848 protein-coding genes, 12 tRNA genes, 1 other RNA gene, 14 pseudogenes, 8 riboswitches and 4 other annotated features are annotated in these 922,746 nt (G+C 51.2%); of the genes and pseudogenes, 245 read left to right on the forward strand and 630 right to left on the reverse strand.

Translation table 11 applies throughout. The features are described 5' to 3' along the window. Positions 1-711: 711 nt before the first annotated feature. From ACSFXJ_RS16935 to ACSFXJ_RS16945, 3 genes and pseudogenes are all read right to left on the reverse strand, one after another. Positions 712-1,131, reverse strand: coding sequence for a DUF6557 family protein (locus tag ACSFXJ_RS16935; protein ID WP_435921536.1), 420 nt, complete (start codon positions 1,129-1,131; stop codon positions 712-714). 196 nt (positions 1,132-1,327) lie between these two features. Continuing rightward, a pseudogene (locus tag ACSFXJ_RS16940) lies at positions 1,328-1,399 on the reverse strand (hypothetical protein); the annotation flags it as partial. 59 nt (positions 1,400-1,458) lie between these two features. After that, positions 1,459-1,548: pseudogene (locus tag ACSFXJ_RS16945) on the reverse strand (GNAT family N-acetyltransferase); the annotation flags it as partial. A gap of 131 nt (positions 1,549-1,679) precedes the next feature. Between ACSFXJ_RS16945 and istA the strand changes: the two are divergent. Together istA and istB are read left to right on the forward strand one after the other, a co-directional pair. After that, positions 1,680-2,891 (forward strand): IS21 family transposase, encoded by a 1,212-nt coding sequence (istA, locus tag ACSFXJ_RS16950; RefSeq protein WP_435921274.1) that lies wholly within the window; start codon positions 1,680-1,682, stop codon positions 2,889-2,891. Then, positions 2,888-3,673 (forward strand): IS21-like element helper ATPase IstB, encoded by a 786-nt coding sequence (istB, locus tag ACSFXJ_RS16955; RefSeq protein ID WP_435921273.1) that lies wholly within the window; start codon positions 2,888-2,890, stop codon positions 3,671-3,673. The genes istA and istB overlap by 4 nt, the downstream gene beginning before the upstream one ends. Before the next feature lie 155 nt (positions 3,674-3,828). Here the strand turns inward: istB and ACSFXJ_RS16960 are convergent, their stop codons facing one another. From ACSFXJ_RS16960 to ACSFXJ_RS17005, 10 genes are all read right to left on the reverse strand, one after another. Then, positions 3,829-4,281, reverse strand: coding sequence for a hypothetical protein (locus ACSFXJ_RS16960; RefSeq protein WP_435921537.1), 453 nt, complete (start codon positions 4,279-4,281; stop codon positions 3,829-3,831). A gap of 149 nt (positions 4,282-4,430) precedes the next feature. Next, the gene (locus ACSFXJ_RS16965; protein ID WP_435921539.1) at positions 4,431-4,598 is read right to left on the reverse strand and encodes a hypothetical protein; all 168 of its coding nucleotides are present in this window, start codon (positions 4,596-4,598) and stop codon (positions 4,431-4,433) included. A gap of 85 nt (positions 4,599-4,683) precedes the next feature. Beyond that, the gene (locus ACSFXJ_RS16970; protein WP_435921540.1) at positions 4,684-5,463 is read right to left on the reverse strand and encodes an ABC transporter ATP-binding protein; all 780 of its coding nucleotides are present in this window, start codon (positions 5,461-5,463) and stop codon (positions 4,684-4,686) included. Between the two features lie 12 nt (positions 5,464-5,475). Further along, positions 5,476-6,705 carry an MFS transporter gene (locus ACSFXJ_RS16975; protein ID WP_435921541.1) on the reverse strand — a complete coding sequence of 410 codons (1,230 nt, stop codon included), beginning with the start codon at positions 6,703-6,705 and terminating at the stop codon, positions 5,476-5,478. 59 nt (positions 6,706-6,764) lie between these two features. Beyond that, the gene (locus tag ACSFXJ_RS16980; protein ID WP_435921543.1) at positions 6,765-7,451 is read right to left on the reverse strand and encodes a FadR/GntR family transcriptional regulator; all 687 of its coding nucleotides are present in this window, start codon (positions 7,449-7,451) and stop codon (positions 6,765-6,767) included. A 125-nt stretch (positions 7,452-7,576) separates the two neighbouring features. Further along, on the reverse strand, positions 7,577-8,617 hold the full coding sequence (locus tag ACSFXJ_RS16985) for a glycoside hydrolase family 88/105 protein (protein WP_435921545.1): 1,041 nt from the start codon (positions 8,615-8,617) through the stop codon (positions 7,577-7,579). Between the two features lie 69 nt (positions 8,618-8,686). Then, a complete protein-coding gene (locus tag ACSFXJ_RS16990; RefSeq protein WP_435921547.1) occupies positions 8,687-10,333 on the reverse strand; it encodes an ABC transporter substrate-binding protein in 1,647 nt (548 codons plus the stop codon). A 36-nt stretch (positions 10,334-10,369) separates the two neighbouring features. Then, on the reverse strand, positions 10,370-11,272 hold the full coding sequence (locus ACSFXJ_RS16995; RefSeq protein ID WP_435921548.1) for a carbohydrate ABC transporter permease: 903 nt from the start codon (positions 11,270-11,272) through the stop codon (positions 10,370-10,372). Between the two features lie 53 nt (positions 11,273-11,325). Further along, positions 11,326-12,288: an ABC transporter permease gene (locus ACSFXJ_RS17000; protein WP_435921550.1), complete on the reverse strand. Its 963-nt coding sequence runs from the start codon at positions 12,286-12,288 to the stop codon at positions 11,326-11,328. Between the two features lie 2,333 nt (positions 12,289-14,621). Beyond that, positions 14,622-16,892 (reverse strand): helix-turn-helix domain-containing protein, encoded by a 2,271-nt coding sequence (locus ACSFXJ_RS17005; RefSeq protein ID WP_435921551.1) that lies wholly within the window; start codon positions 16,890-16,892, stop codon positions 14,622-14,624. A gap of 239 nt (positions 16,893-17,131) precedes the next feature. Here ACSFXJ_RS17005 and ACSFXJ_RS17010 point away from each other — a divergent pair, with 239 nt between their 5' ends. After that, complete coding sequence (locus tag ACSFXJ_RS17010) at positions 17,132-17,500, forward strand: hypothetical protein (protein WP_435921553.1); 369 nt, start codon at positions 17,132-17,134, stop codon at positions 17,498-17,500. 80 nt (positions 17,501-17,580) lie between these two features. Here the strand turns inward: ACSFXJ_RS17010 and ACSFXJ_RS17015 are convergent, their stop codons facing one another. The 8 genes and pseudogenes from ACSFXJ_RS17015 to ACSFXJ_RS17050 form a co-directional block, all read right to left on the reverse strand. Beyond that, positions 17,581-18,129 carry a GNAT family N-acetyltransferase gene (locus tag ACSFXJ_RS17015; protein WP_435921554.1) on the reverse strand — a complete coding sequence of 183 codons (549 nt, stop codon included), beginning with the start codon at positions 18,127-18,129 and terminating at the stop codon, positions 17,581-17,583. 26 nt (positions 18,130-18,155) lie between these two features. Continuing rightward, positions 18,156-18,662: a GNAT family N-acetyltransferase gene (locus ACSFXJ_RS17020; protein ID WP_435921556.1), complete on the reverse strand. Its 507-nt coding sequence runs from the start codon at positions 18,660-18,662 to the stop codon at positions 18,156-18,158. 21 nt (positions 18,663-18,683) lie between these two features. Continuing rightward, a complete protein-coding gene (locus ACSFXJ_RS17025; RefSeq protein ID WP_435921557.1) occupies positions 18,684-19,076 on the reverse strand; it encodes a hypothetical protein in 393 nt (130 codons plus the stop codon). After that, on the reverse strand, positions 19,073-19,507 hold the full coding sequence (locus ACSFXJ_RS17030; RefSeq protein ID WP_435921559.1) for a hypothetical protein: 435 nt from the start codon (positions 19,505-19,507) through the stop codon (positions 19,073-19,075). Before ACSFXJ_RS17030 ends, ACSFXJ_RS17025 begins: the two co-directional genes overlap by 4 nt. A gap of 145 nt (positions 19,508-19,652) precedes the next feature. Further along, positions 19,653-21,098 (reverse strand): hypothetical protein, encoded by a 1,446-nt coding sequence (locus ACSFXJ_RS17035; protein ID WP_435921561.1) that lies wholly within the window; start codon positions 21,096-21,098, stop codon positions 19,653-19,655. Then, positions 21,095-21,424, reverse strand: a pseudogene (locus tag ACSFXJ_RS17040) (imm11 family protein); the annotation flags it as partial. The pseudogene ACSFXJ_RS17040 and the gene ACSFXJ_RS17035, both read right to left, overlap by 4 nt. 51 nt (positions 21,425-21,475) lie before the next feature. After that, the gene (locus tag ACSFXJ_RS17045) at positions 21,476-21,817 is read right to left on the reverse strand and encodes a hypothetical protein (RefSeq protein WP_435921563.1); all 342 of its coding nucleotides are present in this window, start codon (positions 21,815-21,817) and stop codon (positions 21,476-21,478) included. After that, a complete protein-coding gene (locus ACSFXJ_RS17050; protein ID WP_435921564.1) occupies positions 21,789-23,063 on the reverse strand; it encodes an MFS transporter in 1,275 nt (424 codons plus the stop codon). Before ACSFXJ_RS17050 ends, ACSFXJ_RS17045 begins: the two co-directional genes overlap by 29 nt. Before the next feature lie 480 nt (positions 23,064-23,543). Here ACSFXJ_RS17050 and ACSFXJ_RS17055 point away from each other — a divergent pair, with 480 nt between their 5' ends. Continuing rightward, positions 23,544-24,464 carry a hypothetical protein gene (locus ACSFXJ_RS17055; RefSeq protein ID WP_435921565.1) on the forward strand — a complete coding sequence of 307 codons (921 nt, stop codon included), beginning with the start codon at positions 23,544-23,546 and terminating at the stop codon, positions 24,462-24,464. 176 nt (positions 24,465-24,640) lie between these two features. Here ACSFXJ_RS17055 and ACSFXJ_RS17060 read toward each other — a convergent pair whose 3' ends face one another. From ACSFXJ_RS17060 to ACSFXJ_RS17080, 5 genes are all read right to left on the reverse strand, one after another. After that, positions 24,641-25,873, reverse strand: a complete 1,233-nt coding sequence (locus tag ACSFXJ_RS17060) for an MFS transporter (RefSeq protein ID WP_435921567.1) — start codon at positions 25,871-25,873, stop codon at positions 24,641-24,643. Between the two features lie 62 nt (positions 25,874-25,935). Continuing rightward, positions 25,936-26,463, reverse strand: coding sequence for a TetR/AcrR family transcriptional regulator (locus ACSFXJ_RS17065; protein WP_435921569.1), 528 nt, complete (start codon positions 26,461-26,463; stop codon positions 25,936-25,938). A 214-nt stretch (positions 26,464-26,677) separates the two neighbouring features. Continuing rightward, positions 26,678-27,862 (reverse strand): aminotransferase class I/II-fold pyridoxal phosphate-dependent enzyme, encoded by a 1,185-nt coding sequence (locus ACSFXJ_RS17070; protein ID WP_435921570.1) that lies wholly within the window; start codon positions 27,860-27,862, stop codon positions 26,678-26,680. Beyond that, positions 27,852-28,793: a D-alanine--D-alanine ligase gene (locus ACSFXJ_RS17075; protein ID WP_435925787.1), complete on the reverse strand. Its 942-nt coding sequence runs from the start codon at positions 28,791-28,793 to the stop codon at positions 27,852-27,854. Before ACSFXJ_RS17075 ends, ACSFXJ_RS17070 begins: the two co-directional genes overlap by 11 nt. A gap of 36 nt (positions 28,794-28,829) precedes the next feature. Next, positions 28,830-30,320, reverse strand: a complete 1,491-nt coding sequence (locus tag ACSFXJ_RS17080; protein WP_435921571.1) for a PLP-dependent aminotransferase family protein — start codon at positions 30,318-30,320, stop codon at positions 28,830-28,832. A gap of 265 nt (positions 30,321-30,585) precedes the next feature. On the opposite strand from ACSFXJ_RS17080, the gene guaD reads away from it, so the two are divergent. Then, complete coding sequence (guaD, locus tag ACSFXJ_RS17085) at positions 30,586-31,950, forward strand: guanine deaminase (RefSeq protein ID WP_435921573.1); 1,365 nt, start codon at positions 30,586-30,588, stop codon at positions 31,948-31,950. Positions 31,951-32,010: 60 nt separating this feature from the next. Next, positions 32,011-33,336 (forward strand): uracil-xanthine permease family protein, encoded by a 1,326-nt coding sequence (locus ACSFXJ_RS17090; RefSeq protein ID WP_435925788.1) that lies wholly within the window; start codon positions 32,011-32,013, stop codon positions 33,334-33,336. Positions 33,337-33,409: 73 nt separating this feature from the next. Here ACSFXJ_RS17090 and ACSFXJ_RS17095 read toward each other — a convergent pair whose 3' ends face one another. Further along, on the reverse strand, positions 33,410-34,168 hold the full coding sequence (locus tag ACSFXJ_RS17095) for a (S)-benzoin forming benzil reductase (RefSeq protein WP_435921575.1): 759 nt from the start codon (positions 34,166-34,168) through the stop codon (positions 33,410-33,412). A 25-nt stretch (positions 34,169-34,193) separates the two neighbouring features. Beyond that, positions 34,194-34,697 (reverse strand): TetR/AcrR family transcriptional regulator, encoded by a 504-nt coding sequence (locus tag ACSFXJ_RS17100; protein WP_435921577.1) that lies wholly within the window; start codon positions 34,695-34,697, stop codon positions 34,194-34,196. 270 nt (positions 34,698-34,967) lie between these two features. Here ACSFXJ_RS17100 and ACSFXJ_RS17105 point away from each other — a divergent pair, with 270 nt between their 5' ends. Both ACSFXJ_RS17105 and ACSFXJ_RS17110 read left to right on the forward strand, forming a co-directional pair. Then, positions 34,968-35,717 (forward strand): alpha/beta hydrolase family protein, encoded by a 750-nt coding sequence (locus ACSFXJ_RS17105; protein ID WP_435921579.1) that lies wholly within the window; start codon positions 34,968-34,970, stop codon positions 35,715-35,717. Between the two features lie 59 nt (positions 35,718-35,776). Continuing rightward, positions 35,777-36,232, forward strand: a complete 456-nt coding sequence (locus tag ACSFXJ_RS17110) for a PH domain-containing protein (RefSeq protein ID WP_435921580.1) — start codon at positions 35,777-35,779, stop codon at positions 36,230-36,232. Between the two features lie 108 nt (positions 36,233-36,340). Here ACSFXJ_RS17110 and ACSFXJ_RS17115 read toward each other — a convergent pair whose 3' ends face one another. Continuing rightward, a complete protein-coding gene (locus ACSFXJ_RS17115) occupies positions 36,341-37,792 on the reverse strand; it encodes a DHA2 family efflux MFS transporter permease subunit (protein ID WP_435925789.1) in 1,452 nt (483 codons plus the stop codon). 40 nt (positions 37,793-37,832) lie between these two features. Next, positions 37,833-38,405, reverse strand: a complete 573-nt coding sequence (locus ACSFXJ_RS17120; RefSeq protein WP_435921581.1) for a TetR/AcrR family transcriptional regulator — start codon at positions 38,403-38,405, stop codon at positions 37,833-37,835. Positions 38,406-38,644: 239 nt separating this feature from the next. Between ACSFXJ_RS17120 and ACSFXJ_RS17125 the strand changes: the two genes are divergently transcribed. The 3 genes from ACSFXJ_RS17125 to ACSFXJ_RS17135 are packed head-to-tail and all read left to right on the forward strand — an operon-like array spanning position 38,645 to position 41,030. After that, on the forward strand, positions 38,645-39,208 hold the full coding sequence (locus tag ACSFXJ_RS17125) for a class I SAM-dependent methyltransferase (protein WP_435921582.1): 564 nt from the start codon (positions 38,645-38,647) through the stop codon (positions 39,206-39,208). Positions 39,209-39,253: 45 nt separating this feature from the next. After that, positions 39,254-39,934 carry a response regulator gene (locus ACSFXJ_RS17130; RefSeq protein WP_435921583.1) on the forward strand — a complete coding sequence of 227 codons (681 nt, stop codon included), beginning with the start codon at positions 39,254-39,256 and terminating at the stop codon, positions 39,932-39,934. Next, entirely contained in the window at positions 39,927-41,030 is a 1,104-nt protein-coding gene (locus tag ACSFXJ_RS17135) for a sensor histidine kinase (protein WP_435921585.1), read from the forward strand. The genes ACSFXJ_RS17130 and ACSFXJ_RS17135 overlap by 8 nt, the downstream gene beginning before the upstream one ends. A gap of 143 nt (positions 41,031-41,173) precedes the next feature. On the opposite strand, the gene ACSFXJ_RS17140 is transcribed toward ACSFXJ_RS17135, so the two are convergent. After that, positions 41,174-41,836, reverse strand: a complete 663-nt coding sequence (locus ACSFXJ_RS17140; RefSeq protein WP_435921586.1) for a GntR family transcriptional regulator — start codon at positions 41,834-41,836, stop codon at positions 41,174-41,176. Between the two features lie 174 nt (positions 41,837-42,010). On the opposite strand from ACSFXJ_RS17140, the gene ACSFXJ_RS17145 reads away from it, so the two are divergent. After that, on the forward strand, positions 42,011-42,544 hold the full coding sequence (locus tag ACSFXJ_RS17145) for a YbhB/YbcL family Raf kinase inhibitor-like protein (protein ID WP_435921587.1): 534 nt from the start codon (positions 42,011-42,013) through the stop codon (positions 42,542-42,544). A gap of 265 nt (positions 42,545-42,809) precedes the next feature. Further along, positions 42,810-43,016: an IS3 family transposase gene (locus tag ACSFXJ_RS17150; protein ID WP_435925790.1), complete on the forward strand. Its 207-nt coding sequence runs from the start codon at positions 42,810-42,812 to the stop codon at positions 43,014-43,016. Positions 43,017-43,237: 221 nt separating this feature from the next. On the opposite strand, the gene ACSFXJ_RS17155 is transcribed toward ACSFXJ_RS17150, so the two are convergent. Next, positions 43,238-44,050, reverse strand: coding sequence for a MerR family DNA-binding transcriptional regulator (locus ACSFXJ_RS17155; protein ID WP_435921588.1), 813 nt, complete (start codon positions 44,048-44,050; stop codon positions 43,238-43,240). A gap of 66 nt (positions 44,051-44,116) precedes the next feature. Between ACSFXJ_RS17155 and ACSFXJ_RS17160 the strand changes: the two genes are divergently transcribed. Both ACSFXJ_RS17160 and ACSFXJ_RS17165 read left to right on the forward strand, forming a co-directional pair. Beyond that, positions 44,117-44,740 (forward strand): hypothetical protein, encoded by a 624-nt coding sequence (locus tag ACSFXJ_RS17160; RefSeq protein ID WP_435921589.1) that lies wholly within the window; start codon positions 44,117-44,119, stop codon positions 44,738-44,740. A 1-nt stretch (position 44,741) separates the two neighbouring features. Further along, positions 44,742-45,353, forward strand: a complete 612-nt coding sequence (locus tag ACSFXJ_RS17165; RefSeq protein ID WP_435921590.1) for a GNAT family N-acetyltransferase — start codon at positions 44,742-44,744, stop codon at positions 45,351-45,353. Between the two features lie 639 nt (positions 45,354-45,992). Here ACSFXJ_RS17165 and ACSFXJ_RS17170 read toward each other — a convergent pair. Continuing rightward, complete coding sequence (locus tag ACSFXJ_RS17170; RefSeq protein ID WP_435921591.1) at positions 45,993-48,632, reverse strand: adenosylcobalamin-dependent ribonucleoside-diphosphate reductase; 2,640 nt, start codon at positions 48,630-48,632, stop codon at positions 45,993-45,995. 512 nt (positions 48,633-49,144) lie between these two features. On the opposite strand from ACSFXJ_RS17170, the gene ACSFXJ_RS17175 reads away from it, so the two are divergent. The 3 genes from ACSFXJ_RS17175 to ACSFXJ_RS17185 all read left to right on the forward strand — a co-directional run bounded on the left by ACSFXJ_RS17175 (position 49,145) and on the right by ACSFXJ_RS17185 (position 53,084). After that, the gene (locus tag ACSFXJ_RS17175) at positions 49,145-50,926 is read left to right on the forward strand and encodes a DEAD/DEAH box helicase (protein WP_435921592.1); all 1,782 of its coding nucleotides are present in this window, start codon (positions 49,145-49,147) and stop codon (positions 50,924-50,926) included. A gap of 5 nt (positions 50,927-50,931) precedes the next feature. Further along, on the forward strand, positions 50,932-51,876 hold the full coding sequence (locus ACSFXJ_RS17180; RefSeq protein ID WP_435921594.1) for a YqhG family protein: 945 nt from the start codon (positions 50,932-50,934) through the stop codon (positions 51,874-51,876). Positions 51,877-52,070: 194 nt separating this feature from the next. Further along, entirely contained in the window at positions 52,071-53,084 is a 1,014-nt protein-coding gene (locus ACSFXJ_RS17185) for a hypothetical protein (RefSeq protein ID WP_435921596.1), read from the forward strand. Between the two features lie 160 nt (positions 53,085-53,244). Here ACSFXJ_RS17185 and ACSFXJ_RS17190 read toward each other — a convergent pair whose 3' ends face one another. Beyond that, the gene (locus ACSFXJ_RS17190) at positions 53,245-53,457 is read right to left on the reverse strand and encodes a YqzE family protein (protein WP_435921597.1); all 213 of its coding nucleotides are present in this window, start codon (positions 53,455-53,457) and stop codon (positions 53,245-53,247) included. A 179-nt stretch (positions 53,458-53,636) separates the two neighbouring features. Between ACSFXJ_RS17190 and ACSFXJ_RS17195 the strand changes: the two genes are divergently transcribed. Continuing rightward, the gene (locus ACSFXJ_RS17195; RefSeq protein ID WP_435921598.1) at positions 53,637-54,347 is read left to right on the forward strand and encodes an N-acetylmuramoyl-L-alanine amidase family protein; all 711 of its coding nucleotides are present in this window, start codon (positions 53,637-53,639) and stop codon (positions 54,345-54,347) included. Positions 54,348-54,580: 233 nt separating this feature from the next. On the opposite strand, the gene ACSFXJ_RS17200 is transcribed toward ACSFXJ_RS17195, so the two are convergent. The 4 genes from ACSFXJ_RS17200 to ACSFXJ_RS17215 all read right to left on the reverse strand — a co-directional run bounded on the left by ACSFXJ_RS17200 (position 54,581) and on the right by ACSFXJ_RS17215 (position 57,315). Beyond that, positions 54,581-55,147 (reverse strand): putative ABC transporter permease, encoded by a 567-nt coding sequence (locus tag ACSFXJ_RS17200; RefSeq protein ID WP_435921599.1) that lies wholly within the window; start codon positions 55,145-55,147, stop codon positions 54,581-54,583. Positions 55,148-55,246: 99 nt separating this feature from the next. Beyond that, positions 55,247-56,017: a hypothetical protein gene (locus tag ACSFXJ_RS17205; protein ID WP_435921601.1), complete on the reverse strand. Its 771-nt coding sequence runs from the start codon at positions 56,015-56,017 to the stop codon at positions 55,247-55,249. 195 nt (positions 56,018-56,212) lie between these two features. Next, positions 56,213-56,300, reverse strand: a tRNA-Leu gene (locus ACSFXJ_RS17210). A 67-nt stretch (positions 56,301-56,367) separates the two neighbouring features. Beyond that, complete coding sequence (locus tag ACSFXJ_RS17215; RefSeq protein ID WP_435921603.1) at positions 56,368-57,315, reverse strand: ketopantoate reductase family protein; 948 nt, start codon at positions 57,313-57,315, stop codon at positions 56,368-56,370. A gap of 171 nt (positions 57,316-57,486) precedes the next feature. Between ACSFXJ_RS17215 and ACSFXJ_RS17220 the strand changes: the two genes are divergently transcribed. After that, positions 57,487-58,059: a TetR/AcrR family transcriptional regulator gene (locus ACSFXJ_RS17220; RefSeq protein ID WP_435921605.1), complete on the forward strand. Its 573-nt coding sequence runs from the start codon at positions 57,487-57,489 to the stop codon at positions 58,057-58,059. Between the two features lie 111 nt (positions 58,060-58,170). Here the strand turns inward: ACSFXJ_RS17220 and ACSFXJ_RS17225 are convergent, their stop codons facing one another. After that, positions 58,171-59,091 carry an NAD(P)/FAD-dependent oxidoreductase gene (locus ACSFXJ_RS17225; protein ID WP_435921607.1) on the reverse strand — a complete coding sequence of 307 codons (921 nt, stop codon included), beginning with the start codon at positions 59,089-59,091 and terminating at the stop codon, positions 58,171-58,173. Positions 59,092-59,270: 179 nt separating this feature from the next. Here ACSFXJ_RS17225 and ACSFXJ_RS17230 point away from each other — a divergent pair. Continuing rightward, positions 59,271-60,170, forward strand: a pseudogene (locus tag ACSFXJ_RS17230) (dihydrodipicolinate synthase family protein). Positions 60,171-60,261: 91 nt separating this feature from the next. Here the strand turns inward: ACSFXJ_RS17230 and ACSFXJ_RS17235 are convergent. The 10 genes from ACSFXJ_RS17235 to ACSFXJ_RS17280 form a co-directional block, all read right to left on the reverse strand. Further along, positions 60,262-61,416, reverse strand: coding sequence for a glycosyltransferase family 2 protein (locus ACSFXJ_RS17235; protein WP_435921608.1), 1,155 nt, complete (start codon positions 61,414-61,416; stop codon positions 60,262-60,264). Then, positions 61,413-62,663 (reverse strand): sugar efflux transporter, encoded by a 1,251-nt coding sequence (locus ACSFXJ_RS17240; RefSeq protein ID WP_435921610.1) that lies wholly within the window; start codon positions 62,661-62,663, stop codon positions 61,413-61,415. The genes ACSFXJ_RS17235 and ACSFXJ_RS17240 overlap by 4 nt, the downstream gene beginning before the upstream one ends. 33 nt (positions 62,664-62,696) lie before the next feature. Then, positions 62,697-63,761, reverse strand: a complete 1,065-nt coding sequence (locus ACSFXJ_RS17245; RefSeq protein WP_435921612.1) for a hypothetical protein — start codon at positions 63,759-63,761, stop codon at positions 62,697-62,699. Continuing rightward, complete coding sequence (locus tag ACSFXJ_RS17250; protein WP_435921614.1) at positions 63,736-64,623, reverse strand: HAD-IIB family hydrolase; 888 nt, start codon at positions 64,621-64,623, stop codon at positions 63,736-63,738. The genes ACSFXJ_RS17245 and ACSFXJ_RS17250 overlap by 26 nt, the downstream gene beginning before the upstream one ends. Positions 64,624-64,636: 13 nt before the next feature. Beyond that, positions 64,637-65,785: a cytochrome P450 gene (locus tag ACSFXJ_RS17255; protein ID WP_435921616.1), complete on the reverse strand. Its 1,149-nt coding sequence runs from the start codon at positions 65,783-65,785 to the stop codon at positions 64,637-64,639. Between the two features lie 3 nt (positions 65,786-65,788). Then, the gene (locus tag ACSFXJ_RS17260; RefSeq protein WP_435921618.1) at positions 65,789-66,463 is read right to left on the reverse strand and encodes an RraA family protein; all 675 of its coding nucleotides are present in this window, start codon (positions 66,461-66,463) and stop codon (positions 65,789-65,791) included. Then, complete coding sequence (locus ACSFXJ_RS17265; protein WP_435921619.1) at positions 66,460-66,735, reverse strand: acyl carrier protein; 276 nt, start codon at positions 66,733-66,735, stop codon at positions 66,460-66,462. The genes ACSFXJ_RS17260 and ACSFXJ_RS17265 overlap by 4 nt, the downstream gene beginning before the upstream one ends. Before the next feature lie 45 nt (positions 66,736-66,780). Beyond that, positions 66,781-67,941: an aminotransferase class III-fold pyridoxal phosphate-dependent enzyme gene (locus ACSFXJ_RS17270; protein ID WP_435921621.1), complete on the reverse strand. Its 1,161-nt coding sequence runs from the start codon at positions 67,939-67,941 to the stop codon at positions 66,781-66,783. A gap of 22 nt (positions 67,942-67,963) precedes the next feature. Then, positions 67,964-69,526 (reverse strand): amino acid adenylation domain-containing protein, encoded by a 1,563-nt coding sequence (locus ACSFXJ_RS17275; protein WP_435921623.1) that lies wholly within the window; start codon positions 69,524-69,526, stop codon positions 67,964-67,966. A gap of 361 nt (positions 69,527-69,887) precedes the next feature. Further along, positions 69,888-70,724 (reverse strand): AraC family transcriptional regulator, encoded by an 837-nt coding sequence (locus ACSFXJ_RS17280; protein ID WP_435921625.1) that lies wholly within the window; start codon positions 70,722-70,724, stop codon positions 69,888-69,890. Positions 70,725-70,868: 144 nt separating this feature from the next. Between ACSFXJ_RS17280 and ACSFXJ_RS17285 the strand changes: the two genes are divergently transcribed. Beyond that, a complete protein-coding gene (locus ACSFXJ_RS17285) occupies positions 70,869-72,611 on the forward strand; it encodes a glycoside hydrolase family 2 protein (RefSeq protein WP_435921627.1) in 1,743 nt (580 codons plus the stop codon). An 81-nt stretch (positions 72,612-72,692) separates the two neighbouring features. Here the strand turns inward: ACSFXJ_RS17285 and ACSFXJ_RS17290 are convergent. The 9 genes from ACSFXJ_RS17290 to ACSFXJ_RS17330 form a co-directional block, all read right to left on the reverse strand. Then, positions 72,693-72,777: transfer RNA gene (locus tag ACSFXJ_RS17290), tRNA-Leu, on the reverse strand. A 228-nt stretch (positions 72,778-73,005) separates the two neighbouring features. Then, positions 73,006-73,995, reverse strand: a complete 990-nt coding sequence (locus ACSFXJ_RS17295) for a sugar kinase (RefSeq protein ID WP_435921629.1) — start codon at positions 73,993-73,995, stop codon at positions 73,006-73,008. A 6-nt stretch (positions 73,996-74,001) separates the two neighbouring features. Further along, the gene (locus ACSFXJ_RS17300; protein ID WP_435921630.1) at positions 74,002-74,985 is read right to left on the reverse strand and encodes a pectinesterase family protein; all 984 of its coding nucleotides are present in this window, start codon (positions 74,983-74,985) and stop codon (positions 74,002-74,004) included. Then, positions 74,982-76,313, reverse strand: a complete 1,332-nt coding sequence (locus tag ACSFXJ_RS17305; protein ID WP_435921632.1) for a glycoside hydrolase family 28 protein — start codon at positions 76,311-76,313, stop codon at positions 74,982-74,984. Before ACSFXJ_RS17305 ends, ACSFXJ_RS17300 begins: the two co-directional genes overlap by 4 nt. After that, positions 76,300-77,364 carry a glycoside hydrolase family 88/105 protein gene (locus ACSFXJ_RS17310; protein WP_435925791.1) on the reverse strand — a complete coding sequence of 355 codons (1,065 nt, stop codon included), beginning with the start codon at positions 77,362-77,364 and terminating at the stop codon, positions 76,300-76,302. The genes ACSFXJ_RS17305 and ACSFXJ_RS17310 overlap by 14 nt, the downstream gene beginning before the upstream one ends. Before the next feature lie 115 nt (positions 77,365-77,479). Further along, positions 77,480-78,355: a carbohydrate ABC transporter permease gene (locus ACSFXJ_RS17315; protein WP_435921633.1), complete on the reverse strand. Its 876-nt coding sequence runs from the start codon at positions 78,353-78,355 to the stop codon at positions 77,480-77,482. A 22-nt stretch (positions 78,356-78,377) separates the two neighbouring features. Further along, a complete protein-coding gene (locus ACSFXJ_RS17320; RefSeq protein WP_435921635.1) occupies positions 78,378-79,346 on the reverse strand; it encodes an ABC transporter permease in 969 nt (322 codons plus the stop codon). Positions 79,347-79,432: 86 nt separating this feature from the next. After that, the gene (locus ACSFXJ_RS17325) at positions 79,433-80,977 is read right to left on the reverse strand and encodes an extracellular solute-binding protein (RefSeq protein ID WP_435921637.1); all 1,545 of its coding nucleotides are present in this window, start codon (positions 80,975-80,977) and stop codon (positions 79,433-79,435) included. Between the two features lie 150 nt (positions 80,978-81,127). Then, positions 81,128-82,639, reverse strand: coding sequence for an extracellular solute-binding protein (locus ACSFXJ_RS17330; RefSeq protein ID WP_435921639.1), 1,512 nt, complete (start codon positions 82,637-82,639; stop codon positions 81,128-81,130). Positions 82,640-82,777: 138 nt separating this feature from the next. Here ACSFXJ_RS17330 and ACSFXJ_RS17335 point away from each other — a divergent pair, with 138 nt between their 5' ends. Continuing rightward, on the forward strand, positions 82,778-85,117 hold the full coding sequence (locus tag ACSFXJ_RS17335; protein ID WP_435921640.1) for a helix-turn-helix domain-containing protein: 2,340 nt from the start codon (positions 82,778-82,780) through the stop codon (positions 85,115-85,117). 112 nt (positions 85,118-85,229) lie between these two features. Next, positions 85,230-86,207, forward strand: a complete 978-nt coding sequence (locus ACSFXJ_RS17340; RefSeq protein WP_435921641.1) for a hypothetical protein — start codon at positions 85,230-85,232, stop codon at positions 86,205-86,207. An 84-nt stretch (positions 86,208-86,291) separates the two neighbouring features. On the opposite strand, the gene ACSFXJ_RS17345 is transcribed toward ACSFXJ_RS17340, so the two are convergent. Further along, on the reverse strand, positions 86,292-87,173 hold the full coding sequence (locus tag ACSFXJ_RS17345; protein WP_435921643.1) for a LysR family transcriptional regulator: 882 nt from the start codon (positions 87,171-87,173) through the stop codon (positions 86,292-86,294). A 133-nt stretch (positions 87,174-87,306) separates the two neighbouring features. On the opposite strand from ACSFXJ_RS17345, the gene ACSFXJ_RS17350 reads away from it, so the two are divergent. Beyond that, positions 87,307-88,323: a YeiH family protein gene (locus tag ACSFXJ_RS17350; protein WP_435921645.1), complete on the forward strand. Its 1,017-nt coding sequence runs from the start codon at positions 87,307-87,309 to the stop codon at positions 88,321-88,323. A 141-nt stretch (positions 88,324-88,464) separates the two neighbouring features. Here ACSFXJ_RS17350 and ACSFXJ_RS17355 read toward each other — a convergent pair. The 5 genes from ACSFXJ_RS17355 to ACSFXJ_RS17375 form a co-directional block, all read right to left on the reverse strand. Next, a tRNA-Leu gene (locus ACSFXJ_RS17355) sits at positions 88,465-88,549 on the reverse strand. Between the two features lie 135 nt (positions 88,550-88,684). Further along, complete coding sequence (locus ACSFXJ_RS17360; RefSeq protein WP_435921646.1) at positions 88,685-89,026, reverse strand: carboxymuconolactone decarboxylase family protein; 342 nt, start codon at positions 89,024-89,026, stop codon at positions 88,685-88,687. Between the two features lie 73 nt (positions 89,027-89,099). Then, on the reverse strand, positions 89,100-89,315 hold the full coding sequence (locus tag ACSFXJ_RS17365; RefSeq protein WP_435921648.1) for a hypothetical protein: 216 nt from the start codon (positions 89,313-89,315) through the stop codon (positions 89,100-89,102). A gap of 94 nt (positions 89,316-89,409) precedes the next feature. After that, the gene (locus ACSFXJ_RS17370; RefSeq protein WP_435921649.1) at positions 89,410-89,742 is read right to left on the reverse strand and encodes a hypothetical protein; all 333 of its coding nucleotides are present in this window, start codon (positions 89,740-89,742) and stop codon (positions 89,410-89,412) included. A gap of 94 nt (positions 89,743-89,836) precedes the next feature. Next, positions 89,837-90,415, reverse strand: coding sequence for a xanthine phosphoribosyltransferase (locus ACSFXJ_RS17375; protein ID WP_435921651.1), 579 nt, complete (start codon positions 90,413-90,415; stop codon positions 89,837-89,839). Positions 90,416-90,525: 110 nt separating this feature from the next. Here ACSFXJ_RS17375 and ACSFXJ_RS17380 point away from each other — a divergent pair, with 110 nt between their 5' ends. After that, positions 90,526-91,566, forward strand: a complete 1,041-nt coding sequence (locus ACSFXJ_RS17380) for a YkvI family membrane protein (RefSeq protein WP_435921653.1) — start codon at positions 90,526-90,528, stop codon at positions 91,564-91,566. Positions 91,567-91,569: 3 nt separating this feature from the next. On the opposite strand, the gene ACSFXJ_RS17385 is transcribed toward ACSFXJ_RS17380, so the two are convergent. Genes ACSFXJ_RS17385 through ACSFXJ_RS17395 form a run of 3 tightly spaced genes read right to left on the reverse strand, consistent with a single transcriptional unit; the run spans position 91,570 to position 97,272 of the window. Next, the gene (locus tag ACSFXJ_RS17385) at positions 91,570-94,818 is read right to left on the reverse strand and encodes an AAA family ATPase (protein ID WP_435921654.1); all 3,249 of its coding nucleotides are present in this window, start codon (positions 94,816-94,818) and stop codon (positions 91,570-91,572) included. Beyond that, positions 94,815-96,134, reverse strand: coding sequence for a metallophosphoesterase family protein (locus tag ACSFXJ_RS17390; RefSeq protein WP_435921656.1), 1,320 nt, complete (start codon positions 96,132-96,134; stop codon positions 94,815-94,817). The genes ACSFXJ_RS17385 and ACSFXJ_RS17390 overlap by 4 nt, the downstream gene beginning before the upstream one ends. Positions 96,135-96,147: 13 nt before the next feature. After that, positions 96,148-97,272: a glycosyltransferase family 4 protein gene (locus ACSFXJ_RS17395; RefSeq protein WP_435921657.1), complete on the reverse strand. Its 1,125-nt coding sequence runs from the start codon at positions 97,270-97,272 to the stop codon at positions 96,148-96,150. Between the two features lie 197 nt (positions 97,273-97,469). Between ACSFXJ_RS17395 and ACSFXJ_RS17400 the strand changes: the two genes are divergently transcribed. Then, positions 97,470-98,894 carry an RsmB/NOP family class I SAM-dependent RNA methyltransferase gene (locus ACSFXJ_RS17400; RefSeq protein WP_435921659.1) on the forward strand — a complete coding sequence of 475 codons (1,425 nt, stop codon included), beginning with the start codon at positions 97,470-97,472 and terminating at the stop codon, positions 98,892-98,894. On the opposite strand, the gene ACSFXJ_RS17405 is transcribed toward ACSFXJ_RS17400, so the two are convergent. Continuing rightward, complete coding sequence (locus tag ACSFXJ_RS17405) at positions 98,891-100,090, reverse strand: copper amine oxidase N-terminal domain-containing protein (protein ID WP_435921661.1); 1,200 nt, start codon at positions 100,088-100,090, stop codon at positions 98,891-98,893. The two genes, ACSFXJ_RS17400 and ACSFXJ_RS17405, sit on opposite strands and share 4 nt — an antisense overlap. Before the next feature lie 203 nt (positions 100,091-100,293). Between ACSFXJ_RS17405 and ACSFXJ_RS17410 the strand changes: the two genes are divergently transcribed. Next, positions 100,294-100,389 (forward strand): YjcZ family sporulation protein, encoded by a 96-nt coding sequence (locus ACSFXJ_RS17410; RefSeq protein WP_435921662.1) that lies wholly within the window; start codon positions 100,294-100,296, stop codon positions 100,387-100,389. 281 nt (positions 100,390-100,670) lie between these two features. Here ACSFXJ_RS17410 and ACSFXJ_RS17415 read toward each other — a convergent pair whose 3' ends face one another. The 6 genes from ACSFXJ_RS17415 to ACSFXJ_RS17440 all read right to left on the reverse strand — a co-directional run bounded on the left by ACSFXJ_RS17415 (position 100,671) and on the right by ACSFXJ_RS17440 (position 106,448). Continuing rightward, positions 100,671-101,477, reverse strand: coding sequence for a Cof-type HAD-IIB family hydrolase (locus ACSFXJ_RS17415; protein WP_435921664.1), 807 nt, complete (start codon positions 101,475-101,477; stop codon positions 100,671-100,673). 143 nt (positions 101,478-101,620) lie between these two features. After that, entirely contained in the window at positions 101,621-102,376 is a 756-nt protein-coding gene (locus ACSFXJ_RS17420) for a pseudouridine synthase (protein WP_435921665.1), read from the reverse strand. A 4-nt stretch (positions 102,377-102,380) separates the two neighbouring features. Continuing rightward, complete coding sequence (locus tag ACSFXJ_RS17425; protein WP_435921668.1) at positions 102,381-103,925, reverse strand: RsmB/NOP family class I SAM-dependent RNA methyltransferase; 1,545 nt, start codon at positions 103,923-103,925, stop codon at positions 102,381-102,383. Between the two features lie 110 nt (positions 103,926-104,035). After that, on the reverse strand, positions 104,036-104,518 hold the full coding sequence (locus tag ACSFXJ_RS17430; RefSeq protein WP_435921669.1) for a DUF309 domain-containing protein: 483 nt from the start codon (positions 104,516-104,518) through the stop codon (positions 104,036-104,038). Beyond that, entirely contained in the window at positions 104,508-105,323 is an 816-nt protein-coding gene (locus tag ACSFXJ_RS17435; protein ID WP_435921671.1) for a GTP pyrophosphokinase, read from the reverse strand. The genes ACSFXJ_RS17430 and ACSFXJ_RS17435 overlap by 11 nt, the downstream gene beginning before the upstream one ends. A 30-nt stretch (positions 105,324-105,353) precedes the next feature. Then, positions 105,354-106,448 carry a quinone-dependent dihydroorotate dehydrogenase gene (locus ACSFXJ_RS17440; RefSeq protein WP_435921673.1) on the reverse strand — a complete coding sequence of 365 codons (1,095 nt, stop codon included), beginning with the start codon at positions 106,446-106,448 and terminating at the stop codon, positions 105,354-105,356. A 180-nt stretch (positions 106,449-106,628) separates the two neighbouring features. Between ACSFXJ_RS17440 and ACSFXJ_RS17445 the strand changes: the two genes are divergently transcribed. Next, positions 106,629-106,766, forward strand: coding sequence for a hypothetical protein (locus tag ACSFXJ_RS17445; protein WP_435921674.1), 138 nt, complete (start codon positions 106,629-106,631; stop codon positions 106,764-106,766). Between the two features lie 5 nt (positions 106,767-106,771). Here ACSFXJ_RS17445 and ACSFXJ_RS17450 read toward each other — a convergent pair whose 3' ends face one another. The 3 genes from ACSFXJ_RS17450 to ACSFXJ_RS17460 form a co-directional block, all read right to left on the reverse strand. Continuing rightward, positions 106,772-108,205, reverse strand: coding sequence for a L,D-transpeptidase (locus ACSFXJ_RS17450; RefSeq protein WP_435921675.1), 1,434 nt, complete (start codon positions 108,203-108,205; stop codon positions 106,772-106,774). A 189-nt stretch (positions 108,206-108,394) separates the two neighbouring features. Further along, the gene (locus ACSFXJ_RS17455) at positions 108,395-108,637 is read right to left on the reverse strand and encodes a ferredoxin (protein WP_435921677.1); all 243 of its coding nucleotides are present in this window, start codon (positions 108,635-108,637) and stop codon (positions 108,395-108,397) included. 119 nt (positions 108,638-108,756) lie between these two features. After that, positions 108,757-110,049, reverse strand: coding sequence for a DNA polymerase IV (locus tag ACSFXJ_RS17460; protein WP_435921678.1), 1,293 nt, complete (start codon positions 110,047-110,049; stop codon positions 108,757-108,759). Positions 110,050-110,237: 188 nt separating this feature from the next. On the opposite strand from ACSFXJ_RS17460, the gene cimA reads away from it, so the two are divergent. Then, on the forward strand, positions 110,238-111,854 hold the full coding sequence (cimA, locus tag ACSFXJ_RS17465; protein WP_435921680.1) for a citramalate synthase: 1,617 nt from the start codon (positions 110,238-110,240) through the stop codon (positions 111,852-111,854). 73 nt (positions 111,855-111,927) lie between these two features. On the opposite strand, the gene ACSFXJ_RS17470 is transcribed toward cimA, so the two are convergent. The 4 genes from ACSFXJ_RS17470 to ACSFXJ_RS17485 all read right to left on the reverse strand — a co-directional run bounded on the left by ACSFXJ_RS17470 (position 111,928) and on the right by ACSFXJ_RS17485 (position 115,801). Continuing rightward, complete coding sequence (locus ACSFXJ_RS17470; RefSeq protein WP_435921682.1) at positions 111,928-112,521, reverse strand: TlpA family protein disulfide reductase; 594 nt, start codon at positions 112,519-112,521, stop codon at positions 111,928-111,930. Positions 112,522-112,626: 105 nt separating this feature from the next. Then, on the reverse strand, positions 112,627-113,361 hold the full coding sequence (locus ACSFXJ_RS17475; protein WP_435925792.1) for an exonuclease domain-containing protein: 735 nt from the start codon (positions 113,359-113,361) through the stop codon (positions 112,627-112,629). Continuing rightward, positions 113,358-114,419, reverse strand: a complete 1,062-nt coding sequence (locus ACSFXJ_RS17480) for a DUF294 nucleotidyltransferase-like domain-containing protein (protein ID WP_435921684.1) — start codon at positions 114,417-114,419, stop codon at positions 113,358-113,360. Before ACSFXJ_RS17480 ends, ACSFXJ_RS17475 begins: the two co-directional genes overlap by 4 nt. Beyond that, positions 114,416-115,801 carry an ammonium transporter gene (locus ACSFXJ_RS17485; RefSeq protein WP_435921686.1) on the reverse strand — a complete coding sequence of 462 codons (1,386 nt, stop codon included), beginning with the start codon at positions 115,799-115,801 and terminating at the stop codon, positions 114,416-114,418. Before ACSFXJ_RS17485 ends, ACSFXJ_RS17480 begins: the two co-directional genes overlap by 4 nt. Positions 115,802-116,044: 243 nt before the next feature. Between ACSFXJ_RS17485 and ACSFXJ_RS17490 the strand changes: the two genes are divergently transcribed. Both ACSFXJ_RS17490 and ACSFXJ_RS17495 read left to right on the forward strand, forming a co-directional pair. After that, on the forward strand, positions 116,045-116,485 hold the full coding sequence (locus ACSFXJ_RS17490) for a MerR family transcriptional regulator (protein WP_435925793.1): 441 nt from the start codon (positions 116,045-116,047) through the stop codon (positions 116,483-116,485). 57 nt (positions 116,486-116,542) lie between these two features. Beyond that, positions 116,543-117,223 (forward strand): zinc metallopeptidase, encoded by a 681-nt coding sequence (locus ACSFXJ_RS17495; protein ID WP_435921687.1) that lies wholly within the window; start codon positions 116,543-116,545, stop codon positions 117,221-117,223. A 77-nt stretch (positions 117,224-117,300) separates the two neighbouring features. On the opposite strand, the gene ACSFXJ_RS17500 is transcribed toward ACSFXJ_RS17495, so the two are convergent. Together ACSFXJ_RS17500 and ACSFXJ_RS17505 are read right to left on the reverse strand one after the other, a co-directional pair. Further along, positions 117,301-118,212, reverse strand: coding sequence for a LysR family transcriptional regulator (locus ACSFXJ_RS17500; RefSeq protein ID WP_435921689.1), 912 nt, complete (start codon positions 118,210-118,212; stop codon positions 117,301-117,303). Positions 118,213-118,314: 102 nt separating this feature from the next. After that, positions 118,315-118,929: a rhomboid family intramembrane serine protease gene (locus ACSFXJ_RS17505; RefSeq protein ID WP_435921691.1), complete on the reverse strand. Its 615-nt coding sequence runs from the start codon at positions 118,927-118,929 to the stop codon at positions 118,315-118,317. A gap of 107 nt (positions 118,930-119,036) precedes the next feature. Here ACSFXJ_RS17505 and tpx point away from each other — a divergent pair, with 107 nt between their 5' ends. Next, positions 119,037-119,558 (forward strand): thiol peroxidase, encoded by a 522-nt coding sequence (gene tpx, locus ACSFXJ_RS17510; RefSeq protein WP_435921693.1) that lies wholly within the window; start codon positions 119,037-119,039, stop codon positions 119,556-119,558. Between the two features lie 70 nt (positions 119,559-119,628). Here tpx and ACSFXJ_RS17515 read toward each other — a convergent pair whose 3' ends face one another. The 3 genes from ACSFXJ_RS17515 to ACSFXJ_RS17525 all read right to left on the reverse strand — a co-directional run bounded on the left by ACSFXJ_RS17515 (position 119,629) and on the right by ACSFXJ_RS17525 (position 121,285). Then, positions 119,629-120,021 carry a DUF1499 domain-containing protein gene (locus tag ACSFXJ_RS17515; protein ID WP_435921695.1) on the reverse strand — a complete coding sequence of 131 codons (393 nt, stop codon included), beginning with the start codon at positions 120,019-120,021 and terminating at the stop codon, positions 119,629-119,631. 156 nt (positions 120,022-120,177) lie between these two features. Further along, positions 120,178-120,369: non-coding RNA, 6S RNA (ssrS, locus tag ACSFXJ_RS17520), on the reverse strand. A 139-nt stretch (positions 120,370-120,508) separates the two neighbouring features. Then, positions 120,509-121,285 (reverse strand): YesL family protein, encoded by a 777-nt coding sequence (locus tag ACSFXJ_RS17525; RefSeq protein WP_435921696.1) that lies wholly within the window; start codon positions 121,283-121,285, stop codon positions 120,509-120,511. A 179-nt stretch (positions 121,286-121,464) separates the two neighbouring features. Here ACSFXJ_RS17525 and ACSFXJ_RS17530 point away from each other — a divergent pair, with 179 nt between their 5' ends. Beyond that, entirely contained in the window at positions 121,465-121,566 is a 102-nt protein-coding gene (locus ACSFXJ_RS17530; protein WP_435921698.1) for a sporulation protein YjcZ, read from the forward strand. Positions 121,567-121,621: 55 nt separating this feature from the next. On the opposite strand, the gene ACSFXJ_RS17535 is transcribed toward ACSFXJ_RS17530, so the two are convergent. Continuing rightward, positions 121,622-123,205 (reverse strand): DEAD/DEAH box helicase, encoded by a 1,584-nt coding sequence (locus ACSFXJ_RS17535; protein ID WP_435921700.1) that lies wholly within the window; start codon positions 123,203-123,205, stop codon positions 121,622-121,624. 263 nt (positions 123,206-123,468) lie between these two features. Between ACSFXJ_RS17535 and ACSFXJ_RS17540 the strand changes: the two genes are divergently transcribed. From ACSFXJ_RS17540 to ACSFXJ_RS17555, 4 genes are all read left to right on the forward strand, one after another. After that, positions 123,469-124,290 carry a YitT family protein gene (locus ACSFXJ_RS17540; RefSeq protein ID WP_435921702.1) on the forward strand — a complete coding sequence of 274 codons (822 nt, stop codon included), beginning with the start codon at positions 123,469-123,471 and terminating at the stop codon, positions 124,288-124,290. Positions 124,291-124,449: 159 nt separating this feature from the next. Next, on the forward strand, positions 124,450-124,653 hold the full coding sequence (locus ACSFXJ_RS17545) for a hypothetical protein (RefSeq protein ID WP_435921704.1): 204 nt from the start codon (positions 124,450-124,452) through the stop codon (positions 124,651-124,653). A gap of 171 nt (positions 124,654-124,824) precedes the next feature. Then, the gene (locus ACSFXJ_RS17550; protein ID WP_435925794.1) at positions 124,825-125,991 is read left to right on the forward strand and encodes a putative glycoside hydrolase; all 1,167 of its coding nucleotides are present in this window, start codon (positions 124,825-124,827) and stop codon (positions 125,989-125,991) included. A gap of 106 nt (positions 125,992-126,097) precedes the next feature. Beyond that, positions 126,098-127,459, forward strand: a complete 1,362-nt coding sequence (locus tag ACSFXJ_RS17555; RefSeq protein WP_435921706.1) for an MATE family efflux transporter — start codon at positions 126,098-126,100, stop codon at positions 127,457-127,459. 89 nt (positions 127,460-127,548) lie between these two features. Here ACSFXJ_RS17555 and pfkA read toward each other — a convergent pair whose 3' ends face one another. The 3 genes from pfkA to ACSFXJ_RS17570 form a co-directional block, all read right to left on the reverse strand. Next, entirely contained in the window at positions 127,549-128,520 is a 972-nt protein-coding gene (gene pfkA / locus ACSFXJ_RS17560; protein ID WP_435921708.1) for a 6-phosphofructokinase, read from the reverse strand. Between the two features lie 21 nt (positions 128,521-128,541). Beyond that, complete coding sequence (locus tag ACSFXJ_RS17565; RefSeq protein WP_435921709.1) at positions 128,542-129,624, reverse strand: tetraprenyl-beta-curcumene synthase family protein; 1,083 nt, start codon at positions 129,622-129,624, stop codon at positions 128,542-128,544. A 111-nt stretch (positions 129,625-129,735) separates the two neighbouring features. Continuing rightward, positions 129,736-130,062 carry a hypothetical protein gene (locus tag ACSFXJ_RS17570; RefSeq protein ID WP_435921711.1) on the reverse strand — a complete coding sequence of 109 codons (327 nt, stop codon included), beginning with the start codon at positions 130,060-130,062 and terminating at the stop codon, positions 129,736-129,738. A 191-nt stretch (positions 130,063-130,253) separates the two neighbouring features. Here ACSFXJ_RS17570 and ACSFXJ_RS17575 point away from each other — a divergent pair, with 191 nt between their 5' ends. Next, entirely contained in the window at positions 130,254-131,480 is a 1,227-nt protein-coding gene (locus ACSFXJ_RS17575; protein WP_435921713.1) for an MFS transporter, read from the forward strand. Between the two features lie 91 nt (positions 131,481-131,571). On the opposite strand, the gene ACSFXJ_RS17580 is transcribed toward ACSFXJ_RS17575, so the two are convergent. Beyond that, positions 131,572-132,693: an HTH domain-containing protein gene (locus tag ACSFXJ_RS17580; protein ID WP_435921715.1), complete on the reverse strand. Its 1,122-nt coding sequence runs from the start codon at positions 132,691-132,693 to the stop codon at positions 131,572-131,574. 429 nt (positions 132,694-133,122) lie between these two features. After that, complete coding sequence (locus tag ACSFXJ_RS17585; protein ID WP_009222768.1) at positions 133,123-133,320, reverse strand: cold shock domain-containing protein; 198 nt, start codon at positions 133,318-133,320, stop codon at positions 133,123-133,125. A 307-nt stretch (positions 133,321-133,627) separates the two neighbouring features. Here ACSFXJ_RS17585 and ACSFXJ_RS17590 point away from each other — a divergent pair, with 307 nt between their 5' ends. The 6 genes from ACSFXJ_RS17590 to ACSFXJ_RS17615 all read left to right on the forward strand — a co-directional run bounded on the left by ACSFXJ_RS17590 (position 133,628) and on the right by ACSFXJ_RS17615 (position 138,370). Continuing rightward, the gene (locus tag ACSFXJ_RS17590) at positions 133,628-133,861 is read left to right on the forward strand and encodes a hypothetical protein (RefSeq protein ID WP_435921717.1); all 234 of its coding nucleotides are present in this window, start codon (positions 133,628-133,630) and stop codon (positions 133,859-133,861) included. 55 nt (positions 133,862-133,916) lie between these two features. Then, on the forward strand, positions 133,917-134,096 hold the full coding sequence (locus tag ACSFXJ_RS17595; protein WP_435921718.1) for a hypothetical protein: 180 nt from the start codon (positions 133,917-133,919) through the stop codon (positions 134,094-134,096). A gap of 198 nt (positions 134,097-134,294) precedes the next feature. Further along, positions 134,295-136,085 (forward strand): oligoendopeptidase F, encoded by a 1,791-nt coding sequence (pepF, locus tag ACSFXJ_RS17600; protein WP_435921719.1) that lies wholly within the window; start codon positions 134,295-134,297, stop codon positions 136,083-136,085. A gap of 80 nt (positions 136,086-136,165) precedes the next feature. Beyond that, entirely contained in the window at positions 136,166-136,513 is a 348-nt protein-coding gene (locus ACSFXJ_RS17605; RefSeq protein WP_435921720.1) for a LapA family protein, read from the forward strand. A 23-nt stretch (positions 136,514-136,536) separates the two neighbouring features. Next, positions 136,537-137,574, forward strand: a complete 1,038-nt coding sequence (locus ACSFXJ_RS17610; protein ID WP_435921721.1) for a M42 family metallopeptidase — start codon at positions 136,537-136,539, stop codon at positions 137,572-137,574. After that, positions 137,561-138,370 carry a hypothetical protein gene (locus ACSFXJ_RS17615; protein ID WP_435921722.1) on the forward strand — a complete coding sequence of 270 codons (810 nt, stop codon included), beginning with the start codon at positions 137,561-137,563 and terminating at the stop codon, positions 138,368-138,370. The genes ACSFXJ_RS17610 and ACSFXJ_RS17615 overlap by 14 nt, the downstream gene beginning before the upstream one ends. Before the next feature lie 79 nt (positions 138,371-138,449). On the opposite strand, the gene ACSFXJ_RS17620 is transcribed toward ACSFXJ_RS17615, so the two are convergent. The 7 genes from ACSFXJ_RS17620 to hemE form a co-directional block, all read right to left on the reverse strand. Continuing rightward, positions 138,450-140,417: an ABC-F family ATP-binding cassette domain-containing protein gene (locus tag ACSFXJ_RS17620; protein WP_435921723.1), complete on the reverse strand. Its 1,968-nt coding sequence runs from the start codon at positions 140,415-140,417 to the stop codon at positions 138,450-138,452. A gap of 15 nt (positions 140,418-140,432) precedes the next feature. Then, positions 140,433-141,275, reverse strand: coding sequence for a DUF92 domain-containing protein (locus ACSFXJ_RS17625; RefSeq protein WP_435921724.1), 843 nt, complete (start codon positions 141,273-141,275; stop codon positions 140,433-140,435). Continuing rightward, the gene (locus ACSFXJ_RS17630; RefSeq protein WP_435921725.1) at positions 141,272-141,916 is read right to left on the reverse strand and encodes a fumarylacetoacetate hydrolase family protein; all 645 of its coding nucleotides are present in this window, start codon (positions 141,914-141,916) and stop codon (positions 141,272-141,274) included. Before ACSFXJ_RS17630 ends, ACSFXJ_RS17625 begins: the two co-directional genes overlap by 4 nt. A gap of 17 nt (positions 141,917-141,933) precedes the next feature. After that, a complete protein-coding gene (locus ACSFXJ_RS17635) occupies positions 141,934-142,662 on the reverse strand; it encodes a glycerophosphodiester phosphodiesterase (protein ID WP_435925795.1) in 729 nt (242 codons plus the stop codon). A 38-nt stretch (positions 142,663-142,700) separates the two neighbouring features. Then, positions 142,701-144,077 (reverse strand): CapA family protein, encoded by a 1,377-nt coding sequence (locus ACSFXJ_RS17640; protein ID WP_435921726.1) that lies wholly within the window; start codon positions 144,075-144,077, stop codon positions 142,701-142,703. Positions 144,078-144,199: 122 nt separating this feature from the next. Then, positions 144,200-145,141, reverse strand: a complete 942-nt coding sequence (hemH, locus tag ACSFXJ_RS17645; RefSeq protein ID WP_435925796.1) for a ferrochelatase — start codon at positions 145,139-145,141, stop codon at positions 144,200-144,202. A 27-nt stretch (positions 145,142-145,168) separates the two neighbouring features. Continuing rightward, positions 145,169-146,236 (reverse strand): uroporphyrinogen decarboxylase, encoded by a 1,068-nt coding sequence (hemE, locus tag ACSFXJ_RS17650; protein ID WP_435921727.1) that lies wholly within the window; start codon positions 146,234-146,236, stop codon positions 145,169-145,171. 213 nt (positions 146,237-146,449) lie between these two features. Here hemE and ACSFXJ_RS17655 point away from each other — a divergent pair, with 213 nt between their 5' ends. After that, complete coding sequence (locus ACSFXJ_RS17655) at positions 146,450-147,655, forward strand: MFS transporter (RefSeq protein WP_435921728.1); 1,206 nt, start codon at positions 146,450-146,452, stop codon at positions 147,653-147,655. A gap of 44 nt (positions 147,656-147,699) precedes the next feature. Here the strand turns inward: ACSFXJ_RS17655 and ACSFXJ_RS17660 are convergent, their stop codons facing one another. Beyond that, positions 147,700-148,497, reverse strand: coding sequence for a glucose 1-dehydrogenase (locus ACSFXJ_RS17660; protein ID WP_435921729.1), 798 nt, complete (start codon positions 148,495-148,497; stop codon positions 147,700-147,702). Between the two features lie 266 nt (positions 148,498-148,763). Continuing rightward, on the reverse strand, positions 148,764-149,423 hold the full coding sequence (locus ACSFXJ_RS17665) for an O-methyltransferase (protein ID WP_435921730.1): 660 nt from the start codon (positions 149,421-149,423) through the stop codon (positions 148,764-148,766). A 103-nt stretch (positions 149,424-149,526) separates the two neighbouring features. Between ACSFXJ_RS17665 and ACSFXJ_RS17670 the strand changes: the two genes are divergently transcribed. From ACSFXJ_RS17670 to ACSFXJ_RS17695, 6 genes are all read left to right on the forward strand, one after another. Further along, complete coding sequence (locus ACSFXJ_RS17670; protein WP_435921731.1) at positions 149,527-150,678, forward strand: THUMP domain-containing class I SAM-dependent RNA methyltransferase; 1,152 nt, start codon at positions 149,527-149,529, stop codon at positions 150,676-150,678. Positions 150,679-150,732: 54 nt separating this feature from the next. Next, positions 150,733-152,721 carry an LTA synthase family protein gene (locus ACSFXJ_RS17675; RefSeq protein WP_435921732.1) on the forward strand — a complete coding sequence of 663 codons (1,989 nt, stop codon included), beginning with the start codon at positions 150,733-150,735 and terminating at the stop codon, positions 152,719-152,721. Positions 152,722-152,827: 106 nt separating this feature from the next. Then, positions 152,828-153,130: a putative quinol monooxygenase gene (locus tag ACSFXJ_RS17680; RefSeq protein ID WP_435921733.1), complete on the forward strand. Its 303-nt coding sequence runs from the start codon at positions 152,828-152,830 to the stop codon at positions 153,128-153,130. 4 nt (positions 153,131-153,134) lie between these two features. Beyond that, complete coding sequence (locus ACSFXJ_RS17685; RefSeq protein WP_435921734.1) at positions 153,135-153,806, forward strand: YdeI/OmpD-associated family protein; 672 nt, start codon at positions 153,135-153,137, stop codon at positions 153,804-153,806. Between the two features lie 385 nt (positions 153,807-154,191). Then, a complete protein-coding gene (locus tag ACSFXJ_RS17690) occupies positions 154,192-154,524 on the forward strand; it encodes a PadR family transcriptional regulator (RefSeq protein ID WP_435921735.1) in 333 nt (110 codons plus the stop codon). Next, positions 154,521-155,816 (forward strand): FtsW/RodA/SpoVE family cell cycle protein, encoded by a 1,296-nt coding sequence (locus ACSFXJ_RS17695; protein WP_435921736.1) that lies wholly within the window; start codon positions 154,521-154,523, stop codon positions 155,814-155,816. The genes ACSFXJ_RS17690 and ACSFXJ_RS17695 overlap by 4 nt, the downstream gene beginning before the upstream one ends. A gap of 122 nt (positions 155,817-155,938) precedes the next feature. Here ACSFXJ_RS17695 and ACSFXJ_RS17700 read toward each other — a convergent pair whose 3' ends face one another. From ACSFXJ_RS17700 to ACSFXJ_RS17720, 5 genes are all read right to left on the reverse strand, one after another. After that, positions 155,939-156,169, reverse strand: a complete 231-nt coding sequence (locus ACSFXJ_RS17700) for a DUF1450 domain-containing protein (RefSeq protein ID WP_435921737.1) — start codon at positions 156,167-156,169, stop codon at positions 155,939-155,941. Between the two features lie 19 nt (positions 156,170-156,188). Further along, the gene (locus ACSFXJ_RS17705) at positions 156,189-156,491 is read right to left on the reverse strand and encodes a HesB/IscA family protein (RefSeq protein WP_435921738.1); all 303 of its coding nucleotides are present in this window, start codon (positions 156,489-156,491) and stop codon (positions 156,189-156,191) included. Positions 156,492-156,601: 110 nt separating this feature from the next. Then, positions 156,602-156,874 carry a hypothetical protein gene (locus tag ACSFXJ_RS17710; protein ID WP_435921739.1) on the reverse strand — a complete coding sequence of 91 codons (273 nt, stop codon included), beginning with the start codon at positions 156,872-156,874 and terminating at the stop codon, positions 156,602-156,604. A gap of 207 nt (positions 156,875-157,081) precedes the next feature. Beyond that, positions 157,082-157,984, reverse strand: coding sequence for a M14 family metallopeptidase (locus ACSFXJ_RS17715; protein ID WP_435921740.1), 903 nt, complete (start codon positions 157,982-157,984; stop codon positions 157,082-157,084). 36 nt (positions 157,985-158,020) lie between these two features. Beyond that, positions 158,021-158,665, reverse strand: a complete 645-nt coding sequence (locus ACSFXJ_RS17720; RefSeq protein WP_435921741.1) for a TraX family protein — start codon at positions 158,663-158,665, stop codon at positions 158,021-158,023. A 109-nt stretch (positions 158,666-158,774) separates the two neighbouring features. Here ACSFXJ_RS17720 and ACSFXJ_RS17725 point away from each other — a divergent pair, with 109 nt between their 5' ends. Next, positions 158,775-159,686: a diacylglycerol/lipid kinase family protein gene (locus ACSFXJ_RS17725; protein ID WP_435921742.1), complete on the forward strand. Its 912-nt coding sequence runs from the start codon at positions 158,775-158,777 to the stop codon at positions 159,684-159,686. Between the two features lie 65 nt (positions 159,687-159,751). Here the strand turns inward: ACSFXJ_RS17725 and racE are convergent, their stop codons facing one another. From racE to ACSFXJ_RS17765, 8 genes are all read right to left on the reverse strand, one after another. Next, positions 159,752-160,567 (reverse strand): glutamate racemase, encoded by an 816-nt coding sequence (gene racE / locus ACSFXJ_RS17730; RefSeq protein WP_435921743.1) that lies wholly within the window; start codon positions 160,565-160,567, stop codon positions 159,752-159,754. 154 nt (positions 160,568-160,721) lie between these two features. Beyond that, on the reverse strand, positions 160,722-161,087 hold the full coding sequence (locus ACSFXJ_RS17735) for a YtxH domain-containing protein (RefSeq protein WP_435921744.1): 366 nt from the start codon (positions 161,085-161,087) through the stop codon (positions 160,722-160,724). Positions 161,088-161,202: 115 nt separating this feature from the next. Then, on the reverse strand, positions 161,203-161,637 hold the full coding sequence (locus ACSFXJ_RS17740; RefSeq protein ID WP_435921745.1) for a DUF86 domain-containing protein: 435 nt from the start codon (positions 161,635-161,637) through the stop codon (positions 161,203-161,205). A gap of 81 nt (positions 161,638-161,718) precedes the next feature. Then, positions 161,719-162,006 (reverse strand): Dabb family protein, encoded by a 288-nt coding sequence (locus tag ACSFXJ_RS17745; RefSeq protein WP_435921746.1) that lies wholly within the window; start codon positions 162,004-162,006, stop codon positions 161,719-161,721. 94 nt (positions 162,007-162,100) lie between these two features. Then, on the reverse strand, positions 162,101-162,553 hold the full coding sequence (locus ACSFXJ_RS17750; protein WP_435921747.1) for an AraC family transcriptional regulator: 453 nt from the start codon (positions 162,551-162,553) through the stop codon (positions 162,101-162,103). 702 nt (positions 162,554-163,255) lie between these two features. Continuing rightward, the gene (locus ACSFXJ_RS17755) at positions 163,256-164,563 is read right to left on the reverse strand and encodes a 6-phospho-beta-glucosidase (protein WP_435921748.1); all 1,308 of its coding nucleotides are present in this window, start codon (positions 164,561-164,563) and stop codon (positions 163,256-163,258) included. Continuing rightward, complete coding sequence (locus ACSFXJ_RS17760) at positions 164,563-165,552, reverse strand: N-acetylglucosamine kinase (RefSeq protein WP_435921749.1); 990 nt, start codon at positions 165,550-165,552, stop codon at positions 164,563-164,565. The genes ACSFXJ_RS17755 and ACSFXJ_RS17760 overlap by 1 nt, the downstream gene beginning before the upstream one ends. A gap of 89 nt (positions 165,553-165,641) precedes the next feature. Then, positions 165,642-166,544, reverse strand: a complete 903-nt coding sequence (locus tag ACSFXJ_RS17765; protein WP_435921750.1) for a helix-turn-helix domain-containing protein — start codon at positions 166,542-166,544, stop codon at positions 165,642-165,644. Between the two features lie 139 nt (positions 166,545-166,683). On the opposite strand from ACSFXJ_RS17765, the gene ACSFXJ_RS17770 reads away from it, so the two are divergent. Continuing rightward, positions 166,684-166,759 (forward strand) — tRNA-Ala (locus ACSFXJ_RS17770). A gap of 5 nt (positions 166,760-166,764) precedes the next feature. Beyond that, a tRNA-Lys gene (locus ACSFXJ_RS17775) sits at positions 166,765-166,837 on the forward strand. A gap of 623 nt (positions 166,838-167,460) precedes the next feature. On the opposite strand, the gene ACSFXJ_RS17780 is transcribed toward ACSFXJ_RS17775, so the two are convergent. The 6 genes and pseudogenes from ACSFXJ_RS17780 to ACSFXJ_RS17805 form a co-directional block, all read right to left on the reverse strand. Continuing rightward, positions 167,461-168,114: a transcriptional regulator gene (locus ACSFXJ_RS17780; protein ID WP_435921751.1), complete on the reverse strand. Its 654-nt coding sequence runs from the start codon at positions 168,112-168,114 to the stop codon at positions 167,461-167,463. Positions 168,115-168,692: 578 nt separating this feature from the next. Next, a pseudogene (locus ACSFXJ_RS17785) lies at positions 168,693-168,866 on the reverse strand (virginiamycin B lyase family protein); the annotation flags it as partial. A 65-nt stretch (positions 168,867-168,931) separates the two neighbouring features. Continuing rightward, the gene (locus tag ACSFXJ_RS17790; RefSeq protein ID WP_435921752.1) at positions 168,932-169,912 is read right to left on the reverse strand and encodes a glycoside hydrolase family 43 protein; all 981 of its coding nucleotides are present in this window, start codon (positions 169,910-169,912) and stop codon (positions 168,932-168,934) included. 126 nt (positions 169,913-170,038) lie between these two features. Continuing rightward, positions 170,039-172,006, reverse strand: a complete 1,968-nt coding sequence (locus ACSFXJ_RS17795) for a PTS fructose transporter subunit IIABC (RefSeq protein ID WP_435921753.1) — start codon at positions 172,004-172,006, stop codon at positions 170,039-170,041. 61 nt (positions 172,007-172,067) lie between these two features. Next, positions 172,068-172,982 carry a 1-phosphofructokinase gene (gene pfkB, locus ACSFXJ_RS17800; protein ID WP_435921754.1) on the reverse strand — a complete coding sequence of 305 codons (915 nt, stop codon included), beginning with the start codon at positions 172,980-172,982 and terminating at the stop codon, positions 172,068-172,070. A 2-nt stretch (positions 172,983-172,984) separates the two neighbouring features. Further along, the gene (locus ACSFXJ_RS17805; RefSeq protein ID WP_435921755.1) at positions 172,985-173,731 is read right to left on the reverse strand and encodes a DeoR/GlpR family DNA-binding transcription regulator; all 747 of its coding nucleotides are present in this window, start codon (positions 173,729-173,731) and stop codon (positions 172,985-172,987) included. Between the two features lie 209 nt (positions 173,732-173,940). On the opposite strand from ACSFXJ_RS17805, the gene fabV reads away from it, so the two are divergent. After that, a complete protein-coding gene (fabV, locus tag ACSFXJ_RS17810; protein ID WP_435921756.1) occupies positions 173,941-175,131 on the forward strand; it encodes an enoyl-ACP reductase FabV in 1,191 nt (396 codons plus the stop codon). A 70-nt stretch (positions 175,132-175,201) separates the two neighbouring features. On the opposite strand, the gene ACSFXJ_RS17815 is transcribed toward fabV, so the two are convergent. From ACSFXJ_RS17815 to ACSFXJ_RS17845, 7 genes are all read right to left on the reverse strand, one after another. Next, positions 175,202-176,194 (reverse strand): helix-turn-helix transcriptional regulator, encoded by a 993-nt coding sequence (locus ACSFXJ_RS17815; protein ID WP_435921757.1) that lies wholly within the window; start codon positions 176,192-176,194, stop codon positions 175,202-175,204. A 105-nt stretch (positions 176,195-176,299) separates the two neighbouring features. Next, complete coding sequence (locus ACSFXJ_RS17820; protein ID WP_435921758.1) at positions 176,300-176,797, reverse strand: DinB family protein; 498 nt, start codon at positions 176,795-176,797, stop codon at positions 176,300-176,302. A 167-nt stretch (positions 176,798-176,964) separates the two neighbouring features. Continuing rightward, complete coding sequence (locus ACSFXJ_RS17825; protein WP_435921759.1) at positions 176,965-178,317, reverse strand: lytic polysaccharide monooxygenase; 1,353 nt, start codon at positions 178,315-178,317, stop codon at positions 176,965-176,967. A 497-nt stretch (positions 178,318-178,814) separates the two neighbouring features. After that, the gene (locus tag ACSFXJ_RS17830) at positions 178,815-179,651 is read right to left on the reverse strand and encodes a patatin-like phospholipase family protein (protein WP_435921760.1); all 837 of its coding nucleotides are present in this window, start codon (positions 179,649-179,651) and stop codon (positions 178,815-178,817) included. 126 nt (positions 179,652-179,777) lie between these two features. Further along, on the reverse strand, positions 179,778-179,894 hold the full coding sequence (locus ACSFXJ_RS17835) for a YjcZ family sporulation protein (protein ID WP_435921761.1): 117 nt from the start codon (positions 179,892-179,894) through the stop codon (positions 179,778-179,780). Between the two features lie 114 nt (positions 179,895-180,008). After that, positions 180,009-180,650, reverse strand: a complete 642-nt coding sequence (locus ACSFXJ_RS17840; protein WP_435921762.1) for a DedA family protein — start codon at positions 180,648-180,650, stop codon at positions 180,009-180,011. Between the two features lie 92 nt (positions 180,651-180,742). Beyond that, on the reverse strand, positions 180,743-181,315 hold the full coding sequence (locus tag ACSFXJ_RS17845; RefSeq protein WP_435921763.1) for a PadR family transcriptional regulator: 573 nt from the start codon (positions 181,313-181,315) through the stop codon (positions 180,743-180,745). A gap of 189 nt (positions 181,316-181,504) precedes the next feature. Here ACSFXJ_RS17845 and baiCD point away from each other — a divergent pair, with 189 nt between their 5' ends. Continuing rightward, positions 181,505-183,433: a bile acid Fe-S flavoenzyme BaiCD gene (baiCD, locus tag ACSFXJ_RS17850; RefSeq protein WP_435921764.1), complete on the forward strand. Its 1,929-nt coding sequence runs from the start codon at positions 181,505-181,507 to the stop codon at positions 183,431-183,433. A gap of 60 nt (positions 183,434-183,493) precedes the next feature. Here the strand turns inward: baiCD and pstB (ACSFXJ_RS17855) are convergent, their stop codons facing one another. From pstB (ACSFXJ_RS17855) to nrdR, 7 genes are all read right to left on the reverse strand, one after another. Next, positions 183,494-184,252, reverse strand: coding sequence for a phosphate ABC transporter ATP-binding protein PstB (gene pstB / locus ACSFXJ_RS17855; RefSeq protein WP_435921765.1), 759 nt, complete (start codon positions 184,250-184,252; stop codon positions 183,494-183,496). A 9-nt stretch (positions 184,253-184,261) separates the two neighbouring features. Beyond that, positions 184,262-185,149 (reverse strand): phosphate ABC transporter permease PstA, encoded by an 888-nt coding sequence (pstA, locus tag ACSFXJ_RS17860; RefSeq protein ID WP_435921766.1) that lies wholly within the window; start codon positions 185,147-185,149, stop codon positions 184,262-184,264. Beyond that, the gene (pstC, locus tag ACSFXJ_RS17865; protein WP_435921767.1) at positions 185,146-186,048 is read right to left on the reverse strand and encodes a phosphate ABC transporter permease subunit PstC; all 903 of its coding nucleotides are present in this window, start codon (positions 186,046-186,048) and stop codon (positions 185,146-185,148) included. The genes pstA and pstC overlap by 4 nt, the downstream gene beginning before the upstream one ends. Positions 186,049-186,127: 79 nt before the next feature. Beyond that, positions 186,128-187,087 carry a phosphate ABC transporter substrate-binding protein gene (locus tag ACSFXJ_RS17870; RefSeq protein ID WP_435921768.1) on the reverse strand — a complete coding sequence of 320 codons (960 nt, stop codon included), beginning with the start codon at positions 187,085-187,087 and terminating at the stop codon, positions 186,128-186,130. 240 nt (positions 187,088-187,327) lie between these two features. Beyond that, positions 187,328-188,041: a class I SAM-dependent methyltransferase gene (locus ACSFXJ_RS17875; RefSeq protein WP_435925797.1), complete on the reverse strand. Its 714-nt coding sequence runs from the start codon at positions 188,039-188,041 to the stop codon at positions 187,328-187,330. 101 nt (positions 188,042-188,142) lie between these two features. Further along, positions 188,143-188,544 carry an RrF2 family transcriptional regulator gene (locus ACSFXJ_RS17880; RefSeq protein WP_435921769.1) on the reverse strand — a complete coding sequence of 134 codons (402 nt, stop codon included), beginning with the start codon at positions 188,542-188,544 and terminating at the stop codon, positions 188,143-188,145. A gap of 124 nt (positions 188,545-188,668) precedes the next feature. After that, positions 188,669-189,139, reverse strand: coding sequence for a transcriptional regulator NrdR (gene nrdR, locus ACSFXJ_RS17885; protein ID WP_435921770.1), 471 nt, complete (start codon positions 189,137-189,139; stop codon positions 188,669-188,671). A gap of 136 nt (positions 189,140-189,275) precedes the next feature. Between nrdR and ACSFXJ_RS17890 the strand changes: the two genes are divergently transcribed. Then, on the forward strand, positions 189,276-189,497 hold the full coding sequence (locus ACSFXJ_RS17890; protein WP_435921771.1) for a small, acid-soluble spore protein, alpha/beta type: 222 nt from the start codon (positions 189,276-189,278) through the stop codon (positions 189,495-189,497). Between the two features lie 75 nt (positions 189,498-189,572). On the opposite strand, the gene ACSFXJ_RS17895 is transcribed toward ACSFXJ_RS17890, so the two are convergent. The 10 genes from ACSFXJ_RS17895 to ACSFXJ_RS17940 all read right to left on the reverse strand — a co-directional run bounded on the left by ACSFXJ_RS17895 (position 189,573) and on the right by ACSFXJ_RS17940 (position 201,897). Continuing rightward, entirely contained in the window at positions 189,573-190,136 is a 564-nt protein-coding gene (locus ACSFXJ_RS17895; RefSeq protein WP_435921772.1) for a lytic transglycosylase domain-containing protein, read from the reverse strand. Continuing rightward, positions 190,133-190,729: a dephospho-CoA kinase gene (gene coaE / locus ACSFXJ_RS17900; protein ID WP_435921773.1), complete on the reverse strand. Its 597-nt coding sequence runs from the start codon at positions 190,727-190,729 to the stop codon at positions 190,133-190,135. Before coaE ends, ACSFXJ_RS17895 begins: the two co-directional genes overlap by 4 nt. Beyond that, on the reverse strand, positions 190,726-191,601 hold the full coding sequence (gene mutM, locus ACSFXJ_RS17905; RefSeq protein WP_435921774.1) for a DNA-formamidopyrimidine glycosylase: 876 nt from the start codon (positions 191,599-191,601) through the stop codon (positions 190,726-190,728). Before mutM ends, coaE begins: the two co-directional genes overlap by 4 nt. Before the next feature lie 602 nt (positions 191,602-192,203). Next, on the reverse strand, positions 192,204-194,861 hold the full coding sequence (polA, locus tag ACSFXJ_RS17910) for a DNA polymerase I (protein WP_435921775.1): 2,658 nt from the start codon (positions 194,859-194,861) through the stop codon (positions 192,204-192,206). 115 nt (positions 194,862-194,976) lie between these two features. Beyond that, a complete protein-coding gene (gene phoU / locus ACSFXJ_RS17915) occupies positions 194,977-195,636 on the reverse strand; it encodes a phosphate signaling complex protein PhoU (RefSeq protein ID WP_435921776.1) in 660 nt (219 codons plus the stop codon). A 19-nt stretch (positions 195,637-195,655) separates the two neighbouring features. Then, complete coding sequence (gene pstB / locus ACSFXJ_RS17920; protein WP_435921777.1) at positions 195,656-196,411, reverse strand: phosphate ABC transporter ATP-binding protein PstB; 756 nt, start codon at positions 196,409-196,411, stop codon at positions 195,656-195,658. 117 nt (positions 196,412-196,528) lie between these two features. Beyond that, on the reverse strand, positions 196,529-197,626 hold the full coding sequence (locus ACSFXJ_RS17925; protein WP_435921778.1) for a methyl-accepting chemotaxis protein: 1,098 nt from the start codon (positions 197,624-197,626) through the stop codon (positions 196,529-196,531). 114 nt (positions 197,627-197,740) lie between these two features. After that, positions 197,741-198,466, reverse strand: coding sequence for a response regulator transcription factor (locus ACSFXJ_RS17930; protein WP_435921779.1), 726 nt, complete (start codon positions 198,464-198,466; stop codon positions 197,741-197,743). Positions 198,467-198,560: 94 nt separating this feature from the next. Then, the gene (gene pnpS, locus ACSFXJ_RS17935) at positions 198,561-200,351 is read right to left on the reverse strand and encodes a two-component system histidine kinase PnpS (RefSeq protein ID WP_435921780.1); all 1,791 of its coding nucleotides are present in this window, start codon (positions 200,349-200,351) and stop codon (positions 198,561-198,563) included. 1 nt (position 200,352) lies between these two features. Next, positions 200,353-201,897 (reverse strand): fumarate hydratase, encoded by a 1,545-nt coding sequence (locus tag ACSFXJ_RS17940; RefSeq protein WP_435921781.1) that lies wholly within the window; start codon positions 201,895-201,897, stop codon positions 200,353-200,355. 167 nt (positions 201,898-202,064) lie between these two features. On the opposite strand from ACSFXJ_RS17940, the gene yfbR reads away from it, so the two are divergent. Beyond that, a complete protein-coding gene (yfbR, locus tag ACSFXJ_RS17945; protein ID WP_435921782.1) occupies positions 202,065-202,667 on the forward strand; it encodes a 5'-deoxynucleotidase in 603 nt (200 codons plus the stop codon). 84 nt (positions 202,668-202,751) lie between these two features. Here yfbR and ACSFXJ_RS17950 read toward each other — a convergent pair whose 3' ends face one another. Continuing rightward, a complete protein-coding gene (locus ACSFXJ_RS17950; RefSeq protein WP_435921783.1) occupies positions 202,752-203,618 on the reverse strand; it encodes an SDR family oxidoreductase in 867 nt (288 codons plus the stop codon). Positions 203,619-203,747: 129 nt separating this feature from the next. Further along, positions 203,748-204,587 (reverse strand): glycosyltransferase family 2 protein, encoded by an 840-nt coding sequence (locus tag ACSFXJ_RS17955; protein ID WP_435921784.1) that lies wholly within the window; start codon positions 204,585-204,587, stop codon positions 203,748-203,750. A gap of 180 nt (positions 204,588-204,767) precedes the next feature. On the opposite strand from ACSFXJ_RS17955, the gene ACSFXJ_RS17960 reads away from it, so the two are divergent. Further along, positions 204,768-205,118: a helix-turn-helix domain-containing protein gene (locus tag ACSFXJ_RS17960; protein WP_435921785.1), complete on the forward strand. Its 351-nt coding sequence runs from the start codon at positions 204,768-204,770 to the stop codon at positions 205,116-205,118. Positions 205,119-205,181: 63 nt separating this feature from the next. On the opposite strand, the gene ACSFXJ_RS17965 is transcribed toward ACSFXJ_RS17960, so the two are convergent. From ACSFXJ_RS17965 to ACSFXJ_RS17980, 4 genes are all read right to left on the reverse strand, one after another. Continuing rightward, positions 205,182-205,607 (reverse strand): hypothetical protein, encoded by a 426-nt coding sequence (locus ACSFXJ_RS17965; RefSeq protein WP_435921786.1) that lies wholly within the window; start codon positions 205,605-205,607, stop codon positions 205,182-205,184. Between the two features lie 132 nt (positions 205,608-205,739). After that, positions 205,740-206,681 carry a malate dehydrogenase gene (gene mdh / locus ACSFXJ_RS17970; protein WP_435921787.1) on the reverse strand — a complete coding sequence of 314 codons (942 nt, stop codon included), beginning with the start codon at positions 206,679-206,681 and terminating at the stop codon, positions 205,740-205,742. Positions 206,682-206,695: 14 nt separating this feature from the next. Further along, positions 206,696-207,991, reverse strand: a complete 1,296-nt coding sequence (gene icd / locus ACSFXJ_RS17975) for an NADP-dependent isocitrate dehydrogenase (protein ID WP_435921788.1) — start codon at positions 207,989-207,991, stop codon at positions 206,696-206,698. A 118-nt stretch (positions 207,992-208,109) separates the two neighbouring features. After that, positions 208,110-209,222 (reverse strand): citrate/2-methylcitrate synthase, encoded by a 1,113-nt coding sequence (locus ACSFXJ_RS17980; RefSeq protein WP_435921789.1) that lies wholly within the window; start codon positions 209,220-209,222, stop codon positions 208,110-208,112. Between the two features lie 294 nt (positions 209,223-209,516). On the opposite strand from ACSFXJ_RS17980, the gene ytvI reads away from it, so the two are divergent. After that, complete coding sequence (gene ytvI / locus ACSFXJ_RS17985) at positions 209,517-210,635, forward strand: sporulation integral membrane protein YtvI (RefSeq protein WP_435921790.1); 1,119 nt, start codon at positions 209,517-209,519, stop codon at positions 210,633-210,635. A 19-nt stretch (positions 210,636-210,654) separates the two neighbouring features. Here ytvI and argS read toward each other — a convergent pair whose 3' ends face one another. From argS to ACSFXJ_RS18030, 9 genes are all read right to left on the reverse strand, one after another. Then, on the reverse strand, positions 210,655-212,400 hold the full coding sequence (argS, locus tag ACSFXJ_RS17990) for an arginine--tRNA ligase (RefSeq protein WP_435921791.1): 1,746 nt from the start codon (positions 212,398-212,400) through the stop codon (positions 210,655-210,657). A 53-nt stretch (positions 212,401-212,453) separates the two neighbouring features. Further along, positions 212,454-212,683, reverse strand: a binding site (T-box leader). A 241-nt stretch (positions 212,684-212,924) separates the two neighbouring features. Further along, positions 212,925-213,317: an FxsA family protein gene (locus ACSFXJ_RS17995; RefSeq protein WP_435921792.1), complete on the reverse strand. Its 393-nt coding sequence runs from the start codon at positions 213,315-213,317 to the stop codon at positions 212,925-212,927. Positions 213,318-213,376: 59 nt separating this feature from the next. Continuing rightward, entirely contained in the window at positions 213,377-213,796 is a 420-nt protein-coding gene (locus ACSFXJ_RS18000) for an acyl-CoA thioesterase (protein WP_435921793.1), read from the reverse strand. An 89-nt stretch (positions 213,797-213,885) separates the two neighbouring features. Beyond that, positions 213,886-215,307: a pyruvate kinase gene (gene pyk, locus ACSFXJ_RS18005; protein ID WP_435921794.1), complete on the reverse strand. Its 1,422-nt coding sequence runs from the start codon at positions 215,305-215,307 to the stop codon at positions 213,886-213,888. Between the two features lie 111 nt (positions 215,308-215,418). Beyond that, positions 215,419-216,441: an acetyl-CoA carboxylase carboxyltransferase subunit alpha gene (locus ACSFXJ_RS18010; RefSeq protein ID WP_435921795.1), complete on the reverse strand. Its 1,023-nt coding sequence runs from the start codon at positions 216,439-216,441 to the stop codon at positions 215,419-215,421. A 1-nt stretch (position 216,442) separates the two neighbouring features. Continuing rightward, positions 216,443-217,336 (reverse strand): acetyl-CoA carboxylase, carboxyltransferase subunit beta, encoded by an 894-nt coding sequence (accD, locus tag ACSFXJ_RS18015; protein WP_435921797.1) that lies wholly within the window; start codon positions 217,334-217,336, stop codon positions 216,443-216,445. Between the two features lie 86 nt (positions 217,337-217,422). Continuing rightward, on the reverse strand, positions 217,423-217,611 hold the full coding sequence (locus tag ACSFXJ_RS18020; RefSeq protein WP_435921798.1) for a glutamate decarboxylase: 189 nt from the start codon (positions 217,609-217,611) through the stop codon (positions 217,423-217,425). A gap of 279 nt (positions 217,612-217,890) precedes the next feature. After that, complete coding sequence (locus tag ACSFXJ_RS18025) at positions 217,891-218,379, reverse strand: phosphatidylglycerophosphatase A family protein (protein WP_435921799.1); 489 nt, start codon at positions 218,377-218,379, stop codon at positions 217,891-217,893. 155 nt (positions 218,380-218,534) lie between these two features. Further along, entirely contained in the window at positions 218,535-222,179 is a 3,645-nt protein-coding gene (locus tag ACSFXJ_RS18030; protein ID WP_435925798.1) for a DNA polymerase III subunit alpha, read from the reverse strand. A 145-nt stretch (positions 222,180-222,324) separates the two neighbouring features. Here ACSFXJ_RS18030 and ACSFXJ_RS18035 point away from each other — a divergent pair, with 145 nt between their 5' ends. The 3 genes from ACSFXJ_RS18035 to ACSFXJ_RS18045 all read left to right on the forward strand — a co-directional run bounded on the left by ACSFXJ_RS18035 (position 222,325) and on the right by ACSFXJ_RS18045 (position 223,544). After that, the gene (locus tag ACSFXJ_RS18035; RefSeq protein ID WP_435921800.1) at positions 222,325-222,654 is read left to right on the forward strand and encodes a YtrH family sporulation protein; all 330 of its coding nucleotides are present in this window, start codon (positions 222,325-222,327) and stop codon (positions 222,652-222,654) included. Next, positions 222,651-223,157, forward strand: coding sequence for a hypothetical protein (locus ACSFXJ_RS18040; protein WP_435921801.1), 507 nt, complete (start codon positions 222,651-222,653; stop codon positions 223,155-223,157). The genes ACSFXJ_RS18035 and ACSFXJ_RS18040 overlap by 4 nt, the downstream gene beginning before the upstream one ends. Before the next feature lie 72 nt (positions 223,158-223,229). Further along, a complete protein-coding gene (locus ACSFXJ_RS18045; protein WP_435921802.1) occupies positions 223,230-223,544 on the forward strand; it encodes a YtpI family protein in 315 nt (104 codons plus the stop codon). 2 nt (positions 223,545-223,546) lie between these two features. Here the strand turns inward: ACSFXJ_RS18045 and ACSFXJ_RS18050 are convergent, their stop codons facing one another. Next, positions 223,547-224,881 (reverse strand): DRTGG domain-containing protein, encoded by a 1,335-nt coding sequence (locus ACSFXJ_RS18050; RefSeq protein ID WP_435921803.1) that lies wholly within the window; start codon positions 224,879-224,881, stop codon positions 223,547-223,549. Positions 224,882-225,414: 533 nt separating this feature from the next. Between ACSFXJ_RS18050 and ACSFXJ_RS18055 the strand changes: the two genes are divergently transcribed. From ACSFXJ_RS18055 to ACSFXJ_RS18065, 3 genes are all read left to right on the forward strand, one after another. After that, positions 225,415-225,651: a DUF2249 domain-containing protein gene (locus ACSFXJ_RS18055; protein WP_435921804.1), complete on the forward strand. Its 237-nt coding sequence runs from the start codon at positions 225,415-225,417 to the stop codon at positions 225,649-225,651. Between the two features lie 19 nt (positions 225,652-225,670). Beyond that, positions 225,671-226,246 carry a DUF2249 domain-containing protein gene (locus tag ACSFXJ_RS18060; protein ID WP_435921805.1) on the forward strand — a complete coding sequence of 192 codons (576 nt, stop codon included), beginning with the start codon at positions 225,671-225,673 and terminating at the stop codon, positions 226,244-226,246. Between the two features lie 136 nt (positions 226,247-226,382). After that, a complete protein-coding gene (locus tag ACSFXJ_RS18065; RefSeq protein WP_435921806.1) occupies positions 226,383-226,991 on the forward strand; it encodes a YhcN/YlaJ family sporulation lipoprotein in 609 nt (202 codons plus the stop codon). 64 nt (positions 226,992-227,055) lie between these two features. On the opposite strand, the gene ACSFXJ_RS18070 is transcribed toward ACSFXJ_RS18065, so the two are convergent. From ACSFXJ_RS18070 to ACSFXJ_RS18090, 5 genes are all read right to left on the reverse strand, one after another. Next, entirely contained in the window at positions 227,056-228,147 is a 1,092-nt protein-coding gene (locus tag ACSFXJ_RS18070; RefSeq protein ID WP_435921807.1) for a TIGR04053 family radical SAM/SPASM domain-containing protein, read from the reverse strand. After that, the gene (hemG, locus tag ACSFXJ_RS18075; RefSeq protein ID WP_435921808.1) at positions 228,144-229,589 is read right to left on the reverse strand and encodes a protoporphyrinogen oxidase; all 1,446 of its coding nucleotides are present in this window, start codon (positions 229,587-229,589) and stop codon (positions 228,144-228,146) included. Before hemG ends, ACSFXJ_RS18070 begins: the two co-directional genes overlap by 4 nt. Positions 229,590-229,795: 206 nt before the next feature. Next, a complete protein-coding gene (locus tag ACSFXJ_RS18080; protein WP_435921809.1) occupies positions 229,796-230,089 on the reverse strand; it encodes a hypothetical protein in 294 nt (97 codons plus the stop codon). 373 nt (positions 230,090-230,462) lie between these two features. Further along, on the reverse strand, positions 230,463-230,807 hold the full coding sequence (locus ACSFXJ_RS18085) for a YlbF family regulator (RefSeq protein ID WP_435921810.1): 345 nt from the start codon (positions 230,805-230,807) through the stop codon (positions 230,463-230,465). A 26-nt stretch (positions 230,808-230,833) separates the two neighbouring features. Beyond that, positions 230,834-231,997, reverse strand: coding sequence for a DUF445 family protein (locus ACSFXJ_RS18090; RefSeq protein WP_435921811.1), 1,164 nt, complete (start codon positions 231,995-231,997; stop codon positions 230,834-230,836). A 206-nt stretch (positions 231,998-232,203) separates the two neighbouring features. Here ACSFXJ_RS18090 and ACSFXJ_RS18095 point away from each other — a divergent pair, with 206 nt between their 5' ends. The 6 genes from ACSFXJ_RS18095 to ACSFXJ_RS18120 are packed head-to-tail and all read left to right on the forward strand — an operon-like array spanning position 232,204 to position 238,854. After that, positions 232,204-233,571 (forward strand): YheC/YheD family protein, encoded by a 1,368-nt coding sequence (locus ACSFXJ_RS18095; RefSeq protein WP_435921812.1) that lies wholly within the window; start codon positions 232,204-232,206, stop codon positions 233,569-233,571. Positions 233,572-233,581: 10 nt separating this feature from the next. After that, complete coding sequence (locus tag ACSFXJ_RS18100) at positions 233,582-234,700, forward strand: YheC/YheD family protein (RefSeq protein ID WP_435921813.1); 1,119 nt, start codon at positions 233,582-233,584, stop codon at positions 234,698-234,700. A 36-nt stretch (positions 234,701-234,736) separates the two neighbouring features. Next, positions 234,737-236,110 carry a YheC/YheD family protein gene (locus ACSFXJ_RS18105; protein WP_435921814.1) on the forward strand — a complete coding sequence of 458 codons (1,374 nt, stop codon included), beginning with the start codon at positions 234,737-234,739 and terminating at the stop codon, positions 236,108-236,110. Continuing rightward, positions 236,110-237,225, forward strand: coding sequence for a YheC/YheD family protein (locus ACSFXJ_RS18110; RefSeq protein ID WP_435921815.1), 1,116 nt, complete (start codon positions 236,110-236,112; stop codon positions 237,223-237,225). Before ACSFXJ_RS18105 ends, ACSFXJ_RS18110 begins: the two co-directional genes overlap by 1 nt. Positions 237,226-237,249: 24 nt before the next feature. Next, entirely contained in the window at positions 237,250-237,729 is a 480-nt protein-coding gene (locus ACSFXJ_RS18115) for a GNAT family N-acetyltransferase (RefSeq protein ID WP_435921816.1), read from the forward strand. A gap of 18 nt (positions 237,730-237,747) precedes the next feature. Next, a complete protein-coding gene (locus ACSFXJ_RS18120) occupies positions 237,748-238,854 on the forward strand; it encodes a YheC/YheD family protein (RefSeq protein WP_435921817.1) in 1,107 nt (368 codons plus the stop codon). 42 nt (positions 238,855-238,896) lie between these two features. Here ACSFXJ_RS18120 and ACSFXJ_RS18125 read toward each other — a convergent pair whose 3' ends face one another. The 11 genes and pseudogenes from ACSFXJ_RS18125 to ACSFXJ_RS18175 form a co-directional block, all read right to left on the reverse strand. Further along, complete coding sequence (locus ACSFXJ_RS18125; protein WP_435921818.1) at positions 238,897-239,607, reverse strand: HAD family hydrolase; 711 nt, start codon at positions 239,605-239,607, stop codon at positions 238,897-238,899. A gap of 103 nt (positions 239,608-239,710) precedes the next feature. Further along, positions 239,711-241,537: pseudogene (locus ACSFXJ_RS18130) on the reverse strand (APC family permease). A 345-nt stretch (positions 241,538-241,882) separates the two neighbouring features. Beyond that, entirely contained in the window at positions 241,883-242,701 is an 819-nt protein-coding gene (gene thiD, locus ACSFXJ_RS18135) for a bifunctional hydroxymethylpyrimidine kinase/phosphomethylpyrimidine kinase (RefSeq protein WP_435921819.1), read from the reverse strand. A 164-nt stretch (positions 242,702-242,865) separates the two neighbouring features. Further along, positions 242,866-243,063, reverse strand: coding sequence for a hypothetical protein (locus ACSFXJ_RS18140; protein ID WP_435921820.1), 198 nt, complete (start codon positions 243,061-243,063; stop codon positions 242,866-242,868). 64 nt (positions 243,064-243,127) lie between these two features. Further along, entirely contained in the window at positions 243,128-243,697 is a 570-nt protein-coding gene (locus tag ACSFXJ_RS18145) for a manganese catalase family protein (RefSeq protein WP_435921821.1), read from the reverse strand. 86 nt (positions 243,698-243,783) lie between these two features. Next, complete coding sequence (locus tag ACSFXJ_RS18150) at positions 243,784-244,059, reverse strand: spore coat protein CotJB (protein ID WP_435921822.1); 276 nt, start codon at positions 244,057-244,059, stop codon at positions 243,784-243,786. A gap of 4 nt (positions 244,060-244,063) precedes the next feature. After that, a complete protein-coding gene (locus ACSFXJ_RS18155; protein ID WP_435921823.1) occupies positions 244,064-244,282 on the reverse strand; it encodes a spore coat associated protein CotJA in 219 nt (72 codons plus the stop codon). A gap of 507 nt (positions 244,283-244,789) precedes the next feature. Continuing rightward, positions 244,790-246,163: a hemolysin family protein gene (locus ACSFXJ_RS18160; protein WP_435921824.1), complete on the reverse strand. Its 1,374-nt coding sequence runs from the start codon at positions 246,161-246,163 to the stop codon at positions 244,790-244,792. Between the two features lie 16 nt (positions 246,164-246,179). Then, positions 246,180-247,331, reverse strand: coding sequence for a radical SAM/CxCxxxxC motif protein YfkAB (yfkAB, locus tag ACSFXJ_RS18165; RefSeq protein ID WP_435921825.1), 1,152 nt, complete (start codon positions 247,329-247,331; stop codon positions 246,180-246,182). A gap of 87 nt (positions 247,332-247,418) precedes the next feature. After that, complete coding sequence (locus ACSFXJ_RS18170; RefSeq protein ID WP_435921826.1) at positions 247,419-248,528, reverse strand: HD-GYP domain-containing protein; 1,110 nt, start codon at positions 248,526-248,528, stop codon at positions 247,419-247,421. A 58-nt stretch (positions 248,529-248,586) separates the two neighbouring features. Next, complete coding sequence (locus ACSFXJ_RS18175) at positions 248,587-250,035, reverse strand: bifunctional metallophosphatase/5'-nucleotidase (RefSeq protein WP_435921827.1); 1,449 nt, start codon at positions 250,033-250,035, stop codon at positions 248,587-248,589. A gap of 191 nt (positions 250,036-250,226) precedes the next feature. Between ACSFXJ_RS18175 and ACSFXJ_RS18180 the strand changes: the two genes are divergently transcribed. Together ACSFXJ_RS18180 and ACSFXJ_RS18185 are read left to right on the forward strand one after the other, a co-directional pair. After that, positions 250,227-251,273: an HD-GYP domain-containing protein gene (locus ACSFXJ_RS18180; RefSeq protein WP_435921828.1), complete on the forward strand. Its 1,047-nt coding sequence runs from the start codon at positions 250,227-250,229 to the stop codon at positions 251,271-251,273. A 154-nt stretch (positions 251,274-251,427) separates the two neighbouring features. Further along, entirely contained in the window at positions 251,428-251,628 is a 201-nt protein-coding gene (locus ACSFXJ_RS18185) for a hypothetical protein (RefSeq protein ID WP_435921829.1), read from the forward strand. Positions 251,629-251,708: 80 nt separating this feature from the next. On the opposite strand, the gene sufB is transcribed toward ACSFXJ_RS18185, so the two are convergent. From sufB to ACSFXJ_RS18215, 6 genes are all read right to left on the reverse strand, one after another. After that, positions 251,709-253,106, reverse strand: coding sequence for a Fe-S cluster assembly protein SufB (sufB, locus tag ACSFXJ_RS18190; RefSeq protein WP_435921830.1), 1,398 nt, complete (start codon positions 253,104-253,106; stop codon positions 251,709-251,711). Between the two features lie 33 nt (positions 253,107-253,139). After that, positions 253,140-253,559, reverse strand: a complete 420-nt coding sequence (sufU, locus tag ACSFXJ_RS18195; protein ID WP_435921831.1) for a Fe-S cluster assembly sulfur transfer protein SufU — start codon at positions 253,557-253,559, stop codon at positions 253,140-253,142. Further along, a complete protein-coding gene (locus ACSFXJ_RS18200; protein WP_435921832.1) occupies positions 253,559-254,773 on the reverse strand; it encodes a cysteine desulfurase in 1,215 nt (404 codons plus the stop codon). Before ACSFXJ_RS18200 ends, sufU begins: the two co-directional genes overlap by 1 nt. Beyond that, positions 254,770-256,071: a Fe-S cluster assembly protein SufD gene (sufD, locus tag ACSFXJ_RS18205; protein WP_435921833.1), complete on the reverse strand. Its 1,302-nt coding sequence runs from the start codon at positions 256,069-256,071 to the stop codon at positions 254,770-254,772. Before sufD ends, ACSFXJ_RS18200 begins: the two co-directional genes overlap by 4 nt. 21 nt (positions 256,072-256,092) lie before the next feature. Then, positions 256,093-256,875 (reverse strand): Fe-S cluster assembly ATPase SufC, encoded by a 783-nt coding sequence (sufC, locus tag ACSFXJ_RS18210; protein WP_435921834.1) that lies wholly within the window; start codon positions 256,873-256,875, stop codon positions 256,093-256,095. A gap of 269 nt (positions 256,876-257,144) precedes the next feature. Beyond that, complete coding sequence (locus ACSFXJ_RS18215) at positions 257,145-257,618, reverse strand: Dps family protein (RefSeq protein ID WP_435925799.1); 474 nt, start codon at positions 257,616-257,618, stop codon at positions 257,145-257,147. A 220-nt stretch (positions 257,619-257,838) separates the two neighbouring features. On the opposite strand from ACSFXJ_RS18215, the gene ACSFXJ_RS18220 reads away from it, so the two are divergent. After that, the gene (locus ACSFXJ_RS18220) at positions 257,839-258,393 is read left to right on the forward strand and encodes a hypothetical protein (protein ID WP_435921835.1); all 555 of its coding nucleotides are present in this window, start codon (positions 257,839-257,841) and stop codon (positions 258,391-258,393) included. 77 nt (positions 258,394-258,470) lie between these two features. On the opposite strand, the gene ACSFXJ_RS18225 is transcribed toward ACSFXJ_RS18220, so the two are convergent. Further along, on the reverse strand, positions 258,471-258,848 hold the full coding sequence (locus tag ACSFXJ_RS18225; protein ID WP_435921836.1) for a DUF423 domain-containing protein: 378 nt from the start codon (positions 258,846-258,848) through the stop codon (positions 258,471-258,473). Between the two features lie 186 nt (positions 258,849-259,034). Here ACSFXJ_RS18225 and ACSFXJ_RS18230 point away from each other — a divergent pair, with 186 nt between their 5' ends. Further along, positions 259,035-259,892, forward strand: coding sequence for a DegV family protein (locus tag ACSFXJ_RS18230; protein WP_435921837.1), 858 nt, complete (start codon positions 259,035-259,037; stop codon positions 259,890-259,892). Positions 259,893-259,919: 27 nt separating this feature from the next. After that, on the forward strand, positions 259,920-260,774 hold the full coding sequence (locus ACSFXJ_RS18235; RefSeq protein WP_435921838.1) for a DegV family protein: 855 nt from the start codon (positions 259,920-259,922) through the stop codon (positions 260,772-260,774). 62 nt (positions 260,775-260,836) lie between these two features. On the opposite strand, the gene ACSFXJ_RS18240 is transcribed toward ACSFXJ_RS18235, so the two are convergent. The 9 genes from ACSFXJ_RS18240 to ACSFXJ_RS18280 all read right to left on the reverse strand — a co-directional run bounded on the left by ACSFXJ_RS18240 (position 260,837) and on the right by ACSFXJ_RS18280 (position 272,991). Next, a complete protein-coding gene (locus tag ACSFXJ_RS18240) occupies positions 260,837-263,635 on the reverse strand; it encodes a PAS domain S-box protein (RefSeq protein WP_435921839.1) in 2,799 nt (932 codons plus the stop codon). Positions 263,636-263,810: 175 nt separating this feature from the next. Next, positions 263,811-264,509, reverse strand: coding sequence for a respiratory nitrate reductase subunit gamma (narI, locus tag ACSFXJ_RS18245; RefSeq protein ID WP_435921840.1), 699 nt, complete (start codon positions 264,507-264,509; stop codon positions 263,811-263,813). Between the two features lie 19 nt (positions 264,510-264,528). Beyond that, entirely contained in the window at positions 264,529-265,182 is a 654-nt protein-coding gene (narJ, locus tag ACSFXJ_RS18250) for a nitrate reductase molybdenum cofactor assembly chaperone (protein WP_435921841.1), read from the reverse strand. A gap of 2 nt (positions 265,183-265,184) precedes the next feature. Then, the gene (gene narH / locus ACSFXJ_RS18255; protein WP_435921842.1) at positions 265,185-266,684 is read right to left on the reverse strand and encodes a nitrate reductase subunit beta; all 1,500 of its coding nucleotides are present in this window, start codon (positions 266,682-266,684) and stop codon (positions 265,185-265,187) included. Beyond that, positions 266,674-270,357, reverse strand: a complete 3,684-nt coding sequence (locus tag ACSFXJ_RS18260; protein WP_435921843.1) for a nitrate reductase subunit alpha — start codon at positions 270,355-270,357, stop codon at positions 266,674-266,676. The genes narH and ACSFXJ_RS18260 overlap by 11 nt, the downstream gene beginning before the upstream one ends. Further along, entirely contained in the window at positions 270,354-270,641 is a 288-nt protein-coding gene (locus tag ACSFXJ_RS18265; RefSeq protein WP_435921844.1) for a hypothetical protein, read from the reverse strand. The genes ACSFXJ_RS18260 and ACSFXJ_RS18265 overlap by 4 nt, the downstream gene beginning before the upstream one ends. A gap of 19 nt (positions 270,642-270,660) precedes the next feature. Then, positions 270,661-270,993, reverse strand: coding sequence for a hypothetical protein (locus tag ACSFXJ_RS18270; RefSeq protein ID WP_435921845.1), 333 nt, complete (start codon positions 270,991-270,993; stop codon positions 270,661-270,663). Beyond that, positions 270,983-271,432, reverse strand: coding sequence for a hypothetical protein (locus ACSFXJ_RS18275; RefSeq protein WP_435921846.1), 450 nt, complete (start codon positions 271,430-271,432; stop codon positions 270,983-270,985). The genes ACSFXJ_RS18270 and ACSFXJ_RS18275 overlap by 11 nt, the downstream gene beginning before the upstream one ends. A gap of 23 nt (positions 271,433-271,455) precedes the next feature. Further along, entirely contained in the window at positions 271,456-272,991 is a 1,536-nt protein-coding gene (locus tag ACSFXJ_RS18280; protein ID WP_435921847.1) for a nitrate/nitrite transporter, read from the reverse strand. Between the two features lie 193 nt (positions 272,992-273,184). Here ACSFXJ_RS18280 and yhbH point away from each other — a divergent pair, with 193 nt between their 5' ends. The 3 genes from yhbH (at position 273,185) to ACSFXJ_RS18295 (ending at position 277,546) form a co-directional block, all read left to right on the forward strand. Beyond that, entirely contained in the window at positions 273,185-274,357 is a 1,173-nt protein-coding gene (yhbH, locus tag ACSFXJ_RS18285) for a sporulation protein YhbH (protein WP_435921848.1), read from the forward strand. Next, a complete protein-coding gene (locus ACSFXJ_RS18290; RefSeq protein WP_435921849.1) occupies positions 274,354-275,799 on the forward strand; it encodes a SpoVR family protein in 1,446 nt (481 codons plus the stop codon). The genes yhbH and ACSFXJ_RS18290 overlap by 4 nt, the downstream gene beginning before the upstream one ends. A 409-nt stretch (positions 275,800-276,208) precedes the next feature. Further along, positions 276,209-277,546 (forward strand): arabinan endo-1,5-alpha-L-arabinosidase, encoded by a 1,338-nt coding sequence (locus tag ACSFXJ_RS18295; protein ID WP_435921850.1) that lies wholly within the window; start codon positions 276,209-276,211, stop codon positions 277,544-277,546. Positions 277,547-278,117: 571 nt separating this feature from the next. On the opposite strand, the gene wrbA is transcribed toward ACSFXJ_RS18295, so the two are convergent. Beyond that, complete coding sequence (gene wrbA / locus ACSFXJ_RS18300) at positions 278,118-278,732, reverse strand: NAD(P)H:quinone oxidoreductase (protein ID WP_435925800.1); 615 nt, start codon at positions 278,730-278,732, stop codon at positions 278,118-278,120. Positions 278,733-278,861: 129 nt separating this feature from the next. After that, the gene (locus ACSFXJ_RS18305; protein ID WP_435921851.1) at positions 278,862-280,757 is read right to left on the reverse strand and encodes a PrkA family serine protein kinase; all 1,896 of its coding nucleotides are present in this window, start codon (positions 280,755-280,757) and stop codon (positions 278,862-278,864) included. A 195-nt stretch (positions 280,758-280,952) separates the two neighbouring features. Between ACSFXJ_RS18305 and ACSFXJ_RS18310 the strand changes: the two genes are divergently transcribed. Further along, positions 280,953-281,696 (forward strand): DUF2161 family putative PD-(D/E)XK-type phosphodiesterase, encoded by a 744-nt coding sequence (locus ACSFXJ_RS18310; protein WP_435921852.1) that lies wholly within the window; start codon positions 280,953-280,955, stop codon positions 281,694-281,696. Between the two features lie 3 nt (positions 281,697-281,699). Here ACSFXJ_RS18310 and ACSFXJ_RS18315 read toward each other — a convergent pair whose 3' ends face one another. After that, positions 281,700-282,158, reverse strand: a complete 459-nt coding sequence (locus tag ACSFXJ_RS18315; RefSeq protein ID WP_435921853.1) for a hypothetical protein — start codon at positions 282,156-282,158, stop codon at positions 281,700-281,702. A 178-nt stretch (positions 282,159-282,336) separates the two neighbouring features. Between ACSFXJ_RS18315 and ACSFXJ_RS18320 the strand changes: the two genes are divergently transcribed. Together ACSFXJ_RS18320 and ACSFXJ_RS18325 are read left to right on the forward strand one after the other, a co-directional pair. Next, positions 282,337-282,741, forward strand: coding sequence for a hypothetical protein (locus ACSFXJ_RS18320; RefSeq protein ID WP_435921854.1), 405 nt, complete (start codon positions 282,337-282,339; stop codon positions 282,739-282,741). Continuing rightward, positions 282,738-283,805 carry a phosphodiester glycosidase family protein gene (locus tag ACSFXJ_RS18325; RefSeq protein WP_435921855.1) on the forward strand — a complete coding sequence of 356 codons (1,068 nt, stop codon included), beginning with the start codon at positions 282,738-282,740 and terminating at the stop codon, positions 283,803-283,805. The genes ACSFXJ_RS18320 and ACSFXJ_RS18325 overlap by 4 nt, the downstream gene beginning before the upstream one ends. A gap of 294 nt (positions 283,806-284,099) precedes the next feature. On the opposite strand, the gene ACSFXJ_RS18330 is transcribed toward ACSFXJ_RS18325, so the two are convergent. The 9 genes from ACSFXJ_RS18330 to ACSFXJ_RS18370 all read right to left on the reverse strand — a co-directional run bounded on the left by ACSFXJ_RS18330 (position 284,100) and on the right by ACSFXJ_RS18370 (position 293,828). Further along, positions 284,100-284,345: an AbrB/MazE/SpoVT family DNA-binding domain-containing protein gene (locus ACSFXJ_RS18330; RefSeq protein WP_435921856.1), complete on the reverse strand. Its 246-nt coding sequence runs from the start codon at positions 284,343-284,345 to the stop codon at positions 284,100-284,102. 98 nt (positions 284,346-284,443) lie between these two features. Beyond that, positions 284,444-285,013: a maltose acetyltransferase domain-containing protein gene (locus ACSFXJ_RS18335; protein ID WP_435921857.1), complete on the reverse strand. Its 570-nt coding sequence runs from the start codon at positions 285,011-285,013 to the stop codon at positions 284,444-284,446. Positions 285,014-285,045: 32 nt separating this feature from the next. Further along, positions 285,046-285,510 (reverse strand): tRNA (uridine(34)/cytosine(34)/5-carboxymethylaminomethyluridine(34)-2'-O)-methyltransferase TrmL, encoded by a 465-nt coding sequence (gene trmL, locus ACSFXJ_RS18340; RefSeq protein ID WP_435921858.1) that lies wholly within the window; start codon positions 285,508-285,510, stop codon positions 285,046-285,048. Positions 285,511-285,633: 123 nt separating this feature from the next. Then, positions 285,634-286,722, reverse strand: a complete 1,089-nt coding sequence (serC, locus tag ACSFXJ_RS18345) for a 3-phosphoserine/phosphohydroxythreonine transaminase (protein ID WP_435921859.1) — start codon at positions 286,720-286,722, stop codon at positions 285,634-285,636. 144 nt (positions 286,723-286,866) lie between these two features. Beyond that, entirely contained in the window at positions 286,867-287,772 is a 906-nt protein-coding gene (locus ACSFXJ_RS18350) for a hypothetical protein (protein ID WP_435921860.1), read from the reverse strand. Between the two features lie 15 nt (positions 287,773-287,787). After that, positions 287,788-290,514 (reverse strand): GH36-type glycosyl hydrolase domain-containing protein, encoded by a 2,727-nt coding sequence (locus ACSFXJ_RS18355; protein ID WP_435921861.1) that lies wholly within the window; start codon positions 290,512-290,514, stop codon positions 287,788-287,790. A 120-nt stretch (positions 290,515-290,634) separates the two neighbouring features. Next, complete coding sequence (locus ACSFXJ_RS18360) at positions 290,635-291,471, reverse strand: carbohydrate ABC transporter permease (RefSeq protein ID WP_435921862.1); 837 nt, start codon at positions 291,469-291,471, stop codon at positions 290,635-290,637. A 2-nt stretch (positions 291,472-291,473) separates the two neighbouring features. Further along, the gene (locus tag ACSFXJ_RS18365; protein ID WP_435921863.1) at positions 291,474-292,367 is read right to left on the reverse strand and encodes a carbohydrate ABC transporter permease; all 894 of its coding nucleotides are present in this window, start codon (positions 292,365-292,367) and stop codon (positions 291,474-291,476) included. Positions 292,368-292,466: 99 nt separating this feature from the next. Then, positions 292,467-293,828, reverse strand: a complete 1,362-nt coding sequence (locus ACSFXJ_RS18370) for an ABC transporter substrate-binding protein (protein WP_435921864.1) — start codon at positions 293,826-293,828, stop codon at positions 292,467-292,469. Positions 293,829-294,277: 449 nt separating this feature from the next. On the opposite strand from ACSFXJ_RS18370, the gene ACSFXJ_RS18375 reads away from it, so the two are divergent. After that, complete coding sequence (locus ACSFXJ_RS18375) at positions 294,278-295,273, forward strand: LacI family DNA-binding transcriptional regulator (RefSeq protein WP_435925801.1); 996 nt, start codon at positions 294,278-294,280, stop codon at positions 295,271-295,273. 340 nt (positions 295,274-295,613) lie between these two features. On the opposite strand, the gene glnA is transcribed toward ACSFXJ_RS18375, so the two are convergent. The 18 genes from glnA to metA form a co-directional block, all read right to left on the reverse strand. Further along, the gene (gene glnA / locus ACSFXJ_RS18380) at positions 295,614-297,038 is read right to left on the reverse strand and encodes a type I glutamate--ammonia ligase (RefSeq protein WP_435921865.1); all 1,425 of its coding nucleotides are present in this window, start codon (positions 297,036-297,038) and stop codon (positions 295,614-295,616) included. 239 nt (positions 297,039-297,277) lie between these two features. After that, on the reverse strand, positions 297,278-298,321 hold the full coding sequence (aroF, locus tag ACSFXJ_RS18385) for a 3-deoxy-7-phosphoheptulonate synthase (RefSeq protein ID WP_435925802.1): 1,044 nt from the start codon (positions 298,319-298,321) through the stop codon (positions 297,278-297,280). A 198-nt stretch (positions 298,322-298,519) separates the two neighbouring features. Further along, complete coding sequence (locus ACSFXJ_RS18390) at positions 298,520-299,233, reverse strand: CAP domain-containing protein (RefSeq protein ID WP_435921866.1); 714 nt, start codon at positions 299,231-299,233, stop codon at positions 298,520-298,522. A gap of 222 nt (positions 299,234-299,455) precedes the next feature. Further along, a complete protein-coding gene (locus ACSFXJ_RS18395; protein WP_435921867.1) occupies positions 299,456-300,430 on the reverse strand; it encodes a 4-hydroxy-3-methylbut-2-enyl diphosphate reductase in 975 nt (324 codons plus the stop codon). Between the two features lie 44 nt (positions 300,431-300,474). Continuing rightward, positions 300,475-301,953: a sensor histidine kinase gene (locus tag ACSFXJ_RS18400; protein WP_435921868.1), complete on the reverse strand. Its 1,479-nt coding sequence runs from the start codon at positions 301,951-301,953 to the stop codon at positions 300,475-300,477. A 1-nt stretch (position 301,954) separates the two neighbouring features. Continuing rightward, positions 301,955-302,644: a response regulator transcription factor gene (locus ACSFXJ_RS18405; RefSeq protein WP_435921869.1), complete on the reverse strand. Its 690-nt coding sequence runs from the start codon at positions 302,642-302,644 to the stop codon at positions 301,955-301,957. 135 nt (positions 302,645-302,779) lie between these two features. Next, positions 302,780-304,438 (reverse strand): S1C family serine protease, encoded by a 1,659-nt coding sequence (locus ACSFXJ_RS18410; RefSeq protein ID WP_435921870.1) that lies wholly within the window; start codon positions 304,436-304,438, stop codon positions 302,780-302,782. A gap of 132 nt (positions 304,439-304,570) precedes the next feature. Then, the gene (locus ACSFXJ_RS18415; protein WP_435921871.1) at positions 304,571-305,230 is read right to left on the reverse strand and encodes a response regulator; all 660 of its coding nucleotides are present in this window, start codon (positions 305,228-305,230) and stop codon (positions 304,571-304,573) included. Then, complete coding sequence (locus tag ACSFXJ_RS18420) at positions 305,227-306,270, reverse strand: histidine kinase (RefSeq protein WP_435921872.1); 1,044 nt, start codon at positions 306,268-306,270, stop codon at positions 305,227-305,229. The genes ACSFXJ_RS18415 and ACSFXJ_RS18420 overlap by 4 nt, the downstream gene beginning before the upstream one ends. Positions 306,271-306,274: 4 nt before the next feature. After that, positions 306,275-307,234 (reverse strand): cell wall-active antibiotics response protein LiaF, encoded by a 960-nt coding sequence (liaF, locus tag ACSFXJ_RS18425; protein WP_435921873.1) that lies wholly within the window; start codon positions 307,232-307,234, stop codon positions 306,275-306,277. Positions 307,235-307,418: 184 nt separating this feature from the next. Beyond that, the gene (locus tag ACSFXJ_RS18430) at positions 307,419-307,574 is read right to left on the reverse strand and encodes a hypothetical protein (protein WP_435921874.1); all 156 of its coding nucleotides are present in this window, start codon (positions 307,572-307,574) and stop codon (positions 307,419-307,421) included. A gap of 107 nt (positions 307,575-307,681) precedes the next feature. Next, on the reverse strand, positions 307,682-308,374 hold the full coding sequence (locus tag ACSFXJ_RS18435) for a 3D domain-containing protein (RefSeq protein WP_435921875.1): 693 nt from the start codon (positions 308,372-308,374) through the stop codon (positions 307,682-307,684). 287 nt (positions 308,375-308,661) lie between these two features. Further along, on the reverse strand, positions 308,662-310,602 hold the full coding sequence (gene thrS / locus ACSFXJ_RS18440) for a threonine--tRNA ligase (RefSeq protein ID WP_435921876.1): 1,941 nt from the start codon (positions 310,600-310,602) through the stop codon (positions 308,662-308,664). A 408-nt stretch (positions 310,603-311,010) separates the two neighbouring features. Then, positions 311,011-311,922, reverse strand: coding sequence for a putative sporulation protein YtxC (locus tag ACSFXJ_RS18445; RefSeq protein WP_435921877.1), 912 nt, complete (start codon positions 311,920-311,922; stop codon positions 311,011-311,013). A gap of 120 nt (positions 311,923-312,042) precedes the next feature. After that, positions 312,043-313,179, reverse strand: coding sequence for a cyclic dehypoxanthinyl futalosine synthase (gene mqnC / locus ACSFXJ_RS18450; RefSeq protein WP_435921878.1), 1,137 nt, complete (start codon positions 313,177-313,179; stop codon positions 312,043-312,045). Positions 313,180-313,585: 406 nt separating this feature from the next. Beyond that, the gene (locus ACSFXJ_RS18455; protein WP_435921879.1) at positions 313,586-314,752 is read right to left on the reverse strand and encodes a trans-sulfuration enzyme family protein; all 1,167 of its coding nucleotides are present in this window, start codon (positions 314,750-314,752) and stop codon (positions 313,586-313,588) included. After that, on the reverse strand, positions 314,749-315,933 hold the full coding sequence (locus tag ACSFXJ_RS18460) for an aminotransferase class I/II-fold pyridoxal phosphate-dependent enzyme (protein ID WP_435921880.1): 1,185 nt from the start codon (positions 315,931-315,933) through the stop codon (positions 314,749-314,751). Before ACSFXJ_RS18460 ends, ACSFXJ_RS18455 begins: the two co-directional genes overlap by 4 nt. A 17-nt stretch (positions 315,934-315,950) precedes the next feature. Then, positions 315,951-316,886 (reverse strand): homoserine O-acetyltransferase MetA, encoded by a 936-nt coding sequence (gene metA / locus ACSFXJ_RS18465; protein WP_435921881.1) that lies wholly within the window; start codon positions 316,884-316,886, stop codon positions 315,951-315,953. Between the two features lie 85 nt (positions 316,887-316,971). After that, a riboswitch (SAM riboswitch) is annotated at positions 316,972-317,092 on the reverse strand. Between the two features lie 412 nt (positions 317,093-317,504). On the opposite strand from metA, the gene corA reads away from it, so the two are divergent. Beyond that, positions 317,505-318,440: a magnesium/cobalt transporter CorA gene (corA, locus tag ACSFXJ_RS18470; RefSeq protein WP_435921882.1), complete on the forward strand. Its 936-nt coding sequence runs from the start codon at positions 317,505-317,507 to the stop codon at positions 318,438-318,440. Positions 318,441-318,566: 126 nt separating this feature from the next. On the opposite strand, the gene ACSFXJ_RS18475 is transcribed toward corA, so the two are convergent. Then, positions 318,567-319,577: an HRDC domain-containing protein gene (locus ACSFXJ_RS18475; protein ID WP_435921883.1), complete on the reverse strand. Its 1,011-nt coding sequence runs from the start codon at positions 319,575-319,577 to the stop codon at positions 318,567-318,569. A 203-nt stretch (positions 319,578-319,780) separates the two neighbouring features. Between ACSFXJ_RS18475 and ACSFXJ_RS18480 the strand changes: the two genes are divergently transcribed. Beyond that, entirely contained in the window at positions 319,781-320,083 is a 303-nt protein-coding gene (locus ACSFXJ_RS18480; protein WP_435925803.1) for a DUF3055 domain-containing protein, read from the forward strand. 407 nt (positions 320,084-320,490) lie between these two features. Here the strand turns inward: ACSFXJ_RS18480 and modB are convergent, their stop codons facing one another. Beyond that, entirely contained in the window at positions 320,491-321,159 is a 669-nt protein-coding gene (gene modB, locus ACSFXJ_RS18485) for a molybdate ABC transporter permease subunit (RefSeq protein ID WP_435921884.1), read from the reverse strand. A 2-nt stretch (positions 321,160-321,161) separates the two neighbouring features. Then, positions 321,162-322,010 carry a molybdate ABC transporter substrate-binding protein gene (gene modA, locus ACSFXJ_RS18490; protein WP_435921885.1) on the reverse strand — a complete coding sequence of 283 codons (849 nt, stop codon included), beginning with the start codon at positions 322,008-322,010 and terminating at the stop codon, positions 321,162-321,164. Positions 322,011-322,128: 118 nt separating this feature from the next. Between modA and ACSFXJ_RS18495 the strand changes: the two genes are divergently transcribed. Beyond that, positions 322,129-323,151, forward strand: coding sequence for a substrate-binding domain-containing protein (locus tag ACSFXJ_RS18495; RefSeq protein WP_435921886.1), 1,023 nt, complete (start codon positions 322,129-322,131; stop codon positions 323,149-323,151). 71 nt (positions 323,152-323,222) lie between these two features. Here ACSFXJ_RS18495 and ACSFXJ_RS18500 read toward each other — a convergent pair whose 3' ends face one another. The 9 genes from ACSFXJ_RS18500 to ACSFXJ_RS18540 form a co-directional block, all read right to left on the reverse strand. Continuing rightward, a complete protein-coding gene (locus tag ACSFXJ_RS18500; RefSeq protein ID WP_435921887.1) occupies positions 323,223-324,119 on the reverse strand; it encodes a 5'-3' exonuclease in 897 nt (298 codons plus the stop codon). A 10-nt stretch (positions 324,120-324,129) separates the two neighbouring features. Further along, entirely contained in the window at positions 324,130-324,498 is a 369-nt protein-coding gene (locus tag ACSFXJ_RS18505) for an arsenate reductase family protein (RefSeq protein ID WP_435921888.1), read from the reverse strand. Positions 324,499-324,522: 24 nt separating this feature from the next. Continuing rightward, complete coding sequence (locus tag ACSFXJ_RS18510; RefSeq protein WP_435921889.1) at positions 324,523-325,485, reverse strand: RluA family pseudouridine synthase; 963 nt, start codon at positions 325,483-325,485, stop codon at positions 324,523-324,525. Continuing rightward, positions 325,482-326,051: a cob(I)yrinic acid a,c-diamide adenosyltransferase gene (locus ACSFXJ_RS18515; protein WP_435921890.1), complete on the reverse strand. Its 570-nt coding sequence runs from the start codon at positions 326,049-326,051 to the stop codon at positions 325,482-325,484. The genes ACSFXJ_RS18510 and ACSFXJ_RS18515 overlap by 4 nt, the downstream gene beginning before the upstream one ends. A gap of 177 nt (positions 326,052-326,228) precedes the next feature. After that, the gene (locus ACSFXJ_RS18520) at positions 326,229-326,507 is read right to left on the reverse strand and encodes an aspartyl-phosphate phosphatase Spo0E family protein (RefSeq protein WP_435921891.1); all 279 of its coding nucleotides are present in this window, start codon (positions 326,505-326,507) and stop codon (positions 326,229-326,231) included. A gap of 132 nt (positions 326,508-326,639) precedes the next feature. Further along, positions 326,640-327,851, reverse strand: a complete 1,212-nt coding sequence (locus tag ACSFXJ_RS18525) for an aminotransferase class I/II-fold pyridoxal phosphate-dependent enzyme (RefSeq protein WP_435921892.1) — start codon at positions 327,849-327,851, stop codon at positions 326,640-326,642. Positions 327,852-327,864: 13 nt separating this feature from the next. Continuing rightward, positions 327,865-328,365 carry an Lrp/AsnC family transcriptional regulator gene (locus ACSFXJ_RS18530; protein WP_435921893.1) on the reverse strand — a complete coding sequence of 167 codons (501 nt, stop codon included), beginning with the start codon at positions 328,363-328,365 and terminating at the stop codon, positions 327,865-327,867. A gap of 144 nt (positions 328,366-328,509) precedes the next feature. Further along, positions 328,510-328,914 (reverse strand): spore coat protein, encoded by a 405-nt coding sequence (locus ACSFXJ_RS18535; protein WP_435925804.1) that lies wholly within the window; start codon positions 328,912-328,914, stop codon positions 328,510-328,512. Positions 328,915-328,962: 48 nt separating this feature from the next. Then, on the reverse strand, positions 328,963-329,199 hold the full coding sequence (locus ACSFXJ_RS18540; protein WP_435921894.1) for a hypothetical protein: 237 nt from the start codon (positions 329,197-329,199) through the stop codon (positions 328,963-328,965). Between the two features lie 141 nt (positions 329,200-329,340). Here ACSFXJ_RS18540 and ACSFXJ_RS18545 point away from each other — a divergent pair, with 141 nt between their 5' ends. Then, on the forward strand, positions 329,341-330,573 hold the full coding sequence (locus ACSFXJ_RS18545) for an NAD(P)/FAD-dependent oxidoreductase (RefSeq protein WP_435921895.1): 1,233 nt from the start codon (positions 329,341-329,343) through the stop codon (positions 330,571-330,573). Positions 330,574-330,631: 58 nt separating this feature from the next. On the opposite strand, the gene ACSFXJ_RS18550 is transcribed toward ACSFXJ_RS18545, so the two are convergent. From ACSFXJ_RS18550 to ACSFXJ_RS18565, 4 genes are all read right to left on the reverse strand, one after another. Further along, the gene (locus ACSFXJ_RS18550) at positions 330,632-331,834 is read right to left on the reverse strand and encodes an MFS transporter (protein ID WP_435921896.1); all 1,203 of its coding nucleotides are present in this window, start codon (positions 331,832-331,834) and stop codon (positions 330,632-330,634) included. A 136-nt stretch (positions 331,835-331,970) separates the two neighbouring features. After that, positions 331,971-332,498 carry a hypothetical protein gene (locus ACSFXJ_RS18555; protein WP_435921897.1) on the reverse strand — a complete coding sequence of 176 codons (528 nt, stop codon included), beginning with the start codon at positions 332,496-332,498 and terminating at the stop codon, positions 331,971-331,973. Between the two features lie 160 nt (positions 332,499-332,658). Then, the gene (locus ACSFXJ_RS18560) at positions 332,659-333,075 is read right to left on the reverse strand and encodes a DUF350 domain-containing protein (protein ID WP_435921898.1); all 417 of its coding nucleotides are present in this window, start codon (positions 333,073-333,075) and stop codon (positions 332,659-332,661) included. 16 nt (positions 333,076-333,091) lie between these two features. Continuing rightward, positions 333,092-335,455: an endonuclease MutS2 gene (locus ACSFXJ_RS18565; RefSeq protein ID WP_435921899.1), complete on the reverse strand. Its 2,364-nt coding sequence runs from the start codon at positions 335,453-335,455 to the stop codon at positions 333,092-333,094. 152 nt (positions 335,456-335,607) lie between these two features. Here ACSFXJ_RS18565 and ACSFXJ_RS18570 point away from each other — a divergent pair, with 152 nt between their 5' ends. Next, a complete protein-coding gene (locus tag ACSFXJ_RS18570) occupies positions 335,608-335,958 on the forward strand; it encodes a phage holin family protein (protein WP_435921900.1) in 351 nt (116 codons plus the stop codon). Between the two features lie 185 nt (positions 335,959-336,143). Next, entirely contained in the window at positions 336,144-336,515 is a 372-nt protein-coding gene (locus ACSFXJ_RS18575) for a cytochrome C oxidase subunit II (RefSeq protein WP_435921901.1), read from the forward strand. A gap of 50 nt (positions 336,516-336,565) precedes the next feature. Here ACSFXJ_RS18575 and zapA read toward each other — a convergent pair whose 3' ends face one another. From zapA to ACSFXJ_RS18610, 7 genes are all read right to left on the reverse strand, one after another. Continuing rightward, the gene (gene zapA, locus ACSFXJ_RS18580) at positions 336,566-337,924 is read right to left on the reverse strand and encodes a cell division protein ZapA (protein ID WP_435921902.1); all 1,359 of its coding nucleotides are present in this window, start codon (positions 337,922-337,924) and stop codon (positions 336,566-336,568) included. Positions 337,925-338,041: 117 nt separating this feature from the next. After that, a complete protein-coding gene (gene pheT / locus ACSFXJ_RS18585) occupies positions 338,042-340,492 on the reverse strand; it encodes a phenylalanine--tRNA ligase subunit beta (protein WP_435921903.1) in 2,451 nt (816 codons plus the stop codon). Between the two features lie 33 nt (positions 340,493-340,525). After that, a complete protein-coding gene (gene pheS, locus ACSFXJ_RS18590; protein WP_435921904.1) occupies positions 340,526-341,560 on the reverse strand; it encodes a phenylalanine--tRNA ligase subunit alpha in 1,035 nt (344 codons plus the stop codon). A 74-nt stretch (positions 341,561-341,634) separates the two neighbouring features. Further along, positions 341,635-341,897: a binding site (T-box leader), on the reverse strand. Positions 341,898-341,979: 82 nt separating this feature from the next. After that, complete coding sequence (locus tag ACSFXJ_RS18595; RefSeq protein WP_435921905.1) at positions 341,980-343,011, reverse strand: YsnF/AvaK domain-containing protein; 1,032 nt, start codon at positions 343,009-343,011, stop codon at positions 341,980-341,982. 130 nt (positions 343,012-343,141) lie between these two features. After that, positions 343,142-343,212 (reverse strand) — tRNA-Gly (locus ACSFXJ_RS18600). Between the two features lie 40 nt (positions 343,213-343,252). Beyond that, positions 343,253-343,329 (reverse strand) — tRNA-Pro (locus ACSFXJ_RS18605). Positions 343,330-343,453: 124 nt separating this feature from the next. Continuing rightward, on the reverse strand, positions 343,454-344,413 hold the full coding sequence (locus ACSFXJ_RS18610; RefSeq protein ID WP_435921906.1) for an aldolase catalytic domain-containing protein: 960 nt from the start codon (positions 344,411-344,413) through the stop codon (positions 343,454-343,456). A gap of 204 nt (positions 344,414-344,617) precedes the next feature. Between ACSFXJ_RS18610 and ACSFXJ_RS18615 the strand changes: the two genes are divergently transcribed. The 3 genes from ACSFXJ_RS18615 to ACSFXJ_RS18625 are packed head-to-tail and all read left to right on the forward strand — an operon-like array spanning position 344,618 to position 347,092. Beyond that, positions 344,618-344,860, forward strand: a complete 243-nt coding sequence (locus ACSFXJ_RS18615) for a FeoA family protein (protein WP_435921907.1) — start codon at positions 344,618-344,620, stop codon at positions 344,858-344,860. Continuing rightward, positions 344,857-346,887: a ferrous iron transport protein B gene (gene feoB, locus ACSFXJ_RS18620; protein WP_435921908.1), complete on the forward strand. Its 2,031-nt coding sequence runs from the start codon at positions 344,857-344,859 to the stop codon at positions 346,885-346,887. Before ACSFXJ_RS18615 ends, feoB begins: the two co-directional genes overlap by 4 nt. Positions 346,888-346,927: 40 nt before the next feature. Continuing rightward, positions 346,928-347,092, forward strand: coding sequence for a FeoB-associated Cys-rich membrane protein (locus ACSFXJ_RS18625; protein WP_435921909.1), 165 nt, complete (start codon positions 346,928-346,930; stop codon positions 347,090-347,092). Positions 347,093-347,177: 85 nt separating this feature from the next. Here ACSFXJ_RS18625 and ACSFXJ_RS18630 read toward each other — a convergent pair whose 3' ends face one another. The 6 genes from ACSFXJ_RS18630 to ilvB form a co-directional block, all read right to left on the reverse strand. Next, positions 347,178-348,287 carry an ATP-binding protein gene (locus ACSFXJ_RS18630; protein WP_435921910.1) on the reverse strand — a complete coding sequence of 370 codons (1,110 nt, stop codon included), beginning with the start codon at positions 348,285-348,287 and terminating at the stop codon, positions 347,178-347,180. A 257-nt stretch (positions 348,288-348,544) separates the two neighbouring features. Next, complete coding sequence (locus ACSFXJ_RS18635) at positions 348,545-348,952, reverse strand: hypothetical protein (protein ID WP_435921911.1); 408 nt, start codon at positions 348,950-348,952, stop codon at positions 348,545-348,547. Positions 348,953-349,195: 243 nt separating this feature from the next. Further along, complete coding sequence (gene leuB, locus ACSFXJ_RS18640) at positions 349,196-350,278, reverse strand: 3-isopropylmalate dehydrogenase (RefSeq protein ID WP_435925805.1); 1,083 nt, start codon at positions 350,276-350,278, stop codon at positions 349,196-349,198. 271 nt (positions 350,279-350,549) lie between these two features. Continuing rightward, complete coding sequence (ilvC, locus tag ACSFXJ_RS18645; RefSeq protein WP_435921912.1) at positions 350,550-351,542, reverse strand: ketol-acid reductoisomerase; 993 nt, start codon at positions 351,540-351,542, stop codon at positions 350,550-350,552. Between the two features lie 180 nt (positions 351,543-351,722). Next, positions 351,723-352,205, reverse strand: coding sequence for an acetolactate synthase small subunit (gene ilvN / locus ACSFXJ_RS18650; protein ID WP_435921913.1), 483 nt, complete (start codon positions 352,203-352,205; stop codon positions 351,723-351,725). Beyond that, a complete protein-coding gene (ilvB, locus tag ACSFXJ_RS18655) occupies positions 352,205-353,950 on the reverse strand; it encodes a biosynthetic-type acetolactate synthase large subunit (RefSeq protein WP_435921914.1) in 1,746 nt (581 codons plus the stop codon). The genes ilvN and ilvB overlap by 1 nt, the downstream gene beginning before the upstream one ends. Before the next feature lie 591 nt (positions 353,951-354,541). On the opposite strand from ilvB, the gene ACSFXJ_RS18660 reads away from it, so the two are divergent. Continuing rightward, positions 354,542-354,997, forward strand: a complete 456-nt coding sequence (locus ACSFXJ_RS18660) for a GNAT family N-acetyltransferase (RefSeq protein WP_435921915.1) — start codon at positions 354,542-354,544, stop codon at positions 354,995-354,997. A 3-nt stretch (positions 354,998-355,000) separates the two neighbouring features. On the opposite strand, the gene ACSFXJ_RS18665 is transcribed toward ACSFXJ_RS18660, so the two are convergent. From ACSFXJ_RS18665 to ACSFXJ_RS18705, 9 genes are all read right to left on the reverse strand, one after another. Then, complete coding sequence (locus tag ACSFXJ_RS18665; protein WP_435921916.1) at positions 355,001-355,309, reverse strand: hypothetical protein; 309 nt, start codon at positions 355,307-355,309, stop codon at positions 355,001-355,003. A 193-nt stretch (positions 355,310-355,502) separates the two neighbouring features. Beyond that, the gene (locus ACSFXJ_RS18670; RefSeq protein WP_435921917.1) at positions 355,503-356,462 is read right to left on the reverse strand and encodes an ABC transporter permease; all 960 of its coding nucleotides are present in this window, start codon (positions 356,460-356,462) and stop codon (positions 355,503-355,505) included. A gap of 1 nt (position 356,463) precedes the next feature. Beyond that, on the reverse strand, positions 356,464-357,537 hold the full coding sequence (locus ACSFXJ_RS18675; RefSeq protein ID WP_435921918.1) for an ABC transporter permease: 1,074 nt from the start codon (positions 357,535-357,537) through the stop codon (positions 356,464-356,466). Further along, a complete protein-coding gene (locus ACSFXJ_RS18680) occupies positions 357,530-359,068 on the reverse strand; it encodes an ABC transporter ATP-binding protein (RefSeq protein ID WP_435921919.1) in 1,539 nt (512 codons plus the stop codon). The genes ACSFXJ_RS18675 and ACSFXJ_RS18680 overlap by 8 nt, the downstream gene beginning before the upstream one ends. Positions 359,069-359,193: 125 nt before the next feature. Further along, the gene (locus tag ACSFXJ_RS18685) at positions 359,194-360,264 is read right to left on the reverse strand and encodes a BMP family lipoprotein (protein WP_435921920.1); all 1,071 of its coding nucleotides are present in this window, start codon (positions 360,262-360,264) and stop codon (positions 359,194-359,196) included. A gap of 280 nt (positions 360,265-360,544) precedes the next feature. Continuing rightward, the gene (gene rplT / locus ACSFXJ_RS18690) at positions 360,545-360,904 is read right to left on the reverse strand and encodes a 50S ribosomal protein L20 (RefSeq protein WP_435921921.1); all 360 of its coding nucleotides are present in this window, start codon (positions 360,902-360,904) and stop codon (positions 360,545-360,547) included. A 33-nt stretch (positions 360,905-360,937) separates the two neighbouring features. Beyond that, on the reverse strand, positions 360,938-361,138 hold the full coding sequence (rpmI, locus tag ACSFXJ_RS18695; protein ID WP_435921922.1) for a 50S ribosomal protein L35: 201 nt from the start codon (positions 361,136-361,138) through the stop codon (positions 360,938-360,940). Positions 361,139-361,175: 37 nt separating this feature from the next. Further along, entirely contained in the window at positions 361,176-361,673 is a 498-nt protein-coding gene (gene infC, locus ACSFXJ_RS18700) for a translation initiation factor IF-3 (RefSeq protein WP_435921923.1), read from the reverse strand. 638 nt (positions 361,674-362,311) lie between these two features. Then, positions 362,312-363,544, reverse strand: coding sequence for a glycosyltransferase family 2 protein (locus ACSFXJ_RS18705; protein WP_435921924.1), 1,233 nt, complete (start codon positions 363,542-363,544; stop codon positions 362,312-362,314). A 559-nt stretch (positions 363,545-364,103) separates the two neighbouring features. Between ACSFXJ_RS18705 and ACSFXJ_RS18710 the strand changes: the two genes are divergently transcribed. Both ACSFXJ_RS18710 and ACSFXJ_RS18715 read left to right on the forward strand, forming a co-directional pair. Beyond that, positions 364,104-364,631: a phosphatase PAP2 family protein gene (locus ACSFXJ_RS18710; protein ID WP_435921925.1), complete on the forward strand. Its 528-nt coding sequence runs from the start codon at positions 364,104-364,106 to the stop codon at positions 364,629-364,631. A 50-nt stretch (positions 364,632-364,681) separates the two neighbouring features. Further along, complete coding sequence (locus ACSFXJ_RS18715; protein WP_435921926.1) at positions 364,682-365,830, forward strand: MGDG synthase family glycosyltransferase; 1,149 nt, start codon at positions 364,682-364,684, stop codon at positions 365,828-365,830. A 54-nt stretch (positions 365,831-365,884) separates the two neighbouring features. On the opposite strand, the gene trmB is transcribed toward ACSFXJ_RS18715, so the two are convergent. Continuing rightward, positions 365,885-366,592 carry a tRNA (guanosine(46)-N7)-methyltransferase TrmB gene (gene trmB, locus ACSFXJ_RS18720; RefSeq protein WP_435921927.1) on the reverse strand — a complete coding sequence of 236 codons (708 nt, stop codon included), beginning with the start codon at positions 366,590-366,592 and terminating at the stop codon, positions 365,885-365,887. A gap of 315 nt (positions 366,593-366,907) precedes the next feature. Here trmB and ACSFXJ_RS18725 point away from each other — a divergent pair, with 315 nt between their 5' ends. From ACSFXJ_RS18725 to ACSFXJ_RS18735, 3 genes are read left to right on the forward strand one after another with little or no spacing between them, the layout of a single operon-like run. Further along, positions 366,908-367,846, forward strand: a complete 939-nt coding sequence (locus ACSFXJ_RS18725) for a TIGR01212 family radical SAM protein (protein WP_435925806.1) — start codon at positions 366,908-366,910, stop codon at positions 367,844-367,846. A 1-nt stretch (position 367,847) separates the two neighbouring features. Continuing rightward, on the forward strand, positions 367,848-368,438 hold the full coding sequence (locus ACSFXJ_RS18730) for a tRNA (mnm(5)s(2)U34)-methyltransferase (protein ID WP_435921928.1): 591 nt from the start codon (positions 367,848-367,850) through the stop codon (positions 368,436-368,438). Positions 368,439-368,482: 44 nt separating this feature from the next. Further along, positions 368,483-369,421, forward strand: coding sequence for a lysophospholipase (locus ACSFXJ_RS18735; protein WP_435921929.1), 939 nt, complete (start codon positions 368,483-368,485; stop codon positions 369,419-369,421). Between the two features lie 73 nt (positions 369,422-369,494). Here ACSFXJ_RS18735 and ACSFXJ_RS18740 read toward each other — a convergent pair whose 3' ends face one another. From ACSFXJ_RS18740 to recQ, 5 genes are all read right to left on the reverse strand, one after another. Then, positions 369,495-370,238, reverse strand: a complete 744-nt coding sequence (locus ACSFXJ_RS18740; RefSeq protein ID WP_435921930.1) for an SDR family NAD(P)-dependent oxidoreductase — start codon at positions 370,236-370,238, stop codon at positions 369,495-369,497. Between the two features lie 182 nt (positions 370,239-370,420). Continuing rightward, positions 370,421-375,943, reverse strand: coding sequence for a HAMP domain-containing protein (locus ACSFXJ_RS18745; RefSeq protein ID WP_435925808.1), 5,523 nt, complete (start codon positions 375,941-375,943; stop codon positions 370,421-370,423). 167 nt (positions 375,944-376,110) lie between these two features. Next, entirely contained in the window at positions 376,111-376,242 is a 132-nt protein-coding gene (locus tag ACSFXJ_RS18750; protein ID WP_435921931.1) for a YjcZ family sporulation protein, read from the reverse strand. A 102-nt stretch (positions 376,243-376,344) separates the two neighbouring features. Then, entirely contained in the window at positions 376,345-378,102 is a 1,758-nt protein-coding gene (locus tag ACSFXJ_RS18755) for a B12-binding domain-containing radical SAM protein (protein ID WP_435921932.1), read from the reverse strand. A gap of 14 nt (positions 378,103-378,116) precedes the next feature. Then, on the reverse strand, positions 378,117-379,967 hold the full coding sequence (gene recQ / locus ACSFXJ_RS18760) for a DNA helicase RecQ (protein WP_435921933.1): 1,851 nt from the start codon (positions 379,965-379,967) through the stop codon (positions 378,117-378,119). A gap of 387 nt (positions 379,968-380,354) precedes the next feature. Between recQ and rlmD (ACSFXJ_RS18765) the strand changes: the two genes are divergently transcribed. Both rlmD (ACSFXJ_RS18765) and ACSFXJ_RS18770 read left to right on the forward strand, forming a co-directional pair. Beyond that, a complete protein-coding gene (gene rlmD, locus ACSFXJ_RS18765; RefSeq protein WP_435925809.1) occupies positions 380,355-381,887 on the forward strand; it encodes a 23S rRNA (uracil(1939)-C(5))-methyltransferase RlmD in 1,533 nt (510 codons plus the stop codon). 93 nt (positions 381,888-381,980) lie between these two features. Next, entirely contained in the window at positions 381,981-382,550 is a 570-nt protein-coding gene (locus ACSFXJ_RS18770; RefSeq protein WP_435921934.1) for a DUF4256 domain-containing protein, read from the forward strand. A gap of 63 nt (positions 382,551-382,613) precedes the next feature. Here the strand turns inward: ACSFXJ_RS18770 and ACSFXJ_RS18775 are convergent, their stop codons facing one another. Continuing rightward, complete coding sequence (locus ACSFXJ_RS18775; RefSeq protein ID WP_435921935.1) at positions 382,614-383,210, reverse strand: TetR/AcrR family transcriptional regulator; 597 nt, start codon at positions 383,208-383,210, stop codon at positions 382,614-382,616. A 321-nt stretch (positions 383,211-383,531) separates the two neighbouring features. Between ACSFXJ_RS18775 and ACSFXJ_RS18780 the strand changes: the two genes are divergently transcribed. From ACSFXJ_RS18780 to ahpF, 8 genes are all read left to right on the forward strand, one after another. Next, complete coding sequence (locus ACSFXJ_RS18780; RefSeq protein ID WP_435921936.1) at positions 383,532-384,413, forward strand: ABC transporter ATP-binding protein; 882 nt, start codon at positions 383,532-383,534, stop codon at positions 384,411-384,413. Between the two features lie 22 nt (positions 384,414-384,435). Then, a complete protein-coding gene (locus ACSFXJ_RS18785; protein WP_435921937.1) occupies positions 384,436-386,049 on the forward strand; it encodes an ABC transporter permease in 1,614 nt (537 codons plus the stop codon). Positions 386,050-386,395: 346 nt separating this feature from the next. Beyond that, on the forward strand, positions 386,396-387,286 hold the full coding sequence (locus ACSFXJ_RS18790; protein ID WP_435921938.1) for a putative RNA methyltransferase: 891 nt from the start codon (positions 386,396-386,398) through the stop codon (positions 387,284-387,286). A gap of 300 nt (positions 387,287-387,586) precedes the next feature. Further along, complete coding sequence (locus tag ACSFXJ_RS18795) at positions 387,587-388,315, forward strand: ABC transporter ATP-binding protein (RefSeq protein ID WP_435921939.1); 729 nt, start codon at positions 387,587-387,589, stop codon at positions 388,313-388,315. Further along, a complete protein-coding gene (locus ACSFXJ_RS18800; RefSeq protein WP_435921940.1) occupies positions 388,312-389,097 on the forward strand; it encodes an ABC transporter permease in 786 nt (261 codons plus the stop codon). The genes ACSFXJ_RS18795 and ACSFXJ_RS18800 overlap by 4 nt, the downstream gene beginning before the upstream one ends. A gap of 13 nt (positions 389,098-389,110) precedes the next feature. Then, positions 389,111-389,881, forward strand: a complete 771-nt coding sequence (locus tag ACSFXJ_RS18805; RefSeq protein WP_435921941.1) for an ABC transporter permease — start codon at positions 389,111-389,113, stop codon at positions 389,879-389,881. Between the two features lie 295 nt (positions 389,882-390,176). Further along, on the forward strand, positions 390,177-390,740 hold the full coding sequence (gene ahpC, locus ACSFXJ_RS18810) for an alkyl hydroperoxide reductase subunit C (RefSeq protein WP_435921942.1): 564 nt from the start codon (positions 390,177-390,179) through the stop codon (positions 390,738-390,740). Positions 390,741-390,754: 14 nt separating this feature from the next. Continuing rightward, a complete protein-coding gene (ahpF, locus tag ACSFXJ_RS18815) occupies positions 390,755-392,287 on the forward strand; it encodes an alkyl hydroperoxide reductase subunit F (protein ID WP_435921943.1) in 1,533 nt (510 codons plus the stop codon). A 41-nt stretch (positions 392,288-392,328) separates the two neighbouring features. Here the strand turns inward: ahpF and ACSFXJ_RS18820 are convergent, their stop codons facing one another. Next, positions 392,329-393,249 carry a GNAT family N-acetyltransferase gene (locus ACSFXJ_RS18820; RefSeq protein ID WP_435921944.1) on the reverse strand — a complete coding sequence of 307 codons (921 nt, stop codon included), beginning with the start codon at positions 393,247-393,249 and terminating at the stop codon, positions 392,329-392,331. Between the two features lie 196 nt (positions 393,250-393,445). Between ACSFXJ_RS18820 and ACSFXJ_RS18825 the strand changes: the two genes are divergently transcribed. Then, positions 393,446-394,411: an alpha/beta hydrolase gene (locus tag ACSFXJ_RS18825; RefSeq protein ID WP_435921945.1), complete on the forward strand. Its 966-nt coding sequence runs from the start codon at positions 393,446-393,448 to the stop codon at positions 394,409-394,411. 60 nt (positions 394,412-394,471) lie between these two features. Here the strand turns inward: ACSFXJ_RS18825 and ACSFXJ_RS18830 are convergent, their stop codons facing one another. Continuing rightward, entirely contained in the window at positions 394,472-394,642 is a 171-nt protein-coding gene (locus tag ACSFXJ_RS18830) for a hypothetical protein (protein ID WP_435921946.1), read from the reverse strand. A gap of 122 nt (positions 394,643-394,764) precedes the next feature. Beyond that, positions 394,765-395,523 carry a stalk domain-containing protein gene (locus ACSFXJ_RS18835; protein WP_435921947.1) on the reverse strand — a complete coding sequence of 253 codons (759 nt, stop codon included), beginning with the start codon at positions 395,521-395,523 and terminating at the stop codon, positions 394,765-394,767. Positions 395,524-395,701: 178 nt separating this feature from the next. On the opposite strand from ACSFXJ_RS18835, the gene ACSFXJ_RS18840 reads away from it, so the two are divergent. After that, entirely contained in the window at positions 395,702-396,286 is a 585-nt protein-coding gene (locus ACSFXJ_RS18840) for a TIGR00730 family Rossman fold protein (RefSeq protein ID WP_435921948.1), read from the forward strand. Here ACSFXJ_RS18840 and sdaAA read toward each other — a convergent pair. From sdaAA to ACSFXJ_RS18855, 3 genes are all read right to left on the reverse strand, one after another. After that, entirely contained in the window at positions 396,283-397,173 is an 891-nt protein-coding gene (gene sdaAA, locus ACSFXJ_RS18845; RefSeq protein ID WP_435921949.1) for an L-serine ammonia-lyase, iron-sulfur-dependent, subunit alpha, read from the reverse strand. The two genes, ACSFXJ_RS18840 and sdaAA, sit on opposite strands and share 4 nt — an antisense overlap. 21 nt (positions 397,174-397,194) lie before the next feature. Further along, positions 397,195-397,860, reverse strand: a complete 666-nt coding sequence (sdaAB, locus tag ACSFXJ_RS18850; protein ID WP_435921950.1) for an L-serine ammonia-lyase, iron-sulfur-dependent subunit beta — start codon at positions 397,858-397,860, stop codon at positions 397,195-397,197. 150 nt (positions 397,861-398,010) lie between these two features. Further along, positions 398,011-398,125, reverse strand: a riboswitch (glycine riboswitch). Positions 398,126-398,289: 164 nt separating this feature from the next. After that, complete coding sequence (locus ACSFXJ_RS18855; RefSeq protein WP_435921951.1) at positions 398,290-400,020, reverse strand: cellulase family glycosylhydrolase; 1,731 nt, start codon at positions 400,018-400,020, stop codon at positions 398,290-398,292. Between the two features lie 266 nt (positions 400,021-400,286). Here ACSFXJ_RS18855 and ACSFXJ_RS18860 point away from each other — a divergent pair, with 266 nt between their 5' ends. From ACSFXJ_RS18860 to speD, 4 genes are all read left to right on the forward strand, one after another. Beyond that, the gene (locus ACSFXJ_RS18860; protein ID WP_435921952.1) at positions 400,287-400,631 is read left to right on the forward strand and encodes a DUF805 domain-containing protein; all 345 of its coding nucleotides are present in this window, start codon (positions 400,287-400,289) and stop codon (positions 400,629-400,631) included. Between the two features lie 277 nt (positions 400,632-400,908). Further along, complete coding sequence (locus ACSFXJ_RS18865; RefSeq protein ID WP_435921953.1) at positions 400,909-403,641, forward strand: glycoside hydrolase family 9 protein; 2,733 nt, start codon at positions 400,909-400,911, stop codon at positions 403,639-403,641. A 74-nt stretch (positions 403,642-403,715) separates the two neighbouring features. Beyond that, the gene (locus tag ACSFXJ_RS18870) at positions 403,716-406,712 is read left to right on the forward strand and encodes a glycoside hydrolase family 48 protein (RefSeq protein ID WP_435921954.1); all 2,997 of its coding nucleotides are present in this window, start codon (positions 403,716-403,718) and stop codon (positions 406,710-406,712) included. 380 nt (positions 406,713-407,092) lie between these two features. Beyond that, positions 407,093-407,899: an adenosylmethionine decarboxylase gene (gene speD / locus ACSFXJ_RS18875; protein ID WP_435921955.1), complete on the forward strand. Its 807-nt coding sequence runs from the start codon at positions 407,093-407,095 to the stop codon at positions 407,897-407,899. A gap of 46 nt (positions 407,900-407,945) precedes the next feature. Here the strand turns inward: speD and ACSFXJ_RS18880 are convergent, their stop codons facing one another. The 3 genes from ACSFXJ_RS18880 to ACSFXJ_RS18890 form a co-directional block, all read right to left on the reverse strand. Further along, the gene (locus ACSFXJ_RS18880) at positions 407,946-409,151 is read right to left on the reverse strand and encodes a GTP-binding protein (RefSeq protein ID WP_435925810.1); all 1,206 of its coding nucleotides are present in this window, start codon (positions 409,149-409,151) and stop codon (positions 407,946-407,948) included. Positions 409,152-409,368: 217 nt separating this feature from the next. Continuing rightward, positions 409,369-410,394 (reverse strand): ABC transporter substrate-binding protein, encoded by a 1,026-nt coding sequence (locus tag ACSFXJ_RS18885; RefSeq protein ID WP_435921956.1) that lies wholly within the window; start codon positions 410,392-410,394, stop codon positions 409,369-409,371. Between the two features lie 131 nt (positions 410,395-410,525). Further along, positions 410,526-412,022, reverse strand: a complete 1,497-nt coding sequence (locus ACSFXJ_RS18890) for a copper amine oxidase N-terminal domain-containing protein (protein ID WP_435921957.1) — start codon at positions 412,020-412,022, stop codon at positions 410,526-410,528. Between the two features lie 142 nt (positions 412,023-412,164). Then, positions 412,165-412,208: riboswitch (PreQ1 riboswitch) on the forward strand. Between the two features lie 96 nt (positions 412,209-412,304). Here ACSFXJ_RS18890 and queC point away from each other — a divergent pair. The 4 genes from queC to queF are packed head-to-tail and all read left to right on the forward strand — an operon-like array spanning position 412,305 to position 414,725. Continuing rightward, positions 412,305-412,976: a 7-cyano-7-deazaguanine synthase QueC gene (gene queC, locus ACSFXJ_RS18895; RefSeq protein ID WP_435921958.1), complete on the forward strand. Its 672-nt coding sequence runs from the start codon at positions 412,305-412,307 to the stop codon at positions 412,974-412,976. Then, positions 412,973-413,473: a 6-carboxytetrahydropterin synthase QueD gene (gene queD / locus ACSFXJ_RS18900; protein WP_435921959.1), complete on the forward strand. Its 501-nt coding sequence runs from the start codon at positions 412,973-412,975 to the stop codon at positions 413,471-413,473. Before queC ends, queD begins: the two co-directional genes overlap by 4 nt. Next, the gene (gene queE / locus ACSFXJ_RS18905) at positions 413,470-414,213 is read left to right on the forward strand and encodes a 7-carboxy-7-deazaguanine synthase QueE (protein ID WP_435921960.1); all 744 of its coding nucleotides are present in this window, start codon (positions 413,470-413,472) and stop codon (positions 414,211-414,213) included. Before queD ends, queE begins: the two co-directional genes overlap by 4 nt. A gap of 14 nt (positions 414,214-414,227) precedes the next feature. Continuing rightward, complete coding sequence (gene queF / locus ACSFXJ_RS18910) at positions 414,228-414,725, forward strand: preQ(1) synthase (RefSeq protein WP_435921961.1); 498 nt, start codon at positions 414,228-414,230, stop codon at positions 414,723-414,725. Here the strand turns inward: queF and ACSFXJ_RS18915 are convergent. Beyond that, positions 414,701-414,949, reverse strand: a complete 249-nt coding sequence (locus ACSFXJ_RS18915) for a hypothetical protein (protein ID WP_435921962.1) — start codon at positions 414,947-414,949, stop codon at positions 414,701-414,703. The two genes, queF and ACSFXJ_RS18915, sit on opposite strands and share 25 nt — an antisense overlap. Positions 414,950-415,050: 101 nt before the next feature. Then, on the reverse strand, positions 415,051-416,574 hold the full coding sequence (locus ACSFXJ_RS18920; RefSeq protein WP_435921963.1) for an MDR family MFS transporter: 1,524 nt from the start codon (positions 416,572-416,574) through the stop codon (positions 415,051-415,053). A 139-nt stretch (positions 416,575-416,713) separates the two neighbouring features. On the opposite strand from ACSFXJ_RS18920, the gene ACSFXJ_RS18925 reads away from it, so the two are divergent. After that, on the forward strand, positions 416,714-417,799 hold the full coding sequence (locus tag ACSFXJ_RS18925; protein ID WP_435921964.1) for a M24 family metallopeptidase: 1,086 nt from the start codon (positions 416,714-416,716) through the stop codon (positions 417,797-417,799). Positions 417,800-418,069: 270 nt separating this feature from the next. Here ACSFXJ_RS18925 and ACSFXJ_RS18930 read toward each other — a convergent pair whose 3' ends face one another. Beyond that, positions 418,070-418,768: a queuosine precursor transporter gene (locus ACSFXJ_RS18930; RefSeq protein ID WP_435921965.1), complete on the reverse strand. Its 699-nt coding sequence runs from the start codon at positions 418,766-418,768 to the stop codon at positions 418,070-418,072. A gap of 274 nt (positions 418,769-419,042) precedes the next feature. Here ACSFXJ_RS18930 and ACSFXJ_RS18935 point away from each other — a divergent pair, with 274 nt between their 5' ends. Next, positions 419,043-420,734 (forward strand): methyl-accepting chemotaxis protein, encoded by a 1,692-nt coding sequence (locus ACSFXJ_RS18935; RefSeq protein WP_435921966.1) that lies wholly within the window; start codon positions 419,043-419,045, stop codon positions 420,732-420,734. A gap of 67 nt (positions 420,735-420,801) precedes the next feature. On the opposite strand, the gene ACSFXJ_RS18940 is transcribed toward ACSFXJ_RS18935, so the two are convergent. From ACSFXJ_RS18940 to ACSFXJ_RS18980, 9 genes are all read right to left on the reverse strand, one after another. Beyond that, positions 420,802-421,932 carry a KamA family radical SAM protein gene (locus ACSFXJ_RS18940; protein ID WP_435921967.1) on the reverse strand — a complete coding sequence of 377 codons (1,131 nt, stop codon included), beginning with the start codon at positions 421,930-421,932 and terminating at the stop codon, positions 420,802-420,804. A gap of 152 nt (positions 421,933-422,084) precedes the next feature. Then, positions 422,085-422,224, reverse strand: a riboswitch (cyclic di-AMP (ydaO/yuaA leader). A gap of 30 nt (positions 422,225-422,254) precedes the next feature. Next, the gene (locus ACSFXJ_RS18945) at positions 422,255-423,835 is read right to left on the reverse strand and encodes a cobyric acid synthase (protein WP_435921968.1); all 1,581 of its coding nucleotides are present in this window, start codon (positions 423,833-423,835) and stop codon (positions 422,255-422,257) included. A 31-nt stretch (positions 423,836-423,866) separates the two neighbouring features. After that, the gene (cobS, locus tag ACSFXJ_RS18950; RefSeq protein WP_435921969.1) at positions 423,867-424,700 is read right to left on the reverse strand and encodes an adenosylcobinamide-GDP ribazoletransferase; all 834 of its coding nucleotides are present in this window, start codon (positions 424,698-424,700) and stop codon (positions 423,867-423,869) included. Continuing rightward, positions 424,697-425,317 (reverse strand): bifunctional adenosylcobinamide kinase/adenosylcobinamide-phosphate guanylyltransferase, encoded by a 621-nt coding sequence (locus tag ACSFXJ_RS18955; RefSeq protein WP_435921970.1) that lies wholly within the window; start codon positions 425,315-425,317, stop codon positions 424,697-424,699. The genes cobS and ACSFXJ_RS18955 overlap by 4 nt, the downstream gene beginning before the upstream one ends. Continuing rightward, positions 425,314-426,408 carry a nicotinate-nucleotide--dimethylbenzimidazole phosphoribosyltransferase gene (gene cobT, locus ACSFXJ_RS18960; protein ID WP_435921971.1) on the reverse strand — a complete coding sequence of 365 codons (1,095 nt, stop codon included), beginning with the start codon at positions 426,406-426,408 and terminating at the stop codon, positions 425,314-425,316. Before cobT ends, ACSFXJ_RS18955 begins: the two co-directional genes overlap by 4 nt. Further along, complete coding sequence (locus tag ACSFXJ_RS18965; RefSeq protein ID WP_435921972.1) at positions 426,408-427,202, reverse strand: ABC transporter ATP-binding protein; 795 nt, start codon at positions 427,200-427,202, stop codon at positions 426,408-426,410. The genes cobT and ACSFXJ_RS18965 overlap by 1 nt, the downstream gene beginning before the upstream one ends. Beyond that, on the reverse strand, positions 427,199-428,245 hold the full coding sequence (locus ACSFXJ_RS18970) for a FecCD family ABC transporter permease (RefSeq protein ID WP_435921973.1): 1,047 nt from the start codon (positions 428,243-428,245) through the stop codon (positions 427,199-427,201). The genes ACSFXJ_RS18965 and ACSFXJ_RS18970 overlap by 4 nt, the downstream gene beginning before the upstream one ends. Continuing rightward, positions 428,242-429,258 carry an ABC transporter substrate-binding protein gene (locus tag ACSFXJ_RS18975; protein ID WP_435921974.1) on the reverse strand — a complete coding sequence of 339 codons (1,017 nt, stop codon included), beginning with the start codon at positions 429,256-429,258 and terminating at the stop codon, positions 428,242-428,244. The genes ACSFXJ_RS18970 and ACSFXJ_RS18975 overlap by 4 nt, the downstream gene beginning before the upstream one ends. A gap of 200 nt (positions 429,259-429,458) precedes the next feature. Next, positions 429,459-429,664, reverse strand: a riboswitch (cobalamin riboswitch). 148 nt (positions 429,665-429,812) lie between these two features. Next, positions 429,813-430,073 carry a hypothetical protein gene (locus ACSFXJ_RS18980; RefSeq protein ID WP_435921975.1) on the reverse strand — a complete coding sequence of 87 codons (261 nt, stop codon included), beginning with the start codon at positions 430,071-430,073 and terminating at the stop codon, positions 429,813-429,815. Positions 430,074-430,300: 227 nt separating this feature from the next. On the opposite strand from ACSFXJ_RS18980, the gene katA reads away from it, so the two are divergent. After that, positions 430,301-431,758 carry a catalase KatA gene (gene katA, locus ACSFXJ_RS18985; RefSeq protein WP_435921976.1) on the forward strand — a complete coding sequence of 486 codons (1,458 nt, stop codon included), beginning with the start codon at positions 430,301-430,303 and terminating at the stop codon, positions 431,756-431,758. Between the two features lie 70 nt (positions 431,759-431,828). Here the strand turns inward: katA and ACSFXJ_RS18990 are convergent, their stop codons facing one another. From ACSFXJ_RS18990 to ACSFXJ_RS19040, 11 genes are all read right to left on the reverse strand, one after another. Next, the gene (locus ACSFXJ_RS18990; protein WP_435921977.1) at positions 431,829-432,770 is read right to left on the reverse strand and encodes a methyltransferase domain-containing protein; all 942 of its coding nucleotides are present in this window, start codon (positions 432,768-432,770) and stop codon (positions 431,829-431,831) included. Positions 432,771-432,890: 120 nt separating this feature from the next. After that, positions 432,891-434,384: a methyl-accepting chemotaxis protein gene (locus ACSFXJ_RS18995; RefSeq protein WP_435921978.1), complete on the reverse strand. Its 1,494-nt coding sequence runs from the start codon at positions 434,382-434,384 to the stop codon at positions 432,891-432,893. 245 nt (positions 434,385-434,629) lie between these two features. Then, positions 434,630-435,412 (reverse strand): ABC transporter permease, encoded by a 783-nt coding sequence (locus ACSFXJ_RS19000; protein ID WP_435921979.1) that lies wholly within the window; start codon positions 435,410-435,412, stop codon positions 434,630-434,632. 12 nt (positions 435,413-435,424) lie between these two features. Further along, the gene (locus tag ACSFXJ_RS19005; protein WP_435921980.1) at positions 435,425-436,234 is read right to left on the reverse strand and encodes an ABC transporter ATP-binding protein; all 810 of its coding nucleotides are present in this window, start codon (positions 436,232-436,234) and stop codon (positions 435,425-435,427) included. A 16-nt stretch (positions 436,235-436,250) separates the two neighbouring features. Beyond that, positions 436,251-437,369, reverse strand: coding sequence for an ABC transporter substrate-binding protein (locus tag ACSFXJ_RS19010; protein ID WP_435921981.1), 1,119 nt, complete (start codon positions 437,367-437,369; stop codon positions 436,251-436,253). A gap of 28 nt (positions 437,370-437,397) precedes the next feature. Continuing rightward, on the reverse strand, positions 437,398-438,846 hold the full coding sequence (locus tag ACSFXJ_RS19015) for an aryl-sulfate sulfotransferase (RefSeq protein ID WP_435921982.1): 1,449 nt from the start codon (positions 438,844-438,846) through the stop codon (positions 437,398-437,400). A gap of 18 nt (positions 438,847-438,864) precedes the next feature. Further along, complete coding sequence (locus ACSFXJ_RS19020) at positions 438,865-439,335, reverse strand: MarR family winged helix-turn-helix transcriptional regulator (RefSeq protein WP_435925811.1); 471 nt, start codon at positions 439,333-439,335, stop codon at positions 438,865-438,867. A 1,141-nt stretch (positions 439,336-440,476) separates the two neighbouring features. Continuing rightward, complete coding sequence (locus tag ACSFXJ_RS19025; RefSeq protein ID WP_435921983.1) at positions 440,477-441,046, reverse strand: histidine phosphatase family protein; 570 nt, start codon at positions 441,044-441,046, stop codon at positions 440,477-440,479. A gap of 17 nt (positions 441,047-441,063) precedes the next feature. Next, positions 441,064-442,035, reverse strand: a complete 972-nt coding sequence (gene cbiB / locus ACSFXJ_RS19030) for an adenosylcobinamide-phosphate synthase CbiB (protein ID WP_435921984.1) — start codon at positions 442,033-442,035, stop codon at positions 441,064-441,066. Next, on the reverse strand, positions 442,032-442,763 hold the full coding sequence (locus ACSFXJ_RS19035) for an adenosylcobinamide amidohydrolase (RefSeq protein ID WP_435921985.1): 732 nt from the start codon (positions 442,761-442,763) through the stop codon (positions 442,032-442,034). The genes cbiB and ACSFXJ_RS19035 overlap by 4 nt, the downstream gene beginning before the upstream one ends. An 827-nt stretch (positions 442,764-443,590) precedes the next feature. Continuing rightward, positions 443,591-444,679, reverse strand: a complete 1,089-nt coding sequence (locus ACSFXJ_RS19040; RefSeq protein ID WP_435921986.1) for a pyridoxal phosphate-dependent aminotransferase — start codon at positions 444,677-444,679, stop codon at positions 443,591-443,593. 189 nt (positions 444,680-444,868) lie between these two features. Here ACSFXJ_RS19040 and ACSFXJ_RS19045 point away from each other — a divergent pair, with 189 nt between their 5' ends. Continuing rightward, on the forward strand, positions 444,869-445,873 hold the full coding sequence (locus tag ACSFXJ_RS19045; RefSeq protein ID WP_435921987.1) for a lipoate--protein ligase: 1,005 nt from the start codon (positions 444,869-444,871) through the stop codon (positions 445,871-445,873). A gap of 80 nt (positions 445,874-445,953) precedes the next feature. Here ACSFXJ_RS19045 and ACSFXJ_RS19050 read toward each other — a convergent pair whose 3' ends face one another. Then, positions 445,954-446,130 carry a hypothetical protein gene (locus tag ACSFXJ_RS19050; protein WP_435921988.1) on the reverse strand — a complete coding sequence of 59 codons (177 nt, stop codon included), beginning with the start codon at positions 446,128-446,130 and terminating at the stop codon, positions 445,954-445,956. A gap of 450 nt (positions 446,131-446,580) precedes the next feature. On the opposite strand from ACSFXJ_RS19050, the gene ACSFXJ_RS19055 reads away from it, so the two are divergent. After that, positions 446,581-447,978 carry a TraB/GumN family protein gene (locus tag ACSFXJ_RS19055; protein WP_435921989.1) on the forward strand — a complete coding sequence of 466 codons (1,398 nt, stop codon included), beginning with the start codon at positions 446,581-446,583 and terminating at the stop codon, positions 447,976-447,978. Between the two features lie 40 nt (positions 447,979-448,018). Here the strand turns inward: ACSFXJ_RS19055 and ACSFXJ_RS19060 are convergent, their stop codons facing one another. Then, entirely contained in the window at positions 448,019-448,390 is a 372-nt protein-coding gene (locus ACSFXJ_RS19060; RefSeq protein ID WP_435921990.1) for a DUF488 domain-containing protein, read from the reverse strand. Between the two features lie 133 nt (positions 448,391-448,523). Here ACSFXJ_RS19060 and ACSFXJ_RS19065 point away from each other — a divergent pair, with 133 nt between their 5' ends. Next, on the forward strand, positions 448,524-448,733 hold the full coding sequence (locus ACSFXJ_RS19065; RefSeq protein ID WP_435921991.1) for an acetyl-CoA acetyltransferase: 210 nt from the start codon (positions 448,524-448,526) through the stop codon (positions 448,731-448,733). Positions 448,734-448,816: 83 nt separating this feature from the next. On the opposite strand, the gene ACSFXJ_RS19070 is transcribed toward ACSFXJ_RS19065, so the two are convergent. Both ACSFXJ_RS19070 and ACSFXJ_RS19075 read right to left on the reverse strand, forming a co-directional pair. After that, positions 448,817-449,794 (reverse strand): ABC transporter ATP-binding protein, encoded by a 978-nt coding sequence (locus tag ACSFXJ_RS19070; protein ID WP_435921992.1) that lies wholly within the window; start codon positions 449,792-449,794, stop codon positions 448,817-448,819. 3 nt (positions 449,795-449,797) lie between these two features. Continuing rightward, positions 449,798-450,106, reverse strand: a complete 309-nt coding sequence (locus tag ACSFXJ_RS19075; RefSeq protein ID WP_435921993.1) for an ABC-2 family transporter protein — start codon at positions 450,104-450,106, stop codon at positions 449,798-449,800. Between the two features lie 223 nt (positions 450,107-450,329). Between ACSFXJ_RS19075 and ACSFXJ_RS19080 the strand changes: the two genes are divergently transcribed. Both ACSFXJ_RS19080 and ACSFXJ_RS19085 read left to right on the forward strand, forming a co-directional pair. Continuing rightward, positions 450,330-451,133, forward strand: a complete 804-nt coding sequence (locus ACSFXJ_RS19080) for a Cof-type HAD-IIB family hydrolase (RefSeq protein ID WP_435921994.1) — start codon at positions 450,330-450,332, stop codon at positions 451,131-451,133. Between the two features lie 154 nt (positions 451,134-451,287). After that, positions 451,288-452,076: an IclR family transcriptional regulator gene (locus tag ACSFXJ_RS19085; RefSeq protein WP_435921995.1), complete on the forward strand. Its 789-nt coding sequence runs from the start codon at positions 451,288-451,290 to the stop codon at positions 452,074-452,076. A gap of 35 nt (positions 452,077-452,111) precedes the next feature. On the opposite strand, the gene ACSFXJ_RS19090 is transcribed toward ACSFXJ_RS19085, so the two are convergent. The 10 genes from ACSFXJ_RS19090 to ACSFXJ_RS19135 form a co-directional block, all read right to left on the reverse strand. Next, on the reverse strand, positions 452,112-453,344 hold the full coding sequence (locus ACSFXJ_RS19090; protein ID WP_435921996.1) for a Zn-dependent hydrolase: 1,233 nt from the start codon (positions 453,342-453,344) through the stop codon (positions 452,112-452,114). Beyond that, positions 453,331-453,867 carry an L-2-amino-thiazoline-4-carboxylic acid hydrolase gene (locus tag ACSFXJ_RS19095; RefSeq protein WP_435921997.1) on the reverse strand — a complete coding sequence of 179 codons (537 nt, stop codon included), beginning with the start codon at positions 453,865-453,867 and terminating at the stop codon, positions 453,331-453,333. Before ACSFXJ_RS19095 ends, ACSFXJ_RS19090 begins: the two co-directional genes overlap by 14 nt. Before the next feature lie 23 nt (positions 453,868-453,890). Next, entirely contained in the window at positions 453,891-454,598 is a 708-nt protein-coding gene (locus ACSFXJ_RS19100) for an ABC transporter ATP-binding protein (RefSeq protein WP_435925812.1), read from the reverse strand. Between the two features lie 10 nt (positions 454,599-454,608). Further along, positions 454,609-455,391, reverse strand: a complete 783-nt coding sequence (locus ACSFXJ_RS19105) for an ABC transporter ATP-binding protein (protein WP_435921998.1) — start codon at positions 455,389-455,391, stop codon at positions 454,609-454,611. Next, complete coding sequence (locus ACSFXJ_RS19110) at positions 455,391-456,359, reverse strand: branched-chain amino acid ABC transporter permease (protein WP_435921999.1); 969 nt, start codon at positions 456,357-456,359, stop codon at positions 455,391-455,393. The genes ACSFXJ_RS19105 and ACSFXJ_RS19110 overlap by 1 nt, the downstream gene beginning before the upstream one ends. 12 nt (positions 456,360-456,371) lie before the next feature. After that, positions 456,372-457,244, reverse strand: coding sequence for a branched-chain amino acid ABC transporter permease (locus ACSFXJ_RS19115; RefSeq protein WP_435922000.1), 873 nt, complete (start codon positions 457,242-457,244; stop codon positions 456,372-456,374). A 27-nt stretch (positions 457,245-457,271) separates the two neighbouring features. After that, positions 457,272-458,399 (reverse strand): ABC transporter substrate-binding protein, encoded by a 1,128-nt coding sequence (locus ACSFXJ_RS19120; protein ID WP_435922001.1) that lies wholly within the window; start codon positions 458,397-458,399, stop codon positions 457,272-457,274. Positions 458,400-458,591: 192 nt separating this feature from the next. Further along, positions 458,592-459,362 carry an MBL fold metallo-hydrolase gene (locus ACSFXJ_RS19125; RefSeq protein WP_435922002.1) on the reverse strand — a complete coding sequence of 257 codons (771 nt, stop codon included), beginning with the start codon at positions 459,360-459,362 and terminating at the stop codon, positions 458,592-458,594. Between the two features lie 36 nt (positions 459,363-459,398). Next, entirely contained in the window at positions 459,399-460,262 is an 864-nt protein-coding gene (locus ACSFXJ_RS19130; RefSeq protein WP_435922003.1) for an anti-sigma factor domain-containing protein, read from the reverse strand. Then, positions 460,243-460,836, reverse strand: coding sequence for an RNA polymerase sigma factor (locus ACSFXJ_RS19135; protein WP_435922004.1), 594 nt, complete (start codon positions 460,834-460,836; stop codon positions 460,243-460,245). The genes ACSFXJ_RS19130 and ACSFXJ_RS19135 overlap by 20 nt, the downstream gene beginning before the upstream one ends. 196 nt (positions 460,837-461,032) lie before the next feature. Here ACSFXJ_RS19135 and ACSFXJ_RS19140 point away from each other — a divergent pair, with 196 nt between their 5' ends. The 3 genes from ACSFXJ_RS19140 (at position 461,033) to ACSFXJ_RS19150 (ending at position 464,214) form a co-directional block, all read left to right on the forward strand. Then, entirely contained in the window at positions 461,033-462,193 is a 1,161-nt protein-coding gene (locus ACSFXJ_RS19140; RefSeq protein WP_435922005.1) for a COG1470 family protein, read from the forward strand. Positions 462,194-462,196: 3 nt separating this feature from the next. Next, the gene (locus tag ACSFXJ_RS19145) at positions 462,197-463,162 is read left to right on the forward strand and encodes an ABC transporter ATP-binding protein (RefSeq protein ID WP_435922006.1); all 966 of its coding nucleotides are present in this window, start codon (positions 462,197-462,199) and stop codon (positions 463,160-463,162) included. Positions 463,163-463,272: 110 nt separating this feature from the next. Continuing rightward, complete coding sequence (locus ACSFXJ_RS19150) at positions 463,273-464,214, forward strand: ABC transporter permease (protein ID WP_435925813.1); 942 nt, start codon at positions 463,273-463,275, stop codon at positions 464,212-464,214. Between the two features lie 54 nt (positions 464,215-464,268). Here the strand turns inward: ACSFXJ_RS19150 and ACSFXJ_RS19155 are convergent, their stop codons facing one another. The 5 genes from ACSFXJ_RS19155 to ACSFXJ_RS19175 form a co-directional block, all read right to left on the reverse strand. Then, a complete protein-coding gene (locus ACSFXJ_RS19155) occupies positions 464,269-465,285 on the reverse strand; it encodes a S66 family peptidase (RefSeq protein WP_435922007.1) in 1,017 nt (338 codons plus the stop codon). 428 nt (positions 465,286-465,713) lie between these two features. Continuing rightward, a complete protein-coding gene (locus ACSFXJ_RS19160; protein WP_435922008.1) occupies positions 465,714-466,781 on the reverse strand; it encodes a sulfate/molybdate ABC transporter ATP-binding protein in 1,068 nt (355 codons plus the stop codon). Positions 466,782-467,051: 270 nt separating this feature from the next. Next, on the reverse strand, positions 467,052-467,648 hold the full coding sequence (locus ACSFXJ_RS19165) for a TetR/AcrR family transcriptional regulator (RefSeq protein ID WP_435922009.1): 597 nt from the start codon (positions 467,646-467,648) through the stop codon (positions 467,052-467,054). 5 nt (positions 467,649-467,653) lie between these two features. Continuing rightward, on the reverse strand, positions 467,654-468,286 hold the full coding sequence (locus tag ACSFXJ_RS19170) for a YigZ family protein (RefSeq protein WP_435922010.1): 633 nt from the start codon (positions 468,284-468,286) through the stop codon (positions 467,654-467,656). A gap of 99 nt (positions 468,287-468,385) precedes the next feature. Continuing rightward, complete coding sequence (locus tag ACSFXJ_RS19175; RefSeq protein ID WP_435922011.1) at positions 468,386-469,741, reverse strand: glucose-6-phosphate isomerase; 1,356 nt, start codon at positions 469,739-469,741, stop codon at positions 468,386-468,388. A gap of 181 nt (positions 469,742-469,922) precedes the next feature. Between ACSFXJ_RS19175 and ACSFXJ_RS19180 the strand changes: the two genes are divergently transcribed. Then, positions 469,923-470,810 carry an NAD(P)-dependent oxidoreductase gene (locus tag ACSFXJ_RS19180; protein WP_435922012.1) on the forward strand — a complete coding sequence of 296 codons (888 nt, stop codon included), beginning with the start codon at positions 469,923-469,925 and terminating at the stop codon, positions 470,808-470,810. 1,357 nt (positions 470,811-472,167) lie between these two features. Here the strand turns inward: ACSFXJ_RS19180 and ACSFXJ_RS19185 are convergent. The 4 genes from ACSFXJ_RS19185 to ACSFXJ_RS19200 all read right to left on the reverse strand — a co-directional run bounded on the left by ACSFXJ_RS19185 (position 472,168) and on the right by ACSFXJ_RS19200 (position 476,163). Further along, complete coding sequence (locus tag ACSFXJ_RS19185; protein ID WP_435922013.1) at positions 472,168-473,205, reverse strand: sensor histidine kinase; 1,038 nt, start codon at positions 473,203-473,205, stop codon at positions 472,168-472,170. After that, positions 473,202-473,876 (reverse strand): response regulator transcription factor, encoded by a 675-nt coding sequence (locus tag ACSFXJ_RS19190; protein WP_435922014.1) that lies wholly within the window; start codon positions 473,874-473,876, stop codon positions 473,202-473,204. The genes ACSFXJ_RS19185 and ACSFXJ_RS19190 overlap by 4 nt, the downstream gene beginning before the upstream one ends. Positions 473,877-474,346: 470 nt before the next feature. Beyond that, positions 474,347-475,705, reverse strand: a complete 1,359-nt coding sequence (locus tag ACSFXJ_RS19195; protein WP_435922015.1) for an IS4 family transposase — start codon at positions 475,703-475,705, stop codon at positions 474,347-474,349. A gap of 152 nt (positions 475,706-475,857) precedes the next feature. Then, positions 475,858-476,163 carry a hypothetical protein gene (locus ACSFXJ_RS19200; protein WP_435922016.1) on the reverse strand — a complete coding sequence of 102 codons (306 nt, stop codon included), beginning with the start codon at positions 476,161-476,163 and terminating at the stop codon, positions 475,858-475,860. Positions 476,164-476,468: 305 nt separating this feature from the next. Here ACSFXJ_RS19200 and ACSFXJ_RS19205 point away from each other — a divergent pair, with 305 nt between their 5' ends. Both ACSFXJ_RS19205 and ACSFXJ_RS19210 read left to right on the forward strand, forming a co-directional pair. Next, positions 476,469-478,235 carry an ABC transporter ATP-binding protein gene (locus ACSFXJ_RS19205; protein WP_435922017.1) on the forward strand — a complete coding sequence of 589 codons (1,767 nt, stop codon included), beginning with the start codon at positions 476,469-476,471 and terminating at the stop codon, positions 478,233-478,235. Continuing rightward, complete coding sequence (locus ACSFXJ_RS19210; RefSeq protein ID WP_435922018.1) at positions 478,228-480,078, forward strand: ABC transporter ATP-binding protein; 1,851 nt, start codon at positions 478,228-478,230, stop codon at positions 480,076-480,078. The genes ACSFXJ_RS19205 and ACSFXJ_RS19210 overlap by 8 nt, the downstream gene beginning before the upstream one ends. 95 nt (positions 480,079-480,173) lie before the next feature. On the opposite strand, the gene ACSFXJ_RS19215 is transcribed toward ACSFXJ_RS19210, so the two are convergent. From ACSFXJ_RS19215 to ACSFXJ_RS19280, 14 genes are all read right to left on the reverse strand, one after another. Further along, complete coding sequence (locus ACSFXJ_RS19215; RefSeq protein ID WP_435922019.1) at positions 480,174-482,594, reverse strand: stalk domain-containing protein; 2,421 nt, start codon at positions 482,592-482,594, stop codon at positions 480,174-480,176. A 369-nt stretch (positions 482,595-482,963) separates the two neighbouring features. Continuing rightward, positions 482,964-484,342, reverse strand: a protein-coding gene (locus tag ACSFXJ_RS19220) for an IS1182 family transposase (protein WP_435922020.1) whose coding sequence is annotated in 2 segments (ribosomal slippage) — positions 482,964-483,772 and positions 483,772-484,342 — 1,380 coding nt in all. Because the reading frame shifts where the segments join, the coding sequence is not laid out codon by codon here. Positions 484,343-484,479: 137 nt separating this feature from the next. Continuing rightward, positions 484,480-484,803 carry a pyrimidine/purine nucleoside phosphorylase gene (locus ACSFXJ_RS19225; protein ID WP_435922021.1) on the reverse strand — a complete coding sequence of 108 codons (324 nt, stop codon included), beginning with the start codon at positions 484,801-484,803 and terminating at the stop codon, positions 484,480-484,482. A 37-nt stretch (positions 484,804-484,840) separates the two neighbouring features. Beyond that, positions 484,841-486,865: a transketolase gene (gene tkt, locus ACSFXJ_RS19230; RefSeq protein WP_435922022.1), complete on the reverse strand. Its 2,025-nt coding sequence runs from the start codon at positions 486,863-486,865 to the stop codon at positions 484,841-484,843. Between the two features lie 260 nt (positions 486,866-487,125). Further along, positions 487,126-490,065 (reverse strand): VWA domain-containing protein, encoded by a 2,940-nt coding sequence (locus ACSFXJ_RS19235; RefSeq protein WP_435922023.1) that lies wholly within the window; start codon positions 490,063-490,065, stop codon positions 487,126-487,128. Then, positions 490,049-492,064, reverse strand: coding sequence for a vWA domain-containing protein (locus tag ACSFXJ_RS19240; RefSeq protein WP_435922024.1), 2,016 nt, complete (start codon positions 492,062-492,064; stop codon positions 490,049-490,051). The genes ACSFXJ_RS19235 and ACSFXJ_RS19240 overlap by 17 nt, the downstream gene beginning before the upstream one ends. A gap of 36 nt (positions 492,065-492,100) precedes the next feature. Continuing rightward, positions 492,101-493,045, reverse strand: a complete 945-nt coding sequence (locus ACSFXJ_RS19245; protein WP_435922025.1) for a DUF58 domain-containing protein — start codon at positions 493,043-493,045, stop codon at positions 492,101-492,103. After that, positions 493,042-494,031, reverse strand: a complete 990-nt coding sequence (locus ACSFXJ_RS19250) for an AAA family ATPase (RefSeq protein WP_435922026.1) — start codon at positions 494,029-494,031, stop codon at positions 493,042-493,044. Before ACSFXJ_RS19250 ends, ACSFXJ_RS19245 begins: the two co-directional genes overlap by 4 nt. Before the next feature lie 293 nt (positions 494,032-494,324). Then, positions 494,325-496,058: a phage tail tape measure protein gene (locus ACSFXJ_RS19255; RefSeq protein ID WP_435922027.1), complete on the reverse strand. Its 1,734-nt coding sequence runs from the start codon at positions 496,056-496,058 to the stop codon at positions 494,325-494,327. A gap of 28 nt (positions 496,059-496,086) precedes the next feature. Next, positions 496,087-497,031 (reverse strand): ABC transporter permease, encoded by a 945-nt coding sequence (locus tag ACSFXJ_RS19260; RefSeq protein ID WP_435922028.1) that lies wholly within the window; start codon positions 497,029-497,031, stop codon positions 496,087-496,089. Then, positions 497,006-497,956: an ATP-binding cassette domain-containing protein gene (locus ACSFXJ_RS19265; protein ID WP_435922029.1), complete on the reverse strand. Its 951-nt coding sequence runs from the start codon at positions 497,954-497,956 to the stop codon at positions 497,006-497,008. The genes ACSFXJ_RS19260 and ACSFXJ_RS19265 overlap by 26 nt, the downstream gene beginning before the upstream one ends. After that, entirely contained in the window at positions 497,953-500,331 is a 2,379-nt protein-coding gene (locus ACSFXJ_RS19270; protein ID WP_435922030.1) for a DUF7408 domain-containing protein, read from the reverse strand. Before ACSFXJ_RS19270 ends, ACSFXJ_RS19265 begins: the two co-directional genes overlap by 4 nt. A 137-nt stretch (positions 500,332-500,468) precedes the next feature. Beyond that, complete coding sequence (gene purU, locus ACSFXJ_RS19275; protein WP_435922031.1) at positions 500,469-501,368, reverse strand: formyltetrahydrofolate deformylase; 900 nt, start codon at positions 501,366-501,368, stop codon at positions 500,469-500,471. 49 nt (positions 501,369-501,417) lie between these two features. Next, positions 501,418-502,530 carry a deoxyribonuclease IV gene (locus ACSFXJ_RS19280; RefSeq protein WP_435922032.1) on the reverse strand — a complete coding sequence of 371 codons (1,113 nt, stop codon included), beginning with the start codon at positions 502,528-502,530 and terminating at the stop codon, positions 501,418-501,420. 183 nt (positions 502,531-502,713) lie between these two features. Here ACSFXJ_RS19280 and ACSFXJ_RS19285 point away from each other — a divergent pair, with 183 nt between their 5' ends. Continuing rightward, positions 502,714-503,184, forward strand: coding sequence for a DUF2621 domain-containing protein (locus ACSFXJ_RS19285; protein ID WP_435922033.1), 471 nt, complete (start codon positions 502,714-502,716; stop codon positions 503,182-503,184). 82 nt (positions 503,185-503,266) lie between these two features. Continuing rightward, a complete protein-coding gene (locus ACSFXJ_RS19290) occupies positions 503,267-504,196 on the forward strand; it encodes a TIGR01777 family oxidoreductase (protein ID WP_435922034.1) in 930 nt (309 codons plus the stop codon). Positions 504,197-504,303: 107 nt separating this feature from the next. Here ACSFXJ_RS19290 and ACSFXJ_RS19295 read toward each other — a convergent pair whose 3' ends face one another. The 11 genes and pseudogenes from ACSFXJ_RS19295 to ACSFXJ_RS19345 all read right to left on the reverse strand — a co-directional run. After that, positions 504,304-505,332 (reverse strand): FecCD family ABC transporter permease, encoded by a 1,029-nt coding sequence (locus ACSFXJ_RS19295; protein ID WP_435922035.1) that lies wholly within the window; start codon positions 505,330-505,332, stop codon positions 504,304-504,306. Continuing rightward, the gene (locus tag ACSFXJ_RS19300; RefSeq protein ID WP_435922036.1) at positions 505,329-506,366 is read right to left on the reverse strand and encodes a FecCD family ABC transporter permease; all 1,038 of its coding nucleotides are present in this window, start codon (positions 506,364-506,366) and stop codon (positions 505,329-505,331) included. The genes ACSFXJ_RS19295 and ACSFXJ_RS19300 overlap by 4 nt, the downstream gene beginning before the upstream one ends. 85 nt (positions 506,367-506,451) lie before the next feature. Next, a complete protein-coding gene (locus ACSFXJ_RS19305) occupies positions 506,452-508,047 on the reverse strand; it encodes a DUF6382 domain-containing protein (RefSeq protein ID WP_435922037.1) in 1,596 nt (531 codons plus the stop codon). Between the two features lie 16 nt (positions 508,048-508,063). Then, positions 508,064-508,573, reverse strand: coding sequence for an A24 family peptidase (locus ACSFXJ_RS19310; protein WP_435925814.1), 510 nt, complete (start codon positions 508,571-508,573; stop codon positions 508,064-508,066). A 34-nt stretch (positions 508,574-508,607) separates the two neighbouring features. Further along, complete coding sequence (locus tag ACSFXJ_RS19315; RefSeq protein ID WP_435922038.1) at positions 508,608-509,612, reverse strand: TadE family protein; 1,005 nt, start codon at positions 509,610-509,612, stop codon at positions 508,608-508,610. Then, positions 509,578-511,782 carry a hypothetical protein gene (locus ACSFXJ_RS19320; protein WP_435922039.1) on the reverse strand — a complete coding sequence of 735 codons (2,205 nt, stop codon included), beginning with the start codon at positions 511,780-511,782 and terminating at the stop codon, positions 509,578-509,580. Before ACSFXJ_RS19320 ends, ACSFXJ_RS19315 begins: the two co-directional genes overlap by 35 nt. 37 nt (positions 511,783-511,819) lie before the next feature. Further along, positions 511,820-512,476, reverse strand: a complete 657-nt coding sequence (locus ACSFXJ_RS19325) for a TadE/TadG family type IV pilus assembly protein (RefSeq protein ID WP_435922040.1) — start codon at positions 512,474-512,476, stop codon at positions 511,820-511,822. Then, the gene (locus ACSFXJ_RS19330; RefSeq protein ID WP_435922041.1) at positions 512,473-512,667 is read right to left on the reverse strand and encodes a Flp1 family type IVb pilin; all 195 of its coding nucleotides are present in this window, start codon (positions 512,665-512,667) and stop codon (positions 512,473-512,475) included. The genes ACSFXJ_RS19325 and ACSFXJ_RS19330 overlap by 4 nt, the downstream gene beginning before the upstream one ends. 43 nt (positions 512,668-512,710) lie before the next feature. Further along, entirely contained in the window at positions 512,711-513,583 is an 873-nt protein-coding gene (locus tag ACSFXJ_RS19335) for a type II secretion system F family protein (RefSeq protein ID WP_435925815.1), read from the reverse strand. 19 nt (positions 513,584-513,602) lie between these two features. After that, a complete protein-coding gene (locus ACSFXJ_RS19340; RefSeq protein WP_435922042.1) occupies positions 513,603-514,403 on the reverse strand; it encodes a type II secretion system F family protein in 801 nt (266 codons plus the stop codon). Continuing rightward, positions 514,396-514,788, reverse strand: a pseudogene (locus ACSFXJ_RS19345) (CpaF family protein); the annotation flags it as partial. The pseudogene ACSFXJ_RS19345 and the gene ACSFXJ_RS19340, both read right to left, overlap by 8 nt. A gap of 311 nt (positions 514,789-515,099) precedes the next feature. Between ACSFXJ_RS19345 and ACSFXJ_RS19350 the strand changes: the two are divergent. After that, positions 515,100-516,401 carry an IS1380 family transposase gene (locus ACSFXJ_RS19350; RefSeq protein WP_435921432.1) on the forward strand — a complete coding sequence of 434 codons (1,302 nt, stop codon included), beginning with the start codon at positions 515,100-515,102 and terminating at the stop codon, positions 516,399-516,401. Between the two features lie 153 nt (positions 516,402-516,554). Here the strand turns inward: ACSFXJ_RS19350 and ACSFXJ_RS19355 are convergent, their stop codons facing one another. From ACSFXJ_RS19355 to ACSFXJ_RS19395, 9 genes are all read right to left on the reverse strand, one after another. Next, entirely contained in the window at positions 516,555-517,085 is a 531-nt protein-coding gene (locus ACSFXJ_RS19355; RefSeq protein WP_435922043.1) for a hypothetical protein, read from the reverse strand. Between the two features lie 470 nt (positions 517,086-517,555). Beyond that, entirely contained in the window at positions 517,556-518,521 is a 966-nt protein-coding gene (locus ACSFXJ_RS19360; RefSeq protein WP_435922044.1) for a DUF262 domain-containing protein, read from the reverse strand. Positions 518,522-518,577: 56 nt separating this feature from the next. Continuing rightward, positions 518,578-519,945, reverse strand: coding sequence for a vWA domain-containing protein (locus tag ACSFXJ_RS19365; RefSeq protein WP_435922045.1), 1,368 nt, complete (start codon positions 519,943-519,945; stop codon positions 518,578-518,580). Positions 519,946-519,948: 3 nt separating this feature from the next. Then, positions 519,949-521,043 (reverse strand): AAA family ATPase, encoded by a 1,095-nt coding sequence (locus tag ACSFXJ_RS19370; protein ID WP_435922046.1) that lies wholly within the window; start codon positions 521,041-521,043, stop codon positions 519,949-519,951. A 198-nt stretch (positions 521,044-521,241) separates the two neighbouring features. After that, a complete protein-coding gene (locus ACSFXJ_RS19375; RefSeq protein WP_036715715.1) occupies positions 521,242-521,601 on the reverse strand; it encodes a hypothetical protein in 360 nt (119 codons plus the stop codon). A gap of 145 nt (positions 521,602-521,746) precedes the next feature. Continuing rightward, positions 521,747-522,088 carry a DUF4258 domain-containing protein gene (locus ACSFXJ_RS19380; RefSeq protein WP_009225706.1) on the reverse strand — a complete coding sequence of 114 codons (342 nt, stop codon included), beginning with the start codon at positions 522,086-522,088 and terminating at the stop codon, positions 521,747-521,749. A gap of 25 nt (positions 522,089-522,113) precedes the next feature. Next, positions 522,114-523,010 (reverse strand): DUF6744 family protein, encoded by an 897-nt coding sequence (locus tag ACSFXJ_RS19385; protein ID WP_435922047.1) that lies wholly within the window; start codon positions 523,008-523,010, stop codon positions 522,114-522,116. Between the two features lie 615 nt (positions 523,011-523,625). Continuing rightward, positions 523,626-524,570 carry a hypothetical protein gene (locus tag ACSFXJ_RS19390; protein ID WP_435922048.1) on the reverse strand — a complete coding sequence of 315 codons (945 nt, stop codon included), beginning with the start codon at positions 524,568-524,570 and terminating at the stop codon, positions 523,626-523,628. 1 nt (position 524,571) lies between these two features. Then, positions 524,572-525,927: an S-layer homology domain-containing protein gene (locus ACSFXJ_RS19395; RefSeq protein WP_435922049.1), complete on the reverse strand. Its 1,356-nt coding sequence runs from the start codon at positions 525,925-525,927 to the stop codon at positions 524,572-524,574. A 405-nt stretch (positions 525,928-526,332) separates the two neighbouring features. On the opposite strand from ACSFXJ_RS19395, the pseudogene ACSFXJ_RS19400 reads away from it, so the two are divergent. Beyond that, positions 526,333-527,163: pseudogene (locus ACSFXJ_RS19400) on the forward strand (IS110 family transposase); the annotation flags it as partial. Between the two features lie 191 nt (positions 527,164-527,354). Here ACSFXJ_RS19400 and ACSFXJ_RS19405 read toward each other — a convergent pair. The 9 genes and pseudogenes from ACSFXJ_RS19405 to ACSFXJ_RS19445 all read right to left on the reverse strand — a co-directional run bounded on the left by ACSFXJ_RS19405 (position 527,355) and on the right by ACSFXJ_RS19445 (position 539,409). Next, the gene (locus ACSFXJ_RS19405; protein ID WP_435922050.1) at positions 527,355-529,646 is read right to left on the reverse strand and encodes an AAA family ATPase; all 2,292 of its coding nucleotides are present in this window, start codon (positions 529,644-529,646) and stop codon (positions 527,355-527,357) included. 76 nt (positions 529,647-529,722) lie between these two features. Further along, positions 529,723-532,860 carry a type I restriction endonuclease subunit R gene (locus ACSFXJ_RS19410; protein ID WP_435922051.1) on the reverse strand — a complete coding sequence of 1,046 codons (3,138 nt, stop codon included), beginning with the start codon at positions 532,858-532,860 and terminating at the stop codon, positions 529,723-529,725. 17 nt (positions 532,861-532,877) lie between these two features. Further along, positions 532,878-534,200, reverse strand: a complete 1,323-nt coding sequence (locus tag ACSFXJ_RS19415) for a restriction endonuclease subunit S (RefSeq protein ID WP_435922052.1) — start codon at positions 534,198-534,200, stop codon at positions 532,878-532,880. Then, positions 534,190-535,140 (reverse strand): annotated as a pseudogene (locus ACSFXJ_RS19420) (N-6 DNA methylase); the annotation flags it as partial. The gene ACSFXJ_RS19415 and the pseudogene ACSFXJ_RS19420, both read right to left, overlap by 11 nt. 287 nt (positions 535,141-535,427) lie before the next feature. Further along, positions 535,428-536,363, reverse strand: coding sequence for a hypothetical protein (locus ACSFXJ_RS19425; protein WP_435922053.1), 936 nt, complete (start codon positions 536,361-536,363; stop codon positions 535,428-535,430). Then, a complete protein-coding gene (locus ACSFXJ_RS19430; protein WP_435922054.1) occupies positions 536,317-537,165 on the reverse strand; it encodes a hypothetical protein in 849 nt (282 codons plus the stop codon). Before ACSFXJ_RS19430 ends, ACSFXJ_RS19425 begins: the two co-directional genes overlap by 47 nt. After that, the gene (locus ACSFXJ_RS19435) at positions 537,165-537,866 is read right to left on the reverse strand and encodes a peptidoglycan recognition protein family protein (RefSeq protein WP_435922055.1); all 702 of its coding nucleotides are present in this window, start codon (positions 537,864-537,866) and stop codon (positions 537,165-537,167) included. The genes ACSFXJ_RS19430 and ACSFXJ_RS19435 overlap by 1 nt, the downstream gene beginning before the upstream one ends. Positions 537,867-537,868: 2 nt before the next feature. After that, a complete protein-coding gene (locus ACSFXJ_RS19440; protein WP_435922056.1) occupies positions 537,869-538,393 on the reverse strand; it encodes a phage holin family protein in 525 nt (174 codons plus the stop codon). Beyond that, the gene (locus tag ACSFXJ_RS19445; protein WP_435922057.1) at positions 538,366-539,409 is read right to left on the reverse strand and encodes a hypothetical protein; all 1,044 of its coding nucleotides are present in this window, start codon (positions 539,407-539,409) and stop codon (positions 538,366-538,368) included. Before ACSFXJ_RS19445 ends, ACSFXJ_RS19440 begins: the two co-directional genes overlap by 28 nt. A gap of 211 nt (positions 539,410-539,620) precedes the next feature. On the opposite strand from ACSFXJ_RS19445, the gene ACSFXJ_RS19450 reads away from it, so the two are divergent. Together ACSFXJ_RS19450 and ACSFXJ_RS19455 are read left to right on the forward strand one after the other, a co-directional pair. Beyond that, positions 539,621-539,932 carry a hypothetical protein gene (locus tag ACSFXJ_RS19450; protein WP_435922058.1) on the forward strand — a complete coding sequence of 104 codons (312 nt, stop codon included), beginning with the start codon at positions 539,621-539,623 and terminating at the stop codon, positions 539,930-539,932. A gap of 91 nt (positions 539,933-540,023) precedes the next feature. Continuing rightward, positions 540,024-540,650: a TetR/AcrR family transcriptional regulator gene (locus tag ACSFXJ_RS19455; protein WP_170820864.1), complete on the forward strand. Its 627-nt coding sequence runs from the start codon at positions 540,024-540,026 to the stop codon at positions 540,648-540,650. A 34-nt stretch (positions 540,651-540,684) separates the two neighbouring features. Here the strand turns inward: ACSFXJ_RS19455 and ACSFXJ_RS19460 are convergent, their stop codons facing one another. Both ACSFXJ_RS19460 and ACSFXJ_RS19465 read right to left on the reverse strand, forming a co-directional pair. Beyond that, positions 540,685-542,823: a glycoside hydrolase family 88/105 protein gene (locus ACSFXJ_RS19460; RefSeq protein ID WP_170820865.1), complete on the reverse strand. Its 2,139-nt coding sequence runs from the start codon at positions 542,821-542,823 to the stop codon at positions 540,685-540,687. 373 nt (positions 542,824-543,196) lie between these two features. Next, positions 543,197-544,180 (reverse strand): annotated as a pseudogene (locus tag ACSFXJ_RS19465) (IS1380 family transposase); the annotation flags it as partial. Position 544,181: 1 nt separating this feature from the next. On the opposite strand from ACSFXJ_RS19465, the gene ACSFXJ_RS19470 reads away from it, so the two are divergent. Both ACSFXJ_RS19470 and ACSFXJ_RS19475 read left to right on the forward strand, forming a co-directional pair. Next, the gene (locus ACSFXJ_RS19470) at positions 544,182-544,472 is read left to right on the forward strand and encodes a transposase (RefSeq protein ID WP_435922059.1); all 291 of its coding nucleotides are present in this window, start codon (positions 544,182-544,184) and stop codon (positions 544,470-544,472) included. A gap of 14 nt (positions 544,473-544,486) precedes the next feature. Continuing rightward, positions 544,487-545,356, forward strand: a pseudogene (locus ACSFXJ_RS19475) (IS3 family transposase); the annotation flags it as partial. 54 nt (positions 545,357-545,410) lie between these two features. Here the strand turns inward: ACSFXJ_RS19475 and ACSFXJ_RS19480 are convergent. Then, a pseudogene (locus ACSFXJ_RS19480) lies at positions 545,411-545,770 on the reverse strand (IS1380 family transposase); the annotation flags it as partial. A gap of 418 nt (positions 545,771-546,188) precedes the next feature. Here ACSFXJ_RS19480 and ACSFXJ_RS19485 point away from each other — a divergent pair. Genes ACSFXJ_RS19485 through ACSFXJ_RS19500 form a run of 4 tightly spaced genes read left to right on the forward strand, consistent with a single transcriptional unit; the run spans position 546,189 to position 550,100 of the window. Next, positions 546,189-546,611 carry an RNA polymerase subunit sigma-70 gene (locus ACSFXJ_RS19485; protein WP_435922060.1) on the forward strand — a complete coding sequence of 141 codons (423 nt, stop codon included), beginning with the start codon at positions 546,189-546,191 and terminating at the stop codon, positions 546,609-546,611. Then, positions 546,604-546,780, forward strand: a complete 177-nt coding sequence (locus ACSFXJ_RS19490) for an SHOCT domain-containing protein (protein ID WP_002349498.1) — start codon at positions 546,604-546,606, stop codon at positions 546,778-546,780. Before ACSFXJ_RS19485 ends, ACSFXJ_RS19490 begins: the two co-directional genes overlap by 8 nt. A 43-nt stretch (positions 546,781-546,823) precedes the next feature. Continuing rightward, entirely contained in the window at positions 546,824-548,590 is a 1,767-nt protein-coding gene (locus ACSFXJ_RS19495) for a recombinase family protein (RefSeq protein WP_435922061.1), read from the forward strand. Further along, the gene (locus ACSFXJ_RS19500; RefSeq protein WP_435922062.1) at positions 548,529-550,100 is read left to right on the forward strand and encodes a recombinase family protein; all 1,572 of its coding nucleotides are present in this window, start codon (positions 548,529-548,531) and stop codon (positions 550,098-550,100) included. Before ACSFXJ_RS19495 ends, ACSFXJ_RS19500 begins: the two co-directional genes overlap by 62 nt. Before the next feature lie 69 nt (positions 550,101-550,169). Here the strand turns inward: ACSFXJ_RS19500 and ACSFXJ_RS19505 are convergent, their stop codons facing one another. From ACSFXJ_RS19505 to ACSFXJ_RS19515, 3 genes and pseudogenes are all read right to left on the reverse strand, one after another. After that, a complete protein-coding gene (locus ACSFXJ_RS19505; protein ID WP_435922063.1) occupies positions 550,170-551,126 on the reverse strand; it encodes a bacteriophage abortive infection AbiH family protein in 957 nt (318 codons plus the stop codon). 140 nt (positions 551,127-551,266) lie between these two features. After that, a pseudogene (locus ACSFXJ_RS19510) lies at positions 551,267-551,851 on the reverse strand (type I restriction-modification system subunit M N-terminal domain-containing protein); the annotation flags it as partial. A 15-nt stretch (positions 551,852-551,866) separates the two neighbouring features. After that, positions 551,867-553,375: a restriction endonuclease subunit S gene (locus ACSFXJ_RS19515; protein WP_435922064.1), complete on the reverse strand. Its 1,509-nt coding sequence runs from the start codon at positions 553,373-553,375 to the stop codon at positions 551,867-551,869. Between the two features lie 602 nt (positions 553,376-553,977). Here ACSFXJ_RS19515 and ACSFXJ_RS19520 point away from each other — a divergent pair. Then, complete coding sequence (locus ACSFXJ_RS19520) at positions 553,978-555,279, forward strand: IS1380 family transposase (protein WP_435921432.1); 1,302 nt, start codon at positions 553,978-553,980, stop codon at positions 555,277-555,279. A gap of 441 nt (positions 555,280-555,720) precedes the next feature. Here the strand turns inward: ACSFXJ_RS19520 and ACSFXJ_RS19525 are convergent, their stop codons facing one another. The 18 genes from ACSFXJ_RS19525 to ACSFXJ_RS19610 form a co-directional block, all read right to left on the reverse strand. Continuing rightward, positions 555,721-555,933, reverse strand: coding sequence for a hypothetical protein (locus ACSFXJ_RS19525; RefSeq protein ID WP_198136235.1), 213 nt, complete (start codon positions 555,931-555,933; stop codon positions 555,721-555,723). Positions 555,934-556,001: 68 nt separating this feature from the next. After that, the gene (locus tag ACSFXJ_RS19530; protein WP_157273514.1) at positions 556,002-556,262 is read right to left on the reverse strand and encodes a stage V sporulation protein S; all 261 of its coding nucleotides are present in this window, start codon (positions 556,260-556,262) and stop codon (positions 556,002-556,004) included. A gap of 29 nt (positions 556,263-556,291) precedes the next feature. Further along, positions 556,292-556,456 carry a hypothetical protein gene (locus tag ACSFXJ_RS19535; RefSeq protein WP_179231838.1) on the reverse strand — a complete coding sequence of 55 codons (165 nt, stop codon included), beginning with the start codon at positions 556,454-556,456 and terminating at the stop codon, positions 556,292-556,294. Next, complete coding sequence (locus ACSFXJ_RS19540) at positions 556,453-556,941, reverse strand: JAB domain-containing protein (protein ID WP_009226417.1); 489 nt, start codon at positions 556,939-556,941, stop codon at positions 556,453-556,455. The genes ACSFXJ_RS19535 and ACSFXJ_RS19540 overlap by 4 nt, the downstream gene beginning before the upstream one ends. 136 nt (positions 556,942-557,077) lie before the next feature. Next, positions 557,078-557,437, reverse strand: coding sequence for a hypothetical protein (locus tag ACSFXJ_RS19545; protein ID WP_435922065.1), 360 nt, complete (start codon positions 557,435-557,437; stop codon positions 557,078-557,080). Positions 557,438-557,537: 100 nt separating this feature from the next. Next, positions 557,538-557,927 (reverse strand): type II toxin-antitoxin system PemK/MazF family toxin, encoded by a 390-nt coding sequence (locus ACSFXJ_RS19550; protein ID WP_110945314.1) that lies wholly within the window; start codon positions 557,925-557,927, stop codon positions 557,538-557,540. Beyond that, positions 557,869-558,021: a hypothetical protein gene (locus ACSFXJ_RS19555; protein ID WP_009225497.1), complete on the reverse strand. Its 153-nt coding sequence runs from the start codon at positions 558,019-558,021 to the stop codon at positions 557,869-557,871. Before ACSFXJ_RS19555 ends, ACSFXJ_RS19550 begins: the two co-directional genes overlap by 59 nt. Before the next feature lie 74 nt (positions 558,022-558,095). Then, positions 558,096-558,977: a hypothetical protein gene (locus tag ACSFXJ_RS19560; protein WP_435922066.1), complete on the reverse strand. Its 882-nt coding sequence runs from the start codon at positions 558,975-558,977 to the stop codon at positions 558,096-558,098. Between the two features lie 18 nt (positions 558,978-558,995). Continuing rightward, complete coding sequence (locus ACSFXJ_RS19565; RefSeq protein ID WP_435922067.1) at positions 558,996-559,676, reverse strand: RecB family exonuclease; 681 nt, start codon at positions 559,674-559,676, stop codon at positions 558,996-558,998. After that, the gene (gene ssb / locus ACSFXJ_RS19570) at positions 559,676-560,104 is read right to left on the reverse strand and encodes a single-stranded DNA-binding protein (RefSeq protein WP_435922068.1); all 429 of its coding nucleotides are present in this window, start codon (positions 560,102-560,104) and stop codon (positions 559,676-559,678) included. The genes ACSFXJ_RS19565 and ssb overlap by 1 nt, the downstream gene beginning before the upstream one ends. After that, positions 560,101-560,583, reverse strand: coding sequence for a hypothetical protein (locus ACSFXJ_RS19575; protein WP_435922069.1), 483 nt, complete (start codon positions 560,581-560,583; stop codon positions 560,101-560,103). The genes ssb and ACSFXJ_RS19575 overlap by 4 nt, the downstream gene beginning before the upstream one ends. Positions 560,584-560,770: 187 nt before the next feature. Continuing rightward, entirely contained in the window at positions 560,771-561,097 is a 327-nt protein-coding gene (locus ACSFXJ_RS19580) for a hypothetical protein (protein WP_020816499.1), read from the reverse strand. After that, positions 561,094-562,005 carry a hypothetical protein gene (locus ACSFXJ_RS19585; protein ID WP_068779957.1) on the reverse strand — a complete coding sequence of 304 codons (912 nt, stop codon included), beginning with the start codon at positions 562,003-562,005 and terminating at the stop codon, positions 561,094-561,096. Before ACSFXJ_RS19585 ends, ACSFXJ_RS19580 begins: the two co-directional genes overlap by 4 nt. Positions 562,006-562,117: 112 nt before the next feature. Beyond that, the gene (locus ACSFXJ_RS19590; protein WP_036715201.1) at positions 562,118-562,432 is read right to left on the reverse strand and encodes a hypothetical protein; all 315 of its coding nucleotides are present in this window, start codon (positions 562,430-562,432) and stop codon (positions 562,118-562,120) included. Between the two features lie 358 nt (positions 562,433-562,790). Further along, a complete protein-coding gene (gene recA, locus ACSFXJ_RS19595) occupies positions 562,791-563,831 on the reverse strand; it encodes a recombinase RecA (RefSeq protein ID WP_435922070.1) in 1,041 nt (346 codons plus the stop codon). Positions 563,832-563,938: 107 nt separating this feature from the next. Further along, positions 563,939-564,610 carry a hypothetical protein gene (locus tag ACSFXJ_RS19600; RefSeq protein ID WP_435922071.1) on the reverse strand — a complete coding sequence of 224 codons (672 nt, stop codon included), beginning with the start codon at positions 564,608-564,610 and terminating at the stop codon, positions 563,939-563,941. 52 nt (positions 564,611-564,662) lie between these two features. Beyond that, positions 564,663-565,481, reverse strand: coding sequence for a S1 RNA-binding domain-containing protein (locus ACSFXJ_RS19605; protein WP_435922072.1), 819 nt, complete (start codon positions 565,479-565,481; stop codon positions 564,663-564,665). 68 nt (positions 565,482-565,549) lie between these two features. After that, on the reverse strand, positions 565,550-567,049 hold the full coding sequence (locus ACSFXJ_RS19610) for a type IV secretory system conjugative DNA transfer family protein (RefSeq protein WP_435922073.1): 1,500 nt from the start codon (positions 567,047-567,049) through the stop codon (positions 565,550-565,552). Between the two features lie 66 nt (positions 567,050-567,115). Here ACSFXJ_RS19610 and ACSFXJ_RS19615 point away from each other — a divergent pair, with 66 nt between their 5' ends. Further along, a complete protein-coding gene (locus tag ACSFXJ_RS19615; protein ID WP_249413056.1) occupies positions 567,116-568,189 on the forward strand; it encodes an RNA-guided endonuclease InsQ/TnpB family protein in 1,074 nt (357 codons plus the stop codon). A gap of 61 nt (positions 568,190-568,250) precedes the next feature. Here the strand turns inward: ACSFXJ_RS19615 and ACSFXJ_RS19620 are convergent, their stop codons facing one another. The 7 genes from ACSFXJ_RS19620 to ACSFXJ_RS19650 all read right to left on the reverse strand — a co-directional run bounded on the left by ACSFXJ_RS19620 (position 568,251) and on the right by ACSFXJ_RS19650 (position 574,080). Beyond that, positions 568,251-568,691, reverse strand: a complete 441-nt coding sequence (locus ACSFXJ_RS19620) for a hypothetical protein (RefSeq protein ID WP_435922074.1) — start codon at positions 568,689-568,691, stop codon at positions 568,251-568,253. Positions 568,692-568,735: 44 nt separating this feature from the next. Further along, positions 568,736-569,773 (reverse strand): Rha family transcriptional regulator, encoded by a 1,038-nt coding sequence (locus tag ACSFXJ_RS19625; RefSeq protein ID WP_435922075.1) that lies wholly within the window; start codon positions 569,771-569,773, stop codon positions 568,736-568,738. Between the two features lie 76 nt (positions 569,774-569,849). After that, entirely contained in the window at positions 569,850-570,863 is a 1,014-nt protein-coding gene (locus tag ACSFXJ_RS19630) for a hypothetical protein (RefSeq protein WP_435922076.1), read from the reverse strand. Positions 570,864-571,104: 241 nt separating this feature from the next. After that, entirely contained in the window at positions 571,105-571,734 is a 630-nt protein-coding gene (locus ACSFXJ_RS19635) for a hypothetical protein (RefSeq protein WP_435922077.1), read from the reverse strand. A 95-nt stretch (positions 571,735-571,829) separates the two neighbouring features. Beyond that, positions 571,830-573,089, reverse strand: a complete 1,260-nt coding sequence (locus ACSFXJ_RS19640) for a plasmid replication protein (RefSeq protein ID WP_435922078.1) — start codon at positions 573,087-573,089, stop codon at positions 571,830-571,832. Continuing rightward, positions 573,086-573,451 carry a hypothetical protein gene (locus tag ACSFXJ_RS19645; RefSeq protein WP_009225510.1) on the reverse strand — a complete coding sequence of 122 codons (366 nt, stop codon included), beginning with the start codon at positions 573,449-573,451 and terminating at the stop codon, positions 573,086-573,088. Before ACSFXJ_RS19645 ends, ACSFXJ_RS19640 begins: the two co-directional genes overlap by 4 nt. A gap of 203 nt (positions 573,452-573,654) precedes the next feature. Next, positions 573,655-574,080 (reverse strand): prepilin peptidase, encoded by a 426-nt coding sequence (locus ACSFXJ_RS19650; protein ID WP_435922079.1) that lies wholly within the window; start codon positions 574,078-574,080, stop codon positions 573,655-573,657. A 152-nt stretch (positions 574,081-574,232) separates the two neighbouring features. Here ACSFXJ_RS19650 and ACSFXJ_RS19655 point away from each other — a divergent pair, with 152 nt between their 5' ends. Next, the gene (locus ACSFXJ_RS19655; protein WP_197070091.1) at positions 574,233-574,343 is read left to right on the forward strand and encodes a putative holin-like toxin; all 111 of its coding nucleotides are present in this window, start codon (positions 574,233-574,235) and stop codon (positions 574,341-574,343) included. Positions 574,344-574,501: 158 nt separating this feature from the next. Here the strand turns inward: ACSFXJ_RS19655 and ACSFXJ_RS19660 are convergent, their stop codons facing one another. Further along, positions 574,502-576,907, reverse strand: coding sequence for a CARDB domain-containing protein (locus ACSFXJ_RS19660; RefSeq protein ID WP_435922080.1), 2,406 nt, complete (start codon positions 576,905-576,907; stop codon positions 574,502-574,504). Between the two features lie 86 nt (positions 576,908-576,993). Beyond that, the gene (locus ACSFXJ_RS19665; RefSeq protein ID WP_435925816.1) at positions 576,994-577,869 is read right to left on the reverse strand and encodes a copper amine oxidase N-terminal domain-containing protein; all 876 of its coding nucleotides are present in this window, start codon (positions 577,867-577,869) and stop codon (positions 576,994-576,996) included. 1,184 nt (positions 577,870-579,053) lie between these two features. Here ACSFXJ_RS19665 and ACSFXJ_RS19670 point away from each other — a divergent pair. Together ACSFXJ_RS19670 and ACSFXJ_RS19675 are read left to right on the forward strand one after the other, a co-directional pair. Next, on the forward strand, positions 579,054-580,412 hold the full coding sequence (locus ACSFXJ_RS19670; protein ID WP_435922015.1) for an IS4 family transposase: 1,359 nt from the start codon (positions 579,054-579,056) through the stop codon (positions 580,410-580,412). A gap of 100 nt (positions 580,413-580,512) precedes the next feature. Next, positions 580,513-580,947 carry a hypothetical protein gene (locus ACSFXJ_RS19675; protein WP_435922081.1) on the forward strand — a complete coding sequence of 145 codons (435 nt, stop codon included), beginning with the start codon at positions 580,513-580,515 and terminating at the stop codon, positions 580,945-580,947. A 103-nt stretch (positions 580,948-581,050) separates the two neighbouring features. On the opposite strand, the gene ACSFXJ_RS19680 is transcribed toward ACSFXJ_RS19675, so the two are convergent. The 9 genes from ACSFXJ_RS19680 to ACSFXJ_RS19720 all read right to left on the reverse strand — a co-directional run bounded on the left by ACSFXJ_RS19680 (position 581,051) and on the right by ACSFXJ_RS19720 (position 590,080). Next, a complete protein-coding gene (locus ACSFXJ_RS19680; protein ID WP_435922082.1) occupies positions 581,051-581,530 on the reverse strand; it encodes a helix-turn-helix domain-containing protein in 480 nt (159 codons plus the stop codon). Between the two features lie 210 nt (positions 581,531-581,740). Further along, complete coding sequence (locus ACSFXJ_RS19685; RefSeq protein WP_435922083.1) at positions 581,741-582,952, reverse strand: dihydrolipoyl dehydrogenase family protein; 1,212 nt, start codon at positions 582,950-582,952, stop codon at positions 581,741-581,743. A gap of 261 nt (positions 582,953-583,213) precedes the next feature. Then, positions 583,214-584,494, reverse strand: coding sequence for a serine hydrolase domain-containing protein (locus ACSFXJ_RS19690; protein WP_435922084.1), 1,281 nt, complete (start codon positions 584,492-584,494; stop codon positions 583,214-583,216). 13 nt (positions 584,495-584,507) lie between these two features. Further along, positions 584,508-584,975: a helix-turn-helix transcriptional regulator gene (locus ACSFXJ_RS19695; protein ID WP_435922085.1), complete on the reverse strand. Its 468-nt coding sequence runs from the start codon at positions 584,973-584,975 to the stop codon at positions 584,508-584,510. Between the two features lie 506 nt (positions 584,976-585,481). Further along, positions 585,482-587,014, reverse strand: coding sequence for a recombinase family protein (locus tag ACSFXJ_RS19700; protein ID WP_435922086.1), 1,533 nt, complete (start codon positions 587,012-587,014; stop codon positions 585,482-585,484). Beyond that, the gene (locus tag ACSFXJ_RS19705; protein WP_435922087.1) at positions 587,011-587,235 is read right to left on the reverse strand and encodes a hypothetical protein; all 225 of its coding nucleotides are present in this window, start codon (positions 587,233-587,235) and stop codon (positions 587,011-587,013) included. Before ACSFXJ_RS19705 ends, ACSFXJ_RS19700 begins: the two co-directional genes overlap by 4 nt. A 1-nt stretch (position 587,236) precedes the next feature. Beyond that, entirely contained in the window at positions 587,237-587,851 is a 615-nt protein-coding gene (locus ACSFXJ_RS19710) for a recombinase family protein (RefSeq protein WP_435922088.1), read from the reverse strand. A 582-nt stretch (positions 587,852-588,433) separates the two neighbouring features. After that, the gene (locus tag ACSFXJ_RS19715; RefSeq protein WP_435922089.1) at positions 588,434-589,264 is read right to left on the reverse strand and encodes a hypothetical protein; all 831 of its coding nucleotides are present in this window, start codon (positions 589,262-589,264) and stop codon (positions 588,434-588,436) included. Positions 589,265-589,408: 144 nt separating this feature from the next. Continuing rightward, positions 589,409-590,080 (reverse strand): hypothetical protein, encoded by a 672-nt coding sequence (locus ACSFXJ_RS19720; protein ID WP_435922090.1) that lies wholly within the window; start codon positions 590,078-590,080, stop codon positions 589,409-589,411. Positions 590,081-590,922: 842 nt separating this feature from the next. Here ACSFXJ_RS19720 and ACSFXJ_RS19725 point away from each other — a divergent pair. Together ACSFXJ_RS19725 and ACSFXJ_RS19730 are read left to right on the forward strand one after the other, a co-directional pair. Continuing rightward, entirely contained in the window at positions 590,923-591,645 is a 723-nt protein-coding gene (locus tag ACSFXJ_RS19725; protein WP_435922091.1) for a hypothetical protein, read from the forward strand. Further along, on the forward strand, positions 591,642-592,547 hold the full coding sequence (locus ACSFXJ_RS19730; RefSeq protein WP_435922092.1) for a DNA adenine methylase: 906 nt from the start codon (positions 591,642-591,644) through the stop codon (positions 592,545-592,547). The genes ACSFXJ_RS19725 and ACSFXJ_RS19730 overlap by 4 nt, the downstream gene beginning before the upstream one ends. 36 nt (positions 592,548-592,583) lie before the next feature. On the opposite strand, the gene ACSFXJ_RS19735 is transcribed toward ACSFXJ_RS19730, so the two are convergent. The 5 genes from ACSFXJ_RS19735 to ACSFXJ_RS19755 form a co-directional block, all read right to left on the reverse strand. Beyond that, positions 592,584-593,729, reverse strand: a complete 1,146-nt coding sequence (locus ACSFXJ_RS19735; RefSeq protein ID WP_435922093.1) for a DnaB-like helicase C-terminal domain-containing protein — start codon at positions 593,727-593,729, stop codon at positions 592,584-592,586. A 77-nt stretch (positions 593,730-593,806) separates the two neighbouring features. After that, the gene (locus ACSFXJ_RS19740) at positions 593,807-594,880 is read right to left on the reverse strand and encodes a toprim domain-containing protein (protein ID WP_435922094.1); all 1,074 of its coding nucleotides are present in this window, start codon (positions 594,878-594,880) and stop codon (positions 593,807-593,809) included. Continuing rightward, the gene (locus ACSFXJ_RS19745) at positions 594,877-595,800 is read right to left on the reverse strand and encodes a hypothetical protein (RefSeq protein WP_435922095.1); all 924 of its coding nucleotides are present in this window, start codon (positions 595,798-595,800) and stop codon (positions 594,877-594,879) included. Before ACSFXJ_RS19745 ends, ACSFXJ_RS19740 begins: the two co-directional genes overlap by 4 nt. A 1,229-nt stretch (positions 595,801-597,029) precedes the next feature. Next, positions 597,030-597,671: a hypothetical protein gene (locus ACSFXJ_RS19750; protein ID WP_435922096.1), complete on the reverse strand. Its 642-nt coding sequence runs from the start codon at positions 597,669-597,671 to the stop codon at positions 597,030-597,032. 275 nt (positions 597,672-597,946) lie between these two features. After that, a complete protein-coding gene (locus tag ACSFXJ_RS19755) occupies positions 597,947-599,143 on the reverse strand; it encodes a copper amine oxidase N-terminal domain-containing protein (protein WP_435922097.1) in 1,197 nt (398 codons plus the stop codon). A 200-nt stretch (positions 599,144-599,343) separates the two neighbouring features. On the opposite strand from ACSFXJ_RS19755, the gene ACSFXJ_RS19760 reads away from it, so the two are divergent. After that, positions 599,344-599,688 (forward strand): helix-turn-helix domain-containing protein, encoded by a 345-nt coding sequence (locus ACSFXJ_RS19760; protein ID WP_144940700.1) that lies wholly within the window; start codon positions 599,344-599,346, stop codon positions 599,686-599,688. Positions 599,689-599,722: 34 nt separating this feature from the next. Here the strand turns inward: ACSFXJ_RS19760 and ACSFXJ_RS19765 are convergent, their stop codons facing one another. From ACSFXJ_RS19765 to ACSFXJ_RS19795, 7 genes are all read right to left on the reverse strand, one after another. Then, positions 599,723-600,052, reverse strand: a complete 330-nt coding sequence (locus ACSFXJ_RS19765; RefSeq protein ID WP_435922098.1) for a hypothetical protein — start codon at positions 600,050-600,052, stop codon at positions 599,723-599,725. After that, on the reverse strand, positions 600,049-600,276 hold the full coding sequence (locus ACSFXJ_RS19770) for a hypothetical protein (RefSeq protein ID WP_435922099.1): 228 nt from the start codon (positions 600,274-600,276) through the stop codon (positions 600,049-600,051). Before ACSFXJ_RS19770 ends, ACSFXJ_RS19765 begins: the two co-directional genes overlap by 4 nt. Positions 600,277-600,389: 113 nt before the next feature. Beyond that, a complete protein-coding gene (locus ACSFXJ_RS19775) occupies positions 600,390-601,829 on the reverse strand; it encodes a stalk domain-containing protein (protein WP_435922100.1) in 1,440 nt (479 codons plus the stop codon). Between the two features lie 424 nt (positions 601,830-602,253). Beyond that, a complete protein-coding gene (rlmD, locus tag ACSFXJ_RS19780) occupies positions 602,254-603,735 on the reverse strand; it encodes a 23S rRNA (uracil(1939)-C(5))-methyltransferase RlmD (RefSeq protein ID WP_435922101.1) in 1,482 nt (493 codons plus the stop codon). Positions 603,736-604,629: 894 nt separating this feature from the next. After that, the gene (locus ACSFXJ_RS19785) at positions 604,630-605,511 is read right to left on the reverse strand and encodes a diacylglycerol kinase (RefSeq protein WP_435922102.1); all 882 of its coding nucleotides are present in this window, start codon (positions 605,509-605,511) and stop codon (positions 604,630-604,632) included. Between the two features lie 28 nt (positions 605,512-605,539). Next, on the reverse strand, positions 605,540-606,328 hold the full coding sequence (locus ACSFXJ_RS19790) for a sirohydrochlorin chelatase (protein WP_435922103.1): 789 nt from the start codon (positions 606,326-606,328) through the stop codon (positions 605,540-605,542). A 67-nt stretch (positions 606,329-606,395) separates the two neighbouring features. Continuing rightward, complete coding sequence (locus ACSFXJ_RS19795) at positions 606,396-606,677, reverse strand: YerC/YecD family TrpR-related protein (RefSeq protein WP_435925817.1); 282 nt, start codon at positions 606,675-606,677, stop codon at positions 606,396-606,398. A gap of 101 nt (positions 606,678-606,778) precedes the next feature. On the opposite strand from ACSFXJ_RS19795, the gene ACSFXJ_RS19800 reads away from it, so the two are divergent. Next, positions 606,779-608,137: an IS4 family transposase gene (locus ACSFXJ_RS19800; protein WP_435922015.1), complete on the forward strand. Its 1,359-nt coding sequence runs from the start codon at positions 606,779-606,781 to the stop codon at positions 608,135-608,137. On the opposite strand, the gene ACSFXJ_RS19805 is transcribed toward ACSFXJ_RS19800, so the two are convergent. Next, positions 608,120-609,061 (reverse strand): metallophosphoesterase family protein, encoded by a 942-nt coding sequence (locus ACSFXJ_RS19805; protein ID WP_435922104.1) that lies wholly within the window; start codon positions 609,059-609,061, stop codon positions 608,120-608,122. The genes ACSFXJ_RS19800 and ACSFXJ_RS19805 overlap by 18 nt on opposite strands. 179 nt (positions 609,062-609,240) lie before the next feature. Further along, positions 609,241-609,822, reverse strand: a complete 582-nt coding sequence (locus ACSFXJ_RS19810; protein WP_435922105.1) for an exodeoxyribonuclease VII large subunit — start codon at positions 609,820-609,822, stop codon at positions 609,241-609,243. Positions 609,823-610,048: 226 nt separating this feature from the next. Between ACSFXJ_RS19810 and ACSFXJ_RS19815 the strand changes: the two genes are divergently transcribed. Next, entirely contained in the window at positions 610,049-610,252 is a 204-nt protein-coding gene (locus ACSFXJ_RS19815) for a hypothetical protein (RefSeq protein ID WP_435922106.1), read from the forward strand. Positions 610,253-610,314: 62 nt separating this feature from the next. On the opposite strand, the gene ACSFXJ_RS19820 is transcribed toward ACSFXJ_RS19815, so the two are convergent. From ACSFXJ_RS19820 to ACSFXJ_RS19860, 9 genes are read right to left on the reverse strand one after another with little or no spacing between them, the layout of a single operon-like run. After that, the gene (locus tag ACSFXJ_RS19820) at positions 610,315-615,273 is read right to left on the reverse strand and encodes a fibronectin type III domain-containing protein (protein ID WP_435922107.1); all 4,959 of its coding nucleotides are present in this window, start codon (positions 615,271-615,273) and stop codon (positions 610,315-610,317) included. Positions 615,274-615,307: 34 nt separating this feature from the next. Beyond that, a complete protein-coding gene (gene cpaB, locus ACSFXJ_RS19825; RefSeq protein WP_036645517.1) occupies positions 615,308-616,093 on the reverse strand; it encodes a Flp pilus assembly protein CpaB in 786 nt (261 codons plus the stop codon). A gap of 18 nt (positions 616,094-616,111) precedes the next feature. Continuing rightward, positions 616,112-616,537, reverse strand: a complete 426-nt coding sequence (locus ACSFXJ_RS19830) for a hypothetical protein (RefSeq protein ID WP_435922108.1) — start codon at positions 616,535-616,537, stop codon at positions 616,112-616,114. A gap of 15 nt (positions 616,538-616,552) precedes the next feature. Further along, positions 616,553-616,972, reverse strand: coding sequence for a DUF4320 family protein (locus ACSFXJ_RS19835; protein WP_435922109.1), 420 nt, complete (start codon positions 616,970-616,972; stop codon positions 616,553-616,555). A gap of 42 nt (positions 616,973-617,014) precedes the next feature. Then, a complete protein-coding gene (locus ACSFXJ_RS19840) occupies positions 617,015-617,263 on the reverse strand; it encodes a hypothetical protein (RefSeq protein ID WP_036714855.1) in 249 nt (82 codons plus the stop codon). 19 nt (positions 617,264-617,282) lie between these two features. Beyond that, positions 617,283-618,176 carry a hypothetical protein gene (locus ACSFXJ_RS19845; protein WP_435922110.1) on the reverse strand — a complete coding sequence of 298 codons (894 nt, stop codon included), beginning with the start codon at positions 618,174-618,176 and terminating at the stop codon, positions 617,283-617,285. Between the two features lie 16 nt (positions 618,177-618,192). Continuing rightward, the gene (locus tag ACSFXJ_RS19850) at positions 618,193-619,059 is read right to left on the reverse strand and encodes a type II secretion system F family protein (RefSeq protein WP_009225526.1); all 867 of its coding nucleotides are present in this window, start codon (positions 619,057-619,059) and stop codon (positions 618,193-618,195) included. Between the two features lie 3 nt (positions 619,060-619,062). After that, positions 619,063-620,409: an ATPase, T2SS/T4P/T4SS family gene (locus ACSFXJ_RS19855; RefSeq protein WP_435922111.1), complete on the reverse strand. Its 1,347-nt coding sequence runs from the start codon at positions 620,407-620,409 to the stop codon at positions 619,063-619,065. Further along, on the reverse strand, positions 620,357-621,088 hold the full coding sequence (locus tag ACSFXJ_RS19860; protein ID WP_009225528.1) for a hypothetical protein: 732 nt from the start codon (positions 621,086-621,088) through the stop codon (positions 620,357-620,359). Before ACSFXJ_RS19860 ends, ACSFXJ_RS19855 begins: the two co-directional genes overlap by 53 nt. A gap of 274 nt (positions 621,089-621,362) precedes the next feature. On the opposite strand from ACSFXJ_RS19860, the gene tnpB reads away from it, so the two are divergent. Further along, positions 621,363-622,484: an IS200/IS605 family element RNA-guided endonuclease TnpB gene (gene tnpB / locus ACSFXJ_RS19865; RefSeq protein ID WP_144870681.1), complete on the forward strand. Its 1,122-nt coding sequence runs from the start codon at positions 621,363-621,365 to the stop codon at positions 622,482-622,484. Positions 622,485-622,560: 76 nt separating this feature from the next. Here the strand turns inward: tnpB and ACSFXJ_RS19870 are convergent, their stop codons facing one another. The 13 genes from ACSFXJ_RS19870 to ACSFXJ_RS19930 form a co-directional block, all read right to left on the reverse strand. Further along, positions 622,561-623,844 (reverse strand): hypothetical protein, encoded by a 1,284-nt coding sequence (locus ACSFXJ_RS19870; RefSeq protein ID WP_435922112.1) that lies wholly within the window; start codon positions 623,842-623,844, stop codon positions 622,561-622,563. Next, a complete protein-coding gene (locus ACSFXJ_RS19875) occupies positions 623,822-624,259 on the reverse strand; it encodes a hypothetical protein (protein WP_036714847.1) in 438 nt (145 codons plus the stop codon). The genes ACSFXJ_RS19870 and ACSFXJ_RS19875 overlap by 23 nt, the downstream gene beginning before the upstream one ends. Before the next feature lie 134 nt (positions 624,260-624,393). Next, complete coding sequence (locus ACSFXJ_RS19880; RefSeq protein WP_120464974.1) at positions 624,394-626,109, reverse strand: M23 family metallopeptidase; 1,716 nt, start codon at positions 626,107-626,109, stop codon at positions 624,394-624,396. A gap of 9 nt (positions 626,110-626,118) precedes the next feature. After that, positions 626,119-628,140 (reverse strand): hypothetical protein, encoded by a 2,022-nt coding sequence (locus ACSFXJ_RS19885; RefSeq protein WP_435922113.1) that lies wholly within the window; start codon positions 628,138-628,140, stop codon positions 626,119-626,121. A gap of 17 nt (positions 628,141-628,157) precedes the next feature. Then, positions 628,158-630,155 carry a helicase HerA domain-containing protein gene (locus ACSFXJ_RS19890; RefSeq protein ID WP_068779925.1) on the reverse strand — a complete coding sequence of 666 codons (1,998 nt, stop codon included), beginning with the start codon at positions 630,153-630,155 and terminating at the stop codon, positions 628,158-628,160. A gap of 175 nt (positions 630,156-630,330) precedes the next feature. Then, entirely contained in the window at positions 630,331-631,116 is a 786-nt protein-coding gene (locus ACSFXJ_RS19895) for a hypothetical protein (RefSeq protein WP_068779924.1), read from the reverse strand. A 338-nt stretch (positions 631,117-631,454) separates the two neighbouring features. Beyond that, complete coding sequence (locus ACSFXJ_RS19900) at positions 631,455-631,847, reverse strand: hypothetical protein (protein ID WP_068779923.1); 393 nt, start codon at positions 631,845-631,847, stop codon at positions 631,455-631,457. Positions 631,848-632,045: 198 nt separating this feature from the next. After that, positions 632,046-632,477 carry a metal-dependent hydrolase gene (locus tag ACSFXJ_RS19905; RefSeq protein ID WP_435922114.1) on the reverse strand — a complete coding sequence of 144 codons (432 nt, stop codon included), beginning with the start codon at positions 632,475-632,477 and terminating at the stop codon, positions 632,046-632,048. Continuing rightward, positions 632,474-633,016 carry an HD-GYP domain-containing protein gene (locus tag ACSFXJ_RS19910; RefSeq protein WP_068779921.1) on the reverse strand — a complete coding sequence of 181 codons (543 nt, stop codon included), beginning with the start codon at positions 633,014-633,016 and terminating at the stop codon, positions 632,474-632,476. The genes ACSFXJ_RS19905 and ACSFXJ_RS19910 overlap by 4 nt, the downstream gene beginning before the upstream one ends. Beyond that, positions 633,013-633,852: an HNH endonuclease gene (locus tag ACSFXJ_RS19915; protein WP_148466555.1), complete on the reverse strand. Its 840-nt coding sequence runs from the start codon at positions 633,850-633,852 to the stop codon at positions 633,013-633,015. Before ACSFXJ_RS19915 ends, ACSFXJ_RS19910 begins: the two co-directional genes overlap by 4 nt. 22 nt (positions 633,853-633,874) lie before the next feature. Further along, on the reverse strand, positions 633,875-634,288 hold the full coding sequence (locus ACSFXJ_RS19920; protein ID WP_068779919.1) for a hypothetical protein: 414 nt from the start codon (positions 634,286-634,288) through the stop codon (positions 633,875-633,877). A 41-nt stretch (positions 634,289-634,329) separates the two neighbouring features. Then, the gene (locus ACSFXJ_RS19925; protein WP_068779918.1) at positions 634,330-634,605 is read right to left on the reverse strand and encodes a stage V sporulation protein S; all 276 of its coding nucleotides are present in this window, start codon (positions 634,603-634,605) and stop codon (positions 634,330-634,332) included. 700 nt (positions 634,606-635,305) lie between these two features. Further along, positions 635,306-635,446 (reverse strand): hypothetical protein, encoded by a 141-nt coding sequence (locus tag ACSFXJ_RS19930; RefSeq protein ID WP_157259343.1) that lies wholly within the window; start codon positions 635,444-635,446, stop codon positions 635,306-635,308. Positions 635,447-635,540: 94 nt separating this feature from the next. Here ACSFXJ_RS19930 and ACSFXJ_RS19935 point away from each other — a divergent pair, with 94 nt between their 5' ends. Further along, a complete protein-coding gene (locus tag ACSFXJ_RS19935) occupies positions 635,541-635,759 on the forward strand; it encodes a DUF2188 domain-containing protein (RefSeq protein WP_036645538.1) in 219 nt (72 codons plus the stop codon). Positions 635,760-635,841: 82 nt separating this feature from the next. On the opposite strand, the gene ACSFXJ_RS19940 is transcribed toward ACSFXJ_RS19935, so the two are convergent. The 7 genes from ACSFXJ_RS19940 to ACSFXJ_RS19970 all read right to left on the reverse strand — a co-directional run bounded on the left by ACSFXJ_RS19940 (position 635,842) and on the right by ACSFXJ_RS19970 (position 641,592). Further along, positions 635,842-636,585, reverse strand: a complete 744-nt coding sequence (locus ACSFXJ_RS19940) for a stalk domain-containing protein (protein WP_229520980.1) — start codon at positions 636,583-636,585, stop codon at positions 635,842-635,844. 438 nt (positions 636,586-637,023) lie between these two features. After that, positions 637,024-637,233, reverse strand: coding sequence for a hypothetical protein (locus ACSFXJ_RS19945; RefSeq protein WP_009226492.1), 210 nt, complete (start codon positions 637,231-637,233; stop codon positions 637,024-637,026). A 209-nt stretch (positions 637,234-637,442) separates the two neighbouring features. After that, on the reverse strand, positions 637,443-638,105 hold the full coding sequence (locus tag ACSFXJ_RS19950; protein ID WP_068779917.1) for a hypothetical protein: 663 nt from the start codon (positions 638,103-638,105) through the stop codon (positions 637,443-637,445). Next, a complete protein-coding gene (gene recD2, locus ACSFXJ_RS19955; protein ID WP_068779916.1) occupies positions 638,098-640,329 on the reverse strand; it encodes an SF1B family DNA helicase RecD2 in 2,232 nt (743 codons plus the stop codon). The genes ACSFXJ_RS19950 and recD2 overlap by 8 nt, the downstream gene beginning before the upstream one ends. Next, the gene (locus tag ACSFXJ_RS19960; protein WP_009226490.1) at positions 640,329-641,162 is read right to left on the reverse strand and encodes a transcription termination/antitermination NusG family protein; all 834 of its coding nucleotides are present in this window, start codon (positions 641,160-641,162) and stop codon (positions 640,329-640,331) included. Before ACSFXJ_RS19960 ends, recD2 begins: the two co-directional genes overlap by 1 nt. A 28-nt stretch (positions 641,163-641,190) precedes the next feature. Continuing rightward, the gene (locus ACSFXJ_RS19965; protein ID WP_156124767.1) at positions 641,191-641,331 is read right to left on the reverse strand and encodes a hypothetical protein; all 141 of its coding nucleotides are present in this window, start codon (positions 641,329-641,331) and stop codon (positions 641,191-641,193) included. A 66-nt stretch (positions 641,332-641,397) separates the two neighbouring features. Then, the gene (locus ACSFXJ_RS19970) at positions 641,398-641,592 is read right to left on the reverse strand and encodes a helix-turn-helix transcriptional regulator (protein ID WP_009226489.1); all 195 of its coding nucleotides are present in this window, start codon (positions 641,590-641,592) and stop codon (positions 641,398-641,400) included. Between the two features lie 161 nt (positions 641,593-641,753). On the opposite strand from ACSFXJ_RS19970, the gene ACSFXJ_RS19975 reads away from it, so the two are divergent. From ACSFXJ_RS19975 to ACSFXJ_RS19985, 3 genes are all read left to right on the forward strand, one after another. Next, positions 641,754-642,185: a helix-turn-helix domain-containing protein gene (locus tag ACSFXJ_RS19975; RefSeq protein ID WP_009226488.1), complete on the forward strand. Its 432-nt coding sequence runs from the start codon at positions 641,754-641,756 to the stop codon at positions 642,183-642,185. A 113-nt stretch (positions 642,186-642,298) separates the two neighbouring features. Continuing rightward, on the forward strand, positions 642,299-642,778 hold the full coding sequence (locus ACSFXJ_RS19980) for an ImmA/IrrE family metallo-endopeptidase (RefSeq protein ID WP_009226487.1): 480 nt from the start codon (positions 642,299-642,301) through the stop codon (positions 642,776-642,778). Positions 642,779-642,793: 15 nt separating this feature from the next. Further along, complete coding sequence (locus ACSFXJ_RS19985) at positions 642,794-644,275, forward strand: recombinase family protein (protein WP_009226486.1); 1,482 nt, start codon at positions 642,794-642,796, stop codon at positions 644,273-644,275. Positions 644,276-644,375: 100 nt separating this feature from the next. On the opposite strand, the pseudogene ACSFXJ_RS19990 reads toward ACSFXJ_RS19985, so the two are convergent. From ACSFXJ_RS19990 to ACSFXJ_RS20005, 4 genes and pseudogenes are all read right to left on the reverse strand, one after another. Then, positions 644,376-645,263, reverse strand: a pseudogene (locus ACSFXJ_RS19990) (CpaF family protein); the annotation flags it as partial. Further along, a complete protein-coding gene (locus tag ACSFXJ_RS19995) occupies positions 645,253-646,377 on the reverse strand; it encodes a hypothetical protein (RefSeq protein WP_435922115.1) in 1,125 nt (374 codons plus the stop codon). The gene ACSFXJ_RS19995 and the pseudogene ACSFXJ_RS19990, both read right to left, overlap by 11 nt. Positions 646,378-646,522: 145 nt before the next feature. Then, complete coding sequence (locus ACSFXJ_RS20000) at positions 646,523-646,945, reverse strand: thiol-disulfide oxidoreductase DCC family protein (RefSeq protein WP_435922116.1); 423 nt, start codon at positions 646,943-646,945, stop codon at positions 646,523-646,525. Positions 646,946-647,034: 89 nt separating this feature from the next. Continuing rightward, entirely contained in the window at positions 647,035-647,313 is a 279-nt protein-coding gene (locus ACSFXJ_RS20005; protein WP_435922117.1) for a hypothetical protein, read from the reverse strand. A 215-nt stretch (positions 647,314-647,528) separates the two neighbouring features. Here ACSFXJ_RS20005 and ACSFXJ_RS20010 point away from each other — a divergent pair, with 215 nt between their 5' ends. Then, complete coding sequence (locus ACSFXJ_RS20010) at positions 647,529-648,881, forward strand: Nramp family divalent metal transporter (protein ID WP_435922118.1); 1,353 nt, start codon at positions 647,529-647,531, stop codon at positions 648,879-648,881. Between the two features lie 48 nt (positions 648,882-648,929). On the opposite strand, the gene ACSFXJ_RS20015 is transcribed toward ACSFXJ_RS20010, so the two are convergent. From ACSFXJ_RS20015 to ACSFXJ_RS20040, 6 genes are all read right to left on the reverse strand, one after another. Then, entirely contained in the window at positions 648,930-649,868 is a 939-nt protein-coding gene (locus ACSFXJ_RS20015) for a hypothetical protein (protein ID WP_435922119.1), read from the reverse strand. Positions 649,869-649,881: 13 nt separating this feature from the next. Next, positions 649,882-651,084 (reverse strand): ABC transporter permease, encoded by a 1,203-nt coding sequence (locus ACSFXJ_RS20020; RefSeq protein WP_435922120.1) that lies wholly within the window; start codon positions 651,082-651,084, stop codon positions 649,882-649,884. Continuing rightward, positions 651,081-651,773 carry an ABC transporter ATP-binding protein gene (locus ACSFXJ_RS20025; RefSeq protein ID WP_435922121.1) on the reverse strand — a complete coding sequence of 231 codons (693 nt, stop codon included), beginning with the start codon at positions 651,771-651,773 and terminating at the stop codon, positions 651,081-651,083. The genes ACSFXJ_RS20020 and ACSFXJ_RS20025 overlap by 4 nt, the downstream gene beginning before the upstream one ends. 74 nt (positions 651,774-651,847) lie before the next feature. Beyond that, the gene (locus ACSFXJ_RS20030; protein WP_435922122.1) at positions 651,848-653,560 is read right to left on the reverse strand and encodes an alkaline phosphatase; all 1,713 of its coding nucleotides are present in this window, start codon (positions 653,558-653,560) and stop codon (positions 651,848-651,850) included. Between the two features lie 298 nt (positions 653,561-653,858). After that, a tRNA-Leu gene (locus ACSFXJ_RS20035) sits at positions 653,859-653,941 on the reverse strand. Positions 653,942-654,004: 63 nt separating this feature from the next. Then, positions 654,005-654,367, reverse strand: a complete 363-nt coding sequence (locus ACSFXJ_RS20040) for a helix-turn-helix domain-containing protein (protein ID WP_435922123.1) — start codon at positions 654,365-654,367, stop codon at positions 654,005-654,007. Positions 654,368-654,601: 234 nt separating this feature from the next. Between ACSFXJ_RS20040 and ACSFXJ_RS20045 the strand changes: the two genes are divergently transcribed. Together ACSFXJ_RS20045 and ACSFXJ_RS20050 are read left to right on the forward strand one after the other, a co-directional pair. Beyond that, a complete protein-coding gene (locus ACSFXJ_RS20045; protein ID WP_435922124.1) occupies positions 654,602-655,240 on the forward strand; it encodes a PAS domain-containing protein in 639 nt (212 codons plus the stop codon). A 99-nt stretch (positions 655,241-655,339) separates the two neighbouring features. After that, a complete protein-coding gene (locus tag ACSFXJ_RS20050) occupies positions 655,340-656,200 on the forward strand; it encodes a Cof-type HAD-IIB family hydrolase (RefSeq protein WP_435922125.1) in 861 nt (286 codons plus the stop codon). A 10-nt stretch (positions 656,201-656,210) separates the two neighbouring features. Here the strand turns inward: ACSFXJ_RS20050 and ACSFXJ_RS20055 are convergent, their stop codons facing one another. The 13 genes from ACSFXJ_RS20055 to ACSFXJ_RS20115 all read right to left on the reverse strand — a co-directional run bounded on the left by ACSFXJ_RS20055 (position 656,211) and on the right by ACSFXJ_RS20115 (position 672,818). After that, entirely contained in the window at positions 656,211-657,764 is a 1,554-nt protein-coding gene (locus ACSFXJ_RS20055; protein WP_435922126.1) for an alpha/beta hydrolase, read from the reverse strand. Positions 657,765-657,790: 26 nt separating this feature from the next. Further along, entirely contained in the window at positions 657,791-658,813 is a 1,023-nt protein-coding gene (locus tag ACSFXJ_RS20060) for a FecCD family ABC transporter permease (RefSeq protein ID WP_435922127.1), read from the reverse strand. After that, the gene (locus ACSFXJ_RS20065; RefSeq protein ID WP_435922128.1) at positions 658,806-659,813 is read right to left on the reverse strand and encodes a FecCD family ABC transporter permease; all 1,008 of its coding nucleotides are present in this window, start codon (positions 659,811-659,813) and stop codon (positions 658,806-658,808) included. The genes ACSFXJ_RS20060 and ACSFXJ_RS20065 overlap by 8 nt, the downstream gene beginning before the upstream one ends. Before the next feature lie 24 nt (positions 659,814-659,837). Continuing rightward, a complete protein-coding gene (locus tag ACSFXJ_RS20070; RefSeq protein WP_435922129.1) occupies positions 659,838-660,860 on the reverse strand; it encodes an iron-hydroxamate ABC transporter substrate-binding protein in 1,023 nt (340 codons plus the stop codon). 112 nt (positions 660,861-660,972) lie between these two features. Then, positions 660,973-662,547 (reverse strand): AraC family transcriptional regulator, encoded by a 1,575-nt coding sequence (locus ACSFXJ_RS20075; RefSeq protein ID WP_435922130.1) that lies wholly within the window; start codon positions 662,545-662,547, stop codon positions 660,973-660,975. Between the two features lie 211 nt (positions 662,548-662,758). Next, positions 662,759-662,841, reverse strand: a tRNA-Leu gene (locus tag ACSFXJ_RS20080). A 6-nt stretch (positions 662,842-662,847) separates the two neighbouring features. Further along, positions 662,848-662,922: transfer RNA gene (locus ACSFXJ_RS20085), tRNA-Glu, on the reverse strand. Positions 662,923-663,060: 138 nt separating this feature from the next. Then, positions 663,061-667,941: an S-layer homology domain-containing protein gene (locus ACSFXJ_RS20090; protein WP_435922131.1), complete on the reverse strand. Its 4,881-nt coding sequence runs from the start codon at positions 667,939-667,941 to the stop codon at positions 663,061-663,063. Positions 667,942-667,974: 33 nt separating this feature from the next. Beyond that, a complete protein-coding gene (locus ACSFXJ_RS20095; RefSeq protein WP_435922132.1) occupies positions 667,975-668,787 on the reverse strand; it encodes a carbohydrate ABC transporter permease in 813 nt (270 codons plus the stop codon). A gap of 15 nt (positions 668,788-668,802) precedes the next feature. Then, positions 668,803-669,699, reverse strand: coding sequence for a carbohydrate ABC transporter permease (locus tag ACSFXJ_RS20100; protein WP_435922133.1), 897 nt, complete (start codon positions 669,697-669,699; stop codon positions 668,803-668,805). A 61-nt stretch (positions 669,700-669,760) separates the two neighbouring features. Next, positions 669,761-671,137, reverse strand: coding sequence for an ABC transporter substrate-binding protein (locus ACSFXJ_RS20105; protein ID WP_435922134.1), 1,377 nt, complete (start codon positions 671,135-671,137; stop codon positions 669,761-669,763). 101 nt (positions 671,138-671,238) lie between these two features. Further along, entirely contained in the window at positions 671,239-672,048 is an 810-nt protein-coding gene (locus ACSFXJ_RS20110; protein WP_435925818.1) for an HAD-IIA family hydrolase, read from the reverse strand. A 191-nt stretch (positions 672,049-672,239) separates the two neighbouring features. Beyond that, entirely contained in the window at positions 672,240-672,818 is a 579-nt protein-coding gene (locus ACSFXJ_RS20115; protein WP_435922135.1) for a glycerol-3-phosphate responsive antiterminator, read from the reverse strand. A 23-nt stretch (positions 672,819-672,841) separates the two neighbouring features. On the opposite strand from ACSFXJ_RS20115, the gene ACSFXJ_RS20120 reads away from it, so the two are divergent. After that, a complete protein-coding gene (locus ACSFXJ_RS20120; RefSeq protein ID WP_435922136.1) occupies positions 672,842-673,066 on the forward strand; it encodes a hypothetical protein in 225 nt (74 codons plus the stop codon). 423 nt (positions 673,067-673,489) lie between these two features. Here the strand turns inward: ACSFXJ_RS20120 and ACSFXJ_RS20125 are convergent. Together ACSFXJ_RS20125 and ACSFXJ_RS20130 are read right to left on the reverse strand one after the other, a co-directional pair. Beyond that, positions 673,490-673,578: transfer RNA gene (locus tag ACSFXJ_RS20125), tRNA-Ser, on the reverse strand. A gap of 7 nt (positions 673,579-673,585) precedes the next feature. Beyond that, positions 673,586-673,661, reverse strand: a tRNA-Asn gene (locus tag ACSFXJ_RS20130). Positions 673,662-673,858: 197 nt separating this feature from the next. Here ACSFXJ_RS20130 and ACSFXJ_RS20135 point away from each other — a divergent pair. Continuing rightward, the gene (locus tag ACSFXJ_RS20135; protein WP_435922137.1) at positions 673,859-675,115 is read left to right on the forward strand and encodes an MFS transporter; all 1,257 of its coding nucleotides are present in this window, start codon (positions 673,859-673,861) and stop codon (positions 675,113-675,115) included. A 97-nt stretch (positions 675,116-675,212) separates the two neighbouring features. Continuing rightward, positions 675,213-675,800 carry an ArsR/SmtB family transcription factor gene (locus ACSFXJ_RS20140; protein ID WP_435922138.1) on the forward strand — a complete coding sequence of 196 codons (588 nt, stop codon included), beginning with the start codon at positions 675,213-675,215 and terminating at the stop codon, positions 675,798-675,800. Here the strand turns inward: ACSFXJ_RS20140 and ACSFXJ_RS20145 are convergent. Next, positions 675,761-675,967, reverse strand: a complete 207-nt coding sequence (locus ACSFXJ_RS20145) for a hypothetical protein (protein ID WP_435922139.1) — start codon at positions 675,965-675,967, stop codon at positions 675,761-675,763. The two genes, ACSFXJ_RS20140 and ACSFXJ_RS20145, sit on opposite strands and share 40 nt — an antisense overlap. Before the next feature lie 45 nt (positions 675,968-676,012). Continuing rightward, entirely contained in the window at positions 676,013-676,474 is a 462-nt protein-coding gene (locus ACSFXJ_RS20150; protein ID WP_435922140.1) for a SprT family protein, read from the reverse strand. 95 nt (positions 676,475-676,569) lie between these two features. On the opposite strand from ACSFXJ_RS20150, the gene ACSFXJ_RS20155 reads away from it, so the two are divergent. The 3 genes from ACSFXJ_RS20155 (at position 676,570) to ACSFXJ_RS20165 (ending at position 677,572) form a co-directional block, all read left to right on the forward strand. Continuing rightward, complete coding sequence (locus ACSFXJ_RS20155) at positions 676,570-676,923, forward strand: hydrolase/acyltransferase (RefSeq protein ID WP_435922141.1); 354 nt, start codon at positions 676,570-676,572, stop codon at positions 676,921-676,923. A 98-nt stretch (positions 676,924-677,021) separates the two neighbouring features. Continuing rightward, positions 677,022-677,159: a cortex morphogenetic protein CmpA gene (gene cmpA, locus ACSFXJ_RS20160; RefSeq protein WP_435922142.1), complete on the forward strand. Its 138-nt coding sequence runs from the start codon at positions 677,022-677,024 to the stop codon at positions 677,157-677,159. 176 nt (positions 677,160-677,335) lie between these two features. Next, positions 677,336-677,572, forward strand: a complete 237-nt coding sequence (locus ACSFXJ_RS20165; RefSeq protein WP_435922143.1) for a hypothetical protein — start codon at positions 677,336-677,338, stop codon at positions 677,570-677,572. A gap of 97 nt (positions 677,573-677,669) precedes the next feature. Here the strand turns inward: ACSFXJ_RS20165 and ACSFXJ_RS20170 are convergent, their stop codons facing one another. Together ACSFXJ_RS20170 and ACSFXJ_RS20175 are read right to left on the reverse strand one after the other, a co-directional pair. Further along, on the reverse strand, positions 677,670-679,886 hold the full coding sequence (locus ACSFXJ_RS20170) for a Tex family protein (protein WP_435922144.1): 2,217 nt from the start codon (positions 679,884-679,886) through the stop codon (positions 677,670-677,672). Between the two features lie 170 nt (positions 679,887-680,056). Next, positions 680,057-680,437 carry a DUF4190 domain-containing protein gene (locus tag ACSFXJ_RS20175; protein WP_435922145.1) on the reverse strand — a complete coding sequence of 127 codons (381 nt, stop codon included), beginning with the start codon at positions 680,435-680,437 and terminating at the stop codon, positions 680,057-680,059. 214 nt (positions 680,438-680,651) lie between these two features. On the opposite strand from ACSFXJ_RS20175, the gene ACSFXJ_RS20180 reads away from it, so the two are divergent. The 3 genes from ACSFXJ_RS20180 to ACSFXJ_RS20190 are packed head-to-tail and all read left to right on the forward strand — an operon-like array spanning position 680,652 to position 683,883. Next, the gene (locus ACSFXJ_RS20180; RefSeq protein WP_435922146.1) at positions 680,652-682,007 is read left to right on the forward strand and encodes an efflux RND transporter periplasmic adaptor subunit; all 1,356 of its coding nucleotides are present in this window, start codon (positions 680,652-680,654) and stop codon (positions 682,005-682,007) included. A gap of 17 nt (positions 682,008-682,024) precedes the next feature. Next, a complete protein-coding gene (locus ACSFXJ_RS20185) occupies positions 682,025-682,714 on the forward strand; it encodes an ABC transporter ATP-binding protein (protein ID WP_435925819.1) in 690 nt (229 codons plus the stop codon). Next, a complete protein-coding gene (locus tag ACSFXJ_RS20190; RefSeq protein WP_435922147.1) occupies positions 682,711-683,883 on the forward strand; it encodes an ABC transporter permease in 1,173 nt (390 codons plus the stop codon). The genes ACSFXJ_RS20185 and ACSFXJ_RS20190 overlap by 4 nt, the downstream gene beginning before the upstream one ends. A gap of 327 nt (positions 683,884-684,210) precedes the next feature. Here the strand turns inward: ACSFXJ_RS20190 and ACSFXJ_RS20195 are convergent, their stop codons facing one another. The 4 genes from ACSFXJ_RS20195 to ACSFXJ_RS20210 all read right to left on the reverse strand — a co-directional run bounded on the left by ACSFXJ_RS20195 (position 684,211) and on the right by ACSFXJ_RS20210 (position 687,605). After that, a complete protein-coding gene (locus tag ACSFXJ_RS20195) occupies positions 684,211-684,561 on the reverse strand; it encodes a type II toxin-antitoxin system PemK/MazF family toxin (protein WP_435922148.1) in 351 nt (116 codons plus the stop codon). Positions 684,562-684,564: 3 nt separating this feature from the next. After that, positions 684,565-684,846, reverse strand: coding sequence for a CopG family ribbon-helix-helix protein (locus ACSFXJ_RS20200; RefSeq protein WP_435922149.1), 282 nt, complete (start codon positions 684,844-684,846; stop codon positions 684,565-684,567). Positions 684,847-685,100: 254 nt separating this feature from the next. Then, the gene (alr, locus tag ACSFXJ_RS20205; protein ID WP_435922150.1) at positions 685,101-686,285 is read right to left on the reverse strand and encodes an alanine racemase; all 1,185 of its coding nucleotides are present in this window, start codon (positions 686,283-686,285) and stop codon (positions 685,101-685,103) included. Positions 686,286-686,480: 195 nt separating this feature from the next. Next, positions 686,481-687,605, reverse strand: coding sequence for a LolA family protein (locus ACSFXJ_RS20210; RefSeq protein WP_435922151.1), 1,125 nt, complete (start codon positions 687,603-687,605; stop codon positions 686,481-686,483). Positions 687,606-687,851: 246 nt separating this feature from the next. After that, positions 687,852-688,142, forward strand: a binding site (T-box leader). 126 nt (positions 688,143-688,268) lie between these two features. On the opposite strand from ACSFXJ_RS20210, the gene trpS (ACSFXJ_RS20215) reads away from it, so the two are divergent. Beyond that, the gene (trpS, locus tag ACSFXJ_RS20215) at positions 688,269-689,276 is read left to right on the forward strand and encodes a tryptophan--tRNA ligase (protein WP_435922152.1); all 1,008 of its coding nucleotides are present in this window, start codon (positions 688,269-688,271) and stop codon (positions 689,274-689,276) included. 49 nt (positions 689,277-689,325) lie between these two features. Here trpS (ACSFXJ_RS20215) and ACSFXJ_RS20220 read toward each other — a convergent pair whose 3' ends face one another. The 9 genes from ACSFXJ_RS20220 to ACSFXJ_RS20260 form a co-directional block, all read right to left on the reverse strand. After that, positions 689,326-689,577, reverse strand: a complete 252-nt coding sequence (locus ACSFXJ_RS20220; RefSeq protein WP_435925820.1) for a hypothetical protein — start codon at positions 689,575-689,577, stop codon at positions 689,326-689,328. Positions 689,578-689,672: 95 nt separating this feature from the next. Beyond that, complete coding sequence (locus tag ACSFXJ_RS20225) at positions 689,673-689,951, reverse strand: CD3324 family protein (RefSeq protein WP_435922153.1); 279 nt, start codon at positions 689,949-689,951, stop codon at positions 689,673-689,675. A gap of 311 nt (positions 689,952-690,262) precedes the next feature. Continuing rightward, positions 690,263-691,471: an MDR family MFS transporter gene (locus ACSFXJ_RS20230; protein ID WP_435922154.1), complete on the reverse strand. Its 1,209-nt coding sequence runs from the start codon at positions 691,469-691,471 to the stop codon at positions 690,263-690,265. Between the two features lie 146 nt (positions 691,472-691,617). Next, a complete protein-coding gene (locus ACSFXJ_RS20235; RefSeq protein ID WP_435922155.1) occupies positions 691,618-691,833 on the reverse strand; it encodes a hypothetical protein in 216 nt (71 codons plus the stop codon). A gap of 180 nt (positions 691,834-692,013) precedes the next feature. Then, the gene (locus ACSFXJ_RS20240; protein WP_435922156.1) at positions 692,014-693,738 is read right to left on the reverse strand and encodes a sensor histidine kinase; all 1,725 of its coding nucleotides are present in this window, start codon (positions 693,736-693,738) and stop codon (positions 692,014-692,016) included. Next, a complete protein-coding gene (locus ACSFXJ_RS20245; protein ID WP_435922157.1) occupies positions 693,729-694,502 on the reverse strand; it encodes a response regulator transcription factor in 774 nt (257 codons plus the stop codon). The genes ACSFXJ_RS20240 and ACSFXJ_RS20245 overlap by 10 nt, the downstream gene beginning before the upstream one ends. Before the next feature lie 159 nt (positions 694,503-694,661). Beyond that, positions 694,662-696,347, reverse strand: coding sequence for an extracellular solute-binding protein (locus ACSFXJ_RS20250; RefSeq protein ID WP_435922158.1), 1,686 nt, complete (start codon positions 696,345-696,347; stop codon positions 694,662-694,664). 93 nt (positions 696,348-696,440) lie between these two features. Then, complete coding sequence (locus tag ACSFXJ_RS20255; protein ID WP_435922159.1) at positions 696,441-697,334, reverse strand: carbohydrate ABC transporter permease; 894 nt, start codon at positions 697,332-697,334, stop codon at positions 696,441-696,443. Between the two features lie 47 nt (positions 697,335-697,381). Then, positions 697,382-698,338 carry an ABC transporter permease gene (locus ACSFXJ_RS20260; protein ID WP_435922160.1) on the reverse strand — a complete coding sequence of 319 codons (957 nt, stop codon included), beginning with the start codon at positions 698,336-698,338 and terminating at the stop codon, positions 697,382-697,384. Between the two features lie 190 nt (positions 698,339-698,528). On the opposite strand from ACSFXJ_RS20260, the gene ACSFXJ_RS20265 reads away from it, so the two are divergent. Both ACSFXJ_RS20265 and ACSFXJ_RS20270 read left to right on the forward strand, forming a co-directional pair. Further along, positions 698,529-699,878 (forward strand): amino acid permease, encoded by a 1,350-nt coding sequence (locus ACSFXJ_RS20265; RefSeq protein ID WP_435922161.1) that lies wholly within the window; start codon positions 698,529-698,531, stop codon positions 699,876-699,878. Between the two features lie 97 nt (positions 699,879-699,975). Continuing rightward, the gene (locus ACSFXJ_RS20270; protein WP_435922162.1) at positions 699,976-702,264 is read left to right on the forward strand and encodes an alpha/beta hydrolase; all 2,289 of its coding nucleotides are present in this window, start codon (positions 699,976-699,978) and stop codon (positions 702,262-702,264) included. Between the two features lie 37 nt (positions 702,265-702,301). Here the strand turns inward: ACSFXJ_RS20270 and ACSFXJ_RS20275 are convergent, their stop codons facing one another. Beyond that, a complete protein-coding gene (locus tag ACSFXJ_RS20275; protein WP_435922163.1) occupies positions 702,302-702,856 on the reverse strand; it encodes a GbsR/MarR family transcriptional regulator in 555 nt (184 codons plus the stop codon). Between the two features lie 318 nt (positions 702,857-703,174). Between ACSFXJ_RS20275 and ACSFXJ_RS20280 the strand changes: the two genes are divergently transcribed. From ACSFXJ_RS20280 to ACSFXJ_RS20290, 3 genes are read left to right on the forward strand one after another with little or no spacing between them, the layout of a single operon-like run. Further along, complete coding sequence (locus tag ACSFXJ_RS20280; protein ID WP_435922164.1) at positions 703,175-704,395, forward strand: quaternary amine ABC transporter ATP-binding protein; 1,221 nt, start codon at positions 703,175-703,177, stop codon at positions 704,393-704,395. Then, on the forward strand, positions 704,379-705,221 hold the full coding sequence (locus ACSFXJ_RS20285; protein ID WP_435922165.1) for an ABC transporter permease: 843 nt from the start codon (positions 704,379-704,381) through the stop codon (positions 705,219-705,221). Before ACSFXJ_RS20280 ends, ACSFXJ_RS20285 begins: the two co-directional genes overlap by 17 nt. A gap of 4 nt (positions 705,222-705,225) precedes the next feature. Further along, positions 705,226-706,134, forward strand: coding sequence for a glycine betaine ABC transporter substrate-binding protein (locus ACSFXJ_RS20290; RefSeq protein ID WP_435922166.1), 909 nt, complete (start codon positions 705,226-705,228; stop codon positions 706,132-706,134). Between the two features lie 161 nt (positions 706,135-706,295). On the opposite strand, the gene ACSFXJ_RS20295 is transcribed toward ACSFXJ_RS20290, so the two are convergent. From ACSFXJ_RS20295 to ACSFXJ_RS20310, 4 genes are all read right to left on the reverse strand, one after another. Then, on the reverse strand, positions 706,296-707,036 hold the full coding sequence (locus tag ACSFXJ_RS20295) for a FlxA-like family protein (protein ID WP_435922167.1): 741 nt from the start codon (positions 707,034-707,036) through the stop codon (positions 706,296-706,298). Positions 707,037-707,225: 189 nt separating this feature from the next. Next, positions 707,226-708,737: a DDE transposase gene (locus ACSFXJ_RS20300; RefSeq protein WP_435922168.1), complete on the reverse strand. Its 1,512-nt coding sequence runs from the start codon at positions 708,735-708,737 to the stop codon at positions 707,226-707,228. A 207-nt stretch (positions 708,738-708,944) separates the two neighbouring features. After that, a complete protein-coding gene (locus tag ACSFXJ_RS20305) occupies positions 708,945-709,412 on the reverse strand; it encodes a hypothetical protein (RefSeq protein WP_435922169.1) in 468 nt (155 codons plus the stop codon). Positions 709,413-709,455: 43 nt separating this feature from the next. Then, a complete protein-coding gene (locus ACSFXJ_RS20310; protein ID WP_435922170.1) occupies positions 709,456-710,781 on the reverse strand; it encodes a glycosyltransferase family 2 protein in 1,326 nt (441 codons plus the stop codon). Between the two features lie 162 nt (positions 710,782-710,943). Here ACSFXJ_RS20310 and ACSFXJ_RS20315 point away from each other — a divergent pair, with 162 nt between their 5' ends. Beyond that, positions 710,944-711,198, forward strand: a complete 255-nt coding sequence (locus tag ACSFXJ_RS20315; protein ID WP_435922171.1) for a hypothetical protein — start codon at positions 710,944-710,946, stop codon at positions 711,196-711,198. Positions 711,199-711,254: 56 nt separating this feature from the next. Here ACSFXJ_RS20315 and ACSFXJ_RS20320 read toward each other — a convergent pair whose 3' ends face one another. Then, positions 711,255-711,962, reverse strand: a complete 708-nt coding sequence (locus ACSFXJ_RS20320; protein WP_435922172.1) for a helix-turn-helix transcriptional regulator — start codon at positions 711,960-711,962, stop codon at positions 711,255-711,257. 133 nt (positions 711,963-712,095) lie between these two features. Between ACSFXJ_RS20320 and ACSFXJ_RS20325 the strand changes: the two genes are divergently transcribed. Continuing rightward, a complete protein-coding gene (locus tag ACSFXJ_RS20325) occupies positions 712,096-713,220 on the forward strand; it encodes an acyltransferase (protein ID WP_435922173.1) in 1,125 nt (374 codons plus the stop codon). Positions 713,221-713,282: 62 nt separating this feature from the next. Here ACSFXJ_RS20325 and ACSFXJ_RS20330 read toward each other — a convergent pair whose 3' ends face one another. From ACSFXJ_RS20330 to ACSFXJ_RS20375, 10 genes are all read right to left on the reverse strand, one after another. Beyond that, entirely contained in the window at positions 713,283-714,767 is a 1,485-nt protein-coding gene (locus tag ACSFXJ_RS20330; RefSeq protein WP_435922174.1) for an oligosaccharide flippase family protein, read from the reverse strand. Between the two features lie 72 nt (positions 714,768-714,839). Then, entirely contained in the window at positions 714,840-715,805 is a 966-nt protein-coding gene (locus ACSFXJ_RS20335; RefSeq protein ID WP_435922175.1) for an amidase domain-containing protein, read from the reverse strand. Positions 715,806-715,945: 140 nt separating this feature from the next. Next, positions 715,946-716,287, reverse strand: a complete 342-nt coding sequence (locus ACSFXJ_RS20340; RefSeq protein ID WP_435922176.1) for a class F sortase — start codon at positions 716,285-716,287, stop codon at positions 715,946-715,948. A gap of 256 nt (positions 716,288-716,543) precedes the next feature. Further along, positions 716,544-718,163 (reverse strand): chaperonin GroEL, encoded by a 1,620-nt coding sequence (gene groL, locus ACSFXJ_RS20345; protein WP_435922177.1) that lies wholly within the window; start codon positions 718,161-718,163, stop codon positions 716,544-716,546. 67 nt (positions 718,164-718,230) lie between these two features. After that, complete coding sequence (gene groES / locus ACSFXJ_RS20350) at positions 718,231-718,512, reverse strand: co-chaperone GroES (protein WP_435922178.1); 282 nt, start codon at positions 718,510-718,512, stop codon at positions 718,231-718,233. 311 nt (positions 718,513-718,823) lie between these two features. Beyond that, positions 718,824-719,582, reverse strand: a complete 759-nt coding sequence (gene tatC / locus ACSFXJ_RS20355; protein ID WP_435922179.1) for a twin-arginine translocase subunit TatC — start codon at positions 719,580-719,582, stop codon at positions 718,824-718,826. A gap of 78 nt (positions 719,583-719,660) precedes the next feature. Further along, positions 719,661-719,897, reverse strand: a complete 237-nt coding sequence (locus tag ACSFXJ_RS20360; protein WP_435922180.1) for a twin-arginine translocase TatA/TatE family subunit — start codon at positions 719,895-719,897, stop codon at positions 719,661-719,663. A gap of 89 nt (positions 719,898-719,986) precedes the next feature. After that, positions 719,987-720,472, reverse strand: a complete 486-nt coding sequence (locus tag ACSFXJ_RS20365) for a MogA/MoaB family molybdenum cofactor biosynthesis protein (protein ID WP_435922181.1) — start codon at positions 720,470-720,472, stop codon at positions 719,987-719,989. A 52-nt stretch (positions 720,473-720,524) separates the two neighbouring features. Further along, the gene (gene moaC, locus ACSFXJ_RS20370; protein WP_435922182.1) at positions 720,525-721,034 is read right to left on the reverse strand and encodes a cyclic pyranopterin monophosphate synthase MoaC; all 510 of its coding nucleotides are present in this window, start codon (positions 721,032-721,034) and stop codon (positions 720,525-720,527) included. 20 nt (positions 721,035-721,054) lie between these two features. Then, positions 721,055-721,684, reverse strand: a complete 630-nt coding sequence (locus ACSFXJ_RS20375) for a 5-formyltetrahydrofolate cyclo-ligase (RefSeq protein ID WP_435922183.1) — start codon at positions 721,682-721,684, stop codon at positions 721,055-721,057. 246 nt (positions 721,685-721,930) lie between these two features. Between ACSFXJ_RS20375 and ACSFXJ_RS20380 the strand changes: the two genes are divergently transcribed. Continuing rightward, a complete protein-coding gene (locus tag ACSFXJ_RS20380) occupies positions 721,931-723,898 on the forward strand; it encodes an ABC-F family ATP-binding cassette domain-containing protein (RefSeq protein WP_435922184.1) in 1,968 nt (655 codons plus the stop codon). Positions 723,899-724,199: 301 nt separating this feature from the next. Here ACSFXJ_RS20380 and ACSFXJ_RS20385 read toward each other — a convergent pair whose 3' ends face one another. Then, positions 724,200-724,517: a YciI family protein gene (locus tag ACSFXJ_RS20385; protein ID WP_435922185.1), complete on the reverse strand. Its 318-nt coding sequence runs from the start codon at positions 724,515-724,517 to the stop codon at positions 724,200-724,202. 264 nt (positions 724,518-724,781) lie between these two features. Between ACSFXJ_RS20385 and ACSFXJ_RS20390 the strand changes: the two genes are divergently transcribed. Then, positions 724,782-725,669, forward strand: a complete 888-nt coding sequence (locus ACSFXJ_RS20390; RefSeq protein WP_435922186.1) for a hypothetical protein — start codon at positions 724,782-724,784, stop codon at positions 725,667-725,669. Here ACSFXJ_RS20390 and ACSFXJ_RS20395 read toward each other — a convergent pair. Then, the gene (locus tag ACSFXJ_RS20395; protein ID WP_435922187.1) at positions 725,656-726,162 is read right to left on the reverse strand and encodes a hypothetical protein; all 507 of its coding nucleotides are present in this window, start codon (positions 726,160-726,162) and stop codon (positions 725,656-725,658) included. The genes ACSFXJ_RS20390 and ACSFXJ_RS20395 overlap by 14 nt on opposite strands. A gap of 212 nt (positions 726,163-726,374) precedes the next feature. Here ACSFXJ_RS20395 and cysK point away from each other — a divergent pair, with 212 nt between their 5' ends. Beyond that, positions 726,375-727,307 (forward strand): cysteine synthase A, encoded by a 933-nt coding sequence (cysK, locus tag ACSFXJ_RS20400; protein WP_435922188.1) that lies wholly within the window; start codon positions 726,375-726,377, stop codon positions 727,305-727,307. Between the two features lie 23 nt (positions 727,308-727,330). Here cysK and ACSFXJ_RS20405 read toward each other — a convergent pair whose 3' ends face one another. The 3 genes from ACSFXJ_RS20405 to ACSFXJ_RS20415 form a co-directional block, all read right to left on the reverse strand. Beyond that, positions 727,331-728,134, reverse strand: coding sequence for an aminoglycoside N(3)-acetyltransferase (locus tag ACSFXJ_RS20405; RefSeq protein ID WP_435922189.1), 804 nt, complete (start codon positions 728,132-728,134; stop codon positions 727,331-727,333). Positions 728,135-728,172: 38 nt separating this feature from the next. Then, positions 728,173-728,592 carry a DUF6157 family protein gene (locus ACSFXJ_RS20410; RefSeq protein WP_435922190.1) on the reverse strand — a complete coding sequence of 140 codons (420 nt, stop codon included), beginning with the start codon at positions 728,590-728,592 and terminating at the stop codon, positions 728,173-728,175. Between the two features lie 156 nt (positions 728,593-728,748). Continuing rightward, positions 728,749-729,849, reverse strand: a complete 1,101-nt coding sequence (locus tag ACSFXJ_RS20415) for a ParM/StbA family protein (protein WP_435922191.1) — start codon at positions 729,847-729,849, stop codon at positions 728,749-728,751. Positions 729,850-730,023: 174 nt separating this feature from the next. Here ACSFXJ_RS20415 and ACSFXJ_RS20420 point away from each other — a divergent pair, with 174 nt between their 5' ends. Then, positions 730,024-731,064, forward strand: a complete 1,041-nt coding sequence (locus ACSFXJ_RS20420; protein ID WP_435922192.1) for a peptidoglycan DD-metalloendopeptidase family protein — start codon at positions 730,024-730,026, stop codon at positions 731,062-731,064. A 5-nt stretch (positions 731,065-731,069) separates the two neighbouring features. Further along, positions 731,070-731,579 (forward strand): bactofilin family protein, encoded by a 510-nt coding sequence (locus ACSFXJ_RS20425; protein WP_435922193.1) that lies wholly within the window; start codon positions 731,070-731,072, stop codon positions 731,577-731,579. Between the two features lie 80 nt (positions 731,580-731,659). On the opposite strand, the gene ACSFXJ_RS20430 is transcribed toward ACSFXJ_RS20425, so the two are convergent. The 7 genes from ACSFXJ_RS20430 to tsaE form a co-directional block, all read right to left on the reverse strand. After that, positions 731,660-734,476 (reverse strand): alpha-amylase family glycosyl hydrolase, encoded by a 2,817-nt coding sequence (locus ACSFXJ_RS20430; protein ID WP_435922194.1) that lies wholly within the window; start codon positions 734,474-734,476, stop codon positions 731,660-731,662. Between the two features lie 415 nt (positions 734,477-734,891). Continuing rightward, positions 734,892-735,929 carry a LacI family DNA-binding transcriptional regulator gene (locus ACSFXJ_RS20435; RefSeq protein ID WP_435922195.1) on the reverse strand — a complete coding sequence of 346 codons (1,038 nt, stop codon included), beginning with the start codon at positions 735,927-735,929 and terminating at the stop codon, positions 734,892-734,894. Between the two features lie 91 nt (positions 735,930-736,020). Beyond that, positions 736,021-736,236 (reverse strand): hypothetical protein, encoded by a 216-nt coding sequence (locus ACSFXJ_RS20440; protein WP_435922196.1) that lies wholly within the window; start codon positions 736,234-736,236, stop codon positions 736,021-736,023. A 181-nt stretch (positions 736,237-736,417) separates the two neighbouring features. Further along, positions 736,418-737,458: a tRNA (adenosine(37)-N6)-threonylcarbamoyltransferase complex transferase subunit TsaD gene (gene tsaD / locus ACSFXJ_RS20445; protein ID WP_435922197.1), complete on the reverse strand. Its 1,041-nt coding sequence runs from the start codon at positions 737,456-737,458 to the stop codon at positions 736,418-736,420. Between the two features lie 2 nt (positions 737,459-737,460). Next, positions 737,461-737,979 carry a ribosomal protein S18-alanine N-acetyltransferase gene (gene rimI, locus ACSFXJ_RS20450; RefSeq protein ID WP_435922198.1) on the reverse strand — a complete coding sequence of 173 codons (519 nt, stop codon included), beginning with the start codon at positions 737,977-737,979 and terminating at the stop codon, positions 737,461-737,463. Positions 737,980-737,993: 14 nt separating this feature from the next. After that, complete coding sequence (tsaB, locus tag ACSFXJ_RS20455) at positions 737,994-738,851, reverse strand: tRNA (adenosine(37)-N6)-threonylcarbamoyltransferase complex dimerization subunit type 1 TsaB (RefSeq protein WP_435922199.1); 858 nt, start codon at positions 738,849-738,851, stop codon at positions 737,994-737,996. Then, positions 738,841-739,311, reverse strand: a complete 471-nt coding sequence (gene tsaE / locus ACSFXJ_RS20460) for a tRNA (adenosine(37)-N6)-threonylcarbamoyltransferase complex ATPase subunit type 1 TsaE (RefSeq protein ID WP_435925821.1) — start codon at positions 739,309-739,311, stop codon at positions 738,841-738,843. The genes tsaB and tsaE overlap by 11 nt, the downstream gene beginning before the upstream one ends. A 250-nt stretch (positions 739,312-739,561) precedes the next feature. Here tsaE and ACSFXJ_RS20465 point away from each other — a divergent pair, with 250 nt between their 5' ends. Beyond that, positions 739,562-740,587: a Ku protein gene (locus ACSFXJ_RS20465; RefSeq protein ID WP_435922200.1), complete on the forward strand. Its 1,026-nt coding sequence runs from the start codon at positions 739,562-739,564 to the stop codon at positions 740,585-740,587. Positions 740,588-740,605: 18 nt separating this feature from the next. Here ACSFXJ_RS20465 and ACSFXJ_RS20470 read toward each other — a convergent pair whose 3' ends face one another. Beyond that, positions 740,606-741,553 carry an ATP-dependent DNA ligase gene (locus tag ACSFXJ_RS20470; RefSeq protein WP_435922201.1) on the reverse strand — a complete coding sequence of 316 codons (948 nt, stop codon included), beginning with the start codon at positions 741,551-741,553 and terminating at the stop codon, positions 740,606-740,608. 110 nt (positions 741,554-741,663) lie between these two features. Between ACSFXJ_RS20470 and ligD the strand changes: the two genes are divergently transcribed. Then, positions 741,664-742,554: a non-homologous end-joining DNA ligase gene (gene ligD / locus ACSFXJ_RS20475; protein WP_435922202.1), complete on the forward strand. Its 891-nt coding sequence runs from the start codon at positions 741,664-741,666 to the stop codon at positions 742,552-742,554. Here ligD and cls read toward each other — a convergent pair. After that, positions 742,540-743,970, reverse strand: a complete 1,431-nt coding sequence (gene cls / locus ACSFXJ_RS20480) for a cardiolipin synthase (protein ID WP_435922204.1) — start codon at positions 743,968-743,970, stop codon at positions 742,540-742,542. The genes ligD and cls overlap by 15 nt on opposite strands. 153 nt (positions 743,971-744,123) lie before the next feature. Between cls and ACSFXJ_RS20485 the strand changes: the two genes are divergently transcribed. Both ACSFXJ_RS20485 and ACSFXJ_RS20490 read left to right on the forward strand, forming a co-directional pair. After that, positions 744,124-745,122, forward strand: coding sequence for a M23 family metallopeptidase (locus ACSFXJ_RS20485; RefSeq protein ID WP_435922205.1), 999 nt, complete (start codon positions 744,124-744,126; stop codon positions 745,120-745,122). A 35-nt stretch (positions 745,123-745,157) separates the two neighbouring features. Beyond that, entirely contained in the window at positions 745,158-745,577 is a 420-nt protein-coding gene (locus ACSFXJ_RS20490; RefSeq protein WP_435922206.1) for a bactofilin family protein, read from the forward strand. Positions 745,578-745,662: 85 nt separating this feature from the next. Here the strand turns inward: ACSFXJ_RS20490 and ACSFXJ_RS20495 are convergent, their stop codons facing one another. From ACSFXJ_RS20495 to ACSFXJ_RS20515, 5 genes are all read right to left on the reverse strand, one after another. Then, positions 745,663-746,439 (reverse strand): ABC transporter permease, encoded by a 777-nt coding sequence (locus ACSFXJ_RS20495; protein ID WP_435922207.1) that lies wholly within the window; start codon positions 746,437-746,439, stop codon positions 745,663-745,665. Further along, a complete protein-coding gene (locus ACSFXJ_RS20500) occupies positions 746,432-747,343 on the reverse strand; it encodes an ABC transporter ATP-binding protein (RefSeq protein ID WP_435922208.1) in 912 nt (303 codons plus the stop codon). Before ACSFXJ_RS20500 ends, ACSFXJ_RS20495 begins: the two co-directional genes overlap by 8 nt. A gap of 413 nt (positions 747,344-747,756) precedes the next feature. After that, complete coding sequence (gene gltB / locus ACSFXJ_RS20505) at positions 747,757-752,355, reverse strand: glutamate synthase large subunit (protein WP_435922209.1); 4,599 nt, start codon at positions 752,353-752,355, stop codon at positions 747,757-747,759. Positions 752,356-752,549: 194 nt separating this feature from the next. After that, entirely contained in the window at positions 752,550-754,730 is a 2,181-nt protein-coding gene (locus tag ACSFXJ_RS20510) for a YhgE/Pip family protein (protein WP_435922210.1), read from the reverse strand. 78 nt (positions 754,731-754,808) lie between these two features. Continuing rightward, positions 754,809-755,387, reverse strand: a complete 579-nt coding sequence (locus ACSFXJ_RS20515) for a TetR/AcrR family transcriptional regulator (protein ID WP_435922211.1) — start codon at positions 755,385-755,387, stop codon at positions 754,809-754,811. Between the two features lie 281 nt (positions 755,388-755,668). On the opposite strand from ACSFXJ_RS20515, the gene ACSFXJ_RS20520 reads away from it, so the two are divergent. Next, positions 755,669-756,826: an MGDG synthase family glycosyltransferase gene (locus ACSFXJ_RS20520; protein ID WP_435925822.1), complete on the forward strand. Its 1,158-nt coding sequence runs from the start codon at positions 755,669-755,671 to the stop codon at positions 756,824-756,826. 7 nt (positions 756,827-756,833) lie between these two features. On the opposite strand, the gene ACSFXJ_RS20525 is transcribed toward ACSFXJ_RS20520, so the two are convergent. Beyond that, the gene (locus tag ACSFXJ_RS20525; protein ID WP_435922212.1) at positions 756,834-757,661 is read right to left on the reverse strand and encodes a cell wall hydrolase; all 828 of its coding nucleotides are present in this window, start codon (positions 757,659-757,661) and stop codon (positions 756,834-756,836) included. Positions 757,662-757,840: 179 nt separating this feature from the next. Then, a complete protein-coding gene (thpR, locus tag ACSFXJ_RS20530) occupies positions 757,841-758,416 on the reverse strand; it encodes an RNA 2',3'-cyclic phosphodiesterase (RefSeq protein ID WP_435922213.1) in 576 nt (191 codons plus the stop codon). 147 nt (positions 758,417-758,563) lie between these two features. Here thpR and ACSFXJ_RS20535 point away from each other — a divergent pair, with 147 nt between their 5' ends. Then, a complete protein-coding gene (locus ACSFXJ_RS20535; protein WP_435922214.1) occupies positions 758,564-760,258 on the forward strand; it encodes a methyl-accepting chemotaxis protein in 1,695 nt (564 codons plus the stop codon). A gap of 254 nt (positions 760,259-760,512) precedes the next feature. Here the strand turns inward: ACSFXJ_RS20535 and ACSFXJ_RS20540 are convergent, their stop codons facing one another. The 3 genes from ACSFXJ_RS20540 to ACSFXJ_RS20550 form a co-directional block, all read right to left on the reverse strand. Beyond that, the gene (locus ACSFXJ_RS20540) at positions 760,513-760,848 is read right to left on the reverse strand and encodes a KGG domain-containing protein (protein WP_435922215.1); all 336 of its coding nucleotides are present in this window, start codon (positions 760,846-760,848) and stop codon (positions 760,513-760,515) included. 149 nt (positions 760,849-760,997) lie between these two features. Continuing rightward, the gene (locus tag ACSFXJ_RS20545) at positions 760,998-761,456 is read right to left on the reverse strand and encodes a Dps family protein (protein WP_435922216.1); all 459 of its coding nucleotides are present in this window, start codon (positions 761,454-761,456) and stop codon (positions 760,998-761,000) included. 233 nt (positions 761,457-761,689) lie between these two features. Beyond that, on the reverse strand, positions 761,690-762,067 hold the full coding sequence (locus ACSFXJ_RS20550; RefSeq protein WP_435922217.1) for a DivIVA domain-containing protein: 378 nt from the start codon (positions 762,065-762,067) through the stop codon (positions 761,690-761,692). Positions 762,068-762,244: 177 nt separating this feature from the next. Between ACSFXJ_RS20550 and ACSFXJ_RS20555 the strand changes: the two genes are divergently transcribed. Together ACSFXJ_RS20555 and ACSFXJ_RS20560 are read left to right on the forward strand one after the other, a co-directional pair. Beyond that, positions 762,245-763,690 carry an MFS transporter gene (locus tag ACSFXJ_RS20555; protein ID WP_435922218.1) on the forward strand — a complete coding sequence of 482 codons (1,446 nt, stop codon included), beginning with the start codon at positions 762,245-762,247 and terminating at the stop codon, positions 763,688-763,690. Between the two features lie 99 nt (positions 763,691-763,789). Further along, the gene (locus ACSFXJ_RS20560; protein WP_435922219.1) at positions 763,790-764,767 is read left to right on the forward strand and encodes an MraY family glycosyltransferase; all 978 of its coding nucleotides are present in this window, start codon (positions 763,790-763,792) and stop codon (positions 764,765-764,767) included. Positions 764,768-764,806: 39 nt separating this feature from the next. Here the strand turns inward: ACSFXJ_RS20560 and ACSFXJ_RS20565 are convergent, their stop codons facing one another. Then, positions 764,807-765,013, reverse strand: coding sequence for a twin-arginine translocase TatA/TatE family subunit (locus ACSFXJ_RS20565; protein WP_435922220.1), 207 nt, complete (start codon positions 765,011-765,013; stop codon positions 764,807-764,809). Positions 765,014-765,149: 136 nt separating this feature from the next. On the opposite strand from ACSFXJ_RS20565, the gene ytaF reads away from it, so the two are divergent. From ytaF to ACSFXJ_RS20580, 3 genes are all read left to right on the forward strand, one after another. Beyond that, a complete protein-coding gene (ytaF, locus tag ACSFXJ_RS20570; RefSeq protein WP_435922221.1) occupies positions 765,150-765,764 on the forward strand; it encodes a sporulation membrane protein YtaF in 615 nt (204 codons plus the stop codon). 101 nt (positions 765,765-765,865) lie between these two features. Beyond that, positions 765,866-766,798 carry a hypothetical protein gene (locus ACSFXJ_RS20575; protein ID WP_435922222.1) on the forward strand — a complete coding sequence of 311 codons (933 nt, stop codon included), beginning with the start codon at positions 765,866-765,868 and terminating at the stop codon, positions 766,796-766,798. A 78-nt stretch (positions 766,799-766,876) separates the two neighbouring features. After that, positions 766,877-767,122, forward strand: coding sequence for an NHLP leader peptide family RiPP precursor (locus ACSFXJ_RS20580; RefSeq protein WP_435922223.1), 246 nt, complete (start codon positions 766,877-766,879; stop codon positions 767,120-767,122). A 45-nt stretch (positions 767,123-767,167) separates the two neighbouring features. Here the strand turns inward: ACSFXJ_RS20580 and ACSFXJ_RS20585 are convergent, their stop codons facing one another. Further along, positions 767,168-769,057: an ATP-binding protein gene (locus ACSFXJ_RS20585; protein ID WP_435922224.1), complete on the reverse strand. Its 1,890-nt coding sequence runs from the start codon at positions 769,055-769,057 to the stop codon at positions 767,168-767,170. A gap of 300 nt (positions 769,058-769,357) precedes the next feature. Between ACSFXJ_RS20585 and ACSFXJ_RS20590 the strand changes: the two genes are divergently transcribed. After that, complete coding sequence (locus ACSFXJ_RS20590) at positions 769,358-769,534, forward strand: hypothetical protein (protein ID WP_435922225.1); 177 nt, start codon at positions 769,358-769,360, stop codon at positions 769,532-769,534. Between the two features lie 21 nt (positions 769,535-769,555). Next, positions 769,556-769,870 (forward strand): hypothetical protein, encoded by a 315-nt coding sequence (locus tag ACSFXJ_RS20595; protein ID WP_435922226.1) that lies wholly within the window; start codon positions 769,556-769,558, stop codon positions 769,868-769,870. Between the two features lie 43 nt (positions 769,871-769,913). Here ACSFXJ_RS20595 and ACSFXJ_RS20600 read toward each other — a convergent pair whose 3' ends face one another. From ACSFXJ_RS20600 to ACSFXJ_RS20620, 5 genes are all read right to left on the reverse strand, one after another. Then, positions 769,914-771,884 carry a methyl-accepting chemotaxis protein gene (locus tag ACSFXJ_RS20600; protein ID WP_435922227.1) on the reverse strand — a complete coding sequence of 657 codons (1,971 nt, stop codon included), beginning with the start codon at positions 771,882-771,884 and terminating at the stop codon, positions 769,914-769,916. Between the two features lie 117 nt (positions 771,885-772,001). After that, positions 772,002-773,111 carry a Ger(x)C family spore germination protein gene (locus ACSFXJ_RS20605; protein WP_435922228.1) on the reverse strand — a complete coding sequence of 370 codons (1,110 nt, stop codon included), beginning with the start codon at positions 773,109-773,111 and terminating at the stop codon, positions 772,002-772,004. Further along, positions 773,108-774,202, reverse strand: coding sequence for a GerAB/ArcD/ProY family transporter (locus ACSFXJ_RS20610; RefSeq protein ID WP_435922229.1), 1,095 nt, complete (start codon positions 774,200-774,202; stop codon positions 773,108-773,110). The genes ACSFXJ_RS20605 and ACSFXJ_RS20610 overlap by 4 nt, the downstream gene beginning before the upstream one ends. After that, on the reverse strand, positions 774,202-775,548 hold the full coding sequence (locus tag ACSFXJ_RS20615; RefSeq protein WP_435922230.1) for a spore germination protein: 1,347 nt from the start codon (positions 775,546-775,548) through the stop codon (positions 774,202-774,204). Before ACSFXJ_RS20615 ends, ACSFXJ_RS20610 begins: the two co-directional genes overlap by 1 nt. Before the next feature lie 139 nt (positions 775,549-775,687). Continuing rightward, a complete protein-coding gene (locus ACSFXJ_RS20620) occupies positions 775,688-776,767 on the reverse strand; it encodes a GGDEF domain-containing protein (RefSeq protein ID WP_435922231.1) in 1,080 nt (359 codons plus the stop codon). A 192-nt stretch (positions 776,768-776,959) separates the two neighbouring features. On the opposite strand from ACSFXJ_RS20620, the gene ACSFXJ_RS20625 reads away from it, so the two are divergent. After that, positions 776,960-777,724, forward strand: coding sequence for a threonine/serine exporter family protein (locus ACSFXJ_RS20625; protein ID WP_435922232.1), 765 nt, complete (start codon positions 776,960-776,962; stop codon positions 777,722-777,724). A 26-nt stretch (positions 777,725-777,750) separates the two neighbouring features. Then, on the forward strand, positions 777,751-778,182 hold the full coding sequence (locus ACSFXJ_RS20630) for a threonine/serine exporter family protein (protein WP_435922233.1): 432 nt from the start codon (positions 777,751-777,753) through the stop codon (positions 778,180-778,182). On the opposite strand, the gene ACSFXJ_RS20635 is transcribed toward ACSFXJ_RS20630, so the two are convergent. Then, positions 778,157-779,002 carry a GNAT family N-acetyltransferase gene (locus ACSFXJ_RS20635; protein WP_435922234.1) on the reverse strand — a complete coding sequence of 282 codons (846 nt, stop codon included), beginning with the start codon at positions 779,000-779,002 and terminating at the stop codon, positions 778,157-778,159. The genes ACSFXJ_RS20630 and ACSFXJ_RS20635 overlap by 26 nt on opposite strands. 100 nt (positions 779,003-779,102) lie before the next feature. On the opposite strand from ACSFXJ_RS20635, the gene ACSFXJ_RS20640 reads away from it, so the two are divergent. Continuing rightward, positions 779,103-780,023: an AEC family transporter gene (locus ACSFXJ_RS20640; protein ID WP_435922235.1), complete on the forward strand. Its 921-nt coding sequence runs from the start codon at positions 779,103-779,105 to the stop codon at positions 780,021-780,023. A 77-nt stretch (positions 780,024-780,100) separates the two neighbouring features. On the opposite strand, the gene ACSFXJ_RS20645 is transcribed toward ACSFXJ_RS20640, so the two are convergent. From ACSFXJ_RS20645 to ACSFXJ_RS20660, 4 genes are all read right to left on the reverse strand, one after another. Further along, positions 780,101-780,277, reverse strand: coding sequence for a hypothetical protein (locus ACSFXJ_RS20645; RefSeq protein WP_435922236.1), 177 nt, complete (start codon positions 780,275-780,277; stop codon positions 780,101-780,103). A gap of 218 nt (positions 780,278-780,495) precedes the next feature. Further along, positions 780,496-781,326, reverse strand: a complete 831-nt coding sequence (locus tag ACSFXJ_RS20650) for a carbohydrate ABC transporter permease (protein WP_435922237.1) — start codon at positions 781,324-781,326, stop codon at positions 780,496-780,498. Continuing rightward, entirely contained in the window at positions 781,326-782,198 is an 873-nt protein-coding gene (locus ACSFXJ_RS20655) for a carbohydrate ABC transporter permease (RefSeq protein WP_435922238.1), read from the reverse strand. Before ACSFXJ_RS20655 ends, ACSFXJ_RS20650 begins: the two co-directional genes overlap by 1 nt. Before the next feature lie 72 nt (positions 782,199-782,270). Further along, positions 782,271-783,596, reverse strand: a complete 1,326-nt coding sequence (locus ACSFXJ_RS20660; RefSeq protein WP_435922239.1) for an ABC transporter substrate-binding protein — start codon at positions 783,594-783,596, stop codon at positions 782,271-782,273. Between the two features lie 197 nt (positions 783,597-783,793). Here ACSFXJ_RS20660 and ACSFXJ_RS20665 point away from each other — a divergent pair, with 197 nt between their 5' ends. The 7 genes from ACSFXJ_RS20665 (at position 783,794) to ACSFXJ_RS20695 (ending at position 792,495) form a co-directional block, all read left to right on the forward strand. Next, the gene (locus ACSFXJ_RS20665) at positions 783,794-785,557 is read left to right on the forward strand and encodes a cache domain-containing sensor histidine kinase (RefSeq protein ID WP_435922240.1); all 1,764 of its coding nucleotides are present in this window, start codon (positions 783,794-783,796) and stop codon (positions 785,555-785,557) included. Positions 785,558-785,576: 19 nt separating this feature from the next. Then, positions 785,577-787,085, forward strand: a complete 1,509-nt coding sequence (locus tag ACSFXJ_RS20670) for a response regulator transcription factor (protein WP_435922241.1) — start codon at positions 785,577-785,579, stop codon at positions 787,083-787,085. A gap of 2 nt (positions 787,086-787,087) precedes the next feature. Beyond that, on the forward strand, positions 787,088-787,822 hold the full coding sequence (locus tag ACSFXJ_RS20675; protein ID WP_435922242.1) for an HAD family hydrolase: 735 nt from the start codon (positions 787,088-787,090) through the stop codon (positions 787,820-787,822). Between the two features lie 70 nt (positions 787,823-787,892). Continuing rightward, positions 787,893-788,684: an SDR family oxidoreductase gene (locus ACSFXJ_RS20680; protein ID WP_435922243.1), complete on the forward strand. Its 792-nt coding sequence runs from the start codon at positions 787,893-787,895 to the stop codon at positions 788,682-788,684. A 123-nt stretch (positions 788,685-788,807) separates the two neighbouring features. Then, on the forward strand, positions 788,808-790,295 hold the full coding sequence (locus ACSFXJ_RS20685) for a spore germination protein (protein ID WP_435922244.1): 1,488 nt from the start codon (positions 788,808-788,810) through the stop codon (positions 790,293-790,295). Between the two features lie 9 nt (positions 790,296-790,304). Further along, complete coding sequence (locus ACSFXJ_RS20690; RefSeq protein ID WP_435922245.1) at positions 790,305-791,387, forward strand: GerAB/ArcD/ProY family transporter; 1,083 nt, start codon at positions 790,305-790,307, stop codon at positions 791,385-791,387. Then, on the forward strand, positions 791,380-792,495 hold the full coding sequence (locus ACSFXJ_RS20695) for a Ger(x)C family spore germination protein (RefSeq protein WP_435922246.1): 1,116 nt from the start codon (positions 791,380-791,382) through the stop codon (positions 792,493-792,495). Before ACSFXJ_RS20690 ends, ACSFXJ_RS20695 begins: the two co-directional genes overlap by 8 nt. Positions 792,496-792,571: 76 nt before the next feature. Here the strand turns inward: ACSFXJ_RS20695 and ACSFXJ_RS20700 are convergent, their stop codons facing one another. From ACSFXJ_RS20700 to ACSFXJ_RS20710, 3 genes are read right to left on the reverse strand one after another with little or no spacing between them, the layout of a single operon-like run. After that, entirely contained in the window at positions 792,572-793,870 is a 1,299-nt protein-coding gene (locus ACSFXJ_RS20700) for an ABC transporter substrate-binding protein (RefSeq protein ID WP_435922247.1), read from the reverse strand. A gap of 56 nt (positions 793,871-793,926) precedes the next feature. Continuing rightward, positions 793,927-794,757 (reverse strand): carbohydrate ABC transporter permease, encoded by an 831-nt coding sequence (locus ACSFXJ_RS20705; protein ID WP_435922248.1) that lies wholly within the window; start codon positions 794,755-794,757, stop codon positions 793,927-793,929. Next, positions 794,757-795,638, reverse strand: coding sequence for a carbohydrate ABC transporter permease (locus ACSFXJ_RS20710; RefSeq protein ID WP_435922249.1), 882 nt, complete (start codon positions 795,636-795,638; stop codon positions 794,757-794,759). Before ACSFXJ_RS20710 ends, ACSFXJ_RS20705 begins: the two co-directional genes overlap by 1 nt. Before the next feature lie 166 nt (positions 795,639-795,804). Between ACSFXJ_RS20710 and ACSFXJ_RS20715 the strand changes: the two genes are divergently transcribed. Both ACSFXJ_RS20715 and ACSFXJ_RS20720 read left to right on the forward strand, forming a co-directional pair. Then, positions 795,805-797,613: a cache domain-containing sensor histidine kinase gene (locus tag ACSFXJ_RS20715; RefSeq protein WP_435922250.1), complete on the forward strand. Its 1,809-nt coding sequence runs from the start codon at positions 795,805-795,807 to the stop codon at positions 797,611-797,613. An 8-nt stretch (positions 797,614-797,621) separates the two neighbouring features. Next, entirely contained in the window at positions 797,622-799,283 is a 1,662-nt protein-coding gene (locus ACSFXJ_RS20720; protein ID WP_435922251.1) for a response regulator transcription factor, read from the forward strand. A gap of 508 nt (positions 799,284-799,791) precedes the next feature. On the opposite strand, the gene ACSFXJ_RS20725 is transcribed toward ACSFXJ_RS20720, so the two are convergent. From ACSFXJ_RS20725 to ACSFXJ_RS20750, 6 genes are all read right to left on the reverse strand, one after another. Further along, positions 799,792-800,922, reverse strand: a complete 1,131-nt coding sequence (locus ACSFXJ_RS20725; RefSeq protein ID WP_435922252.1) for an SGNH/GDSL hydrolase family protein — start codon at positions 800,920-800,922, stop codon at positions 799,792-799,794. 168 nt (positions 800,923-801,090) lie between these two features. After that, positions 801,091-801,849 carry an amino acid ABC transporter ATP-binding protein gene (locus ACSFXJ_RS20730; RefSeq protein WP_435922253.1) on the reverse strand — a complete coding sequence of 253 codons (759 nt, stop codon included), beginning with the start codon at positions 801,847-801,849 and terminating at the stop codon, positions 801,091-801,093. A gap of 11 nt (positions 801,850-801,860) precedes the next feature. After that, on the reverse strand, positions 801,861-802,520 hold the full coding sequence (locus ACSFXJ_RS20735; RefSeq protein ID WP_435922254.1) for an amino acid ABC transporter permease: 660 nt from the start codon (positions 802,518-802,520) through the stop codon (positions 801,861-801,863). A 22-nt stretch (positions 802,521-802,542) separates the two neighbouring features. Then, positions 802,543-803,313 carry an amino acid ABC transporter substrate-binding protein gene (locus ACSFXJ_RS20740; RefSeq protein ID WP_435922255.1) on the reverse strand — a complete coding sequence of 257 codons (771 nt, stop codon included), beginning with the start codon at positions 803,311-803,313 and terminating at the stop codon, positions 802,543-802,545. 157 nt (positions 803,314-803,470) lie between these two features. After that, complete coding sequence (locus ACSFXJ_RS20745; RefSeq protein ID WP_435922256.1) at positions 803,471-803,980, reverse strand: mismatch-specific DNA-glycosylase; 510 nt, start codon at positions 803,978-803,980, stop codon at positions 803,471-803,473. Then, a complete protein-coding gene (locus ACSFXJ_RS20750; RefSeq protein WP_435922257.1) occupies positions 803,964-804,725 on the reverse strand; it encodes a YwaF family protein in 762 nt (253 codons plus the stop codon). The genes ACSFXJ_RS20745 and ACSFXJ_RS20750 overlap by 17 nt, the downstream gene beginning before the upstream one ends. A gap of 137 nt (positions 804,726-804,862) precedes the next feature. On the opposite strand from ACSFXJ_RS20750, the gene ACSFXJ_RS20755 reads away from it, so the two are divergent. Next, on the forward strand, positions 804,863-806,485 hold the full coding sequence (locus ACSFXJ_RS20755; protein WP_435922258.1) for a glycoside hydrolase family 9 protein: 1,623 nt from the start codon (positions 804,863-804,865) through the stop codon (positions 806,483-806,485). A gap of 41 nt (positions 806,486-806,526) precedes the next feature. Here ACSFXJ_RS20755 and ACSFXJ_RS20760 read toward each other — a convergent pair whose 3' ends face one another. The 8 genes from ACSFXJ_RS20760 to ACSFXJ_RS20795 form a co-directional block, all read right to left on the reverse strand. After that, positions 806,527-808,509, reverse strand: a complete 1,983-nt coding sequence (locus tag ACSFXJ_RS20760) for an SH3 domain-containing protein (protein ID WP_435922259.1) — start codon at positions 808,507-808,509, stop codon at positions 806,527-806,529. After that, on the reverse strand, positions 808,509-809,093 hold the full coding sequence (locus ACSFXJ_RS20765) for a hypothetical protein (RefSeq protein WP_435922260.1): 585 nt from the start codon (positions 809,091-809,093) through the stop codon (positions 808,509-808,511). Before ACSFXJ_RS20765 ends, ACSFXJ_RS20760 begins: the two co-directional genes overlap by 1 nt. Positions 809,094-809,116: 23 nt before the next feature. Continuing rightward, entirely contained in the window at positions 809,117-810,802 is a 1,686-nt protein-coding gene (locus ACSFXJ_RS20770; protein WP_435922261.1) for a GDSL-type esterase/lipase family protein, read from the reverse strand. A gap of 48 nt (positions 810,803-810,850) precedes the next feature. Next, positions 810,851-812,032 carry a GGDEF domain-containing protein gene (locus ACSFXJ_RS20775; RefSeq protein ID WP_435922262.1) on the reverse strand — a complete coding sequence of 394 codons (1,182 nt, stop codon included), beginning with the start codon at positions 812,030-812,032 and terminating at the stop codon, positions 810,851-810,853. Between the two features lie 112 nt (positions 812,033-812,144). Then, positions 812,145-813,110, reverse strand: a complete 966-nt coding sequence (locus ACSFXJ_RS20780) for a DMT family transporter (protein WP_435922263.1) — start codon at positions 813,108-813,110, stop codon at positions 812,145-812,147. A 125-nt stretch (positions 813,111-813,235) separates the two neighbouring features. Beyond that, a riboswitch (FMN riboswitch) is annotated at positions 813,236-813,391 on the reverse strand. Between the two features lie 183 nt (positions 813,392-813,574). After that, positions 813,575-814,456 carry a MetQ/NlpA family ABC transporter substrate-binding protein gene (locus tag ACSFXJ_RS20785; protein ID WP_435922264.1) on the reverse strand — a complete coding sequence of 294 codons (882 nt, stop codon included), beginning with the start codon at positions 814,454-814,456 and terminating at the stop codon, positions 813,575-813,577. A 68-nt stretch (positions 814,457-814,524) separates the two neighbouring features. Then, positions 814,525-815,205, reverse strand: a complete 681-nt coding sequence (locus ACSFXJ_RS20790) for a methionine ABC transporter permease (protein ID WP_435922265.1) — start codon at positions 815,203-815,205, stop codon at positions 814,525-814,527. Next, complete coding sequence (locus ACSFXJ_RS20795) at positions 815,198-815,959, reverse strand: methionine ABC transporter ATP-binding protein (protein ID WP_435922266.1); 762 nt, start codon at positions 815,957-815,959, stop codon at positions 815,198-815,200. The genes ACSFXJ_RS20790 and ACSFXJ_RS20795 overlap by 8 nt, the downstream gene beginning before the upstream one ends. A gap of 208 nt (positions 815,960-816,167) precedes the next feature. Here ACSFXJ_RS20795 and ACSFXJ_RS20800 point away from each other — a divergent pair, with 208 nt between their 5' ends. Then, positions 816,168-817,145: a hypothetical protein gene (locus ACSFXJ_RS20800; protein WP_435922267.1), complete on the forward strand. Its 978-nt coding sequence runs from the start codon at positions 816,168-816,170 to the stop codon at positions 817,143-817,145. Between the two features lie 64 nt (positions 817,146-817,209). On the opposite strand, the gene ACSFXJ_RS20805 is transcribed toward ACSFXJ_RS20800, so the two are convergent. The 5 genes from ACSFXJ_RS20805 to selD all read right to left on the reverse strand — a co-directional run bounded on the left by ACSFXJ_RS20805 (position 817,210) and on the right by selD (position 823,791). Further along, positions 817,210-817,971 carry an SDR family NAD(P)-dependent oxidoreductase gene (locus ACSFXJ_RS20805; protein WP_435925823.1) on the reverse strand — a complete coding sequence of 254 codons (762 nt, stop codon included), beginning with the start codon at positions 817,969-817,971 and terminating at the stop codon, positions 817,210-817,212. A 216-nt stretch (positions 817,972-818,187) separates the two neighbouring features. Further along, positions 818,188-818,568: a hypothetical protein gene (locus ACSFXJ_RS20810; RefSeq protein ID WP_435922268.1), complete on the reverse strand. Its 381-nt coding sequence runs from the start codon at positions 818,566-818,568 to the stop codon at positions 818,188-818,190. A gap of 636 nt (positions 818,569-819,204) precedes the next feature. Further along, the gene (locus tag ACSFXJ_RS20815; RefSeq protein ID WP_435922270.1) at positions 819,205-821,580 is read right to left on the reverse strand and encodes a YcdB/YcdC domain-containing protein; all 2,376 of its coding nucleotides are present in this window, start codon (positions 821,578-821,580) and stop codon (positions 819,205-819,207) included. A gap of 121 nt (positions 821,581-821,701) precedes the next feature. Then, entirely contained in the window at positions 821,702-822,727 is a 1,026-nt protein-coding gene (mnmH, locus tag ACSFXJ_RS20820; protein WP_435922271.1) for a tRNA 2-selenouridine(34) synthase MnmH, read from the reverse strand. A gap of 14 nt (positions 822,728-822,741) precedes the next feature. Next, entirely contained in the window at positions 822,742-823,791 is a 1,050-nt protein-coding gene (gene selD / locus ACSFXJ_RS20825) for a selenide, water dikinase SelD (protein WP_435922272.1), read from the reverse strand. A 166-nt stretch (positions 823,792-823,957) separates the two neighbouring features. Here selD and ACSFXJ_RS20830 point away from each other — a divergent pair, with 166 nt between their 5' ends. After that, entirely contained in the window at positions 823,958-825,022 is a 1,065-nt protein-coding gene (locus ACSFXJ_RS20830) for a permease (RefSeq protein ID WP_435922274.1), read from the forward strand. Between the two features lie 50 nt (positions 825,023-825,072). On the opposite strand, the gene ACSFXJ_RS20835 is transcribed toward ACSFXJ_RS20830, so the two are convergent. The 7 genes from ACSFXJ_RS20835 to ACSFXJ_RS20865 form a co-directional block, all read right to left on the reverse strand. Beyond that, positions 825,073-826,101: a LacI family DNA-binding transcriptional regulator gene (locus ACSFXJ_RS20835; protein ID WP_435922275.1), complete on the reverse strand. Its 1,029-nt coding sequence runs from the start codon at positions 826,099-826,101 to the stop codon at positions 825,073-825,075. A gap of 121 nt (positions 826,102-826,222) precedes the next feature. After that, a complete protein-coding gene (locus tag ACSFXJ_RS20840; RefSeq protein ID WP_435922276.1) occupies positions 826,223-827,056 on the reverse strand; it encodes a carbohydrate ABC transporter permease in 834 nt (277 codons plus the stop codon). Continuing rightward, positions 827,056-827,898, reverse strand: a complete 843-nt coding sequence (locus ACSFXJ_RS20845) for a carbohydrate ABC transporter permease (protein WP_435922277.1) — start codon at positions 827,896-827,898, stop codon at positions 827,056-827,058. The genes ACSFXJ_RS20840 and ACSFXJ_RS20845 overlap by 1 nt, the downstream gene beginning before the upstream one ends. Positions 827,899-828,028: 130 nt before the next feature. Further along, positions 828,029-829,402, reverse strand: a complete 1,374-nt coding sequence (locus ACSFXJ_RS20850) for an ABC transporter substrate-binding protein (RefSeq protein ID WP_435922278.1) — start codon at positions 829,400-829,402, stop codon at positions 828,029-828,031. Positions 829,403-829,646: 244 nt separating this feature from the next. Beyond that, positions 829,647-830,417, reverse strand: a complete 771-nt coding sequence (gene sdhB / locus ACSFXJ_RS20855) for a succinate dehydrogenase iron-sulfur subunit (RefSeq protein ID WP_435922279.1) — start codon at positions 830,415-830,417, stop codon at positions 829,647-829,649. A gap of 14 nt (positions 830,418-830,431) precedes the next feature. Beyond that, positions 830,432-832,177, reverse strand: a complete 1,746-nt coding sequence (gene sdhA, locus ACSFXJ_RS20860) for a succinate dehydrogenase flavoprotein subunit (protein WP_435922280.1) — start codon at positions 832,175-832,177, stop codon at positions 830,432-830,434. Positions 832,178-832,297: 120 nt separating this feature from the next. Further along, entirely contained in the window at positions 832,298-832,969 is a 672-nt protein-coding gene (locus ACSFXJ_RS20865; RefSeq protein ID WP_435922281.1) for a succinate dehydrogenase cytochrome b558 subunit, read from the reverse strand. A gap of 239 nt (positions 832,970-833,208) precedes the next feature. Between ACSFXJ_RS20865 and ACSFXJ_RS20870 the strand changes: the two genes are divergently transcribed. Beyond that, positions 833,209-834,111 (forward strand): LysR family transcriptional regulator, encoded by a 903-nt coding sequence (locus ACSFXJ_RS20870; protein ID WP_435922282.1) that lies wholly within the window; start codon positions 833,209-833,211, stop codon positions 834,109-834,111. 1,114 nt (positions 834,112-835,225) lie between these two features. Here the strand turns inward: ACSFXJ_RS20870 and ACSFXJ_RS20875 are convergent. The 4 genes from ACSFXJ_RS20875 to ACSFXJ_RS20890 form a co-directional block, all read right to left on the reverse strand. Then, the gene (locus ACSFXJ_RS20875; RefSeq protein ID WP_435922283.1) at positions 835,226-835,894 is read right to left on the reverse strand and encodes a transcriptional regulator; all 669 of its coding nucleotides are present in this window, start codon (positions 835,892-835,894) and stop codon (positions 835,226-835,228) included. Between the two features lie 618 nt (positions 835,895-836,512). Beyond that, positions 836,513-837,754: a cation:proton antiporter gene (locus tag ACSFXJ_RS20880; RefSeq protein WP_435922284.1), complete on the reverse strand. Its 1,242-nt coding sequence runs from the start codon at positions 837,752-837,754 to the stop codon at positions 836,513-836,515. Between the two features lie 71 nt (positions 837,755-837,825). Then, positions 837,826-838,488 carry a potassium channel family protein gene (locus tag ACSFXJ_RS20885; protein WP_435922285.1) on the reverse strand — a complete coding sequence of 221 codons (663 nt, stop codon included), beginning with the start codon at positions 838,486-838,488 and terminating at the stop codon, positions 837,826-837,828. Positions 838,489-838,500: 12 nt separating this feature from the next. Further along, positions 838,501-839,835, reverse strand: coding sequence for a TrkH family potassium uptake protein (locus ACSFXJ_RS20890; RefSeq protein WP_435922286.1), 1,335 nt, complete (start codon positions 839,833-839,835; stop codon positions 838,501-838,503). Positions 839,836-839,909: 74 nt separating this feature from the next. Beyond that, a riboswitch (cyclic di-AMP (ydaO/yuaA leader) is annotated at positions 839,910-840,070 on the reverse strand. A 286-nt stretch (positions 840,071-840,356) separates the two neighbouring features. Here ACSFXJ_RS20890 and ACSFXJ_RS20895 point away from each other — a divergent pair. Further along, complete coding sequence (locus ACSFXJ_RS20895) at positions 840,357-842,078, forward strand: CPBP family intramembrane glutamic endopeptidase (protein ID WP_435922287.1); 1,722 nt, start codon at positions 840,357-840,359, stop codon at positions 842,076-842,078. On the opposite strand, the gene uvrC is transcribed toward ACSFXJ_RS20895, so the two are convergent. Together uvrC and trxA are read right to left on the reverse strand one after the other, a co-directional pair. Further along, complete coding sequence (uvrC, locus tag ACSFXJ_RS20900; protein WP_435922288.1) at positions 842,047-843,960, reverse strand: excinuclease ABC subunit UvrC; 1,914 nt, start codon at positions 843,958-843,960, stop codon at positions 842,047-842,049. The genes ACSFXJ_RS20895 and uvrC overlap by 32 nt on opposite strands. Positions 843,961-844,065: 105 nt before the next feature. Beyond that, positions 844,066-844,383 carry a thioredoxin gene (trxA, locus tag ACSFXJ_RS20905; protein WP_435922289.1) on the reverse strand — a complete coding sequence of 106 codons (318 nt, stop codon included), beginning with the start codon at positions 844,381-844,383 and terminating at the stop codon, positions 844,066-844,068. A 191-nt stretch (positions 844,384-844,574) separates the two neighbouring features. Here trxA and ACSFXJ_RS20910 point away from each other — a divergent pair, with 191 nt between their 5' ends. Next, complete coding sequence (locus tag ACSFXJ_RS20910; RefSeq protein WP_114496945.1) at positions 844,575-844,730, forward strand: YqzM family protein; 156 nt, start codon at positions 844,575-844,577, stop codon at positions 844,728-844,730. 133 nt (positions 844,731-844,863) lie between these two features. Here the strand turns inward: ACSFXJ_RS20910 and dnaI are convergent, their stop codons facing one another. The 3 genes from dnaI to ACSFXJ_RS20925 all read right to left on the reverse strand — a co-directional run bounded on the left by dnaI (position 844,864) and on the right by ACSFXJ_RS20925 (position 847,733). Beyond that, positions 844,864-845,817 carry a primosomal protein DnaI gene (gene dnaI, locus ACSFXJ_RS20915; protein ID WP_435922290.1) on the reverse strand — a complete coding sequence of 318 codons (954 nt, stop codon included), beginning with the start codon at positions 845,815-845,817 and terminating at the stop codon, positions 844,864-844,866. 11 nt (positions 845,818-845,828) lie between these two features. Then, positions 845,829-847,352, reverse strand: coding sequence for a DnaD domain protein (locus ACSFXJ_RS20920; protein ID WP_435922291.1), 1,524 nt, complete (start codon positions 847,350-847,352; stop codon positions 845,829-845,831). 216 nt (positions 847,353-847,568) lie between these two features. Continuing rightward, the gene (locus ACSFXJ_RS20925; protein WP_435922292.1) at positions 847,569-847,733 is read right to left on the reverse strand and encodes an anti-repressor SinI family protein; all 165 of its coding nucleotides are present in this window, start codon (positions 847,731-847,733) and stop codon (positions 847,569-847,571) included. A gap of 542 nt (positions 847,734-848,275) precedes the next feature. On the opposite strand from ACSFXJ_RS20925, the gene ACSFXJ_RS20930 reads away from it, so the two are divergent. The 4 genes from ACSFXJ_RS20930 (at position 848,276) to ACSFXJ_RS20945 (ending at position 850,855) form a co-directional block, all read left to right on the forward strand. Further along, entirely contained in the window at positions 848,276-849,097 is an 822-nt protein-coding gene (locus ACSFXJ_RS20930) for a hypothetical protein (RefSeq protein WP_435922293.1), read from the forward strand. Between the two features lie 26 nt (positions 849,098-849,123). Then, complete coding sequence (sipW, locus tag ACSFXJ_RS20935; protein ID WP_435922294.1) at positions 849,124-849,702, forward strand: signal peptidase I SipW; 579 nt, start codon at positions 849,124-849,126, stop codon at positions 849,700-849,702. A gap of 90 nt (positions 849,703-849,792) precedes the next feature. Continuing rightward, a complete protein-coding gene (locus ACSFXJ_RS20940; RefSeq protein WP_435922295.1) occupies positions 849,793-850,386 on the forward strand; it encodes a TasA family protein in 594 nt (197 codons plus the stop codon). Positions 850,387-850,519: 133 nt separating this feature from the next. After that, positions 850,520-850,855: a helix-turn-helix domain-containing protein gene (locus ACSFXJ_RS20945; protein ID WP_435922296.1), complete on the forward strand. Its 336-nt coding sequence runs from the start codon at positions 850,520-850,522 to the stop codon at positions 850,853-850,855. Between the two features lie 68 nt (positions 850,856-850,923). Here ACSFXJ_RS20945 and ACSFXJ_RS20950 read toward each other — a convergent pair whose 3' ends face one another. Continuing rightward, positions 850,924-851,217, reverse strand: coding sequence for a YuiB family protein (locus tag ACSFXJ_RS20950; protein ID WP_435922297.1), 294 nt, complete (start codon positions 851,215-851,217; stop codon positions 850,924-850,926). Between the two features lie 198 nt (positions 851,218-851,415). Between ACSFXJ_RS20950 and hemQ the strand changes: the two genes are divergently transcribed. Then, positions 851,416-852,162 (forward strand): hydrogen peroxide-dependent heme synthase, encoded by a 747-nt coding sequence (gene hemQ / locus ACSFXJ_RS20955; RefSeq protein WP_435922298.1) that lies wholly within the window; start codon positions 851,416-851,418, stop codon positions 852,160-852,162. A gap of 63 nt (positions 852,163-852,225) precedes the next feature. On the opposite strand, the gene ACSFXJ_RS20960 is transcribed toward hemQ, so the two are convergent. The 3 genes from ACSFXJ_RS20960 to ACSFXJ_RS20970 all read right to left on the reverse strand — a co-directional run bounded on the left by ACSFXJ_RS20960 (position 852,226) and on the right by ACSFXJ_RS20970 (position 855,216). Continuing rightward, positions 852,226-852,480 carry a hypothetical protein gene (locus ACSFXJ_RS20960; protein WP_435922299.1) on the reverse strand — a complete coding sequence of 85 codons (255 nt, stop codon included), beginning with the start codon at positions 852,478-852,480 and terminating at the stop codon, positions 852,226-852,228. Between the two features lies 1 nt (position 852,481). Next, positions 852,482-853,675, reverse strand: coding sequence for an NAD(P)/FAD-dependent oxidoreductase (locus ACSFXJ_RS20965; RefSeq protein ID WP_435922300.1), 1,194 nt, complete (start codon positions 853,673-853,675; stop codon positions 852,482-852,484). Positions 853,676-853,857: 182 nt separating this feature from the next. Then, positions 853,858-855,216, reverse strand: a complete 1,359-nt coding sequence (locus tag ACSFXJ_RS20970; protein ID WP_435922015.1) for an IS4 family transposase — start codon at positions 855,214-855,216, stop codon at positions 853,858-853,860. Between the two features lie 418 nt (positions 855,217-855,634). Here ACSFXJ_RS20970 and ACSFXJ_RS20975 point away from each other — a divergent pair, with 418 nt between their 5' ends. Continuing rightward, entirely contained in the window at positions 855,635-856,636 is a 1,002-nt protein-coding gene (locus tag ACSFXJ_RS20975) for an NAD(P)/FAD-dependent oxidoreductase (protein WP_435922301.1), read from the forward strand. 362 nt (positions 856,637-856,998) lie between these two features. Here ACSFXJ_RS20975 and sda read toward each other — a convergent pair whose 3' ends face one another. Then, on the reverse strand, positions 856,999-857,139 hold the full coding sequence (sda, locus tag ACSFXJ_RS20980; protein WP_435925824.1) for a sporulation histidine kinase inhibitor Sda: 141 nt from the start codon (positions 857,137-857,139) through the stop codon (positions 856,999-857,001). Positions 857,140-857,410: 271 nt separating this feature from the next. After that, positions 857,411-858,076 (reverse strand): YheC/YheD family protein, encoded by a 666-nt coding sequence (locus ACSFXJ_RS20985; protein WP_435922302.1) that lies wholly within the window; start codon positions 858,074-858,076, stop codon positions 857,411-857,413. A 270-nt stretch (positions 858,077-858,346) separates the two neighbouring features. On the opposite strand from ACSFXJ_RS20985, the gene ACSFXJ_RS20990 reads away from it, so the two are divergent. Both ACSFXJ_RS20990 and ACSFXJ_RS20995 read left to right on the forward strand, forming a co-directional pair. Next, entirely contained in the window at positions 858,347-858,556 is a 210-nt protein-coding gene (locus ACSFXJ_RS20990; RefSeq protein ID WP_435922303.1) for a hypothetical protein, read from the forward strand. A 165-nt stretch (positions 858,557-858,721) separates the two neighbouring features. Further along, complete coding sequence (locus ACSFXJ_RS20995) at positions 858,722-859,924, forward strand: AI-2E family transporter (protein WP_435922304.1); 1,203 nt, start codon at positions 858,722-858,724, stop codon at positions 859,922-859,924. A gap of 57 nt (positions 859,925-859,981) precedes the next feature. On the opposite strand, the gene ACSFXJ_RS21000 is transcribed toward ACSFXJ_RS20995, so the two are convergent. Continuing rightward, complete coding sequence (locus tag ACSFXJ_RS21000) at positions 859,982-861,475, reverse strand: alpha/beta hydrolase family protein (RefSeq protein WP_435922305.1); 1,494 nt, start codon at positions 861,473-861,475, stop codon at positions 859,982-859,984. A 195-nt stretch (positions 861,476-861,670) separates the two neighbouring features. Here ACSFXJ_RS21000 and ACSFXJ_RS21005 point away from each other — a divergent pair, with 195 nt between their 5' ends. Both ACSFXJ_RS21005 and ACSFXJ_RS21010 read left to right on the forward strand, forming a co-directional pair. Next, positions 861,671-862,255 (forward strand): bifunctional transcriptional activator/DNA repair enzyme AdaA, encoded by a 585-nt coding sequence (locus ACSFXJ_RS21005; protein WP_435922306.1) that lies wholly within the window; start codon positions 861,671-861,673, stop codon positions 862,253-862,255. Continuing rightward, the gene (locus ACSFXJ_RS21010; RefSeq protein WP_435922307.1) at positions 862,239-862,718 is read left to right on the forward strand and encodes a methylated-DNA--[protein]-cysteine S-methyltransferase; all 480 of its coding nucleotides are present in this window, start codon (positions 862,239-862,241) and stop codon (positions 862,716-862,718) included. The genes ACSFXJ_RS21005 and ACSFXJ_RS21010 overlap by 17 nt, the downstream gene beginning before the upstream one ends. Before the next feature lie 61 nt (positions 862,719-862,779). Here ACSFXJ_RS21010 and ACSFXJ_RS21015 read toward each other — a convergent pair whose 3' ends face one another. Next, positions 862,780-863,136, reverse strand: a complete 357-nt coding sequence (locus ACSFXJ_RS21015) for a HesB/IscA family protein (protein ID WP_435922308.1) — start codon at positions 863,134-863,136, stop codon at positions 862,780-862,782. 260 nt (positions 863,137-863,396) lie between these two features. Between ACSFXJ_RS21015 and mqnE the strand changes: the two genes are divergently transcribed. Continuing rightward, a complete protein-coding gene (mqnE, locus tag ACSFXJ_RS21020; protein WP_435922309.1) occupies positions 863,397-864,503 on the forward strand; it encodes an aminofutalosine synthase MqnE in 1,107 nt (368 codons plus the stop codon). A gap of 48 nt (positions 864,504-864,551) precedes the next feature. Next, on the forward strand, positions 864,552-865,619 hold the full coding sequence (locus ACSFXJ_RS21025) for an NAD(P)/FAD-dependent oxidoreductase (RefSeq protein ID WP_435922310.1): 1,068 nt from the start codon (positions 864,552-864,554) through the stop codon (positions 865,617-865,619). A 6-nt stretch (positions 865,620-865,625) separates the two neighbouring features. Here ACSFXJ_RS21025 and ACSFXJ_RS21030 read toward each other — a convergent pair whose 3' ends face one another. Continuing rightward, positions 865,626-865,868 (reverse strand): YuzB family protein, encoded by a 243-nt coding sequence (locus ACSFXJ_RS21030; protein WP_435922311.1) that lies wholly within the window; start codon positions 865,866-865,868, stop codon positions 865,626-865,628. A gap of 82 nt (positions 865,869-865,950) precedes the next feature. Between ACSFXJ_RS21030 and ACSFXJ_RS21035 the strand changes: the two genes are divergently transcribed. Then, positions 865,951-866,196 carry a NifU family protein gene (locus tag ACSFXJ_RS21035; RefSeq protein WP_114496928.1) on the forward strand — a complete coding sequence of 82 codons (246 nt, stop codon included), beginning with the start codon at positions 865,951-865,953 and terminating at the stop codon, positions 866,194-866,196. Between the two features lie 73 nt (positions 866,197-866,269). Here the strand turns inward: ACSFXJ_RS21035 and ACSFXJ_RS21040 are convergent, their stop codons facing one another. The 7 genes from ACSFXJ_RS21040 to ACSFXJ_RS21070 all read right to left on the reverse strand — a co-directional run bounded on the left by ACSFXJ_RS21040 (position 866,270) and on the right by ACSFXJ_RS21070 (position 872,544). After that, positions 866,270-867,046, reverse strand: coding sequence for an SDR family oxidoreductase (locus tag ACSFXJ_RS21040; protein ID WP_435922312.1), 777 nt, complete (start codon positions 867,044-867,046; stop codon positions 866,270-866,272). Between the two features lie 133 nt (positions 867,047-867,179). Beyond that, positions 867,180-868,046 carry a MetQ/NlpA family ABC transporter substrate-binding protein gene (locus tag ACSFXJ_RS21045; RefSeq protein WP_435922313.1) on the reverse strand — a complete coding sequence of 289 codons (867 nt, stop codon included), beginning with the start codon at positions 868,044-868,046 and terminating at the stop codon, positions 867,180-867,182. Positions 868,047-868,121: 75 nt separating this feature from the next. Further along, positions 868,122-868,790: a methionine ABC transporter permease gene (locus tag ACSFXJ_RS21050; protein WP_435922314.1), complete on the reverse strand. Its 669-nt coding sequence runs from the start codon at positions 868,788-868,790 to the stop codon at positions 868,122-868,124. After that, the gene (locus ACSFXJ_RS21055) at positions 868,790-869,815 is read right to left on the reverse strand and encodes a methionine ABC transporter ATP-binding protein (protein WP_435922315.1); all 1,026 of its coding nucleotides are present in this window, start codon (positions 869,813-869,815) and stop codon (positions 868,790-868,792) included. Before ACSFXJ_RS21055 ends, ACSFXJ_RS21050 begins: the two co-directional genes overlap by 1 nt. 99 nt (positions 869,816-869,914) lie before the next feature. Continuing rightward, positions 869,915-870,080, reverse strand: a riboswitch (SAM riboswitch). 133 nt (positions 870,081-870,213) lie between these two features. Further along, positions 870,214-870,924 (reverse strand): Cthe_2314 family HEPN domain-containing protein, encoded by a 711-nt coding sequence (locus ACSFXJ_RS21060; RefSeq protein WP_435922316.1) that lies wholly within the window; start codon positions 870,922-870,924, stop codon positions 870,214-870,216. Between the two features lie 63 nt (positions 870,925-870,987). Continuing rightward, positions 870,988-871,959: a COX15/CtaA family protein gene (locus ACSFXJ_RS21065; protein WP_435922317.1), complete on the reverse strand. Its 972-nt coding sequence runs from the start codon at positions 871,957-871,959 to the stop codon at positions 870,988-870,990. Between the two features lie 222 nt (positions 871,960-872,181). After that, positions 872,182-872,544 (reverse strand): thioredoxin family protein, encoded by a 363-nt coding sequence (locus ACSFXJ_RS21070; protein WP_435922318.1) that lies wholly within the window; start codon positions 872,542-872,544, stop codon positions 872,182-872,184. A 141-nt stretch (positions 872,545-872,685) separates the two neighbouring features. Between ACSFXJ_RS21070 and ACSFXJ_RS21075 the strand changes: the two genes are divergently transcribed. Further along, on the forward strand, positions 872,686-873,990 hold the full coding sequence (locus tag ACSFXJ_RS21075; protein ID WP_435922319.1) for a DUF2515 family protein: 1,305 nt from the start codon (positions 872,686-872,688) through the stop codon (positions 873,988-873,990). 40 nt (positions 873,991-874,030) lie between these two features. Here ACSFXJ_RS21075 and ACSFXJ_RS21080 read toward each other — a convergent pair whose 3' ends face one another. From ACSFXJ_RS21080 to ACSFXJ_RS21125, 10 genes are all read right to left on the reverse strand, one after another. Further along, positions 874,031-875,659: a putative polysaccharide biosynthesis protein gene (locus ACSFXJ_RS21080; RefSeq protein WP_435922320.1), complete on the reverse strand. Its 1,629-nt coding sequence runs from the start codon at positions 875,657-875,659 to the stop codon at positions 874,031-874,033. 16 nt (positions 875,660-875,675) lie between these two features. Then, on the reverse strand, positions 875,676-876,158 hold the full coding sequence (locus ACSFXJ_RS21085) for a DUF456 domain-containing protein (RefSeq protein ID WP_435925825.1): 483 nt from the start codon (positions 876,156-876,158) through the stop codon (positions 875,676-875,678). A 133-nt stretch (positions 876,159-876,291) separates the two neighbouring features. Beyond that, positions 876,292-877,074, reverse strand: a complete 783-nt coding sequence (locus ACSFXJ_RS21090) for a Cof-type HAD-IIB family hydrolase (protein ID WP_435922321.1) — start codon at positions 877,072-877,074, stop codon at positions 876,292-876,294. A gap of 497 nt (positions 877,075-877,571) precedes the next feature. Continuing rightward, positions 877,572-878,453: a metal ABC transporter permease gene (locus ACSFXJ_RS21095; RefSeq protein WP_435922322.1), complete on the reverse strand. Its 882-nt coding sequence runs from the start codon at positions 878,451-878,453 to the stop codon at positions 877,572-877,574. After that, positions 878,453-879,418, reverse strand: coding sequence for a metal ABC transporter permease (locus tag ACSFXJ_RS21100; protein ID WP_435922323.1), 966 nt, complete (start codon positions 879,416-879,418; stop codon positions 878,453-878,455). The genes ACSFXJ_RS21095 and ACSFXJ_RS21100 overlap by 1 nt, the downstream gene beginning before the upstream one ends. Positions 879,419-879,422: 4 nt before the next feature. Continuing rightward, positions 879,423-880,184, reverse strand: coding sequence for a metal ABC transporter ATP-binding protein (locus ACSFXJ_RS21105; RefSeq protein WP_435922324.1), 762 nt, complete (start codon positions 880,182-880,184; stop codon positions 879,423-879,425). Between the two features lie 43 nt (positions 880,185-880,227). Then, on the reverse strand, positions 880,228-881,202 hold the full coding sequence (locus tag ACSFXJ_RS21110) for a metal ABC transporter solute-binding protein, Zn/Mn family (RefSeq protein ID WP_435922325.1): 975 nt from the start codon (positions 881,200-881,202) through the stop codon (positions 880,228-880,230). Between the two features lie 178 nt (positions 881,203-881,380). Beyond that, a complete protein-coding gene (locus tag ACSFXJ_RS21115; RefSeq protein WP_435922326.1) occupies positions 881,381-883,492 on the reverse strand; it encodes a peptidoglycan D,D-transpeptidase FtsI family protein in 2,112 nt (703 codons plus the stop codon). A 615-nt stretch (positions 883,493-884,107) separates the two neighbouring features. Then, on the reverse strand, positions 884,108-885,244 hold the full coding sequence (locus tag ACSFXJ_RS21120) for a transglutaminase domain-containing protein (protein WP_435922327.1): 1,137 nt from the start codon (positions 885,242-885,244) through the stop codon (positions 884,108-884,110). Next, a complete protein-coding gene (locus tag ACSFXJ_RS21125; RefSeq protein WP_435922328.1) occupies positions 885,244-885,702 on the reverse strand; it encodes a hypothetical protein in 459 nt (152 codons plus the stop codon). Before ACSFXJ_RS21125 ends, ACSFXJ_RS21120 begins: the two co-directional genes overlap by 1 nt. A gap of 148 nt (positions 885,703-885,850) precedes the next feature. Here ACSFXJ_RS21125 and ACSFXJ_RS21130 point away from each other — a divergent pair, with 148 nt between their 5' ends. Further along, complete coding sequence (locus ACSFXJ_RS21130; protein ID WP_435922329.1) at positions 885,851-887,011, forward strand: MFS transporter; 1,161 nt, start codon at positions 885,851-885,853, stop codon at positions 887,009-887,011. Between the two features lie 348 nt (positions 887,012-887,359). Next, positions 887,360-887,707, forward strand: coding sequence for a toprim domain-containing protein (locus tag ACSFXJ_RS21135; RefSeq protein WP_435922330.1), 348 nt, complete (start codon positions 887,360-887,362; stop codon positions 887,705-887,707). A gap of 7 nt (positions 887,708-887,714) precedes the next feature. On the opposite strand, the gene ACSFXJ_RS21140 is transcribed toward ACSFXJ_RS21135, so the two are convergent. The 3 genes from ACSFXJ_RS21140 to trpS (ACSFXJ_RS21150) all read right to left on the reverse strand — a co-directional run bounded on the left by ACSFXJ_RS21140 (position 887,715) and on the right by trpS (ACSFXJ_RS21150) (position 890,475). Then, positions 887,715-888,317, reverse strand: coding sequence for an SCO family protein (locus tag ACSFXJ_RS21140; protein ID WP_435922331.1), 603 nt, complete (start codon positions 888,315-888,317; stop codon positions 887,715-887,717). A 13-nt stretch (positions 888,318-888,330) separates the two neighbouring features. Next, positions 888,331-889,269, reverse strand: coding sequence for a heme o synthase (cyoE, locus tag ACSFXJ_RS21145; RefSeq protein ID WP_435922332.1), 939 nt, complete (start codon positions 889,267-889,269; stop codon positions 888,331-888,333). Between the two features lie 222 nt (positions 889,270-889,491). Next, positions 889,492-890,475, reverse strand: a complete 984-nt coding sequence (trpS, locus tag ACSFXJ_RS21150) for a tryptophan--tRNA ligase (protein WP_435922333.1) — start codon at positions 890,473-890,475, stop codon at positions 889,492-889,494. A gap of 56 nt (positions 890,476-890,531) precedes the next feature. Beyond that, positions 890,532-890,781, reverse strand: a binding site (T-box leader). A gap of 127 nt (positions 890,782-890,908) precedes the next feature. Between trpS (ACSFXJ_RS21150) and ACSFXJ_RS21155 the strand changes: the two genes are divergently transcribed. Both ACSFXJ_RS21155 and ACSFXJ_RS21160 read left to right on the forward strand, forming a co-directional pair. Next, entirely contained in the window at positions 890,909-891,886 is a 978-nt protein-coding gene (locus tag ACSFXJ_RS21155; RefSeq protein WP_435922334.1) for an aldose 1-epimerase, read from the forward strand. A gap of 207 nt (positions 891,887-892,093) precedes the next feature. Continuing rightward, the gene (locus ACSFXJ_RS21160; RefSeq protein WP_435922335.1) at positions 892,094-892,330 is read left to right on the forward strand and encodes a small, acid-soluble spore protein, alpha/beta type; all 237 of its coding nucleotides are present in this window, start codon (positions 892,094-892,096) and stop codon (positions 892,328-892,330) included. Between the two features lie 83 nt (positions 892,331-892,413). On the opposite strand, the gene ACSFXJ_RS21165 is transcribed toward ACSFXJ_RS21160, so the two are convergent. From ACSFXJ_RS21165 to ACSFXJ_RS21175, 3 genes are all read right to left on the reverse strand, one after another. After that, positions 892,414-892,827, reverse strand: a complete 414-nt coding sequence (locus tag ACSFXJ_RS21165; RefSeq protein WP_435922336.1) for an O-methyltransferase — start codon at positions 892,825-892,827, stop codon at positions 892,414-892,416. A gap of 197 nt (positions 892,828-893,024) precedes the next feature. Next, complete coding sequence (locus ACSFXJ_RS21170) at positions 893,025-894,020, reverse strand: copper amine oxidase N-terminal domain-containing protein (protein ID WP_435922337.1); 996 nt, start codon at positions 894,018-894,020, stop codon at positions 893,025-893,027. A gap of 84 nt (positions 894,021-894,104) precedes the next feature. Further along, entirely contained in the window at positions 894,105-895,907 is a 1,803-nt protein-coding gene (locus ACSFXJ_RS21175) for a M3 family oligoendopeptidase (RefSeq protein ID WP_435922338.1), read from the reverse strand. Positions 895,908-895,990: 83 nt separating this feature from the next. On the opposite strand from ACSFXJ_RS21175, the gene ACSFXJ_RS21180 reads away from it, so the two are divergent. Continuing rightward, the gene (locus ACSFXJ_RS21180) at positions 895,991-896,164 is read left to right on the forward strand and encodes a YycC family protein (protein WP_435922339.1); all 174 of its coding nucleotides are present in this window, start codon (positions 895,991-895,993) and stop codon (positions 896,162-896,164) included. Beyond that, positions 896,161-896,394: a hypothetical protein gene (locus ACSFXJ_RS21185; protein ID WP_435922340.1), complete on the forward strand. Its 234-nt coding sequence runs from the start codon at positions 896,161-896,163 to the stop codon at positions 896,392-896,394. The genes ACSFXJ_RS21180 and ACSFXJ_RS21185 overlap by 4 nt, the downstream gene beginning before the upstream one ends. 23 nt (positions 896,395-896,417) lie before the next feature. On the opposite strand, the gene ACSFXJ_RS21190 is transcribed toward ACSFXJ_RS21185, so the two are convergent. Together ACSFXJ_RS21190 and ACSFXJ_RS21195 are read right to left on the reverse strand one after the other, a co-directional pair. Continuing rightward, the gene (locus ACSFXJ_RS21190; protein ID WP_435922341.1) at positions 896,418-897,119 is read right to left on the reverse strand and encodes a DUF2225 domain-containing protein; all 702 of its coding nucleotides are present in this window, start codon (positions 897,117-897,119) and stop codon (positions 896,418-896,420) included. Between the two features lie 36 nt (positions 897,120-897,155). Further along, on the reverse strand, positions 897,156-897,539 hold the full coding sequence (locus ACSFXJ_RS21195) for a globin (protein WP_435922342.1): 384 nt from the start codon (positions 897,537-897,539) through the stop codon (positions 897,156-897,158). A 384-nt stretch (positions 897,540-897,923) separates the two neighbouring features. Here ACSFXJ_RS21195 and ylbJ point away from each other — a divergent pair, with 384 nt between their 5' ends. From ylbJ to ACSFXJ_RS21210, 3 genes are all read left to right on the forward strand, one after another. Beyond that, complete coding sequence (ylbJ, locus tag ACSFXJ_RS21200) at positions 897,924-899,174, forward strand: sporulation integral membrane protein YlbJ (RefSeq protein WP_435922343.1); 1,251 nt, start codon at positions 897,924-897,926, stop codon at positions 899,172-899,174. Positions 899,175-899,241: 67 nt separating this feature from the next. Then, positions 899,242-900,045: an NAD kinase gene (locus tag ACSFXJ_RS21205; protein ID WP_435922344.1), complete on the forward strand. Its 804-nt coding sequence runs from the start codon at positions 899,242-899,244 to the stop codon at positions 900,043-900,045. 29 nt (positions 900,046-900,074) lie between these two features. Further along, positions 900,075-901,565, forward strand: coding sequence for a S41 family peptidase (locus ACSFXJ_RS21210; RefSeq protein WP_435922345.1), 1,491 nt, complete (start codon positions 900,075-900,077; stop codon positions 901,563-901,565). 104 nt (positions 901,566-901,669) lie between these two features. Here ACSFXJ_RS21210 and ACSFXJ_RS21215 read toward each other — a convergent pair whose 3' ends face one another. Together ACSFXJ_RS21215 and lipA are read right to left on the reverse strand one after the other, a co-directional pair. After that, positions 901,670-902,008: a YutD family protein gene (locus ACSFXJ_RS21215; RefSeq protein WP_435922346.1), complete on the reverse strand. Its 339-nt coding sequence runs from the start codon at positions 902,006-902,008 to the stop codon at positions 901,670-901,672. Between the two features lie 22 nt (positions 902,009-902,030). Then, the gene (gene lipA, locus ACSFXJ_RS21220) at positions 902,031-902,930 is read right to left on the reverse strand and encodes a lipoyl synthase (RefSeq protein ID WP_435922347.1); all 900 of its coding nucleotides are present in this window, start codon (positions 902,928-902,930) and stop codon (positions 902,031-902,033) included. Between the two features lie 211 nt (positions 902,931-903,141). On the opposite strand from lipA, the gene ACSFXJ_RS21225 reads away from it, so the two are divergent. Next, positions 903,142-904,131, forward strand: a complete 990-nt coding sequence (locus tag ACSFXJ_RS21225; RefSeq protein WP_435925826.1) for a M23 family metallopeptidase — start codon at positions 903,142-903,144, stop codon at positions 904,129-904,131. Positions 904,132-904,330: 199 nt separating this feature from the next. Here the strand turns inward: ACSFXJ_RS21225 and yunB are convergent, their stop codons facing one another. Then, positions 904,331-905,194, reverse strand: a complete 864-nt coding sequence (gene yunB / locus ACSFXJ_RS21230; protein ID WP_435922348.1) for a sporulation protein YunB — start codon at positions 905,192-905,194, stop codon at positions 904,331-904,333. A gap of 186 nt (positions 905,195-905,380) precedes the next feature. Here yunB and ACSFXJ_RS21235 point away from each other — a divergent pair, with 186 nt between their 5' ends. Beyond that, complete coding sequence (locus ACSFXJ_RS21235; RefSeq protein ID WP_435922349.1) at positions 905,381-905,722, forward strand: hypothetical protein; 342 nt, start codon at positions 905,381-905,383, stop codon at positions 905,720-905,722. A 75-nt stretch (positions 905,723-905,797) separates the two neighbouring features. Here the strand turns inward: ACSFXJ_RS21235 and ACSFXJ_RS21240 are convergent, their stop codons facing one another. After that, entirely contained in the window at positions 905,798-907,957 is a 2,160-nt protein-coding gene (locus ACSFXJ_RS21240) for an alpha-galactosidase (RefSeq protein ID WP_435922350.1), read from the reverse strand. A gap of 183 nt (positions 907,958-908,140) precedes the next feature. Between ACSFXJ_RS21240 and ACSFXJ_RS21245 the strand changes: the two genes are divergently transcribed. Further along, the gene (locus ACSFXJ_RS21245; protein ID WP_435922351.1) at positions 908,141-908,974 is read left to right on the forward strand and encodes an AraC family ligand binding domain-containing protein; all 834 of its coding nucleotides are present in this window, start codon (positions 908,141-908,143) and stop codon (positions 908,972-908,974) included. Positions 908,975-909,011: 37 nt separating this feature from the next. Here ACSFXJ_RS21245 and nadE read toward each other — a convergent pair whose 3' ends face one another. The 7 genes from nadE to ACSFXJ_RS21280 all read right to left on the reverse strand — a co-directional run bounded on the left by nadE (position 909,012) and on the right by ACSFXJ_RS21280 (position 915,401). After that, complete coding sequence (nadE, locus tag ACSFXJ_RS21250) at positions 909,012-909,836, reverse strand: ammonia-dependent NAD(+) synthetase (RefSeq protein ID WP_435922352.1); 825 nt, start codon at positions 909,834-909,836, stop codon at positions 909,012-909,014. A 15-nt stretch (positions 909,837-909,851) separates the two neighbouring features. After that, positions 909,852-910,466, reverse strand: coding sequence for a nicotinate (nicotinamide) nucleotide adenylyltransferase (gene nadD / locus ACSFXJ_RS21255; RefSeq protein ID WP_435922353.1), 615 nt, complete (start codon positions 910,464-910,466; stop codon positions 909,852-909,854). Between the two features lie 13 nt (positions 910,467-910,479). Then, positions 910,480-911,955: a nicotinate phosphoribosyltransferase gene (locus tag ACSFXJ_RS21260; RefSeq protein WP_435922354.1), complete on the reverse strand. Its 1,476-nt coding sequence runs from the start codon at positions 911,953-911,955 to the stop codon at positions 910,480-910,482. Between the two features lie 18 nt (positions 911,956-911,973). Then, positions 911,974-912,534, reverse strand: coding sequence for a cysteine hydrolase family protein (locus ACSFXJ_RS21265; protein WP_435922355.1), 561 nt, complete (start codon positions 912,532-912,534; stop codon positions 911,974-911,976). Between the two features lie 32 nt (positions 912,535-912,566). Further along, positions 912,567-913,343 carry an NUDIX hydrolase gene (locus tag ACSFXJ_RS21270; RefSeq protein ID WP_435922356.1) on the reverse strand — a complete coding sequence of 259 codons (777 nt, stop codon included), beginning with the start codon at positions 913,341-913,343 and terminating at the stop codon, positions 912,567-912,569. Between the two features lie 379 nt (positions 913,344-913,722). After that, positions 913,723-914,511, reverse strand: a complete 789-nt coding sequence (locus ACSFXJ_RS21275; RefSeq protein WP_435922357.1) for an ABC transporter permease — start codon at positions 914,509-914,511, stop codon at positions 913,723-913,725. Further along, positions 914,508-915,401, reverse strand: a complete 894-nt coding sequence (locus tag ACSFXJ_RS21280) for an ATP-binding cassette domain-containing protein (protein ID WP_435922358.1) — start codon at positions 915,399-915,401, stop codon at positions 914,508-914,510. Before ACSFXJ_RS21280 ends, ACSFXJ_RS21275 begins: the two co-directional genes overlap by 4 nt. A gap of 163 nt (positions 915,402-915,564) precedes the next feature. Between ACSFXJ_RS21280 and ACSFXJ_RS21285 the strand changes: the two genes are divergently transcribed. Next, positions 915,565-916,344, forward strand: a complete 780-nt coding sequence (locus ACSFXJ_RS21285; protein ID WP_435922359.1) for a TetR/AcrR family transcriptional regulator — start codon at positions 915,565-915,567, stop codon at positions 916,342-916,344. Between the two features lie 44 nt (positions 916,345-916,388). On the opposite strand, the gene ACSFXJ_RS21290 is transcribed toward ACSFXJ_RS21285, so the two are convergent. From ACSFXJ_RS21290 to ACSFXJ_RS21300, 3 genes are all read right to left on the reverse strand, one after another. After that, the gene (locus ACSFXJ_RS21290; protein ID WP_435922360.1) at positions 916,389-918,026 is read right to left on the reverse strand and encodes a PAS domain S-box protein; all 1,638 of its coding nucleotides are present in this window, start codon (positions 918,024-918,026) and stop codon (positions 916,389-916,391) included. A 144-nt stretch (positions 918,027-918,170) separates the two neighbouring features. Beyond that, complete coding sequence (locus ACSFXJ_RS21295; RefSeq protein ID WP_435922361.1) at positions 918,171-919,103, reverse strand: macrolide 2'-phosphotransferase; 933 nt, start codon at positions 919,101-919,103, stop codon at positions 918,171-918,173. A gap of 311 nt (positions 919,104-919,414) precedes the next feature. Then, complete coding sequence (locus ACSFXJ_RS21300; RefSeq protein ID WP_435922362.1) at positions 919,415-921,364, reverse strand: glycoside hydrolase family 127 protein; 1,950 nt, start codon at positions 921,362-921,364, stop codon at positions 919,415-919,417. 134 nt (positions 921,365-921,498) lie between these two features. Between ACSFXJ_RS21300 and ACSFXJ_RS21305 the strand changes: the two genes are divergently transcribed. Next, complete coding sequence (locus ACSFXJ_RS21305) at positions 921,499-922,353, forward strand: AraC family transcriptional regulator (protein ID WP_435922363.1); 855 nt, start codon at positions 921,499-921,501, stop codon at positions 922,351-922,353. Positions 922,354-922,746: the final 393 nt, after the last annotated feature.

The following is a 922,746-nucleotide window of genomic DNA, read 5'->3' on the forward strand; positions in this document are numbered from 1 at the left end:
TTCTTCTGTAGATCATTTGACTGGTCACCTCTGTTTCTAAAATGTTCGGTAATTTCCGATTCCTAAATCCATTTCATGAATGTCTTATGAATCACTTCAATATTGTTATTCTTCGCCCAATCTAATAATGTGTTTATCTCGTTATTGGTGTTAATAATTTTAAAACATAATGCAATGGGGACTATTCTATTCTTCTTTGGTTTAATACCGATAATGCAGTTACCGTCAATAAATATCTTGGAGATTTCTTTGGCTTCTAATTGATTGTTATTAATTATTAGAACTTTATTATCGAGTTGTAATAACCTTGGCTTAAGAAATCTCCTTATTACAACAGCAATAATAATCAATAAATAGATACTACTGAAAATTAAATAAAGCACTTTTTGCGATTTATCACTTGTTACAAGGGTATTGAAAATACATAATATAGTAAGGAGCGACATGCTGATAATTAACTTAATGTTTAAAGGATATCTTACATAAGTTTTCATATAATCTCCTTTCGTGGTTTCAGGTAAGTCCTTGTATTCACGAAACGCCCCAACCTCAGATAACTCTTATCTTAGGCTGGGGCGTTTGTTGTCTGAGCTTCTTTCCATGATTATACATCTGACAACCAAAGGGCGATAGTCCTGAAGTTTGAATCGGGTGGACCGAGGGGCGTAAGCATCGATAACTGATCAAGTTTATTCATCATCTTCAGGATTTTCAAATCTGCTTAATATTTTTTTCTTCGGAGAAACCAAACCAAGTCATTTCATACAGACAAAGTGCCACTATTTGTTCCTTCGAAAATCTCTCAAGTACAGTATTATTTATATAAAAACTCAGCCATTCTGACCAATTACTTGAAGAGATATCCCAATATCCGGTCCACTCAAGTGAGTTATTCTTTCCGTGCACCCGATATTCAGTAATACCATCATCAGATTTATTAATTTCATAATCAACATCATCTATGTGAATTATCATTTCTTCTACATTCTTCTCTGGAGTTTTTGAAAGTAATAATTCAAAAACAGTTTTATATTTTACTTTGGTTTGTGACATATCAGGGTAGTATGAAAGTAGCCTAACCCAAACATCCTCAAAATCAACTTTCTTCAAGATCCCCTCAAATGTAATCATATAATCCAGACTCCCGTAATTATTAATTTAGTCTTGCTATGGTTTCCTATATTCACGAATCCCGGAGGAGAACCTCCTTATGTGCTTATTCCTTTAATGTTTTGCGTTTGACCCGCTGCGTGAATACTATGTTATCTGATGCCAACTTCTTCGAACTACATAAGATATACTGTTTTAATATTTCTCCAGCCATACGCTAGTTCAATATGTTTATCGCTGGATTTCCCTGCAGCACCCATACCATCATTGATTCGTACCCACTATTCTGTAAAGATTCAACTACTGATTTAAATAATCTCGTGCCATATCCATATCCTTGAGATTCCCTACAATGTTTTTATAAGTTGCTTTCCAACTGTCTACATGCACTTTAGCTATTCCTTCAGCATCAGTTATTTCTGCTTTACGGATCTTCATATAGATCAGCTCCTGTGTGAAAATCGGTTGTAATATACCCAATATCATCGGTTGAAAATTCCCCACCTATTGCCGACATACTCTCCGAAGGGAGAGAGTCGAGATTGGTCAAGAACGGGGAGTGTTTCAAGATGAAGGATATGAAGGCAAGGGGCATGAGCGTCACCCAGATCGCAGATGAGCTGGGACGTGACCGTAAGACGGTTAGAAAGTATTTGCAGGTAGAGGAGCACATCCGTTACGTGAGACGAAATCCGGCAGCCGGCAAGCTGGACGCTTACAAGGAATACATACGGAACCGTATGGAAGAAGGCTGTCTCAATGCGAGCGTCATCTTAGACGAGATCCGAGAGAAGGGCTATACGGGCAGCAGTACCATTCTTCGCGTCTTCATGCAACCGCTTCGACCAGCGGTTCAGTCTAAGGCGACCGAGCGGTTTGAGACGAAGCCTGGCGAGCAGTCGCAGGTAGATTGGGGTCACTTCAGAGTAGACCACGACGGCCGATTGAAGCGTCTCTACGCATTTGTCATGGTGCTTGGCTACTCCCGAGCAATGTATCTAGAGTTCACCGAGGACGAGCGTCTGGACACGCTCATGGGCTGTCATACGAGAGCTTTCGAGTACTTCGGCGGAATTACCCAAAGCTGTCTCTACGACAATATGAAAACAGTCGTAACCGGACAGGACGAAAGCGGCGAGGCGATCTGGAATGAGCAGTTTGCCCGGTTTGCAAAGCACTATGGCTTCACGCTTCGCCGTTGCAAACCCTATAGGCCAAGAACCAAAGGTAAAGTAGAAAACGGTGTCGGCTACGTGCGAAAGAACTTTTGGCCGCGCATACGCACCTTCACGGGATTGCAAGATCTCAACGCGCAGGCCAAGCAATGGCTCGATACGGTCGCGAATAATCGTCTGCACGGCACGACGTTCAGGGTGCCACGCGAGCTATGGAAAGAAGAGTGTCTCAGTCCTGTAAATGACGTCGCCTTTGCTTACGCCGAGCGGCATCAGAGAAGAGTATCCAGCGACTGCTACGTTTCGTATGAGGCGAACCGATATACTGTCCCGTTTGCTTACGTGGGCTCTATCGTGGAGGTGCAGGATGAGAGGAACGGCACGCTGCGCTTCTACTGCGGCAGACAGCTCATCGCCGAGCATACCAAATCCATGGGACGACACCAAATTATAAGCAATAAAAAACACTTCGAGGGCATTCGCAGCACATCGAGTCGTCCGGTTGGAGAGCCCACGCCTCGTTATGTCAGCCAAATCGCACCAGAAGTGTCAGAGCGCTCGCTATCGGTCTATGACTCGCTCATGGAAGAGGCGGTGCTCCAATGATTCTGCAAGAGAGACTGGAGGCGGCGATCCGCCACTTTGGGTGGGTTCGCATACCGGAAATCATCCATCAGCACGCCGAAGAAGCGTCTAAAGCGAATATACCGTATCTGGAGTTCCTGGACAAGCTATTGGCTGAAGAAATGATTGCCAAGCACGACCGGTACATCCAAACAAGGACGCGCCTCGCTCATCTACCGTTCCATAAAACGCTGGACCAGTTCGATTTTGCCTTCCAGCCATCGGTCGATGAGCGCAGGATCCGCGACCTCTCAACGCTTCGCTTCGTGGCGCATCAAGAGAATCTCATTTTCCTCGGACCGCCTGGTGTAGGTAAGACGCACCTCGCTGTAGCGTTGGGCCTTGAGGCCATAAAGAAGCGACATTCCGTCTACTTCATCACAGCACATGACCTAGTGCAGACACTACAGACGGCTCACTTGACCAACACGATCAAACAGAAAATGAGGATGTTCACCAAGCCCGACCTGCTCATCATCGATGAGATCGGGTACCGAAAGATGGACGAGACCGCTGCCCACTTCTTCTTCCAGATCGTCTCTGAGCGTTATGAGCGCGGTTCTATCCTGCTTACGTCTAACAAGACGTTTGGCGCTTGGGGTGATATATTCGGCGATACGGTGCTGGCGACGGCCATCCTCGACCGCCTCCTCCATCACTCCAGTACCGTTAACATCAAGGGAGAGAGCTACCGTATTAAGGAGAAGAAAAAGGCCGGCTTCTTCCGCCCTGAACCTACAGAGGACGATGAAGCCGACCGATGAAACTGGGGAATTTTAGACCGATACTTTTGGGGAATTTTAAACCGATGTTGACACCTGAAAAGATTTATATCTAATATGGGTGGTTTTTTTATCTGCCGGACCGAGGGCTTATGCCCGAAACGTGAATATAAGGTTATCCGAAGTCTGTGTGGTTCCTAGACACTTCTCTTTAAGATAAATCTCTTAGGCGGTCCTAATTCTTGTTCGGATTCAAAATATCCAAGTCTTTCGCCACAAATAATAATCGATGGAAGTCCATATCCTACTGCAACTTGTAATGCTTCAATTAAAGGTAAAGACTTACCATCAATTTCAGGGTTAAATGATATACAGTAAACTTCATCAGTAGCGTTATGTTCCTTCATTAACTTAAAGATTTCATGCACGTCTGAATTAGGCTGTGTTATTTCAATCATGTATTCATTTATTAGTACGTTATTGTAATTATGTGAGAATCTGCTCAATGCATTTCTTCTTTTTGACTTTGAACCTAATTCAAATAATAATCTATCACGTACTTTACTTGAACAAAACAAATGAACAAATTCTTCTTCGATTTTCGTATTCATTATTTCACCGCTCTCAATAATGATTTGCATCCCTTTCATATAACTCCCGTATCTCCTCACCTCACAAATAGCAGAGCTTCCTACATATCCCAGATCGTTTTTCCAACTTACCGACTCATACAAAAAAGCCCTTGTACCGACAAGGGCATAACCATCTTTTCACTTAGAACTCCAAAATCCACAGCCGACTAATAAAGCCGCTCCTCCCCGGTCACCGGGTTTTTAAAAGCGGAGTCGATATCGCTGGTGGTGAACTCGTCCGCGAATTCGGTCTCATTTTTTCCGGGGCCGGGAAGGTTGGCCGGTTTCTTTGGCTTGGCTTCTTTTTCGCTTGATGTCTTTTGCTGTTTTTCCATGGGTGAAATGACATCTCCTTTTGTATTTGTACAATAGGATTTGAATTAGCCCCGGGTTTTATACTTCACGGCCAAATCCGTTCCCTCACGAAAGCGAAAGCCAGGCCCGATCATTTTTCCAGGACACTTGAACCGGGGTTTCGAACAGGGCGGACAGCTTTTCGCCTGTAAGCACATCGGCGGTTTTTCCCCCGGCAAACAGGCCTCCCCTTCGGATCAGTAACGTATGCGTGAATTCGGGCAAAATTTCTTCCACATGATGCGTGACATAAAGTAGCGTTGGCGCATTTTCCGCTTTTACCAGATTGGCGATGCTTTGCAGCAGGCATTCCCTGGACAAAAAGTCCAGCCCGTTACAGGCTTCATCCAAAATGAGCAGATCAGGGGAAGCCATGAGCGCTCTGGCAATCAAAAGCTTCTGCTTTTCCCCTTGCGAGCAAGTCTGGTACGAACGGTCGACCAGGTGGGCGCAGCCGAGCGTTTCCATCAGCCGAACGGCTTTTTCCGTATGTTCTTCCGTAGCTTTGTCGTAGAGTCCGATGGAAGCATGCAGCCCGCTAATGACAAGATGCTGCGCTTTCTCGTTCGGGTGAATCCGTTCCTGAAACGACGAACTGACCCATCCGATTCGTTTGCGCATTTCCCGCAAATCCACCGTGCCGTATCGCTGGCCCAGTACGGATATTTCACCGTTCGACGGCCAAAGATAACCGGTGATCATATTCAGCAAAGTTGTCTTGCCCGACCCGTTCAGACCCAGGATCGCCCAATGCTCTCCTTTGCGGACCGTCCAGTTCATGTCATTCAAAATCAACTTTTGCTCGCGTCTCCATGAGACATTTTTGACTTCAATCACGTTCGACATTCGATATTCCTCCTAGGCACTCGGGTTCATCGCGGCATCTAAAGCGTCGGGCTTCAGTTTCAATGCGGCATCCGTCGGAAGAAAAGCGGCGAGAAGGCCGATGAGCGGCAAATAGGCACAAATTTGGATGACAAACGCGATGTTGGTTTGATCAGCCAACGTACCGAGCACCACCGATCCCAATCCGCCCAGCCCAAAAGCCAGCCCGAAAAACAATCCGGAGACGGTTCCGACTTTACCCGGCAGTAATTCCTGCGCATAAACGACAATGACGGAAAAGCCCGACAACAAAATAAATCCGATAAAAAAGCAAAGTACCCCGGACCAGAACAAATTCGCATACGGGAGCAGCAGGGAAAAAGGCGCCGTACCTAAAATCGAAAACCAGATCATGTTACGGCGTCCGAAGCGGTCAGCCATCGGTCCGCCGGCGAAGGTCCCGAGCGCTCCGGCTACCAGCAGCACGAACAGGAAGACTTGCGCCTGCTGCGTCGATACGCCATGTTTGTCGATGAGATAAAATGCGTAAAATCCGGTCATACTCGCCATATAAACGAATTTTGAAAACAATAACATAATTAAAATCCCGATGGCATAAGCAACTTTCCCCGCCGGAAGCGGATTGGCCTTTGGGGCAAGCTTTGTTTTTCGGGCTGCCCGTCTGTTTATATCATCCCGGTACCACCTGGCCACATAAACCTGCACTACAATAGCGGCCAGGGCAGCCAGCGTAAACCAAAGAATTCCGAATTGTCCGAGAGGCACGAAGATCAGGGCCGTAAATACAGGAGCCAAAGCCTGGCCGATATTCCCGCCGGTTTGAAAGATGGATTGAGCCAGACCTTTCCGAGGCCCGGCCGCCAAATGGGCAACCCGGGAAGCTTCCGGATGAAGCACGGAGGAACCGACGCCAATAAGTATGACCGAGAGTATGACCTGCCAAAAATCGGTGGCGAACGCCAAAACCACCATGCCGAACAAGGAAAAGACCACGCCGACGGGCAGCAAGAGCGGTTTTGGTTTCTTATCCGTATAAAGCCCGATCAACGGTTGAAACATCGAAGCGGTGATATTCAGCGTAAACGCGATCCAGCCGATCTGCGTAAAACTTAACTTCAAGGATCCCTGCAAAATCGGGAAAATAGCGGGGATGACGGATTGGATCGAATCGTTCAACAGGTGAACCAGACTGACCGACATCAGGATCGAATAAACGGTGGCTTGCGTCGTTAATGACTTCATTGTTCCTCTCCTTCCATCAGACAAACATCATATCATCTGACGTTTAATCTTAAAAAAAATTACAGTTCGGCCATGGTACCTTCCAAAATGAGCAGCGTCGACTTTACGGCAAGTTCCGGATCTTGATGCTTTATCGCTTCAAACAGCTGTTCATGATAGTCGGATTGCGGGTCATGAGAGCCGTATTCTTTGTTTAACTTGTTCATCGCTTCGGACAGCACTTGAGAGAACGTGCGGAACAAATCGATGATGACCCCGTTTTTGCTGGCAACCGCGATAGCCATATGAAACTCGATATCCGACTTGGCATACCGATCCCGGTCATTTTGCCGAAGCGCCAAGCTGCGATCGTCCAGGTGCCCGCGCATGTTTTGCAGGTCCTCGTCGTCGCGGCGAAGAGCGGCCAACCGGGATATTTCCAGCTCCAACATCTTTCTTGCCTCGAAAACCTCCATCAGCTCCGAACGATACAGACGTTCGACCAACGGCTCCCGGATGACGGGGGTTGCTTTCAAATACGTGCCGAACCCTTGCTTTTTCTCGAGCAGTCCCGCGTGCACCAATACCCGGATCGCTTCCCGGATCGTCGATCTTCCTACTCCAAACCGCTCCATCAGCTCCGGCTCCGTCGGAATTTTATCCCCCGGCAGAATTTCGCCCGTCGAGATTTTGTGCTGTAACTGATTGACCACATCGTCCACGAGCTTATGATGATTTAATGTTTTAAATGAAAGCTTATCATTCATCTGATCATCTCCTGTTTCAGAAGTTTAGCATATACCAAACCATCCCACAAGAAAAAAATGTAAACGGTACTGGCGTACCGAAAACAAAAAAGCTTGAGGAACCCTATCCCCAAGCTTTCGAAAACTCACTCCGCATTGTCCTTGTCGTTCTCAATCGCGGCCGCCAGCAAGGCCAACGCCAGTCCCTGGCCCCAACCCTGGGCCCACTTTTTGTCCACCGCCAAATAGCCTTCGATATCGTTCATGACGGCGGTTCCGCCGGACACGTTAAGAACTCGCCCGGTCTCCGAAATGTTCGCCAAAACGCCGTCCAACGCCTTCTGCACATATTTCGCATGCAACGGATTACCTTGCATTACCATCGCTGCGGCGATTCCCGCGGTGGCCGACACTTCCCCGTAGGCTTCGGGATGATCCAGCACGGTACCCCAGAGGCCGTCATTTTTCTGCAGCACTTTTATAGCCGCGAGCTGGTCGCGCAACGAACTGACGATATGCATGAAAGGCGGATACAAATAAGCTTCGGGAAGCACTCTTCCCACCCGGGACATCGTGTAGGCCGCCCAAGCGTTCGCCCGCCCCCAGTAAATGCCGGACATATGATCCTTTTGAATGTGGTTGTAGCCGTGATACCAAAGGCCGGTCTTTTCGTCCTGCAAGTAATTGATATGCCAATAAAATTGGTGCAGCGCATCCTCAATGAGCGGCTTCTCCCCTAACGTCACACCGACGCGCAGCATAAAATACGCCGCCATAAACAGCGTATCCGCCCAGCACTGTTCCGGAAAATCGTTGTTCGCCGACACCGTATGCTGAAGTACCCGGTCTCCGAAACGCAATGCCTTATTCTGAAGGTAATCCACCTTGCTTAAAATGAGATCGAGGTATTTCTGCTCCTTCGTTTCCCCGTAAAGGGTTAGCAGCATATGCCCCATCGCGCAGGTATTCACGGTCCACACCGGCAGGCCCGCCTCCAAATACTCGTCGCACCATGCGGCCATCCGGTCCAGATAGGCCTGTTCTCCCGTAGCTTCGAACGCCCGGCTGACCCCGTAATAGGCCACGCCTCCCGGCCAATCCCAGGTAAGGTCCATCCCGAAAGTGTAATCCACCACGCGCCCGAGGGTTTGCTGCAACTCGGACCGGGCCGATGTAAGTTTCAACATATCCATCCTCCATATCCCGCAAGCCCCCGCAAAAAGCAGGGGCCTCGTATTATTCCAGAAGTTCAACGATTAATTGTACTGTCCTGCATCAATCGCTTTTTGCTTCTCGTCCAGAATCTCTTGATAACCCGCGTCGAGATACGTTTTCTTGGCGGCTTCGTAAGTGGCGTCGAACTCGCTTTCCGGCGCGAGTACACACTTGACGTACAGCTCTTGGAACAAGGAGTTCAGATCCGCCTTGTATTCGTTAACCTTTTCGAGGACGACGCTAAACAAGGCGTCAGGCGTACGGTATTCCGTCGTTTCGTCATAGTACTTGAGCATATCTTCAGCCAAATATTCGTACCCTGGAGGCGCCCAGTTGCGGATATACGATTTGCGGGTCACTTCCGGGCTGGAGTATTCCGCCATCTCCGTGACCAATGCCCAGTAATCCTTGTTGTTATTGTTGGACAGCTTGGATTCGCCCGCATAATCGGCTACCTTCACGGCAATTCCTTCTTCATCCAGCGTATAGTTTTGGCCTTCGACTCCGTTTTGCAGGAAGAATAGATTATCAGGCTGGCTCAGCCACTCCAGGTACATCCAGACGGCAGCGCGTTCCTCGGCGGAAGATTCGTAGTTGATGCCCATGATGAACCCGAACGGCCAGTATGCGCGTCCTTGCGGCACATTGCCTTCCGGAACCCCGGCTCCTGGTGGCAGCACGGCGAACTCCGCATCCTTGTTGTTGGCAAGCGTAGCGGTAAGAACATCCGTATTGCTGGCCAGGTAGAAAGCGAACGTACCGGTCTTGCCCGCCACGAATTCGGCCTTGGCTTTATTTTCATCGTTACGCAAATAAAATTCCTTGTCGATCAAGCCGTTGTTGTATTGATAGTTCAGGTTGCGCAAATAGCGTTCGGTAGCCGGAGACGTCAGGTCCGCCACGCTAAGGTCGGAGTATAGCGCCCGTTCCTTCGCGTCGATCGGCCAATCGCGGAACCCATAGTTGAAATTGTAAAAGTTTTGCAGCAAGGTTCCGCCGGCCACGCCGAGTCCCGCATCCTTCCATTTCGCCAGCATCTCATTGAATTTCTCCAGGGAGGTCAGATCCTCCACCTTCATGCCGACTTTCTCCACCCAGTCTTTGCGGATCAAGGTCGTAAAGTTGTCCGCAGCAGGACGGGCCGCGAAGAAAAATACCTTTTTACCGCCCACACTCCCGTATTTTTCAATAGTTTCGCCCATGTTCTTCCAATAGGTAGGAGCGTAGTTCGCGATTTCGTCGTAGTCCAACTCCTGCATGACATCCTCGCCATAGTAGGCCAACGCTTGCGGCATGTCATAATGGAAAATGATATCCGGGGCCTTGCGGGATGCGAGCAGTTGTTCATAGTCCGTGACTTCGCTCGAGCGCGTGATTGGAACGAACTTGACGTTGACATTGTACTTGTCGCCGAATTCTTTTTGAATCCAGCGGGTGTAGTAGTTGTCGGTTACGTTCCATCCCTCGAAAGCGCGCTCATAAACCGGGATTTCCAACATCACCTTCTCCGGAAATCCTTTCGAGTAATCGGCATAGCTGCCGGAAGCGTTAGCGGAATTACCGGCCGGCGGCGAGGAACTGTCCGGGTTTTTGTTGGCCTTGGAATTTCCGTTGCCCGAGCATGCGGACAAAAGGCTTAATACGACGGTTAAAGCCAAAAACAACGAAACGATTCTTTTTTTGTTCATCGTTTTTCCCCCATTTCACGATTTTCGGTCCTAAAGTTATTCCTTGACTGCGCCTAGCAAAACGCCTTGCACGAAATACTTCTGGATAAACGGATAAATGCACAGGATCGGAAGGGTCGCAAACACGACGCACGATGCCTTGAGAACCTCGGGATTGCTGAGCTGCACCTGAGTCGTTTCCAGCTGGAAGCTCTCGCTGGCCTGAATGACCAAATAGTACAATTTCAGCTGCAAAGGCCGCAGATCCACCGCTTGCTTAATGTAAAATAAAGCGTCTTGATATGCGTTCCAGCGCCCGACGGCGTAAAAGAGCGACAGTGTCGCGATGATCGGTTTGGAGAGAGGCAGAACGATGCTCCACAGGATACGGAAATGCCCCGCTCCGTCGATCCTCGCCGATTCTTCCAGACTTACCGGAATGCTGCTCGATATCGCGGTCTTCATGATCAGGAAATTGAAGGCGCTGAATGCCTGCGGAAGAATGAGTGCCCACAGGGTGTCCAGCATGCCGAGGTTGCTCATCAACATGTATTCGGGAATGATGCCGCCGCCGAAATACAAGGTGAACAAAAAGATGAAAGTCAGCACCGTACGGCCCTTCAACTGCTTTCGGGATAGAGGATAGGCCGCGCAAACCGTGATGATCATCCCCAGAATCGTGAACAATACCGTCACAATCACCGAGATATACAGGGACCGCAGAATGCTGGCGTCGGCAAAAATTTTACGGTACGCCTCGATGGTAAAGCCTTTCGGCCAGAGAATGATCTTGTTCGCGATAACAAAAGCGTCGGCGCTAAACGATTTGGCAGCGACGTGGAGAAACGGCAGCAGGCAGACCAGTGAGGCGATAACGATCGCGATATGGATCAGTACATCCCAGACGTCAAAGCGTCTTTTGCGATGCACGGCGGCAAGCGCGTTGCCCGATGCTTCCATGAATTCGCCTCCTTTCTTTTAACGGTGGAGTCATCTATTGACTTGAAGCCTTCTTACAGCAATCCGTCTTCGCCGAGCTTCTTGGCAACGCGGTCGGCCAGCAGCACCAGCAGCAGCCCGATGAGGGACTGGAACAACCCGAGCGCCGTCGCCCGGCTGAAGTTACCGCTTTCGATCCCCCACCTGTAGACCAACACAGGAATTGTCGTTGTGAACTCCGTGGTGGCTTTGTTTTGCAAGGCAAAAATGCGCTCGAACGAGCCCTCCATGACCCTGCCCAGGTTCATGATCAGCAAGGTCACGATCGTTGTGCGGATCGACGGGAGCGTCACGTTCCACACCTTCCGCCAGCGCCCGGCGCCGTCAACGGTGGCGGCTTCATATAACTCCGGGTTGATGCCGCTGATGGAGGCCAGGTAAATAATCGTCCCCCATCCCATGCTCTGCCAGACACCGATCGCCAAATAACTGATCAGCCAGTTGAAATCTTCTTGCAGAAACGGGACGCGCGTGCCGCCCATCATGGCGATCACGTTGTTGACCACGCCGTTGCTTTCGCTTAGCAGCTGATATGCGATCGCACCGATAATAATCCAGGAAAGAAAATGCGGCAGGTACAATAGTGTCTGATTGATGCGCTTGAATCGGATATTTCTGACCTCATTGAGTAATAACGCAAGCACAATAGGCATGGTGAAACTGAAAAGAAGGTCTAGGCTGTTAAGCAGCAGTGTATTGCGGACAGCGCGGCCGAAATCATGCTTGGCGAAAATCTCGGCAAACACTTCGAATCCGACCCATTCGCTGCCCCAGATCCCCTTGGCAATTTTGTAATCCTTAAAAGCAAGCACGAGACCGGACATCGGCGCGTATTTGAATACGAGCACGAATGCCAGCGGAATCAGAAGCAGCAAGTAAAGCTGGTAATCCCGCCGCAGATGATGCGCGAATCCCCGAGCCGCCGTCCTTTCCGTCTTTAGAGAGGTCTCCTTTTTTGAAGCGCTTTCAACTTTCAAAGTCTCACCTCCTCCGCACTCCGGATATAGAATCCCGGCATCGCCATGGATTACACGAAACCACGACGAGGCTGTGTCTCATCATACCCTCCCGATTTCCGATCGGTAAATATTGAGTTTTGATTATGCCCGTCATTTTTGATTTTTGTTTGATTTTATGGGAATTTTAGATATTAAAATAATCAAATTTGAATGGTATGAGCAAAAATGGAGGTAGGTTTTGGTATGATCCGCTCGCCGTTACATTTTAACGGTTACCACAGAGGTTAATACGCCGAAAGCACAGGTTTTGAATTTCTAACGGTTGCCATGGACGTTATTTGCTTATTTTTGATCTGTTTTCCGCTAATCCTGCTATTTAAGCGCTATAGCAACCGTTATAGCGGCAAGTCACCGATTTTAAGCCAAATAACGCCGGTGGCAACCGTTACGCTCGGGACACCTTTTATGATCCGCTCGCCGTTACATTGTAACGGTTGCCACAGAGCTTAATACGCCAAAAGCACAGGTTTTGAATTTCTAACGGTTGCCATGGACGTTATTTGCTTATTTTAGTCTTGTTTTCCGCTAATCCTGCTAATTAAGCGCTATAGCAACCGTTATAGCGGCAAGTCACCGATTTTAAGCCAAATAACGCCGGTGACAACCGTTACGCTCGGGACGCCTTTTATGATCCGCTCGCCGGAGCATTTTAACGGTTGCCACAGAGCTTAATACGCCAAAAGCACAGGTTTTGATTTTCTAACGGTTGCCATGGACGTTATTTGCTTATTTTAGTCTTGTTTTCAGCTAATCCTGCTAATTAAGCGCTATAGCAACCGTTACGCGACAAATCACCGATTTTAAGCCAAATAACGCCGGTGGCAACCGTTACGCTCTGGGCGCCATTTATGATTCGCTCGCCGTTACATTTTAACGGTTGCCACAGAGGTTAATACGCCGAAAATACAGGTTTTGAATTTCTAACGGTTGCCATGGCTGTTATTTGCTTATTTTAGTCTTGTTTTTCGCTAATCCTGCTAATTAAGCGCTATAGCAACCGTTACAGCGACAAATCACCGATTTTAAGCCAAATAACGCCGGTGGCAACCGTTACGCTCTGGGCGCCTTTTATAATCCGCTCGCCGGTGCATTTTAACGGTTGCCACAGAGCTTAATACGCCAAAAGCACAGGTTTTGATTTTCTAACGGTTGCCATGGCCGTTAATTGATTATTTTAGTCTTGTTTTCTGCTAATCCTGCTAATTAAGCGCTATAGCAACCGTTACAGCTGCAAGTCACCGATTTTAAGCCAAATAACGCCGGTGGCAGCCGTTACGCTCTGGGCGCCTTTTATAATCCGCTCGCTGGTGCATTTTAACGGTTGCCACAGAGCTTAATACGCCGAAAGCACAGGTTATGAATTTCTAACGGTTGCCATGGACGTTATTTGCTTATTTTAGTCTTGTTTTCCGCTAATCCTGCTAATTAAGCGCTATAGCAACCGTTACAGCTGCAAGTCACCGATTTTAAGCCAAATAACGCCGGTGGCAACCGTTACGCTCGGGACGCCTTTTATGATCCGCTCGCCATTACATTTTAACGGTTGCCACAGAGCTTAATACGCCAAAAGCGCAGGTTTTGATTTTCTAACGGTTGCCATGGCCGTTAATTGATTATTTTAGTCTTGTTTTCTGCTAATCCTACTAATTAAGCGCAATAGCAACCGTTACAGCTACAAGTCACCCATTTCAAGCCAAATAACGCATGGGGCAACCGTTACGCACTGTGACGGCTGATGCACTAATGGATTCGACGCACTTACGCACTTACGCACTTACGCACTTACGCACTTACGCACTTACGCACTTACGCAATCATGCACTTACTCACTCATGCACTTTCGCACTTGACGCACTTATGCACTTATGCACTTATGCACTTACGCACTCACGCACTCATGCACCTACGCACTTACTCACTCATGCACTTCCGCACTTCCGCACTTACTCACTCATGCACTTCCGCACTTCCGCACTTACTTACTCACTTACTCACTTACTCACATACTCACTCACGCTCTCATGCACTTTACTCACTCGTCACACTCACGCACTCGGCCACTTACTCACCTACTCACTCGTCACACTCACGCACTCGGCCACTTACTCACATACTCACTCACGCTCTCATGCACTTTACTCACTCGTCACACTCACGCACTCGGCGCACTCACGCACTTACTCACTCAGCACTTTCGCACTTTCGCACTTACTCACTCACGCACTCACGCACTCGGCGTACCGCAAACAACTCACTCGTCACACTAAACACTCTCGTTGCACCCGGGTCACTTACGACGAGATCCGGGACTTGGAAGATTTATAACTGCTCGGCGGCATCCCCTCGTACTTGCGGAAAAACCGGTTGAAGCTTTGCACATTGTAGTAACCGACCTCCGAGGCGATCTGCGCGATCGTCAGCGGGGTTACCAGGAGCAGCTGCTTCGCTTTTTCGATTCGCAACAGGTTGGTGTAATCGATCAAACTCTTTCCCGTCAGCTCGTAGACGATCTTGCGCATATAGGAATAGCTGATGCCGATCTCCTTGGCCATCTCTTCGAACACGATTTCCTCGCAATAATGCTTTTCCAAGTAGCTAATGATCCGATCCCCGTATCCGGCTTCCCCCGGGTTGCGGGCAAGGTACCCCACGATCTCGCCAAAAAAACCGCGCAAATATTCTTCCAGCTCGTCAAGCGTATCCATCGAGGCGATCGCCGAATAAATGTTGCCCCGCCCCGCGAAAATTCGCGCCGTATTGGTGTTGTTCTCCCTGAGGTGCTTGATCGTAACGCCCACCAGTTGGTTGTAGATGAACATGATATTATCGTGGGAAATATAATCGGCCGCTTGAATTTCGTTTCGGATGTTCGTCAGCTCTTTGATGATGCTGTCATGATCTCCCGTATCCAAAAAATTGAGGATCCGCCTTTCGCTGTTGGAGGGGTACATGTACTTTTTGCTGCTCTCCGCTTCCTCCCTCCAAAAAATAATTCCCCCGTTTCCTTCGATCATCCGGTGTTTAATGACCTCCATCGCCTCCGCCGCGCGATCCGGGATCGTCGTGCCCGAGCTCCCTTCGCCGCTTACGCCGATCGTCACGGTATGGCCGAAAACCTCCTCCGCCATATCCCTGACCGCAGACAGGGCGTGATGGATTCTTTCGACCCCTCCCCCCTGTTCCTCCTGTCCGTAATTGATCGTCATCGCAAAATAACCCTCGCCCTGGTAAACGCTATAGGCATGAACTTCTTCAGGAAACAAGTCCACGCAGCGGGTGTTGAAAAGATACCGATGGTAGCTTCTGGTCTCCGGATTGGCCTGGCGCACATAATGCCTATACCGGTCAATCGAAACCACGGCCACGACGTAATACGGATTCGGCAGCAGCCCCGCTGCCTGATCCGTCATCTCTCCCCGCAGCAATTGATGCATGGCAAGACTGCGCGTGTCCTGCTCGCGCTGCCGCAAAAGCTGCTGGAGACCTTCCTCTTCCTCCTGCATCCGCCTGAACGCCTCGCCAAGGAATGCAAGCTCATTTTTGCCCGGCACGCCCATATGACCGCGGTCGCGAATCGTCCGCACCAGCTCCCGTACCGGCTTGGACAGCCAGGTTGCAAGGAATACGGCCAACACGGTTCCGATAAAAATAATGATGACGGTCAGCAAAATGATGCTGCGCTGCAGAGAGTGCGTTGTCGTCATCAACTCGTCCATCGAATTTATGTTTACGTTCCACCATCCGAACCGCTCGGACCGGGACCAAGTGTACAACAAGCGCTCCCCGTTCACCTCATGGAACGCATACCCCTGCTTCACTCCTTGATCCAGGATTTCCCGGATAAACGGCTGTTCGCCGCCTTTTGTGAGCAGCTGAGCCTTATCGTTGTGGGATATAATCGTGCCGTCCGAATTCATGAGCAGATAGCCGTAATCGCCACGCTGCGAGGAGCGCAAATAATTCCCGATTTGGCTTTCGCGCAAATTGACGACGATCGTTCCGCGTGTCGTCGTCGACAGCCGGTTCAGCGGAAGCACATAGGACACCACATTCATCCCCGAGCTCATCTTGCGCGGAACCCATACGCCGCTGATCCCTTGACGTCCTTCTAGGGCAAGGTCTATCCAGTCGACCGGTTCATACCTGTCCAGCGTCGTGATCCCTTTATCGGTTGAAATGACATAGTTGGCCCCCGTCAGGTAAAAATAGGTCGAATACACGCCGTCTACCCGATGGTTCAAGTTCACCAGTTCATTGAGCACGGATTGCGCGCCGCTCACATTGCCGTAATTTTCTTTCAGCTCGGCGTAGGTTTCGAAATTGCGGATCCGGTCGAAAATATGGGTCGCGGAAAGACGCACCGCATCCTGAGCCAGGTTGTTCAGCGCGTTTTCGTTCAATTTGCGGTTCGCGTTTAATCCCGCGAGCGAGGATTCCGCGATAGCCCGCTCCGAATTATGCAGTATTTGCGTGCCGCTGTACCAGGTCAGGATCGACAAAGGAATAGCCATGACGCAGAACAGAATCATTGCCAATTGAAGCATCATCGGAATTCGTTTCATGTTCAACCCTCTTTCCTTTAAAAACTTGCCGTAAAGCGATGCCTTTTCTCCGTTTGTATACGCTTTCATTAAAAGAAACGTAAAAGAGTTCTTATTTATTATAAATATATTTCCTTCAACTCCCGATATCAACCATCTTTTTACTTTTTCGCCAAACGCGCGTGTAAAAAATTCAATCATCTATGATACACTTACATCCGAGTGAAATCATTCTACGGCGAGGAGAGAACGGCAAAAACATGGAAAATGTACCCGTTTCAATTCAATTGGAATCCATAAAGTCCTTCCAATCGACCATCCGCAAATCCGAAAATGCCCTGGCTCAGATGAATCGGAAAGGCGCAAATACCACATTAATAGAAAAGCGGCTCAAATCTCTTCACATCGGCTTGGCCATGCTGGAAAACGTTTGGAATCAAAAAGCCCATCATTATACCCGGGAAGAGATCGCGGAAGCTCGACATATTCTGATCGGCTTATTCCCTTCCATTGAGAGCATTTATGACAAGTCCAAGGCAGACAGTCCTCAAAAAACGCTTCTGGAACGAAGAATCAAATCATTGGAACTGGCTGTTCAGGCGATGGACGACCTTACGGCGAATAACTAGGCCATAAAAAAACAAGTGTCCGCTCCCCGAGAAGGTTTCCCTTCCTTAACGCAGATCGCTTGCTATAATGATCATCCCGACTACTCCAGTTCTTCATTTAAAAGCACCATGTGAATATGATCTTCCCAAACTCCGTTGATTTTCAAATATTTTCTGGCCAGACCCTCATGTTGAAATCCGAGTTTTTCGGCTAAACGCATCGACCGCCGGTTTCTCGGCATAATGTTGGCTTCAATCCGGTGCAGCCGTAATTCCTGAAATGCATAGTCGATGACCCACTTCAAAGCTTCCGCCATGATTCCTTTGCCTTGCTCGTGTTCATCAAGCCGGTACCCCAAGTGGCACGATTGGAAAGCTCCCCTCACAATATTGCTGAGAGCAATCGATCCGATCAGGGTATCGTCTTTAAAGATCCACACTTTAAAAAGGCTGCCTTCCCGGATTAAGGCGAATTCATCCCGCAAGATGGATTTCTGAAATTCCGCGCTGTAATACTCGTCATTTCGCTTGGCTTCCCACGGTTCCAGGAAATCCTTGTTCCGGGCGAAAAAATCCGATACTTCATTGGAAAAAGACTCATCAATCACTCGTAACGAGACGCCGTTCGTTAATAATATAGAATTCGTCATTGTTCAACCTCATCATTCCCGTTTTATCAAACATTTTTGGCATATAGAAACGTGGGTAAATTCCGATTCCGCACGTTCATAAATCGCTTCTCCAAAACCATCCCCAATTTTTCCGCCACTTTCCTCGAGCTCGTGTGTTCAACCGGCATGTTGGCGCAAATTCTTTTCATTTGCAAATCCTGCAAGCCATACGCCATCACGGCCTCCGCCGCTTCAAAACCGAATCCGCGGTTCCAATACGCCGAATGGATGATATAACCCAGGTCATTTTCCAAGGCTCCGTCCGTCTCGTACATCTGTAACCCCACATCACCGACCAATGCGCCGCTTTCTTGAAGAATGACAGCCATCCTTCCGAAACCTTTGTCGTAACTTTCCATATTCCTTCGGATCCAGCGTTCGCTATCCTCAAGCGTAAAGGGAGCCGGCCAAAAGCTCATCGTCCGGGGATCGGATAAAATGTTATGGAGATCGGGAAGGTCTTCCAGGGTGTATCCCCTCAGGTACAATCTTTCGGTTTTCATGCTTTTCATGGTATTCCTCCAAATAAAAATTTAGCCTTCTACCAACTGATAAAACCGGACGTCCCCTTCCTCCGTCTCCGCAATCAAGATGTCTCCTCTTTCTTTGACGCGATAGATCTTCGTTCCTGCTTTGAGATGATTGGCCGTCCCGTTCTCGAACTCATGAACATCGTTGGTTTGCTTCACAATTTCGGTGACCGCGCGATCCTTTGTAAGCTCCAGCTCATTCACCCATTCGACATCCGCCATATAAATCGTATCCGAATACATAAAAATGTTTGCTTCCGGGTTAAGGCTCAGCACCTCCCCGGCGGTAGGGTTTCCGATCGTAACGACTTCTTGTTGAGATGTATTTAAGGAACCGCATCCAGAGAGCACAAAAAGAACGACTACGCATAGAAAACAAATGGCTGCTTTTTTCACGCTACTGTTCTCTCCTTTAGCTTTTTTTCAAGAAAGAACTCCGCCAGCGCATACATGATCCCTGCCAAACCGAAAAGCAGAATTGCCGTAACGCTACTCAAACCGTACTCCTCCACAAACCTGTCCTGGTAAGACCTGTGGAATATCGCGTACCCGCCGACTCCCCACAGCAGGATGAGTATAAGAACTCCTATCACCCTGGGCGCAATCTTTTGTGTAATCCAGGAGATCGGACCTAAAATTATAGGATACAGAATGACGGAAAACAAGAACTGAACCGCCACGTAGGCAAAACCGATATTTTGCAAGCCGTAATATTCTGTCGTCGTGATTTTGTATCCTTCGATAAGCTCCAGCGCAATTGACGCCGATACAAATAAGGCCACCGACAACATCCAAAGAATCATATGCTTCACCACGCGCAAGATCATCCTACCGCTTCCGGGTTATTTATTATTTACAGAAGTAGACGAGGATTACTGGGCATATGTTACAAGTGACTTTTTGAAAAATTGAAATCATAAAGCACCAAATAACGAAGGAATTCTCCCTTTTGGTGCTTCGATCTGTCATGTATTAATTTATAGGCATCGAATTAACCGCATGCCATTTCAGGTCAAGCAGAATCGGCGGATAATTTACCGGCTGAACCCATCTATAAGTACCGTCAGCCTGGAGTGTACCCAGCCTCACCAACCCATCTGGTGCCTTCTGCAATCTATACTTCCCGGTTCCAACGCACTCTCCAGCCTCTATCCTTTTTAACGCCTTTGAAAAAGAAAATTCTTTCCCCTTATTTCGTTCAACTGCCGTTAAGGCCTCCTGATATTCGGGCTCGAGCTCCGTTTCTAGAGCCTGTACAATCTTGTTCAACTCATGCTTATATTTATTTAATAATTCAATGTACTCTATTTGATTTTTATAGGTTCGACTTGTATGATTTCCGGCGTCATCACGTATACGAATAGTCTCACCAATCTCCCCTTTTTTATAAAACGCACTGAGCCCTAAATAAAATTGTCCGTGGCTAAATTCTATTTCATGATCCTTATCGATTCTACGATAAATTATCTCCCCCCCTGTTAATTTACCAAGACTCGATTTAACCACTTGATATCCTTTTGACAGCATATATTCATCCATATGATCCTTAAATACTTTTTCGTGATCAAAAACCTCGAAGTCCAGCTTATCCTTGTTTTTATTCATTTTTCTATCAAATTGCTCTATAGTCTCTTTCAGAAGTTGCTCAAGCTCCTCTTCGTTCTTGAAATATCGGGGAGAATCAAATAGTAAAACATCTCCAAATATTGTTTTAAGTTTCGGTGTAATATAATCTTTACTTCCGTCTATCATTAGACCAATAAAATATCCATTCACCTTTTTAAAGTAACAGTATTCATAAGGCAACCTATAAGAAGTATCCAACTTAAACCCTCTTTGTGCCATATACGGCTCGATATATTTTTCCAATAGCTTCTTAAATGAAGACTTTTTTTGGGAAACAACCTCTATGCCATTGTCTTTGAGGAGTCCTTCCGGAAATGCATCCAGAGAGTCATAATGATAGTCATCGTAAATATCGATCCCTAAAGCTGTTTCGAACAGGCGCCAGCTGTTCTGATAAATCAATTCTTCCTGCCCGGATGTCAAACACTTCGACAACTCCTCAATAAATTCTGGATTTGCCGCAAAATCAAATAACGGATCTTCAACCCAATGATGATCGGTGGGAGTATCATAGTTCAGAAAAAATGATCCGCTTTCCTTGCCGTTCAAGTAAGCATCGAATCCCCACCCGTAATCCTCGCTATGAACCAGCAGCACCGTTCGCGTTTCGAGCTCGGCGGATGTTCTGAGACTCATGTCCTTCCCGTTTTCCGTAATTTCCTTGGAAGCGACCGCAATTATATTTTCGGATGCAGATTTTATATAGCACGTATTCTTTTGCTTTTTTAAATATGCCTTTAGTGTCGTCTTGTTGACATCCCACACAAGCATGGTGAATATTGTACTGCTCATGACTGCACCACCTTTCTACTTTGCAATCTCCATTTTCCGCTGGCAACGTTCTCCCCAGCTTCCATCCGTTTCAAGGCTTCTTTAAAAGAAAATTCCTCGCCTTTATTCCGCTCTATTGCCGCTAACGCCTCTTGGTATTGCCGCTCCAGTTTTGCTTCCGCATCTCCATTATCTTCAGAATCCCACAATAACTCGAATGTAAAACCTTTAAGTCCGTTGGCTTCCACCGCTTCTTTAAATGTGTCGGTTACAAAAACGCGGAGGCTTTTATATTCCGGAATTTTAAAAATGGGGTAGTCTTGGATAACGTTCAGTTTAAATGCAAACTTTTTTACTTCTCTTACAAAGTTAGGGTGTCCTTCGACGTACTCAACCTCTTAATTTTCGTAATCCAATCCATCGATGATCCTTATCACGTTTATGGCAAAGAAGCTCTGAGTCGGATGCTTCAAAGGAAGTAGCTCTGCATTCGAGTCTAGATACGGAGCAAGTGCTTGGATTGCCCGTTCATTAAAGATCGGGATATTACTGCCAATTCCCGTACAATCACAAGGTTTCCTCGAACGATAGGTTTTGAACTCTATATCTCCCCAATGATCACCGATTAAAGTTCCATTAAAATAACGATCAAAATATTCATCCATTACTTCGATTGGATTAGGAAAAGTAAAAGAATCATATTTATCGGATTCATAACCCCAACGGTAGACTTTCAGCACTGGTCGTATCCTCCCGGCTCTCAATAGTGCTAACTCTCTCCAATCGCCTCACAAAATACATAGAGCCCGCCCCGACTAGCATAATAGCAGCCACAATAAGCCAGGCTTCGGAGAAGCTCGCAAACTTCAATAGATAACCCATTATGGCCGGCCCTATGGCGAAGCCTAATCCATTGACAAGAAATAAAAGGGAAGTGGCCCTGCCCAAATATTTTTGAGGCGTAAGTTTGGCGATATAATTATTCGAATTAATGGAGATGAGAATTTCTCCAATGGTCATGATGATGATTGCCGAAATAAAAGTGATCAAATATCCATGAGTCGCGAACAAAAGATAGGAGCCGAAATAGAAGATTCCGCCGACGAAAATACTTTTTAATGGACCTACGTTTTGCGTGATCGAAGTTAATATCGGAGTAAGAATAATGACGATCAGCGCATTCGTACTTAACAAAATGCTGAATACGCCGGGGCCGCTCTCTTCAAAAAGCTCCACGGTCTGCAGCGGAAGCAGAAAGTCCCACTGGATATAACAAAAATTATAGATAAGCATGATGATGGAAAAAACCAACAGGACCGAGTTGCGGCGCAAAAAAGAAAAGATGGAGTCGGTTTCGGGATGGTTGTCCGGTTCCGCCGCGGATGTGGATCTCGATTCATTCATCGAGTCGGTTCCGCGAATAAGAAATAATATGAATCCTGTCGAAAGAATCGTCGCAAGCGCGCTCAAAAAAAAGAGCAGATTCAAATGTTCGTTGAACAAAACCCCTCCTATCGTCGGGCCCATTGCTAATCCCAGATTCATGCCCAGATATATCAACGAATACGCATTCTTCACTAACGGGGCCGGGGTGATCGTCGGGACCATCGCATTCATGGCAGGGGATACAAGCGCATACATACTGGAAGTAACCACAAGCAAAATCGCGAAGATGAGGCTGGGTTGCATAAACCCGCAAACGATATAAATCAGTGCGCCGATCGACTGAAAAATGACGATGATTCTTTTGCTCCCGAATTTATCCGCCAGGATGCCGCCCAACATAATGAAAGGAGCCTGCGTCACCATGGATAAGGTGGAGAACAATCCCGCTTCCGCTGCGGAAAAGCCGACTTTTACGGTCATAATCAATGTCATCAATGGAGCTATAAAGCTGCCGATTTTATTGATCACGACCGCGATAAAAAGAAGATAGATATCTTTGGGAAGGCCTTTATATACGAAGAAATGCCGTTTGATGTTCAAATGAATCCCCCTATGTAGCAAACAGTATCAAGTCATTATATACTCATATCCATTTTTTAACTATAAAATATTGCGGTTGACGTCTACGATACCATAATTAACTAAAATAAGAGCAATTTTGGGCCTTATTTCACCGATTCCGCCCGCTTATCTGAAAATAACGGATAAAAAAGGCCTTATTCTTCTAATAAAGCTGCAAAAACGATCATTCCCCACGATTTTCGCTCAAATAGAGACCAAAAATGCCCTTATATTTTCCGAAAGCCAGCTTTTTTCAAAAATAGAGCCCAATATAGTCCTTATTTCTAAGCCTGCCGTCTCCAAAGAACGCTCCCGCCTGCATCCAACGCCCCATCTCACCATCCGGACACAAATATGACAAATTTAAACATTATCCTCCACAATAGTCCCATCAGATCATTCGAACAACCGCGCTTTGTGATAATCTCTGTCCTGATCAAGAGAATGGAGGAAAGTCAGATGAAAAACAGTGTCACGAAGTTCTTATTAGCGATATGTTTGACGTTGCTCAGCTTATCTCCGGCCCCGGCTCAGGCAAACAACGAGCTTACAAGAGCATTATGGGTTTGGGATTTTTATGAAGCCGCTTCCGATTCCGACAAAATCACGCAGTTGCTGGAGTTCTTAAATAAAAATAATATCAATTTGCTGTTCATTGGGACAAGAAACACACTATCCGATCAACCCGCAACCTATGAGGAACTGATCCGGAGAGCCCACGAGAACGGAATCCGCGTGTTCGCCCTGGTCGGCAGAGCCAATTGGGCGCTGGAAGCCCGTCACCGGGAAGCGTTGGAGCAGCTTCGTCAAGTGCTGACATTTAATGAGAGCCGCCAATCCAGCAAATTTGACGGAATTCAATTTGATATTGAACCCCATACGCTGGCTGAATATAAAACCAAACGAGGTTCCGTAGCCTTTCAATATATACAGGTTTTAAAGAAAATAGCGAACGAGATTTCCGCAAGGGATAAGGATCTGGAGTTCAACGCGGCCATCCCTTGGTGGTATGGAGGCGGGGAAAATCAAGTCATGGTGGAAACCGGCGGAGAGCGAAAACCGTTAAGTCACTTCGTTTTGGATATCGTGGACACCGTCTCCATCATGGCCTACCGCGATACGGCCGAACGACAAATTCGCGGATCACTGACGGATGCGGATTATGCGGCGAAAATCGGCAAAACGATTTATATCGGCACGGAGACCAATCCTCCGAACGGCAGTACCGTCACGAACGAGATCACCTATTACAATAGGGGGATGGATTATTTGAACGATCAATTAAATACGGTGATCGACCATTATTCGGGCCATGACGGTTTCGGCGGTATTGCCATACACAGCTATCCTTCGCTGAAAGAAATGATAGAGAAGGAGTAACAAGTAACATATTCCCGTTGCCATCGGGTCATCATTTCCCAGGGAATTTCATTCGCTACAGGCTCTTTAGTTGGAACGCAAAAAAAGGCCCGCGCCTCAAGAGGCGCGAGCCTTTTTGCATCCATTCCTTATGAGAACTTCCTCTTAGGCGCGATTCTCTGCCTGGCGGATCCTCCTCAGCCATTCACGCTCCCGTGACTCAGGAATGAATAGAGCCCTTTCTTTTCCGTCGCATAATAAACGAAAGCAAGTACGGGAAGGGCCATACCGAGCATAAATACCGCTTCCCAGCCCCACATGGCGTATGCCCATCCTCCTGCCGCCGAACCGACCGCGCCTCCGCCAAAAAAGATCGCCATATATAGTCCGTTAAGCCGGCTCCGAACATCGTCCCCCAGCGAAAAAATCGCGCGCTGTCCCAGCACCATATTCGCCGAAACTCCCATGTCCAATAAAATTGCCGATAGTCCCAAGGCGATCACGGCCATGGTTGTGCCGGCCGGAACGACAAGAGGAATGATCATCGAAACAATAACCAGGATCAACGCTATTCCGGTTGCGGGTTTGATCCATCCTTTATCGGCCAAACGCCCCGCCACAGGCGATGCGATCGCCCCGGACACGCCGACCAATGCGAACAGGGCGACTTCTTTTTGCGAGAAATGATACATCGGGCCGGTCAATAACATAGGAACCGTCGTCCAAAACAGGCTGAACGTACCGAAAACGAATGCATGATAAATCGCTCTGCGCTGCAGGATCGGCGTCGTTTTAAGCAGCTGCCACATCGATCCGAGAAGTGCCGGATATCGTATCGGGTTCTTAGGCTTTCTTGAGGGGAGCAGCGATGCCAGCACAAGAGCCAATGCAAAAATCAATCCTGCGGATAAGTAGTAAACCGCACGCCAGCCCAAAAACTCCGTAACGATGCTTGAAACGGGACGAGCGAGCATGATCCCTAGCAGCAAACCGCTCATCACGTTCCCTACCTGACGGCCGCGCGTGGCTTCCGGCGATAGGTGGGCCGCATAGGGTACGAGAATTTGAGCACCCACGGATCCCAATCCGATCAAAAGCGATACCACGAGGAACAGCACGGCGCCCTTGGCTAATCCCGCAAACACCAAAACCGAGGCGGTGAGGAGCAATGATACCGTGACCAGCTTCCGATTTTCCAGAATGTCCCCCAGGGGTACGATAAACAGCAATCCCAACCCGTATCCGATTTGCGTCAGCGTGACGATGAATCCGGTTGCCTCTGAGGATAAATCCAGCGCGGAGCTTATCGGCCCCAAAATAGGCTGGGCGTAATAAAGGTTGGCTGCGATCAGTCCGCAGGCCACGGCAAGAATAAGGATGATCCATGACGAATAGGGCTTTTCATTTGTTTGATTTTCGATTGATCTCATCGGTTTCACTCCGCTTCTTTTTCTTTTCGGAACGTTCATTCCGGAATTATTAAAAAAAATATTTACAGCATTTCAATCACGGTGTCCATCATGTCATACACTTTAGTCGGGTCGGTCTGCACCTTGGAAACGACATTGATGCTATGGTGAAGGTTAAGGAGAAGCTGCGCAAGGGAACGCAGATCTTTATCGGCCCCGATTTCTCCCGCCTGCCGGCCCTTCATGAGAAGGCCGTAAAAAATGTCTTCGAGCTCCTCGAATCCTTGGCCGATCAGCGTATTCAGTTGTTCATCCGGCGAATCCAGTCCAAGCGTCGCATTCGTAATCAGACACCCTTTGGGCACCTCGTCATCAAACGCTAAGGAAATATGCCGTTTGAAATATTGCCGGATTCCCTCTTTCGCGGAGGTCGCATGGAGAAGCAGGTCTCTCTTTTTCTGCCTGTACCGTTTGTAATATTGAATGGCTTCAACATAAAGCTTCTCTTTGTCACCAAAAGTTTCGTACAAACTGGATCTGCTTAAATCCATCGCCTTTAATAAATCCGGGATGCTTGTCGCGTCGTACCCTTTTTCCCAAAAGACCAACATGGCCTGGTGGAGCACATGCTCTTTGTCAAACTCTTTTGAACGTGCGATGGTAATCCCTCCCTCTCGATAATCGAAGTATAGCATTTCGGGAATGATCGGTCCAGTATTATTTTTCGCGGGGGAATCTTATCTCCAAAAGCAATTTAGCAAAAAAGAGCTCCAACCCACCGCAGTGAAGTTGAGGCTCTAACCCGTTTCTTCTCATTCATCTCATTCAAACCGGTTGCATCACTTGCATAAACCGCGCCATCCGCTCCAGCGCCTTCTCCAAATGGTCAAGCGAGGTGGCATAGGAGCAGCGGATGAAGCCCTCTCCGCCGGTTCCGAAAACATGCCCCGGCACGACTCCCACCTTCGCTTCCGTAAGCAGCCGTAGCGCGAACTGCTCGGACGACATCCCCGTCGAAGCGATCGAAGGGAAGGCATAGAATGCTCCCTCAGGCTCGTGACAGGACAACCCGATGGCGTTCAGGCCGGAGACGAACAGCTTGCGGCGCTCATTGTAACTCGCCATCATCTCGTCTTTGGCGGCCAAGCCGTGGCGCAAGGATTCGAGCGCGGCAACCTGTGCCAAGGTAGGGGCGCACATCGCCGTGTATTGGTGGATTTTCAACATGCCGGCGATCAACTCGCGCGGGCCGCAGGCATAGCCTACCCGCCACCCTGTCATCGCGAACGCTTTGGAAAAACCGCTGATGACGATCGTGCGTTCCTTCATGCCCGGCAAGGAAGCGATACTGACATGCTTTCTCCCGTAAGTCAGTTCGGCGTAAACCTCATCCGAAATAACCACCAGATTATGTTTGATGATCAGCTCCGTAATCGGCTGCCAATCCTGCTCCGTCATCACCGTTCCGGTCGGATTGCACGGATAATTGATCATCAACACCTTGGAGCGAGGCGTAATGGCCGCTTGCAGAGCTTGCGGCGTCAGCTTGAACCGCTCCTCTGCCGCAGCCGCCACCTCCACGATTTTGCCGCCGTGCAGGTGGGTAATCGGTTCATAGGCGATATAGCTTGGCGCCGGAATCAGCACCTCGTCGCCCGGGTCAATGACGGCCCGCAGCGCAAGATCGACCGCTTCGCTGCTCCCCACCGTCACGAGGATTTCCTGCCCCGGGTCGTACGAAAGGGCGAAGCTGTCCGCAAAATAAACCGAAAGCGCCTCCCTCAACTCCATCAAGCCCGCATTGGAGGTATATTTCGTCCGCCCTTCGCGCAATGCCTGAACGCAAGCTTCGCGCACCCTTTCCGGCGTCACGAAATCCGGCTCTCCGACCCCGAGGGCAATCATATCTCCGCCCGCCTCGTTCAAATCAAAAAACGCGCGAATGCCCGATGGCCGAATCTCACGTACCCGCGAGGACAAAAACCGCCCTGATCCCTCTTCATGAAACATGTTCCGCCACCCCCCATTCTTGGTTCCGAACCCGGAGCGATCCGGCGATGATGCGGTCCAGCAGCTGAGTAAAGGTGATGCCCGCCGCGGCCGCGCTCTTCGGAAGCAGGCTTCCCGACGTCATTCCCGGTAAGGTGTTGACCTCCAGCACGTAAGGCACGCCATCGGACAAAATCATGTCGACCCTTGCATAGACCTTGCACTGCAGCAGCCCGTAGCTGGCCAGCGCCGCCTCGCGCACGCGCCGCTCTATATCCGGAGGAAGCTGGATCACCTTTTCCTCGGCCCCGCCTTCCTCGTATTTGGCATGGAAGTCAAACCATTCCGAATGGGCGGCGCGAATACCGATGATCGGCAATACTTCGCCTTCCAAAATCGAGCAGGTGATCTCCGTCCCTTGAATATAGGGCTCGATCAAAACCGCCTCTCCCAACCGGAAAGCCTCCCGCACCGCCGGCAGCAGCTGATTCTCCTGACGCACAAGCTGGATGCCGATGCTCGAGCCGCCCGTATTCGGCTTCACGATCACCGGGTAGCCCAACTTCTCCACCTCCTGGGGAGCAATGTCCTCCATTCCGTCCCAGCAAAGCCCCGCTGGCGTATGCACGCCTGCCGCCTTCAACAGCATCTTGGACAGCCGCTTATTCATGCAAAGGCTGCTTGCCAGAACCCCGCTGCCCGTGTACGGAATGCCCAGCGTCTCCAGCGCTCCCTGCACCGTGCCGTCCTCGCCGTATTGGCCGTGCAGCGCCAACAGCGCGAGATCGATGCCTGATTCCCGAACCTGGGCGATAAGATCCGCCCGCCGATCGATCACCATGGGAACGACCTCATAACGGCCCCGATCCAAATGACGGATCATTTCTTGTCCTGTCTGCAGCGAAACCTCACGCTCGGTGGAAATCCCGCCCATCATCACGCCGATTTTCATCACGACACCTCATTCTCCCTTATCCTCGTTGTACGGTTATTTCTTTAGAAAGCGGCGAGCTTGTTCGCCGATGATCCGTAGGCCCTGCTCGATATTTTCATCCGTCACCCGTGAAAAACCAAGCCGCAACGTATTCGTGCCTTCGCCTTCCCGGACAAAAAACTTGTCTCCGGGCGTAAAAATCACGCCCTCCTCCGTGCAAGCCTCCAGCAACCGGCGCGTATTTACGCTCTGCGGGAAAGTAAGAAACAAATGCAAGCCCCCGTCGCCGGACAACGCGGCATCAGGAAGATACGCTTCGCAGCATGCTTTCGTTAGCTCGTATTTGCGCTTATATTCCAAACGTGCTTTTTTGACGTATTTATCGAAATTCCCATTGAGCAAATATTGATACAGGATCGATTGATCGATAGTTGATGTATGAATGGTTCTTGCCCGCTTGACGCTTTCCAGATTGTCGATGAGCGCCCGGTCGCCAAGCACCCATCCCACCCGCAGGCCCGGAAACAGCACCTTGGAAAGACTGCCGATATAGACGACTCCGTTCCCTTGCCCTACTTTGGCAATCAGCGGTGCAACATGTGCTCCCGAATAGCGCAGCTCCTCATTGAACCCGTCCTCGATCACCGGAATTTGATGGCTCATCAATAAATTCATAACTGCGCTGCGCTTCGCCGGCGACATGACGATCCCCGTAGGATTGTGATAGGACGGCGTCAAATAGGCCAGATCAAAGCGGTTTGTCTGTTTCCGCAATACCGACTCCAGCCGGTCCACGTCGATCCCGTCACGCTCCATCGGAATGCCGGTAATGTCAAAGCCTTGCAGCTTCAAATTTTTGATCGCCGTATGATGGGTCGGATTTTCGCAGATGGCCGCTCCCCGGCGCGCGGACGGACGCAGTGCCGATAGCACGATGTCAAATCCTTCCGTAAATCCGCTTGTAATCAGTATATCTTTGCCGCGAAGATCGACGCCCTTATTCTCCATATAACGCATCAGGTAGTCGATGAGCGGTTTGTAGCCCTTCGCATAGCCGTAGTTGAGCAGCACCTGTCCTTCGATGGCCATCCGGTCCATAAAGGCCCGACGTACATCTCCCAAATCAAACAGCCGTTCATCCGGAGCGATACTTGTGAACGAGATGGTTCCTTTTTTGGCGCGAATGCCCTGTTTCATCAGATCCAGCTCGACAGCCGAAACGGCATACTCGTTCATTCTCGACTTCCAGTCGATCTGCCAGGCGGCGGCGCCTTCCGTTCCTCCGTGTTCTGCGGCCAAGTGGTCCTCCAAGGCTGCCACATAGCTGCCTTTGCCGGGAATCGCGTAGGTAAATCCGTCGTCCTCCAAACCTTCATAGGCGGCAATGACCGTATTGCGGCTCACTTTTAAAAGACCGCTCATTTCTCTCGTGGAGGGCAGCTTTTGATCCGCAAGAAGCGCCCCTTTTATAATTAAACGTTTGACGTATTCCTTCACTTGGATCGCGACCGGACGGTCGCAGGCCAGCTTGAAATCCTGGAACATGTTTCATCGCCCCCTACCTGTAATGATGGCATAGGAATTGAGAGAAAAAAAGAACCACCCTGCTGGATTTTTCATCCTCCGATGGTTCCTCCAAGGGCAGACCCTATACCTTCGATCCTCCGGCAGCCAGCCCCTAGTTCATCCAAAATGTGTGTAACGCTCCAAGCTTCGGAATGATAATATTCGTCTTTTGGTCTGGACTTATCATTTTTCTGCGTCTATAATAACAAACATACTTTAAAAAGCGAACATTAAGGCGGTAATTATGAATAAATATATGCAATTATTTCAAGGCACTGCTTTTTCCGGCATCTCCCCCAAAGAAATTCGAATCTTAAAAGACTATCTGTTTTGCGTGAATACGGACGGCATGATCGAAAAAATCGTGGCTCCGGTAGATTCCGAATATCAACCTTTGCTGGAAGCATATCAAGGTAAAAGCAACTTTCATAGATTGGCCGAGGGCCAGTACTTCCTGCCGGGCTTTATCGATCTGCATGTTCACGCGCCGCAATGGGCCCAATCCGGAACCGCCTTGGACATCCCGCTCTATGACTGGTTAAACACGTATACCTTCCCGCTGGAGTCCAAATTCTCGGATATGGATTTTGCCAGGGGAGTTTACGAGGACGTGGTCGACACCCTGCTCGCCAACGGAACGACGACCGCGCTTTATTTTGCCACGGTGCATAAGGAAGCGAGTTTATTACTGGCTGAAATCTGCGTGAAAAAAGGCCAGCGCGGACTGGTCGGAAAAGTGGTCATGGACGATCCGGAGCAAAATCCGGATATCTACCGCGATCCGGACACCGGTACGGCTCTTGCGGATACGGAAGAATTTATTCTGGCCGTCAAAGACTTGGCCAAATCCGCGAAACAGGGCGTTTATCCGGTCGTGACGCCGAGATTCATTCCAAGCTGCACGGACGAAGCTCTGCAAGGTTTGGGGGAATTGGCGGCCAAATACGATACGCATATCCAATCGCACTGTAGCGAAAGCGACTGGGCGCACGGGTACGTTCGGGACAGATTCCAAAAGAACGATGCTTTTGCCCTGCATGATTTTGGCCTCCTGCGCGACAAATCCGTCATGGCCCATTGCAACTTCCTGAGCGAAGACGACGCGCAGTTATTTGCCGATACCGGTACGGCGATTGCGCATTGTCCGATATCGAACGCGTATTTTGCCAACAGCGTCATCCCCGTCGCCCATTTCCATGAGAAAGGGGTCGAGATCGGGTTGGGATCGGATATTTCCGGAGGTTTTTCGCCTAGCCTTTTCGATAACGTCAGACAGGCCGTCATCTCTTCGAGAATGCTGGAAGACGGCGTAAATGCCGCCCTTCCGGCCCAGGACCGCGGCGTACCGAATTCGCGGCTTACGATTTATGAAGCATTTTATCTCGCAACCGCCGGAGGCGGCGAAAGCTTAAGCTTGCCGATCGGCCGAATTCAGGAAAACTATGCATGGGACGTGCAGGTGATCGATACGAAGCTGCCGTCCGCCAAATTGCCGATCTTTAACGAGAGTGAAGCTCTGGATGACGTTTTCCAAAAAATCATGTATCTGGCCAGACCCGAGCATATCCGTGAAGTATGGGTACAGGGCGAAAAAGTCCATTCCCGTTAAAATAAAAAAACTACGATATTCGAGGTGTACATCCGAGTGAAAACACAAACAGAGCAAGCAATGGCAGCAGCGAAGCCGGAACATTTGACGGTTTTACCCGATGAAAAGGTTTCGTTCGGCAAGTCCGCCATCCTGGGTTTACAGCATGTATTAGCCATGGACGTTTACGTCGTGCCCTTCCTGATCGCGATGCTGATCGGTTTGCAAGCCGGCCAGTCCAGCGCATTGATTCAAGCCACTTTTATCGCGGCAGGCATCGGGACGATCGTGCAAACTTACTTCTGCATGAAGCTTCCTGTCGCCCAAGGCGCATCCTATGTCCCGCTCGGCGCGATCGTCAGTATCTACGCCGCCAGCGGAGGGGGTCAACTGGGCTGGAATTCCGTGCTGGGCGCCAGCTTAATCGGTGCGATTCTGGTCATTGTTTTAGGCTTTACCGGCATTTTCAACAAAATCGTCAAGTCCTTGATCCCGCCGATTGTCGGCGGAACGATTATCTTCATCATCGGGCTTTCTTTATTGCCTGTGGCGATTACGGACAATATTTACGGTGCAGCGGACGCTTCGGTCAACCAAAACGTGCTGTTGGCCTTGATTTCGGCGGGCGTACTCCTGTTATTCGTCATTCTTGGTTCTTTTTTGGGCAGCAAAGGGTCGATATTCCGCATCGTTTCGGTCATGGCCGCGCTTGTCGTTGGATGTGTCGCCGCCAACGGGATGGGCGTCCTGGATTTCTCGGCGGTCTCCAGCGCCAAATGGTTTAGCATGCCGCAGATGCCGTTCGCCGATTTCGGCTTCTCGTTCAATTTCTCCGCGATTATCACCATGGTCATCATCTATTTCGTGCTCTTGGCCGAAACGACAGGTACATGGTTTGCCGTCAGCAATGCGATTGATAAACCGCTGACGGAAAAAAATATTAACCGCGGCGTGATCGGTGAAGGGATCAGCTGCCTGATTGCCTCTTTGCTCGGCACGACTCCGGTTACGGGCTATTCCACCAACGCCGGCCTGATTTCCATCACCGGGATCGCAAGCCGCCGCGTCTTCCTTGCCGTAGGCGGATGGTTCGTCATCTTCGGCTGTTCCGGCAAATTGGCCGCATTGATCTCTTCGATTCCGACGGCCGTCATCGGCGGCGTGTTCGCCATCGTCTGCGGCATCATCGCGATTAACGGCGTGCAGGTCATGAAAAACGAAAAGATCGGCGAGAAGGAAATGTACGTCATCGCGATTCCGATGATCCTTACCTTGGCGTTAGTGCTTATCCCCGACGATTTCTTGTATTCGCTGCCTACGTTCGTGCAGTACTTGTTGGGCTCGCCGATCCTGGCCGCTTCGGTGGCGGCGATCGTGCTGAATAAATTAATGCTAAGAACGAAATAAGTTAAACAAGGGCAGCTCCGATAGACCATGCACGCTAAGGTCTTGGAGCTGCCCTTCTTGTTCCCTCTCCCTGCTAGGCGATATCCAGGGTTTCCAGAACAACCGCCTTTCCGAATTCTTCGCTGAATAGAATCTCGATCAGTTTGTTTGCCGTGTATTCAGGCGTTTGCAGTTTCCCTTCCTCGGAGATTTGAATAAATTCATTGACGTAAGGGAAAAGGTCCGTGCTTACCGACCGTATCTCCGATTGTAAATCTGTATCGATCATGCCCGGATACACGGCGGCAACTTTCGCAGGATATTTCGCAAGTTTTTGTTCCAGGTCCATACTTCTGGTAAACGAGTCCAGGCCGGCTTTTGCGGTACTGTAACAGCTTTGCGAAGGTAATAGGTATTTTGCCGATGCCGACGAAATATTTAAAATTCGTTTGTCCGCATTCGTATTCTTCGTCCATTTCAAATAATTAGAGGTAATGATCATCGGAGCCAAAAGATTTAAATGGATGTTTTCGATGATTTTCCCGGTTTCTATGCGTTCAATCGGACTCACGGGCGTCAACATGGCGGCATTATTGATCAAATAGACGGCATCATCGCCGGAATGTACCTCGATTTTACCGAAAATATCTTCAACAAGCCGATCAAGGCCCCTGAGATTTGTTAAATCATAATTGAAATAATCCAGTCTGCAGTTCATTTCCTTGGCTTGATCGATAATTCGTTGGTTCGCAGTTCTGGATATGCAGATAAGATGATGGTTCTCATGGATCAATTGCTTGGCCAAAGACTCGCCGATTCCCCGGGATGTGCCCGTAATAATAATATGTTTCAAAAAAACTCACTCCTTATCAATCTGCCTATGTATCTTCTCGATTACGGATGATGCTGTGAACAGCCTCTTTCCAAATTTCATCATATTCCATATCCATTTTCATCATCTTACATCTGGACAAATTGTCGATCAGCAAGGCAAGGATTTTGGATTTCACCTCGACACTTGATGGTGCGACAAGGCCGTACTCAGAACCCTTCGATAAGAGATGCAAGAAACCGTCTAGAAAATCCTGCTGAACCTTCAGCAAGGGAGCTTTGAATTGATCCTCGCGCTCGGCCAGCATCGTAAATTCACTCAGTACTCTTAATGTTGAACGATATTCCCCGTCACCGCTCGGCAACATGTTCAACCCGCCATTGATTAAAGTCTCCGTAAAATTATCTTTATTGACGGATTCGAGATCAAAGTAAGCCGCAAAATAATGATCTCTAAAAATATGGTCAAATGTTCGGCCGATCAATTCTTCTTTTGTTTCAAAATGATAGTAAATCGAGGATTTTGTAATCCCCACTTTCTTTGCAATCATGCCCAGACTCGTATTATCTACTCCGTATTCCGCGAAAAGCTCGTATGCCGCTTGGATGATATGACTTGATGTAATCTCTCTTTTTTTTATAACCCTCCTGCTCCCTTCTCTTGATTTAAGGATTATTATAAGGATCGTCTTTCGATATTGTCAACAATTTAACGACCGGTCGTTCAAAAATAATAAAACGTCCTTGGAATTGATGGTTTGCTATTTTAAATGTATGATGTTGGAAGAAACGGTGCATAGTTCAGGATCGGAGGTTTCAAAATGAACGAGATCATTAAAAAGTTGATAACGATTGAACATCACGGCAGGGAAATTTACGGGGTTTCCTATATGCCGAAAAATGCGGAGAAATGCCCTGTCGTCATTTTCAGCCATGGTTATAACGGAACGAATGCCGATTTTATCATGAACGGCGAACATCTGGCGTCCCACGGGGTGGGGGCATTTTGCTTTGATTTCTGCGGCGGATCCGTGAATTCCAAGAGCGGCCTGAAGACGACGGAAATGACTTTGTTTACGGAAAAAGAAGATTTACACGCCGTCATCGACCATGTTCAAAAGTGGGACAACGCGGATACCGGCAACCTTTTCTTGTTTGGCGCCAGCCAGGGAGGCTTGGTCTCGGCACTGACTGCGGAAGAACGTAGAGAGGATATCAAAGGAATGCTGCTATTATTTCCGGCATTCTGCATCGCTGATGATTGGAATAAAAGATATCCGACACTCGAGGATATACCCGACTCGCACGAGCTGTGGGGGATGACGCTCGGGCGTCCTTTTTTTGAGAGTATTCATAGCTATGATGTATTCGAACATATCGGCAAATTCGACAAGAATGTTCTGATCTTTCATGGAGATCAGGATCCTGTGGTATCGCTGGATTGGAGCAAGCAAGCTTTAAAGCTGTATCCGCAAATCAACCTGGAAGTATTCCCGGGCGAGGGTCACGGTTTCTCGGAGGCCGGAAACAAGCGCGTTGCGGAGATGACATTGAGGGCTGTGTCCCTTTAATCGATTACCGACTATGAATAATACGGATGGACATTAAATAATGGAGGTGTGTCTATCAGGTGGTTTTTCGTTCAAAAGTAGATGCATTTTTTGTTAATTTCATGTTGATCGTGGTAATCATCATTGCTTTAGCCACATTTTTTCCATTATTCATTGAAGAAGTTCGAAATGATTCGGAAACTCTCATACCGGCGTTTATAATATTGGCATCCATATTTTTTATTGTGACAAGTTTTCTTTTATGGACTAGTTTTTCAGTGAAGTATATCTTCGATCCAGACCATTTATTAATAAAAGGTGGACCCTTTAGAAGTCGAATTCCATACGAAAATATAACAAAGGTATCGCCTACGACGGCAATTTTTACGGGACATCGAATATTATCATCGAGAGATGCGATTGAAATATCCAACAAAACAACATGGATGGGGAGTATCAAAATTTCACCAAGAACTAAAAAAGAGTTTATCAACGAACTTAAAAAACGTTGTCCTAACCTTCAAATTCAAGAATAAAAACTCGAAATGCCCTTGTTCGGAGGGCATTTTTTATGACTTCTTAGCCGCCCTGCACGGCGCAAAAAAGCAGCCTTACTATTTTGGATAGTAAGGCTGCTTTTCGAATTACATTTGATGATCGACTTTGACGCGTTTCACGAACAACGAAATCACGAAGCCGATAATCGCCATGATAATCGCGAACCAAAATGCGTTCTGAACTCCCTCCGTGAATGCAAGGAGCGGATTCAATGGATTTGAAATATCTTCAACAGTATTCATGAATCTTTCCGCACCGGAGGACATAATGGAAATCGCCACTGCCGTTCCGATAGCCCCGGCCACTTGCTGCAAGGTGTTCATAATGGCTGTTCCGTCAGGATACAATTCGCGCGGCAGCTGATTCAGACCGTTGGTTTGCGCCGGCATCATCACCATCGAGATTCCCACCATCGTAACGATGTGAAGTCCAATGATAAATGCCGAGCTCGTTTCCAGCGTAATGGTCGAGAACCCGATCATCGCAGCGACGACAATCACGATACCGCTCAACACCAGCCATTTCGGACCGAACTTATCGAACAGTCTTCCCATGACCGGCGAAAGAATTCCGTTGATGACGCCGCCAGGCAACAGAAGAAGACCAGCAGCAAATGTCGTCAAAGCAAGCGATGTTTGCATGTAGAGCGGCAAAAGAATCATCGTCGAAAGCAATACCATCATGCATACCAGAATCAACAGCAGACCCAGGGTGAACATCGGATACTTAAACGCGCGCAAATTCAGCATTGGCTGCTGCATCATGACTTGCCGGATGGAAAAGAGGACCAACGCAACGGCACCGATGATAATGGAAGTAATCACGATCGGGCTTCCCCAGCCGCCTCCTTCACCCGCGCTGCTGAATCCGAAAACAATGCCGCCGAATCCGATCGTGGACAATGTAATGGAAAGCACGTCGATTTTAGGCTTGGTCGGCGTCGTTACGTTTTGCATAAAGAACCAGCCGAAAATCAGAGCCCCGATCAGCAACGGGAGCGAAATCCAGAAAATCCAGTGCCAGGTCAAATTGTTCAGAATCAATCCCGAAATCGTCGGACCGACGGCCGGCGCAAACATGATGACCAGACCGATGATCCCCATAATGCTTCCGCGTTTATGCGGCGGAATGATTAACAAAATCGTGTTAAACATCAACGGAAGCAATAGCGCTGTCCCTACTGCCTGAACGACGCGAGCGATCATTAATACCGCAAAGCCTGGAGCGACCGCCGCGATGAGCGTCCCGATGATGGAAGCCACAATCGCCGTAATGAATAATTGCCTTGTCGTAAACCACTGCATAATCAATCCCGAAACCGGAACCAATATGCCGAGCGTAAGTAAATATCCGGTGGTCAGCCACTGTGCCGTCGTTTCATGAATACCGAAATTTTCGATCAAATTGTTTAATGCCATATTCAAAGCCGTTTCACTAAACAAGCCGATAAATCCCGCAACGACGAAGGAAATGATAATCGGAACGACACGTAAATTGCCGATCGACACTTCTCCCGTCTTCACTTGCGTACTGCTCATATCCATTCTGGTTCCTCCCACATTCTCTCTGTTTATTTTTCTATTTTTCTAATAAAAACACCAGCTGCTTTGCGATCATTCGCAACGGATCTCCATTTTGGTAGGTGATCGACAAAAGGCATGCCCCTTCGATCATGGCCGTGATGGTAATCCCTAGCTCCTCGGCTCTCTCTTTAGAAAATCCCCAATGCTCTAGCATATGAGCGTATAAGGATTGACAATCTTTAAAAACCACTTCGCAAGCATTGCGAAGCTTCTCGTGCGTTGTCGCAGTCTCGAATGCGATTAAACCGACGGACAGTCCTTCCGCACAATCCCCGCGATTATCAAAATCGGAGGCGATATTCTGAATATAAAACTGGAATGCTTCAATCGCAGATTTTTTTCCCGTTAAATCCTTCTTGGCTCCCTCCATCAAAAGCTTCCTCATCATCGAGATGGACTCGATGGCGATTTCTTCCTTCCCGTTTGGAAAGTGATAATAGATGGAACCTTTTGGAGCGCCGCTTTCCTCAATAATTTGATTCAGCCCTGTTCCGTTATAGCCTTGCCGTTGGAACAAACGGGTTGCACACTGCAGGATAACATCCTTGGTGTCCTGTTTTTTCTTCATAAAGCGATGATCACCTCTAAAATTATAACGACCGGTCTAGAGTATAATAATCGAATTTTTTTTAGGCGTCAATGTGAATATTTTGTGAAAATAGGCACTTAATTCTCCTTAAGTTTATCTTCAGATTTTCTTTAGAATTACTCTCACTAATTCCTTAGTTTTGCTCGTTATGATACCTCTGTCGACACGAGTGAAAGTTACGGATCAGATCATAATAAATAGAGCTGGGGGAATATATCGTGAAATCCAATAATAATCTGTTATTTCTGAAGAGTTTTATGAGGGATCCTAGAAATGTAGGGAGTGTTATCCCGAGCTCCCGATTTTTGGCCAATGCGATGGTTAAACAAGCAGCCTGGCAAGAAAATACGGCAGTAGCAGAGCTGGGTTCAGGCACTGGAGCCGTTACCCGGCATATTCATGCACATACAAATGAAACCACAAAGGTGCTCTTATTTGAAATGGATCCGGCCATGAGACGTAATTTAAATAATGAATTTCCCAACTTCGCTTGTTACCCGAACGCCGCAGCCTTAACGGATGCTATGAAGAACGAAGGCGTGGATCAATTGGATTATATTTTTAGCGGTTTGCCTTTTTTCAATTTTGAGCGTAGATTAAGGGATACTTTAATAGAACAGATTCATCAAGCCCTAAAACCTGGAGGACGGTTTATTGCTTTTCAATATTCGCTTCAAATGAAGAAGCAGCTTTCCGAAAATTTTATTATTGAGAAGATTGAATTCGTATCTTTCAATTTTCCTCCGGCTTTCGTTTATGTTTGTCGTAAAGAAGGCAAATAATACAAAAACTCAACATTCCGATCTTAGAAAGGATGTCAATGAAGAATGAATACCGTCTTAGTTGTGGACGACGACGCAGATATCCGGGATGTGATCCATGTATATTTGCGTAATGAAGGGTACCGTGTTGTTGAGGCGGCCGACGGCGAGGAAGCACTGACTCTGATGAAATCCACTTCCGTTCAGCTCGTTATTTTGGATGTCATGATGCAACGGATGGACGGTATCACTGCATGCATGAAAATTAGAGAGATTTCAGATACCCCTATTATCATGCTTTCGGCGAAAGAAGAGGATATCGATAAAATTATCGGCTTAACTACCGGAGCGGATGATTACATGGTCAAACCGTTCAATCCGTTGGAGTTGATCGCTCGCGTAAAAGCTCAATTCCGGCGACAATCATTACTTAATAAAGAAGAATATAAATCGCTGATCCTGATCAAAGACTTGGTTATCGATAAAAATAAACATTCCGTAAAACTAAAAGGCAAAGAGATCTCCTTAACCCCTTTGGAATTCGCGATCTTGATGCTGTTAGCAAGCCGTCCCGGTCAAGTTTTCAGTTCGGAGCAGATCTACGAAAGCGTGTGGAAAGAGCCTTATGGCTATTCCGATAATACCGTCATGGTTCATATACGGAATCTGCGAGAGAAATTAGAAGAAACTCCAAGGGAACCTCAATACATTAAGACCGTATGGGGGGTTGGCTATAAAATTGACTGAGCATGTTGAAAAGCCAAAGCGCAAAAAGCGTATCCAACTGAATATCCTTCTTAGAATGATCATAAGCCTGGTTATTTCCATAAGTATAAGCGATGTTTACATTTTCTTTTCTGTTCGCATCGGCAACGCTTTGGGTTCCGATTGGTATCTTCAATTCTTCCCCTATCTGAATTTTCCTTTGTTTATAGTTGCTTTTATCGTGATATTTTTGTTATTGACCCGCGGCATCGTCAAGGATTTGATTCAACTTGAACAGGGCCTTGAAATTATCGCCGAAGGAAATTTGAGCTATCGCGTCACTGTAAACCGTCGGGACGAGCTAGGAAATGTAGCCATGAATATCAACAAGATGGCGGAACGTTTAGAGGAACAAATCGCGAAGGAACGTAAACTCGAACAATCCAAAATGGAAATGATTACAGGCTTGTCGCATGATCTTCGCACTCCTCTAACAAGTATCATCGGTTACATCCAGTTGCTCCAAACGGAATCTTTTCGCGATCAAGATGAATATGCACGTTTTGTCCAGAACACTTACAACAAGGCTGTGCATTTGAGGAAGCTGCTGGACGACTTGTTCGAATGCACCCGGCTTTCGTCCGTTGACGTTTCCCAATTGAACCGAACGAAAATCGATCTGCACCAGCTTTTGGAGCAATTATTGTTTGAATTTGATCCGCTTGCCCATGAGAACAGCATTCAAATCGAAAAGGAACTAGGAACCTTACCAATTATCGTTGATGTGGACAGCGAAAAAATCGCGAGAGCGATCGACAACCTTTTGATGAATGCCCTGAAATATTCGTTCAAACCCGGAATCATTCACGTTCGTCTGAAAAAGCTAAGTACACATATCACGATCGAGGTTGAAAATAAAAGCACGCCGCTTACGGATGATCAAGTAAACAAGCTGTTTGATCGATTTTATAAGGTCGACTTTTCAAGGAGCAGCGAAGGCATTCAGTCCGGCTCAGGGCTCGGTCTTTCTATTGCGAGAAATATTGCGGAGCTGCACCAGGGCAATCTAACGCTTCATCATGCCGATGATGTTTTTTTGTTTCGGATGACATTGCCGCTGGGTACTTTCAGCCGATGACTTCGCAAGATGTGCGGGCAAATAAAAAAGCAAAGCATCCTCAAAAACCCACTACGCTATACAGCATAGTGGGTTTTTGGGGATGCCTTTTTTTAACCACGTAAAACATGATCTAATTCTGAAACGTAGCCGTTTAGCTCCTATCAATTGTCAAACAGAATATCCGCGGTGAGTTGAATGTGTGCTTTAAAGAGTAAGATGGCACGATCGCTGTCGCGGCTAAGAACGGCATCCGCTAATGCCTTATGTTCCGCTCGGCCATCGCGAATTTGCTGCTGCGGGGTCGAACAATGCCGATAAAATTCGCTCAAATCCCAAAGACGCTTGCAGATATCTAGGAGAACCGGATTGGGACATGCAGCGATAAGTTCGTAATGAAATTGACGGTGCATGTCGGACCATTCTTCGCTGACGGTAAGCTTTTGATTCACTTCCTTGTACTCGGCCGTTTGCGATAATTTGTGGTGAACGGCGATTACATTAGATTCCCATGTGAGATCACCATGGGCGATAGACAGGCGTAATGCTGCGGATTCATTGATCAACCGCGCCTCAATGATACTATTCAACTCTTCTTCCGACACCGTCTTGACTGAGAATCCGTGATTCGGGTTTTGCAGGACTAGACCTTGGGTCGCCAATCGGGTCAATGCTTCCCGTACAACTGCAACCGAAACATCGAAGCTTTTGGCTAATTCCGAAACGGTTAATGGAGAACCCGGATCATACTGTCCGGCCAGAATATCGGACCGCAGTTTTTTCGTAACATTTTCGGTTAAAGTGGACGAACCGCTCCTTTTGGCCATGAAGCCGACACCATCCTTTATACAAATCGAGTTAATACAAGCTTTAAATAGTTTACACCTATATCTTTAAAAAACAAGTAAAATTCGATAATTTATTATATAAACGATTTATATTTACAAAATCGATTCTTAGATATATAATCGACTTATTCTTAAAAAAGGAGGTAATTCTCAGTGAGTAACAACCCATTTTTCAATTTACCGGAGGTCGCAGCCTTTAAGGTGACTAGTAACGATATTGCTAATGGCCATCCATTACCGCCGCACCAATATTCGGAAATGTCAGGAGTGGAGGGCGGCCAGGATCTTTCGCCCCATTTGGAATGGTCGAATGCACCGGAAGGGACGAAGAGTTTTGCCATAACCGTGTATGACCCGGATGCCCCGACCGGATCGGGCCTCTGGCACTGGGCCATCATCAACATCCCCTCCAGCGTCACCGAGCTGCCGACAGGCGCAGGCGATGAGCATGGCAAAGGCTTGCCGCAAGGCGCTTTGCAACTGCCGAACGATTTGCGTCTCAAACGGTATATTGGTGCGGCGCCTCCAGCGGGACATGGGCCTCACCGGTATTATTTTGTCGTTCATGCGTTGGATATCGAGAATATCGGCGTGGACCCTAACGCCACGCCTGCTCTCTTAGGATTCACTATGCTCGGCCATACGTTGGGGAGAGCCGTTCTTATGGCAACAGGGGAAATCGAATAACCCAAGCCGTTTGGGGTCATAGGAGACGATAGTATGAAAAAAAACTGGTTTTTGCATGCGCACCTGCGTTAATGTCCTCATGCTACAGGAAGGAAGAATGTCCAATGCTCCATATGGAGCAGCTTCAAGTACGGAGGAAGCGAAGCTGAACGATCCGCTTCACCAAAGTGTATGCCCAATGTGCCATGAACCCATTAAAACTTTGAAGCATACAATCATCTGCGGCTGTGGGAGCAAAATCAAAAATAAAATCAAACTTTAAAAAATACTTTTATTTCACGAATGCTTTTGCTATGTCCACTATTACAACCATCACAGATATAAATGGGAACAAAAAAATGATTCCTGTACACAGTACAGGAATCATTTTCTATCTTTATCCAATAGGACATTCCGAGTCACCAAATTAGGCAGCATGCTCAAACCATTATTATTTTCCATTTGGGCATTTTGTGTACGTTTTGTCGTTTAATACCAGTCCTTTGGGGGTATTAGACTCAGTCCACATCTTACATTCTTATTCGTCTAGTGTTAACTCCTCTTTTTAGAATTCAGTATCTTCTAATAGCAGTATGGTACACAAAATAAATAAAATAATGTTTGTGTCCCTGAGAGAACAACGCACTGATAGGTTAAGGGTCCAATTTATTGGGCAAAAACACTATTGAGGAAAGTTATAATATAATAATTCAGTTATGATACGCCAGCCTGCAACACCTGCATTTCTAGGGAAGGATTTATAATATCATCGTACAGTTCGCGAACAACTATTAATTCAAGGCTCCCTATATTCCGTTGTTTGAGATGTTGCTGCAGCTGTTTTATTTTGTTCTCTTTATTTTGTTCGTTGTATGTAATACAAATAAACCTACCTTTGGGAATACTGCTGACACTATATCCAGAATTTAAGAGTTGCTGTTCTGTTCCGTTATCTTCAATAATTGCTACGTATGCTGATGTGTATGTCTCCTCACCGTTATGAAGGAATGAGGGAATGTCAACGAAATATCCACTTTCAAAAGCAGACTCCAACCCGGGCTGGTTCTCAACCAACCGTCCGCTAACCTCAAAGTTTATTACCTTTTGCTGATTTTTCAAATTCACTATTCTCCGCTCTTCAATCTCTTTCACGTATGGAACTTGATTTTGGACGGCGGATAAACCGTAATCTATCGCTTCCACAACCCTCGAGAATCTTTCCTTGGCTCTAATAAGCACTTGAATTTGTTGATCAAGAGCTTGTTGATACTCTCTAACCTTTTCAGCTATTTCCTGCATATTGCTCCGTGATAACGTATTTTTCAATTCATGAAGCGGTATTCCGAAGTTTTTGGCGTGTTTAATGATGTCGATATAAATAAACTGGTCGATACTGTAGTACCGGTAGCCATTATCCTTATTAATATAGGATGGTTTTAACAAACCCATTCGATCATAAAGACGCAAAGCCTGAATCGATACATTGTTGATTTTTGCAGTTTCACCTATAGAAAATAGGTTCTTCATAGAAGCACCCCTTTACTCTATACCTGGTATAGACCTTATACTCGAATTGTAAACATGAGTTGCGGCATGATGATGCTATGTGGAGCTGTACTACTTCAAGCGGCAGGAACAGTTTTTATCGGTTACTTTGATCATGCCCCGAAAATTGTTGAATATTTACTCGGACTATTATATTATACAAACGGATTCATTGCATTTCCAACCACTTTGTGGCTGATCTATCCGGTACTCGGCATCTGCTTTGCAGGCATTTTGCGTCGGGTGACTGATAAACAAAGATTTTACAAACATGTACTGGTAATTAGCACTGTTTGCCTTATAGGAGTTTCTATTGGCACTGCCGCTATAGGTTATAACATCATAGATTATTTCGTTGCTTACTACCAACAAAGTCTGTTCAGTACGCTATCGATCTCATGTATTTTAGGTGTCTCGATCTCTACGTATTATTTTATTTCCACATTTATAAAAGGCAGTATGCAGAATATTGTCAAATCTATTTCGTCTAATCTAAATACAGTATACATTGTTGAGTGGTTACTAATTACCTATACAATTGCGGTGAAAGAAATTATTGGTTTGGGTAGCTTAAACATTTATCTGATCATTCCTGTGGGAATCGTGGTTGCTTTGTGCAGTATAGGAATTGCCTGGCTGTGGAATAGAGTCAAAGGAAAGAGGAGGGTTTGAAGTGGACATTAGAATCAAGCCATTAAGAAAAGAGGATTTTAATTCTGCAAGAAAATTTGCGATTGAGGGAATGCACCTTACTTGGTACACCAGTAACAAAGTCGAATTATATCTATACAGTATATATTTTTGGTATTTGGAAATATCCAGAGCCACCATTGCATTGGGTGCATATAGGAATAACAAGCTTGCGGGCGTTTTACTGGCTGATATGAATAAGGAGCCAAAGGTTTTTCAGTCCATCTGGTACAGGGCTTTTGTTAAGTTAGGCGATTTTTTAATCAACATCGGTTATAAGGATGCTTCAAGTGTCTATCATAAAGCGAATAACGAATTATTAAAACAATATTTGAAGAACCATGAACCGGACGGGGAGCTTAATTTTTTTGCAGTTGATCCTGCCCTCAATGGACAAGGAATTGGTACGATGCTATTAAAAGAATTAGAGAACCAAGAAAAGGGAAAACAAATTTATTTATATACGGATACAGGCTCTACGTACCAATTCTATGCTCATCGAGGGTTTGAAGAAATTGAGAAAAAAGAAATCTCTCTGACCATCAATAAGGAGGAAGTGCCCCTCACGTGTTTCCTATTTGGAAAAAAATTATAGGCTAACTTAAAGGTTAAAGTGCGGGGCAAAAGATATGAGTTTTTATCATTTAATCATAACCACCCGTTGGGCGGGTGGTTTGCTCTTGGGGCATAACCCTTTTGTTGCAATGAAAAAGCCGCTAAAATAGCGATGTCAAACTTTTAGGTCACATTTGAATGATTTGCTTGTCAAAATGAAAAAAGAAGTCCGAAGTAGTTTGTACTTGCTTCGGACTTCTTTATAATTTGCAAAATCATTTCTCCAACTCTTCATGCATATCCATGCATTTTTATGCATTTCCCGTTAAATCTGAAAATTTTCTCTCATCAATTTCAGAAAAAGTTCTCAACACGACAACATACAAGAGCATGCTTCCATGTTTAACTGTTGGATTAAAACTATACGGCGCCCATGCTAACGGATCTGAGAGACCTTATTTGCCTGAAATTTCGCCATTTCATTTTCTAACGGATCGTATTGCCGTTATTTTCTCAAAAATGGCTCAATATAAGGATTTTATGCTAAATAAGGTCTTTAGATTCCGTTACATATTAAGAACAGCCGATTTTTTCAAAATAACGGCACTGAATTCCGTTAGAGGATGAGCGGTGATCAGATCATCGTCAAAAAAATGGTTTCAACCTTTAACTACTCCCCTTACGAGCACTTACTATACCCGCAATTACTGCACGTTTTGCATCCTTCGATATTGATCAGCGAAGCCGATCCGCACGAAGGGCAAAGGTCACGGGATGTCGCGACGGCGCCGTGGTGATGGTCATGCGCACCAGCCCCTGCACCAGCAATAGCTTCAACATGCTCTTCATGATGCGCCACGGTGGCTGCAACCGGAGCGGGATCGTGGTCGTCGTACGGACCGTTTTGCACGTGAGTTTCCAGTGCTTTGGCGACCGCGTCGGCGATCGAGTCTACCCGGTTCGGACCGAAGCCGACCGCGCCGGAGCCGCCGATGCCTTTCAGGTGCTTGATCAGCAGTTCCACCTTGTGGCCGTGATCCCCGTAACGCAGGAACAAGGAGCAGACGCGGCCCAAGGCTTCCGCCATCGCGAACACGTCGGAGCCCGCTTTCCCTACGTTCAGGAAGATTTCGCTCGGAATGCCGTTCAGATCGTTGATCGTGATATACGCCATGCCGAACGGCGTGTTGATTTTATAAGTCGCCCCGTGAAGCACTTGAGGGCGTTTTTTGTATTGTTTGTCGACTACCGGCTGTTTGCCTGGTTCCGGAGAAACCGCCAATGTTGAGCTGATTCCGTTCAACGCTTCCTTCTCGGCGTCCGAAGCCGGAGCAGCCTCAGCGGTGCCTGCGCCGGACACGGCCGCTTTATCTTCCGCCTTGTCTTCCTTCTTCTCGGTTTGAAGCACTTGAACATCGCGGCTGCCGTCACGGTAGATCGTTACGCCTTTGCAGCCAAGGTCGAACGCCAGCTCATACAGACGCTTCGTCTCTTCGACCGTGAAATCGGCCGGGCAGTTGGCGGTTTTCGAAATCGAGCTGTCCACCCAGCGCTGAATGGCGGCTTGCACGCGAATATGATCCTCAGCCGACAAACTCATCGCCGTTACAAAGTAATCCGGCAGTTCTTCACCCGGATGGGCGTCCATCCATTCCTGCGCGATCGGCACGAATTGCTCGTCGAAGCCGAGCCGGCTTTGACGGTAATATTTGAAGGCAAAGTACGGCTCGATCCCCGTGGACGTTCCCACCATGGTTCCCGTGCTGCCCGTCGGCGCCTGGGTAATGATCGTGACGTTACGGACGCCCTTTTCGCGGATCGCTTCGCCGACCTCCGGATACACCTCGGTCATTACCTTCATAAATCCGCTTTGCAAATATTTGTCCGCTTCGAATGCCGGGAATGACCCCTTCTCGGCGGCGATATCGGCGGATGCCAGATAAGCTTCCTTCGCGATAAAGCCGTACAGCTTGTCGAGGAATTCCAGCGATTCCGGGCTGCCGTAACGGATGTTCAGCTTGATCATCAGCTCGGCGAGGCCCATCGTTCCGAGACCTACGCGGCGCTCTTTCTTCTGGTTTTTCTCGTTTTCTTCAAAATGGTACGGCGTTTTATTAATAACATTGTCCAGGAACCGTACCGAGTAACGGGTCGTCGTCGCCAGTTCGTCCCAGGCCACATCGTGTTTCTCTTCATCGTAGAACTTGGACAAGTTCATTGCGGACAGGTTACATACGCCCCAGCCCGGAAGCCCCTGCTCGCCGCACGGATTCGTGCAGATAATCGGGTTGAAATACCAGCTGTTGGACATTTGATTGTAGTATTCCATGAATACGACGCCCGGTTCGGCCGATTTCCATGCCGACTCGATGATCGTATGCCATACGTCACGGGCTTTCACGGTCCGGAAATGGACCACTTTGCGTCCGGCCGCTTTCCATTTCTCCAGATCTCCGTCCCAGATCTCATTGTAGTTTTCTTCCGTCGTGTCCGGGAATACGAGATCCCAATCCAGATCCTCCTTCACGGCCTTCATGAAGGCATTGCTGACGCATACCGACAGGTTGGCGTTCGTGACTTGGCCCATCGTTTGTTTGACGGTAATAAAATCAAGCAAATCCGGATGCCAGTCGTTGATCATCAGCATCAGCGCGCCGCGGCGGCTGCCGCCTTGCTCGATCAAACCGGTCGTGTAGCTGAACAAACCGCCCCAGCTTACCGCACCGCTCGAAGATCCGTTCACGCCTTTGACCACGGCCCGGCGCGGACGCAGCGAGCTCAGGTTGATGCCCACGCCGCCGCCTCTGGCCATAATTTCCGTCATTTCCGACAAGGTTTCCATAATGCCGCCGCGGCTATCCTTCGGCGAAGGAATCACGTAGCAGTTGAACAGCGTCAGTTCGTCGCTCGCTCCCGCACCGGCCGCGATCCGTCCCCCGGGCACCAGTTTCCAATCGTCGAGAATATAACGGAATTTTTCCTGCCATTCCGCCTGCTTTTCAGGCGTTTCTTCCACCGAAGCCATCGCTCCGGCAAGCCGGTCCCACATTTCTTCCGGGGTTTTCTCGATATTCAGCGTCAGCTTTTCCACATCGGTTTCGACCAGTTCGCCTTTGCGGGTTTTAACCGTTACCGTACGCCCTTTCCGGGAAACGACTTCACCGACCTCCTTGGTCGGGAACTTCGGATCGTCTTTGGTCAGAACAAGAACGACGTCACCCACCTTGGCATGACTCGGATCGGCATCCTTCCACGCGTAACGATCCAGAAAGATTTTCTCGCTTAGCCCTTCCAGGCGCTGTTTTGGCTTGGTTTTCAAAGAAAACGACCTCCTCAAAAATTTTAAGCATATGCTTTCGGAACAGGTCCGGTTTCGGATCTCTTTCGGAAACATACGCGAACAAAAAAATACCGGCCGCCGGCTGACTGCAAACCGCTTTCGAATCCGGACCAAATTCCGCCGTTTTCAAGCCGTTTTATATCAACCTTTAACCGTCATGCACACAATAGAAACGGTATATAATATGTACAAATCACAATATATTGTGTGCGAATACCATTATACTATACAATATCTCGTTGTACAGTCATCGACTTTGAAATTTAGGCGATAAAAAGCGGACAAGCCGATTCGATCGTCATTTTCCTTCGAAATCCTCTCTTTTTTGATCATCCCGCTTTGAAACCGGACATGAAATTTCCAATCCCGCACCCTCCAAGACTTCATTACTTCCCGACATGGAATTCAAGATTCGATAGCCAAAGTTATGAAGTTTCCCGTTTTCGTCCATACTACACCTAACTCTGCAAGCAAAAGGGAGGTTTTACATCTTGAAACCGCATCCCCCGGGCAATTCCGCCGATTCCGCAACCTTTTCCCCCGTCGCCGTTCAATTCGATCCTAGCTGGTACGACGATCTGGAAGCCCGCTTGAACAAAGGCGGCCCATGGGACGATTGGAAGCTGTTCAACCTCGCCGGCCAGGCCGAAGCCGCTTCGCTCGTGACGAGTTTTGAAGAAATGCTCTGCTTGAAGCACCTGCCCGAAGAGCAGGTCACGCCGTTGCCTCACCAGACCGAGACGGCCCGCAAAGTGCTCTTTGAGATGCGCGGGCGCGCGATTTTGGCCGATGAAGTAGGTTTGGGCAAAACGATCGAAGCCGGCCTGATTCTGAAAGAATATATTGTCCGCGGCCTTGTCCGCAAAGTGCTCATTCTCGTTCCCGCCTCCCTCGTTCTCCAATGGGTCCGCGAGCTGAATCAAAAATTCAACATTCCCGCGGTCGCGCAAAAAAAAGAGTACTCCTGGCAAAACGACGTCGTCGTTGCCTCCATGGATACCGCCAAACGCGATCCGCACAAGGAGATTTTGCTGGGGAATGAATACGATATGGTCATCGTGGACGAGGCGCACAAGCTCAAGAACAAGAAAACGACCAACTATCAATTCATGCTGAAGCTCCGCAAAAAATACTGCTTGCTGCTCACCGCCACTCCGGTTCAAAACGACCTTAGCGAACTTTTCAACCTGATTACCCTGCTTAAGCCGGGTCAACTCGGCGGGCAGAACGATTTTTCCGCCAACTTCGTGATCGACAAGCGCGTGCCGAAGAACGAAGGCCAGCTCAAGGACGAGCTCGCCAAAATCATGATCCGAAACCGCCGCGGAGACGGAGAGCTGCAGTTTACGAAACGCAACGTAAAAAATATACATGTCGAGCTTTCGCCCGAAGAAAAGCAATTGTATGACGGCGTCACTTCCTTTGTCAAAGACCAATATCAGGCATCCGGCGGGGATTTTAGCAGCATGCTGTCGCTCGTCACCCTGCAGCGGGAGGTATGCAGCAGCCGGGACGCGGTGTTCGTCACGCTGGTCAACCTGTCGAAGAAGCTGGCTCCCGATTCGCCCCTGCGCGATAAAATCTGGGATCTCGTCGGCATTATCAAGACGATTACGGCAAACAGCAAGGCCGAGAAGGCCATGGAGCTGATCCAGGGCATGGATGACAAAGTGATTATTTTTACCGAATACCGGGCAACCCAGGAGTACCTCCTGAATTATTTCCGCGCCAGAAACATGACGGCCGTCCCTTACCGCGGAGGCATGAACCGGGGCAAAAAAGACTGGATGATGGACCTCTTCCGCGGCCGGGCCCAGGTCATGATCGCCACCGAAGCCGGGGGCGAAGGCATCAATCTGCAATTTTGCCATCAGATGATCAATTTTGACCTGCCCTGGAATCCCATGCGCGTCGAGCAGCGGATCGGCCGGGTACACCGGCTGGGCCAAAAGAACGACGTTCACATCTATAACTTGTCCACCAAGGGAACGATCGAGGAGCATATCCTGAATCTGCTGCACGAGAAAATCAACATGTTCGAGATGGTTATCGGCCAGCTGGACGTCATTCTGGAACGGTTTGAGAAGAAGGATTCCCTGGAAAAAAGCATTTACAAAATTTTGCTGGAATCCGCAAACGACGAGGAAATCGCCAGCCGGGTCGATTCGCTCGGACGCTCCCTGGATTCGATACGTGCGGAAATAGACGCCGAAGCGGGGAGTCCCGATTCCGGCGGCGGCGATACCGGATTACAAAAGCTGTTGGGAGGCTGACGGACATGACCATGACCCGCGAACAGATCCGCGATTTCGTCATGACCTATCTGGAAACGACGGAGTGCAAGTTTTTGGAGAAGTCTCCGCATCATGTGACGGTGAAACTGTCCCCGCGCGCGGACCGGGACCTGACCAACCGTCCGTATTATTGGGGCTTTATCGAGCGAACGGGCGCGGAGCCGGAGACGATGACGTTTTCGTTCATTTTTGACCCGGAGCGGCATAAAGAAATGCAGGAGAAGGCCGAGGCTTTGAAACCCAAGAACGAGACTGCTGCGGAGGATCCGCTGCTTGCCCGCCATTTTGGGGCGGTCCGGCCTCTCCCCATCCTCGGACCCGGGCGGATTCAACAAGAGGAACTCCATTTCGGGAGCCCGCGTCTCAAGCAGATTTTTGCGGCCGCCCGGCAAGGGGGCCGCAGCGTTTACTTGTTCGAGGACCCCGGCCCCCTTCAACGCTCTACCTTGATCCCGGCCGCCTACGAGCCTTGGCTCGGCGTTCGCTTCAAAATCGAGTTCTGCTGCGACATGAAACGCGATGAGCTGCATTTTATGGGCGTGTCGCTGCAGAACGGCCAAATCGACGAGAACTTCGCCGCCAGGCTGACCGGCAAAAACCTGGTGCCTCTGATGCCGGAAAATATGCACATCTTGCCGGCCCGCCTTTCCCTTGCCGACGGTCGAACCGCGCTCGAGAACAACATCTCCGGAAAAGTGCAAGGTTACGACAGCTCCTGGGCCGACGAAGCCCGGGACCGCCTGAACGAAGAACTGGCGCTGATCGACGCCTACTATAAAGACCTGCTTCTTGATCCGGATGAAGAACGCAAGCAGGCCGTCCAAGAACAGTACGAGGCGCGCAAAGAGGAAATCCGCTGGCAGTATGAGCCGAGAATTGTCGTATCGGCGCTCGGCAGCGGCATCTTTCACCTGCGTTCGCCGGGTTAAGCAAAACAGGGCATAAGCTGACGCGTCTCGATATGAGACCGCAAAAATAGAACGTCCGAATCCCGAGGACGCCCGACAGATTGCAGCAACCTTTTCGATTAGGCGCGGATACAATGGACAAGCAGGCAGACGACTGCCGCCGGAGGACAAGGAAATGCCTCCGATTCCCATCAGAATGACAGGTGATCCATGCGATGAAAATCAGGAAACGATATAGAAGGAATACGGATACCCGCAAAAGGCTGGTATTTATGACGAAAATGCTGCTTTGTGCCGCGATCGTCGTTCCCCCGCTTTCTTGGAGTGCGGGGGAACCTCTCGCAAGAGCGGCGGCAACCGGTACTGTCGCAGCGGCAGCGAACTTGAGCCCGGCCCCGCAGGAGCTAAGAAGCTTTGCCGAGGAGACCGTGCGGCGGCTTGCGGGTACCGCCCCGTTTACCGCCTGGTCCGACGCGAAGACGATCATCGAACCGCTCGGACCGGGCACTCATAGCTGGCTTGTCTCCGTCCAGCCGAGCGGCGCCGCTCCGGGTTCCGCCACATCCGGATACCTGATCATTTCGGCAACGGATAGCGGAGAGTACATGCTCGTAGAGTATGGAATCGGTCCGGAATCGTTGTATAATTTGTCCGCATTGTTAACAACGAAACCGTCGGTCCAGACCAAGACGCAATCGGCAAACAAGATGAAAATCGAAAAGCTGTATGCCGGTCCGACTCTTGCTCTATGGAAACTGAGCAGCTTGGATTCAAAGCTAGAGCCGGTGCAATTCTTTGATGCCGCAACTGGCGAACTGCTGCCGGAAACCTCCGACAGCTTGAAAAGCCAGGCCGCCGATTACTCGCCTCCGTTCCTGGCGGCGGGAAGCCGGAGGCAAGGCTTGTCCCCGGCAAATCCCGTTTATACCGGTTCGGGCTTCGATCCGTACGACAACATTTTGTGGATGACCAAAAAAGCGATGACCATCAAAAAGCAGTCCTTCGACAACCTGTTGCAAGCAGCCGAACGTCTGCTGTTCGTGTCCGCCGGACCTAAACGCACCTATTCCGTTCCTTTGCCTGTTTTCGGTTATCAAACATGGACTGCCGACCGCGACTCAATCACCTATGCGCTCACCGGTACCGAATCCTCCCCGCGTTGGATTGCGCTTGACGCCTTGATGGGCGCCGGATACTTTGTGCAATACGACGGAAACGCAGATCTTTAACCTTTCCTCCAGCCATCATAATCTTCCCCCTGTTCCGGCGTCAGCACCTCGCTGACGCTGGAGCAGAAATATATTCAGTTCTTCATTTTCAGCCACGCAAAAAAGACCGCCCTCCATGTCACGTAAAGACAAAAAGCAGCGATCTCATGAGTTGACTATTTCAAATTTGCCGTGAAGAATTCCGGCTCTCCCTCCGCCGTTTTCGCGGAAGTTGTCCGAACCAGAGCGATATCGAGAACGGAATCATCCCGAACCAGCGGCTTGACCACGATTCCTTAAGTCTGGCCTTTTCCTTTCGGATGTCACGCGGCGTCTCCACATAATCGACAACCCGTTCCGTAATGTACTTGACGAGCTCGTCCCCTTTTGCCATATGCGCAGCCCCCCTTAAGTAGCCTTGAAGTATTCTTATTTTGCACAGATTACGCGATTTATAAACAACACCCGGGAGGATGGAGAATCGTGTGCATGTTTTTCGGACAATGGATAAACCTATAAAAAAGAGCTCAAGTTAACCTCGATAAATTCGACTTGAAGGGTGATACCATGCGCATGACACATATAACGATCCTATTTGCCGCAGTGCTTTTCGTGACGAGCCTCAGTAATTATACTCCCTTCGCCTCCGCCATGGGCTTTAGCGACGACAATCAAAACGATTTCCGCCATGCCTTCCCCGAGCCGGTCATTCTCATCGATGTTGGGCACGGGGGTATCGACGGCGGCACTTCCTACAAACAATTTCTCGAAAAAGACATTAATCTCGCCATCGGGAAACGCCTTTATTTGGTGCTGAAAAGCCACGGATATCAAGCGATATTGAACCGCACGGGGGACTACGCGCTTAGCGACGACAACCGCTGGCATAACAGCCGCTCCAGGCATATGAGGGACCTGGCTCAACGCAAGGAACTGAGCAAGCAAGTGCCATCGGAGATCGTCGTCAGCCTGCACGTGAATTGGGGCCGGAACAAAATAAAACGGGGACCTCTGGTTCTGCATCAAAACGAAGGCAGAAGCGCCATGCTTGCCGACTTTATCCAGCACTCCCTTGGGGACATGTACGAGATCCGCGGAAACAGGCTCCCGGAACTGGGCAAGCCCTTCTACTTACTCAAGCACGCGGCCTGCCCGGCAGTCATCGTCGAAACCGGGTTTATCAGCAATGCCGAGGATCGCAGCATGCTCGTCAGTCCCATCGGCCAGCAAAAAATCGCGGACTCCATCTATGAAGGAATCGCCGCTTACTTTGCGGCTATCTAACTTGTCCGTCTCCCGCTAACGGAAACCACCGCCGTTATTTTCCATATCATCGCCCTTTTTCGGTTTTTACGGAAACCAGCGCCCTTATTTCCCCTTGAACTTGCTATTGGTCTGCAAAACCAGGCAAATAAGGGCTTACAGTTCCGTTAAAACTCCAAAACAACATATTTTCGTCCAATAACGGCTCTGAGTTCCGTTAAGGCCTGGGCCGTCCGTCCGGAGCCCACCGGTTTTTAAGCCGCATCCCGACCCTGAACCCAGGACCATCGTCTGGTGAAGGCCGTCCAGGCCAAATCGGCAAAGAACAGCAAAAACAACAACGGCCCGGCGATTTCCCACGCGGGTCTCAGGTGCTCGTAAGCCTTCTGCATCAACGGGTGCAGATAATAAAGGAACACAAGTGACAATACTCCCCAATAGAGCGAAAAGCGCACACAAATATGGCCTGAAATCTGCCCCTTTTTCCCCGAATAATCCCACCATTTTTTGCCGAACAGCCCGAAAAGCATAACTCCGCTCACATACTCGACCGCTGTAGGAATGGCGATGCAGAGCAGCATCCGCGGTACCGGGTGATGAACCCATCCGGCCGCCAGCAGAAGCAGCAAAGGCGCAACGCCGTACATCGGTTTATACGGCCCTTTCATGAAACCGTCCTTCCAGAACACGCCCGACGTAAAGAGACTATATACATTTTCCAGAACCCAGCCGAAAAACGAATAGGCCAGAAAATAAAAAAGCAACTCCGGGAGCATCATCGCCTCAACCGTCCTTCCGTATCCATATTTTCCTAAATCCATCCCCTCCTAGTATGACGGTCTCCGCCCACATTATGCGCACACTAAAAAGCCCCTTCCGCTAGTAACGGCCAGGGGCATGAATTCAATCTGGTTCGTCCATCAACTATTCGCCAGTTTTCGTATTTCCCCGGCAAGCCTTCCATTTACGGGATACACGCTTTCCAAGTAGTTCAAAATCGCCAGCGCCGATTCGGGCACGCGGCTGTATCCGAGCATCATTCCATCCAGAAGTCCGGCGAACAACGGAAATCTTTTTTCTAATCGACGTTCATTACCGAAGGGATCCGGAAAATAATTGGTCTCCCGCTCAAGCAGATGCAGCACGGACAGAATGGAGTCGATCGCGTGCCCCTGTACGAATCGGAGCGCCGACAGCTTTTCTCCCCTTGCGAAACGCAAAAGCCCGACATACAAATTGGTTAACGCTTCATTAAGCGCAAAATCCAACCCGCTTTTTCGGATACTCGGAATTTTTCCCGGATTCTCATTAGGAATGCTCTTCTCATTCGCCGCCGGACTTTTCCATACGATTCTTCCGCCTTTGTACGGGATATCTTTCAATTCCCACTCCTCGAAAATGGCATACTCTCCGTAAATTCCGTCTTCGAACAAAATTTTATAGCCGTCATCCGTATTCTTGAAAGAATAAGCTAATGGATGCACATCCTCCAGCCAATCCAACGAGTTCAAAAAACGTTCCTTCCGACCCGGCTCCGCGATCACGAAAAAATCAAGATCCGAGTACTCATCCATCCGTTCCAGCTCCGTCCCGACCGAACCCACTCCCAAAAGCAGCAGTGCTTCGCCCTTCCGTTCCAGCGATTTTCCGATCGCATCCAACCGGTCCAGCAGCATTTCTTTTCTTGTCATCATAATCCTCCTTATCGATGTCCAAATAAAAAAGGCCCAACCCCAAACGCATCGCGAGGTTGAACCCTTCGGTTACATTGCCTTCATTTTTTTACCAAAGTATCATGACTGATTGCATGATGTCAAGCGTAAGCAATTTTGCGCAAAAAAAGTCCCCGACGATACGATACCGTTCGGAGACCTGACGTTTATGTATGGTGCGGTCGAGAGGACTCGAACCTCCACGGGGGGTTAGCCCACACGGACCTGAACCGTGCGCGTCTGCCAATTCCGCCACGACCGCATAACCATCCGCGAAAAGATTATTTTCGCAGCGACAAGATATAACATACCACGCCTAGCCAAAAGAGTCAATCTTTTTTTTCGAATAAGGACAGCACGGCTTGAAACCGCTCATCCAACGCATCCCAGTTGGGGGTAGCGACACCCGACCGCTTTTTCCACTCCCGAAATCGGTCTCCTAAAGCTTCGATTTCGTAAGCCGAACCGTCGACCAGCCGGCTGACCGGCAGGAAATGATATATTTTAAGACCCAGTCGAAGCAACGCAGGGTGCTTACGGATGAAAGAAGCTTGTTCTGCGGGCACCAAAGGATAACCTTCCGCTTCCAGAACCCGGAAGCCTTCGTCCATGGCCGCCACGATTTGCCGCAGCAGCTTGTCGTTCCGGGCGATTTTTTTCATCTGGCGCTCATGGCTCACTGTCGCAAAACTCAACGCCAAAATAGGGATGATATGATTTTTCAGCCAAGCATCGATATGGTCATGATAAACAAGCTTGTACTTGGTTTTCGCGAATGCTTGATCAATTAAGGACTTAAAGGGAATCGGACCATCCAATGCGCCGAGCACCATTTGCCCGCCTCCCCCGCGAATCGAAATCGTCACCCCGTCCTTTCTTGTTCCCGCGCTGACCTGAAACCCGAATGCGATATTTTTTGGCGTGCGGCTGTGCTCCATTAGATAATTTTGCATGCTTTGAGCATCCGTATTATTCCCTACCAGCACGATGTTACGGCTCCGATTGCCGGCCAGAACGGGAAGCACTGCGGGAAAATCCGTATATTTCATGGCGACGAAAATGAGATCGTACATCTCGTCCTCTTCCAGCGCCCGGATGACGCGCACCCGATCCACCGTCGTTTTCCGCTGAAAATAATGACGGATAACAAGCCCCTTTTTCTCCAGTTCGTCCGCCCTTTCCCCCCTGGCTAATACGGTAACTTCATTGCCTCCGGCTGCAAGTACGTGGGCCAAATAACCGCCTATGACTCCCGCTCCATAAACCAACACTCTCATGTATTCATTCTCGCCTCCCTATGAATTTAACAAATGTTGAATAAATAACGGTTGTTGAATACAATGACAATAGCATCCGGCGGAATGAGGATTCAATCGGTAATCTATTTGATTTTGTTGAGAAATCAACAAAGACGCCCGGATTGTCTAATAAGGAACAAGGAGAACGAGATGGACAGACGAATTTTAAAAACGAGGCAGGCCATAATGGAAGCTTTTGTCGGGCTGATGGGAGAGAACGGCTTTGAGAAAATTACGATTCATGCCATTGCGGAACGCGCGAATGTAAACCGGGGCACCGTCTATTTGCATTTTACGGATAAGTTTGACTTGCTGGACCAATGCATCGATACTTACTTGCAATACTTGTACGAAAGCTGTATGCCCGACGGAGACGCAAGCATAGAGTCCGCCAAAGCTTTACTGCTCCGTACCTTCGAGTTTTTGGAAAGAAACGCCCCTGTTTACTCCACGCTCCTGACAGGCAAGGGGGCTCCCGCTTTCCGTAAGCGCATGAAGGCGTTGATGGAAACGGGAATTAAGGAGCATCTTGCAAGCTGCGATCTCAATCCGGGCGTACGCCAAGAAATTCTCGTCCAATTTCTGTCCGTTGCGGTTGCCGGTCTGGTGGAATGGTGGATTGAACACGCGATGCCGTACCCGCCTTCGGAAATGGTGGACCAATTGGTTCTCATGCTGGAGCGGAATTTGATTTGGCAGGGCCATCCTTTGCCGAAGCAATGATCGGCCCTGACTATTTCTAAGTGTAAACATTACGATTAACTCTCGTTAAAAAAAGCAGTTCTCTTCGAGAATGCAAGTTTTTCATTCGTCACTATTGGCGTCGTATTCCTTTTAAAGCTGCTCCTTCCATTTTTCCATATTGAGTTCGTGATTTATAAACGCAGCGGCGGAGGCCCCCATGGATGCGGCGTGGACCACCTGATATTTTTGCGAAGCCGCATCACCCGCACCATATACGCCTGCGATGTTCGTCTTTCCGAATTCGTCGACGATCAACATGCCGGATTCCGTAACGTTGCAGCCGATGGTTTGCGGTAAATCCGAACCCGCTGTCAGATCAGGTTTAAAGAAAATCCCGGTACATGGAACGATGGTGCCGTCTTCAAGCGAAATGCGGCTAACCTTTCCGTCAGTGGAATGAATTTGCGATATAGGGGATTCAAACAAAGGAACTTCATTGCGGCGAAGCTCTTCACGTTGTTCTTCCGTGAGTTCAGCCGGGCCGTTGGTACAAACCGTAATTCGTTTCGTCCAACCCGAAATCAACGGGGCAAGATGCATGACATCGGCTCCCTTGCAAATAATGGCCAGTAGTTCATTTCTTAATTCCCAACCATCGCAATATGGACAGACAAACGCACTTTTTCCGTAAACTTCAGCCAACCCGGGAATCGGAACCGGGCGATCCTTCATGCCGACGGCAAACAACAATTTTTTGGATGTAAAAATCCCCCCGTTCCCGGTCTCCATCCGAAAATGTCCGTCTTCCCCGCCAACCGTTACGACGGTATCTTCTACAATCAAGACTGTCGGGTAAACGAGAATCTGATCTCTTGCAATCCGCCGAAATTCTCCAGGCTTGATGCCATCACGGGTAAGAAATCCGTGAGATTCGCCTGTCACGGCGTTGCGAGGACTTCCCTCGTCCAGGACCAGAACATCTTTTCTCGCTCGGCCAAGCGTGAGAGCCGCGCTCAATCCCGCCGGTCCTCCTCCAATAATCGCTACATCGAAATGCCGGTTTTGTAACATTCGGAACCTCCAATGATTATTTTAAAGTTATTACAGATACATTATATCCGTAATTAAATATAAAATAAAGTCCATTAAAGTGAACTCTTTCAATCCAGAGCTATTGGCTCTGTTACTATGTCCAATTTATTTTTATAATCCGGTTAGAGTCTGCAACATTTTATAAAGGAGTGTAATTCATGTTCCGCGGATTATCTGCTTTTCCATTGACCCCTATGAATGAGACGGAAATTAGAGAAAAAGAATTCGTGAATCTGATTGAACGATTGGTTGCCGCAGGAGTCGATTCCATCGGTGCGCTAGGTTCCACTGGAAACTACGCCTATTTGACCCGGGCCGAACGTTTTCGTGTTTTACAACTTGCCGTCGGTTCCGCCAAAGGCATTCCCGTGATGACAAGCATAAGCGCGATTCGCACGGCTGATGTGCTTCGATTGGCGGAAGACGCACAAAGAGCAGGAGCAAGCGGAGTGTTATTGGCTCCTGTTTCTTAACAACCATTAACGTTTGAAGAGGTGTACTCCTTATATAAACAGGTGACAAGTTCGCTCTCTATTCCGCTTTGCGTGTATGATAATCCGGCGACTTCCCATTTTCATTTCAGCGATGAACTGCATGGCCAAATTGCCGGGCTCCCCCATGTACATTCCATCAAAATCCCTGGAGCGCCTTCTGATCCTGAAGCTACTAAAGCACGAATCAGCAAACTCCGTGAACATATACCTGCCCACGTAACGATCGGAATAAGCGGGGATCCGTCGGCTTCCACCGGCTTGAACGCAGGCTGTGAAACGTGGTACTCCGTCCTTGGCGGCTTATTTCCAAAGACATGCCTGAGAATGACACGTTTAGCTCTCGAGGGTCGTGTTGACGATGCGGATCAGCTCTCAGCCCAGCTTGAACCGATTTGGTCGTTATTTCGCCAATACGGAAGCCTTCGCGTTATTTCTGCTGCAGCAGAAATCGGTGGCCAGATTTCAAGTCCCAGTCTCCCTCTCCCCTTACTACCACTGCAACAGTCGGTCAAGGAGCATCTGAAGTCCGTACTTTTAGACATTGAATCTATTGAAGGTGCTTGAATGATTTGAAAAAACGGCAGTTTTTCAGGTCAATTCCCTACAACTGCCGTTAAAAAGAATAGTTATCCATGATACGACGGCTTTAACCGGTTCAGGACCGGACTTCCGTTAGCGTATCCGCCAACTCCCCTAATTTTGCGAGGATCGCCCGCTTCCGCTCTTCGCTTGGCTTCCGGTAATACAGCAGATCCCGTTTGGCCGCGATGCCCGCCAGTTCCACGTCCCAACCGCGACCGTCCGCCTCATCGAACACGACCGCATGACAGCTCTCCAGGCATGTTTCGATGGCGGCCATCATTTCCCTGCCCGTATCGTTGGATATCGTAAAGAAACGGTATTTGACCGGGTACCCCCATCGTCCCTTCAACGCTCTGACCGCATGTTCGAAATTCAAATAATGGTCCAGCCAGCTCTGCTCCCTCCGGCCGGGATCGAAAAATTCGGCCAGATGCTCCTGCAATCGGACTTCCAGCGCCGGGTGCAGCTGAATGAATTTTTTCAAATTCATGTTCCATCCTTCGAACCGTTGCACATCGAATTCGGCATCATGATAGAGATGGTAGACCGGCGCTTCCTTCGTGAAAACAAAGCGGGCCCCCGCCTTCGCCAACCGGTAACCGAACTCGCAGTCTTCAAGCCCCCAGCCTTGAAAGGCCTCTTCAAAGCCTCCGGTTTCAGCAAGCAGCGATCTCGAAAACGAAAGATTGCAGCTATAGCACAAATGCCACGCCGTCTCGATGCCGCCGAAGTTCTCGGAGAGCCGGTCCGCGACGTCGAGACGTCCGTCCCGCCTGTTCTCCAAATAGTCACCGGCATGAAGCTCAAACTCGGGGTCCGGCTTTAACAGCTCCGAAGCTTCCCGGTTCAAAAAATAACGGGTGCCGATAACGACGGCCTCCCGGCACCATTTATGAATGCGCAAATGCTCGGAGACGAAAAGCCGGGACGCCAGCTGGTCGCCGTCCATCAGCACGATGACGTCGCCGCTCGCTTCCGCCATTCCCGCATTCCTCGCTTGAGCGCGGGAAGAGTGCTCCGAACGTTCGATATACTGATAATTCAACGAATAATTCAGTTGAGGTTGAAGCGCTTGAAGCGCTTCTCCCGTCCCGTCGCTCGAACCGTCGTCGATGACGACCACCTCGAACGAGTCGCCCGGTTTCATTATCTGATGGTTCAAAGACTCTAAACACCGCGTGATTCGCGTCGAATCGTTATACGTCGGAATAATGATGCTGGCGATCATATCTGTTCCTCCCGGAATTCGGCATGCGAGGCCGGACGAGACCGGCCGCTGCCTGCCGTTGCATATTGTACGATCAAAAGTCCCGCCGCGCAGACCGCGAATGCGGCGCAAACGATGAAGACGGCGGGAAAGCCGAAGGCTCCCCCAAGGGTTCCCGCGATCGCCCCGCCCATGATCGATCCGACCTTGGACGTATTCGTGTACAGCGTTGTCGCCGTACCCGGCGCGTCCGGGAGCAAATCCTGAAAATACGACATGCCGATGCCCATGATGATCGATACGCCGAGCGCGCTTAGCAACTGGAGCAGTATAAGCTGCCAGATGCTGTCAGCAAAATACAAGCCGGCATAATAAAGAACGTTGACGGCAGCTCCGACGATCAACAGCGGCAGCTTCGCAAACCGCATCGACAAGTATCCGCATACCGCCAGGAGCACGATTTCGGCTGCAGCCGCGACGCTGAACAGCATCCCGGCCTGACCGTTCGTTCCATGCAAATGCCGAACGACGAGCAGCGGCAGCGCAATGAAGCTCGCCTGGCTGGCCAAGCCAAGCAGCACGAAGGAAACGGTCGATACCGCCACCTTCCTGTACGGCGGCTTCTCCTGAAGCTCCAGGCTGTTCCGTTCAATATGGTGCGCAGTGCGTTTGAATGAGAATAATACGATTCCAATCGCCGCCACATTCATCGCAGCCGCGGCCAGAAATAGCAGATGAAAACCCTGTAAGGAGATGAACAGCGTGCCTAAGGGCGGCCCGATCACCCATGCGATGGAAAAGCACATACGCAGCAGATTCATCCGGAAGGTTAACTTCTCCCGGCTGTCTTGTTCCAGCTGTTCCTTGGCGTAAGCGAACAACTGCGGGAACGAAGCGGACGATATGCCGAAAAAGACGACGGATATCCCTACCAGCAGCGCGTAGTAGCGGATGAAAACAAATAAAAAGTAACCGAGCGCGCCTGCCGCCAAGGAGCCTATAATGACGCCCTTTCGGCTCCATTTATTGTCGGAAAGTTTCCCGATGATCGTGCCGACGGCCACATTGGCGATTCCGAGAATCGTCATGAACCATCCCAGACGCTCGGCCGACATTCCCGCCTCCTGCATCGCGAATAGCGGCAGCAGCGGGAAGATGAACGAATGGGCGATCCCCATCATGACAATCGCGGCGGTCAACGGCCCCATCGCCCGAATGACAGGCCACTTCAGGCGCAGTCGCAGTACCGGCGCTACCGGTATTTTCATATCGCATCCCTCTGCATTCTTATGGTCTCAACCTCAACGTACGGCGGCCAAATCGGCCGCGAGCGGAACCAGCGCCTCCTTTTCGTGACGCCGCATGTCTTCCAGCAGCTGCTTCATCGCCTGAATCGCGACGCCGCTCTTCTTCTCGCGGTACACCATCATCATGAGCCTAAGCCGGCTGGACATCTCGGCGACCGGCTCATACGGCGCTTGAAAGGAGCGGTCGATATAGCCGTTCCGCTCCATATACTGAAGACGCTGCATCATGAGGACCTTGTGCTCCCATAGAATGTGAAACGGCCGTATATCATGCGCCGCATCGCCCCGGCCCAACCGGTCCAGGTACCGGAGCAGACAATCGTACACGTCCATGCCATACTTGAGATCCGCAGGCCTCTGGAAGCTTCTCCACCGTTCGGCCGTGCAGCCTCCATTCAAATACTCCGCCAGTCCGCTGCGGACATGATCCATATCGAAAGCATATTCCGCATCGGCATTGAAGCGGACCAAATATATATATTCGCGATGCTTTCCTTTTAAATCCACATCGTAAAAAGCCTCTTCAACGGCTTCCATCGGAACGCGGAACGTCTGGTATTTTTTCCCGCCCCGTTCCTGTTTGAATTCCGCCAGCTCGAACGTACCCTCATCCAGATCATATCCGATCACCAGCATTTGATGGGCGAACCGATTCGTCCGGTACAAGTGAAATCCCGGAATATGATATCCGTTCAAATAGAGCAGCACGTAATACCCCGAACGGAGCCATTCCGTCAGTTTATCCCGCAAACCGGCCTTAAAGCCGAGAAACACGTGCCGGGACAGCCGCTCGTTCTCCAGCCAGGGAATCGAATTCAAATAAGCGGAAAAGCCGACCGTACTGGCCCGGCCTTCACCTTGATTTAAAATCGTGTCGTTCACGTAAAAATTGAAAGGGACCGTGCTGTCCCGAAAATCGGGATAACAGTACAATTGGACGTAATTGCTGTACAGCCAGGGCAACGTCCTGTCATCCTGTCCCAAAATGCCGAGCAGATGCGCGTGATGCACATAGCCGGTGATGGCGGGGACTTCAAAAGGCAATCCGACTTTTCTCATTGGTTCCGTCCCCTTCTAATATGTGATGAATAAACTTCGCTACGCCGTCCTCGTCGTTCGTGCCGATCACCTGATCCGCCAATCGCGCGATCGCCGGATGGGCATTGCCGACCGCGACCCGGCGGGAAGCCGCCTCGAACAAACACCGGTCGTTCAGCTGATCGCCAAAAACGACGACCTCGGCCGCTGCTTCGCCCATCCCTTCGAGCATCGTCCGAAGCATGCGGCCCTTGGTCGCATGGATATGTGACACCTGCAGCGTCGAATAACCAGGGTTCAGTAAATCCTCGAACAGATGAAGCGCGAACGGGCCCGCCTCATCCTGTTCCAGACGTTCCCGGAACCGGCGTAATAGTTCGGTCTTCTCCACGAAAAACACGGTCGATGCCGACTGCAGCCGGTCAAAACGGGCGGCAATCCGCCATTTCTGCCCGCGCTTGTCCCGCTGCTCCAACACGCTCTGCTGCGCCCGGTTGACGGGCTGCTCGCAAACGAGAATGTCGGTGCGGCTGTCGTCTTCCCCTTCGCACACCGCGAAAAGGGGAAGCCCGTTGTCCCTCGCCATTTTCGCGATCGCCCCGATCTGGTCTTCCCGCAGCAAATTCGAGACGACATAATTTCCCGTCTTCATATCGACGAGATGTACGCCGTTGCCCACGATCGCGGGCATATTGAAATGAACCGAGCGAAGCAACGCGCTCGCGGACGAATAGGTACGGGCCGTAGCAAATGTAATCCGTCTGCCATCGGCAATCGCGGCGTTCAGCACATCCGCCGTATAAGCGGATACCGTCAGATCTGAGCGAAGCAAGGTCCCGTCCAGGTCGGTGACGAATAGTGTATCGCGATTCAGAAACCCCAATTGTTCCACCCTTTCAGGAATAAGCCCTTATTTTCAACCGCAGCTGCGGAAGTCCGTGGAAAGCTCTACCGCGAATCGCCGGGAGCGTCGATTCAACCGGAGTCACCTCCGCCCGCTGAAGCAGACAGCGGAAGACGACCTCCAGCTCCTTCAGGGCCAGATTCGTGCCCAGGCAGCTGTGAGAGCCAGCTCCGAACGTAATCAACGCTTTTTCCTCGCGGAACGGATTCCAGGAATCCGGTTCGGAATAAAAACGCGGGTCCCTTGAAGCGCTGCCCAGGCAGAGCTGGACGGGTGCTCCCGCAGGAATGGCCACGCCGTCGATTTCCAGCTCTTTCTTTGCGAATCGGAGCGTCGTGTGCAGAGGCGGCTGCCAACGGAGGGATTCCCTCACGATCGCCGGAACGATCGAAATATCGCTTCGTGCGCGCTCCATCATATCCGGATGCATAAGCAGCGAGTACATCACATTGCCGATGGACGCGACGGTCGTCTCCGTCCCTGCCGCCAGGAGCAGGAGCGTATGCCGGACCGACTCATCGTCGTTCAAGGTTCCTTTTTCCGAGGAAAAAGGACAGCCGCCGCCCGATATCGCCGCATGCGCATGGCCTATTCTCTCCACCAGCCGTTCGCTGGCCTGAAAAGCCAGTTCGAGGCTGGATTTCGGCGAATCCAAATAGTCGATAATCGGACGCAGCATATTATAGTACTCCCGGTCATGTTCGGCAGACAGCTTCAATATCGGCAGTACGATCCGCATCGGCACCAACCGGGCAAAGTCCGCGACAAAATCGACCTCTTCCTTCGCCAGCATTTCGTCAATGAGCGCTTCGACCACCGGCTCCATCAGTTCGGTTTCGTAGGCCCGGACCTTCTCTCCCCGGAACGGTTGTCCGATGATCGTTTTCAGTCGGCTGTGCTCCGGGCCATCCAGATCGACAATGGAAGGCCCGAACAAATGGCGGGTCGCCCTGAACGGATATTCCACCGTAAACAGCTCCTCCTTCATCCCTTGCCGCACGGCGTCGTAGGACATCAGGAAGTAGCTTTTATTTTTGGGGGACCAATGGACGCCGCCTTGATCCAGCCATTTCCGGTAGTGCGGCCAAGGATCGGCCTGCAGTTGCTCCGATCCGAAATCAAGATCGATCAGCTCCATCATAGGCTACACTTCGAACCGCAGAGGGCCGCGTCCCGCCACGAAATCGGACAGGCCGCAGACATCCCCCAGCCGTTCCCCTCTCGCCAGCGCGCTTTTCAGCTCTTCCTCGCGTTTTTGCAATATGAAAGCCGCCTTGAATACGACCGAAACATGCTCTTCCTTCATCAGCAGCATGCCGTCGGAATCGCCGAAGATCCAGTTGCCGGGTGCAATGACGGCATCTCCGATCGAGACGGTCGCCGGCACTTGCGCCGCCGGCACCTTAGCCGTTTTGGCCGACACGTACGTCACGGTCTTCGAGTAAACCGGGAGCCCCATCCTTGCTAGTGTGTCGATATCGCGAACCGCGCCGTTGATGACGAGTCCGCCCAGCTTTTGCTGCAAAGCCGCCGTGACATAAATGTCGCCGGCCAGCGCTTCGGATTCCGGCGATTCGTTATGGATAAAAATGACCGATCCCTCCGGTGCCTGGTCCAGCGCTTGCAGGCAGGGCAGCATATCGTTTTGGGTAATGACCGGGAAGACGGGCCCGCATACTTTCAACCCCGGCACCCGGGACACGAGGCCCAGCCCGTTCAACACCATCGTATATTGCGGCGCGGCATCCTGAAGCTGGGCGCAGCCGATAATCTCGAACTGCTCCTTTATATATGATATATCCATCGTTTTCGTCGTCATTTTTGCACCTGACCCCTTTCTTCAAGAACGGGTAGACATACTTTTTCGTACACGTTCTTCAGCGTATAGAAATCCCGGAGCGAATACTTCTCGATCCGGATATCCTCGCCAAGGATTTCCTCCAGGAACAAAATCATTTGCACCATGTTCAAAGAGTCCACCAGTCCCAACTCTTGCAGGTTGGCATTCTCATCAATTTCCTTGATCCCCGCCTCGGGGTTCAAACGGATCAGACAGTTCGTCAGCTCTCCATAAAAATATTGGCGTTCCATTTAAAACCAGCCTCCATCCGAATCAAAATTTTTATATGATCGCTTCTATTTCAAAAGAAGATCTTCAATCACTTGCAAGCCCTGTTTCAGCTGTTCCGCAGGCATCGTAATCGGCGGGGCCACTCTGACCCGTTGGCCGGTTATTCCCCCGGTGAAAATCAAGATCCCTTCTTTCAAGCATTGCTGCACCAGCTTTCTCGCCCCGTCATCAGGCAGGCCGAACGACAAGGACGGACCCATGCTGTACACGTCCGTTGCGGCTTGAGCTATTTCCAGCTTGCGAGCGAGCTCGGACAATTGTAAGCTCATTTGCCCGATTTGCTCCTCCAGATCGCAGGCCTCGAGATATTGCGCCGTCCGGTAAGCCGCCAAACAACCCAGCGCCGAATTTTGAAACGTGTGCGCCAAAGCGACAGGCATTTCGAATTCCCGATCGAATGCTTCCGGATAAACGACGGCGGAGAACGGATACAGGCCGTTCGTCATCGATTTGCTGTAAAGCAGCATATCCGGATTCAACCCCCGGCTTCTGGCGGGACTTAACTCACCGTGACGGTAGTAGCCGCATTGAATCTCGTCGGCAATCGTCAGAACGCCGTGCGCCTTCGCTTCCTGCTCCAACCGGGCGAGCCATTCCGGATCCAGCGGAACGTAGCCGTTCGCCCCTTGGACGGGCTCATAGATGACGCAGGATAGCTCGTCCCACCGTTCGGGCATTTCGCCCGGCTCCAAAAATACCACCCGCTGCTGCATGCCGTGAAGAAGCGGCGTATTTTGAATAGCGAGGTCCTTCTGCACGGAAGTGATGCTCAGACTGTCCAGGCCCAGACCGTGGAACGAGCCTTTCATCGCCGCGATTTTGCCCGGACGAATCCGCTGCGCCATCGATAACGCCGTCGATACGGCCAGACTGCCGCCTACCTGGAACAAAACTTTATGTTCCGGAAGCACCAGCTTGCCGCATAGCCAGTCCGAGAACAGTTCGGCTTCCTCGGGGTAAAAACAGGCGACAATGTCGCTGGCGTAGTCGTCGAACGGCTTGATCTCCGGATTGCAATGGCCGAAGTTGACCGACCCGTACGCACTCATGAAATCGGAATACGACTTCACCTTTCCGTCCGGTAATTGCAGATAAATGGTCGCATTGTCCGCTCTCGTTACCGTCATTCGCTCGCCGTACACGCCCGACTCGTTCAAATAGCTCAATCTTGAGCTTTTAAGCGTCGCTTTAATAGGACAACACTCCTTTGCTCGTATTCATCGCTTGTAGCGCTTTTCTATCCAGTTTCCCGTTCGGATTAAGGGGAATTTTATCTGCAAATCGGACCTCGGAAGGATACATATACTGCGGAAGCGTCTCGGCGCAAAAGGACAAAATGTCCTCCCGCGTCAGCGTTTTGCCAGCGACCGGCGTCAAATAACAGATCAGCTGGGTCAAACCGTCCGCCTTCACCGGGACAACGGCAGCCTGGTGAACATCGGGATGCGTCTCGATTCGGCGCTCCACTTCCTCGATCTCTACGCGGTTCCCCAGGATTTTTACCTGAAGATCGGCTCGTCCGACAAAATAATAGTTGCCCTGCTCATCGAAATACGCGACATCGCCGCTCTTGAACACCTTTTCCCCGGAGAGCGGCCTCAGCGGGTTTGGTATGAGCGCTTTGGCGGTCGCCTCCTCGTTATTCCAATAACCCGAAAAAAGCGTCGGCCCCCGCACCGCGATCTCGCCATGCACGTTAGGCTCGCGAATAACGCAGCCCTGCTCGTCCAGCAGCAGGATTTCCGCAAGCGAATGCGGTTTGCCGATCGACACGGCGTTTTCTTCCCGGCCGATCTCCGTTAACAGATGAAACGTGCAGGCGATCGATTCCGATTGTCCAAAGCAATTGATAAACGTCAAATTCGGAATGGCAGCGGCGATCGTCCGCAAATCCGCCATCGGAAAAGGCTCTCCCGCATACAGGATGGAGTCCAGGTGGTGCAAATCGCGAAGCTTTTCATGGGAGTGGCGAAGGACCAGAGACCAAATCGAGGGAACGCCATTCATTCGATTGACGCGCTTTTGGGCCAGATACTCAATAAACCGGATAGGGTGATGAACAAGAATGCGGGGAACTTGAACCAACGTATGGCCGCTGCCGAACGCCATCCCCATGTCCAGCAAGGAGAGATCGAACTGCAACGGGGAAATGGTTCCGACACGGTAGTCGGGTGAGGAAGAGCCCGCCGTTTCGTTCATTCCTTTGAAAAAGGATACGGCCGCCCCATGGCTCATCATAATCCCCTTCGGACGCCCCGTGGTGCCGGACGTAAAAATAATGTAAGACAAGTCCGTTTCCAACAAACGCATGTCACCTGCGGCTTCCGTCCGGACCGGAGCATCGAGCCGCAGCTCGCCATCCTCCAACAGGCCGTGACGCAGCTCCGGATGAAAGTCCCCGTGCACGCTGTTCGAATGCTGAACGTGCAGAACCGCGCCCGAGTCCTCGGCGATTTGACGCACTCTTTGACGAGGGGTGTCTGGCCCCACCGGAATAAAAACGAGTCCGGTCATCGAGCAGGCCAAGATAACAGCAATGGCATCCGGCGTAGGATCCAATTCCAACAGGACGCGATCGCCGATGCAGAGATTCGCTTTGCCGAGCGCTTCGGCATAATGCTCCGAGCGCTGCCGCAACTCGTCGTACGTCCACTCCGTTTCCCCATGAATAACGGCAAGCTTGTCCTTTTTTTCTTCGAACCGATCGAAGAAATACGCGTGAAGCAAATTCGGCGACACCGTATTCGACATCCCTACACCTCCTTTTACGAAATCCGTGCTGTGATACTCTTGATGAAAAAATAATAGTAAACGCGTGTTTATACAAGAAGAAAATGTTAAAATTACTATTATTTAAATTTATATTAAAATACTAACATAGGATATAAGAAGCTTGTCAACCATTATTTTCCATAAAATTTCGACCGGATTCGACTCTTTCCTTTCGTCTCGCATAATAAGCACATCCTCCAAAATCCAGGAATGCAAAAAGCTCCTTCATCGTCTCAAGGACAGATAAGGAGCTCATTCATACTGATGACGCGAATTTTAAACATTTTTATAACGATGCAAAAACAGGTTGGCACTTCCGGAACCTCATTTCGGGAGAGCATCAATCTCTTTGCATTCTGCGGTATTCGGTCGGGGAAAAACCGTTGCGCTTCTTGAAAGTTTTGCTGAACTGGTAGACGTCGGAATAACCGCATGCTCTCGCTATATCCGTGACGGAATCACCTGTGAAGCGGAGCTGGCGAAGGGCATGCTCATTGCGAAGTCGATCCAGGTACTCCTTGGGACTGCACCCGTACCGGGCTGCGAAGGTTCTACGTATATAAACGGGCGAGAAACCCGTCTCCTCCGCCAATTCGGTGATGCGAAACTCGGTGGCAAATCCCGTGTCCAGTTTCTCTTTGAATCTTCGAAGAGCCGCTGTTATTCCTTCCTCACCGCTGTTTCTTCCCCTTTCTTCCGCCGCCTCGTGTACCTCTTGCACCAAACGATACCAGACAGATTTCACGCGTGCCTCTCGTGCGAAATCTCCAGGTACCCATTCTCTCTCCGCTTCACGGAAAAGTTCTCCGATCTTACCCGTACGCTCACTCTGTAAAGGCAAAAGTAACGGCAGCCGCAGCCGTTCAATAGGCTCAGGGGCTTCCCATCCATTCTCGCTCTTTCTTAACGAAGCGCAATCAAAGAGCAGCATCGTCATACGGAGCGGATGATTCTCGGAGGACTTCATATGAAGAGGCAACCTGGGCCAAAGGTACACCAATGTACCTCCTCCTACTTCCACGTCCCCTTCCTCGAAACTGAAAATTCCCTTGCCGCTGTGGATGTAGTAAAAGGTTTGCCCGGACAATGTCTGCCGAATATCCTCCCAACCTGGCAGCGCCGGCTTGGCGAGTACCCAGTGTATATGCACGACCATATTTCCTAAAGCATATTCCATTGGTCTCCCCCTATCGATAATTGTATCATTTATGATAAATGATCAGGATTGGTTTTACCATTGTTCCTGCATTGCTGCAGATGCTACACTCCGAACATACAGACCAACAAATCTAAATACGACAAAAATAAATCATTGGAGATGATGAATGTGATCCGAACATTTCAGCAGCATCGGCTTAGGGAATGCCATTTTCTTGACGGATTATGGGATTTCGTTTTTGACAAGGATGATATTGGATTATCTGAAGAGTGGCACACAAATTTTCCTTCCGAGTATGATCGCATGCCGGTACCGGCCTGTTGGAATAACGAGCTCGGCAAGTTCGACTACGAAGGCGTGGCATGGTACCGCACTTCGGTAACACTAGACGAGAGCAGCCATTTGCGTCTATTGTTCCACGCCGTGATGGGACATGCGGATGTGTACTGGGATGGGCGGCATCTCGGATACCACTATGGTGGATTTACTCCATTTGACTTCACCATCCCTAATGCCACGGCCGGGGTTCACCAGCTTGTCGTCCGCACAGACAGCACGCTGGGGTATAACACTTTGCCGTACCACATTGTGGACTGGTTTCATTACGGCGGAATCATTCGGCCCGTAGAGGTACAGCGATTGCCTGATGTCTGGATCGAGGGGATGCGTATTACCTACGAAATGAGGGGAGATTCCATTGCTGATGTCCGAATCCTGCTCAAACTCCGCTCCATATCGGACACTCCAGTCGAAGTGCCCCTATCCCTCTATCGGAACAATGAGATATTCTTTGCTGACAGCGCTTCCCTTCCTGCCAACGGCAGTATGGAACTCGTCGTGGAACAAGCCTGGTCGGACCTCCAGCGATGGGAACCTGAGGATCCTGTTCTCTACATGATCAGAGCCGTAGCCGGGCATGACGATCGGACAGACCGCATCGGGTTCCGCACCGTGGAGACCCGGAATAAGAAGATTCTGCTAAACGGCAAGGAGCTTTATCTCCAGGGAGTTAACCGTCACGAGGAACACCCGGAATGGGGCTTCGCTTTCCCCAACAAATTGATGACCAAGGAGCTTGATATCATCCTGCAGATGGGCTGCAATACTGTACGCGGGTCACATTACCCCCAGAGTGAATACTGGCTCGATCTGCTGGATGAGCGAGGCGTACTCTTCTGGAGCGAGATTCCGATTTGGGGCGCAGCGTTCCCGGCGGAGCACACGGACGACCCGCTCTTCGTCAAACGTGCGATAACCATGATGGATGAGATGATCGAGCGAGATCTTCATCATCCCTCGATCCTGTTCTGGTCTGTTCATAATGAGATTGATACGCGCTCCAGGCAGGCCTATGAGTTGTCCGTCAAAATGACTGAACTCGTCAGGAGCAAGGATTCGTCAAGGCTGGTGGCTTACGCCACTATGCACCCTATGAATGACATCTGCCTCGGACTATTTGACGTTATCGGAATTAATTATTATGGCGGATGGTATTTCGGTCATGTCGAGTTCGAAGAGATGCTTGAAATCTTTCATGAACGCTGCAAGGAATATGGAGCAGAGGACACTCCGGTGCTTATGACCGAATTTGGCGGAGCAGGCGTATTCGGAGATTCCGGCTGGGAATCCCGTCTATTTAGCGAGGATTACCAGGCTGATATACTCAGCAAGTCCCTGAAGCTCTTCCGGGCCGATCCAAAGATTAGCGGCACCTATGTATGGCAGTTTGCAGATACACGAGCCCAACTGCAGAGTCATCTTCCCCACTTCAGGGACCGGGCACGTTCCTTCAATAACAAGGGGCTGGTCAACGAATATCGCAAACCTAAGCTTGCCTATCGTGTGGTCAAGGGCATTTATACCGGCCAAAACGATCCATACGACTGGGGTTCCACACTGAGATGATCTGTAAGGGCAACGGCGTTATGAAAAAAGCTCTTGAATCTCCATAAAAGGAAACTCAAGAGCTTATTCATTGTCAGTTAATGCGGTCGAGAGGACTCGAACCTCCACGGGGGGTTAGCCCACACGGACCTGAACCGTGCGCGTCTGCCAATTCCGCCACGACCGCATATGTTGATGTCGATGCAATGTTTTGCAGCAACGAAATAAATATTATCACGTATTTCATAGAGAGTCAACAAGCAAATGTTTATACTATTTTCTCGAAAGAATCATGATGATGGGGAGCTGCTTCATGAAAAAGCAATTTATTGACGCCATCCACGATCGTTCCCTGACCGACCTGATGCAAACAGAAAAAGCGTCCGTCAACGGCCGCTTTTTCTCGCACTTCACGCTATCTTTCCACGTGTCCACGCCCTGCCATGACGGCTTCCACTTCCTCTGCCGTCGGAAGTCCTTCCCAGTCTCCATGAGCTTGTACGACCAATGACCCGATCAAATTCCCGAGAAGCACGGCATCTTTAGGCGAGGATCCTTCGAGTAGTCCCGCCAGGAAACCCGCACAAAATCCGTCCCCGGCTCCGACGGGATCCACCGCACGCTCCTTCTCGACCGGAAAGAACGGCACTTCGGTCAGCACTCCGCCTTCAAGCAAATAAGTGATCCCCGGCCCGCCTTTGATTACGGTCACGGCAGAAAGGGCATTCAACTCGGGAATGATCTCGTCCAGCGTTTCTTTGCGGTAGAGGAGCTTCAATTCGTCTAAACCGGGCAGGAAATAATCCGCCTGCTCCGCCAGCGCGAGGAGAACGGGCCTTGCTTCTTCCCCGCTCCACAGCTTCAACCGCAGATTCGGGTCGAAAGACACCTTCGTCCCGTGCTTTTTGGCAAGCTCGACGGCTTTGAACACCGTGGCCCTGCTGGATTCCCCGATCGCGGCCGTGATCCCCGTGACATGAAGAATTTCGGCGCTCGCGATATATTCCTCGCTCAAATGCTCCGGACTCATGAATCTGGCGGCGGAATATCTCCGGTAATAATAAACCGAGCTTTTGCCCCCGATCTTTTCCCGGATCATGAGTCCGGTGGAAGCATCGTCCGCAAAACCGGCACGGGAAACATCGACGCCTTCTCCCCGAATCGTCTTGAGAATCCTGCGACCGACCGGATCGTTTCCAAGCCTTCCGAACCACCCCGCCCGGATCCCGAGCCTCGCGAGCCCGATGGCAACGTTGCTTTCGGCTCCGCCGAAGGACATTTCAAGCTCGCTGCCGTATTCCAAACCTTTTAAGCCGGACGGCATGAACAGTCCCATCGATTCTCCGAATGTGACAATCCGAGGCCCGCCGCCTGTTGACCGGAAAACTACCGTACCTTCTGCCATGCTTCGTTATCTCCCTTGTTTCCAAAATTCCGTTTCCGGAAATACAGATTCAACACGGTATTCCCATTCCCCGTCGGGGTGTTCCGAGCACTCCGCCCACGGTGCGCGTTGCGGTCTCAGCCGACCGGCAGCCGCCGTCCCCAATTCCGCATACCGGACCGTGGCCTCGTTTGCGGGATCATTCCAGTTATCCCAACCTAGCGGGTGGATATGTCCGCCCATTTTGCATTGCACAAACACCGTTTGCGCAAATTCCCGCCAAGGCCGTCCCAGATATACCGACTCGTCGGGAACACCGGAAGCCGCGGTCAGGAAGCAATCGCGAAACACATAACCGTGCTTCCGCCCATTAGGTGTAGAAGCTGCCGTGATAAAGCCGGCGCCGGCTTCAGCATGAACGAGACTGCGGATCTCGCAAGCCTCGAACACGGCCGTTGCGCCGCCGAAAATAAAATCGACCGTTCCCTCGATATAGCAGTTTTGGTAATACTGGCGGTACTCGGCATGATGCTCCTTCAAAGTTATCCCGCCAAATACCGCCCTTTCCCGGGGGGCCGGGGGCAAAGGACCCGTGAATAGCGTATCCTGATGCCCCTTGAACGCGCAGTTTCGAAACACGGTCCTGTCGCAATGCGCGTACACGGCGACGGCCTGGCCGATATCCCGGCCTTGTCCGGCCGTATTGGATACCGTGAGATTTTCGACTACGAGATCGCTGCCGCCTAGAAATAACGTCGGCGTCGCAAACGTGCCGATTTCCTCCCCGTTTTCGTCCAACTCCTTGGCATAACGATTCATGGTTATCTCGACCTTGCCTACGCCTACGATCCGAAGATGCGAGCGGTAAATCTTTACCGTTTCTTCATACACCCCCGATAGAATGTACAACGTTGCCGGCTTCACCGAAGAATCCCGTTCCAGTGCGTCAACCGCATCCTGGATCCTGCCGTAATCGCAAAAGGGGGCTTTGCCTACAACAACGTCATTCATGGCATCCGCTCCACCAGTTCCTCCGGCTTGGAGGTGTTTTTCGATCTGCAGTCCGTGATTTCCACATCTTCCCCGTTCTCGATGTAAAACGCCGGACCCTCGTGATTTTCAATCGTAACTTGTCTGAACCGCACATCGCGCACATTCCCCAGATAAAATCCGCGCCTTGCCATGTCCTCGATCCCCGCCATCATCGCCGGGCGGCCCGGGATGGCGTTTACCGCCATCGAGATATCGATTTGGTCGAACGTAATCTCCGAAATGTACTGTTCCGCAAGGCCGTACAGAAAACCGGCGGAAGCGTGGACATTGCGAGCGGTGATGCCGGAAAAATGAATGCGGCGGAAATTCGGCGTTTCCTCGGTGACCGGGTACGGATTTTTGTCCCAAACGTACTTATCCTTGCCGCGCGGTCCGCAAAAATAATAGAGATTCATAATGAACGGGCAAATCACGTCTTCCATCACAATGTTGCTGATCCGGATATCTTCGACAATGCCCCCGCGCCCGCGGCGGGATTTCAACCGGATGCCGCGATCCGTTTGCTTGAAGATGCAGTTGGATATCGTCACATTTCGGATATTCCCGCTCATTTCGCTGCCGAGAACGACCCCGCCGTGCCCGTGAACCATCGTGCAGTTCGTGATCGTAATATTTTCGCACGGAATCCGGTCGATCGTATCCTCGGTCCCGGCTTTAATAGCGATACAATCGTCGCCCACATCGATATTGCAGTTGCTGATCCGGACATTGGTGCAGGATTCCGGATTGATTCCGTCCGTATTCGGCGAATCCGCGGGATTATAAATCGATAAATTGTCGATCGTGACGTCATAACAGCTAATCGGATTGACGGTCCAACTCGGGGAATTCGTGAGCGACAGATCCTTGAGCGTCACCCGTTTGCACCGGTCAAAGCTGATCAGCTTCGGGCGGGGATAAGAAAGCTCCTCCGGACGATTTCGGTGCATATCCCACCAAGGCTCCCCGTTTCCGTCAAGTTTGCCGCTACCCGTTACGGACACGTTCACGAGATCCTCGCCGTAAACGCAAGAAGCATAGACTTGCCTCTTTACCCCTTCCCACCTGGATTCAACCACCGGATAATCATCCGGATTCGTACTGAAGGACAACACGGCGCCGGGGTCGAGACGAAGCTCGACATTGCTTTTCATCAATATGGCGCCCGTGAGGAAGGTACCGGCAGGGATCAGCACCGTGCCGCCGCCGGCCTCGCTTGCCGCCGAAATGGCGGCCGCGATCGCTTCGGTCGCCTTCACTCCGCTGTCCCGAAGCGCTCCATAATCGACGATGTTATACATGCACATTTTGTTTATTCTCCGATCTGTTCCAAAGGGATTCCAACTCGACGCAGGCCATGACGAAGGCGCCGACCCCGTGCAAATCATTTTTTACTTTCGGGCGGGTCACGTAATTGTCGTAATCGCCTGCGGAGGTGCCGATACAGATGTCAGGCATGACGAACCGGTCCTTTTCGTCCCATTCGACGACACGGATCAACCCTTCATATCCTTTCTTTGCGGCATTCAGCGCATCTTCCCCGACAATTCCAAGCTGTACCGCTTTGACGATCGAATATACGAACAGACAAGAGCCCGATGTTTCCAGCCAATTGTCCGGCCGATCGCCCTTATCGACGACCTGGTACCAGAGCCCGCTCTCCGGATCCTGATACCGGATAAGCGCGTTCACAAAGTCATGCAAGGCGCTTGCAAGTTCCTCTCTTCCCGGTTCGTCCGCAGGCAGTTCATCCAAAAATTGCGATAAAGCCAGGCCATACCACCCGAGCGACCTGCTCCAAAATTCCGGAGAGCATCCGGTCTTCGGGTCCGCCCACGGCATCCGGCGGCTTTCGTCCCAGGCATGATACAATAACCCGGTTCGTTCATCCTTCATATGTTTTCGCATCAGCCGCTCCTGATGAAGCACCGTCTGCCGCAACTCCGGCTCCCCGAACGCTGTCGCATATTTAAGCGAGAACACGCCCGCCATATAAAGTCCGTCAAGCCACATTTGATACGGGTATTTATCCTTATGCCAATACCCGCCTTCGGACGTTTTATTCAATGTCAGCAGCAGGTTTCTCAGCTTCTCTGCGGCAATCCTGTATTTTGCCTCTCCCGTACGCTCAAGCAGCTTGAATAGAAGCAGCCCCGCCTGTACGGCATCCAACTCATCTCTGGCAAAATAGAAATTCCCCTGCTGATCCACCAGATCATCCACATATTCCCGGATATATTCAATATAACGATCTTCCTGAACCGCTTCCCAAAGCAGCTCCATCCCGCACAGGAAAACCCCTTGGTGGTAATGCCAGCGGTGAGCGGGGGGCAGGCTGCCGGCCGCGTAAGTGTCCATTAGCGAATCGCATGCCTTTCTCGCCCATTCTATAGGTGTATCCGGACGAAGAACTGTCATTTCCAAGCTCCTTCCAATGTTTTTTAGCGTTAGTTCAAAAAGTCATCTTTTCTAACTACCCTTTCATCGATCCCAGCATGGCTCCTTTGGCAAAGTGCTTCTGCAAAAACGGATAAACCATCAAAATCGGCAGTGTGGCGACAACGATAACGGCCATCTTGATCGTCTGATCCGGCGGCGGAACCGTTCCGTCCAACGTCGCGCTGTGATCAAGGCCGCTGGCAAGTACGACGATCTGCCGCAGCAGCACCTGGATCGGCCATTTCACGCTGTCATTCAGGTACAAAATCGCCGACATATACGTATTCCAATACGTAACCGCATAAAACAACGAGATCGTGGCGATCGCGGGCATGGATAACGGCAGCACGATTTTGAACAAAATGCCGAAGTCGCTGCACCCGTCGATTTTCGCGGATTCCTCCAGTCCCTCCGGAATATTTTGAAAAAAGTTTTTCAGAATGATCATGTTAAACGCGCTGATCGCCGACGGAATAATAAGCGAGGCAAAAGTATCGATCATGCCGAGCTCCTTGACGACCAGAAATGTCGGGATCAGTCCGCCGTTAAACAGCATCGTGAATACGACCAGGAAATTGATCGTTTTGCGTCCGTCCAGATCTTTGCGGGCCAACCCGTAGGCCATCAACGCCGTCAGCAGCATGCTGAACAGCGTTCCGATAAACGTAACGCCGATGGAAACGCCCATGGCTCTAAAGATCGTATTCGTCGAAAAAATAAATTTATAGGCCTCCAGGCTCCACACCTTCGGAATCAACACGAATTTATTGGCAGCCAGCTCCGCGCTCGTTGTGAAAGAAGCGGCTACGACATGAATAAAGGGAAGCACCGTAATCAGTGCGACGATAGCCAGCAGCGTAAAATTGATGGCGGCGTAAATTCGGCCACTTATGGATCTGTCTTCTACCATTTGGATTCCTCCCGCGGCATCCTTAATAGACGCCTTCCTCCCCGAATTTCTTCGAAATTTTGTTGACGAGCATGACCATAATCAACCCGATCACGGATTTAAAGAAACCGATCGCCGTACTGTAGCTGTACTGCCCTTGCCGCAAACCGGCGGTGTACACATACGTATCGATGATTTCCGCAACCTCCCGGTTCATCGAATTCAGCAGCAAATAGACGTGCTCGAATCCCAGGTCAAGAACATGCCCGATCTTCAAAATAAACAAGGTGATAATAACGCCCCGGATCGCCGGAAGCGTAATATGCCAAACTTGGCGCAGCCTTCCGGCTCCATCCATCCGTGCGGCTTCATACAAACCGGGATCGACGGCGGCAATGGAGGCCAGGTAAATGATCGTTCCCCAGCCGGCTTCCCTCCAAATGACCTGAAGAATATACATCGGCTGGAACCACTCGGGACTGAGCAAAAAGTTGATTTTATTAAAACCGAGATAGACGAGCAGTTCGTTAATAATACCGCCGTCCATCGTCACCATGACATAGGTAATCGAAACGATGATGACCCAGGACATGAAGTGCGGCAAATAGACGAGCGTCTGAAACAGCCGTTTGAAAAAGTTGCCCCGCAGCTCGTTCAGCATGAGCGCCAGGATGATCGGCACCGGAAAGTAAATAAACAGATTGAGCGCAAACAACATGATCGTGTTCCATAAAATATTCATGAAATCCGGCTCGGTAAACAGCCGTTTGAAATGCTCCATACCGACCCATTCGCTGCCCATGATTCCTTGATAAGGCTTGTAGTCCTGAAACGAAATAATCAACCCGTACATCGGCAAATACTTGAAAATGATGAAATACAGCACTCCCGGCAGCAGCATGACATAGAGCCATTTGTTTCTCCACAGCCGTTTTTTAAGCTCACTGTTCTTCTTGCGGCTTTGCGGCTGGATCTTCGGAGTGACAGTGGACGGAGCGGTCGCTTCCTGCATGTTTCTCTTCCTCTCTGCTTCATAATTCATCCGAACGGGCTATTGAAGTCCGTTTCATCGTCGCAATAGCCCGTTCGGCTTACGTTCTACTTGGCAGCGTTATACTCCTCGATAATCTTCGATCCGCCCCGGCTCTTCCATTCTTCCACCGCTTTTTCAAAGCCGGCCTTGTCGATTTGTCCATAGATATACTTGTAAGTCGCATCCGTAATGATCTGCTGCAGTTCAACGCCTTTTTCCGTGTACGTTTGCGAGTCAAGAGCCGCAGTCGGATCCGGTACGCCGTACTTCACGTTTTCCTTCACCAATTCTTCGGCATGAATTCTGCCCGGCAGCGTATTGTAGCTTTCATACATCCCGTTCGTTTCGGCCTCGCCGATGACGCTATCCTTAAACGGCTTCACTTCGCGCTCGGTCAGTTCCTTGTCGTCTCCGGCTTTCGCTTTGCCCTCCACAACCGTATAGTGCGTACCTTCGATACCCCAGAACATCAGATTGGCGACTTCCGGCGTCATCATTTTGTCAAAGAAAGCGAGGATTTTCTTGAGCTCCTCTTCACTCTTCACCGCGGATTTCGGGAACAACACGACGTTGTTATAGCCCGGGATCATCCATTGGGCGAATTTCCCGTCAGGACCGGCAACCATACTGTGCGTGTCCACGACCGCATCCGGGAAGTTCTTGATCAAGTCCTTATTAAGCGAATCGATATCCTGCATCGATCCTCCGATGTACAGTCCCGCTTTGCCGCTTGTGAACATGTTGACGGCATCCGTTTTGCTCGTCGCCGCAAAGTCTTGGTTCATGTAACCGTTGTCGCGCAGCTTTTTGAAAAAGTCCATCGTATCGACATATTGAGGGAACATAAATTCAGGTTGAAGCTGGCCGTCCTTTTCGCCCCAATTGTTCGGGGTTCCGAACCAGGAGGAAACCGTTTTGAACGCGCCGTAAACCAGCTCATTCCGGTCGGCGACCCCTGTCGTATCCTTTTGGCCGTTGCCGTCCGGATCCTGCTCCGTGAACGCTTTGGCCATATTGAACAGCTCATCCAGGTTGGCCGGTGCGGAAAGCCCCAATTTATCCGCCCAGTCTTTGCGGTAAATGATGCCTTGCCGCGCAAGCGGTCTTCCGATGTAAAGCGAGTACAGCTTGCCGTCCACCTTGGTGTTGTTCAAAATTTCGGGCTTCAATTTGCTCAGGTTCGGGAATTCGCTTAATAAGGGACCGATTTCCCAGAACTGACCGTCCTTGATCGCTTCTTTCATTTGAATAAACGTCGTTTGGTTTTTCAAATAAGTCACCTGCGGCAAGGAGCCCGTCGCAAATGCGGTGTTCAGCTTCTCCTCATAAGAATCCGCAGGGAAAAATTGATACGTCAATTTCGTGTTCGTTAATTTTTCGAGTTCTTTCTTGATCGTATCCGGCGGCGTCTCGGACGTATTTAACGGAAGCATAATCGTAATTTCCGTAGGCTTATCCGAGTCCGCGGATTTGTTCTCCCCGCCCGCCGAGGCGGATTGTGTCGGTTCCGTCGCTGACGAACCGTTCTTGTTACCGCTTCCACAACCGGATAGCATGACGCTGAGCGATAACAGTGCGGTCAACAAGATGGTGAAAGACTTTTTCTTCATACCGTTTTGACCTCCAAATTGAATGTATTGGTTACAAGTCCACAGTACATTCCATTGGGGCATTACGAAAACAATCATTTGCTCATAACGGCCGCGGGAGCGGGCCGATGTGAACAAATGATTATCGGGGTGATGATTCATCTTATATCGTTACTTTTTAGCAGCAAGGGAGGCTTCGAATTCGGCTATGATTTGCTCGCCGCCGGCGCGTTTCCAGCGTTCGACTTCTTGTCCGAACCCTTCGGCGTCGATATTGCCTAGAATATAATTGTACGTGGCATCCACGATAATCGCGGTAAGCTCGGCGTTTTTCTCGTCAAAGGTCGGGGAGCTCAGCTGAACGGTCGGATCGTCCACGAGAAAAGATTCATTGTCTTGGCTCAACTGATCCGCGACATAGGTCAATTGCTCCTTTTTGGCGACCTCCATAATATTTTTGTTGCCGATATCGGCGATCGTCAAAGAATAAAGCGGATTGACCTCATTCACCCGCAATTGCGACGTTTCCTCCGGAAGAATCACTTTCCCGTTTTCCGTATAATAGTGCCGTCCCTCAAACCCGTACATCATTAAGTTGGCGACATCCTTGTCCATCGTCCGGTCGAAAAAACCGAGAACTTCCTTGAGCTCTTTCTCCGTGGGAATGGCTTTTTTGGAGAACAGATAGAGACCATTGTAATTCGGAATCGACCAAACCCGGTATCCGTAGGGGCCTTTGATCCGGTTGACCAGCGTGAACTCGGCTTCCGGATTGATCGCCCGGGCTTCTATGGAGAGCCTCTGCACATCGGTCATGCTTCCGATAAATACCCCCGCCTCTCCGCGGATGAACCTGTTTCGTTGAATTTCTTTGCTGGTAAGCGCAAAATCCTGATTAATCAGCTTTTCATCGTACAGCTTTTTCATGAAATTCATCGTATCCATGTATTGATCCGTCATAAATTCCGGAATAATTCGTCCTTCATCAACCTTCCAGTTGTTGGGCGTACCGAAATAAGAGCTGAGCGTTTTGAAAATGCCGTATACAAGATCGTTCCGGTCTACGACGCCGAGCGTATCCTGCTCCCCGTTTCCGTCGGGATCGTTATATGTAAATTGCCTGAGAACCTCATACAATTCTTCAATCGTTTGGGGTTCCTTTAAATGAAGACGGTTGAGCCAATCCTTGCGCAGAATTACCCCCTGCCGGGACGACGGTCTTTCGGTATACAACCCGTATATTTTTCCGTCCACCGCCGCCTGGTTCAAAATCTCGCCGTCCAGATTTTTCAAATTCGGAAACTCCTCCAGATACGGGCCGATTTCCCAAAACACGTTCGAACGGATCGCATTTTTGACCAAATTGTAATCGGAAAATTTCACGAAGCTGACTTTGGCCAAAGAATTGGTCGTTAACCCCGTAATCATTTTATCGGTATAGACGCCTTCCGGAACCCACCTGAGGTCAAGCTGAACGCCGGTCAGTCTTTCCATTTCCGCTACGACTTTTTCGGACGGAGGCTGGGGAAAATGAAGCGGAGCCAATATCGAAATATATGGGCTGTCTCCACCGGCAGCTTGCTTGTCCCCCTCCCCCATGCAGCCCCCGAGTAAAGAGGCGATCAGCAGGAAAACGGTAATCCGGAAAATCAAGCTTTTTCTCCCGCGCAATTTCTTGAACATACGATAAGTCCCCCCATAAAATCTCAATATGAAACGAAATGATTATTGCCGCGCAAGATGATTATTGTTATTATCTGACAGACGGCATACACTTGAAGAAAGCGACAATTCATCACATAAGGTCAGGTGCTGATTTTGGTGAAACCCTTAAGCTTCTTGAGCAAACTGATGATTTTTACGATCGTCGTTAGCACGCTCCCCGTTCTGTTCATCGGAACTTTTTCTTATTTGACATCGTCCAGGGAGATCCAAAAAAATGTCAATCAGAGCAAAATCGAACTGATTTCACAAATTAACTCAAATGTAGAACGTAAATTAACGACTGTCAATCAGACTTTAAATCAGGTGGTCAACTCCACGGTGTTGAAAAGGGCTCTTAACAACCCGTTGAGTGAAAGCGATTTCAAATTATACAACGACCTGCGCAACGAAATCCGCAACATGCAATCGTTCGATACCAAGCTGGAAGACGTCATATTGATCAACGAGCAGCAAAATTGGATGATCAAAAATTCGGGGCTATACCGGCTGGACCAATACAAGGATCATGCGCAAATTCAGCAGTTGCTGGATACGCCCGACGATACATCCTGGATTTTAACGCCTTCTTCCTGGTTTTACAGTGAGGAAAGCATGAATTCCGCGCCCTGCAGTTTCAGCATCAGCTTGATTAAGAAGCTTCCGACGTCCAAGCTGCACAAATACGGGCTTGCCATGGCGAATATTCCCGCATGCAGCCTGCAGGATGTCATTACGACGGATGTACAGCCGCTGGACAGCATTATCGTCGTTAACGAACAAAACCGGATTCTGCTTCATCCCGATCCTTCCCTGATCGGCGAACCGATCGAGAAGGTCGGATTCGCGGACATCTCGCTGATTTCGGACGAGGCCAAGCCCTCCGGGCAATTTCAAACGTTGATCGGTAAAAAGGATTATTCCGTCGCGTATTTGCGGTCCCAGTTAAACGGCTGGGTGTACTTGTCGGTCACTTCCATCGGTAGCTTGACCAAAGAGTCCGATAAGATCGGACAATATACGTTTTACGTATGCCTATTGATGTTAAGTCTGTCCGTCTTCCTGGCCTGGTTCGGCTCCCGCCGCATGTACTCGCCGATCGAGCGTCTGCTGAACCAAATGGGACGGCGCAAAACCGACATCCGTCAGAGACATACCGACGAATTCCAAATGATCGGCGAAGAGGTTCACCATTTATTTCAATCGAAATCTCAGCTTGAGAAGGAAATCGGCCAGCATATCCGGCAGGTCCGCACCTTTTCGCTAATCCAGGCCTATCAGGGAAAATACAAAAAGCGGGAGCTTCTGGAACGGCTTGAGCAATTCGGATACAGCGAGCAGATCGGCGAATGGCAAACGATGTCCGTTATTACGCTGGCGATCGATTTTTCGGATGACTCGGCGTACGAGAAGAAGGATGCGAACCTGCTGCTCTTCGCCGCGCAAAATATGATCGAGGAACTAGTGGAGTCCCAAAGCCGGTTTGCTCCCGTCATTATGGACCAGACCATCGTCACGTTGATCGGAAGCCCGGACGGCAATGCGGAATCCTTCCATCGGACCGTTTATGCCTTGACCGAAAAGCTGCAGCGGGAAATCCATCTTTGCCTGAAGCTGCAGGTAAGCATCGGTCTAAGCCTGCCTTTTCAATCCGTTCACAAAATATCGACCGCCTACAGGGAGGGCCTTGAAGCCCTCAAGTACCGGATCAAATTGGGGACCGGCGTCATTATCCAGTATGAGAACATCAACTCCGGCAAGCATGTCCTGAATTTGAACTACCCGACGCACAAGGAAAACGACCTTATGGACGCGATCAAACTGGCCGAGTCGGACAAGGCGAAGGAGCTTACACGCATGCTGTTCGAATCCGTGTTTGCCCAGGAGCTGTCACCGCAGGAATACCAAATTCCGTTGACCCGACTTTTGAACAATTTGCTGATCATGATGCAGGAATCCGGAATCTCACTGAATCAGATCCATCATGCGAACAGCTCGTTGTTTGAGGAAATGCTTGACCTTCATACCAAGGCCGAAATCGAGGACTGGTTCTGGACCGCGGTCATTCAGCCGATGATCAAAATATTCAACAGCAGACAAAACGCGCAGTACCATAACATCTCTGAAAAAATCATAGATTTGATCCAGCATCACTACGATACGGATCTGACCCTGGAGGAATGCGCCTCCCGGCTGCATTACAATGCGAACTATATCAGCAGCATTTTCCGCAAGGAAACGCAGTATTCTTTCAGCGAGTATCTTACGATGTACCGGTTCAAGATGGCCAAAAAATGGCTGAAAGAGACCGATATGCCGGTGAAAGACATCGCGGCAAGGCTCAGATACAACAATTCGCAAAATTTCATCCGTTCGTTCCGTAAAGTCGAAGGAATGACACCGGGGCAATACCGTGATTTGTCTTCGCACCACTCCAACAATGCCCGGGAATCGCTGTAAGCGGCCGGGCTTTTCCGTTTGGCAATATTATCCTGTACATTTCGGATGTTTAAAGTAAAATGATTCCATATTATAGGTTTGCATTTCCAGGGATTAAATGGAGTGATAGGAAATGGCTTATTTTACGAATGAACGAGCCCGGCAAATTTTGGCTAATGAAATCAGCGTCGAGACCCTGCTCACCCAATATCCGGAGTTTCAAGCGGAATTACTAAAGGAGCTTGAGACGCTAAAAGGCGCAACCGACTCAAAGCTAACCCATGCCATACTGCGCAAATATTCGGCAAACGCCCAAATGGCCAACAAAAAAATAAGGCGAAGCGGTTATAACGAAACGACGGTCAATGCGTTTTTGCCGGTTATTATCAAGGCAAGGTTTGCGATGCATCTTTTAGAACACCTTGCCGTCGCCGCTTCCTCATCGGGGAACTCAAAAAAGGCCAGGCTAAACTTGTGGGACGGTGCAATCCTGCAGAAACTGTTATTCAAAAAGGACTTTGAGAGAAAACCGGTTTCCATGGGGCTGTTCAAGTTTTTCTGGAGGCTTGTCGGAGATAAGAAGCTATTGATGCCCCTCGTCAATAAAAAAGGCATCTACTGTTTTTATTCCAAGGCGTTAATCAAGGAATTGAGCCGTCTCATCGGAAGCAGGAAGTGCATCGAAATCGCCGCGGGGGACGGCACGTTAACCCGGTTTCTGAACAAATACATAAATTGCAAAGCTACGGACGACTATAGCTGGGCTCACTATATCACCTATCCTTCGTCCGTCGAAAAAGCGGATGCCAAAACGGCGCTTCAGAAATATAGCCCTGAAGTCGTGATATGCTCTTGGCCCGTTCCCGATAATACATATGAAAAACATGTTTTTAAGACAGGCTCCGTCGATTTATATATCGTGATAGGCACGAAAGATCCGGCGCTGACCGGAGATTTCGATGCCTACAATACCATCGGTAATACCGGTTCGTTTTCGATGGAAATGGACGAGCGCCTCTCCTCTCTCATCCTTCCGCCGTCGGATCAAAACGCCGTCTTTATTTTCAGGCGGATCAAACCGAATTCCGAGGCGGTGCAAGGGGTTTCTTGAAAACAGGGTGAAGATGGAACGCACAAAAAGCTCTTGGTTCTCTCTAAAGGGATCCAAGAGCTTTTCTCCATTACCAGGGGATACCTACTTTACATATTCCTTAAGGGTTTCAATGAATGTAGTTAGCGCTTTGGTCCGGTATACCGACTTGCTGACGATGCTAAATTCCCGCTTGAAAGGTAACCCCTCTACTTTGATCATTCCAAGGTATCCATTCGTTATTTCTTTGACAATGGCCCATCCCGACAACAGACTGATCCCCAATCCGGCCTCTACCGACTCCTTGATCACTTGTGTACTTCCGAATTCCATAATCGTTTTTGGAGCAAAATCATGCATGTCAAAAAACTTGTCCGCCGCCTGCCTCGTACCTGAACCTTCTTCACGAAGAATCCACGTTTCCTCCGTCAAGTCCGAAAGGCGCAATTCGCCGTTCTTGTTTACTAAAGGATGCGACGGCGATGCAACGATGACCATCTGATCCTCCGAAACGATTTCCGAATGCAATGGAAGATCGCCCCCTAAGCCCTCGATAATCCCAATATCCAATTGGTAGGAATTCACCAGGTCGATGATTTCTTTCGTGTTGTGGATGACGATTGATGGTTCGATCAGCGGGTACTCTTTTTTCAGCCTTGCGATAACGTGCGGCAAAATATATTCACCGAATGTATAGCTCGCGCCAATCGCGATCGGACCGCTGGCATTGTTGGACAAATCATCCACTAAACAACGCATTCTTGTATGGAGTGCAAGGATCTCTTTTGCATGATGGTAGACAATCTCCCCGGCTTTAGTCATTCGAACGTGTTTATTGTTTCGCTCCAATACCCTTGTCCCCAACAATCTCTCCAATGTTCTAATGTATTGACTGACGGCCGGTTGGGTCATATGCAGTTCCTCGGCGGCTTTCGTGAAATTTTCTTTTTCAACGACCTTCATGAATACTTCTAAATATTGATCCACATCGGACACTTCCGCTCATTTTGATATTCTTGATTTATACGGTTTTACTTATCATCCCCATTATATATCATTATTTTTCTTATAGATAACGCGGAGGTACATTGGATTTGCGAAATTAACTTGGGGTGATGATATGGAAATCCAGCGTGCAAATAAAAAGATAGCTTCCGTGGGGTTGTTGTTCTCAGGCATTGCCTTCACCGTCGTAATGGCTGCTATGGGGGTTGCCTTATCGAAGGTTCCGGGGTTCGATCATGTCGGCCCAATGGCCTGTGCGATCGTGATCGCAGTCATTTATCGGCAGCTATTCGGTTACCCGGAGGCGTTAAGGTCAGGGATTCAATGTTCGGCCAAACGTTTTTTACGTATTGCAATTATCTTATATGGCCTGAAATTAAATATAAATACAGTCTATCACCAGGGTCTTCCCCTGCTTGCCCGGGATGCGGCCGTCGTCGGATTTGCGATCCTGGCAACCGTTTGGCTTGGAAAAATGCTAAAAGCAGATTCGTCATTATCATTGCTTCTCGGGATAGGCACAGGCGTCTGCGGTGCCGCAGCCATTGCCTCCGTATCCCCCATATTGAAAGCTGATGACGAGGATACCGCCATTGGAGTCGGTATAATAGCACTTGTAGGAACCGCTTTTTCGGTTGTGTATACCCTTCTTCGACCCTTATTGCCGATTTCGGATATCCATTACGGAATTTGGAGCGGAATCAGTCTTCATGAAATTGCGCACGTCGCCTTGGCAGGGACTCCAGCCGGACAGGATGCACTCGCAATCGCTTTGCTGGCCAAATTAGGCAGAGTACTGCTATTAATTCCTTTATGCTTTATTTTGATCTTTTGGATGAAACGAAAAAATCCCGGAACCGCCGGCGGCTCAAAAATTGAATTTCCTTGGTTCCTTATCGGTTTTATTCTCATGAGTTTATTGGGAAGTTTCGGACTAAGCCATTCGACTATTATTTCCCGGGCTATGATGAATGATATATCCAATTTAACGACCTTTATGCTCACAACGGCCATGGTCGGGCTTGGATTGAACGTAAATCTGCGCGAGCTTCGGGCAAAAGCGTTTAAACCGCTCATTGCGATGTTAATCACCTCTTTTGCGCTATCCGTTGTTACGTTTTTTATGGCTTAAAAGCTGTCTTTAAGAGAGACTCGTGGATGATAACAGGCCATCTTAGCGCAAGCGATCCGCAAACCCATGAAAATTCCAAGCATGCAAAAAAAACTCCCGAATTACCGGTAAGGTAATTCGGGAGCTTGGTTGTTAAGAGAATGCGGTCGAGAGGACTCGAACCTCCACGGGGGGTTAGCCCACACGGACCTGAACCGTGCGCGTCTGCCAATTCCGCCACGACCGCTCATTTGCTGTTGCCGGAAAACGTTCTTTCGCAGCGACAAGATTTATAATATCACGCGATAAATGCTGAGTCAATAGAAAAATCAGGAAGCTGCCCCTGCAAGCAGAACGTCTGCTGCAGGAGCATAGCCATCTTTTATTGGACGGGGGTTCCTAATGCATCCTGAACCCGAATCACGCCTTGCGATAAGGCGTTTCCGGCCAGCGCGGCCGAGGCGACGGCCACCGTCTCCAGCAGCTCCGCTTCGGTAGCCCCCTTGGATCTGGCCTCCGTCGCATGATAATAGGTGCACACCTCGTTGTTCGTCGACAGCGCGATACCGAGCGCGATCAGCTGCTTCGTTTTGGCATCCAATACGCCCTCTCCGAAGCTTTCTCCGGTAAATGCATGGTACGCTTCCGTAGCTCCCGGTACCGCTTCCGCATAACTGTTGATTTGGTCCTTATAGGCTTTGATTTTATCGTTGACAAGGGACATCGGAATGAGCTTCCTTTCTGCAAGGGATTGGCTTCTTACCTTACTACGTTGTCCCGCTTCGTCAAAAATATGCCTATTCTTCCGGGAATACCCGCGGTTCCTTTGCCCGACGATAACTGTAGCGCCGGTCCAGCTTGACCACATTCCGGTTGGGTTTTCGGATGATGACATGGGTCTCGTCCCAAGCGACGACAATCCCCCTGACATCATTCTCGGGTATCGCATCCCGGACCACGCGAACCTTTTCTCCGGATAATCGAAATTCATTTAATTCTTCATCCGAAATCATACCAAGACACCGTCCCTCTTCATTTTATATTAACAAAAAAAGACCCCGCAGCAAGCTGCCGGAGTCTCTTTATTTCGACCCTGTCCATGACCGCTTACCGCGGCGCGTGTTCCTTGCTGTCGTTCTTTTCAAACCAGAAATCGAGCACTTTGGCGGACATGACCCGTTGTTGTAAATAAGCAACCTGCTGAGGAGTGAACTCCTCTTTCCAATCAATACCAAGCTCCTCGCAGAGTCCGGCTATCGTAAGCAGCTGAGACCAAGCTACATAACGCTTATACCAAAAAAATTGAGGATGCTCCAGCATATAGGGATAAAGATCGTCAAACTCCGTATGTTTGCAATCCAGGGCACGTTCAAAGGTAACCTTGGCTTCGGACAATTTGGAAATGAAAAACTCCGGATTCACTACAGATTCGTTCCCCATCTTATTTGCCTCCTCTCTCTAGTAATCCCCATTATAACGAAAAAACGGAGGCCTGCAAAGAACTGACTGAAAATTGGAATAAATATTTCATTATTTACGCTTCATCCGCGAAAATAATCCGTCCGTCCTCGAGCGAAGCAATCCGTGCAAGCGATTCAAGCCGGATGCCCTGGTTCCGCAGCGCGTCGGCTCCGGGCTGGAAGCATTTTTCCACGACAATGCCCGCACCCACCAATTGGGCCCCGGACCGTTCGATAATTTTCACGATGCCTTTGGCCGCGTCCCCATTGGCGATAATGTCGTCGATGAACAGAATCCGGTCGTCCGGCGAAATGAATTCGCGGGAAATGAGCAGGTCCGTCACGATTCCTTTCGTAAAGGACGGCACGCGCTCGCACAGCATATCGGGCTCGGCAAGCAGCGTTTTTTTGCGGCGGGCAAAAACAAGCGGCACCCCAAGCTCATAAGCGGTGGCAAACGCGACGGCAATTCCCGACGACTCGACGGTAACCACGCGGGTGACCCCGGCTTCCCGGAACCGCTGGGCAAATTGCTTGCCCATTTCCATGGTCAATGCGGGATCGACCTGATGGTTCAGAAGCGCATCCAGCTTCAGCACCTGATCCGATACGACCACGCCATGTTCCACAATTTGTTGTTTCAATTTTTCCATACTTATCATTTCCTCCCGAAGCGATAATCACATTTTGGGTTTTGAGTCATGTCCCGTTCCCGGACAACATACCTTGTACTATATATAGCACATCGGCCGGGGGGAAAACCATGAAAAATGCCGCCAAAGTGTTGCAAATCGCTTTCACTTATATCGGAACCGTCGTCGGCGCAGGATTTGCGACCGGGCAAGAGATACTTCAGTTTTTCACCAAGTACGGAAAATGGGGCGGCCCGGCCATCCTCCTGGCCACCGTCCTGTTTATTTGGCTCGGAACCAAAATGATGCTGCTTGCCCAAAAGATTAAAGCCGAATCGTTTGAAGACCTGAATCGCAAGCTGTTTGGCGACCGGATCGGACAAGTCTTAAGCTTGTTTACCATGGTCGTCCTGATCGGCGTAAACAGCGTCATGCTGGCCGGAGCCGGATCGGTGTTTATGGAGCACTTCGGCCTGCATTACCAAATCGGGCTATGGGTGACCCTGATCTTCACGTTTTTCCTGATCGGCAGAGGCATTAACGGCGTAATGAAGCTCAACTCCATCGTCGTCCCGATGATGATTACGCTGTCGCTGACGATTATTTTCAGTACGGCGGGGTCGCCCGGGGCGTCCAGTTTTCTCACGCTGACGACGGATCGCCCTCTCTTCGCGGCATGGGCCTCGCCGCTCATGTATGCCGCCTTCAACCTATCCATGGCCCAAGCCGTTCTCGTCCCGATCGGCAGCCATACGAACGACCGGCGGGCCATCGTGTGGGGCGGTATGATCGGAGGGCTGGGCGTCGGATTTTTGCTGATGGCCGGCCATTTCGCGTTGTCGGCCCATATGCCGGGGATCGTTCAATTCGAGATCCCGATGGGAAATATCGCCCGTCAGCTCGGCGGCACGATACAGTTTATCTATATCGGGCTTATATTTATGGAAATATTCAGCACGTTCGTTGCCGATATTTACGGAGTTACCCTGCAGATTAAACAGCGGCTGAAGCTGCCGCCCAAGCTGATCGTTTTCGGCGTTTTAATGATCTGTTATGTCACGAGTCAGTTCGGTTTCAGCTCGCTTCTCTCCGTGCTTTATCCCGCCTTCGGCCTCTTTAGCCTATTTTGGGCCGTTATGCTTGCCGTATACCGGCATGGCGACCGGCGGTAAACTTTATGAAGTTTTTAACCGGTCCATCCGAATGATCTGCGCATCCGGAAACTGAAGTTTGACCGCCTCCAGCACATGTGCGTGGCAAGTCATCATGATCAGCTGATGCCGGGCGGAGACCTCTTTCAACACCGATAGGGCGCCCGAAAGCCGCTTGGCATCAAAATTGACGAACAAATCGTCAAAAAGCAGGGGCATTTTTTCCTTTCCGGACACCGCCTCCGAAAGGGCCAGGCGCATCGACAAATACAGCTGCTCCGCCGTCCCGCGGCTCAAGCTCCCGCTGCCGACCGGACCCAGTTCGGCTTGTTCGGCCATCAGCTCCTGAGAGCCCATCTTCATCAGAATTTTCCGGTAAATCCCTCCGGTCATTTCCTCCAGGTACCCCGAAGCTTTTTTCAAAACTTGAGGCTGCCGCTCCTCCTCATATATTTTACGGACCCGGTGGACCAGTTGAAGGCCGACGGCCATCACTGCATACCGGTCCAACGTGTCGGCAAGAAGGGACTGCTGCTCCGCCAACTGCTGCTGCCAATTTTCCCGAAGTCCGCGGGATTCCAGGCTTTCTTTCTCTTGCAGCAATCTCCCCCTCAGCTCCTGCAACTGCCTGTGGCGCTTCCTCGCCTCCTCGAGCCGGATTCGGGCGGCTTCGGCCATACTTGCCAACTCTTCTTCTTCATGGCTTTGCAGCAGACGTTCCAATTCCGGCCGCTGCCGATCATCCAGAGAAGCGAACAGAACGAGCTCGGCCTGCCTCAATTCGGAAAGAAGGCGTTCCTTACGTGCCGCTTCCGCACCTATGCGCAAGTATTCTTCCTCGTTATCAGCTCCGCTTTCCGCGAGCAAATGACGCTCGGAGGAAGCGACAACCTCCATCCGGTCCTGCACCCGATCCAGCGTTTCCTTTAGCGGAGTCCGCTGATCGGCGATTCGCTCCAGGCGCTTCTGCATTTCAAGCTGATGGTCCAGGTCCGAAAGCGCCTTGCGAAGCTCTGCGGTTGCCGCCTGAGTAGCGGCGTACCCCGCTCCGTTAGCCGCATCGTCCCCAAGTGGGCGCACCAGCTCCATGCAAACCGCTTCAAACGCACCGGCCTCTTTTCGGGCGGCCGCCGCTTTAGCGATCAAGGCATCCAGCTGTCCCAGCCAATCCTTGCCTTGTTCGGCAAGACGAAACACATCCATCGCGGCTTCCGGTGAAAGATCATCCGGCAAATGACGTTCGTGCAGCCAATGTTCCCATTCCAGGGCCAGGTCGCCGAAGGCTCCCTCTTTTCGGGCCATTTCCCTTTCCAGGCCGTCCAGTTCCGTGGATTTTCCTTCGGCCTTGAACCTGGCTTCCCCGGTTTGCGTCTCCAGCGCTTCATGGCGCTGATCCCACAGCATCCAGCCCTCCATTCGTCTTCGCAGCGATCGTTCCTCTTCGTCCCACTGCTCCGGATCCAGCGGGGGCCAAATGGCGGACTCCCGTCCGGATGCCGTTAACGGATGGCGAATCAGCCTCGGCATGAGCTCCCGCAACTTCGATTCTTCGGGCGAAACATCGGTGCCGATGAAGCCGTCGCCGAAGGAACGGCGCCGGGATTTTGACCGGCTCCGCGTCATGTCTCCGCCCTTTCCGAGGCTAAGCTGCGAAAACAGATAAACGTCGAGTCCAAGCAGGACAAGCCCTCCGAGCGATGCGCTGATCCAGGACTTCGTCGTCAGCCACAACACGAGCGGAAGAAGCACAGTCAAAACCGACGTGCCGATGAGAAGCTGCTTGTATATTTGCCGCACCTTGGCCGCGGCTGCGGCTTGCGCTTCCTCGGCCATTCTGTTCCCGCTGCGCGAAGACGCGGAGGCCCGCCAAAGGTCGAGCAAAGCGCTGATTTCATTCCACAGCATCCGGATTTCGCCGCGCTCCGTCGGTACCAGCTCCGTAAACTGCCGGTATCCCGCCGCTTGGCTCTCCTCCAACCTTCTGGCAATTTGGGTATACGAGGCCTTGAGCGCCTCCGCTTCCCGTTCCAGTTTGAACCGTTCATGCTGCAACCGATCCATCTCTTTCTCATAGGTCTGGAAGCGGGCAGCAAACTGCCGGACGGCCTCGCGCTCGCCGACCGTTCCGGCAAAGCCCCGCAATTGTTCAAACGTCCAGTCCGGATGAATGCTTCCCACGCATTGGGCCAGCTTATCTTCAAGCCGTGCCGCTTCTACATCCAGCTCGGCGATCTCCCGGAGCCGGCTCTCGTATCCTCCAAGTCGTCCTGCCAGGGAACGAAGCTCCGCCTCCTTCTCCAGCAAGCTCCGGTTAAGATGAATCGCGTCCAAATCGTCTTCCAGAGCGGAGATTTTTCGTCTTATCTCCCCGGCCTCAAGCTGCAATCGCGATTTCTCCTCCCGGAGCGCTTCCCAGCGGGCCAATCCCTGCTCCGGAAAAGGCTTCCGCTCCGGGATCCCCGCAAGCTCCGCGCGAATCGCTTCCCGCCGGAGCCATTCGCCTCGGGACGCCGCGGCTTTTTGCAGCCGGGCCGCGTCTTTGGCCAGCGCCTCAAGCTCCTGCTCCTCCGCTTCCATCAGGGATTCGGCCTCCGCAAGCTCCTTCATGACCTCATGATAGCGCGGCAGCAGCGATTTGGCCTCTCCGGCCTGGCGTTCGAGCCGTTCCGCCGCCTGTAAAATTTGCGCCACCTCCTGGTTGCGCCCGCGCGGCCGGTACAGCTTGTCCATCTCCTGCACAAGCTTCTTCTCGCCGCGCAGCACGGCGGCGCCCCCGCCGATCCCGGCGTGGAACAGAAATCGGCTCATCTCTTCCGATTGAAGCGCCGATACTTCCTGCAGCTCCGTGAGCGTCACGGCGAACAGCTGGCGGAACATTCCCTTGGACATGCCGCCAAGCAGTTCACGCTGCAGTTCTTCCTGAGTAGAATCGCGGAGCTGTCCGTCGGGACCGGTGCGCGTAATCCGCAGCCGCTCGCCCCTTCCTCCCGGAGGCGCGCCGCCCTCCTGGGCATGGCGTTCGATGAGCCACCGTACGCCGTCGTCGCCGGCGATCGCCAGCGCTCCGCCATGCGCGCCGCCCCGGGCCGGCTCGTACCGTTCCGCTGCATACGTCCGGGAGGGGATGCCGAACAGCATCGCCCGGACAAAACCGAGCAGGGTGCTTTTTCCGGCCTCATTCGGCCCGTAAAGAACCGTAACCGGTCCTTCCAGATCGACTTGCAGGCCATGCAACCGGCCGAAGCCGTTCACTTGCAGCTTCTCCAGCCTCATTCGCCGCTCCCCCCTTTAAACTCTTCTTCCATCAGCAAAGAAGCGGCCAGCTCCTGAGCCCGCTGCAGCAGCTCAAGACGTTCCCCGGGGCCGAGCGACTTGACGTGCGCGCGCAAAATCCGATGCTCCAGCAACGGAGCAAGCGCGGTCTCGACAAGATCGTCCACCTGTCCGGGGACAAGCGCCGTGCGATCCCCCAGCCTCAGCAGTTCCCCCAGGAAGCTGTCTTCCCCGGCCAGACGGCTACGGTCGATATCCATCCCCGTCTTCACTTTGAACCCTGCGGGCCATACGACGGATTTCAGCGCCGGCGAGGAATCCCCTTCGATCCGTAATGTCTCCCGTCGCTGCAGCTCCGTAAGCAGATCGGCGCATTCGCGCCCGTTTTGCAGCATCGGATGAAGCGGTCCCCGGCCGACAAAGGTCATCCGGGCAATTCCGGTTTTCCCTTCCAGACCTTCCCTGATTTCCTCCAGCTTTTCTTCCACCCGTTCCTTCCAGGCTTCCTCCGTCGTCAAATCCTCAATCATCACGTCGAGCTCGATCCATCTGACGTGATCCAGTTCACGAAAAGCAAGAAGGGCCTCACCCTGATCGGACACGTCGACGACATAGCATCCTTTGGGACCGGTCTCTTTCGGGTTTCGCCCCTGTATATTGCCGGGATAAACAACCCAAGGAGACTCGCTTAACACTTGCCTTTTGTGAATATGGCCAAGCGCCCAGTAGTCGAACCCCGAATCCTTCAAATCCTTCAGCGAACAGGGCGAATAGGCGTCATGGCCCTCCTGGCCGTCCACATTGGCATGCAGCAGGGCAATATGATAAAGCGCCGAGTCCGCTTCCCGGCGGAACATCAAGGCCGTATTGTCCGTCACCGAAGCGGTCGGATACGAAATACCGCTGACCACCGCCACCGGCTGTCCGTCGCGCCTGCGGAGCGCCGTCACGCTCTCCGGCCGGCTCCCGCCGAACACCGTCACATTCGGCGGATATGCAAGCCGAAGCCGGCTGCTGCTGAGCGGATCATGATTACCATGAATGATATACACCGGGATCCCGTGGTGCGCAAGCTTATCCCAGGCTTCCTTCAGCCGCAGCTGCGCCCGAAGCGACGAATCAGAGGCGTCATAAACGTCTCCGCTGATCACCACGAAATCCGCGTCCTCGGACACGGCGAGTTCCACCATGTCGCCGAGGGCGGCGAAGGTGGATTCCTGTAGATGACGGCGCAGCCGATCCGGCAGCCCGGACATCCCCGTAAAGGGAGTATCCAAGTGCAGATCGGCCGCATGAATAAAACGAAATGAAGGCATTGAACTCACTCTCTCATCGGTCAAATTGCAAATACAGCTTTTTCAGTTCGTGAACGACCCGGTTCAAGGAATAATGTTTCTTCGCATGATCCGATCCCGCTTGAGCCAGCTCGCTCCGGTAGGCCGGGTCCACGATGACCTTTTCCAGCGCATCGGCCAGCCGGACGGGGTCCTCCTGCGGAACAAGCAGGCCGTTCGTACCGTCGACGATCTGCTCGGCGATTCCTCCCACTTCGGTCCCTACCAATGCCAGGCTGCAAAGCGCCGCTTCGGCAAAAACGGATCCGAACGCTTCCGCCCGGGAGGGGAGCACGAAGATATCGAAGAAAGGCATAAATTCTTCGGGGTGCAGCGTATAACCGTAAAATATCGTTTCATCGTAAATGCCGAGCCGCTGCGCCAGTTCCTCCAGTTCCTTGCGGATCGGTCCGTCGCCGATAATGTGAAGAACATAGGAAAGGCCGCGGTCTTTCAGTTCAGCACAAGCTTTGAGCAATATATCCAGACCCTTGGCAGGCACAAGCCGGCAAACCGTTACGAGCTGAGCCACCTCATTGTGATGCGGCACCGGTTTGAACCGTTTTTCGTCATAACCGTTCGGGATCACACCGATCGCTTCCGGCCGATCCACATAATCGCTTAAATAGTCGCGGAACGCCCGGGATACCGTAAACATTTTATCGGTTCTGTGCTCGAGCTCCCTATAAAGCGACGTAAGAAACTTGTGTTCCGGACCGTTTTCCTTAATGCGCCCGTTAAGAATCAGCTCCCGCTCATAGCTGGAATGCACGCTTTGGATCACCGGCGTTTCGGGGAATACTTCCTTCATCGCCAGTCCGGCGATCGGGTGATGCGCATGAATCAGATCAAAGTTCCGCTGAAGCCGAAGCTTCGTCCACCATAGATAATCCCGGTAAGTCTGAACGTATTTTTGCACGGTCGGGCTGTCCTCGAATTCATGCCAGTCAAACGTCCGGAATTCGACCGGTCCGCTGCCTTTGCTGCGAATCCGCTTGGGCAAAGAGAACAATTCCATCTCCCAATGGGGAGGGTTGAAGCGATCCTGCAAAAAGGGAATCATCGATGACACGCCCCCGGGCTGTTCCGGAGGGAAAAACAGGGCTTGCAGCAGTTTCATAAGGGTTCTCCTTTACTCTTCTCTGTCTGTTTACGCGGATGAACCGCTTGCTATCTCCATTATGCCATAGGCCGGACGGAACATCCATTCCCCTTTTGTGAATAAAAATGAATATGATAAACTGCAAAAGTACTATTTAATGTAAAAAACGCGACCTATCATTTATATATATTCGATAAAAAAAGGAGCAACTCCCGATGACCAAGCCAACTTTACCCGAATCCTACCGCAGCCAAATCATCGCCATGCTTGGCGAAGCCGAAGCGAACCGGTTTCTGGGCACCTATGAAAAAGAGCGGGCCTATGGACTCCGCATCAATACGCTGAAGGTGCTGCCGGATTCAACGCCGGCCAAAACGCTTGAGGAGCTGTTCCATCTCCGGCCCGTTCCCTGGTGCGGGACAGGCTTCTATTACGAAGAACAAACGCGTCCGGGCAAACATCCGTACCATGCGGCCGGACTTTTCTATATTCAGGAGCCGTCGGCCATGTCCGCCGTGGAGCTATTGGATCCGCAACCCGGCGAGACCGTGCTGGACCTCGCGGCCGCTCCCGGCGGAAAAACGACGCAAATCGCCGCCAAAATGAAAGGCAAAGGCGTGCTGATCAGCAATGAAATCCACCCGGCGCGCGCCAGGATTTTGGCCGAAAACGTGGAACGGATGGGCATCCAAAATGCCGTGGTAACCCAGGCATCTCCGCCCGAGCTGTCTGCCCGGTTCCCGATGACCTTCGACCGGATCATGCTCGACGCCCCTTGCTCCGGGGAAGGCATGTTCCGCAAGGATCCGGACGCGGTCCTGGAATGGTCGCCGGAGGCGGTCGAAGCATGCGCCGCACGCCAATGGGACATCCTTCAGGACGCGGTGGCCATGCTTAAACCGGGCGGCAGGCTTGCCTACTCGACCTGCACGTTCAACCGGAGAGAGAACGAGGATACGATCCAAAAATTGCTCGCGGAGTATGAGGAGTTGAGACTTATCGAGGAAAAGCGGGTCTGGCCGCACTTGCAGGAAGGCGAGGGGCATTATGTCGCTTTGCTGGAACGGGAGAAATCGGGAGGAAGCCATACGGAAGGCGTTGCCGAAGGAAAAAACGGAAAGGAAGAAAAACGTTCCGGACGCAAACAACCCCGCCAGGGTAAGGGCGGCGGTTCCGGAGTCCGGGATACCGCCCTGGCCTGGGAGGCGTTTCGTTCTTTCGCGGCGGAGGAACTTCCCGGCTTGCGGGTGGACGGCGAGCCGCTTCTGTTCGGCGAAGCGCTCTACCTGCTTCCGCGCAGCGAAGGGCTTTCCCTGACGGCGGAACGCCTGTCCGGGCTCAAAATCCCGCGGGCGGCCCTCCAGCTCGGCGAGGTTCGCAAAGGCCGGTTCCAGCCCGCTCACGCGCTGGCCATGGCCGCGAACCCTGCCGCCTCCGCCCGCGTCTGGCCGCTGGCCGCCGATTCGCCGGGCGTCGCGGCCTTTCTGCACGGGGAGACGCTCCCCGTGCCGGACGAGCTGCGCGGCTGGTGCCTCGTCACCGTCGCCTGCGGCGGGGAAAGCTTCCCGCTCGGCTGGGGCAAAGCGAGCGCGGGCCAGCTTAAAAACCACCTGCCCAAAGGGCTCCGCCTGCCCGGTTAATCCGCAATGCCGGTTTCACCGGTCAGGCGGTTGTAGGTGTACACCTTGGCGGGACCCGAATCGAACGGGCTGTCATACCCGAATTGCAGGAGTCCCGTTGACGTGTCTTCCCCGAGATAAGTAAGAAGATCGCCGTGGTACGGAACATCGTTAAGTTTGGCATATTCCAGATCTTCGCCGGTCAGCAGCTTCTCGTAAAGCTGAACCGACGTATTCTTTTCCAAATCGATCAGGGTCGCAAATCCGGTCTGATTCGGGCGAACGACCAAATAGCCTTTGCCTGCGCCAAGAACCGAATGGCTTTCGTCCTTGCCCGTGAGCTTCGGCAGATCGTGTTCGGCAACGACCTTCCCTACCGAATCGAAAACGGTCAGCGACCGGCCGTCCGTCAACATCGTAAACTCCTCGTACGCCTTTTTATCCTCATTGTAGGATTGATAATAAATTGCATTTTCTTCATACCGCTGGAAATATTTCGCCTTTTTCTGGCTGACGATTTTATTGTCGCGGATCAAAACTCCGTAAGCGTCGTAATGAACGTGCGGTTCCCCGTAATTGTCCATCAAGGTTACGACCATGTTCCCTTTGCTTGTCTCAACGGCGTTCACGGATACGTACTCTTTGAAATCCGCGTTGATTTTTCCGGTATGGACCGGAACTTGTTCGAATGGTTGAGCGATGTACAAATCCCCGGTTTCGCGGTTTACCCAGACCGAAGTATTGACTCCGAGCCCTTGAATGTATTTTTGGGAATGGGTAAGGCTCACCGTTCGGGTCGAAGACTTCCAATCCACCTTCGCGCCGGTCGCTTCCGACAAAAACCGCATCGGAACGTAAATCCGGCCTTTGATCATTTGCGGGGATGCGGACAACTTTACCTCTTTCCCGTTCACCGTCGCCTTTTTGGTGTTGTAATCCAGTTTTACCGTGAGGCCCGGGTATGTCATCGTGACCGTTTTGGATGTGGAATTCCAGAAAACGACGGTCCCGAGCAGTTCCCCCATATCCCGAACCGGCAAAAATACGGTTCCGTCCTTCACGTAAGGGGCGGACTCGGTTTCATACACGCCCCCGTTCAAATTCACCTTAATTTCGCTTGAAGCCGCTTGTGCGCCGCCGGAAAACGGCACGCTCAGGGCGATGGCGGCCGCCATGGCCGCTGCCGTTACATAGCGCCATCTTGATTGGTTTGACATCAGCAATAACTACCTCCTGTTCATTTGCGAAAACACATCATCATTTACACATTATTTCGACGCATAAAACATCCCGAAAGTTACACTAAACCCAAATAAGTTGTCCTGCAGGCCAGCCGTCCATACGTATCTTGCGGTTAAGCATACAATACGGTATCCCGTTAACCGCGGGATCAAGATCCGCACACAAGGGAGGAATAACTATGGGTGAAATTTTCGGCGGCGGCTTCACCTCCACGGGAGCCATTCTGGTGCTCTTTATTCTGCTGGTTATCGTATCCCGGGCTTGGGTCCTGTAATGACTCGAAAGACCTGAGGAGGAATCCTCAGGTCTTTTCGATGCATCGATTCAATTCGAATTCGTCAACTGCACAATAACCGGAATTTCTCCCGCTATTTTGCGATATTCAGTCCTTTTCCACGAAATAACGGGAATTCCTCCTGCTAATTTGAGCGTTTTGCGGGTTTGAAGCACTTGTTCGCCGTAATAGCGGGAGGTTTTCCTGTTAAAAAACGAACTCGGCGGTTTCTGCCTAGAATAACGGGAGGTTTTCCCGATAATTATCGCACTTTCGATGTATTATTCCCCCAGACAATATTTTTCCAGCGCCAGCTTCACGCCTTCTTCGTTGTTGGACGCCGTCACCGCATTTGCGGCCGCCTTGACCTCCACCGGGGAGTTGTCCATCGCCACGCCGAGGCCTGCGAACGTCAGCATCGTCAGGTCATTGTAATAATTGCCGATGGCCATGACTTCATCCGCGCGGAACCCCCGTTTTTCGGCCAGCTTCTGCAACGCCGCGCCCTTGGAAGCGTCCTTGTGCATAATATCGATAAAGAAATCGCCGCTCCGCAAAATGTTAAACTCCTCCGATGCCCACAAATTCCAGTCCGCATGGATTTTATCGAGCTCCTTCATCTCGGCGGTGATGGTCATTTTGACGATCGGTTCGCTGAAATCCGCCCAAGCCGGCAGATCCTTCGGTTCCATCATATAAAGGTGATACATATCCAGCGCTTCCTGGCTGAGTCCGGCCGCCCCGGGAACGTACAAGGCGAACGTCGTATTGATATCGTAATGTACTCCATGCTCGCGGCAATAATCGATATACCGGTTCAATCCCTTCGGATTCATCGCGAATTCATGCACGATTTCCTCGGTTTCCACATCCACCGTAGCCGCGCCGTTATGCGTAATGACATACCCTTTTAAACCGATCTCCCGCATATAAGGAATCGAATTGACCGGAGCGCGCCCTGTGCACAATACGAACTCCGTCCCCTCATCCGCGATTTTTTTGATCGTTTCCGCGGTTCCCGCGGTAAGCACATGCTCATCGTTCAACAAAGTCCCGTCGACATCCAAAGCAATCAGTTTGTATCTCATCTCCACATCTCCTTAAATAGGTTGTTTAAAAAATAGTCTTTCACGCAGGTTCTGCCTACGCTCCGCTCCTCGCTCCCGTCTTCATACAACCTTCTCGGTGCTGAAAAGCCTATTTTTTAAACTTTCTCTAAATATTCTTATATCTATTTTTTTGCGGACCGCAAGGCCTCTACCTCCTCGGAGGTCAGTTCGCGCCAGTCTCCGAGCGGCAAATGTTCGTCCAGCGTCAGCGGACCCATCGAGATCCGTTTTAAATAAGTAACTTTCGATCCGACGGATTCAAGCATCCGCTTGACCTGATGATACTTCCCTTCCGAAATCGTCAAGGCGATGACCGTCTTGGGGCTGCCGTCCTCATACCGTCCATGCTCAAGCACTTCCATCTTGGCGGGCAGGGTTACGTACCCGTCGTCCAGTTCGACGCCCCGGGCGAACGCTTCCGCTTCCCGTTCCCCCAATTCTCCCGCGCAATCGGCAAGGTACGTTTTCGGGACATGCTTGCGGGGAGACAAAAGGTCATGCGCAAGCTGCCCGTCATTGGTCAGCAGCAGCAGCCCTTCCGTATCCTTGTCCAGTCTGCCGACGGGAAACGGGGAAAATATCCGAAATTCGTCCGGCAACAAATCCAGTACGGTTTTTTCGCGCAAATCCTCGGTTGCGGAAATGACGCCCGGAGGCTTATGAAGCATGATATACACGAATTCCCTGTAAAGAATCTCTTCCCCGTCCACCTCGATCCGGTCCGAGTTCGGGTTGCTCTGCGCTCCGCTATCTTTGACGACCGCACCGTTCAAAGTGATGCGTCCCTGCTTTACCATCTTTTTGATATCCGTACGCGAGCCGTAGCCGAGATTGCCGAGTATTTTATCGATGCGCTGCGTTTTTTTGCCTTCACTCATGGGTTTAAGTCCACCTCCAGCCGGCAGGATATTCATTCTTGAGAAAGCCGTCCAGCCATTTGCCCCATCCGAGCGAATAGCCGTTAACCGTGACAAGGACATAGCCCTTCGGCTTCGTCCCCGGGGCGCACTGAATCCGGGATTCCGGAAGCTCGAGCGTTTCCCCTTTCAAATACCGTACCGCTTCTCCATCAGTTAGCGATAAATCCGCCGTGCGCAGGGCCTCCGATGGCCGAAGCGCGGCGGCCAGCGGATGGCCGGGCTGGAACCTGCCGTTTTTCGCGGTTCCGACGTACCAGCCGGGACGGACCGTTTTCAGGCCGCGTAGCTGTTCATGCGTCAAAGGAGACACATAAACGTTGCCTCCGAACAATAGCAAATTGCCCTCGGGGTACTCCGTCAGATGGCCGGCTGCGAATTCGCGCCAGCTTTCCAGCATGGTCCGCTCGTCGCCCGGGTCGTTTTTGCCTGCATGGCGGGGGCGCTCGCCTTTCCCTTTCCGCCGGGACGGCTCCGCCTTGACCGAATGCCGATCATCCTTCTCCTTGATGACCGTTTCCTCTCCGCCGGCCCCGGTGTGCCGCAGCACCGCAAGAAAATGTCCTTCGCCCTCCACCAAATGCGGCCACAATCTTCCGCAGCCTGCGGTCTGCTTGGCGACTTCTTCCGGTGTATCAACCAACATCTTTTCGCCCGTACGGGATAGTAAGCCCTCTTCATCAGCCGTCTTCAGCCATTCCGGCCTTCCCGGCGCAATTCCGTACTCCCCGGATAGAGGGATCACTGCAAAGTCGGGGTGTCCATTCAGGAAATCCGCGATGCGCGCTTCATTCTCCTCGGGAGAAAAGGTGCAGGTCGAGTAAACGATCGTGCCTCCCGGCGCAAGCATTAAGGCAGCCGTTTCGAGAATTTCCTGCTGCATGCGGCTGTATTTCTCAATCCAACCGGGCTCCCACAGCCGGGCCATGTCTTCGTCCTTGCGGAACATCCCTTCGCCGGAGCAAGGGGCATCGATCAAGATTTTGTCGAAAAAGCGGGGGAAAGCGCCGGCAATCCGTTCCGGCGTTTCATTCAGTACGACCGCGTTGCGGACCCCGTAAAGCTCCATATTTTTGGCCAGGGCTTTCGTCCGGTCCGAACTGATGTCGTTCGTGACGAGCAGCCCTTTCCCTTGCAGCTTGGCCGCGATTTGCGTCGATTTGCCCCCGGGAGCGGCGCACAGGTCAAGCACCTTATCGCCCGGCTTCACTCCGAGCGCTTCCGCCGGAGCCATGGCGCTCGGCTCCTGAATATAATAAAGACCGGCATGGTAAAAAGCATGCTTGCCGGGCTTCAGACTTTCATCGACATAAAAGCCGGTACCGCACCACGGAATCGGCTTCAGTTCGAAGGGCGCGACCGCCTTGAACTCTTCCGTTCCGATTTTGAGCGTATTTACCCGGATCCCGGCAAATCTCGGGTCGTTGTAGGAGGACAGAAACTCGTTATATTCATCGCCCAGCAGGGCTTTCATCCGGTTCAAAAAAGCTTCGGGTAATTGTACCGCCATCTCTACCTTCCGTTTCATTATAAGGTTATACAGCAAATCTATTGTAACACAAACCGACAAAAAGCAGCCCCTCCCCTAAAGGAGCGAGCAGCCACTCACGCCATGTATCCTCAAAGATTCGACCGCTTTCTGACGATGGCCTCGCGCTCGGCATGCTTCTCTCCGCGCTGCGGCTTCCGCCGTTGCGGCACATTCGGGGCGATCCCCGGCAAGGCTTCCTCTATCGCCTGGATAAGCGCGGGATCAAGGATCCGGATGTCCAGGTCGTAATACTCAAACGGCTGCTCCGCGTAGCGGTCCAGCCGTTCCGCGTACTCCAGGACCTCCGCGCGAAGCCGGCCCAGATCGATCCCAAGGCTATCCGCGGGATAGCCCATAAGGCGCTCGGCCGCGGAATGAAGCATCTTCCTGCCTCCGACGACATTGTCGTTGCGGAAATGAAAGAGTCCCACCGCGATCTGCAAAAGTCCCTTGTAAAGCGGATCCCGGTCCAGATGGAGCCATAACTCCTCCAGCACCTCGTGACATTCGAAGTAATCCCGGTCCCGGTTAAAGTAAACCAGGTATTTTACGAAGAGCGGGTCATAGCTCATCCCCGGGCTCCTCGACCTTTTTCTTCGCTTTGATCAATCCCTTGACCCCGGCCAGGAGATCTTTCATGCCGTCCAAATCGCGGGCCTCCCACAAGCGGTTGAACCTTTCCTGCGCATCGATCGCCTCCGTGACGAGATGGTAGAAATACAACTGGTGGATTGCCGTAAGCAGTTGAGATACGATATTGGAGTCGTCCTCAAAGCTTTTTTGCGCGATCAGGATTTCCTGCCGGATGCTGGACATTTCATTATCGAGCACAAACGCGGCTTCGGCCGCCTTCTTCAGCCGCTTCCGCATTTCGTCGGGGAGGCTCTCCTTGTACTTATAGTTCAACGAGTGTTCGATCGTGGCCCAAAAATTCATCGCCAGCGTACGAATTTGAATTTCGGCCAGCACGATCTTTTGACCGAGCGCCGTTTGGACCGGATACTCCACGATCATATGGAAGCTGCGGTACCCGCTTTCCTTATAATTCGTAATGTAATCCTTCTCATACAATACCTTCAAATCTCTGCGTAACCGAATATATTGCGCCACCCGCCGAATATCCTCCACAAACTGGCACATAATGCGGATGCCGGCGATATCTTCGATTCCCGTCTCCAGATCATCCATCGAAACGTTCAGCCGTTTCGCTTTGTCGAGGATACTGGATATTTTTTTGACCCGGCCGGTCACGAACTCAATCGGTGAATATTCCTCGCGTTTTTTCAGTTCCGACCGCATCGTTTTGAACTTCACTTTCAGTTCCTCAACCGTTTGTTCATATGGAAGCAAAAAAGTTCCCCAATCTCTACTGTCCATACTTATGCCTCCTGTCTTCTCTGACCGCTGCTACCTGTGGTCCGCCCCGACCGCTTCGGAAATGTGGGCGTAGCCGTCCCGCTTCAACAGCTCGCGCAGACCGCGATGCAGCTTGCGGTTAATTTCGGGGCCTTCGTAGATTAATGCCGTGTAAATTTCAACCAGGCTGGCACCGGCGCGAATTTTCTCGTAAGCGTCCTCGGCCGTGAAAATGCCTCCCGATCCGATGATCGGCAGCTTTCCCCCGGTTTGGCGGTACACTTTGGAGATGATCTCCGTCGATCTTGCGCGCAGCGGTTTTCCGCTGAGTCCGCCGGTTTCCTTTGCGTTGGGATGAGCCAGTCCTTCCCGGGATAACGTCGTATTGGTGGCAATCAGTCCGGATACGCCGCTCTTTTGAATCGTGTCGACCATAAACTCCAGTTCCTCAAAGCTTACGTCCGGGGCGATTTTAACAAGCACCGCTTTCTCCGAGCCGTGACTTTTCGCTTGGACCGCCATTTCCTCCTTCACTGCGTCAAGCAGTGTCGAAAGCTCGCTCCCATGCTGCAAATTACGCAGATCCGGAGTGTTAGGTGAACTGATGTTGACAACGAAAAAGTCCGCATATGGATACAACTCCGAAATGCATCGTTTGTAATCGAGATGCGCCTCCTCGTTCGGAGTCGTCTTGTTTTTGCCGATATTCACCGCAACCGGGATCGGCCTTGATTTTAATGCCGCCAGCTGTCTGGCCATCTGCTCCGCTCCGCGGTTGTTGAACCCCATCCGGTTGATCAAGGCTTCGTCCGGCGGAAGCCGAAACAAACGCGGCAGGTCGTTGCCCGGCTGAGCTTTGGGCGTTACGGTGCCGACCTCCATAAAGCCGAAACCGATGGCGGAGAAGCCCTCCACCGCATCGGCATTTTTGTCCAACCCCGCGGCAAGCCCTACCGGGGAAGGAAAATTGATACCGAAAAGCCGGGTGGCCAATTCCGGCGATTGCGGGACTCCGTACATACCGCGCATCAACGGTACCATTCCCGGGACTTTCGCCGCTTTATGTAGTCCGCCGATCACAAGATGATGGGCCTTTTCCGGATCCAGTTTGAAAAATACAGGTTTCCCCAAATTGCGATACAGCACTGGTTAACTTCACTCCGATCATTCTTTTGCTCAAAAAAACTCCATATCCAGTTTAGCGGTTTCCGGCACAAAAGAAAAGTAAGCCGATGCCTGGAATCTGCAATCCGGGATATGGAAAAACGCTGTGAAAGCAGTTACAATGAATTTGTACACTCCCGTTTAAAGGAAGGGGAATCGCCGATGTCAACGAAACGCAAGCCGCCGACGCTTCAGCAAAAGAAAGATGAAGTCAACAAAAGGGCTCTCGTCTGGGCAGGCTCGATCGTCGCCGTCCTGATCGTCGCCGTTGCGGCCGTGATCATTCTGACCAATATTTAGGAAGTTTATAGCCAATGGTATGTACGATGGGGATTAGTCTGATCCTGACGATGTTCCAGCGCGAATCGCTTATCGGGAACGTTGTCCAGCTTCGGAAGAATCCCTTTTCCAATTGTGACTTTGGTCCCTTTCGGGATGAAGTCGAACAATTCCTCCACATCCGCCTTCGTCATCCGCACGCACCCCAACGATTCGTCCTTCCCGATGCTATCCGGTTCGTTCGTTCCATGGATCGCATAATTCGTATCCGACAGCTGCATGCCCCGGCTTCCGAATTCGCCGTCATCCCGCCCGTTCGGATTGATGACCTTATCGGTAATCCGGAACGTGCCTTCGGGCGTTTCCTCTCCCCCCAAACCGACTTTGTAACTCCGCAAAATAACATTCCCGCTAACGACCGCCAGCCGGTAATTTTCTTTATCCACGATCACCTCGAGCGGCTTCGTAAAAAAGGGCTCGCCCGTAGAAAGCGCTCCACTCTGTTTTGCATCCGCCGACGCTCCACCATCCGGTTTGCCGTTTGCCCCGCTTCCGCCGCCGGCGCCCGTTTGGAGATAATCCAGCATCGGTTGAAAAGCTTCCTTCATGACCGGATCGGTCCCCGCCAGCCAGTTGGCCGGAAACGTGTCCGTCAACGCGCCGAGACCGGACGGCCACTTGCCTTTCTGGTTCTTGTATTGCTGCATGGCGGAAGACAGCACGGCCAGCGATTCCTGGCGCGCGATCCAGCCGTCCGCATCTTCGCGGAACCGGGACGAATCCGGCGGCGTACAGTCGCACGCCTTGCCGTCATAGGTTTGAACCGTCGTTGTTCCGGTTCCGGAATCCTGTGAGACTCCGTATACGACAGGCATATCCTCCGACCACAGAGACCATTTGCCCGACCGCTTCATCCCAAGTACGGCCGTTTCCAGCGGAGCCCCTTCCTTCCCGCTTTCCATCACTGCCGAAGCGAGCGCCTTTTCCCTGTCGCCGGGGCTTCCGGAGTATGCTTTGGCCGTAAAGCCCAAGGAAGGACGTTTTTCTTCCGCCCGGGAAGCTCCTGGCTCCGGGTCTTCTTGCGCCGCTGCCCCCTGAACGGGAGAACCGTTCCCATCTCCGGAGTCTGCTTTGGACGGATCCCAAAGCACGGGCCCATAGGCGGACGGGATCCAGATCAGCAGCAGAAGAATGATGGCGACTCCGGTTCTGCGCATCGTCCTCATCCGCTTGGCCTTTCTTCTCTGCTCCTGAAGCAAATTCTCCTGGTATTCTTGCCATAGCTCGGCCGGAACCTTGCTCGCCTCGAAGGCCTCGTACACTTTGCCGGCCTGATTGTAGCAATATTGCGCCTTGCCCTCCTGGCCGGTCGATTCGTATTCTTTTCCGAGCAAGTACCATGCCATTTTATTTTCCGGATGGTTCTGCACATATTTTTTGAGGTAAGCCGAATTGCTCATCTTAATCCTCCAACTGGACAAAATTAAAACTTTCTATTAACTATATCGGCAGGCATGGCGATGTTGCAAAGAATTCGAAGCCCGGTCGGGCAAATTTCCGACTTACGGCCCACACCGCCGAAAACAAAAAAAGACATCCCCCGCCTTTCCGGACGGAGGATGTCAAAGGATTTATGATTTAAGAATCGATTACCCTTCCTTGTTGAAAGGGGTGTCCGCAATTTTGATGGAGTCGGTCGGGCATCCGTCGCAAGCATCTTGAAGATCGTCGAACAAATCGTCAGGAATTTCAGTCACGCCACGGTTGCCGTCACTGTTATAGATAACTTCGGCCAGACCTTCGTCATCGTAATCGTAAATATCCGGTGCCGTCGCGCCGCAAGCGCCGCATGCGATACAAGTATCTTTCTCAACCCAAGTATATTTAGCCATGTTTTCTGCCTCCTGAATATAAACGGTAAAAGTAGTCCGTGCTTAGTTTGTCACCAAGTTCAATATAATATAAATTGAAAGCAATTTCAATTCAATTTCCGTATAATACCAATCGAAAATCAGGATTCATCCCCGGTTTCGCGCAGAAAATCGGTCTGCAGCGACGTACCGCGGATTTTATGGTTCCGGATCAAGGCCGACGGATCGTCCGTCAGCATCCCGGCCGTCAGCACGGCATTCTCCCCGAATTTGTCCCTAAGCTGATCGACCGTTTTAGTCAAAGAGTCTTTTTTCGGCTGCAGCTCGTAGTCGAACAAATCCAGCTGCAAAGCGGATTCCTCTTTGGCGGCCAGGTTTTGCAGCGTAATGCCGAGAAGGCGTACCGGCTTCTCCTCGCTCCAATGCTTCCGGTAGAGTTCGCAAGCTATCCGGTATACGTCCTCCGCCCGTTCGACGACCGTCTCCAGACTTTGGGATCGCGTGATCGTCTTCATATCGGGAGTGCGGATCGTGATCTGTACCGTCTGGGCGACCAGTTTTTGCCGGCGCAGCCGCCTTGTTACCTGATCGGCCAGATTCAGCATCACGCGGGAAACATCCTCCATCCGGCGGATATCCGCCGGCAGCGTCGTCGTATGCCCGATCGATTTGTTCTGCTCGCGTTCCTCGACCACGGGTGAATCGTCCAAGCCGTTTGCCGCCCGTTTCATCCAGTGCCCGGCGATGCCGAACTTCTCCGTCAGAACCCGCTCGTCGGCAGCGGCCAGCTGTCCGATCGTGTAGATATGCAACCGTTTGAGCTTTTCCGCCGTCTTGTTTCCGATGCCGAACAGCTCCTTGCACGGTTTGTCCCACAGCACAGCCGGCACGTCCCGGATGCGCAGCACGGTAATTCCGTTCGGCTTTTTCATGTCGGAAGCCATTTTCGCGAGCAGCTTGTTCGGCGCGATCCCGATCGAGCACGGAAGTCCAAGCTCGTCCGCTATTCGGGACTGGATTTCCCGGGCGATTTCAAGCGGTGTTCCAAACTGCTTCGACCCCGTGATATCCAGATAGCATTCGTCGATGGACACGGCTTGCAGGCTTGGCGTATACCCGTAGGCGATATCCATAAATGCTCGGGAATATTTGCGGTATAAATGGAAGTTAGGCTGGATCACGATGAGCTCGGGACACTTTTTCAAGCCTTGGCTGACGGTCATCCCCGTAGAAATACCCCTTTTGCGAGCCGCATAAGAACAAGTCACGATGACGCCTTTGCGCAGTTCGACGCTTCCGGCAACCGCTGTCGGCTTGTTTCTGTATTTCTCCGGCTCCTCCGTCTCGTGCACGGAGCAGTAAAAAGCGTTCATATCGACATGCAGCACGACCCGGCCGCGGGCAGGAAAGTATTTTTCGATATTGCCTGACACTTTTCATGACCGTCCCCTCAATCCTCATTTTCTAAATCCAGCATACCCCCAGCCTAAATCGAGGTCAATACAGCCCGTGCGCAAAATCCCAAAAAGCGTGTTCCATTTAAAAAACTAATGCTATAATATGAAAAATACCAAAATGAATGCATATAAATTAATGACATCCAAAGGGGGAGACATCCATCATGTCAAAAGCTTTATCCATCTTCGACACTACTTTGCGCGACGGAACGCAAGGTGAGGGAATCAGCCTGTCCGCGGACGATAAGTTGAAGATCGCCAAGAAGCTGGATCAGTTGGGTGTCCATTATATCGAAGGCGGCAACCCTGGCAGTAACAGCAAGGATATCGAATTTTTTGACCGGGTCAAAAACCTTGGTCTGTCAGCCAAAATCACGGCCTTCGGAAGCACCCGGCGCAAAGACAGCCAAGCCGAACGGGACGCCAACCTGAACCGGATCATCGAATCCGGCGTGCAAGCGTCGACGCTCGTCGGAAAATCTTGGGACTTCCACGTTTTCACAGCCCTTCAGACCACGCTGGAAGAAAATCTTGCGATGATCTATGATTCCATCGCATACCTTAAACGCAGCGGACTTGAGGTCATGTTTGACGCCGAGCATTTCTTTGACGGCTACAAAAACAACCCGGAATACGCGCTCGCGGTCATGCGCAAAGCCGAAGAAGCAGGCGCCGATTGGCTCGTCATGTGCGATACGAACGGCGGCACGATGCCGCATGAAGTTCACGATATCGTCAGCGTGCTTAAGGGCAGCGTGACTTCAGCCCGGCTTGGCATCCACACCCATAACGATTGCGAACTGGCCGTGGCCAACGCCCTTAGCGCCGTGCAGGCCGGGGCTGAACAAATCCAGGGCACGATGAACGGGTACGGCGAACGCTGCGGCAACGCCAACCTCTGCTCCATCATCCCGAATTTGCAGCTCAAGCTCGGATATGAAGTGCTGGAGCCCAACCAGCTCAAACAGCTGACCAATACCGCTCGTTACATTAGCGAAATCGCCAATGTATACATGCCGGTCAACCAGCCGTATGTCGGAACCGCCGCATTCGCCCATAAGGGCGGCATTCATGTTTCGGCGATTCTGCGCGATTCCCGCACGTACGAGCATATCTCGCCGGAGACGGTCGGCAATCGGCAGCGCGTGCTCGTTTCGGAACTTGCCGGACAAAGCAATATTTTGTCCAAAGCCAAAGAGCTCGGCATTCCTTTCGATCCGGAGAATGAAGATACCCGGGCCGTCATTTCCAAAATCAAGGATTTGGAACATCAGGGATATCAGTTCGAGGGTGCGGACGCCTCGCTGGAGCTGCTTCTTCGTGAAGCCAACGGCGAGATGAAAGAACTGTTCGTCTTCGAATCCTTCAAGATGCTGGTCGAGAAATCCGCCGGCAAGCCGGTTATTTCCGAAGCTTTCGTCAAGCTCAAGATCGACGGCGCAAGCATCTATACGGCGGCTGAAGGGAACGGTCCGGTCAACGCGCTGGACAATGCGCTCCGCAAAGCGCTTATCACTTATTACCCTAGCCTGCAGGAAATCCACTTATCCGACTATAAAGTACGGGTACTCGACGATAAAGATGCCACCGCCTCCAAGGTTCGCGTTCTGATCGAATCCCGGAATTACGAAAACTCGTGGAGCACGGTCGGCGTGTCCGGTAACGTCATCGAAGCCAGCTGGGAAGCGCTTGTTGACAGCCTTCGTTATGCGCTGCTCGGACAAACGAAGCAGGAATATACGGAAATTCCGTCTTCCGCTCGCGGGCTTGTCAATCATTAATGTCAAACAAAAGCCGCCATGGGATCCCGTTTTGTTCCCTGGCGGCTTTTGTTGTCTGCATGATTTTCTTTCTTTATGTCTCAAGCAGTTTTTCGATTTTCGCCTCAAGCTCTTCCGGAGAAAGAGTCCCGACAATGACATCCACTACGTTCCCGTCCTTGTCGATCAGCACATTGGTCGGAAAGGCGATTCCGTTATATTTCCCGTAAATTTCTCCCTTTTTATCAAGAAGGACCGGAAACTTATACCCGTATTTCTCCACAAACTCCTTCGCCTCGTCGAGTTTATCGTAAAACGTGACGTTTACGGCGTAAATATCGAAGCGGCCCGCATATTTTTCGCCCAGCTTCACCAAATCGGGAGCCTCTTCTTGACAAGGACCACACCAGGACGCCCAAAAATTGAGCATCAGGGGAACCTCCCGCTTACCTCCAACTTTATAGGAATTGCCGTCCATCCCGGTCAACGTAAACGTTGGAGCCTTCGTACCCGGCTTCAACGATTTTTCCGCGACAAGCGCGCTTACCGATTGGCTTTGCCCGCTTTGTTCCGCAGCTTCCTCCCGTACGAATCCAAGTCCGGACAATAGCCCGGTTCCGTAATTGTCATACAAAGCCGCTGCCAGAAGCACGAGCAGCCCGGCCATAATCCATAAATTTCGTCTCATTATGCAACTTCCTTTGCCAGAAAGGTTTCTCCAAACTATTGTACCCTGTTTCTCTAAATAGTTACAGCACGGAGAAATCCTGACGCAAGGAAATTCCGAAACTCCCTAAGTCCTGCTCATAAAACTGTACAAATCCCCGAGCGTGATGACGCCCCGTTCCTTGAGGCTGGAGATCATCCTCCTCCATAATCCGGCCGTCATCCTGGCGTCCTCGAGGGCATGATGGCGCTGGAGGATGGGGAGCTTATACGATTTCAGCCAATCGTCAAGCGATGACAGCTTTTTGGCGGGCTCCAGCTTTTGGGCAATCATCATCGTATCCAGCACCCGGTGGCTTAAGTGAACTTTTGACGTTTTCCAAAGAGCGACATCCAAAAACGCTTTATCATGCGCGCTGCCATGCGCGATCAATACTCTGTCGTCCACGAACGCCATAAATTCGCGCAGCGCTTGCAGCAAGGAAGGAGCATCCCGGACCATCTCTTCCGTTATCCCCGTCAATTCCGTAATGCGCTCAGGGACGGTACAGGACGGTTTGGACAACGAATAGTATACGTCATCCGTGATTTCTTCGCCGTCGACCTTCACCGCGCCGAAGGATAAAATCTCATCCCCGTAGTGATAATGAAACCCCGTCGTCTCCAGGTCAAACACGGCGGTTTGCAGTTGGCTGAGCGGAATATGAAGAGTTTCCGGGCGGCGTTTCCCCTTGGTCAACGAACGTACGAAAGCGATTTGCTGAGCGCTTGGCGCTCCGATCATGGAGGAGAACTTCGGGGACAATCCCCCTCCCTTAATGGCATCCCAAAATCCGCCGTTTCCCTTCATCGGTTCCTTCATAGCCATTTCCTTTCCGCGTATCTTTGTTTGCGCTGCAGCGTGCGATAGACCAGTTTAACCGTACCGAGCGCTTCCCTTAATTCCCGAATAACCTCCTTATCCTTCAATTTGGTCTTCGGCAAGTATCCGGTAGGTGCCATCGTTCTGAATCGTAAAGCGGTGTCCAGCACGCTTCGGCAATTTTCCAACCATGGATACGGGATTTCCCCCATTCTTGCGAGCTGGTTCAGCCTCTCTCTCGTCGAAGGCGCGCTGACGCCGTATTCGAGCGCCATATAACGCACCGCGTTGACGATCGGAAGATACAGCCCGTACTTCACATCGAATTCTCCCGCGTACTCTCCCGTTTGTTCCGTGATCACCTGACCCAGCACGTTCAGGGCGGCTTTATGTCGCACCGTGTTGCGCAGCACCGCGGCGGCAAGCTCATTCTCTCCGTCGGAACCCGAAGTCTGCTCGAATATTCTGTACATCGACTCCCGCAGCTTGCAAGATAAGTCGTGATCTCCTGACAGATGGCGCATGTCCGCCGCAATCATCAGATATCTTACTTGCTCGAAGCCAAGCTGCTCTCTCCAGCCCGCAAGCTGGCTTTCCCAATCTTCCAGCCGTTGGCACCACATCGGATTCGAGACCATCACTTTACCCGGACAAGGCTTGTATCCCGACAACTCGAGGATCTCGGACAACCGCCGGCCGAATTCATAGAAATAGCCCTTTACCGCTTCTTCATCCATACCTTTGCTTGTTCCGAAAATCAATCCGTTGTCCTGGTCGCTCCACAGCGTCTGTTCTTCCCTGCCCGCGCTGCCGAACAAGACAAAAGCATACGGGGCCGGAGGAGGGACGAAGCCCTCCCTTTCCATTTGTTGCTCGCATAATTCGGCTGCCCGCGTCATCACGATATCTTGAAGCCGGCTCACATCGCGGTTCCAAGCTTCGATATCCGTAACGGAAAACTTGTCGTAAATTCGTGCCTGCGCACTTAATCTGGCGTGCCTCAGCTGCTCCGGAGCGGACGCAGACCGGACCTCTTCAAAGCAGACTTCCGTATTCATTGCCGTAAGCCTTGATTCAGCGCGTTCATTTGCTCAGGGTAGCCGTAGGTGCCATGCTCGCTCATATCCAGGCCCATCATTTCCTCTTCTTCCGTAACCCGGAGACCCATCAGCCACTTCATGCCGCCAAGAATGATAAAGGACAGCACAAGCACGAATGCGAATGTACCGATGACCCCGAGAAGCTGAACTCCGAGCTGTCCGAAACCGCCGCCGTAGAACAGCCCTTCAGCACCGACTCCGGTTTTGGCAACCAATTCGGGCGTTGCGAACAGCCCCGTGGAAATCGCGCCCCAAACTCCGGCAATCCCGTGAACGGAAAAGGCGTAGATCGGATCGTCCAAACCGATGCGTTCAAACCATCTCGGCATGAAAAAGGCCAAGACTCCGGCGACCGCGCCGATCACGATCGATGCCCATGTATCCACGAAAGCGCAGGAACCGGTAATTGCAACGAGCGCAGCGAGCACGCCGTTCAACATGCTTGGAATATCGGATTTGCCCATAACCGCCCACGAAATCAACAATGCGGCAACGGCTCCGGCTGCGGCCGCCAAATTCGTCGTCGTCAGGACGTAACCGAAAAACCCGTCTCCGAGCGGAGTCAATGCACTGCCCGGATTAAAACCGAACCAGCCGATCCAGAGAATAATGACGCCCAGTACCGTAAGCACTTGGTTATGGCCGGGAATCGAATTCGGCTTGCCGTCCTTGTTGTATTTCCCGAGGCGGGGCTTCAACAGAATCGTTGCGACCAATGCCGCTGTTGCCCCCGTGAGGTGAACGACCGTGGATCCTGCGTAATCCTGCATGCCGAGCGAACCGAGCCAGCCGCCGCCCCATACCCAGTGGGCAACGATAGGATAAATGATCGCCAGGAACAAAGCTCCGAAAATGATATATACGCTAAGCTTGGCGCGCTCCGCCATCCCTCCGCAAGCGATGGCCAGAGAGACCGCCGCGAAAGCCATTTGAAACAGGAACATCAAATCGAGCGGAACCCCGATTTCCGAAAATACGCTGAAGGATCCGATCGTATCGGCTCCGCCGTAGAAAAACCCTGTCGTACCGAAAAAGCTGTTGCCGTCCCCGAAGCCGAAACCGAAGCCGAAGGCCCACCAGACGATGACGGAAATGCCGAGCGTCAATACCGTTTTTCCTGCGACATGACCCGCGTTTTTCATCCGGACCGTACCGGCTTCAAGCAGCGCAAATCCGGCCTGCATGAAGAAGACCAGCATTGCGGCCACAAATACGAACAAGGAATTCAAACCGACTTCCAGAACCGTATTCGTAACTTCTCCTTCGGCGGCAAGAGCCGCGCCCGGAAAGATCAATACAGCAGGAACCCCAATTAATCCGAACAGCCATCTCTTTCTCATTTTACCCTCTCCCCAATGTCATATTTCCTAACATAATTTCTAATGTTAAAGCGATTATAAGACCATATATCGGTTTTCCACAATAACTTTTTTGTAAAAATACGAAATAATGCAAATAACCTAACATATAGTGTAAAACTATTGTTTGTTTTCACCTATAGTTACTGACAAATATAAAGTATGACGTTTGACTGTATACTTCTTGTTCGGGTATCATACTATTATTAGAGGAGAGGTGATCCTATTGGAGCTATAAAGCTATATCGGATCGGAGAATTGGCGAAAGCCGCGGCTGTCAGCGAACGCACCATCGACTATTACACCAAGCTCGGACTGATCTCACCGGAGAAAAGGACTAGAACAAATTACCGGTTGTACAGTTCTGAAACCTTATCCAGGCTTGAACGTATTAATCAAATGAAGCAGGAGAAGTATTCGCTTGAAGAAATCCGCGAAAAGCTGAAGCAATGGGACAAAATAACCCACGATGAACAAGTGAGCGAGAAATTGAACTCTCTTGAAATTCATATGCAGCAGTTGGAACGCGAAGTGAAGGAGCTGCAACCGCTGATTTCGAACATGAAACCCGGTCAAGCAAGGCACGCTTTTGCGAGCCTGATGCCGCAAAGTCTGGCTTGTATCGAGGCGCTTCGTATCATACTGAACAACAGCCCCTTCAATTAATGCGAATCCGTTTCCTGTTACTGCTAACTTTATACGACCTATGGAGGAATGATCATCATGTATTCTAACGTAATGCTTATCCCGATTCTTCTAGCATTCGGGTTGTCTCTGTGGGCCCAGTTCAAAGTATCCGGCACGTTCAAGAAATGGGCAAAAGTACCGAACATGTACGGGCTGACCGGCCATGACGCCGCTAGACGCATGCTGGACGCCAACGGACTTTACGACGTGCCGATCGAACCTGTCCGCGGCACGCTTTCCGACCACTATGATCCGATCCATCGCGTGGTCCGCTTATCGGAACCGGTTTATTATGAACGTTCCATCTCGGCCGTCGCCGTAGCCTGCCACGAAGTCGGGCACGCCATCCAGCATAAGGAATCTTATCCGATGCTCGTGCTTCGGCACAAAATGTTTCCCGTCGTAAATATCGCATCCGGCATCGCGCCGTTCCTGCTGTTGGCCGGGTTTCTGTTCGGCGCCCTCAACCTGGTCGGACTCGGCATCATTTTCTTCTCCGCCGCCGTCCTGTTCCAGCTTGTTACACTGCCGGTCGAATTCAATGCCAGCAACCGGGCGCGCAAGATCATGGTTCAGCAAGGTTTTGTAAGCCACAACGAAGAACGCGGCGTCGCCAAAGTTCTGAACTCCGCGGCACTAACCTATGTCGCCGCAGCCCTGTTGTCCTTGCTCGAGCTGTTGCGTTACATCCTTATGTTCGTAGGCAACCGGGACTAACTACAACCATATAAACGCATTTAAGGCTGCCGAGGTATACTCGGCAGCCTTTTTTATCAAAACGAATAAACCGCCGGTCATTGACTCGGCGGCGTATCGATTTGCAACCCGAAATATTCGAGCAAAAATATGCGGAACGACTGAGCCACCAAAGGCAGTTTCTCATCCGCCCGATGGATCAGCCCGATCGTTCTCGTTACCTTCGGATGCGATACCCGGACTCGGCTCGGCTGCAGGGTGAAGCTTTGGAACAGCGCCATTTCCGGCAGCAAGCTTACCCCCATTCCAGCTGCCACGAGACCGCGGATCGTATCGGTTTCCTCCCCTTCAAAGGCGATCTTCGGCGTAAATCCCGCTTCCAGACAGGCTTGCCAAACGATCGGTCTCAGCGAGTAACCCTTGCTGAACAGAATGAATTTATCATCCTTCAATTGACTTAATTGAATGCTCTGCTCTCCAGCCAGCGGATGACTTGGAGGCAGGATCGCCACGAGGTCTTCCGTCAGAACGACGTTTCCCACAACCTGATCATGATTTTCCGGAAAAGGTGATATAAATGCCAAATCGACTTCCCCCGAGACGACGTCCCGGATCAGTGTCGGATATGTTCCCTGCCTGAACCGAAATTTAACGTTCGGATACAATTTTCGAAATTCAGCCACTACGCTGGGGATGATATGTATTCCGAGACTATTCGGAAACCCCAGCCGGATTTCGCCTTGTTCGGGATCCAAAAATTCATGGACCTCATTCACCGCCCGCTCCAGATCTTTCAAAATCGTCTCCACCCGGCTGCAAAACAATTGCCCCACGGCGGTAAGCTGCAAGTTTCGTCCTTTCTGCATAAATAGGTTGACGCCCAGCTCCTGTTCCAATTGATGAATCTGCCGGCTTACCGCGGACTGGGCTACGTGCAGCTCCTCTGCCGCCTGGGTGACGTGTTCTTTTTTTGCCACTTTCACAAAGTACTGCAGTTGTCTTAATTCCACGAATCTGATCGCTCCATTTCGCATCTGTTCATAAATCCGAATTAGGGCTGATTAAAAATTAAAGGGCTTTCATCACTAATGTACCATGGACGTTCCCCGGCATCAACGGCGTTTTAAAACACGGATCAGCAAACCGTAAAGGAAAAAGCCGCCAAGCAGTCCCCCGAAGTGAGCCATCCAGTTCACTTGCGGGACAAGAAGGGAGAATACGACCCCGATGATTAACAGGGAGTACAGCGTCTTGCGCGAGCTTTCATCCATCAGGTGGCGCTGCAGCAAGGCGATGTACAAATAAGCGCCGTAGACCCCGTAAATCGCTCCTGAAGCGCCGGCAGAAATGAAGATGTCCGAGGAGCGGCTGTAGATTTCCATGCTGAGCACATTGCCGACGATGCCGCTGCCCAAATAAAGCAACGCGTATTTCCAGTGACCGATCAACCGCTCCAACGGGGGAGCAAACACGAGAATGGAAAAACAGTTAAAAAATAAATGATTGAAGTCGTGATGAAGGAACATCGAAGCAAAAAGTCTCCACCACTCGCTTGCATACGGCTCCGCGTTAAGCATTGCTCCGAGCTCAACCTTCGCCAAATTACTGTCCGTACCGCCTTTAAGCAATAACAACACGAACATGACCAGGTTCGCCGCCAAAATCAGGCAGGTTACGGGATAATAGCGCACATAACTTTTCCAATTTTCATAACGGATAAAAATCATGACATACCTTCCTTTAACTTTTAAAATTCCTATTATTGGACAAGCTCTTTTTAAAACGATTATAATGTAGTTTGAATCCATTATCTCATGTTTAGGAGGAGAATGAAATGACACAAGAACGTGCTAACGTGGCAACATTCAAAGGTAATCCCATCACCCTGATCGGACCGGAATTAAAAGTTGGCGATAACGCCCCAGATTTCCGCTTGAATAAAAACCTGCTTGAAGAAGCTACGCTGCAGGACTTTGCAGGCAAAATCAAACTCATCAGTGTCGTGCCTTCCCTCGACACGGGCGTCTGCGACGCGCAAACCCGCCGCTTCAACGAAGAAGCAGCCGGCCTTGGCGACGATGTCGTCATCCTGACAGTCAGCGCGGACCTGCCTTTCGCGCAAGCCCGCTGGTGCGGAGCCGCCGGCGTGGATCGCGTGGTAACGCTGTCCGACTATAAGGATAATTCCTTCGGTAAAGCATACGGCGTCCTGATCAAAGAATTCGCGCTCGACCATCGCGCCGTGTTTGTCGTCGATAAAGACAACAAAATCCGCTACATCGAAGTGTTGAAAGAAATGTCCGAGCATCCGGATTATGAAAAACCGGTGGCCGCGGTAAAAGAACTGCTTGCTTAAAAAGCGAAAAGCGAGTAAGGAGATGTCTCTCCTTGCTCGCTTTTTTTAAAAGATGATGTTTATTTCTTAATCAGGAACTGACTTTATAGGCCGCAAGCTTCTTATCAAGAACTGCGAAAATGTTCATGATGTTGCGATAGTTTGCGCCGAGGTCACCGAACGACCCGCGTGTCGCCGAATAAATATCAACCGCGCTACGCATCGGTCCGGTAGAAACGATCGAAACGGTGATATCCATCGTCCGCCCAAATCCGCTCCGTTTCTCCAGCGTGATTTCTCCGACGGAAGGCACTTCATGCAAAACCTTATAACCGGGAATCTTTTTCAAAGTAGACGAAACTTCCTCCCAGATTCTGTCTTTCGATAATTGATAATATCTCGTCTTCAATTCGGGTACTTTCGCACGGTCGCTGGTTCCTTCCTGACTGCGAAAAATACCGGTAAGCGTTCTCTTTAATGACAACCCGTTCTTCCTCCTTTATCCTCCAACCAAATTCGCTATCTATAGTTTATCATTGTTGATTCACAAACAAAAGCGAATACGTTTTCAAGCCGAAAAAAAAAGCGCCCTGAAGCTTGGAAGGTTTCCAAATTTCAGAGCGCCGATCATTTCTTAAAGAAAAGACCCGCCTATGCCGTCCGGTTACGCTGTCTCGAACCTGCTATAGCAGGTGGGTGACCGCAGCGACATTTTTGAAGTCCCCTCATCAACAGCGGATAGGGCCTTTCAGCCATGACGCAATGTAAGTCTCCCGAGACTTTGTCATTGGTTCAAAACAACATGGAACCGAAACGCACATCGCAGGACGTAAACCTATTATAGAACTTCATTAACCAAATGTAAACTTAGCGAACAAGGAAAATGTTTCCATTTCATTACGGACTCTGCCGTTTCTTCGGAATCATCCTATTCCTTGCCTGATCACATTTTTTAGTTCTTCGTTTTTTGATTACTTTTTCTCTTTTTCCGAAATTTCCGTATCTTCCGAATCCTCTTCCTCGTTCGACTCTTGTTCAGCCGCCCGCATCTTCTCCACTTTTTCCTGTACTTTATTGTATGCGCCATAGAAATTGAAGAAGGCCACGAGTGCCGTCAAGCTTGCGAAACCGAACAGAATCAGCCACGGGAAACGAAGCGTTAGGAACACGAGCACCCCCACGCAAATAACCGTGGATAGCACCCGGAACGGCTTAAGAATCGTCAGTAAAATTGCATTTTTAATAATTTGGGTGGTCTTCATGTAATAATGCGCAACCATGGAGAAAAAGTTGAACAAGGAAATCAGCAAAATCACCAGGAACACCAGCATCACGATCCCGATAAACTGGAGATTGTTGAATTCCTTCATATACACTTGATAGTCGACAACCATGACGACCGTCAGCAGTGTATAGAAAACTCCTCCGATCAAGCTCTGCTTGTAATTTTCCTTGTAACCCTTGATGTAGGTTTTAATAATCCCTACGTCCGCTTCGCCCATTACCCATTTACGCGTCACCGAAAACAGCGCCGCTGTTGCGGGAAACAGTGTAAACGGTGCCACAATCGCCATCAACCATAAATTCGTGATCAGGAAATCCTGGTTCAACTCTGGGGAAAGCAGCATCGTAAATGCAAAGAACAAAAATGGCGAGGAACAAAGGAGCCACAGCAGATTGCTGCCCGAGATCCTCATAATCCATTCCGTAATTTTATAAAAACCGCCCATTAATCCTTTTGATTCCAAGAAAAAATCTCCCTCCGCAATTGATAAGTTGTCTATGTTTAATACTATAGCATGTTTCCTGAACCACTATCCAGCGCCTATTTTACTCTTCCTCGGGTTAGCGTCTAGTCTGGGGCAACCTCCCCGCCATACTATATAACGTAAATTCATTCCATTCACTATTCAAAGGAGGTTATCTCATGTCCAACGTAGGCGGATATGGAGGTTTCTGGACTTCAACGGGAACGATTCTGGTATTGTTTATTTTACTTGTTATCGTCAGCCGTACGATCCTTTACTAAAGTTTCAATAAACAAAGAAGACGAGGAGATTCCTCGTCTTCTTTGTTGTTGACCATTAATTGTCGAACGAATTGTCTTCGCGTTTCGAAGGCCGGCGATCGCCGCCGCTATAGTTCGAAGAGCGCGGCTTACGGTCGGACGAACGGTAAGAATCACGTCCGCCGTCCTTGCTGTATCCGCCTTTGTTGCTGCCGTAACCGCCACGGCTTCCGCCATCGCGGTTATTGTCCCGACGATAGCCGCCGCCGCCGCCGCGATTGCCGTAACCCGACGGCTTGCGCCCGCTGGAGCGGATGTCCGGATTCCGGCGTTTAACGCGGATCGGTTCTTCCGGCGTCAGCTCGATGTTCGCTTTGTCGTTCTTTTCGCCGGTAATCAGCTTAAAGGCAGCTGCCAGCAGGTTTACCGAATCGTATTGTTCCAACAGTTGGATCGCGATGCCCTTGTATTCGCTCAGTTCGCCGGCTTCCACCAGCTCCAGGATGCGTTCCGCCGCGATGCGCTGTTTGCCTTCGATCGCCTCGGCGATGCTTGGCAGCGGTTTGCGGGCGATTTTATGGCGGGTAATCCGCTCAATGAAATGCAAGTGATCGATTTCCCGCGGCGTTACGAAGGAGTAAGCCGCCCCTTCCTTGCCCGCCCGGCCGGTACGGCCGATCCGGTGCACGTAGCTTTCAGGGTCTTGCGGCAGGTCGAAGTTTACGACATGAGTCACGCCGGAAACGTCCAGACCGCGCGCCGCCACGTCGGTAGCGACCAGCACATCGATGCTGCCGTCGCGGAATTTGCGCATGACGTTGTCACGCTGGTTCTGGGATAAATCCCCGTGCAATCCGTCGGCCGAATAGCCGCGTTTTTGCAAGGCTTCGGACAATTCATCCACGCGACGCTTCGTGCGTCCGAAAACGATGGCCAATTCCGGCGATTCCATGTCCAGCAAACGGGTCAAAGCATCGAATTTTTGGCGTTCATGAACTTCAATGTAAGCTTGATCGATCAATGGAGCGCTGACTTGTTTCGGAATCACGGACACGTGCTCCGGATTTTTCAGAAACTGTTGAGCCAGCTTTTGGATATTCGCAGGCATTGTAGCGGAAAATAACATTGTTTGGCGCTCTTCCGGAACGAGCTTCAGAATGGACTGAATGTCTTCCATGAAGCCCATGTCGAGCATTTCATCCGCTTCGTCAAGAACGACGGTTTGCACATCGTCAAGTTTGATCGTTTTCCGGTTGATGTGGTCAAGCAAACGGCCCGGAGTACCGATAATGATTTGAGGCTTCTTCTTCAAAGCGCGAATCTGGCGGACGATATCCTGGCCGCCGTAAATTGGAAGGGAACGCGTTCCTTTAAAACGGGCGAGTTTGCCGATCTCTTCGGCAACCTGGATAGCGAGCTCGCGTGTCGGGGTCATTATGAGCGCTACGATGCGGTCTTCTTCTTTCGGGATTTTGTTGATCAGCGGGAGACCGAATGCCGCCGTTTTGCCCGTACCTGTTTGGGCCTGTCCGATCAAGTCGCGCCCGGTGAGGGCGATCGGAATGGATTTGGATTGAATAGGTGTCGCTTCTTCAAAGCCGAGTTCGGTAATGGCTTGCAACACTTTAGGCTCTAGGCCGAAATCTGCAAATGTGTTCAAATTGTTCATACTCCTTCTATATAGTGGACATTCCACAATCTTGGCTGTATTCTTAAGTAGCATTCAAACGTTTATAGGCTTTCCAATCCGCCATAAAAATACATATCCGGATGGTACTTGGGAAATCTTGTGACGGCAAATACCGTTTAAAAATGGAAATGGATCCCTACTCAAGAATATCTCAAACATTATAGCACAATTCAATCCAAGAATACCAGCAAGCAGGTTGGGATACTCCCATTTTAGCGTGAGGTGAAAAAGTTTTGTTAAAGGAAATCAGGAACTGTATCGTCATCTTGATCGGAGCGGCCGCGATCGCCTCCGGATTCAACTTGTTCCTCGTTCCGCATCATCTGCTCAGCGGAGGCGTTTCAGGACTGGCCATGATTACCGGCTACTTCACGCCGCTCAGCATCAATATCATGTATCTGGCCTATAATGTGCCGATACTTATTGCAGGGTGGTTTTTGCTCGGAAAACGTTTCATCGGTTTAAGCATCCTGTCCGTTGCCGCGGTGACCTGGTTTATGGCGATCATCCCCGAGCAACCGATCGCTTCGGATACGCTTCTGTCAGCAGCCTTCGGCGGCGTGCTCGTAGGTCTGGGCAGCGGAATTTCATTCCGAACCGGGGGTTCGTCCGGGGGCTTTGATATTATAGGCTCGATCGTGACGCGTTACAGGGACTTTCCGATCGGAAACGTTATCGTCGGAATGAACGGTTTGGTCATTCTCGCGATGGGTTATTTGGAACGGGATTGGAATTTGGCGCTGGCTTCCATGGTCTCGATCTATATTGCCGGCAAGGTCGTTGACTATATCCATATCAGCCACCTTAAAGTGACGTTATTCATCGTAACCGACCGAACGGATGAACTGCTGGAGAAGCTCCTGTGCCGGCCCCGCGGGGTTACGAAGATGAAGACGCAGGGCGCTTTTTCCCATAAGGAAAGAGACATGCTCATGACCGTGACTACGCGGTATGAACTGGTCGAGGTCAGAGAAATCATTAAAGCGACGGATCCCGCTGCATTTGTGAACATTGTGGAAACCGTCGGCGTGATGGGTTCGTTCCGCAGGCGTTGACAGGTTCCGTTGCCGTTCCATTTCAGTTTGTTTATGGTATAATAACAGCAAGCGGTTCCGTTTTAAACTCCATAGATACAGCTTTACCTTTGTTTCACAGCACTTTAGCTTTTCCGATTTGGGAATGATTTCGGTAACGAATAATTCTTGGTGGAAAGGATGATGAATGTGGAAGCAGAAACGGTAAAACTGGAACAAATCGTCATGAAGTGGTTCCCTGACATGCTGCCTTTTTTCGATCAGAAGGAACTGGACTCCATGATCATCCTTCGCGATGGTCTGACCATCCTGGAACCGGAAGATGCGATGGAAATTATCCAATTCAGCATCTGCGAGCACCAAAACTCAGCATTTCTTCATTAAATGTGGCATACCGAAGGCCGTTACTCCGAAATGGAGATAACGGCCTTTTCGTTTCAACGTTTCGATTCCTGTTGATAAATATCTATGAATTGTGACAATGATGTTTATTTTGTAAATCGTCCATCAGATATAATCAAAGCGAACGCATACAAGGGAGAGGTTTTTAACATGATGAACATCTTATGGACAATGCTTGTTTTAGCTCTGGGAACGGCAGGCGGAGGGGCCTCGGGGAACGTTCCCGACAGCGGCGCATTACCTGCAGCCATGCAATCGGCCTACTACACTTATGCAACAGGGCAGCCCGTACTGCTCGACACCATGCTTGTAAACCCCGTAAAACAGGCGGAAGCCCCCAAGGTGAAAGGAATTTACGTCACCGCTTATAGCGCCGGAGGATCAAGGCTCGATTCATTGATCGACCTGGTGGATAAAACCGAGCTGAACTCCATGGTGATCGACATTAAAGACGATGCCGGATACATCACATACAAAACCGACAATCCCACCCTGCAGCAAATGGGCAAACCCCAAAATTTCATTGGCGATATCGACAAGCTGATGGCCCGGCTGGAGAAGCACGAAATTTACCCGATCGCCCGCATCGTTGTTTTTAAAGATACGGTGCTTGCAAAGAAAAATCCGGAATTGTCATTCCGGAAAGGCGACGGAAGCGTTTGGAGCAACAGTAAGGGCGACAGCTTCGTCAACCCGTACAGCAAGGAAGTATGGGATTATAATATCGAGGTTGCCAAGGAAGCCGCCAAGCAGGGATTCAAAGAAATTCAATTCGACTATGTCCGTTTCCCCGAAGGGTTCGAAAAGCGGGCCGACTCCTTAAAATATACGAAAAATGAATTAAGCCGGATCGAAACGGTAGCCGCCTTTGTGAAATACGCTCGCGAACAGCTGGAACCGCTCGGCATCCGCGTTTCGGTGGATATATTCGGCTATGCGGCTTCCGTACCCGCAGCCGAAGGCATCGGACAGGATTTCGTCAAAATTTCCGATCAGGTCGACATTATTTGTCCGATGATTTATCCGAGCCATTACACGACGGGCTGGTTCAACGCCAAGGATCCGGACAAGGCGCCTTACCAGACGATCAAGGGGGCGGTTAAGGATACGCTGGAGAAGCTGGAGCCGCTCGGCGACAAAAAGCCGATTATCCGACCATGGATCCAGGACTTTACGGCAAGCTGGCTCGGCAAAGGACATTATACGAAATACGGAAAACATGAGGTCGAAGAGCAAATTCGCGCACTTAACGAAATGAATATCGACGAGTACCTGCTGTGGAACGCAAACAACCGTTATACCGACGGGGTTGACTATTAAAAACAAGACGGGTATCATACTTTTTTATACAAATCCTAATAATGAATGATGACGAGACCCGGGCATTCGCCCGGGTCTCGGTACGATGAAACGGAGTTTGACGAAGATGAAAGAGACACAGACGTTAAAACAGAAGTACAAGCAATTTTTGATCATCCTGGTCCCGATTTTGATTACCCAGGTGACGATGTCCCTCATGACTTTTTTCGATACGATGATGTCGGGCCACGCGAGTCCCGCCGACTTGGCCGGAGCCGCGATCGGCTCCAGCATTTGGGTTCCGGTGCAAACCGGGCTTAGCGGAATTTTGATGGGCATTACCCCCATCGTTTCGCAATTGATCGGCGGTAATCAGCCCCAAAAAGTAGGATACCATGTGATGCAGGCGCTCTGGCTTGCTTTTGCCGTCGGCCTGGTCGTCCTGATTATTGGCGGAATCATCCTTTCCCCGCTTCTCGGCAGCATGGACCTTGAGCCTAAGGTACACCATGTGGCCTTCTACTTTTTGACGGCGTTGTCTACCGGCATTATTCCGCTGTTCGGATATATTGTCATCCGCTCGTTCATCGACGCGCTAGGCCAGACCAGAGTCTCCATGCTGATCACGCTGGTCTCTCTGCCGTTGAACGTCGGTGCCGGATATATCCTGATCTTCGGGAAGCTCGGCTTCCCCCGGCTCGGAGGCATCGGTTCGGGGATTGCGACCGCCTTCACCTATTGGTGCATTTTTCTGCTGGCCCTCTTGATTATTAACAAAATGGAGCCGTTTAGGGGATATGGCGTTTTCCGCAAATTACACCGGGTTTCACTCGCCAAGTGGAAAGAACTGATGAAAATCGGGGTACCGATCGGATTTGCGATTTTTTTCGAAACCGCGGTATTCGCTGCCGTCACGCTTTTGATGAGCCGGTTCGATACGCTCACGATCGCCGCGCATCAGGCCGCGAACAACTTTGCTTCGACGCTGTACATGATACCGCTCAGCATTTGCTTGGCCATGACCATCCTTGTCGGCTTCGAAGTCGGCGCCGGCCGGATGAAGGATGCCCGACAGTACGGGAAAATCGGCGTCGGTACGGCCGTGGCTCTCTCCCTGTTTACCGCCGTCATTCTGATGCTGTTCCGCCGGGGTGTTGCCGGTCTTTATTCCGGCGAGGAAGACGTGATTGCGCTGACCGCACACTTCCTGATTTATGCGATCTTTTTTCAGATTTCAGACGCCATCGCCACACCGGTGCAAGGCGTGCTGCGGGGTTACAAGGACGTCAATCCGGGATTTTGGATTTCCCTGCTCGCTTATTGGATCATCGGGCTTCCGCTCGGTTACTTCCTGGCCAACTTTACCGGTCAGGGACCGTACGGTTATTGGGTCGGTTTAATTACCGGGCTGGGTGTGGCTGCCGTGCTGCTTCTGCGGAGGTTGTTCGTCATTCAAAGGCGAATGGAAAAAAATCAGCAGCCATCTTGACCTTATTAAAAAAGCCGCTCCCCTTATCGTCATTCGTTAGAGATTGACGGCAAGGGAACGGCTCTTTTTGTATTTATTTTGATTTATTATTATTGCGACAAGCGCGATGCCAGTTCATACAATTCCATATCGAACTGTTTCTTGGTCGCTACGACCTTCTCGATATCGGTCAGTACCATTTCTCCGCCGATCATGCCGCAGGCTTTGTTCGACTCGCCGGCAATCAGGCTGCGAACGGCAAAATCGCCCAAACGGCTGGCCAGGTTGCGGTCGAACGGCGTTGGCGACCCGCCGCGTTGAATATGTCCAAGCACGGTTGCGCGAGGCTCCAGGGACGGCTGGCGCTTTTTGATCGCCTCAACCACTTCTTCGCCCTTTCCTACGCCTTCGGCAACGATAACGATACTGTGTCTCTTACCGTTGTCGAAGTTTTGTCTCATCCGGTCGGCGACTTCATTCAAATCGAACGGCACTTCCGGTACCAGAATCGTTTCCGCTCCGGCGGCAAGACCCGCATGCAAGGCGATATCCCCGGCATGACGCCCCATGACTTCCACGACAGACGCGCGTTCATGGGAAGACATCGTGTCACGCAATTTGTTGACCGCATCCACTACGATGCCCACGGCTGTATCGAAACCGATCGTGTAGTCCGTAAACGAAATATCGTTATCGATCGTTCCCGGCAGGCCCATCGTTTTGATGCCCAGTTTGCTGAGCTTCTCGGCACCTTGGTAAGATCCGTCCCCGCCGATAACGACCAGGCCGTCGATCCCGCGATCGCGCAAAATTTGCGCTCCCTTGGCTTGCCCTTCCGGGGTCTTAAACTCCAGGCAGCGGGCCGATTGGAGAATCGTTCCCCCGCGTTGGATAATATCGCCGACGCTGCGGATATCCATCGAAAAGATATCGTTGTTGAGCAATCCCTGGTACCCGCGCTGGATGCCGTATACCTCAAGACCGTAAAACAGACCGCTCCGGACAACGGCGCGTACAGCCGCGTTCATGCCTTGAGAATCTCCACCACTGGTAAGAATTGCGATTTTTTTCACTGCTGACATGATGATTCCTCCTAAAGGTTATTAAAGATGTTGTTTCCGGATCCAAAGGCTGTTGGCGAAGAAGAAGATCCTCATCAAAGGACTCCTTCTCATGAGCTGCTTGGACACATCGCGGATTTCCCGCTGCTCGCTGACTTTCGGATCCGATAAGTATAGCGCAAGCAACCCCTCGATGATCATCCGGTGAAACGAAGAAGCGGGAAGCCGCTTGATGTCCTCGCGTGCTCCTTCCACGATAAAAGCGATCCGTCCAAGCATCGTTTCCTTGTTCTCATAGTAACTGCAAAAATTCAAATCTCCGCCGGCCTCATCCTCCGCTTGATCGATCAAATAATCAAGCATGATATGTAGTCCGCAAACATGCGGAAAATAGGCGTCCCGGATGATTTCCGCGCTCCGGCTGTCCAAATCCGGGTGGCTTGCCGCCAAAAAAAGCATGAATACGCCCAGCGTAGATCCGGTAGCCGCGGCGAATTCATTCCATCGCAGCTGCGGGGTCCGATGCTTATGGCGCTCCCACCAGCCAAGCAATGCCTCTTCCCGGAGTTTCGGGTCAATATGCTTGTACACCTGCAAATCGGCATACAATCCTACGAGATCCGAAATGAAAGGCCTCGCTGCAGAATAACCCGGAAGCTTGGCGATATTGTCCCGGCACGTCTGCACCAGATGATGAAGATAGCCTCCATCGTCGTTCTCTTCGCGCAGCGCGTAATAGTCGGCCAGCTCGGCGTCCGGATTGACCGCATCCAGCATGCTTTGATGAAGCAAGCGGAAATCGTTTGCGTCCAACGAAGTACTGCGATCACACAAGTTATCCAAATAGTCGCTGATCGTCTGAAATGCGACGATCAGCGGAATGAGTACGTCCCGCCGGCCCAGATTGGCCGCGGCGTAAACCGATCCGCCCTGACAATGGAATTCTTTGGCCTGTATGCTGGCAAGCGCTTGTCTTCTAAGCTCAGGATCGGGAATGTTCCCCGCCTCCTGCCTCCAGCCATCCAGTTCCCTTCGGACCTCGGGCAAAATGAACTTATAGACACGGCTCATCAACCGTATCGGTTCCTTCGGAAACTGGTTTCGGCTCTGCTCAAGTTCAATCAATGGCCTGCCTCCACCTATTGCTAAAAATCGCATTATTAAAAAATCATTCTATATTATAATATGATCCAACTTTTTGCACAAATAAACAAAATCACAGACGACTAAAGTCCCTTACAGATGTCTTTTTTCGCTGGCGGAAGGTTCATCCTGAACGGTACGGTACCAGATGTGAAGATCATTGATCCGGCTCGCCAGCTCCGCGATATCCCCGTTTATGGCACAGCTCTTTTCAAAATCGGATTCTTCGTTCATCCGGTGCAGCTTCGTTTCGATCTCCCGTTCCAATTGCTTCACCTTTGTCGGGATCCGGCCCCGGATATCCTCCCAGATTCGGATCATCTCCAGACGCTCGCCAAGCTGATAATCATCGAAAGGGCGATCGAGCGACGGAACTTGAATATCGAGCCTTTCATCGTATACAAAGCAAGGGTGGTTCATATGGCTTCGTCCTCCAAAAATAAAGGCTTGGCGCCCTTCTAGGCTTCCCGGCCTTTTCTGCGTCATAATACACAGAAGCGCCGCAGATTCTGAATTCTTTTTCCTGATATTATGCTATACTTATGTCTATTCATCGGTCAAAAGACAATTGAGACCCTAACTACATTTCGGAACGGAGTTTGCGATATCTTATGAAGTCCAATTCGGCGGCCCAGTCGGAATTACCTTGGCTGCGAGCCTTTACCTTTACCATATTCGGCACGAGTGTGCTGGTATCCTCTTACTTTCCTCTTTTTTATGCCCAGCTCGGATTTTCAAGCAGCCAGATCGGACTTTTGTACGCCCTCGGGCCGATGATTTCCCTGGTGGCGAACCTGATGTGGAGCATTGCGAGCGACAAGTACCGGACGATAAAAAAAATTATGCTATTGCTGCTGATCGGGCAAATCGTCATGAGCAGCATCCTGTCCGTGTCCACCCAATTTTCGGCCATTATCCTGGTCATTACGATCTTCTACTTTTTTTATTACCCGGTGTTTCCGCTGTCCGACACGATTGCGATCAACGCCGCCAAGAGATATAACAAAAATTTTATCACCGTGCGGATTTTCGGATCGATCGGTTATGCGTTTTTCGCCCTGACGATCGGGTATGTCCTGTCTATGCTCGGTTCTTCGCGGACGATGTGGGTCACGATTGCGATCGCCGCCTTTGCGCTGCTTATCACCTTGTTCATCAAGGACCAGGCCAGCCCGGTCGCCAAAATGGATATGTCGGGGATTTGGGGCATCTTGAAGCAGAAGGAGCTGCTCTGGTTTTTCGGCTGCGTCTTCTCCCTGGCCATCGCGGTTCGGATGAACGACGCTTTCCTGACCGTTACGCTCAACGATCTCGGCGCCAGCGAAAACATCATCGGCTGGGCCCAGTTGGCCTCCTCGGTATCGGAAATTCCGATCTTCCTATTGCTAAGCCTTTATGGGGAAAAAATCAAGGAGCTGCCGCTGCTCGTTTTCGCCAGTTTGGTGTTCGGCGTCCGCTTCCTCCTGGTGGGCATCGCCGACTCGGCCGCTTCGATCATCGCGATCCAGCTGTTGCACAGCTTATCCTTCGGCATCTTCTATGTGACCGCGATCCGCATGCTTACCCGGCTAATCCCGGACCAGTACCGCGCGACGGGCATGGCCCTGTTTACTATCGTCTGGTCCAGCGTTGCGGGCATGCTCAGCGGTACGTTGGGCGGCGTCGTATTTGAGCGGTTCGGCAGAACCAACTTTTATTTCGTCGCAATGGCGTTCGCGTTTCTTGCCTGCATCGGCTTTGCCAGCCGTTATCTATACCAAGGCCCGCGCGTGCAACCGCAACCGGTGGTCGCGGGCCATGGAGAAAATACAACCGTCACCGAGGAATCGGTTAGCTAATCAAACAAAGCGGGTGCTGGGAACAGCGCCCTTTTTTTTATAAACGCGATGCATTATTTAACTCCCAGTTTAGTTATTCGAATTCCTCTTCTCATAAACCACCGGCGTATTTCACAAGCTCGGCGATCCCTTGAAACTGCTTTTTCAGACGCTCGTCCAGCTTCTCCAAGGCCAATTGAAAGGACCTCTCTATCTTTGCATAGTCTTGTGATTCAAGCTCCTTCAGAAGCTGCTTCATATTATCGATATAGTACACGGTTTTCCGCAAACTGCTGATCAGGATGATCTTTTTTAATTCCGCCCGGGTAAACACCCGATAGCCGTTAACTTGGTTTCTCCCCGAAACGATTAATCCCTCCTGCTCCCAATGCCATTCCGAGCCCGGGCACTCAAAATCGACCATCCATTCCTCATCCGCCGTTTGCCGCACCAAATGACCCATATCCGGATCCTGCTCCGCCAATAGCGCTCCTTTATAGGTAAGTTTAGCGACGATTCTTAGAGGACCTTGATGCAGTTTTGGTTCCGGTTTCGGATTCGGGTTTGCCAGCCGAATTTTTCGCTCCCCTTTTCCATCATATCCGAAGGCGGGAGCCGGAATTTTTCGCGGCTCTTCAAACCGGTCCACGCGAAACGTCCTCGTCTCCCCGTGCTGCACCGAATAAGCCTCGCAGTACCAAAACCCGTGCGCCGCGTAGACCCTGGACGGCCGTAGATCCAACTCGCGCCGGTATTTTTGCGAGCGGTAGGCGGCCCTTACCCAAGCGCCCTCCGCCGCATAATTCATCAGCGCTTGCAGATGCGGAGTTTCCGCACGGCGGTCGGGCACCTCGAGCCCGATATGCGCCAGAAGCGGCTCCACTTGCTCCATGGTCTGCCTCGGCAATACGGACCGGATCTTGTCCGTGGCCGTCCACCTTGCTTCCCGAAACGGGCCGTCGCTATATTTGGCCATTCCGTCGAGCGCCATGAGCAAGGTCAGCGCCTCCTCGGCGGTAAGCTGCAACGGTGGAAGATGGTAACCTTCCATGAGCCGGTATCCTCCGCCCGGGCCGGAAACGGCAACCAGCGGAACGCCCAGCTCCGACAATGCCTGCACGTCACGCAGCACGGTCCGTTTCGATACCTCCAGTTTGTCCGCCAAGGACTGCGCCGTTTCAGCCCGCTGCTGAAGCGCCATAACGATCGCCATCATCCGGTCCATTCGCTTCATACGACTAATCCTCCCGGTCAATTTCACCTTATCATGTCATTGGTGACAACAGCTTGTCACCGATTTTTACTTTTTCTCCGCTTCATCCCCGTTTACCTTTATTGCTACCTTCCCCTTTGCTGCTGCCTTGATTGGAAAATATCCAATGATGAGTTCCGGAGTCGGATGAAATCCGCACCTTGATTGGATATTTTCCAATAAAAAATCCCCGAAACCATCCTTTCACGGGGTTCAGGGGCATTTTGGTTGGATATTTCCCAATGAAGCTTTAGTCCATAAGCCATTTTGCCAACTTTGGGTGGATTTTCTCCAATCACGCGAAGCAAGCCTAAAAAGCATACAAAAAAACACAGCCCATAAAGAGCTGTGTTCTTCATTATCGTGCTTGGAACCAAACTTTATAAGTGATCCGGTCGCCCGGAAGTGATCTTATAATTTGATTACGTTAGCAGCTTGAGGACCACGGTTGCCGTCAGTGATTTCGAACTCAACAGCTTGGCCTTCTTCTAGAGTTTTGAAACCTTCGCCTTGAATCGCGGAGAAATGTACGAATACGTCCTCGCCGCCTTCAACTTGGATAAAGCCATAGCCTTTTTCTGCGTTAAACCATTTAACTGTACCTTTCAAATGAACAACCTCCTAAAAATAATCGTCATCATTGACGAATAACCATATTATACTCTATGCCCCAGCACAATGCAACGTGTCATTTTGCCCTTAAATAATTTGCTTTCGGGCAGGGGCTGAGTTATCATTTTACATACAAATATTTCATTAAAAATGTAGTTCAAAAAGCCATCGGGCCCTCCGGTGCTCACGTAGGTGCTGCCTACGCTCCGCCCTTTGCGTCCCGTCTTCATCCGACCTCTTCGGTGCTGAAAACCTGACTTTTTGAACACTCATCTAAAATGTATCCAAGATCGGAGCCGTTCCTATGATCAAAAAACACGAAATATACAAAAAAGACAAATGGAATATGATGACTGTCGAAGTTCAAGGCAAATACATCATTCTCCGGGAAATTTCCGACCAGTGGGGCGAAGAATCGCACACATTCCTCAGCCGGCCGGCCTTGATGCAGTGGGTGCAGAACCGTTTTCCGAAAGAGGATTTCGCCGGCAAGGAAGAAGAATGGCACGACATCATGAACGCCTTCAAACAGGTCTGAAACCGACGGATTTACCGTCATCGCATCATAATATGTAAGAAATGGAGTCAAGTTCATGGATAGTTCAAGCCTGCTCATTTTTATCATTTGCGCGTTTGCGCTGGGGGTCGTCCTAATTTTAAGCAAAAACAACATTCCCTCGAAGCTCAGACGCGGCTTTGCCATCACCGCCCTTGTTATGGTAGCGGTTGCTTTTCTTTTGCTGGTTTATTATCTTTTCAATTTGGGAAGGTGAAGTAAATAACGCCGGAGGCGGCGGGCATACTGGAAAGATGTCTCTGCATTTCAAACGGGAGGTTGAAGATCCAGTATGTTGAAGACCCGCCTGATTCCCATGTTGCTTGCATCCTGCATATTGATTACCGCCGTACCGGGCTCAGGGCCCGCCGCTATGGCATCCGATTCGACCAAACCCAATCAAAGGAGGATTCCGATGAGCACATTACCTAAGCGCTCCGAAGTGAAAACCGAAAACACATGGAAACTGGAGGACATCTTCCCCGATCAGCAAGCCTGGGACAAATCGTTCGGCGAGCTGAAGGAGCTCAAGAGCAAGGTATCCGAATACGAAGGCAAGCTCGACAGCCCGGAGAACGTGAAGTCGATTTTCGAACTGGAGGACGAGATATCGCAGAAGCTGGAGCAGCTTTATGTGTACGCCCATCTCAACCATGACCAGGACACCACGAACCCTACATATCAGGCCCTCACTCAAAAAGCCAAAAAGCTGAATGTAGAAATCGGCGAGGCGCTGTCTTTTATTACCCCGGAAATTTTATCCCTGCCGGAAACCGAGCTTGACGCGTTGATCGACAATCCGTCCCTGGCGGACTATAAGTTCACGCTTCAGGAAATCAAGCGGGAGAAAGCGCATGTACTCAGCAAAACTGAGGAAGCCCTGCTCGCTCAAGTCGGCAACTTGTCCCAAGCGCCGCAGCATATTTTTGGCATGATCAATAACGCGGATCTTAAATTTCCGAAGATCGAGGACGAGAACGGCAAAGAAGTGGAACTGACCCATGGCAGCTACATTCAATTCCTTGAAAGTCCGAACCGCGATGTTCGCCGCCGGGCATTCAAAGCGGTATACGAAACATACGGAAAACAGAAAAATACGATCGCGGCCACCCTCAGTGCCAACGTGAACAAGAACATGTTCTATTCCAAAGTTCGCAAATACCCTTCCGTTCTGGAAATGTCCCTCTACGGCGACAACATTCCGAAAGAAGTGTACACGAATTTGATCGACACGGTCCACGAAAGCCTGCCGCTCCTTCATCGTTACATGAAGCTGCGCAAAAAGCTGCTCGGCGTGGATGAACTGCATATGTACGATCTGTTCGCCCCGCTGGTGGAAGAATACAAGTGGGACATCACCTATGATGAAGCGAAAAAAATGGTCGAGGACGGCCTCAAGCCGCTCGGGGAAAATTATCTGAACGTGCTGCGCGAAGGCTTCAATAACCGCTGGATCGACGTGTACGAGAACGAAGGTAAGCGGACCGGCGCTTACAGCTGGGGTGCCTACGGTACGCATCCGTACGTGCTGCTGAACCATAAAGACAATTTGAACAGCATGTTCACCCTGGCTCATGAAATGGGCCATGCGCTGCATTCCTATTTCTCGGACGAAGCCTTGAAATACCGCGATGCGCAGTACACCATCTTCCTGGCCGAGGTTGCTTCCACGACGAATGAGGCGCTGCTCATGGATTATTTGCTTAAGCATTCGACCGATCCGAAGCAAAAAATGTACCTGCTTACCTATTATGCCGATCAATTCCGGACGACGCTGTTCCGTCAGACGATGTTCGCCGAGTTCGAGAAAATCATTCACGAGCGTGCCGAGTCGGGCGAATCGCTGACTCCGCAGGAGCTGTCCTCCATCTATTACGACCTCAACGTGAAATATCACGGCAAGGAGATGAAGGTGGATCAGGATATCGAAATGGAATGGGCGCGCATTCCCCATTTCTATACGAGCTTTTACGTTTACAAATACGCCACCGGGTTTTCGGCGGCCACCAGCTTCTCGAAGCAGATTTTGGAAGAAGGCCAGCCGGCGGTCGACCGTTATCTCGGCTTCCTGAGAAGCGGCGGAAGCGACTATTCCATCAACATTTTAAGCAAGGCCGGCGTAGACATGTCCACGCCTCAGCCGATCCGCGAAGCGATGAGCGTATTCGAGAATATCATTGAACAAATGGAGAATTTGACGAAATAAAACCGGTGTTTGTCCTTGAATCCCTTGCTCCTTGCGGGCAGGGGATTTTATACTGTCATAAGAAGGAGGTGTCACCTCAGTTGAAAATACAATGGTCTTTAATCCTTGCGCTGATCTTTGCGCTCATTACCGCTATCTTTGCCGTCATCAACGTTGACCCGGTTCAGGTCAACCTGCTGTTCGGTTCGGTCAGCCTTCCGCTGATCCTGCTGATCCTAGGCTGTACCTTGCTCGGCGGCATCATCGTCGGCTCGTTCGGCATCTATCGCGGATATCGACTTCAAAAAGAAGTGAAGGCGCTGAATGCCAAGCTTGTACATATCCAGGAAGCGACCGGATACGTATTTCCGGAGCCCGAGATCGAATCGGACAAAGAAGACGCTGCGATTCCGGAACAGGATAGCGATCCTGCCGAGTCGCGCCAATAATTTTGAAATGTGGAGGGAAACCCTTGAACATTCAACCGAATGAATCTTATATTTTGGATCTGTTGAAAAAATTGCTGGATACCCCGAGCCCGAGCGGGTTTACCCGGGAAATCATGAGCCTGGTCCGCAGCGAGGCCGAGGCGCTGGGCATTCCTTTTTCGCAAAACGAAAAGGGCGGCGCCCTGCTTGAATTGAAAGGCCTCGATTCCTCGCGGAAAATTGCGGTCAGTGCCCATGTCGACACGCTTGGCGCCATGGTCCGCGCCGTAAACGAAAACGGAACGCTTGCGATTACATCCGTCGGCGGCTTTATGATGAACAGCATCGAGAACGAATACTGCCAAATCCATACCCGCAGCGGCAAAATATACACGGGCACGATTCTGTCGTCCCAACCTTCCGTACACGTGTATAGCGATGCCCGCGACTTTAAGCGGGAGGAAGCGAATATGGAGGTTCGCATCGATGAACTCGTCCAGAGCAAGGATGACGTGCTGAAGCTCGGCATCTCGGTCGGGGACTTCATTTCGTTCGACGCCCGGGCGGTCATCACGCCTAGCGGATATATCAAGTCCCGCCATCTGGACGACAAGGCCAGCGTCGCCGCGCTGTTCGGCTTGCTGGAATCCAGCAAGCGCGAGGGCTGGACGCCGAAGCACGATCTCGTATTCCTCATCTCCAACTATGAGGAAGTCGGCCACGGCGCGTCCTGGATTCCGGACGGCGTGAACGAAATGATCGCCGTCGACATGGGCGCGATCGGCGACAACCTGAGCTGCAAGGAGACCGACGTGTCCATTTGCGCCAAAGACTCCACCGGTCCGTATGATTACGACATGACCGGGAAACTGATCGAGCTCGCAAAGGAGCTCGGAATCGACTATGCGGTAGACATTTACCCGCATTACGGTTCTGACGCTTCCGCCGCGCTGCATGGTGGCCACAACATTCGCGCCGCCCTGATCGGCCCGGGCGTGCATGCCTCGCATGCCATGGAGCGGACGCACAAGCAAGCGATTTTCAATACGACAAGGCTTCTTGCCGCTTATGTCATCGGCTGAAACATCGGCGGAGGTTCGGAATCAGGCGACCGGGAACCGTTGGCCGTTCGCGGCGTTATCCGCAGCGCTGCTGGCGGTTTGCATTTTCGGCATGCTGGCCTGGGGCAAAGCCTTTCTGCTGCCCCATAATTACACTTACGTGAAAATTGTGGCGGATGGCGGCATTTCCCTTCATGCCCTGGCGGTGGATCCGGAGCTCATCGAGCTGCGGGCGGCTGACCGGCCGCTTGGGGAGTATCGCGTGTACGGCATGAACGGCGGCTTTTTCTATGAAAGCAGCGTGCTGTCGATCGCCGTCAACGACGATGTCCCCGTCAAAGGGCAGGCCGGAGAATTCGGGTCCGGCTGGTTTAACGTAAAGTACCCGCGCGGGACGCTCGTATGGGACGAGGCCGCGAACCAATTCTCGGTCCAGGTCGTCTCCTCGGCCGACGAACTGCGCATCCGGGATCGGGGCCGCTACTTCGCCCAAGGCGGGGTCAGCATGAACCTGCAGAACGAATCGGGCTGGGAGGAAGCCGTCACCCGGGAGCATTTGCCGAACCCCGACGAGCGGCGGCTCCGCTCGGGCCTCGTATACGACGACACCGGCCTCCTATGGCTGATCGTCACCGACGTTCGTTGCACGGCGGCCGAATTCCGCGAGGCGATCCGGGATAACGTCGCCCCGAAAGCCGCCAAAGAAGGCATATTTCTTGACGGTGACGGCTCGTCGCAACTAAAGGCGGAAGAAATATCCCTTCACGGCGATTCCCGCGACCTGCAGCAAATTATTGCGATCAAACCGCAGAGGTAACCGATAAAAACGCAAAAAACCGTCCGAACGGATATATATCCGCGTTTGGACGGTTTTTTGTTTCATTCTTGAGTAACTCCTACTTGCGTTGGCTCTCTATTTTCTCCGCCAACTCGTTCAAATACGTCCAGCGTTCCATCAGCTGCTCCAGCTCGGATTCGGCTTCCTCCTGCTCGCGCATCAGCTCCTGGAGCTTGCCGGAATCGCTGGCCGCATCGGTCATAGCCTCGGAAATACGGGTCAAACGCTGCTCCGCTTCCTCTACCCGCTCATCGATCGTCTCGTATTCGCGCTGTTCCTTATAGCTGAATTTGAGCTTTTCGCCGCGGCTTGGGTCTTTGCTGCTGCCGGATCCGGTAACCGGAGCGCTAGCGGCCTGCCCCGAAGGTTCGCCCGTAGAGCGGGTACGATTCGATGATCCGGGATGATCTCCGCCTCCGCTGCGGCCATGAAGCTGCAGTCTTTCTTCATATTCGCTGTAATCGCCGACATGGACGGCCACCACGCCGCCGCCTTCGAACGCCATAATCTTGTCCACCGTCCGGTCGAGAAAATACCGGTCATGGGATACGACGAATACGGCGCCGGGAAACTCGTCAAGATACGACTCCAGTACGGTAAGCGTCTGAATATCCAGATCGTTCGTCGGTTCGTCCAGCAGCAGCACATTCGGCGCTCCCATCAGGACGCGGAGCAAATATAGCCGCCGCTTCTCCCCTCCCGACAGCTTGGAGATCGGCGTCCACTGCATGGCAGGCGGGAACAAGAACCGCTCCAGCATCTGCGCGGCCGTAATCCGGGAACCGTCCGCCGTTTCGACGACCTCGGCCGCTTCCTTGATATACTCGATGACGCGCTGCTTACCGTCCATCTCCTGATGTTCCTGGGTAAAGTAACCCAGCTTGACCGTTTGCCCGAGCTCAATCGTTCCCCCATCCGGCGGAATGCGTCCCGCGATCATATTCAGGAGCGTCGATTTTCCGCTTCCGTTCGGGCCGACGATGCCGACCCGGTCACCCGGAACCGCGGTATAAGTCAAACCGCCGATCAGTAGACGGTCTCCGGCCGATTTGCGCAAGCCCTCGATCTCCAGAATTTTGCGGCCGAGCCGGGTCGATGCAACCGAGATGTCCAGCGCATCGTTTTTGTACTCGGTATGCATATTCTGCAGCTTCTCAAACCGCTCAATCCGCGCTTTCTGCTTGGTCGAGCGTGCTTGGGCGCCGCGACGGATCCAGGCCAGCTCATTCCGCAGCAAATTTTGGCGTTTTTGTTCCGAAGCCGCTTCCCGCTCCTCACGTTCGCTCTTGAGCTCCAGAAACCGGCTGTAGTTCGCCTCGTAACGGAACAGACGTCCATGGTCCAGCTCCAGCATGACGTTGCACACCCGGTCAAGGAAGTAGCGATCATGCGTGATGAGCAGCAAGGCGCCGCGCCGTTTTTGCAAATAGGCTTCCAGCCAGGCCACGGACTCGTTGTCGATATGGTTCGTAGGCTCGTCCATAATTAACAGCTCCGAGGGAATGATCAATGCGGAAGCCAGGGCAACCCGTTTGCGCTGCCCTCCGGACAGTTCGCCCATTCTCCGGCCGAAGTCGGAAATGCCGAGCTTCGACAACACGCTTTTCGCATCGCTTTCCAAGCTCCAGGCCTGAAGACGGTCCATCTCCTGGCTCAGTTTCAAAACCTTGGCCTGCAGCCCTTCATCGCCCGGCGTAAGCTCCAGCGCATCCATTGCCTCCATATAGGAAGAGACAACCTCCAGCTCGGGGCCGCCGTTTTGGAACACGCCCCGAAGCACAGTGATATTGGGATCGTACTCGGGATTTTGGGCCAGCAAGGTGACCCGCACGTCCCGATTCAACGAAACCCGCCCTTCATCCGCCTGGTCCAGGCCGGCGATGACGCGAAGAAACGTCGACTTGCCCGTGCCGTTGACTCCGATAATCCCGATTTTGTCATTTTCATCCATGCCGAACGAAGCATCCTTGAACAGGATTTTTTCGCCGTAGCTTTTCGTCAGGTTCTCGACTGTCATAATATTCATAGGTTTACCTACTTTCTAACCAAGCATTGTCGCGATCGCGGCAAGTCCCCAGGCGATGCATCCCCCTGCCATCGAACTGATCAAGTTGACCGCGTCATTGTTCATCCAGCTTAATCCCCGCTCGGGAATCGTCTTGGCGCCGCAGTGGGTCAAAACCTCCACGCTTTTGCCGCATACCGTGCAGCGGTACATCCGCTGGGCGGTGGCCCCAAGCAGCGAGTCGACGAACGAACCGGCAAAGCCCGCCAATCCGCCGACGATCAGCCACTGCCATAAGGATAAAGAAGTACTGACGGTGGCATGTCCCGTCAAAGCGCCGCTCAATTCGGGCAGCAGCCAGGCGGCCCCGCCGATCATGACGGCTCCGGCAAGCGCGGCCGTGCTGCCGATGAGCGATACCCCGCCGGAAGTACCGGCCGGTACCCTTCGGAAGGTCAGCACGGAACGCGGCTCGCTTCGGCTCAATCCGCCCCATTCGGTCGCCCATGTGTCCGCGGTCACCGACGCCATCACGCCCGCAAACAGGTACACCCATACCGGATCGGGCCAAATGGCATTCGATATGCACAACAGCATGCCGATCCCGCCGTTAGCGAACACTTGCCCGGCATCCCTGCGCCCGGATTTGGCATAGGATTTCTCAAGCTCCCGCTTTCGCGCCTCGCGGAATTTGGAGAATACCGACGACGTAATAAAAAACAACAGCAGGATGCCGAACCAGAACAGGCTGCCGGCACCGTAATAGACGGTTCCCATTACGAAGGCGGCAATCATGCCGGACATGGACAGGGAGCCTTTCCTATAGGCCGCCGCAGAGACCAAAAGGGCGCAGAGCGCCCCGATCAACCAATCCGTCATTGTTTTGCTTCCGGCCCCGCCGAAATTACGCAGCTGCCCAGAACGTTAGAACCAAAAGCAATTTCCAGCCGGTCGCCCTTATAAACAGGCCCAACCCCTTCCGGAGTTCCCGTGAAGATCAAGTCCCCCTCGTCAAGACCGTAACGGTCGGCGATATAATCCACGATTTGCTGCAATGAAAAGATCATGTTGCGGATGTTCCCGCGTTGCACGATTTCTCCGTTTTTCCGCAAAACGAAATCTTCCCCGGCCGTTTCGGCCGTTCCCGGAAATGCGATATACGGCGTCACCGGCGCCGAGTTTTTAAAACCTTTGGCCGCCGTCCAAGGGTGGCCCTTTTTCTTCAGTTCGCTTTGCACGTCGCGCAGCGTGAAATCAATGCCGAACGCCATCACGTCGACGAGCTCGTCCACCGTCATGCCGGATTCGTACCGGCGGCCGATCCGCAGCACCAGCTCGGCTTCATAATGGATTTCGCCCCGGGCCGCAGGCAGCGCGATCTCCGTTTCATTCATCGGTACAACCGCATGGGACGGTTTCAGGAAAATCATCGGTTCCCCAGGCACCTCATTGCCGAGCTCCTCGGCGTGCAGCCGGTAATTTCGGCCAACGCAATATACGTTTGATATCATTTTATTCATCTTTTTAGTGCCTCCGTTCATTCTTTGATCGCTTTGCGCCATTTATCCGGCCGGTTCGTACAGAGCAGGATACCGCTATGCATGGCCGCCACCCTTTTCAGCCGCCATACTTCATCCATGGTCCAGGCCATCACGTCGATCCCTTTGCGGATCGCATTGCCAGCCAGTTCCGGCGTCAGGTACCGGTAATTGATCGATAGGAAGCTGCAGCCGAGCAGCTGCAGACGCAGCAGGAGATCTTTCGGCTTTCCGTCGACGATCAATCCTGTCCGGAATTCCCGGCCGAGCTCCCTGACCTTGGCTAAAATCCGCGGCTCAAACGAGGTCAGCACGACATCCTGCTCCATCCGCCGCTTTTTGACGGCCGCGAAGATCTTCTCTTCAATGCCCGGATACAGATTCCCTTGGGTTTTAATTTCGATATTGGCTTTCAGTCTTCCTTGAATTTTATCCAAAAACTCGTCCAGACTGATTAGCCGTTCTCCCGCAAAAGCCTTCGACTTCCATCGCCCGGCATCCAGCGCCCTGAGCTCCGCCCAGGTTTTATCCTTGACCGGTCCCTTTCCGTTGGTGGTCCGGTTTAAAGTATAATCGTGGATCAGCAGAGGGACGCCGTCTTTGGACAACTGCACATCCACTTCGATCCAATGCACGAACGGCTGCTCGATGGCGAGCGAAACCGCGGCCATGGTGTTTTCCGGCGCGATGCCGGAGAAGCCCCGATGGGCGACGCACGGATTAGCCACCTTCATACGCTCCCTCCTGATGTTCCCCGAATGGGGGCTTAATCCGATGCTGACGCGGAAGCTGCGGTTTCAACGGATTCCGGAGCATCCCCGCGTACCGCGGCACCTTTCACTTCCCCGGAGGCGGAAATCGAAACCCCCGGCGAAAAGCTTTGCACCTCTTTCAACAGCTTTGCCCCTTCCTCTTCGTTCATCGGAACGGGCTGGCCTAGCTCGGTTTTAAAAGGGATGAGCTTCAGGCTGCATTCGCCGGACTTGGAGCATTCCGCGGCGAACACGGCGGTCTCCCATGTTTTTGCATCCTTCGATTTTGTAAAAATAAAATTCCCCGTGCTGTACGCAATCCATTTTCCCTTGTACTGCTCAAGGCCTTGCAGCACATGCGCATGACCGCCTACGACCAAATCGGCCCCGGCGTCGATAAACGCATGGGCAAGCTCGGTTTGATGCTCCTCGAGCTTCGTGGAGCGCTCCTTGCCCCAATGGGCCACGACCAGTACCAGATCGGCGTTTTTGCGCGCGGTTTTAATTGACTTGAGGGCCAGGGTCGAATCATATGCCGCGGCGACACCCGGATTTTTACCCGCGGCCCAATGGGATTCGGGAATGACCCTCGTAAATCCGCATATGGCAATTTTAATCCCGTTCCGGTCGATATAAACCGGCGCATAGGCATCCTTACTGTTCTTCCCGGCGCCAAAATAATGAACGCCATTTTGCTTCAGATGCTCTATCGTATCCAGCAAGCCTTCCGTCCCTTGGTCCAAGGAGTGATTGTTGGCGAGATTTACCGCGTCAATGCCCGCCTTCGCCATTTCCGGCAAAGCCTTGGGCGACGATTTAAATACAAACGTCTTGTTCTCGGCGGCTGTACCCCCGTCCGTAACCGGGGTTTCCAAATTGACGATGCTCAGATCGTCGTTCTGAAACAGTTCCTTTACATAGCGGTAAGGATAGTCGTAACCTTCCTTTTCAAGCTTGTCGGCCACCTTGCTGGAGAAGATCGTATCCCCGGCAAAATGAATAAGCACCCGTTCCCCGGGCTCGGTCTTCTTCGGCTCATCCTCGACCGCTTCGCCATCAAGATCCTTTGCCGCCTCAGCCTCAGGTTCTTGTTCCGGCGTATCCGTGTCATCAAGGTCCGAATTTACGGCAGGATGGGCCTCGGAAGTATTATCCGTTTCGGATGAGTCGTATTCCGGCAAGGCATTCGGCTGCTGCTCATAATCAGACGTATAATTGCTGTCCTCCGTCCCGGGACTACCCTCAAGCGTTTTCTCCGACAGTATAAAATAAGTCCCCAAAACAACGATAATCAGGATGAGTATCAGGTTCAGTCCCAGCCAAAACCGGTTTTGGCTTTTCTGCTTTTCCTGCTTCTTCTTCCTGTATTTTTCCGAACGCGGTGGATACATGCTAGACTCCTTTGCTTCATTACTCTGAGATCTTAAGCGAACATCATTGATTTTATTATATCAGGGAACCCGAAATAAATAGAACCCCTCGCCTATTTTACGCGAAGGGTCCTTCTAAGGCCTTATTTTTCAGTCGCTGTTTGAAAAATGACATCGGCCAGCGTTTCCATGTAAAGCGGCTCGGTGTTCAGCATATCGATCCGTTCCAGCCGCATGTCGAGCTCTTTGGCGATCGCCTTGGCTTCGATATCAAGGTCGTAGAGCACTTCCAGATGGTCGGAAACAAAACCGAGCGGCGCAACCAGCACATCTTCAACCTGCTCGTGAGCCAGTTCGCGGAGCGTATCCAGAATATCGGGGCCGAGCCACGGTTCTGCCGTCCGTCCGGCGCTTTGCCAAGTGAACTGCCAGGAAGTCACCCCCGCCCGTTCCGCAACGGCCTTGGAGGTTTCCAGAAGCTGATCCTGGTAAGGGTCTCCCATCTCCAGAATTTTCTCCGGCAGACTGTGGGCGCTGAACAGCACTCTGACTTGATCCCGTTCCGCTCCGGCTTCCTTGAAAAGATCGAGCTTGCTCGAGACGCGGTTTGCGAACGCCTCGACCAGCTTCGGATGCAAATGATAACTGCGGACGAATTTCATCGAGATTCCGGCTTCGGCCGCCTTTGCTTCCGCGCGCTTGATGTAGCCTCCGATGCTCATAATCGAATAATGCGGAGCCAACACGATGCCGACCGCTTCCTTAATCCCTTCCCGAGCCATCGTTTCGACACCGTCTTCAATAAACGGGCGGGCATGCTTCAGCCCTTGGTAACAAACAAATTCCGCATCGGAGTATGGATTCAGCCGGTTTAAGGTGTCCTGAAGCGCTGCCACTTGATTGTCGGTATTGGCCCGCAGCGGGAAAACGCCGCCGACGATCGCCTCATACCGATCCTTCAGTTCCTTTAATTGTTCGGCAGTCGGAGGATTTCCCCGGCGAATATGGGTGTAATATGCTTCGACCTGGTCCATACTCTCCGGCGTTCCGTAGGACATCACCAATACGCCTATTTTTTTCGTCATCATCGTCACCTCTACAAATAGTTCATATCATGAGTTCATTTGGACCCGGCCGCGTTGCCGGATCGCTTGCTCCGAGTATTCATGCACATAATCCGTCAGTTCGGCCAGCTTCTCCAGCGAAGCCTCGGGGAACAGCCCGTGGCCAAGATTGAATATGTACCCCGGGGATTCGATTCCTTGATCGACCAGATCTTTCGCCGCCTGCTTAATGGTTTCCATGGGAGCGGTCAAAATATACGGGTCCAGATTTCCCTGAACGGCAAAATTCCCGCCCGTGCGACGCCGGCCTTCGGCAATGGACACCCGCCAGTCCAGACCGATGACGTCGGCTTTCAGATGCTGCAGCGTCGGCAGCAGCTCTCCGGAGCTGACGCCGGGGAAATATATTTTCGGTACATCCAAATCGGAAAGTTCGGCAAAAATACGGGTAATCGTCGGCAGGACATAGCGTTCAAAATCTTTGGGCGCGAGCGCGCCGACCCAGCTGTCGAACAATTGGAACGCCTTACCGCCGCTTCTTACGTGGGCGCGCAAATAAGCGATAACCATATCGCCGAGCTTACCCATCAGCTTGTCCCACAATTCGGGCTCGCCGTACATCAGGCTTTTCGTCCGGATATAGCTTTTGGATGGACGCCCTTCGATCAGGTAGCTGGCGATCGTAAACGGAGCGCCAGCAAAGGTGATCAGCGGCACATCCAGCTCTTTGTCCAAAATCGCGATCGTTTCAAGAATATGCGAAAGGTCCTTCTCGACATCGATCGGCTTCAACCGGTCGATATCCTCCTTGCTTCGGATCGGATTGTCGATGACGGGCCCGATATTCTTGACGATGTCAAAATCGATCCCGATCGAAGCGACGGGGTTCATGATGTCGGAATATAAAATGGCCGCATCCACGCCCAGCTTCCGTACCGGCATCATCGTCACTTCCGCCGCCAGCTCCGGCTGCCGGCAAATCTCGAGCAAGCTGTATTTTTCTTTGATCTTGCGGTATGCGGGATCGTACCTGCCCGCCTGACGCATGTACCAGACTGGAAGTCGGTCCACATCCTGCCGGCGGCAGGCCCGGATAAACCTATCGTTATAAGCCACTTTGACAAGGCCTCCTATTCATAAATCTCTAATATATATTATGCCTCTTTTAAAAGTAAGTAACAACCGTCACATTGGCAAAACGGATGACGATCGGATGACATTCGCATGAAAATCTTATGAAGTCGGCCGAAGCGGCGTTTTACCCCTTGTGATATACTGATTAGACTTTGTTTAGCACCAGAGTTTCTACTGAAAGGAAGTGAAAGCACATTGCAGTCATGGAAAATCAATGTCATTGTGCTTTGGTTCGGACAGTTTTTCGTCAATGCGGGGATGACGATGATCACCCCGTTTCTTTCGCTTTATTTGTCCAGAAATCTCGGGGTCGTTGGCGAGCATGCGATCGGAATATGGGCGGGGCTGATCTTCGCCGCGAACTTTGCAACTTCGTTCATCTTTCAACCGCTGTGGGGCAAGCTTGCCGATAAATACGGCCGAAAAATCATGCTGCTCCGGTCCGGGTTCGGCATGGCCATCGTCATCACGTTGATGGGTTTTGCCACGCAGCCGTGGCATTTGCTGGCGCTCCGGCTGCTGAACGGCACGATTTCCGGCTTCAACCCGGCCGCCGTGGCGCTCGTTTCCGGCACCGCCCCCAAGGAACGGATGGGATTCGCGATGGGCACGATCCAGTCCGGCAATGTGGCCGGTACGATTCTGGGCCCGCTCATCGGCGGCCTGATGGCGGAATACTTCGGTTTCCGCCCGATCTTTTATATTACCGGAGCCTTGCTGTTTCTGGCTTCCGTGCTCGCGATGCTTTTCGTCCGGGAAAAATTCGATCGCGAAGAGGCATCGCACACGCCGCAAATTTCCGTCATGCAGGGCTTTGTCGAGCTGAACAAAACCCCGCAGCTTACCGCGCTTTTTGCCGTGACGTTTTTGCTGCAGTTTGCCATGCTTAGCCCGATGTCCCTGCTCCCGCTGTATGTCGAGAAACTGCACGGGGGACCGGAGGATGTGACCTTCTGGGCCGGGCTTGTCACGGCCGTTACCGGGATTTCCAATATGGTAACCTCCCCCGTGCTCGGGCGGGTCAGCGACAAGCTCGGCGCTCACCGGATACTGACCTTTTCCCTGGTCGGGGCGGCGGCCACGCTGATCCCCCAGGCATTCGTCCACAGCGTATGGCAGCTCATTGTAATCCGCTTTTTGATGGGAATCTTCATGGGAGGGCTGCTCCCGAGCGTGAATGCGCTCATTCGCTTTTACACGCCCGACGGGATGGAAAGCCGGGCTTTCGGCTTCAACAGCAGCACGCTGGCGCTCGGCAATATGCTCGGCTCCCTGATCGGCGGCTTCATGTCCGGGTTCTTCGGCATCGAAGGGATTTTCGTCGTCTCCGGCGTCCTGCTCCTGTTCAACACCGGCTGGGTCAGATGGAAGCTGTATGCGAAACCGAAGACCGCCTCGTAAAAAGTCAAAACCCTCGACCCGGGAAGGTCGAGGGTTTCTTTTTATTATACGAAACCGTACGCATTCGATTGGCCGCCGTCGATGGCGATCGTTTGGCCGTTCACATAGCTGCAATCTTCGCTGAGGAGAAACACGACCACTCTGGCGACTTCTTCGGGCTGTCCCAATCTTTTGGTCGGATTGCCTTGCGCGAATTCCGCCTCCGCCTTTTTCGGATCCTCGGGATTCACCTGTTTGAAGGACCCTGCAACCATCGGCGTCAAAATCGCGCCCGGTGCGATCGCATTCGTAACGATGCCGTTCCGCGCAAACTCCAGCGCGGCGTTCTTCGTCATCCCGGAAACGGCGTGCTTGCTGGCCACGTAAGGAACCTGGTTCAGAACCCCCCGGATGCCGCCCACCGAAGCGGTGTTGACGATTCTGCCGTAGTTGTTTTTTTGCATGACCGGAATCACGTAACGTAATCCGTAATATACCCCCAGAAGGTTAATATCGATGACCTTTTTAAACATGTCCACGTCATAATCGGGAATAAGCGCTTGTTTGCCTTCGATCCCGGCGTTGTTGTAGAACCCGTCGATCCGGCCGAACGTTTTTACGGTTTCGTCGACGTAACGTTTTACCGCAGCTTCATCCGAAACGTCTGCGGTTACGGTGAGAACGTCCGTCCCCGGATATTTGGCCGATAGCTCCTGTTTGGCTTGCTGCAAGGCATCTTCCTTCAAATCGACCAAAACCAGTTTCGCGCCTTCCTTGGCGGCTTCCATCGCGGTAGCCTGACCCAGTCCCATCGCTGCCCCGGTAATGACGATAACCTTGCCTTCCAATCTTTTGCTCAACATTTTCACTTCCCTTTGAAAAAGTATTGGAGATGGTTTGTAGTTACTTTACCCTTTCATTGGGAAGGCGATTCGCAAATGATTGATCAGCAGGAAAAACTCCCGTTAATTTTATTGATCAGCCATATTTTTACGAAATAATAGGAAAACCTCCCGTTATTTCGCCGACATTGCCTCCAAGGAGGTTCTATCGCCAAAATTAGCAGGAGGTTTTCCCGTTCGTTTTACTACGGTCTTGCTTTTCAGAAAAATAGCGGGAGATATTCCCGTTACTTCACCATCGCCAACGCCAGGCCGTCATAAGCCGGCAGCATCGTACTGATCAACCGGTCGTCGGTGGCGATCATCTCGTTGAACTTGCGCATGGCGAGAACCGACGGGCCGTTCTTGTCCGGGTTCAGGGTCCGGCCACGCAGTAATGTGTTGTCTCCCGCAATAATGGCGCGGGGATGGGCCAGCCTGATAGCGTACTCCAGGTAAACGGGATAGTTTTCCTTATCGGCATCGATCAGGAAGAAATCAAAGCGCTCGCCTCGGCTTTCCAGCTCCGTCAAGCTATCCAAGGCAGGGCCGATCATGTAATCGGCAACCCCGCCGAAACCCGCCCGTTCCACGTTCCTCCGGGCCAAGTCGGCGTTCTCTTCTTTGAGCTCCAGCGACAACAGCCGCCCGCCGGGCTTCAGCCCCCGGGCAAGGCAAATGCCGCTATATCCCCCCAAGGCACCGATTTCGAGGATCGAGGCTGCGCCCGAAACGGCCGCCAGCATCGTCAGCAGCCGGCCGTAACCCGGAGCGATCGAGACGTCCCTGATCCCGCTCCCCGTGATCGAAGCGGTCACGCTTTGAAGCACTTCATCTTCTATGTATAAATCCTCACTATATTGTTCGGGAGTCAGCACGATCCCTTCACGCTCCTTTTTTCTCGTCATGCGAATTCAAAAGTTGTTTGTATCTTAATTGACATTGTCCTATACTGAATTGTATGGTTTTTGCAACGCAACCACAAGTATTTCACGGAGTTGATCAAATCGTATGCCCGACAAAAGACAATTGGAATTGATCGCTACCGCGCCGATGGGGCTTGAAGCCGTCGTCGCCCGGGAGCTTAAAGATCTCGGATATGAGGACACCGTGGTCGAGAACGGCCGGGTTACCTTCAAAGGAGACTTTATCGATATTTGCCGCTGCAATTTGTGGCTGCGCACATCCGACCGGATTCTTATTAAAATGGGCGAGTTCAAAGCCCTCACGTTCGATGAATTGTTCGAAGGCACCAAAGCGCTGCCTTGGCAGGACTGGATTCCCGTCCACGGCGAATTTCCCGTCGAAGGCCGGTCCCACAAATCCCAGCTCAGCAGCGTGCCTGCTTGCCAGGGGATCGTCAAAAAGGCGGTCGTCGAGAAGCTGAAGGAATCGTATCGCAAGGAATGGTTCGACGAAAACGGACCGCGCTACGTGATCGAAGTCAACCTGCTCAACGACAAAGCGCTGCTGACGCTCGATACGACCGGACCCGCGCTGCACAAACGCGGCTACCGCAAGGTGGCGACCGAGGCGCCGCTGAAGGAAACGCTGGCCGCGGCGATGATTTTGCTCAGCCGCTGGAACCAGAACCCGTCGCGGCCGTTCTACGACCCGTGCTGCGGTTCGGGAACGCTGCCGATCGAGGCCGCGATGATCGCGTGGAACATCGCTCCGGGACTGCGGCGCACGTTCAACTCGGAAGCCTGGCCCGTGCTGCCGGAAGCGCTCTGGCAGCAGGCCCGCGATGAAGCGATCGATGCCGTGAAGGACGATATTCCGCTGAATATCGCCGGTAGCGACATCGATCCGAAGGCGATCGAAATCGCCCAGGCGGCGGCGAAAAGCGCCGGCCTGGCCAAGGAGATCGCCTTCCGGGAGCTTCCGGCCGTCAAGATCCGGCCGGAAGGCGATTACGGCTGCATGATCACCAACCCGCCGTACGGCGAACGGATCGGCGAGGAAAAAGAGGTGCGCCGCCTCATTACCCAGCTCGGCCGGGTTACCGCCGAGCTCCCGACATGGTCGTTTTTCGCGCTGACGCCGACGAAGCAATTCGAACATGACTTTCAACGTAAAGCGGACAAGCGCCGCAAGCTGTTCAACGGCCGGATCGAGTGCCAATACTTGCAATTTCTCGGACCCCTTCCCCCGCGGCATTAATGCCCGGGTGGAGGGTTTTGATCGTTTATGGAAGGAAAGGAGGTCGCCTGCTTCATGACTTCATTATCGCAAGGCGGGCCCAATCGATGGATTAAGAGGCTGCTCGTCTTCCGCAATTTCGGATACGTTGTATTCGTGTTGTTTATGTTTATCAAACTGCGCATTCTCCACGACAATCTGCATGCCAGATACATCGATATGAACCTGCTGGATGATCTGATCGCGATCGGCTCCATCATGCTGGTCTCGTTCTGGACGCTTTGGCTGCCCCGCAGGGGCCGGGGACTCGCGATCGCCATTTTGAACGTGCTGCTGACCGGACTCATCTTCGCGGACCTTGTATATTACCGCTATTTCGGCGACTTTCTCACCGTGCCTGTGCTTTTGCAAGCCGGGCAAGTCGGGGAGCTTCAGGACAGCATCCTCTCGCTCATTCGGCCGGCCGATCTCCGGCTCATCGGGGATTGGATCCTTTGGCTGGCGTTGATAATTGGAACGGGAATCTTTCGCCGAAAGGGCAAGCATGCTTCGAAATCCGGCTTTACCGGTTTTACCGGCATCGGACGCTCACGCAGGCTGCTTTCAAGATTTACTGCGGGTCTTGCGGTCTTTGCGCTCGGCTTTGTCCTCACGATGGGACCGATCCGCTTCTATGCCAAAACTTGGGCGGTCGGCCTGTTCGAAGGCGGTTGGTGGAACATCTCGCTGTACAATGTTACGGGGCTGCTCGGTTTCCATTATTACGACGCTTACCGCTACGCCAAAGAACATCTGGGCGGTAAGTCCGAGTTGACCGCACAGGAAAAGGAAGAAATGACGACTTGGTTCAACCAAGCCGCGCAGCGCCGCAACCAGGGCAGTAACATAGCGTTCGGGGCCTACAAAGGGAACAATGTTCTCGTCGTTCAAGTGGAAGCGTTCATGAACTTCATGATCGGCAAGGAAATCGGCGGCCGCGAAATTACTCCGAACTTCAACAAGCTGATGAAGGAAAGTCTCTATTATTCGGACTATTATCATCAAACCGGCCAAGGCCGTACGTCGGACGCGGATTTTTCTTCCCAAAGCTCCCTGCATCCGCTTCCTACGGGCTCCGTGTTCGTCCGTTATCCGGACCACACGTTTGATTCCCTGCCGCAAATTTTAGGCGAAAACGGCTATGAAACCGGCGCCTTCCACGCTTACGAGGGGAGCTTCTGGAACCGGACGAATATGTACAAGGCGATGGGATACGATCATTTTTACAGTAAAAAAGATTACAAGATGGATGAATCGATCGGCTGGTCGCTGGGAGACAAGTCGTTTTTCCGCCAGTCGCTCGAGCTGATGCCGAAGGAAACGCAGCCGTTTTATTCTTTTCTGATCACGTTGTCCAGCCATCATCCATACTCGCTTCCCGCTTCCGTCCGCGAATTGGACACGGGGGAATTCAAGGATACGATCTTCGGCAATTATTTGGAATCGATTCATTATGCGGACGCCGCGCTGGGCGAATTGATGGAAGGCATGAAACGGGACGGTTTGTGGGATAACACCATCCTTTATGTATATGGAGACCATGACAACTCGCTCCCGGAAAAAGAGGACTACGAGAAATTTCTCGGCAAGCCGCTGACCGACCTCGACATGCACCAAATCATGAACCAGGTGCCGCTGCTGATCCATTTGCCGGACGGCAAAGCCTCGGGGGTTTACGATCAGCCTGCCGGACAGCTTGATATGGCTCCGTCACTATTGCATTTGCTGGGCATTCCGACGGAAAGCTACTACATGATGGGCAACAACTTGTTCGCCTCCGGAGACAAATTCGTCGTTTTGCGGTCCGGCGCGTTTACGGACGGAAAGCTGTATTACATCCCTTCCGCGGACAATTTGTTTGACAACGGTGCGTGCTACGATCTTTCAACCCGGGAAAAAACGGATATCGAAGCATGCCGGATACCCCATGAGGAAGCGCAAAAACGGCTCAAACTCTCCGACGACCTGATCGCTGGGGATCGGATCCCGGAGTTGAGGGACGGCGCGGACCCGGTTCAACCCTAAATTCATTTGAACAAACGGCCGGCCTTTCGTTATACTGGACTAGAAAAGCCTGGTATTCCACGAATTGCGGTTTTCGATCCTATACTTCCCTTGGGGGCGATTTTAAATGGGCAAATTCGGAATGAACGTGAAGTTTACGGCAAAAACCGGGCAGCGGGATGCTTTGCTGCAAATTTTGCTGAGCGCGGCAGCCGCGATGGAAGGTATCGCGGACTGCGAAAAATATATCGTTAACGTTTCGGAAAGCGAACCGGACGCAATCTGGGTCAACGAAATCTGGAGCAACAATGAGGCGCATCAGGCTTCGCTCGACCAGGAATCGAGCAAAGCCGCGATTCAGCAGGCCATGCCGCTGATCGCTGGCGTCGAATCTTATCAAATCCGCCCCGTAGGTGGCAAAGGACTGTGACAACATGGCAAAAACCATCGTAGAAAAGCTGAATCTGCAAAAATACAAAAAAGCCGCAGTGTTAAACCTGCCTTCGGATAGCGAATACTTGAATGAATTGACCTTTGACAAGGAACTGATCGATAGCAAGTACGATCTCATTTTCGGCTTCGTTCTGGACTTGGAGGCATTGAAGGCACTCGTCAACCGGGTCATCGAAGAAGACCGTCTTGAACGGGATGGTTATCTGTATTTGGCTTATCCGAAAAAAGGGAATAAAAAATATGCTACCTTCATTCACCGCGATGAGCTGCTGAGCGGCCTCGGCGCGGACGAAGAAGGATATGTGGGAACCAGCGGCATCAAGTTTGCCCGAATGGTGGGCATGGATGACGTCTTCACCGTCGTCGGCCTCAAAGAGGATGCCAAAAACCGGGACAAAGCTCCGCGTTCCTCGAAGCCCAGCCAGCGGGTCGATGATTACGAAGCGATGATCCCGCAAGTGGAAAAGGATTTGCAGGATTCCCCGGACCAGCTCGCTTTCTACCGCTCCATGACGCCGGGTTACCGGAAAGATTGGGCCAGATACGTATACAGCGCCAAACAGGAAAGCACGAGAGCCAAGCGCCGGGAGGAAATGAAAATGATCCTTGGCGCGGGATTCAAAAGCAGGGAGCTGTATCGGGCGGAGTCGTAAGGAACACCCTTCAAAAAAAGCTGTCCTGGCTTGAACGTTGCACCGTTCAAGCCAGGACAGCTTTTTGTTTGTAGCCATTGACAAAAAATAAGAGACATTTAGGTTCTTATTTAGGGCGTTGAAACGAAATTCCGTATAATAAGGGATATTTTGGTTCTTATTTTGGATCAAAACGGCCGAAATGGTGAGTTCCAGAGGAATTGGAGGCAAATAAGAACCTTTTTATCCTCTATTCTTTATTCCCACCATGAAAAAAGCAAAATAAGGACTAAAAATACCCTTATTCTCATAGAATTACCGCCGTCATCCCGCTCTAATACCTAGGATTGCTATGCATACTAAATCTATGTATAATGATTTTATGAATATGGAAGGTGGTGTCTATTTGAAAGTTAATAAAGAACTGCTCAAAGGCAGCACGGGCATGCTGATTCTGACACTGCTGGACAACCGGGATTTATACGGTTACCAGTTGATCAAAGAGCTTGAACAGATGTCGGATGGCACATTTGCTTTAAAAGAAGGCACGCTGTACCCGATTCTTCATGGCATGGAAACGGAACGCTGGCTGGAGTCCTATTGGGAGGAAGCCAAGGGGCGAAAACGCAAATATTACCGGATCACGGATAGCGGCAGACGCCAGCTTCAGGAGAAGAAGCGTGAATGGCATCTGTTCCGAGGGGCCGTGGACCGGGTACTCGGGGAGGGACCTGCATGAAAAATTTGCATCCGCTCTTACAGGAATATGTCAGCCAGGTTTGCAAGCAAGTCAAAGCGCGTGAACTGCGCCAAGAAATAAGTGAGGAAATTTCCGCCCACTTGTACGAGCTGTGGGAAGCCAAGCGGGTCGAGGGTTTGGATGACGAGGCTGCCGCGCGGCAGGCCATTACCCAAATGGGCGACACAGATTCGGTTGCAAATGGATTGAACCGGGTGCATCGGCCGAGGGTACCGTGGATGATGCTGTTCTCCCTGGCTCTTTTGTTGACGATCGCTTTGCTGGCCATGTATGCCGTACAGCTCAGTTATCAAGCCGGAGAAGGTCTTTCGTACGATACTAATTTTTTCGGCAAACAAGCGGTCTTTATGGGGATCGGACTTGCGATTTTGTTCGTTCTTAGCCGTATTCACTACCAGAATCTGAACAATTATTCGTGGATTCTTTACGGGCTAACGGTTGTTCTTATATTGATCGCCAACCATGTAGGCCCGCAGGTTAACGGCGCGCGCGTTTTTATCATCGGCTGGCTGAGCCCCACCGCGATCTGTCCTTATTTGTTTATCGTCGCTGCGGCGGGTTTTCTGTCCCGGGGGTACGCGAGCCGCCGGACCGCATTATGGCAGCTCATTGTACTTGGAATTGTCCCGTTACTGCTATTTGCGGCGATTCCGTCGTTCCCGAGCCTGGTGCTTTATTCCGTCACCTTCGCTTTGATGCTGTGCTTTTCCCGATACGGCTGGCGCTGGGTTTCCGCTTACCTTTCTATGGTCGCATCGATCTTTGTATTGCCGGTACTGATCAGCGGGCTCGGCCAGAACCGATTGATCGCTTTTTTACGGCCCCAAGAGGATGCGGAGGGTTCGGGTTACATATATCTCCGAATTGAAGAAGCTGTTCGCTCGGCCGGATGGCGTGGACACGGCTTTGGCTCATCCCTGCAAGAACTGCCCTTCATTCATTCGGACAGCGTATTCACTTATCTGATTTACAGTCTGGGTTGGGTATTCGGCATCATCGTTTTGATCAGCATCCTGCTGTTTCTTTTCCAACTGGTCAAGGCGGCCATGTCCGTCAGAGATGCTTACGGAAAAATGCTCATATCCGGTCTCGGAGCTTTACTCGCCGTTCAATTCGCTTGGAGCATCGGTATGTCGCTGGGTATTCTGCCGATCTCCGCGGTGTCTTTTCCCTTACTCAGCTACGGAGGAAGCGGGCTGTTGGCGCAATTGGCGGCCATTGGACTCATTTATAGCGTATACCGGCTGAAAGATATGATTCGCACAACCTAGCCGACATCTTCTTGGCTATCCTCTACGTACGCACAGCAAAAAACCGCAGGAGCCAAATACTCCTGCGGTTTTATTGTTCCGTTACCGATGGCGGCAAGGAACGCGGGCGATGCTGCCCGTTCCTATTTCGGTTTCTTCACAAACGGCGCGGCCTTCGTGAGCACTTCTTCCTCGGTCGGACCGCTGACATAGCGGCCGTTAATGTATACGAACGGTCTTTTGCCGCAGGGTCCGCAATACGATTTGCAGCCGACTTTGATCTCAGCGTCCGGTGCCAGCTTTTGCAGCTTCGGCACGAACGTCTTCATACGGATATGATTGCATTTATCGCAGATGCGTATATCGTTAGCCATGCTAATCCCTTCTTTGAACTTAGTGATCCCCGTGATTTCCCATCGATGGATTTGTAATAACGAAACCCTCCTGCGGAAAATACAGGTAATCGATTTTCACGCCATTCAGGAACGGTTCGTTCGTGTCGACGATGACATCGATTTCTTTATCGGTAGAAACGACATTGTCCTTCTCTTGCGGCTTGACCAGATCAAGGCCGTAATGAGCATGGTCACCATGGGCATGCGTGACGAATACTTTCAGTACCAGACCTTTGTTTTCTTCCTTGTCCAACTCTTTCTTTATCACTTTTGCCGCATTGCGGGTAATTTTAACGCTCATCCTAACCTCTCCTATCGACATGACATTCAACAATTCCTAAAACTTCAACATTCCTATTGTAAAGAATCATCGCCGCTCTTGCAAGACTGCCTGCGAAATTCCCGGATTTCTCACCGGTCATCGCGGTTCACTTCGATCCGCTTGTAGCCCGCCTGCTCTTTCTTTTCCGCCCGGGACACGAACCAGTTCATCAGAGCCATCGTGACCGCGATATCATCAATCGGGATGAACGGAAGCACATCGGGCATCACCCAGTACACGAGCGCGGGCACCAAAAGCAACAATTTATCCGCCAAAGGAACCCGGGGAGACCGGAGCAGGACGGGAATACGGCGAAAAACATGCCCCCAATGACGTAGCGACCAGATTTTCGACCATTTCATCTGACATCCCCCCTATACATCATAACATACCCCGTAAACACCCAAGCAAACAATACTGGGAGAGGAATGGCAACAACCGAAAGCCCGGAAAACACAATCACGTTCTGGGAAGTGCCTTCATCCTACTGATACAGGGAAAAACCCGGACGATCAGGTATCCGATCGCCCGGGTGTCGCATGAGGTAAAAACGATATGAGGAGCTGCCTTCAAACGCGAATAAAATCCGCCAAAATCGGCTTCAGTTCTTTGTATATTTCCTCGAACTGCTCCGGCGGCAGCGGGTTTACGCCTTCCCCCGCTTCTACGGTAAAGCCGGGCCGGCCAAATTCGTCGATGAACCAGTCCTTGTAGCCTGCATCGCTCCCCTCAAGCTTGACGGCCCGGTACCCGCCGCCGGCCGCCGCCAGCCGTGCGGCCAGCGTTTCGGCCTCCCGCGGCTCCCGCCCGCGGTAGTTCCAGTAAATCTCCTTGCCCTGCGTGTGCAAGGAGAGCACCCGGCTGAACCCGGCCTCCCGGGTCAGCCGGGCCAGGGCGGCCGCCTCCGGCTCGCAGAGCGGATGGGGGCCGCCGTAGTCCTGCGGCGCCGGGCCGCTCACGCCCCGGCGCTCCCGCTCCAGTTCCCAGCCGGCCGGGAACTGGTCGTTCAAATCAACGCCGCGGATATTGGCCTTCCAGCGGCGAAAATCCCGATGCTCGCCGCCGTTCCACGCGGCGAGCTCCTCCGCCCGGGCGAAGCCGGGCGGGATGCCGTCCTGCACCAGGTCGGCGCCGTCCGGGTTGACGAGCGGCACGGCCCATAGCGTGACCGCTTCCAGGCCGCAGGCTTCCCCCGCGGCGTAAACCTCGGCCAGTTCCTCCACAAAGCGCAGCAGCAGCGGCGCCGTGATCCACTCATTCGCGTGCACCGCCGCATTGATGTGAACCGTCTCCGCCCCATCTCCCAAGACCAGCGCATGCAGCGGTTTGCCAAGCACGCTCGTCCCGATAACCCGGGCAGACAGGACATTGTATTTTTGCAACAGCTCGCCCATTTGCTTTTCAAAATCCGCAAACCTGTATCCGCCGTGCTCCAAACCGGATATCCGCCGCCCGGATTGATCTTGATCCAATACCAGTTTTCCCGCCCCCTCTTGTTCCGTTACGCGTCAGGATCCCCCCGTTCCGAGATGCATGGCGTACACTACCACAGCTAAAACGATCAGATGTGCCGGATAAAAAGACCGCCATATCCAAGCAGGCACCCTGCTGGATTCCAGGCGCTTCCAAACCTTCGGTCCCAAAACGATGACCAGCGTCGGAACCAGACTGACCATCTGAACGATCCATCCGTAAGAAAACATATAGATGAGATTGAGCAACAAATGCATCATCAGCAGGCTCGTTGAACGCGCATAATTGAATATAAGCACCAGAAGCAGTCCATATGCCCCGTAATCGAACGGCAGCACTTCCATCACCACGGCCACACCGGCGATCACCAACACCGAAAGCGGCCCGGGCTTGATATGATCCAGCACCCTGAGCACAAGCAGCGCCGCCAGCAAGGTCGCCACCACGTTTAAACCGTCGCGGTTCAGCACCAATTGATAAGGGATTTGGGAAATCACCGCAATCAGCAGCAGACGGAGGGCATATTTCCGAAAGTCGGAGGTGTGCGCGTAACCCTGGACAAGCGCGTATGCATAAATGGGAAAAGCGATTCTGCCGACAATCCGCCACATTAAGTCTCCCGGAAAAAACAGCAGTCCGATATGGTCGATCAGCATCGTAATCATGGCGATGATCTGCATGGGCATGCTCCTTTTGTCATTCTTTTTTTCAAAAAATCATTCCAATTTATCGGTCTTTTGTTACACTTGAGTTGCATGATATGCTTGCCGACTTGATGGGGGTATGACTTTGTACTTATTTATTGTAAATAAAAACTCGGGGAATGGCGAAGGGCATCGAGTTTGGGAAAAGATCGCCGAAACCTTGGACCGGCGCGGAACCCTATATGAATATATATTTACCCGCAGCGCCGGGGAAGCGCATACATTTTTACTGGAGCGGCTGGCCTCGCCGAACGCCTGGGACGCCGTCGGCGTCGTCGGCGGTGACGGGACCATCCATAGCCTGCTTCCCGCGATGCGCGGCTCCGGCATTCCGCTGGCCGTATTTCCCGCCGGCTCCGGAAATGACACCGCCCGCGGTTTCCGGATTCCGAAAAAAACGGAGGACGCGATAAACGTTTTGCTTGAAGGCACGCCGCGCGAAGCGGATCTTATTGCGACGGAGGGCGACAACACGCTTACCGCGCTCGCCGTCGGATTTGACGCGGAGGTTGCCCATAACGTCAACCACAGCCGCTACAAAAAAATATGCAACCGGCTAGGTCTGGGTCGGATCGCTTACATTATCGGCGTTTTTCACACGCTCTTTACCTTCCGCCCCGCCCCATTAACCGTAGCCATCGACGGAACCGAGCACCGGTTCGAATCGGCCTGGCTCGCGGCGATAAATAATGTAACCAGCTATGGGGGAGGCTTAAAAATCTGCCCTGACGCCAAAACCGATGACGGCCAATTGGACATCTGCGTCGTTCATAGCTGCTCACGCCTTAAGCTGCTGCTCTTATTCCCGACGCTGCTGTTCGGCCGCCATACCCGCCTGCCGTTCGTGACGATGCTTCGCGGGCGAAATGTGACCGTTCAAAGCAGCCTGCCGCGCATGGCCCTCGGAGATGGAGAGCATGTCGCCTCAACGCCGGTTATCGCTTCCGCGGATCCGGGTTCCCTTCGGGTCATGTGCCCGAATCACCTGGCAGGGTAACCGGCGCGTACCGGTCGCAAAAAAACCTTTGGCGGAATCGCTCCCGTCCAAAGGTTTTTTCGCGGTTAACAAGGATCGGATACCTGCCAAACGATCGGCGTCAGTTCGATTTGTTTTCCCAGCCATTGCAGGGCGATTTTGCGGAACATTTCCGGGTCCCCGCTGCAAAAAAATTGATGAACCGGTATTTCGCTGCCCCGTGCGAGCTTCCCTTTTTGATGCAGGACCGTGCTGATTTCGCGGGCGGTCTCATCCGCGGAGCTGATGAGCTTCACCGATGGCCCCATCACCTGTCTCATCGTTTTTTTGAGGAAGGGATAATGCGTACATCCGAGAATCATGCAGTCGATGGGATGCTGTTTCATTTCCTGGAGCTCATCTTCAACGACTCCTAACGCTTCCGGCGTTTCGTAACGTCCCTGCTCCACAAGCGGAACAAGGGTAGGACATGCTTTGCTGTATATTTCGATCGCCGGATTCAGCTCTTTCAGCGCGTCGGTATATGCCCCGCTTCCGATCGTTCCGATCGTTCCGATCACGCCGACTTTTCCGGTTTTCGTGGCGCTGATGGCGGCGCGCGAACCCGGATGAATCACGCCGATGACGGGAACGGCCACCTTTTCCTTGATATAATCCAAAGCTGCCGCCGTTGCGGTATTGCATGCGATGACGATCATTTTGGGGTTGAATTGAATCAAAAAATCTACAATCTGCTCGGTAAACAGGCGCACCTCTTCGGCCGAACGAGGCCCATAAGGTGTGCGGGCGGTATCTCCGAAATACATAATTTTCTCTCTCGGAAGCTGTCTCATGACTTCCTTTGCGACAGTGAGACCTCCTACGCCCGAGTCTAGTATGGCAATAGCTTGCTGCACGAACATACCGCTTCCTTTTGCTTGAATTTAAAATGCCGTTTTCTTTATCCACTTTATGTTTTCACCGCGAAAAGCGTACCTAAATCTTAACCCAATTCGGATACCGGTACAACAGCAAAAAGACCCTTTTCGGGTCTCCTCGCAGGATCATGCCGTATGTTTATTTGGTTTCTTCTTCGGCGGCCGCGGCGATTTCCTTCACTTCTTCTTCCTCTTCCTCAAACGAAGAAACGATTGCCGTGTCGTCGCCTTCTTCTTCTTCCGTATTCTTGCCGGACGCGCGCCAGGCTTTGTACTCGTCGGCAATGCCGCCTGCCGTTTCCTTGACTTTCGAGGTTAACTGCACGGCTTGCTCGCTCACTTTTTCAGCAATTTCCTGCGTTTTCTCGCCGACTTGACGCGCACCCTCCGCGATGTCCTTACGAAGCTCGCGTCCCGGTTTCGGAGCAAACAGCAATGCCGTTACCGCCCCAGCAACCGTTCCGATCGCCGCTCCCCAAATCCAACCTTTCGATACTTTGCCCACGATTCATCTCTCCTTTTCAGGCGAATGCCCATTTTCGATACTGTATTATAGTCACGAGCAGATTGTCCCGTCACACATGGGCGTGAAAAAAATAGGCTGATGTCCCTTGCCCTCGTCAGGAAGGAATGCCTTCCTTGTCCAAATAAGCCCTCACGTTTCCGGAAAATTCGTTCAGAACCTGCGGAAGTTTCCCCGCCAAAGCATGCGCCCCGTTGCGATCCCAATCGAAATATTCCTGCACGAGCGGCTTGCGAAGCCGGACAAGCTCGGTAAGCACGCCGAATAACGCCTTGTCGACGACCTTCTCGTCATACATGATATCAACGATATCTTCATAACTGCTCGCATCCCGCATAATAAAGCCGTCGATCAGAAAGCTGCCCACATCCGTGACGATCTCGATCGCCAAATGCAGCGCCCGTTCCTCGGCATACCTTGCCAGGAGCGTCGTTTCATCGTCTGAACCCGCACCCGTTGCCTCAAGTACTTGTATCAATTCCGGAACCATGTTCAATCTGCGCTCAATCTGCTCCCGGTTCACATAGTACATGACCATCCCTCATTTTCCACAAAGTAATGTCCTGTTCTTTGGCGAATCGAAGCGCGAACAGGGCGTTGCTATTTTCAAATCTTAAAATTCAAAATCGACCGCGACCGAGCTTTCCCGTACCTGATTCATGTACTCGATGACTTTTTGATGCTCGGGGTGCACTTGATAAGCATCCAGATCCGCCAGGGATTCGAAGGTGGCTACCAGGGCGATATCATAGGAACGAGCCGATCTGATCACATCGATGCCGACCTCCAGCTCGCGCAGCTGCTCCACTTTTCCCTTCAGGCCCCGCAGCACGCCGGCGGTTTTTTCCAAGTTTTCAGGGGACGTATCTTTCAATTTGAAGAACACGATATGCTTGATCATACCTCTATCTCTCCTTCGTCTTTAACTCTACTTTCGACTATATCATAACGCTTGGACAAAATGTATTTTTGAATCTCGGAATTCAAAAATGAAACTAGTTCCAAATAGGCACGCATATTTCGCAGTAATCCTCGGATAACAGCTCGCCGGTGTATCTTTCTAAAATCGGTTTATCCGCCATTTGATATCCTGCGTTATGCAAAGCAGGGAAAATGAGAGACCACGCTTTTTGGATATCTTCCGCGGTATGTTTGACCTTAAAAACGGCATACGTTCCGCCCGAAAGCTCCCCTTCGCTAACGGATTCATCCAAACGGTAATCCGATGAAATGACGATGCAGGCATCGTATCGGCAGTTTTCGGGTGGCGTCATGCGGGGATGATCCTGCGCGATTCCGAACAGAGTTGCCGCTTTGTTCAACAATTGCCGCTCGCCGGCCCATTTTTTCAGCGCCTCCATGGCCTGAATGTTGCCCGGGCCATAAGGGCCGACTTGGCGCACGTAAGCAATGCGGACTTTGGGCAGAGTTTCGAGTGTGATATCCATACTTTTACTTCCTTTCCGGGGGAATTTGGAATACACCACGAATGCTAACATGTTATAAAAAAATATTCATTTGATTATAAAAAAATATTTGTCGGAGCTGATCAGGGCAGCGAGGCGGGCTAGATTGGATTTTATCCAACGAGATGGGCTGTTTGGGCGACTTTGAACGTCAATATTCCCGATTTGATTGGATATTTTCCGATGAAGAGCTTGATATCGGCCGATTCGGGAGGACATGATTGGATATTTTCCAATAAAGACAGTCGCGCGCGGAAAATAAGCCCTCATGTATCGCAGTTGATGCTTCAGCATTCGGCTTAAAACGCCAACCAGGACCGTGCCGGAATCCTCCTCTACCTCTGGTTCGCGGATTCGGCTGTATATGTGAAGCCGAGCGAGGAATAGAGGGATTAAGCGCATGGATAGGTAGGTAGTTAGGGGGAGGTAGGTTAAATGTGTATGAAAAATCGACCTTATAGGTCTTCAATGCCAGCAAAATCCCTAATTCAAGACGAAATTTCATACAGAATTACTCATAATTCGCTCAAAAGTTAGATTTGTGGTTGAAAATTCATACAGATTCGACCAAATCACGGTCAAAAGCAAATTTGTGTTCGAAATTTCATACAGATTCAAGCCTGAAAAAAAACACACTTAAAAAACCCCGGCCTTAAGGCCAGGGCTATTGCTATTCATCATTGCTTATGCGAAAAATTGCGGCAAATACGGGCGGTGAGCCTCCAGCATCTCCTCCAGCAACGCTTTGGCTACCGATACTGTAGGTACGAGCGGATGATGAACGAGCGCCTGAAGCGCAAGCCCCCGATCGCCGCTTACCGCCGCGTCGATGGCCAGGCTTTCGTAGGTTTTCACCGCATGCAGCAAGCCCTGGATATGCCGGGGGACATGTTTAGGGGCGAGCGGGATCGGGCCGGCCGAACTGACGACGCAATTGATTTCAATGCTGGCATCTTCGGGGAGAAAACTATAGATTCCTCCGTTTTTTACGTTCAGCGTCTGGATGTCATTGCGGCCGAGATAAAGCGACTGCATGAGATGCACTGCCGCCTCGGAGTAAAACGCACCGCCACGCTGCTCCAACTGCTTCGGTTTCTCCTCGAGGGATTTGTCGGCATAGAGCTCGAACAGTTCTTTTTCCACCCGGCTGACGACATCGGCCCGCGTTCCGTCTTTCGCAAGCGATGCCTGCTCCTCCTCCAGCATCTCCCGGGTCATGTAGTAATACTTCAAATAATAAGTCGGAATGGATTCCAGCGACTGCAAAAATTCCGGGTCCCAACCGAGCGTCGGTACGTTTTTCGCCGTATATCCGTCACTTCCCCGCAGCAGTTCGGGCATCTTCTCCTTGCCGTCCACAAGCGCGGACGTTACCCAGTGAAGATGGTTGATGCCTACGAATTCGGGTAGCACCTTATCCTCGGGAACCCGGTAGGCTTCCGCCAGAAATTTCTTGAAGTTGATCGGCGAGTTGCAGAGCCCGACGGTTTTGACGCGGGTATACTTCATGACCGCCTCCGTAACCATTCCGGCCGGGTTGGTAAAATTGAGCATCCAGGCGTCCGGCGCCAGCTCCTCGATATCCCGGCAAATCTCCAAAATGACCGGGATCGTCCGGAGCGCTTTAAACATGCCTCCGGGGCCGGTCGTTTCCTGCCCGATCACGCCATGGCGCAGCGGAATATGCTCATCCAGCTTCCGTGCCGCCAAAAGCCCCACGCGCATTTGCGTGGTCACAAAATCCGCCCCCTGAATCGCCGCGCGCCGGTCCAGCGTCAGATGAACCTGGATGGGCAGACCGGATTTTTTCACCATCCGTTTTGCCAGGTTGCCCACGATTTCCAGCTTATGCTTGCCTTCTTCAATGTCGACCAGCCAAAGCTCGGACACCGGCATCTCCCGATATCCTTGAATCAACCCTTCCACCAGCTCCGGCGTATACGACGATCCCCCGCCGATGACCGCAATCTTGATTCCGCGACCTTGCTCCATTATTTGTCATCCCCCTTTAAATCATCGAATGAAACTTTCCGCAGGTTGTCGGCGGTTTCCGGTCCGCTTTCAAGGCCGGCCTGATCCATCGCGCTCAGCACCGCTCCCGCAACCGGCTCCATCGTAATCCGGGTTACCCTGGCATGAGGAGCGGTTTGAAGGACCCTTTTTTCCAGTGCGGCCTGCATAATGCCCGGTTCGCTTTTCGCGAGGACGCTTCCGCCCAAAACGACGTCAAAGCGTTCCTCTTCCATGCCTAACCGTTGGATCAAAGCGGCGGCGGCATTGCCGAGCTCGCTCCCTTGCTCCGTTAGAATGGCTATCGCCACCTCGTCTTTGAGAGCGGCAGCCTTGAACACCAGCTCGGCCAAATGAAGCGGAGGCGAATACCCTTCATCCAGCATCGCATCCAGCATGGACTGAATGTTCGCAAATCCGGTCCGTTCCAGTACCAGATCATGCAACCGCGTCGGCTTTCCCCGGCCATCCCAGGCCCGGACCGCGGAACGCAAAGCCAGGTTGGCCAAATCTCTGCCGGAGCCTTGCCCGTCCCCGAACAAGTAACCGAAACCGCCGTATTGCAGCTCCTCCCCCATCCGGTTCCTTGCCGCCGCATTAAAACCGGTTCCGCTGATGACGACGGCACCGAAGGAACGGTCCGTCCCGGCCCTCATGGCGATCATCGTGTCGCAGGCAATGGAATGCCTGGGAAATCCGAGCCTTGCAATCATAGGCCTCAGAATCCGGAAATCCGGTTCCCTGTCCGCTCCGGCGAGCCCGAAGTAAGCGAAGGCGATCTCATCGGCATGCAAATCGGCCTCATGCAACGCCTGATGACATGCTGATGCAATGTTCCTTTCCGCATCATTTGGGCTGGTCTGGTGATTTCCGTTGCCGGACGCCCCCCTGCCCAAGATATTCCCTTTTTCGTCCGCGATAAGGCAATATGTTTTACTCCCGCCCGCATCTACGCCTAAGTAGTAATCCATCACGCTCCCCCTTTCTACCTTCAGCATACGAAAAAGACTACTGCAATTCCTCTGCAATAGTCTTCAAATATGATACTATCTTACTGATATTACTCCTCTTTCAACTTTTCTCCCCGCAGTTTTTTTCGCAGCACGCTCGGCGACGTTCCGATATGGTGAAGGAACAACCGGTTAAAATTGGATAAATTGCGAAAGCCGCTCGCTTCGGCGATTTCGAGCACGCTGAGCTCCTCTTGCTCCAGCAGCCTGACCGCCTGCTCCAGCCTGAGCTGTACCAGGTAATTCATCGGCGACGTCCCGACGATCCGGTTAAACAGGGCACTAAACCGGGATGGGCTTAAATGCGCTAAATCCGCGAGTTCTTTTAACGTCCAAGCCTGCTGCAAACCGGAATCCATCGCCTGAATGACCGCACGGATTTGCTCCAGATGCCTGGAGCTGGTTTCGGCATTCCGGTGTTTGTCCGGCTCCACTCTGCATTTCCGGTTCACCTCCGCAAGAAAAAGCAGCAGAAGCCCGCGGATCGCGGAAATATAAGAAGCATCCTCATGTTCATACTCCCTGAGCATATCCTCCATGTATCCTGCCAATCTTTCACCGGAGGGGTGATCATGAGGAATGTGGTTGGAAAATTGTGCCCCCGTTTGGCGAAAAGGCAAAAGCAGCTCCGGATCATATCTTTGCTCTCCGCCGAGCAGGGACGGTTCGAACATCACGATCATCATCTCCAGGTTTTTGCCTTCATAAGCCCGGTGCAAATCATGGGAATCGATCAAAAACAAGTCCCCCCGCTCAAACGGGTACTCTCGGCCGTTAATTGCATAAATTCCGCTGCCCTTCGTGATCCAGTTGATTTCGAGCGCCCGATGCCAGTGCAGCCGTTGAAAAGAAGGCGTGACCCCTTTCGACCTGGATACGGACAACGGAAATCGTGCCGGCAGGCTAATTTTATCCGGTTGTACATGAAGCGGCGACGGTATCGAGGGCTTCACCTGAACTTCCTCCCGTTATAGACCTTTTGCCCTAATTAGAACACAACGGCTGAGAAAATCACAATGATAATTTTTTTAGAAAAATATCTTGACATCTAGCAACCATTTTTATAAAATAAAATAGTCGCTTATGAGACACGGGGCCTTAGCTCAGCTGGGAGAGCGCATCGCTGGCAGCGATGAGGTCAGGGGTTCGATCCCCCTAGGCTCCACCATATACGGATCGTTAGCTCAGTTGGTAGAGCATTCGACTCTTAATCGACAGGTCCAGGGTTCGAGCCCCTGACGATCCATAATATTAGCAAAACCGGCAGAAATGCCGGTTTTTTGTTGTTCTATTTTCCTCATATGGCAGAACGAGCGATGGACGCATTTCAAGACGCATTGTGTTGTTCATAATTGCGTTCATCCGGTTCATGTCAAAGCTTCCTAACGCATCAGTTAGCCGCCTATGCCTAACGCTTGCCTCGGAGCTTAAATCCCCCGAAATCAATCATTTGTAACTTTAACGCTTACCACGAAGCTTATAGCACTATGTTAATGCCATAATACATGTATTTTGCGAAAATAACGTGTCTCAGCGTCGTTAGAATTGTTTTTGTGGCGAAATTGACGGAATAGCGGCGCTCACAAGCGTTAGATGCGGCGATGCGAACTGCGTTACGAACTGCGATGCGAACTGCGTACGAACTGCGATGCGAACTGACCTACTCTAACGCTTACCACGAAGCCTAAATCCCCCGAAATCAATCATTTGTAACTTTTACGCTTACTACGAAGCTTATAGCACTATGTTGACGCCAGAATACTACCTTTTGCGAAAATAACTTGTCTCAGCGTCGTTAGAATTGTTTTTGTACCGAATTTGCTGGAATAGCGACGTTCACAAGCGTTAAAACCAGCGATTCAAACTAACCTAACTTGATTTGGGAAGTCGGAACGTACGATACCGTTGTTTGCCGTCAACAACCTCCAGCAATTTCCGGTCAAGCATGGCATGCAGGATCGCTCGTGTATGTTGCTTGGACAAAACAAAATGATTCGCGAGCTCAGCAGGGGTAAAGGGACGCATCAGCCGACGGGCAAACCGCAGCGTCTCGGCTTCTGCCCAATGAAGGCCGGAAGGCGCGGCATTGGACAGAAACTTGCCGACGAAGGATAAAACCAACTGCTTGCAGACACCCGGGTCGTCCCGAATGGATAAATAGGCGATCGGGAGAAAAAGCCAATCGTCAAGAGCTAGCAGAGATTGTTTCATACATAAATCTTTGAATCGCCCCGCTTCAATGTCCCGGGCATGACTTCGATAATCCTGAATCTCGATACATCCTTTGACGTTCCCCGGCCTATAAGCCAAATCGAGGTAGCGGTACCCATTGTTAAAATCGCGAACCTCGTATTCCGGGTAAAGGTCATCGAGATTTCCGATAGCTGGATACCAAATTAATCGCAAAAAATCCGTCGTCCCACGGCTCAATCCCTTTTTTAGAAATTCCCGCCTTCTCGGGTTTATCTCCTCCACGATCTGTCGATCCAACCATTCCCGATAAACGTCATCAAACCTGCTCACTTTGAACACATCCTTTCCGAATCCATAAAAAAACCGCCCCAATACGCTTTTGCTCCCAAGTGCAAATCGTATCAAAGCGGTATGTGCTTCATACCCCAATATATTCGATTGAATTGATTTTCCAATCAGACCGGTTATCGAAAAATGCTTCGGCAGACGGACATCGTCCACTTCTTGTACAATCAATGAAATTGAGCATTTGAAAGTTCAGCCGCGGTTTTCAGGATGGAGTTGATGCCTACCTTTACTTCCCCTCTTATGCCCGAATAAGCGAATTAATGTTTGTCGGCATCTTCGGCTTGATCTTCGAACCACAGGGTGGGAGCGGTTTTCCGGATCCTTTTTAATCAAGATTCCATTCACTCGAGCAGTATATTATGGAAAATATAACATATATTCTCCCAAATTGCGAATTTTCGATTTTCATTACTGAAGGGCCGTTCGGAAAAACAGTTTAAGTACCGGAGCGTCCTCCGACCGAAAGTTTTTTTCTGGACCAGACATATGAAAAAGTAAAACGGAATCACCCTTCGTCTCCCCCTTCATAATCACCTGGAATGATTACAAGCTAACCGATTCCCGATCGTGATGTTTCGATTCTGGGTAAACCATAATGCCCCATCAGAATCTGTAGTGATAAAAAAAGGCAACGTTTCGCGGGTAGACAGATCATATTCCGTAATCTCCCCTCCAGCGTTTATCCTCCCGATCTTCCCGCTATTCATTTCGGTAAACCAGATCCCGCCGTCGGGCAAAACAAAAAAAGAGGTCAATCCGTTGAGGATCGCCTCTTTTTCAAGCCGATTTCACCGTTCAGTTATTTATACGGCTGAATCATCTGAATCGTACCGTCTTCGTTGTACTTCAGTTCGGTAAACTTGACGCTACGCTTATTGTCGGCGCCGCCGGACAAGGAGCTGTCATGGTAAAACAGGTACCATTTGTCCTTGAACTGGACGATCGAATGATGGGTGGTCCAACCTATCACAGGCTCGAGAATTTTCCCTTTGAAGACGAAAGGTCCTTGCGGATGTTCTCCGACGGCATAGACAATGCTGTGCGTCGTTCCCGTTGAGTAAGAGAGGTAATAAAGTCCGTTGTACTTATGCATCCATGGACCTTCAAAATATCTTCTTTCTTCATCGCCGGCCAAAATCGGGTTGCCGTTCTCGTCGACGATCGAAATTTCCTTGGGCGACTCTTTAAAGCTCAGCATGTCATCGCTTAATTCGGCGACTCTCGGCCCTAAGGCCGGCGCATTCTCGGCAGGTCCTTCCGCATCCGGAACAAAGCTGCCCGTTTGCCATTTCTCCAGTTGTCCGCCCCAGAGTCCGCCAAAATACATGTAAGCCTTTCCGTCATCATCCACGAAAACCGCCGGATCGATACTGAAGCTCCCCGGAATATAGTCCGGCTCCGCCTTAAACGGTCCCGCAGGCGAAGAACCTGTGGCCACGCCGATTCTGAAGATATCGTCCTTATCCCGGGCAGGGAAGAACAAATAATATTTGCCGTCCTTATATGCGGCGTCCGGTGCCCACATTTGCTTCGTGGCCCACGGAACATCCTTTACATGAAGCACTTCGCCGTGATCGATGCAAGGAGCATTTTCATCCTCCAAAGAAAGAACGTGATAGTCCTCCATATCGTATTGGTCGCCGTTATCGTTCGACTCCATCACATGATCCAAATCGTGGGACGGATAAATGTAAATTTTCCCTTCAAATACGTGTGCGGACGGATCAGCCGTATAAATATGAGTTACCAACGGCTCGTTTTGTTGAGCGGGTTTCGTCACGTCGTCTCCTCCTAAAGTCTTGGTCTGCATACATACCTATCGTATCAGACAAACCGTAGCCGGTTAAGCCGCCAAAGTATAGTTTTAATCCAGAAAAGTTTACATCTTCTCCGCCCGTTTCCGATTTCAAGCTTTCGTTTCCAGCGTCTTCTTCCAAATGCCGAGGACGAGTCCGGATACGACCGCGCCGATCAGCACAGCCAGCATAAACAATAGAGCATGATTGGCCAGAGCCGCTACGAAAATACCGCCGTGCGGCGCGGGAACGTTGATGTTCCACAGCTGGGTCAAGCCCCCGGCAATCGCCGAGCCGAGAATACAGGAGGTCAGGACGCGCAGCGGGTCGGACGCGGCAAACGGGATCGCGCCTTCCGTAATGAAGGAAAGACCGAGCACATAGTTCGTGACGCCGGATTTGCGCTCCTGCTCCGTGAATTTTCTTTTGAAGAACGTGGTCGCCAACGCAATCGCCAGCGGCGGAACCATACCTCCGGCCATAACGGCCGCCATCATCGCTCCGTTGGTGTTTCCGCTGGAGGTGAAAACGCCGATGGCAAATGCATAGGCCGCTTTGTTGAACGGTCCGCCCATATCGATCGACATCATCCCCCCGAGAATCAAGCCGAGAAGCACCCGGTTCCCCGTGCCCAAATTGTTAAGCACATCGATAAGCCCTTCATTGATCCAGCTGAATATCGGGTCAAACACATAAAACATGACCGTGCCCGCGATCAAGAGACCAAAGATCGGATACAGCAAGATCGGCTTTAAGCCGTCCAGCGTTTTCGGCAAGCCGGCGAATACCTTTCGCAGCAGGATCACGACATAACCTGCCAGGAAACCGGCCGCCAGACCTCCGAGGAAACCGGCGTTCGAGTTAACGGCCATCAATCCGCCGACCATACCGGGCATTAAGGCAGGACGGTCTCCAATGCTCATGGCGATGAAACCCGCCAATACCGGAATGAGGAAGTGGAACGCTCCGTCACCGCCGCCAAGCGCCTGCAGAAGCTGGAATAATGGATGATTTTCTCCGGCCACCTGCTCGATCAGAAATGAAATCGCAAGCAGGATCCCTCCGCCGACGACGAACGGCAGCATATGGGAAATCCCGTTCATCAGATTTTTGTATATGCCGCTTCCGATGCCGGCCTTCTCCCCCGAACCGGAGTTCGCCTGGGCCGATCCCTGATGGCGGTAAACCGGCGCATCCCCGTTCAACGCCTTACGGATCAGCTCCTCCGGCTTACGTATCCCGTCGCTGACCGGTCTTTGTAGAACGGGCTTGCCTTCAAAACGGGCCATTTCCACGTTTTTGTCCGCCGCGATGATGACGCCTTTGGCACGCCGGATTTCGTCATCGGTCAGTACGTTGTTCGCACCCTCGGAACCGTTCGTTTCGACGCGAATGGCAACTCCCATTTCCTTTGCCTTTTTCTTCAACGCATCTTCCGCCATAAAGGTATGGGCGATGCCCGTAGGACATGCCGTAACGGCGATAACGAAATCCTCCGGAGAGCCGCTTTGCTCCGCTGTGTTTTTACCGCCTTCGATAGCGGCGGAGCTCGCCGAATCCGCTTCCTGCTTCCGTTCACGTTCTCGCTTGCCTAGTTTCTCCGCCTCTTTCGCGGCTTCCTGTTTGGCTTGCTCTTCATCGAACAAAGCAGCGACGGCATCCGGCGTTTGGGCAGCCATCAGCCGGCTGATGAAATCGCTGTCAATGAGCAGCCTCGAAAGAGCCGCCAGTGTCCGCAGATGCGTGTTGGCAGCTCCCTCCGGTGCGGCGATCATGAAAAACAAGTGAGCCGGTTCGCCGTCCAGGGCTTCGAAATCGACTCCTTTTTCGCTTTTGGCGAACACGACCGTCGGCTCGTTGACGGCTTTGGTTTTGGCATGGGGCATGGCAATACCTCCGCCGATGCCGGTGCTCGATTCCTCCTCACGGCGCAGGATCGCATCCTTAAACGCCGCCGGATCGTTGATCCGGCCGTGCGCCGTCAGGCTCGCGATCAGCTCGTCGATCGCCGCTTCTTTATTTTCGGCCCGTAAATTCATGATCATCGTTTGTTTTATCATCAGGTCCGTAATTCTCATTTATGCTCACTCCCTGTTGTATGGTTGGTCTTGTTCTTCCGTTTCATGAACGAATAGCACGTTATGCCCAGCGGATAATGGTTACCTTCGGCAACAAGTCCTCGATCAGCGATTTTTCCGCCAGATCGTCGGAAAAGGCCGTCGCGCTGCCGCAAGCCACGCCGGTGCGGAACGCCTCCAGCAGATCCCCGCTACGCGCCATGCCTCCCAGGAATCCGGCAATCATCGAATCGCCGGCTCCCACCGAATTGCGCACTTTGCCCGAAGGTACGTTTGCATGAAAGATTCCTTCCTTGGCGATCAGAAAGGCCCCTTCCCCGGCCATGGAAACCAGGACGTGCTGTGCCCCTAATTCAAGCAGCTTTTGGCCATGAATAACGATCTCCTCCTTGGATTCCAAGGTGGTGCCGAACAATTCGCCAAGCTCATGGTGGTTAGGCTTCACGAGTAAGGGACGATGGGGAAGCGCCTCAAGGAGCGCTTTACCGGTTGTATCGATGACAAATTCGGCATCCCTTTGCTTGCATGCAGCGATTAAGCGACCGTAAAAATCATCGCCAAGCGAAGGTGGCACGCTGCCCGACAAAACCACGATATCCCCGCTTTCCAGGCTTGAAAGCTTTCCAAACAACGCTTCCTTTTCCGCCTCGCCGATGTCGGGACCTTGTCCGTTAATTTCCGTCTCTTCCCCATGTTTCAGCTTGATATTGATTCGGGTATCTCCCGCAATATGGACAAAATCGGTGCGAAGCGATTCCTCCCGAAGACAATCCTCAATGAAGCGGCCGGTGAATCCGCCGGCGAAGCCGAGAACGGTCGTGTCGGTACCAAGCCTGTTCAGAATGCGGGATACGTTGATCCCTTTGCCACCGGGAAGCTTCAAGTCCCGGTTCATCCGGTTAAGACCACCGATCTGTAATTGCTGGACATGCACGATATAATCTATGGATGGGTTTAACGTCACTGTATAAATCATTTTTATCCCTCGATTACTTTTGTTTTTTTCAGGATCGGTTCCCGCCAGTGTTCCGGCAGCGTTTCGATAATCAACGCCGCTTCCTCGAGATCGAGCAATTTTGCGAAAGTGATATCTCCTAATTTGCTCGAATCCGCCAGAACGTAAGTCTTTCCGGACAACTGATGGGCCCGCCTTTTAATCAGCGCCTCCTCCGGGTCGGGGGTAGTATAGCCCATTTCCGGATCTACTCCGTTGGTTCCGAGGAAACATTTATCGAACCTGAAATTTTCCATATTTTGAAGAGCAATGCTGCCGATGACCGCTTTGGTACGCATCTTCATCATTCCGCCGAGCAGATAGCTTTGAATGTTCTTCTTTACAAGCGCTTCCACATGGGACAGTCCGTTGGTAACGACCGTTATATCTTTAGCTTCTATATATGAAATCATGGCCAGCGTCGTCGTCCCGGCGTCCAGATAGATGCAATCGCCGTTCTCCAGCTGCGAGGCCGCAACTTGGGCTATCGCATTTTTTTGTTGAACGTTTTTGAAGGTTTTCTCCTCCATACCGGGCTCTGCGGATTTCTGTCCGAGCAAAGCGGCGCCGCCGTGAATCCGTTTGAGCAGCTTCCGTTCCTCCAGATCGACGAGGTCGCGCCGTACCGTTGATTCGGAAGCGCCCAGCAGCTCCGTCAGTTCTTGAAGCTTGACGATTCCACGCTCCTGTAAGCGCTCTAAAATAATTCTATATCTCTCTTCAGTAAGCATTTTCATTCCCCCATCTGTTCTTATCGTACCATAAATTCGTTCAAAATCAATCATAACATTTCATTTTCATCCAAGATCACTCAACCGCTCAATAACCTCCCCTCAATTATCCGCCTCTTTTTCAAAATCAAAAATACAGGTACAATAAATAGGATTAGTAAAAAATTTAAGCATGTAGGCTCAACATCGGAAAGGATAGACTCAAAAATATGATTATTAAACCACGGACACGCGGCTTTATTTGTACGACGGCACACCCTGCAGGATGCGCACGCCAGGTAGAGCAGCAAATTGATTACGTTAAAAACCGGCCCGCCGTTCAGGGTCCGAAAAATGTGCTTGTTATCGGTGCCTCCACCGGGTACGGACTGGCATCCCGCATCGTCGCAGCATTCGGCGCGCAAGCCAACACCGTAGGGGTTTATCGCCCTAGCGCAGCCAGCGCGACCCGGACGGCTTCTGCGGGCTGGTACAATTCCGCCGCATTCGAAAAGGCGGCGCAGGCAGCCGGACTGAAGTCTTTCAGTGTGACGGGAGATGCCTTCTCCGGGGAAACCAAGACTAAAACGGCCGAACTGATCCGGGAGGAACTGGGGCAGGTTGATCTGGTTATTTACAGTGTGGCTACGGCACGGCGAACCGATCCCGCCACCGGACAAAACCGGAACTCCGTTTTGAAACCGATCGGAGAATCGTTTACGAACAATACCGTAAATTTCCATACCGGGGAAATCAGCAGCATTACGCTGGAGCCCGCAACGGAGCAAGAAATTGCCGATACCGTATACGTGATGGGCGGCGATGATTGGCAGCAGTGGATCGATGTGCTGGAGCAAGCCGGAGCCTTGGCGCCCAACGCTACGACGGTCGCCTTCTCCTACATCGGATCGCAAATTACGATGCCGATCTATCGCGAAGGCACGATCGGACAGGCGAAGGATCATTTGGAGGAAACCGCCCGGAATCTCGACAAGCGGCTCTCCGAGGGTGGCGGACACGCATTCGTTGTCGTAAGCAAGGCGCTGGTGACCCAGTCGAGCTCGGCGATCCCCATCGTCCCGCTCTATATGTCTTTGCTCTACAAAACGATGAAGGAAAAGGGAATTCACGAAGGCACCATCGAGCAGATGTACCGCTTATTCTCGGACCGGCTTTACACCGGTCAGCCTGCACCCGTCGACGAAGCGGGACGCATCCGGCTCGACGATTGGGAAATGCGCGAAGATGTTCAGGCTGAAGTCACGGAGCTTTGGGACAAGCTGACGACGGAAAATATTTTTGAGCTGTCCGATTTGGAAGGTTTCCGGCGCGAATTTTTCCAGCTTTTCGGCTTTGAATTCGACGGCGTGGATTATGAAGCGGATATCGATCCTGTCGTTGAAGTACCTAACGTGAAGTAAGCGAAACAAAAAAAGGAACCGGCAAGGTTCCTTTTTTTGTTTTCCCCATCGAAAATGGGTTCTCTTGTGGTTACCGCGACCCTTCTTCATTCAACCTCTTCATTTCCGCATAATATTCGGCGATCCCGGCGCTGACCTCGGCCATTTTTCCCACCAGGGACAAGGGTTCGAGTATGTTGAGTGATTTGCCGTAAGGCAAAAGAAAATACGGCGCGTAGGAATTAAGGGAAGCCTGCTCAAGCCGGAAATGCGCTTCCATCGGCTCCCGGGTAACGAGCGCATGGCCGAACAGCCAATGCCTGCACAATTCATTTAATGCTTGCTCCGGCCCGGCAATCCGCACGGAGACCAAGACCCCGCCGTCGACCGATCCCGGAAGCAGACTTTTTAACAGATAATCTTTCGCTGAAAATGAGGCGGGCCTTTCAAAGCGCTCCTCCGTCGGATGAAGCTCTATGATCCGGTCTGTTCGAAAGCTTCGTACCGATTGCCTCAGTCTGCAGTAACCGACCGTATACCAACAACCTTTCCAATGAACGATGCCATACGGATCAAAGCTGCGGGAAACCGGGGGTTCATTCCGCCCTTTATCGTAAAGCATTTTGACGGTTATTCCGTAAGCTGCCGCATCCTCCAATATTTGAAGAAAGGCCCGTTCCCGCTCTTCCAAAGGAGGATAAATGACAGACATCCCCTGATCATGCAGCTCCATTCGATGAAGCTGTTCTTCATTCGAGTACATTTTCAGTTTGGCGACCGCGCTTTCCAAAGCTTCCGTATGCGGATATCCGGCTTCCCTGGCAAAGGTCGAAGCGTGGACGAGCGCTTTTTGCTCTTCCTGATCGAACAGCAGCGGGGATTCCTTGAATCGGCCCAAAATCCGGTATCCGCCGCCCGGGCCGGAATCGGCGATAATGGGCGCGCCGCTCACGCACAATGCATCGATGCAGCGATAGACCGTTCTGATATGAATTTCCAGCTTGTCCGCAAGCTCCCGGGCCGTCATTTTCTTTCCGGACCGGAGGAGCCACAGGATGGACAGCATGTGATCGGCTTTGGACATGTCGCTTTCCTCTCGTCGTTACCGGGAACAACGTTCATTCCCTCTCATTTCTTCCCATTATATATGAACACGCTAATGAAATGGATGTCATCTTTTTATGTTTGTTTACTTCAACGGTTCCATCCCTGCATCCACCCAAGACTCATAGGTTTGTCCATACACTTCCGGAATTCTCAAACCGGCTTGTCTCATAAGCACGGTCATTTGGCCCCGATGGTGCGCTTGATGCATGACCGTAAATCGCAATGTCGCCCCGTTCTTCCAAGACTCCCCCATCATCTCCACGGTTTCCAGCAGACTTTCGTCATTCCACTGCGTTCTCACCGCTTCCAGTAACGCCCGGCTGATCTTTCCATATTCCGCCGCAATCGTCGCCGCGGAGGATGGAACTTCATTTCCGCCCGCCGGTCCTTCGAAAACCAGACCGCAACCGGTCATGTAGTGCGGAGAAAGGACCAAGTGCCAAGCTATGTCCCCCAACGTCCTTCTTCCGGGAATAATTTCCCGGGAAAGCGAGTCATCCGTGAGCGCCTCCATGACTTTTTCCGTCAGTTTCAGTTCTTCTTCCCATTCTCTTGCAAAATCGCTGATTTTAGTGAACATCTTCATACCTCCATCGGTTTCGGTATTGATTCAATGGAAGTATATAAAAAAATCACTGACAGAATCGGTCAGTGATTTTTAAAAAAAGGGCTGCCCTCCACTATTTCTACCTAAGGAGGACAACCCGGCATGATTCGGTTCTAATAAACGTACTTAGTTCATATCTATCATTTCAACAGCCAAAGCGCAGGAACATTGGCAGGTTCCCAACCGACCAGTGAAGTATGGCTTTGGCGGCATTCATACGTGTTTCCGTTGTAGCTGACCAGGGTGCCGACCGTGTAAGCTACATTCGGAGCCCAAGGCTGTGCTTCGGACGGTGCAGCCGTGGTAGCGCTTACGGAATTGCTCGCCGCGGATTCATTACCGGCCGCGTCTAAGGCTCGAACCGTAAAGGTATACGCCGTACTCGCGCTTAGCCCGGAAACGGTAAACTCGGTGGTCGTTCCGGAAACCGTTCCGGCAAGCACCGTCCCGCGGTAAATTTTATAGCCGGTGACTCCCACATTGTCCGTGGAAGGACTCCACATCAGATGTACGCTGGAGGAGGTCGGCGTTCCCATGACATGCAGATTACCCGGGGCCGTCGGAGCTTGAGTATCATTGGCAGGCGGGCTTGTCGTCACCGTGACGGAATTGCTTCCGGCGGACAGGTTGCCTGCGGAATCGACAGCCTTGACTTGGAACGTGTAGGCCGTGTTCGCGTTCAAACCGGTGACGGTGTAGTTCAAGGTCGATCCGGACACGGACGCGATTTGGGCGGATCCATTGTAAATCCGGTAGCCGGTTACTCCTACATTATCCGAGGAAGCTCCCCAGGACAAATTGACGGTGCTTGAGGTTACGCCCGAGTAAGCAAGAGCGGTCGGTGCCGTCGGAGCCTGCGTATCCCCTCCCGGATTGCCTCCCCCGAAATTCACGTCGATTACGTTATAAAAAGCATTGGCCGTGTCGGCGATTTCCCAAACCGCCAAAATAACATGGTAGCCTGTTCTTTGCGGAACGTTGCATGTATCGGAATACGTGTACGGCGGCTGAACGCCTCCGTAATTTACGGTACAAAACGGAGTCAGATCGAACGAATTCCGTGAAAGAGGCGCGTTCGGATCCCAATCCGGTTTGGTGATATAGTACTTAAAGCTGGCCGTGGCGTGAGGGGCGCTCATCTTCCAGGTAAACGTATTGGTTCCGGGAGAAATATTCACCTTTGTCCAACGGGTCGCGGACTGCTCGTCCAGCTTCGGAAAAATTCCGCCCGCGCTGGCGATTTTTCCGTCAGCAGGACCGGCTGCGGGAAATCCTTTTGGGGCCTCAAGACTTTGCGGCTCGTATACGATGGCTCCGCAGTCCGTGTTCTGGCCGTTTTTGCACAAAATGGCCCGGCTGCCCGGAGAATCCACATAACCGTGCGCCGAGGCTTTTTCGGATAACAGGACCGTACAAATAACAGCGAGCAACATGATTCCAAAAGAAGCAAGCACCTTCATAATCGGTAATTTCATAAATTGAGAAGCTGCCATCTTAATTCCTCCTTAAATGTTGGATTGGTCATTTCCATTGCCATGCTGTTTTCTCCTGTTCATTCCATCGAATTCGATCCCGTCCTCCTTCCGTGCTAAATTAGCCGGGCATGACTGCAGTCTGCCTGAAAACCCGTATCAATACGACGAGCCTCCCCCCTTCTCTGCGCAAATTTATATAAACCTCGAAAGGTTTATATACGGATCACATAAAAACGTTAAGATCATTGCCGAAATTAGGATGTAATTATTGGGAAGATGTGTAGGACAGCAAAACTGCGGATGAAAAAGAGGATTTAAAAAAAGGAAATATTGGAATCTTGTCCAATTATAACTCCATCTGTGAATGAAATGTGAATAATTCAGGAAGTTCATTGATTTTTGACATAAATTGTAGTTTTTTATAAATTCCATAGTTTGCGTTTTTCTTGAACAAAAAAGAGCCCTTCAAGCCGGCCGTTCATCGCTGCCGACCCGAGGGGTCCCTTTGAATCGTTTTATGAAAATAGGCTGCGTATCTCATCCATCCGGCTCATGGCCAACTCATATCCATGCTTACAGCTTTCACGCAGCTTGGAGATATCCTTTTCAAAGCTGTCCAGCGGCATTTCAGGCCGAAGTATGACCGCTTGTCCATCCCTCTCCAGCTGTTCGCAAAAAGCGACGGTTTCATTGTAACGCTCATGCCTGGTCAACAGCACCTGTTCAAGATTCGGATATTTGCGGCGCAGCAGCCGGGCTACATGGGCATTTCGTTTGCTGAACGTTTTGCGGTAGCCCTCCGGCTGGGTCAATACGATCAGATGCTTGCCGTTGCCGTCGGCAATCGCCTTCCGGACAGGTATCGGATCAACCAGCCCGCCGTCATAGTATTTCTGCCCGTTCAATTCGATCGCGGGAAAAACGAGCGGAATCGCGCATGTGGCACGCAGCATCGTCCAGTGCTCATCCGCCTCCATGCCATCCATATATTCGGGGAGCCCGGTATGGGCGTTAGTTACTCCGACCAGGAGCTTGCCCGTATATTGACGGTAGGTTCCCGTATCAAAAGGAATCAGCTTTGCGGGAATTTCCCCGAATACAAAATCAAGTCCGAACAGGCTCCGATTTCTTAAAAAATTCCGGTAGCCTATGTATCTGGAGTCGTGACGGTATTTTTCCATAATTTCCAAATTTCTGCGTTTCTGCTGCGATATATAGGATATTCCGTTGCTGATTCCGGCCGAAACGCCGATACAGTAAGGAAACATCAGTCCCTGATCCAACAGCGCGTCCATCACGCCGCTGCTAAAGATCGGACGAAGCGTTCCCCCTTCCAAAACAAGGCTTGGCACTGTACATCCTCCTTTGTGTTTAAACCGCCTCATATTCAAATCATAGATCAAGGTGCAAAAAAAGAAAAGGAGCCCCAGCGGGCATAATAATGCCCTTTGGAACAGCTCCCCCATACGTAATATCGATTAAATGAACGTTCTGGACACAATGACCAACAGGATGAACAATACCAGGATAACGCCGGTCGAAGTAAAGATTCCGCCACCGTATCCGCCCACATTGTTTTCGCAGTAACCCGACATCACATTCCCTCCCTTATTCAGTATACGGTATCATATTATTTCAAAAGCGCCGTTGGCACGGCTACCGCATAGAGCAATAAAGAGGCCTTTACCTGAATTCGGAATCCTTGTCCGCTATCCCAACTCTTTGTTCGGTTTGGGCTGCTTCAAACGCCATTTTCTCCACTTGCGCCATCTTACGTAAAGAATGGCAAACACGATGACTCCGAGGAGACTGAAGATATAGACCAGGTAGTTTTCCACGATCCCGATGACAGCCTGCCATTGATCGCCGAAAATATAGCCTATTCCGACAAAGGCGACGACCCAGATCAACGCCCCCGGATAAGCGTATAGCGCAAATGTTCGGAACGGAATCCGAATAATGCCGACGAAATAGCCGAAAAACTGTCTTACTCCGGGAACAAAAAAGCTGATCAACAGCATCCGGTTTCCGTATTTGTCGTAGATTCGCCTCGTCTTTTCAATATAGGAAGGCTTCAAAAACAGCCACTTGCCGAACCGCTGAATCAATGGCGCTCCGACATGATGCCCGATCAAATACGTGATCGTGATTCCGATGCATGAGCCCGCAAAAGCGGCCAATATGACCGGCAGCAGATCTAGAATACCTTTGAATGCCAAGTATCCGGAATACGTTAAAGTCGTTTGTCCCGGAGGAAGCGGCAATGCGATAAAGTCTACGGGGAGTCCGAGAAGCAACACGAAATAACCGTATTCCCGAAACATCCCTTCAATCCATTCCAACAAGTTCATATATGCATGGTCTCTCCTCTAATGACACTTCCGAAATTTGCCAGATCGGACTGGTTCGTATGTATTATCATTATGAACGGCAAACCTGCGATTCAAAATAGCCCGTGGTCGCGGATTTCTCCCCGACTTCGGACGGAGCCGGCCGGCTTGTCCAACATCTGCGTCAGTCCAAGGATCAATTCCCGCTCTTTCTCAAGCATATTTTGCGTGTAATAATAAAGTTCGGAAGAGTACATCAAGTACTTGCTGTCCCCGCTCGACAGCGAGAGCTTCTCCAGCCGTTCCTTTTTATCCTCAAGAATCTGCAGCCGGTCATCAAGCAGCCTCTTGCGGGTCTCGTTATTAAGCAGGTTATAAAAAGCGAGCCGGATGCTCCACTCCTCATCGTTCTCGATAATGTCCGGCGTAAAATGGTTAATCGCGTCGTGGAAAACCTGACGGCCCTTTCCGGTAATCGCATATACGTGCCTGTTCGGCCTGCCTTCCTGTTCCTCCATCGTCTTGCTGACCCAACCGCGCTCTTCGAACTGCCTCAGTTTAGGATAAAGCGAGTTGTTGTTGATGATTTTTTTATTGTTCATGACAAAAACGATATTTTTCTTGATATCATAGCCGTGCTTGGGTCCCTGCATCAGTTGGGCCAGAATCAGTATTTCAATGTCCATGCAAATCCTCCGAACTTTCCATTCCCTATTCATCCGTCTCGTATCCCTATATTTTACTCTATCCTAAATAACGTGCCAATGTTTAGTTGTTAAACTTGTGATTATATTCACATATTATGATTCAACATGCGCTTATACTTAGGTTAAATTAACCTATGTTATTTTAAACTTATAACGAAAGGAAGAGGCATGATGGCATATCCTTACTTGTTCAGCCCCCAAAAAATTCGCGGCATGGAATTAAAGAACCGGATCATTCTCCCGGCCATGGGAACAAAGATGAACGAACCCGGAGGGTTCGTCAGCCAGCGGCTGATCGACTACCATGTGGCCCGTGCCAAAGGCGGATGCGGCTTAAACACCGTGGAAGTCACGACCGTGCATCCTACGGCATATACGGCGGATTCTCCGGCCATCTTTGACGATAAATTCATTCCGGGGATGAAAAAACTGGCGGACGCCATCCGCGAGGCCGGTGGCAAGAGCTGCCTGCAGCTTTGGCATGGCGGAAAAGTGGCGAATAACCCAGATCAGGTGTCGTCTTCACCCGTTCCGTTCGAAGGCGTCGCCATGATCCCGAGAGAACTCTCGACTCCGGAAGTTTCCGAGATGGTCCACGCCTATGCGGATGCAGCTGCACGAGCCAAGCGCGCCGGTTTTGACAGCGTCGAGTTCCATGCCGGACACGGGTACCTGCCGCAGCAATTTTTAAGCCCGGCGATGAATTTTCGCCAGGATGAATACGGCGGCTCCTGGGAGAACCGGACCCGTTTCCCGCTCGAATGCATCCGGGCGATCCGGCAAACTGTCGGGCCGGATTTCCCGATTCTCATGCGCATTTCAGCAATCGAGGATTTGCCTGGCGGACTTACGCTGGAGGATATGAAGGCGTTCTGCGTGCTGGCCGAGCAGGCCGGCATCGATGCCGTCAATGTGTCGCGGGGCGTACCCGCCGGGGCCGCCATCAAATATGAGGTGCCGCCGATCGATCTACCGGTGGGATTTAACGTCGACAATGCGGCGCAAATCAAAGCCGTTGTCGGCATTCCCGTGATCGCGGTCGGCCGTATCAACGACCCTGCCGTAGCCGACAGGATTATTGCCGAAGGCTTGGCCGACTTGGTGGCGATCGGCCGGTCCCAGCTCGCGGATCCGGAGTTTTGCGTCAAGGCGGAAAGCGGCCGCGAAGCCGAAATCATCAAATGCGTCGGCTGCGACCAAGGGTGTTTCGATGCCTTCGTGAACCCGGATGTGCCGTTTATCAGCTGTATGTTTAATCCCTCCACCGGCAGGGAACGGGAATATGAACTGATACCGGCCGAGCGTTCAAAACGCGTCCTGATCGCCGGCGGCGGGCCGGCCGGTCTGGAGGCGGCCGTTACGCTTAAGCGCCGCGGCCACGTCCCGATCCTGTGCGAGAAAAGCTCGACGCTCGGCGGGCAGCTCTATATCGCCGGTGCGGCGCCACGCAAGGGAGAAATGATGCAGGCTGCCGTCTCCATGGGCGAAGCGGCCAAGCGCGCAGGCGTTGACATCCGGCTTGATACCGAGGTTACGCCGGATTTGATCCGCGAGATCGCGCCTGACGAAGTCATACTCGCCACCGGTTCGGCACCGGTAACCCTTCCCGTCGAAGGGACCGAGCTACCGCATGTCGTGAATTCGCATGACGTGCTGTGGGGAACGGTTCGTCCTACCGGTAATATCGTCATTATCGGCGGCGGGCTGGTCGGCCTTGAAGTGGCCGAATTGCTCGTCGAGCGCGGGCAAAAAGTAACCGTAGTCGAGATGCAGGCGGAGGTTGCCGCGGATTTGGGTCTCCTTCGCAAAATATGCGTTATGGAAAGCCTTTATGGACATGGCGTAGAGCTGATCACAAACAGCAAATGCCTCGCCATCGGGCCGGACCGCGTCACGGTCGATCAATCCGGGGATAAAATAACTCTGCCTGCCGATTTTGTCGTCCTGGCTGTCGGATCACGCTCGCGGGACAAACAAAGTCTGATCGAGTGCATGGAGCGGCTAAGCATTCCTTACCATATCGTCGGCGACGCCAGACAGGCCCGCCGGGCGTTGAACGCCATCTGGGAAGCGGCAAGAACAGCTAGAGCGATCTAATACCTGCGAACAACAGCAATAAACCCGGTCGGCATGATGCCGACCGGGTTTTTCGTCCGTTTAGCCAAATCTTCCGGAAATATAATCATCCGTTCGTTTGTCCGTAGGATTCGTAAACATTTTGCTTGTGTCATCGTACTCCACCAATTCCCCCATCAGGAAGAAAGCCGTTTTTTCAGATACCCGGGCTGCCTGATGCATGTTGTGCGTCACGATGATAATGCAGTAATCCTGCTTCAAATCGTAAATCAATTCCTCGATTTTCGCGCTCGACACCGGATCCAGCGCGGATGCGGGCTCATCCATCAGGATGATGCTCGGATTGACCGCGATCGATCTTGCGATGCAAAGCCGCTGCTGCTGCCCGCCGGACAACGACAACGCCGAGCGGTGCAGCCGGTCCTTGGTCTCTTCCCATAGGGCCGCCTTGGTCAGCGACTCTTCCACGATTTGATCGAGCTTCTTTTTGTCTTTGATGCCGTGATAACGCGGGCCAAACGCGATATTTTCATAGATCGATTTATGGAACGGATTCGGGCGCTGCCAAACCATGCCGATTTTTTGCCGAAGCAGGACGACGTCCGTCGACGGATCATTGATGTTTTCATCCCCGATCCATATTTCACCGGTAATCCGCGCGCCGCCGATCAAGTCGTTCATCCGGTTCAAACTGCGAAGAAACGTCGATTTACCGCATCCCGAAGGACCGATCAAAGCCGTCACCTGCTTGGATGAGAAATCGAGAGAAATGTTCTTGACCGCTTGCTTTTCCCCATAGAATACGCTCAAATCCTTGGTGGACAATTCGATTGTTTGCATAGAGTCCTCCTATTTCGTAGCCGTGAATTTCTTGTGCAGCAGGCGGCCTACCCATCTTGCCAACAAGTTGAAGAGCAGCACGGTAATAATCAGGACGGCCGAAGCGCCGGCCGCAATTTCCGGAGCATCCGGTGCGAGCCCCTCCGAGTTGATTTTCCAGATATGGACGGCCAACGTTTCCGCAGGGCGGAACGGATTCAGCGGCGATGTCGGGCTTAGCGGGTTCCAGTTCCCGAAGTCCAGTCTCGGGCTGCTCATGCCCGCGGTAAACAGCAGGGCTGCCGCCTCACCGAACACCCGGCCTGCCGCCAATATCGTACCGGTCAAAATGACGGGCAAAGCGATCGGCAGCATCACGGATTTGATCGTTTTCCATTTGGATAAGCCCAAAGCCAAGCTTGCTTCTTTCTGCGACTGCGGCACACTGGCCATCCCTTGCTCCGTGATCCGGACCATCAGCGGCAGGTTGAACACCGTTAACGCGAGCGCGCCCGAGAACAGCGAGAAGCCGAATCCGAACACGTTCACGAAAACAAGCAAACCGAACAAGCCGACCACGATCGACGGAAACGAAGACAATACCTCCACGATCAAACGGATAAAGTTGGTGACTTTTCCCGGCTTGGCGTATTCGCTCATATAGATGCCCGCACCCAGACCGAGCGGAATCGTAATGATCATCGTCAGCACGAGCAGGAACAGGGAGTTGAACAGCTGCGGTCCGATCCCTCCGCCCGCCTTGATCGTCTGCGGCGCCGAAGTCAGGAAATCGAAGCTGATATGACCGAGGCCGCGAACGAGAATAAAGCCGAGTAAACCGGCCATAATCAGCATGATAATGCCTGCAAAACCGATAATGACGGCGGTGGCGATTTTATCTGCGGTTTTGGCGCTCATCGATTTGCCCTCCTCTCAAGCCAGCGGACAATGAAGACAAACACGAAGGTCATCATCATCAAAATTAATGCCAGCGTCCAAAGCACATTGTTTTGTACGGAGCCCATGACGGTGTTCCCCATACTAAGCGTAATGACGCTTGTCAACGTCGAAGTCGATTCGAACAAGGACTTCGGTATATGCGGCGCATTCCCGATCACCATCTGCACGGCAAGCGCTTCGCCGAATGCCCGGGCCATGCCAAGTACAACCCCGGTCATCAGCGCCGGAAGCGTGGTCGGGATGACCGTACGCGCCAACGTTTGCCATCTTGTGGCCCCGAGCGCATAGGATCCTTCCTTCAGTCCGGACGGAAGCGCCGCGAGCGCATCGGTCGCGATCGAGGTCATCGTCGGCAGGATCATAATGGAAAGCACGCTTGCCCCGGCAGCGATCCCGAGACCTTGCCCCGGAAAAATATCCCGGTAAAAGGGCACGATCACGCTTAATCCGACAAAGCCGTACACCACGGACGGAATCCCGGCCAACAGTTCAATCGCAGGCTGCAAATATTTTCTGCCGACTTTCGGCATAATTTCGACCATGAACAACGCCGCGCAAATGCTGAGCGGTGCGGCGATGATCGCCGCGAGAATCGACGTACTGAAAGAACCGACAATAAAGGGCAAGGCACCAAAGAAAGGCGGCTCTCCGTCCGGCTTCCATTTCGTGCTGCCAAAAATCTCCCCAAAGGAAATTCCGTTTTTAAAAAACGAACTTAAACCCTTGGTAGCGACAAAATAGACGAGGGAAAAAATCGTCACAACCAAAAGCACAATACATAAGGAGGTAAAAACCTTACCAGTCCACTCTTCGATAATGTGCTGTTTAATTTTCTGCTTTTCTCTGGACTGAGCCATGAGACCTCTCCTTTTTTACAGCACAGAAAGAGGCAGAAGAATCCGCCTCTTGTCTTGCCGAATGATGATATCCGAATTATTATTTCGTGATATTGCCGTCAACGTCGCGTGTCACTTGCATTTTCTTGATCGGAATATAGCCAAGTTCTACAACATCGCCTTCATCGCCTTGCACTTCATCCGATACGATATAATCAAGGAACGCTTTTACGATTTCATTCGGTTCGCCTTTTGTATACATATGTTCATATGCCCATACAGGATAAGTTCCGTTCGCCACGTTGTCTACAGTAGCTTCAACGCCTTCGTACTTCACGGTTTTCACTTTGTCGTCCAGGTAGGAAAGCGCCAGGTAACCGATCGCTCCAGGGGTTTCGGCAACAAGCTTTTTAACCGTACCCGAGGAGTCCTCTTGGATTGCTCCTTCGAGGTCATCCGTTTTGGTTCCGAGGGCATATTTTTCAAAAGTAGCACGTGTACCCGAGCTGGACGGTCTGTTGACGATTTGGATTTTTTGATCCGGGCCGCCTACGTCTTTCCAGTTCGTGATTTTACCGGTGAAGATTTGAACCAATTGATCTTTCGTCAGGTTGTCGATCGTTACATCCGGGTTCACGACAGCCGCCATAGCTACAACCGCAACTTGATGGTCTACCAATTCGCTTGCTTGAGCCGCTTCCAGCTTCTCTTCGGCAAATACGTCGGAGTTACCGATATCCGCTTGCCCGCCGGAAACTTGCGTCAAACCAGTACCGCTGCCGCCGCCTTGAACTTGAATCGATACCTTTGCGTTTTGGTCCATGAACTTCTTGGAAACTTGGTCCACCAATGGTTGCAATGCGGAAGAACCAACCGCCAAAATCGAACCTTCCAGCTCGGAAGCCGCGTTGCCGCCGTTCGCCGCCGATGCGGAATTCGTGGTGTTACCCGAAGCGCTGTCGTTACCTGCGCCGTTATTTGTTTTGTTGTTATTTTGACCGCATGCCGCCAAAGCCAACGTCAAAATCAAAGACATTACCAATACCAAACTTTTTTTCATTGTTCAGGTTTCCCCCTTGATTTGTTTGTACAAAACCGATTATAGAACCCAAGTATCAATCCTATGTTTTTGTTTTGTAAACGCAGTGTAAAATAATAGATTTACTCAAAAAAAGGTGAAAACCATAGAAATTTAAGCGCTTCTTGCTTGTAATTTGCCCAACACGACGAAAAAGCACTCCATTCCCCGCATCTCTGCGGTTAACGGGTGCTTCTCGCTGAAACTTCAATCGTTTGAAATTTATATCTTGATGGCTATGATACGGATCCTGCTGGTATCCAACAACCACTGGCCTTCTTTATAAAGATGGGGCTTTACCTGATCCTCAATCGCTTGGTAAACCGACGCCAGATCTGCCGGGGAGACATCCGCAAAAAAGTAATGGGCGAACTTATCCAGCCAAAACCGGACTCCCGAAGCTGCCTTTAAAGGCGTTGGCCTGTCGAAATGCTGCGCCGACATGATGCGAAAGCCTGTCTGTTCCAGCAGGCTAGCGTATTCCCCGATGGTGGGGTGATACCATGGATTGCGTCCCTCCCACACATAACCATGCGATTCCAACGCTTGTTTTATGGCGGAGGTTAGCGCGGCGATATTACCGCTTCCGGCGAATTCGGCCACGAACCTGCCGCCCGGCCTCAAGGCGTGCCAAATCGAAAGGGCGACGGCCGGCGCATTCTTCATCCAGTGCAAAGCCGCATTGGAAAAGACGGCGTCAAACCGGACATCAGTCCGGTAAGTATGTGCATCTTCCACTTGAAAATCGAGATCGGGATATTTCCGTCTGGCCTGATTCACCATCTCCTCCGAAAAATCGATCCCTGTGGGAATTGCTCCAGCCGCTGCAATCTCTGCGGAATATCCTCCCAACCCGCAGCCGAGGTCCAAGATTCGCTCCCCGGGCAAAGGCTTGAGCAAAGACATAATCCCTTCCTCCGGCCCGCCGCCGGACATTGAATAATCATTGTTCACGAGATTCGATCCCTTCTTTTTTATTGTAGATTTAAAAGTTATATAATATCCGTAATTAAGCAATAAATTTATTGTCCTTGAACTTACAAGGACAATTTTGACCGATCCACCAAATCGATGATTTTGGTATTCTTCAGATGCTGCTCCATGGCTCCTTCAGCCTCCATCATCACTCGATGGATAACGCAATCGGAATTCCCGCTGCCGCAACATTCAAACAGCGAAGTTGAACCTTCGATCGCATAAATGACGTCCAGAAAGGAAATGTCCTCTTTCCCTTTTTTCGTCCGGTATCCCCCTCCCGCTCCCGAAGCCGACTCGATCAATCCCGCTTTGACCAGCTTCGTAAGTATTTTTGAAAGGTAGGTGGGGGATACATTTTGCTTGTCGGCCAACTGCTGAACGCCTACCGGTTTGTCCGGCGAGAAGGCGATCAAATAGAGCATGGTATGAAGGGCATAATTCGTCGCTTTTGAATATTTCATTTCAATCCTGATCTCCTCGTAATTAAAGACTTCACGTATCTATAATACCCTTTGTTAATTCTACTTGTCAAAATAAAACGACCGAACCCATGGAATCCGGATCCGATCGTTTCGTCAAAGCCTCTTAGTCATTGTCAGTGCTGTTTTTGGACAGCAATCCCTTCAGCTCTTTCATAAACATATTGATATCTTTAAACTGGCGATAAACGGAAGCAAAGCGGACATAAGCAACTTCATCTACCGGGTACAACTGCTCCATGACCAATTCTCCGATTTGTTGGCTTTCCACTTCGGCATTGGCGGATTGGCGGAGAGAACGCTCCACCTCGGAAACGATCGATTCCAGCTGTTCAACCGACACCGGACGTTTCTCGCAGGCACGAATCAAGCCTCTAAGCATTTTTTCGCGGCTAAATTCCTCGCGGCTACCACCCTTTTTGATCACGATCAGAGGCATCTCCTCAACCATCTCAAACGTGGTAAATCGGCGATTGCATTTTTCGCATTCCCGGCGGCGCCGGATAGAACGGTTTTCATTGGCCGGCCTCGAATCCAGAACCTTGGTCCCTAAATAATCGCAGTACGGGCATCTCAAAAGAAAGGCCCTCCTTTCCGGAAGCTCTTTAATCTTATCATCATTCCAAAATTCCAAAAATTCTCTTTAAAAAGAGGTAATGAACTTTCACTTCATCGAGCATAATACTGTTACCAACCGCAAGGAGGTGAACATCATGGCCCAAAACAACAACTCTTCGAATAACCTGGTGGTTAGACAAGCCTCTGGTGCTCTGGAACAAATGAAATTCGAAGTAGCCCAAGAGCTTGGTATTAATTTCCCTCAAGACGGATATGCAGGTAACCTGACTTCTTACGAAAACGGTTCGATCGGTGGTTTCATTACCAAACGTTTGGTGACTCTGGCCGAGCAACAGCTCGCAGGTCAATTCCAATAATCAAACCGGCGGACACGGGGAAGCATAGACAGCGCTGCTGTTTATGCTTCCCCTTTTGTTGGCCGCCAACTCCCGCTAGAAATCCTCATAAATATTGGAGTACTGCTTATAATAATGGGACACCCGCTGTACATAATGCCTTGTTTCAACGAAGGGAATATCTTCGGCGGTCTCAAGCCGGCCGTCCCAACGTCCGCTATTGATCCAATTTTTCACATTGGTCGGTCCTGCGTTATAAGCGGCGATTACTTTAATCATATTTCCGTCGAATTGCTCGGAAAGCCACTTTAAATACCATGTTCCGATCTGAATATTCACAGCGGGTTCCACTTTTAAACGATCTAGGGGCACATCTTCCATTTTAGCCTTTTCAACAATCCACTTTGCCGTATCGGGCATGATCTGCATAATGCCTAGAGCACCTTTTCTTGATTCGGCCTCCGAATTATATTTAGACTCCACCTTGATAATCGCCGCTACCATAAACGGGTCCAAATCATTATTCCGGGCATGCAGCCGGATTTCTTCTTTATAATAAATCGGATAAATCAGTGTGAGCCATGCGGAATTAAAAAATAGGAAAACGATAAATCCGAGGAGCAGCAGAAGCAGCACCCTTTTTTTCCTGAGCCACCTCATGCTAAACCTTTACTGCGCCAGAAGTCGTCTATTTGAAGTTCTGTTTCTTCCCTTCCCAGACTGTTATCAATCAAAATATCCGCCTTCTCTCTTTTCATTTCGATGTCCATTTGCGCCCGAAGCCTTGCTTCAGCTTCTTCGAGGGACAGGTCGTCCCTTTCCATCAATCGCTTAAGCTGCAAGTTTCGCGGAACATAAACCACCATAATCTCGTCATAAAGCACTTCCAGCCCCGACTCATATAACAATGGAATATCCGCAACGACGAGCCGGTGGGGGTTTGCCGCTTCCAGTTCGGACATCCGCCGTTTCATCTCCTGGCGAATCGCCGGATGCGTGATCGCTTCCAGCGCTTTTCGTTCGCCCGGATCGGAGAACACGATGGCGCCCAATTTTTTGCGGTTAAGCTGTCCGTCCGGGAGCAGTACGGTCTGTCCAAAATGCTCGGCTACCTTGGCAAGTACGGGATGACCGGGCTCCATGATTTCCCTGGCAATAACGTCTGCGTCGATCAAAGCGGCCCCCCGCTTCACCAACATTTGTGATACCGTGCTTTTACCGGTTGCAATTCCTCCGGTTAACCCGATATTCATCGTCTCACTCCATTTCCGGATTTGCGGTTCGCTGATTTGGACGGAGCCGAAGGCTGGCAGCCCGAACAAAAATGCGTTCCCCGCCCCCCAACCACCGTCTTCACCAAAGGTTGTCCGCAATTGAGGCAGGGCTCTCCCTCACGTCCGTAAACTTTGAGCGAATGCTGAAACATTCCCATTTCTCCCTGACCGTTAACGTAGGACTTTATGGATGAGCCCCCGGCTTCCACCGCTTCGCGGAGAGTAGCCAGAATCGCATCATAGAGCCTGTCCAGCTCCTCGGAAGAGAGCGTGTTCGCCGTCCGCTCGGGATGAATCCCCGCGCGGAACAGCGCTTCATCCACATAAATATTCCCTAGTCCAACAACATATTCCTGGTTGAGCAGCGCGGGTTTGATTTTCGTCGTCCGCTTGGCGATCGCTTTCCGGAATGCCTCCGGCGTAAATGATTCGTCCAACGGCTCCAGTCCCAGTTTGACCAGCGGTTTATAAATAAATTCTTCCCCGGGAAGAAATAAATGCATCGTTCCGAACTGGCGAACGTCCTTATACCGCAGTTCCGTCCCGTCCGTAAAATGAAAAATGACATGCGTGTGCTTTTCAACGGGATCGCCGCTTTGGTACAGTCCGTATCGCCCTTCCATCCGCAGATGGGAGACCAATACAATTCCGTCCATAATAATCCGCAGAAACTTGCCCCTGCGGCCGACTTCTAAAATGCGGTGACCCGCAAGTTCCATTTCGAACCGTCTGATATCGTCAGGCCGTTGAATAATCCGCGCCAGCGATACCGTTACCGATTGAATCGTTTTGCCGACAATTAACCCGGTCAATGTTCGTCTGACCGTCTCTACCTCCGGTAATTCCGGCATGGGTGTTTCACCTCGATTTTATCTTAATTACACTGATTAACCGGAAAACTTCCCTCTAATTTCGCAGGAAATCGTCGAAATCCAATATTAAAGGGAAATCCTCCCGTTAATTCCGCTGAAAACACGCTTAACTCCTCAAAACTCGCCTTTTAACAGGAACTTTTCCCTCTATTTCGAATGATCATGCTAAATCTTCAAAAATAGCGGGAGAATTTCCAGCTAACTTTTCCATGTCATCGGTATCTTGCCGTTCGTAGCGCCTTGCCTATTCAGTCTTATATCTTCAAAATATGTTTTGAAATTATAAGCTTCAATCAAGATTTAAAAATCGGATTTTCAGCACCGAGAAGGTTGGATGAAGACGGGACTGAGGAGCGGAGCGTAGGCAAACCTACGTGAGCACCGGAAGGCCCGTCTGAATTCAAGATTCGACGCCGAATATGCTTCGTGAGTTACTTCGTGATAAGAAAAACAATTGTCGATGTAAATTCTAAGCAGACAGACCGCGTTCAGCGGTAGTTTTTCTTGCGATATAAGGAAGCCCCACACGGATGCCTATTCAGTCTTATATCTTCAAAATTCGATTTTTAAATTTCCTCTACCTACTTGGCTTCGTACCAGTTGGAGCCGCTGCTTACTTCCGCCTTCAACGGTACCGAAAGCGAGAGCGCCTTTTCCATGGTCTCCGGCACCAGCTTGGACATGATCTCAAGCTCCTCCGGCGGCACTTCGAAAACAAGTTCGTCATGCACCTGCAAAAGCATGCGGCTCTTCAAGCCATGGCTCCGAAGCGCCTCGTCCATCCGCACCATCGCGAGCTTGATAATATCCGCCGCGGTGCCCTGGATCGGCGTATTCATCGCCGTTCTCTCCGCAAAAGAGCGGAGATTAAAGTTGGAGGCGTTGATTTCCGGCAAATACCGTCTGCGCTCCAGCAGCGTCTTCACGTAACCGTCACGCTTGGCGTCGCGCACGATATCGTCCATGTATTTGCGAACCCCTTCGAAAGCGTCGAAATACTGGTCGATAAACCGTGCCGCTTCTTTTCGGGTAATGTTCAGGTTTTGGGACAAGCCGTAATCGCTGATCCCGTAAACGATGCCGAAATTGACCGCCTTGGCGGAACGGCGCATGTTGGCATCCACTTGATCCGCCGGAACGCCGAACACGTCCATCGCCGTCTTCGTATGAATGTCCATATCGTGCAAAAATGCTTCCTGCAGGCCGTGATCCCCCGAAATATGCGCAAGCACGCGAAGCTCGATCTGGGAATAGTCGGCACCTAAAATAAACCAGCCTTCCTCGGAAGGTACGAAAACTTTCCGGATCTTCCGGCCTTCCTCCATACGGATCGGGATGTTCTGCAGGTTCGGGAACTGGCTGCTGAGTCTGCCGGTGGCCGCGATCGTCTGGCGGAAATACGTATGAACCTTGCCGGTATCTCCGTTGATTTCCTTCAGCAATCCTTCCACATACGTCGATTGAAGCTTGGCCAACTGGCGGTACTCCAGGATATGCTGGACGATTTCATTGTAAGGCGCGAGCTTTTCCAGCACCTCGGCGTCCGTCGAGTAACCGGTCTTCGTCTTTTTGATGACGGGGAGGCCCAGTTTGTCGAACAAAATTTCCCCGAGCTGCTTCGGCGAATTCAGATTGAATTCCTGCCCGGCGATTTCGTAAATATGCGACACAAGCTTGTTGATCTGCGTTTCGAATTCCTTGCCCAGTTCGACCAGGTCATCACGGTTGACCGCAATCCCTTGCTTCTCCATGTCGGCCAGTATCCGGGACAACGGCATCTCCAAATCATAGAAAAGAGATTTCATCTCGTTCTTTTCCAGCTCCGCCTGTTGAATCGGAATCAGCTTCATCATCGCCTCGCTCTTACGGGCAAGATGATGACTCAACGTGGCTTCATCGGGAACTTTGAACTTTGCGCCTTTCCCGTAAACATCCTCATCGGATGCCAGGCGGGGCAAGCCGTATTTGGCGACGAGCGCGCTCACGGTCTGATCGCTTTCCGTCGGATCCAGCAAGTACGCGGCAAGATGAACGTCAAAGTCCGCGCCGGCGAATGCGATTCCGTGCCAATGAAGAACGAGATCGGTCCGGTGCAAATCATACCCCCGTTTGGCTACCTTATCGTTGCCGAGCCACTCGGTAATCGGTTCGGCCTCCGCACTCTTCAAAAACTCGGGGGATATATAAAAGTGACGCTCTTTTGTCGATAATACCAAGCCCATGAGGTTAGCATGATGCGGATTTTCTCCGGCCGACTCCACGTACAATACTTCCATTTGGGGTAAAAGCCCGATAAGCTCCGGCATGGCGGCGGCATCCACGACGGTGACTTCCACCTCCGCGGCCGGTTCTTCCGAAACTTCCTCTCCCCCGGCTTCGCCCGTGAAGGACAAACGCTCAAGCAGGGATTTGAATTCCAGCTTGCGAAGCATCGGCACCGCCGTTGCTTCACGGATGCCGCTGAAGTTCATATCCTCCCAGGAACGCTCGACAGGGACCTCGCGGAAGATCGTCGCAAGCCGTTTGCTCATCCGGGCATCCTCGGCATGATTCACCAGATTTTCTTTCATCTTCCCTTTCAGCTCGTCCGTATGAGCCAGCACTTCCTCCACGGAACCGAACTGGTGAAGAAGCTTCAGGGCCGTCTTTTCGCCGACACCGGGCACCCCCGGAATGTTATCGGAGGCGTCGCCCATCAACCCCTTCAAATCGATGATTTGCAGAGGGGTAAGCCCGTATTTCTCCTTGATTTCATCCGGACCGTAGGGCTCGACTTCACTGATCCCTTTCCGTGTCAGGGCGACGGTAACCTTATCGCTGACGACCTGAAGCATGTCCTTGTCTCCTGTTACGACAAGCACTTCGCGTCCGGATTCTTCTCCTTGTCTGCTGATCGTACCGATGATGTCATCCGCCTCGTAACCGGGCAGTTCAAACCAGGCAATGCCGAAGCTTTCGAGCAGCTCGCGCATCAGCGGAAATTGCTCGGTCAACTCCTGCGGAGTCTTCTCCCGGCCGCCCTTGTATTCCTGATAACCTTCATGGCGAAACGTTTCCTTCCCTGCGTCGAAAGCGACCAAAATATGGGTCGGCTTCTCCTCCTGGATCAGACGCAGCAGCATATTCGTAAATCCGTAGACGGCGTTCGTGTGCAGACCGCTGGAATTCGTCAGCGGCGGCATCGCAAAAAAAGCGCGGTAAATCACGCTATTGCCATCAATAAGAATCAATTTTTCCATATGACACCTCGTCCTTCAGCATACTCCTTCCCCTATTCTAACACATGGGGGCCTATTATAAAAAAATAAAAACGCCGGATATTCCGGCGTCTTCGAGTGTTCTTCACTATAACTCCTACTGGTTCAAATCCGGACGATGTCCGGTAACGAGATAAACGGCGCTTTCCCCGATATTCGTCGCATGGTCGGCGATCCGTTCGATGTACCGGCCGACCAAAGTCAAGAGCATGGCCTGCTGCAGCGATTCGGGATGACCCGCCATATGCGCATACAAATCGCGAATGATCTGGCTGTACAAATGGTCGACTTCATCATCGTCCTTGGCCATTTTGTAAGCCAAATCCGTATTTTCATCAAGATAGGACTGGAGCGACTCCTGCACCATCGTAACGACGAGTTCCGCCATTTTCGGAATATCGACAAGGGGCTTGATCAAGGTTTGGCCTTCGAGGCGCATCGTCACCTTGGCAATATCGATCGCCAAGTCGCCCATTCGTTCCAAGTCGCTCGAGATTTTGAAGGCAACGATGATGCGGCGCAAATCTTTGGCAACCGGCTGCTGGGTCACAATCAGTCTCGAGCCGATCTCCATGACCTGCTCCTCCATCTGGTTCAGGAGGATGTCTCTCGCCACGATTTCCTTGGCTTTTTGGACATCCAAAGCCTGAAGCACGGCGATCGATTCCTTCAGCGCATTCTCCACATGCTCACCCATTTGCCGGAGCAATTGACGCAAATCCTCAAGGTTCTGGTCAAACTCTTTTCTTTGAATCATCTTAAGCTGCCTCCTCCTATTAACCGAAACGGCCGGAAATATAGTCTTCGGTGCGGGAATCCCGCGGTGTAGAGAACAATGTTCTCGTATCGTCCGCTTCCACGATTTCCCCGTTCAAAAAAAAGACGGTCCGATCCGAAATTCGCGCCGCCTGATGCATGTTATGCGTAACCATAACGAGCGTATACTTCTTTTTCAATTCCTGAACGAGTTCTTCAATTTTTAAAGTGGAGATGGGATCCAAAGCGGACGTGGCTTCATCCATCAACAAAATTTGCGGCTGAACCGCGATGGCGCGGGCGATGCACAACCGCTGCTGCTGTCCTCCCGACAAGCTCAGGGCGGAACGCTTCAGGAAATCCTTGACCTCGTCCCAAAGCACCGCCTGCCGAAGGCTCATCTCCACGATTTCGTCCAGTTCGGCTTTATTTTTCGTCCCATGCAATCTCGGACCGTAGGCTACATTGTCATAGATCGATTTCGGAAAAGGATTGGGCTGCTGGAATACCATACCGACCTGCTTGCGCAGCGTTTCAACCTGAACGTCCCCGCCATAGATTTCCGTCCCGGAAATTTTTACCGAACCTTCGATGCGAGTGGCTGGAATCATATCGTTCATCCGGTTCAGCGTTCTGAGCAGCGTCGATTTTCCGCACCCGGACGGGCCGATAAACGCAGTGATCGCTTTTTCCGGAATGTCGAGCGATACACTCTTTAGAGCATGAAACTGGTCGTAGTACAAATTCAATTTCTCAATATGAATAATAGATGTCATGTCATATCTCCCACCAGCAAGACTTAATGTTAGGCAAATAGGTACATGACGATTTTACCCTTTCTATGTAAAAAAGAATGAGCTTAATTGTTAACGCAATGTAAAAATTACCCCGTATTAGTTGGCGGAAAGCCTGCTTAATTCCTCCCTGACCAGGCCGGTGGTCTTGGCCGCGGCTTCCGCGGAGATCACGACTTCCCTTCCCCGCATTTCCGTCTGATACGCGGATTCCACCAATAATTCGAAGGTTTCCCCGGCTTTGTTCACCCTTTTCTGGCTGTCCTCCATTTCCCGGACCGTGGAAACCGCGGTGTCCGCCGTTTGGTTTACCAGCCCGGCAATGAGCTTAACGGATTGATCGATCTCGTCGGACATCCGCTTCGTCTGCATCGCCAGCTTCCGCACTTCTGCGGCCACGACCGCAAATCCCCGGCCATGCTCCCCGGCGTGCGCCGCCTCGATGGAAGCGTTCATCGCCAGCATCCCGCTTTGATCCGCAAGCATCCGGATCCGGGCGGCAACCCTGGAAATATCCTCCGCACGTTCGGTAAGCTCGGTAACCTGCTTGGCTTGCGACCCGGTCATGGCAACCACTCTGTCGAATGAAGCCTTGACCGTTTCCAATTCCTCCCTGCCCGCGGAAGCGAGACCGGTCATCCTTCCGGATTCCGTCAGGCTGCGCTTGGACGCCTCCGAAGCCGCTTCGACCGATGTTTCGATTTCCATCACCCGGCTTCGGCTTTCCGCGACCGCCGCTCTGCGGGCTTCTTCCGCTTTCCGCTGCAATGCTCTGGACAACGCCATCAGATCCTGAACGGTCAAAACCCCTTGAACCATGCCATGCTGCGTAATAATCAGACAATCGTAAAATTGAATGCCCTCCCGGTTCAAGGCCGCATCCAGCAAATCCGCCGCCGGAACGGACAACTCGAATACGAGGGGGGCCCGCTCGGCAAATTCCAGTGCCGGACGTTCATAGAACAAATCCGCCGCAAACCGGCCCGCCAAATGGCGATAGAACGTATCGCGCATGATCAGGCCGACCGGCCGGCCCGCTTCGCCGATGACGATGCAGGGAAATTCCGGATCCGCTTGAAACATGCGCAGGACCTCAAGACATGATTGCCTTGTCCCGATGACCGGGACGCTGCGGCAATACTCGGCCGCCTCCGCCCTGCTTTCGACACTCCGTTCAAGAACTGCCTGATGACTCATCTCGACCACTCCCATATCATAAGACGATTTTGTCAAAATGATATCCTAAAAGTGTAATGGGAGTGTTTTCAGGACTAAAGTCCTATGTAAATTAAAAACAGCCCATCATTCGAATTAATGATGGACTGTTTTTTTCTTGTTGACAACGAGCTTGTATCCTACGCCGCGAATCGAATCGATATAAACAGAGCCCGGATCGAGCTCCAGCTTTTTGCGGAGGGAGCTGACATGAACGTCGACCGTTCGCTGGCCGCCGATATAATCGAATCCCCAAACCGCGTTCATCAAATCGTCCCGGGTCATGACGACCCCGGGCTTACGCGCCAAATAAAGCAGCACTTCAAATTCCTTAGGTCTTAAGGTAATCTGTTCTCCGTTCAGCGTAACTTCGTATTTTTCCGGGTAAACCGTCAATGGTCCAAGCGTAATCTGGGCTTCCGTATGCGCCGGAACCGTCTCCCGATCCTCTTGTCCGTTGGAGCGCCGGAGTACGGCCGCTACCCGGGCAAGCAGCTCGGCAACGCCAAAAGGTTTGGTAATATAATCGTCCGCTCCGGATTTCAGTCCTTCGACAACCTCTTCTTCCGCATTTTTGGCCGTCAAGATGATAATCGGAGTTTTCACGCCTTCCCCACGCAGCTTGGACATGATTTCAAATCCGTTCATGCCTGGAAGCATCAGGTCCAGCAAAATCAAATCGAATTCCTGCTGCATCGCCGTATCGAATCCGGTTTGACCGTGCTCGGCTACGACCACCTGGTACCCCTCGCTCGTCAGATTGTAAGACAACAGCCTTGAAAGCGTCGGTTCATCTTCAATTACCAATAGTCGCTGCGTCATAATAACCCCCATTTTTTCAAATGTTGCCTGTCAGTAAACTTTCTCATCAAACAAGCCAAGCATAACACGGAAATGTTAACGGGGTGTAAAAATATTAAAAGTGCTGCATGACCGGCAATTCCACGATAAAGGAGGAACCTTCCCCGACTTTACTCTCGACGCGGATCGTGCCGTGATGAACCTCAACGAGATGCTTGACGATGGACAATCCTAACCCGGTTCCGCCGGAGCTGCGGGATCTCGCCTTGTCGACGCGATAAAACCGTTCGAAAATCCGCGGCAAATCCTTTTTCGGAATTCCGATTCCCGTGTCGTTGACCGTAACGCGAACTTTTTCCCCTTCGACATCGTCGCCGATGACCTCTAGGTCAATCTTGACCCTTCCGCCCTCCAACGTATAACTGATCGCATTCGAAAGCAGGTTCATGAAAATTTGGGTCAGCCGGTCTTCATCGCCTTCAATAAACAGATGTTCCGGAATGTCCTGAACCAGCGTTATCGACTTTTTGGCCGCGGAAGGCCGAAGCATTTCAAAAATGCCGTCAAAAAGCTCCTTCAGGTGAACGGGGGCATATTCCAGCGGAACGCGCTTCGATTCGATCTTGGACAGTTCCAAAATATCGCCGATAAGCCGGTTTAACCGTTCCCCTTCATCATGGATAATTTGCAAAAACGACCGCTCCGTCTCCCGGTCCTCGACACCCCCGGACAAGAGCGTTTCGGCAAACCCTTTTACCGCGGCAATCGGGGTTTTCAGCTCGTGGGAAACATTGGCAACAAATTCGCTTCGCATTTTTTCGAGCCGCCGGATGTCCGTCACGTCCTGAAGGAGAAACAGCATCCCCCGATAGCTTCCGTCATCTTCGAACATCGGAACCCCGTCGAATTGCAGAATCCGTTCCTCCGGGTCGTACACCGTCCGTTCTTCGCGAAGGAGTTCCTTGCTATCGATACCTTGCTCCATAAACTTCATGAACTCATAGTTACGCTTCAGATCCTGGTATGATCTGCCTAAAATCTGATCGCCGCGGATATGCAGAATCCGTTCGGCTTCACGGTTGATCAAGGCCACGTTGCCATAGCAATCCACCATCAAAATGCCGCCGGTCATATTCGCAAGCACGCTCTGCATCAAATCCTCATTGTCATGGATCACTTTAAGCTGCTGCTGCAGGCTGTCGGCCATCCCGTTGATCGCCTGGCCCAATTGCCCGATCTCGTCGCGCCGGTCCAGATTGACCCGGGCATCGTAATCCAGCCCAGAGATCCGGTTTGCCACCCTGGTGATGTGCTCCAGCGGTCTGGTCAGCCCCCCGGCAACCCGGTAGCTGACCAGCGCCGCGGCCATAAACAGAATCAGCAGGCTGCCCGCCATCAGGTACCAGCCTTTATTCAACTCTTTACCGACGGCCTCGAGGCTCATCGACAGCCGGATAAATCCGTCGAATCCGTCATCCGATGTGACATGGCGGGCCACATAAAGCATATCCTGGCCGATCGTATCGCTATAACGGATGGCGCTGCCGACGGCATCTTCGCCCGCCGACCGGATTTCCTCGCGGCCTTTATGATTATCCATCTCGGTCGGCAGCATTTCCGAATCGCCGATGACCGTGCCGTCCAGATCGATAAACGTGATCCTGGAGTCCGTCAGCTTCTCGAGCTCCCTGGCTTTTGCCGTATAATAATCTGCCGCTTCGGCACTGTCCGTGGGAATAAAAGCAAACGTACTCTCCAGCAAATCTATTTCCCGGGACATATTTTCTTCCAGGGCGCGGATGTGGGAATCCTTGAACACTTGCGCCATGGTCAGGCCGGCCGCGAGCATGGAGACCCCGATCAGGCACATCAGGATCAGGATCAAACGGGTGCGGAACGTTTTCATCCTATTTGAACACCGCTTCTTTAAAAGCCGACAGCTTTTCCAGGGACGCTTTTTCAACGCCTGCATGCAAACTTTCACCATGGGAATCCATCGTTACGATTGCCGCAAATCCCTCAACCTCAAGATGCCACATCGCCTCAGGAATGCCGAATTCCATGAAATCGACCCCGTTTACCTTTTGGATGCATTCCGCGTAGTATTGGGCAGCTCCCCCGATGGCGTTCAAATACACGCCGCCATGTTCCTTCAAAGCGGCAAGCGTCTTCGGTCCCATGCCGCCCTTGCCGATGACCGCGCGAATGCCGAATTTCTTGATGATGTCCCCCTGATAAGGTTCCTCACGGATACTCGTCGTCGGCCCGGCCGCTTTCACGTGCCAGCCGTCCTCGTCCTTCAGCATCACGGGCCCGCAATGGTAAATGACCGCGCCGTTCAAGTCGACCGGAGCGTCATGATCCATCAGGTATTTGTGCAGCGCATCGCGTCCGGTGTGCATCTCGCCTTGAATGATGACCACGTCGCCAACGCGCAGGCTGCGGATCTGCTCTTCCGAAATCGGCGTTTGCAGCACGATTTCGCGTCCCTTGGACGGTGTTCCGGCTGCCGCGGTTTCCGCATCGTCCGCAAGCTCATCCATCGCCACTTCGCTGCCGGAAGGATACAGCCAGCCCAGATTCTCCCCGGTCACGGCGTCGAGCTTGACGCCTTGACGACGGAATGCCCAACAGTTGTACGCCACCGACACGAAAAAGCTTGCCGGCAAACGGTTCGCCGTGCCGATTTTGCATCCGAGCAGCGTAACTTCGCCGCCGAAGCCCATCGTACCGATGCCGAGCTGGTTGGCCGTCTCCAGAATATAGCGTTCCAGCTTGTCGAGATCCGGGTTCGGATTCACGTCGTCCACCGGGCGGAACAACTGCTGCTTGGCCAGCTCATAACCGGTGGTACGGTCCCCGCCGATGCCGACGCCGATGAAGCCGGCGCTGCAGCCTTGCCCCTGTGCCTGATACACCGCATGCAAGATGCATTTGCGGATGCCGTCCAAATCCCGTCCTGCGCGTCCCAGTCCTTCCAGTTCGGCCGGAAGGCTGTACTGGATATTTTTATTTTCACACCCGCCGCCCTTTAGGATCAGCCTCATATCGATGTAATCTTCTTCCCACTGTTCAAAATGGATCACCGGGGTTCCCGCGCCGAGATTATCGCCGCTGTTCTCGCCGGTCAGCGAGTCGACCGAATTGGGCCGCAGCTTGCCTTCCTTCGTCGCGCGTTGGATCGCCGCTTTAATCGCTTTCTTGAGCTCAATCTGGTTAACGCCGACTGGAGTATGCACGATAAACGTCGGCATGCCGGTATCCTGACAGATCGGCGAGACTTGTTCCTCGGCCATGTTGATGTTCCGGGTAATCGTCGACAGCGCCAAGCCGGCCCGGGTGGCCTTGTTTTCCAGGGCACGTCCCCGGTTAACCGCCCGGCGCACATCGCCTGGCAAATTCGTCGAAGTTTCCACAATTAATTGGTATACGCTTTCTTCAAAATGCTGCATGCTTCAAGTACCCCTCTCTCGTCTTCGAATACGTTGAAATGCTGTGTATCGTACGTTGGATTGCGGATAGCCTTATCTACTTCATTAGTTTTATAATAACATAGTACATAATCCGAGGTTGAAGAAATATACAAAATTAACACTTCAAAAAGAGAGGTTTATCACGGATGAGCTACCATTTTTCCGCTTATATGTACCGCCTGCGTTCTATCAAGCGTTGGAGCCTGATGCGGAGCACCGCGGGCGAAAACGTAGCGGAGCATTCCTATCACGTGGCCCTGCTGGCCCATTTGCTGTGCGAAATCGGCAACGGCATGTTCGGCCGCAGTCTGAATGCGGAACGCGCCGCAACGCTCGCCTTGTTCCATGATGCGACCGAAGTGTTCACCGGCGATATCCCCACCCCGGTCAAGCATCACAATCCGCGGCTGCTGTCCAATTTCCGGGAAATGGAGGAAATCGCCGCCGAGCGGCTCGTGTCGATGATCCCGGAATTTTTGCAGCCGACCTACACAGCTTTGCTTTCTCCTGGCGATCCTTCCGGAACCGGAAAAGATGCCGAGCTTCTGAAACTGGTGAAGGCTGCCGACAGCCTGGACGCTTATTTGAAATGCGCATGGGAGATGGCGGCCGGAAACCGGGAATTCGCCGTTGCAAAACAGCAGCTTTTGGACAAATTGGGGCGTTTGGATTTGCGGGAAGTGGACTACTTTCTGGAGCATTTTGCGCCAAGCTTCGAAATGACCCTCGATGAAATGTCGGAAAACTGATTCCCCGAAAACGCAGGAAGCCTCCTGAACCCGGAATAAAGCCGGATTCGGGAGGCTTCCATCTTTAAAAAAGGCTGACTTTCCTTATCCGTTTACGATTTCTCCGCCGTTGATATGCAGCACTTGTCCGCTCATGTACGAAGAGTCGTCCGAACCGAGGTACACGTAGGCCGGAGCCAGTTCCTCCGGTTGTCCCGGACGCTTCATCGGCGTGTTTCCGCCGAACTTTGCGACCTGCTCCTCGTTGAACGTCGACGGAATCAGCGGCGTCCAGATCGGTCCCGGAGCCACGGCATTGACGCGTATGCCTTTGCCAACAATGTTCATCGATAGGGCGCGCGTAAAGCTGACGATCGCTCCCTTGGTCGACGAGTAATCGATCAGCATCGGATTCCCTTTATAAGCGGTCACCGAAGCCGTGTTGATGATCGCGCTGCCTTTTTTCATGTGAGGCAGGGCCGCTTTCACGAAATGAAACATCGAAAAAATATTGGTACGGAACGTTTTCTCCAGCTGCTCTGTCGTGATATCCTCGATCCCTTGCTGAGGATGCTGTTCCGCCGCATTATTGATCAATATATCGAGCCCGCCGAGCGAGTCGACCGTTTGTTTGACGGCCTGCTGAGCAAACGACTCGTCTCCGACATCTCCAGGGATAAGCACGCATTTGCGGCCTTCCTGCTCGATTTCGGCCTTTGTCTTATTCGCATCGTCGTGTTCGTTCAAGTAGACGATCGCGATATCCGCGCCTTCCTTGGCATACGCTACGGCGACCGCACGGCCGATGCCGCTGTCGGCTCCGGTAATTAAAGCGACTTTGTTGCGCAGTTTGCCCGCGGGCAAATAAGTGCCCTCATATTCCGGGCGAGGATGCATCTCCGACTCGATTCCCGGCTGCTGATTTTGGTGCTGGGGTGGCAATGTCTGTTTTGTCTGTCCGCTTCCTGACATGGTGCACTCTCCTTCCGTTGTCCATTAGTCCAAAGTTTGCCTGCCATTGTTAGGATAGGCTTGCAAGCTGAAGCTTATGCCGTCAAGAACTAACTTACCACCGGAAGCCCTGCACCAAACAGTTTTCCGCTATACCGAAATGTTGAAGTGGCGGAAAAACGCGGCTTCGTCGCGAATTCGCTTGGATATATACTTTTCTCTGGACACGGTGGCCAGATCCTCCGGATGATCGAAAGTCGGTTGGCCGAGCCCTTCATGAAAATGAAGCATGGCGATTCTCCTCAAGTCATCCTCCCACTTCCTCCAACTGTCATCGGCGGGATAATTATGCCTAAGCACCTGAGTCAGGCTCACCTGCGAAACCAATCTGCAGCTGCCGCCAAGCAGCCAAACCCGAAGCGAAAGCTCGGCCGTCTCCATCTCCTTGCTATGAAACCCTTCTTCCATGCCCCCAAGCTCCCCGAATCGGTTCCGGCGAACCGCAAAGCATTCCGAAGACAGCCAGGCCAGTTCCCTACGGTCTTCTCCGGTCCAAGGGTAAGAACCGATCGACTTTAAGATGGCTCCTTGATCGTTCAAGCGCGGCCTTACCACCGAGGCTTCCCGTACCGTGAGCTCCGGCGATGCGAAATCCGCATCCGTCCGAACCACCGGCTCCAGCAACGACTCGATCCAATCATCCTCGAAATACAAACGCGGACTGCAAAATATCAAATAGTCTCCGGAAGCATGCGCAGCGGCCACATTGCGTGAAGGCAGGCCGGCCTCTCCTTTGAGCAGCTTGATCGGACGCCGAAAATTATAATTCATCAAAAAATCGCAGCATCCGTCAACCGAACCTTCATTAACGATAATCACCTCATAAGCAACCCTTGTCCGGGACACCTTTAGCGATTCCAACGTGGTGTAGAGGTCGATACCGCCGTTCTTCACGACAAAAATAATGGAAACAGATGGATGGAAAGACATGATAATTCTCCTTGAAATCGGAAATAATATCGTATATTCAAGCGGTCTGATAGAGTTGAAATAATATCGTTCTTTATATTCCATAATAACCCAATTCATGCTAATAGTAAACAAAAACAAAACTGTTAGTTTATTATATTTGCCTCTCAATCTCACTATGGTAATTACAGGAGGGGTTATATGGACTACGACGCTTTAGGCAGAAGACTGCGGCAGGAGCGGCACAAAATGAATTTGACCCAAGAGAAGCTTGCCGAAAAAATCGAGGTTTCCGATGCATACATAGGTCAAATCGAGCGGGGCGAGCGCAGCCTGTCCCTGGAAACGCTCGTCAAATTGGCTAACCAGCTCGGCGTGACGGTGGACTATCTGCTGCATGATTCCATCGAAATCAGCGATGACCAATTTATGAATCGACTCCGGCAAATTATGACGGGCCGAACCGCAAAGGAAAAGCAGCTTGCGCTGGATGTATTGAAATTGATGTTTGCCCACCTTGACGATCTGGATCAAGGCAAACATAACGAATAAATATCTTTATAAAATAGAGGCCTGCCGATGAACGGCAGGCCTCTATTATGTACTTTTCATAAATTAAATAATTTGGTTATACACCATGAAGAAAGAGATCAGCAGTACGCAAACGCAAAGCAACGTGCTGAACGTACGGAGTTTCCCCGCAGCCTGCTGGTTCCCTTTATTGGTCCGGATCGCTTCAAGCGTTTCACGAAGCGGCTTGCCCATGATTCCGCTGAACGCCCCGATGGCCAGGAACAGCACGACGATCACGATCATCCACGGTACGGAGTATTCTCCTTTGCTCATCAAATAACCGCCAGTCAGCAATTGGACAATCAGGCCGATTTGAGCGTAAGTATTTAACGTTTTTACGGCAGATACCGTCCCTTCCTGGGCTGCCGGCGACAGTTTGCCCACTTTGGAGAACACGATCGGCAATACCAGATAAAACCCGAGAGACAGCGCTCCCACGATATGCAGGAACAACATAGCACCAAACATTCCTATCACAACCGCCTTTCATCGTCAATTAGATTAATTACAATCTATTATACCGATTGTTGCCAATAAAAGAAAGGAACCCTCCACAGGGGAGGGTTCCGGGGATTGTCTCACTTCACAATCCGGACACAATTAGCCGCGAACGATCGAAATCACGTTGCGTACCGATGCCGCCGACTTATCCAGCGCCTCTTTTTCATCGGCTGTCAGCTCCAGCTCGAATACTTTCTCGATTCCGTTGCCGCCCAAAATAACAGGCACGCCCATGAACAATCCGTCATAGCCGTATTCCCCTTCAAGCAGGGTAATCACCGGCAAAATCCGCTTCTTGTCCTTCAAAATCGCTTCCGTCATTTGCACCAGCGATGCGGCCGGCGCATAATAAGCGCTGCCGGTTCCGAGCAAGCTCACGATTTCTCCGCCTCCGACGCGCGTACGTTGCACGATCGCTTCGATGCGTTCCGCAGAAAGCAGCGTTTCGATCGGAATGCCGCCGACGCTGGAGTAGCGAACGAGCGGGACCATGTCGTCCCCGTGTCCGCCGAGCACGAATCCGCGAACGTCTTCCACGGAAACATGGAGCTCCTGCGCAATGAACGTACAGTAACGCGCCGTATCGAGCACGCCAGATTGGCCGATCACGCGATTTTTCGGAAAGCCCAGCGCTTGGTATGCCGCATAAGTCATTGCATCCACCGGATTGCTCAAAATGATCACGATCGAATCCGGGCAATATTTCTTCACGTTTTCGCAAACCGAAGTGACGATTCCCGCATTGGTATTCACAAGATCATCCCGGCTCATGCCCGGCTTGCGGGCAATGCCTGCCGTAATGATAACGATGTCGGAGCCGGCCGCATCCTCGTAGGACGAGGTGCCGACGATGCTGCTGTCAAATCCTTGAACAGGGCTCGCTTCGAGCATGTCGAGCGCCTTCCCCTTTGTCGGGTTCTCAAGCTGGGGAATATCCAGCAGGACGACATCCCCGAGCTCCTTTTGCGCAAGCATCAGAGCGGTCGTCGCTCCGGTAAAGCCGGCGCCGACAACGGTAATTTTTTTGCGTTGAATGGCCACGTCCGTCAAGCCCCCTACATATTTTTGATAACTTGATCGGCGAACTCGGAGCATTTCACTTCGGTCGCGCCTTCCATTAGGCGGGCAAAATCGTAGGTGACGGTTTTGTTGTTGATCGATGTTTCCAACCCTTTATAAATGAGGTCTGCAGCTTCCTGCCAGCCCAAATGCTCAAGCAGCATAACGCCGGACAAAATGACCGAACCCGGGTTGACCACGTCGAGATCCGCGTATTTCGGAGCCGTGCCGTGCGTCGCTTCGAAGATCGCATGTCCGGTCACATAGTTGATGTTTGCCCCCGGAGCGATCCCGATCCCGCCGACTTGCGCAGCCAAAGCGTCGGACAAGTAGTCGCCGTTGAGGTTAAGCGTGGCGATCACGTCGAAGTCGGTCGGACGCGTCAACACCTGCTGGAGCGCGATATCGGCAATCGCATCCTTGATGATGATTTTGCCGGCATCCTGCGCATCTTTTTGCGCCTTGTTGGCTGCGTCCGCGCCGGACTCTTCCTTGATCCGGTCGTACTCGGCCCAAGTGAACACCTTATCGCCGAATTCGGCTTCGGCCACTTCGTAGCCCCAGTTTTTGAACGCGCCTTCGGTAAATTTCATGATATTTCCTTTATGCACAAGCGTAACGCTCTTGCGGCCGTGTTTGATGGCATATTCCACAGCGGCGCGAACCAGGCGTTTCGAGCCTTCCTCCGAAACCGGCTTGATGCCGATGCCCGACGTTTCCGGGAAACGGATTTTTTTGACGCCCATTTCGTTTTGAAGGAACTGAAGCACTTTCTTGACTTCCTCGGAACCTTCCTTGTATTCGATCCCCGCATAGATGTCTTCCGTATTTTCCCGGAAAATAACCATATCGACGAGGTCCGGACGTTTTACCGGCGAAGGTACGCCGTCGAAGTAACGAACAGGACGAAGACATACGTACAGGTCAAGCTCTTGGCGCAGCGCCACGTTCAGGGAACGGATACCGCCGCCGATCGGCGTAGTCAGAGGTCCTTTGATCGCTACAATATACTCGCGGATGGCTGTCAGCGTATCGGCCGGAAGCCACTCTCCGTATGTATTGTAGGCTTTCTCACCCGCGAACACTTCGTACCATGCGATTTTCTTCTGGCCGCCGTAAGCCTTCTCTACGGCCGCATCCAATACCCGCTTGGACGCTTTCCAAATGTCGCGGCCCGTGCCGTCGCCTTCGATAAACGGGATGATCGGGTTGTTCGGCACCTGAAGCTTGCCGTTGTCGATCGTGATTTTGTCACCTTCGGTCGGAAGACTGAATTTTTCCAATTTCAACATATTGTTTGGTTTCCTCCTTGTTATATCATGATTACGGCGCGAATTCCGTTACGGAATTCATTGTATCACAAACGGCAACCCGGTTTCCCGGGCGCCGTCGTTTTACATTTAATTTGTTTTATCGGAGATCGATCGGAATGTATTGTTGATTGGTCGGTCCCGTATATTCGGCGCGAGGACGGATGATACGGTTGTCGTCAAGCTGTTCGAGAATGTGCGCCGTCCAGCCGGAAAGACGGCTGATCGCAAAAATCGGGGTAAACAGATCTTTCGGGATGCCGAGCATCGTATAAACGGACGCCGAATAGAAGTCCACGTTCGGCTTCAATCCTTTTTGGCCCGTCACGAGCTCCTCCACTTTCACCGAGATGTCATAAAGCGTAGTGTCGCCTTTCATCAGGCCGAGCTTGCGGGACATCTTTTGCAGATGCTTCGCCCGCGGATCTCCGTTCTTGTAGACCCGATGGCCGAAGCCCATGATTTTCTCCTTGTTGGCAAGCTTCTGACGAATATAAGGTTCCGCTTGCTCCAGCGTGCCGATTTCCGTCAGCATTTGAGCCACGGCTTCATTGGCTCCACCATGAAGCGGTCCCTTGAGCGTTCCGATCGCCGAAGTGATGCCGGAGTAAATGTCCGAGAGCGTCGCGATCGTCACGCGCGCGGAAAACGTGGACGCGTTCAGCTCGTGATCCGCATGCAGCACCAACGCTTGATCAAGCGCGCTTACCGCAACCGGATCCGGCTCTTCGCCGGAAAGCATATAAAGGAAGTTATGTGCCAGCGACACCCCCGTTAACGGGGCGACGGGTTCCTTTCCTTCCCGAATCCGGGCATAAGCCCCGATCAAGGTAGGAAGCTGAGCCTGCAATTTGATCGCTTTTTGCTGGTTGCCTTCTCTGGAGTTGTCGTTCGCCCGTTCATCATACAAAGCAAGAGCGGAAACAGCCGTACGCAGGACTGCCATCGTATTGGCGTCTGCCGGATACAGCTTCATTTGTTCCAGAACGCGGTCCGGAACCGGTGCATACTCGCAGAGCTGCTCCTGGAGAGTCGCCAATTCCGTTTTGGTAGGCAGCTTGCCGTACCAAAGCAAAAAAGCAGTTTCTTCATAGCTCGCCCGCTCCGCCAGGTCGTCAATATTAATCCCGCGATATGCGAGAACCCCGTCGTGAATGGAACTGATCGATGAAGTCGCCGCGACAATACCTTCCAGTCCTTTGGTAGCTGTCATAGTATATCTCTCCTTTGGAAACGAATAATGAGCCAAACAAGCCAATGAAAACATTTTCAATTTTAATGATACTGGATTTTAGAAAGCAAGGGAACCCAATTCGCCCGTTCTCTTATATCAAAATGGTTTATCACCGTGATAAAAGATTTTTTGTAACCGCTTACGTTCGCAACGACAAAAGTCACATATTCAAACTTCATTTGTGGCATTAGAAGTATTTTCCCAATTTCGGAATACATCGGATATCCATTTAATAGGGTAGAAAAAAGACCTGTCCGAAAGGGAGAATGCCGAGTGGATCATGTATTAACGAAGCGTCTGCTTCGCGGCGGCTGGGTATGCGCATCCCTGATTTTGCTGGCGTTAGCTTTCTATTGGCTGCTGCCGCTTCTCTATCCGTTCCTGATCGCCTGGCTGATCGCTTATTGGATGAATCCGCTCGTCCGCCTGCTCCAGTCCGCCGTCAGGCTGCCCAGATGGCTGGCCGTCACGGCTTCTCTCGGTTTTTACGTCGGTGCCGCAGGCATCATCCTGTCGGCGGCCGTCACCCGGCTCGTCAAAGAATTGATCATTCTCGCGGAATCGCTGGACCTTCACATTGAAAAATGGCGGGATTGGTTCGTCGAGTGGACGCAAAGCGAAGGCATTCAAAATATTATTAATGAAATCAACCGCTTTATCGCGGATAATCCCGGCTACGGTAATACGATCAACAAAAATATAGACCATACGGCGTCAACGATCAGCTCGGCGCTGTCCAATCTGTTAAGCGGCCTCCTTACCGGGATCGTGAACCTGCTTACTTCGCTGCCGAACGTCGGCCTCATCCTGATCGTCATCCTGCTGGCGGCTTTTTTTATCAGCAATAGCTGGGACAGGAACATGTCCTTTTTATCGGGACTGATCCCTTTGCCGTTTCGCAAAAGCGCGGCCGCGGTATGGACCGATTTGCAAAAGGCGTTGTTCGGGTTTCTTCGTGCCCAATTCATCATGATATCGATTACCGCGCTGATCGTCCTTGTCGGGCTGCTGATCCTGCAAGTCGATTCGGCCTTCACCTACGCCCTCTTGATCGGAATCGTGGATCTGCTGCCTTATCTGGGCGTCGGCACCATTATGGTTCCTTGGCTGATTTACGCCTTTATGTCCGGGGAATCGAGCCTTGCCATCGGGTTGTCGGTCTTATACGGCATCATTCTCGTAGCGAGGCAGCTAATCGAGCCGAAGGTGCTGGCCACCAGCGTCGGGCTCGAACCTCTGCCGACCTTGATCTCCATGTTCGTCGGCCTGAAGCTGTTCGGGGTGCTCGGCTTAATCATCGGGCCGGTTTCCCTCGTCGTCTTCGGGGCGCTCGCCCGGGCGGGCGTGATCATGGATCTTCGCAATTACATCATAAACGGAAAGCTGCGGTGAAGATCACCGCAGCTTTTCTTTATATTCGTTCCGGTGCCGCAAGGCCGATCAGCTTCAGCCCGTTTTGGAGCGTAATTTGCGTACACCGGGTTAATGCCAGCCTGAATACGCGCAAATCTTGGGTGTCTGCCGCTAAAATCGGGCAATGGTGATAAAACCGGTTGAACGCCTGGGCCGTATCCACGAGGTAACGCGCAATGAGCGAAGGTTCAAGCTTTGCCGCGGCCTGAGCGACGACTTCTTCGAACCGGGACAGCTGCTTGACCAGCTTGAACTCAGCATCCTCTCCGCATAATTCCGGATGAAATTCCCGTTCCATCTTCTCCTCCACGCCGGCCTCTTTCCGGAAGGCTTCATCTCCTTTAGCCAGCAAACTGCACGCCCGGGCGTTCGTATATTGAACATAGGGGCCGGTCTCGCCTTCAAAACTGAGCGCATCCTCCCAGGAAAAATCGATATCCTTGATCCGGTTTCCGCTCAAATCATTGAAAATGACCGCACCGACGCCTACCTGCTTCGCCACTTCGCGCTTGTTCTCCAGCTCCGGATTTTTTTCATCGATGATGGCTTCGATTTTTTGAATCGCCTGATTCAGCAAATCTTCCAGCTTAACGACATTCCCTTTGCGGGTAGACAAGCTGGCCCCTTCCAGGCTGACACGGCCGAACGGGACGTGGACCAGCTCGTTCGCCCACGCATAACCCATCAATTCCACGACCTTGAACCACTGGCGAAAATGCAGGCTTTGAGAGTAATCCGTCACGTAAACGGCTTTGTCAAAACGATACGTCTCCTTCCGGTAAATCGCCGCCGCAACGTCGCGCGTATGGTACAGCGAGCTGCCGTCCTGCTTCAGCATTAATGCGGGTGCCATATCATATTCGTCCAACCGAACGAGCCATGCTCCCTGGTCCTCCACAAGCAGCTCCTTCTCTCTTAACGTACGGACCACCGGTTCGATCCGGTCATTATAAAAGCTCTCCCCGGTGACGTAATCGAAGCGCACGCCGAGTAAGTCGTAAATTTTGTCAAACTCCGCCATGCTCAAATCCACGAATTCTCTCCACAGCTTCAACGCTTCGGGATCGCCCTGCTCCATTTTGGCGAACCAGGCTCTCGCCTCGTCTTTCAGACCGGGATCCTGCTCCGCCTCCTCATGGAAACGGACATACAAATTCAGCAGTTCATCGATGGAGCCTTCGGCCAACTTTCCTTCGTCCCCCCAGCGTAAATAGGCGGTGATCAATTTCCCGAACTGCGTTCCCCAGTCCCCGAGATGATTAATGCCGATGCTGCGGTAACCGAGAAACGAAAAAATGCGGTAAAGCGCGTTTCCGATCACGGTCGAACGAAGATGTCCGACATGGAACGGCTTAGCGATATTCGGCGAGGAAAAGTCGATCACCACGGTCTTGCCTTCACCCAAAGCTTGAGATCCGAACCGTTCCCCCTTTTCAAGAATCGCGGTCATGACTTGACGACAAATCTCTTCCGGCTTCAAATAAAAATTCAAGTAACCGGATACGGACCCCGTGCGTGCAATGATCTCCGTGCCGTTCTCAGTCCCCTTGAGGCCTTTCTCCAGTTCATCCGAGATCGCCGCCGGGGATTTCTTCAGCCTTTTGCTCAGTTTAAAACAGGGCAGCGACAGATCACCCATCGCATCGTCCGGAGGAGTCTCCAGCATTTCCCGGATTTCCGCTTCCCCGATTCCGGGAAGCAGCGGCGCAAGGGCCGCCGCGATCGTCTTTTTGAAATGTTCCATGGATATGACGCTCCTTTCAAATTAAATAATGCAAAAAAGCCTCCCATCTCCATATAAGAGACGAGAGACTTTCAGTTCCCGCGGTGCCACTCTAAGTGCCGAATCCGACGATTCGGCCGCTTTCATCCGGATAACGGCCGGTTGCCGGGTTAGCCTACTTTGATCCTCCGGTTCGGCCAACCATCTCCCGGGCCCGATTCATTCACGGCTCCATACCGGCTTCCACCGCCCCGGCTCGCTGTAAAGGATACCCGCAAACTACTACCCCGTTCATCGAATTTATAGGTAGTTCAAAAATTCGTCTTTTGATCACGAAGTTGCACTGAAGGACTATTCGACATCGAATCTTGAATTCAGTCGGTCGCTCCGGTGCTCACGTAGGTTTTGCCTACGCTCCGCTCCTCACTCCCTCCTTCATCCAACCTTCTCGGTGCTGAAAAGCCGACTTTTTTGAACAATCATTAAATAAAATCTAAAACTCAAAAAATGGCTTAACGCATTTATAACGAAAAACGGGCAAAATGTCAACGTCTGAAAAACGTGATCGTGCCGTCCTTGATTTTCTTGCCGATCCACTTGGTCAAGAGCGCCCTGCAGAGGGGTCTTGTCAACGGGAATACCAAGATAAATCCGATAATATCGGTCACAAACCCCGGGATCAGCAGCAAAATGCCTCCTCCGAATATACACATGCCGTCGATCATCATCCGGCCAGGAACCGTTTGCCCGACCATTTGCGCTTTCGCATCCGCCAGCACTTTGCGCCCCTCAAACTGCATCATCAATCCGCCGATAATCGAGGTGGCCAAAGTCAGGAAGATCGTTTTACCGACGCCCAGTCTTTCCGCAACCTCCACGTACCCCCAAAATTCGATGATCGGTACCACAACAATCAAAACGGCAATCCATTTACGCATAAAGATAACTCCTTTTGTCTCCAGCATCCTCTTAATTGTACCGTTTTGATTTGCGAGAATCAAAGTTTGCTCGCCTGATCGAAAGCCGCGTACCAATCCGGAAACGTCTTTTTGAATTGAACCGGCTTGAAATCGTCCCGTCTGACCACATAATGGACGGATGTTCCCTCCACGCAAAGCTCGCCTTCGCCGTTCCGCACCTCGTACCCGTATTCGGTTTTGACGCCGCCGTTGCTCTTGATCCAGGTGCGCAGCAGCACTTCATCGCCGTAACGAATCCCTTTTTTGTAGGTCACGTTCATTTCCTGCACAGGCGATATGTAACCCGCTTGTTCCATATCGATGTAATTGAAGCCCAGTTCCTCGATCAATTTCGTTCGCCCGGCTTCAAACCATCCGAGATAATGGGCGTGGTATATAATACCCATCATATCAAATTCGAAATATTTCGGCTTAATCTCCATTTCACTGATATGCAAAGAAATCACCCTTTATTTATACTGTGAAAAAAAGCAATGGCGGACCCGTGACCGGGACCCCATTGCTTTCAGAATATTCTTTAAAAATATTATTTACGAACTTGCCCGATCTTAATCAGGTTCGTCGAACCGGAACGGCCCAGCGGAATACCTGCAGTGATCACGACGAGATCGCCTTCTTTGACGAGACCGGAATCAAGGCCGCCTTTCATCGCGTTATCGAACATTTCGTCCGTGGAGGTAGCCACTTGACCTTTCACCGGATTCACGCCCCAGTTCAAGGCAAGGCGACGAAGCGTTTGATCTTCGGTCGTCACGGCGATGATCGGAGCTTTCGGACGATATTTGGATACCATGCGAGCGGTATAGCCGGTTTCCGTGGAAGTGATGATCGCTTTCGCGTTCAATTCCAGAGCGGAGTTAGCCACCGATTGGCTGATCGCTTCGGTAACGGTCGTTTGTTGAGCATTGCTTTGTTTCAGGAAAATTTCATGGTATTCCAACGCGGATTCCGCTTTTTCGGCAATGCGGGACATGGTCAGTACGGATTCGACAGGATATTTCCCTGCTGCCGTTTCCCCGGACAACATGATCGCATCCGTGCCGTCAAAAATCGCGTTCGCTACGTCACTCGCTTCGGCGCGCGTAGGTCTTGGGTTACGCTGCATCGAATCCAGCATTTGCGTAGCCGTAATGACCGGCTTGCCGGCGCGGTTACATTTTTCGATCATGCGTTTTTGAACCAGAGGCACGTCTTCGGCAGGAATTTCCACGCCAAGGTCGCCGCGGGCAACCATCAGGCCGTCGGAAACTTCCAGGATTTCATCCAAATTGTCGACACCTTGTTGGTTCTCGATTTTGGAGATGATCTGAATATGAGTCGCATTATTGCGTTCCAGCAACTCACGGATTTCAAGCACGTCGCTGGCTTTACGAACGAAGGAAGCCGCAATGAAATCGATGCCTTGTTCGATCCCGAATTTGATATCGTTAGCGTCTTTTTCGGTGATGCCTGGCAGGGAAATCGCTACGCCGGGTACGTTTACGCCTTTCTTGCTCTTGATCGTTCCGCCGTTTACGATACGGCATTTGATCTCCGTTCCTTGAATGTCCACTACGGTCAATCCGATCAAACCGTCATCGATCAGAATGGTCGAACCGACTTCCACGTCTCCAGGAAGATCTTTGTAAGTGATGGAGAGGCGGTCTTTGTCACCGAGGATTTCCTCTGTGGTCAAAGTGATGAATTCGTCTTGCACGAGTTCGATCGGTTCTTCCTTCAATTTGCCGGTGCGGATTTCAGGACCTTTCGTGTCCAGCAGTATGGCGATTGATTTCCCCAGCTCTTCGCTCGCTTGGCGGATCGTTTTGATCCGGTTGCCATGCTCCTCAAAATCTCCGTGGGAGAAGTTCAGGCGAGCGACGTTCATTCCGGCCATGATCAGTTTCTTGGTGTTCTCTAACGATTCACTGGAAGGACCGATAGTACATACGATTTTTGTTTTGCGCATTTTGGGTTTCCTCCGTTTAAATTAGTTCTCTCTATACATCTTTTCCAACAATTAAATTTACTACAGTTTCTCTGTTTTGTATAGGAAGTTTGTCATATTGACACAGTAAGCTTACTCATTTCCAACTAAAGTGGAATCTTTGGAAAGTTCTCCCGTTTGGACGGCCTCGATTTCGGCCGCCGCGCTTTCGAACTCTCCGATTTTGCGGAATTTTTGGTACCGGTCCAGCACAAGCTCGTCTGGATTCATCAAGGACAACTGTTCCAAGTGACGGAGGATTCCGTCCTTGATCGACGCGGCAACCGCCTCGTAATCCCGGTGGGCTCCACCCCGGGGCTCCGGAATAATCTCCTCGATGACTTCCATTTCGAGCAGGTCCTGGGCGGTGATTTTCATCGCTTCAGCCGCCTGATCCGCCTTGGAAGCATCCTTCCACAGAATGGAAGCCGCTCCGTTCGGAGAGATGACGGAATAGATGGCATGCTCCAGCATCAGCACGCGGTTGCCGACGCCTAGCGCAAGCGCGCCGCCGCTGCCGCCTTCGCCGATGACGACGCAGACCACCGGCACGCGCAGCTTCGCCATCTCCAGCAAATTGCGGGCGATCGCTTCGGACTGTCCTCTTTCCTCTGCCGTGATCCCCGGATAAGCGCCTTTCGTATCGATAAACGTAATGATCGGACGTCCGAATTTGTCGGCCTGCCGCATCAATCTGAGCGCCTTGCGGAACCCTTCCGGATGGGCGCTGCCGAAAAAGCGCGCGATATTGTCCTTCGTATCCTTGCCGCGCTGCTGTCCAAGCACCGTAACCGGCGCGCCGTTCAGCTTGGCCAATCCGCCTACGACCGCAAGATCGTCTCCAAATACGCGATCGCCGTGCAGCTCGATGAATTCTTCGAAAATCAAGGCGATCAGATCAAGCGAAGTGGGCCGCTGGTGGTGCCGTGCAAGGTGCATTTTCTGTGAAGGGGAAATGTTGCTGTAGATCTCGTCCTCCAACTGTTTGTAGCGCTCCTCCAGCCGGGCGATTTCTTCGTTAAAATCGATCCCCTTCTCAATGCCGAACTGTTCAAGTTCCTTAATCTTCTCGCGGAGCTTCACGAGAGGCGACTCAAAAGGCAATTCGCCTGCCATCCTAAACTCCTCCCTTCAAACCGTGCAAATCTAGCAATTGCGAAAGCGTGGCTCGCATTTCTTTGCGGTGAACGACCATGTCCAGCTGACCATGCTGCAAGTTGAATTCCGCCGTCTGGAAGTCGTCGGGAAGCTTTTGGCGGATCGTCTGCTCGATCACGATTCTGCCGGCAAAACCGAACACCGCGCCGGGTTCGGCGATAATGACGTCGCCGAGCATGGCAAAGCTGGCCGATACGCCCCCTGTGGTCGGGTCCGTAATGACCGAAATATAAAGCCCACCCTGCTCGTCCAGGCGCGCAAGCGCCGCGCTCGTCTTGGCCATTTGCATCAGACTTAAAATACTTTCCTGCATTCGCGCTCCGCCCGAGGTCGAAAAAATGATGATCGGCAGCTTTTTCTCCGTAGCCGCTTCAATCGCGCGCGTGATTTTCTCTCCGACAACGGATCCCATGCTGCCCGTGAAAAAGTCAAAGCTCATCACGGCCACGACCGTCGGAAATCCGCCGATCGTCCCCTCACCGGTAACGACGGCTTCGCGAAGTCCGGATTTCAGTTTTTGCTGTTCCAATTTGTTGGCGTAGCCCGGAAATTGGAGCGGATCGACGGAAACCAGATCCTCGTCGTATTCAATAAAGCTTCCTTCATCCAGCGTCATCCGGATTCTCTCAAGTGCATTTAACCGCATATGATGTCCGCAGGAAGGACATACTTTCAGGTTTTTTTCCAGTTCTTTGCTGTATTGTATGGTGCCGCAACGGCTGCACTTGTTCATCAGACCTTCCGGAATTTCACGCTTCGGCCGCTCTGTCGGCTCAGAACCCGGATCGCTTCCCAGACGTTCTGAAGGAATGGTCGCGTATTTTCTTTTTTTCTGAAATAAGTCTTTAAACACAACTACACCTCTTCAGCCGTTAATGTAATGGCCGCATCACAGCAAGACAAGGAAATATAGGCTTTAATCGGCTCATTTCCTTGTCTTTATGGATGCAATATCGAATTAAGAACCTCTTGAACCTCTTCCAGTTCACCTGAAGGAACTAGAATCTCAAACTGCTGTTTGGATAAGCTAACAGGACGTGTTTGGACAAGGAAGCCTTCTTCGGTGAGTTTCGTCTTGATCATTTCCGCAACTTTGGCGGTAGGCGCGATGTACATTACAGTCCACATGTCCTCTTACAAGCCCCCTAACCTCATATTTGAGCCCAATTATGTTGTGTTCAAAAAGTCGGTTCTTCTTCAGCACGGTTGGCCCGGATGAATTCAAGATTCGATGCCGAATATGTCTCTGATATGACTTCGTGATCAAAAGATGACTTTTTGAACTACCTCTACAATAGAGTAATGATAACATAATTTCCAAAAATACCGCAACAAAAGAGAGGTTGGGAGGCATCTGGAAGGACTATTGACATAAGTTCATGGGGCGCCCTACGAAAAGCAGCATTATCAATCCGCGGAATAGAAAGCGGCCTTGCTGTTTCGATGGGCGATCCGGGCCGATGCCGCGGCGGCAAGCCCCGCAACGAGATCGTCCAGAAACACGTGGATGCGCTCTCCGTTATTGTTGAGCTTCCCGATGATCTCGGGTTTGACCTTGTCCAAATAACCGAAGCTCGTCAAACCGATCATGCCGAAAACGCTGGTGATGCCGAGTGCCATCGTCTCATCGACCCCATACAGCGGCTCATCCGCTTCCAATATGGCCTGAAGCGGTTCGGGGAGCAGCTTTTGCTCTGCAAGCCGGTCCAATGCAATACCGGTAAACAAGGTATATTGCACTTCCCGTTTTTGAAGTACCGCCATAACGCTTTCCAAACATTGATCCATGGTTAAATCCTGGTGATAGGGCAGTTGGAGCGAATATACGATTTCGGCGATTTCCTCCAGTGACACTCCCCGTTTTTGCAATTCAGCCGTCGCTAGTTCATATGACATCGTGGACCCCTCCCGTTCCGATCGATCAGCCTGGCGGCCGGCCGGTTCTGCCGTCCCTCGGTCCGCCCCTGCCCCAAATTAGCCGTTTGTCCAACTGGTAGCACTGCTTATCGTGTTCATAATTTTATGCCGGGAGGAATCAAAATGTTCACACTTTACTTGACTTTAACAGTATCCGGGCCAAGCAACTGCTCCATTTGCCCGAACAGCTCCGGCGAAGGCTTGATGCTGTAGCGCTCGCTCAGAGCGAGCAGCTTGCCGGAGCTTTCGTAAAACAGCACGGTCGGAACCGGACCGTGATGCGTTTCGAGCAGCGCTTTAAGCTGCTCCAGCAGGCGCGCGGTCTCCGCCGCGGCCGTGATTTTGACGAAGACGCGCTGCCCGGCAGGCGTCTTCGGCCCGCGCCCGGGGCCGGCCGGCTTGCCGCCGGTGCCTTGCGCGGGCCGGGCTGGCGCCGCCGCCGCTCCCGGCGGCACGGCCGCAGCGCGGCCGGCGCGCGCGGCGAGGCCGCGCTTCAGCTGCGCCAGGCTCTGCGCGCTCAGCGGCGCCACCTCATCGGCCAGCAGCTTGAAGCCTTCTTCCTGCTGCTGGACGGTGGCGCGGAGCGCAAGCAGAGCCCCCTTGGCGACATGCGGCGAGCAGCGCCGCCACACCTCGGGGAACAGCACGACCTCGCAGCGCTCGATCTGATCCTCAAGCTCCAAAAAGGCCATCGCCTTGCCCTTCTTGGTCGTGATCGCCTTCACCGAGACGACCATCCCGCAGACGATCGCCTTGCTCTCGTCCGGGGCCTCGGCCAAATCCATCAGCCTGTCGATGCTTTCCCGTTCCAACAGCTCGTCGTAATCGTCCAGAGGATGGCCCGATAAGTAAAGCCCGAGCAGCTCCCGTTCCAGCTCCAGCTGCTGCGCCCCCGTAAATTTCGGAATTTCGGGGTACTCGATATCCCAGTTCGGGGTCTCCACAAAGTCAAACAGCTGGATTTGCAAATCATCCCGCTCTTTGCGCCATTTCAAAGCCGCCTCCACCGTCTCGTCGAGCATGGCCAGCAATTGGGCGCGGTGGCCCGGCAAGCTGTCGAACGCTCCACCCTGTATCAAGGATTCGATCACCCGTTTATTGCAAACCCGCAAATCGACGCGCCGGCAAAAATCGAGCAGGCTGTCGAACGGACGCTCCTTGCGCTCCTGCAAAATGCTTTCCATCGCCTGGGTGCCGACGTTCTTGATCGCCGCAAGGCCAAAGCGGATGACGCCGGGGGAGGATGCCGAAGTGCCTTCGGAGCCCGACATGTCCGGAGCGTTCGCGATATCGTCTAACGTCCCCGACTCCGTACCAGCTTCCGCCTGAGGCGTGAAAAGCACCCCGCTCTCGTTCACGTCCGGCGGCAGAACCTTAATGCCCATGCGGCGGCATTCCACAATGTATTCCGCCACTTTGCGGTGGCTGCCCATGACGGCCGTCAGCATCGATGCCATAAAATGAACCGGATAATGGGCCTTCAAATAAGCCGTCTGGAAAGCCAGCACGCCGTATGCCGCGGCATGGGCGCGCGGAAATCCGTAATTGGCGAAACGCACGATCATATCGTAGACCGCGTTTGCGTCCGCTTCGGCGTATCCTTGGGCCAGGCTGCCGGAAACAAAATGCTGCCGTTGCTCGTCCAGCACCTCGCGTTTCTTCTTCGAAACCGCCCTTCTCAGCAAATCCGCTTCCCCGAGCGAAAAGCCGGCCATCCTCGAAGCGATTTGCATAATCTGCTCCTGGTAAACAATGATGCCGTACGTATCCTTTAAAATGGGTTCCAGATCGGCATGCGGATATTCCACCGCCGTATCCCCGTGCTTGCCCTCGATAAATTTCGGGATGAACTCCATCGGTCCGGGTCGGTACAATGCCACGACCGAGATCACATCCTCGAACGCCGTCGGCTTCAGGTCGCGCAGCACCCGCCGGCATCCCGCGGACTCCAGCTGGAATACGCCTGTCGTCTCCCCGTGTCCCAGCAGTTCATAAGTCAAAGGGTCGTTATCGGCGATCCGCCGAAAGTCGAGCTCTTCGCCGGTTTCCTCCTTGATCCAGCGCATGCAGCGCTCGATAATGGACAGCGTGCGCAGCCCGAGGAAATCCATTTTGAGCAGGCCGACCGATTCCAGATTCTCCATGGAATACTGCGTGAGCGCCGTTCCCTCGCTGCCCGATTGCAGCGGAACCGCATCCGTAAGCGGGTCGCGGGAAATCACGACCCCGGCGGCGTGCGTCGAAGCGTGCCGCGGCATGCCTTCCACCTTGCGCGCCATGTCGAGCAAGCTTTTGATCCGGGGCTGCGAATCATACAATTGTTTCAGATCCGGGCTTTCGTTCAACGCCCGCTCGATCGTCATCCCAAGATTGCCGGGAATGAGCTTGGCGACCTTGTCGACCTCCCCGAACGGCACGTTAAGCGCCCGCCCCACATCGCGGACGGCCGCGCGGGCGGCCAGCGTTCCGAACGTAATGATCTGAGCCACATGCTCCGGCCCGTATTTATCCGCTACATAATCGATCACTTCGTCGCGCCGTTCGTCGCTGAAATCGATGTCGATATCCGGCATCGTGATCCGCTCCGGGTTAAGAAACCGTTCGAACAGGAGATTATATTTCATCGGATCGACATCGGTGATCCGCAGGACATAGGCAACCAGGCTGCCCGCCGAGGAACCCCGCCCCGGACCGGTGGCGATGCCTTTCCGGTGCGCGTAAGCGATAAAATCCCAAACGATCAGAAAATAATCGGAAAACCCCATGTTCGCAATAACCTTCAGTTCATAATCGAGCCGCTCTTTCAGGCTGGCGCGCGCGGCCTCATCCTGCCATTCGTCCAGGTGTCCGTACCGCTCGGCAAGCCCTTGACCGCAGAGCTCGGCCAGGTACGTTTCCGGGGTCATGCCTTCCGGAATCGGCCGGTACGCGGGGAGAATATGGTTTCCGAATTCCAGCTCCAGCACGCATTTATCCGCGATCGCCTGCGTATTCGCAATCGCCTCGGGGAGATGCGGGAACAGGGCGGTCATTTGTTCGCCGCTTTTGAAATAAAGCTGGCTGGTACCGATTTTGAAGCGATCCTCGTCATCGACGGTTTTGCCCGTTCCGATGCAGATCAGTACGTCCTGCACCTCCGCGTCGCCGTCTCCCAGATAGTGCACGTCGTTCGTGGCGACAAGGGAGATCCCCGTCTCCCGGGCAAGGTCGACAAGCAGCGGGTTCACCTTTTTCTGTTCGGGCATGCCGTGATCCTGCAGCTCCAGGTAAAAATCCTCCCCGAAGGCGTCCCGGTATCTTAGCGCCGCGCGTTTCGCCTCCTCCAGCCGTCCGTGCATCAAATGGTGCGGCACCTCTCCGCCCAGGCAGGCGCTCAGGCAAACCAGGCCTTCCTTATGACGCTCAAGCACCTCCCAGTCGATCCTCGGCTTGTAATGAAAGCCTTCCAGATGGCCGATCGAGCAGAGCTTCATCAGGTTCCGGTATCCGGTCAAATTTTTGGCCAACAGGATTAAATGGTGAATCGGCTGGTCCTTACGGCTGCCCCGCTCTTTTCGCGACCCTGCGGTAAAATACATCTCACACCCGATAATCGGCTTGATCCCGTGAGCCTTGCACAATTTATAGAAAGGAACCGTTCCGTACATCACGCCGTGATCGGTCAGCGCCAGCGATTTCATGCCGAATCCGGCCGCTTTGGCGACCAGTTCCTCCAGCCGGGCCGCGCCGTCAAGAAGGCTGTATTCACTATGTACATGCAAATGAACGAAGCTATCCACCATACGTTCCTCCTGAAGTAGTTCAAAAGTCAAAACTGAAAACATTTGTTCCCTTTTGAATTATTCTATCATACATTGTGCGAATACGCCCATAGAATGGTATGGAGAAGGACAGGCAAGCGAGGAAAAGGGAGGAAGGTCGGTTATGAGCACTTTTTTGACGAAAGCGGTCATGGACTTTTTTGTGGCGTTCGGAATCGTTGTGGGGGGAGCGATGGTAGGCGGGCTCGGAGCGATCGTCTCGCTGCAGCCGCCGACCCAGACGATGCTGGATATCGCGGGAAGGATTAAAATATGGGCGCTTGCCGCCGCGGTAGGCGGAACGATCGACCCGATGCGCGTCATCGAGAGCAATTTTTTTGACGGAAACCTCTCGCCCGCCATCAAGCAAATTTTATATTTGCTGTTTGCCTTTCTCGGGGCTCATATGGGTTCCGAACTGGTGAGATGGATGTGCGGAGGGAGCCGGGGATGAATGAACGAAACCTGCCGAACCGGCCTACTTTGAAGGGATTCAAGCGTTTTATGCAGTTGGCCGCCGTATTCATGCTCGGCATGATCGCAGGCAGCATCGCCTTCAATGTCGTGTACCAGACAAGCTACAACAAGCTGTGGATCGAGAACAAGGATTTGCAAATCCAGCTTTATCAAGCGGAGGAAGACAACAAGACGTTGAAAAAATATCAAAAAAGCTCCACCGTCATCAAAGAGATCAAGATCAGGGTCGAGGAACGCGATCCCCCGCTGGATTCGCTTGCGGTCAAAGAAGTGGTGCGGCAGCTTCACGAAGAACTGGAGGTGCTGCGCGGAAGAAGCATGTTCGAGATCGATACCGATGCAAAAATGGCCCGAATCCTGCTGAACAAAAAAATCTATGCCGTACGGGACAATGAGTATGCGATCCAGATCAAAACGATGCTCGTCAGCGAAGGGGTGTTGCAGGTATGGGTCGACGTCCGGCCCTATGTGCGGAGCTGATTTTTCATGATACAATGAAAAAGATCACAAACACCCAATATTTAGCGAATATAAGGAGCAGTGAACATATCTATGATTCAGGGTTTGTTATATGTCCTTTACGCCGGATTGATCTTGTCCAGCATTTGCTCGATTACCTTCAGTATCAAATCGCGCCGCTCGCTGGATGCGCGGACCCGCGGTTTGGCACAGGCTAAAATGAACATCAGCATGGGCTTCATGCTCATCATTTTGGCGGTCATCCAAATGTTCATGTTCAGCGGCTCCACGATCCGTGTCGTCATCGGCGCGCTGTTCATGGTGCTCGGCGCGTTTAATATTTTTGCCGGCATCCGCAATCACGGCATTTTCTCCCGCCAGACGCCGGACGGTAAAACGCTGCAATAGCGTCAAGCGTGGTCGATCGACTGCAACGCCATGACGGCTTTGGCAACCAGGTGGTCCTGATACGTCATGACGATCTCCAGCTTGCAGGCTCTGCGGCTCATCTCGAGCACGACCGGGGTGATCACGACCGGGTTCTCGATCTGCACCGGGCGCACGAAGTAGGTCGTCAGGTTGTCCACGACGTAATCTCCTCCGCTCGCATCCTTGGCCGCGCTCAGCCCGGCTTGGGTCATTAGCGATGTCAGCACGCCGTGGGAGATCGTACCGAGATCGGTTGCCATCTGGGGCGTGATTACCCCGTGAAAGAACAATCGGCCTTCCTCGTCCCGCTCCTCGGCGAATCCGTTCCACATCAGATGCTCGAACGTCTCGCCGAGCTGCGGCTGATTGCGCGCGTCGCGCATCGCCTGCAACACCTCCCGGCGCGTTACCGAAGAGATCAGCTTGCGGTTGCGGTCGACCACGGGCAGGAAATCGATGCCTTCCCACACCATAATCTGCGCGGCGGAAGCAAGCGAGGTCTGCAGGCCGACCGTAATCGGATGGCGCGTCAGGCATTTCTCGATGGATTGGTCCCCGCTCAAATCCTCCACGTCCTTGCGGCTTACGATGCCGATGACCCGGTTCCATTCGTCGACGACCGGAAAATGCTGATAGCCCGTTTCGATCGACAACTGGTCGAAATCCGAAATATTGCTTGTTACTTTAAGCATGTTCACTTTCGGTTTACGCACCACAATATCTTCCACAAGCATGATTTTCTTTTTGATCAGCCTGTCAAAAATCGCTCTATTGATCATGGAAGCGACCGTAAACGTATCGTGTCGGGAAGAGATTATCGGCAGCGATAGGCTGTCCGCCAGCGTTTTGACCTCGCGGCTTGTCCCGAAACCGCCGGTGATGAGCACGCCCGCGCCCTGTTCCAATGCCAGGGAATGGGCGTTTTCGCGGTTACCGACGAGAAGGAGGCTGCCTGCGTCGATGTAGCGGGCCATCGCGTCGATTTTCATCGCGCCGATGACATACTTGTGCAGCGTCTTGTCCAGTCCGTCCGCCCCGCCGAGCACATGGCCCTCGACGATCTCAACCACGTCGCCGAACGTCAGCTGATCGGAAATGCCCCGCGGCTTCTTTTCGACCCGAACCGTGCCGATCCGTTCCTTGGTAATGACCAGCCCCAGGTTTTCCGCTTCCTTTACCGCCCTATATGCTGTGCCTTCGCTCACGCCGAGACTTTTCGCCAATTTGCGGACGGAAATTTTCGTTCCGATTTTGAGACCCTCGATATGTTGAAGCAGCTGCTCGTGCTTGGTTACACTTTCCTCATGCCCTTGCAACTGTTATACCTCCCATCCGAATCTGTACTATTCTGTATCTATTATACACCTTTTGGAAGCAAAAAAAAGCGGACATTCCGTGAGCAAAGCAGTTCTCATTTCAGTACTTTCCCCCAGTTTAATGCCCTTGGATTAGGACCCGGAATTCCCCGCTAAAAATAACCGGAAAACCTCCCGCTATTTCCTGCTTAACCGAACTACGTGAGCAAATAACCGGAAAATCTCCCGTTAATTCTCTCGATCCTCGGATTTTAACGCTAAAAGGCGAAAATAACCGTAGGTTTTCCCGTTAAATTCGCCTTTTGCGCCTTTTTATATAAAATAACGGGAAGCTTTCCGGCTAATCCGGTTCCCGTTCGGAACAAATTTTGTCTCTTGTGACACCCGTCACTCCAACATTGACGGATTCGCGAAGCCGGCAAGCCGGATTCCGCGGGTCTTTTTTTATTTGTGACTAGTATCACAATCGTTGCTTCTCCCCTTGATATAATGAACGCAAATCAATCCAATTTTAATATCAGGAGGACTACATTATGAGTCAAACTTTCAAAACCACCGTAAATGCTACCGAGTACCCGCCGCAATTAAAACATAAAACGATCTTTGCAGCTTACAATGATCTGGAGTCCGGTGAAGCGATGCTGCTGGTGAACGACCATGATCCCGTGCCGTTGCGGTTTCAATTCGAAGCGATGCACCCGGGGCAATTCACTTGGGAATACATCGAACAAGGCCCGGCTACCTTTCAAGTCAAAATCGGCAAACTTTAATAGGACGGAGGCGATATCCATGGCAACCATTACGGTTGTTGATGAAAAAACGATCAAAATCGCCGTCGGTCTGGAAGACGCTTTGACGATGATCGCGGAAGCGGAGAGTAACGTAAGCACGTATGCGGAGGAAATTTTGGCCATTGCCGAAAAAATGCCGGAATTTCAATTCACGCACTTTTGCTTTTATGCCTATGATACGAACCTGTTGTTCGAAAAAATGCTCGGCATCGATCCGAAGCAATACCTGTCCTTTACGCTCGATGCGCCCGATTCCTTTTTCTATGCTTTATACGGCGGGATGAAGGCCTTGAGCGGCGCGTCCAGCCGGTACCTTGAACAAGCAAAGGAGGACGGGCGTTCGAAAGATCAGGTCGTTGAGCTCGATGTAAGGCCGCAGCTTCGTTCCGGACAGGAGCCGTTCAGCATCATTATGGAGACGTTCCAAAGTCTACGGCCCGACGAAACCTTCGTCCTGCACGCGATCATGAAGCCGGCACCGCTCATTCCGATGCTTGAATCCAAAGGTTACGAGAGCGATTGCCGACAGTTGGCCGACGACCACTGGGTCGTCACGTTCAGTCCGCGACATTAACTCTTCAACTTCGCGTAAGATACGCGGCAAAAAGCGAGCCTGAAGCAGATTATCCGGCAGGCTCGTTTTTTGTCGTTTTCGAATGCATGATATTTTCCCCTCCCAGGCACAATAGCCAAAAAGGAGGTTCGACATCATGTTGTCCAAAAATATTTCGCGTATTTGCCTTACCGTGATAATATGCTTAAGTTTAGTTCTGTCCGCCACGGCGTGCAACGCGAATAAATCAAGTAACTCCAACCAGTACAAAACCCAAAATGCAAAGACGAAGCAAAACGAAAAATCGAAGCCCAAAGCAAATTCAAAGCAAAATGAAAAATCAAAACCAAGTGCAAAATCGAAACAAAACGCAAACATGAAGCAAAAAGCAAAGAATACGGAGCATTTGTACAGCACGCCTCCCGTCTCCCGGAGCGCGTTACCGAAGCAGTTATCCGACAGGGTGTCCCATATGGACGGAGTAGACAAAGCGACGGTCTTGGTCAGTAACCAAGATATATTGGTTGGTGTAGACGCAAAAAAAGGGAAAGATCCGAAAGTCGTCGAAGAGAATGTGCGGCATCATCTCACACTGGATCAGCCGGGCTACCGGGTTCATGTTACGAGCGACAAGAAGCTTCATGCACGAATCAGGAATCTAAATACCAAAGTAAATGGAGGCCATCCAATCCAGCACTTTTCGAATGACGTAAAGGCCATTTTAAGGGATATCGGCAAAACAGTGACAGCCCCTTTTAAACGATAAATCCGCAAGATAAAAAAGAACCTGTCAAACCGTCTGTCCAGGCGGGTGTCAGGTTCTTTCGTATTTATCTTTTCGGGACGTACGCGCAGTAAGGATCGCTCTCCAGATAATCGCCGGTTACCGCATACGCCCTGGCCCGGGAACCGCCGCAAAGCTGCTTGAATTCGCAATTCCCGCATTTTCCTTTTAACAAGGACTTATCCCTGAGCTGTTTAAGTATCGGCGAGTTCCGATAGATCTCGGAAAGCGGGGCTTGTCTTACATTTCCGCAGCTTACCGGCAAAAATCCGCTCGGATACACTTCCCCGGTGTGACTGATAAAGACGAATCCGTCACCGTCGTTGACCCCTTTTGGCGAGCGGCCGAGCACGTCCTCTCGTTTCACCGTTTCCCTATCCTGGCCTCTCACCGAGGCTAGCATCTTCTGCTGCATGAACACCCTGCGGTAATGCGGAGCTTCCGTCGCCTTGATCCCGTACGGCATTTCCCGTTGCATACGGGCCAGCCACTTCATCACCTTCTCATGCTCTTCCGGCGAGATCATGTCGCGCACCATGCCTCTTCCCGTCGGCACCAGGAAAAAGACGCTCCACAACACGGCCCCCATATCCTTTACCTTATCCGCAATTTGCGGCAAATCCTCCAGGTTGTAACGGGATACGGTCGTGTTGATCTGAATCGGGATTTCAAGCTCCTGCAAATACTCGATCCCTTTCATCGTCATCTTGAACGAACCGGGTGTACCGCGAAAATGATCGTGAATATCGGCCGTGGAACCGTCCAAGCTGAATGCCCACCGGGACAAGCCGACCTCCTTCGCCTGTTTGACCGCGCCTAAGGTTACTCTCGGCGTCGCGCTCGGCGTCATGGAGACAGGCAATCCTTTATCATGGATCGCATAGCGCGCGAGCTCAAACAAGTCCGGCCGCATAAGCGGATCTCCTCCCGTAAACACAAACAACGGACGATCCATTCCGGCGATGTCGTCGATCAGCTTTTTCCCTTCCTCCAGCGTCAACTGGCGCGGATCGGGATGGTACTGCGCCTCCGCCCGGCAATGCAGGCATTTTAGCGCGCAAGCGCGCGTAACCTCCCAAATGACGATGAACGGATTCACGTTATAATCCCTTTCGGCAAACGGATTGAATTCCATCATACATGCACCCCTGTCATCTTTGTCAGCATTCGTTCGGCGGCCTGCTTTCCTTGACGTATGCAATCGGGGATACCTACGCCGTCGTAACCGCCTCCGCAAAGCTCGACCCCCGGCATCTCTTCCGCCAGCTGCTTACGCAGATATTCCAGGTTTGTCATATGCCCGACCGGGTATTGAGGCATCGACCGGGGAAGCTGCGTCAATTCGCAAAACAAAGGCTCTTCGGTGATACCCATCAGATCCCGCAGCTCGCCGGCAATGATCCGCTTCAGCTCTTCCGCCGGCATTTCGGTCCAGCTTTGATTGCCCAAACGGCCGATATAGGTCCTGAGCAATACCTTATCGTCCGGCGCGGAGTGCAGCCATTTCGAGGATGTCCAGGTACAAGCGGTCATCTGCCGCCCTTCGCTGCGGGGAATGAGAAAACCCGAGCCGTCAAGACTCCCCGGCACATCCTCCCTGCGGAAAGCAAAGGCCGCATTGGCGACCGAAACATAATGAATTTGCTCCAGATGCGCCGCACCGGGAATATGTCCAAGCAGCCCCGCGGCCGCAAACGCCGGTGTTGCGAGGATGACGAAGTCAGCTTGCAGACGCTCTCCGTGATCAAGCTGCAGCTCGTAGCCGCCGCCTACGCTCACGCTTTTTTCCAAAGCGGTCACGTCGCTGCCCGTAATCATTCTCTCCGTTTGCAGCGACTCGGATAATGCATCGGTCAGTACGCCTAGCCCTCCTTTAAAAGTGAGAAACATACTTGTACGCGCAGGGCCCGGCAAAGGAGCGGACATTGGTTTCGCGTCCGGTTTCCGCTTCTTGCTTGCCAGCAGTCCCAAAATAAGGCTGCGGTGCTCCCGCTCCATCTCCATAAATTGAGGAAACGTCGCCTGTAAACTTAGCTGCTCCGTGTCACCGGCATAAATACCGGCAAGCAGCGGTTCGGTCATATGCTCAAGCACTTCCTTGCCGAGCCGCCGCCGAATGTACCCGCCGAGGGACTCGTCTGCGGTTCCTCGTTTGGCAGGCAGCAGCAGATCCATGGCCGCCCTTGCTTTGCCCAACGGAGACAGAAGCCCCGTTTTCACCATTGGCCACATTTGCGTCGGAATGCCGAGCATCAAGCCGGGGGGCATTTTATGCAGTTTTCCTTTATGAAGAATATAATTGGTTTTCGCACCGGGGTTCGTACCCGTAAGTTGATCTTCAAGACCTAATTCTCTCGTTAAGTCGAGTACGGCGGTTTTTCGGGCGAGGAAGGAATCCGGCCCCTGTTCTATCGTAAATCCGTCCCGGTGCAATGTCTGAATTTTGCCGCCGAGCCGCTGACTCCGTTCGATGAGAGTGATTTGAACCTCCATTCCGCGTTCGCGGAATAACTTTCGAGCATAATAGGCCGCGCTTAAGCCGGAAATACCTCCGCCGATCACGGCAACGGACTTGATCACGTCATGGAACCCCCTCGGGCTTGTTATTTTCTGCAATCATATCCCGATTCGAAGCTTTATTTTATGATTGCAGTCACTTTAAATTCGTCGGGAACCCGAAACTTGCGATATTGTGTTGATGGGTTTCCATCGCCGGATGTCGGTGATATGGAAAAACCGCCTGCAAAGCATCTCTGCTTCACAGACGGTTTCCCCACCGTATCTTTTTATAGACTTTGTCCCTGCTTGCCTTCGCCGGTCCATTTGGCTTGCCATTCCCGTACCTTCTCCCGGCGGACGGCATCCAGCGCGCGTTGCTTCTCTTCATTCACGCCCAAAATGAAATGCAAATGAGCCCCGATCACCAAAAAAGCGAACGCGGCCCATACCGCACCGAATACGGATACCCAGATCTCGCCGGAATCAAAGGAAATCAGAGGCAGTGCATAGATCAGCATCGCCAAGGCCAAAATCAAATAGACCGCATGTTTGAATTTGCTCTTCTTTTTCACCGTCTTCATATCTACCGCAGCTCCTTCATCTTCAAATCTATATTTCTATTCTATGAAGGTTGTCCGGATAATATGAAGCAAGAAAGTAAAATGTTTGTTTCTACGAACACTATTATTCCTACGAGACATCATCCGTAAGTCGGATTCTCGCTAACGGTTACAGCAGCTCTTATCGTGCCATATTGGTCGGTTTTCATTCTCTAACGGATGCAGGTGCGCTTATTTGCCTGCAATTCATGGAAAATCTTTATCTTTGATGAAATAAGGCCTCTCAAAACCGTTAGATTAGCAAATCCCACGTTATGGCGCAGATAAGCGCTGTGGTAACCGTAAAACTATCAAGGGCTGCCACCATGCCGCCATGGACAGCCCTAAACATCCCTTAGTTTTGCGCTCCGTACAAATGCTGCAGGCTGTCCGTGATGATCTTGTTGACATCCTGGATAATGACGCTGAGCCGTCTCTCGGCTTCGAACAGGCGGCGAATATTCAGGTTGAGACTGAGCACCTCAAACAGTTTCTCCATCTTTTCCATTTCTTCGGGCGACGGCATATCGCCTGCCATCATCCGCTGCTGGAGGTCGTTTTGCTGGGTGCGGAAATCGTCCATCATCCGTTTGCTTTCCGGATCGGAATCCACCAACTTCATCGCTGCGTTGATTTCTTCGACTTCTTTGCTTTCTCTCAGTGCTTTAGCCAACTCATTCGCCTTATCGTAAATATTCATTCAAATGATCCTCCGCTTCCATAATTTTATTTTGTCAACAACATTAACAATGACTGGAAAAGACCGATCAACCCTCCAAGCAAGACCCCGAGCCAAGTGATCGCCCTGAACTCTTTGCCCGACAAGCTGAGGATCACTTCCTCAAGACGTTCCACCGGAAATTTTTGCACCTGTTCCTGCACCAGCTTCGGCAATTGGATGGCCCGCATGGCGACCGGAATACCCTTCGCGATCCAGTCCAGCAAGCGTTCCGTTACGCCCGGCAAAGCCTGCTCCGCCCGGGGCATCCAAGGAGCGATCAACCCCGAGACCTGCAGCTGTTCGCAGGATTCGATCCATTTCAAAAGCGGCAGCTCCTTGATTTTGCCGGACAGCCACTCCTCCGCGCCGTGGCCCGTCATCCGTTCCAGGAGCTCAGCCAATGGCTTTTCGCCAAGCATCTCAATCCGGCTCTGCACCGCCTTTTCGATCTTGGCGCGTGCCGCCTCGCCTTGCAAAGCTTGAATGAGGGCCGGGGTCAGCTTGCGGACCAGCTTATCTTCATCAACGAAGATGGCCGCCATCGTCCCCAGGAAACCGCCGGCCTTGTCTACCATGCCTGCCGCCATTTTGCTCAGCATCCGTTGTCCTTCCGCGGACAGCAGTTCCTCCTCTATTGCGGTCAAAAGCGCATTTGCGGCCATTTCGCTCCACGCCTTACGGTTTTCTTCCGTCCAGCCGGGTACGACTTCCTTCAGGCTCCGTTCTCCCCATCCTCCGTTGTTCCAAAGATACCGAATCCCCCGCTCGGCGGCCGTTGTTCCCGACTCGGCAAGCGTTTGTTTGACTTCGTCCCACCGTGATTCGCCGAAAGCGGCGCAAGCGAGCTCCCTTACCGTCATCCGGCTTTCCCCCGCCCGAACGAGAAGGCCGCGCAGGTAGCTTTCGGCCTGGCTCTTGAACGCAGGACGCAGCACAAGCTCCTGGATACCTTCCGGGGTTACGAGATAGTCCGCCACGACGTTTCCGAGCGACTCGGCGATGTCCTCTCGCCGCTTGGGAATCAATCCGGGTGTGAAGGGCACATGAAACTTTCCGATATATATCGGGTTTCTGGGATGAAACAGCATTTTGATCGCAAAATGGTTCGTGATGCCGCCAACGAAGGCGGCCACCGCCACGCTAACCAATACATAAAGCCAATCGTCCACCTTCTGTTAACCTCCTTCTTTATAGGTTAATCACCAAGAATTCCGCGCCTTCATATGATGCATTACATGCGCTATGCAGATGACCATTTTTTTATTACCAAGAGAAGATGTTCAAAAAGTCAACTTTCGATTAAGGCGTGATGAAATCCGACTTTTTGAACACGCACCAAGACATCAAAGCCCAAGCTTGGAAGGAGATCCGCTTCATGCCCTCCAAAAGATTAAAAATTCAAATCATGAGTCCGAACCTGCTGGAAAATGACTACATCGTACTCGGGGAACAACTGGTCAAACAATGGAAAATCCCCGTCCATCATCCGATGCAGCTCGTGTTCGGATCGTTACGGCAAACTGTCAGGGTCATCTCCTTGGCCAGGTTCGACGGAATCCGGATCAATGAGGAGCTTGCGGCCAAGATGGGCGTATTCTCGCGTTCCGTACTGCGGCTTACGTTTCGCCCCCATTCGACCACTTTGCAGCTCGGCCCCCTGGTAGGCGTGCTCATCAGCAAGGACCTCCCGGGGTCACCCGACCGGCCTTTCGGAGCGATCACCCTGTTCTGCAAAGAACTTGTAAATGCCTGTCAAAAGCAAGGCGTGTATGTTTATTTTTTTACTCCGGATCATATCGGGTCTGACGCGGGTAATTTGACGGCCTGGGTATACGGTGACGGTTGGAGGCAAACCCAGGTTCCGGCCGCGGACGTTTTCTACAATCGCTTAACCTCGCGCAAACTGGAGAACAAACCTAGCGTACAGCATTTCCTGAAAGAAGTAAAATCACGGTACGGAAGCCACTTTTTCAACGAAAAATTTCTCGACAAGACCGAGGTGTTCGATGCTCTCGGCCATGATGCAAAAGTTTCGAGGTACTTGCCGGAATCCCATCTCTTCCGCAATTTTCTTACACTAAAAACAATGTGCGCCAAACATCACGTCGTATTTTTGAAACCGATCAAAGGAAGTCTGGGCAAAGGGATTATCCGAATTTCCCGTGCCGAAGGAGGCTCCTATCAAACCTTGACCGCCCAGGTTGGCGGAATGCGACGCCAAATCTTTCCGGGTCTTACCAAACTGTACTCCGCCTTGTCGGGTAAGATGAAAGCCACTCGCTACCAGATCCAGCAAGGGCTGACGCTCATCGAGGTTGACCGCAGGCCCGTTGATTTCCGGGCCTTGGTGCAAAAGAACCGCACCGGCAAATGGAATGTCACCTCCATCGTGGCCAGAACGGCAGGAAGCCATCACTTCGTCTCCAATCTGGCGAGAGGAGGAACGCTGAGCACGGTCAAGGAAGCCGTCGCGAGAAGCTCGCTCCCCGCGGACGCGAAAAGCAAGGTCGCTGCCCGCCTGCATAAGGCCGCTCTCGATATCGCCGAAGGCGTGGACAGCCGGATTCCCGCTCATTTCGGCGAACTCGGCATCGATCTTGCGGTGGACGCCTCGGGGCGCGTCTGGCTGCTTGAAGTGAATTCCAAGCCGTCGAAAAACGACAATACCCCGATCGGAGGAGGAAAAATACGGCCTTCGGTCAGACAAGTGATTGAATATGCCCGATATTTGTCCGGCTTTTGAGGAGGTAACGATGATTGGCAAGCGATCTGGAGGAATTATCGGCATTTTGACTTCCGAAACCGGGGAAGCCCCGGCGTTTACGGAGGCGGGTTTTTGCCGCAAGTTATGCCTTATCGGCAGCAAACAGGGGCTGACGGTTTACGTGTTCTGTCCGTCCTCCGTACGTGCGGACCGGGAGTCCGTCCTCGGCTTCATGATTGAAAACGGAGTTTGGAAAAAAAGGTTGGTTCCGCCTCCCGACATCGTCTATGACCGGTTCTTTGCCCGTGACCATCGACAGCAGGAACGAAAACGCAGAGCTTTATCCGCGCTGTCGCAAATCCGTCCATTCGCGTATTTGGCCCGGGGACTGACAGGCAAATGGCGGGTGTATCGGGCGCTTGAAAAATTCCCTGCCATCGCCTCTTACTTGCCGGAAACATCCACTTACGACTCCCCTTCTCAATTGTCCTTCTGGCTGGACTCGCACCCGGGAGATGCCTTCTTGAAGCCCCAGAACGGCACGCACGGCAAGCATACCTTGCACGTCTCAATCCCTCGATCCAAGGATCGGGACCGCTTAAGGGTAACCGGGCGGGACGGACAAAATGAAGTGATTCGGCACCTGTTTAAGACAAGGAAGGAAGGACTTGAATGGATCGACAGGTTTACGGGTGGGCGGCCATTCCTGATTCAGCCATATCTGGATTTGAATACGACCGCCGGCGAGCCTTTCGACATCAGGGTCCTGATGCAGAAAAATGACAAAGGAGCCTGGGAGCTGACCGGAATGGCGGCGAGGGTAGGCCCGAAGCATGCGCTCACCTCGAATCTTCACGGCGGCGGAAGGGCGTACAGGGCGCTTCCTCTTCTTATTCGGGAATTCGGGGAGCATGCCGCCGGCAAGATCCATGACCTGATCCGGGAACTGTCAATGACGATTCCCTTCTCGCTGGAATCCCATTTCGGCCGGCTTGCCGAACTCGGGATCGACTTCGGTGTGGACCGAAGAGGCGGAGTATGGGTGCTGGAGGTCAACTCAAAACCCGGGCGCTCTTCCTTCTTTCGGATCGGAGAGCCTTTAAGCGCCAAGAAAGCGATTGAAAATCCGATTCTCTATGCGCGCTATTTGCTGCTGAGCAAACCTTGAATGAGGACGGAAGATTTTGTTTAGGAGGATAAATTCATGAGTTTGACTTTTTGCAACGTCCATTTCACGCAGCAGCCCCAGCGGGTCGTCTACGTGTCCGGCTCATTGATGAAAAATTTGAAGCTGTCGGGTAAAAGAACGGTCAACCTGAGATTTGGCGGAGAACGCATTCCGGCCGCGCTGAAAACAATCAACAAGACGGGGAAGCATATTTATCTTGCTTCGGGTATCCGCAGGGAGATGAAAATTCCGAAGGCCGGCGGGGTATTTCTTCGCAGCCTTGCGGATGGAGAAGTCCAAATCGGCCCCCTGATCGGCGTTCTTTCCGATGGACCGACTTCGTCCGCGACGAATCCGTTCGGCTCCAGAACCGGGTTCATCAAGCAGCTTCTCAAATCGGGAAGCAAACAATCCTACATTTTTGCCTTTACGCCTCGGGATATCCATTGGGATAACGAGACCGTCAACGGTTATTTCCTGAACGAGGCCGGACATTTCGAAAGAAAAAAAGTTCCGCTGCCGGACGTCGTATACAACCGGCTGCCAAGCCGCCGGGCGGAAACGACGTCGTCCATCACCCAGCTGCGCGAGCGTTTTATCCGGCGGAAAATCCCGTTTTTCAACTGGAGCTTCTTTAACAAATCCGATATTTACCGGATGCTTGAGAAGGATCCCGTGGTCGGGCGGTATGTTCCGGAATCGGTCATGAGCCCGACTCCGGAGCAAATCAGGGAGTTGCTCGAGCGGCATTCGCTCATATACTACAAGCCGAACAGCGGCAGTCTCGGAAACGGGATTTACCGGCTGGCCAAAATCGGCAAAAACGGGTTTTACGCCAGATACCGGAACGGGGGCAAAAACGCGCTGCTCCGCTTCGGCTCCTTCCCCGCCCTGATGCGAACCCTGCAAGCCAGGCATGGCCGTCAATTGCGGGGGTATGTAGCCCAGCAAGGCATCCGCCTGATCGAAATCGACGGCTGCCCGATCGATTTCCGGTTCCATATGCACAAGAACGGGCGGAACCAATGGGTCGTCGTCGGCATCGGAGCGAAGAAGGCCGGAAAGGGAAGCGTTACGACCCATTTGAAGAACGGCGGATCGCTGCTAACCCCCGAGCAAGCGCTGGCCCGGGCTTTCGGTGCCAGGGCGAATGAGGTGCTCGACCACGCCAAAAGCGTTGCCATTACGCTCGCGGAAGCGATCGAAATCCATCATCAGCATCTGATCGGCGAAATCGGATTTGATATCGGCATCGACAAGGATGAAAAAATATGGATGTTCGAAGCAAACGCCAAGCCGGGAAGGTCGATTTTCAAACATCCTTCGCTGCGCGCGGAAGGGAAAGCTTCGGTGGAGCATATCCTCGAGCATTGCCTTTACTTGAGCAAATTCCGGAGGAGGGAGAGCTGATGAACCAGCTTGCGGGCGATCCAAAGCCCGTCGTAGCGATTCTCACCGTCGGGGACGAACTAAAGCAGTTCCGCGGTAACCGGAAGAACTTCCGGGACATCGTGAAAACGGGCAAGGAGTTGGATTTTCCGGTCTATGTGGTCACAGCCAAGGATTTGAAGCTGTCCGCCAAAAAAATTCACGGCTTTTTGTACAGCGCGGAGGAGAAATCGTGGAAGAAACAATGGTTTCCTCCTCCAAACGTGATCTACAACCGAATCCCTTTGCGTGAAGATGAGAGGAAGCCGTCCGTTCGCCGCAAAATCGACGAATGTCTCGTTCATGAAAGCATCCTGCTGTTCAACCCGTTTTTTTTCAATAAATGGACCTTGTTCGACTGGTTGAAAAAAAACCGGGCTACCCGGGAGCTTATTCCCGCCACCAAAAGGATGCGCGCTTCCGGTCCGCTCCTTGCCATGCTGCGGCAATACGGCAATCTGTATCTGAAGCCCGAAAGCGGAAAAGCCGGAAAGGGAATCATGTCCCTTCAATATATCGAAGGAGACAGAAAGCCTTTCCTGCTTACCCTTCAGGGAGTTCGCAGCAGAAATATCGTATACAAGACCGACAATCCGCTTCTGTTATGGAAACGGATCAAGGCCGAGACCGGCAAGACGCCTTATATCATGCAAGAAGGAATAAAGCTTGCCTCCTATAAGGATCGGCATTTCGATTTGCGCGTCCTCGTGCAAAAGACGGGAAAAGGCAACTGGTCCGTCACCGGCGTCGGCGCACGGCTGGCCGGATTTAAACGCATCACGACCCATGTTCCGCAGGGCGGAAGCGTAGAGGACCCCGAAGAAATGCTCGAATCGGCGTTTAGCCCGGAAATGACCCAATTTTTGCTGGGCCGCCTCAAAACGAACGCCATTATGATCGCGAAACAGATCGAGAAGGGTTCCAAATACACGCTGGGCGAAATGTCGATGGATCTCGGCATCGACACGGAAGGGAAAATTTGGTTCTTTGAAGCCAATGCGAAGCCGATGAAATTCGATGAACCGCAGATCCGCAAAAAATCGCTCGAACGGATCTTTCAGTTCAGCCAATATCTATACAGGCAGGGCAAGCAATAGCCCTTATGGAAAGTGGTGACATTCATGAAAATTACGGCCTGGCGGCCGGAAGACGAGTCCGACTGGAATCGGCAGAAAGCGGAAATCTTAGCTTTTACGCAAAACTACGGCGGTAAAAGGATTCCTTCCGGAACTTATCGTGCGCTGATGAAACTATCGCCCCGGGATTTGCTTCTCCCGGGCTCCTCCCTTCTCTTTGCTACGCTCCGAACAGAGGACGGTCCACGGGTCGCCGGGCTTTCCTGTGTCACCGATTACGGGCGGGGCGTCAGCCTGGTGATCGTCCACCCGCTTTATCGACGCAAAGGTCTCGGTTCCGAACTGCTCGCCCGGCAGCTTTCCATACTCGGCCGGCTGGCGTTCAGTGTCCGGACCGACCATGTTCCCTGCCTGCAAATGTGCTTCCGCGCCGGGCTCCGTGCAAGTCGGCTTGTCAAAGGGGCGAACGGCCGGGCGGAATTGCAGCTGGAACGGACGGAGCAGCATTTTTTCGCCAACTCCTAGCTAAGAAGGTGATGATCGGTGACCCAGCCGGTTTTGGGCATTTTGACATTATACTTGAATGAGAAAAAGCATCTCGAGGAACGGCATATTTATCAAAGAATGATCGCGGAAGGCCAAGGCCTTGGGCTCGACGTTTATGTGTTTACCCCGATGGATGTGTATGAAAAAAAGGGGAAAATTCATGCCCTGGTCTATGATCCCAAACGGAGAAAGTGGTCGCGGGAGTGGCGAAACTTTCCCCATCTGATTTTTGACCGGTGCAGGATCCAGCGCAGCAAAAGATTCGAGCAGCTCAAGAAATTCCGGATCCGGCACAAAAATCTTAACTTCCTGAATCGCCCGATGAGGGATAAATGGACGGTTTATCAAACCCTATCCCGGAGACCGTCGTTTCGCCCCCATTTGCCGGAAACGCTGTTGTTTCAAAGCAGCGGAGACGTTTTCCGCCTATTGAAAAAATACCCGGCCGTCTACGTCAAGCCGATTAACGGAACCGGGGGACGGGGAATCCTTCGGGTAGAGCATCTGGAAAAGGATATGTACCTGATTCAAGGGCGAAGGCAAAACCGGAAAATCATCCCCGCCCAAAAGATTCACAAATCCCGTTTGGGCGCTTTCTTGGCAGGCTGGAAAGGAAGTACCCGATTCGTTGCCCAACAAGGCATACAAATCAAGCTGCCGAACGGTAGGGTTCACGATTACCGTATGCTCGTACAAAAGAACGGCCAAGGCAAATGGGAGGTTACCGGCGGAGCCGGAAGAATCGGTCCTCCCCGCAGCGTGACTTCCAATCTGCACGGCGGAGGGAAAGCAGTCTCGATGAACGCCTTACTCGGGCAAGTGACATCCAGCGAAGATAAACGTTCGGAGATTCGCCGCAACGCCGAAAAACTGAGCCTGGAGATCGCCGCCTATCTCGAAGCCTCCTATGGGGCTCTGTGCGAACTGGCTCTGGATCTGGCCATCGAGCGAAACGGACGGATCTACGTGCTGGAGGTCAATCCAAAGCCTGCCCGCGAAGTATTCATACAAACCGGAGATCTGGACGCGTACCGGCGGGCGATCATCAAGCCGCTTGAATACGCGGTATGGATGTACAAACACGAAGCCGCCCCTCCATCATAATGAGGAGGTGCGGCTTCGTTATTATCGGATTAGAAAAAGCCGTTAACTCTTTAATTCGGTTTCGATGACGGATTGGTCATAAAGCGTGATCAATTCGTTAAACCGGGTAATCAGAATATCGGAGCCGGCAAGCTCGGCACCTTGTCCGAAATCGGCGTAGGCGCAACCGACGACTTGAAGTCCGTTCTTTATGCCGGCCTCCACATCGGATGAGCGATCCCCGACCATCCAGGCGCTCGCAACGCCATGGCGATCCAACAGCAGTTTTACCAGATCGACCTTGGAGGGGGTCAAAAATTCGCCCGCGCTATAAACGCCCTCGAACAGGGATGCGATTCCGTGCGCTTCGGCAACTCCTTTGACATAGTGCTCCAATCCGTTGCTGGCCACAAACAGCCGGACTCCCCGCCCCTTTAGTTTCTCCAGCGTTTCCTTAACGCCCGGATACAGCTCGGTGGCATATTTCTGAAGTCCTTCCAGTTCCAGTTCCAACAGCAATTCGTCCGCTCGCCGGTGAACCGCCTCGCTGCAATCCGGAATCACCTTTTTCCAAATGTCCTCAAGCAGCATCCCCAGACAACTCAGCATCAATTCCTCCGGAGGCGTCTCTCCCTCGTACAGCTTCTCCTCCCTAAGCCGGTCAAACAACTGATGATAGGCCGGGAGCAGCAGCGTTTCCGTTTTGAAAAGCGTTCCGTCCATATCGAAGATCATCGCCTCGGGTTTGGACAGGTTACTCTGGAATCTCTCCATCCGTCGCATCCTTTCTTTCTGTATTTAATGCCCATGATAAGCAAATTCGATTCCGTTGTAAACCGTTTCGGGTTTTCGCCACCCCGGTCTTTCGGGAACCCGCTTATTTTTTCAAGTGGTATGGGACCGTCGTTACGATCAGATCCCTCCGATACAGCAAAAAGGCTCTAAGCAGCAGGCTGGACTGATTATGGAGAGCGTTGTGCCAACGCTTCTTCGGAATGAACTGGGGTATTAACACAGTCACCCTGAAATTCGATTCCTTGGCCTTATGTTCCACGATGTCGAGAAACTTGGTAAGCGGCTGAACCAGGCTTCGGTATTGGGAATACAACGTTACCAGCCGGATATCCGGATGCCACTCCTTCCATTTTTCTTCGAATTGCTTCTCCGTCTCTTTCTCAAAAGCAACATAAACCGCAATAATTTGATCCGGTGCAAGCGATTTGGCATAATTCAGCGTGTTTTCCACGACATGCGTAATTCCGGCCACCGGAATGACCATAACGTTTCCTTCGATGGGCACGGCCGGTTCGCACGTCGTAATTCTCAGTTGATCCCCTACAGCTACATAATGACGATGGATGTTATGGAAGATATACACGATCGCCGGTAAAAAAATGAGCGCCGGCCAAACTTGGGGAAATTTCGTTATGAAGAAAATCATCATAACCGTGAAGCTGATTAACGCCCCTACCGCATTAATCGTTAATTTGATCCCCCAGCCTTCCGGCTTTTCCCGGAGCCACTTCACCAGCATGCCGGTCTGCGCCAGCGTAAAAGGAATGAAGACCCCGACCGCATAAAGCGGAATCAGATGCTCCGTCTGTCCTTTGAATACGATGATCAAAATGATCGAAGCCACGGCCAGGAACAGAATTCCGTTCGAATACCCCAGGCGGTCTCCACGGACGGTAAACATCCGGGCAATGTATTTGTCCTTTGCCAGATTCACCGCCAGCAACGGGAATGCGGAGTACCCCGTATTTGCGGCCAGCACCAAAATCATCGCGGTAATTCCCTGAATCGCATAGTACATAAAATTTCGTCCGAACGTTGCCGAAGCGATTTGGGACACGACCGTTTCCTCCGGCTTAGGCGAAATACCGTAGTATTAAGCCAGATAAACGATGCCCACAAACAGAAGCGCAAGCAGGATCCCCATCGCCGCCAGCGTCTTGGAAGCATTTCTCGGAGCGGGATCCTTGAAGTTCGGGATCGCGTTGGAGATTGCCTCGACGCCGGTCAAAGCCGAACTCCCGGAAGCGAAAGCCCGCAAGAGCAAAAAGAGAGTCAGCCCGGTTACCGGGGTCCCGATCGAGGCGTGAAGATTTGCGGGAACTTTCCCCGTCATGATTTGAAAAAGGCCGGCACCGATCATCATGAAAATGATAAGGACGAATAAATAAACCGGATAAGCCAGAATGGATGCCGATTCGGTAATCCCGCGGAGATTCAAAATCGTGATCACGGCAACCAGGATGCAGGCGATAAGCACATTATATGGATGCAGGGACGGAAATGCCGAGGTGATGGCGTCCGTACCTGCCGAAATGCTTACAGCTACGGTCAAAATGTAATCAACAAGCAAGGCGCCGCCCGCAAGCAGTCCGGCATTGACGCCAAGGTTTTCCTTTGAAACCACATAAGCCCCGCCGCCGTGGGGATAAGCAAAAATGACCTGCCTGTAAGACAACACCAAGGCCAGCAGCAGAACCAGGATCCCCGCCGCGATCGGAATGGAATACCAATACGCAGCCGCGCCGATCGTCATCAAAACGAGCAAAATTTGTTCCGGTCCGTAAGCGACGGAAGACAAGGCATCCGATGAAAGAATCGCCAACGCTTTCGTCTTGTTCAGTTTTTGTTCCCCGAGCGCATTGGATTTTAACGGCTGACCGATGAGCACTCTTTTGATGAATTGGAACATAACCATCACCACCACGATTATTTTTGTAATAAAAAGCTTTTGTTATCCGAAAAGAATGGCGGTTAACAGCCAAGCCAATTCTAGATGAAATCCAAGAATGAATACTACTCCTGGTCGTTCTGCCTGTAAAACCTGGAAATAAACGCAATTAACGATCTTTACCCTCGATTGGAAATCGTTAAGCGCTTTCTTTCATCGTTTTCATTCATTATCACGCATTATCTTATCCGATTGACATTTGGCATACTCGAACACAATAAATAGGCCATTCCGGCGGGGTTACCGCCGGAATGGCCTGTCAAGTAAATGTGAATACTATTCGAACAATTTCATTTTTTTCGCGGCTTATTCTCCGTTCAAACGATAGCCCGCATGGAATACCGGACCGACATACTCGTTAAACGGATATCCCGAACGAATGGCAGCCGTAACGAAATTTTTGGCTTTGATTACCGCTTCTTTCACGGACAACCCGTTAGCCAGCCCGCCGGTTACCGCGGCCGCAAACGTGCAGCCCGCTCCGTGGTTGTGGGCCGGTTCGATTTTTTCCGACTCAAGCACCAGGAATTCCTCCCCGTCATAGAACAGGTCGATGGCCTTTTCGCCCTCGAGCGCCTTGCCGCCTTTAATGACGACATTCTTCGCGCCGCGGCCGTGAATGACCTTTGCGGCTTCCTTCATCTGCTCCACCGTCGTGAGACGGCCAAGTCCCGACAACACGCCCGCTTCGAACAGGTTCGGCGTAACGACCGTGGCGAGCGGCACCAGCAAATCGCGGATCGCGTCCGCGCTATCGGGATTCAGCACTTCATCCTCGCCTTTGCACACCATAACCGGATCGATGACCACGTTGTTTTGGCCGTGCTGCTTAATGTATTTTTCAGCGACTTCGATAATCGCCACGCTGCCCAGCATCCCGGTTTTCATCGCGTGGACAGGCCCGCCGGCAAAGACGGTTTTCAGCTGTTCAGCAACCAGTTCGGCATCCATCGGATATACGCTATGATGCCAGCCGCGGTCCGGATCCATCGTTACGATGCACGTCAAGGCGCTGAGCCCGTAGGTACCGTATTCTTCAAACGTTTTCAGGTCCGCCTGAATCCCCGCTCCGCCGCTGGAATCGCTGCCGGCAATGGTCAATGTTTTGAGTATGCTTGTTGACATGATGCTGCACTCCTTTACGAGAAACTAAATGATATGGTCCAATGAATTTTCCATAGCATCTATTGTAGCATTATTTTCAGAAAATCAGTGAAATATTTGACCCGGAATAAAAAAGAGTGAAGCGGCCTGCATCGCCGTTTCACTCCTTTGTAATTTGCATATTTTCAAACCACTTTTTGATTTGCCGCATCTATTCTTTCCTGGGACGCATTAAAACATTTCTTGCATACTTTGAGCTGCTGACCGGCACTGTTCGTTTTCGTATAGAGGAGCTTGATCCGCGTGCTTTGGCAAACCGGGCATGTTCCCCGGCCCCTGGTGGGAAGGTTCCAGAGCGCTTTTCCCCGTTTCGACTTCGACATCGTATCACCTTCAATATTTTATGGATTCACGAGTATAAGAGCTATTTCTTTTTCCCTATTTCCGTTAAAACACTTTCTTCTGCTGCCGGTCGTCCTTCAAAATTTCCACCGCTTCCCGGAAGCGCAGCGAATGGACGATTTCGCGCTCCCGCAGGAACTTGAGGCTGTCCTGGATATCCACATCATCCGTCATATCGATCAACCATTGATATGTAGCCCGCGCCTTTTCCTCGGCTGCGATATCCTCGTACAGATCGGCGATCGGGTCGCCTTTGGCCTGGATGTATGTGGCGGTCCAAGGAACGCCAGCCGCGTTCTCGTAGAACAGCGCCCTATCGTGGTTCACGTAATACGGGTCCATCCCGGCGGCCTTCAGCATCTCCGGCGTCGCGTCTTTGGTCAGTTTGTAGACCATCGTCGCGATCATTTCGAGATGCGCGAATTCTTCCGTGCCGATATCGTTGAGAAGACCGATCACCTTGTCGGGAATCGTGTATCTCTGATTCAAATAACGCAGGGCGGCGGCCAGTTCTCCGTCGGCGCCCCCATACTGCTCGATCAGCAGTTTGGCCATGCGAACATCGCATTTGCCGACCCGAACCGGGTATTGCAATTTTTTCTCATAAATCCACATGGATTCGTATTACCTCCTTTGCGTACTTGTAAGCAGAACGGGGAAATTGCAATTGCATCACGCACCAAAAAAGTCAGGCAGGTAATTTATACCTGCCATGGCCACGGGACCTGAGACCATTCCCATGGATATTTGGATAAAGAGCGTCCAAAGTTTTGCAGCGGGCCATAGAGCTGTTGAAAGTGGTTCGCCAGTTGCGTACGTTCCACCGTTAATTGATTAAACTGCTGGATCGCGGCCAGATCGTCCGGATGGGTGTCAAGGTACAAATTCAGTTCCACCAGCACGAAATCCAATGCCTGCAGTTTTTCCAGCATCGCGTAAAACTCCGGATCGCAATGCGGATTGGATGCCGAACTCATGTTATCACCGTCCTTTACCCCATTTGGATTCATACGGACTGAACAAAGCGGGCCAAAGCGTCCCGTGTCTCAAGGCTTCTTCCGGACTGAACTGCGGCAAATTGGGCGGTTGAAAGCAGATATATAATTGGGGTCCCGTACTGTAAGTTTTGCAGGTGATGGGAGGGCATGGATCAAAGGGGCCGACGAAGGGAGCATAGGCATGCTCATTGGGAAAATTCAAACCTGGTTCCTCCTTTGCGGATATTCCGTTTCCGCCCGCGGGACGTCGAAGTCCCTGGGCATCCTCATCACTAACATATGATGAATGCCTATTTTTTGAACCGGAAATCCGCAAAGTTTGGAAAAAAAACACGGTGGTTGTCTTACCGGGAACATATCTTGCCTATGAGAAAAACAACTTACGGTGTCCATGGCGATGTCTTTTTAACTAAAGCGATTTACACGATTTAAATTGGTTTGCAGATTTGGGATTGGTTTGGAGCTGCAGAGTGCCTGGTGAGAAATTACGAGGTTGAAAAAACGACCATATCCGCCCCAAAACCGGACAAATCGCCGATTCTATATGAAATTTCATACAGAATTGCCCGAAATCAAGGAAAAGCACAAATTGTGTATGATATTTCAGCTACAATTGTCCGCAAAAGGTATCCTCCAAGCATCCGACTTCCTATATCGCAACAAATCAAAAAAGTCAGGCCTCTCAAGATCAAGGCCTGACTTCCATTTTCTATTCGCCCGGCTCAAACTCTTGCTGAGCTGGCTCCTTGGCTTTATGCTTCGTGATTTTAACGCGCGTGATCCTCAACCGGCCGGATTCGGCAACCTCGATGGTCACATTGCCGACCTCTTTCTTTTTGCCCTTGGCCGGCGCCCCGTCAAGCTCCTTAAACAGCCAGCCTCCGATGGAATCGACCTCATGGTCCTCGATGTCGATGCCTACCAGGTCATTGACGTCTTCCAAAAGCATGCGCCCGTCGACGGAATAGACGCCTTCTCCAATGATTTCGACCTCCGGACGCTCATCTTCAAGCTCGTCATGCAGGTCGCCGACGATTTCTTCCACAATGTCTTCCACGGTCAACAAACCGGCGGTACCGCCGTATTCGTCGACAACAAGAGTGAGCTGGGAATGTCTCTTTTGCATCAACCGGAGCACCTGGCTAACTTCCATCGATTCCGGCACATTCAAAATAGGACGAACCATATCCGCCAAATTCAGCGAACGTCCGGATTCCGGCAACAGCAGGTCGGTAATGTGGACGAAACCGATGATCTGGTCCTTGTCCTCCACCGCTACCGGATAGCGCGAATGCTTAGAGCCGGCAACGATTTTCATATTCTCTTCCCAGGTCAGATTCGTGTACAAGCAGTGCATGTCGGTGCGGGGAAGCATCACTTCTCGCGCCAGCATGTCCGAAAAATCGAAAATATTGTCCATCAGCTTCATTTCATCTTTATCGATGACCCCGCTTTTGGCGCTCTGATTCATCAGGATCCGGATTTCTTCCTCGGAGTGAGCCGCCTCCCCTTCTCCGGCCGGCTGGATGCCGATCAGGCGAAGCATGGAGTTTGCCGCCGTATTCAGCAGCCAGATGACGGGCAAAAACAGCTTGTAGAAAAACAGCAGCGGTGCGGAAAGCCAAAGCGATGCCGACTCCGATTTCTGGATGGCCAGCGATTTAGGGGCAAGCTCGCCGATAACGATATGTAAAAACGTAATGATCGCAAACCCGATCGCTACCGAAACCGTCGTTATAAGCGTAGGGTCGGTAATGCCCATCCTGTACATTAGCGGCTCGACCAGAAGCTCGGAAATGGCCGGCTCCCCGACCCAACCGAGCCCCAGGGAAGCCAGCGTAATCCCTAACTGGGTGGCCGACAGGTAAGCGTCCAGTTTTTTATTGACTTTCAGTGCGTAAACGGCGCGTTTATTGCCTTCAGCGACTAATTGGGTGAGCCGGGACTGCCTGACTTTGACCAGCGAAAACTCCGCGGCCACGAAAAACCCGTTCATAAAAACAAGGATAAATACAAAAATCAAATTTAATGCCAGCTTGCCGAATTCAAAGTCGGTATGACCGTTAACGATGGCGTAATGCATGCAGTATGCCTTCTTTCTATAATGTGATCGCTTTACGGGATTTGAAGTCGGTTGTTTTGTAGTACATATCCGCAACAAGCAGATTCGGCCCGCAGCAGCCCGCCGCGTCACAGTGGCAGTTTACTTTACGGTTCAGGGGGTGGTTATCCCGCCAGTCGGCAAAAATATCGTCCAGCGAGCGGTCATGAATGTTTCCGAACGCGGGAATAGCCGCAAAGTCGGTCACATAGACATCCCCGGTAAACATGTTGACGTTGACGCGGTTTCTTCCGTCCGGATCGTTTCGTACCGTCACGTTCGGCTCCCGGCGCAAACGCCATAGCAGCTCCGCATCCTCGCGGTTGTCGTTGCAGGCGAAAAAAGGAAGCGTGCCGAACAACATCCACAACTCCGGATCCCGGGCGTCAAGCAGCGAGTGGATCGCGGTCCGCATATCCTTCAATGACAGAACAGGCAATCCTTCCGCAAAATCGGCCGCGTACATCGGGTGCACTTCATGCCGAAGACAGCCCATTTCGCGAATCAGACGATGAATTTCCGGTAATTTTTCATGCGTCCGGTAATTAATCATCGATTCCGCCGAAATAAACATCCCGGCTTCGCTTAATTTGCGCGTATTTTCTATCATTTTGAAATACATCCGGTATGCCGCATCCGCAGGCACCGGGTGGCCGCTTCGCGCGAAGCCTACTTCGTGAAAATCCCGTTCGCTCGTATAATTGAACGAAATATGCATGACATCCAAATAAGGAAGCAGTTTCTCGTACCGTTCGTAATCCAGGGTCAAATTGGAATTGATCTGCGAGCGAATTCCTCGTGACCGGGCATATTTCAGCAGCGGAACGATCACTTCATCCACGGTTTGCTTCCGGAAGGTCGGCTCTCCTCCGGTAATGCTGATCGTGCGCAAATGCTCCACCCGATCCAGCGACTCCAGCATCAAGGATAGCGGGATCATGTCCGGCTCTTTAAGGACAAGACTGTCGCCAACCGCGCAATGCTCGCAGCGCATATTGCAAAGGTTGGTCACGGTCATTTCCACGCTCGTCAGCTCATGCCGCCCGAACTCCCTAAGCGACAAAATCGGGTCCCAAGGATCGTTTTCAGGGGTTATCGCCGGAGTCATCGTCAAGCTTCCGCCTATATTATAATTGTTCTCTATACTCATTTTTTACTCACCTTATTTCTTTTATTAACCTAAAAAAGAGAAAAATGCACCTCAAGGTGCAGAATCCCGTCACGAGGGGCACTCCTTTTAGGAGACCGGCGCTTCAATTCTAGGCTCAATTCCGTTCACTTTCGTAATAACCACCGACAATTGATTGCTCAAGTCAAGATCGTAAGGATCCTTCAATTCCACGCCTGAAGGATCCGTCAAAACGCGGATGACCGGGCGCTGGGGAATATCCTTATGAATTTTGGCAACCACGCCCTCTTCGCCCGTACTCAACTTCACGGTCATACCCAGCGGATAGATCGCTACATGGTCGCGGAACAATTCCAGCTTCGATTTTTCATACCATTCCCCGCAGCCGGTGTACAACACCTCCAGCGCCTGATGCGGCAGCATGGCAGGCCGGTAGACCCGGTGTGTCGTCATGGCGTCATAGGCATCTGCGATCGCGATCCAACGAGCGAATTCAGAGATTTCGTCTCCTTTGAGCCCCCGCGGATAACCGGTTCCGTTAATCCGTTCATGATGCTGAAACGCGCAATGCGCCGCCTTCAACGGGATTCCGGGTTCATCCTTGAGCGTTTGAAAACCGTACAAGGTATGCTGCTTAATTTGGCTGAACTCCTCGTCGCTCAGCTGGGAAGGCTTGTTCAGCAATTCGATCGGCAGCTTTGTTTTTCCTATGTCATGAAGCATTGCTCCCAGCCCGAGCACCGTCAGTTCTTCCTTGCTGTAACCGTAAAGCTGTCCGAGAAAGAGCGTATAGACGCAAACATTCAGCGAATGCCGGTACAAATAATGATCCATGCTGTTGATGTTCATCATCATGATCATGACGTCTTCGCGCGCACTCAGATCCCCGATAATCGACTCGACCAGACTGGTGAAGTTTTTCCCCAGATGCGGATAAACGACCCCTTTCACGGCGGACTCCGTCAGCTTCTGATAACTGGTCCGTATTTCCTGGAGCGCCTTTCGGCGGGTCTCGTCCTCAATCATGTCCTGAATGACGACATCATCGGTTCTCGGATCGGAAATATAAATATAATCCATGCCATGCGCAAGCAAGCGCCGGATTACGGCCTCGCTCAGCTCCGCGTTTTCCGACAAGAGGATGATTCCATTTTCATTGTATATCTTTTTACCTAGTTTCATTCCAGGCTGTAAAGAAGTCACTGGTATCAGGCGCAATCAAAACCACTTCCGTCTCTAAGGTGTTCTCTCTATATTTTATCGGGCAGTCCGGACTTCATATTTGCTGCCGGGCTGTAATCCATCTTGGAAGCACGCAGCTATCCACCGCTCCCGCGGTCTGCAGTTCGGTCTTAAGCAAATCCCGCAAAAAATCGGGAAGCATGTACTCTTTATCTGTTCCGTTCTTAATTCTCTCGTATCCGATGCCGAATGTAAACATATCCAGCGTGCCGACGGAATAAGTTTTATGTTTGCTCATCGGCGTCCCATGCACACTCGCCTCTACGATCCTTTGAAACGGCGGGGCCTCCGGGTCATATAAAATCTCCATTCCGTCAACGCAAATCCCGCCAAGCACCTTGCCGCGGAAGCCGTAGCCGAATATCGCTTTGTCCGTCATTTCGGGCAGGAGAGATTGTTCCAGACTGAAAAGAATATCTTCACCCGTCATGTTCATCCGGCAAGGATTGATCGGCGACGGGCATACGGCATGAAGCATCCCTTCGCTGATTTCCCCTTTAGGGAGATCCATCAGCAATTGTCCGCTGTTAACCAGCGATATTTCGCTCCCCGTATACCTTTTGACAGCCTGTGCCAGCAAATTGCCGAATGGAGATTCCTCGGCGTACTTAATGGGCAGCTCCCTGTCAATCATCGCTACGGTACGGTCCAAACGCTGTTTGGCCGCTTGTTGATGAATTGATATTGCATGCAATACATTCTCGTCCTCGGCGCCCGGTTCCACCGGAATACAGCACCCTTCCAAAAACTCCGGCTTTCCGGTTGCCGGGTTCTTCCGAACGGTGATTCGGCCGAGGTGCCGTCCAAATTTCCCTGCCGCCGTAATGGCCGTCGTTCCAATAAACAGCGGTTCCTCAAGCAGATGATGCGTGTGCCCGCCGATAATCAGGTCGATCCCGGGTATCGTTTCGGCAAGCTCCCGATCCATCGGAAGTCCCAGATGCGACATGACGATAATGATATCCGCCCGGGTACGCAGATGACGCACCGATTCGGCGATCGTCTTTCTCGGGTCCAGGGCCTCCAGGCCCAGCAGTTCATAAAAATCGGGATAGGCTGCCGTCGCTCCGATCAGCCCGATGCTAAAGCCCCCCCGGCGAACCAAATGGTGCTCTATCATCCAGTCGGGAGGGAGCCCGGTAGCGATCTCCCGGATATTCCCGCAAACGACCGGACAAGCCAGCCCGGCATAAGCCTGGCGAAGCAGTTCGGGCGTAAATGTCAACCCTTCATTATTACCGATCGTAACAGCATCGTAACCGGTCAAATTTATAACATCCACATTGGCCTGTCCCATCGTGCCTTCCGTTTCTACGGCTGCCCTGTCCATATGGTCCCCGATATCGAGAAGCAGCACGGACGCATCCGGCACGGCACGGAATTCATCCGCCATAGCCGCAATCCGGCCCATGGCACCGAAATGGCTGTGCAAATCATTGGTATATAGGATCGTCAACGTACCCTGATCCGTCTCGGGATGCATGCTCAGGCCTCCTTGGTTGTGCTGAAGCTTCAAGTCCAGCTATAGAACTTGCATGTAGATTCAATAATAAAAATATTATATACCTTAAAATTGCCTATTGTCTCCATTTTATGATGGAATCCATGATTGTCAGACCAATTTTTCCCTGATATGATGAAGGAAAATGCGAAAATAACGAGGTGTGGTGTTTCTTGAAAGCGCATATCATGGACCTTAGTCCCGGTGATCGTCTTGAGTCCGATGTTTTTAATGATTACGGCGTCCTAGTCTTGCAGAAGGAAAAAGAACTGACCAGCGAAGCTATCGTCAAACTGATGCAGCACGGTATCGATTACGTCCATATCATCCCACAATCCGTTAATGTAGAAGTTCCCGTAGCGGTACCATTTCCGGAACATGTGCAAAAAGCCAAGCCTTACTTGGACGATGCGATTGACGGATTTGAAGCCATCTTTATGGAAGCCCTATCAAACGGTACGTTCGACAACAATAAAGTCGACAGTCTGCTCGAACCGATGGTCGCTCAGCTTAACGTACAGAAAGACGTCGTCTCTCTCTTGTTAGCCGTGAACGACAAAGATAACTATACATACAATCATTCGCTTCAGGTCGGCATGCTCTCTTATTATATCGCTTTATGGATCGGTTACACTCCGGAAGAAGCTTACTTAGCGGGCAAAGCCGGATATTTGATCGATATCGGCAAGTCAAAGGTTCCGCAGGAAATCCTCAATAAACCCGGCAAGTTGACGCCGGAAGAATTTGAAGAAGTCAAACGCCACACCATTTACGGACACGACATCATCTTAAAATCCACGGGGGACGAGCTTACGGCACTCGTTGCTTTGCAGCATCACGAACGCGACGACGGGTCCGGCTATCCGAAAGGCCTTAAGCAGGACGAGATTCACCCCTATGCGAAAATCGCGGCCGTCGCGGACGTTTTTTCGGCTATGACCTCCAACCGGATTTACCAGTCCAAGCAAGAATTGTTATCCGTTTTGAAGGAACTGAACAACCTCAGTTTCGGAAAATTGAGTCCGGAGCCCACCCAGGCGCTGATCAGTCATTTAATTCCGAATTTTATCGGCAAAAAAGTGCTTCTTAGCTCCGGAGAAATCGGGTCGATTGTGATGACGAACCAATCCGACTTTTTCCGTCCGCTCGTCCAGACCGATTCCAGGTTTGTCGATTTATCCAAGGAGCGGCAAACAGCCATTACCGAGGTTTATATGTAAATGAAGGTTCTGGTCTTCAGCGGTTGATGCCGGGATCGTTCCCGCTTCGACCGCTTTTTTTGGTTAAATATCTATTTTTTTTCAGTTCGAGGTTCAGGTTCCTATCCGACATTCCGATATAGTAAAGAGATCATAATACTGAAAGGTGGCAATCATGGACAGGTTGCATGAATTAAAAATGGCGGTTACCCTCGAACATCAGGTAGTATTGACCCTCGAAGACGGCATGTCGGTTGTCGGCGTACCCAAATGGAGCTCCAGTCCGGAAAAAGTACAAATCAGAACGGTGGAAGGCGCGGTTTGGGTTCTGCTCGAAGAAATCAGTCATGTTACGCGAATTATCCCGTTTCAATAACAAGAAAAACGTGCCCCGACGGCGCTAGGGCAAATCTGGCGTCCGTACCGGGCACGTTTTTAATTATACGCGAAGATGAATTAACCGATGGAACCTTCCATCTCGAACTTGATCAATCTGTTCATTTCAACCGCATACTCCATCGGCAATTCTTTGGTGAACGGCTCGATAAAGCCCATAACGATCATCTGCGTCGCTTCCGCTTCGGAAAGCCCGCGGCTCATCAAGTAGAAGAGCTGCTCCTCGGATACTTTCGAAACCGTCGCTTCGTGCTCCAGGACGATATTATCGTTCATGATTTCGTTGTACGGAATCGTATCGGAAGTCGACTCATTATCAAGAATGAGCGTATCGCACTTGATGTTCGACTTTGCGCCTTCCGCCTGACGGCCGAAAGAAGCCAGACCGCGGTAAGTGACCTTCCCGCCATGCTTACTGATCGACTTGGAAACGATCGTGGACGTGGTATCAGGCGCAAGGTGGATCATTTTCGCCCCTGCATCCTGGTGTTGTCCTTTGCCCGCAACCGCGATCGACAAAACGCTGCCCTTCGCTCCGCGCCCTTTCAGGACAACCGCAGGATATTTCATCGTCAGCTTGGAACCGATGTTGCCGTCGACCCATTCCATCGTCGCATTTTCTTCAGCTACAGCCCGTTTGGTTACAAGGTTGTAGATGTTCGGCGCCCAGTTCTGGATCGTCGTATAGCGAACGCGTGCGTTCTTCTTGCAGATGATTTCAACGACGGCGCTGTGCAGGGAGTTCGTGCTGTAAATCGGTGCCGTACATCCCTCTACATAGTGCACGAAGCTGTCCTCGTCAGCGATGATCAGCGTACGTTCGAATTGGCCCATGTTTTCCGAGTTGATGCGGAAGTAAGCCTGAAGCGGAACCTCACATTTGACGCCCTTCGGCACATAGATAAAGCTTCCGCCCGACCATACGGCGCTGTTCAGGGCCGCAAACTTGTTGTCCGCCGGAGGAATCACCGTACCGAAATATTCGCGGAAAATTTCCGGATGCTCTTTGAGCGCAGTGTCGGTATCCATGAAAATAACGCCTTGCTCTTCCAGGTCCTTCTGCATGCTATGATAAACGACCTCGGATTCGTACTGCGCGGATACGCCGGCCAGGAACTTCTGTTCCGCCTCCGGAATACCGAGCTTATCGAACGTTTCCTTGATTTCGGCAGGAACCTCTTCCCATGTTTTCCCTTGCTTTTCGGAAGGTCTTACATAATATTGGATATCGTTGAAATCCAACTCGTCGAGGTCTCCGCCCCAACGCGGCAGCGGCATTTTCTCGAATTGCTCGAGCGATTTCAGCCGGAAATTCAGCATCCATTCCGGTTCATTCTTGATGCGGGAAATTTCCGTAACGATTTCGCGGGTCAAACCTTTACCCGTTTGGAAAACCGCTTTGTGCTCGTCACGGAAACCATATTTATATTCTTCCATTTCAGGCGCTTTTTTGGCCATGGCTTTGTTACCCCCTTAATAAAGTAATGACTCTTACTGTTCCTGAATGCCTTTCTTCAGGGCATTCCACGCCAGCGTGGCGCATTTGATCCGGGCAGGAAACTTGTTGACTCCGGACAAAGCTTCAATATCCTCGTAGTCCTCGAATTCCGCCGGCTCGCCCTTCATTAGCGAGGAAAAACGGTTCGCAAGCTCCATGGCATCTTCGAAAGACCGGCCTTTGACCGCTTCCGTCATCATGGAGGCGGAAGACATGCTGATCGAACAGCCTTCTCCGGTAAAACGCGCATCTTTTACGATGCCATCCTCCAATTTTAATTGAAGCGAAATGCGGTCTCCGCAGGTCGGGTTATTCAAATCGACGGTAAAAGCGCCGTCTTCGAACTTTCCCTTGTTGCGGGGATTTTTATAATGATCCATAATGACACGGCGGTATAAATCGTCCAATTGCATTACGCGAAATACTCCTTTGTTTGGATTAAAGCTTCCGCCAATCGGTCGATGTCCTGTTCCGTATTGTACAGATACAGGCTGGCTCTCGCCGTTGCACTTGCCTGAAGCCAGCGCATCAGCGGTTGGCAGCAGTGATGCCCCGCCCTGATGGCGACGCCTTGGGCGTCCAAAACGGTGGCCACATCATGAGGATGGACATCCAGCAGATTGAAGGTAACGAGACCGACCTCGCGTTCGCGGGGCCCGTAAACCGTAACTCCCTCAATTTCAGACAGCCGGTTCATCGCGTAGGATGCCAGCTTCGTTTCATGCCGATGAATCTCATCCAGCCCGATTTCCTCCAGAAAGTCGATTGCCGCCGCAAGTCCCACGGCACCGGCGATGATCGGGGTTCCGCCTTCGAACTTCCAAGGCAGCTCCTTCCATGTCGATTCGTAAAGTCCGACATCGTCGATCATCTCGCCGCCGAACTCGATCGGCTCCATCGCTTCCAGCAGTTGCTTCTTACCATATAGTACCCCAATCCCGGTCGGAGCGCACATTTTATGTCCGGAGAAAGCATAGAAATCGCAATCCAAATCCCGGACGTTAACTTTCATGTGCGGCGTGCTTTGCGCACCGTCGACCACCATGACGGCTCCGTGCCGGTGGGCGATTTCCGCGATCTCCTTCACCGGGTTGATCACGCCGAGCACATTGGAGACATGCGCGGTGGCAACGATTTTCGTCTGATCCGTGACCGTCTTCTCCACGTCTTCCAGCGCGATGCTGCCGTCAGGCTGCAGGGGGATGAACTTCAGCGTAGCGCCCGTACGTTTCGCGAGCTGCTGCCAAGGAATGAAATTGCTGTGATGCTCCATTTGGGTGATGACAATTTCATCGCCGGATTTTACCGCCGACGGACCGTAAGAGGAAGCAACCAGATTCAAAGCGGTCGTCGTCCCCCGGGTAAAAATAATCTCCTCGGTGTGAGCGGCTCCGATGAACCGCGCAACCTTTTCCCGCGCCCCTTCATAGGCGTCGGTCGCCCGGCTGCCCAGCGTGTGTACGCCGCGGTGCACGTTGGCGTTCTCCCATTCGTAATAACGCCGGAGCGCCTCCAGGACGGCGCGCGGCTTCTGCGAAGTCGCCGCGCTATCCAGATAAACGAGCGGATGCCCGTTGATCTCCTGGTTTAATATAGGAAACTGTTCTTTGATCAGTTCCGCATTCATTGTCCCAACTTCCTTTCCACCAGGCCCTGCAATTGCGTTTGCAGCTGCTCCAGTGGAATGTCCGAAACGACCGGAGCAAGGAAGCCGTAAATGATCAAACGTTCAGCTTGCTCGCGGGAAATGCCCCGCGACATCAAATAATAGATTTGCTCCTGGTTAACTTGGCCGACGGAAGCGGCATGGCCGGCCTTCACATCGTCCTCGTCGATCAGCAAGATCGGGTTTGCGTCACCGCGGGCTTTCGGGCTGAGCATCAGCACTTTCTCCGTCTGCTCCCCGTTCGCCTTCGTCGCGCCTTTTTCGATCTTCGTAATCCCGTTGATGATCGCTGTCGCCTGTTCGCGCATCACCGCGCGGGTAATCATTTGGCTTTCCGAAGATTTGCCGAAATGAACCGCTTTGGTCGTGTAGTTCATCCGCTGCGAACCCGAACCGACCGCGATCACTTTCGCGTCGGAAACGGATCCGTTCCCTTTAAGGATGGACAACGTTTCGCTGACCGAATCCCCGGCATTCATTTCGCCGACGATCCATTCGATGCTTCCGTCGTTCTCCACCACGGAACGGCGGTTGATCAAATCCGTCGTGTTCACGTTCAAATGATGAACGGTTGCGAATTGGACCTTGGCTCCGGCCTTAACGAATACTTCGGCGGCACCGTTATGCACGATATTGCCGTCGTATTGTCCGGAGATATAATTGTCAACGTAAGTAACACGACTGTTCGATTCCGCAACGATCAATACATGCGGAGCAAAAGAAGCCGATGCGTCATCGATCAGGAAAATGCTCTGCAACGGAATGTCCACTTCCACATTTTTCGGCACGTACAAAAATACGCCGCCGTTCCAAAGTGCCGCATGCAGTGCCGTAATCCGGTTTTCTTCCGGTTTGACGGCCGTGTGAAGGTAAGATTTTACCAAATCGGCGTGCTCGCGAACCGCGGTCTCCAGATCGGTAAAAATGACGCCTTTAGCCGCAAGATCGGCGGAAAGGCGGGTAAAGACCACGCCGCTGTTATGTTGAACGATCAGATTGCTGTTTTCCTTCAAATCAACGTAAGAAGCGACGACTTCAGGCAGCTGTTGCGTCAAATCGGGACGTCCTGTACGGATCGCACCGAAATTGCTGAGATCCCAGCGGTCGATTCTCGTCTTTTCCAGCTTCGGCAAATCCAGCTCCGCAGCCAATTTGAGCGCATTTACGCGGCTCTCGGTCAGCCAGGCCGGTTCTCCGTTATTCACGGATGCGTTTTGGAGCGTATCTGTTTCCACCGGAAGAACGGTTTGTGTTGTCATCTTTAGTTCTCCCCCTTCCGATTAGGCTTCTTGGCCTACAGTTTCATCCGTAATGCCGAGTTCCTCTTTCACCCAGTCGTAACCTTCGCGTTCCAGACGTTCGGCAAGCTCAGGTCCGCCGGACTTAACGATACGTCCTTGCATCATCACGTGTACATAATCCGGTGTAATATAGTTCAGTAACCGCTGATAGTGGGTAATAATCAAGAAGCCGCGTTCTTCGCTGCGCATCGCGTTGACGCCGTTCGCTACGATCCGCAGGGCGTCGATGTCAAGGCCGGAGTCGATCTCGTCAAGAATGACGATTTTCGGATCCAGCATCATCATTTGCAAAATTTCGTTCCGTTTCTTCTCGCCGCCAGAGAATCCTTCATTCAGGTAACGGTGGGCAAATTCCGGATTCATTTCAAGTTCCTTCATTTTGCCTTCCATTTGGCGGATAAATTTAATCAGCGAAATCTCATTGCCTTCGCCAAGACGGGCATTGATGGCGCTGCGCAGGAAGTCCGAATTCGTTACCCCTGCGATCTCGCTCGGATACTGCATAGCCAGGAAAAGGCCTGCGCGCGCGCGTTCGTCAACGGCCATCTCCAGAACGTCTTCGCCGTTCAGGCTTACGTTGCCGTCCGTCACTTCATACTTCGGATGGCCCATAAGCGCGGAAGCGAGCGTACTTTTCCCCGTTCCGTTTGGTCCCATGATCGCGTGGATTTCCCCGCCTTTTATTTCAATGTCGACCCCTTTCAGAATCTCCTTGCCCTCGATTGCCGCTTTAAGTCCTTCAACAACAAAATGTGTAGCCATGATTTACTGCTCCTTCCATTAGTCGTTTATTCCATAATAATTATCACTATTATAGCATAATTAAAATAATTATCAAATTAGACTAATTCTAATTTTCATTGATTCTCAATGATTCTCATTTCATTCATTCTAACCTACTTCGAAGGCTTAATCAACGTGCGAAGGCCGGATAACCTAGGAATCTGTCGAAAAACAGGAAGGACTGCCCGGAAATCATCCCCATGATGACCGGAACAGCCCCTCTGTTTGCAATTTGTTATGTCCGATGTTTACCCAAGGAAAGAGCGCAGCATCCACATATGCTTCTCCAGCTCGCCTTTAAAGCCGGTCAACAGGTCGCTGGTTGCCTCATCGCCTTCCTTATCCGCAAGCTCGATCCCCTCTTGGAAAGACTCCGACAATGTCGCAAAATCTTCGATCAGATTCTGGACCATCGTATTCGGGTCTTCCTTGCCGGTCGCTTCCTGGATGGTGGCCAACTCCAAGTATTCCTTCATCGTCGCCGACGGGCTTCCTTTGATCGTAAGCAGCCGTTCAGCCACCGCGTCCATTTTCTCGCTTACTTCATTATATAACTCCTCGAATTTGACATGAAGCGTAAAAAAGTTGTCGCCCTTCACATACCAATGGTAATTATGAATTTTCACGTACAATACGTTCAGATTGGCCACCTGTTCATTGAGCACCTGTTCCAAACTGGACTTTTTCGTCTTGCTTGCCGATTTCGAATCTGTTTTAGCCATCATTAACCCTCTCTTTCATTAAGGTATAATACGCCAATATTGTTGTTTTACCCGAGCCAAGTTTTGCCGAAACAAGCAGTATATATGTTCTATTATATCCCAATAGAATCATTTTCCAATTAAAAACAATCAAGTTCGTCCGGTTTGGGACTATGATATTTCACCCAATCGATGATATTATGTATTAGCAATGATTTTTAATGTGTTTTTTGGGGGCTATATGGACAATCAGAGCGAAAACAACCAGAAAAATTCCGAAGGTTTTTTGTTCAACGTGGAAATTCTCGTGAAAAGCGAATCCAATGCCAAAGCGCTGCAAGCTTTGCTGCAGGTGCTGAATCACGGGAAGGATATTATCGATTACAAGATCAATTCGGGAATTGAGCTTGGGGAAATTATCGATGCCATGTTAACCGCCAAGAAGCAGACGATTATCTCCAAATCCTACAAAAGGCTTGCCGAACCCGAACATAGCGTCAAACCGTCGGCAGCTCCTTCCACCAAAGCCAAGCCATCGGCAAAAGCGGAAACCGAAAAGCCGAAAAGCTTTGAAGATATCGCAAGCAGCGGCGATTTTGAACAGTGGATTCAAAAGTATATCGCCGGAAACCGGCTAGTCCGACTATTGGTGAACCGGAATGGAGAGCGCGCAAGCTTGCCTTGCCGTATTTTGAATTTCTTGCCCGAAACCTATACGATCAATGTATACCATGTTGACGAAAAACAGGTATACACCTTCAAGCTTAGCGAAATTATCGATTTTATCGATCATTGAGGAAAGAACTCCGAAGGAATCGCAAAATAAAACGACCGGCATCCTTTAAGGATGCATCGGCCGTTTTTTTCGTTCCGTCAGTTTTTCTTTTTCAGCATGGCCAGTCCGAACATCAGCCATCCCGCAAGGAACGCAACTCCCCCAAGCGGAGTAATCGGTCCAAACCATTTCCAGCCGGTTACCGCCAGCAAGTATAAACTGCCCGAGAAGAGGATGATCCCGATCAGAAACAGGCGGTTCGCCCACAACAACCGTCTCGGTTCGCCTCCGAACCCGGCGGCCAATGAAGCGAGAATCATGGCGAGTCCGTGAATCATATGATAATGAACCCCCGTTTCATAAGTCCCCGTCGCCTTCTCGCCGATGACGGGTTCCAGCACGTGAGCCCCGAACGCCCCTAGCGCTATGGCAAGCAGCATGATGAATCCTCCCGCCGCGGCAAATTTTCGCTGCATTTCATTTCACCTCCCGAAACATATCTTATTCGCTTCAAATATCATAACCTAGCGACCGCACACTTTCCAGGTGAAACCGTCTCCTTGGACAAAACGTATTTTAAACTTGAAAAATCAAAACGATGTTAAACGGTCGCGGTTTTTGCTAATATAAAAGATGGACTATCTGAATTTAAGGAGAAACTTATGTCAAAGGTCAAAATATTCGCAGACAGCACCTCCGATCTGCCCTCATCATGGATTGGCGATTACGAGATCGGGATTATCCCGCTTTACGTCGTTTTCGGGGAAGAAACATACCGTGACGGCGTCGATATCACTCCCGAGAAATTGTACCGCAAGGTGGAAACGGATGGAAGCCTTCCGAAAACAACGGCGCCGTCTCCGAAAGATTTCATGGATGCGTTTACTCCCTACATCGAACAGGGACAGGACATCGTCTATATCAGTCTTTCTTCCAAACTTTCATCCACTTATCAAAATGCGCTGATCGCAGCGGCCGAATTTCCGGAGGGACGCATTCATGTCGTCGATTCCCTGAATTTGTGCAGCGGCATCGGACTCCTGGTCATGAAGGCGGTGAACGCCGCAAAACAAGGGCAAAGCGCCCGTGAAATCGCCTCATTGATCGAGCGTACCCGGCCTATGGTCGAAACTCAGTTCGTCATTGACACCTTGGAGTATTTATATAAAGGCGGACGTTGTTCCGGCATGCAACATTTCATCGGCAGCCTGCTGCAAATCCGGCCCGTTCTGAAAGTCGTGGACGGGAATATTATCCCGGCCTACAAGGTACGCGGCAAAAAGGAGAAAGCGGTACAGCAAATGCTCGACAATGCGCTGGCGGATACGGCGGAAATGGACAATGACCTGATCATCGTCGCCCATACGATGGCCGAGGAAGATGCTCTCCGTCTTGCGGCGATCCTCAGGGAGCGGACCGGGGCCCGAGAAGTGGCGCTGGCCGAAGCGGGTTGCGTCATTTCAAGCCATTGCGGCCCGCACACCGCAGCCATTATGTATACGAAGAAGATTCCCGAGTAAGGTCTGATAATAAAGGAGGATCCTCTGATGGGAAACATTAAGATTTTTGCGGACAGTACCTGCGATTTGCCGGCAGCATGGATCGAGCGATACGATATCGGCATTGTCCCGCTTTATGTCACGTTCGGCGATACCAATTATCGCGACGGTATCGACCTTACCACGCCCGAGCTCTACAAAAAGGTGGATGAAACCGGCAAGCTGCCGAAAACGGCAGCCCCTTCCCCATCCGACTTCATCGCCGCCTTTTCGCCATTCATCGCGGAAGGACGGCCGATTCTGTACATAAGCTTGTCATCGGAATTGTCCTCCACGTACCAAAACGCGCTGATCGCTTCCGATGAATTTCCAGAAGGCCAAGTGACCGTTTTCGACGCGTTGAATCTGTCCACGGGAATCGGGCTTCAGGTCATGAAGGCGGTTCGGGCTGCGGAAGAAGGCAAATCCGTTCCCGAAATCCTGTCGATGCTGGAAGCGGTGCGGCCATGCGTCGAGACGGAATTCGTCATCGATTCCTTGGACTATTTGTACAAGGGAGGGCGCTGTTCCGGCATGCAAAACCTTGTCGGCAGCCTGCTGCGGATCCGGCCGGTCATTAAGGTAGAGGACGGCAAAATGACGCCTGCCTATAAAATCCGGGGCAGCCGGGAAAAAGCACTTGACCAGCTGCTGAACAATGCGCTTTCCAAGATTCCGGACATGGACAAAGACCTTATTTTCGTCACGCATTCCTTGGCCGACGAGGATGCGGCTTTTCTGCAGCAGGCGCTTCAAGCCAAAACGGGAGCGAGAGAAGTCGCCGTATCCAACGCCGGCTGCGTCATTTCCAGCCACTGCGGCGCCAAGACGATCGGAATTCTGTATACGAAATCGATCGGCTGAGTTTAACAAGTCAAAAACGGCGTTAAGGGGATTACCCTTACGCCGTTTTTTGTCGTTCCTGCTTATTCGAAGTTCCGGGTCTCCAGCAGGTTGGCGACATCCGTTTCGTTCAGAGGTTTCGAGATGACGGCGGCCATTCCGCTCGCCAGGCATCTCTCCCGGTTTTCGGCGCCGCCGCAGGCGCTTACGCCGATAATAACCGGAAGTTTATCGTTAGGCAGCAGCCTTCTCAACAGCCTCGACGTTTTGATTCCGTCCATGACAGGCAATTCAAGATCCATGAAGATGAAATCGTACACTCCCGCGGTTACCGCTTCAATGACCTCCATCCCGTTATGGGCGACATCCGGCCGATATCCCAACCTTTCGAACAATTGGACAAATGCCTGGCAATTGACCGGATGATCTTCCGCAATCAAAATCGAATGCGTTCGCGCACCCTCGTTTCTTTTAATTTGCACCGGCTTCTCCTCAATCATGATCGGCACAAGGTCTACTGCGGCGGCAGCGGCTTCCGCACGATTCGCGTGCATAGGCTCCTCCGGCAGCAAAGCCCGCGCATCCCCGATTAATGTGAAGCGGAATTCGGATCCTTGCCCCTCCGTGCTTTCTACCGTAATGCTCCCGCCAAGCAACTCGACGATTCTTTTGCAGATCGCCAGGCCGAGTCCTGTGCCGCCATACTTGCGGTTGACCACGGGATGAACCTGGGAAAACGATTGGAACAACCTGTGCAGCTTGTTCTCGGGAATTCCGATTCCCGTATCCGAGACGCTGAATTTCAAAAGATCGCCCGCGTCATAGGCGGATGAACGTTGAACTTCGACCTTGACTTCCCCGCGTTCCGTGAACTTCACCGCATTCCCGATCAAATTGACCAGGATTTGCCTGAGCCTGGACGAATCGCTGTAAATATATACGGGCACGTCTTTCGAGATGGAATAACTCAGGTGAATGCCTTTCTTGGCGGCCTCCGGCTGGAACAATTCCACCGCCCCCATGACGCAGCTCTCCAGGTGGAAGGTTTCGTATTCCAGCGCCATCTTCCCCGCTTCGATTTTGCTAAAGTCCAGCACATCGTTAAGAATCGTCAGCAATTCCCTGCTGCTGTCCGAAATTACTTCCGCATAATAACGCTGGTCTTCGGTTAAATCCGTATCCATAAGCAAGTCGGTCATGCTGATGACGCCGTTCATCGGGGTTCGGATCTCATGGCTGATCATCGCCAAAAACTCGGATTTGGCTTGGGTGGCGCGCTCCGCGGACTCTTTGGCCCTCATGATTTCGCGTTCCCCGGTAATATCGTTAAAAACGACGACGGCGCCGATCAGCTGCCCGCGCTCGATCATCGGATTTACCCGGTATTCCACCAGGAAACTGGAACCGTCCCGTCTCCAGAACACGTCCTCCGGCACGACCCTGGGAATGCCGTCGCGCATCGTCCGCGTGATCGGACAATCCTCCAGCGGATAGTCCGACCCGTCTATTTTCGTATGGTGGATTAATTGATGATTGGATTGGCCGATAAACTCCTCAATGCTGTAACCGAGCATTTCCGCTGCGGCTTGATTGATAAACACCGTTTTCCCGTTTTCGTCCAAACCGTAAATCCCTTCCGATACGGATCCCAGAATCAAGGAATGCAGATAGCTGAGCTTCTCGATCTGTTCTACATAACGCTTCTGCTCCGTAATATCGCTGGCGATCCCGTAAACGCCGACGACTTGATGATCGACGATGATCGGGACATTGGTTACGGCGATTTCCAGCCGGCTTTCGTCTTTGCGTATGACCGTCGTTTCATAATTTTGCGGATTGCCTAGCTTGGCTTGTTCAAAATGCTGCCGCGTTTTCGGCAAATCCTCCGGATCGATGATTTCCCCGAAATTCATGCCGAGAAGCTCCTCGCCGGTGTAGCCGAGCAGCGCTTCCAGATTGGAGTTGATGGAAGTATATTTGCCGCTGAGATCCATGGAATACACGCTTGAAGGACTATATTCAAACAATGACCGGTACCGCTGCTGGCTCTCCTGAAGACGCCGCTCGCTCTGCTTGCGTTCCGTTACGTCCCTGGAAATCGAAATGATCTCCCCGATTTCTCCGGAGAATGCGACGTATCTGTAGCGGCCGGTGCTTTCGAACCAAATATATCTTCCGTCCTTATGCCGAACCCGGTAAGTGATCGTGTATACGCTTCTGGAATTCATCCTCAGCTTCATGTATTCTTTGACCGGCTCGATATCGTCGGGATGAAAATAATCATATGCGCTCTTACCTATCATTTCTTCGGGTTCGTATCCGAGCAGCGTATATGAGGAAGGCGATACATATAAGTAAGTGAAGCTGTCGTCCGCGGCATGCCGGGAAATCAAGTCCATCGAATACTCCGAAATGAGCCGGTATTGCCCCTCGCTTTCCCGGAGCGCCTCTTCCATCCGGTTCCGTTCCGTAATCCCTTTGGCCTGAAGCATTTTATCCGCGGTAATATCTCTCGTAATCGAGAAAACGCCGGCCACGCCGGTTTCATGTATGATCGGGACAAACGTCGTGTGCGCTTCCCTGAAGCTTCCGTCCCTCCGCCGAAACGTGATCTCGAAGCTTCCGGTCTCTCCCTCAAGGGCTCTATGAAAAAACTGTTCCCTTTTAAGTTGGCCCTGTTCGCAAAACAACCGGTCCGGAGACAGTTTCAGAAATTCGTCGGCGGAGTACCCGGTCAGTTTTTCGATTCTTGGATTCGCCTCCACGTACTTGCCGTCCACGTCAATAATGCATATCCCGTCGGGAAGGTTCTCGTATAATAACTTATAAGTGCTATCCTCGGAAATGAGCTTTTTTAATAGCCCGCTGGTAGGGTTGGACACGGCTAAGGCTCCTCCGTTTCAATGATGGTTTCGGACAAGTAGTGATACATATCACTCTTCATTTTAACCGATTATTGGAAAACGGCGAATGGGTCCGGATTCCTAGGACGGTCAGGAACAAAGAAAACAGCGTGTCCTTCCGTCAGGAAACGCTGTTTTTGCGGAACAAAGGATATCAGGTTTTTTCCCGCCTTCTGTATCCCGTCCGGGAACGGTACTGCTGAGGAGCTCTCGCCGGATAGCGCGCCGGTAACGAGAACATATGCACCAGCATCGTAAACGGAATGGAAGCAAACAACAGAAACGCCAATACGATATGCAACTGAAAAATGAAAGGGACGTCTGTCATCAAATGATACTGCGGGTTAAAGGTGAACAGGCTTCGAAACCAGGGGCCGATGGTCGTTCGGTATTCATAAGCGACTACTGTCGTGTTGTAAACAAGGGTCATGTATGTGCCGATCGCAGCGACGATCAATACCAGAATCACGGCAAAATAGTCGCCGAACCCGGCATGGACGCGTACCCTGCGATTCGTTATTTTCCGGATCAGCAGGACGACGAGTCCCGCCACCACCATCAAGCCGGCAATACTTCCGCCGACGATGGCGAAGATATGATACATCTCATCGGACACGCCCATGGATCTGTAAACTCCCTTCGGGATCAGCACGCCCATCACGTGACCGATGAACGCAAAAATAATCCCGTAATGAAACACGGTAGAACCGGTCCGGAGCCACTTCTTCTCGAAAATCTCCGTGGAAGGGGCCGTCCAGGTTACCTGACGGAAAGCAAATCGGTAAAGCAAACCGACGACCATCACCGCAAGCGCGATATACGGAAACACGACCCACCAGAAAATACCGGCCATCCCTAAACCTCCCTTCCATTCAATTGCACTTTTTGTAAACCGGAAACAGGGCGTCGCTGCGGGCAGTACCGTCCATTCCGAACAATACCGGATACGGAAGCTCATCAAGGTCGGCAGTTTCCCGTTTGCTTTCCAGCATTCGGATTTGTTCCTCCGTCGGCTCCTCGAACACGTCCGTCATCAGTAAGCCGAAAATTCCCGCATAGGGACTGTCGTCCGGAAGATGATCCCGGATCCGCTTGGTGGCGGCCGCCAGCCTGAGCTCCAATCCCCGGACATGAACGTGATCCGGACGGACCGCGAGCAGTTCGTACAGCATCGGGATATAATCGCTAAGTTCTTTCCCCGTCATCGAAAAACCGGCGTCTTCCACGATATGCCGAAGCAGAATGAGCGCGGCCCCCCGCTCCCGGCTGTCGCCGAGTTCATGAGCGGTCAAGTATAGCCCGGTTTTCTCTTTCCAATCAAAGGTCCACACGTACGCTTCCTGCAGTTCCTTCAGCGGCATCGAGCAAATCCGGTTCACCGCCTTGGCGAACTTTTTGTTCAGCAGAGGGTCGCCGACAGCATCCTCGACCGCTTCCAACAGATCATACCTGTCCGAATACAACGGCTCGTCGGGATACCCTAACATTCTGGAGCATGCGGCCAACATGATATGCTTTTTTTCCATCCCTATTCCTCCCGTGCAAAAAGATGCGACATGACCGCCGAGGAAGGCGTAATCGATTCTATGCTGCACGCCCCCTGCTTATAGTGTAATTTTTCCTCCCCGTCCATCTCTCTCCGGCCTGTCGGAATGACAAACCGCTCGTTGTATTTGGCCACCGCGAACAAACGGGCCATTTCCTCTATTTCATCCACGGTAATTCCGGCCTCTTCCAAAAGGTGGCTATGCTTTAACTCGTCTTCGATCCCGACGGCGCGGCCGCGCATATGGACGCGCATCGCCGTCATTTTCAGCAGTACGCGCCGAATGACGGACGTGTCTCCCGCCGTAAGCAGCGAAGCGAGATATTCCATCGGAATCCGCATTTGATCCACGGCGGGAATATAATGGTCCGGCCGCAAACCGTCCTCCTCGATATGGTTCATGATCGGGCTGAGCGGAGGCACGTACCATACCATCGGGAGCGTCCGGTATTCCGGATGAAGCGGCAAGGCAACCTTCCATTTCATCGCCAGCTTGTAAATCGGGGAACGCTGGGCCGCGTCGATCCAGGAATCGTTGATTCCCGCTCTGCGCGCTTCCTTGACGACTTCCGGATCATTAGGGTCGAGGAATACCGACAGCTGGGATTCGTACAATTTTTGCGGATCCTCTACCGAGGCTGCCGCCTTTACCCGGTCGGCATCGTAAAAGACGACGCCGATATAACGGATTCGGCCTACGCAAGTTTCGGAGCAAATGGTAGCCATTCCCGCCTCGGTCCGCGGGTAGCAAAAATTGCATTTTTCCGCTTTATGGGTATTCCAGTTGTAATACACTTTATGGTACGGGCAGCCGTTCATGCAGAAGCGCCAGCCGCGGCAGGCTTCCTGATCTACGAGGACGATTCCGTCTTCTTCCCGTTTGTACAGCGCTCCCGAAGGACAGGAGGCAACGCAGGAAGGATTCAGGCAGTGCTCGCAAATCCGCGGGAGATACATCATAAACGTCTTTTCGTACTCCATCGCGATATGTTCCTGCAGCTTCTTCACGTTAGGGTCCAAAGGAACGACCTCGCTCCCGCCGGCCAAATCGTCGTCCCAGTTGGGTCCCCATTCCGGCTTGTCCATATATTCGCCCGTGATGAGCGATACCGGACGGCCAACCGGAAGATGCTTTCTTTTGGGACTGTGGATCAGGTTATCATAATCATAGGTCCACGGCTCGTAAAAATCGTCGAGGGACGCCATGTTCGGATTGTAGAAAATGTTTGCCAGCTTCGTGATGGGTCCCCCCGCGCGCAGCGCAAGCTTCCCGTTCCGCAGCACCCAACCTCCTTTATACCTTTTGACGTCCTCCCATTCCTTCGGGTATCCGGGCCCCGGTCTCGTTTCCACGTTGTTGTACCACATGTACTCGGTTCCCGGGCGATTGGTCCAGGTATTCTTGCAGGTTACGGAACAGGTGTGGCAGCCGATACATTTATCCAGGTTCATCACCATCGCGACTTGCGCTTTAATCCTCAAGCCAATCCACCTCCTTCAGCGGCCGGATAATCGTCAACGTGTCCCTTTGGTTTCCGGTCGGTCCGTAATAGTTGAATCCGTAGCTCAGCTGGGAATATCCGCCGATCATATGCGTGGGCTTCATCGTAATCCGCGTAACGCTGTTATGCGTTCCCCCGCGCTGTTTGGTGATGGTCGTCCCGGGAACGCCCAAGGTGCGGTCCTGCGCATGATACATGTAGGCAATCCCTTGGGGAATCCGGTAAGTCAGCACCGCCCTGGCTGCGACGACGCCGTTGCGGTTATACACCTCGATCCAGTCGTTATCCTTGACGCCGATCGATGCGGCATCCTTCTCGTTCAGCCAGACGACCTGCCAACCCCGGAACAAGGTGGACATCTGGTTCGTATCGGTGAACATCGTATGGATGCCCCATTTCTGATGCGGGGTCAGATAGCGGATCGTCAGCGATTTCCCGTTTTCCGGCACTTCCTTCTCTCCTTTAAGGAACGGAACATGCATAAGCGGCGGCAAATAAATCGGCAACCCTTCCCCGAAATCGAGCATCATCTCGTGATCCAGATAAAAGGATTGGCGTCCGGTTACCGTCCGCCATGGAATGCCGTATTCCAAGTTCAGCGTAAACGGGGAATAACGCCTATTGTCCTTCTCGAGTCCGCTCCATACCGCGGCTGAAATGGCCTGACGGGGCTGGGCGGTAATATCGAGAAGCGTAAAAGCGTCCTCTTCCCGCGGCTCCGCGATGTGCGTCAGGCTTTTGCCGGTCTTCTCTTCCATTGAGCGCCATCCTTCGACAGCGCGTTCCCCATTTGTCGCTCCCGACATCAGCAGGATCGCTTCGATCGCCTGCTTGTCGTAATAAAGATCCGGCTGGCCTTTGCCGATTCCTTCCCGCTTCGAAAGTCCGAGCCGGGCCTCCAGCTGGCCGTACACTTTTTCGCCGGGGATTTTTACTCCCTTGGCTCCGTAGCCCTTCTTAATGTTCGGACCGATCGTGATCATTTTGCCGTACACATTCGGATAATCCCGTTTTACGAACATGAAATGCGGCATCGTTTTTCCGGGAATCGCTTCAACCTCTCCCTTGCGCCAGTCCTTGATCTTCCCGTGAACCTGGGCGACTTCGTCCGGGCTGTCATGCCCGAGCGGGGTCATCATGACGTCTTCGCAGGCCGGAAGGTGCTTCTCGGCAAGCTCGGAGAACGTCTTGGCGATTTCGCGGAAGGCGTCCCAGTCGCTCTTCGACTGCCAAGGCGGTTCGATCGCCGCGTTGAACGGATGGATGAACGGATGAAGGTCCGTGCTGCTTAAATCGTATTTTTCGTACCAGGTGGCCGCCGGAAGCACGATGTCCGAGAAAAGTCCGCTGCTCGTCATGCGGAAATCCATCGCAACAAATAAATCCGTCTTCCCTTCCGGGGGAATTTCGTCCGTTTGGACTTGCTCCGGCTGCCAGGAATGGCTCGTGTCCGTAAGCACCTGGTTATCCGCTCCAAGCAGGTGCTTGGCAAAATACTCGTGGCCTTTGCCGCTGTCGCCGAGCAGGTTGGAACGCCAGTTAAAAAATACGCGCGGAAAATTATCCGGGTCGTTCGGATGCTCGATCGCAAAGTCGATTTCTCCGTCCTTCACCATTCTGGCCACTTCCCGCACGGCTTCCTGATCGTCCGTAAAGCCTTTTTCCCGAACCGCTCTCGCCAGATCAATGGAATTCTGGGTGAACTGAGGGAATGAAGGAAGCCAACCGAGTCTGGCCGCGAGGGCGTTGACATCGGCCGGATGCATCTTGCTGTACTGGCCACCCCAAGGGGTAGCCTGTTCTTCGTCGACTCTCGCTTCATAGCGGAACTGTTCGGTGGCGAAATAGAAAAACGAGGTTCCGTTCTGCAGCCGCGGCGGCCGGATCCAGTCCCCGGCAAAGGCGATTTGCTGCCAGCCCTCCAGCGGACGGACCTTTTCCTGGCCTACGTAGTGCGCCCATCCTCCGCCGTTGACGCCCTGGGACCCGGTTAGCAGCACAAGATTGAGAATGGCACGGTAAATCTGGTCGCTATGGTACCAATGGTTCGTGCCTCCACCCATCGCGATCATCGATTTCCCACCGGTACGGGCCGCATTGTCGGCAAATTCCCTGGCCACCTGGATGCAGTGCGCTTTTTTCACGCCGGTGATCGCTTCCTGCCAGGCAGGAGTATACGGCTTACCGTCGTCGTAATCCGCGGGATAATCCCCCGTCAAATTTCTGTTGACGCCGACGTGAGCCATCATCAGGTCATACACTGTGACGACCTTGACGGTACCGCCGTCCGCACCCTTCAGATGCTTGACAGGGACTCCCCGGCGCACGGTTTCTCCTTCTTTTTCCGCGAAATACGGAAAATCCACCAGCGCGATTTCGTCCGAATCCGATATGAAGGACAGCTGCGGGTCGATGACAGTCCCGTCCGCCCGTTCCAGATCCAGATTCCATCGTTTGTCCTGATCCCAGCGGAACCCTTGGCTGCCGTTAGGAATTTCCGGCATTCCCGTTGCCGCATCCCAAACGACGGTCTTCCACTCCGCCAATTCCCTGGTGTCCCCGAGATCGGAAGCACGTAGGAAACGATCCGATTTCATCATTCCTCCCTCCTCCTTCAACATGACGAGGAACGGAAGGTCGGTAAATTTTTTAACGTAATCGATAAAATACGGCACCTGCCGGTCCACATAAAATTCTTTCAAGATGACATGGGTCATCGCCATGGCAAGGGCGCCGTCGGTCCCGGCCCGGGCCGGGAGCCAGATGTCGGCGAATTTTTCGTATTCGGAATAATCGGGGCTGACACCGACGACCTTCGTTCCGTTATATCTGGCCTCGACCATGAAATGCGCATCGGGAGACCTCGTTTGCGGGATATTCGTACCCCAGATAATGAAATATTTCGTGTTATACCAGTCGCCGCTTTCAGGAACGTCCGTTTGATCGCCCCAGATTTGTGGGGAAGCAGGCGGCAAGTCGGCATACCAGTCATAAAAACTGAGGATCGTGCCGCCGATCAAGGACAGAAACCGGGTGCCGGCGGAATAGCTGACCATGGACATCGCCGGAATCGGGCTGAAGCCGACGACCCGGTCCGGGCCGTACTTGCGGATCGTATGAATCGTGGCCGCCGCGATCATCTGGCAGGCTTCGTCCCAGTCCGCCCTTACGAATCCGCCCTTGCCCCGAGCCTTGACATACCGTTCGCGTTTCGACGGATTGCCGACGATATTTTCCCATGCCATCACGGGGTCATGCACCGCGGCCATCTCTTCGCGCCACATTTCGACCAGATCGCCGCGAATATACGGATACTTCACCCTGACCGGACTGTAGGTATACCAAGAGAAGCTGGCTCCCCGCGGACACCCCCGCGGTTCGTACTCGGGGAAGTTCGCCCCCGTTGTCGGATAATCAGTCTTCTGGGTTTCCCAGGTGATGATGCCGTCTTTGACGAACACGTTCCAGCTGCAAGAGCCCGTGCAGTTGACCCCGTGCGTCGATCTCACCACTTTGTCATGCTGCCAACGGCCGCGGTACAAACCTTCCCAATCTCTGGTTCTCGGACTTTCTTCGGTCCAGCCGTCATTGATCGTTTTGCCGCGCTGCAAATACTTCAGCGCTTCCAGCAGCTTGTTCCGGTTGTCGCTCATAAAGACACTCCCTTCCCCGGCATTCCGGATTCTCCCGCCATCGGATTAAACCGCTCCCCGGTCAGCTTGAAGCTCTCTTCTCCCGCTTCCAGCTCTTCGATAAAAATACTCCAGTCCGCTGCGTTGCAAGCCGCGATAATCAGCCGCTGCAAACGATCCAGCTCCGAAATCCGCCTGATCCGATCATGAATTAGGGCTGGAACCGCCCCGAAACGCATGTCCAAAAGCGCGAGCAAATCTTCCTGATCCTGCAAGACAAAACCACCCATCTTCGCCTGATTCATCTTCATTCGCCTTCTTTCGTCAGTATTCGGATTTCATCATCTTGTAGTAATCCGCGATCAATGTTCGCTGCATCGTATTCGCCGTCTCACGGAAAAATTCGGCGACCTGTCCGTCCCCGGCTTCCAAATCTTCAAGGGAGAACGTTCGGCTCGACAATTTGCCGAGATCATCGCCAAACCGCAGCAGAATCGTGAAACCCCGTTCATCGCATCTGGCGCTTGCTTTAACATCATAAGGATGCAAATGCAGGCGTTCCAACTCTTTTACCAGCAACCCGTACAGCTTTGGCTCCATGAGCCGGAGCGGCTTGTCCGGCAGCATGCCGGCCAGTGAATAAGCGTTATTGAGCATGGCGCAAGCCCTCCACTTCCTTTTCGAGCATCTCCATTTCGTCCTCGTTATGCAGTTCATCGATCACGATCAATGCGTAAAAGCTTTGGACCAGCTTCTCCGACACAACCCCTTGGTCGAGCAGATCCTTAATCTCAAGGACAAGCTTTCGCATCAGATTATGATCCCTTGTCAGTGAAATGATGACCGGCGCAAGCTCAGGCTTGAGCTCCAGCGCATCCATATATAGCCCTTCCTCTTCGCTTAAAGCGTGCTGCAACGTGCGGGCCTCCCAATGTTCGACGATAATGTAACCGAGCTCCAGAGCCTTTTCCATTTCACCCTGCCTGACGCTTCTTTCCAGAAGCTCCGTCAATTCCTTCGCTTCTTCCAGCGCGGCCTCATGTATGGAAGAATGGCTGTCCACGTGTCTCAATGCCGGTCCTGATTTATGCGGCATAGGGGGCACTTCCTTTCCCGTTTTTAGTGAATAGATTCAGATGGGTCCTTTCCGGGGTCGAGCCGCGAATCCGCTTCCGACAAATCGCTGAAAATCGCTGCATAATGCTTTACCTGATCCTGCTCGTCCTTGATGGCCGCCACAGAAAGCCATTCCTTGAATACTCTTCCGTCGGCCTTACGGTTAACGATTTCACCCTGCCATTTCCCGGTAGTTTGCAAGGTCCTCCAAAAAAAATCGTAAAAGTCCCGGTCATGGTACCCGGAGCTTAGCACGTTCGGATTTTTGCCGATCACCTCTTCCCTGGAGTAGCCGGTTACTTTGGTGAACGCCTCATTCACCGTCAGGATGACGCCGTTCACGTCCGTCACCATGACGGCATCGGCCGAGGATTGAATAATGTCCGAGGACAGCTTCAGCTTGTTGCCGAAGAATACCCACAGCACCAGAATCAAACTGGCCAGCGAAGCTTCGGATAAAGCCATAAAACCGATCGCGTAATGGCCCGTCCATTCAAATAACAAGGTGAGGAGCAGTGGAGGAAAAAATCCGCCAAGTCCGCCGGCGGCGGATACGATGCCGTTGGCAATCCCCGCTTGTTTGGAAAAATACATCGGCACAAGCTTGAATACGGCGCCATTCCCGATTCCTGCGCAAACCGCGACGAGAAGACAGCCCAGCGTAAACAGCGGCATCGTCAGTCCAAAGGACAGAAGTACGCCGGAAACGGTAAGTCCCGCAAATACCCCGATGAGCACGACGAACGGATTTGCCTTGTCCGAGAGAATCCCGCCAATCGGGCGGAGAAAGGTCGCAAGTGCGATGAACCCTGCGGTTCTCAGGCCGGCGTCGACTTTACTGAGCTCGAAATAACTGACCAGGAAGCCTGGTAAATAAACCGTAAAGGCGACGAAGGAGCCGAATGTGATGAAATAAAACAAACTGAAAAACCACAATTTATCGTTTTTGTATACCTTTTTGAATTGGTCGACGGCGGAAACCTTGATCCTCGGCTCTCCTTTGTCGCCAAAAAGAAGGTTCAACAGGGCAAACAGCCCGAGAAGAACGAGAAAAGCCCTCAGAGCCCCTGCCCATCCGATCGCGTCCGCCAACATCGGAGCCCCGAAGGTGGCAACCGCCGTCCCGATATTGCCCATCCCGAAAATCCCGTTCACGGTCCCGTGCTTTTCCTTCGGATAGTACTTCGGAATCGAAGTAACCCCGATCGAAAACGTCGCCCCGCCGATTCCCAGAAAAAAGCCGCTGATCAGCAGATCGGCCAGCGAGTCGGCATAGCTCAGATAGAGCACCGGCGCAAGCAGTATGATCAAGCTTACCGTAAACATCGTTCTTGCACCGAACCGGTTCGTCATAAAGCCAGCCGGAATACGCAATAAAGAGCCCAGGATAACCGGCACGGCGGTCACCCAAGCCCTCTGTCCGGGCGAGAGCGGAATATCGACGACGATATAGGCGATTAATGAAGACAGCAGCACCCAAGCCATGAAAGATACGACAAGACTTAGCGTCTGAAGCGGAAGCTGAGCTTTTTTTACCATCCGAAGACTCCCCCCTGATAATCGTCCTTTTTTTACCATACCCATTACAACGCCCGGCTAACCAGATAATTCCTATTTTGGCCAAGCGGAAATCGGATATACTTCGATCACATATCAGGACTCCGCGTGAATATACTTTAGTTACAAACCGCTCTTTATTGCCCTAGCAAGCCATTTGGGGAGGTGCTTATCAATGACGACATCCGATTCGAATAAAGGTATGTTCATCGTATCGAAAGAGGACTGGTCGCTGCACCGCAAAGGCTATCAGGATCAGCAGCGCCACCAGGAAAAAGTGCGGGAAGTCATCAAGCAGAATCTTCCGGACCTGGTCACCGAGGAGAACATCATCATGTCGGACGGTAAACAGATCATCAAGGTTCCTCTCCGAAATCTGGAGGAGTACCGCTTTATTTATAATTTTCAAAAACAGAAGCATGTCGGCCAGGGCGACGGGGATAGCGAAGTCGGAGATGTGCTCGCTCAGGATAGCCCGAGGGAGCCGGGTCCCGGAAAAGGAGGAAAAGCCGGAGACCAACCCGGTACGGATTATGTGGAGGCGGAAGTCAGCATCGAGGAATTGGAAGAATTGCTGTTCGACGAACTCGAACTTCCATTCATTAAAGATAAGGACAAACAAGAAGTGGAAACCGTCTCGTTCCGGTTCAACGACATCCGCAAAAAGGGTTTGATGTCCAACATCGACAAAAAACGGACCATTCTCGAAAACCTCCGGCGCAATGCGACCGCAGGGGTCCCCGGTATTCACGGCATTTCTCCCGACGATCTCCGCTATAAAACGTGGGAGGATGTGCGCGTACCGAAAGCGAGCGCCGTGATTATCGCCATGATGGATACGAGCGGGAGTATGGGGGCCTTCGAAAAGTATTGCGCCCGCAGCTTCTTTTTTTGGATGACTCGTTTTCTGAGAAAGCAGTATGAAAAGGTGGAGATCGTATTTCTCGCTCATCATACGGAAGCCAAGGAGGTCAGCGAGCAGGATTTCTTTACCCGCGGGGAAAGCGGCGGCACGATCTGCTCCTCTGTCTATCAAAAGGCGCTGGAAATTATCGATGAGCGTTATCCGCCTTCCAGCTATAATATTTACCCCTTCCACTTTTCCGACGGGGACAATTTGACCTCCGACAATGAGCGCTGCATCCGGCTGATCGGCGAGTTGCTGGAGCGGTGCAACATATTCGGCTATGGCGAAGTGAATCAGTATAACCGGGGCAGCACGCTGATGTCGGCCTACCGGAATTTAAAACAAGACCGGTTTATGTATTACGTCATCAAGGAAAAAGGGGAAGTGTACAATGCGCTGAAACGGTTTTTCCACAAACGGGAAGAGGGGGCTCGGTCGTGACAAGCGAACTCGCAAAGCTGGAATACGCCATTGCGGAAATTATGGAAATCGCGGACGGCTTCGGGCTCGATTATTATCCGATGCGCTACGAGATTTGTCCCGCGGATATCATCTACACGTTCGGGGCCTATGGGATGCCTACCCGCTTTTCTCACTGGAGCTTCGGAAAGATTTTCAATAAGATGAAAATGCAATACGACTTCGGACTCAGCAAAATCTACGAGCTCGTCATTAACTCGAATCCGTGCTACGCCTTCCTTCTGGAAGGCAACTCCCTGATCCAAAACAAGCTGATCGTCGCGCATGTGCTCGCCCACTGCGATTTTTTCAAAAACAATATGCGGTTTTCCGCCACCAACCGGGATATGGTCGAAAGCATGTCCGCCACGGCGGAACGGATCAGCAAATATGAGCTGATCTACGGAGCGGAAGCCGTCGAAACCTTCATCGATTCGGTGCTCGGCATTCAGGAACATGTGGATCCCCAGTTGATCAAGCCGATGCGCTACGATAAACGAAGACAAATGGAAGAAAAGCTGCGCCGTGCGAAAGAAGCGCGGCAGGAGCCGCAGCGGGCCGGTTCGTACGATGATTTATGGGATTTGGATGCAGCCGGGAACCCATCCCGTTCAGCGGCAGGCAAATCCGAACAGACGGGGCTGTTTCCTCCCGAGCCCGAGAAAGATCTCGTTTGGTTCATCCAGGAATACTCCGAATCTCTCGAAGACTGGCAGCGGGACATTATGAGCATGCTTCGTGAGGAAATGCTGTACTTCTGGCCGCAAATGGAAACGAAAATCATGAACGAAGGCTGGGCTTCCTACTGGCATCAGCGGATCCTCCGCGAACTGGATCTGACCAGCGATGAAACGGTCGAATTTGCCAAACTGAACTCCGCCGTCGTCCAGCCTTCCCGGCAGAGCCTGAACCCTTATTATCTGGGGCTAAAAATATTCGAGGACATCGAACGGCGCTGGGATCATCCGACGGAAGAAGAAATGCGGCGATTCGGACGCGAGCCCGGCAAGGGCAGGGAGAAAATTTTTGAAGTCCGCGAACTCGATTCCGATCTCTCTTTTATCCGCAGTTATTTGACCAAGGATCTGGTCCGCGACCTGGATCTTTACATTTTCGAGAAGCAAGGGCCGGAATGGAAGATCACCGATAAAGCTTGGGAAAACATCCGCGATCAGCTGGTCGCCTCCCGTGTCAACGGCGGATCCCCTTACATTGTCGTTAAGGACGGGGACTATCACCGGACGGGAGAATTGCTGCTCAAACACCAGTACGAAGGGATCGAGCTTGACCTGAAATATCTGGAGCGTACGCTTCCCTACGTAAATCGGCTTTGGGGCAGAACGGTCCATTTGGAAACCGTCGTGGAAGATAAAACCGCGCTGTTCAGTTATGACGGGGAGAAACATTATCGGAAGATTCTTTGATATGAATTGATGAAGCTGATGAGTTGACGGTGTAGGGTATTCCTGCGCCGTCATTTTTTAATGGATTTAACGAGAATAAATAACCGGAAATCCTCCTCCTAATCTTGCTCTTGAAGCCAGATCAGGTTATATCAACGGGAAAAGTTCCGATTATTTTCGCGGATGGATCCCTTGCGGAGCGAATTTGGCGAAAATAGCAGGAGATTTTCACGTTAATTTCACCAAATGCAGATTTCGCAAGAAATTAACGGGAGCTTTTCCCGCTAATTGGCTTTGGGCTTCGTTTATTGTGTAGGTCAAGCTGTACCTAATCCAATTTACGCACTATAATTGGGGTTAATGTAACCGTTAACAATGAGTCTGATGATCACACAACATTCATTTTGCGATGAGGAGGAATAGAGTCACCATGGCTACTTTTGAAAATTGCAATATCGAATTTCCGTCGGCGCCTCCGATACCTTCGGCGAAGCCGGTTTTCTCGCCGGGCGAAACCTTCAAGCAAGACGACCTGACGAGTTTGTGGGGATCTCATGATCCCGCCATCTACAGAGATCCCGTTTCGGGCAATTATTATACTTATTGCACTTTCGGTATTGCCAGACGTTCCGTGGATTTGATTCGCTGGGAAACGATCGGCAAAATTGTGGACAACCCGCCGCAGGAGTCGGCAGAATGGGTGGGCGGAACCTCCATCTGGGCGCCGGATATCATCAAGGTCGGTGACGAGTATCGGTTGTACTGCTCCAATTCGTCATTCGGCGTCCGGCAATCCGCGATTTTTTTGGCGGTGGCCGACTCCCCGGAAGGGCCCTTCATTCCTAGAGGCTGCGTACTGAAAACGAGCGAGCCGGATTCCCCCGTCAACGCGATCGACGCCAATTTAGTCGTGGATGAGGAAACGGGAGAGCACTATATGGTGTACGGGTCGTTCTGGGGCGGAATCCATATTCTGAAACTGGATGAAAAGACAGGACTTGCCGCCGAAGAAGGCATCGGCAAATGCCTGGCCTGCCGGCCCGCATGGACGGACCGTTCGATCGAAGGACCTTATATCAAATATAATCCGGATACGGGCTACTACTACCTGTTTGTGTCTTACGGTTCCTTAAGCAGCGATTACAATATCCGGGTAGGCCGAAGCAAGAGCCTGTTGGGGCCATATCTCGATCCGAACGGAAGAGAAATGACCGATTTGAACGATGATCGGAACGAAATCGGATATATGATCGCCTGCGGATATCAGTGGTTTGACGGACAAGGGTATATGGGACCGGGACATAACTCCGTACTTCGCGATTTCGACGGAGAATGGTATCTGACCTGCCATATCCGGGAACACCATTTTACCGAGCCGCAAATCGCCACCATGCATATTTACAAAATGCTGTGGACTCCCGACGGATGGCCGGCCCTTGTCCCCCAATGCTATGCGGGAGAAAAAACACAACCGATCGGCAAGGCATGGATCGCGGGAAGCTATGAAAGAATCAAGCTCGTTCCCGCCATTCCCCAAGGCGTTTACCACTCCGTTCCGATGGTTCTGAAAGAAGACGGGATATTGGAATGCTGCTCCTTAAGGGGAACCTGGGAATACGCGGATGAGACGACCGTTATCCTCAGGTACGGGAATATCGAGGAAACCTGCCGGGTCACCCCGGCCTGGGACTGGCAGCGAAACGAGCCTACGCTCGCGCTGACGGGCAAAGACCAATTCGGCATTGCCGTTTGGGGTAAAAAACGCTGACACAACCGGTGGATCTAAGTAACGACATACAAGAAGAGCCGGGCAAGGAGAAAGTTGTTAGGGAAAGCAGATAAAGTTTCATAGAGGTAGTCGGTAGCTTGATTAATTAGGAAGTTTGTTGAAGGTCAGTTTGCTGGTGCACAGTGTGTTGAGTAGATCGTGTGCTGAGTAGATGGCGTGCTGAGTAGATGGCGTGCTGGTGGACGGTTAATAGGCTGGCGGTAAGTGGAAAGGTAATTCGTTGACAGTTGGTTGGTTGGGGAGGCGGTTGGTTTGGTGCACAGAGAGTTTGGTGGTGCTTCCCCCATCGTCTTGAGTGGAAATTATCCAACGAAAATCAGCATTTGACGCTCTAAAAACGGCTTCATTGGATTTTTTCCAATCAAGCCTGTTAAAACTGCTGTTTCCCCATCTGTTGATTGGATTTTTTCCAACCAAGGGATGTTACAAGGCAACAGCAACTACATAGCAACAGCCGGTGCAACCCTTCATGGCAACAGCCGCTATCTTACCAAACCAAAACCAAGCACGGCTTAATCGAGCCGACCTGACCCCCGGGCGGGGAGTCCAACTACTTGGACTTCCCGCTCTTTACCCATTGCGCGACGGAGACGGTACGCTTCGCCTGATATATGACGCCGTCGCGCAAATTTTCCTGGATCTGACCGTCCTGCCCTACCGTTGCGCTCATGCCGTAAGGGTTGCCGCCCGACGCAAACGTGACCGGGTCCGTATACCCAGGTGCCGCAATAATCGCTCCCCAATGGTACATCGTCGTATACAGCGACAGGATGGTCGCCTCCTGCCCTCCGTGCGGATTGCTGGCGCTGGACATGGCGCTGACCACTTTGTCTACCAGCTTGCCCTGGGCCCACAATCCGCCGGACGTGTCGAGAAATTGCTTCATCTGGGCAGCGATGTTTCCGAATCGGGTCGGCGTACTGAAGATAATCGCATCCGCCCACACGAGATCGTCCAACGTTGCGACGGGCACATCCTTTGCCGCCTCCACGTGTGCTTTCCATGCCGGATTGCTGTTGATCGCCGATTGCGGCGCCAGCTCCTGGACTTTCAGTAGCCTGGTTTCGGCCCCCGCCGACTTCGCCCCTTCTTCCGCCCATTTGGCGAGTTGATGATTGGTCCCCGTAGAACTGTAATAAATGACTGCAAGCTTGATGTCTGCCATGAGTTGTTCCTTCTCCTTTTCCATCGACGATATTCTCCTATATTATTAACCCGTTTTCCCCGGCCCGATTCCATGTTCCACCAAAAAAAGCCCGGCGATATGAATATCGCCAGGCATATATTTCATAGGTTACCGGTTCAGCAGGCTGCCTACATAGCGCAGCAGTTCATTGGCGCAAACCGGGCAGTATCCGTGCTCGTCGATCAGACGCTTGCTGACCTCGTTGATTCGTTTAAGCTGATTTTCGTCGGGCGTCTTCGTCGAAGTCGTTATTTTAACGATATCCTTAAGGTCGGCGAACAGCTTCTTCTCTATCGCTTCCCGCAGCCGGTCGTGGTGATTGTACTCAAACTTTCTTCCTTTGCGGGAATAGGCGGAGATGCGGATCAGAATTTCCTCGCGAAACGCCTTTTTGGCGTTTTCCGATATACCGATCTGTTCCTCGATCGACCGCATCAGCCGCTCGTCGGGATCCAGCTCCTCATCCGTCAGGGGGTCGCGGATTTTGGTCCAGTTGCAAAACGCCTCGATATTGTCGAGGTAGTTTTCGAACAACGTTTTTGCGGATTCTTCAAACGAGTAGACGAACGCCTTTTGGACTTCTTTTTTGGCCAGTTCATCATATTCCTTGCGGGCGATGCTGATAAAATTCAGGTAACGCTCCCGTTCCTCTTTCGTAATCGACGCGTGCTGGTCAAGTCCGTCTTTGATCGCCCGCAATATGTCCAGCGCGCCCATGCAATGCAGATCTTGCTTGATCAGAGCGCTCGAAATCCGGTTGATGACATAGCGCGGATCGACCCCGGACATGCCTTCCTCCAGATACTCGTTCTGCAGCTCTTTCAAATCCGCATCCTTATAGCCTTCGACTTCTTCCCCGTCGTAAAGCCGCATCTTTTTCACGAGGTCGACGCCCTGCTTTTTCGTTTCCTTCAGCCGCGTCAATATCGAGAAAATCGCCGCGGACCGCAAGGCATGCGGGGCGATGTGGATATGGCTCATATCGCTTTGCCCGATCAGCTTGGCGTAAATTTTCTCCTCCTGCGACACTTTGAGGTTGTAAGGGATGGGCATGACGATCATCCGGGATTGCAGGGCTTCATTTTTTTTGTTGGCAATGAACGCTTTGTACTCCGATTCGTTCGTATGGGCAACGATCAGTTCATCCGCGCTGATCAGCGCAAATCTCCCCGCTTTGAAATTGCCTTCCTGGGTCAGGGACAGCAAATTCCACAAAAATTTCTCGTCGCATTTCAGCATTTCCTGAAACTCCATCAAGCCCCGGTTGGCCTTGTTCAATTCCCCGTCAAAACGGTATGCGCGGGGGTCCGATTCGGAGCCGTACTCCGTAATGGTGGAAAAGTCGATGCTGCCCGTAAGGTCCGCGATATCCTGCGATTTCGGATCGGACGGACTGAAAGTGCCGATGCCCACGCGTCCGTCTTCGGATAGCAGCACCCGCTCCACGGCAACTTTTTCAATATCGCCGCCGTATTCCGTTTTTAATCTCATCTGGCATACGGGGCACAAATTCCCCTCGATCCGGACGCCAAGCTCTCTTTCTACCTCGGGCCGAAGATCGTGCGGGACCAAATGAAGCGGATCCTCATGCATAGGGCAGCCGGAGATGGCGTAAACGGCCCCTTTGTCCGTTCGCGAGAACTTTTCGAGCCCCCTCTTCAGCAGGGTAACCAGTGTTGATTTGCCGCCGCTGACGGGCCCCATCAATAACAAAATCCGCTTGCGTACATCCAGGCGCCTGGCGGCCGAGTGGAAATATTCCTCCACCAGCTTTTCGATGGCACGATCAAGCCCGAATATTTCCTGCTCAAAAAATTTATACCTCTTTCGGCCGTTAACTTCTTCGACGCCGTGAGACTCGATCATGGCATATACCCGGGCATGGGCCGTCATCGCAGGTGCAGGATCTTTGGCGAGCAGCTCGATATATTGCTTGAATGTGCCATTCCAGACAAGCGAATCGCTCTCCGCCCGGTAAGCCGCTATCCGTTCAAAAATGTCCATGTAGGTACCTCCCGTTACTTCCGCTTGGTGTATTCCGTTCCCTCCGTCTCCTGTGCCTGGTGCTGAAACGCTGGGTTAATGCCTCATGATTTGTAAAAAGTGTATTACATACCTATGCGAAGGGAGCGGATAAGTTGACCGGAGGATATGATATAATTTTTTAATAAGACAAATCAGGTGAAAAGGAAGATCGTGATGGCAGTACAGCATGAGACGGAACTGTATGCGCCTTTAAAAGCGTTTTTTGAAGAGCGGGGATATACGATAAAAAGCGAGGTGCGGCACTGCGATTTGGTCGGCGTCCGCGAGGGGAGCGAACAACCGCTGATCGTGGAAATTAAAAAAACGTTCAACCTTCCCCTGCTGCTGCAAGGATTGGAACGGCAAAAGCTGAGCCCCGACGTCTATCTTGCCGTGGAGCGCAACCGCGCAAAACGCGGTGCGCATAACCAGCGTTGGAGCGAGCTCACTTTGTTGTGCCGCAGGCTTGGTCTCGGTCTCATTACGGTGACCCGGTTCAAGACGAAAAGTCCCTTTGTTGAAATCCTGTGCAGCCCTGGCGATAAAGTGATCGTGCCTTCTCCGAAAGTGGTAAAAACAAGGGCCTCCAAGCTGCTGTACGAGTTCAATGAGCGAAGCGGCGACTACAATGTCGGCGGCAGCCATGGAATCCCGCTGGTTACGGCCTATCGGGAAAAGGCGCTCCGCGTCGCCCTGGCCCTTCAGACAGGCGGTCCCGAAATGGCGCCGCGTGAAGTCCGGGACCGAAGCGGGATCGGCAGCGCCGCCGACATCCTTCAGCGCAACTACTACGGCTGGTTTCACAGGGTTGCGCGCGGCCGCTACGCTTTAACCCCGAAAGGCATCGAGGGGCTGGCGCTTTACCGAAACGTCGTGGAAGGCTGGGAGCTTGCCGCTCCGGCCACGGATCGCGAATAAATACTAATCCTCAAGGCGGGCGGTAAACTCCGATAACGCTTCGCCGATCCGCCTGAGTCCTTCCCGGATCTCCGCTTCGTCAAGGCACGAGTAATCGAGCACAATCGTCTCGGTGGGCTGCTCACTCCCCCGGCCTCGCCGATCCGCTAGCGCAAACGCCGCTCCGTTCAGGAGCGCCGCTTTAAGCAGGGCTTCCGCCGGAAGCCCTTGCGGCAAGGATACCCGCCATTTCGAACCGCCTTCGGGATCCGGCACGCATACCGTCCCTCGCCATGCCCGATCCGAAAGCAGGCCGCCTACAAGCTTATGCTTCCCGGATTTCCCCTCCTCGCCCGGAGTCCCTGCTCCCCTCTCTCCTGAACCGGCAAACGAAATCAAGGATCCTTCATGCATTTGCCGCTCGACCTTCCCCTTCCACATTTCCGGCAAACTTTGAATCATCTGCCGAAGCCAAATTTCCATGCCGTTCCCTCCCGTCTCGTTCCTGTCAAAATTGTAAGCGAGGACAAACATTCCGGACAAATCCCGCGTAGGCCACTTCCGAATATTGATAGTTTGTGAAGGATTCTAGCGATTTTTGCGATAATAGGTTCCCCGTGATAGAATGGTGTCTGGAAATAACGACCCAGAGGTGAACCTGATGTCTTTACAATCGGAACTTGGAGCCGAAACGACTCGAAAACGAAAGCCCGGAAGGCTCTCTCCGAAATGGATTGTGCTGATCTGGATACTTTTGATCGGAGCCGGGACGGCCTCCGCCTACTTATACAACAATTATTTGAAAGAATCGATGATGACGCAGCTGGACGCCAAATTTCAAGCCCGGACGGATGCCCTGAAAGCGGACTACACGACGCAATTGACCGCCCTCGGCACCCAAGTGAGCGATCTCCAGAGCAAGGTGGAAGCCTTTAACGAACTGCTCGAGTTCACTAAGGACAATACCACCACGAAAACGGACAACAGCAACAAGCTGTACACCCAGTTGAACGAGGTCAAACAACAGCTCGCCGAACTGCAGAAGAAGATGGAATTGTTAAAATGATGACTCCTGCAAAACAAATCAACCGTTTCTTTCTGCTTGCTACCGGGCCGCTCATCGGATGGATCATCGCCCTCCTGATCGGGGGGACCAGCATGCCGTGGAACCGGGAACCCGAACCGTTTGCTCCGGCAACGAACATCCCGCAAACCTCAAGCATGATCGGCAAACAGCTGGATGAAGCGAAGGAAGCCGCAAAGCTGACGGCATCGTCCATCAAAGAAACGACGGAGCTGTATCATAAAACGACCTCGACCGTGTCCGCGATCGTCCAGACGGCGGAGCAATCGGCGAAGCTTCCCGAAACGATTTATAACAAGAGAATCGTCGGCAAGCTAGGTACGCCTTTCGAAACGATCCAAAGCGATAAAATCCGGATCGAACTGTACAAGGTCAATCCCGGCACATATAAAGGTTATGCCATGAAGATCAAATTAAAAACGACGGATGCCATGAAAATGGTGTTGGGCAAGGATAAGCTCGGAGGAGCGGAAACGACCATGCGTGCGGTTCAGCGGCATGGGGCCGTGGCCGGCATCAATGCCGGGGGGTTCGCCGATTCGCGCGGACAACGTTACCCGTTAAGCACCACCGTGTTAAATGGAGAATATTTAACGGGATTTGAGCCGTCGTACAAAGATTTGTTCTTCGTCGGCCTAAATAAATCGGGCAAGTTGATCGGAGGCAAATTCAAAAACAAAGCAAATTTGGACAAGCTGGAACCACTGTTCGGCGCATCCTTTGTTCCCGTATTACTGCAAGACGGCGCAAAAACGACCATTCCCGAAAAATGGCAGCAATCTCCGCTACGCGCACCGCGTACGGTTATCGGAAATTACAAGGATGACCAGCTGCTCGTAATGGTGATCGACGGAAGAGACGAAAATGGCAGTTCCGGAGCCACTTTAGCGGAACTACAAGCGAAATTGCTCAAGCTTGGCGTTCAGGACGCCTATAATCTGGATGGAGGCGGATCATCCTCGCTCGTTGTGAACGGGCGTGTCGTGAACCATCCTTCGGATGGCCAGCTGCGGCCGGTGCCGACTCACTTCCTGTTTTTTAAGTAGCGGGTAAAATCCAGGACTCTCTTGTCTATGATATTATTCACAATATTATTTATTTTTTCCGGATTGACGGGTATAATAGGGGCAAGAGTTAATCGCGGAGGTGTGCACCTTGACTTTTTCGCTCGTATTTTGGATTATCGCTTTGGTGTTTGCTATGTTCCTTTGCGGGATTTTGACCGCGTCTTACAATGACGACAAAACAAAAGGCCTGTAATAAATGAGCTTCCCTTTCCGGGAAGCTTATTTATTTTCAGACCTGAATGGCGGTTGCCGCTTGATGAGGTATCTTCAAAATTAGGACAGACGACTCATTTCAAGCAAACATTGGCCGCAAATAAAACGCTCCTTAAAGTCGCTTACTTGCTCCATGGAACCGCAAAATACACATTTCGGGCGGTATCTTTCCAGAATAATATGGTCGCCCTGCACCAGAATCTCCACAGGGTCCCCCTCGTTCATTTGATACCGTTTGCGCAATGATTTGGGTAAGACAATTCTCCCCAGCTGGTCCACTTTACGGACCACACCAGCAGGTTTCATAAAACGTACACCTCTCCTGAATAATTTGATATGTAAAAATAGAACCAAATACCTATTGATACTTATTCGCTATATTATTCAGGATTCCTGCCGATTCGCTAAATCTCGACGTTTTTTATTATTTTGGCCGGATTTCCACCGACGATCGCCCCCGCCGGAACGTCTTTCGTCACGACCGCGCCGGCGGCAATGACGGCATTATCGCCAATTGTCACGCCGGGAACAATGACCGCCCGTCCGCCGATCCACACGTTATTCCCGATCTTGACCGGCTTGCCGAATTCGGCGCCGGAATTCCGTTCAGCCGGGTTAAGCGGATGCGTAGCCGTATAGATATGCACGCCTGGAGCCATGAAGCAATAGTCCCCGATATGAACTTCGCAAACGTCCAAAATCACGCAATCGAAATTGGCATAAAAATGATTTCCTACGTAAATGTTCGATCCGTAATCGCAACGAAATGTCGGTTCGATATAAATATGCTCTCCGGTTGCGCCGAACAGATCTTTTAAAATGGATTTCCTTTGCTCATGCTCGTCTTCCAGCGTTTGATTGTACAAGCGCGTCAGTTTGCGCGCTCTCAAGCGCTCTGCGACCAACACCTCGTCGCCGGCGTTGTACCACTCTCCAGCCAGCATTTTTTGTTTTTCCGTTTTATTCTGAGACATCCGAATTTACCTCCAAAATGATCAGTCTGTATTTAATCCATGCCCGGGAAATCCAGTTGCCGAAGCGCTTCATATACGATGATCGCCGCGGAATTCGATAAGTTCAGCGATCGTACTTTGTCCGTCATCGGCATCCGCATCAGCGTCTCCGGATGAGCCTCCAAAATTTCCGGTGCCAGTCCTTTTGTCTCCTTGCCGAACACCAAAAAGTCACCGTCCCGGAATTGTATATCGGTATACCGTTTCTGCGCCTTTGTCGTCGCAAAAAAGAACCGGCTGCCGCTGTACTTTTCCTCCACTTCCCGGAAAGAATCGTGGTATTCGATATTTACGGCGTACCAATAATCGAGGCCCGCCCTCTTCATCGTTTTGTCATCGGTTCGAAAGCCAAGCGGGCGGACCAGATGAAGATGGGTGCCCGTCGCCGCGCAGGTGCGTGCTATGTTGCCGGTATTGGCCGGGATTTCCGGTTCCACGAGTACAATATGCAATGCCATGTTGATCCACACTCCGTATGTCTTTTTAAAATCCACTCACATTCATATATTATACCAGCCGACGGCAAATAAAAGCGACAGCCTGAGGATTATCCCCGGCTGCCGCAATTTGATTATCCAATGTTATCCGTTCTTTTGCTGGAATTCCTTCATGAAATCGACCAAGGCTTTCACGCTTGTATACGGAACCGCATTGTAAATGGATGCGCGCAAACCGCCAACGCTGCGATGTCCTTTCAGGCCAACGAATCCTTCCGCTTCCGATTGCTTGATGAACTGCTTTTCGAGATCCTCGGAAGCCAGACGGAACGTCACGTTCATGATCGAACGGTCCGCTTCGTTCGCGCAGCCTTTGAAAAATCCGCCGCTACCGTCGATCGCTTGATAAAGCAGATCCGCCTTCTCGCGGTTTTGTTTCTCGATTCCTTGGAGCGCACCTTGCTCTTCGATCCACTTCAACACTTCGTTTACCATATAAACCGAGAAGGATGGCGGAGTGTTATAGAGGGAATTGTTTTCGGCATGCGTGTCGTAACGGAAATAAGTAGGAATATGCTTCGGCGAATTTTGCAGCAATTCTTCCCGGGCAATGACAACCGTTACGCCGGACGGTCCGAGGTTTTTCTGAGCCCCCGCATAAATGAGACCGAACTGGTTCAAATCGAACGGACGGCACAAAATATCGCTCGACATATCCGCGATCAAAGGAACGCTTCCCGTGTCCGGATAGGATTGGAACTGGGTACCTTCAATCGTTTCATTGGACGTCACGTGCAGGTAAGCCGCATTGCTCGGCAGTTTCAGGCCGGAAAGGTCCGGGACGGACATATATTTATCTTCTTCCGACGAAGCCGCTACGAACGTTTCACCGATCAGCTTCGCTTCCTTCAGCGCCTTGTTAGCCCAGCTCCCCGTTTTGACGTAGCCGGCCGTCTTCCCTTCGGTAAGCAAGTTCATCGGAAGCATGGCGAATTGCGTCGTTGCGCCCCCTTGCAGGAACAGTACTTTATAGCCTTGCGGATTGCCGAGCAGGCTCAGAAGTCTGCTGGCCGCCTCATTGTGAACCTCTTCGTAAACCTTGCCGCGGTGGGACATCTCCATAATGGACATTCCCGTTCCCTTGAAATCGACGAATTCCGCTTGCGCGCGTTCAAGCACGGCAAGAGGCAGGGCCGCCGGTCCGGCGTTAAAGTTGTAAGCTCTTTGGCTCATGTTCTCCCAATCCTTTCTCTTCCCTCTATATTTTATAAGTAACGAAGCTTTCAGATTAAGGATTATCATAGCAACTATTCTTTTTTACGGCAAGCTGATATTTCGTCAAAAACAGCAGTTTACGAAAATTGACACATTAACGCTTTATCTCATTGCAGAAACATAATCCCCGGCAAAAAACTCATAAACCCGAGCCCAGTTTTTCCGTTCACCAGGAGCAATTTTCATTTCGATAAACATTTCCGGAGAAACGACATGCCGATCCCCCCATACCGCCACCGAGGAAACGGTAAATTTACTGAGTTCACGAACCCCCGCACCGCTTGGGGTATGGAGCAGCTCCCACATCCAAGGAACCTTTTCCCCCTCAAAACCGGGCAGGCGAAAATAGAACGGCTTGGTCGGTTCCCTCCGCCAGGTCACGCCCTTCTCACCGAAGCAAAGCCCATCCATCGTATCTTCCTCATCCGCCCACGGGAGCGGTTTAAAAGGAAAATTCAACGTATAATCCGGTCCGATGGAATGTCCGTCAATGCCGAGAAAGTTATGACAATATTCTTCGGTCACGATCGGCTTTTCCCCCACATTAAGAAGCGAGTACTCCACGGTCAGCAGGTTTTTGTCAATCATTACCGTTTTGACCATGTCTGCCGCATAGCCGCCGCAATTCTCGGGCCGTGTCCGGAAGCTGATCTTTCGCTCGCTCTCTTGTACGATTTCGATCTCGAAAGGCTTAATCGGATATTTACGCGAAAAATCGTACTTTTCACCGTCCGGCTTGGTCAAAAGACCGACCCCCAGTTTGGGGAAGGCTTCCCCCGGCCGCGTTTCGCCGTATCCCATCGCTTCCTTGATGCCGAACTCGTTGCATAACCCTGCCCCGCCTGTACCCTGGCCGGGAACCAGGCTTTCCGGCACACAGAAAGCGTGGTTCCCCTCCAGTAAGGCGACGCCTGTAATAAATCCGCTCCAGTCGAATCGGGATCCGTTATAATCACCTGGCTTGGCGATGTCGATAACCATATGCTCATTCTTCAGTTGATAAGCCATCGGTGCCTCCCGCGATTATTCGCCCAGAACGATTTCGACCGCATGCACGCCGTCTTCGGAAAGGGCTTCGATCACGGAACGCTCTACCAGGCAGCCGTTCCCCTTCGCACTGTATGTCGCGGATTCGCCGTTGATCAGTACGGATTTCACGCGGTAGCTTCCGAAATCGGCTCCTTGCGGATTGAGGTAAACAACCCGAAGCATCCGGCCGGCAAACAAGGTTTCCACGCACGCCTGGCCTGCATCATCAAATTGCGCTTTGGTCAGTTTCGGTTCCAGATGCAAATCTCCGTAAAATCCTTTTACGCCAAAAACTTCCGTCAGTTTGGTAAGCAGCAGCCAGCTTGCCGAACCCGTCAAGTAGGTGTACATGCCACGGCCTTTTTCGTTAATGTACTCCGGTACGCCGGGGTACATCCGGCTTTTTTCGAAATCAACGGACAATTTGTAAATCGAGTCCAGCACATCAAAGCCTTCCTTGACGAATCCGCGCTTATACAATGCGTTTCCGTACATGACCGTCATGTGGCTGAACATCGCGCCGTTCTCTTTATGCCCGAAAGCGAACCCGAATGCGCGTCCCAAGTTCTGCTGAATGCCTCCGAACCGGGAATTCAGGCGGTAACCGATGTTTTCGTCCTTCAAATAGCGGTTAACGGCTTCGGAAATTTTGCCGACCTGATCATCCGTGGCCACCGCGCCCATAATGCCGAACACCTGGCCCGTGAGCGTCATGCGAACGCCATTCGGATGATCGCCTTCCACCCGCTCCGCATCGTCGTTGTAGTAACCGTTGAACCATTCATAGCCTTCCTTGCTCCGGATCCACTCGTTTTGGCGCAAATGCCCGATCATCCATTCCGCTTTTCTTTTCAGATCGTCGGCTGCCTTCACGATGTCGAGTTTCACCTTCGCTCCCGACACGGCCGGCACAACCTTGCTGAAGTAGCGGTCGAGAAGCGCGCGTTTTTCGGCAATGCTGTCATACGAAACCGGATTCGAGAACGAATCGAAGAGAATGGCCATCTCCTCCGCGACTTCAATCGCGTCTTGCCCGGTTCTATGGTACAGCGCAAGCAGCAGTTCCGACAATTCCATCAGGTTGTTGGCGTAAAAAGCGGTAAACGCCACGCTCTCGCCACGATTCGGAGCCAGATCCAATCCGTCGTTCCAGTCCGCGCCCTCCAGCAAAATATTGCCGTGCTCACCGACATGGAAGAAAGGCGTCATATTTTGCAGCAAAATGTGTTCGAGGATCGTTCCTTCATATACCCGGCCGTCGCTGGTCAAGAGCTTGTTTCCTTGCTCCGGAGTCCAGGTCAGATCGCGATCCTTGCATCTTGCGACAAAAACATCCCGGAAATACGTTTGCGGCTGCAGGAGCAGCTCCAGGTCTCCGCTCTGATGGATATACAGCAAAGTCGTCAGCAGCGGCCAAGCGCCATGGTCCATCCACACCCGCGGGATGTTGTTTCGGTCGGCCACGAATTCGCCGGGCTTGGTTCCGATAATCGTAGCATTGCTTCCGTCGATCCGCACACCCGCGTAGTTGTTCAGGAGCAGATGCCGAACTTCCGCAGGCTCCATGACCATGAGCGCCAGACAGTCCTGCCACAAATCCCGCCAGCCCCGGCCGCCCCGGCCATAATCATGATACGGAAGGAAAGAGTTTCCGTACAAGCGGCGTAAAATCGGCTGCAGGGTAACCCATTTCATCCAGAGATCCTCTTCCCGGTCTCCGGTATGGAAAGTTACCGTGTCCAGCTTCTTTTTCCAAAACGCGCGATTTTGCGAAAGCAGTTCGTCGAACCGGGCTTCGGACAAATACTGCTCGGCGATCCGAGCTTCATCGATCCGATCCTCGGCAATCATCATGGCAACGACGTACGATGCTGTTTGGCCCGGCTCAAGCTCGATCTGCTTGAAGCGCAGCGCGCCGATCGCCTCGTATCCTTCCAGCTTTGCCCCGGCGGCTGCCGAAGGTTCCAGGTTGGAAACGATCGCTTCCGGCCAATCCAGCGCGCCTCCCTCGCCGATAAATTCCTCGGTTTCCGGGAAGAAACCGACCGGGGAGGTGCCGTCTGCCGCCGCTCCTAGCACGCCGTAAGTCATTTTATTCACGCGGTGCCCCCGCTCGTCAAAGGACAATGCAGGCTGCACTTCCACGCCGTATTCGGACGTAAAAACACGGTGCAGCAAGGAGGTGACATGGCGGTGATCGCGAAGGTCATCCGCCGAACGCCCGTAAATCGGGATTGCCGCAGTCGGCGTTAAATGAAGGGTGTCTTTTCCCGTATTTGTCAAAGTTACTTTCATCAACTCGATCTTGTCGTCCGTTGCCGGAACAAAATTGACCGTTTCCGCACGGAGCCCCGCCTCCGCGTGCTCCCGGGTCAATTTGTGCCACAGGAAGCCGGCTTCCAGCGTATTTTTCTCGCCTTCGTCCGTGAACATATCGGCATTTTGTTTCGCCGAATTCCCGGTGACCGACCAAGCCCCCTTACCCGCAATGGAAACCCAGAAATTGCGCGAGCCTTTGGAGTTATGCAGGTCCATGACGGATACGGGCTCCATCAAAAAAGTATTATGTCCCGACGTCATTTCTCCGTGCAGGTTCGGCGTGATCGCCGACATCATTCCCGCCTCGTTCACCAGCGGGAAGTACAGCGAACTGTTCTTTTCCGGCTGCTCCAGCTTGAATTCCCCGTTCGAGCCTTGATAAACCCAGCTTTTACTTGTCATACGGCATGCTCCCTCTCTCATGATTTTCTTGTATTTTACTTTTTTATATATCGAATACCATTTTGCACATATAAATGAATCCCGTTCCCCGAAGGACGGGATTCATATCTTGTGAAAGGCTTAGGATTTGACAGCCCCGGCCAGAGCGCCGTCCACAAGGTATTTTTGAATAAAGGTGTACAGGATAATGAGCGGCGCGGCCACAATCGTGATCCCGCAAGCCAGCAACGGCCAGTTGTTTCCGTATTGGCCTTTGAATTCCTTAAGACCGAATGTAATCGGATAGTGCGCCTTGCTTGGGAGATACATGATCGGTCCGACAAAGTCGTTCCAGATGCCGATAGCCGTCAAAATAACCCCTGTTGCAATAACTGGCTTCATCAGCGGCATGATGATTTGCATCAAATACCGGAAATAACCCGATCCGTCCATGCCGGCCGCTTCGTCCAAATCCCGGCTGATCGATTTGATGTAACCGACGAACATCATGAAGACAACGCCAGTTCCGGTCGTTTTCAAGATGATGTAACCGAGCTTGGTATCGTAACCGAAGAACTCCAGGCTGTCCTTGAACGAAAGCATTAATTTATACTGGGCAACCATCGGGTTCGGCAAAAATTGCGACAACAGGAAGAAAAGATAAATGAATCCGCTCCACTTCACATAGTTACGGGCAACCGGAAACGCGCCCAACAGCGAAACGAGGATGGTTAACACGGTCGCGATTCCGGTATAAATCACGCTGTTCAGGAAATAGTTCGCAAAATTCCCTTCCGTCCAGGCCGTAACGTAGTTATCCCATTGCACTTCCTTGACGAGTCCGATCGGGTTCATCAAGTATTCGGGATAAGTCTTAAGCGAAACGTTCAAAACAAGAATAAGCGGAACGATATACAAGACAAGCAGGATCGCGATAACGGCATAGGACAGCGTGGTAAACGATTTGGAATTTTTCATGATTAATATTCCACCTCTCTTTTACGCATCTGCTTCACCGCTACGACGACAAAGACGAGAATAATCAGGAATTGCACGACCGAAAGCGCGGACGGAAGTCCCATTTCCAAACTGCCGCGGAACGTTTCCTTATAGACGTCATAGGCCATCGTTCTCGTATTGAACTTACCGTCGGTCGTCGCCAGAATGATATCGAACGTCGACATCGCCCCGATGATCGACAGCAGCATATTGACCGTAAACGACGAAGCGATCAGCGGGAACGTAATATGGCGGAAAGACTGCCATTTGTTCGTACCGTCGATATATCCGGCTTCATACAAATCTTTCGGTACGGACTGGAGACCCGCCAGGAAAATCAGCATCGAATAGCCCATGTACATCCAGATTTGCACGAAAATAATGTATCCGAACGCATGAGTAAAGCTGGAAAAGAACATATCTTTATATCCGAACAGCTTTTCATACAGCATATTTACGGGGCCGCTCAACGGGTCGAACATCATGCCCCAAATCAAAGCGACAACGGCAACCCCAAGCACCACCGGCAGGAAAAACACCGCCCGGTAGAAATAGTCCCCTTTCAACCGTTGGTTAATCAGCACCGCAATAAACAATGCAACGCCGTTCTGCACGATCGTAACGACAAACATGAAAATCAGTGTATTTAGAATGGAGCGCCAGCGTTCTCCAGAGTTTCCGGCATAGAAGAGGTCGTAGTAATTTTCCAAACCTACAAATTTCATCGTACTTCCGGGGATGTTCTTCACATCGGTAAAAGAGTAAATCACCGTCATTACAGAAGGTCCAAAATAAAATATCAAGTACAATCCCAACGGGATCAAAAGCAGCAAAAACGGTACATACCTAGAAAAGCCTTTGCCAAATGGATACATCTCTCTCACCTCACAAATCCAATCATTTGAATTAAAACGGGGTCTGCCTGCGCAGACCCCAAGGGCAGTATGGTTTAATGCTTATTATCTAATTGGTTATTACTTAGGAGCCGCAGCTTCCCATTCTTTTTGTTGAACGTCGGCAAGCTCTTTAGCACTTTGGAATTGGCCGCCCGGAGCGAGGTATTCCGTATGGACGCCTTCCGCAGCCAGGTGTTCGCCTACATTTTCACGGTTGATCATGAGAATTTCGTAAGCCAGTTCAAAGTTCCCGAGATACGGAGCGATTTCGTTGTCGATAAATTCGCTGTCCGTCGAAATGTTGTCCTGCGTCGGAATAAATCCGGCCGCTTTTACGAAAGTCGTGTAGTTTTCCGGCTGGGAGAAGAACTCCATCCACTTCAGAGCGCCTTCCTTGTTCGGGCCTTTTTCGGCCACATACCAAGTCACGTCATATTTTCCTACGAACGAAGCATTCTTCTCGGCATCTTCGGTTGCAGGAACCGGGAAATATCCGAATTTCAGGTCAGGGTTCGCCGTCGCGATCGTCGGTGCGTCCCAAGAACCGTCAGCCAGCATAGCGACTTTGCCGGATGCAAAGATAGACGGAGCGGAAGCATAGTCGATACCCATAAATCCGTCGATCATGTAGTTATCTTGCAGCGTCTTCATTTTCTCGAGCACTTCTACAGCTTCAGCGTCGTTGAAAGCCGTTTCGCCTTTCCATACGCCTTCGATCCATTTTTGCTGGTTGCCGCCGCCCAAAATTTTCGCTTGCAGCGAGAACGCAGGCAGTTTCAAAGGCCATACGTCTTTACCGGCTACGCCGATCGGCGTAATGCCTTTTGCTTTCAGATCATCATTAAGCTTGATGAATTCGGACCAAGTCTTCGGTACCGACAGTCCGTTTTGCTCGAAGATTTCTTTGTTGTAGAACAAGCCGGACATCGCTACCTTACCTGTAGGAATCGCATATACTTTTCCGTTGTAAGTACCCGCTTGCTCGATATCGTTAGCGTTCCAGTTTTTCACGAAAGCTTGGTCGGACAGATCGGCAATCAGGCCGGAATCGATCCATTGCTGCCAGTCAGGCACTTTCGCGCCCGGCGTCCACTCTTTCGGAGAAAGTCTCATCCCGGACAAGTCGGCCATAATATCTACGTCGTTAGCCGTGATTCTCGCTCTTTGCGCTTGTTTATACTCGTCGTCAGGACCCGTTGTCGTATACTCCACTTTGTACTCAGGGTACTTGGCTTCGAAGGCCTTATTGATTTCTTCCATCGCTTTATTGATGTTTTCTTGTTTCCAGTGAAGAATTTTAATGACTTTCTTATCACCGGAAGCTTTGCTCGTAGATCCTTCATTCCCTGCCGCCGTGTTGCCGCTGTTGTTGCCGCCGCACGCCGCCAGGCTTAGTGTCAGCGCCCCCGCCAATACCAAGGCTGAAATTTTCTTGACCATTGTGTTACCCCCTACTTGGTAATATTAATGACGCCCTTCTCTTCCAACGATTCCCGGATTGCTGCAATTTGGCGATATGCAGATCCTGATGCCTCTAAAATTTTCGTAGATTTTTCGCCAAAACGGAAGTTTCCGAAAACATTTACCGAAAGCGGTTTCGTCGAAAAACATTATTGCATGTAAAATCGACTTTGTAAAGCCCTATTTTTATTCTCTTTTTTCACCGTGACTCCATAGGGTATCCAAGTTCGATAAGAGCTCGAACTCCTTGATATTATAAGGATTTTCATTGAAACTTAGCTTTCCTTTATCATTGACGAACCGCATCGGGACATGTAAACTGTAGTTACGAAAATTGTTTCGTAATTGCGAAATAACTCTGCGGAACGGACCAAATCCTAATCGAGGAGGGCATCATTTTGTCAGTAAATATTAAAACGATCGCGAAAATGGCGGGCGTCTCCGTCTCGACCGTTTCCAAAATCATTAACAACTATAGCGATATTTCAGAAGAAACCAGAGCGAAAGTACTCGAAATCATGAAAGAAACCGGATATGTGCCTTCCAACTCAGCGAAAACGCTGGCCACCAAGAAATCGAATCTCATCGGAGTCATTTTCGCCGGAAAGCTGAACATCGATTTTACCCATCCCTTTTTTATCGAAGTCTTGAACTCCTTTAAAAAACAGATGGGCTTTCTCGGTTACGATCTGCTATTTTTCTCGAACGAAAAAACCCATGCCCTGGACGGGGACTATTTGGCCCGATGCCGGCATTTCCATGTGGACGGATGCATCATTGTTACGGGACAGCAGGTCGAGCCCTCCATCAGCGAACTGGATCACAGCGAAATCCCTTGCATCGGGGTCGATATCGAGCTGAAGGGCCGAAGTTCTGGTTATATTATGTCCGATAACTACAAAATGTCGTACAAGGTCGTAGAGCATTTTTACCTGCAAGGTTACCGGGAACTCGGCTATATCGGCAGTACGCAGGAATCCGATATTTCGAATATCCGCGAAAAAGGCTATAAGGACGCGATCGAAAGTTTCGGACTGGCGGTGAACGAAAATTGGTTCATCAACGGGGATAACTTCTTCGAAGAGAGCGGCTATGAAGCGATCAACAAAATGATCGCCACCGGAGACCTCCCCCAGGCGATTTTCGCCGCTTCCGACCTGATCGCGATCGGGGCCATGCGGGCCTTGAAGGAACACCGTCTGAACGTGCCTCAAGACGTAGCGATCATCGGCTGCGACGATATTGAGGCTTGCAAGTATACGACGCCATCCTTATCGACGATCCGCCAAAACAAGGACAAGATCGGGCGGCTCGCGGCTTCCCTGCTGTACGATCTCATCAACAACCAATCCGTCACGAGCAACGTGGTTGTAGAACCGGAACTGGTCATTCGCGAATCGTGCGGGAGCCGGTGGAGGGAATAGGGAATACCGCAAAAAAGAAGGCTGGAATCTTTAGAAGCGCAGATGCTTCGGTAAGATTCCAGCTTTTTTTGTATTTCATGCTAAATTAAAGGGAATTCCTCCGTCTAAATCAAGCGATTTTCCTCCCGTTGATTTGTCCAATATAGCCACTACGTAGCTCAAATCGAGAATTTAGCAGGAGGATTTCCGGTTATTTTCGATAAAAGTGCTGCTGAACTGAAAATTAGCCGGAGTATTTCCCTTAATTTTTGATAAACAACCATAAAAAAGACCGGGCAAGTTGCCTTGCCCGGCGTATGAGGATGATTAGAATGATAGCCGTTCCGTTTATCTCCCTATCTTACAGATCGTAGTACAATCCGAATTCATAAGGATGTACGCGGATCGCTACCGATCTTGCTTCCGCACGTTTCAACTCGATGAAGTTATCGATGAATGCTTTCGTGAATACGCCGCCCTCGGTCAGGAATTCATAGTCATTTTCCAAAGCGCTGAGCGCTTCGTCAAGCGACCCCGGAACGCTGCGGATTCCCGCTTTTTCCTCGTCGGACAGGTCGTAAATATTTTTGTCGAAAGGGCCGTACCCTTCTTTGGTCGGATCGATTTTGCGCTTGATGCCGTCGAGTCCCGCCATCAGCATGGCCGAGAATGCCAGGTATGGGTTCGCCGTGGAGTCCGGAGTACGGAACTCGATGCGGCAGCCCTTCGGCGTAACGGCAGCAACCGGGATCCGTACGGCAGCCGAGCGGTTACCTTTGGAGTATACCAGGTTAACCGGAGCCTCGTAACCGGGCACAAGCCGTTTGAACGAGTTCGTGCTCGGGTTCGTAAACGCGATCAGGGCAGGAGCGTGGTAAAGGATACCGCCGATATAGTTCAGCGCGATTTCGCTCAAGTTTGCGTAGGCGCCTTTTTCGTAGAACAAAGGAGTATCGCCGTTAAAGATCGACTGATGCACGTGCATCCCGCTGCCATTGTCGCCGAACAGCGGCTTCGGCATAAATGTCGCCGTCTTGCCGAATTGAATGGCCGTATTGTGAATGATGTATTTATACACCATCAGATTGTCCGCGGTTTTAAGCAGTGTATCGAAACGGAAGTTGATCTCCGCTTGGCCTGCAGTGGCGACCTCATGGTGATGGCGTTCCACGCGAAGTCCCGCTTCTTCCAGCAAACGGCACATTTCGCTGCGGATATCCTGCTGCTTGTCGGCCGGAGCTACCGGAACGTAACCGCCTTTGACCGGAATTTTATAACCAAGGTTGCCGCCTTCCTCGCTGCGCCCCGTGTTCCAGATCGCTTCATCCGAATCTACGGAGTAGAACGTCTTGTTCATGCCGCTCTCATAACGCACATCGTCAAAGATGAAAAACTCGGATTCAGGCGCGAAGAACGCCGCGGTTCCGATTCCGCTGTCTTGCAAATATGACTCGGCACGTACCGCGATGCTACGCGGGTCTCTTTCGTATCTTTCGCCGTCCGGCGTATAAATGTCACAGAAAACGTTCAGCGTCGGATGAGCCGTGAACGGATCAACGAATACCGCTCCATGGTCCGGCATCATGACCATATCCGATTCTTCGATTCCGCGGAAACCCGGAATCGAAGAACCGTCAAACGCGACGCCGTTCACGAAAGTCTCCTCGTCGACTTCCTTGGCCGGAAGAGTGATATGATGCATGCGGCCTGACAAATCGACGAAACGAAAATCAACCCATTCAATTTGCTTTTCCTGAATAGTTTCCATAACCAGTTTGGCTGACATAGTAACTTCCTCCCCAAATCACGAACATTAAATCTTTTAATCCGGTTTAACGTTCATCCTTTTTGTTTGACTTGTCGTCATTATAGAACCGTGGAGGTAAGCCGTCAATGGTCATGTCAGGTATTTTTATGCCTTATGTTAGGTTTTATTACGTTGAGTACAAATAAATCGACAAAAAGTATAAAAGCCCTTCCGGCGTCTTGCATCGGAAGAGCTTCCATCCCTATTAAATCGTCACTCTAAACACGAACCGCAGCCTTCGGAGTATCGAAGCGTTTGCCTACCAACGGAGCCAATTTTTCCAAATCCTGCAGCAGCGCCGCGAATTGATCCGGGAACAGGGACTGTACACCGTCGCCCGTCATGGAATTGTCCGGATCGGTATGCATTTCGATAATGAGCCCGTCGGCACCCGCCGCAACCGATGCTTTGGTCATCGGCTCGACCAGCTCCCGGCGTCCCGTACCGTGGCTCGGGTCGGAAATGACCGGCAAATGGCTCAAGCTTTGAAGCACCGGAATCGCGGAAAGATCAAGCGTGTTGCGGGTATAGGTTTCAAATGTGCGGATCCCCCGTTCACAGAGCATGACATTCGGGTTCCCTCCCGCCAGAATGTACTCGGCTGCATTAAGGAACTCGTCATAGGTCGCACTGAAGCCTCTCTTGAGCAATACCGGCTTGCCGCAGGTACCCAGCTTGCGAAGCAAGTCAAAGTTTTGCATGTTCCGGGTACCGACCTGGAGAATATCCGCATATTCGGCACATACGTCGACATATTCCGGCGTCATCACCTCTGTAATCGTCAGAAGGCCGTGTTTCTTGCCGGCCTCGGCCATCATGATGAGACCTTCCACCCCGATCCCCTGAAAGCTGTATGGGCCGGTACGGGGCTTAAAAGCGCCTCCGCGCAATACCTGTCCGCCGGCCGCTTTGACCAGGCGCGCGATTTCATCGATTTGATCCGGCGATTCGACGGCGCATGGTCCGCCCATCACGACAAGATCTCCGCCGCCGATGTTCACATTGCCGATCGAGATGACCGTATTTTCCGGATGAAAATCTCTGCTGGCCAATTTGTACGATTTGGAAATTTTGATGACATTCTCCACATCCTTCATCTGACGCAAATGTTCCGCAAGCTGAGGTTCGATCGTACCGATCAGACCGATTACCGTGCGGTCCTTGCCTCTCGATACATGCGTTTGAAGACCTTCCTTTTCAATAACTGCGATAATTTCCTGAATCCGTTCTTCGGGAGTTAAATTCGACGTAATCACGATCATCATCTATCCATCCTTTCATTGATCACTTCACTGTTACGCTTAAACGCTTGTTCGCTTTTAAGCTTTTATCCGTTAAAGCAACTATATCGAATTGTTTCCCCCTCGTCAACCCCTATAAAGGAATATTAAGCTTTTTCCGCAAAAAAAAGAAAGGCTAGAGGGTATCCCCCTTAACCTTTCATTGAATAGAACAACTATTTATCTTCCGACAAATTCCTGTGCCCAATAACCGTTATAGTAACCGACTCCGATCAGCGTGTAATTGGCGTTCATGATATTGGCGCGATGACCGCTGCTGTTCATCCATGCCTTCACGACTTCCTCCGGAGTTTTTTGGCCCATCGCGATGTTCTCGCCGGCATAGCCATAGCTGATCCCGAACTTCTTCATCATGTCGAAGGGAGATCCGTAAGTCGGAGAAGTATGATCGAAATAATTGTTTTGGGACATATCCTTTGCCTTCGCCAAAGCCATGTTGTTCAGTTGAGCATCGCCCTTGAGCGGCTTCAGCCCCTGCTTGGCCCGTTCTTGGTTCACCAGCGTTATGACTTGGGTGGCAAAAGTGGACTTATCCCCCGCGGTATTGCCTGCTGTTCCCGTATTGGATGGGCTCGGCTGGGTTGCCGGTTTTTGCGTATTCTGGTTGCCGGTCTGAGCCGGTTGTTGCGTCTTTTGGCTGTCGGTTTGAGCAGGTTGTTGCGTCTTTTGACTGCCATTTTGAACCGGTTGTTGCGTATAGAACTGATTCCATGGAATCGTATAGTAAAAAGTTTTCCAATAGGAAACCGGCGTGGTCGTATAAGTGGTATTGTCGGACGCCGCGAACGCCGAGGACGGAACGACGAGACCAGCGGCGAGAATAGCGGTCAATCCCCCGGTAATCAAGTGCTTCTTCATATTGAATTTATTCATGATGTCATCTCCTTGATTGTCGATAGTAGGTAACATTTTTGTAACCTTTCTATCAAGGAGTATATCATGATCCTATCAAAGAAGAACCCCGCAAAACTTGGAAACATCCCGTATGGCTAACATTAATAAAGTATCGTGCGCGAGCGCTTGCTATGTTTACGTATCGCCGATTCCATGATAAAGCCGCCTTTCGTTGAAAGAAGAAGGGCGGCCTATCGATGGTTACGGTTTAGTTACTTCATCCGCTTTACTTTTGGCCGCGGCCTTGACCGGCGGAAGCAGCTTCTGCATGTTGACCGTGCGGACGATGTCCCAGGTTGCCGGATTTTCCGGGTCGTATTGCTCCAAATAGTTGATGACTTCTTTGGTTATCGGCGTCGGCGTCGATGCTCCGGAGGTTACCGCGACTTTGCTGATTCCCTGCAGCCACTCGCGGTTTAATTCGGTCACGTCGGCGATCCGGTAAGCCGTGACGCCGGCAATCTCCTCGGATACCTGGGCCAACCGGTTCGAGTTGTTGCTGCGCGGGTCTCCGACAACGATCACGAGGTCCGCCTGCCCCGCCTGCTCCGCGACCGCTTCCTGTCTAAGCTGGGTGGCAAGGCAAATCTCGTTGTGAACCTCGGCGCCGGGAAACTTCTCCAGCAGCTTGTTCATGATGTGCTTAATATCCCATTGGCTCATTGTTGTCTGATTGGTAATTACGATGCGGTCCGATTCGATGACAAGATCGTCGATATCCGCCTCTTTTTCAATCAAATGCACCTTATCCGGGGCGACGCCAACCGCTCCCTCCGGCTCCGGATGCCCTTTTTTGCCGATATAGATGACGTCATAGCCCTCATCCACTTTTTCCTTGATGAGCACATGTGTCTTCGTAACGTCCGGGCAGGTGGCGTCCACGGTTGTCAGCCCTTTCTCGCGGGCAAGCTTGCGCACCTCCGGAGAAACGCCATGGGCCGTAAAAATAACGGTGCCGCTTTCCACCTGATTCAAAATCTCCATCCGGTTCGGGCCGTCGAGCGTAATGATGCCCTCATCCTCGAAGGAGTTCGTGACATGGCTGTTGTGGACAATCATGCCGAGTATATAGATCGGCCGCGGAAGATCGAGGTTTTTGGCGGCCTGTCTGGCGAGCACCATCGCATCGACGACCCCGTAGCAATAACCCCGCGGCGAGATTTTAATGACTTCCATCGTATATCCCTGCTTTCCGTTCCCGATTGTGTTTCAAGAGGAACCTATTCTATTATATCTGATTCCGGCAGGGCGTTAAAGACAACGGGGAGCCAGATGATAAACGTCGTGCCCTCTCCGAGCTTGGTCAGCACCTCCACCGAACCTCCATGCTCGTCGATAATCCACTTGGCGATGGACAGTCCAAGCCCTGTGCCCGGCGTAACGCCGCGTGACGGATCGGCCCTGTAGAAACGTTCGAATATATGCGGAACTTCGCTGCGGTCCATCCCGATGCCCGTATCGGCTATCCGGATTCCCACCTGCTTGCCGGCCTGAATCGCATCGATCGTAACGCTTCCTTCCGGCGTGTACTTAAATGCATTTTCGATAAAAATAAAAAGCATTTGCTGTAAATAATCCTTGCTCCCCATCACCCGGACGCCTTCCAGCACTTCCATGTCCCCTTGAATCCAGGTGGCCTCGCGCGGAAGAAACTGGGCTCTGCGGACCACTTCTTCCACCAGCGGACGGAGCGGCACCAGTTCCCGCGAAATCGTGTGCCCCGCATCGGCCCGGGCGAGCGACAGCATATCGTTGACGAGCCCGCTCATTCGCCGGGATTCGTCCGCGATATCGCTTACCGCTTCGATCGCCATGCTTCGCAGTTGCTCTTCATCCAGCTTCGGCCGGGAGCTCTCATCCTCAGACCAAATCTTTTTCAGCAAATCGACGTTTCCACGGATCGTTGTCAGCGGCGTACGGAGCTCGTGAGAAGCATCGGAAACAAAACGGCGCTGCGCCAAATAGGCTTCATCAAGCTCATTATAAAATCCTTCGGTCCGTTCCAGCATCCGGTTGACCGTGCCGATTAGTTGGCCGATTTCATCGTTAGGGCCGTCATAATCGATCCTGACGCTAAGGTCGTTGCCGGTTTGGATTCCGTTCGCCGCTTCAATCACCTTGCCGATCGGAGCCATCGACTTACGGGCCAAAAACAGCCCGAACGTGCTTGCGACGAGCAGCGTAACCACGGAACCCGTCAGAAGAATCGATCTCATTCGCTCGACCAGACGGTCTTCGGCACTTGTATCCGCAGCCAGCTGGAGCAGTCCGACGATCGTATCGTTCAAATATACGGCGCGTTCATACAGAATGTATGAATTTCCGTTCACCGTAATCCGTTGATACGGTCCGTTCTTGCCTATATCCTCTATATCGGGTATCGGAAAATAAACTCCACGCTCCTGCAATCCGGTCGAGACGCTAAATTTCCCCGCGACATAGTTGTTAAGCTGCCAAAATATACGGGCATCCTCCAGCCGAAGCGCCTGCTTCGGGCTTAGCTGAAGATCCCATCCCTGCGACAGGATCACGTTCACGTTTTGCGAGCTCAGAATTTGATCGGCCTGCTCGTCGACCTTCTTTTTGACCTCTTCGTACGTATAGTATCTGACGAATCCGTAGATCGAAGCGCTGAACAGGATCAGCGTAACTGCCAAAATCCCCGTATACCAGGCGGTCAGCCGCCATCTCATCGACATGCTAGGAGTCACCTCTCAGAATGTAGCCCGCACCGCGAATCGTTTGAATCACTCTTTTCCCGCCGTGTTCCTCCGTTTTCTGCCGGAGCATCGCAATATACACTTCCAGCACGTTGGACTCCCCGCTGTAGTCGTAGCCCCATATTTTATCCATAATGAGATCCCGGGTCAACAAGCGTTTCGGGTTTTGCATAAACAGATGCAGCAGCTCGAATTCCTTAGCCGTTAATTCAAGACGCTGTCCTGAACGAAGCACTTCCCGGGAATCAAGATCCATGACGATGTCCTCAAACGTCAGACGGTTCTCCGCCGTTTCCCCCGCCGGCTCCTTCCGGCGAAGAAGCGCGCGCACTCTGGCAAGCAGCTCCTCAAGCGCGAACGGTTTGACCAGGTAATCATCGGCTCCCGTATCCAGCCCTTTGACTCTGTTCTCCACTTCATCCTTGGCCGTGAGCATCAAAACCGGAACCGTGCTTCCGCCTTGCCGAAGCCTGCGGCATACTTCAAAACCGTCGATTTGCGGCATCATGACATCGAGAATAATCAGATCCGGGTCGGCGGTCATCACCATCGACAACCCCTCCGCACCATTGCGCGCCGTATGCACGTCGTACCCCTCGAAAGCAAGCCCCCGCCGCAGCATCGAAGTAATTTTCTCATCATCATCTATAACCAAAATCGAGGATCTCAATGTCCATCTCTCCTTTTAGGCGCATCTCTTGAGTTTCTTCTCTCATTATTGTAGCAAAAGATGCCGTATGCTGCCGATATCCCGAAAAAGCGGCAGGCCCTTTGGCCTGCCGCCCCACTCGTCATAGGTCACCGGTTACTCTAGGTTGGAAAAGTCGTTTTTGTTGCCGATGGTAATTTTCAAATCCAGTTTGCGGCCGTCGCGGACCACATTGAAGGTCACAACGTCGCCGACCTGCTGCTTTTGGATGTACTCGATCAGAGATTCCTTGGTGGCGAATGCTTTACCGTCCGCACCCGTGATAATGTCGTATGGACGGAGGTCCGCATTATAGGCCGGGGATTTGAAGACGATGTCCGATACGACGGAGCCTTCTTTTACGTCCGTTCCCATTTGTTTGGCCACTTCATCGGTCATCGTCATCAGCGTTGCGCCGATAAACGGTACCGGTTTTTGCGGAATCTTTTCATTGTTCTTCAGCTTTTCGAGCACTTCGCTGATCGTGCTGGTCGGAATCGCAAACCCGATTCCTTGGGCATCCGAGCTGACGGCTACGTTGATTCCGACGACTTCCCCGTTCAGGTTGAGCAATGGACCGCCGGAGTTCCCCGGATTAATGGAGGCGTCCGTCTGCAACAGGTGCTCGTATTCACGGTCTTTTTCGCCGTTTTCGCCTGCGATCGTAATGCTGCGTTCTTTCGCGCTCAGTACGCCGGCGGTTACGGTATGGTCAAATCCTTGAGGATTGCCGATCGCTACCAGCCACTGTCCGACTTGCGTGTTGCTTGAATCGGCCAGCGGAATCGAAGGGAAGTTGCCGTTGCCTTCAATTTTCAGCACGGCCAGGTCAAGCTCATAGCTTGTGCCGAGCACTTTCGCTTCATAAGGCTTCTCGGTGTCTTGCACCGTGACTTGCACAACGTCGGCGTTATGCACGACATGCTCGTTCGTCAAAATATATCCGGTTTTGTCAAAAATGAAGCCAGAGCCGATTCCCGTAGGCACCAGCTGGTCCGAACCGGAGGAGCCTTGACCGTTCCCCGATTCGCTGTCCGAACCGCCGCCGAAATAGCTGTCTCCAAAGAAATAGCGGTAAAACGGATCGTTGCCGTATGGATTGGTGCTGCTCGAGCCTTGTTTACTGGATTTGACCAGGGTCTCGATTTTGACGACGGCCGGCCCCGCCTGATTGACGACATTGCTGACGTCCCCGTTATCCGTAACCGGGTATAAGGCAGGAGTAGCCGTCGAAGACGAAGAACTTCCGTTGCTGTTATTCTGCGAGTTCCCGCTGTTCGAAGACGATGGTGCCGGTGTCGTGACGGCCGGCTGATCCGGCGTAAACAGGTTTTGACGGTCTGCGAACACCATTGATCCGGTCATGATCAGCATGCCTGCCAGAACGCCTGCGATGACGGATTTGACTGACGACTTTTTCGGCGGCTTGTTAAACTGCCAATTTCCCGGGTTTTTGGCCGGCGCGCCGATTTTCCCGTCCCCGCCGCCTGCTCCTGCTCCGCCCGTACCGTCAGGACCCGTGCGGACTTCATATGAAGAAGGAATCGGCCGAACCGGCTGCGGCGTCGTAATTTCCACTTCTTCGCGATGATTGTAAGATTGAAACGGTCCGTAAGAGTAATAATAAGACGAGCCTGAACCTTCCGGTTGCCGGTGATGTGGTTCTTCTCCGTAGGCATGCCCTGCACTGTTTGTGCCGTTGCTGCCGTTGTTGTCGTTTCCGTTATTGTTGTTCTCCCCGAAAGGCTGATTCGCTTTGTATTTTTCTTCTTCCATGGTAGTTACCTCCTCCCCCTGTATACCGCAGGGGATCATGTTTTCATGTTCTTATTTTGTACTATAAACCTTAAGCGTACCTTAAAAACAATTAAAAAGGAGATAAAAGCGAGTAAGGAAGGCTTAAAAGACTTAACGCGGTGACACCCATCCCTGCCGGTGAGCGAAAATAGCGAGCTGAGTCCGGTCTTCGAGTTCGCATTTCATCAACAGGTTGCTGACATGCGTTTTCACCGTTTTAATGCTAATGTGAAGTTCCTCGGCGATATCCTTGTTCGTTTTGCCCTCGGCGATCAAGAGCAGCACTTCCTTTTCCCGTTCCGTCATGCCGGAATCGTCGCCTTGGACCGTCTGCTTCCGAAGCCCCCGGGTTAATGCCTGGGCGACGTCTCCCGTCATCACCGGCATTCCGCGGTATGCCCCTTGAAGCGCGTAAATCAGTTCTTCCGCCGACACGGTTTTCAGCACATAGCTGACGGCGCCTGCCTCCACGGCCTGGACAACCAGCTCATCCTCCAGAAAACTGGTCAGGATCACGATTTTCATCCCGGGGAACCGGCTGAGCACTTCTTTGGTCGCTTCCGCGCCGTTCATCACCGGCATCATCAAATCCATCAATATAATGTCCGGTCCTCCCCCCGGAATACCTTGTTCCAGCAGGTTTACCGCTTCCTGCCCGTTTCCGGCCTCGGCGATCACTTCGAATGCCGGATCCAGCATCAAGTACGTTTTCAATCCCATCCGCACCATATCGTGGTCGTCCACGATCATCACCTTGATCTTTTCGCTCATTCCCGGTCTCCCCTTTTACCGTCCTCAAATTTCGGAATATGTACCCGGATCGTCGTTCCCGCACCCGGCTTGCTGATGATTTCAACATGGCCGCCCAGCTTCTCCGCCCGTTCCTTCATCGTCGTCAGGCCGTACGATCCTTGCTTCTGCACCGTGCTGCTGAACCCTTGCCCGTCGTCGCTGATGCTGAGCACCACCTGCCGCGCCCCTTCCCGAAGCGATAGACTCACCAGGCTGGCCCCGGCATGCTTGACGATATTGGCCATCGCTTCCTGTATGATCAGGAATAACTGATGCTCCTTGGCTTCCGACATATCCCCTTTCAAATCCATATCCTTGATTCCTTTAAGCCCGTTCTGCCTGCAATAATCGGGAAACCATTGGTCCAGCGCTTCCTCCAGCGTCTTGTCCACCAGCTCCATCGGCCGAAGCTGGGCGATTAAAGCGCGCATTTGTTTTTGGGCGATATTCGACATCTGGATTAACTGGTCCATGACGGCATGGGCCTGCTGTTCATTGATTTCAAGCACCTTGGGCAAGGATGAAGCCGCCATATGAATCGCAAAAAGCTGCTGGCTGACCGTATCGTGCAAATCCCGGGCGAGCCGCCGGCGTTCCTCCAGCACGGCTTTTTCCGCCGCCTGCTCCTTTTCCATCACGTCCTGCTCGCCGTACTGCTGAAGCAGCTGCATTTTTTTCTCGACCGCATCCGTCATATTGTTGAATTCCCTGTATACCCCGGCAAAGGTCTGATCGACCGTTTCCGGCATGCGCACGGACAAATTCCCTTTCGCTACCTGAAGCATGTTCAGATGCATCGGATCGATCCGGCCCTGAATCCGTCTTCCGGCTACGTAGCCGATGATAAGCGTCAAAATGACGACCCCCGCTATATAGTAGATCAAGACCTTAGGGTCATTGATTTCAATGACCCCGACTTGATTTCCGATATAAAGCGCGATCGCCGAAAGGCTTCCTGTCAGTAAAAAGAACAACAGAAGCTCCCATTTTGTATTCTTCAAAATCCGTTGTACCATCATAAGCTTAACCTACCATATTCACTTTAACGTCGCCGATGAACACGCTGACCACCAGTTTCACCCGTTTGCTGGCTTCGCTGTAATAAGGGGTCTGAGCCTGTACGTTGCTCATAAACCCGCCCTGCTTCTGTTTGAGCACCTTCAGATCGCCGATGAACGCGCTGGACTCCGCCGTAATCCCGATATCCATATCTTCCGGAATAAACACTTTAACGTCGCCGATAAACGCCGATACATTGATTTTCGTTTCCCCGTAAGGAATTTGCGCCTTTGTCAGATCGATGATGGTATCTCCGATAAAATGGGAGATGTTCGTCGGATGCAATTCGAAATAATCCTGGCCCAAATGGACGTCGCCGATAAATCCGGATTTGTTGAAGGTGTCCCTTTTTCCTCCGCTGCCGCCCATCTCAAATGTTCCGTAGTTCGTCTTCCCATAACTTTGATACGACTGCTTATGTTCATGCTCATATTTGGGCTGTTCTTTCGCCTTATCCTTCTCAAGCTCGCCGAACATCGAATCCAGCGGAGATTGCATTTCCGGAATATAGGTTTCGCCAAGCGGCGGAACCGGCGGTCTCGGCGGGGCTGGCGGAAAATCAGCGTTCGGTTTTTTTTTCTCGTTTCCCGGTCTGAACAACACCGTCAATCCGATGATAATAAGTGCGAGCGGGAAGAAGAATTTGAAGAAATCCCCTGGCGCAAGGCTGATCATATCCAGATTTCTCGCCAGAAAATACCCCCCGATCGCAAACAGGACCACGCTTCCAATCAATCCTGACCCCCGGATGTTGCCGTTTGCCAACTGGCTGATTCCGCCCAGTATCAAAAACACGGGCCAATAGGTCGCAAACAAATAACCAAGGCTTACATCAATGATCCCCAACTGGTTCAACAAAAATATGGCGCCGATGCCGATCAGCACCAGCCCTCCAATGATTCGCCCCCCTAATCCGTTCCTCATGGCAGTTCCCTCCAAATGTTCATTCCTGATTATTGATAAACCAAGTGTACCTTATCGGAGAGTTTTGCAACAGCGGCGCGGGATGGAACCTGTCCTCGGTCTCGAGACCGAGATGCCGGGGAAATCAAAAGACGCCTCCCCCGCCGTGTTGAACACGTTAGGGAAAGCGCCTTTGCTATTTCGATTATTTTTGGAAGTTTTGGTTGTTAGTCGCAGCATTACGGGAAGCCTTTGCCTTTTGGGCAATGGTCGCCTTGCTTTCTTCAGCAAACTCCTCGTTGTATTTCTCGTTCGGAGTTTTGTAACCCGGAGAAGCAGCCTTATTCTTTTGATTCGGCACGAAATTCACCTCCCTTGGCACAAAGCGCATAGACGACGCTTCTCATTCGGCCGTTGATCGACCTCGTAAGTTAATATGCCAAGCGGAAGTTCGCTTTATTCATCCGGTCAAATCGCTTGATCCCAGACATTTTCCGGGATTTCCTTGCTGGCTTCCATCACTTTTCCCAGCTTTTGAAGCATCGCTTCCGTCAGTTTGCCGTCACCCTTGCGAATGACTTGGACCTCGACTTCTTTTTTGCCCCATTCCTTGAATACCTGCTTTGTCGTTTTAAAATAAAGATCGATTTTGTTGCCTTTGATCGCCGAACCTTTGTCAGCGACGACCCCGTACCCGTAACCCGGAATATAAAGAATGGTACCGAGCGGAAACACCTTCAAGTCGGCCGCGATCGTAGAAATCGTATCCTTGTCACGCCGCACCTTTACTCCCGAATACGTAATGCCGTACTGGGGATGATTAGGGCGCTTGCCCGTGGACTCGTAACCGGCCGTATAACCGGTAGCCATCACCTTAACCGTTTTGACCGCTTTTTTGGTGCTTGTCTGCTGATCCTGCTTCGTCTGGCTTTTCCGGACCGATGCCGGATGATTGCCGTTTTGCGGGTTCTGAACCGTCTTGTATTCATTTCTCCGGACTTGCTCCTGGAGCCCCCGCATTTCATAAACCATATACGAGTCGTTGTAAGCATATTGATTTTGCTTTGCGTAGATCATGTTGTCAGCGGCGATCCCTTGAATGAGAAGAACCGAAAGGAATAATGTGATGACGGTTCTTTGCCACATAACAAATTGGCGCATGTGAAAACCTCCCCCTTATTCGGAATGTTTTCCACATGCGCCTTGTTTTATACCTCGTTATTCAAAAATCGGGTTGATAAATATGATCAACCTTTTTAGACTTCCTCTTCAAATCAATGTCAAAAAGTCGGCTTTTCAGCACCGAGAAGGTTGGATGAAGACGGGTCTGAGGAGCGCAGCGTAGGCAGAACCTACGTGAGCACCGGAAGGCCCGTCTGAATTCAAGATTAGATGCCGCATATGCTTCTTGGGTTTCTTCGTGATCAAAAGCCTTCTTTTTGACTACCTTATATCACGTGGTTGCGGATTTCGTCTTGGAGGAGGATAAGTACCTCATCCAATGATTTCGCGCCGAGGTCGCCTTCGCCGCGCTTGCGGACCGAGACCGTGCCGGCGGATTGCTCGTTTTCGCCCACGACGAACATGTAAGGAATTTTCTCGAGCTGGGCTTCCCGGATTTTGTAACCGAGCTTTTCGTTGCGCAGATCGCTTTCCGCACGGATGCCCCCGTCACGCAGCTTTTCTTCGACCGATCGGGCATAATCGTCAAACGCGCTGGATACCGGAATGATTTTGGCTTGAATCGGAGACAGCCACAGCGGCAGGTTGCCGGCAAAGTTCTCCAGCAGGAATGCCGAGAAGCGTTCCATCGTACCCAAAATTCCGCGGTGCAACACGACCGGACGGTGCTTGGCTCCGTCTTCGCCGACATATTCCAGCTGGAAGCGTTCAGGAAGCAGGAAGTCGATTTGAACGGTCGACAGCGTTTCTTCCTTGCCCAGCGCGGTTTTCACCTGAACGTCAAGCTTCGGACCATAGAATGCCGCTTCGCCTTCCGCTTCGAAGAACGGCAGACCCGCTTCCTCCACGACCTCGCGGAGCATGCGTTGAGCGGTATTCCACATGTTATCGTCCTGGAAGTATTTCTCGGTATCCTGAGGATCCCGGTAAGACAAACGGAAACGGTATTCTTTGATGCCGAAGTCATTATATACCCGGCCGATCAAATCAAGCACGCGTTTGAACTCATCCTTGATTTGATCCAGACGGCAGAAAATGTGCGCGTCATTGAGCGTCATGGAGCGTACGCGATGCAAACCTGTCAACGCGCCGGACATTTCGTACCGGTGCTGCATTCCGAGCTCGGCAATCCGGATCGGCAGATCCCGGTAGCTTCTCAGGTCGCTCTTGTACACCATCATATGGTGTGGGCAGTTCATCGGGCGAAGAATGAATTCTTCGGTGTCGATCGCCATTTTCGGGAAAATATCGTCCTGATAATGTTCCCAGTGGCCGGACGTTTTGTACAAGTCGACATTCCCCAGTACCGGAGTGTAAACATGCTGGTAACCGAGACGTTCTTCGATATCGACAATATAACGCTCCAAAGTCCGGCGTAGGGTCGCACCCTTCGGCAGCCAGATCGGCAATCCTTGGCCGACCAGATTGTTGAAGGTGAAGATGCCGAGTTCCTTGCCAAGCTTCCGGTGATCGCGTTTCTTTGCTTCCTCCAGCATATGAAGGTGTTCGTCAAGCTCGGCCTTTTTCACGAACGCCGTTCCGTAAATGCGCTGCAGCATTTTATTGTCGCTGTTGCCGCGCCAGTATGCGCCCGCTACGCTGAGCAGCTTGAATACTTTGATTTTTCCTGTGGAAGGAACGTGAGGTCCGCGGCAAAGATCGAAAAATTCGCCCTGATCGTAAATCGAAATGACGCTGTCCTCCGGCAGATCGCGGATAAGTTCCAATTTGTACGGATCTCCGAGTTCGGTAAAGATCGCCACCGCTTCTTCCCGGCTCACTTCGCGACGGGTAATCGGCAGGTTTTCGCCTACGATGCGCTCCATTTCCTTCTCGATTTTTTGCAGGTCTTCCGGATTTAGCGGATGCTCGAGATCCATGTCATAATAAAAACCGTCCTCAATCACAGGTCCGATTCCGAGCTTCACTTCCTTGCCGCCGAACAGGCGTTTTACCGCCTGGGCCATCAAATGCGCCGTACTGTGTCGCATGATTTCCAAACCTTCTTTGGAATCCAGCGTGAGGATTTCCACCTTCGCACCGTCTTCCAGCACGGTATTCAAATCCACCGCTTTTTCATTGATTTTGCCGGCCACCGCATTTTTGCGCAGCCCGCTGCTGATGGAAGCAGCCACATCTTCCAAAGTGCTGCCTTCCGCATACTCCCGGACGGAGCCGTCCGGCAGCGATACTTTTAACATCGCCATTTTCTTTTCCTCCCTAACAAAGATGGTTTTGTCCCGGAAACGGACAATAAAAAAAGCCCGTCCCGGAAAGGGACGAGCGTTATATACCCGTGGTTCCACCCTCATTCGGCCGTTGACTCGTACTCAAACAGCCCTTAATTCGGCATTCTGTAACGGGAATGAACCGGCGATCCCTAATGACGCCGACCGGATAAACCTGGTCCAAGCGGGTTCGGAACCACAGCTACAAAGGGGTAAACCAAAATCGAAACCGGAGGGAATTTCAGCCGGGTCCCCTCTCTCTGAACCGTTCGTGACTTTTTGGCTCGTGTCTTTGTCGACGCTTTTAAAGAATGTTCAAACAAGCTTCAAAAGAACTTTTCGTTCTTTGAGTATTATATAGCGGCGGATAATGCCCGTCAAGCAACCTTAAATCCCTTGGTCCTTGCGCCGCTGTTCCATATGGAACGGATGGCAGTGAGGACAGTGAAGGCAAAGCTGTACCCGTTCTCCGAATATCCGGCGGATCGTGGAAATGATCAGCGACTCGGGTTGGCGGGTATGAATCAAAATCCGGCAAGGGGATAACGAAATCAGCGTGCTGACGACCCTGTCCTCCAGCTCCATTTCCTGGTCCGCCATTTGGGCTACCACGCCGCCCGGAACGGTCGCGTTTATTTTCGTGAACTGTTCGTTCAAGACGCTGAAGTCCTGTTCCCCCTTATGCATCAGATGTACGAGCGGGGTGAGCGGTTCCTGAAACTTCACGAAGGACTGCAGCAGGCGGATAAATTGTTCGTATTGCTGATCTAGCAAATATTCCTCCATGGCCGTATCGATTTCTTCGCGAAGCTGGTTTCGGTATTCCTGCAGCCGGAAGCGGATAAATCCGTCCAGATCCAGGTAGGAATTGGTCTGCAAAAATTGCGCAAGCTTGGCTTGAATCCCTTTCATTCTGCGTTCCCGGGCCGATCGGACGTCCCTGTCGGTACCGGAAAGCAAGCCGCAAACGCACTCTTCAACGGCCTGTTTTTCCTCATCGGATGAAAAAGGGTACTCCTTGCCCGCCAATTCCATGGCGATCTCCTCTTCCCGCACCTCCACGATATATCGGGCGATGCCCGCGGCAAGCTCTGATCCGGCACGGTCAAGGAGCTCTTTCCGCTTCGTCTGCCCGGTGCTTGAAACCGTCAGCATCATGACCTTCCCGTCCGGTGAATAACGAAGATCCGTCCGGGCGGCTCCCCTATGTACATCGCTTCCGGCTCCGTAAATATAAGCAAGGAACTGCTGTCCCGAGTGTTCGGCTTTCAGGTTCATCCTAAGCGAAAAAAAATCCATAAGCCCACCCCTTTCGTTTCCAAAAGTATATGGTGCGAAGGAAACGGATATACGGAGGCGGGCCATGGAAAGATAGCCAGGTTTGCCAATCCGGGCTGGAGAATTTTTCGCCGGATAAACTTAGTTTTGCATAATAAAGTCGCGTTCTACTTTCGAATCCTCATGGAAAACGCGCAAAATATCATATTTCGTATTGCGCTGAGCAGGCGTTTTTCCCGCCGAGCGAATAATGGACAGGATCGACTCGATATTCACCTTATGCGTGGCGCCGGCGGACGAAACGACATTCTCCTCGATCATCGTGCTGCCGAAATCGTTGCAGCCGTATTGCAGGGACAACCGTCCGACCTCCGGTCCCATCGTCACCCAGGACGATTGCAGGTTCTTGATGTTGTCCAGTACGATCCGGCTGATCGCCACCGTTTTCAGATAAGACTCCGGCGTTTGGCGCTCCACCTTCAAATTGGTGTTGTCCGGCTGGAACGTCCATGGAATGAATGCGAGAAATCCTTCCGACGGATAGCCGTTCTGCAGGCATTCATCCTGAGCTTCGCGGACGCGGAGCAGGTGAAGGGCACGCTCTTCCATCGATTCGCCGAATCCGATGACCATGGTTGCCGTCGTGTTCATGCCGATCCGGTGCGCCGTCTGCATGACATCCATCCAGTCGCGCCAGGAGCCTTTTGCACGGCTGATTTTCCGGCGCGTGCGGTCGTCAAGGATTTCGGCGCCGCCGCCCGGAAGCGAGTCCAGGCCGGCCGCATGAATTTCGCGTACCACCTGCTCCAAAGTCAGGCCGTCCGATACTTCCACCATCTTCATAATCTCGGCCGGAGAAAAAGAGTGCATCGTAATATCCGGGAATCTCTCTTTGATGGCTTTCAGCAGGTTTGTATAGTAGCTGAACGGAAGATTCGGGTTTGTACCGCCCTGCATCAAAATTTCGGTACCGCCGACATCGATCGTTTCCTGGATTTTTTGAAAAATTACTTCGTCGGGAAGCACATAGCCTTCCTCCGAACCGGGACGGCGGTAAAACGCGCAAAACCGGCAGTACACATCGCACACATTCGTATAGTTGACATTCCGTCCGATGACGAACGTCGTAATCGGTTCCGGATGCTTTCGTTCCATCAAAATATTCGCCGTATGGCCGATTTTTTCCACCTCATCGGATTCAAACAAAGCGATCGTATCTTCAAGATCGAGACGCCCCCCTTGCAGCGCCTTTTCCAAAATTGCGTCTATTGCAGTCATATTCGCTGCCTCCTCGTACCCCATGGAATAAGATTATAAAAGAATTAACTTCCAAAAAGTTCAATAAGATCATCCTATCACAATCGCCTGCAGAAAATAACCCCTAACCGGCAGACCGACGCGCGTTTTCTCCCGCCAACGCAAGCTAACGGAACTAAGCACCTTTAATCGAACGAAAACGGGCGATTCTTAAAATCTAACGGAACGGGAGGACCCTATTTGTGATTATACGCCGGTTTTCATCTTGAATACCGTTCAATAAAAGTTTCTCGTTCCGTTAAGCCTAACGAAAAGATCCTTCCCAGAGAATTAGCGGCCATAGCTTCCGTTAACAGGCAAACCTGTTAACAAAAAGAGCCAGGAGAGTTAAATCTCCTGGCTCGCCAAAACATTTATGTTTGATGTATTACAGCCCCGCAAACGCCTGCTCCAGGTCGGCAATCAGATCGTCCACATCTTCAAGGCCGACGGAGAAGCGCAGCAAGCCGTCGGTAATCCCGCGCTCGTGACGGACCTCCTGCGGCATGGATGCATGAGACATCATGGCCGGATACGAAAGAATGCTCTCGACCGCGCCGAGACTGACGGCGACAAGCGGAAGCTTCACTTTGCTCAGCACCTGCTTGGCGCGTTCGCCCGAACCGACGTCGAACGAAACGACCGCCCCGTATCCGCCGGGGGACTGGCGTTCATGGATTTCGCGCCCCGGATGTTCCGGAAGGCCGGGATAAAAGACGGCTGCAATATCTTCGCGGCGGCTAAGCCAATCGGCAAGCTTGCGAGCGCTGATTTCGCTCTGCGCCATCCGGGCTCCAAGCGTCTTCATCCCCCGCATCAAGAGCCAGGAATCCTGGGCTCCGAGCACCGTCCCCAGCCCGTTTTGCACATATTTCAATTGATCGGCAAGCGTTTTGTTCCGGGCGACCGCGAGACCCGCCAGCACGTCGCTATGCCCGCAAAGAAACTTGGTGGCGCTGTGCAGGACGATATCGACGCCAAGTTCAATCGGCCGCTGATAGTATGGCGTCATAAACGTATTGTCCACGATGCTGAGCAAGTTATTTTCACGAGCCCATCCGGCGATCAAGGCGATATCGGTAATTTTCAAAGTCGGATTGGACGGCGTTTCCATGTACACGGCTTTCGTGTTCGGCTTAAGGGCACTTTTAACCGCTTCGAAATCCGTCATGTCGACAAACGTAGCCTCGATGTTCAACCGGCTTAAAATATTCGTCAGCAGCCGATAGGTTCCCCCATATACGTCCTCGGTCACGATCAGATGATCGCCCGCGGAAAAAAGCATGAAGGTCGTGGAGATCGCCGCCATGCCGCTGGCAAACGCAAATCCCCGCTCTCCGCCCTCCAAAACCGCGATATAATCCTCAAGGGCTTGCCGGGTCGGATTTCCGGAACGGCTGTAATCATACACCGGCGGATTGAAAATATCGTGATGATGAAAAGTCGATGCCTGGTAAATCGGGACGCTGGAAGCCCCTGTCGCTTCATCCACTTCCGCTCCGAAATGGATCAGCTTCGTTTCAAACTTCGGTTTCTTCTCCCCTTGATCGCTCATTCGTTTTGTCCTCCTTCAACTTCAAGCCGCGCAGCCTCGAGCGCCTGCCCCAAATCCCGAATCAAATCGTCGGGGTGTTCGATACCGACCGAAAACCGGAGCAACCGGTCGTCCACGCCAACCGCTTCCCGGATTTCCACCGGAATGTCGGCATGGGTTTGCACCGCCGGATAGGTCATGAGCGACTCCACGCCGCCAAGGCTTTCCGCAAAAGCGATCAGTTCCAGGTTGCGAAGCACGGGCTCGACATAACGGGCATCCGTCACCTTAAATGCAAAAATCCCCGTATTCCCGCTGGCTTGCTTCTTCTGAATCTCATGACCCGGATGATCCGAGAGCCCCGGGTGGTATACTTCAGCAATTTGCGGATGCTTCAGCAAATACTCCGCCACGGCCAGCGCATTGCTCTCATGGCGCTCCATGCGAAGTGCCAGAGTCTTCATCCCGCGCATAAGCTGATAGGAGTCGGAAGGGCTGAGCACCGCGCCGATCGAATTGTGCAGAAAGGCTATTTCCTTGGATAATTCCTCGCCTTTCGTCACGATCAAGCCGGCAAGCACATCGTTATGTCCGCCTAAATACTTTGTCGCGCTATGTACGACAATGTCCGCCCCAAGCTCAAGCGGCCGTTGAAAATAAGGCGTAAGCAGCGTATTGTCGACAACGGTCAACAGCTGATGGCGCTTCGCCCAACAGCTTACCGCTTCAAGATCCGTAATCATCATCAGCGGGTTGGTCGGCGTTTCGATGAATACCGCCTTCGTATTCGGCTTGAGGACCGATTCCAGGGCGTCCAGGTCGTTCGTGTCCACGTAGGATGCACTGATGCCGAAACGGGATAATATCCGTTCAAGCAGCCGGTAGGTTCCCCCGTATAAATCAAGCGAAACGATCAGATGATCGCCTTGGGAAAACAGGCTGAATACCGTTTGCAGCGCGGCCATCCCGGAACTACACGCAAAGCCTGCATCGCCGCTTTCCAGCTTTGCGGACGCTTCTTCAAGCACTGTCCGGGTCGGGCTCTTCGTGCGGGCGTAGTCAAACCCCGTACTTTGCCCGAGTCTCGGATGGCGAAACGCCGTCGCCTGATAAATCGGATAGTTTACCGCACCGGTGACCGGTTCCTCCACGGATCCGATTTGCGCTAGTCTACTTTCCATATGCCATTTGTTTTCTGCCATGATTAATATCCTCCAATCTAAATCTCGTATATAAATTCGGCCATTTGATCGATGTCAAACGGGGTTTCCTGATACACATAGTAGTTCAGCCAATTGGAGAATAATAAATTGGCATGGGCTCTCCATGTCGACACCGGCGTTTTCGACGGATCATCATTCGGGTAGTAATGCAATGGGATTTCGATTTCAAGCCCTTTGGCGACGTCCCGGTCGTATTCCCATTTCAGGGAGCACGGATCGTACTCGGAGTGTCCGCTCACGAAGATTTGCTTGCCGTCCCGGGAAGCGACGAGATAAATGCCCGCTTCGTCGGATTCCGCCAAAATTTCAAGCTCCGGTACCCGCTCTATATCTTCCCTGACGACATCCGTATGTCGCGAATGCGGCACTTGGAAAGCTTCATCGAACCCGCGAAGCAGCTTGACATGCGGACTGTTGACCTTATGCCAAAATACGCCGAAGCATTTTTTCTCAAGAGGAACCTTGCGAACCCCGTAATGATAGTAAAGTCCCGCTTGAGAAGCCCAACAGATGTGCATGGTTGAGGTGACATGGGTTTTGCTCCATTCGAAAATTTCTTTGAGCTCTTCCCAGTAATTGACCTCTTCGAAATCAAGCTGCTCGACCGGGGCTCCCGTTACGATCATCCCATCAAACCGGCGTCCTTTGATTTCGTCGAAGGTTTTGTAGAACATTTCAAGATGTTCAGCCGAGGTGTTTTTCGACTTATGGGATCTTGGATGGAGCAGTACGATTTCAACCTGAAGCGGAGTGTTCCCGAGCAGGCGCAAGATTTGGGTTTCGGTCGTCTCCTTGGTCGGCATCAAGTTAAGAATGGCAATCCGCAATGGGCGGATGTCCTGATGATAGGCTCTGCTTTCGTCCATGACGAAAATGTTTTCGCTTGACAATACTTCTATCGCCGGCAAATGATCCGGTACTTTAATCGGCATCATCATCACTCCTTCAACGTCTGGTAGTATGAAAAAAAGACCTTACTCTAAAGAGAAAGGTCATCATTTATTCCTGAATGCGCCTCTCTCATCTCTCAGAAGCCGTGTCGCTTAACTTTACGGCTCTGCAAGAATTAGCACCGTGCGAAGTATCGCCGGTTGCCGGGTATCATCGGGCTAGTCCCTCCACCTACTCTTGATAAGAAAATCGTCTCGATATGCGGTTGTGATGATTCAAATTTAAGTTGCTGATTTCCATTATACATGAAATCACCGTTTTAACAAGCCATACGTCAGAAGTTCGTCCACATGATTTTTGGTTGAAACATTTTGTGCCCCGGCGTTATACTAGACAAGTGTTTAATGAAGAAATTTGTCTAAAAAGAGGTGATCCGAGAATGGAAGGCGACCCGAGTCCGCAGAGCATCAACCAGAAACAAGAACAGCATAGGAAACCGATCAGCAGGCGTCCGGGCGGACATAAGCAGGGACGCTTTCTTTTCCCGGTGTTTGAATAAAACGCCTTATTCGGCGTCTTTCGCCTCTGATCCCTTTCCCGTGCCGTGAAGGCAATGAAGCATAACCGGCTTTAACCGGCCGGAAAGGGGAGTGAACCGTATGAAAATCCGTCATGTCGTCTCCGGTGTTTTTTCGCCGGTGGAAGACGTTGAAACGACAACAACAGCACCCGAGCAAGGTTTTTATTGGATCGACGCCGGTGTCGAGGATCTCGAGCTGCTGCAGCCGCTGTTCTCGCTGCATGATCTTGCGGTGGAGGACTGTCTTTCCGAGGATGAACAGCGTCCTAAAATCGAAACATATGACAATCATTATTTTATCGTAGTCAACAGCATCCGTTATGACGACGAAGAAATCTTTCTTCGCGCGCTGAACGTTTTTTTGGGACGGCATTATATCATTACAGTGACCAAGCAAAAAATCAACGAGCTTCGCGCCGTTAAACCGATCCTCTGGGAGCAGGAAGTCAGTGAACCGGACCGGTTCCTTTACTATCTTATCGACCTGGTGGTGGACAATTATTTTACCGTCGGCGACCGGATCGAGGCGAAAATCGAGAAGCTGGAAGAAGATATACTCATTCATACCAAACGATCGCATCTGAATGAGATTATCGGGCTGCGAAGCGAAATTTTGTGGCTCAAAAAAGTGCTCGGCCCACAAAGAGAAGTCATCAATATTTTAAACAAAAAGGATCTGCGCCTGATCGACGATCAACTGCAGAAGTACTTCAGCGACATCTATGAGAATGCGGTAAAAATATCCGAAAACTTCGATACCTTCCGCGAATTGGTCGGAAACTTGCGAGAAGCGTATCAAGCGTCCATCGCCAACCGTGCCAATGAAATCATGCGCGTGTTTACGGCGATTACGACGATTTTTATCCCGCTGACCCTGATAACCGGCATTTATGGGATGAACTTTGACCATATGCCGGAGCTGCATTGGAAATACAGCTATTATGTCGTACTCGGCGTTATGATCGCACTCGGTGCAGGTATGTACTATTTGTTCCGGAAGCGGGACTGGATTTAGAACGTGTTGCAAAATAAAACGCTGGCTCTTCTTTCGAATCCGCACCGCGATTCAAGGGAGACCAGCGTTTTTTTTCTTATATTTTTCGTTTCTAGTTCGACTTAAAGTCCGTGCTCAAAAGTCTTTCTATACCGCTTTCGGCGCGTTTTCCTTATGGCGTCTGTAAGAGATGCGCAGCAAACGCAAACGTTCATATAGCTGGTCAAGACCTCCTTCTTCGATCGCTTCCTGGTCGAAAACGCGCTGCAGCACCGGCTTCAGCAAGCTGTCGCCCAATTCGTCAAACGCTTGCCATACCGAGGTTTGCTGCTGAACCGGCATCGCTTGAAGCTCGGTTTGAATCAGCGCTTCGGTCGTATAACCGTCCTTTTCAAGCTGCTCGAGCAATTCAACGGCTTCTCTGCGGTCCAGACCGGTCCGCGTACAGATGCCGTCCAGGTTCGCTCCCTGGGCCAGCGCTTCCAGCGTCATCCGGCGGGCGCTGAATTTCTCCATTTCCATTCTGAACTTGACTTCCTTTTGTTTATAAAACCAGGAACGGAGCTCCTCCGCATCGATGACATCCCCTACCCAGTCGAGCGGAAAACCGCCGGGCCGGTCAACCGCGTGCGGTTGGGTCATTTCCAGCAAATCCGCCCCGTATTCCGCCGCCTTCGCTTCCCCGACCCCCGGGAGCTGAAGCAGTTCTTCGGTCGTCACAGGCCGGAACACGCTGATGAGCCGCAGCAGCCGGTTATTGGCAATCAAGTAAGGCGGTTTGCGATCGGTTGCCGCCCGTTTCCGCCGCCAAGCGCAAAGCTCGTTGTAAAGTCCTTCATTCTCATGCAATTCGCTATAGCAATACAGCTTCTGCGCGGCCATCCCCCGTCCGTGAAACTCCTCCCTCTCATCCCATATCCCTTCGATCACCGGACGATAGCCTTCGCCAAGCTTGACGACCAATCGGTGGCGGTACACATGCAGCATTTCCGACCATGACCCGCCTTCGTACCAAATGGTCTCCTGTTCCTCTGCCCCGCTCAATTCGTTCCAACCCATCCGCCAGACGCCGTCCTCTTCGCCGATCCAGACGCGGGCACCTCCGGTTATTGCACCTTCTTCTTTCTTTTCCAGGCTGTTCAAAAATACGATTCGCATTCTCTAACCTCCTTCTACACTGTCAGCAACGACAAAAAAAGCACCCCTCCTGAATTCATCAAGAGAGGTGCTTCCCCTATTCGTATACTGTTATTCCTAATCATACCATTTTTTTCCGACGCTGTCAATCGGGTCTCGTTCCAGACGCATCATTTTTCCGTTATAATGACAGAAGACACTTAGCATTTTGGGAGGGCTTCATGATGAGCGAACAAAACAAGGACCTTGATTTTCTATCCGACAGCACGGAAAGCACTTCAACCCGATTCGTCACGTTTATCGGACATAGTCTCAAACGATTCGATCTTGCCGTAACCACGACCAACCGTTTCTACGGGAAAAAGCTCGTCACCGATCTCCAAAACGGAAAAACCGCTATTTTGGGTACCGACGACTTGGAGGAAGAAGGATATCTCGAGCATGTTTACGGACTGTCTGAAGAGGAAGGCAACGAGCTCCGCACTTTCCTGTACCAGGTCGTCGGCGATGCCTATTTTACGGACTAGCTGATTTTGTCCAAAAAACCTAACGGAACTGGAAGACGCTATGAGCACGAAAAATCACGTTCCACCAAATCTAACGGAACTGGGAGCCTTTATTTGCTTTAATAGCACAGGGATTTCATCGAAATTCGTCAAATAAGAGCTTCTGGTTCCGTTAGACTTGAAAAAAGACGAAAAAAGGCGCAAGAGCGGCTGTGTGTTCCGTTAGCTGTCCGCGCGGGGGGTGTACGGTTTGAAGCGCCTTACTGGGATGTGGAATACGCATGTTTCGAAGCGGGTTTGTTCTGTTTGAGCAGTCCAGGGGGATTCGCAGCATTCAAAACGGACACGCACGAGTTCGTACGCGTCCGCTCGGTCCCCACTTTTCCGTAACGGTGCGGCATATCGCAAACCAGGAACACCGGAATCATTCATTCTTCCCTTTCAGCCCGGGGGCCGCTTATGGCCAACAGAACAAAAGAGATCAAAATCATCAAGCCTGCCCACGCCCAGGCGGATCCGGTCTCGCCGGATTCCACGGCCATATAAATCGCTGTCGGCAGCGTCTGCGTCCGCCCCGGAATATTACCGGCAATCATGAGTGTGGCACCGAACTCGCCAAGCGCTCTCGTAAATGACAGGATAAAAGCGGTCATAAGGGAGCGCCTAGCCAGGGGAACGGCGATATAACGCAAAACCTGCAGTTCGGATGCGCCCATCGACCGGGCTGCGGACAGCAAATCCTTGTCCGTGGACAAAAATCCGGCCTTTGCCGATTGGTACCCCAGCGGAAAGGCGACGACTGCCGCCGCAAGCACGGCTGCCCCCCAGCTGAACACGATCGGCATTCCGGCAAGAAACTCAAAAAACCTGCCGATCGGACTGCGCCGGCCAAACATCATCAATAATAAGAAGCCGACGACCGTAGGCGGCAAAACCATGGGGAGCATAAATATCGTTTCAAGGACGACTTTGCCCCGGAATTTGGCTTTGGACATCAACCAGGCGACATAGCCCGCGATCAGGAAAGCGATGATGCCCGCCAGCAGCGAAATTTTTAAAGACAGGATGACCGGCGACCAAAAATCGCTTCTTTCCATGGCTACTCGCTGGCGGTGAAGCCGTTTTTCAAAAATATTTCGCGCGCGGCCGGAGTTTGCAAAAATGCAAGAAACTCCTTTGCATCGTCGGAATATTTGGTCGCGGCAATGATTCCTGCGGGATATACGATGGGAGCATGGCTCGCTTCATCGATGACGAACGCCGTTTTTACTTTGGAGGACAGCTTGGCATCGCTCTCGTAAACAAACCCGGCATCCGCATTTCCGGATTCCACGTAAGTCAATACTTGGGTTACGTCCTTCGCAAATACCATCTTCGGTTGGAGCGGTTCCCATAATTGTTCATGTTCCAAAGATTCTTTCGTGTAGGAGCCGGCGGGAACCACCTCGGGTTCGCCGAGCGCAATTTTATCGAAACCGGATTGGCTCAGGTCGTCAAGCGATCCGGGCACAGCATCGGCATCGGACGGAACGACCAACACAAGCTGGTTGCGCAGCAAATCGATCTTGCTGTCTTCCGTAACATATTTTCCTTCGATCAAGGCATTCATTTGTTTTTGCCCTGCCGAAACAAACAAGTCGGCCGGAGCGCCTTGTTCGATTTGCTTTTGCAGCGAACCGGATGCGCCGAAATTCATCGTAAGCTTGATATTTTCATGTTCTTTTTCATATAAAGATGCGATCTCTTCCATGCTTTCTTTAAGGCTCGCGGCCGCCGAAATGGTCAGCGTAACCGGATTGCCCTGCTTCAAGCTCTGGTTGTCTTGCGGTGCGGTCTGGTTATTCCCGCTGACAGCCGAATTACCGGAATTGCCGCAACCGGACACAACGAGAGCCAAGACCAGTAACGCGGGGATTAGCCAGTTTGAAAACTTAACTTTGGGGAACATGAAAAATCCATTCCTTTCGAGTATGTCATGAACAACTACTTTGCCATTATAATATAATTAGATATATCTGAATATAACTAGTTATAATTAGACATAAAATCGTCAACGGAGGACGGATATGAACGAAGTTTCCTATACCACCGAGGAAGTCGCCAAGCTTCTGAAAGTGTCCAAATTAACGGTGTACGATCTCATCAAGAAAGGGGAACTCCCCGCCTATCGGGTCGGCAAACAGATGAGGGTGGATGCGGACGATCTCGAAAACTACAAGCAGCAGGCCAAAAGCGGTGCCGCCCGGATTTCAAGGCAATCCAATACGGGTATATCCGCGGAAATCCCGAGTCGTCTTGACGGTATGAGAAACGAATCCGGATCGTCCGCTCCGGCCCGCTTGCCCGAAAACCTGGTCATTACCGGACAGGATCTAAGCTTGGATTTGCTGGCCAAGCATCTCGAGCGGGCTTATCCGGGCTTTCGTCCTCTAAGGTCCCATAACGGAAGCCTGGACAGCCTGATCGCCATGTACCGGGGAGAAACCGACATCGTCAGCACGCATCTGCTTGAAGGAAACAGCGGTGAATATAATATTCCTTATATTAATAAGATTTTGACGGGCCATTCCTACATTGTCGTCAATATGCTGCAGCGCCAGGCCGGACTTTATGTGCGGCGGGGAAACCCGAAGCAACTCCATACATGGGCCGATTTGGCCATCCCGGGGATTAAATTGATCAACCGGGAAATCGGCTCGGGCGCCAGGGTTCTGCTTGACGAGCAGCTGCGGATGCACCGTATTTCCCGTCAGCAAATCGACGGGTACGAGCATATCGAGACCAGCCATCTTGCCGTCGCCGGAAAAGTCGCCACCGGGGAAGCCGATGTCGGAGTAGGCATCGAAAATGCCGTTTCCCTCATCAACACCGTGGAGTTCATCCCGTTGATCCGGGAAAGATACGACCTGGTCATCTTAAAAACGGAAAAAACCGCTCCCCTGATCCCTCTTTTGCTCCAAACGTTGCGGTCTGAGGAATTCCGGGGCGAACTCGGCCAGATTAAAGGATATGATTTATCGTTAACCGGCCAGGTTCTGTACGATACGGAACAAGAAAGCGAACCGAACTCGCGCCCGGCATCCAAGTAAAAATCCACGCAAAAAAGCAGCAAACCTCTTCAATCAAGAAGGCTTGCTGCTTTTTTTAAAACGTGCTGCCTTTAAGGCGTCGCCGCCAATCCCATCCAGGCGGTCATGCTGGACATTTCCAATTCCTCGAATTTGGACGCCACCGCAGCCTGGTTCAATTCGAAACGGCAGGCATCCGCATGGCAGACGAGTTCGACATCGCAGCGGATCTCCGCCAGCTGTCTCGATAAATGCAGCATGTCGAGGTCGTTTTCGATCTTGGTCCGGACCGACTTGGTCAGGGCGGAAAGGTTGTCCAAAATCCCTTCAACGGACCCGTATTCCTGAACGAGCTTCAGCGCCGTTTTCTCCCCGATGCCGCGCACTCCAGGGTAGTTGTCGCTCGTGTCGCCCATCAGCGCCTTGAGATCGATAATCTGCCGGGGAACAAGCTGCTTCTCTTCCATCAAGCTCTCGGGCGTATAAACGACGTAATTGCCATGCCCCTTTTTCATGATAATGACGCTTGTCCGTTCATCGACCAGTTGGAGCATATCATGGTCCCCCGTCAAAACGAAAACGTCCATTTCATTCCCGAACTTGCGGGACAGCGTTCCGATACAGTCGTCCGCTTCATACCCCGGACTGCTGATATTGGGAATGCCGAGGCTGTCCATGACGTCCCGAATAACGGAAAATTGGGGGACCAGGTCCACCGGAGCCTCGGAACGGTTTCCTTTATATGCCGCAAACTGTTCGGTCCGGAACGTTTTGCTCCCCAAATCCCAGCAGCAGGCGATATGAGTAGGGCTAAACTTCTGAACGGCGTCCCAGAAATATCGCATGAATCCATACACCGCATTGGTCGGCAACCCCGCTTTCGTCCGGCGGATATAGCCGGTTACGGCGGAAGCGTAATAGGCGCGGAACATAAGCGCCATCCCGTCAACCAGTAAAATGCTTTCCCGGTCATTCTGCTTGTTCGTCATCGTTACCTCCTTATTTTCCGGTGCCCCATGCTTCTTCATAGGTTTCTTCCTTAAAGCCGACCGTAACGGTCTTTCCGTCCGTAACCAGAGGCCGCTTGATCAGCATACCGTTTGAAGCGAGCAACTCGATTTGTTCTTTGCGGTCCATCCCCGGCAATTTATCTTTAAGGCCCAATTCCTTGTAAACTTCCCCGCTCGTATTAAAAAACTTCTTCAAGTCCAGACCGCTCAGCTCGATCATTTCGGAAAGTTCGGCCGGATTCGGCGGAGTTTCTTTAATATTGTGCAAATCCAACCGGTGTCCCCGTGCTTCCAACCATTTGACCGCCTTTCGGCATGTCCCGCACGGAGGATAATGATATACTTTAAGATCGCTCATTGTATCTTTCTCCTTGTCTGGATGTTAGTCTTCGGATGTCAGCCGCCGGCGCAGCTCCTCCATATCTGGCGGAAGCGGCGCTTTGAACGTCATTTCTTCGCCGCTGAGAGGATGCCGGAAGCCAAGCTCCCCGGCGTGCAGCGCCTGCCGCCCGATTCCACGGTCAAGCTCTTCCGCGGCCGCCGGTTTTTCCATCCCCGCATGTCCGGGGGCATCGTTCCATGTGTACAGCTTGTCCCCGATCAACGGATGGCCGATGGAGGTCATATGAACGCGGATTTGGTGCGTCCTCCCCGTCTCCAATCGAAGTTCCACCAATGCCGCGGAACCGAAACACGCGCTGACCTTGTAATGGGTCAACGCAGGGTAGCCGGTTTCGGTAACGATGCGCCGATGGGGCTCCAGCGGATCGCGGTCGATCGGGCCGTCCACGGAACCTTCCGCCGGAACGGGACAGCCATGTACCATGGCGACATATTTCTTCGTTACCGTCCCTGCGATTAACTGCTCGGATATATGCTGGTGAATATATGCGTTTTTCGCGATGGCGACCAGGCCGCTCGTTTCCTGATCCAGCCGGTGAACCGGCCGGAACCGGACTTGCTCGCCTTTTTCGCGCCAATAGTGGACGACGCCGTTCGCCAGCGTGTCCGTGTAATGACCGTGGGTCGGATGTACGATAATTCCGGGTGCCTTGTTGACGATCAGCAGCGCAGCGTCCTCGTAGACGATGTCGAACGGAATCGGCTGAGGTAAAATATCCTCCGAAATTTCCTGTTCCAACGAGATGGAAACCAGGTCTCCCGTCTTAACCGGGACGCTGATGAATACCCGCTCTCCGTTCAGCATCACGCCGCGTTCCGTCAATTTAATGCGGGAGAGCAGTTTGCGGGATACCCCGAGCCTTCGTTGCAGCACGGTTTTCAAAATCCACCCGTCCTCCCGCTCCGTCACTTCATAAGTTATAGGTTCATAGTAAGCCGTCATGATTTTTTGCCGAACACCTTCGCACTTCTTGCATATTCGACGTCGGCGGTTTGCAGACGCGCGTTGGCCATCCGGGCCGCCGCGAAGAAATAGTCGGAAAGACGGTTCAAATATTTCACCGCATCCGAATTCACTTCCGCTTGCTTGCTCAGCGTCACCGCTCTCCGCTCGGCGCGGCGGCAAACCGTACGGCAAACATGCAGCGCGGAGGCGAGCAAAGTTCCTCCCGGCAGAATGAACTTTTCGAGCGGCGGATTCTCCGTTTCATACCGGTCGATCCAGGACTCCAGACGTTCCGCCATTTCCGGGCCGACCTTGAACCGGCTTTCATCCGTGCGGACATAAGCGAGGTCCGAACCGCAGTCAAACAACTCATGCTGGATTTGCTGCAATTCCGCCTTTAAATCGTCAAACAAACCGGCGTCGGCATAGCTTTCCGCCATGCCCACAAAACTGTTCAACTCGTCGATCGTCCCGTAAGCTTCGACTCTTTCATCATCTTTATATACTCTGCCGCCGATCACCGAGGTTTGTCCTTGGTCTCCGGTCCGCGTATAAATTTTCATATCCTCCGACCTCCTATTCCTATTCTCCAATATACCATATCCGCCACCCCATGTGGCGGTCCTGCGGACAAGTACCGGAACAAGGAAAAAGAAGACCCCTAAGGATCTTCTTCCACTTTACGGCATGATGTACAAGTTGAACTATTGAGTCAGACTCCTTCGTTCGACTTATATGGATTATACTCTTTTGTTCTTATTCCGGTTGCTCTTCATAAACTCATTAATTTTCAAATCCAGCAGGCTGCTGATTTCAATGACGACGTCCGAAGTAAATGAGTTTTCCTGCTGGAACAATTTCTCCATTTTACTGCGCAGCATAAGGATCTCATCCTCCAAGGAAACTGCTTGTGGTGAAGTCCTGCGAGTCGCTTCGTCATCCCACTGCTTCGATTCATTGCCTCCTGCGATCACGATTTCGGACATTTCGTAAGGCAAATTGGTCTCACCACAACCCAAAAGTAATCCCTCCCTGAGAAATTAAACCCTCTTCCGAAATCAAATTATACCATGTCAATTGGACAGTGATCAATTAATATCTGAAAGAAATGTTAATTAGCTCCATTTCCCTGGATAGGTGCGATGTTTGACTCATCCTTGTTTTAACTTATGGATAAATTGTCCCATCCGGTCCAAAGCTTCACTGATCTGGCTTACGGATGTCGCATAGGAACAACGGAGGAATCCTTCTCCGCCCGCTCCGAATACATTGCCGGGAACCGCGGCCACTTTGGCTTCTATCAAAAGCCGGGTGGCAAAATCATCCGAAGTGAGTCCCGTCGATTGGATGCTCGGAAACGCGTAAAACGCGCCTTGAGGCTCATGGCAGGTCAAACCGATATCCCTGAGGCCTTGTACGATTAATCTTCTGCGCTGATTGTAGGAATCGATCATCTGATCTTTCTCGTGAAGTCCATTTTTCAACGCTTCAAGCGCAGCCACCTGTCCCATGACCGGAGCGCACATGACGGTGTATTGATGGATTTTTAACATCGCGTAAATCAGATCCGGATGCCCGCAAGCATACCCCATTCTCCAGCCGGTCATCGCGAACGCTTTGGAAAAACCGTTAACGAGAATCGTCCGGTCCTTCATGCCCGGCATCGAAGCGAAGCTGACATGCTTCTCTCCGTAGGTCAGTTCCGCGTAAATTTCGTCGGAAATGACGATCAGATCATGTTCCTCCACGATTTTGGCAATCGGCAGCCAATCCTCATAACTCATGATGCCGCCGGTCGGATTGCTCGGGAAATTTAAAATCAGCACCTTCGATTTCGGCGTAATTTTCGCTTTGAGCGCCTCGGGCTTCAGCTTAAAGTTGTCCTTGGCGTACGTTTCGATTTCAACCGTGACGCCGCCGCCCACCTCGGTAATCGGCGAATAAGAGATATAGCACGGCGCAGGAACCAGAATTTCATCTCCGGGTACGATCAACGCCCGCAAAGCCAGGTCGATGGCTTCGCTCGCGCCCACCGTTACCAGAATTTCATCTTTAGGGTCATACTTGACCTCATAACTGTTATACAAATATTCGGCAATCGCCTCGCGGAGCTCCGGCGTTCCCGCATTGCTCGTGTAGCTTGTGTAGCCGCGTTCCAGGGAATAGACGCATGCTTCGCGGACATGCCAAGGCGTAATAAAATCCGGTTCGCCGACCCCCAGAGTAATGATATCCTTGTTGCCGCTGGCCAGATCAAAAAAACGGCGAATGCCGGACGGTTTAATGTCTCTGACACGGGGTGCCAGATAAGAATTCATCGATTTTCCAGTGTGTTCTTCTTGTTCTTGTGATTGTACGCTCATTTGAATACTTCCTTTACGGAGAAATCATCAGGCGGCGGTCCTCTTCGGGATCTTCGAAAATGATGCCGTCCTGCTTATATTTTTTAAGGATAAAGTGCGTTTTCGTCGAAAGTACGGACTCCAATGTAGACAGCTTGTCGGAAACGAAACTGGCCACTTCCTTTAAGTTGCGTCCTTCCACCTCAACCAACAAATCGTATGCTCCGGACATGAGGTATACCGACATCACCTGCGGGAACAGGTAAATCCGCTCCGCGATCGCCTCGAACCCTCTCCCGCGCTCGGGCGTGATTTGTACTTCGATCAGCGCGGTCACTTTCTCGTCGTCCAGCTTGCTCGAATTGATCACGGTTGCATATTTTACGATAACGTGATCCTCTTCCAGTTCCGCAATCGCCGCCGTAACTTCCTCCGCCGTAACCCCCAGAAGGGTTGCCAGCAACTTCGGATCCCGGCGGGCATCCTCTTTCAGGAGATCCAGCACTTTCAGCTTCAGTTCGCTCAATTGTTTCATGCTTCATCCTCCAAAGGCTGTTTCTAAATTTAATACTTATATTACATGAATTTAGGGCTCCTGCAAAGAAAAACGTCCGCTCCATGGAAGATTTCCATAAAGCGAACGTCGGGCCGTTCAGGCGGCATCCCGGGGAAGTTTGCCTCAAATGTAATAAGGGTTGTCCGATGCGTTGGACGGAAAGTTGCCTACATTGGATGGATGCGGGGCTACATTAGCCGGATGTTGATAGGCGCCGGATTGGCCCGTGCGTTGTTGTACGAACTGGTGGATCTTTTGGTGCGCTTTCTCCGCTTCCTGCAGTTTTTTGTCGACCTCCTGCCGGGTAGCTTTGGCCGGAGCGGTATATACCTGGTGTTGTTCCAACAGCTTGTACAGATCTCCCTGAAGGCGGAGCGTGCTGTCCGTCAGATCGGCGAACGTATTCCGGATCATGGGACAGGAAGATTCCGTCGTTGCGGTCGTATATTCCCTAACGGTACGCCGTAAGTCCGCAAGAATGATTTTCAGCAGATCGTCCTGCGGCAATTGTTCCATACTCGTTGTCATTGTATTCACGGATAGACCCTCCAAATGATTGATTTAGACATTAACAGCTTATTGGGCTTGCGACGGCGCCAATGGTTGATGCTGCTTCAACGCGTCGATCAGTACGTGCATATGCTGTTCATGGACCCTCATATGCTCCGTGATCGCTTGGCCGAGCTGAGGATTGCTGCTTACGGCCGCCGCGGCCGCGCACATTTTGATCAGCATGTCCTCATTGGTAATCGAATCCGAGATGTAACTGAGCTCTTTTCCGCTCAGCGGCTGCATTTGTTGTCCATAATTCATCCTATTTCCTCCTGACCGTAAAGTACTTTCTTTTTCGGCCATATTATGTCCTTGTTCTTAATTTTTATAAGGATGGAGATGGTTATTAAGGTGGCAACTTGGTGAATATGGGATATGACGAATCAAGAGGAGGAAGCTGCGATGCGGCTGCATACAGGCAAGTTTAGCTGGAACGCCGCGAGGAGCGAGATCCCACGGTATCCGGCGCTGGACCGGGATATTTCTTGCGACTGTCTCATTATCGGAGGCGGAATTAGCGGAGCTTTATGCGCGTATCTTCTATGCGAGCAGGGCATAAGAGCCGCCGTGGTGGAAAAAAACGAAATCGGCTGCGGCAGTACGCTGGCCAATACAGGGATCCTGCAGTCCTTCAGCGACAAAACATTGACTTCATGCATCCATACCTTCGGTAAAGAAAAAGCGGTTCATTTTTATAGGTTGTGCCGGGACGCCCTCGACCATTTGAAGGAAATCAGCCGCGGCTTGGATTCCGATCAGCCCTTGACGGAACGCAGCAGCTTATACCTGGCCAGCAACGAAAACGACGTGCAAATGCTGCGGGAGGAATATGCCAATCTGAGAAAATACGGATTTCCCGTGGAATGGTGGGGAGAAGCGGATATTCGCCAGTGGTTCCCGTTTCGCAAACCCGCGGCGATTTGGACGCAGGGCGATGCGGAAACGAATCCGCTTGCTCTTGTTCACGGCCTGCTGAAAAGAGCGAAATCGCAGGGACTTGAAATCTATGAGCAAACCCGAATCACCGGGTGGGACTTTCGCGAAGAAGAAGTCGTTTGCCGAACGGCAATGCATCACAAGATTCGCGCCAAACATGTTATTTTCGCCACGGGCTACGAAACCCAACGGTTAAAAAAAGAGCGAGGCGCATTCTTGACCCGGACCTATGCGGTCGTAACGGAGCCCGCGGAAAGCTTCGAGAATTGGCATGAACGCTGCTTGATCTGGGAAACGGCCCGGCCTTATTTATATATGCGGACAACCCCTGACGGCAGAATTATGGCGGGCGGACTTGACGAGCCGTTGCCGAAAGGCGGCCTGACGGCAGGGCGCGAGCGGCATAAAGCCAAGGAACTTCTTGATCTTATTCATTCGATGTTCCCGAAAAAAACGCCTCTACAGGCAGCCTATTCCTGGGGAGCGGTCTTCGGTCAAACGCGGGATGGTTTACCTTACATCGGAACCCACCCGGATTACCCGAATTGTATGTTTCTCGAAGGTTATGGGGGCAACGGCACGGTATGCAGCATGCTTGCGGCAGAGATGATCACCGATGTGCTCACCGGGAAACCCCGCCGGGATATGGAGCTGTTTGCGCTGAACCGTAGTGCGAAGCCATCGGCCCCCAATTCCTGAGCCGCCGCCATGATCCCCGCCGATCGGCAGGCTGCAATTTCTGAGCCCCGGAGGCTGGTCACGCATGGCCCGCGGAAGGCTTGATGAGCCTCCGCAAGGCAATCCAGCTTAAAATCGGGGAAGCTCCGAGACCGAGCATGAGCCACGTTACCGTCTTCATTCCGGGGAACCACGAGAATACGAGAATAAAAGTAAGTGTGCCAAGCAATCTTCCGATCATAATGCTAAGCTCCCGGAGAACGATCAGCTCCACCCTGTTTTCGACGGCGTCTTTGCTTTTGCCGATAAGGTCGAACACCGAGGAAATGACCGGGAGCAAATAAAGCGGCATAAACAACGAAGTTCCCACGCCAAAGAACATCAGTGTGGCATAGTTCACCTTCCAGACCAGCGGACCGATGACGGCGGTAATCAATATCGCCCCGACGAGCATTCCCGCATACCTGTAACGGATGTGCAAAAACTTCCCGGCCGCCCAGAAGCTCGCCATCGCGACCAGGGAGGTGATAAAGGAAAACTGGCCCACTTTCCATTCCGCCGAAGTACTGATAAATACCAGCAATGTTCCTAGGAACGAAAATACGCCTTCCCGCAGCCCGTGTATTGCCGATGCCGGAACGGCCTGGCGCCAGGGGCTGCCCGGGCCGAACTGACGGAAGGGCGCAAGCCAGCGGTAGGCTTGTCCGGTCTTTCTTTTTTTCAGGCGGAAGCTGACCAGAATCCCGAGCCCGTATACAATCAGCGTGATCGTAAATATCACCCGGTATCCCTTTTCCCCCTTCATCATGGAGATCAGCCAGCCGGAAAACCATGGACCGAAAATTCCGATCAGCGAGCCAAGGATACCGATCCATCCATTGAATAAGTCTCTGGTCTTTACATCCGTCACCTCGAAAAAGACAACGTTGAAAGCGAGCCAGAACAGGCCGGAACCGATGCCGAACAACAGGCCTAGCGGCCAAATATATTCCGTCATATGCGGACCCGCCCACAAAACGAGCAAATAAAACACGCCGGAGACGACCATGCCCATCCGCAGGGAAATCATCTTGTCGCGTTCCTTAACCCATTTTCCGGCAATCCAAAATGTTAGGCCAAGCGCAAGCTGCTGGCTGAACGTGAACCACCCGATCATCGCAAAATCATGTTTGACCTTCCAGAGGTAGACATTCAGGAATGTCCCCGACAGTGCGCCGGCCAAAACAAAAAGACCGTTGACGGTAAGCAGCAGCCAGGATTGACCGCCTAGCGAACTTCTCATGCATTTGCTCCTCCGCTGAAATTAAGTGTATTCTGTAAGATACCCAAAATGAGGGGAAGCATGAGGCAAAACAAAAAGGCTGCCCCAAAGCCCCGGCAGGGACTTGGATACAGCCTCAATTTAGTGAACAAGGTTGTCAGCTTTCGCTCACCGTACGAATCAATTCATTACGGTCGTCTTCCGACAGGAATTTTCCGACATGGAAGCAAGCGGTGCATACAAAGACATTCAGCTTCGCCGTTTTTTGCAGCGGCGTCTTTTTCAAGCCCTCAGGTTGAACCGGCGTAAACGCGGCTCCCATTTCCTCCGTACCTGCAAACATCATATACTCCCGGCAATGCGGACATTCAGGCACTTCTTCCTGGCGATCCAGGATTTTCTCGACTCCGGATTCGTACGCCAAAAGGTCTCCGCCGTTAGCCGCGAATGCCTCCAATCGGCGTATCGCGTTCAGGTGACCATCATTATCTTCCTCCCAAAGTCCGAAATCCGCGTCGGAGGCCTCATCCTCCTCTTCTTCATATTCCTCGGATGAGCCGAGAGCAATATTCAACGTGCGGTAACCCTTCAGTTCATTATGGCAATAAGGGCATTCCTCTTCGGGCCCCAGCTCCTCATCCCAGACGATTTCCGTTTGGCACCATGGGCAGACTGTCGTCTCCATCCCTGACCATCCTTCCATTTCCAATTTAGTTTAGCAGGATCAAAATATAAGTTTACGGCAAAAGTCAGCTATTCCACAAGAAAATGATCCCGGCGATCAGAAACAACATGGACGCCACAAATAAAACCCTGACCAGGTTTTTCAACATGACATACTCCTCCTATGCGATACAGGCTCCGATCACATAAGAAACCGAGACGGAAACGGCCATTGCAATAAAGCCGACGGCGATATTTCCGTCCGCGATCTCTTTGTCGATCTGAAAGACCGGTGTTAGAAACTCGAACATGATGTAGGCGAGGAACAACAGAAACGCACCGACAAAAGACCAGGCCATAAAATCGTAGATCGAAGAACGTGCCGTCGCGAAGCGAAGAATGTTGCAGAGGCCGAATATTTTCCCGCCGGTCGCCAGCGATGCGGCCAAATTTCCCTTCTTGATTTCATGCCAGCAGCGATACCTTGTCACTAGCTCGAAACAGGAAAGAAATACGATGAGCTCAATGACCGCCACCGAAAAATAACCGGCCATCAGACCGATGGGCTGTTCCAACAGCGGATCGATCGTTTCTTTCAAAATGTTCCCCTCCCCGTCACTTCAGTTCGGCTACCGTTACTCCCGTTCCGCCTTCTCCGTAATTGCCGAGTCGATAACTCTTTATATGTTTGTGTCTTCGCAAATAATCCGAAATCCCGGTGCGCAGAATCCCCGTGCCTTTACCGTGAATGATATAGATCTGTCCGAGGTTGGCCAAATACGCTTCATCAATGAATCGATCGACCTCGATCAGCGCTTCTTCCAGGTTGGCGCCGCGCAAATCAAGCTCGCTGCGAACCTGGTCATCCCTCGTCCGTTTGAGGTTCGTAACGGCCTTCTGCGCCGGCTTCGCCGCAGGCGCGGAACCGATCAGTTCCAAATCGTCCAGGCTGACCTTCATTTTCATGATGCCGAGCTGGACAACCGCTTCTTTGCTTCCGGCCAGTTCCACAACATGACCCTTTTGGTTCAGGCTGTACACCATCACTTCGTCGCCCGCTTCGATCCGGCGAGGCTGCTTGGCCGTTTTTCGGGCTGCCTGCTTCTTCCGCTGCTGAGGCTCGGCCTCATCGAGCTGCTTCCGGGCCGCGATCAACTTATGCTCTTTGACGGCGGCGCCTTCTTCGAGCGCAAGCTGTCTCAAGTCGCCGATAATTTTTTCGGCTTCGCTCCGCGCTTTGGCGACGATCGCTCTCGCTTCGTCTTCGGCCTTCTCCAGCCTGCGGTCCTTTTGCTGCTCCAGCTTTTCGAGCTCAGCGGCATGGCGGGCGCGCAGCGCTTCCAGATCGCTCCGGAGCTTCTCCGCCTCCATGCGCTGTTGTTCCGCTATATTGCGGTTTTCCTCAAGCGAGGCAATCATATGCTCCACGCGTTGATCCTCTTCCTTGACCTCACCGCGGGCATAATCCAAGATCGCACCCGGTAGACCGAGACGTTCGGCGATCGCAAACGCGTTGCTTCGGCCCGGAACCCCGACCAACAGACGATATGTCGGGCTTAGCGTATTCACGTCAAACTCCATGCTCGCATTGATGACGCCCTTGCGCTCATAGGCATAGGCCTTCAGTTCGCTGTAATGCGTAGTCGCTACCATCCGGCAGCCAAGCGAGTGGATATGCTCCAAAATCGCGATAGCGAGCGCGGAGCCTTCCGCAGGATCCGTCCCCGCTCCCACTTCATCCAGCAGCACCAGGCTTTTCGGCGTCATTTTATTGAGAATGGAAATAATGTTCGTCATGTGGCTTGAGAAGGTACTCAAGCTCTGCTCAATGCTTTGCTCGTCCCCGATATCGGCGTAGATCGCGTCAAAAACGCACATCTGGCTGCCTTCCTCCGCCGGAATGAACAACCCGGACATGGCCATCAGGCTGAGCAAACCGATCGTCTTGAGCGTTACCGTTTTCCCCCCGGTGTTCGGCCCGGTAACAATAATGGTTGAATAATTGTTGCCGAGTTCCACTTCGATCGGGACGACCTGTTCGGCCGCGATCAACGGATGCCGCCCTTTTTTCAGCTTAATAAAGCCGCGGTCGTTCATCCTTGGCAGCGTCGCTTTCATTTCCCGGGCCAAACGGGCCTTCGCAAACAGGAAATCGAGCTGGGCAAGCACATCGCAGTCATAAAATAACAGTTCGGACTGGTCTCCGACGAGAGCGGTCAGCTTCTGCAGAATCACTTCGATTTCCCGTTCTTCGCGGAGCCGCGTTTCGCGCAGCTTGTTATTCATCGCCACGATCGATTCCGGTTCGATAAAGAGCGTCGCCCCGGACCCGGACTGATCATGCACGATTCCGCCGAAATGCGATCTGTACTCCGCCTTGACCGGAATGACGAAACGGTCGCCGCGGATCGTGATCAGCTGATCCTGAAGCATTTTGGATACGCTGGAAGAGCGGATCATCGCATCCAGCTTCTCCCGGATACGAACCTCGCCGCCGCGGAGCTCCCGCCGGATTTGCGCTAGCTCCGCACTGGCGGAATCCATCACCTCGGCGCTGTCGTCGATGCAGCGTTTAATCGCTTCTTCCAGCGGTTTCTGCTCGCTGATCGCATCGCTGAGCGTAAACAACAGCGGAATAGGATGATCTTCATGCATCCCCGCCAGGTAACGCTTGATTCTCCGGGCGCCTTCCAGCGTAGTGGCTACGCCGAGCAGTTCATGCGGGTTAAGCGTCCCTCCGATACGGGCTCGTTTGACCGCCGGATTGATGTCGACGATACCGCCGAAAGCGGGATAACCCTTTAACCGGTCCACGGTAAAAGCTTCTTCCGTCCCTTGCAGCAGCCGCTTCACTTCCTCGAGCTCCGTGACGGGAGATAAGGCTTCCGCTGCCGCTCCGCCAAGCGGCGTCTGCGTATATTTGACCAATTGTTCGATAATTTTTCGATATTCCATCGTTTTTAATATTTTTGCGTCCAAGTACGTTCACAACTCCCCTCGGGCTATGATCCCATTATAACGAAACCTTGCATTTTTCGCCATTTCAAGCGCCATACACATAAAAACGGGTTCCGCTGAACATGATAGTTATCGATAATAACATGCCACTGCTAAAAAGGAGGCCAAGTGCCATGAACTTCCTGGGACACGTCGTCAGATTTATCGTCTCAGCATTAGTATTGCTCGTTGTTGGCTGGCTTGTACCGCAATTCAGCATCGGCGGCTTCGGAAGCGCCCTGTTGCTTGCGTTGGTTATCGCCTTGCTCGGCTGGGCCATTGAAGGTATTTTCGGAAAAAGAGTTACCCCGTTCGGGCGCGGGATCGTCGGTTTTATTATCAGCGCGCTCGTCATCTGGGTAGCCCAGTTCATTGTCGCAGGGGTTTCCGTTTCCATGATCGGCGCCCTGCTTGCTGCCTTGGTGATCGGGATTATCGATTTGTTTATCCCGATTTCCTCTCCGTTTAAAGCCGCAAAAGATTGATTTAACTCTTTACGTAAAAAAGCGCGGGTTTTCGAGAGTCCGGTGATTGGAGATTCTCGAAACCCGCGCTTTTTTTGTTCACCAATTATTCAAACCTTGCTTTGTACGATTTTCGGCAACTGCGATATAATACTGTTGAAATTAATAGAATTGTCACATAAATTTTAATATAACGGAGGGTTAATGTGAAAAAGACGGTTGCACTTTTAATTTCTTCTGCTCTTTTGTTGATATTGGCAGCGTGCGGCAGCGGATCGGGATCGAATACCAGCGCTGAAGTTTCCGTCCAACCTGAAGCCGAGCTCGTCATCGAAGCGACCAACTATAAATTCGATCAGGCTGAATATCATTTGAAGAAAGACGTACCCGTGAAGATTACTTTCAAGAATGCGGAAGGAAACCACGGGATCCTCGTTCCCGGCCTGAAGCTGCAGCTCAGCGGCAAGAAAGATTCCGCCGTCATTATTCCCAAGGAAGCGGGAGAATTCGAAGTAGCATGTTCGATCATGTGCGGAAGCGGACACGGCACGATGATTTCCAAGATCATCGTTGAATAGGAGAAGGAAGAGCCCGGCGGGATCCGTCGGGCTCTTTCTCTTTCTTTACGCTACTTTTGATCTTGTTCGATCAACTCGATCCATTCGTTATATTCCGCTTGCAGCTTGGAATATTCTTCCTTCAGGCGCAAATATTCGCCTTCTCTTTCCTGTTCCTTCTCCCGCTCGACTTCACGTTCCGCCTGGAGCAGGCGGTATTCATGGGAGATGATTTCATAGCTCTCCGAAATTTGCTGCAGCTCTCCGGAAATCCGCTCCTTCTCTTGTTCCAGCGCCCGCAGATCGGCGGATAGATTCAGCACCTGCTCGCCGCCTGCCGCACTTTCCTGCTGCCACTCGGCAATTTGCCGCTGCAATTCCGCTTCGGCTTCGCGCCACGAATTGAGCTCCTGTTCGGCGGAAGCCAGCTGCTCCCTCCATTCGCGTTCCCGCTTTTCCGCTTCCTGGCGGGAAGCATCCTGCTCTTCGACCAAAACGGCATATTCCTTCAATTCCGTCTCCACTTCCTGAAGACGCTGTTTTAGAGTTTGAATTTCCGCCGCCTGTTTTCCGGTCAAATCGTTTGCCTCCAATAGGCTGATTTCCAGGCGGCTAAGCTCCTCGTTCCGCTTCTCGGCCAGCTTATGCCAAGAACTTTCGCTCTGCACGGCGGCCGCAAGCTCCGAACTCAGCTTGTCCTCGCGCTCCTTGCTCTCCTGAAGCAAACGCGCCTGCTTCTTCGCTTCCGCATCCGCGGCCTGGATGGTCTGATGAGCCGCTTTGATCTGCTGCTCCAGCTTCAAACTGTTTTCTTTTGCGCGCTGTTCGGAAGCCTTTGCCTCCACCTCGCGCTGCTGGGATGACTTAAGCTGGCTTTGCAGACGTTCCCGTTCTTCCTTTTCTTTGCGGGCTTCCTGCTCCATCGTCCGCTGCTTCGCCTGCAGTTGGGTATTGCTCCCGCGCTGCTCGGCAAGCTGACGTTCCAGCTCCTGAACGCGGGCGGTCAGCTTATCGCGTTCCGCTTCCGTTTCTTTGAGGGTATGTTCATGCTTGGCCGCCTGCTCGACAAGCTGTTTGTTATCGCTCTTCAGCTGGTGATGCTGCTCCTGAAGCTCCTTGAGGTTGTTCTCCTGCTTCGTCTGAAGTGCTTGCATCACCGAAATTTCCTGTTTAAGCTCCGCCTTCTCTTCCCGCATCTGAGCCAGTTCGCTCTGAAGTTGCGCGACTTTCGCCGCTTCCTCCGCCATACGGACTGCCGCAAGCACCGCGAGACGCGGAGTATCCAGATGAGGGTACATTTTGGCGATGGAACGCATATTTTCATCCACACGGCGGGCGATGCCCTTCGTGTATTCCGGATTATTGCCTATGATTTTGTATGAAGTCCCGTAAATTTCAACATTGATGCTGATACGGTCAGGGGTATTCACAGCCAAAAGCCTCCTTCGGTCCCGTTTATTCTCAGATGTCTGTAATTTTTACACAAAAGTCACATCGAATCGGGAAACGCCTTAAAGAATGATTCGATGTGACTTGTTCAATTCCTGCTATTTTCTCAATTCGGCCGCAAAAGTTTGCTCCAATGCGGCAACGACGGAATCATGGACTTCGCTTACTTCTTCATCCGTCAATGTGCGATCCTTGTGGCGATAAGTCAAGGACAGCGCCACGCTCTTCTTCCCTTCGCCGAGCTTGCTGCCGGTAAAGACGTCAAACACTTCCACCGATTCAAGCAATTCGCCGGCCGTTTGGCGGATTGCCGCGATCAAGGCGCCCGATTCGACATTTGCGTCCACAACGACCGCAATATCCCGCTGCATCGCCGGGAAGCGCGGCAAATCCCGGTAATTTACCGTTTCTCCGGCAAATTCGTAGAGGGGCGCAAGCTGCAATTCCGCAACGTAGGTGTCATCCAGGTCCAGCTCAAGCTGCAATTCGGGATGCAGCTGGCCGAGCGTTCCGATCCGCAAATCTCCGGTTGTCGACTTTAAAAACACCGATGCGGAGCGGCCCGGGTGGAAACCTTGCGGCTCATCCGCCGCATACGAAATTCGATCGGCGATGCCGAGATAATCAAACACACTCTCCAAAGCGCCTTTCAAATCAAAGAAATCCACCTTGTCTACAGGAGCATTCCAGCGTTTCTCCGAGCGGTTGCCTGCCAGCAGAAGACCAAGCGCAGGCAGTTCGCGAGGCTGTTTCAGCATCTTTTCATCAATGCCTTGAAACACCGTACCGATTTCGAACAAGGCCAAATCTTCCTGCTTACGGTTGCGGTTGTACTGGGCCATATCAAGCAGTCCCGGCAGCAAGCTGCCGCGCAGCACGCTACGGTCCTCACTCATCGGCATGGCCAGCTTGACTTCATGTCCGCCTTCTCCCAAAGCCGGAAATTTACCGGCCGCACCGGAACGAATGAAGGAATACCCCATCGTTTCTTGCCATCCTCCATGCACGAGCATGCCGCGAAGCGCGCGCCGCAATGCTTGGGGTTTTGTATAGCCCCCTGCCGTGGTCGGACCTTCGATCGCCGTGACCGGAATATTGTCGTAGCCGTACAATCTTGCAACTTCCTCAATCAAATCAACATCCCGGGTAATATCGCCCCGGCGGGTCGGAACGCGGACTTCCAGCGTATTGTCCGGTGCATCCCCGGCTTCAAAATGCAGTCTTGCCAAAATGGCCTTCGTTTCAAGGGAAGAAATATTCGTTCCCAAATAATCGTTCATTTTGCTGAGCGATAAGGAAATCGTCAGGTCCTGCCCTTCGCTAACGACCGATTCCTCGATGCCTTGGAGAACTTTGCCGCCGGCAAGCTCGGCCATAAGGGAAGCGGCCCGGTTCAGGGCCGGGATTACCCGCGCCGGATCGACCTCTTTCTCGAACCGCAACGAAGCTTCGGAACGAAGTCCCAGATGGCGCGATGTTTTGCGGACGGTCCCCCCGTCGAACTTGGCGGACTCCAGAACGATATTCGTCGTCGTTTCCGTGACTTCCGAATCCAATCCGCCCATGACGCCGGCCAGCGCGACCGGACGGTTCTCGCCGTCCACGATGAGCAGCGCTCCCGCTTCCAGCTTGCGCTCCTGACCATCCAGGGTCACCAAGGTTTCCCCTGCGTTCGCCAGGCGTACTCCGATAGCGTTCCCGGCAATGCGGTCGGCGTCAAATGCATGCAGGGGTTGGCCGTATTCCAGCATGACGTAGTTCGTAATATCGACGATGTTATTGATCGGACGGACCCCTGCCGCCATCAACCGGTTTTGCATCCAGAGCGGCGAAGGACCGATGCTCACGCCCGAAATATAACGCACCGCATAACGGCTGCAATATTCCGGCGCATCGATCTTGACGGAGATCCGGCTTTTCGCGGTTTCGGAAACTTCGATCAGCTTTTGTTCCGCGTGCGGAAGCTTCACGTCCCGGCCCAAAATGGCGCCGACCTCATAGGCTGCCCCGAGCATGCTGAGACAGTCCGAACGGTTCGGCGTCAAATCAAAATCAAGGACCTGATCGTCCAAATGAAGCAGCTTCCCGATCGGCGAACCGATCTTGCTGTCTTCCGGCAGCACCAGGATGCCCTCCTGCTGTTCCTTCGGCAGCAGCTTGTCGTTCAGTCCCAGCTCCTTGGCGGAGCAGATCATGCCTTGCGACAGAACGCCGCGGAGCTTTGCCTTCTTGATTTCCAGGCCACCCGGAAGCTTAGCTCCCACCAATGCAACCGGCACCTTTTGGCCGGCATCCACGTTCTTGGCGCCGCAGACGATTTGCAATTCTTCGCCTTGGCCCGCATCGACGATACAGATATTCAACTTATCGGCATCGGGATGCTTTTCCTTGCTTTTGACGAAGCCGACGACGACGTTGTCGACCCCTTTATTCCGGCTTTCGACCGAGTCGATCTCGATCCCCGAGCGGGTAATCATTTCGGCAAGCTGCGGAATGTCCACATTATCCAATGAAACATATTGCGATAACCATTCGGTTGATACTTTCATGTCAATTCCCCTTCCTTTTCCGTGTTCCGTGGGCTAAACTCTGGCAAATTGCTGCAAGAACCGCAGATCGTTATTGTAAAAATGACGGATGTCATCGACGCCGTATTTCAACATCGCAATCCGTTCCACGCCCATCCCGAACGCAAAGCCGCTGTAAACTTCCGGATCGTATCCGCTCATTTCAAGCACCCGCGGGTGCACCATGCCGCTGCCCAAAATTTCGAGCCAGCCGGATTGTTTGCAGACCCGACAACCGCTGCCGCCGCATTTGACGCAGGTTACGTCGACTTCCACGCTCGGTTCCGTGAACGGGAAAAAGCTTGGGCGCAAACGGATTTGCGTGTTTTTTCCGAACATTTTGCGGGTGAACTCCAGCAGTGTGCCTTTAAGGTCGCTCATGCGGATTCTTTTGCCGACCACCAGGCCTTCGATTTGATGGAACTGGAAGGAGTGGGTCGCATCATCGTCATCGCGGCGGAATACCCGCCCAGGGCAGATAACCTTGATCGGAACTTCCCCCTTCATCGCTTCCATCGTCCGTACCTGTACGGGAGAAGTTTGGGTCCGCATCAGCAGATCCTCGGTCAAATAGAACGAATCCTGCATATCGCGGGCCGGATGATTTTTCGGCAAATTCAACGCTTCGAAATTGTAATAGTCGGTCTCGACCTCGGGACCTTCCGCGATCCGATAACCCATTCCGATGAAAATATCCTCGATTTCCTGGATCACCTGGTTCAGCGGATGCACGGACCCTTGCTTAAGCGGGCGTCCCGGCAACGTAACGTCCACTTTCTCGGCGGCCAGCCGGTTTGCAGTTTCTTTTTGCTGGAACTCGTTCTGCTTCTCTTCGATCAAGCCTTCGATCGCACCGCGCACCTCATTGGCGACCTGGCCGATGATGGGCCGCTCCTCCGCGCTTAATCCGCCCATGCCGCGCAAAATTTCGGTCAGGGCCCCCTTTTTTCCTAAATATTTGACGCGAAGGTCATTGAGTTGAGCCGCATCAGCCACATTGCCGAGCTGTTCCAGCGCTTCTTGTTTGAGTGCTTCCAAACGTTCTTTCATCGACAAATCCTCCTTAAAACAATCAAATTCATTTTCATGGTTCCTCCGGAAAATAAAAAAAGCCCTTTCTCCCGAAAAGGGACGAAAAGACCGTGGTACCACCCTTGTTAGAGTCACGACATGTTTGAACGGCGGGACTCTCACTCCATCGACATAACGGGTCGTTTCCGGTATCCTCTACTGCACCGCAGCCAACATGTATTACCGGCTGCCCGTGGTTCAAGGAACTGCTCAAGAGCGAACTTCGGCAGCCTGTTTCCCCGGAGACGCTCTCAATCCTTGACGTCTCCTCCCTGTCAGGAGGCTTCTGCCTACTCTTCTCCATCATCGCATTTGCATAATGACTTATTTTGATATTATATTCAATGTTTCGAATAAAGGCAAGCCGGCAGCCTAAGGGCCGCCGGCTTTTAATCAGGTTAGTCCAGCTTCGTATCTCCTTGAATTCTCGGATTTCCCGTTTGATCCAAGCGGGCTTCTTCCCGTTTCAGGGTATCCCTCACTTGCTCCATATCCTGAACTTCACGTTTATGAATGTCCACTTCGCCGGTCACCACCGGCCGTTTATTCACTTCGACCCGTTCCTCCGTCACCGGAATATGGATGGATTCATTCTTTCCGATCGGCTCCGAGGCCGCACCTTCGTCGTGCATCACTTTTTTCTCGATAACGACTTCCTCGCGATTGACCGGAACATTAATGGTCTTCTGTTCCTCGACGACTTCCTTCCGCACGTTTACTTCACCGGCGGGTTGGCGGGTTTTCGAAATGTCGAGCTGCTCCTCATGGAGGCGCATCTTGCGGCCCTCGTCACGATAACCGCTTTGCAGCTCCCGGTCGCGTTCTTCCGTTGACAATCTGTCTAAAGTGGCGATTTCCTGATAAAAAGCCCCCGCCGGCTCACGCGTTTCGCTTGATGTTGCCTCCGTTCCCGCATCGTCCATGCCATACTTCCCGTAATAGTTGGCATTCAGCGAATGATGCTTCCGGAAAACATCATAAATCCCGGCTTCACGGGCTCCGTCCGATTCGACCAAAACCAGGATTCGCCCATGCTTCACATAGGTATTATATTCCTCGGCTTCTTCTTCCGGGATGCCGAGGCCGACCAGCCCGCCGACCAATCCGCCCGCTCCGGCGCCTACCGCGGCTCCGGTCAACGTCGCCGCAATCGGACCCGCCGCGACGATCGGGCCGATACCGGGAATCGCCAGGGCGCCCAAACCGGCCAGCAAGCCTGTCACGCCGCCGAGCAAGCCGCCCGTCGCCGCACCGGTAGCGATGCCTTCCGGCGCCTTAGTCCCCGTTTCGTCTTGAATCGAATCGATGTCGTCTCTATTTTTTCCGATGACAGATATTTCGCTGGAGTCATATCCCAATGCCTGCAAATCCCGAATCGCATTGGAAGCATCTTGTTCCGAAGCAAACACGCCTACAAGTTTTTTTGCCATTTCGATTACCTCCTGATGTAGATTGGGTTCAGAAGATAATTAACCAATGATCCGGCATTCAAACTTCGGTTCCCTATACCGAAGCCGATAAAAAACAAAAAACCTTGCGCAAAGCGCAAGGTTTCTGTAAAGCGGGTGATGGGAATCGAACCCACGCTACCAGCTTGGAAGGCTGGAGTTCTACCATTGAACTACACCCGCATATGAAATTGAAATCTCCGATTCGCAATCGGATCTTTCATGGTCGGGACGACACGATTCGAACATGCGACCCCCTGGTCCCAAACCAGGTGCTCTACCAAGCTGAGCTACGTCCCGATGGATGTTTCATCTCACTTTGTCTCGCGGAGACAAAATATAATATAACACTTTTCGAATGAGGTTGCAAGCAAAAAGGACAAAAAAAGTTCGGCCGTTTCCGGCTGAACTTTTTTCGCATTTTTTACTTTTGCTCAAAGCTGACTTCCGGGGTCGTCAGTTTATCGTAAAAATCCACCGCTTTGTCTTTATCGGCGGAGGCGCGCAGCGCCATGGCGGAACGCGGATGCTCATCCAGCGTACCCGTGATCATGTAAGGAATGAGATAGCCCCATTCTTCCTTTTCGCGAAGCGGGATCAACAGTTGTTCCAGCACATCGAGCACCGGACGCAGCTTATAATTGGTATTTTTCAAATGGGCGACCAACAGCTCCGTAGGGCAGTTTCCTGCGGCGCGGCCCATGCCGTAAACCGAAGCGTCCAGCAGTTCGACGCCAAGCTCGGCCGCCACCAGCGTGTTGGAGAATGCAAGCTGCATATTATTATGCGTGTGCACGCCCAGGCGCTTATTCGGCAAATGGGTTTTAAACTTGTTGACCAGGTATTCCATATCTTTGTAATCCAAGCTTCCGTAGGAATCGACGATATACACGACATCGACGACGCTTTCTTTAATCATCTCAAAAGCCTCGAGCAGTTCGTTCTCCATGACATTCGACAATGCCATGATATTAATTGTAGTTTCATATCCGCGATCATGGAAAAGTTGAACGAGCTTCAGGGCTTTGTCCACATCTTTGACGTAGCAGGCCACGCGGATCAAATCCAGCAAGCTTTCACTGCGCGGCAGGATGTCGTTCTCGTCCACCCGACCGATATCGACCAGGGCCGACAGTTTGGTAGTGCCCTTTTGCGGGATGACCTTTTTGAGGAATTCATCGTCCAGAAACCGCCATGGACCCGCCTTGTCGGCTCCTTTCAGAAGCTTCGGCGAATTTTTATATCCGATTTCCATATAGTCCACGCCGGCCTCGTTCAGACCCGCATATAACTTCTGAACAAACTCCACGCTGAAATCCCAGTTATTGACCAGACCGCCGTCCCGAATCGTACAATCTACGATTTTGCTCCGATTTTCTTTCATGAGTACCGATCCCTTTCCCTGTCTGTTTTTTACTTTCCATCTTACTTGAAGCGAAAACCAAAAGTAAAGGCGAACTTGTATTTTTCATGTGAGGTGAATCACAGTTTATAGTTTATTTCCCATGTTATAGTGAAACGAACTAAATGAGACTGATTATCAATGTCAAAAAAAATTCTTTTATCCTTTGAAGGGAGCGTCCAAAAAATGTCAAGCTGCCCAAACTGTCTGCTCGGGTTAAAACCGGGCAAATCCGCAGCCATCTCCCGATTCGGCAATATCGATCCGATTCTCAAACGCCGCCTTTCCGACTTGGGCATCGCCGAAGGATCCCGAATCACCGTCAAGCGCTATTGCCTTTGGGGCGGTCCCGTTTTGCTTGAATGCGATGGCCAGCTGCTCGGGATCCGTCAAAAGGAAGCGGCGCAGATCGAGGTGGCCGTGTCATGAGAGTAGCGGCACTGATCGGCAATCCGAACACCGGTAAAACCTCGCTGTTCAACACGCTAACCAGCTCCTATGAATATGTGGGCAATTGGTCCGGAGTAACGGTCGAAAAGAAAGTCGGGGTTCTTAAGGATAAAAGCGGCACGCTCATCGACCTCCCCGGTATTTACTCCTTACATCCCCTTTCGCGAGATGAAGGCGTTGCCGCCGAATATTTGGCTACGGACCCTCCCTCCCTGCTTATCAACATCGTTGATGCTTCCCAGTTGGAAAGAAACCTGTACCTGACATTACAGCTTCTCGAGTACGGAAAACCTGTCGTTATCGGATTGAACATGATCGATGTAGCCAAGGATCGGGGCGTGGCCATTGATACGGAGCGTTTGTCCGCTTCACTGCGAACCAAAATCGTTCCCCTGATCGCACGAACGGGTGTAGGATGCAAGGATCTGCTCATCCGCATGAAGGAATACGGTCAGGACATGGACGAGAACGCGCCTGAATTCCGGATCGATTACGGAAATATTGTCGAAACGGCGATACAGCATATTTCCCGGGAATTAGCGGACATCGAAGCCGTGAACTCCCTGTCTTCCCGTTGGGTCGCTCTGCAAATGCTGGAGGACAATCCCGCCGTCATGAGCATTCTACGGTTGAATGAAGGCGTGCTGTCCCGTGTACTTGCCATCCGGTCTGCCGCTGCACGAAAGCTTGCCGCTTCCGAAGCTGTCGAACCGTTGCAGGAACATATTCGCGCCGTTCGAATCCGAATGATCAAAGGGATCTGCGAATCGGCCGTTGACCAATCCAACCTTAGGCCCCATACCTTGACGGAAAAAATAGACATGTTCGCCTCACATCCGGTGTGGGGAGTTCCTATTTTTCTTGTCTTCATGTTTTTTACTTTCAAGCTCACTTTCGATTGGCTCGGCAACCCGTTGTCCGACCTGCTTGATTCTTTCATTTCCGGAGCTTTGAGCACATGGGTTGAACGAGGGCTTGCCGCGGTCGGCGCTTCGGAGTTCACTTATGCGCTGATCATAGACGGAATCATCGGCGGTGTCGGCGGGGTCCTTGTGTTCATCCCGCAAATTTTCATTATGTTCCTGATTATTTCATTTATCGAGGATTCGGGTTACATGGCCCGCATCACCGTCATGATGGATAAAATGATGGAACTGGCGGGCTTGAACGGTAAAGCACTGATTCCGTTCATTATCGGATTCGGATGCAATGTTCCGGCGGTTATGGCCTCCAGAAGCATTGAGCAGCAAAAGGAAAGAACGTTGACGATGCTGCTTGTCCCGTTGATGTCCTGTTCCGCCCGGTTGCCCGTATACGCGCTCTTTGCCGGCATTTTTTTCGCCAAATCGCAAGCGATTGTCGTTTTATCGCTTTATGTCCTGGGCATTGTGCTTGCCTTGCTCCTGGCAAAGCTATTTTCCTTGTTCATGTTCAAGGACACCAAATCCTTCTTTATGGTCGAGCTTCCGCCATACCGGATGCCGCAAACCGTCACGTTGTTCCGAAGCACATGGGAAAAAGGCAAAGGCTTTCTCCGCAAGGCGGGAACCTTTATCCTCGGCGGCTCCGTCATGATCTGGCTGCTTACGTACTTTGGCCCCGGCGGTATCGCCGTCGATATGGACAACAGCTATCTTGCTTCCCTTGGCGGCCTCTTCGCAAAATTGCTGGAACCGGTCGGTTTCGGGACTTGGCAGTCCGGAGCCGCGCTGATCACCGGATTTATGGCCAAGGAAGTTGTCGTGTCTACCATGAATATCATTTATCATGTCCCGGATATGGCCGGTTTGCAGGGGCAAATCGCCTCCGCCTTTACCCCGCTGCAGGCGTTCAGCTTTATGGCCTTCGTTCTGCTCTACACCCCTTGTCTCGCTACTGTCGGCGTACTGCGGAAAGAAACGGCCTCTTGGAAATGGACCCTGTTCGCCGTCGGATATTCTTTACTGCTTGCTTATGTGGTTGCTCTGATCATCTATCAGGGGGGCCGATGGCTCGGTTTGGCATAACGAATGCCATATTAAATTCACGCGAAAGGAGTCCGAATCGATGGCTGATATCGTCATTGTATCCGTTGTGTTGATATATGCGGGCTTTGCCCTATACCGAGGTCTCCGCAAAAGCAAAAAAGGAGCCTGCGCTTCCTGCTCTCAACAGAAGTCATGCTCTGCGGGATGCGGCGATTCAACCCTATATCCTCCTAAATCGAATTAGCCGTAGTTACAACCGGAAAAAGCCTCTGCCCGGTGCTTAAGCACTAATTATGCTTATGCAACGGCAGAGGCTTCATTATCTTTGTTTATACTTGGACAAGCGGGAAAGAAATGACGAATTCAGTCCCCGATCCCTTGATGCTGTCGACGAGAATGGTCCCTTTATGATTTTTGACGATACGGTAACTGACCGACAACCCCAATCCGGTACCGTTTTCCTTTGTCGTGAAAAAAGGATCGAACAACCGGCTAAGCAACGTCTTATCCATTCCGTTTCCGTTGTCACGGATCGAGATGCTCACGTTTTTCCCGTCCGGCCTTGCATCGATTTCGATAACTCCGGAATGCTCGCCCCCGACCTCCTCAATGGCATCCATCGCGTTTTTGATCATATTTAAAAGAACCTGCTTGACCTGTTTGACATCAATCGACACATTCATCGCCGGGTCCACGATATTGAGATGGATTTCGCAGCCTTTCATCAACGCTTCACTTTCGGTTAACAGTACAACCTCCTTAAGGAGCGAGCCTATGCCAACGACAGTCTTTTGGGGAGCCGTCGGCTTGGAGGAGTTCAAAAATTCGTAAATAATATCGTTTGCCCGATCAATTTCCGTCAATATGATTCTGGCGTACTCATCTCTTCCCAATTGAATGAGATGCGGGCGTAGCAGTTGGATGAACCCTCTGATCGCCGTTAACGGGTTGCGGATTTCATGGGCGATCGCAGCGGAGATTTTCCCCAGCATGGCCAGCTTGTCATTTTGATACGCAGTCTGTTCAATTTGCTTAAACTCGGAAACATCTTTGATGCTGAACAGATAGTCCCCGTCCATCTGGTCACCGTATGTAATGGTAGTAAGCCAGTACCTTCCGTATTCATCGACCAGCTCATGATTTTTTTTGCGGAAAAGAATCGTTTCCCGGTAAAGGCGCAATATTTTCTTCTTTTTAAAACGGCTTAAATGAGGATGGCGCAGCAGTTGAAGCAAATTGCAGCCGATTAAGGAATGCCGCGGAATTTCGAGCAATCTGGCCATCTGCACATTAATAAAGGTGAGGACACCGTCACTATCAAACAGCATGATGCCGCTGTCAAGGTGTTGGAGTACATTTTCGTACTTGTTCTTCACTAGCTGGGTCGAATTATACGCCTTTACAGATTGGAGCAACGTTTCCTGGAATTCGCTCAACAAGCCGGTTCCCCCTCTTTCTCCGATTGATTTCAGCCCTTGACGACAACTAACGATCACGATGCGGATTGCATCCGCCGGTTAGTATGAAAGTTATCCTCCACCTTGTGTCCTATTCCAATAGCCTGTCTCAATCATAGTAAACACTTCCAAAAACCGTCAATCAGAGATACTGTCGAAAATACGGGAAATCCCCCATAAAGAAGAATTTCAACCAAAAACAGGCGGCCTCCCCGCAAGGAAGCCGCCCCGAAATTTGCCTATTTTTTTTGCAATAATTTTGCCCTGCGCCTGCTCATGACGGCGAGCCGTTTTTTCAGCTCGGATTCCCATTTGACGTCATTCATTTGCTTGGCGACCGTCAATAAATCCAACGACAGGTCAATTTGACTTTGCACTATATCAAGCGGGTCTTCATCTTCATGATTGACGCAGTTGCCGAAGATGGATTCGTCGTTTTCCGTAACGAAATCCTGAAAGTCGATCTCGGAGAGCCCGTCGCCATGTGCATATTCCGCCAATACCTCATATTCGTTCTCCACTTTATAGTGGACCTCGACCCGGTGGCATACCGGGCAAAACAGCAAAGGAACGTTATGAACCTGGGTACGATAATGTTTCAACGTTCCTTTCGTTCCCAGCATACTTGCGCCGCAGCAAAAGCTCATTCCCCGTCACCCCTTCCCGTTCGCGCTCTAAAATAAACCCCGAACGCACAAAAGTACGATTGCATATAACTATTCGAGATGCGTCTTGCAAATTCCTCTGTTTCGCCCGCTAAATTAAGGATGAACCTGAATTGATTTTAACATACGCCGATCGATCCATATAGAGTATAAACCGGGGGGCAAAAAGCCCCCTGCTAGCGGCATACGCCAACAGGGGGCCGTGAATCACGGTTTCAGGATGGATCAGGCATTTTTCATCGCTGCGACAATGAGGTCACCCATCGCCTTCGTGCCGATCGCTTTGCTCTTGTCTACGGCGATATCGCCCGTACGATGACCCGCATCCAGCACTTCCGCGACCGCGCGTTCGATCGAATCCGCCGCGTCTCCGTAGCCGAAGGTCATCCGGAACATCAATGCGACCGAAAGAATCGTGGCGATCGGATTGGCCAGATTTTGGCCCGCGATATCCGGAGCCGAGCCGTGGACGGGCTCGTACAAACCGAAGCTGCCTTCGCCCAGCGATGCCGAGGATAGCATCCCGATCGAACCCGTCAGCATCGCCGCTTCATCGCTCAAAATATCACCGAACATATTTTCCGTGACGATAACGTCAAAGCTTGCCGGACGGCGCAAAAGCTGCATTGCGCAGTTGTCCACCAAAACGTGCTCCAGCTCGACATCCGGATACTCAGGAGCTACCCGGTTAACGACTTCGCGCCATAGACGGGACGTCTCCAGTACGTTAGCTTTGTCGACGGAAGCCAGCTTCTTGCGGCGCTTTTGAGCGACTTCGAAAGCTTGGCGGACGATCCGCTCGACTTCGCTAACATTGTAAGCGCAAGTATCCACGGCTTCCTGGCCTTGTTCCGTATCGCGGCGGAATTTTTCACCGAAATAGATGCCGCCGGTCAGCTCGCGAACGACGATGAGGTCTGTACCTTCAAGCACTTCCGGCTTCAGCGTCGAAGCGTCCTTCAGACAATCGAACACGACCGCGGGACGAAGGTTGGAAAACAGTCCGAGCGCTTTGCGAATGCCGAGCAATCCCGTTTCCGGACGCAATTCTTTGGGATTGTTGTCCCATTTCGGTCCGCCGACCGCACCCAAAAGAACCGCATCCGCCTTTTTGCAGATTTCCAGCGTTTCTTCCGGCAATGGGGTCCCTTTCTCGTCAATCGCAATGCCTCCGAACAGGGCATGCTCGGTTTCGAATTTATAGCCGAACAATTCTTCCGTACGTTTGATTACTTTTTCAGCTTCCGCAACAACCTCCGGTCCAATCCCGTCGCCGGCGATTACCGCGATCTTCTTCACTTCTGCCATCATGACAACTCCCTTTCTCCAGGTACTCACTCGTATAGATTCTATCTTCATTTTCGCACACGGGTTGGAATTTAACAAAGATATAGAATCTATTAGATTAATAGGTTTTGACTATAGGCTAAAAAAAACAATGCGGCACGCAGATGCGGGCCGCATTGGATCAGGTCGTTAAACAAGCCATTTTCTTTAGTTCCGCAACGCCTTAAAGCATCAGCTTACTCGTAGCCGCGGAGCCACTGGCTTCACTTTCTTTGACTTATCTACGAAACGATTACTTCTTGATCCAGTGCATCAAGCCGCGAAGCTCTTTGCCGACAACTTCGATCGGATGATTCGCTTCGTTACGGCGAGTCGCTGTCAAGAATGCACGGTTCGATTGATTTTCCAGGATGAAGTCGCGTGCGAATTTACCTTGTTGGATATCGGAAAGCACTTCCTTCATCGCTTTCTTCGTTTCTTCCGTTACGACGCGAGGGCCGGTAACATAATCGCCGTATTCAGCCGTATTGGAGATGGAATCGCGCATTGTTGCCAAACCACCTTCATAGATCAGGTCGACGATCAGTTTCAATTCGTGCAAGCACTCGAAGTAAGCCATTTCAGGAGCATAACCCGCTTCGGTGAGCGTTTCGAATCCGGCTTTGATCAGGGCGCTTACGCCACCGCACAATACCGCTTGTTCACCGAACAAATCGGTTTCCGTTTCTTCGCGGAACGAAGTTTCGATAACCCCTGCACGAGTACAGCCGATGCCTTTTGCATAGGCAAGCCCGATTTCTTTCGCTTTGCCCGTTGCGTCCTGATGGATCGCGATGAGACCAGGAACCCCGAAGCCTTCAACATAAGTGCGGCGAACCATGTGACCCGGCGATTTTGGAGCGACGAGCAATACGTCATTGTCCGGAGACGGCACGATTTGGCCGAAATGTACGTTGAAGCCGTGAGCGAACAACAAAGCTGCGCCTTTTTTCAGGTTTGGTGCGATTTCGCTGTTGTACACCGAAGCTTGCGTTTCATCCGGCATCAAAATTTGAACGACGTCAGCGCGTTTTGTAGCTTCAGCCACGGACAATACTTCAAATCCGTCCTCTTTCGCCTTGTTGAAGGATTTGCCTTCGCGAAGACCGATCACGACTTGAAGTCCGCTCTCGCGCAAGTTTTGTGCATGGGCATGGCCCTGGCTGCCGTAACCGATGATTGCGATTGTTTTCCCTTTCAGTACGCTAAGTTCTGCATCTTGTTCGTAGTACAAAGTAACTGCCATTTTTAAAGCCCTCCCATAGTGTGCGGGTTATGCGAATCGCATGTCCCAATATTTTAATAAAATTGTACCTCCGCCTGTTTGACGGGTGAATCAAAGGACCAAACGCAGCTTCGCCCGATCCTTCCATTCCCCCGCCAACCTGCGCAAGGATGCCAATCAGTTCAAGCTAGGATCTGTTAATCAGGCATTGCCCCGAATCATTGCGGTAACCCCTGTCCGGGACAACTCGCGGATTCCGTAAGGATGTAAAAGTTCGATCATGGCATCGATTTTTTCCGTGTCCCCGACAACCTGTACGATCATGCTGTTTGTGCCGATATCGACAACCGCAGCGCGGAAGGTTTCCACGACGCCCATGATTTCCGGACGTTCCGAAGGCTCGGACTTGACCTTGATCAAGGCCAGTTCCCGGCCGACCATCGGCTTGGAGCTGAGGTTCACGACTTTGATAACGTCGATCAGCTTGTAGAGCTGTTTCTCAATCTGCTCAAGCGTCTTATCGTCCCCCTGGGTTACGATGACCATCCGGGACAATCCCTCTTCCTCCGACTGCCCTACCGTAATGCTCTCAATGTTGAAGCCGCGCCGGCCGAACAGGCCGGACACGCGCTGCAGGACACCGGGTTGGTCGTTGACTAGTACAGCAATCGTATGACTCATCATTATTCATCGTCCCCCATCAACATTTGATCAATGGTGGAACCTTGCGGAACCATCGGATACACGTTCTCGCCTTTTTCTACCACAAATTCCACCAATACCGGTCCCGGCGTATCCAAAGCTTCCTGCCAAACCTGCTTGGCTTCATCCTTGTTCGTCGCACGCAGACCTTTTACTCCGTATGCTTCGGCAAGCTTCACAAAATCAGGGCTACCGGCCAAGTCGATATGGCTGTAACGGTTCTCATAGATCAGTTCCTGCCATTGGCGAACCATGCCGAGTACCTGGTTATTGATAACCACGATTTTGACCGGGATTTTGTTAATGGCGCAAATGGCAAGCTCCTGCGCGCACATTTGCATCCCGCCGTCACCGTTGATCGAAATAACCAGCCGGTCCGGATGCGCCATTTGAGCGCCGATGGCGGACGGGAATCCGAAGCCCATCGTTCCGAGCCCCCCGGAGGTGATCCAGGAACGCGGTTGGTTGAACTTATAATATTGGGCCGCCCACATTTGATGCTGTCCGACGTCCGTCGTCACGATCGCTTCGCCATGAGTGGTATCGTTCAGCAACTCGATGACCCATTGCGGCTTAAGCACGGTATCTGAATCTTTATACTTATAAGGATTTTCCTGCTTGGATTTAGCGACGTCGGCTCTCCATGCATCGGCTTTGTCCGCGCGTCCGACGAGCGGGTTAAGCATCTCAAGCACGGTTTTGACGTCTCCGACGATCGGGATCTCGGTCTTCACGTTTTTGCCGATTTCCGCAGGGTCGATATCGATATGGGCAATTTTCGCCTTCGGAGCGAAACCGTCCAGTCGGCCGGTTACCCGGTCATCGAATCTGGCGCCGATGCTGATCAGAAGATCCGCTTGCTGGATGGATTGGTTCGCCGTATATGTTCCGTGCATCCCCGGCATCCCCATCCAAAGCTCATGGCCGCTTGGGAACGCTCCAAGTCCGAGCAATGTTGTCGTAATCGGAATTTGGGTCCGTTCCACGAACTCGAGCAGCGCTTCATGTCCGTCGGAATATACGACCCCTCCGCCCGCAAGAATTACTGGACGCTCCGCTTCTTTGATCGCATTCGCCAGTTTATCCAGCTGCAAGCGATTCGGGATCACCGTCGGATGGTAACCGCGTACGTTGATGGTTTGTACCGGTTCGAACAGCGTTTTGTTCGCCGAAACATCCTTTGGAATATCGATCAGCACCGGACCTTTACGCCCTGTATTGGCGATATGGAAAGCTTCGTGGATAATCCGCGGCAAGTCCTCCACATTTCTGACCAAATAACTGTGCTTCGTAATCGGCATCGTAATGCCCGTAATGTCCGCTTCCTGAAATGCATCCGTTCCGATCAGGCTGGACACGACATTCCCGGTAATGACGACAAGGGGAACCGAATCCATATAGGCGGTTGCGATCCCCGTCACGGTATTGGTTGCTCCCGGACCGGAAGTGGCGATGCATACGCCAACTTTGCCGCTTGCGCGGGCGTAACCGTCGGCGGCATGAATCGCTCCCTGCTCATGCCTTGTCAGTACGTGGTGGAAGTCGGTAAAACCGTACAACGCGTCATAAATATACAACACAGCGCCCCCCGGGTAACCGAAGACGCATTCGACACCTTCCAAAAGCAAACTGCGAAGCAAAATTTCCGAACCGGAAATGACTTCCGGTTTCATCCATTTTTCACGTAATTGTTCTGTAGACCGCACTGCTGGAATTTGCGCGCTCATCAGTCATCCTCCTTCCAAAACTCGGTTCATGGTTTGTAATTTCAAAGTGCCATTCCAACAAAAAAACCTTCCGTCCGCCGGAACAGTTTCCTATTCCGAGGGACGAAAGGTTTACGCTTCCGTGGTACCACCCATGTTCACCCGACGCTTCGCAGTGTCAGGCCTTGACGAGTACAAACTTGTCGCTTCTACTCGTGGTCTCTAACGCAGACCAGACGATTTTCCCTAATAGGCCCTATGCAAGCATACCTAGGATCAGCTTGCGGCTTTTCAGGAAAACAGCTCCGAGGTGAGCTCGCATTTAAGGGATAACGGCGGATGGTCTCAGCAAATCCATCCACTCTCTGAGCAAAGAGCCCCTAAACCTTCGTCCTCTTCATCGCCGATACATATAATCGATAAAATGTTTAGAAACATTATATGATTAGTTTCCATCCAGAGTCAATACCCTTTTAGAACATATTGAAATTGAACCCTATAAACGCATGGAACGCTTTAACGCCTATGTATCATATGATGAAGGATAACGCCCGCTTTTATTCATAGTGAGCCGATGTTTTCGGTGCTCACCGCAAGGAGGAAAAAAGCGAAATGATACGATACAGAAGGCCCAAACAAGACGATCCTGTCATTAACCATCTTATTCTGACGGAGCTTGTCCCACATTCCCATATGCCCCAGCATGAGCTAAAAACGGTCATCGGCGATATTCCGAAGAGGCTGGCACATGGAGTCACGCTAGTCGTTTCTCCAAATTATGAAGCCGATCCCGTCGCATTCATCCATTTCATGATCCACGGGGAGCTCCTCTATATCGATATGATGGCCGTTGCCCCCGCGCATCAGCGAAACCGCCACGGCAAAACCATGGTCGCCCAGGCGGAAAACTTCGCCGGCTCGCGCGGGTGCACGCGGGCCAAAGTATTGGTGGACCGGGACAATAAACGCGCCCACATGTTCTATCGAAGTCTCGGCTACCGTACAGTCCGTTTCATACAGCTTTCCCAGTGTTACGAGCTGGAGAAAAAGCTGTTTCCCCGGTGCTAGCGGTTACCAAATATACGGATTTCCGTATGGAGTTCCATACGGGTATCCGTAGCCGGGGCCGTACCCATATCCTCCGTATCCTCCATATCCTCCGTATCCGTACGGACTTGCGCCGATCGCCAACAGATCGAACAATACGAGCGGAATAATCGCTTTGGTCCGTACTTTTTTTCCAGGATGAGGCCGTACGTATAAACGGTTGCCGCTGATCTTCACCAATTTTCCGGATACGACTCCGCCGTCCTTTTTATATGCCACAATCGGTTTGCCAATCAGTTTTTCCGCTTCTTTTTTCGTTACATTTCTGGCCATGGTAATCCTCCTCCCATATTGAGATCAAGATCACCATATTCATGTCGAACCGCCCCTGCTTGCACCATCGTCTTGAATCCCGAAAAAGGGGCGGGAATGGAGGCTTCGGACCAGTCCGTTTCTACGAAAAAAGGCTGTCGCCTTAAGCAGATTCGCCTGCTTTTGGGACAGCCCCTTCTTGATTTTTGCGGATTTACCTCTTTGACGGATCGTATGGAGCACCTAGTGCCGAAGGAGCGGAAGACCGCCCTACCGCGCTGACCAACACGATAATCGTCAATACATACGGAATCATGAAAATGAATTCCTGCGGAATGCTTCGCGACCATTCAAACAATTGAACATAGTTGCGGATCGCTTGGGAAAAGCCGAAGAACATGGCCGCACCGAACGCGCCGACCGGGTTCCATTTCCCGAAAATCATCGCTGCGATGGCAATGAAGCCCTGACCCGAAATCGTATTATGGGCAAACGTACTGGTCGTCGTCAGCGTAATCGTCGCACCGCCGATGCCGGCAAGCGCGCCGCTGATCATCACGCCGATGTAACGCATTCGCGAAACGTTCACGCCAAGCGTATCGGCAGCCCCCGGGTACTCGCCGACGGAACGCAGGCGAAGGCCGAACGGCGTTTTGAACAGCACATAGTAAGCGACTCCCACGAGAATGAGCGCCAGATACGTCGTCGGATAAGAGTTAAAGAACCCTTCGCCGATGATCGGAATATCGCGCAGGAACGGAATTTCTACTTTATGGAAAACCTTGATCAAAGGCGTTTCCGCAGATCCGTTAAACAGCATTTTGACGATATACACGGTAAGTCCCGCCGCCAAAAAGTTGATGACGATCCCGCTGATCGTTTGATCGGCTTTGAACGTAATGGATGCGACGGCATGGATCAGCGAGCCGAGTATGCCGACGACGATCGCGGCAATCACGCCGACCCAAGGAGCGGCTGCTCCAAGCCCGGCTTCCTGGGCATAATACGTTCCCACCCCGGCCGCGAACGCGCCGAAGATCATCAAACCTTCCAGACCGATATTAACCACGCCGGACCGTTCCGAGAATATACCGCCGAGTGCCGTGAAAATCAGCGCGGTGGAAAACACAAGGGTTGAGTTGAGCAGTTGGCCAAGCAGCGTAAGAACGTCCATTTTACAACACCTTCTCTTTCTTGCGCTTGAGGTAGAAAGGCTTCAGCACAAAGCGAACGATGCCCTGCGCGGCAATGAAGAAAATGATCGAGCCGATAATGATCTTGATCAATTCCGGCGGAACTCCCGCAACGAAGCTCATTCCAGCCGAGCCATACGTGAGTACGCCGTACAGAATCGAAGCCAGCACAACGCCTAACGGATGGTTCATACCGAGCAGCGCAACGGCGATCCCGTCAAACCCGTAGCCCGGAGATGCGGCGAATACCGACTGATAATGGAACACCCCGAGCACTTCGAAGGTTCCTGCCAGACCCGCAAACACGCCGCTGATAAACATCGCTTTCACGACGTTTCGGCTGACGCTCATCCCGGCATATTCCGCCGCATTCGCGTTAAAACCTACCGCGCGCATTTCATACCCCTGCTTCGTTTTCCACAAATAAATATAGAAAAACAATGCCGCCAAAAGAGCGATTACCGTTCCCCAGTGTACGCGGGCATTATTGAACACATCGGACAAAAACGTCATTGCCGCGGATGCCCCGATATCTTCGGACCGGTTCTGTCCCTTCAGAAGGAAGAAGTGCCGAATTACGTAGTTGGACAAATAAAGCGCCGTCCAGTTCAACATTATGGTCGTAATGACCTCGTTAATTCCGCGTTTCGCTTTCAGATAACCGGCAATCCCCGCCCAGAGCCCTCCGGCAATACCGCCGGCTATGACGGCGAGCGGAACGACGATGGCAGAGGAAACGCCGGACATGGACAAGGATACCGATGTTGCCGTCGTCATCCCGATCAGCACCTGTCCGTCCGCCCCGATATTGAACATCCCCGAGCGGAAGGCGAAGGCCACGGCAAGACCGGTAAAAATAAGCGGAGTGATCTGCCGGATCGTCTCCCCGAAGTCGTACGGGTTGCCTACAACCCGCTTGATGAGGGCGCCGTACGCTTCAAACGGATTGTAACCGCCAAGAAGCATAACGACAGCTCCGACCAGAAGTCCGAGTAGGATGGCCACAAGAGGCACAATCAGGCTGTCCAGCGTGAAGATTTTGCGTATTTTATTCATCCCGCTTTCCTCCTTGCTCCGTGAATCCGGCCATCATCAAACCGAGTTCCTGATCGTTCGTGTTTTCCGGCAGCACTTCGCCGACGATTCTTCCTTCGTAAATGACGGCGATTCTGTCGGATACGTTCATGATTTCATCCAGCTCAAACGATATCAAAAGTACCGCCTTGCCCTGGTCGCGCTGTTCGATCAATTGCCTGTGCACGAATTCGATCGCACCCACGTCAAGCCCCCGGGTCGGCTGGGCGGCGATGAGCAGATCGGGGTTCTTATCTATTTCCCGAGCAATAATCGCCTTCTGTTGATTCCCCCCGGACAAGGAGCGGGCAAGGGTTTCGATACTCGGTGTCCGAACGTCGAAATCCTTCACCAGCTTCTCCGCATGTTCGTCCACTTTGCGCCGGTCCAGAAAGCCTCCTTTGCTGTAAGGGGACTTGTAATAGGTTTCGAGAACCATATTCTCGCTGATGGAAAAGTCCAAAACCAGACCGTGCTTATGACGGTCTTCGGGAATATGGGACAATCCGCTCTCGATAATTTTACGGGCCGGGAGATTGGACACTTCTTTCCCAGAAAGCTTGATCGATCCCGAGTTGATTTTGCGCAGTCCGGTAATCGCTTCGATCAGTTCCGTTTGGCCGTTGCCGTCTACGCCGGCAATCCCTACGATTTCTCCGGCTTTCACTTCTAGATCAAGCCCGTTCAGAACCGAGACTCCGTTCTTGTTGTTCATTTTGACCTGATTCAGCTGCAGAACAGGCTGCCCGATCGCGGGTGACTTTTTGTCGATTTTGAAAGTAACGCCGCGGCCAACCATCTTTTCCGCGAGTTCTTTCGGATTCGTGTTGTTCGTATCGACCGTATCGATTACTTTGCCTCGCCGGATGATCGTGACCCGGTCGGAAATCTCCATAATTTCCTTCAGCTTGTGAGTGATCAGGATGATCGATTTCCCTTCCTCCACCAGCCTCCGCATAATCCCCATCAATTCGGAAATTTCCTGAGGGGTCAATACGGCTGTGGGTTCATCAAATATAAGAATATCCGCGCCGCGGAACAACGTTTTCATGATCTCCACGCGCTGCTGCATTCCGACCGAAATATCCTGGATTTTCGAGTTCGGATTGACGTGAAGACCGTACTGCTCCGACAATTTCGCCACTTCTGCGGACGCCGATTTATAGTCGATGTTCAGTCCTTTTCTAGGCTCCATGCCAAGAATAATATTCTCGGTCACCGTAAAAGGCTGGACCAGCTTAAAGTGCTGATGCACCATGCCGATCCCCAATTTTATCGCCTTGTTCGGATTATCGATCGTGACCGGCTCGCCGTTGATCTCAATCGTACCTTCATCGGGCTGGTACAATCCGAACAGAATGTTCATTAATGTCGATTTGCCCGCCCCGTTTTCGCCAAGGAGCGCATGAATTTCTCCTTTACGCAAGGTCAGGCTGATAGAATCGTTGGCAACGATGCCGGGAAAACGTTTCGTGATTTGCTTCAACTCGACTACTGGAGCCGCGGTGCTCATGAAATCACCCTCACCATTTTGGGATATACGCAAACAACAAGGCCAGTTTATACTACACTGGCCCTGCTTGTCTATTGCCTTATTTTGCTTACCGGCCGATTGCAAACCGCCGGACTATTCATTCATTACTCCGTTGGAACCGTGATTTCGCCGTTGATGATTTTTTGCTTGTACTCTTCAACTTTGTCGAGTACTTCTTGGCTCAAGTTAGGCGTTTTTTCCGGAAGGCCTACGCCATCATCCTTCAACGTCAGGTTCGTGGTTTGACCGCCTTTGAACGTGCCGTCGATCACTTGTTGCGTTACGTTCTTCACGGCTACGTCTACGCGTTTAATCATCGAAGTCAACGTTACTTCATCGCCGAATTCAAGCGATTGGTCCTTGTCTACCCCGATAACCCACAGTTTCGTCGCGCCGCCCGCGTTGTTGCGTGCGGTAGCTTCGTTAAATACCCCGTTACCCGTTTGGCCTGCAGCCGGGAAAATAATGTCCACACCGCTGTCGTACAATTGGCTTGCAAGCGATTTACCGATATCCGGCTTGTCGTATGCACCTGCATAAGTAGGCGTCACTTTCGCATCAGGGTTAACCGCAGTAACACCTGCGATGAAACCTGCTTCAAAGCGTTTGATAACCGGGCTTTCCGCACCGCCGATAAAACCGACCTTGTTTGTTTTCGTGGTCAGACCGGCAACTACGCCCACGAGGAACGCGCCTTCGTTTTCCGCGAATGTTACGGATTCTACGTTAGGAGCATCCACCACGTTGTCGATAATCGCAAGCTTGGCATCCTTGTTGGCATCAGCCACTTGTTTCAACGCATCGCCCAAGTCGAAACCGATCGCCCAAGTCAGATCATACCCGCCTTGAACAAACTGGTTCAAGTTTGGAATGTAATCGGAGCTGCTGCCGCTTTGCAAATATTTGTGTTGAATCCCTTGTTCCTTATTCAACGCTTCAAGAGCTTCCCATGCGGACTGGTTAAACGATTTGTCGTTTACGCCGCCGATGTCCGTAACCAGGCCGACTTTGATGTCGGATGCTTTTTTCCCGCCGTCGTTCGTCGCGGTATTTTCTGTCCCGGCATTCGATCCTGCTCCGTTGTTAGCCGCATTGTTTTTGTTGTTACCGCATCCCGCCAAAACCATCATCAGAGCGAGAACCATGACTAACGATAACTTGAAGGTTTTCTTCATTGTTGTGTTATCCCCCTTAAAAATAGTGTGAACATTGTTTTCCCTTCGGACAGACCGATTATACCGTTAAATTGGGGTAAAATCCATACTTTTAATGACCGTTGGTTGAATAAATTTCGTCTTTTCCAAAGGGAAACGCTTACTTCCGGCAATACTTTATTCTATTACCATCCATTTTACCCAAAACGGCATTTCATCACCCAAGGAACTTTCTTTCACACAAAAAAAAACGCCGATACCGAGTAAGGATTAACCGGTATCGACGGTCATTCAAATCAACTTAAGCGTTGATTTTTTCTTTTGCTACAGTAGCCAAAGAATTGAAAGCGTTGATGTCATTGACAGCCAAATCGGCAAGCATTTTGCGGTTAATGTTCACATTAGCCAGCTTCAAGCCATGCATCAATTTGCTGTAGGACAAACCGTTCATGCGGGCAGCCGCATTGATACGGACGATCCACAGTCTGCGGAAATCGCGTTTTTTCGTGCGACGGTCGCGGTATGCGTAAAGCAGGGATTTCATAACCTGCTCGTTAGCGGTTTTGAAAATACGGTGTTTCGAACCAAAATAACCTTTAGCCAGTTTCAATACTTTTTTATGACGACGACGAACTACGAATCCGCCTTTAACTCTTGCCATGATAAAAAACCTCCCAATAAGTTGTGTGAATAATTATTTCAGATTTGCAAGTTGTTGTTTCATACGGCTAACGTCGCCGGAATAAGCCACAGGGCTGTTTGCCAACACACGTTTAGCGCGTTTGGACTTATGGGACAGCAAGTGATTGCGGTTCGCTTTGTAACGTCTTACTTTACCGGATCCGGTAATTTTGAAGCGGTCCTTCAGACTGCTGTGGGTTTTCATTTTAGGCATGGTACTTCCCCCTCATAGTTTGTAAGTTGCTTAGTTTTTAGGTGCTTTTAGGCGCCAGAATCATAATCATACTGCGGCCTTCCAATTTTGGAAGACGTTCCACCGTCGAAATTTCCACGACCTCTTCTTTGACGCGGTCGAGAATTTTCTTACCGATGTCGGCATGGGCAATCTCACGTCCGCGGAAGCGAACCGAGCATTTCACCTTGTCGCCGTCTTTCAAAAATTTGATCACATTGCGAAGCTTCGTCTGGAAGTCGTGTTCCTCGATATTGGAGCGGAACCATACTTCCTTGATGTCCACTATCTTCTGATTCTTACGGGCTTCCTTCTCTTTCTTCTGCTGTTCGTAACGGAATTTGCCGTAGTCCATGATCCGGCATACCGGAGGTTTGGCCGTCGGCGCCACGTTAACCAAGTCCAGATTCAGATCGATTGCCATTTGAAGTGCCTCGCGGGTCGGCTTGATGCCGATCTGCTCGCCGTCAGCGCCTACCAAACGGACTTCCTTCGCCCGTATCTCATCGTTGATCAAATGTTCCTTACTGATAATTCTCCACCTCCAAATGAATTGTCTTTAAGGACAGATTTACAAAATAAAAGGGATGCAGGTGAACGCCCGCATCCCGAAATTGATCATCAACTCTTCATGAATATCCCATTCATAAATCATTGGATCAAAACCAGCCAACTTCATCGTCGGTCAGGTGAGAAGCGAAAGCCTCTGCTTGCAATCCAAACTATTTTCATTGCAACCTCAAACACTTTAACACATTGTGCAAGGCATTGTCAAGCGCTTATGTGAGTAACGAATTAGGTGCGTGGGCAAGTACGTAAAATGTTCCTCCGATCGCTGTTGTTCCCAGTTTTCCTGATAAAATTCATAAGCGGTAGAAATCCGGTCGCAAAGGCGAACGCTAACGCTTCTCCGGAATCATTTTACTCCCTTGCTTGCATCTTATTCATGTGTTCATCTTATATCGTTCTTTTATCAAATAAAAGTTTAATAACCGGCTTTTCAGCACCGAGAAGGTTGGATGAAGCCGGGACTGAGGAGCGGAGCGTAGGAGTAGCCTACGTGAGCACCGGAAGGGCCGGCTGAATTCAAGATTCGACGTCGAGCCAGCCCCTAAGAGAACACATCGTGATCAAAAGCCGTAAATTGAGCTTCCTCTAGCCTTTTTGGACTTCTTCGAGGCGGACGACGCGCGTATGCTGCGTATGACTCCACTGCTTGTTGTTTTGCGTGAAGAACGCATAGAACGTGATCGGCCACCAGGAAATCAGGTAGATCGGGAAAAGAACAAGATAAGCATAGACTTTCTTGGACTTGACCTTTTCAAGAATCATTGCCGCCAAGAAGATAAATACGTTCGCTGCGATCGCGACAAACGATATCCACAGCGGGAACTTGGAGTAAAGCGTATCAAAGTTAGGCCCGCCGAACAGGGATTGGTCCGCCCAAATGAACGCGGTCAGCAGGAATGTCAGAAGCACGATATAAACGTTGGCTCCGTAAAGGGCCATATCCAGCTTGACCATGCTTCTTTCCTTAATGCTCTTCCAGAGCAGCGGGAAGAAATATTTGCGGGCTACCGTAAAATGCCCTTGCATCCAACGAAGGCGTTGACGAGCCGATGCTTTGAACGTAAGCGGCTTTTCGTCAAACAGCTTCGCGTCGTAGTTAAATACGGGTTTAATGCCGCGTTCCACGCAGCGCATCGTGAATTCCAAGTCCTCCACAAGGCTTGTGGCCCCCCAGCCGATTTCCTTCAACAGGTTTGTTTCAAAACACATTCCCGTTCCGCCGAGGAAGTTCGCCATGTTCAAATTATGACGGGACAGCTGCCACAAACGGTTGCAGTACCAGTACGAAATCCCGTAAGCCGCCGTAATCCAGGAATCCTCGGGATTTTTGGTATCGATATATCCTTGAATAACCCGTGCGCCGGAGCATAAATCATTATTCATTTCGAGCAAAAAGTCCGGGTGCGCCAAGTTGTCCGCGTCGAACATGACGACAGCGTCATACTGGCGGGGCATTTTCCACAGCTGTTTCAGCATCCACTCGATGGCATACCCTTTTCCCCGCAAATTCGTATTCGTCCGCACGCAAGCGTTCATGCCGTGGCTGCGAACGATATCGGCCGTACTGTCCGTACAGTTGTCGCAGATGACAAACACGTCATACAATTCTTTCGGATAATTCAAATGCTTCAGGTTTTCCATCAAGGCTCCGACCACTTTTTCCTCGTTGTGCGCGGCAACCAGCACCGCAAAAGATTTGGCTGGAGCAAAACTCTGTTTTTTCTTTTTCTTGTATAGCCCGAACAAAGCAAGACCGAATTGGTATACCCCGATCACCGCAAGTACAAATTGCAGCGAAATTAGTACGGTGCTCATCATGTTCTTTGTACCCCCTTTTAACTCCATAACGTTTTTAATGTTCTTTTTTTTCTAATGCGGAGTTTTTATGACCCTTTTTTTCTTTAGACCCTTTTTTGAAAACTCTTTTGTGAGTTTTTCAATTGCCTTTTCGATTTTCCATGACTTTGTATCATTTGTCAAACCGGTGTAAGTCGATGCGAAGCGTAAAAAACGGCGGCAGTCCCTCCTTAATCGCACAAAAGCACCGCCGCAACCTTCAATCGATGCGGTTTGTTCTTATTTTCATCCATTTTTGCAGTTTTTATTTCCTAAGTCCCCCCTTTTTTCTTTTGTAAACGTTTTGTAAGCGGTATATTAAGAATCGGTCACTATTACATTAACACTAACGTAAATCCTCAAATAAAAGTTTACTTAATAGCTCATTTTTATTTAAACTTTTTTGCTATCATTTGAAACGGAAATGAAGAGCGGATTCACAATAACTCAAAAAAAGGGTATATTAACTGACACAGTCCTCTGTCCTTGAAAAAGGCTACGGAATAGATCGAACAACCAAACCAGGCGCGGAGGGATCTTTATGGCACGATGGTTTCAAAAACTGGTTCAACTGGACCAAAAGCTTTTTGTAGGGATTAATGTCCGTTTACATCGCAGTTTTCTTAATTTTTGGCTGTACCATCTTACTCATTTGGGCGGCGCCTGGTTCACCATCCTGGCCACGTTGGCCGTTTGGCTAGTCGCTCCCAAACCGTGGAGCACCGTAGGTCTTCAGGCCTGCGTCGCTTTGGCGATCAGCCACCTTCCCGTGGCGCTCGTCAAAAAAACATACCCTAGAGTCCGGCCTTATTTAACGTTGCCTGGCGCAAATACGTTTCGGAATCCGCTTACGGACCATTCTTTTCCTTCGGGACATACGACTGCGATATTTTCGGTAACCATTCCATTTATTGCTGCTCAGCCGGGACTTGTTTTTATTTTGGGACCCCTGGCATTGATCGTTGCCATTTCGCGGATTTATCTGGGTTTGCACTACCCTTCCGACGTGCTGGCCGGGGCTGTTGTCGGATCTTCGGTTGCCCTAGGAACGGTTGCATTATGGGCCTAAAGGGGATATTGTAAAGGTAGAAAAACCTTGCAGGAAAAGGTGAAACTAAAGTGCAAAAACGAAGGGTCTTGCTTTTATCTGAGGGGTTTGGAGCCGGGCACACCCAGGCGGCATATGCGCTCTCCAGCAGTTTACGCAAAGTGGCACCACACGTGCAGACAAAGGTTCTTGAGCTTGGCAGTTTTCTGAATCCGAGAGTGGCCCCGATTATTATTACGGCTTATAAGAAAACGGTATCCAGCCAACCTCGTCTCGTACGCATGATGTATCGCAGCAATTATAAAAAATCATTGAACCGACTGACGACGCTTGCTCTTCATCGGATATTCTATACGCGCACCATTCAAGTTATCCGTCAACTTCATCCGGACGTCATCGTTTGTACCCATATGATTCCGAGCGCCATCATTTCCCGGATCAAGCGGCTGGAGCTTCTCGATGTTCCGCTTTGTACCGTCATTACCGATTATGATGCTCACGGCTCATGGATCAGTCCTGAGGTCAACAGCTATCTCGTTTCGACGGACCAGGTCAAACAGAAGCTTCTGGAACGGGGCGTCGATGAGGAAAAAATCCGGATCACCGGCATCCCGGTCCATCCGAACTTTTGGGAGAGCCATCGGAAGGAAGACATCCGGGAACAATTCAAGCTCAAGGATATGCCTACCATTCTCGTCATGGGTGGTGGCTGGGGCTTTATGAAGGATGAAGCGGTCAACTCCCATTTGGCTTCCTATCGGGATCGGATCCAAATCATTTTCTGCTTCGGCAGCAACACCAAGTCGCTTGAGAAAATGAAAAAAGATCCCCGGTTTATTCATGAACATATCCACTTGCTCGGCTTTACCCGGGAAATCGACAAATTGATGGAAGTTTCGGACCTTCTGATCACGAAGCCGGGCGGCATGACTTGTACCGAAGGATTGGCCAAAGGAATTCCGATGCTGTTTCACAAGCCCCTCCCCGGGCAGGAGGAAGAAAACTCCCAGTACTTCGCCTCGCAAGGGTGGGGCACCCCGATCAGTTCGCTTGACGACATTACCGCTTGGATCCATCGGTTGACGGACGACTACGAAGAAGTCGTTCGGACCCGCGAGGAGGTTCTTCACAAGATCGCTAGTTTCTATCCGCTCCAAAGCGCGCAAGCCATCATGGATCTCATCGAGAACAATGAAATGAAGATGAACCATCTTTACTGATCGTACCAAAAAAGGCTCCGGCAATCGTGCCGGAACCTTTTTCGTTTTATGCGTCTAAAACTCGTCCATCTTATGTTCATGATAATGGCGAACTGCCGCTTCTCCGACTTTGACCTCGCAGCGGTATATCGGCATGCCTTGTCCCACGAATTTGCTCTCGTATTCCGTCATCACATGCTTTTCGTTTATTTCGCCGCGATGCAGATCGAGGGAAATATTGCTCATTTGCAATCCGCAAGCGGCAAAGGCATTGAGCGAAAATTCGAAGAGCTCCCGAGAATCCGTTTTGAAATGAATCTCTCCGCGCTCGTTAAGGAGCGTCCGGTATTTTTCCAAGAAACGGGGGTGGGTCAACCTTCTGCGCCAATGCTTCTTTTTCGGCCACGGGTCGCTGAAATTCAAATAAATCCGTTCGATTTCCCCCGGGGCGAAAAATTCCTCGATCGACTCGATATTTCCGAGTGCCAGACGGACATTCTTAGGATCCTCCTGCTCGCTTTCGCTCCAGATGGCGCGGACTTTCTCGCTGCCCCGGCGGATCAATTCATCGTACATATCCATCCCTACGAAATTGCACTCCGGATATTTAAAACTCATGCCGCTGATAAATCGTCCCTTCCCCATGCCGAGCTCGACATGAAGCGGCCGGTCGTTGCCGAACACCTGCGACCATTTCCCTTTATATTGTCCCGGATCCAGCACGACAAGGTCCTGCTGCTGCTCCAGATTTTCCCGGATCCCTTTTCTGCCGCGTAAACGCATCTTATTCCTCCTAAAGTTCCACATTCCATTACTGAGATATTGTGCCGAAGTTCGGCCGAAAAGTAAAGTGTTTTAAGGGTAGTTCGGAAACACGTTCATCAAATGAAAAAGGAATCCTTCGGGCCGCCGGGGAGACGGTCGTACGGATTCCTCTTTCGATATATTTTGGAATTGGGGTCCAAACGTTTTTTAGGTACCCTTAAAATAACATAATCTGTCATTCATCGCAAGAAACCCTGTCGTCTTCATTTCCCCTTTTTTCATGAATTTTGATACAATGAAGCTGTAGAAAGGAGCAAGAAATTGAATACGATAATGACAAGAACCCCTCTGCTTTGGGGCGACAAGCGTTTTCATACCTGGAACACCGAAATGCGGGAGCAGTTCGGGGAAAAAGTTTTTAAAGTAATGCTGGATGCGGGCTTTACTTGCCCGAACCGGGACGGTTCGATCGCCAAGGGCGGCTGTACGTTTTGCAGCGCCCGCGGTTCCGGAGACTTCGCCGGCAGCCGCCGGGACGATCTGGTGACCCAGTTTAACCATATCCGTGACAGACAGCATTTGAAATGGCCGCAAGCCAAATATATCGGATATTTTCAAGCGTATACGAACACGTATGCTCCAGTCAAAGAACTCCGGGAATACTACGAAGCCATTCTGGAGCAGCCGGGCGTTGTCGGCCTGTCGATCGCCACTCGCCCCGATTGTCTTCCGGACGATGTGGTCGATTATTTGGCCGAACTGAACGAACGCACCTACCTGTGGGTGGAGATGGGATTGCAGACCGTGCACGAATCGACTTCCGAGCTGATCAACCGCGCGCATGATACAAAGTGCTATCTCGATGCCGTGGAGAAGCTGCGGAAGCGCAATATCCGCGTATGCACCCATATCATCTACGGTCTGCCGCAGGAGACCCATGAAATGATGCTGGAAACGGGACGCGCCGTGGCAGCGATGGATGTTCAGGGCATCAAGATCCACCTGCTGCATTTAATGCGCAAAACGCCGATGGTCAAGCAATACGAGGCCGGGCTGCTCCGTTTTCTGGAACAGGACGAGTATGTCAAACTCATCGTGGACACGCTTGAATTCCTTCCGCCGGAAATGATCGTGCACCGCCTCACCGGAGACGCCCCGCGCGACCTGCTGATCGGACCGATGTGGAGCCTCAAAAAATGGGAAGTGCTGAACGCCATCGATCGCGAGTTGAGGCAAAGGGATACCTGGCAGGGTAAGTATTGGAGGGGTTGAGATGGGCTTTCTTTCAGTATTGAGCTTTGCGCATAAGCTGATCGGCGAACGGCTCCATCCCGGCGATATCGCAGCGGATGCTACGGCCGGAACCGGAGCGGATACGCTGTTTCTGGCCAAAGCCTGCGGCCCCCGCGGCAGGGTCTACGCCTTTGACATTCAGGCGGAGGCACTGGATTTGACCCGCGCCAGACTGGAGCGGGAAACGGCTGCCGCGGCGGAAACGCTGTCTGCCGTTACTTTGCTGCAAAGAAGCCATGAAGAGATGGAAACCGCCCTTCCGGCCGAGCTTCATGGCAAGCTGGGCGCGGTGATGTTCAATTTGGGCTATCTTCCCGCCGAAGGGGCCGATCCCACGCTGATCACCCATACGCCAAGTACGCTGAAAGCGCTGGATGCCGCCGTCAGGCTGCTCCGGCCGCGCGGAATCGTGACGGCGGTGCTTTATCCCGGACACCCGGGAGGAGACGAGGAAGCTGCCGCCGTAGAAGCCTGGGCGGCTTCCCTCCCTCAAACCGCAGGCCAGGCGGTGATCTACCGCCAACTGCAAAAGCCGGCTTCCCCTTACCTTATCGCCATTGAAAAAAGATAACGGCCGTTAATCTCTCGATGAAGGAAGAAAGGAAGTGCCGCGGCATGAAGGAGCAAACCTTTACCTTTGAAAATGAAGCCGGGCAGCATGTGTTTGTCTATGCCTGGTCTCCGGAGGAACTGCCCGACCGCCCGCGGGGAGCGGTTCAAATCGCCCACGGGATGAGCGAAAACGCCGCGCGTTATTACCGCTTCGCCCGGGTGCTGACGGACGCGGGATTCCTCGTGTACGCCAACGATCACCGGGGGCACGGCTTGACCGCCGCCACAGCGGATGAGTTAGGCTGGCCCGGCAACGACGGCCTGAACGGAATGGTCCGCGATATGATCGCCCTCGGCGGACGGATACGGGCGGAACATCCGGTTCTCCCCTTGTTTTTGATGGGACACAGTATGGGTTCGTTTCTGACGCAAAAAACGATGTATACCGGACCCGAACTTTACAACGGGTTTATTCTGACCGGCACCAACGGCCCCCGTAACTTGCTGGCCTTCGGTCAAAACCTTGCCGCGCTCCAGTCGGCAATCCAGGGTCCGGACCATCCGAGCTTGCTGATGAATGCGCTATCCTTCGGCACCTACAACAAAGGCTTCCTGCCGATGAGGACCCCTTTCGACTGGCTGTCCCGGGATGAACGGGAAGTCGACGATTACATCGCCGACCCGTTTTGCGGTTTTGTCTGCAGTGCCGGTTTCTTCCACGGGTTGTTCGGCCTATTGCGGGAAATCCACCGCCCTGACCGGATGCGGCTGATCCCCAAGGATAAGCCGGTTTACATTTTCGGGGGCGATGAGGATCCTGTGGGCTTCAACGGAAAAGGCGTTCGGCGGCTGGTTGCTTTGTACGAGCGTCTCGGCCTTCAGGATGTCGAAGTCAAACTGTACCCTGGAGGCAGGCACGAAATGTTGAACGAGACCAACCGGGACGAGGTCGCCCGCGATACGCTCGACTGGCTGCTCAGACATACGGAAGAGCCCATCTAAAAAAGACGGAAGCGAAACGAGGGTTCCCCCGTTCCGCTTCCGTCTTTTCCTTTCCGAGAGGCGGCAAAGCCCTTTACTGCGCGGTGTAGCCTCCGTCAACAAGCAATGAGGTACCGGTCGTGAAGTCATTCTCGCACAAGAATACGATCGCGTGCGCAATTTCTTCGGGTTTGCCAAGCCTTCCGATCGGATGTCTTGCCACAAGTCCGTCGTAAAAATCGCCTAACGCTTCTTTGTTCACCATCCCGGATTCGACATAACCCGGGCAGATGGCGTTGACCCGAATATTTTTGTCGGCATATTCGAGGGCCAGCGATTTCGTCATGAGATTTACGGCGCCTTTCGAGGCGTTATATGCAAAGGCTCCCGCCTCCCCGACATGACCCAAAATGGAAGCCGTGTTCACGATCGAACCTCCTCCCGTTTTCAACATTTCCCGGATCGCATACTTCGAGCCGAAAAACACCCCGTTTTGATTGACCGTGATTACTTTATTGTAATCCTCGAAAGAGAGCTCGTGCGTGGCCGCCAATATGCCTACTCCCGCATTGTTGACGATGATATCCAGCTTGCCGTACTTTTTGACCGTTTCGGAAACCAGGCGTTCCACCGATTGTTCATCCGCGACGTTCACCTGAACAAACAGTACGTCTCCGCCTCTGCCCTGCAATTCCTTTTCTTTCGCTTTTCCCGCTTGTTCGTTATAGTCGGCGATAACCACTTTGGCGCCTTTATCGATAAAAGCTTCCGCCGTCGCCAATCCGATTCCGGAAGCTCCTCCGGTCACGATAGCCACCTTACCGCTCAATTGCGTCATTGCCCGTATCCTCCTTGATGTTCGCAATAATTTTTCCCGTAATATCGTCCCCAGCCCAAGGCGGGAACATACAGGTCAAGCGGAAATCATTGCATTTACATCTAAAAAAGCTCCCCGAAACAATAGCGGGGGGGGGGACCCGTCTATTGCCCAGGGAGCATATATGAAGACTAAAGCTAAGGTCAGCTTTCTTCATCCTTTGCCGGTTTATTGTCTGTTTGCGCCTCCTCTTCCAAAGGCGGCTGGTCCAGCCAGCTGCGGATCATGGACAAAAGCTGCGCGCTGTTGACGGGCTTGGTGATGTAATCGGACGCACCAGCCTCAAGGCAAGCTTCGCGATCTCCGCTCATCGCCTTGGCGGTCAGCGCGATAATCGGCAGACTTTGGAATTTCGGATTTTGGCGGATGGCTCTGGTCGTTTCGTATCCATCCATGATCGGCATCATGATATCCATGAGCACAATTTCTATGGACGGGGTCGACTCGAGAATTTGAATCGCTTCCTGTCCGTTCTCCGCCGGAATGACTTTCATGTTATGGCGCTCCAGAATCGTCGTCAGCGCAAAAATATTGCGGATATCGTCGTCCACGACGAGCACCTGCTTGGAAGTGATCATTTCATCGGATTCATGCAGATTGACGAGCTTTTGCCGCGCCGCTTCGGGCAAGCTTTCCGCTTTGCGATGCAGGAACAGGCTCGACTCGTCCATCAGCTGGATCTGATTTTTGACTTCCCTGATCACGGACGATTTCATCAAATCCTCAAGCTGGATCTCCTGATCCGGCGTCCATTTCCGGCTTCGGTTCAAGAGAATCGGCACCGATTTGTTTTGCAGTTTTTTGTGGATCTCATGCACGAGACCAAGCGTATCGGCACCGCTCAAATCATTATCGATCAGAATCGCGTCAAATCGATCCGGCTTTAGCTGATTCAGCGCTTTGCGTGCGGTATCGGCCTCGACGATTTCGAGGTCTTGCCCGGCCAGGAATCCGACCGTCTCATTCCGGACATCGTCATGGCTAATGACCACAAGAAGGCGGTGAGTCTCGCGATTGGCGAAGATCCGCAATTGATCCAGCTTCGTTTCCAGCTCCTCGTTCGTCACCGGTTTGCCGATGTAGTCGTACACGCCTTTTTGCCGCAGAGGAATTTCATCCTCCTCGACCATAATTACACAAATCGGAATATGCCGGACGCTAAGATCGTTCTTCAATTGATCGATGATCAGCCAACCGTCCATATCCTTCAGACGCAGGTCCAAGGTAATCGCGTCGGGTTGATATTTTTGCGCAAGCTCCAACGCTCCGTTCCCACGGGTCGTAATGATCGCCTTGATTCCTTTTTTGTGCAAAACGTCAAGAAGAATCTCGTTGAACTTTACGTCGTCTTCCACGATCAGGAACACGCTGTCGCCCGGCTCGATGGAATCCCGGTCATCGCGGATCGTCCGTTCTTCCTTCGGCGTGCCGTTGCGCTTGGACTCGCGAGGGGTCACGTCGATCACTTCTGGAACATATTTCACCGCCGGTTGAACGGATTCCGGAGCGGGAGCTTCCTCCGTCTCGTGTCCCGGTATATCCGTGTAGAGAGGCAGATAAAGGTTAAAGACGCTTCCCTTGCCTACGACGCTGCGAAGCGTGATCTCGCCGCCGAGCAACGAGGCGATTTCCCGGGAGATAGCCAGCCCGAGCCCGGTTCCGCCATATTGACGGCTCGTGCTTCCGTCCGCTTGCTGGAACGCCTCGAAGATGATGCTTTGCTTATCGACGGGAATCCCGATGCCTGTATCGCTGACCGAGAAGCAGATGACCTCCTTGGCCCGGTTCAGTTTCTCGATCCCCGAGCTCCAGCCTTCATCGGCTTTGAAGATGTTCAGGAGCACCCGCCCCTCTTCGGTGAACTTGAATGCATTGGAAAGCAGGTTCTTCAGTACCTGCTGCAGCCGCTTCGGATCGGTCATCATCGTTTCCGGCAATTTCGGATCCACCGTAATGGAAAAATCCAGTTTTTTATCGTCGACCATGTGCCGGAACGTTCTCTCCAGGCTGTCTTTAACCTCGTCGATCTTCAACTCGTTGTAGTTTGCGGTAACGGTCCCCGATTCGATCTTGGACAGATCGAGAATGTCATTGATCAGCTCCAGCAGCTCGATGCCCGCATCCTGAATCGTCTGGGCGAATTTTACCTGGTATTCGGTCAAGTTCCGGTCCGGGTTCTCGGCCAGCTGCTCCGCCAGAAGCAGCAAAGAATTGAGCGGGGTACGCAGCTCATGCGACATGTTGGCCAAGAACTCGGATTTATAGCGCGAGGTCAATGCAAGCTGCTCGGCTTTTTCCTCCAGAACCCGTTTGGCGATTTCGAATTCTTTGTTCTTGCTTTCCACTTCCGCTTTTTGCAGGACGAGCAGCTTGGCCTTTTCCTCCAGCTCCTCGTTCGTATTCTGAAGCTCCTGCTGCTGGTTCTGCAGCTCCTCCGTAAGCGATTGGGACTGCATCAGCAATTCCTCGGTACGGCGGTTGGCCTGCATCGTGTTGATCACGATCCCGATCGATTCCGTCAGTTGATCAAGAAAATCGAGGTCGATATCCGTAAACTGCCGGAATGAAGCCAGCTCAAGCACGGCAAGCACTTGATCCTCGAAAATAATCGGCAACAGCACGATATTCAACGGAACCGCTTCTCCAAGGCCGGAGGATATCATGACATAATCGTTCGGGACATTGGTGAGCAGGATACGCTGCTTTTCGATCAGGCACTGGCCGACAAGCCCTTCGCCTACCCGGAACCGGTTCGATAAATGCTTCCGCTGCTGGTACGCGTAGCTGGCAAACAAAGCCAGCGTCTGCTCCCCGTCGACCGTTTCGTTGATATACATTACGCCATGCTGCATCGATACCAACGGCGCGAGCTCCGACAGGATCATGCGGCACACCGCGTACAGATCCCGCTGTCCTTGAAGCATTCTCGTGAATTTGGCCAGGTTCGTCTTCAGCCAATCCTGCTCGGTATTGATCCGCGTCGTTTCCTTCAGGTTGCGGATCATTTCGTTCACATTGTCCTTCAGCTCCGCAACCTCGCCGGCCGCAGCCACATCGATGCTGCGGGACAGGTCCCCTTTCGTCACTGCGGTCGCTACCGTAGTAATCGCGCGAACCTGGGAAGTCAGCGTACTCGCCATGTAATTCACGTTATCGGTCAAATCGCGCCACGTGCCGGCCGCGCCCGGCACATTGGCCTGGCCGCCGAGCTTGCCTTCCGCCCCTACCTCCCGGGCCACGGTCGTCACCTGGTCGGCAAATGTGGCGAGCGTATCGATCATATTATTGATCGTATCGGTCAGCTCCGCGATTTCGCCTTTGGCTTCCACCGTCAGCTTCTGCTTCAAATTCCCGTTCGCGACGGCCGTAACCACCTTCGCGATGCCTCGTACCTGATCGGTCAGGTTCTCGGCCATAATGTTGACGTTGTCGGTCAAATCCTTCCAAATACCGCCTACGCCCCGGACCTGGGCTTGTCCGCCCAGTTTTCCGTCGGTGCCCACCTCTCTCGCCACGCGCGTCACCTCGGAAGCGAACGAGTTCAGCTGGTCCACCATCGTATTGATCGTGTTTTTGAGTTCTAGCAGTTCGCCTTTGACATCGACCGTAATCTTCTTCGATAAATCCCCGTTGGCCACCGCCGTCGTCACCCCGGCGATATTCCGCATCTGGATCGTCAGGTTGCTCGTCATCGTATTCACCGTATCCGTCAGGTCTTTCCACGTTCCGGATACGTCCTTGACGTCCGCCTGTGCGCCGAGCTTGCCTTCCGTACCGACTTCCCTGGCGACGCGCGTTACTTCGGAAGCAAACAGGCTCAGCTGGTCGACCATCGTGTTCATCGTGTTCTTAAGCTCCAGGATTTCGCCTTTCGCGTCGACGGTGATTTTTTTGGAAAGGTCGCCTTTGGCCACCGCCGTGGTGACATCCGCAATGCCCCGTACTTGATCGGTCAGATTGCGGGCCATGTTGTTCACGCCTTCGGTCAGGTCTTTCCACGTGCCTCCGACGCCCTTTACCTCGGCTTGTCCGCCAAGCTTGCCCTCCGTGCCGACCTCCAGCGCCACCCGCGTCACCTCGGAAGCGAAGGTCGACAACTGGTCGACCATCGTATTGATCGTATTTTTCAATTCCAGAATTTCGCCCTGCACGTCCGCGGTAATCTTCTTCGAGAGATCCCCGTTCGCCACCGCCGTCGTAACGACCGCGATGTTGCGCACCTGATTCGTCAGGTTGGACGCCATATAGTTAACGCTTTCAGTTAAATCGCGCCATGTGCCCGCCACCCCGCGGACCGTGGCCTGGCCGCCGAGTATGCCGAGCGTACCGACCTCGCGGGCCACCCGCGTCACTTCGGACGCGAACGTCGAAAGCTGATCGACCATCGTATTGATCGTATTTTTCAATTCCAAAATTTCGCCCTTGGCATTGACCGTAATATGTTTGGACAAATCGCCGTTAGCCACCGCCGTCGTCACTTCGGCGATATTCCGTACCTGGTTCGTCAGGTTGGACGCCATGTAATTGACGCTCTCCGTCAGGTCCCGCCACGTCCCCGCTACCCCGGTCACTTCCGCCTGGCCGCCGAGAATGCCTTCCGTACCGACTTCGCGCGCCATCCGCGTCACTTCGGAAGCGAAGGTCGACAACTGATCGACCATCGTATTGATCGTGATCTTTAACTCCAAAATTTCGCCCTGAATATTGGCCGTAATCTTTTTGGACAAATCGCCGTTGGCCACCGCGGTCGTGACGACCGCAATATTCCGGACCTGGTCGGTCAAATTCGACGCCATGTCATTGACGCTCTCCGTCAGGTCCTTCCAAGTTCCCGACACGCCTTTGACCTCGGCCTGGCCGCCGAGTTTGCCCTCCGTACCGACCTCCCGCGCCACGCGCGTCACTTCGGAGGCAAACATGGAAAGCTGGTCGACCATCGTGTTGATCGTGTCCTTCAGTTCCAAAATTTCGCCTTTCGCGTTAACGGTAATTTGCTTCGTCAAATCGCCTTTGGCGACGGCCGTCGTCACGGCCGCGATGTTGCGCACTTGATCGGTCAGGTTGGCCGCCATGTTATTCACGCTGTCCGTCAAATCCTTCCACGTTCCGGACACGCCCTTAACATCCGCCTGCCCGCCGAGAATCCCCTCGGTACCGACCTCGCGGGCCACCCGCGTAACCTCCGAGGCGAAGGTACTCAGCTGGTTCACCATCATATTAATGTTTTTGGCCGTCCGCAAATATTCTCCGGTCAGCGGTCTGCCTTCAAACTCCACTTCCACTTTCTGCGTCAGGTCCCCTTGGGCAACCGCATTGATGACCCGGGCCACCTCCGCGGTCGGCTGAACCAGGTCGCTGACAAGCCCGTTAAGCGAGCTTACGATCGTTTCCCAGGCGCCGCCTGTATTTTTATGGCTGAATCTGCGAGATAGCTTGCCCTCTTTTCCCACCACTTCGGCTACCGTTCCTATTTCGCCCACCAAATTTTCCAGCATGTCCATCACTTCGTTAAACGTATCGGACACCTTGCCGGAAATACCCGTCCTGTCATAAGGCATTCTGAAAGAAAAGTTTCCTTTCTTCATGGCCATTAAAGCATTCAGCAACTCACCGGTGTCTACAGAATCGTTCGGTGACGATGGCTGCTGTTGTTCCAGATCCGACATCATTAATCCTCTCCCGACATTATTCTATAAGTTACTTGAAGCTTGGTCCTACCTTTTGACAATAGTTTGCACGTTATATTTTACATGGAAATATGTGGTCTGTCATGCTCGCGAAAAATCCCGCCTTAGCCTGTAGGCTAGGGCGGGATTCCACAAAAGACCGGAAACTAGTATAAGAAAGCTCTGGAAACGATCACAAGCAGAATGAACAATACGAGAATAGCTCCAGTGGACGTCCAGATGCCGCCCCCGTATCCCCCGCCGCCATATCCGACGTTGCTTCCGACTACACCACTCACTACGGATTCCTCCTTTGGTTTAGAGTTCACCCTATTCTATTCGGAATTGTGCGGTTGGTTTGGGCAAAACCCATAGATGGGCTGACAGGGCAACGTCAACCCTCATCGCGGCATCGTAAAGTAAAGAGGACGATCGTCCGAATTTTGCTGGTAGAGGACAATAAGCAAAGAATTTTCGGAATCATTCAAATGATCCGAATTCCCCTTACCTTCCAGCACCTTTTCTATTGAAAAATCGAGCTCCTCGACCACGGCGTATTTCTGCAGTTCGCGTTCTCCCTGCTCCAGTGACGCAAACGAGCCGGACACTTCTTGAGGCCGTTCGGCCAGCTGCTTGAGATACCGGCTCCGGCGGTCTTTGTCCATGCGGTCCTCCCACCAGATTTTGCGGGGTTTGTACTTATGCCCCAAGAGATAATCCAGCTTCATCAGTCCAAGCACGACATCCGGCTTCTTCATCCCGCGCCAATTCAAAAATTCATTCAGCCTTGTGAACAGGTCCTCAAGTTGATGACCGATCCGCTGCCATCCGCGCTCTTCCCAGTAGTCTCCAAACTCTTGGAAGAAGTCGAACGGTGAATCAAATTCGCTTGAGATCAGGTACTCTACCGTATGATCCATCCGGTGATCGTTCCAGTATTTTTCCAGCACATCCTCCAGCCGCTTCAGCCGGACAATGTCGGAAAACGGCAGGTAATCGTTACCCAAGATCTCATATGGCGCATGATTCATATACACGTAGTTGTACTTTTCGGCATCATTGCGGAGTCCGGTACCGCGCAGCATTTTCAAAAAGCCCAGCTGCAATTCTTCCGGACGCAACTCGAACACATCGTTAAACGTTTTACGGAACGTGGCGTAATCCTCTTCCGGCAAACCCGCGATCAGATCCAGATGCTGGTCGATCTTGCCGCTCTCTTTGATTTTAGTGACCGTTCGGGTCAGCTTGGTAAAGTTCTGACGCCGCTTGACCAGCAAATTGGTCGGGTCATTCGTGGACTGCACCCCGATTTCAAACCGGAAAATTCCGGGCGGCGCGTTCTCCGACAAATAATCGAGCACCTCCGGACGCATGATGTCCGCCGTAATTTCAAACTGGAATACGCAGCCGTTATGGTTGTGCACGAGAAACTCGAACATTTCCATCGCATAACTGCGGTTGATATTGAAGGTACGGTCGAGGAATTTTATCGTTTTTGCTCCGTTTTGAATCAGATACAAGATATCCGACTTCACCCGTTCGATATCATAATACCTGACGCCCACCTCGATGCTGGACAAACAGAACTGGCAGCTGAACGGACAGCCCCGGCTTGTTTCGAAATAGACGATCCGCTTGCTTAAATTCGGAATATCTTCGGGAAAACGGTGCGGCGAAGGCAGCGTATTCAGGTCGGATTTCGGACGAGGCGGATTGATCCGCACTTCCCCGTCCTTCCGGTACGCGGCTCCGAACACGAAGTGGAACTTCCGGTCCCCGGCAAGCTCCTGCAGCAGATGATGGAATGTTTCTTCCCCATCGCCCATAACGATAAAATCGACTTCCCGCGCGCGCTCCATCCAATATTCCGTATCGTAAGACACCTCGGGGCCGCCGAGAACGACGGCGGTGTCCGGGAGCACCTTTTTAAGCAGCTCGACCACTTTCAACGTCTCTTCGATGTTCCATATATAACAGGAAAAGCCGACGACGTCCGGACGCTTTTGATACAGGTCGGACACAATGTTGAGGACCGGGTCCTTGATCGTGTATTCGGCCAAGTCGATGTCGAACTCATGCCCGCTGTAGGCTTTTAGGAGCCGGATCGCCAGCGAGGTGTGTATATATTTTGCGTTTAAAGTTGCCAAAATGACTTTCATATATTGTCCCAACCCTATTCCATGTTTTGAAAAAACTCCAGAAACGGCGTACCGTACTTACGGTACTTCACTTCGCCGACACCCTTGATCCGCAGCATTTCCGATTCGCTCGTCGGGCATACGACGCTCATTTCGCGCAAGGTCGCATCATTGAAAATAATGTACGACGGTACCCGCTCTTTCTCGGCCAGGTCCCTGCGGATCAAGCGCAGCTGCTCGAACACCGTCTCGTTGACGGCCGAAGGTCCGTCGTCGTACATGCCGCTTCGGCTGCGTCGCGATCCGGCGGCTGTCCCGGATCCCGCCTTCGCGGCCTTCGGTTCCGGCGCCCGCATCATCACCTGTTGCCGGCCCCTCAGCACCTCCGCGGCCAGCGGCTGCAGCCGGACGACAGGGTATTGCCCCTCGGACAGCGCCAAATACCCCTCGGCGACGAACATATTGATCAGCTCGGAAATCTCCTTCTCGGTCTTGCGGCGCATCATACCGTAAGTCGGAAGCTGATCGAACCGGTACTGAAGCACTTTTTTGTTTTGCGAGCCCTTCAGCACCGAGGAAACGAGCGAGACGCCGAACCGCTCTCTCATCCGGTGAATGCAGGAGAAAACGATTTGCGCGTCCACCGTCATATCGACAAGTTCCCGTTCGTCCCGGCAGGAGCTGCAAATGCCGCAAGGCTTCCTGTCGTGAACTTCGCCGAAATAATCGAGCATCGCCCACCGCAGGCAGCCCGGCGAGTAGCAGTACTCGACCATCTGCTGCAGCTTCCGGTATTCGTTGCGCTTCCGGTCCTCGTCCTGCGGATTTTGCTCGATCAGAAACTTCTGGGTCATAATGTCCTGGGGACTGAACAGCAAAATGCAATCGCTCGGCTCTCCGTCCCGCCCGGCGCGTCCCGCCTCTTGCACGTAGGCTTCCATATTTTTCGGCATATTGTAATGGATAACATAGCGTACATTCGATTTGTCGATGCCCATGCCGAACGCGTTGGTGGCGACCATCACGCGAATATCGTCGTACAGAAAGGCTTCCTGGGCCTCGTCCCGCTCCCGGTCGGTCAATCCGGCATGATACCGGCCGGCCGGAATGCCGTTCTCTCTGAGGCGTTGATACAGATCGTCCACCTCTTTGCGGGTCGCCGCATAGATAATGCCCGGCTGGTGGCCGTGCGAATCCACGTAATTGCCGATAAATTCGCGCTTATTCTCGCCGCGCAGTACCGACATGGCCAGGTTGTCGCGGCCCAGGCCCGTTACGAACACGGCCGGATCGTTCAGTTTGAGCAGCCGGATCATGTCCTCCTTGACCTCCGGCGTGGCCGTCGCGGTAAACGCCGCCAAAATCGGACGCTTCGGCAATCCGTTCACGAACGGCTCGACCGCGAGATAGCTCGTCCGGAAATCATGGCCCCACTGCGAGACGCAGTGCGCCTCGTCGACGGCGACGCAGGATAAGTCCAGGCCGCTCATCTCCTCGCGGAACCAGTCCAGCTCCAGCCGCTCGGGAGCGACGTAAAGCAGCTTCAGTTCCCCTTGTCTCGCCGCGCGAATGCGGTCATTGACCTCTTTGCCCGACAGGGTGCTGTTAATGTAGGCGGCCGGGACTCCCATTGCGGTCAGCGCGTCCACCTGGTCCTTCATCAGCGAGATGAGCGGAGATATGACCAGCGTCAGGCCCGGGTACAGAAGCGCGGGAATCTGATAACAGATCGATTTCCCCCCGCCGGTAGGCATAATGCCAAGCGTATCGGCCCCGTCCAGCATGCTGGCGACGATCTTCCGCTGACCTTCGCGGAAATCGGGGTAGCCGTAATATTTTTGCAGCAGCCCTTGCGCCTGTTCCATCCGGGTCGTTTGAATATTCATTGCGAATTGACTCCTTTTTCAGATCACAAAAAGTATAAGCTTCAAGTATCCGCTGCTTGAGATCACAAGTCATACGAATTAGAAAATTTACTTATCTATTATATACTTTCTTGGGAAGAATAGCAGGTAGGGAGATATCGGATAGATGGATTCATTGGAAAAATTCCAACCATTCTCTTGATAAACAACGGTTTCAGACAATCCCATTGGAAAAATTCCAACCAAAATGCCCGCAAACTCTCTTTTGAAGCGAAAAATATAGATTTCCATTGGATTTTTTCCAATGGAGGATCTCGAATCGGGAGAAACCATAACCTTTACGTGGTGCGCCCTCCCCCGGCATGTTATAGTATTATCGACCAATCTGACAGAAAAAGGACAAGGATCATGAACAAATCCCGTAAAGAACCGACAGCTAACCATATATCGAAAAAATCATCCGGAACCCCGTTCGGCGGCAAAAAGAAATCCGGCGCCGCCCACGGTTCCGTCGACAACCGCCGTCTATCGCAAGGAAAGAAACCGGCTCCCAAGATCGTCGCCGGGTCTTCCGCCGAGGAGATCCGCCCGGGCGACCGCATCGTGGTGACGATCAAGCGGCTCGGCATCAACGGCGAGGGCGTCGGCTACTTCAAACGGAAGGCCGTCTTCATCGAGGGCGCGCTCCCGAACGAGGTGATCAAGGCGGAGGTCACCCGAACGGAACCGAAATTCATCGCCGCCAAATTGATTGAAATCGAGAAGCGCTCCCCATACCGGGTGGACGCCCCTTGCCCGGTATTCGGCATTTGCGGCGGCTGCCAAATTCAGCATTTGTCTTACGAGGGCCAGCTCGCCGCCAAAGAGGACATCGTTCGCGAAGCCTTTTCCCGGTACGCCGGGCTGCAGGACATCCGGATGAAGCCGATTCTCGGCATGGATCATCCGTGGGATTACCGCAACAAAGCCCAGCTCCAGCTCGGCGTGCAGGAGGAAGGCGTGATCGCCGGGCTGTATGCGATGGATTCGCACCGGCTGATCGACATTACCGGCTGTCCGATCCAGCACCCGAAGGTAAACGAAGCGGTCGATCGGACCCGAAATGTGCTGCAGCGGCTGGGCATCCCGATTTACCGGGAAAAAGGCAACGAAGGCCTCGTCCGCACCATCGTGGTGCGCTGGGGGTTCCAGTCCGGCCAGCTTCAGGTGACGCTTGTCACGGTAAACGACAAGCTCCCGCGGCGGGAAGAGCTGGTTCGTGATCTCCGGGCAGCCATGCCGGAGCTGACCAGCATCGCGATGAACGTCAATCCGAAGAACACGTCGCTCGTGTTCGGCAACAAGACGTTCATCCTCTGGGGCGAGGACAGCATTCAAGAATCGCTCGGCGATCTTGATTTCACGCTGTCCCCGCGGGCGTTCTTCCAGCTGAATCCGATCCAGACGGTCAAGCTGTATGAATCGGTGCGCGGCGCCGCCGGGCTCACCGGCCGGGAGTCGGTGGTCGACGCCTACTGCGGCACCGGCACGATCGGCCTGTGGCTTGCGCCGCACGCGCGCGAGGTCCGCGGCATCGAGACGATCCCCGAGGCCGTGGAAGACGCAAAAGCGAATGCCGTCCGCAACGGCAGAACCAACGCTTCGTTCTATCATGGCCAGGCGGAAGAGCTGCTTCCGCGCTGGGCAAAGGCGGGCTACGCCCCCGACGTCATCGTCGCCGATCCGCCGCGCACCGGCCTGGACGCCCGGTTCCTCGACGCCGTACTGCGCACGAAGCCGAAGCGCTTCGTCTACGTGTCCTGCAATCCGTCCACCTTGGCTAAAGATTGCAAAGTGCTGGAAGGCGGCGGCTACAAGGTCGAATGGGTGCAGCCGGTCGATATGTTTCCGCAGACAAGCCATGTGGAGTGTACGGTGTTACTTACGCGGAGCGGAGTCTAGAAGTTCCCTCGGCTGATTTATTTCTTCTAGTTTTCCGAGTCGACCAACGTACCGGGATGTTTTTAAAAATTTGTATGCAAAGGGGGATCCGAAATGGCAAACAGCAATACCAAGGAGTTGTCACCCGAACTACTTCAAGAACTTCTCAACACATTGAAAGTCCGTTTTGAGAAAAACATGAACCGCCATCAGGGGATTGAATGGGCTAAGGTACAAGAAAAGCTTGCAGCTAACGCCGAAAAACTGTGGTCGCTTCATCAAATGGAATCTACCGGCGGAGAACCGGATGTCGTCGGCCATGATAAAGAGACGGGCGAATATATTATTTATGATTGTTCGGCGGAAAGTCCTAAGGGTCGCAGAAGCGTTTGTTACGACCGTGAAGCGTTGGAGTCAAGGAAAGAACATAAACCGGCAAATAGCGCGATCGAAATGGCGGATGCCATGGGCATTGAGCTTTTAACGGAAGAACAATACCGGGACCTGCAGAAACTTGGAAACTTCGATATGAAAACATCCAGTTGGGTGAGAACGCCTGCCAATATTAGAAAACTCGGCGGAGCACTTTTTTGCGATCGTCGCTACGACACCGTTTTTGTGTACCACAACGGGGCGGAATCCTACTATGCGGCAAGGGGGTTCCGAGGCTCGCTAAGGGTCTAAATATTCATAACCGCCAATACACAGTGTTATCACTGGATTGGCGGTTTGTCTTATTTATGTGCTTTATTTGCTTGGCGCAACACCTTTTATCAGCAATTCCGTCCATTGGGCGGTATAAGGGAGGATCCTCTGGTAGATATGCGGGCTGGAGATCCCTTCAACCAGGGCCTGGAAATAAATCAGAAGAAATTCATCCGAATATTTCAGATCAACCTTGCCTTCTTTCCGACCGCGGTGAAATAAATCCAACATGAGACTGTAGCTTTCGTTGACATGCTCCTGCATCATCAGTGATAAACCGTTCTCGTCCTTCTTCGTAAAATAATCCATTAAATCGAAATAAAACTGCTTGTTGATCTTCTCCAGATAATGAATTTTGATCTGACTCATGGCAATGAGCGTTTCTTCGAATGGCTTATTTTCGGCCATGATTTTTCGGGCCTTCTCCCCCATTTGAGTTAAAAAATACTTAAACACCTCAAGGATCAGGTTTTCTTTGCTCCCAAAATACTTAAAAATCGTCGTTTTACCGACATTGGCATGTTTAGCAATCTCATCCATCGTTACATTTTCGATGCCGGCTTCGGTATTCATCAAGTTAAAAGTTGCCTCCAGAACTTGATTTTTCTTCGCTTGTGTCCTCTTTTCAAAACCATTCATTCCTTATTTTCCTGCTTTCGACTATTTTAATTAAAAATTATCAAGGAGGATTTAGTTCGTATTTCACCTTCCTAATTTATTATATAGCGAAATTACGAATTATAAAATACATAAGAGTTCTAAACTTATGTTTTTTTGTATTGACTATGCCAATAAGCGGGTGTATAACTGAATCTGTAAATGAACTTTGGTTTAAAACAAAGCAAATACTGCGAATATATGAACTTAATGTCGATAATTAGTTCTTTATTTGTCAAGGTAAATCTTTGTTTTAGACTGGAAAGCACGTTACTAAAACTGGTTAAAAGGGGTTTTAGTGCTATGACGGAAATTGTAAAAGTGCAGGGCTTACAAAAACGATTCGGGAAATCAAAAGCATTGCATGACGTGTCATTTACGGTGAATGCCGGGGAAGTTGTCGGCTTTATCGGGCCGAATGGCGCGGGGAAATCAACAACGATTCGCACCTTGCTCGGAATCATCCATCGGGATGCCGGAGTTGCGAAAATCTTTGGCAAAGATGTGTGGAAGGATAGCCTTGAGATTCATAAACGAATTTCTTATGTTCCCGGGGACGTGGCTCTCTGGGGCAGCTTAACAGGCGGCGAAATCATTGATTTATTTATGAAATTGCATGGCGGCGGAGACAAAACTAAACGGGACTATTTGATTACACGGTTTGAATTGGATCCTAAGAAAAAAGCCAAAGGGTATTCCAAAGGAAACCGGCAAAAAGTCGGCTTGATCGCGGCTTTGTCCGTGGACTCCGATTTGTATATTTTCGACGAACCGACTTCCGGCCTTGATCCGTTGATGGAAGCCGTCTTCCAGGATGAAGTTGAAAAAATTAAGCATGCGGGGAAAGCCATCTTGCTGTCCTCTCATATTTTGAGCGAAGTGGAACGTCTGGCCGATAAGGTGGTTATCATTCGCCAAGGCAAAGTGGTTGAAACCGGGACATTGGATGAATTGCGTCACTTAACACGTTCAACCGTAACTATGGTAACGCAAGGCAATGTGGCTAGAATGGCATCCGTTAACGGTGTCCATGATTTCAAGCAATCCGGCAATCAAGCGACATTCTCCGCAGATAACGAATTTATCAATGATATTCTGTCCGAAGCGGCAAAATTGGGCGTCAAGAAATTCGAGTCAGTGCCGCCTACGCTTGAAGACTTATTCATGCGTCATTATGAAGTCTAAGAGCGAAACGGAGGAGATTAGGATGCAAGAAAAATTTGCACATTCGCGCGTACTATTCGTTCAATATCTCAAGCGTGACTGGAAAAAAATCATCATCTGGGTTTTAGGTATAGGCCTGTTTTCGGCCGGTTTTGTTCCGGCTTTCGAAGAAATCGGCAAGGGGCAAGGCTTACAGGGAATGTATGAGACCATGCAAAATCCGGCCATGATCTCCATGGTAGGTCCGACACCGGTTAAGGCTGCAGCGGATTATACTTTAGGTGCGATGTACGGGCACGAAATGTTGTTGTTCTGCGGTTTGTTTGCGATGATTATCGCCGCTTTGCATGTGGTAAGCCATACTCGCAAAGAAGAGGATCTTGGACTTACTGAACTCGTCCGCTCCTTTCGAGTAGGTCGGCAAGCCAATTCGCTTGCGGTGATTGCCGAAGTCGTCGTCATCAATATTATATTAGCCCTTATTATTGCCGGAATTATGACAAGTTTTGGCGTAGAAACGATTTCGGCCGAAGGATCCTTTTTGTTTGGCGCATCCATCGGGATGGCCGGGATATTGGGAGCCGCAATTGCATTAGTCATGGCCCAAATTATGCCGACTTCATCCGGTGCAACCGGTTCATCGCTAGGAATTGTCGGCCTGCTTTATATTTTTCGGGCCGGTACGGATGTGTCGAATGTAGATTTCTCCATGATCAATCCGATGGGTTGGACTTATCTGACTTATCCATTTACGGAAAACGATTGGATACCCCTGATTTTGGCCCTAGCCTTCAGCATCATTGTCGTGATCATCGCTTTTGCCCTTGAAGGCGGCCGGGATATGGGGACAGGTTATTTGCCCGAACGAGAAGGCCGGGAGTGGGCAAAAAAATCATTGCTGTCCGTACCCGGCTTGTTTGCCAAGCTGAACAAAGGCGTAATGATCAGCTGGATGATAGCTTTCGTCATCATGGGAGCGGCCTATGGTTCGATTTATGGAGATATGCAGACTTTTCTTGAAAGCAACGAACTCATGAGTCAAATGTTTACGATATCCGGCGCTTCCATCGAAGAAGCCTTCACCGGTACCATTATGATGGTCATGACGGGATTGGTCTCCATTTTGCCGATTGCCATCATGAACAAACTATTCTCGGAAGAAGCGCGGCTGCATTTAAGCCAGCTTTATGCTACTAAAGTGACTCGGGCTCAGCTCTATTGGACGAGTGTCGTATTGGCCATCGTTGCCGGAATCGTCGGCACTTTGCTGGCAACAAGCGGACTTGGTAGAACGGCTATTTCTGCAATGGGTGACGGCTCGCGCATGAATATGGGGGATTTTTTCGCCGCAGGTTTTAACTTCCTGCCTTCCGTGTTGTTCTTTACCGGACTTGCCGCTTTGACTATAGGTTGGGCACCAAGACTGGGTAAAGCCGTCTATGCTTATCTTGGCTATTCTTTTGCTTTAAACTACTTTGGCGGCATTTTGGATTTGCCGGAATGGTTCTCTAAAACGGCAGTTCAAAGCTGGATTCCGCGGATGCCGGTAGATCCGTTTGATGCAGCAACCTTTATTACGATGACAGCCATCAGTATTGCCTTGGTGGTTTTGGGCTACATGGGATATCACAAACGGGATATGATTGAAGGTGCTTAATATCAACTGCGATTAGGGTCATTTGAATCAACAACATGAATTGTTGCCGGAACGACGCGTCGTTTAGAAAATAAGCGGAAGGGTCGGAGAATCTGAAAAAAGATTTTCCAACCCTTCTTTTTCGTTACGCAAACTCCCCGATTACCGATATAATATGACAGAAGCGGTACGCCGCTTTCGTTATCGTCAAAATTCACTCGAGGTGTTTATCATGATCATCCAATTCATTCGTTTACGTTAATGGAAGGTACAGTCATTTAGCTCATGTCATTTTTTTGAAATTTGACAAGGGTTTATTTAACTGTGCCTTTTTCATTTACTAAACATGAATGAATGAGGTGTTCTTGTGATCAAATCGAATAATAAGCCGGTAAGAGCGAGTCTAATCTCGGAGTATGAAGAAATCTTTTTATGCCCGATTTGTTTAAATCCGATGAAGGTAGCGGACTTCAAAAGCTTGGTCTGTTCCGACAATCATTGTTTTGATATATCCAAGCAAGGTTACATCAATTTACTGCCGCGTCCTCCCAAAACGAAATACGATAAAAAACTGTTTGCATCCCGAAAAAAGGTGATCGAACTCGGTCTTTTTGACCCCTTAATTAACCGGGTTTCCGAAATCATCATGGGCGGGCTGGAACCGGCACCAGCAGGGAACCCCGTAAAAGTATTGGATGCGGGGTGCGGCGAAGGGTCGCATTTGTCCGCAATACGGCAAAAGCTAATGAAACAAGCCGATTTGGATATGCTGGGAGTAGGCATAGATATTTCGAAGGAAGGAATTGTTATGGCTTCGAAAGGGGCTTCCGAAATGATCTGGTGTGTCGCCGATCTCGCGAATTCCCCTTTCGCCGGCAAACATTTCGACTTCATCCTCAATATTTTGTCGCCATCCAACTATGCCGAGTTTAAGAGAATGCTTGCGGATGACGGCAAGGTCATTAAGGTGATTCCGGGACCGGGCTACCTTCGGGAGCTTAGGGATGTTTTCTACGAACGTACGGACAAAGGCGAATACTCGAATCAAAATACAATCGACCTTTTTGAACAAAACTTTGAGCTTGTGGATATGGAGCGCGTTCAATACGTTGCAGCTTTGGAGCATGAGCATATCGAGCCATTGATCCGAATGACTCCATTGTCCTGGGGGGCATCGGAGGAATTCATCGGGCATGTTCGAAACCGGGATAAAATTGATATTACGTTTGATTTTTCTATCTTGCTCGGAAAAAAGTGACCACCCTCGGTTAAATTGAAGTTTGATATAGAGAAGCGCCAGTGAGGCGGTGTTCTCCCCTTTTGGCAGACATGAGTTCATGGTGACATGGATTCAAACCTTGTCAGCCGGAGGGGAGTTTTTTTATGTCCATTCGCCAATACGATACATCGAACTTCGAACATCCAGAGTATCCCATATCTGGACTATGGTCCAGCTTGTTCTCTAGTCTCCGGCCCGGTCACATCCTCCCCCTCTTGGTGTAATCTACCAGAAGCCGAAGGCTGGTTGTTGATCTTTCCGGAAAAGAGAGGTATGGCAGTGACGAATATTGTTATGGAAGTAAACCGAATCACGAAGACGATCGGCAAAAGAACCATTGTTCATGAATCTTCATTCCAACTGGAACAAGGCAAGATCTATGGCTTTATCGGTCCTAACGGAGCCGGTAAAACCACGGTAATGCGGATGATGACCGGATTAATCCAACCTACGACGGGTGAGGTCCGGATTGATTCATATAGCGTAAATTCGGAGCGGCAGCAAGCCATCGCCAGAGTTGGAGCGATCATCGAATCCCCGGTGTTTTTCGAATATATGACCGGTAGACAGGTGCTGCGAAATTTATCGCGGCTGCATCCAACCATCAACTCGAACCAAAGGGAAGAACATATCGAAAAGCTGTTAACTACGGTCGGTTTGGAAAAAAGAGGCGACGATAAAGTACGCACTTACTCTTTAGGGATGAAGCAAAGGCTGGGAATCGCCCAATCCATGCTCGGCGGCCCGAAACTGTTGTTGCTTGATGAGCCGTCCAATGGACTTGATCCTATAGGAATGAGAGAACTTCGGGACATTATATATAAATTGCGGGAGTCCGAAAATTTGGCCTTTTTTATTTCTAGTCATTTGCTCGACGAACTGCAGCAAATGTGCGATGAGCTCATCATGATTCGCGAAGGTTCGGTTATTTGGAAGGGACCTAAGGAAAAATTGGTGAAGGACGGGCAAAGGCTCGAGGATGCTTTTTTGGAGCTGTTGCAGGAATGAAGGCATTAATAATAAGCGAACTTGAACGGTTGCTGAGAAACCGATGGACATGGTGTTTGTTTATTTGCGCGCCGGTTCTTGCTTATGTCGCAGGAAGCTCTTTCCCGGACGGCTCAAGTAAGATGTCCGCCGGCTTGTTTATGATCGAAGGTTTACAATTCAATTTATATCTGATGTGTAATATCGCGGTTGCCGCTCTGGTTGCCGCCGTATTTACCGAGGAGTATCGCGGGGGACAGTTAAGGCTTTTGTTTTTGCGTCAATATTCCAGATCCCGCATATTTTTCAGCAAACTGCTCGTGATTAATCTGTTGATCCTGGCTTTGCTGATCGTGATGGGAATTTCGCTGGCTGTTATAGGGCTGCTGCAGTTTCCGCATCGTGGCGAAAACCAGGATTCTTGGGCGGTAATATTAACGATAATTCAATATTACTTTATGGCCTATCTCACTTTATCGGGAATATCGTGTCTCTTTTCTTATGTGGCCCTTATCAGCAGAAATGTAAGTTACATGCTGGGTCTCTCCGTGGGGTACGTTCTGGTTGCGTTGCTGTTCGACGGATTGTATTTATATTTCGCGGATTTATTTGCAAACGGGACATTTATGCATGAATTGGTTGCTTACGCATTAATTCCGTACATGCAATATACGGGGCTATACTCCGGCTTAAACGGGAATATGGCATCCATTGGGGCAATGGCTATCATTTTAGCGTTTTATATGGTTGTTTTTATATGGACTGCCCATCGTCGATTTGCGGTAGATGATTATTTGCACTAGGAGGTATGTACATATGCTCGGGGCATGGACGAGTGAAATGGAACGAATCTGGAAAAAGAAATCAATGCTTGTGTTGTACCTCATTTTTATACTTTTAATCTCGGCCAACATTTGGGGCGGCGTGTTGAACGGCTCGGGAAGCCTGAGATTTGGCGCGGGCCGGATCGAGCTTAACGATCTAAATGTGCCCTGGTTTATGATGGACGGGATTTCTCTGGTGCTTACGCTTGTTGTACTCCCCGTCATTTACGTCAATCAGTTGAGCGGTGAAATCCATTCCGGAGCATACCGTCTATATGTACTGCGTCCGTTCCCCCGGTTTCAGATCTGGTTGAGCAAGCTTTTGGCTTTGGCTGCCACAACGATCATTTTGATCGGATTTACGTTTGTTTTTGTTACGGCGGCGTCCTGGTTGCTCTTTCCAAAGGCTGATACGATGACGTTGTACGGTTCAAGCGAATCCGTTCATAGATCCGCGGCGATCCTGTACAGTTTAAAATTCTATGCATTATTTGCGCTTGCGAGTCTGTCCAAATTGATGTTCTGCAGTGCGGTTTGTTTATTTATATCAAGACCTCTCGTGGCGTTCGTCACCGTCTTTATCCTATCCTTCCTTCTGTACTCTAAAGTTGCGATGAATCTGGTGGTTTTAGCCGATCCTTTTCAGAAAATATTGCTTGCACTCCGGCCGGAAGGCTATCCCCCATTTTGGATTTATTCGCTCGGTATCCTTATCGCCTGCGCGTTCATAAGCTTCGTGACATGGCAAAGAAAAATGATTTGATTTTTCATAATCCATACAGCTGAAAGATGCGAGTCCTGCCGAAGTACACGGCGGGGCTCTTCTTTTTCCCCGTGCTTTCTCCCAATTTTGTTCACAAATACTTTGAAAATGAATCTTTCATGAGGGTCTATCAGATTTCTTGACAGTTTACAATAAGATTGTGTAGTCTTATAAACAGATAAGATAATCATTTCTAAATAATAATAATTATAAATAATAATTATAGCTTGTTTGATTACGCTGGTCCGAACAGGCTATATTATTGATAAACACATTTTTAAGGAGGAGTATTTAGATGTCACTTATTGGAAAAGAAGTCCTGCCCTTCACTGCGCAAGCATATCAAAACGGAAATTTCATCACGGTTACCGAGGAAAACTTCAAAGGTAAATGGAGCGTTGTTTGCTTCTATCCTGCAGACTTCACTTTCGTTTGCCCAACCGAGCTGGAAGACCTCCAAGAACAATATCCTGCTTTGAAGGATCTTGGCGTTGAAGTTTATTCCGTTTCGACAGATACTCACTTTACACATAAAGCATGGCATGACAGCTCCGAAGCGATCGGAAAAGTCACTTACATCATGATCGGCGACCCTTCCCATACGATCAGCCGCAATTTTGATGTCCTGAATGAAGAAGCCGGTCTTGCAGACCGCGGTACATTCATCATCGATCCGGACGGCGTGATCCAAACTGTGGAAATCAACGCTGACGGCATCGGCCGCGACGCAAGCTCGCTCGTTAACAAAATCAAAGCCGCTCAATACGTTCGCAACCATCCGGGTGAAGTTTGCCCTGCAAAATGGAAAGAAGGCGGCGAAACTTTGAAACCAAGCCTTGACCTCGTAGGCAAAATCTAAAGGAGAGAGATACAATGGCACTGGACGCAGAAATCAAAACACAACTAGAGCAATACCTCCAACTCATGGAAGGAGACGTAGTGCTCAAGGTTAGCGCGGGGTCCGATGCCGTATCGAAAGACATGCTGGCGCTGGTGAATGAAATCGCCAGCATGTCCTCCAAAATTACGGTAGAGGAAACGTCGTTGCCAAGAACGCCAAGCTTTAGCGTCAACCGCAAAGGTGAAGACTATACCGGCATCACGTTCGCGGGCATTCCGCTCGGACACGAGTTCACCTCCCTGGTATTGGCGCTGCTGCAAGTAAGCGGCAGAGCTCCTAAAGTGGAAGATAGCGTTATCGAAAGAATCAAAAGCATTAACGGCGATTATAAATTCGAATCATATATCAGTTTGAGCTGCCACAACTGCCCTGACGTGGTGCAGGCCTTGAACTTGATGAGCCTTCTCAATCCGGGCATTACGCATACGATGATTGACGGAGCTGCATACAAGGATGAAGTGGAAAGCAAGAACATCATGGCAGTGCCGACGGTTTACCTGAACGGCGAATTTTTCGAAAGCGGACGTATGACCGTTGACGATATTCTTGCCAAGATCGGCAGCGGCCCTGACGCATCGGAGTTTGCCAATAAGGAGCCTTACGACGTGCTTGTGATCGGCGGCGGACCTTCCGGCTCCAGCGCGGCGATTTATGCCGCCCGTAAAGGGATTCGCACGGGCATCGTTGCAGAACGCTTCGGCGGTCAGGTGAACGATACCTTGAGCATCGAGAACTTTATCAGCGTGAAATATACGGAAGGCCCTAAACTCGCGGCTAGCCTGGAAGAACACGTCAAAGAGTACAACGTCGATATCATGAAGCAGCAGCGCGCCAAGCGTCTCGAGAAGAAAGAGCTTATCGAGGTCGAACTGGAGAACGGTGCGGTTCTTAAAAGTAAAGCCGTTATTCTCTCCACTGGTGCCCGCTGGCGTAATATCGGGGTACCCGGAGAAGCCGAGTTCAAAAATAAAGGCGTGGCATACTGCCCTCACTGCGATGGTCCTTTGTTCGAAGGCAAGCATGTCGCGGTAGTCGGCGGAGGCAACTCCGGCATCGAGGCGGCGATCGATCTTGCAGGCATCGTTAAGCATGTTACCGTGCTTGAATTCGCACCGGAGCTGAAAGCCGACGAGGTGCTCCAGAAGCGTCTGTACAGCTTGCCGAACGTTACGGTCCTTAAAAACGTTCAAACGAAAGAAATTACGGGAACCGACAAGGTCGACGGAATTACTTACATCGAACGCGATACAGGCACCGAACAGCATGTTGAACTGCAAGGCGTATTCGTTCAAATCGGTCTTGTTCCGAATACCGACTGGCTTGGCGATACGCTTGAGAAAACCCGGTTCGGCGAAATCGTTGTCGACAATCACGGGGCTACGAGCATGCCCGGCGTATTCGCGGCAGGGGACTGCACGAACAGCGCATACAAGCAAATCATCATTTCGATGGGATCGGGAGCGACCGCCGCTTTGGGCGCATTCGATTATCTGATCCGCAACTAAACAAAAAAGGAGGGGACTTCCCCCTCCTTTTTTTTGCATGATTACAATTCGATATAATACCGTACTTCCTCCCTGACCGCTCGAAAACCTACCGATTCGTACAGAGACAATGCCGATTCGTTCGTGGTCAGTACCATCAGATAGGCCTCTTTCAGCCCGTGAGATTGAAGATAATCCAGTGCATGGATAAGCATCGCCTTGGCGATTCCCCGTTTTCTCCACGGCTCCCGGACAAACACGTCCTCAATGACGCCTTGCTCTCCCTCTCGCCAAACCATTAGCCCGCCGACAATCGTATGATCATAGCGAACGTTAATGGATGTCCAAAGCTCATTCTGTTTGTATTGAGTCAGCCTTTCATGTCCCAGCGGCGTATCCGGCCAGATCTCAGCCTCCAGAGAGAGGTACTCCCTTTCCTCCAAAGCGCTTTCCATCTTCCAATGGGACAAATGAAACCCGTCCGGCAACTTCATTTCCGGAATGGTTTCTTCCAAGTCCCTGTCCATACGATACAAGCTATTCAAATGACGGTATCCTTTATCGAGAAAATACCGGTTGTTCGCCGTCTCCGACGCATCGTTTCCTACACAGAGATTCGTTCCGTATTCCTTCGGCAGCATTTCTTTGAGCTGAAATGCCCTGTCCAGCAGGCACCAGTAGACCCGGTCGAGCAAATCCGTGTCCTCTTCCCTTTCGGGAACCGTTTTCAGATTGATAAATACGGAATGTCTGTTGTCCGCCGAGCGGCCGGGCGGAACAATGTTAATAATGCTGATCTGGCCTTTCGCGACCATTTGTCCGTTATCAAAGGCACAATACACATTGCACCAGTATTCTTCGTCCCCCACCCACCAAAATACCGCGTTTTCTTTGGCTATAACGGATTGATAAAGCTCGCCTAACAGCGGCATATCCTCGTGGCGGAAATTTCTTATCTCGATTTGTGTTGACGGATTCAACATTTTCCCCGCCTCCTCATTAGCAAACCCCAAATTCCATAACTTACCATAACGATAACATTTCACTGAAACCGACTTCAATAGCCTAGTTTTCTATAATTATTTTTTCCTGCCTCATATAAGGCTTGCTATCGTTTTGCTATAATAATCGGGAATGCCGAAAATCAACCGGTAAGTATATTATGAAAGGGTTCGTTTCATGAAAAAGTTAGCCGTCATTGTATCCATCCTCCTGGTTATTGTCATCATCGCCTATTTTTTTGTCGGAAACTACTTTTATAATTTCGCTTTGAATGCCAAAGACAAAAAAGAATTCCTGGAAGGCAACCCCAATCTCGCCCCTACGGAAGCCGTTTCCGTTTCGGCCATGGAGGCGAACGATGCCGCGAACGAGGAATTTATGGATAACCATCCGCCTATCCGTATGACAATCGTTTCCGGCGATAAACAAAAGTTGAAATTGGCCGGTTTTGTCTATGAGCAGGAACAACAAACCCATAATTGGGCCATTATCGTGCATGGTTATAACGGTCGAAGCTCGCAAATGACGACCTGGGTCAGAAATTTCCATGAGAAGGGCTTTAACGTACTGGCCCCCGATCTCAGGGGACATGGGGAAAGCGAAGGCGATTATATCGGCATGGGCTGGGACGACCGGAAAGATATGCTGCTATGGATCGATCAAATCCTTCAAAAAGACCCTGACGCAAATATCGCACTCCTAGGTGTCTCCATGGGCGGCGCGACGGTGATGATGACGTCCGGCGAGACGCTTCCCGACAACGTAAAAGTGATCGTCGAGGACTGCGGGTATTCGTCCGTTGTCGGCATTTTTACCTACCAGCTGAAGGACTTGTTCGGCCTGCCGAAATTCCCGGTCATGAACGCCGCAAATACGGTCACCAAAATCCGTGCAGGTTACGATTTGTACGAAGCCTCCGCCTTGGGGCAAATCGCCAAAAGCAAAACCCCGATGCTGTTTATCCATGGAGAGGCCGATACCTTCGTTCCTTTCTCCATGCTGGATGAAGTTTATGATGCCGCAAAGGTGGAAAAAGAGAAGCTAAGCGTCCCGGGGGCCGGTCACGGCGACGCCGTAAACACCGATCCGGTGAAATACTGGAACACGGTATGGAATTTTGTCGGTAAGTATGTACAGCTGTAATATGTAAGGTTTCATTTGAAATCAATCGGAGGGGCTACGGCCCCTCTTTTCATTCCCGTCTTACTTTTGTTCCTCTTTTTCCTCGGGTTCGTCATATTTGTTGATATGGGCGGTGAAGGCCTCCACGGCGTCATTTACATTCGTCGTCGCGGGAACTTCCTTTACTTCGTCTTCCGTCTTGTCGAGGAAATTTTGATGATCCGCGCGAATCGTTTCGATCTTATTGCTCATTTCCCTGTTCCTCCTTCTACTGGCGCTCAGCGCGTTTTTTCGGATATAACATGCCCGGCGGCCCTTTGTCGTATTCAGTCAAAAAAAGCACCCCAAAGGGTGCTTTTCCGATCGCAGTCTATTTAGTTTTCCAGCCAGCTTTCGTCCCAAATGACGAAACCTTTGGCCGAGCCTCCCGCCGGCGCTTTAAATTCTACATACAATTCGGTTGTCTTGTTGTCCGGAAGAACCAGCACGTTGTCGGTCACTTTGCCGTTTTCCACTTCTCCAGTGGCCAGAGCCTGACCATTTTTATCCTTAATGGTATAAGAAGCGGTATACGTTTTGTCGTCCTTCGGGTATTTAAAACCGACCAGCACGCCGACTTGCTTGGTTCCTTCCTTTATTTTAAACGCAACGCCTTGACCTGCACTGTTAATACCGCTTACCATAAAAGCAGTTTCATATTGGGTTTCTCCGAAAAGCAGCTCGTCCTTGTTCCGCGTAATTCCGCTAGTGTAATAACTCCATTTGAGATGGGAAACGTTATTGACGCCGAATGGAGTTCTTACGCCGGAGCTCGGTTGCCCGGCAACTTCATCGTTCCCTGCCGCTGCCGAGATGGAAATTTGCTGTTTGGCGGCGTTCCATTCGATATCGGCCCCCGTAGCTTCGGCTACGGCTCTGAGAGGTACGTAAGTTGTTCCTTTATAACTGATCGGTACCGCTGTCCCGCCGTTTGCGTCTTTAGGCGTCCAGGCTTCGCCGTTCAGCAAGAACGAAATGCCATGGTTCAGATTGGCCTGGATCCGTTGCAGCGTCGAAGCGGCGCTGGCCCCTGCCGAAAAAGTCAGCAGCAGCACGGCTGCCGTACCGATCATAAACGTTTTTTTCATCTTCATTTTTAAATTCTTCTTCCTTTCTATTTAAATTTTTATGTATTTAACACAACTATACTAAACTAAATGGAAGGGCATCAATGAATTACGGTGAAAATAGTCGGAAAGTCACGAATTCGGTCGAAAGTCGCGTATGTCATTACGAAAATCATCCTTTTTGCGAGATAAGGAGGCAATGGAAATGAACAGAATCGCCGTGTTTTGCGGGTCAAGCGCCGGAGCATCGGAAGCGTACACCCAAGGGGCCGTCGCTTTGGGAAAGGAACTGGCCAAAAGAGGACTTACGCTCGTTTATGGAGGATCCAGCGTCGGGCTGATGGGAACTGTCGCGGACACCGTATTGAAGGAGGGCGGAGAGGCGATCGGCGTCCTCCCCGCGTTTTTGAAAGACCGGGAAATTGCGCATAAAAACTTAAACGAATTGGTGATCGTGGATTCGATGCACGAAAGAAAATCGAAAATGGCCGAACTCGCGGACGGCTTTGTCGTGCTACCCGGAGGTACGGGAACGATGGACGAATTTTTCGAGATTTTCACGTGGGCGCAATTAGGGCTGCATAACAAACCTTGCGGCTTACTGAACATCAATCGATATTACGATCTTCTGATCGCATTTTTCAATCATATGGCCGACGAGCGGTTTCTGCAGGAAAAATTCCGCTCCATGGCTTTGGTCGACAGTACGCCGGGCGGGCTGCTGGATCAATTTTTGGCGTATGAACCGCCTACGGTCAAAACCTTCATTAGAAGCGAGCAGCAGGTCTAAGGACGTTTATTTTTCTTCGCCCGCAGCTCCTTCATGATTTTGCGTCCGGTGGGGGTCTGGGCAAGACCTCCTTGAGCGGTTTCCCTGTGCCTGCTCGGCATCGCCGAGCCGACTTCCAGCATCACGTCGATGACTTCGTCGGACGGGATGGCGCTTTTTACGCCGGCCAAAGCCATATCGGCCGCCGCAAGCGCGTTGACCGCGCCGAACCCGTTGCGGACGATGCACGGAATCTCCACCAGGCCGCCCACCGGATCGCAGATGAGGCCGAGCGTATTTTTGAGCGCCAGGCCCACGGCATGGACCGCTTGCTCCGGCGTGCCGCCGCGCAGCTCCACCATCGCCCCGGCCGCCATGCCGATCGCCGAGCCGATTTCGGCCTGGCAGCCTCCTTCCGCTCCTGAAATGAAGGAATTGTTGGCGATGACGTAGCCGATGGCTCCGGCACAGAACAGGCCGCGTACCAAATGCTCGTCCTCCCAGCCGAACCGTTCTTGAGCGCTGACGAATACGCCCGGAATAATCCCGCAGGAGCCTGCGGTCGGGGTGGCGACGATTCGACCCATCGAAGCGTTCACCTCCGATACCGCGAGCGCATAGGCCATCGCTTGGCAGGCGATATCTCCGGCCGAAGGCTCCCCGCCTTTCCGGTACGCTTCCACTCTTTTGGCATCGCCTCCCGTCAACCCGCTCGTCGACGTAATCTCCTCGGTCAAACCTCGTTGAACGGCCGTTTTCATGATTCCGTAGTAGTCCGTCATGATCTCCATGATCTCGGCCCTCGATTGTCCGCTCTCCTCCGCCTGATCCTCCAGCATGATTTCGGAGATCGGTTTTCCTTCCTTAGCACACACCCCGACCAGCTCTTTCAAATTGCGAAACCGCATCTATGATCCGCTCCTTATTTTTCAGTCTAGATGAATGGAAGCGATCCGGCCAACGTGGGGAAGAGAGCGAATGGCTTCAATTAACGGGACCGGAATGGAAGAATCCGCTTCTACGACCGTCAGTGCCTCGCCGGTTCTCCCTTTGCGGTCGGTGATGATGAAGCCGATGTTGACATCTTCCCTGCTGAACAACGCCGTGATTCCCGCCAACACCCCTTGGCGGTCGGCATGCTCGATGACAAGCGTCGGCAGCTCGCCGGAGCATTTTATCTCAAAACCGTTAATATTCCGGATGGAGATCGTTCCTCCGCCGATGGAAGCCCCCGTCACCTCGCACTGCCGCTCCCCCGCGGACAACCGGATTTTGACCGTATTCGGATGCGCTCCGGGGGCTGCCCCCGTGGCGAAGTGAATCTCAATGCCGGAATCCTCCGCGGCTTGGATCGAATTCCGGATGCGCTCGTCATCCGTCCGGTAGTCCATAATTCCTCCAACGACAGCCAGATCTGTGCCGTGCCCTTTAAACGTTTCCGCAAACGACCCGTAAAAACAAATCCTTGCTTCTCGCGGCTCCGTTCCAAGCAGTTGCCGTGCAAATCTCCCGATACGCGCCGCTCCTGCCGTATGCGAGCTGGATGGGCCGATCATCGCCGGACCGATAATGGAAAACACATTTTTGAAGCGCATCTGCATCTCTCCCGTTGTTCATATATAACAAAAAGGACAAAGAAAAGGCATGCTGCCTCTCCTCTGTCCCCTTTACCAGAGAGTTTAATGTTCCCTTCGTTAACAAGGAACATGTACCCCGTAGGTGGCCTGTCGCTCTCTCCAGAGTCGCGTCGGATGATGGTCCTTTGTACCTGAGAGATTCGAAGGCGGTGTGCAAAACCGCCGCTTGCTCCTTCGGTGCCGCTATCGCCGATCCGCTCGCGGACTCTCCCGTCATCGTCATTCGCATTTTCGGTTTACCAACAATGTAAAATGGCGGGGACATAAAGTCAATGTCCGAAAATAGCCCGACTAATATATACACGAAATGCAATTCCGACCGCCCGGTAAAAAACGAAAAAGGACAGGCGCAATCTTACCGCCCATCCTCTCCGAACTTTCAAGCCCTTATGGCTGCATAACCTGACCGGTCACTTCGGTGCCCTTCTTGGTAATCTTGTAGTCTACGATTTCACCGCTCCAGAAATGGAATTTCAACATGACCTCTCCGTCTTTTACTTCTTTGAAAAACTCGGGAGTCAGCTTGATTTCATCGGTTGCAAAAGAAGGAGCGAACGTATATCCGAATTCCTTGTACGAAGTCCAGTCCTGCGGTCCGGCGTTGCCGCCGCCTGCATACACCGCTTCCATGGTAGCCAATTGATTTCCGTTAAACTTGGTCGGAATCGCAAAAGCTTCGGTCGTTCCCGTTGCGTTACTCAATACGGGAGCATCATAAATGATCACTTTAAAGTTCCAATTCGTACCTTTATTGAACCGAGCCGTCAAAATCGCGTTTTGGCCGAGAACCCCTGCGCTTGTCAATCTGGTTAGCGTGCTAGCCTTCACCGTCAGTTGGTCGCCGGCAAGCTCGTAATCCGTCCCCTTCTGCAGCTTCTCGCTGCCCGCGAACAGTCCGGTCAACTGATTGCCGTTTAAGTTCAGCGTGATTTTTGCGTCCTTGACGGCCTCGCCCTTTTTCAAATAAATCAGATCGGTTTCGGCGGTGCCGGAACGTCTCTTCCATCCTTCTTTCATGATCTCGAACAGTTCGGGATCGGACCATTGATATGTAGTGCGGTTGAAGTGCTGCCCGTTGTCCCAAAGCATGTGGGTAATATCTTTTTCGTTAAGGTAGCTCATCAAAATTTCGAAAAACTTCAGTTTTTCCCCTTGCTCGATGACGCCGGTATTTTTATCGAAGCCCAGCAGTCCGTACTCGCCTAAAATCACCGGGATGCCTTTAGCAACCAGGGTATTATGCACATTGTCGAATGTGGTCGTAAGATCGTTCAGCGTATCTTTTTCCAATTTGTAATAACCGGCGATATTTACGCTGAACGGCCAGAAGCCGTAAAAATGCACCGTTGCGATCAAATTCGGATCGTTCAGCTCCACGATTGTATTGTACAGTTCGGTCAGATCTTCTTGTGCGGGGGAGGTTTCCCTTGTAGGGATGACCAACGGGCGTTCCGCATTTTTCCCGCCGGAAGCTCTTACGATTTTATGGAAAGAAGTAATCAATTCCTTCAGCATTTCGTACTGCTTGGCCTTATCCGTCGTTCCGCCGTCGGTAAAGCGTGGTTCGTTGATCGCTTCGAACATCAGTTTGTCGGAATGATTTTTGAACCGGTCCGCGATCTGCGTCCACGCCGCGTTGTAACGGGCAAGAACTTCATCGTGGTTTTTCTCCATATGGCTTACCCACTGCCAGGAATCATGGTGCATGTTGATCATGACATAGAGCTTCGCGTCGAGCGCCCAGTTCACGACCTCATCGACCCGGTCCAGGTAAGCGGATTCAATTTTGTAGTCCGGGGCTTCTCCCATATGCTGTCCCCAGGTCACCGGAATGCGTATACTTTTGTAACCTTGGGCGGCGATGTTCTGAATCAGTTCCTTGGTGACTTTAGGATTACCCCAAGACGTCTCGTCCTCACCGGTAGCGTCCAACGTGTTGCCCAGGTTCCAGCCGGGCTGCATCGCGTCGACGTAGGATTGAATTTTGCTTTTTCCGCGGTCGGCTTTTGCCTTATCCTGGGCGGGCGCTGCGGAAACGGCCGATGAAAACACGGAAAGCAGCAGAACTGCCGCCATCGCCATCGACAGAATCGATCTTGATTTCTTCTTGTTGCTCATAAAAGCTTCCTCCCCTTTTTCATGATATCAACTTGGCAATGAAAGCGTTTTCGATAACTAAGTTACCATAACGCTTCGCTGCATTAATACCTTACAAATTTAAAGAGATTTCATATATAAATCAGTCATTAATAATTCAGCAATTTAATTATTTAAAAAAAGATTGTCGAAATTTGAAATTTATCTTATATATAGATAGAACAGATTTTTAAGGAATATACATAGTTCAAAAGAAAATCATACTTAGTTTGGGAGGAATTTGTTGCATGGAATGGTATCTCAAAGTTTTACAAAATTATGTAGGCTTTTCGGGGAGAGCGCGGCGGAAGGAATATTGGATGTTTGTCCTTTTCAACTTCATTGCCGGCATCATTCTGGGAATCATCGAAGCCATTATCGGTCTCCCCGGTATACTGAGCGGCTTGTATTCATTGGCTATTTTGATCCCTTCCCTCGCGGTCGTGTTCCGCAGGCTGCATGACACCGGCAAAAGCGGTTGGTGGATTCTGATCAGCCTGGTTCCGATCGCCGGCAGCATTATTTTGCTGGTATTTATGTGCCTCGACAGTGACCCGGGGACGAACAAATACGGACCTAATCCGAAGTATTAATTTTACGAATCGCTGGCCCCGATTCATCATCAGCCTCCACCATGAATGGTGGAGGTTTTTGTTGTCATATGGTATCTATAGAAATTTTTTACTGTAAAAACTAGAAAATAATAGATTTTGATGGTATATTATGGATGGGACACAAGTGCAATCAACTTGTCCAAGTCAGCGCGTCCATTTACTTTCTTCGAAAGTGAGGTGAACGGGCTTTTTTTGTGGGTGCAGCTTGAAAGTCGTTTGTTTAGTAAGACCACTCTAAAGGAGGTTTGGAACTGCTATGGGCAAATGGTTAAAAAGAACAAGTGCACTGTCATTGAGTGTTATGTTAACGCTTACAAGTTACGCCGGTTGGTCTTCCCTGCCAGGGAAAGCGAGCGCGGCCGCTTCGGATTATAACTACGCCGAAGCGCTGCAAAAATCGATTTATTTTTACGAGACGCAGCGTTCCGGCAAACTCCCCGCTAACAACCGCGTCGAATGGCGTGGCGATTCGGGGTTGCAGGACGGCGCGGATGTCGGGCACGATTTGACGGGCGGCTGGTACGATGCCGGAGATCACGTCAAATTCGGCTTCCCGATGGCCTCCTCGGCAACGATGCTGGCCTGGTCGGTATATGAATACCGGGATGGCTACGAGCAGTCAGGCCAACTGGAGGAAATTTTGGACAATATCCGTTGGGTAACGGACTATTTTATGAAAGCGCATACAGCTCCGAATGAGTTTTGGGGCCAAGTCGGTAACGGTACGGCCGACCATAACTGGTGGGGGCCTGCGGAGGTGATGCCGATGCAACGCCCTGCCTATAAGATCGATGCCACCAAACCGGGGTCCGATCTGGCGGGTGAAACGGCAGCCGCGCTTGCCGCCGCTTCGATTATTTTTAAGGATGAGGATCCGGCCTACTCGGCCAAGCTGTTGACGCATGCCAAACAGCTTTACAATTTTGCCGATCAATATCGCGGCAAATATTCCGACAGCATTACGGACGCCACCCAGTTTTATAATTCCTGGAGCGGTTACGCCGATGAGCTTAGCTGGGGCGGCGTGTGGCTGTATATGGCCACAGGCGAGCAGCAGTATCTCGACAAAGCAATCGCGGCCAGCGATCTGTGGGGTACCAACCAGCAGGGTCAATGGGATTATAAATGGACCCACGCCTGGGATGACAAGCATTACGGAGCCCAGCTCCTGCTTGCCCGGATTACGGGTGATACCCGCTTTATCGAGTCCACGGAACGAAGCATGGAGTTCTGGACGACCGGCGTCTCCGGCACCGGCGAGAAGGTAACGTATACGCCGGGCGGACTCGCTCACCTGGATCAATGGGGGGCGCTGCGATATGCGGCCAACCAGGCGTTCCTCGCTTTTGTTTATTCCGATTGGGAAACCGATCCCGTGAAGAAAAATAACGCGCGTTCATTCGCGGAACGGCAAATTTTGTACATGCTGGGCGACAATCCGCGAAACAGCAGCTATGTAGTCGGCTACGGGGACAATTCCCCCGAGCATCCTCATCACCGTACGTCCCATGGATCGTGGGCGGACAGCCAATCCGTGCCGGAAAACCACCGGCATGTGCTCTACGGAGCTCTTGTAGGAGGCCCTTCAAAGACGGACGCCTATACCGATTCGATCGGCGATTACGTGTCCAATGAAGTGGCGACCGACTACAACGCCGGTTTCACCGGAGCCTTGGCCAAAATGATGATCCTTCACGGCGCTGGCCAGCAGCCTCTCGCCAACTTCCCCGAACCCGAAGTCCGCGATGACGAAATGTTCGTGGAAGCCTCGGTGAACGCCAGCGGCAGCAACTTCGTGGAAATCCGCGCTTTGCTGAACAACCGGTCGGGCTGGCCGGCACGCAGCAGCGACAAGCTATCCTTCAACTATTACCTCGATCTCACCGAAGCGATCGAAGCCGGATATGGTCCCGAGGACATTACGGTAACCGCCGGAGGCTATAACCAAGGGGCAACCGTCTCACCGTTGAAGCCGCACGACGAAGCCAACCATATCTACTACACGACGATCGATTTCACGGGTACGCCGATTTATCCCGGCGGACAATCCGCTTATAAGAAAGAAGTCCAATTCAGAATCGCCGGCCCGCTCAATACGAGCTTCTGGAACAACAGCAACGACTTCTCCTACCAGGGGATCGGCGCAGGGCATTTGGGACCGGTCAAAACACCATATATTCCGGTGTTCGACAATGGGGTCCGCGTGTTCGGCGAGCTACCCGACGGGGGAGGAAATCCGGGACCGACGGTTCCTTCCGCTCCGAAAGGCTTGAAAGCCGTCGCCGGCAGCCAGACGGTAAGCTTGTCCTGGAATGCCGTATCCGGAGCGGCCGAGTATGACATTCAGCGTTCCGTAACGAACGGAGGACCGTACACGACCGTGGGTTCGGTAACGGGCACTTCCTTTAACGACGCCGGGCTGACGAACGGAACAACCTACTACTATGTAGTCATCGCAAAAAATCAGGTCGGCGCAAGCCAACCTTCCGCCCAGGTCAGCGCCACACCGCGCGAAGTCCCCGTTCCTGCGGAAGGGGACCTCAAAGTGCTGTACCGCACCAACGATACGAATCCGGCCGACAACCAAATCCGGGCCCAGTTCCGTATCGTGAATACCGGTGACGAGAGCATATCGCTCAGCAACGTAAAATTGCGGTACTATTACACCATTGACGGGGACAAGCCGCAGCAATTCCACTGCGACTATGCCGCTTTGGGCAGCGGCAACGTCAGCGGCGCTTTCGTCAAGCTGGATAACGCGCTTCCAGGCGCGGACACCTATCTTGAGATCAGCTTCGGCCCGAATGCGGGCACCCTGGCACCGGGTGCCGACTCCGGCGAAATTCAAGTCCGGTTCAATAAGGCCGATTGGACAAACTTTAGCGAAAGCGATGATTATTCCTATGACGGTACCCTGCAAAATTATACCGAATGGGACAAAACTCCTTTATATCTGAACAATACCCTCGTTTGGGGAGCGGAGCCTTGATGGCGGATTTGCGTTCCCGCCCGGAGCAATGCTGTCAATCCTTAACTTATAACCATTTGAGAGGATGATGGAAGATGAAGAGATCGACCTTTATTAAAAAGACCGCTTCACTTGCCATGACCGCAACCTTGTTTTTTTCGCTCCTGACCGGCGCATTCGGCACCGGCACCCCGAAAGCGGCGGCGGACACCGCCTCGCTCGAGGAAACGCGCTTCCTGCAGCTGTACGGACAGCTTAAGGATCCTTCCAACGGGTATTTTTCACCGGAAGGCATACCGTATCATTCCGTCGAAACCTTGATGAGCGAAGCGCCCGATTACGGGCACATGACTACCTCCGAGGCCTACAGTTATTGGATGTGGCTGGAAGTGCTGTATGGCCACTATACAGGCGACTGGAGCAAGCTCGAAGACGCCTGGGACAATATGGAGAAGTATATTATCCCGGTCAATGAAGGGGACGGCAAAGAAGAACAGCCGACCATGAGTTATTACAATCCGAACAGCCCTGCGACTTACGCCGCGGAGCATGCCCAACCGGACCAATACCCGAGCCAGTTGAGCGGCCAGTATGCCGCAGGCAAGGACCCGTTGGACGCGGAATTGAAGGCGACTTACGGCAACAACCAAACGTATCTGATGCACTGGCTCGTGGACGTGGATAATTGGTACGGCTACGGCAACCTGCTGAACCCGTCCCATACGGCCACCTACGTATACACCTTCCAAAGAGGCGAACAGGAGTCCGTCTGGGAAGCCGTGCCTCATCCGTCCCAGGACGATAAATCGTTCGGTAAACCGGGCGAAGGCTTTATGACCCTCTTTACCAAGGAAGCGAACACACCGGCAGCCCAATGGCGCTACACGAACGCTACGGACGCCGATGCGCGGGCCATTCAAGCGATGTATTGGGCCAAGGAACTTGGCTACGACAATGAAGTTTATCTGCAAAAAGCCGAAAAAATGGGCGACTATTTGCGCTACGGCATGTACGACAAGTACTTCCAGAAAATCGGCAGCGCCTCGGACGGAACTCCTTCGGCCGGAACGGGCAAAGACGCCGCGCATTACCTCATGGCCTGGTATACGGCTTGGGGCGGCGGCCTCGGCACCACCGGCAACTGGGCATGGCGGATCGGCGCGAGCCACGCCCATCAAGGCTACCAAAACGTTGTGGCGGCTTACGCCCTCTCCGATCCCCAAGGCGGCCTGATTCCGGCTTCCCCGACGGCCGGCCAAGACTGGGAGACCTCGCTCAAACGCCAGCTCGAGTTCTACACATGGCTGCAATCCGCCGAAGGAGCCATCGCCGGCGGAGCAACCAACAGCTATGACGGCGCTTATAAAGCCTATCCTGCGGGAACGAGCACCTTCTACGGCATGGCCTACGACGATGCCCCGGTTTATCACGACCCGCCGTCCAACAACTGGTTCGGGATGCAGGCCTGGCCGGTAGAACGCATCGCGGAATTGTACTACATCCTCGCATCCGAAGGCGACACTTCGTCCGAAAACTTCCAAATGGCCAAACAGGTCGTGGAAAACTGGATCGACTGGTCGATGGATTATGCGTTCGCGAACAGCCGCCCGGTGAGCGATTCGGAAGGATATTATCTGGATCAGCAAGGAAACCGCGTTCTCGGAGGACACGATCCGCAAATCGCCACCGTTTCCGCTCCGGGCGAATTCTGGATTCCGAGCAACCTGGAATGGCAAGGCCAGCCGGACAGCTGGAACGGATTCGCGAACCACGACGGGAATTCGAATCTCCGTGTGGTCACCAAAAATCCGGGACAAGATGCCGGCGTCCTCGGCAGCTATATCAAGGCGCTGACTTTCTTTGCCGCAGGAACCAAAGCCGAAAACGGCAGCTACACCGCCCTTGGCAGCCAGGCCGAGCAATTGGCCAAAAACTTGCTCGATGCCGCTTGGGGTTATAACGACGGCGTTGGCATTACCACGGTCGAACCGCGCGGAGACTACTTCAGATACTTTACGAAAGAGATTTATTTCCCGAACGGATGGAACGGCACGTTCGGTCAAGGGAACTCCATCCCCGGCGCCAATACCGTACCTTCCGATCCGGCAAAAGGCGGTAACGGAGTATATGCCAGCTATTCCGACGTTCGCCCGGAAATCAAGAACGATCCGGCCTGGTCTTACCTGGAGAACAAATATAATACTTCCTGGAATGAGCAAACGAAACAATGGGAAAACGGAGCGCCCGAATTCACGTACCACCGCTTCTGGTCCCAAGTGGATATGGCTACCGCATACGCCGAGTACGACCGTTTGATTAACGGCGGCGGAGGCGGGCCGGTTGAGCCGGTTGCACCAAAAGCTCCAACCAACCTGAAAGCGGTTTCCGGCGATGCCAAGGTTGAACTGACCTGGAGCAAACCGTCCGGCGCCGAAAGCTATACCGTTAAACGCGCGGAGCAAAGCGGCGGCCCATACACGGAAATTGCCACAATCACCGATACGGCTTATACCGATTTGAATGTCACGAATGATACGACTTATTATTACGTGGTCAGCGCAAGCAACGCGATCGGCGTAAGCCCCGATTCGTCCGAAGTCAGCGCAACCCCGACGGCCACGCCTATTCCCGCCGAGGGAGACTTGACGGTACAATACCGGACGAACGATACGAACGCGAACGACAACCAGATCCGCGCCCAATTCCGCCTCATCAACAACGGAGAAGAAAACATTAATCTGAGCGATGTGAAGCTTCGTTACTATTATACGATCAACGGCGACAAGGATCAGCAGTTCCACTGCGACTATGCGGCGATCGGCAGCGGCAACGTAAGCGGCGCTTTCGTTAAAGTGAATCCGGCCGTATCCGGGGCGGATACCTACATTGAAATCTCCTTCGGATCCGGGGCCGGTACGCTGGCGCCAGGAGCGGATACGGGAGAAATTCAAATCCGGATTAACAAAACCGATTGGAGCAATTACGCCGAAGCGGATGATTTCTCCTATGACGCGACAAAAACGGCGTATACCGATTGGGAGCGCGTTCCTGCCTATCTGAACGGCAACCTCGTATGGGGGCTTGAGCCTTAAAACCGAAAAGCAATGACCGAAACCCGGCGGAGCCATTCCGCCGGGTTTTTATGGCTAGACTGCGCTAACGAAACCGGATAACGCTATTGGGGCAAAATGAGAGACTTGGAGTCTTTAACGAAACTCAGACACGCTATTTGTTGCAAAAACATGCTTCGTCAGCTCAAATTGACCGAATAGAGATATCCAGTTTCTTTAGAATTTTTTTCATGCACAAATGAGCCAAATAAGAATATACCGTTTCCTTAGGCACCCGTTCCGAACAATCTGGGCGGCAAAAGCCCCGGCAAGGCGTTTTTTCCCCTGCAAAATGGGTATAAAAGTAAGGTAATGCAAGCAAACTTTACCGTGAGACCAGCCAAGAAAAGGGGGCCGCCCTCATGAAACTGACCCAGGAACAGCGGATCCAGTTGCACGAGTTCAACAACTTGACCAAAACGCTCAGCTTTAACATGTATGACATTTGCTATACGCGGACCAAAGAAGAACGCGAAGCCTATATCGCCTATATCGACGAACAGTACAATTCCGACAGGCTGACGAAAATATTAACGGCCGTGTCGGAAATTATAGGCGCCCATGTCCTGAACGTGGCCAAGCAGGATTACGTGCCCCAGGGGGCAAGCGTTACGATGCTCGTTTCCGAAGGACCGGTGGTCGAGGTGCCGAACGAATCGTTCGAGGAATCTCCGGGTCCGCTGCCCGACAATGTTGTCATCCAGCTGGACAAAAGCCACATTACGGTGCATACGTACCCCGAATATCATCCGAACGAGGGCATCAGCACCTTCCGGGCGGATATCGACGTTTCTACCTGCGGCGAAATTTCGCCGCTCAAAGCGCTCAATTACCTGATCCATTCCTTCGATACCGACATCATGACCATCGATTACCGGGTCCGGGGCTTTACCCGCGATATTAACGGACACAAGCTATTCATCGATCACGATATCAGCTCTATCCAGAATTATATTCCCGACGAAGTGCTGGAGCAGTATCACATGATCGACGTCAATGTGTATCAGGAACATATTTTCCATACCAAGTGCAAACTGAAGAAATTCGACCTCAACAATTACTTGTTCGGGTATACGAAGGAAGAACTGACTCCCCGGGAGCAGGAGGAGATTACGGAGCGCTTGACCATCGAGATGGACGAGATCTTTTACGGTACTAATATCGTATAAAAAAGACCGGCTTGAAGGCCGGTCTTTTTTTAATGTTTTGCCGCTGTCATGCCTCACGGGCCTCTTCCTGGATCCAGGGAAGCGGGTTCGGGAACGCAGACCAATCCATCCCCATTTCCTCGTCGGTCAACAAACATTTGTCCAATGTTTCTTCCAGACGTAGTCTGTCCATTTCGATGCCGATCAGCACGATTTCGTTCATCCGGTCCCCCCAGACAGGGTCCCATTTTTGCATAATTTCAGGTTCGTATTTGAAAATCTCTTGCTGCTCCTCCTCGCTTAGAGCGGCGACCCATTGACCGAGCGGGCCGATTTGAATGGAAGGGCCGGCCTGGCTCAAACTTGCCGCCAAATCGTGCTTGACCGCAAGCCAGGCCGTTCCTTTCGCTCTTACGACCTCGGCCGGCCAATCGGCCAGCGCATTTGCCAAACGTTCCGGATGAAACGGCCTGATCCGGCGGTAGACGAAGGAACCGATGCCGTACTCCTCCGTTTCCGGCGTATGTTCCTCTTTAAGAAGTTCCCTGATCCAACCGGCCGATCGGCTCATCTTTTCAAAATCAAATAATCCGGTATTCAAAATCTCCTCGGGATGTACGGCCCCATGACTGGAGCGAATCAGCTTTGCCTCAGGCTGCAGCTTACGCAGCACGCCTTCCAGTTCCTCCAACTCCTCTTCACCGACCAGATCGCACTTATTCAGTATAAGCACGTCGCAGGTTTCGATCTGATCGATCAGCAAATCGACCACGTCCCTCGCATCGTCTTCCCCTACCGCCTGCCCGCGCTCCAGCAGCGTTTCCCCGGAAGCGAAATCATGCCAGAACCGGTAAGCGTCCACGACCGTCACCATGCAATCGAGCTTCGCCAGGGCGGTCAAGTCAACTCCCGTCTCCGCATCCTCGTATGTAAAGGTCTGGGCAATCGGTACGGGCTCGCTGATCCCCGTCGATTCGATCAAAATATAATCGAACCTTCCCTCTGCGGCCAGCTTCTGCACTTCCATCAGCAAATCATCGCGAAGCGTACAGCATATGCAGCCGTTGGATAGTTCCACCAGCTTTTCCTCCGTACGCGACAACGCGCTCCCGCTGCTGATCAAGCCGGCATCGATGTTGATCTCGCTCATGTCGTTGACGATCACCGCCACTTTCAAACCGCCGCGGTGATTCAAAATATGATTCAGCAGCGTGGTTTTCCCGGAACCCAGATACCCGCAGAGCACCGTTACCGGAATTCGCTTTTGATCCATCATGATCGTCACTCCCTCCAAAACAACTTTATTCGTAATTTTTACGATTAATAAACAACACTATACCCCGTTCCCATAATTTTGTCAATCATTGACGGTCAACCGGTTGAATAACCGACCAAATGCCGGCTTATTCAGCCACTTGATTGCAAATATAAAAGCCGCCTATTCTCGAGACAAACTCAAGAAAAGGCAGCTTCGCTTTTTTAAATGCCTGTTATTTTTGGTTCTGACTCAAAATCAGATCGGTCAAAATATCGACCTGCTTCTCCAGGTTCATGCCGTCAACCATCCAGAACTCCTTCATGTCCAGCATGTAGACATGGTTGTTCTTGGCGGCGGGGAGATTCTTCCATACGGCCCCGTTCATGACTTCCTTGGCGCGTTCCGCGCCGCCGTCCGGTTCATACACCGTCACAAACATATGGTCGGCAGCATAATCGCCGAGCACCTCCAGCGAAATATCCATCCCTGTTCCCGAGAACGCCTCGGATTCGATTTTCGGCAAAGGCTTCAGGCCGAACATTTGGTACAGATTGTATCCCGCGTCTCTCGTTTTAGGCCAAACCCAGAAGTTTTTCGCCCAAATCGAGTAAGTTCCGATCGTTTCGTCCGGTCCGATCACTTCGGCGATTTTTTTCTTGGCTTCCTCCGCCTTCTGTTGGTAACGCGTAACGAACTCCTCGGCTTCTTTTTCACGTCCAAGCAGATTTCCCATCGTTCTCACTTCTTCAAGCGGATCGATACCCTCCCAGCCGGTCGTGGCGAGCGTAACCACGGGAGCGATTTTTTTCAATTGCTCGACGGTTTCAGCCGGAGTATAGGAAGGAATGATGATCAGGTCCGGATTCAATTCCAGAACCTTCTCTACCGAGACGTCCCCGATGTTCTCGACGCCTTCCATCTCTTCTTTCAGCAGGATGGAGTTCTCCAGCGCGACCGACCCGGCTCCGACCGGTTTAACGCCAAGTGCAGCCAAATCGCCCAAATGGGTGATGGACACGATGCGCTGCGGATTGACAGGAACTTCGATTTCACCGGTCAAATCCGTGAATTTTTTCGTCGTTGCTTGTTCCGTATTCGAGGCTTGATTGCCTTTATTTTCGCTTCCTTGGTTCGTTTCCGTTCCCGTATTGCCTCCCGCGGAATTGTTTCCGTTATTCCCGCTTCCGCAAGCGGCGAGAACGATCGACAGCATCAGAACGACTGTCAAAGACAAGATGCTATACTTCATGTGACGCATGGTAACCCTCCATTTTTCGATGATAATGATTATCATTTTCTTTATGTTCCCATAATATATTAGGATCCCCCTATTGTCCATAAAAAAAATATCCCCTCCTATTCGGAGAGGATATTTCAGCGTTTGTCCTGCTATGGGCGCTCTACCGTGATCCAGCCTTCCTCGTCGACGTTGACCGTCGCTCCGAGGGACTCGGCGATAAAACGCAATGGAACGTAAGTCGTTCCGTCTTCGATAAATACAGGCTGCGCGAGCGTTACTGTTTTACCGTTAACGGTAGCTTTGTTCGAGCCGCTGCTCACGACAATTTGAGCCCCCGTCATATCATCGACAATGACGATCTGCTTGGAGCCCGGGGTCCACTGCAGTTGGGCATCCAGCTCATCGGCCACGTACCAAAGCGGCACGAAGGTCGTGTTTTTCTTGGTAATCACACCGTAATAATCATTGTACGGATCGATCAAAAAGAATTTGTAGCCGATTTGGAGCTGATCCTTCAACAGCGCGTAAACCGGTGAATTCTGATCGAAATTGCGCAGCAATTGTCCCGGCGTTACGGAATCGTCCTCCACGTCCAATACTCCCGCCGAGGTGTCGACTTTATCGATCTCAACGGTTCCTCCGACATTCCATTGCTCCATGTCCGTACGGACTTTAATCGCTTTGATCGGCAAATCCTCCGCCGCAGGCAAAGCGATGTTCAGTTCAAGCTGGCTCTTACGGACATTCAATTTACCGTCAAAGGACACGTTCATCTTTAATACCGTATCCTTACCGAGGATCGTGGAAAGTTCGGGCGTTTCTTCCATCAGGGAAGCCAGCGCTTTATCATAATCCTGCAAAAAGAATTTAAGCTCTTCCTGGATCGCCGCGCTCATCGCCGCTACTTGTACCGCTTTGGTTTTCCCGTCGATTCCGCTTTCTTCATCCAAGCCGTACATCATTAATGGATAGTAGATATCATAGTATCCTCCGACAAAGGCTTTGATTCCATCGCTATCCTTGAGGGCATTTTCCAGAAACGGTTTTGCCAGCTTCAAAAGCTCGTCTCCGCCCACTTCCACGGACAGATTCGTTAAATTAACCGATTCTCCGTTGACGGTCTCGCTGCCCTGTTTCACCGATATTTTGCTCGGATTCGGGAGATGCTTCAACAGAAATTCGGCCGCTTGAGCCGCTACATTCTCTACCTTTTCCTGGTAAGAATTCATATCTACCACACCATAGTAGTCCTCGTCTGCGAGCGATATGTATACCGGCTGCTTGGCGCCTTCCGCCTGAATCGTTAACCCCTTCTCGTCCATCGCAAGATGGAACGGCAGTTTTTTTCCGTCGAAGGAAGCCGTTCCTTTCACCGATGCGGTGTTCGCATCCGCGGTTTTGGCATGGTCGATACTAAGCGAAAAAGAATTAATAAGATCGATAGTCTTTTGATCTTCCTCGGAAATTTGGCCTTCCGCAGGCACGAGTTCAACCGAAAGCGTCTGTTTGGATTCGCCGGACGTCGGCTTGATATTTTGCAGCAGCGCTTTATTGATATCAAATCCCGCTACGGCCTGGCATCCCGCCAACACGACTAACATCAACGCTAGCGGAAGCGCGAGCCACTTGATTTTTCCCCTTTTCATCACTTCAACTCCTTAATCTGATATCCTTCCATTATCATCCATGGAATTCCGATTTGTAAATAGAGAAATGGACTGATTTTTATGGTATAATGACTGCGGGTCAAATCCTTGACAATCGAAGAAAATATCCATGCATATCTGCATGGGAGAGGTTCGCGAACTCCCTCTATAAAAAACTAATGGGGCCCTGCCATAATACAGCTAGGGTTTGTTTTTTGCGGTGCAAGTTCATGAATCTCTCTTTCTTCTGACCAAAATTTTGGAAGAATGAGAGGTTTTTTTATGCTTAAAAACGAAAAAGCGGTCGTTGTGTTCAGCGGCGGCCAAGACAGCACAACTTGCCTTTTTTGGGCGCTCGAACAGTTCCGCGAAGTCGAGGCGGTTACCTTCGACTACGGGCAGCGCCACCGGCTGGAAATCGACTGCGCCAAAGGAATCGCCGAGGAGCTTGGCGTCAAATTGACCGTCCTTGACATGGGACTGCTCGGGCAATTGACGCAAAATGCCCTTACCCGGAGCGATATCCCGATTACCCACGAAGAAGGGGAACTGCCGAGCACCTTCGTGGAGGGAAGAAATCATATTTTCCTCAGCTTTGCGGCGGTGTTTGCCAAAGGCGTCGGCGCCCGCCATCTCGTGACCGGAGTATGCGAGACCGATTTCAGCGGATACCCGGACTGCCGGGACGCGTTCATCAAATCGCTCAACGTCACTTTGAACCTGGCGATGGACTATCCGTTCGTGATCCATACGCCTCTGATGTGGATCGACAAGGCCGAAACCTGGAAATTGGCCGACAGGCTCGGAGCATTCGACTTTGTGCGCGAGCGTACGTTGACCTGCTATAACGGAGTGATCGGCGACGGATGTGGCGAGTGTCCGGCATGCAAGCTCAGACGAGCCGGAATGGAAGCTTACCTCCAATCCCGGAGCGGGAAGGGGGAACAGCTATGACGGAACGTTGGGCAGCCCCCGGGCAATTTCGGATCGTGGAGCGGTTGCAGGTATTTGGGGAGGATATCTCGAACGACCAGCTTCGTTATCACCGGCGCCGCGTCCTGGTCAGCAAAGAGTTTACCTTTGATGCGGCTCATCATCTGCATGCTTATGAAGGAAAATGCAAAAACCTTCACGGGCATACGTACAAAGTCGTTTTCGGCATCAGCGGGACGCCGGACGAGCGCGGGATTACGATCGATTTCGGAACGGTCAAGCAAATATGGAAAGAGGAGATCGAAGGCTATCTCGATCACCGTTATTTGAACGAGACGCTGCCGCCGATGAATACGACGGCCGAGAATATGGTCGTTTGGCTGTATGAACAAATGGAGGCGGCGATCGGTTCGGACCGCTACCGGTCCGCCCTGCCGGACGCGCGCGTCGAATTCGTCCGTTTGTACGAAACGCCGACCAGCTTTGCCGAAGCGAGACGGGAGTGGATGCAAGGATGAATCACGGAACCTTTCAGCCCATCCCCGTGCTTGAAATATTCGGTCCCACCGTGCAGGGCGAAGGCATGGTTATCGGCCAAAAGACGATGTTCGTCCGGACCGCCGGCTGCGATTACCGCTGTTCCTGGTGCGACTCGGCCTTCACCTGGGACGGCAGCGCCAAGGATCAGATCCGCCGGATGACCGCCGAAGAAATTTGGGATGAGCTGCGCCGGATCGGACAGGACCGGTTCTCCCATGTCACGCTGTCCGGCGGCAACCCCGCCCTGCTCCCGCAGCTCGGCGGGCTTGTCGCACTGCTTCAGCGGGAAGGCATCGCCGTGGCGGTGGAAACCCAAGGCTCCCGCTGGCAGGATTGGCTTACCGACATCGATCAGGTGACGCTCTCGCCCAAACCGCCCAGCTCCGGCATGGATACCGATTGGAGGATGCTGGACGACATCGTCGCCAGACTGTCGAACCGGCCCGCCTCCCAAGCGGTTAGCCTGAAGGTCGTCGTCTTTGACGAGGACGACCTTGCCTACGCAAGGCAGGTCCATGCCCGATATCCGGGCACCGCCATGTACCTGCAGGTGGGCAATCCCGATGTCCGGCGAATGGACATCGGAAATCATGCGGCGGATTTGCTGCTTCGTTACGAAGCATTAATCGACCGTGTGATGGACTTGAACGATATGAACGACTGCAGAGTGCTGCCGCAGCTTCACGCCCTGGTTTGGGGAAATAAACGAGGAGTATAAGGAGGAAAAAAACGATGACGGGAAGACAACCCGATGAAATGAAAGACGTAACTCTGCTCGGCAATCAAGGGGTGCAATACCCGACGACATATGCTCCGGACATTTTGGAGAGCTTCGACAACAAGCATCCTTACCGGGATTACTTCGTCAAATTCAACTGCCCGGAGTTTACGAGCCTTTGCCCGATTACCGGACAGCCCGATTTTGCGACGATCTACATCAGCTACGTTCCCGACCAAAAGATGGTCGAGAGCAAGTCCCTAAAGCTGTACCTGTTCAGCTTCCGCAATCACGGCGACTTCCACGAGGATTGCGTCAACATCATCATGAACGATCTGATAAAACTGATGGACCCCAAATATATCGAGGTGTGGGGCAAATTTACGCCGCGCGGAGGAATCTCCATCGATCCGTACTGCAACTACGGACGTCCGGGAACGAAATACGAGGCGATGGCGGAGCATCGCCTGCTGAACCATGATCTGCCCTATTCGTCCCCGAAACCGGTATGATATTTACGCTCGCTTGAGGAGGCATGCTTCGTGGCCTCCTTGTTTTTTTCCTCGCGAACCTCAAGGTTTAAATCCTCCACCGGAATCGGATCCACATTCCGCTCGCTTTCGTACATATCGAACAAGCTCGGTTCTTCCGTCGGATACTGCTCGGCATGATCCCGATCGGATGCATTCCCCAACCCCCGGTCACGCGCCGGTCTCGTATCTTCCGTTTCTGGCATGGTATCACCTCGTTTCGGCGTTGTACTCCCTTTATACCTCAAAACCGCCCGGGATAAACCCGGACGGTCCTTAGAATCGCCAATCTATAGAATTTGCATCTTTATCCGTGCTGCTTGGAAACCTTGTTCACGGCCGCCGGCTTCAACCGGTCGTTCGGCATGGCAAACACCACGGCTGCCGCCAATACGGCCGGAATCAAAGCCCACAAGAACGTATGGGCAATAGACGAGGCCAGCGAATCCGTCACCTTTTCCAAAATTTCAGGCGGAATGAGCGCTCTTTTTTCCGGGGACAACGCCTCTTGGGTATTGCCGAACGATGCCGCGCCCTGCCCCATGCCTTGGAACGCTTCCTCCATATTGTTCGCTAGCAGATTTCGCTGTAGAATGCCGAAAATCGTAATTCCGAGCGTCATCCCCAGCGATCTGAGGAAGGAGTTGGTCGAAGTCGCCGCGCCGCGCTGCCGCATATCGAACGGATGGATCGCGGCCATGCCGAGCACGGAAAAAGAAAAGCCCACGCCGAAGCCCAAAAGAACGCTGTAAACGGTCAACAGGAGCCGCGGGGACGCGCCGGTCAACGTGCTTAAAGCGACGACGCCGGCAACGAAAAACACGACGGACAACGTCATGACCGACCGGTACGATAAACGGGACGTCAGCATGCCGCCCATCATGCTCCCGACAACCGACCCGATCATCATCGGCATGAGGATCATGCCCGAATTCGTTGCCGTACCGCCGAATACGCCTTGGACATAAATCGGAATATACACGGTCGCTATGATGAATACGCCGCCATAGAGGAGAGCGAGTAAACAGCTTGTCGCATACAGCCGGTTCCGGAACATGCCGAACGTAATAATCGGCTCCTTCGCTTTGGTTTCCGCCACAAGGAACACCAGGAACAAGACGGCGAATCCCGCAAACAAGCCCAGGATCACCGGCGAATTCCATGCGTACGTTTCCCCGCCCAGTTCCAGCGCAAACATCAGGCAGATGACGGCCCCGACCAAAGTCGCGGCACCGCTCCAGTCGATTTGCTGCTTCATATGTCCAAGCGATTCTTTATAAAATAGGGTGATTAGCAGCAAAGATACCAAACCGATCGGCACGTTGATGTAAAAAACCCAATGCCACCCGAGCGTATCCGTAATGAACGCCCCAAGGAGCGGCCCGAAGATGCTGGACGTACCGAATACCGCCCCCATCAGTCCGGTCATCTTCCCGCGTTTTTCCACCGGAAAAATATCGTAGATGATCGTAAACGCAATCGGCATCAGCGCCCCGCCGCCGATCCCCTGGATCGCCCGGTAAATGCTGAGCTGGGTGATGCTTTCCGCAATTCCGCACAGCACGGAGCCGAGCAGAAACATCACGATGCCGAAAATAAAGAACCTTTTCCGTCCATACATGTCCGACAGCTTCCCGAAAATGGGCGTTCCCGCCATGACCGCCACCATGTACGCGGAGGTAACCCAGACAAACTGCTCCATTCCGCCCAGCTCGGAAACGATCGTTCCCATCGCCGTCGTCACGATCGTATTGTCCATCGCCGACATCAGAATGCCGAGCATCAGCCCGATCAATATAAATTTGGTCGTATTCCTGTTCTCTGCCGCCACTCGGGCAACCTCCCTTACCTGGTTCATAATTAATTGGAATGCAGTTTAATTTTAGTGAAAAATGGTAAAAAGTAAACCTCTTTTCGTTATGTTAATATAAAAGAAGGAAATTATTTGCGCAAGAAAGGAAGTATTTCTAATGAAAGAACATTGGTCGGCGTTGGAAAATCTGATGCTGCAACAAGGTGTGCAAACGCTGCTGATCACCGATCCGAAGCACGTTTTTTATTTGACCGGATTTTTGAGCAACCCGCATGAGCGGTTTTTGGGGGTACTCTTTCAACCGGGCGGCGAGCCGGTGCTCGTCGTCCCCGCCCTGGATGAAGAAGCGGCGCGCGCAGCGACCGGCGGCATGGACATCGTCACCCATCTGGATACCGACAATCCTTACTCTTTGCTGAAAAGCAAGCTTCGGAAACATGTCGGAACGCTCGGTTTGGAAAAGGAAAACCTGACGGTGGCCCGCTACGAGCTGCTTCAGGAGTTTCTTGGGTTCTCCGGGAGCCTGGATATCGGACCTTGGCTCCGCGAAATGCGCGTCCGCAAATCGGCCGGCGAAGCGGACAAAATCCGCCATGCCGTCGGGCTTATCGAACGGGTTCTGGAAGAATCGCTGAAACAAATCAAGGAAGGCATTTCCGAGAACGAGCTGGTCGCGGAAGTGGAATATCAAATCCGCAAGCTTGGCGCGGACGGCCCTTCTTTTGATTCCATGGTGCTGTTCGGCGAAAAGACCGGCTTGCCCCATGGCGTCCCTGGGGAACGCAAGCTTCACAAAGGCGATCTGGTGATGTTCGATATCGGCGTTTACGCCTCCGGCTATGCATCCGATATTACGAGAACTTTTGCGTTCGGCGATTTGACGGAGGAGCAAGTCCGCATTTATGAGACGGTACTCGCCGCCAACGAGGCCGCGATTGCCTCCATCCGTCCAGGCGTTACCTGTGCGGAGGTCGACAAGGCTGCAAGGGATGTCATCGAGAAAGCGGGATACGGCGAATACTTCATTCACCGCCTCGGCCACGGGCTCGGCATCGATGTCCATGAGTTTCCTTCCGTCCACGGACAGAACGACTATCCCTTGAGCGAAGGAAACGTGTTTACGGTCGAGCCCGGCATCTATATCCCCGGCGTAGGCGGAGTACGGATCGAAGACGATTGCCTGGTAACGGCGAACGGGGTCGAGGTGCTGACCTCCTTCCCGAAACGGCTCACTTATTTATAAGAAGTAAACAAGGTGGGCTTGGTGTGTATGATAATCAGACCTTATTGAACCGCGTTACATGCCAAATTGCCTTTTCTATATGAAAATTCATACAGAAAAGGGCCGAAATGCGTTTAAGCAGCGAATTATGTATGATATTTCATACAGAAACCGCTTGTACACGGGAAATAGCTGAAATCTGTATGATTTTTCGTACAGGGTTGGAAGCTTAGCCTTCGAACTCGCGGATTCGGTGCACCTAAAATAAAAAAATAGCGGACATTATGTCCGCTATTTTATTTCTGTGGCTATATCCTCTTTATGCTCGAAGTTACGGGCGATATAGAGAAACGGAGTGCCCGCCGCCGTAAGCACGAATTTGAAAATGTACGTCGTAAACAGGATTTCCAGCCAAACCCCGAAGCTGTATTCCCCGAGAAAAGCGATCGAGCAAAAGATCAAGGTATCCACGAACGAGCTGACCATCGTGCTCCCGTTGTTGCGGATCCAAAGCTGGTTTCGTCCCGGATAAAACTTGCGGATCCAGGAATAAAGCCGGACATCGAGAAACTGGCTGACGAAATAGGCCGTCAAGCTCCCCAGCGCAAGGCGCGGCATCAAACCAAAAATCGTCTCGAGCGACGATTGCGCGATATCCCCGGCTTGCGGCTTGAACACCAAAGTCATCTGCATGAGCACCGTGGTCATAATCAGCGTAAAGAAACCGAACCAAACCGCTTTTTTCGCTTCCTCGCGCCCAAACTTCTCGTTCAGCAAATCGCTTGTCAAATAAAGACTGACATACATCGTATTGCCCAGCGTCATGACGATGCCGAACATCTCGACGGTTTTGACGACCTGTATATTCGCTACTACCGTCGCCACGCCGATCCAGGCGTACAATCCTTTTTTACCGAAAAGCTTGTAGCATAGCAGAAAAAAGGCGAAATTGATGAGCACATAAAAGATGCCCCATCCGATGTTAAACATATGATGTATCCCTCCTAGTTTTGATCACGCGGGATGGTCACGAACCGCGGCCGCAAACAAACGGCAAATCCAACAATATCATATCTGCGTCTTCGTTACTATTCCCTATGAAAAATTTTTTTGATATGAAAATGAAAATTAGGAAAAAGTCCATTTTCAAAAATGCTTTTTTTCTATAGAATAGTTCTGATGAACAGTGGTCAAATAAGACCGCGGTCATACCATACTACATATATAGAGACAGAAAGAACTAGGAGTTTTGGAGGGATCTACATTGTTTAAGAGGAAAAGTTCAATCAGCCGAAAGATTATGCTCACCTTCACCGTCGTCATCGTCCTGTCTTCATTTCTGTTCAGTACCAGCTTCTATCTCGTCGCCACGGGAATTCTTCACAACAATGTTCTGCCCCAGTTCGACAAGGTGCTTCGGACAAGCTCCAAAGACATTTTCAGAAACATGGATACGAACCAGGCTCTTCAATTGCTGAGCGGCAAAGAGAACTCCAGATTCGCTGTCGAATCCTATCTTTCCGGGAAAGTGGAAGAGTTTCAGTTAGATACCGCCTATATCCTTAATGTAAAAGACAATCAGGCTACCGTCATCGGGGTGAACGAAGGCTCGAATATGAAGGCCGGGGATCAGCTTGAAGTCCAGGATGCGATGCTCGCCGCCGATTCCAAAGGCAAGGCCAGCATCAGCGAGCTTTACACCGACAAATACGGTTCCCACAAAACCGCCTACATCGCCCTTCCGGGCAGCACCGCCGTATTGGCGGTAGGGATGGACGCAACATTCATCAAGGAAAAGGAACAGGAAATCATCTGGATTTGCGTGAGCATTCAGATTTTCGTCATCGTCGTCGGTTTGCTGGCCGCTTACCTGAACAGCCGGCGCATCACCGGACCGATCAAGAAGCTGGCCGCCGTCACGGAGAAGATGGCGCAAGGCGACTTCCGCGGCGAAGTCGATATCCGGACGAATGATGAAGTGGGCCAATTGGCCGACAGCTTCCGCACGATGACCGTCCAGCTCAAAGAAATGATCGGCAAAGTTCTTCACATGTCCGAGTCGGTTGCCAAAAGCTCGGATCAACTGATTCAGTCAGCCCAAACGTTCAAGGAATTGACCGAGCGTTCCGGAGCCGCTACGCTGGAAGTCGAACAAGGCAGCGTCACGATCGCGTCCACGGCCGCGGAGAATGCCAGAGCGATGGAGGAAATCTCGCAGGGCGTCCAGCATATCGCAACCTCTTCCGCTGAAGTTTCGGAAAAGATCGGACAGGCTTCCGCGGAAGCCGGCTCCGGCAACGAACTTGCCAAAACAGCCGTCGAGCAGATGCAGATGGTTGAGGAAGCGGCGAGAAAATCACAGATTTCGATTACGGAGCTGAATAACAGGTCGGAATCCATTGCCGAAGTCGTCAACTTAATTATGGATATCACGAAGCAGATCAATATTTTGTCGCTGAACGCGGCCATCGAAGCGGCTCGGGCCGGCGAGCAGGGCAAGGGCTTTGCGGTCGTAGCCGAAGAGGTGCGCAAGCTTGCCGAGCAATCACGGATCGCCACGGAACAGATCGGCGACAATCTGCTGAGCATTCGGGAAGAAGCGATGAATTCCGTGAAGGCCATGGAGCTTGTCAGCCGGGAAATTCATTCGGGGGCGGAACGCGTCAATCAAGCGGGCAGCGCTTTTGAAGAGTTGACGGACCTGATCTACAACATCAATATGACCATTCAATCGGTATCCGCCTCGACCGAGGAAGTGTCCGCCGGTACCGAAGAAGTGACCGCATCGGTGGAGGAGTCCGCAAACATTACGGCAAAATCACTGCAAAGCATTGAAGAAATCGCCGAATATTCCAACCGCCAGATTACCGAGATGGAGAACCACGCCGCTACCGTCAAAGAGCTTTACGATCAAGCGCTTTCGCTGAAGGCGGCGGCTGAACAATTTAAAATCTGATCCGTCGCGTCAAAAAGACGTACCCGCATTTTTTTCCGGGTACGTCTTTTTTTGTGCGGGCCCGGTGCTAGAGCACCCCCGTCGCCTCCGTCTTTCTCGCAGGTCGTTTCCAATAAGCCTCGCTGCCCGGGAGATCGTCGAACCAGGCCGCTTCCGGCGGGCATTCCAATACCATGAATTTGCCGTATTCATTATCCCTGGACTGATGGTACTTCAAATACGCCAAACCGTTCTCGATCGCCAAAATTTCGATTTTTCCGGACGTATGGCTCATCGACAGCCTGACCCGTTTTCCGAGCCCCGAAGTGCGAGCCTTGGCTTCCTCCACGACCCGGTATGCCCGTTCAAGCGGAATGACGAAGTCGGAATTTCCGGCAACCGGCCGGTTGATGAAAAAATAGTACGGCGTCACCCCCGCCCAAGACAGCCGGTCCAATAGATCCCCGAGCACCACGGGATCGTCATTGATTCCTTTCAGCACCGGCGTCTGGTTCACGACGATCACTCCGGCCTCATGCAGCGCCTGGAACGCCTTTTGGGCTTCCGGCGTAATCTCCCGGGGATGGTTGATGTGCGCCATCACGTAAATGCGTTTCTCCGGCGTCGAAAACTCGGAGAGAAGCGCAAGGAGCTCCGGATCCTCGGAAATGCGCATCGGGTTGAATACGGGCATTTTGGAGCCGAGACGGATGATTTTTACATGATCGATCTTACGAAGACGTTCCAAAATCGAGCGAAGCTTGGACGTCGCCAATATCAGGCTGTCCCCTCCCGTAAGCAGCACATTGTTGATTTCGGGATGCGCCGCGATGTATTCGATCCCCGGGGAGACATCGGACATCGCTTCCTTCACATCGTTTCGAAACAGTCGTTTGCGGAAGCAATACCTGCAATAGGAGCCGCATACCTCGGAAACGATTAGCAGCGCGGTAGTCCGGTATTTATGCTGACACCCGGGCACCACGTAGTTCGTCTCCTCGTCGGATGCGTCCCAGCGTCCATACTCGCGGAGTTCGCCCGTGTTCGGAATGACCAGCTTGCGGATCGGATCCTGCGGATCTTCCCAGTCAATCAGATTCAAGTAGTAATCATTCACCCGAAAGACAAACTTGTCGGTAATGGGCCGCAGCTCCTCCTGCTCTTCGCGGGACAGCTGCGTTACCTTTCCGATATCGGTAATATACTTCGGTCGTGCCATGTACCCTCTCCTCCTTTGAATGGACGATCGTAAAGAGGAAGCGGGGAACCGGAAGACGTGCAGTGAATTGACAAAGCGGAAATCACCCAAGAAAACAAAAAAGACCCGAAAAAGGGTCAATTGGATTTATGACTGAATATGTAATGTAAAGCGATTCGACCCATCCACTGCAAACGAGGTTAGCTGACGGGCTCGGGAAAGATGGTTCCCTACGTGATCATTCTACGATTCGCCCCAAAGGTGGTTCCCCCGCTTTTCGACTTTACCATCGAAAATTAAGCGCAAGTTTATGGTACCTTACATTTTAACCGGTTGTCAAAACTTATCGTCGTTCTTTTCGCAATATATGATAAATCCGGTCCATATCCAGATGCTTTCTGACATGATCCGCCAGCCGGTCGAAAGCGGACTGCTTTCGCGACTCCGCCGAAATCTGCGAAGGAAGCGGCGGCAGGCCCTTTTCAATGCGTACGCGGTTGAGCCAAGCCCGTCTCCAGGCATCATTGTGGAACACGCCGTGCAAATAAGTCCCGAAGATTCTTCCGTCCGGAGTACTTCGCCCCTCTTCCCGCAAGGTTCCGTCCTTTTCGCGGATCTTGAAAACCGGCAAGGAATCGTCTGCGCCGCCGCTGACTTCCGTCCGGCCCGCATGGATTTCATACCCGCTGACAGGGAGATCTGCTCCCTCCGGGCCGTTAGGCAAACAGAGACTTGCTGTCACGGCGGTTCCGTGAACAAGCTCCGTCGTTTTCCCCGGCAGGAAAGTCGTCTCGAGCGGCAGCCAGCCCAGCCCTTCCGCATGGCGCGGCGCTTCCGACTCCACCCCGTCCGGGTCGAGCAGCTTCTTGCCCAGCATCTGATAACCTCCGCAAATGCCTACCAACCGTGTCAACGGCTGCTCTTCAAGCAATACGCGAATTTCCGCATCCAAGCCTTGCTTCCGCAAATACTCCAGATCCCCGATCGTATTTTTGGAACCCGGAAGGATGACGACATCCGGCGTGCCAAGTTGAGACGGCTTCTGGACATAACGCAGGGAAACATCGGGCTCGGCCGCCAAAATATCGAAATCGGTAAAATTCGATACCCTCGGATAGCGGATCACGGCGATGTCCAGCTCCCTCCCCGAATCCGGCAGAGACCGGTAGGAGTCAAGCGCCACCGAGTCTTCGGCCTCGATTTCCAAATCCGGCAAAAAAGGAAGCACGCCCAGCACGGGAATGCCCGTTTTCCGCTCCAGCCATTCCAGGCCGGGTTGCAGCAGAGAGAGGTCCCCCCTGAACTTGTTGATCACGAAGCCTTTGACCCGTGCCCTTTCCTCCGGCTCCAGCAGTTCCAGCGTTCCGACGAGAAAAGCGAAAACGCCGCCGCGGTCGATATCCGCGGCCAGTATCACGGGCGCATCCGCCCATCCCGCCAGGTTCATATTGACGATGTCCCGGTGTTTCAAGTTGATTTCCGCGGGACTGCCGGCTCCCTCCATGACGACGATATCGTATTGATCGCGCAGACGCTCCAGCGCCTCCATCACCAACGGCTTTGCAGCAGGCAGAAAGTTTTCGCGATAGCCCGCGGCGCTGAGATCGCGAAACGGCTTGCCGTGAACGACGACCTGCGAGCGCATCTCTCCGGTCGGCTTAAGCAGAATCGGGTTCATATCCGTTGTCGCGGGAATGCCGCAGGCTTCCGCCTGAATGCCTTGCGCTCTTCCGATCTCGTTTCCGTCCGGCGTGACGTATGAATTCAGCGCCATATTTTGTGATTTGAACGGAGCGGTCCGGTATCCGTCCTGTGTAAAAATCCGGCACAACGCGGTCACAATGACGCTCTTTCCGACATCTGAAGCCGTTCCCTGAACCATTAATACCGCGCCCTGCGTCCTTGTTAATGGTTGATCATTCATTGCAGCTTCTCTCCTTCCATGAAAAAAGCAATCAGCACACCAAGATGACCGCCAGTATCAACAGTACGGCCTCCAGCCCTTCATTCAACGCTCCGTATGTATCCCCCGTAAGGCCGTGGAGCCGCGAACTGATCTTTCTGGCAGCGGCGGTACCAAATAGCCAAACCGCCAAAGGAGCTGCGAAAAAGTACATAACCAACGGTAGCCAGATTTCGTTCTTGAACGCCGGGGCGAGGCCTGGCACAAAGGCTGCGGCGATTGCGACCGTTCCCAGGCTAGCCGCCGTGAGCAGGATGGCGAAAACCGCGGATTGTGCCGTGTCTTTCGATCCGAGACCGTGAAACTTCGCGGCAAGCCCTTCACCGGCGCGAGCGACGGGCCATTTTTGCATCGCGCGCGTCATGAACCAGCGGCTCCAAACCGGAGCCGTCAGCATCGCCGCCGCGGCGGACAGCGCGCCGGAATCGATTAGCGAGGCGATCAGCGTCACCTTGAGCAAAAGCAACAGTGTACATGCCAATACTCCCATCGCGCCCACTCTGCTGTCTTTCATGATCTCCAGCATCTTCTCCCTGGATCGGTAGCTGAGCAGCGCATCCGCGGAATCCATCCAGCCGTCCAGATGAAGTCCGCCGGTCAGCCATACCCAAACGATCAGCGTTACCGCCGCCGCAGGCAGGGACGGCAGTACTTGGCTGGACAAAAATGCCGCAAGCCAGACCGTAAATCCAATCGCCAAACCGACGAGCGGGTAATGTTTGGCGCTGCGCCGGAGCAGCTCCGGCGAAAAGTCCAGCTCCGCCTTGACCGGAAACCGGGACAAAAATTGAAAAGCGGCCAAAATCGGCCGTCCTTTGTCTTTCATAGTTTGTACTCCCTGCTTTTTAGCTCGATCGGGATTCCAGCCGTAACAAGAAAGACCGCGTCGGAAATCTCCGCCATTTTCCGGTTCAATATCCCCGCATAATCACGATAGATTCGTCCAAGCGGATATTCGGGCACGATCCCGCTGCCGACCTCGTTCGTGACCATCACCAGATGCCCGGGATAAGCCGCGACCGCGGAAACGAGTTTATCGATTTCGAATTCGACGGCACCGGAAAAATCCCCGTCCCCGGCTTCGGTGCTTTCCGAGGCAAGCAAAACATTCGTCAGCCACAAGGTCAGGCAATCGACCAGCACGACCGGGGCCAACGCCTTCGTCGATCCGGATTCTCCGGACGACGTTGAAGGACCGTTCGTTCCGGACGTCCCCTCCTTCCCGGTCAGCAAGCCGGCCAGCTTGAGCGGCTCCTCGACGGTCGTCCATCGAAAGCCGCTTCCCTCGCGCTGGCTCCGATGCAATTCGATGCGCTGCCGCATCTCCTCATCGAATGCCTGTGCCGTGGCGATGTATAGTCCGGAGTCCGCCTGCTTCATGCAATACTTTTCCGCAAACGAGCTTTTGCCGCTGCGCGCTCCGCCCGTAACCGTGACGATCATGCCTGGACCTCCCCGGCAGCTTCTTTCCCCGTACTTTCCGTTCCGGTTGAAACGCCCGCGCTCGCAAATGTGGCCATCTCGGCCATGATCCGGCAAGCGGCATCGATCAGATGCAAGGCAAGGACGCCTCCCGTGCCTTCCCCCAGCCGCATATCCAGAAACAGCATCGGCGTAAGGCCGAGCCGATCGAGCAAATCATGATGTCCTTTCTCATGGGAGACATGAGAAGCAATCATGTAATTCACCGATTCCGGAGCTAACCGGGCAGCGGCGAGCGCTGCGGCTCCAGAGATAAATCCGTCGAGGACGACCGGGCAGCGGTTGGCTGCGGCACCGAGAATGACTCCGGTCAATCCGGCGATTTCCAGCCCGCCTACTTTGGAGAGCACGCCGATCGGATCGGCCGGATCGGGTTCGTTGCATGCCAAGGCCCGTTCGACGACTTGAGCTTTATGACGCAACCGTTCATCATCGATTCCCGTTCCCCGGCCCACGGAATCCAGGGGAGAGTTCCCTGTAAAAACGCTCATCATGGCCGCGCTCGGCGTCGTATTTCCGATCCCCATTTCACCGGTAACGAAGCAAGAGATCCCTCTGGATACCGCTTCTTCCACGATGTCGATTCCGGCCATCACGGCCGCTTCGGCCTCTTCGCGGGTCATCGCAGGCCCCACGGCCATATTTGCCGTACCGTACCGGATTTTGCGCGAGATCAGCGCCGGATGATCAAGCTCCGCATTGACCCCGATATCGACGCACATCACTTCGGCCCCGGCCTGCCGGGCAAGCACATTGACCGCTGCCCCGCCGGCAAGGAAGTTAAGCACCATTTGAGGCGTTACCTCGGCGGGAAAGGCGCTGATCCCTTCTTCGCAGACCCCATGGTCTGCTGCCATGACAACGACGCCGCGGTTTGAAAAAGAAGGTTGAACCTTTCCCGTCATCCCCGCCAGCTTGATCGCAAGCGCCTCCAGCTTTCCTAGGCTTCCCGGCGGCTTCGTCAATTGGTCCAAATGCGCTGCGGCAGCGGCGGAGACTGCGGCGTCTGGCGCTTGTATAGAACGAATGATTTCCGATAGAGCGCGACTCATTAAAAAACTCCTCCCTTGCTTTCCTTTTTCAACAACAGTTGGGGAACCCCGGTATCGGGATGCGCAATGCTGTAGGACTTCACATCAAAGACAGACTCCACCGTTTCCGGACGCAAAATTTCGGACGGACTTCCCTGCGCCGCCACGCTGCCGCCGCTCAAGACGAGCAAACGGTCGCAATACAGCGAAGCCAGATTCAAATCATGCATGACGGCGATGACCGTCAAGCCTTCTTCCCGCTGCCAGGCGGAAATGAGCTCCATAAATTGCATCTGATACCGGATATCGAGATACGTCGTCGGCTCGTCAAGCAGCACGATCTCGGGCTGCTGGGCCATCACCTTCCCCAGCGCGGCCCGCTGTCTCTGCCCTCCGCTAAGACGGTCGAGATGCCGGTCGGCCAGGCCGCCAAGCTCAAGCCTGTCCATAATATCATGCAGCAATTCGTACGCATCCTCCTGCTGATCCTTCCCTCTCCAGTCCTGAAAAGGAAACCTGCCCATTTCGATCACTTCGCGCACCGTAAACGAAACCTGAGGCAGCCCGTCCTGCTGCAAAACGGCCAGTTTTCTGGACAACTCCTTCCGGCCGTAGGAAGCAACCGGCTTACCTGACAATGTGATTTCGCCGCTATCAGGGGCATGGGTGCCGGATATCAGATTGAGCAAGGTGCTTTTCCCGCTGCCGTTCGGACCGATGACGCCCCAGAATTCGCCCGGCTTGACGTTCCAGCTAATATCGCGCAGCACCTGCAGGCGGCCGAATGATTTGGCGACGTGTTTAGCCTCGATCATCCCAATTCCCTCTCTCTCGCTTTTTTCTTTTTATACAACAAGTAGGCGAAGAAAGGTGCGCCGACAAATGCCGTAACCACTCCGAGCGGAATTTCCGTCGGAGCCAGCAGCGCGCGTGCCGCCAAATCGCTGTACATCATGAATGTGCCTCCGCCCAGTGCGGAAAGCGGGATGATCAACCGGTAGTCCGGGCCCGTGATTAACCGGATTATATGCGGAATGACGAGTCCGACAAAACCGACGACCCCGGACACGGACACCGCCGCCGCAGTCATCAGCGTTGCCACAATAAGTACGGTTAACTTCGTCCTTTCGACATGAAGCCCGGTATGAGCCGCCTCGCGTTCGCCCAAGGCCAGCAGGTTCAGCGAGCGTGCCCGGCTCCACAGGAACAGGGTGCCCAGCGCCAAATACGGAAACAGGATGGCCGTATACGACCATCCGCGCAGACTCAGGCTTCCCATTGTCCAAAAAAGTATTTCGTTCACGGTATCCCTGGACATCGCCGTTAGGAAAGAGACGACGGCCCCGAGAAAAGATTGCATCACCACGCCCGATAAAATGAGGCTTTCGATCGGGATTTTTCCGTTCTCCCTCGCTAGCCGCATGACGATCCACAATGTCGTGGCTCCGGCAAGAAAAGCGACCATCGGAAGGGTGAAAATACCGGCCAGCGAAAACTGCCAGCCGAAAAAGATCAGTACAGCCGCACCGACCGCCGATCCTGAAGATACGCCGAGCGTAAACGGATCGGCGAGGGGATTGCGCAGCACGCCCTGAAACGCCGATCCCGCTACGGCAAGCGAAGCTCCGACCAGCAAACCGAGCAGCACCCGCGGAAGCCGCACCTTCATGACGATTTGTTCGGAGGCGACGCTCCAGTCGGGTTCAATGAGGTTTCCGATCCATGGAAGGCGGTGCAGGATGATTCTGGCGATTTCACCTGCAGGCAAATGTACGGAACCGAACCCGATGCAGATCAGCAGCGTAACAATAAGCAATCCCAGGCCGATTAATCCGTACCCTGCCAGTTTGGTTCTCATTCCTGAATCAGATCCGGATAAATCGCTTTTGCCACCTCAATCAGGCCTTGGGTCACGCGAGGACCCGGACGGCTGAGCAGGTTGTCGTCCAGCGCCACGATGCGGTCTTCCTTCACCGCCGTGATTTGATCCCATCCGCCGCGGGACTTGATAATTTCGGCCAAAGTCCGGTTGTTTTCGTCAATGACGCTCTTGGCGTACAGAATTACGTCCGGGTTCGCCTTGATGATATTTTCTTCATTAATTTCGCTCCAGCCCGTTATGTCGCTTGCGACATTTTCTCCGCCGGCCAAGGTGATCATTTCATCCATGAACTCACCCTTGCCGACCGTCCAGCCCGGGGAAAATTCAATGTATACTTTTTTCTTTTGATCGGCAGGCAAAGTTTTGACGGCTTCGGTGACTTTCGCAAGCTCGGCTTTCATTTGTTCGGTTACCTCTGCCGCTTGCTGCTGGTGATCCGTGATCTTCCCGACCGTTTGAATATTCTCGATCACCTGATCGACCGTTTTCGGATTGGAACGATATACTTTCAATCCCAAATCAGTCAGGCTTTTTACCGTATCTTCACCGATAAGACTGCCCGCAAGCACGAGATCCGGCTGAGCGGCCACGACCGCTTCCACGTTGACTTGGAATCCGCCCATTCTCGGCTTGTCCTTTACGGCTTCCGGGTAATCATCGTTATCCGAAACGCCGACAACCTGCTCGTCCAGTCCGAGAGCAAACAAGCCTTCCGTCTCGGATGGAGCCAACGATACAATCCGTTGCGGAGCCGATTCAAACGTGAATTCCGTTCCGAAGGCATCCGTTACGGTTAGCGGGTAAACCGTACTTAGCTGTTGGTCCGCATTGGAAGCCCCGTTGGTGTCTTGCCCCTGTTCTTGTACCGCCTGATTCGCGTTGTTGCCTTCATTCGCCGCTTTATTCGAGTTGTTCGCACCGCAACCCGCGGTGACGAGCAGCAACAGCGCAAGCAGCCAAATCCCCCAAATTTTACTCCATTTCTTCATGTGTCCCTCTCCTTTTGAATATCTGATCTGGTAATAAAACGCCTGAAACGAGCGAAACGCTTATGTCCGCAAGAAAACCCATCCTGAATAGGATGGGTTACGTCTACAAAGATATACCGGGAACCTGGAATTTCTTGGAGGTCCCGTTGCCGGGGCAGATTCCTTCTTCTAAGCAGATCGTTATCCTTTCCTCGAAGGACCGTCTAATCTTCCCGTGGGCAGGTCTCCTGACTAACAGGTTGCGACGAAAGCCCGCCTTCCCATCATACTTTGACGTATGACAGTGGCATGCATGGGCTCGTCCCTGAATACAGTGGCGGGACCGTGCCGGATTTGCACCGGCTTCCCTTTTAACCCGAAACCCGCCGCAAAGGAGAGTTTCAGGACCTACGGGTAAAATATTCGCTGGTTTTAGGCTTACTTCTGTATAGGATTATAGGTTAAAAACCGTGAACTTACAACAATTTTAGCGCACAGAAAAGACCGCCCCGACGAACGAAGCGGTCTCTTTCTTGCAGTTAACGGCCAGATTAACTGCCAAATGATCGACAATCTTACATGGAAGACGAAATTGCCCCAATGATAAGAACAAAGAAAATGACATAGATAACGATACCGATCAATGCCCAGATCAACGATGCCTTGGCAAAGTTCGATTTGCTCGGATTCGTTCCGCCTCCGAAAGCCCATACGAACAGCATGATCAGGTTTACGACCGGAATCGCCATCAGCAGGATCGTAATCATCCAATCTTTCAGGCTGACTACGGGCGCTCCTTGCACCTGCGGATATCCTTGTTGTACATTCGGTTCCATGAAATACTCCTCCTCTATGGTAAAATTCTCCTATGAACCGTTCTCCATGATACTACAATTTCTCCTATAAAACTACTATTTTTTACACGATGTACCTTCCTTCATTTAGTTTTCATCTACCATTCATTCGGGCTTCATGACAATAATCTTAACCCTTTGGTAAAGTTGTCATATCGAGATCATATGTATAAAAACAGTGATGCCATTATATTTTTCGAGGTGATTTTATGAATAAAAATAACAACTATTTAACTACCAGTTCCGGCGCTCCGGTCGGAGACAACCAAAATTCGATCACGGCGGGAGGCCGCGGTCCCGTATTGATCCAGGATGTGCACCTGCTTGAAAAACTCGCTCATTTTAACAGGGAACGCGTTCCGGAACGGGTCGTCCATGCCAAAGGCGCCGGCGCCCACGGCGTATTTGAAGTAACGAACGACGTTAGCCAATACACCAAAGCCGCCTTCCTTTCGGAAGTAGGCAAACAAACGCCGATGTTCATCCGTTTCTCGACCGTGGCCGGCGAACTCGGCTCTGCCGATACCGTTCGCGATCCTCGCGGATTTGCGGTGAAATTTTATACCGAAGAAGGCAACTACGATCTCGTCGGCAACAACACGCCGGTCTTTTTCATTCGCGACGCGATCAAATTCCCGGACTTTATCCATACGCAAAAGCGTCATCCGCAAACGCATCTGAAAAACCCGAACGCGGTTTGGGACTTCTGGTCCCTGTCTCCGGAATCTTTGCATCAAGTTACGATCCTGATGTCCGACCGCGGTATTCCGGCCACTCTGCGCCACATGCACGGTTTCGGCAGCCACACCTTCAAATGGGTAAATGCCGAGGGCCAAGCGGTATGGGTCAAATACCATTTCAAAACGGATCAGGGCGTTAAAAACCTGGATGTCAAAGTAGCCGAACAGCTTGCCGGTTCCAACCCGGATTATCATACGGAAGATCTTTTCAATGCGATTGAACAAGGCGACTTCCCTAGCTGGACGCTGTATGTTCAAATCATGCCTTTCGAAGACGCGAACACGTACCGTTTCGATCCGTTCGATGTCACGAAAGTATGGTCGCAAAAAGATTATCCTCTGATCGAAGTCGGACGCATGACACTGAACCGGAACCCGGAAAACTATTTTGCCGAAGTCGAGCAGGCCACGTTCTCCCCGGGGAACTTTGTACCGGGAATCGAAGCATCGCCTGACAAAATGCTGCAAGGCCGTCTCTTCGCTTATTCGGATGCGCATCGTTACCGCGTCGGCGCGAACCATAACGCTTTGCCGATCAATCGTCCGATCGCCGAAGTCAGAAACAATCAACGTGACGGTTCCATGCGTCCCGACAACAACGGCGGCTCCGGCGTATACTACGAGCCTAACAGCTACGGCGGACCAACGGAAGCGCCCGAGCATAAGATCTCCCCGTTTGAAGTCACGGGATATGCAGACAGCGTAGCTTATGATCGTGATGATCATTATACTCAAGCCGGCGACCTGTACCGTCTTCTGAGCGAAGATGAACGCACCCGTTTGGTAGAGAACATCGTCGGAGCGATGAAACCGGTAGAAAAAGACGAAATCAAATTGCGTCAAATCGCACATTTCTATAAAGCCGACCCCGAATACGGAACCCGTATCGCGCAAGGTCTGGGCTTAACCGTGCCGGAAGGCGTTTAGTATTAAGAAAAAGAGCATCGCCGAAGATCTTTGTCCCGGCCATGCTCTTTTTCTGGTTTCGTAATCAATATCATTCGCATAACCACACGCTACGAACAAACGACCCTTTCGCAACCCGGCACCGGTCCTGAATCGTCCAACCGGCTCGGGCTATTTCCTCTTCCAGCGGTTCGCTGGATACTATGACCGATCGGGCGCAGAAGCGCCGAAGACTGCCCAGCATGCGCAGACGTTCCTCCATCGAAAGGACGGAGCATAAATTGTAAGGCATATCCAGGATTGCGGCGTCGTACTTCGCTTCGACATCATTCATGTCCCCGATCTCTACGACTTCGGGATAGCCGAAATGCCGCAGATTGGTTCTGGCCCCCTGAATAGCAAGCGGATTAAGATCCCGGCCGACGATATCGATTTTCATCGATAACGCCTCGATCAGCACATTGCCCATGCCGCAGCAAGGATCGATCACCTTCTTTCCGTCTGGGTAGGGGACGGCAATATTAACGAGGCTCCGGGCCAGTTGCGTACTTAAGCCTGTGGAATAATTTTGGGGTTTACGCTTATGTTCAAGCCAAACCGCCTCCGACGGAATGGATCTGCCAAGATGCCAGCCGTCATTCGCGGACAGCAGAGCGAACGTGATTTCAGGATTTCGCATTTCCGCCGTTCCGCGTATACGCGCTCCGACCCGGCGTTCCAACTCGCGCTGTTCCTCGTAGCTACGCTTGATTCCGTTTTTGACATAAACGACTTTAAAGGATTTGCCGCCAAGTTCAAGAGCAGCCACTTGATCTATAATTTCTTCCAGCGAATCCCCTGAAAGCAGTACGTCGATCCTTTGCGATAGAAACGGGCTGCGGCTCGGATCCAACCTCCTGTCGGATTCCATATAAAGTTTCGAGTCCGGGTCTTTCCCGAACAAAGCGCGCAGCTCCATGCCGCACAGCTCCCGATCATTCTCATGATAGTTAAAAGTATAAATAAAACGGCCGAGGGCCTGATTTCCGTTCATTCGGGTCATTCCTTTCCGGGCGGGCCACATCGTCCACATTATTCTTTCTGTATAATGCCTGGCCCCCAAAACAATATAACATACCCGGGATCCCTTTCGGCCGGAAAGCCTTGCACGGTGTTACTCCACGGATAGATCCGCGCCAAGCACCCCGATCACGGCGCCATCTTTTAAAATCGGAACGGATAAAGTAATGCATCTTCGCTTCGTAATGGCCGAAACATACACCTCCGAGATGACCGGCTCCCCGTTCAATGCAAGGCGGAACCATTCGCGCCCTTTTGCATTCAACAGTCCGGCCTCCGGGATCGATACGACGAACGAGCCGTCCGTCCGGTTTGTCCATGCCGCTTCGAGATCAGGCTCCTTCTTCAAAAGAAGCTCCAATGAGGTCCGGTGATCCTCCTCCCGCATCATCCGAATGGCTTTGGTATCCGCCGCATCCCGAAGCTTGCCGGCAAAACTCAGCCCAAGCTGCCGGGCGGCCGCCTCGTGCCCTTCCGCAATTTCATTTGAGGATGCCGACCCGCGTATCGTATCAAGCGAATCGATCAGTTCCTCTTGCGCCCTGTGCAAGCCGCCGGCCACCGTTTGCAGTTTTCCGATATGTATCCTTTGCGACTCCATTCGCGACAAAGCCCCTTCCACATGGGAAATGCTGCGATGAAGTCCGGCATGCACTTCCTTCAGCATGCTTTCCATGTTACGGGTCATTTCCAATTGCTCGCGGCTCCGTCTCCCTGTCTCGACGACATGTTCGTTTACGGAGGCGACCTCATCGGAAATGAAGCGGATGTCCCGGCTCATCGATTTCATCAACTCGATTCCGCCCATGGCCGATTGTTTCCCGTGACGAATCGACTCCTTCATCCGATTGGCGTCATCCGAAATATGCCGGAACAAAGGAGCCGAACTGCCGATCGCGCTTTTGCTTTGCTCCGCGAGCGCCCGCATTCTGCTCGCGACAACATCAAAGCCTTTTCCGTGTTCCCCTACCCTGGCCGCCTCAATCGAAGCATTCAAGGCGAGGAGCGCAATTTCACCGGATATTTCCTCGAGCTCCCTATAAAATACGCTAAGCCTCCTCGCATTGTTCTCCAGGTCCGTCATCGGTCCGATCATCGACTCCTGGGAATCCGCCAACGAGCGAATCGTTTCGTCCGCTTCCGTAAGGGCATCCGTAATCCGGTAAGCCTCGCTCACCGTTTTTTCGCTGCGCCGGTGCAAATGCTCCGCCGCTTCCTGGATGCGATAGGCGGAAGATGCAACTTCCTGCATGGCGGCCAAGCTTTCCTGGACTTGTTCAAGCGAGCGTTCGCTGCTGGCTTTGAGCTGCATATCCTCCTGTGAGGACACATCGGACAAGCGGCTAAGCTGAACAATGCTTTCATTGACTTCCCCGACGGCGGCTTGAAGCCTGTCCGCAGCCACCATCGACTCATTTGCTACGGCTATCCACCGGTTCTCCGGCCCTTCCTCCTTTGCCAAAACGGCTAAGGACGCAGGCTGTACCGATTCCTCCGAATTTCTCGAATTCCGGCCCGTCCCGGAAAAGATGGTCGAGAAAACCTTCCGGATGTTTCCCACTTTTTTATTTCTTTGTATTAGACTCACTCTACCCCCGCCCTTCTTATGTAAGTTTATCTTACATTATAGAGTAGCGACTTGGACTTAAAAAGAGGGATTACGCAAAAAAATGATAAAATATATGAATGATCAGAACAGAAACGCTTATATCTAACATAATGTGTTATATTTCAACGTGTTTAGCGGATGTATTTCTTGCGATATCAGGAAAAAGGCTATCCCCGGGCTAAGTTTATACAACATAGCCATGGATAGCCTTTGGATATTTTCGTTTATCTTCTTGCCGGTCCCGAGCTGACGACCCCGTACCGCCACAACACTTTGTTTCCGAACCAGCCGAACAAACGGTCTGTAATAAAGCCCATCAAGCCGAGGCAAATCAGGCCGACGAAAATCCAATCCGTTCGGAAAAACAACCTTGAATTCCAGATTAGGAAACCGACGCCTTCGTTTGCGGCGATCATCTCGGCACCCACAATCGCCATATAGGAGGTGCCCATGGCCAGCCGGACTCCCGTGAAAATATACGGCGCCGTTGCAGGCACAATGACATGGACGATGATTTGCCATTCCGAAGCGCCCATACTGCGGGCGGAACGGATTTTGTCCTCCTCCACGGACAGCACGCCGGTCAGCGTGTTCATCATGACGATGAACAAGGTTGCGTAAAGAATAAGCGCGATTTTGGATTGCTCGCCGATGCCGAACCAGACCAGGAACAGCGTGATGAAAGCGATCGGGGGAATAAACCTAATAAAGTTAAGCAGCGGTTCGGCAAAGTGACGAATCGCGTCCACCTTGCCGATGACGATGCCGAGCGGAATCGCGATCAGACTGCCGAGCGTCCAACCGCATAGAACCCGAAAGAAGCTGACGCCGATATATTTTTGCAGCGATCCGTCCCGAAGCAGTTCGATCGCCCCTTTTACCGTTTGCGCAGGGCTCGGGATCACCTCAGGACCGTACAGCATCGCCCCGCCTTGCCAGGCCGCCAGAACGAAAATCCAAAGGAGGAGCAGCCCTGCCCATTTCTTTTTCCACCATGCCGTCTTCATGACCATCCCTCCCTACTCGTCAAAATGCGCCTGAATTTGTTTGTAGTAATCGTAAAACTCCGCCGCCGACACGTCCCGGGGATATGAAAGCGGAATGTCGTAAATATGCGATATTTTCGAGGATGGCCCCGGAGACATAATGCCGATCCTGCCCCCCAGCAAAATCGCCTCCTGGATATCGTGGGTCACAAACACGACCGTTTTGTTCGTCTGACGCCAGATCCGCACCAACTCCTTCTGCATCGTTCTGCGGGTCATCGCGTCCAGCGCGCCGAACGGCTCATCCATGAGCAGAATTTCCGGGTCATTGGCCAGCACCCTGGCAAGCTGCACCCGCTGCTTCATCCCGCCGGACAGCGCCCGCGGCAATTTGTCGCTATGTCCGGTTAGTCCGACGAGGTCAATGTACCGGTCGGATATTGCGTTACGTTCCTTCTTCGGCACCTTTTTCATTTTCAAGCCGAATTCGACGTTCTGCCGGACAGTGAGCCAGGGAAAAAGCGAGGAATCGGCCTGTTGAAAGACGACCGCCCGGTCCCGTCCGGGTTTGTCGATATCGGCGTCCCCGATGCGAAGCTCGCCGCTTGTTTTGGAGATAAATCCGGCGATCATGTTGAGCAGCGTCGATTTGCCGCATCCGCTCGGGCCCAACAGCACAAAGAATTCTCCGCCTTTGATGACCAGGTCCACGTCCTTAATAATGTAATGAACTTGACCTCCTCCTGTACCGGTCTGCTCGCTATAGCTTTTGTTCAAGCCTTGGATCGTTATCGTTTGATTCGTTTTTTCCCGTTCCGCTTGTTTCGGCATGGCCAATGACATTATGGTTTCCTCCTTCTTATGGGGTAGCTGTCACACGATCCGGAAAGGTTTGGTTCAGGAACTCCAGATTGATTTTGTCCGCAAGTTCAAAATCTTTCTGAATGATCCCGGTCTCCACCATGTATTTTTTCTGGCGCGTCAGGCTATCGAGCGCGTTCTGCGTAAAGTCGATGTTCCAGTTGTTCACGGACAAATCCTTCAGCGTCGCTTCTTTCGGCTGTTTGACTTCGTCGTACAAAATTTGCGCCACTTCATCCGGGTTTTCCTTCACGAATTTCGAGGATTCGTCCAGCGCGCGCAAGAAATTCGCGACCGTCTCCGGATGCTCCTTGATCAGCGAATCCGGAGCGACGATCTGGCTTCCGATCCGTACGCTCGTTTTGGCCATGTCGGTCAGCTCATGCGCACCCTCGATCGTTTCGAATTTTTGCAGCATCGCCGCGCCGGTTACCCAGGCGGCATCCACGTCCCCGCTCTTCAGGGCGATATACGCCTCATCGAACCCGCCTTGGCCGGTCAGTTTCACTTTTTTCGGATCGACGCCGTTCTCCTTCAAATATTCATCCCACAGGTAAGTAAGGAAAGTCCCCCGCATAAAGCTCAAGTTTTTCCCTTCCAGATCGGCAGGCTGCTTGATTTCGTCGCGGACGAACAGCTTCCATTGCTTGGCGCTATGATCCGTCGATGTGCCCGTCGATGCGATGATCGAAAACTCGCCTTTGCTGACGGCGTTCAAAATCGGAAAATCGGCGCCCCAGCCGATGTCCGCCTGTTTAATGAACAACGAATTGATTCCTTCCGCCGGTGTCGCAAAATTGACCAGGGTCGCGTCGATCCCGTATTTTTCGAAAATCCCTTTCGTTTTGGCAACGCGGAATACCGGATTCGAGGAAATATCGGCGATGTTCAATTTCACCGTCTCCTGTTTGGCTGCGTTGTCGGTCCCGGTACCGGCTCCATTGCCGTTCGCTTTGTCGGCCGTATCGCCGGCCGCTTGGGCGGACTGCGCCGCCCCCTGCTTTTCGCCGTTTCCGGATGACCCGCAGCCGGACAAAGCCGCAACAAGTATGATCACGGATATGAGTACAATCACCGAATAAGCTTTTCTATTCTTTATGTTTGATGGATTTCGCATGGTCTCTTCTCCCTTCACCCTTCGGTTTTTATTGATCCTGCGCCTGCGCGGGCCGCTCGTCGAACCGGGCTACGCAAGCCGCGCCGTCCTCGTAGGAGACCGTACCGTCCACGATGGCGACGGATTCCGCCCCCGTCCCGGCTGCGCCGGGAACGCGGAAGCTGGCCACATCCAGCGGCTCAATCGCCTGCTCGGCAGGCTTTTGCAATTGGGGAACCCACTCGTAAGGCACGCGGTATGCGCGGTAGACCATATTGGAGTTCCGTTTGTTTTTGTAAGGTGAAATATATTCCCAGACCAGCTCATGATCCCGGGTCACTTCGAAAATGCGGCCGTCGGCCCCTTCCGTGATCAGCGTGTTGCCGTTCGGAAGCCGTTGCGCCGAACTGATGTACGGGCTGTAAAAACGGTACGAATCGAGCGGAGCGACGAATCCGGCTTCCGTCGGCGTGTACTGCCATACGATTTCAAGCGTCACGGGGTCGATCTCCAAAATGCGGGAATGGTCTCTTACCGCGCTTTTTTGACCGAAGCGGGATGCAGGGTTCGGCGCGCCGTAGCCCGCCCAGCCCCCGTTGTCGAACACGAGAAGATTGCCTTCTCCGGGCAGTCCCCGCGGAATCAGGTGAGCGTGATGCTGGCCGATGATCCAGCCGAGATGTCTGTATTCGGGAGCCGAGTAATCCGGACCGAGCTTCCAGACGATCTTTCCTGTCTTTTTATCGATGATGGCGATGATGTTGGTTTCCCTGCCGTCCCAAATAATGTTGTCGGGGTGGAATCGTTCATCCCCGGCATCGTAAAACCGGTTCGGTCCCAAAACCGAGATCGAGTTGATATGCATCCAATCTCCGGCCTCGTCGCCGAAAAACCGGGTGTTCGGATCACGGAACAGCACGTTTTTCGCCTGTTCGTCGAATCCGAGCTCGTCGAAATGCTCATGGCAGTTCCATTCCCAAACAATGTTCCCGTCCCAATCCACTTCCAAAATCGAATCGTCCAGCAGCAGTTTGTCTGAGATTTTCGGATTGTGCACATTTTTGTGAACGAGAATGAGCGTATTTCCCTTATCGATCTGCGGATCGGCCCCCGGCACATAATAACCTACCGGATTACCCGTGCGTTGATAATCGTGATGGGCTCTCGCCATCCACTGCGGTTCATGGCCCGGATCCTCGATCCATTCATGCTTGTTGAACCGCCAAACGATGTTGCCGTCCCAGTCGACCTGAACGAGGTCGGCCTCGTCCTGAAAACCGTATTTCGGATCGCGCTCGGCCGTGCTCCCAAGAACGAAGCCTCCCGGAAAAAGCTTGTTCGGAAATCCGCGCAGTCCCTTCCACAGATGTACCTCCTTGCCGTTCATATCGATCAGCAGCGCGCCTACGTCGGCAGCCTGATAAATCGTATAGCCGCTCCATGCCTTTTCCGGGTTATATAACGTTGCTCCCGTCGGATAAATTGTCGGGTGTCCCATAAGTGATCCGCTCCTTTTTTAGTAGGATAAGTATTTACCTTGCCTGTGAATGTCCTCCTCGCCCGTCTGAGCGGCGTTGTCGCTCGCGAGCGTGTTTAGTGTTTCGGAATACTGGTCGATACGGCTGATCAATTCTTTGAAAAGACGGCGGACAAGCGCAAGATCTTCTTGAGTCAAGTCCGCAAACAGCAGCGTAATCCCCCGAGTTCCGATATTCCGGTTACGTACGACAAGTTCCCTGCCTTTCGGCGTAATGTCGAGCCATACGGACCTGCGGTCGCTATCGTGCCGGATTCTTCGGGCAAGACCCTTCTTTTCCAGCCTGTCGCAAAGTCCGGTTACGGCACCGGAAGTAAAATCAAGATCCTCCGCCAGGTCGCCGAGACGCTGCTGGCCCTCCCGGCACATTTTTTGCAGGACCAGCATGCCCGGGAGCGAAACTCCTTCGATCTCCACTTTGTCCCGTTCCTTTACGAACCGTCTGACCATTTTCCGGAACAGCCAATCCGCCTCCTCCAGCTGCTCCCAGTCCTCTTTGCTTCTCCCAATGACTTGCACACCCCCTATCGCTTCCTTCCGCATATCTTCCGAACAAACGCCAAAAGGCTCCCGAAAGCTTCCCCGCGCGGGAAACCTTCGAGAGCCTTTGGCTGTCCAATCGGCTGCTCGTTCTTCATGAATTCTTAGCACTAAGAATATGAATGCTAAACGATTTTTCATTATCTTAAACCCATTATTCACACCTGTCAAGTATGAATTAAAATAAATGTTGATCCTATGAATAACATTTAATAATAACCAGTTGCCCCGTCTCAGGCGCCATTTCCGTCCTATTGGTCCGATGCATGAATCCCCACCCACCACTCTGCTGCTTCGTTCTCCTTTAGCTAGCGACTGCCTGACACCTTGTTGCTTTGTTCTCGCCCCCTCTAACGAAACTGTGTGTTCTTATTACACCATATTCGGCGCTCTGGGTGATCTAAGGAAACGTGGAAGTGCTATTCGGCAACTCTGGGGGTATTTGGCGCACATTTCTCCAAAATAGAGAAACCTAGTTTCGTTACATTATAAAAATGCGATATTTTGTTCAAATAAGGTTATACAGTTTCGTTAGGCGATGCTCGACATAGCACATCATCTTCACCCGCCACTCTAACGAAACTGTGTGTTCTTATTACACTATTCGGCGCTCTGGCTGATCTAAGGAAACGTGGTAGCGCTATTCGGCAACTTTGGGGGTATTTGGCGCACATTTCTCCAAAATAGAGATACCTAGTTTCGTTACATTTTAAAAATGCGATATTTTGTTCAAATAAGGTTATACAGTTTCGTTAGGCGATGCTCGACATAGCACATCATCTTCACCCGCCACTCTAACGAAACTGTGTGTTCTTATTACACTATTCGGCGCTCTGGCTGATCTAAGGAAACGTGGTAGCGCTATTCGGCAACTTTGGGGGTATTTGGCGCACATTTCTCCAAAATAGAGATACCTAGTTTCGTTACATTTTAAAAATGCGATATTTTGTTCAAATAAGGTTATACAGTTTCGTTAGCCCCATGATCGACCTACCGTGTCCACCTTCGTACTCCAGCAGCCGGGAAATCTAGTCCCATGAGACTGGGATCTTTACTTGTCCTTAATTTTCAATATTTCCCCTGCCGCGATCTTGAACTTTGGGTTCCAGAAGTCCTCGCCGGGCTCCAGGATCGTTCCGAGCAAGGAGATCACCCCGCCGTGAGTCACGATCAGGGCTGGCTTATCGGACTGACCGTCAGACAGTTGGGCCGAAGCAGCATTTATCTCCCGGTACACATCCTGAATACGTGCATGAAAATCCATCCATGATTCGCCTCCCGGAGGGACGACCGTTTGCGGATGATCGATCCAGGCGCGGTAAGCGGGATTGTCCTTCAGCATTTCATACGTCCGGCCTTCCCATTCGCCAAAATTCATCTCTCTGAGCCGTCGATCATAATGAGCGGAAACCGTCAAATCCGGGCGGAGGAAGGTAAGCGTATCCCGGCAGCGCCGGAGGTCGCTGCAATACACCGCGGAAAACTCTACCCCCGCGAGCCTGCCGAGCAAGGACGACAGTCCGGAGGCTTCCCCTGGAAGCAATTCCGTGTCGCTATGCCCCTGATATTTGCGCTCCAAATTCCACGACGTCAAACCATGGCGAACCAGCCACCATTCCACTTGAACTCTCTCCCCCTTCAAATCCAAGACGGGCCGCCGGCCGCCCAAATCCACACGCCGGTGGCGAACAGGACGAATACGCCGGAGACGAAAAACATCAGCCTCGCGGTTTTCGGAATATCTTCCGCTTCCATTTCGCGCGTCTTGTCCCCCATGTAACTGCGGAACGATTTGACGCCGTGATAACTGTTTTCGCCGCCGAGCCGGATGCCGAGAGCCCCGGCCACGGACGCTTCCGGCCAGCCGCTGTTCGGGCTTGGATGCTTGCGGGCATCGCGTCTTGCGGTCCGCCAGGCTCCCGCCGCGTCGAACCTCAGACACCAGGAAGCCAGGATGAGCAATAAAGCCGTTAAGCGCGCCGGGATGAAGTTCGCGATATCGTCCAAACGGGCGGAGGCCCACCCGAGGTCGATGTATTTCTCGTTTTTGTAGCCGACCATCGAGTCGAGCGTATTCACGGCGCGATAGGCCATCGCCAATGGCGCGCCGCCGAGCAGCGCGAAGAACAGCGGCGAGACCACGGCGTCGACGATGTTCTCCGCGACGGTTTCCACCGCGCCGCGCACGACCTCAGGCGCTTCAAGCTCTTCGGTGTCGCGGCCCACGATCATGCCGAGCGAGCGCCGGGCCGCAGGCAAGTCGCCGTTCCGCAGGTGGCCGCACACCTCCATGCCGGCGTCGCGCAAGCCTTTGGCCGCGATCGTCGTCCAGATGAGCGCGGCTTCGGCGAGCGCGGCCAGCCACGGGCTGACCTGGGCCAGCAGGCACAGCGCGGCCCAGGTCAAAGCAAAGCTGCCGCCCGCGACGACGAGTGGCAGCAGCAGCCCCGCGGCCCGGTAGGCGCGGGGCTTGAACAGGCGGCGTACCGCCGCCTCGACCCGCGCGATCGCCTTCCCCATCCCGATCACGGGATGGGGAAGCCACCGCGGGTCGCCAAGCAGCCGGTCGAGCGCGTACGCAACCGGCAGCACCCACCACGCCGCCGTCATACCCGCGCCTCCGCTAAGGCTGCGCGCAGCGACTCGCTCACGGCGGCGTAAACCAGGCGGCCCACCGTGCCGCCCAAATCCGTTGCGGTGCCGGCGTAGCGGTGCTCCAGCGGCCAGTCCGGCCGCTGGCTGACGCCGAGCACGACCGCATCGGTTGTGGTGCCGGTGGCCGTAAGGCCGTTCTCGGCGTCCCGCACGCCGAGATCCCACAGCGCGGCGGCCTTCGCCTCGGTCGCCGTGATCACGGCGTTGACCATCGCCCCGGGTGTCATGCGCCCGTCGACCGCCAGCATGATATTGATCGTTCCCGGCGTCCAGTCCGCCGGAAATGTTGTCCGCTCGCTTCCCGCGCGAGCCGAATTCGACGCCCCGGCCGTCGCACAGCAAAACGCGGCGAACGCGTCGCGCCGCTCTTCCGCCACGGCCGCATAACGCAGCTTAACCGCCGTTAACAGTCCGGCCGTCTCCTCCGCCGGATATGCCCAATCTCGGAGACATTGGGCAATATCCCTTTCAGGATCATCGCACCGATAATGCTTATCCACATAAATATTGACCATACGTTTCAGCTTTCCCATGCCCCCGCCGTAAACGGAGCTCCCCAAGCCCTCCATCACCGCCGGGGCTTCCAGCAGCAAATGCCGCTCGCCCCGAATCAATGTAAGCCCGGGCCACGCGCCCGATTCATATATCCCGTTTTCCCCCGAATTCAAAAAAGGCGTTGCCATCCCTGTTCCCCCTACATTCGTTCCTTTTCTTTCGAAATATTCCACTCTTTCTTTCTACTTATGGTCCGTACCGCAAATTTAGTGGGAAAAACTCCCGCTAATTTCGTCGGATTAACGTTTTAGCTATAAATAACCGGAATTCCTCCCTCTATTTTGGCGGATAACCCGTATCATCGGTCACAAATGTCATTTTAGCGGGAGCGTTTCCCGTTAATCCGAACATTCCGACCGTATCAGCGAAATTAGCCGGAAAAGCTCCCTCTAAATTCTCCGGATTAACGTTTTAGCAATATATAACTGGAATACCTGCCTCTATTGTGACAAATGGTCCGTATCACAGGTCAAAAATGTCATTTTTGCAGGAGCTTTTCCCATTAAACCGGACAATCCGGCGTATCAGCAAAATTATAGGGAAAAACTCCCGCTAATTTCGCCGGATTAACGTTTTAGCTATAAATAACCGGATTTCCTCCCTCTATTTTGGCGGATAGCCCGTATCATCGGTCAAAAATGTCATTTTAGCGGGAGCTTTTCCCGTTAAACCGGACATTCCGACCGTATCAGCGAAATTAGCGGGAGAAATTCCGGTTATCGGAGTGATTTATGAAATCGCACGTCCGAAACTGGCCCGCTGGCCCTCGATCGGATCTCCGCTGGCCCTCCATCGGTTCTCCGCTAGCTCTCCATCGGGTTCTCCCCCGGTTCTCCATCGAGTTTTCACCGAGTCCCCCCCAATTCTCCACCGCTCCTCCACCGATTCTCCGTCAGTCCCCAAATCCTTCCGCACCGCCTACTCCCCCCGGCCGTTACTCGCCCAATGGTGCGGCTTAACCTCTAAGCACCTGCTCCATTCCGTCCACCAGCTTCGCACATGCCGCTTCGTCTTTAACGGCGATACGGATATCCCGCTCTCCAAGCCCCGGATACATCGCGCAGCTGCGCACCAGGACACCCATTCTCCCGAGCGCTTCCTGCACCTTCGACGCGGTCCGCCCCTCGGGTAGCCGCACCAGCAGGAAATTTGCCTCTCCCGGCCAGGTCCGGCATCCGAGCCGCTCCAGCTCCCGGCGGAGCATCTCCCGTTGCCGGGTAATGAGCGATATCGTTTCACGCTCAAATTCCTCGCCTGCCGCCAAACAAAATTCGCCCGCAGCCAGCGCCAGGGAATTGACGCTCCACGTCACCTGCTTCCCGCGCATCGCCGCGGCCGTCTGGGGATTCGCGATTGCGAATCCGAGCCGGAGTCCGGGAATCGCATAAAATTTCGTCATCGACCGGATGAGAATCAGCTTCGGATACTGCGCAAGCTCTCCGAGCAAAGACTGGCGCCGGGCCTCCGGAACAAAATCGATAAAAGCTTCGTCCACGATCACGTATGTATCATAACGCGTCCCCGCTTCGGCGAACCCGCGCAGCTCGTCCACGCCGTACTGCACTCCGTTCGGATTGTTCGGCTGACCGATAAACACAAGATCCGTATCCCGAATCAGACGCTCCACATCTTCGGGGACCGCCTTGAAATCCCGTTCCTCTCGTCCAAAAACCGAAACGACTTTCGCCCCGAACTGCTGCGACAACGCCTTATATTCTGAAAAACACGGCTCGATGATCCCGACCTTCGACGGCGTCAATGCGAGCAGCGCCAGCGCCATGTTTTCCGCAGCCCCGTTTCCGATCACCAAACACCGCTCATCCACCGACAGCTTGTCCGATAAACGAGCGATCAAGCCCCTGTGGCCCGGATCGGGATAACCGACGATGCCGGGCAGAGTCTCCCTCAGCCGGTCAAGCAAGCCTGGCGGTGGTCCGAGCGGGTTGATGTTGGCGCTGAAATCGGTAAATCGGTCCGCATCGATTCCGTATCTGGCCGAAGCCGTCCGCAAATCGCCGCCATGTCCGTACACTTCCAATATCATTACTTTTTCTCCTTCATGACAATTGCGCTTTTTGTAGAAAGTCTATCATAGCCCCGTACGAAATCAACCCGGCACCCGCATTTCATTCCTTGCGGATCTTTCAAATCTTCGGGCATTTGGTTTACAATAAAGGAAGAGACAACGTTATACCGTTATTTCAATCCATTGCAAATGGGGGACCAAAGAACCATGCTGTTTATCGACAACCAAGGAATTACCGATGCGTCCGTCAATCTGGCCATCGAAGAGTACGCATTGAGACATCTGCCGCTCGAGGACGACAGCTACCTGCTGTTCTACATAAACGCCCCGTCCATTATCATCGGGAAGCATCAGAACACGATCGAGGAGATTAACGCCGAATACGTCAAAGAGAACGGTATCCAGGTCGTGCGCCGGCTTTCCGGCGGAGGAGCCGTTTATCACGATCTCGGCAATCTGAATTTCAGCTTCATTACGAAGGATGATGGTCAATCCTTCCACAATTTCCGCAAATTCACCGAGCCGGTCGTCGAGGCGCTCCGTTCGTTCGGCGTCAATGCCGAAATGACCGGACGCAATGACCTGCAAGTCGGGGAGCAAAAAATTTCCGGCAACGCCCAGTTTGCGACCCGGGGCCGGATGTTCAGCCACGGCACGCTGATGTTCAACCTGGATCTGGAGGCGGTACAGGCATCGCTTCATGCCAACCCGGAGAAATTCAAATCCAAGAGCACCAAATCCGTTCGCAGCCGCGTCGCCAACATTATCGATTTTCTGGACCGCGACATGACGATCGAGGAATTCCGTTCCGAGCTGCTGCGGCATATTTTCGGCATGGATGCGGACAAGGTTCCCCAGTACAAACTGACGGAATCCGACTGGGCCAAAATCAACGAAATCTCCGAGCAGCGTTACCGGAACTGGGACTGGAATTACGGGTTATCTCCGGAGAGCAACGTCAAGCACGCGAAGAAATTCCCGGTCGGCATCATCGATTTGCGCATGAATATCAAGGACGGGCACATCCAGGATATTAAAATTTACGGCGACTTCTTCGGCGTCGGCGATGTGGCCGACATCGAGAACAAGCTCAAAGGCGTGCGGCATGAAGAAAGCGCCGTACGGTCCGCGCTTGACGGTGTCGATATCAAACATTACTTCGGCAATCTGGAAACGGACGATTTTGTCGGTCTCGTTTTCCTGGAGGAGTAGCGGTAAGCCGACACGCATAGACATGCAATTCATAAGCCCGAGGCTGGACTTAGCAAACGCTAACCGGCCCCGGGCTTTTTTCAAACCGTTTTCCGCAACGATGTAGCTTGATGATGAATAAACCCGATAAGCACCGCCGGCCAGGCCGCAAAAGCAATCACCACCATGAAACGTGGAATCACTGCCAGAAATCCGAGCCTCAGTGCTTTTGAAAGCTGATATGTACTCGTCGTATACATCGCCAGCGGGAACGCCATTCCCCAAAATTGGGGGTCGTAAGTGAGCGGATAACGGTGGACGATATGGCGCCAAAGTCAGGGCGGCAAATTCCAGCTCCACAAACGTAAACCGGTAAAAGATCAGGGTGATGATGCTCAAATAAAGCATGCAGCCGAGCAAGTACATACATAGCGTAAAAAAACAATACGACTTCACGCCCGCTTCCGATCCATGGGGACAAGAGCGTACCGAGAACCGATAAGGATTGGGTCCCTACTCTTCTTTTGCAGCTTCTGAACCACTTTCATTAACCTCCCTCGCTAACCCTCTTTCTTGGAAACTTTACCCAATATCTCTTAATTTTATCAAGCCTAGAGTGATTCCAAACACTAGCTCTTCAACTTTGCCGGATACTGACAAAATAGATATAATAGAACCTTGTAATCCAAAAGTTTGATATTCATAGACAAAGAGGAGGAGTTCGATTCATGAAAATCAATGCCCGTAAATGGGGAAAAGCGTTGCTAAGCACCCTGCTTGGAGCGTCCCTGTTGTGGAGCGGATCTTTATCCGTTCATGCGGAAGAAGCGCCTTCCCCATCCGTTCCCCAAATCAGTGCCTGGTCCGTACCGACCTTGAATGAGGGCGAAAAATACGCAATTTTCCCGTTATCCTGGTATTATGACGGTTCATTTCAAAATCAGATCGATCAAGCCAAGCTCCAAACTTTGCTCACGGCAACATCCGCAAAGCTGGACGCGCTCGGCCTGAAAAAAACGCCGGACGGCGACTATCCGGCAGCGGATCCTTCCGGCATTACACGGGATCATGTACTTGTATCCTTGTACGAGCTGTTGGATGATTATGAACTTCCGCAAGCTTTCGGACTCGATAACGCTGCACCGGTAGATTATTTAAAGAGCAAAGGGATCGTCAACGGAACGAATCGCGGTCTTGAGCTGGATCAGCCATGTACGGTGGAACAAGCCGCCGTGTTTGCCAGCAGACTCGTAGAGTATACATACGAAACTGCGCAAGGCGGAGCCAAAGGATTGTTCTGGAAAGTAACGAACGACAAGAACACATTGTACTTGCTCGGTTCGATCCATATCGGAATCCCGGAAATGTACCCGTTTCGCAATGAAATCAAGGATGCATTCGAGCAAGCGGATTCCCTTTGGGTGGAAGCTAATACAATAACGCCTAGCCCGGAAGACCAGCAGTATTTTATGCAGATGCAAGTTTATGCGGATGGAACAACGTTGAAAGATCATATCTCCAAAGAAACCTATGAAAAGCTTGAAAAGGTCGCGGCAAAAGTGAGCTTCCCGGTTGAAAGCTTCGAACCATACCAACCTTGGGTGGTTACGAACAACCTGTCCTTGTTGTCCATGGTCAAATCTCCGGAAGAACTCGGCACCGCCGTAACTTTAGGACTCGAAAATTATTTTATTTCAACCGCACTTTTGACAGGGAAACCGATCCAAGAACTCGAGGGCATCAAATTGCAAGCCGACGTCCTTGGGGAAGTTACCCCGGAACAGCAAGAAAAAGAATTGAATGAGCTGCTGGATTCGATTCTCGATCCGTCTTTTGATGGAACGAAGATAGCACAACAATTCAAGCAGGCTCAATTAGATTGGGCAGCGGGAAATATTGACAAGTTCAACGATTCGCTGGCGATCGAAACGATCACCGAAGGTGACCAAAACAGCCGCCTGCTTGGCGAACGCGACAAAAACATGGCCAAAAAGTTGGCAGAACTGCTGGAAGCGGAAGGCGAGTCAACGCATTTCGTCCTGGTTGGAGCCGCCCACTTCGTTACGAAAGGCATGGTTCTCGATCAATTGAAGGATCTAGGCTACAAAGTCGAGTTCGTGAAATAGGATCAAACTTAAGGGACCACCGAATTTTTCGGATGGTCCCTTACTTTTTGCCGAGCATGGAATTTACCATTTCTTCAAGGACGACGGCCTGATTGTGCGTTTCATCCTTTGCCGCGTAAACGAGAGTCACTTGTTCCGTTTCCGCCCATTCGCAAATCCGCTTCAATGCCCCCTCCCTCAACGAATCCTCATGAATTTCCCTAATATATTTCTGCCTGAATTCCGCAAATTTCTCAGGTTCATGATTAAACCATGTTCTAAGCTCATGGCTCGGCGCAAGCTCCTTCATCCAAAGTTCGATTCCCGCCTTTTCCTTGCTTATTCCCCGCGGCCAAATCCGGTCCACCAAAATTCTTTTTCCGTCTCCTGAACCGGTTGCGTCATAAATGCGTTTGATCCGAATCGGGTTCAATGGCGATCCCTCCTCCCAATATCTTCATTTTATGCATTCGCATAGAATCGTTCAAATTCCCCTTTTATCCCTATCAACCTTAAAGGGAGCATCATAGAATGCACTATCTCTCAGAAAAGGAGTGGATGAAAGTATGAATCGCAGAATTGAAAGATTGCGCAGGCTGGCCAACCGCTGGCTCGGAAGAAGAGTCGAAGTGGAGAGGTTTGTCGGTCCCGACCTTGTGGGCGTGATTGTCAGGGTCGAACGAAATTTCCTCGTTCTTCGCATCAGAAGAAGAGGGCAGAATATCAGGATCAGAATCAGCTTTAGAAATATCCGGGATATCGAACTGGCGGATTAATCCGGCCACCATCGCGAAAACCTCCCTTGGCGAATGTTGGGCCAAGCCCCCGAACAACGGTATACGGGGGCTTGGTAATATATCTAGCTCTTTCCTTGATACAGCTCCTTGATGACGGCCTCGATCGGCAGCGAGTCGATGGCCATATCCAGTATCGTATGCCGGTCATTGACAAGTCCGATAAATTCCTTCAGCGGCAGCCTGTCCGTATCGAGCTCCAGTTCCGCTTCCGATTCCGAATCGTGCCGCAGAACTGTTACCCCATCAATACCGGTCCAGTCCGCCGCGCCTTCCGTCGTGATACGGACGGTTTTCTTGGCGCCGAGCAATCCCAGGAGTGCCGAAATGGAGTCATCGAACGCAATTTCTCCATGGTTGACCACGATGACCCGGCGGGCCAGCTGCTCCACGTCCTCCAGATCATGCGTCGTCAGCACGAACGTTACGCCCTGTCTGTTCATTTCCTGGATAAATGATCGGATTTTCTCCTTAGCGATCACATCCAAACCGATCGTCGGCTCATCCAGAAACACGACGGCCGGACGATGCAGCATCGCCATAATAAATTCGCATTTCATGCGCTCGCCGAGCGACAGCTGGCGGGTGGGTTTACGAATAAGTCCGCCTACGTCGAGGAGCTGCACCAGTTGATCCAGCGTTTCCCTAAAGGGCCTCTCGTCCAGCCCGTATATCGCCTTGTTCATGTAAAACGCATCGATGGGCGGAATATCCCAAAGCAACTGGGATTTTTGCCCGAATACCGCACCGACGTTACGAACGTATTTTTTCCGGTGCTTCCATGGGGTAAATCCCAGAATATCGACCTCACCCAAAGTAGGATGAAGCACGCCGGTGAGCATTTTCAAAGTCGTTGATTTCCCCGCTCCGTTCGGTCCGAGAAAGCCGACGATCTCCCCTTTTTCAATCTGAAAGCTTAAGCCTTTGACCGCTTCCACCGTCATCGTCTTCCGTTTGAACACGCTTGCCACGGTTTCCCTGAACGAAGCGCCCCGTTCATATGTAATGTAATTTTTTCGCAGGTCCTTGACTTGTATGATCAACACTTAACCTCCCGCGCTCGTATAATTCTTTAGCATCCTATGCCAGAAAGCCAGCCCCGCGGCCGCAAACAAAATACATACCCCGCCCGCGATCCATGAACCCGGAACCGGTCTTCCAAACAAAGCTGCCGCAGGCAAAAATCCGATCATCGTCATCGGAATCAAAAAGGTCAGCACATTCTGAAACGTCTTGGATAAAATCGTGCCCGAATACATTCCGAATAACGACACCGAATCGAAAATTTCATAGACCCGGCTGCTGCCGACCCATTTGAACAACATTCCCGACAAAAACAAGGAGAACGCAAACAATACGTGTTCTGCATGTTTATCCCTCCAACTACAAAATAAAATTTGACCCCGTCTAGACTGGCACATTTTGGATGATTTTCCTCCATTTTATACTTATGAGGAACATATATTCCCGTAAAGGGAAGATTTTATTTAGGTTGTTCTTGCCCGGCTTCCCGTTTTGCGGCTCATTGAGGTACAATGGAAACAGTTTGTGACCGAGACAGATAAAAGGAGAGGAATCATGTACAAGCTGATAGCCATCGATATCGACGACACGCTGATTAATGACGACAAGGAAGTAACTCCCGCCACCCAACAAGCGCTGGAGCAGGCCGTAGCCAAAGGGGTAGTAGTGACCCTCGCAACCGGCCGGGCCTATGCGTCGGCACACAAGATCGCCCGACAAACCGGCCTGAACGTACCGATCATTACGTATCAGGGAGCCCTGGTCAAAAATCTGCTGGACGAACAAGTGCTGTACGAACGTTATGTTCCGAAGGAAGCGGCCCAAAAGCTTTTCGAATACTGCATCGAAAACAACCTCCATCTGCAAACATATATTGACGACAAGTTGTACGCACGCGAGGAAAACCAGAAGATTATCGATTATACGACGTTAAACAATACCAAATATTATATCGAGCCGGATTTCTCCAAGCTCGTCGACCAGCCGACGCCGAAAATGCTAATCATCGACGAGCCGGATTATCTGGACCAAATCAGTCCGGTGCTGCGCGAATTGCTTGGCGATAGCGTGCACATTACAAAATCGAAGCCGAACTTCCTTGAAATCATGCACCATGAAGGCACGAAAGGCCATGCCTTGAAGTTCCTTGCCGCCCACTTCGGTTGCGATCTTTCCGAGACCATCGCCATCGGCGATTCCTGGAACGATCACGAAATGCTCGAAGCTGCAGGCCTAGGCGTCGCCATGGGCAACGCCATCCCGGCGTTGAAGGAAATCGCGGACTATGTCACCGCCGGCAATAACGAAGACGGCGTCAAACATGTGATCGACAAATTTGTATTGGGACAAGAGGGTTAACCCCCTCCTCCAGTGTTCTCGGAAGAAGCCCTTCATGTCACCTTTCGGTGGCCGCTGAGGGCTTTTTTCGTTAATCCCCATTGACATTGTGGGAAAAAGCCGGGAACATAGGATTATATAAATCTAGAGGACAAGCCTTTCGGAGGTTATTGCTGTGAATGAAAAAAATCCACGCTTGATCCAGTCGGTAAAGCGCGCGCTGGATATTATCAATTGCTTCGACTCCCTTCATACGCAGCTTTCGCTGACCGAAATCAGCGAAAAGCTCGATTTGAATATCAGTACGGTTTACGGCATCATCAATACGCTCAGCGCTTATTCCTACATCGAAAAGAATCCGAACAACGGGAAATACCGGCTCGGCCTGGAGTTTTTGCTAAAGGCGAACCTCGTGTCCCAAAGCCTGGATCTCAAAGAGATCGGACATCCTTATCTGACCGAATTGACGAGGAAGCATCATGAGACTTCCCATTTATATGTCTATCAGCAGGAGCAAATCTTTTGCGTGGACAAGGTGGAATCGCCAAACAACTACTTTATCGTCAGCTCCAGGGCGGGAAGCAAGCTGCCGATGCACGCCTCCGCCTCGGGCAAGGTCTTTCTTGCCCATATGAGCGAACCCGAACTGAACAACTACTTCCAGAACCATAAGCTGACCCGGCTGACGGACAAAACCATCACGGACAAAAAGAAGTTAACGGCCTGTCTGCAGGATATTCGGACGAAGGGTTACGGCATAGAGGATGAGGAAATCGAGGAAGGTGCATACAGTATCGCCGCCCCCGTCAAGGATGCGGCCGGCCAAACGGTCGGAACGGTTAGCGTGATCGGCTCTCTGGCCCGCATCAAGGACAACGAGGAAGCGATCGTGGGCGATCTGATGGAGGCGGCCCGTTCGATCTCGGGTCAGTTCGGCTTTCAATTCAAAAAAGTCCCCTTGTAATGCGGAAATTCGCATTACAAGGGGACTTTTTAATACTAATCCGAAGCCAATTCAAGCAGAGCATGGTAGAGCACTTCCGCTCCCGCCGCGCAATCCTCCGGCGAGCTCCATTCATCGGGAGAATGGCTGACGCCGTCCCGGGAACGGACGAAGATCATGCCGAGGGGCCATCGCGAACTGAACTGCATGCCGTCGTGTCCGGCCCCGCTGACCAGGGTCGGCAAGCTCGGAAAACCCGCCGCTCTCCCGGCTGCGGAGATGGCCTGGCGCACTTCCGGCGAGCTTGGCGCCGGGGCTACCCGCTGCAGCAGGCCGATCTGGAGCCCGATGCCGCGATTCCCGCATATCCGGTAGGCTTGGTCGCGGATTGCGGCTTCCAGCGAATCCCGGTCTGCCTCATCGATATCGCGCAGGTCCAGCGAAAATTCCACCTGGCCCGGAATGACGTTCACCCCGCCCGGCAACGCCCGGATCTTCCCTACGGTAGCGACCGCATTAGGATAACGGCCCGCTTCCGCATAAATCTGACCGAGTAGCTCGGCGGCCGCTTGCATCGGATCCTTCCGCATGTTCATCGGCGTCGCTCCCGCATGTCCCGCCTGCCCGGTAAGGGTGAATTGCTGCCACAACGGTCCGGCAATACCCGTAACCAGCCCGACCGGCGAGTTGCGGCTCTCCAGCACCTTGCCCTGTTCAATATGCAGCTCGATATATGCCTTAACCTCACCCGGGAGCTTGGCGGCTTCTCCGACCCGCTCCGGATCGACGCCCGCCGCTCTCATGGCCTCGGCGATCGTGACGCCCCGCTCGTCCCTATGCTCCAGGTCCTCCGGCCGCAAGGTTCCCGCCATGGCCCGGCTTCCGATCATCCCGAAACCGAATCTCGATCCTTCTTCATCGGTAAAAGCGATCACCTCGATCGGATGGACGTTTTCTTTCCCCCGTTCCCGCATGACCTGAAGCGCCTCGATAGCCGCAATTACCCCGAGCGCTCCGTCAAACTTCCCGCCATCCGAGACAGTGTCGATATGCGATCCCGTCAGCACGGCCGGCGCCTCCGGATTCGTTCCTTCCAGGCGGCCGATCACGTTGCCCGCCGCATCCTCCCGTACCTCGAGTCCCGCTTCAAGCATATATTTGATCACCTGGACCCTGGCCTGCTGTTCTTCCGGAGTAAAAGAAAAGCGGGTAACGCCTCCGCTATCCCGCTTGCCGATCTCGCCCAGCTCCATCAGCCTGGACCATAACCGGCCGCTATTGATCTCCATGCTCGTCAGCTCCCGTTTTTTGGTCCGCCGTTTTCATCTGGAATCTGAAATGGCAGTTTCCGTCTTTCAGCAAATACTTGTCATGCACCACTTCAAAATTCGGGTTGAACCCTTTGGCGATGGCCGGATCGATCATCTGGCAGTACAGGATCCCGTACTCCTCCATGCCGTCCTTTTTCCACTGGTCCCCGAACGCGCATCTCGTAAAGTTTTGTTCGATTTCCATCGGATGATACTCGGTTTCGTATTCGAACAAATCGCTGCGCCCCATGTCATAATTCGGCAGATAGCTTTCGATGTCGTTCGGCTGGCCCGCGGCCGCCGCCCGGCGCGCGATATCTCTCCCGCGTTCCTCTCCGAACGTGCGAACCCCTTCACGGACGGCGTCTTTGCCCTCTTCGCCGAAACGGTCCACGACCGCCTTCGATACGTGGGCAAACAGCTTCGCCATAATCGTATAAGGCGAGACCGGCTCCAGACTTTCGTCATGATTCAGCTTTTTCTCATGATTTTGTTCTTCCATTACAAGATGCCTCCCATGTATGCTTAATTGATTCCGAGATAGACCGATTTTACGATATCATTGCTTTTCAGTTCTTCCGCCTTGCCTTCGGCGACGATGCTGCCCGTTTCCATGACGTACCCCCGATGGGCTGCCGCCAACGCCATGTTGGCGTTTTGTTCCACCAGCAGCACGGACACCCCTTCCTTGTTGATTTCGCGAATGGCCGTGAAAATCTCCTTGACGATCAAGGGGGCGAGGCCCATGGACGGCTCATCCAGAAGCAGCAGCTTCGGCCTCGCCATCAGCGCACGGGCGATCGCCAGCATTTGCTGTTCCCCGCCGCTCATCGTGCCTGCCAGCTGCTTTTTCCGCTCGGCTAGGCGGGGAAACAGGCCGAACATCGTCTGGATGTCCGCGGCGATCCCATCTTTATCCTTGCGGACGTAGGCACCGAGCTTGATGTTTTCAAGCACCGTCAAATCGGGAAATACCCCTCTGCCTTCAGGCACCTGAGAAATGCCCAGCTCTACGATCCTATGCGGCGGAAGCTGCGTAATCTCGTTGCCTTCAAACACAATCCGGCCCTGGACATGCTTGTTCAGGCCGGAAATGCTGCGAAGTGTCGACGTTTTTCCGGAGCCGTTCGTGCCGATGAGGGCAACGATTTCTCCGCGGCGGACCTGCAGCTTCAAACTTTTCACCGCCGGAATGACCCCGTAATTGACGCTTAAATCATGAATTTCCAGCACATTGCGAGCTTCATTCGCCAATGCCATCGACCTCCCCGCCCAGATAAGCCCTGATGACGTCAGGGTGATTCTGAATTTCCTTCGCCGTGCCTTCGGCGATCTTCTCGCCATGATCCAGGACGACGATCCGGTCGGAGATATCCATGATCATGCCGATGTCATGTTCGATCAGGACGATTTCGATGCCGAAGTCCTTGGAAAGCTGTCTGATTTTTTTGATCAGCTCCCCTTTTTCGGCCGCATTCATGCCCGCCGCCGGTTCGTCAAGCAGCAGGATTTCGCAGTCCGTGGCCAGCGCCCTGGCGATCTCCAGCAGTCTCTGCTCCCCGTAGGGAAGGCTGCCTGCCAAGACGTCAAGCTTATGCGAAAGCCCGACCACTTCCAGCTTTTCGACGCAATCCCGGACAACGGCTTCCCGCTTTCGCCGCAGGGAGCCGCCGGAGAAAACGGATCGAAGCACCCCTTCTCCATTGCACTCGTCATGCGCCACAAGCACGTTTTCCAGCACCGTCATGTTTTTCAGCAATCTCGTGTTTTGGAACGTGCGGGCAATCCCCATGCCGACTCTTCGGTAAGGCTTCAGTTTGTTGATCACCCGGTTCTTGTAAGTGATTCTCCCTGAGGTAGGGGCGTATACCCCCGTCAGCAGGTTGAACAGCGTCGTTTTGCCCGCCCCGTTCGGGCCGATGACCGATAAAATCTCTCCGCGGCGGACCTCCATGTCAATCCCGTTCAACGCGACAAGTCCGCCGAATTTCACCGACACCTTTTGAAGTTCAAGCACTTTGTCCATTACTTGCCCTCACCTTTCCGCGCCATGCCGTAAAAATTGAACTTCCGGTGTTTTTCCCCCCAGAAGCCCGTCGGCTTGAATATCATCATCAGGACGATGGCCAGCCCCATCAGCAGCATCCGGTAATCGCTCATATACCGCAAAAGCTCCGGCGCGAGCACGAGAATGACGGCGCCCAAAATCGAGCCGGGCAGGCTCGCCGTTCCGCCAAGGATGACCATGGCCAGAATGTTGACCGAATCCAGGTACCGGAAAGCGTCGGGACTGACGAAGGAAATGTAGGTTGCCCAGAACGCTCCCGCGATACCGGCAAAAAAACCGCCGACCGTAAAGGCGATCAGCTTATATTTGTTCGGACGGATGCCGATCGACTGCGCCAGCGTTTCGTCTTCGCGTACCGTCAGCATGCTAAGGCCCACGCCGGAGTGCACCACTCGGTGGATGACGAAGAAAGTCAGCAGGGCCAGAGCCAGAATCAGATAATAGAATTCGGTTTTGCCGCTGAACGTGTAACCGAACAAGGATGGAGCCGGGATCCCCGGAAGTCCCATCGGTCCCCGCGTAACATCGACCCAGCCCACGAAAATCAGCCGGACGATCTCGCCGAACCCCAGCGTGACGATGCCCAAATAGTCTCCCCGCAGCCGGATGACGGGCGTCCCCAGCAAAAAGCCAAAAAAACCTGCAATCACGGCCGCTGCAGGAAGCGCAATCCAGAACGAAACATGAAAGTGAATCATCAGCAGCGCCGCCGAGTACGCCCCGATGCCGTAGAACGCGGCATGCCCTAGCGCAAACTGGCCGGCGTAACCGATGATGACATTGAGACTCATGGAAAGGATGGAAAATATCCCGATCATGATGACGATGTGCATCAAGTAATCATTGATCTGCCCGAGCGCCAAAGGCAGCGCGAGCAGTACCGCCGCGATCGCGGCCCATCTGACAGTTTTGTTCCCCAAGCTCATCAGCTTACACCCCTACACCTTGTTGATATCTTTTTTGCCGAGAATGCCTGAAGGTCTGATCAACAGCACAATGATAAGAATGGCGAAGGAGATGACACTCTTATATTGGGTGGAAATATAAGCGCCGCCCAGCGTCTCGACCAGGCCCAGCAGCACTCCGCCGAGCATCGCTCCCGGGATATTTCCGATTCCGCCCAGAACCGCGGCCGTAAAGGCGTTGATCCCGGCCATATACCCCATGTTGGGGTAGACCGCATTGTAATAAATACCGACCATGATTCCCGCGCAGGCCGCCAGCGCCGAACCGATCCCGAACGCAAGACTGATCATGCGGTTCGTGTTGATCCCCATCAGAGCCGCATTCGTCAAGCTCATGGAAGTCGCCCGCATCGCGGTCCCTGTCTTGCTTTTGGTGACGAACAGCTGCAAGCCGAGCATCAGAGCGAAGGATAGGATCAAAATGAGAATCTGAATTTCCGAAAAGGTAATGCTGCCGAAGGTATACGTCCGGCTGCCAAACGTTGTGGGGAACGGACGCATTTCCGTCCCCCACAAAATTTGCGCCAAACTGATCAAAAAGGTCGAAACCCCCAGCGCGTTGATCAACGGAACGATTCGGTCCGCCGTGCGAAGCGGACGGTAAGCCGTCCGCTCGATCAATATCCCGAGCGCAGCCGTCACGACGGCCGACAGGAGAAACGCGAGGTACAGCGGCAGCTTCAGCTCCTCCATGAAGAAAAGCCCCAAAAAGCTGCCGATCATGAAGATGTCGCCGTGCGCAAAATTCACGATTTTGAGTATTCCATAAACCATCGTGTAACCGAGTGCGATCAAGGCGTAGATCACCCCGATCGTCAACCCGTTCGTCAACTGCTGAAGGAACATAGTAACAACCCTTTCAACGCATGCTGTTTATTTGTAAAGTTCGAATTTTCCGTCATGGATCGTCAAACGGGAAGGCGTCGTGATGACATCGCCGTTTTCGTCGAAGCTGAGAACGCCCGTAGCCCCTTTGTAATCTTTCAATGTTTCCAGATAAGTCTTGATGCTTTCCCGGTCCGCTCCTTTTTCCTTGATCGCTTCAAGGACCACCGATGTTGCGACGTAGGAGTATGCGGCGTAGGTATCCGGTTTGCTGTTATAGGCCGCCTGATATTGTTCGGCGAATTTCGTCGCTTCCGCATTTTCCCCGCCCGGGAAGAAGAAACCGATCAGCTTGAAGCCTTCCACGGAATCTTTGCCCAATTCAAGCAGCGCTTCGGAATAAAGGCTGTCCACGCCGATGAAATCAACGTTCAAATTCAGCTTTTTCGCCTGTTGGGCGATCAGCGCCGCCTCATTGTAAAAGCCGCCGATAAAGATCGCTTCCGGTTGTTTTTCCTTGATTTTGGTAAGCACCGTGCTGAAATCCTTGTCTCCCGGATTGTAGGCTTCGGCCGCTACGATATCGACGTTGTTTGCCGGGGCCGACTTTTTGTAAACGTCCAGCAAGCCGAGACCAAAGTCCGATTGCTCGTAAATGAGCGCTACCTTTCCATAGCCGAGTTCTTTGGTCCAGTTTGCGAGATAATCCGCCTGAAAGGCATCCGTGGTGATGACGCGGAACGTGTATTCGCCGGCGTCCGTAACGCCCGGAGCGCTGGAGGAAGGCGAAATCTCGACGATTTTGTTTTTGTTGTATACCGGGGCGGTTGCCAGCGTAGCCGAGCTGTTGAAATGTCCGACTACCGCAAGAATGCTCTTGTCCGAAACGAATTTGTTCGCGACATTGACGGCTTCGTTGGAATCCCCTTTATCGTCCTGAACGACGATTTCCACCTTTTTGCCGTCGATGCCTCCCGCTTCGTTAACCTGAGCGGCCGCCAGCTCCGCCCCGTTCTTGAATGCTTGTCCATACTGGGCTTGCGTTCCCGAGATCGGAGCGGCCAGCCCGATGCGGATCGTATCGCTATCGGCTTTCGAACCGCTGCCCGAGGCGCACCCTCCCAACAGACCGACTAAGAGACCGGATATTAAAACCAGCGATAATGACTTTTTCATGATGCTCCCCCTCAATAATTAATTAATCCTATGGTTTAAGTATGTTTTAATTATATGGATTTCTTTCGAAAAAGCAAGAGTGATTTTTATATAATCAAAATAGTTTTGACATTATCAAAATTTACCGCTTTTTGGGGCAACAAAAAGACCGCCTCCCGTCAATGAAATGCGGTAAGCGGTCTTTCATTTTTATTACCAAAGCGGGATGACCCGCTCCGTCCTCGCGAATTCCACTCCTTCCGGGAGCCCGTAATCGCGCTTTAGATCGATATCATGGGACATATGCGTAAAGAATGTCCGTCCGGGCTTCGCCTCCCGCAGCAGCTCGAGCGCCTCCCTGACGTCATATACGGAACGGGTTGAAAATTCAGCCTGTTCATGATAAAAGCTCGTTCCCAGCACAAGCAGCTCCAGCCCCTCCAGCGGCAGGCGCTGCTCTCGCGGCAAGTCGATCGCATCCGGGCAATAGGCCCAGGCCCGGCCGGACTTCTCCAACCGGTAGGCGTAGGAATAACCGTTTTTGCCGTGATTTACCTTCCACCCCCGGACGTTCCAACCTACCAGGTTCACGCCATCGTCGACGGCTTGGAAGTCAAGATTCCGCTCCAGCCAAGGATACTGCGAGGCGATCGTATCCAGCACTTCCCGGGGAGCATAAATTTGCCCCTTCCTTTCCAGCCATCTGCAAGCATCCGCCCATTCCGGCAAACCGGCGATATGGTCGAAGTGGGCATGCGTCACCAGAATCCGGTCCACGAACCTCTTTCCCAAACGCTCCATGCCGCCGCGCCAGTCGGGTCCGCAGTCGATTAAAAACTCCCCTTCCCAGCCATCGACCCAAACAAACGAACGGTAACGCCGATTCACGCCGCTTCTTCTCGCTTCGTCGCACACGGCGCAATCGCAATACACTCTCGGAACGCCCATGGCGTCTCCCGTTCCCAGAAAAACCAGCCGATCCATACGCGGCACATCCTCTCTGTCTGATGATATCGTCTGCTACTCCAGCCGTCCGGACAAATCCACCGATATCGTATCCAGCCACGGTCCGGCAATCGGGTTCCCGTTTTTCGGCTCGATCGTGAGCACAAGGTTATCGGCCTCTTGAAGCGGAAGCGCATCCTTGTCCTTTACGTACAAATGGGCCCGATATGCATGATACTGCAAAAGTCCGAGGCTGTCCCTGTCTCCTTCCTTCACGGCCCAAACCTGTACCACCTGGTCCTCCCGCGGGATGAGACCGCCGACCAGCATCAGCATTTCCCGAGAATCCTCGTTGTACCATACCATACCCGAACCCGGTTCCATCCTTCCTTCATCGAGCGGAAACGCGATGCTTTCGGGACTCATCATAACGGAAAGCGCTTCGGGCTCGTAGCGCTGCACATATCGGCTCCATGGATCGTCCCGGTTGTCCTTTTGGACGAATATCCCTACCCCGGCTAGAAGCAGGAAAACACAAGCTAGCACGGCTCCAATTTTGGCTCTTCCGGCAAAAGACTCCTGCACGGAACGGAACAAGCCGGTCAGCCTTACCCGGCGACGCAGCCTGCGGCGGACTCTATCCGAGGGCGCCGCGTTCACTGCGGAGGATTCCCGTTCGGCGGCATAAGAAGAGGATGACGGCGGAAACGTATCGGCACTTTCTTCCGGATCCGCCCCTATCCCCAAGATGCCTTCCCAATCGTTACGCACGCGGCGGCAGCAAGGACATTCGGCCAGATGTACCGCCATGTCCGCGCGCTGCGGTTCCGGGACCGCACCCAGAAGCCAGTCCACCCATTTTTCTTCCGTATAAGATCTTGCGCAGTAGTCGGATTCACCCGCTCCCTGCAAATCGCCTCTATAATCGGATTTGCCCATCCTCTTCACCTCCTTCCACGGGATGGCCCCAGCCTTGCTTTTCCATCTGCTTGCGTAAATTGGACAGCCCATAGCGTACCCAGGATTTTACCGTACCGATCGGGACATTCCAGGCTTCAGACATTTCGCGCTGGGTGCGAAGCGTGTAATAGGATCCCGTTATCGCCTTGCGCTGTGCCTCCGGCAGCTCATTGACGGCGGCTCGCAGCGCTTCCCGCTCTATGCGGGAAATGACCTGCTCTTCTCCCGACGAGCCCGTCTCAAAGAGACGGCAATCTTCCATCGGCAGCATCCGCTGTTTGCGGCGGAGCCGGTCCAGACTGCGGCTTCGCGTGATGACCGCCAGCCATGCCCGGATGGAACCGCGAGCCGGATCGTAGTCCTTCCCCCGCCGCAGCACCTCCAGAAACACTTCGTGGCATATGTCTTCCGCCTCCATTTTGTCTCCGACGAGCCGAATCGCAACCTGCAGAATAAACGGCGAATACGAGCCGTAAAACTCGTCGAACGCCCTGACCGAACCGTCGCACATCTCCCGCAGCAAAAGTGTCATCGCTTCGTTTTGCGGGTCCATGACTCCTTCCCTCCCGAATTGAACTCCTCCCTCATTACCCCCGTTTTATCAAAAATATCGGCATTTGAAAACCCCGCAAAAATTTTTCGGGCTCATAAATCCAAATGAAGTTTTCGTGCGTACCTCTTATGACGACGGAGAGAGACCACGCTCGCCGGCGCCAACGAATTTATTGACGCAAGGAGGAACATCAAACATGCTTCACACTTACCGAAAAGCGGCATTACTGCTGCTTGCCCTGTTCACGGCGCTCTCGTTCGGCACGTTTTCCGCGCCGCACAAAGCCAAAGCCGCCGGTTCGCTGGAGCTCTACACCCCTTATCTGGAGTGGTCGGCTGCACCGGGCGAATCGGTATCCTACTCGATCGATTTAATCAACCACGGTTCCCAGTCGGGCTCCGCAACCCTATCCCTGGATACGAAAGCGACCGACTGGAAGTACAGTCTGTCTGCCGGCGGCCGCGAGATTTCCCGGCTTGCCGTAAAACCCGGCGAAACCCAAACCTTCAATCTCCAGCTTGAAGTCCCGCTGCAAATCGACAAGGGCCGCTATGCCTTTAATGTCAAGGCCGATGGAGCAACGCTCCCGCTCATCGTCCATGTGTCGGAGCAAGGCACATTCAAAACCGAGTTAACGCTCGACCAGGCCAATATGGAGGGACATTCGGACTCCACCTTTACGTACAGCGCCGTGTTGCGGAACCGGACCACGAAAAAGCAAACCTATGCTTTGAGCGCGCAAGCCGAGGCCGGTTGGGACGTTAGATTTAAAACGGACGGCAACAGCGTGACCTCTGTCGAGGTGGAACCGAACGCCGAAAAATCGATCACGATCGAAGCCAAGCCGCCGGAACAAATCCAGGCAGCTTCCTATAAAATTCCGATTTCCGCTTCCGCCGGGGAAACGACGGTGAACGCCGAGCTCGAAGCCGTCATCACCGGAACCTATGACATGCTGTTTACGACCAAAAACGAAGTGCTCAGCTCGGACATCAAGGCGGGCGGAGAGCGCAGACTGGATTTTGTCGTCAGCAATACCGGCTCCGCCGAACTGCAGGACCTGTCTTTTTCGTCCAATGCTCCTTCCGGGTGGGAGGTATCCTTCGAACCTTCATCCGTCACGTCCATAGCTCCCGGCGAGAGCAAGCAGGTGCAGGCGATCATCAAATCCAGCAGCAAAGCGCTTGCGGGAGATTACGTCGTCAGCGTAACGGCTTCGGGATCGGGTAAAAGCGCGTCGGCGGATTTGCGCATGACCGTCAAATCGTCCGTATTATGGGGTTGGATCGGAATATTGATCATCCTCGCCGTATTGGCGGGAATTTACTACCTGTTCCGGAAATTCGGGAGAAGATAAGCCATGAGTATTATCGAACTGACGGACCTGACCAAAAAATACGGAGAACAAACCGCGGTTAACCGGCTGAATCTCACGATTTCCAAAGGCGAAATCTTCGGTCTGCTCGGACCTAACGGCGCGGGAAAAACGACGACGATCCTGATGATGCTGGGCCTTACCGAACCTACCTCCGGCCATGCGAGAATTTGCGGATATGATCCTGTCCGCCAGGCGCTTAAAGTCAAGCGGAAGGTCGGTTATCTTCCCGACGACGTCGGCTTCTACGAAGACCGGAGCGCCTTGGACAATTTGATTTATACCGCAAGGCTGAACGGCTTTTCCAGGGAAGAATCCAAAGAACGCGCTTTTTCCCTGCTGGAGAAAACGGGACTTTCCGGGAGCGCTTTAAAAAAAGTCGGCGCCTTTTCCCGGGGGATGCGGCAGCGCCTCGGCCTGGCCGATGTGTTAATTAAAAATCCCGAGGTCATCATTCTCGATGAACCGACGCTGGGGATCGACCCCGAAGGGGTTCGCGAGCTGCTGAAGATGATCTCTTCCCTAAGCAGGGATGAAGGGCTCACCGTTCTGCTCTCTTCCCATCACCTGCATCAGGTTCAGCAAATTTGCGACCGGGTCGGACTGTTCGTTCAGGGCAATTTGATCGCGGCCGGAGATATCAAGACATTGTCGAAGGAGTTGGATAAGGAAGGATTGATATATATCGAGGTCGGGGCAGCAAAATGGCCCGGCGAACTGACAGGTCTTATTTCAGAACTGGAAGGCGTGAAGGAAATCCGCAAACATGAGGGGGAGGAGAACGCGCAGTCCGCTCCCAATCACTTTACGGTGGTATGCGACCGGGATCTAACCCCGCAAATCGCCCAAGCCGTCATCGGAGCGGGTGCGGAGCTTACCTATCTACGGCGCAAGGAATACGGATTGGATGACATCTACCATCGCTATTTTGAAAGGGAGGGAGAGCGATGACGTCGACCTATTGGCAGCAGCTTCAGACAAGAATAACCGGCTTGGTGAAAAAAAGCATATCCTTTCCCGAATGGTCCCGGGAACGCAGTTCCTCCGGCTCGTTCCGGGTCATGGTTCAAAAAGAGATCGGAGACCATATCCGGAGCTGGCGGTTCGGCATCCTGATCGGCATCATCGTCCTGGCCTGCATCGGTTCGATCTATTCGGCCGTCACGGCGATCCGTGACGGATCTCTGGAACAAAACTCTAGCGGGGATAACTTCCTGTTTCTCCGCATGTTCACGTTAACGAGCCCAAGCCTGTCCGTGCCTTCGTTCGCCACGTTTTTATCCTGGCTCGGACCGCTGCTTGGCATCGCGCTCGGCTTCGACGCCGTCAACTCCGAACGCAACAAAGGAACGTTAGGGCGACTGCTGTCGCAACCGATTTACCGGGACGACTTTATTATCGCCAAATTCGCATCTTCCCTGTTTCTGATCGCCGTCGTCGTATTCTCCCTGGGCTTTCTGGTCATGGGACTCAGCCTGTTTACGATCGGTTATCCGCCGACTCCGGAGGAGTTTTGCCGGATCGTCCTTTTCCTGATCATTGCCGTCGTCTACATCGGTTTTTGGCTGAACCTTTCCATCTTGTTTTCCATCCGCTTCCGCCAAGCAGCCACCTCGGCGTTGTCATCCATTGCGGTATGGCTGTTCTTCACGATTTTTTACGGGATGATCATCGGCCTGATCGACAGCGCCACCGCCGTATCGGAGCAGCGGATGGACCCCGCCGCCCAGCTGCGTCAAATGAATTTCATTTTGACGCTGAATCGGCTGTCGCCGACCGAGCTATTCTCGGAGACGATCACGACGATGCTGTCTCCCGGCATTCGTTCCCTCGGCCCGCTGACCATGGACCAGTTGATTGGCGCCATTTCAAGCCCGCTGTCGCTCGGACAGAGCATCATTCTCGTCTGGCCTCAACTCACCGGGCTCATCGCCGCGACGATGCTTTGCTTCGGCATTTCCTACGCCTTGTTCATGCGCCAGGAGATCCGTTCCAGAGCATAAGCATTTTATAAAGAAAAACGAAGGGGCATTTTCATGCACCCTTCGTTTTTTTCCCTACGGCAGAAAGGTTTGCCGAACGCTTCCCTGACCATTCTCGACTTTTACCTCGGCATAGGCTCCATTAATGAAAGTCATTTGTGGAGGCACATGTCCGCAATCAATATCATGCACAATCGGCACGTGAAGCTCCCGGAACAGGTCGCGATACACATCTTCAACCTCGTAACCTCCGACGGAATGATTGGCCGGACTGCGGCCGAACAGAATCGCTGGGCATTTTTCAAACCAGCCTGAGAGTCTCATTTGCATCAATGTCCGGCGGAGATCCGTCGTCCCCATTTCACAGTTTTCAAAATACCAGATTACCGGTTCCTCCCCGATATGTACTTCCCTAAACCGTGCCAGGTCGCCGAAAGGCGTCCCGATCAAGTGACGGATCACGTCAATGCACCCTCCGAGCAGTCTGCCTTTAACGTCGACTTTATCCGATCCGATGATTTCCCACCTCGTAGGTTCGGTCAAATGAAATACGCAAGGCGCCGGATGATCGTGATCCCACGCCTTTTGATAGTAAGCCGAGGAATGCTGCTGGACCGAACCTCCCGCTGGCGTTGACAGCACGGTCTTCCACATGGCCGTTGTATCGTCCGAATACTCCCCTCTCAAATCGATGAGATTGGTTCCATGGGCCGTCGCTATCCCTGTTGTTAACGTGATCGCCAGCAAAAGCACGCTTACGTCCGAATACCCGAGAATCCACTTTGGAGGAAAAGAACCAATATCCAGATGTTCCAAAACTTCGATCAACAGCTCGCCGCCCCACGGTGGAATCAAAAGGTCTATTCCCCCGTCAAGCATCATCCGGTTTAATTCCTTGGCCCGGATCTCGGCCGAAGCCGAGCGCGTCTTTTCGTTGTGCCAAACCGTATCCCCGATCATCGTGCGAAAACCTTCGCCGGCAAGTCGGCGCTCAGCTCTGCGGACCAGGTCATGCAGCTCCGCTTCCACGCCGGACGAAGGAGCGGTCACCCCAATCGTCGCGCCCTCTTTCAACACCGGATATCGAATCATCTCCTCCCGGCCTCCTCTACTGCGCTTTTCAGCCATTATACCAAATCCCCTGGCATGATACATGATCTGACCAACACCCCAAGATAGGCTGGCTTGGCAGCACTCGTCTGATCGCGCTCATTCTGGTCGGTTTTTCATACACATTCCCGTCTTTTCGGCCGGATCGAGCCCATTCTGGTCGGTTTTTCATACACATTCCCGTCTTTTCGGCCGGATCGAGCCCATTCTGGTCGGTTTTTCGTACACATCCCCGTCTTTTCGGCCCAGTCGCGCCCTTTATGGTCGGTATTTCATACACATTCGGCCCAAACGAGCCTATTCTGGTCTCATGATCTCCAAAGTGGGATGCTCTTTTATACTCGACACTCAACCATCGCACAAAAAAAACGCCCTGCCCTCAGACAGAAGCGTTTTTTCCCATTCGCGTGTTAAATCATCACCGTAATCGGTCCGCCCTTCAGCGGATTTTCGACGATCCAACTTTTCTCCTCATTGAATAAATAAGCGCGGTGAACCAGGACGCGGACTTGCTGACCGGCCTTTAGCGTTTCTTTTTCCAAAGAACGGAACGTCGTCAAAGTATGCCCCGCAACCTCCACCTCCACCAGCCATTCGCTGCCCCGGAAATGCAGGTGTTTCACGACCCCGGGCTCGGTCGCCGACAATAGCGTAAACTCATGATCGGTTCCGACCTCGATATATTCCGGTCTGATCAAGGCTTGGGTTTTGCCGTCCCTGCCGGCCTCATCCTCAAAGCCTTTCAGGTCGCCCGCTTGAGGAACGAGCGTAGACTGTCCGATAAACGAAGCGACAAACGGCGTAAGCGGTTCTTTGTAAATGTCCCATGGGGAGCCTTTTTGCTCCAAACGGCCTTGGTTGATGATCATGATTTCGTCCGCCACTTCGATGGCTTCGTCCTGGTCATGGGTGACGAAAATCGAAGTAATGCCGACCCGTTCGATCAACTCCCTCAGCCAGGAACGGAGCTCCTGCCGGATCTTCGCGTCGATCGCCGCAAAAGGCTCGTCAAGCAGCAGAAGCTGCGGCTCCGGAGCCAATGCTCTTGCAAATGCGACCCTTTGACGCTGCCCTCCGGACAGCTGGTGAGGGTAACGCTTTTCAAACCCTTTCAATCCGGTCAATTCCACCAGTTCCATAACCCGCTCTTGAATGCGGCTCTTCGACACCTTTTTGACTTGCAAACCGAAGGCAATATTGTCAAACACCGTCATATGTTTAAACAAGGCGTAGCTCTGAAATACAAAACCGATCCCCCGATCCTGCGGGGCAAGGTTGTTGACCTTCTCACCGTGGAACAAAATCTCGCCGGAATCCGGCTGCTCCAATCCGGCCAGCATGCGGAGAATCGACGTCTTCCCGCCGCCGCTCGGTCCCAGAAGCCCGATCAGCTGTCCTTTTTCGATTCCAAAGCTGACATCCTTCACGGCATGAAAACTGCCGAAATGCTTATCCAAGTTCCGTACTTCCACATGCATAGGGAGCCCCGCCTTTCCTCTTTTCGATATATGAAGATGGACAAAATATCTTATTCTTATATAATTACTTGGTTTTATCTATAAAAACACTTTATCAAACCCGTACGCCAACGTCAATAAACGTTGTTGAAGAAATTAACAAAAAGACGCGAATCTCTCCAGAGAACCGCGCCCTTCGCAAAATAAAGATAGTTTATTACATTATTATAGTAACGTAGTACTGCTATGATAGTGTGAAAGGATAAAGCGCGGTTGGAAAACAAAAACGCCTTATGACGTTATGCGGAGACTGCTTTGACTTAACATTTTAACGTGGGCGACGGCAGCGGGCATGATTTCCTCGAAGGTCAGACGATCCTGAATATAGAAGGAAATAAATCCGTGTATTCCTAAAAACATGCTGAGCGGCAGAGACGGATTATTCTCCAGCGGATGTCTTTCCTCTTTTAAAAACCCGCGAATAATCTTGTCGAACATATCAAAGCATTTTGCCTGCTCTGACCTGCAGTATGCCAAGATCTCCTCATCCCTAAGCATGAACATGATCTCGTATTGGTGCGGATGCTCCAAACCGAACTTAATGAATTCAAGCATCAATTGTTCCGCCTTGGTTAAACCATCGGACGGTGGACGTTTGGTAACCTGTTCGCACAGCCGGGCCAAATGATTGAAATCCTGCACGACGATCGCGTAGAACAATTCCGCTTTTTCCTTGAAATGATAGTACAGCGAACCGTGGCTATACCCCAAATGCTGTCCGATACTTCTCATGGATATCCCGCGGTACCCTTTCGTGATGAACAAATGTCTGGCGGCATCCATTATTCTTTCCCTCGACAACTCCTGCTCCACTGCTCTTCTTGCCATAGGCTTTATTCCCCTTCAATAAAGTAAACCTTGTCACCTTCCGTCATTACCGCCTGCCCTTGGGTCAAATCGGTCATCCAGTTCAAGAAAGCTTCCGCTTCCCCGTCAAGCGGCAGACACAGCAATGTAACCTTGTCGGCAAACGCGGTCTCCCCTGTTCGAACGCCGCGGTTTCTGAGTTCGTTTTCCACTTTACCCAGCCAAGTGTAATCGAGCTCTACGAATACTTCGCGGTGTAGAACACGGGTGATGGCTTCCCCCGCTTCGATCGCTGCGACGGCCCCGTCCGTATAGGCACGGATCAGACCGCCTGCCCCAAGCATGATGCCTCCGAAATATCTGGTCACTACGATAGCTATATTTTTGAGGCCCTGGTTTCGGATCACTTCCAAAATCGGTTTGCCGGCCGTTCCGCTCGGCTCCCCGTCATCGGATTGCTTCTGTATTTCGTCCCTCTCGCCGATCATATAGGCTGAACAGTTGTGGGTCGCGTTCCAATGCCGCTTCTTGATCTCTTCGATGAAGCTGATCGCCTCTTCTTCACTTTCCACAGGCATTACATGCCCTATAAATCTCGACTTCTTGATTACGATTTCCTTTTCTCCGGCTCTGCGAACCGTTCTGTATCGTTCTAGCATATGACTCCATCCTTATGAATGTGCCAAGAAGCAGCCCATCCGGTTTTCCCGGTGAACTGCTTCCTGGCGGCCTTATTCTGCCGTTTGCAACGAATGTAATTATTCGGAAAGTCTTGCTTCCAATTCTGCTTTTTCCTTCTCGTAACCCGGTTTGCCAAGCAGAGCGAACATGTTCTTCTTGTACGCTTCGACGCCCGGTTGATCGAACGGATTGACGCCTAACAGGTAACCGCTGATGCCGCAGGCTTTTTCAAAGAAATAAACAAGATATCCGAAGGAATACGGCGTCAAATCCGGAACGTTGACCACCAAATTCGGAACCTGACCGTCGGTGTGCGCAAGCAATGTGCCTTGGAAAGCTTTCTTGTTGACGAAATCCAAAGTTTTGCCAGCCAAGAAATTCAGGCCGTCCAGATCCGTCGGATCGGATTCGATCGTAATATGGCTAGGGACTTCGGTAACTTGAATAACGGTTTCGAAAATATTACGGTTCCCTTCCTGGATGAATTGTCCCATGGAGTGGAGATCCGTCGAAAAGTCGACCGAAGCCGGATAAATCCCTTTGTAATCCTTGCCTTCGCTTTCGCCGAAGAGCTGTTTCCACCACTCGGACACGTAGTGCAGGGAAGGTTCATAATTGACGAGAATTTCCGTCACTTTCCCCTTGCGGTATAGCGCGTTACGGACAGCCGCATATTGGTAAGCCGCGTTCTCGGCCAAGTTCGGGTTGCTGAATTCCTTAGCCGCGTCAGCCGCACCCTGCATCATGTCATCAATGCTGATGCCGGCAGTCGCGATCGGCAGAAGACCAACGGCGGTCAGTACGGAATAACGGCCGCCCACGTCGTCCGGAATGACGAACGTTTCGTAGCCTTCCTCGTTCGCAAGCTTCTTGAGCGCGCCCTTCTCGCGGTCGGTAGTCGCGTAAATCCGTTTACGCGCTTCTTCCTTGCCGTATTTTTGTTCGAGCGCCGCCCGGAAAATACGGAAAGCGATGGCCGGCTCGGTCGTCGTGCCGGATTTGGAAATGACGTTCACCGAAAAATCTTTGCCTTCGATCAGATCGAGCAAATGGTTCACATAAGTGGAGCTAATGTTGTTGCCCGCAAAATAAATTTCCGGAGTTTTGCGCTTATCCTTCGGCAAATAGTTATAAAACGAATGGGAAAGAGACTCGATCGCCGCGCGTGCTCCCAAATAGGAACCGCCGATCCCGATAACGATAAGCACGTCGGAATCGCTTTGAATTTTGGCGGCCGCTTTCTGGATGCGGGCGAACTCTTCTTTATCATATGCAGTAGGGAGATCGATCCAACCCAGGAAATCGGAGCCGGCGCCTGTCCCGTTATGTAATTGATCATGAGCTGCGCGAACTTGCGCTGCCAGATTATCCACTTCGTGTTGTCCGACAAATTGCAACGCCTTGCTGTAGTCGAATGTTACTTTCTTAGACATGTTAAACAATACCTCCATCTATTTATTTACTCACTGCCTATCCACTAGGACTACCATTGTATCAACTTGTAACTAGGATACTTTAATTTATCACCGAAAACAAGGGTACAATATACAGGTTTCAAGCCTACGTGGTAAAATTGTTTAAGCTGTTTAATACTTTTTCGGAAGGTGATTCCCCTTGAAAAAAATCGGATTTATCGGACTCGGAACGATGGGTGCTCCCATGGCCGTGAATTTATTGAAACAAGGCTTTGAAGTGACTGTATATAACCGTACCGCTGAAAAATGCGAACCGCTGGTAAGCCAGGGCGCCCGGGCTGCTTCTTCGCCCCGCGAAGCGGCTATCGAAGCCGACACCGTCATCACGATGGTCAGCGACGATGCCTCCATCGCGGCCGTTTATGAAGGCGCGGACGGTGTGCTAGCAGGCCTGGCCCCAGGTAAAACGGTGATCGATTGCAGCACGATTTCTCCCTCATTGGAGAAAAAGCTGGCTTCTCTCGTCGGCGAGAAAGATTGCTCCTTCCTGGACGCGCCCGTAACCGGCAGCTCTCCGGCCGCCATCGACGGAACGCTCGTCTTTATGGTCGGAGGCGATGCCGATGTGCTTGCCGGGCAGATGGACATTTTCGATTGTCTCGGCAAAAAAGTGCTGCACATGGGCGAGAACGGCGCCGGGGCGGTGGCCAAGCTCGCTCACAACACCATCGTCGGCATCAACAACCTGGCCCTGGCCGAAGGCTTCGCGATCGCCTCGAAGTCGGGATTGCCGGCGGACCGCTTCCTCGAGCTTGTCCAGCTCGGCTCGGCGGGCAGCAAGGCGGCGGAACTGAAAGGACGCAAAATTATCGAGCATGATTTCACCAACCAGTTCTCGCTTGCCCTGATGCTGAAAGATCTGAAGCTCGCTTCCTCGCTGACGGACGGCGCGAGCATTCCTACCCCGATGCTGAATTTGGCGAAGAGCCTGTTCCAGGCCGGGCAAACGGAAGGCTTCGGCGACGAGGACCTTTCCTCCGTCGTTAAGATTTATGAAGCCTGGATCGGGCAAAAGATCGGGGACTAGCGTCCAGTCCGGTTCCGTTCGATGCGATGGGTTCGAGCGCTTTGTCGCTAACCCAATCGCTATATGCCCGGGCTGACTAAACCAGCTAACGCTAACGGAACCTACCGCCCTTATTCCTTTGAAAACGACGATTTTCCGCTCCTTACGGAACTGAGCGCCGTTATTTGACCTCAAACAAGGGATTTCCTCCGAAAATGGTCCAATAAAGGCGCTCAGTTCCGTTAAGAGTTGGAAAAGGGGCGGAATGGGTAGAATAAGGGCGCTGTGTTCCTTTACGCAATGTTTTCGCTAGGCTGTGTTTTAGCCGGGCTCTCCGTCCCCCCGTTGGCAAATGTTCCGCTAGATTGGGTTTTCGATGAACTGGGTTTTCGGTGGGCTCTCCGCACTCGGTTTCGCCATGGGTTCGGGCGCGTTGTCGCTAATTCAAACATTCTATTGTTCGGACGGGCCCAAACCCGCTAACGGAACCTGCCGCCGCTATTCCTACGAAAACGACGATTTTCCGCTTCTTACGGAACTGAGCGCCGTTATTTGCTCTCAAATAGGGAGATTTCCTCCGAAAATAGCCCAATAAAGGCTCTCAGTTCCGTTAAGAGTTGGAAAAGGGGCGGAATGTGTAGAATAAGGGCGCTGTGTTCCGTTACGCAATGTCTTCGCTAGGCTGTGTTTTAGCCGGGCTCTCCGTCCCCCCGTTGGCAAATATTCCGCTAGATTGGGTTTTCGATGAACTGGGTTTTCGATGAACTGGGTTTTCGATGAACTGGGTTTTCGACTAACTGGGTTTTCGCTGAACTCTCGTACTCCGCTTCGCCATGGGTTCGGGCGCGTTGTCGCTAAATTCAAGGTTCTAAGCTCGGACCTCATCCCGCTAACGGAACCTACCGCCGTTATTCCTACGAAAACGACGACTTTTCCGCTTCTTACGGAACTGAGCGCCGTTATTTGCCCTCACTCAGGGGATTTCCCCCGAAAACGGCCCAATAAAGGCGCTCAGTTCCGTTAAGAGTTGGAAAAGGGGCGAACGAGATAAATAAGGGCGCTGTGTTCCTTTACGCTGTTGCCGGGCTGTGATTTCTCCACAATGGGGACACGGAGGGCTCGGCGAAATCACACTTTTGCGGAACATTTGCCAACGGGGGGACGGAGAGCTCGGAGAATGGTTCGCAGAGCTGTGTTTTCTCCGGTCTCCCCGTGCTCCCCAACGCAAAGGTCCGCAATACCTGAAGGTTTGCCTGACTCCCTGTGTCTCTGTTGTGCTCCATGCTCCCTTCCTCTGTTAGTTTCATCGAGGGAAAATATACCGGCTATTACATCGACCATAAGCAACCTTCCTTAACGGTCCGCCACGCCACGCCAGTTAAAACTTCTCCTTCGGCAGCTTCACGGTAAAGGTCGTCCCTTTCCCGACTTTGCTGGATATCGAGATCGAACCGCCGCACAGGTCCACGATCCGCTTGGCCAGGGTCAATCCAAGGCCGTTGCCTTCGGACGAATGGGAATGATCGCCTTGATAGAACTTTTCGAACACCCGGTTTTTGACCTCTTCCGTCATGCCGATGCCGTTATCGGAGATCGAGACGGACACAAAGCCGTCGTCCTGCCTGAGAATAACGCGGATCTTCCCCCCATTTGGAGCGAATTTGACCGCATTGCCGAAAATATTTTGCCACACCTGGTCGAGCAGCTCCGCGCTTCCGTAAAACGAAACCTGTTCCAAATCGACATCGAGATCGATATTTTTTTCGCTCCACTGCGTTGCATAGAGCAAAATAACCTCCCTGAGCTGCTCGTCAAGCGAATAGCTCTTTCTTGTCGGCGTGATCTCCTGGTTTTCCAGCCGCGACAACTTTAAAATATTCCCGGACATCGAGGATAACCGGCGGGCATTGACCAGGATTTTGCCGATGTATTCCTGCCGCTCCGGCTCGCTTAACGAATTGTTTTGCAGCAGCGTCGCATAGCCTTCGATGGCGGAAATCGGGGTTTTGAACTCGTGCGACACATTGCTGACAAAATCGCTCCGGAACGTCTCCATATTCGCCAGCTCCTGGGTCATGACATTGAAATTGTGCGCCATTTCCCGGATTTCCTTTGCGCGCGGATCCTCCGGCAGCCTGACGTTAAAATTCCCCTTCGCCACCTCTTTGGTCGCTTCATTGATCATGTTGATCGGTGCCAGTACTTTTCTACCGACAAGCAGGGCGATACATGTGCTGAATATGATGCTCAAAATCCCCAACGTGGCTGAAAAGAGCGCCATATTCGGTTCCACGATCACCCCGGTATGGGTTAACAGTCCGGCCGTGGTACTGATGACCAGCATGGATACGCTGATGATAATAAATACGATCAGGGAAAAAACGGCGATCAGTCTAAGCGGCGCTCTTTTTCTCATGCCTTCTTGACCGCCTTGTAGCCGAGTCCCCGAATCGTCACGATTTCAAAATCGTGATTGTCCCTGAAGCGGTCGCGAAGCCGCCCGATATGTACGTCAACCGTCCGGGCTTCCGTCTCCGAATCCATGCCCCAAATTTCGTTCATCAGCTGCTGGCGGGTAAAAATATGGTTGGGCGAGGCGATCAGTTTGTACAGCAAATAAAATTCCTTCTGCGGCAAAACCGTCTGCTTCTCCCCCGTTTGAACGGTCAGCGAGTCATATTCCAGCACGGTATCCCCGACCTTCAGCTTCCGTTCGTTTATGATTTGCGCCCGACGCAACAAGGCTCCGACCCGCAACACCATCTCATTCACGTCGATCGGTTTGACCATATAATCGTCCGCTCCCGCTAAAAACCCTTCCTGCTTGTCGGCAAAGCTGTCTTTGGCCGTAATCATCAGGACCGGCAGATGAAAATTCGATTCCCTTAGCGTCTTGGTTAATGTATACCCGTCCATATTCGGCATCATGATGTCGGAAATCATGAGATCAATGTACTCTTTATCGAGAATTTCCAGAGCGGCCGCACCGTCTTCCACGCCGATGGCCTGATATCCGTTCTTGCCGAGCACCGTGCAAAAGAGCCCCCGGAGTTCCTTGTCGTCTTCAACAACCAATACTTTAAACATATCCGTACCTCCTGCTCCAAAGAAACCTATTGATGAAACTGCCTCTATAAAGGTCCAATTTTAAGTAATATGATCAACGAAATTTATAATATCGCCGACAGTCCCACAATGACTCAACCCATTTAAAGTTTCTTACAGTATACAACAAACCCAGTATCACACCGATACTGAGTTGTTAATAAATCTGTTCGTTTTTGTGGAACCAATCCCCCCATTTCCCCTCCTTTTTTCCATACTCAATGACTATGTATTCCGTTCAAACACTTTTGCTTAAAACACCTATGTCTCAAATTAATAATCAATATTCAATTCTCTGCACACTTCAAATGGAGCACAACTAAATTTGTCCCCTTTTCTCTTTACTTTCATTTTCGTTACTTTGTAAGGTAGATTAGTCTGACTAATAATGTTTGATGCATCTTTTAAAGCTTGTTGTTGTTCCTTTCTAGACGGAATTGAAACTTAATAACTCAACTTTCGCAGCTTAATTTTCCGAACAAAGCCTTGATATAATTGGGCAAACTCGCAATCCATTGCTGGAGTTGACATACAACGGCAGACTGATCCCGTTTGGATTTCGCTTCCGTGAACGCCATGAAAAATGCGATCAGATGCTGCAAAGCCGTTTTGAGATCCAGGTCTCGAACTTCGTCGGAAAACAGGAAAAACAGACCGCCCAACGACCGCGCGTCGTTGTTGTGACGGCGTTCCCATTCCATTACGAGATAACGGGTAAACACGATCGTGGTGTGGCTGATGAGCATATCAAACGAACGACCTTGAAACTCCGTTCCCAGCTTCAGGTACGATTTGGCAAATTTGAAGAACGTCTCAATGCTCCAACGCATGCCGTAGATGCGAACGATTTCAGCCTCTTCCAACGCCAAATCGGTGCTGAGCAGAACCAGCCAATCCCGCCGCCGATGGCGGTTTTGCACAAAGACCAATTTGATCGGCAAACCGCAGGCGGTTTGAACGATGACCGAGCCAAGGATTTCTTTGTTTTTCTGCTTTGGCAACAGGGCATACAGTTCATGGAGCGTCAGGCTTTTTCCGTCGAACCGGTATCGTTGTTTCATCGCCTTGACCATCCCAATGACATGCAGACCTTTCGCCATCAGTTCACGCAACAGAGGCGCTTGGGTAAACCAACTGTCCATCAGGACAAAGTCAGCGCTAAATCCAGCCTGAATCGCTCGATCAAGCAGAGCCGCCACGGCATCCGGTTTGCGTGAAAGCGCCTCGATGCGGCGTTTGTAGCCTTGGGTACGCTTGGACAGACGTTCCTTCATCTCGCAAAAGCGATTCGTCAGCTTGGCCGAGCTGAGCATGACAAAATCGATGGGCGCAAAGCTGAAGCCATCCGACCATCCGAGCGTGAGCATGTTGTAGCCGCGAGCATATCTCCCCGTCGTATGATCGAAGATGCGGGCAAGCAACTCGGCTTTCTTGCTGCGATCCCTGCGAAGAACCGAATCATCAATGATGAACGTCCGAACGCGGGACGAAGAGGTTAAGGAATCAAAATGCTGAACGACCTTCAGACTCAAGGCATGCAAAAATCGTCGCCAGGCAAAGCGTGGATGGTTTAAGAATCGATAGACTACATCTTTGCCAGGCAACGACTGGCGGCGGTCGCTATGCAGAAGACGAAACCAATTGCGCCCTTCAAACACGAGCGTAAAGATCAGCTGAAAGATGGCAAGACTGGACAATCCGAACGACTTGGAAATGCCGGCTTTGCGCAACAGTTGTCCGATTTGCAAAGCGGAAAATAAAGTCGAGATTCGTTCTTGGCCCTTTTCAGACAGGAAGTTGTGTTGTACCATAGAGTTACGCACCTTTCTGTTTGGGATGGGAAGACTATCCACTTCCATTTTACCAAACGGAAAGGTGTTTTTCTGTCAAGAACGAGATTTTTCAATAAGAAATCCTAGTCATTTCAAGGCTTAACACTAATTTTCAAGGTGCGAAAGTTGAGTTAATAATCAATTTTATCAACTATTACAGGACCAAGAAAAAGGAAGATAACGAAAGCAGCGATACATAAAGATACAAAAGACTCACTATTTGTTTTTTTCAATTGAATACGTAATATCATAAAAAATACCACCGCAATAATAAGCTGCAAAACGATTAAATATACTAAGAAGCTAGCAGAACTATAGCTGGAGAAAATCAAATTCCCTAAAATAAAGCTGCTACTTACTCCTAGCATTCCGCATATTATCACAATTATTGACTTTTTAAATACACTTCCGTTAATAATAGAACCTCCTCTCCTCATTTTTAAGGTTTCTCTTGTTATCGACCTATCAAGTATAGTTCTTTCGAAATGTCGAATGCTGTTGAATTTCGGATCTTAAGGGGCTTTTTTGACAAGCCTACAACCATCGAAGAAGAGATCGGCAAATATAGAGCCCGTTCAATTTAGGTACATGTTCTTGCGAAAAGATGAAAAATTAATATATTTGTTCATCCGATTTCAACAAAATGCCCAGTTCATATTGAGTTGATGTTGGATTGATGTTTGGTTTAAATAACAGGGATATACTCCAAGATGTAAATTCAACAGACAGGAGAAAAGGCGCCATGCTAAAAACGTTAAAGTATTTGAAAAAGCAGGAATGGCTGCTCATGCTGGCGAGCCTGGTTTTTATCGTCACCCAGGTTTGGCTTGATCTGAAAATGCCGGATTATATGTCGGAAATCACCCGGCTCGTGCAGACCGACGGCAGCAAAATGAGCGAAATCATGACGGCCGGAGTCTATATGCTGCTCTGCGCGCTGGGAAGTTTGGCTTCCGCCTTTATCGTGGGTTACTTTGCGGCCGTCATTGCCGCGGGGTTGTCCATGCGCTTGCGGGGAGCCGTATTTGAAAAAACGTTGTCCTTATCGATGGAAGAGATCGGCGGCTTCTCTACCGCCAGCCTGATTACCCGTTCCACCAACGACATTACCCAAATCCAACTGATTGTGGCGATGGGCCTCCAGGCGTTAATCAAAGCGCCGATTTTGGCCGTTTGGGCGATCTTTAAAATCTCCGGCAAAAGCTGGCAGTGGACGGCCGCAACCGGCGGCGCCGTTGCCGGGTTGATTTTGATGCTTGCCGTGGTCATTATTTTTGCGATTCCGAAATTCAAAATCATCCAACGCCTTACAGATAACCTCAACCGCGTTACCCGGGAAAATCTGACCGGTCTCCGGGTGGTCCGCGCCTACAATGCGGAGAAATTTCAAGGCGAGAAATTTGAACAGGCCAACGCGGAGCTGACGAACACCAACCTGTTCGCGGGCCGGGTCATGGCGCTCATGATGCCGGGAATGAGCTTTATCATGTCGGGGCTCAGCCTCTCCATTTACTGGATCGGTGCTTACCTCATCAATAACGCCTCGGGCGTGGAACGGAAGTTGGGATTGTTCTCCGACATGGTCGTTTTCACGTCCTATGCCATGCAGGTCATCATGGCGTTCATGATGCTGTCGATCGTTTTCATTATGATGCCGCGGGCTTCCGTAGCCGCCAAACGTATTTTCGAAGTTCTGAATACAAAAGCGAAAATTATCGACGGAAAAGTAACGAATTCGGAGCTCTATGAGCAAGGCGAAATCGAGTTCAGAAACGTCAGTTTCAAATATCCCGATGCTTCCGAATACGTGCTGCATAACATCAGTTTTACGGCCCACAAAGGGGAAACGGTAGCCTTCATCGGCTCCACGGGCAGCGGAAAAAGCACGCTGGTTAAGCTGATTCCCCGTTTTTACGATGTGACCGAAGGCGAAGTACTGGTTGACGGCATCAACGTCAAGGAGTACACGCAGGAAGCATTGCATAACAAGCTCGGCTATGTTCCGCAAAAAGCCGTCATGTTCAGCGGCACCGTGGCATCCAATGTGAACTACGGCGAAAACGGGAGAGCCGAAATGGACGAGGACCTGATGCGAAAAGCGATTGAAATCGCCCAGGCTTCCGAATTCGTGTCCAAAATGGAAGGCACGTACGACGCACCGATCGCCCAAGGCGGAACGAACATCTCCGGCGGGCAAAAGCAACGTCTTGCGATTGCCAGAGCGATTGCGCGTCAGCCTGAAATTTATATTTTCGACGACTCTTTCTCCGCCCTTGACTATAAAACCGACCGTGTTCTCCGCTCCGCGCTGAAGAAAGAGACGAAGGATACGACTTCCCTCATCGTGGCTCAGCGGATCGGAACGATCAAGGACGCGGATAAAATCATCGTCATCGACGAAGGCCAAATCGTCGGCATGGGCAAGCATGACGAGCTGCTGGATACCTGCGAGGTTTACCGGGAAATTGCGGAATCCCAGCTTTCGAAGGAGGAACTTGCAAATGGCTAAAAAAGAATACAACATCGGCGATCATGCGAAGCAAAGCAAACGGCACCACGGTCCCGGTCCAGGTCCCGGCGGTCCGATGGCAGGTCCGAAGGCAAAAAACTTCGGCAAATCGGTTAAGCAACTCGCCCTCTACATCAAAAGCTATCTTCCAGTCATCATTATAGCTATCGTACTTGCCGTTACCGCAACCATCTTTAACATTATCGGTCCGGACAAATTGTCCGACATGACCAATATGATTACGAAAGGCTTGCAAGGAAACGTGGATATCGACGGAGTCGTGGATATTGCCATGTTCCTGGCGATCCTTTACGGGCTCGGATTGGTGTTCAACTATTTGCAGGGCTTCATCATGACGACCGTAACGCAACGTGTTTCCAAAAAACTGCGTGCCGATATTTCCGGCAAAATCAACCGTCTGCCGTTGAAATATTTCGATTCGACAAGCTACGGCGACGTCCTTAGCCGGGTGACGAATGACGTGGATACCATCGGCCAGACGTTGAACCAGAGTCTTGGAATGCTTGTGAGTTCGATTACCATGTTCTTCGGCGCGGCGATCATGATGTTCCACACCAACTGGATTATGGCCCTGTCGGGTATTGCCGCAACATTGATCGGCTTTGGGCTGATGACGTTTATTATTTCCCACTCGCAGAAATACTTCATTCAACAGCAGCAGGAACTCGGGAAAATTAACGGCCATATCGAAGAAATTTACGCAGGCCATAGCGTCGTGAAAGTGTACAACGGTGAAAAAGAAGCCGTCAAAAAGTTCCATGAAATCAATAACCGGCTGTACAATTCCGCTTGGAAATCCCAATTCATGTCAGGTCTTATGATGCCATTGATGGGATTTATCGGTAACTTCGGTTTTGTCGTCGTCTGCGTCGTCGGCGCGATGCTTGCTTTGAACGGAAAAATCGAGTTCGGCGTCATCGTCGCTTTCATGATTTACATCCGACTGTTCACCCAGCCGCTTACACAGCTTGCTCAAGCCGCGACCAGTCTTCAATCCACGGCTGCCGCAAGCGAGCGCGTATTTGAATTTTTGGGCGAAGAAGAGCTCGCGGATGAAACGAGTAAAACCGTCAAGCTCGAATCCGCGAAAGGCAATGTCGAGTTCAAAAATGTGCAATTTGGCTATGTGGAAGATAAAATGATCATTAAAAATTTCTCCGTAAACGTAAAAGCCGGCCAAAAGGTGGCCATCGTCGGACCGACGGGAGCGGGAAAAACAACCCTAGTCAACCTGCTTATGCGTTTCTATGAGGTCAACGGCGGAGAAATCTTGATCGACGGCGTGCCGATCAGCTCGCTGACCCGCGAGAACGTCCACGATCTGTTCTGCATGGTGCTGCAGGACACCTGGCTCTTTGAAGGAACGATCAAAGAAAACATCATATACAGTAAACAGGGAGTCACCGACCGGCAAGTTGAAGAAGCCTGCAAAGCGGTTGGTTTGCACCACTTTATCAAAACATTGCCCAAAGGCTACGACACCATGCTTGATGACAACGCCAATCTGTCCCAGGGGCAGAAGCAGCTGGTCACCATTGCCCGGGCAATGATCGAAAATGCGCCGCTGCTGATTCTTGACGAAGCGACCAGCTCGGTCGATACCCGGACCGAAATTCTGATTCAGCAAGCGATGGATCGGCTGATGGTTGGCAAAACCTCCTTCGTCATCGCGCACCGGCTCTCCACGATCAAAAACGCCGATCTGATACTCGTCATGAAGGACGGCGACATCCTTGAGAGCGGAAATCACCATGAACTGCTCGCCAAAGGCGGCTTCTACACCGACCTGTACAACAGCCAGTTTGAAGAAGCGACGGCTTAAGAGCGGTAAACAAGCAATACGAAATAGGCCCCGAAGTGATCCGAAACCTTATGGCTTCGTCCGCTTTCGGGGCCTATGTTTAATTCGGAAATCCGTCACTTTATTGTTATAGCGATCGACAACGACACGGTTTCTGTATTATCATTTCCGATCAACAGAATTTCATAGTCGACATTGTCCTTTTTGTACGTCACCTTAATTTGCTGCTGCGCTTTTTTAATGCCGTCGAAGAGTTCTGCCTTATTTTCCGTCCCCAGCTTCTTGCTGCCTTTTCCATAGGTATACACCATCATATCCGCGGCTTTCTTCTCACCAAGCGAGTTTTTGAGCGTCTCGTTCAGCAGGGATACCAAGGAAATGAAATTATCCTTTGAAATGTCCAAGTTATTGAGGTGGATGCTGTAATCGATCGATTTATCCTTTGCATCCAAACGATAGGAGCGGAATAACTGCACTCCCGACGCGGTTGAATCGCTGTAATAGATCGATCCGTTGGAGTCGGTTTCCACCGGAGGGGTCTTCTCCAGCGTTTTGGCATCCTGAATCGTTTTTATTTTTTTCAGGGCCGCATGATTGCCGAGATGAGCTTCCAAAAGCTTCTGCTTCACTTCGTTAAGAACAGCATCGCCAACCACGACTCCCTGATCGCCTGAAGCTTCCGATACGAATACCGGGTTCTTCGGTAAAGAAATCTTGATTTCTTTGAGCGGATATTGGCCGCCATCAATCATCGTATCCTCAGCAACCACATTTCCGTCCTGATTCACACCTCCAAACATTACAAACGGATGCTGAACTTCTTTGTCACCTGCAGAGGTTGCTGTGAAGTAGTAATTGATCTCATAAAAATATTCGCCACTGTGCGGCAGGACACTTACGTTAAAATCGGCTTCCCGCTGACCTGGATAGATCGTTCCATAAAAAGGCGGCGTCAAATCCCGATCTTCGTAATTTGAATATCCTCCTCCGCTGGAGCGAGTATAAAAGGTGACCGTTCCATAGAAATCAACCGGCTCCTCCAGTTCGACGCCCTCCGGCAGGATCATTTTTCCGGGGATGATTTGGACCGGATTATTACGAAGGCTGATTTTGAAGTCATCCGGCTGCCCCGTGGTTTCATCAGCATATTTATTGGCTAGCTCATAAATTCCATTAGGACTGCGTTCCACATACCGCCCGGAGACGATCAACTCCTGTCCGGCCAATTCCTTTTCCAGCGCCAAAGAAAATGTCTTACTGCGTACCCCTTTTTCCAATTTGACGATTCTTTCCAGTGCCAGAGAATTATTTCCCCTTGGCGTCCTTACCCACAAACGAATCAGAATATCTTCTTTGGCTGCAGCGCCGTCCCCAAGCGAGATTGTACCCGAAATGATCGGATATCCTTTTTGTTTGAGAACCTGCATCGCCTGCGGATCAAAGCTGTCCGCATCTGCTTTCGGGGTAAGCCCTTGCCTCCAAACATGGTCTCTCCCCATTTGAGAGTCGCTCAGCAGAAAATAATTATACTTGTTTGCCTCGCTTTGCCCGTCGTGGTCGCCTTCCTGATTTCTCGCCGCATCCAAATGATAATATTTACCGTCCACTTTCACGAGGTTCCAGGCATGGGGCTTGGAAGCGCCGTTTAACAATTCCAGTCTATCGATGTCCGAATCTTTCATACTCATATAACCGGTAAGAATGAGAGACTCAACTCCCATATCGTTTAACAGCAGGCCGGCGGCATAAGCAAAGCTCTCCCCGTCCCCCGCCGTGGAACCGAAAACGCCCAGCAGGCCGAATTGTCCGGTGCGCGCAAACCGTTTGTTTTTGACTAGATATTCGTTAACTGCCAATACTTTTTCATAATCCGTCATACCCGGCCTACTGATTTTGTCCGCAATCTCGGCTGCCTCTTGCTTCAAATCAGCTACCATCTCCGCATCGTAGTCCTGGGTGAGTTGAGCCTCGATCTGTTTCAGATCCTTTGGACCCGTCAGACCGATCCCTTTGCCTGCCTCGTCATAAAAATCCACTTTTCCCTTTTCTCTGATTACAATGGCTCTCTCATCAAACACCAAAACATCGTAATGATTCAGTCTACCTACAAATACCTGGGCAGGAACTCTTACAACATCGCTGTCCAAGCGAGCCTTATAAGGCATTGTCACCGCTTGGCCGTTCACCTTGGCTGATTTGCTGTCCAAAGTGAATTCAAATTTGACTTGATCCAGTAACAACTGGACCTTCTTGGTCTTTGCATTTAAATTGTAGGATCCCTGAAGCCCATCGGCCAGCGGCTTAATCGGAATCAGCAGTACATCAGTAAAAAGATCGGGCAATTCATCATGGCTCTTCTTTCCAAGCTCTACCTTTTTATTGTCGATTTGTATGTACTTTGAATTCAACGCCAAGGATACCCTATGCGGCATTTTCGCCGATTTTGTAGCAGCGTCCACTGCTGCCGATACGGACGCAGGCCATATGACAGCCAGTAACAAGGCCGTTACCAGTACAAATACGACAGTTTTTCTCATCCCTAAATCCTCCTCTTAATTGGTTTTAAACCCCATTATACCTGATTATTCCAAAATACGAGATTGTTTTCCTTTCTCAACACCAAGACCACCTCCAAATAGAGGTACCCCCAACGTGGATAGCACGGGTTTTAAGCGAATAATCGATAGATAGCGGATGGGCGATCGTACCTCAAATGAATAGAGGCGGCAGCTTGCTTCTCCAATCCTTTTTTGAGGAATAAAATCCAGGGACGTTTTCAACACGCCGGAATAGGGGCCTTTATCTATTTTTGTAAAAGAAAAATAGCGCCCGAAAGGGCGCTCAGATTGTCGAGAAACCCACGTCTTTGAGACGGTGGGTTTCTCTTTTTTATTTGCAGTGTACTCTCAAGGTTTATAAAGAGGGGATCCCCACTTTTCCAGGCGATCCAGATGGATCGCCATCTTCTTCATGTTCTGCACAGCGGCCGTCATCAAAGCTTGTTCTTTGACGTTAGCCAATCCGCGTAAACGGCAATAGCGAAACCCATGGAGCTCTTTGGCATCCGCGAAGCTTCGCTCAATCGTTTCTTTTCGTTTGCGGTACAACTGTTTGCCGTCACGGCTCAGCCGGTTGTTTCGTACCCACTCTTTGCTGTCCTCCCATACGTGACGGGTCAACACCTTTCGGTGGTTACGGGAATGAGTGCATTGCGCAAGCATAGGACATTGTTTGCAATGCTCCGGGTCCGACGCATACTGTCGGTAACCCTTTCGGTCGGTCGTCCGGTATGTCAGACGGTGCTCTGCTGGACAGATATAAGTGTTGTTTTCGGCGTCGTAAATAAACTTCCACTTCGGAAATAGGCCTTGCTTGGGGTGAAATCTCCGGTGTGCAATCACTGCAAAAATTTTTCGTTCTTGTAAACCACGGCAAATCGGCGTCGTTAAATAACCCGAATCCAGCGCTACAGCTTCTACTCGAAAACCAAAACGTTCTCTCTGACGGTCTAAACGAGATAAATACGGAACCGAATCATGGACATTTCCCGGCGTGATGTGGACATCGGTAATGAGATTGTATTTGAGATCCACCGTCCGGTGGTCGAGATAAAAGAACCCTTCTGGCTTTCCGTCACGAACCATATAGCCGCTCTCTGGATCTGTGGTGCTCACTTTAATTTCCTTGGTTTCACTCACTTCCTCTCGCTCTTTTAGGGCTTTTTTCCATGCGCTTTACGGTCCTCCGTGACGGCTCCATTGAGTTCGTCAATATAGTCCTTGGTGTTTTGCAGAACTTCCTGCTTGGTATATTGGTGCTTGTTGGCGTTGGCTTTCACATGAGTCGAATCGGTGATAAGTACGCGTCCGCCCACCATTTTATGTGAAATGGCTTGGAGAACGATTTCATCAAAGATCTCTTGAAAAATATCCGTATCCTTAAAGCGAGTTCGCCGGTTCCAGCTAATCGTCGAATGGTCTGGGACTTTATCGGTCAGGCCCAGACCCAAAAACCAACGATAAGCCAAATTGGTTTGAACCTCTCGTTCCAACTGGCGTTCGGAGCGAATGCCATAAAAATAGCCGAGAAAAATCATCTTAAACAGGATGACTGGATCAATGGCCGGGCGTCCATTGTCCGCACAATACAGGGGCTGAACCTTTTTTTCAATAAAAGAGAAGTCGATATACTTGTCTACTTTACGCAGCAAGTGATCTTGTGGAACCAGTTCTTCGATCGAAACGAATTCATAGCTTTGTTGTTTTTCCCGATTAGATCTCAGCACCAAAAACACCATCCGTTCATGAGTAGTTACATATATTATACAACATTAACGCGGTGCCGTCTTAAATTAATTGAATCAAAAGAAGGCCGTCGAGACTTTCTCGACAGCCTGAGGGCTGCATTCATCCTTCAAATCTATCAGGTTCCTGAACCGTAAGAGCAGCAATAATCCGTTACACTGCGGACTTCCAGCTTAAAGGAGGAGTTGGCCGGCACCGTAAAGGTGCCCCGGCCGCTGATCTCTCTCCACTGGGTTTCGCCGGGCAGCAAGAACTTCAGGTCCCCGGAAAGAATATCCATCACCTCAAGCGAATCCGTTCCGAATTCGTACTCCCCCGGAAGCATGATCCCGAGCGTGATTTTGTTTCCGTCCGGAAGCCATACGGTCCGGCTCGTCACTTTACCGTCAAAATAAATGTTGGCGGCTTTGTCTACAGTTACGTTTTTCAATTGCTGCTCCATGTGTCCAAGCTCCCCTCATCTTTTAATCGAAGTTCAATTATTTCAATTGATCCTTCACATGTTTCACTACGTTCTCCACAGTGAATCCGTATTCGGCGATAACTTTATCCCCAGGCGCGGAAGCACCGAAGATGTCGATGCCGATAACGGATCCTTTCTCGCCTACATAACGTTCCCAACCGAACGGATGCGCCATTTCCACGGCAACGCGTGCTTTAACATCCGGCAGGATGACGGAATCCTTGTAAGCTTGGTCTTGTTTGTCGAACAGATCCCAGCTCGGCAAGCTGATAACGCGGACATGGATGCCCTCTTCAGCCAATGCGGCTTGAGCTTTGACAGCCAATTGCACTTCAGAGCCCGTAGCGATGATTTGAGCTACCGGTTTGCCGTCCTTCGCATCGGATACGACATAACCGCCGCGTTTTACGCCTTCGCGCGCAAGCTCCGCGGTTTTTTCCAGAATCGGCAGGTTTTGGCGAGTCAGCACCAGCGCTACCGGATTGGAAGTGTTCTCAACCGCATAAGCCCATGCAGCGGAAGTTTCATTGCCGTCCGCCGGACGAATCACGGTTACGCCAGGAATAATGCGCAGCGAAGCCAATTGTTCGATCGGTTCGTGCGTCGGTCCGTCTTCGCCTACGGCGATACTGTCATGCGTAAGCACGTAAGTGACAGGCAGCTTCATGATGGAAGCCAGACGAATCGCCGGACGCAGGTAGTCCGTGAACACGAAGAACGTACCGCCGAATACTTTAAGCCCGCTGTGAAGAGCGATCCCGTTCATAGCGGCAGCCATGCCGAATTCGCGAACGCCGAAATAAAGATTGCGTCCTTCGCGGCTTTGCGGAGTATAAACCGAAAGGCCTTTAAGATGCGTCATCGTCGAGCTTTCAAGGTCGGCCGATCCGCCAAGCAGCTGCGGAACTCCGCCGGTCAAGCCGTTCAATGCGTTACCGGAAGCAACGCGAGTCGAAAGGGCTTTATCTTCGGCGGTGTACTTCGGAAGATCCTTATCCCAACCTGCAGGAAGCTTGCCCTCGGCAGCCAGTTCAAACTGGGCAGCCAATTCCGGATACTCGGCTTTATATTTTGCAAATGTTTCATCCCAAGCTTTGTTGGCAGCGATGCCGCGTTCTTTAACTTTGGCAAAGTGCTCGCGGACTTCTTCAGGCACATAGAAATCTTCTTCATAGACCCATTTGTAGAATTCCTTCGTCAGCTTCGCTTCTTCCGCGCCGAGCGGAGAACCGTGCGTACCGCCATGGCCGCCTTTACCTTGCTTGTTCGGGCTGCCGTAACCGATGACCGTTTTTACTTCGATCAGAGTCGGACGCTCGGTATCGCGTTTCGCTTCTTCGATGGCAGCTTGGAGCGCAGCCAGATCGTTGCCGTCTTCCACGCGCAGCGTTTGCCAGCCGTAAGCTTCAAAACGTTGTCTGACGTTTTCGGAGAAGCTGAGGTTCAGTTCGCCGTCCAGCGAGATGTCGTTGGAATCATACAGGAAAATCAGTTTGCCAAGCTTCAGATGTCCGGCCAGGGAAGCCGCTTCGCTGGCTACGCCTTCCATCAGGTCGCCGTCGCCGCAAATGCCGTAAGTATAGTGGTCGATAACCTTGAGGTCGCCTTTGTTGTAAGTAGCGGCCAGTTGCGTCTCGGCCAACGCCATACCGACAGCCATCGCGATCCCTTGACCAAGCGGACCCGTTGTAGCGTCAACACCGGCAGTATGACCGAATTCAGGGTGGCCCGGAGTTTTGCTGCCCCATTGACGGAATTGCTTCAGCTCTTCCATAGGCAGATCGTAACCGGACAGGTGAAGCAAGCTGTACAGGAGCATCGAGCCGTGTCCAGCGGACAGGACAAAACGGTCGCGGTTGATCCATGTCGGATTTTCAGGGTTGTGGTTCATTGTTTTCGCGAACAGCTGGTAACCCATCGGAGCCGAACCCATCGGCATCCCCGGATGGCCGGATTTCGCCTTCTCGATAGCGTCGATCGCCAACGTACGGATCGTCGTAATCGACAGATTTTCAATCGTGTTGTTGTCTGAAAGTGGCATTTCATTTCCTCCTTGGTCATGAGAAATACTTGTGCATAAAGAGTGGTCCAAGCTTGCTAAATAAAACATTCAAATTGAAAAAATCATTTTGACTTTATCTATTGTACCACTACATGCATCCGTTTTCCATACCTGATATTAACCCTCTATAAGCATTCCCGCTATGAATGCAAGAATACTTCCCGGGCCGGGTGCGGGAACAAAAAACGTCTCCTTCCCGGAGACGTTTTTTGCTTTGCGTGTGAGATAAGGCCAGGGGCTTACCGGCTTCGCCGCCGCTTGGCTTCCAGCAGGCGGCCGAGCCGGTCCTCGCCAGGATCGGAGGCGTCCGGCGCTTTGGCCGGTGGTGGCGGCGCGGCAGAAGGCGCCGGCGTTCCGGCAGACGCATCGGCCTCGGCGCGATTCGCGTCGGGCCCGGCGGCAGGGCGGCGGTTGTTGCTGGCGTCGGAAGACCCGACGCTCGTGCCGCCGCTGTTGGAGCCGCCGGATCCGGCTTCGGGGCCGGGACCTCCCCCGGCGCCGCCGTAAAAGGCGGTCGCGCGCGATTTTCGCGCGGCCAGCCGGGCGAGCCCGGCATCCGCCCCCGCAGGGGCGGAGCCAGGGGCTTGCGCGGGCGCTCGGCGCCCCGCGCGCAAACCCGGCATGGCGGCGGCAAGACGCCCCGCCATGCGCGCCCACGGCAACGCCAGACGTCGCACCGCGACGTCGGCGAGCCAGAGCAGGAGCGCCGCCGCCAGAAGCGGGCGCTCCCAGCCGCGAAGCTCGCGCTGCGGCTTCGCGGCAAAGCCGAACGCGGCCTCGGGCGCGTTCCAATCGAGCACCCGGCCGTCGGTCAGGTCGGCTACCGCCTTAAGCGTTTCCGCCGCATCGCCGTCCGGCAGGCGGTACTCCGGCGAATACGGGATCACGAATCCCGTGCCCATTCCCGCGCCCGCCTCGCCGTCTCCGCCCTGCAGGCGGAGCAAATAAGAACCCGGCGACCGGACGCTCGCCGTTCCCGAATACACTCCGGGAGAGACCTGAACGAGCGGCACCCCGGTCTCGTCTCCGCCTTCCCCGGCAATGACCGCCGCAAGCTCATCCGGTGCGTCCCCTTCCAAGGAGGTCACCTCAAACCTCACTTCATTGCCCTGGACCGTCGTGTTCACGTCATACGAAGAAGCCGTAAACTGCGGAAACGTCCATTTGACGAGATCCGCAAACAATCCCGGAAAGCCTTCCCAAGTCACGAAATCACGCGACCACTTTCCCGTCAGATCGCTCGTCCAGGCCACCGTCCGCCCGGATCCGTACTGCCACCTTGCCAAAAGCGGGTCCGGCTCGGGGCTTGAAAGCACCGTCTGGGCCGTGGACTTCGCGGTCGCGGCAACATAGCCGTAAATGGTCGGCAAGCCGTCCTGAAACCATCCGTTCAGGTCGCCTGCCTGGACAACCGCGGGGACGAAAGGGTTATCCACGATATAAGTCCGGGCGATCATCGCCGCCTCCCTGCTGAAAATGGCCGGCAGCGTCGTCTCGTCCTGGACGAAATAATAGCGTCCTTTGGCGCCTTTCGCGAGATTTTGCAGCAGATTAACATCCGCGTCATTCCCCACGGCCACCGTAGACATCGTGATTTTTCCGTCCTCCATCGATTTCAGCAGCTCGTCATATCCCGAATTCACCGCCGATTGGCCGTCCGTAAGCAAAATGATATGCTTCCGCTGCGCTTCGATATCGAGCATCTTCCCGGTCGCCTCCGACACCGCCGGAAAAATATTCGTCCCCCCCGCACTCGGAATGCTTCCGATCCGGGCGATGACATCTTCCTTATCCTCCAGCTTTTGCGGCTCGACGACCCACCAGGGCCGATCGTCGAAAGCGACCACGCCTACCGTATCGTTCGGCCGGAGAAGCTCGACCGTGCGCATCGCCGATTCCTGCGCCAGCTTCAGCTTCTCTCCTTCCATACTGCCCGAGCGGTCGATGACCAGGATCAGGCCGAGCGATGGAATTTGCCGCTTCCCCTCCAGTTCCATCGAAACGGGAAGCAGCTTCTCGATCGGCGTCTTGTAATAACCGCCCATCCCAAAGCTGTCCTCTCCCCCGATCATCATAAAACCGATGCCGTAGGACCGGACCGCCTGTTCGATTGCATCCATCTGTTTGCCTCCGACCTGATCGCCGGATACATTATTGAACAAAATGCTGTCATATGCCGCATATTTGACCAGCTCCGTCGGGAGCATGCCGGGATGAATCACGGAATAATCAATCAGGCCCGACTTCAGCGCATTTTCCAGATTGGAGGATGTCCCCGTTTTTCCTTCGACGATCAGCACTTTCGGACTTCCCGTTACCCGGGTGATCGCATAGCCCGCATTGTTCGCCGCCTGTTCGTCTCCCTGGGCAAACAATTCCGCCCGGTAACGATGCAATCCCGGTTCTTTGGCCAAGCCCTGCATCGAAAACCGGTTATCCCCCCGCTCCAGCGCAACGGCTTGCCTGCCGATTTCCCGGTTGTCTTCATAAAGACGAAGCTCTCCGCTGCCGGAAAACGTACTGCGGACGAGCACTTCGAAAGCAAAGGACTCCGCTTGATACAGCTTTTCGGGTAAATGAAAAGATTCGATCGCGGCATCCTTCCTTGCCGGAGGCTCGGCTCCCAACACATCGACGGCAATTCCTCTCGCCTTGAGCAGGGATGCCTCCGTCAGGACGCTTCCGACGTTTTCCTCTCCGTCCGAAATGAGCACGACTCTGCCGTTCTCTCCGCTCCCGAGCATGCTGCCCGCCAGTTGCAAGCCTTTGGACAAATCCGTGAACCCGCCGTTCACCTCCGTCCCGGAGCTGCCCGCAACCGGAGCGGGGTCGAGGTTTTTCTCGATGGCGGCATCCAGCCCGGAAGTTACGATTCCGGCACGGTCTTGCTCGCTTTTCCCTTGGCTTGCCTTGCCGATCCATGCCCATGCCGCATCCTGATCCGGCATACTGGCGGAACGGTCGGTTACAAATACGATTTCCTTATCCTTGACCAAGGTGAACGTCTGAAAGCCTGCCAGCAGCAGCACGAGCAGCGTAACGATCAGCGCCCGGAGTCCGACCGCCCATTTCTTCCGGGCTCCCTTCAGCCTGTAATCGGTCTTGTAGGCATACCAGACTCCGGCGGCCAGCGGCAACAGGAGCAGCAGTACCCATGGATGGTCAAATTGAACGCCCACGCTGATACACCCCCCACTCCGCCAAAATCACGATCAGCGCCAGCAGCGCGGCAAGACCGACCAAAGAATAGCGCGATTTCCCCTCTGCTCCGCTATTTGTCTGCATCACCGGCGCCGTCTCCTGTTGAGCCGTCCCCTGCTCATTTCCTGAACGTTCCGCTTCGATACGATTTTTATCGCCAATCCGTAACGCCATGTTTCCGCTAAAATCCGATTCCGCGGGATCGGCAGCGACCTCCGCCAAAAATACCGGCTGCTCCGAACCGTCCGCTCCTTTTCCGGTAAATTTCCAAAGTCCTGGCACGCCCGGAGCGGTTTGACGGGAGGATACGCCTTCGCCCTCCCCGCTTTTTTTCCGGTCGGCCGCGATTGGCCCGGCACCTGCCCGCAGCGCATATCCGCCTGCAGGAACCCAGGACGCCTCCGTCAAGTCCGCGGATATCGGGATATCCAATTTCTCACCGGCCAAGGTCCTGCCTAACGCGGTTGCTTTCCCCGACTTCAGCCATTCCACCGCATTGTTCACCAATATCGGAAACTCCGGCCGAAGCGGCAAATCGCTGTCCTGAAGCGCGAACAGGAATACAAGCCGGGGCACGCCCGCCTCCTTACCCGCATAAGCCGCAGTCCGCCCTCCAATGCGCATGATCGGCTCGGCCCAGACCGGAAGCTGTGCGTCCACCAGCTGACCTGTCGGGGCCTCCGTGATCGAAACGTACCGGGTAACCGGATGCTGCACCGTCTCCGTTTCCCCGTTCTCCGGCTGTTTTTTCGTCCCTTCTCCGCCCCATGTCCAAAGCGGGGTATCCCGCCAGATTTTCGCCCAAGGGCCTTCACGTACAAACTCCGGGGCCGCCCCGTCGACAACGATCAGATCCGGTTTCGTGTCGGGTATCGGCGGCCCGGCCGAACCGCGGTCTCCGCCGGTCCCCGACGAAGGATCCAGGCGGGTCACGCGGGAGCCGGTCAACTGAAGCGCTTTTTCCAAAAACAAATTCCCCGGAGACAACAGCAAAATATTCGCCGCCTCCGCTTTTTTCGGGAAAGCATATGCTTCGTTATCCGGAGCATAGGCATCCTCCCCGTTCAAGACAACCCGGTAAACTCCCGAGGACGGAAGTTCCGTAAAAGCAACCGTCACACTTTCCCCGCCTGCCATCGAGAGATTCCGGGTATCCAAAAGACGATCATCACCATAAAGATCGAGCGCCGTCTCCACTCCGCCTTCCCCATAGTTCTTCACGACGGCGATTCCTTCAACCTGTGCTTGGCCGTCCGTTGACCTTACCCCGAACTGGGAAATCGCCGCATTTCCGTTCTTCTCTGCATCCACGGAGATCACTTCGACCGGCGCTTCGAATCCGACCTCCTTTGAGGTCGCCCTGTCGGCCCACTGCCCGTCGGTATAAATCGCCAATTTGGCCGTCCGGTCATCCCGGGTCAAGGCCTCCGCCAACGAAAGCGTTTCCCGGTATGCCGCCGTGCCGTAATCGACCTTAAGACCGGCAATCGCTTTTTTGAGCACGCCCCGATCGCTTTCCCGCGACACGACCACCTCCGGCTGACTGCCCAGCTTTAAAAGAGTCACTTCTTCTTCTCCGCCCATCCGGTCGACATAGCCCGCAAGGCTGATTTTCAGAAGATCCAACCGGGTTTCCATATTTTCTCCGGCCCCTTGCGATGTTCCGGTAACCGCGCTCATGCTGGCCGACGTATCGGCAACGATAACCGTATGTCCCGCATGACCGCCCCGGACCCATACGAAAGGCAGCATCAACGCGGCTGTGAGCAGCGCCGCCGCAAGCAGTTGAAGCCACAGAAGCAGGCGGTTCTGCAATTTTTGCCACGGCCGGTTGGCCTCCATATTGCGGAGCATCCGGTCCCACAGCAAATGGCTGGGCACTTTTGTATCGATATATTGGCGCTTGAACAAATACATCAGTACGATGGCCGGCAAAGTCAAACCGAACCATAATCCCGCCCAAGACGCAAAGCCCATTACAGCACCTCCTCCTTTGTTTCATTGGCATACCGCTTAAAAAGCAAGCGTTCCGGCTCCACGAAGCATCTCAAAAACGGCTTTCTCCAGCGGCCGGTCCGTCGGAACCTGAATATACCGGATGCCTCGTTCACTGCAGAAAGCGGATATTTCCGCGGTATAGCCGTTCAGTTCCCGCCGGTATGCGTCCAGTGCGTTTGCGGTAACCGCAAGCTCTTTACCGGTTCCCAGTTCGCTATCCACGAGCCGTAAATCTCCGCTTAGCCGAGGCTGAAGTTCATCCCGGGAAACCACCTGCACGAGCACGATTTCCTGGCCGGCGGCAAGCAGGTAAGAAAGCGCCTCTCCAAGCGCACCGGCTCCCCCTTCCAGCCAAAAGTCGGAAAAGATCCAAACCATTCCCGGGCGAGCCGGCAGTGCGGACGGATGACGGAGCGCTCCGGCCAGGTTCCCGGCACCGGTAGCTCGCGCCTCCCGCAAAAAGGAAAACAGCCTGGCCGCCGACGCCTTGCCTCTGACAAACGGCAGCTTGCTCTCCATTTTTTCAGAAAACAGGGCTGCCTGAACGCGGTCTTCCGCTGAAAGTGCCATATATCCGACGGCGGCAGCCAGCTTTTTGGCGAATTCCAGCTTTTGATCGCCGGCCTTCGGCGCTTGGCCGGGACCGGCCGACGGACCCTCCACCGCCTCCCCTCCGAAATCCATCGAGGCCGAAACGTCCAGATACAGGCTGACGTACATTTCCTGTTCGTCCCAATACTGCCGTACAAACGGACGCCCGGTCCGCCGATAGACGCTCCAATCGAACCGGCGGATATCGTCTCCTGGCGTATACTCCCGGTAGTCGGCAAATTCCAGGGAGGCGCCGAAATTGGCGGACCGCCTTTTTCCCTGGGCCGTTCCCCGAACTCTCCGGGCCGAGCCGAGCGACAGCCTTTCAAGCCGTGGCAGCAGGTTAGCCGGAAGCAGCGGCGCGCTCATCTTGCGTTCTCCAAGGCCGACAGAATATCCGAAATGAGTTCGTCCGGCCGGATTCCCATCGCTTGACCCTCGAAGTTGAGAAACAGTCTATGCCGAAGGGCAGGCACGGCTACAGCCGCGATATCGCCGGTGGACACATGAAGGCGACCTTTGGAAATCGCTCTTACTTTGGCCGCGGATACGATGGATTGTATGCCCCGCGGGCCGGAGCCGAACCGGACATAATTTTGCACCGAGGCCGGCGCCTCTTTCTCTTCCGGGTGGGTCATCATTAACAAGCGTACCCCGTAATCAAGCACTTCGTCGGCCAACAGCACCTCTTTGGAGGCACGGCGGATTTCCAGCAGCTCGGAAGAGGTTAATTTCCGGTCCGGAGCAGGCTGTTCCAAAGACGTCGTACGCCGGACGATCTCCTTCAGTTCCTCGGAAGACGGGTAATCGACATTGATTTTAAGCATAAAACGGTCGAGCTGCGCCTCCGGCAGCGGGTACGTCCCTTCCTGCTCGAGCGGATTTTGCGTCGCCAGCACGAAAAAAGGCTGCGGCAGCTTCCGCGTCTCCCCGCCGACGGTCACCGTCTGCTCCTGCATCGCTTCCAGCAGCGCGCTCTGGGTTTTTGGCGACGCCCGGTTGATCTCGTCGGCCAGCACAATGCTGCTGAACACCGGGCCGGATTGAAATACCGTGTCGGCGGCCCCTTGCGGACCGAACCGGATCACGTTCGTGCCTGTAATATCGCTTGGCATCAGATCCGGCGTGAATTGAATCCGCGAAAACGACAAATCCAGCGTATCCGCAATCGTCCGGACCAGCACCGTTTTGCCGAGTCCCGGAATCCCTTCAAGCAGAGCATGCCCGCCCGCAAAAATACACCAGAGCATCTGCTCCACCACTTCCTGCTGCCCGACGATGACGCGGGAGATTTGCTCCCGCACCGACGCGATCGCTCCGCTCCACGCTTCTACCTGTGCCGAAGGTTGCAACATGTCGATCTCCTCCTCTTATATACTGACCGGCTTTGGCTTTTCTTGGCTAAAGGAACTGAGCGCCCTTATTTGGCCAAATTCAGCCGTTTTTATTTCCTAACGGAACCAGGAGCTCTTATTCGCCAGGTTAACCGGAGAAAAACGTTGTTTTTGTCCAAATAACGTCTCCTGATTCCGTTACACCGGTCGATTGATCGTTTCATCAGCAAATAACGTCTCTCAGTTCCGTTACTCCGAATATTTCTTCCGGACACCCGAAACCTCGATGACCATCCCGATAATGCAACGTTCATCTATCCTCCCGGGTCGATCTCCGTAAAATAACTTTCCACAAGGCTCTGCATGCTTTGCGGCAGCTCATTGCGTTCAAGCGAGCGTTTGGCTTCGGCCGCGTAGTCGCTGTACACCTCTTCATAGGAACGGCTCACCCCGTCGAAAATCGGGGATTGCCCTCCCTTCTGCACGGTTCCGCCGGTGGAGGGCCCGCCATCGTTTTGCACGTTACCGCTTCCGGCCAGTTCGCGTGGCGTCGTCACCAGCGTTCGGCCGCCGCTCCCGAGTCCTGCCCCCACCCCTTGACCGGTACCTGCGCCGCTTCCAGAGCCAGAGCCACTTCCGCTACCGCTGCCACTACCGCTGCCACTTCCACTACCACTTCCAGCACCACTGCCACTGCCAGATCCGCTACCGCTTCCCGCTCCGGCTCCTGAACCACTGCCCGCCCCGGGCGCTGATCCGCTTCCGCTTCCTGCGCCGCCGTTTTCGCCGCCCGCGCCCGGGTCTCCTCCCGCTTCGCTTCCTCCGGCTCCCCCGAGCGCGATCTGCTCGGCTGCGCCTCCCATGCTCCACGCATCGGAAACGGCGAGCCCCGAGGCGGCCATATCTTCTGCCAGTCCAAGTCCCTGCTCCGCCAATGCCGAAGCAAGCGCTCCCGCGGCAGCGGATTGGTCCGAGTTCATTTCCGATGCCTTCATATCCTGCTGCAGCGCGGCAGCCAATTCCTGCATCGCCTTATCGCTTTGCTCCCCGCCGCCGCTTTTCGCCGCGGCGGCGGCTTGCTTCAACGCCTCCGCCAGCTTTTTGGCGTTTTCGTCCCCGTTTTTGATCGATTCGGCCGCCTTTTCGAGACTGTCCGCCAGCCTTTGGCGCTGCTCTTCGGACATGCCCGGCAGGCTTTGCTTCAACTGCTCCGTTTGCTTGGCGAGCCCGCTTTCGCTCCGCTCCTCCAAAGCCCGGGCTAGTTCCCCAGTATCCGGGGATTTCTTAAGCGCATCGATCATTTCCGATCTCTGCCGCTGTTTAAGGTCCAGCTTTTCCTGCATTTCCTTCAGGCGCTTCATCGTTTCTTCCATGGCCTTGAGCGCCTCTCCCGGCTCGCGGCTTTGCTCCAACGCCCGTTGCAAATCGGCTAACTCCTTGGATATATCAGCCTTGGTCAGCGGATCCATTTCGGCGGTCTCCAGCTCCTTGACCAGATTGTCCGTCTCCTTCTGTTGGGCATGGACCCATTCCCGCTCCTTGCGGATCCGGTCGAGGATGTCCTGCTTCGGGTTCGGAAGCGCGGCAAGCAGGATCACCAGCACCAGGCCGGCGGACAGGACTGCCCAAGTTTTCCCGCGGCGAGGCATCGGAAGATGCCGTTCCAGCTCCTGCACATAAGCGGCGGCGAATGCTTCGGCCTGCTGGCGCTGCAAACGGGCCGAGAGGGTGTCCTCATCGGCGAACGCGAGCGCCGTCTTCATCATGTCCAGCCGTTCCTTCCCCGGTCCGGGACAGTCCATGACGCGTGCCGCTTCGTCAATCGAAACCTTGTTCAACAAGCCCCAAGCGCCGCACACGACCGTCAAAACCATCAGGCTTATGGCCGCGAACAGAAGGATGTCTTCGATGGGCCATAGTCTCCCGGCGATTAGACAAAAAAAGGCGGCAACAAGCCCTGCCGCGAATCCGCGCCGGATTCCATCCCACGCCCGGAACCATTGCAGCCTCCTGCGTACGACGTTCAATTGCCGGTATAATTGCTGCACCGTTGCCGCCTCCTTTCCCGAAACGCTTTTATTCACCTAGATTTTCGGCCCCGCCCGTCTGCGGAACCTCCGCTTGCACCTTTTTCTTTCTTTTGCCTCGTACCGGTCTTATGCTGCGGATCGCCAGCCATAGAAACAGAACGATCAGCACGCTGTAAACGAGGAGGAATTCCTGCCACAGCTCGATCGGCGCTCCTTGCTGCGCAAGGTTGCTCCGCTGCACGAAAAAGGCGGAATCCGAAAAGGACGGCTCAAAAATGCTGATCAACGCCCCCGCCGGATTCAAACCGAGCAAAAAGCCCACCCACGAATAGGGCCTTGACGGTGCCCCGGCACTGTAATAATTCGCCTGGTCGATCCCCATCGCGAACAGAAAAGCCAGCCCTGTCGCCAGAAAGATCACGAGCCCCACTCCGTACGTCATAATGACGGACAGCATCGTTCTTTTGAACACCGTAGAAAAGAAAACACCGATCGAGCCGAGCAATAGCATCACGAACAAATAAAACAGAAACACCGACACCAGTTGGCTCGGAGACACGCCGCCGTACAAAAATACGATGCTGTAGACCGGCAACGTGGCGAGGATGATCAATGTCATAAAGCTGAGTGAAGCCGCGAGCTTGCTTAGGATGATCGTCGCCGAGCTCTGCTGGGTCGTCAACAGCATGTTCAGCGTCTGCTTTTCCCGTTCTCCGCTAATCACGCCGGCCGTTAGCGCCGGAGTCATGAACGCGATCAGGACAAGCTGCGCAATGCTGAGCGCATAGAACATCAACCGGCTTGTGCCCGGATCGATTCTGCCCGTGTGGGCCATGCCGCTTGAAGCCATCATGACGTAGATGATTCCCATGGCAAGCAACCCCATAACGAGCACGTAAGCAAATACGGATATCGCCGATCTCGGCGTCCGCATCCGCAAGCGGAATTCTTTGCCGAGCACCGGGTTAATCAGTACCTTTTGCCAGTTCATGTTCCGCCCCTCCTTTCGTAATTTCCAGAAATACGTCCTCCAGGTTGCTCTGGGCTTCATGGAAGGAGACCACTTGATATCCCGAGGCGATGATACCGCCCAACAGAGCGGACTGCTCCGCGTCGCCGCCGCCGAAATGAACATGAACTCCCGTCTCGTCATGAAGTACCTGGCTGACGTGAGCTTCATCCCTTAGACGCTCCGCCAATTCCTCCGCCCTGTCGATCACGCGGATATGGAGCACTCTTTTCACCCGAAGCCGGTTTTGAATTTCGCTTACTTTGCCTTGAGCCACCATCATCCCGTGCTCGATCACGCCGATTTCGTCGACCATTTCCGCGAGCTCCGGCAAAATATGCGATGAAATGATGATCGTTTTGCCCATCAGCTTCAGTTCCTTCAATATTTCCCGCATTTCGATTCGCGCGCGGGGGTCGAGCCCGGAGGCGGGTTCGTCGAGAATAAGCACATCCGGATCATGAACGAGGCAACGGGCCAGGCAAAGGCGCTGCTTCATGCCCCGTGACAGACTGTCCACATAAGCATCCTTTTTATCGCTCAAGTTGACAAGCTCCAGCAGTTGCGGAATGAGCTTTTCCCGCTCCGCGCGCGGAATGCCGTAGCTGGCTCCGTAAAAATGCAAGTATTCCGTCGTTTTGAATTGATCGTATACGCCGAAAAAGTCCGGCATATAGCCGATTCTTTTGCGGACTTCATGCGGTTCCTCCGTCACTTCGAATCCGCCTACCTTGGCCGAGCCCGAAGTCGGCGCCAGCAATGTCGCCAGAATCGACATCGTCGTCGTCTTTCCGGCGCCGTTCGGTCCGACAAAGCCGAACACCGTTCCTTTATCGATCGTGAGGTTGACGTTTTTCAGCGCTTCAAAACCGCCGTAGGTTTTCGTCAGATTTTTAATTTCGATCACTTCGCGGCACCTCCTTTCAGCGAGATTTCCGGAAGGTTGAAGGAAGCCCACTCCGCGGCCGTAATTTTAAGCTTCACTTTATCGCCCTCGATATAGGAATTGGCATCCAGCGCGGTTCCTGTTTGCGAATTCACGCCTGCTTCCGCTTCATCCCACGTCTTTTTCTCCGTATTCCAAATCATCAGGGAGGTGTTTTGCCCCCGATTGGTCCAGCGAAGCCCGAGCTCCGCGTAAACGTTTTTGGCGCCCTTCGGCAAGCTGTACTCCAGCGTCAGATCTCCGGGAGACATATCGATGGCTTGCATGCCGTTGTTATACCATTCCTTCGCGGTCGCGGCGCTGATCAACGGATCGATCAGGCCGTATGGAATTCCGGCTTCGCCGTTTAAATCCGGTTCATAGGCCTGCACCACCATATTCAGCCAATCGGACGCAGCCTCTTTTCCATTTACTTTAAGGCCGCCTAATTTTTCTTCGTTCCAGGCAATCACGACATGTTTGTTAGCGGTAGCGGTCCGGTTCATGAACTGATTAATCATTCCTCTTTGCCGCTCGAGCAAATTATTTTCTTTCATGTTTCCTACCGTCGGGAAAACGGCCATCCCATAGTCGTTATAGTTGTAGGCCAAACTCAAAGACGAGGCGGGAATGGAAACCTGCTCGCCCTTTGGCAGATCGCCGAGAACATAGACCTGACCGGCCGTAAACAGCGCCGCGTTTTGCAGATCCGTATCCGTGCCGTTCGTCACGGTCCCCTGCGGTTTTCCGTTCGAATCGTATGAAACCCGGATATCAAGCGCTCCCGTCGTAAGGGAAGCCGAGTTATCCATCCATAGCTTGGCGATCGAACGGTGCGTCATCTCTCTCAGCTTGACGTCCGTCGATTCTTCGTTTTGCCGGATCAACTGCCGGTCCGCGCCGCCGGTTTGCCCTCCGCTAAGCAGTCCGTCTTCCCGTTGCATCGTAACGTATGTACCCTTGGGCAGCTGTACGCTGTACGTTCCGCCGCGGGGCACGAACAATGCGGTGGCGGAAGACGAGACCGCCAGGCCTTTTCCGTCGAGTTCGACCATGCTGAGGGTGTGAGCCCGGACGCTTGATTTTCCGGCGGTGCCGGCCATATAAATCCCGGCGCTGGCGATGACCGCGATGAGCGGGATCAATCCCCAAGCCCATTCCCGCTTGTCGAATTTTTTCAGAACATAATAAAGCGCGGGGGCAACGAGCAGCGCATAACCGATCAAGAGCCACAACAGCAACGAGAACGGAGGCAATGACAATGACGGAAAATAGTCCAGCAAGTAGCTTACCCCGGATAAGCTGTTACGCTGGGAGTTCACGCCTCTCATCACGGCGTTGTTTGCCGATAGCTCCTCTCCAAGCACGGTTTTCCAGACCTCGGCATGTCCGGCCCAACTGTGCAGCGGCTCCATGGCCAAGTCATATGCGGCGTAGCGGACCTTCCCTTTACCGAACTCCCGGGAAGCCAACAACGGAAGCGAGCCCGCGGACACATCCGCTTCCGCCCCATCCTTCAGCACAGACTCCGAAAGCGGAAACGGATCAGGGATCGACAGCGCTTTACCTCCGGCCTTTGCAAATTCGGCGAATGTCCCCTCCGTCCCATCCATGCTGCCTTTATACTCTACCGGGGATAGGTCCTCGAAGCCTTGAGCCGTTTTCGCGTAGCCTTGCCCGCCGCTTAACACGAGCGTGCCGCCCCGATGCACCCACGAACGGATGGCTTCCAGCTGTTTGGACGAAAGCGCGTCCGACGCAAAATTGTTCAACATCAGCACATCGAGACCGGAAAGCAAAATCCCCTCATCCGGAATTTGTTCCTTTTGAAGCGGAACGATCCGCGTGTTGAACCCGGTTCCGTTCATCGCCGCCAAAAAATTCGCGGTATCCGGGTCTTCGGACAATGCGCCGATCACCATACCGTTGGAGACGACGTTTTGCAAATAGGACAGGCCCGAAGAAAACGGGATGTATTTTCCCGTTTCCGCCGTTCCCTGATAGAAACGGATTTCACTATTTCTTTTGTTGAAAGCATTGCCCACGACGCCAAACGTTACGGATTTCGTCGTACCGGCCGGCAAATCGATCCTCTGGACATGCGATACCCGGGTCCCGGAATCCGGCAGCTCCGTCTGGACGACAAGCTCTCCGGACACGTCCTTGTCGCTTGTCAGCTTAACGGTCAACGGGCTCCATTCGTCCAGTTTGGTCAAATCCCCAAAGCCAAGCTCGGTTTCGATGCTGATCGACGGTCCCGCGGCGTATGCCGGGCTTGAAGGCAGAAGGCCCAGGGCCGTAACGGCGATGAGCAAGGACAGAGCTATAGCCGATGCTTTTTTCGCGAAAAAAAACAAAGTACGTTCCCCTCTCGGATTTATTTTCATATAAACTGTAACGATTGCCGTCCTTAAAAAGTTTCCTTTTATGCAAAAACCGCCCGGCAAATGGATGGTCTGCCGCGCGGTTGAATGATGCGATATGCCTTATTCTTCTAGTTAAAAACGACCGTTTTGTTCTGGTGCACAAGAATGCGGTCCTCGATATGCCACTTCACGGCTCTTGCGAGCACGACCCGCTCGATGGTCCGCCCGATCCGTTTCAGTTCACCCACGTCATCCCGGTGGCTAACCCGTTGGACGTCCTGTTCGATAATCGGTCCGCCGTCAAGCTCCTCCGTGACGTAATGCGCGGTGGCTCCGATGATTTTGACGCCGCGGTCATACGCCTGGGCGTATGGCTTGCCTCCGACGAATGCCGGAAGGAACGAATGGTGAATGTTGATGATCCGGTTCCGGTACGGTTCGATCAGCGCCGGAGAGACGATCTGCATATATCTTGCCAGCACGATCAGGTCAACCTTTCCGTTGACGAGCTCAAGCTGCTTTTGCTCGGCTTCCTTTTTCGTCTCCGGGGTTACCGGAATGTGATGATAAGGAATGCCAAAGGACTCGACATATTCCTTCATATCCGGGTGATTGCTGACGACCATGGAAATTTCGGCGTCCAGATCTCCGGCCTGCCACTGCCACAGCAGCTCCACCAGGCAATGGTCTTCTTTGGATACGAAGATGGCCAGCTTTTTCTTGTGGCTAAGCTGGTAAATGTTCCAGCTCATATCGAATTTGTCCGCAATCGCGGAAAAGTCTTGTTTTAATCCGTCCAGGCGATCTTCCAGCCGATCGAGGTCAAACTCGACGCGCATGAAAAACATGCCGCCTTCCGGGTTCATCGTATATTGGTCCGACTGGACGATATTCGCTCCGTGCTCATGCAGGAATTGCGAAACCGCGGCAACGATGCCGGGGCCGTCCGGGCAGGAAATGAGCATCCGGGCCCGGTTATCGTCGAAAGGTTTTGCCGGGCGTCCGCCCGCTTTAACATGTGCATCCATCGTTCTTGCATCCTCCTGAATTTCGTGTAAGTCCTTTTGCCTGGATCAATTAATGCCCGGTAGACAACCACGCTACCAGCCGCTGATTGATTTGTTCCTCCGAATAATCCGGGAACAGATTCGCCGCGGCGACGAGATCATATAAGCGTTCCAGCGGCTCGCGCGGGTCGGCCTTCTTCGCTTTCGCGTCGTTTTTAAGCAGATCCCAGGTGCCGAGCACAAAGCTTCGCGGATGGATATCTTGTCCCGCAAAAAACGCTCCCAGCTGTTCGATTTCGGTCAAAATATCTTCGCCGAACCGTCCGGCCAAATCGCCCCGAAGGAGCGCAATCTCCATTTCGTACATCGGACGCTGGGTTTTCGCGTCTTTGCCGACCCAAGGCGTTTCCAATATGAAAGGCCGCCCTTGCAGCGCCTCATGATGAACGACCCGGTTGATCGCCTCGAAGCCGATCCAGCCGGTTCCGAGCGGCGTATGGCGGTCTTTGCGCGCTCCCGCCGGGTTTTTGCTGTCGTTGATATGGACGATCGCAAGGCGGTTCAGTCCGATCAGATCGTCAAACTGCCGAAGCACGCCGTCCAGATCGTTCACGATATCATAACCCGCGTCATGAATATGGCAAGTGTCCATGCAGATCGTCAAACGTTCGTTATGCTGCACCTTATCGATGATCGAAGCGATCTCTTCAAAGCTGCGTCCGACCTCCGTGCCTTTGCCGGCCATCGTTTCAAGCGCGATGTTGACTTCCGTTTCATTCGTGCCGTTCAGCACTTCGTTCAGGCCTTCGGCGATTCTCGCCACGCCGTACTCCGCATCCTTGTCGGTAAACGCCCCCGGATGGAGCACGATATTCCGCACGCCAAGCGCATGCGTCCGCCGGATTTCCTCCTGCAAAAAATCGACCGCAAGCTGGTACGTATTCGACTTATAGGATCCAAGATTGATAATATAAGGAGCATGGACGACGATTTCGTCGATATTGGCGGCGGCCATGGCCGCTTTGCCCTGCTCGATGTTCATCGATTCGATCGGTTTGCGCCGCGTATTTTGCGGAGCCCCGGTATATATCATAAACGAACTGGAGCCGTAGGAAGCGGCTTCCTCCGTTGCAGTCAACAGCCCTTTGTCCGAGAACGAGACGTGGGAACCGATTTTAAGCATGTATTTTCCCCCTTTTGGACAGTAAATCGCTAAACAAACTTATTTTATCGTGATTACCCGAAAAAGGCCAGTCCATCGAAAAAAAGAGATTCCGCCTCGAAAAATATCCGGAAATACGATATAATCCAAATCAGTGATATATGTCACGGAATTATATTAATGGTAGTTTCGAGGTGACCGCCCATGCTGAGTATTGTTCGGCTGCTCCCGCTTTCCGCGGAAGGACCCAGCAATTTATTTTTGAATAGTATCGTCTTCTGGGGATTTGTTTTGCTCGGTCTGATGTGCATCGGAGGATTTTTTATGTTCCGGAAATTTCTGAAGGTCCTGCCTAAAGCGGACGGAAAATCCAAGCTCGACTGGCAAAATCATTGGGTCGAATCGAGCCGGCATCTATGGGGCGATGAAGCCAAAGACTTTTTGAATATGCTGGTTCAACCGGTGCCGGGTCCGTTCCGGGATATCGCCAAGCACTCGATCGCCGCGGAGATCGGCAGAATCGCGCTGGAAGAGAATGCGTCCGAGGTGACCCGCGAGCATTGCATCAAAGGCTATATCCAAGCCACTCCGAAGCGGGATAACAAATTTCTGATTCAGTTTCTGGAGAAAAACAAGATCGATTATAAGCCGTATCAGCATTTAATGAATAAATAATTCCGGCACAAAAGCGCATCCGGCCCTTCATATCAGAGGACCGGATGTTTTTTGTCATACCTTTGGAAGGGGGATTACTAGCGTGAAGATCGCGATTTTTGGCGGAAGCGGGTTTATCGGCAGCGCGCTTACGGAGTTTTGGCTGGAAAAAGAATGCGAGATCATCGTCGTATCCAGAAAAAAGGCGCCGGAGGCACGGGTGAAAACTACATCAAAATCCGCTTCAAATATCTCGTGGCGCACATGGGAAGAACTGAAAAAGGATCCCTCCCCGCTTGAAAACGCGGATGCCTTCGTGAATTTGGCGGGCGTAACGCTGAATCAGCGCTGGAGCGGTAAAGCGAAACAACGGATTTTGGATTCCCGGCTGGATTCGACCCGTGAGGTTTCTCGCCTGGCCGCCTCCGTCCAAAAAAGACCGGAAGTGGTTGTACAAGCTTCGGCCGTAGGTATTTACGGCACCTCCTTGACCGACGTATATACCGAAGCCGGATTGCGCGGGCGGGAGCCTCTGAACCATGATTTTCTTTCCGAGGTAACAAAACGATGGGAAGATGCCGCAGATGAAGGGTTTGACGGCTGCCGTCTGGTGAAGCTTCGGACCGGACTTGTGCTCGGAAAAAATGGGGGAGCCTTTCCGCTGATGAAACTTCCATTTACGCTTGGGGTGGGGGGGAAAATCGGGAGCGGCCGACAGTGGATGCCGTGGATCCATCTGCACGATCTGGTCCGGCTCGTCGACCATTGCGTCCGCGTTGCCGGGATTTCCGGCCCCGTCAACGCCGTCACTCCCAATCCGGTTACGAACGAAGAATTCAGCATCATTCTCGGGAAGGTATACCATCGCCCCGTCTGGCTACCGCTCCCCTCCCCGCTATTGAAGCTGCTGCTGGGGGAAATGTCCATGCTGCTTCTGGAAGGGCAAAAAGCCCTCCCGGAAACGGCGCTCCGGGAGGGCTTCCATTTTTCCTATCCCCGTCTGGAGGAAGCGCTCCGGGCATTGAAGAAGTAGATTTTCTCCACGGGGTGTTGTCTTCATTGGAAAATTTTCAATCAAAACCTGGCAAAGTGGTCACCTTAAGCTACTGGTTGGATTTTATCCAACGAAGGTGCTTTCGTTTAAAGCTTCGACTTTGTCAACAAGTAAAGGAAATAAGGAGCTCCGATAATCGCGACGAAGATTCCGGTAGGTATGGACTCCAGAATGCCCCTGCTAAGCGTGTCCCCGACAATGACGAGCAGGCCGCCGGCCAATGCGGAAGCGGGGAGCAAATATTCGTGCTTCGGCCCAACGAGACGTCTTGCCAAATGAGGCGCAATCAGCCCGACGAAGGAGATCCCGCCGCCGACGGCCACCGAAGCTCCCGCCAAACCGACGGCAGCGGCCAGCAGGCCAAGCCTGGAGCGTTCGATCGTTGTTCCCAAGCCGGTTGCCGTTTGATCGCCAAGACTAAGTACGTTCAAGGCGCGGCCCTTCAGAAAGACATACGGGAGAAGAATTACGATCCATGGCAATAATGCCAATACATGTTTCCATGTGGTTCCCCAGATGCTCCCTACCAGCCATACTTGCAGCAATTGATACTCCTCCGGACGCAGACGAAGCTGCAAAATGATCATCGCCGCGTTGATTCCCGCCGCCAGCGCAATTCCAATGAGTATCATACGGATCGGCTGGAAGCCGTAATTTTTTTTGTAGGATAGAACATAGATCAAAGTCGCCGCGATGCCCGAACCCAGAAGTGCCAGAACAGGCATTAAAAAGACCGGTGCCGCGGAGGTTGCCGGATAGAACGAGATAAACAAAGTTACGGCAAGCCCTGCGCCGGCATTGATTCCGAGCACCCCCGGATCGGCCAGCGGATTGCGCGAGATCCCCTGAAAGACGCAGCCGGATACCGCGAGTCCCATGCCGATCAACACCGAGATCACGATCCGGGGCAATCTGAAGTCATAAAGAATCAGTTCCTGTCTTTCCGTTCCCATCCCGAACAGCGTCTTCAATAAATCTCCCGGAGATAACCTGATGTGCCCTATATTCATGCTTATAATAAATACCGCAAGAATCAAAACGGCAAATAAGGCGATGACGATATACGCCCTGTTTGCTTTCTTTCGCAAGTGGGCCGAGTAATCGGGTCCGTTCATTCTGCCCCTCCTTTCTGCTTTAACACCAGATAGAGGAAAAACGGAACGCCAAGAACCGCGATCAACGCACCGACCGGAACTTCATGGGGCGGATTGATCGTTCTCGACAAAATGTCGGCAAACACCAACAGTAAGCTGCCAAGTACCGCGGATGACGGAATGACCCAACGGTAGTCGACTCCGACAAGAAACTTGGAAATGTGCGGAATCATCAGGCCGACGAATCCGATCGCACCGACGATCGATACCGCACTCCCGGCTAGAATCAACACAAACAGCATGCTTACCGCTTTAATGAGACCTGTTCTTTGGCCAAGGCCTGTGGCTACGTCTTCACCAAGACTAAGCAGCGAAATCGATTTGGAAAGGGCAATGGCGCCAAGCAGACCAACGAGAACCCAAGGAGCGACCATCCGGACTTGCGTCCAGGTCGTTCCTGCTACGCCGCCCGCATACCAGAAAGCAAGGTCTTGTCCCACTTTAAAATAAATCGCAATGCCTTCACTGAGAGCCACCAGCAGCATGCTTACCGCCGCACCGGCCAAGGTCAAACGAACCGGACTCATACCACCTTTGGACATATAGCCTATACCAAACACAAGTCCGGCGCCTGCAGCAGCCCCGGCAAACGAATAAAAAATCGTCGTTAAAAACGAAGTGCCCGGAAAAAGGGCGAAGCAAATCGCGAGCGCCAGTCCTGCGCCTGAATTCAGCCCGAGCAGTCCGGAATCGGCCATCGGATTACGCGTCATTCCCTGCATGATCGCGCCGGCGACCGCTAGCCCCGCTCCGATCAAAGCCGCCGCTAGAGCCCGCGGAAGCCGCATGTCCAGAATGATTTGATGCTGGGTCGATTCCGCATTGAAATGGAATAAAGCCTCCCATACCGTCGCCAGCTTGATATCGGCGGCTCCGACGGAAATGGACAGCCCGATCGAAAATATCAGCAAGGCAACTCCGGCGAATAAAATCAGCGTGGCCGCGACCGGCCGGGAGCGATAACGGGGTTTGAAGGTTCGGGTAGAAGCTGTCATGAATAAATCCTTCCTTGAACAATAGTAATTTTACCCTCAATTGAGAATGATTCTCGTTCATTATACTCCCTTTTTACGCGTTTATCTACGCTTTTTCCGGAGCAAGCGCCTGGCCGCTCAATTTCAAAGTATAGGTGCTTCCCGCGATCAGAAAAGATTCTTCCGGCTCCAAAGGATATTCCTTGTACGGAGCAATGAGTTCTCCCCGCAATCGGGTTCCGTTCACGGAGCCCAGATCTTTCAGACTACATCCCTCCCGGCGCACCATCACTTCCACATGCGCCCGTGAAACCCCTGTCGTCCGGTCAACATATTGGGCGATGTCTTCCGACCGTCCGATAATAAAGCTTCCGAAATGAAGCGGAATTATCTCCGGCAGCCCCTGCTCTTGACTCATCCTTGACAGACTATAGGTATTGACGGACGAGAACCGGTTCTCCGGTTCCTGATTTCTGCCGAGCAGCACTGTCGGTTGAGGGAAGTGACTTACGGATCCGGCAACCGGGTTTTCGTTGGGCAACGTCCCAATATCAAAATTTTCCTTGACCGCCCTGTTCGGAGCATCTTTCCCGATATCCGTTTTTACTTCAAATATGGAATGAAGCGATTCCGGTTCGCTCCACCTCCAGTCCGCCTCCAGAAATCGCCTTTCCTCTTCTCCCGCCGTAACCTCGGAATCCAGTGATCCGCCGCTTTTCGATAGGCTCCGGGCGAAATTTACCTTGCCGCTTCGAATAAAGAACACCGCCGCTGCCGCAAGAACCGTTACGATGAGGGATATGGTGAGCGTCATCCGTGAAGGATGATCCAAATAGATGAATTTCCAAGCCAGCGCAGTCAGCAGCGAAGCCCCGGGCAAGGCATACATCCCGATTCGTGAAGCCGTTCGCTCATCCGTTCCGCGTTCAGATTCCGTCTCGGGTCCACCGTTAATATCACTATGTACAGGTTCAAGTATCGGCTCCTGGTGAGGTACATATTCCCTGATGGTGACCCGCGGTGATGAAAGAGGCATGACACGTGGAACCATAGCCTCCTTCTTAGCCGGAATGTGCGGACCCATCGTAACATCGCCATGTTTTCGCGGTGTTTCTCCTGTACTTCTGTCTCCCGATAAAAGATTCAGCAGCATTTTTTTCATGTGGGGAACGGAAAACAGATCATCCGAACAATAACGCAGCAACTGTTGGATGCCGTCTCCTTCAATGACCGTCACGCTCCCCATTAATCCGGTTATCAATGCAAGCAGCGTTTTGGAGAGCGGCTCATCAGACAGCTTGTCCAGAATAGGTACGTATGTGAAATGCAATATTCCCGAAGATAGCTCGTCCTCGACAAAGATCCTGTCCGCAGACAGCAGGAAATGATCCGCGGATAGCATGTATTGCTTGCCGTCATCGAGTACGGCGAGTACCTGCAACAGCAGACTATAAAACTCCTCCATCCCGATTTGTTCATGCTTCAAGCATTGGGACAGCATCCGCCTTCCCGTGATTTCGTAATGCAGGCTCACATTGAAATCCACTTCCCTGACATCGACCCGCAACAGATTCGGTACGCTTACGGACGACAGCATCGCATGTTGAATCCGGTTGATCTGTTCCGAGCGCAGTCCCGCCTTCCCGGTCAAAACCATATAAGTTCCGCCATTTCTGACAAAATCGGCAACAAGCTCCGGCATATCGGCTCCCTCCTCCTCAGGGTAAATGATAATAGCCCAGGATGGCTCCGGGTAAAACCGCAAGCATAAACGGGATTTGCAGTTGTTTCTTTGTTCCTGCACGTACGGGATCCCAACTCTTCAACATATAGGCGCCAAGCACGCTTTGCACCATCCCCCGCATTCTCGAAAAGGCTTCGCGCCGCCATATCAATACTACGATACCGATCATTCCGGCTACTAAAATGGAATACATCAGGATGTAAAGGGCAAGCAAGGTTCCCGTCCAGGCTCCTATAGCGCCGAACAGCTTCACGTCCCCGCCGCCCACCGCGCCAAGCCAGTACAAAACCAACAGTATCCCGAATCCTGCCGCAGCTCCCATTAATGCACTCAGCCCCCCGTTCCATCCCCCGGTGATGAGGTGCCATCCCAAACCCGCGATTATGCCCGACATCGTAATGATATTCGGAATTTTCATTGTCCTTACATCCGTAACAAATGCTGCAACCAGCATGATAAGGCATCCCAGAAATTCTCCCGACATATTCAAAATGCTTCACCTCCAAACACAGCATCACTTACGAGGATTTCGGACTTTCGACACGGAATGTCTCCGTTGTCTGCAGACCTTCTTCCGTTTCAATAACAAAGCTCCATGTCCCGGGCGTCGTATTCCCTCCGACCAGCCATTCCCATTGCAATATACCTTGATCATCGGCCGTCGCCTCGCCGAGATACTTCGCCTGACTGACCCCGCTTTTGTAGTAGACCGTCAGCTTGGCCTTGTTGCCGGGCGGAATTTTGGCGGTTATTTTTGCGCGTCTCCCGGCGTATGCCGGATCAGGCTTGGACAAAATGACCGCGGCCTGCCCGCTCATGCCTTCCCCGTTTCCGCCGTCTCCCTGATTCAGTTCACCGGTATCGCCGATCCATAACCTTTCTTCGGCTCGCGTCTGAATGACGATTGGCCGCCCTGTAAAAGGAACCTTTACGGGAAGCTCATAGCTGATTTCCAGCCCGAAGTACGGATTTTTCCCGGTTTTCAGATCCGGTACGGTGACTCCGTTGACGTGAAGGCGGTCTTCCTTAAGCCAGGTGTTTTCCAAAAAGGGGCGAAGGATCGGCTTTACAACCGGATCCAGCACGCTCTCCACCGCGGAGTTCTTGATATGCTGTAGCGGTTCATCCCCTTTGGCAGCCGCAGACCGGATCCAGTCGGACATCGGGGAAGGCAAGCCGGACGCATACTGCTCCGCCCAGTCCGACAAGGAGAAATTCAGCATATAAGAAACCGCTGCGGTTGCTTTGGACATTATCGCCTGTCCGTTCCCTTCCTGCCCGTTGGTTTCCGTCCTTTGCGAAACCGCGAGCGCAACCGGGTACATATGAGCGGACACTTGTCTGACCGAATTCGCGGCGACCGTATGCAACTGGGTGGATAACATCGTCATTTGAACCATGTAAATAAACAAGAACAAGACGATGACAAATGCGGGCATGACCAACGACGCTTCCAGCACGATGCTTCCGCGGCATTTCCGATCATACTCAGTACGAAAAATCCGCTTGTTTAACGGCAACATATGTATTCCCTTCCACCCTTCCGCTCAGGATCCCCGCCGACCCCAGCGCTTTTGCGACCCCGGGAAGGAACCATACCGGCATGGCTACCGTTACCGTTCCTTTCAAATACGTCGGACGCTCCTCGGTGCTTATCCCCGTATTCAAGCGGATCACAGCCAGCATTCTCGAAAGCCTTGCTTCCGACCGTCCGTGAAGCAGCAGAAAAATCCGTAAATGGTCGCGATAAGACAGCTTTATTTTCAAATAGTCGCTAAGCTCCAAGCTGCCTGTCTTTGTCAATTCAATCATGTCCTTGACCGCATGCTCGATTCCGTACAAAAGAGCAGCGGCCAAAATCAGCAGGGGATGCCCTTTCGTGCTGTTTTTGATCAACCCCTCCATCGTCCGGATCGCCAGCCGCATCCCGAATATTTCACCATAGGCAGCGGCAATATTACCGGCCGGATTATGAAATCCGTAAAGGATATATTCCACTTCCTGCTGTCCGGCCGCTAATGAATCAGTTAAGCGGTCCAGCTTATCCGTCCCGCTACCATCCAAGAGTTCATCAAGCGCGCTGATATCCAAATAAGTAAAATAATTGGCGATATACTCGGTTTGAAAACAGTTATCCGACATCCCTTTGATCAGAGAGGAAAAGCCTCCGAACAGGATGTCCATTCCGCCCATCGCCCCGCCCCCGGCATCATAAGGATTTCCGGCGATTGCTGTGCCTGCTTCCTGCCCGGATCCGGATTGCCGGTTTTTTTCACGGTTCTCCTTATAGAAGGCTTCCAGTTGGTCGAATTGTCTCTGCAACCCTTTCAGCTTGTTCTGTAAATCCGAAATTCGGCCGATGATGCTTTTCGCTTCTTTCAGCTTCCCCTCCGCTTCCTTCTCCGTTCGCTTTCGCTCTTCGTCCGAAGCCCGGTGGGCCTCAAGTATTTTTTGATTCTCCTCTATGAGATTGCGGCTGCCGGCATCCGAGAACAGCTCCAAATATGCATCCGTCTCCCGATTCATCCCCTGAACAGCAGAATACAGTTCCCCGGACGAGGAGGAAACGGACATGACAGGTCCTTCAAAAACCAAGAACGAATTCACTGCAGAATGCATGCTTTCGAACTTTGTCTCCTGTCCGCCGATATCTCCTTCGAAATCAGCAAACAGTTGTTCCGAAAGCAGCAATTCCCGGCTTTTCCGGCGGATTTCGGCAATTTGCTCCCCGCCGACTTCTTTTTCCGCAGTCCCCGTACTTTGCATGGCCGAAACATCGTCGTATCCTTCTTGGGCAGGCCGCCGTTCCGACTCCTCAATGACGAGCTTCATTTGCTCATTAATTTGTTTAACTTCAGCGAGCAGCTTCCTTGCTTGCGGCAGCAATTGATCATGTTTATTTTTGGCTTCTTCGTTTCGTTTCGCCAACTTGCGGAATACCTCCGAGGCCCCATATCGGTAATGGGCGATTTCCATCGAATACATTTTGTCAAGCGGTTCCCTGTCCCGGTCCTCCTCCACTTTCTGAGCATAATCCGGGTACTGTTCCGCAATGTCGGCGCCGGTGGATATTCCGTTGCCCTGCGAACTGCCGGAGCGGGGGATGAGAGGAGCGATGTTCGCCGCCGATCCGGCCGCTTTTCGCTGGGTTTCCAATAATTCATCGAGCTTCGCCTCGCGGAGATCATAGAGCTTTTGCAGCTTCCCGAGCAGGTCCACGGTATTTGATGCCTCCTTCATCACCCTGGACAACGGTTTAAACCGGTTAACGATCTCTATCGTAAAATCAATCGGTGCTTTATACTTCATCTGCTCCCGGATCTGCTGCTCAAAAACGGCATATGTGCCAAGGGGTCTTTGCATCTCCACGCTGGAGGAATCGAGTCTGGCTCCCGAGATCTGCAGACTGTCGCCATGTTTCACAAACTCAAACTGGTCCTGTAACACCTTGGACATAATGTAGTTCGCATCCGTTTCGCCGAAGGCAAATAGTCCATACTTCTCCAGCAACGACGGGTCATAGGCCGACATCACGGAACGCGAGGCGCTGTGAGCCAGCATTTCGGTCTTCGCTTGGAGAGCGGCCATCCGGGAGAAATCTATGAAAATAGATACAAAAGCAAATACAATCGCAAAAATAAGGATCAAAAATACCGATACCGCTCCCCGCTCCGAACAGTGCCGCTGAAACATCGCTTCCTGCCCCCTTTCGCATAAACCATGACCCTCGCTATTTTCCGAACAATCCGAGCGCTTTTCCCGCTTCTTGCTTGTCTACTTTCGAACCGCCCTTCCCTTGGAATTTGGCCCCGTAATATCGGGCCAGATCGACCGTCCGTATCCATTCCACCGGGTCAACGACAAAGGCCACGGACCGGCCGGCCTGAGTCGGATCTCCGATGATTCGTTCCAATGGAGCCAAAGGCACCAGTCGCATTAAGGATACGTCGACCTTCCGGAGGAGAATATCGTTGCCGTATTCCATCGTTCCGCTGATGCCTGCGGGAATGGCCGATCCGACCCGGCGCAGCTTCAAAACCGGGAGCGAATCTTTACCGTCCGCTACGGAAGGAAGCTGAATATGGGATGTTGCCGATGAGCCGGATACGCCGAAAATCGCCTTCAGCATCCCGTCATCGGACAGTCGCCAATATAGTGAGTCGTACTGTCCTTCGGGGGATGAGCCGGTTCGCGGATCACGGTGGCTGTTATCCCATACATAGGCGCTTCTCTCCGCCGCCACGACGGCCGCCTGATCGAGAATGGCCCGTTGATACAGAAACAAACAGAAAAAAAGCATAACCGTAAGCGTAACGAAGATCGCCGGGAAAACCAAAGATGCTTCCAGCGTAAAGCTTCCGTCCCGATTTCGGAGGAACCGTATCATTGTCCATCCATGAAATTTTCCGTTTTCGATTTGGCTTTGCCCAGCAAACTGGTAACAATCTCCTTAAGCTGGGTCCGGAAAATAACGGCAATGATCACGATGACCGCAATGATCAGAATCATTTCCAGCATGCCTAGTCCTTCTTCATCCCCCCATAATCCTTTTATTTTTCCGTATGTTTGCGTCAACATGATTTCATTCCTCCCGTTAAATTGGTTGAGTAACGACGATAAACTATAAATCCATAATCATGAAGGCCGGGGCTCCGACCATAATTACGACGATCAAAAACAGGAGCACCATGGGAAACACCAATTTGGAGGAAGCCTGTTCTCCCAGCGTTTTGCAAACCGCCTTTCTTCGTTCCCACAACGAATGCGACAAATCCCGAAGCCCGAGCACGAAGTCGTTTCCTCCCCGGCGGAAATTGAGCAGCACGGCCGTAGTAAAAGCGGAAACCTCCTGAATGCCGCATCGTTTGCTGAACCCTTCCAGCGCTTGTTGAAAAGAGTACCCGCTTTCCCACTCCCGCTGCATTTGAAACAATTCTCTGTACAGCGGATGGCCCGTCTCCCCTCTTTTTCTTTCCAGGCAATGTTTGATCGCTTGCTGTACCGTTGATCCTGCCCCGACAAGGAGAATGATTTGGTTTAACAATTCAGGCAGCTCGAGCAATACCTCCCGCTCCCTTCGGACAACCTTGCGATGCAAGTCGTTCACCAGTGCAACAGGGAGCAGTACGGCCAGAACCGATCCCATCATAAATCCCCCGGAATCTCCATTCATGAGGATCGAAAGCAGCGCGCCCGTAATAAGAAGAAGCAGGCTGTAAGTTAGCATTTCCGCCAGAAAAAGCAGCGTATACTCCCCTCCGCGCCGGTCTCCGCCTATTTTTTGGACCGAACGTTGAATTCTGAAGAAGAAAAACGGAAAACGCCTCGAAACCTGAAGGCGGTCAAGCAGATAAAGCATGGGCGGAGCCAGCCTCTGCAGCCGGATGCCTTCCATTTCCATTTTCCCGTCGATTTTGTATTTCCCGGAGGAACGTGCGAACAAAAAACCGTAGATGCCGAGCAAAAACATAAGTATCCCTGTCCAGACGATCATCAAAGCGGGCGCACCTCCTTCAAATCCGAATATCCATGATCTTCATGATCATCCAGGAGCAGCCCGCGAACAGCAAAAGACCAAACCCGGAAACAAGCAGCCCTACCCCGCTATGGAGCGGGCTCATATAATCCGGCGACGTTAAATCCATAAACACGAGGAAAAGAATGGGCGCGGCCAACATGGCTTTGGCTTCAAAACGTTTTTGAGCGATCATGACTCCGATTTCCTGGCTGATTTCGAGCTTTTCGCTGATGATGGCGGAGGTTCGCCGGACGATTTCGACCAAATCGCCTCCGGTACGCTTACAGGTCGTGAATACATCGGCAAAATTGCTGATATCCTCCATGGCCGCCCTCCGGCTGAAGTCCTGAAGCGCCTCCTCGATCGGCTGGCCGTACTCCAATCTTGTGCAGATGATGCCAAGCTCCACGATCAAATCATTGGTTCCATCCGGATAAAGCAGCCTTAAATCGGCGATGGCTTCCCGAAATCCATTCTCTACGGAACGGCCTGCCGCCAGGGACGAGGACAATGAATACAGCGCTTGCTTAAAATGCAGGCTGAGCGCATCCCTCCTCCTGCGAAGCAAATACTTGCTCCACATTTTCGGGATGATGTATGCGCCGGACGTCAAGACGAACGACAGTAAAACGGAGTGAAAAAACACATATCCTATCCCGTACAAACCACCTCCTCCCACCAGCAAACAAGCCAGCTTCTGACGGAGCGTTAGCACGTAAACCCGGTAATCCGGCAGTTCCGCCGAATTCCTTGTCACGGGCTCTGCGATCCGTTGATGTCTCCGAAAATTAATCACCTCCCTTCACCCTCCCGTTTCCGGGCATGCTTCCTGCTTCAAGATCCATGCCGGCCATTTGCAGCTTATCCAGCCGCATTAACCGGTTTCCTGCAGGCTCCAAGCACCCGACAATTTTCCCGCCTGACTCCTCTTTCTCCCGAAATACGTATAGCGGATTTAAAGCTACCTCTCCATCTTTCATACCGATGACCTCGGATATTTCCGTTACCCTCCGCGAGCGGTCACGAAGCCGGGATAAATGGATAAACACATCGATAGCCGAAGCGATCTGCTGTCTCACGACCGTAATCGGCAACTCCGCCCCGCTCAACACCATCGTTTCAAGACGGCTGATCATATCGGAGGTACTGTTCGCATGACCGGTTGACAACGAACTATCATGGGTTTTGTGGTATTAAAAAAAGCCTCAGCTATTTAGCTGAAGCTTTTTTTATGTGCGTTATACTTTCATATGATTTGCTTGCCTCTTTTGTGTTGAATTGGTTTCCCGCACGACCATGCAAAAACAGGGCCGTACAGCAAAACTGAGGCCCCGTCCTGCACTTCTATGTTTGGCGACTGATTGTATTAACAGCATCATTTATCCTGAATTTCGAAAGTAACATCGTCTGAAAAACAAGAAAAGGGCTCCAATTCTTTGGTAGAATGGTGTTTGTCCAGAACATCACCTACAAAGAAAGGAGCACCTTTTAGATGAAGTCTACCACACCCGTCAGCAAAATCAAGACCGAATTTACCTTGCAAAACGCCTCAAATGTTGGAGGAAGCAAAATCTTTCTGGAATATCTCGAAAAAATCAAGCTCGGTAAGGCTTTGCAGAATTTAAATTGTACCAAGCAAGGCAATTCCCTGTTCCCTGTTTTCCGCATCCTGCTCTATCTCATTGTCGGCTGGATACTCGGATGCGAACGCCTCTTTCATTTCCGCAGGCTGCAACATGACGCGCTCATCCGGCGGTTTCTCGGCGGGCGCTGTCCGCATCACACCCTGCTGTATAAGGAACTGGATCGACTCAGCAAGACCCGCCCAACCTTAACGCTGGATTTGCGAAAGCTGAATCAGCAGATTATTGCACCCTGTCTGCCTTCTGAACTCATCGTGGACCTAGACTCCACGGTAGAAACGGTATACGGTCACCAAGAGGGGGCGGCAGTCGGCACGAATCCCCACAAACCCGGACGTAAAAGTTACCATCCGCTGATGGCGTTTGAGGGCCAGTCGCGCCTGTGCCTGAATGCAGTACTGCGTGCTGGGAATACGCACGCTTCCACCGATGCAGCCGCCTTCCTCCGTCAGATCTTTGAGTTGCTTGGTGACCGTCCGGTAAAGTACGCCCGGTTTGACAAGGGATTTGGCGGCGAAGACTTCTACAGCCTATGGGAAGCCAAGCGAATCGGGTATGTCGGGAAATTGAAATGGACGCAGCGACTTCAGGCCGAAGTAGGGCGATGCCGCTACTGGAAGCGGTTTGTCGATGAGGATTGGGTCATCGAGGGGATCACCCTGATCTACCAAGCCACCTCATGGAAGAAACCGCGCCGCGTTGTGGTGATTCGTAAAGCGCAGGTGTTTGACGGCGATCAAGCTCGGCTTCTCCTCGATACGGACTGGCATTACGAAGCGATCGTCACCAATCTCGAGTGGGAGCCGATCGACCTTTGGCGCTTTTACAACCAGCGTTGCTGCATGGAGAACTATATCAAAGAAGCCAAACGCGGCTTTTCCATCGATCGAATCGCTAAAGGTGACTTTACCGCTAATGAAATCGACCTGCTCATCAAGCTGCTCGCCTACAATCTCTACGAGAGATTCAAGCGAGACTGTTGCGAACCGGTCCATCAAGGGTATACGATTGCCCGGTTCCGTCTAGAGTTTTTCCACTGTGCAGCTACGATGATTCAGCATAGCCGACAAGTCGTTCTGAAACTGGCTAAAGATTTCGCGAACCGCTGCGCCTGGCAACGTATCGCCGCCAAAGTCGCTGCCTTAGAATGACGTTTACCACAAATTAACATGGAAACCGTTTAGCCCTGTCTTATGGGGAGGGGGAAAGACTACCCTCTTTTCAGAATCGTCGCGTAATCCAACTGGGTATTTCCCTGTTTATTACAGTTGTTGCCCACTAATCCTGCTACAAACTGGCCACCATTATGGGCTTTCGAAATTCAGGTTTATTTTTTTGCTGACAAACGACTTTGTGAACGAACTCTCAGAGATCTTTTCCCACTCTGGAGCGCAGGATCTTAAAAAATTGAACTCATCTTCGTTCAAGTCTCTTAACTGCTCATCCTTGTAACGATCAATAAGTTTAAAAGACTGATAAAGTTGTATGGTTCTTATAACCAAAATACTGTTTGTTCTTAATAACTCCTTTTTTGCCACATCATACTCACTAAATTTCAGTTCCTTAGTAAAATTCACTGTTGTACCTTCTGTTTTAAATGCTTGATATCCTTTATCAAGATATGTCTTGAGATACCTCACCTTTTTAGCGTTATATGATATTTCATCACTCAAAAAGGCATGAATTGCATCGATTGCTAGATCATTCCTCTCTTGTAACGCTTGGGATGAGGCCTCCTGCTGCGCATTTATTTGCATTTTTGTAGCAAAATAAGAAGCTGCACCACCGATTACTGCCCCTAAAAGCGCCCCTGTAAACCCTATCCAGTCATTCATAAAAAGCCCCCATTAATTATAATGCTCATCAACTTTCGACAAATTGGGGTAATTTCCTGCAAATATGTGTTTGAAAAATAATAAGCCATCCTTTAAGAGACACTTCGATTTTCATGTATTAACCCCTCTCTATTTCATATTTTGTGTCATATCAGTAACCGGATTGTTCATTTACTGATTATTTCATCTTTATAGAAGATAGTTCGACATCTGATTTCGAATAAACTTTCATATCGAATCTACGATATAGTGAATTTCAAAATGAAAGGAGTGATCCCTATATGAATATGATTCGAAAAATCGAAATCAAAGTTTTTCGGATTCTCTCAAATCACTGGCTTTTTTGGCTGATTTGGGACAAGCAGGTAGAAATCATGCGTTTAATGTCCAATACAATTGCACCTTTCATAATGTAAGCCCAAACTGGGCTTATTACATATTTTTTTGTCAATTATGCAGTTATAAAGTAATCAACCAAACTGTTCCATGTCTTTAATCATGTAATCAAGACGCTTCGAAACAATTTGTTTACTTGTTGCCCCTTTCTGGCATAACTGTCCATACGGACTATCCACGGAATACCGATCAATCAAAAACGATTTTGCCCATTCCCCAAATTGATCCTCTGACCACTGCTTTTCTAAGGCATAATCTACGACCTGAAACAAGCTCCCAACATGAACCTTTTTAAGCATTTTACGTTTTTCCTTATTCCAATTTCTGAACGCTGCGTCCATATAGTCAATTTTCTGTTCAATAAGTTCCACAACACGGACTGGAACCTCATCCAAACCGGATATAAATTTATTTAGACTGGCTCCCCCAAAATCAATATCCTGTTTTGTCGTTGAAGCAATGAATTGCCAAATTAGCTGTTCGTCCACATACCGGTTGCGATCTGCCTTGGTAAAAGCAATTTTCTCGAAGAATAAATGCTGTCCCAACTCTTGTACAGCTTCGCGCACAGCAGGACTCACTTTGACTCTAGTCTTCTCTGTTGATGTCAATGGAACCGACTGATTCACTCGATAAAACATCTCTTCTACTTCTTCAAAGGTACATTCTCGAAATTCTGTTACCGTGAAGTTGTATGTGAGAAACTCAAACTGCGTATCAGATGATAGTTCTTCAAATTTCTTCCCAGCAATGATTTCTCCATTGAAATCAGCAGTTCCCTTACTGAGCTTGTAGTCACCGTCAGCAAAGAAGAAGATTGATTCCCAACGTTGTCGCCCATCAATGACCCAGATGTATCCGTCTCCATTATCCCAAACGAGAATGTTTGGAATATAACGATCCCGAATTACTGAATCAACCAGATACGAACGGCGATCATTCTTCCAAACGCTATTGCGCTGAAACGGAAGATCGAAGCGAATGCGATCTCGCATATTCAAAAGGCTTTTTGTAGTACGTTGAATACTCGATCTTTTCATAATAAGTAGCCCTCCTAAAAATAAAGAACAGGACAGAAATGATCTGCCCTGCTCTCTCATATTTCAAACGCCTGATACACCGACTCATCTTCAAAAGTAGATGCTCTTACAATTCGATCTGAAAAGCCTTGCACCCCTTGTATAGACTCCCTACCAAGTAGCAGAGACAAAACTGAAAATCCCTTTTTACTCTTCAACTCATTCCACGACTGTAAGAAACGCTCGCTCACATGAGATTCGCCGTCTGTCACAAAAACAATATCTGCCTGATTAAAGCGGCTCTGTTGGATGACTTGACTTGCTACCCTAAGTGGAGGTTCAAAGCTTGTTCCTCCACCTAAAAAAATAGTGGCCAGTTGTATCATATCCTGAACGGTAATTTTCCCACGCTCATAGATTAACGGGGCAGCAGCATTCGAAGAAAATGGAATCCATGCAAAATCTCTTCTTTGCTTACGGGCAATACTCATTAAGGCAAGGGCAAACCCTTTTGAGATTGCGTCCTGGTTTGTCATACTTCCCGATTGATCCAAGCATAGAACAATCGGCCCCTTACCAAGCTGTTCAGGCCCCTTTGTTTCGTACTGAAGTGTTTGGCCCTCAACATATCGGCGCAGGAAATCCATTTTGGTTATTGGGCTAGCATAAGTGCCAAGTTCCATCGGGAGCAGTTGTTCTATAGAGTTTCCTTGCTTTATCCCATTACGGTTAATAGCATCTTTGTGTTTGGAACGCTGTTTTTGATTAGCGATCACCTTCATCCGACCTGCCCACTTTGCAATGTCCTTCATCTTCTTATCATGACTCAACCTTTCGGCCAGAATCAGTTGATCTTTCAACGGAACCTTTTTCAGCTCACTCTCACCGCTTCCTGCCTGCATACCTCCCAAAAGAGATTTCACATTCTCCTTGGCTTCTGTTGCTTCTTGTGCAGCTTTGGCTAACATCTTAGATAGTTCATTGCCATTTTGATTCAAGGCTGAGGATAACGCCTCTGACGCTTCCTGTGAGGCTCCTGCCTTTCCATCCATGTAGTTTTGAAGTGCATCAGCTAAGTTCTGATCCCTTTGCACTTGTTCCTTCACCCAGCCAAGAACAGTCTCGCTGTACTTTGTTGTGCCAAGTGCAGCGGCCAGATCATCCAGACGAGTAAATTCACGAAACTCCTGATAGCCTTCGTCTGACATCACCCGTTCCATAAGCTGATGATTCATTTCTAGCCCTTCAGGAACTTCCTCCAGCAACTCGGGCTTCATTTTAAATAGACCTGCCCACAAGTCACCCATTAAAGGCTGAAAAGAGGGAAATAATTTACTTCCCTCTTTACTAACCTCTCTGAGCTTCTCAGACATTTCCAGGAGCTGCCCGAAGCGTCTTCGATCATATGAATCCGTGTTTAAAACAGAACCTTTAAGTTCCTTCATCACTCACACTCCCAGCACTTGAGATGCGATATCTTTCAATGACTTTTGAACAAGAGCAATAGCTTGCTCAACTTCTGGCCGGTTCGGATTATCCTTTTGGAGCTTTTTAAGCTCGTTGACTAAGCTCTTAAGCTTTTTCGTACTTTCTACAGCCATATCTGTTGAGTTGTTGGACTGTTCAAGACTCTTCAAGATATCAGCAGCTTCAGTTTTAATCTCTTCCACACGTGTCTTCACCGCATCCTGAGCATGATTGCGAACGATCTTTGCGACCTTATCACGCTGCTCCGGCTTTTCCCACAGACTATGCTTGAGAATCATGAGGTCTTCAAGTTCTGCGTGATCTCTTCCGGCTAACACAGCCTTAGCACGAATTACTGAAAGAACTTGCTTGAAACGCCGATCTGAAGGACGAATACCTTCATCCATTAACTCGCGTCTGATCTTGCTCAGTGCATCAAATACCTCATCAGGAATAGTGACTGTATCACTAAAGAACTGGAGTTCAAATAATTCATCTATGCTCATATCGGCTGGAGATGGTGCAGAACCTCTCAGCATCGAAATAAAGGATTGATCTTCACCGATATAGTCTACTTCGTATCGGAGCAAGAAGCGATCAAACAAGGCTTCTAGTCCTTCACCTTCTTCGGGATATTCATTTGAACTTCCGATTAAGGACATTAGGGGAACCTGTGCCGGTGTGCCATTGTTATAGAACACTCGTTCATTGATGAGAGTGAGCAATGCATTTAAAATTGCACTGTTTGCCTTGAATATTTCATCAAGAAATGAGGTGTGAGCTTCCGGCAGCTTTCCCGTCGTATTCCGTTTGTACACGCCTTGTTCCAGTTCCTTTAGCGAAACAGGGCCGAACAATTCCTCCGGTGTACTAAAGCGGGTCAGCAGCCCTTGAAAATAATTTGCTCCTGTTATTCGTTTAGTCAGATCACTTACAAGGGCGCTCTTTCCTGTTCCGGGCGGCCCGATCAACAAAGCATGCTGACGGGCGATCATAGCTACCATCAGCCCCTCAATCACTTCTTCTCGTTCAGAATATTGACTATTTAATGCATTCTGGATATCCTTGATTTTCATTTAGCTACCTCCATTTTTAGATAAAATAAAAAGAGCCAACGCTTCTTATGAAGAAGTCATCAGCTCTTTGTTTTTATAATGTGGGGTCAATCGCAGGAAGTCCAAGATGCCCACGTCAACTCCACATTCAACCTCCGAAAAAATAAAAGCCACGAATCCCGCACGGGAAACTCATGGCTTTTAAAAGTGTTTTTGTTTTTACACCGTGACTGGCAACCCGATCCATTCAAGCAGATCGATGGCTTCAGGCACCGGACGACGATTCTGGATGCATTCCAAAACCATTTCATTCACTTCTTCTTCGATGCTCGCGCGGAGCATCAAATCTGACACCGTTTCGCCATCGTCAAAAATGTATTCCGGTATGTTCGTAACCGTCACTGTGTAGATTTCATTCCCGACCTCCACAGTGTAAACTTCCGATCCATACCGGAGATGACCAGTTCGTCCGGCCAGTTCAATCGTTTCCGGGATTTTCTCGCGGTACGCTTCCATGGCCATGCGCGAAAACTTCGCCAAGCTGCCGTTCGCAAATATTCCCGCTTTAAGCTTAAACATACGGTTTTCCTCCCTGTTCACCCGAACGGCTGGAAGGGTAAAGTTGCGCGGATGATCAGCCTTGGGTCGTCCGACTTTGGACATGACGATCTCACCCCTTTACCCTTTATTATATCCGTTCAGATAAATTTTTGCATTACAAAAATTATTTTCTTCTTTGGAAGTTGTCTCTCCACTCCCCGCTTCGGGGGTCGTATGTCGTTTTCACCGTCCACGATTCTGGATGGACAACATTAAAAACACATACGACATGGAGCGGACGGTATTGCCCTTTTCCGATTTTAAGAAAATACATCAGAACGATGGTAACATCCGCACCGTCCTGACGCCTCTCAATCGGCCATCCGTTCAAGACGGCGTTTCGTATGTCTATTTCGGAGATGCCGCGCTCAATTTGTCTGTGAAGCGCATGTTTGGAAATCACAAGCTTTCCATCTCCCTCTTCAAGCAGTTCAACAAACTTTCTATGCTCAGTTTCGGCATTCATTTCTTTTCTTCTCCTTTCTGGAGAATTACACGGCCATATTCACCAGCGCTTCACCCACTTTCATGCGAAGCGCCGACACCAGACGTTCCATTTCCTCCAGATCGCCGGTGACAATTTCGCGATACTGCGCAAAATCGTTTGCCACCGACCGAGCGTTTTCTATCAACTCTTTCATCTGGCCTTTGGTCAGCTGTCTTTCCGTGCTTTCTTCGCATGCAGCGAGAGTGTCACGGAGATGATCCAACAGCTTGCGTGTCACCATGTTTTTCATATCCATGGTGTTCATTACAGGAACCTTCTCTGCTTCTCCTTTTTCAAGAGATGATACGAATTTGACCAATGCATCCAAGTTGCTCTCAAACTGTGCCGGTATGAAGTAAACACCACCTGATGGTCTAACCGGTGTAGGTGACATACTCTTTAAGACGCTGGTAATCAACGTACGTAGTGTAGTAGATCCATAATTGTTTCGATAAATTTCAAACTGCAACGCAGCATTATTAACTAGTTGCTGCGCCATTGATGAAACATAGCTGGTCTCTACTGTCTCCGTTTTTCGATCTAATACCAGTGCTCCTACATCAGGAACATATTTTAATCTTCTACCTTTCGTATCCTTGGTTTCGCAAACTAAATTTCGTTGTACGAAGGCGTTAGTTGAAGCCACCTCGCGGAACATGTAGTTCTCATAGACTCCTGGTGATACTTCTCTTTTGAATTTTTCACTTGTGGCTCTTCTAAAGGCATCCGGGAGCCGGATATCCTTCGGCATCCAACCAGCCCCTAATCCGGAATCAACAAGCTTTTGTTTTAGGTCGTCCGGGGTAATCAGCATGTTGGATAGAGAATTCCAGGTTAAAAATCCAATCGCGTTGTCTTTACTGGATGGTACAGCAACTACATCCTTTAAAATGGCATTCATAAGAAAAACCTCCTCATTTTTAATAAAAAAAGACCAATTCCTAAAAGTAAGGAACCAGCCTTTGCTTAACATTTAATTTGGTTAATGGCCTACGCCCGAAATACTTTCTCATTCAAATCAGAGATAATGAGGCTATTTTTCATCTGCTGAGTCAGACTAGCCATTTCGGTTATAAGTTAAGTGAATTCGGATTGAACACAATTTCCTTTTCCAAATAATTTGAACATGGGTTCATTCATCCTCTCATTTTTATTAAAAAGCAAAAAAGCCGATCCCTGCACAGAATTATCCATGCAAAAATCGGCTTTTAAAAACAGTATCCAAATTTCTAAAGGCGCATGTGAATGCGTAAAATAAAACTTTTATCAGAGCCTTTCGGTACTCTTCAATCCTTTTCTTCTGCAAACGGAAGTGACGGATCAAGTGAAATTGTCCTGCATTTTTCCTCTCTTCATATCTGGAATTTCCAAATAGAAGCTTACAGGGGAGGTAATAAAACTACTTGTCCTTTCGGGACAACAAGCTCTTGTCTCCAGCAAAATTGGGAGTATAGAGGTACATATAATTACAAAATTATTATAACATTCTCCCTTCAGAAATACAATCGTATGTTCGCTAGAAAGTCCACTGAAACCAATAACAGTTTTTACCTTCTTTTGCTGTTGTTATCAAACCCTCTGTTGTTACGGTCACAGAATCCCCTGACTCTACTTGCCAAACAGTTTCCTCTCTACCTGTAATCTCGGTGGGTTTCCCCGTGTACTCATAAGTTGGAGATGGTGATACTAATTTTGGTCTACGTGTATCTACGAACGCCCTACCTTGTTGGGTTTCGCCAATTTGCATTGTTTGATTAACTTGAGTGGAGATTTTCTTGGACTCACGATAGACCCCCCACCACTCCAGCTCTAACTCGGGACCGTAAACAGTAGAATATTTTGGGCCGTTAGGGCCGTTCTCATAGAATTTAGTCTCTCCTGTCCATGGTACATATTTTGGGTTACCGATCTCCAGATTGAGACGAAATTGATTATTGTCTTCACTCAGAGGATAATACGCTGTCACTAAACCATTTTCTGAGTTAATGTTCTTTACGGCAGTTACCTTTGTGTGTAACATAAGCCTTGGATCTATCCTAACTCCATATAAATCAGATGATACAGACACCTGTAAGTCATACCCATCGGATGGTCTATATACCTCCTTATCAAAATCTAAGTCACAATGTATGTTACCTAACTGAGGTAAGTAAGGTGGAGAACCTGAACTTTTATCAGCTGGAATAACATCTTGACCTCCACCATACTGTGCTAACCAATTTAGATCGTCTCTCTGGAATATATAACCACCCGGGGTTGAATTAGACAGGGACATGCCTTTCACATATTTAGTCTGCTCTACAGCTGGTGTTGTTGGTTCAAAGGCTATCAGATTTGATCTATATGCATACTCTTGCCTAGTAGGTTCTTTGTAACTTGCATCAGAAGGGTATACAGATAACAAGAAGGTAGACACACCACAAAGAACCAAAGGTATGGTCAATTTAAGGTATCTATTCACTTTAATCTACCTTAGCTACCATATTTACTAACTTCTCTCCATTAAAGTCAACACCAGCATTTGCTTTGTTTTTCATCTGGGAGGGGGTATCAAAACCTCTGACAAAATACGCTGTGCGCTTTTGTCCTTTAGAAAGAGAAAGCCCCTCTCGTCTCTTTATTGTAGGATGCCCATACTTCACTCCGGAACCTACATCATAACCTCCGGGAGTTATCGTAGGTAAGTTAGGAGAAGCATTAGATAGAGTAATATCAGTAAATCCATCCCGGTTAGATGTCACTTCAAGCAAAGAAGCTACGATATAACCTGCTCCGCTTGTTTTATACGTATCCATATTATTTCCTTCGCCGAAGAACAGAGGATAATAAACTGAAGCCTTGTCATTTGGATTTATAATGATCATGTGCTTGTGAACCACTGTTCCTGCATCGTTTTTCAGTTTGATAGGTTTGTTCCACACATAATCTGCGAATGTAGGGATCATACCATACCCTTTAATATCGCGGTAAGTGTAACCCATAGTTTCAGCATTAGTACCCTTAGTACCCAACTCTCTCATTTGTCTAAGGTTGAAGAAATCTTCCGGAGATTTCTGTTGAACCTCTTCCAAGCGGAGAAGAATCGATGCTACCTCTGCACGACTAGTGGTATTTGCGCCACCGAACTGACCATTTCCATAGCCGTTCATGATGCCAGTGCCCATCATCAAACCAATTACACCATAGTCAGCCTTGTTAAGTGTACCCGCGTAATATTCCTTTACCGGCAATACCGTTTCTGCCATGTCCTTAATGGCTTGAGCATACTCCGGATTTGCTGCTGACAAACCATTGGCCATCCAACGTACCATTTCGATACGAGTCATAGCCTGAGTCGGCTTGAAGCCAGCTGTATATGTAGACTGGCTAATAAACCCTTTATTGATTGCATCTATAATACCTTGTTCACTCCACTTACCTTTAACATCAGGGAAAGCCACTGCACCGGAGCCGGCTTGATTGGTGCTAACACGCGACAACAGGACGGCAAACTCTTCACGGGTAACTGGGGCACTAGGCTTAAAAGTGCCGTCATCGTAGCCCTTGAAGTAACCTTTTTGTACAGCATTCATGATTGCTGTATAAGCCCAGTGGGACTTGGGTAAGTCCTTGAAACTTGTTGGATTGGAAACGGCTGCAAATACCTCTGAATCGTCCATCTCTGCTACTGCTGGACCTCTGTAAGTTTCTGTGACGGCTGTCTTGTTACTACTTACTCCAGCAGCTACGGCTGTAGGAGTTACAGTTGCGAAACCTGTGAGCAATGACACCGAAAGAATTAATGCACCTGTTGCAGTTAATGTTTTACTGACTTTCATATAGATTCCTCCTCGTATAGTATCTTTAAAAAGCTCATTTAGGTTCATTTCCATCCCCCCGGGGGATGGAAAACAGCCTCCAAATTTCCAGCTTGTTCTTTGAAAATTCCATCAGGGACTGGACTTTCCGGTATGCCTCTGGACAATGGAACGTAGGGTCCATTCGGGGAAATCCTTCTGCCTCCAGTAGCATCGTCTACTCCTTAAGTCTGTTTCTCCGGTACGCGTCTGAGCTTCTTACCCGCTGGCTGTTCCCTTCGGCATCCCATGCCCGGTTTTAGCAGATCCGGGGCAGCTCATGGCCCGAAGTGTGTCCTCATACGCGAGGGTGATAGATCTGCGCGTGCGCCGGAGGCATCCCGGAGCGTCCATTCCCTGAATCCCTAGCGAAAGGAGGAATTTCACTTGAAGCTTTTTGTCGGTATTGACGTGAGCTCGCAAGAGCTCGAAGCGTGTTTCATGAACGCTGACGGTGACAAGCTTGAGACACTCACCGTCAAAAACAATTTGAATGGCGCCTCGCACTTGCGTGACCAAATCGTCGCTGCAGCGGACAAGTTGGCCGTCACCGAGATTCACATCGGCTTGGAAGCCACTTCCGTCTACAGCTGGCACCCTGCCATGTACCTGCATCAGGATCCAGCGCTTCGAGAGCGCAAGGCCAAGGTGTTCACCTTGAACCCCAAGCTCATCAGCAAGTTCAGAGAAGCCTATGCGGATATGGACAAGACCGACCGGCTCGACGCCTGGGTCATTGCGGATCGCCTGCGCTTCGGCCGCCTGACGACCACCATCGTCATGCAGGAGCAGTATGTCGCCCTTCAACGCCTCACGCGCATGCGTTTCCACTTGGTCCATAACTTGGCTCGCGAGAAGCAGTACTTCTTGCAGAACCTGTTCTACAAGTGCAATGCGTTTACAACCGAGGTCGACAGCTCCGTGTTTGGCCATGCGCTCATGGAGATGCTCTCCGAGAACTTCAGCCTCGATGACATCGCCGAGATGGACGTGGCCGATCTGGCCGACTATCTGCGGGACAAGGGACGCAATCGTTTCCCCGATCCCGAGCGGGTCGCCCGCTGCATTCAGCAAGCTGCCCGCGCCTCCTATCGGCTGTCCAAGGTCGTGGAGGATTCGATTGACCTGGTGCTCGGCACCTCCATCGAATCCATCCGCAGCATCCAGAAGCAGCTCAAGGATCTCGACAAAGCGATCGAGCGGGTCCTCGACGGCATTCAAGTGTTCAGTGAAAATAAAGTATTAGACTGGAGTTGTTGATCTGGCGCGGGTTTTCGAATTGGAATATCGTCAGCTTTCGAAAAATAAGTTTTAGACTGAACCCCGAGATGAAAATTTAATCAGCTCCATCTGTGAAAATAAGTATTAGACTGACAAATTCGTACTTAATATCATAAAGCCATGTCCTGTCAGGTAATGTTATCCATCAATGCGTCGAAATGGAGCTTGTCTTTTTCTTCTAGGCATTTAAAGAGTAATGCAACAACTTGATTACATTCCTCTAATTCAGGCAAATAAAAAGTGCGATTATTTACTTGATCATTATGCGAATATTCGTTAGTAACCTTATATACCAGAAATCTGTCCGTATCATCAGGAAACAAAATACTCATTTTCTGAATAAATCCTTGTTTACTTGAGGGATTTCTAAAGTTCAAGTAAGCTTCCAAAAAGCGACGTACAACATTCGGAATGATAGCCCTATAACTTATATCATTAGTCTGATCAGCAACAAACTTTTTCAAAATAGAAAATAAAAAGACATATTCCGATTTGTAATTCTTTAACTCCTGGGGTAATGGTACAATAGTTGATACAATTTCATCATCTGAGTATTTTCTCTCAATAAAATAGAACGAAACAAATTTTTCGTGTTCTTTTTCACCCTTACCAAAGAACCTTGGGATATCCGATATTGATAGATCTTTCATCAGATTAAAAAATTCTGAGTTGTGGGTTGAAATAAATATTTGTTTGCAGGTTTTGGGATTAAGCTTTGCTTTAATAATGGCAAAAACACTATGTATGTGATTGTGATCCAAACTACTGATAGGATCATCGATAACTACAATCGTCTCTTGAAGGTTAGTATCTCTATTTTCAAGTTGTGTGATAAAGTAAATGAATGATATAGCTGATTTTTCGCCTTCGCTGAGATTCTTTGCGATTTTTCGGTTTCGTTTAAGAATAAACCGGCCATCTTCCTGCACATCAATAAGTAAACGATTGCTCCGGAAAAAGGTACTTAAATATTCATTTATCTTTTGGGCACCTTTTTTCGCATCGAGGAGTTGCGTCTCTATACCTTTTATTGTATTCTCCATACTATCGATCCTGGTTCTCAAACTTAATAATGTAGTATCTAGTTCTGTTATTTCATTCATTTTGTTTAAGTAATCAAAGTCGATAATGAACTGAGCTATGTGATGGTTTAGTATTCTCAATTTTGCATTTTTCTTAACATTTTCGAACTCATTTGTTCTTCGATTATGCTTTTTTATAATGCCGTTTATTTCTTGAACAACCTCTTCAAGATCACTAGTCTTATGTGTAACAGTGGCTGTAGCAGCAGCGTAATCAGTTTCAATATCAGCAATCTGAAATGGATTTATTTTTTTATTATTTAATGAAGGCAGTAGTGCTTCAAGCTGGTCTCGTGTTGTCCTTAACATATGATCTAATTTATTTTTCAACTCGACATAAGGCTGTTGATAGTCATTGTAAAACTCTGAAGAATGAGGAAGGTTATTAGAAAAATCATCAAGTAATCTATAGGTCTGGGTAATAGTGCTTTCAGAAGATTCAATGTCTCGAAGCAATTTATTAAGATCGTCAGTAAAATGATGTTCAAGCTTGTCCATTAAATCTGCAGGCAATTTATTCCCACAAAATTGACAAGTATCTTCCGAAAAATGTAGTTCCTTGCCAACACGGACCCAATCATTTAATTTGGGATTCTCCTCAAGCTTTTTAATTACATTAGAAACAACCCTTCTTCCAATTATTTCTTCCACGTTAGAATATAATAATTTAATACGAAAGTCTGGTAACAGCAGTTCCTGAATATTTTCTTTTTTATTGTTATCTAATGATATCTGTAAATCATTTTGATAGTTTTCATCAGTTAATATTTGTGTTAAATAAGAATCCTTTATTGAATTAATTCCATTTTCTAGTTTTGTCTTGTTATAATCCAGTAACTGCAGCTCTTTTTTCATAGCCTGTGCTCTACTTCGGATAGTTTTATCAATTATATCGAACTTCTCATTGCGTTGATTTAACTTAACTTGGTAGTCTCGATTAAGTTCGGCACTTTCTTTTCTTAATTGTTCTAATTGCTTTTGTAACTCTATATTTTCTTCACCAAGTATAAAAATTGGTTCAATGCTATCAGAAATCTCCCATTTTAATTGACGACTCACAAAATCTGTATTAAACACTCTAATATTTAAGGATTGGTTAGCTATATTATTAGAATCGACTATCGATCCATCGGATAATTCGAGTTCATACTGTGCCTTTGAAAAATCCTCATGAATTTTCCTAGTTTCAAAAGAACGAAAGACTCTAGACAACGTTGTTTTTCCAGAATAATTCCAAGCATAAATCAAATTAAAATTTTTGAATTCACCCAAATTTGCATTCCAATTGAAATCCTTAAAAACGCCAAAGTCCTTAATATACTTGATTTTTTTAATCATTTATACCACCCCAGACCTTCACCATAATAAAAAAGGCGTAGCTTAAGGAATTATTTTAGCTACGCCCGGATGTCAGTTAATATTTAAATTCTTCCGTCTCCACCTGTGCCATCAATTCCGTCTGTTGAAGCACCAGATCAATCGCCATCTTCTCCAAATCAGGCGGGTAACCGTATTTCTTCAACAGCCGCTTAACCGTAATTCTCATCTGTGCTCGCACGTTTTCGCGAAGCGTCCAGTCGACCTTGATGTTGCTCTTTATCGCTTGGGTCAGTTCGTGTGCGATCTGCTTCAACATGAGATCGCCCATCAGTTCTTTGGCCGATTCGTTCGAAGCTAGAGCGTCATAGAAGGCCAGTTCTTCCTTGATCAGACCGAGATCTTCACCGCGTTTGACGGCCGCATTCATCTCTTTAGCCATCTGGATGAGTTCTTCGATGACCTGAGTCGTTTCGATGGTGCGGTTGTTGTATTTCCGGATGGCTTCCTCCAGCATCTCGGAAAATTTCTTCGATTGCACGATACTGGTCCGGGAAACTGCCTTCACTTTACCTTGAAGCAGCCTGCGAAGCAGTTCCACCGCCAAGTTCTTCTGCTTTAATCCGCGCACATGCTCCAGGAATTCATCCGATAGTATCGCGATGTTCGGTTTCTGCAAGCCTACAGCTTCCAGAATATCAACGACTTCATCAGATACGACCGATTTCGAAATGAGTTGATTCAACTCGGCGTCGAGCTCTTTCGTCGTTTTCTTCCTGTTCTCATCAGTTATCAACTTAATAATACCAGATTTTACCGCCTTGAAGAAGCTAATTTCGACATTAACTTCCTCAGCTGCGGGAGTCGTCGCGCAAAGCGAGAAGGCTCTTGCTAATTCCGTCGTCCAATTTAGGAAGTTCCGCTTGCTCTCTTCACCCAATCCAAGTACGTAATCGACCGTCTCAACAATGGCCTCCATCCGTTCGGATGCTTTCTCTGAAGCAAATTTGCTGTAGTCATACCCATGAAGCAATTCACGGATAAGTTGCAGTTTTTCCAGCATAAAGTCAACGGCTTGGTCCGTGTCGATGCCGGCAGTTTTGCGGTCGTTTTCCGTATATTGTTGCAGCGCCGATTTCAGCAAATCCGCTATTCCGATGTAATCGACGATCAAACCACCCGGCTTGTCGCGGAATACCCGATTCACACGGGCGATCGCCTGCATCAGGTTATGGCCTTTCATCGGCTTGTCGATATACATCGTATTCATGCTCGGCACGTCAAACCCGGTCAGCCACATGTCACGGACAATGACGATCTGAAGCGGATCGTTCACATCTTTCATACGTTTCGCAAGATGTTCACGGCGCCGCTTGTTGCCGATAAACGGTTGCCACTCCTCCGGATCGCTGGAACTACCGGTCATGACGATCTTGATCTTGCCTTCATTGTCGTCATCACTATGCCAATCCGGTCGGAGAGCAACAATCGCTTTGTACATATCGATGGCAATCCGCCTCGACATCACAACGATCATCGCTTTGCCGAAGCCGGCTTTCTGCCGCTGCTCGAAATGTTCGACAACATCCTGAGCGACTTTCTTAACCCGCTTCTCCGTACCGGCCAACGCTTCTAGCCGAGCCCAACGCGACTTCAAACGCTCCCGCTGCGTATATTCCTGATACTCCGTAATTTCCTCATACTCGCTGTCGATGACTGGGCGCTCCGCCTCCGACAACTCCAGGCGGGCAATTCGACTTTCGTAATAGATTTTGACCGTCGTTCCGTCTTCTACAGCTCGGGTCATATCGTAAATATCGATGTAGTCACCGAAAACAGCAGGCGTATTTTTATCTGTCAATTCAACCGGCGTTCCGGTAAAGCCAATATAAGAAGCGTTCGGCAACGCATCGCGCATATACTTGGCGTAGCCATACTTAATGGCCGCTTCGTCTTCCCCGGCGACCATTTCCGCCTGAAACCCGTACTGGCTGCGATGCGCCTCGTCTGCGATCACGATCACATTGCGGCGTTCCGTAAGTACAGGATACTTGTCTTCATTTTCATCAGGAGTGAACTTGTGAACCGTTGTGAAAATGATCCCGCCCGACTCCACCGACAAAAGCTCACGCAAATGAGTCCGATTTTCCGCTTGCTGAGGCGTTTGCCTGAGCAAGTCCTTCGACTTGCTGAACGTGCTGAACAACTGATCGTCCAGATCGTTCCGGTCCGTCACCACGACGATCGTCGGGTTGTTCAGCGTCAGAACAAGTTTTCCCGCGTAGAAAACCATGGACAAGCTTTTACCGGAGCCTTGCGTATGCCAGATGACGCCGATTTTGCGATCACCTTCGTCCATCGTCGCACGTTCCGTACTTGCAATTGCCTTGTTGGTGGCATGGTATTGGTGGTATCCCGCCAATATTTTGAACAGATGCTCCCCATCGGTCTGAAACAGCACGAAATGCTTGATAATGTCGAGCAACCGACTTTTCTCGAACATCCCTTTCACAAGCACTTCAAGCTGGGGCAGGGAGGAGGGCGCCACGTCATCGCCGTCGATCGTACGCCACATCATAAACCGGTCTTCATTGGCGGTCAGCGTGCCGACCCGCGCATTCACACCGTCACTGATGACCAGAAACGAATTGTAGGTGAACAGGGACGGTATCGCGCCTTTATAGGTCTGCACCTGATTGTAGGCGTCGCTGATCCCGACTTCTTCGTTGGAGGCGCTTTTCAATTCAAAAACGGCGATCGGCAATCCGTTCACGAACACGACGATATCCGGGCGCTTCTCTCCTTGATTTTCGACGACGGTAAACTGGTTGACGACCAGAAAGTCGTTGTTGTCGATTCGGTCCGGATCGGTGTCGAACAGCCATACTTTCTCCGTCGGATATTCGCCATTGGCCGCTTGGTACTGCACGTCGATCCCGTCGGTGACCATCCTCTGGAACGCCTTGTTATTGATCAGCAAGCTCGGACTGCGCGGCACTTCAATGACCCGGATCGCTTCCTCAATCGCTTCCCGCGGTACATTCTTGTTGATGCGAATAAGCGCCTCGCGCAACCTGTCTTTCAGGATGACGTCATGGTAAAATTGCCTTTCGGGATACTCGCCTTCGGGAGAAATATCCGGGCCGTATGCTTTCTCGTAGTTCAGTTCTTCGAACCATTCCAGCGCGGCCTGCTCCAGGTCGCTTTCGGTATAGGACGTCGTATAGTAGGCCATGTTGCACCTCCTTTGGGTTAGGGTTGATAAATTGCGCTGCTCTCCGCAACCATTGGCAGCTCGGTAGCGCTGTTATCCCGCTCGACAGGGACACGGATCTCGCCAGACATCAGTTTGGGGAGAAGGGTGTCGCGGAGTTGCTGCAAAGTTTGGGTTTCATTTGCCTTTTCAAGTAACAATGAATAGAGTCCATTGACTAGCCCATCAAAATGTCTTACCAGTTCAATATCTGGCAGAGTAGTTTTCAAATTTTGAAAAGTTGAAACTGTTATTGCATCAAATACGGCTCCACTAGCATTTTTTCGCAATACATTAACTAGCTGTTGTGTCAGATGAAAGACGTACTTCTGGGTATAACCGCTTTTGGCGACAAGAGCATAGCAGGATTGGTTCATTGCCATGTCTCTACCTGCGAGTGCAACTTTTCCAACCGTTCCCCTTGCGGTAATAAAAACAGTATCAGTTTTGAACAACTTGCTGTTGCAATTGTTCAACCCATCTTCAGTGATGGTTTTCTCTGTTTCGATTACATATAATGAGTTCGAACAATCTTTTGGAGTAAAAAAGGGAATTTCACCATTCCAATATTCAGATGTACTCGTTTTCGGTGTACCCCCACTCTGCACATCGAATATATCGGTTGCTCTCCCTACCTTCCACCCCTTCGGAATCAACCCCAATTCACTTTCCTCAAACTCGCCTCCACTGGACTTATACGGTTCGCCGTTTTCATTCGGAAACTCGAAGTCCACAAACCATCGTTTAAAAAGGGCTTGGGCTATTTCTTCAAGGTTTTTGTTGATGGCGTTGTTTAAATGAATTTTCTCATCAAGCGACATTAATATTTTGGCTATTGCTATCTGTACGTTTAATTCCGGCGCTTCAATCTCAAGCCCAGACATGATTTTTGTGTTAAGTGAAGGCATAGTTGCACCAACTGCAATACTGCGTACATATTCTTTAAAACTCTCAAGACCAAAATAGTAAGATAAATACCTAGGGTCTATGTTGTTCCTTTTGTTAACACGAACTCTAAGACATCGACCTGAAAAGAGCCAACCATGTTCTTTCTCTGAAACATATGCTCTACGGTCAACAGAACCGACCCTACTAAAAACAATGTCTCCTTCTTGAAGACTGTATTTCGATAATCTTATCGCATCCTCGTCTGAAACTTTGGGAGTGTTCTCATGAAAAATTATATTCTCACCTAGATGCTCAACGGTAATAATCGGTGTACCATGGGACACGTAATCATCCTTATGCAACTGACTACCAAATGGACCAGTTTGTACATCTGCAATTTCACCGAGTCTATAAATTTTTACTTCAAAACTCAAACCCGATCCCCCCAAGCCGCTTGCGAATTTCGTTTTCCAGTTGCCGGGACTTGGCGAACTGCTCCGCCAGCTCCGATGTCAACCGTGCCATCTTATCCTCGAACGGCTCGCTGTCTTCCTCCACATCCTCAATTCCAACATACCGCCCCGGTGTCAAAATATACTCGTGCTCCTGCACTTCCGCGAGCTTCGCCGCTTTGCAGAAGCCCTTCACATCCTCATAGGCTCCGACTTCCGCCTGACCGCGCCATGCGTGGTATGTATCGGCGATCTTCCGGATATCCTCTGTGCTCAACTCACGATGCGTACGGTCCACCATATGACCCATTTTGCGGGCATCGATAAACAAGATTTCACCGCGGCGGTCCCGAAGGCCCTTAGGCGCTTTATTTTTGGCAATAAACCAAAGACAAACCGGAATTTGCGTAGAATAGAACAATTGACCCGGCAAGGTGACGATACAATCGACCAGATCGGCATTAACCAGCTTGCTGCGAATTTCAAACTCCGCCGTCGTACTTGTCGACATGGAGCCGTTCGCCAGTACGAAGCCGGCAACGCCGCTGGGCGCAAGCTTGTTCACGATATGCTGAATCCACGCATAGTTGGCATTCCCAGCGGGAGGTACCCCATACGTCCAGCGTGCATCCTCTGTCAGCCGTTCGCCTCCCCAATCGCTGATGTTGAATGGCGGATTGGCCAGGATGTAATCGGCCTTCAGATTTTTATGTAAATCATTGTGGAACGTATCTGCATGATGCTCCCCAAGGTTGCCGTCGATGCCGCGAATGGCGAGGTTCATTTTGCACAACTTCCACGTCGTCGGATTCGACTCCTGCCCGTACACCGCAATATCACCAATGCGCCCCTGATGTTCCTCTACAAACTTCTCGCTTTGAACGAACATGCCGCCGGACCCGCAGCAGGGGTCTATGTTCCTGCTGATTTTGATACAATAGAAAAAGCCCTCTCCGGGGCAAAAGCCGCCGAAAAAGGCTTGAAATAAGGGCTTCCGAGGTCATGCTCTGACTTTGGAAGCCCTTGTTTTATGTGTTCATTTGTCCTGCTACCGCTCGGTAATGTGGCGGAGTGACAGCCTTGCGGTGTAGTGATTTTGGAATAATTAAAAGGTGGGGAAAAATTAAAAGGTTGTCATTACCATTGTTTTTTGTTAATCAATAAATAACATTTTGCATAGATGCCGAATCTTCATCTAAAATGTGGGCGCTAACAACTTGGCTTCCGGCGTACATGAGATACCTCACACCGCTTGCCACAGCCATCTCCTCGGCGGCTGCCTGTTTTGCCTTTAACCACGGTGTCATCAATCTTGTTGTCTCCCTTAACCTCGATAAGCTGATAGGAACCATCTATCATCTTTGCAAGGAAGTCGGGATAGTACTGGCGAATTCTGCCTGATTCTGGATCGTAGTAGTGTACAGAGAGATCACCCTGATTGGAAGTAAACATTCCCGTGAAGTAAACCTCCGCAACTTTGCCGCTCGTGATGTACTGCATGAAGCATTCCTTCTCTGGGATGGAATCGAAGCAGTATGTGTCAGCATGGAAGCTCTTCTTAAGCTGCTCCGGCGTAAAGCCAGGATAGTGATTGGTAAGCACGAGGTCATCCTTTGCGGAGAATTCATAGTAACCGGCATCCTTTGGTTCACGCAGCAGTACCAGTTCCTTATCCTCGGTCTTCAGTTCCGAGGTAATATCAAAGAGCGCATGGAACACAGTTGGGATGATGTAGTCATCCAGGACTGCGTTATAGCGATTGACCGCCTCAAGAACCGTGTCGATTCCGTCCACTGATTCTCGGAGAATTCTCGCGGCAAGGATACAGGAAATATTCAGATAACGTGCCACTTCTCCCGCGAGGGAAAATTCGCTGAATTTCATATTGTCCTGGAGGTAGTCAATATTCTTTTCTTTGACAGTGGTATCACGAGCAAGGCTGTCACGTTCGTACATGATGCTGGCATACTTGGAGAGGTCGGCATCTACCAGCTTGAAATCAACAGGCTCGGAGTATTCCTTCTCATGGAGGGTATACTCGTGCCATACACGCTTGAGGGTAATCGTCCTCGGAGGTGGCAGAACACGAACCTGATATTTATGACGGTCGGCATTGGACGGATTCTTGATGTCCTTGATCTCCATGTTTGAAGTTCTTATGAAGCTCATCGTCCAAGGTATCGTAGTTCTCTTTGGAGAGAAATACTGTGGCTGTCAGGCGTTCATCCGTGATGGCACGGAGGCAGCGCATCGTAGCCTGGAGAACGAATATCTTTGACTTCGGGCTGCGGAAAAGTGCCACGCCAAACAGGGAGCGGCAGTTCCAGCCTTCCTTGCCTTTCTCGACAAGGATAATAAACTGCTTTTCGTTGCCTTCCGTTCCGGGAACATCGAGGTTATTGAAGTCCCTGATGTCATCGTTCTTTGTGTACTTGGCATCGCCGACATTCAAGAGAATCTTTGATGCAGGGATACCGAGATTGGCGAGTATCCTCTCAAGAGCGGGCTTGACCTCCGTGGCGGCTTCCTCAACGCCTGCCGCATAGATGGCAAGTTTCGGATTCAGACCTTCGTAGGTCTGACCGCCGTAACGCTCCCAGAATGTGGCTACCACGGCTTTGAGGAATTCATCGCTCTTGACATTCTCGAAGCCGAGCGGGTCTGCGTCTTTCAAGAAGCCGTTCCAGATGGATTCACGGAGACCGTAGGCGTAGACCACTTCCGGCAGAAGCTGATTCTTGACATACGGCGTACCCGTGTAGTTATAGCAAGCCACGATGGATGTGTTTGCCGCAAGCAGATTGATGGTATCGCGGAGACTTGTTTTATTCGCTCCGCTCGATCTGATCTGCTTTTCCAGGTCTGCACCGAAGAGGTGGTGAGCCTCATCGACATAGACACCGAGTTGCGGAAGACGGCACAGTTTCTTGAAACGCTGGTTATCCATCAGCGTGGTATCGTCCCATGCGTCATCATCTTCCTCGTCTCCGCCGGCACCGTAGACGGCGGAAAGCAGAGAGCCGGAGCGCCTTTCTGCGACTTGCTGTCAGACCAGGTCTTGCGGACACGGTAAAGCTGCGTGGTTACAGTAGGAGTATCAGCTGAACCGCCAAGCTGTGCCGTGACCTTTTCCGCCAGATCGCCCATCCTGGCATACATCCAGTTTCCGGGGCAGGACTTGTTGGCAAACCAGCGATGCACCGTCAGCACCATCTCATCGGACTTCGACTCATAAGAGAGCGTCTTGTCCTTATCGCCAAGCCACAGGAGCTTTTTCTTGCCGTTTCTCTTGCAGATGTCTACGCAAAGGGTGATCAGCTTCTGGTAGACCACATCCTTAAAGGCATACGGCTCTGTGGCGTCGGACGCGCATTCGATGGTGATGGCCCGCTGATCGTTGGCGCTGGAAGAAGAACACCAGGAGCGGTTTTTCTCCTCCACATACATTCCGACTCTGCCGTCCACGCCGATGCCGTAGTTGCAGCTTGCCTGTCTGGAAGTCGGCAGAAAGATACTGCCGAGTGTTTCCACCGAGCATTGCCCCACCACACAGTGGGGCGTGATGCGGTCGATAGCGTGCGTCCTCTGCCCGGAGTGGTTGGGGCTGAGTTTTGTGTAAGATACCAGTGAACTGTTCGTATAAGCCATAATCACTCATCCTCCTTTTCGTTCTCCGCTCTGTCATGGAGCTGCTCCAACACCGCTTTTAGCTTTTCCGGGATGGGCAGCCCAAGGTGTGCGGCGTTCTCAATGATGCTCACGCCCTCGTTGGACAGGTAGAAGAAAATGACTGCCGTGCGAAGTACAGAACCCGTCCCAATGACCTGCACATCCAGGATGTGGGCAATCCCCACCAGCAGGAAGATCAGCACCTTCCTGCAGATTCCCTTGAATCCCACCTGGCTGTTGAGCTTCTTGTCCGATACGGCGCACATCACGCCCGTGATGTAGTCCGCCACCGCAAACACCACAAGGGCGATAAGCAGCCCATCGTTGCCGCCAAGGAAGTAGCCAAGCCACCCTCCCACAGCGGCGAACACCATCTGGATCACATTCCAAAATTCCTTCATGTTGTTTACCTCCTCTTGGTTCTGTGTATGAAAAAAGCGGCCACCCCGCAGGATAGTCGCTGATTCCCAAAGTATATTTAAATCTGCTTCGGCAGCCATTCCCATAATCGCATATCCTCCTGACCCAGGGACCACATACACATCCCCCGTAGTTTCCAGCGGTATGCCGCCTGGTTCGCCCAATAGACAAGGGAGTCCACGTCCTGGTAGTAGAGGATGGAGAATCCGTCCGCATCGCCGAGGAACAGCCGGGATATCCAGATGTTGATGTCCTTTGGAATGATCCTCGCCGTGTAATTCCCGCCGCAGGAAATCTCCAAAAGGTCAGAGTGGAAAAAATCGTAGTCCAGGGAAATGTCCTCGCTCCGGGTGGAGGATTCCTCCACATCGGAGGTCAGCGTAAACACCTGGAACTCCTCATCCCAGGTGCAGCTTGAGCGGGATATCCTGCCGTAGCTTTTAAAGCTGCCGTCCGGCATCTGGACATCAAACCGTTCATACGGCTCATATGTCCAGGCATCCCCCAGACGCAAAAGCTCGCACACGGTCGTATTGTCCGAGCGGTATCCGGCATAGCCTCCTGTAAAGCCGCTGACCGCTGCCGTAAAGCGCAGGGTGTAGGAGGAGCCGGAATACACCCGCACCCGGTTCCCTCGGATACGCATCTCCACCGTGTACATGGATGGATTGTCCCGCAGATCCGCCGATGCGGTTCTTGCGATCTCCTGGCTGTAGCTGCCAAGGAGTGTGGAGCCATTGTATAGCTCCACCGCCTGGGTATCGTAGTTCAGACAGCAGAACAGGCTGCCGCAGAACACACCCGCCCTGCCGCTGCCATTTGCCGGGAATGCCAGCCTTGCCCGAAGATGCAGCTCGGAAAAGCCGTCATAGTTCCAGGCAAGCTCTCCCTTGCCTTCAAGCTGGGAGTAGACACGCTCCATCGAATATTCATCCGAACGCCATACCTTCCATGAGCCGGAGCGCACCGTCCAGTAGTCTGTCTCCAGCACGCCGTAATCCCGGAAATCCTCGTACCAGACGAGTGCGGAATCAGGCTTTCTGCGGAGCATCTCAAGTGTCAGCTTGAAGCCCTTATCGGGTACAGCCATATTGCCGTTCACATCCTTAAAGCTCCTGGGCGCAAGGGCGAAAATGGCCTCTCCAGCGGTGGGCTCCTCGGAAAAAGCGGAGCAGACACGGAAACCGTAAAACTGGACGCCTTTGACATCCACCGAAATGGTAATGGTGTGCGTCCCGGCTGAAAGCGTTACGCCGTCTGCAAGGGACGCCCAGAAGGTACTCCGCCAATACGGCCACCACAGGCGGCTTTCCGTGAAATGCTTGGTCGGCTACAATTTCACGGACGATGCGCCGCCGCAGCCTTTTCTCCCCATCGTGGCCTATTGGGACGATTACGATAAGGTGCCCTATGCCTTTCCCCATGTCTACGACTACATGGAAGGGGCGGACGCTGTTTCCCGTGAGTATCCCCAGCTTGTGGGGACATACAACCGCAGGCGATATCTGACCGCCTACGGCAAGGAGCAGAAGACAGAGTTCGGAACGATATACATTGACCATAAAAAAATCATAATATTACCTCCTGCTAATAATTTGAGCATTTACTCAAATTATACTCCCTGATCATAATATGTCAATTGAATTTGAATAATTGCTCAATATTTATTGACAAACAGATTATGGATCTATATATTCAACATGGGGAGGCGTTAATATGGAATCCAATCAGGCAACGCGGCAGCCAAAACAGACGCGCAGTATTAAGACAAAAGAAAAAATAAGAAATGTGGCTTATCAGCTTTTTTGTGAGAAAGGTTATTTTAAGACCACTACCAACGAAATTGCCAAAGTGGCGGAAGTTTCTATCGGAAGTCTTTATTTTTATTATCGGGATAAAGATATGATACTGGTAGAAATATTGGATCGTTATAATGAATCGTTTTTAAAAGTACATGAATCTATGAATGTTCAGTTAGAATCGTACCGGGAAAACCCCAAACTCTGGATTATGGGACTTATGGAAGAAATGATAAAAAGTCACAGAGCTTCAAAAGAATTCAACAAAGAATTAAAAATCCTCAGTCATTCCATGCCAGAGGTGAGTGCAGTTATGGAAAAGCAGCAGGAGACGGTCCGTCAAATGACACTGGACTATTTAAAAGCCTTTTATGATATGCTGAGAGTAAAGGATTTAGAGGCGGCTTCCATTGTGGTGGTTAATATAATGAGCTCCTTAGTCGATCAGATTGTTTTTCAGGATAATCCAGTTGATGATTCCAGAATTATAAAGGAAGGCGTTGATGCCATTCATCAATATCTAATTAGACAAGACAGCGATTGAAAACAGGGCGTTCCAAAAGGAGCGCCCTGTTTGATTATGAGATAGCAGGATTCTGCAGGAATTCGTCCAGCAGAAGTTTCTCCACTCCCGCCAGTACTACAATACCAATTCCGTGAGGGTCATTAAAGCGCCACCCAAGCTGGCGGTAATAGGACCGGCTGTAAGAACAGTCGGATCCACGGCAGACACCATATAAGTCGCCTTTCCGGTTAATTACTGTTTTTTTCATACCAGTCCATGCCTTTGCTATGGAAGCAATGCACCGGTTTTTCAGAGTATCTTTTATAATACCCAGCCGAATACCTCTTGAAAAGGCACAAATGAACATGGAGGTGGAAGAAGCTTCCTCGTAAGTGGTGGAATCATCAAGAATCTGATGCCACATACCTGTTTCATCCTGTACCTGCAATATGCCTTCCGTCATTTCAAGGAAGAAGGAAGTGACGGCATCGTAATCCGGATGTTCCTTTGGCAGGATAAGAAGAAGTTCAGAGAGGGCGAGAACAACCCAGCCGTTTCCTCTGCTCCATGGAATCCGGTTCATCTTACCATAATTTAAATCAATGATATGGGACATCAGCATTTTATCTGTCATGAAGAAGTACTGTTTAAAAAGCTTTGCCTGGCGGCACGCATCATCCAGATACACAGAGTCTTTGCTGAGCTGATAGTACCGGCATAGGAAGGGGATACTCATATACATATCATCAATCCACATGGTATTGTTGTTTCTGGAAAATACCATGTCCTGTTCTCTTCTCTGATGGTTTCTCATAAAATCAGCAATTACATCAGCAAGTTTTTCAGCCTCTCTGGCAGGCCGGTATTTGTTGGCTTCTAACAGAAAGGAACCAAAAGATCCACAGTCGTCCAGCTCGCTTAACCAGCAAAGCTGTGTATTAACTCCAGGATAGCCAAACACAGATTTGTCATATACAGAATAATCATAGACTGCAGCCGTCATACGGGCATATTCCAAAGCATATTCCTGCCAGTCAGTGCGATTAAAATAACGGCTGGCAGTTAATAGACCATATAAGGTAACTCCGCAGGGATAAGTCCATTTTCCGTATAATTCTTCTTCTGCAAACATTCTCACAAAGGAATCTGGCAGATCAGCCTTCCAATAGCACGTACCGTTTAATCCATCATAAACCTTTTCCATAGACAAAAGATCTGGGACAGGCGGGATACTATCACCAAACATACCGGCATAAAGCCATGGGCCGTCATATCCTTTTACTCCTGCAGACAGAGGAATGGCACTGTTGTCAGCCTCCAGCTGAAGCTCTAATCCAGTCTCTTCACCAGCCTTTTTTTCACAAAATATAAGGACGTTATGTGAGCCTCCCTGAAGCATGATTTCTGATTCCCAGGCTCCGTTTTGCCACTCTCCCCTTAACTCACCGTTAATGAAAAGCCTGGTCTGGGTCTTGCTTTTGCCTGTGACATGGACGCTCTTTGCCTGATCAAGAACGAACCCACTTTTTAAAACAGCGGTTCCCTGGCTTAAGGAACCAAAGACCCGTGTAATGGGGCAGCCTGACTGGGTTTTCTCATACTCATTGCTTGGATACCAGGCAATATTATTATAGCAGCCGGTAAGTATGGACTTTAAACCATCCGTATCCCACTGAACCGGTTCACTGTAAACAAAGCCTGCCTGCCCGTTTCGCTCTGGTATGGGTGAGAGAAAATGAGTCGGTTCCCATTGTGGCTTGGCATTCCGCAAAGTGAAGCCAAAGCCGATTTCTGTTTTTTCAGTCATTAAAACGAAGTGATTCAGACCTGCTAAAAGAGTAATGGAGAAAAAAGCAGAGGTCTTAAAACTCTCATCTCCAGGCTGGGATCGGTATACCTCTTCCCCGTTTACATAACATACAACGGGACCCTGACAGCGGACCTCAAAGCGGGAAGGAGTCTGCTCGTGACTGTAAAGGTCACCTGCAGCATAGCAGATATCCCCGATCTGTGCATTGGGAAAGCGATTGTGAAAATCAAACAGATACCATCCCTTTGTGTCGCATAAGATACCGGTTGTAAAATCCAGCCGGTACTGATAAGGTACCTGGGGATTTTCCCCGATGAAGCGGTTGGCAAGCAGTGCAATTACATCTTTGTCCCTGTCCCCATAAACTGCGTAAGCACTGTCTTCCTGATTAAAATATTTCATAAATGGTCTCCTTAAGTATTAATTTAAGTGTGGAAGGTTTCGAACACACTTTCTTTTTGCAAAAATCCCTTTATATATCAAGAGATTTTCAACCTTGGTAATTTCAATAATTGTTGTGACTGTGATAAATGTACAACTTTTGTACATTTTTTCAAAAAACTATAAACCTAAATTCCACGTGCATTTTTTATTAGCTTAAAAGAACACTATTTCAAGAAGAATTTAAACTGATACTCCCACATTGTAACATTATTTACCACCACCTTTCAATCTTTTTCAATAAATTATTGATTGCAACTTTGGAGTAAAGATACTTATTAAACCCTGCAAGTTATCCACAGAGCAACACTCGATTTTCAAGATGATATCTTTATTATACCAGACATTTTTCATACACTTCCTTGTACGGATAGTTTTCTGACAAATTCATAATTACAGTTCTTGCGGTTTTAATGATTTTGGCTGCAAGAAATACATACTTCAAACGAAAGGTCTTTATTTGCTGTCTGTATTCTGAAGGCTCTAAGGAATCAATCTTGAACAACAAAAACAGGTTATATGAAAGCATCATCATTTGAAACACCGCTTCATTTGCCCAAAATGATTTAAGTAAAAGATGACCCACCGCCATGTCGTATTTGGCTTCTTTAATATAGTTCTCAGCATTGCCACGTTTTTCATAGGATATAACTACTTTTTCAGAAAGCAATGTAGTGTTTGTCACAAAGAAAAAGTATTCGTACTCAGAGCCTTCTAAAAGTGATATTTGTGCTCTTTCTTTTTCTGGTTTCAGTACGCGAGACACAACAAACCTTCTGTCTTTCTCCCAGTTATCTAATTTTGTAAACAGTTCTGTAGTTTCTCTGCCTTCTTCACCTTTAACGAATACAACCGATGAATTCGTTGCTTGGGATGCAAGCGTAGAATAACTTTTGGCTTTAATTAAATATTTGCAACCAAGAGATTCTATCGTTTCAATAATTTTTTCATCAAAGTAGCCACTATCCATTCGAAATAAAATCTCTAAATCATCTGTTTTGATGTTGGCTACTATTTCTTTGATCATTTCAGATGCACCGTTAGCTGTGTAAGTATTGCCACTTCTTACAAATCCGGTGACGTAGGCTTTTAATTCGTCGCAAAATGCAAACTGGATATTGTAGCATCGGGTTCCTAGTTTCTTGGGATTATATCCTTTTGATGCACCTTCTTGATGACCTTCTACGTTGATTACACTACTATCAATATCAATCGTAATGGATGTCACTTTACTTATAGTGTGGAGTGATACGATAAAACTGCAGTCGAAAAACCCCCTCGTATGAAATAAAATGAAATCAACGAGGGGACGGGAGACAATGAAACGATACGACAAGGCGTTTAAAGAAGAAGCAGTTAGATTAAGCAATGAGATCGGACCGAAGAAAGCCGCCCAGCAGTTAGGCATATCCTACTTCACTTTGCAGGACTGGAGAAAACAAAGATCCTTGCACGGCAACGAAGCGTTTATCGGAAGCGGACGGGCTTATGCCCCTGCCGATAAAACACCGCGTGAAATCGAATTGGAAAGAGAAATCAACGAGCTGCGCCGCGCTAATGAAATTCTTAAGGATGCACTCGGTTTTTTCGCACAAGACCGGAAGCGGTAAAGACTTGCAAGCTCTACGCTTACATCCATGAACGCCGAAATCAGTGGACAGTTAAGGAAATGTGCGAAGTGCTGGCTGTCAGCGAATCAGGCTATTACCGCAGCCTGAAGCCTGCTCCCAAAAGGCAGCGGCAGCAACTGCTTCTGGTCAAAATCCAAGAGATTATCCATGCGCATGAAGACAACAGGAACTACGGCGTCCGTCGTATTTTGCTGGCATTATCCCAAATGGACATCAAGACCAGCTACAGCACCGTTTACCGCATCATGAAGGAGCATGACCTGCTGAAGAAGGCTAAGCGTCATCCTAACGGCCTTACACGCGAAGATGCTGCAGCTCAAAAGAGTGAGAACTTGATCCAGAGAGACTTCATGGCCTCAGCCCCCAATCAAAAATGGCTATCAGATATCACCGAAGTGCCTTGTGCAGACGGCAAGCTTTATGTGTCCACGGTACTGGACTGCTTCAACGGTGAGATCGTGGGTCTAGCCATGGACAGCCATATGCGCAAAGAACTCTGCATCCAGGCTTTTGAAAACGCCTGTCAAGCAAGAAACGCATGGGGCATGATTTTTCACAGCGATCGCGGCAGCCAATTCACGAGTCATGCTTTTCGGGAGTGTCTGGCTAAACGAAACGCGATACAGAGTATGAGCGGCACAGGTCGCTGCTACGACAATGCCAGAATGGAAAGCTTCTTTGCTACGCTAAAGAAAGAGAAGCTGTATCAGCTCAAAACGGAGCGCTATCCGATGGCCTATGTTAGATCGGTCATTTTCAGATACATCATGGTCTACTACAACAGACAGCGAATCTACACCGCTAATCCAGGGGGCTGGCCCCCTGCGATATATCGCGAAAGAATGTTGTCAAAAGCAGCTTAGTAACGGGATTTCTGTATGAGGGTGTTTTCAAACTGCACTTTTCTTGACAACTCCAGTGAGCAGTTTTTTAAAGACTTTAAAATTAATGTCTCTAAACATTTGTGTTGTCTTAAAGGTGAAGTTTCCTAAAAACCGTGACACTGTTTCAGGTTCTTTTACGGAAATATCAAATTCATTAACGAGTGGATCATTTTGAAGGAGCTTTAGACGTTCTAGCTTGTCTATACCAATAAAGTGACCACAGATCATCGTCTTTATATGATTCATCTTGATTTTATTTGTGGAGTCATTATCAAATACGAGGTCATTTTCAACTAGATCAAAAATCTCATTACTTTTTGCGTTCTCAAGGAGAAGAAAAAGACCTGCATTTGATGTTAGATTCTTAGCTGTGAAATCAATTTTATTAATCATAATTTAAACCCCTTTTTCTGCTTTTGTTACTATTATTATACCATATATCGACTCATAAAAGCTGATAATTCAACACATTTTTGAGCATTTTTCTTTCACCCAATGGGTGAAAGCTGAATTTTGAAGGAACGTATATTTATCAATGCTTTGAGGGTGGTTTATAAAGTACTGACGTAGAATCTCAGGGGTATTCACCATCGTTGAGGTGAAGTCCGGCAAGGGCTCCACAGCAGGCTGGGGACGATTGAAGAGTGGCGCAGGGTGGATCTCGCTTGACTACGCAACGAAAATAAAATAACTTAACCTGCTGAAAGCCCACCCTACCATAACGGTTCGGTGGGCGTATTTTTTTCGGCCAAAACGGGCTGCCTTGTCCAGATGGGTCATTGAGGGAAACCCTCGGAACGGAGGAACCACAATGACAAATCAGCAAAAAGAACAGATTACCGCCCTGCGCTCACAGGGATATGGATACGCCACCATCGCCAAGGCGGTGGGACTGAAGAAAGATACCGTTGTCGCGTTCTGCCGTAAGATGGGAATGACCGGCACGAAGGCTGCGGATAACAGACGCATTGAACTGGACGCCGGATTCTGCCTGCAGTGCGGCACTTTGCTTACGCAGACTCCCGGAAGAAAGCGAGTTAAGTTCTGCTCAGATAACTGCCGTACTGCCTGGTGGAATGCGCACCCGGAAAAGGTCAACCGCAGAGCCATATACCACTTCACCTGCGCTCACTGCGGAAAGCCCTTCACTGCCTACGGCAACGCAAAAAGAAAATACTGCTCTCACGCCTGCTATATCGCAGACCGCTACAAAGGCGGTGACGGGCATGAGTGAGGACAAATTCCGCTCTGAAATGAGCTACCTTGCCGCCCTCTCCATCGCAAAGAATCTCCGGGAAAAGGGGCTTCTGAGCGAGGAGGAATATGCCGTAATTGATACAAATCTGAGGGCTGAGTTCTCGCCATCTTTGGGTACATTATTATCGGAAAATGACTTGATATAATCGGCTTTCAGAGTGATATATAGTGTCGGAAAGGAGTGATTTCATGCGGATTGTAAATAAAATCGAAGCGAAAACACCGCAGATACCGCGCCGCAAAAGGGTCGCTGCCTACGCAAGAGTCTCAATGGAGTCCGAGCGGCTGCAGCACTCCCTTTCGGCACAGGTCAGCTTTTACAGCAGTTTGATTCAGAGCAATCCTGCCTGGGAGTATGTGGGCGTATATGCCGACAACGGGATAACCGGCACCAAAGCCGAAGCCCGCGAAGAGTTCAATCGGATGATTGCCGACTGCGAAGCCGGAAAAATCGACATTGTTCTGACAAAGAGCATTTCCCGTTTCGCACGCAATACCGTTGACCTGTTGAATACGGTGCGCAGGCTCAAGGAGCTGGGCGTTTCCGTACAGTTTGAAAAGGAGCGCATCGACTCCCTCACTGAGGACGGCGAGTTGATGCTGACCCTCTTAGCATCCTTTGCTCAGGAAGAAATACGCAGCCTGTCGGACAACGTCAAATGGGGTACACGGAAACGATTTGAAAAAGGTATCCCCAACGGCCGCTTTCAAATCTATGGGTACCGCTGGGAGGGCGATCATCTGGTCATCCATGAGGAGGAGGCAAAAATCGTTCGGCTCATCTACGACAATTACATGAACGGTTTGTCGGCAGAGACCACAGAAAAGCAGCTTGCCGAGATGGGTGTAAAATCCTATAAGGGACAGCATTTCGGCAACACCTCCATCCGGCATATCCTCGGAAATATCACTTATACGGGCAATCTTCTGTTCCAGAAGGAATATGTGGTTGACCCCATAAGCAAGAAAAGCAGGATCAACCGTGGGGAGCTGCCGCAGTATTTCGTGGAGAACACCCACGAAGCCATCATTCCAATGGAGGTCTACCAGGCGGTGCAGGCCGAGAAAGCGCGCCGCCGTGAGCTTGGCGCCTTGGCAAACTGGAGCATTAACACATCCTGCTTTACCAGCAAAATCAAGTGCGGCCGGTGCGGAAAGAGCTATCAGCGGTCTAACCGCAAGGGGAGAAAAGACCCTAATGCCAACTACACCATCTGGGTCTGCGGTACCCGAAGAAAGACCGGGAATGCGCATTGTCAAAACAAGGACATCCCGGAGCAGATGCTCAAAGATGCCTGCGCTGAAGTCATGGGACTGGATACGTTTGATGAAATCATCTTTTCAGAGCAGATCGACCACATTGAGATTCCTGCTCCGAATGAGATGATTTTCTATTTTAAGGATGGCCGCATCGTTCCGCACCACTGGGAATCCACCATGCGGAAGGACTGCTGGACGGATGAGCGCAGAGCCGCCAAAGGACGGTATGTGCAGGAGCATCAGCTCGGTCCCAACAGTTCCTGCTTCACCAGCCGTATTCGTTGTGACAGCTGCGGCGAGAACTACCGCAGGCAGCGTTCACGGCACAAAGACGGCAGCTCTGATTCCGTATGGCGGTGCGCATCAGGCGGAAAATGCCAAAGCCCCAGCATCAAGGAGGAAGTCCTTAAAAACCTCTGCGCTGACGCTATGGGTCTGGAGGAATTTAGTGAGACGGTTTTCCGTGAGCAGATTGTCTGCATTCACATCACGGCTCCATATCAGCTTTCCATCCGCTTCTTTGACGGGCATACCTTTGAAGCGGCATGGGAAAACAGGCGAAAAATGCCCCGGCATACAGAGGAGCGAAAACAGCATATGCGAGAAGTAATGATACAGAGATGGAGGGAAAAACGTGGCGAAAGTAACAACAATACCGGCAACGATAAGCCGATTCACGGCAACGCCGATCAATGAAAAGAAAAAGCGCCGCACCGCCGCTTATGCCCGTGTCTCCACTGACAGCGAGGAGCAGCTCACCAGCTACAGCGCCCAGGTGGACTATTACACCAACTATATCAAAAGCCGGGACGATTGGGAGTTTGTTTCCGTGTATACGGACGAGGGCATAACGGGTACGAATACCAAGCACCGCGAGGGATTCAAACGCATGGTGGCGGATGCACTGGCTGGCAAGATAGACCTCATCGTCACCAAATCGGTCAGCCGATTCGCCCGCAATACGGTAGATAGTCTGACCACGGTGCGCCAGCTCAAGGAAAAAGGCGTGGAGATCTATTTTGAAAAAGAAAACATCTGGACCCTGGACAGCAAGGGAGAACTACTTATTACCATCATGTCCTCACTGGCGCAGGAGGAAAGCCGCAGCATTTCAGAGAACTGTACCTGGGGACAGAGAAAACGGTTTGCTGACGGGAAGGTCACCGTGCCATTCAAACGGTTTCTCGGCTATGATCGGGGACCCGATGGCAATCTGGTTTTGAATAAGGACGAAGCGGTTATCATCCGCCGCATTTACAGTATGTTCCTGCAAGGCATGACGCCGCACGGCATTGCCGCCAGGCTGACCGCCGACGGTATCAAGTCACCGGGCGGCAAAGACAAATGGAACGCAGGAGCAGTTCGCAGCATTCTCACCAACGAGAAGTACAAGGGCGATGCGCTTCTTCAAAAGAGCTACACGGTGGATTTCCTCACCAAAAAGAAAAAGGTCAACGAGGGAGAGATTCCGCAGTACTATGTGGAGGGCAACCACGAAGCCATCATCCAGCCGGAGGTGTTTGAACTGGTTCAGCAGGAACTGGAGCGTAGAAAGCAAGGTCGGGGCCGGCACAGCGGTGTCCACCTTTTCTCCGGCAAGATACGTTGTGGACAATGCGGTGAGTGGTACGGCTCGAAGGTCTGGCATTCCAATAGCAAATATCGCAGGATAATCTGGCAGTGCAATCACAAGTATGACGGCGAGGAAAAATGCTCCACGCCGCACTTGACGGATGATGAGATTAAAACGATGTTTGTCTCAGCGGCAAACAAGCTGATCGGCAAAAAGGCCGCAATTATCTCTCCGCTCAGGGCTTCGCTGGACATTGCCTTCGACACCTCCGCACTGGAAACCGAAGTCGCAGAACTGCAGGATGAGATCATGGTCGTCTCAGACCTTATCGAAAAATGCATCTACGAAAACGCTCATGTGGCGCTCGACCAGACGGAATACAAAAAACGCTACGACAGTCTCACCACCCGTTTCGATACCGCAAAGGCACGGCTGGAGGAAATTGAGGCCGCCATTGCCGACAAGAAATCCAGACGGGCGGCAATCGACGCCTTTCTGGACACGCTGGCGCAGGCTGACCTGATGGAGAAATTTGACCCTGCCCTCTGGTGCGGGCTGGTAGATTTCGTGACTGTCTACAGCAAGGATGATGTGCGGATCACCTTCCGCAACGGCATGGAAATAAGGGCATAAGCACCTACGCAAAAACACCTCGCAACTGAAGCATTGTCCTCCAGCTGTGAGGTGTTTTTTCACAATTGATTAATCATCCCAAAACATTCCACTGGGAAGAAAATAGGTTTCAAACTTTCTGGAAATGCCGAGAATTCCAAAAACATCTTTGAGTCTATTTTTATCTTTTGGACTGTAATAATAAATAATCCATTTTGTTGTTGGATTTACCTCTTCAGCGATTCGTGCCAGGTAGGGTGCATCTACATTTCCAAAAGATAATCCTATAGATACTATTTTATCTACATCTTTTAGATTTGAAAAGAATGAGGCATTTCTTGCAATAATTGCATCTGTATCCTTATACAAAGAAGCGCAGAATTTTGCTATTGCGGAGCATATACTTTCTTCCCACTCTACAAATTTTTCACTTGCTCTTTGAGCTTTTCGGCTGTAAGAATCTATAATAAATTTATTTCCATGCCCCATGATAGGGGGCGTGTTAGTGCATGAAGGTACTCCTCCATGTATGTGGAGAACATTTTTCGCTCCATACACCCGCTCGAGGACATCTGTGTAATTGAAATTAATGAAAACATCTGAACGATTTTCCACGAGAGTCTCTTTGATGGGTATAACAGATGAAGTGTCTATAGATTCTAACCACTCAAGTACATATTTTTGCAAGTCTGATGAAAACCCATACAGTTTATTCCAGTAAAGATCAAGGGTATCTTTTATTCCTTCTTCAGGCATTTGCTCTGCAAGTGAACTTGCCATATCGTGCATTCTTTCTACATCTGGGTTACCCATTTCTTCCTCAAATGTTTGCCATAAATCTTTTAGCACTGATTTTTTCCATCTTTCTTGTGCCGCTTCGGTGTACCAAGGCTCTGTATCATCTAAAGGCTGAATGCTATACATAGCCTCAAAATCTGTTAGAAATGGCTCATGGTGCATTTCTAAGAAACTTCTAAATTCAGAATATGGAGTTTTAATACCATGCTGTATATCGAAGCCATTACCCACCAAATATAATGTTTTCATGTTATTCCTCCTGTTTTAACGGCAATATAAAAATAGCCGGGATACCCCGGTCTGTCAACACACCCCAAGAGCAGATTTTACACCGCAAGGGCACACTTTTTAATTTTTCCTGTTTCTTGTATCAAACTCGGTAGGATTATTTCGTATACGCGGCCCTTGAACGGCTGAATCATCTCAACGAGCAGGCGAACCACGCTGTTCGGGGTGTAGAATTCGCCGCCATTCTTGCCTTCCGCGCTAGCAAATTTGCTAAGGAAGTACTCATATACCCGACCCAAAACATCCTTCGAACGGCTCTCTTCATCGCCGACCTTGAACGAGAACAGGTCGATTACTTCGCCAAGGCGGGTTTTATCCAGCGCTGGCCTAGCATAATCCTTCGGCAGCACGCCTTTCAGCGACGGATTTTCCTTCTCGATGGCAATCATGGCATTATCAATGATCTGCCCGATTTCCGGCTTTTTCGCGTTATCCTTGATATGGCTCCAGCGCGCTTCCTTCGGTACCCAGAAGATATTTTCTGCCACGTATTCGTCCCGGTCCTCCGGATCAGCATACGGTTCATGTTTCAATGCTTCATATTTTTCTTCAAATGCATCCGACACATATTTCAGAAATAGAAGGCCAAGCACTACATGCTTATACTCCGCTGCATCCATACTGCCGCGCAGTTTATCGGCCATGCTCCATAATTTTTCCTCGAATCCAATGTTCGCTGTTGCCATGATCCTAATTCCTCCTCAGTAGAGTTCCTCGTATAACTGGCTCTTCACTTGTTCCCAGCGATTCGTCGCTTCCCGAACAACTTCTTTATATCGTTCTTTTTCCCGTATATATTGCTCTATTAACTCGTGCTGCTTATCTTCCGGTACCAGAGGCAATTCCAATTCCGCCACATCCGCCGGGTTCAGATTCATTACAGTCGTCCCCCGCTGGAAGCTTTGAATAAGGGCCGTCCCGACCGGACTTTCCAGGAACATTTTGGCAAAATGACTCTTGATGGCCGACTTAAATCGGATCACGATCATATTCGAGGAAGCGATGACCATCCCTTGAGCCTCCGGAAATACAGCCAGCTTGTTCACGGTGCCGCGGCACGTCATGACCAGGTCACCCGGGAGAATCTCGTAACGTTTCACTTTCCTCTCTTCCTCGTCAATCGTTTCAAGCTGATCCAATAGCACTTCGCCGTCATCCAGATTGGATATATTCAGCACCTTAATGTTCCCGGGCTTTAGATCCTGCTTAAGAATCGATTTTCCCCGAAAAATTTCTGCCACATCGCGCAACTTCACTTTCGGGGTTGCCGCTTGCTGGAACGAACGAAGTATATCCTGATCTTCATCCAGCAGCAGTTCGATTCGCCAATGATCCAGCTCTCGGAACCGATCCGGATGGATGGTAATCTCCCGTTCCGCCACAAGCTTTGACTTCTCCATATGGAGTCGTCCGAGGATCACTTCTTCCAAAGGCGCTTTGCCGAAGTCAACCTGATAGGTCTTGATAGAAGTGTAGGGACGAAACAAGCCGTCCGGAAGCGAATAAATTGTTTGAACCGGCGCCTGTTCATTCATTTGCTTCCGCCAGCTTGCGATCGCGCCGGATTGAAACAGCATCCGCGCAGGAAAGGTCACGCTCAATCTCCCGCCGTCTTGCAAGAGTGGAAGGAGGTAGCTGGCCGCTGCGCCTTCGGATTCCCGAACCGCGACATCGTCATCGTTCATTTTCATCCCGAAATTCGGCATCGCCAGGATCGCGTCGAATTGATGTTCTGCAGGCAACGGTTGATAAATGGACCCTTGAACGATGCGGATATTGGAATAGGGCTCGAAATACGTTTTGAACAATCTGCCTATGATGTAGTTTTCCGTTAACAATGTGATTGTCCATGGTCGATGGTAACATTTCGTTTCGATGAGTCCTTTGATATACTTTTCAGCTTCTGCAAACAGAATGTTCTTGCAACCATGTCGCTCACACTGATCGACAAACCGCTCGACGATTCCTGGATGGACGACAATGCTCCCTGTAACACGATCTTGTTGGATGGTGAGCATGCCGTATTCCAACAAGTCCATATCCTTGCCTGCATGGTATAATTTATAAAATAAATCCCGATCGCCGGGAAAATGGCCTAATTCTTTGTCTAAGGCGCGTTCCTTCATCCACTGAAACAGCTTCTCAGGTTCCGTCATTAGCTCCGTTTCGGCCAACTGTTGCTGTTTCAGAAGTTGTTGCGTCCGCTTCACTCGAATAGCCTCGCGAAGCAACTGATCACGTGTTGATATATCGTGAAGCAGACAGATATTCCAGAACGATTCAATCAATTCATCACCTTCTTCCACTGCCAATAGCCAACTAAATTATACCATCCAAGAATTGAGTATTTCAATACCAAAAATAAACTCAAAGTTGGACTGTCTAGCCGGATAATTTCCCGTTTATCCGATACGCCCAATCCCTAATTGAATCGCTTTGATAATGCTTAACCTTTTCGATATTGAAGCCGCTGCATTGGTTTAATACGTTCTGATCCCAATGGCCGCATTTTTGAACAAGCCCTTCAAGGAGCAACTTAATGTCACGCTCAACCGTCTTTAGTAAAGTCTGGTGGGTTGGGTGGAGGATCAATTCGAATTCTATCCATTACCTTCTCCTCCATATATAAATCAATATGACTATGATACATATATTCGCTAAATCCATTGGATCACCTCCAAATTTTTCTCAAACAAATATTATCCTGAATTTCGAAAGTAACATCGTCTGAAAAACAAGAAAAGGGCTCCAATTCTTTGGTAGAATGGTGTTTGTCCAGAACATCACCTACAAAGAAAGGAGCACCTTTTAGATGAAGTCTACCACACCCGTCAGCAAAATCAAGACCGAATTTACCTTGCAAAACGCCTCAAATGTTGGAGGAAGCAAAATCTTTCTGGAATATCTCGAAAAAATCAAGCTCGGTAAGGCTTTGCAGAATTTAAATTGTACCAAGCAAGGCAATTCCCTGTTCCCTGTTTTCCGCATCCTGCTCTATCTCATTGTCGGCTGGATACTCGGATGCGAACGCCTCTTTCATTTCCGCAGGCTGCAACATGACGCGCTCATCCGGCGGTTTCTCGGCGGGCGCTGTCCGCATCACACCCTGCTGTATAAGGAACTGGATCGACTCAGCAAGACCCGCCCAACCTTAACGCTGGATTTGCGAAAGCTGAATCAGCAGATTATTGCACCCTGTCTGCCTTCTGAACTCATCGTGGACCTAGACTCCACGGTAGAAACGGTATACGGTCACCAAGAGGGGGCGGCAGTCGGCACGAATCCCCACAAACCCGGACGTAAAAGTTACCATCCGCTGATGGCGTTTGAGGGCCAGTCGCGCCTGTGCCTGAATGCAGTACTGCGTGCTGGGAATACGCACGCTTCCACCGATGCAGCCGCCTTCCTCCGTCAGATCTTTGAGTTGCTTGGTGACCGTCCGGTAAAGTACGCCCGGTTTGACAAGGGATTTGGCGGCGAAGACTTCTACAGCCTATGGGAAGCCAAGCGAATCGGGTATGTCGGGAAATTGAAATGGACGCAGCGACTTCAGGCCGAAGTAGGGCGATGCCGCTACTGGAAGCGGTTTGTCGATGAGGATTGGGTCATCGAGGGGATCACCCTGATCTACCAAGCCACCTCATGGAAGAAACCGCGCCGCGTTGTGGTGATTCGTAAAGCGCAGGTGTTTGACGGCGATCAAGCTCGGCTTCTCCTCGATACGGACTGGCATTACGAAGCGATCGTCACCAATCTCGAGTGGGAGCCGATCGACCTTTGGCGCTTTTACAACCAGCGTTGCTGCATGGAGAACTATATCAAAGAAGCCAAACGCGGCTTTTCCATCGATCGAATCGCTAAAGGTGACTTTACCGCTAATGAAATCGACCTGCTCATCAAGCTGCTCGCCTACAATCTCTACGAGAGATTCAAGCGAGACTGTTGCGAACCGGTCCATCAAGGGTATACGATTGCCCGGTTCCGTCTAGAGTTTTTCCACTGTGCAGCTACGATGATTCAGCATAGCCGACAAGTCGTTCTGAAACTGGCTAAAGATTTCGCGAACCGCTGCGCCTGGCAACGTATCGCCGCCAAAGTCGCTGCCTTAGAATGACGTTTACCACAAATTAACATGGAAACCGTTTAGCCCTGTCTTATGGGGAGGGGGAAAGACTACCCTCTTTTCAGAATCGTCGCGTAATCCAACTGGGTATTTCCCTGTTTATTACAGTTGTTGCCCACTAATCCTGCTACAAACTGGCCACCATTATGGGCTTTCGAAATTCAGGATTATTCTATATCTTGACACGATTTTCTAAGCTCTACCTACTGATCTCTGATCTTGGTCGGCTGAACAAGCCGATTAACTGCACAGGGAGGATAATAATTCCTTGTGCAGTAGGGCTTTGATTAAAAAAAGAGTGTTTTAAGCCACCTATTTGACCAGCGACAATTCTCCACGATTTACTGAAGTATATCAATCCACGTACCCGCAAAGGGTACGACCTATAATGGATAGAATTCTTTGAATAGATAGGAATTTCAATCCACGCACCTATGTAAGGTGCGACAGGTGGATGTGAATTGAACGGATAGCTTTAGATTTAGCCACATCCGCTCCTGTACCCCCACCGGCGAAAACTTCAACAAAGCGCTTTGTCTGATAATAATCCAACAAATCGGCGATTAAATGTCCTGAGCAGTTTCCTCGATATTTGCTGCTTCCATACGGACCACGGTTAGGGTAAGAAACAATACTGCTGTTCATTCTCCATTCCCCTCTCATGTGAAAAAAGCAGCTCTCCAATTCCAGGGAAAGCTGCTTTCATCTTTGAATTATCTATTCTCTACGACTATTTTCATTCCGGCGACTTTCTCACCCTTCGAATCTGAAACCATAAAAGATGGAGTACAAACCATGTCCACATTCTGCACAATTGACTCCTGTGCAATAGCTACAGCTTTCACTGCCTTACTTATGGCGTTATCTCCTACCGCTTGCAACTCCACCACGCCACATTTACGAATTACATTAGCGATTCGCTGGGCTGCTTCAACTGGATTGGCATGAGCAGAAATTTTGCAAATACTAATCATTATGCCAAACACCTTCTCCCTGAATTTCATTAGCTATTAGAAGCATTCATAACCACCTTTCCTTCCTTGCGCAAAGTTTTCACCGTAACTGTACTCAAAACTTCAGGAGGGGCAGCAAGCAACAACGCAGCTACCCACCGTTCCTTACCATCCCTCTTCAAAAGCTCAGTTAAAAAGCGATCCTTGGCTGTCATATCATGCCCTGCTCCTTTAAAGAAACATATCCTTCCGTTCCGATAACAACATGATCCAGGACATCGATGCCAATTATTTCACCAGCTTGTATTAGTCTTTCGGTCAATTTCTTATCTTCAGAACTAGGAGCAGGATCACCTGAAGGGTGATTATGCACACAAATAATGGATGCAGCTCCTTTAATGATTGCAGGTTTAAAGACTTCACGAGGATGCACGATTGCGGAGTTTAACGTACCGATAGAGATAACCTCTTTAGACAAAATTCGATTCTTTGTATTTAAAATAAGGATCATAAAATGTTCCTTATCTAATCCAACTAAATCGGTAGCCACAGCCTGAAAAACATCGGCTGGTGTATGGATATAGTGATCTTTCTCCCCCTCCATCACTTTTCGAATCAGTTCAAGCAACTTCTCAGCCTGTTTGCGTCTTCTAGGTGGCAATGCATTCAACTGAGATTCCATCACCATAAAATCTTTCATTTTTACTCCTTCCCGTTTACCCCGAGCCGCCTTACGGCGGTGTCGGAAATAAACACCGCCGTTTAACGCCGGGCGAGAGGCGAAATTATTTATAACTATCTCGAACCATAATTTACTCTGAGAACTAAAGATGCAATTAGACTTTTCTCGAATCGAAACGCTTCGTTTCTTTCAACGTGCCATATTGGGACAAAGCAGCTTCATCCCAGCCGAGCTTCTTAATCGAAGTAGCCGGAAGACTAAGGAACTCCCAAGCATTCTTTCCTTCTGCTGTAATCGCTACGGCCAGTTCCTTCAAACTATCGGCTCCAAACTGCCAAGAAGTCGAAATGCTGTATCCCCAAACTTTGTCTCCTGCATGAAGCGGCCCATTATCATCAACATAAGCCTTTAAATTTTCTTTCATTTTCTTCAGCGCTGCTTCAGTACGTTCTATTTCCAGTGCTAACTCGATTGCTTTTTCCTCTGTCAACTTCTCAATTACTCCTGTAGTCATTTAATACACTCTCCTCATTTTTGGCCTGCTTAATAAAATAAAAAGAAAAAAGACGAACAAATCCCCTGAAGGAAATTGTTCGTCTTTTTAAATTATACAGTCAAACAAACATTGAACTTGCTACACGCAATACACTTTCTAAATCAGTGGATTGCAATGTACCTATCTTCACTTTTAAAAATGTCTTATGAAAAGAAGTTAGCTTAGAAACACGAATACACGAAGCGCGATCCAAGCCAGCGTCTTCCCAATAATCTATAACAACATCATAATCATTTCGAGGACGCGCACTGGTGATCGGCGCTAAAATAATAACATCGTCCGATTCATTTAGCATATCGTTTGAAATGATAATTACAGGTCTCATTTTATATTGAGTTGGATCTTCATAGTACGAAAACTTAGCCACCCAAATATCTCCACGACAATACCTAGTCCCGATACTTCTCGTCATAAACATCGTCCTCAGTATTTTCAAACCACCACTCATAGCCTGGTCCTAATACAGTGACATCTTTCGGAATAGGTGCACTTTTCTTAGCAACGTTGCCCGTGTTCTCCACTGACTTTTCCTCCTTGTTCATGACGATCCTCCTTCCGCTCGGTATTGTTAAGCTCATTGTAACCAAACGGAAGGAGAACATCAATGTATCAGTAATTAAATGTGGCAATCCACTACGACCAGATAGTGGTTAGGATTAGAGGATTTAATAAACGTTTCATAGTATGACTTGTTGAAATTGCGCGCTTCTTCTGGCGTTTCAGAACCCATACCAAACCATCCCATATCCCCTTTGGCATGCCACTCTCCATCCGGTGTAATCACCGCGTAGGTTGAAAAACTCAACATTTCACGAATATAAGATTGCTTATCTCCGTATCTTTCAAAGATATATTCCGGACGGTAAAGGCTTTTTCCAGCCAGCATTTCTTCCCAAGCTTTAGTTGCCTCAGCCACCATAATTTCGAATTTTGGTGCAAGAGATGCTGGTACTTGATACCCCTCAACCTCTACGGTGAGGCCCTCATGATCGGTTTGCTCAATAAAGAAGATATCCTTAATTTGAGCAGCATCCGCTCGTTCTCCCGACTTCAGCAAAAGTGAACCTGACCATCTGCCACCAATGGAATACCAGTCCCATTTAGCATTAGGATTCTCCCAGTAACCGTACTTTCCTGTTTCTTCATCACGTGATGTGTACCCTACGTATTCGACCATGAAATCATCAAAAGAAGGATACACTTCCGTATATCGAATCTGAACTCGTTTTAAGTGACCCGGCACTTCATATCCGATTACACTGCCACTTGGAGTTACTTTTCTGAATACCTTATCATATGGCGATACGATACGCCCGTCTTCCAATTGAATTCGTTCTAAAGACTCATTTTCATAAATCTTGCGGTACTCTTCTTCAACATCATGGAACTCCAGATACTCTTTTGGACAATCTCCCATGTTGTTTTCTTGATAAGGAGCCAGCAAATCCTCAACTTTATCCAACGACTCTGTAATCACCGCAACTGTAAAATGACTCATTTATCTCATCCTCTCAACTTAATTTTTCGAATTTTGATAACACTCCAGCACAAACGGACAATGCTTACATTGGCTGCCCGGCGTGGAAGGAAACAAAGAAGAAGCCATATCCGGGAATGATTCCAGACAAGACTTCTTCAATTCAATCTGTTCCGCCAAACCAAGCGCCCATTCTCTAGCTTCATTGGCATCAGACTCGTTATATACAAACGACTCTGCTTTCCTGAAGCGTAGAAAGTACAATGTCCCCATGACTTGCCGAAGCCCTCTTCTTTTCATAATCGCCCAAGCATACAAAGCAAGCTGCCTTGTATCATTTGCTCGGTACGGTCGCCAATTTGATTTCCAATCCCAAAATCGCTCTTCTTCCAGTAGATCGATATACCCTTGGAGTTGAATACCTCCTCCAAGCGGAAGTACAAAATGAACTTCCGTTTGTCCACTGACTTCTGGAGCACGTTGCATCAAAGATGCTATCTCTTCATAAGTCACTTCGGGATGGGAATCTGATTCAATGATTGCCTCAATAATGGCTTCATGCTCAGATACTCCATTGATCTTTAGCTCAATCGCTTTATGAACAGCCTTGCCAAGAGCTAGTGGTTTAGTAACTGGCTCGTCTTTACCCAAAATGTACTTTTGGTAAAATCGATAAGGGCAAGTTTCATAAAGCGAGAGCCGGGAATAAGAGTACAGCATTAGAATGGCAAATCTTTATCAGAGATGTTCCATCCATCTCCGGCTGAATTGGTCTCTTGATTATTTGTCGAATTTTGATGATCGCCGGTTTGAGAAGTCCCGTTAGATGTGTTAGTAAGGAATTGAACATACTGTCCAACTACCTCCGTTACATATACACGGCGTCCTTCATTGTTCTCATAGTTGCGAACCTGAATTCGTCCTGTAACTGCAACCTGGTGGCCTTTCTTCACATAGTTAGCTACATTTTCAGCGACTGCCTTCCAGACCACAATAGGAATGAAGTCCGCTTCTCGTTCTCCATTTTGATTCGTAAAGGGACGATCTACAGCCAATGTGAATTGTGTCACCGCTACCCCAGAAGGTGTATAACGTAGCTCAGGGTCCTTTGTCAGTCTTCCAATTAATACTGCTTGGTTCAAGCTCATTTTTTATCCTCCGTCTTCACGCCTGCCCTTTCAGGTTCAGGACTTACAGATTTAAAATTGCAAACAAATCTTTCCGCGTCTTCCGTCCACTTAGGACGTACTGAACAAGAATAAATTTGGAGCACATCGTCCAATAAGGGAGCTTCAATTTCTTTCTCGCGTTGTCGGATACGCTCAATGTACTTTTGATATTTAAAGTTCTTTATCCCGATGATCAGCCAGAGATAAGCACCTTGCCGTTCTGTTTCCAGAAACTCATTCCACTGCTCCCAAAGAAGATCCATAGAACGCATGTAATAGGCAAAATCTCTTTCTCTCATCAGCTTCCAATTAGGCTCTTTGCCTCCTGTGTGTTGCCTCAATAACTTTCGTTGATTTCGGCTGAGGCGTTCAGCAGGGTGCACCACTTTTCGTTTGCGATATCTCTGCCGGACCTGTTCTTCCGGAACTCCCTCCAAAAGAGAAATAAAGCGAAGCACTCCCCCACTCTCCCCACAAAACCAGCATTTGAACACCTGGTCTTTGGTGTTAAGAGAAAGGTAGTATCTTCGCTTTTTTCCCGGCTTAGAATCCTCATGGCAAAATGGACATTTACAGAGAACTTCATCTCGTGATTTGGAGAACGGATTAATGATGAGTCCGTTCTTTTCTGCAATGTCCAGAATGTCAGGAAGCATGGTCGATCACTGCCCTTAATTGTTCTTCTTGGCTGGGAGGAAGTTGTATCTGCTCCCACTCCGACGAAAGAACAATTTTGCGCGTAACCGTGTGAATCTGCTTTTTAGGTTCCCACCACTGCCAACGCTCGTAAACTTCCGCAGCCATTTGAACATGCTTGCATTGCTTGTGTCCGAAATGACATGCAGGGCAGTCATGCGTAATAATCAAATCGTTGTAATGAGGCTCCACTTTCACGAGATACACGCCATTTTGCTTACTGGATGGGAACGCACAGATTAGTGCCTTCCCATCCGTAAAGGTTGTCAGACTCATGCAGCTTCACCCACTAACTGAATCGATTTCACAATTTTGAATCCATTGCTCATTTCAAAATCAAGTTTAAATTGCATGTTATTTGAAATCGCATTGACCTGATCAAGCGTTTCAGCTGTATTGGCAAGCACAATGGATTCTTCACCCGTCCCTACATTGACTACTTTCAACTTGGCGAATGTTACTCCGCCCGGAGAGGTTCCTGTTGCCATATCCAGCATCTTGTATACTTCTCCCGAGTTCTTTGGATTCGAGTTTGAAGGCTTTCCACCCGAATTGTTTTTCTTACCTTTACTTTCAGTAGTCTTAGGATCAGAACTGGATGCAGTGCTATCAGAAGACAACTTTTTCGGAACTTGATTATTCGTTTGAGCAAGCTCACCCACTTCAATCCGTTCTGCACCTTCAATGGTTTCAATCTCACTTTCGTCCATCATTCCAAGGCCGGATAGTGACAGCGTTACCCGACGCTTCGCTTTTGTTTCGGCTTTCATAATGGCATTGGCAAGTTCATCTGCTGTCAACGGGAGAATCTTTCCTGTAGGGACTTTGCATCTACGCATCTCGTCCCAGATCTTCTCCTCTTTCATTAAGGAAACAGCACCTATGGATTCATCAGCACGACCGTCTTGAGTCGTTCCACGAGCTGTCACACAGTAAACATCACCAATGCGTTCACGGCTGGTTATTGTGATACTGATTTTGTGAATTTTACGAAGCTGATCCGTAGCATCGCGCTTAGCATAAAGCACTAGCTTTCCATCCAGTTTCAGATAATCAAACGGCTTGGTGAGGGGATTAAGTCCAACGCTCTCACAAACTTTCGTGTAGTAGATCAAACGTTCCTCGGGTTTCAATGAAGAAAGATCACCTTGAACTACTACCTTTTCCATAATCGACAAGTCCATTTTTTAACCTCCACCCGTCATTTGACGTCTGTGCTATTTATACCCGCACAGAAAGGTAAAATAAAAAAACGTCCTTTCTCTTTGAGAGAAATAACGTTCATTCACATTTTTATTATTCAAGCGTATAGGTCTTCACAAGCTCATCCAGATCAGTCCAGATTTGTCGAAGCCTCACCTTGAGCATTCCTTCTGATTCAATGCAGGCATCATCCAATAGCGAAAGAGCCTCCTCAAGCATCCCCCTTACTCGTTCAAAAGCTTCTGCTTCTTCCTGAATAAGACTTTGCTCTAAAGGGCTATGCTTATTTCTGGATTTCTCCCACATTAGCTTGAGCTTAGTCCACTCACTCTCATTGGGAAGAACCGGGTTATAATGTGAAACTGATGAATCTTGACGTTTGTCCTTTTTGAACCAGTGTTTAAACATGCTTCGATCACCCTTTCATTTTTTTGAAAATAAAAAAGCCGATTTCTGCACGGACGAATCCATGCAAAAATCGGCTTTAATTCATTATCAATACTTTAAATTACACATGCGGGTGCGGTTTAACCTTTATCAGAGCCTTTCGGTACTCTTCTTCCCTTGTTCTCAGCACAGGAGATTTCGGGGGGGTAATGACTTTATCCTACTTTAATCCTCAGCTATAAAGCTTTGTAGGGGAGGTACAGCACTTATCGCCTATACAGGCAACTCTTGTCTCCGGCAAACGGGAGTGTAGAGGTAAAGATAATTACAGGAATATTATAGCATTGTGATTATAAAAGTGCAATCATACGTTCTCATTTTATCCGGCTGCAAATTCCCGATCTTCCGCTTCTTCCAGTACCGGTTTCAGCTCTACCTCAGATCCGCGGATCTCACTGTCGATTTTGAAAGCTACCTCCGGATGTTCCTTTAAGAACTGCTTGGCATTCTCCCTGCCTTGCCCTAAACGATCACCGGCATAAGAAAACCACGAACCGGATTTTTCAATCACATTCAGTTCAACTCCGAGATCAAGAAGGGTGGCTTCTTTCGAAATGCCTTCACCATACATCATATCAACCTCAACCTGCTTAAACGGCGGTGCAACCTTATTTTTAACGACCTTAATACGTGTCCGGCTTCCTACCATCTCATTACCTAATTTGATCGTCTCCATACGACGTACATCAAGACGAACCGATGAATAGAATTTCAATGCACGGCCCCCAGGAGTTACTTCCGGACTTCCAAACGATACACCGACTTTCTCCCGGAGTTGATTAATAAAAATAGCGATCGTCTTGGATTTACTAAGCGAACCGGATAATTTTCGCATCGCTTGAGACATGAGCCGGGCTTGAAGTCCTACATGAGAATCCCCCATCTCTCCCTCGATCTCTGCTTTAGGAACAAGGGCCGCTACGGAATCAACAACCAAAATTTCTACCGCTCCGGTTCGTACCAAGGCATCTGCAATTTCAAGCGCCTGTTCACCGGTATCGGGCTGAGACAGCAGCAACTCGTCGATATTAACGCCCAGATTTTTAGCATATGTAGGATCCAGTGCATGTTCGGCGTCAATGAAAGCAGCTTGTCCTCCTAACTTCTGTACTTCAGCAATCGCGTGTAGTGCCACTGTTGTTTTACCGGAGGATTCTGGACCATAAACCTCAATAATTCGTCCTCTTGGAAAACCTCCTACACCTAAAGCTATATCAAGAGCAAGATTGCCGCTCGAAACGGTTTCAACTTGGACATGAGCTGCCTCCCCTAATTTCATGACAGCCCCTTTCCCATAAGACTTCTCAATTTCCTTCATAGCCTTTTCTAGTGCCGCTTGTCTGTTTTCTTGGTTGTCCATAGTCCAAAACCCCTCCCTACAATACGAATGTATGTTCCTTTTTATAGGAACAATTTACCACACATATGTTCATATTTCAATAGGAAAGGAGATTTTTCCCAAGACATTTACTTAATTACCCATTCTCCCTTGATCTGCCTGTAGAAACGATATTCTTGTTTCAGGTCAGTGTCCAGTAGTAACTTCGCTTCCTTCAAAAGTTCATTCAACGGCATAACCGCTTCAAGAGATTCTGAGATTACAATAATGGGATACGATGAGTGCCGTAATGAAGCAGGCAAGTAACTGGTATCTCCACGGATCACCAATACATTTCTGGATTCCGCTCCAATCTCAACCCTGCCCGTAAAGGGATAAGGAGCGGCATGAATTTGAAACGCTTTTTGTTTATCCCGCATGGCGCAGCAAAACTGAAAAAACACTAAATGGGACAAAATCTGTTCCATTGTCCATGTTCTCCAGAACTCATGTGACCATTCCAGGTTGAGTAATTGCGCAGCTCGCGGGCCAATCGTATAGATGGGTATCGTGTTCTTGTTCTTGAGAAGCAGGTGCTGAATTAGCTTCTTCTCAGCTAACATGCGCCGGACTTGATGTCGTTTCCACTGGAATAGACGCCCCATTTGAACACTTCCCATACAGCCGATTAAACCAAGCGATCTGAGCCCATCTGCTTCGGTAGCAGCTCGTAATGGAGCATATCCCGGTACAAGCTCCTCCGAAAATGAAGCAGGTTTAAACGTCCATTCATGTGTAATTGAGAATGGTGATGTTTTCATACAAAGCTCCTTTCTAAAACCGAAGTAAGGAAAGAGGCGAGAATCGCCCCTTTCACTTTTTTGGAATAATCCGTCCATAAATCCGTTCTTGCTTTGGATCAACCCCGCGGACCCGAATATAAACCGTGTCGCCCCGCTTCACTTTTCCGAACCGGATATGCGGAACCAGAGCATCGACTCCGCGCTCAAGATTAACAAATATACCATATTCCATTACACCGGAGACCTTACCTTTGTAGGTTCCTTTGGATACATAACGTTTTGCGCAATCCGGCCATGGACTTTTCTCTGTTGCCTTCTTGCTAACCTTCACGATTTTATTTTCTTTATCCAATTCTACGACCTTTACTTTGAGGTGATCCCCGGCACTAACTTCTACGCGAAGATCATCTACCCATCCATAACCATATTCCTGAACCGGCAGCTCCGTTGTAATACCGCCAATATCCAGCATCAACACCTTAGGAGTAACATTACGTACTACCGCTGTAATTACCGCATCTTGCTCCAGCCATTTCCATGTCAAACCTTCCATATGCTCCAGGGCTGCTTGACGGGATGCGATGAAGGTATCTCCTTCACGATCATAGCTCAGGATCTTAAAGGCAACGGGTTCTCCAAGTAACCGCCGAAATTCATGGGCATCCTTCGTACCAGAGAAATCCTGTGGGATATATCCTCTGACTCCACCGACTAATACCACGCCACACAGCTTGTTTAGCTTTGGCTCAAGACCAATTAGTTCAGCTTGCAATACAAGATCATTCTGCCGGGCACTATAAATCTGCGCCCAGCCTTCATCATAGCTGCTCTGCTCCAACTTCTCCTCGTTATAACCTTCAATCAGCACTTTCTTTAACTCTTCACTCATGTTCATTAACCTCCATCAATTTGTTTTTTGATATTTGAAAAACCTCAGCACAATTAGCGCTGAGGTTCTTACTCAAATGGATCTTCTTCTGTTTTTGTCGTTGTGTAATCGAAATCATCTTCGTCTACATGTGGTTCGTCTTGGATAGGGTCGGATATGAATTTCAAACGAGAAATGGATGTTTCTTGATTGGACTGCACATCTAATCCCACATTGCCCTGTTCAAGTTTAGCGCCTCCGCTCTTGATTACGGCACCAAATCCTCTCCACCATCGCCGCTTTACTTCCCATTCCCGTCGCTCTTTCCAGTCCCTCGGAACAAATGAACCTTTGCCTATTTTCGGCGGTAAAGGTGTGCCATCGTCCAGAAGCTTTGCCACGTAATGGAATTTGGGTAGTCCATCCATCATCTGCGTGTAAAAAATACGGTCTTCTTCCTTTTCCGTGTCCCGGTAGTTCTCCGGCAAAAAGTTAGGGAGTAATAATTGCTGTTTAAATGTGCTTTGACGCATTATGATTTGTTTTTTCCCAAATTCCCGACTAAATTCAACAGCATCCTGATAAGATAGCCCGCCAAAAGCGATTTTGTTTCGGCAACTCGTCATAATGGATTGCTTCATGGCCTTCGCGTTGATCTTGCCAGATTCGACTTCTAGCTGCCCCAAAGACTGGATAGCAAATATTCCGGCTGTTCGATACTCCGCTGCAATGGATAAGAACAACTCCACATCGGGATTAATATATCGGGAATACTCATCCACGATCATAAAATGCGGCACGCGCGTGCGCTCTGTTCCTGGTCTACGGAAGGTACCGCTCTGCAAATGCATAACAACGAACTGACCAAAGGCATCCCCGGCTTTCCGCAATTTACCCATGGCCGTATTTACGGCTAATACACCGCCAGAAGCAAAATGCTTGTCCATGTCGAAATCGGATTGTCCAGTCAAGATTGGCTCCAAATGCCGGTTAGACGTTAAGTTCTCAAGCTGGGCGCGAAGACCGATGACGAACTGCTGGTATTTTTCCTTCTGCGCTCCAAGTAGCTCGGATTGAAAAAACTGAACCAGATCGGATTCACCCTCTTTAAAACGAAGTTCCTGTACCTTATCCTCCAGCATTCGTTGATCTCGCATCGTTCGGAGTACATCGCCCAGGTTAACATCATCCAAGTAAAGACGTTTTAAAAGCTTGGTGATATTGCGTCCGGCAAGCTCCTGCACTGTAGCAAAAAATGCTTCCTGTTTCCCGAACATAGATTTAAGGACAGTAACCGTAGCTTCAGCTACGTCGTCCTCATCTCCTTTCATCACAGGAAACCTCGCGCTATGAGTTATGGTGGGGTCAACATGGACACAGGGCATATCCATTTCATCACACATTTCTGCTACCATTGCCGCAACATCACCTTTAGGCTCCACAACAGAAAGTCCGAGTGGAACCCCCTTCTTCTTCAGAAGCAGCAACTGATAAATCATGGGCTTGAGTAAAGTGGCTGTCTTTCCACAGCGGGTAGGGCCAACAACAAGCATATGCGTGAACATATCACTGCCTCCCCATTGAATCATGCTCTCACCTTCCTTTCTATTGATTAATTTATTCAATAATTGTGGTATAATAGATTGCAAAGGGGGGTGATTTCCTTGCTTTGCACGATGAAGATCAAACTGTTGACGGATAGTGAACAACATCGAAAGTTATTGGACACCATGAAACGATTCAATGAAGCGTGTAACTACATCAGCAAAGTTTCTTTTGAATCCAAAACGTTCGGTAAAATTGGTATCCAAAAGCTTTGTTATTACGACGTCCGCGAGCGCTTCGGTCTGTCGGCGCAGTTGGTTGTCCGCTCTATCGGAAAGGTTGCAGAAAGTTACAAAACTGAACGCAAGTCCGTCCATGCCTTCCGCGAATTTGGGGCCGTCGTGTATGACCAGCGTATTCTGTCCTTCAAAGGGCTGGAGTACGCATCTATACTTACACTTGAAGGACGCATTGACGTCCCTATGATTATTAGCGCCTACCACAAAGGCGTATTGCAGGGCCGCAGGGTTCGCGGGCAAGCCGACTTGATTTTACAAGACGGATCATTTTATCTCCTCCTTGTGGTTGATTTGCCGGACGGAACACCGTTTGAGCCAGAAGGCGTAATTGGCGTTGACCTTGGTATTGCGAATATCGCTGTTGATTCCACGAGCGAAGTATTTTCTGGTTCAAAGGTTAACAGCATTCGCGCTCGTCATCGTCGTTTGCGAAAGAAACTGCAAGCGAAAGGCACCAAATCTGCTAAACGCTTGCTTAAAAAGCGTCGCCGCAAAGAACAGCGTTTTGTACGCGATATAAACCACTGCATTTCCAAGAAGATTGTTGAGAAAGCCAAAGGCACTCGGTCTATGATTGCTCTCGAAGACCTCAAAGGTATTCGGGAACGGACGGAGAAGACGGTTAAAAAGGCTCAGCGTGCGAAACATTCTTCTTGGGCGTTCTATCAGCTTCGCCAGTTTATCGAGTACAAGGCTAGACTGGCTGGTGTACCAGTGGTTTTGGTTGATCCGCGCAACACATCCCGAACATGTCCGGAATGCGGACTGATCGACAAAAAGAACCGAGCGACCAGAGATACATTCCATTGTCAATGCTGTGGGTACGCTGCTCCAGCCGACAATGTGGCTGCTCGTATCATTGCGAGCAGGGCTACTGTCATATAGCCAAACGCGGCAGATTTATTCTAGCTGCAAGCTCACGGCTTTAGCCGTGTGGTTTATGACCTCAATCCTTCATAGGTATTTCTTCACCCAAATTCAGTCGAATCTCTGTCTTGGAGGAAATAAATAGACGTTTAAAACTTTTCCAACGATCGGCTGCCGTAGGTTTGACATGGACAAGTTGTTGCTTGCTCACATTGCCTCGACGGTTTTTCAAATTGTGTTCGAGTCTGTAATTGGCAAAAGTAAGGAACGAGGACAAAATGAGTGCTGCTATAAAGGCTGTGTGCACCGTTCCTGTTACCGACAATGGAAAAGAGGAAGAGGCTATGATCTCCTCTTTCAGCCTAAGACTCAGTGCTATTCCCGCCCAAAGCAGGCTTGTGAAGAAATAGATCAGCTTATTCTTGCGTTCCAACACCCACCCGTACAAATAGACGATGAAACTGATGATGCTAAGTGACCATGGAATAAATAACGGCCAACCCGGTAAGCGCCAATACAAATAAGCCCACCCGCCAAGAGTGAGCAATAAGTTTATGAATCTGATCATGGCAGATAATTCAGAAACTCAAACGGATCAGAGTCGTTACGTGAAATAGCCATCAAACTTAATCGCCGGAAAATCTCCACAGGCATAAAGGTCGAATAGGGAAATTCCTGTAGCCAACCAAATTGTCCATGTAGTGGTCTCAGGTATTCCTCGTTAGGATACAGGGCATAGACTATTGTTCCATCGTCTTCTGGTACTTCAAACGAAGTAATGGGACGCTGCAGAACAAGCACTTTGCATTCCTCATTTGGATATACAATACTTCCGACAAATGGAGATGGAGCTGCTTTGATCTTGAATTTGGAAGATGAAGCCCCATTTTCCAAGTATCTTATGAATTCAAAAAACACCAACTTCTCAATCACATCTGAGATCGACCAGTTTTCAATTCGTGTCGGCGGCTGGCCTATTCTTTCGCTGCCCCCTAGCCCCAATGTATAGACAATATACCTTTGTCTTTCTGCCAGCAGCTCATGTTGTATAATTTCACCTCGGGAAATCATCGAATGAACATGCTTTTGTTCCACCTTAAATAATTTAATCATCTGTTCATGCTCAATTGCCCCAATATCTCCAATGGAGCGAAGTAACGTTCCTTTGGCTGGAAAATCCAATACCTCACTCAAAAATGTTGAATTGGGCTTCCACTCCCAATTTCTCTGTAAATCAAACTGCGGAATCCCTGATTCTCCGTGCTTTTGATTTTTGGGCGACAGCTTCTCACACTTCTGAAGCATTTCACTCATCCGGTTAAATTCCTGAATATATCGTTCCTTGAATTGCATCGCTTGCTTTCCGGTGTAGCCCATAGCCAAGATCGTAAAGCCATCTCGCGTAATGATATATTTGCGACGTTTTTCCCCCTTAGAATCCTTATAGTCAACCAACGCAAAATTGCGTTCGTTAAATTCTGTTGATGATTCCAAGTTATCAATACTACGCAAAACATCAGCATGTCGTTTTCCGAAAGCTTCTGCCACAACCAAACTGTCCGTCACTGGTTTACCGTTCTCTAAATAAACTAACTCTTGCATATTTAAAACTCCTTTCAAATTGGAATGCTATGCTCTGCTTATGATTTCGATGGCATCACCCATTTCAAAACCTCGTTTAAAGTAGTTCCTTCGAGATGCCCACAATATCCACATGTGCTGCACTTGATAACTCCTGCTTATAGCGTTCGACTTCATCCTCATAACAAAAAAGCAGGACTCGTCGTCCTACTGTCTGGCTTACACCTATGGAGTAGTTGGTTAAACATCGTTTCAAAGTCATCATGTTCATCGTCAGGAGTTCGATGACATAGGGGTCTTTCCACGGACCAATCCGTTCTTTTTGCACCAGTCCGTATTCAAATCCGTATTTGCTGGAATGGCCAACTTCTTTCAGTTCTCCATACGGTTCAAGTAATTTCTGTAGCCTTAAAAACGTGTTTGTCAGGATGTATTCCCTTGTGATTTGAATCCCCCACTCATTGAACGGCAGCAAGTGAACCGGGATACCACCTGTAACTAAATTTAGCTTCTCACTCATGGTTTCAAAAGCATGTTTAACGGACTCGCTCTTGTAATAAACCAGGAATCCTCTTAGTTTCATATGCTTCTTGATCTCGTTGATGATCTTGATGAGCGTTTGTTCCCTGGCATCGGGCATTAGGATGTAGATCATATAATCGCCTTTGTCACTTCTGAACCCGCCGACCGTTAGATTACCGCGGTTGAGATTGTATTTGCGCTTGATTTGGCGAGAGTCCATATACGGCACTTCGGGGATCTGCACGAATAGCTCGTTCGCATCCGTAATGTACTGCCGCTGTTGAATTGACAGCCCCAAATCCCGTGCACGATAGTTCTTGCCGTCCAATAAGCCGCGTTCTATTAACAAATCCATTCCCGCTTCGGTTAATCGTACATACGCCGCCGTGACTGTTCGACCTGCGGTTCTCTTACCAAACACATTCGTAGTTATGAGTCCTTCCTTCTTCATGATATATAACCGTTTATGTGCGTACTTCTCACTGGCAAAATGCTTCATCGTAATTTGCTTCTTCGTCATTTCCCGTAGTTCATACAGTTCCTGCAATATACTCAGGTCCCGGTCTGTCCATTCACGTTGTCTTGGCATGTTTACCTCCTTTCTGCTGGAAATTTACTGCCCCGCATTCTAAGACACATCGTCTTGTCAGGGACGGTTTATGGGTTAATGGACGGGGGGCGTAGGACGGGGTGCTCAGAGTCTAACGCTCAACTGCGTTTCGCGGTAGCCTCTTCCCACCTTTCCGCTCCAGCCTTGATTTCGTATCGGGTACAATCCAATATCCAGCACTTATTTCTAAGAAGTTCTTTCCGAAAATAACGGGTTCAACTCATAGGGGGTGTTTATCGGGTTCAAACATACCCGAAAAATCATGGCCGGCCCGGTACTTTTCACGAATATTTTCAATCATCTTCAAAGCATTTTGGGAAGGTGTAACAAAGACTTGAACATGGTTTTTACGATTAACATCCAAGAATCCAGATTCCATAATTTCTATTTCCTTCCATGAATCATCTTTGATCAATCCAGCATATCGAATCGCGTTTATTATTGCGCTACGGTTACGATTGTCCAGATCACGGATCAATAAATCCTCAAAAAAATGACAGATATAAATAAATGCCGACTTCAAGACTGGAGTTTCTATTTGAGAAGCTTTTATTGCTTCCATTGTTGCCTGAGTGTAATAGTTTTTAATCTGATTTTTGTATTGCTTTTCCTTAGAGTAAAGTGGCAGCATCCCCTGATACGAGAACTGATATACCGAATATTCGCCTAACATGAAGGTGTTATAAATACAAGGTGGATAAGCCTTGGGATCGGGAGATGTACTTTCAGGTAGCATCGTTCGCCATTCTGCCAGAGACTTTCCTAATTTAAAAGACAGCCCCACTGTTTGGCGGTACATTTCCTCAACCTCTTCAACTTTATTTCGAGCTTGATCCTCCCAAAATGACATCTGCTTCACTCTCCTTTTCTTATGTGCATCACTTAACAGTAAAAAAATAGAAAAACTTCACTTCTTCTGCTTCACAAGAGTTTATTTGAAGCGTATCACTTCAAGTTGTTTAAAAAATCAAACGGGTCTTTGAATTCCCCCTCTTCTTGGGCCGGGGCTGAAGCTGGCTCAGCCACTGAAAGTAATGACTCCAAATCAACTGCTGCCTTTTTCTCTTGAGGTTTAATCCCTGCCAGCGCTTCTGCAATGGCATCCGTTTTTTGAGTGCGTTCTTCCGCTTTGCGCTCCAGTTCGGTCAGTTCTTCCGTTAGCTTTTTAACACTGTCTGGAAAATTGAGTCCGGCAAATACCGTATAGATGGTTACTTGCCCTAGCTGATCTCCTACATAGGTAGCTACTGGATTCTCATCGAGAATGGGCGTACTGTCATGCAGAAACGATTGAATCTGCTCAACAAATGTATGAGTAAACAAGCGTTTAGCCGTAGAACCATCTGCTACAATACTGACCGCGCTACTGGTTGCATCCTGTAGATCGTAACCGGCTGACAGCTCCCCGTTTAGTACACTTTGTTTCAGGGCTTCCATGTAAGTGACCGGAGAAGCGAGATCAACCGTCTGAGCAGGCAATGTGCATTTTGCGATATGCAAACATCCACCAGTCCTCAGCATATTGAGCCACTCGGAACTGTCGAAATGATAGCTGCCGTATGGCTTGTAGCTGGCAGTAACAGTGTTAAGATCATGAAGCAGACGTGCTACATGCCGATTACACGATTTCATGAAGTCCTCTACACTCTGACTTTGACTCAGGCCAGTTTGAAACAGCTTTTCGTTGTCCACTACAATGATAGCGCCCAACCCTTGCATCGCTCTCTTAATCACTTGCAGACGCTGCAAGGCATTATCCAATACCCTCCTGCCTTCGTTACGCCGTGGTAACGTTAGCAGCAGGCCAAATCTGCCTGCAAAGCCCTTTGCGTGCAGTAAACGAATAGCTTCAATAACCGAACCCGTTCCTGTGCCGCCACCTAAACCACAGCAAATAAAAATATAATCCCTGTCATTAAAGAAGCTCTGCAGTGTCTCTGCAATAGTTTCCTTGTGAACATTGAATGCTTCCTGCCCAAGCTGAATATCCCTCCCTACACCGCGCTCATATCCCGATAAGATCACTTTCTTGATATTCGGATAATCTGGCAGTTTGAGAAGATCCATCTCATTACTGTTAATCAATAAGGCCGTATAAGGACGCTGCTCACTTTTGGCAGATAACCGTATCCCAGCACATGCATGAGCAATTGAAGTTCCTCCCATCCCTAACCCCAGAAAACCATACTTCAAACTGATATTCATTGCTCCGCTCCCTTTCGTTTGATTCGTTCTTGCATCAGCTTATATTGCCTATAGTTGAGTAGTTCTTCCCCTAATGGGGATAATGTGTATCGCTTGGATTTTGCTACTTCAGCTACCTGAACCAGCGATGCTCCTTCTAACATCGCTGCCGCTTCATCCAGCAAATGCCTTGATCTAATCGGCAACTTCTCCTGCTCTACATCAGGATGTATCTTTTTGTACAAGGCGTTGGTTACATCCCTTAGCTGCTCCTTCTGTACAGGTCGTTCTGCCATTCTAAGTGCTGCCAACATCCACATCATATTTTCGTTCTCAGCAGTAGCCGATAGTAGCGCATCCAAAATGGCTTCTCTGCTCATCAAGATCGTCTACCTCCCTTCAACCTTTAGCAAAACAAAAAAGCCCCTACCCAATTGAGGGTAGAGGCTATTGAACGGTATTTGTTCATCTTCTTATCAATCTTCTACGTTGCTCTTCTAACATTTTGCGCATGGTTTGCTCTACTACACGATCATTTTCATCTACTAAAAAATACATCCAAAGTTCTTCTATTTTTTTCAATAACTCATATTCCTCCAATTATAAATAGAAAATATGCCGTTAAATAGAACGGTGCTAATGGAAGTTTTTTTCTTCCATCCCTAGCCCATTTGAAAGCTATAGCAAATAACCAAGCAAACGTGAGCATAATAATCAAAAATAACATTGCTTGCCGCCAGCCAAGAGCCATACCTACGGCTGCCATTAGCTTAATATCTCCACCACCAAATGAATCAGGTTTTAAAACAGCAAATACATAAAGCAAGCCTGCTCCAATCAAAACACCTAGCAAATAATAAAAAGGTTGTTCATTATGGAATAGCCGAAATATAAGGAAATATCCAATCCCTATACCACTCAACCAATCAGGTATGATTCTATACTGCAAATCTGTATACGTGGCTACCCCTAACAGAATTATCAGCGGAATCGACTCCAGTAAATTGTTCATGTTCTTCCTCCTAACCCTCTACTACCTAACCCTCTACTAATAGAAAAAGCAGCCTCCGAAGAGACTGCTTGAGGTCGTCTATGATATAATTAAAACTGCAACAGAAAGGCTATATAGGCGGTCGGCTAACCTCTCGAAAGGGAGGTGGTGCCATGGAAGTTAAAGACGCTTTAACAATTATGATCGGTTTCAGTTCGCTAATTATCGCGCTACTGACGCTTGTAGTTACAATTGTTTTGGCGATCCTTAACCAAAAGAAATAGACCGCCCCTCCTGAGAAAAGGTTTCGGTCTTATTTCTTAATAAGCATTATCTTTTCTTAATGCCGAACCGCCCTTAAAAGCGGCTGTTGCAGGGGACGGTTACCGCCGCCCCTTTCTTATTCTTATTATAAATCTGAAATTACATACATGCAATGCCCTTATTTGTACCACTCCGATGTATCTCGCTTCGTCTGCCAATCATCATACATGCTACCGTAGATGGTTATTTTCTTGATGATGCAAGAGGATAGGTCATTCTGTCCAGCGTGCATGGCTACAATTTTAAACGTATACTCTCCATCGGGAGCTTTGACATCGGTGTAGAATTTACGTTCATTGATGTCAAAATCAATCAGGTCGGATTTATATCTCTCTTCCGGCAGCTCCCACGTTGCTGTTTTATCATCTCCACCTGTCTTAACTAGACCAATGCTGGTTACATAATCACCGTTGGTGTCCCAAATATACACCCTAACCTCAGTAGGCCCTTTCAGTTCACCCCCAATGGGTTTAGCTGTTCCTTCTAAGCCTTTAGGAACCTTGGTTTCCCAATCTGTGGTGTATTTCGTCGTTGCCTTGATCTCTACACCATAGCCGGCACGAGTAACCTCATTTGGATTCAAACCATTTTCCTTAGCCCAAGGAATGATTTCCCATGATCCGCGACTTTCCCGATCCGATTCCTTCGCTTCTTCCGGCTTCCAAGGCGGGGCTGTAGGAATTCCCTGCTTTGTATTCAGTTCAGCCGAAACGGTAAGCTTTTCATTATAGGTTACTTTTCGATTCTCCCAAATCGGGTCGCTGTAATCCGTGTAGCTTTCCGTAGAAGTATGTCGTTTACCTTCTGAGTCCGTCCAAGACACCGTTCTGGTCTTGGTTGGATAGCCTGTAATCAATGGATATGTCACATCCCACGTTGCCTCCGGCTTCGTGGTATCACAATAAGCATCGCCGCCATTCTTGGTTACAGAGCAACCAGTAACGGCTACGTTATTAGAACGATCTTTATCTTGTTTTTCCTTCTCGGGGTCTACATGAACGCTTAAGGTATGGATACCCGTATTTCCTGTCCACTTGAAGCCGCCTACAGTAATCGGCGTATTAGCAGGCATGTTCTTTCTGGTTTCATAGATGGTCTTCTTGCCATCTTCCATGAAGCGTATCAGGACATTGGAAACATCCGTAGTCCCTACATTCTTCACCTTTGCTGTCACGGTAGACGATTGACCTACAGTCAGCGCCGATGGGCTGGCGGTAATGGATTGGGCGATCAGATCGTTCGCCGCCCCCTTGCGCTCGATCGTCCAGCCACCTTTGATCTCGTTATTATGGTACGCCTCATTCGGTGATTCCAGCGCTCTGTCTGGATGATTTGGGTTGTTTATCGTGACATCAGCTTTGATGTAATATGTGCCTGGATCATCGCTGATCTCGATCTTGCCAAGCATATAACTGTACTCTTTCCCTACAGTGAATTGCTCTGGCAAATCCTTGTACATGGACGAGAGGTTAAAGTTGGTAGAAACCGCACCGCCGATTGTAACCTTTGCTATCATCGGCATTCCGCGTTCACTTGCATAGTCACTGGAGATAATGTCTTCATCACCGTCATAACGGAACTTAACCCAAAGCTGACCACCTTCAGTTAGCGTCAGTTTTGTTGGAACATAATCCATATTCAGGTCATCTGCCAGTGTCACACTCTCTATCTGAGTACGTCCGTAGCCATCGTCCACGATAATGTCTACCTCATTTCCAAGTACACGTGACAGCTCTTTACTGGCGATCTTAACGGTATTGCTGTACTCTGTATCGGTTGTGGTGATTGATGTAAGCTTCACACGCTTAGTCATGTCAGGGAATGCACCTTTGGGCAACGCATATACATCAACTTGGCGCAGACTGTTATTAACCCCAGCAGTTGTGAAGCTTACTGTTAGTTCCTCGCCTTTCGTGACTTTCAAGATAGGCCAAGCAGTAATATTGAAATAGGCATGGCCTTTGCCATCAACCTTTTGGGTGCGGTCAAACTGGACACCCATTCGGCTGACGATACCAGAGGTGCGCAGAAACCTGTAATTCCATTCCAAAACATAGTAGTAATCATGATCAGAATCATAATCCGTTCCGCGTACAGTAAAAGTATCTCGAAAGTACTGTTGTTGCTTCTTAGATACATTCATGTTACCTGACCATACAGCATCGAATAGTTCACCTACAGCAGCCTTACTTTTGTATGTTAGGCCAAAGCCGTTTTTATCCGAGAACTCAGGATCTCCCGGTTTTTCTTTTACCGCGAATACATCGTAGTTATCTATAGTTTTCTTTTGACCGTTTGCAAAATTAAAAACAGCTTGCCATTGATAAAGTTTCCAGAGGTTATCTTTTGCATCTCTACCCAATGCCGGAACAAACCCCACAAAACTATCTCCGGTTTTACCGTATTCCCATAATCCAAAGGCGTCATTTACATGCTTTTGTAACATTGGGATTCCAGCAGCGTAGACTATTGTTGATATCAGCATACTTATTAGTAGTATTACAATGCTTACTTTTTTCTTCATTCACATTCTCCTCTACCAAAAACTGAAAAGAAAAAGAGCCTACGACTTTTAATCGCAGACTCAAAATGTAAATTGAATCGTTTAGCTTATTCTAATTTCTGTGCAAGCTTCTGTACTTCGGTCAATGGCGCCGCAGAACCATCACCAGTATTTACTACAATGGCATCGTTGACATTACTGAACAATGCCTCCAAATCTTCGTTTCCACTACTATCTAAACTTATCATATATCCTTCTTTTTCATCTCTGCCCGAATATATTTTTGTAAGCATGATGTATCCCTTCCCTTTTCCAATATCAAAGGAATACGTTTTCCCAGGAACAAATTTAGTATTCCCCGCATATCCTTGCGCTCCTTGTGGAAGGGTAAAAGTCAGCTTTCCATTCTCGACCTTCATATTATCAACAAACAACTCTTTTGCTAGCTCTGTATATCCAGCCTTCCACTTAAAGTCCGTGCTGTACATGTTATCATCACTCGGAACCGGATCTGGATCGGTCACTTCTTTTCCTGTACTAATGCTAACCAACTTATTGCTTTGATTCCAATTAACTGTGGCGCCAAGTGCTTCACTGACAAAGCGAAGCGGTACAAACACCCGGGAACCTTGAAGCCGGGCTGGTACATCCAATTTAACGATTGTTTCTCCAACCAATACGGTATCGGAATTAACCGGCATGCGAATCATCTTTCCGTTGAGTTCAACGTAAACCACCCGTTCTACCCGGCTACCAGTCGTCTCCTTTTTGTAGTCAACTTTTGCACCTAATGCCTCAGACACAAAACGGATTGGGATCAGCACTCGATTGTTTTCAAAATAAGGCTTTTCGTCCGGAAACGTTACTGTCTTCCCGTCAACCTGCACGGTTACATTTACTTTAGCTGCTGATACAGAGGATACAGCAAAACTAAATACCATAAGAACACTCATCAATATTAAAGATACTCTCTTCAAAATCATCATCTCCATTTCACATTTAGGGGCATACGCATACCCTATTGATTTCTAAAAAACTCCGAATACACAACATAGATTCCATTATAATCCAAACGACAATATCACTCAATTACCTTCAATTAATTCTCCCTCCTCTATATTGAAGCCTCTATAAAATGCGAAAAGCTCCACCGGACCTAAGCCAGTGGAGCCTAAAGATTTGTCATTTGTAAATGTCGCCGCGTATTTCAATCCACGCACTCACAAGGAGTTCGACGATTGCTTCTTTATGGTAAGTCAACCTGTAGCCCGAATTCACGCTTAGCTTCCTCCCCTGAAACAAACTCAGTCAAAGCTTTTAGTTGTCTCAGTTCTTCGTCGCTCAACGGTTCATTATCTGGTTCCAACCTGCTTATTTCATCCCAACCCATTTTATTCTCAGAACGGTCAATTAGGTATCGAAGGAAATCATATGCAGTGTTCTGATCTCACTCATTCAGATGATCAATTAATTTGTACAAATCCCTTTACGAGCCACCGTAGTCCTATCATTTCATTACTTAACATCTCGCTCATTGTATCATCATTTGGTCACTAAAAGAAAATACCCTCCAAAAATGAGGATATCTAAAATGTAAAATAATTCCATATTTTGATTTACAGCTTCGCTACTAGTTTAATTCTATTGTATACCTTGTGACGAGAAAATGCAAGATCGTTTGTTCGCATATTAGAACCGAGATGATTGTGAACATAATATCCGTGTATATGGTACATGCTGAAGTGAATAATATAAATTGGTGAATAACATCAGCGTGGCTAGATGACATGCCTTCCCCCTGTTGTAAATAGGTCGTTTTTACAACGGGGAACGACCAGTTGGGGCAGGACCAACATGTTATTCACCCCTTCTTTTTCTGTATCTTTGACGACTTATTATTGATTTTGTACGATAGGCAGGGTTGTTTTTAAAAAACGCCTCGTTAAGTCTTTGAGTTTCTTTATAATCCATTTCCTTAAAGATGGCTGCATTCGCAACCAGTCGTTTTATCATAACTCAACTTTCGCACCTTGAAAATTAGTGTTAAGCCTTGAAATGACTAGGATTTCTTATTGAAAAATCTCGTTCTTGACAGAAAAACACCTTTCCGTTTGGTAAAATGGAAGTGGATAGTCTTCCCATCCCAAACAGAAAGGTGCGTAACTCTATGGTACAACACAACTTCCTGTCTGAAAAGGGCCAAGAACGAATCTCGACTTTATTTTCCGCTTTGCAAATCGGACAACTGTTGCGCAAAGCCGGCATTTCCAAGTCGTTCGGATTGTCCAGTCTTGCCATCTTTCAGCTGATCTTTACGCTCGTGTTTGAAGGGCGCAATTGGTTTCGTCTTCTGCATAGCGACCGCCGCCAGTCGTTGCCTGGCAAAGATGTAGTCTATCGATTCTTAAACCATCCACGCTTTGCCTGGCGACGATTTTTGCATGCCTTGAGTCTGAAGGTCGTTCAGCATTTTGATTCCTTAACCTCTTCGTCCCGCGTTCGGACGTTCATCATTGATGATTCGGTTCTTCGCAGGGATCGCAGCAAGAAAGCCGAGTTGCTTGCCCGCATCTTCGATCATACGACGGGGAGATATGCTCGCGGCTACAACATGCTCACGCTCGGATGGTCGGATGGCTTCAGCTTTGCGCCCATCGATTTTGTCATGCTCAGCTCGGCCAAGCTGACGAATCGCTTTTGCGAGATGAAGGAACGTCTGTCCAAGCGTACCCAAGGCTACAAACGCCGCATCGAGGCGCTTTCACGCAAACCGGATGCCGTGGCGGCTCTGCTTGATCGAGCGATTCAGGCTGGATTTAGCGCTGACTTTGTCCTGATGGACAGTTGGTTTACCCAAGCGCCTCTGTTGCGTGAACTGATGGCGAAAGGTCTGCATGTCATTGGGATGGTCAAGGCGATGAAACAACGATACCGGTTCGACGGAAAAAGCCTGACGCTCCATGAACTGTATGCCCTGTTGCCAAAGCAGAAAAACAAAGAAATCCTTGGCTCGGTCATCGTTCAAACCGCCTGCGGTTTGCCGATCAAATTGGTCTTTGTGCAAAACCGCCATCGGCGGCGGGATTGGCTGGTTCTGCTCAGCACCGATTTGGCGTTGGAAGAGGCTGAAATCGTTCGCATCTACGGCATGCGTTGGAGCATTGAGACGTTCTTCAAATTTGCCAAATCGTACCTGAAGCTGGGAACGGAGTTTCAAGGTCGTTCGTTTGATATGCTCATCAGCCACACCACGATCGTGTTTACCCGTTATCTCGTAATGGAATGGGAACGCCGTCACAACAACGACGCGCGGTCGTTGGGCGGTCTGTTTTTCCTGTTTTCCGACGAAGTTCGAGACCTGGATCTCAAAACGGCTTTGCAGCATCTGATCGCATTTTTCATGGCGTTCACGGAAGCGAAATCCAAACGGGATCAGTCTGCCGTTGTATGTCAACTCCAGCAATGGATTGCGAGTTTGCCCAATTATATCAAGGCTTTGTTCGGAAAATTAAGCTGCGAAAGTTGAGTTAATACCTAAACTTCCTTCTCCCAAAGAAGATGATTTATCTCAAGGAATACTAGATTCAATTGATTTAGATAGCTACCGAGTCGAAGCTCGCGATTCTATGTCTCTTGTATTAGAAGATACTGACGCTGAGATTGGACCTGTACCTGCTGGTCGTGTAGGCGGCATAGTAGAGCCAGAAATGGATTTGCTTTCTAGCATTCTTTCATCATTTAATGATTTGTTCGGCAATATAGATTGGAACGATGCTGATAATGTTCGCCGTCAAATTCTTGAAATACCGGGAATGGTCACAAAAGATGAGCGCTATATTAATGCAATGAAAAATTCTGACAAGCAAAATGCGCGTATGGAAAGTGAACGCGCCCTTCAGTCGGTTATATTTAGTATAATGGCGGATAATATGGAGTTATTTAAGCAGTTTAATGATAATCCTTCGTTTAAGAAATGGCTGTCGGATCTCGTTTTCAATTTAACATACAACCCTGAAGGAAAGCCATTTGAAACTCCTTCCAATGATTCGAATAACAAATAAGCTATTATGCAGCGGAGGTAAAGTATTATGGCTACACGTGGAAAAAGTATAAATCTATTTTTAATGGACGGTACACCAAATGGTAGAATCAAATGCACACTGGCTAATTGGACAGGCGTAGCATACAAAATACCACGTCACGAAGCGCGCGCGACACGCAGCTGCCGACCGTCTGCCAGTCGATCCGCATATAGGCGGCGACCGCGCTCCGGGGCAGGCGTTCCGCCAGCCACGCGGCGGTCAGGTCGAACTGCCTGGTGAACCCGCTTCCCGGGTACGCCCACGGCACCGCGGCCGTCACCACCCCATGCTCCGGGCAGCGGACCCGGTGCGTCGTCGACTCGACCTCGACCAGGACGCCACCCCAGTCCAGTCCCCTCCACACGCGCGGCCTGCCCGAAGGCGTGTCATAGCCCGGGCAGCGCATCCCGCAGTGCGGGCAGTCGTCGCGATGCCACGCGTCGGGACGGACCCGTATGCGCAGGCGCATCACGCCGTCGCCATCCCTCCGCATGTCATGGCCCTCCACGACCGTATGCTTGACACCGAGCAGTTTCCTGAATAACGTAGCAACGGAAGCCATCTCATTCTCCCAGAAGGTAAAGGTTTGGACGCTGATACTCTACAGGAGACGGGATGGCTTTCGCAATACGCGAGATAACGACACAGGCAAGGCATTCCACCCACAATCATGCCCGAAGCCTCGTATTCTGCGGCGATTGTTTGGGTACGCAAAGCACAAGGCCCGAACCGTCGCCAGTTCGGGCCTTGTCAGGGTAGCTTGGCTGCGGACTTACTTGCGCGCAGGCGGCACATCCGTGCAGCTGCCATGCGCCACTTCCGCCGCCATGCCGATGCTCTCGCCCAGCGTCGGATGCGGGTGGATGGTCTTGCCGATGTCGACAGCGTCCGCACCCATCTCGATGGCCAGGGCGATCTCGCCGATCATGTCGCCCGCATGCGTGCCGACCATGCCGCCGCCCAGGATCTTGCCGTGGCCCCGGCCAGCATGGCCGTCTCCTGATCCTGCTTCGGGGCTGTCGTCGAACAGCAGCTTGGTGACGCCTTCGTCGCGGCCGTTGGCAATGGCGCGGCCCGAGGCCGCCCAGGGGAACAGGCCCTTCTTGACCTTGATGCCCTGCTGCTTGGCCTGGTCTTCGGTCAGGCCCACCCAGGCCACTTCGGGGTCGGTGTAGGCCACGCTGGGGATCACGCGGGCGTTGAAGGCGGCGCTGGCCAGTTCCTTGTTGCCCTGCAATTCGCCGGCGATCACTTCCGCCGCCACATGCGCCTCGTGCACCGCCTTGTGCGCCAGCATGGGCTGGCCCACGATGTCGCCGATGGCGAAGATGTGCGGCACATTGGTGCGCATCTGGATGTCCACGTTGATGAAACCGCGGTCCGTCACAGACACGCCGGCCTTGTCGGCAGCGATCTTCTTGCCGTTGGGGGTGCGGCCCACGGCCTGCAGCACCAGGTCGTAGGTGCCTTCGCTCTTCGTGCCGTCCAGGCCCTCGAACTGCACCTGGATGCCTTCGGGCGTGGCCTGGGCGCCCACGGTCTTGGTCTTGAGCAGGATGTTGTCGAAGCGGTGCTTGTTCATCTTCTCCCAGACCTTGACGAGGTCGCGGTCCGCGCCCTGCATCAGGCCGTCCATCATCTCGACCACGTCCAGGCGGGCGCCCAGCGTGCTGTACACCGTGCCCATTTCCAGGCCGATGATGCCGCCGCCGACGATGAGCATCTTTTGGGGCACGCCCTGCAGCGCCAGTGCGCCGGTGGAGTCCACCACGCGCGGATCGTCGGGCATGAAGGGCAGGCGCACGGCCTGGCTGCCAGCGGCGATGATGGCCTTCTTGAACGCCACCACCTTTTTGCTGCCGGTCTTGTCCTGGCCGGTGCCGGTGGTTTCGCGGGATCGGCGCTGTTGGTGAGCAGGGCGGCAGCGGAGGCTGCGGTGGCCGACAGCATCATCATTTCTCTGTCGCTTCTTATCAAATGACACCGTTGGCCCGACGCTCGGTGATCTTGCTAACCGAAGATTGGAGCAACTTTTGCAGAAACTCTTCAGTATGCTCCCAAGAAGAATCCAGTTTGTCCTCAGTAATAACGACCATATATTGCACTGGAGTTTTCTAACAGAATCGGCTAAAAGCAGTCCGTCGCTGCGCAGTCCCACGAAAGGATTTCGACGAAGCCAGGGCATAGGATGGCCCTAAGCAATCAAGGCCCCACGCGAGCGTCAACCGGGGCCGCCTCCCATTCGTCATTTCAACATTTCTACGGCCTTCGAGAGAAGTGCATACGTTTCAAACTGGGCGCTGTCGACCCATGGGTTGTTCCACGCACTCAACACTACTGCAACAACATCCTCCTTGGGATTGATGTAAATGAACTGACCGTAGATGCCTTCGGCGGTGAAGGGGCGGTCTTGAGCTGGAATTGTTGTATCCTTGCCCGGGAATGCCCACCATTGGTATCCATAGCCACGCGGGTCGCCTTCGTAAAGCGCTCCGTAGTTAGTTACTGGCGAATCGGGATGGCTAGCAAGAGCCCGCCACCCAAGCGGCAGAACAGCAGTGCCATTGACGACGCCTTCGCGTGAGAAGAACAAGCCGAACCTCCCGTAGTCTCGCAAGGTCGCGTTGATACCTTCGCCCCCCATTTCCAGTCCTCCTTCGGAATCCAGCTCCCAATAGCCATCGGCCTCCATGCCGAACGGTGCCCATACTTTCCGGGACAAATAATCACTCAAAGTTGTGCCAGTGGCCGCTGCAACTACTGCGCCTAGCACGTAACTGTCCCCTGTGCTGTAGTTAAACACACTGCCAGGGGCTGCCGCACGCGGGCGTGTGCGCATCAGTTCCATCACGCTGCCGCTTTTCCCAGACCCATACGCCTCGGCCAGGGCCTCGCCCAGTCGGTCAATGTCGGAGTCGCCCGTCCCGCTGTAGTCTTCGATCCAACGTACGCCGGAAGTCATCCGTAGCAGCTCACGTATTGTGTTCTGTTCATACGCGCTGCCTTTTAAAGCCGTCACATACCGCGTCACAGGATCGTCTAGGCTGGCAATGTGCCCATCCTTAAGCGCTGCGCCAACCAAGGTGGAGGTGACAGATTTGGCGACTGACCATGAAGTCCACCGAGACGTTTCGGTGTTGCCCATGCCATAGCGCTCCAGCGCGACTGCTCCGCCTTTCAAGATAAGCAATCCAGCGGTGCGATTGCGCTGCATGTAGTCATCCACGTTAGTGGTTTTCCCCGCATAGTCATATGTGAGGGACGCCAGCGAGACATGGTGCGGCTTCAGAGGCATGGTCGTGGCGCCACGCTTGATGGTACGTGTGTAAACAATTCGGTGGGCATTCCGGAAAGTTGCCGCCTGGTTTTCGGGAGTTATACTGGATAGGCTCGATGCAATTTGTTCCCGAGGCGCTTCGTTGCCTCCACTGCCGCCACAGGCGCCGAGAAGCGCTGCACCGGCGAGGATCGCGCCGACCTTCTTAGCCATTGTAGTCATGATCTGATACCATCCCAAATTGCTCATAGTTTTCCCTCCGTCACTTTTTACTCTTTATGATTTTCGCAAGCCAAGCACCAGCAGCGCCAACAAAAGCCGGTGTTGCAAGTGGCATGATAATCGCTTCTGCGGCAGCCATTCCAATTAGTGCAGCGAGGCCACCGATCATTGCTGCATTATCTAATCCGGTTTTAGTCGCCCCCTCAACAAATGCCTGAGCCTTTTTTATATCTGATTCAGACAGCTTACTTGAATTGAGGCAAAGGTTCGCTGTCGATATCAAGACTTTATCATCCGGTCGTTCAGCCATCTCATAGTCCAGAACAGCGCGGATTGCTATGTACTGAGTCTTGCTCATTACGGTCTTTTTATTCTCAAGATTGCAAATGGTCTGCTTAGTGACTCCGATCATGTCTCCAAATTCCTCTGCCGACCAGCCACCCGCTTTCCTTATCAGCAATAAATTATCTTGGAGTTTAGCAATCTCGCCTTCGGTATAGTTCTTCATCTCGGCACCTCCTTGTATATAAGGTATCACATAATTTTTACTTTTTCAAATATTTTGACACTGTTCTTTAATTTTACCCCGTAAAACTCCAAAAAAAACGCTCTCTACCTTAGCAAAAAGCTATAGATAAAGAGCGCCTTTTCCTACACTACATCTAAACCACAGCCTCAACCCGCTGTTATCCAAATCACTAACTCAACCCTGCCGCAAAAACATCTAAATCACTAACTCAACCCGGTGACATCTAAATGGCCTACTCAACCCTCCGACCGGAGCGATTGATATGTTCTGACAGAGCGATTTTTACGGTCAAATCCGCCCACTGCCACAGACTGTCAGACACCCGAAAAGGCCGGAAATACGGCACTTTTTCGTCGGTCAGTCCTTAACCCTTGACATCAATGCTACCGTCTCCACATGTGTTGACTGCCGACCGTAGCACAGTACCTTACAAGATGGCCGCCCGAGGGACGGGCGGCTGACTGACATTCGATTCCAGTCTTACATTATTTAGCATTCGCCATAAGTTCATTCAAGATTTTCGAAGTACCGGCGAAGCGGTAGTACAGCTTTACCGTACCGTCCGCCGCCACTTCGATTTTTTCAATGAATCGGTTGATCACTTCACGGTTGATCTCCTTGAACTCCAACGCGCTGGCGACGATACCCCTGATTTTATCCAGCTTGTTCCCGTCCACGGATTCCGACAAGGAAGCTTCGAGTTGTTCTTTACGCTCCAACAATTTTTGCATTTCCGCATCCTTCGCGGCCACGAAGTCGTTGTAGTCCTCCTTGGAAATGGCTTCCTCGAGGTACTTCGCAAGCGCCTTGCTCTTCAGCTTTTTGATGTTCTCCATCTTCTCTGTGCAGGCCTTCAATTCCTTCTCAAGCTTTGCCTTCGCCTTGCCGAGCTTTGCACTGACCATGTTGTAGAGCGACTGGTCATCGAACAGTTTGGACAGCCGCTGCAAATCTTCCCGGATAATGCCCACCAGTGCGGCTTCCCGGATGCGATGCTTGGAACAAGCTTTTTCGCCCAACTTATCGCTGCGCCCGCAGATGTAACAAGCGCCGTTCCGCTTGTAATGGAAGCCGCTGCCGCAGTCCGGGCAGAAGATGATCCCTGTAAAGAGATGCACATTCTGATGGGGTCTGCTGCAAACCTCCGGATTGTTAAGGGACTTTTTCCGATTGAAGGCGATCAACTGCTGCACGGATTCGAACAACTCTCTGGAGATGATCGGCTCGTGCGTGTCCCTGACCACAATATACTCCGTTTTCGGTTTCTCCTTGCGGGAAGTATTGGTGACGCTGATCGTGCTTTGCCGGCACTGCACCAAGTCACCCGTGTAATGCGGATTCTCCAGAATTTTGCGGACCGAGGAACCGTGCCAGAACAGGGTCGCGTTTTTCTTGCCCGCGACCATGGAGGGGGTCGGCACCCCCTCCTCGAACAGTTCACGGGCGATGGCATCGAAACCCTTCCCGCCGAGATAACTCAGGAAAATACGCTTTACAATGTCCGGCGTGCCGTCGTCGCTGACATACAATTTCCCGTTCCGCACGACGTAACCATAGGGCGGGACGGAACCTTGGAACTCTCCTCGTTTCGATTTAGTTTCCAAAGCTGCCTTAATCCGTTCGCTGACCCGCTGCGCCTCTTGCTCGTAAATCCAGGCAAATAAACCGAACATGTGCGTGTTTCCCGTGGTGGTATCAATCGCCCCGTCCATCGTGATGAGATGGATGCCGTGCTTTTCGATGATCTCCTTGATTTCCAAAGCCAGCTTTTGATTCCGGGCGAGCCGGGACAGTTCTTTCGCCAAGATGACGTCGAATTTTTTTGCCTTGGCGTCGGCGATCAGGCGTTTCATTTCTTTCCGGTCGGCCTTTGTACCTGATTCCTGTTCCGTGTAGATTTCGACGATATCCCACCCCCTTGCCTTCACATACTCTTCGAAGTAGTCTTTTTGGTTCTTCAGCGAATTTTCCTGCACTTCCTTCGTGGTCGAGACGCGCCTGACAATAGCTGCTCTCATTGGCGACTACCCCCTTCAACAGGAATAGCCGCATTTACCCGTTCGTCATGATAACTTGAATTTGCGTACTTTTCCACATGTTCTTCGATCATGCTTTGGACGAGTTCCTCGAAGGTGATCGAACCCGCCGGGCCAAAGTACCGCTCCACCGGTATCTGAGACATGTTGCTCTGTTTGGGAGCGCCCGATTTCACCGGCTGCCATTTTGCGATAGCACTCATCTCAATGACCCCCCTCGGCAGAAGCGAGCTCCATCTGTTCGCGGCGGGATTTGAGTTCACGGTACAACACCGTCTTGCTGATCTCGCAGAGCTCGCAAATTTCCCGGATGGAATGCGTCCGGGCCTCGTACAGGCGGATCGCCTTCTCAATCTTGCGCTTGTCGGTTTTCTTCCGTCCGCCGACGCGTCCCCGCGCCCGTGCGGCGGCGATCCCATGCCGGATGCGGGCACGGATCGTCTCCCGTTCGAACTCCGTAAGCGCGATCAGAAGATTCACAAAGAGCTTTCCGTTCGGCGTCGAACAATCGACTTTCTCCTTGTGGCTGACCAGTGTGATTCCTTTTTCCTGCCATTCGCTCAGCAACTTGGTCAGATCCCAACTGCTCCGCGACAGGCGCGACAGGGATTCGACATACACCGTGTCGCCGGGGCGCAACACCAGTTGAAGCTGATTGAGCGCCTCGCGGTCGGCTTTCGCGCCGCTCGCCTTGTCGACGAAGATGTCCTCCGGCGGAATGCCGTAGTGTTGGGTCAACAGATCGATCTGACGGTCTTCGTTCTGCGCCGTCGTGCTGACCCGCGCGTACCCGAATTTCTTGCCTTGATTTGTTTCCATTGAGCTACCTCCTTTTGAGTTGGTGCCCAATGTGGATTTGCGTCCGGCGAGGGCCGGAGCACCTTCAAAAATCGGCTTCCCATTCCCGAAACCGGTGGATTTTCGGGAAAAAGGAATCGGGAAAGCAAACGGGACGGTTGCAGTCTGCTGGAGGGGCGAAACTCGGGGGGCCGGCGTTCCCGTCCCAAAAACTATAGTTTTTGCAACCGGGGTGATCGGGCGGGTCATGCAAACGTGGTGGAGAACATATTCCCGAATGGCGGCGGCGGAAATTGTCCCGCAAACATCGACAAGTATCCCCGCGCCGGAACATTAACTTTCCGTGATTTTCGCTCCTTGCGGAGCGCGAGAGTGGCGGCCCAAGCGCCGGAAATGCGGCAAAGAGCAGGAAAAAGCGATGAATGCAACGTGAAATGAACAGGCTAAAATTATCGCTGAACATTAACACCCGTCCCTTTGATTTGGGACCATTTCGCTCCCGATAACCCCTGCGGTAACCAAACGGAAACGGGAGCTCATGCGCAAAAAAAAAAAAAAAAGAAGGCCCCCCATCCACGGAGGGTATCCTTCTCGCTGCTGCGATTACGATTTCGGGTCGCTGATGTGGACGATTTTGTGCAGGGGAACCGGCTGGAACTTGCCCGTCTCCAGATTCGGCAGATTCATGACCCCCAGCTTGGATTTGCCCCGGTGCCAGTCGCGGGGGAAGAAGTGCGCCGCCCGATCCGGGTCGACGCCGAACCGCGAAACGAGCACTTCCGGGCGCAGGGTGGTCGGGATCTGCTGGACGGTTTTCCCTTGCTTGTACGCGATCTCGACTTTCTCATTCCGCAAGTAGTTGATCAGCTTGATTCGAAACGTGTGGAGAATGAAGTAGGGAAGCAGTTTCGTTTCGGTGGGAATCGTTGTCCGTTCGAGCGAGTACCCCTCCTCGGAAGGAACGACGCGCAGGACGACGAACCGGCCATTCAGAATCTCCTCATAACTAGGCGTCGCTTCTGCAAGCTGGCGCGTGATGCCGACTTGCTGATGCTCCGGCACCAGTTCCGGGAACAGGCCGCGCAACGCCGCAGGGCTCTTGGTAACCCAGCTCAGGTCGCCGTTTGAATGGCCAGCCACCACGATGGACGAGCAAAGCAGATACTGATTGAGCATGGCAGTCAGTTGGAAACGGGCGCAACGATCGGGAACGCGTTCGCCCATCTCGCGCAGGATATCGGCCTGTTTCTGCGCGGCGGCGTGCAAAGGAACGAACTTCAGCGGAGCATAGAGATCGATATGCCCCACCAGTTGCATATGCTTTACGTTCTCAAACACGGCGTCCATGAAGGGCGTTTCCACACGGCCTTGCTGGGTGACATGCTGTACCCCGCGATAATCACACGGGTGACGGTGGATGTTCATGGCGATCATGGCCTCCTTCGGATTTCAAGATTTCACGTTCACTGCATGTTGCGCGGCGGGTTGCCCCAAGCGGGAGAGAAAAACGCGCGGAACAGGGCGAGCGCCAGCAAGGAGTCGGCGTCCCGCCGCTTGTGTCTGAAAATAGCTGCTGATTCAAACCGGGCTATGCGGCAGATCGTCCGCGAATTGGATGCAAGGACCAGCGTCTTGCAACATGGATGCGTCGTACTGACCGGACAGAAGACCGTCGATGGCGGTGCAAATCTGTGCCCGCGCTGCCTTGTCGCGAGGATCATCGGATTGGAGAATGGCCAACAAATGCTCAACTTTCTCACGATTCGGCTCCGTGTCGCGCTCGATGCGCAAAATGGAGAGCGAAGCCAGAAAACGGAGTTCCGTTTCGCAGTCTTCCAAACGAAACTCGCCGCGTTTGGGCTTGAATTGATGGAAGACTTCGGTCGGGAGAATCCTGGAATCGGAGCACCCCAATTCATCCATGACGCGCAGGGCGGAAGCATAGTCGCCCGACAAGTAGTGGACAAGCGCGACGGAAAATCTGCCGAGCAGTTTCTGGTTGACAATCTGAAGCATGAAATCGATGGTTTTCTGTTCCAATTTGAAAAGCGCGGCGGTCTCCTCCGGCGTCATGCCCATGAGCACGGCTTTCACGACCGGCAACCAAACCTGATGCTTCCTCCAGTCGATGCCGAGAACATAGGCTTCGAGCCGCGCCGCCGCGTCCAGCTTCTCCGCCGACGGTACCCCTGCGCGGCTGATGGAATGCAACGCGTAAGCCAGCGTTGCAAGGGGGTCGAACTTCCTCATTGTGATCACCTCCTGATGCGGAAATCCCCCCAATCTATTTTCCTGTCCGGCGAACGGGAAAGCGTTTGATATCTGGGAGCAGTGATCTGACAAATCCCTGTGTTGTCCGAGTGGCCAATATATAATGAAGAAACAGGATGGACAAATACTCCGAAGACGAAAAGTCCGCCGGAAATCGGCATACTGCTGCCGGAAGAACGGACCGCCTTCTGTTTCCGGGCTTGCCCGGCATGTTTACCTCCAACCCGCAAGAATCGCGGAGTAACAGAAGTAGTACCGCCAAAGAAACGGATGGAATCCCGTTTCGCGATCAACCGGCCAACCGGCGAATGGTCGGCCTTTGTCACAGACGGACGGGCATTCTCCCGCTAAACCTGCGACCGGTATTGATCCCAAGCGCCGAGCGTGGGCGGCATCTGCGCCTTTGCGCGTTTCCCGCCGAAAGCCCCCTGCGTAAAAGGGAACAGGCGTTTCTCCGGAAATCTCAACCAGTGTGTTTCCCGCCTACCTCCATCGTTATCTCCTCCGGTACTTGCGTTCCTCCCTTGTTACCAACCGAAAATAGCGCGTGCGGTTGTATCCGTATCGCGCTTTTTGGTTTCGTTGTGCGCGTGTTGCGGAATACGATGCGCGTTTTGGGCATGATGCGGGTACGTTTTTTGAATTTGCGATACGTTTTCGCCTGATCGGCACCCTTTTGCACAAAAAAATTTTGCGATATTGAGGTTTTTTCGAAGGACTTTGCGTTGCTTTTTCGGAGTTGCGGACGGACTGGATTTATCTCCTTTAGGTTCACGCGAGAGTTGTGACTCTCCATTAAAATCTGAGGAGGTACACCGCTCATGAATGCATCTGAAAAAGCAACGCGATTTGAGCAAGAGAAACAATCGTTTTCCGGAAGCGAGAAGAAGCTCCCAAAAGATTTGCTCTTGGAAAAGGTCGACATCAAGTTGTTTCGCGGCGACTACCCCAATGAACCCGCTCCAGTGTTTGCCGTTCAGTTGCGGCCCAAAATGAAAGGAAATAACAAACCCATGATCTACCTTGAAAGCCAGCTCCTCACCTGTTCGAAGGAGATGCGGATAGAATTACGTAAATTCCACGGTTTGGATTCGGAATACGACTACCTGTTGCATGTGGTCAGCGATATGAAAAACCAGCAAGACTACACCGTCGTACCCAACCTCTACGCCTTGATGTATCCATGCGCCGAGTACAAAAAAGGGGTTGAATTGTATGGAACGATTTGTAGAAACATTCAAAGCCAACTTCATCGTTTTCCCCTGCTCAGCGAGAAAAAGTATCAAAAGGGTGACCCCGGTTTGATTTTGGATACCCGAACATTCGCCGGCCAGAATGCCGTCGCTATTCCTTCTGAAACGCTATACGCCCTATTGGGTTGGGAAAAAAGCAAAAGTACTGAGCAGAATTTGTTGGAAGTGTGCGAATCCTGGGTCGAGCTTGGTTATCTCATCAAAAAGTCGGAAGGCCATTACACCTATCCGTTCCTCGGAAAAACACGGTTTTATATTTTCAAACTGCCGGATGGTGAAGTTGTCGAATGAGCAGGAAGAAGCTTGAAGACGATTTTTACTACCCCGACACCGAACACGAAGACAGCCTTGTTCCCTATGTGGGAGGAAAAGCCGCGCTGATCGGCCACATCGTGCCGGTAATCGACTATGCCATCCGGCATTACAAACTGAACGAGTTCCATGAGTTGTGCGGCGGGGGAGCGCGAATGCTCCTCAACCTCCCCTTCGGGGGCTTGCATAAGCGCGTCTACAACGACATTGACACCGGCATGGCGGCACTCTTTTACTGCTGCTCCAACCTGGGGCTTAGCTATCGGCTGACGAAACGGCTGCTCCAAGAAGGAATCGGCGAGGAAGTTTTCCAAGAAGCGAAACGGCTGTGCAAAGAGGGTGTCTTGGGCGAGAACGGCTATGACATGGTCACCGCTGCCGCCTGCGCCTATATCGCCATCCGGCAAAGCGAACGAAGCATGCAAAAAAAGTACAAACAATCGCTTTACTGGAAGAACTACCGGAAACACGTTTGCGAACTTCACTCGTTTTACCAAACCTTGAGAGGGATCGAGGTCACCAATGACGATGTTTTCCGCATTCTTGCGTCCGATTACGATTGGAGCAAAAGTTTCATCTATCTCGACCCTCCGTATCACGAAGAAGCGATGGCCACAAAGAAGCATTACCGGAACAACTGGAAGAAAGAACACCATGACCGGCTGGTGGAACTGCTTCTTGAGCGCCCGCTCGGCAAGGTCGCACTGAGCGGGCTGGATAATTCCAGTTACGTGCGACTCGAAGAAGCCGGGTGGAAGAAGATCCCTCTCAAGAACTTGCGCGTGAAGCTGTCCTCGAAGGGCCGCCACCAGTTGGAGCAGCTTTGGATCAACTTCGACATTCCTTTCTGGTTGGAAGTCAAAGTGCGAGAATTCTTGTAGTGCGGAAACGCTGCGCCCCACCGGGGCGCAGCGTGTTCAGCCTGCCCCGATTCCCTTTACCTTCGGAATTTTGGCGGACGGTTTACTTTTATGAATCACGCCGTTAAACAGAAAAGTACTATATTTCGGGATGAACGTCACCGGAAGCGAATGTTCCGTTTCGCCAAACCGCTCCTTCAGTATATACAGTTCCATGTGCTGTTCCGGCTTACTCCGCTCTTTTTTCTCGTCGTACCCCTCGCTATGCACCGCTCGAAACTGCAGGGCAATGGCGACGCTGGTGGCATACTCGATCAGGCCGCTCTCCTTCAGGCTGTCCAAGCGGAGCGGTTGGCCGTATTTGTCGCGGGAAACGCTGGAGATGGCCAGCACCGGAATGCCATGCTGTTCGATTCGTTCCTGAAGCATTCGCACGACCGCATTAACCTGTTCGCGTTCGCTGCCTTTCCCGTCGACCTGAACATTTTGCAAGTAGTCCAAGATGATGACAGGCGGATGTTCGTAGGTGGGGCTTGCCGCAAACAGCGCCGCATAACCGTCGATGAGATACCCCAACGCGTCCACGTCACGCGCCGCATGACCGGTTTCAATGAACAGGTGTTTGGTCTCGGTCAGGTACAGGGAAGCCACCTTTTGAAAAGCGGCATTTTCGCGCAAATGCTTCTCGCCCGACAAGATTTCCCTCGCCGTCCAGCCGCCCTTTCCTTTGGTCAACTCATAGGAGATGCCACTCATCATCTTGGCCATCAGTTCACTGTCAGCCATGTCGTTGCAGATATAAATGGTTCCGAACCCCTGCTTGGAAAGCGAGCGTCCGATCTGGAGCGCCAACGTGGATTTTCCTCTGCCCGGCGGAGCGGCGATCACGGTCAGCCCCGCATGCAGTCCTCCGCCCAGCATATCGTCGAGCGGCTTAAAGCCGGTCGGGTAGGTCAAGCTGGCGTTACCCCACAATCGCTGGAGAACCGCTCGTTCTGGAGCTCCTTCCGACCTCAATTTCAAATATTTGTCGGCAACAATGAACATTTCACCCTGGGGCACATTCGCTTCCTTAAGCAACTGGATAAACTCCGGGATGGGGAGCAAATACGCCTCCCAGTTCAGTTCCAGTTTGTTGCCGATCCAGTGCCCATACACTTTATCGTTCATTACAATGGGTTGAATCTCGTTGACCGTAGTCATGGTTATTCCTCCTCATTGTCAAATTTGGGGGGTGGAGCATCGCGGGATGCCCCACCGGTTTATGGATGTTCGGCTAATCAAGACTGGACGGAACGCACCAGCGCCTCCAGCGCGGCGATCGTCCGCGCCTTGTCGAGCACCATGAGTTCGCCAACGTCCTTTTTCCGATGCAAAAACGCCTGCGGGCTGTCGGGCGGCGCGTCGTAGTCGAAGCGATAGAAGGAAACTCCAGATTTTTTGATCGCATCGCAAACCGCTACAGCGGCATCCCGGCCATCCCGATCATTATCCAGCAGGATGATGAGCGACAGTCCCTCCGGGAGCGGCCTGCTGTACAAGGCGCGAACCAGCGCGCCGGGTGTTTTGCCGTTGAGTGCGACGGCGAAGAAACCCTCTTGTTCGAGCAGGATCGCGTCCAGCGCGGATTCGACGACGAACACAATCCCCGGTTCCGCGAGGCGGGAACCGTTGAACAGTTCCACGTCTACCCCCTTCAGCTTGAAGGACTTCGGGTATTCTTTTATGCCCTTGACCATGAGTTTCCGTTCTACGAATCGGCCCGTGCAGGGAATGACCACGTATTTGGTGCCGTCGTCCAAACGCCAGACCTTAAGGTCGAACTTGAGCATGCTCGGGATCGTGATCCGTTTCTTCAGGAGCAGCTCCACCACCTGGGGATCGGTCAGAACCGTCTGGTAGGGTTGCGAATGGTTCAGCATCGGTTCCACCAGCAGTTCCTCGGCCTTTCGGAGTTTCCCCCAAAAGTTGGGGATGTGGAACAGCTTGCCGATGATGTCGATGATGTCCCAATGGTACTCGATGTTTTCACCGGTTTCCCCGCGTCTTTCCCGGCAAGCGAAGCAGATGAAATTCCCGTCTTTTGCATAGAACGCCATGGACGGGTGATGGTCGTCATGATTGAAGCAAAGGAGATTCCCGCCGCTTTTGACATCCACGCCGCAAAGCTGCAAGAGAATGGAGGCGTGCATGCGTAATTTCTTTATCTTTGCTTCGGTATCATTCGACAAATACTCCTCGTGCGGAATGCGCGGCAAGGCGGGAAGGCCTTCCGCCTGTGCCAGAAGGAAGGCGCAAAGTTGATCGAACCAGACCGCTCTTGGATTGGTGTTCATTTCAGGAATGACGTTCATTTCGATTCCCCTTTCTTCGTTACCGGTGGCTTGCGCCAGAGCATAATGCGTGATCGTTCGTTTTTGACCGACAGCTTCTTCTCCCAGACAATCGTCAGGTTCGGGTACCGACTGGACAGGTCGCTGACTTCGGTTACCAAGAATTTGGCCCTTTTCAGTGTTTCGCGCAGGTAACGGTTGCGGTACGAAACCGGTTTGGATTCGTCCCGGAGCGCTCTGCCGAAAGCGGGCACCCGTTTCATGAGCGTTTCCAAGGAAATCTCCCGCACGTCCTTGTCGCTGCTCATCGTCTCCAGCAGAAACGCAAACTCCATCGCGATCAGGGCCGCCTGCTTGTTCCGCTGGCGGAGGAAGGCGAGCGGGACGCTGGTCAGCCGGAACTTGAAGCCGGTCTCGGACAACTGATGGCACTCCGCGATCAGTGCGTTCAGGGCATGATGGAAATACTCGCTGGAAAGCCGCAAACGGCCATCGGAAAGCGGCTCGATCTGGAGCAGCGGGAATACTCCTTTTCCCAAAACCCAACCGAAGACGGACTCGAAGCTTTCAAGCGTCTCCCGGAGCGGGTAGCCCTTGCCGCCTTTGCTGATTTCAAGGAATTCGTACAGATCGGTGATCCGGCAGTCCTCAAAAGTACGGTTGCGGATATCCCCCTTGAAGTAGAAGAAAGAAAAGAGGCCGTACACCATCAGGGGATCGCGAAGGTCGCCGTTCGCTTTCACCAGTTGGTAAAGTTCATCATCGCTCAAGGCGCGGCCATCTTTGTACAACCGCCCGCCGCGGCAGAAGTACCCCGATTCGGCGGGACAAATCAGAACCGCAAACCGGTTATCGCCTGTAACGACCGTGCGGAGCATATCCCGAAAGTACGGAAACGACGGAACAAACATCGGATTGCTCTTTTGCGTCTGTTCAACCATGTGGATTCACCCCCTTTGATTCGTGATTTGGTGTTGCTATTCAGTTTTCAAGGAACACATGCTTTTGCGTCGCGAACAATTTCTATCGCAAAAGCTATTGAGTATACATCCAACTCCGGTTTCCAAACCAAAAATGCAAGGTTGAATCCGCCGAAAATAAAAAAATATCCGCACGAAGAAGTCTGCAGTACGCACGGGATTCCTGGGTATCGCCCTCAATTCGGCGAAAAAGGTCGGGGATTTTGCTGTATACGGCGCAAACAAGCGCAAAATACCCTCGAGAACACGCAAAACACATCATGAGGACGGCGGAAACGTATCTTGCAGGCATAACGGGGCGGTCAAGCGCCGGAAGGGAAAGTCGCGGCTATGCGGCTATATAATAAGGAAGAAACGGATCGGCATCCGTTTGCAGGGAAAGCGGCGCGGGAGAAGGAATAGGCGGAGAGAAGCCGGTATTGAGGCGGCGCGGAGGCGGCAATGAAGCGGCTATGCGGTGGCAACGGGATGGCAACGGCGGGGACACGGTACCCCCGAACCAGATCGGAAACTGAACACGGGTACCGGTTTGAACGCGGCAACAGGGCGGCATGGAGGCGGAAAGGAAGCGGATTTTTAGCGGTAAAAAGCGCCCCCGCCGCACTGAAGCGAAGCGATGCGTCCGGCTGAAAGCACCCCAGATTCGGGGCGAAAATGGCGCAAAAATCGGTACGAAGACGGCGCTCACCCTGATCAGCAACGTGCAGAGGAAAAAGCCCATGTCGGCACGGAAGGCGGCGAAGTCAGGGCGCAGGCCCCCAACTCGCGCGCGGGGCGGGAATTTCGCCGCTTTGTCTGTTTAGCGTTACTGTGTCTGTGTGGTATGGGTTAGGTATGGGTAGGATGGGTACTGAACTATGAAAAATGCTCTTAAGACTTTAATGACTTTAAATCCTTTAAAACTTAAAAGACTTAAAGACTAATCAGCTAGCCCCCTTTGGGCTTCGGAGTTATTTTTTGGGTTTTCCATAAGGGGGGCTTGCCGAAGGCAAGAACCCCGTTCCTTATGGTTCTTATAGGTCTTTTTATCAGCCCCCCCGCCCTGAATCCCGAAAACCCGCGTGCGGCAAGGGTTTTCGCGTCCCGAAACATCCCGGAACGTGCATTATTCCCCCTGCCTTCCGTGCAACTTTCCCCCTCGACCTCCCATTTCATGGAAGGAAGCCACAAATTTCACCCCGTCAGCCCCACTACCCCCGCCGAAGGGCCAAACCACTGCCCGCCCCCGGATGCAGGCTCCCACCGCCGATTCCGGCGGCGAGACAGGCCGGAGCAACCGGACGGACGACCGGGAGCCGCGCTTCGACATCGCCGACCGATTCTTTGGCCCTGTCAGCCCCGCCGCGAGCCGGGCAGGCTACTTGCCCAGCCAGCGCCGGATGCACGAAGCCACGGGCGATTGTGGGGCCGTGAGGGGAGGGAGCTTCTCTGTAATTGGAAGGAGAAGCCGTCGCTTTGGCGATCTGCTTCGAGGAAGCGTCACTCAAACCCACCTCAAAAGTGGGTACAGTTCCAAGAGCGTTGGAATGCTCCTCGATAGCGATTTGCAAGTAGAACGTCGGCGCATCCGAAAGGATCGATACCGGAACAGACTCCGCCTTTTCCGGTTCGACTACCCCCTCCGCTTGAGCTGAGACTTCCGATTCAGACGATTCCGATACCGAAGACTCAGATGCTTCGAGAGCAGTCACCTCCTCTTGGATGGACGTACTCTCCGCTTGCGTTGCATCAGATGAAGCTTCCTCCGCTAATGCGGAGAACGGAGAAACCACCAACAGTACTGCCATAATGACCAGTAATGCCGGGGTTTTGATCCATCGCATAAATGGCATAGTTCTAACCTCCTTAAGAGATAACTCAAGTACTGCATGAGTTTACTTTTAAGTCCAACAAAGTTGACATAGATTGAGGAAGTAAGCGCGGTTTAGCGCGAGGGAGGTCGAAGAAAGAGAAAAGAGCGTCAAGTTACCTCCGACAAGGATGCGCGGGTAAAAAGAAGAAACCTCCGAGAGATACCGAGGATCTCGGAGGTTTCTTGATAGGGAAGGGGAGTCTAATGGGAAAAGAAAAGTCTCCGACAACCCCGTCGGAGACTTGGGATGGGGAATTACTTTGCGTCACGATAGCTATTCCAAGTAATCGAATCGGGGCGGGTGTACCAGCTAAGTTTATACTCTTTGAAGTAAGAAGGAAGATCGAGAATTTGATTCCCTCGCAACCAATGCCCGTCATACTTGACAATAACATAAGCATGAAAACCTTCACGAATAATCCCAGTCTCAAAACCAGCCAAGTCGTAGAAAAGGGCGTAGGTGTTGGCGAGAGAGTCGCAGTCGATTTGACCTTCGACGAGGGCGTCGTAAGCGCTAGAAATCCCCGGAGAAGTCTCTTCAACTTCCTTAGAAGTAGTATTGGTCACCTTCACAACAAGCTTACTAAGCTTGTAATCCTTAATGATCGACTCTGGGGAAATCCCTGCATCGAGCAGATGCTTAAAACTTTGCTCCGCCACTCTCAACTCTATTTCATACCCAGTCATTGCCCGCTTATTAGCAGGAGCAGTCTTACCATGATAAAGGTAGTCAATGTAGCCCTGCGGAACTGGGATGGAGTCGAGGTCGGCAAGGGCTTCCTTGGCGATCTTGAGTACGGCGTCGTACTCCTTTTGGTTCTCGGTTCCATACAGGCGACCCTTGGTCTCGGTGGCGTCGATGCCGTTATACCTATATTCCTCTTTCTCGTACCATTGTGCTGGAGCTTGTTGGTTCTGCGCCGGGTTGGTTTGGTTCGGGGCAGGGTTGGTTACCCCCGAACCGGGCTTGATCTCGCTACCTTGGGAGATGATCGCGGTCTTAGTCGCGCCGTCCCATTCGACCTTCGCGCCGAGGGCTTCTGCGACGAAGCGGAGCGGAACCATTGTCGAGCCATTGACGATAATGGCTTCGGCGGTGAGGGCGACCTTCTGACCGTTGACGTAAGCGTAGTTGTTGCCAATGGTCAGCTTGATCGTGGTGTCACCTTTGGTCGCGGTAACCGTCTGCGTCGCCCCGTCCCACTTGACCTCCGCCTTGAGCGCCTCAAATACCCCGCGCATGGGAACCATCGTGCTTCCCTTGTAGAGGATCGCGGATTGAGGGAACTTTTGCAGTATCCCGTCAATCGTGACATTGACTTCTTCGAATTGGGCTTGTTGGACGGATGCTGCCGAAGCATTTTCCGCTGCGAGAGCGGGTACTCCTGAACATATGCTTCCCGCGATCACTGCGCTGAGAACTGCTCTGCCTAACCTCTTTCGAACTACCATGAACGTACCTCCATTACCTAATCGCTCTTATTATAAAGGAAAATGACAATGGGAGAAAAGACCAATTTTTAAGCCTAAACTACTCTACTGGCAACAGAATACCATTAACTATTATATGTATCAAGTATGTTGAAATGACTTTTATTACAGCATATTCGCTACACCATTTTCACTCTACACTCAAGAGTGAGGTGTAGGCGATGGCTGATATTCTGGTACAAGTCGGTAAGCGTGTCCGTGAACTTCGCAAGGCTCGGGGCTTGTCGCAACACGCATTGGCCGAGAAATGCGGATTTACGTTCTCCTATATTGGCGGCGTCGAACGGGCCGAGAAGAACATTTCCTTGATCAATTTGAGCAAGATCGCGGACGCGCTAGAGGTCGGTGTCCACCAGTTCTTCATCTATTCCCACCGTTATGAGAACCTTCCCGCAAACGAACAGCACATCCAAGAGATTGTCGCTGCGTTGGCCAAGCATGATGAAAAGACCGTGGAAATGGCGAAGAACATTCTTATGGAAGTGTTGAAATACGTAAAACAATGATAGCCATGCCGCAGGATCGGGCATGGCTGATATTTTAGGGCAACTTCGTGAATTGGTCGTATTCCTGCTGGATTCTGATCCCCACTTTTATCCCCAGTTCATACATGCGCTCCACTTCCAGCGCATGCCACCGGTTCTTGATGTCTTCCCAATCGAGCACGAGCTGGTAATGCTCCGCTGTCAGGCTATTTTTCAACTGTTCTTCGATATTGGCCTGAAGTTGAGACAAGGCGCTGGCTTCGGGATGTTGCTTTATGGCAGGGACGGCATATTGGACGTAGAAACGCTCCCATACCACCTGAAGCCAGTCATCGACGGAGGGGAGGATCGGTGAGGTTCCGCCGGAAAGCTGTTCATTCTTCACGATGTCACCCGCATTTCTGCCTCTTTACTCAGGCGGGCGATGATGGAGTCGCGTTCGGCTCGGATAGCTTCGATTTCTCGGCCGATCTCGGCGCGGCGCTTGGGCGAAGTCCGGCGGTGGCCGCTTTCGAGTACCAACTTGAGATGCCGCTGGGCGAGGGAAAGCAGGCGCCGCTCGGTAGCGGGGTCGATATCCAGAAGGTACAAATGGATGGGCTTGGACATGAAAAACGCCTCCTCGGAAGTTTGTTGTATGTTAGCTTCCGGGGAGAGTGTTTTCAAGGTTTTGGTTGAGAAAAAGAGCCGCCCGAATGGACGGCTCTTGAAGGGAGTTGGGGTTAATCCTCGATATTGTACTCCGCGATGATGCTGGCGGTGTAATCCTCCTGATACCAAATGACTTCTCCGCCGATGGATTCAGCTACGAAGCGGAGCGGAATGAAGGTCGTGCCGTTCTTGACGAACGGAGCGTTGGAAAGGGTCACCTTAGTCTCTTTTGCCCTCGGATTCGTAGGACTTTCAACCTGAATGACCCGCGCTTCCTTATTGTCGAGTTGCAAAATCACAATCTTGTCCTTATACCTGATCGAAACTTGACGATAGACGCTCTCCCAGCTAACCTCAGCGCCGAGAGCTTCGAATACCCCACGCAAGGGGATAAAGGTCTGACCGTTTACGATATGCGCCCGAGGGTTGGTGACAATTTCTTTGCCGTTGACCAGTACGTTGACGTAACCGGACTTGGAGTTGGTGTCGAAGAACTTAGTGCGTTTGCGAAGTTCCTCAAGGGATTTTTGCTCGGTTGGGCTGACCCAGATGTGACCCGCCTTTCTCTCTGGCTTCGGAGACCCTACTTTAGAATCCCCTTCCCCAGTCGTGAAAGACCACTTTTTCCCGTGTGCTTTGACGGTATAAGTCGTATTCCCCTTCAACTTAGAAGGAAGGATGTACCAATGATCCAATTCATCGCTAAGGCTGTACTTGCTCTCCGTCTTTTTAATCACAAAATCCACTTTTTCGCCTTTTTCAGACGTTATCGAAACACTAGAAGGATCGAATTTTTCCTTCGGGTCAACAAAGAAGGAAATGACAGTTCCGACTTCTTCATAAGATTTATACTTAGTGCCAGTCAACGGGCTAGGAATCTCGTCACTCAACATGCCCGGCGGCACATCTTTTTGCCCGTCGTAAGGGAAAGTGAAACCATTTTGATTTCCGTCCCACCACAAAGACTCTAACGGTGCAACCACAATAACAACAGCTCTATCACTTATCCCAACACCTACCGCTACGCTGGAATAATCTATAAGCGGTTCTCTATGAAAAGGTACCCAAATCAACGAATCAACCGCTTGCTCCAAAGGATGATAGGAAATAACCTCAGATACCGTCGCGTACCCTGTACGCAAAGAAAACTCATTTCCAGCCACAGTCAATATCCGATCTGGCGCATACTCTCCAGTATACCCCGGCTTTCCTTTAACCTCCTTGTGACCAGTGGTATCATTCTTCTCAAGGTAATCCGCATGGTTTTGAGCGGCTTGAGTGAGAAACGGATCTAATTTCACTTCCGGCAGACCCATGTCACGACGGTAGCGGTTGATCTCGTCGAGGATGTAAACTGCCTCGTTGGAGTAGCTGTAACCGTCGATGATTTGATGCGTTGAGTTGGAGGATTCGCCCGACGATTTGGTGTCGGCGGCGAAAGCCGAAACGGGGCTGATGACCAGCGTCAACAGAAGGATGGTGCAGAACAGACGTTTGACAACTTTACTCATGATGAATCGCTCCTTAGCTTATTGATTATATAGTAACCGTGAAAGAAGTCCTTTCTTAATTTTTGAGAACCTAATGCCATCGTCCTCCGCAACTTTTTCAACATTCGCCATAAAGCCGCAAATTCCTTCCGCAACTATGGATTCTTTTTCCATAGGGAATGCGAAAAAAATTTTCTTGCAAGATCGATCCGAATTTACTCGTTGCCTTCAACCCCCTCCCACAAGAAGTGTGTTTATGTTACCGTAGAAAGGAAGACTGTTCCAGTGAAACTTTGATAGGTTCGCGAAGGTAGAAAATCGTAAAATAGTCCCCACCTAGGAAACAGGCGGGGACTGAGGGATGTTATTTCACAAAATTGAAGATGCGAGATGTATTCTTAATAGCTCTTGCAGACAATGCACGGGGTAAATGCGGCTTAGAGAATTACTTACGGATGAGCGACACACAGCACTCAACATGTGTCGTATGCGGGAACATATCCACCGGCGTTACCTCCACGGTCCGGTAGCCGCCGTCCTCAAGGATGCGCAGGTCGCGAGCCAGAGTTGCGGGGTTGCACGATACGTAAACCACACGCTCGGGCTTCATTTTGATAATCGTGTCGAGCAGGTGCGGGTCGCAGCCTTTGCGGGGCGGGTCGACGACGATGACGTCGGCTTCGATCCCCTGCTCTTTCCAGGCTGGGATGACGTCTTCGGAGGCACCGACCTCAAAAGTGACATGGTTCATTCCGTTCAGCTTGGCGTTGACGCGAGCGTCTTCGATCGCCTCTTTGACAATCTCCACGCCGTACACCCGCTTCGCGTGTTGCGCCAGGAACAACGAGATCGTGCCGATGCCGCAGTAGGCGTCAATGACCGTCTCTTGACCGGTCAGACCGGCGTATTCGACCGTTTTGCCATAGAGAACTTCCGTCTGGATTGGGTTTACTTGGTAAAAAGAACGCGCCGAGATCGCAAACTTCACGTCCCCGATATAGTCATAGATCACTTCGCGGCCCCACAGGACGCGAGTTACGTCGCCGAAGATGACGTTCGTCTGCCGTGTGTTGACGTTCTGGCAGATGCTTACCACAGCCGGAAGCTCTTCACGGATCGCCGCAATCCATTCGTCTTCACGGGGGATCCGATCGCCGTTTGTGACCAGCACCAGCATCATTTCGCCGGTGCGGAAGCCAACCTTTACGACGACGTGGCGAAGCAGGCCTTGGCCTGTCTCTTCGTCGTAGGCGGTGATGCCCAGGCGGCGGCCGATCGCTTTGACGCGGCTGATCACATCATCGTTGCTCTCGTGCTGGATGAGGCACGTCTCCATGTCGATGATGCGATGGCTGCCGCGGGCGTAGAAGCCGCCGACCAGTGCGCCGTCGATGACGCCGACGGGCACCTGCGCCTTGTTGCGGTAGCGCCAAGGCGCAGCCATGCCGATCGTCGGTCGCACGACGACGGCATGGTCGCCGCCCGCCGCGCCCGCTCCCGGCGCGCCCCCTGCCACGCGCAGCTTGCCGATGCGCTCCAGCACGTCGACGACGTGCTGACGCTTCCACGCGAGCTGCGCGTCATAGCTCAAGTGCTGCAGCTGGCAGCCGCCGCACTTGTCGTAGATCGGACAGGGCGCAGCCACCCTGTCCGGACTCGCCTCAACCACGTCAAGCAGCTTGGCATAGCCATACTGCTTCTTCGTCTTGAGCACCTTGACCCGGGCTTTCTCGCCCGGCAAGGCGCCAGCTGCAAACAGCGTGTAGCCCTCCACCCGGCCCACGCCTTCCCCGTCGTGGTTCATCCCGATGATGTCGATCACGACCTCATCATTTTTCACGACGGGAAGACCCGCCAGCGCGGCTTCAGACGCGCTGCTTCCAGCACGCCCTGCAGGCTGCGCGCTGAAAGGCCGTTCCGCAGCCACAGCCGCACGCCCCCGCGATGGAAGAGTCGCTGAGGAAGCTTCTCCTCTCCCGCCGCGGTTGCTTTTCCCGCCGCCAGCTGCTTTGTGTCCTTGTCCCCGAGGGCTCCCTACCCGCCCCGACTCCGGACGACGATGGTTATTCCGTTGCATCTTCATCATGGACTCCTTCTATGTTCAACTGAACCGGTTACTCCAACTTGGCATCATCTCATCCAGTTCACGTGATCTACTGTAATTCAAAACTCTCGATATACTTTAATCCTGTACTCTAAATCCTCGCATAAGGTAAAACCATCCGTTCGACGTTAACACACCTGTTTCAGCCCACCCATCAAACAACTAACGGTAAATCCTCCATCTAATTTACCCCGTTTGGGCCATTTTCGCAAAAATAACGGGAAATCGTACCGCTAATTTGGCCCATTTCCCCTGTTTTCAGCAAAGCCTGCGGAATTAACGGTACTTTTTCCAGCTAATCCACGCCAAACCCACAGTTACTCCAAAAATAACGGTAGAATTTCCACTTATTTTGCATCGCCACCACTTCGAACGTTGACCGCTATACGCTATCCAAACTCCATTCGTACCATTGTGGCAGCTTAAACATGATGCGAGGCACGATAGGAAACCACGCAGCAGCGCGTCGAGACAAAACGAGAAATAAAGGTATGTACCAAGGCAAGGAGTCCCTTAAGCCACAGATAGTTGCAGCCCCTGGACGGAAGCAGCCTTAAGGTACTAACGACTCTCCCAACCAAACCAAATCCCCCGCCAGCCCGACGGGGGATCCTCATAACCTAAGCTTCCTGATGGTGTGCCTCAGGCAACCCTGTAACTCAGGCAACCCTGTAAATTACTCTCTAAGCCTATGAATCACGGACGGATATCGAGAAATCAAGCAAAAATCTGCAAATGCTGCGGCAAAACCTCGAATACGCCTGGCAATTCGCCGCCCAGCTCGCCGTCGAGATTGAGCAGCACGCGGCCGGGCGAAGTGACTTCCATGCGCCGCGTCTTGAAGTGGACGACGTGCGAGTCGCCTAAATGATCGCCGCGCAGCGCCATCGTGACCAGGCGGATAAATTCCGCCAGGTTGCACTTCTTGAGCGCGATCACATCGAGCAGCCCGTCGTCGATCCGTGCGTCCGGCGCCAGCTTCTCGAAGCCGTCAACCGAGTTGCTGTTGGCGATCAGGAATAGCATGAACTCGCCTTCCATGACCTCGTGCCCTTCCGCATCGATAATCAGCTTGGTGGGCGACAGACTGGCCATTTTCTCGATACCCTTCATGTAGTAGGCCAGCTGCCCGATCAGCGTCTTGAGCCGGCTTGGCACCTCATACGTCAGCTCGGTTAACTTGCCGCCGCCGGCGATATTGATGAAATGCCGGCCGTTCACCTTGCCGATATCGATGGGTCTTGTTTTATTCTCAATGACCAGGTCGCAATAATCCTCCCAACGCCGAGGGATTCCCATCGCACGGGCAAAATCGTTCGTCGTACCGAGCGGGAACACCCCCAGCGGGGGCAAATCACTCTTCCCGGCCATGCCGTTCACAACCTCATTCAGCGTCCCGTCGCCGCCGGCCGCAATAATGATGTCGTATCCGCGTTCGACCGCCAAAGCCGCCTCGCGCGTCGCATCGCCTTCCCCGGTCGTCGCATGACACGACGTCTCGATGCCGCCCTGGTCCAGACGCTCCAGCACGTCCGGCAGAAGGCGGCGCATCTCTTCTCTTCCCGAGGTTGGATTATAAATCAACCTAGCTCTTTTCATCTTCCTAACGCCACCTGAACTCATAATGTCAACCTATCACTGATCCCATTATATTCAATATTTGTTGCGACATCCAGCGAGCCATCAAAGGGTGGGGCAGCAACGCCTCTCCCGAATAGCGATGAGCCAGCCCATTCAACCGCTCAGGAATCGTGACTTTGGTAAAATATCCGGCGCTCAGGAAAAGAGGAGCCACAATGACGTCCATCCCCCGCTGCTCTGACCAATAACGTACTTTGGCAGATACGCTGTCCGGATTCAGGAGCGCGTAATCGGCCCCGCCCGCAAGTCCGGCAAGCTCCGCGCACTGCGCCGCCAGCGAGGCGATCCCGCGTTCCCACCGTTGCAAGAACCCGGGGTGGCTGCTGCCGTGCCCGACGAGAAGCAGCACCTCACGCTCCGGCCGCACCGACAGCCCCTTCACTTTGTCCCACACCATCTCGGCGACCAGCGGACCATCATCGATGGGATCGCCAAAAAACACCCGAGCGGAAACCCGAAAACGTTCCAGGTCAGTTTCCTTCTCCGGTGTATCTTTGACCCCAAGGGCATAGGCGATTTCGTCGATATGAGTACTTCCCGAGGACACGAACAAGGGAATGACGATGATGTCCGTCACTCCCTGGGCTTCCAGCTGATCGATGCCGTCCTGGATCAGGCGGCCTTCCACCGTTTCGAGGAAAGTACAGGCGAGCGGAAGCCCGGCGGGCAAATCGTCCGCCGCTTCCGCCACCGCCGCTTCCACGAGGGCTACCCAATGCTCATCTGGGGAGCCGTGGCTGATGACAAGCACACCCGGTTTCTTGGAGTCCCCCATTTGGAGCACCTCCCGGCCATCTTCCGGCAACCTCATCGACCTTGCCTTCATTTCGTCTGTCATACGCTTAGCGACCTAAACGGTCCAGCGCCATTTTGTAGCCGTCGTTACCGTAATTTAGGCAGCGCTTCACCCGGGATATTGTCGCCGTGCTGGCTCCGGTTTCTGCTTCAATCTGGTTGTATGTGTTGCCTTTGCCCAACATTCGGGCGACTTCCAGCCGTTGCGACAAAGACTGAATTTCGTTAACGGTGCACAGGTCATCAAAAAAGATGTAACATTCCTCGATGTTCTTTAACTCAACTTTCGCACCTTGAAAATTAGTGTTAAGCCTTGATATGACTAGGATTTCTTATTGAAAAATCTCGTTCTTGACAGAAAAACACCTTTCCGTTTGGTAAAATGGAAGTAGCTAAACAAACCATTCCAAACAGAAAGGTGCGTAACTCTATGGTACAACACAACTTCCTGTCTGAAAAGGGCCAAGAACGAATCTCGACTTTATTTTCCGCTTTGCAAATCGGACAACTGTTGCGCAAAGCCGGCATTTCCAAGTCGTTCGGATTGTCCAGTCTTGCCATCTTTCAGCTGATCTTTACGCTCGTGTTTGAAGGGCGCAATTGGTTTCGTCTTCTGCATAGCGACCGCCGCCAGTCGTTGCCTGGCAAAGATGTAGTCTATCGATTCTTAAACCATCCACGCTTTGCCTGGCGACGATTTTTGCATGCCTTGAGTCTGAAGGTCGTTCAGCATTTTGATTCCTTAACCTCTTCGTCCCGCGTTCGGACGTTCATCATTGATGATTCGGTTCTTCGCAGGGATCGCAGCAAGAAAGCCGAGTTGCTTGCCCGCATCTTCGATCATACGACGGGGAGATATGCTCGCGGCTACAACATGCTCACGCTCGGATGGTCGGATGGCTTCAGCTTTGCGCCCATCGATTTTGTCATGCTCAGCTCGGCCAAGCTGACGAATCGCTTTTGCGAGATGAAGGAACGTCTGTCCAAGCGTACCCAAGGCTACAAACGCCGCATCGAGGCGCTTTCACGCAAACCGGATGCCGTGGCGGCTCTGCTTGATCGAGCGATTCAGGCTGGATTTAGCGCTGACTTTGTCCTGATGGACAGTTGGTTTACCCAAGCGCCTCTGTTGCGTGAACTGATGGCGAAAGGTCTGCATGTCATTGGGATGGTCAAGGCGATGAAACAACGATACCGGTTCGACGGAAAAAGCCTGACGCTCCATGAACTGTATGCCCTGTTGCCAAAGCAGAAAAACAAAGAAATCCTTGGCTCGGTCATCGTTCAAACCGCCTGCGGTTTGCCGATCAAATTGGTCTTTGTGCAAAACCGCCATCGGCGGCGGGATTGGCTGGTTCTGCTCAGCACCGATTTGGCGTTGGAAGAGGCTGAAATCGTTCGCATCTACGGCATGCGTTGGAGCATTGAGACGTTCTTCAAATTTGCCAAATCGTACCTGAAGCTGGGAACGGAGTTTCAAGGTCGTTCGTTTGATATGCTCATCAGCCACACCACGATCGTGTTTACCCGTTATCTCGTAATGGAATGGGAACGCCGTCACAACAACGACGCGCGGTCGTTGGGCGGTCTGTTTTTCCTGTTTTCCGACGAAGTTCGAGACCTGGATCTCAAAACGGCTTTGCAGCATCTGATCGCATTTTTCATGGCGTTCACGGAAGCGAAATCCAAACGGGATCAGTCTGCCGTTGTATGTCAACTCCAGCAATGGATTGCGAGTTTGCCCAATTATATCAAGGCTTTGTTCGGAAAATTAAGCTGCGAAAGTTGAGTTAATAAGTTTATAATCGTTCCCAAAAGTAACTTCATATTGTCTTTGTTGCTGATTCCATTTGTAGTTTTTCAAGGAATAGTTATGCTCTTTCTTTCCATCTCCTTTTACACTTAATTTTCCAATTAGGAATTCACTGTTGCTCCAATCTCTCCTTTCACTTAAACAACCTCCAGCATGTAAAAGTGCCCCTCCTCCATGTTGATTGGATACCACTGAAGCACCCTGATAATGCTTATGACCATAAAAAATCAAGCTGCTTTTAGTATAAAGAACATTTTCCAACTCTTGCATTGTTGGATCAAGAAACCAATCAGTTGGATGATGCATTACGGTAAGAACGAAATCAGCCCCAGTAGGATTGTTTATGCTCTGAATAACATCCGGTGGAAGATAATGGAGCCCCTTATCTTCTTCCAAAGTAGAGAATATAGCACTGTTTAGCAAATTAACTTCTACAGTAAAGTTTGTATCTAGTTTATACAATTTCTGACAGTATAACTTGTTTTCTAAAAATAAATTATTGCGCTTTGCGAAATTGAAGAAATGAGTTTGACGCTGCAATTCAACATCAATCTGTTTAGTGTATCCACCACTCCTACTCAATTCAACAAGATCACTAGTACTAAGTGGAGAATCTGACATGTCAACATCATGATTTCCTGGAACCACCAAGATGTTTATCTTATGATGATAATCACATTCATCTTTTATAAGGCTTATCAGTCTTCCAACCATTTTGTAAGCAACATCGTATTCATTAGCTTTACCTGAATTAGCTACATCACCAGATAATATTAAAAATATTGACTCAAACGGTTTGTGGGATCTGACTGCATCGATAATCTTCTTCAAATGAAAATGATTTAAACTAAATTTACTTTCCAGATGAATGTCACTCAAATGTAAAAATAATATGTTCAAAGGAATTCTCTCCTTAACATTTTTTTTGCACTAATATTTTCAATCAATATTTGCTTGATATACAATAGCTATATCTCTTTAAGAAGAGTGCTAGGTACACTTTCACCAAAACATTATCATTCGCTTCTAAATCAGATTTACTGGAATGTTCTCCCCCCCGTTGCCCGTTGCAGAAAATTTTAGAAGTATTTAATAAATATAGTCATCATTACGATGAAAATGACTGCTGCTACAACAATTAATAGAATTATTTTACCTTTCCCGTTACTCTTTGATCCAATATAATGACTCATTGTCTCCTTGTCTGATATATATGGCATGCTTAGCTCTCGAACCATATATCTAGTGTCATTTCTATATTGGCCCAGTTTATCTACTAGAAACTGTGCTACCTTAGTCGGAGTTGTTTCACAGCGATCCGCTACCTGGTCAGCAAGTGTAAGATTGCTCCTATGTCCTAAGCCGGTAATTACTGGTATTAGGGAATTATAAATTTCCTGTAAGACCTCAATGCTATCAAACACAAGAAAGTCAGTATCCCTACCTCCGCCGCGAACGATCATTACCACATCACAACCAGATTCTGATGCTTCAAATATTCCTGCAGCAATACGCTTAGGATTGTTAAGTTTCACCTCATATAGGCTGTACACAACACCTTGCCGCCTTTTAAATACTTCCTCTACATCATGAGTTGCCTTTGATTGGGCTGAGGTAACCAGAGCCACATAGCATTCCGGCATTTCCTTAAAATCACTCATTTCAGTATCTACTCCGGTTCATGTATGCTTTCCAAGCAACCATATCCTACCAAAAAAAAATCTACATTATCTGACGCTCAGTATGTAATTTCGCCATAAGGAAGCATTTTCCTGCTGCTTTAATGAATCAAAATACCTATTTTCAGACCTCGGGACTATCTCAATGAGTACATAAAAGAAGGGTTTCATGTGAATATATGGAATTTAATAACAAGGAGGTGAGATAATGCTGACTTACATAGCAAAGGCAATAAAGGAGAACAAAGAAGTTATCCTTACACTCAAAGACAATTCCATAATTTCGGGACTACCGAGCTGGGGAGAGGATCACAGTAGGGTAAAAATAAAATCGCCTGATAAGGTTGTTTGGATACCATTGAACGAAATTGCACATGTAACAACAATCCTAGGCTTTAATAAGCATACATAACAGAAAAAGGCACTTATCAAATTCTAGAAATCATTTGATAAGTGCCTTGTTGCAAATTTTTTTTACTTAATGAGTCCCAAGGATCGATAAATCAGAACAGCACACTCAGCCCGTGTCATGTCACGCTTTGGCTTAAATGTCTGATCTGGATAACCGGTGATAACTCGCTCAGTAGATAGAGCAGCCACCTCCGGTTTCGCCCACCAAGCAATTAACTTCGCGTCTTTATAGTTGGCTTGAGCTGTGGGGACATTACCTTGATATGCCGCATTAGCGATCATCTTAGCCGCTTGCTCCCGTGTGATTGGGTCAAATGGTCGGAACTCCTTCGCGCTGATCCCTTTAGCGACGCCATTTAGCACTGCGGCGGATAGTTCTGGCGCATACCACGCCGTTCGTTGTACGTCCTCAAAGGTAATGGCTACATCAGAGGCTTCTTGAAACTCCAAAGCACGTACGAGCATTGAAGTAAACTCCACGCGAGTCACTTGGCGGTCCGGTTCAAATTTGGAATTGGACACGCCTTTGACGATCCCCATGTCGAAAAGAGCAAGAATTTCTTCCTTAGCAAAGCTGTGGTCTATGTCCTGAAACCCGGCCTGATCCGTGTGAGTTTGAGACTCAGCTGTATTCGGATGCGTAGCTTCTTTCTCGTCTACAGGCGGTTTCGGTTGCAACAAACTGCTTCCACCAGATGATGGTAGTGGCAGCGTCTTACCAGTTGCTGATTTTGGTTTGGTTTTATCTCCAGCGCTGTTCTCTGTCCAGACAGTAAATGTATAGCTCTTATTCGCTGACAAATTGCTCGCGGTGTATGACTTTCCTTTACCACGATGTACTTCCTTCCCATTCACTGCATAGACAAAGACTTCATTCGTTAACTGACTATCTACTGTGACTGTCAGCGAAGATGTAGTCGGATTGCCAACAGACACCTCAAAGTTTGACGACGGTAGTGTCACAAATGGTGGAATCGGAGCTGCTTGACCTTCTCCGACGTCATTAATCGGGATGATCGACCAATTGTCATATTCTTTGGCACTTTCCAGACCACCAATTTCCTTAGCCGTTTCAGGGGCAGTGATGATACCAATAACATTGCCTTCACCATCAACGACCATGTACTGATCAGCACCTTCGACCGGATCGATAACGATTACGACAGAGTGCTCGCCTCGGTCTCCAACAGTGATTGGTTGACTCGATTGCGGATCGTCCGGATCGATGCCCCATTCACCCGGAAGAGTGCGTTGAGTGAAGCTGGATTTTTTTCCTTCGCCAGTCTCATTCACGGCGGATACGTAAACAGTATGAGTGGAGCCAGGCTTCAAATCTGTGATAGTGTAACTAGTTTCTTTTGTCTCTCCAATGATTTCATCCTGCTCGTTGTGAACTACATACTTCGTTGCGCTAATGACCTCGTTCCAAGCCAAGGTAAACTGAGTGGCTTGAACATTGTCTATCCGCACATCGGGGCTGGCTGGCAATGTTAATAATGTCTTAGCAGCAGCCTCACCATATCCCGATGCATTACCGGCCTGCACTTTCAACTGATAAGTTTCCCCAGCCCGTAAGTCGCTGAGCGAAATGTCAGTCCCAGATGTCTCAAAATACACGTCATCCGTTACTGTAACTTTGTATTTATCCGCTCCTGTTACTGGCTGCCAACTAAGCTTCGCCGTTGTATCGGAAATGTCTGTAATCAATAATTCACCCGGTTTGTCAGGCAAAGTGCGGACTGTTACTCTGTTGGCTACGCCAGTACCGCTCCGGTTTTCAGCGTAGACTTCAAATGTGTATTCAGTGCCTGAATTAAGAGAATCGATTTCAAATTGCTTTGTTTCAGGAGCTAATTCCTTTTCCTTCACTCCGTTCACCAGCACCACATATTTCTCAGCACCACGAACCGTATCAATTGAAAAGTTGACCACATCTTTACCAATCTCATCGACAGTAATCTTCGTCTTGCCCGGAAGCGTCAAAACCCCATTAAGATAAGCGATATCACCGAACCCAGATTCATTCTTAGCTGAAATCGAGTAATCATACTCTGTTCCGCTTTTCAGACCGGTGTCAGTAAAGGATAGATCAGACCCGCTATATCGACTTACTGCATCACGCAGCACTTCATACAGCGCTGCGGTTGGCGATACCGTCCATGACAACTCCACTTCTGTTTCTCTGATCTGAACGGATTGGAATTCGCCCGGAGCTGCTGGAAGAGATAAAAAGCCAAGTACACTACTCTGACCAGAGCCACTTGCATTATGAGCAGTTACAATTACAGTATACTGCTTGCCTCCCTCTAGTCCTGTTACTTGATGTGTTCCAGCGGTGTTAAGCTCCTCCTCATAAACAATATCAGATCCCTCTTTGATAGTGAGTTGGTAGCTTACAGCAGACTCAACATCATCAAACGAGACATTGACCGTCCCACTGTTATTTGGCACAAATGATACCTTCAAACCATCAACAGGAGCCGGAAGAGTGAGCACTTCAAACTGTTCACTCCATTCACTTTCTCCTACGTGATTCACCGCCTTTATGTGGTATTGATAAATCGATCCAGCAGCCAATCCTTCTTCCCTGATATGATCCGTTGGATGGTTCACTAACCATGAGCGTCCTGTTGTAATATTCTCAACTTTATACTGATATCCATCCCCTAAAGAGTGGTTTGGCAGTGACCATCCGATCTCGGACCAGTTCTCACCAATAGAATTGAGTTTTAAAACAGGAATATCCGGGGACAGTTGAAGTTGGTATGGCCCCGCTGAGATCGTGGTCTCTTTCCCTGCAATATCCTGTGCTTTAGCGTGAATATACCACTGACCTTCATTGGTAAGTGTAATATTTTCAATATCTTTTGCCGTATCCCATGAAGACGGAGTTTGGTTAGATTGAGTCACTTTGTAGTATTTATTGCTCAATCCACTATCATCAAAATAATGAATAGTGACAGATACAGGATCGCTTGTCCAAGTTGTATCAGAAGGACTAAATGAGATTTTAGGTGCCGATAAATCCTCCGTCACTGTAATATGACGCTGAAATACATCCGACCACAAATTGGCATCATTTAAAACTTTTAATGAGATTGTATACTCCCCTGCACCGTAAGCTAAAAAGTTACTTATCATGGTTGAACCAGAGTATATTTCAGTACCCTCTCTCTTAATACTCCAAACCCTTTGTGTAATGTTTCTGCCAGCCGGGTCATACGAATGATCTTGTATTTCAAGCGTTTTATACTTGGTCACTTGATCTGGAACTCGAAAATCTGCAATAGGCTTCAATGCAGTGGAACCGGTAGAAACATAACGTACCATTGGTTGGCTCCATGCTCCTTGATAATCCAATACTCTAAGTTGCACTAAATAGTCCTTACCCAAAGGAAGGTTGCCAGGAATCATGCCATCTGTCCATGTGGTGGCTGTTGTCTCGCGCCATTTCCACTCCGTTTGTGCAATCCCCTTTGTTGGTGTGGACTCCATGTCGAGATCATAGGACTGATTGTTAACGGTAATCGTGTAATTGCTAGTCCCCTTCGTAACTTTTAGTGTAAAATCTGCTACTGGTCTACGATGCACATAGAGATATTGTGGTGTAGGGTGGTCTTCGCCAAACCAGATTTCATAGCGCCCTGGTTTATCAAATTTCAGCGGCAAATCCTTTTGCCATCTTCCGCTCCATTGGGCTTGACCAGTACTGTTCTCATAATACGTACTATCATGTTCAATTTTCCAACGGCCATTTGGAAATTCTGGTGTTTGGGTATTATTCATGAATGAAGATGGATTAACCTCAAGATGATTATCCTCATCAAGGATCATGTATTGTGAACTGCCATTCGATCTGATTTTAGTGAAGATATAGTTTGCTAGTTGATCGATCGCAGTTGCATAGTTATTCCCATTAATAAATACTCCGTTACCATTGTTACGTGTAATAAAGGCATTGGCCTGTTCTTGGTTAGTTGAAGAGCCTATAGCTACGTAATCAACAGCGTTATTAATCATACGTGTTAAAATTTCTCCAGAAGCCGTTGTACTGTTTAAATCGGAAATCACATTATTATCAACATTGACAATAAAGCGATCTGACCCTTCCCTCCAGATTGGTTGCAATAATACCTCTCTGTATTGCTTTGGCTTTTTCGTTTCCATTTTTATATTTTTAAACGTAAAGGAAGATACAGAAGAGCAACCATGGCTTGTGTAGCTTGCAAATGGACCAAACCCATTCCCATACTTACTTGTTAAAGTGTAGTTATTTATTAACACTTGATTGTTATCCCACATATTAATACTAGTTGGAGTTACCTCAATTTTGACTTGATGTGAAGTCACCGCAAGTCTTGGAAATGTAGAAACCAGCCTTCCTGCATTGGCTAATGAATTATAAGTGCCATTTCGAAGCAGTTCTACATTTACCTGATTTAGCTCAAATAATTTGATTTCCGTTTGACCGAATAAAATAACATATCCTGAAACATATCCATTGTTAATGGTTGCATTAAATAAGAATCCAGCCCCTTCAAGTGTATGCCAGTCCATTTTTTGCTCTAAAACCTCGAACGTGAAAGTTTTTTTCTCCGCAGAGGAATCTGGCATGAACATAAAATCTTTATGAGCTTTATCAGTATAACCATAGAAACTTATATCCTTATTACTCACGATAATATGCCGATAAAGTGAGTTACCATACGGTTCTGGATAATTAATATGGTCATATATTTGCCAATCAAATGTATCTTCTGCTGTCATAGACTTCATTTCTAAAGCTTGTACTTGTAACTGATTAGCATCTACACCTTTAGCAGCTAATTTAGCCTTTAAATCCTGCTCGAAATTGGACAATTCTAAATTCGTGCTTCCTGCTGCCAGTGCAATGTCAATCTTAGGATCAGCCTTAATGCTGATCTGAACTTTATCATCAGCAAATGCACGTGGGCCTTGTCCAAGCAGTGTAGATGTAAACATAGCTACGGATATCAAAAAAATAAGTGACTTTCTAAACATTCTCTAACCTCCTGTTATAGAATAAGTCCCCTAATCACTGATCAGGGGACTCCGTACCAGATGGGGATGAGTAAACTTCATCAGGGCTTTGGGCAGCATTTACTTCTTTTTCTAAGGGAATCACATCTACGTTCACACCAGTCGGGGTGAAGTAAACCTCTCCTTCTTGTTGATACTTAATCAGTGCTGCTGCCACATCTGGATTAGTAGTCTCTACGACCGCAATGGCTGGGATCGGATTCTGATTCCCCGATCCTTCCCTCTGAGGTTCATAACCGTTCTGATTTTGTCTATCTTTAATGAGTAGACCTTTAAGCAAAGGATCATCAGAAGGAGTGACCAACTCGGATGGCTGTCGGTCTTGCCCCTTGATGTACACATAAGCATCAACAATGGTTCCCGGCTTAATCATGTCCCCGGCACTCTTAACCTGGTCCGTCTTGACACCAACAAACATCGCTCCGTCTTTTAATTCAAGACTTTCTCCAAATTTGCTTTCCTTAGCCGGGATAAGCATCGACTTGGAAACTGGTATTCCTTTAGGAATTCCAACCTCAGTTGTTACCCAAGATTCGCCTTCCAGCTCCTTCAAATCCCGGATAGCATCATCTGGAACTTCACTCTTCACAACATTACGTTGTACGAGCTTACCTTCCACCAGACTATACGGAGTTAAATTATCTGCTGCCACATAAACCAATTCCGTTGTCACCTGCTTATTGACGATGCTACTCTGAATAACAACGGCTACTCCAGCCAAAATTAAGGCGACAAATACGATGAGCAATCGTCGTGTGGCCTTATTCCATAATTTTTTCAAAATACATTTCACTCCCTGTTACTTAAATTCTCCAAGATAAGGTGTGTGGCGCTTGATAGTTAATGGATAAGAATTAAATCCTAAAATCCTACCCGCAACGAGTTTCACACGAGTATCAAACTGAGCTTCAATTCTCGGGATAGTTCCCAAGTAAGCCAGTGATACTGACAAGTTACCACTAGAAAAAAAGTCATTTGAAAGATCATCATTTAACTTCAAATTCCTTTTTAAAATAGTGTGTGCTGCTTCTCTGGCTAAAGCTTCATTCAGTGCCAGCCGACCACGTTGATTGTCTGTCTCTTTGGTACTGGCAATAATCGCACCATCCAGCGCCTGTTCTACTGCTTTTTCGATCTTGACGTGCGCGTTATAGACGACCAGAAAATCAGAAAGAAAATACAAAGCAAAGGCGCCGAATAATATCAGCGCCAGGTTTCGGAACATATTTCATCACTTCCTTCATCGGAAGAATGTGCGGGCTAAGCCATCTTGTTTAACCCTAATCGGAAGTTTTACCGTCTTGCCCAACGGTTTTAACCCGATACATTCATATTCCATACTAGCCTCAACCTCAACGGTATTTCCTCTTTCCACAAGTTTCGGAGTAGCCGTGAGAGTTACTCTAGCCGGATCAATGCCTGTTTTTTGCAAAAGTTTATCAAACTGCTCGCGATTCGCACTATCGTAACCATTCTCGGCCTTGATAACTTCAAGCAACTCATTTGTAGCAACAGTCAATTTCTGCTGCTGTACGATGTAACCGTACAGGTCGATACCAAGATAGAGAAAAATGGCTGCGACCAGCGTGAAAAACATGAGTGGAATGGAACCTACAGCTCCACGGTTATTCCTGAGCGGAGCTAGCCATGTTTTAAGCACCGAACTTCTCTCCCCTCCCGTGGCTTTTTTTGGTATTAATCATTAAGAAAGGTTGTCAAGTTTCCCTGTGATGGATTGCCAGAAAGTAGGGAGCCAGCCTTTGATCAAGCCCCATACAACCACAATAGCAAGTACAGCTAACAGGGCGTAACCCAAAATTTCTACGATTGAAGCCCCCTGTTGATTTTGTAAAGGTCTTGCCAGTCTGAGTACAACTGTTTCAGTACGAACTACCAACTTCTCAGCCACACCATTTTTCCAAGTTACCACTTTGTTCATAAATCTTTTCATTCCAATTACCTCCTGAATTTTATAAGTTTTGAATTTGTGAAAAAATATCAATAAAAGCAATAATGACGGCTGCAAAAGCGTGAAGAGCCACCAGAATATATAGCGTCTTAATCTTCTCTGGCTGGCTACGGGTGACTTCCTTTAGCGCAGCAAGCCGGAGTTTCCGGAGATCCCCCTTAATGCTGTCGAAGTACTTCTTGGCTTCTCCGTAACCGCTATTAATCCCAATCTTTACCGCAGCAGCAAAGTCCCGCATGACGGGAACATCGGTTTCAGCTGCAAACAAATCTACGGCATCGGTGAGTTTCATAATGCGGATGTTGGCATTGAGCCGTGCCAGCATTTTCTTCATCCGGGGACCACTCGTTTCCTCCAGCCTCTGAATTGTCGTCATGAATGACTTACCTGTTTCGAGAGCGATCATCATTTTGCTTATGAGCTGCGGCAAATCCCTTGTGATCTCTTCCTGCCTGCGCTTATAGGCCTTGGTTATTTCACCAAGTTGCGCAAAAAAGAACACAGCTACTGCCAACGGTATGGCTAAAAACAGAACTGGAAGATCGAGCAGAAAAGGAAGCACTAAAAAAGGAAGGCTCCCGGCAAGCGATTTAACCGCTTTGTCAGCAAGCTCTTCCTCAAAGGTGTTTTCTTTTCCAAGCAGATTGTACATCCGACGAAGCTTCACATTAAAAATTGGCAGCCGAAGATTGAGTAACTTCGGCATGAGCCTTTCTGCAAACATAACCGTGATTGGGTCCATTTTCAGTTGCCGTAACTCTCTGTGATTTTTCTGAAGTAACGCTGCCTGATTCGCATAGCGCTTTTCCATATCGAAACTGGGCAACAAAACTTTTAATGCCAGTCCGGAAATAATCATGACGGACAGAAACAGCAAGATATTAGATACAATCAATGGACATCCCCCCTTTTTAAACTTTGTCGAGATTAAGCGACAGGTAATCGTCGCCTTTTCCTATAGAAAACAGCGTTGCGGCTGCAAAGGAAACTATATAAATCTGACCATGCAAAGTATTTAAAAAGACATTTGCATTGCCATTGTTCATAAAGGACATCATGACTGGCATCATCCACGCCATACCGATGACAGTAAAGAGCTGTTTTCGTTTGCTTTTAGCTTCAATGTCCAGTTCCTGAATCTGAGTGATATCCTCTCCAATCTCATCCACGGTTTCCTTCAAACTATCCAATGACTGAGGATGAAATCCTTCCATCTGAGCCATTCTGAGCTTATCCAAGAAGTCTTCCATCTTTCTGATCTTCAGTTCACTTAACATCTCTTCAAAAACTCGATCAATCGGAAGCCCCACGCGTAATTGATTTGATGCTTTTTCGAAGATCGGCTTAGTCACACCGTCCATATCAAGCACTGCATTTTCTAATGCTTTCTGGACGTTCGGAAAATCAGTTAGCTTGCTGATAAAAAGACGCAAGTTTGAAGGAAGATCGAACAGGACGTTTTGTCTGATTTTTCGTTTCACTTTCAGGACAATCGTTCTTGGCAATGTAAAAGACAATACGGCTCCCAAGGCAATAAAAAAGTAGTTTCCTGTGAACAAGGCAATCAAGCCGATCAAACCAACGGAAAACATAACCAGGAAAGCGAACTCCCGAAAGGTGAGTGACCACCCAACCGTCTCCGCTTCCTTACGCACTTGCTCATAACCAAGAAACTTGGAGAGTGTGAATCCCTTACCTGCATTGGCATTAGGAACGACCAGCAGCAATGTTACAAGAGACAAAGCAAAAAAGTAAATGAAACTGACCCATAATGACATTACTCACTCCTCCTCACACCAACGAGATATTGTTTCTTCAGGAGCGCCTTCGGCAATCAGTTTTCGTTTTAGCTTTGTCAGCTTTCCCGTCTGATTAAATCGACGACGAACTGGATCATATTGAAATATTGGTTGAATAATCGGCTTATCACCTTCAAAACCAATCAATTCACCAATTTCAAAGACCACCCTTTTCCCAGTACTCGCTTCATATTTCTGAAACAAAATCAGGTCAAAGGACATGACGATCTGTGATGCAGTCATAGGATTATTTCCTGAAAGTTGTAAAAACCGCACAGCAGCCTCCTCCGTCCCGTTGGCATGTATCGTCAGGTGGACAATATGTCCTGTGTTCGCAGCCACAAGGGCTTGGCTGGCAGCAAATTCATCCCGTACCTCACCGATCAAAATAACATCAGGATTCTGTCGAAGGCTCGTTTTCACAAGTTTCGGAATGGGATAAGCTTTTCGATCATCCTCATGCTCCTTTACAATTACGGAAGCGATATTGGGATAATCCTGATAGCTAAGCTTAGCTTTGAGCAACATTTCCTCGGAATCCTCAATACAGAAAAATCGGGTCAATGGATCGTAGTACTGAGGAAAGCGTATGAGTTGCGTGGTTTTTCCGCTATTCGTTCCCCCCGCGATGATGCAGTTTACCCCATAAGGTAGAACATCCTTAAGAAATTCGGATATTTCCTTTGAAATGTTTCCGTAAGAAATACATTCCTCATCCGAAAATACATCCGGCGGAAATTTGCGAATGGAGATGATCGGGCTGTGGGTACTGACCCCTCCCCTAGTCACATCCATGATTACATTGATACGGAACCCGCGATAATTCGCGTCAATAACAGGCTCATTTGCAGTAAGTGTCTTACCAATTGGCATAAGCATTTTATCAATGGTCTGATAAATATGATCGTTGTCGCGAAAACGAATTTCGGTCATATGCACAGGAAACCCATTGCGCTCAACAATCACTTCCGCAGGAGCGTTAATCTCAATACTGCTAATTGCTGGATCATCCAGTGCCGGCTGCAACACGCCCATCTCCGTAATTTCAGTACGGATATAGTCAATAACTTCGCCAATATCCATGCTAAATTTCAAGTCTCGCTGATCCCGGATAAAGTCTGAGATATGGTATTTGACCCTGTTCCGTGCTTGCTCATCAATGATTGCCCGGACAAACTCATCATTGTAGTTTGTGATAAGGTATTGCTGCGTCCGCTCCAGCAAAGTCTTTAGGTTTTCGTCGTCCGTCTTGCTGCGAGTACTGGTTGCCTTAATTTCAGGCCGACGGTACTGTACGAACTCTGCCGGATTGATCAATCCGATAGCCATCCTTTTCTCCCTCCCATAATGCAAATAATTGTTCTGGACGGCTTAGAATAGGTTCTTCCTTAAAGTCACTATTTCTAAACTCGTTACTAAATAAGCTTACATTCTGCACATCGTAGTCCTGTTTTAGCGTTTTGTAGGCTGCATAAGTACGAATAATTTCAACCGGCTCATTCATATTTAGCACGACTTGATCTGCTTCTTTTAACGAGAAAAAGGTCATTGGATGAATCAGTTGCCCCTGCAGGACCGTAAAGACGTAGTGATATCCAGACAAATGGACTTTCAAATACGCGGGCAATTCACTCAGCGTCTTTTCTTGCTGTAGCTTAATCAGCGTAGGGCTGTCAGGCTTGCTCTTGGGCTGAATCAGTAATCCATCAAACCCATCAAAGTGATGTAAATACTGGTGAATCCCCTGTAGCATCCCCCTATCATAGTCAATCAGCAACTGATCCACCGACTGTGCATGCTCCAGCTCCGACACCCCCATGCGGTAAGCCACGCGCGGCAAACCCAAACATGGAAACTCAACAACCACGGCCGTTTCTTCCCGTTTTTTTACCAGATTCAACAGCTTCTCTAAGAGAAGTGAAGAATCTGTACCCGCTGGGTTCCATAGTGCAACCATAACGCCTGTCGGTGAGCGCGGTGGTTCTTTTTCTTTCTTCCATCTAAGCATTTCGTGTCTCCTTTCCGAATAAAAATCACGGGGATTAGATGTTCCCCTCATTCTTAAATAAAAAAAGCCTCCACTCAAAAATAGAGTAGAGGCTTACTTTATTGTATTTAGGCGAGAAGACTCCATCCTCAGCGAAGCAGGGTGGAGATGAATCGCCTTCGGACAAGGGATAACCCTCAACAATCTAACTAGTATTTTTCAAATAATGGGGATACTTTCACATGAATGTATACTATAATAGAAACAAATGTTCCTGTGAAAAGAGGTGAGTATCATGCTAGTCAATAAAGCATATAAGTTTCGCATCTATCCGAATAAAGAACAAGAAATTCTAATTGCCAAAACGATTGGTTGCAGTCGATTTGTGTTTAATTATTTTTTGGACAAGTGGAATCAAGCATACAAAGAAAACGGCAAAGGCTTAACCTACCATGCTTGTTCCGCCAGACTTCCCCACCTCAAGAAAGAATTCGCATGGTTAAAAGAAGTCGATAGCATTGCGATTCAATCCTCACTCAAAAACCTCGCTGATTCGTTTTCTCGTTTCTTCAAGAAACAGAATAAAGCACCACGTTTCAAGTCTAAGAAGAATAAGGTACAATCTTACACGACAAAGCACACAAACAATAATATCGCCATTGTTGGTAACAAAATCAAATTACCGAAACTGGGTCTTGTTCGTTTTGCAAAAAGTCGCGAACTTGAAGGTCGAATTCTTAACGTTACAGTTAGACGTCATCCAAGTGGCAAATACTCAGTATCCATTCTTGTCGAAACAGAAGTGAATCCATTACCAAAAACAGATTCTGCTATTGGTATTGATGTTGGGTTAAAAGACTTTGCGATCTTGTCAGACGAAACAGTATATAAGAATCCTAAATTCTTCCGTACATTGGAGAAAAAATTAGCAAAAGCACAACGTATACTGTCAAGACGAAAAAAAGGTTCTTCGAATTGGCATAAACAACGAATCAAGGTTGCAAGGTTACATGAAAAAATGACGAACGCAAGAAAGGATTACCTGCATAAAATCTCTACCGAAATCATCAAAAACCACGATGTCATCGGGATTGAAGATTTGCAAGTATCCAATCTGTTAAAGAACTACAAATTAGCAAAAGCTATTAGTGAAGTAAGTTGGTCAGAGTTTCGCACCATGCTTGAATACAAGGCAAAATGGTACGGAAAACAGGTTATAACAGTTGCGAAAACCTTCCCTTCCAGTCAACTATGTTCTAGTTGTGGCTACCGCAACAAAGACGTTAAGAATCTCGCATTGCGTGAGTGGGAATGCAAAGAATGTGGTACACATCACGACAGGGATATTAACGCAAGTAGGAATCTTAAAAATGAAGCCATAAGACTTCTAACCGCAGGAACTGCGGGGATAGCCTAATAAAAAACTTTCGGTTACGAAGGTGTTCTTAGGAATCTCCATCTTCAAATTTCGTAAGAAATTAAGGTGGAGTAGTTCAATGTACAAACCATCGTTTTCTTTTTGCCTTGGGCTGCTCCAGCCAATAAGCAAGTTCCCCTGCATCCGTAAATGGATTAGCCTCTAGAAGATTCATAATAGAGGTTATAGATGGGAACATCTCTCTAAATTCCTTGATCATATCTTCATCGGCATAGTTAATGATGAATGATGATTTTCTCAAGAGAACAGAGAGTTCGTTCAGATGTTGGACGATATAGTGCAAATCCCATGGTGCAGCTGAGAGCGTAATGAGTTGATATGGGCAACGCAAAAATTCTTGCGCAGCCGAATTCATTTTTAATCTTCCTTCGTTCTCATCCACCAATACGCCAAGGTCAAGAATAACTGAGTCATACTCGAGCGTATAAACTTCAGCTACATCAAATGGTGAACGATTAGGGAAGAAATCAATACCGTGTCGCTTGAACTTTAAACCGTCAAAATCTGTAGCAAAACTCACGATGTCTGATGGTCTGGGCTTATTCCTATATTCAACAAAAGCCGTTTTCAATCCCTTACTCGCTGTCTCATAGGCAATCTGGAGGGCTGTGTGTGTATTCCCACTCCTACGTGCCAGTCCCCCAACTGCAACGATGTAGGGCTGGGATACATGGATCGGCATTTTCTCCGGTTGAGAATCGGTTTTCTTCTGCTTATCCACGTTTACATATTCCTGTTTTTCTTCTATAGTCACAGGACTCTCTACATGATCTGTTAACTCCCGGGCTTCTCTCTCTTTACTTTCATCATTTACCGGTACAGTATTTTTTTCAGCCCGTTTAAATCCCCTTGTCCAGTCAGACAACAGCGTCTGGACCTTTCCCTTATTCTTCTCTAAAGAGAACCCAACTTTCCTCTCAACTTTCTTTTGAGAAGGTAATTCAGGATTAAAGCCAGGAATATCAGCCAATGTTTTTTTCGTTTGAATCCATCTTTGTACATCCTCTATCCCGAATTGTTCGGCGGCATAAACATCATATATACCGTACATCCCCAAACTTCTTTGCCACTCGCTATCTACTTCTGGCAAGATAACAATCAGTCTTGTATCTGGTACGCGCATACGCACTTCCTTCAAGAAGTTCACACAATCCTGCCTATGTACTACTCCTAGACCTCCATCAACAATTGCGATTTCCGCATCTACCTGCCCTGCTGATGCAGCAACGGCAAACTGCTCAAGCGTTACATCCGTACCAGCAATAAAATAACCTTGTGTTTCTAAAGCTTCAGCAAGTGGCGTTAGAATGGACAAATCAAACACCAGGTGTAGTTTCACTGTTCGCTCCTCCCTTATCATCAAACAACCAGTTCAAAATAGACATAACCCCGTCAAATATCTGCGGCCAGAAATTAATAATTAGATAACCAATTATGGATAAAAATAAAACCAAAAATGCAAGTGACAACAACTTTTTATAGAATAGACCACCGATAAGCAAGATTAGAAAAATGGCAAGTGCGAGATAAATATAAAAGTTACTTCCTGACCGAACAGCAGAAAAAAGTTCCTCTCCCTTTTCATTTAAGCGATTCCCCACTTTTTCAGGATCAAATGCCTTAGAATTGTCTTTGATCTCCTGAGTTATAGATGCTTCAATAGATGCATCATTTAAAGCAAAAGCCGTATTTAAGGGGACATGGCTGACCAGTAAAATAATCGCCATTAACAACGCCCGTACTTTTAAAATCATCTGTACTCCTCCATTTTATAGCAAAACAAAAACAACCCCTGATTATAGAGGTTGTTGTTTTGGTATATTTTTACAATTAAAAGCCCATAGCTTCGCTAAGGACAATACTATTGTATCTCGACTTTGGACACCCGTCAATCCCCTAATTGGGATAATTGTTCATAAATACTAGTTACGTTCTTAACCCAATTTGAACCTGTTGCATATACCCCGTTTGGATTTTCAGGATCGCTCAACCATGCGATAGGACTAACTGTAGATGGTTTCCCCTTCGAAAGCTTTACTATCGTCTTGGCTGCAATTATAGCGGCATCCTTGGTTGTTAATTCAGCTCCCTTCCCCTCTTTCCAGCTTCCAAAGACATTCCATGGATTCTTCACTATCTTATCAGCATACTTATTGCTTTTTGGAACAAAAGATTGTTCTGCTCCAGTGATAGCAATTAGCAAATAAGGATCAACCCCTTGAGCTTTTGCCGCATCGTCAATCATGGTTAATATCTCTTTTGTAGCCAACATTGAATTTCGTTTGCCTAACCATTCAAGTAATACAGGAATATCCAAAGGGCGGTAAGTCAATATATCGGATGATTCTTCATAACCGAAATAAACCAGCGGATTCACAGGCTCTCCATTTACACGTACTTCAAAGTGCAAATGCGGTCCCGTTGAACCGCCAGTATTCCCCGACTCTGCAATCTCTTCCCCTGCCTCTACCGTTTGTCCTGATTCCACCTTAACCTTATTCAGATGATAATACCTCGTCTCCATACCGCCATCATGTTGAATCATAATCGCATTGCCTGCGTTACCCAAAAAGTCAGCAAAGATCACCTTACCGGATTTCGCAGCATAAACAGGTGTACCAATCGGTACTCCAATATCAACGCCCGCGTGCAGTTTTATCAGCCCTGTGATTGGATGGACTCGGCTACCAAAAGTTGATGTGATCTTACTTCCCTCTGTTGGCCAAACTAATCCCCCAATAACTGGAGACCAGCCAATTAGAGGATTTCCTTCGCCGTCACCATCAGAAAGATATGAAAGCCAGTATTCTAAAAGAAAGTCCTGATCTTCTACTCTCTTTGCACCATGAGCAATAAGGATTTCTCTTAATGGCTCCCAATCTTCGCTGTACATTGGTTCAATCCGTTGTAATTTGTCTTGGGTTACCGTTGTTGTCAACTCGCCGCATGGAGACGGTGACGTTTCAGTTGTTGTTTCCGAAGCATAAGTATAGACATAATCATTTTGAATCGTCTCTGCCTTTTTCAGAAGAAGAACGGGCTGACGCTCACTCACTGTTGACTTTTTGTACGTAACTTCACCTTCCTCATCTTCATTTCGAAGACAGACCTCTTTCGCCGTGACAATCTCAGAATTTTTCCAGGTGAACTTGGGGCGTACTTCTTCAAAAGTCTCCTCTGGTTTCAGCACAACTTCTTTGACGTTTTCATCTAAAAATGTGTTAAAAAAAGAAGGATCGTTCAATGAACGATCCACCTGAGCAAGCCACTGCCAATTCAAGGCGTAGCTTTGAACCTGTACTTCCTGCTCCGCTGTTAATTCTTCATGCCAGCGATCAGCAATGCTCTGATACTCATCAAACAACTGTTCATCCGTTTCTTCTTTCGTCCCATAGAAGAAACCAGATGTGCGCTCCTTAACCGTATCAAGCGTCCCCATCACTGACTGCTTCGGCAGCTCGAAAATCATAAAATAGATCAAAAATAGCAGCAGTACAATTCCTCCAATAGCAAGTGCGTAGGGGAGAATTGCTTTGAGTATTGCCTTGACCGCTTTATCAAGAAGAAGCTTGCCACCTTGTTTTAATATTTTTTCAATATCCATTTTTTCACCTTATACGTGGTAGTTATAATGCTTTCCTCCAGATGGGGGGGATTTAGACGAATCCGATTTTTGAAAAAAACCAGATTGTGAAGGAGTATTGTCCTCTCTCGATGAATATACAGTCTCCCCTTCCTCATTTTTGATTTGATTGGCGTCTATCATTTCTTTTTTAATCGTGACTCCCCCATTTCTCCCGTTTACAACAACGTTGCTTTTAAAGTTTTCGCCGTTGTTTTTAACGCCCCTGTTTATGGTGTTTTCATCTTTGATTTTTCCAGATTGACCACTCAGATCAGTCTCCATTCTAGTAGTAGGCTGACCAGTTACCATTCTGCCAAGTCTACTACTGTGCATAGTTACACCTTCGTTTGACGCTTTTGTATTAGTCACTCTTGGTCTAAAGGGCTGTTCAGTCGTTGTTGTATTAGAACGCTGTATTGGCTTTTCTTCATACGGAACTGAGGAAACTGGGTAAGAAATCGGCATATCTTCTCCGATCTCACTCTCTTCGCTTGAAATTGTTTCTGAGTTCCTCAATCCACTTAATTTCTGTACTCCAGAGTAAGCTTTCTTCCCCAACCACATACTGCCTTGGCCAATTTTTTGGGTTCCTTTTCCGATAAGGCCTCCAGCCGCTCCGCCAATTACAGCTCCTTTTAGGGGATCCCCAGCCATAAATCCGATAGAGGCCCCTAAAACAGCGCCAGCACCTTTAGCTCCTTGATTTAATGCGAAACCTGCGACCTTTTTACTTATATTTGTCGCCTTATTTCTGAAATTCGGCTTACCAGACATTGCACTAGAAGACGAAGTACCAGAAACGGTTCCTCTTGTCCCCGCAGACGTAGCATCACCAGGCATACCGCCGATCGCGTCAGATGAGCTATTCTCTCCTACCAACTGGTCTTTGGACGCGCTCGTCTTTCCATTATTAACACTGTTTGATTTCTTTCCTGAAAACATTTTACTCATCGCAAGGATCGTGCCGAAACCTAAAGCTCTCCCCGCTCTAGAGTCTGGCTGCTCAACCCCTAATAGACGTTGAACAAGATTTTGTATGGAAGAAAAACCAAACAGATACGCTACAATCACCCAATTAGAAATACCTTCACTACTAAAATGAAGCAATAAAAAAAATAGCCCTAATGCTAGAGCATGGGCTAAGGGCAATATCATATTGGCAACAAACTGATCCCACCACGTTTGCAAAGCGTTGCGATAGCGAGGAAACAGCGTCATTATGCAACACGGAACGAATGTGATTATGAGTAGCATCAGGTTGATGGATCGTATGGTATAGTCGTAGTTTAGTTTTGCAGTCATAAGTGCGGCTAGCAGAACTAAAATTGAAACGATAAATCCCCGATAACTAACCATATTATCATATCCGGCTTCACCTGTCCCCCAAATCGTATTGAGGAACAATCCTGGCTGAAGTCCATAATCAACCATAACCGCCCAGATTAAATCCGTAAACCAACTTACAATGGTGGCTATGAAATTCCATAGATATACACCAAATCTTAAGGATATCAGCCCAACAACAAAGGCTGTTGCATAATCCTTTGCTTTCGTTCGCCCTTCCCCGGTATATCCGTGCCAGAGAAGTAAGAACGCTATCAGTATAAGAGCAATAAAAATAGGATACGGTATAAAACGTTCCAAAGCAGTATAGATCGCGTCTATCGCATTCATCATTCCCTCGGAAAATACTCCAAGGTATAAACTTGATCGAAGGTCTTCCGTACCCCCTTGCAAGAACCCATCACTTGTTGATTCAGGATTTTTACCGAAAACCAACAAGGTTACATCTTTCATACCAAAAGACTTGATCAAAAAATTAGCTGCTCCAATTAAAACATCTGAAAGGGTTCGTTCCATCAAGCCAGGCTTATTATCCTCATCCTCATAATATTGCTCGACCTGTTTACCTATGATGCCTTTTTCACTAGCTGCCATAGCTGGCGTTGCGAGAGCAAAGCTGTGAACCAGCATTAGTAGCATACAAGTAACTATTGTAATACGGCGCAAAGTAGCTCTCTCCCTTCCTATGCTGTTCCTTCAGCCCTTGCTCTTTCCTTGATATACCGTTTCCGCTCGGCGTATAACGGATCATTGGGGTCTGTGGTAAACAACATATGCTCGAATGGAGCTGCATCTACATGTACTATAGCCGATTGATTGTCCACTTTGACGAGCATATCTCCCTTACGAGCTTGATAAACGAGAAAGTCTGCTTCACCTTCGGTTAATGCTAATTTCCCGCGAACAGCATCAATATCTAAAGCTTCCTGAATACCAATAATTTTGATTGGGCTGTTTTTAATTGCAGCCATCCCAGCTTGAGAACGAGTAAATACCTCCAAGCCCTGAGTAACAGGGACGATCCCTGTATTAGTTGCACGCCCCTCCCGAAATGCACTCTCTGCCCAAACAGCTCCAAAATCTTCGTCAAGAAATATATTCTGGCATTCCTCAATAATAAGGAGTTTCTTAACCTCTGGATGTTTCTTCGCCCAGCGTTCCATCATCCAACGCTCTGTAACAAACAAACCAATTGGACGCATGATCTCCGGATCAAGCCGATTGATAGCAAAACCAAAGATTGGCGCATTCTTCAGTTCTACTGTAGAAGGACCATCAAATATCGAATATGAACTCATTTCACCTTTTCGGGTAAATGGCTGCAGCAACTCACTTGCTTTTCGGATCGCTTCACTTTTATGGGCATTCATTTTCTCCCATAACCCAATCAATTCAGGCATTGCTTTTCTTACCTTACCAGTCCTGAAAATGCCTTGACCTTGCATCGTTTGATCTGTCGTATATAAGCTCTCAGGGTCTGTAGTTATCTCGTACTCCGCATACTGCTGTCTTATAGCTCGACCAATAAATACTTTCACTTCGCCAGTTAATACACTACGGTCATAAACAGAAATCATTTTAAAGACTAATGCCTGTACAGAATTCGCCGCTTCTTCGATATCAACAAATCTTGTCCCGTCTGCAAGTTCTGTAATGTCAACATCATATGGATTGATACGATGCTTAGAATGCTCGTGGAGTTCAATAAATGGGCAGCCCAAAGCACGAAGAAAGTCGCCGTACTCTCCCTTCCAATCAATAATTCCAATTTGCCTTCTTAGATGTGAGGAACGATGTGTAACTAACATGGTCACAAACGTTTTTCCGGCACCTGAACGTCCAATGATGCACATATTATAATTCGCTAGTTCTGGATGCCAGTTGTCCAGCCACACCGGGCGGCCCATCCTATCTTTACCTATTACAACACCACTACGATGATTTAAGCTACCTCCACCCCATGGAAAAAGATCGGCCACGTTAGAGCTTTCCAATGAGAGAATGTGCTCTTTTTGAACTGCCGTAGCTTCGGCAGTAGGTAATACGGATTGCAGCGCCGCAAGCTGTTGACCATCGGCTGAACGGAGATAGATCGACTTCCCAGCAAAGCGCTGAACAAGTGAGCGACACAGTTTCATGAGTTCTTTCCATTCAGGGGAGCTGACGATTACCTGAATAGACACTCGAAAACTTCGTTCAACATTCAATCGAATGCGTTTTTGTCGCTCTTTCAAGTCTGCAATTTCATCTCTCATGGCATCAATCTTACGAACGTCCTTTTCATCAGCCAAATCTGATAACAATCCTGCTATCCGTCTGCCGATCTCATCTAGTTCTCGATCATTTGATGACGGCTGGACATGGATCGCTAAGTCTACATCTCCTTTACCATGATCTGCTCGAATTAAGGAATCCAGCATCCCTGCCCAGGTATTGCCCGAAGAAATCTCAGCATAAAAACTACGAAAATATCGAGTTGGTGTAATTGTTCCACCGACTTCTACCGCATAGTCATCAAGCTTAATTTGGTTAGCACTTTTATCTTTCGGAATTGTTTCTCTAATAAATGAAGGGGCAGCGAAGTCAGCTCCACTAGCTTTCCCGGTATCAAGATGAGACTGGGTTTCATTTCCCAGCCCCTCACCTTTTTTATTCCTTTTTATAAAATTGAACACTTCCATTCCACCTTCTTATACCGCTAATTTATCTCCACAAACTTTACATGTACGGACAAGCTGACCGCTTAAATAGCTCAGTGAAAATCTTACACTCCCACAAGGACAAACTCCGGGCCTACTTGGAACTTGATCAATTTCATTTTGCCTGACCTTTTTAACGGCATCTGACCAGGTTCCTTTACGCATTTTGCAACTCTTCCTGTGTTAAAGAGTGCTTTGATCTTTTGAATGAATCTGATCGTATTGCATCAATCATCCGCGCTTGTGGAGCCAGCTCACGTTGTAAGGTTTGGTAGGTATAGTTCCATATTCCCGCCTTATCCAGACGCTGATATCGCATTCCTACTTGTTCACAGAAGCCATATAAGATGTTCTCTACCTCTTCTAATACTTGCAATGCCAGATCAGATTGCTCTTCTTCCGATAAGTTATTTTTCTTAGGAGCGGCTTTGTCCAAAATCGCATTCATTCTCCCTGCCCCTGCCACACCTGTCTCTGCCTTCAAAGGGTCGTATTCAAAAATAATATATCCGTGATAATTTCTGATCGTGCCTTGATCCAAACTCTCTATCAAATATTGTCTTACCAAATCCCCCGATTTCTTCAGGTCAGGATAATCATCAGGAAGCTCTTGAACCGATTGTCCGTAGGCATCCGTATAATCCTTCATCTCAAACAGTTGGGATTGCGTGATGAATGTAACCGGTAATGAGATCGTGTTAATGAGGCCAAGAAAGTTAAGCCAAACTGCTTTGTTTTCCTCAATTGAGGCATTATCCAGGATAATAGGTTCGACTTCAACTACTAAACGATATTGATTGCCATTTTGAGCAAGTCCATCCCATGTGATTTTGGAATTTTTCGCTCCGATCAGTTCCTGAACGGTAAGTGGTTTCTCTTTTTTTTGATAGTTCATAAAATAGAACACTGCTGCCGCTAAAACTAAAATGAGCATCAGGACCATATCACGCTCCTCCTTTCTTATACAGATATCTTCTTCTCCGCAATCTCAGCCGAAGCATCAGATAATAATATTTCCATACCGGGAGGTTAGTCCCGGTATGTTTGAAATAGCAAAGATACATGCAGAATAAGAACGGTATAGAATAGTGGAGCCTTGAATAGAACCAGTCTGTCCCAATGCGCGGAACCACCTTGGACATCTGAACAGACAGATACCCCCCAACTGTCCACCATGCCGCCTGACTGAGACTTAGGCCAATGCCAAAGATTGTAATGAACTTTTCTTTGATCGCACTTTTGTACGGTATCGGATGATATTGTCCCCACATAGCCAATTCCTCACAGTTTGGACAGGTCTATACCAAATAATTTGAAGACCGCGCCCAAGATATCTTCCGTCCAAAATGATAAAATTAAGAAAGCAAGGAAAAACACAATTTTTCCTTTCGTCTCTCTTAAAGTGTCCGGGGAAAAACCTGCCCGAAAATAGCTGATAGCAAGCCACAGCCCAAAGATAATTGTGAGTGTCACAAAAATGCGCCGCGCCATATCAACACCAGCAGTGGTTGATTCATCTACCTTTTTCTCCAAATTAGATACTTCGCTACCTTGGCTGCCTTGAATTCTCTCCTTGATGCTCTGTGCATGTACAGAATTCTGAAGAGGGACAGCACTGAACATAAACAATAAACCTGCCATCATAACTACTAAAATCTGCTTAAGCCTTTTCAAGTGGATAACCTCCCTATTTGCATACTCCTACTCGTTTGTCTTTCCGAAACTTACTTACCGACCACGCAATACCATACTTTTTGCTAATCCAACCTTTAAACATGCAATCCCCTCCCTTCATATGTTCTCGATAAAAGCAAAAAAGCTCCCACAACAGTGTGTAGAAGCTTTTGATTCCATTAAGCGATATAAAAATGACTATAACCACCTAGTACCATCCATGCTCCCCAAGCGGCAATTGCAGGTCTCAACAAAAACAGGTGGGATTCCAAATAACGGAACACCACATTTCCAACGATGCGGCCATAGCAAGGCAACATTGCCTGTTATTACATCCAATAACAGATGGGATACATAACCAATTAAAAAAGGCCATTGCCAGCTTGTATGAATGCTAAGCAATAACCATACGCAAAGTCCAAAAATGATGCTGTGTGTCAATGTTCTCTTTCCAAAAGTAGCCTCTAAGACACTCGGCAAAACAGGAATAAAACGCCCTAGTAAGCTGTTCTGACGATCTATATCCGGCAATAAGGATGATACTGCTACAACGGCAAGCTGGGCTGGAGAGTGGATGCCGATCACCATTGCGGCGGTCACTCCGCCAACTAGATGAGAAGCCCCATTCATACCGCTACCCCCTCTGCCATCATCTGCAAGAATGCTTCAACCACTCTTGGATCAAACGACTCTCCACTTTGGTCTTTAATATAGTCCAACACTTTTCCTATAGGCCACGCTGCCTTGTACGGTCTATCAGAGCATAGAGCGTCAAACACATCACATACAGCAACAATGCGACCATACAGCGAAATTTCTTCACCCATAAGACCATGCGGATATCCTTGTCCGTCCCAACGCTCATGATGTGAAGCAACAATCTCCCTCGCCGCTTCAATCTCTTCGCCTGTATGTACAGATAGAATGGATAATCCGTACTCTACATGCCGTTGCATCAACCTATATTCCTCTTCATTAAACTTTTCTTTCGATTGCAGTAAGTACGTTGGAATAGCTATTTTACCAATGTCATGATACAAGGCTCCCTGACCCATCAGATGAATCTCATGCTCACTTAGTCCCAACTGATGCGCTAATGACATTGAAAGTTTACTGACTCGCCTAGCATGATTACGATCAAGCATATTTAGCACATTTTCTAAAATCAATTTTGCTCCTCCTTAAGCATCTGCTTTAATTTAGTTTCAAACCACTGGGCGGCCTCGCTTCCGGTATCCAACATCTTTTGCACAGATGCCAATAACCGCTGAGCCTTCTTTTGCTCCTGATCTTCATCTTGCTTAACAAGTTGATCCGCCCCCTCTTGTTTCAGAATGGCCTTGCGCAATTCTCTAGTGCTCATAGATTCATCGCCAGCTTTTATCAACATAGCAGCCGGTTCATTTGAATGGCTAGCTACGCGATGGTGATACCAGCTCAAGTCTGGATGTCGCGATTCAGGTGTAGGGAACGTCCGATAGACATGCACCAGCTCCCGAATTTGCGCCGGGCTGATTCCAATCTGCGAGGACAGGAATTTTTGCTTGGCTCCGGCAGCCAACATTGCATCCAGCAACTGCCCTTTAACGAACCTTGTTTCTTGCTCTTGTTCATCAATCTGGATGTACGCTTGCAGTAGTTCCTCAACCTTGGGCTGAGGGGCTGGCTGGGCTGGAGGAGGCTGATAGCTCAGTTTCAAAATATCCGCCACTTCCTCCGGTGTTAGCCCTTCACGCTTGGCAACGATAGCGAGCAATTCATTTCGATCCAGGTTACCGTCATGAAACAACCGATGATGCCAACCGCACAGGTGGATCAGGTTCTCCCTCCGATCATCCCCGCCAGCCCCACGAGTACGAATATGATGAGGTTCACCTTCTGCTGGATGACTACAACGTTCTCCAGTAACAGGGTCAATGTACTCACAGGTATGTCCAGATTCCTCACGTATGTTCTGGATGTTTTCTCTACTACGAATTCGTTCAGGCTTTGTTAATGTGCTCATATGAACGATTCCTCCAGGCTAATTATTGAGTTAATGACAATATTGGAGAAGAGCGGCGCAAATCTATGGCCTGTAGCGCCACAAGGTATAGCTCTCTATCCCAAGAGCACAGACCCACGGATAAATCAAAATCACGACCATTCCAAAGATTCAGGCCAAGCTCCAACAAGCATCTAGTTTGTCCGGTAAGCGGAGCTGTATCACCAGTTGTTTCCCCGCAATCTCTTCGTATGACAAAATTACACGGATCAACTAAATAATCAAAGTACCAGTCAAATGGCCCATGTACTTGTTTTTCCAAAGTGAAACATTTAAAAATCTCAGGATATGCTCCGATGTAACAAGCAGCGCAATAATCTCTTGCCTTTTTTACGTCAGGAAATTTCGCTGCAATACGTTGAAAATTAATTTTGTGTTGTTCGTTAGCAAAGTACATCCTTCCCACCCCTTTCCACTTTCAAGAAAGTTTGTCATTAATCAATGGCTCTCAGACTCGACAATTAGCTTCATGGCAGTTCTCTGCTTTCCTTCAATCGTCACATCCACAAAAGCAGGGATACAAGTCAGGTTGATACCTTGGGATGATACATACCCCCTAGCTACAGCTACAGCTTTAAGCGCCTGGTTGACAGCTGCTGCACCAACGGCTTGTAACTCCAGCTTCACCTTTCCATCGCGGATGCCTCCAGCCACAGCACCAGCTAGTGCGTTAACCGAAGATTTTGAAGATACTTTAAATACATTTTCAGACATATTAAATTCCTCCATTTGACTTATTAAGAGTTTCCTTACTCTCTATAAAAATGCAAAAAGCCTTCGACTGATTAAGCAGTCAAAGGCTGTCTATTGTATTGCATTGAATTTTTCGTTTAACGTATCACCACATGTAGGATCTGGAACTGAGTCATATTAAGATCGGCTGTCATCAAGTAGTTCATAAGCCAGTGCGGAACCTTTACAAAAGTTTCATTTAATTCAGCCATCAGACATTGTCCATCCCTCCATTTCCACGCACCCTACTTTAAACCCATTCCAAGAAAATACAAACCAACGAGTCCCGCAGCCATATTGAGCCACCCCAATGCCTTCCCTCTGATCTTAAGGAGTCTTAGAATTGCAGCAACCGCTAAGGATGGCAATAAAATGTACATAGCTAGCAGCTTTATTAATTCCATTCCCAGCAAGTTAAGTGTATTGTCATTAGGGATAACATCCAATATTTTCACCCTCGTAGTCGAATTATTTCGACATTTAGGAGAAATATCCTTTTGAGCATGAAAAAAGCACCTGTTAGGGTGCTTTAATATGTTCCATCTCTAACTAACCTACCTTTAGGTGTTGGATGAAGCGACTCAAACCAAATAATTCTTATGTTGTTTTCGTATTTAGGATGAGTGTCTCCGCCCGTTGTGAACGCTCCCCGACCGATCCATAACAACCCATTCTTTTCGAGTTAATGAATGTAGTAAGCTAGTTCCTTTGCATGATTAGCAGGATCTTCTTCATCAAGCAGTCCGTGAAAATCAGATAATTGCTGAACTTTTCCGGTTACTAGCTGGCTCAGAATCCAAATTTGTTCTTCGTTTATTTCCACTATTTTCGTCTCCCAACCTCATATTTCGACAACAGGAAGGATTGCCCTTCTTTTACATAGAACTTTCTTCCTATGAGAGGAGGTGAGTAGTAGCATGCCGAATCAGCACATTGTACCGCACAAAGACGGCTGGGCTGTAAAACCAGAAGGTAGTAACAAACCGACGAAAGTAACCGATACTAAACAAGAGGCTGTAAAAATTGGTCGGCATATCGCGAAAAACCAAGGCACAGAACTAGTGATTCATGGTAAAGATGGTAAGATTCAATCTAAAGACAGCCATGGTAGAGACCCTTATCCTCCAAAAGGATAAATAGAGCACACTAAAATGAGCCACGTCATCTAATGACGTGGCTCCAAATATGCCGGTTATTTATCCCGGATTACTGGATTGATTAATTTTCAACCCAACTCTCATCCCAAATAATGTAGCCTGCTCCTGCACTTGAAGTACTTCCAGATTCAAATACGACCGTAAATTTAGTTTCTCCGTTGGTCACAATTTCATTGGAAACGACCTTACCATCTTCAACTTTACCTGATGCAACAGATGAGCCTTTCGAATCTAAGATAGTGTAGTTCGCCTTTCGAATAAGATCATCTTCGTTATCCTTATAACCGATCAATACACCGATCCGCTTAGTTCCAGTTGGGACCGTAAATCCAAAATCCGTTTTTGCAACGTTCACGTCGGTTACCACGAACGCCTCATTATATTGCGTTTCTCCGAACAACAATTCCTCTTTATTCCGTGTGACACCGCTGTTTGCGTAATTCTTAATATGTTTCACCGTTTGATCACTGAATGCTCTTCTTTGCCCAGGTTCAGACGGGGTACTTTCCTTATTGTTGGTAGTTGTGATGGCTATCTGCTGCTTAACTGGATCAAATGTTACTTCAGCTCCAGTTGCTTCAGCGACAGCTCGCAAAGGTACATAAGTTGTCCCTTGATAGCTGATTGGTACGGCCTTATTCCCGTTGGCATCTTTGGGTGTCCATGCAGATCCGTCAAGAAGGAACGTAATACCATGATTCAAACTGGCCTGAATTCGTTCCAGCGTACTCGCCGCCGAAGCCCCGGCTGAAAAAGATAGCACAACCACACCGACTATTCCGACAGAAAACAACCATTTCTTCATAGAAATCCACCATCCTTCTCTAAAGTATATATTATGTATTTCATATAATATGATATTATTTTTCCCAAAATAATACAATATATCAATTATCGACCTATTTCGAGAGAGGAGCGCTTTTTTGTCACTTACTTCTGAATTTGAGCCAGATCCTCCAATACTAGGATGATTTGCGCGAATGCGTTGCTACCATTAGGCAGCGCTTAATCTCACAAGATCCTTCTCCTGGATAGAATGTGTTATTAATGCAATAACAGACCTTGAAATTAGGGGCTGATAGGACCAGGGAGGGGATTCTCCATATCTGCTTGAAGCATCATGCCTACTCAGCGCCCCCCATTTCTCCCCCCTTAGTGCCCTCAGCCCATTCGCCAAAAGTGACACCCACCACAACCGGCGCTTCAAAGACTGTTAAAAGTGCGCACGCGTATGCCCTGAGTTTTAAGGATCATCCTCCTCAACTTCAATCTCTTCCCATGTATAACTCACATTCTCTTTGATCCATTTTTGCACAGCTTCATCCAACGACGTTTTGACTTCTGTTTCTGTTGAGTTTGAGGCTTCCCATGATATTTGCAGATCAACATCGTATGTATCCTCATCTAGCTCACCAAAGATAAATTGAATACGCACATCTTTTGTGATTATCATCCATCGTCTCCTTTTAGCAACTTGGCCCCTGAAATCCATGGTCACTGTAATTTATATAGATTAAGAAAGAAGACCACCCGCCGAAGTCAGGAAACCCTTGATACACAAGGATTTTTCAGCATTTTGGGGTGTCACCTTTTCGTGACACATGTGTCTCCTTTTGGTGACACCCCCTACTCACAAAAAGCCTGCTTTTTGAATGATAATTATTAGATCTCCTTACCTTTTTGCATTTCCAAAAATTTTTTCCTCTTAACCAACTTCCCATATTGTCCATGCGGATCAACAACGGCTTTGATCGGCAATTTCACTCCAGCCTTTTCCAAAACATTGTAATGAATCATCAACTGGACAATCCCGCTTTGAAGTTTATTTTTGTCTCCACAGCATATAATCTCTGGATTCAAGAAAAATGGCCGCCTTGTGACATGGCGACCGTGAATTTTAAGTTCATGAACATTGGTAAACTCAAACATAATCCCCTTTTTAATTAAATCTGAAATCATCTCACTCGTTTTTTGCCGACTTCGCTTCAGATACGTTGCAATCTCCGACACTGAACAATATTGCCCCGATGTAGGATCGACAATAGCATTAACGTTCATTTTAAGCATTGGAGCCAGTGTAAAGATGAAGCTAAACTCAGCACTAGTTAAATATTGAGTCTGACATAAATAGGCTATATTTTCATCAATGGTTTGAGAGAACCTTGTTTGATTTACTGCTCTCTGCCTTTTGCGTACAATCATGAAGCCTTGTTCATTGGCTTTGGCTTCTTCATCATTGACCTTACCTAGATCAATCTCAGTTCGCCTTTTCGCCTTCAATTCTGCCTGTTGAAGTGTCTGCTTTAACGCCCCAATCTTATCCATATACCTTCCTCTGCCCTGTAGGAATACTCTGCATATTACTCTCTATCCGCTCCCTTAGCGCTGTATTACGCTGCACCATCTTGTTGTTGCTTATAGCCACACTAAGTGCCTTACGAGTTCCAATCATGACACAGACACCCTCAGCTCTCGTCAGGCCAGTATAGATCAGATTTCGAGCCAACATAACGTAATGGCTGGTAGAGACAGGCATAATAACTACAGGGGCTTGTCCACCTTGAGCCTTGTGTATGGTAATGGCATAGGCCAAGAGCAAGTCTTTTAATTCATGCTTACTGTAGACCACTACTTTCCCGTGAAAATCACAGGCAAGCCCTATTTCATCCGTCAACTCGCCTTCTTCATCCTTCACTAAGGCTGTACCTATGACAACGCCAATATCACCATTTAAAATCTTTTTCTTATAGTCATTACGAATCTGAATAACCTTATCTCCTTGACGATATATACGCCCAACGGTCTTTATCTCGGCTTTATCTAGTGCCGGAGGATTCACCGCCGCTTGGAGTGCATTATTCAGTTCCTCAGTGCCAATTACACCTTTCTTCATTGGGCTGAGAACTAGAATATCTTCTAACTTATGCCCCTTGTCCAAAAATCTCAGTACACTGAGCACAACCAGATGAGCAATCCGTTCAGGCTCAGGCTGCTCGATGAAAAAGAAATCGTCTTTATTTTTATCAATGACGATCTGTTCTCCATTATTTATGCGATGAGCATTCATAATGATTTGGCTTTCTTGCGCCTGGCGGAATATCTCTGTTAAACGAACATGCGGAACTCCTGCTGTGATCATGTCGTGTAAAACATTACCCGGCCCCACAGATGGAAGCTGATCGCTGTCTCCTATAAGGACCACTTTTGTATTTGGCCCGATTGCCTGAAATAGATGATAAGCCAATTGCAAGTCCTTCATCGACACTTCATCCGTGAAAATCAGGTCAAACGGCAACGGCATATCATCCCCATACTCTGGTTCTGCTCCTGGTCGGAAGCCAAGCATCATATGAATAGTTGAAGAGTTCATTCCCGTCAGTTCTCCAAGCTTACGAGCTGCACGGCCTGTAGGCGCACATAGCCCAATGGATGCTTCGGGATAGTGCTTTTTATATATGTCGATCATAGCCTTTACCACAGTTGTTTTGCCGGTGCCTGGATTCCCTGTAACAATTAGAATCTGCTGACGAAACATTTCTCTAATGGCTTCACGTTGCTTATCAGCCAAAACTATACCATGCTTCATCTGATACTGTTTGATTGAATTTTCTATAGAAGGCATAGCTCCGCCACTCCGGGTTGCCATGCAAGCCAGCTTATGAGCAAGTTTATTCTCATAGATATACAGGTGCTTCGGATAAATCTTATCTTCTTCCCATATTACTTGTTCGTGAGCTGCCATTAACTGAAGCTCTGTTTCAATATCCTGTTCTGAAACGCCTCGTAAAAGCTCTTTAGTCCGATCAATTAGTTCGTGTTCAAAGACAAAGCAATGACCACCCTTATAGCACGTCTCGTTAAGAACATGCTGTAACGCTGCATTTAAGCGATACGGTGAGTCCATACTAATGCCTATTGTCATAGCTATCTCATCAGCCTTAAGAAACCCGATTAGATGAATCTCCGTGAGTCGATATGGGTTGCGCCGCACAATATCAACGCACTCGTTCCCCCATTGCTTATACATTTTCGTTACAGTATCCGCAGAAATTCCGTAGGGCAACAGCGTCATCATAATCTGCTGAATTTCAAAATTGCTTTTAATGCTATCTGCAATTTTCACTGCACTTTTCGTGCCAATCCCCTTAATACCCATTAGACAAGCGGCACCCTCATGCATAATTCGTTCCAGTGCTCGATCACCGAGCTTTTGAACGATCAATTCAGCAGTTTTCACTCCGCACCCTTTGACGAATTTAGAACTGAGGAAGGAAATAATCTGGTCCTTGGTTTTAGGCAAAGGCCGCTCCCAGTGATCTACAGCAAACTGTAGTCCATATTTGGGGTGAGTCTCCCACTTACCATGAACAGTAATCCGCTCCCCTTTGTTTACTCCGTAAAGATTGCCTTTAATGGCAAAGGGTTCACCGCCGTTTTCCGGCTGCCAACGCGCTACACCAAAGGTATCCTCCTCACTCAAACTACCGTTACGTGGATGGATGAAGTACACCACATGGCCTGTGCTCGTTTCTAGTAATGGTGCTTCCATCAGCTAACACCTGACTCACGAAGATATTTAAACAATAAAGTTATCAATGATCGCGGTGATTGCAGCCATTTGCTTTGAAGATCAACAGAGTATATAATTTTGTCCAAAAAGGTTCTTGGAAAACTCACAATTTCTTTGTTATTTCTTACAAATGCTCGTACCCTTTCAGCCATTCGGTTCTTATGTTGCTGAATGCTTTTCAGTTCCCTTGCCACTACTCCAACCGGCTCTTCAGCCCCCTTTTCAAGCTGTTGTATCGCACTCATTGTGAGTTTGTGGATGGCTGAAATTGCAACATCCAAAGCTTTTAGTGCTTGTACGCGCTCTTCCTTAGTCTTGGCCATATTGACCTCATGCAGAGCATTCTTCATATTTTTCTCAACTTCATCGACTTGAACCTTTTCTTCCGTAGATCCAGGTGCCTCTTGCTCTTGAATAGGCACTGCAACTTCAACTTGTTGTTCCTCTGGCTCAAGCCCTAACATCTTTTGAAACTCTTCGGCTCCGATAACTTGTCCAGAGCCAGTAAATTGTTTTATTACTCCGGGGATACTCTTGATGAGATGCCACACATCGGCAGGTAAATGCGCCGAGCAATTATTTTCATCGACTGAGTAATTCATTTCAATAAAAATATAACCGGGCATAATAGCACGTTTAATCTCTTTTCCAAGCTTTCCCTGACCGAGCAATCGTCGAGTAGTTGTTGTAAATGTATGTACTGCCTTGATCCAATTTTGAGCGGATTCATTTCGAGCAAACGCCCACTCCATCAGCTTTTTAACATTGTTCTCTTTACCAGTCATAACCTGTATTGCAAATGCAGCTCCCATCAGAGTACCTCCTTCATCGTTTTACTCACTACATAGCTTTTTCTTGCTTTGCTTTTCGGCTAGCTTGAATCTCAGCAGCGTATTTGATATTTAAAGCTGCCAGCATTTTGTGCAGCTTATTCCAAGCTTTTTCAGATAAACCAGGGTTATATGGTTTTGAGATTTGCATTCTAATAATCGCCTCCAACAAAGTTTCTATAAAGAATACTTTTTTGAAATTATGTTTTCATTTAGTTTACTTTTGAGGTAAAAAAATATCATCAGGATACATATTAAAAAATGCTGCTATTTTTACTGCAAGATCATAGTAAAGTTTCCTTTTACCGTTCTCGATTTGCCAGTAGTAAACCTTACTTATCCCTACAGCATCAGCGACTTCCTGACAAGTTTTATTATTATTTTTTCTTATTTGCTTTAAAGTCAAGAGCACTATGCAGCACCTCCTTGAATAAACCATTAGTGAACTATACCCAGTATATGTTAGCGTTTAGTGAATTGTCAATGAATAATTTCTATTTAGTTAACTACATTGAAGTTAGCCGCTCGTTAACTTATTATTAAGTTAATTGAACTTGTTCTGGAGTGATTAAATTGTCTTTTCCCTATCGTTTAAAGCAACTTAGAAAAGAGCATAAGTGGACACAAGAAGAGCTAGGTGCAAAACTGAACCTAACTAAAGTTTCCATTTCAGGTTATGAAAATGGAAATAGAACTCCTGACATGGACACCCTCATAAAAATATCAAACGTCTTTAATGTGTCTATCGATTATCTCGTAGGAAAATCAGATGTACGTTCTGTTGATTCACCCATTATTTCCGGACAAGTCTTGAAGAATTCAATCACTAATTCTCCAAAGCCACCACTTCTTGAACAAATTTTTTTCGATGGTTTTTTAGAGGCTTCAAACGAAGAAAAGGAAGAAATTATTCGCTACTGGCATGAAGAAATCAAAAAGAAAAAGAAAGTACCTCCTACAGAAAAAGACACTGACGAATCCGCTTGGGATTTGAAAGATAAATAATTCTATAGCCCTTTAGGGCTTTTCTTTTACAGTTTAAACAGAACATACGTTCCGTTTAAACGTGTTTTCAAAGCTTAGAACACCATAATCACCAAGAAAAAGGACGATGTTTCATGAACTTAAACTTAGAGCAGCAAGTGAATAAACTCTTGAATTATCTCAATATCCACTACCCACACGAAATCGACATCGAAGCCATCGCTTATGCTTGTAAAGCCGAAGTCTTTCCAACTTCAATCCGCAGTCATTGTATCGCCCATCCCACAAAAATAGGATGGAGCGGTTTATATATCAACGATCAGTTATCTCTGCCTGAATGGCGACAGACCGTAGCCCATGAGTTGTGTCATCATGTTCTACATGTAGCCTCCCACTTAGAAATATCGAACTTACATATCCAGCGCCACGAAATACAAGCAGCACATTTCGCAGAGTATCTGCTTGTACCCCTTCACATGATCAATCATGACGATATTGCACACATCAATTACCTTGATGAAGGTATTCGCTGGATTGCTGAAGAATTTGTCGTTCCACTCGACTTAGCCAAAAATAGATGGGAAGCCTGGAATGCACAAAACATTAATGCTTAAGGAAGCGATGTATAAATGCGTGTTGCTATCTATATTCGTGTATCAACAGACATGCAAGCAGAAGAAGGTTTTAGCATTGAGGGGCAACGTAGTCGTTTAATCAGCTTTGCAGAATCACAGGATTGGGTCATACACGACTTTTACGTTGATGATGGCTATTCAGCAAAAGACTTAAAACGCCCAGATATGCAGCGTATGTTGGAAGATATGGAGAAGAAACTGTTTGATGTTGTTCTCGTTTACAAACTCGACCGCCTTACTCGTTCCGTAGGCGACCTACACTCCCTACTTAAAACATTTGATCTTTATGGCGTGAAGTTTAAGAGCGCTACAGAGATTTTTGAGACGACGACAGCAATGGGGAGGTTCTTTATCACCCTTGTCGGTGCAATGGCTGAGTGGGAGCGTGGGACGATCTCAGAGCGTGTACGCTTCGGAGTCGAGCAAATGGTTGCGGAGGGGCGACGTCCAGGTGGCGTAGTGCCCTATGGATACACGCAGGACGAGCAACTCATTCCTGAAGAGGCTGCACTGATTCGTGAAGTCAGAGATTTGTATATGAGTGGTAAAGGTTATAAATCTGTGGCTATGATTATGAATCGCTCGGGTAAGCTTCGAAGAGGGCGAGAGTGGACTGATGCTACCGTTGCCTACACATTAGAGAACCCATATTACGCAGGTATCATTAGGATTGGTTCAAAGACCCCTGCTGGTACATACGTTAACAGCAAACGAGATGAGAGGGTAAAGTGCGTATATGGTAAAGGATCACATGAACCTATTTTTACTCAAGAGGAGTATGAAGAACTCAAGAAATACATGAAACGGAAATCTCAAGGCGGATTCAGCAAAGTTGGTGAATACTGGTTTAGTGGCGTTTTACGTTGTGGTCGTTGTGGAGCAGCTATGTTTGGACGATTGACAACAAAAAGAACAACAACCAAAGGGATTGTCCGTACTCAATACTATATTTGCTCTAACCGTCATCACAGTAAGACGTGTGATCTCCCTATCTTTCGCCAGACACACATCGAACATTTGGTGTTCCAGTACATTAATCAAATTCAAGAAGATATGGAAAAACTTAATGAAGAGGCTATGAAAATATTTGCTGATGAAGGAAAAAAGAAAAGTGCAATCGACAGCGCCAAACGCGAGCTTTCAAAGGTAGCTGAACGTAGGGAAAAGTGGCAGTACATGTTTGTTGAAGGCTTGATTGGGAAGCAGGAAATCCGTAAGAGAATGGCTGAAGAGGATAAGCGTGAGAAGGAGATTCGCCAACGGATTGCACAAGAACAAAAGGCTTTTTCTGGCATACCTCGAATTGAGGAACTGGTTGGATTAGCAGAAGGCTGGGCGTATTTCGATGATCAAGAGAAAAAAGAAATTATTCATACTGTCTTTGATAAGATTGTAGTAAACACCGACTTACGAAAAATTAAAGGTGTGAAAAACAAGTTTTTTGATGCTTACATCCAAGAGATTTCGTTCAACTAAAGACTCCATGATTAATTCACTACCACAATACCCACGATGGACTCCTTTCATGTATATTGTGGTGTTGATTCCAACTCATTTTTCTATACCACAATACCCATGATGGAGAACCGTCATGGCCGGTATTCATCGCCTGGAGCATGTCCAGTGCCTCCCTGCCCCGGACCTCCCCGACGATAATCCGGTTGGGCCTCATCCGCAGCGAAGAGCGGATCAGGTCACGCACCGTGATTTCTCCCTTTCCTTCGGTGTTGGCGTTTCTTGTTTCGAGCGACACGAGATTCGGCACCGTTACGATTTGAAGCTCCGCGGAATCCTCAATCGTAATGACGCGCTCGTCGGGAGGGATATACTGGGAGAGCGCGTTAAGGAACGTCGTTTTCCCCGAACCCGTTCCGCCGCTGATAAACATGTTGTATTTGCTTTGAACCAGGCATTTCAGCCAGTCCGCAACCTCCCCATCCAGCGAACCCTTGGCGACAAGGTCGTCCATGGTCATCGGGCGTTCCGGGAATTTCCGTATCGTCATCGTCGGTCCTTTCAAAGCGACCGGGGGAAGAACGATATTGACCCGCGAACCGTTCCGCAGCCTGGCATCCACAATCGGCGAGCTTTCGTTCACCACCCGGTTCACCCCGGCTACAATGGTTTGAATAATATCCTCAAGCCGCTCCTTGGATTCGAACCTGACGGGCAGACGCTTCACCTGACCATCCTGCTCCACAAAAATATCCTCATGGCCGTTGATCATAATTTCGCTAATGCTGGCATCGTCCACGAGCGGCTGCAGAATATCCAACCCGCGGAACGAGTCATACAACCGGCGGACCCATTTGCGTTTTTCAGATGCCGTTAGTCCCGAAAACCGTTCTTCATCAAGCACCCGCCTCTCGATATAATCCATCAGCTGATGGTCTTGCATCGAGGAGGTTACATCCAGACCCGAACGAATTTCCGCGCGCAGCGTTATGAATATGTCATCCTGCATGCTCCGTCCTCCTGTCGGTCAATTCCAGGCACAGCCTCATGAGATCACGCTGGTACACAGGAGAATGCATGACTCCCCCACGGGTTCCTTGATTCCATGAAGGGATAAAAGACAACATGGCCTCTACAACCATCCCCTTTCTCGGCAGCGGAACCGTCAATTCTCCCGTCACCCGACTGGCTGCAAACAGCGCTTTTCCCATAATGGCGTTAAATAAAGCCGGACGAGACCGCTCCAGATGATCCAGGCAAACCCCGGTTTTTCTCATGACGCTCCAATCATCGGCCAGCAGCCAGACCAGTTTGTCCGACATTTCGAGGATTGCGTCCGTCCGACCGTTCGGAAAGGAATCCGTATCCACGATGACCAGATCGTAAAGTCCGCTGCCGGCGATATAATCCAATAAACCGGCGGTATCTCCGGATCCAAGCTCAAGCAATTCATCCGGGTTGTCCAATGGCATAAAAGTATCCCCTTGCAAAAAGGGATGGCGGTAAGCATAGGAGGAGACCGGGGTTTTCAACGCCTCCCTTCGGTCTTCCGCCGCTTTCAGATCATAGAGCAGCCTTGCCAAACCGGGGCGGTTTCCTCCTCCGCGGGCCAACTCCTCTCTCTCCGAATCCCCCGCCTGCACCGCTTCCAAATTCAAATAAAATACTTTGTATCCTTCCGCCGACAGCTGTCTGGCAAGGTTCATCGCAACCGTCGTTTTCCCCAACCCTCCCACGGCCGAGGTAATTCCGATCACCCTAGCTCTTCCTTCTCTTTCCGGACCCTTGTCCCTGATCAGATCCAGCAGCGAAGATAAGAGCATGTGGAGGGGTTGATATTTCGCCAATTCGCGATCGTTCGAATTTTTCTTTCCTGAGTCGACAAGCCTGATAAATCGAATCCTTCCTTCTTGCCTTAACCCCGCGGACTCCAGGAAGGAGTCTTCCCCCAATACGGCGTCCACAGAATCCCCGCACTCCTTCAAAAATTGCAAAAACGACTCCTTCCGGCTAAAAGCCGTAATCATCAAACGCCGGTCATACTCGCTGCATCGAACGTAATGAAGAAACGGCTCGATATACTGCTCATCTTCCACGGCCAAGACGATTCTGACCGGTAACAAGGCGACCCCTCCCAACGTCCGGGAACGACAAAAAAGCACCGTCCAATAACCGATTCCTCGGTTTATGGACGGTGCTCCCGTTCCCGAATTCCTTAAATTCACAGATAGAATAACACAGATATAAATACGAGACAAGTCCCGTTTTCTATAAAAATCGTTTGCGGATTTCCGGAGTCGGGACCATACAAGCATCATCTTTGCCGAACCAGCGATATCTGTTGGCCGCGACCAAGTCATATATCCGGTCCCGCAGACGCCTTGGAACCCATCGCAGGACGGTCAGGAGCGGCCAAGGGAATCTAAGTCCTCCCGCGATCCGAATCGCCGCCGAAGAGCGCGTATGCACTTCTCCGTTTTTATCGATCAGTACGATGGTATCCATGCTTTCCGAATCGACTTCCGTTCCGGCGAGCAATCGGCGCCCGATATCGGATTGCTGGGAAGCAAAACGAAAGCGGCCCGACGGATCCCTTTTGATGATAAATTTTACGGCACCCTGGCATAGATGGCAGACCCCGTCAAACAGGATAACCGCATGTGCTTCCGAATCATGTTTATTTCCACGCATCCGCTATGCCTCCGTTATCCGCTCCGGAATTGAGGGTAAAAAAAACACGGGGTATGATCCCCCGCGTCTGTGCCCCGAAATCCGGGTCCTTATTCGCCCAAAACCTTGCCGATCCACTGTCCTTCTTCAATTTGCTGGTGGATCTCGCCCGAAAATTTCTCCATGCAGTTGCAGATGAAATCTTTGCGGCAAACAGGGCAAGGTGTCTTCTGTAAACGGCTGATATTTGTCAGACGCCATTCAGGGAATCGATGGTAAAATACACGGCATTCGGTTCCGTCGGCCAGCTTGACATTGAATTCGTATAAGCCTTCCTTGTCGTTGCTTCCGGCCTTGGTCACGTTCTCTACATTCGGTCTGTAAGACATGGTCATCACCCGTATCATCAGATTAAATACACAGTTTTAGTACTTAGACATATTAATTAATTTTTCTAGGCGTGTCAACTTGGCGCAATCTTCCACGGTCAATTTCTCCGGCATTTCTATTATATTGTGCCCCGGCGTCATCATTTTATAGCTGCAAAAAGTTTCCCTAGACAAAAATTATTGAGGGAGTACAATAAAAAAAGGGGTGAGATACCATGAATGAAGTTCATGACAAAAAAGGAACCGGTATCTCAGGAGGCTGGAAGTTGAACGGCTCGCAGCCGTCCCTGCCGGAAGCCCATCGCAGCATGCGTATTCCTGCGGCCGGTTCCTGGTTCAGAAAATTTCTCGCATTTGCCGGACCCGGCTATATGGTAGCGGTCGGTTACATGGATCCCGGTAACTGGGCTACAGATATTGAAGGCGGATCCCGCTTCGGATATACATTGCTTTCGGTCATTTTAATTTCAAATCTCATGGCGGTTTTGCTTCAAGCCCTTTCAGGCAAGTTGGGTATCGTTACCGGTAAAGACTTGGCTCAGGCATGCCGCGATCATTACTCCAAACCGGTTGCCGTCGGATTATGGCTGCTTTGCGAATTGGCTATCACTGCAACGGATTTGGCCGAGATCATCGGAGCCGCCATCGCGCTCAATCTGCTGTTCGGCCTGCCGATCATATACGGGGTAATGATAACGGCGGTAGATGTTTTGCTTATCCTGTTGCTGCAAAACAAAGGGTTCAGGACGCTTGAAATCTTTGTCATCGTCCTCATCGCGACGATCGGGATTTGTTTCGGCGTCGATCTTATCCTGGCTAAGCCCGACTTCGGCCAAATCGCCTCGGGTTATGTGCCGAGCGCCGAAATCGTCAAAAATCCGGAAATGCTGTACATCGCCATCGGCATCATCGGCGCAACCGTCATGCCGCATAACTTGTATCTGCATTCGTCGATCGTGCAAACCAGACAATATGAACAGACCTCTGCCGGGAAACGGCAAGCGATCAAATATGCCGCGCTGGATTCCACCGTCGCGCTCACATTTGCTTTGTTCATCAATTCAGCCATCCTGATCGTGTCCGCCGCGACGTTCCATTCGGCCGGCCTGACCCAAATCGCCGATATCAGCGATGCCTATCATATGCTTACGCCGATCGTCGGCACGACGCTGGCCAGCGTTTTGTTTGCGGTCGCGCTGCTGGCCTCGGGGCAAAACTCCACTTTGACGGGCACGCTCGCCGGTCAAATCGTTATGGAGGGCTTCGTGAATATCAGGCTGGCCCCTTGGTTGCGGCGATTGATTACGCGCTTGCTCGCCATTATCCCTGCGGTTATCGTGACTGCGATCTACGGTGAGAGGGGAACCCAGGATCTGCTTATTTTTAGCCAGGTCATCCTTTCGCTGCAGCTTCCGTTCGCGGTCATTCCGCTGGTTAGATTCACATCAAGCAAGGCCAAAATGGGCGAGTTCGCCAATAAACCATGGATCAATATTCTCGCCTGGCTGATTGCGGGCATTATCGTGATTTTGAACGTATATCTGCTTGTTCAAACCCTATTCCATTGACGAAAAAACCGCGGGGGCTCTGCCGAACAGACGCCTCCCGCGGTTTTTTTATTCCTTGATTTCCTTGAATGAGGCGTCATATAACCGGAACATGGTCTTGTACCCCGACTCGTCGATCTTGATTCCGACATCAAGCCGTCCGGTAATTTCCATCGCTCCGGATTTATACCTCAGTTTCACGTCGTCCGGAACAAACACGATCATGATTTTGTTCCAATATGTCTCATCGCCGTTGTCAAAAGGGCATTCGGCTCCCGGTTCGGGAATAAGCAGAAACCAGTTCTTGTCAAACGAAAGCACCTCGCCCATGAACCCCTTGATCGTCACGGTGGAGCCGCTAAGGTCCCAAAACCGTTCCGAAGGCGTGGTCTGATCATCCCCGTCAAAAAACTCTCCCCAACCGATCGAGGTCGGCCCGGACTTGGCGTTGGCGGTTGCCTTATTGCCGGATGTAGCCGCCTTTTTCGGAGAGGCTTCCGCTTTTTGGGCAGGCGCCGCTGCAGCCTTCGTTTCCGTTTTACCTTCGGCAACCGCATCCGTCTTCGGCTTGGCATCCGCATTTTGCGTCTGCTTTTCTTGCTTTGGCTTTGCCCCTTCCTCCGGTTGTTCTTTTTGTTCCGCCGTATTCTCTTGAGCCGGCTTCTTTTCCTGTTCTGCTGCAGCTTTCTTGACTGCCGCGGCAGTTTCTGAAGGCTCCGATGCCGAGGCATCCGTCGAAGGAACGGATTCCTCAGTCTTATCTTCCGTGGTTTCCTCCGAGTTATCGGTGCTGCTCTGTGACGGCGTACCGCCGGTTGATACGTTTTCCGCAGCAGGCGTCTCGTTTTCGGTCGAAGCCGCGCTCGCGATAGCTGCATCCGGGGATACCGCCGCCGCAAAAGACCCGATGTCCGCTTCGGCCTTTCCGGTCGCCCCGTCCTGACCGCACCCCGCAATTAACAATACGAAAACGAATGCAACGGGAAGCAGCGCATTTTTGATGTTCACTTCAAGCACCTCCTTAGCCTTTAAACAACGCTAGCGGGTTCATCCGGTATAATCGGAAAGCAGGCAGCAAGGAAGCCGCCAGGCCGATGGCAAGAGCTCCCGCAGCAAGCAGCGCATGATCACCGGAAACAAGAAACGGATCGATGCGGATTCCCGCGTATCGGAACAAGGTATCCTGAAGCAAATATCCTCCCGCATGACCCGCCAGGAATCCCAGTATTACGCCGACTCCCGTTAATACGAGCCCTTCCCCCAGCATCACCGTCAAAATATACGTTTTTGATTTCCCCAATAGCCTCAGCAAACCCGCATCCTTTGTCCGCTCTCCCGCGGCGGCGACCATCGACAACAGAACGGTTACCGCGGCGAGCAGGATACATAAGATCGTGACCACTCCCAGCAGCTCCGTCCCTTTGTCCACCATGTTGACCACATCGGCAACCGCTTTGGATGAATAGGCCACCAGCACCCGTCCTTCTTCCCGGAACAAATTTCTAAGCTCCTGCCCCGCCTGCAAACCGGACGGTTTTACGACAATGGCGGTAATTTCGCCCTGATCTGCCGGTTGCCCGTGGACGGCCCACGCGTAATCCACCGTCGTAAAAATGGCGCGGTCATCCGCCGTGTTCAGCCCGGGCAAAATTCCCGCAACTTTATAGGCGAAACTATGATGCGCGTCATGCTCATCTTCCTCCTCCTCATCGAGATGGAGATCTTCCGTTAAACCGTGGGAGCCGGTAAATGTATCGCCGATCTTCAAATCCAGCATTTTTGCCGCATAAGCCCCGATCACGACCTCACCCGTTCGCCCGTACAAGCTTCCTTCCGTCATCTTCCGGTCCCCGTAGCGAATCAAAAAATATTCCGGGTCCACGCCCACGATCGGAAACTCTCCGTATCGGTCACCGGTCGTCAGCGCAAAAGCGCGGTCAACCCCGGGATGGTTTTGTACGGTTTCCAACGTATCTCCCGGGATATTTCCGTTCGGAGCGCCGACATGGTAAAACGTGTTCAGTACCAGCTGGGATTCGCTGCCTTGGGCTCCGATTACGATATCGAACGGTCCATATCCCTTTTCCGCCCCCTGCTCCACCCCCGCCTTGGACAAGGAAAGCAGGATGATAAACGCAACGGTCGCGGCTACGGACAGTACGGTCAGCAGAGACAGAAACTTGCGGTGCAGCAGGTTTCTCAGTAAGTAATGCGGCAGGCTCATATCGCCACCTCCCCGGCAGAGGTTTTACGGTTCAATTCGTTAATGGCATGAATATGAATGCAATCCGGAAACCGCTCAGCCATTTTGAGATCATGAGTAACGACAAGCAGCGTATGGCGGGAACTCCCGCATAATTCCAAAAGCAATTCCGCGATCCCGTCCGCCGTCTCCCAATCCAGGCTGCCCGTCGGCTCATCGGCCAGCACAAGCTCGGGTTCATGGATCAGCGCCCGAATGATCGCCACCCGTTGCTGCTGTCCCCTGGACAGCTCCCATGGCTTGTGGTTGCCGCGATCCTCCAGCCCGACCCGCTTCAGCCAAAAGTCGATTCTGTCGCGCCGTTCGGCGGCACTTCCCTTTCGGGACATCGCCATTTCAATGTTCTGCCTTGCCGTCAGGGACGGGATCAGGTGAAAGTCCTGCAATATATATCCGATCCGTTCCGCACGATACCGGTCGCGGGCCGCTTCATTCATCGCCGTAATCGTTTTTTTGCCGACGCGGATTTCGCCGGCATCCGGGGACATCAACCCGCTGATCAAGTGAAGCAGCGTGCTTTTTCCGGAACCGCTCGGCCCGATGATCGCGATATTGTCCCCCTGCTTTACGCTCCACTCCGGGATATTCAAAATCGGAATTTCTTTTCCCCCCACGGAAAAGCGCTTGGTCACTCCTCTGATTTGCAGCATCTGTTTTCCCCCTCATCCGTAAAAGAAAACAGGAGAAGCATTCATCTCCTGTTTTCGCTTTAGGATTATTCCCATTATTTCAACAGGAGCCGTTCGGACAAGGCATCCCATTTTAACGTTTTTCCGGTCAGCTGGTTGAACGCGGAGAGCGGCAAGTACAAGGTTCCGTTATCGATATCTGCCTTAAAGGAAGCGGCCTTCCCGTCCGCTTTCACCGAGCCCGCGGCAAGATCGACCGTGATCGTTCCGCCGTTTCCTTTCAATGTCGCGGTATTGCCATTCTCCTGATAAGTTCCGCCAAGCGCTTCGGACAGGGATTTCGCCGGGTACAGTACTTCCTTATCCCGGTTGATTTTGAATTTCGGGTACAAATGCTTGGATTGCAGATTAGCCGTTGCGCTTGTCAAATCGACGCCGAGCACCTCTGCGCCGGCAAGCGCGATCTGCGTATTGTCTACCTGGCCCGTCACTTTCTCGGCAATCGGCCCGTAGGCCCATACCCCGACGTCTACCGCGGAGTGTCCGTGACCCGACCAGCCGATCAGCAACCGTTTGGAAATAACGGCATTATAACCGCCTTCGCGCTTATAGGAGGAACCGTCCCCATCCAAAATAAGCTGAGCCTCTTCATCCGTCAGATCGGTGATCCAGCTGTTCTCGGCCACGATTTTTTTGATGTCGGCAATCGTTTTGGCCTCGTTCAAAGAGTTGATCAAATATTCGGAAGAGTGCTTTTGTTTGTCCCACAAATCGATGTTAACCTCGTAAATATTGTCACGGGAAAGCGAAAGGCCGCCCGTTTCATGGTCCGCGGTGACGACGACCGAGGTGTTTCCGTCTTTCTTGGCGAATTCGACCGCTACCTTAAATGCGGCATCGAAATCCAGGGCCTCTTGAACAAGGGTCGGCAGGTCGTTCGCATGTCCCGCATGGTCGATACGTCCGCCTTCGATCATGATGGCAAATCCGTTCTTGTCCGCGGACAAAATTTCCAGCGCCTTCGAAGTCATTTCCGCAAGGCTCGGTGTTTCTTCGGTTCTGTCAGGCACATAAGCCACATGGGAGCTGCCGAACAACCCCAGAACCTTGGAATCTTTGGAACTCAACGACGCCAGGCCCTTTGCGTTTTCTACGACCTTGTAGCCTTTGGCTTCGAACTCTGGAAGCAGGCTTTTGTCGGTGCGTTTGCCCTTTTCGTCTTTGGTGACGAAAAACTGTTTGCCTCCGCCGAAAAGAACATCCACTCCGCTGTCCAGATACTGCGATGCGATGGCGCTCTCATTGTCGCGGTTCCGCACGTGAGACGCGTAAACGGCAGGAGTCGCATGGGTAATGCGAGCCGTCGTCACCAGGCCGGTGGATTTCCCGCTCAGTTCGGCCGCTTCGATGACGGAAGCGAACGGCTTGGAAACATCCTCGTTGGATACGCTGATGGCGGCGTTGTAGGTTTTATGGCCGGTCGCAAAAGCGGTACCCGCCGAGGCCGAATCCGTCACAATCCCGGAAACGATGGTCCCGCCATCCTCGCCGCGGTCGGCGTATGTAGTGGCTTGCCCCACGTAATAAGAATCGAGGTTCAACTTTTGGATTCCCTTTTCGAACTGCTGGTAATATCTTGCCGCGGAAATTTGCGCCGGTCCCATGCCGTCTCCGATCAACACGATCAAGTTTTTCGATTTCTTTTGCCCCTGCGGATTTCCGTCTTCCTTGGCGATGGCTGCAGGACCTGCGGCGATGACGGACAATGCCAGACCGCTGATCGCCAGTCCCTTCCAGAACTTATTCATTTGCGTTCCCTCCCAATTTTTCTAACTAAGTTGAATTTTATAGGGCTTGTATTCGGGGAATGTCAGAAGAATGTTCCGGCTGGGTAAAACATCAGGTGGGCGATGCGGGTGATCCGGGGAGAGTTCGAGGAGAATTGAGCTGTGAACGGTTGAGAAGTTCATTATGGGACACGCCTTTCTTTCGCATGTACGAGAAAAGTAGCTTTCGCTAACCGTTTCGTTATTAAACAAAAAAAAAGAGCCTCCCCTCCGTCATCTAACATGACTTTTGGGAAAACTCTTTTTACGTAAAACAATATGCGGTCGAGAGGACTCGAACCTCCACGGGCGTACGCCCACTACCCCCTCAAGATAGCGTGTCTGCCATTCCACCACGACCGCGCGGCAACATGTAAAACGAACATTTTTTATTATATCTTCGTGTTCGGGAAATGTAAAGTGGTATTAATTCCCTGATTCATCCTTACGTTTGCGGTAGCGGGCGAAATCGAGATATTCCTGAATAAATGCCGCTTCCTCCGACGACAAATCGGCATACAACTCCGCCCATTTCGCAATTTCCGTCATGTACGTCTCTTTTCTCTCGTTGACCTGGCCGGCCTGTCTTTCCTTTCCGGTTAACAACCAATCCAGACTTACATCAAAATATGCCGCGATTTCGATCAGTTTATTGGTGCTCGGCGTGGACTTCCCTCGTTTCCAGTCGCCCAGATTCCCCGTACTGATGCCGAGTTCCAGGCAAAAATCTTTTTTCGTCAAACCCTTCGTTTTGATCAGCCATTCAATTCTGTCGTAAATAGTTGACAATATATTCAGCCCTTCTTTCAAAAAGCGCCAAATTACGTAATTGCGTTAATGACATTGTAAAATTACGTATTTGCGAGTATAATGATATCAATTACATGTCGACCACGCTATCATCGCCCATTATATCATAATTTTTCCATCCTGATAGACCCATCATGCCTCTACTCATTTTCACTCCTCTTTAAAAAATCCAAGTAACGGTCCCCTTTTACACGGACCATAGGAGCGTACAAAGTGACGGATACATTTACGCTGTGGCAGGTTGCCGCCGATTCTCTTCCTAAAGGACTCGCTATTGTAGACCGGAACGGATGCATTTTGTTCACAAACCGCACCTGGATCAGCATGGCCTTTTCGCATGGCTACTCCCCCCTTTGGGACCGGCCGGGAATAAACATTATCTCTCATTTCACGGACGAAGCCGGATCGGAACACCCTTTAAGTCAAAATATACTACACGGAATAACCAGCATTTTAAGCGGAAGCACGGAATATTACTCCGTCGAGCTTTGCCTGGAGCATCAGGGAAATCTTTGGTATTTAATGGAGGCCTCCCCTCTTAAGATAGAGGACCCTCCGACGAATTACGGAATGATGCTGCTCTTCACGGATATTACGTCTTATAAGGAATCCGAGAGACGGTTGAGGGAAGCCGCTTCGCATCGGTGCGAACTGCACGGCCTTCTGCCGATCTGCGCGGTCTGCAAGAAGATTAAAGATGAAGGAGAGCGCTGGAACTCGATCGAGGAGTACTTGCGGCAGCATACATGCGCGGAGTTTACTCACGATATATGCCCGGATTGTATCCGGCTATTGTACCCGAAATACTCTTCCGTATTGGATTCCCCCGATAAGCATGGCGGCGGATGTTGACCCTGTTGCTGCCGAAAACGACGCTTTTGAATACCGTCTTCCCCGACCACACACAATAGGAATGGAATTTCATGTTTACGGTCATCAAGGAGGATATGAATGATGAAATTGATTGCTATCGATTTGGACGGCACTCTGCTAACCGAAGAAAGTAAACCAAGCTCGGAAGGGATCGCGTCCATACGCAGGGTGCTTGAGCAGGGCAAACATCGGGTTTCGATTTGTACGGGGAGAGCCTACCATGACGTCCGTCATTTGCTCGGCGATGAATTGAAGTTACCCGTTATTTCATCCAACGGCGCGGCCATTTATGACGAGAACGGCCGTCTTCTTCACGAAACGCCGATTCGTAAGGAAGTATCGGACGAGGCTATCACTTTCCTGAAGAACCATGATGTATATTTTGAAATTTACTGCCCCGAGACGATTTATACGGAATTCAGCATCAAAGACAAATTACGGGCCGAAATGGATATCCTCAAGAGCGCAAACCCGGAGATTGACGGAGATCAGCTTCTGGAAAGCACGCTCCTCAAAGCGGTGCAGTTCGGAGTCGAACAAATTGAGAATTCGGACCAAATTATTCAGCGGGGAACTTCCGTCCTTAAATTGATCATTTTTACTTTCAACAGCACCAAGCTGGACCGGATTCAGGAACATTTCGACCGTCTGCCGTCCGTCCATACAACCTCTTCGGCCGAGCATACGCTGGAAATCATTTCGAAGGAAACGGACAAAGGGCTCGGCGTTCGTTTTTTGGCGAATCATTTCGGAATCCCGATGGAAGACACGGTCGTGATCGGTGACAGTTATAACGACTTGTCCATGTTCCGCGTTGCCGGGGGCCGAATCGCCATGGGGAATGCGGTTGATGAAATCAAACAGCTCAGCACGGCCGTGACCCGCGACAACAACGATCATGGAGTTGCGTACGCGCTGAACCATCTGATTGACGATTAAATCTACGGGATTACTTCGTGACGAACCGCAGCAGCGGGCTTATCAATGAAGGCAGGAGCGAAACATGTCCTTCCCCCTCTATTTCCTTCAGTGTTGCTTTCAACGGCGTACCGGACATCCGGATTCGGCTTACAAGCTCCCTGGCATCGTGAACCATCGATGGCTTCTCCTCAGTTCCGACGGTGACGGATAGCTCCGGTACAGGGTTCAGATCGCTTACCCGATCCTTAAATTCATCCCATTGTTTGTAAAGCATGCCGTTTTTCCACCAGATGGATGGACTGGCCGCCGCGAAACGCTGGAAATGGCCGCGCTGCGAAAACAATGCATATAATGTCAAAAATCCGCCGAGCGAATGCCCGAACAACGTCTGCTTAGAGCGATCCACTAAATATTCCCGTTCGACGGCGGGTTTCAGCTGGGTTTCGATAAACTCCAGAAACCGGTCCGCTCCTCCGTTTTCCGGCCATGCCGTCCCTCCGGGCCGGGGCGGCAGCTCGTCTTCGGCCGCATATACCGTATAGTCGCGGAACCGCTCCTCGGTCACGATCGGATTCGGGGAATCATAGCCGATACCGACAATAAGTGCCGGCGGAATTCCATGCGGGCCTCTAGCCTGCATCCGCATCGACTCGGCCAGGGACGCGAAGGATGCATTAGCGTCCAGCGAGTATAGGACCGGATATCCTTCCCGGGGCGGCGGAGAATCAGGGATCGACAGCATGATCCGGTATTCTTGTCCCGTATTCCTTGCGGTCATTCGCCAAACGACGGTCCCGGGGAGCGCATAACGGCGGTCATAGTCCGTAATGACGGCCGGTACTTCGATATGCTGAGCGAATAACCGCTGCAGCGCTTCCGGGAATCTTCTCATCATGAACATGTCGTCATGCGTCGCTTCCGGATCGAGGACAAAAGTCAACCGCTCCGCCGGCATCCCCTTCTCCTTCATGAATGCAAATACTTCCTTGTTATTTTCAACCATATACTTCTGGGCATTATCTTTATAAATCCCTTCGCGGCCGCCAACAGACATATAAACCCTGAGGTTCGTTTTCAGTCCTTCGGAGCCTCGAATGAACTCCATCGCTCCCTCGTACCAAAAGGATGCCGACAAGATTCCAAGGTTTCCGAAGACATCGGGCCTCCAATACCCGGCAAACCAGGAAATCAGCCCGCCGAGCGAACCGCCGACCATCGCCGTATGCTCCGCTTCCGCGCGGGTCCTGTATTCACGATCCATGTACGGCTTAATGGCATCGGCTACCTCGTCGACGTATTTTTTACCGCTGCCCCCGAAGCCGCCGGTCTTCCCGGTCAAAGAGGCGGAGGGCCAGGGCGTATACTCATCATTTCGATTCCCGGTCTCAATGCCGACCAGAATCAATTCGCATAACTCCCCCGTCAAAAATAAATGCTCGAGATATCGGATACATCCTTCGAACAGGAATCCTCCGTCTTGAACATACACGACCGGGTAGCTATTTTGGGAATGCCCATACGAAGGAGGAAGGTATACCTGCACCTCCCTCGAACCGATCATAATCCGATGAAACAATTTCATTCTGTCCTCCATAAGCTGCCACTGTTTTATTTTTTACTCCGGAACAACAAATAGACAAAATAAGGCACTCCCAGCAGGGAAACCACGATGCCCACGGCCAGCTCGGCGGGAGCAAATACGGTTTTACCGACAAAATCAGCCATCACGACGATCGCGACACCCAAGACTCCGCTGACAGGGATCATGTGCTTATGCTGTATGCCTACCAGCTGTCTTGCCAAATGGGGAGCGAGCAGGCCGACGAAACCGATGGAACCCGACACGGCAACGCTTGCACTCACAAGGCCGATGCTGCACAAAAGCAGCACGTTTTTTTCCCGTTCAACCGCTACGCCGACACCCTTGGCCCCATCCTCGCTCATTTGCATCAAATCCAGCACACGGGAGCGAAGCCAGACGATCACCGGAATCACAATGACCCATGGGAGAACCGCAACGACATATTTCCAATTGGCGCTGTGAAGGCTTCCGGATAGCCAGACAGCGGCCATTTCATAGTCCTGCGGATTCATTTTCAGAGAGACGTACAAGGTGACCGCCCCGAAACCCGATCCCATGGCGATCCCGACCAGAATGAGGCGCTGAGGATCCAGCTTGCCGTTATGCCTAGCAAACAAATAAATGATAACCGTGGCCGCTATTCCGCCCGCGAGACCGAACAGCGGCATGGTCAGGACACCAAGCCAGCCGGTCAGCTTGACCGTCCCCTGGATCAGAAACATAAACAGAACCACGGACATTCCCGCACCGGCATTGATGCCGAGAATCCCCGGATCGGCCAATCCGTTTCGCGTAACCCCTTGAATGACCGATCCCGCCACCCCCAGCGCAAATCCGACAAGTGCTCCCAATACGATCCGGGGAAGCCGAAAATCAAAGATGACCAGATCATGATCCGGCTTGGGGTCGATGCGCAGCAGCGTTTTGACGATATCCTTTACAGTGATGTCAAAAGTTCCGTTGGTCAGGCTCAAATAAACCGCGACAAATACGAAAATCACCGCGGCAACCAGCACGGCAGACGTTCTTCCGAACGAAGCTCTAGGCACGCTGTTCCCCTCCCCTCGTTTTGATCAGATAGAGGAAAAACGGAACGCCGAACAAAGCCGTCACGACGCCGACCGGGGTCTCGAACGGATAATTGAGAAAGCGGGCGATGATATCGCTGGCCGCGAGAAATAAGCCCCCGAGAACCCCGGAAACCGGGACGATCCACCGGTAATCCGAACCGGACAAAAACCTGGCGATATGGGGAATGATCAAACCGACGAAGACGATTTTGCCGGCCAGCGCCACGGACACCCCCGTCAAAATGACGACAGCCAGCATGGCCAGGCCTTTTACCAGCCAAACCCGAAGCCCCAAGCCCGCGGCCGTATCTTCCCCGAGCGAAAGCGCCGAGACCGATTTGGCCAGGATCAGGCTCAAAGCCAAACCGACGATCGCGAAAAGAATGCTCAGCTTAATCAGCTCCGGGTCCAATTGATGAAGTCTGGCGTTATACCAAAAGCTGATTTTTTGCGAAAGTTGAAAATAAGTCGAAATCGCACTCGAGGCACCGCTCATAAAGCTGCCGATCACAGTACCCAAAATGGCCAAACGCACGGGGGACAACCCCTGGGGAATCACCCGGGCCAGTCCGAATACGAGCCCGGCCCCCACCGCCGATCCGAGCAAGGAGCATAGAATGTAGAGATTTGAATTCGCGGTCGGCACAAGCACCATAAACAAAGTGACGGCAAACACCGAACCGTCCGCCACCCCCATAATGGAAGGGGAAGCCAGATAGTTCCTTGTTATGCCCTGCATGAGCGCGCCGGAAACGGCAAGAAACGCGCCGATCAACAATGCGCCGACGACCCTGGGCAATCTTGAAGTCATGACGATCTGGTGATCGACGCTTTGTTCGTCAAACGCAAACACGGCATTCCAGACAACGCCGGGGGTAATATCCTTCGCACCGTATTGAATGGAAAAAATAATTAGCAAAAGAGCGGCTGCCGGAGCCATCACAAGGATGCACACCGGCAGCAATTTGTTGTGTCTCATTTCAGCAACACGCCTTAATCTGTTCTATTGGTTCAGGTTTTCCACAGCCGCTTTCATAAACTCGATTTTGCTGTAAGCCGTTCCGCCTTGGGCCAAAGGATCGACCACGTTGACGAACAGCTTGCCGTTTTTGACGGCGGAGATATTTTTAACGATCGGATCGTTCTGGAATTCTTCAAGCGCATTCGGCGTATCTTTGTTCTCATCCGGAGAGAATTGGAGGAACACATAGTCAGGATTCATTTCCGCGAATTTCTCTTTGGAGACCAGCTCCTGAGCTTTGGCCGCCTTCACTTCCTCAGGCACGCCAAGTCCGAGATCCCCGTACAGCACCGGATTAAAAAACACCTTTTCCGGATAAATGTACAATTCGCCCGCACGAATACGGATAGCGACGGCTTTGGAGCCCTTGACCGTATCGCTTAGCTTTGCTTTTGCGTTCTCCAGGTCGGCTTTATATTGGCTGATCGCTTGTTCGGCCTGATCCTGCTTGCCGCTCAACTCGCCCAAGAGGCGCAAATTGCTTTCCCAATCGGTGGAGATATGGGAGTAAGGAATCGTCGTGGCGATTTTGTTCAGCTGCTCCATGACTTCAGGTTTAAATTTGGTGCTCCCCAGAATAACATCCGGTTTCAGCGACAAAATCGTTTCAAAATTCGGTTCCGTCTTTTCCCCGGTCGAGGTCGCTTCCGACGTAATCGGTGCAAACAGTTCAGGGAATTTTCCGGCGAACGAGATGGCGCCTACCGGCTTAACGTCAAGCACGATTGCATCTTCCATGGCTTCGACTGCACCGGTAATTACAATGCGCTCGGTGTTCGTCGGCACGGTATATTCCTGATCCAAATATTTCACGGTTTTCGTTCCTGTTGCTTCTCCCGCCTCGCCTTCGTCTGTTGTTGCGGCATTTCCGGACTCCGCCGATGCGGATTGAGTCGTTCCGTTGCCTGCCGCATTGCCGGAAGTTGCTTTGTTCTCTCCTCCGCAAGCAGAAAGCATAACCGCAAAAACCAAAAGCAGACCCGCTATCCATTTCATTCGTTTCATGGTCTTTATGTAGCCCCTTCCATCGCGTTTCAATATTGATAATGATAATTATTATCATTAAATATAGTAAACGAAGTTTCATTCTATACGCCATGGAATTTCGACGGATTTTTCATGGATTTTTAACCGTTACGTGATTATAAATCATCTCGAGCATCCGGTAATTGGCCGCCGGAGAGTATTCCCGCCACGGGTAAGACGGCAAAAGCTGCACGTTCCCCGAGCGGACCGCGGGCAGCCGAAGCCATTCGGGAGAAGACTGAAGCGCCTTCCAGTACTCCAACGTCTCCGTATCCTGGCGGATCAGCAGCAGCAAATGGTCGGCATCGCAAGAAGCCAAACGCCCAAGCGGAACATCGGACTCCGGAGGCTGGGACGATAACAACGAAGAAGACGTAAATCCGAGCGTCTCAAAAAGCATTTCCGTGATGCCCCGCCCCTCATTAACGCAGAGATGATGAAGATGAAGCCGAAGCGGCAGCATTTTGAGTTTCTTCAATTGTTTTTGCTCCAGGACTTCGCGGACTTTCGTCTGCATCCGGCGGTATTCCGCCAGCCACCGCTTCATTTCCTCCTGTTTGCCCAGCATTTCCGACAGCTTCGCCATTTGTAGCTCCCAGCCAATATTTTCGTCGCGCAGCTCATAGACCGGGGCGATTTCTTTCAGCCGCTCCATTTCCCACGGTTCGACGCCGGATGCGCATAAAATCAGCTCGGGCTGCGCTTCGGCCAGCCTGTCCAAATTTTCGCGCTTATTGTGATTCTGACGAAATGCGCTGAGATGCACCGGCATGACCGGGGCCAATGCTTGATAGTAATCGCGGGACCACTTCGGATGGAGCGGCGCGGCATACGGTATGACCTGAAGCGGAAGCAGGTATCCGAGCACGGAGGTCGAGCCGTATACGGCGATTTTGTTTTTGCGGGTTTTCATGTATTCCGAAGGAGATAGACCGATTTCCTTTTTGAACTTCCGGCTAAAATAAAACTCGTCCTTATATCCCACCGAATGGGCAACTTCTCTGAGCAAAAGGTCGGAGCCGAGCATCAGCTGCTTTGCCCTGTCCATACGGATCCGGGCTACGTATTCCATGACGCCAGAGCCGTACGTTTTTTTGAATACCTCAGCAAAATACTTCGGACTAAGCTCGACCATGCCGGCCAGTTGTTCGACGGATATTTCTTCGTTGTAATGTTCCTCCAGGTATTTTTTGACTTCTTCCAGCGCCAGCGTTTTATCATTTTTGCGGTTTTGGCGATGGGCCGTGAGGATCCCGTACACCATCTCCTGAAAATCGATCTGTGCCCTCCAGCGTCTGAACTCATCCGAATGACGGATTTGTTCACGGATCGCCGAGCACTGAAGGATGAGCCGTGCTTCCGAATCCCCCGTGCTCACCGCTTCTTCCGGGAACAAGCCGTCCGGCTCGGCCGAGGCAAGACTTCGGCTGCCGTTTGGTTCCGGCTCCTGAAAAACATCAAAATAGAGCACGGCTACGCTTGCTCCGGACGACCCGTTACCGTAAATGCCATACGTGCTGCCCGATTTGCAAAAGCAGACCGCTCCTTTTCCCATCCGGATGTTTTCGTTATTTCTTTCGATGCCCGCCTCCCCTTCCAGCAGGACGATCATGGCCGGGTGCATCGTCAACCTCTGCTGCACGGGCAGTTCTTTTCCGCTCCACATTTCTATGTCCCTTAGCCGAAGAGTCCAGGTTGTTTGTATATTGGAAGATTGCAATGTTCATTCCGCCTTTATTGATAATGGTTATCATTATCATATAAATAGCATACCTCTTTTCCCATGTCCATAACTCAATCTGATTTCATGTTCTCAAAGATTGTAAAATGCAAAAAAGAGCCCCTGTATGTATACAGGAACTCTTCCGAAATTCGTATGCGGTCGAGAGGACTCGAACCTCCACGGGCGTACGCCCACTACCCCCTCAAGATAGCGTGTCTGCCATTCCACCACGACCGCATAATATGGTGACCCGTAGGGGATTCGAACCCCTGTTACCTCCGTGAAAGGGAGGTGTCTTAACCCCTTGACCAACGGGCCTTATTTAATTCCGCTCAGAAGCGGCGACAAGATTGAGTATATCAAAGACAGAAAATTCATGCAACACTTTTTTTCAAAAAAATAAAGAAATCACCCCTCCAAAATTTCAGAAGGAGTGATTCCGAGTATCCTGTGCTGCTATTCATTCAAAAGTTTTGCCAGCAATGCCGCCGCTTCGGCGCGGGTGATCGTTTCCTTCGGTTTCAGCGTGCCGTCGGGGTACCCGCTTACAACACCGGAGGCAATCAAAGCCGAGATGGCTTCATTTGCCCAAGGGGAAATCTCGTTTGTATCGGTAAAAATTCGTTCGCTTTGCTCTTTCTGCGGCAAATTATTTTTAAAAGCGCGGTAGAGGATGACCCATACTTGTTCCCTCGTCATTTTTTGTTCGGGTCTGAAGGTGCCGTCCTCAAAGCCGCTGACGATTCCCGCTTCGACCATGCCGTTCACGTACCGGGAGTACCACGCCCCCTCCGCAACGTCGGTATATACGGATTTTGCCGCCTTTCCGTTTAGACCGAGCAGCCGGGAAACGACCGTTATGAACTCCGCTCTGGTCATCATGCGGTCCGGTTTGAAGGTTCCGTCTCCATAGCCTTCCATGATTCCGCGCTCGGACAACCGCATCATCGCTTCGGAAGCCCAATGCCTCTCAACATCCGGGTAGGTTTTAGTCGGGTTGGATGAAGGCTTTTCGCTTTGCGGATCATTCCCATTGGCCTGGTTGCCGCTATCGTTATTGCCGTCGGTCTCGCCCTTGCCGGATCCGCCGTCACTTACTGCATTGCCGTTGTTCCCTTGGTTTCCGCCGGTACCGGCATTGCCGCCGTTTCCGGTAACCTTGATTCGAACCGGTTCGGTATAAAGATCATAACTATTTTCCGTATCTATGGATGCGGTATACCGGAGCAAGGCGTAAACGGTTCCGGCCTTCTGCGCCTGAATACGGCCCTCTTCCGTTTGATCCACCGCGACGATTCCGCGGTCATCCAGAAGAACGATCTCCGGGGAAATCTGTTTCCGGTTATGGCTGTAGCTCTCCACAAATGCGGAAAGTTCGATGCTATCGCCGGCCTTCAAGCTGACTTCCTTCATTTCCGGTTCAATCGTAATATCCCAATCTTTGGCCCAGTAAGCGTAATCCGTCGTAATCCCGAAAGCGCCGAGCATGAAAATCTTTTTAAAATCGGCATGATTGTTATAAGTCCAAGGGGAGATGATCAGCCCCCGTTGATGGGCCGCATCCATAAATTTCGGGCCTAGTCCGCCGTAGCTTGTATTCAGAGTGCTGTTATACTGCTGCATGACTTTGAGCGTCTCGCGTAGGGCCCCGTTTACCCGGTTCTCATTGGCATATCCTCCGGTCAAAAGACCGACCGGCATATCCGGTAGCTGAGCGCTAAGTCTGTCCAATTGATTCGTATCAAAAGACATGACATTGATCAAATCTTCGGCGTTTTTCTGTTTCACGAGACTCACAAACGCATCCACCGCAGCCGGGTTATTCGTTTTGATCTCCGCATAGACCATGGCGCCCCGCTCTCTGGCCAGATCGATCTGTTCCTCCAGCGTCGCGATACGGGCTTCGGGATAATTCGTCCCGGGCACCTGCCTTACCTTCAAGCTCCGCAATTCTTCCAGCGTCATATTTTCGACCCGTCCGGTTCCATAGGTTGTCGTATCCACGACACTGTCGTGAATGATGACCAAATGGCCGTCTTTGGAAAGGAATATATCATTTTCGATAAAATCGGCTCCCGCGTCGAGCGCCAGTTTATTGCTGATGATCGTATTTTCCGGGGCAACCGACGGCATGCCTCTATGGCCGATCATATACGGCTTTCGAATCAGCGTCGTATGTCCGGAATACACCTTCAAAGCCCGGTACGCTTCGCCCGCCGATTCGGTGATCATCCCGTTCACTCCGGCCGTAATCATGCGGTGCAAATTAACGTATCTCTCCTGCTCGTCCTTCGCCTTGGCCTCCTTGCTCCAAACGACGACGGTCCTTTGCTGGAGATAGGCTGCGTTTTCCTTGGAAGCCGCTTCTTGAGAAAGTATCACGATCTTTGCCTGGCTCCGGGTCGCCTGTTTGCGAATCTCCATCAAATCCTCGTTCGATCTCACCTTCGCGCCGCTGAAATCCACGATGCCCCGCAGCATCGGATAGGCTTTCCGGGCCTGATCGACCAGTTCCGGCCGGTCGGAAACGATAAAGGCATCCTCCAGGCCGAGGCTTTTCAGTTGAGTCGTCAAACGGCTCACCGTCTCCGCATCTTTTACATAGAAAGCCGGCATGATGCTGGAACCGATGGCTTCGAGTACGTCCTGCAGGCTCATCATCCCTTTTTTTCCGCCCGGAGCGGTTACCTGCATGTCTTTGTCGACATGGATGATCAGCGTAGCCGGCGGTTGCCCACCCTTATAGCCGTCCAACTGTTCCTTGTTTACCAGTTCCGCTATGACGGATGGCGCCAGGGCGATCGAAGTGTCCGCCTTCGCGACGTTCACAAAGCTCGCTTCCGGGAGCGGGGGAAGCTCGGTTTGCCGAAGCGTTACCCGAAGATTGTCCACCTTCATGATGCTGCCGTTCGCTTGCAAGCCGATCCCGCCCTTGAGATAAGCGCCCGCTTGATCGGTATTCACGACGAGCTGCCCGTCGATCGACTGCATCACCCGGTCGTCATAAACGGCAATCTTGTAACGGTACATTTTATCGGCTCCGATCGTTTCTTGGAAAGCCCCTTTGCTGATCACGTTCCATGCGTTTTCCGGCGTACGTTCGGCAAATTCGACCCCGTTGACGGCCGTGGCATTTTGGCGGACGGCCATTTGGTAGTAAGGATAACCGCCGCTTGCGTTGTTTTGGATGCGGTACATGATGGAGTGCCAGCGGGTAGGTTCATTTGCCGCAAGATGGGTCACATCGGCCTCGATTTCGTAATTCCCGAACAGCTGCAAGTAATCCGGCAACAAGACGCGCGTCGGATTGTCCGGCGAGTTGCTTGCGTCCATAACGAATGCGCCGTCTTTGACTGCGGCCTTCCCGTCCGTCTTGCCTTCCACTCTGGTCCAGCCGTCCGGAAGCTTACCTTCGGCTTCCTGCTCGAAATCATTTTCATAGAGAACGTATTCCGCATCCACTCCCTCTTTAGTCACGATCAGAAGCGAAACGGAAGCACCGTCCTTTTGAGCGGTCACCGGATGGACCCCTTTCCGTTGAGCGGTCAGTTTATCGTCCTTAAACAAAACCGCCTGGTCGAGAGAGGACCATTCCACATCGGTACCGGTTAGTGTGCCTGACGTAAAATCATTGAAATCAGCCGAAAACGTTAGCTCTGACAAGGGTATCCCCTTGTCCGTCTCGGCCAACACGTAACCCGGCTCATGGCGCAAGGAATTCACCTTAACTCCGTTGGCGCTCGGCTGCACGGTCACTTCCTGCGACCATTCGGCATTGGCATAAATCGCCGTTACAACGGCCGAACCTTCCTTCAGGGGATAGATTTTGCCATCGCTGATCTTAAGAATGCTTTCGTCGGAGGAGAAAAACCGGAGTTGCTCGGGTACGATCGGATCGGTTACTCCATCCGAAAAATAAACGCTCCCCGTGACCGACAGCGGGCCCGATAAAGCTTCGACGTTACCCGGAAGCGTCAGGCGGAGATCGTCTATCGTAATTCTCGTCACTTTCAGATTGTCGAACGATACCGTGCTTTGGTCGGCCTGAAATCCGATTTTCCCACGGTCAAGCAGACCCGAGGCAAAGTTTTGATCCAGCAAAAGCTTGTATTCGGCCTCATCCTTGGCTTTGATGTACTCCTTGACATTGTTGCCGAACACCCTGACCTTGAAGCTGTAATCCTGCTTAACTTCCAAAGCGTCCGAAGAACCGCTGGCAATGACCGACCAAGCGTTGTCCGGTTTGCGGTAGGCGACTTCGTAAGTGCCGTTCTGACGTACGGCCATTTGATTGTAAGGCGCTTTGCCGTCCGCGGCTCCTCTGAACATCAGCGCAGCCCAGCGCGCCGGGTTCAGGACACGGTCAAAACGGACGTCCGCCTCGATCGTGTAATTGTCCCACTGCACAGGCGCGGTGATTCTTGCCTGTTGGCCGGAAGCCGTTCCGTCGAACGTCATGCTCTTGTTTCCGTACGTATCCTCCGTGACCGAGAAAGCGGGACTTCCCGCCTGAACGTCCGAAATCCATCCATAAGGGATTTCACCCGTTCCGTACGAATCGAAGTCCTCCTCCAGCAGCAACGGATTCACGATGCCGGACACCGGATTATCATCCACCAGCTCCAGGACACCGTAACCGCTCGTGTCGTTCCAGAAGGAGCTGGATCCATAAGCGCTCCAGGCATTGGTGCGCTCTTGCGCAGCATCCTCCCCGTAGCGGTCGGTCGCGGTCGCCTCGAAGCCGAGCCGTTTTTGCTGAACCGGGCTCATGCCAAGCATGCTCCAAGGAACGGCTACTTCCAGCGACCAGCCTTCGCCCGTGGTCCGAATGGCGCGCAGGATTTGCTTTTCATCCTTATCGCGATGATTATCGAGCGCCGCACCAAAGTGAAAATCGGGAGTTGCCGAATCCGGCTTATAAACAAATCCGGCCTGCATATCGCCGCTTAGGAAAGGGGCGGAGCCGTGCAGCGTAGGATCGAAAAACAGGCTGACGCTATCCTGTTGAAACCAATACCCGGGAGCTTCCGAAATCAGCCGGTCGTCCTTTAACTCCATCCCGACATACAAGTACTGGTTGTCCCACAGGAGACCCAGCCTGGCCGGAGAGACCAGCCCGTCGCCCAACGGAACGTCCAGTGTTTCGGACAGGGACCAGAATGACTCGTCGAAGGCGCCGTCGATTACCGGCGCGGTTAGTGTTTTGCGGACGTCGAGCCGTTTTCTCCCCGATTCGTCCGCACTCGCGAGAGAAGGAGACTGGACAAGAGACAAAACTATATTACCGATCAAAACCAGGAGCAAGAAAACACTCATTTGCCTTTTGGATTTTCGCACTTTGATTTTCCCCTCTTCTTCATGATTTCCTGACTACTTCAATCCGGCGTGCATGAAGCTCTCCACAAATTGTCTTTGGAAAAAGAAGAACGCGATCAACAAAGGTGAAATGACCATGATGGTTGCCGCGGTAACCGTTCCCCATTGCGCACCCGTCTCGAAAGATTGGGCAAAGATGGCGATCCCGACGGTCAGCGGGCGGTTTTGGACGGAATCCGTCACAATGAGCGGCCACATAAAATTACTCCAATGCGTGCTGATGGAGATCAACGCGAAAGCGATATAAGTCGGGCGGGCCGACGGCAGATAGATATGCCACAGCGTCCGCCACCACCTGCATCCGTCGACCCTCGAGGCTTCATCCAGCTCATAAGGAATTTGCTTGAAGGTCTGCCTCAATAAAAACACCCCGAAGGAGGAGGCCCAGTACGGAATCATAATCGCCCACTTCGTATCGATAAGATGAAGCTCTTTCATGACCGTATAGTTCGGAAAAATCAAAATGTCCGGCGGAATCATGATTTGGACCAGGAACAGCACAAAGATGAGTCCTTGGCCGATAAAACGCAGCCTGGCGAAAGCATAAGACGCAAGCGTAACGGTAAGCAGCTGGACGGCCAGCACCCCCGTGACGATCAGAATCGTGTTCCAATAGTAGACCGGGAACGGAATCGTCCTCCACGCCTCGACATAATTGCCGAAGGTCGGTTCGGTGACGGCAAACGGATTGGACCGGGTCAGCATTTCATCCGCCGGTGTAATCGAGGTTACGGCCGCCCAGATCAATGGCACGGCAAACACCAGCGCCAGCAGGGATATGAAGATATGGTTTAAAAAGCGATGCATGGAAAGTATCCTCCCTCAGTAATGAATCCGCTTGTCCAGAAAACCGTAATAAAAAATCGATACGATTAGCAGGATGGCGAGCAGAATCACGGTCAACACGGACGCTTTTCCCATATCCCAAAAGCTGAACGCCGTTTCGTAAATATGATATAGCAGCAGGTTACTCGCATTGTTCGGGCCGCCCTTGGTCATGATGTACAGATGGTCCACCAGCTTGAAGGAATTGGTGGTCGCAATGACCAGTACGAACAGGGTTGTCGGCATCAGGAGCGGAAACGTGATTGTTCTGAACTTGCGAAGCGGACCGGCTCCATCGATCTCGGCGGCCTGGTACACCTCCTTGGGCAGTGCCTGGAGTCCGGCCAGAAAGAATATCATGAAATACCCGGACTCCTTCCAGATCAGCATCACCATCATGGAGATCAACACCCACCCCGGATCGCCCAGCCAGCCTGGCCCCGGGACGCCGAACAGCCCGAGGAATTTATCCAAAAGCCCGTAATCCGGCGTGTAAATAAACAGCCAAATATTCGCGATGGCGATCATCGGGATCAGCGTCGGATAAAAGAATGCCGCACGAATCAGGCTTCTTCCCCGCAGCTTTCCGTTGACCCAAACCGCCATATACAGCGCAAGCAGGATGCTGGCGGGGACAGTCACAAGCGCAAGCAGAATATTGTTGCGAAGGACCTTTAAGAACACTTCGTCCCGAACGACCTGCCCGTAAAGCTCGAAGCCCACGAAATGCCTGACGTTCATCACGGTTTCGTAAAAGCTCCAATCCAGCACTTTGATCATCGGATAGAAGGTAAAGACGGCCAGAAATACGAGCGACGGAAAAAGCAAGGCATAAGCCAGAATGTTGTCCTTTAAGCGATATCCGCGAAAAAACCGCGGCCAATTGCGTGTCACTTACCACTCACTTCTTTCCCTGACCATCGTCGGGGGAGGAATCTCCCCCTCGGATCGTCACTTATTTACGATACTTCTTCAAAATCTCGTCGGCTTGCTGCTGCGATTTTTCCAAAGCTTCTTCGGGCGTCATTTCGCCGAGCAAGGCGGACTGGATATTGTCGTTAAACAGCTTTGTCACCTGTCCGTTCTGATACGTGGACAATTCGCTGGATGCATATTGCATCTGGTCGCGGGCCACGGCAGCCTGCGGGAAGCCGGCCACATAGTCTTTCAGCAAATCCGTTTCATAAGCCGCTTTCGTTGTGCCTACGTATCCTGTGTCAATGGACCATTGAGCCACGCGCTCTGGCTCGGTCAGGAACTCGATGAATTTGACGGCAGCCGCCTTCCGTTCTTCGGGAATGTCCTTAAACACGTACAAATTGCCGCCGCCCGTCGGGGAACCGTAATTTTTGTTGGCCGGGAGATAGGCTACGCCGAAATCGAATTTCGCGTCGGATTTGACCTTGGACAAATTCCCCGTCGTATGGAACATCATCGCCGTTTTGCCGCTGATAAAATCGGACGGTACCGTTGCCCACTCCAATACGCCTTCAGGCATCACTTTATCCTTGCGCCCCAGGTCGGTGTAAAATTGCAGCGCTTCTTTCACTTCCGGTTTGTTGAAATAAACTTCCGTACCGTTGTTGTTCACGATGTTCGTTCCCGATTGCAGGGACAGCGCCTGAAGCATCCAGTATTGATAACCGGTACTCGGGATTTCCAAGCCCCACTGGTTCACATTGCCCGAACTATCCTTCACCGTCAGCTTGCCTGCGAACTCTCTCAGCTCGTTCCAGTCGGCCGGCGCTTTTTCCGGATCTAGACCCGCGTTTTTAAACAGATCCTTGTTGTAATACAGAACGATGGTGCTCCGCTGGAAAGGGACGCTCCATACCTGGTCCCCGGATTTGGTGTTGCTCATGAACGCTTCATAGAATCCGTTAAAATACTCCTGCGAAAACCGCGGGGTCAGCTCTTCGAGCGCATTCATCTCCAACAGGCTGTACAATTCCGTCGACAAAAGGACGGCAAGATCCGGCGAGTTTCCGCCCTTTACGGCCGTGACGACTTTGGTCATCGTATCCTGATAACTGCCCGCATACACCGGCTTAACGGCAATCGACGGGTTCTCCTGTTGAAAATCGGCGACCAGCTTGTCCACAAAGCTTGTAATCGGTCCTCCGACCGCTACCGGAAAATAGAAGCTGAGCTCTACCGGTTTGTCGTTCTCGGTATTTTTGTTATTCTGGGTCTCCGCTCCTTGGTTGCCTTGGTTGCCTTGCTCCGCCGAAGCCACGCTGTTCCCTTTCCCGTTTGCTCCCTGGTTTCCGCCGCTGCCGCAGGCCGTAAGAACGAGCATAAGTGAAATAATGAGCAGACTGATTTTTTTCATTTTCGATGGTTCCTCCTTATGATTTGGGTTCATTTATTTCTTCCTTCGCAAGATCGCGAAGGTTATTGCCATAACCGTTCAATTGGACGTATCCTATCCTTTCAGATCGTTTCCAGACGAAACTGCTCAAAAATCGCGCTGACGGAAGGCAGGATAAAATCCGGCCTGATGCCGGTTTGCCCGACGGATTCCTCGGAATCCACTCCCGTAAGCACCAATGCCGTAGCCATGCCGATACGGTGCCCGAGAGATATGTCCGTCTCGAGCTTATCGCCAACCATCAAGCATTGTTCCGGACGAGCCCCGAGCTTTTGCAGGGCATAGGAAGCGTAATAGACCGACGGCTTACCGACCATTACGTCGGTTTTCCGGCCGCTTGCCGTTTCAATGGCCCGGATGAGGGCCCAGGTGTCGGGGATCACGCCATCCTCCATCGGGCAATACGGATCCGGATTGGCGGCCACCAAGAGCGCTCCGTTTCTTACCGCGTTCACCGCCGCCGTCAATTTGACAAAGTCAAAATTGCGATCCAGTCCGACAAGAACATGGGTGGCTTGCCCCGCCTGTTCCGTGACATTCAATCCGCCGCGGATCAATTCGTGGGACATTGCTTGATCGCCAAGCGGGAAGATACAGGCATTAGGAGCCTGATCCCGGAAGTACATGCAGGCAACCGTTAAGGCGGTAATCACCTCGTCCGCCGAACATGCGATGCCAAAACCGGCCAGCTTGTCCCTTACCTGCTCCCTTGTGTACAGTGTCGTGTTCGTGGCGAACATAACGGCTTTCCCTTGTTCCCGAAGGGTTCGAATCGTCGTGTCGGCACCTTTCAAAATCCGGTTCCCGACATAAATGGTGCCGTCGAGATCAAACAGATACCCGGAAAACTCACTTATCGAGGTTTGATGCATTTGTCTCAACCTGCTGCTCCTTTCAAACAAAATAACCCTTGCTCGAATAACGAGATACGGAAACCGACCATGTCATGGCAATGGCCTAAACCGTATCATCGTTACAGAACAAGGGTTTTCTCCTGGTCTCAACCCGATATTTCAGTAACTTTGCTACAAGAGAAGTATAAATTTACATCATAAGCGCAGCATCAACCTGATGTTATATTTGTGTAAATTTTCGGCTCCGCATAATCCCATATCCGCGGATCCCCGCTCGATATATAGTCCGCCCCGCTGGCCAGCGCCTCGGCGATTTCATGCTCATGGCGAATTAAGCCTCCAACGATCAAAGGCTGTTTGATCATCTCTTTCAATTCCCGGGTCACGCGCGGCATCAAGCCAGGCATAAGCTCGACCTCGTCGGGCTTGGTAGCGTTGATCATGCGTACAGCCGTGTTGATCGCGGCGGTGTCGATCGCAAAAATACGTTGAATGCTTTTGATTCCGGCCTGCCGTGCGGCCGTAACCGCGCCGGACTTGGTCGTCACGATGCCGTCCGCCTTGAATTTGTCGCATAAATAAGCGATCGAGTGACTGTCCCTGCCCAGCCCGCCGATCATCTCAATATGCGCATAAACCTGTTTATCCGCCTCATGGAGACGGTAGATATATTCTTCAATATTGCCGATATGGCCGATCATCAGATTCACCCGGCTCACGTTGCTCTGAAGCACCTGAACAAATTGTTCTTCCTTCGTTACCGAAGCGATGATAGGATAGTTTCCCACTTGTCCCACCTGCCTTATGAGAGTTGTCTACAAGTCTAGCAGGGAACTGTTCGGACAGTGTTAACTCGCGGGGAGCGGGTAGCTGGAGCGTGGAGCGTGGAGCGGGTGCGTGCAGCGTCGAGCGGGAGCGGGCAGCGGGAGCGTGCTGCGGGAGCGTGCTGCGGGAGCGTGCTGCGGGAGCGGGCAGCGGGAGCGTGCAGCGTGCAGCGAGCAGCGGGAGCGAGCGGGACGTGGGGAGAGTGCGGTGAGAGTGTGGGTTCGCGGGCCATCAGTTGTGCTTAGCACCCCCATGAGCTAATATAAGGCCCTTTTTGTCCCCTATTTCAGGGAAAACGATGAATTGTCATGAAATAAGGCCGTTTTTGGTTCTTATTTTTGAAAAAAGCCAAAAAATACTGTGCTCAGCACCCCCATGAGCCAATATAAGGCCTTTTTTGTCCTCTATTTCAGGGATAGCGATGGAATGTGGTGCAATAAGGCCGTTTTGGGTCGTTATTTTTCGCAAAAAGAATCCTCCGGATTCACCGGGAGGTTCTTGGTCCTTTGACGATGTAATTGCCAATGGAGAGAGTGGAGTACGGGACGAACCCTCCCTACGGGTGATCCTACCTCTTTCGCAAAAAAAAGAGCCTCCCGGAAAACCGGAAGGCTCTTTTTACGAAGTATTTCAACGGAGAGAGAGGGATTCGAACCCTCGCACCGCTTACGCAGTCTAACCCCTTAGCAGAGGGTCCCCTTATAGCCACTTGGGTATCTCTCCAAGAAAATGGCTCCCCGAACAGGACTCGAACCTGTGACAACTCGATTAACAGTCGAGTGCTCTACCGACTGAGCTATCAGGGAACAATCAGGTAAGAATAAATTTAGCACGTTTACTTGATAAAGTCAACAAAAGACGATCGAAATTGCGATCTCATTTTCCCATGGGGAATCAAAAAAAAATCCATTTTGAGGTATTGCATTCAAAGGGAAAGTCGTTAAAATATATTTAACGTTAAAATTATTTTAACAATAATTTTTATCCAAAGGAGAATTTGCCCATGCGTGCAGAAGCCCTGAGCAAAAGAATAAGTCTGGCGGGTTTGACCGAACACAAATCCTTCATGTATCTCCTTGCAGCGAGAATCATTTCCCGATTCGGCGATTCCATCGATTCGATCGCGTACAGCTGGATGGTTTATATGCTGACCGGCTCCAAAATCATGATGGGATCACTATTTGCGTTAAATTTCATACCCAGCCTGCTGTTCAGCTTTTTTACCGGGGCCTTGGTAGACCGGTGGTCCAAACGCCGCGTCATTTTGTTGACCAACCTGGGCAGGGGCTTGATGGTCGTTTTAACCGCCGCCCTATACGGCCTGTCGATATTGAAGCCTTGGCATTTATATGTCATTGCTTTTATCATCTCCACCTTGGAATGCTTTTCGTCTCCTGCCGAAATCGCCCTGGTTCCCCGGCTTCTTCCCAAAGAACAATTGATGCAAGGCAACTCCATCAGCACCTCGTTTTCCCGAATCGCCGAGCTCGCCGGTTTGGCTGCAGCCGGAAGCATCATTGCTCTCGCCGGAATTTCCGGCGCCATCCTGATCGACGGCTTGACCTTCTTTGCCGCAGCTTTATTCATCCAGCGCATTGGCGACAATTCAAAATCCGATACCCCTGGAAAGGATGCCGACGAAAGCTCCACGATATGGAACGAAATAAAAGTCGGCTTTACCTTTATTTTTTCCAACAAGCTGATCCTCACCATCGTCCTGGCCGCCGCGTTCGTAAATTTATGCCTCTCTCCTTATAATGTGCTCAATCCGGTGTATGTCGACGAGCTTTTGAAAGCCGGACCGGCGGGGTTAAGCTTGCTTGGCATTACGCTCATTTGCGGTATGGTTGCCGGAGGGCTGTGGCTTTCGCGAAAAGGTGGGACCCGGAAAAAGAGCAGTCTTATCGTTACAGGATTCCTCCTGCTCGGTACATGTTACGCGCTACTTTACCTGCCCCCATATCTCCCTATTCCTCCTCTTTTTCCGGCAGGGCTATTCAGCTTCGGCATGGGCGTTGCCGTTTCTTTGACGAGTACCCCGGCCACCACGTACTTTATGGAAACCGTCCCCAAAGAACTGCTGGGAAGAGTCGGAGCGCTTTACGGGATGGTATGTACCTGTGCCATTCCGCTCGGCAGCATGCTTGCGGGAATCCTGGGAGAATGGATGCCGGTGCAGAGCCTGTATCTTCTTTTCGGCCTGCTGTTGATTATTCCGGGCATGCTGCTATTAAAGCATCGCAGCTTCAGACAACTGTAAAGCCGGCATTTTGACACTTTGTAGCCTATCCGGCATGCGGTATACTGGTTAGAGATCATCATGAAACGTAATCCTGTTCTCAAAACCGGGGGCTAAGATGAAAAAAGAATTGAAGACGCTGGAAGAAATCCGGATTTATTCGGATCCGTACCGGATTCAGATTATGAATGAATTCCAAAAACTCGGCCGTCCGGCCACGGTGAAGGAAATTGCCGATTTGCTGGGCGAAGTGCCCGCCAAAGTGCATTATCATGTTAAAAAACTGGAGAGCATCGGACTGGTCACATTGACGAGTACCAAGCTGGTCAACGGAATCACCGCCAAATATTACACGCCGTTTGAAGGTCAAATCACGATTAAGAAGAGCGGGTTTGACGAAGCCGTTCAGCAGGTGGTCATGTCCGAAACGCAGATGCTGCTGCACAATTTGTTCGAGGATAGCAAGAAACGTTTTCTTGCGGCCAACAACGGACCGAAGCCGGAAGGAACCTTGACGAGTCAAACCGTTTATCTCACCAAGGAAGAAGCTGACCAATTGATCGCGCTGATCAGTGATTTTTGCGATAGCCGAAAACGCGACGACGGATCGAATTCGAGAGATAAGTACGACATCTTCTTCACCATGGCAAAACAACAGGGCCCTGATCATTCCGCCGCCAACAAAAAAGAACCGTCCTCTCCGTAATAGGAAATCCGGTTCTTCCTTTCGCCGCTGTTCAGCAGCTCTTGTTTACTTTTCGTTTTTCTCGTCCTCATATCCGAAAAGGCGAATGGGCTTCGGCTCAGTTCCGGGTTCCGTTTGCCTTCGCGGACGAGTTTGTCCCGCATTTTTTTTGCCTGCGATTTGGCCATGCTTATCACTCCTCTAAAAAATAATCCTATCCATTATACCATGAATTAGAGCGTTTTGAGGATCAGCTTTCCTCTGCATCGGCCGCACAGATAACGTTCCGGATCCACCCGCCGTTTACGCAAATATTCCATTCCGCAGCCGGAGCATAACAGTTTATACCGGTACGGTTGGACCTTGCGTTTCGCTTGGCCGGGCAGCGATTGGCAATAGCGACTGCCGCCTACTTTTTTCAACAAAGCTTTGAATTCCGGGTCCCGGTGCCGGTACCCCCTGCCGGACAAATGGAGATGGTAGTGGCAAAGCTCATGTTTGATGATTTTTTCCATTTCCTCGGTTCCGAATGCCTCAAGCTGGGCGGGGTTCATTTCAATATGATGGTTTTTCAAAAAATAACGTCCCCCCGTCGTCCGCAGACGCTTGTTGAACGTGGCCTTGTGGCGAAACGGGATCCCGAAGCTTCGGAGCGAAATATCTTCTACCCATGCCTGGAGCTGTTTGTCGTTCATAAACCCGCTTTCCTCCTTCCGGATGTACTTGAATTTTAACTTCTCATTACGCTACACTGTCAAGTAGGAATTAAAGACAAAGGAGATTACCCGAAATGGCCGTGATGAGATACGTTATTTTACAGCAGGATCAAAAATTATCGTTCGTGGAAATGCCCAGCGACTATGCCTACCAATTAAGCGCGCTGAATTTGCGCCTGAATAAAGAGATCGACAAATTAACCGCGGCGCAGGTTCCTTCATTGCCTCGGGCTATCGCGGAATGCGATAACCTGGATTTGCTGCAGGAATCGCTTCGGGTCATAAGCGGGATTGATTACATCAACGAGCTGGAGGCGGCGTTTTCCGCGATCCAAGAGGAGAATTACCCTCTCATCGCCCTGCTTACCGAGATCCGCGCGCTTCAAGCTCAATTGGAGCAATGGTATGAAGAAGAAGGGATTGTCTGACACGCATCAAAGCTAAAGGCGACTTGGACCTGCACAACCTCCGGCATTCACCCATATGTTACTTTAAAGGAAAAGGGTGCCGTAAGGAGGAGATTGTGTTGCCCAAATGGCTTAGCAACCAGATTATGCGTGCCTTCCATAAGCGCGACAGCCGCCAAATTCGCCTGCTTAACGACTGCTGGTTTTTCTATTACAACCGGCGGGAAGCCGGCCATGATTCCGGCAATCTGGAGTAGGTCGTCATCATTCCATTTCTTCGAGAATGAGTAACGCGGGAGAACTCTCTTTGGGCGTTGCTCATTCTTTTTTTAATTTAAGGAGGCTTTATGGTCCATACGAGATTGTGCTGGGGTTTCTGGGTTTGCAAGTCCTCATGGCCGCAATCATGGCCTTCTTTCCCGGAGATGAAGGCATGAGAAGCAAAACCGGCATCGCTTCATATACCCCTTCCCCAAAATCGGCCGGAGATTATATATTTAACGGATTGGTTCTGCTGCTTGCCGGCGGTGCCCTTTTTATGGAGTACATAAATGAAAGCATTGAAAAAAAGCCTTGGCTCACCAGAGTAGGCATTCGCTTAGCCGTCCTCTCTTCCTCCGTCGCGCTCATCCTCTTCCTGACCATCATGGTCGCCGCATTTTCCGAATAATAAAAATGAAAGGATAGAGCTCGGAAGCGTTCCGAAATCTCTATCCTTTTTGTTATCCTGTCGCAAAAATCCGGTAATCTTCCGGGTCTTAGCGCATTTATTGCTCCCCTGCACGACTTTGCGGCCGGCGCATCGTCAAGCCGACGCGTCCTTTTTTGACGTCCACGTTCAGCACCCAAACCGTCACGTTGTCGCCGACGGAAACGACGTCCATCGGGTGTTTGACGTAGCCCTCGCTCAATTGGGAAATATGGACGAGGCCATCGTTCTTGATTCCGATATCGACAAACGCGCCGAAATCGATGACATTGCGCACCGTGCCTTGGAGTTCCATGCCGGGAACCAAATCCTCGATCTTCAGCACATCGGTGCGGAAAATCGGCAACGGCAGCTCCTCGCGCGGGTCACGGCCCGGCCGCTGGAGGCTGTCCAAAATGTCGCGCAGCGTCGGCACGCCGACCGAAAGACGCTCCGCCAGCGACTCGGGATCGAGCGAGGCGAGCCGGGCCGCCAGCTCCTTCGAGCCGAGCTGGTCCATCCCGACCCCGAGTTCCTTAAACAGACGGTTTACGACGTCATAGGACTCGGGGTGGATCGGCGTGCGGTCCAGCGGATGCTCGCCGCCATTGATCCGCAGAAAGCCGATGCACTGCTCGTACGTCTTTGCTCCGAGCCGCGGCACTTTTTGCAGCTGCTTGCGGCTTTGGAAGCGTCCGTTCTCCTCGCGGAACTTGACGATATTTTTGGCCGTCGTCGCATTGACGCCCGACACGTAAGAAAGCAGCGAGGACGAAGCCGTATTGACGTCTACTCCGACATGGTTGACCGCCGACTCGACCACATGGGTCAAACTCTCCTCCAGATGCTTTTGCGAAACGTCATGCTGGTACTGTCCGACCCCGATCGCCTTCGGTTCGATTTTGACGAGTTCGGCCAAAGGGTCCTGCAGCCGGCGGGCAATCGACGCGGCGCTGCGCTCGGCAACGTCGAGATCGGGGAATTCCTCCTGCGCCAGCTTGGAGGCGGAATACACGCTCGCTCCCGCTTCATTGACGATCAGGTAAGCGAGCTCCATATCTTTACGGTCGGCGATGATTTCCGCAACGAACTGTTCCGTCTCGCGAGAAGCCGTGCCGTTGCCGATCACGATAAGAGAAACGCCGTACTTGTCGATCAACCGGTTAAAAATTTCCGTCGCTTCCCGCTTCTTATTGTTTGGCGGCGTCGGATAGGTAACCGCGACCTCCAGCAGTTTGCCGGTATCGTCGACTACGGCAAGCTTGCAGCCGGTCCGGTAAGCCGGATCGACGCCGAGTACCGTTTTGCCGCGTACCGGCGGCTGCAGCAGCAGGCTGCGCAAGTTGGCGGCAAAGATGGAAATCGCCTGCTGCTCCGCTCTTTCCGTCAGCTCGCCGCGCACCTCCCGCTCGATCGACGGCGCGATCAGCCGTTTGTACGCATCCTCCACGACGGCGTGAAGGACGCTCTCCGTTGCCGACGCCCCTTTCATCCATCGTTTCGCGATGTAACGGTGGATCTGCTCCACATCCACCTCGAGCGAAACCTTGAGCACATCCTCACGCTCGCCGCGGTTCATGGCGAGAATACGGTGGGACGGCATTTTTTTCGCCGCTTCACGGTAGTTATAGTACATTTCATAGACGGATTCCGCTTCAGGCGACTTCGCTTCGGATACCATCATGCCGTGATCCATCGTGTACTTGCGGACCCAAGCCCGGGTCGCCGCCTCGTCGGCCATCGTTTCGGCCACGATATCCATAGCGCCTTGGAGCGCCTCCTCCGCGGCATTCACGCCTTTATCCGAATCGATATACTTGGCCGCTTCCGTTAAAGGATCCCCCTGCTTCGGCTGGGACAACAGCCATTCCGCAAGCGGCTCCAGCCCTTTCTCCTTCGCAACGCTCGCCCGCGTCTTCCGCTTTTGGCGGTAAGGTCTGTACAGATCCTCGACTTCCTGCAGCTTGACGGCTTTCCGGATGGCCGCCTCGAGTTCGTCCGTCAGCTTCTCCTGCTCCGCAATGATCCGGATGACCTCCGATTTCCGATCCTCCAGATTCCGCAGGTAGTTCGTACGTTCTTCCACGTCACGCAGCTGATTCTCGTCCAGTTCGCCGGTCATTTCCTTCCGGTACCGGGCGATAAACGGTATCGTGTTGCCTTCATCCAGGAGCGAGATGGTCGTCCGCACTTGTTTCAGGGACAGGCCCAGTTCTTTGGCCACCTGCTGCACAATGCGTTCCCGATCTTCGGCTCCCTGCTTCTCCTGTGTTGCGTTAGCATCCAATTGCGACAATATGATCCCTCTTTCATTCGACCAGACTTGTAAAAACCACTACTCTCTATTATCACAAACTTCCTTTTCCATTTCCAGCACAGGGAAAACAACATTCCAATTCATGCGGACAAAAAGAAAAACACCGGGTTTTAGATGAACTAAAACAACGGCGTTTCTTCTTTTGCCATTTAAAAATTACTGTAAATATTGCCTGTTTCCATGGTTGCAAAAATAAATACCGCCAATATCACGAACAAAATAATCAGACCGTAAAGAACGGTCCCGATGATTCCGCAAACGAGTCCGGCAATGGACAAGCCCTTCCCTTGTTCCCCGGTCTTCTTCAGCTCTTTGAATGACAGACTGGCAAAAACGATCGCGATGATCCCCATGATAAAACCGATATACGGGATAAATAGAGACAAAATCCCGAGCACGAGCGAAGCGATCGATTTACCGTTCGTCTTCGGCGGCAAGGGAGGCGGCGGGGGTTGAAACCCCGGCGGACCCGGCGGAAAATTGTTGAATGTCGTGTATTGATATTGTCGATCTGACGGATGTTGATCCATTTAAAAAGAACCTCCTACATGAACTATGCTTATTGTACTTCATCCCAGGTCCTACCGCCAACCATTTTTAACCTTTTGCTTCCGATTTTTGACGGATTATTTTCAGCCAACTTTCAGTTTCATTTAAGATCCCTTTCATCTTCGCTCCCTAGAATAGGTCTTGATACATATTTCCCTTTACCTCAAAACCCATGGTGAAAGTAGGAGTGAGCGAATGAAAAACAAGAAATGGATATGGATCGGGACCGGAGCGGCCTGCGTTTTGATGATTTCCCTGGCCCTCGTGCTGCTCGTCACCCCGAACAAAAAGGAAGCGGTCTCCGCGCCGGTTCAGCAAACGACCAAGGTCGTCAAGGGCAGCATTATGGTCAGCGTGTCCGGATCGGGATCGGTCATCTCGACCAACAGCGAATCCGTGAGAACCAAGGATGAGGGTAAGGTGAAGGAAGTGCTTGTTAAAGCAGGTGATATCGTCAAAAAAGGACAGGCTCTCCTGACGTTTGAAGGCGAAGATTTGTCGGATAGCCTTGAATCCAAGCAGAGCTCTTTGGAATCCCAAAAGATGGACTTGCTTGATATCCAAGCGCAGTACAAGAAGCAGGTATACGAGGGTGCCTCCGAGGAGGAGCTGAATAACACCCGGAAGTCGATCAGCAAACAGGAGCTGGAGATCAAAAATACAGAGTCCGAGATCGCTTCCTTAAAGGAGGATATGGTTCCTCCCGCCTCTCTAAGCGCCCCGATGGACGGTACGGTGACCTCCGTAAATATCACGGCCGGAGAAAAGGCGAATAACGGCAGCGAATTGTTCGTCATCCATGATTACCAAAACCTCAGCGTAAAAATACAGGTGGACGAATTGGATATCCCTCAGGTTAAAACCGGAATGCAGGCGTCCGTGCAGCTCGATGCCCTGCCGGATACGTCGATTAACGGAGTCGTGTCCGACATTGCCGACGAAGGTACTTCTTCGAACGGCGTTTCCCTGTTCGATGTCACGATTAAATTGGATCAAACGGACGGAGTGCGCGTGGGGATGTCCGCTGAGGCTTCCATCGTTCTGAGCGACAAAAAAGACATATTAACCCTGCCTGTCGAAGCCGTCCAAAAAAGAGGGGACGGGTATGTCGTCATGCTTCCGTTTACCGCCTCGGATTCCGCGGGCGACAACCGTCAAAGCGGTGTACGCGGACCGGAGGGCGGCGAAGCGTCAAAGTCTGCCCCGAAAACGGAGCCTGCAGAAGGTACGGGACAAAGAAACCAAGTCACGGCTCGAGGTAAAGCGCAACAGGTGGAAATCGGCGTTCATAACGAAACCTTGATTGAAATTGTCAGCGGGTTAAACGAAGGCGACGAAGTGGTCATTCCTACCGTCATCGGAACCTCGACGAACCGGCAGCAGGAGCAGACGATGCAGGGCGAAGGCGGCTTCGGCGGCTTTGGCGGAGGCACGATGCCGGGAGGCGGAGGAATTCCGGGAGGCGGCATGTCCGGCGGGGGAGGCGGTGTCCCTAGTGGCGGAGGCGGGATGTCCGGAGGCGGATTTAATCGCGGCGGAGGTGGCAGATAGTGCCCGATACTTCAACCATGCCGCCTCTGATCAGCGTCTCCGGACTTAGCCACGGCTATAAAATGGCCGGAGAAGTCGTGCCGGTACTGAAAGACATCAGCTTTCAGATTCATCAAGGAGAATTCGTCGCCATCATCGGTCCCTCCGGGTCCGGCAAATCGACGCTCATGAACATGTTGGGCTGTCTCGATATCGCGAATGAAGGCACCTACCTGCTTGACGGACAGGATGTAAGAAACCTCTCCGATAACAAGCTTGCCGTCATCCGAAATGAGAAGATCGGCTTCATATTTCAGCAATTCAACCTGCTGCCCAAGCTTACGTCATTCGAAAACGTGGAGCTCCCGCTTATCTACAGAAATATACCGCACAAGGAAAGAAAACAAGCCGCCGAGGAAGCGCTGCGGATGGTCGGCTTGGCCGACCGGATGAGACATAAACCGTCCGAGCTGTCCGGCGGTCAGCAGCAGCGCGTCGCCATCGCAAGGGCCGTTGCAGGCAATCCCCCGGTTCTGTTGGCGGACGAACCTACCGGTGCTCTCGACAGCAAAACCGGCGTAGAAATATTGGATAAAATGAAAGAACTTAACCGGCTTGGGCACACGATTATCGTAATCACTCATGATCTTTCCGTTGCCGAGCAGGCCAAACGGGTAATCGGCATTCAAGACGGCATCATCGTCGAGGATCGGAGGCTCACGATATGAACCTGCTGCAGAGCTTCAAAATGGCCTGGAAAAGCATCACCGGCGCCAAAGTCCGATCCCTGTTAACGATGCTCGGCATTATTATCGGCGTTTCCTCCGTGATTACGCTCGTGTCCGTTGGCCAAGGGACCACTTCGCAAATTACGGAACAGCTCGAAGGCTTGGGCACGGATTTGCTGACCGTCTCGATTTCGGGCCGGGGCAGCACGACGTCCCTTTCCTATGAGGAGGCGATGCAGCTTGGCGAGATCGACGGAGTCAAGGCCGTCTCCCCTGTCGTCAGCGGATCGGCCACCGTCAAAAACGGTACGATCAACGACACCGTCTCCGTGGAAGGAATTGCCCCTTCTTACGAGGAGGTACAGGATTTTCATGTCCAGGCCGGCCGTTACATCCTGGATTTGGATATCGACTTCAGAATGAAGGTCGCCTTGGTAGGAACCGAGACCGCGAGCACGTTTTGGGGATCGGAGAACCCGATCGGACAAAGCATCCAGTTGAACGGGACCCGCTTCAAGGTCGTCGGTCTTCTGGAATCGAAGGGCTCCAGTCTAACGGCCTCCAACGATAATAAAATATTGATTCCTATCAGTACCGCGGAAAGGTTTTTACGGAGCCGGGGCGTGCGTTCGATTACGGTCCAGGTCGAAGATTCCAAACGGATCGGGCAGGTAAAGACCGCGCTGGAATCCGAGCTCGACAAGAAGTTCATGAATGCGGACAATGCTTACACGGTATTTAATTCCCAGGAAATGCTCGACACGCTCAATTCCACCACCCAAATGCTTTCGCTTGCTTTGGGCGGCATCGCCGGCATCTCCCTGCTTGTGGGCGGCATCGGCATCATGAACATCATGCTCGTGTCGGTCAGCGAACGAACGCGGGAAATCGGCATCCGCAAAGCCATCGGCGCGAAGAAGAGAACGATTCTGCTGCAATTTATGGTGGAATCCACCGCCTTAAGCGGGATCGGGGGACTGATCGGCATCGGGCTCGGATACGGCGCAAGCGCATTGATAGGCGGGTATACCTCCCTTAACACCTCCGTGTCCGTACCGATCGTGCTCATCGCCTTCGGGTTTTCCCTGTTCATCGGCGTCGTCTTCGGGATGATTCCGGCGAACAAGGCCGCCAAGCTGCGGCCGATCTACGCGCTGCGAACGGATTAAAATTGAATGCGGTATGCATGCAAAAAATAGCTGGATAAATTCCGGCTATTTTTTGACGTTAGACGATTTCGGCCATCTTAGACGGAAAATCTCCCGATAATTTGACGATTAAGCTCTCCGAATCGAGTTTTAGGTAAAATTAAAGGGAGCTTTTCCCGTTAATAACTCTGAATGAGGGTTTGCATCTCAATTAGAGGGAAGTATTCCCGTAAATTAGACTGCTTCGAATTAAAAACATACAAAAAGGCTGTCCCATAAGCAGATCTCCTGCTTCCGGAACAGCCTTATCTTGCCGGCTTGGGTATTAACCCTTGTCCGGCATTATTTTTAAAAATCGATTAAGCCAAGGCTGATGAGCAAAGCGTCGTTCACCTTTTTCATCGTTTCCTCGTCCAAATGCGTGATTTTATCGGTTAATCTCTGTTTGTCGATCGTTCGGATTTGTTCCAGCAAAATTACGGAATCCCGGTCAAACCCGTGCGTAGCCGCTTCGATCTCGACATGCGTCGGCAGTTTCGCTTTCTGGATTTGCGCCGTAATGGCAGCAACGATCACCGTCGGGCTGAATCGGTTACCGATATCGTTCTGGATTATGAGCACCGGTCTTACCCCGCCCTGCTCAGAACCGACCACAGGGGAGAGGTCTGCAAAAAAAACGTCGCCGCGCTTTACGATCAATGATTACACCCCGCTTACTAGGCGGTCCAGAGTGATGTCTGCATCTTCCTCCGCATGGAATGCTTCAGAGGCCATGGATAAATTAATTTTTGCCATTTCCATATAGCCCCGCTGCATGGATTCCCGGATGAATCTCTTCTTCCGTTCGTTCAAGTACAGCTTCATGGCTTGCCTGATCAGCTCGCTGCGATTGGAGTTCTCCATCGCCACGATTCCATCCACTTCCTGCAAAAGATGATCCGGTAAACTAATCATAATTCTTTTGGTGTTTTGCATATTGGCCATCTTTAACTTCCACCCCCAAAACCTTGTCGCCCCAGTTTCCTTGATCTTATGTTTCAGTATAGCATTATTCAAGGAAATATATTCAAAGTAATATATGCCGTGAGTATATCAAGTATGCTGCATATCATTATAAACAAAAATGACTATGCCGTATATACCTGAACATTTCCATTGTTTATTGATTCGCTGTCCCGGCATAAATTCCTTCAAGTTCGAAAAAGATTTTGTAGTTTTTTGTCAAGGGCCCGATTTTGTTAGGTCAAAAGCGGGTTGACCAGGAAGACGGGTTCGCCGGAGCGCGCGTACGCCCGAGGCACCCGATGAGCCAGCATACAGATCAGTTCGTAGGGAATGGTTCCAAGTGCGGAAGCCAACTCGCCTGCGGTAATTATACCGCCGGACTGCTGGCCGATGAGCACAACCTCCTCGCCGGCTTGAATTTCTTCGGCTTCGTCAGCCAAAGGTTGTAATGACACCATACATTGGTCCATGCAGATCGTTCCGACGACAGGAACACGGCGTCCGCGTATTAATACTTGCGCCTTTCCGCCGAGCATCCGGGAATAACCGTCGGCATAGCCGATCGGCAACGTTGCAATCGATTCTTCCCGGCCGGTTACATATCTCGCCCCATAACTAACCGTGGAATGAGGGGGCAGCTTTTTCACCCTCACCACTTCCGTTTTTAAAGAAAGAATGGGACGAAGCTTGATACGGTCCTTCTTGACCTCCTCAGACGGATAAAGGCCGTATAAAGCGATACCGACTCTCACCATTTGGCAAGACAGCTCCGGTAAATCAATGGCTATGGCGCTGTTCCCCGTATGTATAATCGGGATTTGGAAACCATTTTCCCGCAGCGCGCCCGCCACGTCCTGAAAACGCCGATACTGCTCCAGTGTATAGCTCTTGTCTTCTTCGTCCGCAGTGGCAAAATGAGTGAACAAACCCTCAACCTCCACATGCGGAATTTCCATAACTCGACGAACAAACTCCACAGCCTCTGCTCCGGGCAACAGACCGAGACGGCCCATGCCGGAGTCGATTTTGATATGGACCTTTAGCTTGTGAGGGAAATTCGAAGCATCAAGCGCTTTGATCGCTTCCAGCACTTCTTCGCTGAACAAGGTCAGCGTAATATCGTGCTCCCACGCGGCAGCTAAACCGTGCGGAGGCGTGTAGCCCAGTACTAAAATCGGGAGCTTGATTCCGGCACGGCGCAATTCGAGCGCCTCGTCCAAAAAGGCGACGCTGAGATAATCCGCGCCATAACGTTCGAGTTCTCTGGCAATGATTACCGCTCCGTGTCCGTAAGCGTTAGCCTTGACACAGGCGAGAAATTTCATACCCGCCGGCAGCCCTTGCCGCAGCTCCGTGTAATTGGAATACAACGCGTCCAAATCAATAACCGCTTGGGTTGGTCGATACTTCACTTGCACTTCTAGGTCACCTTCTCTAATGATTGACAGTCCATATGTTCAAACCATGATTTTTCAAACAATACACTAATGGTAATGTCCCCGGGAGCGGCTGTCAAATCCGGGACAAGGCGTTGAATGAAGAAAGAGGCGAACAGACCGTTTCCGGAAAAAACGCTTTCCCGAAAAGCAGCCAATATTCGCCTGCCACAACTATTATTTACCCGTTTGCTCTTCCATAGAAGCGGCGATCTTCGCCATTTCGGTAACGGGAAGATTGTCGCTGGTGATGCTGAATTCCAGCCCGTCGACGGTCCAGGTCAATGTCTGCAGCTCGTCTCCGGTTAACAATCCGAAGGTAAATCCGAGATCCACGACCTGACCGGGGACCAATGAAGCCGTGCGATCCGGGGAACGGGTTTCCGTAAGCGTAAACTGATACGCCCCGCCATAACGCTGCATAACCATATAACGATCTTCATCCTCAAGAACTTTATCGTCCTGATAAGCTACCCCTTCAGGCAGATAACTCGGAATAATGACACCGAACGAATCGGTAAGAGCCGGAACCGTCTCGGCTTCTGTTCCCTCGTCCGCGGTGGCTGCCGAATCTTCGGCCATCGGATCGTTTTGGGATGCGTCAGCCGATTTTTCCACCAGCATGCCGTTTTCGTCCACCTCAAGCAAAGTTCCTTTCGCATCTTGGGCGGCCGCATCCAGATTATGCTGCATATCGAATGATTTCTCGTTGAATTTGGCGTCGAAATCAAACTTATCGAATTTCACCTCGACGACAACCTTGGCTTGCGAATCCGACACCTGCACCTGTTTTGGAGCATAGTTGTTTTTGTCCAGCCAGATCTTCTGGCGCACCAGCGCATGCGTATTGTAATTGGCGGCAACCTCGAACACGTAGCTGTCCTTGTCGCTCACGAATTGCCGGGAGCTGTCGCTGAGGATACTGCGAACCAGTGTTTGATACAAATACACCTGGCCTTGATTATCCGGCCAATCGCTCTGGAACCGGAAGCTTTTGTTGAGACTCGGCGTCAGCACATACACGCCTTGATCGTTTTTGAGAACGATCTGCGTGATGTCCTTTTCCTTGTTCGTAAGCGCGATCCGGTAATAAGATGGATGTTGATGCCACACCTCCACCTTGTACTCCTGGGGCTTCTCACCGGTATACAGTGTCATGGTGCCGGAGCCCTGATAGCTTTCCAATTTGTTAACGACTTTGTCCAAATCCTTGACGACGCCGGCGGCATCCTTTTTCCCGCATGCGGCAAGTACGATGCTTACTACCATCAAAATAGCCAGCATCCTAGCGATCCGACGCATGTGATCATCCCCTCTGCAGTTTGATTTCCTAAACTGATACATGTCTATGAGGGTACTTGGCCGATTATGCGGACTAGTTTGACGAGCCCCATTAGAAAAACTATGACAGCCTGATACGTTACGGTAATCACAAAACAAATCGAAGAAAGATCAGGAATACGGGACTTGATCGACCTAACGATTTTCCGTGGGACCTTTGCCGTCTTGACGTTCAGAAGGCTTGTGATATAGTAGTTCCATAATATTCGATCGACGTTGAAAAAGGGTAAGTAGACAGACATGCTGGAATTCCAGAGAGCCGGTGGCCGCTGTGAACCGGTATTCCGCGTTTGCTCGAATGGCCTTTGGAGTCGCTTGCCGAACCGTTGCTTCATCAGCTAACGAAATAGGCTCAGCCGGGGTTCCCGCCGTTATTAAGGGACAGTATCGAGACTTCTTTTGGATTTTGTTGAAGAGGCTCTCCGTACCGGAAGAGACGATCCCCTTTTATTCGCCGGGGATCAATTAAGGTGGTACCACGATAACTTCGTCCTTACATGGACGGAGTTTTTTTATTTTTTGAGGTTGTTATGAACCCGCATTTTAAGGAGGTGATGGCCGTGGACGATGGCTGGCGGTGGTGCAAACCGAGTCGTACATTTCAAAAACCAAGGAGGAACTATCATGAAACAACCATTCAAGGAACGCGTGCTGACCGGCGACCGGGTGACCGGGAAGCTTCACCTCGGCCATTATGCCGGCAGCCTGGAAAATCGGGTCAAGCTTCAAAGCCAATATGAAACCTTTATTCTGCTTGCGGACGTTCAGGCGCTGACGACCCATTTTGACCGGCCTGACGCGATCCGCAACCACCTTCGTCAAGTAACGCTCGATTACTTGGCGGTAGGAATAGATCCGGAGCAAGCGACGATTTTCGTCCAATCCATGGTTCCCGAGATCGCCGAATTGACCGTTTTCTTTTCCATGTTCGTCACGGTCAATACGCTCCGCCACAACCCGACGATCAAGGCGGAATCCAAGGATAGCAGCCTTGATGAGCTGTATTACGGCTTTCTCGGATATCCGGTCAGCCAGGCGGCGGACATCACCTTCTGCAAAGCGACGATCGTTCCCAGCGGCGATGACCAGCTGCCCCATCTGGAACTGGCCCGAAAGGTCGTTCGGCGGTTTAACGAGCTATATCGCCCCATATTTCCAGAGCCACGGGCGCTGATCAGCGAAATGCCCCGGCTTGTCGGTACGGACGGGAACGCCAAAATGAGCAAAAGCCTCGGCAACGCCATTGAATTGGATATTACCCGGCAGGAGCTGGAATATAAAATACGCAAAGCCACAACCGATCCGGCTCGAGTCCGGAAGCATGATCCCGGGCACCCGGACATTTGTCCGATTTATGCGTATCATAAAGTATTCAACAACGGGTCCGCTCCGGAATTAAAGGAAGCGTGCGAACGCGGGACGATCGGCTGCACCGAATGCAAGCACCTCCTTGTTACCGTGCTCCATCTGTTGCTGGAGCCGATGCGAGAGCGTCGGGCCCATTATGAGGGCAAACCCGCCGAGGTTGACGAAATTTTGATGGAAGGAACGAAAAAGGCCCGGGCGATCGCGAAAGAAACGCTAACCGAGGTTCGCGAAGCGATGGGACTGGATTATTTTCATAGGAAATAAAAAATCAAAAACGGTTGCGCCCCGTGGTATGGGCCAACCGTTTTTTTAATTATCTCAGTCTTCTTTTTCTCCGTCTCGGCCTTCTCTCCAACAGCAGAATTGCCAGCAGATCGAACAGCACCAGCGGCAATATTACCGGAGCGAAGGTCGCGTGCGCTTTGCTGCCCTTGCTGTGTACCGAGCCGGCTTTAAGATAAAGTTTGCCGTTGGCTACCTTTAAGACGGTACCGTACAGAACCGCGCCGGTTTTGGTTTTAATCCGAACCGGTTTGCCAACATATTTTCGAGCCTGTTTTGCCACTGCCAAGTCCCTCACCTCCCGTGGGTCATGACACAGTATACGTGCCTAACCTGGGGAGAGATTGGGCTTATGCCCCTCCTCAAGAGCGAATCGTCTTAATTTTGTGGTCCTTTTTTTGAATATACAATTCTCTTGATGCTTTCTCGAGAAAGACAGAAGGCATCGGCCAATTGGTCTATGGTGTGGCCCTCGCGAAACCTGCTGCGAATTTCCCGGTTCCGCTGCATTAAAAAATCTCTCGTCCCGGAATTCTCTCCCCACCTTTTACGAACCCCTTCACGATTGGGCACATAGATGACCTTTCCCTGGACGTACTTCTGCAGCTCTCTAAGCAAATGTTCCGGTAAGATGACTTCCGCTTTAACATATTTCATACCGCTTCCGCTCCTTAAATCAAAATGAGTTTAAGGGAGCAAAGCCGGCAGCCATCAACTATATTGTTCCGGCCGTGCCGGATAAAGAGCGATCGTTTAATTTAGCTCCATGCAAGTTATCGCCCCAGTCGATACTGCAGACTTTGCATGGAGCGTACCAAGTACGAAATCGATAACCCAAACCATCCTTGATCCTCCTTTCAAACATAAACCGAATGGCGCTTAAACCAACCCCTGCACATCCATTGTCTTCCATATCCGGGAAATAAGCAATTACAACTTTCACTATCTATTCTTATGACTCTTTCCGATTACGGCTCCTTTGGCAAAGATGCCCTTCCCAGCAGTAAAAACGGCAGCCCGAGTCCCACGGTTAAGGCGATGACCGCAAACACGAGCACCGCTCTGTCCACGCCAAGACCGTCCAGCAAAAATCCGCCCATCAACGGAGCGATGACATTGCCCAAGTTGTTGAAGCCGAACATCCCGAAATAGGTCCCCCTCAATTCAGGCTTCGCGATCCGGTCCACGAGCACATCCGTCATCGTAAACATCAGCACTTCGCCGACCGTAAACAGAACGACCCCGAGCATCATCGCCCAAATGTACGGCAAGGTCCCGAAGACGAGCATGCTGCAAGCGACGCATATATTGCCGGCAATCAGCGGCGCCATGGGAGAGAACCGGCTGGCGAATTTAACGAGCGGGTATTGCACGCTGAGCACGACGACCGCATTCAACGTCAGCATATAACCGAACCAGGTGGCCCCGTCCGAGATCCTCGGACTAAGCTCCAGGTACTGAGGCAGCGTGGAATCGAAATGTCCATAGCCGAGCACGCAGAAAATCATGCCGATCAACACGTACATGAAGGTGCGGTCCTTGCCGGTAACCCGAAGCGCCCCCGATAGCGTCAACCGGTCCGTGCTCTCCGGCTTCACGCCGCCGATATCTTTATGCTGCAGGAACTGGACGACGAGTACCGCGCCATAAAGGAAATAGACGAGTCCCGCAATGTAAAAAGCGGTTCCCGACTTGGACGTCCCCATCTGCAAGCCCAGAATCGGACCGGCGACGACGCCCAGATTGATCGCGGCATAGCGGAGATTAAATACAAGGAGCTTGCTCTCCTTTGGCGTAATATCCGCAAGCAGAGCCCGTGACGTCGGTTCGAACATCGATCTGCAAAGCCCGTTCAGCGCGTTGATCACGAAAAAGAGCCAAATCCGGTCCGCAACCGCGAAGCCCGCAAAAACGAGCGTCCAGCCGAAAATCGAGACGAACAGCACTTTTTTCCGTCCAATGACGTCCGAGATATACCCGCCGTAAAAACTTGCGAACACGCCGACCAGCGAGCTGGCCGCGACGACGATCCCGGCCTCGGAAGGCGAAGCGCCCAATTTTCCGATCAAATATATCGAAAGAAAGGGAATGCTCATTGAAGTGGCCATCCGGCCGAAAATGGTACCGACGATAATTGTCCATGATAAAGGATGAATGTCGCTTAGTTTTGCTTTCATCTGCAAAGACCTTCCTGAATCTAAAATTTACAAAACCATTCGACTATTTAAACCGACAACCTTCTTAGTGTCAAGAAAAAAGTCCAACGCCCTCCGTTTCTTTCGAAACATGGAGGAAGGCATTGGACAAGGGGGAACGTTATTCATTACCGCGATTGCTGTAGCCGGGTTTGCACCGTGGTCGCGATAGTTTTGCTTGCGCCGGACGTCTGCCGGTCACGACTTACTTTCATTTTTTCCTGTAAAATATCCTGAAAGCTTATGGACGTTTCTTTCCCGTCATTCTTCTTCGCCATATTTGCCGCCGTCGCTCTTGAATACTGGGAGTGGAATGGCATGGGCCTATGAACGCTCAGATTCATGTCATGACTCCTTTGCAAAAAGAGATGGATTGCAGCCGGCCCATGATGGCGGTGAATCGATAAGCAATGCCGGCACCCTCTCTTTTACCCTCTTTCCTCCCAAATCCAAACACTTTCGGTTCAAAACAGGAATAAAGCTTCATAGGTTTGGGGCGTCCGTCGCAGCCCGGGGTCCATACCTTATTTTTTTGCGGGTATAACGATCTGGACCGTTGTGCCGATCCCGGGTCCGCTTCCGATCGTCACGCCGTAGTCCTGTCCAAAATGAAGCTGGATCCGGCTGTGCACGTTCCGGATGCCGAGGCCGGTGTTGAGTCCCTCCAAAGGATCGAAAATTTGCCGGATCCGTTCCCGCGGCATGCCGATGCCGTCATCGATAATTTTGAAAACGATACGGTCGCCTTCCTTTCTGCCGACGACGCGGATATGAATCGGACTGCCGAACCAGCCGTGCTCGAGCGAATTCTCGATGAAAGGCTGCAGTATCAGCTTAACCGTAACAAACCGGGTAATCGCCGGATCGATATCGTAAAAAACGGAGACCGATTCCCCGAATTTGGTCGTCTGAATGTTCATGTATGCCTGGACTTGCTCCAGCTCGCTGCGGATCGGAATCAGCGTTCTCCCTTCATTGAGGGACAAACGGTAAAACTTCGCCAGATCGAGCACCATCCGCTGCAGCTTGTCGACTTCGCCGAACTGGGCCAGCCTGCTGATCGAAGACAGCGTATTATAAAGGAAGTGCGGATTGATCTGGGCTTGAAGCGATTCCAGTTCGGCTTCCTTTTTCTCGATTTGGGTCACGTACACCTGCTCGATCAGCCTGTCGATGTTCTGGCCCATTTCGTTCAGGGCCGATGCGATTTGGGAAAACTCGTCCTTCCCGCGGTAGCCCATCCTTTTGCGTAAATCTCCCTCACGAAACGCGTTGAGTACGAACACGATTTTGTTCATCCGGATGGAGAAATAGCGGGAAATAAACATGCCCACAAACGTAAACACGATCAGGCACAGCATACAAATCAGAATGAGGAACATCCGCACCTTCCGCGAATCTTGTTCCATCACCGTCAGAGGAACATACGCCTCAAGCCGCCATGACTGGTTTCCGACGGATTCCCGGATGATCAGGTATTCGGTGTCCTGTATTCCCTCTTCCGGTACATTCCCTGACCGGTATAGTTGTCTTCCATACTCATCCTTGACGATCAACGCGCTGCCGTTCCCGATTTTCGTATAATCCACGGCCTGAAACAGTTCCGCGGTTCTCACGCTGATCCGCATAAATCCGAGTTCCTTCAGCTCGGGCGGATTTTGATAATCCACCAGTCTGCGCAGCAAAGATATGCGGTTATACTCGAAATCACGCTCGACCCTTTGCCACAGCAACGTACTTCCGAACACCTCGGGGGGAAAGTCGGTATACCACGCCTTCGCCTCGATTCTTTTCAAATGGTATATATTATAGTTCCCTTCCAGAAGATCGGGCCGCTCCTGCTCGAACGAGCCGTAATATCTTTCGGGAATCGTATCGTTCGCAAGAAACAAGAACATCGAAATGTTCATGGCCGTTGAATTCAGCGCGATCGAAAATTTGGGCATGACCACGTTGATGGTCTGATCGTAATTCTCCCATCCTTTTTCATAATTTCTAAGCTGGGTGATCAAGGAATAATCGTCGTAAAGCATCGAGGAAATCCGTTCCGCGTCCGACAATTTATATTCAATGTTATCCTTTATCTGCTTGAGCGTTCCTTGCATGTTGCTTCTCGTCTGGCCACGGATCGATTCCTGGTACATCGCATGCGAGAAATAGCCGATGGCGATCACGGGAAGAATGACGAACACCATATAGGTGAGCATCAGCTTATACCCAAACGGAATAAAACGTCCCTTTACTCCCATTTGCGATATTCCATCGGGGTCATGCCGTACATTTCTTTGAATTGCCTGCTGAAATACGGAAGGTAACGATAGCCGACCTGGTCGGCAACCTCGTAAATTTTCGCGGTCGGATTTTTCAAAAGTTCCCTTGCCCGCTCCATGCGCATGTTGATCAGCATCTCGCTAAAATTGAGACCCATCTCCTCTTTAAACAGATGACCCAGATAATTCGGCGAAAAAGCGAATTGTTCCGCAATATCCTTCAGCGTTATATTCTCTCTCATTCTCATCCGCATCGTCTCCAATATATCGCGTATGAGCCGGCTGTTCCTGCCTTCTTGATGGCTTTGGACCTGCAGATGGGTCTTCCCTTCGTTCTTCCGGCGTTCGCCTCCCCGCGGATTTCCCTCCCGTTTAAGTTCTTCGGTGATGCCTTGCAGGGAAGAGATCAGTTCCTCGTCGGCCATCGGCTTTAACACATAGTTGAACGCCCGCAAGGATAATGCCTCTTTTACGTAATTGAAGTCCTGGTAACCGCTTACAAAAACAATTTTGACATTTTCCTTCTTTTTGATGGCCATCCTGGCCAGCTCAAGTCCCGACATATTCGGCATATTCACATCGGTCACCAAAATATCGATCGTTACCCTTTCCAGCACCTCGCAAGCCATAAACCCGTTGTTTACGGCGCCAACCACTTCGAGTCCAAGCTCGGACCACGGAATGAACCGTTTCATCCCTTCCAGATCAAGCTGCTCGTCATCGGCCAACAACACTTTGTACATGGTTGAATCCCCCTTCCAGGATAGACTCTTAATCCAAGTATAGCTCCCACCTTTTTTCCTGAACAGGTAGAATATCTTCTAATCTCCGGCATCGCCATTGCACCCCGAGGATGCGGAAAACAAGGGCCCGATCGTGCCGGACCCTTGTTTTTATTCGCATTACTGACCGTTGATAATCGCTTTATTTTCGTTCCACTTTTTCGTAAAGGACTCCAGCGTCTTCTCAAAGCCGGCAGCCATCGTATCGTCGTAAGCCTTATCCAGCATCGCGAGCGCCTCGGCATCGTCCTTCGCGAACAGGGTCTGCGCCCGGACCTGCAGCCAGATATCTCTGGCGCGCTGGAAGGCGATCCCTTCCTCGCTATCCGGATTCGGCGTCATATTGACGAACTCCGTTGCATCTCCTTGCGTTTTCCAGGTGATTTGGTACTGCCAGTACGTCGCCCAGTTACGCTCGTTTTCGGCCAGCGTGGATTCGTATTTCCCTTTCGTATCGTCCGCGAATACGGTGTTGCCGACCCACATCAACGGGTCCATAAACTTCTGGTATTCGGCCAGTTTGTCTTTCTGCGTCGCGTACTTCTCGGTAAATTTCGGCGTATACCCGTCAGCTTCATAACCTTGCCAGTATTCGCCTTCCACGCCCCAGAACTGCAGCGTCGTTCCTTGCGGACCGGTCCACCAGTCGAGGAAAGCGAAGACGGCTTCCGGATCTTTGGCGCTTGTCGTGATGACGGCCGCGTTCCAGCCCAGCTTGTTGTATGTGCCCGGATAAATTTTGTTCTTGTCGAGCCCTTCCTTATGAATCGGCCAAACCATGAAATATCCGAGGTTCGGATCGTTCGGATCTTTCTTTCTGACCTCGGTGTCCGCGGCCATCGCATAAACGGTCGGGTTCGCCGAAGCATATACCGCCACGCGGCCGTTTAGCAGCTTCTCGTCCACCTGATCCCGGGTTTGCGTCATCGCGTCCTGGGTCATCAAGCCTTCGCGGAATAATTTGGCCGCGTAAACGACGGATTCCCGGAAAGGCTCATCCTTGTATATCGATTTGAAGCTGTCTCCTTCCGGTACCGCATAAAACCGGGTGAAGCCGAGATTATCCTCCTTGAAGGCGGAATAAAGTTGGTCTAGACCGTGTCCTTCCGCCGCAAGATCGGTTTCGAACGGAATGACGTCCGGATATTTTTCTTTGACTTGTTTCAAATAGTTATAGAGATCGTCGGTCGTTTCAAGCTTCGGCGACCCGAGCTCGGTGTATATTTTTTTGTTCACGACCCAGCCTGCGTTTCCATTCGGCCGATTCGTGTACCAGTTCGGGAACTGATACAGTTTGCCGTCCGGCGAACGAAGCATATTCATCGCTTTCGGATCCAGCCATTTTTTCAGGTTCGGATATTTATCGATATAATCGTCGAGCGGAACGAGCAGGCCCGCCTCGCGAAGACGCTCGACATCGGTGCCGCGTTCGCCCCAAACGATATCCGGCAGGTCGCCGGAGGCGATCATCGTATTGAGCTTTTGAGCGGCGTTACCGCCGTTCGGCACTTCGTTGACCGTGATTTTCATGTTGTCCTGAACCCATTTGGTCGTCGGATCTTCGCCCCACTTCGGCATCGTGTACCAGTCGTAATTGCCGAACAGCGTAATGTTGAGCGGCTCTTTCCCAAGCTCATACAACTTCGGTCCCTCCGGCGCTGCTTCGGAGGCCTGGGGTTCCGCGGCATTTCCGCCGTTGCCTGCAGGCTGTGCGTTATTGCTGTTTTTCCCGCTACAGCCGGCCATCAGCGCAGCCACCATCATTGCCGATAAAACGATACCCAGCCATCTTCTCCTCTTCATCATAGACCTGCTTCCCCTTTCAAAATCCAATGTTTTAAATATATGGTTAAAGCGAATGCTCTACACCCGTCGGTGATGACCTCCCTAAGGAGTAAGCTACTCTTTCAAAGAACCTACCAAAACGCCCTTCACAAAATACTTCTGCACAAACGGATACACGCAAATGATTGGAAGCGTTGCCACAATCATCGTCGCCATGGAAAGCGATTTGCTCGTCACCGTCTTCGCTCTTTGCAAATGGGCCAGCGAAGCCGCATCCAGCGACCCGGCCTGGTCGGACACGATATTGGAGAGCAGGATTTGCCGCAATATCGTTTGGATCGGGTACAAGTTCTGATCGGAGATGTAAATCCCCGCCAGGAACCATTCGTTCCAGTGCGAAACCGCGGTAAACAGCGCCAGCGTGGCGATGACGGGCCCGGACAACGGAAGGACGACCCGGAACAACGTGCCCCAGTTGCCGCATCCGTCGATTTTTGCGGACTCCTCAAGACCTGCCGGAAGCCCTTGGAAAAACGTTTTGAAAATGATCATGTTCCAAACCCCGATCAGCCCGGGGATGATAAACACCCAGAACGAATTCATCAATCCCAGGTTCCGGATTAACAGAAACGAGGGAATCTGCCCGCCGCTGAAATACATCGTAATGATGCACATGACCATGTAATATTTGCGCCCCATCAATTCGCGTCTCGACATCCCGTAGGAAAAAACCGCCGTGCATAATATCGCGCTTGCCGTACCGATCACGGTCCGGAGCACCGAAACGATGAAGCCGCTCATGAGCCGGTCATCTTCGAAGACGATTTTGTAATTTTCCAGGGTAAATACCCGCGGCCAGAGCGTGACTCCGCCCTTGGACGTATCCAAGCCCTGATTGAATGAAACGACTAGCGCGTTAAGAAAAGGGTAAAGTGTCGAGACAGCCAACAAAATCAAAAAGATATAAATAAATCCGACCATGATGCGGTCTCCGAAGGTGTCCTTCATGCCTCGTTAGCCTCCTATCGATAAATTACGGTTTTCGCTGCTGCCATTTACCACAAACTGTTGCCCGATCTTCGCGCGATGAAATTCGCCATGGTCAGAAGCCCGACGCTGACCACCGCCTTGAACACGCCGACGGCCGTCGCATAGGAATAACGGTAGTTATCGATACCGACCCGCACCACATAGGTATCAAGGACATCGGAGACATCCCGGATCGCCGGATTGGCGGCAAGGATCAAAATATCCTCGAAGCCCGCGCTGAGCAGGTTCCCGATGGCCAGAATCATGAAAATACTGACAACGGGCATAATGGATGGAAGCGTAATGAGATAGATTTGCTTGAATCGGCTCGCTCCGTCTATGGAAGCGGCTTCATAAGTATTCGGATCAACGCCCGCGATCGCCGCGAGGTATACGATAGAACCAAACCCGATCTCCTTCCACACATTGGTGGTTACGAGAATCCCCCAGAAATATTCGGGCAGTGACAGGAAATTGATGGGTTTGTCGATAAAATTCAGCTTCTCCAGCAGCATATTTACGCTTCCGTTATCCACGGCAAGCATCGAACTGACAAGCCCTCCCAAAATGACCCAGGACATAAAGTGAGGCAAATAGGTAATTGTCTGAACCACCCGTTTGAAAAACATTTTTCGGACCTCGTTGAGCATAAGCGCCAAGAGAATCGGGGCCGGAAACCCGATGAAAAACTTGAGCAGGCTGATGACGATCGTGTTCCTCATGACGGTCCAAAATTCCGGGGAATTGAAAAAATAAGCAAAATGCTTCATCCCCACCCAGGGACTGCTGGAAAAGCTCCTGCCGATTTTGTAATCCTGAAAGGCGATCAAAATGCCGTACATCGGAATGTAGCTAAAAATGAAAATCAGGATAAGAGCAGGAATCACCATGAGCTGAAGATCGATTTGCTTGATGAATCGGGCCAGTCCCCTTTGCTTGACGGGTGCCCTTGATACCGGATTTTTAACGGATAGCTGCGTCATATTCCGTTCCTCCCACCGTTTTACATTGTCTATCATTTATTCTAAGGAAACCGATGCCCCCTTGCTATCTGCTCAAACAACGAAAAATGATACTATTCAACAAGAGTTATTCATCATTACATCCATCCCGAAATTGTTGTAATATAAGGCAAGTGCGAATAATTAACCAGTGTTCAGGAGGCTGCAACTATTGAAACCCGATCATACTCCCCTTCAAAAAAAATTACTTCCCCGGCATATCGCCTTTATGGCGATGGGCGGGGTTATCGGCACCGGAATATTCAAGGGCAGCGCGGAAACGGTCACTGTCGCCGGACCGGGCGTTGTCTTCTCATACGCCTTGGCCGGTCTGCTGCTATTGATCGTCATGGGCGCGATCGCGGAAATGGCGACCGTCTTCCCCGGCCTGAATATGAAGGACTTTATCCGAAAGGCGTTCGGGGAACGGCTTTCCTTCGTGGTCGGATGGCTGTACTGCTTTATGTGGCTTACCGTCTGCGTCATCGAAGTCATCGCTGCGGGGAGCTTTTTGCAATTCTGGCTTCCAGATGTTCCGTTATGGGCACTCAGTCTTGCGAGCGCCGTATTTATCCTTGCGATCAATCTGCTCAGCGTCGGCGGTTACGGCGAATTCGAATTCTGGCTCGCCGGGATCAAAATCGCCATGATCATCGTGTTCATCGTTTTGGGAGCAGGTATGCTGTTCGGACTGATTCCTGGGGCAAGCTCCCCGTCATGGAATCATAATTTCACGGCATATGGCGGTTTTTTCCCGAATGGATGGACCGCGATTTTTCCGGCATTGCTTGTCGTAATGTTCTCCTACGGCGGTTCCGAACTGATCGGGCTTACGTTGTCCGAAGCCCAGGATGCGGAGAAGGTGCTCCCCCGGGTCGTAAAGAGCTTCATTTTACGTGTCGTGCTGTTCTACACCTTGCCGATCCTGATTATTTGCGGGCTGATCCCGTGGAATACGCTGAACGAACAAACGAGCCCGTTCGTACAAGTGCTGACGTCAGCCGGGTTCCAAGGCTCCGCCCACCTGATGAATTTTATTTTGATTACCGCGGTGTTGTCGGCGGCGAATTCCGGGATTTACGGGGCGACCCGGATGCTGCATTCCATGGCGTCGGGTGGTGAAGCTCCCGCCTCGCTTGCGCGCCTGTCTTCCAAGGGCGTTCCGATCAACAGCCTCAAACTGACCGCGGTAGTGCTTATTTTGGGTTCCATGATCGCATATGTAGCCCAGGATAATGTGTTCCGACTGCTGATGGCGGTGCCCGGCTTTGTCGTGCTGCTCGTTTGGATCAGCATTCTGCTGTCGCAATGGAAGCTGCGCAAAACGTATCCGGTAAAACCCGGTTTTGTCGTGTGGGGATATCCGTTTATTACGTTCATCGGCATCGTTTGCTTGTCCATCATTGCCGTGATCTTTCTGTTCGATGCGCAAAACCGGATCAGCATCGGCGTTTGCCTCGCCGTATTGTGCGTCCTTACCGTCTGGTCCTTGATCCGATTCAAAACGGACCGCGGAAGCTGACAGTCCCGTCCCGGTATTCCCCTGTTCTCTACCTGGTTTGAGCATGTTACAATATAGTTAACTAGAGATACGAGGGAGAAGCTGGGGGAAGAGAAATATGGAACTGCAATTCCAACCCGAATACGTCATTCAACAACCGAAAACTCCGCTTCGCCATAAAATACGGAAACGCATCCGGCAAACGTACCGGTACGATACCTCATTTTGGCGGATCAGCATGGCCGGCCCTTGCGGGGCCGGCATCTTCGCGTTTGCCCTCGCCGCGCTCGGAATGCCGACAGGCCTGGGCGCTGCCTTCGACATGGCCTCTTTCGCCTTTGTGGGCATCGCGGCGTTATTTATGACCGCCCATTTCATCGCCTTGATTCTCGCGCTGATTGGGCTTCCCGCCCCCCGATTATATATAGGGGCGGTTCTGTTCGACCTGGCCGCCGTATTCGTTATTTTTTATCAAGAGGATAAGGCCTTCGCCATTTCCGCCATCGTCTCTTCAATCTTGACCTTAACTGGAGTTTTGGCCGGACTAGGGATCGGATTGTTCGCTTCCCGTGGCGTCCCGCTTCGGTTCAAAACCGTCCTCGCCGCCTTGCTCCTCCTGGGCATTCTGTCTGCGGCCGTGTGGCCGGACCATCGGACGGACGCCGTCGATATGCCTGTACTGGCCGATTCCGCGGACGAGGCTGCGGCGGATGCTGCGGACGGGCCAGGGGTGACCGCCATTTCCGCGGAGGATCCATCCGAGCCGGGGCCTTACGAAATCAAGGAATTTTATTATGGTAGCGGCAAAAATGCGTGGCAGCCGGAATTCGGCGAAAAAACCGATCTTATTTCCGAGCCGGTCGACGCTTCCGCCTATATCAAGAAATGGTCGAAATTCAGAACCGCTTATTGGGGATTTAACGAAAAGGCGCTGCCTGTGAACGGGCGCGTGTGGATGCCGGAAGAATCGGGATCGTACCCGCTCGTTCTCATCGTTCACGGCAACCATCTGATGGAAGATTATTCGGACGACGGGTACGCCTATTTGGGAGAATTGCTTGCGAGCCGCGGATTCATCGCGGTTTCCGTCGACGAGAATTTTCTCAATTATTCCGTCTGGACCGGCATTCCCGACAATGACATGAAAGTTCGGGCATGGATGCTGCTGAAGCATTTGCAGCAGATCGGCAAATTTGCCGAAACCCCGGATACGCCGTTCTATGAGCGGGTCGATTTCGGACAGATCGCACTCGTCGGGCATTCCCGCGGCGGTCAGGCCGTTTCGATGGCTACGGACTATAAACGCTGGTTTGGCACCGATACTACGCTTAAAGACATCGCCCAATTTCAAATCCGTGCCGTTGCCGCCATCGCGCCGACCGACAAAAAAGTCGACGGCGTCTTCGCCAAACTGAAAAATGTGAACTATTTAACGCTGCAGGGAGCCCGCGACGGGGACGTCACCGATTTTGACGGAGACCGCCAGTATGCGAGGACCGGGTTTACGAAAGGCGAGCCTGCTTTTAAATCCTCGCTGTACATTGCGGACGCCAATCACAGTCAATTCAACAGCGACTGGGGCGGCCGGGACGCCAGCTTTCCGAAGGGGATTCTGCTCAGCCGCAACGGCATGCTGTCGGCTAAAGACCAAAGACAGATCGCCAAAGTATACATCTCGGCATTCATGGAGACCACCCTCCACCGGCAGGAGCAGTATATTCCGCTGTTTCAGGACTACCGGGCCGGTTTGTCTTGGCTGCCGGGAACGGCTTATTTTAACCGCTATGAGAGCGGGCTAATGACGTCTTGGGCGAGATATGACGAGGATATGAACCGGATGACTTTGCCTGGCGGCGGAACCGCAAAGGGGAACAATGTGGATTGGAAGGAAGAAGAGGCGAAAAACCGCCGTTTGTCCGGAAAAGATACGCGCGGCGTCACCTTGGAAAGAACCGTCGATTCGGATGAGGCATCCACTTACACCCTAAGCTGGGAAAAGAATAAGCCTGCGCCGGGCTCGATCGGAGCCGAGCTCTTATCCTTCTCCATGTCGGACCGGAGCTTCGAAATGGAGAATGGCCCTGGAAACCCTGAGGAGCAGCTACAAATCGAAGTCGAATTGGAGACATCGGAAGGCGATGTGGCGCGTCTCCCTTTGACGGAGTTCATGCCCGTCCTTCCCCTGCCCGAAATCAATTACACGCTTCATCCTTGGCTGGATCTCCATTTGTCCGACGGGAAGTACAAAAATCCGACCGAAGCGGTTTTCCAAACCTATCGTTTGCCGCTCTCGGCTTTCCGTGAAGCGGATCCGGAATTCGATCCGTCATCCGGAATCGCACGGCTTACCTTCCGCCTTACCGGTGGTCAGGGACGCGTCATGCTGGACGACATAGGGATATATTAAAAGGCGAAGTTCCATATCGGAACTTCGCCTTTCTCCATTATTCTTTGGGCACCAAATTGTAAATCTCGCCGCTTTCCATCACATCGATCAGCCGATCCAGCCATTCGTAATATTTGACCGCTTCTTTCATTTTGCGCCGGTCTTCCTCAAGTATGCCGCGGAACGGCTCGTGTACCTCTCCCGTGCCGGACAGCGCTTTGTTGATCTCCTCGATCGCCCGCCGCAGCACTAGAATGTTTGTCTCCACCGCTTTTCTCCATTTGATCGCAAAAAAGTCGGTGAACGTCTGGTACCAGTCATATTCCACTTCATATAAGTCTTTGCGGGATCCCTTCTCCCACACTTTATTTACCATTTTCAAGTCAAGAAGCGTACGCACTCCCGTACTCATGCTTGTCTTGCTCATCTTCATTTCCATTCCCATTTGGTCTAGCGTCATCGGCTTGTCGGCAAAAAAAAGCAGCCCGTACAAATGGCCCGTTGACAAAGAAATTCCGTATAAATCCATATTTCTGCCGATCGCTTCGATAACACGCTTACGCAATTTCGATAGCTCGTCATGTTGTTCGGGTGTGAGCTGTTCCAAGCTCATATGTGCTTCCTCCTATCATTGCACAATGCTGCATCCTTCATTCCCATATTTCTATTCGGACGGATGCTTACTCTATCTTAAGAAAAGGATGTCCAAAAGTAAAGAAGCGGACCAGGCAGTATTTTGGAGTATTCGGCAGTTATCTCAAGAATCTTTACGTACAGTTTTTTCTGTACGTTCTTTACGTACGGTTTTAACATTTGATATTGTGCTTGCCCTTTTGCTAGACTTATAACATCGACCGACGCGGACTAACGAACCGGTTCCGTGTCTATCATAAGAGAAGTGAAGTCTCCACAAGACAAAAGGGGTGAATGTATGGGAACGGAAATTTTAAAAGTCAACCGATTAAGCAAACTGTTCGGCCCGGGTGCCGAGCAGGGAGCGACCCTGCTTGAGCAAGGATATTCCAAGGAAACGCTCGCTCGGGAAAAGGGCATTACCGTCGGCGTGAATCGAGTCAATCTCAGTATTAACGAAGGCGAGATCTTTGTAATCATGGGCTTGTCGGGCAGCGGGAAGTCCACGCTCGTGCGGATGCTTAACCGCCTGATCGAGCCTACGTCCGGAGAAGTGCTCATTCATGGTAAGGATTTACGGAAAATGAACAAGTCCCAGCTTCGGGAAGTCCGCCGGAAAACGATTAGTATGGTGTTTCAAAAGTTCGCGCTCTTCCCGCACCGGACCGTGCTTGAAAATGTGGAGTACGGACTGGAGATTCAGAAGGTCGGCAAGGCGGAACGTCGGGAAAAAGCGATGAACGCCCTGGAGCTTGTCGGCTTGAAGGGCTGGGAAAACAAAATGCCCGACGAGCTTAGCGGCGGCATGCAGCAGCGGGTCGGGCTGGCGCGCGCGCTGGCTAACGATCCGGAAATTTTGCTGATGGATGAAGCGTTCAGCGCCCTTGACCCGCTCATCCGCCGCGATATGCAGGATGAACTGCTGGAATTGCAGGAAAAAATGAAAAAAACGATTATTTTCATTACGCACGACCTTGACGAAGCACTTCGCATCGGGGACCGGATCGCACTAATGAAAGACGGCGAGGTCGTCCAAATCGGCACTCCCGAGGAGATGCTGACCAATCCGGCCGACCGGTTTGTCGAACGGTTTATCGAGGACGTCGATTTATCCAAAGTGCTTACCGCTTCGCGGGTGATGCGCCGTCCGGAAACGGTCACCCTTGACCGTGGCCCGCGGGTCGCGCTGCAATTAATGCGGGAAAGAGGCATCTCCAATCTGTTCGTCATCGACCGGGCCAAGCGCCTGCTTGGCGTTATTACGGCCGAAGACGCCTCCCGTGCGCTTAAGGACGGAAGCACGCTGAGCGACATCCTGATCAAGGACGGGCCGAAAGTGCCGCCGGATACGCTGCTGAACGAACTGTTCGAAGTGACCAGCTCGGCGAAAGTGCCGCTCGCGGTCGTCGACGAGCAAGAGCGGCTGCTCGGCGTCATTGTGCGCGGCGCCGTACTCGGCGCTCTTGCCGGCGAAGTCGAAAAAAAAGAGGAGGTGAGCGAGAATGGACTTCATGCCTAAACTGCCGCTTGCGGATTGGATTGAGTATATTGTGGACTGGATGGCGGTCAACCTTTCCGGATTGTTCGACGGAATCGCGACGGTGATCGAGTCCATCGTAAACTTTTTCTCCGGGCTGTTCCTTCTTCCCCATCCGCTGCTGTTTATCGTGATTTTGGGCGTGCTTGCTTATCTCGTCGGAAAATGGAGATTGACCCTGTTTACCGTGATCGGTTTTCTGCTGATCGGCAACCTTGGATATTGGGATGAAACGATGAACACCCTCGGGTTGGTTATTACGTCGGGACTCATTTCGATCGTGCTCGGCATCCCGATCGGGATTTTGAGCGCCTACAGCAAAACGGCGCACCGCATCATTTCGCCGCTGCTGGACTTCATGCAGACCATGCCGGCATTCGTATACCTGCTTCCCGCGGTTACGTTTTTCAGTCTCGGCGTCGTCCCCGGCGTTATTGCATCGGTTATTTTTGCGATCCCGCCGACCATCCGCCTGACTTATCTCGGGATTAAGCAGGTATCCGGCGAATTGGCCGAGGCGGCCGACGCTTTCGGCTCCACGAACTGGCAGAAACTGTTCAAAGTCGAGCTTCCGCTCGCGATGCCGACGATGATGGCCGGGATCAACCAGACGATCATGCTGTCCTTGTCCATGGTCGTTATCGCCTCCATGATCGGGGCGCAAGGCATCGGTGCCACCGTGTACCGGGCCGTAACCCAGCTGAAAATCGGACAAGGCTTTGAAGCGGGTCTTGCGGTGGTCGTGTTGGCGATCGTACTGGACAGGTTTACGCAAAATCTTTTTAAATCGAACAAAGGGGGAGCATAATAAGATGAAGAAAATGAGAAAACTGATGGTGTTTGCAGGCTTGGCGAGCGTTCTGGCATTGACGGCTTGCGGGTCCGGGGGCGGTAATGCATCGAATACGGGGAATAACGGGAATACCAAATCCGTCGCCGATCAAGTCCGGCATGAAATCATCGGCATCGATCCGGGAGCCGGCATTATGAAAGCCACGGCGGCAGCTTTGGAACAGTACGGCCTCGACGATTGGAAGCTGATCGAAGGATCCGGCGCGGCCATGACCGCCATGCTCGACAAAGCGGTAAGAACGCAGAAGCCGATCATCATTACCGGCTGGACGCCGCACTGGATGTTTTCAAAGTATGATTTGAAATATCTGGATGATCCGAAAAAGGTGTATGGCGAGGCTGAGGAAATCCACACGATCGTGCGCAAAGGATTGAAGGAAGACGAACCTGTCGCCTATGAGTTTCTTGACCGTTTTGAATGGACCTCCGATGAAATGGGTGAAATCATGACCTCCATCCAGGAAGGGAAGGACCCTGCGGAAGCCGCCAAGGCTTGGGCGGACAGCCATGGCGACCGAGTCGATACCTGGACGAAAGATTTGACGCCGGTGAACGGCAACAAATTGAAGCTGAGTTACGTAGCTTGGGACTCGGAAATCGCCAGCACGAATCTGCTGGAATACATCCTGGAAAGCAAGCTCGGTTACGACGTCACCGCCCTTCAGGTTGAAGCGGGCCCGATGTGGACCGGCGTTGCCGAAGGCGATGTCGATGCCAGCCCGGCCGCATGGCTGCCGCTTACCCATGCCGACTATTGGGAGCAATTCGGCGGCAAGCTGGAGGACCTCGGCCCGAACATGACCGGCGTGAAAACGGGCCTCGTCGTTCCTTCCTATGTAGACTTGAACTCGATCGAAGATTTGAAGTAATTCGTAATTCGTAATTCAAAACAGGCAACAACCAAAAGAAACCATCCCTCTGGCCAGGGATGGTTTCTTTCCGTTTTATTTATGTTAAGAAGAGGGAGTACATTTAATATACCCGCCAATCCTTAATCCAACCTTACGGAAACCTGAAAAACAGATTAAATTTATACCCGGATATCCAGGCTTTGGCGAGAACCGTCGGTGTTCTCTTCATTTTTGGAAGCGGCGGCGTTGTCCGCATTCTTTTCTTCCGTGGTGATTTCAGCAGGTTTATGTATGGATAGTGCTTTGTCGGAAGCTATGTTTTCCCCGATTCGCAGATCAAGACGGGCAATCCGCTCCTCGATGTTCTGGGATTGTTCCAGTTTCGATTTGTTTACCGTAAGCTCGGCGTTGATTCTCATTTCCGACCTTGAGATATGGGACGGGCCGCCCATCAGATGCATCCGGTTCATCTTGACTTCCGACTTCAAATCCCCCGATTCGGATTGCAGTTTTCGGCGGACACTTTGCATCATCGCAAGATTTTCATGCTGAACGTCCGAGCTCAATAACCGATCCATGGAGCCCTGCTCCTGTTTGCCGGCCGCTTTGTCCATTTCCCGGGTATCCTTATTGTCGGTTTTCCCGGCCGCTTTTTCTTTCTTCTCCTTCTCTTTCTCTGCCTGCTCCATTCGCTTTTGCATAATCTGGGTCTCAATCGATTGCATTTGGGTGGTCAGCATGCTGATCCGGTCGTTCTTTTGCTCGATGCTCAATTTTTCGTTCGACTTTACGCTGGCGATGTTGTCGGCGATCTGGCTTTTTTGATTCATCAGAGCTTCGATTTGCTTCTGGTATGGATCTACCGGTTTCGTGGCCGCCGACTTTGCGGACGGGGGACTCGAGATTCCCGATATTTTCATTGTTTCAACCCCTTGTTGGTTGTATTTGGATAATTATATATCGATAGGAGCTCGGATTAAACTGGGGGATTCGAGTTCGAGCGAGGGGTGATGAGCGCAAAAAATGAATACTAGCACGATAATGAAAGCGATTTTCATGAATGCGCATGCCAAAGAAACACAAGGTCCTCCATTTTTTAAAAATTGGGCTTATGCGGCAACAGATTCGTTAAGCCAATGCTGAATGGATGGCAACAGTTTTTGTTTCTTTGCTTCTTCGAACCATGCGTCAGCGTGCTGACACATGGCAATAAGATAAACTCGAATGTTCCAGTGACGTGAACTGCGGCCGCGCGAAGATTCCAACTTGTAATCAGTCTTCTGACGCTTAATGCAACGCTCAACGCCGGTTCGCATCGCGTAACGCTTTCTCCATTCCTTGCTATCACGGCGGATGCGTGGGAACAAGCGCGGATTATCGGCTGTCGACGTATAGAACGTTCTTCCGTACTCGGAAGGCGAACACGGAGTAGGACACTCCCATTTTCCAACTTTGGCGGGGCAGCGCCACTTGATACGCTGCCGCCCCGGACACTTGCCCCAGCAGGACATCTTGCGACCAATGGGGCAGACGGGAACACCATCGGAGTTTATTTTCATTTCATTGTATACCGTATGCCCGGAACGCCTGAGATTCAGGTCGATGATGCTGCTAACATCATCATGTTCCAGCATGGTATAGATCGGGAGGGCGTCGTGGGCCGAATCCAAGATCGCCTCTCCCACCTTCCAATCCGCGTACCAGTAGCGAAGTTCGCGGTAACCGCAAATCCACGATACGGCATCGTGTTGGCTGGCGCGAAACAATCGCGGATACACGGGCAGATCATAGGCGCTGTCCGCGGCGGTAAACATGTAAAGCGTGCGTCCGTAGTAATACTTCTCGCGGTAGCTGTCCCAGCCCCAATCTGCATCGGGATCGGAAAATTGCCGTTTGCAGGTACATTTCCAGTTGCCCGACTTGCGGCAATCGCAAAGGAATTTACCGAAGGAACGCGCCCCGGCTTCAACTGGAGATCCATCGCCGATGACGCGAAAAGCGTTCGTATCACCGAGCAATCCCTTTGCCGCGGAAGGTGCGACAAACATGGTTTGAAACAATTGCTGCAACAGGTCGTGCTCCTTGGGGGCATAGTGGATTTTGCCCTCGCGCAGGACGCGGGAGACGAGCCTCTCCGTAATTTTTGGGTTTTTGGGTTCCTGCTTTTCATTCTTCTTGCCTTTCTTTCGCGGCTTCTTCAGGCGACGTTTGATGCGCCCAGTCTTATGCGGCTTGGATGCCCGCCAAAGCCGGGGGAAAAAGTCGTAGAACGTCCCGACGCCCGGCGACTCGCCAGGGTTGAAACCGCAAAGAATGGCATAAACAGGCGTCGTGCGAATGGCGACGACCCCCTCATCGACGCTCAGCTCAAGCTTGGTCATAAGGAGCAGGCAGCGGAGCATGTCGGCGGGATCGTGAGGCTTTCGGCCTCTTGGCTTAGAAGAATAGGCCGACTGCATCAAGGAAGCTGCAGCGGACAGGTCAATCGCTGTGATCCAGAAGATGATATCGCTGTAGAAGCGCTGCAAAAACCGCATAGCTTCCGGGGAGTTGTACTCCTTTCGAAGTTGATCGCGTACGAAGGCCAGGTAGTCCTGATGAGAACGAGATACAATCGACATTACAATCACCCAAATTAAAAGGTAGGCAATAAAAATGCCTTCTCGGCGATTATTGGGGTGTTTCGAAAAAGTCAAGAGGAAAGTTTGTTCGCACCATACTTTGGGGGTGAAACAAATAAAGACCCTGGCCGTCAGGCCAGGGCTAATGCGGAATGGTGAATTCCGAGAGGCTTATATCGGTACAAGGGGGTGTTTTTTTACAGCTACTTAAATGCTATCCGCATTTCGTGCCGAGATCACTTTCCCGATCGTCGCGATTTCTTCATCGCCGGATTCCACGAACAGGACAAAGTCTCCCTCCATCAACCGGCTTTCCAGCGCTTTGGCGGCCGTTTCCGGAATTCCCGCTCCGATTAGCCCCACGACAAAATCGTCGCTGCCCCGGCCGATCTCGGCTCCGGCCAGCAATTCTGCTGCAGGACCAATTACAGCCACATTTGCGGGCTTATCCTCCAAAATCGCCGTTACTTCGATCAGCGGATGAAAAAGAGCATGGTTCCCGTCCCCCCTTTTCGGCTTCGGAAGACCCGTATCCTTGCTGATGATTCCAAGGTCCTCTTCGGTTCTGGCCAGGACGGAAATTCGTTTTTTGGAGATGCCGGCCTCCTTTAAATCCTCGATGATCAATGCGGCATCCTGCCTCGTTTTGACCGCCGCCGTTATTAATTTCGCCATGCCCTAACCCCTCCTCATTGAAGTTGGAAACGCATGTTTATTTTTACTTCCACACCCGCTTGGATTGAAAGAGCTCCTGCAAGTAACCGTATACCGACACCGGACTCATCATGATCTGATAGAGCAAAACATAGGCCAAGAACCCGAATATGTTTTTTCGGATGCGCAGGTTCAAAGACCGAAAGACATCTTTTTGAAACCGGTACAAAATGTAGTTTTGCGCAAAAGTGAGCGGCAGCACAAACAATGTGAAGGGTCCGACAATCCAAAAATGTCCGAAACATGCAAGCACGAGTCCCGGAAGCCAGCAAAAGGTATAAATGAAGTCCAGATAAGGCATGATCAGATTGCAACCGGTCAAATATTTGGCGTACAGAGAAGGCTGGTTCCACGGTTTTACGATTTTAAGCGCCTCGATCATTCCTCGTGCCCATCGGCTTCTTTGCCGGATAAGATGACGGTAGGAAACCGGGACATCGGTAAAGGCGACAGCCAACGGTTCAAAATAGACGCTCCATTTATTAATAAGAAACTTCCAAGTCAGCACAATATCTTCCCCGATGGCATCCGGCCATCCCCCGACGCTTCTAACCGCATCCGTCCTGTATAGCGAATATGCCCCCTGGGCAACCAAGGTCCCTTGAAACATCCCCTGTAGCCTTTTGATGCTGGCGATGCCGAGAAAATAGTCCCATTCCTGGATTTTTGCCAGAAAATTCTCCCGGCTGTTGCGCACCAGTACGGCTCCGGCAACGGCACATACTTCCTTTGGAGCGGAGGCCATCCGTGCGACGATATGCTTCAAGGCCGTTTTATGAAGTAACGTATCCGCATCGAGCGTGACCATGAGCTCCGTCTCTACCTGCGGAAGAGCTTTATTTAACGCATGATTTTTGCCGGGTATTTTTTCCGAAATGACCCGCAGGCGTAATCCGAATTCTTCTCCCGCTAACCTTGCCTGCTCCGCCGTTTTGTCTTTGGAAGCATTGTCAATCACGATGACCTGAATTTCACCCTCATACTCCTGGGCCGCCAGATACGATAGCGTATTCCGGATCCCTTTCTCTTCATTATGACAGGCGATCAGAACCGTGACCGGCAGTACCGGATTTGTCTCCTTTAACGGGGGCTGGCGATCCAAAAGCAGGCTGGATACCATAAATGCGTTCATAAACCCTGGAATATAAGATATCCCGGCGATGACAAAAATCGCCCCGGGAAGCGTGATGTAACGGGAAAGCTCCATGACCCATGGCACGGACAACACGATCGACAACAACGTCCATAAGGCTGCGATCGCCTGGCTTACGATAAACTTATTTTTTACGGACAAATAGATCCTCCGAGGATTATCATACCGGTATTTCATGTTGTTAAAATCCTCCTGATCCGCATTAGACGCTTAATTATTATAAACCGACAACTCTTTCACCTGAAACAACGAATTCCTGACGAACTGGTTCTTTGCCGTTACCCGCTTGGCCGGTCTCTCATAGCTTAATAAAAATACGCCAAGAGGAGGAATATCCAAGTGGAGGCTTATTACAACTGTTTGCGTTTGAAGAACCGCAAAGTCCGCATTATGACGATGGACCGCAAACACTACACCGGAACCATCATCGACGTGGACCCGAATTATGTATATTTACGCACCGATCGCGGAAGAACCGTGCAAACGTCCGCGTTTTATCCGGGCGCTCCGTACGGAGCCTACGGCCCTGGATGGTATGGCAACGATATTTTGGCGCTCAGCCTGTTCACCCTGCTTGCGATCGCATTGATTTAACGGAAATCCGGACGGCTGCACATCGGGCAAACCAATGCCCGGCTTGCAGCCGTTTCTTAATCGTTATTAAGAAACGTTTTATGGTAGGCGTTCCGAAATTGCTTGGGGGTCATATTGACGCAGCTTTTAAACACGCGCATAAAATGCTTATCGTCCGCGAAGCCGACCTCCGTGGCGACCTCTTTAACGGACAAAGTCGTCCGTGCCAGCAGCTCCTTCGCTTTGCCGATACGAATTTCCCGAATGTATTCCATGGGACCCATCGCTACATACTGCCTGAACAGACGGCTTAAATAATCCTTGTTATAGTTGAATTTGGCGGCAATACCGGCGACGGTAAGCGAAGTGGCCGCATGAATTCTCGTCCATTCCGCGATTTTGGCGAATTGGACGTCCCCGCTTGCGCTCCCTCCCCTAACGCCATGCTTGCTCATCACCTGTTCGGAGATTTCGATCAATAAGGAAGTAAACGGATAATTTACGCTCTGGTAAGTCAAATAATTCGAATTGGCGATGTGAAGAATTTGGTTCGCCAGCACGTTCATTCTGTCGTTTTGCCCGATGTGCATGAATTTGGGAAGATACAAACTATGGACGGACCAATTGCGCGGTATGTTGCTGCCAATCTCTTCCGCTTCGCGTTTCATTTCGTCTTCGGAAAGAAGCGCGACCCTGTCCCCCAGATCAAAGTGGAACCAAAAAAAAGTGACTCCTGCCGGCGAAAGATCGAACCCCGTGAAGTAACCATCAAGTTCGCCGCGCATGAGGGACGCAAAATCGCCAGAGTTGCGGGATTGCGGACGGTCCGGAAAAATTAAATAAGCCTCACTGTCGCATTGACTATCCTTCACCCCTTTAATAAACTGGGCATAACCAAAATAATAGAGGGGAATTGTTTTGAGAAAAGCCAAATTGAAGGAAATCGAAGTTTTACGCGGTCTGGCCTTTTTGGCCGTGGTCATGCAGCACGTCATCGCGGGCCTCTTTTATCAGCTGGGATTAAGCCCCGGAGTATTGACCGTCGGGACGACTTTTCTGGGACTCACCAGGTATGCGGTTCCTCTGTTCGTTTTCATTACCGGCGTCGTGCTCTTTTACAACTATGACGGCAAATTGAATTTCGGGAGCTTTCTAGTAAAAAGATTCAGACAAGTTGTCGTGCCATATCTGGCCTGGACCGTTTTTTACTATGTTTGGATCGCTTTACTTAGCGGAGGCTCCGCCAAAACGACCTGGATGCAGCTTTATGACATTGTTCATCTGGCGCTAACAGGAAAAGCTTCCTACCACCTATGGTTTATGGTCATGATTATTCCTTTTTATCTGCTGTTTCCGTTATTCCGGCTTCTGTTGTCAAAACGCGGATCCTGGAAAGTTCATCTTGCCGTCGTGGTCGGGATTTTCATCATCAACCTGCTGCTCGTCTACGCCCTGTCCCAAGGTAAGATATTCAGCGATAATCCGAACCTGGGCTTTATTTTCAATTACCTGGACCGGAATTTCGTCTTCTGGATTTTCTATTTTATGCTCGGCGGATGGGTAGGCATGTATTATGAACAGTGGAAAGCCTTTGTACGGAAAACGTGGATCATCAGCGCCGGGCTTCTGGCCCTCTGCATGATTCAAATCTACTTTAAGGTGGCTGAAATCAACGAAGGCGTGAAGGATAATCCGTATCTGTTCAGTTCGAATGTCACGGCCCCGTTAAAGCCCTTTATGATGGCGACGATCCTTTTGCTGATTCTGCTGGTCTTCCTCCTTGCCGAAAAGATCGCCGCCGGATCCGGATGGACCGCCCGCCTGTTGGGCACTTTCGGGAAGTACTCCTTCGGGGCTTACTTGGCCCATGCCTTTGTCCTGAATCTGGTCAGCGGATCGGTCGTCGCCTATTTGGGAGTCCTGGGCGTATACACCCAAACGATCGTGGCCTTCCTGCTCTGCTCCGTGCTCAGCTTGGGGCTCTGCATGGGGCTTAACCGGATAAAAGTGTCGTTGGGCGAGATGCTCGTAGGTAAGGTTTAGGTAAACTGCATATCTGAAAAGATGAAAAAATCCGCCCCGGCTAGCGCCGGTGAGGCGGATTTTTAATTTAAACTTAACTTTCCGAAATCCCTACACCGGAGGATCATGTAAAGCCCCGCCAAAGAAAAGAAGAAAATGCCGCTGAAAAGAAACTCGGGTAAGCTTATGAGCGAATCCGGTTTGATCCGGGCTACAACGGCGATACCTCCTCCGATTACCGCAATGTCCAGTAACGCGGAGGGTAAAATTTTGATCAAGCTCAAGTTTCTTTGGAACACAGTTAAATTCAAAACCAGCGAAACAATTTCCAGGGACAAAATTCCTGCAGCCGCTCCAACGTAAGCATAGCCCGGTATCGCAATAACAAAATATTGAATGATTGCGGAAAGGCATATTCCGGTGATTAACCCCAAAAACGGAATCTTTTTAATGTCTTGAGCCCAAAGGATGCTGGTTGTCATTTCCCGCAGTCCCACAAGTAAGGGAATAGCCGATAAAAACTTGATTAACTCGCCGGCCTTATCGGTATGAAATATGTAAAAGGATAATTCCTGTGCATAAACGAATAAAAATGAAGCCGAAATCAACCCCCATAACCAACTTAATTTCATTGCGATTCGCAAAAGCTCGCGAAACTTCCCTTCCTCCTTTCGCTGCCACTGGGAAGCAATTCTCATGGTAAGAGTATGGCTCAGGGCCCCCGTGATTAGCGTAGGAGTATAGGCAACGGTAGCCGCCATTCCTGTAATAATGCCGAAAATGGAAGTGGCTTCAGTAGGACTATATCCCGCTGTTATGAGCCGGTTTGGAATAAGGATCGCATCTATGAACTCCGATGCCGGAACTAATAAACGGGTGAACGAAATGATGAGCGACGTCCTGAGGACCCATTTGATCGATAGCGATAAGTTATCCTGTTGTGGGCCGGACGAGTACAAACCGTGACGTGATATGTATAAAATCAATACGAGAAAAGAAATGATGATGCTCAAGAAGGTAGCATACAATCCTTTACCGATAATAATCCCTAATCCGGAAGGCAGACAATAGTAAATCACCAACAGCATGATAAACACTCTCGAAGCTTGTTCGATAACCTCAGAACCGGCAATAATGCCAAATCGTTCGAGGCCCTGCAGATAACCCCGCAGCAATCCCAGTAATGGAGCGGCAAAAATAGCCGGCGCAATGCTTTTCAATGCGCCATGCAAATCAGGGTTGCCAAGGAAAACCGCAATCCGGGGGGATTCCCAAAACACAATTTGACTAAGAATACCGGCTATTAGTGCTACGCCGAAGGATAAAATTTTCAGGAGTTTCCAACCTTGTCCCGGCTTCTTGGCGGTAATAATCGCCAAAGTCGTTGGCAACCCTCCAAAAAGCATAATGACGAAGCCGTATAACGAGTACCCCATTTGATATAAACCAATTCCTTCAGCGCCGACTAATCTGGCCAGGATGATTCGGCTAATTAAGCCGAGCAATTTGACCATGGTCATTGCACCGGCTCTCATTGCAGACTGCAATAATAAATGAGGTTTCTTCATGTTCCCCCCGAGAGTACATTGTCTTACCTCATTATTATTACTTTTTAAACCGAGTTATGCTGACAAGCCTGATTAATCCCTTATATGAATAAGCACATATTTCGTATATCGATCCCACCCCAGATCAAATGGAACACGGTAACGGTCGGTCGTATGCGAATTCACCAGCGGATATCCATATTCATCATAGCCTACAAGGACCGAAAAATGGTCAACATCATTGCCATGGATGATGTAACCGATCAAATCCCCCGGCTGCAACCGTGCTATGGCTCCATCCGGATTTTCTTTTGTCGGCTTTACGATCTGCTGGAAATCTCCCTTAGATACCTGCTCTCCATATCCGCTATTGAGGAGGAAATTTTTGAAGGAGTCCGTTCTAACCCAAAATTGGGTTCCGCCGGATTGCTTGTTGTACCTCCATCTTTTCGTCATGGGAAGTCCCCCTCCCGCTTTGTCCCCGATCACTTGGGAGGCAAAATTGGTGCAATCCCCCCCGAGACTTGTATAATCCCTATAATTCGGATTGTATCTGCGATTATTTCCGGCACCCCAAGCCGTTCCGGCATACTGGTTCGCGTAAGCAACCGCTTGCTGCCTGTTAAACCTTTTTCCGTTGCTTACTTTCTCGCGATTTTGAACCGAAGGGGCTACTCCGTCTGGCAGTTCCGCAATTTTGTCGGGATCTTCGTCCAAAGGATCTAAGTACCACTCCCGGGAAATCAACCATTTCCCCTCTGTTTTTTTCATGGTCAGGAAATGCCGGGTTCCAATTCCAAAGGATTGGACCGGTACGAATTTATTCAGATAGTCGTAACTTAGTTTTAGGGACTGTACCAAAGAAACGGTTGCTGTTTCATCCGTGACCTTCAATCGGACGATCTTTATTTCGCTTTGGGCGCCAACTATATTGATGGATCTTTTGTCGGCCCAAGTATTGATGTATTTTATTCGTCTCTTTTCATTGTAAAGGGCATGCTTGCTTGCTTTCTCGGATAAGTAATCCACCTTCAACACCTGATCGTTTTGGTAGAGCATGGCCCTTGCCCTTTTTTCAAATATCTGTTTCAAATACGCTTCAAGTTCATGTTCAGCTTGACTATTGGCGGAAGCTTCCTTCCCCCAAAAGCATCCCACCGCAAACATTAAAAAACATAAAGTCAACTTCACGATTTTAATCATATTTCACCGTCCAATTTAGTGAAGACCACTAACCTTTCTTCATGCTCTTTCTTTTTTCGGCTATATTTCCCAGTGCAGGTTATCAAATTTAAACGATGTTCATCCGTTTGTCCGAAAACCCGCTCAATGGGAGCCTCGCCCTTTTTAAAGACTTCAACCGATTCGACTCGGTAAGTTAATGTTCGATCGAAATGTCGATTTCGAACAATAACCGCATCACCAGGTTTCAATTTTTTCAGATCAAAAAAAACAGCAGGGCCTGTATAACTGTCTACATGTCCATCCATAACCATGTTTCCTTTAGCACCAGCAAGAACACCCGGATATAGAAGTCCCACTAATTCCGTGTCCCAGAAAATATGGTATCCAATTTTACAACGATTACAGCTGGAAAAAAAACGGCGGAATGAAATTAGGGATCACCTTCCAAACGCAAATATCAAGAGCCTGCGCTCGAACGCAGGCTCTTGATATTTGCGGCTGGTAAATGGAAATAAGAATTTTGCAAAATATGCGTTTTTCCTTGATTTATAGAGAAAGGCTCCCTTGTGGGAGCCTTTTAAAAAAGCGGTATTATTGGGTTTATCCCCTTGATTACATCATGCCGCCCATTCCGCCCATGTCAGGCATAGCCGGTTTTTCCGGTTCCGGTTTGTCGGCGATGACCGCTTCGGTCGTCAGGAACAAGCCGGCTACGGATGCAGCGTGCTGCAGCGCGGAGCGCGTTACTTTCGCAGGGTCGACGATACCAGCATCGAACATGTTAACCCATTCGCCGGTAGCGGCGTTGTAGCCGATGCCGACTTGTTCTTTCTTCAGGCGGTCAACGATGACGGAGCCTTCTTCGCCGGCGTTTGCGGCGATCGTGCGAACCGGCTCTTCCAAAGCGCGAAGCACGATTTCAGAACCTGTTTTTTCGTCGCCGGACAAGCTGAGTGCGGCAACGGCATTGTATACGTTCACGAGGGCTACGCCACCGCCGGATACGATACCTTCTTCAACCGCCGCACGCGTAGCGTTCAGGGCGTCTTCGATGCGCAATTTGCGTTCTTTCAGTTCGGTTTCGGTAGCCGCGCCGACTTTGATAACCGCTACGCCGCCGGCCAATTTAGCCAGACGTTCTTGCAGTTTTTCTTTGTCGAACTCGGAAGTCGTTTCTTCCAGTTGAGCACGGATTTGGTTAACGCGGGCGTTGATGTCGTTCTTGTCGCCGCTTCCGTCCACGATCGTCGTGTTTTCTTTCGTAACGATAACTTGACGAGCGTTACCCAATTGGTCAACGGATGTGCTCTTCAGATCAAGACCCAGTTTCTCCGTAATGACTTGACCACCGGTCAGAGCGGCGATATCTTGCAGCATCGCTTCACGACGGTCACCGAAGCCAGGAGCTTTAACGGCTACCGCGCTGAATGTACCGCGCAGTTTGTTCACGATCAGCATCGCTTGCGCTTCGCCTTCGAGATCTTCGGCGATGATGAGCAGTGGTCTGGATTGTTGAACGATTTTCTCAAGGATCGGCAGAATTTCTTGCGTGCTGCTGATCTTCTTGTCGGTAATCAAGATGTATGGGTTGTCGAGAACGGCTTCCATTTTGTCCGTATCCGTAATCATGTATGGGGACACGTAGCCGCGGTCGAATTGCATCCCTTCAACCACTTCAAGTTCGGTTGCGAAGCCGCGGGATTCTTCAACGGTAATTACGCCGTCTTTGCCCACTTTTTCCATCGCTTCGGCGATCAGTTGACCGACTTCTTCATCTGCAGCGGAGATAGCCGCAACTTGAGCGATGGATTGCTTGCCTTCGATCGTTTTGGAGATTTTCTTCAGTTCTTCAACAGCGGTGCGAACCGCTTTGTCGATCCCTTTACGCAGGCCGATTGGGCTTGCGCCGGCCGTAACGTTTTTCAAACCTTCGCGGATCAGCGCTTGAGCCAAAACGGTTGCCGTCGTCGTACCGTCACCGGCCACGTCGTTCGTTTTAGTAGCTACTTCTTTAACGAGCTGGGCGCCCATGTTTTCAAAAGCGTCTTCCAGTTCGATTTCTTTCGCAATCGTTACGCCGTCATTCGTGATGAGCGGGCTGCCGAATTTCTTTTCCAATACGACATTGCGGCCTTTCGGTCCAAGCGTAACTTTTACGGCGTTAGCCAAAGTGTCAACCCCGCGCAGCATGGCGCGGCGAGCGTCTTCACTGAATTTGATTTCTTTTGCCATAGTTAAAGCCCTCCCTATTAATGATGATTGATTGGTTTTCGATGTATAATGCTCTCATCTTGGCCGATTAGCCGATGATCGCATGAATGTCGCTTTCTTTCATAATCAAATATTCTTTGCCTTCGTATTTCACTTCCGTGCCGGCATATTTGGAGAACAACACGCGGTCGCCTTCCTTCACTTCAAGAGGTACGCGAACCCCGTCTTTCAAAGCGCCGCTGCCGACAGCGACTACTTTGCCTTCTTGCGGTTTTTCCTTCGCTGTGTCCGGAAGCACGATGCCAAAAGACGTAGTCTCCTCTTGTGCGATCGGTTCTACCAGTACGCGTTCACCTAATGGTTTGATCATGAAAAAACAGCCTCCTTTGAAATTGGATATGTTGTGTAATTGGATTGATGTAAACGTTGTGTTAGCACTCGACATACTCAAGTGCTAATAACCACTTTTTATGATACTCAACTTAAGTGAAGATTTCAAGTCTTTGATCTAATTTTTGTTAAAATGAAGCGAGGAAAAATTGGACGAACGCACCTCACCATTTTATCCGCGGCCCAGGTAAAATATTCCGTCTTTACGCATACGCAAACCTACCATCACCGTTCTTAAAAAAAAGAAACTCTGTAATCGGAATGAACCGTTCACAGAGTTTCGTAATCGATCTATTTATATTTTTGCTCCCGCTCCGCATCCGCTGCAAGCTGTTTCCTATATACCCGTTTGGACAAAAGCACGCTCAGTTCATATAGCAGGATAAGCGGAATAAGCACCAGAAACGCCGAGAAAAGATCTGCCGGGGTAATCATAACGGATATAACCACCAGAATAAAATAAGCGACTCTCCGCATTTTATGAAGCCGGGCCGGATTCAAAATCCTCAGCTGCGTCAGGAACAAAATGACGAGCGGCAGTTCAAACAGCAGGGAAATCGGCAGTACGATATTCATCAGGAACTTGAAATAATCGGCCATTCCATAGGTCTCAATCAGGCCGAGCTGTTTGTTCAACGAACCGGTAAACGTCATGGCGAGCGGAAAGACGACGAAATAACCGAATGCCAGCCCCGCCAAAAAAAATAAGAACACATAAGGAATGTATCTAAGCGTGGCCTTCCGCTCCACAGGCCTCAAGCCCGGGCTCACGAAAGCCCAGATTTGAAAGAGCGTAAACGGCAAAGTAATGCCAAAAGCCACAAGCATGGAAATTTTCATATATACGCCGACGCCGTCCCAGAACGAGAACGCATTCAATTCAATCCGCACGCCGGAAAGAGTATTTACCGTCAAATAGTGATAGATCGGGTCCACAACGAAAAATGCGGCTACAAGCACGACGACGAAGACGGCAACGACATAAAACAAACGCCGCCTGAGCTCCGACAAATGGTCCACTACAGTTTGTTTCTCCGTCTTTTCAGCCACAGGCCTGCCTCCCCTTGTCCTTCCGCACGAAAATATTACAAACAAAATCCCTCCCGGTCAGGAAGGGACGTCACATGCTTATTCCGGCAGCCGCCGTTGGCTGCTCTGTTCAGACTGCTGTACCGGTGCGGGCTCCGCTTCCGACTTCTTCACCTCGGGTTCGTCATCGACGATGTCCCGTGTAGCGTCTTTGAATTCCCGGAACGTTTTGCCTACGGCCCGTCCCAGTTCCGGCAATTTATTCGGACCAAACAACAACAATGCCGCGATAATAATCAACAAAAGGCCGGCTGTCACGCTTGACCCTCCTTCCATTAACCCTTTCAGATAGTAATACCATAACCTATGTTACAAAAATAGTCCATGATTTCATTTGAAAAGGTACAATTTACGGAAGTTGCGGATTAAAGACGAAATTGTCCGGTGACCATGAGTAGCGCTTCCGGCAATTGATCCATAATCGCAGCCAAATTCTCATGAACGCCCTTCGGCGTTCCCGGCAAATTGACGATCAGGGTCCGCCCGCGGATACCTACGATACCCCGGAATAGCATGGCGCCGCGATTTTTCTGCATCGTCGCATAGCGCATCGCTTCGGCCATCCCCGGAACCTCCCGTTCAATGACTCTCCGCGTAGCTTCCGGAGTGACGTCGCGGATCGCGAGCTCCGTGCCTCCGGTCGTCAGCACGAGATCGGCCTGAAAGTAATCCGTCATTTCAATCAAAGCGGCGATAATCTCGTCCGGTTCATCCGGAACAATCCGGTACTCCACGATTTCTCCGCCCAGTTCTTCCTCCACCAGTTCCCGAATCACCTGGGCGCTCGTATCTTCACGTTCGCCCCTGGCTCCCTTGTCGCTTGCCGTCAGGATCGCAGTTTTCCAAACCATGAGTCACCCTCCTTATCCAATTACAAACCTCTATTTGCCGTTCGGCAGTTATTTATTGTCCGTTAGATTCCGGCTGCCGGAAGTAATCGCCGCTCTTCCCGCCGCTCTTTGAACGAAGCTGGGTCGGCCCGATCACCATATCCTTTTGCAGCGCCTTGCACATATCATAGACGGTCAAGGCCGCCGCCGATACGGCGGTGAGCGCCTCCATTTCCACCCCTGTCTTGCCTTCGGTTTTTACGGTAGCTTCAATATATAGCTCATCGTGTCCATTATCGGAAAAGACGAGGTTAATCCCGGTTAACGGCAGCGGATGGCACATCGGAATCCAGTCCGACGTCCGCTTCGCCCCTTGGATACCGGCGATTTGGGCAACGGCAAGCACGTCGCCTTTACCGACTTTTCCCGCCTTGATCGCTTCCAGGGTGGAGGGGAGCATCGTAACCGTTGTTTCCGCTACGGCCACGCGAATCGTCGATTCCTTGCCGGAAACATCCACCATCCGTGCTCTTCCTTGTTCATTAAAGTGAGTCAATTTCCCTTGGCCTTCTGCCATATCCATTAAAATCTCACTACTTTCCTTCATATATATATCGTACCGGAAGCCGTGAACAGCATATCCAGTCTGAAATCATGTTCTTCAACCGGAATGGGCTCGGGCACGATCTGCTCTTGAAATGCGATAGCAGCCCTGATCGCAGGCTTGTCCTTTACTCCGGTCCGTTCCGCATGTTGAAGCTCCGCTATAAAGCGGTCATAGTACCCTCCGCCGAATCCGATTCGTCCGCCCTGACGGTCAAAAGCCAGGCCGGGTACAATGACGAGATCGATTTCCGCATAACGGTGCAGAGGCCATTCCGGTACATGTTCGTCCGGCTCGGGAATTCCCCAGGCTCCGGAAACCAATTGCGTTTCATCGCTTAACTTATGTAACTTCATCGCACCGCTGCCGACCACCCTCGGGACAAGAACCCTGTCCCCATGTTTCAGACAGCTGCGAAGAAGCGGCCCCGTATCGGGTTCGTCCCGAAACGATAAATAACTGAACACCGTCAGTCTCTTGTTTTTTCTGGTGCGAAGCGGACCGAGCACTTCGTCCTCCGCCAGGCGGCAAGCCTCAGCCGATTGCCTGATTCGCGAATCCAAGGGCAGCCCCGCACGCATTTCGGACATCCGGGTTCTCAGGTCTCTTTTTTCCGCCGCAATATTCAATCTTTCAAATTCCCTCCCGCCAAATGCGAGAATCCGCTATTTCTGTATCCTAGTGTATCATTGTTGAAGGAAAATGAAAACTCGGGTACCGCTTCCTTTCAATGCCTCGTTTTGACGACCGATCGAGCGATGCAATTGTCCGGATTTTCATGTACACTGATTTTATGAGTGCGCGTTCAAAAAGCGGGATTTCAGACAACTTTTTGAACGACCTCGATAAGTGCGTGGAAATTTAGGAGGATCAACATGCTTCTTCAAGCTACTGACATTACCAAGCTGTACGGTGTGACAACGATACTCGGCGGCATCAGCCTGCAAGTTCTGGAACGGGACCGGATCGGTCTCGTCGGCGTAAACGGTGCCGGGAAATCGACATTGCTGCAAATTTTGGCGGGCGAGTTGACACCAGACGGCGGACAAATATTCAAGGCCAAAGAAACGCGCGTTGGTTATCTGGCGCAAAATAGCGGCTTGCAAACGGACCGCACCATTTGGGAGGAAATGCTCGACGTTTTCTCGGAGCTAACCGAGACCGAGCAGGAGCTCCGCCGCATGGAACAGCAAATCGCCGATCCGGCCTTGGCCCATGATGAGAAGTCCTATCAGGACTTGCTCGAAAGGTATGCCCAGAAATCGGACTGGTTCAAGGATCATGGCGGCTATGAGATCGAAACCCGCATCCGCAGCGTGCTGCACGGGATGGGCTTCGGATCTTTTCCACCAGATACGATCATCTCGACGTTAAGCGGAGGACAAAGAACCCGTCTGGCCTTGGCCCGGATTCTGCTCCAGGCCCCGGACCTGCTTATGCTCGACGAACCGACCAACCACCTGGACATTCAAACCTTGACCTGGCTGGAGGACTATTTGCGAAGTTATTCCGGAGCCCTGCTCGTCGTGTCCCATGACCGCTATTTCCTGGATCGCCTCGTTACGGCCATCGTTGAAATCGAGCGGCATCAATCCCGGAGATATACTGGCAATTACAGCCGTTATATCGAATTGAAAGCGGCGGAGTACGAAAGCCAAATGAAGCTCTACGAAAAGCAGCAGGATGAAATTGCCCGGATGGAAGACTTCATTAGACGCAACATCGTACGGGCATCGACGACAAAAAGGGCCCAGAGCAGAAGAAAAGCGCTGGAAAAGATGGATGTCATCGACCGGCCTCTCGGTGATTTGAAGAGAGCCAGCTTTTCTTTTGAAGCCGAAGTAATGAGCGGTAAAGACGTATTGCATGTGGACGGTTTGGCCTATGCGTTCGAACCCGGCGGCACCCCTTTGTTTAAAGACGTCTCCTTCAATTTATGGCGCGGGGAAACGGTCGCGTTGATCGGACCGAACGGGATCGGCAAATCCACCCTTCTGAAAATGCTGACCGGAGACCTGAAGCCCACAGCCGGTACCATTACTTGGGGAACCAAGGTCAAGATCGGTTATTACGATCAGGAACAGAGCCATCTGAATCCGGACAATACGGTGTTGGAAGAAGTATGGAGCGCATTTCCCCATATGGAAGAAGCAAGAGTACGGAGCGTGCTCGGCAACTTTTTGTTTAGCGGCGAGGATGTGCTCAAAAAGATCAAGGCGCTCAGCGGCGGAGAAAAAGCAAGGGTCGCCCTTTCTAAGCTGATGCTGCAGCAAGCCAACGTCCTCATTCTTGACGAACCGACCAACCACCTGGATCTGTACAGCAAGGAAGTGTTGGAATCGGCATTGCTGGATTATGACGGAACTTTGCTGTTCATATCCCATGACCGGTATTTCTTAAACAAGATGGCGGAGCGGATTGAGGAACTGCATCCGAACGGTGCAGAGCATTTCCTGGGCAATTACGACGATTACTTGGCGAAAAAACAGGAATTGCAGGAAATCGCCGCCGAACAAAACGGGTCCGGGGCGGTCAAACCTGCCGGAAACCAGGACCGCAATGCCATTGCCTCGGCAAGTCCTTCCGATAAATCGGGAGCGGCGAATTACGAGGCGGATAAACAGGCGAAGCGCCAAGAGCGTTCCAGACTCCGGAAAATGGAGCAGCTTGAACAAACGATCGCCGAACTCGAAGAAACCATTTCGGCCCTGGAGGCCGAATTAATGGAGCCTGAAGTGTATCAAAATTATGAGGCACTCCAGCAGCGCCAATCCGAAATCGACAAGCATAAAGCGGAATTGGCGGCGGCATACGAAGAATGGGAATCACTGGCCGAAGAATAGTTTTCATAATTGTCAAATTTCTCAACATTTCATTATCCACATCATTATCCACAACCAAACTATGCCCGAACTTGGAAAAAACGACCGTCAAGGTCGTTTTTTTTCGGGATTCGTAATCGCTTTCTGAAAATAACAGCATTTATCCACGAAGTTATGAACATTATCCACAGTTTTCTGAAAATCTTGCCCCCAACCTATCCATTAACGGTTGACCGCTTGGTACGCAAGCTTTCAACCGATTTTCAACAATTCGGGACTTGAGTCGGGATTTTATTTGTCCACAACCTTGACAAGCACCGTTTCAGCCCATGCCCAGGTGATTATTGTCTTCATTGGAGATCTCCCAGGTCCGGAGTTCATAGTTCTCAGTTCCCGATTTAATGAACGGATCCCTTTCGGCCAATGCCCTTGCTTCCTCCAGGTTTTCCGCCTCGAGGATGACCATTCCGCCCGGATAATCGGTAAACGGTCCGCACATGACCAGCTTTCCCAGCGCTTCCAATTCCCTTAAATAAGCGACATGACCGCGGATCAGATCCTCGGTGAAGCTTTTCCCCGGATTCATGGACAGGAGAATCACATACTTCATAAACGGCTGGTTGTTCGTATTTTCCGGCATATCCTCTTGCTTCCTTTCCTTCTGATTCTATTTTCCCAAAAATAGGGTCGTCTCCATTCCCTTGAACAAACTATTCTAGCAAACCATTCCAAATACCTATTGTCATTTCCACTAAAAAACACAATCATTTCAATAGGAATTAAAATAAAAAGTTATATAAGGTGAACTTTTGAAAAAAGATGCAGGCAAGGAGGAAGATATTACGTGCTTGCCCCCCCATCCATTTCAACGGTTCATCTTATATAAAAAAAGGAGAGAAACGAAATGAAGCTGGTAAAAATCGCCTCCCTTGCAGCATTAGGGGCAAGTCTTTCTTTGTTGGGAGGGTGTCAGTTGTTTGGCGCTGCGGAAGGCTCCGCTTCCTCCGCCTCTTCCTCCCCTGCTTTCGAGGAATCTACCTTGCCGGGCGGCGGGATTGCTTTGCCGCATAATGAACGGATCCATCTTTCGACAGATCAAAAATGGATCGCATCCGAAGGCCATTTATCCGACCTGATCCGTTTGCAATGGACGGCCGAACGGGCCAAGCCCGCCATTTCTTGGGCCGATGAACAAGGAAACGACAAAACCGCAATCGTCTCTCACGATAAAGCGAATAATCCCGAGCAGCATGACCACAAGCATATTTCCATAGAAACGACGATGTCTCCTGACGGCAAGTACAAGGATCAGCTGTTCACCCGGTTTGAAATCCCGTACGATACCGATGTTGCGGACATTCGGACCCATTCCTCCAATTTCAACGTTATGGACGGAATTTTGAGAGTCGCTGCCGAAGGCAAACGGGATATCCAGTTCGCAAAAAGCGGCAAAGATAACGTCACCACACCGCTCTGGACCCTTCGTGCCGACAGCGGCGAAAAGAGCGGCAATGCCGGCGCCAATTTCAACCTCATTCGTTATGACGACAAAGGCGAAGCGATCGACAGCGCCTTGACCGTGAGCCGAAGCGAAGGCAATGTCGGGATCGGGACGAATCAACCGGAAAGCAAGCTGGATGTCTCCGGTGACAGTATCCGGATCCGCGAGTCGAAAACGCCGACATCGTCCAATTCACCGGGCAATCAAGGGGACATCGCATGGGACGAAAACTATATTTATATTTGCGTAGCCAAGGATACTTGGAAGCGTTCGGAAATTAATACATGGTAATCCCTTTACCTTCACCTTCCGGACGTTCATAAAATCCGCGAACGGAGGGAAGGAGCGTTACCGCTTGAATGGCCAAGCCTAGCGTCATATAAACGATATGGATTGCATACGTCGCTTTTAGGATATAAAGCTGCACCATAATCCAGACCAGAAGGGCAAACCCGATATACAGGGAGAAAGACCAGGACCAATGGGCGGCTCTGAATATATTCAGCCTTTCTCCCATTGTCCACGGTTTTCTCAGAAGCAGGGAAACCATGACTCCCAGCGGACATAAGCCCAGGAGAACCAGCAGGAGCAGGCCCGGAATCAAATAATCGGGAAACAAAGGAACCTGCATCATTTCCGTAGGGATGCGAAGCAATTGTCCGCTGGGATCTATAACAAACGCGCCCCCGCCATACACCGCTCCGAATCCCAAAAATCCGTGCGGTCCGATCAACAACCATACCGTGATCGGCTTTTTTCCTTGCCTATTTTTCGTCAGAACCATCCCTCTTCTTTCTTTGTGATTTTTGCCACTACCGTTATAAAAAAAAAGAAAACGAAACCGCGTCGGCTTCGTCTTCGTTGTCAGTCTTACTTTACCATAGGCAGGGGTACTTTGGAAACGCGATTTGTCCCGCTTGTATCCGGACACCATGCAGAAGTAAAATAGACTGATAAATATTCGTTATTTCAAAAATACGAAGGCAGGTATGATGCGTGAAAAACCTTAAAGTGGCCAACAGCATTACCGAACTCGTCGGAGAGACGCCTGTGGTTCGGCTGAACCGGATAACCCGCGAATCGGACGCCGAGGTGTACGTGAAGCTCGAATACTTTAATCCAAGCGGGAGCGTAAAAGACCGTGCCGCTTCACATATGATTTCTGAGGCCGAAAAGGCGGGGCTTCTGCAGCCGGGCGGCACCATCATCGAACCGACCAGCGGCAACACGGGCATCGGCCTGGCGATGAACGCGGCGGCCAAAGGATACAAAGCCATTCTGGTCATGCCCGAAAATATGACAAAAGAAAGAATCAATCTGCTTCGGGCTTACGGTGCCCAAATCGTGCTGACACCCGCTGAAAAACGCATGCCGGGCTCGATTGAGAAGGCTCTGGAGCTGCATAAACAAATTCCCGGCAGCTTCATCCCCCATCAGTTCAAAAATACGGCCAACCCCGATATCCATCGGATTACCACCGGACCGGAAATTCTCGGCCAAATGGATGGCAGGCTCGATGCATTTGTCGCGACGTCCGGAACCGGGGGGACCATTACGGGGACAGGGGAATATTTGCGGGAGCACTTGCCGGAAATCCGGATCATCGTCGTCGAACCGAAGGGCTCCCCGGTACTTTCGGGAGGAAGTCCCGGCCCCCATAAGCTGGTGGGGACGAGTCCCGGCTTCATCCCGCAGGTGCTGAATACGGGCGTGTACGACGAAATCGTACAGGTCGAAGATCGCGACGCACTTGATACGGTACGGCTGCTCGCCGCCCGCGAAGGCATCCTCGTCGGCCCGTCTTCCGGCGCGTCCGTCTGGACCGCGCTTCAGCTTGCCCGTAAGCTTGGCAAAGGTAAAAGAGTGCTCTGCATCGCTCCAGACACCGGGGAAAGATACTTGAGCATGGGGATTTTCGGAGACGAATGATCTCAATCTGATGTCCCGGTGAATTACTGCCGGTTATGTCTCATCCAGTCCGTCGCGTAATCGACCAGCGCTCTTTGAGGCATCAATAGCGAGCCGGCGCCCGCAATGTTTCCGCGAAGAACCAAACCCTGTTCACGTTCAAAGCGGGACCCGATTTCCGCGAAATCGTCCGAATCCAGTTCAATATCGCGAAATTCTACCCACCGTCTCAAGCCGTCCACGATCAGGGGCGCCTTGCCGACGGTTTCTTTTTTGCTCGGATAGTCCGCACGGTACTCAGCTAGATGAATTGACGTATTATTGGTGTGTCCGACGCCGAGAAGCAGGACCCAGCCGTCCTCATCATAGATCCTGGCCAGCGGAGAGCCTTCTCCAAGTCCGTATTCAAGGCCGTGGTTCCCGGTAATAAACTCGGCCTTCGGCCCCCGTGCCGCAAACGAAACTTGCGGATGAGCGCTCCGTATGGTGCCCCCCTGCTTGCGGAAAAGCTCCGGAATGATCCCCATATGACTCGTAGAAGTCAAATCCGGATCATAGGCGGGCATCTGCTCGCGGATTTGTTCCCACCATTCGGTCGGTGCCGGCGGATTCATCCAGCCTGCCGGGTCGCTCAGGTCACTCGAATGGGTGGGCATCACCAACGTTCCCGAATCGCCAAGCGCGTTCTCTAGCGCCAAGATCACCGCAACCGGCCCCCCGGCAACCCATTGGCCCAAGGATTTGAATGAGGAATGTACGAGCAGCGTCATTCCTTCTTTGACGCCCAAGGCGACGAGGTCGGCCTTGAGCGTTTCCGTCGTGATAAGAGTTCCTTGCAATGGTTCCATATCTTGTTGTATCTCCTTTTCCTTGTTTCAATAAATCTTTACGCTTTCCGGCTTCGCATTCCGAACAACAATTGAATCCCGGGTTCTTCGGACGCCGCGAACCTTTTATATTCCGGAGAATGCGCAGGATAGACGGCGATTTTTCCTTCTTCATTGTAATGAATGCCCCACCCGTATTTTTTGGGCAGCGCGGACGAGCGCAGGCAGGCATGCTTTTTGGCGAACAATTCGCTCCGTATTTCTTGCCCGCGCTCGTGGAGTTCCTCTTCGGAAATTTGTTTGTGCCGGATATGGGTTTCAAACAGCAGTTCTTCGTAATCGTATTTATACGGATGCCCCGCAAGCAGTTCGTACTGGATGACATGAATCGGCTTCCGCTCCTTGTCCGAGACCGGCACGACGCCTTCCGCGACAGGACAATCCGGCGAAACCAGAATGAATGTATTTTTATAACTCACCCGCAATGTCTCCTTCCGTATTTCCGTCAAGACTAATTTTTTTCAAATCATTTCCCAACATTATACACCCGGTTTATTGCGTTTCCTACAAAAAAAGGTTGAACCCGATATGACGGATTCAACCCATGACGTAAATCTGTACTGAAGAAACCTCGCTTAAGCCTGTCCGCCGTTCGGCACCTGTCCTCCGGCTTTGCTTTTGGCGAGTTTCAAATAGCCTTGCACGTTCAACAGTTCGCTGTCTTCTTCAAACCGCAGACGCATTCCCTCCGCGGCTTCCAAAATGTACGACCGCAATGCGGATGCCCCGCCTCCCAGAACGTAGAAGCACTCGATATCCGGGTACTTCTTCCAGCGCTTGCGAATCAAGTCGACCAATTTTTGTGCAGCACGGCTAAAATACATATCCACGATCGGACGAATATCCGCCTTGCCTTCTCCAACCCGTTGAACCGTAAATTCGCGGTTGCGGATCCGGCCGATCAGTTTGGTACGGCTTGGGAATCGGTAGCCGAACTTATCCTCGACATCGCGAATAATCGAATCGAGATAGGTCGCCAGACCGAATTGTTCGCCGGTACTGAACTGGTTATCGATATTCATCCGTTTCACGACCGGAAAGTCGGTTGTCAGCGCCCCGATTTCGCAAATACCGATGCACCCGTTATGTATTTCTTCGCTTCTCACTTGAAGAAACTCGTTGGTTCCCAGATGATAAAGTGCGGCCGCCCCTTCCACGGAAACTACGGCACGGCGGATAATAATGCGCACCGTACGTCCGCGAAGCTCCGGAGTCGAAAGAAACGTGACTTCATGCTCCCCTACCAACCGTTCTTCAAATGCTTTATGAAATGCGACAAAAGTCCGAACCGGCAACCCCGTTCCAATGATGTACTCCGCCTCTTCCACTCCGCCGGCCGGCGGATAAGACTGGCCCGCAACAGCCGCATAAGCGAGCGCCGTCAGAGCTACGACCAGGGACTGATCGCTCGTCGCCTTGTTATCCGTTTCTTCCAACTCGGAGTTGTCCTGGTCCTCCATGGCCAGAAGGCCGACAAAAAAACGCTGGTTATTCCTTTTTAACTTGGGACTGCGGACCTGGACATCGAGGGCCTTTAAAGGCGAATCTTCCTCTTGAAGCACATGTCTGTCATACCCGGGAGATACGATGCTTGGAATCAATATAGGACGCGGGGAACCCTCCACAACGACTTTTACGCTATCGTTACCGACATCTATACCGGCAAATTTAATCATAATGACCTCCTTAACCAAACTAGCTATATACCTGAGTTCGCTCTTTTCTGACAAAATCCTTCTTTCTTTGTGACTTTCCGAACGTTTTTTTTATAAAATGCAGGGTTTTGGGACTATTTGCCGAATAACTACTTTTGGACGAAAATGCAATGATTCAGGAGGATATCAGCAGTTATGAAATTCGGGTTCAACCGCTTAAAATCAGCAAACCGAAAATTCACCGTGCTCATCGTGCCTGAAGGCACCAGCCCGGTTTTCCGCTTCAAAATAAAATCGGCGATGCTTATGTCGCTTCTTGTCTCCCTTATCGTAGTGATCGGTCTTGTATTGGTTCTGTTTCTCCTTAACCGAAGCCATACCAGCCGCATCGTTTCACTGAAAGCAGAGCTATCCGCCTCCACGGCTTCGCTGCAAAGCACGGTTAACGACAAGGAACAGGCCATTGACGAATTGCTGACGGAGCTCGTGGAATTGTCAGAGAAATCCAAAACGATTGAGTCCAAAATGCAGGAACTGGAGAAGCTCGAGGCGGAGCTCAAGGCGATTACAAGCGGAAGCAGGCAGGTTAAGGAAGCCTCCGCCGGATCCAGCACCCCTTCGGGCCAAACCGTGGCCGGCGTAAACGGCCAACAAGATAAATTAAACGGCATGGGCGGAGAGTCAATCCCCCTGTCGGAAGAGGAAATCCGCGCCCTGATTACCGAAACGGAAACAAGCATCACCGCATCGCTTCATGAAATGCCGGAACTGCAGACAAGGCTCGAGCAAACAAAGGTCAACGTGGAAAAGTACAAAGAAATGATGCGAATCCTGCCGACGTATTGGCCGACGGATTCGACGCGGATCACCTCGGAATTCGGGACGCGCAGCGATCCGTTTTCGAGCAGACTCACAACGCATAACGGGCTCGATATCGGCGGACATGTCGGAGATCCGGTCTATGCCGCCGCGGACGGAAAAGTCACGGACACCGGTTACAGCTCCGCCCGGGGCAATTACGTCACCATGTCCCATCCTTCCGGGCTGCAAACGATCTATATGCACCTGGAGGAGGCTCTCGCCGTCAAGGGGGATGCCGTCAAACAAGGAGACAAAATCGGGCTTCTGGGATCCACCGGAAGAAGCACCGGTCCCCATTTACATATTGAAGTGGTCAAGAACGGCCAACCTGTTGATCCGCTGGATTACTTAACCACTCCCGGGAAGGATGAATAATGGAAATGTTTAAAAACAAAAATGTGAAGCTCGACCCCAACTCGACCGATACCCTGATCGGAGAAGGCAGTACTTTCGAAGGGAAAATCACGTCGGCCGCCGGAGTTCGCATCGAGGGCCAGGTCATCGGGGATATCGATTGCGAAGGGGATGTCACGATCGGGGAAAAAGGAACGGTCGAATCCAACATCATTACCGCGAGAAACATCATTATCGCCGGCACCGTCAACGGAAATGTACAGGCCCGGCAAAAGCTTTCCATCACGTCCAAAGGCAAGCTTCGCGGAAACATCTCCGCGGCTTCGCTTTCGATCGAGGAGGGCAGCGTATTTGAGGGAACGAGCCGGATGGACGGCCTGACGGACTCCCTTGCCCCGTCTTCCGATACCCTCGATAAAAAGGACGCACTTGCGGCCGGAAGCCCCGCAAAGGAAGTTGCAGCCGCGGCCGAACCTGATTCGAAGGACGTCAACCCTCAGCCCCGAAACGAAGAATCCGTTTATAAAACTTGGTAAATGAACGCCCATAACGAAGCCCCGCACCGGTATTACGGTACGGGGCTTCCCTCCGTTAGCGGAATTGCAAATCCCGCCTCTTACCGATCTTTCCAGCGTTGAACGGTAAGCGTAACGTTTTCTCCCCCTCCGGAAGTGGTCAGCGTGCGGTTGGCGATGTCGCTGCCGTTTCCGTTCGCTTCGACGGACCCCCAGCTTCCGCGCGTCAATTTGTACGAAAGCGTTGTGCCCGCAGCAAAATCAAGCTTGATCTTGTAAGTTCCATCCGCTTGACGGGTAAGCTGATAGGCCGGGTCCGCCGGGTTCCATCCGTTGAAATCTCCGGCGATGAATACCGTATCGCTTTCGGTCGTATTGGACGGGACGTTTACGGTAAACGTCAAGCTGTCCGCCTGGGGCTCGCCTTCCGTAATATTTCCGTTCACCAACGTCCAGGTGCCTGTGGAGAAACGATAATTATTGCCGTTATTGTTATCCCATGTTCCGCTGCCGTTATTGAAGGCGGCTGTTATTCCCGTCGCCGTTCCCACAGGCAGATTGATCGTAAAGTAACCCGGCTGCGCGGCCGGCGTCATCGCTACTCCCGGAACTGTCGTCCAATCGTTCTGTCCGTCAATTTTGTAGTGAATATAAGGAGTTGCGTAGGATGTTTTATAATAAACCGTTACGGAATTCCCTTGCGGTGTCGTCACAGTGACGGAATTGCTCGGCCCGGATACATTCCCCGCTGCATCCTTGGCCTTTACGGTATAGGCGTAAGTCGTATTCGGCTGCAAAGTCGTGTCCTGATAGGAGGTTGCGGATACCGTAGTCAATAAAACCCCGTCCCTGTAAATCTCATACCCGGTTACCCCTACATTATCGCTCGATGCGCTCCAACTGATCTGGACTCCATTGGCCCCGACCAACGTTGCCGTTACATTGCCGGGAACGGTAGGCGCTTCCGTATCCGGAACTACCGCTGGCGTCGTTATTTCCGCGGCGTTGCTAAAGGCGGACTCATTCCCGGCCGCATCCTTCGCTTTGACGGTGTAGGAATACGCCGTTTCCGGCTGCAATCCCGTATCGTTGTATGAAGTTCCCGTTACCGATGCGATCTTGACCCCATTCCGATAAACCTCATATGCAGTTACTCCTACATTGTCCGTCGACGCGGTCCAGCTTACACTCGCTCCCGTATTCCCGTTCAATACGGCCGTCACATTGCCGGGGACGGTCGGTGCCTGCGTATCTACCGCCGTTTTCTTCACCGCAAAGATTTTGTTGGAATTGCCGTTGACGGTGATGGTGATTTGTTTGCCCGTGACTCCTCCCGCTTGAACCGTTATCGTCTCCGAAGGATTCATCAGGTTCGTTAATGTCGTTCCGACGGTCAGCGCGCTTTCCGTACGGAGCGGAATGGTTTGGGTGATCGAGTTGCCGGAGTTGTTGAACGCCGAGATGACTTCATCTCCCGCATTTGTGCCGGAGTCGATCTTGCGGGAGAAGGCGTAGAGATTAGCCGCCGACCACATTTCTCTTTGTTTGCCGGTGCGAAGCGCCGGATAATCCTGACGAAGCTTGTTGAGCTTGGCTACGAATTGGTACGTATCCGTATTCGGATTAAAATAATCGGTAATCACGTTCCCGTTGCTGTCGCGCTTCACCATTGACCAGCGGTTCCATGTATCGGCGATACCGCCCGTGATGATGGAACCGTTCCCGTTGCCTTTGTTCTGCTCCGTGCCCTGGAATACGACCGGCACGCCGCGTACGGTGAAAATAAAAGCCAGCGCATTTTGAAGCTTCTGCACGTCCCCGCCGACTTCCGTCAAGAAACGGTTGCGGTCATGGTTATCGATGAAGGTAACCATATGATTCTCGTTCCCCTTGTAAAGAGAATCCTGCGCCAACGTCGGCTTAATGGTCGTTTCGAAGGATTGGCCGTAAGCAAAGCTGTTCAGAATTTGGAAGAATAGCGGAAAATCCAGCATTCCCCATTCGCCGTTACTGCCTACCCAACGCGAAACGAATTCCGCATTTCCGTCAAAATTTTCGCCAAAGGAATTAACGCCGACATATTGTTCCAACTCGCGGATGACCGAAGGCTTGATCAGCTTGGCGGCATCCACGCGCATCCCATCCGCTCCCGTGTAGTCGAACCATCCTTTGATCGAACTGAAAATCGCGTTCTTGGCGGCTACATTGTCGTGGTCGATATCATCCAGGCCTGCCAGGTCATGATTTTCGATATAGTCCTGGGCCCACTGGGTGTAGTTGCCGTCCACCAAGGACCAATCGATATCGCCGTTGTGGTGATACCAGGAAGGATTATTGAACGGCGCGGCCGGCTCCAGGCCGGGAATGTCATAGTAATTGTTGGTTCCGTACATGTAATCGCCGATATGATTCGGAACTACGTCGATAATGACTTTAATCCCGAGATCGTGGGCGCTGTCCACCAGCTCTTTCAGCTTTTCCTTTGTGCCGAAGTAAGGATTGGCCTTATTCGGATCCTTTACGTTAAAGCCGTGGTATGCCGTATTCCGCCCCGTCCCGTTGTTGTCCCGGCTCGTCACCTGAGGCTCGGCCACGGGCGAGATCCAAATCGCGGTATAGCCCATGCCTTTAATATATGGCAGCTTATCGATGACCCCCTGCCAATCTCCGCCCTTCATGTAGCGGAAATCCTCTTCGGAGTTCTCACCGTAACGAATCATCGAACCGGTCGCATTATTCGAAGGATCGCCATCGTGAAAGCGATCGACCATAATTTGATAGATGGTGTCGTTCTCGTCAAAGCCGAGTCTCGCGGCTTCGGCTTTCTGGGCAGGCCCCGCGAACCCCCATAACAACGGTACAGCTATGGCGAAGGCCGCAATAAGGCTGATTCCTTTTCTCATTCTCTTGAACTTCATCTACTATCCCTCCTAATTGGTTCCAAATCGCAATTCAAACATGGCATAGCCAAACAAAGTATTGCATACACTCCTTGTTGTAATCGCTTACAACGCAACTAATCTTCCAAATCCTCCTCCCGTTATGCATATTCGGAGATCAGATAAACCAGCGTTATTCAGCATGATCAAACTGGAATAACTACATTTTCATCTCATATCCGCTTTTCCAATTTGAGGAACCGGTTTCCTAGACTTAAAATAGCATCTGTTCTACCTTCAGGTCAATCTTAATTTTCATGTTTTTTCAAAATTTAGAATATATGAAATTTCCAGAGAATCGCATAATCACTCGCTTTCGGCACTTTTTCCCAAAACAAAAATAAGCCCTTCGAACCATCCATTCGAAGAACCTATTTTTCGCTTATTATGCGCTTTAACATATTACGCTGGACTCTCTTACGATCAATTCCGGCTCTATCCATATCTGAAGGCCCTTCTTCCCTTCTTCCGGCGCCGCATCAAGTTCGCAATCCTGAATTCGATCCATGAGCAGTTCCGCAGCTTTCACGCCAAGACCGAAGGTATCCATGTGAAGGCTTGTTAAAGGCGGGGAGGTATAAGGCGCTAGAGGCTCATTGTCAAAAGTGGCGATCCCGATCCCGCCGGGCACGGAAATCCCGTGATCCTTCAGGCATCGCAATGCGCCGAATGCGACATAGTTGTTCATGCAAATGATCGCATCCGGAACTATAGGAAGCTGAAGCATCCCCTCCGCCGCCGCATATCCGCTTTCTTCGGTACTTCCTTCGGGAAAACTCCATAATGGATTCACCCCGTGTCCCTGCCGTCGCAGCGCCTCGGAATAACCGGAAAAGCGCCATAAAAATAATAGTTCATTTTTCCGGCCGCCGATAAAGGCGATTCGCCGGTAACCCTGTTCCAGCAAATGCTCTGTTATTTTTACCGCGCCTAACCGGTTATCGATGTCCACGCAAGGAAAATGATGCTCCCCTTCCCATGCGCCAAGCACCACAAAGGGAAACTTCGTTTTTAACAAGTCGTCTGCGGCTTCCTGTTCCAGGATGGAAGTGTCGATAATGAGTCCGTCCGCCTTCCGGCTTAACACATACCGTTGAAGAAATTCGCGGCTCTCCCCCTGAGGCACGTTGCAGATCGTCAAATCATAGCCATTCGAGCCGGCCACGCTCTCGATCCCGCCGATAATATTATAGAAAAATTGGTTTAAAAAATCGTTCTTCCGCGAAAGGTCGATCATCAAGGCCACATTGTTGCATTTCCGTTTAGCCAAGCCGGTTGCCATGCTGCTGGGAATATAATTCATTTCCCTCATAATGGCCCTGATGCGTTCCTTGGTTGCGTGCGGGATATTGGGCGAATCGTTTAACACCTTTGAAACGGTGGATTTGGCGACGTTTGCAGCTTTGGCGATATCGTTAATCGTTACTTTCACAGGATTGCTTCCCCTTATAAATTATCGTATTTCGTATTGATACTATAATACACTCTATTCAATCGCGAAACACGTCAGATTCTGCCGAACCTTATGTTATGCCATCTTTTCCGCGTAACTTTTTAACCGCCTCGGTTCCGATCATGCTTCCTATCGTCGCGACGATCGCGCTTGAAGAAATGATTTTGGCAACATAATAAATCCCCGTTCCCAAAATGAGGTCAATAACAATAAACTTTTGAATGGACGACCTTTTAATGACCAACAATACGATCCTCCGTTTATTGGAAAGTTCCACTACGATCATCGCCTTCCGCCTTTTGATTAAAATATGAAGCGGATTGACTGTCCCATGATACCGACTGAACCGGTAACAAAAAAACAGCCCGGAATTTATTCCGGACTGTTCTGGCACCTTAACTTCAATGCCGCCGGTGCGCATAAACCTTACGTTTTTTTGCGAACAGGCGGTGTTCAAGCGTATGAAATTAGCCCTGGCTCTGTCCCACTGACCAGGACTCCAGGGAAAGCGACGGATCGGCCTTCAAGTCCAGGCCGGAAAATTCGCCTTGCTTCCATTTGAGATAGGCCGCGGCGCCAATCATGGCGGCATTGTCCGTACAGTAGGCCATCGGCGGAATCGCAAGGGGAATGCCTTCCCGCTCGCAGCGCTTGGTCAGCGACGACCTTAAGCCCCGGTTGGCGGCAACGCCGCCGCAGAGCAGCAGCTGCAACGCGCCGGTCTCCTTCACCGCCCGGATCGCCTTCTCGACCACGACATCGATCACCGATTCCTGGAATCCGCGGGCGATTGCGGCTTCATATCCCGATTCTCCCCGCATTTTATGCTGGTTAACGGCATTCAGCACCGCGGATTTAAGTCCGCTGAAGCTGAAATCATAGGAGTCCGGCTCCAGCCAGGCGCGCGGCATTTCTTCGCAGGCTTCCGATTCCGTCGCCAGCTTATCGACATGCGGCCCCCCCGGATATGGAAAGCCGAGGGCACGGGCCACTTTATCGTAAGCTTCGCCTACCGCGTCGTCCCGCGTGCGGCCGATCAGTTCAAAATTCCCTTCGCTCCGCATCAGCACCAGCTCGGTATGTCCGCCGGATACAACCAGGGCCAGGCTAGGATATTGAATGTCGCCGACAAGCCGGTTGGCATAAATATGACCGGCGATATGATGCGTTCCGATCAACGGCTTGTCCAAGGCGAAGGCCAGGCTCTTTGCCGCCATTATGCCGACCAGCAGCGCGCCGACCAAGCCCGGGCCTTCGGTCACCGCCACGGCGGACAGCTCCGCCGTCGTAATTCCCGCCCGGTTCACCGCTTCCTCGAGCATCAATGTAATGTTCTCGACGTGCTTGCGGGAAGCGACCTCGGGTACGACGCCTCCGAACGCTTTATGCGTCTCGATCTGGCTGGCGATCAGGTTCGACAGCACCTCGGTCCCGTTTTTGATCACGGCGGCCGATGTCTCGTCGCAGCTCGTTTCCACCGCAAGTATATAACAATCCTGATTCAGCAATTTTATTCGCTTCCTTCCTCTTCGCCGCTTTCGCTCTCTGCCTCGGGGAGCTCGCACCACATGATGATGGCATCTTCATGATTATCGGAATAATAGCCCTTTCGTACGCCGGCCGGAAGAAATCCCAGCTTGGCGTAAAGCGACTGCGCGACCCGGTTCGTGGCCCGCACCTCCAGGGTCATCCGCTCCATCCCGAGCCGTGCGGCCCAAACCATCATTTTGCGCAAAAGCAGTTCGCCCAGATGGCGTCCGCGGTATGCGGTTCTGACCGCAATATTGGTAATATGCGCTTCGTCCACGATCGTCCACATTCCGGAATAGCCGATCGGCTTGCCGTCATATTCCATGATCAGATAACGCGCAAATTGATTCAATGTCATTTCATTGCGGAACGCTTCCTCGCTCCAGGGCAGAGTGAATGACTCATGCTCGATGATCAATACGTCGGGAACGTCCTGCAGCGTCATCGTCCGGAATCGGATCCCTTCCGGGTTGCTTTCAAATTCTTGTTCCAGCTCCATTGCCGCCCCCCCCCTTATCGCCCGCGCAACCGCTTGGCTTCGGCTTCGGCAAGCTGGGTGTAATTCGGCTCGATCGCATGCACATCGTCGCCGCCTCGCAGCCGCGTGCGGCGGATGCCGGCGAGCCCGGCCGCGATTCCCTCAAGCTCGTAGGGAACGAGATGAAGCGCATCGCCCATGAGCGGGCGAAGCGTCTCGGCCACGGGCGCGTGCAGCGCCGTTTCGCCGACAAACCACAGGCCGGCCGGGCGATCCTTCGGCTCGAGCCCATCAAGCAGGACGGCGAGTTCCGCCGTCCAGTCCGCCATCAGCCGGATCGCGTCCGGCTCCATCCGCTCGGGCATCCGCCCGGCTTCCGCGGCGAACAGCGCGGTATACGCTTGTCCGCGGCGCGCGTCGACCAGCGGAACGATCCAGTGCACGGCGTTGCCCGCGCCTGCTTCTTCCGCGGACGTTGCGGCCACGCCCGCCGCCTCGCTTGCCGCCGCAGCGCCTAACGCGGCAAGGTCAAATCCGCTTCCGCGCGCAAAGCCGCCAAGCGCACGCGCCTCGAGGCTCGATACGCCGTACACCGGCAATCCGAGACTCCAGGCCAGCGTTTTCGCCGTGGTCACCGCGATCCGGGCCCCGGTGTATGAACCGGGGCCGACGCCGACGGCGATGCCGTCCAGCTCCGATTTGGCGATGCCGGCCGCCGAGAGCGCCTCGCCGATCGCGCTGACCAGGTACGCCGAATGATTGCGTTCGGCGTGAATATTTTTCTCCGCGAGCAATCTGCCGCCTTCCATCACGGCGACGGCCAGCGAGGAGGTCGACGTGTCAAACGCCAATAGCCGCCGCAGCGGCCGTGGTTCATGATGATTATTTTTCATAAGATGCGACTCCATTCTCCCTTAACCGTTCGATCCAGGATTCATAGGGCTGTCCGCAGCCCTTCAAATAAAAGTTCCGTTCCGTTCCTTCCGCCGATTCTATGTACATATACAGCACTTCGGACGGAAGCAAATCTTCGATTAAGCTCGCCCACTCCACCAAAGTGACGCCGGATCCGTAAAAATACTCATCCAGCCCCAGTTCACCCGCCTCATCCGAAGAGAGACGATAAACATCCATATGATAGAACGGCAGCCTGCCTTGATATTCCTTAATTAGCGTAAAAGTCGGACTGTTAACCGTACCGGTTACGCCCAAATGCCTTGCAAAACACTGCGAAAAGGCCGTCTTTCCCGCACCGAGATCTCCGTCCAACGCAATGACGGTGCCCGGTCCCGAATGCGCCGCCAAAAAAGCCGCGAGCCGGTCCGTTCCGTCCAAATTTTCCGCCTTATGCATAAAGCCCGCAGAGGCTTTGTCGAATATCCAGTCCATCTTGATCCTTCCTTAAAGAGGTTCTTCGCATATGAATATGCCCTGTGATCCCAAAAAAGCGTATGTCCCCATTATATCGGTCCGTTCCACCCCCCGCAACAAACAATCCTCTCAGGCGAACCGCGTAATAGAAGGGGCGAAAAATGGCTATACTAACAAAAAAACGGCAAATTCGCAGCTTCTTCGCTGCCTCTGCCGAAAGGAGCCGCAAAACATGCATACGGTATGGAAAGGAGCCATCAGCTTCGGACTTGTCCACGTGCCGGTCAAAATGTTCTCCGCGACGGAGGATAAAGACATTTCGATGAAATATATCCATAAGGAATGCGGCAGCCCGATCTCTTACGTCAGGCGCTGCCCGACCTGCGACACGGATGTAAATTGGGAGGAAATTTCCCGGGGTTACGAATATGAGAAAGGAAAATACGTGCTGTTTGAAAAAGAGGAGTTGGAGCAGCTCTCGGACCGTACGGAAAAGACGATTACGATTCTCGATTTCGTCGATTTGCATGAAATTGATCCGATTTATTTTCAGAAGACGTATTACTTGTCCCCCGACCAGGCCGGGTCGAACGCTTATCAGCTTCTGCTCGAAGCGATGCGGGAATCCGGGAAAATCGGAATCGCCAAGATCGCGATCCGCTCCAAAAGCAGTCTCGCCGCTATTCGCGTAATGGAAGGATGCCTTGCGGTCGAAACGATCTTTTTTCCGGATGAAATCCGCCCGATCTCCCAAGTGCCGAATCTCCCGGAAAACCTTCAAGTGAACGACAAAGAGCTATCCATGGCCAAGCTGCTGATCGAGCAGTTGTCCACGCCGTTCGAACCGGAAAAATACAACGATGATTACCGTGAAAATCTGCTGAAGCTGATCGAGCAAAAGGTTGCCGGCGAAGAGATCAGCCTCGCTCCGGCCAAGCCGGAAACGAATGTGATCGACCTGATGGCCGCCCTTCAGGCCAGCATCGAAGCCGCCAAGCCGGGACCCGCCGCGATCGCTACCGATCCCGGACCGGCCAAGGCCAAGCGGGCGCGCGGCGCTTCCTCCGCCGGAACGGCGGCAGCCGCGAACGGGAATTCCGCGGACGAGGCACCCGCCGCGAAAGCCAAAGCCACTGGCGGCCGCAAAAGAACAAAGCCGGCAGCGGAAAGCGACGAGACCGCCGTTGCCGAGACCGTGGTCGTGCCGAAGCCGAAACGAAAAACGGCAAGCAAAAGCACCAAGAAGACGATCTCCTGACGAAATGTTTGTAAAGCCTCAAATGCTCTGCGTCAGCGTACAAGCCTCCGGCGATACGTCGGCCCATCCTTGAATGACCGGATGCCGCATCGTACCGCCGGGGGTCCACTCCAGAAACTGCACCTTCACCACAAGCTCCGGTTTAACCCAATCCGCCCCTTTGATCCTTTCGGGCTGATTGATAAACGGACGGTCCGCGATGCGGAGCCGCTGCGCCGTTTCCGTCAACCTGCTCCACTCCGCGAATGTCCATTTTCCGCTCCCCGCATGCCCGATATATATGAATCTCCCGTCTTCGTCATAGAGGCCGAGCAACACTGCATTCACCGTTCCGTCCCGGTACGTCACCCCGCCGATGACCGCATACAAATCATGAGCCAGCTTCCGCTTCATCCACCGCGCATCCTTGCCGCCGATCGCATAAGCGCTGTCCAGCCTCTTGCATACCACGCCCTCCCACCCTTGCTGCTTCATGACCGCAAACAAGGTTTCGGGATCCGCCACATTGGGAACGAGCTGAACGCGTTCATTCGGCGTTACGATTTGCTGCAGCAATTGCTGGCGGCTGCTCAGAGGCCGGTCGGTGACCCATTCCCCATTGCAATACAAAACATCGAATATCATATAGATCGCTTGAATCCGGGTTGCCGCAAAGCGAATCTCGCGCTCCCGCCGCAAGCTGTCCCGCTTCATAATCTCGTGAAAAGACGGCCTTCCCCCGGCGATCGCGATCATTTCCCCGTCCAGCACGAAGGATTCGGCACGGCAGTAAGCCCCGGTATCCGTAAATTCGGGGTACTGCAAGGTCCGGTCGTTCCCTTTCCGGTTAATCAGACGCACCTCTTGACCATCAGCATACGTGAGCATCCGCACCCCATCCCATTTGACCTGGGCAATCCACGGGTCGCCTTGAGGCAGTTTATCGGTCCGTATCGGCTCGAACGGGATGACCGGTTTGATATCCATCGCTATCCGTCTCCTTTTAGATAGTCGTTTTGAAAACTCACTTTCCTCATCCATACCATCATAGTTTCCGTCATTCGGGCAAAGATATAATTGAAAGGAAGGTGCCGCCCATGGCTCGCAGCATCAAAGGAAGCATTGTTATCGAAGGGGAAGAAATCACCGTCAGCAATCCCGATAAACTGCTCTGGCCGGAGGCGGGAATTACGAAGCTGATCTATTTGCAAAAGCTCGCTGAGCTGTCGCCTTACCTGCTTCGCTACTGCCGGAGACGGCTGCTCACCACGATCCGGTATCCGGGAGGAATCCACGGCAAGTTTTTTTACCAAAAAAACGCCCCTGAACCGCTCCCTTCCTTCGTCCGGACCGCCGAACACGAAGGGATCCGCTACGTCGTGCTGGACAATCTCCCAACCTTGATATGGCTTGGCAATCTGGCCGCCATCGAGTTCCACCCTTCCCTCCATTACATCGGCGAACAGCTGCCTTGCGAATGGATGATCGACCTTGACCCGACGCTGGATCAGGAACCCCGGATCATGGAGGCCGCGGCCTATGTCGGCGAGATCCTGACTTCGCTGGGCCTGTCTTCGGTCCCGAAAACGTCGGGCGCAACGGGCATCCAGATTATCGTCCCGATCGAGTACGGGGTCACGTTCGACGAGCTTCGAGCGATCGGCCATTTCGTCGCCCGTTATGTCACGGAGAAACATCCCCGGCTGTTTACGATCGAACGGTTAAAAAAAGACCGGGGCGACAAAATCTATTTCGATTACCTTCAACACTACGGCGGAAAAACATTGGCTTCCCCGTATACGCCGAGAGCCCGCCAAGCCGCCAGCGTCTCGACTCCGCTTACCTGGGAGGAGGTCTGGCAAAGCCCTTCGCCGTCCGACTACAATCTGCTAAACATAACGGACCGGCTAAAGGAACGCGGCGATTTGCTTGCAGACGCGCCCCCTCAGTCCGTCGAACTGATTCTGCGGCATTTAAAGCAAAGGTGACAGCAGCCGGGCCAGCATTTCAGCAAGCTTTTGCCGACGCGGACGCCGTGAAAATTTTTGCGGAACGATTAGCCGGGAATCGGATAAATCCTGTTCAAAATCCCGGGACAGACGGGAGATCGGTTCCGGATCGAACATCACCGCGGTCATTTCAAAGTTGCAAAAGAAGCTGCGCATATCCATGTTCGCGGTGCCGACCGAAGCCAGCAGATCATCCACGATCAGCACTTTGGCATGGATAAAACCTTTGGCATACTCGTAAAACTGGACTCCGGCCTTAAGCAGATCCTCTACGTAGGAAAGCGAAGCGAGCTTGACCACACGGCTGTCGGCGTGTCCGGGTATGATCACGATAACCTCCACGCCGCTGACCGCCGCCATTTTCAGCCCCTCGTAAATCCCCGGATCCGGGATGAAATACGGCGTGGCGATCCAGATCCTCCGCTTCGCCGACGTCATTGCGCCAAAACACATCTCCTGCAGGGCGTTCCAATGCTGATCGGGCCCGCTGGACAAAACCTGGACCTGTTCCTTCCCCCGGCAATGATGTTCCGGAAACAAGTCCGGGTCATGGATCTTCTGCCCGGAAGCCAGCCGCCAGTCCCCCAGAAACGTATTTTGCAGAAAATAAACGGCATCCCCCGTGATCTGTAGATGCGTATCCCTCCAGTACCCCATTTTTTTATAGAGCCCGAGATAATCATCTCCAATGTTCAATCCGCCGACAAAACCGACCGTGCCGTCAATGATGAGGATTTTGCGATGGTTTCTGAAGTTCACCCTTCGGTCCAGAAACGCGATAAACGGCGGCAGGAAGAAATAAACCTCCACTCCGGCTTCCTTCAGCGCCCGCACGAAGGACGCAGGCAACCGGTAGCTGCCCAGCCCGTCACACAGGAACCTCACTGTCACGCCTTCCCGGGCTTTTCGGATCATTATCTCCTTGAACTTTTTCCCGATCCCGTCATCTCTAAAAATATAAAATTGAATATGTATATGATCCTTCGCTTTCTCCATGGCCGCGAGCATGGCATCAAACGCTTCCTCCCCGCTGCTCAACACCTTCGTCTCATTGCATCCGGTAATCGGACTTTCCGAGATCCGGGTCAACAGGTTGAACAGGCGCTCTTGTCCTTCAAACTGCGGATTGCTCATCTCCCCGATCGACTCCACAATTTCGGCTTGCCGCCACAACCTCTCCTTCATTTCCTGAAACAGCCGGCTTCCGCTGCGGCGCAGCTTCCGCCGTTTTTTGTAATCCTGGGCCAAGAAATAATAGAGAATAAATCCGATGAGCGGGACCGCGAACAAAATGAACATCCAGGCGATCGCTTTATCGGGCTTCCGAAATTCCAACAGAAGAATCGTGGCGATTTGAAAAATAAAAGCAAGTAAAATTGCGACCAGCCATATCATCTTTTTCACCCTTCCCTTCAATCAGCATTAACCATACGGCAAGCACTTTATTCATGAGAGGCGGATCGCACTCAACCTTTTTGACATGAATTTGGAAACATAGGAATAGATAATTTATAAAAGCTTTCAAATTTAAAGAGGAAAGGAGATGCCATGAGAACAGCCAGTACAGGCCTGCCCAACCCCAGCCGGATGACCTTGCTCGTACTAAGGGACGCAAACCAGCCCGTCAAACAGCTTCAAGTGTCCAAGCCGCTGGTCATTGCCGTTCCGCTGATCGCCATACTATCGATTTCCGGTCTGATCATCAGTCTGCAGATCCAGTCGGGACAAACGATCGGAAGGCTGGAGCGCGATCTGCAAAGCCAGAATCTCCGGTTTGAAGCGGTCGTGTCCGATAAGGACGCGGCTATCCAACGTCTTCAAAATGAAGTGATCGCCTTGTCGGGCCAATCGAAAGAAATGATGGACCGGATGGAACGGGTCACCGAGCTGGAAGCCGAACTGAAGAAATTTATCGACAAGTACGGAGAACAGACCGGCATAGCGGCGGAAAACCTGACCTCCCTCCCCGCAGACCCGGCCGAAGACGGTTTGCTCGGCGTCGGCGGAGAATTCATCGCGGTTCATGAAAACGAAATCGAGCAATTGGCTCTGGATACACAAGAGCAGTTTGCGGCAATGAGCCAAATGCTGGATGAAATGGAGTCCCACGTTCCCGCCACATTGAAAAAGGCCAAGCAAACGCAATACAAGCTCTCGGGAACTCCGACGGAATGGCCGACCGTATCGAAGCGGATTACGTCGAACTTCGGCTATCGGACCGACCCTTTTACGGGACGGGCTTCCTTCCATGCGGGGATCGACATCGCCGGGAAGATCGGGGATCCCGTCTATGCGGCCGGAGCGGGCAAGGTGTTGACCACCGCGAAGGACAATTCCCATGGAAGATACATCGTCATCGAACATCCCGGAGGGCTGCAGAGCTGGTACCTGCACCTCAGCAAAATCGGGGTTTCCGAAGGCGACACGGTCACCAAAGGCCAGCGTATCGGCGGTCTTGGCAATACCGGACGCAGCACCGGTCCGCATCTGCATTTTGAAATCGTCAAAAAGGACAAAACGGTCGACCCGCTCCCCTATTTGCAATAGTACAATCCAAAGATCAATGGAGGATGAAATCGCGTATGTTTAAAGAGAACAAAATGCCGTCCGGCACGACGGATACTTTGATCGGCAAAGGCAGCTCCGCCGAAGGCAAGCTCGAATGCAACGCAAACATCAGGATCGAAGGGAAGTTCGAGGGCGAAATCGATTGTTTCGGGCAGGTCGTCGTTGGAGAAACGGGCGAGGCTCGGTCAAATATTAAAGGCGCCGACATCGTCGTTGCCGGAAAAGTTATCGGCGATATCGTCAGTCAAGGCCGGCTCACGATCACCGGGAGCGGTCAGGTCGAAGGAAACGTAAACGTCGCAAAACTGGTCATTGTCGAGGGCGGCCTGCTGAACGGTTCCAGTCAAATGGAGATCACGGTCCCCGCCCTCCATCCCGTCAAAGAAGCCAAGGAGAAATCCTCCAAAAAATCGGCGCGTCCTGAAGCGGGGTAATGATCGTGAAACCAAAAAATTAAGTTCCCGGACGCTCAGGGGCGAACGGGAACTTTTTGTTTCGGTTATGAAAAGTTTTTGGCGTCTAGGCCGCTACGTCTCTTTTCCCGAAGGCGAGCCAGGCTATCGCGAGAAACAGGACGACATACCCCGTCAGCACGGCGGCGGAGAAGCCCAGCGTCATGCCAGCGGGACCGATCTGCCCTCCCCGGTATTGGCCGAGATCCATATTGACGAACAGCATGTATTTGGCCCAGGCATATCGCTCGGGATGGAAAAGCATCGTGAAAATGTTGCCCGCGAACAAGATGAACATCGACAAACCGATCGCGATCCCTCCCGACCGGAAAACGGCCGAGATCATGAAGGAGAACACCGTAATGACCAGCAGGTCGATATAGCTGTACAGCAAATTTTCCATGATATACCCGAACGGCGACGAACCCTCCGCAAAAATACCGGACCGGATATCGGGAAACAGCAGGAACGATACGGCCATGGATGCGGCCAGATAAACCGCCGTCATGGCCAGCGTAAACAGCAATACGGCCACCAGCTTGGAAGCCAATATTTTGGAGCGGGTCCAAGGCCGGATCAGCAGCAGCTTGATCGTTCCCCAAGTAAATTCTCCCGCCACGATATCGGATGCCACGACCACGGAAAAGATGGAGACGAGAAAATACAGCAGCGACAGTTGATCCACCGCGTCCCATGCCCCCAACGGCGCCGATTCGCTTCCCAAATAAAACAGGGCGCCGAAGAGCACGGTAAGTGCAACCAGGATGGCAAACATGATCCATGTCCGCAACCGGCGGTAGATTTTCATGTTTTCATTTTGAACAAGCTGCAAAAAGTTACCCAATATGTCCGCCTCCCGTCATCTCCAGGAATTGATCTTCCAACGATCTGGTCACGACTCGGATCCCGTATACGGAAATCCCCGCCAGAACCAGTTTCGCGTTCGCGGCAGCCGCGCCTTCCCGGTCGGCGTTAACGATCAGGCTGCCGCCGTCGATCCGCCCTTCCCCGAGCAGATCCATCGCCCTTACCGGATCGTCCACTTCAAAGGCGGTTTCCCTCTTCACGTTTCGGGAAGCCTCCTCCGAATTCAGCGTCCTGACATCGATGAGCCGACCTTGCTGGATAACCGCGACCGTGTCGCACATCAGCTCCATTTCGGACAGCAGATGGCTGGACACGAATATGGTCGTCCCCTCTTCCTTGGCCAGCTGGCGCAAATAATCGCGGAGTTCGCGGATTCCCTGGGGATCCAGGCCGTTTGTGGGCTCGTCCAGAACAAGCAGCTTTGGCCGGTGAAGGATCGCCTGAGCCACGCCCAAACGCTGGCGCATTCCGAGCGAGTACGTTTTCACTTTGTCGTGAATGCGATGCTGCAGTCCCACGCGTTCGACCGCTTCCGTAATTCTTTGCTTGTCGACCCCCGGGGACATTCTGGCATAATGAAGCAAATTTTGATACCCGGTCAGAAATTTATACATCTCCGGATTCTCGACGATCGCCCCCACGTGGGAAATCGCCTGTTCGAAATCGGACTTAATGCTGGAGCCGGCGACGAGAATATCCCCTTCGGTCATCGACATCAGCCCGACCATCATGCGGATCGTCGTCGTTTTTCCGGAGCCGTTCGGTCCCAGAAAACCGTACACCTGGCCTGGCGGGATATCGAGCGTCAGCCGGTCAATCAGCGTTTTGGACCCGATCCTTTTCGTGACGCCCTGAATCCGGACGACAGGTTCCTGTGCCATGAGCATGCCTCCTGCTTTTTTCCGCACACATCGAGCGGCGTTTTTTTCCAGTTTACCATATCAGGACAGGACATGCCTAAGCCTTCCCTGCCGGCTCAGCTGTCTTGCGGCCCGCCGAGTTTCCGGAATGATCAACAACCTATTTAACTGCAATTTAGGTATTAAAAAAACGAAAATTAACGCATTGGAACAAAATAAATGTATACACGGTATTTAAAATGCAATTATCGGCTCGAGTCCTACGACAAGCGGCTTTTTAAATACATGGTTTACACTTAACTTTGCGCAACCGAGAATATTAGGACTTTTAAATACAAGAAATGCAATAAAACGAACGCCGCGATAAAAAAACCGGTGCCGCGGATTCCCGCGACAACCGGTTCAGGATGAACATGATCAACTCATGATATTTATTACTGCAATCCGTTTCCGGACGGGGCCAGCTCCCGCTTGTTCGCTTCGAACGCGGCGAGCAAGGCTTCGTTGCCGTTCAAGCCCTCGTCTTCGACCTTGCGGATTTGCTCCAGCATCCGTTTGTAATCCTTCGGAATGACGCGGACGAATTTGCCCAGCGTTTCGTTCCAATTGTCCAGCACGCGGCGCCCTACGGCACTGTCCGTGTAAAGTACGTGGCGGCTGATCATCGTGCGGAGCTGTTCCGCCTCCGCGGGGTCCGAAATCCGTTCCAGCAGGACCATCTCGGTATTGCAACGATGTGCAAGGTTCCCTTGCAAATCCAGAACATAGGCGATGCCTCCGGACATCCCTGCCGCAAAATTGCGGCCCGTCTCCCCGAGAATGACGACGCGTCCGCCGGTCATATATTCGCAGCCATGGTCGCCTACGCCCTCGACGACGATGTTCGCGCCGGAGTTGCGGACCGCGAACCGTTCGCCGGCGATGCCGCGAATGTAGCCTTCCCCGCCGGTAGCCCCGTAGAACGAGGTGTTTCCGATGATGACATTTTCTTCGGCCGCAAACGTGGCGTTCGCTGACGGCTTCACGATCACTTTGCCGCCGGACAACCCTTTGCCGGTGTAGTCATTGGCATCGCCTTCCACCATGAGGGTGATGCCTTTCGGTACGAAGGCACCCAAGCTCTGGCCTGCCGATCCCTCGAACCGCAGCGTAATCGTATCCTCAGGCAGTCCGGCCGCGCCGTACAAGCGCGTCACTTCGCTGCCGAGGATCGTACCGGTCGCGCGGTTCACGTTCGTGATCGGCAGCACCGCGCTCACGGCTTCGCCGCTCGTAAGCGCCGGCGCAGCCAACGGCAGAAGACGCGTCATATCCAGCGTTTCCTCCAGCCCGTGGTTTTGCTGGCGGGTGCAGAACCGGCTGCTGCCTTCAGGCATCTCCGGCATGTAGAGCAGGGAGGTAAGATCGATCCCTTTCTTCTTCCAATGATCGTCTGCCTTGAACGTATCGAGGCAGTCCGTACGTCCGATCATCTCGTCCAGCGAGCGGAAACCGAGCTCGCTCATCCATTCGCGTAGATCCTCGGCGACGAAGGTCATGAGGTTGACGACGTGCTGCGGATCGCCGGTAAAGTTTTTGCGCAGCTCCGGATTTTGCGTCGCAACGCCGACCGGACAAGTGTCCAACTGGCAAACGCGCATCATAATGCAGCCTACCGCCACGAGCGGAGCGGTCGAGAAACCGTATTCCTCCGCACCGAGCAGCGCCGCTACGGCGAGATCGCGTCCGGTCAGCATTTTGCCGTCCGTCTCCAGTACTACGCGATCGCGCAAATTATTCAGCATCAGCGTCTGATGGGTCTCGGCCAACCCGAGCTCCCAAGGCAGTCCCGCATGTCGGATCGAGCTCTGCGGCGAGGCTCCCGTACCGCCGTCGTAACCGCTGACCAGAATGACGTCCGCCCGCCCTTTGGCCACTCCGGCCGCGATCGTGCCGACGCCGGCTTCGGCCACCAGCTTCACGTTGATCCGTGCTCGCGGATTCGCATTTTTGAGATCGTAAATCAGCTCCGCCAAATCCTCGATCGAGTAAATATCGTGATGCGGCGGCGGAGAGATCAGGCCGACCCCCGGCGTCGAACCGCGGACTTCGGCAACCCACGGATACACTTTGTTGCCCGGAAGCTGGCCGCCTTCCCCCGGCTTTGCGCCTTGCGCCATTTTGATCTGGATTTCGTCGGCGTTGACCAGGTAGTGGGAGGTCACTCCGAAGCGTCCCGAAGCGACCTGCTTGATGGCGCTCCGGCGCAAATCCCCGTTCGCGTCCGGAATGTAGCGGGCCGGATCTTCCCCGCCTTCGCCGGTATTGCTTTTTCCTCCGATCCGGTTCATGGCGATGGCGATCGTTTCGTGCGCTTCCTTGCTGATCGAACCGAAGGACATTGCGCCGGTCTTAAAGCGCCGCATAATCGACGATACCGGCTCCACTTCTTCCAGCGGCACCTTCGGTCCGGCCGGCTTCAGCTCCAGCAGGGAGCGGAGCGTCAAATGCTTCTCGCTTTCCCCTTGGGCAAGAGCGGCAAACTTTTTGTACGTGCCGTAATCTCCCGTACGGACCGCCTGCTGCAGCAGGTGAACGGTTTGAGGATTGAACAAGTGCTCCTCGCCGCCGCTGCGCCACTGGTATTCCCCGACCGAGTCGAGTACTCTGTCTTCTTGGTCCGCGTAAGCCCGGAAATGATGGGCCAATGTCTCCCGGGCGACTTCTTCCAACCCGATTCCGCCGATCCGAGACGGCGTCCAGGTGAAATAGCGGTCGACAAAATCCTCTTTCAGCCCTACGGCTTCGAAAATTTGCGCGCCCCGGTAAGACTGAATCGTGGAAATCCCCATTTTTGACAATGTTTTGATGACGCCTTTCGTGGCGGCTTTAATGAAATTGGCTACGGCTTTTTCATGCGTAATTCCCCGCAGCAAGCCTTCGCCGATCATATGATCCAGCGTCTCGAACGCCAGGTACGGGTTGATCGCGCTGATCCCGTATCCGAGCAGCAGCGCGAAATGATGCACTTCGCGCGGTTCGCCGGATTCCAGAACAAGGCTGACCTTGGTCCGGGACTTTTGACGAATCAGATGGTGATGCAGCGTCGAGACGGCAAGCAGAGCCGGTATCGCGGCATGTCCGGCATCAACGTCCCGGTCGGTCAGGATCAAAATGTTGTGCCCGCTCTCGATCAGCCGGTCCGCGTTTTCGCACAGCTGATCCAGCGAGCGGCGCAAGCCTTCCGCGCCCTCGCCGGCGGGGAACAGAATCGGAATTTTCACCGAGCTGAAACCTTCACGACGGATATGGCACAGCTTGGCGAAATCTTTATCGGACAAGATCGGAGATTTCAGCCGGATTTGGCGGCAGCTCTCCGCTTCCGGCTTCAGCAGGTTCCGCTGCGGTCCGATCAGCGTCAGCGTGGAGGTGACAAGCTCCTCGCGGATGGCGTCGATCGGCGGATTCGTCACCTGGGCGAACATTTGCTTAAAGTAGTTGTACAGACGCTGCGGCTGTTCCGACAATACCGCGAGCGGCGCGTCGTACCCCATCGAAACGATGCCCTCCGCTCCGGTCAGCGCCATCGGCTCGAACACTTTCCGCAAATCTTCGTACGTGTAGCCGAATGCCATTTGTCGAACGGACAAATCATCACTGTGTTCTTCCTGCGTTACTTCCGCTTCCGGCAGGGACTCCAGCGGTACAAGGTGCTCATCCAGCCATTTGCGGTACGGCTTTTCCGCCGCAATGGACGCCTTGACTTCCTCATCGGAAATAATGCGCCCTTCCTTGGTATCCACCAGGAGCATCCGTCCCGGACGCAAGCGGTCCTTGTAGAGCACGTTTTCCGCGGGGATATCCAGAACCCCTACTTCGGAGGAAAGTACGATAATATCGTCCTTGGTGACATAGTAGCGGGAAGGACGCAAGCCGTTCCGGTCTAGAATCGCCCCGATTTGAATGCCGTCGGTGAAGCCCATTGCCGCCGGTCCGTCCCAAGGCTCCATCAGAGAACTGTGGTATTCGTAAAATGCCTTTTTGTCTTCGTCCATCTCGCCGTGATTGTTCCATGGTTCAGGAACCATCATCATGGCCACGTGCGGCAGCGAGCGGCCGGAAAGGTAGAGAAATTCAAAGCTGTTATCGAACATCCCCGTGTCCGAACCGTCCGGATTGATGACCGGCAACACTTTTTCGAGATCATCGCCGAACACGTCCGATTGGAACATCGACTGCCGGGCATGCATCCAGTTCACATTGCCACGCAGCGTATTGATCTCGCCGTTATGGATCATGAAACGGTACGGATGCGCCCGTTCCCAGCTTGGGAACGTGTTTGTGCTAAACCGGGAGTGGACCAGCGCAATCGCGGATTCCAGTCTGTCATCGTTCAGATCCAGATAAAACTGTCCTACCTGCTCCGTAGTGAGCATCCCTTTGTAGACGACTTTGCGGCAAGACATGCTGGACACGTAAAAAGCGTCTCCTTCCGCTTCGCCCCCGTACCGGATCGTCATTTCCGCGCGCCGGCGGATCACGTACAGCTTGCGCTCGAAGTCCAGATCCGTCTTGAGATTCTCGCTTCTGGCGATAAATACCTGGCGGACGAATGGCTTCGTCGCCTTGGCCGATTTTCCGAGCATATCGTCATGAGTCGGAACCGTACGGAACCCGATGACCCGCTGCCCTTCCTCTTCGATAATCCGGGATAACTCCGCTTCCTGGCGGACGCGCGCCGCTTCATCATGCGGCAAAAACAGCATCCCCACCCCGTACTGTCCCGCATCCGGCAAAAGGTATCCCTCCGCTTTCGCCTCCTCGGCAAAAAATCGATGAGGAATTTGTATTAATATACCTGCTCCGTCTCCCGAATTCGGCTCGCTCCCCTGCCCTCCGCGATGCTCCATATTCGTCAGCATCGTGAGCGCTTGAACTACGATCGCATGTGAGGCCTGCCCCTTGATTTGAGCGACGAACCCCATGCCGCAGGCGTCTTTTTCATAAACGGGATCATAGAGTCCCTGTTTTGGCGGTAGATTCGTATGTTTCATTTTCAGCGCAACCTTTCTCTAAATAGTATTTTTATTCTAACGGAAAACGGTCGCGGTGTTTTTGCACTATCTTCTCTTTCTTTTGCACAAAAGCTAATAAATTTTCAAATATAAGAAAAAGAACCTCCAAACCCAGGAATAATGTGGGTTGAAGGTTCACTTAATTTGCTGCAATATGGCATATTTGCGTAATGTTATGCGTTCATGCTCGCTTCCGAGGAAACGTCTTCGCTGCTTTTGTGCGTTACGAAGTACATCAGCGTAATCGCCAGGAAGACGATACCAAAGCCGGCCAATACGCCGAGTTGCTCCCAAGCGTGGCTGAAATCGCCCGAGGAAATGACCGCCTTGTAACCGCTGACGCTGTACGTCATCGGAAGGATCGGATTGAACACTTTCATCCAGTTCGGGATCAGTTCCAGCGGGAACGTGCCCGCGCTTGTGGTCAGTTGGAAAATCAGAATCAGAATCGCCAGGAAACGGCCCGGATTTTCCAGCCAGGTCACCAGCGCCTGAATAATAAACATGAAGCACAAGCTCGTGATGAAGCTGAACAGATAGAACATCGGCACGCTCTTCACTTCAAGCCCCAGTCCGTACAGGGTCAGCGAAGCGGCAAGAACGGATTGCACCAGCCCCATCAGCGTGAACGAAATCGCCCGGCTGACGAACCGGTTCCAACCGGTTGCCCCTTCGACCGACGTCCCGCGAAGCGGAACGACCAGCGTGGAGATCAGCGCTCCGACGAACAAGCCGAGCGACAGGAAATATGGCGCGAAGCCTGTTCCGTAGTTCGGAACTTCGTTCATTTTTTCTTCGTCGATCTTGATCGGTTCGGCATACATGTTGACCAGTTTGTCGGTTTTCTTCACGCTTGACGTTTGGTCAGCGGCATCGTTCAGCTTGGTCGCCAATTCGCCCGAGCCTTCGGTCAACTGCTCCATGCCGGATTTAAGCTCGCCGGCGCCGGCGTCAAGCTGCTTGGAGCCGCTGGCCAGCGTTTGAACGCCGCCCGACAATTGTCCCATGCCGTCTTCGATTTGCTTGGCTCCTGCGCTGAGCTTGCCTGCGCCTTCGGCCAGCTGTTTGCCGCCGGCGGCAGCTTCGTTCAGCTTTGCTCCGAACTGCTTAAGTCCGCCGGCCAATTGCTCATGGCCCGCGTTCAATTGCTCGGCACCTTGAACCAGCTGCTCCTGGCCTTGTACCAGCTGCGTACTGCCTTGCACCAGCTGCTGTTGGGCGGCATGAAGCTCTTTACTTCCTTGCACCAGCTGCTGCTGGCCTTGCTGTACCTGCTCGCTGCCTTGCGCTACCGCTTTGCTGGCGGCAAGGAGCTGCTGCACGGCCGGGTTTTTCGCCAGATCAGGGCTCGCCTCCGTTAACTGCTCCAAACCTTGCGCCACGCTCTTAGCCCCTTCGGTGACTTTGGCGCTGCCTTGAACCGCGGATTCCAATCCGGTCACCAAGTTGGCGCTGCCTTGTTCGGAAGCGGTCAGGCCGGCGTTAAGCTTTTTCGCGCCTTCAAGGGACGAATCCAGCCCGTTTTTCAGTTGTGCTCCGCCTTGTTGCGCTTTAACCGCGCCGCTTTCCAGCTGCTGCTCCGCAGCCGAAAGCTGGCCCAAACCGCTTGCGAGACTGTCGGCGCCCGTCTTCAAATCCGAAGCGCCCTTGCCCAGATCGCTAACGCCTTTGCTCAGGGGAGTAATCCCGCTGTTCAGCTCGGTCGTGCCGTCAACCAATTTTGCAAGGTTTTCTTTCAGCGTCTGCGCGCCTTCATCCAGCTTGGCGGCGCCGTCGTTCAGCTTCGTTGCGCCGCTGCCGGCGTCGGCCAGGCCGCCCGAAATTTTCTCAACCTGATCGAACAACGTTTCCGTATAAGCTTCGGTCACCTTCGCGGAAACCTTGCTCTTGATTTCTTTGACCGCCGTACCGCCGATTTGACCCGCCAAGAAGTTGTAACCTTCATTCGGGATGTACAGCAGCTCGGCAGGCGCCGGATTTTCATCCATAAGCGTCGTTGCCTGCGAAGAGAAATTTTCCGGAATGACGATCGTCATGTAATACTTGTTGTCCTTCATTCCCTGATCGGCTTCTTCGCGGGTTACGAATTCCCAGCCGAAGTCGTTGCCTTTCTTCAGTTCCTCCACTAAATCCTTACCAACCTGAAGCGACTTCCCTTCATATTCCGCGCCCGTATCCTGATTGACCACCGCTACGGGGATATCATCCAATTTGCCGTAAGGATCCCAGAACGCTCCGAGAAACATCCCGCTGTACAATACCGGGATAAACAATACGACAATAATCGGTATGATGACTTTCGGATTCTTGAAGGAAGCAACCATATCCTTAAAAAACACCGACATCGATTTCATGGTTCCTGCTCTCTCCTTATGTCTAATTTTTCTGTTTGTGTACGAATCCGTCGTCAGGTTCCTTCAAGACCTGATTTGTTAGGCTGGCGACAACCCGCCCAACAAAAAACGCCGGACGAATTCCTTGATCTCTTCCTTGCTTAACGGGTCGTGCAGCTTGTTCCAATCCGAAGTCAGGGCGATATACAGCTTAAAGATGACAAAAGATACGACTTTCGGATCGAGCCCCTGCATTTCTCCCCGCTGCATAGCGATATCCACCTGTTTTTCCAAGTAATCGAGGATCGCACTTTCGATCTTTTCAAGACCTTCCCGGGCTTGGGGAGTACCGAAATCGCGCACTTCCTGGAACAGCTTGATGAGCAGTTCATGCTCCGCCCTGTATTCCAGCAGAGAATCCATGGTGTAATACAAATTTTCGAAGAACGGCCGGTCTCTGCGGACTTCCTGTTCCGAAATCCGTTTCATTTCCTGAATGACGGAGCGGAGAATTTCATCGAACAGTTCTTCTTTGTTGGTAAAAAACGTGTAGATCGTCCCTTTGGCAACATTCGCGATCTTGGCGACATGATCCATCGTCGTAGCCTTATATCCGAACAGGGCGAACGATTTCTCCGCTGCCTCGATCACTTGTTTGCGGCGATCCACCACTGCCATTACGAACACCTCCTTGGTATCGGACTTCATGTTGATCAAACAAAAATGACTAAAATTCAATTTCGGTCATTTGGTCATTTTTAAATTTATCACTTCGCCTTTCACTTTGCAACATTTATTTTTCATAAATTTTCACTAATAATTTCATCTTTTTTCAGAAAACTACCATTTTGTTCCCCCGACCTAAGTCCAGCGACGAGACCAGTCCGCAGACTCTTATTTCTTCACAACGAAACGTATAAACTGTAGATAACAGATTCTGGATATAAGAAGGTGAAATGATGCCGCACAAAAAAGTGCTGATTCTCTCGGAGGGATTCGGCGATGGACATACGAAGGCCGGACATGCGCTGGCTGCCGGTTTAAAAAGAATCGATCCCCATATCCGCACAAAAGTACTGGAGCTCGGCACCTTACTCAATCCGACGCTGGCACCCTGGATCCAATCCGCTTATCGCTTGACGGTCACCACCAGTCCCGCGCTTGTCGGACTGTTTTACCGCATACAATACGAGAAGCCGGTCAGCCGGTTGACCCGGCTTGCGCTTCATAAATTGTTCTACCATCACGCCGCCAGGCTCATACGGAACATGGATCCCGATCTGATCATCTGCACGCATCCGATTCCGGGAGCGATCGTCTCCAGGCTGAAAGCGTCCGGATTGGACGTTCCTTTGTTCACGCTGATTACCGACTATGATGCCCACGCCTCATGGATCAACCCGGAGATCGACCGCTACTTCGTCTCTACACCCGAGGTGGAACGTCTGCTCGTGCAGCGGGGGATCACTTCGGAGACGGTTCATGTTTCCGGCATTCCCGTTCACCCCGATTTTTGGACCAAACGGGACAAAGCCTCGGTAAGAAGCGAGCTCGGCATCAAAAATATGCCGACCGTATTGGTGATGGGCGGCGGTTGGGGGCTGCTTGTCAAAGACGAATTGATCGCCAAATTGTCCGAATGGAAGGACCGGATTCAGATTGTGTGCTGTATGGGAAGCAACGAAAAGCTCGCTTCCAAGCTACGCAGCCATCCCGATCTGCAGCATCCGAACTTTCGCGTCCTTGGCTATACCCGCGAAATCAGCAAGTGGATGGACGCTTCCGATCTGCTGATCACGAAGCCGGGCGGCATGACCTGCACGGAAGGATTGGCGAAGGGCATTCCCATGCTGTTCTACGAATCGATTCCGGGACAGGAGGAGAAGAACCGCGAATATTTCGTAAAAATCGGCCGCGGCGATGAATTGTCATCCGAACATGTTCTGGACGCCTGGTTTCGGAAAATAACTTCCGTCTGTCCCGCTGCGGAAAGCCGCCCGGCCGGAGCCATTCCGTTTCCCGAGGCTTCCGTCTACAGCCCTGACCGCTGCGCGAAACAAATCGCCCAGCTGCTTCAATCATCGGACACGGTCCATATACTGGCCCATTGCCGATAATCTCGGCTTACTTATAAAAAGTATGATTCCCGATGACCTGGGCTTTGTCCTTTGTCCGGGCAATCGTCAGATCCGTCGCCAGTTTCAAAGACAAAAAATAATAGGTATCGTCCGTAACTTCTTTACGGCCGTTCAGCGCCTCGTTGACGGCATGGATCGTATCCTCGTTGGGCTTGACCTTGTTTAAACGGCCGTTCCAGACGGGGCTGAACTGTGATTTCTGGTAAATGACTTCTTTTATGGTGTCGGGATAATTTGCGGACCGCAGCCGGTTCAAGACAACATTGGCGACTGCCACTTTGCCTTCGTACGGTTCGCCTTCTGCTTCCGCCATCACGATTTTTCGCAGGAGAAGCAGCTCTTCTTCGTTCAGAACGTAGGTCCATGTCGCATCTTCTTTATGATCATGGTTTAACAGTTCCGTCCGAGTGAAGAATAATTCCTTGGGGGGATTTAATTTAGCGGAAACTTGCTCCTTTTTTTTCGCTTCCTTCGCCTTTTCACGCAACCGGATTCTCTCCGATTCCAGCTCCTGGATTTGCTGAGACGGGCTTATTCCCGGTGCTTGGATGCGATCCTTGATCTCCAAAGTCACTAAATGCGGAAGGATCGGCTCGGAAAGCCTCTCCCCCTGCTTCGCTTTCATGGGGTCCGATACCGAGCTGAATGGTTTGGACAAGCTGCCCGTAGTCAAAACACGCTCCAACCGGGTACCGTTCCCACTTTTTCCCCGATCGTTATATAAACTTTGCTGAAGCAAACAAATGGCCCCTAAACAGACCAGAATCGCTCCCAGAAGGAGCGCGACGTAACGGCTTTGCCGAAAAATATACATATAATGACCTCCTACCCGACAGTTCTTCTCTTTATTCATCACCGGCATTCCGGAAGATGACAATTCTCTCATGTATGTAACCGAAAAATGTCGATTTGAATAACCCAAGCATAAATTTCCAAAAAATAAGCCTTCCGGAATACGGAAGGCGGGTCCTTGCAACATTGCCGGATATGCGATTATAACGGGATTCTCCCAACTTCCTCATACATCGGTAGGTGACGCATCCGCGTCCGGTAGATCACCAATGCATCCGCATCCCAAGCACCAAATTCCGGGCGGTCTTTCTCCAAAAGTCCCGGGGGTAAACGGTGACCCTCCCGGTATTTTCGCGCAAGCGTAATATGGGGGTTATAAGGACGATCCTCGGGAACAAAACCGAATTTCCGGTTGCTTTCGGCAACGATTTTTTGCAAATTCCCAAGCTTGCTCAACTCCCCGTCCACCCCGGCCCAAAGAACTCGCGGAAGGGCAGGCCGTCCAAATATGCCGCAACCTTGGGCTTGCAGATGTATCGGGCCCGTTCCTTTCGTTTTCTCCGTCAAATGATCGCAGATTTCGGGAACAAGCTCGGCAGACGTATCCCCGAGAAATTGCACCGTGATATGATAATCCCGCGAATCGACCCATTTGGAAAATTCCAGACGATCCTTCATCCCCGCCGACCAAGCGGCCAGCGCCTCTTTGACCGGTTGAACGGGCAGCGGAATCGCGACAAAAATGCGCCAGTTCTCCTTGTTATCTATAGATGTCATAGAAACTCCTTCCTTTTCACAGTAATTTCACTATTTTGTCACAATTCGAATGATTTAAATTATAATTGCCCAAAATGTCGCTAATATATAATTTGTCCTAGATTTGCACCGAGACCTGCATCAAATTTACTAGAATGGGGCAAAAATATGGGATTTGCAAAAAAGATCACCGCCGGCATTATCGGGGTCCTTCTCCTGGTCAGCATCCTCATCGGTTTTTTCAGTTACAAAACCGCATTCCGTCAGGTGGAGGAAGCCGTCGGCATCGAAACCGTCGGATGTGCCAACATTACGACCGGTTTGGTTGACCCCGGGATCATCGAACGGCTGTCGCAGGGCAATGCCGAAGAACTGAAATCTCTTGAAGAAAGGTTGAATTGGACGGTCGAGCATAAGCCGTTGTTTAAAGAAGTGTTCATTTTATCGTTGGACGGCAAAATCCTGGCCGCGGACCAAAATCTGAAGCAGCGCGGATATCAAGCCGGGGACGATTTTTATTTCAGGCAAGCGGACCGGGATCAGATCATGCAAAGCCATCACTCCGTATATACGAAGATCTACAATTATGACGGAGTCAGTCTATTGACCGGTTACGGCCCCATCTACAAAGATCATGATATGACCAAAGAAATCGTCGGCCTGATGGCGATCAATTTCGATGCTTCCATCATACATGAACGGGTATGGGATATTCTAACTTTGCCTTTCCTCATTGGCGGCGGCGTGTTCCTGCTGGCCATCGTTGCCGTCTATCTGTTCATCCACCGGATGATTCGTCCGATCGAACAGTTGTCCCGCCAGGTTAATCTTGTGGCTCAAGGGAATTTGTCCGTGAAGCCTTTGTTGCTGGGAAGCCGGGACGAAATCGGGAATCTGTCGCGGGATTTCGGCAATATGACGGAAAACTTGCGCCAGCTCATTGCTGAAATCAACGACACCTCCATGCAGGTGGCTTCCTCTTCGCAAGAGCTGTCCGCGAGTGCCGAGCAAACGGGAAAAGCGAGCGAACAGGCGGTTCTCGTTACGCAAGAGCTTGCCGAAGGAGCCGACTATCAGCTGCAAAGCCTGGAGCAGAGCTCCCGGGCGCTGCAGGAGATGTCCACGTTTATCGGCCAGATAACGGCCGCCGCGGATCAAGTATCCGAGGAAGCGCAAATTTCCGCCGCCGCCGCGAAGGAAGGAAACAAATCGATCGAGCTTGGCGTACGGCAAATGTCCACGATTGAAGATAAAATCGTGTCCCTGTCTTCCAGCATCCAACAGCTTGGCGGACATTCGAAAGAAATTCAGGGCATTCTGGACATGATTACCGAAATCGCCGCCGAGACCAATCTGCTCGCGATCAATGCCGCGATCGAAGCGGCGCGCGCAGGCGAACACGGCAGCGGCTTCGCGGTGGTCGCCTCATCCGTCCGCAAGCTTGCGGAGCGGTCCGCGGAATCCGCCAAACAGATCGCCGCGCTCATAAATTTTATTATTCGTCAGATGGAAGTCACCGCGGAAACGATGGAGGAAACGTCGAAGGAAGTGAAATTCGGGGCGGGTCTGGTCAGCGGTGCCGGGGATTCATTCCGCGAGATTCAAGCCTCGACTCAGAATGCCGCAGAAGCGATTACGAACGTAAGCGGCGCATTCCGGCAGTTATCCGCCAATTCCGGTTCGCTCGTGAACGCGATGGAACAGCTGGTGAATGTCGCAAACACCACCGTGGATGGGGCGCAAACGATGTCGGCCGCCACCGAGCAACAGTTGGCCACTATGCAGGAGGTCAGCGCTTCCTCCGCGCTGCTCTCCAATTTGGCTGAACGGATGCATACGCTGGTAGAACGCTTCAAGCTGTAAGTCTTGCTCCAAGCTACAAATATTGCATTTGATACAACATTTCACTGCGAAAGCTCGCTTGTCGGGCTCAAAGTTGCAGAATTTACAACAATTTAGCTCAGATACGGAGAAGGTGAGGTTAATTTGATAAAAATGTTGCAAAATTTGCAGCATCCGTACGCGTACCTCCTCTTTTCATAGTAAATTGTTGTATTTATTACAACAGTAAACAAAAACGCCCCTTATCCTGTAAAAGGATAAGGGGCGTTCCTCATTTATTTACGCTGGCGGGCACGGGCTTCTCCGCCCTTGCGACCTGCTTCCTCACGGCTCATTTTGCCGTCATTGCCGTCGGATTCGCCGCGGGCCTCCCCGCCCTTTTGTCCAATTTCCTGATAAAACTCTTTGTCATGGGTACGGGATGTCGCTTCTCCGCCCTTCTGACCGATTTCCTGGTAAAATTCCTTATCGTGGTTGCGAGAGGTTGCCTCGCCGCCTTTTTTACCGATTTCCTGATAAAATTCCTTGTCATGATTTTTTGCTGTAGCTTCTCCACCCATACGACCGGCTTCCTCACGGCTCATTTTCCCATCGCGATTGTTGTTTGCCATTTGAATCACTCCTTATCGTTGTTGGTAGATGTTTGTGTAAGGTGCCTTTTCCGGCACGCTATTGTATTACCCCCTCCCCGAAAAACAAAACAATGGCCGCCGAAAAATCGGCAGCCATTGTCTTAGGTGTCCTATTCAAGAAGCTGGTCTTACTTGCCTAAGAAAGCATTCAGCATCCAGTTGTGCTTTTCCAAAGCGGACAGGATGCCGAGGAGCAAATCGCTCGTCGCTTCGTCCTGTGCTTCTTCCGCGACTTGCATGCCTTGCTTCAGTTCGGCCTGCAGACTGGTAAAGTCGGCTACGACCGACGATACCATCGCTTCCGGCGTTTCCGTTCCGTTAGCCTCGGAAAGCGTAGCGATTTCCAAAGACTCGCGAATCGTCGCTACAGGCTTGCCGCCGATCGCCAGTAAACGTTCCGCAAGCTCGTCGATATGCTCCGCGGCTTCATTGTAGAGCTCTTCAAACTTTTCGTGAAGGGTGAAGAAGTTCGGTCCTTTTACAAACCAGTGAAAGTTGTGAAGTTTGGTATACAGTACAGTCCAGTTAGCAATTTGCAGGTTCAGTTGCTTTTCCAGAGCCAATTCCGTTTGTGTTAAATTTGTCATTTCTTTTTCCTCCATTCCATTGTAAAGGTATTTGTAAGTCCGTGAAGTTCTTTTAAATTTAGACTAATTCTAAATCCTGAATCTATCATATCACTTATCCGTCTATTCCGCAAGTTTTTCACATGAATATCCAATGAAGATCTGACCAACCCGTCTTAGCGAAGTTTGTGTTGTTTCGCGTGGTATTATGCAAAACAAGGGACCTGGCATGAATATGCCGGTCCCTTGTTCATTTATCCCCGTATACGCAGCTTCAACTGTTCCAGGCTGCGTTCCAATTGGCGGATCCCGTCTTCCACGATGCGGCGGTCCACGGAATTTTCCGTATCGATCTGCGGTTTGCGCATGGCGAAGGCTTTCTTCTCTTCTTCCCAATAGGCCTGGCGGCGCTGAATTTCTTTATATTTGTCCAGCAAATCCGTAATAATATCGTAAAAGCGTTCATAATCCACGATAATATCATCCAGAAAGCGGTCGACCTCTTCTTTTTCGTAGCCGCGCATTTTGACGTCGAAGTCCTTCTCGTGAATGGCCAGGGCATCCAATTTTATGCCCAGCTGCCTGAATAACCCCTTCTGATCCTCAAGCTTGCGCGCGTAATCGTCCTGCATTCGGTATCCCTCCATACCATAAGCTTGCTTACTAATTTCTTCACACCATTGTATAATGTACCATATTTCCGGCCAATTTTCGACATCGCCCGGTCGGAGTAATCCCCCTCACCTCATGATATAATACAAAAAGTGAATTTATACCATAGAAAAGCGAATCGAAAAGAGGTCTTCATCATGTCCCAAAAACTTACTCCCACTTCGTCCTCGCCCCGGATCTCCAGCCCATGGGTCATCCTGGCTAACGTCTCGCTCGGCACGTTTATGTCGACGCTGGACGGAAGCATCGCCAATGTCGCATTGCCGACGATCGCGGAACAGCTCGGCGCTCAGGTTCACATTGTCCAGTGGGTGCTTACCGCGTATTTGCTCACCATATGCGCGACGCTGCCGATCATGGGCAAAATATCCGACATGTTCGGCCGCAGCCGGGTCTATAACTACGGTTTTTTGATATTCGCGATCGGCTCCGCCTTTTGCGGCCTTTCGCATTCCCTCGGCATGCTCATTGTCTCGCGGATTCTGCAAGCGCTGGGGGCGGCTTGTCTCATGTCGAACAGCCAGGCCATCATCGCCGAAGTCTTCTCCAGCAAGGGACGCGGGAGGGCGATGGGCATTACGGGCACGATGGTATCGCTCGGCTCTCTAACCGGCCCGGGAATCGGCGGCATTCTCGTTGAACACCTCGGCTGGACGTCCATCTTCTGGATTAACGTGCCGATCGGTGTCATCGGCTTCATCGCAGGCTGGTTCATCCTGCCGCAAGACCGGAAGGACCATAAGAAGCAGCCTTTCGATTACACGGGCTCCTTGCTGTTTATGGCCGGCATGGTCGCCTTTCTCTATGTCCTCTCCAGCGGACAGGATTGGGGCTGGGTCTCGCCCGCGGTCTGGATCGGCGGAGCATCTTCGCTGCTCGTGCTGGTTATCTTTTATTTCTGGGAAAAACGCACCCGCCATCCGATGCTGGACTTCAGCCTTTACCGGATACCCGCATTCGCCATCGGCAATTTCACGGCCTTGCTCTCGTTTGTGGCCCTGTTTTTCACCAATGTCCTGATGCCGTTTTATATGCAGGACGTACTCGGCTTCTCTCCGGCAAAGACAGGCTATACGATGATGGTATATCCGCTCGTCATGGCCGTCGTGGCCCCGATTTCCGGCTGGCTGTCGGACCGGATCGGCTCCCATTCGCTGACGACGGCCGGGCTGCTCGTCAATGCGATTGCGTTCGGGCTGCTGAATACGCTCACGACCGAAGAAAGCGCCTGGATGGTCGGACTGCATCTCGGCTTGTTCGGCCTCGGCGGCGGGCTGTTCCAGTCTCCTAACAACTCCAGCGTCATGGGCTCCGTGCCTCGGGAAAAACTGGGCACCGCCGGCGGATTGAACGCGCTCGTGCGAAATATAGGGATGGTGCTCGGCACCTCCCTGTCGATTTCCTTGTATTCTTCCCGCCTCAGCGTTCTTCGCCCGCTGTCTCCGGGCGAGCCGGAAGCCGCCTTAGGCGCGCTGCATACCGTGTTCTGGACGGCGATGGGCATCTGCTTGTTGGCCCTGCTCGTATCCGTGCAGCGACTGCGCCTGAGAAAACCGGGAAAGCCTTCGGCAATGGGTCAATAATATAGAATATTTGCAAGCAACTTTTGGTATTCTCTCTAAAAGGGTTCGACAGAATTCACGAAACTTTTTATAATATAACGTAGCTCTGTATAACTTGCTTTGGTGGTGACTATCATTTTATATCTATATTCGTTTTTGCTCTCGTTTCTGATTGTTTATTTTCTGATTCCCCCTCTCGGGAAATTGGCATTCCGGCTGGATTTCGTCGATAAGCCCAGGGAGGACGTGGAGCGAAAAATTCACCGCAGCCCGATTCCGTTGACCGCCAGTTATGCGATTTTCATCGGCTTCTTCGCCTCCTATCTGCTGTTTACCAGAGACTTCTCTTTGCAGACCGGGGCTCTGTTTCTGGGCGGTATTCTGCTGCTCGCCATCGGAACCGTCGATGACTGGTTCAAAACGAAAGGCAAAGACTTTCCGGCGCTGCCGAAACTGATCGTTCAGGTTTCCGCCGCGGTGCTCGTGTTTGCCTCCGGGATCACGTTCAGCGGATTCGTGAATCCGTTCAGCGGGGACTACGTGCTTTTGCCTATGTGGCTGCAATTTATATTGACGATCCTCTGGATTTTCGGCGTTACGACGGTCATCAATTTTTCGGACGGGCTTGACGGATTGGCCGGCGGGTTGGCCGCCATATCCGCGGTTACGTTATTCGTGGTCGCTCTTGTGAAGGGACAATCCACATCGGCGATGCTGTCCATTACGCTGATCGGCGTTACCCTTGCTTATTTGCGGTACAACAAGCCGCCTGCCAAAATATTTATGGGCGACGCGGGCGCAACGTTCCTCGGCTTTATGCTTGCGGTCATCGCCCTGGACGGCGCATTCAAACAGGCAACCGTCCTGTCGCTGTTCATCCCGGTGCTTGCGCTGGGGGTACCGATTTTCGACAATATTTTCGTCGTTCTCAGACGCTTTTTTCAAGGCAATGCCATTTATCAGGCCGATGCCAGCCAGGTTCACTACCGGCTGCTTCGCGCAGGATTAAACCATAAACAAACCGTCATGTTCCTCTATCTGATCAGCACCTGTCTTGGCCTGTCCTCGATTATATTGCTGCTTATCCAAGGCACTTGACGACAAAAAACCCCGCCATGAGCGGGGTTTTCACGTATATCACGATTTGTTGGTATCTTGTACGGCAGCCTTGATCTCCTGCGGCTTCTCTTCCTCGATAATATCTCCGCGGGCGCCTCTCTTGAATTCCTTCAGCATCGTTCCGAAGCTCCGTCCCAATTCGGGCAGCTTGCTTGGTCCGAACAATATCAATGCGGCGATCACCAACAACAGCAAATGTGATGGTCGCAACAAATTTTCAAGCACATTTATCACCTCTTTAGGCTGTCTTTATAAAAATTATACTACTTTATTCGAAATAAAGGAATGCCTCCCATTAGAAACCAAAAGCGTTCCTTGGGCATATGCTGTTGGCATCATGGTATGCAAAGGAGCGGGCAGCATGAATATGTTCAGTCTGTGGGCCGTCATTGCCATCGGGTTGGCCTCCAACCTGGATAACGCAGGTGTAGGCATCGCATACGGAGTACGGAAAATTCATATTCCGTGGTATTCCAATCTGACGATCGCCCTTATTTCGTTTCTCGCTACTCTGTTTTCGGGATTGTTCGGGAACTGGATCGCCTTGTGGGTCCACCCTTTAATTGGGCAGTGGATCGGAACCGTCGTCATCGTGGCCGTTGGAGTATGGGTTTTGCTTCAGCCCTTTGTGGAAAAGAAGCCGGTATCCCCGCCGGAAAACGATCCGCCGACCTTAACAAGGCTTCTCCGAAATCCCGAGGAGGCCGACGTGGACAGCTCCAAATCGCTCAGCATCGGGGAATCCGTCGTTTTGGGAATCGCGCTGGCCATGAATGCGTTGGCCGGCGGCTTTAATGCGGGCATCACGCACCTGAATATATTTTACACCTCTTTATCCGTCGGAATCTTTAGCTTCCTTTTACTGGCTATATGTGCCGGGTTTGGGGAAAAGTACGCCGCCGAAAAGCTGGGGAACCGGGCCACGGTCGTGTCCGGTGTCCTGCTTATTCTTATCGGTCTTCACCAAATCTTCTAAAAATACGGGCAAACCACCACTTGTAGCGATTGGTATCCTCTTCTTCTATCTTTTATAATGGATGGATAGAATCAAGTTGTATATCAAAGGAGGTTTGACTCTTGAATTGGCTGACGCATTATGAACAGGAACTCGACCTTGCCTTTGCGGAAGCCGAGCGGATGTTGGGCTCTCTTCCGGCAGCCTTTCAAACTCCGGCCCGAAATTATTTGGACCGGTTTCACGCTTTGAAAGAGAATCGATCCAAAAACTACATATGCTACTTGCTGCCGTTCTGGCTTCAGCGGTTGTCAGGACTGGAGTCCGCCGAGTTACGCCGGTTTGCGGTTGCCAATATTTTCGGAATGATGTACTATCATTTGATCGACGAGTGCATGGACGAACCGGAATCCGGCGGGGCCCGGAAGCTTCCTCTTGCGGAATTGATCCATTCCCTGTTCATTGAAATGTACGGCAGCTTCTTCCCGGGGGCATCCCCATTTTGGACGTATTACCGGAAATATGTTTCGGAATGGGCCGAAGCCGTCTCGGAAGAAGGGGAATCGGACTTTTTTCACGAAGAGCCCGTTCGGATGGGACATAAAGCCGCTCCCGTCAAACTCACCGTAGCCGGCTCCATGTTATTGGCCGAACGCGCGGGCGAGATCGCGAAGCTGGAACAGGCGGTGGACTCGGTTCTGGTCACGCTACAGTTGGTCGATGATTGGCAGGATTGGGAGAAGGATTTGCGGGAGGGAAGTTATAACTCTCTCATTTCCGTGACACAAGCGGAGTTGGATATCGGGCGGGACAGACGCCCGACATCGGAGGAAGTACATCAAGCGATCTCCACTCATGACGTTCTGCTTAAACTCTGGGAACACGCGGATCGGAGCCATAAACTCTTGCTTGATATCAAGTCGGATGTACCTGACTTGTATGATTTCCATGGGGGTATGGTGGATAATCTTGAGACTGGCGCCAGGGAAATTCAGGCAAAGCGGAGCATCCTGCAAAGAGGCGGTTTGGAGTTTTGGATCTCCAATAATATGTAATGCTGCTAGATTATTGTCAATCTCCGTGATATACTAGTTAGGAAAATATAACCATTTTATTTTGAAAGGGTGATTCCAATGACATCAGGAGCTCTCCTTCAATCACAAGTAATTGAAAAAGCATGGCAAGACCCCAGCTTCAAGGCCAAACTTCTCGCCGATCCGAAAGCGGCTATCCAGGAGGCTTTGGGTGTAGTACTGCCGGATCACATCAAGGTGAAGACAGTAGAAGAGAATTCGGACGAATTCTATCTTGTACTGCCTCCTAACCCTTCTCATGTTATTAAGTCCGAAACGAAGCCGAACGCTCTTTGGGGAACTTGAATATAACTTTCTCAGCGGCGGGCAGGAACGAGCCGATCATCATCCTTAGGGTTTCACCGAAGGAAAACTGATGGTCGCCTCCGTTCCTGCCCCTTTTTGACTTTTAAAGGATAGAGTTCCGTTCATTACTTCAATGATACGGAAAGTAACCATAAGCCCAAGGCCCGTTCCTTTTGTTTTGTTGGAGAAATACGGCTCGCCGAGCCGTTCTAGCACCTCCGGATCCATTCCTTCCCCGGTATCCTTGATATGGATGTACACATGATCATCCTTTTCGTAAGCCCATACCTGAATTTCCCCCTCTCCATGAAGCGCTTCGATGCTGTTCTTGATAATATTGATCGAAGCCTGTTTGAATTTTGAGGAGTTTCCTTTGATATACAAATCCTTCGGGATATGAACCGAAATTTTACCTCCCTGTAAATTGGCCATCGGAACGAGAATTCCCTCAATATGCAAAAACTCGTCCAAAATGTTCAAAGTAGCCACCTTTCCCACTTCCGGCTTGGCAAATGTCAGAAAATCCGTAATAATGCCGGATGCCCGGTCCAATTCTTCCAGAGCCATGCTTAAATATACCTTGTCCGCCGAGTTTTGCTTGGCTGCAAGCAGTTGCAGAAATCCTCGTGTCACCTGAAGCGGGTTGCGAACCTCATGGGCGACAGAAGCGGCCAACTCGCTAATGATTTCCATTTTCTCGGAGCGCTGCAGCTCGTTGTTGAACATTTCCAGCTGTTTAGAGTATTCCACGACCCGTTCATGGTTTTGTGCAAATTTTCTCCCCAAAATAACGATCAAGGCAGTCAGGAAGAATATGACGCCCCATTTCCATAAATACAGGTCATAGTAAGCTTCTTTAAAATAGTACCAAATCAGTTCCCCTAGCCCGAGAAACGCAAAGATAATGAATCCCACGGAAAAGATAATACCGTCAGGGTTACCTTTAATCGCGTAGATCAAGGCCGTACAAATGAGCAGAACGAACTGCAGGATCATAAAGTAACCGAGCAACTGACCGGTAACAAATCTATATAGGTTCATGCTCTCAGGTTGGATTGCATAAGTCACCGTCACAAGTAGACAAACACCCGAGTAAATGATTTGAAATTTCCTGAAATTTTTAATTAATGAAAAATAACCGGGACCGAATATCTTTTCGAAGAAATATGTAAACGCTGGCAGAAGTACAAACAGCGATATATCAAATAGATTCACATAAATTTTCCCAGCATTCTCAAAAAGCCAGTAAGAATACGGTGAATAGGTGATTACCATGACTCCGCTGCTCAAAATAACAATACATAAGGACAGCCAGGTGGCAAGGTTCTCGTTCTTTAAAAAGAATATGCAGATCAGCATGATGGCGGCAATAAAGATCAAGGTGCAACCCAAAATGAAATCCGTAATATTAACTCGCACAAATCCTTTAATAAGTTGTTGATAGTCCCCGACACGTACGGAATCCTGAATTCCGAATCTCCCTTCGGACCCAATTCCGATGTATAGAGTTTCACCTGAATAATTGGAATCCAAGGGGATCAGAACCGTGTTGGTTTCGAAGTTATAATCCCTTTTCAATTTATATAGTACATTTTCATTGTTTAAAATAACGATTTCTCTTCCGTAAATCTTGTCGAAGAGAATAGCGAAATGCGGTTTAATATTTTGCGGGAGCTCGATTTTGACCCATAGTCCTTTGGCTCCTTCCGGGCGCGAAAGGTTTTTATTGGGAATGCCGGTATTTTCCCAGCCCTCCATCTGCTCCAACTGCTTTTCCGATGTTGTAGGATCAAATTTATTTGTCCAAATCATCTGCCAATGATCAATCGTTTGCTCATCCGTCCGACGATCGTTGGGACCTTCCAAAAATATCACAAAAAAAATGATGACCATCAAGATCAAACAAACAGCAACCGCTTTTAAAAAGGCTTTCATGCCAGCACCTCTGCAAATAAAATGAAAGTTACTCTACCTAATTCGCTATAAATCACACTTTAACCTTCAATATTATGGAAAAAATAATAGATTTTAAAAATGAGATTCATGCCAAAATCCATTTTACCTTGGATGTGGGGGTTTAAGCTATGCATAGTTTTGGATAAACCGAAAAAGTTCGGTCTTTTCGGATCGGGAACACGTTTCATATGTTCCGATTTCGTGTAAGAACTAGACAAATATAACCGTATGCCCCCGGATATTTCCGGTTCGGCATGGAAAAGATAAGGAGGAAGGATCATGTACGAACCGCGTGATCGCAATGAAGTGAGCAATGTGGATGTGGAACGCAAAAGCGTGCAGGAAAAATCCGAGCCCAGTATGGTTGCGGCCACCTTTATCAAATATGCGGCTTATATCGTCCTGTTCTTCGGATTTCTCTATTTCCTCGTAAAATACGTGTTCCCGAAGTTTTAACGACAAGGAGGAGAGGCTGGCATGGCGGATCAAGAGTACCCTACGGAAGGGGATCAGACTTATCAAAGGTACAAGCTGCTTGGAGAGAATCGTGATGAAAACGATATTCCCGGCGACGACCTGTTGCCCCATGACACCCGGATTACCCAGAGTCTGAGTGAACCGGAGACGCACCCGTCCGAACACGACGATACCCGCCAGGATGTGGCCTTGCCCGATGTTCCCGACGCGGACGATATCACGAAGGACAGCCCGGTCGACCCGGCGGCTCCCGATCCCGACGCGATGCACGGAACCGATCTGATTAACGGTTTTGACGGAGATGAATCCGAATAAACAGAACAGGCGGTCCCTGCCAATCAGGGACCGCCTGTTTGTATCAATAAATTTTGAACTTGCCGACCATTTGTTGAAGTTGTTCCGCCATACCGCTGAGATCCGCGGAAGAGGAAGCCATCTCTTGCAGCGAAGCGAGTTGTTCTTCGGCGGCGGCCGAAATCGTCTCCGTATTCCCTGCCGTTTCCTCGGAGAGATTGCGGATATATCCGATGGCCTGCTCCACTTCGGACGCCTCCGCCGCGACCTCGCCCATTAAAGACGAGACGGTCGTTATGATTTCCGCGGCTCCAAATACCGATTCGCGGATCAGTCCGAACGATGCGCCCGAGCGGTCCATCGCTTCCATCCCGTCTCGAACCCGTGCTTTGACTTCTTCCATTGTAATTGCGGCTTGTTTAACCTCGCCTTGAATATAGGCGATCAGGTCTTTGATCTGATCGGCCGAGCCACGGGTTCCTTCGGCCAGCTTGCGCACTTCCGAAGCAACGACCGCAAACCCGCGGCCTTGTTCCCCCGCTTTCGCCGCCTCGATGGAGGCGTTCAGGGCCAGCATGTTCGTCTGATTGGCTATACCCGAGATCACGCCAATAATATCTCCGATTTGCTCTGCGCGTTCATTGAGCGAAAGCACAATGCTCCCCAATTCTTCGACGGTATCGCGGATTTCTCTTATTCTGTCTTCCGTGCTTGAAACCGCAATCGTCCCTTGGGAGGCGGTATCGGCCGTTTCCCCCATCGCTCCGGCTACCTGCTTCATTTGTTCCGAAACGGCCCCTATTTTCCGGCTCATATTTGTAACACTCTTTGTTCCCGACTCCACGCTTCGAAGCTGTCCTTCACTGCCCACGGCGACTTCCGAAATCGCAACCGTAACATGTTCTATCGCTTTCGTCGTCTGCTCGGTACCGGTTGACAGCTGTTCGGCCGAAACGGAGACGTTGTCGGTCATGTCCTTGACCCCTTCGACCATGCTCCGCAAATTATCGACCATGGCTTGGAAGTTTGCGGCCAGTGCCCCGATTTCATCCTGCCGGAAGGAATCCAGCCGCTGAGTCAAATCGCCTTTTCCCAGTATGGCCGTCGCCTCATTTAATTTGCGCAGCGGTCTTACGACCGAGCGGACATTCATATACACGATCACCGCAGCGCCAAGCACGGATGCCAGCACGACAAGAAGAGCGGTATTTCTGATGCCTTCCGTAGCATCGGCTACTTCGTCCTGGCTCATCGTTCCGCCGATCCGCCAGCCGGTCGCCTCATTCTTCAAAAAAGCCATTTTGTATTTTTGGCCGTCCGCCTCGTAGTCGAATGTCCCTTCATCCTCCTGGAACATCCGGTTAACGAAGTCTTCCTTATATTCCTCGCCGATCTTCTCCGTCGGGTGAACCAACAGCTTTTTGCTGATGTCCACGATAAAAATATATCCCTCCGTACCGACGTTTATATCGGTCATGGAAGAAACGGAGCTAAGATCCAGGTCCATGGAAATGACGCCGCTGCCATCGGATAGCTTTTGCGAGATCGACACCACGGGTTTGCCGTCTACGGACAGATAAGAAGGCGATACCACCGCTTGTTGCGACTTCAGCGCAAGAACATACCAATCCCGGGTTCGCGGATCGAAATCTTCTCCCAGATCCTCGTCTTTAGCTAGAAGTATCTCCCCTTTGTTCGTCCCGACGTAAATGTTCAGGACATTATCGTTGGTCGCTTGATATTCCTGCAGCTGCCGCTTGATGGCATCTCCGCCGGAGGCGACCTCCGCGTTTACGTCTGCGGCCGTAATCCGCTTCCCGAAATAGTCCATATCCTTGAGTTTTCCTTCAATCTCGTTCGATACGATCCGGTCCGCCACGGCCACGCTTTCCCGGGCGCTGCCCATTAAATCCTTCTCAACGCGCCCGCTCGCGGCCGAATAGGTAACCGCCGAGATGATCACGCTGGGCACCAGCAAAACCAATAAATAAGAGATCATCATACGGCTCCGTATCGACATTGTTTTCTTGATCATGACGCCACCTCTTCTACGAATATAGCTCGAATCCGGACAATAACTATATATCGGTAGCCCTGCGTCGCCAATTTATTAGTAATTCATGGAATTCATATAAAAATACTAATGTGCTTTCTAGCGAAGTACTCCGGTATACTTCACTTTTAGGTCGGCTTTAACCTGAAACTCGAGGTTGGGGTATTTTTCCGCCCAATCCCGTTGTTCGGTATTATTGCGCCAGCTTCTGGAATAATAACGCAACCCCCAGCCTAATGGATCCGTCCCGGTGGAATGAATTTTTTTGAGCAGGCTTTGCGTGTCCTTTTCCAACTTTTCCGAAGCTGCCTTTGATATGAGGCGCAATACCGGGCCCGTTACGGGAACGCCCGTGCTGTTCTCCTCCAGGGAGGCCCTGCCGGACAAACGATACATGACAACGGTTTTCCCTCCTTCTCCAGCCTTAATCCGGTACTTCGAGCTGGAAGATTCTAAATTGTAGTCAAACGAAGAAACTTCCGTATTGATCTTAAAGCTTGTCCTCAAGTTCCTGGCAAGCAGCAAATTCAGCATTCGGGTTTCATCCGGCGTTAGGGTGGCCACCATTTTTTGCTTATCGAAGAGGGCTACCTTGTTGATGATCAGCATGTCCGGGTTTTTCGTTTCGACTACCGGCATAAAAGGATCCAGACCATGTTCTTTGGTCCGGCGGCTGACGTCAAAATTATAGGCGGACACAATGAACGGGGACTCCGACCCGTCTTTGGTCAAGGCCAGGATCAAGGCATTTCCGGGCAATCGCTCGCTTTTGGTGTCCATCTTGACCACTTCTTTCGCATTAGGGACACCGACCGCGTACAGCATAATTAATTGAATATCCCGGCGCCGCGTAGACCAGTCCATGACCGGAGTTATATTGCCTTTGGCAAAGGATTCGCCGATAATCACCACTTTGCAATGGCTGAAATCAATTTCCCTGTCCACTTTGGATTTCATAAGTCTAACCGCTTCTGGGATGCTTGCCGCCACTTCGGTAATCGTGATGGACTCTTGGCTTCTTTGCGTCGGGTCTCCCTCCGGAATCGCTATTCTTAACGTGACCTCAAACTGGTCCTGCTTGTCATGGTCTTGCGGCCGGTCGATTCCCAACTCAACGACGAAGGCCCTTTTGTCAATATCCTTGAACTGGCAACCCGTCAATATTCCAAGGAGCATAAGTAACAGGAAGGTACAAACTATTTTTTTCATGACTTCGCCGCACTCCTTCTATTCGCGTAAATGATCGAGGCAAGGAGCAATAATTCTCCGTAAAAGCGAATGTTCAAAAACCACTGGCCCATTTGGGCCATTCTGACTTGATCTAAGAAATTCATTCCAATGATTGTGATCAAGCAAACCGGGGAAAGAATCCACCAATCCGCCTTTTTTCCCGGAAGTGTCCCGTCCTTCTTTTGGAACATGCCTTTTAGCAATTCCAAGCCGACATGCCAATGGATGACCGCACTGACTAAAGACAGCGTCAGGTAGATCGTATAAAACAAAAAAAGCACCCGTTCGACAATGAACAATTCCATACGGATGGAGTCTGCCGTGGAAAACCAGCTATATATATGATCTTCCACCGCGATCGTTCCTTGATATCCGACGGGAACGAGAAAGGTTAAGAGCAGGATCAGCAGGCCGAACACCGGGATGAGCCAAAGATGCCGCGGATTTAGCTTTTTGAAGGAACGGTTGAAAATAACCAGATTGATATATCCGGAAAAAACAAAGGTGGCCCCGGCTATGGAGACAAACTTCGGCCTGGTCCACATGTATGTAATCATTTGCATGACGGCATCCCAGCTAAACAGCGGATTGATAAAAGCTTTTATCAGCATATATGCGATGGCCGGTGTAACAAGGAGCAGCAATGTTTCCAGACCGTATAAAATCGAGTCCGCATCCAGGCGGCAGCATAAGCCGACTACCAGCAAAAAGCCGATGATGACGGCATAAGGCGAAATATCCGGACTAATGTAACGAAGGGATATATCGACAAAGGACAGCATCGTGATGCTTCCGGCAAAGAACCAGAAAACCCCGAGCATGAAAAGCAGCGGAACGCCGATCCCCCTTGGCATAAACGCATTCAGAATCTCCGGAAGCCCTTGGCCTTCAAAACGCCGGAGGGCCTTTACAAAGATATAGATTATCGTAGAGCTTATGGCAACCGAGATGAAAATGGACGGTAGCGCCCCTCGGAACCTCGTGTATATGAGTATGCGGGGAACGAAGTTGATTATATTGATTAGCGCATTCATCAGAAACAGGTAATAGAAATACTTGCTTCTCACCATCACTTTTCACCCTTCGTTTTGGATTCCAAAATCGCCATTTTCAAATAAGGCTTGCCGAAGCTGCGGAGACCCGATAAATACATCACCAGTCCGACAATCGCCACAACGACGCCGACCAATCCGAAGATAATGGCCAAGGCCACAAACAAATATTTAAGAACGCGGGTCGTATAGCCCATCATGCTGAGCGGGATGATAAAATTCGAAATCGCCACGGCGGAGACCAGAATAATCATGATATTGCTGACCAGCCCGGCCTGCGTGGCCGCTTGGCCTAGAATCAAACCGCCGACCGTTGTCGCGGTTGGACCGATCGCTTTCGGAAGGCGCAGTGAAGCCTCCGTCAGAAATTCCATCATCAACAGCATCAGGAATACTTCCATAAAGGAAGGATAGGGAACCGCCGCCCGGCTGCCCGCTATGAGCAAGGACAACTGGACTTTCAAAATTTCAGGATTGTAAGATGAAAACGTGACATACAACGCCGGCAGCGTCAGCGTGAGGAACAACCCGATATAGCGAATTGTCTTGAGGAACCAGCCCACGACCGGAACCTGAATTTTGTCGTCCATCGCCGTGAAGAAATCGCTGAAGATCGTAGGGGCAATAATGGCAAAACCTGTCGTATTGATCAGGACCGCGATTTTGCCTTCTGCGATATTGAAGACTACCCGGTCCGGCCGTTCCGTCACGATCATCGTCGGGAACAGGCGAAACCGCTCCGGAGTGATATACTTTTCCATTTCGCCGGCCGATTGAATGATATCGACTTTGATCCCGGAAATCCGCTTTTTCATTTCCTTGAGCACCTGTTGATCTACCCGTTCGGTGTCATACATAATCCCTACGGTCGTCTTGGACATATTGCCGACGACCATCATATCGACTTTCAAAGTTGGGGATTGATACCGCCGGCGGATCATATTGAGATTGATCTCGATATTTTCGCTAAGCGCATCCCGGGGGCCCTGTACAATCGATTCGTTGATGGATTCGCCGATTCCGCTGGATTCTACTTTTACGGCATCAAAAAGGTATTGTTTGCCTTGAACGGAAATAAGCACGAAGCCTTTCAGCACATATTCCATGACTTTGTCCTTATTTTCGGCTTGAACGGTCCCCGGAAAGGAAGCGATATACGCTTCATAATCCGCGGCATTGTTCATCTCGTGACTTGGAACGATAATAAAGCGGTTCACCGTATCCGAGTTGGATATGCTTCTTAAATACTGCAATTCGATGTCTTCGGCCGATCCGATGCTGCGTTGTTCAAAATCAACCTGTCCGGATAGCTTTTCCGCAAGCCATTCGTTGATTTGCTCATGCGATTTCTTACTGTTGCTCATCAGTCAGCCTCCTTGTCCGTACCGGATCGATTCGCTAAGCTAATGCCTATTTTGCCAACATGTACCGATCTTCATTCTTCCAAAGCAAAAAGCCGACGGTTATCAAAAGACAACCATCGGCTGATTCTATCATTTATTTTCAGTTAGCCGCCCGGCAAACCCTGTTCCGGCCCGCCGCTTTGGCTTCATAAAGCGCCTGATCGGCCTTCTCGACAAGCAGGCTGTCTTCGAAGTCCGGGTAAGTCGCGCTGCCCGCGGATATCGTCATTTTCAATATCGTTCCGTCAGGCAACAAAAACGGGTGGTCCTCGACGTTTTGCCGAAGGCGTTCGGCGATCGTCCCGATTTTCCCGGCATCGCATTCGTCCACGATGACAACGAATTCTTCCCCGCCTTTGCGGGCGATTTGATCCCCGGGCCTGAACGTGTCCCTCAGCACATCGGCCATCTGGGACAATACCTCATCTCCGGCCGGATGGCCATACGTATCGTTGACCCGCTTGAAATGGTCGATATCGATCATGAGCAGCGTAAACGGAATCCGGTACCGGTTCGTATGGGCGATTCTCTGGTTCATGATCACTTCAAAGGCTCTGACATTGTACAAGCCGGTCAGAAAATCGCGATGAGCCGCCTCTCGCATAATCCGGACCGAATCATCCGATCTCTTCAAATACATCAGCATGGCAAAGGTGAACATTCCGCCAATGATAAACACGATCATAAATTCGCCAATCGGTATCCACTTGTTTGTATCGCTTAATATAAGAGCAAACACCGCAGCGGAAATGACCGCAGAGATTCCCAACGCCGCCCCCCATCTTCGAAAGGACAGCTTGCGGTTTCTCAATAACCAGACCGCGGTAAGCAAAGTTCCAAGCGCATTGACGGCTCCCATGATCGAGGCAAAGTTAAATCCGCTCAGAAAAAGCAGCCGGTAAACGGCGATCATCATTGTCGTTATGAATCCGGCTACCCACCCTCCCATGTAGACGGAGATCAGGATGGGAAGTTGACGAAAATCGGCAAAAACATGGGGAGTCATCGGAAAAGTATAATGCATCAAAAAAACGCCGAATAGTCCGAATACCGCTCCCAAGAGAAATTTTGATACCCGTTTTTTCTCAAATCGGTTGTCCTTCCATTTTCCCCAAAGCATATTTCCGAAAAATAAAAACGTCGTCAATATAGTAAAGTTGTTGATCAAACTCTGCAGCATGTTCCATTTACCTCTCGACTTATTCGATGCTTGAACGCCATAAAAATGGCAGACAATATTAGGATATCATAAATATGAAGCATTGAGTGGCAAAGCGCTGCTAAATCCTTAGATTATTAAGTAAAATGCGACATTATTCCACGAATTTTGTATGGTATAATGTCGTGAGTATATTTAAGGGGGACGGTAGTTATGGAAGGTCCGGCCATGGCATCGGCGGGCGATCAAGGGCAAATCGAAATATGCCTGCTAGCCGGCAAAATCATGCTTCAAAGCGGTGCGGAAACTTACCGCGTGGAGGATACGATGATTCGTATGGCCGAGGCCTTGGGACTATCCGGATCTCATAGTTATGTAACCCCAACCGGCATCGTGTTCCAATCCGGCGAAATGCAATGGGCGAAACTCATCCGGATTGCCGAGCGAACGACCGACCTGCAAAAGGTCGCCGCCGTGAACGACATTTCCCGAAGGCTGGCGAACGGAGATATTTCGGCCGAGGAAGCCCACGCCCAGCTGTGCGGCATCGAGACCTCCGTGCATGCCTATCCGGTTGCTCTTCAAATCGCCGCGGCAGCTCTTGCCAGCGGTTGCTTCACCTTGATGTTTCGGGGGACACTTTCGGATTTCCTGCCCGGCCTGATTTGCGGAGGTCTCGGCTTCTCGGCGTTCATTCTGCTTCATCATGTCGTCAAAGTGAAGTTTTTTGCCGAGTTTATCGCTTCCTTCCTGATCGGAATCGCGGCTTATGCGTTAGTGTCGGCCGGCCTCGGCAGAGAGCTGGACAAAATCATTATCGGCTCTGTTATGCCCCTCGTTCCCGGCCTTCTCATCACCAACGCCGTCCGGGATCTGATGGCCGGTCATCTGGTATCCGGCTTGTCCCGTGGGGCGGAAGCGTTCCTGACCGCGTTTGCCATTGGCGCCGGTATCGCGATCGTGTTTACCATTCTATAACCTGAAAAAAGGGGAATTCATCCGCCATGAATCTGGTTCTCCATTTAATTACCAGCTTTATCGCATCCGCCGCATTCGGCATCATTTTTAACGCCCCGAAACGGACCTTGCTGCAATGCGGATTTTCCGGCATGGCGGGCTGGGCCGTTTACTTTTTGCTGGACGAACGCCTGGATACGATATATGCCACCGTCGCCGCTACCTTGATCGTAGGGGTGATCAGCCAAATTTTCGCCAGAATCTACAAAAAGCCCGTCATTCTCTTCAGCGTATCGGGCATCATTCCCCTGGTCCCCGGCGGAATGGCCTATGATGCCATGCGGAACTTTGTCTCGAGCGAATATAATATGGCCGTTCAGTTGGCCGCGCAGGCCTTTCTGATCTCGGGCTCGATCGCCATCGGATTGGTGCTTTCCGAGGTGTTGAATCAGATTATCCGGAAAATCCGCCTTCCCTGACTTTGATCCAGAAGGAATTGACGAATACGGTATGGAAGCCTGCTTTTAACATATTGTGATGACTGACGCTGCCGAACTCCACGTCGGCGTAAAGTCTTGTCAGGCCCGTTGCTTTGGCCGTTCTGATCCGTTCGCGGATGAGCGCCGTTTGGTAACCGCCGCCCCGGAACTGCGGAAACGTGAAGTCATTGGCGATATAGCCTTCTTCGCCGCGAATGAACAAAGACCCCATAGCTGCCGGTTCCTCTCCCGACCGGACGATCCAGTTCCTGAACTCGGGTTTGCAGAAATAGCCTTTTTTGCGCCCGATCACATCTTCCTCCAGTCTCATCCCGCCATTGGAGCGGGCGATCATGCCCAAATATTCCTCCGCATTATCCAAAGTCACGGGGTCTAAGCGGAAGGAGCGGGATTGTTCATCCTTAATTACGGTTGCCCGGTCCACCTCGAGCGACAAAAAGGCAAGCTGCAGCCGGGGAACGTAACCCAAGGCGGATAAAGCTTCCGCCACCTCCCCGCTTTGCTTGTCCGGCGTCATATCAATGCATGGCGAAATCCCGTGCCGTCCATAAAGGTTCATAATTTCAGGCAGCTTATCCAAGTCGCCGGGACCGAGTCCGATAACCCGGTTGTAGTAGGTGGATTGCGGAGAAGCGGGATCTAAGAGCAAGGAGGCCGATCCCATCTTTAGGACCTCCAGCTTTTTGTCTTCCGGAGATAAAGCCCGGAGGGCATTGAAACGGGTCAGTTCCATTTCCAGGCTGACGATCCGCTCGACCTCGGCCAATATCCGGTTCGTCGGAAATCTGGTGTTGTCCATGCTTTTATAACCTCCTCTTTGTGCGGCAAAAGATCATGATATAATAACTTGCGGGCTAAGCCCCCAATCCACTCGCATAGAAAGAAGATGAACACCCAAGATGATTGCTCAAATTTTGCTGGATGTCGTTTTGCCGATCTTCGTCCTCATCGGGCTGGGAGCCTTAATGCAGCGGGCCTTTAAGTTGGATCTGTATACCCTGGCTAAAATTAATTTTTATTATATCACGCCCGCCGTCGTGTTTTTAAGCATGTACCAGTCCGCCATGTCGCCGGAGCTGTTGGGAAGCGTTACGTTGTTTTATGCGCTCTACGTCCTCCTTCTGTATGTGGTCAGCAAGGTCAGCCGGCGGATGAAATTCTCCCGCGGCATGAAGGCGGCATTTACGAATAGCCTGATTCTCGACAATTCCGGCAACTACGGCTTGCCGATCAACCAGCTCGCCTTCAAGGGCGATCCGCTGGCGGCATCCCTTCAGGCGCTGATCATGACCTTTCAAAGTCTGGTCACCTTTACTTATGGCGTTATGTCCGTCCAGCGGGCCAAGACCGGTGGCACGCTGAAGGCAGCGTTGATCGGCTTTTTGAAAATGCCGGTCCCTTACGCCCTCGTGCTCGGTCTCGGGTTCCATGTTCTTCATTTGCCATTGCCCGAATTTCTCGGGAAGCCGCTCGGCTACGTTTCCGACTCGATGGTCAGCATAGCCCTGCTTACCCTGGGAGCGCAAATCGTAAAGTATCCGCTGCGGCTGGACCGGTTCGACGTTTACCTCAGTGTCCTGCTCCGCTTGCTGATCGGTCCTGCGATCGGATTCCTGCTGATTTTCCTGCTCGGCCTCAAAGGAATCCCAGCACAAGCATTGCTGATCGCCTCGGGCATGCCGACGGGGGTCAACAGTACGATTTTGGCGGAAGAATACGGCAACGAACCGGATTTTGCATCCCAAACCGTGTTGATCTCCACGCTGCTAAATATCGTGACGATTACGGCATTGATCTCTTTATCGAAATATTTGGTTTAAAACAGGCAAAGGGCCGGTCATGGAAGAATCCCCTCCGTGACCGGCCCTTGCTTTGACTTCTTCCGTAAACCGTCCCTTTAAACTTCGGACTTTGCGTTCATTTCATACGCCGTTTGATGCAATTCCTTAATCATTCTCTGCAGGAATCGACCCTCTTGCTTTCCTAATCCATATTGGTTCTCCCTGGCGATCATTTCGCCAATCCGTCGTTTCAGCATCTCACTCCGGCGTTCCAACACTTCATCATAAGCCAAGTAAAGTCATCTCCCGATTACGTTGCAATTAACGTTATTTTGACACATGTATAAGTATAGAGCTTCCTGCCCCTTAGGGAAAACGGACTCTCCTCTCCGTATCCGGGATAAAAATCCCCTCATGCGGCTGTGCCAAATGGAGCGGAATATATCTTAAAGTTCCTCCCCGATCCTCCCGGATCTTCCCATTTCCTCCTTGAACCCGTTTTTTTTCCGGATCAGCCTTTCACGGCTCCCGCCGTCAGGCCGCTGACGATATATTTTTGTCCGAACAAATATAGGATAAAAACGGGTAACGATGTCAGCACAAGGTTGGCAAAAATCAGGTTCCAGTCCCGGCTGTATTTTCCGTAAAAATTGTAGATGGAGAGCGGCATGGTCCAGTTGGAACTGTCCGTAAGAAAGTAAAGCGGAATCGTGATGTCATTCCAAACCGACATGAACACCATGATGGCCACCGTCGCATTTACGGGCAGAATCAGCGGGGTGACGATCCGGAAGAATACCCCGAATACGCTCGCTCCTTCCAGAAAGGCCACTTCATCCAGCGCTTTAGGTATCGTCTTGATAAATCCGCTGTACAGAAATACGCTGAAGGCGGTGTTCAAAGACGCGTAGATGAGGATAACGCTCGTGATGCTGCCGTAAAAGCCCAGCCATTGCACGATCCGAATGGTCGTGATGGTCGACATCGGGGCGATGAGGCCCATGAAGAAAAACATGTAAAGCATGTTCGCAAGCTTGGTTTCCCGGCGCGTCAATATGAAGGAGGCCGCCGAAGAAGCGACGATATTGATGACGGACGAGATCCCCGTAATCCACAAGCTGTTCATGAAAGCCCGGGCAATCCCGCCTTCCTCAAATACTTTCGCATAGTTGGAGAACATCCATTTTTCCGGAAAACTCAAGGAAAAGCTAAGCACCTCGGCGCTCGTTTTGAACGAGCCGAATATCATAATCAACAGAGGCAAAATGATGATCAAAGAAGAAAGAATCAGGATACCTTCGACGATATAGTTGCGTATGGCGAGTTTGCGCGTGAATCCCATTATTCCGTGACCTCCTTACGCCGCATAAACACCAGAAGCGGAATGGCTATGATCGTTACGGCGACGAACAGGAGCGTGTTGATGGCGGTCCCCATCCCCCAGCTTCCTTCGCCGAAAGAGCGCAGAATGATCGTTCCGACCACTTGCGAAGCGTTCCCCGGGCCGCCGCCCGTCAAGACGAACACTTCCGAGAAAACCTTAAGCCCGCCGATCAGCGTCAGCATCAGGTTTATATTGATCGCCGGCAGCAGAAGCGGCAGCGTGATTTTCGTGAACTTTTTCCATGAACTTGCTCCGTCGATGGTCGCCGCTTCATAGTATTCCTGGGAGATCGATTGAAGGCCGGCGAGGTAAATGGCCATTTGGAAACCGGCGCTTTGCCAGATCGAAATCGCCGCGATCGTCCAGATGACGATGGACGGATTCGTAAGCCAAGCCTGGCTTAACGCATGAAGTCCCACCGCGTCAAGCAGCTTGTTGACCGCCCCTTCGGTACGCAATAGAGGCGTAAACACGATGCCGATCACCAAAATACTCAAGATGGACGGGGAATAAAAGATGGCGCGCAATAAATTTTTTGATTTCAATCTCATGTTCAATGCAACGGCGAGGATGATCCCGATCACGTTTTTGCCGATGACGGTCGCCACGGCGAAGATTAACGTGTTTTTGAGCGCCAGGGAAAGCGTTTTGTCGTGAAAGATCTTTACGAAGTTGTCCCACCCGACAAAATCGATCGTAAGCCGGTCGAGGCGCCAGTCGGTAAACGAATAGTAAAAGCCCGCCAGTGCAGGGACGACGAAAAAGATGGAATAGATCAACAAGGCCGGCAAAACCAGATAATACGAGTACAAGTTTTTTAATGATTTCATTTCCTCACACCCCACGATAGCCTGGGGCAGCATAAAGCCCGGCGGACCTTATGCTGCCTTGGATTTTGCCGCTTAGAAGCCGGCGATTCCCTTGTCTTTCATCAGTTGACTGAATTTTTCGTCCCAGGCCTTCAGCACTTCCTCCGGCGTCAATCCGCCGGCGAATTGATCCTGCAGCAACCGGTACAGCTCGCTGCGGTCCACCAGCATAAAGGCATCCGTTGTCAGTACGGTTTTCTTCGGCGTAATGTAATTGTCCACGATTTCCTTTTTGTATGCCGGAAGCTCCGGCGTCGTCACATCGTTCAGGTTGGACACGTAGCCTTTGGAATCCACGATTTTTTGCGCGATTTCCTTGGAACCCATAAATTCAAGGAATTGCTTGGCCTCGTTCAAATGCTTCGCCTTCTTCGGAATGAACAGCTGGCCGCCGAGCGGACTCGCTCCCAATTTGGCGTCATCCGAGGAAGGAATCGGGAACACCCCGAGCTTCATGTTCGGATCCTGCTGCGCCACTCCCTCGATCAGCCAATCGCCCATGAACATCATGGCGACTTCCTTGTTCAAAAATTTGCCTACGGCCATGTCGTAGCTGTCGCTTAGAACATCGGCGTTGGTGTAGCCTTTCTTGTAGACATCGTATTGTTGCTGCAGAAATGTTTTGAATTCCGGAATGTCGGACCATTTTCTTTTGTTGCTGTTCAGATCGTCAAAAAAGCTCGGATCGTTCTTCGCGACAAAGTCGGCAAACGCGGCAGCAGGCCAGATGTTTGCGGCCCAGTTATCCTTATAAGGCATGAAGACGGGCGTTATGCCGCTGGCTTTGATTTTCTCGCAAACCGCCAGAAATTCTTCAAAGTTATTCGGAATCGTCAACCCCAGGTCTTCGAAGATTTGCTTGTTGTATACGACCCCCTGCATGCCTGTATCCTGACTCACATGAAAGCTGTACACATGTCCGTATGCCGACAGGACGTCTTTATTCAAAATCCGGCTGACCCATGGCTCGTTATCCAAAATTTCAAAATTGCGTTCGAGGTTGAGGTCCGTCGTCGCGCTGGCCAGGTTGTATTGAATAATGTCCGGCGCTTCGTTTACGGCCAGTTTGGTTTGCAGCACGGTCGTCGACTGCTCTGCGGGGATCAATTGAAGATTAACGTGAATATTCGTTTTCTTTTCAAACTCGTCGAGCAGGTCTTGTTGAATGAACGCCGAGTCTTGCGAGCTTTTGGAAATGGCTAATTCAATCGTTACTTTCTTTCCGTTGCTTCCGCCGTTTCCGTTCCCTCCATCCGCCGAGTTTCCGGATTTGGAGCCGCCAGATCCGCATGCGGCCAGAGAAACCGATAACAGTGCCGCCATCATCATCGTTGTCATTCTTTTTGTCTTGATGTTCAAGGCAAATCCCCCTCTGTTCATTTGAATGCGTTTACATCTTGATTATAAATTTCGACTCGTTTCCGGTACATGTCTGTAGATGACTCTTGATGTGTAAAATTCTGAACTTGAAACCGTTGTCACTTCGTGAACCGAAATGGTACAGTTATTTCATCATGAACCCCTCGAACCATGTCGAAAAGGAGGATACCGACAGCATGATACGAATGCCGGGTCGCGAAAAACTTCAATTCAGTTTGCAAACCAGGGTTTTTTTGACCTTTATCTCCCTGCTCCTTTTTGTACTCGTCTGCTTTATCATTTTCGTCAATCTCATCGTGATCAAGCCGCTGAAAAACACGACGGTTCATGAGACGCTCGAAGCCGCAGGCAAGGTGAGCGATCAAATCGATTTTTACATCGACGGCCAAAACCAGCTATCCCAGCGTATCTTGTCGAGCAAGGACATTTTTGCCATCCTGGAAAAAGGGGCTCTACCTTCCCTTGACGCCGAAAGGTTCCAATTGACGCGAAAGCTGAAGGACATCATGTTCCAGGCGATCGGCCCAAGCATGAACATTAAGGATATGGTGATTTACGACAAGCAGGGCTCCCTGTTCGTGTCCTATCTCGGCTCCAAAGGAAGCTCCACGTCGCTCCAATCCTTTCTGGACGAACCGCTGGGCGATGTGCAATGGGGACGCGGGGATTTCATTTTGACGCGGCAAGGCGATATCCTGTCCTTTATCCGCGCGGTCAATGATCAGAACGGCAAGGTTTACGGCTACCTCCGAATCCAATCCGACCTGGCTTATTTGCAAAGGCTCACGGAAGGCGTCGGTAAAGGCGAGGTTTATGTTCTCGACGGAGAGAACCGCCTGATCACAGGCACAAATGCCGATCCGAAGCATGCCGTTCTACAAGAGGAGCTCAAAGGCGAAGGCGTCTATGCCGATAAATTTCAAAACTATGTCGCCTATTCCCGTTCGGAGATTACCGGATGGACCACCTATCTTACGACACCGAAGAAGGCGGTTCTAGGCTCTGTCAATTCGGTCAAATATATCTCCATTTTGCTGATTTCTTCTTTGATGGTGCTTTCGTTCGTCTATATTTATTTTACGACGCGCAACCTGCTCCTCCCGATCCGGAAGCTGCGCAGCCAAATTTGGCGCATCAATTACAGCAATTTGAACGTTAAAGTCGACAGCAAGCCGCAGAACAACGATTTGCTTTTGCTAAACGAAGCGTTTCAGGATTTGATGGAGCGGCTCCAGGAATCGATCGACAGGGAGAAAATAGCGCTCCATGAGGAGGTCAAGGCTCGCAATTCGGCGCTGCAGGCACAGATTGCCCCGCATTTTATCCATAATGTCCTCTATTTGATCAGCATTGCGGCCCAGGAGGGCAAAAACGACGCGGTATCCGATATGTGCAAGCACCTCTCGGACAGTTTGCGGTATATCGTGTCATCGCCTTATGCGCATGTCACTTTGGCCGAAGAGCTGGAGCATACCCGGCACTACCTGTCGCTTGTCCAGCATAAATACGAGGAGGATCTCGAATGGGAAATCGAAGCGGACGAGCTGTCCCGGAATATCGAGCTTCCGCGGCTCGTTATCCAGCCTTTCGTGGAAAATTGCATCGAACATGCATTTAGCCATACCGATCCTCCGTGGCACATCAAAATCACGGTGAAGCAATTTAAAGGGGTTTGGGCGATCGAAATCAGGGATAACGGGGACGGATTCCCACTGGGCAAAATCAGCGAAATCCTGGACAATTTGGGCGAGTCGGATTCGGCCTCCCCCGAAGGCCGTGAACAGGGCGCGTCCATCGGCAACATGGGGATCGTCAACAGCGTGAACCGCCTGAAACTGATGTACGGGAACCGCCTGTTTTTTAATATTTTCAATCATTCCGGAAACGAAAAAGGCGCCACCATCCAAATCATCGGCTCGCTTGCCAAAGACTTTTACTGACTTTTCAGGAGGGGAAGCCATGTATCACGTATTGATCGCCGAGGACAGTAAACCGATTTTACGGAATATCCAAACGTTGTTAGGTTCGCTGGAGCTGCCGGTCCGGGTGGCAGCCACCGCCGCGAATGGCGAAGAAGCGCTCGAAACGATCGGAAAGCAAGATATTCACCTGCTTTTGACCGATATCCGGATGCCGAAGATGGACGGTTTGGCCTTAATCGAAAAGGCGAAGCAGATCAATCCGAATCTGGTCGTTGTATTGATCAGCGGATATAACGATTTTGAGTATACCCGAAAGGCTTTGAATCTTCAGGTGTTCGATTATTTGCTCAAACCGGTGGAACGCAGTCAGCTTGCGGAAGTCATGAAACGCGGGATCGAGCACTTGGAGCGTCAGGCTCGCAGCGATGCGAGTGTGTTAAAAGAAATCGTGGATCCGAGCTACCATGAAAAAATGCAGCCGGGCGAGCACTTTCATCTCTACGCCAAACTGATGTTCGTTATCCGCAGACAGCCGTTCACGAACAGACTAAACGCTTGGAACCCGGATGTCGCCCAGCGCTTATTATCCGGTATTTTCGCTCCTCATGCCTGCTTCGTTTTCCCGACGCCCGACTCCAATCAGTTTCTGGTTCTGGTCAGTGCGACGGTAACCGGGTTATTTTCCTCGTTATACGAATGCATGGAGGCGGCTCGGCGGGAGCTTCACTCCGGAGGCATGGACGTAACGATAGGCGGACAGCTTCAAGCGGCCGAACCCGTCAAGCTTCCGGAGCTCTATTACCGGTTAACGGAACTGTTGAACGAGCAGCAGCTTATCAATCGGGGATGCGTGTTACTGGATCGCGGCCAGCCAACTACAATTTCAGGTTCGGGACACATCCATACGGACCCGTCGCTGACGACCGGTTTCGCGGAGATGATCCGCGGCCGCCGGAAGGAGCAATTTAAACTCAAGCTGACCGAGCAGCTCGCCAAATGGGCCGAGGGCAATGCGAGACTCGCCGAGCTCGAGAGCTTTGTCCGCATGCTGATCGACACGTTTGCCCGGTTGCTCCAGGATCGCGATGCCGAAATCCGGATCCGCCTCGAAGAAGTTTCGAACCGGTTGTTCGACCACGAAACTTATGCCGGGTTCGAAAAGGCGCTGCTGGAATGGAGCGATCAATGCTTTGAAATATTGCAGGCTCTCAGCCGGAAAAGCGGTCAGGAATTGTTCGGGCGGCTGGACGAATTTTTGAAAAAGAATATGTATTCCCAGCTTTCCATTAACGATGTCGCGCAGAGGTTTCACGTCAGCCCCTCTTACATTAGCCGCGTCATCAAAAAACAGACGCATAACACCTTTGTGCAATATTACACCAAGCTGAAAATCAATGAGGCCTGCAGGCTTATGGCGGACAAACCGGACATGAAATTCAAGGAAATCTCGGACGCGCTGGCGTTCAGCGATCAGCATTATTTTTCAAAAGTATTTAAAGAATATACGGGGTATAGCCCGACCGAATATAAAGGGAGTTTTCAATAAAGATGAATAAAGACGCCGTTAGTAACCAAAAGATACACGCTGTTTTTTTCGATGTGGACGATACGCTGTACGATCATTTGATTCCTTTCCGCGAAGCGCTTCAAAATGTTCTTGGCACTGGCCCCGACTTTCCCTATGCCCCTGCCTATCACAGAATGCGCTATTACAGCGATCTTCTCTCGGCACGGGCCGGAGGAACGCCTACGCATGGCCGTGAACTGGAAGAAATGCGGACCAGCCGATTCAAACTTGCCCTCGGAGAATTCGGCGTCGAGTTGACTGAGCTTCAGGCGGCCCGAGTCCAGTCCGAGTATTTAAGCCGCCAGTTCGATATTCGTTTGTTCGACGGCGCCCGTTCGTTGATGGCTTCGCTTATAGATAACGGCTGCATCGTCGGGCTGATTACCAATGGCCCGCCTGAGCATCAGATGAAGAAAATTGAAGCGCTCGGCGTGTTGGAACTGATCCCGCCGGAGCGGATCTTCATTTCCGGAGCCGTCGGGATCACGAAACCCGACCGCAAGCTGTTCGATCACGTCGCGGACAAGCTGGGACTTTCTCCCGCTTCCTGCTGTTATATCGGGGACTCCTGGAGGAATGACGTCGTCGGGGCTGTGGATGCCGGTTGGAAGGTCATATGGTTCAATCACCGCGCCGCACAGCCCGAATCCGGGCACCGGCCCCACGAAACGGCTTCAAGTTACGAGGAGCTTGCCCGGAAGCTGCGTTCTCTCTGATTCAGCGCGGGATGGCAGGGTATTAAACTACTGACATGATTCCGCAGCTTTCAGAGAGGAGCGAAATCGCATGAATGAACTCAGATTGAGAGACAAGATCGCCGTAGTGACCGGAGGAGGATCCGGGATCGGAAAAGCGACGGCCATCCGGTTTGCGCAGCATGGGGCAAAGGTGTACATGCTGGACCGCACCCCGGAGAACGCGGAGGAAACGAAGCGGGTCATCGAATCCGCCGGTGGTGCGGCCACGGTGATCGAATGCGATATTTCCCGTCCCGAAATGATCGAACAAGGATTTCGCCGGATCGCGGACGAAGCGGGCAGCGTGGATGTCGTATTCGCCAACGCCGGCATTAACGGAACGATGGCTCCAATCGAAACGATGGAAATCGGCGATTGGGATCAAACGCTGAGCATCAATTTGCGCGGCACGTTCGCGACCGTAAAATACGCTATTCCTTACATGAAGGAAAACGGCGGCAGCATCGTCATCACCAGCTCGATCAACGGGAACAGAGTATTTTCCGGAATCGGCTTTTCGGCCTACGCTTCCTCCAAGGCCGCTCAGGTCGCGTTCATGAAAATGGCCGCCCTGGAGCTGGCCCGATACGGTATCCGCGTCAACGCGATCTGTCCGGGGGCGATCGAGACGAATATCGGGGACAATACCCATCCTACGGACGATTTGCAGGAAGTCAAAATCCCCGTCGAATTTCCGGAAGGGAGCCATCCTCTTGAACGGGCCCCCGGAAAACCCGAGCAGGTCGCGAATCTCGTTCTATTCCTCGCTTCGGACGAGTCTTTCCATCTGACCGGTACGGAGATTTACGTGGACGGAGCCGAGTCCCTTCTGCGCGGGTAGGTCCCAAGCTCCCTCAGTTCCATAAGCCAGCCCTGAACAAAGAGTTCAGGGCTGGCTTTTCGTGTATATTTTTCCTCCACTGTCACATAATACGTCCAAACTCTAGGGAGGGGATGGAAGCTTATGTCATTTTTCAAAAAACTTAAACAGAAATGGTCCAGCAGCGCTTCGACGGAAAAACACCCTCAAGGCGTGCCGCAAGTAACCGGCCCTCTCACGCTCGAAACGATTCTGGAGGAGTTTAAGGATTGCAACGACTTGACACGGCTCTCGCTCCCCCTCCTTCAGGCGGACCTTGTCTATTTTTCTCATCTTATCAATAATGACATCTACGAACGCGACGTTCTAAATCCGCTCCGGAACATAAAGTCCGAGGAACTGGGTGATTTGTTGAAGGAATCCCAGTTTTCCGAACCCCCGGATGCAAAGGATACCGTCAACGGAATTCTTGACGGAAAAGCCGCTCTTTTCGCGCCTCAAGGCGTGTTTCTTATTGATGTTTACGGACCCGAAAAACGGAGCATTGAACAATCCCAGTCGGAAAGCGCCATTACCGGTCCCCATGATGCGTTTATCGAATCGATCGATACGAATCTCTCCCTGATGCGCCGCAAAGTCAAAAGCAACCGCTTGAAGGTTCGGGAGTTTAAGGTCGGGGAAATTACAAAGACGAAGGTATATCTCCTGTATATCGAAGGAATAGCGGATAAAGAATTTGCGGACCGGATGGCCGAAAGGATTCAAAGCATCGAATTCAGCGGCGTTTATGACGGGCTCATGCTGACTCAGATGATCGATGATTTCCCCAACGCGATGTTTCCGCTGTTTCAAACCTCGGAACGTCCGGATATTTCCATATCCAAACTCGTCGAGGGAAAGATCATCGTGATGGCGGACCAAAGCCCATCCGTCATTATCGCTCCATCCAGCTTTTTTGAATTTTTTACGACCCCGGACGATTATTACAACCGATGGGTTGTCGGCAGCGCGCTTCGTCTACTCAGATATTTGGCGTTTATCATTACCATTACGCTTACGCCCCTTTATGTCGCAATTACGACTTATCATTATGAGCTGATTCCGGAAAACATGCTGTCCTCGCTGACGGAGTCGAGAAGCAGGGTGCCTTTTCCCCCGATCATCGAAGCGCTGCTCATGGAAACGACGATCGAGATGCTGCGGGAAGCCGGCGCGCGCCTGCCGACGAAAATCGGACAAACGATCGGCATCGTCGGCGGGATTGTGATCGGGACCGCGGCCGTGGATGCCGGCTTTACCAGCAACATTTTGATCATCTCGGTCGCGATGTCGGCCATCGCTTCTTTTGTCGTGCCCAGCTATGTCATGAGCGGATCGATCCGGCTCATCCGGTTCGGGTTCATCATACTGTCCGGCATGCTCGGAAATTTCGGGTTGATCTCGGGCATCGGACTGCTGATTATTCATTTGTCCAAGCTGACCAGCCTCGGAGCCCCTTACACGCTTCCGGCTGCCCCGACGAAACCGGTGGACTGGAAAGACATTTTTGTCCGGGGGCCGTTCTGGTCTTTTCATAGCCGTCCCACCCAGGCATCCTCAAAAAATAAAAATCCAAACAAGATGAAGAAATAGGTGATCCCTTTGTCCCAAGAGAAGTTGAGCCGGTTTAACATCGCCGCCATCATTTACAACACCCAAGTCGGAGTCGTGGTCTTTACTCTGCCGCGACTGTTGGCCACTCACTTCGGCACCAACGGCTGGGCGGCACTGATCCCCATGTTTTTTTTCATCAGTTTGAACATCATATTGATCAACTCCGTGTACCGGTTGGGGAAAGGAAAATCGGTATTCGAGATTTTGAAATCGGGGCTTCCGCGTTGGATCCTTGTTCCGATTTATCTGGTGATGGGCTCCGCCATGGCTATGGTGGGATGTCTCGTCGTCAAACAATACGTCATGATCTATCAGATGCTCATTTTCCCCCATACTTCCGACTCTCATCTTAAGCTGGTTATCGATGTATTAGTCTTTTTGCTGGTGATAAAGGGGATTTACAATATGTCAAAGGCAAACGTACTGATCGTGTTTGTCGTATTATCGTTGCTTCCGATCAGCATTGCGTTCTGGATGGAGATGGACCTGGTTCGAATGACTCCGTTTTTATTTCAGGGAGGGCAAGATATGGGGCAAGGCTGGATCAAATTGTACGAGGCATTTTTGGGCTATGAACTGACCATTTTTCTGTTTCCGTTTGCGGAAAAGGGTAAAAAGTGGCTGAAATACGTGCATTTCGGGAACGGATTCACCTTCCTCATGTATCTGCTGGTGACGATCGAATGTTACGGTTTTTTTAATTACCTGGAACTTCCGCACCTTTCCTTCCCGCTTCTCGAGATGTTCGGATACCTGCGTTTTCCGTTTGCGGAACGGATTCAAAACTTTCTTTACAGCTTTTTCGTGCTTTCGATCTTATTCACGTCAGGCATGTATTTCTGGTCCAGTCAGCTTGTATTCACTGAATTGATGCCGCGTCTCAACAAAAAGTGGGTACTGTTTCTTCTGATACTGATTACATATTTTGTTAGCCGGATGCCGAAAACGTTAATAGTTGTCGAGCAGTGGTTCGGAAAGCTTACCTACTTCCAGCTTGGAGTCGCCCTCGTTCTCCCTATCCTCGCCCTGCTCGCGCTGCTGCTAAAGAAAGGGAAAGATGCCCATGCGTAAAAAGCTGCTTCTCTTGGTCGGCGGAACCTGCTTGCTTCTGCTTACCGCTTGCGCCCAGGACAGAAATATACTGGAACAAATCGGCTATATCCGCACGGCAGGCTACGATGCCGTTCAGGGCAGTCCGAACCGGGTCAAGCTCACCTTCCTGGTGCCGTTGCTATTGAATCCCGAAAACAGGACGAGCCAAAAGGATGAAATATTGACCGTAGTGACGGGCAGCGGCAAAGAAGCGCGGAATATCCTTTCCCGCAGAACGAGCAAAAAACTGGTCAGTGGGCAGCTACGGACCATTTTGATTAGTGGGGAATTGGCAAGTCAGGGACTTTTCAAACATTTAGATACCTTCTTGCGCGATTCTACGATTTCGAAACGGGCAGGGCTCGTCGTTGTGGAGGGCTCGGCCAACGAGGTCATTTCCTCGGACTATCCGGGTCATCCGCCAGCCGGGAAATATATTGACCAGCTGTTGACCAAGGAATTCGAATTGGAGACCACGCCCCGGGTTTTGCTGCATGAATTTCTCAGGGACTATTATGATGAAGGAAAAGACCCGATCATCACGATCTTACGCAAAAATGGGCAGGATCTGGAGTCGGACGGCGTCGCCTTGTTCCAAAATGACAGGTATGTAGGAAAAGTGCTGCCGGAGGAGCTTTTCTACTTCTCTATTTTGTATCATAACCTGGAGAAGGGCATGTTTACGGTCACTTCGGATATGCCGGAATTAAAATCCATCACGTTTGACGCGATCAATAGCCATAAAAAAATAAAGATCAGGCAGGCCGAGGATGGAAAGCTGCGCGCGGAAATCCATCTTAGCGTGGATGGCGGGGTGCGTGAATATATTGGAAACATGAAACTGAGCACGCCTGAAAGAAAAGAAGTGGAAAGGATGCTGGGAGAATACATTTCAAAGCAGGCCGATCAAGTCATTCGCAAACTTCAGCAACACCGCACCGACAGTATAGGCATCGGCCAATACGCGCGCAATAAAATGGGCTATAAAAAATGGAAGGAAACCGACTGGAGAGAAATGTACGCGAATATGGATATCGAAGTGAAAGCTAAATTTCTCATCAAGAATTTCGGCAGTTACTATGATTAAGCATGAAAAAACGGCCTCCGATCTCCCCTTGAATAAGGGGGCGGAAGCCGTTTTTATGATACATGAAAGCCGAGATTTACTTCTTCAGCTTGTCCCAAGCCGCTTGCATTTTGGTCATCCAACCGTTCACATCGGTTTTGTCCGCGATGAACTCTTGGATCACGCTTGCGAATTCTTGGGTTACGCCGTCAGGGAATTTCGAAGATTGCAGGCCGTAAACTTTGTTTGCGTCCACATAGGTTTTCACGTCTGCGCCCAACTGGCCGATATCTTCGGCAGAAGCCGGAATCGTCGTCAGAGCAGGAATGAATTTCCACTTCTTAACGATATACTCTTTACCCAAATCCGAAGTTACGAGCCAGTTCAAGAAGATCTTTGCTTCTTCCTTGGAATCGGAATCCTTGTTTACAACCAGGTTGGCAGGGATACCTACAGTAAGCTTGTCATTCGCTTCTGCATTATCATCGATCGGCATTGGGAACATTCCGATGTTCATTCCCGGAGTAATGTTGTCGATCAAAGTTTGCGCCCAGTTGCCTTCCTGCATCATCGCCACTTCGCCGCTCGCGAACAAGGCAAGGTGCGTGTTGGCATCCGTCGTCAGCGGGTTCTTTTGTCCGTATTTAACGGTCAATTTAAGCAGGTTGCTCCAGTCTTTAAACTGCTGGTTGTCAACGATCGTTTGAGTTCCTTCGTTCAAACCTTTGATAAATTCATCGACATTGTCTTGTCTTGCAAAAGCGGTGCTGATCCCTTGGTTACCAAGCAACCACCATTCTTGATAAGCGTTACCGAACGGAGTAATACCGGCAGCTTCCAGTTTTTTAGCTGCTTCTTCAAGCTCGGTAATGGTTTTAGGTGTTTCCGTGATGCCTGCTTTTGCGAACAGGTCCTTGTTGTAGACATAACCGATACCTTCCAGGTTCATCGGCATACCGTAAACTTTGCCGTCTTTCGTCATTGGTTCTGCCGCCAAAGGCACCAGATCCGTCACCCATGGCTGATCGGAAAGATCTTCAATCTTGTCTTGCCACATATCGAGTTCCGCAAATCCGCCGTTCGAGAAAATGTCCGGAGCGTCGTCGGATGCGAATTTCGTTTTCAACGCTGCCGCGTAGTCCGCGCCGCCGCCGACCGTTTGGATATCCAGTTTGATGTTCGGATATTCTTTTTCGAACTCAACCTTCAGTTCGTTCAAGCCCTCGACGATTTCGGTTTTGAATTGGAAAATCTTAACCGTCTTCACTTCGCCGTTTGCGGATTTGCCGCCTTCGGCGTTGCCCGAGTTTGCCTTGTTATTGCCGCCGCAAGCCGCAAGCATCATACTCATGACGAGCAGCACGGACAAAATGACCAAGGAACGCTTTTTGTTCATGACTTGTTTTCCCCCTAAAATTATCTTTTTTATTGGAACGCCAGGCTTGATCGAGTTTAACCTTTTACCGAGCCTGCCGCAATTCCCTCAACAATGTAACGCTGTAAGAACAGGTAGAAGACGACGATCGGCAAAATCCCGATGGCCAGCGCCGGCAGCGCCATGTCCCACTGCTTCGTATATTGTCCGAAGAACGAGTACGTCGCCAGCGGAATCGTACGCATCGACGGTTTTTGCAGGATCAGGGACGGCAGCAAGTAGTCGTTCCAGATCGCCAAAGCGTTGAGCACGATGATGGTCATCATCATCGGTTTAAGCAGCGGCATCACGATCCGGAAAAATACCGTAATCGGATTGCAGCCGTCGACGGTAGCGGCTTCTTCGATTTCCAGCGGGATCGATTTGACGAACCCGTGGAACAGGAAGATCGCCATCGGAAGACTGAGACCCAAGTTGGTCAGGAGCAGTCCCCAAATGCTGTTGTTGACGCCCAAAATGTTCACGATTTTCAAAACCGGAATCATGATCGTCTGGAACGGCACAACCATCGACATTACGAACAACATCAGCAAAACACGGTTGAATCTTGTATTCGAGCGAACCATGCGGTAAGCCGCCATCGCACTGAACAGCGTAATGAGAATGACGCTGATGACGGTAATGACCGCCGAGTTACGGAACGCCTCCGAGAATCGGGCAAGTTCCCACGCTTTGGAATAGTTGTCAAAATTGAATTCCGTCGGCCAGCTTGCCGCATTTTTTAAGATTTCGCCAAACGATTTCACCGAATTGGCGAACAGAAAATAAAACGGAGCAAGAAACAGAAGCGCCACAAGCGCCATAATGATCTCGATAATTACATTTCTGCCGCGCGATCTTTCTTCCATTACGCTTCAACCTCCTTGCTCTTCGTGATGCGCACTTGAATGAGCGAGATGATCGCAACGATGACGAAGAACAGCAGCGCTTTCGCCGTGCCGAGCCCGTACCGGTTGTTCAGGAACGCCTCGTTGTAAATGTTCAGAGCAACGGATTCCGTCGATTTGAACGGACCGCCTTTCGTCAGCGAGAGGTTCAAGTCGAACATTTTAAACGACCAAGAGATGGCCAGGAACAAGCTGACGGTAACCGCTGGCATGATCAAAGGAGCGATGATGCTGCGCAGAACCTGGAACCGGCTCGCGCCGTCAATTTCCGCAGCTTCCAGCACTTCTTTGGATACGTTGCTGAGCGATGCGATATAGATAACCATCAAATAACCCGAGGATTGCCATACAAACACCATGACAATCGCCCAAAAGCCTGTCGTCGCGTCGCCGAGCCAAGGCAACTGGAAGAAAGACCAGCCCGTGGAATCACCCAGCGTCGCAAAACCTTTAATAAAAATAAATTGCCAAATGAAGCCGAGCAGCAGACCGCCGATGACGTTCGGCATAAAAAAGATCGTCCGCAGCACGCTGCGCGTTTTAAGCGGTTTGGTCAGGAAATATGCGAGGAAGAATCCGACCAAGTTCGTAAGCAGAACGCCGATAACCGTAAACCGCACCGTAAACCAGAACGATTTCCAGAAATCCGGGTCCCCGTTAAATATTTTGACGAAATTATCGAAGCCGACCCATGTTACTTCCCCCGATACGCCATTCCAGTCCGTGAAGGAATAATACATCCCCATTAAAAACGGAATAATCATGACTAACGTGAAAAACAAAATAGCCGGGCCGACGAAAAAGACCTGTTGTCCAACCTGAGATAACTTTTTCCCTTGCATGATTGGCCCCCTCCTACATCTCTCTTTTGAAACAACCTGATCTGTTCATCATCAAAGATGACTTTTTGAACAATCTCCTATAGTGTTATTATGTAATTATTTTGATTCGACTAACACCGACATAAGTGACCACTAAGGTGTAAAATATTGATCGGAAGTGTTATGGATGAAAAGGAACAGTATTCGCACCAAATTGATCGTCTTTATGCTTCTGCCTATCGTCATTTTTACGGCGGCCGCCATAGGGATCAGCTATACACACACCACGACTTCGCTTAGGACTCGTGCGGTTGAAGAAAATACCAACCTGCTGTATCAGGGGTATCGCAACATCGACAGCCTTTTGCAGGAGGTCAACCGGGTCTCGCTCAGCGTGTATTCCGATTCGGAGTTTTACAGGCAGCTTGAAGCCGGTGTTGACGACATTTCCGCCCAAATCAGCATTTATAGTTCGCTCAATTATATCTACAAGGCGATGCCGGATATTTTTCAGGTTTACTTGTACGGCATTAAAGGCAACCACGCGACGATTATTGTCCAAGACACGCCGAAGCGTTGGCAGGCTCCGGATCCGTATCCGGTTTCCGCCCTCCCGAGAGACAAACCGCTTTATGTGGAAACATCGCACGAAAGCCATCATTACGGGCTGCCTGCCCCTTTCATGCCGCCGGTCACCGATGAGGTTTTTACCCTGCACCGGAGGATCGAGAAAGTTCCTTCGATCGAGGCGATCGGTTATTTGTCGATCGATATAAAACTATCGGCCCTTCAAGAAATCGCAGACCAGCTGTATGACCGGAATAATGAAAATTTATATATTGTAGATTCTGGCGGTAATCTCGTTTATACCGACAAAACCGAGCTGATCGGGAAACCGTTGGAGGAGCCCTGGTTCGATAAATTGGCCGAGGAGGCCGAGGAAGAATTCGGCTCCTTCGAACGGAACGGTTCCGTCTTTGTTTATCAGCGCATTCAAAGCTCCGGCGCGGACTGGATGCTGGTCAAGCAAATTCCGGAATCCTTCCTGCTTCGCGAAGCGAACGAGGCCGCTAAAATTAACCTCGTTTTGTTCGGAGTCGCCCTGCTCCTGATTATTACCGCAACGATCGTGATCTCCATTCGCATTACCTCGCCGATCAAGCGGCTTTCCCGATACATGAGCCAGATTCGGACCGGAAATCTCCAGGTCGATATCGTTCCCGCGGGGAACGACGAGGTGGGCGTGTTGACGGAAAGGTTCCGGGAAATGATGGATACGATCAACAATCTGATTTTGCGGGAGTACAAATTGGAGCTGACAAACAAAAACAATCAGCTGCGTGCGCTCCAGGCCCAGATTAATCCTCATTTCCTGAACAATACGCTGCAGATCATCGGTACGCTTGCCCTTGAGCTGAATGTGCCGCAAATTTATGCGCTGATATCCTCGCTCGCAAAGATGATGCGCTACAGCATGAATAACGAGGATGGTAACGTAACGCTCCATGACGAGTTGGAACACGTAAAAGCCTATATCCAGCTGCAAAAGGAACGCTTTGAGAACCGGTTTACTTTTCAGTATGAAATCGAGGATTCGTTATTGGACGTGGAAATGCCGAAAATGATATTGCAGCCGATTACGGAGAACTATTTCAAGCACGGGATCGACAAACAACGATCCGACGGCTGGATCCGCTTAACCGCAGACCGGCTGGAGGACGGCCGAATTCGCATCGCGGTGGAAAACAACGGCGCCGGCATACCGGAGGACAAGCTGCTTCGCCTGCAAAACAACTTAAGCTTGTCGGGGGCCGAGCAGGTAAAACCCGGAGAGGATCGTCACGGCAAACAGTCCACCTCTATCGGCCTTGCCAACGTGCTGACCCGCCTTCGTCTCGTTTACGGCGAAGACGCAGAATTAATCGCGACCAATATGGAGTCGGGCGGAGTCAGGATTGAAATTATTTTCAGGGATTCTAAAGAAGTCGGAGAGTGAATGAGACCATGAGAGCATTAATTGTAGATGATGAGTCCAGAGTAAGAAAGGCGGTCAGGCTGCTCGTCGACTGGGAACGGCACGGAATCGACGAGGTGCTGGAAGCCGGCGGCGGGAATGAAGCGATCGAAATGATTCAAAAATATAAACCCGCGCTGGTCATTATGGACATGATGATGGAAGCGGGCCATGGCATGGAGCTGATGGCATGGGTGAACGGACACGCGGGATCCGTCAAATTCATCGTGATCAGCGGCCATGATGATTTTGAATTTGTGCGAAGCGCGGTGCGGCATGGCGGGATTGATTATATTCTGAAGCCGATCGATCCCGAGGCGATCAACGCGGCTGTGGAGAAAGCCATTCTCGGCTGGCGCCGGGAAGAGCGTGAGCGGCTGGAGCAGCAGCAGCAAAGCATTCGTTTGAACGAAATCAAGCCCGTTTATAGCGAAAAGCTGTTATCTTCACTGATCGATGATCCCGGATCCGCGGAAAGCACCTTAAAACGCCTTCGCTTGGAGAAAGTCGTCCCCGAGGACAAGGAGGCCGCCCGGCTGCTGCTGATTCAGATCGATCCGGGAGATAAAGCGCTGTTCGGCCGGTTCGGAAACGACAGCGAGCTGCTTAGCTTCGCATTTATAAATATATGTAACGAGTTTCTGCTGCCGGAACGGCTGGGAATCGCTTTTAAGCATTGGGGCATGCCGCTGGAAGTACCTATTTTGCTATGGGACCGGCCGGAACAAGCACCGGAGCTGATCGCCCGCATCAATGAAGGGCTGTACGATACGTTTCAGCGGAGGGTCCATGTCGGCGTGGCGGCAACCGGCCCCCTTCCCCATAGCCTTCCGGCTCAATATGCCCAGGCGCTGGGTGCCGTTCGCCGCCGGAATTTGCTGGAACCCGACCAGTACGTCCACTTCCTCCAGCGTCCCGCTTTGGAGCCTAGGGAGGCCCGGGACGCGGGGGAAGGCGGCGGCGTTAGCGGCGGGGTCTCCTTGTTTGCGAGCGTGCGCGAGGAATGGAAAACCGCCGTGCTCAGCGGTGACGCCGGACAAATCGATGCGGCCGCGCACCACGGCGTCGAGACGTTATGCCGGGCCGGTATCGTCACGCCCGAAATGCTCGAAGCATGGAAGAACGACGTTCTGTCCTTCCGGCTTGGCCTCCTGCGCGAAACGCTCGGCCAGGAAGCGGAAGGCGCATTGTCTTCCCTTGAACAAAGTGATGCGGAGCAGGCTCCTCCCCTGATCAACGCTTATGCTTTCTCCGCCTTTGCCTGGCAGGACTGGTCCAGCTCGTTCATGGACCGGATCGCCCTGGAGATTTCGGAGCACAAGCCCCGGGAAAAACACACGATCCGCGACATTATCACGTATATCGAACAGCATTACGGTTCGGAAATATCGCTGCAGGATATCGCCAGCCATTTCTATGTGAGCCGTGAATATATCTCCCGGAAATTCAAGCAGGAGTTTGGCATTAACTTCTCGGACTATCTCGCCGAATACCGGATCGATAAAGCGAAAAGGCTTATGCTCAACCCGAGTTTGAAAATGCAGCAGATCGCCGAGATGGTCGGAATCCATGACGTGAAATATTTCAGCAAAGTGTTCAAAAAGCAGACCGGAGAATCCCCGCGCGATTACCGGAGCAAGCTTAAATTGTAATGCCGCCGGGTATATGTGGAGACTGGGCCAAAAAGCTGAAGACGAAGATCGTAGCAAGCTGGTGTGCGGGACTGAGGTGTGTAGACTGAGATATGCGGAATGCAATGTGCGGAGTGAAATGTGCGGACTGAGATGTGCGGACTGAGATGTGAGAGAGACTAAAGTTAGGACGATGGGACTGAGCGCGGTGGAACTGCAGGCGGTGTGAAACTCTGAGGATGTTGTAAATGAGGATGCTGAACTAAGGTATTGCGGGACAAGTACAAAATGCGGTTAGAAAATTGATGCCTGCTTCTAAAACGGATTTCTAACGGTTGCCTGCGACGTTAATCGGCCGAAAATCGTTGATTTGCTGATCTAACGGTTATGATTGCGCTTATTTCCCTTTAAGAGGCGAGAATCCGGCTTGTAAAGGCAGAATAAGCTTCGTGACAACCGTTAAAAAAAGAAAATGTGCGATTCGGATAGAATAACGTCTATGGCAACCGTTAGAATGTGATAAATGCGCTTAGTACCAGTTCAAGAAAGCTTCGGAAACCGCTTTGCCCGCCAACCCGTTTGGATGCGGATCATCCTTCGAGCTCATATATTCCGGACGCAGCCGATGGTCAAGAGGCGCAGGTTGCGACAGGATTGCAGCGATATCGAATACCCGGCTCACGCCTTCGGGAGGGGCCGTTCTGATCGTCTCGTTGACTTTGCGCCATTCCTGTTCCCGTTTTTCGCTAAAATTGAACGTAGGCACCGTGAACAGGATAATGTCGACCGCAGGATTGTTAGCCTTCAACAACGAGATGATCGTCGTCAAGTCACCGAGAAGCTGTTCCGCGCTCCGCTCGCCGATATCCAGGTCATTGACGCCGAGCGCGATCAGAACTTGATCGCCCTGCTTCGCCTTGTTCAGCCATGCCTTGTCCGCAGCGGCATCATACGCCCGCGCCCAGCCCGAACCGATATTCCATATCGCATATTCCGAACCCAGCTTGTCGGCGATCCGGGCTACCCAATATTCATATCCGTCCTTCGCTGTTCTGACGCCTTGAGTAATCGAATCTCCAAAAAAGACCATCCGGCGAACGTTTTCCTTTTTGCACCCGATAAAAGAGGGCATGACCAGCCGGTTTTCCGACAAGGTAAAAGCCCCGGCTTCTTCTTCCTCCGCATGCTTGCCAGGAGCGTCATATGCCGTCACCAGCATCTGTTCGCAGTTGTACGGCACCGACCGGCCCGAGCCCGCCGCAATCGTCCAAGTAAACGCAAGGTCATGCCCTTCGGGCAGGTTCAATTCCACGGGGTCGCTCCAGAATTTCTCTCCGGGGCGGACCAGTCTCGTCGTGCTTCCGTCGAACGTGAGCGGGACTTGGGTACCGGAAACGACGCTCCCGTCTTTTCCCGTTCCTCCGTCCGCCACAAAAGCCGCTTCAATCAGCCAGTCGCCGCCAAGCTGCCCGCCCTCGGCCACCGCTCCCTTATCCCAGGTCGAATCGATGGCATTGCTGAACCAAAAGCGGAGCTGCTGCCTCCCGTTTTCCTGCAGCCGGACATATGTCCGGTATGTATGCGTAAATGCAACCTCGCAATCTATAATAAAATTTGCCGCAGTAGACACTGCCGTTGCAGACACATATTCGTTCATCATTTCAAGTCTCCCCATTCGCGTTGTTGCTTACCAGACTCCATTGTACAAAAAAAGTCTCTCATCTGGCGAGCAAATCCGTAAATTTCCTCGTTTTGCTTATAGGGAGAAAGTCGCTGGGTGCAGAAGATGCGAATTTCCGGGCAAACACGGCAAAAAACCGGGGCTTCCTTAAAGCACCCGGTTTAAAAACGCTTTGGTCCGCTCATGCCGCGGATTTCCGAACAACTCGTCCGGCGTTCCCGATTCGATGAATTCGCCGTCCGCCATAAACATAACCCGATCGGCAACCTCGCGGGCAAAGCCCATTTCGTGCGTGACGACGACCATGGTCATCGCCTCCTCGGCGAGCTGGCGCATGACCTGCAGCACCTCGCCGGTCAATTCGGGATCCAGCGCCGACGTCGGCTCGTCGAACAGCAGGATCTCCGGGCTCATCATCAGCGCCCGGGCAATCGCCACCCGCTGTTTCTGGCCGCCGGACAAATTGGCGGGATAAACATCGCCCTTATCTTGAAGGCCGACCTTCTCCAGCAGCTCTCCCGCCTTTTTCCGGATTTCCTCCGGAGGCAGCTTCTTCATGAGCTTCGGAGCCAGTTCCAGATTTCCCCTTACCGTCAGATGGGGAAATAAATTAAAATGCTGAAATACCATGCCCATCCGCGACGTCATTTGTTTGATTTTCGGTCCGGCCGCATATTTCCCGTCCCTGACCAAATACTCGCCGCCGATCCGGACGCTGCCTCCGTCCACCTCTTCGAGGTGGGCCAGGCTGCGCAGCATCGTGCTTTTTCCGGAGCCGGAAGGACCGATCACGGCCACAACCTCGCTCGGCGCCACGCGGAAGGACACATCCTTCAACACTTCCAAGTTGCCGAAGGATTTACGCATATTGGTTACTTCAATAATCGCATTATTTTCGCTCATCATTTATGTTCCCATTACTCAAATTTGAATTTCCGTTCCAGCAGTTTGAACAGCAAGGTCAGCACCAAGGTCATCAATAAATAAAGGATGCCCGCGATCACGAACGGCGTGATCGAAAAGTCGCGGTTCACCGCGGTTTGGGCAAAATGCAGCAGCTCCGGAACAGCCACCGCATACAGCAGCGCCGTATCTTTTATCAGCGTGATCGACTCGTTCGAGATTGCCGGAAGGGCAACTCTGAACATCTGCGGCAGAATGATCCGGGTCGTCGTATGCCAGCGACCGAGGCCCAGCACCTTGGCCGCTTCATATTGCCCTTTGTCGATCGACAGCAGCCCGCCGCGGAAAATCTCGGCAAAATAAGCCGCGTAATTCAGCGTAAACGCGAGGCAGGCGGACGCAAACCGGTCCATGACCAAATATTCGCCGATCACCGGAATGACCGGAAGACCGAAGCAGAAAAACAGCATCTGCAACAGGAGCGGCGTACCGCGCATGACGTAAATATAGGCATTCGCCAGCCATGACAGCGGTTTGAACCGGCTCTTGACCATTAACGTAAATACGAATCCGAGCGGAATGGAGGTTATGATCGCCAAAAAGAACAACAGGACGGTCGTTTTTGCTCCTTCCAGCATCGGCCCCGTGATATCGAGGACATAATCCAAGCTCATAAATATTCTCCTACACCGGTTCCTATTTCAGAACCTTGTCTTCTCCGAACCATTTTTCCGAGATTTTAGCCGCCGTACCGTCCTCGTTCATTTCATCCAGCGCCTTCTGCAGCTTGTCCAGCAATGCTTCGTTTCCTTTTTTCACGCCGATGCCGTATTCCTCCGGAGCCAAAGACTCTTCCAGCAGCTTAAAAGTACCTTCTTCCATAGCCATATAATAGCGGGCCACAATCTCATCGATGACGACCGCATCAAGGCGTTTGTTCTTCAAATCGCTTAATGCAAGCACGTTGTCTTTAAATTCGGTGACTTCCTTAATTTCGCCCTTAATCGGATTTTCGTTCAAGGCATCCGCCGCGGACGACAGCGATTGAAGGCCGACGACCTTGCCCGCCAGCTCGCTGATCGCGAAAATTGGCGAATCCGCCAACGTAACGATGACCTGGCTGTTTTTCAGGTACGGCTTGGTAAACAGCACTTTACCTTTACGCTCCTCCGTAATGGTGTAACCATTCCAGATCAGATCGATCCGTCCGCTATTCAGTTCGGATTCCTTCGCGGACCAGTCGATCGGCTGAAAAACAGGTTCCATGCCCATCTTCTCGGCCGCCGCTTTCGCGTAATCGATATCAAAGCCGACGATTTCGTTATTCTCGTCCCGGAAACCCATCGGCGCAAATTTATCGTCAATCCCGATGACCAGTTTGTTATCGTCCTTACCGGAAGCGGAGCATCCCGCCAGGACGGCCAGCAGCATTCCCAATACAACGACCAACATAGCACTCTTTTTCATCTTCAATCTCTCCCCCGTCATGTTCACAAGCGCCATGCGCTTTAGTTCGTTAATACGTTATCAGACTCTCATGATACCATACTACCAAGAAAGAGTCGAGAGAGAGGATGATTTTCCAAAAATGGAGGGGCGGTATTTTCAGAGATTGATAGGCTTTTTACTCCTCAGATAAAAATCGGGCAAGCCGGCCGTAAATGTCCACGATCTCCTCCATCCGCATCCGTACCAGCCCGCTGGACGAAGGCGCGACGAAATCGAGTATCCCATCGACGACGCCGTCCTCCTGAAATCCCCATTCCGCCCGGGGTCGCCGGCTGTACTCCGTATACACCCCTTTTCCGACAAAGCAGGCAACTTTGGGACGGAATCTTGCAAGCTTTTCACGCAAAATCAACCGGCCTTCCTTGTACTCCCCGCGCGTGATATCCTCGACGCCCCGGGTCGGTCGCGCCACGATATTCGTAAAGCCGTACCCGAGCTTGATCAAGTCTCCGTCTTCTTCGGCCCGGTATAAGCGCGGCGTGAGACCCGATTGATGCAGGATACGCCAGAAATTGTTCCGGGGATTCGCATAATGATGTCCCGATTCCCCCGATTTGGGGCTGGGGTTAAATCCGATAAACACGACGTTCAAGCCGTAATCCAAATGATCAGGCACTCCGTTCATAGTTGCGATTCGACCTCCTGCTCCTCAGTTTATCCGGAAACATGAAAAATACCGTGTACATAACCGTAAAAATGAGCAAAGCAATGGCTTCCTCCGCCAGCAAATAAAAGGGATACGGCCCCAGCATATCGAGAATGGAAGGCGTATCAGGCTTATGTAGAAGGAACATGTAATTGGCACCGATCGCCGCGTTCAAGAGGCCGACTGCGAGTGCCACTACGTTCAAAAACAGCATAGTTTTCCATACGGATTTCCAGGAAGGCTTAACCTGTTCGATCCAGGTCATATACAGAGGCGCCAAAATAATCGCTGAATGGGCGATAAAAAATTGAAAAAACCTGAAATGCGGAAATCCGTATGCGAGGTTCGGCGTGACAAACGCCTGAAGAGCCCCTCCGATACCGGCAAACAGCAAAATTTCGTACCATCCTTTGCTCCGGGTCCACAGCATCACGATGGAAAGCAGCAGCGTTATGGAACAAAGCTCCAGGGGAAGGGTATGGCGGATATCCCATACATCCTGCGTCAAATACCAAAGATTCAAGCTGATTTCGGACAAAAGAAGAACCGCCAACAAGCCGAACCGCACCGCCCTTCGCCATCCTCTGTGCGAGCGGATCGCCCCTCTCGTCCAATAAAGCGCGAGGATGAGAATAAGCAGCAACCCGAGCCACAAGAGATGCGCAGCGGAAAACATCGTAAAATCCGGAGCGTTCCCCGGGGAAATAAACTTATCGGCTCCCATATGATCTCCTTTCGGATCCTTGTCGCGGAAACGCCATGTTTATGCAACAAGGGTGCTTGAAACGCTTTCATCCATTACGATATATTTTAAACAGGTTCATGTAAACATCTATTATAACAGGGAATGGGGGATTTTTAATGAGCGAAGCTACACAGCGGATTCTCGCGGTCAATCAGATCGGCTATCCGGAAAACGAAGGCAAATCCGTAATCAGCGCCCTTAAGTCGGGTACATTCGAAGTGATCCACTCGGAAACAAACGAAGTCGCGTACCGCGGAGAAACCGGACAACTGCAATTTGACGAGGCTTCCGGGATGGAGGTGTGCACCGGAGACTTTTCCGCGCTGACGGTTCCAGGCTCCTATTATGTCCGTATGGACGGGGAAGTTTCGTCGCCGTTTGTCATCGCGGAAAATCCTTATGCGGATTTACAGCTCGGGCTGCTCAAAGCTTTCTATCTCTTCCGCTGCGGCATGGATCTCGATCCCGAATTTGCCGGCCCTTGGCATCATCAAGCATGCCATCTCGCGGACGGTATCGTGCATGACGATCCGCAGCGCAAGCTGAATAGCGCCGGCGGCTGGCATGACGCCGGAGATTACGGCAAATACACCGGTCCCGGCGCCAAGGCGGTCGCCGATCTGCTGCTCGCCTACGAGCTTTATCCGCAGGCTTTCAGCCGACCGATCCCCGTTCCCGAAACGGACGGCCGGATTCCGGACGTATTGCACGAATGTCGCTACGAACTGGAATGGCTGTTTAAAATGCAGGATGAAAAGACCGGGGGCGCCTTTCACAAATTGACGACCAAGCAGTTTCCGGCCCTGGATGTCATGCCCGAGGATGATTTGGCCGATCTGTACTTCCTCCCGGTATCGGCAACCGCGACCGGCTGTTTTGCCGGCGTGATGGCTATGGCGGCACGGGTATATCGCCGGTTTGACGGCGTTTTTGCCGACCGGTGCCTAAGCGCCGCAACACGGGCCTGGCGGTGGCTGGAGAGCCACCCGAACGTGCCGGGGTTCAAAAATCCGCAGGATGTCGGGACCGGCGAATACGGGGACGAGACGGATCTCGATGAACGCTACTGGGCGGCGGCTGAGCTTTACCGGACTACCGGGGAGCCTTCCTATCATGAAGCGTTCAAAGCGTTGGCCGGAAAGGAGTTTCCGAAATACGAACTGGGTTGGGCCGATATGGGCGCTTACGGCTCGATCGCCTACTTGTTTGCCGGGCAGGAACAGACGGATCAAGGGCTATACAACCGGTTAAGAGACGGGTTGCTTGAGGAGGCCGACAGGTTTGCCGCGATCAGCGAATCCGACGGTTACGCGACATCCCTTACCCCGGACGACTACATATGGGGCAGCAACATGGTCCTCTTGAACCGGGCGATGCTCCTCCTGTTGGCCTACCATCTCAGCGGCAATGCCGATTATGAAGCGATCGCCCTGGACCATGTTCACTACCTGCTGGGGCGCAATCCGCTTGATATCAGCTATGTCACGGGATTCGGCGACCGTCCGGTCATGCACCCGCATCATCGCCCTTCCGTGGGGGATAACGTCGCCGACCCGGTTCCCGGCCTTGTCGCCGGTGGCCCGAACCGCGGACTGAACGACGACTGCATGAGAGAACATCTGCAGGGCAAGGCTCCCGCGCAGTGCTTTATCGATGACGAGCTGAGCTATGCGGGGAATGAAGTCACGATCTATTGGAACTCGCCGGCCGTATTCGTCATTTCTCATTTCGTAAAATAAACAAGGGAAGGCTCCGGCGACAGAACGCCGGAGCCTCTTTTTTATGACGGGTCCACGATTTTACCGCTGATCCAGCCTGTCCTTCCGTCGGGGAGTTCAACGTTCAACCACTCGACGCCGCCCTCGCTCATCAACGTTTCCTGCAAAAAGACCAGCGAATCTCCCTTATTGACGACCTCCACAACTTCGTATTCGGTCCCCGGTCCAAGCCTGACGTTGGCCTGTTCCGCCGTCACCGTAACGGATGAGGTTGACCAGGCCTTGTCCGGAACATCCTGTACCGCCCGTTCCTCGGTTTTCGGGGCGGCCGAATCCGGCAGCAGCGATTGCCACCATCCTGCTGCGTACCCGTATACGCCTACCCCCAAAATAGCGGCTGCCATCGTCAGCTTCCAATGCCTGATAACCCACCGCACGGGTGCAAATAGAACGCTACCGATCCGGAATCCGATGAGCTCCTGCTTCCCGTTTCGAAGCTCCCGGGCAAATGCATCTTCCGTCGAAAAGGCCGTATAGCGGGAGGCAAGCTGTTTTAATGCCTCAGGATTCGGCAGCTCTTCCCGCATGGCCTCCGCAAGTGGACGCTGTGACGGCTTATTTTTGAACAACATCCGGTTCAGCAGCAGGACTAACGTATCCATTTCGCCGGATACTTGTTCGCCAGTCCACATCAAATGTTTCCCGGTCCGCTCAAACATCCGTTCAAAATAGTCGGCCATGGCCAGCAGGGCATCGTCATTTTTTGCGGATAGGCTGATATGTATGTACTTCAATGACAAGGGAAGCAGCGTTTCGGAGAGCCACAGCTCCATATCCTTATCATTAACCAGCATCGGAGCCTGCAAATAATACTGCTGCAGCAACCCCGCAAATCGTTGCGGATCCTGAGCCGCAAACTCGGAAGCTTTCAAGCAAATGGCGGCCGCCTTATACAAGTTGGCCTGGTACAGCAAGCTACGGTTTTCCCGGACAAGAACGCCGGAATGTACGCTGCTCGAAGCTACCGCCTGATAGAAAATCTGAGAAGCGGAAAGGGCCGCATCCGATTGCTTGTCCATGATCGCCTGCTCGATTTTACGTCCGGACGATTCAGCCCATTCCAACACCCTTTGGGTCTCCTCTTCCGTCAGTTCCAGCAAAAAGACATGGTCCAGCAAATTGATGTCGGCGATCCGCAGCTGTCTTGCATGCAGATCCTCCTGAACCTTCAGCAGGGTTCCTCCGTAAAGCGTCAAGAGAACATAACGGTATATCACCCGGGTCTCAAGGATAAATTCGTCCAGCGTATCGGAAAAAGCATTCCACTGCGCCTCTACCCGCTCCAGGGATGCCGGGATTTTCTCGCGATCGTCCTCCATAAACAAACTGGTCAGTCCGCGTGCGGCCAAAGAGCCGATCGGTCCGGCCAACAGCGAGCCTGCCACTCTGGAACCGATTTTGATGATCCCTTTCCCGACCGCGCTGTCCTTCATATCCTCCAGCAAATCGACATGGTCCGCAATTTGACGGGCATGCTTCTCCAGGGCCTCCATCAAACGCTTGGAATGCGTCAATATGCCGGCCTCCAGCCGCACGTACACCTCTTCATTCCACCGGTACCTGGCGAACACTTCTCCATAGGGCCTGGATGCGCATTGTTCGATAAAAAGCTCATAGTTCGTCCGAATTTCCGGAAACGTCAATACGGTCTTCAATTCGGTCAATACATCCCGAGGATGGACCAGCTCAAAAAAGCGCTTGAGGCATTCCCGGTATTCGTTTTGATCCTTAACGGCGGCAAATTTCTCGTACAACCGTTTCAGCTGATCGTACCTTCCGGATAACACGCCGACGATTTGGTCGAATTTTTCATTTGTGCGCAAATTGGCCAAACCGATAATTTCTTCGACTACCGGCCCAGGCAGCTTGTACCTGAGGTCCAATTCCCATCGGCGCATATCCTCTTCGGCAGTCCGAAACAGTTCGTCTCCGCGGGGCGGGGCTGATTTGGATGCATGCTGCGGCGCTGATGATGTCAAAGCCATCAGAACCAACTCGTCAACAAATGCAACGTATCCATGGAATCGAGCACGTCCATCAGATCCATCACATCCGTCATATCGTTCAAATCATGCAAATCGGACATAAAGGTCAAGCCTTCCATACCGTCAAAAGCATCCAGTGCATCCAATCCGTCGAACGCCGACCCTGACGCCACGGTAAAATCCATGCCGAACATGCCCTCGGATCCGGACAGAAGCGTCTCGCCGTCCGGGGACATCAGATCCATCCCGCCGGTCATATTCGGCTGCGTGTATCCGACCAAATCGCCGAGATCATAGAAGTTTTCCCCGCCGTAAATGTTATCAATCCCGTTGATCGTGCCTCCGTCGGTAAACTGAATGGATGTGCCGCCCATAATGTTCTCGCCTGCATAACCTACCACTTCGTGATCCGAATTGATAATCGCATCGCCAAGAACGCTTTCTTGAATCGAACCTACATATTCCCCGCTTCCGGTTCGAAATTGAACTCCGTTCATCATGACGTCCGGATAGGCGTAAATGCGTTGACGAAGCCCCGCGGTTTCCCATCCGGTAAATAATGCATCGAACAATGCCGTAGACATTGCCCTTCCCCCTTTCAAATCCCTCAATCTAAATATTCCGCTCTTTCGCGAATGAATTCGACGACCGGCCCGGTATCCGGCAAACCGTGAGGATGATGATCACCTCCAGGCTTCAAGATCGTGAAGACGTTGCCTCCCTGGGCCCGGTAACTTCGTTCCAGCAAGGCGCCATTCTCCTCAAACGGAACATCCCGGTCGGCATCTCCCGATACAAGCAGGATGTCTACCCCCGATTTCGCGGCAGAAGCGAGCGATGCCAGCAGCCCGTCGGTCACGCCCCCGGCGCGTTCCTCCGCTCCGGTAAGTCCGTACACGGCAAGGCAATCCCGCCACTCCGCCGCAGAGCCCGGCCCTTTGCCAAGACCGCCGGGCCAACTGCGAATGTCGACGACCGGCGCATCCAGATAGAGCGCGGCCGTCCGTTCGGGAAACATCGCCGCATACCGCAGCGCGTACAAACCGCCGCGGCTGAAGCCGAGCAGCACCGGCTTTGCGTTCAAATCATATTCCGCGGCCAGCATGGCGCGAAAGCTTTCCATTTCGCCGGCCGCATAGCCGCAGCCGTAAAGATCGCTTAGCCGGATATACGCGAGATGCCACCCCTGCTCCACAAGCGCCAAGTCGGCATCCGCGAACGCGCCGAAAAACTCGCACCGCCAAATCCATGGCCGTCCCGGGGCCGGATGTTTCGGCTCCACCAAAACACACTCGCGGCCGCGGAAATAAAAATCGTTCCGCACATATCCGTTCCAGTTGCAGCGGGTTATCTCCACCGCCCCGCCTTCTTCCTCGGCGGCCCGGGCAATCTCCGCAAGCATCGCATCCGCCGCATTCAGCGCTTCTTCAAGCGGCAAAGCCTCGAATTTATACGGACTGCAATGTCCCACATGCTCGCGCCATGCCGCGTTCAGCACATCCCTGCGGCGGCTGACGGCGCGAATGAACGATCCTTCCATGGACTGGGCCCAATCCGGCGTCCGATCCAGCACAATGTGGAAGACATCCTTCAGAACCGCCCGGGCCATGACCCAATGGCCGTCATCCTCCGGGTGGACTCCGTCATTATATTTGTATGCCGGGTCGGCTTCACGCCGCATGCGGATAAATTCCATTAACGGTTCGCGTAAATCCACTACCGTATAACCCTGCTTCGCCCCAAATTCCTTGATCCATGAGGCATATGTACCAAGAACCCCGTTGTAATCCTCATAAGGCGTTTCGAACGCGTAATCCGCCATTCCTTCCGGCTTGGCCTCGCCGTTAATAGATTTCACGTCATATGCCGGGGGCGTCATCAGGATCACTCTCGCTCCCGCTTCTTCCACCCGTTTGGCCGCCCGCATCATGCCTTCGCGGTAAAGCTCGAACCGCTCTTCCGAAAACGGGTGATATATCCCGTCATTCATCCCGTAGCAAAGGAACACCCATTCCGGCTCGGTCTCCGCCAACGCCCGTTCCAACCGTTCATGAACGCAAGGACGGGGGAACGGGTGGCTTTCTTCATGCGTCCCTGCCGCCGTTTCGCTGCCCACGCCCAGATTGATCAGTTCAAGCCGGCGGTCCGGCATATATTTGAGGAAATATGCGTCAAGATATCGGATGTAGGCCCCGTTTTCGGTGATGCTGTCACCCAGAAATACGATTCGTTTCCGCTCGGGAATGCTCAACAAGGGTTCGGACAGATCGATCATCATTTCCACGCCTTTCACAATTAGGATTCACATCTTCTCAAACCGCCTCGCCTCGAGGCCGTCCCTTCACTCGTATTCCTCCAACCGGCTTCTGGCGGCGCGATTCCTCCCCGCCTGTTTGGCCCGATAAAGGGCCTTATCGGATAATTTGTACAGCCTCTCCAGCGGAACCTCCGCCTTCGGCACGACCGTAATGATTCCCATGCTTATGGTGTAGTCGATCTTCGTGTTTTCCGATCCGTTATCAACCGTACCGTCACGCTCCACGGCACAGCGCAGCGCTTCGGCAAACTCGTCCGACCTGCGTTCGTCCGCACCAGGAAGCAGGATCGCAAATTCATCGCCCCCGTACCTTCCGAGCAAATCCCCGGGATTCATTTCCCTTCGAATCTTGTCGCTGAAATTCTGCAGCACCTCATCGCCTGCGTCGTGACCGTGCGTGTCATTGATCGTTTTGAACTCGTCGAGATCCAGCAGCAGAAAAGAGACCGGCTTCCGATTTTTTTCATATATGCCCAAAATCCGCTTTGCCCCAAGCACGAACGTCCGGCGGTTCATCGCCCCCGTCAAATCGTCGTAACTCGCAAGCTTAAGCAGTTCCATATCGGCTTTCTCCTTGGATAAGAGCACGAATCCGACATTGCCGAGCATCATATTGAAAAATAGGGAGAGAAAGGAGAGGTTCTGGTAAAGACTCGGCTCAAACGCCGAGACCTCCATGCTGGATGTCCACACCACGATGGAGCGGATCAAAAGGCCGGCCGCAACGATCAGATACAAATATCCCACGGTTAGCTTGAGGGCTGTCCGCTTCTTCCCGCGAATCATGACAAGCACGGGCGGAAGCAGAAAGAGGGCGATGGTCACAGATACGACCGTGATCCGCAGACTCTCCAAATTCCAGAACATAACGATCAGATTGTATACGAAAATAGAGGTAACAATGAGGAAAAAATAAGCTTTGCCGTACCTTCGGCTGTATCCGCCGGCCACTCTCAGCAGCGCCATCGTTTCCAAGGCGGTACCGAGCAAATAAATCGAATTCGCGGCAGCCAGAAAAGGCATGGCTTTCCAGTCAAACGCCATGATCGCCCAGGTCAACGCTTGAAACCATTTTGCCGCGTAAAAAGCATTCACGGCCCGATCCCGAGGAAGTCCATTTCTGTAGGCGGTTACAAGGATCACGGTAAAAAGATGGCCCAGCGCCAGCAATATATATACGGTATTCATATCGAGATTAAACAACATATATGCGGATCATCCATTCTATAGATCGAATCCATCTTCCAAATTTTAAGTATAAACAAAAAGAGGATTTCCGACAATGGAGATCGAAAATCCTCTAATTTTTATATCTATTTTAAGCGGTTTTTGCATTATCCTGTCTCGAAATCACGAATAGCGTCGCCCAAATCAGGATAAAACCGAACGCTTGGGCCAACGTAACCACCTGCTGGAACGCGATCCAGTTGATCAGCACGCCCACCATCGGGAAGCTGAGCTCGGCCAGCGTTGCCACAGACGCTTTCGTGGTGGTCAGCCCTTTATAATAGACAAGCAGGCTAAGCAGTCCCGGCAGCAGCGCCTGCCCCACCAAGTTCAAGGAGAAGGCGGCGATTCCGGCTCCGTCCCCGGGCAGATGCCAAGCGGCTCCTTCATTCCAAGTGATGGCGAGAAGCAGCGGCAGGGCTAAAATAAACCGGAGCGAGGTGACCGTCTCGTACTTCATCTGGCCTACCATCAGGCGTCCCATTACGGTCGACCCGCCCCAAAGCGCGGCCGCCCCGAGCGACAACAAGCTTCCTACCTGAACAAAATCATTCCAGTGCCCGAAGGGGATATCAAAACCGAAGGTCAGCAGGTAGGTCCCTGCCAGCGCAACGATGAAGAGCGCCGAAAAATGGCGCGGCAGCGACTCTTTCAGCAAAAAGCGCGCCAATATGATCGCGAACAAAGGCTGGAGCTTTTGCAGCAGCAGCACGGCGTTCGCATTCCCATGCGCCAGCCCGAGCGTGAACAAAATCGTCGCGATCGCGGAGCCCCCCCAGGAGATAAAGAGCAAGGCGCCCCCCTGTTTCCAGCCGATCCCTTTAAGCTCGGCACGGTTTTTCCATAGAATCGGGGCTACGCACAAGGCAATGAGGATATGCTCCAACAGTACGAGCTGAGCGGACGTAATCGATTTAAGCAAAATAAGACGGAACAGCGGATCCACGCCCCAAAGCGCGGCTCCCAAAACGACCAGCCAAAAGCCGCTCTTGGGGCGGGCCTTCGACAACGGCAGCGAAGAATTTACCTGAACTCTGACACTTGATGCATTTTCCATATTCCTTGACTCCTTCTTGAATATGGGGTCTACGCAGAAAACCCCTGTCATTGACGGATGTCAATGTAAACAGGGGCTGATCAAATAAGCTTGCGTCAAAGCAATTTTCTGCCGCATGCTTACTTATTGATCTTCTCCCATCCGGACTTTACCGTCGGCCCTGGAATTGCACCAGATCAGTCGCCGTCTTCCATATCGAAAACAGCGAGTCGCGGGCTGAAGCATCCTTTCGGATGACTATCACCGCCGGTCAGGAATTTCACCTTACCCCGAAGATCCATATTCATTTTATTTAGTGTGGTGTTGCATGGGTTGATTTCATATTAGTACGCCCAGAAAGCCAATTCTGTAACATACGTCACAATGAAAACAACCTATGATTTATTTTATGAAAATCAATCTAATTTACAACCATTATACATAAAAATATTCGTTTTGTAACCTACTAATTTTTTGATAGTGGATTATTCAAAAGCCGGAATGGCGATCTCGCTGTAATCCTTCTCCAAAAATGCCTTCACTTCAGGACCCGAAATAGCCTCTGCCAGCTTACGGATCGGTTCGGAATCCTTGTTGTCCTCGCGGGCCACCAGCGTGATAGCAAATGCGGATTCGGTCGTTTCCGTCAGCAGCGCGTCTTTCTTCGGCGTCAATCCAAGCGGGCTGGCATAGGCCGGGGTCATCAAAACCAGATCGGCATCATCGAGCATCCGGGCCAGCATCAGCAAATCGACTTCTTCGAACTTGTAATTCTTTTTGTTCTCGGTAATATCGGCCACGGTCGCATTGATTCCTACGCCTTCCTTCAGCTTAATCACGCCGGCCTTCTCCAGCATGACAAGCGAGCGCCCGGTGTTCGTAGGATCATTGGCGATCGCGATCGTCGCCCCTTCCGGCAATTCCTCCATTGATTTGTAACGCTTGGAATACGCGCCGTATACCGCGTGGTAGACCGGCTGAATGCCGACGAGCTTGCTGCCCGTGCTTTCATTATACTGGTTCATGTAAGGAATGTGCTGGAAAAAGTTCGCATCCACTTCCTTGTTCGCCAGCGCGTCATTCGGCTGGACATTATCCGACAGCACGACGAGTTCCAGGTTGATGCCTTCTTCTTTGAGAATCGGCTTCACGATCTCCAAGATGTCCGTCATCGGCGGAATCAGTGTCGCGACCTTCAACGTTACTTCTTCGTTTTTGGCGGCGGGGTTATCCCCCTGATTCGCGGTATTTTCTCCCGGTGCATTACCGTTACCTTTGCTATTGCCGCTTCCGTTTCCGTTGCCGCATCCCGCTACGACAATCGCAAGCACCAAGGCAAGCAGTCCAAACATCCAACTTTTTTTCATCTCAAACACCCTCCAATATTTTCGGTTTACTCTCTTTCTAACATGCTGATGTTTCTCCAGAATTTTCTTCACCGCCGGTCCAGCCATCTCGCGATCCTGCTTCCGGTGTATTGAACCAGCTGCACCAAAATAATCATGAGCACGATGACGGCCGCCATTAGTTCCGTTTCAAACCGCTGATAGCCGTAACGGATCGCAAAATCGCCGACCCCTCCTCCGCCCACGACACCCATGACGGTGGAATACGAAATAAAGCTGATCGTCGAGGTCGTCAGTCCAAGCACCAAACCGGAGCGAGCTTCGACATACAAAAATTTGCGGATGATCGCTAGCCTCGAAGCTCCCATCGAACGGGCCGCTTCCACCACACCTTTCGGCACTTCCAGCAGGGATTGCTCCACTTGTCTGGCATAAATCGCGATGGCCACGATTCCAAGCGGAACCGAAGCGGCAAGCGTGCCGATCGCCGTTCCGATCAAAAACCGGGTGAAAGGAATAAGGAACACGACCAGCAGCAAAAAAGGAAATGACCGCACCACATTGACAAAACCGCCGAGTATCGCGGACCATGTCCGGTTTTCGTAGAGCTGGCCCTTCGCGGTCAGAAACAGCATCGTCCCCAGCGGGAGGCCCAGCAACAGCGCCGCTGCGACCGAGATGCCGACCATCAGGAAGGTCTCCCCGATCGCGTCGGCAATCTGCGGCCAATACTGGATGAATTTATCGAGCATGACGGAAAAATCAAACATCGGCCTGCCCCGCTTTCCCCAGCAGCATTTCCCGGTATGACGGCGGCCTGCGGAATTCGGTCTGCTCCGCCCGCTTTTCCAGCTTGAAGCGGTCCGTCAGACGGCCCTGCTCCATAACGGACACCTCCCGGCAAATCGCCTTCACCACGTCCATCTCGTGAGTTACGATCACGATCGTGACCCCAAGCGCTTCATTGATATGCCTCAAAACCCCCAGCACTTCCGACGTCGTGGCCGGATCGAGCGAAGAGGTGGGCTCGTCGCAGAGCAGCACCGATGGCTTGTGGGCAAGCGCACGGGCGATCGCGACCCGCTGTTTCTGTCCGCCGCTGAGCCGGGCCGGGTACTCCTTCGCCTTATCCTCCAATCCGACAAATCGAAGGCATTCCCGAACCCGTTCCTTTTGCTGCTTTTTCGGCATGCCGGCGAGCTCCAGCGGAACGGCGACATTGCCGCTCACGGTCCGGTTATGAAGCAAGTGAAATTGCTGAAACACCATGCCGATTTTCCGCCTGGCCAGCCGCAGCTGACCCTCCGGAAGCCGAAGCAAATCCTGCCCGTCGATCGTCACGCTGCCCCGATCGGGTATCTCCAGCAAGTTCATCATTCGCAGCAGCGTCGATTTTCCTGCCCCGCTGGGACCGATAATCCCATGCACCGCTCCCTCTTCGATCGTAAGAGTCAAAGGGTGCACCGCGGTAAAGCCCCCCTCGCGGGATGCGTAGCTTTTACTTACGTCTTGAAGAGAAATCAAAGGCCTCCCCCCCATCCGGTTTGCACCATGCTAATTGTATTAATAATTTAACAAACCTGTTTTAGTGGTCGTTTTCCTTTTGATTATAGAGCAATTACCCTTCTGTGTCACCAATTATTAATTGTGTATCATCATTGCAACATTTCTCTTCCCGCAGACGTTAAAAAATACGGATAGGAATGGACCGACATAAAGGAGGAATCGTTCAATGACGTCCCTTTACAGGCGAAGACTGGCCGTGGCTTTCACGCTTGCCGCCGCTTTGACGCTTGGCGCATGCACGAACCATGCCGAACCCGCACAAACAGGTCAACCCTCAAATCAAGAAAATGGAATAAATCAAAATCAAAATGAGCTAAACCCGCAGGACGGAAATGCACCGGAAAATACGGATTCCGCCCGGCTGGTGACTGAGTTTAACGCCTTGCTGGCGGAAGGAGGCAAGCTTCCGGAAGCCTTCGATTTCCTCGACGAACATATCGGCAGCTTGTCCAAGGAACAGGTGTCCGACATGCTGCTTGCTTTGGAAGATACGCAGATCAAGGAGCTTGGCGGTCTCGTGGACCGGTTTTATGAAGGAGATACGCAGGAGAGGCTTGCGGAAATCTATAATTACGATGAAACTCTCGATGAAGTGATCGGCAAGGCGAGCGATGAAAAGATGAAGGCACTGCTCACGGAAACCCGTGATTCCGGATATCTCGTGGATACGAGGGAGGGCATGTTTTCACCTGATCCGGATTACAGGGTAACGGCTAAATATGCCGACAAGGCAACAGAAGAAGTCGCCGCTTATATACAGCTGAAAGCCAAAGAATCGGATGACCGGTTTATGAGTGACGCGGCCTTGTCGATCGGATGGGATGAATTGTTGGAGCGCGCTCTCGCGGCCGAAGCCTTTACCGTGCGGTATCCCGATTCGAAGCGGATCAAGGAAGCGCAAACCCTGCTGGGGTATTATAAGTTGGCGGTCTTCTACGGAGGCAACAATACGCCGCTGTTCGATTATGACAACGGCATGATGGAGCCCGAAGCCAAGGAGGCGTATACTTCAGTGCTCGAAAAGGCGGATATCGACTCCAGCCCGCTGCTTGGGAAACTGAAGCAATTCATGGAAGCTACCGCCAAAAACAACTACAAGCCTTCGAACTCTCTGGATAAATTACGCGAAGAGCTCGTGAACTAAACAAAAAAAGAGCATTGCTGGAAGAATGTGCCCAGGCAATGCTCTTTTTTTTGTTGTTTGTCCGTCAAATAGCCGGCATGACGTTCCCGCCATTGACCGGGATATAGGCACCTGTAATGAAGCCGGCCAAATCCGATGCCAGGAAAGCGACCGCATTGGCGATATCCTGGTCCTTTCCTCTGCGTTTCAGCGGCACCTGTTCCACATAGGAGGCATCGTTCAGATCGGCCACGCCGTAGTCTTTTTCGCTGATGGTCCAGCCCGGCGCCACCTGGTTCACCGTAATTTGATGCGGTCCGACCTCTTTGGCCAGTACCCGGTACACGCCGTCCATCCCGCGTTTGCCGGCCGTATAGGCGGATTGTCCGGGGAAGTTCTGCATGGCGCATTCGGTATTGATGCCGATCAATCGTCCGCCGCCCTTTTCGATCATGGCCGGGATAAAAGCTTTCGCCAGGTATACGCTCTGCAGGACGCAGGACTCGAACTGGCTTACGTAATCCTCCGGCGATTGCTCCAGCACGGAAGTCCAGGCATATTGGACGACCGCGTTCGCAACGACGATGTCGGGATCGCCGAGTTCCGACTTGATTTTATTTTTCATCGCCTGAATTTCCGCTTCCTTGGTAATATCCGCACGGACGATAACAGCTTGTCCGCCGGCTTCCGAAATCTCCTCCAAAAGCTCCCGGGCCTTCGATTCATTGTTCGCATAGTGAATCGCAATCTTCGCTCCGCACTGAGCGAGCGTTCTTGCCATCACCCGGCCGAGTTGCCCCGTGGCTCCGGTGATCAGCGCTATTTTTCCGGTCAAATCGATATTCATGTCGTTCTCGTCTCCTCTCGCCTCTATTCTAATGTTTCCGGCTGTCCACTTCCAGTTCGGACGTTTGCCACCATAACCCGCCCAGATGCCGCTTGCCGCTCCCGCCCCGTATTCTATCACAACATTGCTCAAACAGTGGGGATGAAACTGTTCAAGCAATTTACCGTGGATGATGCTGCTTACATGTAAGGCACTGTATAGATCCTGCGCGTTCAGCTATGGCGTTTGCTTAGGAACTTTTGCGTCCGAAGAGCGAATCCTCGAAGGCCAGGCAAAGCCGATCAGGGTCGCCAATCCGACAAAAAAAGGGTACCCTACGGCCATAAGCAGAATGATCAAACCGGCGGCATAATTGCCGCTGTCAGCCGGGTGACGCTCAGGTCCCAAATGTCCGATCAACCAAATGAGCAAGAGGGCGTACGGGAACCAAAGCAGTGCCGCCCAGAAGACGGAGGGTCTATTTTTCATCCATACATGAACAAGGATTACGCAGGCAACCGAAAGGATGCAGACGGCACCCCACAAAAGGGTTTTGATGATTCGTTCTCCCGATCCTTCGCCCGAACCGGTAGCTTCATAGATCCCATAAGCATTCATCAAGTACTCCGAGATCATGACGAAAATACATGCATACAGCGCACATATGAGGTTTAATTTGCAAAAATGTCTCATTGCAGGTTCCCTTCGTTGGAATTTTTCCAACGGGCGGCTCTTCAACTTGACCAAATGAGCCACTTCATTGGAAAAAATCCAATCATTTTATGAAAAACAGCGGTAATTCTCCCGCTTGATGCCTATTTCGTTGGATAAAATCCAATGAAGCCGATAAAATTGCCTGCTTGGCAGCTGTTCCGTTGGATATTTTCCAACGAAGGCGATACTGGCCAACAAGATGGCGGTGCTGACGGCAACAAGGGCCGGTCAAGTAATGTAGGCACCGTACTAGGCATATAGCGACTTGAATGATATCAGCAACATGGGCAACTTAAGTGACATGAGCAACGTGAGCGACAGTGGGCAACGTGAACGACATGAGCAATATGAGCAACTTAGAACGATATAGCTACTTTATCCATGTGTGTGACAATGGCGGCATGCGGCACAGCCAATTTAGGCAATGTGAGCTATTACAGCAACTAAGTGGGCAACACGAGCAAACAGCAATCCGGCAAACAAGCGGCTGTCCCTCCGCAGTAAAAAACGGCTCGGGGACAGCCCTTGATTGCCATCATATTAATATTGGCCGATCGCCTGATCCGTTTTGCCCTGCAGCTTCACAAGCTGCATCAGAACGACGGCGGCATCCGCCTTCGTTACTGCGCCCTGCGGGTTAAACTTGCCGTTTTGCCCTTGTAGCAGGCCCAGCTTAATATTGAGCGCCACTTCGCCTTTTCGCGTAATCGACTCTTTGTCGCCGAACTGGTTCAAGGACTCGTCGTTCGTCAAAAATTGCGCGAGCTTGTTGTATTTCAAAATGGACGCCAGCGATACGGCGAATTGTTCACGCGTCAATTTGGCATCAACCTTAAGTTCCGTGCTCCGGTTAATCCACTGGCGTTCCGCCGCATAATTCACCGCACTGTAATACGGACTGTCCGGCTTGACGCCCGCGATCGCTTGCTGTTCGTTCACTCCGTAATAAGAATAACTTTCGTAATATGGAGTTACCGCTCCGGCAATCATGCCCAGCCAATCCCCCAGCGTGATCTGCTCATCCGGTTTGACGCTTCCCTGTTCGTCAGGGGTGATCACTCCATGCTGCAGCAAAGCGGTAAGCTCCTTCTCGGCCGCATGTCCTTTGACGTCGGCAGGAACGGATGTGACGGAGTCGAGGCCCCCGTATCGATAGACACTTTTCCATTCGCCGCTCACCGCGTCAAGCACCTGACCTGAGGTCATCGGATCTTTGGCTTCCGGGCTGTAAACCAGTTTGATCACGGAATCCACATAGGAATTATTCATATTGTAATGCCCGCCATAGCTGGAGTATTGCAATTTCAGTTTATAGAAATCCTGATAAGCCTTCAGCCCCTCTTCCTTCGATACCTTGGCCGCACTCGGCGAAAGTTGGAGTTTATCGAGGCCAGCCGCACGGCCAACACTGAAATACTCGAGATTGCCGTAGGCATCCAGCCCCAAGGATATCCCAAGATTATTGACGGGCAATCCGTTCAACATCCGGGTAAATTGATAATCGTAGCCGTTTTCGTCCTCATTCTTATGGGTTTCGCCAACCCGTTCGTCCAGCTTATAGTCTTGGGCGGCGTTCGGGACCAGCAGATTGACGAGCTCAAACGCTCTCTGTCTGGCGGCGGCGTCCTTCAGCTTCACGGCTCCCTTCGGAGGCTTGACTCCGGCCTGTTCTTCATTTCCGTTAAATTCCTCAAGCCGGTATTCGAGAATCTGCCCGCTCAGTGCATCTACCGTGGCCGATGTCCGGGAAGGAAAGATCATTCCCCCTGACCCTACGCGAGACATACTGTCTTCATCCTCCCAAGTCAACTGCCACGTTTTACGATCCGGGTCGCTGTAGTCTTTACTATACGAGGAATGGAACTGCGTGCGCCCTTCCGGAATCGCCGCCACTTTCTTAACGGTTTCAGCCGCTTCATCGGCAGTCATTTCATCACCGGAGGTTCTTGGTTTAAACGCGTTTTTGGAGGCCGGCACATCTACGTACGTTATCGGGCTTTCCACAAGAACCTTGCCCTCATAATTCAGCCGTTTACCGGACACGGCATCGATCGGATACGCGGTTTCATCCTTCGTTTGCCATGCCAAAATCCATTCCTGTACTTTTCCCGACCGTTCGACCGGTATATATCTGAGTTCGATCTCCAAGCCGTCCTTAAAAGCTTGCTCGGCCGCGGCCTGCGTGACAACCGCCGTTCCGTCGGGGTAATCCATGATCTCATAGGACTTGGAAAAAGAGATCGTGTTTCCGTTACCATCGACCGTGACGGATACATATTCCGGCGAAGGAATTCCGTTATGCAGCGGTTGAAAATAAAAGCTGTATTGGATCGGACCGAATAACGCCGAACCGTCCATGTACCAGCCGGTGGTGTCCCGCTCCTCCAATTGCGCCAGCGTTATGGAAGGGGCCGCCTTAGCGATAAAAGCTTTGGCGACTTCTTGAGCCTGTTCCCTTGTCAGTTTGGGCGGGTAATAGGAACCGTCCTCGTCATTGGACATATGGAGGTATGTATTGATCAAGTCCCCGTTGATCGCATCCACCAATGAACTAAAGCCGTAAGTCGTATTTCCCGTCTGATATTCCCACTCGATATTCCATACCATTTGATTTGACGGCGCGGGATACGTATTGTCCACGCCCAGCTTCACGTTTTGAGCCACGGCATCTTTCAGGGCCGGAAACAGTTCCTTCACCTTGGCGACAGCCTGTTCCTTGGTGATTTTCGCCTTCGCAGGGTCGGCCTTCACATTCTTGGACGAGGCGTTCGACGTTGCCGGCGCTGCGGTATCCGTTGCGGCACTAGTTTGCGCACCTGCCAGCCCCGAAGGCAACAGGACGGAAAACGCTACCAGACCGGTGCACGCCACCTTCGCAAACCCTCGAGCTTTGCTTAATCTTCTTTTTTGACTCACAACATCCCAACCTCTCCCATTGGATATTCTCTTCCATTTTAGTACGTATCCCGCGCAATATCCAGAAATATCCTCAAGGCAAACAAAAAAGAAACCCGGTCATCAAACCGGGCTTCCATGATTAATTCAGATATTTTTCAACTTGCAGAATGGCTTCATCCACGGAATTCGCCGTTACGGTGATAAATTCGGCGTCTTCGTACTGGTCCTCCGTATAGGAATAACGCGGATCGTAGTAATAGACCAACAACAGCTCGACAGCCCTGTCGTATTTCCCTTCCTGCAGGCATTCCCCGATTTCCGCGGCGATCGGCCGGTGGATGCGGGACTCGATCTTCCGGAATGCGCGCATGCAGGCCTCCGGGTGTTCCTCCGGTCTGTAATCTTCCAGAATGGTTTGCACCCTGGCCTCAATCGGAAGCTCGATTCGGATATGCGTTCCCTGCTCCTTTTTGCTCATGACCAGGTCGGGAATGACGACCTTTCCGATCCGTTTGCTCTCGGCCTCGAGGAGCACGTAGGGTGCATCCTTGTAACGCAGCATTTCCTCCAGCAACAAGGCATCGAACGTTTTTTGATTATGGGCGTCCAGGCCGATCCCGCCAAAAACCGATCCCCGGTGTCCGGCCATCGCTTCCAAATCCAGAACGGGATACCCCTTCTCTTTCAGTTTCCGGAGAAGAAGCGTTTTTCCGTTCCCCGTATTGCCGTGTATCACATAAAAAGACGGATTGAACGGCATGTCCTCCAGCATGGCCACGACCCATTGCCGGTAAGCCCGATAGCCTCCGGACAACCGGTACGCATGGATGTTCATCAGGGACAGCAGCGTTGCCGTCGTTTTGCTGCGCATGCCGCCGCGCCAGCAGAAGACCGCCTTTTTTCCCTCGATTGCCGCAAATTGCCTGATAAAAGCGGGAAGCTTGGCCGATACCACTTCAAGCCCCCGTTCCTTGGCCGCATCGACGCTGACCTGTTTGTACAGGGTCCCGATTTCCGCCCGTTCCTGATCGTCAAAAAGCGGGATGTTGATGCTCCCCGGTATGGTGGACAAGGCGTACTCGGACGGAGAGCGGACATCGATGACGGTCATTTCTCCTTTTTGACGTTGTTCCGTTAATTCCTCAACAGTGATGTCGTGTATCATGATGTTTGCGCTCCTTATTCTACGACGATGCGTCCCGGATGCTTCTCCGTCACTTCGCCGATCAAGCTCGCCTCGACGCCGGCTTTAACGAGCGCGGCAAGCAAATCTTCCGCTTGCGAAGGATCCACGGCGATAAGCAGGCCGCCCGAGGTCACCGCATCGCACAAAATCCAGCGTCCGATCTGATCCAGATCCGCCGGGAAATCGATATCGCCTTCCACATGCGCGAAATTGTTCTTCGTCCCTCCAGGAACGAAGCCCTGCTCGGCCAGTTCGCGTACGCGCGGCAGGACCGGAACATCGCCGCTTTTAATGCGGATGCCGCTGCCGCTGCCTTTCGCCATTTCCAGGGCATGTCCCATCAAGCCGAAGCCCGTAACATCCGTGCAGGCATGGACTTCGTAAGCTTCCATCGTTTCCGCCGCCGTTTTATTCAAAGTCGACATGACGCGGGTCACCCGCTCGGTTTCTTCCGGGGTCAGCGCGTTCTTTTTGATCGATGTCGTCATGATGCCTACCCCGATCGGCTTGGTCAAAATCAATTTATCTCCCGCTTTGGCCCCGGCGTTCGTTCTGACTTTGTCCGGATGCACCAGTCCGGTCACCGCGAGTCCGAATTTCGGTTCCTTATCGTCGATGGAATGGCCTCCCACGAGCGTTGCTCCGGCTTCTCTCACTTTGTCCGCGGCACCGCGCAAAATGTCGGCAAGAATGCTTTTATCCAAGGTGGAAATCGGAAAAGCTACGATATTAAGGACGGTAAGCGGCTTGCCGCCCATCGCGTAAATGTCGCTGATCGCATTCGCCGCGGCGATCTGGCCGAAGGAGTAAGGATCATCCACAATCGGCGTAAAAAAGTCCACCGTCTGCACCAAGGCCATCTCGTCCGATAACCGGTACACGCCGGCGTCGTCGCTCGTATCGAGACCGACCAGCAGATCCGGATTCGGCTCCGATTTCGGCAAATTGCGGAGCACTTGCGTTAAATCCGCAGGCCCGATTTTACAGCCGCAGCCCCCTTTGCTCGATAGCGACGTCAATTTAACTGGTTCTGATGCTGCCATATCTTAATCACAATCCTTCCGTGTAAATACATATGAATTCATAACAGGACAAACTCCACTTTAAATCGTACTCCAATCGCCAGGGAGAGGCAACTTCCATGGCTCTGGCGTTTCCCGGCTGTGTTATACTAGTATTTGCGTCCAAAATAGATGTGGAGGAAAACGAATGTCAACATCAACGAACCATCGCACTTTCAATCCACGAACCCCCGGCAAAGGGAAAATAATTCTTTATGCCGCCTTGTTTCTCATCATTGCCATCGCCGGCTTAAGTTATGTTAAATGGTGGCCTTATTACGAAAAAGCGCTCCGTGCGGCGACAAGCCATACGATCGGCTCTTCCATCCTCGGCTCGGAAGCGTCCGCGGCCCCTTCCTGGAGCTCGGCGCTCGATTATGCGGCTGCCTATTTCAAATCCGTTTGGAAGGCTGCCGTACTGGGCATTCTTTTGGGCTCCCTGGTCCAGGTCCTGCTGCCATCCGAGTGGCTCGCCAGGACGCTGGGGAAAGCCAATTTTAAAAGCACCGTTCTCGGCGGCGTAGCTTCGCTGCCCGGCATGATGTGCTCCTGCTGCGCCGCGCCCGTCGCCTGCGGTCTTCGCCGCAAAAACGTCTCGGTCGGCGCCAGCCTCGCCTTCTGGATCGGCAATCCGGTGCTGAATCCCGCCACGCTGATCTTCATGACATTCGTGCTGTCATGGAAATTCGCCTTGCTCCGAATCGTTTTCGGATTGATTTTGACGTTCGGGATCAGCTATTTCGCGAACCGGTTCGCGAAAGACGCGAACCCTTCGGCGATCCCCGAACCGGCGCCTCAGGATGCCGTGGAGGAGCAGCGGCCGTTTTTGATTCGCTGGTTGAAAAGCCTTGGCATCATGATGCTAAATGTCATTCCGGCCTATGTCATTGCCGTCCTGCTGCTCGGCGCATTTCAGCATACGCTGTTCCCGGTCGGCCTGAAGAGCGGCATCCTCGCCATCATCGTCTTCGCGATTGTCGGAACGCTGTTCGTCATCCCGACGGCCGCGGAAATTCCGATTATCCAGTCCTTTGTCGCGATGGGACTCGGGGCCGGTCCGGCAGCCGCCCTGCTCCTTACGCTGCCGACCATCAGCCTACCGTCCATGCTCATGGTCGCCCGGGCCTTCCCGCGAAAGGCGCTGATGTTCGTCTTTGCCTCCGTGGTCGTGATCGGCGTCATCGGCGGCATCGCAGGCTCATTCCTGCTTTAATGCCAAAAAGAACCCCGTCCGCATCCTGAAGATGCGAACGGGGTTCCTGTTTATTTCCGGCCGGTGGATTCCCGGATCATCAGCTCCGCCGGGAAGGTTTTATGCGTATGGGTCGTCTTTTTGTTGATCAAATCAAACAATACTTTAATCGTCTCCTCCGCAATTTCCTCCACCGGCTGCCGGATCGTCGTGATCGAGGGATGATAATAATAAGCGATGTCCAGTCCGTCAAAACCGGCCACGGAATAATCCCCCGGCACCGATTTACCGCTTTCAAAGATCGCTTTGCAAGCGCCTACAGCCAAGCTGTCGGAAACGGCGAACAAAGCGGAGAACGATTCGCCCGACTCGAGCAGTTCCTTGGTGACCACATAGCCGTTTTCCATCGAATAGCTTTCGATATCCTCTTTCATGCAGCGGACCAGACTCGGATTTAACGTCAGGCCGTTGTCTTTCAAAGCCTGCTTGTAGCCTTCGTATCTCAGCTTCCCGATACTGACGTCATCCATGGACGCCGTCACGATCGCGATGTCCCGGTGGCCTTGTTTGCATAAGTAATCCACCATCTTGTAGCTTTCTTTAAAGTCATCGACGGATACGGAGGAATACTCGTGAGGCTCATAATCCGGGGTCATCCCGATGGTACTGAGGACAAACGGGACGGTAAGCTGATCCAGCTTCTCCTTGGCATGCGAGAAGTACCCTCCCAGGAATACGATCCCTTTCAGGCGTTTTTCCTTTTCCAATTCTATCGCGACTTCAATTTCATCCTGCTTCTCATCGACCCGCTGCAGGATGAAGGAATACTTCTTCCGTTGAATCTCTTTCTCGAAAACCTGAATCATCCGGTTAAAAAACGGGTTCGTGATCCCTTTGATCAGGACCGCGATCGTTTTGGAAGCGGAACGCTTCAAATTTCTGGCGCTGTTGTTCGGCACATAATGATTCTCCTTGATGACCTGCATAATCATCGCCTTGGTTTCTTCGCTGATATCGGGATGATTATTGATCGCCCGGGAAACGGTCGTTACGCCCACACCGCACATTTTCGCAATATCCACAATTGTAATTGAAGCCATTTCCTGATCTTCCCTTACATCGTATTCTCACATTCTATTAGAAAATATAGCAATTTAAGATCATGAAAACAAGACCGGCATCAATCGACAACGTTTGTTTGCGAACCTCCGTGATCTAACGTTACCCTTTTACGGCCCCTGCCACGACGCCTTCAATAATGTATTTTTGGCAGAACAGGTAAAAAATAATGATCGGCAAAATGGCCAGTACGAGCATCGCCATCATGGCCCCCATATCGATCGACCCGTAACCGCCCTTCAAGTATTGGATCGCGATCGGGATCGTTTTGTGCTCACTGCCGATGACCAGGAGCGGAAGCAGATAGTCGTTCCAGATCCACATCACGTTCAGGATCGCCACGGTAATCGCAATCGGCTTCAAAATCGGCAATACGACCTTAAAGAACGATTGCACCGGGGTGCAGCCATCGATCAAGTCCGCCTCTTCGATTTCAAGCGGAATCGACTTCACGAAGCCGCTGAACAAAAAGACCGACAGCCCCGCGCCGAATCCCAAGTAAATGAAAATAATCCCGAACAAATTGTCGATATGCAGCGTGTTGGCGACCTTCGTCATCGTGAACATGACCATTTGGAAGGGGACGATCATCGAGAACACAAAAACAAAGTAGAGCGCTTTCGTAAACTTCGTTTTCACCCGGGTAATGTACCAGGCCGTCATGGCGGTCAGCAGGACGATGACAGCGACGGAACACACGGTGATAAACAAGGAATTGCCGAACGCATTGAAAAATCCGATTTTCGATACGCCGCCCGTATAGTTTTTGAGCCCGATAAAGGTTTGAGCGTCAGGAAACTTGAACGGAGTATCGCTGATGAAGAACTTTCCTTTGAAGGAGTTCATCAGCACAATGAGGATCGGAGCGATGAACAGCACGGCGAGAATAAGTAATATGAAAAATAAACCGATATCTCTTCCCCGCGTTTTTTGCATCAGTTCTCAACCTCCTTGCTTCTTGTCGCCATAAGCTGAATCAATGCGATCAATGCAACCAGGACAAAGAATACCACCGCTTTGGCCTGACCGACACCTTCCCAACCGACGCTGCCGTAAAACGTGTTAAAAATATCGAGCGCGAGCATCGACGTTTCTTTGGAAGGCGCACCGGCGGTAAGCGCCAGGTTCTGGTCGAACAGCTTGAATGAGTTAGACAAGGTCAGAAACAAGCAAATCGTGATGGAAGGCATCACAAGCGGAATCGTTACATTTCGCAATATACCGAAACGGGTACATCCGTCGATTTTGGCGGCTTCGATCACGTCCTTGGAGACGTTTTGAATGCCCGCGATATAAATGATCATCATGTACCCGATTAATTGCCAATTCATAAGTATGATGAGACCCCAGAAGCCGTAATTGGCGCTGGAAGTCAACGTGACGTCGAATTTGATCAGCACGCCGTTAATAATCAGCTGCCAGATATAGCCCAGCACGATCCCGCCGATCAGGTTCGGCATAAAAAAGATCGTTCTGAACAGATTGGTTCCTTTTTTGCCTCGCGTTAGCATCAGCGCAAAAAGGAATGCAAACACGTTGATGGTAATGACGGATACCACCGTAAATTTGACGGTAAACCATAGTGCATTGAGAAAATCCTGGTTAGAGAACGCTTTAACATAATTGCTGATGCCAACCCATTTCGCATCGGTCACTGTCGTAAATTCCGTAAAGGACAAGTATACGCCAAGTATGAACGGTATTATGAAAATCAGCGTAAAAGCCAGTATCGTCGGCAATGCAAAGAGGGCGAAGTATTTTTGTATCGACTTTTGCATAATCTCTTCTCCTTACCCAAGGATTAAAAAATAGTGAGTACACAAGAACAGTCACTCACCGGTCATAAAAACCGCGCCGCGATTACACCGAAGCGGCGTAACCGCGGCACAGGTTTGAAGCTGCTGTGGATTACTTGGCTTTTTCCGTTTTCCAGGCATCCTTGAAAATCGTTACGACTTCATCCCAAGTTTTGTTGCCTTGAGCGTATTGAAGGAGCGCGTCCCCGAACTGGTTCTTGAACTCCTCGCTCGGGAATGCGGCGAAGGTCCACGGCACGGAGGTGATGCCGTCCTTGGCCATCCAGTTCGTCACTTCTTTGGCGAGCGGATCGGCCGGCTTTTCGTTGTCGTTGAACGTATTGAACGGAGCGATGAAGCCGAGCTCATTCGTCACGTAAGCTTTACCTTTTTCGCTGGAGAACAGCCATTCCAGGAAGGCGATCGAAGCTTGCTGCTTCTCGGCCGACACCTTGCTGTTGATCGCGAAGTAGTTTTCGGTTCCGATGGCAAGACCTTGGTTTTCCTCACCGGATACGCCTGTGTAAATCGGCAGGAACTTGATATCTTCGGCTTTCACGACGTTGCCGTCGACTTCGTTGATCTGCGACCATGCCCAGTTCCCGTTTTGAACCATTGCCGCTTGGCCGAGCGCAAATTCAGCCATGGAGTCGGCTACGGATTTGCTTCCGAGCAGGGTGCTCTTCGTCACGGAGTTGTTGATGTACAGGTCAAAAATGTTTTTGAAGTTCGGATTGTATTTGAACTCGGCTTCGTTCGTCGCAAGACCTGCAAGAACGGTGTTATCGAATTCCTTGTTATCCTTGAATTCATAATAGAGCGGCATGTTGGCCAGGTGGGTCTGCCATCTCCATTGTTCGCCGGCACCCAGCGATGTGGAGGCAAATACGCCTGCAATGCCCAGTTGATCCTTCTTCGCGGTCATGTCTTCAACGACGGCTTTCAGCGTGTCAAAGTTGTTTACTTCCTCCATGGAAGAAACGGATACGGCTTTGTCGGACAAGGCAAAGTACTTCTTCATGATTGCGTCATTGTAGATGATGCCGTAACCTTCCACGACGTAAGGAATGCCGTAAACGCCGCCGTTATCGCTAACGGCCAAGCTTTGGTCGGACAGGTAGCTGTAAAGCTTGGTGTCCTTCAAATCAAGGCTATAATCTTTCCAGTTCTGATATCCGACAGGGCCGTTGATTTGGAAAATCGTCGGAGCGTCGGACTTGGCGATTTCGGATTTCAATTGAGTTTCGTAAGTACCCGCCGCCGCGGTTTCAACCTTGACTTTGACGCCGGTTTCAGTCTCATAGTCCTTGGCGATCTTTTTGTAAACCTCGGCGATTTCCGGTTTAAAGTTCAGGAAGTAAATTTCCTGCGCTTTGCCGGAAGCCGAACCCGATTTTCCTCCCTCTTCCTTGTTGCCGCAGGCGGCAGCCAAACCGGCGAACAAAGTTAGAGACAGCGTCAATGCCAATAGCTTCTTTACTTTCATGTACGTTCCCCCTGATTCATTCATATGGTTTAGTGAATGAATACGCTTCCGGTACTGTCGGCACTCATTCGGTAACGATTCCGAAAACCTTGTCGGAATCCTTTTCGGTAACGTTTTCAATCACAGGGATATAGTAGCACAACTGTCTTGAAAGCGGCAACATAAAATTTTAAGCTTCATGAGAAAACCATGTTCTATAAATGAAAAAACCGGACCTTAACGGTCCGGCTCTGTGATTAAACTATTATACACCCAGCCAACGTTTGAACATATGCTTGGTGGTCGCCTTATTCATTTCCGCAATCGAAGTGGTCAGCGGAATGCCTTTCGGGCATGCACGGACGCAGTTCTGCGAGTTCCCGCATCCTTCGATGCCGCCTTCTTCCATCAAGGCTTCGAGGCGTTCCTCGGCATTCATCTCTCCCGTCGGGTGCGCATTGAACAGACGCACTTGGGAAATGGCTGCGGGACCGATGAAATCGGTCTTCTCATTGACGTTCGGACAAGCCTCAAGGCAAACGCCGCACGTCATGCACTTCGACAATTCATACGCCCATTGGCGTTTCTTCTCCGCCATCCGCGGACCGGGGCCAAGATCATACGTGCCGTCGATCGGAATCCATGCTTTTACGCGCTTGAGCGCGTTGAACATCCGGCTGCGGTCGATGACCAGGTCGCGCACGACCGGGAATGTCCGCATCGGCTCGACCCGAATCGGCTGCTCCAGGTTATCGATCAGCGCCGCGCAGGCTTGCCGCGGTTTGCCGTTGATCACCATCGAGCAGGCTCCGCATACTTCCTCGAGACAGTTGGATTCCCAGCATACCGGCGCGGTGTGCTCCCCTTTCAGGTTGACCGGATTGCGCTGGATTTCCATCAGCGCGCTGATGACGTTCATTCCCGGGCGGTAATCGAGCTCAAACTCTTCCGTATAGGATGCGGAATTCGGGTCGTCCTGGCGGGTAATGACGAACTTCACCTTCTTGGCTGTCAGTTTCGTATCTGCTGTTGCCATCGTCGCTCCTCCTCCTATTTATCCTTCGAATAATCGCGAATCCGCGGCGGGATCAAAGAGACGTCCACATCTTCGTAAGAGATTTGCGGACCGTCAGGCGTCCACGTCGCCTTGGTCGTCTTCAAAAACTCCTCGTCGTTCCGGGTCGGGAAATCCGGCTTGTAGTGCGCCCCGCGGCTTTCGTTGCGGAGCAGCGCGCCCAGCGTCATCGCTTCGGCCAGTTCCAGCATGTTCCACAGCTGGCGGGTGAAGGCGACGCTCGAATTGTTCCAGCGCGACGTATCGTTGATGTTGATATTTTTGTAGCGCTGCTTCAATTCCTTGATTTTGCCGATCGTCGCTTCCAGCTTGCTGTTGTAACGAACGACCGTCATGTTGTCCGTCATCCACTCGCCGAGCTCCTTATGGAGAACGTATGGATTTTCCGTGCCGTTCATGGCCAGCAAGCCCTCGTATTTATCTTCCTGCGCTTTACGGTAACGATCGTATATAGCCGGGCTCAGATCTTCAGCCGACTTTTTCAAGCCGCGGATATATTCCACCGCTTTCGGCCCAGCCACCATGCCGCCGTAGATGGCCGATACAAGAGAGTTCGCGCCGAGCCGGTTCGCGCCATGATATTGATACTCGCATTCCCCGGCCGCAAACAGGCCCGGAATGTTCGTCATCTGATTGTAATCGACCCACATGCCGCCCATGGAGTAATGGACCGCCGGGAATATTTTCATCGGGATTTTACGCGGATCGTCGCCCATGAATTTCTCATAGATTTCAATAATGCCGCCGAGCTTCACGTCCAGCTCTTTCGGATCTTTATGGGAGAGGTCGAGATAAACCATGTTCTCCCCGTTAATCCCCAGTTTCATATCTACGCAGACATGGAAGATTTCCCGGGTCGCGATATCCCGCGGCACAAGGTTCCCGTAGGCAGGATATTTTTCCTCAAGGAAATACCAAGGTTTACCGTCCTTGTACGTCCAGATCCGGCCGCCTTCGCCGCGCGCGGATTCCGACATCAGACGAAGCTTGTCGTCCCCCGGAATCGCGGTCGGATGGATTTGAATAAACTCGCCGTTGGCGTAATTGACGCCCTGCTGATACACCGCACTCGCGGCCGTACCCGTATTTATGACGGAGTTTGTCGTTTTTCCGAAAATAATCCCCGGTCCGCCGGTGGCCAAAATAACCGCATCCGACGCAAACGTGACGATTTCCATCGAACGCAGGTTTTGCGCGCAAATGCCGCGGCACACGCCCTCGTCGTCAAGTACGGCCGAAAGGAATTCCCAGTTCTCATATTTCGTGACCAAGCCTTCCGCTTCGTAGCGGCGAACTTGTTCATCCAGTGCGTAGAGCAGCTGCTGCCCCGTCGTTGCACCCGCAAACGCCGTCCGGTGATGCTTCGTACCGCCGAAACGGCGGAAATCAAGCAAACCTTCCGGAGTGCGGTTGAACATCACGCCCATCCGGTCCATCAGGTGGATAATGCCCGGAGCCGCCTCGCACATCGCTTTGACCGGCGGCTGATTCGCCAGGAAGTCTCCGCCGTAGACGGTGTCGTCGAAATGCTCCCAAGGGGAGTCGCCTTCGCCTTTCGTATTTACAGCTCCGTTAATCCCGCCTTGGGCGCAAACGGAGTGGGATCTTTTGACCGGGACGAGCGAGAACAAATGAACCTGTACGCCGGCTTCCGCCGCCTTGATCGTAGCCATCAGCCCCGCGAGCCCGCCGCCGACGATAATTACGCTTTGTTTAGCCATCTCTATTTCAACTCCTAAAAGTTTTGTGAGCTTATGCTTCTTTGAGTAACTTCGAACAAAACTTGCTTCGGAAGCGTTCGCTTAGTTTTGTGAGCCTAATCTTTCTTTGAGTTACGTTACTTATCCGATAAACACCCGGAGCGTGTCCCGCAAGGCCGTCCCGCCCGCTTCAAATTCCGCGCCGCGGAATGCGAACAAGGACCAGACGAACATGACCGATACGATCACGAACAGGGTCATGCAAATATAGGAGGATACCCGCTGCGCGCGCGGACCGACCGTAATGCCCCAGCTGACGAGAAACGACCAGAAGCCGTTCGCGAAGTGAAACGAAGCCGCAACCACGCTGATCGCATACAAAGCAAAGAAGACCGGATTCGTTACAATGCCGTGCATCACGCCGCCAAGCTCTTCGTGGGTGACATTCCCAAGTGCGACTTGCACCCGCGTCTCCCATAAATGCCAGATGACGAAGGCGAAAACGATCACGCCGGTAATCCGCTGAAGCAGATAACGCAAATTGCGCTCATTTTTGAACCGCGTATTGTTCGGTTTGGCCTGAAATGCGATGCACATTCCGTAAACGCCGTGATACAAGAGCGGCAGCCAAATTCCGACCAGCTCAAGAACGATCACGAGCGGCAGGCTGTTCAGAAATGCCACGCTTTCCTTGAACCCTTCGCTTCCGCCTTCCACCGCGGAGAAATTCGTCAGCATATGTTCCAGAATAAAAAAGCCGAGCGGAATGACACCAAGAAGCGAATGCAGTTTTCTGGAATAAAACCCTTTCATAAGTCTTGTTCCCCTTTCCCCTTTTCCATCGTTCCTCAATATTTTTCATCATTCAACAAAAGTTGACCGCAGGATAAACTATGAACTATGACACAATGGTGCGGTCCTTTTACCTTGTTCCAAAAGTAACATGTGAACAACTTGTGTCACTTTTCATGTTACTCCTTTTTATCTTATAATGGAATTGCAATATACTTATTAAATGATATAACTTTTTCGCATAAGAGGGGTTATCGCGTATGATGGAAGAATTGCTCGTCTTTACGACGGTGGTTGAGCAGTCCAGTCTGAACAAGGCGTCCAAGCTGTTGAATCTATCCCAGCCCGCCCTGTCGCGGAAAATCGCCAAGTTGGAGGAAGAATGGGGAGTTTCGCTGTTTACCCGAAAAGGAAAGCGGCTCGAGCTGACCCGCGTCGGCCAGGAGGCTTATATTTACGCGATGGAACAGCGGCAGCGGCACCAAAATTTTCTGCAATCCGTCTCCCGCTTCAAGGCCTCGGAACGCAGCGTCGTGACCTTGGGGGCCAGTCTGACTACGATCCAAACGACCCTGCCGCCGCTCGTGGCCGCGCTGATGAACAAATTTCCGGACATCGAGCTAAAGCTCGTCACCGGGAAAACCCATGAGATCGTCAGCCATGTCCGTGACCGGAAAGTCGACGTGGGCGTCATCGCCTCCTCGATCAGCGAAGCGGGGCTCCGGTGCATCCCCTTGTTCCAGGATCATTTGGAGCTCATCGTCCCCCGCGGCCATGACCTTGCGCTCAAAAACCGTCCCCGGATGGAGGATTTGAACGGCCGCTCCATGATCGTTTTTTCCAAAGGGACCTGGTACCGCAAACTGATCGACGACCTGTTCGGGCGCTACGGCATCATTCCCGACATCCGCATGGAGATCGATTCGTTCGAAGCGATCGTCCGCCTGCTGCCCACCTGCAAGGCCGCGGCTTTGCTGCCCAAATCTTATTTGCGCAAGCCGCTGCTGCGCGACAATGAGCTTGTTTCCGTTCCCATGAAGGAGCTGGAGCAGACGCGCCGGGAAACTTGTCTCGTGTATGCCGACCGTTCGGATCTGAATAGCGAGACCCGGGAATGGTTTACGGAAATCAGGGAAATCCTGGCGGAGACGCTGTCGCAATAAGGCGAATCGCTTCCCTGTTGCGGGGACCCGGCGTGGTGGGGGAGAGCGATGGGGAGCAGAGCGATGGCGCATGTACTACCAACGGGGTACCCATTGGCATTGCCCCCATTTCCGGACCTCATTTGCCGGTTTCTCATTTGACGGTCCTGGCGATCGATTTGGTGATTTCTAGTCCTACGATTTCAGCACCTGTTTCAGGGCATGTTTTTGGACTATTTCATGGCCTTAGAATTTCCGTTCCTGTTTCTGATTCTACGAACGATTTCCGATTCAAGGACTCCCTGTTCGGCGATTCCGATTCTCGTTTCCGAACCCTACGACACCAGACCCTAACGGAAGTCAGCGACCTTATTTCCACAATTTCGGCGATATCCCAACTCTTACGGAACTCAGAGCCGTTATTTGCTTATTATCCGGCAATTTTTCGCAAAATGAGGGCAATAACGTCGCTGAGTTCCGTTAATTCTCATAAACTCTAATTTTTCGCCGAATAACGGCTCTCAGTTCCGTAAGCCTCCCCTACCTTGTCCTAACCCCGTTATGCTTCTGTCTTGCTTCTGTCTTGCTTCTGTCTTGCTTCTGTCTTGCTTCTGTCTTGCTTCTGTCTTGCTTCTGTCTTGCTTCTGTCTTACCCCTGTTCTGACTTACTCTGTCCTGCCTCTACCCTTCTCTACCCTGCTTTGCCCCTGTTTTGCCTTTGTCCTCTCTGTGCTACCCTGTCCTCTCCTGCCCCTGCCTTGCCCCTGTTTTACCTTTGTCCTCCCCTGTGCCACCCTGTCCTCTCCTGCCCCTGCCTTGCCCCTGTTTTACCTTTGTCCTCCCCTGTGCCACCCTGTCCTCTCCTGCCCCTGCCTTGCCCCTGTTTTACCTTTGTCCTCCCCTGTGCCACCCTGTCCTCTCCTGCCCGTATTTTGCCCCTAATTACTCCTACCCTGCTCCCCCTGCTTTCCTCCTGCTTTCCCCCTGTTTTGCCCCCTAATTACTCCTGCTCTGCTCCTCCTACCCTGCTCCTGTCTTGCCCCTATGCTGCCCCGCTCCTGTTACGCTTACTTTGCCCTCCCCTGTTTTGCTCCTGCCCTACTCTTTTTCTGCCTCTGTCCTGTCTCGCCCCTTCCTATCCACCCAAGTTCCGTATGCTATGTCCAACATTCAACTGATATGTACGAAACCGCAAGTTTCCGCCTGCCACCACTAAATGTTGCTTCTCCACCAAACCATGCAGCACGTTTCGAGCATAACGATCGGTTACCCGAAGATGGCCCGCGAGCTCGGTTGGCGTAAATGGCCTCAAAAGTCTCCGCGCATATCTTACCGCTTCCGCCTCCATAAAATTCAACCGGGCATTCACGTCGAACGAAAGACATTTCCCTATGAACGATAAAACCAACTGCTTGCAGAACTCCGGTTCTTCCTGAATCGATAAATACGCAACCGGCAAGTAGATCCAATCGTCGAGCGACAACAAACTTTGTCTGCGGCACAAGTCCTTGAAGCGTTTAGTGTCCAAATCTCTGGCATGCGACCGATAATCCTGAATTTCGATATCTCCCCTGGCATCCCCCGGCAAAAAGGCCAGATCGAGATAGCGGAATCCGTTATTGAAATCGCGCACCTCCCATTCCGGATACAAATGATCGAAGTTACGAACAACGGGATACCAGATCGAACGCAAAAACTCCACAGTTCCATGGCTGAGTCCCTTTTGTAACAGTTCCCTTCTTCGATGGTTTTTTTCCTGTTCAATTTGCTTTTGGATCCACATCTCATATTCTTTATTAAACATGAAACCCACTCCTTCTCTAAAAATAAAAAAGCCGCTTCGATACATTTAAGTATCAAAGCGGCATGTGCTTCATGACCGTTTGCTTGAGTATAGCATTGTGATTTGCCCCGGATCAAGCGAGAATTCGGAGTTTAGCCGGAATATCGTCCGGTCCCCTGATCCCGATTTTGAATATAACGGAACTGAGAGACCTTATTTTGAAAAAAAGGGGCAATATACGCATCCTAACGGAACTCACTGCCTCTATTCGCCTATACAGACGTCAATTTTCCGCTATTCATAGTCAATAGCGTCGCTGAGTTCCGTTAGCATTCAAAAACGCCCTTTTTTCGGCGAATAAGGTCTCACAGTTCCGTAAGCGGCGGTATATATCTCAATACTGCAGGAGCGGGCCATGGCACATCTCTCAACACCTCGGGAGCGGACCACGGCACATCTCGCAACACCGCGGGAGCGGGCCATGGCACATCTCTCAACACCGCGGGAGCGGGCCATGGCACATCTCTCAACACCGCGGGAGCGGGCCATGGCACATCTCTCAACACCACTGAAGCGGGCATAGAAGCGGACCATGGCACCTGCCACACTCCGCGGAAAAGCCATCCCCGCCTCCAATCCTCAACCGCCCTCCACGCTCTCCACTTCCAGGCCGAGCTTCCGCGCCACCCATGCGGTGGTGCTCGCCTGGATGACGATCGTCAGCACGATCGCCATAAACGTGATCGCGGAGATGATCTCCGCATGGGCGATGCCCATCCCGACGATCATGCCGGATAGCGCGGCCGGAATGACGCCGGTTTCGCGGACCCAGCACATAAAAAGCAGCTCGCGCCAGCTCCACTTGACTTTGCGGTCCGGCAAAGCGCATAACAGCACGGTCAGCGGACGCGCGACGAACATCAGCAGGAGTACGGCGCCCAAACTTTGCCAGAGGTAGTGCCCGAGCGTGCCGAAATTCACCTGGCTGCCCAGCAGGACGAAGATCAGCATCCGCATGATGACCGTCGTATTTTCCGCAAACGATCCGACTTCGAGTTGCTTTTCTTCCATAGAAAGGTTGAACGCTTCCGCATTGCCCCAGATCACCCCGGCCACAAAAGTCGCCATAAATCCGCTGACATGCGCCAGATCGGCGATCAAATAGCTGGACAATGCGCAGACGAGCATAACGATCGTAGTATACTCCCGGAAAATGCCGTGCCGCGCATGCCCTGCCAAATAGGTGAGAACGCCCGAGATGAGCAGGCCGATCAAAATCCCGCCGACCGCGGTTTTCAGGAAATCCCAGGTCATGACGGCGAAATTCAGCTCCCCGCCGCCGGCAACCGCCGCCAACAAAGCAAAGGTAAGAATAGAGCCCGTCGCATCGTTGAACGCCGATTCGCTTTCGACCGTTTCCCGGACGCGTTCCTTGATTTTTACCTGCTTGAACACCGGTATGATCGACGCCGGGTCGGTCGAGGCAATGACTGCTGCCGCCAGGAATGCAAACACCCAGTCGACGCCGAACAGATAGTGAACGCCGATGCCAACCGCCAGCACCGATATGATGACGCCGGGAACGCTGAGCAGGGAGAGCGTGATCCATACTTTTTTCAGTCCGCCGAGCTTCAAATTTCTCCCGCCGTCAAACAAGATCAATGCGGATCCCACAGTCAAAATAAGCTGATTGATCAAAGACCCGCTCGATTCATGAATCAGCTTCAGCCCCGGGCCGAGCAGCATCCCCACCGCGATAAACACGGCGACGTCAGGCAGCTTCAGCCAGGAGGCCAACTTCCCCGAGACCATACCTATACTGATCACAAATAAAACGAGAATAAGAAAATGCCGAATCGCTTCCGTTGCGGCCGATTCCATGTCCGTCACACTCCACTGCGGGATCGCACTGCCCAATAGATCAATATTCAAAAAAATAATAATAGCCTGAACTACTCATTAACGATAGCTTCGAATTCCTCGATATTTTTCTTGGCGCCGATAATGACCATGATATCGCCAAGCTCCAAATGATCCATCGCCGTTGGCGCAATAATGACGCCGTTCTCCCGGTGAATCGCCACGATGCTGCAGCCGAAACGCGTACGGGGATTGAGTTCGCCCACATTTTTTCCGTTCAGGCAAGCCGGCACGTTCATTTCCACGATGCTGTATTCCTTGGAAAGTTCGATGTAATCCAGCAGATTCGGTGTTACGAGCTGATGGGCCACGCGGATTCCCATATCCCTTTCCGGGAAAATCACCCGGTCAACGCCAAGCTTCTCCAAGGCCCGCCCGTGCAGGACCGAGATCGCCTTGGCCACGACCGTCTTGATGCCTAGATCCTTAAGCAGGATGGCGCTAAGGATGCTCATCTGGATATCGTCCCCGATCGCGACGATCCCGCAGTCAAAATTTCGCACGCCCAGCGATTTCAAAACCTCTTCATCGGTCGCATCGGCCACGACGGCATGCGTCAGCCGGTCTTCCCATTCATCGACCACTTCCTCGTCGCGGTCAATTCCCAGAACCTCGTATCCGAGGTCCATCAGCTCAAGCGCCAGACTGGAACCGAAGCGCCCAAGCCCGATCACTACAAACTGCTGTGTTTTCATCTCATTTTCCCCTTATCCTATAATCATTTTGCCTTCGGGATGTTTATATAATTCTTTACCCTTCTTCGGCCCAAGCGCATAGGCCAGCGTCAGAGGGCCAAGCCGTCCGGCAAACATGGTGAAGCTGATAATGATTTTGCCTATAACCGTCAGCTTTCCGGTCAAACCCATCGTGAGTCCCACGGTACCGAAAGCGGAGGTCGTTTCAAATAATATGCTCAGGAAATTTGCATCCTCCGTGGTGGACAATATCATTGCCACCGCAATGACGAGAAACAAGGCAAGCATCGTAATCGTTACCGCCTTGAAGATCCGTTCCTGCACGAGCCGGTACCGGAAAAGCACGAGATCCGACCGCCCCCGAATCATGGAGATTACCGCCCCGATCAGAATCGTAAAGGTCGTCGTCTTGATCCCGCCCCCGGTGGAGCTCGGCGATGCCCCGATAAACATCAGGATGATCATGAAGAACTGGGTCGCTTGTCGGAGAGTGCCGATATCCAGCGTGTTGGCCCCTGCCGTCCGCGGCGTGACCGACTGAAAGAACGAGCTCCATATTTTACCGCTCCAATTCAGCGGCTCCAAGGATTTCGGATTCGTAAACTCAAATACAAAAACCACGACCGCGCCGATCAAAATCAAAGCCGACGTCATCGAAAGCACCACTTTGGAATGCAGCGACAGCTTGCGGCGTTTGCGGAACTCGATCAAATCGGACAGAACGATAAAGCCGATCCCCCCCGATACGATCAGGAACATCGCCACGAAGTTTACGATCGGATCATCGACATAGCCGGTGAGGCTGCGATACTCGCCAAACAAGTCGAAGCCGGCATTATTGAACATCGAGACCCCGTGAAAAATCCCGAAATACACGGCGCGCCCCAACGGCATGTCAAACGCCCAGCGGATGGCGAACAGCAAAGCGGCGCAGCTTTCGATCACCAAGGAATAGATCAGCACCTTTTTGATCAGCCGAACGATCCCTTCCATCGAGCTCTGGTTCATCGCCTCCTGCAGGATCAGCCGGTCCTTCAGCGAAATTTTGCGTTTGAACACAAGCGCGAACAGGGTGGCCATCGTCATGAAGCCGAGACCGCCAACCTGGATAAGCAGCATGATGACGATCTGGCCGAAGACGGAAAAATAGGTTCCCGTATCGACCACAACGAGTCCCGTAACGCATGTCGCCGACGTCGCCGTAAAAAAGGCGTCGATAAACGGAAGCGTCTCGCCGGTCGTGCTTGAAATCGGCAGCATCAGGAGTAGCGACCCCACCAGAATGATTGCCGCAAAGCCCAGTACGAGGATTTGTGGCGGCGAAAATTTGAGCCATTTCGATAACAATACGTTTCACCTCACACTAAAATGGGCCAAAAAAGAACAAAGAAAAAAAGCACTGGAAATCCAATGCTTTTGATTGGTCCCTGCTGCAAAGGCCTACGAGGTTAGCTGACGGATTCGGGCTTGCGCGGCCTGCCCTATTCGTTTGTTCACCAGGCACCTGACCCGTGAAACAAACGAAATTCACCCCTAAAAATCGGTTCCCCCGTTTTCTTTGGAAATTCGGCCATCCTATTTAGTTTCAATTGTTTTCATTTCATTTTCGTCAAATGGATTATAAGCTTTATTCCGCTCCGCCACAAAGGTTTATTAGGTTGAAAAAACCCCATAATAACTTAAATGCGCTGAATCCTGCCGCAAGGTATTCCGTTATCAGAGCCATGCTTGTTTTTGCCGTAGTTATTTCGACTTTTCACGGAAAACCTCTGTTCCCTAGCGAAGTATCCCGCCCTGTGTTATCTTTACTTTGACAAAAGCGTCCAGAAATCATACTGATTCAAAAAAACAAATAAAGGAGTTTTTGCATGCAATCCGAACCAAAACCGCAAGCATGGAGGATGAAAACCGGAACATTATGGGTACTTGCCGCCATCAGCGTAGTGGTATTTATCCTTTGTCAGATCGTCCCTAATTCCGACTCGGAATCTCAGCAGCTTGAGCAATCGACCCAGGTGATAACTACCGATCAAGCCGCCGAGCACGCCCGTCAATTTGCCAAAAATACGCTGGGATTTTCAGGCGCTCTTGAAGATCCGTTGATCACTTACGAGTCCCGGTCCGATCTTTACGGTTATTTGACCCGCGAGGATCTGATGGGGGATTATTTAAAAAAATTCGATAAACAATTTCCTACGGATGTGTTCCAAGTCCGTTTTGATCAGCCGGGGAACGGGCTGGGGGCGCTGACGGTCGATGTACATATGAAATCCGGGGCCGTCGTCGGCTTCGAGGAAAAACAGACAACCGGAAACAGCCTTATCGACCTTCTGGAAGATACGAAAAACGGTACCGGCGCCTTGGAGCCCGCGGAAAGCATGATGAGCTGGGAGGAAAAGATGGATGCGGCGCAACCGTACTTAAAGGCACTCGGTTTTCAAGACGATGTTCAATTTATGGTCGACGAATCGCCGGAGGGGATTTACCTGACGATTACCGATTATGAAATCGGAAAATCTCAGGCGGAGGTTCTGGTCAGCTTTTACGGCGATCGGGTTTCCGGGATCGAGAGCACATTTACGGTTCCGCAAGAATATACCGACTATGTAGACAAACAGACGACCATCGCCAGCTGGCTCACTTATCTGGGCTACGGGTTGCTGACCTTCGTGCTCGGCATTCTTGCCATCGTCTACAGTGCATTGACAAAGGTTCACACGTCGTTCAAACGCGGGATCTTTCTTGCTTCCGTCTATTTCGTCATTTCGATGTTCTTCGCCTTTAATATGCTGCCTTACTTTGAAAAAGAAGGAATCGACCTTCCCGTGCTGATTTTCACGTTCATCGTCCAAGGCATTATTACATTAATTATGGCCGCATCGGTCTATTTCTCTCTGGTCGGCGGAGACGGACTGTGGCGCAAGCAGGGGATCGCATTATGGGCACGCGCCAAAGAGCCGGGCTACGGACGCCATGTTCTGGCTTCGATGGCGGACGGATACGCTTGGGCGCTCATCCTGTTGGGCGTGCAGTCGGTCATTTACCTCGTGCTTGATAACACCATTCAGAGCTGGTCGACCACGGATGCTTCCCAATCGCCGTATAATATGCTTTATCCGCTGTTATTCCCGTTAGCGGCTTGGATGGCCGGGATCGGGGAAGAAGCCGTATACCGGCTGTTCGGCATTCCGATGCTGAAAAAAATGTTCCGGAGTACGTTCGTAGCCTGCGTTATCACGACGTTGATCTGGGCGCTCGGACATACGCTGTACCCGATCTATCCGTTTTACACCCGTCCGGTCGAACTATTGTTCATCGGCCTATTGTTCAGCTACATTTTCCTAAGATACGGCTTTATGGCCGCGATGTTCTCCCACGTCATCTTTGACAGCATTCTGATGTCGCTAAGCTTGATGTTTATGGGCGGAACGGTGAATATTGCCGCAGGGGTGTTCTATATCGTGCTGCCTGCCATCGTTGCCTATGTCATTTACCTGTTTAATCCTCCGGGCAAGGAACGGCCGCCGCTGCAAAGAACGCAAAAAGAGGAGCCGTTGTTCACGACTCCTCATCCTGAAGGGCATCTATAATTTGTTTGGCGAGCTTATCGCCGATGGAAAGAGGCCGGAAGTCTTCGACGGAGGCCTCTTTTATTTTTTTCAGCGATCCGAAATGCTTGAGCAGCGCCTTGCGGCGTTTCTCGCCGATGCCCGGGATCGCGTCCAGACGCGAAGCCACCATCGATTTGCCCCGCTGTTCCCGGTGGAACGAAATCGCAAACCGGTGCACCTCGTCCTGGATGCGCTGAAGCAGGTAGAACTCTTGGCTGTCCCGCGCCAGGCGCACCGGTTCCGGCGGATCGCCCACCATCAGCTGCGCCGTGCGGTGCTTGGCGTCCTTGACGAGCCCGCCGACCGGAATATAGAGGCCGAGCTCGTTTTCAAGCACGTCGATCGCCGCGGAAATTTGGCCCTTGCCGCCGTCGACGATAATCAGGTCCGGCTTCGGAAGGTCCTCCTTCAGCACGCGTTCGTATCTGCGGCGGATGACTTCCCGCATCGTTTCGTAATCGTCCGGACCCTCGACGGTCCGGACTTTGTATTTCCGGTACTCCTTCTTGGCCGGTTTCCCGTCGATAAACACGACCATCGCGGACACGGGATTCGCACCCTGAATGTTGGAGTTATCGAACGCTTCGATCCGCGAAACGGCCGGAAGCCCGATCGCCCGCCCCAAATTTTCGGCGGCCCCGCGCGTCCGCTCCTCATCCCGCTCGATAAGGCGGAACTTCTCTTCCAAAGCGACCTTTGCATTGTCTTCCGCCATTTTGATCATCTGTTTCTTCAACCCGCGTTGCGGCACGAGCGTTTTCACGCCGAGCCATTCGCTCAGCGCGGCCGCTCCGCTTGCCGGGTCCAGCGTTTCGCTTTTTTCGCCGGCTTCGGATTCCAAATGAGCGTCGGATCTTTGATCGGTCTCCGCCGGCTCAGTTTGTGCCCCGTCCTTTTCGGGAAGCAAAATCTCTTTCGGGAGCGCAGGGTTATCGCTGTAATACTGGGTCACATAAGACAAGAAATCGCTGTAGGCATCGCCGTAAAACGGAAACACCGATGCATGCCGCTCGATCATTTTCCCTTGCCGCATGTACAGAATTTGAACGCACATCCAGCCCTTGTCCACGGCGAAACCGAAGACGTCGCGGTCCTTGGCGTCCGAGATCGTAATCTTCTGCTTCTCCATAATCGCATCGATATTGATGATCTGATCCCGAAGTTCCTTGGCCCGCTCAAAATAAAGCTCCTCGGCGGCTTCCTCCATTTTGCGCTGCAGCTCTTTTTTGATTTCTTCATGCCCCCCGTTCAGAAACGAGGATATTTCCTGGGTAATCCGGTCGTATTCGGACTGTTCGACCTCTTTCTCGCACGGCGCAAGGCACTGGCCGATATGGTAATAAAGGCAAACCTCCTTCGGCATGACATTGCATTTGCGCAGCGGATACATCCGGTCAAGGAGCTTCTTGGTCTGTTGGGCCGCATAGGCGTTCGGATAAGGGCCGAAATATTTCGCCTTGTCCTTCAGCAGACGACGCGTCACTTCCAAACGCGGATGCGGCTCGTTCGTAATTTTTATATATGGAAAGGTTTTGTCGTCCTTCAAAAGAACGTTATACCTCGGATAATGCTGTTTGATCAGGTTGCACTCCAAAATGAGCGCCTCCATGTTGCTGCCGGTGACGATATATTCAAAATCCCGGATCTCGGAAACGAGCATTTGGGTTTTGCCGTTATGGCTTCCCGTAAAATAAGACCGGACCCGGTTTTTCAGAATTTTGGCCTTGCCGACGTAAATGATCGCCCCGTCCTTGTTCTTCATCAGATAACAGCCGGGCAAATCGGGCAAGAGCGCCAGCTTGTGCCGGATCGTCTCCATCGCCTTTTCCTGTTCCCGGAGCTCATTTGAACTTGATTCCATGGCTAAAACGCCTCCTCCCCCGCCTGGAATAAGCATCTCGATATACGCAGAAAACGCCCCCGGTCATACCGGAGGCGCAGGCAAACTTTACTTAATACCCGGACCTTATTGATGTTTGGCAATCAGGTTTTTCAGGTTTTCTTTGGAGTTCAACCCTACGAGCTTATCGACAGGCTGGCCGTCCTTGAAGAAAATCAGGGTCGGGATGCTCATCACGCCGAAACGGGAAGCGGACTCCGGATTTTCGTCCACGTTCACTTTCGCAATTTTAACGGCATCGCCAACATCTTGAGACAAATCCTCCAAGATCGGAGCGATCATTTTGCAAGGACCGCACCATGGAGCCCAAAAATCAACGAGAACCAAACCTTGGCCTTCGACTTCATTATTGAAAGTTTGATCGGATACATTTACAATTGCCATTTTACTCTCCTCCTAATTAACAGGCGTGTTGTCAATTATACCACATTTTTTTAGTAAAAGAAAAATCGTAATGAACACGTCTTCTTTACAAATTTCAGGACGATTGGTTATACTAATAATAACCCAAAAACGAACTGTCTATGATGTTTATTATTGACAACGTTTTAATTATGCGAGGAGGCCCTGTCGTCATGGATGCCAACACACATGTGACCGACCCCCGGGAGCATATTAACGAAGAACCGCGCAACGATTTGTTCGACCTGATGAACGGATTCTTCGGCATGCTCACGTTTATGGCAGTTATTTTCTTCGGAATGGTTATCGTTAAATTTATTGCCGGTTAAGAGCGGCGACGCAAAGGGGCTGTCCCGAAGTCATCTTGAATGACCGAAGGACAGCCCTCTTGCATTTGTAAAGACAAAGAGCACTACCGCTATTCCTCGGCAGTGCTCTTTTTCGCATTACTGAAAAAATGGATCAAAACGATCCGCGTTTATTGACGCCGTCCACAAAAACCACGTCCACAAAGGGAGCGATCCGGTTCATGAGCCGCTCGCCTTTATGCCGTTCTTCGCCGTCTTTGCTCGTAAAGCTAAGATGCTTTTCCAGCGCTTTTAATGAATAATTCGACGTATAGAAAGTCGGCTTCCGATTCATGCGGTAATTCAAAATCGAACCCAAAACATGATCCCTTACCCAAGGATTCAAATTCTCCGCTCCAATATCGTCGAAGATCAGCAGGTCGGCCTCTTTCATGATCTCCGTCGTTTCCTTCAGCTTTTGCCCGTCCTGCATCATGGACTTCAGATCCTCCACGAAATCCGGCATATAGACAATCACGCCGGAATGACCTTCCTTGGCCAACTCATGGAGCAAATAGCACATCAGGAACGTTTTACCCGTTCCGAAATGCCCTTCAAGATACAAGCCCTTAGGTTTCAACCCCGTATCCTTTGTTTCATTGATGTACCGGAATACCTGGCTGACGGCAGCTACGCGCGCGCCGTCCTTCGATAATATCTCCACTTCGTCGTATCCCTGCTGAAGCGCCGTTTCATCGACGTAAAAGCTGCGAATCCGCTTCTTGACCGACAGCTCGTGTTCATGGCGAAGCTGCTTCGGACAAGGAACCTGGCGATCCACCAACTGGGGGCCGGCGCTGTTCGTTTCCACGGTCAGCTTGGTGAAGTGCCCGGGAAAATCGTTGGGACAGCTGCTTAATCCGGGACAATTCGCACAGTGGCGGTTGTCATTCACATATTGATACAGCTTGGCCATGCCCCTGCTCAGCTGCTCCTCGCCCAGTTCCGGGTGGCGGATGCACAAATCGCGAACCAGCGGTTCGTTCATTAATCTGGCATTCAGTTCTTCCGAACGACGCCGCAGCTGAGGACTTTTCATTTGTGACAGCAATTCCCCAAGGGATTCCATGCGTTCTCACCTTACCCTTTTTTCTTGCTCGCTTTCATGCGTTCGGCCATTTTCAGAAGCTCGGCAAACTCCTCTTCCGACACGCCCTGATCTCCGCCCGTGCTTTGCACGATCGGGATTTCGGGCTTCGGTTTGGCCGGGCCGCGACCGCCGTAAGTTCTCCCCCGGCCGGAGCCGGATGAAGGCGACTGAGCCTGAGCTTGCGTCTGCACCTTGGACTGGTCACGGATATATTGGACCGCTTTTTCGTAAGTATCGATTTGCTTCATCAGCATGTTGGACGCGATAGCATCCACAAAATTGCGGTTAATCCGCTGCTCTCCCCCGGAAGTAAGCAGGTTCATCAAATAATGGATCAGCACGTTGATGACCTCGCCGGGAAGCTTATAGTTCAGATCGATTTTCGTAAAAATATCCAGCAGATTATCGGGCACGGAGCCCGGGAAAAACGTCTTCAGCAGCCGTGTATACGGCTCGTTGCGAAGCATCATATTGTACTGGTGGATATCGCATTTGTTTTGGAATTGAAGCGGCACCTCGACATAATACTCCATTTGAACGGGAAACTCCTGCAGATGGCTCGCTTCTTTTGCAGCCCCTTCGTCCCTGATGGAAACAACCTTGGCAATCGCGACTTCCCGCCTTTCCTGCCGGCGTTTTCCCTGCCGGAAATGCAGGTTGGCCCTGTGCTGGAGTTCATCGAGCAGCAGCGATCCGCCGGCGTCGAAAACACCGTCTTCATCGAGCAGACGGCATAAATCCTGGACGCCGAGGTCATACTTGCGTGCCACATAATTGACGACGCCCATTCCCTCGGGGTCAAACCTCAGCTTTTCCACAAAGGCACGGTTCACGGACTCCCGCGGAAAGCGGATAATGATATCGGCGTAATTGATCGCATCTTCTTCCTGGGCCAGCTTCACGCCCGGCTGCCTTGCGATCGAAGTTTCGGCGATCGCCTGCTCCAGTTCATAATCGATCGAATGTGTGTTCAGTTGAAAAATCTCGTAAAACGGTACCGATATATTTTCTTTATTATAAGCAGAACTGTATATATCGCCCGGCTCCCCGCTGAAAAAGCGTTCCCGCAACGCCAGAACCGCAAACTTTCCGATCTTGTCGCGGAGCAGCAACGTCAGGTGCTGGGTACGGAAAAATTCAGCCGGCGAAAGCGGAGCTTGAAGTTCGTACTCATACAGATAATCGTCGCTGTCGGGAACGTATAACCGGCTCGTCTGCAGCAAACCGACGGCTTCCAGCTTGGAGGCCTGCTCCATCAGGACGGTCCGCCCCCGCTCGCTCGGTTCCAGGCCCATCGTCAAAAATAGCCCCCGCTGCTGTTCGACCGCCGAGTAACCGACTTGATCGAAAGGAACCTGCTCGGCCAGCAGCCGATATAAGGCGATAGCCAACGCTCCGACCATCGGTTGGTAGATGAAAGCCAGCATTTTATCGTCCACAGGACTGAGAGAGAAGTCGCGGTATACGCAATAACGGTGATTTTCAGTAAAATGCAGCATGTTGTTCATGCGCACGGCTTCATCGCTCCTTCCCCATCACGAATCTTCAGACTTTCTCTATTCTATCATAAATTTCGGGCGACCCGAATCGTTAAAACATTACAAAATGCGCTAAATTCTCCGTCTCTCAGCTTGAGAGACATGCTTTCGTCCCTTTTTCCTATTCTTGCTCGAAAAAAAATAAGAGGCTCTCCCCCTTTCGGAAGCAGCCTCTTTTTCACCTTTGCTCGATCAGGAATTCTCCTGGCCCGCCGCCCAGTTTCCCCTCAAAAACCTGCGGATTTCCTCGATCGGAATTCCCGCTATTTTCGCCATAATTATCAAATCTACCCATTCCGAGTCTATATCCTTGTTGAGTCCCTCATCGATCATAAACTGGGCGGACTTCTCCAACAATAATATCTCCTCCTAGATTTCCTGCTTCGTCCGGGCACAGTCCGGTTTTCCTAGCGTTTTTATTTTATAACCGAGACTTTTGCACCTACTTTGATCCATTATAAAGGAACCTTTTTAAAAAAGTTGTCGTTCCAAGGACAGAACCGGGACGGATTTTAAATCATAACCTGGCGCCTTTTGTTAATCGAATCGCTTTTTTGTCAGTCCGCCATCTTTTTTCCGAAATCCGATTATTCTCAATTGAGAACAAGTTAGAAAACAAGCAAAAGCACAAGAAATTGGAAGGTTTTACGGTGTTTTTGTTCGTTATAAAGAATATTTGGGACTTTTTGCGGTTTTTCATTCCACAGACCGTCTAGTATATTGGATTCAGAATTTCGTTATAAAGAACGTTTCAAAGAACACGACTGTGGCTGCACCTATGGAAAGGGGGAATTTGTCTGCGGAGAACCAGGTCGGGGTGGATACGCAAAAACAGGAGGAAAAAGAAACAGCGGTACGTACTCAGAACCCTTCAATCCAGTCTGGTACTATCCACGCTTGTGTTTTACACTTCGCAGCAGATCGGCACCACTTACGGAGAATTCGTCAGCTATAAAGACAATTTTACCGGGCTTGAGTCATGCCGGATTTTTCCGCAAAACATTGAAAATTTGCTTGCAGACCTTAACAACCGCCTGGAACGAGCTTCTTCTTATAGCGAAAGCTTGCTCCAGATTACCGTAACCGACGCGGCCTATAACGTTCCGGCCGATCTTCCCGCGGCGGAAACCGTGACGGACTCCACGTATGGAACGCCGATATCCGCGCCTTCCGACGTGAGTGTCACGAGCTCGACTTATGGAGGCGGAGGCGAGGCAACCGCGACAAGCTCGACGTACAACGCTTCCGGACAAATCGAGGCGTTATCGGACCGGCTTCAACATATTCAATGGATAAGCACGAATGTCCAGCAAATTTGGAACAGGATATCCGATGAGTTGGCGGCTGCCCGGGAAATTGCCTCCGAACTGGCGCGGTTGCTTGGAACGTCTCATCCCAACTGTGTGGAAATCGGGCAAGTATCGTTGCTGGATGAACTCGTTCTCTTTTCCAACGAGCAAATACTGCTGTCGGATTCCATGAAAACATTCCTCCGGGATGCCCATATCTATTTGCGACAAATCTACGATACCGGTCTGGAACTGAATCGATCGCCTGTCATGACAGGCAACCAGATCGAGCAGGTCGATGCCTTTGGCGGCTCCGGTGTGGATGGCGATCCGGTCAGCACCGAACTGTGGGCTTATTACAGGGAGCTGGAGCAGAAATTGGCGGACTCCATCGATACGTTGACTTCAACTATTTCAAATCTGTCCCGATAACCGGGCTTGACAGGAGGGAAAGCGAGATGAAAATCGGACGATTTCTCAGCCGTTCGTTTACGTTTGTGTTCGCGGTTCTGTTTATCATGGTCGCAGGTTCCGTCATTCTGTCCAAAGCGGCCGGGGGCGAGCCTAATTTTTATGGATACCAGCTAAAAACCGTGCTTTCCGGTTCCATGGAACCGGTGATACGTACCGGATCTATCGTAGCCATTAAACCGGGTGGCGACACGAAGAGGTTTCTACAAGGCGACGTCATTACTTTCCGTGCCGATGAAAACAAACTGATTACACATCGGATAGTCGAGGTCGTTAAAAATCCGGATACCGGCCAGGTTATTTACCGGACCAAAGGAGACAGCAATGACGCGCCGGACCTCGAACCGGTCAGTTCGCTCAATGTCGTCGGCCAGTACACGGGATTCACCATTCCTTTTGCGGGATACGTCCTGAACTTTGCGGGAAGCAAACTCGGAAACGTCACGCTTCTGATCATTCCCGGATTGCTGCTCTTTATCTACGCCGTAATCTCGCTGTGGAAGGCCATTTCCTCACTCGAGGAACCGGACCGCCCGAACGCGGACGAAGCCGGAGCCAAGCTGTAATTGTAAGTTCATAGCGGTTGTTTTCCTTATGATTTTCATAGGGATGCAATATAAATTAATTTACCTGAGAAAGCGGGAGGAGTTTAAAAGATGGGTATCAAGAAAACATTAGGCTTTGGCGTAGCAACAGCAGCACTCGGTTTAAGTCTGATCGGCGGCGGTACGTTCGCTTACTTCAGCGATTCCGTAGAGACCACCGGTACGTTTGCCGCAGGCACGCTGGATTTGAACGCGGATCCGACGGCAATCATCAATGTAAGCAACCTCAAACCGGGAGATTATGCCCTGCGAACATTCAAGCTCGTCAATAACGGCACGCTGGATATCGGTAAGGTGAATCTGGCCACCTCCTACTCCGTTGTCAATCAGGCCGGGGCACCTGAAAATACCGATGATTTCGGAAAACATATCAAGGTCAAATTCCTTATAAACCTCGATAAAGCGGAGGACGTCATCTACGAAACGACACTGTACGATCTGCAAAGACTGAAACCGGACGCCGTTGAAAACAAATGGCAGGGCTGGTTTGAAGAACGCGGCGGGCTCAAAGCCGGCACATCCGATACTTTGAAAGTCCTGTTTGAGTTTGTGGACAACAAGCAGGATCAAAATCAATTCCAAGGCGATGCCCTGAACCTGAAATGGACGTTCGAGGCCAAGCAGGGACAAGGCGAAGCCAAGTAACCGCGGTAAGCCCACCCTTACCTCCGCAAGGACACCCTTCCCTTTTCATCCGAAAAGGGAAGGTGTTCTTTTTGTATTCTTCCGTTTTTGATATAATATCCTTAAAACCTTGATACAGAAAGGCGATACATACATGGCGGATAACATTGGGGAACGAATCCAGAAGATCAGGCAGGATCGCGGCTATTCCTTGTCGGAATTGGCGGATAAAGCGGATGTCGCCAAATCATACTTGAGTAATGTGGAGCGGGGCATCCAATCGAATCCGTCGATCTCCTTTATCGAAAAAATCGCCGATGCCTTAAACGTCTCGATCCATTCGCTGCTTTATGGCGATCATTCCCCCGAATCGCTGCTGGATCCCGAATGGGCTTTGCTGCTTCAAGAGGCGATGGCCTCGGGAATCAGTAAACGGGAGTTCAAGGATTTTCTGGAGTATCAAAAATGGAAACTCGGAAAAAAGGCATGATATACACGGTAAATCCCCGGCCGATTGGGCCGGGGATTTCTTTTTTAAACCCTATTCAATATTACGATCTAGAACATTTTATAACCGCCAAGCCGCAGCTTCTTAATCGTCCATCCGCTTAAGATCGCCCCTGCGAGACCCGCCAGAGCGGTCAAATAGTCGACGATCCGAAAGGATGCGAGATACGCGCCAAAGGCTTGCTCATGATCCCAAAGACTGTAAACGACGATCGGCAATATGACGATGATAAAGACGTATCCGGGAAACCAGGTTGTTTTCATAAGCATATTCAATATAAATCCGATGCCGAACATCATGACGAAAAAAAGAATCATCAGGACCAAAACGATCAGCCAACCCACCTATTCGCCCACCCTTCATTGCTCACACAATAATTAAAATCACAAGATAACGAGCTAGTAGTTAGTTTACTAAAAAAAATGTTGCGAATCAATGAAGTTTACATGAAAGAGTAAGGGATTCGTTTGCTCCCCGGCTCATCGTTGGGATACAATAATAGATAAGCATCCGGCATGTCCGGGATTTAGGAGTGAATATAAATGAATGAAGCTACAATGACTCTTGAAGGATGGTATGCCCTGCACGATTTCCGGTCGATCGATTGGACGGCTTGGAAAGCTGCGGACGATGAAGAACGGGCGGGCGCGCTTGAAGAGCTGCATACCTTCTTGCAAGAATGGAATAGCGTGGAGCAAAACGGCCAAGGCAGCACCGCCTTCTATTCCATCGTCGGCCAAAAGGCCGATATCGTGTTCATGCACCTTCGCGAAACGTTGGAAGACCTGAATGCGGTCGAAACCGCATTTAACAAAACGACGTTTGCCCAATTTACGACGAAAGCCTACTCGTATGTCAGCATCGTCGAGCTCAGCAACTATTTGGCGTCCGGCGACGGGGATCCGAAAGCCAATCCGGAAGTGATGAAGCGCCTGCAGCCGATTTTGCCGAAATCGAAGTACATTTGCTTCTATCCGATGAACAAGAAGCGCGATCTTCAAGACAACTGGTACATGCTGTCGATGGAAGAACGCCGCGGCATGATGCGCAGCCACGGCATGATCGGCCGCAGCTATGCCGGCAAGGTCAAGCAGATCATTACCGGCTCCGTCGGCCTGGATGATTGGGAATGGGGCGTTACCCTGTTTTCGGACGATGCGCTGCAGTTCAAGAAGCTCGTATATGAAATGCGCTTCGATGAAGTCAGCGCCCGCTTCGGGGAATTCGGTTCCTTCTACGTCGGCAACCTGCTGAACGAGCAGCTGCTGGAGGACATGCTTAAACTATAAATATTTACGACCCAATAAAAGGGGCTGCCCAAGTCGATCGGACTTTCGGGCAGCCCCTTTGCTTTATTCATCATCATCATCCTGCGGGTCCCGCAGCGACTCCAGAAATTCAGCCGTTGCGCGGTCGCGGGCCCGGCTCTTCTCCTTCAACCGCTCAATGGCCGGAAGAATGAGGATGTCGACTTCCTTTTGAACCGTATAAGCCAAATCGTATTTCTGCTGCGATTCCAGGTAAGAGCCGACCTCCATCAGGCCGTTGTAGCGGTCCAGCTCTTCCCTTGTCAGCAAGCCGCGGACTTGAACGCTGCAGTGACGCATTTTACAGGAATCTTCCTTTTTTCAAAACGAGAGGAATCCCGCCGATAATAAACAGGTAGCGCATGTCCACCAGCTTCTTCAGCTGAGCGGCCACCCAGCCTTTGTACTTCTTGCCGAATGCGGTCGCGATCGCTTCCCCTTTGCCGAGCGAAGCGACAGTGCCTTTGTTGCTGAACACGAATTTCTTGAGCTCTTTGCCACGAATGGATGACACCACGTTTTGCGCACAGGTTACCCCCTGCTGCATGGCGATCTGCGCGGTTGGCGGATACGGCCGTCCTTCTTCATTAAACATCAGCGAGTTGTCGCCGATGATAAATACATGGTCATGGCCGGGAGCGCGCAGGAACTCGTCGATCTTCACGCGGCCTCTGCTCGTCTCAAAGCCGGCGGCTTCGATGAGCCGGTTCCCGCGGATACCGCCGGTCCAAACCACCGTTGCCGACTTGATCTCTTCGCCGGTCGCCAACAGCACCCCGTCCGGAGTGCATTCCTTGATGGCGACGCCGATCTTGAATTGCACGCCCTTTTTGCCCAATACTTCCATGGCATATTCGACGAGTTCGGGATCAAAGCCCGGCAAAGCCGTCGGTGCAGCTTCGACATTATATACGTTCACGAGGCTCGGATCTACGTCGTACTCCTTGCAAAGCTGCGGGATCCGGTCCGCGAGTTCGGCGACAAATTCGATTCCGCTGAAGCCTGCGCCGCCGACCACGAAATTCAGGCGGTCCGTCCGGCTTTCATCCATTTTATAAAGCGCAAACTGATATTCGATATGCTGACGGATCAAACGCACCGAATTGATGCTCCGAATCGTCATTGCATACTCGGAAAGCCCAGGGATGCCGAACGATTCCGGCTCTCCGCCGAGCGCGATAATCAGATAGTCGTAAGACAACGTCCCGTCCTGGAGTACCACCTTCTTGTCCGAAAGGCGAATTTCCTGAACATTGGATTTCACGAGATCAATTTTGAATTCATCGATTAATTTGGAAATCGGAACCCGGGTATGGTCTATGGAATCGGTTCCGGCCGCAGGCATATGTAAATGCGTAGTGAAATAATGATAATCGTGCCGGTTCACCAGCGTCACGTCTGCCTCATTGTAGTTCAATTCCTTTTGCAGGCGCTGGGCAGTCAAAATACCGCCATATCCCGCCCCAAGAATGACGATTTTCGGTATGGTACTCATCGGGATTGTTCTCCTTCCGGGGTATAGCTCTTTATTTTTATCTTTATTATACAACCTGGACGCCACAACCAAAAACCGTAATGTGAAAATATACACATAAAAAATTAGCCCTTGGTTTCGGTGCCTCGTCCATTTGTGCGACATTTGTCACATTTATTTTAAACAGATCCTGAATAATTATCTCAACTTTCGCAGCTTAATTTTCCGAACAAAGCCTTGATATAATTGGGCAAACTCGCAATCCATTGCTGGAGTTGACATACAACGGCAGACTGATCCCGTTTGGATTTCGCTTCCGTGAACGCCATGAAAAATGCGATCAGATGCTGCAAAGCCGTTTTGAGATCCAGGTCTCGAACTTCGTCGGAAAACAGGAAAAACAGACCGCCCAACGACCGCGCGTCGTTGTTGTGACGGCGTTCCCATTCCATTACGAGATAACGGGTAAACACGATCGTGGTGTGGCTGATGAGCATATCAAACGAACGACCTTGAAACTCCGTTCCCAGCTTCAGGTACGATTTGGCAAATTTGAAGAACGTCTCAATGCTCCAACGCATGCCGTAGATGCGAACGATTTCAGCCTCTTCCAACGCCAAATCGGTGCTGAGCAGAACCAGCCAATCCCGCCGCCGATGGCGGTTTTGCACAAAGACCAATTTGATCGGCAAACCGCAGGCGGTTTGAACGATGACCGAGCCAAGGATTTCTTTGTTTTTCTGCTTTGGCAACAGGGCATACAGTTCATGGAGCGTCAGGCTTTTTCCGTCGAACCGGTATCGTTGTTTCATCGCCTTGACCATCCCAATGACATGCAGACCTTTCGCCATCAGTTCACGCAACAGAGGCGCTTGGGTAAACCAACTGTCCATCAGGACAAAGTCAGCGCTAAATCCAGCCTGAATCGCTCGATCAAGCAGAGCCGCCACGGCATCCGGTTTGCGTGAAAGCGCCTCGATGCGGCGTTTGTAGCCTTGGGTACGCTTGGACAGACGTTCCTTCATCTCGCAAAAGCGATTCGTCAGCTTGGCCGAGCTGAGCATGACAAAATCGATGGGCGCAAAGCTGAAGCCATCCGACCATCCGAGCGTGAGCATGTTGTAGCCGCGAGCATATCTCCCCGTCGTATGATCGAAGATGCGGGCAAGCAACTCGGCTTTCTTGCTGCGATCCCTGCGAAGAACCGAATCATCAATGATGAACGTCCGAACGCGGGACGAAGAGGTTAAGGAATCAAAATGCTGAACGACCTTCAGACTCAAGGCATGCAAAAATCGTCGCCAGGCAAAGCGTGGATGGTTTAAGAATCGATAGACTACATCTTTGCCAGGCAACGACTGGCGGCGGTCGCTATGCAGAAGACGAAACCAATTGCGCCCTTCAAACACGAGCGTAAAGATCAGCTGAAAGATGGCAAGACTGGACAATCCGAACGACTTGGAAATGCCGGCTTTGCGCAACAGTTGTCCGATTTGCAAAGCGGAAAATAAAGTCGAGATTCGTTCTTGGCCCTTTTCAGACAGGAAGTTGTGTTGTACCATAGAGTTACGCACCTTTCTGTTTGGGATGGGAAGACTATCCACTTCCATTTTACCAAACGGAAAGGTGTTTTTCTGTCAAGAACGAGATTTTTCAATAAGAAATCCTAGTCATTTCAAGGCTTAACACTAATTTTCAAGGTGCGAAAGTTGAGTAATTATCAAAAGGAATACACAGGATTGAGATAAATGTACTCTTTTCGTCACAAATACTTGTACATACATCCTGAATAATATCGGCTTTTATATAAAAGATCAAGTCTTATTTTACGCCGTTTCCCGCGGTTTTCGGGGGCATTTTGCCCACCGTTTCGGGTCAGTCCGGTTTGCTATGCAAGACGAAATGAGATAGCTATAATAAAGTAGAAATGACAATATAGCTTTGCAAGCTTAGTGAAAATCAATTCGGAGGTGTTTGCCAGTGTCATCTCAACCTGCAAGCGGCGAATTTACCGACCTGCTCATTATCGGAGGCGGGCCGGCAGGCATGTTTGCCGCTTTTTACGGCGGAATGCGGAAAGCGTCCGTTAAATTAATCGAAAGTATGCCTCAGCTGGGAGGGCAAGTCGCAGCTCTTTACCCTGAGAAATATATTTACGATATCGCCGGTTTCCCTAAAATTACCGGCCAGGACCTCGTCAACAACTTGAAGGAGCAGCTCAAGATGTTTAATCCGGACATCCGTCTGGAAGAAAAGGTGCTCCGCATCGAGAAAAAAGACGAACGCCATTTTGTCGTTACGACCGACAAAGAGGTCCATTATGCCAAGGCCCTGATCATTACGGCCGGCGTCGGCGCCTTTGAGCCCCGCCGCCTTGAAGTCGAAAACGCCGCCAAGTTCGAGAAAAGCAATCTTCACTATTTCGTAAGCGATTTGAACAAGTTCCAAGGGCGCCGCGTACTGATCAGCGGAGGCGGAGATTCCGCGGTCGACTGGGCGCTTATGCTTGAACCGATCGCCAAGGAAGTTACTTTGATTCATCGTCGCGATAAATTCCGCGCTCACGAGCATAGTGTGGAGAACCTGATGAATTCCAGCGTGCGGGTCATCACGCCGACGGAAATTTCGGTACTGCACGGGGAAGAGAGCATCGAACGCGTGACGCTTGCCCACTGCAAAACCGGGGAAACCCAGGAGGTTGAAGTCGATGACGTTATCGTCAACTTCGGATTCGTCTCCTCGCTCGGTCCGATTGCGGAATGGGGATTGGATATCCAATCCGGCTCCATCGTTGTGGATTCCCGTATGGAAAGCTCCATTCCCGGGATCTTCGCGGCCGGGGATATTACGACATACCCGGGCAAGCTGGATCTGATCGCCGTCGGCTTCGGTGAAGCCCCGACCGCCGTCAACAATGCGAAGGTATACTTCGATCCGGATGCCAAATTGTCGCCGGGACACAGCAGCAATTTGAAACTATAACCATATTTACATGAGTTTAAACAAAAAAGGGTATCTTAACTTTACACAGGAAAACTTGTTGTAAAGGAGAGATACCCTTGTCTTATATTTGTCCGCTATGCAACGGAATGGCTCCGCTGACCGCCACCTGCCCCGACTGCGGTTATGTTCTGGAGAACGCAGGAAGAAAGGAAGATTACGTTGGGCCGTATAGCCCTTACGGTTCTGCGGATCAGTATACATCAGCATATTCCGCCCATGCTCCTTCCGGATGTGAACATGTTGTCCTGTGCCCACATTGCCACGAAGCTTATATTTATCATGTCAACGCGTGGAAATCGCCTTAAACACAGCTTGTCCATCATAAATTGACTGCTACTCCCCTAGTGTAATATGGGTGGTTCGGTCATTAGATCACGTCTATGGATCTCTGCCAACAGCAGTGCGATGAATTCCCGGTCCAATTCGAGCAAGGTGGCCATATGATAGGATTCAAGCAGCATCTCGTCTGTTAACATCGCCATTGTTTTCACATCCCTTCTATATTTTTCCTCATCATAACAAGAATTTCCCAGCGGAACAAGCGTTCTGTTATCCACAAAAAATTGTGGAAATCCTGTGAATAACATGTTAGTAAAAGAGCGCGTTCATTGTAGAATAAGCTGGGATAATGTGGATAAAAGTTATTCACAGGATGGAATAGCTCATAATTTGGCTAAAAAATTTTTTTCCAGGCAAGTTTTAGGATATTATTTATTAACCTGTCAAAGTTTGGAATAAACTTTTTTTGAAATATTATTGGGGCCGGGTGTTCACTTCAAATATCCACAGCTTGCCTCGGGTATCGATCCCGTAGTCAAACCCCAATTGCTCGATCCCCGGAAATGCCGACTCCATGGCCACGATACACGTATTTGTAAGATTCCTCATTTCCCTGCGCTTTTGCTTGCTCGCCCCTTTGCTGCGCAAAGAAAGCCCCAAGCCCTGCCTTGCCGTTAACATCGTACCTCCTTTACATAGATTTGTAACAAACAATCCGGGTCTGGCCAGTCTCCCCACCATCGATCGGTAAACCCATGCCCCATTCTGCTTTACGACTTTGACCCGGTAATCGATCGGTCTCCCCGCAATTCGGGCCAGTTGAATGCCTTGCTGGATCATGTACGGCCTTTTCACTTTAACCCGGTTTAACATTTTAAACATGGCATCAAAACTTCGGAATACTTTGCGCGAGGCCATGTAAGTAAAGGAGTATGCCCCGTTCGCGTAAGTGACCTTAATTACGCCGTATCCGCCGCCTCCCCGCAGCGGTTTGATCACGACCATGCCAAACTGGTGAAGCATGCTCTTTAGAGCTTCGGCACTGTACATTCGGGTTTGCGGTATGTGGGCGGCCACGTCCGCGTTGCCTAGAAGCGCTTCCGTTTTCAGCCATTTGTTGGCCAGTTGTCTTCCCGCCATGACACCATCCCCTTTCCGTTATAGTTGCCCGTTCACAAAGCCGGCCTTTCGGCGCCGAGAAGCCTCCTTTATGAACAACACCTATAAACTATTCATACTCAACCCGGGGTAATTGTTCTTGGATGACTGTCCGAAAGCACTTGCCTGTTTTACGGGCCGCAATTCTTTGCAAAAACCGGAATTTCACGTATAGTAGAGGCTGACGGTACAAAGAAACGTAAAACCATACATCATAGTAAATCGCTCTTTTGAGGGAAAAGGGGGATCCGTTTGGAAAAAGAGGCGGCAGTATTCGAAATTCTTTACTGGTTTGCGATGATCGCCATGTCGCTGGTGCTTGCCGGGATTACGGTGCTTTTGTTCATTACCGGCTACAAATTCGCCAAGGGCTCGCGTAAAGTACTCGGTGCGGGATGCATGCTTTTTTCGCTGATTGCGGCCTGCATGGTCGTCTTCATGGTCGAGAGACAATTTTTCTAAAGCCTGCTCGGGCCGGTGAGGAGTTCATCCCTTCGCATATTGAAGCGGGATGGACTTTTTTCGTTTATCAACTTTGAAACCAAATGAAATTTTTGCGTAATAATATAAGTAGTGTTAAAAAGTCGACTCGAAAAAAGTAGACATTGATATGGATAGGAGGTCATCATGGGAGGCACACACATCTGGAGCGAACGATTCAAAAAGTTTTTCCTCGGCAACCGCTTTGTCATCTTTCTGCTCGTACTATTGCTCATCGGACTGAACATTTTCGTTCTCGGAAAGATCTCGTTCGTGTTCAAGCCGATAACCGTTCTGCTAAAAACCGTATTGCTGCCGATCCTGCTCACGGGGGCGATCTATTATTTGCTGAATCCGCTTGTGGATTGGCTTGAGCGAAAGGGAATCCCCCGGGTATATACGATCGTCGCCTTATATCTGTTGATCGTCGGAATAATCAGTATTGTCGTTATTTCCGTCGTTCCGATCGTAAAGGAGCAAGTCACGGATCTGATCGATAATTTTCCCAAGTACAGCTATGAGGTGCAGCTGCAGTTTGAAAGCATAATAGGAAGCAACTTTTTTCATCAGATCCAGGAATCGACGGGCTACAACCTGACGAAGCTTGGCGAAACGATTTCCGCGCAGGCATCGTCGATTTTCAATAACGCCTGGTCCGGGATCGGCGGATTTCTGGGAGCGATCAAGGATATCGTGCTGGCGATCATCACCGTTCCGTTCATTCTGTTCTATTTGCTGAAGGACGGCAAAAAGCTGCCCAAGTTTATTTTGCGCTTTGTCCCCGTCCGCTTCCGCAGCCAAACCGACCGGGTCATGTCGGAGATGAACGGGCAAATCAGCTCCTATATCCGCGGACAGATCATCGTCAGCTTCTGTATCGGTATTTTGCTGTATATCGGATTCCTGATCATCGGCATGGACTATGCGCTCGTGCTGGCCATCATTGCGTCGTTTACGAGCATCGTTCCTTACTTGGGGCCGACCATAGCCATTACGCCAGCGCTGATTATCGCGATCGTCACTTCCCCGCTCATGCTGGTCAAGCTGATTATCGTCTGGACGGTCGTGCAGCTGATCGAAGGCAAATTCATTTCACCGCAAATCATGGGCAAAACATTAAGAGTTCACCCGATAACGATCATCTTTGTTATTTTGACCGCAGGGAATCTGTTCGGCGTTTTGGGAATCATTTTGGCGGTTCCGGGCTATGCCGTGCTTAAGGTCATCGCTACCCACCTGTTCAAATGGTTTGAAATGCGTTCCCATTTGTACGATGAAGAGGACGATCAGCCTCCCAAGCCGGATGTGGAAGTCACCGTGACGGTTACGAATCCGCCGCAAGGGAAGTAAAATAAGGAAGACTGTCTCAACCAGGCTCAAAGCCTAGCGGAGACAGCCTTTTTTAGTTTAACGGGAAACCTTCAACAACTCCTTGTCTATGTCCGTCTTAACCTCGGGATATGCGGCGGGGCTCCGATCCAGCAGTTCGGAAGGTTTGCCTTTTAATTGGGTATCGAAAAAATCCAGCACGTATCCGTTCACGATTTCGGCTCCTCTTGCACCCTTGATCTTTCCCGTGATCCCGGCCCATGAAGCAAGCGGGGAATAAAGCTGTAAATCCGTATAGTTGTAATGTTCGCTGCCCTCGATATAGATCAAGCGGCCCTGCTGCTCCAGGGTACCGGCAATCAGCGCTTTTTCATTGGAGACGATCATCCCCAGCTTTTCACCCTCCGGTCCGCCGGGAGGCTCCGATTGCATAAAGTTTTTGAAGGCCCCCGATTCCATAAAAAGAAACGGCTTGGTCATCGCATGCCCTTCGTCGAACCGGTCGAAATTCGTGCCGTCCATGTTGATGCCTGCTTTGATAAAGTCATTGGTAGCCGTAAGATGGTATGCCGTCGCACCGCCGAAGGAGTGGCCCATGGCCCCGATATTCTCAAGGTCCAGCATTCCTTTAAATCGGCTTGCCTCCTCTCCCTTATTCCATAGTTCCAGGTGATCAAGCACGAGTTTCACGTCGCCGGCCCATACTTCTCCAAGGCGGATTCCCGTTTCCAAAAAGTCATCCGCACCGAGTTCCGCCTGAAACCAGGTGACCTGCCCGTCGGGAAATACGGTCGCCGTCGTGCCGTAGGTGTGGTCGATCGCCGCGACGACATAACCGTGGCTTGCCAGGTTTTCGGCCTGGGACGTGTGCAGCATTCGCGTTGTTCCCAACCCGTGGCTGATGAAAACGATCGGATAAGGGGCCTCGCTCTCCGCCATATCGGCCTGCTCATAGCTGTTGCTACGTATATCCTTCAAGTATTCCAATGCAAAACCGGGCAGACCCAGCGCATCGGAAAAGGCCTCCAAAAACCGTTCCGCCGAATCAGGCGTTCCCGCCGACGGCAGAAGCGGAGCCGGCTTTTGATCCGCCGCCGGTTTTTCCGCCGGGTACCATATCGTCACCATCACCGTTCTGCGGTCATCCGGATCCGTCGTGTAAGTCTCCAGCCTGTCGGAATCGGTAAGCTGAAATGTCTCGGTTCCCACCGCGTATATGCCTTGGGGTTCCGGGAGGCGGAACATGGGCAGCAAAGCGGCGAGCGATGCCGATACGGTAAGAGCGAGCCCGGAAACGAGCAGAAGCAACAGCTTCCCGGCTTTCCTTCCCCTCTTCCGAACCGGTTCGCCGGACGATGTTCCGGCGGCAACCATCAAAGCCAGCACGCCCAGCGAGAGATAGGCCGGAGCCAGCTGCCAACGGTAACCCTCCACGATCCATTGCGTTGCCAGTAGCGCCAGACAGGCTGCGGCAGCAGCCCATCGGGTTTTTCCGCCGATCGGGCGGGAAAGCAGCACTCCCAGCCATAGTCCCGCGATGCCCGCAAATAACAAAACTTCAAATAGTCTCATACAGCTCCTCCACATCCTTGGTTCTATTTTTTTCACATTGTATAACAGCAAGGTTAAGAAGAAGGGGGCGACGGTTTAAGCCAAGTTTAAATTTGCGAAAGTGCCTTAGGGACCATAAAAGCAAGAATGAGGATGAAACAGACCGCGATCACTGTTAAAATGGGTCCAGTACGATTGGGGAGGAGGTTAGCTCTAATGGAAACGAATTTCGGCCTCTCATTTGAAGAAATGTGGGAGAAAATCCTCGCTTGCGACCGCAAATATGACGGTTTATTTTTTACCGCCGTAAAAACAACCAAAATATACTGCCGTCCTTCCTGCAGATCGAGAAAGCCCAAAAAAATAAACGTCGAGTTTTACCATGACATGAAGGAAGCCGAAAAAGCGGGATATCGCCCTTGCAAAAGGTGCCGGCCGGAAGTGGAGCTTTCCCCGCATATTGAAGTTGTCCGAAATACCGTTACGTTTCTGATCAATCACTATAAACAAAATTTAATATTAAAAGATATTGCTTATGAGGTAGGTTTAAGTCCGTTTTATTTGGAGCGCTTGTTTAAACAAGAAACATCCGAGACTCCGCATTCTTATTTGGAAAAGATACGCATCGATAAAGCCGCCCACCTCCTGCAACGCACAAACCTGACAAACCTTGAAATTTGCTATGAGGTCGGCTTTCGGAGCCCGTCCAATTTTTATAAAGCGTTTCGGAGTTTGAAAAACTGCTCGCCTAATGAATATCGCAAGGAAATTCGGAGGTCCTCTTATGACAACAATATATAAATCACACTATGTATCACCGATAGGCGTCATCGAAATTTTCGGTACCCGGGAAGCCGTCCGTTCGATCATGTTTTCCGAGTCGAATCAAACAGAGAACTTATCGCAAGCGGAAGTCCCTTCGGTTTTAAGCGAATGCCGGAGCCAGCTTGACGATTATTTTAAGGGCCATCGCCGGGAGTTTACGTTTCCCTATCAATTTGAAGGAACCGAATTTCAAAAAACGGTATGGAACGCCCTGACGAAAATACCTTACGCCCAAACAGGCTCGTACAAGGATATAGCCGTCTCCATCGGAAACGAAAAAGCGATCCGGGCCGTAGGGAGCGCCAACGGAAAAAACAAGTTAAGCATCGTCGTGCCTTGCCACCGCATCATCGGTTCAAACGGCCAACTAACCGGTTATGCCGGAGGCTTGTGGAGAAAGGAATGGCTGCTGCAGCACGAAAAAACTCATTTCAACTAAAAAAAAACTTCTGAAATTGTGCTTGTACTCTGCACAATCTCAGAAGGCGTTTTTGTATGACTCAGTCGCAAACCTCCGGACGCCCTTCCTCGTCCCGCATGCGGAACGATTGGCCGCAGCCGCAGGAAGCGATGGCGTTCGGGTTATGGATCGTGAAGCCCCCGGACATCCCCGACTCCTGAAAGTCGATTTCAAGGCCGTTCAGATAACGGACGCTTTCCTTGGCGATGACCACCTTGATTCCTTGAATGTCCATGTAAACATCCTCTTCGCTCTCTTGGTCGTCAAGCCCCATGCTATATGAAAAACCGCTGCATCCCCCTGGATTCACGCCAAGCCGCAGAAACATGTTTCCGGTTTCTTCCCCTGCAATCATATCCTTAATCCGATTAGCGGCACTCTCCGAGATTTCGATCATTTCTAGCCCTCCTTATCTTAAGTCCGGCCTTCCTACGCTTTGCGGAAAAGCCGACTTTTTGAACATTTCATTATACCAAAAGTATACTCCACATCGCCGGCATCCTCAAGCAACTGTGATTTTGTTGACAGCTTTTTCCGCACTGAACCCCTTTACGCTTGTTGTCCCTTTTCAAAACCGGGTTTATAATAGGTAAGTGATTTAATATGCCCAAGGATGGATCCTCATAGGATCATCTTAAAGGAAACGGAGGTATCGTCATGTTCACTGCTGTAACCCCGAACACCGATCAAAGAATGGCTGAAATTGTGGAAAAAGTCAGACGAGGCGAACGGTTGACCCTTGAGGACGGGGTATACTTATATAAGAGCGACGATTTGTTGACCATCGGTCAGTTAGCGAATGAGGTCAATTTGCGAAAGAACGGCAAAAAGGTTTATTTTATCGAAAATATGAGCCTTTATTTTACGAATGTATGCGAATCGCATTGCGCCTTCTGCAGCTTCCGTAAGGATCAAGGCGAAGACGGCTCTTATACGTTGACCGGCGAAGAAATGATTGCGCACGTGGAGAAGCACATTACCCCTGGGGTACGCGAGTTCCATATCGTGGGCGGGCACAACCAGCATGTGCCGTTCCAGTATTATGTTGATTCCTTGAAAGCTCTGAATGAACGGTTCCCGGATATTACGCTTAAAGCGTATACCGCTGCGGAAATCGAATTTTTTACGCGCATCAGCGGGCTGAGCACGAAGGAAGTATTGACGGAGCTGCAAAAAGCCGGACTCAAAACGTTGACCGGCGGCGGCGCGGAAATTTTGTCCGACCAGTACCGCGAAAAAATGAAAGTCGAAAAAGCGAACGTCGACCAGTACCTGGATGTGCACCGCACCGCGCATCAGCTGGGGATGAAGACGCATACCACGATGCTATACGGCTCGATCGAGTCCCATGAGGACCGGATCCGGCACATGATCCAAATCCGCGAGCTGCAGGACGAAACCGGCGGATTCATGGTATTCATCCCATTGTCCATGCAGCCGCGCAACAAAAATGCGGGCATCATGCGGCGCAACTCGGCCTATGAAGACCTGAAGACCATCGCGATCAGCCGCCTCATGCTGGACAATATTCAACATATCAAGGCGTACTTTATCAATATCGGGGCTCAGTTGACCCAAGTCGCGCTTTCCTTCGGCGCTTCCGACGTGCACGGCACGATCGTGAACGAGCGGATCAGTCACGCGGCCGGAGCCCTTACTCCGGACGGCCTTACCCGCAAAGAGCTCGTATGGCTCGTGAAAGGAGCCGGGCGCATTCCGGTTGAACGCGATACCTTCTACAACGAGATTGAGGTTTACGAATAACGCTTAGCGGACGAGACAAAACGCCGCGGCAGAAGGGAAACGATCCAGATGAAGCAATTCGTTATTCTCGGTGGAGGTTACGGCGGGACCACCATCATCCATGAGCTGTTCAAAGGCCAGATTCCTGAAGATGTGCAAATTACGCTCGTGGACCGCCTTCCGTTCCAAAGCTTGAAGACCGAATACTATGCGCTTGCGGCCGGCACGGCATCCGATTATGAACTCCGCGTGCCGTTTCCCCACTACTCGGAAATCAACAAAAGATATGGCGAGGCGGTTTCCGTGGATCTGGAAAGCCGGCGGATTTATTTTGCCGATGAGGCCCAGCCGCCTTTGGAATACGATCAGCTGGTTATCGCTTTGGGGTGCACTGACAACTATCACGGCATCCCGGGGGCGGAGGAGTTTTCCTGCAGCATTCAATCCTTCCCGGCCGTACGGGAAACCTATATGAAACTGAACAACGCCAAGCCACACAGCAAAATCAATATCGTTGGAGGCGGGCTCAGCGGAGTCGAGATTGCCGCCGAATTGCGGGAAAGCCGACCGGATCTGAACATCACGCTGATCGACCGCGGCTCCCGGGTTCTGTCCGCTTTTCCTCCAAAGGTATCCACCTATGTGACGAAATGGTTCCATGAACACGATGTACAGACGCTCTCCCATATTTCGATCCAGTCCCTGGAGGAAGGCGTCATTCATCATGAGAACGGAGACATCCTGTCCGACGTGACCGTGTGGACGGCAGGCATCAAGCCGGTGGAAATCGTTCAAAAGCTGAATGTCGCCAAGGATCGTCAGGGACGAGTGCTGCTGAACGAGTATCATCAAATCCCGGATTACCCGGACGTGTTCGTTTGCGGGGACTGTGCCAGCCTTCCCTTCGCTCCAAGCGCGCAGGCGGCCGAAGGACAAGGGCATCAAATCGCGCACATCGTGATGGCGCAATGGAAAGGCGAGACGCCGAAGCTTCAGCCGATCCGGTTAAAGGGAACGCTTGGTTCCCTCGGCAAAAAAGCCGGCTTCGGCCTGATGGGCAAAACCCAGGTCACCGGCCGCGTGCCTCGGCTGCTTAAAAGCGGCGTGCTCTGGATGTCCAAGCATCATCTTGGATAATAGCCGTTATTCATCGATCATCCTGATCTCTTCCATCATTGCCAGTATTCGTTCATACAGTCCTTCGGCGGTTTCGGCCTCGACCGTTTCGCCGTTGACCAAAGCGTACGGGGACATATAGCAAAGGCCGCATCCCGTAAGACAGCCGTACTCGATGACTTCGCAGTCATGCTGTTCTTTCAGCCGGTTCAGCACCGTATCCGTGCCGAAGCCGGCATTGTTCGCACAAAATTCGATGATCGGCTTCAAAATGGTGCCCTCCCTTGATGAAGCATTTAAATTTGAAGCTTTTTGTAATATAATATATAGGAAAGGAAAGGAGTTGAAAACAATGAGCGAAAACGTACAAGATAAATTGTATGACGAAGTGCTGGAGGTTCTGGACAAACTCCGCCCCTTCCTGCAACGTGACGGCGGCGACGTCGAGCTGGTTGACGTGGAGGACGGGATCGTCAAATTGAAATTGATGGGTGCCTGCGGCAGCTGCCCAAGCTCCACCATCACCCTCAAAGCAGGTATCGAACGCGCGCTGTTTGAAGAAGTGGAAGGCGTTCAGGAAGTCGTACAAGTATTTTAATGATAAAATAAATACGGCCCCCCGGGTTTCCGGTCGGGCCGTGTTTTTTTGTATTTGGAGCAATTCAAAAAAATTAATTTCCCGGTTTGATCCAAGGACGGATCGGGTCCAGACCGCCGGAAATGTCCATAATATTGCCCGTGATAAAATCGGAATCCGGATGGCACAGAAATGAAATGACGCGCGCGATATCCTCTCCGCTGCCGGGCCGGCCAAGCGGCGTTTCCCCGTCGGACAGCCCGCGGGCTTCCTCGATCGTAATTTCCTTGTTCCGGCCGCGGATATCTCCGGGGCAGACCATATTGACGGTGATGCCGAAAGAGGCTTCCTCGACCGCAAGCGTTTTAGTAAAGGAAACTAGCCCTGTCTTGGCGGCGGCATAAACGGCGCGATGCGGCCAAGCGCGGGATTCCGAGGCATGACCAAAACCGAAATGCACGATCCGTCCCCATTTTTTCGCTCGCATATCCGGTAGAACCAGATGATCCAGCAGCATCGTGCCGACCAGATTGCCGTCGATCATAGCGAGAATTTCCTTCTGGCTGTAATCGGCGAACAATCGGCGCTCCCTGATGAACGGCCCCGCATTATTCACCAGGATATCGACCGTACCAAGCGTCCCGCGTACCTGATCCACCAGCAACTCGATGTCCTCACGCCGGGAAACATCGGCCTGAACGGCGATACAGCGAACCCCGATCCGTTCGATCTCTGCCTGAAGAGCGCGGGCCTCCGGCTCGCTATGTACGTAATTCAGCGCGATATGGCAGCCTTGCTCCGCCAACGTCAGCGCGGTTCTCTTGCCCAAACCTTTGGCGCTTCCCGTAATCAGGGCGACTTTTCCCACCAACGTCTTTCTCCTCCTCGCGAGTGCTTCTATGTATAAAGTATAAAAGATTTAAAGCTTTCCTACAAACCGGCGGACACAAAAAATCCCGCTGCGGGAAAGCAGCGGGATCGGTAATAACAATGGATTCCATTCATTAGAACGCAGGAACCAATGCACCTTTATAAGTGTCTTCGATAAACTTTCTAACATCCTCGGAAGTGAGCGCCTTGGCCAGCTTCTGAATCGCTTCGGAATCTTTGTTGTCCGGACGGGCAACGAGCAGGTTCGTGTACGGCGAATCCTTGTCTTCGATGAACAAGGCGTCGGTCGTCGGATTCAAATCGGCTTTGATCGCATAGTTCGTATTGATGATGGCAAGATCGACTTCTTCAAGCTGGCGCGGCAGCATCGCGGCATCGGCTTCGATGAATTTCAGGTTTTTCGGATTTTCCGTAATGTCCTTTTGCGTAGCCAGAATGCCGGCTTCCGGATTCAGCTTGATCAAACCTTGCTTCTCAAGCAGCAGCAAAGCGCGGCCGCCGTTACTTGGATCGTTCGGAATGGCGATTTTCGCGCCGTCCGCGATTTCATCCGCGGATTTCAGCTTTTTGGAATATGCGCCCATCGGCTCAACATGCACGCCAACGACGGATACAAGGTCAAAATTGTTTTGCGTGTTTTGCTCGTCAAGATATGGCTGATGCTGGAAGTAGTTCGCATCCAGTTGTTTTTCGAATACTTGAACGTTCGGTTGTACATAGTCGGTGAATACTTTAACTTCGAGCTCCACGCCTTCTTCTTTCAGCTTAGGCGCGATAAATTCAAGGATTTCCGAATGAGGCTCCGTTGCACCGACGACCAGTTTAACCGGTTCGGCGGAAGTTTCCTTGTTCCCCGCGTTGTTCTCCGCAGCCGGCGTATTTCCGGCGGCCGAGTTGTCGTTTGCCTTGTTGTTGCTGCCGCAAGCCGCAAGCACCAAAACCAAAGCCAGCGTCAACAACGAAAGTGTCCATTTTTTCATAACAGTATGCCCTCCCAATAATATTTTTTTTAAAATAAGGACGTGAATCTCAGAAGCTCTATATATAGTAATTCCTTATTTCCGCGTAAAATAAATTACCAATCGGTCGCCCAGCATTTGCAGCGCCTGCACCAGGATGACCATGAAGATGACGGATACGATCATCACTTCCGATTCGTAACGGTAGTATCCGTAACGGATCGCCAAGTCGCCGAGTCCGCCGCCTCCGACCATTCCCGACATCGCCGTGTAGGATACGAGCGTTACCGCCGTAATCGTCATCGCAGCGATCAATCCGGGCAGCGATTCCGGCAGGAGCACCTTGCGGATGACCTGAAACGAAGTGGCGCCCATCGCATGCGATGCCTCGATCACCCCGCGGTCCACCTCGCGCAAGGCCGTTTCCACCAAGCGGGCGAAAAACGGAGCAGCCCCGATCACGAGCGGCGGGATCGTTCCCTCCACCCCGGAGGAAACGCCCATGATCGCCCGTGTTACGGGAATCAAGGCGACGACCAGAATAATGAACGGCACGGAACGGATGATATTGACGATCAGCGACAGAACCCGGTATACCCAACCGAGAACCGCCGAGTTCGACCGGGAAAAGGTGTAAAGCAGGACGCCGAGCGGCAGGCCGATCACAAACGTCAACAGGGTTGAATAACCCATCATTTGCAGCGTATCCGTCGTGGCTGTCCCCATTTCGGACCAGTCGATTTTGGAAAAATCCAAGTCGCCCATTAACCGATCACCTCCACATCAAGATCCCTTTCCTTAAGCAATTTGAGCGTGCGCTCGACCATCTCGTCTTCTCCTTCAAACGACACCGTGAGCTTGCCGTACGGCATGTCCTTAATCGTCGAAATCGTTCCTTGCAAAATGGCGAAATTGACTCCGGTTTCCCTGACGACCTGGGACAATACCGATTCGTACGTCTTGGCTCCGAGGAACGTAATTTTCACCAGCTTGGACCAGGCCGGATGAGGAACCGATGCCGCCAACTTCAAGCCTTCTTCCCCGGCCTCCATCGTTGCATCCCGGTTGATGAACTCCTTTGTGACCGCATGTTTCGGTTTCAGGAAAACCTCGGTAACGGGTCCTTCTTCCACGATGCCGCCTGCATGAATGACGGCGACCCGGTCACAAATGCTCTGAATGACGTGCATTTCATGCGTGATCAGCATGATCGTCAGGTTAAACCTCCGGTTAATATCAAGAAGCAGCTTCAATATGGAATCGGTCGTTTGCGGGTCAAGCGCCGAGGTCGCTTCGTCGCAAAGCAGCACGTCCGGATCACTGGCCAAAGCGCGCGCAATGCCGACGCGCTGTTTTTGTCCGCCGGAAAGCTGGGACGGATATTTATTCCGGTGTTCCTCCAGACCGACCAGGGTCAGCAGCTCATCCACCTTTTTTTGAATCTCGGCTTTCGGCGTACCGCTTAGCGTCAGCGGAAAGGCGACATTGTCGAATACGGTGGCCGATGACAGCAAATTAAAATGCTGAAAGATCATGCCGATCTTGCGGCGCTGCTGTTGAAGCTCGCGCTTGCCCAGTTTCGTCAGTTCGACGCCTCCGACCCAAACCTCCCCTTCCGTCGGGCGTTCCAGCAAATTGATGCAACGGATCAGCGTGCTTTTGCCTGCCCCGGAATGACCGATTACCCCAAAGATTTCCCCTTTGTTCACCTTCAAATTCAATCCGGATAACGCGGTGGTCGTCTTTTTTTTGCTGCCGTATATTTTAGTGAGCCGTTTCAGTTCGATCACAACGGTCAGCCTCCTACTCTACAAATTTCGAGAAATTTCGCAAAAACCAAAAAGAGAGCCCGCAGATTCGGAGGGCTCTCTTTACGTAAAGACAATGCCATCTCATCTGCCAAAACCGGGATATATTATTATACCACGCGGTTTTGAAGGAATTAGCACCATGACACTCGTTCCCGCCGTCATCCGGATAATTCCGGCCTGTACCAGGATTCGAATCGGTTGCTGGGCTTCATCGGGCCTTTCCCTCCGCCTCTCTCGATAAGAAAAATATAAAGTTATGTTCAAAAATCCGACGTTTTGAACTTGAAAGTAATATGATAAACGTTATGGAATATTTCAGAAACTATTTTAGAGTATAGAAGCTTTAGGCCCTTTTGTCAAAGGAAAAAATACGCAATCTACAATCCTTTTCTCCAGCGCTGATTCGTATATTCGAAAACCGTCTTTAGCGTTTCGCACACCATCTTAAATCCTTGCTCCAGGTCGCGCAAGTGCTGGTCGAGATCCTCCAGCTCGATCTTTCCCTGCAACGTCTGCTGGCGCTGCCAAAGGTCGTCTTTCATTTCCGAGTTCATGTAATGGATTTCCGTATTCCGGCGCCGTCTTAACACGCCCAAAGCCTCTTTATGCTCCTCCTTGATCCGGGTCAACCGGTCGCCCAGGTCCAGATGCACCTTCATGTACCGGAATTGCCGGAGAACGGTAAAGTAAGAAAAATGCGCCTTGACCTTCGACGTTTTGAGATCAAAAAGCTCGTTCAGCACCGTTCCCAATTTATCCAGCGTCGAAAATACTCGAATGAATCCGTCTTTATAAAAAAATACATACCTGGCATAATCCCCGCGCTCCGCCGGATCCATGTCATCCACAAATCCGTGCACAACCTTTTTACGAAAAAAGCCGGCGGCGTGCAAACATTGCTCCAGCTCGTCCAGGGAGGAGATCAAGCCGAGCGTCCAAATTTCCAGCTTCCGCAAATCGCGCGTCGGATCCTGGCTGTTCTCCGTCTCCTTCTGCAAGAGCTTCGTTGTACGGATCATCGCATCGATGGCCTCTCCGAGCAATCCTTCATTTTGCCTTGGCGGTTCGCCGAGCAGGCTTCGCAGCATGTTGTTTCCTCCACTTCCCTCTGAAAAATGCGCTTCCTTAACCCTTCCCGAAACCGCCGGCCCTCATTCTTCAATGATGGACGAAGCTTTAGGCGTGTTCGGCAAGCCTTCGTTTGTTCTGCTCAACTGCCACGTTCTGACCGACAAATAACTAAGCACGCCGAACAGGGCCGCCAATACGATGATATGAGCAAGCGAGGTGAACAGGTATACCTCGTAATTGGTCAACGTGAATACGATGCTTGCCCCCGTCAGTACCTGGACGATTACAAGGACGGTGGCGGCTACGCCCAAACTGCGGATTTCCCGGTTGCCCGGGTGCTTTCGATAGGCGAAGTGGCCGACGGTCGCAACCACGATGAGCAGCAAGGCCGCCCCCACCCGGTGAGTGAAGGCGATGCCGACTCCGCCCGAGAGTTCGGGTATCAGGTCCCCGTTGCAAAGCGGCCAGCCCGAACAGCCTCCCGCGGAATCGGTATGGCTCACATAAGCGCCGAGATAAACGACGATATACGTGTACGCCGTGGCCGCCCAGGTCAGATTGCGGAAGCCCCGGGAAACGTTATAACGCGGTGGCGCCGGCATTTGAGCTTCCCTTGTTTCGTCTTCGCGGATGCCGAGCACAAGCATCACCGAGCTGGCGAACGCGATCAGGGAGAAGCCGAAATGAAGCGCCATTACCGCGGAAGACGTAGGATACACGACCGCCATTGCTCCCATGAAGGCCTGGACCATGACGAAAACAAGCGCCAGGAATGAATAGAATTGCAAATCTTTACGCTGTTTGCGGTACAGCCAAAAGGCGACGAAAGCGCCGAGAGAAAGCAGTCCCGCCGCGCCGCTGATCGCCCGGTGCGAATATTCGATCATGGAGGCGATCGTGTGAGCAGGCACGAATTTTCCGTGGCAGAGCGGCCAATCGTTGCCGCAGCCGAGTCCTGATTCGGTTTTGGTTACGACACTCCCGCCCAGAGTAGCCAGAAACATGACAAAGCAGGACAGATAGCTTAGCCATTTTAATTGCTTCGTATTCAAAACGTTTCACCCGCTATATCAGAATATAAAATATGTACAAATTATGAATGTACCCGGTTTCATTATACCCGATAGTATGGGACGATTCATAGACAATCTGTGACAGAAAGTTCACAATTGCAAACATCGCCTCCCGGAAAGTCCGGGGGCGATGTGAGTTTTTTCATTTTAGTTTATATAAGATGAACGTTCAATTTGCCCATCTTCCAAACCATGAAAGTTCTATTCTTTTCTTTCCGCCGTATCGCGAAGCGTATGATATACGTCGAGCGCCTTGTTCAGAAAATCTTCGATCTCCTCGCGCGATTTCCGGAGCTTATTCACGAACCGTACCAATTCCCGGCCATCCGCGTAAGCGACGAAACTCGGAATTCCCAAAATGTTCTGCTCTTGGCTGACGTCGCCCACTTTATCGACATCCACCTCGATCAGTACCAGACGGTCCTTGTACTTCTCTTCGACTTCCGGCATGAAAGGATCGATAAACTTGCAGTCCACGCACCAATCGGCTTTGAATACGGCGACGACAAGGCTGCTGGATTGAATGCTTACATTGAATTCGGCTGCGCTTTGTACCTGCTTCATAGGTTTGATTGCTCCTTTCGTGATCCGAATTAATACTTCATGTATTCTCTTTTTAGTCAACCAAAATGCGGAGTGGAAGTCAAATTTTTGGCCATACTGAGGATAGGAAGTTTCCAATCGGTTAGAAAGCGAGGTTTCTTCATGAAACAAAGTCCTCGTGAACCAGAGCGTATGCCGGAAAACACGGGCCTAAAGGAAATGATAAGCCGGCTGCCGTCCCTCATCGGCAAAGCCTTCAAGGGCACAGCCGCCGGCATTGCCGAATCCGGCCGGCTGCGCGAGGAACGGATTCCCCTGGACTGGAATGACGCTTCGTCGCGCACGGTTACTGCTGAAATCGAGGACTTGCTTCGGCGAGGCCCGGTTGCCCGTCCCTCGCTCGAAGAGTCCTGGAGCAAGGCCGACCTTACTTTGGCCGAGGAAATCTCGCTCGCGACCCGCCGCGCCATCAGCAGCAATATTACGCGTACCGAGGCGTATCTCGCTTGTTATCGCGCCTACCCGGAATTGCACTGGGCGTTTCTTGCCCATATGGTGTCCCGGAACGCCGGCTGGAACATGACGGACCTGCGCGGCAGAATGGCCGACTTGTTGGACGAAAAGGAGAAACGTTCCTATTATCGGTTCCTTGAACGGAGCAACGCCTTGATCTTTCAGGACGCCTATCCGCAATTGCTCCTTTACATGAGAAGCCGCGAACTCGGATCGAGCCATTTCCATCTGCTTCCCTATTTCCATGTGTCCCGGTTCATGCGTCCGTTCTGGGAGCGGTTCTGGATTGACCGGGGCAGCGCGCTGCTGACGGTCGGACTGATTATCAACGAGCAGAATTATATCGAAAAGCGGGTCATCCGCCACCCGTATTATCAAAAGCATATTACGGAAAAGCCGGCTTTTCATCTGCAGAGCCTGGCGGGGATGAACCAGGTCGTATTTCCGCTGCTGGAGGAAATACCCGAGGATGACGGCAGGCCGGGCCGCAACGAAGTGCACCGCCTGGCGGGGCGCGTCGTGTCCGACTTCACGGGCCTGCCGGACCGCATCGCGCTGGGCAAAAGCCTGTACGCGATGCTGATGGGCCTGCGCGCCGTCAAGGACGGCGCGCAACGCTTCGCCGAGCGGGTGCCGCACAGCGGCTCGCGCGCGGACTATTGGCCGGACTTGTTCACGGCCAATAAAGAAGAAGCTCTGACCGCCCCTAGGCAGGGGTCAGAGCTTCTTGACGGCGAGGCGCTGCCTCCCGGCGCGCGCCTTTACAGCCCCAAGCTGCTGGACGCTTGGGGCGACACGCCCTACGAGCCAATCTCCAGGGAGGATTGGCTCACGGACCACAGCGCGCTGGACGGCATCAGCGCGCCGAAGCCGCCGCTGCTCTGCGACATCAGTCGCGAACACCGCGGCGGCATCGTCAAAGCCGCCCTCGCCCACGATGCGGCGGGGGACTAAAAAGGCCGCTCCGCGCTAAGCCGGAGCGGCCTCCATCGTGTTACCGGGCCTGCTCACCCGAACGCTGCAGCCGCATAAGCGGCGACAGCAGCTTACGCAGCGGCCCCGGATAGCTGGACAGCTCGTCCTTGCGCACCACGCGCAGCAGGACCAGCATCACCGGATAGAGCGCGACAACCGCCACGCCGACGATACCGCAGGTCAGGAAGTAGGCGAGCCGGTCAGGCATGAGCGAAACCATTTGGTTGCCGGCCTGATTCAGACCATAACCTGCGCCGCCCAGCACGACCACCGTCAATATGAACCCGATCCACCGGTTTCCCATGATCGAGAATGGTACGATTTTTTTCATCGTGTACACGTTCAACATTGTAATTACGAAGAAGCATAGTCCCGTAGCTGACACGATACCGTAAATCCCCCACAACGGGGCTAATGCCAAGCTTGCGATCAGTTTGACTGCCACTCCGATCGCCACATGCACCATGGACCTTGTTGCTTTATTAATCCCGAGCAAAATCGAGTTACTGGTCATCATCGTAATCTGAAAAATCGTCATCACCGTGCAAATCGCTACGACACCGCTGCCGTCAAGGGAACTAAAGAGCAATCCGTTCACTGAATAAGCAGCCGAACAGAGCGCAACAATGATAGGCATCCCGGTCAAAATGGAAATCCGCATGGCCAAAGTAACCTGTTTTTGCAAATGCTCATGGTCTCCCCGGGCAAACGCGGCGGATATAATCGGCACCAGCGACTGGCTAAGTGCGATAGCCAAAATCGGCGGAATCCCCGCAATCATTTGTCCGCGGTTTCCGAGTATTCCCAAAATATAAGTAGCTTGATTCCAGCCAAGCTGCCCCCTAAGCAGCGGTTGAACGATCGAATTATCGATCATATTGACCGCCGGCACCGCTAGAGCAGTCAGTACTATCGGAATTGATAACTTAAATATGTCGGTGTAAATTTTTGAATAGGGGACGCGTTTTTCCGCGGATTCGGCAGTCAATATTCCGTCCGCCCGATCCTTGCCCCGGACCTTAAAATTATAAACCACCATGACTAGAAGTGCGGCAACTCCACCGAGAACGGCACCAAATGTCGCTCCAGCCGCAATCTTTTCCCCGGAATATCCCCAATGATAAAACAAAAACGCAAGCGCAATCCCCGTAATGACCCGCACGATTTGTTCAATAACCTGGGAAACCCCGCCGGCAATCATAATGTTGCGCCCCTGCAAATAGCCCCGAATGATCGCAATCAACGGAAAAAGAAGCAATGCAGGCGCCAAAGCACGCATCGCTATTGCCGACTGCGGTACGCCGGATGCTTTAGCATAGGCAGGTGCAAAAATGTAGAGTAACACAAACATGATTACACCCGCGGTAGCGGCAAACATCAACCCCGCGTGATATACGCGTCTGGCTTCTTCGGGACGATCAAGTGCATGGCGTTCCGATACCATTTTACTTAATGTGCTTGGAATTCCCGCAGTAGCCAGCGTAAGCAGCAGAAAATAAGCCGCATTAGCTTGTGAATACGATGCGTTACCCACTTCTCCGAGTATATGCTCTAACGGAACACGCTGGAATAAGCCAAGCACCCTCGCTATGAGTGCCGCCCCCGCCAAAATCAGCGTCCCTTTAATAAACGATTCTTTCTTAGACAAAGACAATTCCTTCTTTCTAGAAGATGATCCATATAAAGAAAACAATGATCATGACGAGCTGAAGCAACACTTTGACGACAATGCTGCTGAACAGGCCGACGACCGAACCGACCCCGACTTTGAAGGCCTTGTTCAATGTTTCGCCCCTGATGAGTTCTCCGATCATCGCCCCGAGCAAAGGCCCCAGGATCAGACCGAAAGCCGGAATGACGAACGGCCCGATGATAATGCCGATGGTACTCAGCCAGACGGATAGCTTACTGCCCCCGAACTTTTTGACCCCCCATGCCCCGACGGCGTAATCCGCCACCAGGAGGGCGATGACGATAAGCGTCTGTATGATCCAGAAAAACCAGCCGAAAGGTTCAAACGAAAAGAACCAGCCGTACACGAAAAAAGCGAAATAAATCGCAATGACGCCGGGCAAAACAGGGTATATCGCTCCCGCCATCCCGATCACGAACAGGGCGATGACCAGGATCCAGCCAAGCACATCCAGCATATCAGGACCACTCTCCTTTAAAGTCGCTCCGGTTATGCGTTAGGCTCCCCCTCCGTACGTCACCTGCCGGCTTGCTGCCGCTAGCAGCTGCGCACTCCTAAAGTTCACCTGCCCATAACCTCCGCTTTTGTTATATCAAAATATAGTCGCGAATAATATGCGCGATGCCGTCATCATTGTTCGAAGCGGTCACCACGTCCGCATTTTCCTTAACCGCTACTTGCGCATTCCCCATCGCCACGCCGAGTCCGGCCGCTTGAATGGCCGCGAGATCGTTCAGGCTGTCGCCGACCGCCACCGTTTCCGACATGTCGATCCCGAGCAGTTTGCAGACGGTCCGGATGCCGCTGGCCTTGTTGATCCCTTCCGGGTTCACTTCCAGATTGTACGGCGACGAGTTCGTAATTTCCAAGCCGCCGAGATCCTGAAGCTGCATCAATATCCGGTGACGAACCTCGGCATTTTCCGTATGATATCCGAATTTCAGCCATTGGTCCGTGTCCAGCAGCGAAAGCTTCCAATTTTTCTCGTTATAGCTGCCTTCTACCGAATGAGCCCAAAACCAGACATGATGCTCCTGGGCAATCGCGTACATCTTGGCGATGATCGCTTTGTCGAACAATTCCCGGCGATACAGTTCACGGGGCGATTTCCACACTTCGCTGCCGTTTACGGTAATCATCGGCGTCTCCAGTCCCAGCTGTTTGCCGAACGGGGCGGCTTCATCGTAGCTTCTGCCGGTCGACAAGCAGACGTGGACCCCTGCCGCGGCTGCCTTGTGAATCCATTTTTCCGTCTCCGGCGAGATTTGGTGATTATCGTTCAGAAGAGTTCCGTCCATATCCAATGCAAGCAATTTATACTTCAAAAGTAATCCTCCATTTCTGTCCGTTGTCCGATAGCATAACGCCATTTTATCACAAACGCCCGACAATTTCTCTCTGAACAGCTTCGTTCCGGCTCCAATGCTATTTTGATCGGCGAGCGGCAGATTTGACGGAATAAGCGAAGCAGGGAAACTTGCCGGGGTAGAGGCACGCTGTGTTCTTGGACTCGTGCGCTATTGATGCGCGCTTTTAACGAATCTGGATAATCTTATTTGGCTCATATCGTAATGAAAAAAATTCTAACGAAACGAGGTATCGCTATTCGGCTCATTTAAGCCCCAGAAAGGCACTTCTAAAGAAAATAGCGTGATGTAGATTCGTTAAACATTCGCTGCGACGCTTTTTACCCAAATAAGGTTATCCAGTTTCGTTAGTCCATAAGGACGCGTCGGCGTCATTCGATGTATCCTTTAAGATAACGTACCGCGGCTCGCCGAAGTTTGGATTCATCGCTCCGGACCTCCGATTTTCAGCAGATATCAAAAAAAGGCCCCCATGTTGTTCATGGGAACCTTTATTCACCTTAAGCCGCCGCCGTCTTCAACCCGCGCCGCTTCCTGCGGCGGGCCACCAGACCGTGCAGCGGAGAGAATACAAAAGCAAGCACGAACAGCAACCCTGCTACCGTGATCATGGCCCCAGCAATGGAGGCGTCAAGCCACTTCGCTGCATAGTAGCCGCCCGCCGAGCTGACCGCACCGACCAAAACGCTGTAAAGCAGCATGATGCTGAGCCGATCCGTTAATAAGTAGGCGGTCGATGCCGGAACGATCAGCATGCCCACAACGAGAATCGCGCCGACGCTTTCAAAGGAAGCGACCGTGGACAGCGACACCAGGCCCATCAGCAAGTAATGGAACAACGCCACCGGAATCCCGACCGCCGCCGCCAAAGCCGGATCGAACGCGCACAGCTTGAACTGCTTATAGAACATACCGATCACCAGCAATACGATCAAAAGCACGCCGCCCAGCATCCACACAGCGGCCGGTCCCATGTCGTACCCGTTTATGATCAGCGTATCCCACTGCACATAAGCGATCTCGCCGAAAAGCACACAGTCCAAATCGAGGTCGATATGCGCGGCGTTCCGGCTGATAATGATCACCCCCACCGCAAACAAAGCGGTGAACACGATCCCGATGGAGGCATCCGATTGCAGCCCTCCGTTTTGAAGCGTTTGGATCAGAAATACCGTAATCAACCCGAGCACGGCGGCCCCCACCAGCATAAGCAGCGAGTCCCGCGTGCCGCTGACCAGGAAAGCAATCGCGATGCCCGGCAGAACCGAGTGACTGATCGCATCTCCCACCATTGCCATCTTCCGCAGAACGAGAAAGCAGCCCAACACGCCGCAAGTTGCCGCAACCAAGGTACCCGTTAAAATAATCCAAAAATCCGCCATCAGTCCGCACTCCTTTCCGCCGTGTGGGTTTTGGAAATGATCGCCCGCTCCGCGGCACCCGCAGCATATCCCTGCTTTACATCGCTTCGCTGACGCATGCGCCGGAGCAGACGTGCTACCAATCCCCGGTTCGGCGCAAATACCGCGGACACCGCAAACAAAAGCGTGGCTGCCATCACGGTTACCGGTCCGGTAGGCAGATTCGACAACGTGCCGCTGATCAGCGTTCCGGTCACGCCCGAAAGCGCTCCGAACAGGCCCGCCAACACGATCATCACGCTCAATGCGTCGGTCCAGTACCGCGCCGCGACCGCGGGAGTGATCAGCAGCGCGGCGACCAGCACGACCCCGACCGCCTGAATGCCCACAACGACCGCAATGACGGTCATCAAGTGCAGAAGCTGCTCCAGCAAGCCGACCTTGAGCCCCATTCCCCGGGCGAAGCCGGGATCGAAGCTGACCAGCTTGAATTCCTTAAACAGCAAAGTGCATGCGGCAACCAGAATCAAGGACACGATGCCCACCAAGTACACGTCGGACAGCATCATGGATGCCGCCTGGCCGAACATATATTTGTCCAACCCGCTTTGATTGCCGTTGCCGCTGTGCTGGATTTTGGTCATCAGGACGACCCCGATTCCGAAAAAGACGGACAGCACGATCCCCAACGCAGCGTCTTGTTTTATACGCGAATAACGCGTAATGACATGTATTCCAAAAGTAGCGATTACACCCGAGACCATCGCGCCGAGCATGAATAGCCCGATCGATTTGACTCCGCTCAGCATAAAAGCGATACATATCCCCGGCAGCGCGGCATGGGCGAGCGCGTCGCCGACCAGACTCTGTTTCCGCAAAAAGGTAAACGAACCGATGACCCCGCTGCCCAATCCAAGGAGCAGCGATCCCATCAGAATCCATTGCATATTCGGATCGGTGAACCAGTTCATCAATGTGGAGAACATCGGCTTACACCTTCCCTGCGGGCACGGCGGCAAAATCCTGAAGCATGGCGATCCTTCCGCCGTATGTTTGTTGAAGATAGTCGGGCGTAAAAACATCCTCCGTCGGCCCCGCTGCAATCAGCTTTCCGTTCAGCAGCAGGACATGATCGAAATATTCCTGTACGGTGGAAAGGTCATGATGAACGACCAGCACCGTTTTCCCGTGCTCCTTCAACTCGTGAAGCAGTTGGATGATCGCTTTTTCCGTCGTCGCGTCCACCCCGGCAAACGGTTCATCCATAAAGTATAGCTCCGCGCTTTGCGCCAGCGCCCTGGCCAAAAATACGCGCTGCTGCTGTCCTCCCGACAGCTGGCTGATTTGCCGTCCGGCATAATCGGCCATGCCGACTTTCGCCAAACACTCCATGGCGATATCCCTCTCTTTTGCGCCAGGACGGCGGAACCAGCCCAAATGACCGTATCGGCCCATCATGACCACATCCAGCGCATTCGTCGGAAAATCCCAATCCACGGATTCGCGCTGCGGGACATATCCCACGTTTTTTCGTTGTTCGCGGTAAGGACGGCCGAAGATGTTCACTTCGCCTTCCACCTTCGGTATCAACCCGAGCACCGCTTTAAGCAAGGTGGATTTGCCTGCGCCGTTCGGGCCTAGCACACCGATCAGCTTCCCCGGCGGTATTTGAAACGAAACCGAGCTCAACACCGGTTTCTTTTGATAGGCGACCGTTAATTGATTGACCTCCAAAGGATAGGTGGTTGTCATCTCTGTTTTCACTCCTTTTCCTGGGCTATTGCACCCTTACATTTTATTTCAATGCTTCGGTAATGGTGTTCACATTGTGACGGATCATTTTGATATAAGTGTCCGCGTCCGATCCGGGCTCTCCAAGGGAATCGGAGAAAAGTTCCCCGCCGATGTTGACGTCATGCCCCAGTTGCTTGGCTCCGGCAATGACCGCTTCCATCGATTTGGTCGGAATGCTGGACTCGACGAACACGGCTTTGATTTTGTTTTCCACCAAAAAATCACGCAGCTTGCTCACATCCTTGGAACCGTATTCCGAAGCCGTGCTGATGCCTTGAAGGCCCATCACCTTAATGCCATAAGCATCGCCGAAATATCCGAAGGCATCATGCGCCGTCACCAGCACGCGTCCGGACTCGGGAATCTCCGCAATTCGCTCCCGAACCTCCGCATCCAGCGCATTCAATTCCGCGATATAAGCCTCGGCGTTCTTTTGGTAATCGCCGGCATGGCCCGGATCATACTCGGACAGGGTGTCACGGATCGTTTCTGCGGCAGATATCCAGTGTTTGACGTTGAACCAGATGTGCGGGTCGTATTGCGAGCCTCCGGCGTCCTTCCCGGAACGCAGCTGCGAAGGATCAATGTCGCGGGAGACGGCTACCGTCGGTTTCCGGTTCTCCAGCTTTTCAAAAATTTCCGTCATCTTACCTTCCAAATGCAGCCCGCCGTAAAAAATCATTTCCGCTTTGTCCAGCTTCTCGATATCTCCCTGGGAAGCTTTATACAAATGCGGATCCACGCCCGGTCCCATCAGGCCCTTTACCTCCACTTCGTCCCCGCCGATTTCCCGGACAACGTCCGTAATCATCCCGATCGTCGTGACGATTTCAATCTTGCCGCCATCCTCGGCGCGCTTGTGCTCACCCGGTCCTCCTTCGACCTTGGAGCAAGCGGCAATCACGATCAAGGCCAAAATACTCAGCGTCATTTTCGCACGCTGCAGCGGGCTTTTCTTCACCTGAATCTTATCCATAGCTCTCTCTCCTCCCCATGTATTGTGGCATCAACGCCTATTTGTTGTACAAGTAAATACTTGTTTCCTTACACTTTAACTTTTAGTCATATATAAAAAAGTTTCCCTAAGGCAAATTTTAAGGGATGAACATACAAAAAGGCAAGAGGAATTTTCCTCTTGCCTAAATCAATTTATTTTATTGGCCGTTATTTCCGTTTCCGGCTGTTTGATTTGTTGCAGCATTTCCTGCATTTTCGCCGCCTGTTGCATTCTGTCCGGTTTGCTGATTTTGTTTCTTTTTCGGCACCCCGTCAAGGCCGTATTCCTGATCGTAAGCATCGAAGATTTTCCGTGCCACAGGCGCGGCACTCCAGGCGCCGAATCCGCCTTCCGGAATAATGACAGCAACGGCCAACTTCGGATTTTCGCGGGGAGCGAAAGCGATAAATACCCCGTTATCTCTGTTTTTACCGGCAGCATATTGCTCCGAGGTACCCGTCTTCCGGGCAAAATCATATGGGAATCCCGAAAAAGCCGACTTCACATCCGTCTTCATCCCGCTGATGACTTCTTTCCAGTGAGATTCCTTAAACTTGACCTCGTTAAGCACCGTAGGCTTAAATTCTTCAACAATATTGCCGTTTTCGTCCGTGATTTTGCTGACAAGATGCGGTTGCATCCGTTTGCCATGAGTTGCCAGCGTAGCGGTATACTGGGCTAATTGCATCGCTGTGTAGCCTCCGTTCTGTCCAAAGGAAGCGTAAACCAAACGTGAAAGTGCAGTTTCAGACTCATTTTTGTAGCCCAGGCTGCCAAGAAATTCTCTCGGCAAGTCTATGCCGGTGGATACTCCGAGTCCGAATTCCTTCATGTATTTATCCCATACATCGATCCCGTCCGCTCTATACTTGTTATATAGTTTTTCCCCGACCATATCGACCATAAATGTATTGGAGGATTTTTGAATAGCCTCGTGGGGTCTCATTGATCCATATGCATGCGAACCGGAATTTCGCACACTCGAAGAGTCGTTCTTGCCAAAATAGGCAATCCCCCGGTCCGGGTAATACGTAGTCGTTGTAAACAAATTCTCGTTCAATCCGATCAAAACGGAAAGCGGCTTGATCGTGGAACCTAGCAACACGTTCGAACCAAATTTATGTCCGGACTGGCCGGAACTATATGGGGTAATTGTTCCGTTCTGATAATTCGACATGATTTTTTCCCAATCTTTCGGATCAATGCCGCCGCTTTGCCATACGTTCGTATCATAATCAGGCATGCTGGCCATGGCCACCACATTGCCAGTTTCGACTTCCATCGCGACGGCATATCCGGTTTTTGCATTGGGATGAACTTCACCGGAAACCGGATTTTTGTGAACCCAATCGATCTGGTCCAGAATCGCTTGTTCAGCGATCATTTGAATATTTTTGTTGATCGTCGTATGCAGATCGTATCCTTTTACAGGCGGAGTCACCTCAGCAATACCTGTGGCCATGTTGCGCGGATCGATAGGCACGCTTTTGAAGCCGTTCTTTCCGCGGAGTTGCTCCTGATAGTAGAGCTCCAATCCGTCGTATCCGACGAGCTCGGTTTCCGTATATTGCAGGGCCGGATCCTGGTCCGTTTGCTCCCTGATATTTTTATAATACTGGAGATCCGAGGCCTCGGTTGTCGACGCATTGGAGAACTTCTTCAAATACCCGATCGCCTGGACCGCCACGGTATCCTTGTCATAATGCCGGATACTTTCCTCAACGACCTCAATGCCCGGAAACTGATCTTTATTTTCCAGGAAATAAGCCACTTCCTCATTCGTCAGATCCATTTTGATTCTGCGCGGAGCGAAGCCCCCGCTCTGCTTGTAATCAAGGTCCATCGCCTTAATGACGTCCTCTGTGGTCATCGGTTCGATATTTTTATTCCCGAATTTATCGAATACTTCTTTCAGCTTATCGGCCAGCGCCAGCGCTTCCGGGCGGTTTTTCAGCCCCCGTTCGCTTTGGCTGTAATCCTTTTGCAATGTAATGTACAAAGATTGCACCGGCGTGGAGTAGGCGAGCTTTTCGCCCCCTGCCGCATAAATGGTCCCGCGGATCGGAGACATCGGTACATCTTTTACCCGCATCGAGGTTTCCTGTGCCGACAGGCTCGGGCCTTCAACAAACTGCAAAATCGCCAAACGTACGATGATAACGGTAAAAATAGCAAAGGCGCTAAAGAAAAATATATTCAGGCGTATATTGAAATGACGCTGCATCGACGCTTCCTGTTCGCGCGGGTCTTCGGTATACACACTTTTCATGTTTCGTTTCTCCTCTTATGTTTCCTCATCTTCATTTTGAACATATCTATATTAACATAACGGGCAAGTGTATGGCGAAGTTACAGTGTATTGCCAAATAAGGCCACTTTATGGTCTTATTTCGGCAAATTTTCTTGCTCACAATAATTTAAGGGACATTTTGGGCCTTATTCGGGTCATTCGGTTCGAAAATACCGCATTTGGTATGCCGACGGATCGAATAAGGCCATAAAACGGCCTTATTTTTATATAAAGCCATGAAAAGTGAGAATTAAGGACACAAATGTCCCTTATTTCAAAAAGAAAAACACCATCCCCCCAAAAAAACAGCGAGGAGATGGTGTGCGGGCCGCTAAACGAGGAAATGGTGATTGTGTGTGCCACTCATCTAAGAAATGGTGCGTTCTTGCTCAACAGGGAATAATGCCCGCCGTCAGCAGGGAGATGTTCTGCCACTTCAACAGGGCAATGATACATCCCACTCAACAAGGAGATGGCGCTCAGCCTTCACTAGGGATATGCCGCATAAAGGTTAACAAGGAAGTTGCGGCGGAGCCGGCCAACCTAGAAATGGCCCTGACTGTTAACCTCAGTGTTGGTTCCGATCCGTTAACCTCAAATAAGTTTATCCGGGATATGCGTTTCGCCGAAGGCGGCGGGATTGAACCAATCCCCGCTGGAGGCCCAGGTGGAATCGAGCGGTACCCATTTTTCCTTTTCGGACAAGTACACTTCGTTCCATGCATGCGGGCCGTATCCGCCCCGTCCGTCATAGCCAAGCCCGGTCACGACCTTGACTTGAAGCCCGACCGAACGCGCCATTACGGCGTAAAGCCGGGAATAGTCGATACATACCCCGCGTTTCGTATCAAAGGTATTTTGCGGCGTCTGTTCCCGCCAGTTTCCGTTTTTCTCGTAATCCTCAACTTTGTCGTAATCATAGGTCACCCGGGATCCGACCCAGTCATAAAGACGGCGTGCCTTCTCCTCATCCGTCTTTGCCCCGTCCGTGATTTGAACGGCGGCCTGCCCGATGTCCCCTGGGATATCGGCATCGATGACTTCATATCTGCGTTGGAAGATCCCGTTCAGTTCTTCTTCCACGCTACGCGTAAATACCGGCAGCTTCTCTTTGATCAGATTGCCGGACAACGGTTCAATGACCGTTTGCGCTCCGTGCTGATATACGGGAGATGACTCTACATAGCGGCTGAATCCGCTGTCCGGAAACAGCGTTACCGATATGAACAGCAGGGCGATGACAAGCAGGCAGCGGGCCGCGCCGATCACGCCGCCGATGCCTGCGCCCGCAAGCCGGCTAAGCAGCGTGGCGGGCCGTTCCCCGCCGAACACGAGCCTCCCGAGGAAGCTGCTGCCGCCAAAGGCAAACGCGGCAACGAGGCCGAGCAACGTCCGGATCAGCCAATAGCCGAGCATGAACAGCACGGCGAACCTCATCAGCGGAAAATCGCGGATGGCGGTGAGCAAGGTGTAGTAGATCTGCTCCCAGCCGGATAATTCGCGCGCGGGCAGTTCCACGCCGGATAACCAGCCCTGGACGCGCGGGGATAGCCAGAGCGTCAAAGGAATGGAAGCCAGCAGGCCAAGCACGGTAAGCACGCCCCCGCCGAGCAGGGATACGAGTCTGCCGGCGCTTCGGGACGCGCCGCGCAATAGGCCCTGCAGGACCGAGAACAACAGGATGCCTAGCAAGGAAGCGGAAACCAAGTTGATATCGGTGATATCCATCATTACTTCGAATTTCGCTTCGCTTCCTGAATGAAGGCTTCCAGCGTGTCGCTGACCTTCCATTCGCCCAGGGATATTCCCTGGAAGGATACCTTCACCTTATCGGCGCCTTCCGATCCGGTGACCTCCAGGTTCGGTGTCGTGATCGTAAACGTGCCGTCCGGATTCTTCTTCAGTTTCGCTTCCGTCGCTTCCTTTTTCATCATTTCCAGTGCAGCTTCCTTCGATTTGTCCATCGCCTGCCCCGTGACCGATCCAACCACTTGCCCTACATTGGACAGATCTTTCAGGGTAATTCCGCTGTAGATGATCACGGCTCCGGCGATAACCAGAACAAGCGCCCATTTTACTACGGTCTTCACAAAATTCAAAATCAGAAACAGCACGACCAGCGCTACAACGATGACCAGCCAGTTCTGTTTCAGAAATTCGGTCCATACCTGCAAATCCAAATCCAACATGACCCACGCTCCCAAATCCTTATATTTACCTATCATTATACATGATGGCCCAATCCGGTGTCAGCTTAACCAGGATTTGGAGCATAAGTTCGTCCTTTGGAACGTACAAGTAGAGCATAACCACTTTCGTTGGGGGAGGCACAAGGCAATGAAAATGGCAATTTGGCTCTATTTCTTTATGTTCCTCGCGTTTTTCGACTTGCATGCCCAATATCCGATTTTGACGCCGTTCGCTCTTTCGCTCGGCGCGGCCCCGACATTTATCGGCTGGATGATGGGCATTTACGCGCTGACCCATCTCCCCGGCAATCTGTTGGCTGGCCAAGGCGTGGACCGGCACGGAAGCCGGGGGTACATGATATTCAGCCTGATCGGAGCCGGGTGCATTCTGCTGCTGCAGGCGCATGTGACCGAGCCTTGGCAGCTCCTCGTGCTTCGCTCCATCAGCGGGTTCGTCCTGGCGTTCCTTTCGCCGGCATGTCTTGCCATGCTTGCATCCCTGGGTAAGGATCAGGTTCATCAAGGCAAGCTGATGGCCGGACACGGCGTCGTTCATACGTTCGCCTCCGTCGTCTCGCCTGCGGCCGGGGCGTTTCTCGTCGCCCAAACCGGTTATTCGCTAACCTTCCAGTCTCTCGGCTGGCTGCTTATTGCCACGGGCATCATCGCGATGTTCACGATTCACGAGCCAAGCAAAATGACCGGTCAGCCCGGCATGGCCAACACGCCGAAAATTCCGGTCAAGATCAATATTATTCCGCTAAAGCACTACCTGCTTCCGCTCGCCGTCTCCTGCTCCCAGGGAATCCTGTTCTTCGAGCTCCCGCTTCAAGCGGGAGGCACCTCGGGCATTATGGATACCGGAATCTATTTTTCAATCATCAGCCTAGGGGCGCTGGTGACGCTGTCCATGCTTTTTCTGAACCGCTATTCTCCGTATACTCGTGCGATTATGGGTATACTCGGCATCGCGCTGTCCTTTTTCGCCTTGGCGGCTCTCGACTTTGTCCCGCTGCCGGTCGCTCTTTTTGCGCTCGGCATGTCCAAAGGCATCACCTTTCCGGCCCTGGCATCCATGTTTATCGATCTGAGCGGCGGCAAACGGCTCGGCACCGTGTTCTCGCTGCAGTCCATCGCGATGTCCATCGGCTCCTTTATCGGACCCATTGCGGCCGGGATGCTGCACGGAAACCAATCTCCCTATTTTTACGCGTTTGTCTTGCTCATGGTCGTTCTGCTGTTTACCGCGCCAAGAAAACCGGAGGCCAAGTCCGCACCTCCCGCAGCACTGGGACCGACCGGGATTTAGCCTGTACTATTTTTTGGGGATAGGCTTCCGCATAGAGCGGCGACATTCGTCCCACATAAGATATCACAAAAGTCCAAGGGACGAATTGAAAGAGAGGTGAACCTATGGGCCACGTTAATCCTTGCGGACCAGGACCTGTAGTGGGAGGGGTTTGGACTTCCACGGGAGCGATCCTCGTTCTCTACATTTTGCTGGTCATTATCCTCCGCTCTCCGTTCTTCTACTGTTAATCTTATATGCGAGCACGGTCTGTCTTGAGAGGGGCAGGCCGTTTTTCATGGATGCTTGATCCGGGGTTTTGCATGAAGACCGGCGGCCAGTATACACTAGTTACCGGGGGTGATGAAGTTGTCCATCAGCATTATCGTCGAAGGCAAAAACGACCGCAGCAAGCTGCGCAGGTTACTACATGAAGAAGTTAAGATCCATTGTACGTTCGGAACCTTGAACACCATCAAGCTGGAATCGCTGCGCAAGCATATCAAAGGGGACGAGTTGTACCTGTTCATGGATAACGACCCTTCCGGCAAAAAAATCCGCGCCATCCTGCGGGACGCCTTTCCGGATGCCGAGCAGATTTATACCCGCCGCGGATACGCCGGCGTCGAGGGTACGCCTGACGAGTACGTCATCGCTCAATTGGAAAAGGCCGGCCTGGAGGAATACATACTTTATCCTCCGGCCAGCCCTTATTAACCTGTCATTACTTTTCCTTTGCCAAGTCCGCGACCCCTTTGGCGATTTCCTCCGGCGTCGCTTCCGGACGGTATATTTCGCGCAGGTTGCCGTCACGGTCTACCAGGCCGATCAAATCCATATGCACGAAATTGCCGTCCTGATCCTTGTTGATCAATATTTTAAACGAGTTCATCGCAAGATCAAACGTCTTCTGCTCGTCTCCCCGCAGGAAGTACCAGCCCGAATAATCCGCTTTGAATTTATCTCCGAACGCTTTGATTTTTTCCCGGGTATCCCGCTCCGGGTCGAAGGAGATCGAGATAATGGAAGCGTCCTTCCCGAACAGGCCCTTTTCTTTCAGCACATCCTGAACCTGGCTGAGCCGGAACGTAGTGATCGGACAAACATCCGGACAATTGGAGAAAAAGAAATAAAACAGTCTTACTTTACCGTTTGTGTCTTCCAAAGTGACGTTTTTTCCGTCGACATTCTCCATGCTGAAGCTTTGGACTGGTCTAATGACCGGGAGCTTCGGCTTCGCGTAGAAATCCCACAGAAGATAGCCCGCCAGCACGACGCAGATCGCCAGCAAAATCCAGGTCCATTTGTACTTTTTCAAAAGGGTCATGTCAGATCCTCCATTACATGCGTACGGTATCCAAAATCATCACGATCAGGGCGATCGTCAAATAATTGACCGAGAACAGAAACACCTTCTTGGCCCAGGCGTCATCGTCTTTGGAACGGAAGCCTTTCAGCGCCATAACGAGCCATGCCAGCGACAAGACGACGCCGATGACGAGAAACCACATTCCGGTATAACCATAAACATACATTAAAATTGGAATCGGAATCAGCAGCACAAGATACGGAATCATTTGCAGCTTGGTTCTCGGAATCCCCTTCACAACCGGCAGCAGCGGGAAGCCCGCGGCCCGGTATTCCTCGACGCGACGGATGCCGAGCGCCCAGAAATGGGGTGGCTGCCAAAGAAACAGCAAAGCGAACAGAAGCCAGGCGCCCGCATCGATTTTGCCCGACACCGCTACATAACCGATGAGCGGAGGCATGGCTCCCGAAATCGCGCCGACCGACGTACTCCAGGTTGATGTGCGTTTAAGCCATAGCGTGTACACGACGACGTAGACGAACATGCCGACGACGCCAAAAATACCTGCCAAAATTCCGGAAAAGGAAAAAAGCACGCCCAAACCGATAATTCCCAAAATTACGGCATACCAGAGCACCGTATTCGGCGACAGCTTCCCGACCGGAAGGGCGCGGTTTTTCGTGCGGGCCATTTTCGTATCCAAATCCCGGTCAAAATAATTGTTGAATACGCAGGATGAAGCCATGACCAAAACCGTTCCGATCAAAGTCATGATCAGCGTGCCGTATTGCAGGTGCCAGTGCGACGCAACCCAAAACCCGGCAAAAGCCGCAATCAGATTCGAACGCAGTATTCCCGGTTTGGTAAGAGCGACAAAATCTTTCCAGGTTGCCGTTTCTCCAGGGGGCGCTTGTTTGACTGACAACGCCGCAGAATCCGCAGGAGCATGGTAACCGATCTGTTTATCCACTTGTGATGATGCCTCCTAACATTGAAATGGACGTTGCGATGTATATAAATATCCATAAAATTTCAAGGAATTTAGGTCCTCGCTATAAACTTTATCATATCAAAATGAAAAAGTGTTTGACAATCATATGATCTCTATCGGATATTTTGACAATTCAGTGACAATTACTGGAGGTGATAAAAAAACCGGACAGATCATCTGCCCGGTTCATCATACAACTCTTTATTCCGGTAAAAAACCCATTAACTGCTGCACGTCACGCAACGTTTTTTCCGCCATTTCCGAGGCTCTTTCGGCTCCCTGACGCAGGATGTTCCGGATCTCCCCGGATTCCCGGATGTCCCGGTAGCGTTGCTGGATCGGTTCCAACGCTCCGACCACGACTTCGGCCAGATCCTTTTTGAACGGACCGTACATTTGTCCTTCATACCGTTGCTCCACTTCGGCAACCGACAAACCGGAGCATTGGCTGTAAATGGTGATCAGATTGCTGATCTCCGGTTTGTTCGCTGGATCGAATTTGACCTCCCGGCCGGAATCGGTCGTGGCGCGGCTGATTTTCTTACGGATGTCGGCCGGCGAGTCCAGCAGATAAATCGCGCTGCCCTGATTCGGATTGCTCTTGCTCATTTTCTTCGAGGCGTCGTCCAGGGACATGATGCGTGCGCCGACTTTTGGAATATAAGGCTCCGGAATCGTGAAGTACTCGCCGAACCGATGATTGAACCGCCCCGCCAAATCGCGCGTTAATTCCAAGTGCTGCTTCTGGTCCTCCCCGACAGGGACGAGATCCGCATTGTAGATCAAAATATCGGCCGCCATCAGCGCCGGATACACAAACAGGCCCGCTCCGACGGAATCCTTGCCCGCGGCCTTGTCTTTAAACTGGGTCATCCGCTCCAGCTCGCCCATATTGGTGAGCGTCGTCAAAATCCATCCCAACTGGCTGTGCTGGCGCACATGGGATTGCATATAGACATTGGCCTTATTCGGGTCAATTCCCGCAGCCACAAACAAAGCGGCTACCGACTCGGATTGTTCACGCAAATCGGCAGGTTCCTGGGGAACGGTGATGGCGTGAAGGTCGACCACCATAAAATTACATGTATAGTCATCTTGCAGAGTGACGAAATTTTTCAGGGCACCGATGTAATTGCCGAGCGTTATTTTTCCGCTGGGCTGAATGCCGGAAAGTACTGTTTTCATTCGAATGCTGCCTCCGATCATATTTTTTGCCATAGAATAAAAAAAGCCTCTCATCCGCAAGGGACGTGAGACCGTGGTACCACCCTTCTTCACCGGGGGCTTCGCCATGCAAGAAAGTTCCCCGGCCTTGATCCCCCGTAACGTGGAGGCGAACGGCCGGCATACTCTGATGAGAAAGATAGACCCATCGGTTCCGCACGGCGCTCCGGGGTCCATTCGGCAAGGCTTTTCCTCCGGTTCGCATCAACCACCGGCTTTCTGCAGGAAGTGAGACTCTCGCTTACTTATCCCCGTCATCGCGTTGACAATATATGTCTCATCATAAATGTCTTGGCGGGACAATGTCAAATCCATTTTTCGTCCCGGGAAAAAAGTGTTATTATAGGGTTTAAGCTTAGGGAACCGATTATAATGTGGAAAAAGGAGCAACGATATGAAAAAAGTGACCAAAGGGCAATGGAACGGCTACGACACTTATGTTTTGCATAGCCGCGAACTTGAAGTCACACTGCTACCCCGTCTTGGCAATAATGTCATTCGTATATGGGATCATATCCAGCAGCGCGATGTACTCCGCAGTCCCGAAGAAGGGGATCTTGATTTCTATTTGCAGAAGCCTTATCACTTCGGAATTCCGCTGTTAATTCCCCCGGGCCGAATTCGCAGAGGGCATTTTACTTATGCCGGTCAGGAATATCAGTTTGACCGCAACACGGCAAACGATAACCATATTCATGGACTGCATCGAACACAATCGTGGTGCGTCAGCGATATCGACGAAGATGACGAAGGCTGCGCCGTCACGACCGAATTTTTAACCGGGAACGATCCGGCCTGGATGCGCCAATTTCCGGTTCCGTTGAAGCTGGAGATGACTTTGCGCCTTCAGGGATCTTCGCTAAAACAAACTTTTAAAATAAGTCATATGGGGAACTCCCCTGCGCCGTTCGGGTTGGGCCTCCATACCTGGTTCCTGTTGGACGGCCAACCCGAGAATTGGACTTTGAAACTGCCGGTGACCGGGATCTATTTATCCGACGAAGAATTGATTCCGACCGGTGAATTCGCTCCGCTTGGCGAACTTGATGCATTGAATACGGGGCTGAACTTGAAGGGCACGAATTTCGATACGATGCTAAAAATCGGCGGACTTCCCGTCCTTGCGGAACTGGTTAGAACGGACGGTTACGGGCTCCGCTATTCCGCCGACCCGGATTATTTCAAACATTGGGTGCTTTATACCAAAGGAGAGGCAGATCAGTTCCTCTGCATCGAGCCTTATACCTGGCTGCCCGATGCCCCGAATTCCGGACTTCCCGATTCGGAGACCGGACTGATCGATTTACAGCCGGGCCAGACGGTAGAACTGAATGTCAATCTGGATATGATCTATCCGAAAGAAGAATCTTAAAGAAGAATCTTAAACAGACGAAAGACCGGGCAAGAATAAACTTGCGCGGTCTTTTTGTTGCTGCCACATAGTCCGACTACAGAATTCCTCCCGCTAATCCAATCTTGGAAATGCAATAATTACCACTACTATCTTTTACCCAATGATCGAATATTTTGTGTCTCAAAAACCATACTAACATCACAAAGGCCAAAGGAGGTGACAAACATGGCAGGTCAAAACCAAGGCCGCGGTAACAGCCGCAACAACTTGATCGTTCCTCAAGCGACAGCTGCTTTGCAACAATTGAAGTTTGAAGCAGCTCAAGAGTTGGGCGTGCAAATTCCGCAAGACGGTTACTACGGGAACTACACTTCCCGCGAAACCGGCTCCCTCGGGGGTTATATCACCAAACGTCTGGTACAATTGGCAGAGCAACAATTGTCGGGTCGTTCGAACTTGTAATCAACAGTATGCCCTGTTGAAAAATAGGGAGGTAGGCGGTCTGCTCAAAGCAGGTCGCCTGCTTTTGATTTATGAATGAACTTTCAAGCGTTATGTGACTGGTATGTACTAGTGCCTTTTAACCTTGGGTAACGTTGAATCATGAGATTTGCCATGTTGTAATTGGACTCCAGTATGGCATCCACGATGACCGTATCCTGTCGCAATCCGAAATCATAACTGATTTCCCCGTGAGTCCAGTATCGTTTATGCTTTAAGGCCTCAATCGCCATTGAGCGGAAGGAATGGATCTGAACCGCAGTTAATCCTTTCTCTTCTTCCGACAACCTGCCGTTTCGTCCGGGGATCGGATTGTGACGAATTCCGAACTTGCCGATCGTATTATTGCGAATCTGGATGAATACCGTTCCGGATGTCATGCCCCCCAGCTCCGTTTCAAGCTCTTTAAAAACCATATCCATTTGCCTGGCCAGTGAAAGTTGTTCAGGTTCCAACATATTACCCCTCCATTACCATATATTACCTTTTTATTAAGGCTTAAGTCTCATTATATGCCATGATATTATATTATTCAACAACAAGAAACATATTTGGTTAAAAATTACTATACAAAATATGACTTTTACACCTTTACATCCCACTAAAAAATAATATGAGGGCCGACAAGGATTCGCCTTGTCGGCCCTCATTCCTATTATTCGGTTTGGCTCTTTTGGTCGAGAACGACGACCGTTTGGGATTCGGATTCCCATTTCACGTCGGCTCCGATCGATTCGCTAACGAATCTTGTCGGAATAAGCGTACTCCCGTTCACAACTTCGGGCGAAACATCCAGCTGCTTCTTTACGCCGTTCACCCATGCGGTTTTACTACCGAGAACAAGTTTAATGGTTGTGCCGTCTTTCGTAACGGTGATCGTTTTGTCCTTTGGGTTCCAAACGACCTCAGCTTCGAGCGCTTCGGCGATGGTCCGGAACGGAATCAGCGTATTGCCTTCCTTCACGGCCGGAGAAACGGACGAAGTCACTTCTTCACCGTTGACGAACACGTTAATTCCCTTCTTGCCCAGCTTTTTGTAGTACTTGCCAAGCTTTTTATATCCTTCGAGGTCCCTCATATTGACTTGAATGGCTTCCTTTTGAACATACACCGCTTCGGTCACACTGCCTTGCTGATCGAGAATCTCCGCTGCCTCGCTTAACGCGGAAGCAGGATCCACAATCGCTTCCAGCTTTTGCTTCGTTTCTTCGGACAGTTGAGCCCCGTACTTGGTAAGCAGGTTCTGGGCGATCACAGGTCCGGCCGGCTTGTCTTTGACATTCTCCAGTGCGTGGAGCAAGCCGCGGGGAACCTTTTTATATGTATCCTCCGTCACTGTGACCTTATCGCCATTATTCCCTGGGGCTTTATTTTTTGCGTCTTCCTTCGATGCCTTTTCTTTACTCTGCTTTTCTTTACTCTGCTTTTCTTTTCCGTTTTCTTTCCCGGCTTCTTTGGCGTTCTTCACTTCGGACGGTTTGTTGTCCGATGGATGTTCCGCTTTGTCAGCCGTCTTGTTCTGCTTTCCCGCTTCGGTTTTCTTTGCCTGTCCCGGCGGCTGGCCACCCTTGTCGTTCTTGGCGAGCACCGTTCCTCCGGTCAAGCCCAGGACCAGCATACAGGATAATACCATTGTCCAGACCTTCTTCATGTTTTCTGCCTCCTCATCACTGCTGTCTCACAGTAAATATCGGAATTTCCAAGAAAACATAAAGTGGAAATTTAATACATTTATTTATTTTGTCAGTTCCAAAAATTGTTTAACATCATCCACTACGATGGACGCGGCTTCCCGCCAAAAATCCGGCTTCGTCAAGTCGACGTTCAAATGCTTCATGGCAAGCTCCTCCACCGTCATCCGGCCGGTATCCATCAGCAAAGCGTCGTATTTATCCGCAAAGCCTTCGCCATCGCGCAGGGCGCGAGCATAAATCCCGGTACTGAACATATACCCGAACGTATACGGGAAGTTATAGAAAGGCACGTCCGTAATATAAAAATGCAATTTGGACGCCCAGAAATGCGGATGGTAGCCGTCCAATGCCCCGCAAAAAGCTTCGCGCTGCGCTTCTTCCATCAACGCACTGATTTCCCCGGCCTCCAGCATGCCCTGTTTCCGTTTTTCGTAAAATCTTGTCTCGAACAAGAAACGGGCGTGAATATTCATAAAGAAGGAGACTCCGCTCTGAATTTTATCGGCCAAAAGGTTGATTTTGTCCTTCTCCGAAGCCGCGTTCCGGACCAGCGCGTCCGCGACGATCATTTCCGCAAAGGTGGAGGCCGTTTCGGCGACATTCATCGCATAGTCTTGATTGAATGGCGGCAGCTCATCCATAAGATATTGATGGTAAGCATGCCCCAGCTCATGCGCAAGCGTAGCCATATTCGAGACGGTCCCTCCGAACGTCATAAAAATGCGCGTCTCCTTGCTGACCGGCAGCGAGGTACAAAAGCCGCCGGGACGTTTACCGGGACGATCCTCGGCTTCGATCCAGCGCCGGTTAAACGCCTGCGTGGCGAAATCCGCCAGTTTCGGGCTGAAGTTGCCGAATTGCTTGACGATTTCTTTGGCTGCTTCCTCATAAGTGATCTTTCCCGCTACTTCGCCCAGAGGGGCATCGACGTCGCTCCAATTCAACTTCTCCACACCGAGCAGCTTGGCTTTCCGCTCCAGATAGGAAACGAAAATCGGCTTCACTTCTTCAATGACCTGCCACATCGTATCCAACGTTTGCCGGGACATCCGGTTGATATCGAGCGGTTCTTTCAATACCTCGTCCCAACCGCGCTTTTCGTACAGTTTAAGTCTGAATCCTGCAAGCCGGTTCAAAGTGTCGGCGCAATAATCCTCGACTTCTCCCCAAGCCTCTTCCCATTTCCCGAATGCGGCGTCCCGTACGTTCCGGTTCGGGTCATCCAGTTTGTTGGCAGCCTGGCCGACCGACAGATTCGAAATTTTGCCGTCCGCTTCCGTAAACGGAACGCTTACTTTGGCGACAATCGTGTCGTAATGCTGACCCCAACCATGATAACCGTCAACGGCAAGTTCGGAAGCAAGGCTCTCCAGCTCGGGGGATAGCTTTTCTTTTGCGGCATTGCGTTTCTCCGTGAGGACAAAAGCGATCGGTTTCACTTCCGGGCGAGAAAGCCAAGCCTCCCACACGGCATCCTCCGTCATCCGCAGCACGTTCTGGAACAGTGTCATCACATTCGCGTAAGCCGCGCGCAAAGCGGTCACCTTGCCTACAAGCCGGATCGCTTTTTTATCGTGCTGGTCTTGTGCGGTCAAACAACCGACGAAGCTATCCGCTTCGATAATCCGTCCTGAGGTGCTTTGAAGCCCGTCCAAAATGCCGTCGAACGCTTTGGTTTCCTCAAGATTCGTAGGCACGGACGCTCCTTTCAACTTGCTGTCGAGTCCCGAAATATCCTTTTCCAGTTCGGCAAGAAAGGTATGGAACGCTTCGGAAGAAGAGCCTCCTGCAAATATGGATTCGAGATCCCAAATCGGTGAAACCGGATTTTTTAATTGTTCCATCAATATCATCGTCCTTTCCGGTCCGCCATGTTGATCAATGACGGAATAAAAGTGTATAACTATTAATACAAGGAGGGAATGTAATGAAGCCACTACAAATATCACCCGATACAGCGATCAAGCTGGCTGCGGAGTTAAAGGTGCCCATCGAGCATCTTATGCATATGCCTCAACATATATTACTGCAAAAAATCGCCGAACTGGCCAAAAAGGAAGCAGGCGGCGGTTCTGCCGACAAGCCTGATCAGCCGTCATGATTCCTTTTGATAAGACGCTTCCCTATGACATCATTATGGGGGATGTTTATGTACAGGAATGCCCATTTTGCGGAAAAAATAACGTTCTCCTTCCGATAAAACCGAAAGACATCGCGCTTGCGCATGAAGGCAAGAGAAAACTTCTCGTGTTCCCATGCTGCGGAAACAAGGTCACCGTCATGGACAGCGATGCCGATTATTTGCTGACGGATACGCGGCTTCGCCGGTAAATCAACAAAACATGCGGGGTTCTTTAACCCCGCATTTCATCGGGCAATTCCTGCCCCCCGTTTAACATTTCCTCGCGCAGCAGGGCCCACTGCTCCCTGGAAGCACGAATCATGGCCGCGTCCATGATCCGTTTGTCATTGATGACCCGCGAGAACCATTTCACCGCTTCATTGTTTGCCCCGGTCCGCCGATGAAGCTCGCCGATCAAATACATGAGGCGCGCATCGCTTCCCTGTATATCCTCAGTTTCAAAAACGCGAATGTATGAATCCAAGGAATACTTCAGAAAACGCAGCTCTTGTTCTTGATTTCCCTTATACCGATACATCCAGGCAATGTGATGAAGAAGGCTGGCAATGATCCGCTCCTTCTCCCCGATCGTCTGAGCGCAAAGCAATCCAAGCTTGTACGATTCCAATGCGGTTTCCCAATCTCTGGGGCCGCCATAATCACGCTGAACGAACCGTTTGCCGATCCCCTCCTGAAATTTGGTCCGCTGCTTATCGTTAATCCGCGGATTGAAGTTTTCCGTGGAAGCGAACCCGCAGGACGGGCATATTCTGACTACGTAGAAATCCGGATTTTCTTCCTTGTAGTATCTGCAAAAGTCCGTATCCGATCTCACCGCGCGCTTAAAACTCGGACGCACGCGCGAGGTCATATAAACCGTTTCGCAATTGCTGCATTCGACCTTGATCTGGTATAAGGGTTCCAATTTTTGCACTGGATTACTTCCTTTCGTTTCTGCTATAAAGTCAAGCTATTCCCCGGTCGTATTCACGAAATGAAAGGCCGGGCCTGACAAACGTTGAAGCACAAAACCGCGCAGCGGTTCTTCGATTCCGATTTCCTCCAGGGCTGCGCTCATGCACCCAAGCCAAGCCTCCGCCCGTTCCGGGGTAATAGGGAAGGGTAGGTGACGCGCCCGCATCATCGGATGTCCAACCGCGTCGGAGTATAAAGAAGGGCCTCCAAAAAATTGCGTCAAAAACATATATTGCTTCTCCATGACCGGGGTAATATCCTCCGGAAAAAGAGGACCCAGCAACGGATGATCCTGAACCTTCGGATAGAAGGCTTCCACCAGCTTCCGGATTGTCCCGGCTCCGCCCAAATTATCGTAAATTGTCAAATTCGGATTCACAGGCTTTCTCCCACTCTTCATCGTGTTTTTTCGTTTCTCTTCCATTATAGCAAACTTATCGCAAAGCAAAAATAAAAGCTCCGAAAAGACTCGGAGCTTCTACGTATGAAGTAATCGCAAATCTTAGAAGAATGTTAATAGCTCCGCCAATCCTCTTCCCCCGGACGGGCGAGAGATGCACGAATGACGTATACAAAAGCGCATACGAGAACACCGGCGACAAAGCTCATAATCAACACTCCATCCACAATCGTTTTATATCCACAGTTTATCATAAAGATTCAAAATATACAGCCCTTTTTGTAATCGCTTTCTTTGTTTTTTTGTGCTGTTTGTCCAACGCCTTTCATAAACTTCATTATGATCCATTTGGAGGCGTTTTTTATGAAACTGAAGCGATGGAGCCCTTATCTCCTGCTGATCGCATTGATTGTCATGGCTTTGCTTATGCTGCTTTTTCCCCGCGCCGCATGGGAGGCAGGGACAAGGGGGCTGGCGATTTGGTGGGACGTGTTGTTTCCGTCCCTTTTTCCCTTCTTTGTCTTGTCCGAGGTCATGCTCGGATTTGGAATCGTGCATTTTCTGGGCAAGCTGCTCGATCCGTTGATGAAGCCTCTGTTCCGTATCCCGGGCAGCGGCGGCTTCGTGGCGGCCATGGGATTTGCCTCCGGCTATCCGGTCAGCGCCAAGCTGGCCACAAAGCTCAGGCTTCAAGGACTGGTGTCCCGTGAAGAAGGAGAACGGCTCGTCGCCTTTACGACGTCGTCCGACCCGATCTTTCTGATCGGCGCCGTTTCGGTCGGATTTTTCGGCAATCCGAAGCTTGCCGTCGTCCTTGCGGCCGCACATTACGGAAGTGCATTGCTCGTCGGCCTGATAATGCGTTTTTATGGAACCAAAAGCGCCCCTACCTGCGGTCAAAGCGGCCTGACCGGGGAGAAACCGCAGGCCGCATCCCGTTTTAGTCTGCGGGCGGCGCTTAGGGCGATGCATGAGGCAAGGATGCAGGACGGCCGCAACCTGGGGGAACTTCTCCGGGAAGCCGTCGGTTCTTCGCTACAGCTGATGACCGTCGTCGGCGGGCTGGTCGTGTTTTTCTCGGTTGTCCTTGAAGTGTTGACCGCTTCCCACTTCATGAATACCCTGTATTCCGGGATCCGGTCGTTGCTGCCGGTCCTGGCATTGCCTGCGGAATTGGCGGAACCGCTGGTCGGCGGCCTGTTTGAGGTTACGCTCGGCGCGAAAGCTTCGGCGGCACCGGAAGGGATATCGCTGATGTTTAAAGCCGCGGCCGCGGCGTTCATTTTATCCTGGGGCGGTCTGTCCGTCCACGCGCAGGTCGCCAGCATTTTAAACAGCTCGGATCTCCGCTACCTTCCGTTTCTGGCGGCACGCCTGATCCATGCCTTTTTATCGGCGATTCTGCTCTTTTTATTATGGCGTCCTCTGATGGGGTCGATTCCGATCTTTGTTCCGCTCGATCTCCAGGCCGAAACAAGCTATACGGGATGGGGAATCGTTCCCGGCATAACGTGGATATTTGCCGCAATCTTAATTGTGCTTGTCTTGGTCTCGCTTGCCCTTGCCGTCATTGGACGGATTGCATACGGTGCGTCCCGGCGCATCGGAAAATGAAACGTTGTGTTCTGATTAAGAATTGATTATGATCGATACAAAAGGAAAAATAAAGGAGCCTGTCATCTTGAGATACTACGTTCTGGATCGTGGAGATCAACTCTCTGTTGACTTAAGCGAATCGTTCCATAAACTAGCGGCCGGACAAGGTCTGCAACTGGACGCCGAATCTCCGGACGTCGTCGTATCGATCGGCGGAGACGGCACGATGCTGCATGCCTTTCACACTTTTATCGACCGACTCCCTTCGATCGCCTTCGTCGGCGTCCATACGGGACATCTCGGCTTCTATGCCGACTGGAAAGCGGATGAACTTCCGGAATTGGTACGAATGATGGGCAGCCATAGAGAAGAAGGCACCCCGAACCCGCGCATCGTTCGTTATCCGCTCGTGGAGCTGGAAATCCGCAAAAAATCGGGAACCGCCTCTTTTATCTGCTTGAACGAGTTTACCCTCAAAAGCGTCGACGGCACTGTCGTTGCGCAGGTAGACATCAACGATCATCTTTTCGAGATGTTCCGCGGCGACGGTATTTGCGTATCGAGCCCTTCCGGCAGCACGGCGTACAACAAAAGCTTGGGCGGAGCGATGATTCACCCTTCGATCGAAGCGCTGCAAATATCGGAAATCGCCTCGATCAATAACCGCGTATTCCGGACGATGGGTTCTCCGCTCGTCCTGCCGAAGCATCACCATTGCGACATCTATTCCAGAAAAGAGCAAAATTTGATACTCACGATCGATCATATCAACTTGCCCATGAATGATCTGATTTCCGTGCGTTGTCAGGTCGCGGAACAAAAAATAAGTTTCATCCGCTACCGGCCTTTCCCGTTCTGGAACCGGGTGCGCAACGCTTTTTTGGGCTAACTATCTTATTTGCAAAGGACTATCTGAAGATGAAATGGAACAAGCTATGCCAAAAAGCACTCATTCTCCTGCTGGCCGCCGGCCTGATCGGTTTGCCGCAAGCAGCCTTGGCGGCGGACGAAGCACCGGCAACCACCGATAAGACCGAAGCCGCCAGCACGTCCAGCCCGCCAGAGGATAACTCCGAATTGGAGGCCATTCGGGAAGTACTGGATTATTTGGATAAGTACAATATTGAAGGCGCCGACAGGGAACAACTGCTCGAAAATGCGATTCGCGGAATGGTTTATACGTTGGACGACCCTTACACCGATTATTATACCGCCGAGGAAATGCAGGAATTTGAAGCAAGCGTCAACCAGGAATTCGTCGGCATCGGAGTTACCCTTCGCTACGCGGACAGCAAGCTGTATGTAACCGACGTTCTGCCCGGTTCGCCGGCCGGCGCCGCGGGCATGATCAAGGGGGATATCATTACCAAGGTTGACGGAAAAAGCGTAAGCGGAGCGGAGGACGTGTACCGCATCCAAGGCGAGGAGAATACGAAGGTGCTCTTGAACGTGACCCGCGGCAGCCAAAAGCTGACGTTTACGGTGAAACGGGCTCACTTCTTCCTCCCGTCCGTAACCAGCAGCTATATGCCGTCCGGAAGAATCGGTTATATTGCCATCTCCTCCTTTAGCGAGAAAGCGGATGCCGAGTTTGCCACCGAGCTGGACAAGCTTCGGCAATCCGGAATGAGGTCGCTTGTGCTTGACCTTCGGGATAACCTCGGGGGCTATGTCCAAACGGCGGCGAACATCGCCAGCTACTTTATGCGGAACGGCACACTGATGTATACGGCCGATAAAAGCGGGGAGCGCGAAGCGGTAACCATTACCGATGGGCAGGATATCGGCATGCCGGTCGTCATTTTGACCAATGAGCTGACGGCCAGCGCCTCCGAAATATTAACCGGAGCCCTGCACGATAACGGAATCGCCAGAGTGGTCGGAACGCAGACCTACGGAAAGGCCCGGATTCAAAACGTGTTCCCCCTTTCCAACGGCAGCTCCCTGAAGCTTACGGTTCAGCAATATTACACCCCTAGCGGAGAAGATTTCGACTATATCGGCTTGTTGCCCGACTTCGAGGTCAAAAACGGGGTCGCCCAGCTGATCACCGGTTTGAACAAGGCGGGAGCACGCAGCATCGACATCGCCGGGAACCCTTCCTCCCTTAGCATTAACGGAACAAGCTTCAGCGGCTTTATCGATACCGTCCAAAGCGACGGCAAAGTTTATGTCCCTTCCCGTATCCTGGCGGCGCTTCTCAAAGGAGACGTGGCCTGGACGTCCAGCAACCAGAAAGTAACGATCACGGACAGCGCGGGTAAGAAGGCGGGGTTTACGGTCAACGCCAAAACAGCCAAATTGATGAACGGCGAGACTTACGTCGAAATGAGCGAATTCGCAAAGAAATTTACGTCCGTAAAATGGAGTTATGAGAAAGAGACGAAGACGATTCACCTGACCAAATAGGTCCCTTTTATATTCGAATACTGCACTCATTTTATAAATAAAGGCATTACCGAAAGAATCGCTTCGGTAATGCCCTTTTTTTTACATTAAAAAAACGGCCCCGATCAAGATTCGGAAGCCGTTTTTTCTTCACCTGCGGCCTGTTTGGCTTGGGCGTTGTCTTTGGAATTGTCTTTGACCTTTTGGAGGACGAAATATTTACAGCCAAAGTTGCAATATTCGTTAATATAATCCGTAATCCCGGAATAGGCCGTGTCCTTGTTCACCTTCGGATGATTGTCGCGCAAAAAGCCCTTTAAGCGCAGCTTTTCATAGCCCCAGTCCCCCAAAATGTAATCGTAGCGATCCAACACTTCGCTGTATCTTTGCTTAAATGCCTCCTGATCCCAGGCATCCTTGTAATTTTGAATCAGTTCGTAGGTTCTGCCGCTGATTTGAATCAATGGCTATACCTCCTTCCACGGGTTATCCGGAAACCGGAGCGCCTTCTTTATGACTTTTGGCCGATTTGACCTGCTCATGGGCATGATAGGAACTGCGGACAAGCGGTCCGGATTCCACATGGCTGAATCCACGCTTCAAGCCTTCCTTCTTCAACTCCGCAAATTGCTCGGGGGTGTAGTACTTTTCCACCCGTAAATGCTGCGGAGACGGTTGCAAATATTGGCCGATCGTTAAAATATCGCAATCTACCGCCCGTAGATCATCCATGGCTTGCAAAATTTCATGCCATTCCTCCCCGACGCCAAGCATAATGCTCGACTTCGTCGGAATCTCCGGCTTCATCGCCTTCGCCCGCTGCAACAGCTCCAGGGACCGGCGGTATTTGGCTTTCGCCCGAACACGGTCGGACAAGCGTTCAACCGTTTCGATATTATGGTTTAAAATATCGGGTTTAGCCTCCATGACCGTCCGCAGCGATTGCTCATTTCCCAAGAAATCGGGAATCAGCACCTCAACGGAGCAGAGCGGCAAGCGTGCGCGAATCGCCTTGATCGTTTCCGCAAAAATCTGGGCCCCTCCATCGTTCAAATCATCTCTGGCCACGCTCGTAACGACGCAGTGCTGTAGATTCATATTTTCCGCAGCTTCGGCAACCCGTTTCGGTTCCTCCAGATCCAGCTCGGTCGGCATTCCGGTATTTACCGCGCAAAAGCGGCATGCCCGGGTGCACGTTTCTCCCAGAATCATAAAGGTCGCGGTACGGTTGGCCCAGCATTCGTATATATTCGGGCAACGCGCTTCTTCACAGACGGTATGTAGTGTTTTGGAGCGCATCATATTTTTGATATCCTGATAATTCTCTCCAGTAGTCAGCTTGATTCGAATCCAATCCGGCTTCGGTTCACTCACGCGTTTAGTCAAGGGCGTAAACCTTCCTTCTTTTGGGATGAAGCTATAGCGCCATTTATTATACCACGAAATGACTGGAAATACCTAAGCTCAGGAAGAAAAAATGGAATAAAAACACAGCCTTTGCACCAACCTAATTGAAGCGATTCAAGCCAAAGGAGGAGATTCCTTGAAACTCCAAGTCAAATCCGGACGATTTCTCATCCGAATCCTGATTGGTGCCATGCTGCTCGCTCCGTTATCGGCAATACCGGGTTTCGGTTTGGCCGAAGCCAAAGCGCCGGGGGCAACCGGTGAGACCGCCGCCAAAAGCATCCATGAATTACGCTTTATCCTGTACCAGGAAACAGGCTTGCTCACGCAGATTCCGTGGTATTGGCTTGCGGCCATCGATCAATATGAGCGCTCCATCACGCCCCGCAAAAAGGGTGCCCCGGCAGAAAACAGATTGACCGGCATCCGGTTCAGGGAATCCGTCTGGGCGGGAGCGCTTAATCCCAATCCCGGCGATACCGTGCCGGCAACGATCGGATTGTTCGGCGGGCTGGGCAAAGATGCGACCTCCGACGGGACCGCCGATCCCAAAAATGACCGTGACGCCTTATTTACGCTCGCCTCTTACTTGGGCAGCTTCGGATATGAGGAGGAAGACTTCCGCATCGCCTTATGGCGTTATTACCAAAACGACTCCGCCGTAACGCGAATTCGCCAGTTCGCGAAAATTTTCAAAACCTACGGCCGGATTGACCTGTTTGCCAGTGCTTTTCCGCTCCCGGTCAAAAGCACTTACACGTATCGGGACACTTGGGGCGACCGCCGCGGCTGGGGAGGGTTGCGAATCCATGAAGGCACCGACATTTTTGCTTCTTACGGCGTTCCTGTCCGCAGCGTCTGCTATGGAGTCGTGGAAACGAAAGGCTGGAATCCTTACGGAGGCTGGCGGATCGGTATCCGGGATCTCAACAACCGTTACCACTATTATGCGCATCTGCAGGGCTACGAGAAAAACATCGAAATCGGCGACATCGTGGAGCCCGGCCAAACGGTCGGCTGGGTCGGGAGCAGCGGATACGGCCCGCCCGGTACGCAGGGAAGATTTCCCCCGCATCTTCACTATGGTATTTACCGCGACACCGGCACGACAGAATGGGCGTTTACCCCCTTTCCGCTGCTGAAGCAGTGGGAACGGGAAGAACAACGCAAAAAGAAATAGCAAAAACGCCCCATGCTTGTTCCGGGGCGTTTTTTTGATGCAGGCCTAGGCTTGATTGGAAAATATCCAACCTCTTTCGGTCTTTAGGGCGCTCAATTCGCCGATTTGCGATTTTTGGTTGGATATTTTCCAACGAACGCGCATGATCCATTCCAAATCAAAGCTTATGATTGGATTTTATCCAATGAGAGCGGCCTTTTTAATGGCCATTGAGGCCCTGCTGCTGCTCCGGTGGTGATTCGGGCACCGGTTCCTCTTCTATTGATCCATCGGGAACCGTAGGCTCAGTCTCAGGTACGCCCTGTTTGGCCGCTCCATGCTGATCTCCGGAAGCCGAAGGCAGCGCGATGCTGGGCGCCCCGCCCTGATCTCCGACGGGATTGCCTTTACTGTCATAGTAATACATCGGCACATCGCCGACGACCAGCAAATAAGATACGGGAATTTCCGTTTCGACCGACTGCGGCTCCATATCAAAAGGTACGACGACCGCCAGTTCCGTCCTTACCCGCAAATAAACCTCAACAAGTATATTATTGATTCCCGCATCCTGCCTGCGGGTGTTCAAATCGACCTTTACATCGCCTTTAGGCTCGATTTTGATCGGGATCCCCGGACCGAACGAAGCCAAAATCGGACTCCCCAGCGCCTGACCGAGCGGGATATGCTCCGACAGCCGGGAAACCTCGTCCAATGTCGTCCGCACCGTCTGAATCGTGTCGGAAGTTATTCTCATATGCGCGGAGTAATTCAGCATAAAGCCGGTGATTTTCCCGACGTCATCGGTCTTCCAATCAATCAGGTTTCCGACCTGTTGTTCATTCGCCACTTGGGAAGTGATCGCTTCATTAATGGATTCCGTCGCAATTTGCTTGACCCGGATTTTCGCCAGATGCATAATCGGCTCTCTCATATGCCGTTCCACATAATTGATGAATTGAAATACAGCCACGAAGAAAATGATCAGGGCAATGAACCATATTTTCCGCCGGCTTAGCGGCCTCCTAGCTCTACTGGTCCATCCTCTTCTTCTTCGGCTGCGAAATCCCCTCCTGAACCGCATTCCTCATCCCCCCTGCCTGTTTCGCGGCGGAGCTTCTATACAAGTTATGCGGGACAGGGGGAAAAAAGAAGGCCGGGCTTTAGCGCCCGGTTCATAGATGCATCCCTGAACGATTTCCCTTATGATGTAAACGAACGGATAAGAAATTACAAACACCATTCTCTCCGAAAACAGAGGAGGTTCAATATGAAACAATCGCTCGTCAGAAACCTGTTGCTGTTGCTCCTTTTTATGGTTACGACGGCCTGCTCAAATCACGACGGAAGTACGGACTGGGCTTACGGATTTATAAAATGGAAAGGGATCAGCTATAAAGTCACGGATGAAACACTGCTCAGGTCGGAAATCGGTTCTCGGTTGGGGCATGTGGAGAGTTTTACGGACGATGAGAATTTCTCCGGCCGGTCGACCTATTCCAATGAGTATCCGGCAGGCACCGGGTTTTTCAAAATCAACGGTTCATCGGAGAAGGATGCCATTGCGGTCGAATCCGATGGCGAGTACATCAAGCTTACTCGAGCCGAATAAATCCCTTTACGCAAAACACCACCGGGCAAGGTTACCGAACCTTGTTATCCCGGTGGTGTTTTATTTAAAAGCTCCCTACTTTTCCACTGCCGTCAATTTAAACGACGTGCTGGCGTAATCGCCCTTCAGTTCGGGAACGAGCAGGCCGACCTCCATCAGGCGATCGCCCGGCCAAACGCCGTCCATGCCTTCGATACGGTAATCGAAATCCGGGTTCAACCCGTTAAGCTTCAGGCGCGTATCCGCCGGATGCGGCTTCGCCAACACCCGGAAATAAAAGGCCAGCGCTTCCTTGCGGTCGCCGGAAACGAACATCCAGGCCGTTTCGTCCCCTTCAAACGGGCTGAGCAAACGGTATTGGTCGCCCTGCTGCACGAGCGAGCGGATTTCTTTGTACTGCTTCACCTGCTCCTTGACGAGCTCCTTTTCTTCCTCCGTGAACTTCGTCAAATCGAGCTCATAGCCGAAGTTGCCGGACATCGCCACATCGCCGCGCATTTTGAGCGGAGTCATCCGGTGCACCTGATGGTTCGGCACGGCGGACACATGCGCTCCGATCGCACTGATCGGATATACGAGGCTGGTGCCGTATTGGATCTTCAGCCGCTCCACCGCATCGGTGTCATCGCTGGTCCACGTTTGCGGCATGTAATAGAGCATGCCCGGATCGAAACGGCCGCCGCCGCTGCAGCAGCTCTCGAACAAAATATGCGGGAAACGGGACGTCAGCCGTTCGAGCAGGTCATACAGCCCGAGAATATAGCGATGGGCGATTTCGGACTGATGCTCCGGCGCGCTAGCGGCGGAGCCGATTTCCGTCAAATGGCGGTTCATATCCCATTTGATATAGGCGATCGGCACCGAGCTGAAAATACCGCTCAGCGTCTCGTAAATATAGTCGCGGACTTCAGCCCGGGAATAATCCAGGACGAGCTGCCATCTCGCTTCCGTTCTGCGGCGGCCTTCCACATGCAGGCACCAGTCCGGATGCGCGCGGTACAAGTCGCTCTCCGGTGAAATCATTTCCGGCTCCACCCACAAGCCGAATTTCATGCCGAGCCCGTTGACTTGACCGGCCAGGTCCGTCAGCCCGCCCGGAAGCTTGCGCAGGTCGGGCGTCCAGTCGCCGAGCGAGGTACGGTCATTGTCCCGCTTTCCGAACCAGCCGTCATCAAGCACGAACAGCTCGATGCCGAGCTCGGCTCCCGCTTTGGCGATCGATACGAGCTTATCCGTATTGAAATCGAAGTACGTACCTTCCCAGTTGTTGACGAGGATCGGCCGCTCCTTGTCGCGGTAAATCCCGCGGCATAGCCGGGTGCGGTACAGACGGTGGTACGTCCGGGACATTTCGCCAAGGCCGCCTGAAGAGTACACCATCACGGCTTCCGGCGTCTGGAACGACTGTCCGGGCTCCAGCACCCAAGTGAAGTCAAACGGGTTCAACCCGATGGAGAACCGGGTCATCCCGAAGGAATCGACTTCGGCTCCGGCGGCGAAATTTCCGCTGTACACAAAGCTGAGACTGTAAACTTCGCCATGGTTCTCGTCCGTTCCCGGCGAAGCGAGCGCAACGAACGGGTTCAGCTGATGACCGCTCATCCCGCCGCGGCGGCCTTCGATAACCGTGCCTCCCGGACCGAGGGGACGCCGCTGGATTTGCGCTTCCCGCGACCATGCTCCGGCCAAATAAATCATTTCGAAATCGGCCTTCGGCAAATCCACGCTCGCGCTCAACGCCCGCAGGAGCTGCAGCTTGCCGCCGCCATGGTTCGTAAACCGCACCGATCGCGTGAGCGCATCGGAGTGCTTGAATACGGTATAACTCAGCGTCACCTCAAGCCCGCTGTATTCATCCTTCAAGTCGAGCTCCAGCGTCTCGGCTTCGTCTTCATTCTCGGCATATATCGACGGCAATCCTTCCAACTGCGGTTTCCCCGCAACGATCCGGTGTCCTTGATACTTCAGCTCCGTAATCCGCGAACCGTCACCGAGCCGCACCTGGTACGCCGGATTCCGGAAGTCCCCCGACCCGTATTGAGGGTATTCCTGCGGCAGGCGGTCCAAAAGCATCGGACCGTTCATGTTAATCAGGCTTTGCGGTTTTTCTTCCATGCGCAGCCTTTTCCCCCAATAAGCATGAAGGACGTAACCGTTCACGATTTGCATAATATAACTCATTTTGGCGGATTGAAGATGGAACATCCCTTCCGCTTCATAATAGCGTATAGTCACTTTACGAACTCTCCTTTATTGAAAAAGTAGTAACCGCTTTCCTTTATAATCATAAGATCGAGTCCCATCGCAAGTAAATGGAATATGACGTCCCAAATATGTCATAATGATAGATGTTGGTTGTTTTTTTATGTAAAATCACGAAATGATATGTCACTGTACTTGATAAGGAGATGCACAAAAATGTTTGCGGAGTATATGGCGGGAAACTCGTCGTTTCAAGAGTTGCACATCACCAACTACGGAATGGAGCAATGCGCGCCGCTTCACGATTACGGTCCCGCCGTCAGAGACCATTACCTTATTCATTTTATATTGGAGGGGAAAGGAACCTTCGAAACGGGAAACCGCAGCTATGAACTTCAAAAAGGCCAGGCTTTTCTTATTTTCCCGGGAGAAATTACTTACTATAAAGCGGACGCCCTCGAGCCCTGGATTTATGGATGGGTGGGCTTCCGGGGAACGCGGGCGGAGGAATTCCTGCGCCAGGGAGGGCTATCCGTCTCCTCTCCCATTTTGGGTCATGTGGACGCCCGGATCGTTGAGCATTGTATCCGGCAGATGCACGATTCCCGGAATCTGTCCGGAGGCCGCGATCTCATGCTCATTTCCTTGCTGTACGCCCTCTTTTCCCATATGGCCGAGTCAAACGCGGGAGGCGAAGCGGAAATCCGCGGCAGCGGAAAACGTCACGAGCTTTACGTGCAAAACGTCTTCGATTTCATCGCATCCAATTACGCGAATAAAATCAGCATTTCGCAAATCGCCGATTTTGTCGGCCTCGACCGCAGCTATCTCTGTTCCGTCTTCAAGTCAAGAACCGGCTCCAGCATTCAGGAATACCTCGTCCGCTTTCGGCTGAACAAGGCTTGCGAGCTGATGGGCAATCCCTTGCTCTCCATCGGGGATATCGCCCGGTCGGTAGGCTATGAAGACCCGCTGCTGTTTTCGAAAATGTTCAAAAAAGAAAAAGGCCTTTCCCCCAAACAATACCGAAGTGCGCATGTTCAAGGTTAGGCCGTTGTGTGGTTGATGCCTGAAGTGACCGGAAGGTCTAGTCTTGTTTCCACCATTCGTCCGACGGAGTGACCGGAAGCTGCCGTTTGTGCTCGGATGCGATGTAGCGTTTCTCGATTTTCGTTTCCGCCTGCGGGTCCACTTGTTTCCCGGTCAGGTAGTCGTCGAGCACCTCATACGAGATCCCGAGCTCGGTTTCGTCCGCCTGCTGGGGTTTATGGTCGAGCAAGTCGGCCGTCGGCGTCTTCAAATACAGGCGTTCCGATGCGTTCAGCTCCTTCAGCAGCTGGCGGCCTTGACCTTTGGTCAGCCCCGACAGCGGGATGATGTCCGCGCCGCCGTCGCCGAATTTGGTGAAAAATCCGGTTACCGCTTCCGCCGCATGATCCGTTCCGACCACCAGGCAGCCTTTTTCACCGGCGATCGCATACTGGGCGATCATCCGCATCCGGGCTTTGACATTGCCTTTGTTGAAATCCGACATGGCTCCGCCCATGGACTGCGTAAACTGTTCGGCAAAATTGTCGACCGGGGCTGCGATATTATAAACCAAGGATTGGTCCGGACGGATAAAATCAAGCGCCGCCTGGGCATCGTCTTCATCCCGTTGAACCCCGTAAGGCAGCCGGACGGCATAGAATGTAGCGTCGTACCCTTCAGCCCGAAGCTCCTCGGCCGCCAGTTGGCTGAGGCGTCCCGCCAGCGTCGAATCCTGGCCTCCGCTGATCCCGAGCACGAATCCCTTGGCGCCCGCCTTTTTGCAGTAATTTTTCAAAAAATCGATCCGGCTGCGGATTTCCTGTTTCGCGTCGATTTCCGGTTTTACGTTCAATTCGTTGATCACTTGCTTTTGAATGCTCATAGTTTCTGCTCCTCCCTATGTGTAAAGGCGATGCTTTTTTATATAACTGTAACAGCTCTCCGGAACCAGATACCTCGGCTCCCCGCCAAGGGCCAGTTCATCCCGGATATAGCTGGAGCTGATTTCCATCGCCAGCCCTTTGTCGATCAGGTGAAAGGTGCTGCCGTCATCGGCATTCCGCAAAATCGGCGACCGGCTGATCGCTTTCAGCATATCGATCCCGTTCCTGGCCATGACGATAAACTTATTTTCGCGGATGAGCTCCCGGGAATTTTTCCATTTCCCTTCCCCGATATCCAGCAGCAGGTCCGCTCCCATAATAAAATAAATTTCGTCCCCGGGAAACTTCTTCTTAAAATGCTGCAAAGTCAAATAAGTTGCGATTTCCCACGCTTCCTGGTTCATTTCGTAGTCATCCGCCACGAATTTATCATTGCCCGCAATGGCCAGTTCGATCAACTTCCAGCGGTGCTCGTCGCTGATGTTCAGCTTTTTGTCGGGACGCTTGTTCGAGCAAGGCAGAAAGATGACCTTATCCAGCTTGCAGCGGTGGGCCACCGTGCTTGCCGTCCATAAATGGACGTTCGTGACCGGATCGAAGGACGACCCGTATATCCCGATCTTCGCCATGTTCTCCCCCCGTTTAGCCTCTCCGTTCCAAGCGTTCGTTCACCTTTTGCCGAACCTCTTCAATCCGCTTCATTTTGTTGTCCCAGCATGCCTGGCTCAGATCTACCGGATATTCGGCCGGATTCAGGAGGCGCTTGTACTCATCCCAGAGCAGGTCGAGATTTTCGGCGGCGAACCGTCTGATTTCCTGCAGGTCCGGAATTTCGTAAACCAGTTTCCCCTCTTCAAAAATAACCTGATGCAGCTCCCTCGCTTCGAAATTCGTTACGAACTTGGCGATATGGGTGTGAACGGGGTGGAACATTTTCAGCCGTTCCTCCTGCTGCGGCTCCTCATGCTCCAGGGCGATGTAGTCGCCTTCCGACTTTCGGTTTCCCTTGTTAATGATGCGGAAAACCCGTTTGCGGCCGGGCGTCGATATTTTTTCCGGATTCGCGCTGATCTTGATCGTGTCTACCATTTCCCCATGTTCATCTTCGATGGCAATCAACTTATAGACCGCTCCCAAAGCTGGCTGGTCATAAGCCGTGATCAGCTTGGTGCCGACGCCCCAAACATCGATTCTGGCACCCTGGGCCTTCAGGTTCATAATCGTCAATTCATCAAGGTCGTTGCTGGCATAGATTTTGGCTTCCGGAAATCCCGCCTCGTCCAACACCCTGCGGGCTTCTTTCGAAAGGTAGGCAAGGTCCCCGCTGTCGAGCCGGATGCCTTTAAAGTTAATGCGGTCGCCGAATTCCTTGGCCACCTGGATCGCCGTCGGCACGCCCGATTTCAGCGTATCGTACGTATCCACCAGGAACACGCAATCCTTGTGGCTTTCCGCATATTTGCTGAAGGCCGTGTACTCGTCACGGTAGGCTTGAACCAACGCATGGGCGTGGGTCCCCGCCGTCGGAATGCCGAACAGCTTGCCGGCCCGCACGTTCGAGGTCGCTTCAAATCCGGCCAGATAAGCGGCCCGCGTTCCCCATATCGCCGCATCCATTTCCTGCGCCCGGCGGGTGCCGAATTCCATGCTGATCTCGTCTCCGATCACCTGCTTGATTCTCGAGGCTTTGGTCGCGATCAGCGTCTGAAAATTAACGATGTTCAACAGCGCCGTTTCGATGAGCTGCGCTTCCGCCAGCTTGGCCTCGATCCGCATGATCGGTTCGTTGGCAAACACGAGCTCGCCTTCCCGCATCGAGCGAACCGTGCCGGTAAACCGCACCGTCTCAAGATATGCCAAGTAATCTTCGCCATATCCCTCTTCTTTTAAATAAGCCAAATCGCTCTCGGTGAAGCGAAACTCCGACAGATATCGGATCACCCGCTCCAATCCGGCAAAAACGGCGTATCCGTTTTGAAACGGAATTTTCCGGAAATAAACTTCGAATACGGCTTTTCTTTCGTGGATGCCGTCTTGCCAATAAGCCTGAGCCATATTGATCTGATATTTGTCCGTGTGCAGCGCCAAGCTGTCGTCCGCGTAATGTCCGTAGCCCATGGTTATAACTCCCCTTTCCTATACGATTTCCGCGCCGAGCGATCCTTTGAAGTGCCTCAGCGCCCAAGCATGCCCTTCCTGATCGAAGCTCGCTACCGCCTGCTCATGGATCACCAGGCTGAAGCCTTTATTGTAGGCATCGACCGCCGTGTGCAGCACGCAGATGTCGGTGCAAACGCCGACCAGGTGAAGCTCGGTTATGCCTCTGGCCCGAAGCTGAAGCTCCAGATCCGTCCCGGCAAAAGCGCTGTAGCGCGTTTTGTCCATCCAATGGACGGTTTCTCTGTCCTTATTCTCTTGATACAGGCGATCCAGTTCCCCGAAAAGCGAACGGCCTTTTGTCCCTTCAATATTGTGCGGAGGAAAAAGCTTCGTTTCCGGGTGCAGGGTATCCCCCTGCTTGTGGAGGTCGATCGCAAAAACGACGTAATCGCCTTGCCGGATGAACTCCTCCGTAATCGCAACGATCCGATCCTCAATCGCCTGCCCCGGCTTTCCGCAGGTCAAGGCACCGTCCTCGGCAACAAAGTCGTACGTATAATCGATGTTGATCAAAGCCCGTTTCTTTTCCGTCGTCATTTTCGTTTCCTCCTCCATGTAGTATGAACCAATTATTTTCTTGCATGATAAAGGGATGCATTTGTTTCCACGTCCACGAAGCGGTACAGCTGTGTCGGCTTTTTCGAGGTCCGGGTCGTCTTCTTCCCGGGGATTTCCCGGATGAACGGCAGCGATTTGATCTTTCTGGCAAAAGCCGCATCCAGCGCGATCGCCGAATCATCGGTCACCGTCAGCAAGACGGCCTGCAGTTCGGAATACGTAAATTCCTCGGGCAAAAATTCCTTCGCCGCCGTCGTTTCCAGCAGCTTGCGCTTGATGACGGAGATCGCATCCCGGATGATTTCCGCATGGTCAAAGGCAAGATCCAGGTTCAGCACCTCTTTTACGGAAAACAGTTCGACCTCGCTCGCATCGTCGTTCGCCTGCCGCCCCGACAGTTGATGTTCCGGCACGATCGCGTAATGGGCGTTCGATATGATCCATCCCCTCGGGTCCCTGCCCGGCGCGTCGTAGACCCCGAAATGCTGAAGGTGGATATCCGCCACCCCCGTTTCTTCGCTCAGCTCCCGCAGGGCCGATTGAAAAGCCGTTTCGGACGGGTCGACGAATCCCCCGGGCAGCGCCCATTTTCCCGCTTCGATATTCGGACGGCCTTCGCTGTCCGTCATGCTCCGCTTGATCAGCATCAGCTTCAAATCCATGACCGGCGGCTTGAACGCCTCGGCTTTCGTGGAAATGATCGAAAATACCGCAATGTCGGAAGTGTAGCCGTCAGGGGTTCTGTATTTTTTGGCATCGTACTGTTTCAAGGCCTGTTCGTTCGACATCGGTCCGGAGTTCCTTTCGGTTAAGTGATTGATGTTGAATATTTCATACCTTTCAAATAACATTTAACGTTTTGTTAATTGTATTATATGCAGAAGTTTTCACAATGTCAACCATGAAATGCCAAATGGGCAAGTTCAACGATCTCATCGACTCAATGCCCCGCGCAACTGTAACGAAACTATATCACCTTATTTCACCCGATTTCTCAATATTAAAAAAATAAGGAAACTCAACCACGCTATTTGCACCAAATCGGCTTTAAACCAGCCGAATCGGGTCAAATAGCGTTACTGAGTTTCCTTAGATTCCGAAACAAGTCTATGATCGCGAAATAGCGTTACCTAGTTCCGTTACGTGTCACCCGGTCACTGTCCTGTGTCATCGCCGACCGGCTTTCCTGCGAAACGACCAGGCGGACCAAACTATCGCCACCGCTAAAATACCGGCGCACCAGCCAAGCGCCCACCAGAGGTGTTCCCGTGGCGGGCTTCCCGCCATCAGCGCCCGGATCGTTTCGGTGATCGGCGTAATCGGCTGATGTCCCGCCACGCCCCGCAGCCATTCCGGCATCGTATCGACCGGGACGAAGGCGCTGGACAAGTACGGCAGGAACAACAGGATGAATCCATAGCCGCTCGCGGCGGCCGGCGTTTTGGCCACAAGACCGATCGCGGCAAAAAGCCAGGTGATCGTCAGAATGAAAAAGGCGATGATTCCTATCGCAGCCACCCACGCAGCGGGACCGGCCTCAGGCCGGAATCCGACCAGAAGGGCGACGCCGATCACGATGCCCGTAGCCATCAAATTGCGGACCAAACTGGCAATTACATGTCCCGTAATGACATGGGTGCTCGAAATCGGCATCGTGCGGAAACGGTCGATGATGCCGTTGGTCATATCCGTGGTCACGTCCATGGCGGTGCTCGACGATCCGAAGCCCGCACAGAGCAGTATGATTCCCGGCACGACGTAATTTACATAGCCCCCGCCCGGGGCGATGGCGCCGCCAAACACATAAGTGAACATCAGCATAAGCAGAACGGGAAGCAGTATCGCCATCAACAAGGCATCGGGGTTGCGCAGGCTGTGGAGCAGGCTGCGTCCGATAAATATAAAGCCCGTCGTCAATTGTGACGGTTTTTTGGTCGGCATTATCGTCTCAATCATAAAGAAGCCTCCTTCTTCGCGTCTTTCGTATCCGTCAACTTCAGAAACACATCGTCCAGGGTCGGTCTGCGGATACTGACCCGCGCACCCTTTTCGGCCGTAAGGACAAGGCCTTCCAAAATGTTCTTTACCTCCTCGATGCTCCCCCCCGTAGGAATTTCACGAACGATTTCATCCTGACGGTTCCGCAATTCCACAACCTCCCCGCCGACCCGTGCCTTCATCTCCGACGGGGTTCCATGGGCTACAATTTCCCCCTCGGAAATCACGGCGATCGTGTCCGCCAATTCATCGGCTTCCTCCAAATACTGCGTGGTCAAGAGCACCGTCACCCCGCTCCCCGCCAATTCGCGGATAATGTCCCAAAGCGCTCTTCGGCTTCGGGTGTCCAGCCCCGTCGTCGGCTCATCGAGAAAGAGGATCGGCCTGGTGACCATCAAACTGACGGCAAGATCCAGCCGGCGGCGCATTCCTCCCGAGAACGTCCCCACACGCTTTTTTGCCACTTCGCTCAGATCAAAATAATCGAGCAGCTCCATGGCCCGGCGCCGGGCTCCCGACTTGGTCAGCCCGGCCAGCCTGCCCATCATCCGCAAATTTTCCTCGCTGGACAAGGCTTCGTCCACCGCGGCGAACTGTCCGGTCAGACTGATGGACTGTTTGACATCTTCCTTGTTTCGAATCACGTCATACCCCGCAACCCTCACCGTACCGGCATCCGGCGTAACCAGGGTCGAAAGAATGTTGATCAGCGTTGTTTTGCCTGCTCCGTTTGGCCCGAGCAGCGCCACGATTTTGCCTTCCGGCACGTTTAGATCAATACCGTTCAGAACCTGTTGCTTGCCAAACCTTTTCCGCAGCCCGGATACTTCGATCGCATTTCGATTCATTAACGGTTCCTCCATTTTTAATTGTATGTTATATAAACAGTTTATTGCATACACAGTATATTATATATACAATTACTATGCAACGTTGTTTGGATTAATTCGAATTTGTATCTAAAAGTGTCCTTGCTTGGCTTATTACATAGGATGAGGAGTTTGTGGCGAAATGGAGAATAAGAACAAGCCCGAAGACAGACTGCCTGCCGGCTTTTCAATCAGCTGGGGTTTGACGAAACCGCCGCAACGCGGACCGAAACGGGAAATGAGCGTCGAAAAAATCGTCGAAGCCGCCATGTCCATCGCGGACCGGGAAGGGCTTGCGGCGGTTTCCATGAACCGGATCGCGTCATCTTTGGGGTTCACGACCATGTCTTTATACAGATATATTCCGAGCAAGGACGACCTTTTGCTTCTCATGCTCGATGCGGCATGCGATATAGAGATCCCGGAGAAAGACGACGAAGATATGGATTGGCGGGAAAAAATGCGTCTATATTTCCGGGCTTCCCTCGACGTGATGCGGCGTCATCCCTGGTTTACCGATATTCCCATCTCCGGCGTTCCGGTGACGCCCAAAAACATGGAGATCGTCGACTTGGGATTGTGGACAACCCGGGACCTGCCCTTGAACGAGTACGAGAAAATATCGGTCGTTCTGCTTCTCAGCAGCTATTCCCGTTCTTGCGCCGTCATTATGAAGGATATGGACCAAGCCCTGAAAGCCGGCAAAAGCCCCGGTGCGTTCTCCGGCACCGATTATAGCCAAGCTTTGAAAAAGCTGGTGACACCGGAGCGTTTTCCCGATTTGTACCCCGTCGTCATGTCGGGTGCCTACACGGAAGATTATGAGGGCGCTAACCCCGTGGGGGATGATTTCGAGTTCGGCCTGGAGCGGATCCTTGACGGGATCGAGCGGTATCTCGAATCCAAAGCAAAAAAAGATTGAAGTGAAGCCTGCGGCATTGCGCGGGCTTTCTTCAATCTTTTTTATCATTCCTTGTTAAAAATTCTCCAGGTGTCTTTGCCTGCCGATTTGGCCTGATACAAGGCGATGTCGGCCTTTTGAAGCAATTCCTTCTCCTGATCCTCCTGCTCGCGGAAAGCGATTCCGATGCTGGAGGTCGTAATAAATTGATGACCGCCGATGTCCCAAGGGTGCCTCAACGATTGGAGAATTTGATCCGCCGTATCCGTCACCCGTCGCTCGTCATCGACCTCGGGCAATACGACGACGAATTCATCGCCCCCGAAACGGGTCAAAACATCGTTTTCCCCGATGCATTGCTGAACCCGGCAAACGAACTGCCGCAGAAACTCATCCCCCACATCATGGCCAAACGTATCGTTGATATGCTTGAATTTGTCGACGTCCATCATCATGACGGCCAAGCGTCCCGGGCAACACCCGGGATCCTGTATAAAATGGTCGAACTTTAAACTTAACATCCGCCGGTTGAGGACTCCCGTTAAAGCATCATAATAACTTAACTGTTCCAATTGTTTCTGGTAGTTTTTGCGCTCCGTAATTTCGCGTCCAACCAGCATCATATTCCTGAAATGGCCGTCTTCGTCAAACATCGGCGTTCCTTTGAGCTCGATCCAAACCTCATGGCCTGCCTTATGGCGGCGGTGGATCTCATACGTAAACGGCTTTTGGGAAACGACCATATCGAAAAAGATCATTTGAAACTCCTCGTCATTCTCTTCCGCGTCCGGCCGGTGGAACACCCATTTCCCCACATATTCCTGCGGTTCGTACCCCAACACGGATCGGTGGGAAGGGGAAGCGAAGGTAACGATGCCGTCCAAATCGACCAATTGGAGCATATCCTGCGAATTTTCCGCCAAAAGACGGTACCTTTCCTCGCTTTCCTTTAGGGCGTCTATGGCCAGTTTTTGCTCCGTAATATTTTTAAACATCGCCATCGTCACGGGGCTGTTGTCTTGCGTAATGGAAACGGCCCCCATATCCAAATAGATCGTTTCGCCGCCAAGGCGCCTCAATCTCAATTCCATATATGAAGGACCGTGTCCGTCCCGTTCTTCCAACAGGATCTTTTTGGCCGTCTCCTGGTCAAAGGGGTGAACGTATTCGAAAATCGAGTCGCCCAGCACATCCTCTTTACCGGCAAAATTGAGCGCATAGGGGTTGGCATAAAGAATTTCGCCGTTCTTAAGAACAACGATGCCCACGGGGAGCATTTCCACCAGCTTCCGGTACCTTTCTTCGCTTTCCACCAGCGCCTTTTCCACACGCTGTTGCTCCGTGATGTCTACGGCCACCACAAAAAGACCGACGACCTCCCCGTCCGTGTATAAGGGAATATACTTGACCAACAGATGGATTTTGTCCCCGTTTGCATGAAAAGAGCCCATCTTGAATTCGCACGGGATTCCTTGTAAAGCTTCCTTGAAGCGCTCTTTCACATATTCGAGCATCTCGGGTTGCACCGTATCGTTGTAGACCCGCCCGATAACATCCTCCTTCGAGCGCCCGAAAATCCTCGTTACTCCCTGGTTTGCATCCAATATAACACCGTCTACGGATATAATAAAAATAGCGTCTGTATTGAAATCGATAATGGATTTTATAATATCGGCCGATTGTTCACTTAAAAAATCGTTCATCCGGTCCTCCTTCAAAAACATCGGGTCGCTCCAGCTTGCGCCAAGAGGAGGTCTTTCCACCTTTTACGACATTTATCGACATTTATCATAGAGCAAAGACCGGGCAGATTTCAACTGTCTATCAGCCTATTCGCGCAAAGTCTTTTATTCCGGATTCCAGGCGTTCATCATGTCTCTCGCCATCTCCATATCGGTTTCCCGGCCGGTGATAAGCGCGAATTTCGCCACTTGCGCGGGATAGGCCGCCCATTGCTCGGCGATATGCTCACCCATTCGCGGCCAAACTTTTCCTCCGGCCCTTTCGTATCTGTGGAGCAAGTCGTTTAAACCATTCCGGCCAAACAGCGCAAACAGGATAATGAAGTCCTTGCCAGGGTCGGCAATTTCCGCTTCAGTCCAATCGATGAGCCCTGTCACTCTCTGATGACCGTCGACAAGGATATGCGGGGGATGCAGATCGCCATGCTGCAGCACCGAATGTTCCGGCCAATATGAATCCGTCGACAACCACACATTCCAGCGATCATTCAATTGATCAGGAACATGGAAGCTTTGCTTGATTTCATCGATGTTGGCCGCAAAGGCTTTTCGGGCTTCTTCGGGCGTTTTTGACCGGACCCCGCCGCTTATCGCCACATCGTGTTCTATATTGTGCAAGGCGGCCAGTGTTCCGGCCAATGAATCAAAAAATGCATCCGACAGCGATTCTTGTGGAAACCTCCAAACATACCCGCCCCCCGCAGGATCAACGCTCGCAACGGGATTGCCGCTCACCAGGGGATACGCGATCAGTCCGGGAGTGAAAACCCGCCAATCCGGCACTTGGACCGGGAGCCGCTTGCCCACGACGGATAACACCTTCCGCTCATTTTCCGCTCGTTCCCAAACATCCGCTCGTCGGGGCGTTCGAAGCACCCATTTTTGCCCCTCAAGGTCCTCCGCAAAGGCTACCGAAAAATCCATGCCGGATTCGTTGATTTCCAGGTAATCGGGGTTCAGTTCCAAACCGTTCCGCTTCGCCATCGTCAATAGTTCGAGCTTTAAGTTCGTTTCTTTATTATTAATTTCTTTTGTCATTATCGTTACACGCTCCTATTCCGGGAAAATAAAAAAACACAGACAGTGTCTGTCTGTGCGGCAATCGTCAAATCGAAGATAAGCCTGGCATCCCGAAAAAAAACATGACTATACAGGCAGCGTAAAAAAACGCCGTGTTTTCGTCAAATGAGGGACACGTGCATAAAGGCAGACTTCTCCCGAGGACTCCGCACAAAACAGAGTAGAACAGCTATCACACCAATGTGCAATGCTTTCTTAAACGGGAAAAATCTATCACACGTGACCCTCCATTCCTTAAGTTATCAACATATTACCATTATCTACTCGTATTAACAATAGCGAAGCCAAACGCTCATTTCGCCGGGTTGGCGGTTTCCCCATAAATAATAGGGGATTGCTTTGAACCGCGCCGGGCGCGTCTCCTTCCCAAGCGGCCGATAGGCGAAGCCTTCCTGCCAGTCGGATTGGTCCTCAGCCAGTCCGTCGCCTTCGACGACGACGCAGCCTCCAAGCACGTCGGGAGCGAAATGCTCGGTCAGCTTCGGCTCCGCGGCCAGCGAAAGGGAGGCGAGAGGCGCGCCGTTGTCCGCTTCTTCGATGCAATAAACAAGCGGTCCGCGCTGGATGGCGGCTTTGCCGGCATTCGCCCGGATTTGCGGGTTCGCCGCGATCAACTGCGTTTCCAGCGGAAGCAGCCATTCCAACGTATCGCCTTCCGACCAGTCGCGCTCCAATTTCGCGTATCCGTTCTCTACGGCGTAGTTTTGGATTTCTCCGTTGATCTTCATCACCGGTCGGCCGTTTTGGTACCAATTCGGTACGCGAAGCGCGAGCTCGAATGGAGCGCTCTCCGTGCCTTCCGGAAGCGAAACCGTAAATTCGACCCGGCCGTTCCACGGAAGTTCGGACCGTTGGCGAAGCGTTACCTTGCGACCGCCAAGCTCGAAGGAAGCTTCGCTTCCGATGAACAGATGGACATATGCCGTTTTGGCGTCTTCCGATACGTCGTATACGTAATCGCCGAGCGAACTGAGCAGACGCGCGACGTTAGGAGGGCAGCAGGAGCATCCGAACCACTTCTGCCGGACCGGTTTCACATGATGCTTACCCGGATTCTTGGCGCTTGCCTCCGGCCAAACCTCAAGCGGGTTCACATAAAAGAAATGCTTGCCGTCCTTGGACATGCTGCCGAGCACGTTGTTGTACAGCGCCCGCTCCATCACATCGGCGTATTCGCTCTTCGCTTCCAGCCGCAGCATTCTGCGCGCCCAGAAGATAAGTCCGATCGAGGCGCAAGTTTCCGCGTACACGGTATCGTTGGGCAGATCATAATCGAACGAAAATGCTTCGCCATGATGCGTCGAACCGATGCCGCCGGTAATGTACATCTGCTTGCCGGTCGTGTTGGACCAAAGGCGTTCGCAAGCTTCGCGCAGCGTGGCATCCCCGGTCAGCCTCGCCAGGTCGGCCATCGCCGAGTACATGTATACGGCCCGTACGGAATGTCCGACGGCTACCGATTGCTCCCGGACGGGAAGGTGGCTTTGATTGTATTCGAGATTCGGAGGCGGGGTCGTCCCTTGAACCCAGTGGCTGGTGCGGCCACGTCGCTCCCATTCCTCGATAAAATAGCTCGGCTTGCTTCCCCGCTCGTCGATAAAGTAACGGCTAAGATTCAAGTATCGTTCTTCCCCGGTCACTTCGTACAATTTGACCAGCGCCAGCTCGATCTCCTGATGCCCGCAATATCCCCGGATTTTTCCCGGCTCCGTTCCGAACAGGCTGTCGATCAAGTCGGCAAACCGGCAGACGATATCGAGCAGCTTCCGCTTGCCGGTACCTTGGTAATAGGCGACGGCTGCTTCAATCATGTGGCCGGCGCAGTACAGCTCGTGAGCATCGTGAAGGTTCGTCCACTCTTTCCCCGGTTCCTTGATAGAAAAATAAGTATTCAAGTAACCGTTCTCATGTTGGGCTTGCCCGATTAAATCGATGGCTTCATCGGCGAGCTTTTCGAGCTCGGGGTCCGGATGATGGCGCAGCGAATGTCCGACCGCTTCCAGCCACTTGGCCAGATCGCTGTCTTGGAACACCATGCCTCCGAATTCGCCTTCCGCAAGTCCCGCCGCAATGCGGAAGTTTTGGATCGCGTAGCTTGGCTCCGCTCCTTCGATACGGTCGTTAAGCGCTTCCCATTGATAAGGGATAACGGTTTGGCGAACCAGCTCCGAATAATCGTTCCAGAAATTATCTTGGATATTTACTTGCGGTTCCCGCATATGAAATCCTCCTCAAAACAATAGAAATTGACTCTTTATGACCTCAAGTATATACTTCTCCTGACTGACATAATAGAAACGAATTGAACTTATTTTTTATAAAAAATGACACAGGACGGAAAGAGGGGATCCGGGTGAACAATGAGACGACTGTCGAACTGCAAGCGCCGCCGCTCCCTTATTATTTGGGGGCGGGCCGTTCCGATTACCGAACCGGAGATCAGCATCCCCATCGCAAAAATTTGGGCATTTATGATTTGCTGATCATTGCCAAGGGAGCGTTGTACATTGGAGAGAACGGAAGGGAATGGAGGGTGGCGGAAGGTGAGACCCTGCTGCTGCTTCCGGACGGGGAGCATTATCCGGTCAAGCCTTGCGACAGGGAAACGATGTTTTACTGGATTCATTTCGAGCATGAGCACAAAGCCGACGACGCGCTCGCGGACGATCCCGAAAGCCGTGCGGCTTATTCGCGGCCGTTCGTCAATCCTTACGCGCTGCGGATCCCGAAGCATTCCCGGTTGTCCAATCCCCGGGCCGCGCTCGGGTTGATCGTTCAATTGCTGGAACTGCCGGTGGGCACTTCCTTCTGGGAGGAGCAGCGTTTGTTTGCCGATTTGCTTGCGATGCTCACGAAAAAAGACGCCGGCGAAGCCGGCTCTCCGGTAGACCGGCTGGCCGAATCGGCGGCATCTTACCTTCGGCAAAACTACCGGGCGGACCTTACCAATGAGACGTTGGCGGAGGCGCTCCATTTTCACCCCAACTATATTGTCCGCTCCATGAAGGCGAAGTATGGCTGTACGCCGATGCATTACCTGCATGATTTCCGCATGGATCAGGCCAAACGACTGCTCGTGACGACCAATTGGCCGGTCGCCCGCATCGCCGAGGAAGTCGGTTTCCGTTACGCTCCCTACTTCACCGCCTGCTTCAAACGCAGCGTCGGGATGAATCCGTTGAGTTTTCGGAAGCAGTATGTGCGCTAGGCAGGGAAGTCCTTTTTTGGAGCCCCTTTGCCGGTGGGCTGGATAAAGGGGCTGTGATGTGCGAGAACTTGTCACAATTCCCCCCCATCCAGCCCGTTTTTTTTCGTACAGAACTCCACAAGTTGTATTTTATGCAATTGATTTGCTCCTGACATTTGCCTGCCGACTGACTACCTTTCGCGCCAAAACGCACACAAAGCTGCCTTTACCGCCGTAACGCACACAAATTGCACTTTATGCAACATTTACCTCATGAACGGCTGTCTTCGCGCCAAAACGCACACAAAGCTGCCTTTAGCGCCGTAACGCACACAAATTGCACTTTATGCAACACTTACCTCATGAACGGCTGTCTTTCCCGCCCAAAGCTGCAGAATTTACAACATTTTAAGC

This window comes from Paenibacillus salivarius (assembly GCF_051307165.1).
Classification (GTDB): Bacteria; Bacillota; Bacilli; order Paenibacillales; family Paenibacillaceae; genus Fontibacillus.

Bases quoted from the DNA above. Each gene is read 5' to 3' on its own strand.
- ACSFXJ_RS16935 (WP_435921536.1), bottom strand. From the start codon at position 1,131: ATGATTACATTTGAGGGGATCTTGAAGAAAGTTGATTTTGAGGATGTT.
- istA (WP_435921274.1), top strand. From the start codon at position 1,680: ATGAAGGATATGAAGGCAAGGGGCATGAGCGTCACCCAGATCGCAGAT.
- istB (WP_435921273.1), top strand. From the start codon at position 2,888: ATGATTCTGCAAGAGAGACTGGAGGCGGCGATCCGCCACTTTGGGTGG.
- ACSFXJ_RS16960 (WP_435921537.1), bottom strand. From the start codon at position 4,281: ATGAAAGGGATGCAAATCATTATTGAGAGCGGTGAAATAATGAATACG.
- ACSFXJ_RS16965 (WP_435921539.1), bottom strand. From the start codon at position 4,598: ATGGAAAAACAGCAAAAGACATCAAGCGAAAAAGAAGCCAAGCCAAAG.
- ACSFXJ_RS16970 (WP_435921540.1), bottom strand. From the start codon at position 5,463: ATGTCGAACGTGATTGAAGTCAAAAATGTCTCATGGAGACGCGAGCAA.
- ACSFXJ_RS16975 (WP_435921541.1), bottom strand. From the start codon at position 6,705: ATGAAGTCATTAACGACGCAAGCCACCGTTTATTCGATCCTGATGTCG.
- ACSFXJ_RS16980 (WP_435921543.1), bottom strand. From the start codon at position 7,451: ATGAATGATAAGCTTTCATTTAAAACATTAAATCATCATAAGCTCGTG.
- ACSFXJ_RS16985 (WP_435921545.1), bottom strand. From the start codon at position 8,617: ATGTTGAAACTTACATCGGCCCGGTCCGAGTTGCAGCAAACCCTCGGG.
- ACSFXJ_RS16990 (WP_435921547.1), bottom strand. From the start codon at position 10,333: ATGAACAAAAAAAGAATCGTTTCGTTGTTTTTGGCTTTAACCGTCGTA.
- ACSFXJ_RS16995 (WP_435921548.1), bottom strand. From the start codon at position 11,272: ATGGAAGCATCGGGCAACGCGCTTGCCGCCGTGCATCGCAAAAGACGC.
- ACSFXJ_RS17005 (WP_435921551.1), bottom strand. From the start codon at position 16,892: ATGAAACGAATTCCGATGATGCTTCAATTGGCAATGATTCTGTTCTGC.
- ACSFXJ_RS17010 (WP_435921553.1), top strand. From the start codon at position 17,132: ATGGAAAATGTACCCGTTTCAATTCAATTGGAATCCATAAAGTCCTTC.
- ACSFXJ_RS17015 (WP_435921554.1), bottom strand. From the start codon at position 18,129: ATGACGAATTCTATATTATTAACGAACGGCGTCTCGTTACGAGTGATT.
- ACSFXJ_RS17020 (WP_435921556.1), bottom strand. From the start codon at position 18,662: ATGAAAAGCATGAAAACCGAAAGATTGTACCTGAGGGGATACACCCTG.
- ACSFXJ_RS17030 (WP_435921559.1), bottom strand. From the start codon at position 19,507: ATGATCTTGCGCGTGGTGAAGCATATGATTCTTTGGATGTTGTCGGTG.
- ACSFXJ_RS17035 (WP_435921561.1), bottom strand. From the start codon at position 21,098: ATGAGCAGTACAATATTCACCATGCTTGTGTGGGATGTCAACAAGACG.
- ACSFXJ_RS17055 (WP_435921565.1), top strand. From the start codon at position 23,544: ATGAAAAACAGTGTCACGAAGTTCTTATTAGCGATATGTTTGACGTTG.
- ACSFXJ_RS17060 (WP_435921567.1), bottom strand. From the start codon at position 25,873: ATGAGATCAATCGAAAATCAAACAAATGAAAAGCCCTATTCGTCATGG.
- ACSFXJ_RS17065 (WP_435921569.1), bottom strand. From the start codon at position 26,463: ATGTTGGTCTTTTGGGAAAAAGGGTACGACGCGACAAGCATCCCGGAT.
- ACSFXJ_RS17070 (WP_435921570.1), bottom strand. From the start codon at position 27,862: ATGTTTCATGAAGAGGGATCAGGGCGGTTTTTGTCCTCGCGGGTACGT.
- ACSFXJ_RS17075 (WP_435925787.1), bottom strand. From the start codon at position 28,793: ATGAAAATCGGCGTGATGATGGGCGGGATTTCCACCGAGCGTGAGGTT.
- ACSFXJ_RS17080 (WP_435921571.1), bottom strand. From the start codon at position 30,320: ATGTTCCAGGATTTCAAGCTGGCCTGCGACCGTCCGGTCGCGATCCAA.
- guaD (WP_435921573.1), top strand. From the start codon at position 30,586: ATGAATAAATATATGCAATTATTTCAAGGCACTGCTTTTTCCGGCATC.
- ACSFXJ_RS17090 (WP_435925788.1), top strand. From the start codon at position 32,011: ATGGCAGCAGCGAAGCCGGAACATTTGACGGTTTTACCCGATGAAAAG.
- ACSFXJ_RS17100 (WP_435921577.1), bottom strand. From the start codon at position 34,697: ATGATTGCAAAGAAAGTGGGGATTACAAAATCCTCGATTTACTATCAT.
- ACSFXJ_RS17105 (WP_435921579.1), top strand. From the start codon at position 34,968: ATGAACGAGATCATTAAAAAGTTGATAACGATTGAACATCACGGCAGG.
- ACSFXJ_RS17115 (WP_435925789.1), bottom strand. From the start codon at position 37,792: ATGAGCAGTACGCAAGTGAAGACGGGAGAAGTGTCGATCGGCAATTTA.
- ACSFXJ_RS17120 (WP_435921581.1), bottom strand. From the start codon at position 38,405: ATGAAGAAAAAACAGGACACCAAGGATGTTATCCTGCAGTGTGCAACC.
- ACSFXJ_RS17130 (WP_435921583.1), top strand. From the start codon at position 39,254: ATGAATACCGTCTTAGTTGTGGACGACGACGCAGATATCCGGGATGTG.
- ACSFXJ_RS17140 (WP_435921586.1), bottom strand. From the start codon at position 41,836: ATGGCCAAAAGGAGCGGTTCGTCCACTTTAACCGAAAATGTTACGAAA.
- ACSFXJ_RS17155 (WP_435921588.1), bottom strand. From the start codon at position 44,050: ATGAAGAACCTATTTTCTATAGGTGAAACTGCAAAAATCAACAATGTA.
- ACSFXJ_RS17160 (WP_435921589.1), top strand. From the start codon at position 44,117: ATGATGATGCTATGTGGAGCTGTACTACTTCAAGCGGCAGGAACAGTT.
- ACSFXJ_RS17180 (WP_435921594.1), top strand. From the start codon at position 50,932: ATGACCATGACCCGCGAACAGATCCGCGATTTCGTCATGACCTATCTG.
- ACSFXJ_RS17185 (WP_435921596.1), top strand. From the start codon at position 52,071: ATGAAAATCAGGAAACGATATAGAAGGAATACGGATACCCGCAAAAGG.
- ACSFXJ_RS17190 (WP_435921597.1), bottom strand. From the start codon at position 53,457: ATGGCAAAAGGGGACGAGCTCGTCAAGTACATTACGGAACGGGTTGTC.
- ACSFXJ_RS17195 (WP_435921598.1), top strand. From the start codon at position 53,637: ATGACACATATAACGATCCTATTTGCCGCAGTGCTTTTCGTGACGAGC.
- ACSFXJ_RS17200 (WP_435921599.1), bottom strand. From the start codon at position 55,147: ATGGATTTAGGAAAATATGGATACGGAAGGACGGTTGAGGCGATGATG.
- ACSFXJ_RS17205 (WP_435921601.1), bottom strand. From the start codon at position 56,017: ATGACAAGAAAAGAAATGCTGCTGGACCGGTTGGATGCGATCGGAAAA.
- ACSFXJ_RS17215 (WP_435921603.1), bottom strand. From the start codon at position 57,315: ATGAGAGTGTTGGTTTATGGAGCGGGAGTCATAGGCGGTTATTTGGCC.
- ACSFXJ_RS17220 (WP_435921605.1), top strand. From the start codon at position 57,487: ATGGACAGACGAATTTTAAAAACGAGGCAGGCCATAATGGAAGCTTTT.
- ACSFXJ_RS17225 (WP_435921607.1), bottom strand. From the start codon at position 59,091: ATGTTACAAAACCGGCATTTCGATGTAGCGATTATTGGAGGAGGACCG.
- ACSFXJ_RS17235 (WP_435921608.1), bottom strand. From the start codon at position 61,416: ATGATCGCCAGCATCATTATTCCGACGTATAACGATTCGACGCGAATC.
- ACSFXJ_RS17240 (WP_435921610.1), bottom strand. From the start codon at position 62,663: ATGAAAATACCGGTAGCGCCGGTACTGCGACTGCGCCTGAAGTGGCCT.
- ACSFXJ_RS17245 (WP_435921612.1), bottom strand. From the start codon at position 63,761: ATGAGAAAAGTCGGATTGCCTTTTGAAGTCCCCGCCATCACCGGCTAT.
- ACSFXJ_RS17255 (WP_435921616.1), bottom strand. From the start codon at position 65,785: ATGATGGAGCTGATCGATCTTGATTTCGGATCGGAGCAACTGCAGGCC.
- ACSFXJ_RS17260 (WP_435921618.1), bottom strand. From the start codon at position 66,463: ATGACGACGAAAACGATGGATATATCATATATAAAGGAGCAGTTCGAG.
- ACSFXJ_RS17265 (WP_435921619.1), bottom strand. From the start codon at position 66,735: ATGGAACGCCAATATTTTTATGGAGAGCTGACGAACTGTCTGATCCGT.
- ACSFXJ_RS17275 (WP_435921623.1), bottom strand. From the start codon at position 69,526: ATGTCGAATACGGTGTCGCCGAATTTGCTTCACGCGTATTTCTTCGAT.
- ACSFXJ_RS17280 (WP_435921625.1), bottom strand. From the start codon at position 70,724: ATGGAATATGCTTTAGGAAATATGGTCGTGCATATACACTGGGTACTC.
- ACSFXJ_RS17285 (WP_435921627.1), top strand. From the start codon at position 70,869: ATGAATGTGATCCGAACATTTCAGCAGCATCGGCTTAGGGAATGCCAT.
- ACSFXJ_RS17295 (WP_435921629.1), bottom strand. From the start codon at position 73,995: ATGGCAGAAGGTACGGTAGTTTTCCGGTCAACAGGCGGCGGGCCTCGG.
- ACSFXJ_RS17300 (WP_435921630.1), bottom strand. From the start codon at position 74,985: ATGAATGACGTTGTTGTAGGCAAAGCCCCCTTTTGCGATTACGGCAGG.
- ACSFXJ_RS17305 (WP_435921632.1), bottom strand. From the start codon at position 76,313: ATGTGCATGTATAACATCGTCGATTATGGAGCGCTTCGGGACAGCGGA.
- ACSFXJ_RS17310 (WP_435925791.1), bottom strand. From the start codon at position 77,364: ATGGACACTTACGCGGCCGGCAGCCTGCCCCCCGCTCACCGCTGGCAT.
- ACSFXJ_RS17315 (WP_435921633.1), bottom strand. From the start codon at position 78,355: ATGGTAGAAGACAGATCCATAAGTGGCCGAATTTACGCCGCCATCAAT.
- ACSFXJ_RS17320 (WP_435921635.1), bottom strand. From the start codon at position 79,346: ATGCAGGAAGCGACCGCTCCGTCCACTGTCACTCCGAAGATCCAGCCG.
- ACSFXJ_RS17325 (WP_435921637.1), bottom strand. From the start codon at position 80,977: ATGAAGAAAAAGTCTTTCACCATCTTGTTGACCGCACTGTTATCGCTC.
- ACSFXJ_RS17330 (WP_435921639.1), bottom strand. From the start codon at position 82,639: ATGTTCAAGAAATTGCGCGGGAGAAAAAGCTTGATTTTCCGGATTACC.
- ACSFXJ_RS17340 (WP_435921641.1), top strand. From the start codon at position 85,230: ATGGCTTATTTTACGAATGAACGAGCCCGGCAAATTTTGGCTAATGAA.
- ACSFXJ_RS17350 (WP_435921645.1), top strand. From the start codon at position 87,307: ATGGAAATCCAGCGTGCAAATAAAAAGATAGCTTCCGTGGGGTTGTTG.
- ACSFXJ_RS17360 (WP_435921646.1), bottom strand. From the start codon at position 89,026: ATGTCCCTTGTCAACGATAAAATCAAAGCCTATAAGGACCAAATCAAC.
- ACSFXJ_RS17365 (WP_435921648.1), bottom strand. From the start codon at position 89,315: ATGATTTCGGATGAAGAATTAAATGAATTTCGATTATCCGGAGAAAAG.
- ACSFXJ_RS17370 (WP_435921649.1), bottom strand. From the start codon at position 89,742: ATGGGGAACGAATCTGTAGTGAATCCGGAGTTTTTCATTTCCAAATTG.
- ACSFXJ_RS17375 (WP_435921651.1), bottom strand. From the start codon at position 90,415: ATGGAAAAATTGAAACAACAAATTGTGGAACATGGCGTGGTCGTATCG.
- ACSFXJ_RS17380 (WP_435921653.1), top strand. From the start codon at position 90,526: ATGAAAAATGCCGCCAAAGTGTTGCAAATCGCTTTCACTTATATCGGA.
- ACSFXJ_RS17385 (WP_435921654.1), bottom strand. From the start codon at position 94,818: ATGAGGCTGGAGAAGCTGCAAGTGAACGGCTTCGGCCGGTTGCATGGC.
- ACSFXJ_RS17390 (WP_435921656.1), bottom strand. From the start codon at position 96,134: ATGCCTTCATTTCGTTTTATTCATGCGGCCGATCTGCACTTGGATACT.
- ACSFXJ_RS17395 (WP_435921657.1), bottom strand. From the start codon at position 97,272: ATGAAACTGCTGCAAGCCCTGTTTTTCCCTCCGGAACAGCCCGGGGGC.
- ACSFXJ_RS17400 (WP_435921659.1), top strand. From the start codon at position 97,470: ATGACCAAGCCAACTTTACCCGAATCCTACCGCAGCCAAATCATCGCC.
- ACSFXJ_RS17405 (WP_435921661.1), bottom strand. From the start codon at position 100,090: ATGTCAAACCAATCAAGATGGCGCTATGTAACGGCAGCGGCCATGGCG.
- ACSFXJ_RS17410 (WP_435921662.1), top strand. From the start codon at position 100,294: ATGGGTGAAATTTTCGGCGGCGGCTTCACCTCCACGGGAGCCATTCTG.
- ACSFXJ_RS17415 (WP_435921664.1), bottom strand. From the start codon at position 101,477: ATGAGATACAAACTGATTGCTTTGGATGTCGACGGGACTTTGTTGAAC.
- ACSFXJ_RS17420 (WP_435921665.1), bottom strand. From the start codon at position 102,376: ATGAGTGAAGGCAAAAAAACGCAGCGCATCGATAAAATACTCGGCAAT.
- ACSFXJ_RS17425 (WP_435921668.1), bottom strand. From the start codon at position 103,925: ATGGCGGTACAATTACCCGAAGCTTTTTTGAACCGGATGAAAGCCCTG.
- ACSFXJ_RS17430 (WP_435921669.1), bottom strand. From the start codon at position 104,518: ATGAGCTATGACCCGCTCTTCGTAAAATACCTGGTTTACTTTAACCGG.
- ACSFXJ_RS17435 (WP_435921671.1), bottom strand. From the start codon at position 105,323: ATGGACAGTAGAGATTGGGGAACTTTTTTGCTTCCATATGAACAAACG.
- ACSFXJ_RS17445 (WP_435921674.1), top strand. From the start codon at position 106,629: ATGTCAACGAAACGCAAGCCGCCGACGCTTCAGCAAAAGAAAGATGAA.
- ACSFXJ_RS17450 (WP_435921675.1), bottom strand. From the start codon at position 108,205: ATGAGCAATTCGGCTTACCTCAAAAAATATGTGCAGAACCATCCGGAA.
- ACSFXJ_RS17455 (WP_435921677.1), bottom strand. From the start codon at position 108,637: ATGGCTAAATATACTTGGGTTGAGAAAGATACTTGTATCGCATGCGGC.
- cimA (WP_435921680.1), top strand. From the start codon at position 110,238: ATGTCAAAAGCTTTATCCATCTTCGACACTACTTTGCGCGACGGAACG.
- ACSFXJ_RS17470 (WP_435921682.1), bottom strand. From the start codon at position 112,521: ATGAGACGAAATTTATGGATTATGGCCGGGCTGCTCGTGCTTCTGGCA.
- ACSFXJ_RS17475 (WP_435925792.1), bottom strand. From the start codon at position 113,361: ATGAAGGAACCGATGAAGGGAAACGGCGGATTTTGGGATGCCATTAAG.
- ACSFXJ_RS17480 (WP_435921684.1), bottom strand. From the start codon at position 114,419: ATGAATACGGAAGTCTGCTTTGAAGAGGTCCGGTCTGCGTCCGCTCCG.
- ACSFXJ_RS17485 (WP_435921686.1), bottom strand. From the start codon at position 115,801: ATGAGAAAGAGATGGCTGTTCGGATTAATTGGGGTTCCTGCTGTATTG.
- ACSFXJ_RS17495 (WP_435921687.1), top strand. From the start codon at position 116,543: ATGTATTCTAACGTAATGCTTATCCCGATTCTTCTAGCATTCGGGTTG.
- ACSFXJ_RS17505 (WP_435921691.1), bottom strand. From the start codon at position 118,929: ATGATTTTTATCCGTTATGAAAATTGGAAAAGTTATGTGCGCTATTAT.
- tpx (WP_435921693.1), top strand. From the start codon at position 119,037: ATGACACAAGAACGTGCTAACGTGGCAACATTCAAAGGTAATCCCATC.
- ACSFXJ_RS17530 (WP_435921698.1), top strand. From the start codon at position 121,465: ATGTCCAACGTAGGCGGATATGGAGGTTTCTGGACTTCAACGGGAACG.
- ACSFXJ_RS17545 (WP_435921704.1), top strand. From the start codon at position 124,450: ATGATGAATGTGGAAGCAGAAACGGTAAAACTGGAACAAATCGTCATG.
- ACSFXJ_RS17550 (WP_435925794.1), top strand. From the start codon at position 124,825: ATGAACATCTTATGGACAATGCTTGTTTTAGCTCTGGGAACGGCAGGC.
- ACSFXJ_RS17555 (WP_435921706.1), top strand. From the start codon at position 126,098: ATGAAAGAGACACAGACGTTAAAACAGAAGTACAAGCAATTTTTGATC.
- pfkA (WP_435921708.1), bottom strand. From the start codon at position 128,520: ATGTCAGCAGTGAAAAAAATCGCAATTCTTACCAGTGGTGGAGATTCT.
- ACSFXJ_RS17570 (WP_435921711.1), bottom strand. From the start codon at position 130,062: ATGAACCACCCTTGCTTTGTATACGATGAAAGGCTCGATATTCAAGTT.
- ACSFXJ_RS17575 (WP_435921713.1), top strand. From the start codon at position 130,254: ATGAAGTCCAATTCGGCGGCCCAGTCGGAATTACCTTGGCTGCGAGCC.
- ACSFXJ_RS17580 (WP_435921715.1), bottom strand. From the start codon at position 132,693: ATGAAGCGAATGGACCGGATGATGGCGATCGTTATGGCGCTTCAGCAG.
- ACSFXJ_RS17590 (WP_435921717.1), top strand. From the start codon at position 133,628: ATGATCAAAAAACACGAAATATACAAAAAAGACAAATGGAATATGATG.
- ACSFXJ_RS17595 (WP_435921718.1), top strand. From the start codon at position 133,917: ATGGATAGTTCAAGCCTGCTCATTTTTATCATTTGCGCGTTTGCGCTG.
- pepF (WP_435921719.1), top strand. From the start codon at position 134,295: ATGAGCACATTACCTAAGCGCTCCGAAGTGAAAACCGAAAACACATGG.
- ACSFXJ_RS17615 (WP_435921722.1), top strand. From the start codon at position 137,561: ATGTCATCGGCTGAAACATCGGCGGAGGTTCGGAATCAGGCGACCGGG.
- ACSFXJ_RS17620 (WP_435921723.1), bottom strand. From the start codon at position 140,417: ATGAATATTATGACAGTCGAGAACCTGACGAAAAGCTACGGCGAAAAA.
- ACSFXJ_RS17625 (WP_435921724.1), bottom strand. From the start codon at position 141,275: ATGACGGATTGGTTGATCGGGGCGCTCTGCGCCCTTTTGGTCTCTGCG.
- ACSFXJ_RS17630 (WP_435921725.1), bottom strand. From the start codon at position 141,916: ATGAATAAAATGATATCAAACGTATATTGCGTTGGCCGAAATTACCGG.
- ACSFXJ_RS17640 (WP_435921726.1), bottom strand. From the start codon at position 144,077: ATGTATCCACCGCGTTCGGAAAAATACAGGAAGAAGAAGCAGGAAAAG.
- hemH (WP_435925796.1), bottom strand. From the start codon at position 145,141: ATGACGAAAAAAATAGGCGTATTGGTGATGTCCTACGGAACGCCGGAG.
- ACSFXJ_RS17660 (WP_435921729.1), bottom strand. From the start codon at position 148,497: ATGTTGAGCAAAAGATTGGAAGGCAAGGTTATCGTCATTACCGGGGCA.
- ACSFXJ_RS17665 (WP_435921730.1), bottom strand. From the start codon at position 149,423: ATGACGAGAAAAAAGGAGCGTGAAGGGATCGTGCTGACTCCCGAACAA.
- ACSFXJ_RS17670 (WP_435921731.1), top strand. From the start codon at position 149,527: ATGCCCGACAAAAGACAATTGGAATTGATCGCTACCGCGCCGATGGGG.
- ACSFXJ_RS17675 (WP_435921732.1), top strand. From the start codon at position 150,733: ATGACTTCATTATCGCAAGGCGGGCCCAATCGATGGATTAAGAGGCTG.
- ACSFXJ_RS17680 (WP_435921733.1), top strand. From the start codon at position 152,828: ATGGGCAAATTCGGAATGAACGTGAAGTTTACGGCAAAAACCGGGCAG.
- ACSFXJ_RS17685 (WP_435921734.1), top strand. From the start codon at position 153,135: ATGGCAAAAACCATCGTAGAAAAGCTGAATCTGCAAAAATACAAAAAA.
- ACSFXJ_RS17695 (WP_435921736.1), top strand. From the start codon at position 154,521: ATGAAAAATTTGCATCCGCTCTTACAGGAATATGTCAGCCAGGTTTGC.
- ACSFXJ_RS17700 (WP_435921737.1), bottom strand. From the start codon at position 156,169: ATGGCTAACGATATACGCATCTGCGATAAATGCAATCATATCCGTATG.
- ACSFXJ_RS17705 (WP_435921738.1), bottom strand. From the start codon at position 156,491: ATGAGCGTTAAAATTACCCGCAATGCGGCAAAAGTGATAAAGAAAGAG.
- ACSFXJ_RS17710 (WP_435921739.1), bottom strand. From the start codon at position 156,874: ATGAAATGGTCGAAAATCTGGTCGCTACGTCATTGGGGGCATGTTTTT.
- ACSFXJ_RS17720 (WP_435921741.1), bottom strand. From the start codon at position 158,665: ATGCAGATCATCGCCATGATTACGATGCTGATCGACCATATCGGACTG.
- racE (WP_435921743.1), bottom strand. From the start codon at position 160,567: ATGTTCGTGCAGCAAGCTATTGCCATACTAGACTCGGGCGTAGGAGGT.
- ACSFXJ_RS17740 (WP_435921745.1), bottom strand. From the start codon at position 161,637: ATGTACTATGTGAACCGGGAGCAGATTGAGCGCAGATTGAACATGGTT.
- ACSFXJ_RS17745 (WP_435921746.1), bottom strand. From the start codon at position 162,006: ATGATCAAGCATATCGTGTTCTTCAAATTGAAAGATACGTCCCCTGAA.
- ACSFXJ_RS17750 (WP_435921747.1), bottom strand. From the start codon at position 162,553: ATGGATATCACACTCGAAACTCTGCCCAAAGTCCGCATTGCTTACGTG.
- ACSFXJ_RS17755 (WP_435921748.1), bottom strand. From the start codon at position 164,563: ATGGAGCAAGGTCGCGGAATCAAGATTGCGGTCATCGGCGGGGGATCG.
- ACSFXJ_RS17760 (WP_435921749.1), bottom strand. From the start codon at position 165,552: ATGGATTACTACTTAGGCGTAGATGCGGGCGGGAGTAAAACATATTGC.
- ACSFXJ_RS17795 (WP_435921753.1), bottom strand. From the start codon at position 172,006: ATGAGAATTACGGACCTGATGATAAAACAAACGATGATCATGAATTTA.
- pfkB (WP_435921754.1), bottom strand. From the start codon at position 172,982: ATGATTTATACAGTGACGTTAAACCCATCCATAGATTATATCGTGCAT.
- ACSFXJ_RS17805 (WP_435921755.1), bottom strand. From the start codon at position 173,731: ATGCTTACTGAAGAGAGATATAGAATTATTTTAGAGCGCTTACAGGAG.
- fabV (WP_435921756.1), top strand. From the start codon at position 173,941: ATGATTATTAAACCACGGACACGCGGCTTTATTTGTACGACGGCACAC.
- ACSFXJ_RS17815 (WP_435921757.1), bottom strand. From the start codon at position 176,194: ATGTCCAAAGCCGATCACATGCTGTCCATCCTGTGGCTCCTCCGGTCC.
- ACSFXJ_RS17820 (WP_435921758.1), bottom strand. From the start codon at position 176,797: ATGTTCACTAAAATCAGCGATTTTGCAAGAGAATGGGAAGAAGAACTG.
- ACSFXJ_RS17825 (WP_435921759.1), bottom strand. From the start codon at position 178,317: ATGGCAGCTTCTCAATTTATGAAATTACCGATTATGAAGGTGCTTGCT.
- ACSFXJ_RS17835 (WP_435921761.1), bottom strand. From the start codon at position 179,894: ATGTCGGGTTACTGCGAAAACAATGTGGGCGGATACGGTGGCGGAATC.
- ACSFXJ_RS17840 (WP_435921762.1), bottom strand. From the start codon at position 180,650: ATGAACTTGTTGGAATGGATTGAAGGGATGTTTCGGGAATACGGTTAT.
- ACSFXJ_RS17845 (WP_435921763.1), bottom strand. From the start codon at position 181,315: ATGGACATTGAAATACTGATTCTGGCCCAACTGATGCAGGGACCCAAG.
- baiCD (WP_435921764.1), top strand. From the start codon at position 181,505: ATGATGGCATATCCTTACTTGTTCAGCCCCCAAAAAATTCGCGGCATG.
- pstB (WP_435921765.1), bottom strand. From the start codon at position 184,252: ATGCAAACAATCGAATTGTCCACCAAGGATTTGAGCGTATTCTATGGG.
- pstA (WP_435921766.1), bottom strand. From the start codon at position 185,149: ATGAGCGCCAAAACCGCAGATAAAATCGCCACCGCCGTCATTATCGGT.
- pstC (WP_435921767.1), bottom strand. From the start codon at position 186,048: ATGGCTCAGTCCAGAGAAAAGCAGAAAATTAAACAGCACATTATCGAA.
- ACSFXJ_RS17870 (WP_435921768.1), bottom strand. From the start codon at position 187,087: ATGAAAAAAAGTTTGGTATTGGTAATGTCTTTGATTTTGACGTTGGCT.
- ACSFXJ_RS17875 (WP_435925797.1), bottom strand. From the start codon at position 188,041: ATGTCCGGCGGCGGGCCGGAGGAAGGGATTATGTCTTTGCTCAAGCCT.
- ACSFXJ_RS17880 (WP_435921769.1), bottom strand. From the start codon at position 188,544: ATGAAATATTCAAAAGCGACGAATTATGCCCTTCATACCATGCTCTAT.
- ACSFXJ_RS17890 (WP_435921771.1), top strand. From the start codon at position 189,276: ATGGCCCAAAACAACAACTCTTCGAATAACCTGGTGGTTAGACAAGCC.
- ACSFXJ_RS17895 (WP_435921772.1), bottom strand. From the start codon at position 190,136: ATGAGGTGGCTCAGGAAAAAAAGGGTGCTGCTTCTGCTGCTCCTCGGA.
- coaE (WP_435921773.1), bottom strand. From the start codon at position 190,729: ATGAATATCGGGTTAACCGGAGGAATTGCAACCGGTAAAAGCACGGTA.
- mutM (WP_435921774.1), bottom strand. From the start codon at position 191,601: ATGCCGGAATTACCGGAGGTAGAGACGGTCAGACGAACATTGACCGGG.
- polA (WP_435921775.1), bottom strand. From the start codon at position 194,861: ATGGAAAAATTGATTCTTATTGATGGCAATAGCGTGATTTACCGCGCT.
- phoU (WP_435921776.1), bottom strand. From the start codon at position 195,636: ATGATTCAAAGAAAAGAGTTTGACCAGAACCTTGAGGATTTGCGTCAA.
- pstB (WP_435921777.1), bottom strand. From the start codon at position 196,411: ATGACATCTATTATTCATATTGAGAAATTGAATTTGTACTACGACCAG.
- ACSFXJ_RS17925 (WP_435921778.1), bottom strand. From the start codon at position 197,626: ATGAGTCATCAGGCAGTTCTTGAACGGAGTGTCGAAAGCAGGGCGGAG.
- ACSFXJ_RS17930 (WP_435921779.1), bottom strand. From the start codon at position 198,466: ATGACGCAGCGACTATTGGTAATTGAAGATGAACCGACGCTTTCAAGG.
- pnpS (WP_435921780.1), bottom strand. From the start codon at position 200,351: ATGAAAACGTTCCGCACCCGTTTGATCCTGATCCTGATGTGCCTGATC.
- ACSFXJ_RS17940 (WP_435921781.1), bottom strand. From the start codon at position 201,897: ATGCAGCATTTTGAAGAAAGCGTATACCAATTAATTGTGGAAACTTCG.
- yfbR (WP_435921782.1), top strand. From the start codon at position 202,065: ATGAGCTACCATTTTTCCGCTTATATGTACCGCCTGCGTTCTATCAAG.
- ACSFXJ_RS17950 (WP_435921783.1), bottom strand. From the start codon at position 203,618: ATGTCAGGAAGCGGACAGACAAAACAGACATTGCCACCCCAGCACCAA.
- ACSFXJ_RS17955 (WP_435921784.1), bottom strand. From the start codon at position 204,587: ATGTCTTTCCATCCATCTGTTTCCATTATTTTTGTCGTGAAGAACGGC.
- ACSFXJ_RS17960 (WP_435921785.1), top strand. From the start codon at position 204,768: ATGGACTACGACGCTTTAGGCAGAAGACTGCGGCAGGAGCGGCACAAA.
- ACSFXJ_RS17965 (WP_435921786.1), bottom strand. From the start codon at position 205,607: ATGTTTGGTGCTATGTTGTTCCTGCATATCGTGGGAGCGCTGTCTCTC.
- icd (WP_435921788.1), bottom strand. From the start codon at position 207,991: ATGTTGAAATTGGAAAAATTCAGTCTTCCGACCGAAGGTGACAAAATC.
- ACSFXJ_RS17980 (WP_435921789.1), bottom strand. From the start codon at position 209,222: ATGACAGCTACCAAAGGACTGGAAGGTATTGTCGCGGCGACTTCATCG.
- argS (WP_435921791.1), bottom strand. From the start codon at position 212,400: ATGGAACATTTCAAAAAGACGATCGCGGCGGCCCTTGCGCCGCTGCTT.
- ACSFXJ_RS17995 (WP_435921792.1), bottom strand. From the start codon at position 213,317: ATGCGTAAATGGATTGCCGTTTTGATTGTTGTGGTACCGATCATCGAA.
- pyk (WP_435921794.1), bottom strand. From the start codon at position 215,307: ATGCGCAAAACAAAAATCGTATGTACTATCGGTCCTTCCAGTGAATCG.
- ACSFXJ_RS18010 (WP_435921795.1), bottom strand. From the start codon at position 216,441: ATGGCAGGCGAATTGCCTTTTGAGTCGCCTCTCGTGAAGCTCCGCGAG.
- ACSFXJ_RS18020 (WP_435921798.1), bottom strand. From the start codon at position 217,611: ATGTGGACTGTAATGTACATCGCGCCTACCGCCAAAGTTGCGGAAATG.
- ACSFXJ_RS18025 (WP_435921799.1), bottom strand. From the start codon at position 218,379: ATGTCATATGAACTAGCGACGGCTGAATTGCAAAAACGGGGAGTGTCA.
- ACSFXJ_RS18035 (WP_435921800.1), top strand. From the start codon at position 222,325: ATGAGCACTTTTTTGACGAAAGCGGTCATGGACTTTTTTGTGGCGTTC.
- ACSFXJ_RS18040 (WP_435921801.1), top strand. From the start codon at position 222,651: ATGAATGAACGAAACCTGCCGAACCGGCCTACTTTGAAGGGATTCAAG.
- ACSFXJ_RS18045 (WP_435921802.1), top strand. From the start codon at position 223,230: ATGATTCAGGGTTTGTTATATGTCCTTTACGCCGGATTGATCTTGTCC.
- ACSFXJ_RS18055 (WP_435921804.1), top strand. From the start codon at position 225,415: ATGAGTCAAACTTTCAAAACCACCGTAAATGCTACCGAGTACCCGCCG.
- ACSFXJ_RS18060 (WP_435921805.1), top strand. From the start codon at position 225,671: ATGGCAACCATTACGGTTGTTGATGAAAAAACGATCAAAATCGCCGTC.
- ACSFXJ_RS18065 (WP_435921806.1), top strand. From the start codon at position 226,383: ATGTTGTCCAAAAATATTTCGCGTATTTGCCTTACCGTGATAATATGC.
- ACSFXJ_RS18070 (WP_435921807.1), bottom strand. From the start codon at position 228,147: ATGATGGAATTCAATCCGTTTGCCGAAAGGGATTATAACGTGAATCCG.
- ACSFXJ_RS18080 (WP_435921809.1), bottom strand. From the start codon at position 230,089: ATGAAGACGGTGAAAAAGAAGAGCAAATTCAAACATGCGGTCTATTTG.
- ACSFXJ_RS18085 (WP_435921810.1), bottom strand. From the start codon at position 230,807: ATGAATATTTACGATAAGGCGAATGAGTTGGCTAAAGCACTGAGAGAA.
- ACSFXJ_RS18095 (WP_435921812.1), top strand. From the start codon at position 232,204: ATGCCCTCCAAAAGATTAAAAATTCAAATCATGAGTCCGAACCTGCTG.
- ACSFXJ_RS18100 (WP_435921813.1), top strand. From the start codon at position 233,582: ATGATTGGCAAGCGATCTGGAGGAATTATCGGCATTTTGACTTCCGAA.
- ACSFXJ_RS18105 (WP_435921814.1), top strand. From the start codon at position 234,737: ATGAGTTTGACTTTTTGCAACGTCCATTTCACGCAGCAGCCCCAGCGG.
- ACSFXJ_RS18110 (WP_435921815.1), top strand. From the start codon at position 236,110: ATGAACCAGCTTGCGGGCGATCCAAAGCCCGTCGTAGCGATTCTCACC.
- ACSFXJ_RS18115 (WP_435921816.1), top strand. From the start codon at position 237,250: ATGAAAATTACGGCCTGGCGGCCGGAAGACGAGTCCGACTGGAATCGG.
- ACSFXJ_RS18125 (WP_435921818.1), bottom strand. From the start codon at position 239,607: ATGGAGAGATTCCAGAGTAACCTGTCCAAACCCGAGGCGATGATCTTC.
- thiD (WP_435921819.1), bottom strand. From the start codon at position 242,701: ATGTCAACAAGCATACTCAAAACATTGACCATTGCCGGCAGCGATTCC.
- ACSFXJ_RS18140 (WP_435921820.1), bottom strand. From the start codon at position 243,063: ATGTCGAAGTCGAAACGGGGAAAAGCGCTCTGGAACCTTCCCACCAGG.
- ACSFXJ_RS18145 (WP_435921821.1), bottom strand. From the start codon at position 243,697: ATGTGGATTTATGAGAAAAAATTGCAATACCCGGTTCGGGTCGGCAAA.
- ACSFXJ_RS18150 (WP_435921822.1), bottom strand. From the start codon at position 244,059: ATGAGTTCGGCATCCAATCCGCATTGCGATCCGGAGTTTTACGCGATG.
- ACSFXJ_RS18160 (WP_435921824.1), bottom strand. From the start codon at position 246,163: ATGCATTACGCCATCGTTAACGGTCATACCGACTTTGAATTCGGCAAG.
- yfkAB (WP_435921825.1), bottom strand. From the start codon at position 247,331: ATGAGTATAGAGAACAATTATAATATAGGCGGAAGCTTGACGATGACT.
- ACSFXJ_RS18175 (WP_435921827.1), bottom strand. From the start codon at position 250,035: ATGCATCCCGAGACGGATCAGGGTACGTTGACGATCCTATATACCAAT.
- ACSFXJ_RS18185 (WP_435921829.1), top strand. From the start codon at position 251,428: ATGGACAGGTTGCATGAATTAAAAATGGCGGTTACCCTCGAACATCAG.
- sufB (WP_435921830.1), bottom strand. From the start codon at position 253,106: ATGGCCAAAAAAGCGCCTGAAATGGAAGAATATAAATATGGTTTCCGT.
- sufU (WP_435921831.1), bottom strand. From the start codon at position 253,559: ATGCAATTGGACGATTTATACCGCCGTGTCATTATGGATCATTATAAA.
- ACSFXJ_RS18200 (WP_435921832.1), bottom strand. From the start codon at position 254,773: ATGAATGCGGAACTGATCAAAGAACAGTTTCCTATATTAAACCAGGAG.
- sufD (WP_435921833.1), bottom strand. From the start codon at position 256,071: ATGACAACACAAACCGTTCTTCCGGTGGAAACAGATACGCTCCAAAAC.
- sufC (WP_435921834.1), bottom strand. From the start codon at position 256,875: ATGGCTACACATTTTGTTGTTGAAGGACTTAAAGCGGCAATCGAGGGC.
- ACSFXJ_RS18215 (WP_435925799.1), bottom strand. From the start codon at position 257,618: ATGGCTAAAACAGATTCGAAATCGGCAAGCAAGACGAAAAAGTCCAGT.
- ACSFXJ_RS18220 (WP_435921835.1), top strand. From the start codon at position 257,839: ATGGACAATCAGAGCGAAAACAACCAGAAAAATTCCGAAGGTTTTTTG.
- ACSFXJ_RS18225 (WP_435921836.1), bottom strand. From the start codon at position 258,848: ATGCAGCGAAAATTTGCCGCGGCGGGAGGATTCATCATGCTGCTTGCC.
- ACSFXJ_RS18230 (WP_435921837.1), top strand. From the start codon at position 259,035: ATGTCAAAGGTCAAAATATTCGCAGACAGCACCTCCGATCTGCCCTCA.
- ACSFXJ_RS18235 (WP_435921838.1), top strand. From the start codon at position 259,920: ATGGGAAACATTAAGATTTTTGCGGACAGTACCTGCGATTTGCCGGCA.
- narI (WP_435921840.1), bottom strand. From the start codon at position 264,509: ATGGCCGGTATTTTCTGGTGGGTCGTGTTTCCGTATATCGCGCTTGCG.
- narJ (WP_435921841.1), bottom strand. From the start codon at position 265,182: ATGGAAAAAAAGCATATCATGTTGGCCGCATGCTCCAGAATGTTAGGG.
- ACSFXJ_RS18260 (WP_435921843.1), bottom strand. From the start codon at position 270,357: ATGAGCGACAACCGGAACAAGCTGCTGGAAGCGCTGAAGTATTTGCAG.
- ACSFXJ_RS18265 (WP_435921844.1), bottom strand. From the start codon at position 270,641: ATGAATCAGGCGAAGATGGGTGGTTTTGTCTTGCAGGATCAGGAAGAT.
- ACSFXJ_RS18270 (WP_435921845.1), bottom strand. From the start codon at position 270,993: ATGCTCAATAACGCTTATTCACTGGCCGGCATGCTGCCGGACAAGCCG.
- ACSFXJ_RS18275 (WP_435921846.1), bottom strand. From the start codon at position 271,432: ATGCCGCATAAATCAGGACCGGCATTGAGACACGTGGACAGCCATTCT.
- ACSFXJ_RS18280 (WP_435921847.1), bottom strand. From the start codon at position 272,991: ATGGTAAAAAAAGCTCAGCTTCCGCTTCAGACGCTAAGTCTTGTCGTA.
- yhbH (WP_435921848.1), top strand. From the start codon at position 273,185: ATGACGACATCCGATTCGAATAAAGGTATGTTCATCGTATCGAAAGAG.
- ACSFXJ_RS18295 (WP_435921850.1), top strand. From the start codon at position 276,209: ATGGCTACTTTTGAAAATTGCAATATCGAATTTCCGTCGGCGCCTCCG.
- wrbA (WP_435925800.1), bottom strand. From the start codon at position 278,732: ATGGCAGACATCAAGCTTGCAGTCATTTATTACAGTTCTACGGGGACC.
- ACSFXJ_RS18305 (WP_435921851.1), bottom strand. From the start codon at position 280,757: ATGGACATTTTTGAACGGATAGCGGCTTACCGGGCGGAGAGCGATTCG.
- ACSFXJ_RS18310 (WP_435921852.1), top strand. From the start codon at position 280,953: ATGGCAGTACAGCATGAGACGGAACTGTATGCGCCTTTAAAAGCGTTT.
- ACSFXJ_RS18315 (WP_435921853.1), bottom strand. From the start codon at position 282,158: ATGGAAATTTGGCTTCGGCAGATGATTCAAAGTTTGCCGGAAATGTGG.
- ACSFXJ_RS18320 (WP_435921854.1), top strand. From the start codon at position 282,337: ATGTCTTTACAATCGGAACTTGGAGCCGAAACGACTCGAAAACGAAAG.
- ACSFXJ_RS18325 (WP_435921855.1), top strand. From the start codon at position 282,738: ATGATGACTCCTGCAAAACAAATCAACCGTTTCTTTCTGCTTGCTACC.
- ACSFXJ_RS18330 (WP_435921856.1), bottom strand. From the start codon at position 284,345: ATGAAACCTGCTGGTGTGGTCCGTAAAGTGGACCAGCTGGGGAGAATT.
- ACSFXJ_RS18335 (WP_435921857.1), bottom strand. From the start codon at position 285,013: ATGTCTCAGAATAAAACGGAAAAACAAAAAATGCTGGCTGGAGAGTGG.
- trmL (WP_435921858.1), bottom strand. From the start codon at position 285,510: ATGGCATTGCATATTGTACTCGTGGAACCGGAAATCCCGGCCAATACC.
- serC (WP_435921859.1), bottom strand. From the start codon at position 286,722: ATGAGCCAAAGAGCTTACAACTTTAACGCCGGACCGGCGGCCCTGCCT.
- ACSFXJ_RS18350 (WP_435921860.1), bottom strand. From the start codon at position 287,772: ATGGCTTATCAACTGAAGAATGAGCATATGGTTATCGACATCGCCAAG.
- ACSFXJ_RS18355 (WP_435921861.1), bottom strand. From the start codon at position 290,514: ATGACAAGTAAAAGCTGGGTTTATCAAGGCTCGAACGGGGAATTCAAG.
- ACSFXJ_RS18360 (WP_435921862.1), bottom strand. From the start codon at position 291,471: ATGAAAAATTCCAAATCGTTTACCACGCTGTCCTATGCCGTTATCGCG.
- ACSFXJ_RS18365 (WP_435921863.1), bottom strand. From the start codon at position 292,367: ATGTATCCATTTGGCAAAGGCTTTTCTAGGTATGTACCGTTTTTGCTG.
- ACSFXJ_RS18370 (WP_435921864.1), bottom strand. From the start codon at position 293,828: ATGGTCAAGAAAATTTCAGCCTTGGTATTGGCGGGGGCGCTGACACTA.
- ACSFXJ_RS18375 (WP_435925801.1), top strand. From the start codon at position 294,278: ATGGCGGGCGTCTCCGTCTCGACCGTTTCCAAAATCATTAACAACTAT.
- glnA (WP_435921865.1), bottom strand. From the start codon at position 297,038: ATGTCAGCCAAACTGGTTATGGAAACTATTCAGGAAAAGCAAATTGAA.
- aroF (WP_435925802.1), bottom strand. From the start codon at position 298,321: ATGATCGTGATTACGTCGAATTTAACTCCCGAAGAACGGATTCAGGAA.
- ACSFXJ_RS18390 (WP_435921866.1), bottom strand. From the start codon at position 299,233: ATGAATAAATTCAATATGAAGAAGCACTTGATTACCGGGGGATTGACC.
- ACSFXJ_RS18395 (WP_435921867.1), bottom strand. From the start codon at position 300,430: ATGGAAGTCATTAAAATCTCGCCGCGGGGTTATTGCTACGGGGTCGTC.
- ACSFXJ_RS18400 (WP_435921868.1), bottom strand. From the start codon at position 301,953: ATGTCGATGAGATGGCGGCTGACCGCCTGGTATACGGGGATTTTGGCA.
- ACSFXJ_RS18410 (WP_435921870.1), bottom strand. From the start codon at position 304,438: ATGGAAGAAGAAAAATACAAAGCGAATCAGCCTTTCGGGGAGAACAAC.
- ACSFXJ_RS18415 (WP_435921871.1), bottom strand. From the start codon at position 305,230: ATGAGCGAAAAGATCAAGGTGATGATCGTGGACGACCACGATATGGTG.
- ACSFXJ_RS18420 (WP_435921872.1), bottom strand. From the start codon at position 306,270: ATGATGGTACAACGGATTTTGAAGAATACAAAATGGGAGCTTCTGTTG.
- liaF (WP_435921873.1), bottom strand. From the start codon at position 307,234: ATGAGGAACGGATTAGGGGGGCGAATCATTGGAGGGCTGGTGCTGATC.
- ACSFXJ_RS18435 (WP_435921875.1), bottom strand. From the start codon at position 308,374: ATGCGCCAATTTGTTATGTGGCAAAGAACCGTCATCACATTATTCCTT.
- thrS (WP_435921876.1), bottom strand. From the start codon at position 310,602: ATGGCGATGTTAAAAGTATCGCTGCCGGACGGCTCCGTCCGGGAGTAT.
- ACSFXJ_RS18445 (WP_435921877.1), bottom strand. From the start codon at position 311,922: ATGGATTTTTTTTCGCTTAGGATGAACCTGAAAGCCGAACACTCGGGA.
- mqnC (WP_435921878.1), bottom strand. From the start codon at position 313,179: ATGACTGCAATAGACGCAATTTTGGAAAAGGCGCTGCAAGGGGGGCGT.
- ACSFXJ_RS18455 (WP_435921879.1), bottom strand. From the start codon at position 314,752: ATGAGCGATCAAGGGGAGAAGAAACCGAAGTTTGAAACGAAGCTGATC.
- ACSFXJ_RS18460 (WP_435921880.1), bottom strand. From the start codon at position 315,933: ATGGCAGAAAACAAATGGCATATGGAAAGTAGACTAGCGCAAATCGGA.
- metA (WP_435921881.1), bottom strand. From the start codon at position 316,886: ATGCCGATTAAAGTACCGGATCATTTGCCGGCGATAGAAGTATTGTCA.
- corA (WP_435921882.1), top strand. From the start codon at position 317,505: ATGAAAATCCGTCATGTCGTCTCCGGTGTTTTTTCGCCGGTGGAAGAC.
- ACSFXJ_RS18475 (WP_435921883.1), bottom strand. From the start codon at position 319,577: ATGCGAATCGTATTTTTGAACAGCCTGGAAAAGAAAGAAGAAGGTGCA.
- ACSFXJ_RS18480 (WP_435925803.1), top strand. From the start codon at position 319,781: ATGAGCGAACAAAACAAGGACCTTGATTTTCTATCCGACAGCACGGAA.
- modB (WP_435921884.1), bottom strand. From the start codon at position 321,159: ATGGAAAGAAGCGATTTTTGGTCGCCGGTCATCCTGTCTTTAAAAATT.
- modA (WP_435921885.1), bottom strand. From the start codon at position 322,010: ATGTTCCCCAAAGTTAAGTTTTCAAACTGGCTAATCCCCGCGTTACTG.
- ACSFXJ_RS18495 (WP_435921886.1), top strand. From the start codon at position 322,129: ATGAACGAAGTTTCCTATACCACCGAGGAAGTCGCCAAGCTTCTGAAA.
- ACSFXJ_RS18500 (WP_435921887.1), bottom strand. From the start codon at position 324,119: ATGACGAACAAGCAGAATGACCGGGAAAGCATTTTACTGGTTGACGGG.
- ACSFXJ_RS18505 (WP_435921888.1), bottom strand. From the start codon at position 324,498: ATGAGCGATCTTAAAGTATATCATTATCCTCCGTGCGGGACATGCCGA.
- ACSFXJ_RS18510 (WP_435921889.1), bottom strand. From the start codon at position 325,485: ATGACGGCTTACTATGAACCTATAACTTATGAAGTGACGGAGCGGGAG.
- ACSFXJ_RS18515 (WP_435921890.1), bottom strand. From the start codon at position 326,051: ATGAAAATTTATACGCGGACCGGAGACCAAGGACAAACCTCGGTGATC.
- ACSFXJ_RS18525 (WP_435921892.1), bottom strand. From the start codon at position 327,851: ATGAGCGTACAATCACAAGAACAAGAAGAACACACTGGAAAATCGATG.
- ACSFXJ_RS18530 (WP_435921893.1), bottom strand. From the start codon at position 328,365: ATGAAACAATTGAGCGAACTGAAGCTGAAAGTGCTGGATCTCCTGAAA.
- ACSFXJ_RS18535 (WP_435925804.1), bottom strand. From the start codon at position 328,914: ATGACAACGAGTATGGAACAATTGCCGCAGGACGATCTGCTGAAAATC.
- ACSFXJ_RS18540 (WP_435921894.1), bottom strand. From the start codon at position 329,199: ATGAATTATGGACAACAAATGCAGCCGCTGAGCGGAAAAGAGCTCAGT.
- ACSFXJ_RS18545 (WP_435921895.1), top strand. From the start codon at position 329,341: ATGCGGCTGCATACAGGCAAGTTTAGCTGGAACGCCGCGAGGAGCGAG.
- ACSFXJ_RS18550 (WP_435921896.1), bottom strand. From the start codon at position 331,834: ATGAGAAGTTCGCTAGGCGGTCAATCCTGGCTGCTGCTTACCGTCAAC.
- ACSFXJ_RS18555 (WP_435921897.1), bottom strand. From the start codon at position 332,498: ATGGAGACGACAGTCTGCCCATGGTGCCAAACGGAAATCGTCTGGGAT.
- ACSFXJ_RS18570 (WP_435921900.1), top strand. From the start codon at position 335,608: ATGAACTTCCTGGGACACGTCGTCAGATTTATCGTCTCAGCATTAGTA.
- pheT (WP_435921903.1), bottom strand. From the start codon at position 340,492: ATGAAAGTATCAACCGAATGGTTATCGCAATATGTTTCATTGGATAAT.
- pheS (WP_435921904.1), bottom strand. From the start codon at position 341,560: ATGAAAGAACGTTTGGAAGCACTCAAACAAGAAGCGCTGGAACAGCTC.
- ACSFXJ_RS18595 (WP_435921905.1), bottom strand. From the start codon at position 343,011: ATGGCAAAAAAACTTGTAGGCGTGTTTGCTTCGGAACAAGATGCTTCC.
- ACSFXJ_RS18610 (WP_435921906.1), bottom strand. From the start codon at position 344,413: ATGAAAGAAAATCGGAGCAAAATCGTAGATTGTACGATTCGGGACGGC.
- ACSFXJ_RS18615 (WP_435921907.1), top strand. From the start codon at position 344,618: ATGTCAAGCTGCCCAAACTGTCTGCTCGGGTTAAAACCGGGCAAATCC.
- feoB (WP_435921908.1), top strand. From the start codon at position 344,857: ATGAGAGTAGCGGCACTGATCGGCAATCCGAACACCGGTAAAACCTCG.
- ACSFXJ_RS18625 (WP_435921909.1), top strand. From the start codon at position 346,928: ATGGCTGATATCGTCATTGTATCCGTTGTGTTGATATATGCGGGCTTT.
- ACSFXJ_RS18635 (WP_435921911.1), bottom strand. From the start codon at position 348,952: ATGAGCTTTTGCTGCGGCGCAAGTATGCTGGGAACGAAAGGAACGTTG.
- leuB (WP_435925805.1), bottom strand. From the start codon at position 350,278: ATGGCAGAAGTGAAGAAGATCGCGGTAATCGCCGGCGACGGGATTGGA.
- ilvC (WP_435921912.1), bottom strand. From the start codon at position 351,542: ATGGCAGTTACTTTGTACTACGAACAAGATGCAGAACTTAGCGTACTG.
- ilvN (WP_435921913.1), bottom strand. From the start codon at position 352,205: ATGATGAGTCATACGATTGCTGTACTAGTCAACGACCAACCCGGTGTC.
- ilvB (WP_435921914.1), bottom strand. From the start codon at position 353,950: ATGAGCGCGCAAATTCCAGCAGTGCGGTCTACAGAACAATTACGTGAA.
- ACSFXJ_RS18660 (WP_435921915.1), top strand. From the start codon at position 354,542: ATGATACGATACAGAAGGCCCAAACAAGACGATCCTGTCATTAACCAT.
- ACSFXJ_RS18665 (WP_435921916.1), bottom strand. From the start codon at position 355,309: ATGGCCAGAAATGTAACGAAAAAAGAAGCGGAAAAACTGATTGGCAAA.
- ACSFXJ_RS18670 (WP_435921917.1), bottom strand. From the start codon at position 356,462: ATGGACGTTCTTACGCTGCTTGGCCAACTGCTCAACTCAACCCTTGTG.
- ACSFXJ_RS18675 (WP_435921918.1), bottom strand. From the start codon at position 357,537: ATGAATAAAATACGCAAAATCTTCACGCTGGACAGCCTGATTGTGCCT.
- ACSFXJ_RS18680 (WP_435921919.1), bottom strand. From the start codon at position 359,068: ATGAGCACCGCGGCTCCAGTAGTCGAGTTGAAGCAAATCACGAAACGT.
- ACSFXJ_RS18685 (WP_435921920.1), bottom strand. From the start codon at position 360,264: ATGAAGAAAACCTTCAAGTTATCGTTAGTCATGGTTCTCGCTCTGATG.
- rplT (WP_435921921.1), bottom strand. From the start codon at position 360,904: ATGGCAAGAGTTAAAGGCGGATTCGTAGTTCGTCGTCGTCATAAAAAA.
- rpmI (WP_435921922.1), bottom strand. From the start codon at position 361,138: ATGCCTAAAATGAAAACCCACAGCAGTCTGAAGGACCGCTTCAAAATT.
- ACSFXJ_RS18705 (WP_435921924.1), bottom strand. From the start codon at position 363,544: ATGATGAGCACCGTACTAATTTCGCTGCAATTTGTACTTGCGGTGATC.
- ACSFXJ_RS18710 (WP_435921925.1), top strand. From the start codon at position 364,104: ATGGCACGATGGTTTCAAAAACTGGTTCAACTGGACCAAAAGCTTTTT.
- trmB (WP_435921927.1), bottom strand. From the start codon at position 366,592: ATGCGTTTACGCGGCAGAAAAGGGATCCGGGAAAATCTGGAGCAGCAG.
- ACSFXJ_RS18725 (WP_435925806.1), top strand. From the start codon at position 366,908: ATGACAAGAACCCCTCTGCTTTGGGGCGACAAGCGTTTTCATACCTGG.
- ACSFXJ_RS18730 (WP_435921928.1), top strand. From the start codon at position 367,848: ATGGGCTTTCTTTCAGTATTGAGCTTTGCGCATAAGCTGATCGGCGAA.
- ACSFXJ_RS18735 (WP_435921929.1), top strand. From the start codon at position 368,483: ATGAAGGAGCAAACCTTTACCTTTGAAAATGAAGCCGGGCAGCATGTG.
- ACSFXJ_RS18740 (WP_435921930.1), bottom strand. From the start codon at position 370,238: ATGACGCAATTGAGCGGTAAGGTGGCTATCGTGACCGGAGGAGCTTCC.
- ACSFXJ_RS18745 (WP_435925808.1), bottom strand. From the start codon at position 375,943: ATGTCGGATCTGGAACAACAGCAGCCATCGTCACCGAACGATTCTGTA.
- ACSFXJ_RS18755 (WP_435921932.1), bottom strand. From the start codon at position 378,102: ATGAAAGTCATTTTGGCAACTTTAAACGCAAAATATATACACACCTCG.
- recQ (WP_435921933.1), bottom strand. From the start codon at position 379,967: ATGAATATTCAAACGACCCGGATGGAACAGGCGCAAGGGCTGCTGCAA.
- rlmD (WP_435925809.1), top strand. From the start codon at position 380,355: ATGAACAAATCCCGTAAAGAACCGACAGCTAACCATATATCGAAAAAA.
- ACSFXJ_RS18770 (WP_435921934.1), top strand. From the start codon at position 381,981: ATGGCAAACAGCAATACCAAGGAGTTGTCACCCGAACTACTTCAAGAA.
- ACSFXJ_RS18775 (WP_435921935.1), bottom strand. From the start codon at position 383,210: ATGAATGGTTTTGAAAAGAGGACACAAGCGAAGAAAAATCAAGTTCTG.
- ACSFXJ_RS18780 (WP_435921936.1), top strand. From the start codon at position 383,532: ATGACGGAAATTGTAAAAGTGCAGGGCTTACAAAAACGATTCGGGAAA.
- ACSFXJ_RS18785 (WP_435921937.1), top strand. From the start codon at position 384,436: ATGCAAGAAAAATTTGCACATTCGCGCGTACTATTCGTTCAATATCTC.
- ACSFXJ_RS18800 (WP_435921940.1), top strand. From the start codon at position 388,312: ATGAAGGCATTAATAATAAGCGAACTTGAACGGTTGCTGAGAAACCGA.
- ACSFXJ_RS18805 (WP_435921941.1), top strand. From the start codon at position 389,111: ATGCTCGGGGCATGGACGAGTGAAATGGAACGAATCTGGAAAAAGAAA.
- ahpC (WP_435921942.1), top strand. From the start codon at position 390,177: ATGTCACTTATTGGAAAAGAAGTCCTGCCCTTCACTGCGCAAGCATAT.
- ahpF (WP_435921943.1), top strand. From the start codon at position 390,755: ATGGCACTGGACGCAGAAATCAAAACACAACTAGAGCAATACCTCCAA.
- ACSFXJ_RS18820 (WP_435921944.1), bottom strand. From the start codon at position 393,249: ATGTTGAATCCGTCAACACAAATCGAGATAAGAAATTTCCGCCACGAG.
- ACSFXJ_RS18825 (WP_435921945.1), top strand. From the start codon at position 393,446: ATGAAAAAGTTAGCCGTCATTGTATCCATCCTCCTGGTTATTGTCATC.
- ACSFXJ_RS18830 (WP_435921946.1), bottom strand. From the start codon at position 394,642: ATGAGCAATAAGATCGAAACGATTCGCGCGGATCATCAAAATTTCCTC.
- ACSFXJ_RS18835 (WP_435921947.1), bottom strand. From the start codon at position 395,523: ATGAAGATGAAAAAAACGTTTATGATCGGTACGGCAGCCGTGCTGCTG.
- ACSFXJ_RS18840 (WP_435921948.1), top strand. From the start codon at position 395,702: ATGAACAGAATCGCCGTGTTTTGCGGGTCAAGCGCCGGAGCATCGGAA.
- sdaAA (WP_435921949.1), bottom strand. From the start codon at position 397,173: ATGCGGTTTCGCAATTTGAAAGAGCTGGTCGGGGTGTGTGCTAAGGAA.
- sdaAB (WP_435921950.1), bottom strand. From the start codon at position 397,860: ATGCGCTTCAAAAATGTGTTTTCCATTATCGGTCCGGCGATGATCGGC.
- ACSFXJ_RS18855 (WP_435921951.1), bottom strand. From the start codon at position 400,020: ATGAGCAACAAGAAGAAATCAAGATCGATTCTGTCGATGGCGATGGCG.
- ACSFXJ_RS18860 (WP_435921952.1), top strand. From the start codon at position 400,287: ATGGAATGGTATCTCAAAGTTTTACAAAATTATGTAGGCTTTTCGGGG.
- ACSFXJ_RS18865 (WP_435921953.1), top strand. From the start codon at position 400,909: ATGGGCAAATGGTTAAAAAGAACAAGTGCACTGTCATTGAGTGTTATG.
- ACSFXJ_RS18870 (WP_435921954.1), top strand. From the start codon at position 403,716: ATGAAGAGATCGACCTTTATTAAAAAGACCGCTTCACTTGCCATGACC.
- speD (WP_435921955.1), top strand. From the start codon at position 407,093: ATGAAACTGACCCAGGAACAGCGGATCCAGTTGCACGAGTTCAACAAC.
- ACSFXJ_RS18880 (WP_435925810.1), bottom strand. From the start codon at position 409,151: ATGGATCAAAAGCGAATTCCGGTAACGGTGCTCTGCGGGTATCTGGGT.
- ACSFXJ_RS18885 (WP_435921956.1), bottom strand. From the start codon at position 410,394: ATGCGTCACATGAAGTATAGCATCTTGTCTTTGACAGTCGTTCTGATG.
- ACSFXJ_RS18890 (WP_435921957.1), bottom strand. From the start codon at position 412,022: ATGAAAAGGGGAAAAATCAAGTGGCTCGCGCTTCCGCTAGCGTTGATG.
- queC (WP_435921958.1), top strand. From the start codon at position 412,305: ATGCTTAAAAACGAAAAAGCGGTCGTTGTGTTCAGCGGCGGCCAAGAC.
- queD (WP_435921959.1), top strand. From the start codon at position 412,973: ATGACGGAACGTTGGGCAGCCCCCGGGCAATTTCGGATCGTGGAGCGG.
- queE (WP_435921960.1), top strand. From the start codon at position 413,470: ATGAATCACGGAACCTTTCAGCCCATCCCCGTGCTTGAAATATTCGGT.
- queF (WP_435921961.1), top strand. From the start codon at position 414,228: ATGACGGGAAGACAACCCGATGAAATGAAAGACGTAACTCTGCTCGGC.
- ACSFXJ_RS18915 (WP_435921962.1), bottom strand. From the start codon at position 414,949: ATGCCAGAAACGGAAGATACGAGACCGGCGCGTGACCGGGGGTTGGGG.
- ACSFXJ_RS18925 (WP_435921964.1), top strand. From the start codon at position 416,714: ATGAAAGAACATTGGTCGGCGTTGGAAAATCTGATGCTGCAACAAGGT.
- ACSFXJ_RS18930 (WP_435921965.1), bottom strand. From the start codon at position 418,768: ATGTTTAACATCGGATGGGGCATCTTTTATGTGCTCATCAATTTCGCC.
- ACSFXJ_RS18940 (WP_435921967.1), bottom strand. From the start codon at position 421,932: ATGGCACGACCGAAGTATATTACCGATATCGGAAAGGTAACGCAGCTG.
- ACSFXJ_RS18945 (WP_435921968.1), bottom strand. From the start codon at position 423,835: ATGAATGATCAACCATTAACAAGGACGCAGGGCGCGGTATTAATGGTT.
- cobS (WP_435921969.1), bottom strand. From the start codon at position 424,700: ATGAAAGACAAAGGACGGCCGATTTTGGCCGCTTTTCAATTTTTGTCC.
- ACSFXJ_RS18955 (WP_435921970.1), bottom strand. From the start codon at position 425,317: ATGATCGTCACGGTTACGGGCGGAGCGCGCAGCGGCAAAAGCTCGTTT.
- cobT (WP_435921971.1), bottom strand. From the start codon at position 426,408: ATGAGTCGCGCTCTATCGGAAATCATTCGTTCTATACAAGCGCCAGAC.
- ACSFXJ_RS18965 (WP_435921972.1), bottom strand. From the start codon at position 427,202: ATGATCGAGGCTAAACACGTCGCCAAATCATTCGGCCGCCTGCAGGTG.
- ACSFXJ_RS18970 (WP_435921973.1), bottom strand. From the start codon at position 428,245: ATGAGAACCAAACTGGCAGGGTACGGATTAATCGGCCTGGGATTGCTT.
- ACSFXJ_RS18975 (WP_435921974.1), bottom strand. From the start codon at position 429,258: ATGAAGAAATGGAGTAAAATTTGGGGGATTTGGCTGCTTGCGCTGTTG.
- ACSFXJ_RS18980 (WP_435921975.1), bottom strand. From the start codon at position 430,073: ATGGAACCGAATGTACAACAAGGATATCCGCAGGTGCAAGGAGCGCCC.
- katA (WP_435921976.1), top strand. From the start codon at position 430,301: ATGAATAAAAATAACAACTATTTAACTACCAGTTCCGGCGCTCCGGTC.
- ACSFXJ_RS18990 (WP_435921977.1), bottom strand. From the start codon at position 432,770: ATGAACGGAAATCAGGCCCTCGGCCGTTTTATTTATACTTTTAACTAT.
- ACSFXJ_RS19000 (WP_435921979.1), bottom strand. From the start codon at position 435,412: ATGAAGACGGCATGGTGGAAAAAGAAATGGGCAGGGCTGCTCCTCCTT.
- ACSFXJ_RS19005 (WP_435921980.1), bottom strand. From the start codon at position 436,234: ATGTCATTGGCCATGCCGAAACAAGCGGAACGGGAAAAAACGAATCAA.
- ACSFXJ_RS19010 (WP_435921981.1), bottom strand. From the start codon at position 437,369: ATGCGAAATCCATCAAACATAAAGAATAGAAAAGCTTATTCGGTGATT.
- ACSFXJ_RS19015 (WP_435921982.1), bottom strand. From the start codon at position 438,846: ATGGGACACCCGACAATTTATCCGACGGGAGCAACGTTATATAACCCG.
- ACSFXJ_RS19020 (WP_435925811.1), bottom strand. From the start codon at position 439,335: ATGGTCAGACGGTTCGTAAAGGAACGGGACAAAGTGGAGATCGAAGGA.
- cbiB (WP_435921984.1), bottom strand. From the start codon at position 442,035: ATGACGGCGGCGTGGTGGGTGCTGCCGGTTGCGTACGCGCTCGACCGG.
- ACSFXJ_RS19035 (WP_435921985.1), bottom strand. From the start codon at position 442,763: ATGGCAACGCCTTTTTTGAATTCGGGGGAAAACGGGATATATGAATCG.
- ACSFXJ_RS19040 (WP_435921986.1), bottom strand. From the start codon at position 444,679: ATGATATTGGAAGTGTACGGACATGGCGGCGATTTGCGGACGGCTTCG.
- ACSFXJ_RS19045 (WP_435921987.1), top strand. From the start codon at position 444,869: ATGCTGTTTATCGACAACCAAGGAATTACCGATGCGTCCGTCAATCTG.
- ACSFXJ_RS19050 (WP_435921988.1), bottom strand. From the start codon at position 446,130: ATGGCGTTCCCGCTGGCGATGTATACGACGAGTACATATCAGCTTTCA.
- ACSFXJ_RS19055 (WP_435921989.1), top strand. From the start codon at position 446,581: ATGAAAATCAATGCCCGTAAATGGGGAAAAGCGTTGCTAAGCACCCTG.
- ACSFXJ_RS19065 (WP_435921991.1), top strand. From the start codon at position 448,524: ATGAATCGCAGAATTGAAAGATTGCGCAGGCTGGCCAACCGCTGGCTC.
- ACSFXJ_RS19080 (WP_435921994.1), top strand. From the start codon at position 450,330: ATGTACAAGCTGATAGCCATCGATATCGACGACACGCTGATTAATGAC.
- ACSFXJ_RS19090 (WP_435921996.1), bottom strand. From the start codon at position 453,344: ATGGAGATCAATAGCGGCCGGTTATGGTCCAGGCTGATGGAGCTGGGC.
- ACSFXJ_RS19095 (WP_435921997.1), bottom strand. From the start codon at position 453,867: ATGGAAGAACAAAATCATGAGAAAAAGCTGAATCATGACGAAAGTCTG.
- ACSFXJ_RS19105 (WP_435921998.1), bottom strand. From the start codon at position 455,391: ATGGACAAAGTGCTTGAACTTCAAAAGGTGTCGGTGAAATTCGGCGGA.
- ACSFXJ_RS19110 (WP_435921999.1), bottom strand. From the start codon at position 456,359: ATGAGCTTGGGGAACAAAACTGTCAGATGGGCCGCGATCGCGGCGGTA.
- ACSFXJ_RS19115 (WP_435922000.1), bottom strand. From the start codon at position 457,244: ATGTTCCTTCAGCAGTTGACGAACGGGTTGACGATCGGGGTGATCTAC.
- ACSFXJ_RS19120 (WP_435922001.1), bottom strand. From the start codon at position 458,399: ATGAAAAAGTCATTATCGCTGGTTTTAATATCCGGTCTCTTAGTCGGT.
- ACSFXJ_RS19125 (WP_435922002.1), bottom strand. From the start codon at position 459,362: ATGGATCGGCTGGTTTTTCTGGGAACGGGAGACGCCATGGGCGTTCCG.
- ACSFXJ_RS19130 (WP_435922003.1), bottom strand. From the start codon at position 460,262: ATGGGCAAATCCGATTATAGAGGCGATTTGCAGGGAGCGGGTGAATCC.
- ACSFXJ_RS19135 (WP_435922004.1), bottom strand. From the start codon at position 460,836: ATGGACCCGCAAAACGAAGCGATGACACTTTTGCTGCGGGAGATGTGC.
- ACSFXJ_RS19140 (WP_435922005.1), top strand. From the start codon at position 461,033: ATGCTTCACACTTACCGAAAAGCGGCATTACTGCTGCTTGCCCTGTTC.
- ACSFXJ_RS19145 (WP_435922006.1), top strand. From the start codon at position 462,197: ATGAGTATTATCGAACTGACGGACCTGACCAAAAAATACGGAGAACAA.
- ACSFXJ_RS19150 (WP_435925813.1), top strand. From the start codon at position 463,273: ATGGTTCAAAAAGAGATCGGAGACCATATCCGGAGCTGGCGGTTCGGC.
- ACSFXJ_RS19155 (WP_435922007.1), bottom strand. From the start codon at position 465,285: ATGATTCGATATCCGGTGTTGAAAGAGGGCGCGACGATTGGGGTGACC.
- ACSFXJ_RS19160 (WP_435922008.1), bottom strand. From the start codon at position 466,781: ATGCATGTGGAAGTACGGAACTTGGATAAGCATTTCGGCAGTTTTCAT.
- ACSFXJ_RS19165 (WP_435922009.1), bottom strand. From the start codon at position 467,648: ATGGCAAGAAGAGCAGTGGAGCAGGAGTTGTCGAGGGAAAGAATAATG.
- ACSFXJ_RS19170 (WP_435922010.1), bottom strand. From the start codon at position 468,286: ATGCTAGAACGATACAGAACGGTTCGCAGAGCCGGAGAAAAGGAAATC.
- ACSFXJ_RS19175 (WP_435922011.1), bottom strand. From the start codon at position 469,741: ATGTCTAAGAAAGTAACATTCGACTACAGCAAGGCGTTGCAATTTGTC.
- ACSFXJ_RS19185 (WP_435922013.1), bottom strand. From the start codon at position 473,205: ATGAGAAAAAGAGCGCCGCTTAGACTGATCGCCGTTTTTTCCCTGATC.
- ACSFXJ_RS19190 (WP_435922014.1), bottom strand. From the start codon at position 473,876: ATGTTTAAAGTATTGGTTGTTGAAGACGACAAGGAACTCCGGGGGCTC.
- ACSFXJ_RS19195 (WP_435922015.1), bottom strand. From the start codon at position 475,705: ATGGTACAACACAACTTCCTGTCTGAAAAGGGCCAAGAACGAATCTCG.
- ACSFXJ_RS19200 (WP_435922016.1), bottom strand. From the start codon at position 476,163: ATGAGGAGAGGAGGTTCTATTATTAACGGAAGTGTATTTAAAAAGTCA.
- ACSFXJ_RS19205 (WP_435922017.1), top strand. From the start codon at position 476,469: ATGCTAAAAACGTTAAAGTATTTGAAAAAGCAGGAATGGCTGCTCATG.
- ACSFXJ_RS19210 (WP_435922018.1), top strand. From the start codon at position 478,228: ATGGCTAAAAAAGAATACAACATCGGCGATCATGCGAAGCAAAGCAAA.
- ACSFXJ_RS19215 (WP_435922019.1), bottom strand. From the start codon at position 482,594: ATGAGAAAAACTGTCGTATTTGTACTGGTAACGGCCTTGTTACTGGCT.
- ACSFXJ_RS19225 (WP_435922021.1), bottom strand. From the start codon at position 484,803: ATGGAGCAGCAATTGAAAAACGTAACTGTAGACAAAGCCGCCAACATT.
- tkt (WP_435922022.1), bottom strand. From the start codon at position 486,865: ATGCCACTTTCAGACAACAACACGATTGAAAATCTGTCGATTACGACG.
- ACSFXJ_RS19240 (WP_435922024.1), bottom strand. From the start codon at position 492,064: ATGGGCTTTGCGTCTTGGGCGGGATTATGGTTCGGTTTGACTTTGCCG.
- ACSFXJ_RS19245 (WP_435922025.1), bottom strand. From the start codon at position 493,045: ATGAGCGCGCCGCTGCTTCCGGCTAACCTGCTGCCACGGCTTGAAAGG.
- ACSFXJ_RS19250 (WP_435922026.1), bottom strand. From the start codon at position 494,031: ATGTTGCAACCTTCGGCACAGGTAGAAGCGTGGAGCGGAGCGATCGCG.
- ACSFXJ_RS19260 (WP_435922028.1), bottom strand. From the start codon at position 497,031: ATGAACTGGCAAAAGGTACTGATTAACCCGGTGCTCGGCAAAGAATTC.
- purU (WP_435922031.1), bottom strand. From the start codon at position 501,368: ATGGATGCACATGTTAAAGCGGGCGGACGCCCGGCAAAACCTTTCGAC.
- ACSFXJ_RS19280 (WP_435922032.1), bottom strand. From the start codon at position 502,530: ATGCTTAAAATCGGTTCCCACGTCTCGTTCTCGGACAAAGGGCTGTTG.
- ACSFXJ_RS19285 (WP_435922033.1), top strand. From the start codon at position 502,714: ATGCTGAGTATTGTTCGGCTGCTCCCGCTTTCCGCGGAAGGACCCAGC.
- ACSFXJ_RS19295 (WP_435922035.1), bottom strand. From the start codon at position 505,332: ATGAACGGACCCGATTACTCGGCCCACTTGCGAAAGAAAGCAAACAGG.
- ACSFXJ_RS19300 (WP_435922036.1), bottom strand. From the start codon at position 506,366: ATGACAGCTTCTACCCGAACCTTCAAACCCCGTTATCGCTCCCGGCCG.
- ACSFXJ_RS19305 (WP_435922037.1), bottom strand. From the start codon at position 508,047: ATGCCGGAGCTTGTTGCCGATTTTGTCAGAAATGGCGGAACTTATATG.
- ACSFXJ_RS19310 (WP_435925814.1), bottom strand. From the start codon at position 508,573: ATGTCGGGAGAATTTCTGGGATGCCTTATCATGCTGGTTGCAGCATTT.
- ACSFXJ_RS19315 (WP_435922038.1), bottom strand. From the start codon at position 509,612: ATGTTGCCGTTAAACAAGCGGATTTTTCGTACTGAGTATGATCGGAAA.
- ACSFXJ_RS19320 (WP_435922039.1), bottom strand. From the start codon at position 511,782: ATGTTTCAGCGGCACTGTTCGGAGCGGGGAGCGGTATCGGTATTTTTG.
- ACSFXJ_RS19325 (WP_435922040.1), bottom strand. From the start codon at position 512,476: ATGATACGGTTCCTCCGAAATCGGGACGGAAGCTTTACGCTGGAAGCA.
- ACSFXJ_RS19330 (WP_435922041.1), bottom strand. From the start codon at position 512,667: ATGTTGACGCAAACATACGGAAAAATAAAAGGATTATGGGGGGATGAA.
- ACSFXJ_RS19335 (WP_435925815.1), bottom strand. From the start codon at position 513,583: ATGATCGTCTGGACAGGGATACTTATGTTTTTGCTCGGCATCTACGGT.
- ACSFXJ_RS19350 (WP_435921432.1), top strand. From the start codon at position 515,100: ATGAAGTCTACCACACCCGTCAGCAAAATCAAGACCGAATTTACCTTG.
- ACSFXJ_RS19355 (WP_435922043.1), bottom strand. From the start codon at position 517,085: ATGAATGACTGGATAGGGTTTACAGGGGCGCTTTTAGGGGCAGTAATC.
- ACSFXJ_RS19360 (WP_435922044.1), bottom strand. From the start codon at position 518,521: ATGAAAAGATCGAGTATTCAACGTACTACAAAAAGCCTTTTGAATATG.
- ACSFXJ_RS19365 (WP_435922045.1), bottom strand. From the start codon at position 519,945: ATGAAGGAACTTAAAGGTTCTGTTTTAAACACGGATTCATATGATCGA.
- ACSFXJ_RS19370 (WP_435922046.1), bottom strand. From the start codon at position 521,043: ATGAAAATCAAGGATATCCAGAATGCATTAAATAGTCAATATTCTGAA.
- ACSFXJ_RS19375 (WP_036715715.1), bottom strand. From the start codon at position 521,601: ATGTTTAAGCTTAAAGCGGGAATATTTGCGAACGGCAGCTTGGCGAAG.
- ACSFXJ_RS19380 (WP_009225706.1), bottom strand. From the start codon at position 522,088: ATGAATGCCGAAACTGAGCATAGAAAGTTTGTTGAACTGCTTGAAGAG.
- ACSFXJ_RS19385 (WP_435922047.1), bottom strand. From the start codon at position 523,010: ATGAATGCCATTTTAAAGGATGTAGTTGCTGTACCATCCAGTAAAGAC.
- ACSFXJ_RS19395 (WP_435922049.1), bottom strand. From the start codon at position 525,927: ATGAAAGTCAGTAAAACATTAACTGCAACAGGTGCATTAATTCTTTCG.
- ACSFXJ_RS19405 (WP_435922050.1), bottom strand. From the start codon at position 529,646: ATGATTAAAAAAATCAAGTATATTAAGGACTTTGGCGTTTTTAAGGAT.
- ACSFXJ_RS19410 (WP_435922051.1), bottom strand. From the start codon at position 532,860: ATGGCCTACTATACGACGTCCTATACCGAAAGCGACCTGGAGCAGGCC.
- ACSFXJ_RS19425 (WP_435922053.1), bottom strand. From the start codon at position 536,363: ATGGAGATCAAGGACATCAAGAATCCGTCCAATGCCGACCGTCATAAA.
- ACSFXJ_RS19430 (WP_435922054.1), bottom strand. From the start codon at position 537,165: ATGGATAACCAGCGTTTCAAGAAACTGTGCCGTCTTCCGCAACTCGGT.
- ACSFXJ_RS19435 (WP_435922055.1), bottom strand. From the start codon at position 537,866: ATGGCTTATACGAACAGTTCACTGGTATCTTACACAAAACTCAGCCCC.
- ACSFXJ_RS19440 (WP_435922056.1), bottom strand. From the start codon at position 538,393: ATGGGAATGGCTGCCGAAGCAGATTTAAATATACTTTGGGAATCAGCG.
- ACSFXJ_RS19455 (WP_170820864.1), top strand. From the start codon at position 540,024: ATGGAATCCAATCAGGCAACGCGGCAGCCAAAACAGACGCGCAGTATT.
- ACSFXJ_RS19460 (WP_170820865.1), bottom strand. From the start codon at position 542,823: ATGAAATATTTTAATCAGGAAGACAGTGCTTACGCAGTTTATGGGGAC.
- ACSFXJ_RS19470 (WP_435922059.1), top strand. From the start codon at position 544,182: ATGAAACGATACGACAAGGCGTTTAAAGAAGAAGCAGTTAGATTAAGC.
- ACSFXJ_RS19485 (WP_435922060.1), top strand. From the start codon at position 546,189: ATGACAAATCAGCAAAAAGAACAGATTACCGCCCTGCGCTCACAGGGA.
- ACSFXJ_RS19490 (WP_002349498.1), top strand. From the start codon at position 546,604: ATGAGTGAGGACAAATTCCGCTCTGAAATGAGCTACCTTGCCGCCCTC.
- ACSFXJ_RS19495 (WP_435922061.1), top strand. From the start codon at position 546,824: ATGCGGATTGTAAATAAAATCGAAGCGAAAACACCGCAGATACCGCGC.
- ACSFXJ_RS19505 (WP_435922063.1), bottom strand. From the start codon at position 551,126: ATGAAAACATTATATTTGGTGGGTAATGGCTTCGATATACAGCATGGT.
- ACSFXJ_RS19520 (WP_435921432.1), top strand. From the start codon at position 553,978: ATGAAGTCTACCACACCCGTCAGCAAAATCAAGACCGAATTTACCTTG.
- ACSFXJ_RS19525 (WP_198136235.1), bottom strand. From the start codon at position 555,933: ATGAACAGCAGTATTGTTTCTTACCCTAACCGTGGTCCGTATGGAAGC.
- ACSFXJ_RS19530 (WP_157273514.1), bottom strand. From the start codon at position 556,262: ATGATTAGTATTTGCAAAATTTCTGCTCATGCCAATCCAGTTGAAGCA.
- ACSFXJ_RS19535 (WP_179231838.1), bottom strand. From the start codon at position 556,456: ATGACAGCCAAGGATCGCTTTTTAACTGAGCTTTTGAAGAGGGATGGT.
- ACSFXJ_RS19540 (WP_009226417.1), bottom strand. From the start codon at position 556,941: ATGAAAGATTTTATGGTGATGGAATCTCAGTTGAATGCATTGCCACCT.
- ACSFXJ_RS19545 (WP_435922065.1), bottom strand. From the start codon at position 557,437: ATGACTACAGGAGTAATTGAGAAGTTGACAGAGGAAAAAGCAATCGAG.
- ACSFXJ_RS19550 (WP_110945314.1), bottom strand. From the start codon at position 557,927: ATGAGTGGTGGTTTGAAAATACTGAGGACGATGTTTATGACGAGAAGT.
- ACSFXJ_RS19555 (WP_009225497.1), bottom strand. From the start codon at position 558,021: ATGAACAAGGAGGAAAAGTCAGTGGAGAACACGGGCAACGTTGCTAAG.
- ACSFXJ_RS19560 (WP_435922066.1), bottom strand. From the start codon at position 558,977: ATGAGTCATTTTACAGTTGCGGTGATTACAGAGTCGTTGGATAAAGTT.
- ACSFXJ_RS19565 (WP_435922067.1), bottom strand. From the start codon at position 559,676: ATGCTGTACTCTTATTCCCGGCTCTCGCTTTATGAAACTTGCCCTTAT.
- ssb (WP_435922068.1), bottom strand. From the start codon at position 560,104: ATGAGCTTGAACCAAGCAGTATTAATTGGAAGACTGACAAAGGACCCT.
- ACSFXJ_RS19580 (WP_020816499.1), bottom strand. From the start codon at position 561,097: ATGAGTCTGACAACCTTTACGGATGGGAAGGCACTAATCTGTGCGTTC.
- ACSFXJ_RS19585 (WP_068779957.1), bottom strand. From the start codon at position 562,005: ATGGACTTGTCGATTATGGAAAAGGTAGTAGTTCAAGGTGATCTTTCT.
- ACSFXJ_RS19590 (WP_036715201.1), bottom strand. From the start codon at position 562,432: ATGTTTAAACACTGGTTCAAAAAGGACAAACGTCAAGATTCATCAGTT.
- recA (WP_435922070.1), bottom strand. From the start codon at position 563,831: ATGGACAACCAAGAAAACAGACAAGCGGCACTAGAAAAGGCTATGAAG.
- ACSFXJ_RS19600 (WP_435922071.1), bottom strand. From the start codon at position 564,610: ATGAAAACATCACCATTCTCAATTACACATGAATGGACGTTTAAACCT.
- ACSFXJ_RS19605 (WP_435922072.1), bottom strand. From the start codon at position 565,481: ATGAGTGAAGAGTTAAAGAAAGTGCTGATTGAAGGTTATAACGAGGAG.
- ACSFXJ_RS19610 (WP_435922073.1), bottom strand. From the start codon at position 567,049: ATGATTCAATGGGGAGGCAGTGATATGTTCACGCATATGCTTGTTGTT.
- ACSFXJ_RS19625 (WP_435922075.1), bottom strand. From the start codon at position 569,773: ATGCAAGAGTTAGTTTATTTAGAGAACGGTAAACCAGTGACGGACAGT.
- ACSFXJ_RS19630 (WP_435922076.1), bottom strand. From the start codon at position 570,863: ATGCCAAGACAACGTGAATGGACAGACCGGGACCTGAGTATATTGCAG.
- ACSFXJ_RS19635 (WP_435922077.1), bottom strand. From the start codon at position 571,734: ATGTCATTTTGGGAGGATCAAGCTCGAAATAAAGTTGAAGAGGTTGAG.
- ACSFXJ_RS19640 (WP_435922078.1), bottom strand. From the start codon at position 573,089: ATGAATATCAGTTTGAAGTATGGTTTTCTGGGGTTAGGGATGGGAGGA.
- ACSFXJ_RS19650 (WP_435922079.1), bottom strand. From the start codon at position 574,080: ATGAACAATTTACTGGAGTCGATTCCGCTGATAATTCTGTTAGGGGTA.
- ACSFXJ_RS19655 (WP_197070091.1), top strand. From the start codon at position 574,233: ATGGAAGTTAAAGACGCTTTAACAATTATGATCGGTTTCAGTTCGCTA.
- ACSFXJ_RS19660 (WP_435922080.1), bottom strand. From the start codon at position 576,907: ATGAAGAAAAAAGTAAGCATTGTAATACTACTAATAAGTATGCTGATA.
- ACSFXJ_RS19665 (WP_435925816.1), bottom strand. From the start codon at position 577,869: ATGATTTTGAAGAGAGTATCTTTAATATTGATGAGTGTTCTTATGGTA.
- ACSFXJ_RS19670 (WP_435922015.1), top strand. From the start codon at position 579,054: ATGGTACAACACAACTTCCTGTCTGAAAAGGGCCAAGAACGAATCTCG.
- ACSFXJ_RS19675 (WP_435922081.1), top strand. From the start codon at position 580,513: ATGTCTCTTGTATTAGAAGATACTGACGCTGAGATTGGACCTGTACCT.
- ACSFXJ_RS19680 (WP_435922082.1), bottom strand. From the start codon at position 581,530: ATGGCTTCCGTTGCTACGTTATTCAGGAAACTGCTCGGTGTCAAGCAT.
- ACSFXJ_RS19690 (WP_435922084.1), bottom strand. From the start codon at position 584,494: ATGAGCAATTTGGGATGGTATCAGATCATGACTACAATGGCTAAGAAG.
- ACSFXJ_RS19695 (WP_435922085.1), bottom strand. From the start codon at position 584,975: ATGAAGAACTATACCGAAGGCGAGATTGCTAAACTCCAAGATAATTTA.
- ACSFXJ_RS19700 (WP_435922086.1), bottom strand. From the start codon at position 587,014: ATGAGAGCAGCTATTGTCAGGCGCGTCTCGACCACGAAGGAAGTGCAG.
- ACSFXJ_RS19705 (WP_435922087.1), bottom strand. From the start codon at position 587,235: ATGAGTGCTATCGCAAAATGGCAGCCGGTGAAATCGGGCGCTCCCAAA.
- ACSFXJ_RS19710 (WP_435922088.1), bottom strand. From the start codon at position 587,851: ATGGAAACAAATCAAGGCAAGAAATTCGGGTACGCGCGGGTCAGCACG.
- ACSFXJ_RS19715 (WP_435922089.1), bottom strand. From the start codon at position 589,264: ATGATCGCCATGAACATCCACCGTCACCCGTGTGATTATCGCGGGGTA.
- ACSFXJ_RS19720 (WP_435922090.1), bottom strand. From the start codon at position 590,080: ATGAGGAAGTTCGACCCCCTTGCAACGCTGGCTTACGCGTTGCATTCC.
- ACSFXJ_RS19725 (WP_435922091.1), top strand. From the start codon at position 590,923: ATGAATGCATCTGAAAAAGCAACGCGATTTGAGCAAGAGAAACAATCG.
- ACSFXJ_RS19730 (WP_435922092.1), top strand. From the start codon at position 591,642: ATGAGCAGGAAGAAGCTTGAAGACGATTTTTACTACCCCGACACCGAA.
- ACSFXJ_RS19735 (WP_435922093.1), bottom strand. From the start codon at position 593,729: ATGACTACGGTCAACGAGATTCAACCCATTGTAATGAACGATAAAGTG.
- ACSFXJ_RS19740 (WP_435922094.1), bottom strand. From the start codon at position 594,880: ATGAACGTCATTCCTGAAATGAACACCAATCCAAGAGCGGTCTGGTTC.
- ACSFXJ_RS19745 (WP_435922095.1), bottom strand. From the start codon at position 595,800: ATGGTTGAACAGACGCAAAAGAGCAATCCGATGTTTGTTCCGTCGTTT.
- ACSFXJ_RS19750 (WP_435922096.1), bottom strand. From the start codon at position 597,671: ATGCCATTTATGCGATGGATCAAAACCCCGGCATTACTGGTCATTATG.
- ACSFXJ_RS19755 (WP_435922097.1), bottom strand. From the start codon at position 599,143: ATGGTAGTTCGAAAGAGGTTAGGCAGAGCAGTTCTCAGCGCAGTGATC.
- ACSFXJ_RS19760 (WP_144940700.1), top strand. From the start codon at position 599,344: ATGGCTGATATTCTGGTACAAGTCGGTAAGCGTGTCCGTGAACTTCGC.
- ACSFXJ_RS19770 (WP_435922099.1), bottom strand. From the start codon at position 600,276: ATGTCCAAGCCCATCCATTTGTACCTTCTGGATATCGACCCCGCTACC.
- ACSFXJ_RS19775 (WP_435922100.1), bottom strand. From the start codon at position 601,829: ATGAGTAAAGTTGTCAAACGTCTGTTCTGCACCATCCTTCTGTTGACG.
- ACSFXJ_RS19785 (WP_435922102.1), bottom strand. From the start codon at position 605,511: ATGAAAAGAGCTAGGTTGATTTATAATCCAACCTCGGGAAGAGAAGAG.
- ACSFXJ_RS19790 (WP_435922103.1), bottom strand. From the start codon at position 606,328: ATGGGGGACTCCAAGAAACCGGGTGTGCTTGTCATCAGCCACGGCTCC.
- ACSFXJ_RS19800 (WP_435922015.1), top strand. From the start codon at position 606,779: ATGGTACAACACAACTTCCTGTCTGAAAAGGGCCAAGAACGAATCTCG.
- ACSFXJ_RS19810 (WP_435922105.1), bottom strand. From the start codon at position 609,822: ATGAGTGATTTTAAGGAAATGCCGGAATGCTATGTGGCTCTGGTTACC.
- ACSFXJ_RS19815 (WP_435922106.1), top strand. From the start codon at position 610,049: ATGCTGACTTACATAGCAAAGGCAATAAAGGAGAACAAAGAAGTTATC.
- ACSFXJ_RS19820 (WP_435922107.1), bottom strand. From the start codon at position 615,273: ATGTTTAGAAAGTCACTTATTTTTTTGATATCCGTAGCTATGTTTACA.
- ACSFXJ_RS19830 (WP_435922108.1), bottom strand. From the start codon at position 616,537: ATGTTCCGAAACCTGGCGCTGATATTATTCGGCGCCTTTGCTTTGTAT.
- ACSFXJ_RS19840 (WP_036714855.1), bottom strand. From the start codon at position 617,263: ATGAAAAGATTTATGAACAAAGTGGTAACTTGGAAAAATGGTGTGGCT.
- ACSFXJ_RS19850 (WP_009225526.1), bottom strand. From the start codon at position 619,059: ATGTCATTATGGGTCAGTTTCATTTACTTTTTTGCTTTGTCTCTTGTA.
- ACSFXJ_RS19855 (WP_435922111.1), bottom strand. From the start codon at position 620,409: ATGGCTATCGGATTGATCAATCCGGCAGAGTTCGTACAGTACCGTCGG.
- ACSFXJ_RS19860 (WP_009225528.1), bottom strand. From the start codon at position 621,088: ATGCTTAGATGGAAGAAAGAAAAAGAACCACCGCGCTCACCGACAGGC.
- tnpB (WP_144870681.1), top strand. From the start codon at position 621,363: ATGCTAGTCAATAAAGCATATAAGTTTCGCATCTATCCGAATAAAGAA.
- ACSFXJ_RS19875 (WP_036714847.1), bottom strand. From the start codon at position 624,259: ATGATTTTAAAAGTACGGGCGTTGTTAATGGCGATTATTTTACTGGTC.
- ACSFXJ_RS19880 (WP_120464974.1), bottom strand. From the start codon at position 626,109: ATGGATATTGAAAAAATATTAAAACAAGGTGGCAAGCTTCTTCTTGAT.
- ACSFXJ_RS19890 (WP_068779925.1), bottom strand. From the start codon at position 630,155: ATGGAAGTGTTCAATTTTATAAAAAGGAATAAAAAAGGTGAGGGGCTG.
- ACSFXJ_RS19895 (WP_068779924.1), bottom strand. From the start codon at position 631,116: ATGGTCCTGATGCTCATTTTAGTTTTAGCGGCAGCAGTGTTCTATTTT.
- ACSFXJ_RS19905 (WP_435922114.1), bottom strand. From the start codon at position 632,477: ATGAATGGGGCTTCTCATCTAGTTGGCGGAGTGACCGCCGCAATGGTG.
- ACSFXJ_RS19915 (WP_148466555.1), bottom strand. From the start codon at position 633,852: ATGAGCACATTAACAAAGCCTGAACGAATTCGTAGTAGAGAAAACATC.
- ACSFXJ_RS19920 (WP_068779919.1), bottom strand. From the start codon at position 634,288: ATGTACTTTGCTAACGAACAACACAAAATTAATTTTCAACGTATTGCA.
- ACSFXJ_RS19925 (WP_068779918.1), bottom strand. From the start codon at position 634,605: ATGTCTGAAAATGTATTTAAAGTATCTTCAAAATCTTCGGTTAACGCA.
- ACSFXJ_RS19935 (WP_036645538.1), top strand. From the start codon at position 635,541: ATGCCGAATCAGCACATTGTACCGCACAAAGACGGCTGGGCTGTAAAA.
- ACSFXJ_RS19940 (WP_229520980.1), bottom strand. From the start codon at position 636,585: ATGAAGAAATGGTTGTTTTCTGTCGGAATAGTCGGTGTGGTTGTGCTA.
- ACSFXJ_RS19945 (WP_009226492.1), bottom strand. From the start codon at position 637,233: ATGATAATCACAAAAGATGTGCGTATTCAATTTATCTTTGGTGAGCTA.
- ACSFXJ_RS19950 (WP_068779917.1), bottom strand. From the start codon at position 638,105: ATGGATAAGATTGGGGCGTTAAAGCAGACACTTCAACAGGCAGAATTG.
- recD2 (WP_068779916.1), bottom strand. From the start codon at position 640,329: ATGGAAGCACCATTACTAGAAACGAGCACAGGCCATGTGGTGTACTTC.
- ACSFXJ_RS19960 (WP_009226490.1), bottom strand. From the start codon at position 641,162: ATGGGAGCTGCATTTGCAATACAGGTTATGACTGGTAAAGAGAACAAT.
- ACSFXJ_RS19965 (WP_156124767.1), bottom strand. From the start codon at position 641,331: ATGCAAATCTCAAAACCATATAACCCTGGTTTATCTGAAAAAGCTTGG.
- ACSFXJ_RS19980 (WP_009226487.1), top strand. From the start codon at position 642,299: ATGAACTTAAACTTAGAGCAGCAAGTGAATAAACTCTTGAATTATCTC.
- ACSFXJ_RS19985 (WP_009226486.1), top strand. From the start codon at position 642,794: ATGCGTGTTGCTATCTATATTCGTGTATCAACAGACATGCAAGCAGAA.
- ACSFXJ_RS20000 (WP_435922116.1), bottom strand. From the start codon at position 646,945: ATGCGTGGAAATAAACATGATTCGGAAGCACATGCGGTTATCCTGTTT.
- ACSFXJ_RS20005 (WP_435922117.1), bottom strand. From the start codon at position 647,313: ATGTCTTACAGACCGAATGTAGAGAACGTGACCAAGGCCGGAAGCAAC.
- ACSFXJ_RS20010 (WP_435922118.1), top strand. From the start codon at position 647,529: ATGAATGAAGTTCATGACAAAAAAGGAACCGGTATCTCAGGAGGCTGG.
- ACSFXJ_RS20020 (WP_435922120.1), bottom strand. From the start codon at position 651,084: ATGAGCCTGCCGCATTACTTACTGAGAAACCTGCTGCACCGCAAGTTT.
- ACSFXJ_RS20025 (WP_435922121.1), bottom strand. From the start codon at position 651,773: ATGCTGCAAATCAGAGGAGTGACCAAGCGCTTTTCCGTGGGGGGAAAA.
- ACSFXJ_RS20030 (WP_435922122.1), bottom strand. From the start codon at position 653,560: ATGAATAAGTTCTGGAAGGGACTGGCGATCAGCGGTCTGGCATTGTCC.
- ACSFXJ_RS20050 (WP_435922125.1), top strand. From the start codon at position 655,340: ATGATGAAATTGATTGCTATCGATTTGGACGGCACTCTGCTAACCGAA.
- ACSFXJ_RS20055 (WP_435922126.1), bottom strand. From the start codon at position 657,764: ATGAAATTGTTTCATCGGATTATGATCGGTTCGAGGGAGGTGCAGGTA.
- ACSFXJ_RS20065 (WP_435922128.1), bottom strand. From the start codon at position 659,813: ATGAGACACAACAAATTGCTGCCGGTGTGCATCCTTGTGATGGCTCCG.
- ACSFXJ_RS20070 (WP_435922129.1), bottom strand. From the start codon at position 660,860: ATGAAACGAATGAAATGGATAGCGGGTCTGCTTTTGGTTTTTGCGGTT.
- ACSFXJ_RS20075 (WP_435922130.1), bottom strand. From the start codon at position 662,547: ATGTGGAGCGGAAAAGAACTGCCCGTGCAGCAGAGGTTGACGATGCAC.
- ACSFXJ_RS20095 (WP_435922132.1), bottom strand. From the start codon at position 668,787: ATGCATCGCTTTTTAAACCATATCTTCATATCCCTGCTGGCGCTGGTG.
- ACSFXJ_RS20105 (WP_435922134.1), bottom strand. From the start codon at position 671,137: ATGAAAAAAATCAGTCTGCTCATTATTTCACTTATGCTCGTTCTTACG.
- ACSFXJ_RS20110 (WP_435925818.1), bottom strand. From the start codon at position 672,048: ATGCATCAAACCTCGATAAGTGAGTTTTCCGGGTATCTGTTTGATCTC.
- ACSFXJ_RS20135 (WP_435922137.1), top strand. From the start codon at position 673,859: ATGCGTGCAGAAGCCCTGAGCAAAAGAATAAGTCTGGCGGGTTTGACC.
- ACSFXJ_RS20140 (WP_435922138.1), top strand. From the start codon at position 675,213: ATGAAAAAAGAATTGAAGACGCTGGAAGAAATCCGGATTTATTCGGAT.
- ACSFXJ_RS20145 (WP_435922139.1), bottom strand. From the start codon at position 675,967: ATGGCCAAATCGCAGGCAAAAAAAATGCGGGACAAACTCGTCCGCGAA.
- ACSFXJ_RS20150 (WP_435922140.1), bottom strand. From the start codon at position 676,474: ATGAACGACAAACAGCTCCAGGCATGGGTAGAAGATATTTCGCTCCGA.
- ACSFXJ_RS20155 (WP_435922141.1), top strand. From the start codon at position 676,570: ATGGCCGTGATGAGATACGTTATTTTACAGCAGGATCAAAAATTATCG.
- ACSFXJ_RS20165 (WP_435922143.1), top strand. From the start codon at position 677,336: ATGAGAAGCAAAACCGGCATCGCTTCATATACCCCTTCCCCAAAATCG.
- ACSFXJ_RS20175 (WP_435922145.1), bottom strand. From the start codon at position 680,437: ATGGATCAACATCCGTCAGATCGACAATATCAATACACGACATTCAAC.
- ACSFXJ_RS20180 (WP_435922146.1), top strand. From the start codon at position 680,652: ATGAAAAACAAGAAATGGATATGGATCGGGACCGGAGCGGCCTGCGTT.
- ACSFXJ_RS20185 (WP_435925819.1), top strand. From the start codon at position 682,025: ATGCCGCCTCTGATCAGCGTCTCCGGACTTAGCCACGGCTATAAAATG.
- ACSFXJ_RS20190 (WP_435922147.1), top strand. From the start codon at position 682,711: ATGAACCTGCTGCAGAGCTTCAAAATGGCCTGGAAAAGCATCACCGGC.
- ACSFXJ_RS20200 (WP_435922149.1), bottom strand. From the start codon at position 684,846: ATGGCCAATATGCAAAACACCAAAAGAATTATGATTAGTTTACCGGAT.
- ACSFXJ_RS20210 (WP_435922151.1), bottom strand. From the start codon at position 687,605: ATGCGTCGGATCGCTAGGATGCTGGCTATTTTGATGGTAGTAAGCATC.
- trpS (WP_435922152.1), top strand. From the start codon at position 688,269: ATGAAACAACCATTCAAGGAACGCGTGCTGACCGGCGACCGGGTGACC.
- ACSFXJ_RS20225 (WP_435922153.1), bottom strand. From the start codon at position 689,951: ATGAAATATGTTAAAGCGGAAGTCATCTTACCGGAACATTTGCTTAGA.
- ACSFXJ_RS20230 (WP_435922154.1), bottom strand. From the start codon at position 691,471: ATGAAAGCAAAACTAAGCGACATTCATCCTTTATCATGGACAATTATC.
- ACSFXJ_RS20235 (WP_435922155.1), bottom strand. From the start codon at position 691,833: ATGAATCTGAGCGTTCATAGGCCCATGCCATTCCACTCCCAGTATTCA.
- ACSFXJ_RS20240 (WP_435922156.1), bottom strand. From the start codon at position 693,738: ATGGGAGTAAAGGGACGTTTTATTCCGTTTGGGTATAAGCTGATGCTC.
- ACSFXJ_RS20245 (WP_435922157.1), bottom strand. From the start codon at position 694,502: ATGTACAAAGTGTTGTTGGCCGATGACGAGCAGCTTGATCTGGAAGGG.
- ACSFXJ_RS20250 (WP_435922158.1), bottom strand. From the start codon at position 696,347: ATGATGAAGAGGAGAAGATGGCTGGGTATCGTTTTATCGGCAATGATG.
- ACSFXJ_RS20255 (WP_435922159.1), bottom strand. From the start codon at position 697,334: ATGAAGGACACCTTCGGAGACCGCATCATGGTCGGATTTATTTATATC.
- ACSFXJ_RS20260 (WP_435922160.1), bottom strand. From the start codon at position 698,338: ATGACGCAGCTATCCGTTAAAAATCCGGTATCAAGGGCACCCGTCAAG.
- ACSFXJ_RS20270 (WP_435922162.1), top strand. From the start codon at position 699,976: ATGGAACTGCAATTCCAACCCGAATACGTCATTCAACAACCGAAAACT.
- ACSFXJ_RS20275 (WP_435922163.1), bottom strand. From the start codon at position 702,856: ATGAGCTTGGAACAGCTCACACCCGAACAACATGACGAGCTATCGAAA.
- ACSFXJ_RS20280 (WP_435922164.1), top strand. From the start codon at position 703,175: ATGGGAACGGAAATTTTAAAAGTCAACCGATTAAGCAAACTGTTCGGC.
- ACSFXJ_RS20285 (WP_435922165.1), top strand. From the start codon at position 704,379: ATGGACTTCATGCCTAAACTGCCGCTTGCGGATTGGATTGAGTATATT.
- ACSFXJ_RS20290 (WP_435922166.1), top strand. From the start codon at position 705,226: ATGAAGAAAATGAGAAAACTGATGGTGTTTGCAGGCTTGGCGAGCGTT.
- ACSFXJ_RS20295 (WP_435922167.1), bottom strand. From the start codon at position 707,036: ATGAAAATATCGGGAATCTCGAGTCCCCCGTCCGCAAAGTCGGCGGCC.
- ACSFXJ_RS20300 (WP_435922168.1), bottom strand. From the start codon at position 708,737: ATGTCGATTGTATCTCGTTCTCATCAGGACTACCTGGCCTTCGTACGC.
- ACSFXJ_RS20305 (WP_435922169.1), bottom strand. From the start codon at position 709,412: ATGGCGAAATTAATAACGGCGGCGGTCAAAACGAGGCAGGATGCCGCA.
- ACSFXJ_RS20310 (WP_435922170.1), bottom strand. From the start codon at position 710,781: ATGAAATACCGGTATGATAATCCTCGGAGGATCTATTTGTCCGTAAAA.
- ACSFXJ_RS20320 (WP_435922172.1), bottom strand. From the start codon at position 711,962: ATGCGCGGCGAACTTGATGGTTACTTCACGGGGTTCGATCTTTCGCCG.
- ACSFXJ_RS20330 (WP_435922174.1), bottom strand. From the start codon at position 714,767: ATGAAGAAACCTCATTTATTATTGCAGTCTGCAATGAGAGCCGGTGCA.
- ACSFXJ_RS20335 (WP_435922175.1), bottom strand. From the start codon at position 715,805: ATGCTCTACCAAAACGATCAGGTGTTGAAGGTGGATTACTTATCCGAG.
- groL (WP_435922177.1), bottom strand. From the start codon at position 718,163: ATGGCAAAAGAAATCAAATTCAGTGAAGACGCTCGCCGCGCCATGCTG.
- groES (WP_435922178.1), bottom strand. From the start codon at position 718,512: ATGATCAAACCATTAGGTGAACGCGTACTGGTAGAACCGATCGCACAA.
- ACSFXJ_RS20360 (WP_435922180.1), bottom strand. From the start codon at position 719,897: ATGGAAGGAGGGTCAAGCGTGACAGCCGGCCTTTTGTTGATTATTATC.
- ACSFXJ_RS20365 (WP_435922181.1), bottom strand. From the start codon at position 720,472: ATGGTTTGGAAAACTGCGATCCTGACGGCAAGCGACAAGGGAGCCAGG.
- moaC (WP_435922182.1), bottom strand. From the start codon at position 721,034: ATGGATATGGCAGAAGGCCAAGGGAAATTGACTCACTTTAATGAACAA.
- ACSFXJ_RS20380 (WP_435922184.1), top strand. From the start codon at position 721,931: ATGCTTCTTCAAGCTACTGACATTACCAAGCTGTACGGTGTGACAACG.
- ACSFXJ_RS20385 (WP_435922185.1), bottom strand. From the start codon at position 724,517: ATGCCGGAAAATACGAACAACCAGCCGTTTATGAAGTATGTGATTCTC.
- ACSFXJ_RS20390 (WP_435922186.1), top strand. From the start codon at position 724,782: ATGAAGCTGGTAAAAATCGCCTCCCTTGCAGCATTAGGGGCAAGTCTT.
- ACSFXJ_RS20395 (WP_435922187.1), bottom strand. From the start codon at position 726,162: ATGGTTCTGACGAAAAATAGGCAAGGAAAAAAGCCGATCACGGTATGG.
- ACSFXJ_RS20405 (WP_435922189.1), bottom strand. From the start codon at position 728,134: ATGGAACCATTGCAAGGAACTCTTATCACGACGGAAACGCTCAAGGCC.
- ACSFXJ_RS20415 (WP_435922191.1), bottom strand. From the start codon at position 729,849: ATGATTAAATTTGCCGGTATAGATGTCGGTAACGATAGCGTAAAAGTC.
- ACSFXJ_RS20420 (WP_435922192.1), top strand. From the start codon at position 730,024: ATGAAATTCGGGTTCAACCGCTTAAAATCAGCAAACCGAAAATTCACC.
- ACSFXJ_RS20425 (WP_435922193.1), top strand. From the start codon at position 731,070: ATGTTTAAAAACAAAAATGTGAAGCTCGACCCCAACTCGACCGATACC.
- ACSFXJ_RS20430 (WP_435922194.1), bottom strand. From the start codon at position 734,476: ATGAAGTTCAAGAGAATGAGAAAAGGAATCAGCCTTATTGCGGCCTTC.
- ACSFXJ_RS20440 (WP_435922196.1), bottom strand. From the start codon at position 736,236: ATGATCGTAGTGGAACTTTCCAATAAACGGAGGATCGTATTGTTGGTC.
- rimI (WP_435922198.1), bottom strand. From the start codon at position 737,979: ATGGAGCTGGAACAAGAATTTGAAAGCAACCCGGAAGGGATCCGATTC.
- tsaB (WP_435922199.1), bottom strand. From the start codon at position 738,851: ATGAAAAATAATCATCATGAACCACGGCCGCTGCGGCGGCTATTGGCG.
- tsaE (WP_435925821.1), bottom strand. From the start codon at position 739,311: ATGCATAAGGCGGAAAATTTGGACGGAACGGACCGGCTCGCGGCTTTT.
- ACSFXJ_RS20465 (WP_435922200.1), top strand. From the start codon at position 739,562: ATGCATACGGTATGGAAAGGAGCCATCAGCTTCGGACTTGTCCACGTG.
- ACSFXJ_RS20470 (WP_435922201.1), bottom strand. From the start codon at position 741,553: ATGGATATCAAACCGGTCATCCCGTTCGAGCCGATACGGACCGATAAA.
- ligD (WP_435922202.1), top strand. From the start codon at position 741,664: ATGGCTCGCAGCATCAAAGGAAGCATTGTTATCGAAGGGGAAGAAATC.
- cls (WP_435922204.1), bottom strand. From the start codon at position 743,970: ATGATATGGCTGGTCGCAATTTTACTTGCTTTTATTTTTCAAATCGCC.
- ACSFXJ_RS20485 (WP_435922205.1), top strand. From the start codon at position 744,124: ATGAGAACAGCCAGTACAGGCCTGCCCAACCCCAGCCGGATGACCTTG.
- ACSFXJ_RS20490 (WP_435922206.1), top strand. From the start codon at position 745,158: ATGTTTAAAGAGAACAAAATGCCGTCCGGCACGACGGATACTTTGATC.
- ACSFXJ_RS20500 (WP_435922208.1), bottom strand. From the start codon at position 747,343: ATGGCACAGGAACCTGTCGTCCGGATTCAGGGCGTCACGAAAAGGATC.
- gltB (WP_435922209.1), bottom strand. From the start codon at position 752,355: ATGAAACATACGAATCTACCGCCAAAACAGGGACTCTATGATCCCGTT.
- ACSFXJ_RS20510 (WP_435922210.1), bottom strand. From the start codon at position 754,730: ATGAAATCGATGTCGGTGTTTTTTAAGGATATGGTTGCTTCCTTCAAG.
- ACSFXJ_RS20515 (WP_435922211.1), bottom strand. From the start codon at position 755,387: ATGGCAGTGGTGGATCGCCGCAAACAAGTGATCGAGGCAGCGGAGAAA.
- ACSFXJ_RS20520 (WP_435925822.1), top strand. From the start codon at position 755,669: ATGCCGCACAAAAAAGTGCTGATTCTCTCGGAGGGATTCGGCGATGGA.
- ACSFXJ_RS20525 (WP_435922212.1), bottom strand. From the start codon at position 757,661: ATGTATATTTTTCGGCAAAGCCGTTACGTCGCGCTCCTTCTGGGAGCG.
- thpR (WP_435922213.1), bottom strand. From the start codon at position 758,416: ATGACATCTATAGATAACAAGGAGAACTGGCGCATTTTTGTCGCGATT.
- ACSFXJ_RS20535 (WP_435922214.1), top strand. From the start codon at position 758,564: ATGGGATTTGCAAAAAAGATCACCGCCGGCATTATCGGGGTCCTTCTC.
- ACSFXJ_RS20540 (WP_435922215.1), bottom strand. From the start codon at position 760,848: ATGGCAAACAACAATCGCGATGGGAAAATGAGCCGTGAGGAAGCCGGT.
- ACSFXJ_RS20545 (WP_435922216.1), bottom strand. From the start codon at position 761,456: ATGACAAATTTAACACAAACGGAATTGGCTCTGGAAAAGCAACTGAAC.
- ACSFXJ_RS20550 (WP_435922217.1), bottom strand. From the start codon at position 762,067: ATGCAGGACGATTACGCGCGCAAGCTTGAGGATCAGAAGGGGTTATTC.
- ACSFXJ_RS20555 (WP_435922218.1), top strand. From the start codon at position 762,245: ATGTCCCAAAAACTTACTCCCACTTCGTCCTCGCCCCGGATCTCCAGC.
- ytaF (WP_435922221.1), top strand. From the start codon at position 765,150: ATGAATATGTTCAGTCTGTGGGCCGTCATTGCCATCGGGTTGGCCTCC.
- ACSFXJ_RS20580 (WP_435922223.1), top strand. From the start codon at position 766,877: ATGACATCAGGAGCTCTCCTTCAATCACAAGTAATTGAAAAAGCATGG.
- ACSFXJ_RS20585 (WP_435922224.1), bottom strand. From the start codon at position 769,057: ATGAAAGCCTTTTTAAAAGCGGTTGCTGTTTGTTTGATCTTGATGGTC.
- ACSFXJ_RS20590 (WP_435922225.1), top strand. From the start codon at position 769,358: ATGTACGAACCGCGTGATCGCAATGAAGTGAGCAATGTGGATGTGGAA.
- ACSFXJ_RS20595 (WP_435922226.1), top strand. From the start codon at position 769,556: ATGGCGGATCAAGAGTACCCTACGGAAGGGGATCAGACTTATCAAAGG.
- ACSFXJ_RS20600 (WP_435922227.1), bottom strand. From the start codon at position 771,884: ATGATCAAGAAAACAATGTCGATACGGAGCCGTATGATGATCTCTTAT.
- ACSFXJ_RS20605 (WP_435922228.1), bottom strand. From the start codon at position 773,111: ATGAAAAAAATAGTTTGTACCTTCCTGTTACTTATGCTCCTTGGAATA.
- ACSFXJ_RS20610 (WP_435922229.1), bottom strand. From the start codon at position 774,202: ATGGTGAGAAGCAAGTATTTCTATTACCTGTTTCTGATGAATGCGCTA.
- ACSFXJ_RS20615 (WP_435922230.1), bottom strand. From the start codon at position 775,548: ATGAGCAACAGTAAGAAATCGCATGAGCAAATCAACGAATGGCTTGCG.
- ACSFXJ_RS20620 (WP_435922231.1), bottom strand. From the start codon at position 776,767: ATGCTGCAGAGTTTGATCAACAACTTTACTATATTGACGACGTTTTTA.
- ACSFXJ_RS20625 (WP_435922232.1), top strand. From the start codon at position 776,960: ATGGAAGGTCCGGCCATGGCATCGGCGGGCGATCAAGGGCAAATCGAA.
- ACSFXJ_RS20630 (WP_435922233.1), top strand. From the start codon at position 777,751: ATGAATCTGGTTCTCCATTTAATTACCAGCTTTATCGCATCCGCCGCA.
- ACSFXJ_RS20635 (WP_435922234.1), bottom strand. From the start codon at position 779,002: ATGGACAACACCAGATTTCCGACGAACCGGATATTGGCCGAGGTCGAG.
- ACSFXJ_RS20640 (WP_435922235.1), top strand. From the start codon at position 779,103: ATGATTGCTCAAATTTTGCTGGATGTCGTTTTGCCGATCTTCGTCCTC.
- ACSFXJ_RS20650 (WP_435922237.1), bottom strand. From the start codon at position 781,326: ATGGGATTCACGCGCAAACTCGCCATACGCAACTATATCGTCGAAGGT.
- ACSFXJ_RS20655 (WP_435922238.1), bottom strand. From the start codon at position 782,198: ATGAAATCATTAAAAAACTTGTACTCGTATTATCTGGTTTTGCCGGCC.
- ACSFXJ_RS20665 (WP_435922240.1), top strand. From the start codon at position 783,794: ATGATACGAATGCCGGGTCGCGAAAAACTTCAATTCAGTTTGCAAACC.
- ACSFXJ_RS20670 (WP_435922241.1), top strand. From the start codon at position 785,577: ATGTATCACGTATTGATCGCCGAGGACAGTAAACCGATTTTACGGAAT.
- ACSFXJ_RS20675 (WP_435922242.1), top strand. From the start codon at position 787,088: ATGAATAAAGACGCCGTTAGTAACCAAAAGATACACGCTGTTTTTTTC.
- ACSFXJ_RS20680 (WP_435922243.1), top strand. From the start codon at position 787,893: ATGAATGAACTCAGATTGAGAGACAAGATCGCCGTAGTGACCGGAGGA.
- ACSFXJ_RS20685 (WP_435922244.1), top strand. From the start codon at position 788,808: ATGTCATTTTTCAAAAAACTTAAACAGAAATGGTCCAGCAGCGCTTCG.
- ACSFXJ_RS20695 (WP_435922246.1), top strand. From the start codon at position 791,380: ATGCGTAAAAAGCTGCTTCTCTTGGTCGGCGGAACCTGCTTGCTTCTG.
- ACSFXJ_RS20700 (WP_435922247.1), bottom strand. From the start codon at position 793,870: ATGAACAAAAAGCGTTCCTTGGTCATTTTGTCCGTGCTGCTCGTCATG.
- ACSFXJ_RS20705 (WP_435922248.1), bottom strand. From the start codon at position 794,757: ATGGAAGAAAGATCGCGCGGCAGAAATGTAATTATCGAGATCATTATG.
- ACSFXJ_RS20710 (WP_435922249.1), bottom strand. From the start codon at position 795,638: ATGCAAGGGAAAAAGTTATCTCAGGTTGGACAACAGGTCTTTTTCGTC.
- ACSFXJ_RS20715 (WP_435922250.1), top strand. From the start codon at position 795,805: ATGAAAAGGAACAGTATTCGCACCAAATTGATCGTCTTTATGCTTCTG.
- ACSFXJ_RS20720 (WP_435922251.1), top strand. From the start codon at position 797,622: ATGAGAGCATTAATTGTAGATGATGAGTCCAGAGTAAGAAAGGCGGTC.
- ACSFXJ_RS20725 (WP_435922252.1), bottom strand. From the start codon at position 800,922: ATGATGAACGAATATGTGTCTGCAACGGCAGTGTCTACTGCGGCAAAT.
- ACSFXJ_RS20730 (WP_435922253.1), bottom strand. From the start codon at position 801,849: ATGATGAGCGAAAATAATGCGATTATTGAAGTAACCAATATGCGTAAA.
- ACSFXJ_RS20735 (WP_435922254.1), bottom strand. From the start codon at position 802,520: ATGAGCTTGGATTATGTCCTCGATATCACGGGGCCGATGCTGGAAGGA.
- ACSFXJ_RS20740 (WP_435922255.1), bottom strand. From the start codon at position 803,313: ATGAAAAAGAGTGCTATGTTGGTCGTTGTATTGGGAATGCTGCTGGCC.
- ACSFXJ_RS20745 (WP_435922256.1), bottom strand. From the start codon at position 803,980: ATGAACGGAGTGCCTGATCATTTGGATTACGGCTTGAACGTCGTGTTT.
- ACSFXJ_RS20750 (WP_435922257.1), bottom strand. From the start codon at position 804,725: ATGGGAGCCGATAAGTTTATTTCCCCGGGGAACGCTCCGGATTTTACG.
- ACSFXJ_RS20755 (WP_435922258.1), top strand. From the start codon at position 804,863: ATGAGCGAAGCTACACAGCGGATTCTCGCGGTCAATCAGATCGGCTAT.
- ACSFXJ_RS20760 (WP_435922259.1), bottom strand. From the start codon at position 808,509: ATGGCTTTGACATCATCAGCGCCGCAGCATGCATCCAAATCAGCCCCG.
- ACSFXJ_RS20765 (WP_435922260.1), bottom strand. From the start codon at position 809,093: ATGTCTACGGCATTGTTCGATGCATTATTTACCGGATGGGAAACCGCG.
- ACSFXJ_RS20775 (WP_435922262.1), bottom strand. From the start codon at position 812,032: ATGTTGTTTAATCTCGATATGAATACCGTATATATATTGCTGGCGCTG.
- ACSFXJ_RS20780 (WP_435922263.1), bottom strand. From the start codon at position 813,110: ATGGAAAATGCATCAAGTGTCAGAGTTCAGGTAAATTCTTCGCTGCCG.
- ACSFXJ_RS20785 (WP_435922264.1), bottom strand. From the start codon at position 814,456: ATGAAAAAAAGTTGGATGTTTGGACTGCTTGCCTTGGTGCTTGCGATT.
- ACSFXJ_RS20790 (WP_435922265.1), bottom strand. From the start codon at position 815,205: ATGTTTGATTTTTCCGTCATGCTCGATAAATTCATCCAGTATTGGCCG.
- ACSFXJ_RS20800 (WP_435922267.1), top strand. From the start codon at position 816,168: ATGACGTCCCTTTACAGGCGAAGACTGGCCGTGGCTTTCACGCTTGCC.
- ACSFXJ_RS20805 (WP_435925823.1), bottom strand. From the start codon at position 817,971: ATGAATATCGATTTGACCGGAAAAATAGCGCTGATCACCGGAGCCACG.
- ACSFXJ_RS20810 (WP_435922268.1), bottom strand. From the start codon at position 818,568: ATGAATGCTTATGGGATCTATGAAGCTACCGGTTCGGGCGAAGGATCG.
- mnmH (WP_435922271.1), bottom strand. From the start codon at position 822,727: ATGATACACGACATCACTGTTGAGGAATTAACGGAACAACGTCAAAAA.
- selD (WP_435922272.1), bottom strand. From the start codon at position 823,791: ATGGCAGCATCAGAACCAGTTAAATTGACGTCGCTATCGAGCAAAGGG.
- ACSFXJ_RS20830 (WP_435922274.1), top strand. From the start codon at position 823,958: ATGTCAACATCAACGAACCATCGCACTTTCAATCCACGAACCCCCGGC.
- ACSFXJ_RS20835 (WP_435922275.1), bottom strand. From the start codon at position 826,101: ATGGCTTCAATTACAATTGTGGATATTGCGAAAATGTGCGGTGTGGGC.
- ACSFXJ_RS20840 (WP_435922276.1), bottom strand. From the start codon at position 827,056: ATGCAAAAAACGCGGGGAAGAGATATCGGTTTATTTTTCATATTACTT.
- ACSFXJ_RS20845 (WP_435922277.1), bottom strand. From the start codon at position 827,898: ATGCAAAAGTCGATACAAAAATACTTCGCCCTCTTTGCATTGCCGACG.
- ACSFXJ_RS20850 (WP_435922278.1), bottom strand. From the start codon at position 829,402: ATGAAAGTAAAGAAGCTATTGGCATTGACGCTGTCTCTAACTTTGTTC.
- sdhB (WP_435922279.1), bottom strand. From the start codon at position 830,417: ATGGCAACAGCAGATACGAAACTGACAGCCAAGAAGGTGAAGTTCGTC.
- sdhA (WP_435922280.1), bottom strand. From the start codon at position 832,177: ATGGCTAAACAAAGCGTAATTATCGTCGGCGGCGGGCTCGCGGGGCTG.
- ACSFXJ_RS20865 (WP_435922281.1), bottom strand. From the start codon at position 832,969: ATGAAAGGGTTTTATTCCAGAAAACTGCATTCGCTTCTTGGTGTCATT.
- ACSFXJ_RS20870 (WP_435922282.1), top strand. From the start codon at position 833,209: ATGATGGAAGAATTGCTCGTCTTTACGACGGTGGTTGAGCAGTCCAGT.
- ACSFXJ_RS20875 (WP_435922283.1), bottom strand. From the start codon at position 835,894: ATGTTTAATAAAGAATATGAGATGTGGATCCAAAAGCAAATTGAACAG.
- ACSFXJ_RS20880 (WP_435922284.1), bottom strand. From the start codon at position 837,754: ATGGAATCGGCCGCAACGGAAGCGATTCGGCATTTTCTTATTCTCGTT.
- ACSFXJ_RS20885 (WP_435922285.1), bottom strand. From the start codon at position 838,488: ATGAAAACACAGCAGTTTGTAGTGATCGGGCTTGGGCGCTTCGGTTCC.
- ACSFXJ_RS20895 (WP_435922287.1), top strand. From the start codon at position 840,357: ATGCAATCCGAACCAAAACCGCAAGCATGGAGGATGAAAACCGGAACA.
- uvrC (WP_435922288.1), bottom strand. From the start codon at position 843,960: ATGGAATCAAGTTCAAATGAGCTCCGGGAACAGGAAAAGGCGATGGAG.
- trxA (WP_435922289.1), bottom strand. From the start codon at position 844,383: ATGGCAATTGTAAATGTATCCGATCAAACTTTCAATAATGAAGTCGAA.
- ACSFXJ_RS20910 (WP_114496945.1), top strand. From the start codon at position 844,575: ATGGATGCCAACACACATGTGACCGACCCCCGGGAGCATATTAACGAA.
- dnaI (WP_435922290.1), bottom strand. From the start codon at position 845,817: ATGGAATCCCTTGGGGAATTGCTGTCACAAATGAAAAGTCCTCAGCTG.
- sipW (WP_435922294.1), top strand. From the start codon at position 849,124: ATGAAAATCGGACGATTTCTCAGCCGTTCGTTTACGTTTGTGTTCGCG.
- ACSFXJ_RS20940 (WP_435922295.1), top strand. From the start codon at position 849,793: ATGGGTATCAAGAAAACATTAGGCTTTGGCGTAGCAACAGCAGCACTC.
- ACSFXJ_RS20945 (WP_435922296.1), top strand. From the start codon at position 850,520: ATGGCGGATAACATTGGGGAACGAATCCAGAAGATCAGGCAGGATCGC.
- hemQ (WP_435922298.1), top strand. From the start codon at position 851,416: ATGAATGAAGCTACAATGACTCTTGAAGGATGGTATGCCCTGCACGAT.
- ACSFXJ_RS20960 (WP_435922299.1), bottom strand. From the start codon at position 852,480: ATGCGTCACTGCAGCGTTCAAGTCCGCGGCTTGCTGACAAGGGAAGAG.
- ACSFXJ_RS20965 (WP_435922300.1), bottom strand. From the start codon at position 853,675: ATGAGTACCATACCGAAAATCGTCATTCTTGGGGCGGGATATGGCGGT.
- ACSFXJ_RS20970 (WP_435922015.1), bottom strand. From the start codon at position 855,216: ATGGTACAACACAACTTCCTGTCTGAAAAGGGCCAAGAACGAATCTCG.
- sda (WP_435925824.1), bottom strand. From the start codon at position 857,139: ATGGCGATGTTAACAGACGAGATGCTGCTTGAATCCTATCATATGGCC.
- ACSFXJ_RS20985 (WP_435922302.1), bottom strand. From the start codon at position 858,076: ATGGCGGGAAGACAACTGGCCAACAAATGGCTGAAAACGGAAGCGCTT.
- ACSFXJ_RS20995 (WP_435922304.1), top strand. From the start codon at position 858,722: ATGGGAGGCACACACATCTGGAGCGAACGATTCAAAAAGTTTTTCCTC.
- ACSFXJ_RS21000 (WP_435922305.1), bottom strand. From the start codon at position 861,475: ATGAGACTATTTGAAGTTTTGTTATTTGCGGGCATCGCGGGACTATGG.
- ACSFXJ_RS21005 (WP_435922306.1), top strand. From the start codon at position 861,671: ATGGAAACGAATTTCGGCCTCTCATTTGAAGAAATGTGGGAGAAAATC.
- ACSFXJ_RS21010 (WP_435922307.1), top strand. From the start codon at position 862,239: ATGACAACAATATATAAATCACACTATGTATCACCGATAGGCGTCATC.
- ACSFXJ_RS21015 (WP_435922308.1), bottom strand. From the start codon at position 863,136: ATGATCGAAATCTCGGAGAGTGCCGCTAATCGGATTAAGGATATGATT.
- mqnE (WP_435922309.1), top strand. From the start codon at position 863,397: ATGTTCACTGCTGTAACCCCGAACACCGATCAAAGAATGGCTGAAATT.
- ACSFXJ_RS21025 (WP_435922310.1), top strand. From the start codon at position 864,552: ATGAAGCAATTCGTTATTCTCGGTGGAGGTTACGGCGGGACCACCATC.
- ACSFXJ_RS21035 (WP_114496928.1), top strand. From the start codon at position 865,951: ATGAGCGAAAACGTACAAGATAAATTGTATGACGAAGTGCTGGAGGTT.
- ACSFXJ_RS21045 (WP_435922313.1), bottom strand. From the start codon at position 868,046: ATGAAAAAATGGACACTTTCGTTGTTGACGCTGGCTTTGGTTTTGGTG.
- ACSFXJ_RS21050 (WP_435922314.1), bottom strand. From the start codon at position 868,790: ATGGGCGACTTGGATTTTTCCAAAATCGACTGGTCCGAAATGGGGACA.
- ACSFXJ_RS21060 (WP_435922316.1), bottom strand. From the start codon at position 870,924: ATGCTGCGAAGCCTGCTCGGCGAACCGCCAAGGCAAAATGAAGGATTG.
- ACSFXJ_RS21070 (WP_435922318.1), bottom strand. From the start codon at position 872,544: ATGAAGCAGGTACAAAGCGCAGCCGAATTCAATGTAAGCATTCAATCC.
- ACSFXJ_RS21075 (WP_435922319.1), top strand. From the start codon at position 872,686: ATGAAACAAAGTCCTCGTGAACCAGAGCGTATGCCGGAAAACACGGGC.
- ACSFXJ_RS21090 (WP_435922321.1), bottom strand. From the start codon at position 877,074: ATGGCGTTATGCTATCGGACAACGGACAGAAATGGAGGATTACTTTTG.
- ACSFXJ_RS21095 (WP_435922322.1), bottom strand. From the start codon at position 878,453: ATGGCGGATTTTTGGATTATTTTAACGGGTACCTTGGTTGCGGCAACT.
- ACSFXJ_RS21100 (WP_435922323.1), bottom strand. From the start codon at position 879,418: ATGTTCTCCACATTGATGAACTGGTTCACCGATCCGAATATGCAATGG.
- ACSFXJ_RS21105 (WP_435922324.1), bottom strand. From the start codon at position 880,184: ATGACAACCACCTATCCTTTGGAGGTCAATCAATTAACGGTCGCCTAT.
- ACSFXJ_RS21110 (WP_435922325.1), bottom strand. From the start codon at position 881,202: ATGGATAAGATTCAGGTGAAGAAAAGCCCGCTGCAGCGTGCGAAAATG.
- ACSFXJ_RS21115 (WP_435922326.1), bottom strand. From the start codon at position 883,492: ATGAAAAGTGTGTATACCGAAGACCCGCGCGAACAGGAAGCGTCGATG.
- ACSFXJ_RS21120 (WP_435922327.1), bottom strand. From the start codon at position 885,244: ATGATGGATATCACCGATATCAACTTGGTTTCCGCTTCCTTGCTAGGC.
- ACSFXJ_RS21125 (WP_435922328.1), bottom strand. From the start codon at position 885,702: ATGTTGGATTTGGATTTGCAGGTATGGACCGAATTTCTGAAACAGAAC.
- ACSFXJ_RS21130 (WP_435922329.1), top strand. From the start codon at position 885,851: ATGAAAATGGCAATTTGGCTCTATTTCTTTATGTTCCTCGCGTTTTTC.
- ACSFXJ_RS21140 (WP_435922331.1), bottom strand. From the start codon at position 888,317: ATGACCCTTTTGAAAAAGTACAAATGGACCTGGATTTTGCTGGCGATC.
- trpS (WP_435922333.1), bottom strand. From the start codon at position 890,475: ATGAAAACAGTACTTTCCGGCATTCAGCCCAGCGGAAAAATAACGCTC.
- ACSFXJ_RS21155 (WP_435922334.1), top strand. From the start codon at position 890,909: ATGAAAAAAGTGACCAAAGGGCAATGGAACGGCTACGACACTTATGTT.
- ACSFXJ_RS21160 (WP_435922335.1), top strand. From the start codon at position 892,094: ATGGCAGGTCAAAACCAAGGCCGCGGTAACAGCCGCAACAACTTGATC.
- ACSFXJ_RS21165 (WP_435922336.1), bottom strand. From the start codon at position 892,827: ATGTTGGAACCTGAACAACTTTCACTGGCCAGGCAAATGGATATGGTT.
- ACSFXJ_RS21170 (WP_435922337.1), bottom strand. From the start codon at position 894,020: ATGAAGAAGGTCTGGACAATGGTATTATCCTGTATGCTGGTCCTGGGC.
- ACSFXJ_RS21175 (WP_435922338.1), bottom strand. From the start codon at position 895,907: ATGGAACAATTAAAAAATCCGGTTTCACCGATTTGGGATCTCGAATCC.
- ACSFXJ_RS21180 (WP_435922339.1), top strand. From the start codon at position 895,991: ATGAAGCCACTACAAATATCACCCGATACAGCGATCAAGCTGGCTGCG.
- ACSFXJ_RS21185 (WP_435922340.1), top strand. From the start codon at position 896,161: ATGATTCCTTTTGATAAGACGCTTCCCTATGACATCATTATGGGGGAT.
- ylbJ (WP_435922343.1), top strand. From the start codon at position 897,924: ATGAAACTGAAGCGATGGAGCCCTTATCTCCTGCTGATCGCATTGATT.
- ACSFXJ_RS21210 (WP_435922345.1), top strand. From the start codon at position 900,075: ATGAAATGGAACAAGCTATGCCAAAAAGCACTCATTCTCCTGCTGGCC.
- ACSFXJ_RS21225 (WP_435925826.1), top strand. From the start codon at position 903,142: ATGCTGCTCGCTCCGTTATCGGCAATACCGGGTTTCGGTTTGGCCGAA.
- yunB (WP_435922348.1), bottom strand. From the start codon at position 905,194: ATGCGGTTCAGGAGGGGATTTCGCAGCCGAAGAAGAAGAGGATGGACC.
- ACSFXJ_RS21235 (WP_435922349.1), top strand. From the start codon at position 905,381: ATGAAACAATCGCTCGTCAGAAACCTGTTGCTGTTGCTCCTTTTTATG.
- ACSFXJ_RS21245 (WP_435922351.1), top strand. From the start codon at position 908,141: ATGTTTGCGGAGTATATGGCGGGAAACTCGTCGTTTCAAGAGTTGCAC.
- nadE (WP_435922352.1), bottom strand. From the start codon at position 909,836: ATGAGCATTCAAAAGCAAGTGATCAACGAATTGAACGTAAAACCGGAA.
- nadD (WP_435922353.1), bottom strand. From the start codon at position 910,466: ATGGCGAAGATCGGGATATACGGGTCGTCCTTCGATCCGGTCACGAAC.
- ACSFXJ_RS21260 (WP_435922354.1), bottom strand. From the start codon at position 911,955: ATGGGCTACGGACATTACGCGGACGACAGCTTGGCGCTGCACACGGAC.
- ACSFXJ_RS21265 (WP_435922355.1), bottom strand. From the start codon at position 912,534: ATGACGACGGAAAAGAAACGGGCTTTGATCAACATCGATTATACGTAC.
- ACSFXJ_RS21270 (WP_435922356.1), bottom strand. From the start codon at position 913,343: ATGTCGAACGAACAGGCCTTGAAACAGTACGATGCCAAAAAATACAGA.
- ACSFXJ_RS21275 (WP_435922357.1), bottom strand. From the start codon at position 914,511: ATGATTGAGACGATAATGCCGACCAAAAAACCGTCACAATTGACGACG.
- ACSFXJ_RS21280 (WP_435922358.1), bottom strand. From the start codon at position 915,401: ATGAATCGAAATGCGATCGAAGTATCCGGGCTGCGGAAAAGGTTTGGC.
- ACSFXJ_RS21285 (WP_435922359.1), top strand. From the start codon at position 915,565: ATGGAGAATAAGAACAAGCCCGAAGACAGACTGCCTGCCGGCTTTTCA.
- ACSFXJ_RS21290 (WP_435922360.1), bottom strand. From the start codon at position 918,026: ATGAACGATTTTTTAAGTGAACAATCGGCCGATATTATAAAATCCATT.
- ACSFXJ_RS21295 (WP_435922361.1), bottom strand. From the start codon at position 919,103: ATGACAAAAGAAATTAATAATAAAGAAACGAACTTAAAGCTCGAACTA.
- ACSFXJ_RS21300 (WP_435922362.1), bottom strand. From the start codon at position 921,364: ATGCGGGAACCGCAAGTAAATATCCAAGATAATTTCTGGAACGATTAT.